This window comes from Streptomyces sp. NBC_01669, from assembly GCF_026339735.1.
GTDB classification, from domain to species: Bacteria; Actinomycetota; Actinomycetes; order Streptomycetales; family Streptomycetaceae; genus Streptomyces; species Streptomyces yanii.
Genome location: NZ_JAPEQG010000001.1, coordinates 4,935,072 through 5,857,817 on the forward strand (window position 1 = coordinate 4,935,072; position 922,746 = coordinate 5,857,817).

Sequence of the window (922,746 nt, forward strand, 5' to 3'; positions counted from 1 at the left end):
GCAACGACAGCATGGGGCTGGGCAGCGACCCGGCGTGGTGGGAGAAGTATCGAAGCCGACTGGAGCATGCAGCTCAGGAAGCCGACCGAGACGCGTAACTTCGGATGGACCGAGTCAGAGGCGATCGGCACTCACCCGTACAGGGCCGGATCAGCTGAGACCACATCCGGTATCCAGTCGCCCGGAATCAGATCAACCGGGGCCTTTGTCCGCTGGCCACGTCGAGCAGCAGCTTCGCGGCCACCGCCGCCCCGTCGGCGCGGATCGTGCCGGCCACGGCCTTCGCTCGCGCGCTGGTCTCGGGGGTGAGGGCCGTCCTGAGCGCGGCCGACAGGGACTCGAAGGTCGGAGTCGGACCGTCGTGTGCCGCGCCGATGCCCAGGTCGGCCACCATCTCTACCGGGCCTTCCCCAAGCTTGGCATCACCTCCCGTACCGAACTCCCGCTGCTCCTGGGCCAGGACCGATGACCCGGCCGGGCCAGGCGGCACGGACTGCCCTGGGCGAAGCTGCCAACAGAAAGGCCCCGGGCTGTTGGCCTGGGGCTTTTTCATGGAGCGGGTGACGAGAATCGAACTCGCGCTCTGAGCTTGGGAATTACGGGTTGCTTCGCTCTGTAAGGCCTGTTGAACTGCCGAAACAGTCGGGATCGAGGGGGGGGGAAGGGGCGTACTGCCGTGACCGTGGTTGACCGCTGATCCCTGGCCCACCCGGTGCGCATCTGGTGCGGCCGCCACTGTTCACGGCGGTCCGGATGATCGGCGTATGGCAGCGGGGCCAGGTCCAGGAGGTCGGGACATCCAGGTCGACAACTCAGGATCCGTGTTCGCCTCGCGAGCCGGGGCGAACGATCGGGCGACGCGTCCCATGCCGCACCATGAACGAGGCGGAACCCGGAGTGTGATCTTTCCGTCTTCCCCCGTCGGGCGGGCTGCTTTTGGTGAGGGAGAAAGCAGCCCCGACCGGAAGGTGGCGAGCGAACGCACCCTGACTTTTAACCAAAATAGAGAAAATCGGCTGAAAATTGAGACATATACCGTCGCGGGCTTTTTCGCGAATAAACAGGAGAACCATGTTCTCCGTGTGGCGTCAGCCACGAATAAGACTCTGGGCCGTGGCGGGTGTCGCGGCCCTTGGATTCCTCATCGCGCTGGAGATCGCCGCACGTCGCTACGGCCTGCCGGGGCCGATCACCAGCCAGGCGCGAGAGGTGATATTCGCCCCCAAATCAGGCTTCCTGTTGTACGCCGGTATGGCGTTGATGATGGTGGTGCTCACCTGGCGGCAACGGTTCATCGCGGCTGCTGCCGCGATCGGTATCGACGTCGCCTTCTTGGTGGTCCGGTGGGCGGTCGGCGCCAAGGTGACCGGCGGCCACCCCTTCGGCAACGGTGCGTTGTGGGTCCTTCTGGGCTATGCGGTCATCGCTGTCACTCGCCGTACCGGCCGGGAACGTGTCCTGCTGCTGAAGGGCGTCGGGCTGGGCCTGCTGCTGGTGGCCGGTCGCAAGACCGGCGACACCTGGCTACTCATCACCTCAAAGACCCGCCCAGCGGTGCTCGACCAGTACGTGGCAACCGCCGATCACGCGCTGGGCAACCCGTCGTGGCTGATGGGCCGGATTGTCACGGCCACCGGCCCGATCGGCTTCAATTTTCTCGACATCGTCTACGGTCAGCTCGCGGTGGCCGCAGTCATCGTCGCGCTGTATCAACTGCGTAACGTGGCGGTCGAGCGCCGCTTCCCGGGCCATCATCTGGTGCGCACCTTTCTGGTGATCGGCCTCCTCGGGCCCAGCATCTACATGATCTTCCCGGTGGTCGGACCGATCTTCGCCTACGGCACCGGCGCCGAGCACTGGGCGACGGTCAGCCTGTGGTCGGAAACGCCGCCCAGCGAGCAATGGGCGGTGGCCAACCTGTGGCCGGAAACGCCGCCGCCGATCAATACCCCGCACCACATGCCATTCGACGAGATCACCCCACGGAACTGCATGCCCAGCCTGCACACAGCGTGGGCCACCGCGATCTTCATTCATTCCCGGACGGGCCCACGGCTTCTGCGATTCGCAGGCACGTTCTGGCTGATAGCTACGCTCTGCGCAACGCTGGGATTTGGCTACCACTACGGCGCGGATCTCATCGCCGGCGTGGTGTTCACGCTCACGATCGAGGCAGCGCTGCGCTCGTTCGACCGCGGCTGGGATCGATCAGGGATCCAGCTGGTCGCTTGCGGCGCAACCGTCTTCGCTGCGCTCTTGGTGTCTTATCGCTATCTACCGCTGGAGATGGCAAAGCATCCGTGGGTGTCCGGACCACTTCTCATGCTGGCGATGACCTCAGTGGTCTACGGCTACGTAAGGACCGTCGGACTGTGGAAACCGAGGACCGCACCAGCGCGGCAACCGGAACCGCAAACCGGACTGGTTTGAACCGAGTTGCACCAGGTTGTGGGCTGAGCGCTGCCCGAGTGAGGCCGGGATGCTGAGGTGTGGCGGAGGCGGCACGTCAGCCCATGACTGGCAGCCGTCCCCTCGCTCGAGGGGGCAAGCCGTTCCGGCGCTCCACGCTCGGGCGGAAGTGGCGGAAGGCGCGAGCCAAGGTCGGGCTGCCGGAGAGCTTCCGCTACGACCTTCGTCACACCGGACACACGCTCTCGACGCAGTCGGGCGCCACGCTCAAGGACACGATGGTCCGTGCCGGGCAGTCCTCCGAGCGTGCTGCGCTGATCTATCAGCACTCGAACCCGGAGCGTCAGCGGGAGGTGGCCGATGCCGGTGCGGGTCCAGTAGCCGCCGATCGCATGGGTGCCTGCAGGCAGCTGTCCTTCGTCAGGGCCCAGCCGCCACAAGGCTTCGCGGATAACGGGCTCCATGGTCCTGCCCCGCCAGGACGTCCAGCCGGCGCGGATGGTGTCGAAGTCGCGGTTACCACGGCCGCGTTCGACCGCCGGGATGCCGGGGCCGATGAGGGAGAGCCAGAAGCGCAGGTACGGGTCATCGACGCGAAAACGGTCTCATGGCCGGTCACCGCGTCGGGCCCGACACCGCTGCTCGGTGTCGGGCCCGTTGGGTGGCCGGCGCGTGGGGCGGGGTGCCTGGTCGGCACCCCTCCTCGTGCGTCAGGCGTGGGAGCCGGCCTTGCGACGGCGTACGAGGTACACCGCGCCCCCGCCGATCGCTACGGCCGCGCCGCTTGCGAGGGCGCCGCCCGCCCTGCAGCCCTCGTTGCCGTTGCGAGCCCTCACCTGTCGCGGAGCTTCTACGTTTGTTGCCGGTTCTCTGCGGATTCTTCTGCGATCGGTAACAGAGGGATCTTGTACGGGCGTTCGTATGTCTTCATGGGTGCACGGCATCGGCGGAGACAGCAAAGGGGCGGGCGGACATGGCAAGGCACAAGGGAAGGGGATGGCACGTCCGGCTTCTCGCGGCGGCGCTCGGGGTGACGGCGGTGGCCGCGGCCACCTCGGTGTGGACCGCACAGGCCGACACCGCCGGAGGGCGGCAGCCGCAAGCGCGTGTCTCGGCACCGGGCGCCCAGGGCCAGGTGGCCAAGGTGGCGGCGGATATAGCGCACGCCTCGGACCGCGGCGCCCGGGGCGTCAACATCACTATCGACGACGGACCGGACCCGGTCTGGACGCCGCAGGTGCTGCAACTGCTGAAGGACAACGGTGTGAAGGCTACGTTCTGCATGGTGGGCACGCAGGCCCAGGCACACCCGGACCTGGTCAAGGAGGTCGTGGCGGCGGGGCACCGGCTGTGCAACCACACTGTCTCGCACGACACCACCATGGACACCCGGTCCGAGGCCTACCAGTCCCAGCAGATCCTGGATGCCGAACGGATGATCACCAAGGCGTCCGGGGGCGTCCGGCCGCAGTATTACCGGGCCCCGGGCGGTGCTTTCACCCCGTACAGTCGGCAGCTCGCCGCGTCCCGGGGGATGCGACCGTTGGGCTGGAACGTCGACACCAAAGACTTCGAGCGTCCCGGCGTGGACACCATGGTCGCCACCGTCAAGAGCGAGATCTCCGACGGACCGACCATCCTCTTCCACGACGCGGGAGGGGATCGCTCCCAGACCCTGGCCGCTCTGCGCGAGGTCCTGCCCTGGCTGAAGCAGCAGGGGTACTCCTTCGGCTACCCCGTGCGGTGAGCGAGGCTCGCTCGCACTGACATCAAGACCCGCCCCCCCCGGCACCGGCAGACAGGCATGAACAAGTTGGTTGTCGCAACTTCCGACCAGTCTCAGGTGATCAAGAACGGTAGGACGGCCACGTTCTGCACACCGCAGGCCGGCGGTAAGCAAGCCCCCACTCCGGGCGAGTGCACCGATTTCATCAAAGGCCAGATCCCTGTGCCCGTTCCGGCAATCTCGACGACGGGCACAGCAAGACCGTCAAGCTGAAGTAGCCTCCTCTCTGCTTAGGCTCCTCACATGGACATTCGCGCCATCGATCCCCGGGACACTGCCTGGGAGCAGGAACATGACCGCTACCGCGTCTGCTTCCGGGACAGGTCGGCCGTCATCCGGCTTGCCGACGTACAGGGTGATCCATTCGCCGACGCGTAGCGCCTTCGTGGAGGGGATCTCAATCTGGCGTGCTGTGAGACCACTTATGGCACGCGGATCATAAGAGGTCCAGACAGCAAAGAAGCCCCCGGCCGCTGGCCTGGGGCTTTTTCATGGAGCGGAGACCTCCGCCCGCATCACCGCCGGGAACGACGAGCACAACCGCCGACGCCGCTGCTGACTGCACCTGGCGCAGCGCTATTGCCTGTTCCGGTCGCATTCCGGCTGGCCTCCTTCCCCGCGGTCGCGGTGGTCTTCGGTATTCGGTGTTGCTGCTGTTGCTGTCACGAGAACGAGTGATTTTGAGCGGCGCTGTCTAACCGACGGGCTCTCGCACTCACGTCCGCGCAATCATGCGAGTACGGGTCGTTATTGGACTGTTCGGGACAGTATGAGCGGATCCGGGGTGGCGTGAGGCTCCGGGACGGCGTGATCTGACCTGGGCGGTGAGAGGAGAAGCGAATGGCACGCAGATGGGCAGCGCTTCTGGCCGTCGTGGGGCTGGTTGCCGCGGCACTGGGCCTGGCCGCGCCGGCTCAGGCCGGTACGCGGCAGCTCAAAGTCGCCACGTACAACATCTATCTGGGCGCCGACCTCGCGCCTCTGGCCCTTGCACAGACTCCGCAGGAGCTCGTCGCGCGAGCCGGGATCGCCTACGACCAGGTGGTCGCCACCGACTTCCCGTCCCGCGCCCGCGCCATCTCGCGCCTGGTCAGGAACGAGCGCCCCGAGGTCATCGGCCTGCAGGAGGTGGCCCTGTGGAAGAAGGGCCCGCTGGGCGGTCCCCTCCACACCACTTACGACTTCCTGGACATCCTGCTCCGCGAGCTGCGCAGGGCCGGTCTCCACTACCGGGCCGCCGCGGTCGACACCACCGGCACCACCACCCTGCCGATCAGCGCCACCGAACAGGCGAGTTTCACGAACCGGGATGCGATCCTGGTACAAGACGGACTCCCGGTGACGAACGCGCAGTCGCACCTCTATGCCGCGAAGCTCGTCATCACCACCCCGTTCGGAGTCACCTTCACCTTCCCGAGAGGCTGGTCCGCGGTGGACGTCGCCCTCAAGGGCAAGCCGGCACGGGTGCGGGTGGCCACCACACACCTGCAGCCAGGGGTTCCGGCCATTCGAAACGCCCAGGGGCAGGAGCTGTACGCCGCGCTGGCACAGTCGCCGTATCCCGTCACCGCTCTTGGCGACTTCAACGCCCTGCCCACCGAAGCGACCGGACCGTACGGCACGTTCACCACCGGCGGCTACGACGACGCCTGGCGGACCATCCACGGCCCCGGGGACGGATTCACCGCCATTCAGGACCCCGATCTGCGCAACCTGCCGTCCAAACTCAGCTCGCGCATCGACTACGTCTTCTACCAGCCCGCACACCTTTCGGCTGTCTCCGCCCGCCTGATCGGAGACAAGGTGAGGGACCGGACTCCCACGGGCCTGTGGCCGTCCGATCACGCCGGCCTGGTGGTACGGCTGCGCCTCCAATAGCCGATCGGCGGCGCAAAATGAGCCATGGCCGCCACACGGGCCCCGGTCGCGAAACCCAGAGGCAGGTGCACCAGTCGTCGTTGGCCTCTGGCCGAAGCCACGTCGATCGGGCGAACGGACTCGTTCTGTCGCACAAGGAGGCGTAGGCGCCAGGTCGCGAGCATCTCTGGAAGTACTGCGGCGGAGCCGTCCAACAACGTGTCTGCAGTAGCCACCGGATGCTGGAGTACCCGTGTGGTGGAAGGTCTTCACACCTGTCATTTTGTTGATCAACCATCAGACCACAGGGTCCAGTTGTCCAATCGGGTGCCTCAACTCGCCACTTCCCCAGCTCCCATCCCGTCTGCCGTCGACCCACACACCGTGGAGCGGGGGTGGCCCCTGGCGTCCAGGTGGAGCGCGCCACTGTGCGAACGACCTGGACGCCAGGGGGCGCGTCTGCTCGGCTCTGCCTGGGGCGATGGCAGACGGGATGGGAGCCGCCGCGCACGCCACTCACCGGGCCGGCACTCGCGAACGGCGCCCCTCCATCTCGGAGCCTGAGCGCCCCGCCGGAGGCATCGTTCTGACCGTGGCCTTGCCCGTCCAGGTCTCGGCTCAGGGTCGTAGCTCGCTGCGGCCCCAGGGCCCGGCCCCGGCGCCGAAGGCGCAGAGGGGCCGAGCCCAAGGGGCCAGCCCGCGCTTGCGCGGGATCTTGATGAAGTAGGGAAACTTCTACCGCGCTTGGATCAGGTGCTTGCCATCGTGGCTCCGGACATGAGGTCCGTTGCCGTCCAGGGCATCGAGTAGCCGGACCCCACACCTCTGCCATCCGCTCGGCGACCTCTTCGGGGGTGAGCCAGTCAACTGCCGTCGACTCTGCCGAAGTTTGCTCGGTGCCGCCTGATGGCTTGCAGCGCAAGTCTTCGTAGGCGAGCAGGGAGCGCCGTTCCGCCGCTCATCCTTCGGGCGGAAGTGGCGCAAGGCGCCGGACGGTCGGCATGCCAGACAGCTTTCGTTTCTACCGGTCTAGACAACAAGAAAGCCCCGGGCCGATGGCCTGGGGCTTTTGTATGGAGCGGGTGACGAGAATCGAACTCGCGCTCTGAGCTTGGGAATCCTGAGAAGACGTCCCGCTGTGGGCGCGCTGGCCTGCACGGATACCGTACGTCTCTGACTTCTTCGTTACTGCTCCGAATGGAATACCTCGCGCGTCTATTGGCATCTATTGGACTGGAATCGGCTTGGGCGACCACCCTTTCGACGAGTGGCGCACTGTCCTTCCTCAATCCGAGTGCCTGAAGGGAGCTCGCGGGTAGCTTGACGGCGGCAGTGAGAGCCTCCGAACTACGACGTTTCCTTTGGCGCCTGCGCGGCCGCTGGCGTCGGGCTGCCGGGCCGGGCACCGAGCCCGAGTACCTGCTCTCCACCTTCGGCATGGACAGCGACGCTGGCACGGATGTCATCTATCTGACGGCAACCACCCAGGTGTCCGAGTCGATGACGGTCACGGCCGAGGTCGTGACGCCAACCGAGGAGTCCCCGGACGCGCAGTGCTCGTGATCATCGCCCGGCCGTACACCTGGTGGCGAATCTGCCTCGTCGCCGCGATGGGCGTGGCGTTCCTGCTGGTGCTCGCCGCGCCCTGGCTTCAGGACTTCTTCGCGCTGAAGCTGGTCGGGGTGACGATGCCGTGGGTCGCGGTGGGTATCGCCGTGGTGGCGGCGGCCACCCTGGAGCTCGTGTGGAGGTGGGTCGACCGCCGCTTTCCCGCGTAAATCCGTTAATCCGTTACGGTGCCCGCGTCTACGGGGCTATGGGCTACTTCACGTCGGCTTACCTCACGTCGGCCTACCTGACGCCGACTTACTTCACGTCGACGTAGTCACCCGCGGCGCTGACCGTCGCGGTGGACGCGATACCCACGTAGGTGAAGCGGTAATAGCCGTCGGTGGACGCCGTGACCGTGGTCCTCAGCGCGCCGCCCGTGGTCGACTTGATGCCCTTGACGTTGGTGTAGTTGGTGGTGCCCGCCTTGCGGAACTGCAGCACCACCGACTGGCCGCTGAGGCCCACGTACTTGTTCGACTCCCAGTCGGCACGGGTCAGCGCGCCGGTGACCGTGATGGTCTTGCCCTTCACCACCGGCTCCGGGGACGCGTTGACCGTCAGCTTCGACATGCGCTGCAGGCTGAAGCCCTTGGCGTTGTCCTTCTGGACGTAGTCAGCGTCCGTGCCCTGAGCGATCGCCCAGACCTTCCAGCCGCCGGCCAGCTTGTTCAGCAGGTCGTAGTTGGCGTCGACAGTGAAGGTGTGCTTGCAGGTGGAGGTCGTGTCGTTGACCTTGGTGCAGACGGCCTCGTCCTCGTTGGGCACCACGCCGCCGTCGAGGTTGTCGAAGGTCGAACCGTGCCACAGCACCGCGGTCGCCCACTCGATGCCCGAGTCGTCCGTGGCGGTGAAGCTGACCGTGAAGGTCTTCTTCGTGGTCGCACCCATGACGACGGCCTTGCCGCCGTTTACGACCACGTTCGAGATCGTGGTGTCTCCGCTGACGTCGTCGGCCGGGTCGACCGCCGCGTCGGTCTCGACGCTCTGCGTGAACGAGGAGACGGTGTTGGTGTCATCCGCCTGCGCCGCCGGGACGGCGAGGGCGGAGAGGGCCAGGGCGCCTGTCACTGCGGCGACAGAGGCACGAATGCGCATGTGTTTCCCCACGTCTGAAAAAGGGGCGCACGGGACAGCTCTGTTGCATGCTTCCGCGGCGCCCGATCCAGTCATTCTCTGGAGTCTGCTGACTCCACTGATCAGACATGGGGCACCAGTGAATGGTTGTGCGACTCCATGAAATTTTTTCGAGTACGCGTTTATATGGGTTATTGCGGAGTCCGTTACCCATAGCCATTAACCGACTATGGGTAACGAATCGGAAATTACAGATTATGGATTACGGAATACTGCACGTCGACTTGATGAACGTCGAGTTACTGCACGTCGACGTAGTCACCCGAGCGTGGTCGCCGTAACGCTCACGGACCCGGCTACGGACGAAGTGATCGCCGCCTCGGAGCCGGTCGTAGTGGACAGCCCACAAGACGTGTCTCAGGCCGCCATCGGCGAGATCGTGGATACCGGCGTGGACGCTGCGGAGAACAGCGGCTCCTCGGCCAGTGATGCGATCCCCAGCGAGGACGGGGCGATCGTCGAAGAGGCCCAGAAGGGAGCCCCGACCGAGTCCGAGACCGCGCTCGTCGTCCCCGACCCAGCGGTCCGCGAAGACCAGTCAGCGCTGGCGCCGGTGGGCTAGTAGTTCCGCCATCATTGCGGGACGACCTTTGGACAGCAGGAAGCCCCGGGCCGATGGCCTGGGGCTTTTGCATGGAGCGGGTGACGAGAATCGAACTCGCGCTCTGAGCTTGGGAATCACTGGCGCTCAGCCCCCATAAACCGCTCTGAACTGTAGGAATGTCCTTGAGGGGGCGCCATCCGGGGGCGCCTCAGTACCGTTATTGACCGGTGCTGACCGCTCTGAAGGGCACGGATGGGGCATGAGTACCGAAGGTGGCTGTTGGCCCGGGGATTTCTTCCGGCGCGGGACGGGAATCGACGCCGCGCTCTCGAAGGTTTCCACGATACTCAGATACCTTCCACCGCATCTGGTACCTGAGCAACGATTGCCTGGGCGGGGGAACGCGATGTCGGCAGGCTTGCTCCATGGCCGCCTTCGGAGTCCCAGACCGAAACCAGGGACAGCTCCATCTCCTCCGCGATCCGGCGTTGCTCCGCTTCCTCCATCAGGGCGCTCGCGGTGAGGGTGCCCAGCGGATAGGCGGCCTCCGTCATGAGCCGGGCGGCTGTGGCGGGGATGGTCTCCGGTGGAATCACCAGCAGGTCCCAACGGCCGGTGTTGTAGGAGAGCAGCAGCAGCTTGTGGGGATCTTGCTCGGCCTTGAACCAGCCGACACCCACCACATGCCCGTCGACGGGCACCTTCCGTGGGATGACCGGCCAGAACGTGGGGTTTACCGTGACGTGGGTGATCCGCCCCCACAGCGGGTCGAGGACGGCCGTCAGTGCGGGAAGTTCTGCCGTGAGGTCACGGGAGCGGGGCCACCACGCACCGTCGAGCAGAGCCGGAGCGGTACCGGCCGGCGCCAGCATGAGTCGGAGGGGCGGCGAAGAGGTCCGGCCTTCGACTGCATGCGTATACCGAATGGTCGTGATCATGACGCGGACCCTGCCCCGGGCCGATCGCAACACGCCCGGTGTCGTGAATCGCCGAAAACGACACGAGCACGGAGACTGGTGTACGAAGTGCCCTCGGTAGTTCCAGCTTACTCGTGGTAAGGCCTGCCGGACCGATACGGAGCCTCCCGTGCGGGCAACTGGACGGTCTCGTACGGCACCGGCTGCCAGCAGGGGGCTGTCAGCCGCAGGGCCACGTGGGTCGTGTGGTCAGCTGAGGAAAGACAGCCGGACTTGGCGTTCGGGGCTGTCCCGGTCGGTGTTCACCAGTACGACGGACTGCGAGGTCCCCAGCTCCAGCTCACCGTCGACTACGGGCAATGTGGCGTGTGGTGGGACCAGAGCCGGGAGCATGTGGGCCCTGCCGTGGCCAGGACTGCCGTGGCGGTCTTGCCAGCGGTCGTCCGCGGGGAGAATGTCGCGGAGGGCCGCCAACAGGTCATCGTCACTGCCCGCGCCGGTCTCGATGATGGCCAGGCCGGACGTCGCGTGGAGGGTGAAGATGTTCAGCAGTCCGTTTCGCCCGTGAGCGGCCTCTCGGAGGAACGCGGAGCATGCATTCGTGAGGTCATGCAGGGTCTCCGTGGAGCCGGTTGTGATGTTGATCATGCGGGTGGTGAAGGTGCCAGCCATGGTTCACTGATACCCATTGCGGAGCCCGAGCACTGACGGCCGGATGGGTTGTTCCTCCGGGACTCCGCCAGTAAGGGCACGCGCTCCCGTACCTGGACAGGTCCCTCATGCCGTCTCATCCGAGTCCCGCAAGCGAGACCTGGACCGCGACTTCCTCGCCTGCCCGGCCCCAGACGCATCCCTTTGCGTCCAGCCCCCGGCCAACGGCACCTGGAGTACCTGGCACCGCGTAGTCCGGGCAGCTCGGACGTCGCCCGGGCTCCGCGTCAACCGTGCTCTTCCTCTTCAGACTCCATACGTCGAATGCCTTGGTGCGTCAGCGTGATCGTGAGCGGCGTATTGCCCGCGGCCCAGTCGACCGTGATCAGGCCCTCGCCGACCAGATAGGTGCAGGCGGCCGCCAGATCCTCTTGCGGGATCGCGAGTTCCTGGAGCAGCTTCGCCCCGGTGATCCGCAGAAGGCGGTTGCCTTCAGTGGCCTCGTACAGAGCCCGCATGATCCTCTCGCGGTACGCCTTCCGGTCGGCTAGCGATGCCATGACTGCCACCTCTGGGGGAAAAGGCGCCGTGCTTATCGCGGCGGAGGGGTGCCGGGATGCCCGGCGAGGAGCCGACTCTGTCGCAGCTGCTTATCTGAGGCCCGGCTCCCTCAGACCTCGTCCGGATGCGGGCGGTCACGCGCGGCTGACTTGCTGGTCACCAGCCACGGCGGGGCCCCCTCATTCCAACCCTGGCGAACGGAGCAGCAATGTCCCTGCCCCTGCTTGAAAGCCCTCTCCAGGCCCGGCCCCTGCAGGGCCGCATCGCCCTCGTCACCGGCGGCGCCACCGGCATCGGCGCCGAAATCGGACGGGCACTCGCCACCGCCGGAGCCACCGTCGCCGTCAACCACCTCGAAGGAGGTGACACACACGGCTGACCGCCTCCTCACCGTGGAGGAGGCCGCCGAGCGACTTGGCACAGGCGTCCGCTTCATCCGGCGCCTCATCCAGGAACGCCGCATCCGCTACGTGAAGCTCGGCAAGCCCGTCCGCATCCGCAGCAGCGCGATCGACAGGTACGTTGCCGAGCGCACCGTGCCCACCCTCCGCGAGGCGCAGTCCCGCTTCGGGAAGGCGGCCTGATGGCAGGCCGCAAGCCGCAGCAGCGGCGCGAATTCGGCACTGTCCGCCAGCTCCCGTCGGGCCGGTGGCAGGCGCGCTACTGGGCCCCTGATGGCAGTCGCCGGAAGGCCCCGGAGACCTTTGCGACGCGCACCGATGCCCAGACCTGGCTTACGCTCACCCAGGCCGATATCGAGCGCAAGCACTGGGTGGACCCCGATGCCGGCGCGGTGAACTTCGATGCGTACGCCACGAAATGGGTCGAGGAACGTGGGCTCTCCGCGACCACAGAGGAGCTGTACCGCAGGCTTCTGCGGCTGCATCTCCTGCCCGCGTTCGGCTTCATGAACCTGGACGACATCACGCCGCCTGGGGTGCGCACGTGGCGGGCCGAGCGGCTGGAGGCGACTGGCGCCACGACCGTCGCGAAGTCGTACCGCTTGCTCAAGGCCATCATGGAGACGGCGACCGACGACGAGCTGATCCGCCGTAATCCCTGCCGGATCAGGGGCGCCGGCAGCGAGAAGGCCAAGGAACGCCCGACGGCCACCGTCGAACAGGTCGACGCTCTCGCTGATGCCATGGGGCCGAGGTGGCGGCTGATGGTGTACTTCGGTGCCTACGGGCCGATGCGCCCGGAGGAACAGGCGGCTCTGCGACGGCCCGATGTCACGCTCGAACCCCTCACGGTGAAGATCAGTGACGCAGCACCGGAGCTGACCACCGGCCGCCGCGTCGAAGGCGACACGAAGCCGACCGCCGGTAGGCGCACGGTCTTCCTCCCGGCCTTCCTGCACATCGAGGTGAAGCGCCACCTGGACTGGTACGTCGAGAAGGAGCCCAACGGGCTCCTGTTCGTCGGCGAGAAGGGTGCGCCCTTCCGGCGGTCCACGTTCGGCCGCAAGTGGCGCAGGGCGCGGGCCAAGGCCGGCCTGCCGGAGGACTTCCGCTTCTACGACCTCCGCCACACCGGACACACCTTGTCCACCCAGTCCGGCGCCACGCTCAAGGACACGATGGTCCGCGCCGGCCAGTCCTCGGAGAGGGCCGCGATGATCTACCAGCACTCCGACGACGAACGTCAGCAGGAGGTCGCCGGAGGCATCGACGCGAAGGTTCGCGACGCTCGCCAGAAGGCGGCGGCCAAGCCGTCGATGGCGCGCGAAGCCTGAGAAGACCGACGGGGCGGTGCGGCAGCAAGTCGCACCGCCCCCGCGCTGACCTATGCGGGGCTCAGACGAGGCCGCTGCTTCTGCGGCTCCTGACGGTGGTGAACAGCCGGAAGGTTCCGGTCAGGAGGAAGAGCTGACGCAGTTCGTGTGGGATGGGGCCGGCCAGAACGAGCGGTGGTGGCTGTAGTGGGCGGCGAGTAGTTCGTGCAGGAACGAGGAGTCCCCGAAGCAGACTTGGGAGATGTCCAGGATGGTCTGCCGACTGCCCTCATGCCGGGCATCGGCGAGTGCCTGACGCAGACGGGGCACCGTCTCCAGGTCGAATCGCTGGCCGGCTGTGAGGAGGAGGGGCGGTGTACGTCCCCGCATCCATTATCCGCCGAGGGTGGCGTCCTGGCTTTATGCGCGAGAGTGGGCTCTGGCTCAACTTCTGCGAAGTAGGCACGCTAAGTCATGAATGTCCGCCTGGGGTGAGTCCACAGCGCAGACAAGCAAAAGTGGCGTCCGGAGGTTCAACAGTTCCGGCGGTGACGGCTGCCTTCGCCCTCCGGGCCGAGGGCGCCTTGGCGAACGGCGGATGGGCCGCGGGGGCTTCGGCTCCGTCGGCTCCGTAGCGGCGATGGCTGTCGGCTCAATCGAGGGTGGCGAGATGATCGGCGTCGCCGCCGCGCCACTCGATGAGGAAGATGGTCGCGTCGTCGCTGGTGATGTCGCCTCGTTCCTGTTTCAGAGCGTGGGAGAGCGCGCGCACCACCGGCCTCACCTCGGTGTGGTCACGGAGGATCCGGTTGGTGGACTCGATGAGTTGTTCCTCACCGAACTGTTCCCCGCCGGCTTGGTGTTCCTCGATCAGGCCGTCGGTGAAGCACAGCAACCGGTCCCCGGGTTGCAGAATCCGCTCGCTGACTTCCGGCTGGTCACCGCCGAAGCCGACCGGCAATGTGGTTGGGCTCTCCAGCCTGTCCACCACGGCGCGGTCACGGATCAGCAGCGGTGCCGGGTGGCCGGCGTTGACCCATTGCAGCCGGCCCGTGGTGATGTTCAGACACATCATCTGTGCGGTGACAAAGTGGTCGGGGCCGAACTGCTCATTGATGGCCTTGTCCATGAACGCGTACACGTGGGACAGATCGGTGTTGGCCCTTCGCGTGTGGCGATAGGCGCCGATGGCTACCGTCGCCATGGTCGCCGCGTCCAGGCCGTGGCCCATCGCGTCGATCATGGCCACATGAAGGATGTCGCCGTTGAGGGCGTAGTCGAAACTGTCGCCGGCCACGTCGTACGCGGGCTCCAGGATTCCGGCCACCTCAACCTGCGGAACAGTCATCGACAGCGGGGGCAGCAACGACCACTGGATCTCCGCGGCCACGCTCATCGGGGCGCTGCGTCGGGCCTGGAAGAACAGGTCGGTGTAGGCGTCCTTGGTGACGATCATGTCGGCGACCAAACCGGCGAGCCTGCGCAGCAACCGTCGGTCGTCGTCATCGACGCTGTCCAGGGTGACGGCCATCGCCCCGACCTGGTCACTGCCGTCCAGCAGTGGCAGATACATCCGCACGGTGCCGTCCTGCGGTACCTCTACCGTTTTGCGGCTCAGGAACGCCTTGCCGGCGGGTGAGCCCTCGACCGGTTCGGGGTCACCGACCGTCAGCCGACGGCCCGGCAGCGGCACCAGCAGCATTTGTTCGTAGTCCTGCAAGAGGATCGAGACGTCCCGGCCACCGACCCTTGCCACCTCTTCCGCAACGAGCGGGGCGATCAACTGCGGCGGCATCTCGTGAGTCCGGTCCAGCAGCACACCCAGCAACCGCTCACCAAACCCCTCCGACCGGTCCACCCCGAACTTGCTCGGCTTTCGCCTGCCTTCGGACATCGGTGCTTGCATCCCTTCGTGTCGCGGCATGGGAATTCAGTGGGCGGTCGGTTGTGTGGAGCCGGTACGAAGCGGTGCCACCCCGGATGGGGGGCAGTTTCTCCGTCCCTCTAGGCGCCGACGCCTTCAGCACCCAGCCACATATTCCGGCTCACGGTGTCCCCGACCCGACGCACACCCCGACATACTCGGATTCAGCGGGCAGTCAACGGCGATCCGCTCGAAAGAACGTTCACACGCCCCATACGCACAGGGCTCCTCGCACGACAGTGATCAACCCATACAGCCTGACACCGCCAACCGGCCCAACGAGCCGATTACGCCAGAGGCGGCATGTCCCACCCGGTCAGAACAGTTGGCATGCATAGTCCCCTGCTCAAACGGGGCCTCCTCCCGCGACCTGGCTGCGGTCGGCCGGTACAGGGGTTCGCGGTGTCGGCGCCGAATAGCTGCGGTGCCGACGGTGGCGCCCCCGGCCCGAAGGGCGCCGGTGTCCGCGGTGTGGCCGATGAGCATGATGGCCTCCGACCAGGGGAGTCATGAGCATGCATCTGGCATGGGCAGGGGTCGGTGTCCCCAGATACCGCCTCCGGCAAGTCTCCGCCCAGACGCGGCAGGTGTCTCGTGCAGGCCACCCGCCGTCGCTGACTGCGCGGGGCACCCGCAGTTTCTCAGCCTCCCAGGGCGTGGTCGAGCATGTTGCCGTTGCCGCAGTTGTTGGTGTGGTCACCGACCCAATCACCGATAACAGGCACGGCGGCTTCCCGCAGGCACGCCACGGACTCGGTGAAGTTCCAGTTGTTGGCGGCGTTGACGCCGCTGCCGAAGTTGCTGTCGTTGTCGGCGTGCGCCGGGGCCGCCATGCCGACGATCGCGAGCGGCAGGGCAGCGAGCATGATGATCTTCTTCATGTCCCGGAGCGACGAGCGCCACCACCACAGGATGCGCCGCTTCTCGCGGACTCACTCGCCGAGCGGTCGATTGTGGGCCGTGCCCGGCGAGGCCCACAATCGACGGCGGTTTGTAGGAGCGAATTCGCGCGACGTGACTGGCGTGTGTCGCAGGTCACGTGAAATGGGTCTCGTGATTTGAGAAGGTCCGGCGGGCAGGTGGTGCGAGTGGTGCGTCGCGCCCCCTCCGAGCAGGGAATTCCGGCGAGTTGGGGCACGCGGAGGGCGCGGAGAGGTCGAAGAGGTCTAGACAACAAACAAGGCCCAGGTCACTGACCTGGGCCTTCGTCATGGAGCGGGTGACGAGAATCGAACTCGCGCTCTGAGCTTGGGAAGCTCATGTTCTACCATTAAACTACACCCGCGAAGCGCACTGAATGATCAGCTGCATCGTCGCACACTCTACCCCATGGCAGGCCCCCGGTGTACGAACCGGGGGCCTGTGTGTCATGCGTCAAGGGTGGATACGGTTGCTGTGGGCGGGAGTTGGGGGCGTAGCGTACGTAGTCGGAGTGCCGCCTGGAGTGGCGTCCTGTTCATCCCCTAATGTGGCTTTCTCGTCCAAGGCTTGTTGGGGAAGGGACTTGATGGACTCCATGGAGCGCACCGTCGTCCGCTGTGCCGAAGGGCACATTTTCGCTACCGCTTCGTTCCCGATGCAGCAGCTCGGGGCCGGTCGGATCGGTCCCGGGCGGCTTATCCGCTGTCCGCGATGTGCCCGGTTGCGGCAGGCCGTTCCGGTGGAGTTCGAGCGGCGGTAGAAGCAGGGGGCAGGAGCGGCGGCAGACGGTCGTCGCAGAACGCGCGGGGCGGTCCGGTTGGGGCGGGCCCGCGCGTTCTGCGTATCCTCGGGGCGTGCTTCTCTCAGATAAGGACATCCGGGCCGAGATCGACGCCGGGCGGGTCCGCATTGATCCGTACGACCCGTCGATGGTGCAGCCATCGAGCATCGACGTGCGGCTCGACCGCTACTTCCGGGTGTTCGAGAACCACCGTTATCCGCATATTGACCCAGCCGTCGAGCAGGCGGATCTGACGCGCACGGTCGAGCCGGACGGGGATGAGGCGTTCATCCTCCACCCCGGCGAGTTCGTGCTTGCCTCGACATACGAGGTTATTTCGCTGCCCGACGATCTTGCGTCGCGGCTGGAGGGCAAGAGTTCGCTCGGGCGGCTCGGGCTCGTGACGCATTCGACGGCCGGGTTCATCGATCCCGGGTTCTCCGGGCATGTGACGCTGGAGCTGTCGAATCTTGCGACGCTGCCGATAAAGCTGTGGCCGGGCATGAAGATCGGCCAGCTGTGCATGTTCCGGCTGAGTTCGCCGTCGGAGTTCCCGTACGGCTCCGAGCGGTACGGGTCGCGCTACCAGGGGCAGCGCGGGCCGACAGCTTCGCGTTCGTTCATGAATTTCCACCGGACCCAGGTGTGATGCCGGACCATGACTGACGTACGAGAGAATCTGACGTACGACGGATTCGGTCATGCCGTGCGTGAGCTGGCGCAGGCCGTGGCCGACGACGGCTACGAGCCGGATGTGGTGCTGAGCATCGCGCGGGGCGGGGTCTTTGTCGCCGGCGGGCTGGCGTACGCACTGGACTGCAAGAACATTCATCTGGTGAATGTCGAGTTCTATACCGGCGTGGGCACCACCTTGGAAATGCCGGTGATGCTGGCGCCCGTTCCCGACGCCATTGATTTCTCGGACAAGAAGGTCCTGATCGCCGATGACGTGGCGGACACCGGGAAGACGCTGAAGCTGGTGCGCGATTTCTGTATCGGGCACGTTGCCGAGGTGCGCAGCGCGGTCATCTACGAGAAGCCGCACTCGCTCGTGAAGTGCGAGTACGTGTGGAAGAAGACCGATCGCTGGATCAATTTCCCGTGGAGCGTGGACAAGCCTGTCGTGCGGCGCAGCGGGCAGGTTCTCGACGCCTGAGTCAGGTCCGGTCCCGTCCGTGACAGCAAAGAACCCCCGGCGTTTTGTACCGGGGGTTTCTTCATGGTCGTGGGACGCGGTCGTCAGATCGTGCCCAGCTTGATGATCGACAGCAGTGCGATGAGCTGGATCGCGGATGCACCCAGTGCCTTGGGCCACGGCAGGTCGTGCGACTTGCTCACCATGGACGTGAACAGTGCGGCCGACGCCAGCCAGGTCATCCAGCCGAGGACCTGGACCAGGGAGTTCTCGCCGCCGAGGAAGAGCGCGAAGATCAGCCGTGGGGTGTCCGTGATCGACATGATCAGCATGGAGAGGCCCACGGTCGGCTGCCAGGCGCCGTCGCCGCCGAGCTGGCGGGCGAGGGTGTGGGTGACCGCGCCGAGGACCAGACCGCCGATGACGAAGCCGAGGCCCGTCAGCAGGACGTACGGGACGGCGGTCGAGATCGTTGCGTGGATGGCGTCGTCGCGGGCCTGGTCGAAGCCGAAGAGCGCCAGCAGCCCGTAGAGGAACGTGACGATGAGCGCCGGGCCCCAGACGGGGTGGTCGCGCGTCTGCCAGAACGTCGGCCCGGGGCGCAGCACGATGCCGCTCAGCAGCTGCTTCCAGTGCAGGCGGGGGCCTGCGGGCTGGGCGGGTGCCTGGCCGGCGCGGTAGGTGTTGCCGTCGCCGTACGGGTCCTCGTTGATGCTGAACGCCTGGGTGTGACCCGGGTTGTTGGCGTACGGGTCGCCCTGGTGGGGCTGGTGCGGCTGGTGGTACGGGTCGCCGAAGTATTCGGGTTCGCCGTGTGCGCCGCTGTAGCCCTGGTGCCCGCCGGGGTGCCGGGCTCCGTACGGGGCGCCGTTGCCTCCCGCCGGGGGCCATGGCTGCTGTCCGTACGGCGGCGGTGGTGCCTGCGTGCCGTACGGCTGCTGCTGCGGTTGTTGTTGCCCCTGTCGAGGGGTGCGGTTGTCCCGGCCGCGTCCGATCCTGAATCCAGCCACGTAATCGAACGTACCTGGTCCGCGTGTGTGCGGTGGGAGAGCCGGGGGAACCCGGCCCCCTTTGCGGCCGAGCTGTGACATCCCCTAGGGGGACCCTGGGGGGCCGGCCGGTGGGCGCGAAACCCGGGCCTGTTGTACGGGAAACGGGCCTGTTGTACGGGAAACAGGCCCGGGTTCAGTGGCAGGTGTCAGCCCGCCATGTTGCCGACGGGGCCGCTTGCCGTGCCGTGGACGACCGTGACGACACCGCCCTTCTGCGAGCCGGGGACATCGGCGTCCCACCGGGCGCCGATGACGATGTCCCCGTACGTGTCCCCGTCGACGTCACCGGTGTCGGAGATGATGCCCGCGGGGAGCTTCCGGATGCCGGAGGTCGTCACGCCGGACGTGCTGCCCGGCAGGTAGCAGTTGGCGTTCCCGCCCTCGGCGCTGTCGTTCTCGTAACCGTCGACGAGCAGGTCGGTGTGGCCGTCGTGCGCCTGTCGCCGTCGACGTCACCACAGACCGGTGGGCAGGTCACTTGTCGCCGAACCGCGCCCGGTCCGGGATCCGGCGCGTGCGAGCCGTGCGCGTCGGCGAGGGCCTCAGGGGCGTGTCGCCGTTCTTGGCGGAGGAGGACGAAGGGGAGGGGACGCCCGCGGAGTGCCTGCGCAGGCCGCCGCCGTCAGCAGGAGCGTGGGCGCGCCGGCCACTGCCGCCGCCGTCCTCGCCGGTGCGCTGCCTCTGCGCACGGGGCACACCATCCGTCTCGTACGGCTCCGTGGTTCGCGGTCGCCAGTACATGGTCCCTCGCGCCCGCCCAACAGCAGAAGCGGCCGATCCTGCCCCCGAGGCAGGTCCGACCGCTTCTGTACCGCTGATACCGGCTACTTCACCGGCTCGGGCTCCGGAGCATCCGCCGTCTCCGGCTCGCCCGCCGGGTCCGCCGGGGTCTTCACCGAGTCCAGCAGCAGCTGCGAGACGTCGACCACCTGGATCGACTCCTTGGCCTGGCCGTCGTTCTTCTTGCCGTTGACCGAGTCGGTCAGCATGACGAGGCAGAACGGGCAGGCGGTGGAGACGATGTCCGGGTTGAGGGAGAGGGCTTCCTCGACGCGCTCGTTGTTGATGCGCTTGCCGATCCGCTCCTCCATCCACATCCGGGCACCACCGGCGCCGCAGCAGAAGCCGCGCTCCTTGTGGCGGTGCATCTCCTCGTTCCGTAGACCCGGCACCTTCGCGATGATCTCGCGCGGGGGCGTGTAGATCTTGTTGTGACGGCCCAGGTAGCAGGGGTCGTGGTAGGTGATCAGGCCCTCGACCGGTGTCACCGGGATCAGCTTGCCCTCGTCGATGAGGTGCTGGAGCAGCTGCGTGTGGTGGATGACCTCGTACTCGCCGCCGAGCTGCGGGTACTCGTTCGCGATGGTGTTGAAGCAGTGCGGGCAGGTCGCGACGATCTTCTTCGACGACTTCGGCTTCTTCGTCTCCGGCTCGTCGTCGTCCTCGCCGAACGCCATGTTCAGCATCGCGACGTTCTCCTGGCCGAGCTGCTGGAACAGCGGCTCGTTGCCGAGGCGGCGGGCCGAGTCACCGGTGCACTTCTCGTCGCCGCCCATGATCGCGAACTTGACGCCCGCGATGTGGAGCAGCTCGGCGAAGGCCTTGGTGGTCTTCTTGGCACGGTCCTCGAGAGCGCCCGCGCAGCCGACCCAGTAGAGGTAGTCGATCTCCGACAGGTCCTCGACGTCCTTGCCGACGATCGGGACCTCGAAGTCGACTTCCTTCGTCCACTCGACGCGCTGCTTCTTGGCGAGCCCCCAGGGGTTGCCCTTCTTCTCCAGGTTCTTGAGCATCGTGCCCGCCTCGGACGGGAACGCGGACTCGATCATCACCTGGTAGCGGCGCATGTCGACGATGTGGTCGATGTGCTCGATGTCGACCGGGCACTGCTCCACGCACGCACCGCAGGTGGTGCAGGACCAGAGCACGTCCGGGTCGATGACGCCGTTCTCCTCGACGGTGCCGATCAGCGGGCGCTCGGCCTCCGCGAGAGCGGCCGCCGGTACGTCCTTCAGCTGCTCCTCGGTCGCCTTCTCGTTGCCCTCCATGTCCTTGCCGCCACCGGCGAGCAGGTACGGGGCCTTGGCGTGCGCGTGGTCGCGCAGCGACATGATCAGGAGCTTCGGGGAGAGCGGCTTGCCCGTGTTCCAGGCGGGGCACTGCGACTGGCAGCGACCGCACTCGGTGCACGTGGAGAAGTCGAGGATGCCCTTCCAGGAGAACTGCTCGACCTGGGAGACACCGAAGACGTCGTCCTCGCCCGGGTCCTCGAAGTCGATCTCCTTGCCGCCGGACGTCATGGGCTGGAGCGCACCGAGCGCGACCGCGCCGTCCGCGTTCCGCTTGAACCAGATGTTCGGGAAGCCGAGGAAGCGGTGCCAGGCGACACCCATGTTGGTGTTCAGCGAGACCGTGATCATCCAGATCAGCGAGATGCCGATCTTGACCATCGCGGTGAAGTAGATGAGGTTCTGCAGTGTGCCGAGCGCGAGGCCCTTGAAGGCGAGGACCAGGGGGTACGAGATGAAGTACGAGGCCTCGTAGCCCTCCACGTGGTGGATCGCGCCCTCAAGGCCGCGCAGGGTCAGGATCGCCAGACCGATGCCGAGGATGACGTACTCGACGAAGTACGCCTGCCACGCCTTGGAGCCCGCGAACCGGGACTTGCGGCCGGCCCGGGAGGGGAGGTTCAGCAGCCGGATGGCGATCAGCACGAGGATGCCGACCGTCGTCATCAGACCGATGAACTCGGTGTACATCTCGAACGGCGGCCAGTTGCCGATGATCGGCAGGACCCAGTCGGCCTTGAAGAGCTGCCCGTATGCCTGGAGCAGCGTCGGCGGCAGTGTCAGGAAGCCGATGGCGACGAACCAGTGCGCGAAGCCGACGATCCCCCACTGGTTCATCCGGGTGTGGCCGAGGAACTCCTTGACCAGGGTGATCGTGCGCTGTTTCGGGTTGTCGGTGCGGCTGCCTGCCGGGACCGGCTGTCCGAGCTTGACGAACCGGTAGATCTGCGCGACGGCTCGGGCGATGAGCGCAACGCCGACCACAGTCAGCACCAGCGACACGATGATCGCGGCGAGTTGCATTTGGGGGCTCCTCGGGCCTGCGAGGGTGGGATCCAGCACGTACTAAGCAGTAACTTAATCAGTCTGTGCTGACACTATCCACTTATTCCGCCGCGCTGTAGCCGCGCAGCCGGTGATCTGTGTCGCTCAGGGGTGCCTTCCCGCGGTGGATGAGCCCGCGGAGGGTGGCGCGGAGTGCGGCGTGTACGGCTTCCGCGAGGATGGCCAGGTCGAGTCCCAGCCAGTGCTGCTCGGCGTAGTGCTGGTCGAGCAGGGCGGGTTCGTCCCACGGCATTCCGGAGCGGGAGCGGACCTGGGCCAGGCCGGTGAGGCCGGGTCTCAGTTCCTGCCGCCAGTGTCGCGCACCGGCCTCGTTCGGGGTGCCCGCCCGCTCGTGGTCAGGGGTGAGCGGTTCCGGTCCGACGAGCGAGAGATCTCCCCGCAGGACGTGGGGCAGCTGGGACAGTACGTCCAGGTGCAGCCGGCGGGTGCCCAGGGAACGCAGTACGAAGGGGTGGCCGGCCAGTCCGATCCGGGTGGAGCGGGTCAGTACGCAGCCCGGGGGGCGCTGCGCGGCGAGGGTGAGAGCTCCAGCGGCGAACAGGGGGGCGGCCAGGGTCAGCAGGGCCGAGCCGAGGACGAGATCCAGTGCGCGCTTGGCTGTCATGTGCGACCTCGGTCTGGTCCACGCGTGTGTCTGCATCCGCATCCGAATGCGCATCCGCATCGTTCACACCTGCCTGGTTCGGACGGGTCGAGTGCCAGTTTTGTGCGGCTCTCGCCATTTTGTGACAGAACGATCCCACGCGACGATGATGGACCGGGTGTGTGGCCCGCCGGGCGGTCGGGTGTCGTCCGTTGGTGCGCAGGTGGGGCGGGGTGTGTGCACGATAGTTGAGTCGACTCGACTCAGCTCTGTTGACTCTGGGGCGGCTGTCATGCATCCTTGAGTCAGATCCACTCAAGTAGTCAGTTGGAGGAATTGAAATGGCACGTGCGGTCGGCATCGACCTGGGCACGACTAACTCCGTCGTCAGCGTTCTCGAAGGCGGCGAGCCCACCGTCATCACCAACGCCGAAGGCGCCAGGACCACGCCGTCCGTCGTCGCCTTCGCGAAGAACGGCGAGGTTCTGGTGGGCGAGGTCGCCAAGCGCCAGGCGGTGACCAACGTCGACAGGACCATCCGGTCGGTCAAGCGTCACATGGGCACCGACTGGAAGATCGACCTCGACGGCAAGAGCTTCAACCCGCAGCAGATGAGCGCCTTCATCCTGCAGAAGCTGAAGCGCGACGCCGAGGCGTACCTGGGCGAGAAGGTCACCGACGCGGTGATCACCGTTCCCGCGTACTTCAACGACTCCGAGCGTCAGGCGACGAAGGAGGCCGGCGAGATCGCGGGCCTGAACGTCCTGCGTATCGTCAACGAGCCGACCGCCGCCGCGCTGGCGTACGGGCTCGACAAGGACGACCAGACGATCCTCGTCTTCGACCTCGGTGGCGGCACCTTCGACGTGTCCCTCCTGGAGATCGGCGACGGCGTCGTCGAGGTGAAGGCCACCAACGGTGACAACCACCTCGGTGGTGACGACTGGGACCAGCGCGTCGTCGACTACCTGGTGAAGCAGTTCGCCAACGGTCACGGTGTGGACCTGTCCAAGGACAAGATGGCTCTCCAGCGTCTCCGCGAAGCCGCGGAGAAGGCGAAGATCGAGCTGTCCTCCTCGACGGAGACCACGATCAACCTGCCGTACATCACGGCGTCCGCCGAGGGCCCGCTGCACCTGGACGAGAAGCTCACGCGCGCCCAGTTCCAGCAGCTCACCGCGGACCTCCTGGACCGCTGCAAGAACCCGTTCCACAACGTCATCAAGGACGCGGGCATCCAGCTCTCCGAGATCGACCACGTCGTTCTCGTCGGTGGCTCGACCCGTATGCCGGCCGTCGCCGAGCTCGTCAAGGAGCTCACCGGTGGCCAGGAGGCCAACAAGGGCGTGAACCCGGACGAGGTCGTCGCCATCGGCGCCTCGCTCCAGGCCGGTGTCCTCAAGGGCGAGGTCAAGGACGTCCTGCTGCTCGATGTCACCCCGCTGTCTCTCGGTATCGAGACCAAGGGCGGCATCATGACGAAGCTCATCGAGCGCAACACGACGATCCCGACCAAGCGGTCCGAGATCTTCACGACGGCCGAGGACAACCAGCCGTCCGTCCAGATCCAGGTCTACCAGGGCGAGCGCGAGATCGCGGCGTACAACAAGAAGCTCGGCATGTTCGAGCTGACCGGTCTGCCGCCGGCCCCGCGTGGTGTCCCGCAGATCGAGGTCGCGTTCGACATCGACGCCAACGGCATCATGCACGTCGCCGCCAAGGACCTCGGCACCGGCAAGGAGCAGAAGATGACCGTCACCGGCGGCTCCTCGCTGCCGAAGGACGAGGTCAACCGGATGCGTGAGGAGGCCGAGCAGTACGCGGAGGAGGACCACCGCCGCCGCGAGGCCGCCGAGTCCCGCAACCAGGGCGAGCAGCTCGTCTACCAGACGGAGAAGTTCCTCAAGGACAACGAGGACAAGGTTCCCGGCGACGTGAAGACGGAGGTGGAGACCGCGCTCACCGAGCTGAAGGAGAAGCTCAAGGGCGAGGACACCGCCGAGATCCGTACCGCCACCGAGAAGGTCGCGGCCGTCTCCCAGAAGCTGGGTCAGGCGATGTACGCCAACGCGCAGGCCGAGGGTGGCCCGCAGGCCGACGGCCAGCCGGGTGCCGAGCAGGCCAGGGCCGATGACGACGTCGTCGACGCCGAGATCGTGGACGACGAGAAGGACGCCAAGGGCGGTGCGGCGTGACCGAGGAGACTCCGGGCTTCGAGGAGAAGCCCGACGCTCCCTCCGGCGCCACCCCTGACGACGCCGATCCGAAGGCTGCCTCCCCCTCTACGGAGGAGGGGGCGGCCCCGGCCGGGGACGTGAACCAGACCGCCGGTCTGACGGCACAGCTGGACCAGGCACGCAGCGCGCTCACCGAGCGCACCGGCGACCTCCAGCGGCTCCAGGCCGAGTACCAGAACTACCGCCGCCGCGTGGAGCGGGACCGGGTCACGGTCAAGGAGATCGCCGTTGCGGGTCTCCTGACCGAGCTCCTGCCCGTGCTCGACGACGTCGGCCGCGCCAGGGAACACGGCGAGCTCGTGGGCGGGTTCAAGTCGGTGGCCGAATCGCTGGAGACGGTCGTCGCCAAGCTGGGCCTGCAGCAGTTCGGCAAGGAGGGCGAGCCCTTCGACCCGACGATCCACGAAGCCCTGATGCACTCGTACGCGCCGGACGTCACCGAGACGACCTGCGTGGCGATCCTGCAGCCGGGGTATCGCATCGGCGAGCGCACCATCCGCCCCGCGCGGGTGGCAGTGGCCGAGCCGCAGCCGGGCGCGAGCCCCGCGGCGGCCAAAGAGGAGACGACAGACGACGAGGAGAGCGGTGGCACCGAGGAGGTCTGACATTTCGTCCGACCACCGCGGGGCCCACCGCCCGGTTCGGCGACCGGCCTGCGGGCCGGTCGCCCGGCCGATCGTCCGGAAGGAGGGACGTCGATGAGCACGAAGGACTTCGTCGAGAAGGACTACTACAAGGTCCTCGGCGTCCCCAAGGACGCCACCGAAGCCGAGATCAAGAAGTCGTACCGGAAGCTCGCCCGCGAGTTCCACCCGGACGCGAACAAGGGCGACAACAAGGCGGAGGAGCGCTTCAAGGAGATCTCCGAGGCCAATGACATCCTCGGCGACGCCAAGAAGCGCAAGGAGTACGACGAGGCACGCGCCCTCTTCGGCAACGGCGGCTTCCGGGCCGGTCCCGGAGGCGCGGGAGGCAACTTCAACTTCGACCTGGGCGACCTCTTCGGAGGCACGCAGGGCGGAGGTCCCGGCGGCCCCGGCGGCTTCGGCGGCGGCGGCGGTCTGGGCGATGTCTTCGGCGGGCTGTTCAACCGGGGCGGCGGTACGGGGACACGCGTGCAGCCGCGCCGCGGGCAGGACATCGAGTCCGAGGTGACGCTCAGCTTCACCGAGGCGGTCGACGGGGCCACGGTCCCGCTGAGGATGTCCAGCCAGGCGCCCTGCAAGGCGTGTTCGGGCACCGGCGACAAGAACGGCACCCCGAGGGTCTGCCCGACCTGTGTCGGCACCGGACAGGTGTCGCGTGGCAGCGGCGGCGGATTTTCGCTCACCGATCCCTGCGTGGACTGCAAGGGCCGGGGCCTCATCGCCCAGGACCCGTGCGATGTGTGCAAGGGCAGCGGGCGGGCGCGTTCGTCGCGCACCATGCAGGTCAGGATCCCGGCGGGCGTCTCCGACAGCCAGCGGATCCGGCTGCGCGGCAAGGGCGCACCGGGCGAGCGCGGCGGACCGGCCGGCGACCTGTACGTCGTCGTGCATGTCGACGCCCACCCGGTCTTCGGCCGCAAGGGCGACAACCTCACGGTCACCGTGCCCGTCACCTTCGCGGAGGCGGCGCTCGGCGGCGAGGTGAAGGTCCCGACGCTCGGCGGACCGCCCGTCACCCTGAAACTTCCGGCCGGCACCCCCAACGGGCGTACGATGCGCGCCCGCGGCAAGGGTGCCGTACGCAAGGACGGCACCCGGGGCGACCTCCTGGTCACCGTCGAGGTGGCGGTCCCTACGGACCTCACCCCCGACGCCCAGGACGCGCTGGAGGCCTACCGGAAGGCGACCGCGGGGGAGGACCCGCGGGCGGAGCTGTTCCAGGCGGCGAAGGGAGCTTGAGGTGGACGGCCGACGACGTAATCCGTACGAACTGACCGATGACTCCCCGGTGTACGTGATCTCGATCGCGGCCCAGCTCTCGGGCCTGCATCCGCAGACACTGCGCCAGTACGACCGCCTCGGCCTGGTCTCCCCCGACCGCACGGCCGGCCGCGGCAGGCGTTACTCGGCCCGCGACATCGAGCTGCTGCGCACGGTGCAGCAACTGTCGCAGGACGAGGGCATCAACCTGGCGGGCATCAAGCGCATCATCGAACTGGAGAACCAGGTGGCCGCGCTCCAGCAGCGCGTCGCCGAACTCTCCGCGGCGGTGGACGGTGCTGCGGCGGCGATGCAGCAGCGCGAGGCGCAGGTGCGCGCGTCGTACCGGCGCGATCTGGTGCCGTACACGGATGTGCAGCAGGCGAGCGCGCTGGTGGTGTGGCGGCCGAAGCGCGACGGCTGACGCCGTAGCACGTACGAAGGGGCCGGGAGGTGCGAACCTCCCGGCCCCTTTCGTGTGCGTCGAGGTCAGCTGACGGGCGGCACGATCGCCCAGGCGGCTCCCGGAGCGGACTCGCTGCCGTCCGCGTGCACCGAGGTCACCCAGTAGTAGTGGGTGGTGCCGGTGGCGGCGGTGGTGTCCTGGTACGAGGTCATCGTGACGGGGTCCGTCGTGAGCTTCTCGTACTGCTGGGTGCCGGGGTTCCAGCGGCTGACGAAGTAGCCGGTGGCCTCGTCGTCCGCGCTCCAGGACAGCTCGACCGCGGAGCCGGCCGCGGTGGCGGTCGGCGTGAGCGGTGCGCCCGGCGGCGCCTCCACGGAGGGCGTGGTGTCGAGCTCGGTGACGGTGACATGCGCGACGTTCGCCGGCACGGAGAGCGTGTAGATGGAGTTGTTGGACGTGTCCAGCACGTCCACGAAGTAGACCCAGGTCTCGCCGTCAGGCCGGTCGGTGTCGACGAACCGGGTGGTTCCGGGTGCGACGGAGGCGACGAGCTCGTGGTCGGCGGAGTCGTCGACGGAGGTCCCGCGGAAGATGCGGTACCTGGCGACGTCGGGTGCGGGACTCTCGTCCCACTTCAGCTCGGTTCCGTACTCCCTCGGCGTGGCGGTCAGCCCGGTGGCGGCCGGGGGGCTGGTCCTGTCACGGCGGCCCACGCTGGTCACCCGTGAGGGCTCGGACTCGCGGCCCGTGCTGTCGACGGTGGTGACGAAGTAGCTGTACGTCGTGCCCGCCACCACGGAAGTGTCGGTGCACGCGTACTCCGGGAAGTAGTCCGCGGAGTTTCCGATGCGGTACGGCCTGCAGGTGATTCGTTCCGGGGTGGCGCCCTCGGCGGAGGCGTCCCTGCGGTAGACCCGGAAGTCCTGCGGCGCGTACTTGGACACCTTCCAGCTGATCTCGATGCCGCCGTTGTCCGCCTCGTTGTTCTTCGAGCTCACCTCGGAGGGGATGGCCAGCGGGCGGCTGAACGCCAGAACCTTCGACTGGGAGGTGTTCCCGGCCGCGTCCGTGGCGGTCACCTTGTAGTAGGACGTCTTGCCGTAGGGAGACGTCTCGTCCGCCGAGCCGTTCCCGGCATTGAACCCGAGATCGGTGAACGGCCCGGTGGGGGAGGAGGCGCGGAGGATCCGATACTTCACCATGCCCTCGCTCCCGCTCCAGAACAGGGAGACACCGAACAGAGGGTCATTGCCGGCGGTGAGTCCGGTGGGCGCGGGAGGCGGGGTCTTGTCGACGCTGACGACCTGGATGTCGGTGCTGCCGGTGGAGGCGTTGCCGGCCTTGTCGACGGCGCGGACCTCGTAGTAGTACGTCTGGCCGGTCGCGAACGGGGTGTCGGTGAAAGTGGTGCCGGTCACCGGGGTGCTGGTGACCCGGATCCAGCTGCTGCTGCCCGAGGTGCGGCGGTAGACGTGGTATCCGGCAAGGTCCATCTCGTAGTTCTTGGACCAGCGGATGGTGGCCTTGAGGGTTGCCGGGTTGTAGGCCGCGGTGACCCCGGTGGGCGCGAGGGGCTTGACCTTGTCGACGCCGGCGGTGGTGCGGGGGGCGTACGCGAACTTGACGTTGGCGGAGCCGGTGAAGGCGACGAAGTCGACGCGGATGGTGTGGCGGCCCTTGGGGACGGTGAGGTTGAGCGGCTTGGTCTGGGTGGTGGAGACGTTCTTCCACACGTCGATCTTGCGGACGCCGTCCAGGTACACACGGATGCCGTCGCGGACGGCGGCGGTGAAGGTGAAGGGGCCGCCGGAGCCGAAGTCGCGGGTGGTCTGCCAGCGGACGGTGAAGTTGTCCTTGGGCAGGGTGACGCCCGCTGGGTCACCCGTGCCGTAGTTCTCGTTGATCGAGGTGTCGCACGTCGTCAGCTTCGGTGTGCCGTAGAAGCTGGTGTTGGGGTAGTACGTGGCCTTCCACACGCCGTCCGCGCAGGTGGTGGCGGCATGCGCGGTGGAGGGCAGGGCAAGTCCGGCGACGGCCGCGCCCACGGCGGCGGCCGTCGCGCAGGCAGCGCGGAAACGCTGAGGCATGTGTATTCGGGATCGCTCTCGGTCCGGTGGGGCGTGGGGGAGCACCAGGGATGTGGGGGGAGCGCCGGGCCTGATGATCGCACGCTTGAGCGTTTGCTGTCAGCCCTGTTTCACCGGTGACCTGCCCCAGGTCACCGGTGGAACACCACAGCTCACCGGCCGGTCGCCTGCCACAGGGCGAGGGGCACCGGCTGCGACGGGCGGTCACCGGGATGCCGCGCGGCGTCGAGCGTCGCAGTGATGCGGCGTGAGGTGCCGCCCGGAAATTCGGAGCCCCAGGGCAACGGCCGCAGCTCGTGCCACCATGGCCAGGTGGACACTCTTGGCTGGGTCATCATCTGTCTGGTCTTATTTCCGCTGCCGTTCATCGCATGGTTCGGTGTGGTCCCGCTGCTGGTCGACCGCCGTCTGAGGCGTATTGGTGTCGAGGTGACGGGTCGGTGCCGGAGTATTTCCGAATCCGAAAGCCGATATTCCACGAGCTTTGAATTCCGTACGGAGTCCGGAGACCGGGTCATCTACATCTCCCCGCTGAGCGGAACCCGATGGGGGACACCCGGCGAAGAGGCACTGATGGTCTATGACCCCAGCAATCCCTGGCGGCGGGTCCGCAGCCGTCGAGAGCTCGAGGCGCGGTCGGAGGCATGGTCCGCACTGTGGGGGCTTCTTGCCTGCGAGGTGATCATCCTGGCCGTCCTCCTGGCCTATCTGCTCTATACCGGAGTGGTGCCGTGCCGCTCTTCGCTGTGCGAGGGAATCGGCGGCGAGGCAGGCTGAGCCGGCGACCCGGCCCGCCGCGCGGCTGAGAGCCTGTCGGGTGACCTCTGATCGGGCGGCCACGCCCTGGCGCGCACGCTTCCCGCGTTGCCGAAATGTCCTGGTAGCTCCTTCCCCAAGCTCTCAGCTTCGTTCGAGCGGGGGAGACCCCATCCGAGGACATCCCGCTGCCTTGGAATCGCACGCACCAGGCCGCTCCGCTATCCGATCGAAGGTCACCCGACAGGCTCTGAGTGGGGCGGGAATGCGTGGCCTGGGAGGCCCGGCGTGTCCTTCAGGTGTCCTGGTCGGGCGTCTCGGAAGACGTCATGTCGAGATCCTGGGTTCCGTCGTCCGGGGTGTCCAGTATCCCGGACTGGGCTATCAGGTAGCCGAGTTGGGCGCGGCTGTTGCTGCCGAGGGTGGAGGAGAGCTTGGCGACATGCGCACGGCAGGTACGGACATTCATGCCGAGACGGCGGGCTATGGCCTCGTCGACGTACCCCTCGACCAACAGCGTGGCTATGGCGCGCTGGACGCCGGTGATGCCGTCGCGTGCCGGGTCGTACGGGGCTGCTTCGTTCAACGGAACCGCCCGGCGCCAGAATTGCTCGAACACCTTCGTCAGGTACGCGACCAGCCCGGGGTGCCGCAGTTCGAGGGCGATAGGGGGGCTGTCCCGGACCGGGATGAAGGCGACGGTGTCGTCGCAGATGATGAGACGCTCGATGAGCTCTTCGAGCGTACGGATCTCCATTCTGGCGCCGGCCATCAGTTCCACGTAGGCGAAAGTGCGTTGGCTGTGCCTGACCGTGTGCTGGTAGAGGGTGCGGACGCTGATACCGGAATCTATTAGAGGCTTGCTGCGGGTCAGGGCTTCGCTGAGGACTTCCTCGCTGCGTCCGCCTCCGGGCTGGATGGTCAGCACTTCGGTCCGGCTCTCGGCGATGGCCAGGTCGAGCGCCGCGTTGATCCGGTCGATGCCTTCCAGCACGGTGATCGCATGCGTGGGTGCCGGACTCTGGGCGCTGATGGCCATGAATGGTTCAAAGGCGTCAGTCAGTTCCACGGACGTCCGTCTGCGGTCCTGGATCTCACGTTCCAGCGGGTGGAGCCGCTGCGCCAGGGCGGCCGAGGGCGGAACCGGGCGGAGCCACGAGGCGTCGTCCGGGTCGGGAAGCAGGAGCCCGAACTCGATGAGGCAGGGTGCGGGTTCCATTTCGGCGCGAGCGATGCGTCCGACACTCAGTGCGCTGGCGTACAGCCGTGCCCCCTCCGTGCACAGGTCCGTGACCGCGTGAGTATGTGTCGGTTCGGTGTTGTTTGTAGGCAAATCTCCACCCCCCAGGGTCCTGAACATGCAGGAACATGATGCATCGCTCCTGTGGCATTGACGTGCCTGAATGAGCCATCGTCTTGTTGGGCGGGGGAGAGGAAACCATCAAGTGAGGACGAAGCCGACTATGTACAAGCGAATGCTTCGCTCAGTGCTTGTCACTGTGTTTGGCGCTGCTGCGCTGCTGCTCGTGGCGAATGTCTCTCCCCCGGACGTCGGATGGGGCAGTGTGCAGGCAGGCGCTGTCGTCGACCTCCGCCAAGCCGATGTCGGCTGGGGCAGTGTGCCGACAGGTGCCGCCGTCGACCTCCACCAAGACGATGTCGGCTGGGGCAGCTCTCCGGTGAATCTGGCGGAGGCGTGACCATCCCGCCGGACGACAGGGTCTTCCGGCGGGAGATGGCCTCGGCCTACCGCTCAGGGTGGCACTTCATCGATCTGCTCACGGCACTCCCCCGCCATGGCGATTCGTTGATGGTCACCCTGCTCGGAGAGCCTGTCGTCGTCGTCCTCGAGGACGACGACGAGGTCCGCGCCTACCGGTGCCTGCGTCGCCCCCGCGGGGCGCCGCAGCCTGTCCGGTGTGCGATCCGGTACGGAATGATCTTCGTCAATCTTGATCAGCGTGACCACCAGCTGATCGAACCAGAAACCATCTCCGCCACCCCCCGCAGTGCCTGAGCGATCCCCCGTCGTTCCATGTCGCTCGGACACTCCCCCACACAGCGGCGCCATCGTGACCTGAACACGGTGGCGCCGCTGTGCTGCCCGGAGGCGGCCGTCAGGCCGTGCGGACCGGTGCGCCCCGGCCCAGTGCCCGGTCGAGGGCGATCTCGATGACGACCCGGTTCGGGTTGGGTGTCGGCGTGCGCCCGTAGCGTTCCGCGTAGCGGAGTACCGCGTCGTCGACCACGTCCTGCTCCGTACGGACCGTCGCGCGGCCCTCCAGCGTCGCCCAGCGCCCCCGGTCCACCTGGCAGACCGCCACCCGTGCCCCGTCCGGACCGGCGGCCAGGACGTTGGCGACCTTTCTGCTGCTCTTGTTGGTGATGATGCGGGCGAGCCCGGCCTCGGGGTCGTACGTCACGCCGACCGGCACCACGTGCGGGCTGCCGTCGGGGCGGTGGGTGGTCAGGGTGCACACGTGGTACTCGCGCCAGAAGGCGAGGTACTCGGGGCTGGGGTTGCGTACGTCTACGGCCATGGGGAAAGGGTAGGCATCCGCAGACCCGTGCCCCGATGCGGTGCGGTGGCGGAGGAGCGGTCCGGCCGGTTCACTCGACCGGGAGCCCTGTTTCCTCTCCGGGTTCCGGCCCTGGTTCAAGTGGCGTGGGACCGCAGGATGCGCCTTGAGTGGAATAGACTCAACTTTGTGGACGTTGATCTGGTCAGAGTTATGGACAGGCCAGTCACCGCAAGGAGGAGAGAGCGCACGTGGACGCCGAGCTGACCAACAAGAGCCGGGATGCCATCAATGCGGCCACCAGCAGGGCCGTGAAGGACGGACACCCCGATCTGACCCCTGGGCATCTTGTCCTCGCCCTGCTCCAGGGCGAGGACAACGAGAACATCATCGACCTGCTGGCCGCCGTCGAGGCCGACCAGGCCGCCGTGCGCAGCGAGACCGAGCGGCTGCTCGCGTCGCTGCCCAGCGTCACCGGGTCGACCGTCGCTCCGCCGCAGCCCAACCGTGAGCTGCTCGCCGTCATCTCCGACGCCGCGCAGCGCGCGAAGGAGCTCGGCGACGACTACCTCTCCACCGAGCATCTGCTGATCGGTATCGCGGCCGAGGGCGGCCGCGCCGGTGAGATCCTCACCGGGCAGGGCGCCGGCGCGAATAAGCTGCTGGACGCATTCGAGAAGAGCAGGGGAGGGCGCCGGGTGACCACACCCGACCCGGAGGGCCAGTACAAGGCCCTGGAGAAGTTCGGCACCGACTTCACGGCCGCCGCGCGCGAGGGCAAGCTCGACCCCGTCATCGGACGTGACCAGGAGATCCGGCGCGTCGTGCAGGTCCTGTCGCGGCGTACGAAGAACAACCCCGTGCTCATCGGCGAGCCCGGCGTCGGCAAGACCGCCGTCGTCGAGGGGCTCGCCCAGCGCATCGTCAAGGGCGATGTGCCGGAGAGCCTGCGGAACAAGCGGCTCGTCTCGCTGGACCTGGGAGCCATGGTCGCGGGCGCCAAGTACCGCGGGGAGTTCGAGGAGCGCCTGAAGACCGTCCTCTCCGAGATCAAGGAGAGCGACGGCCAGATCATCACGTTCATCGACGAGCTCCACACCGTCGTGGGCGCGGGCGCCGGTGGGGACTCCGCCATGGACGCGGGCAACATGCTCAAGCCGATGCTGGCCCGCGGCGAGCTGCGGATGGTGGGTGCGACGACGCTCGACGAGTACCGCGAGCGGATCGAGAAGGACCCCGCCCTGGAGCGCCGCTTCCAGCAGGTCCTGGTCGCCGAGCCGTCCGTGGAGGACACCATCGCGATCCTCCGCGGCCTCAAGGGCCGTTACGAGGCGCACCACAAGGTGCAGATCGCGGACTCCGCGCTGGTCGCCGCCGCGACCCTGTCCGACCGTTACATCACCTCCCGCTTCCTCCCCGACAAGGCCATCGACCTGGTCGACGAGGCGGCGTCCCGGCTGCGTATGGAGATCGACTCCTCGCCCGTCGAGATCGACGAACTGCAGCGCGCCGTCGACCGCCTGCGGATGGAGGAGCTGGCGCTGAAGAGCGAGACCGATGCCGCTTCCGTCCAGCGTCTGGAGAAGCTCCGCCGCGACCTCGCCGACAAGGAGGAGGAGCTGCGCGGCCTCACCGCCCGCTGGGAGAAGGAGAAGCAGAGCCTCAACCGCGTCGGTGAGCTGAAGGAGCGCCTCGACGATCTGCGTGGACAGGCCGAGCGTGCCCAGCGCGACGGCGACTTCGACACCGCCTCCAAGCTGCTGTACGGGGAGATCCCGGGCCTGGAGCGGGAGCTCGCCGAGGCCGACGAGGCCGAGCAGGAGGCCGCCAAGGACACCATGGTCAAGGACGAGGTCGGCCCCGACGACATCGCCGATGTCGTCGGCGCCTGGACGGGCATTCCGGCCGGACGCCTGCTGGAGGGCGAGACCCAGAAGCTCCTGCGCATGGAGGAGGAGCTGGGCAGGCGGCTGATCGGCCAGACCGAGGCCGTGCAGGCGGTGTCGGACGCGGTACGCCGCACCAGGGCCGGTATCGCCGACCCGGACCGGCCCACCGGATCGTTCCTCTTCCTCGGCCCGACCGGTGTCGGCAAGACCGAGCTGGCGAAGGCGCTCGCCGACTTCCTGTTCGACGACGAGCGGGCCATGGTCCGCATCGACATGAGCGAGTACGGCGAGAAGCACAGCGTCGCCCGGCTGGTCGGTGCCCCGCCCGGCTATGTGGGGTACGAGGAGGGCGGCCAGCTCACGGAGGCGGTCCGTCGCCGCCCGTACAGCGTCATCCTGCTGGACGAGGTGGAGAAGGCCCACCCCGAGGTCTTCGACATCCTGCTCCAGGTGCTCGACGACGGGCGGCTCACCGACGGCCAGGGCCGGACGGTGGACTTCCGCAACACCATCCTGGTCCTGACGTCGAACCTGGGCAGCCAGTTCCTGGTCGACCCGCTGACCAAGCCGGAGGAGAAGAGGGAGCGGGTCCTGGAGCTCGTACGCGCCTCGTTCAAGCCGGAGTTCCTCAACCGGCTCGACGACCTGGTGGTCTTCTCCGCCCTCTCCGGCGACGAGCTCGCGCACATCGCCGCGCTCCAGATCGACCGGCTCGCCAAGCGGCTGGTCGACCGGCGGCTCACCCTGGACGTCACCCCGGCCGCGCTGGCCTGGCTGGCCAAGGAGGGCAACGACCCGGCGTACGGGGCACGGCCGCTGCGTCGCCTCATCCAGACCGCGATCGGTGACCGGCTCGCGAAGGAGATCCTCGCGGGCGAGGTCAGGGACGGGGACACCGTGCGGGTGGACACGTTCGGGGACGGCGAGGGGAGCGGTCTGATCGTAGGGCCCGCGCGGTAACGGACCGGGTGGTTCTCAGACGTCGAACGGCTCGAAGTGTACGAGGGCGGTGCCGCCGCCCTCGTACACGACCGACACATCGGCCGCGACCGCCTGGCTCGGCCGCTGGTCGCCGAACTCGATGTGCGCGCAGGTGTCGACCTCGCCGGCGCAGAACTTCGGGTCGAGCTCGGTGCCGGGGAACTCCGATTCCAGCCAGGCGTCCAACTCCTTACGGGTGATCCGGAAGCGGACGTCGTACTCCGTGTCCAGCCAGACGCGCGTCACGCACCGCCGGTCGCGCGCTCCGGCCGGCAACGGGACCCCGGTGAATTCCATCGCCTCGTCGCAGGGGACCTTCGACGCGCTGTCGAGGGGATTGTCGCTCGTCAGGAAGCCGATGACGGACCACCCGATCCAGGCGACGACGAGCACGGGCAGTGCCAGGAGCACCAAGGGGGAGCGGAAACGGGCGGCCCTGCCGCGTGTTCCGTCCATGACATCCCCTCCCGCGGGCCCTCCCGGAGCCCCTCCCCGACAGGCGGGATCATGTCAGCCGGTAGCTGATCGGACCAGTCGGGGGTTGCCATTCCCCGCCCACGATGGGAGAGGATGGCGCCAACCGTACGAAGGGAAATTCACGGTGAGCATCGACCCGTCCTCGATTCCGAATTTCGGGGGCCAGCCCGAACCGCAGGCGGCAGGACCGGAGGGCCCCGTCGTCCCTGACCAGGACCTCGTCAAGCAGCTTCTCGATCAGATGGAGCTGAAGTACGTCGTCGACGACGAGGGTGACCTCGCGGCGCCGTGGGAGGACTTCCGCACGTACTTCATGTTCCGTGGCGAGGACGAGCAGCAGGTCTTCTCGGTCCGTACGTTCTACGACCGCCCGCACCCCGCCGACCAGCGCCCGGTCCTCCTCGACGCGATCGACGACTGGAACCGCCGCACCCTGTGGCCCAAGGTCTACACCCACACCCACGAGGCCGAGGAGGGCGCCGAGGACACCGAGACCTCGGTCCGCCTGATCGGTGAGGCGCAGATGCTCATCGGTACGGGCGTCAGCCTGGAGCACTTCGTCTCGTCGACGGTCAGCTGGGTGCGGGCCTCGATCGAGTTCGACAAGTGGCTGCGGGAGCGTCTGGGGCTGGAGCCGGCCGACAAGGAGCCGGGCGACGGCTCGGACGCGCCGAGCGCCTGAGCGCACAGCCGTTCACAGCGCCGGCGGGACGGCGTCAGCAGATACGTCCCGTAGGCGCACGACAGCCCGGCCGGGGCGACGGTCACCACGACCGCCGTCCTCGGCCGGGTTTTTGTCGGGGTGTGCGCCGACGGCAGTGGCAGCGGGAACGCGGGCAGCAGGAAGCGCGGCTCGGACCCGAGGAAGCCGGAGCCGGACGGACGGCGCAGGACGGGCCGTCGCTCAGAGCCCCTTGAGTCGCGCGACGGCCTCGCGCAGCACGTCCTCCCGCTTGCAGAAGGCGAACCGGACCTTGCTGCGGCCTGCCTCCTGATGGTCGTAGAACACCGCGTTGGGGATGGCGACGACCCCGCACCGCTCGGGCAGCGCGCGGCAGAACGCGAATCCGTCGGTCTCGCCGCCGAGCGGACGGATGTCGGTGGTGACGAAGTACGTCCCGGCGGGCCGGTAGACCTCGAATCCGGCCTCGGCCAGCCCGGCGCTCAGCAGGTCCCGCTTGGCCCGCAGATCCGCGCGCAGCCCGTCGAAGTAGCTGTCGGGCAGACGCAGTGCCTCGGCGACCGCGTACTGGAACGGGCCCGCGGAGACGTAGGTCAGGAACTGCTTCGCCGAGCGGACCGCCGCCACCAGCTCCGGGGCCGCGGTCACCCAGCCGACCTTCCACCCGGTGAAGGAGAAGGTCTTGCCCGCGGAGCCGATGGTCACGGTCCGCTCCCGCATGCCCGGGAAGCCCGCGACCGGCAGGTGGGTGCCCTCGAAGACCAGATGCTCGTACACCTCGTCGGTGACGACGAGGAGGTCCCGCTCGCAGGCGAGTGCGGCGATCGCCGCCAGCTCCTCCCGGGTCAGGACGGTGCCGGTCGGATTGTGCGGGGTGTTGAGGAGGATCAGCCGGGTGCGGGAGGTGACGGCGGCGCGCAGCTCGTCGAGGTCGAGCCGGTACGTACCGCTGTCCGCGTCCGGGTGCAGGGTGACCGGGACGCGGGTGCCGCCGGCCATGGCGATGCACGCGGCGTAGGAGTCGTAGTACGGCTCCAGGGCGATGACCTCGTCGCCGGGTTCCACCAGGGCGAGCAGGGCGGCGGCGATGGCCTCGGTGGCGCCCGCCGTGACGAGGACCTCGGAGTCGGGGTCGTACGCGAGTCCGTACCTCCGCTGCTGGTGGTCGGCGATCGCGGTGCGCAGTTCCGGGACGCCGGGGCCCGGCGGGTACTGGTTGCCGTGGCCGGCGCGCAGCGCGCGGACCGCGGCCTCCCGGATCTCTTCGGGGCCGTCGGTGTCGGGGAAGCCCTGGCCGAGGTTGATGGAGCCGGTCCGTACGGCCAGCGCCGACATCTCCGCGAAGATCGTCGTGCCGAATTCGGCGAGGCGGCGGTTGAGCAGCGGTCGTCCCTGTGTCATGCCCGCCATCCTGGGCCGAAGCTCTGGAGTTGCTCAAGTCTGCTTTGGCTCCGGGGGGCCGAGGGCATCCCCCACTCACGCGAGAAGCGGTGTGAAGCGGGGGACCTCGCTTCGGGGGACGGAAGGACGTGAGGTCGATGGAGAACTTTCCTGGTGTGCTGATCGGGGTCGTGCTCGTCGGGTTCGTCGTGGTGCTGCTGCTGGCGGCGGCGGCCAACCGGAGGTCGGGGCGGGTGCGCAGCGGGCGGCGCCGCGCGGGCAGTGGCTCGGGCGGTGGCGCGGCCGCCGGTGGCGGCTGGTGGGCCGGCGACGGCGGCGGCTCGTCCTGCGGAAGCGGCGGCCACTCCGGTGGTCACTCGTGCGGCGGGGGCTCCTCGTGCGGCGGCGGTTCTTCGTGCGGCGGCGGGGGCGGATGCGGCGGAGGCAGCTGACACGGGGCAGCTGGTCCGCGTGGTGAAGGTGCTCGGCGGGTGAACTCCCGCCGGGCACCTTTCTGTTGGGCCGTGCGGCGCGTTGGCGGTGAACAGTTGAACCGTCGGGCCCCCGAGGGGATGGAAACCACGGCAAGTTGGGCAAAAACGCTGTGGACGCGGCGTACTTCATGATTCCCTCGTTGGAGAGAACATTCAGCCCTCGGACCCCAGTTGGACCTGATCGGGCGTTCCCCACCCCCCGCGTGCGTCGTTACGGGGGCGTCCCCTGTCCATGTGTCCATGCGTGTTTTGCGGAGCCGACCCATGCTCACGACCCTCCAGACGGCCTATTCCGATACCTGTGCTGCCGACCTGGCCTGGGCGCTGGGGCGTGAGCCGCTCCCAGCCCTGGCCGTGCTCGACCTCGAGCTCGGCGGGGCCCAATTGCAGCTGCGTCTGCTCGGCGCCTCCCACCAGGTGCTTCTCGAGGAGGACGGCGGTACCTGTTCCGAAACGGTCGCCTGCATCCCCGGCAGCTCCACGCCGCTGCCGCTCGGCGTCGCCAAACGCCTCGGTGACTGGGAGTACGAGTTCGCGGCGCGCGTCGAGACGCTCTCCGCGGGCTCCTTCGCCGGGCGTGCGCAGGAGCTCCTCGCGCTGGTGACCGACCATCCGCACGGCCTCGCGGGTACGTTCCCCGGCAGCCCGCACGCCTTCACCGCCATGCTCGCGCAGCGGTCGGAGGACCAGGTCGGATGGCGCACCTGGCACGCGTACCCGCAGGAGGGGCAGTTGGTGGTGACCCGCACCAGGGTGGGAGTGCGGACGCCGGTGGTGGCGCCCTGAATCGCCTCGACTCGGTTGCGTGCACGGCACTTGCACCCTTGGGGGTGACAAGCAGCGACGTCATCGTGACGTAGCGTTCGCATCATGATCGACCAGCAGATGCAGGTGTCGTTGCGAGGGGGTGCGCCGCGTCTTCCCGTGCGACCGCGGACCGGTCGGTTCCTCGTGCTGGCCGTAGTTTTCGTCTGCGCCGCCTGCGGACTGGTCTACGAGCTCGAACTGGTCGCTCTCGCCTCCTACTTGACCGGCGATTCCGTCACCCAGGCATCCGTCGTGCTCTCCGTGATGGTCTTCGCGATGGGGATCGGCTCGCTGCTCGCGAAACGTCTGCGCAGCCATGCCGCCGTGGGTTTCGGGCTGATCGAGGCGGCTCTCGCACTGATCGGCGGCTGCTCGGCGCTCGTGCTCTACGCGTCGTTCGCGTGGATGGGGGAGTCACGCTTCGCGCTGGTCGGGTTCTCGCTCGCCATAGGCATCCTGATCGGCGCGGAGATCCCGCTGCTGATGACGCTGATCCAGCGCGTCGACCGGCAGGACGCGGGCGGGGCGGTCGCGGATCTGTTCGCCGCCGACTACGTGGGTGCGCTGGTCGGCGGACTGGCCTTCCCCTTCCTCCTGCTGCCGGCCCTCGGCCAGCTCACCGGGGCGCTGCTCACCGGCACGGTCAACGCGGCGGCAGGCGGGGCGCTGGTGCTGTGGGTGTTCCGGCGGGACCTGACCCGGCGGTCCCGGTGGCTGCTGATCGTCGCCAACGTGACGGTGATCGCCCTGCTGGCCGCCGCCACGGTGCTGGTCGACGACTTCGAGCGGGTGGCACGGCGTGCGGTGTACGGGGACCAGGTGCGGGTCACCGTACAGACCGACGTGCAGGAGGTCGTCCTCACCGGGGCCGGTCGCAGCTCCCTGGACCTCTTCCTGGACGGGCGGCTGCGGGTCAGCGCCCGCGACGAGTACCGGTACCACGAGGCACTGGTCCATCCGGCGATGAACGGGCGCCATGCCCGGGTGCTGATCCTGGGTGGGGGCGACGGCCTGGCCGCCCGCGAGGTGCTGCGCTACCCGGACGTACGGAGCGTCACGGTCGTCGAGCTCGACCGCGGCGTCACCCGACTGGCCCGTACCGACCCCGCACTCTCCGCGCTGAACGCGCACGCGTACCGCGATCCGCGGCTGACCGCCGTCACCGCGGACGCGTTCAACTGGCTGCGGGAGGCGTCGCACGGTGGCTACGACGTGGTGATCTCCGACCTGCCGGACCCCGGGATCACGGCGAGCACGAAGCTGTACTCGGCGGAGTTCTACGGCCTGGCCACCGAAGCCCTCGCGCCGGGCGGACGGCTGGTGGTGCACGCGGGCCCGCCCGTCGTCCGGCCCCGGACGTTCTGGACGGTCGAGGCGTCCATGAGCGCGGCGGGCCTGCGGACCCGCCCGTACCGCATCTGCGGCCGTCCGTCCGGCTTCGCGGCGGGCCCGGACCGCACGACGGACGCTGCGCAGGGCCGCCCCGACTGGGGCTTCGTCCTCGCCCGCCCGGGCGTGAGACCTCCGGCCCTTCACCTGCCTCCACGTCCGCCGAAACTTCGGTTCCTCTCGGAAGGGGAGCTGGCGCGGGCGGCCCGGTACGCGGAGGGCCGACGGCTGCGGGGCCAGGTGCCGTCGACGCTCGTGCATCCGCGGTACTGGGAGGAGCCGTGAGGGCGCGAGGGGGCTCGCCTGGTCCGGGGGATCGGAGGTGTGTCGCTCCGGGGGAGATCCCGTCTCTTCCGGGTGCGGAAGCGCTGACGGGGCGGCCGTGCCTGAGTAGGCTCGGTTTCCATGGAGCATGAGGTGTTCGTTCCGGTTCCGGTCCCGTCCCTGCTGCGGACGCTGGGCGACTCCGCCCGTGTCGCCCGCTGCGTGCCGGGCCTCCAGCAGGATGCCGACGTGTCCGCGGGCCCCCTGGCCGGCCGGCTCAAGGTCCGGATCGGCGGCCACACGATCACGTACCGCGGCACGCTGACACCGACCGCGCTGCCGGACGGGGCAGGGTTTTCCGTCACCGGTGAGGGTGTGGAGGCGCGGGGCACCGGCTCGGCGAAGCTCGGCCTGACGATCCGCCTGACGGAGACGGACGGCGGTACGACGATCGCGTTCACGGGCACGGCGGGCGGCGAGGGCCGCATCGTGGAGCTGGAACCGGAGACGGCGCTGACGGCGGCGTACCGACTGCTGGACCGCTTCACGCAGCAGCTGGTGACCGAGACATTGGCGACGCACGGCGCGGGCGACCAGCCCGAAGGGGCGACCACGGACGACGTGAGCGCCGACCGCGTGCGGTCCGAGGAGGCACCCTCCGCCGAGGCGCCGTCCGACGGCACGCCCCCTGCCGAGGCACCCTCCGACCGGACACCCCCCGGCACCGGCTCGGTCTTCGAGGCGCCGGTGCCGCCGCCCTCGCTCGACCCCAACGCGGACACGGGGTTCCCCGCCCCCGAGGGGCCGCCCGCCGAGGCCGCGCACGCGCGCCGGACCATGATCGGGCGCAGCGCGGAGGAGGTCGACCACGCGCCGCCGCGCGGCCGGTACGCCCCCGTGCCGTCGCCCGAGTCGACCACCGCGGGCGCCACGCTGCGCTGGGTGGCCCCGGCGGCCGCCCTCGCGCTCGCCTCCGCGGTCGTCATCGGCCGGGCGCTGCGGCGGCGGAGGTAGCGGCGCCAGTAGTGTCGTCGTGTGAGCAGTAGCGAGAAGAACGTCCGGCTGTCCGTCGGCGACGCCGAGTTGACCGTGGACCCCGCCAATGGCTGCCGCATCAGCAGCCTCCGGATCGGGGGCACCGAACTGCTGCGGCAGGGGGAGCGGTACGGCTGTTTCCCCATGGTGCCGTGGTGCGGGCGGACCGAGGACGGCCGGTTCCACAACGGCGATGTGCTCCACCAGCTGCCGCTGAACTCCCCGCCGCACGCCATCCACGGCACCGGCCGTGACACCGCGTGGCTCACGGCGAAGGAGGGCGGGACCGACGCCGCGTTCTACTACGACCTGGCCGAGCCGTGGCCGTATCCGGGCCGCGTCACCCAGACCTTCGAACTGGCCGAGGACTCGATCACGCTCGCGTTCGGCATCGAGACGTACGGGGACTCGTTCCCCGCACAGGCCGGCTGGCACCCCTGGTTCCTGCGCAACCTCGGAACCGGCGGTGACGACGTGCAGATCGGCTTCGACGCCGCCTGGCAGGAGGAGCGGGGCGAGAACCATCTGCCGACCGGCCGCCGGATCCCGCCGCTGCCCGGCCCGTGGGACGACTGCTTCGGGATGCCCGACGGGGTTGACGTGACGCTCACCTGGCCGCAGCAACTGGAACTGAAGGTGAAGAGCCGGACCGAGTGGGTCGTCGTCTACGACGAGCAGGACGAGGCGGTCTGCGTGGAGCCGCAATCGGGTCCGCCGAACGGACTGAACACCGCGCCGCACTATGTCACCCCGATCGACCCGCTGGAGATCGTGACGACCTGGAGCTGGCGCAGGCTGTGAGGCGGGCGGCCTTAAGCTCGTAGCCATGACTGACGTACGTGCTGAGCTGCTCCAGCAGATCAAGGACAAGGCCGTGGTACACGGCAAGGTGACCCTCTCCTCGGGTCTTGAGGCCGACTGGTACATCGACCTGCGCCGCATCACGCTGGACGGCGAGGCTGCTCCGATGGTCGGTCAGGTCATGCTGGACGCGACCGCCGAGCTCGACTACGACTGCGTGGGCGGGCTGACGCTGGGCGCCGACCCGGTCGCCACGTCGATGCTGCACGCTGCCGCAGCGCGTGGGGAGCGGATGGACGCGTTCGTCGTCCGCAAGGCGCAGAAGGCGCACGGGATGCAGCGCCGGATCGAGGGCACGGACGTGAAGGGCCGCCGCTGCCTGGTGGTCGAGGACACCTCGACGACCGGCGGTTCGCCGCTGACGGCTGTGGAGGCGGTGCGCGAGGCCGGTGGCGAGGTCGTCGCTGTCGCCACGATCGTGGAGCGGGGTGCGGCTCCGGCCATTGCCGAGGCGGGTCTCCCGTACATCCACGCCTACACGGTGTCGGACCTCGACCTGGCCTGATCGCTGGCCTGACCTGCGTTTTTCTTCGAGGGCGGACGGTTTCACGTGAAACCGTCCGCCCTCGTCGTATGCCTCCAGCGGCCCGGCCCGACCGCCCAGGGAGTCCGCCGGGTGGAGCCGGAGCGAGAGTCTGGGAAGATGGGGGCGACGATGACGTCGCCCCCAGGTCAGGGAACCAGCAACGCACACCCGCACATCCCAAGGAGCGGACAGATGCCCATCGCAACCCCCGAGGTCTACGCCGAGATGCTCGACCGGGCGAAGGCAGGCAAGTTCGCCTACCCGGCCATCAATGTGACGTCGACCCAGACCCTGCACGCTGCACTGCGCGGCTTCGCGGAGGCGGAGAGCGACGGCATCGTCCAGATCTCCACCGGTGGGGCGGAGTTCCTGGGCGGCCAGCACAACAAGGACATGGTCACGGGCGCCGTTGCCCTCGCCGAGTTCGCGCACATCGTCGCCGCCAAGTACGACATCACGGTCGCGCTGCACACCGACCACTGCCCCAAGGACAAGCTGGACGGCTATGTACGTCCGCTGCTCGACATCTCCGCCGAGCGCGTCGCCAAGGGCCTGAACCCGCTGTTCCAGTCCCACATGTGGGACGGTTCGGCCGAGACCCTCGCCGACAACCTGGCCATCGGCCAGGAGCTGCTGGCCAAGGCCGCCGCCGCCAAGATCATTCTTGAGGTCGAGATCACCCCGACCGGTGGCGAGGAGGACGGTGTCACGCACGAGATCAACGACGAGCTGTACACCACCGTCGACGACGCGCTGCGTACCGCCGAGGCGCTCGGTCTGGGCGAGAAGGGCCGCTACCTGCTGGCCGCGTCCTTCGGCAACGTGCACGGCGTCTACAAGCCGGGCAACGTCGTGCTCCGTCCCGAGCTGCTGAAGGACCTCCAGGAGGGCGTCGGCGCCAAGTACGGCAAGTCGTCGCCCTTCGATTTTGTCTTCCACGGCGGCTCCGGCTCCACCGAGCAGGAGATTGCCACCGCGCTGGAGAACGGCGTCGTGAAGATGAACCTCGACACCGACACCCAGTACGCCTTCACCCGCCCGATCGTGGACCACGTGTTCCGCAACTACGACGGCGTGCTGAAGGTCGACGGCGAGGTCGGCAACAAGAAGGTCTACGACCCGCGCAGCTGGGGCAAGTCCGCCGAGGCGGGCATGGCCAAGCGCGTCACGGAGGCCTGCGCCAACCTGCGGTCCACCGGCACGAAGCTGAAGTAGCAGTAGGTACGAACGGCGGCCGTGGGCCCGGTACTCCCTGGGGGTGCCGGGCCCACGGCACGTCCGCGAACGAGCAGAAGGAGCACTGGTGCAGGCGAGCGCACGCTATGACTTCGACACCGTCGTCGACCGCAGGGGCACCTGGTGCGTCCAGTGGGACGGAGTCGCCGACCGGTTCGGGGTCGACGGGCTCCTCCCGTTCACCATTTCCGACATGGACTTCGAGACCGCCCCGGAGGTGCTGACCGCGCTGCGGACCCGCCTCGACCACGGCGTCCTCGGCTACACCAGTTGGCAGCACGACGACTTCCGGTCGGCGATAGCGCACTGGTACGGGACCCGGTACGGCACCGAGCTGGACACCGGCCGGCTGGTCTACGCCCCGTCGGTGCTCAGCCAGCTCTCGCAGCTCCTCCAGATGTGGACGGCGCAGGGCGACGGCGTCGTCGTCCACACCCCCACGTACGACGGCTTCCGCAAGGCGATCACCGGTCTCGGCCGGGAGCTGCGGGGCGTGCCGGTGGGCGACACGGAGGCGCTGGAGCGGGAGCTGGCGCGCCCCGACGCGAAGGTGCTGGTGCTGTGTTCGCCGCACAACCCGACCGGCCGGGTGTGGACGGAGCCGGAGCTCGTCGAGACGGCGGCGCTGGCGGCGCGCCACGGGGTCGCGGTGATCAGCGACGAGATCCACGCGGACTTCGTGCACGAGGGCCATAGGCATGTGCCGTGGGTGCGCGTGGCAGGTGCGGGCGGGGGCCGCTGGGCGGTGATCTCGTCCGCCTCGAAGTCCTTCAACTTTCCGGCGCTGACCGGCTCGTACGGCATCATCGGCGACCCGGTGGACCGGACGGAGTTCCTGCGGCGCATGGAGACGGCCGAGGGGCTCGCCTCCCCGGCGGTCCTGTCGCTGACCGCGCACATAGCCGCGTACCGGGAGGGCGGGGAGTGGCTGGACGCGGTCCGGGAGTACGTCTCCGACAACCTGGCACTGGTCGCGGAACGCCTGAACACGGCCTTTCCCGAGCTGTCCTGGGAACCGCCGCAGGCCGGCTACCTGGCGTGGATCGACCTGCGCCCGCTGGGTGTGGACGACGAGGCGCTGCAGCGGGTGCTGATCGAACGCGAGAAGGTCGCGATCATGCCGGGGGCGGTGTACGGCGCGGAGGGCTTCCTGCGTCTGAACGTCGGGTGCCCGCGCAGCAAGGTGGAGGCGGGCGTCGAGGCGCTGATCCGGGCGCTGGGGGCGGTGCGGGCGTCGAGGGGCTGATCCGGGCGCTGGGGGCGGTGCGGGCGTCGAGGGGCTGATCCGGGCGCTGGGGGCGGTGCGGGCGTCGAGGGGCTGATCCGGGACCGGCAGGTGTCCGCGCCGGACTGGCCGCCTCCCGCCGGACCGGGGATGCTGCTCGCATGGTCGAGACACCCGCCGGTCAGATCCGTGCCGCCTCCGCACCCGGGCGCTGGGTCGTTCTGACCACCGTCCTCGGGTCCGCCATGGCCATGCTCGACTCCACCGTCGTCAACGTCGCCCTGCCCCGTATCGGCAAGGACCTCGGCACCGATCTGGCCGCTCTCCAGTGGACCGTCAACGCCTACATGCTGACTCTTGCCGGGCTGATCCTGCTCGGTGGGGCGCTCGGGGACCGGTACGGGCGGCGGCGGGTGTTCGTCGTGGGGGTGGTGTGGTTCGCTGCCGCCTCGCTGCTGTGCGGCGTCGCGCCGAATGCCGGCGTGCTGATTGCGGCCCGGGCCCTTCAGGGGGTGGGCGGGGCGCTCCTCACGCCCGGGTCGCTGGCGTTGATCCAGGCCAGTTTTCACCCGGACGACCGGGCGCGCGCGGTCGGGCTGTGGTCCGGCTTCGGTGGGGTGGGGGCGGCGATCGGGCCGTTCGTCGGGGGGTGGCTCGTCGACGGGCCGGGGTGGCGGTGGGTGTTCCTGATCAATGTGCCGGTCGCCGTGATCTGTGTGCCGGTCGCACTGCGGCACGTACCGGAGTCGCGGGACCCGCACGCGCACGGGCGCTTCGATGTCCTGGGGGCCGTGCTCGGCGCGCTGGCTCTGGCTCTCGTGACGTACGCGTTGATCGAGGCTCCCGGGCAGGGGGCGTCCGCTGCGGTGATCGGGGCGGCCGTGGGCGGAGTGCTGCTCGGGGTGGCGTTCGTGCAGGTGGAGCGGCGGCGGGCGAACCCCATGCTGCCGCCATCGGTGTTCGAGTCCCGCCTGTTCACCGCCGTCAATGTCGTCACACTCTGCGTGTACGCGGCGCTCGGCGGCTATTTCTTCCTCTCCGCCATTCAGCTCCAGGTCGTGGCCGGGTACTCCGCGCTCGGTGCCGGGACCGCCCTCCTTCCGAGCACCGTGCTGATGCTGCTCTTCTCCGCCTCGTCGGGCGAGCTGGGGCAGCGCATCGGCCCCCGTATCCCGCTCACCGTCGGGCCGCTGCTGGCCGCCGCCGGGATGCTGCTCATGCTGCGGGTGGGGCCCGGCGACGCCTCCGTCTCCGCGTACGTCCAGCACGTGCTGCCCGCCGTCGCCGTGCTCGGCCTCGGCCTGGTCACCCTGGTGGCGCCGCTCACCGCGACCGTCCTCGCCTCCGTCGACACCGCGCGCGCCGGGCTGGCCAGCGGGATCAACAACGCCGCCGCCCGCGCCGCCGGCCTGATCGCCGTGGCCGCGCTGCCGCTGCTCGCCGGGATGGGGCCCGAGGCGTACCGCGACGCCGGTGAGTTCGCCGCGACCTTCCGGCGGGCCATGCCGATGTGTGCCGGGCTGATGGTGCTGGGCTCGGCGATCGCCTGGGCGACCGTACGGACACCGCCCGCGGACCGGAAGGGCAAGGCGCGTCCGGAATGCACCGTGCACTGCGGTGTCGTGGCACCTCCCCTGGAGCCCGCGCGGGACGAGAACGGGGAGCCGGGCCGGGCCTGACCGTTCGGGGCGCCCGGCTACCCCCGACACGCATGTGCCAGGCACACTTGAACCCATGTCCATCCACGAGAACCTGCTCGGGGGGCCTCCCCCGACCCACCTGCCCGACGACCCGGAGCCGCGCGAGCTGCTCGCGAACGGCACCGCCCCCGCCGACGTCGCCGCGAAGTACCCGACCTCCTCGCTGGCCTGGGCGCAGCTCGCCGACGAGGCGTTCGAGGGCGGCCGCGTCATCGAGTCGTACGCCTATGCCCGCACCGGTTACCACCGCGGCCTCGACGCGCTCCGCAGGGCCGGCTGGAAGGGCCACGGGCCCGTACCGTTCGAGCACGAGCCGAACCGCGGTTTCCTGCGCGCCCTGCACGCCCTGGCGCGCGCCGCGCAGTCGATCGGTGAGCAGGAGGAGTACGAGCGCTGCTCGACGTTCCTCCGCGACTCGTCGCCGACCGCCGCCGAGATCCTGGGATAGCGGGCGCATACGCCCTGTTCACGGCCCCGCAGACGTATCGCCGTCTGCGGGGCCTGCGTCTTTCGCGGGGCTCCGCTTAGGATGCGGACAGGGGACCGGAGCTCCATCACCTCACGGAAGGGGCGGACCGCTACCCGGAAGCTCGTGTCGAGGAGACAGCAATGTCGACGATCCACCCCGACCCCGAAGCCACCGGTGCGGACACCCCGCACCTGGACTTCGCGGGAACGACTCCGTACGAGGACTATGTCCAGGCGGATGTCCTGACCCACCTCCAGCACCTCCGCTCCGACGACCCGGGCGAGATGGTCTTCCTGGTCACCACTCAGGTCATGGAGCTGTGGTTCACGGTCATCGTCCATGAGTGGGAGACCGCGGCGCTCGCCCTCCGCGAGGACCGGCTGCCGGTCGCACGCGATGCGCTGAAGCGGTCGGTGCGGGAACTCGAGGCGCTCAACGCGTCCTGGACGCCGCTCGCCCAGCTCACCCCTGCCCAGTTCAACTCCTACCGTGGCGCACTCGGTGAGGGCTCCGGCTTCCAGTCGGCGATGTACCGGCGGATGGAGTTCCTGCTCGGCGACAAGTCCGCGTCCATGCTCGTACCGCACCGGGGTGCACCCCGCGTCCACGCCGAACTGGAGAAGGCGCTCGCCGAACCGGGTCTGTACGACGAGGTGCTCGCTCTGCTCGCCCGGCGCGGGCACGCCGTACCGCAGGCCGTGCTCGGCCGTGACCTGACGCAGAAGTACGAGCCGTCCCCCGAGGTCGAGGCCGTCTGGGCGGAGATCTACGCCGATCCCGAGCGGCACGACGAGCTCGTCCGGCTCGGCGAGGCGCTCACCGACGTCGGTGAACTGGTGTGGCGCTGGCGCAACGACCACCTCGTCGCCACCCGGCGCGCGATGGGCTCGAAGACCGGCACCGGCGGCTCCGCCGGGGTCGCGTGGCTGGAGAAACGTGCCACGAAGAACGTGTTCCCGGAGCTGTGGACGGCGCGCAGCCATGTCTGAGACCTTCGCCGCGCGGGCCGCGGCACTCGACGCCGCCGACGAACTCGCCGATCTGCGGAAGCTGTTCACCCTCGACGACACCATGTATCTCGACGGCAACTCGCTGGGGGCGCTGCCCCGGCACGTACCCGCCCGGATGCAGGAGGTCCTCACCCGCGAGTGGGGCGAGCTGCGTATCCGGTCCTGGGACGAGAGCGGCTGGTGGACCGCGCCCGAGCGGATCGGCGACCGGATCGCCCCGCTCGTCGGGGCCGCCGCCGGGCAGATCGTGGTGGGCGATTCGACGAGCGTGAACGTCTTCAAGGCCGTCGTCGCCGCGAGCAGGCTGGCGCCCGAAGGACGCGACGAGATCCTGGTCGACGCGACGACGTTTCCCACGGACGGCTACATCGCCGAGTCCGCCGCCCGGATGACCGGGCACCGGCTCGTCCCCGTCGCCCCGGCGGACGTGCCGGGTGCGGTCGGCCCCCGTACCGCGGTCGTCCTGCTCAACCACGTCGACTTCCGCACCGGCCGGCTGCACGACCTGCCCGGTCTCACCGCTGCCGTGCACGCGGCGGGCGGGCTCGCGGTCTGGGACCTGTGCCACAGCGCGGGCGCGCTGCCGGTCGGGCTCGACGCGCACGGGGTTGACCTGGCGGTCGGCTGCACGTACAAGTACCTCAACGGCGGGCCCGGTTCGCCCGCCTATCTGTACGTCGCCGAGCGGCACCAGGCGGCCTTCGACTCGCCGCTGCCGGGGTGGACCTCGCACGCCGACCCGTTCGCGATGGCGCCGGGCTACGCTCCGGCCGACGGTTCCGTCCGCGGCCGGGTCGGAACCCCCGACATCCTGTCCATGCTGGCGCTCGAAGCGGCGCTGGACGTGTGGGACGGGGTGCCGGTCGAGGCGGTACGGGCCAAGTCGCTGGCGCTGACGGACTTCTTCCTGGAGTGCGTCGGGGCGTATGTGCCGGAGGGCGTGGTCGTCTCGGTCACCCCGGGGGCGCACGGGGAGCGCGGCAGCCAGGTGTCGTTGCGGTGTGTGGACGCGGCGGTCGCCGAGCCGACGATGCGTGCGCTCATCGCCCGGGGCGTGGTCGGGGATCTGCGGCGGCCGGATGTGCTGCGGTTCGGGTTCACGCCGTTGTACGTGGGGTTCGCGGATGTGGAGCGGGCTGCGCGGGTGCTGGGTGAGGTGGTGAACGGGCCGCTCGGCGGGGTGTGACGCCTGCCGCGTCCCCATGGTCAATCCCCGTGGGGACGCGGTGCCCTGTGCTGATACCGTCCCCGCTGGTCAGGCCAGTTGGGCACCTCTGTCGGATGGTTGGAGCAGCATGTCGGATTCCGCCGCGCGTGATCGGGACGCAGTCGAGACCGAGTCGGCGTTCTCGCATCCGGCTGTCGCCCCTGACGCCACCGCCGCCTACGGCACCCACCCCGACCAAGTGATCGACTTCTACGCCCCGCGCGACGGGCGGGCCGGGGCGCCCGTCGTGGTCGTCCTGCACGGCGGTGCGTGGCGGGCGCCGTACGACCGGCAGCATGTGTCGCCGCTCGCGGACTTCCTGGCCCGGCGCGGGTTCGCCGTCGCCAATGTCGAGTACCGGCGCGGCAGCGAGATCCCGCAGCAGCGCGGTTCCGGTCCGGTGGCGGGCCGTTGGCCCGAGACGTTCGACGATGTCGCCGCGGCGATGGACGCGCTGCCCGCACTGCTGGCCCGCGAACTGCCGGAGGCCGATGCGCGGCGGATCGTCGTCACCGGTCACTCCGCGGGCGGTCACCTGGCGTTGTGGGCAGCGGCCCGGCATGTACTCCCGGAAGGGTCGCCGTGGCGGCTTTCCGCGGCGCCGCCGCTGCGAGGCGTTGTCGCCCTGGCGCCGATCGCCGACTTCACCACGGCGGTGGAGCTGGATGTCTGCTCCGGTGCGGTGGGTCAACTGCTCGGCAGGGAAGAGGACTTCGCGGCCAGGAGCCCGTACGCCGACCCGGCTGCGCTGCTGCCGACGGGAATCGCCACGGCGCTGGTGCAAGGACGCACCGACCTCACGGTGCCGCAGGCGGTCGCGGAGGCGTTCGTCGATGCGGCGGCGAAGGCCGGGGAGACGGTGGGGCTGACGCTGCTGGAGGAGGTCGGGCACTTTCCGTTGATCGATCCGGCGGCGGATGCGTGTGCGGTGGTGGCGGAGGAGATTGCGCAGCTGGCGTGGTGACAGGCGGTCCCGGAGCCGTCCGGTGGCGGCGGTCCCGGCCGTGACCGGTCCGCCCGGGCGGGTCCGAGTAGTCCTTGCGACGGATGCCGCAGGATCCGTATCACTGCTGACGACGTCGCGCGGCGCGCCGCCTACCGTGAGAGCGTGACCACCAAGACCAGAAGTCCCGAGTTCCGGCTGGCCGCAGGGGCGATAGGCGGCCTGCGGCAGGACCTCTTCCATGACGCGTTCGCCTACCGTCCGCTGGCCCCGATGCGGACCGGCCGGGCGCTGACCCGGCTGCTGCCCGAGCGGATGCGTGCGCGGGCCGGCTGGGCGCCGCACGCGCTGGTCGGGCTGGCCGCGCTGATCACGATCCTCATCGGCCTCACCGTGGCGGACGGCTCCGGGGCCTGGTCCGGGATCGAGATCATCGTGACCGGGCTGCTCCCGGCGCTGACCGTCGCGATGACGCTGTTCCGGCCGGTCGGCGCGTTCTGGATGTCGATGGCGCTCACTCCGGTGACAGCCGTGATCACCGGCGGCGACTGGCCGTGGGTGCCGAGCATGTTCCTCTCGCACCTGGTGGTGCTCGTCGTGGTCGCGGCCCGGACCCGGCCGCGTACCGCCGCCTGGATGTGGGTCCTGACCGTGGTGCTCGGCACCTTCCTGGAGAACTTCGGCTGGCACTACTCGTCGACCACCGGGCCCATGGCCGTGGGCTCCGCGTTCGCCCTGCTCGTGGTGAGCGTCGTGCAGATCCGCCGGGAGGCGGAGCGCGAGGTGACCGTGCAGCGCACCGTCACCGCCGTGGAACGCGACCGGCGCACGCTGCTGGAGGAGCGCACCACCATCGCCCGCGAGCTGCACGACGTGGTCGCCCACCACATGTCGGTCGTCGCGATCCAGGCCGAGGCCGCCCCGTACCGGGTGGAGAACCCGCCGCCCGAGCTGGAGCAGGCCTTCGTCACCATCCGGGAGAACGCCGTTGCCGCCCTCACCGAACTGCGCCGGGTCCTCGGCGTCGTGCGGGCCGAGGACTACGAGGCGCCGGACGCCCCGCAGCCCACCCTCGCCGAGCTGGACGGACTGCTCGCCAATGTGGCGGACGCGGGGCTGGTGGCGGAGAAGACGGTCACCGGTGCGGTACGCGAACTTCCGCAGGGCGTCGAGCTGTCGGCGTACCGGATCATCCAGGAAGCCCTCAGCAACACGTTGCGGCACGCGCCCGGCGCCACCGCCAAGGTCGAGATCGGCTACGTGCTCGGCGGGCTCGGGCTGCGGGTCGTCAACGGGCCGCCGACCGGTCCGGTGAAGCCCTCGCCGGGCGCCGGGCACGGTATTACGGGGATGCGGGAGCGGGTCGCCATGCTGGACGGCGAGATGACCGCCGAGGTGACGGCGGAGGGCGGGTACGAGATCGCCGTATTCATCCCCGTACCCCCGGCCCAGGAACCGACGCAGAGCGAGACCTCATGAACGACATCCGTGTCCTGATCGTCGACGACCAGATGATGGTCCGCGAGGGCTTCTCGGTACTCCTGGGGGCGATGCCGGGCATCGAGGTCGTCGGCGAGGCCGTCGACGGCCGGCAGGCCATCGCCCAGGCCGCCGCGCTGCGGCCCGACGTGGTGCTGATGGACATCCGGATGCCGGAACTCAACGGCATCGAGGCGACCCGTGAGATCGTCGCCAACGACGCGGCCGCCAAGGTGCTGGTGCTGACGACGTTCGACCTCGACGAGTACGTGTACCAGGCGCTGCGTGCCGGGGCGTCCGGGTTCCTGCTGAAGGACGCCTCCGCACGTCAACTCGCCGATGGTGTACGGGTGGTGGCGGCCGGGGAAGCGCTGCTGGCGCCGACCGTCACCAAGCGGCTGATCACCGAGTTCTCGCGGCTCGCCGGAGCCCCGCGGCCACCCGCGCTGGCTCAGATCGGCGATCTGACGGAGCGCGAGACGGAGGTGCTCGTCCTCATCGCGCAGGGGCTGTCGAACGCGGAGATCGCCTCGCATCTGGTGGTCGCCGAGTCCACCATCAAGACGCATGTGAGCCGGATCCTGGTGAAGCTCGGGCTGCGGGACCGCACGCAGGCCGCGGTGTTCGCGTACGAGGCCCGCCTGGTCACCCCCTCCTGACCTCCTGCTCCCCTTGAGGGCCGCCCGTGACTAAACCGGCCGGTCCGGTTAGCGTCGGTTTATGCACCCGTCTCCGCAGCCCGCCACCACCGCTACGTTCGACCCCTGGTCACCGGCGTTCGTCGCCGACCCGTACCCCGCGTACACCGCGCTGCGGGCCGCCGGCCGGGTGCACCGGTTCGAGCCCACGAACCAGTGGCTCGTTCCGCACTACGCCGATGTGTCCGCGCTGCTGCGGGACCGGCGCCTGGGCCGGACGTATCTGCACCGCTTCACGCACGAGGAGTTCGGCCGTACACCCCCGCCTGCCGCGCACGAGCCCTTCACCACCCTCAACGGGCAGGGAATTCTCGACCTGGAGGCCCCCGACCACACCCGGATCCGGCGCCTGGTCTCGAAGGCGTTCACGCCGCGCACGGTCGAACAGCTCGTCCCGACGGTGCAGCGGCTCGCCGCCGAGCTGGTCGACAGCTTTGTGGGGGCGGGCGGCGGCGACCTGCTCGCCGCGGTCGCCGAACCGCTGCCCGTCGCCGTCATCGCCGAGATGCTCGGCATCCCCGAGTCCGACCGCGGGCTGCTGCGGCCCTGGTCGGCGGCGATCTGCGGAATGTTTGAACTGAACCCGTCCGAGGAGACCGCGAGCGCCGCCGTCCGCGCCTCGGTGGAGTTCTCCGCGTATCTGCGGGAGCTGATCGCGGAGCGCCGCAAGAACCCCGGTACGGATCTGATCTCCGCGCTCATCGCCGCGCACGACGAAGGGGAGCGGCTCAGCGAGCAGGAGATGATCTCCACGTGTGTGCTGCTGCTGAACGCGGGCCACGAGGCGACGGTCAACACCACCGTGAACGGCTGGTGGACGCTGCTGCGTCACCCCGAGCAGCTGGCGGCCCTCCGCGCCGACCGCGGGCTGCTGCCCACGGCCGTGGAGGAGTTGATGCGGTACGACACTCCGTTGCAGATGTTCGAGCGCTGGGTCCTCGACGACATCGAGATCGACGGCACGGTCATTCCGCGCGGTTCCGAGGTGGCCCTGCTCTTCGGCTCCGCCAACCGCGACCCGGCGCGCTTCGCGGACCCGGACACGCTGGACCTGTCCCGGCAGGAGAACCCGCACATCACCTTCGGTGCGGGCATCCACTTCTGCCTGGGCGCTCCACTCGCCCGGGTCGAACTCGCCTCGTCCTTCGGTGAGTTGCTGCGCCGGGCGCCCCGGATGCGACTGGCGTCCGAGCCGGAGTGGAACCCGGGCTATGTGATCAGGGGCCTGAAGGAGTTGCGCGTGGAGCTGTGACCGGAAGCGTTCCTCCCGGCATCCCGGTCCGCAGGGCGGTGGCGGTCCGGTGGTGTCCTCGACCTCCTCCATGGCCCGAGGGTGTGGGGACATCCTCGACGGGCTTGAACATCAAGTCCGTCCGGCGATCGAGGACAGGAACGGTCACCCGCTCACCCCTGCTGCACGTCACGCCGCCGGAGCGCTCCCAGTCCCGCCGCCACCAGGACCACCGCGCCCGCCGTGAGCCACAGCGCCGGCGGCCACTGCATCTCCGTGCCCGGCAGCTTCGGCAGGTGGCTGAACGGTGACAGGTTCATCACCGGCTGCGGCATGTTCACCGCCGGCCCGATCCACCCCAGGGCCAGGCAGATCCCGACGACTCCCCACGAGGCCACTGCCGCCTTCGGGAGAGCGCCGTACAGCAGGACGGTGAGACCTCCGAGCAGCCAGACGGCGGGCAGCTGCGCCAGCGACGCGCCCAGTACGGCCGGGAGTTCGTGGCCGTACCCGGCGGCCAGGCCGAGGCCTCCGACCGCCATGATCAGTGCCGCGCCGCCGAAGGCGATGACCAGGTGTCCGGCGGCCCAGCCGATCCGGCTCACCCCGCCTGCCAGCACGGGTTCGGCTCGCCCCGCGGTTTCCTCGCCGTGCAGCCGCAGCACCGACGCGACGATGTACAGCGCGGCCACCATCCCCAGCATCCCGACCATCGCGGCGAGGAACGCGTCGGTCAGACCGGCCTGTCCGCCCATCCGTTCGAAGATTTCCTTCGTCTTCTCGTTGGTGCCGACGAGGTCCGCCGCCCCGCCGGTGAGCCCGCCGAAGACGGCGCCGACCGCGGCGAACGACAGCGTCCACCCGATCAGAGCACCGCGCTGCAGCCGCAGTGCCAGCCCGAACGCCGTGGAGATCCGCCCTGTCGCGGGTCCGGGACGCGTCGGCAGGAAGCTCATGCCGACATCACGCCGCCCGGCCAGGGCGTACGCGATCCCGCCCTGGATCAGCACCGCGGCCCCGACCACCAGCAGCACCCACCACCGTTCGTCTGCGTAGGCCCGGACGTTCTCCGCCCAGCCGATCGGCGAGAGCCAGTTCAGTACGGACGAGGCGTCATCCGTCGACGAGTCGCCCGCCGCCTTCAGGACGAACGCGGCGCCGATCACCGCCGCCGTCAGCCCCTTCGCGAGCCGTGCGCTCTCCGTGAGCTGGGCGGCGATCGCTGCGGTGCAGGCGAACAGCGCCCCGATTCCGGCGACCGTCAGCGCGAGCGCCACCGCCCCGGCCCCGCCCGCCCCGGACCCGGCCATCCCGGCGACGATCATCAGGGCGAGCGCGGCATCGGCGATCAGTGCGGCGAGGAGGGCGGAGGTCAGTGGGGCGCGGCGCCCCACCATGGCGGCGGAGAGCATTTCCTGGCGGCCGGTCTCCTCCTCCTCGCGGGTGTGCCGGATGACGATGATCAGGCTCATCACGGCTGCCATCGCGGCGCCGAAGCCGACCATGCGCCAGGTGACGAGACCGCCGACGGAGTCATTGAAGACGGGTCCGTACACCGCGCGCAGCGAACTGTTGCCGTTCATCGAGGCGGCGAGTTCGGCGCGCTGGGCCGCGGTGTCGTACAGCGAGGAGAAGGACTTCCCGACGGAGGAGAACGACCCGCCGAGCACGATCACCCAGATCGGCATCATGATCCGGTCGCGTCGCAGCGCGAGCCTGAGCAGGGTTCCGGTGCCGGTGAGCTGCCCGCCCCGGGCGGAGCGTCCGGCACGGGTCGCGGACACGGTTACGGCAGTCATCGCGCCGTCACCCCCGCGCGTTCGCCGGTGTCCGCGGCGTAGTGCCGCAGGAAGAGTTCCTCCAGCGTGGGCGGGGTGCTGGTCAGCGACCGCACACCGGACGCGGTGAGCGACCTGAGGACGGCGTCGAGCTTGTCCGTGTCGACCTGGAGCGTGACCCGCATGCCCTGGATGTCGATGTCGTGCACGCCGGGCAGGTGCGCGAGCCCGTTGGGCGCGCCGGCCAGTTCGGCGGTGATGCTCGTACGGGTCAGATGCCGCATGTCCGCCAGCGAACCGCTCTCCACCGTGCGCCCCTGCCGGATGATGCTCACCCGGTCGCAGAGCGCCTCGACCTCGCTGAGGATGTGGCTGGAGAGCAGGATCGTCCGTCCGCGCTCGCGCTCCTCGGCGACGCAGCTCTGGAAGACCTCCTCCATGAGCGGGTCGAGCCCGCTGGTCGGCTCGTCGAGGATCAGCAGATCCACGTCGGAGGCGAACGCGGCGACGAGGGCGACCTTCTGCCGGTTGCCCTTGGAGTACGTACGCCCCTTCTTGGTGGGGTCGAGTTCGTACCGCTCGATGAGGTCGGCACGGCGGGCCGGGTCGAGGCCTCCGCGCAGCCGGCCGTACAGGTCGATCACCTCGCCGCCGGAGAGGTTGCGCCACAGAGTGACGTCACCGGGGACGTAGGCCACCCGCCGGTGCAGCTCGACCGCGTCGTTCCAGGGGTCCCGGCCGAGCAGCTGGGCAGCGCCGGAGTCGGCCCGCAGCAGGCCCAGCAGGACCCGGATGGTGGTGGACTTCCCGGAACCGTTGGGCCCGAGAAAGCCGTGAACCTCACCGGTCTCGACCGCGAGGTCGAGGCCGTCCAGCGCGTGTGTCCGCCCGAACGACTTGTGCAGTCCGGCCACGGTGATTGCCTTCGTCATGTTTCTGAACGTACGCTACTTTCACAAACTTGTGAAGTTAAGGAAGCGTATAAAGTCGGAGTATGGCCCGGGGCCGGGGAACCCGCAGGAAATTCAGGGGAGACGATGGGGCGATGAGCAGCGAAACCGGCGCGGACGGGCGTGAGCGCGAGCCGGAGCCCGAGCACGCGCGCGACGAGGAGGCCGTGTCGCGGTTCGTGGAGCGCTTCGCGGCCGAGATGACCGAGGCGGGCATGCAGCGGATGGCGTCCCGCGTCTTCGCGGCGCTGCTCGCGGACGACGACGGCTCCATGACCTCGGCGGAGCTCAGCGAGCAGCTTCGGATCAGCCCGGCCGCGGTCTCCGGCGCGATCAACTACCTCACGCAGGTCAGCATGGTCGGCCGCGAACGCGACCCGGGCTCGCGCAGGGACCGCTACCGCCTGCACAACGAGATCTGGTACGCCACCTTCGCCGGCCGCGACCGGGTCCTGACCCGCTGGGAGCACACCCTCAAGGAGGGCGCACAGACCCTCGGCCCGGACACGCCTGCCGGTACGCGGCTCGCGGAGACCGCGGAGTTCTTCGAGTTCCTGCAGACGGAACTGGTCGGCATGATGGACCGCTGGCGCGACTACCGCAAGAAGTTCGACCTCCCGGAGGGGAAGAGTTAGGCAAAGCGGAAGAGCCTGGCAAGAGGCCCGGGACACTGGGCCCTGGGCCTCGGCTCGGAACGGCTCAGGTCAGCGGGTGCGACGTCCGGCCGGACGCCTCGTCGATCTCGTCGTGCGCCTTGATCAGCAGGTTCATGGCGAGTTCGTTCAGTGCTCTGGCACCCGCGATCTCCTCGCCGACCCTCGGCTGCTGGGAGTCGGAGGGGTGGCGGCTGGCATATCCGTGCGCACGTACCTCGTTCCCGTCGGGAAGCCGTACGAGGGCGGCGGCGCGGGTGCGGTGGTTGTCTTCCTCGAATTCCAGCTCGATGTGCCATCCGACAGCGGTTTTCATCATGGCGAACACCTCCAGGACCTGCTACCAGGGTGCGCCTCTTTCCGCGCCCGCGCTCGGTGTGTCAGGGGCCGGTCGCCCGCAGGCCGCGGCAGGTGCGACACGCCCCTGAACCCTCACGTGCGCGCCCCCGGCGCTGGGATCATCCACTCTCCGCCGCCACCGGCAGCATCAGCCCCCACGCACCCGCCCGCACCGTCCACGTCCTCGTCCGGACCGGGCCGCCGACCTGTATGTCCGCCCGGTAGCGGAAGTCCGCGCCGGAGACAGTGACCGCCTTCGCCTCCGCGGTCACCGGTTCGCCGGTCGTCGTCCGGACCACCACGTCGGCCAGGCCCCCGTCACCGCCCTGCGCGCTCACCGTCACCGATTCGACCGGGCGGTCCAGATCGTTCAGCAGCACCCCGTCCACCTCGACCCGCAGCCGATGGGTGCGGGGCGGGACGGGCGGGGCCGGCGACGGGGCGGGGCGGACCAGGGTCCGTACGAGGGAGCGGCAGGTGTCCCAGACCGCCGTGACACCCGTGTGCGCCGCCGCCGTGCCCCGTGCCGCGGACAGGGCGGGGATGCGCAGGGCGCCCAGGACGACACCGTCGCTGTCGTCGACCAGCAGGTCGAGCCGGCGCACCGCCCCGTCCAGTGCCGCGCGCGCCGCGGCGACCGCGCTCAGGGGCACGCCGAGCGAATGCGCGAGTTCCAGCGCGGCCGCGGCACCCACCGGGACCAGCGAGAGCGCTGCACCGGCCAGCTCCCGCTCCCGGTGCAGGAGGGTCACGGCGCGCAGCAGCGACCGGTCGTCGCCGACGACCACCGGCCGCCTGCTGCCCCGGCGGGACAAGGCCCGCGCGAACTCCTCCGGACTGTCCGGGAGGCAGATCTTGGCATGCGAACCGGCGCTCAGCACGTCCTTCGCGATCCGGACGGACTCGCCGTCGGTCCGGCGGGCGACCGGGTCGATGACCACCAGCAATTGGTCCGTACCGTTGCCGGGGGGCTGGGCAGCCGACACCTCGGTCCTTCCTCGGGTAGCATCTTGGTGCAAGAGCCCCTTGCGCTATTGCGCCAGGGGCTTCGTCTATTCCGGGGCACCCGGTTCGACGGTTCAGGCTTCGTCGTACATCGTCGTACGGCATGTACGGCGTTTTCGTACGCCCCCTGACCTTGGACATGCCCCGCCCGGAAGGGGTGTACGCCTGTGCCCGCACTTGTGCTGCTCGGTGCTCAGTGGGGTGACGAGGGCAAGGGAAAGGCCACCGACCTCCTCGGTGGATCCGTGGACTATGTGGTGCGTTACCAGGGCGGCAACAATGCCGGCCACACGGTGGTCGTCGGCGACCAGAAGTACGCACTTCATCTCCTCCCCTCCGGAATCCTTTCGCCGGGGTGCACCCCGGTCATCGGTAACGGTGTCGTCGTCGACCCGGCGGTCCTGCTCTCCGAGCTGAGTGGGCTCAACGAGCGCGGCGTGGACACGTCCAAGCTGCTGATCAGCGGCAACGCTCATTTGATCACTCCGTACAACGTCACCGTCGACAAGGTGACGGAACGGTTCCTCGGGAAGCGGAAGATCGGCACGACCGGCCGCGGTATCGGCCCGACGTACGCCGACAAGATCAACCGTGTGGGCATCCGCGTCCAGGACCTGTACGACGAGTCGATCCTGGAGCAGAAGGTCGAGGCGGCCCTGGAGCAGAAGAACCAGCTCCTCGCCAAGGTCTTCAACCGCCGCGCCATCGAGTCCGGCAAGATCGTCGAGGAGATGCTCCAGTACGCGGAGCAGATCAAGCCGTACGTCGCGGACACGACGCTGATCCTCAACGACGCCATCGACGCGGGCAAGGTCGTCCTCTTCGAGGGTGGTCAGGGCACGCTGCTCGACGTCGACCACGGCACGTACCCCTTCGTCACCTCGTCGAACCCGACCGCGGGCGGCGCCTGCACCGGTTCGGGTGTGGGCCCGACGAAGATCAGCCGGGTCATCGGCATCCTCAAGGCGTACACCACGCGCGTCGGCGCCGGTCCGTTCCCGACGGAGCTGCTCGACGAGGACGGCGAGGCGCTGCGCCGGATCGGTGGCGAGCGCGGTGTCACCACCGGCCGCGACCGCCGCTGCGGCTGGTTCGACGCGGTGATCGCACGGTACGCGACCCGGGTCAACGGTCTCACCGACTTCTTCCTCACCAAGCTGGACGTGCTGACCGGCTGGGAGCAGATCCCGGTGTGTGTCGCGTACGAGATCGACGGCAAGCGCGTCGACGAGCTCCCGTACAGCCAGACCGACTTCCACCACGCGAAGCCGGTCTACGAGATGCTGCCGGGCTGGTCCGAGGACATCACGAAGGCCAAGACCTTCGCCGACCTGCCGAAGAACGCGCAGGCGTACGTGAAGGCGCTGGAGGACATGTCCGGTGCCCCGATCTCCGCGATCGGTGTCGGCCCCGGCCGGACCGAGACCATCGAGATCAACTCCTTCCTGTAGGACGGCACGACGCGGAAGGGCCGGGACGCAGGCGTCCCGGCCCTTCCGCGCGTTTAGACCGACCGGCAAATGGAGGGCGGGAGAAGGAGCGGGGGGAGGCCGTCAGACCAGCGGCTTCACGGACATCAGAAGATGCCGGTGCGTGGGGCCACCCTCGGGTTCGTCCCCGGCCGTCCGGCCGGTGATCATGGCGCGCTGGCCGGGACCCATCATGCGGAACTGCACGACCGGCGCGTCGAACGAGGCCAGGGCGTCCATCAGGTACGAGGGGTTGAAGGCGACCGTCAGCTCGTCGGCGCCCTCCAGGACCGCGGGCAGCCGCTGGGACGCGACATCGTCCTCATACCCCGCCTGAAGCAGTACCGAGCCGTCGGAGAAGGTCAGATGGAGCGGGCTGTCGCCGTCCGCGACCACCGCGACGCGCTTGACGGCCTCGACCAGGGGCGCCCGGTCCGTGACCGCGGTCGTCGGGTCCACCATCGTGAACAGCTTGTCGTGGCGGGGGAGTCGGCCGTCCAGGAGGCGAACCGTGGTCCGCATCCCGGCGAGTTCGAAGCCGGCCGATCCGACGTCCAGTGCGACGCGGACCATGCCGGAGCGGCCGAAGGAGCGGGCGATCTCGGTCAGCCGCCGGGCCGACACCACCACATCGGCCGTGACGCCCGCCGCCTCCGGCTTCCATCCGAGCGTGCGCACCGCGAAGCGGTACCGGTCCGTGGCGGCCAGCGTCATCGTGTCGCCGTCGAGCCCCAGCCGGATCCCGGTGAGGGTCGGCAGCGTGTCGTCCCGGCCCGCGGCCACGGTCACATGGGCGACGGCCGCGGCGAACTCCTCGGAGTCCACCGCTCCCAGCACCTCGGGCAGCGGCGGCAGCGCCGGATAGTCGTCGAGCGGCAGCACGGACAGCCCGAACCGGGCGCCGCCGCCGGTCACGGAGAACCGTGAACCCTCCACCGCGCACACCACCGGACTCTCGGGCAGCACCCGGCACACATCGAGCAGCCGTCGGCCCATGACCAGGACCTTCCCGGCCCGTACGGTCTCCGCCCCCACCTCGATGCGGGCGGACGCCTCGTAATCCAGGCCGGAGATCCGCAACACCTCGCCGTCGGCCTCCAGCAGCAGCCCGCCGAGCACGGGTACGGGCGACCGGGTGGGCAGCACCCGGGCCGCCCAGGCCACGGCATCGGTCAGTGCGTTGCGATCAATGCGGAACTCCATGCGCGGGGCCTCTCTCCGTCGGACCAACGAGGTCCGACGCTAGAGGGCGCCACTGACAATCGACCGCGGACCGGCGTCGCGCTGCCGACGGCAGCGACCACCCCCGTGGGTCGCTGCCGTCGTTCACCCCGCCGTCCCCCGACGCTCCTGTGCCCACGGACGGCACCCGACATCCCCCGACATCCATGCCGTCCGCGGAACACGTTCGGACTGTAGGTCGGCGGGTACCCGACAGGAAGATTCAATTCGCACGGTGTGGGCACCTCGGGGGTAACAGTCCGCACAGCCAAACCGGTACTCTGCACTCCGGTTATCTCCACTGCCGGGGACAGAAGCAGGGGGCAGAAGCAGGGACAGACGGGCACGAGTACGGAGCGGAGGGCCTGTGCGAGCGCGGGAACGGGCCGACGACGTACTGCGGATGAACCGCCTGGCCCTCGTCGGTGGCGTGCAGGAACTGCTGCGCTGGCTGTCGGGGCGCGCCGACGGCTGGGCCGGACTGCTCCACGACGACGGAACCGTCCTGCACGCCGTGGCACGGACCCCGGACCGTACGAGCGCCGCGGCCGTCACGCTCGCCTCCGACGGCGCAAGGGAACTGACGGCCCTCGGCGCACGCTCCTTCACCCTCGACCGTGGCCAGGACACCGCTCTGCTGCTTCCCCTCGACGGCCCGCCCGATGCCCGTGACGCCCGCGTCCCGGTCCTCGCCGTCGTCACGTGCCGTCCGCTGCCGGACGGGCTGGCCGCGCTCCTCGCCGACGCGGTGATGCCCCTGGCCATGTGCTGGGCAGCCGAATCGGTCGAACGCAAACGCCGCCGCGTCGACCTCGCGGAGTCCCGCGGCCGGGAAGCGGTGCTGCATCTGCTGATGACCGGCCAGCTCTCCATTGCCCACCAGGTCGCGGGCGCTCTGAAGCCCAGGCTGCCGGACCCCGTCCAGGTGTGCGTGGTGGAGTGCCCGGGCGGGCGGCGGGACGAGGTGGCGAAGGTCTGCACGGATCTCTCCGGCGGACGGTCCTGGATCGTGCGGTGTCCGGTGTACGCACGCCACTTGATCCTCGTCGTGCCCGCCGGCCCGGGCGGGACCGAGCCGCGACTCGGCCGTGAAGTCGCCGTCGTGGTGGACGACTGCGTGGTCGGCGTGAGCGAGGAGGTTCCGCTCAGCGACACGGCGACCGGATACCGGCAGGCGTTCCATGCCCTGGCGGTCGCCCGCGGACTGCCCGTCCGCCACGCCCGGTTCGGCTCGGCACCGGAACCGGCGCTGCTCGTCGGCGCCGAGGGCGCACAGTGGGCCGACGATCTGCTGGCGCCCCTCCTCACCTACCTGCCCCGGCGCAGCCAGGACCCCGGCAGTCAGGAACTGGCGGCGACGCTGGGTTCCTGGCTCGCGTTCTCGTCCCATGCGACCAAGCATCTGAAGATCCACCGCAACACCCTGTCCGCACGGTTGCGGTTGATCGGCGAGTTGCTCGGACGCGACCTCAACCGGCTCGCCGACCAGGCCGCACTCGACCTGGCGCTGCGGATCCGCGCCACACCCGCCCGCGCACCCCGTCCTGCCGAGCCCGGGAAGGGGGCCCGCTCCCTGGACGAGATCCTGCGCCGCCCCGATGTTCGGGAGTGGGCGGCCCAGCAACTGCATCCGCTCCGCCGGAACGGCGGGGCGGCCGAGGCGACGGTCCGGTGCTGGCTGGACTGCGAGGCTCAACTGGCCCCGACCGCAGAGGCGTTGGGGATCTCCGTGCCGGGCGCCCGCAAGCGCCTCACCCGGATCGAAGCGGTACTCCAGCGCTCACTGCTCCAAACACCCAGTGCGCGTTACGAGTTGTGGCTGGCTTTCCGGGCGCTGGCTGTTGCGGGTGTCACCGACGCGGTGTGAGTTTCACTGCAGGGCAGGGCCCATGGCCGTCGGCCCGAAGCAGGAGGACAGATCCAGGGGGCGTTGCGGGGGCCGGCGAACCCGGCGCTCCCGCGACGCCTGCGCTCACCGCTGCCAGTCGCCGCCCAGCAGCGTTCCAGCGACGGCCGGCAGTCCCAGCGAGCCCGTGCCGAAGGAGACCGCCGACGTGTACACCGGCCGGGTCTTCCCGCCCGGCAGCACCCAGACCGCGCCGCGCCCGTCCTCCTCGCACGCTCCCACGGCGATCTCGGGCCTGCCGTCACGGGTGAGGTCCCCTGCCGCCACCGTGCAGCCGAAGGAGTCGCTCTCCTCCGGGGTGCCCGGCACGCCCGGGGTGTCCTGCTTGAAGGTGTACGAGCCGGCGCCCAGCTGCCCCGTACGGCGACCGGGCACGACCGTGACCGTGCCCGCACCGCCCTTGGTGCCGATCCCCTCGCCGGGTGCGCCCACGACGATGTCGGCGAGCCCGTCCTTGTTCAGGTCGGCCACGGCCACCGCGGCGCCGAATTCGTCGTGGCGCTCGCTCGAACCGGGCACCCCGGCCGTGTTCTGATGGAACGTCATGGGCGCTTTGTCCAGCGGGACTCCGTTCGCCGACCCGAACCACACGGAGACGGACCCGCCCACGTGACCGATCGGCCCCACGTCGCTCGGTTCGTCCGGGTCGCCGGCGACGACGTCCCCGTAACCGTCCCCGTTCACGTCCCCCACCGCGACGTTGAGCCCCTCGCCCTCCAGGAGCGGAGGCGGGTACGTCCCGGGCACCGGATTCACCAGCACCCGGCCCCCACTGCTTCCGTTCGCCCGGCCGGTGACCTGGAGCTGTTCGGCCACCTTGTCGCCGTTGACATCGCCGTACGCGACGGCGCGCATCCAGCCGATGTCCTCGTTCGGCACGGACGAACCGACCCCGCCGCTCCGGGTGAACGGTCCGGTCAGTTCGGTGGTGAAGTTCCAGTTGGCGATCAGGACCCGCGCCTCGCCCGGACCGGACACCGCCGCCACGTCCTTGCCCGCGCCCCAGCGCCTCAGCACCTGCGTCGGCAGTGCGGCACCGGAGACCAGGCCCTTCGTGCTGCCCCACAGGACGTACACCGCCCCTGAGTCCAGTGTGGTGCCGACATCCTCGCCCGGCGCCCCGACCACCAGGTCCGCATAGCCGTCGTGGTCGAGGTCCGCGAGGGCGCTGGAGGCGCCGAACAGGTCGCCCGCCTCGGCCGTACCCGGCACCCCGGCCGAATTCTGCGTGATCACCGCACGCCTGGAGGCGGACACACCCTTGGCGGACCCGTACAGCACGACGAGGCTCCCGGCCCGTTCGTGGCCCGCGACCGAGGCTCCCGGCGCGGGGACCACGAGGTCCCGGTAGCCGTCGCCGTTGATGTCCTGCGGAACCGGCATCGGTGCGGCGGAGGCTGTCCCCCCGGACAGCGTCGCGGCAACGGCGGCGATGGCGGCCACCAGGGCCGCCCGTCTGTATCCGGCTGTGCGTCGTCCACTCATGCTTCTGTCCCCACCCCATGCCCGCGCCCGACGGGGCGGGACAACCGACTGTTGCCGCATTCACCCACAGTCGGACAAGCTGCGCAATGAGGCGGGGGCGGGAAGTGCGAACCCGCGCAGAGAGACTTCAGTCCGCCCGGGTGAGGAACGTCGACCAGGTGTCGGGGGCGACCGCGGAAGACGGGACCGTCGGGGATCTTGGAGTTGGCCGGACGCGGTGACGCAGCTGAACGCGCGTGCCGGGCGTGTGAGTGACGTGCCGGCCGTAACGCGGACCGGGCGGGTCCGGCCGCCGGTGTGGCACCTTCCGCCGACGGCGCCCGGCAGGTTCGTCCATACGCTGCCGCTGCTCGACGCGGCCGGAGCGCTGCTCGGCTGAACCCTTCAGCCGGTCTTCGTGTACGTGATCTTCTCGCCGGTGTCCGGGTTCTCGCGACGCAGCGTGCCGTCCGGCAACAGGGTCAGCGTGGTGGCCTTGCCAGGGGTGCAGGACGTCATGGGTTCGCCGAGCGTGATCGTGGAGGGTCCGATGTGGATCGGTCCGTCGGGGGACGGCTCATCGGTCAGATCCGCCTGGAAGACGCAGCGGTAGGTGCCACCGGTGTCGATCGGACCCTCCGCGGTGAGCGTGAGGATTGTCTGGCCGACCTTGCCCTGCTGGACGACGAGTTCGCGGGTGGAGTGACCGGCGGAGTTGTCGATGCTGCCGGACCAGGTGCCGAGGTAGCCCTCGGGGATGGAGCCGTCGCCGTTCTTCTCCGCCTCGGAGGGGGACGGGGAAGTGTCGGAGGGGGCGTCCGGCGGCTCCTCGGACGGGGCGTCGGACGCGGACGGGCCGGGCGAACTGCTGTGGGACACGCCGGACGTCTTGCCGTCGTCGCTCATGAGCGCGTACACCGAACCGCCCGCGCCGATGGCGACGAGCACGGCGACCACGATGAGAGCGACGGTCGAACCCGCCGTGCGGCGTGCGGGTTCGGGCTGTGGGGCGGAGGCGGAATAGAGGGGGCCGTACGGAGGCGTGGAGCCGAAGCCGGGGTGCTGCGGTGGCTGCTGCTGCGGATATCCGTAGCCGTACGGCTGTCCCTGACCCGGGTGCGGCTGGGCGGGCAACTGCGGGTAGCCATATGCGGGAGCAGGGCCCGGTACGGGGGTTGAGGTGCCGATCACCGTGGGCATCGCATGGACCCCGCCGGGAGCTTGCGGGGCCGGAGGCTGCGGGGCGGGAGGTTCCGCCGCCGCGGGCACCAGGTCCTCGGGACCGGACGGGGCAACCGGTTCCGACGGCCGTTCCGGCTCCTCCTGCTCCTCCGGGTCCTCCGAGTCCAGCAACTCCACCGCGTGACGGCCCAGCTGGGCGAGGAGCGCGCCCGGCAGCCACGGTTCGGCGGGCTCGTCCTCCGCCAGCCGTTCCAGGATCGCGTCCGTCGTCGGCCTGGCGGCCGGGTCCTTGAGGAGGCAGTCCCGGACGAGGTCGACCAGATCCACCGGGATGCCGCTCAGGTCCGGGTCCTCCTGCGCGATCCGGAACATCAGCGCATGGACCTCGTTGTCCGCCCCGCCGAACGGAAGCCTGCCCGTCGCCGCGTACGCCAGCACCGAGCCGAGGCAGAACACATCGCACGCCGCGGTCACCCGCTCGCCCCGCACCTGCTCCGGCGCCATGAAGCCGGGCGAACCGACCAGCGCCCCGGTGCGGGTGAGACCACCGTCGGTGACGGTGTCCAGTGCCCGGGCTATGCCGAAGTCGATGACCCGCGGACCGTCGATCGTCAGCAGAATGTTGGACGGCTTGAGGTCGCGGTGGATGAGCCCGGCGGAGTGGATGGCCTGGAGCGCGCGGGTCAGCCCGGCACCCAGGATGTGGACCGAGCGCTCGGGCAGCGGACCGAAGGGCCGTGAGGCCGGTCCCACCGGTGCGCCCGCGCGCCCGGAGACGGTGACCTGGAGGGACGGCCCGGCGACGTATCCGGTCGCGACCCACGGCACGGCGGCCTCGGTGTCGGCGTCCAGCACGGGGGCCGTCCATGCCGAGCCGACCTGGCGTGCGGCCTGCACCTCCTGGCGGAACCGGTCGCGGAACTCCTGCTGCTCGGCGAGCTCCTGGCGTACGAGCTTGATCGCGACGGTACGGCCCCGATCGGACCGGGCCAGATAGACCTGCCCCATGCCACCCGCGCCGAGCCGCCCCAACAGGCGGTACGCGCCGATGCGTTGCGGGTCGGTGGACCCGAGCTTTTCCATGGTGTGCGACCTCCCCCGTACGGCGACACGCCGGACGGGTCGAGAATAGCGGCGCACGTCCCGCCCCAGCAGTCCGGCCGGGCGTCGGTCCCGTCCGCTGCCGGCTCCGTCCTGGGGCGCCGGACGGGACGGGTTCATCCGCTGGACAGGACGGGGTTCACGCGCTGGGCGAGGTGGGTTGCGCGCCGGTCACCGCGTCGACTGCGACCGACAGCCGTTCCAGCACCCGCACCGTCTCCGCGAAGCCCTCCGCTCCCAGCTCCTGGGCCAGTCGCGCGGCGAACTCCGCGTGGCCGGGGCCGATCCGGGAGACCGCCGCCCGCCCTTCCTCGGTGGGACGCAGCAGCTTCGCGCGCCGGTGGGCCGGATTCGGTACGTACTCCGCAAGGCCCTTGCCCACCAGCAGATCCGCGATCCGCTGCACGCTCTGCCGGGTGATCCCCATGGCCCGGGCGATCCCGGACACGGGCAACGGCTCGGCCAGCACCGCTCCGAGCACCTGCCACCATGCCGCGGTCAGCCCGGCAGGTGCGGCCAGCTCCTCCGAAACGGCGAGGAACTGGCCGTTCAGTCGGAAGACGCCGAGCGCCGTGCGGCTGAGCGCGTCCTGCTGCTCGCGGCTCATCCCGCCAGCACCTCGTACGCGCTCGCGTCCGAGTCGTGGAAGAGCCGGTACCAGGCGTCGAGTTTCCTGCCCTCGTACACCCCGAGGCGCGCGAAGACCTCGCGGGCGAACGCGACCGGCTCGGTCGGTCCCGCCGTGATGAGGTCTCCGTCGGTCACCGCGTCCGCCTCGACGTACCGGGCGCCGCCCGCGTACCCCGTGGCTGCGAGATAGAAGGAGACGGCACTCGTGTGCGCGCGGTCGTCGAGCAGTCCCTCGCGGGCCAGTCCGGCCGTCGCCCCGCAGATCGCGGCGACCGGCACACCCGCGTCCAGGAAGGTGCGGGCGGTACGGGCGAAGGGGGCCAGCTCGTCGCCGCTGTCCCACAGGTCGGCACCGGTGAGGATCAGCAGTGCGCTGTCCTCGGGGCGTACGTCGGCGAGGGCGAGGTCCGGCTGGATGCGGAGGCCGCCGAGGGTGGTGACGGGGCCGGCGGTGGGGCCGACCGTCCGCACGGTGAAGCCGTTGCGGGCGAGATACGCGGTGGTGTGGCCGGTCTCCCAGTCGGCGTAGGAGTCGTAGACGGCCAGGTGCACGGTCTTGCGGGTCATGACGACCTCCCGGGCGAGAACCTCATGGATGAAACCTCATGGACGGAGCGTCATGAGCGGAACTCTGATGACAGCATGCTGTCAGTACGGCAGGATGCTGTCAATCAAGTACCCCCGTGCCGACCCGACACCCTGCCCACCAAACCGCCCCACGCCATACAAGATGGCCATGTCGAGCCGCTCACCGCACGGCCTACGCTCGCCGCATGACCCCTCATGCCTCCCATGCCTCCCACGCTCCGCAGGTCGACTCCGCGGCCGGTGCGGCCGTGAAGGCCGCCGACCGTGCGCACGTGTTCCACTCCTGGTCCGCCCAGGGCCTGATCGACCCGCTCGCCGTCGCCGGCGCCGAGGGGGCGTACTTCTGGGACTACGACGGCAACCGCTACCTGGACTTCACCAGCGGCCTCGTCTACACCAACATCGGCTACCAGCACCCCACCGTCGTCGCCGCGATCCAGGAGCAGGCGGGCAAGCTCGCCACCTTCGCTCCCGCGTTCGCGATCGAGGCCCGCTCCGAGGCCGCACGCCTCATCGCCGAGCGGACCCCCGGCGACCTGGACAAGATCTTCTTCACCAACGGCGGCGCCGAGGCCGTCGAGAACGCCGTCCGGATGGCCCGGCTGCACACCGGCCGTACGAAGGTGCTCTCCGCCTACCGCTCCTACCACGGCGCCACCTCCACCGCGATCAACCTGACCGGGGACCCGCGCCGCTGGCCGTCCGACAACGGCTCCGCGGGTGTCGTACGGTTCTGGGCGCCGTTCCTCTACCGCTCGCCGTTCCACGCCGAGACCGAGGCCGAGGAGTGCGCCCGCGCCCTTCAGCACCTGGAGGACACCCTCGCCTTCGAGGGACCCGCCACCATCGCCGCGATCATCCTGGAGACGATCCCCGGCACGGCGGGCATCATGACGCCTCCGCCCGGCTACCTCGCGGGTGTCCGCGAGATCTGTGACCGGTACGGCATCGTCTTCATCCTCGACGAGGTGATGGCCGGCTTCGGGCGCACCGGCACGTGGTTCGCCGCCGAGCACTTCGACGTCACACCCGACCTGATGACCTTCGCCAAGGGCGTCAACTCCGGTTACGTACCCCTCGGCGGTGTCGCCATCTCCGCGGAGATCGCCGCCACCTTCGAGACCCGCCCCTACCCGGGCGGACTCACGTACTCCGGTCACCCGCTGGCCTGCGCCGCGGCCGTCGCCACCATCGGCGTCATGGAGGACGAGAAGGTCGTCGAGAACGCCGCTCACATCGGCGAGACCGTCCTCGGCCCCGGCCTGCGTGAGCTCGCCGAGCGCCACCCGTCGGTCGGCGAGGTGCGCGGTCTCGGCGCGTTCTGGGCGCTGGACCTGGTCCGCAACAAGGAGACCCGGGAGCCGCTCGTCCCGTACAACGCCGCCGGCGAGGCCAATGCGCCGATGGCGGCGTTCGGCGCGGCCTGCAAGAAGAACGGCCTGTGGCCCTTCATCAACATGAACCGCACCCACGCCGTTCCGGCCTGCAACGTCACGGAGGCCGAGGCCAAGGAGGGTCTGGCGGCTCTGGACGTGGCCCTGTCCGTCGCGGACGAGCACACCGTCTGACGCGCTCCACCCGCATTCCGCGGGCCCATCCGCATGGCGTCCCTCCCCCGTGCCCGGATCCGGGCACACCGGCCCGGCCCTGGCTTAAGGTGGCCCGAAGCCGAAAAGGGAGGGCCGCCATGTGCCCGAGCGGAACTGTGACCCGCAGTACGCTGCGGCAGCAGATCGCGGACGCGCTGCGTGACGAGGTGCTTGCCGGGCGTTTGCAGCAGGGACGGGAGTTCACCGTCAAGCAGATCGCCGAGCAGTACGGGGTCTCCGCGACGCCCGTCCGCGAGGCGCTCTTCGATCTCTCCGCGCAGGGCCTGCTCGAATCCGACCAGCACCGTGGGTTCCGGGTGCACGAGTTCACCGTGGACGACTACCGGGCGATCGTCGAGGCCCGCACCCTGGTCATCGACGGAGTCATCCGCAGCATCTTCGACGGGCCGGTCCGCCCGAGGGGCGCGCAGGCGGCGAAGTACCGCGACGCACTGGTCTCCGTGCGCCGTCGCGCCGAGGAGGCCGCACGGGCGGCGCGGGGCGGAGACCTCGACATCCTCATCGGGTACGACCTGCGCTTCTGGCGTGAGCTGGGCGCGTTCGTCGGCAACACGTACATCACCGACTTCCTGCACCGGCTGCGCATCCAGGCCTGGGTGTTCGCCGTGCCGTACCTCCGCAGCGACGTGGATGTGCGCGACTGGCTCTGGAGCGGCCACCCGGACCTGGTCGCGGCGATCACACTCGGGGACCGCGACGCGGTGCGCGCGGTGATCGACGGCCACAACGCCCACGCGCTCAGCTGGGCGGAGCGGCTCGCGGCCGGCAACCCGCCGCACCCGGGGCACGGCGGCTGACGGTCCGGCGGCGAGGTGTTCCACAGCCGGACATGAAGGACCACTGTGCGCGACGGCCCCCTCGCATTACGCTGTCCCGACCGTCGCGCGAACCGCGCGAGAACCCGTGGGAGAGCGAGACTTCGTGGCCTGTGACCTGTGGCTGGTCCCCCTCGTCGATGTGCTGTGCCACAGCCCCGACAACCCGTTCGCCGAAGAGATAGCCGTCTACGACAACGCGCTGGGCGAGGCCGGACTCCCGTCCGTGCCCGTCTACGCGTACATGCCGGGTCTGACCGGCGATGTGGCCCCGGTCGCGGGCTTCGACTACGACGCGCTGCACTTCCTGCGCCGCGCCTATCTGCTGCAGCTGAGCGGTCTCGCCGTCACACCGGTCGACGAACTGGGCGGCGACTACGAGCAGCTGCTGGAAATGTTCGAGTCGACCGCGAAGCAATCCCACATGGTCTGGCACTACGACCATGCGGGGGCGTACGTCCCCGTGGACTTCCCCTCCCCGCTCTCCAACGACCAGCTGCTGGAGGGGGGCGGCCCGCTCGGCTCCGCGCACGGGCTGCTGCGGGAGCTGGAGTACGTCGCTCCGTCCATCGGCATCGACCCGGCGAACCCGCCGGCCGCCCCCCTGCCGCCTGTCGCGCCGACCTCGCTGGAGGAGCCGGCGAGCCCGATTCCGTACGACGACAGCCCGTTCGCCCGGGAGCGGCACGTCTGGCTGGGCCTGCACGCGGCGGCGACCCGCAGCCTCGCCCAAGGCTCCATGATCATCTTCAGCTGACGCGGCGGCCCGGACCGCCGAGGTCACCGCCCACCGGAGTCACCGCCCACCGGGGCCACCGTCACCGGGGTGACTCCGGTGGGCGCTGCCGCGGCATGTTCGGCCGGGTCACCGACTGCATCGGGAACCGCCCCGGCGCCGCCCCCGGCTCCGCACGCCCGCCGATCCCGCTCCCCGAGACCAGTGCCTGCATCCCCATCGGCGCAGGCCCGGCCCGGAATTCCACCATCCAGTCCGCGGTCTCGAACCGTACGAGATCCGTGATGTCCTCCGAGAACCGCCGCAGCACCCCCAGGCACCGCTCGGCCGCCTCGCTCGCGGTCCCCTCGGTCGGTCCGAGCACCTCCCGCACGCACTCCGACGCCCAGTCGAACTGCAGCACCTGAAGCCGTCGCTGCACGGCCTGCGCCGTGGCGAGGTTCCTTATCCAGCCGGAGGTCAGGCCGAAGTACCGGTCGCAGGCCATGCAGGCGGCACCCAGCAGCAGCAAGAGATAGCCCCAGCCCGCCGCCCCGTGCAGCGCGCCCGTCAGATCGAGCAGCGGCAGCGCCGCGCCCGCGACCGCCCCGGCCGCCGTGCCGATCCGCAGCACCCTGGCGCCGCGCCGCTTCCATACCCGGTCGTTCAGATACCAGCCGGCGGTGCGCAGCGCCTCGGCCTCGACCCAGCGGTACAGCTCGTCGAGGCGTTCCGCGGGTTCGCCCCAGTCGCCGAGCGGGAACGGCTGGCCGGTCAGATCCCGGCCCCGCGTACGGAAGCCGGCGCGCGGCTCCGAGCCCGACCCGGAGCCCGGGTCCGAGCCCGGCGGAACGGCCGAACCGGGCGCGCCGGACTCGTTGCGGGGCGCCCTCTCGGGCTGCATCTCCGGCTGACTCACCGGGGCACTCCTCTGCACTCTGCGTTTTCGACGTTGCGGACGCGCGTATTGGGACACGTGCACGTGACGACGGGCGGACCTTCGACGCGGCCGTCCGTCCGACTTGCGTAACCCTGCGTGACGGACGGCGCACGTGTGCGTATTGATATGCATGCCCTTCCTACCGCCGAATGGTGGGCCATGGGGCCGAAATCGCGGTATTCCCGGGTGTGCATGGCCTGTGATCAGGTATAGGAGTCTTGCCGCAGTTGACCGGATCTCACCCGAAAGAGTTGCTCGCCAGTGGGTGGGGCGCGGTTCCCGGTGACCACGTAGGCTCGGCATACCGAAACATTTGTCGTCGAAATGCCAGGAGTGACCGTGATTCCCGGTGGTGGCCAGCCCAATATGCAGCAGCTGCTGCAGCAGGCCCAGAAGATGCAGCAGGACCTCGCCCAGGCCCAGGAGGAGCTGGCCGGGACCGAGGTCGATGGTCAGGCGGGTGGCGGTCTCGTGAAGGCGACCGTCACCGGCTCCGGCGAGCTCCGCAGCCTCGTGATCGACCCCAGGGCGGTCGACCCCGAGGACACCGAGACGCTCGCCGACCTCGTCGTCGCCGCAGTCCAGGCGGCGAACGAGAACGCGCAGGCGCTTCAGCAGCAGAAGCTGGGCCCGCTGGCCCAGGGGCTGGGCGGCATGCCCGGTCTTCCCTTCTGATCCGCCGGCACAGCAACTACCGTACGTACCACGACAACAACAGCAGTAGCAGTCGAGGCACTCAGCTCAGGAAGGCGTTCCGTTGTACGAAGGCGTGGTTCAGGACCTCATCGACGAACTGGGCAGGCTGCCCGGCGTCGGTCCCAAGAGCGCGCAGCGGATCGCTTTCCACATCCTGCAGGCCGAGCCCACCGACGTGCGCCGTCTCGCCCATGCCCTCCTGGAGGTCAAGGACAAGGTCCGGTTCTGCTCGGTGTGCGGCAATGTCGCGCAGGAGGAGCAGTGCGGGATCTGCCGCGACGCACGCCGCGACCAGACGGTGATCTGTGTGGTCGAGGAACCGAAGGACGTCGTGGCGATCGAGCGGACCCGTGAGTTCCGGGGCCGCTACCACGTGCTCGGCGGGGCGATCAGCCCGATCGAGGGCGTCGGCCCGGACGATCTGCGCATCCGCGAGCTGTTGGCGAGGCTCGCTGACGGCTCGATCACGGAGCTGATCCTGGCCACCGACCCCAACCTGGAGGGCGAGGCCACCGCGACGTACCTGGCGCGGATGATCAAGCCCATGGGGCTGCGGGTGACGCGGCTGGCCAGCGGGCTGCCGGTGGGCGGCGACCTGGAGTACGCGGACGAGGTCACCCTGGGCCGCGCCTTCGAGGGGAGGCGCTTGCTGGATGTCTGACTCCGCCCCGCACGACACCTGCACCACGGCTGGGATCCTCGCAGACGAAACCTTGACGTCTCACGGCGGCTTTACGTTCAGCGGCGCTATGTTCTACTCACCGTTCGCGACCATGCCCACGGGAGGTCCCCTCGATGTCTGACGCCACGCTGAATTCCGTCACGCAGGACCCGGACGACTTCGCCGTCCAGATCGCGGACCAGATCAAGACGTTCATCGTCGCGGTCGCCGAGGTTTCCAAGGTCGACGAGCCGGAGCAGGCTGTCCCGACCCTGCTCCTCCAGGTCTCCCAGCTGCTCCTCGCGGGCGGCCGGCTCGGTGCGTACGAGGACGTCCTCCCGGACGAGCGCTACGAGCCGGACCTGGGTGCCGAGCCGGACGCCGACGGCCTGCGCGATCGGTTCGCGGCCCTTCTCGAACCGATCGACGTCTACTCCGAGGTCTTCGACCCCTACGAGCCCCGCAAGGCCCCGGTCCCGGCCCGCATCTCCGACGACCTGGCCGACCTGGTCACGGACCTGCGTCACGGCCTGGCCCACTACGAAGAGGGCCGCACCACCGAGGCGCTGTGGTGGTGGCAGTTCTCCTACTTCTCCAACTGGGGCTCCACCGCCTCCGCCACCCTGCGCGCCCTCCAGTCCCTGGTCGCCCACATCCGTCTGAACCAGCCCCTCCAGGAACTGGACGGGCTGGACACGGACTCGGAGACCATCGACGACGACCTGGCCGAGGAGGCGGGCCGGGTGATGGCCGAGGAGATCGCGGGACCGCTGGGACTGCGCCCGGTGAAGTAGCCGTCCGGCCCGGCCCGTCCGGCCGGGTTCGGGCCGCGGTCCCTGGGCGCCCTCATCCGCGTGCGGCGCTGCGAGTCGTGATCAAGAACTACGACGGGAATCCCCCGGGAATTTCCGGGTGTCGGTGCCGCATCGGATTCGATCGCACGCGACGCACTGCGCATCGCGTCGGAGGGTGTGCGGATCCGGTCCGGTCGGAGATTCCGGGCAGCTGCCAGAGGAGCGGTCGGCACCCGCGCCTGACCGGTCCCTGCTGAAGCCTTCACGGTCTTCGACGGGGCGGGGGCTCCGGGGAGCGGTCCGGGCGGTTCCGGTTCACGCTGGAGGGGACGGACCCGGAGATCGTGGAACCTGCCGGTGTGGGCTGAGCCACATGCGGGCGTGGTACCGGGATCACCGGGCAGCAGACCCGTACGAGCAGTCCGGGCGACACGCCGATGATCACTTGGTGAGCGGGACATCTCACGATGTGATATCGACGGGGCGATTCCGGACTGCTCGTTAAACTGAGCCGACCGCAGTAACGGATTGAGCGAGGAGCGCACGTGGGCCTTGTCGTGCAGAAGTACGGAGGCTCCTCCGTAGCCGATGCCGAAGGCATCAAGCGTGTCGCCAAGCGAGTCGTCGATGCCAAGAAGAACGGCAACCAGGTGGTTGTCGTGGTGTCAGCGATGGGCGACACGACGGACGAGTTGATCGATCTCGCCGAGCAGGTATCACCGATGCCTGCCGGGCGTGAGTTCGACATGCTGCTGACCGCCGGAGAGCGGATCTCCATGGCCCTGCTGGCGATGGCGATCAAAAACCTGGGCCACGAGGCCCAGTCGTTCACGGGCAGCCAGGCCGGCGTCATCACCGACTCGGTCCACAACAAAGCGCGCATCATCGATGTCACGCCGGGCCGTATCCGGACCTCGATCGACGAGGGCAACATCGCCATCGTCGCCGGGTTCCAGGGGGTGAGCCAGGAGGGCAAGAACATCACCACCCTCGGCCGCGGCGGGTCCGACACGACTGCGGTCGCACTCGCGGCCGCGCTGGACGCCGAGGTCTGTGAGATCTACACCGATGTGGACGGTGTCTTCACCGCCGACCCGCGGGTCGTGAAGAAGGCCCGGAAGATCGACTGGATCTCCTTCGAGGACATGCTGGAGCTGGCCGCGTCCGGCTCCAAGGTGCTGCTGCACCGGTGCGTGGAGTACGCACGCCGCTACAACATCCCGATCCACGTCCGTTCGTCCTTCTCCGGACTGCGCGGCACCTGGGTCAGCAACGAGCCGCAAGGGGACCAGAAGGTGGAGCACGCGATCATCTCCGGAGTCGCCCATGACGTCTCCGAGGCCAAGATCACGGTCGTCGGCGTGCCCGACAAGCCGGGCGAGGCCGCAGCGATCTTCCGCACCATCGCGAACGCGGAAATCAACATCGACATGGTGGTGCAGAACGTCTCCGCCGCGTCGACCGGTCTGACCGACATCTCGTTCACGCTGCCGAAGGCCGAGGGCCGCAAGGCCATCGACGCCCTGGAGCGCAACCGTGGCACGATCGGCTTCGAGTCGCTGCGCTACGACGACCAGATCGCGAAGATCTCCCTGGTCGGTGCGGGTATGAAGACGAACCCCGGGGTCACCGCGGCCTTCTTCGAGGCGCTGTCCGACGCCGGGGTGAACATCGAGCTGATCTCGACATCCGAGATCCGCATCTCGGTGGTCACCCGCGCCGACGACGTCATCGAGGCCGTGCGCGCCGTGCACACCGCCTTCGGCCTCGACAGCGACTCCGACGAGGCCGTCGTCTACGGGGGCACCGGCCGATGACACCTCGCCGCCCTTCGCTCGCGGTCGTCGGAGCGACCGGGGCGATCGGCGGCGTCATGCTCCAGATCCTTTCGCAGCACGCGGACGTCTGGGGCGATGTGACGCTGATCGCCTCGCCGCGCTCGGCCGGCCGCAAGCTGGTCGTGCGCGGCGAGGAGACCGAAGTCCTCGAACTCACCGAGGACGTGTTCGACGGCGTGGACGTGGCCCTCTTCCTGGTGCCCGACGACGTGTCCGCACGGTGGGCGCCGATCGCCGCGTCCAAGGGCGCCGTCGTCATCGACGACTCGGCGGCGTACCGGCTGGACACGGACGTGCCGCTGGTCGTGCCCGAGATCAACCCCCATGCCGTACGGATCAGGCCGCGCGGCATCATCGCGAGCCCCAACTGCACCACGTTGTCGCTGATCGTCGCCGTCGGCGCGCTGCACGCCGAGTTCGGGCTGCGGGAGCTCGTCGTCTCCTCGTACCAGGCAGTGAGCGGCGCGGGCCGCGACGGGGTCGCGGCGCTGCGCGAGCAGCTGTCGACGGTCGCCGGCACGGAACTGGGCACCAGGCCCGGGGACGTACGCCGCGCCCTCGGGGACGCCGAGGACTCGCCGTTCGCCGCGCCGGTGGCGCTCAACGTCGTGCCGTGGGCCGGGGTCGACGCCGGGGACGGCTGGTCGTCCGAGGAACTGGCGATCCGCGACGAGTGCCGCAAGATCCTGGACCTCCTGAGCCTGCGGGTCTCGGCGACCTGTGTGTACGTACCCGTGATCGCGACACACTCCATGTCCGTGCACGCCCGCTTCGAGAACGAGGTCGCGGTCGACCGGGCGCACGAGATCCTGGCGACCGCGCCGGGCGTCGTCCTCTTCGACAACCCGGCATCCGGCGACTTCCCGACGCCGTCCGACGTCGTGGGCACCGACCCGACCTGGGTGGGGCGCGTGCGGCGGTCGCTGGACGATCCGCGCGCCCTGGAGCTGTTCGTCTGTGGCGACAACCTCCGCAAGGGAGCTGCGCTGAACGTGGCGCAGATCGCCGAAGCGGTGGCCGCAGAATTTCCCCGGACCTGATCCGATCGTTTCTGTACGCTCTGTGGACCACCTGTGAGCAAGTTGCTGGTCTGAACCTCTTGAGCTGGGACGTTGGGGTGTCCGACGATGACCTTCGGCTTGCTGGAACCGGTGGCCGGGGAGCGCGCGTCTATGCGGTCACTTCTTGCGCGGCGGGGCGCAAAATCGTGGCATTTGGGGAAGAGCAGGTACGTATGAGGGCATGTCGCACAGCGCCAAACGCGGTGCCGTACGCGTACAACCCTGACGGGGGGAAACGTGTCCAACTGGCGTGGCAGAGGTTCTCGATATCACAGTGGTGGGCCCATTGCGGGGCGCTTCAGTGCGTCCGCTCCGGAGGCCCCGCGCACCCGGCGGTATGCCGGTGATTGCGCCCATGCCCGCTGCGCGCCCCGCCCAGCTCCCGTCGCAGCGCGAGGGCGCTGAGCACAGCGTGGCCGCAGGAACCACCGTTGACCACCTCACCGAGACCTACCGCGCCCACTACCGTTCACTGCTCGGCCTCGCGGCCCTGTTGCTGGACGACACCGCGTCGTGTGAGGACGTGGTGCAGGAGGCGTTCATCCGCGTGCACTCGGCGCGCAACCGGGTACGTGAGCCCGAGAAGACACTCGCGTACCTGCGCCAGACGGTCGTCAACCTGTCGCGCTCCGCACTGCGCCGCCGCATCCTCGGGCTGAAGCTGCTTTCCAAGCCGATGCCCGACATGGCGAGCGCCGAGGAGGGCGCGTACGACCAACTGGAGCGGGACGCGCTGATCAAAGCGATGCGGGGGCTGCAACGGCGCCAGCGAGAGGTACTGGTGCTGCGCTACTTCGCGGACATGACCGAGGCCCAGGTGGCCGAGACGCTGGGCATCTCGCTGGGTTCGGTCAAGGCGTACGGCTCGCGCGGTATCGCGGCGCTTCGCGTCGTGATGGAGGCCCAGGCATGAACTGGCGCAAGCGCAGGCAGGGACGCACGCATGAGCGTGGGATTGACCGGACTGGAAACGGAATTGTGAACCACGGGCCGGAGAACACCTCGAACGCGCAGCCGAACGGGTCTCGGAACCCGCAGTCGGATGCGGACGCCGCCACGGAGGCTGCCGCATCCATGACGGGTGCGGCAGGCGCGCAGGAGGCGCAGGGCGGGGGCGACGACCCCGCCGAAACGGCCCGGCTCGGAGGTCTGCCGGAGCTCTTCGGCGCGGACTCCGACGACGGTTCCGGCGCAGCCGGCGGCTCCGGCCCTGAACTGGACGAGCTCGCACTGCGCCGTATGTTCCACGGCGCCGTCCAGAACCTCGCACCCACTGACGGCACTCTCGACCACCTGCGGCGTGCCGTTCCCGCCCGGCGCGCCCGGCGGCGGCAGGCCATCGTCGGCATGGCGGCCGCGGCGCTGCTCATCGGCACCGCGGTCCCCGCGTTCGTCCATGTCGCCGGTTCCACCGGCTCGGACCTCGCCAACCCGGCCATCGCCGGACACGGCGAGCAGGCCCAGGGCGGCAACGGCGCCGATTCCGGTTCGGAGGCCGACGAGAAGAGCCACGGCGGCAGCACCGACGGACACAACAGCGGATCCAACGGCCACCCCAACAGCACCAGCAGTCCCTCGGGCAGCGGCGGCACGGGCACTGACGGCAATGCGTCGGGCGGAGGTGCCGACCCTGCCGACACCGCGGCGGCTTCGATGCCGGTCTGCGACCCGGGGCAGCTCGGCGTCGCCTCCGCCCAGGCGGGCGCGGCCGGTGCCGACGGCACGGTGTACGGCACGTTCCGTATCTCCAACATCTCCGGCACGGACTGCTCCGTGACCAGCAGCGGCACCGTGGGCTTCGAGACGGCGGGCGCGGCTGACCCGGCCAGGATCGATGTCGTCCAGCACACCGCGGGCGACCCGGCGGCCGGACTGCCCGACCCGTCGCAGGAGGCGGGCGCGGTGCTGCTGAAGCCGTCCATGACGTACGAGGTCCAGTTCGCCTGGGTACCGAAGGACACCTGCCCCACCGCAGGCAGCTCGCCGACCCCGACGCCGACCGACGGCGCCGCGGGTACCAGCGGCGGCACCAGTGACGGGACGTCGCAGACGGCGCCGCAGCTCGGTGGCGAGGACGGTGGCGGAACGCTGGAGGGCAGCGTCGCCGTGACGCACACCCCGGAGCCCGGGGCGCCGGTCGCGGAGGCGAGGATCCCCAACGCCTGCGCGGGCACGATCTACCGGACGGGCGTAATCGTCCCGTCGGCGTAGCAACGACGGCACATACGTGAGGGGCCCGCCGGTGGAAACCGGCGGGCCCCTCACGTATGTGCCGTCACGTCAGCACGCCTCAGGCGCTGTCCGCGTCCGCATCGGCCGCGAGGCCGAGCCGCACGTCCCGCGCGGCCTCCGCCTCGCGCCGGACCAGCCGGAACCACATGAAGAGCACGAAGGCCGCGAAGACGAACCACTCGCCGGTGTAGCCGAGGTTCTGGAACGCCTTCAGGTCGAGCCCACTGCCCTGCGGCGCGACGGCGGGTACGGGGCGCAGGGCAGTGGCCCCGCTGTTCTTGGCGTCCGTGCTCTTGCTGTCGGTGTCCTGGAGCGTCACCCAGGCGTCGTACACGTCGTACGGGACGAGGTTGACCAGCGACGCGGCGCTGATCATGCCGAGCTGGCCGTCCGGGAGCCCGCCCGCCGGGTCGACGCCCGCAGTCCCCGCGTTCTCGGACGCCTGGAGGTCGCCGGTCACGGTGACTTCACCGGTCGGAGCGGCGGGAACCGCGGTCTGCCCGGCCTTGCCGGGCAGCCAGCCGCGCACCACCGGAAGGGCCTTGCCGCCGTCGGTGCGCAGCAGGTTCAGGACGTAGAAGCCGCTCTTGTCGTCCAGTTCCCGGCCGGGCACGAGGAACTGGTCGGCGTACCGGCCGGTCGCGGTGGCGGGGCGCCCGGACGTCACCTTGTCGACCGGCAGGAGATCGTCGAGCGGTTCGGCGGCCCTGCTGCCCGGGGCGGGCTGCTCCTGGGCCTGTTCGTGTGTCTGCACGCGGTCCTCGAAGCGCCCGAGCTGCCAGGTGCCCATGAAGACGCAGAACGGGATGGCCAGGACGGCGAAGAGGTTGATCCCCCACCATCGCGGGGTCAGCAGGAACCGATACACCCCTCCACGGTACGGTCCCCGATCCGGCATCCCGGACCGGGGTGCCGCAAGCACCCCCATCCGCCCGGGCCAGGACGCCGGTCACCCGGGATGTCGCCGGGCGGGGCGGAGGTCGGCGCGGGACGCCGCGCCGGAGCGTGGCGTGGGCCCCGCCTGGCCCGGGCGCCACCAGGGCCTGGCGCGGGCCCACGCCGTCGCCGGCCACGGCGCGGGCCGGGACGCCGACTACCCGAGGTGCCGTCGGGCGAAGTCGAGTTCCAGCCGCACCTGCTTGATCCGCTCCTCGACGACGAGCGAGCCGTGCCCCGCGTCGTACCGGTACACCTCGTGCAGGGCGCCCCGGTCCTTCAGGCGGTCCACATAGTTCTCGACCTGGCGGATCGGGCAGCGCGGGTCGTTGACTCCCGCCGAGATGTAGACCGGTGCCTTCACGGCGTCGACGTACGTCAGCGGGGACGAGGCCTCGAACCGCTCGGGCACCTCCTCCGGCGTGCCGCCCAACAGCGTGCGGTCCATCGCCTTCAGGGCCTCCATCTCGTCGTGGTACGCCGTGACATAGTCGCCGACCGGGACCGCCGCCAGGCCCAGCGCCCAGTCGTCCGGCTGCGTACCCAGGCCGAGCAGGGTCAGATAGCCGCCCCACGAGCCCCCGGCCAGCACCAGCTTCTCCGGGTCCGCGAGCCCGGACTCCACCGCCCACTGCCGTACCGCCGCGATGTCCTCCAGCTCGATCAGGCCGACCCGGTGCTTGAGCGCGTCCGTCCACGCCCGCCCGTAGCCCGTGGAGCCGCGGTAGTTGACCCGGACCACCGCGTAGCCGTGGTCCACCCAGGCGGCGGGCCCGGACGCGAACTCGTCACTGTCGTGCCAGGTGGGGCCGCCGTGGATCTCGAAGACGGTCGGGAACGGTCCTTCCGCGGGGGTGGCGGGCCGCTGCACGAGTGCGTGGATCCGGCCGCCCGGACCGTCCACCCACACGTCCTCCACCGGAACGGACTCCGGAGCCTTCGCACCTGGCGGATCGAGCACCACCGCGCCGGTCGTGGACCTGACGACCGGCGGCTGCGCGGCCGACGACCACAGATACTCCACCGTGCCGTCCGGCCGGGCCGTGGCACCCGACACCGATCCGGCCGGCGTCTCCACCCGGACCGGAGCGGTATCGGTGCCCGGCTCGAACCGCCACAGGTCGCTGCGGGCCTCGAAGCCGTGCGCGATCAGCAGCGCGGAGCCGTCCGGATACCACTCGGCGCCCACGTCGCCGGGCAGATCGATCGCGAGGTCCGTCTCCGTCCCTGCCACCGGGTCCCAGATCATCGGCTCCCAGCGTCCCCGCCGCTGATGCCCGATCAGCAGCCGGGTGTCTCCGGCCACCGGCGCGAAGCCCAGCACGGTCAGCCCCAGCTCCTCCGTACCGCCCTTGGTGTCGTCGAGCTCGGCGACCGTCGTCCCGTCCGGTCGCACCACGCGGAGCGCCGAGTGCATCGCGTCGCCGTGCTCGGTGTGCTCCAGGGCGATCAACGTCCCGTCGTGCGACAGGTCCCCGACGCCCGCCGACTCGCGGTGCCGGTAGATCTCGACGGGCGCGGACCCCGGCCGTACGACATGGATCGTCGTCCCGTCCTCGTCGGTGGAGCGGCCGATCACCGCCGTCCCGTCCCGCCCGATCGCGAGCCCCGCCGGGTAGGAGGGGGCGAGACCGGGAGCCGCCGGCACGTCCGCCGCCCCTTCACCGCCACCGCCGTGGAACGGCTGGCGCATCCACACCCCGAACTCGTCCCCGTCGGTGTCGTCGAACCACCAGATCGCCTCGCCGTCCGGGGTCAGCACCCCGTCCGTCGTCCCGTTGGGCCGGTCGGTGACCTGTCGCTGATCCCCGCTCGCCCGGTCCCATGCGTACAGCTCGTACGTCCCCGTCGCGTTGGAGACGAACAGCGCACGGTCCGGCGCGTCCTCCGCCCAGTCGGGCAGCGACACCCGGGGCGCCCGGAAGCGCTGCTCCCACACCGGAACGGAATCGGTCGTCTGTGCCGGAACGGAGCCGTTCGCCCGCGCCGGAGCGGAGTCGGTCGTCGAGCCAGTGATCTCAGTCATGCCCCCCATTCTGCGTCGGGCCCGGAAAATCCGTTCACATCGTCCTCAGCCTGTGGATAACCTCCCCGATATGTACTCCCCGACTCCGGACGACTGGCGCGAGGCCAACCGCGCGCGCTGGGATGAGCGCGTGGCGATCCATACGGCGAGCAACTTCTACGACCTCGACGCCTTCCGGGCGGGCAAGGACGCACTGCGTGCGTTCGAGCTCGCGGAGGTCGGGGACGTCACGGGAAAGTCGCTGCTGCATCTGCAGTGCCACATCGGGCTCGACACTCTTTCCTGGGCCCGGCACGGCGCCGCGCACGTCGTCGGGCTCGACTTCTCCGAGCCGGCCGTCGAGACCGCCCGTGGTCTGGCCCGCGAGCTCGGGTTCACCCCGGACCGGGCGGCGTTCGTCGCCGCCGATGTCCATGATGCGGCGGAGGCCGTCCCCGACTCCTCGTACGACATCGTCTACACCGGCGTCGGTGCGCTGAACTGGCTGCCGGACACCCGCCGCTGGGCCGAGATCGCCGCCGCGCTCGTCGCGCCCGGCGGATTCCTCTATCTCGCGGAGTTCCATCCGCTGACCGACTGCCTCGACGACGCGACCGGCTCGACGATCACGTACGACTACTTCAGCCGCGACGCATGGGTCGACGAGACACCGGGTACGTACGCGGACCTCGACGCACCGACCGTCCACAACCGGAGCGTCGAGTGGCAGCACCCCGTCGGTGACGTGGTGTCTGCGCTGGCCGCCGCCGGACTGCGGATCGAGTTCCTGCACGAGCACGACGCCTCGCTCTTCCGGCGGTTCGCGGCACTGGAGCGGCACGCCGACGGGTTCCATCGCTTCCCGTCCGACCGGCCCCGCATTCCACTGATGTACTCGATCAAGGCGTCGAAGCCGGCCGCGGGTTGAGCGAAGGCCGGTTGTCAGTGGTGGGGTTCAGACTCGGACCATGACTGCCGATCTGCGCGCCACGGTGGAGACGTACTGGACCGCGGCCGAGACACGTGACTGGGACACCTTCGCGACGACGCTCGCCGAGGAGGTGCTCTACGACCTGCCGCAGACCCGCGAGCGCATCCGCGGCAAGGAGCGGTATCTCCGATTCAACCGGGAGTATCCAGGGGACTGGCATGTCCGTGTTGAACGGATCGTGGCCGACCGGGCCGGCGAACAGGTGGCCGTACGGACGCTGTTCACCGCAGGCCTGGAAGAGATGCACGCCATCCACTTCTTCACGGGGGACGACCAGGGCCGGATCGTGGAGATCACGGACTTCTGGCCGGAGCCGTACGAGCCTCCGGCAGGGCGGGAGCACGTCGCCGAGCGTTACTGAGGCGCGACTTCAGGGGCGGCCTCTACGGGGGTGGGGCCGGCCCGGTCCCAGCCGGGGGCGCGGACGTCCACGGTGAGGGTGTTCATCACGACCTCCTCGCCGCAGGTGCGGCAGACCCACGCGGCGTCGAGGTCGTGCCCGTGCCCGTCCTCGACACGGGTATCCGTGCTGCCCGGCCGGGGGACGCTGCCCGGCTCATGGACCATGACGACGGGCGGCTCGTCGAGCACCCAGCGGTCGCCCCAGTCCAGCAGGGCCCGGATCACCGGAGCGAGGTCCCGGCCCGCCTCGGTCAGGTGGTACTCGTAACGCGGCGGCCGTTCGTTGTACGGGCGTCGCTCGACCACCCCGGCCTGCTCCAGCGAGCGCAGCCGGGCCGCGAGGCGGTCCCGCGGCGCCCCGGTGTTACGGGCGATCGCCTCGAACCGATGGTTGCCGAAGAAGATCTCGCGCACCGCGAGCAGAGCCCACTTCTCGCCCACCACATGCAGCGTGGCGGCGGCGGAACAGGGCCGCCCGGGCAGGGCACCTGTGTCGATCCGGCTCACGGAACGGTTCATTGCACTCACCCCTACAAGGTTGCCATCTCAAACTCACTGGCGCTACCTTGCCGCCATGACAGTTGGAGAATCAAACTCACTAACGGATGCGGCTGACCCCGCGCCGCCCACGGCGAAGGGCTCGGCCGCGCGCTCCCGCGCCACCGCCTGGATCATTTCGGCCGGTGTCTTCGTCGTGAACCTCGACCTGTTCATCGTCAACGTCGCCGTCCCCGCCCTCGGCGACTCCTTCCACGGCAGCTCCCTCGCCTCGCTGTCCTGGGTGCTCAACGCGTACGCGATCGTCTTCGCCGCCCTGCTCGTCGTCGCCGGCCGGCTGGCCGACCGGTACGGGCACCGGCGCGGCTTCCTCCTCGGGCTGGCGGTCTTCACCGTCGCCTCCGCACTCTGTGCCGTCGCCCCGGGCGTCGGCTGGCTGGTCGCCGCCCGCGCCCTGCAGGCCGCCGGAGCCGCCGCACTGATGCCGACCTCGCTGGCGCTCCTGCTCGTCAACACCCCGCCGGAGCGCCGACCGCAGGCCATCCGCAGCTGGGCGGCGATCGGGGGGATCGCCGCCGGTCTCGGTCCCGTCATCGGTGGGCTGCTGGTGGAGGCCGACTGGCGCTGGGTGTTCCTTGTCAACGTGCCGGTCGGTGCGGTCGGACTGGTGGCCGGGGCCCGACTGCTGCCCGACGCCCGCCCGGACCGCGACGGCCGCTTCCCGGATCTGGTCGGCGCCGCCGTGCTCACGCTCGCCATCGGTGCGCTCGCGCTCGGACTGGTCAAGGCCGATGCCTGGGGCTGGGGTTCGCCGGAGGTGATCGGCTCGCTCGTCGCCGCGGTCGCGCTCGGTGGGGCGTTCTGGCTGCGCTCCGCCCGGCACAGCGCCCCGATCGTCGAGCTGCCGATGCTGCGCACCCCGGCCTTCGCGGCCGCCACCCTTGCCGCCCTTCTCTTCACCGTCGCGTTCGCGGCGATGCTGCTGACCTCGGTGCTCTGGTGCCAGCAGGTGTGGGGGTACTCGGCGATCCGTACCGGACTGGCCATCGCGCCCGGCCCGTTGGTCGTTCCGGCGCTCGCCGTCACCTCCGGCCCGGTGGTCCGCCGCCTCGGCGCGGGCCGCACGGCGGCGCTCGGCTGCCTGCTGTTCGCTGTCGGCCTCGGCTGGTGGGCGATCGCGCTCGACACGGTCCCGCACTACGCGACGGGGTTCGTGCCCGGCATGCTGATCACTGGCATCGGCGTCGGTTTCGCCCTGCCCACTCTGGTCGGTGCGGCTGCGACGGCCCTTCCGCCGACCCGGTTCGCGACCGGATCGGCTGTCACCACGATGGCGCGCCAGACCGGTTCGGTCCTCGGCGTCGCCCTGATGGTCACTCTGCTCGCCACCCCACAGACCCCGGCCGCGGCACTCGAGGCGTTCCGACACGGCTGGTGGGCAGCGGCAGTCACCGCCGTACTCGCCGCAGCGACGGCCCTCGCCCTGCCCCGGTCGGGCACTGCGGGCCGCGCCTGAGAGCCTGTCGGGTGACCTCTGACCGGGCGGCCACGCCCTGGCACCCACGCTTCCCGCGTTGCCGAAATATCCTAGTAGCTCCGCTACGAGGACATCCCGCCGCCTTGGAATCGCACGCACCAGACCGCGTCCGCTATCCGATCGAAGGTCACCCGACAGGCTCTGAGCGGGACGGCAGACATGTGGCGGCCCACCGGAGACCTCCCGGCGGACCGCCACCTTTCCGTACCGCACGAACGCGTTACCCGTTGCGTATTACGCGACCGAGCGGAAGGCGGGCAGATAACCGCCCGACTGCCCCGCGGCCTTGGGGTGGTACGAGTTGTAGACCGGCAGCGTCACACTGTTGAGCCAGGCGTCGCCGGAGCACAGCTCATGCTCGGTGAACTCGTCGACCACGCCGGAGAACGTGAATCCGGCATTGGCCGCCTGCTTGGCGATGACACCGTTCAGCACGTCGGACGCATTGTTGATGGCCGAGCGCTCGGTCTCGGTGAGCCCGGCGATGCAGGTCCCGTTCAGCTGGTAGAACCGCGGATATCCCAGCACCACCACATGGGCCTGCGGGGCACGGGAACGGATGGCGCTGTACAGCGAACCCAGGCCGGACGGAAGCGAGTTCTGCATCTGCGACACAGCCACGTTCACGCTGCTCACGCAGGTGGACTCGCTGTACAGGACGCAGTCCTGCATGACATCGGCGAAACCGACGTCGTTGCCGCCCGCGGTGACGCTCACCAGGGTCGTCGACGAACTCAGCACACCCAGCTGACTGCCGGCGACGGAGCCGGTCGTGGCACCCGAGCATGCGACGAAGGCGAACGAGGCCGGCGAATTCGCCGCCGCCCAGAGGTAGGGGTAGGCCTTGGTGCTCCGGCGGCAGTCGCCGGAGTCGGAGAGATAGCTTCCCGAACCGACGCCGGACGAGTAGGAGTCGCCGAGGGCGACATACCCGCCGGCGGCGGCCGAGGAGGTTGCCGAGGCCGGCTGGGCCATGCCCAGCGCGGCCACGACGGCGAGGACCAGAGTGGATGCGGACGCCCAGAATCTCCGTACTGACATGCCTGTCAGCCCTCCGAAGTGTGGGGGGTGGGTGGGGGGTTGAGTGAGCGAGGACGTTTCTAGCAGCTGTTGGTACTCGCCGGTAATGGCTGCTTCAGAACTCGTCTGAAATGTCCGAATGATCGTTCGTTCGGGCATGCTGATCCGCCCGTCCACCGTCGGTCGCCGGGAGAAGGGATGCGTTGACCGGGAGGGCTTCGTCGCGCATGCGGCGCGAGGAGTCACGGAACCTTCTGCACAGTCGACGCGCCTCGCTGAAACCGGGGTCGCGACATCAAGGTGTCCCCCGAGGCCCCGGAAGACGTGTGCCGGACTCTGCGCCTCGACACGCGGGAACGGGCCCGCCCCGTCCGTCCGGCAGGCCCAACTCGCCGTCCTTGTGCGGCGCGACCAGGAGTCCGGCCGACCCAGGGCTACGACGTGACATCGACCGGAGGGCGCTGCTCCCGGCCAAGTCGCTCAACGATACGGGGACATGCCAAGGCCCGACTTCGAGGGCGCCGAAGTGATCGATGCGGAGGGGCTGTTCGCCCTGGCCTGACGCGCCGGAGCGCGCGGCACGCCCGGCCGGCGGCACCCAGGCAGTCCCACGGCGAGCTGCCGCTCGGGGGCATCCCTGAGATCCTGCGGAGAGCCGGCGGCGCAGTGCGCCCGGAGGGCGTCTGTGCCGCGACGCTGCTGAGCGCCGTGTCGGCGCAGGACGCGGACATCATCACGCCCCCTCGACGTGGACACGCGTCATGAACACGACCGGCCGAGCCGATGTCGGCTCGTCGGGCGCTCGCCGGCGCCGGACTGCGAGCGGTGTTCGGGCGCGGCGGACCGGGGGCAAGCCGGACTTCGGCGCCCCGCCTCCAGGAGCTGCGCCGCGTGCGCAGGAAACTGCTCCGTTCGGACGACGGACCGGTCACTCCGACCGTGGCCACGACGGGCCCCGGCGTCTGCGGCGTCGACAACGCGCACAGTCGCGGGCTGCCCGGCGACCGAGATGACGTTGCCGGTACTCGGGGTGCAGGCTGCAGTACGACGGATCCTGACGGCCGGGATCATCACCGGCCTCGGTATCGACATCGAAACTCGCCGCAGCGGGCGCGGTCTGTTCACCGTGATGCGCTTCGCGGTCGCAACCGACCGGGCGAACGCGCCGGACGAGGAGTCCGCACTCGGCGCGCGGGAGGTGCTACGAAATCATCGAAGGGGCGCGCGGCATCGGGGCCGGTGGCCGGGCAGAGCGGCGGATCCGGTCCCGCTCACGCCCGGCGCCCTGATCCCGGCGCCGATGCCGATGGCTGCGGAGTGTTCGCGCCGACCGCGCACCCGGGCACAGGGGACACGGTCCTCGTCGGCGGGTGGCTCATGGAACAGGGCAGGCGATTGTCGCGCGACTCCGTGACCCGGCCGCGGCACGCCTGCGGCGCGCCGCCGCTAGATGGCGCCCGGGGCCGCGCGGATTCAGGCCGACGCGCAGACGCACTCTGTGGTGGCCCCCATGCGGGGTGCCACCACAGCGCCTTGGTCATGGTCGGCCGCCGAAGATCAGTTGTGCCCGAACCTACGCTGCTTCCGGTGGGAGACCTGCTCCGATATCGCACGCACCGGCCCAGGCGCATCCGGAATGTGCGTCTGCGTCTGTTCCTTCGTCTCCGCGGGCGCGCTGCGTTCGTGGCCACCTGTGCGGGCGCCGCGATTCTGTCGGCTCTGCTTCTTGCTCACGATGACGCCTCCTGTAGCCGATCTCGGACGAGGGGCCACTTTCAGATTCGCATGTGAGTACGAAGCGCGCATTCCGGGCGCCCGGGACTGGGGGAGTGCGGCGGGTCCCGCGCATCGCTCCCGGCCGATGTCCCGCCGCCTCGCCGAGGGCGAGCGCGGCCTGCCCGCCGTCGCGGAGTTCTTCGCCGGGCTGATCAAGGCTCGCTGCACCGGCGAGTACGCCCGTTGGGGCTGCATGGTCACCCGTGCCCATGCCGGGGCGGAGGACGGCGAACCCGACGTCCGTGCCGTACTCGACCAGCACCACCAGGGATTGCGGGACGCCTTGCGCGCGGCGCTGCGCACGGCGGAGGAGCAGGGCCGGCCTTCCCCCACGCCGGCTGACCCGCCCGGGCCATCACCACGACGCGCGAAGACGCGGTCCGGAGGAAACTGGTCCCGACCGTCCGACTGTCCGACCGGCCGTGGTGAGAGGTCCCGATGGCGTATGGCCTGGCAGTCGCGAGCTGGAACCACGTGTTCCGTTACGTCCGGGTGAGGGCGAGAAGCACCATCTCACGAGCCTGGAGGGGTTGGCGGCGCTGTCGCTGGACGCGCTCAGCTCGGTCGCCTACGGCCCCGAGGCAATCGTGCTGGCTCTCGTCGCCGCTGGGACCGGGGCGCTCACGAGCACGCTGCCCATCACCCTGGCGATCGTCTTCCTGCTTGCCGCACTGGTGGTGTCGTACGGCCAGGTCATCGCCGTACACCCGGACGGCGGAGGCGCCTATGCCGTGGCCAAGAAGGACCTGGGCGCCACGTCGAGCCTGCTCGCCGCGGCCAGCCTGGTCGTCGACTATGTGCTGACCGTCGCCGTCAGCTTGACCGCGGGCGCCGACGCGCTGGCGTCAGCCTTTCCCGCCCTCGCCCACGACAAGCTGCTGGTCTGCCTGGTCGGCCTGGCCCTGCTGACGGCGGTGAATCTGCGCGGCGTCACCGAGAGCGCCCGTGTGCTGATGCTACCGACCGTGCTGTTCATCATGGCCATTCTGGGCGTCATCGTGCTCGGCTTGTTCCGCTCCCACCCGGCGGCCGTGGTCGGCACCCCGCAGTCCTTCCCGGCGCACGAGTCGCTCGGTCTCCTGCTGGTGCTCAAGGCGTTTTCGTCCGGGTGCTCCGCGCTGACCGGAGTGGAGGCCATCGCCAACGCCGTGCCGACCTTCCGCACGCCCCGCGTCAAACGCGCCCAGCGCACCGAACTCATGCTCGGCGCACTGCTCGGCCTGATGCTCATCGGGCTCGCCGTACTGATCCGCCGCGACCACGTGGCCCCCCGCGGCCACGTCACCGTCCTCGCCCAGCTCACTGCCGGCGCCTACGGCGACGGGTGGGCCTACTACGCAACCAACCTCATCGTCACCCTCGTCCTGCTCCTCGCCGCGAACACCAGCTTCGGCGGCCTGCCGGTGCTCATGAGCCTGCTCGCCCGCGACCATCGTCTGCCCCACCTGTTCGGGCTGCGCGCCGAACGGCCGGTGTACCGCTACGGCGTCGTGGCGCTGGCCCTGCTGGCCGCCCTGCTGCTGGTCGCGACCGGCGCCGACACCCACCGGCTGATCCCTCTCTTCGCCATCGGCGTGTTCATCGGCTTCACCATCAGCCAGCTCGGTCTCGTCCGGCACTGGGCGACCGGGAAACCCGACGGCTGGCGGCGCCGCGCGCTGATCAACGGCACCGGAGCGCTGCTGACCACGCTGGCCGGGGTCATCCTCCTCACGACCAAGTTCCTGGAGGGCGCCTGGGTGGTCGTGGTCGCCGTACCGCTGATGATGCTGCTGTTCGCCCGCATCCAGTGCTACTACACGGCCGTCGGCGAGGAACTGGAGCTGGGCCGGATCCCGCGGCCGCCGGACCGGCGCGCCGCGAGTCTGGTCATCGTCCCGCTCGGCGAGGTCAGCAAGCTCGCCCGGCACGCCATCGGCGCCGCCCTCGCCCTGGGCGACGAGGTGGTCGCCGTCGCCGTGCACGCCGACCCGGACAGGTCACAGGCGCTGCGGGACTCCTGGGACCGCTGGAACCCGGGAGTTCGGCTCGACATCATCGACAGCCCGCACCACTCCCTGGTCCAGCCGATCGTGGACTACGTGCAGCGCGCCGCCGAGGACGGACGCCAGGTCGCCGTCCTCATCCCCGAGGTCGAACCCAGACACCGCCGTTACGAGATCCTCCAGAACCAGCGCGGCCTCCTCCTCGCCACCGTCCTGCGGGCCCGCACCGACGTGGTGGTGTGCTTGCTGCCCTATCGGCTCCGGGTCTGAGCTTGATCTTTAAGGCTGCTGCTCGGCCCCGCCGCGTCTAGGCATATCCGTTTTGCGCTGTTTCTTGCCGACTGGGTGGCGGGGTGCGGGGGTGGAGGTGCGGCCCTTGGGGCGGCCTGGGCCGGGGTGGGAGGCTTTCGGCGCGCGGGCCGGGGTGCCCAGGATCCGCCGGATGCGGGGATAGCCGCGCCGGACCCGGCCGGGGTGAGCCGATCCGGTGTCAGGGGCTTTTCCCAGGGGCGCCGGAGGTCCTCGGTCAGGGGGCGGGCGAGACGGAGTTGCGCGTAGGCGGCGAGGATCAGCCACACCCACCGGTCGGCCTGTTCGGGGGTGCGCAGGCGGGGTCGGGTCAGGCCGAGGGTCTGCTTGAAGAAGCGGAAAGTGTGCTCGATATCGAACCGTCGAAGGAAGATCCGCCAGAGGCGGTCGACGTCGTGCGCGGTGGCGTCGGGGTCGCTGTGCCACAGCCATAGCGGCTTGGGGGCGCGGTTGCCGGGCAGGTGCTCGACCGCCAGATGGACCAACGTTCCCTCGACGAGGGGGAGTTCGCCTTCGTGGTGGGCCCAGGAGCCGCGCCGGTCCAGCTTGGGGTGCAGGCGGCCCCAGCAGCGGGCGAGGACCTGGCCGAAGCGGTCGTGGACGCCGGCCGACTCCTGGACCGGGGCCGGGTGGGCGGCGGGGTCGGCGAGGCGGAACTCCGCTCCATGTCGGGGCGGGCGCCCGGGGTTCGTTCCGCGGCGCTTGCCGGCCGGGGCGCGCATCACCCGGTCGGCGCGGATGCGGCCCAGCAGCCGCACCGGCTCCTCGCGCAGCAGCCAGGTCAGGCGCACGAGGTCGTAGCCGGAGTCCAGGACGAACAGCACCGGCAAGTCGCCCGGTCGCCACTGCCCGGCCCGCTCCAGGCGGGCGACAAGGTCGCGGATCTGGGCGGCGGTGACCTCGGTGGGATCGTCCTCGGGCCCCAATCGCACCGCGTCCAGCGGCCCGGTCCACGAGGAGCGGCCGCCGCCGAGGGCCGCCGCGACCTGGTAGGGCCAGCCCGGGATGGTCTGACGCACCCCGTCGCACCGGCACGGACGGTGGCAGTGCAGCCGCTGGGGCGAACACTCGGCATCCGGACGCGGCCACGGAGTGACGTCCAGCGCGATGGACAGCTGCCCGTCCGCCCCGCGCGGCAGTACGAGCCCCGCCAGGGCCATCCGAAGCCGGGACACGTTGATGTGCCCCTGGGCCAGCGCGTCGTACATCGCTCCGTGCCCGCGCCGATGCACCCCCGACAGCGAGAGTTCCGGCAGGGACGTCACCGGCCCGTCGGCGCACAGCACCGCGTCCATGAGCTCGAACAGAGCATCCGCCCGCAACGTCAGGCACTCGTACAGCTCACGGCGAAACCGGGACAACCCGGCCAGGGCCTCGACGCGCACGGCGCCGTCTTGCAGACTGTCCATCACGGCCTTTGGTTGATCAACGTGTCTCTTGGCGGAAACACATGATCAAGCAGAGGCCGCCCAGCTGTCAGGCGAACGACAAACCCCACCAAGAAATGATCTTGGTGGGGTTTAAAGCCAAGCTGAGCCGTCGCGTCGTTCTCTCGTCGGTGGCTGGTTGCGGAGCGAAGATGGAGGTGTGACGGGAGGCGCCCGTGTGAATCCTGCTTCCCCCTCACCACGGCGAGCACGCGGCGGCTTTCATGCCGCCGGTATGGACGAAGCTCCCGGCCGCCGGCCGCGTCGGCCTGGCCGCTGCCGCGCCGGCCATTGCCTTTGGACCGGATCGTTCCGAGTGTGTTCCCTCAGGCGGGGGCCGGTGCCCTGGGGTGCGGCCGGCATCACGGGGTGCACCATGGAAGGCGCGAGCATGACATCGGGGGAGATGAGTCAGCAGGAGTCCGCCGGTGCCACGTGGACGGTTGCGGATCTACCTCGGGGCCGCCCCCGGGGTCGGTAAGACGTATGCCATGCTCGCGGAGGGGCAGCGGCTGCGCTCGCTGGGAGCGGACGTGGTCCTGGGCCTCGTCGAGCCGCACGGCAGGCGGCCGACCGCTGCCATGGCCGAGGGGCTGGAGACCATCCCGCGGTGCGCCCTGAGCCATCGCGGGAGGCTGTTCACCGAGATGGATCTCGACGCCGTACTGGCCCGGCGTCCCCAGGTCGCGCTGGTGGACGAGCTGGCCCACTCCAATGTTCCCGGGGCACGCAACGCCAAGCGGTGGCAGGACGTGGAGGAACTCCTGGCCGCCGGCATCGATGTCGTCAGCACTCTCAATGTCCAGCACCTGGAATCGCTGAATGACGTGGTCCGGCAGATCACGGGCGTACGGCAGCGCGAGACGCTGCCCGACGAGGTGGCCCGCCAGGCCGACCAGATCGAACTGGTCGACCTACCGCCGGAGGTTCTCCGCCGGCGGATGGTGCACGGCGACATCTATCCTCCGGACCGCATCGAGTCCGCCCTCACCCACTACTTCCGGGTCGGCAACCTCACCGCACTGCGAGAGATCGCCCTGTTGTGGCTCGCCGACCGTGTGGAGGAGGGTTTGCAGCGGTATCGCGCCGAACACGGAATCGTCGCTCCCTGGGAGACCCGGGAGCGCATCCTGGTGGCCCTGAGCGGTGGTACCGAGGGCGAGACCCTCATCCGCCGCGCCGCGCGGATCAGCACCCGTACTCCCGGGACAGAACTGCTGGCCCTGCACGTGGTGCCGGAGGACGGGCTCACCCGAGTCGACCCGGTGGTGCTTGCGGCCCAGCGCACCCTCGTGGAATCGCTCGGCGGCAGCTATCACCAGGCCAGTGGCCAGGACGTGGTCGAGCTGCTGCTCCAGTTCGCCGAGGCGGAGAGCGTTACCCAGATCGTGCTGGGCGCGAGCCGGCACGGCCGACTGGCCTCGCTGCTGAGAGCGGGCGTGGGGGAGCGGACGATCAGGGGCTCCGGGCCCGTCGACGTGCACATCGTCACTCATGAAGAGGCTGCGGGGGCGGCAGGGCTGAGGCTTCCGCACGCGAGCCGTGGCATGGGCGCACGACGGTACTGGGGCGCGCTGGTCGGCGCCGTGGTCCTGCTCCCCGTACTGACGCTCGTGCTGACCGCTTTGCGTGGCCGTCTCGGTCTCTCCAGCGACCTGGTGATCTATCTGCTGGCGGTCGTGGTGGTGGCCCTTGTCGGCGGCGTCTGGCCCGCACTGCTCGCGGCGGTCGCCACAGCACTCATGGCGGACTACTACTTCACCTCGCCCGTGCACTCGTTCGGCGTGGAGCGCCCCGACGAGATCACCGCGCTCGTCGTCTTCGTCGCCACAGCGGCCCTCGTCGGTACGGCGGCGGCCGCGGCAGCGCAGCGCGCGCACCAGGCCGCGCGTGCGACATCGGAGGCCCGCGCGCTGAGCAGACTGTCCGCGGCCATGATGCGCGGTCAGGATCTCACGGCACTGGTGGAGTTGATCCGGGAGAACTTCGGGCTCGGCGCCGTAAGCCTGCTCGAACGAGATCCCGAAGCAACGCCCGCGCCCGGCTGGTACGTGGTGGCCAGCGCGGGCGAGCTGCCGCCGGAGAAGCCGTACGAGTCCGATGTGGAGAGCCCGGTCGACGACGATCTCACCCTGGCCGCGCGAGGTCCCGGGCTGAGTCCGGAGGACCGCCGTATCTTCGCCGCCTGCGCCGCCGAGTTGGGGCTGGCGCACGCCCGGGGCCGGATCACCGGAGGCAACGGCGGCGTGAACACGCTCGCCGATGCCGAGCGCACCCGGGCGTCCCTGCTGCTTGCAGCCGGCCGTGATCTGGGCGCCACGCTGCGTACCGGCGAGGAGTCGCTCGCGCGCCTGCGGCGTCATCGTGCGGGCGAGCGCGGGCCGGATCAGGCGCGACTGCTGGACACCGCTCACGCGGCGATCCACCGCGCCGTGCAGCTCGTCACCGATCTCGACGACCTGAGCCGGCTGCACGCCGGGGCGCTCGACCTCTACCTCCGCCCGGTCGACCTCAACGAGGTGCTGGGCGTGGCTCTGGACGACCTGGGGCCCGGCGGCCACTCGATCGTGCTGCGTCTGCCGGAGTACATGCCCGATGTGATCGCCGACGCCGCCCTCCTCACCCGGGCCCTGACTGCCCTGGGGGCCGACGCACTGCGCAACAGCCCGCCGGACCGGCCCCCGGCCGTCACCGCCGAGGTCCGGGACACGTGCGTGACGATCCGAGTGGTGGACGGGGCGCCCGGCGGCACCGCGGAGTCGATGACCACCGGCGCGTCCGGGTGGTCACCGGTCGGCCGTGCCGACAGTCTGGCGCTGCGGCTGTCGCGCGACATGGTCGAGGCCATGGACGGGAGCCTGGAGACAGCCACCGACGAGTCCGCCTTCTCGGCGACGCTCACCCTCCCGAGTTCTGCGCCGGGAGGCCCCGCCTCGGTCGGCCGCTGAGAGCAACGGCGCTTGCCTGCGGCGTTCACTCCATCGGACCGCAGGGTGACAGAGCGGTCTCGACGCTGACTGATATAGCGTCAGAAATAGTTATGAATCTACCTCGATCGGGCTGGACCGACATCCGCGCCCCTGACCGCTCTGCGGGGGTGCCTCGCGCATGCCGGACGTCGCCTACGTCGGTCTGACCGCTCTGCTGTTCGTCCTCATCGGCCTGGTCGCCAAGGGAGCCGGACGCCTGTGAGCGTGGACAACATCGTCGGCCTGGTGGTCGCCGTGTGCCTGGTGATCTATCTGGTCCTCTGCCTGATCTTTCCTGAGAAGTTCTAGGGGAGACCGCATGGACGACACTCTCGCCGGATGGCTCCAGGTGATTGCCCTGGTGGTGGCGCTCGCGCTGTCGTTTCGCCCCTTGGGCGACTACATGGCTCGCGCTCTGACCGGCGAGCGCCACTGGCGGGCGGAACGCCTGATCTACCGGGCAGGCGGCGTGAACGGCGACGTCGACCAGCGGTGGTCCGTCTACCTGCGCAGTGCGCTGGCCTTCGCCGCGGTGTCGGTGCTCTTCCTGTACGGGTTCCTGCGCCTGCAGAGCCATTTCCCTCTCTCCCTCGGCATGAAGCCGGTCAGCGCGGACCTGTCGTTCAACACGGCCGCGTCCTTCGTCACGAACACCAACTGGCAGGCGTATTCGGGTGAGTCGGCGATGGGGTATTTGGTGCAGATGGCGGGCCTGGCGGTGCAGAATTTCGTCTCCGCTGCCGTGGGCATCGCCGTCGTGGCCGCGCTGATCCGTGGCTTCACCAGAAAGCAGACGGATCGCGTCGGAAACTTCTGGGTGGACGTGACCCGCATCGTGCTACGCGTTCTGCTCCCCATGTCCGTCGTCTTCGCGATCGTCCTGGTGGCCGCCGGCGTCATGCAGAATTTCCACGGTGCCTACGACATCGCCACCATCGCGGGCGGCCACCAGACGCTGACCGGTGGTCCGGTCGCCTCACAGGAGGCCATCAAGGAGCTGGGCACCAACGGCGGCGGCTTCTACAACGCGAATTCCGCGCACCCCTTCGAGAACCCCAGCGCCCTGACGAACCTGATCGAGATCTATCTGCTGCTGGTGATCTCCTTCTCGCTGCCGCGGACCTTCGGGGCGATGGTCGGCGATCACCGACAGGGTTACGCGATCGTCGCCGTGATGGCGGTGATCTGGACCGCCTCGGTCGCCATCGTGACCGCCAATGAGCTGCACAGTGTCAGCAGCACTGTGGGCCATACGGCCGGAGCGATGGCAGAGGGCAAGGAGACGCGGTTCGGGATCTGGGCCTCGGCGCTGTTCGCGGTGTCCACCACCCTCACGTCCTGCGGGGCGGTCAACTCCGCCCACGACTCCTACACGCCGGGCGGCGGCGGAATGACGATCTTCGACATGATGCTGGGCGAGATCGCTCCGGGCGGTACGGGTTCCGGCCTCTACGGGATCCTGATCCTGGCGGTCGTCGCCGTCTTTGTCGCCGGGCTGATGGTCGGCCGTACGCCCGAGTACCTGGGCAAGAAGCTGCGCGGCCGGGAGATGAAGTTCGCCTCGCTCTACATCCTGACCACGCCTGCCCTGGTGCTCGTGGGTGCGGGACTGGCCATGGCGTTCCCCGGCGAGCGGGCGGCCATGCTCAACTCCGGGGCCCATGGCTTCTCGGAGGTCCTGTACGCGCTCACGTCGGTGGCGAACAACAACGGCTCGGCGTTCGCCGGCCTGAGCGCCAACACGGTCTGGTACAACACGGTTCTCGGAGTGATCATGATCCTCGGCCGGTTCCTGCCGATGGTGTTCGTCCTGGCGCTGGCGGGCTCGCTCGCCGGACAGCGGCCCGTTCCGGTCACCGCGGGCACCCTGCCCACCCATCGCCCGCAGTTCGTCGGGTTGCTGACCGGCGTGATCCTCATCGTCGTCGGTCTGACGTATTTCCCGGCGCTCGCCCTGGGCCCCCTCGCGGAGGGTCTGCACTGATGCCCACCACCGCCGTTTCCACTCCCGCGCCGCAGGGCGCCGGCCGTCAGCCGCAGCGGGTCTCGGGCGGACTGCTCGATCCGAAGCAACTGCTGCGGTCCCTCCCCGACGCGTTCCGCAAGCTGGATCCGCGCCTCATGGTTCGCAACCCGGTGATGTTCGTGGTGGAGGTCGGCGCGGTCCTGACCACACTGTCGGCGGTCAGGACGCCCAGCGTCTTCGCCTGGGTGATCACGGCATGGCTGTGGCTGACGTCCGTCTTCGCCAATCTGGCGGAAGCCGTGGCGGAGGGCCGCGGCAAGGCGCAGGCGGAGACCCTGCGCCGTACCCGGACCACCGTGACGGCGCGGCGGCTGGTCGGCTGGCGGCCCGGCGCGACCGACACCGTGGAGGAGGAGGTTCCGGGTGTAGACCTCCGGCTCGGGGACCAGGTGGTCGTCGAGGCCGGGCAGGTCATCCCGGGCGACGGTGATGTGGTCGAGGGCATCGCGAGTGTCGACGAATCGGCCATCACGGGCGAGTCCGCTCCGGTGATCCGTGAGTCCGGCGGCGACCGGTCGGCGGTCACGGGCGGCACGAAAGTGCTCTCGGACCGGATCGTCGTGAAGATCACCTCGAAGCCGGGAGAGACCTTCATCGACCGGATGATCGCCCTGGTGGAGGGGGCGTCCCGGCAGAAGACCCCGAACGAGATCGCACTCAACATCCTGCTCGCGTCCCTCACGATCATCTTCCTGATCGCCGTGGTGACCCTGCAGCCCTTCGCCGCCTTCGCGGGTGCCGAGCAGCCCATCGTCATCCTCGTCGCCCTGGTCGTGGCCCTCATCCCGACGACGATCGGCGCGCTGCTCTCGGCCATCGGCATCGCCGGCATGGACCGGCTCGTCCAGCGCAATGTCCTGGCGATGTCCGGGCATGCCGTGGAGGCCGCCGGCGACGTCAACACGTTGCTGCTCGACAAGACCGGCACCATCACCCTGGGCAACCGCCAGGCGGCGGAATTCCTGCCGGTGCACGGGGTGAGCGTGGAGGAACTCGCCGACGCCGCCCAGCTGTCCTCGATCGCGGACGAGACGCCCGAGGGCCGGTCGATCGTCGTCCTCGCCAAGCAGCGCTATGCACTGCGCGGCCGCGGCACGGGGGAACTGGACCGGGCCGAGTTCGTCCCGTTCACCGCCCAGAGCCGTATGAGCGGCGTCGACCTCGACGACTCGGGGGAGATCCGCTCGCTGCGCAAGGGGGCGGCGACCGCCGTCATGCGCTGGGTCCGCGAGAACGGCGGGCACCCCACCGCCGACGTGGGGCAGCTCGTCGACGGCATCTCCGCGAGCGGAGGAACCCCGCTGGTCGTGGGCCAGGTGTCGCGGCACGGCGCCGTGCGGACCGCCCGTGTGCTGGGCGTCATCCACCTCAAGGACATCCTCAAGGAGGGCATGCGGGAACGCTTCGACGAACTGCGCCGCATGGGCATCAGGACCGTCATGATCACGGGCGACAACCCGCTCACCGCGTACGCCATCGCCCAGGAAGCCGGCGTGGACGACTTCCTTGCCGAGGCCACACCCGAGGACAAGATGGCCCTGATCAGACGCGAACAGGAGGGCGGCAAGCTGGTCGCGATGACGGGGGACGGCACGAACGACGCCCCGGCGCTCGCCCAGGCGGACGTGGGCGTGGCCATGAACACCGGTACCTCGGCCGCCAAGGAGGCCGGGAACATGGTGGACCTGGACTCCAACCCGACCAAGCTCATCGAGATCGTGGAGATCGGCAAGCAGCTGCTGATCACCCGTGGCGCGCTGACGACGTTCTCGATCGCCAACGACGTCGCGAAGTACTTCGCGATCATCCCCGCGATGTTCGCCGGCGTTTATCCGGGCCTCGACAGGCTCAACATCATGCGCCTGCACAGTCCGACGTCGGCGATCGCCTCCGCGATCGTCTTCAACGCACTGATCATCATCGCGTTGATCCCGCTCGCGCTGCGTGGTGTGCGCTACCGCCCGTCCTCCGCGGCCGAGCTGCTCGGCCGAAACATCTGGATGTACGGGCTCGGCGGGCTCGTTCTGCCCTTCATCGGCATCAAACTGCTCGACCTCGGCATCCAGTTCATCCCCGGCCTGCGCTGACAGCCGGCCAACGACAGGAGAAGGCCCTCCATGGCGCCGCCCGTCCTCCCCGCCGTGCTCCGCCACCATCTGGCGGCCTTGCGGATGCTGCTCGTGTTCACCGTGGTCACGGGCGTGGCGTACCCGCTGCTCGTCACCGCGATCGCCCAGACCGGCTTCTCCCACCAGGCCAACGGCTCCCCGCTGGCCACCAACGGCGAAGCGGTGGCCTCCAGCCTGATCGGCCAGAACTTCACCCTGCCGAAGAAGAACCCCGACGATCCGAACGAGGTGCCGCGACCCGACCCCGCCTGGTTCCAGCCACGCCCCTCCGCCGGCGGCTACGATCCGACGAACTCCGGAGCCTCCAACCTCGGTCCGAACAGCACGAAACTGATCGCGGACATCCGGGCACGCCGGGCCGCCGTGGCCGCCTTCGACGGTGTCTCCCCCGCGTCCGTCCCGGCGGACGCTGTCACGGCCAGTGGCTCGGGCCTCGATCCGGCGATCTCCCCGGCCTACGCGTACGAACAGGTCGACCGCGTCGCGAAGGCACGCCACCTCGCCCCCGCCCAGGTCAGGAGCGTGGTCACCCAGCACGTCCAGGGACGGGAACTGGGCTTCCTGGGGCAGCCACGCGTCAACGTCGTCGAGCTCAACCATGCTCTGACCCGGCTCGGCCACCCAAGTGCCCTCCGGGCAGGTCGCTGACGGCGTCGAAGGCCACCCCGACCTGGGTGGCGAGGGTCACCGCGACCAGGCGAGCTGCGAGCGACGGGGCGGCGCCCGGTGCGGCCCGAAGCATGAACCGGCCGTGGAAGTGCCCATTGTGGACGACCCGCAACTCCAGCTCCTCGTCCGGCAGACCGTCCCGGTCGGCGTCCCAACGCCGACGGCCCCAGCTGATGGTCCCGTTGTCCAGCAGACGGGGCGGGTGCCCGATGAGGGTGCCGTATTCGAAGCGGCAGCCGCGCAGGCCGAGAAGTCCCACCAGTTGCCGGCTCACGTGATCGACCACGATCTGCGGGCTGGTGGCGGTCTCGACGAGCCGCGCCGTGTGGTGGATCTGCGCCAGGTAGTCGTCATCCGTGATGGCGATCACCTTCAGCTCCCGGGCTCGGGCCGCGAGCTGGGAGACAGTGACACCCACGAGCAGCAGCAGCACGGCGGTGGCGATGTCGCCGGACTTGGTGATGGCGAATCGCCCGTAGGGCTCGGTGAGGAAGAAGTCGAGCCACACCGCCGCGGACACGGCTGCCAGCGCGCCGGCGACACGGTGACCGAGAACGGCCACCGCCACCACCACGGCAACGAGCACCAGTGCCGAGTTGGCAGCGGACAACGAGGTCCGGAAGGGCACCAGCAACGCGCATACCGCCGGCGGTGCCGCGAGTGCGGCCACGACCGCGATCCGGTTCCGGGTGAGGTGCCAGAGCATCACACTCACCTCCACCTCAGGTATAGCCGCAGGTGAGCGCCCTCGCGCTCCCTTCCGCGCCGCTTTGACGCGAACTTGATGTCGCCGCACGGCACCTTCCGTGCGAGGCGAGTTCGTGGCTGCTGACCAGCCCGGTGTGGACCCCACGGCGTTCTTTCCCTCACGAGGCCGCCGACTGCAGGCTCACTGGTCTGCGGTCCTGCTGAGGTCGAGGCTCCGGCTCCGCGCCGCCTCGGATTCGCGGACGCGTAGGACGCGAGCCGGCCCATGGCGCGTCTCAGGACGGGGCGCCGGGCCGCCGCCCGGGAGACACCGACCAAGATCTTCTCCCGGATTTCTCCCAAACGATCAGCGGAGACGCAGGAAGGACCTGACCCTCAGAGAGGATCAGGCCCTTGACCTGGTGTTTCAGCTGTCGGGGTGGCGGGATTTGAACCCACGACCTCTTCGTCCCGAACGAAGCGCGCTGCCAAGCTGCGCTACACCCCGATCGCCGCCAGTCTCCCGGCGACATCGATTACTTTAGCCCACTGGCGCCCGGAGACGAAATCCGGTTTCTGCCCCGGTGGGCGAGCCACCCCCGGGTTTCAGTCGCGGGGGGTCAGCGTCAGCAGGGTCGCCTCGGGCGGGCAGGCGAAGCGGACCGGGGTGTAGCGGTTGGTACCGCAGCCTGCGGAGACGTGGAGGTAGGCGCGCCGGTCGCCGACCGTGTGGCTGGAGAGCCCCTTGACCCGGTCCGTGTCCAGGTCGCAGTTGGTGACCAGGGCCCCGTAGAAGGGGATGCAGAGCTGGCCGCCATGGGTGTGCCCCGCCAGGATCAGCGGGTAGCCGTCCGCGGTGAAGGCGTCGAGGGTGCGCAGGTACGGGGCGTGGACCACGCCGATGGACAGATCGGCGCCCGTCTCGGGGCCGCCCGAGACCTCCGCGTACCTGTCGCGCTTGATGTGCGGGTCGTCGAGGCCGGTGAAGGCGAGCTCGAGGCCGTCGAGCTTGAGGCGACCCCGGGTGTTGCTCAGGTCCAGCCAGCCCGCATCGTCGAACGCATCGCGCATCGGCTCCCACGGGTTGTGGACGACGCCGACCGCGGGGGCGTTGCCGTTGAGGCCGTGCTTGCCCTGGGCCTTCTCGAAGAGGTAGCGGGCCGGGTTACGGAGCTTGGGGCCGTAGTAGTCGTTGGAGCCGAAGACGTACACACCGGGGAACTCCATCAGCGGACCGAGCGCGTCCAGCAGCTCCGGTACGGCCTCCGGATCGGAGAGGTTGTCGCCGGTGTTGACGACGAAGTCCGGGCGCAGGCCGGCCAGCGACTGCAGCCAGCTGCGCTTCTTGCGCTGGCCGCTCACCATGTGGATGTCGGAGACCTGCAGCACGCGCAACGGGCGTGCTCCGTGCGGGAGTACGGGGATGGCGACCCGTCGGAGCCGGAACGAGCGGGCTTCGAAACCTGCTGCGTAAGCGAGCCCGGCGGCGCCGAGCGCTGCGCCGACTGCCGTGACTTTCAGGGGTACTCCGTAGCGTGCGCGCATGTGCCCATCGTCGCAGACACGATGCGGTGACAGGGAAACCGGCAGGCGGTGGCCACCCCGCACCTGCCACAATCAGCACATGACCACGCTCAAGTCCAAGCTCAAGGAAGACCTCACCACGGCCATGAAGGCGCGCGACGAGCTGACCTCGTCGACGCTCCGGCTGACCCTCACCGCGATCACCAAGGAGGAGGTCAGTGGCAAGACGTCGCGTGAGCTCTCCGACGACGAGGTGCAGAAGGTCATCGCCAAGGAGGCGAAGAAGCGCCGCGAGGCGGCCGAGGCCTTCGCCCAGGGCGGCCGGACGGAGCAGGCCGAGCGCGAGAAGGCGGAGGGCGAGCTGCTCGACGCGTACCTGCCGAAGCAGCTCAGTGACGACGAGCTGGGTGCGATCGTCGCGTCGGCGGTCGACGAGGCGAAGGCCGCCGGCGCCGAGGGGCCGCGGGCGATGGGCGCCGTCATGAAGATCGTGAACCCGAAGGTCGCGGGGCGCGCGGACGGCGGCCGGGTGGCCGCCGCGGTGAAGAAGCTCCTCGCGGGCTGAGCGGACCGTACATACGAGGAGGTGGGGTGACCCGGAACATTCCGGGTCACCCCACCTCCTCGTTCATGGACCGAGCGGCCGGTCAGGGACCCTTTGTGCCGCCGTTACCCGGGCGCTGGGGTCCGTTGTTCCCGCCGAGGAAGTCCGGCGGGATGCTGACGCCGGGGAACGGGTCGTTGCCGTCGCCCCTGTCCCGCCTCCTGTCCCGGCCCCTGCCCGGGCCCTCGTCCGTGTTGTCCGGCGGGTCCGGGATGTCGATGGTGTTGAACGACGGGGCGGGCAGTCCGTTGAGGGCGTTCGTCATGGCGTCACGCCAGATCGGTCCGGGGACCTGGCCGCCGTACACCTTGTCCTGGTACACGCCACCGATGGTGACGCCCTCCATCTCGACGCTCTGGGACGGGCTGCCGACCCAGACCGCGCCGGACATGTTCGGCGTGTAGCCGACGAACCAGGCGTTCAAACGGCGGTCGGTCGTACCCGTCTTGCCCGCGTTGTCGCGGTTCTGCAGGCCGGCCTGCTGACCGGTACCGGAGTCGATCACACCGCGCAGCAGGGTGTTGACGGTGTCGGCCGTCGTCTGCGACATCGCCTGCGAGCAGGTGGTCTTCGGTACCGGGAGCGACTTGCCGTCCGCCGTCCTGACCGCCTCGATGGCGATCGGCGTGCAGTACGTGCCCCGGTTGGCGAAGGCGGCGTACGCGCTGGCCATCGTGAGCGGTGAGAGGCCGTTGGAGCCGAGGGTCAGCGTGGAGGGGTTCTGCGGCAGCTTGGTGCCGTCGCCCTGCACCACACCGAGCTTGTCGGTCATCTGGGAGACCGGGCACATGCCGATGTCCTGGAGCATCTGGACGAAGTAGGTGTTGACCGACTTCGCCATCGCTTCCTTCAGGGCGTACGGCCCCTCCTCGGACTCGCTCTCGTTCTCCAGGTGATACTGCCTGTCGTTGACCCACGGCTTTCCGCAGGTCTGAACCGTGTCCGGGTAGTCCATCTCGTACGGCGACGAGTACATCTGCGTCGCAGGCCTGCCACCCTCTATGGCCGCCGCCGCGAGGAACGGCTTGAACGTCGACCCGGTCGGGAAGCCGAAGTTCGAGCCGCCCATGTCCTTGTTGACCGAGTAGTTGTACTGGGTCTCGTTCGCCCCGAAACCGTACGGCTTGGACTGGCCCATGCCCATGATCTTGCCGGTGCCGGGCTGGACCAGCGTCACGGCAGTGGCGACCTTGTCCGTCTTGTAGACGTGACTCTTGATCGAGTCCTGCACGCCCGCCTGCGCCTGCGGGTCGAGCGTCGTGCGGATCGTGAGTCCGCCCTGGTTCCAGACCTTGGCCCGCTCCTCCTGCGTCTTGCCGTAGACCGGGTCGGTGAGGAAGACCTTGCGGACGTAGTCACAGAAGAAGGAGGCCCCGCTGACGGCCGTGATGCAGCCGTTCTTCGGCTTGCTGACCCTCAGCTTGATCGGAGTCGCCTGCGCCTTCTCCGCCGCCGTGCGAGTGATGTCCCCGACATCCGCCATCCGCTGGAGCACGGTGTTGCGACGCTTGGTCGCCTCCTCCGCGTCGTTGACCGGGTCGTAGCGGCTCGGCGACTGGACGATGCCGGCCAGCAGGGCGGCCTCCTCCAGCTTCAGGTCCTTCGCCGACTTGGAGAAGTAGCGCTGGGAGGCCGCTTCGATGCCGTACGCCTGCTGCCCGAAGAACGTGATGTTGAGGTAGTTCTCCAGGATCTTCTTCTTGCCGAGCTCCTCCTCGACCTGGATCGCGTACTTCAGTTCCTGGACCTTGCGGCCCATCGTCTGCTGGGTGGCCTGCGCGACCTTGTCCGGGTCGTCGCCCGCCTCCTCGACGAAGACGTTCTTCACGTACTGCTGGGTGAGGGTCGACGCGCCCTGCGCGGTGCCGCCCGCCTGCACGTTGCGGTTCATCGCGCGCAGGATGCCCTTGAGGTCGACCGCCCCGTGCTGGTAGAAGCGGGCATCCTCGATCGCGATGATCGCCTTCTGCATGTACGGGGAGATGTCCTTCAGCGGCACGACGGTGCGGTCACGCGAGTAGACCATCGCAAGCATGCCGCCCTTGCTGTCCAGGATCTTGGTGCGCTGGCTCAGCGGCGGAGTCTTGAGGTTGGCCGGGATCTCGTCGAATCCCTCGACCGTACCCTTCGCGGCGAGCCCCAGTGCTCCGGCGGCCGGCAGCGCGATGCCTGCGAGCACGACTCCGGAGAGTGCGGCGACACCGAGGAACTTGGCGGCCTGCTGGGTCGCGGTGAGACCCCCGCCCGAGCGGTTCTTTGGCATGGGGGCAGCCTACGTTCTCATTCGCCGGACACGCGTATATGCCTTGGCCTAAGCTGCTCACAACTGTCACAGCAGTCCGGTTCCGTATCAACCCCCATGCAGCACTCGGCCGTGACCCAGCCTCGGGTCGGCCGGCACATCGGGCGCCCCGAATTCGCCCCATGTGTCATCGAACGCCCATTGTGACTCGGGTAAATTGTCCCTATTTTGACGGGATATTCTTGTATGTCCTCACCTCACTCCCCTGGGTGATCTGCCGCGTACGCATAGTCCGTTCGGGCCATTCAAGATTGGGCCCGAAGGGGGTGTTGTGCTGTCGCCACCTTCCGTAACGTCCTCAACTGGCAGCGGTGAATATGCCGCTACCGCCGTGGGGGAGCCTCGATTCGGGAGAGGACGGCGCCGGGATGGGCTGGGTAACCGACTGGAGTGCGCAGGCAGCCTGCCGCACTACCGATCCGGATGAACTGTTCGTACAAGGGGCAGCGCAGAACAGGGCCAAGGCGGTGTGCACCGGTTGCCCGGTGCGGACCGAGTGCCTGGCCGATGCGCTGGACAATCGCGTCGAATTCGGCGTGTGGGGCGGAATGACGGAACGGGAGCGTCGCGCACTGCTGCGCAGGCGACCTACCGTCACGTCCTGGCGCCGGCTGCTGGAGACCGCTCGCAGTGAGTACGAGCGGTCCACGGGCATTCTGCCGGTGGCCATCGGCCTGGACGACGAACTGCACGAGACGTACGCCGCCGTGGGGTAGACCGCCGGAGGTTCACCCGGCCGTCCGGGTGAGTTACGCAGCTCCGGCCGGAGCGGAATCGGTCGCGAGCCGGTCCCCGACGGCCCGCAGTCCTGCGAGGTCGTGCACATCTCCGGGCAGCGCCGCGACTTCGGTCACGGCGACTTCGGGGTGCAGTGCGGTGAAGCTGTCGCGGGTGCGCTGTTCGCGCGCGACCACCTGCATGCGTTCAGCGTGCAGCCGCAACAGGCCTGCGGTCAGCTGCTCGACGGAGACGGCATCAGCCTCTGGTTCGGTGTCAGCATCCTGGGTGTCCTCGGAACGGGCGGGGGAGGGCGGCGACTCGGGGTCTTCGGGGGAGGTGACTGCCGAGTCGGCCGGGTCACGAAGTCCAGCCTTCCCGGTGGTCTGATCCACAATGCCGATGTCGTCAAGATTTTCTGCGGCTGCCAGGGCGCGCTCGGCGGAGAGCCGGGCGGCGTCACTGCCGTGGACCCGGTTGAGGACCAAGCCGGCCAGGGGCATGTCCTCCGCGGCCAGCCGTTCCACGAAGTAGGCGGCCTCGCGCAGCGCGTCCCGCTCCGGTGTCGCGACGACGAGGAACGCCGTGCCGGGCGCCTGCAGCAGTCTGTACGTGGCATCCGCCCGGGTCCGGAAGCCACCGAACATGGTGTCCATCGCCGCGACGAACGTCTGTACGTCACGCAGGAACTGGCCACCCAGCAGCTTGCCCAGCGTCCCGGTCATCATCGACATGCCGACGTTGAGGAACTTCATCCCGGCCCGGCCGCCCATCTTCGCCGGAGCCATCAGCAGCTTGATGAACTTCCCGTCCAGGAACGAGCCGAGCCGCTTGGGTGCGTCCAGGAAGTCCAGCGCGGAACGCGACGGCGGGGTGTCGACGACGATCAGGTCCCACTCGTTGCGCGCCCGCAGCTGCCCCAGCTTCTCCATCGCCATGTACTCCTGCGTGCCTGCGAAACCGGCCGACAGGGACTGGTAGAAGGGGTTCTCCAGGATCGCGCGCGCCCGCTCGCCCTCCGCGTGCGCCTCGACGATCTCGTCGAAGGTCCGCTTCATGTCGAGCATCATGGCGTGCAGTTCACCGCCGCCCTCACCGGCGCTCTCGATGCCCGGCACCCGGCGCGGGACGTTGTCCAGCGAGAGGATGCCCATCGACTGGGCGAGCCTGCGGGCCGGGTCGATGGTGAGGACGACGACCTTCCGGCCGCGCTCGGCGGCCCGTACGCCCAGCGCCGCCGCGGTCGTGGTCTTGCCGACACCGCCCGAGCCGCAGCACACGATGATCCGGATGTCCGGATCGTCGAGCAGCGCGTCGGTGTCCAGCACGGGCGCGGTGCCCGTGGCTGTGCCCGTACCGGCGTCCGTACGCGCATCGGTGCCCGGTTCCGTACCCGCTCTCATGCACCCACCCCTTGGCCCGCCTCGTCGCCCATGCCCTGCTTGCGGAGTTCGACCGCCAGGTCGTACAGACCGGGCAGGTCCACGCCTTCGCCGATCAGCGGGAGTTCGTTGGTCGGCAGGTCCAGATCCGCGAGGACCGCGCGCTGCTCGCGCTCCAGCTCGACCCGCTGGGCATGCTCGGAGGCCTGCTCGATCAGCGGACGTACCAGCGCCGCGGACCCGGTCACGCCCGCCCGGGTGAGCGTCTTGGCGATCTCCTTGCGGCGGCCCCCCGAGGCGGTACGCAGCGCGTCCTCGTCCAGCAGATGCGGCCGCACCATGTTCACGATGACCCGGCCCACCGGCAGTTCGGCCGCCCGCAGCTCTGCGACGCCGTCCGCGGTCTCCTGGACCGGCATCTCCTCCAGCAGCGTCACCAGGTGGACCGCTGTCTCCGGGGACTTCAGCACCCGCATCACGGCCTGTGCCTGATTGTGTATCGGGCCGATCCGGGCCAGTCCCGCCACCTCGTCGTTCACATTGAGGAAGCGCGTGATACGGCCGGTGGGCGGCGCATCCATGATCACGTAGTCGTAGCTGTACCGGCCCTGCTTGTCCTTGCGGCGTACGGCTTCGCAGGCCTTGCCCGTCAGCAGCACGTCCCGTACACCGGGTGCGATCGTCGTGGCGAAGTCGATCGCACCGAGCTTCTTGAGCGCCCGGCCCGCGCTGCCGAGCTTGTAGAACATCTGGAGGTAGTCGAGGAGCGCACGCTCCGCGTCGATCGCGAGGGCGTACACCTCGCCGCCGCCCGGCGCGACGGCGATCTTGCGCTCCTCGTACGGAAGGGAATCCGCCTCGAAGAGCTGGGCGATGCCCTGCCTGCCCTCGACCTCGACGAGGAGGATGCGCTTGCCCTCGGTCGCGAGGGCGAGCGCGAGGGCGGCGGCGACCGTGGTCTTACCGGTACCGCCCTTGCCGCTGACGACCTGGAACCTGCTCACGTATTCGAGCCTAACCAGTACGGCCCCGGGCTACGCACGAGCCCGTACGTGCCAGGCATTACAGTCGGCCTATGACCAAGTGGGAATACGCGACCGTGCCCCTTCTCGTGCACGCGACGAAGCAGATTCTGGACACCTGGGGCGAGGACGGCTGGGAGCTGGTCCAGGTCGTTCCCGGCCCGAACAACCCCGAGCAGCTCGTGGCCTACCTGAAGCGGGAGAAGCCGTAGTGGCGGGCGCCGTCGAGGCGAAGCTCGCCGAACTCGGGCTGACGCTGCCGGACGTCGTACCGCCGCTCGCCTCGTATCAGCCGGCGGTCCAGTCCGGGGTGTATGTGTACACATCGGGCCAGCTGCCCATGGTGGAGGGCAAGCTTCCGGTCACCGGCAAGGTCGGTGCGGAGGTCACGCCGGACGAGGCCAAGGAGCTGGCCAGGACCTGCGCGCTCAACGCTCTGGCCGCCGTGAAGTCGGTCGCGGGCGACCTGGACCGGATCAAGCGGGTCGTGAAGGTCGTGGGCTTCGTCGCCTCGGCCTCCGACTTCACCGGGCAGCCCGCCGTGATCAACGGTGCGAGCGAGCTGCTGGGCGCGGCGCTCGGCGACAAGGGCGTGCACGCGCGCAGCGCCGTGGGCGTCGCGGTGCTGCCGCTGGACGCGCCGGTCGAGGTCGAGGTGCAGGTCGAGCTGGACGGGGCCTGAGCCGCTGCCGCAGTGAGGCGGGTACCTCCGTGATCCATGATCCCGTCCGGTTCGTGCGACCGGGCGGGATCACGCGTTTCACGGCCCAGGGTCCACGCCTGAAGCGCGTCGCGCCCCGTGCGCCCCTTGCTGCCTCTCGAACATCGTCGCGGTTCCGGATAGCCTCCGGCCATGTCCAATGGTCAGTGGTACCCACCGGAATGGCCCGACCGGATCCGGGCACTCGCCGCGGGTGAGCTCACGGCCGCGACGCCCCGGCGCGCGGCCACCGTGATGCTGCTCCGGGACCCCGCTGACACCGAGGGCGGGCCCACCGTCCACATGCTGCGCCGCCGCACCTCCATGGCTTTTGCCGGGGGTGCGTACGCCTATCCGGGTGGCGGCGTCGACCCGCGCGACGACGACCGCCTCGTCGGCTGGACCGGACCCGCGCTGGAGCTCTGGGCCGAGCGGCTCGGCGTCGGTACGGTCACCGAGGCGCAGGCCATCGTCTGTGCGGCGGTCCGCGAGACGTACGAGGAGTCGGGTGTCCTCCTCGCCGGGCCGACCGCCGACACCGTCGTCAGCGACACCACGGGCGCCGACTGGGAGGTGGACCGCGAGGCCCTCGTCGCCCGCGAGCTGTCCTTCGCCGAGTTCCTGGACCGGCGCGGGCTCGTGCTCCGCTCCGATCTGCTCGGGGCGTGGGCGCGCTGGATCACGCCCGAGTTCGAACCCCGGCGCTACGACACATGGTTCTTCGTCGCCGCGCTCCCCGAGGGTCAGCGCACCCTCTCCCATGGCCCTGAAGGCATGAAAGGTGCCCCCTCCGCCTCCACCGAGGCCGACCTCGCGCTATGGATCTCCCCGGCGGAAGCCACCGACGGATACGACCGGGGCGAGCTGCTCATGATGCCGCCGACCGTGTCGACGCTGCGTCAGCTGCGCCCGTACGGCACCGCTGCCGAGGCGCTGAAGGCCGCGTCCTCCCAGGACCTCACCCCCGTACTCGCACAGGCGCGGCTGGAGGCCGGTGAACTGGTGCTGAGCTGGCCGGGGCACGACGAATTCACCAAGCACATCCCGACCGGAGATGGTTCCGCATGAGCGACGCAGCAGCGCTGCCCGGGCAGCCGCGCGGTGGGGTCCTCTCCGGCCCAGCGACCGCCCGTACGGTCAACGTTCTCGCCCCCAACGCCTCGGCGATGACGCTCGACGGCACCAACACCTGGATCGTCGCCGAGCCCGACTCCGACCTCGCGGTCGTCATCGACCCGGGCCCTCTGGACGACAGCCACCTGCAGGCCGTCATCGACACCGCCGAGCGCGCCGGCCGGCGGATCGGCCTCACGCTCCTCACCCACGGTCACCCCGACCACGCGGAGGGCGCGGCGCGCTTCGCCGAGCTGACCCGTACGACGGTGCGGGCGCTGGACCCGGCGCTGCGGCTCGGCGAGGAGGGGCTGACGACGGGCGACGTGATCACCACCGGAGGGCTCGAACTGCGGGTGGTCCCGACCCCGGGGCACACCTCCGACTCGCTCTCCTTCCATCTGCCCGCCGACCGGGCGGTGCTGACCGGCGACACGATCCTCGGGCGTGGCACCACGCTCGTCGCGCACCCGGACGGGCGGCTCGGCGACTACCTCGACTCGCTGCGGCGGCTGCGCTCGCTGACGGTCGACGACGGGGTGCACACGGTGCTGCCGGGGCACGGTCCGGTCCTGGACGACGCACAGGGCGCGGTCGAGTTCTATCTCGCCCACCGCGCGCACCGGCTCGCCCAGGTGGAGACGGCGGTGGAGGCCGGGCACCGCTCGGCCACGGAGGTGGTGGCGTACGTGTACGCGGACGTGGACCGGTCGCTGTGGCCCGCGGCGGAGCTGTCGGTGCGGGCGCAGCTGGAGTATCTGGGCGAGCACGGGCTGATCTGAGCCGCTGTTACGCCCATGGCGCTGATATCGGGGCTGCGAGGCACGGTGACGCGCGAGAGGCCCCGCCGTCCGGCGGGGCCTCTCGCGTCGTGAGGGGGGTCCGGCTAGCGCGAACGCTTCGCCAGGCGCTCCACATCCAGCAGGATCACGGCGCGTGCCTCCAGGCGGAGCCAGCCGCGGCCCGCGAAGTCGGCAAGCGCCTTGTTGACCGTCTCGCGGGAGGCGCCGACCAGCTGGGCCAGCTCTTCCTGGGTCAGGTCGTGGACGACGTGGATGCCTTCCTCCGACTGGACGCCGAACCGGCGCGACAGGTCGAGGAGGGCGCGGGCGACACGGCCCGGTACGTCGGAGAAGACCAGGTCGGACATCTGGTCGTTGGTCTTGCGCAGTCGGCGGGCGACAGCGCGCAGCAGGGCCGTAGCCACCTCGGGGCGGGCGTTCAGCCAGGGCTGCAGGTCGCCGTGGCCGAGGCCGAGGAGCTTGACCTCGGTCAGCGCGGTGGCGGTGGCGGTGCGCGGACCGGGGTCGAAGAGCGACAGCTCACCGATCAGCTCGCCGGGGCCGAGGACGGCCAGCATGTTCTCGCGCCCGTCGGGGGACGTGCGGTGGAGCTTCACCTTGCCCTCGGTGACCACGTACAGGCGGTCACCCTGGTCGCCCTCGTGGAAGAGAGCGTCGCCGCGTGCGAGGGTCACCTCACTCATCGAGGCGCGGAGCTCCGCGGCCTGCTCATCATCGAGCGCCGCGAAAAGCGGGGCGCGCCGCAGAACGTCGTCCACGAGTTCTCTCCTTGTCGGCCTGTTCAGGGAACCGTGGTCCCCATCATGCCGGACGGTAAAACAGTGCGATCAATCACAAACCAGTTTGACGCACGGGCGCGCCCCATCGTGCGGCAGGGGCCCGATTGGGGGCGGATCCGTAGTGACCGGGGCGGATGTCAGTGCCTGGCTCTAGGCTGGCCGGGTGTCCAACAAGCCGGTGAGAGCGCAGGCCAAGGGGGCTGATGGGGTGTCGGAAGACCGTAATTCCGCTGTGGGCGAACAGTCTACGAGCCAACCGACAAAAGCCGCAAAACGCCCGCCCCGGGAGTCGGTGAAGTCGGTGACGTCCGGCAGGTCCGCGAAGGCGTCCAAGGGGTCCGCAAAGAAGACCGGGGCATCGGTGAAGACGTCCGGGGCGTCCGGGCGGACGGTCGGGGCAGCGGTGGGGCCGGGAAAGTCCGGGAAGCCGGAGTCGCACCTCGCGATGGTGCGCCGCGCCCGCCGGATCAACCGCGAGCTCGCCGAGGTCTATCCGTACGCCCATCCGGAGCTGGACTTCCGGAACCCCTTCGAGCTCCTGGTCGCCACGGTCCTCTCCGCCCAGACCACCGATCTGAGAGTCAACCAGACCACCCCCGCGCTGTTCGCCGCCTACCCGACCCCCGAGGACATGGCGGCGGCCGTCCCCGAGGAGCTGGAGGAGGTCATCCGGCCGACCGGCTTCTTCCGGGCCAAGGCCAGGTCGCTGATAGGGCTCTCCGCCGCCCTCAGGGACAACTTCGGCGGTGAGGTCCCGGGGCGGCTCGCGGACCTGGTCACGCTGCCCGGCGTCGGCCGCAAGACCGCCAATGTCGTCCTCGGCAATGCCTTCGGCGTCCCCGGCATCACGGTCGACACCCACTTCGGCCGGCTGGTCCGCCGCTGGAAGTGGACGGAGCAGGAGGACCCGGAGAAGGTCGAGGCGGAGATCGCCGCGATCTTCCCCAAGAGCGAGTGGACGATGCTCTCGCACCGCGTCGTCTTCCACGGCCGCCGCATCTGCCACGCCCGCAGGCCCGCCTGCGGCGCCTGTCCGATCGCCCCGCTCTGCCCCTCGTACGGCGAGGGCGAGACGGATCCGGAGAAGGCCCGGAAGCTCCTGAAGTACGAGATGGGCGGACAGCCCGGCCAGCGGCTGAGCCCGCCGCCCGACTACCCGGGCAAGCCCGCGCCGGCACTGGGCGCCGGGTGACGGAGCGCCCTTCCGGAACGAAATGCGCGACCGCAGGCGTTGTGAGACGAGGGGTGCCTATGAAGACGCACGAACAGAGCCACGTGGAGGGTCACTCCGCGGGCGTGGGCCGGGACGACGCGATCACTGTCTCGACGGACGGGCTGCCCGAGTGGCTCGAGCCCGTCGCCCGCGCCGCACGGACCATCGAGCCCCAGCAGCTCAGCCGCTTTCTGCCGCCCGAGAGCGGCGCCGGGCGTCAGTCCGCCGTCCTGGTCCTGTTCGGTGAAGGCGAGCGCGGGCCCGAGCTGCTCCTGATGGAGCGCGCGGGCTCACTGCGTTCCCACCCCGGGCAGCCCTCCTTCCCCGGGGGAGCCCTGGACCCCGAGGACGGCGACCAGGCGACCGCAGGACCGCTGAGGGCGGCTCTGCGGGAGGCCGAGGAGGAGACCGGACTCGATCCGCGCGGCGTCCAGCTCTTTGCTGTGCTGCCCCGGCTCTACATCCCGGTGAGCAGTTTCGTCGTCACGCCCGTACTTGGCTGGTGGCGGGCGCCGAGCCCGGTCGGGGTCGTCGATCCGGCCGAGACTGCCCGGGTCTTCACGGTTCCCGTGGCGGATCTCACTGATCCGGCCAATCGGGTGACGACGGTGCACCCCAGCGGTCACCGAGGCCCGGCATTCCTGGTCGAATCGGCACTGGTCTGGGGTTTCACCGCCGGGGTGATCGACCGCATTCTGCACTTCGCGGGCTGGGAGCGCCCCTGGGACGGGACCAGGCAGGTGCCGCTCGACTGGCGCGCATGACAGGCTGACTTCCGTGCTGGGCCGTTCGGGCCTGCCCGGTCCCAGCCGAACGAACGGGTCCGGTGACGAATCTGCGAGGCAATAGACGGTGAACGTGCTGGACATCCTGCTGCTGGCCGGCGCCGTGTGGTTCGCAGTGATCGGCTACCGCCAGGGCTTCGTCGTCGGCATCCTGTCGGTCATCGGCTTCCTGGGCGGCGGCCTGGTCGCCGTCTATCTGCTGCCGGTCCTGTGGGACCAGCTGACGGACGGCTCCGAGGTCTCCTCCACGGCCGCCGTGGTCGCGGTCATCATCGTGATCGTGTGCGCCTCCGTCGGCCAGGCCTTCACCACCCACCTCGGCAACAAACTCCGGCGGTACATCACGTGGTCGCCCGCCCGTGCCCTCGATGCCACCGGCGGCGCACTCGTCAATGTGGTCGCGATGCTGCTGGTGGCGTGGCTGATCGGTTCCGCGCTGGCGGGTACGTCGCTGCCGACGCTGGGCAAGGAGGTGCGTAACTCCTCGGTGCTGCTCGGCATCTCCCGGGTGATGCCTGCCCAGGCCTCCACCTGGTTCACGGACTTCTCCTCCGTCCTTGCGCAGAACGGCTTTCCGCAGGTCTTCAGCCCCTTCGCCAACGAGCCGATCACCGAGGTCAAGGCCCCGGATCCGGCCCTGGCCGGCAGCCCCGTCGCGGCTCGCGCCAAGCAGTCCATCGTCAAGGTCGTCGGTACGGCCCCGGGCTGCGGCAAGGTCCTCGAAGGCACCGGCTTCGTCTTCTCCGACCGTCGGGTGATGACCAACGCCCATGTCGTCGGCGGCGTTGACGAGCCGACCGTCCAGATCGGCGGCCAGGGGCGGCTGTACGACGCGAAGGTCGTCCTCTACAACTGGCAGCGCGACATCGCCGTACTCGACGTCCCGGATCTCGACGCGAAGCCGCTGAAGTTCACCGCTACGGACCACGACGCCGCGACGGGGAACGACGCCATCGTCGCGGGCTTCCCGGAGAACGGCTCGTACGACGTACGCTCCGCGCGTGTCCGCGGCCGCATCGACGCCGACGGCCCGGACATCTACCACCGGGGCACCGTCCGCCGCGATGTGTACTCGCTCTTCGCGACGGTCCGCCAGGGCAACTCCGGCGGACCGTTGCTGACCCCCGACGGCAAGGTGTACGGGGTCGTCTTCGCCAAGTCGCTGGACGACCCCGACACGGGCTACGCCCTGACCGCAGACGAGATCCGCCAGGACATCGCCGACGGCCGCACCGCCAACCAGCAGGTCGACAGTCAGGCGTGTGCGCTGTAGGGAACGGACAGAGGTCGGCCCGGGTCCGATCCGTGTGATCAGGTCAGGACTGCGTCATCCGCGGGGATGGCGCAGCCGCGCCGAGACCCAGCGGGCCCGGCGGCGGAGAATGTGCGGAATGCCCAGCTGGGGATCATGCAGGTCATGCACACCGAGCACCCGGCCCCGAGGGCCGTCCCCCTCATGAATGCTCGGATCCGCCGTAGCGGTCGAGCGACGATTGCGTGCTGCGTCACCGAAGTCGTGCGTCCAGCCCATACCCCGACGTCTGCCCGTGCCTCATGGTCGGTAATCGTGAGGGCGCCAGCCAATTGGCCTATGCGCCGGGCAATTGGCTGTTCGTCGGACAACTGTGCTCTTCCGGCCACCGGTTGGTCGCGACCGGTTACCTGTTCGGCCACCCCCAGGGCCCGTCCCGGGGCTACCGGTCGGGCTCGGGATCCTTGAGCCAGTTGATGAGTTCGGTCGAGAAACCGGCCGGATCCTCCTCGTGCGGGAAGTGCCCCAGACCATCGAAAAGTCGCCAACGGTACGGCGCTTCGACGTACTCGCCGGACCCCGCCGCACTCCGCGTACGGGCCACCGGATCGAGCGAACCGTGCAGATGCAGGGTCGGCACCCGTACCGGTCGTTTCATCCGGCGGTTGAACTGGATGCCGTCCGGGCGCGCCATGGAGCGCACCATCCAGCGGTACGGCTCGATCGAGCAGTGAGCCGTCGACGGGATGCACATCGCACGCCGGTAGACGTCCACTGCCGCGTCGTCGGGGAACTCGGACGTCCGCGGCCCCGACCAGTCGCGGATCAGCCGGCCCACCAAGGCCCCGTCGTCCGCGACGAGCTGACGCTCCGGCACCCAGGGGCGCTGGAAGCCCCAGATGTACGAGCCTGCCCGGGACTGCGCGAAGTCGGAGAGCATCGAGGACCGCCAGCGGCGCGGATGCGGCATCGAGGAGACCACCAGCCGGCGCACCAGCTTGGGCCGCATCACCGCGGCCGTCCAGGCGAGGTATCCGCCCATGTCGTGACCGACCAGCGCCGCGTCCGGCTCACCGAGCGACCGGATCACGCCGGTGACGTCGAGGGCCAGGTTGGCGGGGTCGTACCCCCGTGGCGTACGGTCGCTGCCGCCCACCCCGCGCAGATCCATCGCGACGGCACGGAACCCGGCGTCGGCGAGCGCGGTCAGCTGATGGCGCCAGGTCCACCAGAACTGCGGGAAACCGTGCAGCAGCAGTACCAGAGGGCCGTCGCCCAGCTCGGCGATGTGGAAGCGTGCCCCGTTGGCTGCCACATCTCGGTGGATCCAGGGACCGTCGATCCGTACGGGACTGCCGGAGCCGGAGGCCGGGCCGGGGCCTGTGGGGCCGAATGCGCTGGAATCGGGGACGGTCATGTGGACGAGCGTGCCACAGCGGACGCATTGTCCTTGACCGCGGACTTCGCTCCGGCCTTCTCCGTCCGCGTGCTTCCCGAGGCGGTGACGGCCGGGAGACCGACACTCGCGGTGATCGCCGGACGCGGGTGCGGCTTGGCGCCCTGCAGCACGGCCGCCGACAGCTTGGCCGACGCGATCGACTTCTCCGGCGGCTTGACCTTCTTGAACTTGGCCATGGCGATCAGCGCGAGCACGATCGCCAGCAGAATGAACGCACCGCCCACGATCAGGAACGACCAGGCGAGCCCGAGACCCAGGTTGTGGATTCCGTACGCCGCCGCGAAGCTCAGCACCGGCAACGAGAACAGGATCAGCACTCCCGCGACGATGAACGCCACACTGCCGGTCACACCCCGCTTGACGTCCTGCCGCACCTCGGCCTTGGCCAGGGCGATCTCGTCGTGCACCAGCGCGGACATCTCGGCCGTCGCCGAGGCGACCAGCTGCCCGAGACTGCGGTCGGCGCTGCCCGCGTAGTTGCCGGGGTCGCTCATCCCTGACTCCCTCTTCTGCTCTCCTGCTCAACACATCTGGTGTCAGATCATGCCGGACTGTCCGGCTTGTTGCTCGCCACCCCCGCCACTTGGGCAAGGCGCCGGTGCTCTGCGGCCTTCTTCTCGTAGATCGCGGCCATCCGGAGGTGGTACGCCGGATCGTCCTGTTCGTAGATGTCGGGCACCCCGTCCTCGTCCTCGTCGCGCTCCTCCGCCTCGTACAGCGCCCGGTAGGTACGTACCCGGAGTTTGAGCAGCGCACCGGAGAACATGGCCGCTATCAGCGACCCCAGCAGCACGGCTGCCTTGATCTCGTTCTCGATGAACGCGTCGCCCTCGAACGCCAGCTCACCGATGAGCAGCGAGACGGTGAAGCCGATCCCGGCGAGTGAGGCGATCGCGAAGACGTCCGCCCAGGCCAGGTCCTTGTTCAGCTCCGCCTTGGTGAAACGGGCGGCCAGCCACGTACCGCCGAAGATGCCGACCGTCTTGCCGACGACGAGCCCCAGCACGACACCGAGCGTCTCGGGTCGTGTGAAGACACCCGCCACCGCGTCGCCGGAGAGCGGCACCCCGGCCGAGAACAGCGCGAACAGCGGCACGGCGAGACCGGCCGACAGTGGGCGTATCAGGTGCTCGATGTGCTCGCCGGGGGAGTGCTCCTCGCCCTCGCGCCGGGTGCAGCGCAGCATCAGCCCCATGGCGACACCGGCGATGGTGGCGTGGATGCCGCTGTTGTACATCAGTCCCCAGATGACCAGGGCGAGCGGGATGTAGACGTACCAGCCGCGCACGTTCTTGCGCAGCAGGAGGTAGAAGACGGCGAGGCCGACGAACGCGCCGGCGAGCGCGGCGAGGTCGATGTCGTCGGTGAAGAAGACCGCGATGATCAGGATCGCGAGGAGGTCGTCGACGACGGCGAGCGTGAGCAGGAAGGCGCGGAGTGCGGACGGCAGCGAGGTGCCGATGACCGCGAGCACAGCGAGTGCGAAGGCGATATCGGTGGCCGTGGGGACGGCCCATCCGGCGGTCGAACCGCCGCCGGTCACTGTCACCAGTGTGTAGACGACGGCCGGCGCGGCCATTCCGCACACGGCGGCGATGACCGGCAGCGCGGCCGCCTTGGGATCGCGCAGCTCACCCGCGACCAGTTCGCGCTTGAGCTCGACGCCCGCGACGAAGAAGAAGACCGCGAGCAGCCCGTCGGCCGCCCAGTGCTGCACGGAGAGATTCAGTCCCAGGGACTCCGGCCCGAAGTGGAAGTCGCTGAGGGCCCGGTAACTCGAGCCGAGGGTGTTCGCCCAGACCAGCGCCGCGATGGCGGCGCCCAGCAGGATGACTCCGCCGACGGTCTCGGTGCGCAGGGCGTCCGCGAGGTAGTTCCGCTCGGGGAGGGAGAGGCGCCCGAGGAAGGTCCGGTGCGACGGCGGGGGTGTGGGGGTGGGCGCGGCCACGAGTGGAGACCTCCGGGTCGGTACGGCAGCGATGGCATGGCTGATGCACTTGCCGACCAGACTTCCCGGCACACCCTGTGGAGATTTCTTGATGTGTTGTTGACGTTGCTGCCACTGTACCCGGGGTGTGCGGGGGCGTATCCAGTGATCTTCACCTTAAATGCCCGAGGGGCACCCGGCGCGTTGCCGGATGCCCCTCGGGTTCGTACACCTACGTCGGCCGGTGCTCCGGCCTTCTGCCTGTGCCTCTGTCAGTCCTCGGACGAAGACGTCGGCAGCTGAGTCTGGATGAGGTCCATCACCGAGGAGTCGGTGAGCGTGGTGACGTCGCCCAGCTCGCGGTTCTCCGCGACGTCACGCAGCAGACGCCGCATGATCTTGCCGGAGCGGGTCTTCGGCAGCTCGGCCACCGGCAGGATCCGCTTCGGCTTGGCGATCGGGCCGAGCGTGGCACCGACGTGGTTGCGCAGGTCCGCGACGAGTTCGTCGGAGGCGGACGCCGTGCCACGCAGTATCACGAACGCGACGATGGCCTGACCCGTCGTCTCGTCGGCCGCGCCGACCACGGCTGCCTCGGCGACGGACGGGTGCGACACGAGCGCCGACTCGACCTCGGTCGTCGAGATGTTGTGCCCGGACACGAGCATCACGTCGTCGACCCGGCCGAGCAGCCAGATGTCGCCGTCCTCGTCCTTCTTGGCGCCGTCGCCCGCGAAGTACTTGCCCTCGAAGCGCGACCAGTACGTGTCGATGAAGCGCTGGTCGTCACCCCAGATGGTGCGGAGCATCGCCGGCCACGGCTCGGTGAGGACGAGGTAGCCGCCCCCGCCGTTCTCCACCTCGTGGGCCTCGTCGTCGACGACGGTGGCGGAGATGCCGGGCAGGGCGCGCTGCGCCGAACCGGGCTTGGTGGCCGTGACACCGGGAAGCGGCGAGATCATCATCGCGCCGGTCTCGGTCTGCCACCAGGTGTCCACGATCGGGCACCTGTCGGCGCCGATGTGCTTGCGGTACCACATCCATGCCTCGGGGTTGATCGGCTCACCGACCGAACCGAGGACGCGCAGCGAGGACAGGTCGAACTTGGCGGGGATGTCGTCGCCCCACTTCATGAACGTACGGATGGCGGTCGGCGCGGTGTACAGGATCGTGACGCCGTACTTCTGCACGATCTCCCAGAAACGCCCCTGGTGGGGGGTGTCGGGCGTGCCCTCGTACATGACCTGCGTCGCGCCGTTGGCCAGCGGTCCGTACACGATGTACGAGTGCCCGGTCACCCAGCCGATGTCGGCCGTGCACCAGTAGACATCGGTCTCCGGCTTGAGGTCGAAGACCGCGTTGTGGGTGTACGCGGCCTGCGTGAGGTAGCCGCCGGAGGTGTGCAGGATGCCCTTCGGCTTACCCGTCGTACCCGAGGTGTAGAGGATGAAGAGCGGCTGCTCCGCCTCGAAGGCCTCGGGGGTGTGCTCGGCGGACTGGCGGCCGGTGATCTCGTGCCACCAGACGTCGCGGCCCTCGGTCCACGCGGTGTCCTGACCGGTGCGCCGCACCACGAGGACATGTTCGACGCTGTCGATACGGGATACGGCGTCGTCGACCGCGGGCTTCAGCGCCGACGGCTTGCCGCGGCGGTAGCCGCCGTCGGCGGTGATGACGACCTTGGCGTCCGCGTCCTGGATGCGGGCGGCGATGGCGTCGGCGGAGAAGCCGCCGAAGACCACCGAGTGCGCGGCGCCGATGCGGGCGCAGGCCAGCATCGCGATGGCGGCCTCGGGGATCATCGGCAGGTAGACGGCGACCCGGTCGCCCTTGCTGACACCGAGCTCGGTGAGGGCGTTGGCGGCGCGGGAGACCTCGTCCTTCAGTTCCGCGTAGGTGATCGCGCGGCTGTCGCCGGGCTCACCCTCGAAGTGGATGGCGACCCGGTCGCCATTGCCCGCCTCGACGTGGCGGTCCACACAGTTGTACGCGACGTTCAGCTTGCCGTCCGCGAACCACTTCGCGAAGGGCGGATTGCTCCAGTCGAGCGTCTCGGTCGGCTCCGTGGCCCAGGTCAGGCGCCGGGCCTGCTCGGCCCAGAAGCCCAGCCGGTCCGCCTCGGCCTGCTCGTACGCCTCGGCTGTGACGTTGGCGTTCGCGGCCAGATCGGCGGGCGGTGCGAACCGCCGCTCCTCCTTGAGCAGATTGGCCAGGCTTTCGTTGCTCACGACATCTCCCATTCCCAGGGTGTCCGTTGTGTCCCGGGGCATAGCTCATCAGGCCAGGGGCCGGGTGACAAGTGTCTGCCAGGAATTGGTTTAGACCTGTGTTTTCGTGTATGGGGCACGATCCCGCCCCCCACCTGCGATGCGGTGCAGCACAGTGCAATGCGGAAGCGGGACCACAAGGTCTCACGGACCCGAGGTGCGTGCGGTTCAGGCGCTTGTACGTTCCAACTGGCCGGAACCGGAAGGATCGCCGGGGCCCACGTGGTCGAAGACCTCGTCGACACATGTACCGGCGCTCGCGCCCTCGGTCAGGAGGTATGCCTGCGCCTCACCGACATGGAAGTACATCCCGTGGAGCTGCAGCGTGCCTTCGGTGAGTCGCCGCGATACCGATTCGTGGGCGCGCAGATGGTCCAGCTGCTGGACCACGTTGGTGAGGCAGAGCTGCTCCAGGGCATCGGCGGGCAGCCGGCCGGAGATCCGCGCCCAGGCGCGATGCCGGGACGCCATCCGTTCCAGGCTCGGCAGACCATGCCGCAGCCACCGCCACAGGGACGTCCGCGGGTTGTCCGGCTTGGCGCCCAGCAGTGCCTGCATCGCGCCGCAGCCGGAGTGGCCGCAGACGGTGATGGACTCCACCTGCAGCACGTCCACCGCGTACTCGATCGCGGCGCCCACCGAGTCGTCGCCGGCTTCCGCGCCCGGTGGGGGGACCAGATTGCCGACGTTCCGCACGGTGAACAGGTCTCCCGGACCGCTGGCCGTGATCATGCTGGTGACCAGTCGGGAGTCCGCGCAGGTGATGAAGAGCTGGGAGGGGCGCTGCCCCTCCCGGGCCAGCCGGGCCAGCTCCTCGCGCACCAGCGGAGCCGTGTTGCGCTGGAACGAACTCAGACCGCTGACCAGTCGGTGCGCACCGGTCCGACGGGGGGTGGCGGGGAGGGCGGTGGATGACGGAGCGCCGGGAATGGGTTCGGCGGCTGGGGCCGCGGCGCTTGGGGTGGGCGTTGAGTTGCTCGTGACGTCGGTCATGGTGTCGGCCGCCGTGGTGTCGGTTGTTCCGGGACTGGGGCTGGTGGTGGTGGCGTGGTGCTCTCTGCCGGCGTCGGCTCGCGTGCCGCGGTCGCGGTGGACGCTTTCCGGTTCGGGCCGGTCGTGGCAGTGGTGATTGCGCCACGGCGTCCAGGGGCGGCAGCAGGAGTGCGCCGCCGAGGCAGGCTCGGCGATCCGGCCCCCGGATCTGCCGGTGAAGACGACACGGCCGCCCTGGGCGGTCTGCGCGTCGCTCCAGTCCTGGATCGTCTCGTATGCCGCATGGTCCATGAAGAAGCCGTCCAACTCGACAACTGCATCCCCGCCTTGGGGAAGCCGGCCGAGCGTTCGGCTGAGCCGTGGAACCGCGAGGAACGTCAACTGCCCACGTACGACCACGAGATGCTGTCCACCCTGATCCGTCACCGTGATCCGTGTCCGGGCCAGTCGGTGCAGAGCGATGACGACGGCCACCGCGATGCCGATCACCACACCTTTCAGCACACCGAAGAGCACCACGCCGGTGATCGTCGCCCCGTAGACCGGGAATTCGCGGTGCTTGTGAACATTGCGGATATGGGCGTAGCTCACCATCTGGATGCCGACCATCATCACCAGTGCGCCGAGCGCGGCCAGCGGGATCCACTCCAGCGCCGTGACCAGCAAACCGGCGGCGAGCAGGACCCAGACACCGTGCAGAACGGTGGAGGCGCGGCCGGTGGCCCCGGCCCGTACATTCGCCGAACTGCGCACCGCGCCCCCTGACACCGGCAGCCCGCCCAACAGGCCGGCCAGGACATTGGAGATGCCCTGGCCGCGCAATTCGCGGTCGAGGTCGGAGCGCCTGACCGGCGGGGCGGTCGGGACTGCCGGGGCGGGAGGCTCGGTGCTCTGCCGCCCGGCGCGGTCGGTGGTCAGCTTGTCCACCGCGACCGCCGCGAGCAGTGATTCGAGGCTGGCCACCAGCGTCACGGTGAACACGGCGGTGGCGAGGGCCAGTACGGGGCCCTGCGGAAGTTCGGGCAGGGCGTGCGACCGCCAGGAGGGCAGATCCACCCGGGCGATGCCGGGAGCCGCCACCGCCGCCGCCGCTGTGGCGATCGCCACCGAGGCGAGGGCCGCCGGAATTCGCCGGACAGCCCGCCCGATCCGCCCGGGGAGCCGTGGCCAGACCATCAGGACGGCGATGGTCAGCCCGCCGACGAGAGGAGCGGCCGGGCTGAGCCGGTCCAACTGGGCAGGCAGTGCGAGGGCGTTGTCGACGGCTGAGCTCTGGGGCGAGCCGCCGAGCACGATATGCAGCTGGGCCAGTGCGATGGCCACGCCGATACCTGCCAGGGTGCCGTGCACGATGGCGGGACTGACGGCGAGAGCGCTGCGCGCCGCACGCACCGCGCCCAGCAGGATCTGCAGCAACCCGGCGCCGATGGTGATCGCGCAGGTGGTGCGCCAGCCGTAGATCTGGATCAACTCGGCTGTGACCACGGTCAGTCCGGCGGACGGGCCACTGACCTGAAGGGGGGTGCCACCGAGCAGTCCGGCGACGATGCCGCCGACGGCCGCGGAGACGAGTCCGGCCTCCAGCGGGGCGTCCATGGCCACGGCGAGGCCGAGCGACATGGGGACGGCAATGAGAAAGACAGTGATCGATGCGGACAGGTCGGCGCCCGCGACACGGAATCGTCCGCCGCGACGCGGCGGTGGCGGGCTGTGAGGTCGCTTGATTCCCGGGCCGTTGGACTGGCGCCAACTGCGGGACGTGTGGTCATCACGAGTGGGGACGCAGGCAGACATGTTCCCGTCTCCTCCGGGGCGGCGCGGTCGCGGAACGTGGGGGACGCGGCCGTGGGTCACGGCGTGCAGCGGCGGGATTTCTCAACTCTCAGTAAATAGATCGTAATGGAGAGTAAAGAATCGTGTCCATGATTGAGGGCAAGTGGCCCATTCGGTCACCTATTTGCGTGAATAAGAAGCTTTTCCTACGGCTTGTCGTACCGATTCGCTCAGGTCTGCGTGCGAACGTGGCCGCACCGTGTCGGCGCATTCCACGCAAATTATCCGAAAAGGAAGAGGGTGGGCGGATGATGGCCGCCACGAACAGGGTCGCCCTGGGTGTCATGGCCGTCGCGCTCGTTGCGGGAGTCGCCGGCTGTTCCGGTTCGGGCTCCGGTTCGGGTTCGGGTTCGGCTTTCGGGGCTGCGGGGCCGGGTGCGGAGAAGGGGGCTGCCGGACCTAAGGGGAACGCCCCCGAGAAGGTCTTCCGGCTCATCGGCGACGGCTCGACCTCCTTCACCGGCAGCCAGCCGAAGCAGCCCGTGCCGCTGCGTCTGGCGCCTGGTCAGACGCCTCCGCAGTTCGTGGTGTTCTCCTGGGACGGCGTGGGTGGGGACAGCCAGGAGCTGTTCTCCCACTTTCGCGAGGTCGGCAGGAAGTACCACGCGAACATGACGTACTTCCTCAGCGGCGTGTACATGCTGCCGGAGGAGAAGCGGGAGCTCTACGACCCGCCGAAGCACAACGCGGGCAGCTCCGACATCGGCTTCAGCGACATCAAGGGGATCCGGGACACCATCACCCAGATCCGGGGCGCCTGGCAGGACGGCGACGAGATCGGCACCCACTTCAACGGACACTTCTGCGGCCCGGACGGCGGCGTCGGCACCTGGTCGGTCGCCGAGTGGAAGCGCGAGATCAGCCAAGCCAAGTCCTTCGTGAAGAAGTGGAGGACGAACGTCCCGGACCTCGCGGACGAGAAGCCGCTGCCCTTCGACTACGACACGGAGCTGGTCGGCGGCCGCACCCCCTGTCTGGAGGGGCGGAAGAACATGGTGGCCGCAGCGCGGTCGATGGGCTTCCGCTACGACTCCAGCGGCTTCGGCAAGCAGGTCTGGCCGAAGAAGAGGGGCGGCGTCTGGGACCTGTCCCTGCAACGCGTTCCGGTGCCGGGGCAGGGGTTCGAGACGCTGTCGATGGACTACAACTTCATGTCCAACCAGTCCGGGACGGCCATGCAGGGCGACCCGGACCAGTACGAGTACTGGGGCGACCAGATGCGCGACGGCCTGATCCAGGCCTTCGACCGGGCGTACGAGGGGAACCGGGCGCCGCTGATCATCGGCAACCACTTCGAGTCCTGGAACGGTGGCACGTACATGCGCGCCGTCGAGGAGACCATCGAGACGGTCTGCACCAAGGAGGGCGTGCGCTGTGTGTCCTTCAGGCAGCTCGCCGACTGGCTGGACGCCCAGGACCCGGCGACGCTGGCGAAACTCCGCACACTCGACGTCGGCCAGGCGCCGAAGGAGGGCTGGGCAGCCCATCTCGCCGCCCAGGCCTCCGGAACGGCCGGCACTCCGGGAACCGTCAAGGCTCCCGGTAAATCCGACACGGAGCCGGTGGAGCACTGAAGCCCGTCGATCCGCCGCCCACCGGGTGGTCGGTGGACGGGGCTTCGAACGACCGGCTCACGCGGGCTGTACTGCGGCTGCCTGTGCGCTCCGCTCGTCGAGCACGAAGGCGGGGTCGACCTGGGCGGCCAGGTCGGCGCCCGTCTTCTCGTTCCCCCAGCTCTCCGCATTCTTCAAGTGGAAGTGCACCATCTGCCGCGTGTAGCGCTCCCAGTCGCGCTGCTCGTACGAGTCCTCCGCGGCGTTCTGCAGAGCCTGCAGGGCCATCCGGTTGTCCGCCTCCAGAAGCTCGAAGCGGGCCGGACGCCCCTTCTCCATCGCCCGGACCCAGTCGGAGTGGCCGACCGTGACCAGCAGGTCGTCGCTGACCTCGGCCCGCAGGAAGTCCAGGTCGTCCTGGCCCTGCACCTTGTTGCCCACGACCTTCAGGGCGACCCCGAAGTCCCGTGCGTACTCCTTGTACTGGCGGTAGACCGAGACGCCCTTACGGGTCGGCTCGGCGACCAGGAACGTCATGTCGAAGCGGGTGAACATGCCGGACGCGAACGAATCCGAACCCGCGGTCATGTCGACGACCACATAGTCGTCGGGGCCGTCGACAAGGTGGTTGAGGCAGAGCTCGACCGCGCCGACCTTGGAGTGGTAGCACGCCACCCCGAGATCCGACTCGGTGAACGGTCCGGTGGCCATCAGCCGGATGTCCCCGTCGTCGAGCCCGACCGTGCGGGCGCACGCGTCGTAGACCGGGTTGTCCTCGCGGACCCGCAACAGCCGCGAGCCCTCGCCGGGTGGAGTCGTCTTGATCATTGTCTCCACCGAGGCGATGCGGGGGTTGCTGCCTCGCAGATACTCCTTGATCAGGGGTAGGTGTGCACCCATGGCGGGCAGCGCTGCGGCCTCCTCCTCGTCGAGGCCGAGCGCGGCCCCGAGGTGCTGGTTGATGTCGGCGTCCACCGCGACGACATGGGCTTCGTTGGCGGCAAGGTGGCGAATGAAGAGCGAGGACAGCGTGGTCTTGCCGCTGCCGCCCTTCCCCACGAAAGCGATCTTCATGTTCACCTAGGGTAGCGGTGCAAATGCGCTGCGCAGTCACACTTCGTGAAGAAGGCCACTCCGGGGTGGTAAGGGCGCAGGGGGCGCGTAGCCTCGCTACTTATGAGTACGACTGCCTCAGATCCGCTCGCCGCCCTGGGCGCCCTGCCGGGTGTCTCCGATGCGGTGGACTCCGTACGCAAGGCCGTCGACCGGGTCTACGGCCATCGCGTCATGCGGCGCCGCAGCAACGAGATCACCGCGGAGGCGGCGCTCCGCGGCGCCCGCGGCTCCGCCGCACTCTCCGGCGCCGACTGGAACCTGGAGGAGGTCCGCCGGCGCACCGACTTCAGCGGCGACGAGGAGTCGCAGGTGATCGGCGCCGCCCTGCGGCTGACCGCGGAGGCGGGCCAACTGCTCTCGATCTGGCGGCAGTCGCCGCTGCGGGTCCTTGCCCGGCTGCACCTCGTGGCGGCAGGCGGGGCCGCGCCCGACGACACTGTCGGCCGCCCGCGGCTGGCCGGTGAACCGGTGGACGAGCCGCTCATCGAAGCGCCACTGCCCGATGCCGACGAGGTCGCCGGCCGGCTGGAGGGGCTCTCCGGATTGATCCTTTCGGGGAGTGCGGCGCCCGCGCTGGTGACGGCCGCGGTCGTGCACGGCGAACTGCTGGCGCTGCGTCCCTTCGGCTCGTACAACGGCCTTGTCGCGCGGACCGCCGAGCGGATCGTCCTGATCGGGAGCGGGCTCGACCCGAAAGCGATCTGCCCCGCCGAGGTCGGTCACGCCGAGCAGGGCAGGGCGGCGTACGTCGCGGCGTTCGAGGGGTATCGGTCGGGAACGCCGGATGGGATGTCCGCCTGGATCGCACACTGCGGGCGCGCGGTGGAGCTGGGAGTCAGGGAGTCGACGGCGGTCTGCGAAGCGCTTCAGCGCGGAGCTGCGTGACGGTCCACGACGGGATTGTCGGCACGCACCTCAACTGACGGGTCCGGCAGCCCTGTTGCGCTTCGTCAGCTTCACTTCCCGATAAAAGGGTTGCGGCGGTACCGTCCTCGGTACCGCCGCTGGCACGTCCACCCAGTTACCATGCGTCCTCGAAAATTGCCCATCAGGTCGGGAACTCAGCCCGTTCCCTGGTGCGGCTGGCCCGTAATCGACGGGTCGACGTCGCGTGGGTGCTGGGTATTCATGCTCGGTCCGTGGGGCCTTCTCTGCGTTATCAGGTAATCCTTTCGGATGTCCTTGGTCTCGCGGGCCGTTGAGTCCTTTGTACTCCAGAGCCAGGGCAAGCGGTAGTGCTGGCCGTACTTCTTTACTTTTGCGTTCAAATACGGGCGAGCCGGGCGGGTGGTTGGGGGCGGAATCCGGACGCCGGCGGAGGGTGTCGGACGTGAGTGGCCGACACCCCGGCCCACGTCCCGGAACGGCGGCCGAGGGCGCGTTCGGGTGTGGGCCGGGCTCGGGGCCCGGGCCGGGTGCAGGAGGTCAGCCGGATGCTGTGGTCGTGCGCCGACGCGAGGTGTACCAGACCAGCCCCGCTGTGACGGCCGCCGCGCCCACCGCCGCCGCGGCGACGAGTGCCGGGCGCGTCGGCATGGAGAAGGCGGGGAGCCGCTGCTTGAGTCGGACCGGGCGGTTGAAGACGAGAATCGGCCACTCCCGGAGCGTCGCCTCACGCCGCAGCGCGCGGTCCGGATTGACCGCGTGCGGGTGGCCCACGGACTCCAGCATCGGTACATCGGTCGCGGAATCGCTGTATGCGTAGCACCGCGAGAGGTCGTACCCCTCGGACACGGCGAGCGCCTTGACCGCCTCGGCCTTCGTCGGCCCGTATGCGTAGTACTCCACCTCTCCGGTGAAACAGCCGTCGTCGCCGACGACCATCCGGGTGGCGACGACCCGGTCGGCGCCCAGCAACTCACCGATCGGCTCGACCACCTCGGCGCCCGAGGTGGAAACGATGACCACATCGCGTCCGGCGGTGTGATGCTCCTCGATGAGGGTCGCCGCCTCGTCGTAGATGATCGGGTCGATCAGATCGTGCAGGGTCTCGGCGACGATTTCCTTCACCTGCTGGACGTTCCAGCCCTTGCAGAGCGCGGAGAGATATTCGCGCATCCGCTCCATCTGGTCGTGATCTGCGCCCCCGGCGAGGAACACGAACTGTGCGTACGCGGTGCGCAGTACGGCACGGCGGTTGATCAGTCCGCCTTGGTAGAAGGACTTGCTGAAGGTCAGAGTCGATGACTTCGCAATGACCGTCTTGTCCAGGTCGAAGAAGGCTGCTGTGCGCGGCAAGGAGTGGTTTTCCACAAGGCAGAGCATAGGGGCCCACCATTCGGCGTAAACTCTGGTGCACGGGTTTGCCTGAGAAGGCTCTCGGGTACACCATGGAAGTCACGGATCGTTCGCGACCGTGCTAACCCGGTCCGACTCCTCCCCCCCCGAGTCGGCCGTGGGGACGACCCCCGCTCTCCCCCCCGGCGGGGGTCGTCGCATGTCCGGACGCGTTTCTGCCGCTCGGAATCAAGCATTCTGTCTCCTTCCCGGCCGCGACGGCCTGTCTTTTCGGCCCTCCTGCACGACTCCCTGTCGTCACAGTGTGTAACGGAAGTGCTGCTCTCCGGAAGTCGCCGGTTTGGGTGACCGAGATATTCACAACGGTGGAGTTGTCCACAGTTTTAGAGCAAGATCCACACGATTTTCCGAAGCGCTGCACGGTGATTCCACCCGTGAAGTCCGCGGGTTCCGGATATCGCCGATCTCGGAACGCTCCGAGATCGCTGCGAAACCGCGGTGAAGGTGCAGTGAGAAGGGGGCGGAGATCGTGGCTGAATCCATCGCACGGGATCGTCTGCAGCTCGTCGGAGAACGCCGGGGCGGACCGTTGATCGTGACCGAGGATGTGGAACTGCTCGACGATCTGCTGCGGCTGTGCGCGGCCGCCGGCGCGGAGCCCGAGGTGCACCACACGGTGCCCGAAGGCAGGGGCGGCTGGGAGCAGGCTCCGATGGTCCTGGTGGGCGACGATGCGGCTCCGCGATGCCGCGGAGCGCTGCGCAGACAGGGCGTGATGCTCGTCGGGCACGACCAGGACGCGCCGGATGTCTGGCGGCAGGCCGTCGAGATCGGGGCCGAATATGTCCTGCGGCTGCCCGATGCCGAGAACTGGCTCGTCGATCAGATCGCCAATGCGGCGGAGGGGGTGGGGCGGCCCGCTCTCACTGTCGGGGTGATCGGCGGGCGGGGCGGCGCCGGCGCGTCCACGCTGGCTTGTGCTCTCGCCGTGACCGCGGCCAGGGCCGGGCGGCGGACGATGCTGATCGACGGCGATCCGCTGGGCGGTGGCATCGATGTGCTGCTCGGCGGCGAGCGGGCCCAGGGAATGAGGTGGCCGGATTTCGCCCATTCCAAAGGGCGGGTTGGCGGTGGTGCCCTGGAGGAGTCGCTGCCCGCACTGCACGGCCTGCGGGTGCTCAGCTGGGGGCGTGACGACTGGGTGGTCATCCCACCGCAGGCCATGGAGGCGGTGCTGGCGGCCGCCCGCAGGCTCGGCGGGGTGGTGGTCGTCGATCTGCCGCGCCGGATCGACGAGTCGGTGGCGAAGGCGCTGGCACAGCTGGACCTCGGGCTGCTCGTGGTCCCCGGTGAACTGCGGGCGGTCGCGGCGGCAAAACGCGTGGCGTCGATGGCCGGGATGGTCCTGGGCGACTTGCGGGTGGTGGCACGCGGCCCCTACGCGGCGGGGCTGGACGAGCGCTGGGTGGCGCAGGCGCTCGACTTGCCGCTCGCCGGTGAACTCCCACTGGAATCAGGCTTGCTGGCTGCTCAGGACGACGGAGCGCCGCCCGGCTCCAGTGCCCGCGGGCCGCTCGCCAGATTCTGTACGGCGTTCTGGGAGCGGGCGCTTGCTGGTGGAGTCGGCGCGGGCCCCGATGGGGAAGGTGCGTCATGACCGACGAGCTCCTCGATGCCGTGCGGCAGCGGCTTGCGCAGAGCGGCGCCGCACCGACCCCGGCCGGAGTGGCGGCCGCGCTGCGCGCCCAGGGAAGGCTTCTCGGTGATGCCGAAGTCCTCGGCGCGGCAGAGGAGTTGCGCGGTGAACTTGTCGGTACGGGAGTTCTGGAACCGCTGCTTGCCGATCCGGCGGTGACGGATGTGCTGGTCTCCGCACCGGACCGGGTGTGGGTGGACCGGGGCAGTGGGCTCGAACTCACCGGGGTGACCTTCCGCGACGCTCCGGCGGTGCGCAGGCTGGCGCAGCGGCTCGCGGCGGTGGCGGGACGGCGGCTGGACGATGCGCGGCCCTGGGTGGACGCGCGGCTTCCGGACGGGACCCGGATGCATGCGGTCCTGCCGCCGGTGGCCGTGGGTTCCACCTGTCTGTCGCTGAGGGTGGTGCGCCCCCGGGCCTTCTCGCTCGCGGAGTTGGTCGCGGCGGGCACCGTACCGCCGGGTGGTGACCGGGTGCTGCGGGCGCTGGTCGAGGCCCGGGTCTCGTACCTGATCAGTGGCGGGACGGGGGCGGGGAAGACCACGTTGCTGTCGAGTTTGCTGGGTGCCGTCGGGGAGCGGGAGCGGATCGTGCTCGCCGAGGACTCGGCGGAGCTGCGGCCGGACCATCCGCATGTGGTGCGGCTGGAGTCACGCCCTGCCAACCAGGAGGGTGCCGGACGGGTGACTCTGCGGGACCTGGTGCGGCAGGCGCTTCGGATGCGGCCCGACCGCCTGGTGGTCGGGAAGGTGCGGGGCGCCGAGGTCACCGAACTGCTCGCTGCGCTGAACACCGGCCATGAGGGTGGCTGCGGGACGGTTCACGCCAACGCTGCCGAGCATGTCCCGGCGCGGCTGGAGGCGTTGGGAACAGCAGCCGGTCTTGACCGCGTGGCGCTGCACAGTCAGCTGGCGGCGGCGCTGTCGGTGGTGGTCCATCTCGTACGGGACCGGGCCGCGGTACGCCGGATCGCCGAGGTGCATGTGCTGGAGCGGGATGCGGCCGGGCTGGTGGTGACCGTCCCGGCGCTGCGGTGGGGCGCCGACGGCTTTGTCCACGAGCGGGGCCGGGAGCGGCTGCGGTCTCTGATCGGGGGCGCGCTGTGACCGGCGGCACGGCGGCGGGGGCGCCGGAGTGCGCGACGTATGCGTCGGCCGTGTGTGCGGGGGCCGCGGCCTGGCTGATGGTGGGGCGGGGCCGAGGAACGCGGCGGGCGCAGGTGTTGTTCCTCGGCTCGGTGCTGGAGCCGGAGCCGTTGATCGGCCGGGACCGGGTCCGGCTGTGGTGCGCGGGGATGTTCCGGGAGCGGCGGGAGTGGCTGTGTCTTCCGGTGGCGTTGCTTCTCGCTGTGTTGGGCGAGTCCGTGCTGCCGGTGGTCGCGGGGGCGCTGGCGGTACCGCTGGTGCGGCGATGGCTTCGGAAGCGGGCCGGGCGGCAGGAGCGGGAGCGCCGGGCGGATGCCGTGGTGGCGCTGTGCGGTGCGGTGGTGGGCGAACTGCGGGCCGGGCACGAGCCGGGGCAGGCATTGCTGGTGGCGGTGCGTGGCATGGGGGCGATGGGTGCGGCGGAGGCCGCGGTGTCGGCCGCGGCGCGGTTCGGTGGCGATGTGCCGGGGGCGCTCGGACAGGCGGCGCGCGAACCCGGGCTGGAGGGGCTTGCCGGGGTGGCGGCCTGCTGGAGGGTGGCGGTCGACGGCGGGGCGGGGCTGGCAGCCGGTCTGGACCGCCTGGAGGGCGCGCTGCGGGCCGAGCGGCGTCGGCGGGAGGAGTTGCGGGCGCAGCTGGCGGGGGCCTGGTCGACGGTGGCCGTGCTGGCTCTGCTGCCGGTGCTCGGTCTGGGGCTGGGGGCGGCGCTCGGGGCCGACCCGTTGGGGGTGCTCCTGCACAGTCCGGCCGGGCTGGTCTGCCTGTTGGCGGGCGGGCTGCTGGAGACGGCCGGTCTCTGCTGGGCCGGCCGGATCGTACGGGCGGGGGAGGGGCCATGAGCGAAGGGGCCGGCGCGGTGGTGCACATCGTCCGCGGGCCGGTTCCGGTGGCGGTCGCCCTGGGCGCGGTCGGATACCTGGCCGTCTGCCTGGCCGGGCGGAGGCGGTGTCGGGTGGTGCGCCGCCGGGGCGCGGTGCTGCTGGCGGTCGACGCCGGGAGGCGACGGCGCAAGCGACCGGTGTCCGGGGCCCGGGTGAAGAACTGGGCCGTGCTGCTGGGTGCCGCGGTGACGGGCTGGTTCCTCGTCGGTGGTCCGTGGGGGTGCGCGGTCGGACTGGTGGCGGCGTACGGCACATGGCGGTGGCAGCAGACGCGGCATCGGCGCAGACCCGCCGTTTCCGCTGCGGAAGCGGCGGAGACCGAATGCCGGCTCCCATTGGCGGCCGACCTGTTGGCGGCGTGCATCTCCGCCGGAGCCGGCCCGAGGGAAGCGGCCGAGGCGGTGGGGGAGTCGCTGGGCGGTCCGGTCGGGGAACGACTGGCACGGACGGCGGCGGAGATCCGGCTGGGCGGCGAACCTGCCGTGTCCTGGGGGAGGTTCGGCGAGATACCGGGAGCCGGCGCGCTGGCCCGCTGTCTGGACCGGGCGGGTTCGACCGGGGCTCCGGCAGCGGAACCGGTCGCCCGGCTGGCCGAGGCGATGCGGGCGCAACGGTCGAGCGAGGCCGTGGCGCGCGCCCAGCGGGCCGGCGTACTGATCACAGCTCCGGTGGGGCTCTGCTTTCTGCCCGCCTTCCTGGCAGTCGGTGTGGCACCGGTGGTCATCGGCCTGGCGAACGGACTCCTGCAAAGCCGATGAACAAAACCATTGAATGAGTAACCAAGCGGTCGAAAAGAACACTTCTGGGGGATGACATGGCAGGGCAAATCAAGCGCATCAGGGGCTGGGTACGGGGTGTGGCGCGCCGAGTCCGGACGGACCGCGGGATGACGACATCCGAGTACGCGGTGGGGACGATCGCCGCCTGCGCGCTGGCGGCGGTGCTCTACAAGGTGGTCACGAGTCCGCCGGTCATGGCGGCACTGCAGTCGATTCTCACGGACGCCCTCGATGTCAAGGTCTGAGAGGCGTTCGGGGAGCGGGGTCGGGGACCGCGAAGGGGGAGGAGGAGACCGGGGTGCGGTGACGGCGGAGGCGGCCATGGTGATCCCGGTGCTGGTGTTGTTCGCCCTGGCTCTCCTCTGGGCGCTGATGGCCGCCTCTGCCCAGATCCGGTGTGTGGACGCGGCAAGGGCCGGGGCGCGGGCGGCGGCCCGGTCCGAGCCCGAGGCACAGGTGCTGGCCGTCGCCCGTTCGGTGGCACCCGACCGGGCGCGTGTGGAGGTGGAACGGGCCGGGGAGCTGTGGCGGGTACGGGTGGCATCGCCGACGCCCGGACCGGGTGCGCTGGCCCTGACGCTGAGAGCGGACGCGGCAGCGATGGCCGAGGACACGCTGGGGGCGCAGCCGTGACGGGGGCGATCGGGGCGGTGCCCCTGCGACGGAAGCGACGGGTGCGACTGATCTCGTGGGTGAGGCGGGTCCGACGGGCGTTGCGGGTGGTGGGTTCGCGCGGGTGTGGGGAGGGGCGTGATCGGGGGGTGGCGACGGTGTGGGTGGCGGTGACCACGGCAGCGCTGGGCGCGGTGTTCGCGGCCGTGCTTGCGCTCGGCCAGGTGGTGGTCGCTCGGCACCGGGCCGGCGGGGCGGCGGACCTGGCGGCCCTGGCAGCCGCCGACCGGGCCCTGCACGGGGCCGAGGCGGCGTGCAGGGCGGCCGCGGAGGTGGCCGAGGCGCAGGGTGCGGCGGTGGTGCGGTGCGCCGTGCGGGGGGAGATCGCCGATGTGACGGCCCGGGTGCGGGTCGGGCCGTACGCACCCGAGGTCAGGTCCCGGGCGGGCCCTCCGACGGGCGGTCCCGGTCCGCTTCCGGGCTCGGCGGCTCCCCCGCCTGCTCCCGGTCCGCCGGGGCGGAACGGAGGAGTTCGGTGAGGAGGCGTACGGCCCCCCGCTTGTGCAGCGGGTCGTTGCCGTTGCCGCACTTGGGGGACTGGATGCACGACGGGCAGCCCGCTTCGCACTCGCAGGACGCGATGGCCTGGCGGGTGGCGGTGAGCCAGCTGCGGGCGGTGTGGAAGGCGCGCTCGGCGAATCCGGCGCCGCCCGGATGACCGTCGTACACGAAGACCGTCGGCAGCAGGGTGTCCGGATGGAGGGGTACGGAGACGCCGCCGATGTCCCAGCGGTCGCAGGTGGCGAACAGGGGCAGCAGCCCGATCGACGCGTGTTCGGCTGCATGCAGGGCGCCACCGAGGATCTCCGGGTTGATGCGGGCGGCGTCCAGCTGGTCCTGGGTGACCGTCCACCACACCGCGCGGGTGCGCAGCGTGCGGGGCGGCAGGTCGAGCTTGGTCTCGCCGAGGACCTCGCCGGTGATCAGTTTGCGACGCAGGAAGGAGACGACCTGGTTGGTGACCTCCACGGAGCCGTAGCAGAGCCTTCCTTCACCCCAGGGGATCTCCGTATCGGTCTCCAGGACGGTGATGGAGGTGGTGTCACGGGCGGTCGTCGAGTACGGCGGACCGGCCTCCTCGACCAGCGCCACCGAGTCCTCCAGATCCAGTTTCCGGACCAGATAGGTGCGGCCCTGGTGGAGGTGGACAGCCCCTTCGTGGACGGCGGTGTGCGCGGCCGACTCGTCGACGGTGCCCAGCAGCCGGCCGGTGCCCTCCTCGACGATCTGGACCGGGCGGCCGCCCTCGCCACGGATGTCGGTGAGATCGGCGGCCCGCTCGCGCCGGGTCCAGTGCCAGCCCGACGCCCGCTTGCGCAGCAGCTTCGCGGCCTCCAACTGCGGCAGCAGCTCGGCCACGGCCGGCCCGAACAGCTCCAGGTCGCTCTCGGTGAGCGGAAGCTCCGCGGCTGCAGCGCACAGATGGGGGGCGAGGACGTACGGGTTGTCCGGGTCCAGAACGGTCGATTCCACGGGCTGCTGGAACAGAGCCTCGGGATGGTGGACGAGGAAGGTGTCCAGCGGGTCGTCGCGGGCCACCAGGATGGCCAGTGCGCCCTGGCCGGAGCGCCCGGCGCGGCCCGCCTGCTGCCACAGCGACGCCCTGGTGCCGGGGTAACCGGCGATGACGACGGCATCGAGGCCCGAGACGTCGATACCGAGTTCGAGGGCGGTGGTGGCGGCGAGACCGAGCAGCCGGCCGGAGTGCAGGGCGTGCTCGAGGGCGCGGCGTTCCTCGGGGAGGTAGCCCCCGCGGTAGGCGGCGACCCGGGCGGGCAGCGAGCGGTCCACCTCGGCGAGGCGTTCCTTGGCGATGACGGAGATGAGCTCGGCGCCGCGCCGGGAGCGCACGAAGGCGACCGAGCGGACGCCCTGGACGGTCAGGTCGGTGAGGAGGTCGGCGGTCTCGGCGGTGGCCGTACGGCGTACGGGGGCGCCCTTCTCGCCGTGCAGCTCGGTCAGCGGTGGCTCCCACAGGGCGAAGACCATCTCGCCGCGGGGCGAGGCGTCGTCGGCGACCTCTATGACCGGGAGGCCAGTGAGGCGCCCCGCGGCGACCGAGGGCTGCGCGGCGGTCGCCGAGGCGAGCAGGAAGACCGGATCGGCTCCGTATCGGGCGCACAGGCGGCGGAGTCGGCGCACCACCTGGGCGACATGGGAGCCGAAGACGCCGCGATAGGTGTGGCACTCGTCGATGACGACATAGCGCAGGGCGCGCAGGAAGGAGGACCAGCGCGGATGGGACGGGAGGATCCCGCGGTGCAGCATGTCGGGGTTGGTCAGGACGTAGTTGGCGTACTGACGTACCCATTCGCGTTCCTCGACCGGAGTGTCGCCGTCGTAGACCGCGGGCCTGACCGCGTTGCCGAGCGGAGCCGCGAGGTCCTTGACCGAACGCCGCTGATCGGCGGCGAGCGCCTTGGTGGGAGCCAGGTACAGGGCGGTCGCGCCACGGCCGTTGGGGGCCTCCGAGCCGTCGAGCAGGGCGCTGAGGACCGGAGCCAGATAGGCGAGCGACTTGCCGGAGGCGGTTCCGGTGGCGATCACGACGGATTCGCCGTCCAGGGCGTGCTCCGCGGCGGCCGCCTGGTGTGCCCACGGGTGGTCGATACCGGCCTTCTGGACAGCGGCGATCACTTCCGGCCGGATGCGATCGGGCCAGATGGCATGGGCACCCGTCCGCGGGGGCAAGTGCTCCGTATGAGTGATGCGCGCGGACCGGCCCGCCGCTGTGGCGAGCCGGTCGAGGACCATGGCGGGAGAGGGGCGGGAGTCCCTGCTCTCGGGTGGTCGACTGGGGCGGTGATTCTTGGCCATCGGCACCGAGTGTGTCACCGCCGTGACGGACAATGGTCCCAAGGCGTCGTGCATGGCTGCTGGTAAGTGATTGAATGCCATCGCGGCTGGCGATCCGTCCCCTGGCTCCGTCGGGGAGACCGAGGGGCGACCGCTCGATAGCAAGGTGCTGGAGGATCCGTGGACCTGTCCTTGTCGACTCGCAATGTGTCCGGCCCTGGTGGCGACCGTACGGTCGTCGAGGTCGGTGGCGAGATTGATGTGTATACCGCGCCCAAGCTGCGCGAGCAGTTGGTCGAGTTGGTGAATGACGGCAGCTACCACCTGGTTGTCGACATGGAAGGTGTCGACTTCCTCGACTCCACCGGCCTCGGCGTGCTCGTGGGCGGCCTGAAGCGTGTCCGGGCCCATGAGGGCTCACTGCGCCTGGTCTGCAACCAGGAGCGCATTCTCAAGATCTTCCGGATTACTGGTCTGACCAAGGTGTTCCCGATCCACACCACGGTCGACGAGGCTGTCGCGGCCACCGACTGACGGTAGACCGCCTGCTTTCGGATCGGCCGGCAGCCGCCGGTCGGTCCGGCAGTCGGTCGGTCCGGCAGTCGGCCGGTCCGGGGCACAGCCGGGCCGGACTGCGGCCCGTTCGGCGGACGGCTGGTTCGGTGGAAGTCGTGGTGCCGGGTCATCGGCATTCCGGCAGCCGGGCCGGGCCGTCGGCTGCGACACGCCCGGCAGCGGGCTGTCGGCCATCGGCGCGGACGGCTTCCGGGCGTCGACGGGGTGACCCGTCGGCGGGTCGGTGAGCCGACTGCCGTCGGTCGCACGCCGGCTGTCGGGGGCCGGTGGCTCTTCCGGCTTCCGGAGGAAGAGAGAGCGGGGGTACCGGGCACTGCGCCCGGGCCCCTGAGATGCACGCCCGTACGTCTGAGGGGGATCGCATGGCCACCGTTGAACTCCGCTTCAGCGCCCAGCCCGAACACGTCAGGACGGCCCGCCTCGTGGCGGCCGCTGTGGCGCGCCGGGCCGGGGTCGACGAGGCAGTGCTCGACGAGGTCCGACTCGCCGTCGGCGAGGCCTGCAGCCGCGCCGTAGGGCTGCACCGCAACCACGGCATCACCGCTCCGGTCAAGGTCGTCCTGACCGAGGAGGAGAAGTCCTTCTCCATCGAGGTCGGCGACGAGGTGCCCGGCCCCGGCGGTGAGGCCGGAGCAGCCGAGGCGCCCGGCGCGGGGCCCGGCCAACCGGATACCGAGACCGACGCCGACAGCGAGGACGAGATGGGGCTCGCGGTCATCAGTGGCCTCGTCGACGATGTGGAAGTCAGATCGGGAACCGACGGCGGAGTGATCCGCATGAGCTGGCCGAAGACGCCCGCAACACTGCATCCCTGAGGCGCCGGAGGCGTCACAGCGGGCCGGCCCGTCGCGGCGCCGCCCCGATCCGTAACTCCTGATCCACTCTCCGAGGCCCTGCCGAGCAGGGCCTTTTTTCATTCCTGCTTGATCAGTGATCTACGGACAATGCTTCTGCCCCATTACTGCATTCGGAGCAATCCGAGGGTGCGATCATTTACCGATCGGCGGGTAAAGGCGATTTACATTTACCGCGGACTGTTTTGATCAGGTTCTGCTCCCTACAATCCGTCCACGTCTTGAGCGCTGAGCGTCAAGGAGGACGTATGGCGGGCTTCATCAACACACCACTGGCAGAACTGCCCGAAGTTTCCGCACTTTCCGACCGACCCACCTCTCTCGCGGCCGCGGTACTCACCGATGACAACCGCGTCATCGTGATCGTCATCGCGATCGTCGCCATCGCCGCACTGATCGTCGCCCGACTGCTGGTCCGCCAGGTGCTGGCGGCCGGCGAGGGCACCGACCGCATGAAGGAGATCGCGGCAGCCGTCCAGGAAGGCGCGAACGCCTATCTGGCCCGGCAGCTGCGCACTGTCGGCGTCTTTGCCGTCGTGGTCTTCTTCCTGCTTCTGCTGCTTCCGGCCGACAACTGGTCGCAGCGCGCCGGCCGGTCGCTGTTCTTCCTGGTGGGTGCGCTTTTCTCGGCGACCACCGGATACATCGGCATGCGTCTGGCCGTCCGCAGCAATGTGCGGGTGGCCGCCGCCGCGCGTGAGGCGACTCCGGCGGAAGGCGAACCGGAAAAAGATCTCACCGACGTATCGCACCGGGCGATGAAGATTGCTTTCCGCACGGGTGGCGTGGTCGGCATGATCACGGTGGGACTCGGGCTGTTCGGCGCCTCGTGCGTGGTTCTCGTCTATGCCGCCGACGCGCCCAAGGTGCTCGAGGGCTTCGGGCTCGGTGCCGCGCTCATCGCCATGTTCATGAGGGTCGGTGGCGGCATCTTCACCAAGGCCGCCGATGTGGGTGCCGACCTCGTGGGCAAGGTCGAGCAGGGCATCCCGGAGGACGACCCGCGCAACGCAGCCACCATTGCCGACAACGTGGGCGACAACGTCGGCGACTGCGCGGGCATGGCGGCCGACCTGTTCGAGTCGTACGCCGTGACGCTCGTCGCCGCGCTCATCCTCGGCAAGGCCGCTTTCGGCGACTCCGGACTGGCCTTTCCCCTGATCGTGCCGGCGATCGGCGTGGTCACCGCGATGATCGGCATCTTCGCGGTCGCCCCGCGGCGCGCCGACCGCAGCGGGATGACGGCCATCAACCGAGGCTTCTTCATCTCCGCGGTGATCTCGCTCGTCCTGGTGGGGGTGGCCGTCTTCGTCTACCTCCCGTCCTCGTACGCCGACCTGGACGGCGTCACCGACAGCGCGATCACAACGCACAGTGGTGACCCCCGGGTCTTCGCCCTGGTCGCCGTCGCCATCGGTATCGTGCTGGCCGCGCTGATCCAGCAGCTCACCGGCTACTTCACCGAGACCGGCCGGCGCCCCGTCCAGGACATCGGCAAGTCCTCCCTGACCGGCCCGGCCACCGTCGTGCTCGCCGGGATCTCCATCGGTCTGGAGTCCGCCGTCTACACCGCGCTGCTGATCGGCCTCGGCGTCTACGGGGCGTTTCTGCTCGGCGGTACGTCGATCATGCTGGCGCTCTTCGCGGTGGCCCTTGCCGGGACCGGGCTGCTCACCACCGTTGGGGTCATCGTCGCCATGGACACCTTCGGACCGGTCTCCGACAACGCGCAGGGCATCGCCGAGATGTCCGGCGACGTCACGGGCGCCGGTGCCCAGGTCCTCACCGATCTGGACGCCGTCGGCAACACCACCAAGGCCATCACCAAGGGCATCGCCATCGCCACCGCCGTGCTGGCGGCGTCGGCGCTCTTCGGCTCCTACCGCGACGCGATCGCCACGGCGGTCGACGACGTGGGTGCCAAGGCCGGGGAAATGACTCTCAGCCTCGACATCTCGCAGCCCAACAACCTGGTGGGGCTGATCCTCGGGGCCGCGGTCGTCTTCCTGTTCTCCGGTCTGGCCATCAACGCGGTGTCCCGGTCCGCCGGATCCGTGGTCTACGAGGTGCGACGGCAGTTCCGCGAGCACCCCGGGATCATGGACTACACCGAGAAGCCGGAGTACGGGCGCGTCGTCGACATCTGCACCAAGGACGCCCTGCGTGAGCTCGCCACGCCCGGGCTGCTCGCGGTGCTGGCGCCGATCGCGGTGGGCTTCACCCTCGGTGTCGGGGCGCTCGGTTCGTACCTCGCGGGCGCGATCGGCACCGGGACGCTGATGGCCGTCTTCCTCGCCAACTCCGGAGGCGCGTGGGACAACGCCAAGAAGCTCGTCGAGGACGGTCATCACGGCGGCAAGGGCAGCGAGGCCCACGCCGCCACCGTGATCGGCGACACAGTCGGCGATCCGTTCAAGGACACGGCGGGACCGGCGATCAACCCGCTGCTCAAGGTGATGAACCTGGTGGCGCTGCTCATCGCGCCGGCGGTGGTGCAGTTCAGCTACGGGGCGGACGCGAGCGCGGGCGTGCGGGCGGTGGTGGCGGTGCTCGCCCTCGCCGTCATCGTCGGCGCGGTCTATGTCTCCAAGCGTCGCGGGATCGCCGTGGGCGACGAGGACGACTCCGACGACGACGGCGGCGCGACTGCCAAGTCGACCGATCCGGCTGCCGTTTCATGAGGCGGGTACAGGGTAGGGGGTGGCAGCTCGCGGGCTGTTCGCGATCAACCCGGGGCAGCGCCTGATCAAGCAAGGGCATGACCTGGTCAAAGAACGGGTGGACGGTGCATCCTGTTGCGCTGTCCACCCGTTTGCCGTTCGGCTGCCGCGCGCGTTCACCCGTTCGCGCGTGAGTTGTATCTCCCTCATTTCCCTTGGTGCAAATGGCTACAAAAGGTCATCCATCGGATGCCCGGCACCCGGATGGAGGTCATTTGGCGTGTAAGTTCCGGGGCCGAGAGCCTTGGAAGGGACCGATCCGGTGAACAAGAAGCTTGCAGCCGCACTGTCCGGCGGTGCGGTACTGGTACTTACGCTGTCGGGCTGCAGCGACGACAGCGGCAGCGACAACAAGGTCAACGACTGGGCCAAGAAGGTCTGTGACCAGGTCAAGCCCCAGCTGCAGAAGATCGCGAACGCCAACGCCGCCATCCAGCAGCAGACCGCCGACAACAGCAAGCCCGCCGCTGTCCAGAAGACGGACTCGGCCGCCTTCCAGCAGATCTCGCAGGCGTACAAGGCGCTGGGTACAGCTGTGGACTCGGCGGGTGCACCGCCGGTCGACAACGGCGCGACCACGCACAAGGAGGCCGTGAAGGAGCTCATCGCCTCCTCGGCCGCTTACGCGGAACTGCAGAAGAAGGTCGACGCGCTCGACATCAAGGACCAGGCGAAGTTCGCCGACGGCCTGAAGGGCATCGCCGACGAGCTGAACAAGATCAGCACCAATGGTGACCAGGCGCTGAAGAAGCTCCAGTCCGGCAAGGTCGGCATCGCGATGGCCAAGCAGCCGGGCTGCCAGAAGCCGACGGCTTCGGTCCCGCCGGCCGCCACGCCGTCGAAGACCCCCGAGAAGTCGGTTTCCGCGTCGCCCAGCAAGAAGCCCTGACAACGGCGGTACGACCGGCCCGGCAGCTCCGATGCTGCCGGGCCGCTGCCGTTGTCGGTGGGAGCGGCCACAATGGGCGGGTGAGTACGACCAGTCTCCCCGCGCCCGACCGTTCGCCCCGGCTCCGCGAAGCCCTGCTTGCCGCCGCCTTCACCGCCGACGGGCTTCTCGACCTGCTCGGCGCGCCCGCCTATGCCGCGCTCGCCCGCAGCGAGACGGTTCCGGCACTGCGGGCCACCCGTGGCGACTCCCCGCTCGACACGCTGGTGCGGCTCTTCCTGCTTCAGCGCCCCGTCCCGTACGAGCGGGCCCGCGCCGCGCTCCCGCTGGACGAGTGTGTCGAGGACGGCTGGGTGATCCGCGCGGGCGAGGAGGTGCGGGCCGTCGTCGATGTGCGGCCGTACGGCGGGCCCGAGGGGCAGGACTGGTTCATCGTCTCCGACCTGGGCTGTGCGGTCGGCGGCGCTGGTGGCATCGGTTCGCACGAGGAGGGGGTGGTCCTCGGCGTCGGTGGGGCGTCGTCCACACTCGCCGGGATCACCGTCCGTACGCCGGTCGCCTCCGCGCTCGATCTCGGTACGGGCTCCGGCATCCAGGCGCTGCACGCCGCGCAGCACGCCATCCGGGTCACGGCCACGGACCTCAACCCCCGCGCCCTCGCCTTTGCCCGGCTGACCCTTGCCCTATCCGGTGCCGCCCCGGCCGATCTGCGCGAGGGTTCGCTCTTCGAGCCGGTCGGCACCGAGACGTACGACCTCATCGTGTCGAATCCGCCGTTCGTCATCTCGCCGGGCGCCCGTCTCACGTACCGCGACGGCGGCATGGGCGGCGACGACCTGTGCCGGACGCTGGTGCAGCAGGCCGGCGACCGGCTGAACGAGGGGGGATACGCGCAATTCCTCGCCAACTGGCAGCACGTCGAGGGCGAGGAGTGGCAGGACCGGCTGCGCTCCTGGGTGCCGCGCGACTGCGATGCCTGGGTCGTCCAGCGCGAAGTGCAGGACGTCACGCAGTACGCCGAGCTGTGGCTGCGCGACAGCGGCGACCACCGTACGGACCCCGCGGAGTACGCCGCACGGTACGACGCCTGGCTGGACGAGTTCGAGGTCCGCAAGACGAAGGGCGTCGGCTTCGGCTGGATCACGCTCCGGAAGTCCGCAGCCGCGGCCGACGGGAATCCGTCGATCGTGATCGAGGAGTGGCCGCATCCGGTGGAACAGCCGCTCGGTGCGGCCGTGGAGGCCCACTTCGCGCGCCAGGACTATCTGCGGACGCACGATGACGCGGCGCTGCTCGCGGACCACTTCACGCTCGCTCCGGAAGTGATGCAGGAGCAGGTCGGACTGCCGGGCGCGGAGGACCCCGAGCATGTGGTGCTGCGTCAGAACCGCGGCATGCGGCGCGCGACGAAGGTCGACGCGGTCGGTGCCGGTTTCGCGGGCGTCTGTGACGGGACGCTGCCCGCGGGCCGGATCCTGGACGCGATCGCCCAGTTGATGAACGAGGACCCGGTACTGCTGCGCGACCGTACCCCGCAGGCGATCCGGCTCCTGGTGGAGGAAGGGTTCCTGGATCCGGTGGGGGAGGCCTGATGAGCGCGGAGCGGACGGTGACCGCCGGGTGATCCGGATCGAGCTGGACGAGGCGGCGCTCGGCGCGACCCGGATCGCCATCAGCCCACTGTGGGACGCTTTCTGCAGCCTGCATCTGGCCAAGCCGCACCGCAAGCCCTCCTGGCCGTACGAGAAGTGGGTCGGACGGGCCCGTGAAGTGCTGCGCGAGGACGACCGGACCGCGGCGCTGCGGCTGCTGACCGACGGCCCGCTGAGCTTCCCGGACTTCCTGCTCCCCCGGCCGGTCGGCGCCTCGTCCGTCGAGACGGAGCTGGACATCATCAGGGCCACGCCGCCCGAGGTCGTACGGGCCGGGGTCGAGGAGCACTATCCGGGACTCGAGGACCATCCGCGCATCCGGCCCTACCTGGCGGATCCGGAGGCGGCCTGCGCCGCGCTCGCGGATTCCTACGCCGCGTACTGGGAAGGGGCGATGGAGCCGCACTGGTCGACCGTGCGGCGCCTCGTCGAGGACGAAGTCCTCATCCGCGCCCGGACGTTCGCCACCGAAGGCATCGATGCGCTCTTCACCGGGCTGGAGGCGCGGGCCCGGTGGACGCCGCCGGTCCTTGAGCTGACCAAGCACATCGACGCCGAGTACCGGGCGGGCGAGCGGCGGCTCCTGCTGGTACCGCTCGTCTTCGCCGAGGGCTGCCGGCTCTACTCCACCGACGATCCCGAGGTCATCGCCGTCTCCTTCCAGGCCCGCGGCGCGGGCGCGCTCCGCGAACCCGCCGGGGCCGGACCGGAGGCAACCGACCGGCTCGGTGTGCTGCTCGGGCGGGGCCGGGCATCGGTGCTGCGCCAGCTCGGAGGGCCGCTCACCACGGCCGGGATAGCCGACCGGCTCGGGCTCGCGCCGAGCACGGTCTCGGAGCACCTGTCCGTCCTCGCCGAGGCGGACGTCGTCACCCGCCACCGGGTCGGGCGCAGCGTCTACTACCAGCTCACGGACACCGGCCGGGCGCTGCTCGCGCTGCTCTCGGGCGAGGACGTGCTGCGCGCCGTGTCCTGACCGGACCGGGGCGTGAGCGACGATTCGGCCGCCCCCGAATCGATGGCCGGTGCGGTACGGGCAGGCCTAGCGTCCCCGCCATGCTTGCGATCGAGGCGAAGAATCTCCGCCGCACCTACAGCAGCCGCACCGGCTTTCTGCGCCCCCGCCGTACCGTGACCGAAGCCGTGCGCGGCGTCAGCTTCGAGGTGGCGCGCGGCGAGCTGTTCGGACTGCTCGGCCCCAACGGAGCGGGCAAGAGCACCACCATCAAGATGCTCAACACCCTGCTCCTGCCCACCTCCGGCACGGCCCGGGTCCTCGGCCACGACGTGGCGTCGGACCCCGTCGCCGTACGCCGCAGGATCGGTTACGTCTTCGGCGGCGACCGGGGCCTGTACGACCGGCTCTCCGCCCTCGACAACCTGCGCTACTTCGCCGAGCTGTACGGGGTCGAACCGCGCGACCAGAGGCGCAGGATCGCCGAACTCCTCGATCTGGTCGGTCTGACCGGCCGGGAGAAGGAACGCGTCGAGGGCTACTCGCGCGGGATGCGGCAACGCCTGCACATCGCCCGTGGCCTGCTGCACAAGCCCGATGTCCTCTTCCTCGACGAGCCGTCCATCGGCGTCGACCCGGTGGCGGCGCGCGATCTGCGCCGCACCGTCGCCGATCTGCGGACCGGTGGCACCACCGTCCTGCTCACCACCCATTACATGGCCGAGGCCGATGAGTTGTGCGACCGGATCGCGGTGATCGCGGGTGGCACGATCCAGGCGCTCGGCACCCCGGACCGGCTCAAGTCCCGGGTCCAGGAGCGCGACATCCTGGAAATCGAGGCATACGGAGCGGCCGACGAGCACCTCGACCGCATCCGGGAACTCCCCGGGGTGCGCGGAGTGGCTGCCGAGGAGCGCGGCAGCCGGCAGGCCGTCATGGTGCAGACGGAGCGGGGCGCCGATCTGCACTCACGGGTCCTGGCCGCGCTCGACGGGATCCGGATCGGACGCGTCGTCACGCGCGAACCCACCCTGGAGGACGCGTACATCGCGATCGTCGAGGAGTCGGAGAGTGGTGCGGACCGTGGGCCCGGGGCCGCGGCCGCCGACCGGTCCGAGGAGGTCGTGGCATGACCACGATGACGACCGTGCCCCGGATTCTGCGCCTGACCGTCGTCGGCGTACGTACCCATGTCTCGTACATGAGCCGCTCACCGCTCGAAATCACCTTCGCCGTTCTCGTTCCCCTCGTGTACGCGACCCTCGCCGTCTACCTCTTCCGTGCCGCTGACGACCCCGACCGGCTGCTGACGGCTGCCGTCGGAGCGGGGCTGATGGGCATCTGGTCCTCGGTGCTCTTCGGATCGGGCGGAGCCGTGCAGAACCAGCGCTGGCTCGGCACCCTGGAGACGCTGGTCAGCTCGCCCACGCCGCTCCCTCTCGTCCTTCTGCCCATCACGCTCGCCACGGCCGTCATCGGCACGTACGCCATGGGTGCGACCGTCATCTGGGGCACTGTGCTCTTCGACGTGCCCCTCGACTTCGCCCACCCGGTGCTGTTCCTGGTGGCCGTACCGGTGTGCGTCCTGTCGCTCGGGATGATGGGACTGCTCCTCGCCGCCACGTTCGTGCTGCTGCGCAACGCCAACGCCCTCGCCAACCCGCTGGACGCGCCCGTGTGGCTGCTGTCCGGGATGCTCGTGCCCATCACCGTGCTGCCTGACTGGACGCGTCCGGTCTCCTGGGCGCTGCCCACCACCTGGGGCTCTCGGGCCGTGCACGCGGCGACCTCCGGTGGCCCGTCCGCCGGTGAGGTGCTGGCCCCGATGGCCGTGGCCCTCGCCCTCGGCCTGTTCTACGCGCTGATCGCCGTGCTGGTCCTGGGGCGGGTCGAACGCCGGGCGCGGGCCGCGGCGACGCTCTCCCTCGCCTGAAGCCGGACGGCCGGTCAGCCCCACAGCCCCGAAGCCCTGGAGTTCCCGCATGTCCTTCCTCTCCCTCTCCCGCGCCCTCACCCGGAGGGTCGTCCGTACGCTGCGCCTCGTCGTGGTCGGCGGCGCCATCTCCTACCGGGCACTCTTCAACTGGACGACGCCGCCCATGTTCATCGGCACCCTGCTGGTCAGCCCGCTGCTGCAACTGCTGTTCTTCGTCTTCCTCGGACGGCAACTGAGGGTCGCCGACGACCGCTTCTACCTGCTGGGCAACGCCGTTGTCTCCGCCTCCACCGCCTGCGTCTACGGAGGCACCATGGCCGTCGCCAACGAGCGTCGTTACGGCACGCTCGGCGCGGTGCTGCTGAGCCCTCGGCACCGGGCTCCGCTCTGGTTCGGGCGCGCCCTGCCGTACGTACTGAACGGCCTCCTCATCAGTGTCTTCACGCTCACCGTCGCCACTCTCCTGCTGGGCCTGCGGATTCCGGTTGGTGCGCTGCCCGGTCTTGCCGCAGTGCTGCTCGCCGCCTCGGCCGGGTGTTCCGTCTTCGGCCTCGCCCTCGGGGCGCTGGGTCTGCGTTTCCGCGATGTGTTCCTGGTGTCCAATGTGGCCGCTTCGGTACTCCTGCTGCTGACCGGCGCGAATGTGCCGCGCGAGACCCTGCCGGAGTGGATGCGGGCCGTCGGGGACGTTCTCCCGCTGACCCATGCCGCCGAGGCCGCGCGGGAGTTGTCCGCAGGTGGCGGCCTCGACCGGGGACGGCTCGGCGCCGAGCTGGCGACGGGGGCCGGATACGCGGTGCTCGCCGTGGTCCTGTTGGCCGTGTTCGAACGCGGCAGTCGGCGTCGCGCGACCCTCGACCTGATGTGATCCGGCCAACGAGCGCGGCCCGGGCGGAGCGCGACCCCGTGGACCGTGGCACTGGAGTTCACCCGGGGTTCGCACCGGTGTCGCCCCCGAGTGACAGCCTCCCCCTGACTCGACGCGGGCAGCGGCCCCGGGCCGGGCGGTCACGGAGAGGCGTACGGGCATGGAGAGCGGACCTGCGGTATTCGCCGGAACGACGTTCGCGCTGTTCGGGACCGCGCTGCTGGTCTGGACGGGGGCGCGCGTCGTGCACCGCGCGCCGGTGGCGTACAGGGTGCGCCCCGTTGTCTCCGCCACACTCGCCACTCTGTTCGGCGTACTTTTCCTCGTCCTCGGTGTGGGGTGCTTCACCCGCATCTGATCCACGGCTGCCGCCTCGCCACCCGCGTCGCCGCCGTGTGATCACCCGGCCCGGGACGTGAACACGCCCGGTTGTCCCGCCCCTCTCCTCGGGCGGCCGCAGTACCGCCACCGCGCTGCGAAACCCGCAGGCAGCGACCGTGCACGCCGCGTATCGGGCACTCCGGGCGGCAGGAATGGCGGAAGTCGGGTTACCGTTCGAGTGGCCGTTGCGGGCTTTTGCCGTTTGACACGGGGGCGGGTTGTACCGTCACACTCCGCAGCGACAGCACCGTCGGCAGCGTCATCGCGCTGCCCGGATGCCCATCGAGTGTCGACCGGAGAGAAGAGCGAAGTTGTCCCCGACCAGCGAGACCGCACAGGGCGGCCGCCGACTCGTCATCGTCGAGTCGCCTGCCAAGGCGAAGACGATCAAGGGCTACCTCGGCCCCGGATACGTCGTCGAGGCAAGCGTCGGGCACATCCGCGACCTGCCGAACGGCGCCGCAGAGGTTCCCGACGAGTACACCGGCGAGGTCCGTCGGCTCGGCGTCGACGTCGAGCATGACTTCCAGCCCATCTATGTCGTCAACGCGGACAAGAAGGCGCAGGTCAGAAAGCTCAAGCAGCTGCTGGCCGAGTCCGACGAACTCTTCCTCGCCACCGATGAGGACCGCGAGGGCGAAGCCATCGCGTGGCACCTGCAGGAAGTGCTCAAGCCCAAGGTCCCGGTCCACCGGATGGTCTTCCACGAGATCACCAAGGACGCGATCCAGGCCGCCGTCGCCAACCCGCGCGAACTGAACCAGCGCATGGTCGACGCCCAGGAGACCCGCCGTATCCTCGACCGCCTCTACGGCTACGAGGTCTCGCCGGTCCTGTGGAAGAAGGTCATGCCGCGACTCTCGGCGGGCCGGGTCCAGTCCGTCGCCACCCGCCTCGTCGTCGAGCGGGAGCGCGAGCGCATCGCCTTCCGTTCCGCCGAGTACTGGGACCTGACCGGCGCCTTTGCCACCGGCCGTACCGGTGACGCCTCCGACCCGTCGACGCTGACCGCCCGCCTCAGCGCGGTCGACGGCCGCCGGATCGCCCAGGGCCGCGACTTCGGTCCGGACGGACAGCTGAAATCCGGCTCCGGCCAGGTGCTGCACCTGGACGAGACGAACGCCCGGGCCCTGGCCGCCGCGCTCGCCGACTCCGCGTTCGCCGTGCGGTCCGTCGAGTCGAAGCCGTACCGGCGTTCCCCGTACGCCCCGTTCCGTACGACGACCCTCCAGCAGGAGGCGAGCCGGAAGCTGGGCTTCGGGGCGAAGGCCACCATGCAGGTCGCGCAGAAGCTGTACGAGAACGGCTTCATCACCTACATGCGTACCGACTCCACGACGCTCTCCGACACCGCGGTCTCCGCGGCGAGGGCGCAGGTCACGCAGTTGTACGGCGCCGACTACCTGCCGGAGAAGCCGCGTACGTACGCCGGGAAGGTCAAGAACGCGCAGGAGGCGCACGAGGCGATCCGCCCCTCCGGCGACCGCTTCCGCACGCCCGCCGAGACCGGTCTGGCCGGCGACCAGTTCCGGCTCTACGAGCTGATCTGGAAGCGGACCGTCGCCTCCCAGATGAAGGACGCGGTCGGTAACTCGGTCACCGTGAAGATCGGCGGCCGGGCGAGCGACGGACGCGACGCCGAGTTCTCCGCGTCCGGCAAGACGATCACCTTCCACGGCTTCATGAAGGCGTACGTCGAAGGCGCCGACGACCCGAACGCCGAGCTCGACGACCGTGAGCGTCGGCTGCCGCAGGTCGCCGAGGGCGACGCGCTGTCCGCCGACGAGATCTCGGTCGACGGCCACGCCACCAAGCCCCCGGCCCGCTACACCGAGGCCTCGCTGGTCAAGGAGCTGGAAGAGCGCGAGATCGGCCGCCCGTCGACGTACGCCTCGATCATCGGCACGATCCTCGACCGCGGCTACGTCTTCAAGAAGGGCACGGCGCTCGTCCCGTCCTTCCTCTCCTTCGCCGTGGTCAACCTGCTGGAGAAGCACTTCGGCCGGCTCGTCGACTACGACTTCACCGCGCGGATGGAGGACGACCTCGACCGCATCGCGCGGGGTGAGGCCCAGTCCGTGCCGTGGCTGAGGCGTTTCTACTTCGGCGAGGGCGACGACACCGTCAGTGGCGCGGCCTCCGCCGCGGGCAACGGCGACGGCGACCACCTCGGCGGTCTCAAGGAGCTCGTCACCGACCTCGGCGCGATCGACGCCCGGGAGATCTCCTCCTTCCCCGTCGGCAACGACATCAAGCTCCGCGTCGGGCGGTACGGCCCGTACATCGAGCGCGGGGAGAAGGACGCCGAGGGTCACCAGCGCGCGGACGTGCCGGAGGACCTGGCGCCCGACGAGCTGTCGGTCGAGTACGCGGAGGAGCTGCTCGCCAAGCCGAGCGGTGACTACGAACTCGGTGCGGACCCGGTCACCGGGCACCAGATCATCGCCAAGGACGGGCGCTACGGCCCGTACGTCACCGAGGTGCTGCCCGAGGGCACCCCGAAGACCGGCAAGAACGCGGTGAAGCCGCGGACCGCGTCGCTCTTCAAGTCGATGTCGCTGGACACGGTGACGCTGGCGGACGCGCTCAAGCTGATGTCGCTGCCGAGGGTCGTCGGCGAGGACGCCGAGGGTGTCGAGATCACCGCGCAGAACGGGCGCTACGGTCCGTACCTGAAGAAGGGCACGGACTCACGTTCGCTGACGTCCGAGGACCAGCTCTTCGACATCACACTCGAAGAGGCCCTCGCGATCTACGCCCAGCCCAAGCAGCGCGGCCGCGCCGCCGCCAAGCCGCCGCTGAAGGAACTGGGCACGGACCCGGTGAGCGGTGCTCCGGTCGTCGTCAAGGACGGGCGCTTCGGCGCGTACGTAACCGACGGTGAGACGAACGCGACGCTGCGGACCGACGACAGCGTCGAGGACATCACGCCGGAACGCGGCTACGAGCTCCTTGCGGAGAAGCGCGCCAAGGGACCCGCCAAGAAGAAGACGGCGAAGAAGGCCCCGGCGAAGAAGGCGCCCGCGAAGAAGGCGACGACGGCCAAGAAGACGGCAGCCAAGAAGACGACCGCGGCAGCCAAGAAGACGACCGCCGCGAAGAAGACGACGGCCGCGAAGAAGACGACAGCGGCGGCGAAGAAGACGACAGCGGCGGCGAAGAAGACGACCGCGTCGCCCGTGGAGGACTGACCGCACCGGCGGTCAGCGCCTTCCCGAACACCCGAGGGGCTGGACATTCCAGCCCCTCCGGCGTGCGGGGGGAGCACCTCCTCACCCCACTCGGGCGCCCATATGTTCGGATGGGGCCGTCGCTGACCGCACCGCTCCGGATAGGCTGGGCGGATGACGCGAGCCGAGCAGCCAACGGTCGTGAGCCCCACCTCCGACACACTTGCCGCAGACTCACGCGAGCGCGCCGTACGAGCCCTGTTGCGTGTTCCCCCGCTGAAGCGGTTGTGGAGCGCGCAGCTCGTCGGCGGTATCGGCGATGCACTCGCCCTTCTCGTGATGGTGCTGCTGTCGCTGCAAGCGGCGGTCCTTGAGGGCTCATTCGGATCCGGATACCGCGGGGCGGCCTTTGCCGTCGCCGCCGTGTTCGGTGCCCGAATCCTTGCCACGCTCCTCTTCGGAGCCGTACTCCTCGGGCCGCTGACGACGCTCACCGCGCCCGGTGGACCGCTGGACCGACGATGGCTGATGATCGGGGCGGACGGCCTGCGGCTCGCGCTGCTCGTCGTCGCGCCGCTGTGGATCGACTGGATGCCCGACAGGGCGCTCATGATGATCCTCATCACCGTCTTCGTCACCGGCGTCGGCGAACGGCTGTGGACGGTCGCGAAGGAGAGCGCCGCGCCCGCGCTGCTGCCCTCCCCGCCCCCCGAGGGCGCCGCGGTACGCCCGCTGCCGGACCACCTCGACGCCCTGCGCAGGCTCTCCCTCCGTACGGACTTCGCCGCCGTCCCCGCCGCCGCGGCCGTTCTGCTGATCGCCACGCTGATCGGCAATCTGCTGGGCTCGGGTCTTGAGTGGTTCTCCTTCCACCAGGCGGCTCTCGGCTCGTACGTCGCGGCCGGACTGTTCTCCGCTTCGATCTCGACCCTCTACTTCCTCGAACTCCCCGGTTCGCCGACGCCCCGCCCGCGCTCGCCCCTGGAGGGTCTGCGACGGCCGTCCACCGACAGCGGCCCGGACAAGGGCCGCACCGGCGCCGTCCCGCTGATCGTCGGCGCGTGCGCGGCCGTCGCCGGAGCGATCGCCGCCGCAGCAGCCGTCGCCGCACTGCACGCCTACGACCTCGGTGGCGGACCGGCCACGTTCGCCCTGCTGATCGTCACCCTGACGGGCGCCACAGCCGCCGGTATCCGTACTGCGGAGAAGGTGCTGCCCACCCTGTCGCGGCGCCGGCTGCTCGTCTTCGCCACCGCCGTCACCGGGGTCGCGCTCCTCGCGATGGGTCTGGTGCCGGACACGGCGACCGTCGTGTTCCTCGCGGTCCTCGCCGGTTACGCGGCGGGTGTCGCGGCCAACACCGGCCACACACTCGTCGACCAGGAGACCGAGGAGTCCCGCCGGGCCAGGACGACCGAGCACCTCCAGGCAGTCGTCCGGGTCCTGGTCGCGCTCGGCGCGGTCGCGGGACCGCTGCTGGCCGCAGCGATCGGCACCCACCGGCTGACGGTCGGCGACTTCGTCTTCGCGCACGGCGGCGCCGCGTTCGCCCTCATGCTCATCGGCGCCCTGCTGCTGCCGGTCGCCGCGATCGTCCTCGCGAAGACGGACGACCGTTCCGGAGTGCCGCTGCGCCGTGACCTGCGCGAGGCCCTGCGCGGTGGCGAACCGGCTGTCGCCCCCGCCGCCACCGGCTTCTTCCTCGCTCTGGAGGGCGGCGACGGGGCCGGCAAGTCCACCCAGGTCGAGGCGCTCGCCGAGTGGATCCGGGCCAAGGGCCACGAGGTGGTCGTCACCCGAGAGCCCGGCGCCACGCCGGTCGGCAAGCGGCTGCGCTCGATCCTGCTCGACGTGTCGTCGGCCGGGCTCTCGAACCGGGCCGAGGCACTGCTCTACGCAGCCGACCGCGCCGAGCACATCGACTCGGTGGTCCGTCCGGCGCTGGAGCGCGGCGCGATCGTCATCTCCGACCGCTACATCGACTCGTCCGTCGCCTACCAGGGCGCGGGCCGCGACCTCTCCCCGACCGAGATCGCCCGGATCTCGCGGTGGGCGACGAGCGGACTCGTACCGCATCTGACGGTGCTGCTCGACGTCGACCCGGAGACCGCGCGGGAACGGTTCACCGAGGCGCCCGACCGGCTGGAGTCCGAGCCGCCCGAGTTCCACGCCCGGGTACGGTCCGGTTTCCTCACACTGGCCGCCGCAGACCCGACCCGCTACCTGGTGGTGGACGCCGGCCAGGAACCGGAATCGATCACCACCGTCGTGCGCCACCGGCTCGACCAGCTCCTGCCGCTCTCCGAGGCCGAGATCAAGGCCCAGGAGGAGGCGCGCAAGGCGGCTGAGGAAGAGGCCAGGCGCAAGGCCGAGGAAGAGGCGGCGCGCAAGGCGGAGGAGGAGCGGCTGGAGCGCGAGCGCCAGGAGCAGCTCGCCAAGCTCCGCGCCGAGGAGGAGGAACGCAAGCGCCGCGAGCTGGAGGAGGCGCGGCAGCGCGAGGCCGAGCGGCAGGCGGAGGAGGCCCGTCTGCGGGCCGAGGAGGCCCGTCGGGTCGCCGAGGAGGAGCGGGTCCGGCGCGAGGCCGAGGAGCAGGCGCGCGAGGCCGAGCAGGAGCGGCTGCGCAGGCAGGCCCAGGAGGAGGCCCGGCTGCGCAAGGAGGCCGAGGCGCGGCGGCTGGAGAAGCAGCGCAAGGCGGAGGAGGCGCTGCTGCGGGCCGAGGCTGCCCGGCGGCAGGCCGAGGCCGAGGCGGCCGCGGCGGCGGAGGCCGCCCGCGCGGAGGCGGCGGCGGCCGCTTCCGTCCCGGACAACGAGCTGACGGTGCCGACGCCGGTCGTCAGCCCGAACGAGGTGACGCAGCCGGTGCCGTCACCGGTCGACACGCCTTCGGACCAGGCCGAGACGGCGATGATCCCGAGGATCACCGATCCGTCCGAGCGGCCTGCGGTACGGGACGCCACGGGCCCCGCGGACGAGACCGCGGTACTCCCGCCGGTACGGGACGTAGGTGACGAGCAGCCGGCGGACCGCGTTCCGCGGGGTATTTTCCGCGACGAGCGCCCGGCGGACGCCGTACCGGAGGGCGAGAACGAGCGCACCCGGGAGCTGCCGCAGATCAGCGATCCGCACACCGTCCCGGAGGCAGCCGAGGACCGGCGTCCGGGCCGGGGCCGCCGCCGTCGCCCGGAGTGGGCCGAGGAGACTCCGCTGGACGATCTGCCGACCCTGGCCGACGAGCTGCTCGGCGACCACGACCGGGACGACGAGGGCCGTGGCACCTCCGGACGGGGCCGTCGCCCGCGCCGTTGAGAGCGGCCGCGGCGGGTGGCCCGGGGGTGAGGGGTGGACCGGATCGCCGGGAATGTCAGACCCTTCCCCCACAATGGGAAGCCGGAGCCGTAGACCACCACCGGAAGGGCGGTGACCGATGACCGTATGGGACGACCTGGTCGGCCAGGGCCGGGTGCAGGAGCAGCTCGGTGCGGCCGCCCGGGACGCCGATGCGCTGGTCACCGCCATTTCCGCGGGGGATCAGGTGCCTGTGGGGTCGAAGATGACCCACGCCTGGCTGTTCACCGGACCGCCGGGTTCCGGGCGGTCCACCGCTGCCCGCGCCTTCGCCGCCGCCCTCCAGTGCACCAGCCCGGACCGCGCGCTGGGCGGCGCGCCGGGGTGCGGATTCTGCGACGGCTGCCACACCAGCCTCATCGGGACGCATGCCGACGTCGAGGTGGTCCGTACGGACCTGCTCTCCATCGGCGTGAAGGAGACCCGTGAGCTGGTCCGCCGCGCCCAGCTGTCCCCGGCCGTGGGCCGCTGGCAGGTGATCATCCTGGAGGATGCCGACCGTCTCACCGAGGGCGCGGGAAACGTGCTCCTGAAGGCGGTCGAGGAGCCCGCGCCCCGTACGGTGTGGCTGCTCTGCGCACCCTCGCTCGAAGATGTGCTGCCCACGATCCGGTCCCGCTGCCGTCACCTCACCCTGCGTACGCCCCCCGTCGACGCCGTTGCCGATGTGCTGATCCGGCGTGACGGAATCGAACCGGAGCGGGCCGCGGCAGCTGCTCGTGCCACTCAGGGGCACATCGGCCGGGCCCGCCGCCTGGCCACCGACGAGAAGGCCCGTGCGCGCCGCGCGGCCGTGCTCAAGCTTCCGCTCCGGGTGGAGGACATCGGCGGTTGTCTCAAGGCCGCCCAGGAGCTGATCGACACCGCCGCGGAGGACGCGAAGCAGGTTTCAGAGGAGGTGGACGTCAAGGAGACGGAGGACATGAGGGCCGCACTCGGCGCGGCTGCCGGAGGCCGGATGCCGCGCGGCACGGCCGGGGTGATGAAGGAGCTGGAGGACAAGCAGAAGCGCCGCAAGACCCGTACCCAGCGCGACAGCCTCGACCTCGCCCTCACCGATCTGACCGGCTTCTACCGCGACGTACTGGCGCTGCAGCTGGGCTCGCAGATCGCCCTCGCCAATGTCGATGTACGGGACGCACTCGACCGCATCGCCGGGGCCTCGACGCCCGAGCGCACCCTGCGCCGGATAGAGGCGGTGATCGCCTGCCGCCGGGCGCTGGACCGCAATGTGGCGCCGCTGCTCGCGGTGGAGGCGATGACGATGGCTCTGCGCGCCGGCTGATCCGTCCGCGCCTTGTTGCGCACCACCGATTCATCCGAATGGGTATCGAAACGGGCCGGTCGCCCGTTGAAGGCTACGCTCCGGGGATGGATACCAGGCGTCTGCTCCGTACCTTCGCCACCGTGCTCGGCACGACCGGCCTCCTCATCTCCGGCTGCAGCAACGGCAGTTCGACGACGAGCGCGTCGGGCTCGACGACCGCCGCACCAGCGGCGCTCCAGCCGTACTACGCGCAGCATCTGAACTGGCGGGACTGCGGCGTCTCCGGTTTCCAGTGCGCCACGATGAAGGCGCCCCGCGACTACCGGAAGCCGGACGGCGGCGACATCAAGCTGGCCGTCTCCCGGAAGAAGGCCACCGGTCCGGGCAAGCGGATCGGCTCCTTGCTGGTGAATCCGGGCGGCCCCGGCGGCTCGGCCATCGGCTACCTCCAGAACTATGCGGCCCTCGGCTACCCAGCCCCGGTCCGCGCCCGCTACGACATGGTCGCCATCGACCCGCGCGGCGTCGCCCGCAGCGAGCCCGTCGAATGCCTCACCGGCCCGCAGATGGACGCGTACACCCAGGTCGACCAGACCCCCGACGACAGCGCCGAGGTCTCGGAGCTGGGCACGGCCTTCGGGAAGTTCGCAGACGGCTGTGAGCAGCGCTCCGGCACGATCCTCCCGCATGTCTCCACCGTCGAGACGGCCCGCGACATGGACATCCTGCGGGCCCTGCTCGGCGACGAGAAGTTGACGTACCTCGGGGCGTCGTACGGCACCTTCCTCGGTGCGACGTACGCCGAACTCTTCCCCGGCCGGACCGGCCGCCTCATCCTCGACGGTGCGATGGACCCGTCGCTTCCGTCGCTGGAGATGAACCGCGACCAGACGGCGGGCTTCGAGACCGCGTTCCAGGCCTTCGCCGCGGACTGCGTGAAGAAGTCGGACTGCCCGCTCGGCACCACCTCCACCGCCGACGCCGCGACCCGTCTGAAGCAGCTCTTCACCGACCTCGACACCAAGCCCATCCCCGCCGGCGACTCCCGCAAGCTCGGCGAGTCCCTCGCCACCACCGGCGTCATCGCCGCCATGTACGACGAGGGGACCTGGCCCCAGCTCCGCAGCGCCCTCGCCGGCGCCCGGGCGGGCGACGGGTCCGGTCTGCTCGCCCTGTCCGACAGCTACTACGAGCGCAAGCCGAACGGCACGTACGCGAACCTGATGTTCGCCAACGCCGCGGTGAACTGCCTGGACACGCCCCCGGCCTTCACCGGCCCGGACGCCGTCGAGCAGGCCCTCCCCAGCTTCGAGAAGGCCTCCCCGGTCTTCGGCAAGGCCTTCGCCTGGGCTGCCCTGAACTGCGCCCACTGGCCCGTTACGCCCACCGGCACCGTGCACCGCATCACGGCGAAGGGCGCGTCCCCGATCGTCGTGGTCGGCACCACCCGTGACCCGGCGACCCCGTACAAGTGGGCCCAGTCCCTCGCCGCCCAGCTCTCCTCGGGCAGGCTCCTCACGTACGAGGGCGACGGTCACACCGCGTACGGCCGCGGCAGCCACTGCATCGACACGGTGATCAACACGTACCTCCTGGACGGCACCCCGCCGGCCGAGGGCACGAAGTGCTCCTGACCTGCCGCGGCTCCCTCCCACCCACCTGACCTGCGCATTCGGCTCCGGGGGCGGGTGGTGCGGAGCACCCTCCGAAACTGTGTAAACTTAGCGACGCTGCTGCTCGCACCATAGTGCGACAGGGCGTGCCGCCTTAGCTCAGTTGGCCAGAGCAACGCACTCGTAATGCGTAGGTCTCGGGTTCGAATCCCGAAGGCGGCTCTGTGGAAGCCCCAGAACTCACTCGCCGTGATCTGGGGCTTTTGCTTTTTCCGGAGTGCGTCGGCGCATGCGGCGGCCGGGGGGGCGAGACGGCGTGTGCGATGCGAGCCCGCTGCCGTGCGGATTCGGGTGCCCGGGGCCCGGATCGTGAGCAGCGATGACTGCGCTTCGCTCTGGCCCCGGCTCCTGCATGGTGCACGCCCCGGGGCCGCTCCCTGACGGCGGTGCCGCCCTGCCCTTCATCGATTCAGCGAGCCCTACGGGCCACCACCCGCCATGCAGTGTCTTGGCCGCTCCACCTGGGTGAAACTTTTCCCGCTTCTTCTCTTGACTATGGGCAAATAAGGAGGAAGCTAACTAATACACCAGGCGACCGGTGAGAGCCACACCGCCGATGGAGACGTCCATCGACCCGAGTGACACCCATCTCGGCAACTGGCTAGGCTCCCGGCAGAGCAACGTATCGACATCGGAGTCGTCAGCGACGACTGACGCTTACGGGTTGATATGGGGCACCGGGAGCCACCGTATGTGTGGTCCAGTTCTGTATGAGCCGATGAAGCGCTGCGTGACGTCCTGAACTGGCTGGTCAGTGGGGCGGCGCTGCCTGAGTGTGCGCGAGACGCCCCCGGCGCGAGACGCCCCGGTGAGATGCCGCGACGGTCCGCGGCGGAACTGTGCACTTGGCGCGAGCGCGTCGCTTCGGAACGCATTCGGTGTGACTGATGGTCAATCTCGTATGCCAAGGCGACTACTTGAGGTAGACCAATAGCGCGGGCACCCGAGGGGATGAGCGGTGAGGACGTCCGCAGTCTGATCACCGCGGTCTTCGCGGACCGTACCGGCCGGGCAGGTCGATCCGAACGACTGCGTCCACTGGTACGGCGCTCCGCGCGAAGGCGCCCTGTTCGCGATCGGTCACTGGCGCGGGCGGCTTCGGAAATCCGGGGCGCTCAGCAGTGAGCCGGCGCGTGAGGTGGACCGGTGCGCGGCTGCCTGCCTCGGCGTCGATGGTGAGTGGACGGAAGACATGCGCGTACGACTCGACGCATGTGCCGCGGAGTTGGAGCGGGGTACGTCTGCGGAGGCGTTCCAGGGCGACCCGATGGGGTACTTCGGCCGCCGGGATCTGCTCCGGGTCGTCCGGCACATCGAGACCGCCGTCGCCACTCAGCGACAGGTCGCCGGATCGATCCTCATCCGGCCCATTCGCTGATCAGGTCCGCGGCTTCGTCGATGAACTCCCGTTCGTCCTGCGTCAGGTTCGAGTCCGCCGCGCGGCGGCAGACCGCCTGGGCCAGCTGGGTGTCCGGGATGCCGCCCTGGTCGGCGAGGCGGGGGAGCAGAGCGGTGAGCAGGGCGCGGGCGCCCGTTGCCAGCGGGGAGGTGCGGTCGACCGCCACCTGGGCCAGGATCAGCGACGACATGGCCCGGTCGAGGGCGGGCGGCCCCTCTGCGGCGGTCCGCCAGTCGATCACCACCGGGCCGTCGGACGTCAGCATCACGTTGTCCGGGTGCAGGTCCAGGTGGAGGATCCGGTCCGCGGGCTCCGGGGAGAGCCTGGCCGGGATCGTGTGCAAGTCGGTGAGGAGACCGGCGAGGATCGCGGCTCCCTCGTCCCCGGTGAGTGCGCCGGAGAGCAGGGACTCGAGCATGGTCGGGCCGGTCAGGCGTTGCAGTACGAGGTCGGAGGGGGTGGCGGCGGCCGGGCTCGGGCCGAGGCGGGGGACCGGGTAGCCGAAGGCCGAGAGGTAGGACATCACGGCCAACTCCGGTCTGGCGTCACTGCTGTCGCGGTAGCGGCGCAGGACCCACGCCTCGTCCATCGCGTACACATCGGCAGATCGTCCCGTGCCCAGCAGGTGGCCTATTCGCATGAGGGGAACCTACTGCTGTGGCCGGATGCCGGGGAGATCACCAGCGCATATGGACGTCCTCCGCCCAGCCGAGGAGCTGCTCGACGACGATGTCCTGGCCCCGGTCGTCCCTGATCCCACCGTTGTAGTGGCCGAAGCACTGATCGGTGCGGTTGGCGAGCAGGCCGACGTCGGTGCGGGTGGAGCGGTTGTGGAACGGGGTGAAGGTCAGGTCGACCTGGGAGCTCCCGGGGGTACGGATCGTCCAGGGGGCCAGGTGGTCCGTGGGGGTCCAGCGCCATTCCAGCTCCTCGCCGATCTTGCTGAGCCGGCCGTCCACGCAGAGCGCGTTCTCGGTGGAGCCGGTGCCCTGCGTCCAGCGTCCGCCGAACTGGAGGCCGACGGTCCGGCCGTCCGTACGGCCCGAGGCGGCGCCCCAGTTCCAGTCGACCGAGCGCGGCCAGCGGCCCCGGCCGTGGTCGAGGGTGGCCCAGGCGTCGCCGTCGGCGCCGAACTCCAGGACCCGCGTGCCGATCCGGACCGTGCCGGAGGCGGGGCGTGCGGTGTGCTTGGACGTGTACTGGAAGCGGCGCTCGCTCCAGGGCACGACGACAGAGAGCGTTTCGTGGCCGGTGGGCAGGGCGGCGAAGAGGTCGACCTCGACGGGTTCCTTCTGCGGCGTCAGGCAGCGCGCCCGGAGGCGGGTACCGCCGGGTTCCTCACGGATCTCGATCCTGACCGCGGCGCCAGTGGGGCGTTCCGGGCCGACCACGGTGTCCGTGGGCCCTCCGCCGGTGGGTGCGGGAGCTCCGGAGACCGTTTGCGGGAGGTGGATGCCGCGGCCTCCGGGGACGATCGCGGTGCGTTCGGTCTCTCGGCCGCCCGCCCCGTACTCGAGCACGTACACCGTGTTCAGCGCCAGGAAGTCGAGATCGCTCACGGTCAGCGCGACGAGATGGCTGGGCGTGGTCACGCACCAGTACTCCCACCGCTTGGTCCGGCCCCAGCCGCGCAGATTCGCCCGGTGCAGGGGGCGCCTGGACCATCCGACGGCCGCCGGGTTCAGCCTCCCGTCGGGGCGGCAGAGGTCGACGGGCTCGGTGATCTCGCGCTCGGTCGTGGCCATGCGCGGAGCCTATCGCCGCCGGTCGCAGGGGCCCATGACGCGAAGTGAAGGGGTGGACGGGATCTCCTGAAGGTGACATGTGCGCGGCCACGGTTTCGGCAATTGCCCCACAGCCAAGGAGAGTTCCGTGGAGAGATCCGTCGGGCGAGCGAGAAGACGCGGACGTTCACCGATCCGCGGGGCGGTGACGCGTACTGCATGAGCGGCTCCGGCCGCTGCTCCATCGGCTTCCCCGTCAGGCGCGGCAGCAGCCAGTCCGGGGTCGTCGGCGCCGGCCACTGCGGAACCCCCGGGGTCGGCACCAGCGGCTACGACCGGAGCATCAGTCGCCCACCACCGCTGCGCGGGCATGCCCCCAGGCGCCCGGGCGCCGCACCAGGGCGCGGGGCGCGCCCAGGTCCGGGCCGGAACGGAAACGTTCCTGGTCCGGGCCGCTTTCCCCGTTCGGCCGGCGACCTGTGCGGACGGCTCGCGGAGTAGCCTGAAGAAGTCTCGGCCTGCGCGCGCGAAGGGGGCCGTCTCTCATGGACACCTTGATCACCGTGGCAGTCGTCCTGGCGATGATCGCGCTGACGGCGTACGTCATCCATCTGCTCAATGCCCGGCACCGGCATCAGCATCTGCGGGCCGTGCATTACGACCACGGGCTGGCCGGGTTCGGCGGGTTCGGAGGGCCGGGTGCGGGTACAGGGCGCGTCGTTCCGCCCGTGGAGACAGTGCAGCCCACGCAGCCGACGCGGCCCACGCAACCCTTGCGGAAGGACGAGCCCGGGACGGAGGAGGCTGAGCACCCCGACGGGTGAGTTCTGCTACTTGGCGTCGGAGTAGCGTTCCACGATCGCCGTCGTAAAAGGGAAGCGCACCGGCGTCCTGCCGAAGGCGGTCCGCCCCGCCAGGTCACCGGCGGCCCGGATCGCCTTCACGACTGCCTCGGCCTCCTCCTCGGGGCAGTGCACCATCACCTCGTCGTGCTGGAAGAAGACCAGTTCGGCCCGGAGACCGGCGGCGGCCAGGGACCGGCGCAGTGCGGCCAGGAACAGCAGCGCCCAGTCGGCGGCGCTGCCCTGCACCACGAAGTTCCGGGTGAAGCGGCCGCGCGCCCGGGCATTCGACGAGGCGTAGCCCGGCGTGAACTCGCCCTCCACGGAAGGCTGCTCGTCGCTCTCCTGCGGGATGCCGGCCTCGTCGTCGTCGCCGCTCCCGGCCGCCGGCGGACTGGTCCGGCCCAGCCAGGTCCGTACGAGACGGCCCTCCTCGCCCGCCTTCGCCGCGTCGTCGACATACGCCACGGCGAGCGGGAAGCGTCGTCGCAGCGCCGCGAGGTTCTTCAGGCCGTCGCCCGAGGTCTGGCCGTAGATCGCTCCCAGCAGCGCCAGCTTGGCGTGGTCGCGGTCCCCGTGGAAGGCGCGGTCCGAAAGCGCCGTGTAGAGGTCGCCGTCATGGCCCGCGACCTCCATCAGGCCGGGGTCGCGGGAGATCGCGGCCAGAACCCTCGGCTCCATCTGGTCGGCGTCGGCAACGACCAGCCGCCAGCCCTCGTCGGCGACGACCGCCTGCCGTATCACCTTGGGAATCTGCAGCGCCCCGCCGCCGTTGGTGGTCCAGCGGCCGCTGACGGTGCCGCCCGGCTGGTACTCGGGGCGGAACCTGCCGTCCCGCACCCAGTCCTGGAGCCAGCTCCAGCCGTGCGCCGTCCAGATCCGGTACAGCTTCTTGTACTCGATCAGCGGCTCCACCGCCGGATGGTCCAGTTCCTGCAGCTCCCAGCGGCGGGTCGACTTCACCTTGATCCCGGCCTGCGCGAACGCCCTGACCACATCGGCGGGAAGGTCCGGGCGGACCCGACGGCCGAACGCCGTGGACACCTCTTCGGCCAGCTCGGCCAGTCGGCGGGGTTCGCCGCCGCCGGCGTACCGCTCGCCCAGCAGCTCGTGCAGGAGATCCCGGTGCGCGTCGGCCCGCCAGGGCAGGCCGGCCCGGTTCATCTCGGCGGCGACCAGCATGCCGGCCGACTCGGAGGCCGTCAGCAGACGCATGCGGCCGGGGTGGGCGGTGGCGTCGTGGCGGCGGAGCTGCTCCGCGTACACCTGGAGGAGTGCCTCGAAGGGGATGTCCGTGCCGGACTGCGGCTCGAAGAGCGAGGACTGCGAGCCGGGCTCCGCGGCGCGGGAGGGGGGATCGGGGGGTACGGGGGCGTTGCGGAGGCGGGCGTGGGCGGCCGCGGCGGAGCGGGGTTCGCCGAGCCGGCCCTCGTGTGCGAGGAGGAGGGACTCGGCGGCCTCGATGTCGTAGCAGCGGTCGATCCGTACGCCCGCGTCGAGCAGGCGGGGATAGATCTCGGCGGTCGACCGCCAGACCCAGCGGATGACGTCCGGGCGGGAACGGACTGCCTCCACGAGGTCGGGTTCGGTCAGGACCGGGGCGGCGGGGAGGCCGCCGGCAGTCAGAGGGGTGAGGCGGGCGCCGCCGGTCTCTGTGGCGGCCAGAGCCCAGCGTTCGGTCATGTGCGTGAGTCTGGCAGGTGGGACTGACAGTGGGGCGGGGCCGGCTGGAGGGCGGGTTCCGATGGCCGGGTTCGTTCGCGGCGCCGCCGGGGTCAACCCGGTCGACTGCAGGATCCGGTACGGCTGGATGGGGCAGGTCTTCCGGGCCCACGAGGTGAGCGAGGCGGGTCACGTACGGGGGGAATCTCGTGCTTCTGCCCTGAGCTGCCCGCGAACTCGCCCGGATACAGAGGCGGTTCGCGGGCCGGGGCGCTTCGGCAACGCTGTTGATCAGGAGCCATGACAGCCATGACAGGGATGCCGATCGCGATTGCGGGCCCGTCTCCGTCCACAACAGGCGGTGCACCAGCAGGCGGGGCACCAACCGCTGTGTACGGACACCGCAACCCGGTCGGACCGGTGCTCACCGTGATCGTGCCGATCGTCGTGGTCATCGCGATGGTCGTGATGTTCAGCAGCCACAGCCCGCGCCGACCCGCGCTCCGGTTCACCGGCGCCGTACGGCCCGCGGGAGCATCGCCGCCGCCACCGCCACCACCGCGCACACCCCGGCCGCGGCCCCCACCACCGGCCACTCCACCGACACCGTCACCGGTGCGGGCAGTGAGGCGAGTGCGGCGCCGAGTCCTGCCAGGTTGACCGCGGTCACGGCCATGCCGAGCGCCGCTCCCAGCGCTACCGCGAGCAGCGTCTCCCCGGCGACGGTCCCGAGGACCCGCGTCCGGGTCGCCCCGGCCAGCCGCAGTGCGCCCAGCTCCGCGGACCGTACCGATCCCGCCATCAGCAGCGTGTTGGCGAGCGCGATCGCCGTGTAGACGAGGGCGATGCCCAGCACCACCAGCAGGCCGAGCCGCGTCTGCGGGCTCGAGCGCGGATGCGTGGCGGCCAGCCACTGCTGCGTCGACCGCACTGTGCCACCGGTGCCGTGCAGTGCGGCGGCGACCGCCGTCCTGTCCGCGCCGGGGGTGAGGCGTACGTCGATGCGGTCCACCGGAGCCGTCGGTGCGTTCGCCGCCGTGACGTACGCGCCGTTGTTGCCCGTACCGATGGCCAGCACCGCCGCGATCCGCAGCGACACCGGGCGGCCGTCGCCGAGCCATACCCGTACCGTCGCGCCCACCGTGTGCTGTTCCCATTCCTCGTTCACGACGATCGAACGGTCGTCGAGGTCACGGACATCGCCCGCCACCACCGGCAGCCGCTCGACGGCCGCGAGCGTCTTCGCGTCGTCGACGGCCCGCGCCTCCGTCTCGATGAGCGCGGTGCCCTCCTCCCGCACGAAGACCGCGGTCGACGCGGACGCGGACAGCATCGCCCCGGGGATCCGCCGTACCTCGAGGTCCGCGCCCGTCACGACCAGATCGGCCCGGGTGTGCTCGCGCGCCTCGGCGCCCTTCGCCCGCGCCACCGTCATCGCGGAACCCGGCACCGAGCCGGCCAGCGCCACTGCGATCAGTACGGGAGCGGCCACGGCGGCCGTACGGCGCAGGGACGCCGCCGCATTGGCCCGTACGAGCATTCCGGTCGCCCCAGGAAGTCGGAGCAGCCGGGTCAACGGGCGTACGAGCAGCGGCGCGAGCAGGGCGACACCGGTGATCAGCACCATCGGCTGTGTCATGTACGTCTTCCGCTTCAGCAGCCCGGACGGGTCTGTGACCAGCGACTTCGTCATCAGGAACCCGGCCCCTGCGAGCAGCGCGAAGCCCAGCAGCCGACGCACGGGCGGCAGCACGCCCGCATCGATGTCGGCCTCGCGCAGCGCCTCGGCAGGACCGGTCCTGCCTGCCCGTCGCGACGCCGCCCAGACGCCGGTCAGTGCCACGGTCAGGCCGGTCCAGAACGCCGTGTGGAGCGGCCAGGCCGTGGAGCGGATGGTGAACCAGGAGGGCGCCATCTCGCCGTCGACCAGCAGCCGGGCGAGGTGCGGTGCGCCCCAGTCGCCCAGTGCGCATCCTGCCGCCGAGGTGAGGGCGCCGACCACGGCCGCCTCCACCAGCAGCAGTCGCCGCAGCTGGCCGGGGGTGGCGCCCGCCGTGCGCAGCAGACCGAACTCCCGTCGGCGCAGTGCCACCGCGAAGGCGAACGTCGACGCGACGACGAAGACCGAGACGAACGCGGTGACGGAGCCCGCCGTGCCGAGCAGGGCGTTCACGGCCGACAGGGCCTCGGTGTCCCGCGCGGTCACCGGGTCGGCGCGGCGGCGTTCGTCGCCGGTGAGGACCTCCGCCCGGTCGCCCACGACGCGGCGGACCTCGGCGACGGGGGCGTCCACGCCCACGGCGTCCGGGCCGCCGCCGATGTCCTGTCCGTCGCGGGCCACCGGCCCGAGCGCCGCCAGGTCACGCAGCAGTTTGATATCCACAGGGTGTGGATGAGCGAGCCTCCTGGTGACATGAGCGGTGGACGGTCCGCGCCGGACCCGCACGGTCAGCGTGTCGATGCCCTTCACCACCACCGGCGACGCGGCGAATCGCTGCGGCTTCCGGTCCGGGGCGTCGAAAGTCGAGGCGAGTCCCAGCCCCATGGTCGCGATCAGCCCCACGCCGAGCGCAAGCGCGACGAAGGTGCCGATGAGAGTGGTCCAGCGGGTCCACAGCGCGGCCAGGGCGACGGTCAGCACGATGCCACCCCCGCGCGATCCCTGATCGCAGTGTCCGTACGGGCCGCGCTCGGGCGCGCTGCGGTCGTCCAGGCCGCGATCCGTTCCACGGAGAGTCCGGTCAGGTCGTCCGCGATGTGTCCGTCGACCAGGAAGACCACCCGGTCCGCGTACGCCGCCGCCACCGGATCATGCGTGACCATCACGATCGTCTGTCCCTCCCGGTCCACCAGTTCCCGCAGCATCACCAGCACCTCCTGGCCCGTCGCGGTGTCCAGTGCGCCGGTCGGTTCGTCTCCGAAGAGCACCGCGGGCCGGGTGATCAGGGCCCGAGCCAGTGCCACCCGTTGCTGCTGGCCGCCGGAGAGTTCGGTGGGCCGGTGGCCCGCCCGGTCGGCGAGTCCGACCCGCGCGAGTGAGGCGCGCACCTCGGTACGGGACGGCCGACGGCCCGCGAGCCGCAGCGGCAGCGCCACGTTCTGGGCGGCGGTCAGCGAGGGGACCAGGTTGAACGACTGGAAGACGAAACCGATCCGGTCCCGGCGCAGCAGTGTCAGCCGGCGCTCGCTGAGCCCGGTCAGAGCCGTCCCGCCGACCTCGACCGTGCCGGACGTCGGTCGGTCGAGCCCGGCCGCGCAGTGCAGGAGCGTCGACTTGCCGGAGCCGGAGGGCCCCATGACGGCGGTGAAGGTGCCGGGGCGGACGGTGAGGTCGACGCCGCTGAGGGCGTCGAGGTTCCCGTACGAGCGTCGTACGGAGCGGAGCCGTACCGCGTCGGCGGCAGCAGTGGAGGTCATGTCGTCGATCGAACCGCGCGCGGAACCTCCGGACACGACCATCAGAACCCGTATCCGGGGTAGGGCCAGGCCTACCCCGCCGCGCTGCCCTGCCTACCCTGACCTCATGGAACCGGTGATCGACCAGGCATTCGCGGCAGCCCTCTACTCGGACGGCGACGCCGGTCTCGACGCCGGTGCCTCCCTCCTCGCCGCCGATCCGGCGGCCGACGCGGAACTGGTCCGGCGCGGAGAGGAGTTCCTCCGCCGGGCCTGGGAGCGTGGCTGGCAGCCCGCCGATGTCGTACGGATCGTCCGCCGCGAACTCGACGAGACCGGGGCGGGGCTCGCCGCCGGGCTGATCACCTCGGAGACCGGCCGGTACGAGCAGCTGCCGCCCCGCTGGCGGTCCCAGCTGGCCGAGCTGCCCGCGCCGCCGCCGCGGAACCGGCCCGACCGGTTCTCGTACACCTCCGCCCTCCTCGGTCTCTACCGGCTGCTGCTCCGGCTCCCCTCGATCGAGCCGGTCGGCCCGCCGCCCGGAGCCCCCGGCCGCCTGCTCGATCTGCCGCCCGAGCACGACGAACCCCGCATGCTGACCCGGATCCGCGCGCTGCTCGCGAAGGCGGAGGCGACCGGGTTCCCGGAGGAGGCGGAGGCCCTCACCACCAAGGCACAGGAGCTGATGGCCCGGCACTCCATCGACGAGGCCCTCCTCGCCGCCCGTACGCACAGCAAGGAGGCGCCGGGCGCATGCCGGATCGGGGTCGATGCCCCGTACGAGACGGCGAAGGCGATCCTGCTCGACGCCGTCGCCTCCGCGAACCGCTGCCGTGCCGTGTGGAACAGCGAGCTCGGCTTCTCGACGGTCGTCGGCTTCGAGCCGGACCTGGAGGCGGTGGAGCTGCTGTACACCTCCCTGCTGGTCCAGGGCACGGCGGCGATGGCGAAGGCGGAGGCGGGCCAGCGGGCCGGCGGACGCAAGCGGACCAAGACGTTCCGTCAGTCCTTCCTGATGGCGTACGTCCAGCGGCTGGGTGCGCGCCTGGCGTCCGACACCGCCCGGGTGACCGCGGCCTCGGTCTCGGAGGGAGTTGCCGCCGACGGTGATCTGCTGCCGGTCCTGGCGGCGCGGGACGTGGCGGTCACGCACGCCGCGGACCGGATGTTCCCTCGGACGACCAGCACCCGGGTGCGCGGAGTGACGGACGGCGAGGGCTGGGCGCGCGGCACGGCCGCCGCCGACCGTGCCCGGATGGGCGAGCGGCGGCCGGGCATCGACGGTCCCCGGTAGCGAGGCGTACGCGAGCGGTCGGCGCCCCTCTGTCGACCAGATGACCGGAAAGTCACCATAAGGGGCATTCCGGATAGGCTCGGCCCATGAGCTGGCTCCGGGCGCTGAGAGAGACCGCCCGTCGGGGCTGACGATCGAGCGGCGGCGCCTCGAACCGCTCATCGCGGTCCGTGGTGCGGCCGGACTCGCCCTGGTCATCGGGGTCGGTCTCGCCTTCTTCGGGCCGGTGGTCGCCGCCAGTTCGGCGTTCGGCGCGTTCCAGGCGGCCATCGCCACCTTCCAGCGCAGCTGGCGCCCCCAGCCCGTCCTGGCCCTGGTCTCCGGTGCGAGTCTCGCGGTCTCGATGTTCCTCGGTTATCTCACCGGCGCGCATCTTCCGCTGTTCATGGCCCTGCTGGTCCTCTGGACGTTCCTGGCCGGGCTGGCCTGGGCGGCCGGGCCGACGGGCGGCATCATCGCCGCGTCCAATGTCGGCATCATGCTGGTCACGATCACCCTCCCCACCTCCGTTGCCCAGGCGGCCGTACACGCCGTGATGATCGCGTTCGGCGGGGTCGTCCAGGCGGCGCTGATCGTCCTGTTTCCGGTACGCAGATGGGGCGCCCAGCGCGACGCCCTCGCCGACGCACTGGCGGCGGAGGCCGACTACGCCCGCAGGCTGCGCCACGACCCGGTCGCGGAGTTCGACCCGGTCCCGCTGATGACCGCCCGCAGCGCGGCTGCCGTCACTCCGCGCCAGGCCCGCCACCGTCCTGCCGAACTGCACGGCTCCCGCGGCGTCGCCGAACGGATCAGGCCGGTGCTCGCCTCGCTCGCGGACTCGGCGGTGGGCGCCCCCGTCGAAGGTCCGGAACGCGGCCGGGTCTGCGAACTCCTCGCCGCCGCAGCCTCCGTACTGGACGCCGCGGCCCGCACCATCCGGCACGGCACCCCGGTGCGCCTCCCCGCCCCCGCCGCAGCGCCGCTCGCCGACGCGCTGCGCCGGGCCACCGGGCAGGGCGCGAAGGACGTGCGGGAGCGCCGCGCACCGCGCTGGGAGGCGGTCCGTGAGGCGCTGGAGCGGTGGGACGAGGAGGACGAGAGGCGCGGGCGAACATCCGATCCGGTCGTACGGAACGGGGCCGATCTGCTGCTGGAGTCCCTGGGGGAGTTCTCCCGGGCGCTGGACGCCGGCGCGGGCGACCGGCCCGGGACGAGCGGTGCCGGACGGAGCTGAACGGCCCGGCACCGCTCCCGCGTCACGGGGTGGGCAGGCCCGGCAGTCCCGTCGGCAGCGCACCCGGCTCCGTCTTGGCCAGCGTGTCCTTGCCGCCGGCGTCCCACTCCACGACGATCGTCCTGCCGTCGTTGGATGCGATGGCTCCCATGGTGCGGGCGGTGTCGCCGTCGGTGCACTTCAGCGCCAGCATCACCTTGCCCATGTCCTTCACCTCGCCCGAGCAGACGTGGGCGTCGGCGACGAGCGCGGCCTTGCCGGCGGTGACGGACAGGGCGACGGCCTTGCCGTCGGTCATCCCGGCCCACGTCCCGTCGAGCGCCGCGGCGTCTCCCGCGGAACCGCTGTCGCCGCCGTCGGCGGGTGCCGAGGTGGGCCCGTCGGCAGCGCCGGTGTCCGACTCGCTCTTCCCGCTGTCACTGCCGCAACCCGTCAGTGCGACCGCGGCGGCCAGACCCGCGACGACGACGGCGCCGGTTCGTACGAGTGGGTGCACCTGAAATTCCCCCTTGTTGACGAAAGACCGCCCAAAGTTACCAGGGCGTGCGGATCGATTTTCGGGGCAACTCCTGCTGCCGGGAGCCAAATAGACGCTCCGATCGTCTATCTCTCCGGAGAGCGGGCAGGCGGGCGAAGGTAAAGCTGTAATCAAGAGAACACCGCGCGTGCACGTGCATCTGCTCATGCAGCGGCATATGAACACAGCTATGATCCGAACCAGTTGACACTTGCACCTTGCAACTCGGGGAGCGTCCTGTGCACCACGTGTACAACGGCATGGCCGCCACAGAGCTTCGCGGAGTCGTCTGGCAGAAGAGCAGGCACAGCAACTCCCAGGGATCCTGCGTGGAGTTCGCCAAGTTGCCCGACGGGGATGTGGCGATGCGGAATTCACGCCACCCCGACGGGCCCGCCCTGGTCTATACGCCGGCCGAGATAGAAGCGCTGCTGCTCGGCGTGAAGGACGGGGAGTTCGATCACCTGATAGCGGGCGGCTGACCGCCGTACGGGCGGAAAACGCGGGCCGTGCGTGCGGAACGCCGCGCCGGGCCTCGTGTGTCAGGCGGTGTCGGAGAGCCGGAACAGCGCCCAGACCACCTTGCCGCGCAGGGCCTGCGAGCCCGCGGGCGGATTCTCCGGACCCAGTGCGGGGGACGGGTGCCAGCCCCAGCCGTCACTGAACGACTCGACCAGGAACAGGCCGCGGCCCGACTCCGCCGAGTCCGGCGCCTCGGACGCCACCGGACTCGCCTGACTGGGGTCGCGCACCGCGCACACCAGGCGTGAGGACCAGCGCATCAAGTGCAGCTTCACCGGAGCCCCCTGAGGGTCCCTCGGGGCTTCCTCGGGCAGCGCATGCCGCAGCGCGTTGGTGACGAGTTCGGAGACGACCAGGGCGACGTCGTCGAAACGGTCGCTCAGCTCCCACCGGGCCAGCGTCGCCTTGGTGAACTGGCGGGCCCCACCGACGGCTTCGTACCGGGCCGGCAGGGTGCAGGTGGCTGATCCGGCGGCGGCTGAGGGATCGATGGGGGGAAGCCCCTGCCGTAACGGCCCGAGCATCGTCGATCCATTCGTCCCCATGCGAGGCACTCCCGGGATTCGCGGCTGTAGCGGTACTGCGGCACAACACGAACGAGCACGCAGGTGCGCGGGGCCCATGGTTCCGAATGCGCTGAGCAGATGCAAGGGCAGATGCACGTGCACGCGCCGGACCTGTCCGATCCCGTGCCGGTTCTTGCTCATTTCTTCCTACAGATAGTTTCATGGCTTTCTGTAAGTCTTCTCATTTCCGTAATCGAATGAGTACGGGCTGAAGCGTTTTGATGGCAGAATCCGGCTCTTGGGGTTCAGGGGGTGCCCCGATGCCCAGGAAGCGATGGGGAGGGTTGGACCAGTGGCGGCAGGCGAGTCGAGTGGATCCGTGGTGCGGCGCATCCTGCTGGGCTCTCAGCTCAGGCGGCTGCGCGACTCGCGCGGCATCACCCGCGAGGCGGCCGGCTACTCCATCCGTGCTTCCGAATCGAAGATCAGCCGCATGGAGTTGGGACGGGTGAGCTTCAAGGCCAGGGACGTCGAGGACCTGCTCACGCTTTACGGGGTCACGGACGAGGCGGAGCGCGACTCGCTCCTCGGCCTGGCCCGCGAGGCCAACGTGGCGGGCTGGTGGCACAGTTATGGAGACGTGCTGCCCGGCTGGTTCCAGACGTACATCGGGCTGGAGGGGGCGGCCTCGCTCATCCGGATCTACGAAGTCCAGTTCGTCCACGGTCTGTTGCAGACCGAAGCGTATGCGCACGCCGTGGTCTCCCGCGGCATGTCCGGTGCCCCCGCCGCCGAGATCGACCGCCGGGTCGCGCTCCGGCTCGAGCGGCAGAAGGTCCTCGTCTCCGAACGCGCCCCGAGCTTCCATGCCGTGCTGGACGAAGCGGCACTGCGCCGCCCGTACGGCGAACGCGAGGTGATGCGCGCGCAATTGCGGCATCTGATCGAAATGTCGGAACAGCCGAACATCACGCTTCAGGTGATGCCCTTCAGTTTTGGCGGGCATGCCGGAGAGAGCGGCTCCTTTACGATGCTGCGATTCCCGGAATCCGACCTGTCGGACATTGTCTATTTGGAACAGCTGACAAGTGCGCTCTATCTGGACAAGGCCGAGGAAGTCGCCCAGTACGAAAAGGCGATGACGCGGCTCCACCACGACAGTCCGGGTCCCGAGGAGAGTCGTGATCTGCTCCGCGGCCTTCTCCAACTCTCCTGATTCATCAGTACGATGACGTATCAACGGGAGTCTGCACCTGCAGTAAGGGATCGCATGTCCTTCTTCAACGAGCTGGCCAACCAGTACATCGACGGTGAGTGGCGGACCGGCACGGGCTCGTGGGACATCATCGATTTCAATCCGTACAACGGGGAAAAGCTCGCCGCCATCACCGTCGCCACCGCGCAGGAGGTCGACGAGGCCTACCGTGCCGCCGAACGCGCCCAGCGGGTCTGGGCCACCACCAACCCGTACGAACGCCGCCTCGTCCTCGAACGCGCCCTGCGTATCACCGAGGAGCGCACCGAGGACATCATCGGGGCGATCAACGACGAACTGGGCGGCACCCGGCTCAAGGCGGAGTTCGAGATCCGCTGCGCCAAGGACTTCCTGCGCGAGGCGATCCAGCAGGCGGTGCGCCCCGAGGGGCGGATCCTGCCGTCCCCGGTGGACGGCAAGGAGAATCGCGTCTACCGGCTGCCCGTCGGCGTCATAGGCGTGATCAGCCCGTTCAACTTCCCCTTCCTGGTGACGATGAAGTCGGTCGCACCGGCCCTGGCGCTCGGCAACGCGGTCGTCATCAAGCCCAACCAGAACGCTCCCGTCGTCGGCGGCGGACTGATCGCCAAGATCTTCGAGGATGCCGGGCTGCCCGCCGGACTGCTCAACGTCCTGGTCACCGACATCGCCGAGATCGGCGACGCGCTGATAGCGCACCCCGTGCCCAAGGTGATCTCCTTCGCCGGCTCGGACCGGGTCGGCCGCCATGTCGGTGCGACCGCGGGCGGACTCTTCAAGCGGACCATCCTCGAACTCAGCGGCAACAGCGCTCTGGTGGTGCTGGACGACGCGGACATCGACTACGCGGTCGACGCGGCCGTCTTCAGCCGCTTCGTCTACCAGGGGCAGGTCTGCATGGCCGCCAACCGCATCCTGGTGGACCGCTCCCTCGCACCCGAGTTCACCGAGAAGTTCACCGCCAAGGTGGCGGCGCTCAGGACCGGCGACCCGCGCGACCCCGAAACCCAGATCGGCCCGGTCATCAACACCTTCCAGGCCGACGCGCTGACCGCGCTGGTCGACCAGGCGGTCGCCGAAGGTGCCACGGCGCTCGTTCGGGGCGGCACCCGCGGCAATCTCGTCGAGCCGACCGTCCTCGCGGGGCTCCCGGACGACTCGCCGCTGCTCGCCCAGGAGATCTTCGGTCCGGTGGCGCTGCTGATGACGTTCGACGGCGAGGAGGAGGCCGTACGGATCGCCAATGACACCCCGTACGGGCTGAGCGGCGCCGTGCACACCGGGAACGCCGAGCGCGGGGTGCGGTTCGCGCAGCGCATCGTCACCGGAATGTTCCACGTCAACGACTCCACGATCGCGGACGACCCGCTGGTGGCGTTCGGCGGCGAGAAGTCCTCCGGGACCGGGCGGCTGAACGGCGACGCCACCGTGGAGGCGTTCACCACCCAGAAGTGGATCTCGATCCAGCACGGCCGGACCGAATTCTCGCTCTGATGCCCGCCCGTTGAGGACGGAAGCTGTCCGCAAGGGTCCGTAGCTTGGTCGGTGTCAGGAAGACACCGAGCCCAGGCTCGAACGGTTCCGAAGGGCGGACATCATGGTCACTCACGTTCCCGCAGAGGCCCACGGCGACGAGCGCGGCGCGCTCCTCTCCTTCGTCGAGGCCCAGCGCGGCGCGATCCGGCGCTCGCTGCTCGGACTCACCGAGGAGCAGGCGGCGAGCCGGCCCAGCGCCGGCGAACTCTCCCTCTCCGGGCTGCTCAAGCATGTCGCGGAGACCGAGCTGAACTGGCTGCGCCTCGCCCAGCAGCGCCCCAACGAGAAGGCCCGCACCGAGGAGACCTGGGCAGACAGCTTCCGGCTGGTCGGGGACGAGACGGTCCCGCAGATGCTGGAGTTCTGGGCGAAGGTCGCGGCGGAGACCGAGGAGTTCATCCACTCGGTGGAGAGCATGAACGACACGTTCCCGCTGCCCGAGGCGCCCTGGTTCCCGAAGGACCAGCGCTGCTCGATGCGCTGGCTGCTGATCCATCTCGTCGAGGAGATCGCCCGGCACGCCGGGCACGCGGACATCATCCGGGAGTCCCTGGACGGCCGGACCGCGTTCGAACTGGTCGCCGAGGAGGCGGGCTACCCTAGTCAAAGTTGAATAGGAAGGGTGGGTGGGATGTCCGCGATCCGGCTGCTGGTCCTCGGTGCCGTGCGTCAGCACGGCCGGGCGCACGGCTATCAGGTCCGCAACGACCTGGAGTACTGGGGCGCCCACGAGTGGTCCAACGCCAAGCCGGGCTCGGTCTACCACGCCCTGAAGCAGATGGCGAAGCAAGGGCTGCTGATCGCCCATGAGGTCGCCCCGAGCACCGCGGGCGGTCCGCCCCGTACCGAGTACGAGATCACCGAGAAGGGCACCGAGGAGTACCTCGCCCTGCTGCGTGCGGCGCTCACCTCGTACGACCAGAAGATGGACGTGCTGTCGGCGGGCATCGGCTTCATCGTCGACCTGGAGCGGTCCGAAGCGGTCGCGCTGCTCAAGGAGCGGGTGGCGGGGCTGGCGGCCTGGCGGGCCTCGGTCACCGAGTACTACACGCCGGAGGACGGGCCCGAGTCGCTCGGTCACATCGGCGAGATCATGAACATGTGGGTCCACTCGGCGGACGCGGGAGCCGAGTGGACGCGGGGGCTGATCGAGCGGATCGAGGGCGGCGCGTACACCTTCGCGGGGGAGGGCGATCCGTTCGTCGGGGTGCTCGCCGAGGGTGAGGAGAACCCGTTTGCGACCGGTGTCCCGGATCCCGGGGATCTCGACTAATCAAGTTTGACGAATGGGTTGGATCCGGTTACCTTTCCCCATCTAGTCAAGTTTGACTAGCTGGTCTGCGGTGGCGACGAGAGGGTGTGGCGAGGGTGGCGGACGCGATCGTTCTCGACGATGTGCACAAGAGGTACAGGGGCAGGCGCGCCCTGGACGGCCTCGATCTCACGGTCGGCCGAGGCACGGTGCACGCCGTGCTCGGGCCCAACGGTGCGGGCAAGACCACGGCCGTACGCATCCTGTCCACGCTGCTCCGCCCCGACGGGGGCCGGGCCGAGGTGGTGGGGTTCGACGTACGGAGCGAAGCCGGTGAGGTCCGGCGGCGGATCGGACTGCTCGGGCAGCACGCCGCCCTCGACGAGCAGCTCGGCGGACGGCAGAACCTGGAGATGTTCGGCCGGCTGCACCACCTGGGCGCACGCCGGGCGGGCGTACGGGCCGACGGACTGCTGGCCCGCTTCGGGCTCGCGGACACCGGCCGCAAGCCGGTCAAGGAGTACAGCGGTGGTATGCGCCGGCGGCTCGATCTGGCCGCGTCCCTCATCACCGACCCCGAGGTGCTCTTCCTGGACGAGCCGACGACCGGACTCGACCCGCGCGGCCGTGCCGAGGTGTGGTCGTCGGTGCGCTCCCTGGTCGGAGGAGGCACGACCGTCCTGTTGACGACGCAGTACCTGGAGGAGGCCGACCAGCTGGCGGACCGGATCTCGCTGATCGACGGCGGCCGGGTGGTCGCGGACGGCACCGCCGACACATTGAAGGCGCGGGTGGGCGGGGACCGTATCGACGTCGTCGTCCGTGACGCATCCCAACTGGAGTCCGCTGCGGCGCTCCTGACGGACGGCGCGGTTCTCGACGCCGACCGGCGGCTGATCGGGGCGCCCGCCGGGGACCGGATGGCGACACTCACCCGGGCGGTGCGGGCGCTGCAGGAGGCGGGGATCGAGGCGGACGACATCGCGGTGCGCCGGCCCACCCTCGACGAGGTCTTCATGGCGCTCACGGGCATGGACGCGGAGGTTGCCGCATGAGTGCCATCGGTACGCGCGCCGGCACGGGCGCGGCCGGCTGGGTGCTGGCCGATTCGTGGACGATGACCCGGCGCGAACTCGCCCACTGGGCGCGGCAGCCGGTGCGGATCGTCGTCGGTCTGGCCTTTCCCGTGATGCTGCTGCTGATGTTCACGTATCTGGTCGGCGGCGGCCGAGGCGTCGACGGTGACCACGCCGAGTTCCTGGTGCCCGGCATGCTCGCGCTGACCATGGCGTTCGGCCTGGAAGCGACCATGCTCGCGGTCACCCAGGACCTCACCAAGGGCGTCATCGACCGGTTCCGCGCCATGCCGATGTTCTCCGGCTCGGTGCTGGTCGGCAGGAGCGTCGCGGACATGCTCCAGTCGGTGGCGGCGCTCGCGGTGATGACCGGCGTCGGGTACGCGGTCGGCTGGCGCTGGCACAACGGGCTCACCGCGGCGTTGGGCGCGGTCGGGCTGCTCCTGCTGCTGCGGTTCGCGATGCTGTGGACCGGCATCCAGCTGGCGATGGTGGCGGGGAGGCCCGAGATGGTGCAGGCGGTGCAGATCCTGGTCTGGCCGGTCGGCTTCCTCTCCAACGTCTTCGCGGCACCGGAGTCGATGCCGGGCCGGCTGGGCGCAGTCGTCGAGTGGAACCCGATGTCGGCGACGGTCACGGCGGTCCGCGGGCTGTTCGGCAACCCCGGCGGCTCCGGCGGTTCATGGGCGGCCGCCCATGCCGAACTTCTCGCGGTGGCCTGGCCGGTGGCGCTGATCGCGGTGTTCTTCCCGCTGGCGGTGCGGAGGTTCGCCCGGATCGGCGGGTAGAACCTCCGGGCTCTCAGTGGTGGAACGCCGTCGGCACGTTCCGGTCGTGGCTCAGCGGATGCCGCTGGGCGCGCAGGTCGGGCAGCAGCAGGCGCAGGTCCTCCATGAGCAGTTCCGCGAGGTCCGAGGAGAAACCGTTGCGGCACACCACCCGGAGCACCGACAGGTCCTGTCGGTTGGCGGGGAAGGTGTACGCGGGTACCAGCCAGCCGTGCTCGCGCAGTCGGCGTGACACGTCGAAGACGTCGTACGCCCGCACATCGGGCGCGGTCGTCAGCGCGAAGACGGGCAACTCGTCGCCCCGAGTGAGGAGGTGGAAGTCGCCCAGCTTCTCGATCTGGGCGGCGAGTGCGCTCGCCACATCGCGGGACGCCTGCTGAACGGCCCGGTAGCCCTCCCGCCCCAGCCGCAGGAAGGTGTAGTACTGAGCCACCACCTGGGCGCCGGGCCGGGAGAAGTTCAGCGCGAAGGTCGGCATGTCGCCGCCCAGGTAGTTGACCCGGAAGACGAGCTCCTCGGGGAGTTGGGCGGGCGAGCGCCACAGCGCCCAGCCGACGCCCGGATAGACCAGGCCGTACTTGTGCCCGGAGGTGTTGATGGACGACACCCGGGGAAGCCGGAAGTCCCACACCAGCTCCTCGTCCAGGAACGGCGCCACCATCGCCCCGGACGCACCGTCGACATGGACGGGGATGTCGAGACCGGTGCGCTCCTGCAGCGCGTCCAGGGCGGCGCAGAGATCAGCGATGGGCTCGTACGAACCGTCGAAGGTGGAGCCCAGGATCCCGACGACACCGATGGTGTTCTCGTCGCAGAGCTCGGCGGCGGCCTGCGGGTCGAGATGGAAGCGGCCACCCTCCATCGGGACCTGCCGGGCCTCGACCTCCCAGAAGTTGCAGAACTTGTCCCAGCAGACCTGCACATTGATGCCCATGACCAGATTGGGCCGGGCGGTCGCCGGGTAGCGGTCGGCGTTCCTGGCCGCCCAGCGTCGTTTGAGCGCCAGGCCGGCGAGCATGCAGGCCTCGCTGGATCCAGTGGTCGAACAGCCCACGGCCGTCGACGGGTCGGGGGCGTTCCACAGGTCGGCGAGCATCGCCACACAGCGCCGCTCCAGCTCGGCGGTGCGCGGGTACTCGTCCTTGTCGATCATGTTCTTGTCCCGGCACTCGCCCATCAGCACCCCGGCCTCGGGCTCCATCCAGGTGGTGACGAAAGTGGCGAGATTGAGCCGGGAGTTGCCGTCGAGCATCAGCTCGTCATGGACGAGTCCGTACGCGGTGGAGGGCGGCAGCGGACCGTCGGGCAGCTGGTGCCTGGGCGGCGCGGACGTCATACCCGCGGTCGGGTCCGCCTCCCCGAAGAAGGGGTTGAGGGCGAGCCTGCGGCGCTCCGCGGACGGTTCCTTGCCGTGGTTCGAACCCTGATGGAGAGGCATCGGCGGACAGCCCTTCTCAGCTGGCGGTGGTTCTGGCGGGTGGTCTGCTCGGTGCCCGGGGTCAGTACCCGGCCGCGAGGCCGTCGTCCGTGGGGCAAGCGAGGCATGACCATACGAATGCGACGATACGGACAACTGTCGTGACCGGCGCGTCGGACGGGACCGGGAGGGGCCCCGGCTCACCGCAGCGGTGTGCCGTCCGCGTGCAGCTGCATCTGCGGCCGTCCGGTCACCAGCAGCCAGGTCGGCAGTGAGGCGAAGGCGAGCAGCGGCAGTACGGCCGAGTCACTGACCAGCACCGCCGCCGTGAACAGACTCAGCCAGCCCTGCCGGGTGACGGCCAGCAGGACCCCCAGCACCGCGCTCGGCACCGCGAGGGCCAGCGGCACCACGTCGATCAGCGCATGGGCGCACATGCCGAGCGCGACGCCCACGAAGACGGCCGGGAAGATCCGCCCGCCCCGGAAGCCGCAGGTCGCGGCGATCACCAGGGCGGCCGTCTTCACCACGGCCATGGTGGCGAACTGCCCGGCCGACCAGCCGCTCGGATCGGCGCTGAGCTCCTTCACCTCGTCCAGCCCCTTGAAGAGGGTGAGATGGCCGCCGAGTGCGCCGAGCAGCCCGAGCAGCAGACCGCCGGCGGTCAGCATCAGGACCGGATGCCGCAGCGCGCGGAACGCCCGGTGCGTGTACGGCACCGCGTACACCGCCGCCAGACCGAGCGCCGCCCCCGCCGAGGCGATCACGGTCGACGAGAGCAGATCGGCCCAGTGCGCTCCCGGGTACGGCGGCAGCGACAGGTCGAAGCTGGGATGGGCCAGCAGTGTCATGGTGAGCGCCCCCGCGACGCCCGCCGCGAGCGGGGCGAAGAGCCGGTCCCAGAGCGCGCCCGGTTCGCCGCCGCCCGCGGTGAGCGACTCGGTGAGGATCAGGGCCGCGGCGACCGGGGTGCCGAAGAGGGCGCCGATCGTCCCGGCCGAGGCGAGCGCGATCCAGAGGTCGGCCGTACTGTCCGGGGCGGCCCGGCGGCCCAGCCAGAAGGCGAGCGCGATGTTGGCGGCGGTGATCGGGTTCTCGGGCCCCAGGCTGACCCCGCCCGCCAGCGCCAGCACCGTCACGACCAGCAGTCCGGGGATGACGTCCGGAGGCAGAGGCGGATCGACCAGCCCGGTGGTGGCCGGATCGGGGCCCGCGTGGCCGTGCACCGTGCGGATGACCAGCCCGACGGCGAGGCCGGTCGCGGTGAGCATCACGATCATCCACAGCGAGGAGTACCGGCCGATGGAGAGCGCGTCGGGAAGCGTCTTCCAGAGCACGTCCTGGAGTTGCTCGGCGAACAGGCTGACGGCGAGCAGGATCAGGGCCGAGGCTGTCCCGACGACCAGGGCGGGCACGATGAGGAGCAGCAGTCGGCGCGCCGGGGTGGGCTGGGCGAGAGCGACGGAGTCGGAGACCATCGGGTCACCATAACGACGCAAAAGTCGCATAACTCACCCATTGCATCGGGGTATGAGGGCCGTTGCGGGCTTGCACCTCACGTCACGTCAGGGCTCAGGCTCGGGTCCGTACCGAAGCACCGGCGTACAGAGCGAAAGCAGAAGGGAGTGGAGAGCCGTGGACTTTTCCGTGGGACAGGTCGCCGGGTTCGCCGGAGTCACGGTGCGCACCCTGCACCACTACGACGGGATCGGACTGCTCTCGCCCGGCGGGCGCAGCCACGCGGGCCACCGGCGTTACAGCGATGCCGACCTCGACAGGCTGCAGCAGATCCTGTTCTACCGGGAACTCGGCTTCCCGCTCGAAGAGATCGCGGTGCTGCTCGACGACCCGGACGTGGATCCGCAGGACCACCTGCGCCGCCAGCACGCGTTGCTGTCCGGCCGGATCGCCGAACTCCAGAAGATGGCCGCCGCCGTCGAAACAGCCATGGAGGCACGGAAGATGGGTATCAATCTCACGCCCGAGGAGAAGTTCGAGGTCTTCGGGGCCAAGGACCCGGAGGAGCACGCGGAGGAGGCGGAGCGCCGTTGGGGCTCCACCGCCACGTACGCGGAGTCGCAGCGCCGGGCGGCCGGCTACACCAAGGACGACTGGAAGCGGATGCAGGCCGAGGTCGCCGAGTGGAGCGAGGCGTACACCGCGGTGATGGAGGCGGGCGAACCCGCAACCGGGGAGCGGGCGACCGAGCTCGCCGAGGCGCACCGGCTCCACATCTCCACGTGGTTCTACGAGTGCACCCACGAGATCCACCGTGGGCTCGGCGAGATGTACGTCAGCGATCCGCAGTTCCGCGCCTACTACGAGTCGATCGGGCCCGGCCTGGCCGAACACCTGCGGGATGCGATCAACGCCAACGCGGAGCGCCGGGCGTAACGCCGGGTACGGGGGTCGAGGGCGCCTCGGCCCCCCGTCGGTGCCCGTCGGGACGTCAGGCCTTCTCGACAACGGCCGCCGTGCCGTACGCGCAGACCTCCGTGCCCACGTCGGCCGCCTCCGTCACATCGAACCGCATCATCAGTACCGCGTTGGCGCCGCGCGCCTTCGCCTGCTCGACAAGCCGCTCCATGGCCTGATTGCGGGTCTGGACGAGGGTCTTGGTCAGCCCCTTCAGCTCGCCGCCGATCATCGACTTCAGCCCGGCGCCGATCTGGCTGCCGAGGTGACGCGAGCGCACCGTCAGGCCGAACACCTCACCGATCACCCGGGTCACCCGGTACCCGGGGACGTCGTTCGTGGTGACGACCAGGACATCGGACTGTGCCGTCTGCCCGCCGCCGTAATCCTCAATGCCCATCGTGTGGCACCTCCTGGGGACAGCTTTGTCCCGGTTCACCCTGTGTGCATCCCCGCGCGGTCCACTGGAACCCGGAGCTGTCTTCCGGCGTTGATAGCTTTGGGCGGCCACGCAGCTGCCATCGACCGATCCTGGAGCCCGGACCCTTGAATACGCTTGCGCTCGGACCGAGCTGGCTGGACCCGGACTATCTCATCGGGCAGTTCGGACTGCTCGGTGTGCTGGTCATCGTCTTCGCCGAGTCCGGGCTGTTGATCGGCTTCTTCCTGCCCGGCGACTCCCTGCTGTTCACCACGGGTCTGCTGGTGACGACGGACAAGCTGCACACCCCGCTGTGGCTGGTCTGCGTCCTGGTGGCGCTGGCGGCGATCATCGGCGACCAGGTGGGCTATCTCTTCGGCCGCAAGGTCGGACCTTCGCTCTTCAAGCGCCCCGACTCCCGCCTCTTCAAGCAGGAGAACGTCGAGAAGGCCCACGAGTTCTTCGAGAAGTACGGGCCGAAGTCGCTGATCCTGGCCCGCTTCGTGCCCGTCGTGCGGACGTTCACGCCGATCATCGCCGGTGTGAGCCGGATGAACTACCGCTCGTTCATCACGTTCAACATCATCGGCGGCGTGCTCTGGGGCGTCGGGGTCACACTGCTCGGCGCCGGGCTCGGGCAGATCGAGCTCGTCCGCAAGAACATCGAGGCGATGCTCATCCTGATCGTGCTGATCTCGGTGGTGCCGATCGCGATCGAGTTCCTGCGCGCCCGCAGCAAGTCGAAGAAGGAAGCGGCCGCCGGGGGCGGCGAGGACCGGGGCCCGATCGCCGGAGGTGGCGCCCCGTCCACAGGCCAGCGCGGCCGCCACGCCAAGCGCTGACCGCTGCTCGATACGGGGCCCGTACCCGGGTCAGAAGCCGCGCGTCCGCTTGGCCGCGCGGCGGTTCGCTCCGCCGACCGCCCCGGGCACCCGCATGAACAGCCGGGAGATCTCGCTTCCCAGATTCACCCCGATCGCGATGGCCAGCGCCGTCGCCGCCGCGGACGACAGCGAGGCGAGCCCGGCGTTCACATTGCCCTGTGCCATGCCCAGCAGACCGAAGTACGTGGCCGAGCCGGGCAGAAGCGGGCCGATCGCCGCCGTGATGAACGGCAGCGACGACGTGTACCGGTAGCGCGAGAGCAGCTGCCCGAACAGGCCCACCAGACCGGCCGCCGTCGCTGTCGCCGCCACCGGCGAGATGTTGCCGGTCCTGGCCATGGCGCCGTAGATCACCCAGGCCACGGCGCCGTTGAGGGTCACCGCCAGCACGGTGGACCGGTCCTGCTGGAGCAGGATCGCGAAGGCGAAACAGAGTGCCATCGATGCCAGGATCTGCACCACCGGACGGTCGTGGGCGACGAACCTGGCTTCGGGGTTCAGCTGGGCGCCCAGCTGAAGTCCCAGATACAGGACCAGCAGCACACCGACGACGATGCCGATGAACAAGTACATGACTTCGAGCAGACGGGCGGCGGCGGTGATGTAGAAACCGGTCAGCCCGTCCTGCACACCCGCCACCAGGGCCCGCCCCGGCAGCAGCGCGAACAGCCCACCGGTGATGACGGCGGACGGCCGGATGTCCGTCGAGTGGGTCAGCGTCAGCGCGACCCCCATCGCGGCGGGGGGCATCGCCGCCACCACGAACTGGTAGAACTCCGGCAGCCCGCGCCCGGCGCAGAGCCAGGCGAGCCGGTCGCCGAGCATCGCGCCGACCGCCGCCACCACGAAGACCAGTGCGTTGCCGCCGACCAGCACCGATGCCGCACCCGCCAGCCCGCCACCGGCCAGGGTCAGCACCCAGCCGGGGTACGGATGCCGGTTGCGGCGGATCTCGGCGAGCCGCCGGTACGCCTCCTCCAGGGAGACCTCGACGTCCTCGTGGGTGATGTCGTCGATGAGCCGGAAGACGGCGGCCAGCCGGGTGTAGTCGGTGCCGCGGCGGCGTACGGTACGGCTCGCCGTCACCGGGTCGTCGACCAGTGACGGCTGGTGCGAGATGGACAGCAGGGTGAAGGTGACCGTCGGCTCGCACCGGTCGAGACCGTACGAGCGGGTCACCGCGAACATCGCGGCCTCGACGTCCTCCGCGCCCTCCCCACCTGCGAGCAGCAACTCCCCGATACGCAGTGTCAGGTCGAGCACGCGAGGCACCGCCGGGCCCGCCTCGTCGGGCTTCTGCACCGGCTCGGGCGCCGGCCGCTCGGCGACCGGCATCCGCAGCATCGTGCGCATCCGGTCCTGCCAAGGAGCTTCCTTGGTCAGCCGGATCATCGGGATGCCGTGCGCGGGAGTGAAGGCGGGTGGCGACTGGCTGGCGTTGTACGTGCGCGGTGGGGCGAAGGCCGAACCGATCGTGTCCGAGCCCGAGCCGGAACCCGGTCCGGAAGCGGAACCCGATCCCGGGCCGGATCCGGACCCCTGCGGTTCGGTCGTCAGACCGGCCGGGAGGGCGAACTCCGAGGTGGGGTGGTCGTCCTCGGACGGCGCAGCGGGGCGCCCCACACCGGCCGGCGGGACAAAGGCGCTGCGCGCCTCGTCGGACTGGGGCTTCTGGTCCTCGGGACCGCCCGGTTCCGCCACCACTGGACCTCGCTCCTTCTTGGCTGCGCGTCTTGGGTTGCGCTCCTGCCCAGTATGGGCACGGACATGGGCACACATGCCAAACGGGCGGCACACCGCTGAGGGATGTGCCGCCCGTTCCTTGCGCCGAACTCCTTACGGAACCGCAGAGGGAACCGTAAGCGGAACCGGGATCACGCCTGTGCGGCGGTCACGGACACCGCTGTGTCAGTGCTTGCCGCCCTGCGCCTCGAGGCGCTTGTAGGAGGCCTCGATCTCGGCCTCGGCCTCGGCGCGGCCGACCCAGTCGGCACCCTCGACGGACTTGCCGGGCTCCAGGTCCTTGTAGACCTCGAAGAAGTGCTGGATCTCCAGACGGTCGAACTCCGACACGTGGTGGATGTCGCGCAGGTGCTCCACCCGCGGGTCGGAGGCCGGGACGCACAGCAGCTTGTCGTCGCCGCCGGCCTCGTCCGTCATGCGGAACATGCCGATGGCGCGGCACTTGATGAGGCAGCCGGGGAAGGTCGGCTCGTCCAGGATGACCAGCGCGTCCAGCGGGTCGCCGTCCTCGCCGAGGGTGTTCTCGACGAAACCGTAGTCCGCCGGGTAGCTGGTCGAGGTGAAGAGTCGACGGTCCAGGCGGATCCGACCGGTCTCGTGGTCCACCTCGTACTTGTTCCGCGAACCCTTCGGGATCTCGATGGTGACGTCGAACTCCACGGGTGGCTCCTCCATGATCAACACATACGACTGGTGATTAAGTGTCCCCCACGGAGATGTGTGCTCGCGAAAGGGGCTGGTCAACGGTGGCCGAGCCGGTGAAAAGACCGTCGATCAACCCGTTGAACGCGTTGCGCAGGCCGGCCGTCGCGGGTTGCCTGAACAAGGTGAACGGATGGAGCAACTGGCAGTTCACGGCAGGCTCCGCCGTCCTCGGCCTGGCGCTCGCAGCCGGCGCCGTCCTCGCCGCCGGTCCCTGGGACTCGGGTCAGCGTAAGGCCGAGCAGCAGTGGGCCGCCGCCAGGGACCGTACAGGTGGCGCACATCACGAACCCGCCGCGCCCGCCGCGCCGGCCCCCGCCCCCAGTGCCCCGGCCGTCCTCGCGGCCCTCGGCACCCGGGTCGACAAGGCCGCCCCGGACGAGCCGGACACTCCGGACGGAGCAGCAGCCGCTCTCCGCACCACCCTCGACAAGCTGCTGGACTCCTCCGCGCTCGGCACCGTCCGTACCGCTGTCGTCATCGACACGGCCACCGGCAAGCGGCTGTACGGGAAGGGCGCCGACACCGCGATGACGCCCGCCTCCACCGTCAAGATCGCCACTGCCGTCGCCGCACTCTCCGCCCTCGGCCCCGACCACCGCATCGCCACGACCGTCCAGGCATCCCCGGACTCCCGCACGCTCACCCTCGTGGGCGGCGGCGACCCCACCCTCGACAAGGCGGCGCTGCGCGAACTGGCCGCCGGCACCGTACGAGCCCTGCGCGACCGCGGCGTCGACACCGTCCGGCTCCGGTACGACACCTCCCGGTACTCCGGCCCCGCCCTGCACCCGATCGGCCCCAACGAGAACATCGCCCCGGTCAGCGCCCTGATGCTGGACGAGGGGCGGCTCGACCGGACGGACAGCGGACCCGCCCCGCGCAGCGGGGACCCGGCCCGTGACGCCGCCCGCACCTTCGCCGGACTCCTGAAGGACGCCGGTATCGGCGCCGGGTCCGCACCCGCGCCGGGCCGCGCCGCCGCCACGTCCCGGCCGGTCGCCAAGCATCTCTCCGCCCCGCTGTCCGCCCTGGTCGAACGGGCCCTGACCAACAGCGACAACGACATCGCCGAGGCGCTGGCCCGGCAGACCGCCCTGGCCGCCGGCGAACCGGCCGACTTCGACGGCGGCCGACGGGCCGTCACCGCCCGGCTGAAGAAGCTGCACCTGCCGCTGGCCGGCGCGAACTTCGCCGACGGCAGCGGACTGAACCGCAAGGACAAGGTCACCGCCGGGCTGCTGGCGGGCCTCCTCGCCCGCGCCGCGGAACCCGGCCGCCCCGAGCTGCGCCCCGTCCTGACCGGCCTCCCGGTGGCCGGATTCACCGGCACGCTCAGCAACCGGTACACCTCGACCTCGCGCGGCACCGGACTGATCCGCGCCAAGACCGGCACCCTCACCGGGGTGAACACCCTCGCCGGGACGGTCGTGGACGCACAGGGCCGGCTGCTCGCCTTCGCCTTCCTGGCGTCCGGCACGACGTCACCGGCCGAGGCCCAGTCCGCCCTCGACGCCCTCGCCACGAGCCTCGCCGTCCGTACCCGATGAGCCGGTCAACAGCACACCGCGGACGGACCCGAGCACGTACGGTTGACGCATGACGAGCATCGGTGGTGCCGAGATGGTCGACTGGAATCTCGCGGTCGCGACCGCGACCCGGCTCGTGCGGCCGGGACCCGACATCAGCCGCGAGGAGGCCCGCGAGGTCGTCGCGGAGCTCCGCAGGCATGCCAAGGCGTCGGAGGAGCACGTCCGTTCCTTCACCCGGATGATCCCGGAGGGAGCCGAACCCGAGGACACCCCGGTCCTGGTCGTCGACCGGGCCGGCTGGATCAGGGCGAACGTCGCGGGCTTCCGCGAACTGCTCCGTCCACTCCTGGAAAAAATGGAGAACCGGCGCTCCAGCAGCCCCGGCGGAGCCGTGCTCGGTGCGGTCGGCTCCAAGGTGACCGGCGTCGAGCTGGGCATGCTGCTGTCGTTCCTGGCCTCGCGGGTCCTCGGACAGTACGAGACGTTCGCCCCCGCGAGCCGTGAGCTCCCGGCCCCCCTCAGCGGCGGCGGCAGACTGCTGCTCGTCGCCCCGAACGTCGTCCACGTCGAGCGCGAACTCGACGTCGACCCGCACGACTTCCGGCTCTGGGTCGCGCTCCACGAGGAGACCCACCGCACCCAGTTCACCGGAGTCCCCTGGCTCCGCGACCATCTGCAGGGCGAAATCCAGTCGTTCCTCGACGAGACCGACGTCGACCCGATGACCGTGCTGGAACGGCTCCGCGAGGCCGCCCAGTCGCTCGCCGGCAGCACGCCCGAGGGCGAGGAGGGCGAGGACGGCGGCCGCAGCCTCGTCGAGATCGTCCAGACCCCCGCCCAGCGCGAGATCCTCGGTCGGCTCACCGCCGTGATGTCCCTGCTCGAAGGACACGCCGACTACGTGATGGACGGTGTCGGCCCCGAGGTCGTCTCCTCCGTCGGAGAGATCCGGGAGAAGTTCCAGCAGCGCCGGGCGCGCGGCGCCAGCCGCCTCGACCAGGCGTTGCGCAAGCTCCTCGGCCTCGATGCCAAACTGCGCCAGTACCGGGACGGCGAGCGGTTCGTGCGTGCCGTCGTCGACGAGGTCGGCATGGACGGCTTCAACCGGGTCTGGACGTCCCCGAACACGCTGCCCACCAAGGCCGAGATCGCCAAACCGGCGGACTGGATCGCGAGGGTGCACCGTAAGGCAGAGTCGTGATCATGGGGCGGCCGACGGGGGAAGCCGGAAGAAGTACGCCCCGGTAATCACCCATCCGAGGGACCGTAGGGGCACGGGAGGGCGTGCAATGCTCGATGAACGGCTTGGCTCTGTCACCATCGACGCACTCTGGGTGACGGCACTCTTCCCGTCCCGACGCTCCGAGGCACCCCCAAAACTTCACGAAGGGCACCGGACATGGGTCCCCATCCTGCGGTCGCGGCGATACGCCTGGCGGTCCGCCGCGTACTCCACGACGTACTGAACGAATTCGCCGAACGCACCGAACGCGCCCCGCGCCCCGAGCTCGCCGAAGCCGGCCCGGGCAGGCGGCGCCCCGCGCTCCACGAACGCCCCGACGCCCCGCTGGTGCTGGTGGCCTGCTCCGGCGGCGCCGACTCCATGGCGCTCGCCTCCGCCCTCGCCTTCGAGGCCCGCAAACTCGCCGTCCGGGCCGGCGGCATCACCGTCGACCACAACCTCCAGGACGGGTCCGACGTCCGCGCCGCCGAGGTCGTCGCCCGCCTCGCCGCCATGGACCTCGACCCGGTGGAGGCCGTCGCCGTGCACGTCGGCCGCGACGGCGGACCCGAGGCTGCCGCCCGTGACGCCCGCTACGCCGCCCTGGACGCCGCAGCCGAGCGCCACGGCGCCGCCGCCGTCCTGCTCGGCCACACCCGTGACGACCAGGCGGAGACCGTCCTGCTCGGCCTCGCCCGCGGCTCCGGTATCCGCTCGCTCTCCGGCATGGCCGCCGCCTCCGGCCCGGCCGGCCGCTACCGACGCCCCTTCCTGCAGCTCGACCGGCAGACCGCCCGCAAGGCGTGCCTGGTCCAGTCCCTGCCCGTCTGGGACGACCCGCACAACGTCGACCCCGCCTACACCCGCTCCCGGCTGCGCCACGAGGGCCTGCCCGCCCTGGAGAAGGCCCTCGGCAAAGGCGTGGTCGAGGCCCTGGCCCGTACCGCGCAGCTCTCCCGCGACGACGCGGACGCCCTGGACACCTGGGCCGCCGAGGCCGACACCGCCGTACGGGACGACGCCGGGCAGCTGGACTGCGCCAAGCTGTACGCACTGCCCCCCGCCGTGCGCCGTCGGGTGCTGCGCCGGGCGGCCATGGAGGCAGGTGCTCCGGCCGGTTCCCTCTTCGCCCGCCACATCGAGGAAGTCGACCGTCTGATCACCGGCTGGCGCGGCCAGCAGGCCATCAACCTGCCCGGCCGCGTCGAAGCCCGGCGCCAGGGTGGCAGACTGGTGATTCGGCAGAGCTGAAGCACGAGCGGCTGACATGCAGGCGAGCGGCCGCGCACGGCCGGGGCACCACCCCGGACCGGGCAGGCAAAGAAAGAGACGCGGGTGAACGAGAAGGACATGGGCACCGACCTTCAGTCGGTGCTCCTCACCAAGGAAGAGATCGACGCGAAGCTCGTCGAGCTGGCCGCGAAGATCGACGCGGAGTACGCGGGCAAGGACCTGCTCATCGTCGGCGTCCTCAAGGGCGCCGTGATGGTGATGGCGGACCTGGCGCGCGCGCTGTCCACCCCCGTCACGATGGACTGGATGGCCGTCTCCTCGTACGGCGCGGGCACCCAGTCCTCCGGTGTCGTCCGGATCCTCAAGGACCTGGACACCGACATCAAGGGAAAGCACGTCCTGATCGTCGAGGACATCATCGACTCGGGCCTGACCCTGTCCTGGCTGATGTCGAACCTGGGCTCGCGCGAACCCGCCAGCCTGGAGATCTGCACCCTGCTGCGCAAGCCGGATGCGGCGAAGGTCGCGCTCGACTGCAAGTGGGTCGGGTTCGACATCCCCAACGAGTTCGTCGTCGGCTACGGGCTGGACTACGCGGAGAAGTACCGCAACCTGCCCTTCGTCGGCACGCTCGCCCCGCACGTCTACGGCGGCTGAAGGCCCTCGCAGCCCTCCTCCGGCCCGCGCACCCGACCCGGGTGCACCCTCGGGAACCCCTGACGGGTTCCCGGCGTTGGAGCCTTTGAAGGCGGGTTTGACAGACGGCCCAGGCGGTCGCAGGTGACAATGCTGGGGTACCGTCCGAAGAACAGTCTTTTCTCACAGCAGCATTTACCTACGGGCAGGAGGGACGGGGCGACTTCGCTCCGTATGGATGGACGTGAAGCGATACTTCCGTGGGCCGGTCATGTGGATCGTGCTGGCCGTCCTCGCCGTGGTCGTGTTGATGCAGGTCGTCGGCTCGTCGGGCGGCTACAAGACGGTGGACACCGGCAAGGTGATCCAGGCGATCAGCAAGAACCAGGTGGAGCAGGCCAAGCTGACCACCGGCGACGAACAAATCCTCAAGATCGAGCTGAAGGACGGCCAGAAACTCTCGGGCGAGTCCGGCAGCAAGTTCCAGGCGAGCTACATCGGTGACCAGGGTGTCCAGCTCGCCGACACGCTGCAGAAGAAGTTCGAGAGCGGTGACATCGAGAAGGGTTACACCGTCTCGCCGTCGAAGCAGTCCCCGTTCCTCTCGATCCTTCTCTCGCTGCTGCCCTTCGTCCTGATCGTGGTCGTCTTCCTGTTCCTGATGAATCAGATGCAGGGCGGCGGCTCCAAGGTCATGCAGTTCGGCAAGTCCAAGGCCAAGCTGATCACCAAGGACACCCCGAAGACGACCTTCGCCGATGTGGCGGGGTCCGACGAGGCCGTCGAGGAACTCCACGAGATCAAGGAGTTCCTCCAGGAACCGGCGAAGTTCCAGGCCGTCGGCGCGAAGATCCCCAAGGGCGTCCTGCTGTACGGGCCTCCCGGTACGGGCAAGACGCTGCTCGCACGCGCCGTCGCGGGCGAGGCCGGCGTCCCGTTCTACTCGATCTCCGGTTCCGACTTCGTCGAGATGTTCGTCGGTGTCGGTGCCTCCCGGGTCCGTGACCTGTTCGAGCAGGCCAAGGCGAATGCCCCGGCGATCGTCTTCGTCGACGAGATCGACGCCGTCGGCCGGCACCGTGGTGCGGGTCTCGGCGGTGGTCACGACGAGCGTGAGCAGACCCTGAACCAGCTGCTCGTCGAGATGGACGGCTTCGACGTGAAGGGCGGCGTCATCCTGATCGCCGCTACGAACCGGCCGGACATCCTCGACCCGGCGCTGCTGCGCCCGGGCCGTTTCGACCGGCAGATCGCGGTCGACCGGCCGGACATGCAGGGCCGTCTCGAAATCCTCAAGGTGCACCAGAAGGGCAAGCCGGTCGCCCCGGACGTCGATCTCGGCGCCGTGGCCCGTCGTACGCCCGGTTTCACCGGTGCCGACCTGTCGAACGTGCTGAACGAAGCGGCGCTCCTCACGGCGCGCAGCAACAAGAAGCTGATCGACAACGAGATGCTGGACGAGGCGATCGACCGCGTCGTGGCGGGCCCGCAGAAGCGGACCCGGATCATGTCCGACAAGGAGAAGAAGATCACCGCGTACCACGAGGGCGGACACGCCCTGGTCGCGGCGGCTTCCCCCAACTCGGACCCGGTGCACAAGATCACGATCCTCTCCCGCGGCCGCGCCCTCGGTTACACGATGGTGCTGCCGGAGGAGGACAAGTACTCCACGACGCGCAACGAGATGCTCGACCAGCTGGCCTACATGCTGGGCGGGCGCGCGGCCGAGGAGCTGGTCTTCCACGACCCGACCACCGGCGCTGCGAACGACATCGAGAAGGCCAGTGCCACGGCCCGCGCGATGGTCACGCAGTACGGCATGACGGAGCGGCTCGGCGCGATCAAGTTCGGCGGCGACAACACCGAGCCCTTCCTGGGCCGGGAGATGGGCCACCAGCGCGACTACTCGGAAGAGGTCGCGGCGCTCGTCGACGAAGAGGTCAAGAAGCTCATCGAGACCGCGCACAACGAGGCGTGGGAGATCCTTGTCGAGAACCGCGACGTTCTCGACAACCTGGTTCTCCAGCTGCTGGAGAAGGAGACCCTCGGCAAGGAGCAGATCGCCGAGATCTTCGCCGGAATCGTGAAGCGTCCGGCCCGCCCGGCGTGGACCGGCTCCGCACGGCGTACGCCGTCGACGCGGCCGCCGGTGCTGTCGCCGAAGGAGCTCGCCCTCACCAACGGGGTCACCACGGCCAACGGGTCGACCCCGACGGACACCGCCCCGGCCACCGAGGCGATCTCTGAGGACCGTCCCGAGAGCTAGTGCGGACCCCGGTGTGGCCCCTGTCACGGGGCTCCACCGACCCGGAATGGATGCCGCGCCCCCCAGGTTTTAGCCTGTGGGGGCGCGGCTTTTTGTATGTCTGCGCGATGTCCGCGCAGGTGACAGCTGAAGGAACGAGGCACAGATGACCGACCCGGTGACGCTGGACGGCCAGGGTTCGATCGGTGAGTTCGACGAGAAGCGGGCCGAGGCCGCAGTGCGCGAGCTTCTCCTCGCCGTCGGGGAGGACCCGGACCGGGAGGGGCTGCGTGAGACGCCGGGACGGGTGGCGCGGGCGTACAAGGAGATATTCGCGGGTCTGAGCCAGCAGCCCGAGGACGTCCTGACGACCACGTTCGACCTCGGCCACGACGAGATGGTGCTGGTCAAGGACATCGAGGTGTTCTCGACCTGTGAGCACCACCTGGTGCCGTTCCGTGGAGTCGCGCATGTCGGGTACATCCCGGCGACCACCGGCAAGATCACCGGCCTGTCGAAGCTGGCCCGGCTGGTCGACGTCTACGCGCGGCGCCCGCAGGTTCAGGAGCGGCTGACCACGCAGATCGCCGACTCACTGATGAGGATCCTGGAGCCGCGCGGAGCCATCGTCGTCGTCGAGTGCGAGCACATGTGCATGTCGATGCGCGGCATCCGCAAGCCCGGCGCGAAGACGCTGACCTCGGCGGTACGCGGCCAGCTCCGCGACCCCGCGACGCGCGCCGAGGCGATGAGCCTGATCATGGCCCGCTGAGAGCCGGAGGCGGTGCCGGTGGGCCGGGCGGGGTCGGAGCGTCAGGTGGAGGCGGCGCTCTTGTCGTCGTCCTTGTCCTCCGGGAGCTTGCAGACGCGCTCCAGGAACAAGGCGGCGGCGACCACCCCGATCCCGGCCAGCACTGCGAAACCGGCGTAGATCGCCTGGTCGCGGCGGGCCGGGATGTCGAGCGAGCCGAGCAGGAAGACCCCGGTACCGCCGTACAGGCCGGCGACCAGCGACACGACCAGGGCGCTGGCCTGGCCGAAGACCACGGCGCGGGCGGCCATCAGCGGCTCGACACCCTTCGCGCCCGGGCGGCGCTCGCGTTGCGCGCGCAGCCGGGAGCGGATGGAGAGCGCCGTCGCGAGCAGGATGACGGCGATCACCGCGAGCACGATGGGCGCGGCGAGGGGCACGCTCGGCAGGGTCCCGAGGGAGTCCCAGAGGCGGGCACCGCCCCAGGACAGCACGCCGGCCGCGGCGAAGAGTCCGGCCAGTACCCCGAGCCGTAGTTGCTTCACCGAGAAAGCCGCCCTTCGCCGTCGGCCGACCGGGCTGTCCGCCCGTCTGTCCGGCTGTCTGTTCTGTGTCCTGTGCTGACCTGCCCTGAGCCTAACGACTACTCGGGCAGGCGGAGTTCCAGATCGGTCCGGGGGTGTACGCCGCCGCGGCCGATCGTGCCGAGCAGCTCCGCCACCGGGCCGTGGCCGGGCAGCTGCGCCTCGGGGTCGACGTCGTGCCACGGGGCGAGCACGAAGGCCCGCTCGTGGGCCCGGGGGTGGGGAAGGGTCAGCGCCGGGTCGTCGGAGACCACATCCGCGTACGCCACGATGTCCACGTCGATGGTGCGCGGGCCCCAGCGCTCCTCGCGGACGCGGTCGAAGGCCTCCTCGATGGCCTGGCCGCGTTCCAGGAGGGAGGACGGGGGCAGCGTCGTCTTCACGACGATCACCGCGTTGAAGTACGACGGCTGGGAGCCGGGGGCGACACCCCACGGCTCCGTCTCGTACACCGGGGACACCGCCTTGACCCGGAGTCCGGGGGTGTCCTCCAGGGCGTCGATGGCGCCCTGGAGGGTCTCCAGGCGGTTGCCGAGGTTGGAGCCGAGCGAGATCACGGCGGGTTTGGGGTTGGAGAGGGTGACGTCCGCCGCGTCGACCTGCTCGACCACGGAGGCGGGCACCGGCTGTACGGTCGGGTCGCTCTGCCCCTCGGTAGAAAATGCAGTCATGCTCGGCTCCGGGTGATGGTGATGGTCACATCGTCGAACGGGACGGTGATCGGCGCATCCGGCTTGTGCACGACGACCTCGACCTCCTCGACGCCTTCGTGTCCCAGGCACTTCTGGGCGATGCGCTCCGCGAGTGTCTCGATCAGATCGACCGGCTCTCCCTGCACGATGTCGACGACCTCCTCGGCGACCACGCCGTAGTGCACCGTCTTGGTCAGGTCGTCGGCGGCTGCCGCGGGGCGGGTGTCGAGGCCGAGAACCAGGTCGACGATGAAGGTCTGGCCCTCTTCCCGCTCCCGGGGAAAGACGCCATGGTTCCCACGGGCCTTGAGGCCGCGCAGCGCGACACGATCCACGCGAATCACTCCTGCTGTTGTTGGTCGTAGAGACACGGGGCCGCGTGCGGACGGCAAGGTGCCCTCTTTCGAATCTACCTGCGAGTGCGGACAGTGCTCGCCCGCGGGGGCTATGGACGGGACCGTGCGGGGCTGGTAGGCGCGTCCCCTACCCCGCAGCCCGGAGTCCAATCCCCTCGGGGGTGTATCCGCCCGGGAGCGCGCCCCCGCAAGGGGGTCAGGAGGGCGACTCGTCCTCGTCCTCGTCCTCGGACTCGGTCAGCACCGGGGACCCGTGATGGGACCAGAGCTTCCAGCCGTCCTCGGTGCGGCGGAACACATTGGTGGCGACGACGAGTTGGCCGACCAGCGGTCCGAGCTCGCCGCCGTCCTCCGCGGGGCCGCCGCTGAGGATGTTCTCGGTGCAGGTGACCAGGGCCGTGTCCCTGGTCATCGAGACCCCGACATCGGTCAGGAAGAACTGGATGTACTCGGTGTTCGCCATGATCAGGGCGTAACTGCGCAGTACCTCGCCGCGTCCGCTGAGCACCGGCCAGCCGGGGTGGACGCAGGAGATCGTGAGGTTCTCGCCGGGCAGCCAGAGCCCGGAGAGCGCGTCCAGGTCGCCGTGTTCCATCGCCTCGTAGAAGGCGGTGTTGGCCTGTTCGACCGCCGCGATGTCGGCGGCCACCTGCTCCTGGTCGTCGCTCACGCGGCTCCCTCGACGGCGCGGGCGACCCGGACGGCGTCGGCGGTCGCCCGGACCTCGTGGACCCGGACGGCCCAGGCGCCCGCCCGGGCGGAGAGGGCGGAGATTGCGGCGGTGGCCGCGTCGCGTTCCCGGGCGGGCGGTGGTGCGGCGCCCTCACCGGCCAGCACATGGCCGAGGAACCGCTTGCGGGAGGCGGCGACCAGCAGGGGGCGGCCCAGCGCGCGCAGCTCGTCGAGGTGGGCGACGAGGGAGAGATCGTGGGCGGCATCCTTGGCGAAGCCCAGGCCGGGGTCGACCACGATCCGTTCGGGGGCGACCCCGCCCGCGACCACCGCGTCCATCCGCGTCCGCAGCTCCGCGACGACCTCGGCGACGACGTCCTCGTACACCGCACGGCTGTTCATCGACTCGCTGAAGCCACGCCAGTGCATGACCACGAACGGCGCTCCGGCGGCGGCGACGACCGGGATCATGTCCGGGTCGGCGAGCCCGCCACTCACATCGTTGACCAGGGCCGCACCTGCGGCGACGGACTGTTCGGCGACCCGGGCCCGCATGGTGTCCACGGAGACCGTGACGCCTTCCTGGGCCAGCTCCCGGACGACCGGGATCACGCGCCGCAGCTCCTCGGCCTCGTCCACCCGGCTGGCGCCGGGACGGGTCGACTCGCCGCCGACATCGACCAGGTCGGCGCCTGCGGCGACCAGGTCGAGGCCGTGCTTGATCGCAGCCGTGGTGTCGAACCAGCGGCCTCCGTCGGAGAAGGAGTCGGGGGTCACATTGACCACACCCATGACCGCACAGCGGTCCCACTCCGGCAGGCCCTGGACCGTGCCTCGTCCACGCAACGTACTCATGCGACCAGCGTAGGCCCGTACGGAGCGGTGTTACGCCGCGCTGGGACCGTGCTCCGGTCCGGGACCCGTTGCGTGGGCGCAGGGACGGGGCCGGGAGGCCGGGAATCGGCGGCCGAAAGGACGGGGAAGCCCGACGTTGACGAAGCCCTCGGCCTGCATCGCGGCGAACGAGATGCGGGGCAGGTCGCGGCTGTTGCGATAGACGACGAAGCGGGGCTCCCAGCGGGGCCGGAACTTGGCGTTGAACTTGTACAGCGACTCGATCTGGAACCAGCGCGACAGGAAGATCAGCAGCCCGCGCCAGCCCCGCAGCACCGGGCCCGCGCCCAGTTTCTCGCCGCGGGCGAGCGCCGAGCGGAACATCGCGAAGTTCAGCGAGACACGTTTGATGCCGAGCCGGGGCGCGTCGTGCAGGGAGGCGACGATCAGCAGCTCGTTCATCCCGGGGTCGGCGGCGCGGTCGCGGCGCATGAGTTCCAGGGACATGCCGTCCGTGCCCCACGGAACGAAGTGGAGCACGGCCTTGAGATCGCCGTACGGGGAGTCGGCGGTGTGCTCGTCGGCCTTGTGGGCGGTGGCGATGATGCAGTCGCCGTCGGCCGGGTCGCCGATCCGGCCGAGCGCCATGGAGAAGCCGCGCTCGGTATCGGTGCCGCGCCAGTCGGCGGCGGCCCGCCGGATGCGGGCCAGTTCGGTCTCGCCCATGTCGCGGACGCGCCGCACGCGGGTCTCGTAACCGCTGCGCTCAATGCGCTTCACCATCTGGCGCACGTTGCGCATGGCGCGCCCGGCGAGCGAGAAATCCGCGACATCCACCACCGCCTCGTCGCCGAGCTCCAGCGCGTCGAGCCCGGTCTCGCGGGTCCAGACCTCGCCACCCGTCTCACTGCAGCCCATCACCGCGGGGGTCCAGGAGTGCGCCTTGGCCTCGTCCATGAAGCGTTCGATGGCGCCCGGCCAGGCCTCCACGTCGCCGATCGGGTCGCCGCTGGCCAGCATCACCCCGGACACCACGCGGTAGCAGACGGCGGCCTTGCCGCTGGGTGAGAAGACGACGCCCTTGTCGCGGCGGAGCGCGAAGTGGCCGAGCGAGTCGCGGCCGCCGTGCTTGTCGAGGAGGGCCCGCAGCCGGACCTCGTCCTCCTCGGTGAGCCTGGCGGCCGGATGTTCGGGGCGGAACGCGAGGTAGATGGTGGTGACGGCGGTCAGCAGACCGAGTGCGCCGAGCGAGTACGCCACGGTCCAGGAGGTGACTCCGGCGTACTCGACGGGTCCCTCGAAGCCGAAGAGCCCGTACAGGACGTGCTGGAGACGGTCGGCGATGGAGGGGTTGCCGACGACGTGGCCGGGGTGAACGGAGACGATGATCAGTCCCAGGCCGAGCGAACCCGCCCCGAGAAGAACGAAGTTGGCCAGCGCCCTCCACCGGCTGCGCGGGTCGGGGAGCGCAGCGAATTCACTCCGGTGACGGACCAGCAGGTAGCAGAGCGTGAGGGAGACGAGGGCGCCGAGGATCGAGTGCCGGTAGACGAACTGCGCTGCCGCGCCTGCCGGCAGCAGGACCACGGCGGCGCGCCAGGCCCGCCGCTTGTGCCGCTTGAGGCCGTGGGCGAGGAGCAGCAGCAGGACGCCCACGCTCAGCGACAGCGCGGCGGCGAAGGGGCCGAGGGCTCCTGGAAGGACTTCGGCGAGCGTGTGCATCCGGCTGTGCCGGAAGCGCGGGAACACCCCCGCGGCGACGTCGATCAGACCGACGAGGGTGCAGGAGGCGCCGACGAGCGCCGGTACGGATTCGGGGCGCGGTCCGCGTACGAACTTGCGTACAGCATTCGGAACCGATCCCGATTTATCCCCATCTAGCGTGATAGACATCGCTTCCCGTGGCTCCGCGAGAGATTCTTGAGTCCGTCGGCCGAAGCGGTCCGGACGATGTGCGACCTCTAGGACGAGGCTTCCGGGCGGTGGGTTCACCCGCATCCCGGAAAATTCCTGACAAGAAAGCTCACTCAACCATGGGGCTCACCAGCAAGGCAGTTCTGACCCTGTCCACTGTGCCGGCCGTCGTTCTGTTCGCTGCCACGGTCTTGATCTGGCCGAGACTGGCGCGCCGCAGTGTGCCCGCGGTGTTCGGCCGCGTCGGCCTGCTGCTGGCGACCCAGGTGATGGTCTTCGCCTCGGTCGGCCTGATGGCCAACAACTCCTTTCTGTTCTACGGCTCCTGGGCCGATCTCTTCGGTGCACAGCAGGAACTGGGCGTCGTCACGGACGGGGCGGCGGGAACCCTGGCATCGAAGAGCATCGTCCGGGTCGGGATACAGCAGCCGGACGTTCCCGGTGGTTCGCGCCCCACGGCGGGCGGCCGGATCGACAAGGTCGTCATCGCGGGGCGGCGGTCGAAGATCGAGAGTTCGGCGTACGTGTATCTTCCGCCGGAGTACTTCCAGCCGGAGTACGCCCACCGGAAGTTCCCCGCGGTCGTCGTCCTCACCGGCTATCCGGGCACCGCGGAGAATCTCCTGAAGGGTCTTGAGTATCCACGCACCGCACTCGATCGGGTGAAAGCCGGACGGGCACAGCCGATGATCCTGGTGCTGCTGAGGCCCACGGTCGCCCCGCCGCGGGACACCGAGTGCGTGGACATAGCGGGCGGGCCGCAGACCGAGACGTTCTTCGCGAAGGACCTGCCCCAGGCGGTCTCGGACTCGTACCGGATCGGGAAGCGGGCACGGAACTGGGGCATCATCGGCAACTCGACCGGTGGGTACTGCGCACTGAAGATCGGCCTGCACCACCCGGACAGGTTCGCGGCGAGTGCCGGTCTGTCCGCGTACTACAAGGCGGCCGAGGACCCGACGACCGGTGATCTCTTCCACGGGAACCGTGCGGAGCGCGAGCGCGCGAACCTGCTGTGGAGCCTGGACCATCTGCCCCAGCCCGACTCGTCGTTCCTGGTGACGACGTCACGGCAGGGCGAGGGGAATTACAGGAGTACGCGGAGGTTCATGGCGAAGGTGAAGGCGCCCGCCCAGGTCTCCTCGATCGTGCTGGACAGCGGCGGGCACAACTTCAACACCTGGCGGCGGGAGATCCCTTCGGCGCTGGAGTGGATGAGCAGCCGGCTGAGCGAGAACTGACCGGGTGCGGCAGGCCCGTGGAGATGCCGGGCGCGTGCCCCCGGTTCAGAGCGAGCCCGCCCGGGCCACCGTCTCCACGTTCACGTCGGCGCGCGGCAGGTCCTGGGCGTCCGCGTCGATCGAGCGGCGCAGCGCCTCATGGAGGCGGGCAGGGGTGAGCACCCCGAGGAACCGGCCGGTGCTCTCCTTGTCGATGACCGCGATCCAGCCCGCGTCGTGCTGCAGCATCGTGGCGAACGCCTGCTTGAGCGGGGCGCCGACGGGGAGCCATGCCTCCATGCGGCGGGCGTGTTCGCGGACCGTGCCCTTGGCCTCGGTGGGGGCGGTGCCGGCAGGGATCCAGCCGTGCAGATGGTCGTCGGCGTCCAGGACGACGGCCCAGCGTGCACCCTGGGCGCGCAGCCGCTCGGTCGCCCGGGAGAGCGGGTCGTCCAGATGGACGACGGGCGGCTGGTCGAGGTCGCTCTCCTCGATGGGGGTCACGGAGAGCCGCTTGAGGCCGCGGTCGGCGCCGACGAAGTCCGCGACGTACGGGGTGGCGGGGGCACCGAGCACGGTCGCGGGGGAGTCGAACTGCTCGATGGAGCCCTGCCCGTAGACGGCGATGCGGTCGCCGAGCCGGACGGCTTCCTCGATGTCGTGCGTGACGAACAACACGGTTTTCCGGACCTGGGCCTGGAGTTTGAGGAATTCGTTCTGCAGCCGTTCGCGGACCACCGGGTCGACCGCGCCGAAAGGCTCGTCCATCAGCAGTACCGGCGGATCAGCGGCCAGCGCCCTTGCCACTCCCACGCGTTGGCGTTGACCACCGGAGAGCTGGTCCGGATATCGGTCGCCATAAACGGAAGGGTCAAGTCCGACGAGATCCAGGAGTTCGGCGGCGCGCTCGCGGCCCTTTCCCCGCTTCCAGCGCAGGAGATGAGGAACCGTCGCGGTGTTCTCCAGCACCGTCTTGTGCGGGAACAGTCCGACCTGCTGGATCACATAGCCGATACGGCGGCGGAGCTGGACGGGGTCGATGGCGGATACGTCGTCCCCGTCGAGGAATATCCGCCCCTCGGTCGGTTCGATCAGCCGGTTCACCATCTTCATGGTGGTGGTCTTGCCGCAGCCGGACGGCCCTACGAGCGTGACCAGTTCACCCTCGTCCACTTCGAAGGAAAGGTCGTCGACTGCGGTCGTGCCGTCGGCGTACCGCTTGGTGACGTGCTCGAAACGGATCATGGTTCCCCATTGTGGCGCGTGTTCTGTGAAGGACATGTTGCTGGAATACAACGGCCTCGGCGATTGTCAGTGGTCGGGGATAGGGTCGCCAGACATCGGTACGGACCGGCGAACGGAGGGTGGGGGACGGATGGCCGGACAGAACTGCCTGGTGACGAACGACTGGATCTGCGGTGAGTATCTCCGTTCCCGTAGCCAGGAGTTGACCGATGCGACCGTTCAGCACATCTGGATCACCGCTGTCTCGGTGGTGATCGGGCTCCTGGTGGCATTTCCGCTGGCGCTGCTCGCGCGCCGCAGCCGGCGTATCGCGGGACCGGTGCTCGGACTGACGACGGTGCTCTACACCGTGCCGTCGCTGGCGATGTTCTCGCTGCTGCTGCCGCTGTTCGGGCTCTCGGCCGCGCTGGTCGTCACCGGTCTGGTGCTGTACTCGCTGACCATTCTCGTACGGAACATCCTGGCCGGGCTCGAAGCCGTGCCGCAGGAGGCGAAGGACGCCGCGAAGGGCATGGGATACGGGCCGGGCCGACTCCTGTGGGAGGTCGAACTCCCGCTCGCCCTGCCCGCGGTGATGGCCGGGTTCCGGATCGCCACCGTCTCCACCATCGCGCTGACCACGGTCGGCTCGATTGTCGGCAGAGGCGGCCTCGGCAACCTCATCGAGGACGCGCTGCCGAGCTTCTTCAAGGCGCAGGTGCTCACCGCTTCGGTGCTCTGCGTGCTGCTCGCGGTGGTCGCGGACCTGCTGCTGCTCGGGGTGCAACGGCTGCTGACGCCCTGGACCCGCATACGCACGACGCGCGACGCCGTGGGTGCGGTCGCCAAGGTGAAGGCGGTCTGACCCATGGGAGTACTCGGCGAGGCCTGGACCTGGCTGACCACCGGCGCCAACTGGTCGGGGGAGAGCGGGGCGGGGCACCGGCTCGGCGAGCATCTGTACGTCAGCGGGGTGTCGCTCGTGCTGGCCTGCGCGATCGCGCTGCCGGTCGCCCTGTACCTGGGGCACATCGGGAAGGGCGGCGCACTGGCCGTGAACCTCTCCAATGTGGGGCGGGCGATCCCGGTCTTCGCGGTGCTGGCCCTGTTCATGGTGTCGCCGCTGCGCAACGCCGGTTATGTGCCGACGATCATTGCGCTGGTCCTGTTCGCCGTGCCGCCGCTGCTGACCAACGCCTATGTCGGGATGACGGAGGTGGACCGGTCGGTGGCCGAGGCGGCGCGCGGCATGGGGATGTCGGGCGGCCAGCTCTTCGTGCGGGTCGAGCTCCCGCTCGCCTATCCGATGATCATGACCGGTCTGCGCTCGGCGGCGGTCCAGGTGATCGCCACGGCGACGATCGCCGCCATGGTCGGTCAGGGCGGGCTCGGCCGCATCATCACCGCCGGCTTCAACACCTACAACACACCGCAGGTGGTCGCCGGCGCGCTGCTCGTCGCCGTGCTCGCCCTGGCGGTGGAGGCCGTGCTGGTGGGGCTGGACCGGGCTCTGTCGCCGCTCCGCCGCCGCCGGACCGCCTGACCCATCCGATTTGCCCGACACGACTCGTAATCAGCCCTGTTGCTGTGGACGGAGAACATCATGAGCAAGACTTCGCGCATAGCGGGCGCGGTCATCGGCATGGTCGCACTGGCCGGCTCGCTCGCCGCCTGCGGCGGCGACAGCCTCGAGAAGGACAAGGGTGGCTCCGCCGCGTCCGGTGACTCGGGGAAGAAGGGCTCGCTCGTCGTCGGCGCCGCGGCCTTCACCGAGTCCAAGGTGCTCGCCGAGCTGTACGCACAGATCCTCGGCGACGCCGGATACAGCACCTCGGTCACCACGGTGAAGAACCGGGAACTGTACGAGCCGTCCCTGGAGAAGGGCGAGATCGACGTCGTACCGGAATACGCCGCGACGATCGCCGAATTCCTCAATGCCAAGGCGAACGGCGCGAAGACGGCCGAGAAGAACCCGGTCGCCTCCGGTGACGTGGCGGCCACCACCGCCGCGCTGGAGAAGCTCGCCACCCCGCGCGGACTGAAGGTGCTCCCGTACGGCGAAGCGGTCGACCAGAACGCGTTCGCGGTGACCAAGGAATTCGCCGACAAGAACAAGCTCAAGACCCTTTCGGATCTGGGTGCCTCCAAGCTGAAGGTGAAGATCGCGGCGGGTGACGAGTGCGAGGTGCGGCCCTTCTGCGCACCGGGTCTGAAGAAGACGTACGGCATTGATGTCACCGGTATCGACCCGAAGGGGGTCGGCACCCCGCAGTCCAAGCAGGCCGTCAAGGACGGCAAGGACCAGCTGGTCCTCACGACCACCACGGACGCGGTGCTGGACAGCTTCAACCTGGTGTTCCTGGAGGACGACAAGAAGCTTCAGAATGCGGACAACGTCGTTCCGGTTCTCAATGCCAAGGACGCCGGAGCGCAGGACATTGCCGATGCGCTCGGCAAGCTCACCAAGACGCTCACCACCGAGGACCTCGCGGAACTGAACCGCAAGGTCGACGCCGAGCGTGCCAAGCCGGCCGATGTGGCCAAGGACTATCTGCAGTCGAAAGGTCTGATCAAGAAGTAGGAAGGGACCACTTCGGGGGCCGCCGGGTAACCCGTCAGGTAACCGGCGGGGAACAGATTGCCGGGCGGCCTCCCAAGCGACCCGTACGCACGGTAAATTTCAGGCCATGCCACGTGGACGTCATCGCCATTCGCCACCTCTGCACAGAATCCTTCCGCCCTCGGTCGTCGCCGGAGCGTCGGTCGTCTGTGCTGCGGGCGCCTGGCTCCTCGCCGAGCCCCTGGTCCTGCGCGGACTGGTCGCCGCCGCTGCGGCCGCCGCCGTCACCGGTGCGTATCTGATGCGCTCCTGGGACCGGGAAGCCGGCCGTCGCGTCGCGGAGCTGATGCGTGCCCGCGCAAGCGACGAATGGAAGACCGAGGAGCGCATCGCGGAGCTCGAGGCCGACCTGGAGGAGTCGCGGGCCCTGCGCGTCCGGCTGGAGACGAAGCTGCGCCGCAAGCGTGTGGAGCTCGCCGGTCTGCGCGGCGAGCACGCCGCACTGCTGCGCCGTTACGCCAACGCCGAGACCGAGCGCGCCAGCGCGCTGGAGGGACGCAGGCAGCTCGCGCTCGAAGCGGCCACCTCGCCCCGGGAGCTGCCCGCCGCCCGCTCCACGCCGACACCGGCCGCGTATGCGCGCGCCGCCCAGGCCCTGCAGGACCTCACCCGCAACGCCGCGCTCCAGGAGGCCCGCCGCACCGCCGAGCAGGCCAGGAAGCGCGATCTCGCGGAGCGCGCCCAGGAGGCGGAGGAGCGCAAGGGGAAGCACGCGGCGGCCGATGCCGAACAGCACCGCCGCCCGTCGGCCGCCCTGCCCCCGGCCCGCCCGTCCACCGCACTTCCCGCGCCGCGCGCAGTCCCGGCCGCCAGCGCGGTCGTTCCGTACGCCGCGTCCCGCCGTCATCCGGTTCCGCAGGGCAGCTTCGACTTCTTCGGTACGCAGAAGGCGCACGCCGCGATCGAGTCCGTGCAGAACGAGGACCTCGCGGACGTGGTCGGCGAGGAGGCGCTGGCAGCGCACCACACGGGGGCGGCGCAGAACCGGGTCGTCGGCAAGGTCATCGACCTGACCGCGCACGACGAGACGGAGCAACTGGACGTCGTGGAGCTGCGCAGCGCGATCTCGTAGGGCCCGTCGCGGGGCGTCGGCGGCGGAGCTACTTGTCGATGTCGCCGACGACGAAGAACAGCGAGCCCAGGATCGCGACCATGTCGGCCACCAGCGTGCCCGGCAGCAGCTCGGTGAGTGCCTGGATGTTGTTGTACGAGGCGGAGCGGAGCTTCAGCCGGTACGGGGTCTTCTCGCCCTTGGACACCAGGTAGTAGCCGTTGATCCCGAGCGGGTTCTCGGTCCAGGCGTAGGTGTGGCCCTCGGGGGCCTTCAGCACCTTGGGCAGCCGCTGGTTGATCGGACCGGGCGCCAGCCCCGCCATCCGGTCCAGGCAGGCGTCCGCCAGGTCCAGCGCGTTGTGGGTCTGTTCCAGCAGGCACTCGAACCGGGCCAGGCAGTCGCCCTCGGTGCGGGTGACGACCTTGAGGGTGTCCTGCAGCTCCCCGTACGCCAGATACGGCTCGTCGCGCCGCAGATCGAAGTCGACCCCGGAGGCGCGGGCGATCGGCCCGGACACCCCGTACGCGTGCACGGTCTCGGCGGACAGCACACCGACACCGCGGGTACGGCCCCGGAAGATCTCGTTGCCGAGCACCAGCCGGTCGTACACGTCCATCCGTGAGCGGACCGAGGCGACGGCGTCCCGGGCGCGGCCGAGCCAGCCCGCGGGGAGGTCCTCCTTGAGACCGCCGACCCGGTTGAACATGTAGTGCATCCGGCCGCCGGAGACCTCCTCCATCACGGCCTGCAGCTCCTCGCGTTCCCGGAAGGCGTAGAACACCGGGGTGATGCCGCCCAGTTCGAGCGGGTACGAGCCGAGGAACATCAGGTGGTTCAGCACCCGGTTCAGCTCGGCGAGGAGCGTCCGCGTCCAGACCGCGCGCTCAGGGACCTCCATGCCGAGCATCCGCTCGACAGCCATCACGACACCCAGCTCGTTGGAGAAGGCCGACAGCCAGTCGTGACGGTTGGCGAGCATCACGATCTGCCGGTAGTCGCGCGCCTCGAAAAGCTTTTCCGCGCCGCGGTGCATATAGCCGATGACCGGCTCGGCGTGCTGGATCCGCTCGCCGTTGAGGACGATCCGCAGACGGAGCACACCATGTGTCGAGGGGTGCTGCGGCCCGATGTTGAGCACCATGTCGGTGCTCTCCGCCGCGCCACCGATGCCGACCGTCGTCTCCGTCATACGGCCAGTATTCCCTGCGCGCCGCACAGCGTGCTCCGGGCCCCGGGCTTTCCGGCCCGTCCGCACGGCACCCCGGACCGCGTTGCCTCCGGGGCGCTGCCGCGGAGCCCGCTCGTCAAACGCCGGAGGGACTCGACGGGCTCGCCCCCACCCGTTGCATCAGCCATCCGAAATCGCCCAGTCCGCCCCGTGCGGTCAGCTCGGCCGCCTCACCCGCCGACGCCAGCGCCCGCACATATGCCGCCGGGTCGGTCGAGGCAAGTGCGAGCGACGGCCGCTCCCCGCTGACCCCGAGCCCGCGCAGCGCCTCCCGCTGATCCACCACCTCCGGCTCCGTCCCGCATCCCGCACCCGCCGCCGCGCACGCGTCCAGCGCCACATGCGAGGTCAGGTCGCAGCTGCCGTCCGGCACCGGCCGCACCTCGCGCCCGGCCCGGAAACCGGTCAGTGTGCCGAACGGCGGCCGCGCCTCCCGTACGTGGGCGTAGTCGACCGCCACCGCGAGCCCCTCGGACAAGGTGGCGACCACCCGCGCCCACGCCTCGTCGCGCGGCCGCCCGATCTCCGCGCGGCTGCCAGGACCGGCCGACGGCCACCAGCGGCGCAGCCACTCGGCGTCCGCCCCGGTCACCGGTGCGCCCAGCCGTTCCGTGCCGTCCGCCGTCCGGACAAGCACATACCGGTCGACGCCGTCCGCGTCGGTCTCCGCGACCGGCGTCGGCACGTTGTCCAGCCACTCGTTGGCGAACAGCAGCCCCCGCACCCCCTGCGGCGGTTCGGCGCACCACTCGATCCGGGGGTCCAGACCCGGCGGCCGGGCGGCGATCTCCACCGCGTACGCCCGTACCACGAGCCCCGCCGGGGCGTTGCCCGGCAGCGCCGCCAGTACCCCCGTCAGCAGCTCGCCCCGCCCGGCCCCCAGGTCGACCAGATCGACCCGGTCCGTTCCCAGCTCCCGCGCCGTCCCGGCCAGCAGCCTGGCCACGGCGGCGGCGAACAGCGGCGAGGCATGCACGGAGGTGCGGAAGTGCCCGGCAGGCCCCTCGGGGCTCCGGTAGAACCCCCCGTCCCCGTACAAAGCGGTCTCCGCCGCCTCCTGCCACCCACGCCACTCATCCGTCACGGAGCCAAGTCTCCACCTTGGGGAGTACGGTCCCAGGAACCGGATCGGCCCTTCGGCTGACCCGGTCACCTGTCGGCCTTCCCTACGCTGGGTTACGTGCAGCGCCTCTACGACTTCATCCGCAGACACCCGACGGGCGTCGACACCTTCTGGGCTGTCGTCCTCCTCGGTCTCTCCGGCGTTTCCGTGGTGGCCGACCCGAGCCGCGGATCGGAGCGGCTCCCCGCCGTGCCGATCATCATCGGTCTCTGCCTGGTCGTTGCGCTGCGCCGCCGGGCACCGGAGAAGATGCTGCTGCTCGCCGTCGCGATGGGCGTCGCGCAGCTGGTGTTCGGTGTCGGACCGAGCGTCGCGAACTTCGCCATGCTGGTGATCACCTTCACCGTGGCCACGGTCGGTGAGCGCTGGGCGTCCCGGCTCGCGCTGGTCTGCAGTCTCTGCGCGGCCGGTCTCTCACAGCTGCGCTGGCCGAACGAGCCGCACGGCAACTGGGCGCAGGAGGTCTTCGTCGTCATCGTCATGACGGTGCCGTTCGTGCTCGCCTGGGTGCTCGGCGACTCGATGCGGACCCGGCGGGCGTACTTCGACCAGTTGGAGGAGCGCGCCGCCCGTCTTGAGCGGGAGCGCGAGGCGCAGTCGAAGGTCGCGGTGGCCGCCGAGCGGGCCCGTATCGCCCGCGAACTGCACGATGTCGTCGCACACAACGTCTCCGTCATGGTGGTGCAGGCCGACGGCGCGGCGTACGTGATGGACGCGGCGCCCGACCAGGCCCGGCAGGCCCTGGAGACGATCTCCAGCACCGGCAGGCAGGCACTCGCCGAGATGCGTCGGCTGCTCGGCGTGCTGCGGACCGGCGACGCCCGGGAGAGCGGGGAGTACGTCCCGCAGCCCGACGTCGAGCAGATCGAGGACCTGATCGACCAGGTCAGGCAGACCGGCCTGGCAGTGGACTTCAAGATCGAGGGCACCCCGCGCCCGCTCCCCAGTGGGGTCGAGCTGACCGCGTACCGCATCGTGCAGGAGGCCCTGACCAACACCCGCAAGCACGGTGGCCCGGACGCCGGTGCGAGTGTGCGGCTGGTCTACTTCGACGACGGGCTCGGGCTATTGGTCGAGGACGACGGCCGGGGCGCCGCGCACGAACTGTACGAGGACGGCGGCGCCGACGGCGCGGGCCACGGGATGATCGGCATGCGGGAACGGGTCGGCATGGTCGGCGGCACACTCGACGCCGGGCCGCGCCCCGGCGGCGGTTTCCGGATCAGCGCGCTGCTGCCGCTCAAGCCCGCCCACTAGCCCACTGACCCTTGCTGGACAGGAACAGGAGACAAGAACCCTCATGGCGATCCGCGTGATGCTCGTCGACGACCAGGTGCTGCTGCGCACCGGTTTCCGGATGGTGCTCGCAGCCCAGCCGGACATGGAGGTCGTCGCCGAGGCCGGCGACGGCGCGGAGGCGATCGAGAACCTTCGTTCCACCGCCGTGGATGTGGTGCTGATGGACGTCCGCATGCCGAGGCTGGACGGCGTCGAGGCGACCCGGCGCATCTGTGACGGGCCCGATGCGCCCAAGGTGCTCATCCTGACCACGTTCGACCTCGACGAGTACGCCTTCTCCGGACTGAAGGCGGGGGCCAGCGGCTTCATGCTCAAGGACGTGCCGCCGGGCGAGCTGCTCGCCGCGATCCGTTCGGTGCACAGCGGAGACGCGGTCGTCGCCCCGTCCACCACGCGACGACTGCTCGACCGCTTCTCGCCCTTGCTGCCGAGCAGCGGCGACGAACCGCAGCACAAGGACATCGGCAAGCTCACCGAACGCGAACGCGAGGTGATGCTGCTGGTGGCGCAGGGCATGTCGAACGGCGAGATCGCGGCACGCCTGGTGCTGTCCGAGGCGACGGTGAAGACGCACGTCGGCCGCATCCTCACCAAGCTGAACCTGCGTGACCGGGTGCAGGTCGTCGTCCTCGCGTACGAGACGGGGCTGGTGCGGGCCGGCGGGGGCGGGGCGGGCTGACCGCATCGCGGTCCCTCCGCGGGACCCGACAGGCTCTCAGGCACAGGCGGCTGGACCGAGCCCACGGCGCCTGGTGCCGCTCACCGCAGCACACCCTCCAGGAAGTCGCTGCCGAGCCGGGCCACCACCGTCAGGTCCAGCTGGTGCAGTACGTAGCGGCCGCGGCGTCGCGTGGTCACCAGGCCGGCCTTCTTCAGTACCGAAAGATGCCGGGAGACCTCGGGCGCCGTGATGCTGTGCGAGTCGGCGAGTTCACCGGTGGTGTACGGGGAACGGGCGAGGTTGCGGCACAGGCGCATCCGCATGGGGTGGGCCAGCGCCTCCATCCGCAGCTGCAGGATCTCGACCGAGGCGGGGGACGGCAGTTCCGGGCGGTGCACCGGGTAGTGGATCACCGGGCGCCAGCCGGGTGCGTGCAGCACCATCAGATGCGGCCAGCCGAAGCTGGACGGGATGAGCGTCAGCCCGGCGCCGATGGACGGGTCGGTCGCGGTGGTCGAGCCCTCGGTCATCTTGTCGACGCTGATCCTGCTGCCGCTCTGGTCGAGCGAGAGCGCCGCGGACACCGCGCCCAGCGCCTCGCCGGTGCCCTTGCGGCGCAGCAGATCCGTCTTGTGCCGGGCGTCGGCGACCAGCTGCACCTGGACCCGGCGCCAGGTGTCCGCGAAGAACGCCTCGTCGCAGTCCTCGAGGAGGCGCCGGACCCAGCGGCGTACGGGGGCGGGGTCGGCCAGCAGCTGCTGGGTGAACTCCACCTGCCGCGGACCGCGCGCCGCCGCCATGTCCAGGGCGCGGGCGCGCATGCCCGGGTCGCTGAGCGGGGAGGGGGCGCCGATCCCGTACAGGCTGGCGCAGGTGAACTCCAGGGCGGAGGCGACGAACCGCTCGTCGTCCAGCCGGTCGAGGATGTCGAGGTCCTCGGCGAGCGTCGCCCCGGTCCTGCCGTCACCGCCGCGGACCCCGGCGAACGCCATGAAGACGTCCGAGAACGTGTTCCGCCACAGGAACTCGGCCTCGTGCAGCCGGTCGGCCAGGTCCGGCTCCAGCGCACTGCCGGTCGCCGTCGCCCAGCCGTGCAGGCCGGGGTGGTGCCCCGGCTCGGAGAGCGCATGCAGCGCGAGCCCCAGCTCGGCGAGGGGCGAGGTCTCGAAGACGATGCGTTCGGACGGCAGTCCCGCGATGTCGATGTTCACGCTCACCCCTCCATAGTGCGGGGTGCGGCGAGAGCGTCACGCGCCATTTGACGGTGGTCGTCAATCGACGGGCCGGACCCGCCGGAGCGGCCCACGCTGAGGTCATGGACGCGATGCAGCAGCACATGATCGACAGCTACCGCGCAGCTCAGCACGGGGAAGCGCCGCCGCCGCTGCCTGGCCGGCACGACTGGGAGGTCGTGCGGGAGGCCCGCGACGCCCGCCGCTTCGAAGCGGTGATCGAAGGCCGCCCGGCGAACCGCCGCTGGAGAACGGCCCTACGAGAACGCCTCACCCGCCGCCCGCCGGGCACCGTCGGCCGGTCCGGCAGCCCCGCCCGGCCCGGCAGTTCCGGCCCGTCCGGCGGGTGAGGACGGAACGGGTGCTCGGACGACCGGGGCGCCCGCCGGCCGGGGCGGTGGCCCCGGCGCCACCAGCCGGCCCGTCCGGTGCTTGAGGACGGAACGGCCCCGGACGCCCCGGCACCCGACAGGCCCTAAGCCAGCCGCCGCACGAATTCCCCCACCGCTTCGCGCACATCCCGTTTCGTCCACTCCAGTCCCGCCTCCGCCACCGTGACCTCCGTGTACGACATCCCGGGCGGCCCCGCGGCGGCCGGGTGCCACCTGCGGAAGAGTGCCACGCCCGTCTCCTCCGCCTGCCGCACTCCCGCCTCCGTCAGGACATCCGCCGGGTACGGCAGCCACACCTGGAACTGATGCGTGTGAGGCGGCTCCGGATGTACCTGGAACCACGGCACCGCGGACTCGGCGAACCCCTCGGCCAGCGCACCGGCCACCACCTTCGCCTGCGCCACGTACGAAGCCAGTTTCGGCAGCTCCCGTTCCAGACCGATCAGCGCGGCCAGCGCCGCCGGGAACTGCTGGAAGAGCTGCCCGCCGTACCGGTGACGCCAGGTGCGCGCCTCCTCGATCAGGGACTCGGGACCGGCGAGCGCCGCCCCCGACAGCCCGCCGAGGGTCTTGTAGAACGACACGTACACGCTGTCCGCCAGCGCCGCGATCTCCGGCAGCCCGCGTCCGAACCGGGGGGCGCACTCCCACAGCCTCGCGCCGTCCATGTGCACCACTGCATCACGTTCGCGCGCGGCCGCCACCACGCCCTCCAGCTCCTCCCACTCCGGCAGGACGAAACCGGCGTCGCGCAGCGGAAGCTCCAGCATCAGCGTGCCGAACGGTTCGGCGAAGTCGCGGATCTCCTCCGCGGTGGGCAGCCGCGGCGCGGACGTCGGGTGGACGGTACGCAGCCCGCTCACCACCCCCAGCGCGCCGCGCTCGTGCACCTCGGGGTGGGCGAGCGGGTGCAGCGCCACGGTCGGATTGCCGGTGCGCCCCGCCCAGCAGCGCAGGGCGACCTGCTGCGCCATCGTCCCGGTCGGGAAGAACGCAGCCGCCTCCATGCCCAGCAGCCCGGCGATCCGCGTCTCCAGTTGGGCGACGACGCCGTCCCCGTAGATGTCCGCGGGCTGGTCCGGGTCGGCGACGGACGCGGCGTGCGCGGCGAGGTCGGCCAGCTGCTCCCCGAGGGTGCGGTCGACCTGCGGCCGCGCAAGGACCCGCTCGGCCCGCCGCCAGGCGCCGAGCCGGCGAAGGCGCTCCGCCTGTTCGTCGTCCGGGGAGCCACCCCGTACCTCGTCCCGCACCTGCACCTGCTCATCCGTGTCTGCCATGGGACGATCATCACGCAGAACGCCGCCACCGCCCACACCGCTGCGCGGCCCCTGCCCCGTCGGCGATCCACGCGTTCGTCCACAGCCTGTGGACGGCCGGGGACCCGGACGAAACGCTGGCGTAGCATGCAGAGAAATCGTCCGGTACCCCCCGCGGACTGGAACGGAAGGCCATCGCCCGCGTGAACGCAACAACACCCAGGGAGCCCCTCGACGCGAGGGACCGCCCCGCCCGCCTCACCGTCGGCGTCGTGGGCGCGGGTCGCGTCGGCCCCGCCCTCGCCGCATCCCTGCAGCTCGCCGGACACCGCCCGGTCGCCGTCTCGGGTGTCTCCGACGCGTCCGTGCGCCGCGCCGCCACGCTTCTGCCCGACGTCCCCCTCGTGCAGCCCGCAGAGGTGCTCGCCCGCGCCGAGCTGGTGCTGCTGACCGTCCCCGACGACGCCCTGCCCGGCCTGGTCGAGGGCCTCGCCGAGACGGGCGCGGTCCGCCCGGGACAGCTGATCGTCCACACGTCGGGGCGCTACGGGACCCGGGTCCTGGACCCCGCACTGCGGGCCGGCGCCCTGCCGCTCGCCCTGCACCCGGCGATGACGTTCACCGGCACCGCTGTCGACGTACAGCGGCTGGCCGGCTGCTCCTTCGGAGTCACCGCCCCCGAGGAGCTGCGGCTCGCCGCCGAGGCGCTCGTCATCGAGATGGGCGGCGAGCCCGAATGGATCGCGGAGGAGTCCCGTCCGCTCTACCACGCGGCGCTCGCCCTCGGCGCGAACCACCTGGTCACCCTGGTCGCCCAGTCGATGGAGCTGCTGCGTACGGCAGGGGTTGCGGCCCCCGACCGGATGCTCGGCCCGCTCCTCGGCGCCGCACTCGACAACGCGCTGCGCTCCGGTGACAACGCGCTGACCGGCCCGGTGGCCCGCGGCGACGCAGGCACGGTCGCCGCGCACATCGGCGAGCTGCGCAGGCACGCCCCGCAGACCGTGGCCGGTTACCTCGCCATGGCCCGTGCGACCGCCGACCGGGCGCTCGCGCACGGCCTGCTCAAGCCGGAACTGGCGGAGGACCTGCTCGGCGTTCTGTCCGACGGTGCGACCGGTGCGGGCGGCGCGGGCAGCACCGGACCGGGAGGGAACCGATGAACACGACCGGAGCAACCGCGCTGCTGCGTACCGCGGCCGAACTCGACACGTTCGGCGCACGCAAGGGGCCGCGGGCCGTCGTCATGACGATGGGAGCCCTGCACGAGGGCCACGCCACCCTGATCCGTGCCGCACGCACCGCCGCGGGCCCGGACGGTCAGGTCGTCGTCACCGTCTTCGTCAACCCGCTGCAGTTCGGTGAGGCGGCGGACCTCGACCGCTACCCCCGTACCCTCGACGCCGATCTCGCCGTCGCGGGCGCGGCCGGCGCCGACGCCGTCTTCGCCCCGTCCGTCGACGAGGTCTACCCCGGCGGCGAACCGCAGGTCAGGATCGACGCGGGCCCGATGGGCGAGCGTCTGGAAGGTGCGTCCCGCCCGGGACACTTCGACGGGATGCTGACCGTCGTCGCCAAGATGCTGCACCTCACCCGCCCCGATGCCGCGTTCTTCGGACAGAAGGACGCCCAGCAGCTGGCGCTGGTCCGCCGCATGGTGCGCGATCTGAACTTCCCGGTGGAGATCGTCGGCGTGGAGACGGTCCGCGAGCCCGACGGACTCGCGCTCTCCAGCCGCAACCGTTTCCTCGACGCCGAGGAGCGCCGCACCGCCCTCGCTCTCTCCCGGGCCCTGTTCGCCGCCCGGGACCGGCTCGCCGCCCAGCAGGCGCTGCACGCCCGCGCGCAGACCACTACGGCGACGACGGGCCGGGCCGCCGCGCTCACCCGCCTCGGTGAGGTCCGCGCGGCCGCCGACACCCAGGCGGTGGCCTGGGCCCGGCCGGACGACGGACCCGCGGCGGTACGCGCCGCCGCGCGCACGATCCTCGACGACGCGGCCGCCGGGCAGCCCCCGCTCGCACTGGACTATCTGGCGCTCGTGGACCCGGCCGACTTCACCGAGATCCCCGATGACCGGACCACCGGTGACGCGATTCTCGCCGTTGCCGCGCGGGTGGGTATCACCCGACTCATCGACAACATCCCGCTGACCTTCGGAGCCGACACGTGACCGGAATACGGCTGACCGCCCCCGCCCCCGGCTGGGCCATCGACGCGGATGTCGTGGTGGTCGGCTCCGGCGTCGCCGGCCTCACCACCGCGCTGCGCTGTGCGGCCGCGGGCCTCGCCACCGTCGTCGTCACCAAGGCCCGCCTCGACGACGGCTCCACCCGCTGGGCGCAGGGCGGCATCGCGGCGGCGCTCGGCGAGGGCGACACCCCCGAACAGCACCTGGCCGACACCCTGGTCGCGGGCGCGGGGCTGTGCGACGAGTCCGCGGTGCGGGCCCTGGTCACCGAGGGCCCCGACGCCGTACGCCGCCTGATCGAGACCGGCGCGCACTTCGACACCACCGACACCGGCGACATCGCGCTCACCCGCGAGGGCGGCCACCACCGCCGCCGTATCGCCCACGCGGGCGGGGACGCGACGGGCGCCGAGATCTCCCGCGCCCTGGTCGAGGCGGTCCGCTCGGCCGCCCTCCACACCGTGGAGAACGCCCTGGTGCTGGACCTGCTGACGGACGCCGAAGGGCGTACCGCGGGCGTCACCCTGCACGTCATGGGCGAGGGCCAGCACGACGGCGTCGGCGCGGTCCACGCCCCCGCGGTGGTCCTTGCCACCGGCGGCATGGGCCAGGTCTTCTCCGCCACCACCAACCCGCCGGTCTCCACCGGCGACGGTGTCGCGCTCGCCCTGCGGGCCGGTGCGGAGGTCTCCGACCTCGAGTTCGTCCAGTTCCACCCGACGGTCCTCTTCCTCGGCGCGGACTCCGAGGGCCAGCAGCCCCTCGTATCGGAAGCGGTACGGGGTGAGGGCGCCCACCTCGTCGACGCGTCCGGTACGCGGTTCATGGTCGGACAGCACGAACTGGCGGAGCTGGCGCCCCGCGACATCGTCGCCAAGGCCGTCACCCGTCAGATGCAGCTGCACGGCACCGAGCACATGTATCTCGACGCCCGTCACTTCGGCGCCGAGATGTGGGAGCAGCGGTTCCCCACGATCCTGGCGGCCTGCCGCGCCCACGGCATCGACCCGATCACCGAACCCGTCCCGGTGGCGCCCGCCGCGCACTACGCCTCCGGCGGCATCCGCACCGACCTGCGCGGCCGGACGACGGTCCCGGGTCTGTACGCGTGCGGAGAGGTCGCCTGCACGGGTGTGCACGGCGCGAACCGGCTGGCGTCCAACTCGCTCCTGGAGGGGCTGGTCTTCGCCGAACGCATCGCTGCGGACATCGTCGCGAACGGTCCGCGCACCGTGCAGGCACCGGCCTCCGAAATCCCGGCCGCGGGACTCCCCGCCCCCTCCCCGCTCCTTGCCCCCGAGGTGCGGCCGCAGATCCAGCGGATCATGACCCAGGGCGCCGGAGTCCTCCGTTCCGCCGCAAGCCTCGCCACCGCCGCCGACGAGCTGGAGGCCCTGCACCGCAGCGCCGCCGTCGACGCCGAGGCGGCCGAGCCCAAGGTCGCGGTGCCCGGCGTCGAGGCATGGGAGGCCACCAACCTCCTCCTCGTCTCGCGCGTCCTGGTCGCTGCCGCCCGGGAGCGCGAGGAGACCCGCGGCTGCCACTGGCGCGAGGACCGGCCCGAGCACGACGACGAGACCTGGCGCCGCCACCTCGTCGTCCGGCTCACCCCCGACCGGCAGCTGGTCCTGGCCCGTACGGAGTCCGAGGCATTCCCGCCCGTACGCGCGACGGGGGCACCAGACTGCGCAGCAGCACCCACGAACCACCCCACTCCCGAGGAGCCGTAACCGTGAGCACGCCCGAAGAGAATCCGCGCCCCACACCCGTGGACGTACCGCTGATCCAGATCGGCGCGCCCGTACCGGCCGCGGGCGGCTGCGGGGACGCCTGCGGCTGCGGCGGGGAGGAAGGCTACGAGCTGGACCCCCTGGAGTGCGGTCTCGACCCCGACCTCGCCCAGCTGCTCGCCGACGCGGGCCTCGACCCGGTCCAGGTCGAGGACATCGCGCACGTCGCCATCGAGGAGGACCTCGACGGCGGTGTGGACGTCACGACCGTCGCCACGGTCTCCGAGGAGGCCATGGCCACCGGTGACTTCACCGCCCGCGAGGCCGGTGTCGTCGCAGGTCTGCGCGTCGCCGAGGCCGTCCTCTCCATCGTCTGCACGGCCGAGTTCGAGGTCGAGCGCCATGTCGAGGACGGCGACCGTGTCGCTCCCGGTCAGAAGCTGCTGACCGTCACCACCCGCACCCGTGACCTGCTCACCGGCGAGCGCAGCGCGCTCAACCTGCTCTGCAGGCTCTCCGGCATCGCGACCGCCACCCGCGCCTGGGCCGACGTGCTCGAAGGCACGAAGACGAAGGTCCGCGACACCCGCAAGACCACCCCGGGCCTGCGCGCCCTGGAGAAGTACGCGGTGCGCTGCGGCGGCGGCGTCAACCACCGGATGTCTCTCTCCGACGCCGCACTGGTCAAGGACAACCACGTCATCGCGGCGGGCGGCGTCGCCGAGGCGTTCAAGCGGGTGCGGGACGAGTTCCCGGACGTACCGATCGAGGTCGAGGTCGACACCCTGGACCAGGTCCGCGAGGTCCTGGAGGCGGGCGCCGACCTGATCCTGCTGGACAACTTCACCCCGTCCCGGACCGAGGAGGCCGTCGCGCTCGTCGGCGGCCGCGCGGTCCTGGAGTCCTCCGGCCGGCTCACCCTCGACACCGCCGGTGCCTACGCCGCCGCAGGCGTCGACTACCTGGCCGTCGGCGCGCTCACCCACTCCTCGCCGATCCTCGACATCGGCCTGGACTTCCGCGACACCGACGGGGCCGGCGTCTGATGCTGCTCACCATCGACGTCGGCAACACCCACACCGTCCTGGGCCTGTTCGACGGTGAGGAGATCGTCGAGCACTGGCGGATCTCCACCGACGCCCGCCGCACCGCAGACGAGCTCGCGGTGCTGCTCAACGGCCTGATGGGCATGCACCCGCTGCTCGGCGAGGAGCTGGGCGACGGCATCGAGGGCATCGCGATCTGCTCCACGGTCCCGGCCGTCCTGCACGAGCTGCGCGAGGTCACCCGCCGCTACTACGGCGACGTGCCCGCCGTGCTCGTCGAGCCGGGCATCAAGACGGGCGTCCCGATCCTGATGGACAACCCGAAGGAGGTCGGCGCGGACCGCATCATCAATGCGGTCGCGGCCGTCGATCTCTACGGCGGCCCGGCGATCGTCGTCGACTTCGGCACGGCCACCACCTTCGACGCGGTCTCCGCCCGGGGCGAGTACGCGGGCGGGGTCATCGCCCCCGGCATCGAGATCTCGGTCGAGGCGCTCGGCGTGAAGGGCGCCCAGCTGCGCAAGATCGAGCTGGCCCGGCCGCGCAGCGTGATCGGCAAGAACACGGTCGAGGCCATGCAGGCGGGGATCGTGTACGGCTTCGCGGGCCAGGTCGACGGCGTCGTCGAGCGCATGAAGAAGGAGCTGGCGGCAGACCCGGACGACGTCACCGTCATCGCGACCGGCGGCCTTGCTCCGATGGTGTTGGGGGAGTCCTCCGTCATCGATGAGCACGAGCCCTGGCTCACGCTCATCGGGCTGCGACTGGTGTACGAGCGCAACATCGCCCGGATGTAGGTCACGCGCCGGGTACCTGCGGGAACGGCGCGGCGGTGCGAAGACTGCCGCCGCGCCGCCGTCGCCCAGCTAAACGGATTTTGTCCATTTAGCACGTATTGTCGCGTTATGCCCACGCCTTACGGATCACGCGGCGGTATGGCGTTCAGCGCGGACGAGCTGCGTGTGCTCCGACGCGCCCTCGCCAACGCCCTCCGCCCCGCGCCCCTGCCCGACGAGGACGTCCAGGACTGCCTGCGGCTCGCGAGCTCCCTGGACGAGGCGGTCGGGGAGGCGGGACGGCTGCGCGCGTTCCTCCTCGCCGACCTCGTCCGCTACCGCGACGCCCTGCCAGGCTCGGTCACCCGCTATCTGGAGCTGCTCCAGGATGCCCTGGCCGCCGGATACGACCCTCGCCCGGAGGATCTGGCGGCCCTGCGCACCCAACGGGGCAGACCGGTTGCCGCAGCGCTCCTGGAACGCTGCCACGTGCTCGCCGAGCGGTCGGTGCGGGCCCGTCTCGCCGGACGCGCCGTCCCCACGACAGCGCCGGCGCCGCGCAGCCGCCTGCTCGCCCTGCCCGGCGGCCGGGCCGCGGCCGCGGAGCCCGAAAAGCCGAAGGCCCCGGCAGCACCGGCCCGTCCGGTGCCGCCGTCCGAGCGCCCAGCCCCGAAGCCCTCGGAAGTCTTCCCGCCCCGCCGTCGGCCCGTCCCGCCCCCGCAACAGCGCGCCGCGGGGTAGCCACGCCGGACGACGGAGGGGTCGCGCGGAAGTCCGTACCGGGATCGCTACTCTGGATCCCATGGACTACGTATCCGCGCTCGTGCCCCCCGTGGTGATGGCCGCCTTCTTCATCGGCCTCGTCGTGACGATCGTCAAGAGCCAGGGCGGCCCGAACAAGGCCAAGGAGGACGCGGCCGTGGACTCGGCGCTCAGCCGCGCCGAGGCGGGGCAGCAGGCACCGCGGACCGAGGGCGTCTGACCGGTACGGCGCGTACCGCACCTCGCGTACCGCATGAAGGGCGTGCGGCTCATCAGGAGCCGCACGCCCTTTTGTTGCGTAAATAACCGCCCATTCCAGACATCTAGCACTAAGGTGACGCTGTGCCTCGCCAATTGGGAGAGCTGGAAGACGCCGTGATGACACGGGTCTGGCAATGGAACCGTCCGGTCACCGTGCGGGAAGTCCTTGAGGACCTTCAGAAGGAACGGTCCATCGCGTACACGACCGTCATGACGGTAATGGACAATCTCCATCAGAAGGGCTGGGTGCGCAGGGAAGTCGAAGGCCGCGCATATCGATATACGGCGGTCTCCACCCGCGCCGCCTACTCGGCCGCACTGATGAACGAAGCCTGGTCCCACAGCGACAACCCCGCCGCCGCGCTTGTCGCCTTCTTCGGCATGATGTCCGCCGAGCAGCGGGAAGCTCTCAGTGACGCGATGCGGATCGTATCGCCGGAGCTGCCGGAGGCCGGCGATCGCCCGTCCGATGACGCGGACACGGAGTCCGGGCGATAGCGTCTGGGCATGTCCTCAGAGCTTCCGCATACCGATTTCCGTACCGAACCGTCGGTTATAAACGCAGCCATCACCGTCCGGCGTGCCCGGACGAGCGATGTGCCCTCGGTCCGCCGTCTCCTCGACGGGTACGTACGCGAAGGCATCCTGCTCGACAAAGCAACGGTGACGCTTTACGAGGACATCCAGGAGTTCTGGATCGCGGAACGCGACGAGGACGCCCGGGTCATCGGCTGCGGCGCACTCCATGTGATGTGGGAAGACCTCGCCGAAGTCCGTACTCTCGCGGTCGATCACAGCATCAAGGGCGCCGGAGTGGGGCATCAAGTGCTGGACAAGCTGTTGCAGACCGCCCGCTGGCTGGGTGTGCGCCGGGTTTTCTGTCTCACCTTCGAAGTCGACTTCTTCGCCAAGCACGGCTTCGTGGAGATCGGAGAGACGCCGGTCGACACAGATGTCTACAGCGAGCTGCTGCGTTCCTATGACGAGGGCGTAGCAGAGTTCCTCGGTCTCGAACGAGTGAAGCCGAACACCTTGGGCAACAGCCGGATGCTTCTGCACCTGTGACCGTCGGAAGACGCCGGAACCCTATGTCCGAATCGCGCATGTTTCCCGTGTTCTTGCGCTCCTGAACCTCTCCCAGGGGTTTGTGTTTTCCGGGGAAAAGCGGTTTCCTTTCCGCGTACTGCATTTTCGATGAAAGGAAATCCGGTGGCACAGAAGGTTCAGGTCCTTCTTGTCGATGACCTCGACGGTGGCGAGGCGGACGAGACGGTGACGTTCGCTCTGGATGGCAAGACGTACGAGATTGACCTCACCACGACCAACGCGGACAAGCTCCGTGGTCTTCTTGAGCCGTACACCAAGGGTGGCCGGCGTACCGGCGGCCGTGCCGGGGCGGGTCGTGGCAAGGGCCGCGCCGTTACCGGTGGCAACAAGGACACTGCTGAGATCCGTAAGTGGGCGCGCGAGAACGGTCACAATGTGAATGACCGTGGTCGTGTTCCGGCAGACATCCGCGAGGCTTACGAGAAGGCCAACGGCTGAACTGCCGACCGACCCGTCGGCACTCCCTTTGCCGACAGCTCCGCTGTCGGCTGCACCGTTGTCGTTCGCCCCGTCCGGGCATGCATCAACCGGGCCCGGTGGCATTCCGTCGCCACCGCGTCCACGAGCCGTACGAGATCGGGAGCATCCCCACCCCTGCTCCCGAGGCCGGCGAGGGCCGGGAGCTCCGGCTTCCCCTCGTGCCGCAGCTCGGGGGGCCGCAGCCATGCGGCGGCCCCCGGCGAGCCAGGAGCCCAGCCGGGCGGCGTCGGCGCGATGATCCGCCCGCCCGTACCGACGGCGGTCAGTGCGAGGGAGACCCCGCCCCACTCCAGCCAGTCGAGCAGCCCCGGCAGCTCGTCGGCGCTCCCCGCGGCCACCAGCAGCCCCATGGTCCGCCCCGTCAGCGCCACGGGTCCGGTGCGCCCCACTCGCCGCAGCGCCGCGTACCCCGCGGCCGCAGGCAGCTCCAGGACGTCGAACCGCAGCCCGGTCGGCAACCGCACCGGAGCGGTCCCTTCCGTCGGCCAGCCGAGTTCGTGCTCGTACCACCACGCACAGTCACTCTTGCGCTCGTCGGCGAGCGCTGCGCGTGGGGGCGGGACGGTAAGGGTCATGTCCGGAGAACTGTCGGACCGCCCCAAGAGTTACGCAGAGTCGGCGACCGTGTGCGCAACGTGTCCATGGTGGGGGCGTACGAGCGCATTTCCGCGCGCAAGGATGTTCGCCCATAGCGGAGGGAACCGGCGCGCGCCGCATGGACTGTCTGTAATTGCGGGTAAGAACATCCCTAGTGGGGAGGGGCGACACGCAGCTCGGCACGTCTCACGTTCGCCATCGGCGTACTGGCGATAGGGGTATCTGCCTGGCCTGCGGGAACATCGTCTCGCACCATCGGGTTGGAGCAGTTGTCGGCGTTCGGGGCAGGAGGCCAAGGACGAGTGTCGGCAGTTGGAATGAGCGGTCCCCGCTTGCGGGACTAAGCTGCGGAAGGACAGGGAGGGGACCGACCCCTTACTGCCTGACCGCTCTGAGGAGCGATTAACGATGTTCGAGAGGTTCACCGACCGCGCGCGGCGGGTTGTCGTCCTGGCTCAGGAAGAAGCCCGGATGCTCAACCACAACTACATCGGCACCGAGCACATCCTCCTGGGCCTTATCCATGAGGGTGAGGGTGTCGCCGCTAAGGCCCTGGAGAGCCTCGGGATTTCGCTCGAGGCGGTCCGCCAGCAGGTGGAGGAGATCATCGGTCAGGGCCAGCAGGCCCCGTCCGGGCACATCCCCTTCACCCCCCGAGCCAAGAAGGTCCTGGAGCTGTCGCTCCGCGAGGCTCTTCAGCTTGGCCACAACTACATCGGCACCGAGCACATCCTGCTCGGCCTGATCCGCGAGGGCGAGGGCGTCGCCGCCCAGGTCCTCGTGAAGCTGGGCGCCGACCTGAACCGGGTGCGGCAGCAGGTCATCCAGCTGCTCTCCGGGTACTCGGGAGGCAAGGAGGCGGCCACCGCAGGCGGTCCCGCGGAGGGCACGCCCTCCACGTCCCTGGTGCTCGACCAGTTCGGCCGGAACCTCACCCAGGCCGCTCGCGAATCCAAGCTCGACCCGGTCATCGGGCGCGAGAAGGAGATCGAGCGGGTCATGCAGGTGCTGTCCCGTCGTACCAAGAACAACCCGGTCCTCATCGGCGAGCCCGGCGTCGGCAAGACGGCGGTCGTCGAGGGCCTGGCGCAGGCCATCGTCAAGGGCGAGGTGCCCGAGACCCTCAAGGACAAGCACCTCTACACCCTCGACCTCGGTGCGCTGGTCGCCGGTTCCCGCTACCGCGGTGACTTCGAGGAGCGCCTGAAGAAGGTCCTCAAGGAGATCCGCACCCGCGGCGACATCATCCTGTTCATCGACGAGCTCCACACCCTCGTGGGTGCGGGCGCCGCCGAGGGCGCGATCGACGCAGCGAGCATCCTCAAGCCCATGCTGGCGCGAGGTGAGCTCCAGACGATCGGTGCGACGACGCTCGACGAGTACCGCAAGCACCTGGAGAAGGACGCCGCTCTTGAGCGCCGCTTCCAGCCCATCCAGGTCGCGGAGCCGTCGCTGCCGCACACCATCGAGATCCTCAAGGGTCTGCGCGACCGCTACGAGGCCCACCACCGCGTCTCCATCACGGACGAGGCGCTGGTCCAGGCCGCGACGCTGGCCGACCGCTACATCTCGGACCGCTTCCTGCCGGACAAGGCGATCGACCTGATCGACGAGGCCGGTTCCCGGATGCGTATCCGCCGGATGACCGCGCCGCCGGACCTCCGCGAGTTCGACGAGAAGATCGCGGGTGTCCGCCGCGACAAGGAGTCGGCCATCGACTCCCAGGACTTCGAGAAGGCGGCTTCCCTCCGCGACAAGGAGAAGCAGCTGCTGGCGGCGAAGGCCAAGCGGGAGAAGGAGTGGAAGGCCGGCGACATGGACGTCGTCGCCGAGGTCGACGGCGAGCTCATCGCCGAAGTCCTGGCCACCGCCACCGGCATCCCGGTCTTCAAGCTGACGGAGGAGGAGTCCTCCCGACTGCTGCGCATGGAGGACGAGCTCCACAAGCGCGTCATCGGCCAGAAGGACGCCATCAAGGCCCTCTCGCAGGCGATCCGCCGTACGCGAGCCGGTCTGAAGGACCCGAAGCGCCCCGGTGGCTCGTTCATCTTCGCCGGTCCGTCCGGTGTCGGTAAGACCGAGCTCTCCAAGACGCTCGCCGAATTCCTCTTCGGTGACGAGGACGCGCTGATCTCCCTCGACATGTCGGAGTTCAGCGAGAAGCACACGGTTTCCCGTCTCTTCGGTTCTCCCCCCGGTTACGTGGGTTACGAAGAGGGTGGCCAGCTCACCGAGAAGGTGCGCCGCAAGCCGTTCTCCGTCGTCCTCTTCGACGAGGTCGAGAAGGCCCACCCCGATATCTTCAATTCCCTGCTCCAGATTCTGGAAGACGGTCGCCTGACCGACTCCCAGGGCCGGGTCGTGGACTTCAAGAACACGGTCATCATCATGACGACCAACCTCGGGACCCGGGACATCTCCAAGGGCTTCAACCTGGGCTTCGCCGCCCAGGGCGACGTCAAGACCGGCTACGAGCGGATGAAGAACAAGGTCAACGAAGAGCTCAAGCAGCACTTCCGGCCGGAGTTCCTCAACCGTGTCGACGACACGGTCGTCTTCCACCAGCTCACCGAGGAAGACATCATCCAGATCGTCGACCTCATGATCGCCAAGGTGGACGAGCGCCTGAAGGACCGCGACATGGGCATCGAGCTCAGCGCGGAAGCCAAGTCGCTCCTGGCCAAGAAGGGCTACGACCCCGTGATGGGCGCCCGGCCGCTGCGCCGGACGATCCAGCGCGAGATCGAGGACATCCTCTCCGAGAAGATCCTCTTCGGTGAGCTGCGCCCCGGTCACATCGTGGTCGTCGGCACCGAGGGCGAGGGTGAGGAGAAGAAGTTCACCTTCCGCGGCGAGGAGAAGTCGGCGCTGCCCGACGTCCCGCCGATCGAGCAGGCGGCAGGCGGCGCCGGCCCGAACCTGACGAAGGACGTGTAAGGGCGCGCTGAGCGTCTGAGCATTCGAAGGGGCTGCCCCGGACCGTTTCGTACGGTTCCGGGGCAGCCCCTTCGCTGTGCCGTCACCTGTGCACGATGAGCCCTTCGCCGTCGATGATCTGCGAACCGCCGATGACGTCCACCCGGAGGCCGGGCAGGGCTTCGAGCGGGGACAGATCGATGAGCCCCTCGCGTGCGGCCCGGGCGAGCAGGAGCGACTCCAATGCGGGAAAGGTATGGGGGATCTGCTCCAGTGCGTCCTCGCCCGTGGTGAAGCGGAGCACCAGGTCCCACTCGGAGCGCTGGATGTGTGGGAAGCCGGTGATCTCGCAGGCGGAGAGTGCCTGGTCGCTGGAGAGGACGCCGATCCGTACGGGTTCGACCGGGATAACCGGGGCTGTGGTCAGGAGCAGGGGGCGTCGAGGTCGTGGTCGATCCAGGCGACCTGCGCGGTGCGGAGATTCGGCAGATCGGGGTGGGCGACGACGGCCCGGTTGCCGCCCTTGATCACGTGGACGCAGGGTCAGCACCAGCCGGTCGGTGAGCAGGGCTCGCCGGTCGTGGTGTCGCGCGGTTTCAGGTGAGGGAGACCTTGTGGGTGCGGCCCGTCGCACGGGACGCGTCGGCGCTCGTCTCCGCCGCCCAGGCCTTCACCTTGCCGCCGCCCTTGACCTCCTTGCGGAGTTCGAGGGTGAACTCCATCTGGATGTCGCTGAGTTCGAAGGCCACGGGGCGGCCGGTGGCGCGGCTCGCGGCGTCGATGAGCTGGTTGCGGATGGACTCGACTGCGTCTGCGAGCTCGATGCCGTCCATGGCGCCCGTGTCAGTGCTGTCGCTGGTCATGGCTGTGCCCCGGGAGCTGAGCGGCTGCCGTGACAGCGTAGTCAGGTTGCATGCCGAAGGTCCCGAATCGGACGGTCTTCGGTCCCGTCGCCGGTGACAAGCAGCACACCCCCATTCGGCCTTACTACGAGGCATAGGAGACGGGACGTGATCGCGGACGGGTTCCTCGCCCCGCAGCGGAACGGGACCTTCGGCGCGACGGAAGGGGAGGCCCGAAACGCGGAAACTTGTCCGTTTCAGGCGGTTTGGAGCTGGGGTTAAACCTGTCCGGCCGAGGAGATTCGGCCGAGTTGTGTGTCGAGGGTCCGGGACCCGTGACAGCGGGTTCCCTGGGCCCCGAATACGGCTTTTCTTCGTAGATGGGGTATTTGAGCACAGGCGGGGTGGCGGGTTACCAAGGGATGGCCAGCCCGGCGGACAAGCCGGGTTCACTCACATCCGGAGGGCCTCCGCATATGTCGAAGCGCGTTACGTTCCAGCACTCCCGCCGCCCGTCCATGTCCCGTGTCCGTGGCGCCGTGGTGGCAGCCGGCCTGGGGACGTCGATGGTTCTCGGCGCGGGCGCTGCGTTCGCGGCCGCCCCGGCGAGCGCCCCCGGCACCGCGACCCTGATCAGCACCACCGCGGCCGACTCGGTCGCCGAGCAGGCGGCCGCGCAGGGCAAGGCGGCCGCTGCGGCGAAGCAGGCCGAGCGCAGCTCCGCCAAGGAAGCCGCCGCCAAGGCCGCCTCCTGGGTGACGCCGGTCCGCCAGTACACGCTGAGCGCCTGCTTCGGCACCGACGGCAGCCGCTGGGCTCACAAGCACTCCGGCCAGGACTTCGCCGTGCCGATCGGGACCACGGTCAAGGCCGCGCACTCCGGCACCGTCGTGAAGGCCGGCCCGAACGGTGGCGGCGACGGTCCCGCGTACGGCAACGCCATCGTGATCAAGCACGGCAACGGCACGTACTCGCAGTACGCGCACCTGTCGCGCATCGATGTGCGCATAGGCCAGACCGTGAGCACGGGCGAGAAGATCGCCCTGTCCGGCAACACCGGTAACTCCAGCGGCCCGCACCTGCACTTCGAGATCCGTCACACCGCCAACTACGGTTCGGCGATCAACCCGGTCTCGTTCCTGCACCAGCAGGGCGTCGCGGTCTGACCCGACCTGACGACCGCACCGCGGCCCGGATCCCGCTCGTGCCCCTCCCGGCACTAACTCGCGGGGCCCGGGCCGTGGGCTTGGGTGATCAGATCGAAGGCGACTTCGAGGACGGCTTTGCGCTTGTCCTCGGGGTCACCGTCGAAGTCCTTGAGGGCGAACATGCCCGCGTGCAGTGCGAAGAGTGCGGTGAAGCAGCGCACCTGGTCGGTCAGCGGCGCGTCAGGTTCCTTGATCAGATCGACGAGGGCCACGACGCGGCCCTTGATGGTCTCCCCGATGCTGAGATCCCGTATGGTCGCCTGGTTCTCCTGCATGAACCGGAAGAGCGGTGCCGCCGCGGCCAGTGCCTCGCTGTAGCGGACCAGGAGCTCCTTCTTCGTCTCCAGGGTGCGCGGCTGTTCCTTGCCCCAGGCGATCAGCTCCTCGACGGGCCGGTTGAGGTCCTCGAAGATGCTGATGAGAATGTCTTCCTTGGTCTTGAAGTGGTAGTACAGCGCCGCCTTGGTGACGTCCAGCTTCTCGGAGATCTCGCGCAGCGAGGTCTTCTCGTAGCCCTGCCCGGCGAAGAGCTCCAGGGCAACGTCCTGGATCCGCTGGCGCGTATTGCCCCGCCGCGGCTGCGGTGTGCTGCCCATGGTGCGCTCCCCAAAAACTTACTTGACGCCCGGCTAGTTACGGGTCTACTTTCCCCAGTGTAGTCAACTAGCCGGGCGGCAAGTAAGGGCCCGGCTAACAGGGGATCAGGGGAGTTGGGAACCATGTCGGACCTGAAGAAGGCGGCGGACGGGAAGCCGGGCGGCAGAGCAGTCGAGAAGACTGCCGACGAGCCGCCCGCCGCACCCGAACCGCAGCAGCGCAGCGTCCGGGTGGTGATGCTCGCTCTGATGATCACCATGCTGCTGGCCATGCTCGACAACCTGATCGTCGGCACCGCCATGCCGACCATCGTCGGTGATCTCGGAGGCCTGGAGCATCTGTCCTGGGTCGTCACCGCGTACACCCTGGCCACTGCGGCCTCGACCCCGATCTGGGGCAAGCTCGGCGACATGTACGGACGCAAGGGCATCTTCCTCACGTCCATCGTGCTCTTCCTGATCGGCTCCGTACTGAGCGGCATGGCCCAGGACATGGGCCAGCTGATCGGCTTCCGCGCGATCCAGGGGCTCGGCGCGGGCGGCCTGATGGTCGGCGTCATGGCCATCATCGGCGACCTGGTGCCGCCCCGCGAGCGTGGCAAGTACCAGGGGCTGATGGCCGGTGTGATGGCGATCGCCATGATCGGCGGACCGCTGGTCGGCGGCACCATCACGGACCACCTCGGCTGGCGCTGGAGCTTCTACATCAACCTGCCGCTGGGCGCCGTCGCCCTCGCCATGGTCACCGCCGTGCTGCACCTGCCGAACAAGAAGCGCACCAAGGCGAAGGTCGACTACCTCGGCGCCGGACTGCTGACCGTCGGCATCACCGCGATCGTGCTGGTCACCACCTGGGGCGGTTCGGAGTACGCCTGGGACTCCGCCGTGATCATGGAGCTCATCGCGATCGGTGTCGTCTCGCTCGTCGGCTTCCTCTTCGTCGAGACGAAGGCTGCAGAACCGATCATTCCGCTGCACATCTTCCGCAACCTCAACTTCACACTGATGTCGGTCGTCGGCTTCATGTCCGGCTTCGTGATGTTCGGAGCGGTACTCTTCCTGCCGCTGTTCCAGCAGTCCGTCCAGGGTGCGTCCGCGACCAACTCCGGTCTGCTGCTCCTGCCGATGCTGCTGTCGATGATGGTCGTCTCGCTGATCGCCGGACGGGTCACGACCAGCAGCGGCAAGTACAAGATCTTCCCCATCATCGGCTCCATCCTGATGGTGGCCGGCCTGTTCCTGCTCTCGCAGATGGACACCGGCACCACCCGCCTCACCTCCGGCATCTACATGGCGGTCCTCGGCGCGGGCATGGGCTTCCTGATGCAGATCACGATGCTCGTCGCGCAGAACAGCGTCGAGCTGAAGGACATGGGCGTCGCCTCCTCCGCGACCACCCTCTTCCGTACGCTCGGCAGCTCCTTCGGCGTCGCGATCATGGGTGCGCTGTTCACCGGACGGGTACAGGACGAAATGGCGGCCCGCGGCGGCGGAGCAGCCACCTCGAAGTCCGCGCAGCTGGACGCGGCGAGCCTGGCGAAGCTGCCGGACGCGGTGCGTGAGGCGTACCAGTTCGCGGTGTCGTCCGGCACGCACATCGCCTTCCTGGTCGGCGCGTCGGTCGGTGTGATCGCGCTGGTGGCGGCGGTGTTCGTCAAGGAGGTACCGCTGCGGGGGGCGGGCCCGGAGGCCAAGGCCGAGCCCCGCTGAGAGCGGCGTGGAGGCACCGGAGTCGGTGGCCGACGCCAAGCAGAGCGAGAACGTCTGACCCGACAGTGACCAGGGGCCCTGGGGCGTGCGGACAGCGCGCCCCAGGGCCCCTTCGTCGCTGCCCGGCCGGATCAGCTGCCGAACGGTGCGCCGTCCGACGGCGCGACCGCCCGCGAGCTCCCGGGCCGGCGCTGTTCGGCGAGGTGCAGGATCGGGAAGCTGCCGGTGTTCGTCGGGGCGTGCTCCGGCAGCCACAGCACGGCGATCGCCCCGCCGGTTCCCTCCGCCGCGCCCTGCGGCGCCGCGTTGCGGAACGTCAGCCGGGCGCCGAGCACCCGGGCCTGACCGGCCGCGATCGTCAGCCCCAGGCCGTGACCGCGCCCGGAGCGGTCGCTGCTTCCGGTACGGAACCGGCTCGGGCCCTCGCGCAGCAGCGCCTCCGGGAAACCGGGCCCGTGGTCGCGGATGCGCACCACCCGGCCCTCGACCGTGACCTCCACCGGAGTGGAGCCGTGCTTCGCGGCGTTCCCCAGCAGATTGCCGAGGATGCGCTCCAGCCGGCGCGGATCGGTGTTGGCCCATGACTCGTGCACCACCTGGACCCGCACATCGGGGTCCAGCAGCGCGATCCGGCGGCTGACGAACTCACCGAGCGCGATCTCCTGGAGCTCGGCACGCTCCGACGCACTGTCCAGCCTGGCCACCTCCAGCACGTCCTCGACGAGCGTGCGCATGGCCTGCGCCCTGTCCCGTACGAGCTCGGTGGGGCGGCCCGGCGGCAGCAGCTCGGCGGCGGTCAGCAGCCCGGTCACGGGGGTGCGCAGCTCGTGCGCGATGTCCGCGGTGACCCGGCGCTCCGCCTCGATCCGTTCGTTCAGCGCGTCCGTCAGGGCATCTACCGCGCGGGCCAGCTCGTCGGTCTCGTCCCGTATGACCCCGCCGATGGCCTCCCGGACCCGTACCTCCGTATGGCCCTGCGCAACCTTGCCGGCCGCGGCCGCCGCCTTGCGCAGCCTGCGCGACAGCTGTCCGCCGATCAGCACGCCCAGCGCGCAGCCACCGAAGACCACCGAGACGGAGCCGATGATCAACGCCCGGTCGAGATCGCCCATGATCGTGGCGGAACGGTCCGCGAAGCGGGTGTGGAGGGACAGCACGTCGCCATTGGCCAGCGGCACTGCGGCCCACACATCGGGCACCCCGTTCCCGTACTCGTCGACATGCGTGGCGCGCCGGTTCTTACGGGTCTCCTCCCGCAGGCTCCGTGGCATCGTCGGGTCGTTGAGCTTGGCGCCGAACTTGGGATCGGCCTTCTTCGTCTTCGTCGCCTCGTACAGCAGCTGCGCGTACGTCAGCCGCTCCAGCTGCACCTCACGGGCGTTCTCCAGCATCGAGACGCGGGCGGCGTTGTGGACGACGAGGCTCAACGCCACGGCGATGAGCGCGCCCACTGCGGCGATCGCGATACTGATCTTCCAGCGGACCCCCGTCCGCAGTGCCATCCGCTTCATGGCTTGAGTTTGTAGCCGAAACCGCGGACCGTCTCGATCCGGTCCTGCCCGATCTTGGTACGCAGCCGCTGTACATGGACATCCACGACCCGGGTGTCTCCTCCCCAGCCGTAGTCCCAGACCCGTTCGAGCAGTTTGTCGCGCGAGAGCACCGTGCCGGGCGCGGACGAGAACTCCAGCAGCAGCCGCATCTCGGTCGGGGTCAGCGCCACCTGCGCGCCGCCCTTGCGTACTTCCATGCCCTCGGTGTCGACCTCCAGGTCGCCGAAGACCAGCACCCCGCCGACGGGCTCGGACTCCGCCTCCGCACTGCCCGGCTGTCCGCCCGACGCATGGCCGAAGCGGCGCAGTACGGCTCGGATCCTGGCGACGAGAACAGCCCCGTCGAACGGCTTGGTGACGTAGTCGTCGGCGCCGGCCTCCAGGCCGAGCACCACATCGATGGAATCGGCGCGGGCGGACAACATGATCACGGGCACGGTCGACTCGTCGCGAATGCGACGGCACAGACTGACCCCGTCCAGGCCCGGCACCATCACGTCGAGCAGGGCGATGTCCGGCCGGTCGGCCCGGAACGCCTCCAGACCGGAGAGGCCGTCGGGCATCGCGGTGACCGCGAAGCCATCACGCTCCAGCGCCAGCTGGGTGGCCTCGCGGATGACATCGTCGTCCTCGACGAACAGGACGTGGGTCTCGGCCATCGACTGCTCTCAGTTCTTCGTCGGTTCCGTGGGCTCCGGGAATTCCCCTTCCCCGTTGCCGACGGCTCTGTTGAAGTCGTTGTGCACCCGGTCGTGCTCGGCGAACCGGTTATCGGCCCAGCGGTACGTGACCACTTCCTCGCCCGACGGGTACGCGACCGAGTCCTTCTTCTCGTACACCTGGGTCGTCACGACCAGATCGCCCCGGTCGATGGTGCCGTAGACCGCGGGCTGCTCGGTGGTGAAGATGTTCTTGTACGTGCCGTTGCTCTGCCGGTGGTACACGTAGGTGCCGACGCCCACCGCGTCGCCGCAGGTCATCACGTTCACCACGACGTCCGGCGCGGAGCCGCCCGTCAGCCTGCCGTACGAGGAGTCGACCGGGTACTCGCTGCCCGTGCAGGGCTTCAGGTCCGTCCTGACCCGCTCGCTCACCCGGGAGTCCCGCTTGACCAGCTGGACGGGATCGACCCGCGGGGTGGGCTTCGCCCTGGACGGCGCGGTGGCCGACGGCGTGACCTGGGCGACCGGCTGGGTGCCTGCCGGGCCCTCGTCACGGGTGCCCGTACCACCGGTGGAACAGCTGACGGTGAGCAGTGCCAGAGCGGCGAGCCCCACCAGTGTCGTACCGCTCGCCGCCCACCCGGTCAGCCGGCGACCATCGCTGCGGGTCGCCCCGCATCGGCCGGTCGCCGTGTCCCCGGCGGTGGTACCACTACTGCCGGTCGCCGTGTCCCCGTGTTCACCGCTGCCTGTCAGGCCGCGCACCGCTCCCGCCCCCGTTCGTCATGACGCCGGTCCGCCTGTCCGCGGAGCTGCGCCCCTGCCCGTGCACGCTGCGCGGCACCGGTGGCCGGAGCCCGGTCGCCCGCCGTGTGGCCCTGGGCCTCACGGATCCTGGCTTCCCTGCTCATGGCCTCGCGGCTCTCCAGTTCCTGGCGCAGCCGAGCCAGCGCACGGTGCAGCGTGCTCTTCACCGTACCGGCCGACATACCGAGCGCCGCGGCTGTCTCCTCCGTGCTCATCTGCTCCCAGTGTCGCAGCACGACGACGCTGCGCTGCTTGGGAGCCAGCACACCCAGGACGTCCATCAGAAGAGCACGGTCGGCGCGCTGCTCGGTGCCGTCCTCGATGCAGGCGTCGGGCAGCTGCTCGGTGGGCACCTCCTCCAGCTTGCGGGCCCGCCACCACTCCGTACGGGTGTTGATCATGACGCGGCGCAGGTAGGCATCGGCCAGGGACTTGTCGGCGATGCCGTCCCAGCGGCCGAAGGTACGGGCCAGGGCTGTCTGCAGCAGGTCCTGCGCGTCCACCGGGTCGGGGACCAGGCGGCGCGCACTGCGCAGCAGAGCGTCCTGCCGGGTGCGTACGTACTCTTCGAATTCGAGCACCTCGCCCTGCGCCATTCCAACCGCCTCCGTCCCCGTCGATCCCCGTTTGACCTCTGCCGGCCCACTGGTGCGTGGGCTGACGGTCGGAGACGTTACGGAGCGGTTGTCACGGCGCTGTGCGGAGCAGCCATACGCCGACGCACGGCTGTCCATCGGTTGTGTAACAGCGGTGGAAGAGCCTTCCTGCTCTGTTCCCAGGGGGTTGTCCCGTCATCCCTGACGGGCGCGCCAGGGATGACGGGACAACCCTCAGCTCTGCGGAAGCCGGTACTGGCCGCCCGGGAGCGGTTCGACCAGGCCGTCGGCGACCAGACCGTCCAGCGCCCGTGCCCGTTGCACCGGCTCGTCCCACACGGTGTCCAGTGCCGCCTGCGACACCGGGGTCACCGCCTCACGCAGAACGGCGAGCAACCGTCCACGCACCTGCCGGTCCGTACCGGCGTAGGTCTGACCGCGGCGCGGAGGCCCCTCGTGCGCGGGCTTCCCGGCCAGCCGCCAGGCGCACTGTGTCGCGATCGGGCATTGCGTGCAGTCCTCGTTCTTGGCGGTGCAGACGAGCGCACCGAGTTCCATCGTGGCTGCCGCCCAGCGGGCCGCTCGTTCGTCCTCGTCGGGGAGGAGCGCGCGGGCGAGTTTCCGCTCGGCGGCGGTGGTCGCGTTCGGCGGGTACTGAATGCCGGTCGCGGCCCGGGCGAACACCCGGCGGACGTTCGTATCGAGTACGGGATGCCGCTGCCCGTACGCGAACGAGGCCACGGCCGCCGCTGTGTACTCACCGATCCCGGGCAGTGCGAGCAGCTGGCCGTGCTCGCTCGGCACGTCGCCGCCGTGCCGTTCCGTTATTGCCTGCGCGGCGCCGTGCAACCGCAGCGCACGCCGCGGGTAACCGAGCCGGCCCCATGCCCGGACCGCTTCACCGGGCGGCTCGGCGGCCAGGTCGGCTGGGCGCGGCCAGCGGGCCAGCCACTGTTCGTACACCGGGATGACCCGGCTGACGGGGGTCTGCTGCAGCATGAACTCGCTCACCATCACACCCCAGGCGCCCGCCTCGGGGCGGCGCCAGGGAAGATCGCGGGCGTGCTGGTCGAACCACCCGATCACGGGAGCGTGGAGGGATGTGGGGGGCGTCTGTGTCGCAGTCATGGCAGTCATCGCATGTCGATCCTGACACGGAAGGGCAGGCGATGGTCATGGTCACGGTGGTGTCGCCCCGCTTGGGGGCTCTTGGGGTGATAACGCCACCCGTCTGTCCCCACGATGAGACCCGGTCAGCGTCTTCGCCCGGACTGCCGCCCATGCTTTCGCCGAGGCCCCGGCCCGATCAGCGACCTGTGCTGTGGCCCCGGTCCGGGCCGCCCGCCCCCGAGCCGGATATCCAGACCGCGAGGGGTGCCCGGCTGTCCCGTACCGTCCGGGCGAGCGAGCGCGTCGGACGGGACAGCAGGACGGTCACCAGCGCCGCCGCGGATCCGCCCACCAGCAGCCCCACCGCGACATCGTGCGGATAGTGCACCCCGACAAAGACCCGGGAGAGCGCCATCAGCAGCGCCATCGGCACCGTGAACCAGGCCGTGCGCGGCCGGGCGCACGCCAGTGCGGCGGCGGCGGCGCCGACTATGGCCGCGTGATTGCTCGGGAACGACCAGTCACCCGTCGACGGGCAGGGCGCCAACGAGGCTGCCGCGCCGACGACCGCACGACACGGGCGCTCCTCGTCCACGACCGTCTTGAGCACCTCACTGACGACATAGCCGACCGCCGTCGCGAGGGGCGCAAGCACCGACAGGGCGAGGGCTCCCGCATGCTCTCCGCGCGCCCGCCACCAGCCCACGACGAACAGGACGCCGAAGACCAGCAGCCCGAGTTCCGTCCATATTTCGGCGAGATGCTGCACCCATGGCGACGCGCCGTGCGCGAAGTCGGTGATGTCCCTGTACACAGCCTCAGTGGTCGAACTCTTCATGTGACTGACCGTAGGCAACGGTGCGCGATCGTCACATTGCGCGATCGTCAGGGGCCGCACCTGACGAAAGTAGGGATCGGAATCCAGTCACCCCATGATGATGATCCGCAAAACTTGGGGCTCGGAGCGGCGGGTGGGGCGGGAGTTGGCGCCGACTTCTCGTACAGTTTGCGCCGTGGGATCTCTGCGCAATCCGATCGGGCCGCTTCCCTCCACCATCTACTGGCGACGGAGGGCCGTAGCGGCGACGCTGGTTGCGCTGCTCGCGCTGCTGATCGTATGGGCCGTCACCTCCGGTGGGAGCAAGGGGAACAAGGACGATTCCCGGCCCAGCGGGTCCGGTCCCGCACACTCCATCGGTCCTGGGCCTGCCAGTTCGGGGCCGGCCATAAGCCAACAGCCGGGCGGGCGCGACGAGTCGGGCAGCGGTGACGGCAGCGGTGGTACCGACGCGGGCTCCGAGGGCACCACGGGCGGGACAGGCGACGGCAGCAACGGCGACCCCGGCACCGGATCGGATTCCGGCGGCGGAACCGAGGGCCGGCAGGTGCCGGCCGGCTCCTCGATCCCCGACTGCACCCCTTCTGCACTGCAGTTGACCCTGCGCACCGAGCTCAGCTACGGCCCCGGCGAGAAGCCGAAGTTCCGGTTGATCGCCAAGAACACCTTGTCCACCGCCTGCAAGGCCGACTTCGGACCGAAGAGCGCGGTGCTCACCATCACCGAGGCCGGTGGCGACGACGCCGAGGTGTGGTCCTCGAAGGACTGCCCGCGCAACGCGGGCAGTGTGCTGCTGGAGGTCCCGGCGGGCGCGACCATCGTTCACACCGTGGAGTGGGACCGGAAGAAGAGCGCTCCGCAGTGCGCGACGCCACCCGCGGGATCAGTGGGGCCGGGTACGTACCTCGTCGAGGCGAAAACCTCCGGCGAGCCCGTGCAGCGCGCATCGTTCGTCCTCGCGAAGGAATGAAGCGAAAGGCCGGCTTGCGAAGTACCGGCGTGCGAAGGGCCGGTTCGAGATGGACGAGTCCGCGAGGAGCCGACGCGAAAGACTGGCTCGCGCAGTACCGGCCCGCCAATGACCGGCCCGCCAATGACCGGTCCGCGAAGTACCGGCGTGCTGAGCGGAACGTGAACACGGCCCCAAACGCACGTCGGGGCCCGGTCCACCGACCGGGCCCCGAGCCGACGTGAGACCCGCGCCTACACGTACCGCTCAAGAATCGACGACTCGGCCAGCCGCGAGAGCCCCTCGCGCACGCTCCGCGCCCGCGCCTCGCCGACCCCGTCCACCGTCTGGAGATCGTCCACGCTCGCCGCGAGCAGCTTCTGCAGGCCTCCGAAGTGCTCCACGAGCCGGTCGATGATCGCTCCGGGCAGTCGTGGCACCTTCGCCAGCAGCCGGAAGCCGCGCGGCGAGACCGCCGAGTCCAGGGTCTCGGGCGAGCCGCTGTACCCCAGGGCCCGTGCCACGACGGGGAGTTCGAGCAACTCGGTGTGAGAGAGCGCGTCCAGCTCGGTCAGCGCCTCCGCGACCGTACGGGACCGCTTCGCGGTCGGCTCCGGCACATAGTCGCGCACGACCAGCTCGCGCTCCGGCTCGACGCCCGCGATCAACTCGTCGAGCTGGAGCGAGAGAAGCCGGCCGTCGGTGCCCAGCTCCACCACGTACTCGGCGATCTCGGTCGCGATCCGGCGCACCATCTCCAGCCGCTGTGCGACAGCCGTCACATCGCGGACCGTCACCAGGTCCTCGATCTCCAGCGCGGAGAGCGTGCCCGCCACCTCGTCGAGCCGGAGCTTGTACCGCTCCAGGGTGGCGAGGGCCTGATTGGCGCGCGACAGGATCGCGGCGGACTCCTCCAGGACCCGGCGCTCCCCGTCCACGTACAGCGCGATCAGACGCATCGACTGCGAGACCGAGACGACAGGGAAGTTGCACTGCTTGGAGACCCGGTCCGCCGTGCGGTGGCGGGTGCCGGTCTCCTCGGTGGGGATGGAGGCGTCCGGGACCAGCTGCACGCCGGCCCGGAGGATCTTGCTCATGTCCTTGTCGAGGATCAGCGCCCCGTCGAGCTTGGCCAGCTCGCGCAGTCGCGTCGCGGTGAACTCGACATCCAGCACGAAGCCGCCGGTGCACATGGACTCGACGGTCTTGTCCATGCCCAGCACGATCAGCCCGCCGGTGTTGCCGCGGAGAATGCGCTCCAGGCCGTCCCGCAAGGCCGTTCCGGGCGCGACGGCGCTCAGCGAGGCGCGCATCAGCGCCTCGTTACCGGTGCCTTGGCCGGACTTTCCGGGCGATGCTGCCCGGTCGTTGGCTGCCACTGCACTCCTCCGGTCACAGGTTTGCGGTGCCCTTACGTCCCTCGTACCGTTCGTACGGACGGGCGAGACCAGGGCAAAGTCTACCGGCGCGCGTTGTCCTCCCGTGGGGCCTCCGTATGAGACCGGCGCGGGAGTACTCTCAGCGCGTCGCCCATGTTGGCGACTTCCGTGACCTTCATACCGGCCGGGACCTTCCCCGGGTCGGTCGGGACCAGTGCGTGGGTGAAGCCCAGCCGGTGTGCCTCGGCCAGTCTGCGCTGCACCCCGGTCACCCGTCTGACCTCGCCCGCGAGGCCCACTTCGCCGATCGCCACCAGGTTCTTGGGCAGTGGTGTGTCGCTTGCCGCACTGGCCAGCGCCAGTGCGACCGCGAGGTCGGCGGCGGGCTCGGAGAGCTTCACCCCGCCGACCGTCGCGCTGTAGATGTCCCGTTTTCCGAGCGAGCTGATCCGGCCGCGCTGCTCCAGAACGGCCAGCATCATCGAGACCCGGGACGTCTCGAGCCCGGAGGTGGTGCGCCGGGGCGACGGGATCTGCGAATCGACCGTCAGCGCCTGCACTTCGGCGACGAGCGGGCGCCGTCCCTCCAGGGTGACTGTCAGACAGGTGCCGGGTACGGGTTCGTCGCGCCGGGTGAGGAAGAGCCCGGACGGGTCGGCGAGGCCGGTGATGCCCTCGTCGTGCAGTTCGAAACAGCCGACCTCGTCCGTCGCTCCGTACCGGTTCTTCACGCCGCGGACCAGGCGGAGGCGGGCATGACGGTCGCCCTCGAAGGACAGCACCACGTCGACGAGATGTTCCAGCAGCCGCGGCCCGGCGATCGCGCCGTCCTTGGTGACGTGGCCGACCAGCAGCGTGGACATGCCACGATCCTTCGAGGCGCGGATGAGCGCTCCGGCGACCTCGCGGACCTGCGCCATACCGCCGGGCGCACCGTCGATCTCGGGCGAGGCGACGGTCTGTACGGAGTCGAGGATGAGCAGGGACGGCTTGACCGCGTCCAGATGGCCGAGGACCGCGGAGAGGTCGGTCTCGGCCGCGAGGTAGAGGTGGTCGTTGATCGCGCGGATACGGTCGGCACGCAGCCGCACCTGGCTCGCGGACTCCTCCGCGGTGACATAGAGAGTGCGGTGCTCGTCACTGGCGGCCTTGGCTGCCACGTCCAGCAGGAGCGTCGACTTGCCCACGCCCGGCTCGCCCGCGACCAGCACCACGGCGCCGGGGACCAGCCCGCCGCCGAGCACCCGGTCCAGCTCGTCGACACCGGTCGACCGGGCGGTGGCCTGCCGGCTGTCGACCTGGCCGATGGGGAGAGCGGCCGTGCTCACGCGGCCGGCCGCCGTGGTCCGTACGGCAGGGACGCCGCCGAATTCCTCGACCGTCCCCCACGCCTGGCATTCGGGGCAACGACCGAGCCACTTGGCGGTGGTCCAGCCGCATTCGGTGCAGCGATAGGACGGCCGGTCCTTCGCGGATTTCGTACGGGCAGCCATGGCGCCACCGTATAGGTGAGGACTGACAACACCGCCCGGCGCGGGTGCGCGGGCGGTCGCGGTGACAGGGAACAGAGAGGAGGCTTCGGCGGAATCAGGGGTTCCTGTCCCCTTTTGAGCGATACGTTCACCCGTAAGGGTTAATAGTGGGCAAGAGTCGCCAAGAACATGCCTTGCCCTGTCTACGGTCGCCGGGTGACGAGCAGCAGGCTGGAGACCCCCACACCCACCACCGGCGCACACCGGATGCAGCGCCGTGCGCCCCACTCGTCGTCGCAGCGACCGCCCGCTCATTACGAGCCGCATCTCGACGGCCTGTTCACCTACTGCCTCTCCGCGCTCTGCGACCACGACGGCGCCGTCGAGGCGCTCGGGAGTGTGCTCGCCATCGCGGAACGGCAGGACGGGCGGTGTCCCGCAGGTGAGGAGGAACGTAAAACCTGGCTCTACGCGCTGGCCAGGTGGACGTGCCTGCGAAAGCTCGCCGAGCAGAAACGGGGTCGTCAGGCGCATCGCCGGCAGCAGGGGAAGCAGCCGGGCGGGAAGACCCCCAGGGGGGCGCGTTCAGGAAACCGTGCGCTCCCGGCCGTCACCCCACCCCCCGACACCACCAGTGAGGCGGGCCTCACGAACGCCCACGCCCCGACCCCCGATTCCGCCGCGGCCGCCGAAGCGCACCGCCGCGAACTCGCACAGCTCGCCTGGCCCGAAGCGGCCGGCACCACGCCCGAACAACGCGAAGCGCTCGAACTGGCCGTACGCCACCGCCTCGCCCCGGGCGCCGTGGCCGCCGTCCTCGGCCTCGAACCCGCGGCCGCCCGCGAGATCCTCGCCGCCGCGGCCTGCGAGGTGGAACGCACCCGCGCCGCCCTCGCCGTCGTCGAGACCGGCAACTGTCCCACCGTCGCCCGCCTCACCGGCGACCACCGCGTCCTGCTCTCAGCCGCCCTGCGCCGCGAACTCGTCCGCCACGTCGACGACTGCCCCCGCTGCCGTCGCGCCGCCGAACGGGCGGGCGCCGGGGGCCCCTGGCCGGGCGGTGCCTTGACCCCTGCGGCCGCGCTGCCGGTCGTCGAGGCGCCGCGGCCGTCCGCATACGTCGCGATGATCCACGCCCAGAGGAGTCGGTCCGGCAGTCCGCGCTTCGACCGGGCGGGCTTCCCGATGGACCCCAAGGACCACGCCGCGCGCCGGGACCGGCTCCGGGCGAGAGTCGTGACGACGACGGTGGTGGCGACGGTTGTCGCCGCCCCCGTGATTGCCCTGTGGTCCGCCTACAGGGGGGCGCCGCTGACCGGCGAGGGGCACGACGGAGCGTCGGTCACCGCGACCGGGACGGACGACCGGCGCGGTCTCGACGGCGACCCGCACGACCGCTACGAGAATGCGGGCAACGCCAGCCCCGAGCCAGGCGCCCGCTTCAAGGACGGCAGCCGTACGCCGGATGTCTCTGCCGAGGTCATCGGCGCGGGGACGGGACAGCACGGCCCTGGCAGGATCCTGGTCACGGCCCGTTCCTCCGGCGGCACGACGCTGATCACGCTGACCGCCTCGGGCAGCGCGCCCGTGGCCTGGTCGGCGCGGGCGGATGCGCCCTGGCTGCGCCTCAGCAGGTCCTCCGGCACCCTTGCCGCAGGTGAGAGCGTCACGATCCGCGTCCTCGTCGACCATGCGAGAGAACCGGCGGGTGCCTGGGGCGCCCGTGTCGGCCTCGCCCCGTCGGGCTCGGCGGTGACGATCAGCGGGTACGGAGCGATGTCGTCCGGCGGCCCGTCGGTGCCGTCCGACCCGCCGCCGTCCTCACCGGGTCCCACGGGTCCGTCGCCGGATCCGACGGACCCCACGCCTTCGCCGACCGACCCGTCGCCGGATCCGACGGATCCCACACCCTCGCCGACCGACCCGTCGCCGACCGACCCGACTCAGCCGCCGTCACCGGACCCGTCGAACTCGTCCAGCCCATCCGACCCGGGGACAAGCCCGTCCGGCCCGGCGCCGACGGGGTGAATGCCGAACTCGGCCCGTCGGCCCTCTGCCCGTCGGTCCTCAGCCCCGCGGGCGACGGGGCCCCTGGGCCTCCGCGGGTTCTACCGGATCCGCCGGATGCGGCGCCATCGGCAGCAGCGAGGACAACCGCTCCTCGCACAGTTCGACCAGCCGCTCGTACGCCTCCTTGCCCATCAGCTCGGTGAGCTCGGGCTTGTACGAGACATACACCGGCTCCCCGGCCCCGTGCGCCGAGGTCGCCGACGTGCACCACCAGTGCAGATCGTGACCGCCCGGACCCCAGCCCCGGCGGTCGTACTCGCCGATCGAGACCTGGAGCACGCGTGTGTCGTCGGGGCGGTCGATCCAGTCGTACGTACGCCGGATCGGCAGCTGCCAGCACACGTCCGGCTTGGTCTCCAGGGGCTCCTTGCCCTCGCGCAGCGCCAGGATGTGCAGCGAACACCCGGCTCCGGCCGCAAATCCGGGCCGGTTCTGGAAGATGCAGGACCCCTTCCAGCGGCGCGTCTGGCGTTCGCCGTCGTCGTCGACCTCGACCCAGCCCGTCTCCGTGCCGACGTCGTGGAACTGCCACAGCTCCGGGGTCAGCCGGGAGACGTGGTCCGCCACCCGCTTCTCGTCGTCCTCGTCGGAGAAGTGCGCACCCAGCGTGCAGCATCCGTCGCCCGCACGGCCCGCCTGGATGCCCTGGCAGCCACTGCCGAAGATGCAGGTCCACCTGGAGGTCAGCCAGGTCAGGTCGCAGCGGAAGATCTGCTCGTCGTCCGCGGGGTCGGGGAACTCGACCCATGCGCGTGCGAAGTCGATCCCCTTCTCGTCTTCGGACCGGTCAGGCCCGTTCATTTCCGGCTGCTGCATCTCCTGCTTCGTTCTCTGCTTATTCGTGACTTTGCCCGGCTTCGCCTTTTTCGTCTTTGGCACGGGCCAAGAGTAAGTCCGCGGGGGCAGTAGCGTTCCGCGTATGAGACTCGGAGTCCTCGACGTGGGGTCGAACACGGTTCATCTGCTGGTGGTGGACGCGCATCCCGGCGCCCGCCCGCTGCCCGCGCACTCGCACAAGGCGGAACTGCGCCTGGCCGAACTTCTCGATGCGGACGGAGCGATCGGCCCCGAGGGCGTGGACCGGCTCGTGTCGACGATCAACGGTGCGCTGCAGGCCGCCGAGGACAAGGGCTGCGAGGACGTGCTGCCGTTCGCCACGTCCGCGGTGCGGGAAGCGAGCAACGCCGACCAGGTGCTGACCCGGGTACGGGAGGCGACGGGCGTCGATCTCGCCGTCCTCAGCGGCGAGGAGGAGGCCCGGCTCACCTTCCTCGCGGCCCGCCGCTGGTTCGGCTGGTCGGCGGGGAAGCTGCTGGTCCTCGACATCGGCGGCGGCTCGCTGGAGATCGCGTACGGCATCGACGAGGAGCCCGACGCCGCCGTGTCGCTGCCGCTCGGGGCCGGGCGCCTCACCGCCGGCTGGCTGCTGCACGACCCGCCGGACCCGGCGGAGGTGAAGGTGCTGCGCCGCCACGTGCGGGCCAGCATCGCCCGTACGGTCGGCGAGTTCAGCCGCTTCGGCCGCCCCGACCACGTCGTGGCGACCTCCAAGACGTTCAAGCAGCTCGCCAGGATCGCAGGCGCCGCGCGCTCCGCCGAGGGCCTCTACGTGCAGCGCGCCCTCACCCGGAAGGCGCTGGAGGAATGGGTGCCCAAGCTGGCGGCCATGACAGTCGACCAGCGCGGACGGCTGTCCGGCGTCTCCGAGGGGCGGGCCGCGCAGCTGCTCGCCGGGGCGATGGTCGCCGAGGGGGCGATGGATCTGTTCGGCGTGGAGGAGCTGGAGATCTGCCCGTGGGCGCTGCGTGAGGGAGTGATCCTGCGCCGCCTGGACCACCTCCCGACGGGGGCGGCCGCCGCACTGAACTGACCGTGCGTTCCGCCGGAGGACCGGGGCGACGGGGAGCGCGGAACGTCGGGAGCGGAGTCATGGCCCTTCTCACTTTCCACCCCGACGCCTCGGTGGGGCGCACACCTGCCCCGTACGCTGTCTGCGTGGCAGAACCAGTGGTGCGCATCCCGGATGCGAAGGTCGCCCTGTCGACGGCTTCCGTCTATCCGGAGTCGACGGCGACGGCCTTCGAGATTGCCGCGCGTCTGGGCTACGACGGTGTCGAGATCATGGTCTGGACCGATCCCGTCAGCCAGGACATCGAGGCGTTGCGACGGCTCTCGGACTACCACCAGGTGCCGATCCTCGCGGTTCACGCGCCCTGTCTGCTGATCACCCAGCGAGTCTGGTCCACCGATCCATGGGTGAAGCTCCAGCGGGCCCGCGCGGCCGCGGAGAAGCTCGGAGCGACGACCGTCGTCGTCCATCCGCCGTTCCGCTGGCAGCGTCAGTACGCGCGCGACTTCGTCACCGGCATCTGGCGGATGGCGGACGAGACGGATGTGCGCTTCGCCGTCGAGAACATGTACCCGTGGCGGTACCGGGACCGCGAGATGCTCGCGTACGCCCCCGACTGGGACGTCACCAACAACGACTACCGCCACTTCACCGTGGACCTCTCGCACACCGCGACCGCCCGCACCGACGGCATGGCCATGGTCGACCGGATGGGCGACCGGCTCGCCCACATCCACCTCGCCGACGGCAAGGGCTCCAACAAGGACGAGCACCTGGTGCCCGGCCGCGGTGACCAGCCCTGCGCGGAACTGCTGGAGCGCCTGGCGCGTACGGGCTTCGACGGCCATGTCGTCATCGAGGTCAACACCCGCCGCGCCATGTCCGCAGCCGAACGTGAAGCCGACCTGGCGGAGGCGCTCGCCTTCACCCGGCTCCACCTGGCTTCCTCGTCGGCGCAGGTCCCGCGCTCATGACCCCCGGCAGGGCGGGCGGGAACACCGGCGGGGAGGGCACGGCGCACACACCCCCCGAGCGCCCGAAGCGCCGAGGCCGCCCCGCCCGTACGACGGCAGGCACCGGCCCCGGCGCCCGCGAACGCATCCTGGAAGCGGCCCGTACCGAATTCGCCGAACGCGGCTACGACAAGACGTCGATCCGGGGCATCGCCAAGGCGGCAGGCGTCGACGCCGCACTCGTCCATCACTACTTCGGTACGAAGGACGAGGTCTTCGCGGCGGCGATCGAGGTCTCCTTCGAACCCGCCCTCGTGATCCCGTCCGTCCTGGGCATGGGCACGGACGGCCTGGGGGAGCGGCTGGCCCGCTACTTCATCGGGGTGTGGGAGAACCCGGCGTCCAGGGCTCCCCTGCTGGCGATCACGCGCTCCGCCCTGACGCACGAAGGGGCGGCGAAGGTGCTGCGCGGCTTCGTCCTGCGACGGGTGCTGGAGCGGATCGCGGAGGCGCTCGACGTACCGGACGCGACGTTCCGTGCGGAACTGGCCGCGTCGCACATGCTCGGGATCGCGATGCTGCGGTACGTGATCCAGGCGGAGCCGATGGCTTCTGCGGACCCCGAGAAGATCATCGCCATGGTCGCACCGACGCTCCAGCGTTACTTGACGGAGACCTGACCGCCCCCGGGTGACCTTTCGGTCCGTACGGTGCTCGAGGCCCTGGGTCCGGGGTGGAGCCCCGGTTCCAGGAAGGGAGCGGGCGGGAGGAACGGCCGCGCAGCGACCCCCACCCACCGAACCGCACCCCGCCCATCCACTGAGCACCCCGTCCCGCATTTCGGACACGGTGTCCAGATCTTGGAGCCGAGGCGTAGGCTCGAAGACAGTCTTTTCTGTCGAAGGAGCGAGAGACGATGCCCCAGCTGAGGTCCCGCACTGTCACCCACGGCCGCAACATGGCGGGCGCCCGCGCCCTTATGCGGGCCTCGGGCGTAGCCGGCGAGGACATCGGCAAGCCGATCATCGCGGTCGCCAACTCGTTCACCGAGTTCGTCCCCGGCCACACCCACCTCGCCCCCGTGGGCAGGATCGTCTCCGACGCCGTCAAGGCCGCAGGCGCCGTCCCCCGTGAGTTCAACACGATCGCCGTCGACGACGGCATCGCGATGGGCCACGCCGGGATGCTCTACAGCCTCCCGTCCCGCGACCTGATCGCCGACTCCGTCGAGTACATGGTCGAGGCGCACTGCGCGGACGCGCTGATCTGCATCTCCAACTGCGACAAGATCACCCCTGGCATGCTGATGGCCGCGATGCGCCTCAACATCCCGACGGTCTTCGTCTCCGGCGGTCCGATGGAGGCAGGCAGGGCCACCCTCGTCGACGGCACGGTCCGCAAGCTCGACCTGATCAACGCGATCAGTGACGCCGTCAACGAGAACGTCTCGGACGAGGACATCCTCCGTATCGAGGAGAACGCCTGCCCCACCTGCGGCAGCTGTTCCGGCATGTTCACCGCCAACTCGATGAACTGTCTGACCGAGGTCCTCGGCCTCTCCCTCCCCGGCAACGGCTCCGTCCTCGCCACGCACACCGCCCGCAAGGCGCTGTACGAGGAGGCCGGCCGCACGGTCGTCGAGATCACCAAGCGCTACTACGAGCAGGACGATGCGACGGTCCTGCCGCGCTCCATCGGCACCCGCGCCGCGTTCGACAACGCCATGGCGCTGGACATCGCCATGGGCGGCTCCACCAACACGATCCTGCACCTGCTCGCCGCCGCACAGGAGGCCGAGCTGGACTACGACCTCGACGACATCAACGAGGTCTCGCGCCGTGTCCCCTGCCTCTCGAAGGTCGCCCCCAACGTGGCCCCCGGCGGCACGTACTACATGGAGGACGTCCACCGGGCCGGCGGCATCCCCGCCATCCTCGGTGAGCTGCACCGCGGCGGCCTGCTCAACGAGGACGTGCATTCGGTGCACTCGGCCACCCTCGGCGAGTGGCTGAAGAACTGGGACGTCCGCGGCGGCTCCCCGTCCCCCGAGGCCGTCGAGCTGTGGCACGCGGCCCCGGGATGCGTGCGTTCCGCGACGGCCTTCTCGCAGTCCGAGCGCTGGGACACCCTCGACCTGGACGCGGCGGGTGGCTGCATCCGTGACCTGGAGCACGCGTACTCCAAGGACGGCGGCCTCGCGGTCCTGAAGGGAAACCTCGCCGAGGACGGCTGCGTCGTGAAGACGGCGGGCGTCGACGAGTCGATCTGGACCTTCGAGGGCCCGGCGGTCGTCTGCGAGTCGCAGGACGAGGCCGTCGACAAGATCCTCCGCAAGGAGATCAAGGAGGGCGACGTCGTCGTCATCCGTTACGAGGGTCCGCGCGGCGGCCCCGGCATGCAGGAGATGCTCTACCCCACCTCCTTCCTGAAGGGCCGCGGCCTCGGCAAGAGCTGTGCGCTCGTCACCGACGGCCGCTTCTCCGGCGGCACGTCGGGCCTGTCGATCGGCCACGCATCGCCGGAGGCGGCGTCGGGCGGCACGATCGCCCTGGTCGAGGACGGCGACCGGATCCGGATCGACATCCCGAACCGCTCGATCGAGCTCCTCGTCCCCGAGGCCGAGCTGACCACCCGCCGTGAGGCGCTGAACGGCGTGTACGCGCCGAAGAACCGCGAGCGCAAGGTCTCGGCGGCGCTGCGCGCGTATGCGGCGATGGCGACGAGCGCGGACCGTGGCGCGGTGCGCGACGTCTCGAAGCTCGGCTGACACGACACCAGATCCCGCACACGCAGTGGCCCCCGGCGTTCGCATACGCCGGGGGCCACTGCGTGTGCCCGACGAGACGGACGGGTAGTCACTCCACGTATTCGGGCAGATGCCCAGAATCACGCCCATCATGCGTTCTCACGATTGGGGGAGCATGCACATCCCTGTCCGTACCGACGTCCGCATCCACCGCTGGGCGGTCATCGCCTCGACGATCGCCGCACTGGCGGCCCTCGGCGCCGTCCCGGCCCACGCGGCGTCCACAGAAGCCGCCACCACTGCCGCCACCCCGGCCGGTATCTGCGGATCCGGCTACACCCAGATCGACTCGCACGCCTTCCGCAACTCCACCACCGAACTCGGCCGCGTCTATCTGCTCTACAACGCGAGCACCAAGTCCAACTGCGTGGTCACTCTCCATTCCTCCTCCACCAGCGGTTACGCGCTGCCGACCGGCGCCTGGCTCGATGTGGACGGCGACGGCAAGAATCAGGCGAAGGACCAGGGCACGTACTCCTCGTACGCCGGGCCGGTACGCCTCGCCGCAGGCAGCCGCTGCGTGAAGTGGGGCGGAATGATCGAGGCGGGCGTCGGTACGTACACGTACACGAGCCCGTGGGAGCACTGCGGCTGATGCCGGACGGCGCTGCTCCGTCCCGCGTAGGGGCAGCGCCGCCGCCGGTACCGCCGCCGCCCCGGGGATAATCGACCTCGTGAGCGAGAAAAGCGAAGCCTCCGACGGCACCGAGCCCAGCACCGCGAGCACCGGCACCGGCACCGCCCCCGGCCCGCAGCCCGAGCCCATCCGCTTCTTCGGTACGACCTGGGTCGAGCACGACGGCCGGTACGCGCTCCGCCGCGTCGGCGTCGCCCTCGGCTCCCTCGCCGCGGCCGTCGCCTCCTGCTTCGTGCTCCGCTTCGCCTACCAGGGCCTGGAGATCGCCGACGTCGGCAGCTTCGTCGGAATCCTGATCGTCCTGATGTTCGGCATCTGCAGCGCCATCGCCTTCCGCAAGACCTGGGAAGGGTTCAGCCGCCGCCCCGCCGAGCCGGCCGGCGAGGACAACCTGCGCAGTCTGAAGACGATCGGTTTCATCGGCTCGCTGCTCGCGTACTTCTTCCGCTCGTTCCTGGAGGCGCCGGGCGAGAAGCTGCGGCGCACGGAGTACGAGGCCGCCGTCGCCCAGTACGCCAAGCGCCGCTCGGCCCGAACCGGAAACCCGGCAGGCCGCAAGACGCCCAAGGGCAGGAAACCTCGCCGCAAGTAACCCCACCCGGGCCAGGATGACCTCCATGCCCCACGGAGACCCCACCACGCCTCGCTCCCGCGCCCTCTCCTTCGACCGCGCCGCCGCCCAGTACGCCGCGGCCCGCCCCGGCTACCCGCCAGCCCTCTTCGCCGCGGTCGAAGAGCTCACCGGCCACCCCCTGCGCGGTGCCCGCACCCTCGACGTCGGCGCGGGCACCGGCATCTCCACCCGGCTCCTGTCCGAGCGCGGGGCCCACGTCACTGCCGTCGAACCGGGCCCCGGGATGGCGGCGGAACTGCACCGCACACTCCCGCACGTACCGATCGTGCGCGGCGACGGCAACCGCCTTCCCTTCGCCACCGCCTCGGCCGACCTGATCACGTACGCCCAGTCCTGGCACTGGACCGATCAGAGCCGATCCACCTCCGAGGCCCTTCGTGTCCTGCGCCCGGGCGGCGCGCTCGCGCTCTGGTGGAACGTCTCCGATCACGCCGTCCCCTGGATCGCCGGGCAGGACGCCCGACTCCGCCGCTTCCTCGGCGCGGACGACAGCGCCCACGGTTCGCCCGTCCGCTCCCGCGACCTGCCGGCCGAACTCGGCTTCGTGCACCGCCTGGTGCCCTGGACCCGCCAGGTCTCCGTCGACACCCACCTCGCCAACCTCGGCAGCCACTCCGCCTTCCTCGTCCTCGGCGAGGAACCCACGCGCCGGTTCCTCGCCGAGGAACGCGACTGCCTGGCGGAGCTCTTTCCGGACGGCGCGGTCGAGGAGAGTTACGTGGTCGACCTCGGCGTGGCAAGGCGCTGACCCTCAGGCCGACCCTCACGCCGACCCAGCCCCACCCACCTCCACAACTCCCCACCGCTCTCGTGCCTCCCGCACCGCGGCCCGCGCCTCCAGGGCCGCTGCCGATGCGCGGTCGGCGTGGTGCAGCCCGCTCCACGCCCCGCACCGAGGGCGCCTCCGCGCCTTCGAAGGCTGCGCCGCCCCGATCCCTTGACGAGCGACCGTGCCGAGGATCAAAATTCATCGCATGATGAATAATTCGGGTGCCGCCATCGAGGCCCGCGGCCTCACGGTCGTACGAGGCGGCCGCACCGTCCTGCGCGGTCTCGACTTCACCGTCGAACCCGGCAGGATCACCGGCCTTCTGGGCCCCTCCGGCTGCGGCAAATCCACCCTGATGCGAGCTGTCGTGGGCACCCAGGCCAAGGTCACGGGCACCCTCGACGTCCTCGGCAACCCCGCGGGCCACCCCACCCTTCGCCCACGTATCGGGTACGTCACCCAGGCGCCGTCGGTCTACACCGACCTCAGCGTCCGGCAGAACCTCGACTACTTCGCGGCGATCCTTCAGCCGGGCCGCAGACACCGGGACGCCCGCCGCGCCGCCGTCGCCCGCGCCCTCACCGATGTCGACCTGACCAGCCACGCGGACGCGCTCGCCGGCACTCTCTCCGGCGGCCAGCTGACCCGTGTCTCCCTCGGCGCAGCCCTGCTCGGCACGCCCGAACTCCTCGTCCTCGACGAACCGACCGTCGGCCTCGACCCGGTGCTCCGCCGCGACCTGTGGAGCCTCTTCCATACCCTCGCCGCCGACCACGGCACCACGCTCCTCGTCTCCTCCCACGTCATGGACGAGGCCGAGCGCTGCCACCGCCTGCTCCTCATGCGCGAGGGCGCGATCCTTGCCGACGGCACCCCCGAGGCACTGCGCACCCACGCCCGGACCGCCACCGTCGAAGAAGCCTTCCTCCACCTGGTCGACGAGGCCGCCACTTCTCAGGAGAACGCCCGATGAGCACGGCCAACACGCCACAGCAGGCCACCGCCACCCCGCAGGCCCCCACCGGCGGCCGCGACCGGCCCGGACCCCAGGCCCTCAGCCCCGCCCGCACCCTCGCCACCGCCGCCCGCGTCCTGCGCCAGCTGACCCATGACCCGCGCACCGTCGCGTTGCTGCTCCTCATCCCGGTCGTGTTGATCACGCTGCTCCGGTACGTCTTCGACGGCAGCCCACAGACCTTCGACGCCATCGGCGCCTCGCTCCTCGGTATCTTCCCGCTGATCACGATGTTCCTGGTGACCTCGATCGCCACCCTCCGCGAACGCACCTCGGGCACCCTGGAACGCCTCCTCGCCATGCCGCTCGGCAAGGGTGACCTGATCGCCGGCTACGCCCTCGCGTTCGGCGCCGTCGCGATCCTCCAGTCCCTCCTGGCCACCGCGCTCTCGGTCTGGGTGCTCGGTCTCGACGTGGTCGGCTCCCCTTGGCTGCTGCTCCTCGTCGCCCTGCTCGACGCCCTGCTCGGCACGGCCCTCGGCCTCTTCGTCTCGGCCTTCGCCGCGTCCGAGTTCCAGGCCGTCCAGTTCATGCCGGCCGTGATCTTCCCGCAACTCCTGCTCTGCGGACTGTTCATCGCGCGCGACCGGATGGCACCCGCTCTCGAAGCGGTCTCGAACGTCCTGCCCATGTCGTACGCGGTCGACGGCATGAACGAAGTTCTCCACCACACCGAGGTCACCGGCAACTTCGTCCGCGACGTCCTGATCGTCTCGGGCTGCGCCCTTCTCGTCCTCGCCCTCGGCGCAGCCACCCTCCGCCGCCGCACCACCTGACGTGCCGGTGCGAGGATGGCGGCGACGACGCACCACCAGAACCGCGTACCACCGCACCGTCCGGAGGGTGAACCGCATGACCCAGACAGTCGCAGTCCTCGGCACCGGCAAGATCGGCGAGGCACTGCTCAGCGGCATGATCCGGGCGGGCTGGCGCCCGGCCGACCTGCTGGTCACCGCCCGCCGATCCGAGCGTGCCGAGGAACTCCGTACCCGTTACGGCGTCGAGTCCGTCACCAACGCCGAAGCCGCCAAGCGCGCCGACGTCCTCATCCTCGCGGTCAAGCCCCAGGACATGGGCCGGCTCCTCGACGAACTCACCTCCCATCTCACGGCCGACCGGCTGGTCATCAGCGCCGCCGCCGGTATCACAACCGCCTTCATCGAGGATCGCCTCGCCGCGAGGACTCCGGTCGTACGGGTCATGCCGAACACCCCTGTCCTCGTCGACGAGGGCATGTCCGTCATCTCGGCGGGCAGCCACGCCACCACCGAACATCTCGCCACCGCCGAGGCGATCTTCGGCGGGGTGGGCAAGACCCTCCGCGTCCCCGAGTCCCAGCAGGACGCCGCGACCGCACTGTCCGGCTCGGGACCCGCGTACTTCTACTTTCTCGTCGAGGCGATGACCGACGCGGGCATCCTGCTCGGTCTGCCCCGCGCCCAGGCCCACGACCTGATCGTGCAGGCCGCCATCGGCGCGGCGGTGATGCTCCGGGACAGCGGCGAACACCCGGTCAAGCTCCGCGAAGCCGTCACCAGCCCGGCCGGCACCACCATCAGTGCCATCCGGGAGCTGGAGAACCACGGCGTACGCGCCGCCCTGATCGCCGCCCTCGAAGCAGCCCGCGACCGCAGCCGCGAGCTGGCCTCGGGCAACGGCTGACCCTCACTTCCCGGCGGCAGCCACCAGCTCCGCACTGGTCACGACCTTCGCGAACCCACCGCTGTGCAGCGACACAGCGGTGGCCCGCGCCAGCTCGTCCGCGCTCAGCACCCACCCCCACGGCCCGACCCCGTCGAACGTGTACGTGGCATCGAACGCGAAGAACACCTCGTACCCGAGATTCCCGCCCATCCGCGCCGTCGTCTCCGCGCACATATTCGTCTGGATCCCGGCCACCACGATCTGCCGCACCCCGCCCTCACTGAGCCACGTCCCGAGATCGGGCGTGCCGTAGAAGGCGGAATTCACGGTCTTCGTCAGGAACAGCTCGGGCCCGCTGCCCTTCCCACGCCGCTCCTCCACATACCCCTTGAACGCGTTCCCCGAGTAGCCGGGCCGCAGCGGCGAATCCGGCTTCGTCGAGTCATGCCGCACGAACACGACGGGCCGTCCGCTCGTCTGCCAGGCGTCGATGAGCTCCGCAATGTTCCGATCCGCCTCAGGATTGTTCCGCGGCCCCCAGTGAGCCTCCTCCTCAAAGCCTTCCTGCACGTCCACCACGACCAGCGCTGCGTTCTCTGCGATCTCCATACGAACGATGCTGCCGCCCCGGACCGGTATCACCCAGAGGTCAAAAAGCCATCGATCGATGCTTTACTGCCAGCATGCCGCCCCGCCCCTCCTTCACCCCCACGCGCATCGCGCTGGTCGCGTTCCCCGGCATCCGCGCCTTCGACGTCTCGGTCATCACCGAGGTCTGGGGCGTGGACCGCACCGACCGCGGCGTCCCGCTCTTCGACCTGCGCCGCACCGCCGCCGACCCGGCCCCCATCCCGCTGCGCGGCGGCCTCTCCCTCAGCCCGGACCGCACCCTCGCCTGGCTGGCCGGCGCCGAGCTGATCGTCGTCCCCGGCCTCGACGACCACCTGACCCCCGCTCCCGAGCCGGTTCTCGACGCCCTCCGCCGCGCCCACACCCGAGGTACCCCGATAGCCGCACTCTGCGGCGGCGCCTTCACTCTCGCCCAGGCAGGACTCCTCAACGGCCGCCAAGCCGTCACCCACTGGAACCTCACCGACCTCCTCCGCACCCACCACCCTCAGGTGACGGTCGTCCCGGACGCCCTCTTCCTCCAGGACGACAACGTCTGGACGTCAGCCGGCACCGCGGCAGGTATCGACCTCTGCCTCCATCTCGTCCGGACGGCCCATGGCGCCGAAGCCGCAGCGGCGATCGCCCGTTCGATGGTCACGGCCCCGTTCCGCACCGGCACCCAGGCCCAGTTCATCGAGCACCCCACCCCGCACACGGACCGGGACGCCGACACCCTTGCCGCGGTACGGGCCTTCGCTCTGACCCACCTGGCCGAACCCCACACGGTGGCCGACCTTGCCGCCCGCGCCGGCATGTCCCCCCGCTCCTTCGCCCGCCACTTCCAGGCGACCACGGGCACCACGCCGCTGCGCTGGCTGATCACTCAACGCATCGCCGCAGCCCAGAAGCTCCTGGAGCGGACCGACCTCCCGCTCCCCGAGGTGGCCCGCCGTACGGGTTTCGGCAGCGAGATCACCATGCGCCAGCACTTCGCGACCCACCTGGCCACCAGCCCCCGGGACTACCGCCTGGCCTTCCACCACATCCCGGGTCAGCCGGAGGTTGACACGGGCCGCCTGCATCCGTAATGTTCTCCGAGTTGTCCGACGTGAGCGCCGACTCCGGTCGGTCCCCGGACAGCCATTCCGCAGGAACCGCATCGAGCAAGCGACATCTGTCGCCCAGCTTTCTGTGCACATTTGCGAAATGAGGAATCCGCGTTCGAAGGAGCGCGACCCCGATTAGCGTCGGGGCCCAGGATTCCGCTAAAGTCTCACTCGTCGGAACGGCCCAACGGCCGGGAAGACAAACCCCACTGACTGGGAATCAGGCCCGAAAGGATCTGATAGAGTCGGACTCGCCGGAAAGGGAAACGCGAAAGCGAAGAACTGGAAAGCGGAACCCGCTTCGACCGGGAATCGGACACGAAAGAGTCTGATAGAGTCGGAAACGCAAGACCGAAGGGAAAGCCCGGAGGAAAGCCCGAGAGGGTGAGTACAAAGGAAGCGTCCGTTCCTTGAGAACTCAACAGCGTGCCAAAAGTCAACGCCAGATATGTTGATACCCCGGCCTGCTTCGGCAGGTTCGAGGTTCCTTTGAAAGTCCTGCCGGGCCTCACGGTTCCGGTAGGCAATTACACAGCGAGGACGCTGTGAACGATCGGTCCTATTCCGACCGGTCGTTCCGCTCTCGTGTGTGTCATCCCGATCACGGGAGAACATTCACGGAGAGTTTGATCCTGGCTCAGGACGAACGCTGGCGGCGTGCTTAACACATGCAAGTCGAACGATGAAGCCCTTCGGGGTGGATTAGTGGCGAACGGGTGAGTAACACGTGGGCAATCTGCCCTTCACTCTGGGACAAGCCCTGGAAACGGGGTCTAATACCGGATAACACTCTGTCCCGCATGGGACGAGGTTAAAAGCTCCGGCGGTGAAGGATGAGCCCGCGGCCTATCAGCTTGTTGGTGGGGTGATGGCCTACCAAGGCGACGACGGGTAGCCGGCCTGAGAGGGCGACCGGCCACACTGGGACTGAGACACGGCCCAGACTCCTACGGGAGGCAGCAGTGGGGAATATTGCACAATGGGCGAAAGCCTGATGCAGCGACGCCGCGTGAGGGATGACGGCCTTCGGGTTGTAAACCTCTTTCAGCAGGGAAGAAGCGAAAGTGACGGTACCTGCAGAAGAAGCGCCGGCTAACTACGTGCCAGCAGCCGCGGTAATACGTAGGGCGCAAGCGTTGTCCGGAATTATTGGGCGTAAAGAGCTCGTAGGCGGCTTGTTGCGTCGGTTGTGAAAGCCCGGGGCTTAACCCCGGGTCTGCAGTCGATACGGGCAGGCTAGAGTGTGGTAGGGGAGATCGGAATTCCTGGTGTAGCGGTGAAATGCGCAGATATCAGGAGGAACACCGGTGGCGAAGGCGGATCTCTGGGCCATTACTGACGCTGAGGAGCGAAAGCGTGGGGAGCGAACAGGATTAGATACCCTGGTAGTCCACGCCGTAAACGTTGGGAACTAGGTGTTGGCGACATTCCACGTCGTCGGTGCCGCAGCTAACGCATTAAGTTCCCCGCCTGGGGAGTACGGCCGCAAGGCTAAAACTCAAAGGAATTGACGGGGGCCCGCACAAGCAGCGGAGCATGTGGCTTAATTCGACGCAACGCGAAGAACCTTACCAAGGCTTGACATATACCGGAAAGCATCAGAGATGGTGCCCCCCTTGTGGTCGGTATACAGGTGGTGCATGGCTGTCGTCAGCTCGTGTCGTGAGATGTTGGGTTAAGTCCCGCAACGAGCGCAACCCTTGTTCTGTGTTGCCAGCATGCCCTTCGGGGTGATGGGGACTCACAGGAGACTGCCGGGGTCAACTCGGAGGAAGGTGGGGACGACGTCAAGTCATCATGCCCCTTATGTCTTGGGCTGCACACGTGCTACAATGGCCGGTACAATGAGCTGCGATGCCGCGAGGCGGAGCGAATCTCAAAAAGCCGGTCTCAGTTCGGATTGGGGTCTGCAACTCGACCCCATGAAGTCGGAGTTGCTAGTAATCGCAGATCAGCATTGCTGCGGTGAATACGTTCCCGGGCCTTGTACACACCGCCCGTCACGTCACGAAAGTCGGTAACACCCGAAGCCGGTGGCCCAACCCCTTGTGGGAGGGAGCTGTCGAAGGTGGGACTGGCGATTGGGACGAAGTCGTAACAAGGTAGCCGTACCGGAAGGTGCGGCTGGATCACCTCCTTTCTAAGGAGCACTTCTTACCAAGCCTGCTTGGTCAGAGGCCACTACGTCGGCAAATGTTCGACGGTGGTAGCTCATGGGTGGAACGTTGACTATTCGGCACGACAGGTTGTTTTTCACTAGTACTGCTTCGGCGTGGAACGTGGGAAGGGATCGGTTGTGTCGGGCACGTTGTTGGGTATCTGAGGGTACGGCCGTGTGGTCGCCTTCAGTTGCCGGCCCCAGTGAACTCGCCCTTTTCGGGTGGGGTGATGGGTGGCTGGTCGTTGTTTGAGAACTGCACAGTGGACGCGAGCATCTGTGGCCAAGTTTTTAAGGGCGCACGGTGGATGCCTTGGCACCAGGAACCGATGAAGGACGTGGGAGGCCACGATAGGCCCCGGGGAGCTGTCAACCGAGCTTTGATCCGGGGGTGTCCGAATGGGGAAACCCGGCAGTCGTCATGGGCTGTCACCCGCTGCTGAACACATAGGCAGTGTGGAGGGAACGAGGGGAAGTGAAACATCTCAGTACCCTCAGGAAGAGAAAACAACCGTGATTCCGGGAGTAGTGGCGAGCGAAACTGGATGAGGCCAAACCGTATGCGTGTGATACCCGGCAGGGGTTGCGCATGCGGGGTTGTGGGATCTCTTTTTCACGGTCTGCCGGCTGTGAGACGAGTCAGAAACCGTTGATGTAGGCGAAGGACATGCGAAAGGTCCGGCGTAGAGGGTAAGACCCCCGTAGCTGAAACATTGACGGCTCGTTTAAGAGACACCCAAGTAGCACGGGGCCCGAGAAATCCCGTGTGAATCTGGCGGGACCACCCGCTAAGCCTAAATATTCCCTGGTGACCGATAGCGGATAGTACCGTGAGGGAATGGTGAAAAGTACCGCGGGAGCGGAGTGAAATAGTACCTGAAACCGTGTGCCTACAAGCCGTGGGAGCGTCGCTGTTGTTCTTCGGAGCAACAGTCGTGACTGCGTGCCTTTTGAAGAATGAGCCTGCGAGTTTGCGGTGTGTTGCGAGGTTAACCCGTGTGGGGAAGCCGTAGCGAAAGCGAGTCCGAATAGGGCGATTCAGTAGCACGCTCAAGACCCGAAGCGGAGTGATCTAGCCATGGGCAGGTTGAAGCGGAGGTAAGACTTCGTGGAGGACCGAACCCACCAGGGTTGAAAACCTGGGGGATGACCTGTGGTTAGGGGTGAAAGGCCAATCAAACTCCGTGATAGCTGGTTCTCCCCGAAATGCATTTAGGTGCAGCGTCGTGTGTTTCTTGCCGGAGGTAGAGCACTGGATAGGCGATGGGCCCTACCGGGTTACTGACCTTAGCCAAACTCCGAATGCCGGTAAGTGAGAGCACGGCAGTGAGACTGTGGGGGATAAGCTCCATGGTCGAGAGGGAAACAGCCCAGAGCATCGACTAAGGCCCCTAAGCGTACGCTAAGTGGGAAAGGATGTGGAGTCGCAGAGACAACCAGGAGGTTGGCTTAGAAGCAGCCACCCTTGAAAGAGTGCGTAATAGCTCACTGGTCAAGTGATTCCGCGCCGACAATGTAGCGGGGCTCAAGCGTACCGCCGAAGTCGTGTCATTCCAGCATATAGGGCCAACGCCTGCTGGGATGGGTAGGGGAGCGTCGTGTGCCGGGTGAAGCAGCCGCGGAAGCGAGTTGTGGACGGTTCACGAGTGAGAATGCAGGCATGAGTAGCGATACACACGTGAGAAACGTGTGCGCCGATTGACTAAGGGTTCCTGGGTCAAGCTGATCTGCCCAGGGTAAGTCGGGACCTAAGGCGAGGCCGACAGGCGTAGTCGATGGACAACCGGTTGATATTCCGGTACCCGCTTTGAAACGCCCAATACTGAATCAGGCGATGCTAAGTCCGTGAAGCCGGCCCGATCTCTTCGGAGTTGAGGGTAGTGGTGGAGCCGACGAACCAGACTTGTACTAGGTAAGCGATGGGGTGACGCAGGAAGGTAGTCCAGCCCGGGCGGTGGTAGTCCCGGGGTAAGGGTGTAGGGCGTGTGATAGGCAAATCCGTCACACATTGAGCCTGAGACCTGATGCCGAGCCGATTGTGGTGAAGTGGATGATCCTATGCTGTCGAGAAAAGCCTCTAGCGAGTTTCATGGCGGCCCGTACCCTAAACCGACTCAGGTGGTCAGGTAGAGAATACCGAGGCGTTCGGGTGAACTATGGTTAAGGAACTCGGCAAAATGCCCCCGTAACTTCGGGAGAAGGGGGCCATCACTGGTGATCCGATTTACTCGGTGAGCTGGGGGTGGCCGCAGAGACCAGCGAGAAGCGACTGTTTACTAAAAACACAGGTCCGTGCGAAGCCGTAAGGCGATGTATACGGACTGACGCCTGCCCGGTGCTGGAACGTTAAGGGGACCGGTTAGCTGACTTTCGGGTCGGCGAAGCTGAGAACTTAAGCGCCAGTAAACGGCGGTGGTAACTATAACCATCCTAAGGTAGCGAAATTCCTTGTCGGGTAAGTTCCGACCTGCACGAATGGCGTAACGACTTCTCGACTGTCTCAACCATAGGCCCGGTGAAATTGCACTACGAGTAAAGATGCTCGTTTCGCGCAGCAGGACGGAAAGACCCCGGGACCTTTACTACAGTTTGATATTGGTGTTCGGTTCGGCTTGTGTAGGATAGGTGGGAGACTTTGAAGCAGCCACGCCAGTGGTTGTGGAGTCGCCGTTGAAATACCACTCTGGTCGTGCTGGATGTCTAACCTGGGTCCGTGATCCGGATCAGGGACAGTGTCTGATGGGTAGTTTAACTGGGGCGGTTGCCTCCTAAAGAGTAACGGAGGCGCCCAAAGGTTCCCTCAGCCTGGTTGGCAATCAGGTGTTGAGTGTAAGTGCACAAGGGAGCTTGACTGTGAGACCGACGGGTCGAGCAGGGACGAAAGTCGGGACTAGTGATCCGGCAGTGGCTTGTGGAAGCGCTGTCGCTCAACGGATAAAAGGTACCCCGGGGATAACAGGCTGATCTTCCCCAAGAGTCCATATCGACGGGATGGTTTGGCACCTCGATGTCGGCTCGTCGCATCCTGGGGCTGGAGTCGGTCCCAAGGGTTGGGCTGTTCGCCCATTAAAGCGGTACGCGAGCTGGGTTTAGAACGTCGTGAGACAGTTCGGTCCCTATCCGCTGCGCGCGTAGGAATATTGAGAAGGGCTGTCCCTAGTACGAGAGGACCGGGACGGACGAACCTCTGGTGTGCCAGTTGTCCTGCCAAGGGCATGGCTGGTTGGCTACGTTCGGAAAGGATAACCGCTGAAAGCATCTAAGCGGGAAGCCTGCTTCGAGATGAGTATTCCCACCCCCTTTGAGGGGTTAAGGCTCCCAGTAGACGACTGGGTTGATAGGCCAGATGTGGAAGCCCGGCAACGGGTGGAGCTGACTGGTACTAATAGGCCGAGGGCTTGTCCTCAGTTGCTCGCGTCCACTGTGTTAGTTCTGAAATAACGAACGGCCGTGTTGTTGCCCGGTGTTGGTTAATTTCATAGTGTTTCGGTGGTCATTGCGTTAGGGAAACGCCCGGTTACATTCCGAACCCGGAAGCTAAGCCTTTCAGCGCCGATGGTACTGCAGGGGGGACCCTGTGGGAGAGTAGGACGCCGCCGAACAATTATTCCGGGAAAGCCCCGTGCCCTTGTGGCACGGGGCTTTTCTGCGTTCTGAGCGTCTAGGCTCGAACCATGCGCTACGAACTGGTCATCTTCGACAACGATGGTGTGCTCGTCGACAGTGAGCCGATCTCCAACACCGTCCTCTCCGGCTACCTGACCGAGCTCGGTCACCCCACCTCGTACGAGGAATCGCTCCGTGACTACATGGGGTCCGCCGTGCACCGGGTGCACGACCTCGTCGAGGAAAGGACGGGGGAGAAGCTGCCCGCGGACTTCGACGAGACGCTCCACTCCCGGATCTTCGCCGCGTTCCAGGAGGAGCTGGAACCGGTCGAAGGAGTCGACGACGTGCTGGGAAAGCTCGTCGCCGACGGCGTGCCGTACTGCGTCGCCTCCTCCGGGAGCCACGAACGGATCCGGGTCGGGCACCGCAAGACCGGGCTCGACCAGTGGTTCGAGGAGGAGTGGATCTTCAGCGCGGAGGACGTCGGGCACGGGAAGCCGGCACCCGATCTGTTCCTCCTGGCCGCTGAGCGGATGGGCGTTCCGCCCGAGAGGTGTGTCGTCATCGAGGACAGCCCGCTCGGGGTGGAGGCGGCGCGGGCCGCGGGGATGGATGTGTACGGGTTCACGTCGATGATGCCCGCCGACCAGCTCGCCGGGGTGACCGGGCACTTCTCCGACATGGCCCAACTGCGGGAACTGCTCGCCTGATCCATCTACCCATGGGTAGGCCAGGGCCCTACGCTGCGGCCATGACGGATGCGCGGTTGCGGCACGGTAGGGCCTCCTTGGCGTTGAGCTTCTTCGTGCAAGGGGTCACCTTTGCCCTGCTCGTGACACGTATTCCTGCCATTCAGGACCGGTACGGGATATCCGACGGGCTGCTGCCCGTGTTCCTTGCCGCCGTACCGATCCTGGCCGGTGTGGGCAGCGTGGTCACCGAGAAGGTGGTCGCGCGGGTACGGCCCCGGGTCGTACTGAGGTGGGCGCAGCCCGTCGTGCTGCTGGCGCTGCTCGGTGTCGGGGCCGGCAGCGAGCTGTGGCAGGCGGCCGTCGCGCTCGGGGTGTTCGGACTGTCCGTCGGGGCGCTCGACGCCTCCATGAACATGATGGGAGTCAGCCTTCAGCGGGCGTACGGGCGCAGCATCATGCTGGGGTTCCATGCCGCGTACAGCCTGGGCGGGATCGCCGGGGCGTCGATGGCGTGGGCCGGGGCGCACTGGGATCTCACGCTGTTGGCGTCCTACCTTCCCGCGGTCGTCCTGCTGCTGCCTGCCGCGTTCATCGGAAGCCGGTGGTACGTCGAGGGGAAGGCTGAGGGCGAGGGGCAGGAGGCAGAGCGTCAGGGCGGCTCGGTCTCGTTCAAGCTGCTGATGCCGCTCTGTCTGGTGATGAGCTTCGCGTACATCGGGGACTCGACGGTCTCCAACTGGAGTGCGAAGTATCTGCAGGACGTGCTGGGGAGTTCCGAGCAGCTGTCGACCGTTCCGTACAACGTCTACATGGTGACGACGCTGCTCGGGCGGGCCGTGGGGGACTTCGGGGTGCGGCGGTTCGGGGCTGTGGCTGTCGTGCGGTTCGGGAGCGTGCTGGCTGCGGCGGGTTTCGCGGTGGTGGCGGTGGCTTCCGGGGCGTGGATCGGGATGCTCGGGTTCACCATGCTGGGACTCGGGCTCTGTGTGATCGTGCCGCAGACGTTCGCGGCCGCCGGGCGGATGTTCCCGGGGGCCAGCGATACGGCGATCGCCCGGCTGAATGTCTTCAACTATGTGGGGTTCCTGGTGGGGTCGCCTCTGGTGGGTGCGCTCGGGGACGCGTGGAGCTACCGGGGCGCGATGCTGGTCCCGATGGTGCTGGTGCTCGCGACGCTCGTGTACGCGAAGTCGTTCGGTTCGGAGCCTGCCCGATACGGTGGCGGGCATGAGCGGCCGCGCACAGTTGATGTGGGATGACGCAGTAACGGGATATGACTTCGGGGACGGTCATCCGATGGACCCCGTCAGGCTGGCCCTGACGATGGGTCTGGTGCGGGCGTTCGGTCTCGACAGCGCGGTGGATGTGGTGGCCGCCAAGCCGGCCGGGGAATCCACGCTGCGACTCGTGCACCGTGAGGACTACGTGGCGGCCGTGCGCGCGGCCTCCGCGAATCCCAGGGCGGCTGATCAGAACTACGGGCTCGGGACGATGGACGATCCGGCGTTCGTGGGGATGCACGAGGTGTCGGCGCTGATCGCCGGGCAGTCGGTGGCCGCCGCCGAGGCGGTGTGGCGCGGGGACACCACGCATGCGGTGAACTTCGCGGGCGGGCTGCACCATGCGATGCCGGGCGCTGCGGCGGGGTTCTGCATCTACAACGACCCGGCGCTCGCCATTGCCCGGCTGCTGGAACTGGGTGCGGAGCGGGTCGCGTACATCGATGTGGACGTCCACCACGGTGACGGGGTGCAGGCCGCGTTCTGGGAGGACCCGCGGGTTCTGACCGTGTCACTGCACGAACATCCACGGACGCTGTTCCCGCAGACCGGCTGGCCGGAGGAGACCGGTTCCGGTGCGGGGGAGGGGGCCGCGGTGAATGTGGCACTGCCCGCCGGTACGGGGGACGCGGGGTGGCTTCGGGCGTTCCACGCGGTGGTGCCGGAGCTGATCGCGGACTTCAGGCCGCAGGTGCTGGTGACCCAGCACGGGGCCGATACGCACTTCGAGGATCCGCTCGCGCATCTGGCGGTGTCGCTGGACGCGCAGCGGGCGGTCATGGAGTCGTGCCATGAGCTCGCCCACGCGCATGCGGAGGGCGGGCGATGGGTGGCGCTCGGCGGGGGCGGGTATGCGGTCGTCGATGTGGTGCCGAGGTCCTGGACGCATCTGGTGGGGATCGCCGCGCATGCTCCGGTGGACCCCGAGGCGGTGATTCCTGCCTCGTGGCGGGACGAGGTCTATGCCCGGACCCGGCAGCTGGGGCCGGCTCGGATGACCGACGGGCGTACGCCTTCGTGGCAGTCGTGGGAGGCGGGGTACGACCCGGCGGACCGGCTGGACCAGGCGGTGCGGGCGACCAGGCGGGCGGCGTTCCCGTTGCGGGGGCTGCTGGCCTGAGGCGGGTGGGAGCGGTCCGGTTCGGCCGTTTCTGCACAGCGGTGGGGACGAGTTACGCCAACTGTGGGGACCAACCTCTCTTTTGGCCCTCCGTCCGGGTGATTGAGGCAGCATCGGCAGGGTGTTGAGCACCGGAGCGTTGCGCGCGCATCTGCTGGCGGCCCGGCTGGCCGGGCCCGTGGCCACCTCGCGGGAGGTGAGTCTGCGGAGCTATCGGCTGTTCGCGGCCAGGGATCCGCGGGTGATGCTCGGGCTCGACCCCGCATGGGGGTGGAAGGAGCCCGATGTGCTTCGGCTGATGGCCCGCAAGTGCGGGGTTTCGAACGATCCCGCTCACGTTGCGGGTCCTGATGTGATCGATCCGGAGCGGACGTTGGCCGGTCTGGATGCGTTTGCCCAGCGGTTGTCGAGCGCGGCGGTCCGAAGGGCGCCGGTGCTGTTCGGGACCGGCCATCCGCACCGGCTGCTCGGGTTCTACGTCGCGCTGGCAGACGCCATGTCGGCGGCGGGGTGCGCCGTACTCACCCCCGCGCAGGGGAGATGTATCGACATAACGACCCGGTTCGGCGTACGCACGTACAAGCTCGACTACGTACGAGGAGTCGCCATGGTGCGCGAACCGGGCGTGTGGCCCCACGGTAGTGAGCCGGGCGCACATACCCACTCGCCACTGCCGGTCCGGGTCGCGCTGGAGGCGGCGGTGATGGTTCACGGGCGGCTTCCGGAGTTGGTCGTCGGGGACCACGGCTGGGTCTGCGGCGCAGGTCAGTTGGGCATTGAGGCAATCGGCCTGGCGGATACGGACGATCCCGCACTGTTCGTCGGGGAGGCCGAGGGGCGGGTGTCGGTCGCCGTTCCGCTCGACGACGCCGTGCGGTCCGCTTACTACCGGCCGCTTACTCGCTATGTGCTCAATCGGGCGTGTCTGTCACAGTAGGCGGCCGATGGTCCCTCCTCTTCCCCACTCGCACCACCCGCCCCTAATCTGGGGAGTGAGCGCACAACGACGAAGAGTCACCGGAGGGGAAGCCGGTGCGCGTCTCGTGCGGAAGGTACAGGTGGGTCATGGCTGGTGCTGGCAGCGAGAGGCCTCTCAACGAGGTCAAGTTTCTGACCGTGGCGGAAGTCGCCTCGGTCATGCGCGTGTCGAAGATGACCGTGTACCGCTTGGTGCACAGTGGTCATCTGCCGGCGATCCGGGTGGGCAGGTCCTTCCGGGTCCCGGAGCAAGCGGTTCACGAGTATCTCCGCGAGTCCTTTGTGGGGGTGGAGTCCGCCTGACGGTCGCCTCGGATTACGTCCCTCACCCGGTGGCGGGTAGGCTAGGCCGACGTAGGTCGTGTGGGCCCAGACGCCCCGCACCAGTGAAGAGAAGTGAGCGAGGGTAGTCGTGGGCTCTGTTATCAAGAAGCGGCGCAAGCGGATGGCCAAGAAGAAGCACCGCAAGCTGCTCAAGCGCACGCGCGTTCAGCGTCGCAACAAGAAGTAAGCGAACGCAGTTCGTGAATCCGCAGCCCTCCCGCCGATACGGCGGGAGGGCTGCGGTGCGTTTGCGGGAGGGGCCTCTGCGGGCGTGTGTGGGCCGTGTGACGCACATTTGGGCCAAAGACTCGGCAGAAGGCCGCCGCGCAGTCATCACAGGGCAACATCCACCCGCTACGGTGACGGCCAGGGGAAACCTCTTCGACGGAAGGCGCTGATCTTGGGGAAGGTCGTGCTCGTCACGGGAGCGGCCCGGCAACTGGGAGGCCGATTCGTGCGGCGCATCCAGCGTGATCCGGACGTGGACCGGGTGATCGCCGTCGACGCGGTCGCGCCCGCACACCAGTTGGGTGACGCCGACTTCGTACGTGTGGACATCCGCCAGCCCGCGATCGCCAGAGTCCTTGCCGCGCACGCCGTCGACACGGTCGTGCATCTGGACGTCAGCGGCAAGGCGCTCGGCGCGGGCGGCCGGACCACCGTCAAGGAGACCAACGTCATCGGCACCATGCAATTGCTCGGTGTCTGCCAGAAGTCGCCGACGGTCCGGCGGCTGGTGGTCAAGTCCAGTACGAGTGTGTATGGCTCCGCGCCGCGCGATCCGGCGGTCTTCACCGAGACCACCCCGCCCAAGTCCCTGCCGAGTGGGGGCTTCGCGAAGGACGCGGTGGAGGTCGAGGGATATGTACGGGGCTTCGCTCGCCGCAGGCCTGACGTGGCGGTGTGCGTGCTGCGGTTCGCGAACATCCTCGGGCCGGACGCGGACTCGCCGCTCGCCGACTACCTGGCACTGCCCGTGCTGCCGACGGTGTTCGGGTACGACCCACGGCTCCAGTTCGTGCATGAGGACGATGTCATCGATGTACTGAGGATCGCCTCGTACGAGCCGCGGCGGGGGACGCTGAACAGTGGCACGTTCAATATCGCCGGCGACGGGGTGCTGCTGCTCTCGCAGTGCGCGCGACGGCTCGGGCGGCCGACGATGCCGGTGCTGCTGCCCGCCGTCACCTGGGTGGGGCAGGCGCTGCGTACGGTCGGCATGACGGACTTCTCGCCGGAGCAGATCCGGCTGCTCACGCATGGCAGGGTGGTCTCCACCGTCCAGATGCGCGAGACGCTGGGCTTCCACCCGGGATTCACCACCTCGGAGACGTTCGCCGCGTTCGCGCGCAGCCTGGGCCCCGGACTGCTGCCGCCCGCGACGGTGGGCAGGGCCGTCGACCGGCTGGCGGCGATGCCGTTCGCCGGCGGGACCGGCGAGGATCCGGTGATCACCGGGGCAGGCGACACACAACCGACCCCCGGCGTCAGGTAGAGGAGCGCACCGACGATGGCGGATGCCAAGGTCATTCCGTTCGATGACGACCGTTCACGGTCGGGTGGCGCGCAGCGTTCCGCCCGCCGGCGGGCGGCGGCGGGGCCCGCGGTGGGCACCGCAGCCCTCAGTGCCCTGCCGGGGCAGCAGGACGCCGTGCAGGCGCAGGAAGTGGTGCAGGGGGGCGGGGAACCCGTGGAGGGTGCGCAGGCTCAGGAAGGGGCTCGGCGCGGCAGCTGGGACCGGCGGATCGCGAGTGGGCTCGCGTTTCTGCGGCGGCGGGTCACCGGTGAGTACGAGGTCGACGAGTTCGGGTACGACAAGGAGCTCACCGATCAGGTTCTGATGTCGGTGCTGAGACCGATGTACGAGAAGTACTTCCGGGTCGAGGTGAAGGGCATCGAGAACATCCCGTCGGACGGCGGGGCACTGATCGTGGCCAACCACTCGGGGACGTTGCCGCTGGACGGGCTGATGCTTCAGGTCGCCGTGCACGACACCCACCCGGCCGACCGGCATCTGCGGCTGCTCGCCGCGGACCTGGTGTTCGTGATGCCGGTGGTGAACGAACTGGCCAGGAAGGCCGGGCACACGCTGGCCTGCGCGGAGGACGCGGAGCGGCTGCTGAGGCAGGGTGAGGTCGTCGGGGTGATGCCGGAGGGCTTCAAGGGCATCGGCAAGCCGTTCGGCGATCGGTACAAGCTGCAGAGGTTCGGGCGGGGCGGCTTCGTGTCGACGGCGCTGCGGGCCGGGGTGCCGATCGTGCCGTGCTCGATCGTGGGGGCGGAGGAGATCTACCCGATGATCGGCAACGCGAAGACGCTGGCGCGGGTGCTGGGGATTCCGTACTTCCCGATCACGCCCACGTTTCCCTGGCTGGGACCGTTGGGTGCGGTTCCGCTGCCGACCAAGTGGACGATTCAGTTCGGTGAGCCGATTTCTACGGACGGGTATCCGGTGGAGGCGGCGGAGGATCCGATGCTGATGTTCAACTTGACGGATCAGGTGCGGGAGCAGATTCAGCACACGCTGTACAAGTTGTTGGTTCAGCGGCGGTCGGTGTTCTTCTGACGGTGCGTGTGCCCGGGGGCCGGTTTGTCCTCAATCGCCGGACAGGCTTGATGTGCCGGCGATTGAGGACGGTTGGGGCCACGGGTGTCCCCTAGTCGTCTGCGATCTCGTTGTTGATTCCCAGGCCTGGGAGCAGCCCGGGGAGCAGCGGGGGCAGTGTGACGTCCGGAGTGGGTGTGGTGGATCCCCTGCCCGTTGTGGACGGGGTGGCGCCCGGTGACGGGGGGTCCAGGAGGCCGTCCGCGCCACCCGCGATCAGGCCGTCGGCCGGGGCGGAGGCCGAACCGGACGGGTCCGGGGTGCCGGTGTCGCCCCGCCGGCCCTGTGAGGCTTCGGGGGGCGAGGGCGCCGGGCTGTCCATGAGGGACGGGTCGTCGGATTGCTGCGACGCGCCGGACTGTTGCGAGTCGGTGCTCCGGTCCGGGGTGAGGGGCAGCAGGGACTGCAGCGGTGCGACCTCTTGGTCTATGGCCTCGAAGACCGAGCTGACCTCGTCCCCGACGTCCGTCAGCTGGACCGGCAGCCGGTCGCGCAGGCTGCTCCAGCTTCCGCGGTGATTGCGGGAGAAGGAGTCCAGGGTCTGGATCGGGCCGAGAGTTCCGTCGCGCTGGTACGCGGCGTGGAGCAGGCGGTGGCCCTCGGTGGCGTCGTGCGTCATGCCGTTCAGCGTGCGCCTGATCTCGCCCAGTGATTCGTGGTCCAGATCGCCCGCGCGGTCGCGTTCCATGAGCCTGCGGGCCTCGCTCAGCCGCGTCGATGCCTGGTCGAGGTAGACCTCGCCGCGGTCGATATCGCCGTTGGCCATACCGAGGTGGATGTCCTCCATGCCGCGCTTCAGCCCGTACAGCGAATCACCCGGAAGGGCGTCGGAACTGGCAGCGGCTACTCCGCCGAAGGCTCCCGCGGCCACGCCGACGGTGAGCCCGCCGGCGGCGAGACCCTTCGTCCAGCGGGAGCGGGGGCGCAATTTTCGGAGCGGGGAGGCCCGGTGGGCCCCCCCGCTCCGTTGTTCGGGCACCGAAGGGCCCGTGGACGCGCCACTCTCGGCAAACATGGCCTCCATGGCGGCCACGAGCTGCGCTCGCTGCACCATTTTGACCTCGGGATCCAACTCCGGTCTCGGCAGTTCACCGAGGCCGTTCGCCAGGGCCAACAGCGTTCCGTGGTCGGCCGGTTCGGCCGGTTCCTCGGGCTGTACGGCCGCCGCACCCTGGAGCTCCTGCTCCTCCAGGGCCTGGGCGAAGGCGTTCGCCCGCCGGTGTGTCGAAACGTTTGCGATCACTGGCGGCACCTCCTCTCGTCATGACGGTCGACTCCCCTGGGGGTCCGGAAGGTTGCACACCTTGAGCGCTTCCACACGAAAGAGTGAGTGTCGGCGGACATGGAGTGACGACAGGGGGCCTGCAACCGGCACAACGAGTGGCGCGGCACTTGGGTTACGCACGAAAGATGATCGGACCAGTGCGTGATCGGGGAGTCACCGAGGGTGTTCTCAGCGGGCATCGTCCGGCAGCAGCCGGGCAAGGGTGCGGACGGCGCGGTACTGCAAGGTCTTGATCGCGCCCTCGTTCTTGCCCATCACGCGGGCCGTCTCGGCGACCGAGAGGCCCTGCAGGAAGCGCAGCGTCACGCATTCCTGCTGCTGGGGGTTGAGTCGGCGCACGGCTTGCAGCAGTGCGGCGTTGGAGAGGGACTCCAGGACGGAGTCCTCGGGGCTGCGCTCGACCTCGTTGGCGTCGAGCATTTCGCCGGTGGTCACTTCCAGCCGGAACCGACTGGACTTGAAGTGGTCGGCGACCAGGTTGCGGGCGATCGTGACCAGCCAGGCGCCGAAGTCGCGGCCCTGCCAGGTGAAGGTGGAGATGCGGCGCAGGGCGCGCAGGAAGGTCTCACTGGTGAGGTCCTCCGCCGTCGCCTTGCCGCCCACCCGGTAGTAGATGTACCGGTAGACGGTGTCGCTGTACTGGTCGTAGAGGCGGCCGAAGGCGTCAGCCTCACCGGCCTGTGCGCGCTCGACGAGATCCATCATGCGCGCGCTGTCGCTGTCGGCGGTCGGCCGACGAACGGTGGACGTAGTTGTTGCGCCGCGGTTGCTGCGTCTTCCGACCGCCGCACCGCGTTCGGCCAGGGCGTAGCAAGGGCCGACAGGTGCAGGGGTGGCAAAGGCGGGTACGGCGTACGCGGTGGGGACGAAGCCGCGCAAGCGGTCGGCGACCGTTGCGCGCAGCGTAGCCAGGCCCGAGGCGTCAACCCCGACGTGTGGGTACACGGGACTCCCAGAGGCAGAGCTTCCATCACGTGCAGTGCGAAACCGTCACTCGTCGTAGTGAGCGGGGGTTCCGGAATGCGTCTGAGGAGAATAACGCTTCGTACAGGCAGCGCTACACCCAGTTGCTCAAATCATCGATTCCGTCGCTTCTGTAGCGACTATGCGACGCATCAAGTAGCACATCGTGACCGGTTATTGATCGGATTACTTCGTGATCTGGCTGCGGCCGCGACGGGTTGTGGTCGGGTGCGCGCAATCCGACTGGCGGGAGCGGTCGGTGGGTAAGGGGTCCCGATTGGCGGCGCGGCCGGGCGTGGCCCGGCCCCCCCGAGGCGGGGGGGCCGGGCCACATGGTCGGTGCGTCGGTGCGTCGGTGCGTCGGTGCGTCCGCGGGGCAGCGGGTCAGCGGCGGCGGCGGTGCAGGGCGACGGCGGCCGCGGTGCCGCCCGCGAGGGCGCCGACACCGGCGGCGGCCGGGATGCCGACCTTGGCCGCCTTGCGGCCCGTGCGGTAGTCGCGCAGCCGCCAGTCCAGGGCCCGGGCGTGCTTGCGGAGCTTGGTGTCCGGGTTGATCGCGTACGGGTGTCCGACCAGGGACAGCATCGGGATGTCGTTGTGCGAGTCGCTGTACGCCGCGCAGCGCGCCAGGTCGAGGCCCTCGGCAGCGGCCAGGGCGCGGACCGCCTCGGCCTTCGCGGGCCCGTGCAGCGGTTCGCCGACCAGGCGGCCGGTGTAGACACCGTCGACGGACTCGGCGACCGTGCCGAGCGCGCCGGTCAGGCCGAGGCGGCGGGCGATGATCGTGGCCGTCTCCACCGGGGCGGCGGTGACCAGCCAGACCCTCTGTCCGGCGTCGAGGTGGGCCTGGGCGAGGGCGCGGGTGCCGGGCCAGATGCGGTCGGCCATGTACTCGTCGTAGATCTCCTCGCCGATGGACATCAGCTCGGAGACGCGGTGGCCCTTGACGATGGACAGGGCGCTGTCGCGGGCGTCCTGCATGTGTTCCGGGTCCTCGACGCCGGCCAGTCTGAACCAGGCCTGCTGCCAGGCGAACCGGGTCAGCTCGCGGCGCTGGAAGAACTTGCGTTTGTACAGGCCGCGGCCGAAGTGGAAGATCGCCGCGCCCTGCATGACGGTGTTGTCCAGGTCGAAGAAGGCGGCGGCCCGTTCGTCGCCGACAACCGGGAAGGCCGGTTCCGGTTCCTCGGTCGTGGCGGGGGCCGTGCCGGTGGATCGTCCGGCGGGCTGTTCGGCGGGGAGTGACGACTTCCGCGCTGCCTCGGCTGCTGCCTCGCCTGCCAGCACGCTCCGTGCTGTCGCGGAACGCCTACGGGGTGTGAGCCATCCAAGAGCGGCCATGTCGTGAGCATAGCCAGTCCGTTCGGCCTTTCCCGACGTGCCGGGATGCGGTGGCGTGAACTCTCGGGGACCGAATTGTTAAACGGGCGATTCCGGGCGTAACGGATCGGCGCCCGACAGGCTCCGGAAACGGCGGGCGGGCGGCGCAGAATAAAGACATGAGTGCCTTGTTGCGTCGCACGAAGAAGAAGCCCGCGGACCGTGTCGTGACCCTGGTCGGGAAGCCCGGTTGTCACCTCTGTGACGACGCGCGGCTGGTGGTGAGTGAGGTCTGCGAGGAGACCGGCGCGTCCTGGGAGGAGAAGGACATCACCCAGGACGAGGAGCTGCACCGGGAGTACTGGGAGCAGATTCCGGTCGTCCTCATTGATAACGAACAGCACACGTTCTGGCGGGTGGACCCGGCGAGGCTGCGCAGCGCACTGCTTTCCTGAGTGAAATCCGGTTACCATCGTGGGCGTTTTGAGTGGTCTCGGGGGTGTAGTTGTGAGGAGTGTGTACCGCCTTGCCCCCTTCGGGCCTGCAACGGGCTGATGCGATCCATGGTTCCGGGATCGCGCGACGGATGTGCGTGACCCCGGTCACTTTGACCGGACAAAACGGACACCATCTTTGTGCACGCGTTCACAAAGACATAGCCTGCATTCGACGGGGCGGTCTTGGAACATATGGCCGCCTGCAGCCCCGCTCATCCCGCAGGAGCACCGTGGCAACTGGCCGAACTCACCGACCGGCGACCCGTAGCCGAGGAATTCCCGAGGCCACCGTCGCCCGGCTTCCGCTGTATCTCCGCGCACTGACCGCGCTCTCCGAGCGCTCGGTCCCCACGGTCTCGTCCGAGGAACTCGCCGCGGCGGCGGGGGTCAACTCCGCCAAGCTGCGCAAGGACTTCAGCTACCTCGGGTCGTACGGGACGCGCGGCGTCGGGTACGACGTCGAGTATCTCGTCTACCAGATCTCCCGCGAGCTCGGGCTCACCCAGGACTGGCCGGTCGTCATCGTCGGTATCGGTAACCTCGGCGCCGCGCTCGCCAACTACGGCGGCTTCGCCTCCCGTGGCTTCCGGGTCGCCGCGCTGATCGACGCCGACCCCGCGATGGCCGGTACGCCCGTCGCCGGGATCCCCGTCCAGCACGCCGACGAGCTGGAGAAGATCGTCAGCGACAACGGCGTGTCGATCGGTGTCATCTCGACCCCGGCCGGTGCCGCGCAGCAGGTCTGCGACCGGCTCGTCGCCGCGGGCGTGACCTCCATCCTGAACTTCGCGCCGACGGTGCTCTCCGTGCCCGACGGCGTCGACGTCCGCAAGGTCGACCTGTCGATCGAGCTCCAGATCCTTGCCTTCCACGAGCAGCGGAAGGCGGGCGAGGAAGCCGTCGGCGGGAGCAGCGTCGACCCGGCCGCGCCGCCCGTGCGCGCCGCCACGGACAGCAGCCGGAAGGGACCCGACGGGGACGTTCCCGCCGTGATGCCGGCATGAGTCTTCTTGTCGTAGGGCTGAGCCACCGCAGCGCCCCCGTCTCCGTACTGGAGAGGGCCTCGCTGGCTGCCGGGACGCAGGCCAAGCTGCTGCAGGACGTCCTTGCCGCGGAGCCCGCGGCCGAGGCCGCCGTCCTGGCCACATGCAACCGCATCGAGCTGTACGCCGACGTGGACAAGTTCCACGCGGGTGTCGCCGAGCTGTCCACTCTCCTCGCCCAGCACAGCGGGGTGGGGCTGGACGAGCTCACTCCGTATCTCTATGTGCACTACGAGGACCGGGCCGTCCACCACCTCTTCTCGGTGGCGTGCGGGCTGGACTCGATGGTTGTCGGCGAGGGCCAGATCCTCGGCCAGATCAAGGACGCGCTGGCGCTGGGGCAGGAGCTCCACACCGCCGGCCGGCTGCTGAACGACCTGTTCCAGCAGGCCCTGCGGGTCGGCAAGCGTGCCCACAGCGAGACCGGGATCGACCGGGCCGGGCAGTCGCTCGTCACCTTCGGTCTGCAGCAGCTCGCCGACGGCGTCGATGTCGCCGTCTGGGCGAAGGGCAAGCGTGCCCTGGTGATCGGCGCCGGTTCGATGTCCTCGCTGGCCGCCGCCACGCTGGCTCGTACCGGTGTCGCCGAGATCGTCGTCGCCAACCGGACCCGGGCCCGCGCCGACCGACTCGTCGAGATCCTGCATCAGCCCGGCGGTACGGGAGTGACTGCCCGCGCCGTGGAGATGGCCGCGGTCTCCGACGAACTGACACGTGCCGATGTCGTCGTCTCCTGCACCGGTGCGACCGGTCTCGTGCTGACCGCCGAAGCCGTCGCCGGAGCGCTCGGGCTGCCCTTCGACGGGGCCGTCACCGCGCCCCCGGCGCCCGCCGCGCCCGCCGCCGACCTGGATCAGCACGCCGCGTGGGTGGAGAACGGCTCCGCCACCACGACCGTGCAGGTACAGGCCGTCCGCCGGGCCACCGTGCCCGCGCAGTCCCAGTCCGCCGGACCGGTCAGGCTCGCCCTGCTCGACCTCGCGATGCCGCGCGACATCGACGGCGCCTCGACGCGCCTCGACGGTGTACGCCTCGTCGACATCGAGTCGCTCGCCGAGGCGTCCGCGGACGCCCCGATGGCCGCTGATGTGGACCAGGTGCGCACCATCGTCGCCGACGAGGTCGCCGCGTTCGGTGCCGCCCAGCGCGCCGCCCACATCACGCCGACCGTCGTCGCCCTGCGCACGATGGCCGCCGATGTGGTGGCCGGCGAGATCGCACGGCTCGACGGACGCCTCCCCGACCTGGACGAGAAGCAGCGCGCCGAGATCACGCAGACCGTGCGCCGCGTCGTCGACAAGCTCCTGCACGCGCCCACCGTGCGGGTCAAGCAGCTCGCCAGTGAGCCCGGCGGCGCCGGGTACGCCGATGCGCTGCGGGAACTCTTCGACCTCGACCCGCAGACGGTCGCCGCCGTCTCCCGGGCAGACCTGAACGACCCGAATAGAGGGCGGTCATGACCGACAACTCATCCCAGCGCGCGCAGACCGACGCGCCGCTCCGGCTGGGCACCCGGCGCAGCAAACTCGCCATGGCGCAGTCCGGCCTCGTCGCCGACGCGGTCAGCGAGGTGACCGGGCGCGCCGTCGAGCTCGTCGAGATCACCACGTACGGAGATGTCTCCCGCGAGCACCTCGCGCAGATCGGCGGCACCGGCGTGTTCGTCGCGGCGCTGCGCGAGGCGCTGCTGCGCGGCGAGGTGGACTTCGCCGTCCACTCGCTGAAGGACCTGCCGACCGCGCAGCCCGAGGGTCTCGTCCTCGCCGCTGTGCCGGCGCGCGAGGACCCGCGCGACGCGCTGGTGGCGAGGGACGGGCTGACCTTCGAGCAGCTGCCGCCCGGTGCCCGCATCGGCACCGGTTCGCCCCGCCGCATGGCGCAGCTCAACGCGTACGCCCGCAGCCATGGCCTCGACATCGAGACCGTGCCGATCCGCGGCAACGTCGATACGCGTATCGGATTTGTACGAAGCGGTGAACTGGACGCGGTGGTTCTCGCCGCGGCCGGGCTCAGCCGCCTCGGCCGGACCGGTGAGGTGACCGACTTCCTGTCGGTCGACACCGTTCTGCCCGCTCCCGGCCAGGGAGCACTGGCGATCGAATGCGCTGCAACCAGCGCGGACCTCGCCGCAGCGCTCGCCGAGCTCGACGACCCGTACACCCGGGCCGCCGTGACCGCCGAGCGTGCCCTGCTCGCCGCCCTGGAGGCCGGCTGCTCCGCACCTGTGGGTGCGCTGGCCGACCTCCTGGTCGACGGACAGGTTGTCAACGAACTGCGCCTGCGCGGTGTCGTCGGTTCCACCGACGGTTCCTCGCTGGTACAGATGTCCACCACCGGTCCCGTCCCCACGTCGCCCGACGACGCGGCGGCCCTCGGTCGCGAGCTCGCGACCGAGATGCTTGCCAAGGGTGCGGCCGGTCTTATGGGGGAGCGAGCACTTTGAGCCCCACCGGCCCCGCCGCATCCGACTTTCCGGTCCTGTCCGCAGGGCACGTCACCTTCCTCGGCGCCGGTCCCGGCGATCCGGGACTGCTGACTCTGCGCGCTGTCGAGGCGCTCGCGAGCGCGGACGTCCTTGTCGCCGAGCCGGACGTTCTCGGCGTCGTCCGCGGCCATGCGCGGGCAGGCGTAAGCACGCCCGAGCTGGCGGTTGTTGACGTGACGTCAACAGCCGCCGGGGTGCCCGTTCTCAGGGACGCGGCCAATCTTGTCATGGAGGCCGCGAAGGGCGGCAGGCGGGTCGTCCGTGCCGTCTCCGGGGACCCGGGACTGGACGGGAACACGGGTGCGGAGATGCTCGCCTGTGCCGCGGCCGGCGTGCCCTTCGAGGTCGTGCCGGGTGTCGCGAACGCCGTCGGCGTGCCCGCGTACGCCGGTGTGCCGCTGCGTGATGCGCAGGGCGCCGACGTCCGGTTCGTCGATGCGCGGACCGCGTCGGCCCGCTGCTGGGCCGAGGTCGGCGCGAGCGATGCCACGGCGGTCGTCTCGACGACGCTGGACTCGGTCGCGGCCGCCGCGGGCGAGCTGGTCTCGGCGGGCCGCAAGCCCGACACCCCGCTGACCGTGACGGTCGCGGGTACGACGACGCGCCAGCGCACCTGGACGGCGACCCTCGGGACGATCGCCCAGGTCCTGAAGCAGGCGAAGGTCCTGCCGTCGCCGGACGGGCACCAGCCGGTCATAGCCGTGGTCGGTGAGCGCAGCTCCGCCGCCCAGCGCGACCAGCTCTCGTGGTTCGAGTCCAAGCCGCTCTTCGGCTGGAAGGTGCTCGTGCCGCGGACGAAGGAGCAGGCGGCGTCGCTCTCCGACCAGCTGCGTTCGTACGGCGCCGTGCCGCACGAGGTCCCGACGATCGCCGTCGAGCCGCCGCGTACGCCCCAGCAGATGGAGCGTGCGGTCAAGGGCCTCGTCACGGGCCGCTATGAGTGGATCGCCTTCACCAGCGTCAACGCGGTCAAGGCGGTCCGGGAGAAGTTCGAGGAGTACGGGCTCGACGCCCGTGCCTTCGCCGGGATCAAGGTTGCCGCGGTCGGCGAACAGACCGCCGCCGCACTGATCGATTTCGGTGTGAAGCCGGACCTGGTGCCGTCCGGTGAGCAGTCCGCCGCCGGTCTGCTGGAGGACTGGCCGCCGTACGACCCGGTCTTCGACCCGATCGACCGCGTCTTCCTGCCGCGCGCCGACATCGCCACGGAGACGCTCGTCGCCGGCCTCATCGAGCTGGGCTGGGAGGTCGACGACGTCACCGCGTACCGCACGGTCCGCGCCTCGCCGCCGCCGTCCGACACCCGTGAGGCCATCAAGGGCGGCGGTTTCGACGCGGTGCTCTTCACCTCGTCGTCGACCGTCCGGAACCTGGTCGGTATCGCGGGCAAGCCGCACAACGTGACCGTCATCGCGTGCATCGGCCCCGCCACGGCGAAGACCGCGGAGGAGCACGGCCTGCGGGTCGACGTGCTCTCCCCGGAGCCGTCGGTGCACAAGCTGGCCGAGGCGCTCGCCGAGTTCGGCGCGCAGCGCCGGGAGGCGGCGAAGGAGGCCGGTGACCCGGTGACGCGGCCGAGCGAGCGGCGTCCGGGTGCGCGCAGGCGTCGTACGACGACCTGACCGGCCCGTTCGGGAGTGTTCAGGGGCTCGGTTGCTTCGGCGGCCGGGCCCCTGCCCGTTCTCCGGTCCGTTTTTCCGGCACGGGTGTCGGTAAGACGGTGATGTGTACGGGTCTATCGTCGAAGGATGACTGTGTACGGAAACTTCCCCGGCTCCCGCCCCCGGCGGCTGCGGACGACCCCGGCGATGCGACGGATGGTCGCCGAGACACGGCTCGACCCGGCGGACCTGATCCTGCCCGCGTTCGTACGCGAGGGCATCACGGCGCCCGTCGCGATCTCGGCCATGCCCGGTGTCCAGCAGCACACCCTGGACACCCTGCGGAAGGCCGCGGTCGACGCGGTCTCGGCCGGGGTCTCCGGGATCATGCTCTTCGGTGTTCCGGCGGACGAGAAGAAGGACGCCCGGGGGACGGCGGGCACCGACCCGGACGGCATCCTCCAGGTCGGTCTGCGTGCGGTGCGCGAAGAGGTCGGTGACGACCTCGTCGTCATGTCGGACCTGTGCCTCGACGAGTACACGGACCACGGTCACTGCGGCGTCCTGACCGCCGACGGCCGCGTCGACAACGACGCCACCCTTGAGCGGTACGCCGAGATGGCCCAGGTCCAGGCGGACGCGGGCGCCCATGTGGTCGGCCCCAGCGGCATGATGGACGGCCAGGTCGGCGTCATCCGTGACGCGCTCGACCAGACGGGCCACGAGGACGTCTCGATCCTCGCTTACACGGCGAAGTACTCGTCGGCGTTCTACGGGCCGTTCCGTGAGGCGGTCGGCTCCTCGCTCAAGGGCGACCGCAAGACGTACCAGCAGGACCCGGCGAACACCCGCGAGTCCCTGCGCGAGCTGGCGCTCGACCTCGAAGAGGGCGCCGACATGGTCATGGTCAAGCCGGCCGGCCCGTACCTGGACATCCTGGCGAAGGTCGCCGACTCGGTGGACGTGCCGGTTGCCGCGTACCAGATCAGCGGCGAGTACGCGATGATCGAGGCCGCCGCCGAGAAGGGCTGGATCGACCGCGACGCGGCGATCATGGAGAGCCTGACCGGGATCCGGCGCGCGGGTGCGCAGATGATCCTGACGTACTGGGCGACGGAGGTCGCGCAGCGGCTCGGGGGGCGCTGAGCGGACGCGTTCTCGAAGCGGCCCGGCCCACGGAATCCCCGTGGGCCGGGCCTTCGTGTGTTCGGGCGGAGCTCTTCCGGAGGCTCTGTTGCGATCCGGGGCGTCCCAACCTCTTGACGGTCATCCGATGTATTTATAGCTTTCGGCGCGGTAATCCCTGTACAACTCGCAGAAGTTGGGCGCAGACATTGGATGCCTGACTTCCCTGGAAAGCCGACCCGACGTGACCGTCGATGAGGAGTGCCCATGCGCACCGTCCCAGGCCTGTGTCCCGGCCGCCGAACCCCGGCCTCAGCGCTGACTTCCGTCGTGGCCGTCGCCGCGATGGGCATCGGGCTGGTTGTACTGCCCGTCGCCCCTGCCGCCGCCCGGAGCGGGGCGCCGATCGTCTTTCACGTCTCACCCACCGGCAGTGACAAGGCCAACGGGTCGGCGGCCAAGCCGTTCCGGACGCTGGAGCGGGTTCAGAAGGCCGTCCGCACATCGCTTCGTACGGCGGTGCGTCAGGGGAGACCGGTCGATGTCGTGGTGCACGGCGGTACGTACCGAGTGCAGTCCACGCTGAGATTCGGCGCCGCCGACTCGGGTACTGCGAAAGCCCCGGTCCGCTATGTCGCGGCGCCCGGCGAGCGCGTCGTCATCAGCGGCGGCCGCTCTCTCGCACCCCAGTGGCGCTCCTACTCGGGCGCCGTCGAGGTCGCCGACATCGGAGCCGGCCTCGACTTCGACGGGCTCTTCCTCGACGGGGAGCGGCAGACGCTTGCCCGGTACCCGAACCACGACCCGGACACGGCGATCCTCGGTGGGTACGCATCCGACGCCATCTCCGCGCAACGCGTGGCCCGTTGGAAGAATCCGACGACGGCTCTCGTGCGTGGTCTGCACAACGGCATGTGGGGCGGGAACTCCTTCAAGGTCACGGGCGTGAAGGCGGACGGCACGCCGGACCTTGACTGGGTCGGTGACAACAACCGGGGCAGCGGTCTGCACGGTACGTACCGCATGGTCGAGAACGTCTTCGAGGAGCTCGACGCGCCCGGCGAGTGGTTCTACGACAAGCCCGCCGGGAAGCTCTACTTCTATCCCCCCGAGGGCGTCGATCCCGCGAAGGCGCGTGTCGAGACGGCAGAGCAGAACGAGTTGATCCGAGTGGAGGGCAACGGTCCGGGCGATGCCGTCCACCATCTGACCTTCTCCGGCTTCACCTTCACCCAGACCCATCGCACGCTGTTCAACCAGCCGTACGAGAAGCTCCAGCTCGGCGACTGGGCATTCGCGCGAGCGGCTGCGGTTCATCTGAAGAACACCGAGAACGTCGTGGTGAGCGACTCGCACTTCGACCAGGTGGGCGGCAACGCGGTCCTCGTCGACGGGTACAACAGCCGTGACGCCGTCTCGGGCAATGAGTTCAGCCACTCCGGAGCCTCCGATGTCGCTGTCATCGGCAGCCCTGACGCGGTCCGTGAGCCGTCCACCTGGGACAGCATGCGCAGGACCATCAGCGACACCCGGCCGGGACCGAAGACGGAGAACTACCCCCGCGACGTCAGCATCCGCGACAACTACATGCACGACAACGGTCAGTTCGAGAAGCAGACCTCCGGCGTCCAGATATCGATGAGCCGTCACGTCACCGTCGACGGCAACACCATCCACGACGGTCCCCGGGCATGTGTCGACATCAACGACGGCACGTGGGGCGGGCACCTCATCGAGAACAACGACATCTTCAACTGCGTGAAGGAGACGTCCGACCACGGGCCGTTCAACTCCTGGGGCCGCGACCGCTTCTGGCCGCTGACCGCCGACGACGCGACGAAGAAGTCGTACGCAGGACTCGACGCCATGGAGACCACCGTCATCCGCCACAACCGGATCCGGCACTCCTCGCACTGGGACATCGACCTCGACGACGGCAGCTCCAACTACCTCATCGAGGACAATCTGCTGCTCAATGGCGGGGTCAAGCTTCGTGAAGGCTTCCACCGGACCGTACGCAACAACGTGTTCGTCAACGGCGGCGCGCACTTCCATGTCTGGTTCGCGGACAGTGGCGATGTCGTCGAGAAGAACGTCTTCGTCACCGACACCCCCTACAGCCTGATCCAGGTCGACATGGCCCGGAGCAAGCCCGTCATCAACGACAACCTGTTCTGGAACAACGGGAAGACCGTCCAGGGGCTCGGCGACGCCTGGCGCGCCCAGGGGCTGGACACCCGGTCGGTGATCGCCGACCCGAAGTTCACGGGCGCCTCCCCCTTCGACGACCCGAAGAAGCTCGACTACACCGTCGGGTCCGATTCGCCCGCGCTGGCGCTCGGCTTCCGCAACATCGCGATGGACGGCTTCGGTAAGGCCGGTTCCCCGACGCCGCCGCCGCTCGCCTGGCCCACCGTGCCTCCCGCCACCGACACCCTCGACGCCTTCCCGGAACCGCTGCTGGGCGCCCCGGTGACGCGGATCCACTCCGACGCGATCAAGTCCGCCACGGGCCTGACCGACACCAACGGTCTGCACCTGGCCTCCGTGCCGAACACCTCGGAGGCCTACCGGCAAGGGCTGCGCGCCAATGACGTCATCAGAGAGATCGGAGGCCGCCAGGTCACCGACCGCAACAGTTTCTGGCTCGTGTACAACCAGGCGGCTCCCGGCACCGACGTTCCGCTGAAGGTCTGGCGCAACCAGGCAACGGCCGACGTGACCCTGCGCAAGCCCGTCGGCGGCGAGCAGATCAACAACACCTCGGGGGTTGTGTACACGGGCACCGGATGGGACTGGAAGAACAGCTCCCGGGGCGGGGCCGGTGGATGGGCCGACGACGTGCATGCCACGCAGGCCGCGGGCGACTCCTTCGAGCTCGCCTTCAACGGCACCGCGATCGACCTCATCACCCAGGTCAACACCGACGAGGGCGAGGTCGAGCTCTTCCTCGACGGCCGGTCCGTCGGCACGGTCGACAACTACAACGCCACTCGCGTGCACCAGAAGACCGTCTTCAGCAGGACCGGGCTGACACCCGGAATCCACACCCTCAAGGGCGTCATGAAGACGGGCGACTACATGATCGTCGACAGTTTCAGGATCCACTAGCGGGAGAGGGGGCCGGGACCTCGCCCCAGGTCCCGGCCCCGGCTCTCAGTCCCACCAGAACGACCAGGACTCCTTGCCCAGCACGTACTGGTCCGCGTAGGCGCGCAGGGTGTCCGGGGTGTTGTGGGCGATGTTGTCCGGGCAGAACGCGAAGTGCTCGGCGGCGACCGCCACCGCCTCGTCGACGGTGGTGGGCGGTGTGGCCACCGAGACGGTCAGGTGGTCGAAGCCGAGCGCCACGACCCGTATGCCGAAGCGGTCCTCCCAGGACCGGAGCACCGCGCAGAGCCGCGCCACGTCGTTCTCGTAATTGAGCGGGCCCGTCCAGCCGATCGCCGCCGGTATGTCCGCGCTGCGACGGGTGGGCACCAGGGCTGCGCGGGCTCCCGGCATCCTGCTGTCCTCGGCGGTGAGCCGGGCGGCGATCACGGCGGCCCGTTCCTCCGCGTCGACGGGGTCGCTCACGGGCGGGTGGGATGCGAGGCCCGGCCAGTCCGGGCCGAACGGGTCGATCGCGGCGCCTTCGAGCTCGTCCTCCGCGTACTCCTCCCAGAGTTCGCCCAGCACCTCTTCGGCGTCGTGGTCGCCCGGGTACGACGTCATACCGGGGCTGAGCTCCCACTTCTCGGGCCACTCACCGCGTGTCCCGCCGTCAAGGAGGACGGGGAGCAGCCCGACCGCCCTGCCTTCGGCGAGCAGCCGCGGCCAGGTGTCCGGGGCCGCGGGCCCGTCCGCGTACCAGAGCAGCGGTTCGTGCCACGGGCCGTCGTGCGTCTCGTCGACCAGTGTGCCGGGCGGGAGTTGGAGCCCGGAGGTGGCCAGGGACGGAAGCGGGTTCGGGAGCGTCGCCATGACCGCGACTCTAGACGCGGTCACTGACAGCGGTGGGGCGCGGGCCTTGGACTACGGGTGTGCGTGAACGACGGCGAACGCGGTGCGAGCCGTGGTGCCGTCGGGCATCGGCGCGTCCGCGGTGACGTGGCCGAGTACCTGCCCCTCGGTGTCCTGACCGGGCTGGAGAACGCGGTTGATGTGGATGGTCAGGCGGCGTCCGTCGGATGCTGTCTCCACGAGGATGTCCGTACCGTCCGGGTCGTCGCTCACGGTCGTGGAGGCGATCGGCGTCGTGACGCCGGACTCCGCGAACCAACCGCTGACGGAAGGGTCGGGGGTGTCGCTCGTGCTCTGCATCTGCGGCTCTGCCTCGCCTACGATCAGCGCGAACAGCTGGGCGACGAGGACCGGGTCACGCGTTCCGTCGTACACCCACCGCTGTCCCAGCACCCCGTGCTGGGTGGTGCCGATGAGCGCCGCGTCGGCGCCCGCGATCGGTGCGCCGCGATAGCTGAACGGCACCTGGTACGTGACCGGCTGGTCCCCCGACGTGTCGGTGACCGCCATGAACTCGATCCCCACCTCGCCCTTCGGGTCGTCCAGTCGGAATCCGCCGGCCTTCACCAGCTCGGGTTGTCCCTTGCCGCGGTACCAGGGCTGCGCGGGCAGCCAGCCGGCGAGGAGTTCCAGCTTGGTGGGCGTCAGCGTGGTGTGGTGGATGAAAGCCATGGCGGTGGTATCCCTCCCGTGGGCTCAGACGAGTCGCCGGCCGGCGGCGAAGCCGGCGAAGGCCGACCAGGCGGCGGGGGCGATGGTGAAGATGGGGCCGTCAGGGTTCTTGGAGTCGCGGACGTGGACGGCGGTGGGGTGGGTGGCTACCTCGGTGCACTCGCCGCCCTCGCTACCGCTGTAGCTGGACTTGAACCACTCACGTGCGGTGCTCATTGCTCTCCTAGCAGCAGGTTCAACAGGCCCTTTGTGTCCTCGGTGTTGAGGGCCTGCGTCCGCAGCATCGCATATTTCTGCGCGAGGATGCTGACCTCATTCGGATCAGAGATGAGCTGGCTGCCGCGCTGTGTTTCCGTGTAGGCGATGCGCTGATAGTCCGGTGTTTCCACCAGGATGAAAGGTCCGTCGAGCGCCGCGTGATTCGTCCGGGCCAGCGGCATGACCTGGAGCGTGAAGCCGGGGAGATCGGCGCATGCCCGCAGGTGGCGGAGCGTCTCCTCGTACACGACTGCACCACCCAGGGGAGCCAGCACGACCCCTTCGGAGATGATGAAGCTGGTGGTCGGAGGGAGTTTGCGACGCAAAATCTCCTGACGTTCCAGCCGGTTGCCGACGTGGAAGGGGGTCCCCCCTGGCCCTTAAGGCCTTGGGGGAGGGCGTGCCGGGAGGGGCACCAGTGCTGTGGCCGTATGGCTCGACCGGGTCCGTCCGGTTCCGTTGTGTCCTCGATCGCCGGACGGGCTTGAAATTCAAGGCCGTCCGGCGATGGAGGACACGGTGTGGCCGCAGGTCCTACGAGGCGGCCTGTACCGCCTGCCGGGCCGGGTCCGGCGTACGGTCGTCGGACGATGGCGTGCCGAGCCGGTGCAGGCGCGACGTGCAGACGATGCCGATCGCCGAGATCACCATCAACATGACGGCCGGCGGCCAGTAGTGGCCGCCCGCGGCCGCCGCGAGGGAGACCGCGGCCAGCGGTGCGAGGCCGCCGAAGATCATGTTGCAGATCTGGTAGGAGAGGGAGATGCCGGTGTAGCGGACGTGCGCGGCGAAGCCCTCGACGAGGATCGATGCGATGGGCCCGTACAGCGCGGACATCACCAGGCGCATGGCCAGCATCATCAGCCAGATGAGGAAGACGCTGCCGGTGCCCAGCACCATGAACTGCGGCACGGCGAGGACGATGACGCCCGCGAGGCCGGCGATCACGACCTTGTGCGGTCCGACCCGGTCGGCGAGCCAGGACAGCCAGGGCGTGACGAGGAGTTCCAGGAAGGCGGCCAGGGTGAGGCCGTTCAGCAGCATGGACTCCGACAGGTGAAGGTCCCCGGTTCCGTACGAGAGCAGGAAGCTGGTGACGACGTAGTAGCCGCCGGTCGCGGTGGCCAGTGCGAAGACGCCGATGAGGACCGTCCGCCAGGCCTTCTGGAAGACCTCCACGACGGGCAGCTTGGCCGCCCCGTCCTCCTTCGCCTCCTGTTCCTTGCGCACCTCCTCCATGACCGGGGACTCCTCCAGCTTGACCCGGACGATCAGGCCCACGACCACCAGCACGGCGGAGGCCAGGAAGGGCACGCGCCAGCCCCAGCTCATGAACGCGTCGTCGCCGAAGAGGTTCATCAGGCTGAAGGCGCCCGTGGAGAGCAGTGCGCCGACGGATGATCCGAGTTGGGCGAACGATCCGAAGAAGGCGGCCTTGCCGCGCGGGGCGTTCTCCACGGCGATCAGTACCGCGCCGCCCCACTCCCCGCCGATGGCGATGCCCTGGACCAGGCGCAGCACGATCAGCAGGATCGGGGCGAGCGCGCCGACCTGGGCGTACGTGGGCAGCAGGCCGATGGCGAAGGACGCGACGCCCATCATCACCAGCGTGATGACCAGGGTCTTCTTGCGCCCGACGCGGTCACCGATGTGTCCGAAGACGATGCCGCCGAGCGGGCGCAGCAGGAAGCCGATGGCGAAGGTCGCGAAGGCGGACAGGGTCCTGAGGTAGGGCGACATGTCCGGCGGGAAGAACACGTCGTTGAAGACGATCGCCGCTGCGGTGGCGAACGCGTAGAAGTCGTACCACTCGATGGAGGTCCCGGCCAGTGCCGCGACGGCGGCTCTGTACGGGCTCTTATCGGTGCTGGGCTGCGGGGACATGGGGCCTCCGGGGGCGGGAGGGGCGGCGGGGAAGGGGTGGGGCGAGCGGAGAGAGGAGCGGAAGGGGTGGGTCAGCGGCCGGGGGCGGACCAGGCGCGGGTGCCGCCGATCCAGGTCTCGCGTACACCGATGGAGGCGAGTTCGGCCGGGTCCGCGGTGAGCGGGTCGCTGTCCAGGACGACGAAGTCGGCGAGCATGCCCGGGGCCAGGGCGCCCACGGCGTGTTCGCGGTGCAGGGCGCGGGCGGCCGACTCGGTGTGCGCGCGCAGCCCGTCCGCCACGGGCATCTGCAGCGAGGCGTCGCCGAGGACGGTGCCGAGGACGGTGCGCCGGGTCGCGGCGGCGGAGACGGCTTCCAGCGGGGCGGGCGGCGCGACGGGGGCGTCCGAACTGAAGACGACGGGGACGCCCGCGGTGAGGCAGGGGCCTGCCGGGTTGTAGCGGTGGCCGAGGTCGCCGACGGCGGTCAGTGTGCCGTCGCCGGTGCGCAGGTGGTGCTGGGGCTGCATGACCGGGATGACGCCCAGCCGGCCCATGCGGGCGATCTGTTCGTCGGTGGGCAGGCCCGAGTGCTCGATCCGGTGGCGCATGTCGGGGCGCTCCCGGTCGGCCTGTGCCTTCTCGATGGCGTCGAGGACCATGCCGATGGCGTACGGGGACTGGGCGTGCGTCGCGGTCTGGAGGCCGGCGCGGTGGGCGCGGGCGACGATCTCGGCGTACTCCTCCGCCGAGTGGTACAGCTGCCCGTGGTGGCAGCAGTCGGCGGCGTATCCCTCGGGGAAGTACGCGGTCCAGCCGCCGAGTGTCCCGTCGGCGTAGAACTTGACGCCCTGGACACGGAACAGGTCGTCGCCGAAGCCGTTCACCACGCCCAGGTCGAGCGCGGTGTCGAGGAGGGCGGAGGTGAGGTAGGCGGAGACGCGCATGCGCAGGGAGCCGTCGGCGCGGGCGCGCAGATACGTCTCCATCTCGCGGCGGGACGCCTGGGCGTCGCCGACGGTGGTGACTCCGGCGGCGAGGAAGACGTCCTGGGCGCGCTGGAGGTGGTCGGCCATGATGGCGTCGGGCTCGGAGAGGTGGAAGTTCGGGCCGTGGTTGCCGATCTTCACGCCGCCGGGGCCGGTGAGCAGGTCGCAGGCGGCGTCCCAGAGTTGGCCGTCGGGCTCGCCGGAGGTGAAGCGGCCGATGCTGCCGCCCTCGGGGTCGGGGGTGCCCGCGGTGACACCGCAGGTGCGCAGAGTGTGGGAGTTGACGACGCCGCCGTGGCCGGAGGCGTTCATCACGTACACCTCGCGGTCGGTGGCGACGCGGTCCAGGTCGTGGCAGGTGGGGTGGCGGCGCTCGGCGAGCCGGCGGTGCTCGTAGCCGAAGCCGCGCACGGGGACTCCGGCGGGCAGTTCGCGGGCGGCGTCGGTGAGAACGGCGACGAGCGTCTCGATGTCGGGTACGCGTTCGGGGCGGCAGTCGACCCAGGCGAGCGCCTGCCCGTACATGACCGGGTGGCAGTGGGCGTCGACGAATCCGGGGTGGACGAGGCCGCCGTCGAGGTCGAGGACGTCGTCGGCGCGGCCGCCGAGCGCGGCGCGGGCGTCTTCGGCGGTGCCGACGTGGGCGATCCGGCCGCCGCGGACGGCCAGCGCCTCGGCGCGTACGGAGGTGCCGGGCGCGGCGACGGCCGCGCCGGTCACCAGGAGCGTGCGGTCGGCGTCGTCGAGGGGGTGGTGCATGAGGGGCCTGCTTTCGACCGGGGGACGTCCATGAGGAGCCGTACGTGCGGAGAGTCCGCAACGGCTGATTCGTTCGCATGGACGATATGCAGCAGACGATGCCTTGCCTAGACCCTTCACTCACAAATTTTTCGGAATGTGATGGCGGGTTTTACTTACGTATCGTCCGGCGGGCGATCGCAGGGAAGGGTTTCTCGTCAGGACGGGTGGTTGGTGAGGTCGTAGCGCTCCTTGATCAACTCCAGGTGGATCCAGCTCTCCACTGCGCGCACGCCCGCGCAGGCCCGCATGTCCTCCAGCGTGTCGCGCACCGCCGCGAGGGACTCCGCGCTGATCGTTCCGACGAGCTCCGCGCGCCCCATGCAGGCGGAGAGGAACGAGACCCGGTCCCAGGCCGCCAGGCGTCGGGCGACCGCATCCCGTTCGCCGTCCAGCCGTACGGCGAACCCGCACAGGAAGCCCAGCCCCAGCAGCTCCGGGCGCACCAGTGCGAGCACCTTGGCGACACCGCCGTCGAGGAGGCGCAGCGTGCGGGCGCGGGCGGCGCCGGGTGAGAGACCCACGCGCTCGGCGAGTTCCGCGAAGGGCAGCCGCCCGTCGCGCTCCAGCTCGTCCAGGATCAGCCGGTCCGTCTCGTCCAGCTCCGGCACCTCGGGCCGGCTCGCCAGCAGATACGGATCCTTGAGGTGCTCCAGGGAGATCAGTGGATCCACCACGTCCACACCCTTCAGGGAGCGGATGGACTCCACGGCCCGGTCCAGTTCGGCCAGTCCCTTGGTGCGCAGTTCCGCCATGATGGCGCGGCTGCCCGCGGTGAGTGTGACGAACGGTGCCTGCGGCATGGCGGCGATCGTGCGGGCCACCGGCTCGGCCGGGCCGGTCGCGCCGATCGACAGGTGGGCCGATGCGGTCAGCTCCCGTACGGCGGGATGCACGACGGCCACCACCCGCACACCGCCCCCCGCGAGCAGCCGCTGCACCCGGGCGCGGGTGGCGGGACGGGAGAGGCCGACGCGCTGCGCCAGCGTCTCGTACGTCAGGCGGCCGTCCGTCTGCAGTTCGCGGACGACGGCCAGATCGGTGTGGTCCAGATCCACCTGAGCGGTTCCCCTCGGCTCGACAGCCCGGGGCGGGTGCGCCCGGGGCGGGGTCCATTCTCGAACACCGGGGTTCGGGGTCCGGACCCGGACGGCGTGCATCGCTGACGATCGCATCACCATCACTGGACAATTCTCTCGGATGAAACGTAGGTTCTGCGCGAGTGTGGCGAACGAATCATCATCGCGTGACGCTCTGAGCAACTTGAGGAGGATGGGATGAGCCGGCCCCTGGTGGTGTTCACGGACCCCGAGGAACTCGACGTCGGTCCGGGTGTACGACTGCTGACCGACGCGGGATTCGACACGCGCGTCGTCGGCAGCCGCGACCCGGACGCGATCGCCGCCGCCGCGCGTGACGCCGTCGCGCTGATCGTCGGCTACGCGCCCGTGGACGCCGCGCTGCTCGACCGGCTCCCCGGTGTCGGGATGCTGGCCACCATGTCCGCCGGGTACGACATGATCGACACGGCGCAGGCGCGGGGTCGCGGGCTGTGGGTGAGCAACCTTCCGTACGCCGCGACCGAGGACGTCGCGGTGCATGCGCTCGCCAGTGCGCTCAGCCTGGTGCGCGCACTGCCCCAGGCGGACGCCACCGTGCGCGGTGGCGGCTGGAACACCGAATTCGCCGCACTGCCGCGCAGGGCGGGGGAGTTGACGCTCGGACTGTGGGGATTCGGACGCATCGCGCGGGTCCTGGCCCGGATCGCGGCCCCCGTCTTCGGCCGCGTCGCCGCGTACGACCCGCACGCCGACGCGGCCGGGTGGCCCGACGGTGTCGAGCGGCTCGGCCTGGACGAACTGGTCGCCGGCTCCGACGTACTCTCCCTGCACACACCGCTGACTCCGCAGACCCGCGGCATGGTCGACACGGCGCTGCTCGCCCGGATGCGGCCCGGCGCCTTCCTCGTGAACGTCGCCCGCGGCGAACTCGTCGACACAGCGGCCCTGCTGGCCGCCCTGGACAGCGGACGGCTCGGGGCGGCAGCACTGGACGTGTTCCCGGTCGAACCCCCGCCGCTCGACGACCCGTTGCGCAGCCACCCGCGCATCCAGCTGTCCCCGCACAGCGCCTATCTGTCCGACGCGTCGCAGCGGGCTTACGTGTGCGCACCCGCCGAGAACGTCATCGCCTGGCACCGCACCGGGCGACCCCTCACCCCCGTGGTCGACCCGACCCTCGAAGGAGCCCCCTCATGACCGACGTGCAGACCGCCGACGCAACTGTCGATGAGGAGACGCGACTGCGGCGCGAACTCGCCGCCGTGTACCGGCTCGTGGCGCACTTCCGGATGACCGACCTGATCTTCACGCACATCTCGCTGCGGCTTCCGGGGCCCGATCACCACTTCCTCATCAACCCCTACGGTCTCCTCTTCGAGGAGATCACCGCCTCCAACCTGGTCAAGATCGATGTGGCGGGCAACCCGGTCGAGCCCACCCCCTATCCGGTCAACCCCGCAGGCTTCGTCATCCACAGCGCGATCCACGCCGCGCGCGAGGACGCCCACTGCGTGCTGCACACCCACACCAGGGCCGGCTGCGCCGTGGCCGCACAGCGCGACGGGCTGCTGCCGCTCAACCAGATGTCGATGGAGTTCTACAACCGCGTCGGCTACCACGACTACGAGGGCGTCGCCCTCAACCTCGACGAGCAGAAGCGCCTGGTCGACGACATCGGCACCCACCCGGCGCTGATCCTGCGCAACCACGGTCTGCTGACGGTGGGAGAGAGCGCCGCCCAGGCCTTCCTGCGTATGTACTACCTGGAGAGGGCCTGCGAGATCCAGGTCACTGCCCAGGCCGGCGGCGGACCGCTGATCGTCCCCTCTCCCGAGACCTGCGAGTACACCGCCCGTCAGCTCGCGGGCGAGGCGGACGCGGACTTCCAGGACGACGGGGCGTACGACCTGGCCTGGGCGGCGATGCTGCGTCTGCTGGACCGGGTGGCGCCGGACTACCGGGACTGATCCGGAGGATGTGGGGGGCCGGGGGAGGGGGAGCAGGGGCCGGGGCCGGTGGCGGGGCTGCTCCCCGGTCGTGTGGGTCAGAGCTTCTTGCCGCACAGGACGCGGTCGTTCCTGGCCGGGTCGGAGTCGAAGATCGGGTTCTCGGTGAACACGGCGTCGGCTTTGTAGTCGCACGGGTCATTGAAGCCGCCCACGAACCCGTCCTCAACGATCTTTATGATCTTGTGGGTCGCTCCGTCCTTCTTGCCCTTGGTCCGGCAGGCGGCCTCCGTGATCACGTCCCCGTCCTTCGACCCGCCGCTCACGCAGTCGCCGACCTCGATCCCCGGGCCGCCGGGCTCGCCGGGGTGCGGAGGCTTCAGGTTGCGCATGCAGGCGTAGCCCTCACCCGTCGCCTGTGTGCCCTCCAGGACGGCGAGACTGACCGGCACATCGATCGCGAAGTCCGTGTAATCCAAGCAGCTGGTGCCCGATAACGGCTCGGCGTGGCCGGTGTTCATCCGGTTGGTCACCCGTGCGACGGCCTCGGGGTCGTCGCACGGGACCTCGCGGTAGACATCCGTCCGGCCGGGTTCGGGGGCGGCGCACTCGTTGATGGCAAGGAACTTCGCGCCGTAGGACGGGTTCACGCTCGGGGTCGGCGAGGAGGTGCTGGACGCATTGTCCGACGCGCGGTATCCCGACGCCTGGCCGCAGCTGGTGATCAGCACCAGCGATGCGACTGCGGCTGCGATGGCTGCCGCTGTCCGTATGTTCGACGTTGTTGGTCTGCCGCCGCCTTTGGCCCGCACGCTGCCTCCTTCAGGTTTCGATCTTCGATCCTACGAGCTACTCCCCTTGGCAGGAGGCGAGTTGAAGGTTCAGCGGGTGCGGACTCAGTAGGTGAGGGCGTCGGCCATGTCGCTCTGCCAGTAGGTGACGAAGCCCTTCTCGTCCCGGTAGGTGCCGGCCGGGAGCGCCAGCTCGTCCGGAACGGTTCCCGTGGAGCCCGACGGGTCCTTCGCGGAGAAGTGCACCGTGAGACGGATGCCCTTGTGCTGGTCCTTCACCTCGGTGTCGCCGGTCCTGCCGGTGAGCCTGCCGCGGCGTGAGGCGGCCTGTTCGACGCGGAGCGCCTGCGGAGAGCCCGGCGCCAGTTCGCGCGGCCGGCTCGGGGCCGCGCCTTTACCGGGCGGGGCGGTCGAACGGGCTGCTGTTCAGGCAGAGTTGCGCATAGGCGGCGAGCAGGTCGAGGTCGTCGGGGAACGCGGCGAGCCCTCTGCGGTGGACCCGTTCGGCGAGATCGTCCTCGTCGTCCGCGTCTTCCGCCGCATGGGACCGCCCCCAGAACGGCGTAGAGCCCGGCGCCCGGCCCGCCCGCGTCCTGTGCCGTGCACCGGGCTTCGAAGAGCCGTCCCGCCCGCAACAGTGCTTCCGCTTCCGCGCGCGCCGGTCTGTCCTCTTCGCCGTCGACCTGCATGGGTCCGTCCCCCACCCTGTGACTGTTGTGTACGCGGCCGAACAGGTCGGCCGCGTCACTGTCGCCCGGTGGCCGACATCGGGTCAATAGGCGATTTCAGCAGGTCACAGGGGGAGACGGGGAGTCAGAGACGCTCGGGGGTGCGGATGCCGAGCAGCGCCATGCCCTGGTGCAGGGTGCGGGCGGTCAGGTCGCAGAGGAAGAGCCGGTTCTCGACCACCTCGGCGGGGTTGTCGTCGCTCAGCACATGGCACTGGTCGTAGAACGTCGTGTAGAGCGAGGCCAGCTGGTAGAGGTACGCGGCCAGCTTGTGGGGCTCGTACGTCGACGCCACCTCGGCCAGGTTCTCGCCGAACTGGTCCAGGTGCAGACCCAGCGCCCGCTCGGCCGGAGCCAGCTGCAGCTCCGGGTGCGCGACTGGCCGGGTCTCGCCCGCCTTGCGGAGGATGGACTTGATACGGGCGTACGCGTACTGGAGGTACACGGACGTGTCGCCGTTCAGCGACACCATCTGGTCCAGGTCGAACTTGTAGTCCCGGACGGCGGACGTGGAGAGGTCGGCGTACTTCACCGCGCCGATACCGACGTACTCGCCGTTCTCGACGATCTCCTGCTCGGTCAGGCCGACCTTCTCGGCCTTCTCGCGCACGACGGCCGTCGCCCGCTCGATCGCCTCGTCGAGCAGGTCGACCAGCCGGACCGTCTCGCCCTCACGGGTCTTGAACGGCTTGCCGTCCTTGCCGAGGACCGTGCCGAACGCCAACTGGTGCGCCTTCACGTCCTCGTTCAGCCAGCCTGCCCGGCGGGCCGTCTCGAAGACCATCTTGAAGTGGAGCGACTGCCGCGCGTCCACGACGTACAGCAGGGTGCTCGCCTTGAGGTTCTGGACCCGGTCACGGATCGCGGAGAGGTCGGTCGCCGCGTAGCCGTAGCCGCCGTTCGTCTTCTTGACGATCAGCGGGACCGGGTTGCCGTCCGGGCCCTTCACGTCGTCGAAGAAGACGCACAGCGCACCTTCGGAGCGGACGGCGACGCCCGTCTCCTCCAGGATCCGGCAGGTCTCTTCGAGCATGTCGTTGTAGCCGGACTCGCCGACGATGTCGGGGTCGCGGATCTCCATGTCGAGCTTGTTGAAGACCGAGTAGAAGTAGATCTTCGACTCGTCGACGAACCGCTGCCAGAGCGTGACCGTCTCCTCGTCACCGGCCTGGAGCGCCACCACCCGGTCCCGGGAGCGGGCCTTGAACCCCTCGTCGGAGTCGAAGAGCGCCCGCGACGCCTTGTAGAGCCGGTTCAGCGAAGACATGGCGGCCTCGCCGTCCTGCTCCTCGCCGCCCCGGTGGTCGAGCTCCTGCGGGTGCTCGATCAGGTACTGGATGAGCATGCCGAACTGGGTGCCCCAGTCGCCGATGTGGTGGCGCCGGACCACGCTCTCGCCCGTGAACTCCAGGACCTCCACCATCGCGGCACCGATCACCGCGGAGCGGAGGTGCCCGACGTGCATCTCCTTGGCCACGTTCGGCTGCGCGTAGTCGACCACCGTCGTGCCCGCGTTCTGCGCGTACGGCACGCCGAGCCGGCCCGCGTCGTCCGCGGCGCGCGCGGCGAGGGTCTCGATGATGGCCTTGTCGCTGAGCGTGATGTTCAGGAAGCCGGGGCCGGAGACCTCGATCTCCTTGATCAGGTCGCCGGCCGGGATCGCGGCCGTCACCTGGGACGCCAGCTCGCGCGGGTTGCCCTTCAGCTTCTTGGCGAGGGCCAGGATTCCGTTGGCCTGGAAGTCGGCCCGGTCGCTTCGGCGCAGCAGCGGGTCCGCGGTGCCGGCATCCGGCAGTGCTGCCGTCAGGGCGTCCGCGAGCTGCTGCTGGAGCGTGGAAGCGAGGGAATTGACCGAGGCCATGGGACGGCTGCCGTTTCCGTAGGGGTACAAGGGATCACGCCCAGTATCCCACGCACTGTAAAGCCGTTTTCGCGCTGCCGGTGGGACCTGGGAGAATGGACGGTGCCCCTACGAGCCCTACCAGAGAGAAGGACGTGCCGACCGTGGCTCAGAGTCAGAGCAGCACCGAGACCGACTGGGTCTCCCGTTTCGCGGACGATGTCATCGCCGAATCGGAGCGTCGTGCGCCTGGCAAACCGGTCGTCGTCGCGTCCGGTCTTTCGCCGTCGGGCCCGATCCACCTCGGCAACCTCCGCGAGGTCATGACCCCGCACCTGGTCGCGGACGAGATCCGCCGCCGCGGGCACCAGGTCCGGCACCTCATCTCGTGGGACGACTACGACCGCTACCGGAAGGTCCCGGCGGGCGTCCCCGGTGTCGACGAGTCGTGGGCCGAGCACATCGGCAAGCCGCTGACGTCCGTGCCCGCCCCGGCCGGGTCCGCGTACCCGAACTGGGCGGAGCACTTCAAGGCCGCCATGACGGCCGCGCTGGACGAACTGGGTGTCGAGTACGACGGCATCAGCCAGACCGAGCAGTACACGATGGGGGCCTATCGCGAGCAGATCCTGCACGCCATGAGGCACCGCGCCGACATCGACGGCGTCCTCGATCGATACCGCACGAAGAAGGACCCGGCGGCCGCGGGCAAGGGCAAGAAGCCGCAGCAGCAGAAGAAGGTCGACGAGGCCGAGCTGGAGGCCGAGGCGGGCTCCGGCGCGGCGAGCGAGGACGACGGCAGCGGTGGCTCCGCCGGCTACTTCCCGTACAAGCCCTACTGCGGCAACTGCGAGAAGGACCTCACGACCGTCACGTCGTACGACGACGAGACGACCGAGCTGAACTACACGTGCACCGCCTGCGGCTTCGCCGAGACCGTCCGGCTCAACGAGTTCAACCGCGGCAAGCTGGTCTGGAAGGTCGACTGGCCGATGCGCTGGGCATACGAAGGAGTGATCTTCGAGCCCAGCGGCGTGGACCACTCCTCGCCCGGTTCGTCGTTCGTCGTCGGCGGCCAGATCGTCCGCGAGGTCTTCGACGGTGTGCAGCCGATCGGCCCGATGTACGCCTTCGTCGGCATCTCCGGCATGGCGAAGATGTCCTCCAGCAAGGGTGGCGTACCGACCCCGGCCGACGCGCTGAAGATCATGGAGGCACCGCTGCTGCGCTGGCTGTACGCGCGCCGCAAGCCCAACCAGTCCTTCAAGATCGCCTTCGACCAGGAGATCCAGCGGCTGTACGACGAGTGGGACTCGCTGGCGCGCAAGGTCGCCGACGGCTCCGTGCTGCCCGCCGACGCCGCCGCGTACGCACGGGCCATCGGCACGGCCGCCGGTGAGCTGCCGAGCACGCCGCGCCCGCTGCCGTACCGCACCCTCGCGTCCGTCGTCGACATCACCGCCGGCCACGACGAGCAGACGCTGCGCATCCTGAGCGAGCTGGACCCGGAGAACCCGATCGGCTCGCTCGACGAGGCGCGGCCGCGGCTCGACCGCGCGGAGAACTGGATCACCAACCAGGTCCCCGCCGACGCCCGCACCATCGTCCGCGACGAGCCGGACAAGGAACTGCTCGGCTCGCTGGACGACCAGGGGCGCCGGTCGCTGCGACTGCTCCTGGACGGGCTGGAAACGCACTGGTCGCTGGACGGCCTCACGACGCTCGTCTACGGGGTGCCGAAGACCCTGGCGGGGCTGGAGCCGGACGCCAAGCCGACGCCCGAGCTGAAGGCCGCGCAGCGGTCGTTCTTCGTGTTGCTGTACCAGCTCCTGGTCGGCCGTGACACCGGTCCGCGGCTGCCCACGCTGCTGCTGGCCGTCGGCGCGGACCGGGTGCGGAAGCTGCTGGGCGCGTAGGAGTCGGTCGTACGGAGGGCCGTCACCCGGTGATGCGGGTGACGGCCCTCCGTTCTGTCGGTTCCGGTCCGTTCTCGTGCGGCGGACGGACTCGGGGGCGGCTACGCGATGTGGTTCTCGGCCATCTCGTTGTCGAAGCGCTGCTTGAAGCCTGGGAGCAGGCGCCGGAGCAGGGCCGTGCTGCGCGGGTGACTGACGCCGTGGACGTCCGAGAGCGTTATGTCGAGGACCTCGGCGCTCGGGTGGACCTGGTGCTGGTGCGTGAGGTCGGAGAACACCTCGTACGCGATGTTGCCGAACTCGATCTCCGCCTCGGCCCACTCCGCCGGATCAGCTTCCTGCTGGGGCTGCGGCTCCTCCTGGGGCAGACCCTGCGGCTGCTCCAGCTGCTCCGGCAGGGGTTCCTCGCTGCGGGGGTGAGGGACCGCGCCGATCGTGCCCACGTTGCCCAGGGGACGGGTGCGGCCGCCCGGGCCCGACGGGATCATGACCGGGGTGGGCTCCAGGCCCTCGACGTACGTGGGGTTGTACGCGCCCTCGTACGCGCCCTCCGGGACCTGCGGCGCCGCGAACCAGGGGCTCTCGTGGGCGCCGGGGCCCTCCGGGGGCCACTCCTCGGCGGCCGGGTCGGAGGGGTGGGCGTACTGCCGTGTCTGCTGCGGGTGCTGCCGGGGCTCGGCGTACTGCTGCTGTTGTTGGGCGGCGTACGGCAGCTCGGGCTGAGGGTGCACCGATTCGGCGGCTGCCGGAGCCGGCGGCAGCAGGGCCGGCTCGATGCCGGCTGCGGCCAGCCCGGCCGGACCGGTGTCGGCCAGCGGGACGCCGAACTTCGCCAGCCGCAGCGGCATCAGGGACTCGACCGGCGCCTTGCGGCGCCAGTTGCGGCCGAAGCGGGCCTGGAGCCGCGCCTGGTAGATCAGCCGGTCCTGTTCGAGCTTGATGACCTGCTCGTACGAACGCAGCTCCCACAGCTTCATCCGGCGCCACAGCTTGAAGGTCGGGACCGGGGAGAGCAGCCAGCGGGTGAGACGGACACCCTCCATGTGCTTGTCGGCCGTGAGGTCGGCGATCCGGCCGACCGCGTGCCGGGCGGCCTCGACGGCGACCACGAACAGCACCGGGATCACCGCGTGCATGCCGACGCCCAGCGGATCCGGCCAGGCCGCGGCGCCGTTGAAGGCGATCGTCGCGGCGGTCAGCAGCCAGGCCGTCTGGCGCAGCAGCGGGAACGGGATCCGCATCCAGGTCAGCAGCAGGTCCAGCGCCAGCAGCACACAGATGCCCGCGTCGATGCCGATCGGGAAGACCAGGGAGAAGTTCCCGAAGCCCTTCTGTTCTGCGAGCGCGCGCACCGCGGCGTACGAGCCCGCGAAGCCGATCGCGGCAATGACTGCCGCGCCGGCGACGACGATCCCGATGAGTATCCGGTGCGTGCGTGTCAGCTGCATCGCGGCCACCCGCGATCCCCTCCCTGCGTTCCCGACTTCGACTTCTGGCGGGCACAGCCTGGCACATGCGCGTGGGGTGCGGTGCTCGGGGAGGGGCGAAGCCCGGCTCTCGGGGGAGGGCCGGGCTTCGTAAGACTGCTTCTGCGCAGGGTTGTTCGGGTACCTGCCGTGGGCCTTGCGGGAATGCCCGGCGGGCGGTGGTGCGGTCTTACGACGTGGACGCCGCGGACTTCGTCGACTTGGGGGAGCCCGCCGACTGTGTCGACTTCGGGGACGAGCCGGACTTCGCGGACGCCGCGGACTTCGTCGCCGTCGGAGACTTCGATGTGCCCGCGGACGGGCTCGACTTCTTCCCGTTGGCATCGGCGACCGCCGCGACGGCCTCCTTGGCGGCCTTCTCGGCGCCCTTCAGGATGTCGTCGCCGGACGGCGTCTTCGCGCCCGCGTAACCCGCGCCGTTGTAGGTCAGGGTGACGACGACGTTCCCCGTACGGGCCACGACCGTCGCGTACTTGAAGTCCTCTTTCGTCTTGGTGAGGTCGTACGTGACCGTGGTGGCCTGGTCGCCGATACCGCTGACGGGGGCTTCGACGACCTTCTTGGCGCCCTCGGTCGCCTTGCTCTTGGCGACCTGGTTCGCGAGGTCCTCCTGGGCGCGCTTGGCGCCGCTGCCGAGCGCCTGGTCCGATTCGAAGCGGGTGAAGCCGACGTCGAGCCAGCGGTACTGCGAGCCCTTGACGCCGTTGTCGTCGAGGCCGTTCCAGGAACAGCCGGCGCGCGCCCCGGTGTCGCTGGACCGGGCCGGCGTACCGGCCTTGCTCTTGGCCTTGGGCACCAGCGAGGTGATCGTCTTTGCGGAGATCGCGTCGCACGGGTCGGGCAGCTCGGCGAACTTCGCCGGCTCTACCGTCGCCTCCGTCTTCTGCGCGCTCGGAGCGGAGGCCGAGGACGAGCCCGACTCCTTCTTGCTGTCGGAGTCCGACGAGCAGCCGGCGACGACGAGCATCACCGGGACGGCGGCGCAGGCGAGTATGCGGGTGAGTCGCGGGGCTGATCGGTGCATGGTTCCTTCACTCGGGTGGCGCGACGGGCGGGTGGCATGGTGCTCGGGCGGGTGTTCCGGAGGGCCACGGTACGACGGACGGCGGACGGATGCCGCCTCCGCCGACCGGCGCGGGTGCGGTTCGGTGGCGCCCCGCGGCGGGCTATTCGCTGAACTTGTCGACCAGCTTCCGGGCCAGCGCCTGGGCCTTCTCCTGCAGTTCCTTGCTGTCCGGGACCTGGCTCGCGAGGGCGGGCTGCTCGGAGTACCGGACGGTCACGATGACGTTCGATGTGCGGAATACCACGCTCACCGCGCGGTGTTGTGCGCTGGATCCTGCCCGAGTGAGCAGATCGTCCAGAAATGCGGCATCTCCCAGGCCGTCGAGCGTGCGCGGACGGAGGTCCTCGGAGCCCGCGCCCGCGTCGCCGTCGGTGCCCTGTGCAGAGCCGGAGGGGGAGTCCGACGGCGAGTCCGACGGGAAGTCCGACGGCGAGGCCGTCACCTTCTCCGCGTCGTCGGGGGTGAAGGTGCCGGACGGCAGGTGGGCCGCGGTCTCCTTCTTCCCGTACACCTCGCGGGCACGGTCCTCGTCGCTCACCGAGGTGTCGTACGAGACGACGCGCTCGAAGTCGAGCACGACGGAGCGGGACGAGGCCGCGGCCTCCGACTTCCACTGGCAGCCGACCCTGCGGTCGGTGTCATAGGTGACGGCGGCCGTGCCCCTGTACGCCTTCTCCTGCTGGTTCTCCGGCAGTTCGGCGATGCCCGGGAGCAGGTCCTCCAGCGTGGATCGCGCGATGGAGCGACAGGGCTCGGGAAGCGTGCGGTACTTGCCCGACGGGGCGGCGGCGATGCTCGGGCTGCCGGGTTTGTTGTCGGCGGCGGGGCCTTCGGTACCGGTGCCACCGGTGCAGCCGGCCGTCAGCACTGCGAGGAGTGCGACGCCGGGTACGTACGCCATTCGTCGCACGGTCCGGGCTCCCTTCGAGCGAAAAGAAGTTGCCGCTCGATGGCGGCCGGTGGACACAATGTGTATCGCACGCGCCGCTGTGATTGCCGGTCGGCCGACTCTTTTGCCGACCTTGGCACCGGTTTTGCGCTTTCAGACTTTTCGGGGGAATCGAGGAGCTATGTCGTACGTAGAGGTGCCGGGGGCGAAGGTTCCCATCCGCATGTGGGCCGACCCGGCTTCGGTCGAGGACGGCGCGATGCAGCAGCTGCAGAACGTTGCCACGCTGCCCTGGATCAAGGGGCTGGCCGTCATGCCCGACGTGCATTACGGCAAGGGTGCGACCGTCGGTTCGGTGATCGCGATGAGTGGTGCGGTCTGTCCGGCGGCGGTGGGAGTGGACATCGGGTGCGGCATGTCCGCGGTGAAGACCTCCCTGACGGCCAATGACCTTCCGGGCGACCTGTCGCGGCTTCGGTCGAAGATCGAGCAGGCCATTCCGGTGGGCCGGGGCATGCATGACGACGTCGTGGACCCCGGCCGGCTGCACGGCTTCCCGACCGCGGGCTGGGACGACTTCTGGGGACGGTTCGACGGGATTGCGGATGCGGTCAAATTCCGTCATGAGCGTGCCACCAAGCAGATGGGAACGCTTGGATCCGGAAACCACTTCATCGAGTTCTGCCTCGACGAGTCGGGTTCGGTGTGGCTGATGCTGCACTCCGGGTCCCGGAACATCGGCAAGGAACTCGCCGAGTACCACATCGGGGTGGCGCAGAAGCTGACGCACAACCAGGGTCTGATCGACCGTGACCTGGCGGTCTTCATCGCGGACACCCCGCAGATGGCGGCTTACCGGAACGACCTGTTCTGGGCCCAGGAGTACGCGAAGCGCAACCGCGCGATCATGATGGGGCTCTTCCAGGACGTCGTCCGCAAGGAGTTCAAGAAGGCCCGGGTCACCTTCGAACCGGTCATCTCCTGCCACCACAACTATGTGTCGGAGGAGCGGTACGAGGGCATGGACCTGCTGGTCACCCGCAAGGGGGCGATCCGTGCCGGCTCGGGTGACTTCGGCATCATCCCGGGGTCGATGGGCACCGGCTCGTACATCGTGAAGGGGCTCGGGAACGCGAAGTCGTTCAACTCGGCCTCGCACGGTGCCGGCCGGAAGATGAGCCGCAACGCGGCCAAGCGGCGCTTCTCGACGCGGGACCTGGAGGAGCAGACGCGGGGCGTGGAGTGCCGGAAGGACTCCGGCGTCGTGGACGAGATCCCGGGTGCCTACAAGCCGATCGAGCAGGTCATCGAGCGGCAGCGGGACCTGGTGGAGGTCGTCGCGAAGCTGAAGCAGGTGGTGTGTGTGAAGGGCTGAGTGCCCTTGGCGCCGCTACGAAGACGAGCCCCGGACCCTGTGGTGGTGGTCCGGGGCTCTTCCGTGCGGGCCGATGGCTTCAGAGCGTGCGGTGGACCTTGGAGTTGGACGCCTGAGCGCGGGGGCGGACCACCAGGAGGTCGATGTTGACGTGGCTGGGGCGGGTGACGGCCCAGGTGATCGTGTCGGCCACGTCGTCGGCGGTGAGGGGGGCATCGACGCCGGCGTAGACCTTGGCGGCCTTCTCGGTGTCGCCGCGGAAGCGGGTGGTGGCGAATTCCTCCGTCTTGACCATGCCGGGGGCGACCTCGATGACGCGGACCGGGGTGCCGACGATCTCCAGGCGGAGGGTCTCGGCGAGGACGTGTTCGCCGTGCTTGGCGGCTACGTAGCCACCGCCGCCCTCGTACGTGGACAGGCCCGCCGTCGAGGAGAGGATCACGATCGTGCCGTCGCCGCCCGCAGTGAGGGCGGGGAGGAGGGCCTGGGTGACGTTGAGCGTGCCGATGACGTTCGTCTCGTACATCTGGCGCCAGTCGGCCGGGTCGCCGGTGGCGACGGGGTCCGCGCCGAGCGCGCCGCCCGCGTTGTTGACGAGGACGGCGAGGGAGCGGAAGGCGGTGGCGAAAGCGTCGACCGCCTCGCGGTCCGTGACGTCCAGGGCGTATGCCGTGGCCTCGTGGCCCGCCTCGTTGATCTCGGCGGTGAGCGCCTCGATGCGGTCTTTGCGGCGGGCGGTCAGGACGACGCGGTAGCCGGCGGCGGCCAGCTGCCGGGCGGTCGCGGCACCGATGCCGCTGCTCGCTCCGGTGATGACGGCGATGGGGGTGGCGGCCATGCGGACTCGACTCCTCGGACAGCTGATCGGTACGGGGCCAGGATAGGCAGGCGGCGCGAGGTTCCGTTCGGCGGCCGCGTTTCCCGAGGCGGCCGGGGCGGGGAGAGCGGCGCCGCCGCAGTCCGGCGGGTGTCGGCGTGGCCGGCGGTCGGTCGGTGGTGGGTGTCGGCGACGTGGCCGGTGGGGTGTTGATTCTCAGTGGTTGCGGGGGGCGTACATGATCACGGCCATGCCGGCCAGGCAGATCAGCGCGCCGATGACGTCCCAGCGGTCGGGGCGGTAGCCGTCGGCGACCATGCCCCAGGCGAGTGAGCCCGCGACGAAGACGCCGCCGTACGCGGCGAGGATGCGGCCGAACTCACCGTCCGGCTGCAGCGTGGCGACGAAGCCGTACGCCCCCAGGGCGATGACTCCGGCGCCGATCCAGATCCAGCCCCGGTGTTCCCGCACGCCCTGCCAGACGAGCCAGGCACCGCCGATCTCGAAGAGTGCGGCAACGGCGAAGAGTGCGACAGAGCGGGCGACGACCATGGGTGCAGCGTTTCATGGGGGTCGGGTGGGTTCGGATGGGTGGGGCAAGCGGGTGGAGTGGAGCGGGGAATCGGTGTGTAAATACGGATAATTCGGGGTGATCGGTATCTTCGGGGCATGGTAGTCACGCGTAAGGCTCGGCTGGCGGTTTCCGCCGCGGCGGCGATGGCGGCAACGGTGTCGACAGGGGCATGGGGGGCTGGACAGGCGGTCGCGACGGGGCCCGTGCCCGTGCCGGCGGACCGGCGGGTGGCGCGGGAGGCGGACGTCTCGCACCACGGGCATGTCTCGCTGTGGGGCAGGGGGCTCGGGGTCTGGCTGCACAGCGAGAACCACGGTCCGTCGAGTCCGGCGAGCGTGACCGTACGGTTCCGTTTCTCGGTGCCCCTCAGCGGTCGGCAGGAGATGCCGGTCGAGTGTCTGCAGGCGAGCGCCCGAACCGTGCTGTGCCGGACGGGTCCGCTACGGGCGGACGAGTGGGCGGGCCGCCAGCTCGCGCTCGAGCTGCAGCTGGCGAGGCGGCCGAACGAGGTGGTCGTACGGATCGACACCGTCTGGAACGGTGGTGCGACCGACCGGAACCCCGACAACAACCGGCATGAGGTGCTGGTGCCCGCCACCGGTGACGAGTACGTCTTCTGACCACTGGTGGTGCGAGCGGCCGGTGCGGTGGTGGCCGCGGGCGCGGCGGGCGCCGTGGACGCGCGAGGTGCACGGTGCCCGGGTCGATCGGTGGTCATCGGGTGAGAGCGGCCTGCAGCGCCGCCGGGTCGGACCGGTCGCTCGCCCAGGCGACATAGCCGTCGGGGCGGACGAGCAGCGTGGTCGCGCGGTTGCTCGTCCAGTGGGCGTGGACCAGCGGCGTCCGGGACGTCGGTGTGGGGGCGTCGGCGGGAGTCACGAGGACGAACGCGCCGTCGCGCAGCAGCTCCTGGAGGCGGCCCTCCGCCAGTCCCAGGTCCGGGGCCCGCTTGCCGGTGAGGGGATGGGAGCCACGCGGCGCCGGGTACGCGATGCCTATGCCGGAGATCAGGCCCATGGCCTTGTCCCCGGCCGGCCGGACCCTGGCCAGGAGGCCGGCGACGGTCGCGCGAACCGCTCGCTGCGGCAGGGTGCGGGCCATGGCGAGACGGACCATCGCACCGCTGCTGTGCAGCACCTTGGTGCCGACCGGGTGCCGCTCGGCGTGGTAGCTGTCGAGGAGCGCCTCCGGGGCCCGCGACTCTCCCCGCAGGACGGCGGCGAGCTTCCAGGAGAGGTTGGCGGCGTCCTGCAGCCCGGTGTTCATGCCCTGCCCGCCCGCGGGGGAATGGACGTGGGCGGCGTCTCCGGCGAGGAAGACCCGGCCCACGCGGTAGGTGGGCACCTGGCGCTCATCGCTGTGGAATCGCGAGATCCAGCGGGCGTCGTGCATGCCGTGGTCGCTGCCGAGGGCCAGCCGGGCGATCTCGCGCAGTTCGTCCAGCTCCACGGGGTCGCTGTCGGCGGCCTGGTGCTTGCGGTCCCAGCCCATGACCCGGTACCAGCCGTCGCCGAAGGGGGCGATGAACGCGAAGGCATCCCCCACGCCGTTGACCGTGAGGAGGCCGGTGGGCGCTTCGGTGAGCCGGACATCGGCGAGGACGATGGAGCGGATCACGGACTTGCCGGGGAACGGGAGCCCGAGCGCCTCGCGCACGGCGCTGCGCACCCCGTCGGTGCCCACGGCGTAGCGGGCCGAGAGCGTGCTCCGCGTCCCGTCGGCACTCTCCACCTCGGCAGTGACCGCGTCGGCGGACTGGTGCAGGTCCGTCAGCCTCGTGCCGTACCGGAAGTCCACGCCCGCGGACAGTGCGCGGCGCTTCAGCAGGCTTTCGACCTCGTACTGCGGGGTGATCAGCAGGAAGGGAAAGCGGGACGTGAGCCGGGACAGGTCGAGCGAGAGGCGGCCGAAGAGCCGCATCCCGGTGAGGACGGAGCCTGTCTTGACCAGCTCGTCGGCAAGGCCGCGGGTGTCGAGCGCTTCGAGAGTGCGGGCGTGGACGGCGAAGGCGCGCGTCATGTTGCTGGTGCTCTGCGGGCGGCGCTCGACGACGGTGACCGACAGGCCGCGTGCGGCGAGGTCGCCTGCGAGCAGCATGCCGGTGGGTCCCGCACCCACGACGAGTACATCGACGGTGTCGGGGGTGGAGTCGGTGTTCGTGCGGGTGCTGGGCTTGCTGGTCATGGCGGCCTCCTGAAGCCGTTTGCCAACGGTCATCCGATACCAACAATTGTTGGCCAACGGATGTGGGTCAACGCTTGTTGGTAAATGTAGAACCGGCGCCGCTGGCGTGTCAACACCTGTTGGCCTACGATTGTTGGTATGACGACGAAAGCCCCCGGAGCCCCCCGCCGCTCCGACGCGACGAAGGCCGCGATCCTCGAAGCCGCCCGTGAGCGGTTCGCCGCGGATGGCTATGAGCGCGCCACCATCCGGGCCATCGCGCGCGACGCGAACATCGACCCGTCGATGGTGATGCGCTACTACGGCAACAAGGAAGGGCTGTTCGCGGCCGCGTCCGTGATCGACCTGCGGGTGCCGGAGCTCGGGGCGCTGCCCGGAAAGCACATCGGGGCCGTGCTGGTCGCGCACTTCCTGGACCGCTGGGAGCAGGACGACGTGCTGACGGGTCTGCTCAGGGTCGGCGTCACCAATGACGCGGGGGCCGAGCGCATGCGGGCCGTCTTTGCGGAGCAGCTCGGTCCGATAGCTGCCGGTGTCTGCCCGGTCCCCGCCGAGGCCCCGCGCCGCGCGGCGCTCGTCGCGTCCCAGATCCTCGGGATGGCGCTCGCCCGCTATGTCCTGCGCGTCGCGCCCGCTGTCTCGATGCCTCGTGACGAGGTGATCGCCTGGCTCGCGCCCACCGTCCAGCGCTATCTGACCGCCGAGCAGCCGTAGTGAGTGCGGTGGTCCGGGCCCGTGAGGATGACGCAGGGGCAGTGTCTGCTTCGTACACTCTCTGCATGCCGCAGAAGCCCCCGGTCCGGCGCAGTGCTCTGCTGGCCGAGCTGTCCACCGAGTCGCGCCGCTACATGGCCGCGTACGCCCTCTTCAATCAGGCCGTCGCCGACCATCTGCGGATCCACCCCACCGATCTGCAGTGCCTCAACCTGCTCAGCCTCGAAGCGGAACCCGTCACCACGGGACGTATCGCGGAGCTGACGGGGCTCACCACCGGGTCGGCGACCCGGCTCGTCGACCGGCTGGAACGGGCCGGCTATGTGACGCGCGAGCGCGACACGGCGGACCGGCGGCGGGTGCTCGTCGCGACCGTGCCGGAGCGGATGGCGGAGTTCGGCGCTGTCTGGGAGAGGCTGAGTCGGGACTGGGCGGCGATGTTCGAGGCGTACGACGACGACGAGGTGGCACTCCTCATCGCTCATATGCGGCGGACGGTCGAGCTCGGTGCGGGCCAGATCGCGCGGCTGCGGAGCGGGGAGTTCGATGCGGCGCAGGGCGGGGCGTAGGGCGATTCGTCAGGTGTGTCGTGCGGATCGTGTCCGGCCGCGCCCCGCCGGACGGCCCTACCGGACCGGGCCGGTCTGATCCCGGGCGCCGAACTCGTGCACCGCGTCGGCGACGATCGTCTCCAGGTGGGAGTGGTGGGCGCCGCGCCAGTACACCCGACCGCACTCCGTGCACTGCGCGAAGACGTCGTACGACTGCTGTGTGCCGTGCTCCAGCTGCTCCCGGACGGATTCCTTGTCCGCGTCGGTCAGCGGTCCGTTGCAGGCCGTGCACCGGGTCCACGGGGCCAGCTCCGGTGTGAACCGCTCCAGCACGTCCCGCAGCTGGTCGTCCGGACGATCGCTGTAGATGTACGCCCCCGCCCAGATCTCCCGCCGCCTCAGCAGTCCCCGGTCCCGGGAGAGAAGGACCCGCTGCTCCTTCGCCGACAGGGCGGCCAGCGCCGGGTCGCCGAGGTCCTCGCTCTCGTACGCGGCGTCGACGCCCAGCAGCCGCAGCCGCCGGGCGAGCGTGCCGAGGTGGACGTCGAGCAGGAAGCGCAGCGGCGCGCCCTCGACGCGCTGGGGTCGCGCCACCGCGCGCACCTCCACCAGTTCGCCCGCGCCCGGGATGTGCGAGACGGGGACGGGGCGGCCGTCCACGAGCAGTTGGCCGGCCTCGGTGAGCGGGACGCCGAGCGATTCCACGACATGGCCGAGCGTCGAGGCTCCGTCGGTGGTCACTGACGTGCGGCCGTTGCGGCGTTCATGGGCAACGAAGAGCCACAGTTCAGGGGCGACTTCGAGGTGGATCTCCGGTCCGTTCACGTCGTCAGCATGCCACCGGGCGGTTTGTGTGAGCCAGGGAATTCATGGGCGTGGCGCAGCAGCAGGGGGTGGGCCGGCTCAGGCGCGGAACGCGTCCGCGTGCTCCTCGGCCCAGGCGGCGAACGTACGGGCCGGGTGGCCGGTCAGCTTCTCGGTCTCGCCGGTCACCTCGGCCGGTGAACCGTCCGTGGATGCCCAGTAACTGAGCAGTCCCTCGGCGACCTCCTCGGGGACGTGCGGGACCACGGATTCCTTCCAGGCCGCCCGGCTCACGGTGTTGACCCTGACGGGGCGCCCCGAGGCCGCCGCCAGCAGGCCGATCTGTTCGGCGGCCGTGAGTGATTCGGGACCGGTCAGGTGGTACGCCGCGCCCTGCAGCCGGTGCTCGGTGAGGACCGCGAGGGCGGCCTCGGCGATGTCCGCCTCATGGATCGGGCTGGTGTGGCTGCACGGGTAGGGCAGGTCCACGGCGCCGTGACTCCGTACCGCCGCGGACCACTGGTACGCGTTGGTCGCGAAAGCGCCCGGGCGCAGGAAAGTCGTGGTGAGCGGCGAGGCGGCGAGCGCCTGCTCGACCGCGTGGTGGGAGCGGGCGATCGGGTTCTCCTGCGCGTCCGGGCCGAGTACCGAGCTGGAGGAGAGCAGCACGATGTGCCGGACTCCGGCTGCCTCCGCCCGGGTGAGGAACGAGTCGATCCCGGCCGGTTCGGCGTACAGGAAGACGGAGCCGACGCCGTCCAGCGCGGGGGCGAAGGTGGCGGGATCGGTGAGATCGCACGCCACGGCCGGTACTCCGGCTGGCGGGTCGAGCCGGGCGGGGTCACGGGAGGCGGCGCGCACGGCGTGGCCGCCGCGGTGCAGGAGCGAAACGAGTGCGGAACCGACACGGCCGCGACTTCCGGTGACGAGAGTGAGCATGACGGGTGAGCTCCTTCCGTTATTTTGTGCGTAACACATAAGCTGCGCAGCGCAGATAAATATCCATGAAGGGGGCCCGCCCGTCAAACGTTTTGGGCGGGCCCGCGGGTGACGCCGGGCTGAGCGCTGCCGGTTACGGCACGACGCGGTAGTGCGTGGTGATGCGGCCACCCGCGCCCGGGTCGCCCTCGTCCAGGACATGGAAGGCGACCCCGGGCGGCGCCTCCGGATCGATCAGCCCCTCGCCGCTCTCCCACGGCAGCCGCAGCGTCGACACGACTCCGGGTGCCACGAGCAGAGGCCGCCCGGCGAAGGTCGATGCCATCGGGGTGTGGGCGTGGCCGGTCAGGATCGCCGGGACGTTGTCGACGGGGCGCTCGGCGAGGAGTTGGGCGAACCGTGCCGCGTTGGTCAGGTTCGTCGAGTCCAGGTACGGGTGGTGGACGGCGGCCGGGGGGTGGTGGAACGCCGGAATGGCCGGGGTGTCGCCCAGCTCGTCGAGCGTGCGCGCGAGCCACTCCAGGGTCTCGTCGTCGAACCGGCCCGGGTCCTCGCCGGGGATCGTGGAGTCGCAGAGCAGCAGGGCGTAACCGGCCACGTGGTGCAGCCGGTTGATGGGCGCGGTGCCGTCGCCCGCCCCCTCTCCCTCTTCGTCGGCCAGCAGGACCTTGCGGTACGTGGACCGGTCGTCATGATTGCCGGGGCACGGGAGGGCGGGCGCGGTCAGCGCGGCCAGCAGGCGGGCCGCCTCGGCGTACTCCTCGGGTGCGCCGTGGTCCGCGATGTCGCCGGTGACCAGGACCGCGTCCGGCTGCCGGGCCAGGGAGTTGAGGTAGTTCACCACCCTGCTCGCGCGGTCCGTGGCACGGGCCGTTCCGTCGAGATGCAGATCGCTGATGTGTGCCAGCAGCATCGGGTCCCCCGTCGCTCGGTGAAGCGGTTCTCGTGGTTGATGGGCCATCGACCATGAGAATGGTTGCCGGATCCCCCTCGCAAGCCCCCCGGGGCTGCGCCTACAGTTCCCGCATGAAGATCACCGACCTCGAACCCGGCGACCCCCGGCTGGCCACGGACCTTCTTCCCGTGCTGCGCGAACTCCGTCCGCATCTGACGGAGGACCTCTTCCGCGAGGTGTACGACAAGGGGTACCCGCAGGGGCTCCGCTTCACGGCCGTACACGACGGCGACGGCGCATGCGTGGGCGCGGCCGGATGGCGGATCGTCGACAACACCAGCCAGATCCGCAAGCTGTACGTCGACGATCTGGTCACCGCCGAGCACGCCCGGTCCACCGGTGTCGGCCGCCGGCTGCTGGGGTATCTGGAGCAGCGCGCCCGGGAGGCCGGCTGCCTGGACCTGAGTCTGGACTCGGGCACCCATCGCACCGATGCCCACCGCTTCTATCTGCGGGAGCGGCTGGACATCGTCGCGTTCAGCTTCAGCAAGCCTCTGGCCCTGAATTCGGACTGAGCCCGGGGCCGGGCCCGGAACCGAGCTCCGGAGTGAGGTCCAGTCGCCAGTCGTTCGTCAGCAGCGCATGGCCGGGCGGGTACTCGAAGTTGCACTCGCCGACCAGGATGAAGCCCGCCCTGCGGCACACCGCGTTCGACGCGCCGTTGTCGACGGACGGGTAGGCGTGCAGATAGCGGTGCTTGCGTTCGGCCCGCGCCTGCTCGACGACGGCCCTGGTCGCGGCCGTGGCGATGCCCCGCCCCTGGTGGCCGGCGAGGACGGCCCATCCCGTCTCGTACACCTCCTGGCCCTGCCAGGTGCGCTCCCAGAACCCGATCGTCCCCACGGCCTCGCCCCCGCTTCCGTCGGCCAGGGTGATCCGGAACATCCTGCCCCTGCCCGTGCGGTCCGCGCTCAGCTCCACATAGCGGCCGTGGCGCACCATGAGCTGCTCCTCCGACTCGGGGCCACCCAGATGATCCATCAGTTCCGGCGCGTTGACACGGCGCAGGAGCTCCAGGTCGCCGTCCGACCAGGGCTCGATCCGTACGGGAGACGCGGATGACGGGGGAGTGTGCTCCATCCGCCAACAGTAGGGCGCGGCACTGACAATCAGCGCCCGGCGAGTGTCGCCGGCGGCACTCCGAGCGTCGTCGTGAAGTCCCTGACCAGGTGCGCCTGGTCGCTGTAACCGAGTTCCGCCGCGAGCGTGGCCCAGTCCACCTCGGGGTCGGTCTCGGCGCGTTCCAGCGCCTCGTGGATGCGGTAGCGCAGGATGACCCACTTGGGGCCGACGCCCACATAGGTGGCGAAGAGCCGCTGCAGCGACCTCGCCGACAGCCCTTCAGCGCGGGCGAGTTCGTCGACGCGGCGGATCGTGCGGTCGGTGCGGACGCGCTCGACCAGCGCCATCACGCGCTCGGCCTGCGGGTCGGGTTCCGGGACGAGCGCCCGCAGGTACGCGTCCAGTGCCGCGACCCGTGCGTCTTCCTCGGCCGGGTCCAGCACGGCCGCCACGGGCGCGGGTACGGCGAGGACCTCGTCCGCCATGAGCCGGCGGCCCGACCACCGCGACACCGGGTGGTCCGGTGCGAACGGCCGGAAGCCGCCCGGTCGGAACTTCACCCCGCAGACCCGTCCCCGGCCCTCCAGTTTCTGGCTGAAGAGCTGGAGCCCGATGCCCGCGACCTCCGCGAAGGCGGGCTCGCCGGTGCTCTCGTAGTGCTGGAAGACCAGGTTCACCGAAGGGTGCGGCACCACGTGCGAGATGTACGGCTCCGGCAGGTCCCAGTCGATCAGCCAGTAGTTCGCCACCTGCGTCCGCAGCCTGGGGGCGGGCTCGCGTCGGCGGAAGTGCACGTGCGAGAAGAGTTCGTGGGCGTCGACGATGCCCCGGTAGTCGCGTCGAGGACCTGACATGGCGGCGATCCTATGCCGCACAAAAGTTCGAGTCATCCGTGCCGCGTTTCTTCGGGAAGCGGGCGATTGCGGGATGCACGGTTGAAGTATGAAGAAGATCAGTGAATTGCTGGACGTGGCCGCGGAGCGGGCGATTCCTGTGGTGCGCGGGATCGACGACGGCCAGCTGGGCGACCCCACGCCATGCACGGAGTACGACGTGCGGGCCCTGGTCGACCACCTCTTCCAGGTGGTCGTCAACTTCCAGGCCCTGGCGGCCAGGGAGGAGCCGGACTTCGGCGCGAAGCCGACCGCGGTCACCGGCGACTGGCGCAGCCGTTTCGGCGACGAGACGGCCGAGCTGGTGGCGGCGTGGGGTGCGCCGGGTGCGGACGAGGGGACCGCGGGTTCCATGGGGTTCCCCGCCAGAACCGTCGCGCAGATGGTGCTTGGCGATCTGACCGTGCACGCGTGGGACCTGGCGCGCGCCACCGGGCAGGAATTCGTTCCGGACGAGGCCGTGGTGCGCGAACTGGGGCCCGGTGTCGCCGACATGGCGCCGAACGCGCGGAAGGCGAAGGTGTACGGCGAACCCTTTCCCGTGCCGGACAGTGCTAGCCCCTTTGAGCGGATGCTGGGTATGACCGGCCGCGACCCGGGCTGGCAGCCGCCCCGGGCGTGACCCCGGGGACGCCCGGGGCGCTCGCGGCGCCGACGGTTTCCGCCGGCGTCGGCCTCTGCTCGGCCGGTTCCGGCGCTCCCGCGGCGCCGTAGAACGCACCGAGCGTCGCGTACGCCTCGTCGACGATCTCCTTCGCCGCCTCGGCCGTCTCGCGCTCGGCGAGGCGGGCCGCCTGATGGGTGTACGGCGACGGCGGCGCCGGGTGCCGGCGCCGCCACCAGTTCTCGCACCCTGCGTAGATCCCCCCGGCGAAGACCAGCAGAGGGATGGACAGGGCCAGCAGCGTGTCACCCATGGCAGGTCTCCTCGATGTCGATGCCCCGTACACGACCACGTGGGTCATATGGGCTGCATCGGCATGTCCGGCAGGCGGGCTGAAGATCATTCTTCGGCCAATGAATGGCCTGATGTGGGCGTCAACCGGACACCCTCCGGTTGTCCGGAGTCCATACGTGCAGGGCATCCCCGTCCCTGGACACCGTGTACCAGGTGCCGTCGCCGAGCGCCGTGGGCGTGCCGCAGACCCGGAAGGGGTACGCGATCTGCCCAACCGGCCGCATTCCCGCCGTCTCCAGCAGCCAGTGCCGGACCGGGCCGAACTCCCCCTCCTGGTCCGTACTGGTGATCGCGGTCTCCCGGTCCAGGAAGCCGCACTCGTAGTCCCACATCACCTCGTCGGCCTCACAGTCGTCCGGATCCGCGTCGGGATGACGGGGCACGGCGTCCTCCGTATGCAGTTCGGCCACCACCTCGCCGTCCGCGACCCGGTGCAGGGCGAGCGAGTCCAGGTCGTGGGCCACGGTCAGGAAGTACTCACCGGTGGGGCTCACCGACGTCAGGATCCGCTCCTGCTCGCCGAACTGCTCCACGGAGAGCTCCACCCCGTCCCACCGCCCCCACAGCAGCGGTGCCCCGTCCTGGCCCTCGCCGACGCTCAGCCCCATCTGTGCCGGATCCGGGTGCGGTACGTGCTCCGAGCCCGCGGCCACGGTCTCCGCGTCCGCCCGGCCCAGCACCCGCCCGTCGGCGGCATCGATGACCAGCCACTCGTCGAGCGCCTCCGGATCCGGGCCGGCCGAGGCGACGGGGCCGCGGACATGGGCCCACACGAGCGACCCGTCCGCCGAGAACACTGCCGAGCCGCTGTCCGCGTACAGGTGCGCCTTGTCGTCCGCATACTCCTCGTACGACTCGTGCAGGACGCGGCAGCCGCCCTCCCAGCAGCCGTGCCGCACCTCCCAGCGCACCACGCCCGCCGGATCGACGGCGCGCACCGCATGCACCCCCGAGAAGACCGCGAGATCCCCGCCCGGCGCCACCGTGAACGTACCGAAACGGCGCGGCCACGGCGCCGGGAAGCGGGTCCGCGGGACGGACCCGGCGTCCAGCCCGACGGCGACCGCCTCGGCATCGCCCCGCTGTATCAGCAGACGCCGGTCCGGCCACCGCAGAACGGACGGGGCGTACGCGGCGTCGCGCTCCCGGTCCAGGGGCGCGGTGAAGGTGGCGACAAGACGCGCGGTTACGGCGCTGGTGATCATGGTTCCCCTCCCGAACGTGCAGCCTGCGGCGTGCACCAGAACAGGGGAGAACCGTAGAGCCCATGGGTGACGGCCGGGCTACGGGGTGGGGTCGGGACCGGCTCGGGGCGGTCGGGATGTGCGGGAACGCCGGCTCAGGGCCAGACCAGGCAGTACGCCTGATGCCCCGCGTCATGCAGACGATGGCTGAAATCCTGCCACTCGTGCAGCAGTTGGTAGACGTTGAACGCGTCGCGCGGGCCGCCGCGGTCCGGGACCGTGGACCAGATGAAGGCTGCGGCGCCGACCGACTCCTCGCCGACGCCGCGCAGCGGGTCGACGACCGTCATGGGGAGTTTGACCACGGCGTAGTCCGGGTGCAGGACGACCAGTTCCAGCGGGGGGACCTTGTGCAGGGGTATGCCCTGGATGCCGGTGAGGACCATGGCCGCCACCGTCTCCGGTTTGATCTTGGTGAACATGCCGCCCATGCCCAGCTCGTCGCCACCGAGCTCCTCGGGGCGCATGGAAATGGGCACCCGCGCGGCCGTGGCCCCGTCGGGGGCCCCGAAATATTTGTAGGTCACCCCCACCCGGCCACCACTCCCGCTTCCGGACTGCGCACTGCCGGCCTGAATGCCCTGCCGACGCTCGGCCTCACGCCGGTGCCGACCTCGGCGGGCAGGCTCGGGCCCCAGGTCGTCGGTCCCTTCGCCCACTTCGCCACCGCGATGCATATCTCATCCATCCGACTACTACTTAGGAGACACAGCCTCCGCCGCGCAAACCGATCATCGTGCCAGTGACCTCCCCCACGGGCGTGGTGTGAAACACCTGTCCGCAAGACCGCCGGAGGCTCTGACACCATGGCTTGTGTGAGCTTTCCCTTTGACGCCCCAGTTTTGCAGACGAGAGAGGGCTGACGTCCTTTCGTCATACGAGGAGATCACGCTTCCTGCTCATTGGCGGCCGGATTTCCGGCCCGGCCCCCCGACCTTCCGAATCGCAGATCAGGACCAAAGTGCCGTATTCATACGAAGCCCCAGTTTCGCAGACGCTTTTCGACCGCGCGTCCCTCGTGACGCCCGGTGGCGTGAACTCTCCCGTACGTGCCTTCCGGGCCGTGGGCGGTACGCCCCGCTTCATGGTGTCCGGTACCGGTCCGTACCTCACCGATGCCGACGGCCGTGAGTACGTCGACCTCGTGTGCTCGTGGGGGCCGATGATCCTCGGCCACTCCCACCCCGAGGTCATCGCCGCAGTCCAGGAGGCTGTCGCCCGCGGCACCTCGTTCGGTACGCCCGGTGAGGGCGAGGTCGCGCTCGCCGAGGAGATCGTGGCCCGGATCGAGCCCGTGGAGCAGGTGCGGCTGGTGTCCTCCGGCACCGAGGCGACCATGTCCGCGATCCGGCTGGCCCGCGGGTTCACCGGCCGGGCGAAGGTCGTGAAGTTCGCCGGCTGCTACCACGGGCACGTCGACGCGCTGCTTGCCGCCGCCGGGTCCGGGGTCGCGACCTTCGGTCTGCCGGACACCCCGGGCGTCACCGGCGCGCAGGCCGGCGACACGATCGTGCTGCCGTACAACGACCTGGAGGCCGTGCGGGCCGCGTTCGCCGCGCACCCCGGTGAGATCGCCTGTGTGATCACCGAGGCCTCGCCCGGCAACATGGGCGTGGTGCCGCCGCTGGACGGTTTCAACGCCGGACTCAAGGAGCTCTGCGCCGAGGGCGGTGCGCTGTACATCTCCGACGAGGTCATGACCGGATTCCGTACCTCGCGGGCCGGCTGGTTCGGCATCGACGGCGTGCGGCCCGACCTGATGACCTTCGGCAAGGTCATGGGCGGGGGCTTCCCGGCCGCGGCCTTCGGCGGGCGCGCCGATGTGATGGCGCACCTCGCCCCGGTCGGCCCCGTCTACCAGGCGGGCACCCTCTCCGGAAACCCGATCGCCACCGCCGCCGGTCTCGCCCAGCTGCGGCTGCTCGACGACGCGGCGTACGCGAAGGTCGACGCGGTCTCCGCGGAGATCCGGTCCCTGGTGAGCGAGGCGTTCACCAAGGAGGGCGTCGCGCACACGGTGTCCGCGGCGAGCAACATGTTCTCCGTGTTCTTCACGGACCAGCCGGTGCGTAACTACGAGGACGCCAAGAAGCAGGAAGCTTTCCGCTTCACCGCCTTCTTCCACTCGATGCTGTCGCAGGGTGTCTATCTGCCCCCGTCCGCGTTCGAGTCCTGGTTCGTCTCCACGGCCCACGACACGCAGGCCGTCGAGCGGATCGCCGCCGCCCTGCCCGCCGCTGCCCGCGCAGCCTCGGAGGCCACCGCATGAGCGAGACCAGCAGTAGCAGCTCCGCAGACACTGCGCGCAAGGACATCACGGTCGTCCATCTGATGCGGCACGGGGAGGTGCACAACCCCGAGGGCGTGCTCTACGGACGCCGTCCCGGCTACCACCTCTCCGAGCTCGGCCGGCAGATGGCCGACCGGGTGGCCGAGCACCTGGGGAAGCGCGACATCACCCATGTCGTCGCCTCCCCGCTGGAGCGCGCCCAGGAGACGGCGACGCCGATCGCCAAGTCGCACGGCGTGGACCTGGCCACCGACGAGCGGCTGATCGAGGCGGCCAATGTCTTCGAGGGCAAGACCTTCGGGGTCGGCGACGGTGCGCTGCGCAAGCCGGACAACTGGAAGCACCTCACCAACCCCTTCCGCCCGTCCTGGGGTGAGCCGTACATCGAGCAGGTCGTACGGATGATGGGCGCCCTCGACGCCGCGCGCGACGCGGCCCGCGGGCACGAGGCGGTCTGCGTCAGCCACCAGCTGCCGATCTGGATCGTCCGGAGCTTCGTCGAGCGACGGCGGCTCTGGCACGACCCGCGCAAGCGGCAGTGCACGCTGGCCTCGCTGACCAGCTTCACGTACCAGGGCGACAAGATCGTCTCGGTCGGCTACACCGAGCCGGCCCGCGATCTGGTTCCTGCGCACCTGCTGGCCGGTGCGAAGCCGGTGAAGGGGAAGTCCAAGGCGTTCGGCGCGTAGCCGGGACTTCTCGACCCGCACGGGCCCCTGCCGATGTGTCGGCCGGGGCCCGTGGTGCGTTCGGGTCAGGAGCAAGGTCAGGTCAAGAGCGGGGTCTGGTCACGTAAAGAAACTTGTGATAATCGGCGGAACCGTCGCGTCGTTTCGTCCATCTAAGCCTTCGCCAGTTTGTATGGACTTGAGTCGAAACGACCGCAGATGGGGACGCCATGCGCGACATCAGCCGAAGAAGTTTGCTCGGAGCGGGACTTGGGGCTGCGGCTGCAATCGGGATGGCGGGCTGCAGCTCGTCGGACCGCTCCACAACGGGGCGGCCAGGCCCTGGCAGGGGGGACGCGGGGGCGGACGGGAAAGCCAAGGGCGGCGAGGAGAAGGACGCCGGGGAGATCGGTGACGGTTCCACCGCGGACACCGGGAAGCAGCCGCACCAGCCTTCCGCGCCGGTCCCGCTCGAACCCGGACAGACCCCGCCGCAGTTCGTGATCTTTTCCTGGGACGGGGCGGGCGAGCTCGGCACAGGGCTCTTTCCGCGTTTTCTCGAACTCGCCAAGGAGCACGACGCGGCGATGACCTTCTTCCTCTCCGGGCTCTATCTGCTGCCCGAGTCGAAGAAATTCCGGTACCGGCCGCCGAACAACGAAATCGGCGCCTCCGACATCGGCTATCTCACCGACGGTCACATAAGGGAGACGCTGAAGAACGTCCGTCGTGCCTGGCTCGAAGGCCATGAGATCGGCACGCACTTCAACGGGCACTTCTGTGCCGGGTCCGGATCGGTCGCCAACTGGACGGCCGATCAGTGGCGGAGCGAAATCGATCAGGCCGTCTCCTTCGTCACCGAATGGCGCACCAACACCGGCTGGACCGATCTCGACCCGCTGCCCTTCGACTACCGCAAGGAACTCGTCGGCGGCCGCACCCCCTGTCTGCTCGGCCAGGACAATCTGCTGCCCACCGCGCGCCGACTGGGCTGGCGCTACGACGCGAGCTCGCCCGGCGGCACCCAGATCTGGCCCGCGAAGCGCCAGGGCATATGGGATCTTCCGCTGCAGGGCATGCCGTTCCCCGGGCACACCTTCGAAGTGCTGTCGATGGACTACAACATCCTCGCGAACCAGTCACAGAACACCACCCGGGGAATGCCGTCGCGCTATCCGGAATGGCGCACCCAGGCCACTCAGTCCTACCTCGGCGCATTCAACCGTGCGTACGGGTCGAATCGCGCACCCTTCTACATCGGCAACCACTTCGAGGAGTGGAACGGCGGCATCTATATGGATGCGGCCGAGGAGACCCTCAAAAGGATCGCGGGGAAGCCGGATGTGCGGCTCGTCTCCTTCCGGCAGTTCGTCGACTGGCTCGACGTCCAGGATCCGGCCGTGCTCGCGAAGCTCCGTACGCTGGAGGTCGGCCAGTCGCCCGACGGTGGCTGGAACTCCTTCTTTAAACGGGCCTGACAACGGGCTTTACGGGCACCGAGGGGGGTGCGCAAGATCCCCGAAACAGCCATGCGAAACTTTTCACATGAGCTCTGGCCGCGCACCCCGACGCCGCTTCACCCTGCTCGCCGCCCCCGCAGCGGCCGCCGCACTGGCGCTGACCCTGACCGCCTGCGGCGGCGACGGCAACAAGGCCGGTGGTGGCGGCAATTCGCACTTCGTCACGGGCAGTGGCGGAATCTCCACCGTGGCCAGGGCGGACCGCCAGGAAGCGCCGAAGCTCGACGGAACGACACTGGACGGCAAGCCCCTCGACGTCGCCGACTACAAGGGCAAGGTCGTCGTGCTGAACGTATGGGGCTCGTGGTGCGGCCCCTGTCGGCTGGAGGCCAAGCACTTCGCGAAGGTGTCGAAGGAGACCGCGAGCCAGGGTGTCCAGTTCATCGGGATCAACACCCGGGACGCGGAGAAGGGCCCGGCGGTGAACTTCGAGAAGGACAACAGCATCACCTACCCGAGCTTCTTCGACCCGATCGGGAAGCTCATCCTGCGCTTCCCCAAGGGCACGCTGAACCCGCAGGCCATTCCTTCGACCGTGGTCATCGACCGGGACGGGAAGATCGCGGCCCGCACCCTCGTCGCCCTCGACGACGTCAAGCTCCACAAGATGATCGACCCGCTGATCGCGGAGAAGTGATTCCGTGCTCACCCTTGCCGCACTTCCGGGGCAGAACGAGACCGTGATGAACGGGGCGCTGTTCGTCGCCCTGCCCATTGCCGTACTCGGCGGGCTCGTCTCGTTCTTCTCGCCGTGCGTCCTGCCTCTCGTGCCCGGCTATCTCTCGTACGTCACCGGCGTCAGCGGCACCGATCTGGCGCAGGCCAGGCGGGGGCGCATGGTCGCGGGAGCCTCGCTCTTCGTGCTCGGCTTCACCGCCGTGTTCGTCTCCGGCGGCGCGCTCTTCGGCTTCTTCGGCCAGACGCTCCAGGAGCACAGCACCACGCTCTCCAAGGTCCTCGGTGTGCTGATGATCCTGATGGGGATCTTCTTCATGGGCCTGATGCCGTGGATGACCCAGCGCGAATTCCGTATCCACAGGAGGCCGGTGACCGGGCTGGCGGGGGCACCGCTGCTGGGCGCCCTCTTCGGGATCGGCTGGACCCCGTGCCTCGGCCCGACGCTCAGCTCGGTGAGCATCCTCGCGATGGACCAGGGCACCGCCGGACGCGGGGCGATACTGACCATCGCCTACTGCCTCGGGCTCGGTGTGCCCTTCGTGCTCGCCGCGGTCGCCTTCCGTAAGGCGCTCGGCGCGTTCGGCTGGGTCAAGCGCCACTACGCATGGGTCATGCGGATCGGCGGCGTCATGATGATCGCGACCGGACTGCTCCTGCTGACCGGTGTGTGGAGCAGCATGATGCAGGAATTGCAGGGCTGGTCCAACGGCTTCACGGTGGGGATCTGAGTTCCATGAGCAACACCAAGACCAACGCGGCCGAAGAGCGCGCGAACGAGCGTGAGCGCGAGGGCCGGCAGGAGCGGGAGAACGCGGCCGAACTCGGCGCGGCCGGCTCGCAGCTCTCCACCGCCCCGCGCGAAGAGGCCCTCGCCACGCTGCCCGCCATGGGCGTCATCGGCTGGGTGCGCTGGTTCTGGCGCCAGCTCACCTCGATGCGGGTCGCGCTGATCCTGCTCTTCCTGCTCTCGCTCGGGGCCATCCCCGGCTCGCTGATCCCGCAGAACAGCGTGGACGAGCTGAAGGTGCAGACCTTCAAGGAAGCCCACACCACGGTCACGCCGATCTACGAGAAGCTCCAGTTCTTCGACGTCTACAGCTCGGTGTGGTTCTCCGCGATCTACATCCTGCTGTTCATCTCCCTCATCGGCTGCATCGTGCCGCGCACCGGCCAGTTCGTCGGCCAGTTGCGCAGCCGGCCGCCGGGCGCCCCCAAGAGGCTGACCCGACTGCCCGCCTACACGACGTGGCGCACCGACGCCGAACCCGAGCAGGTCCGCGAGGTCGCGCTCGCGATGATGCGCAAGCGGCGCTTCCGGGCGCACGTGGACGGCGATGCGGTCGCTGCGGAGAAGGGCTATCTGCGCGAGGCCGGGAACCTGGTGTTCCACATCGCGCTGATCGTCATGCTGGTGGCCTTCGCCACCGGGCAGCTCTTCAAGTCCGAGGGCGGCAAGCTGATCGTCCAGGGCGACGGCTTCTCCAACACGCTGACGCAGTACGACGACTTCAAGTCCGGTTCGCTGTACGACACCGACTCGCTCGCCCCGTTCAGCTTCACCCTCGACAAGTTCGTCGGCACGTACGAGCGCAAGGGCCCGCAGATCGGCACGCCCCGCAAGTACGAGGCCCACATCACGTACTCCGAGGGTGCGTACGGCAAGCCGAAGAAGGCGGTCATCAAGGTCAACGAGCCGCTGGTGGTCGACGGCTCCAAGGTCTATCTGATCGGGCACGGCTACGCCCCGGTCGTCTCCGTCAAGGACGGCAGGGGCAAGGAGGTCTACAAGGCCGCCGTGCCGCTGCTGCCGATCGACTCGAATGTCACCTCGACCGGTGCGATCAAGGTGATGGACGGTTACAAGGACGGGACCGGCAAGAGGGACCAGCTGGGTTTCCAGGCGTTCTTCGTGCCGACGTTCGCGGGCAACGGCAAGGGGACGATGTTCTCCCAGTTCCCGGCCGCGGACTTCCCGGTACTGGCCCTCAACGGGTACCACGGCAGCCTCGGTGTCGACTCCGGACTGCCGCAGAACGTGTACCAGCTGAACACCTCGAAGATGGAGGCGTTCAAGGACAGCAAGGGCGACAAGCTGAAGCAGCGGCTGCTGCCCGGCGAGACGATGAAGCTGCCGGACGGCGCCGGATCGATCACCTTCGAAGGCATCGAGCAGTGGGCCAGCTTCCAGATCTCGCAGCAGCCCGCCAGCGGCTGGGCGCTCACCGGAGCCATCGGGGCCATCGCCGGTCTGGCCGGTTCGCTGTTCATCCAGCGGCGCCGGGTCTGGGTCCGGGCTGTACGGGGAGCGGACGGTGTCACCGTCGTGGAGATGGCGGGGCTGGGCCGCAGCGAGTCCGCGAAGCTTCCCGAGGAGCTGGCCGATCTCGCGGTCACACTCCATGACATGGCGCCCACCGCGCCCGACGACGCATCTGCCGAAGCACTTTCCGAAGAACCTGCCGAAGGGGCTGAGAAGTGAATCTCGCCGCCGCAACCAACGAGAATCTGGCACACACCAGCAATGTGCTGATCTATTCGTCGATGGCCGTCTACACCCTGGCCTTCTTCGCGCACATCGCGGAGTGGGTGTTCGGCAGTCGCAGCAAGGTCGGCCGCACCGCCGCAGCGCTGACCGGGGACGGGGCCGCCGCCTCCTCGGCAAAGATCCGGGTCCAGGTCGCGCAGAAGGGCGGCGCCACCGCCGTACTGGACCGGCCGAAGATCATCACGAGGTCCGCCGCCGGCTCGCGGGACGTCCCGGACGGCCCCGGCGCCGCCGGTGGCACGTTCAAGGGCGACCTGTACGGGCGGATCGCGGTCTCCATGACCGTCGTCGCCTTCCTCGTCCAGGCCAGCGGTGTCATCGCCCGTGCGATGTCCGTGCAGCGTGCCCCCTGGGGCAACATGTACGAGTTCTCGATCACCTTCTCCACGGTGGCCGTCGCCGCGTACCTGATCCTGATGGCGCTGAAGAAGAACGTCCGCTGGATGGGCCTGCTGCTGGTCACCACCGTCCTGCTGGATCTCGGCATCGCGACCACCGTGCTCTACACCTCCAGCGACCAGCTGGTGCCCGCACTGCACTCGTACTGGCTGTGGATCCACGTCTCCACCGCCATCATCTGCGGCGCCGTCTTCTACATCGGCGCGGTCGCTACGCTGCTCTACCTGTTCCGCGACAGCTACGAGAGCAAGCTGGCGAACGGCACCGAGCCCGGCTCCTTCGCCCAGTCCGTGCTGTCCCGGCTGCCCGCCGCGGCGACCCTCGACAAGTTCTCGTACCGCATCAACGCCGCCGTTTTCCCGCTCTGGACGTTCACGATCATCGCCGGCGCGATCTGGGCGGGCGACGCCTGGGGCCGCTACTGGGGCTGGGACCCCAAGGAGGTCTGGTCCTTCATCACCTGGGTCGCGTACGCCTGCTACCTGCACGCCCGCGCCACCGCAGGCTGGAAGGGCCGCAAGGCCGCCTACCTGGCGCTGATCGCGTTCGGCTGCTGGCTCTTCAACTACTACGGCGTGAACATCTTCGTCACCGGCAAGCACTCGTACGCCGGCGTCTGAACCGTTCCTGCGTACGGGTGCGGAACGCGCCCCACCGGGCCACGCTGGAACCATGACCGATGCACTCCCCGTTATCGAACGTGGTACCGCCGAGACCCACGGTGACCACCACCTCCTGCGGTTCACGCTCCGGCTGCCCCACCCCGTCCCACGGGTGTGGGCAGCCGTTGCCAGTTCCGAGGGGCTGCGGGGCTGGCTCGCCGCCGCCGACCCGTTCGAGCCGCGCATCGGCGGGGCGATCACATTGCGCTGGCTCAATACCGACCCGGACGGGAACGCCACGGTCGCTTCCGGCACCGTCACCGCCTGGGACGTCGAGCGCGTCGCCGAATACACCCTCGAAGGGGTGCACGGCCGGATCCGCTTCCACCTGGAGCCGCCGCGCGGCGACCACGTGCTCCTGCGCTTCAGCAACGAGTTCCACGGCGACGACGCGCTGCGGCTGGACTGCCTCGCGGGCTGGCACAACCACTTCGAGTACCTGGTGGACGCCCTGGACGGGCACCCCGTCGACTGGTCACGGTGGACCCTGACCCGATGGCGGGAACTGCGCGAGAGCTACGGTGCGGAGGACGGTGGCAAGCAGTTCTGAGCCGGGGGCTTCCCCTCCGGCCAGGCGATCGCCACGAACCGCTGGGAGACGGACCCGGGCGCCAGTTCCACCACCGGCACCGCCTTGTTGTACGGGTTGCCGTGGTTGTCCAGACAGATCCAGCCGCCGGCCCCCGACACCCGCAGCGACGCCTTCACCCGCGGGAACTGCACCGAGGGCGCGGCCCGCACCCGGGCCGCGAACTGGGCGACGAGATCGGGCAGCGCACCGATGACGGGCGTCCAGCCGGGACCGGGATCCTCGGGCGGGGTGACGGCCTCGCAGTCGGCCAGGGCGACCGGGGTGATCTCCCGGTACACATGCCGTAACTGCTTGAGCACCGCGGTCTTGCCCATGCCGCGCCCGCCGGTCAGCACGACGACGGGTGGATCGTCGCGGTGCTCGTACGCGGCCCTGGCGGAGCCGTAGGGGGTGAGACCTGTTTCAGACGCGCCGCAAGTCCGTCGTTGCCGAAGATCGCCTCGCGTCCGTACAGTTCTCTGTCCACAGCACCCCCCAGTGCCGACGCCTGCCCGAACCGCCACACCGTCAACATCAGGATATCGGGCGGGCGTTGGAGGGGAGTGAGGATTTTCGAACGCTATTCGGTGCCGATGTCCTCGTTCCAGAGGTCGGGGTGGTCGCGGATGAACTCCCGCATCAGGGCGATGCATTCGGGGTCGTCGAGCAGCGCGACCTGGACGCCGTGCTCGGCCAGCCAGTCGTGGCCGCCGTGGAAGGTGGCGGCCTCGCCGATGACCACCCGGGAGATGCCGAACTGGCGGACCAGGCCGCTGCAGTACCAGCAGGGCGAGAGCGTGGTGACCATGGTCGTGCCGCGGTACGAACGCTGCCGGCCGGCCGCGCGGAAGGCGGCGGTCTCCGCGTGCGTGGACGGATCTCCGTCCTGCACGCGGCGGTTGTGGCCCCGGCCGAGGAGCGTGCCGTCCGCGGCGTAGAGGGCCGCGCCGATGGGGATGCCGCCCTCGGCGAGGCCGGCGCGGGCCTCCGCGAGGGCGGTGGCGAGCATGGCCCTGTCGTTCATGCGCGTCCTGTCCTGGTGGTCGGTGCGCGGGGGCGGCGCCCCGGGTGGTCGCTGTTCCCGGACCGCCGCTCATGCGCGTGGTGCACGCGGCCCTCGAAGCGCCCGGCCCCGCAGGAGCGGACAGCACGCCTGCCCCTGCTCGAACGGCCGGGCAGCTGCTGTATCCGTGAGCCTTTGCGCTACGAGGCGGGTGGAGCGGACTCCTCGGGACCGGCCCCGCTCTCCCGGCGCTTGAGCTCCTCCTCGCGGCGGCGCAGATCGGCCTCCCAGTCCTTGAGGAGCGACTCGTCCTTCTTGTTCTCTTCCTTGAGGGCCTTCAGGAAATCCGGATTGTCGTCCGGCGCCACCCACTCGTGGCGGTGATTGCGGTGCCATTCGGAGGGTGTACGGCCTCCGGCGGGCACCTGGCGCAGCTTGCCGGCGGCCAGCCACACGATCGGGCCGACGATCCAGAAGAGCAGGATGATGAAGACCCAGGCGATCTTCGGCAGGTGCTTGGCCTCGTCCTCCGGGGTGTTCAGACAGTCGATGAACGCGTAGATCGTCAGCGCCAGCGGCAGGAGATAGATCAAGGCCCGGAACATGGTGGAAGGGTCCCCCCACGGAGAGATGGCGGGGCACTGTCCCGCCCCGGTGACGGGCCCAGGGTAGCCCGTGGCCGATACTGGACCGCATGGCTTACGACGATCTTCGTTCCCTCCTCCGGGCGCTGGAGCGCGAGGGCGAGCTCAAGCGCATCAAGGCCGAGGTCGACCCCTACCTGGAGGTCGGCGAGATCGTCGACCGGGTGAACAAGGCGGGCGGGCCCGCACTGCTCTTCGAGAACGTCAAGGGCTCATCGATGCCCCTGGCCATGAATGTCTTCGGGACCGACCGGCGGCTGCTGAAGGCGCTCGGGCTGAAGTCGTACGCCGATATCAGCGACAAGATCGGCGGCCTGCTGAAGCCGGAGCTGCCGCACGGCTTCGTCGGAGTGCGCGAGGCGTTCGGCAAGCTCGGCTCGATGGTGCACGTGCCGCCGAAGAAGGTGAAGTCGGACAGCGCCCCCGTGCAGGAGGTCGTCCTCACCGGCGACGACGTGGACCTGGACCGGCTGCCCGCGCTCTTCACCTGGCCCGAGGACGGCGGCTCCTTCTTCAACCTGGGGCTCACCCACACCAAGCACCCGGAGACCGGCGTACGGAACCTGGGGCTTTACCGGCTCCAGCGCCACGACCGGCGCACCATCGGGATGCACTGGCAGATCCACAAGGACAGCCGCAACCACTACCAGGTGGCCGCCAAGCGCGGGGAGCGGCTGCCCGTCGCGATCGCGTTCGGGGCGCCGCCCGCGGTGACGTACGCGTCCACCGCCCCGCTGCCCGGGGACATCGACGAGTACCTGTTCGCCGGGTTCATCCAGGGCAAGCGGATCGAGATGGTCGACTGCAAGACCGTGCCGTTGCAGGTCCCGGCGCAGGCGGAGGTCGTCATCGAGGGGTGGCTGGAGCCCGGGAAGATGCTTCCCGAGGGGCCGTTCGGCGACCACACCGGGTTCTACACGCCGCAGGAACCGTTCCCCGCGCTGACCATCGACTGCGTGACCATGCGGAGGCGTCCGCTGCTCCAGTCGATCGTGGTGGGCCGGCCGCCGACCGAGGACGGGCCGCTGGGGCGGGCCACCGAGCGGTTCTTCCTGCCCCTGCTCAAGATCATCGTGCCGGACATCGTGGACTACCACCTGCCGGAGGCGGGCGGCTTCCACAACTGTGCGATCGTCTCGATCGACAAGAAGTATCCGAAGCACGCCCAGAAGGTGATGAGTGCCATCTGGGGCGCGCACATGATGTCGCTGACCAAACTGATCGTCGTCGTGGACTCCGACTGCGACGTCCACGATCTGCACGAGGTCGCCTGGCGGGCGCTCGGCAACACCGACTACGCCCGGGACCTCACCGTCACCGAAGGCCCGGTCGATCATCTCGACCACGCCTCCTACCAGCAGTTCTGGGGCGGCAAGGCGGGCATCGACGCGACGAAGAAGTGGCCCGAGGAGGGCTACACCCGGGACGGGGGCTGGCCGGACATGGTCGAGTCCGACCCGGAGACGGCGGCGAAGGTCGACCGCCGGTGGAAGGAGTACGGGCTGTGAGTGCGGCCGAAGCGACGCTGGGCCCCGGGCCCGCGCAACCGACCGGCAGGGTCAAGGCGTTCTTGCGGCTCGTGATGATCGAGCACTCGGTCTTCGCGCTGCCCTTCGCCTACATCGCCTCGCTGACCGCGATGTTCCACCTCGACGAGAACATCCACTGGGTGCGCCTGCTGCTCGTCACCGTCGCGATGGTCGGGCTGCGGACATTCGCCATGGCCGCGAACCGGATCATCGACCGCGAGATCGACGCCCGTAATCCGCGTACCGCCGGCCGTGAGCTGGTCACCGGTGCCGTCTCCGTGAAGTCGGCGTGGACGGGCGCGCTCGTCGCGGTCGTCGTCTTCCTCGGCGCCGCCGCGCTGCTGAACCCGCTGTGTCTGGCGCTCGCGCCGATCGCCGTCGTGCCGATGGTCGTCTATCCGTACGGCAAGCGGTTCACCCACTACCCGCACGCCATCCTCGGCATCGCGCAGGCCATAGGGCCCATCGGTGCCTGGCTGGCGGTCACCGGCAGCTGGTCGTGGGACGCGGTGATACTCGGTCTCGCGGTCGGCGTCTGGATCGGCGGCTTCGACCTGATCTTCGCCTGCCAGGATGTCCAGGCGGACCGCGCGCACGGTGTGTTCTCGGTCCCGGCCCGCTTCGGGATCCCGGCCGCGCTGTGGGGGGCACGGGTCTGCCATGCAGTGACGACCGGTCTGCTGGTCTGGTTCGGTCTGGCGACGGGTGCGGAGCTGTTCTACTGGATCGGCATGGTGATCGTCGCCGTGGCGTTCGTGTACGAGCATCGCGTGGTGCGGCCGCACGATCTGTCCCGGCTGAACCGGGCGTTCTTCTCCGTCAACGGATTCATCGGGATCGCGCTGTTCGCATGTGCCCTGCTGGACCTGCTGGTGCGCGGCCTCACACCGTAAAGGCGGGGGGTACGGGGCGGGTGGTACGGCGCGGGCGGCGGAATGCGAACGCCGCGCCCACCCCTCCGGCCAGCCCGAACAGATGCCCCTGCCAGCTGATCCCGGAGTCGGTCGGCAGGATTCCCCACAGCAGTGAGCCGTAGACCGCGGCGATCACGACGCCCACCACGACGTCGAGCGGCCTCCGGTCGACGAAGCCGCGGACCAGCAGATAGCCGAAGAGGCCGAAGACCACGCCGGACGCGCCGAGTGTGACGGTGTGCGAGGGCGCGGTCAGCCAGACGCCGAGGCCGCTGACGACGATGACGGTCAGGACGACGGCGGCGAACCGGCGTATCCCGCCGAGGGCCGCGATGAAGCCGAGGACCAGCAGCGGGACGGTGTTGGAGGCGACATGCTCCCACCCGCTGTGCAGGAACGCGGCGGGCACGATGTCGAGGAGTTCGGCCGGCTCGCGCGGAGTGATGCCGTAGGTGTCGAGTGCTTGACCGGTCGCCGTGTCGATGCCTTCGAGCACCCACAGCAGTGTGATCCAGCCCAGCATCAGCGCGCCGGCCGTCATCGCCCGCGCGGAGGTGCCTGTACGGGTACCGGTCATGGCCGCCCCCTGTCCTTGGCCTGTCCATGGCCGTCGACGGCCTGTCCTTCATCTGTCGGAACGCACGGAGCCCCTCGCTCGGTTCCGCAACTTCTGCGCCGGATAGGCTCGGGGGTGTGGAATCCGGGACTTCAGTGAGTCAGCAGCAGCGGCAGCCTTGGATTGTCGGGGTTTCGGGCGCTTCAGGTACACCCTTCGCTGCCGCCGTGCTGCGTGGTCTGCTGGCCGCGGGCGAGAGCGTCGACCTGGTGGTGAGCCGGGCCTCGCGGCTGACGCTGCTGGACGAGACCGGGATCGCCTTCCGCGACGCACGCTGGCAGGAGGACCTGCGGAGCTGGCTGGCGCGCGGTGCGGACGGGAAACCGCACACCTTCGAGGTGGGCGATGCGGAGCTCGACGGCGTACAGCACTGGGCGGCCGGTGATCTCGCGGCCGGGCCGTCCTCGGGGTCGTACCCGGCGAAGGGGATGCTGATCGTTCCCGCCTCGACGGCCTGTGTGGCCGGAGTGGCGCTCGGGCTCTCGAAGGATCTGCTGCAGCGGGCCGCGAGCGTGACGCTCAAGGAGCGGCGGAAGCTGGTCGTCGCGGTGCGCGAGACTCCGCTGAACGCATCGACGCTGAAGCATCTGGTGACCCTGGACGAGGCGGGCGCCGTGGTGCTGCCCGCCTCTCCGGCGTTCTATGCGGGTGCGACGCACATCCAGGATCTGGTGGACTTCGTCGCGGGGCGGGTGCTGGACGCGGCAGGGGTGCCGCACCAGCTCTACCGCCGGTGGGAGGGGAAGCTCGGTGGCTCCCGTGACTGAGGCCGGGTTCGTCCCGGCGGGACTCAGCGCTTCTTCGGGGCGCGCGGGGTGCGGGTCTTGTCGATCCGGTGCGCGGCGGCGGGCTGGTGGGCACGCGAGCGGTTGGCCAGGTCCTGCAGCTCGCGCATCCGGGCGTAGGCCATCTCGATCGTGTACACGGTGTTGTCACTCCTGAGGATTCGAAAGCACTTCTTGGGATATCTGAAAGATTTACAGGGCGTGGGCTCTGTATGCCTTAGATTCTACACGTAGACTCGCGGTACTGCTGAACAATGGAAGGTTTCAGTCATATGGACGCGGTGGACAGGCAGCTCATCCAGGCCCTGAGGGAGAACGGCAGGGCTTCGTACGCCGAGCTGGGACGGCTCGTCGGGCTCTCCGGGCCCAGCGTCACCGACCGCATCAATCGGCTGGAAACCGCCGGTGTCATCACCGGGTACCGCGCCACCGTCGACGCCGCCTCGCTCGGGCTCGGGGTCACGGCCCTGATCGGCATCTCGCTCTCCGACGCTGCCGATCACGAGGACGTCGCGCGCCGGCTCAAGGACCTCGCGGAGATCGAGGACTGCTGGTTCATCGCGGGCGACGACTCGTTCATGCTCAAGGTGCGGGTCGGTGACGTCGACGGCCTGGAGAAGACCATCCGCCGGCTCAGCGGCACGAAGGGCGTCTCCCGGACCCGTACGACGATCGTGCTCTCCACCAAGTGGGAGAACCGGGTCGGGGAACTCCCCGAGGAGTCGTAGGCGTAACGTGGTGGAGCCCCCGGGTGACCGGGGGTTTCTGCCGGTTTCACGGTGGAATCCGGTGGAACGCACAGCACGTCAGAGACATCTGGGAGGCAGCCGCATGGACGTTGGGCTCAAGCGCGAGCTGGAGGAGAAGGTCCGCGCGGGGGAGCGGCTGACCCGTGAGGACGGCATCGCCCTCTACGCGTCGGACGACCTGGCCTGGCTCGGCGGCCTTGCCCATGAGGTGCGCACGCGCAAGAACGGTGACGTCGTGCACTTCAACGTCAACCGGCACCTCAACATGACGAACGTGTGCACCGCCTCGTGCGCGTACTGCTCGTTCCAGCGCAAGCCGGGCGAGAAGGACGCGTACACGATGCGCATCGAGGAGGCCGTCCGCCTCGCGAAGGCGATGGAGGGCGAGAATCTCACCGAGCTGCACATCGTCAACGGGCTGCACCCCACCCTCCCGTGGCGCTACTACCCGCGCTCCCTCAGCGCGCTGAAGGAAGCCCTGCCGCAGGTCTCCCTCAAGGCGTTCACCGCCACCGAGATCCACCACTTCGAGACCATCTCCGGGCTCTCCGCCTCCGAGATCCTCGACGAGCTGATCGAGGCCGGTCTGGAGTCGCTGACCGGTGGCGGCGCGGAGATCTTCGACTGGGAGGTCCGCCAGCACATCGTGGACCACGACACCCACTGGGAAGACTGGTCGCGCATCCACCGCCTCGCGCACGAGAAGGGTCTGAAGACCCCGGCGACGATGCTGTACGGGCACATCGAGGAGCCGCGTCACCGCGTCGACCATGTGCTGCGACTGCGCGAGCTGCAGGACGAGACCGGTGGCTTCCAGGTCTTCATCCCCCTCCGCTACCAGCACGACTTCGTGGACATGAAGGACGGCAAGGTCCGCAACAAGCTCCAGGCGCGGACGACGATGGCGACCGGCGCCGAGGCGCTGAAGACCTTCGCGGTCTCGCGTCTGCTCTTCGACAACGTCCCGCACGTCAAGGTCTTCTGGGTGATGCACGGCGTGCAGACCGCCCAGCTCGCGCTGCAGCACGGCGCGGACGACATGGACGGCTCGGTCGTCGAGTACAAGATCACGCACGACGCGGACAACTACGGCACGCCGAACAAGCTCGGCCGTGACGACCTGCTGGACCTGATCCGGGACGCGGGCTTCCGCCCTGTCGAGCGCAACACCCGGTACGAGATCATCCGCGAGTACCCGGGGCCGGACGCGGACCGTCGCGAGGCGCCGCAGCCGATGCGCGTCTGACGTCCGGCACGTCCCTGCGTACCGCTCCGTACGAAAGCCCCGGCCGCCGTCCCCGGCCGGGGCTTTCTCGCGTACTGGACGGTTCTTGAGCCACTCATTCGGTAATAGTTAATCTGCCCTTATGGCGCTTACTTTTGAGCTCGACCCCAAGTTCGACGGCACGCTGCGCGACGGCATCATCGCGCTCTGGGTCGATGTCTCCAACGCGGGCGGAGCCGTCGGCTTCATACCGTCCGTCACCACCGAGGAGATCCGGCCCGAGCTGGTCAAGCATCTCGTCTCGATGGCCGAGGGACGCACCCGGCTGCTGGTCGGGTACGACGAGGGGGGCGCCGTGGCCGCCACCGCCTTCCTCACCCACAACACGCACCGGCTGATGACCCACTGGCTCTGGATCTACACGGTGATGGTCCACCCCCGGCACCAGGGCAAGGGCTACGGCCGCGGTCTGATGTCCGCCGTGGCGGAGGCGGCCCGCGGGTTCGAGGGCATCGAGGCGATCCGGCTGACCTGCCGGGGCGGCACCGGCGCCGACCGTTTCTACCTGTCGTGCGGTTACAAGGAGGTCGGGCGGGTGCCGGGCGCGATCCGGGTCGCCGACGGGGACGACCGCGACGACATCATCATGCTGCTCCCGCTGGACTGACCGCAGGGGTCCTCGGGCTGTTCCTGCCCGCCGAAGCGATCGATATCGGGGCATGCTTCACTGGTCGGGCAGGATTGTCGTACGTAGAGAGAAGGCCAGCCGTGTCCGCTGCCAAGCCGAGCGCAACGATCCGGTACACCCTGATGCGCCTCAGCATCTTCGTCGGCTGCCTCGCCGTCGTCGCCGTGGCTGTCACCTACGGTCTGCTGCCCTCCGGGCTCGGCGGGTCCAACGTCATCTGGATCATCCTGCTGGCCCTGCTTCTCTCCGCGCCACTCAGCTACGTCCTGCTGCGCAAGCAGCGCGACGAGATGTCCGCGCAGATCGCCCCCAGGATCGACCGCGCCAAGGCGCGACTGGCGGCGAACCAGGGCCAGGAGGACGGCGTCGCGTAGCGAGGCGCGTGGGGCCCGTGAGGGCCGCGTGAGGGTCGGGTAAGGGATACGTAAGGTTCCTCACACCCGTAGAGATTTTCTTCGGAACCCCAGTACCGAGCTTCCCGCTCATGTGCTGGGGTTTCGCCGTTCCCCGGGGCCGGGCGGGTCATGGTTTCCCAAAGAAGACCTTTGAGGTTCTCAAAGTTCAAGTGTTAACGTGTTCGACATGAAGACAGCTGTGCGCCCCCGCCGTTCGGCGAGCATTCCGCTCGTGGCGCGCCTGCATGTCGATCTCTGCCGCTGTATGTCCGCGGTCTGTTAGCCGCTACGTCGAACCGGCACCATGCAGCGGCGCCGCCCCTGACGCGGGCGCCGCACCCCCGTCCCCCCGTTTCGTTCCCGTGCGCCCCCATGCGTCACATCAGGAGTGTGTCCGTGTCCGCGAATCCCGCGTCCGCCACCGCCGGCACCGCCAAGCCGTCCGGCTCCGGTTCCGGTTTCCGTATACCCAAGGTCCCGTTCTGGGCCCAGATCGTCGCCGGTCTCGTCCTCGGTGTGCTGCTCGGGTGGCTCGCCCGCAGCCAGGACATCAACTGGCTCTACACCACGCTCGACAAGGTCGGCCACATCTTCGTCCAGCTGCTGAAGCTGGCCGTCGCGCCCCTCGTCTTCTTCGCGATCCTGGTGTCGATCACCAACCTGCGCAAGGTCAACAACGCCGCCCGGCTGGCCACCCGCACGCTGCTCTGGTTCATGATCACCTCGCTGATCGCGGTCGCCATCGGCCTCGCGATCGGTCTGATCACCAACCCGGGTTCGGGCACCGGTCTGACCCCGAAGGACGGCAAGCTGCCGGAGGGTGCGGGCTCCTGGCTCGACTTCCTGACCGGCATCATCCCGGAGAACGTGATCACCCCGTTCACCGAGCTGAACGTCCTGCAGATCGTCTTCATGGCCGCCGTCGCCGGTATCGCCGCGCTCCAGCTCGGCGAGAAGGCCCAGCCCATCCTCACTCTCAGCGAGTCGATCCTGGAGCTCCTCCAGAAGGCCCTGTGGTGGGTCATCCGCCTGGCCCCCATCGGCACCATCGGCCTCATCGGCTATGCGATCGCCGACTACGGCTGGGACCTGATCGGCAAGTACGCGACGTTCACCGCTGACGTCTACATCGGCTGCGCCCTGGTGCTGTTCGGTGTGTACCCGCTGCTGCTCGTCACCGTCGCCAAGGTCAACCCGGTCCAGTTCTTCAAGGGCGCCTGGCCCGCGATCCAGCTGGCCTTCGTCTCCCGCTCCTCCGTCGGCACGATGCCCGTCACCCAGAAGGTCACCGAGCGTCTCGGCGTCCCGAAGGAGTACGCGAGCTTCAGCGTCCCGTTCGGGGCGACCACGAAGATGGACGGCTGCGCCGCGATCTACCCGGCGCTGGCGGCGATCTTCATCGCCCAGATCTTCGATGTGCAGCTGGGTGTCGGTGACTACATCCTGATCGCGTTCGTCTCGGTGATCGGCTCGGCGGCCACCGCCGGTCTCACCGGCGCGACGGTCATGCTGACTCTCACGCTGTCGACGCTGGGTCTGCCGCTGGAGGGTGTGGGTCTGCTGATGGCCATCGACCCGATCCTGGACATGATGCGTACGGCCACCAACGTGGCCGGCCAGGCACTGGTCCCGGTGATCGTCTCGGCCCGCGAGAAGATCCTCGACCTCGACGCGTACCACTCGGCCTCGTCCTCCCCGATCGACGACATCGAGGTGCGCGACGCGGAGCAGCGGGTGAGCGTGCCGGTCGCCGCATAACGACCACAGCTTCCGCCGAGCGCCCCCGGTCCGTCCGTCGACGGACCGGGGGCGCTCGCCGTTGTGCGGGCGCAGGCCGGCACCTCAGGGAGCGGTGCCCGCGGCGACGAAGAGGGGGAGGGCGAGGAACAGCCGCCCGGTTCGGGCGCGTGCACGCTGGTCCGCGGTCCAGGCCGAGGCCTCCGCGGCGGTGAGGGCGCTTGTGTCCCTGGCCGCCTCTGCCAGTCCGGTGAGCATCGGCAGCGCCGCGGCGTCGGTGAGGACTGCCGTACGCACCTCCGCCACGACGTCCTTGAAGCCTGCGTCCAGCAGCAGATTCCGGTGGCGGCGGGCGGCCCGGGGGCTCGGTACGGTGTCGGCCCGCGCGTGCACGACGGCACGGGTGACTGAGGGGTCGTCGGAGTCGATGACGAAGGTGTCCCAGTCCTGTCCGATGAGGACGGCCCGCCCGCCGGGGAGTAGTACGCGCAGCGCCTCGCGCAGTGCGGCAGCGGGGTCGGTGAGGGCGTGGAGCACCTTGTCGGCGCGGTAGCCGTGCAGGGAGTGATCGGGGAAGGGGAGGGCGTACGCGTCCGCCCTCCGGATGTCCGCGCCTGGGAGCCGCTCCCGGGCGACGGCGACCATCCGCGCGTCGAGGTCCGCGCCGATGGCCCGGGCGCCGCGCGCGGACAGCTCGGCGACCGCGGTTCCGGTCCCGCAGCCGATGTCGACGACGGTGGTGTCCGCTCCTGCCCGGAGCAGTTCGTAGCTGTGCTGTCGGAGCGCGGCGGCGCCCGGGATCCGCTCGGCCGCATCGAGGAGCGCGGCGAGAGGCATGGCGGATGCGGTGGTGGGAGCTGTGGCCAGGGGTGCCGGCCGGGGTGCGGCCGGGGGTGTGGTCCGGGGCTTGTCCATGGCCGCCAGGCTGCGACTTAATGTCGGCATGAAGTCAAGCGAGGCGGGGACTCTGCTGAGCATCGGGGACGCGGCGGCGCGCTTCGGGCTGCCCACGCATGTGCTGCGGCACTGGGAAGCGGTGGGGCTCGTGACGCCCGCGCGGGACGGTGCGGGAAGACGGCGTTACGGTACGGACGACCTCACCCGGGTAGCGGTCGTCGTCCGGGCCAAGCGGGCGGGTCTCGGCCTGGATGCGATCCGGGTTCTGGTCTCCGCCGCGGACCCCGCCGAGCGTCGCGCGGTGCTCGTCGGCGAGGCGGCGCGGCTGCGCACCCGTATCGCTGCCGTGCAGGCCTCGTTGGACCTGGTCGAGTGCGCGCTGGACTGCGAGCACGACGACTTCACCCGGTGCCCCCACTACCTCACGCACATGGCACTCGGGCTCTGAGCGCCATGTGCGCATGCGACGCGACGTGCCCCGTCCCGTCCGGGGCGGGTCAGGGCTGCTGGAACCCGACCTCGGGGTTGTCCGGTGTCGGGCCGTCCAGGAGCGGTTGGGGCGTGCCCCGCAGATGGAGATCGAAGAAGGCCCCGACATAGTCCCGGGTGATCCGCATCGAGCGTTCGCCGGAGAGCGGTGCTTCTGGGTCGACTATGCCCAACTGGCCTCCCAACGCGGGGACATCGGTGAAGGTGAAGTGGCCGGAGTCGGTGACGGTCAGCCAGCGCTTCCAGCCGTCCAGCTGCGCCCAGCCCTCGTCCCAGCTCTCGTCCTCACCGCCGGGATGGTGGTCGGAGGCGGTGCCGAGCATCAGGAACGGTCTGCCGTCGAGTCCGCCCGCAGGAACCGGGTCGAAGAAGGTGCCGTCCATGTCGACCCCGGCGCGCACGCGGTGGTCGGCGGCCATGGTCGAGGCGGTCGCGTTGCCGCCGATGGAATGACCGGCCATGCCGATCCGGTGCGGGTCGATCATGTGTGCGTGACGCCAGGCCGGGTGACGGCCGGTCAGCCGGTTCAACACGAAGGAGAGGTCCTCGGCCCGCCCCGTGGCCACGGCTGCCATGCCCGTCGTCGCGGTCTGTTCGCAGGCGGCGCAGGTGAGCAGGCGCCCGCCGGGGAAGGTGGTGCCGGTCGACTCGTAGGCGTGGTCGACCGTCGCGACGACGTATCCACGGCCGGCCAGGTCCTCGGCCAGACCGGTGAGTGTTGTCCGCGGGGTGCCGAAGCCGGGGGAGAGCACCACCAGCGGGAACCGGCCGTGTGCCGGGCGATCGCCGTGGCCGTGGCCCGGCTGCGAGGACTGATCATGGTGAAGACGCTACGGATCCGGCCGTGCGGGAACATCGCGCGCAGGGGGGAACCGCTGTCCCACCACAGGGTGATCCCGGGCTCCGGAAGACCCGACTTTCGTCGGGGGTATAACCGGCCACGCGGCGGCCGCGGAAGTCTTCTCCGCAGGACGGGCCAGGGGCCCGCGCCGTACTCTTACCGAGGAGTAGGACAGTGGGGGCGGGAGGAAGTCGGACGTGGGTGCTGTGAAGAGCAAACGGATGCCGCGTGCCGTGCGCGAGCAGCAGATGATGGACGCCGCGGTACAGACGTTCGGGCAGCGCGGATACCGGGCCGCGTCGATGGACGAGATCGCGGAGCTGGCCGGGGTGTCCAAGCCGCTGGTCTATCTGTATCTGAATTCCAAGGAGGAGCTCTTCACCGCCTGCATCAAGCGCGAGGCGAAAGCGCTGGTCGCAGCGGTGCGATCGGGGGTGGAGCCGGGGCTTCCGGCGGATCGGCAACTGTGGGCCGGGCTGCGGGCATTCTTCACGCACACCGCGGAGAACCCGGACGGCTGGGCGGTGCTGCACCGGCAGGCGCGTACGCACGGGGAACCGTTCGCCACCGAGGTCATGGTGATGCGCGACGAGATCGTTGCGTTCGTGACGGGTCTGATCGGTGCCGCGGCCCGTGAGGCCCACCATGATCCGGCACTTCCGGACCGCGATGTGGCGGGTCTGGCGCAGGCCCTCGTGGGGGCCGCCGAGTCGCTCGCCGGCTGGGCGAACGACACCCCGGGCGTCTCGGCGAAGGAGGCCGCGGCCACGCTGATGAACTTCGCCTGGGCGGGTCTGGAGAACCTCATGCACGGCCGCCCGTGGCTGCCACCGAACAAGTCCGCCGGTCAGAGGTAGCGGCGGCCGGTCACGAATCCGGTCCCCCGCCGTCCCGCGTCGTCGACCCCGTGAGGTGGATCCGGCTGCCGCTGCGGAGCTGGAAAGCGGAGCCTGAGCCGTCCGCCGCGTACGTCACCGTCGCCGGAAGCAGGACCGGTGCCTTGAAGTCGGCGCGTACGGACCGGATCCGGCCCGGATCGTCGGCTTCGGCCAGACAGCGGGCGACCGTCCACATGCCGTGCGCGATGGCCCTCGGGAAGCCGAACAGCCGGGCGGTCAGCGGGTACAGATGGATGGGGTTCCGGTCACCGGACGCCGCCCCGTAGCGACGTCCCAGATCGCCCCGGAGCCGCCACTCGGCGACGGCGGGGAGCTCGGCGGCAGGGGCCGCGCCGACAGCCGCGGGGGCGGCAGCGGTTGTGGTCCGGTGGCGGGACAGATAGCCGCTGCGCGATTCCCAGACCAGCTCATCGTGCGAGCGCGCCTCCGTCACCATCGTGACTTCGGTGCCACGGCGGTGCGGCGTCAACCCGCCTGCGTAGACGGTCAGTTCGAGCAAGTCCGTGGCGGGCGACGCCCGGTGCCGGGTGATCTCGATCCAGGTGTGGACCAGCCCGACGACCGGCAGCGGGAACCTGTGCCCGGTCATCAGCCGCATCGCGAGGGGGAAGCCCAGCACATGGGGGTACGTCAGCGGCAGCGGGCCCGACTCGCGGAAGCCGCAGATCCTGCTGTACGAGGCGAGGGCGCCGGGGGTGATGCGGACGTTTCCGGCCGTCAGCCGGTCGGCGGTGAGCGTGGCGCCGGACCGGCCGGCGCGCTTGAACGGGGACGTGACCGCGCCCCGCACGAGTGAGGCCGTCAGGGTCCGGGAAGGGGCAGCAGCCGTCATCGGACGTCACGCCCCCAGCAGGCTCTGGCCGCAGACCCGCACGACCTGGCCGTTGACGGCCGTCGACGCGGGCTGGGCGAACCATGCGGTCGTCTCGGCGACATCCACCGGAAGACCGCCCTGCGAGAGCGAGTTCATGCGACGGCCCACCTCCCGGATGAAGAGGGGAACCGCGGCGGTCATCTTCGTCTCGATGAAGCCGGGGGCGACCGCGTTGACCGTGACGCCGTGGTCGGCGGCGGCGCGCGGCGCCAGGGAGCGGACCAGGCCGATGATGCCCGCCTTGCTCGCCGCGTAGTTCGTCTGCCCGTTGTTGCCCGCGATACCGGCGATGGACGCGGTGGCGACGATCCGGCCGCCCCGGTTGACGGTGCCCGATGTGAGCAGGGCGTCCGTGGTGCGCAGCACGCTGTCGAGGTTGACCTCGATGACCGGGGCCCAGCGGTCGGCGGGCATGTTCGCGAGCCGCCGGTCGCGGGTGATGCCCGCGTTGTGGACGAGGATGTCCAGGCCGGCGGGCGCCGCGGCGGCGATCCGCTCGGCGGCGTCGTCCGCGGTGATGTCCAGGGGCAGGGCGGTCGCGCCGAGCCGCTCGGCGGTGCGCTTCAACTCGTCGGCGGACTGCGGGATGTCCAGGCAGATGACCTGCGCGCCGTCCCGTGCCAGGACCGAGGCGACGGAGGCGCCGATACCGCGCGCCGCACCGGTGACCAGGGCGGTGCGCCCGGTGAGCGGCGCGGCCCAGTCGGTGACCGGGTCGGGCGCGGCGCCGGTGAGTTCGACGACCTGGCCGCTGACGTACGCGGACCGGGGTGAGAGCAGGAAGCGGAGCGTGGATTCGGCCGGGGCGACCGCGCCCGGTGTGATCCGGAGCAGCTGGACGGTGGTGCCCCTGCCGATCTCCTTGCCGAGCGAGCGTACGAAGCCTTCGAGGGCCTGCTGCGCTGCCGCCTGGTGATGGTCGTCGGCCGACGGCCGCACCCCGAGGACCACGATCCGTCCGCCCGGCGCCGACGAGCGTATGACGGGGTGCAGCGCCGCGTGCACGTCCCCCAGCCCGGCGGCGGTGGCAACTGCCGTGGCGTCCAGGACGATTCCCGCCGGGCGGGCGGCCGTCCCGGCGCGGTCCGTCACCGGGAGGCCGGTCGCGGCGAGGAGTGCGGCGAGCTCGTCCGTGACCGAGGAGTCCCCGGCGGTGAGGTGCAGGAGCGGGCCGTCCAGCGACTGGGTCTCCAGCGTCCAGCGGCGCAGCCGCGCGGGCTGCGGCAGCCCGAGCTTCCGGGTCAGAAATCGGCCGGGCGCTGTGCCGGTGACGTGCAGATACCGGTCGGCCATTGTCCGGACTCCCTGCTCGGTCGTAGATTTACTCCAGAGTAAGGTTACTCAACAGTCAGGAGCTGGTCGAGATGAGTTGGTCGAGTTGATCCCCCTCGCTCTCCCGCAGCCGCGCCGGGTCGCGGTCATCGGTGGCAGCCGCATCCCGTTCGCGCGCTCCGACGGACCGTACGCACAGGCCTCCAACCAGGACATGCTCACCGCCGCGCTGAACGGACTCGTCGAGCGGTTCGGGCTGCAGGGGCAGCAGGTCGGCGAGTTCGTCGCGGGCGCCGTGCTCAAGCACAGCCGGGACTTCGATCTGGCCCGTGAGACCGTCCTCGGCTCGGCGCTCGACCCGCGCACCCCCGCGTACGACATCCAGCAGGCCTGCGGCACCGGTCTCCAGGCCGTCATCGCCGCCGCCGGCAAGATCACGCTCGGTGCGGTCGACTCCGCGATCGCGGGTGGCACCGACACCACGAGCGACGCGCCACTCGGCGTCAACGACCACCTGCGCAGGCTGCTGCTGGCGGCCCGACGGGCGAAGTCGACCGGCGGACGGGCTCGCGCACTGGCGGCAGATGCGCAAGAAGCAGGGGGTGCCGATCAGTGAACTGGTGGCGGACGAGGAGCTTCACGCCGGGCTTCAGCGGGCGGTCGACGAGGCCAACCGTCTGGTCTCACGCGCCGAGTCGATCCGTAAGTTCGCCGTGCTGCCGGTGGATTTCACGGAGGAGCGCGGGCATCTGACGCCGTCGCTGAAGCTGAAGCGGGACGCCATCGCACGGGACTTCGCGGCGGAGATCGAGGCGCTGTACCGGAAGTAGGCCACCACTGACGCCCGTTCGCGACTTTGGGCCCCACACATACGTCCTCCGGGCCCAGTGGGTCTATGGGGGAGGCTGAATCTCCGGCACTCTTGAGCCCGTTCAACCCGGATTGATGCCCCGCACCGCACTCCACGCCCGGATTGACTCGGAGGACGTATGCGCTCCTTACGTATCGCCCTGCTGGCCCTCGTGGCTCTGCTCGCAGGACTGCTCACCGCGACTCCCGCCGCAGCGGCGCCGAACTTCAAGGCACCGTTCCCCTGCGGCCAGACCTGGACCTACAGCCACCATTCGGCGGAGGTCAGATCGGCGCTCGACTTCGTCCGTACGGACGGCGGGGCGACCGCCGGGACCCCGGTCCTCGCCTCGTCCGGCGGGACCGCACACCGCTACTCCCAGCCCAGCGGCGCGGGCAACTACATCGTGATCGACCACGGCGGCGGCTGGCAGACCTACTACTTCCACCTCTCCTCGTACTCCGTCGCCGACGGCGCCTCGGTCTCCCAGGGCCGGCAGATCGGTGTGACGGGCACGACCGGCAACAGCTCCGGCGCCCACATCCACTACGAGCAGCTGTACAACGGTGTCGGCCAGACCATCGCGATCAACGGCCAGTCGCTGGCCCCGTACCCCGGCTCGTACTACAGCAAGTACCTGACCAGCGACAACGGTTGTGGCGGTGGGAAGTACTGGGTGGACACGTTCGCCAACGCGACGGGCTACGCCGCGGCCAACACCGTTGACGCACAGGGCGTACTGAACGCGGGCACGAACTACGTCTACTGCAAGGTGTGGGGTGCCCAGGTCGGCTCGGGCAGCGCCTACAACCACTGGTGGCTGAAGACCGACCTGGACACGGTCTACGCGGGCAAGAACGGTCGCGGCGCGTACGTCTCCGCGTACTACCTCTCGCGCTGGGGCAACGACGAGGCGCGCGACAACAATGGCACGGTCATTCCGAACTGCTGACGCCGGTCCGGTGGGTGGTCCCGCCCGTTCCCCGGGAGGGGGCGGGCAGGACCATCGGGGCAAGGGTGTGCGCGGGGCGGGACAGCACACGGAGTCCGCGCGCAATTCCGCGCAGAAACGTGCGCGAGCGGCATCGGGAATACCGCCTCGACGGCGTCCGGCGGGGGTGTGGGCAACGCTGTGGCCATGGCCGCAGGGGAGATGGTGCGGCAGCCCCGCGCAGCCTCTCGGGCGGCCGTCCGCGACTCCGCGCAATCGCCTCTGAGCTGGGCTTTTACGTCGCGCAGCCCTACCGTTTCCCCATCGTGAAAGGGGATCCGATGGACCGGAACATACGCACGGTCGACGACGTGCTGAAGCTGCTGGACGGCCTGTTCGCGCCGGAGGCCGATCGCTGGACGGCGGACGGGGCCGGCTGGTGGGACGGTTTCTACACCGACCGCTCGAAGCCCGTGCCGTTCTTCGTGGCGAAGCCGGACGAGAACCTGGTCTCGTGCCTCGACCGATCCCTGATCACGCCGGGCCGCGCGCTCGACCTCGGGTGCGGCCCGGGGCGTAACGCCCTTCATCTCGCTTCCCTGGGCTTCCAGGTGGACGCCGTCGACCTCTCCCCGGCAGCCATCTCCTGGGCAGAGGAGCGCGCCCGCGAAGCCGGTGCCGACATCCGGTTCCGCTGCGGTGACGCCTTCGCCCTCAGCGAGGCCGAGTTGGGCGGCCCGTACGACCTGATCCACGACTCCGGCTGCTTCCATCACCTGCCGCCGCACCGCCGTGTCAGCTACCTCGCCCTGCTCGACCGCGCCCTCGCCCCGGGCGGCCATCTCGCCCTTACCTGCTTCGCAGCCGGAGGGATGGGCTCCGAGCTCCCCGACGCGGAGTTCTACCGCCAGTCCGGCCTCCACGGCGGGCTCGCCTACACGCCGGATTCCCTGCGCCGGATCTTCTCCGGTCTGACGGAGGTCGAACTGCGCCGCATGCGCGACGAACCGCCCGAGTCCCGGTACTTCGGTGAACCGTTCCTGTGGACGGCCCTGTTCCGCCGCGATGTGCAGACGTCGCCCGGTGGATCACGCACGGAGTGACGGAGCGGGAGTCAGAGCACGCAGAACTCGTTGCCTTCCGGGTCGGCCATCTCCACGTGATCGGGCCTGCCGTCCATGTCGTGCTCGCGCACCACCGTCGCACCCGCCGAGGTCAGGCGCTCGACCGCCTCGACGACGCGCGGCCACCGCTCCTCCCACGGCGTGTCCCGGCCGCCGCCGGCCTGTACGTCCAGGTGAACCCGGTTCTTCGCCATCTTCGGCTCCGGCACCTTGAGGAAGGACAGCGTCGGCCCCACGCCGTCCGGGTCGCACAGGTATGCGCCGTCGTCCCACTCCTCCTCCGGGACGCCGTGGTGGGCGAACCACTCCTCCCAGCTGCCGAAACCGGCGGGCGGCGGCTTCGGCACGTAGCCGAGGGCGAGGGCCCAGAACTTCGCGAGCCTGGTCGGCTGCGCGCAGTCGAGCGTCACGGTCCACCTGGTCGACACGGCTTCTCCTCGGTCCGGGGCGGGCGGCGCGGACGACCGTACCGCGCGCCGCCGACATTCGTGCGGTCCCGGACCTACCAGTCCGCTTCGTTCTCGGGTACCTGGGATTCCCACTGCCAGTGGAGCACCGCTGCCATGAGGGCGAAGACTGCGAGCGGCACCCACAGCAGGAGCAGCTGCGTGCTCCACCGGATGTCCGTGAACCGCAGCACGGCCCAGAGTGCGAACATGCCGCACCACACGACCAGGGCCGTGAGCAGGGATCTGTCCCGGGCCTTGGCGAGGCCCACGCGCCGGCGGATTGCTTGCGTCATCTCCGGGCGCGTGTGCCACGTCAGGCCCGCGTACCGGGTGCCGGCCGCGCGGATCGCCGCGACCTGGGCGCCCACGTCCTCCATCTGCCAGTTGTCGACGTGCGGGAGAGTGATGGCCCGGCCGTTCACGGTGCGCACATAGGCGTACCTGTCGATGGCGACTTGCGGGCGGCCGGCCAGATTCTTGACGGCCACGCTGTAGACGGAACTCCAGGCCAGCCGACGTGTGAACACGGCCGTGCGCACGGTGATGCCGTCAGGGCCCACGAGAGTGTGTCCGCGGTGCGTGTGGAGCGCCCACCGCGCGGCGAGGAGAAGGATCACCGGAAGGACGATGTGCCAGGGCTGGACAGCCATATGCACGGGGTGGGTGGCCTGCAGGGCAAGGAACGCGAACGGGAGAAGCAGTCGCGGGTAGAACGCGTTCGGAGGGTTCCTCCGTCTGCGGTATTCGAGCACCTGTCCGACACCCCTCATCGGCCCCACCAGGGCGTGATCAATCGTCCGAGAGTAGTGCCGGTTTCAACAGTCGTCCACGGGAGTCCGGCGGCCGGCGGGGGCGGCGGATCCGATGTTCCCCTCTCCCTCTTGTCTGATGCATCGTCAGGTACGACGATGGCACCCGCCCCGAAAAATGACGCAGCGTCAGATCCGGTCGGGGCGGACACGGAGGAAGGGAGGTGACCCGGTGCCGATACTGCCCGCCGGGCCGCTGTCCTACGGGATGCAGCTCCCGGTCCAGTCGCAGAGCGCCATCTACGCGGAAGCGTGGGAGGCCTCGGCCGGGCCCGGTGATCTCGCCGAGATCGCCCGCACCGCCGACCGCACGGGCTTCGCCTATCTGGCGAGCTGTGACCACATCGCGATTCCCCGGCGGCTCGCCGATGCCATGAGCACCGTCTGGTACGACCCGGTGGCCACCCTCGCCTTTCTCGCCGGGATCACCGAGCGCGTCCTGCTGATGAGCCATGTCGCCGTCGTCGGGCTGCGCCATCCGCTCGCCACGGCCAAGCAGTACGCCACGCTCGACCATCTGTCCGGCGGCCGGCTGATCCTCGGGGTCGGGGCCGGGCACGTGCGGGAGGAGTTCGAGGCGCTCGGGGCGGACTTCGACGGGCGCGGGGCCGTGCTCGACGAGACCATCGACGCGCTGAAGGCGGCGCTCGGGCCGGAGGAGTACCCGGAGTTCGCCGGGGAACGGTTCTCGTTCAGCGGACTCGGGCAGCGGCCCCGGCCCGCGCAGAAGCGGGTTCCGGTCTGGGTGGGCGGTTCCTCGCCCGCCGCCGTGCGCCGGGCCGCGCTGCGGGGTGACGGGTGGCTGCCGCAGGGGGATCCCAGGGACCGGCTGCCGCAGCAGATCGCCAGGGTGCGGGCGCTGCGCGAGGGGGCCGGTATCGAGGAGCCGCTGGTCGTCGGAGCCATTACCGAGCCGCTGTACGTGGGGGAGCCGGCCTGGACCGTGGGGCGGCGCACGCTCAGCGGGAAGCCGGAGGCCGTCGCCGAGTCGCTGCGCGCGTACGGGGCGATGGGGGTGCACCAGATCCAGGTGCGGTTCCGCAGTCGGAGCCGCGGTGAACTGACCGATCAGATGGCGGCGTTCGCCGCCGATGTCGCTCCATACCTCGACCAGCAGTAAGGAGTACCGGCATGGGCAAGCTGGATGGGCGTGTCGTCCTCATCAGCGGCGCCGCACGCGGGCAGGGCGAGCAGGAGGCGCGGCTCTTCGTCGCGGAGGGTGCGCAGGTGGTGATCGCCGATGTGCTCGACGACCAGGGAGAGGCGCTGGCGAAGGAGCTGGGGGAGGGGGTCGCCCGGTTCGTGCATCTCGATGTGAGCCGGGAGGAGGAGTGGCAGGGCGCGGTCGCCGCCGCCAAGGACGCCTTCGGGAAGATCGACGGCCTGGTCAACAACGCGGGGATCCTCCGGTTCAACGAGCTGGTGACCACCCCTCTGGAGGAGTTCCAGCAGGTGGTGCAGGTCAATCAGGTGGGTGCCTTCCTGGGGATCAAGAACGTGGCGCCGGAGATCGAGGCCGCGGGCGGCGGGACGATCGTCAACACCTCCTCGTACACCGGGCTCACCGGCATGGCGTTCGTCGGCGCCTACGCCGCGACGAAGCATGCCGTGCTCGGGCTGACCAGGGTCGCCGCGGTGGAGCTCGCGGGGAAGGGGATACGGGTCAACGCGGTGTGCCCGGGGGCCGTGGACACGGCGATGACGAACCCGGCCGCGCTCGATCCGGCCGCGGACCCGGAGGAGTCCCGGGCGGCGGTGGCGGAGCTCTACAGGAAGCTCGTGCCGCTGGGGCGGATCGGGCAGCCGGAGGAGGTCGCGGCACTGGCGCTCTTCCTGACCTCGGAGGACTCCTCGTACATCACCGGGCAGCCGTTCGTCATCGACGGCGGGTGGCTGGCCGGGGTCAGTCTGTTCTGAGGACAGAAGAGCTGACGATGCGTCAGGTATTGACGGGTCGGGCGGCCGGTGGAAAAGTCGGTCGCATCACAATCTGACGGTGTGTCAGAAATGATTGAGGACGGTGAACCTCCTTGGAATTCGGGCTGTTTGTACAGGGGTACGTGCCCGCCGCGCGCGCCGAGGCCGACCCCGAGGCAGAGCACAAGGCGCTGATCGAGGAGACCGAGTACGTCATCCAGGCGGACAGGTCCGGTTTCAAGTACGCCTGGGCCTCCGAGCACCACTTCCTGGAGGAGTACTCGCATCTCTCGGCCAACGACGTGTACCTGGGGTACCTCGCGCACGCCACGGAACGGATCCACCTCGGATCCGGCATCTTCAATCCCCTCGCCCCCGTCAACCACCCCGTGAAGGTGGCCGAGAAGGTCGCCATGCTCGACCATCTGTCGGAAGGCCGCTTCGAGTTCGGCTCCGGGCGCGGGGCCGGCAGCCACGAGATCCTCGGGTTCATGCCGGGCATCACCGACATGAACCACACCAAGGAACTCTGGGAAGAGACCATCGCCGAGTTCCCCAAGATGTGGCTCCAGGACGAGTACGTCGGCTTCCAGGGCAAGCACTGGTCGCTGCCGCCCCGCAAGATCCTTCCGAAGCCGTACGGGACGTCCCACCCGGCGATGTGGTACGCGGCGGGATCGCCGTCCTCGTACGCCATGGCGGGCCGGAAGGGCCTCGGCGTGCTGGGCTTCAGCGTGCAGAAAGTCTCCGACATGGAGTGGGTCGTCGAGTCGTACAAGACGGCCGTCAAGGACGCGGAGCCGGTCGGTGGCTTCGTCAACGACAACGTCATGGTGACGTCCACGGCCATCTGTGCCGAGACGCACGCCAAGGCGGTCGAGATCGCCGTCGGCGGCGGGCTGAACTACCTCCAGTCGCTGCTGTTCCGGTACCACGACACTTTCCCGCGGCCCGAGGGCATTCCGGAGTGGCCGGAGCTGCTGCCCGAGTACAGCGAGGAGATCATCGAGCTGCTGATCGCCGAGGAGCTGATGATCTGCGGGGATCCGGACGAGGTGCTGAGGCAGTGCAAGCGGTGGGAGCAGGCGGGGGCGGATCAGCTGAGCTTCGGGCTGCCGATCGGGATCAGTCCCGAGGACACGATGAACTCGATCCGGCTGATCGGTGAGCACGTGATTCCGAAGATCGATACGGATCCGGTGCACCGGACGACGCGGTTCCGCGAAGCGGCGTAGGCCAGGGCGCCTGCGGCGGGCCCGTGGGGGACAGCCCCGCAGGGCCATCCCCGCCCCCACACGAGCGGCGTCTTCCCGGACCGTCGCTCCGCGAGCCGGGGTGCGTACCGCGGTCGTACGTACCCCGGCTGCACACCCACGGCAGAAGGGACCCGTCATGCTCGACCACCTCATCCGCGGAGCGACCGTCGTGGACGGCACCGGCGCTCCCTCGTACACCGCCGACCTCGGCATCCGCGACGGCCGCATCGCCGTCATCACCGAGCCCGGCACCCTCACCGAGGAGGCCGTGACCTCGGAGGACGCCGCCGGACTCGTGCTCGCCCCCGGCTTCGTCGACCCTCACACCCACTACGACGCCCAGCTCTTCTGGGACCCGTACGCCACCCCCTCCATGAACCACGGCGTCACCACCGTCGCCGGCGGCAACTGCGGCTTCACCCTCGCCCCGCTCCACCCCGACCGGCCCGAGGACGCCGACTACACGCGCCGCATGATGTCCAAGGTCGAGGGCATGGCCCTCAAGGCGTTGGAGGAAGGCGTCGACTGGTCCTGGTCCAGCTTCCGCGAGTACCTCGACGCCCTCGAAGGGCGCATCGCAGTCAACGCCGGGTTCATGGTGGGTCACTGCGCCCTGCGACGGCACGTCATGGGCGCCGACGCGGTCGGCGGACAGCCCACCCCCGCCCAGCTCGACGCGATGCTGCGCCTCGTCCACGACGCCATGGACGCCGGGGCGTGGGGGCTCTCCACCACCCAGTCCGCCACCCACTCCGACGGCGACGGCAGGCCCGTCGCCTCCCGGTACGCCCTCCCCGAGGAACTCCTCGCGCTCTCCCGCGCCGTCGGCGAACACGAAGGCACCCAGCTCGAAGCGATCGTCGCGGGCTGCCTCGACCAGTTCTCCGACGACGAGGTCGACCTCCTCGTCGACATGACCGCGGCCGCCGGACGCCCCCTGAACTGGAACGTCCTCACCATCGACGCCGCCGTCCCCGAACGGGTCCCGCGCCAGCTCGTTCCGAGCGAACGGGCCCGCCGCGCGGGCGGCCGGATCGTCGCCCTCACCATGCCGATCCTCACCCCCATGAACATGTCGCTCGGCACCTTCTGCGCCCTCAACCTCATCCCCGGCTGGGGCGAGATCCTCTCCCTCCCCGTCCCCGAGCGGATCGAACGGCTCCGCGACGCCGGCACCCGCGCCGAGATGCTCCGCCGCGCGGACAGCAAGGAGGCAGGAGTCTTCCGCCGCCTCGCCGACTTCGGCCGGTACGTCATCGGCGACACGTACAGTGCGGCGAACGAGGGGCTCAGCGGGCGCGTCGTCCGCGACGTCGCTGCCGAGCGCGGCCAGGACCCCTTCCACTGCCTCGTCGAGATCTGCGCCGCCGACCAGCTCCGTACGGTGCTGTGGCCCATGCCCACCGACAACGACCCGGACTCCTGGGCGCTGCGGCAGCAGACCTGGGAACACGAGGACGTCATGCTCGGCGGCTCCGACGCGGGCGCCCATCTGGACCGGATGTGCGGAGCCCCGTACACCACCCGCTTCCTCGGCGACTGCCTGCGCGGCCGGAAACTCGTCTCCCTGCCCGCCGCCGTCAAAATGCTCACCGACGACCCCGCCCGGCTCTTCGGGCTGCGTGACCGCGGCCGGATCCAGGAGGGCTTCCACGCCGACCTCGTCCTCTTCGACCCCGAACGCATCGACGCCGGGCCCGCCACCCTCGTACACGATCTGCCCGGCGACAGCCCGCGCCTCGACTCCAAGGCCATCGGCATCGTGTCGGTCCGCGTCAACGGCGTCGAGACGCTGCGCGACGACAAGGTGACCGGTGCGGTCCCCGGCACGGTGCTCCGCTCCGGCCGCGACACCCGGACGGTGAGCACCCAGTGACCACACCCCAGCGGCTCTTCATCGGCGGCGAGTGGACCGAACCCGACGACGGTCACTACGAGGTGATCAACCCGGCCACGGAGGACGTCGTCGGTCTCGCACCCGAGGCGAGCCGCGCGCAGGTGTACGCGGCGGCCGCCGCGGCCCGCGAAGCCTTCCCCGCCTGGTCCCGCACCCGCCCCGAGGAGCGCGCGGCGATCCTCGACCGCGCCGCCGATCTGATGCAGCGCGACTTCGCCGCCAACGCCGCACTCGCGCGGGCGGAGAGCGGCGCGACGACGGGAACGGCCCGGTCCATGCAGGTCGCCGTCGGCGCCGCCCGCTTCCGGCGGTACGCGAGGGGCGCCCTGGAACCGGTGGAGGAGGCGATCCCCCCACAGATCAACGAGGCCGGACCGATGGGCAGGGCAGGCATCTTCGGCGCACTCGCCGTACGCCAGCCGGTCGGCGTCGTCACCTGCATCACCTCGTACAACAACCCCTGGGCCAATCCGGCCGGCAAGGTCGCCCCCGCGCTCGCCATGGGCAACACGGTCGTCGTGAAGCCCGCCCCGCAGGACCCCCTCTCCGTCTACCGGATGGCCGAGGCACTTGCGGAGGCGGGCGTGCCGGCGGGCGTCGTCAACGTCGTCACCGGTTCGGGCCCCGTGGCGGGCGAGGCGGCCGTCGACTCCCCGGACGTCGACATGGTCAGCTTCACCGGCTCCACGGCCGTCGGACAGCGCATCGCCGAGGTGTGCGGGCGCGGGATGAAGCGGCAGTTGATGGAGCTGGGCGGCAAGGGCGCCGCGCTCGTCCTCGACGACGCCGACCTGGACGCGGCGGTGGCGGGCATCGGCACGACGTTCTCCTTCTACAGCGGCCAGATCTGCACGGCTCCGACGCGCGTCCTCGTCCAGCGGGGCGTCCACGGCGCGCTGATCGAGAGGCTCACCGCGTACGCAGGTCATCTGCCGGTCGGCGACCCGGCGGCGAAGGGGACGGTCGTCGGACCGGTCATCTCCGCCGCCCACCGCGACCGCATCGAGTCGTACGTCGAACTGGGCAGGAAGGAGGGCGCCCGGGTCGTCGCGGGCGGCGAGAGACCGGCAGGACACGACCGCGGCTTCTATGTCGCACCGACACTCCTCGCCGACTGCACCAACGACATGCGGGTCGTCCGGGAGGAGATCTTCGGCCCGGTCGTCGTGGTCGTCCCCTTCGACGACGAGGAGGAGGGCATCGCACTCGCCAACGACAGCGACTACGGACTGATCGACTACGTCTGGTCCGGGGACGTGGCGCGGGCCTTCGGGGTGGCGCGGCGGCTGCGCGCGGGCGGGGTCGGGGTGAACACGATCGGCCGGAACATGGAGGCCCCGTTCGGCGGGTTCAAGAGGAGCGGGGTGGGGCGCGACGTGGGTTCGTACGCGCTGCATGCGTACAGCGAACTCCAGGCGATCGTCTGGCCGGGCTGAGCATCGGGGCGGGGCGGCTGTCCGGATAACGGACAACCGTGGGAAATTTTCGAATCAACATAAACCGGACAGTGCTGCGGTTCTCGCACGATGATCCGATCGAGCCTCGACCATTGATTGAGTGGCGATCTGCTGTATTCATGTTTAATTCATCTTCGCTTGGCGGTAATTGACCACTCAATCCAAGGTTGAGACGCCGGAGTCTCGCACTCCGGATGTGGATATCGCAGCGCATACCGTCCTTTTCATGAGTCAGCTGGACGTGCGGCCGCAGGCCGGAGACACGGGACGGGGCACCGCCCCGGCCGACGGCGGTGTTCGCGGCAAGGGCCTGGGCGGCAATTCCGTCGGCCTGATGGGCAGCGCCGTCATCGGCATCTCGACCGTCGCCCCCGTCTACTGCCTCACGTCCACCCTCGGCTCCACCGCGGGCGAGGTCGGCGTCCAGATGCCCGCCGTCTTCCTGGCCGGCTTCCTGCCCATGCTGCTGGTCGCCTTTGCCTACCGCGAACTCAACAAGGTCATGCCGGACTGCGGCACCTCCTTCACCTGGACGGTGAAGGCATTCGGCCCGCGCGTCGGCTGGATGTGCGGCTGGGGCCTGGTCATCGCCACGATCATCGTCCTGTCGAACCTGGCGGGCGTGGCGACCTCGTACTTCTGGCTGCTCGCGGGCGAGATCACCGGCAGCGACTCGATCGCCACCCTGGACGACAACAAGCCCGTCCACATCCTCACCTGCCTCATCCTGATCGCGGTCGCCACGGCGATCAGCTATCGGGGGATGACAGCCACGAAGGGCATCCAGTACGCGCTGGTGGGGCTCCAACTCGTGGTCCTCGCCCTGTTCGTGACGATGGCGGTGCAGAAGGGGGCGAGCGGAGACTTCGCGTCGTCGGTCCACTTCTCGTGGTCGTGGCTGAACCCGTTCGCGGTGCAGTCCTTCGCCGCCTTCACCGCGGGCCTGTCGCTGTCGATCTTCATGTTCTGGGGCTGGGACACCTGCCTCACCGCCAACGAGGAGACGACCGGCAGCGAGAAGACCCCCGGCCGCGCCGCACTCATCGCGATGGTCGTCCTGGTCGGCTCCTACCTGGCGACCGGCGTCGCCGCCCAGATGGCCGTCGGCTCCGGCACCACCGGTCTCGGCCTGGCCAACCCGGACACCTCCGACAACGTCTTCGCCGCGCTGGCCGGTCCGATCATGGGTCCTGGCCTCGGCATCCTGCTGTTCGTCGCCGTCCTCGCCTCGGCCGCGGCGAGCCTCCAGACCACGTTCATCCCCGTGGCGCGCACGGTGCTGGCCATGTCCACGTACGAGGCCCTGCCCGCCTCGTACGCCCGGGTCCACCCGCGCTTCAAGACGCCCGGGAGGGCAACCGTCACGGCGGGCGTCGCGACCGGTGTCTTCTACACGGTCATGACCCTGGTCAGCGAGCACGTCCTGGTCGACACGATCTACGCGCTCGGCCTCATGATCTGCTTCTACTACGCGCTGACGGCGTTCGCCTGTGCCTGGTACTTCCGCGCCGAACTCACCCGCTCCGCCCGCGACCTGGTCTTCAAGGGTCTCTTCCCGGTCGTCGGCGGCATCCTGCTCACCGCCGTCTTCGGCAAGACCCTCTACGACATGTGGGACCCGGCGTACGGCTCCGGCTCGTCGGTCCTCGGGGTCGGCTCGGTGTTCGTGATCGGCGTGGGGCTGCTGCTGCTCGGCGTGGTGCTGATGGTGGCGATGCAGCGCAGGAGCCCCGCATTCTTCCGCGGCGAGGTGCTGACGAAGGAGACCCCGGCGCTCGTCGTCGAGGACTGAGCGGTCACCCCGCCACCCGCTCCTCCAGCCGTCCCAGCACCCGTCGCCCCGCCCGCCCCACGGCCACCGGCAGCAGAGCCGCGTGACCCGGGACGCGTACGCCGCCGGTGAACGCCACCAGGGTGTGATCCGGGGCGGTGGCGGACGGGGTGGCCGCCATGCCGATCAGGAGGAAGCGGCTCTGCAGCCATACCCAGCCGGGGCGGCGGATGCCGTCGAAACGGGCCCGCAGGCCGAGGCGGCCCACGGCCACGGCCTCGATGCGGTCACCGTCCGCACGGGTCAGGCGCAGGCCGCGCATGTCCGGGACCAGGCGGGCCAGTTCGCCGTCCAGGTCCGCGAGGAGCGGGGCGATCGTGTCGTACGGGGCGGCGATCTCGCGGGTGGTGACGCGGGCACCGCGGACACCCGCCGCGAGGGCGTGCAGGCGGCGGACCGGGTCGAGGCCGGCTGCGTCGGGCCGTGCGGCGGAGCCCGGGGCGGGGTGGTTGTCGGTCATGACGACCAAGCCTTCCTGAAGGAGTCCCGGGCCCGGTGCAGCCGTGACTTCACGGTGCCTACGCGCAGGCCGAGCAGTGCGGCGGCGGACTGTTCGTCGAAGCCCTCGATGTCGCGCAGGACCAGGACCGCGCGGTGTTCGGGGGAGAGCCGGGCGAGGGTGTCGTCGATGTCGGCGGCCAGCTGCGGGTCGCCGCGGCCGGGCAGCGAGGTGAGGTCGGCGGGGACGGCGCGGGCGGTGCGGCGGGCGACACGGACCGCTTCGCGGCAGGCGATCGCGCGCACCCAGCCGTACAGCGCGGCCGGTTCCTTCAGCGTCCGCAGACCGCGGAAGACGGCGACCAGGGTCTCCTGCACGGCGTCCGGTCCGTCGGCGAGCGCGATGGGCGTGCAGATGCGGCCCGCGTACGGGATGAGGAGGTCGAGGAGTTCGTTCATGGCGATCGTGTCGCCGCGCTGGGCGGCGCGCACCAGCAGCACCGCGCGGTCGTGGTCATCGGACACGGGCGGGAGCTTCCTCCGTCACGGTCTCGTTCTTCGTGGAGCCGTCCGTTGCCGCCAGGCGGAACGCGGCCAGGGACATGGCCAGGCACAGGGGCGTGTACAGGGCCAGGTTGAGCCAGTAGAACGTGTCTCCCGCCCCGTCGTCGAGACCCGCCCGTACGCCGAACGCCCAGGCGACGCCCGCCAGTCCGCGGACCGCCGTACCGCAGCCGACGGCCAGTGTCGTGGCCTGCAGGAGTCGGCCGAGGCGGTGGCGGCGGCCGAGCCGGGCGCGGGCCACGACCAGTGCGGATCCGGTCAGCAGCATGGTGGCCAGGGGGAGCAGGACCGGCGGGGTGAACGGCACGTCGGAGCCCAGTACCGCGTACGAGAGCGTCGTGACGTCCTGCGCGGGCCAGGTGGCACCGGTGGACCAGAAGAGGTGCAGCAGGGCGTCCGTGGTCAGGACCGTGGCGATGGCGATGGCGGCGGCGAGCGCGGTGGGGGTGGCGGTGGGGCGGGTCGGGCGCATGACGGCTCCTCTGCGAAGAACGGGTGACGGGATGCGTCACCCCACAGAGGAGCCGGACCGTGGATTCGTTCCCCGGTCAGAGCGATGCGTGGCGATTCATGGCGCGGGGGCCTGTGACAGCGGCCCGGCGTGACGGTCAGCCGCGCGCCAGTAGCCCGGCGCGTTCACGCGCTCCTTGGCGACGCCCAGTTCCTTGCGTACGTACGCGGCCAGGGGCCGGGTCGTCGCCGTGTCGCGGTCGATCCAGATGTACGCATCCGCGGGGTCGCCCAGCAGCGCGGGCAGCGCGGACCTCACCTCGTCGACCAGGGGGCGCCCGCGTCGCGGCGCGGAACCCGGTAATTTAGGTTAGGCTAACCTAAATTCTGGGGGCGGGGGAGTCGAGCAAGGGCGGGAACGGCATGCGCAACGAGGTCTACCGGGACGACTGGGGCATACCCCACCTGCGTGCGCCGGGAATCCGTCAACTCGCCCATGCCCAGGGCCGCAACGCCGCTCTGGACCGCGCCTGGCAGATCGAGGTCGAACGGCACCGGGTGCAGGGCACCACGGCCGCGTTCCTCGGTGCGGACGCCCTCGAATGGGACCGGTTCGCCCGCCGGGTGCGGCTGGACGACACCGCCCGACGCTGCTTCGAGCGTCTGGAGCGCGTCGCACCGCGGACCGCCGACTGGGTGCTGTCGTACGTCGACGGCGTCAACGCGGGACTGACGGAAGGGGCGGGCAGGGCACCCGAGTTCGCCGCTGCCGGGCTCGCCCCGGGATCCTGGCGGCCCTGGACCCCGCTCGGCGTCTGGCTCTCCACCCACATCCTGTTCGCGGGCTTCCCCACCAAGCTCTGGCGCGAGGAGGTCGCCCGCCGGCTGGGCGACGACGCCATCGAGCTCTTCGCCACCGACGGCCCCGGTACCTCCGGCAGCAACGGCTGGCTCGTCACCCCTGAGCGGACCGCCACCGGGGCACCGATCATCGCGGGCGACCCGCACCGGTTCATCGAGGACCCGGGCGTCTACCAGCAGATCCGTCTCGCCTGCCCCGAGTTCGACGTGCTGGGCCTCGCGGTCCCCGGCGTACCCGGTCTGGCCCACTTCGGCCACACCGGGCACGTCGCCTGGGCGATCACCAACGCCATGGCCGACTACCAGGACCTCTACCGGGAACGGCTGCGGCGCACACCGGCCGGTGACGTCGAGGCGCTCGGCCCCGACGGCTGGGAACCGGCCGCCGCCCACACCGAGACCATCGACGTGGCGGGCGCCGACGCGGTGACCGTCGAGGTCGTGGAGACCGGCCGCGGGCCCGTGATCATCGGCGGCCCGGACACCGGCGAGGAAGCCGTCAGCCTCCGCCACCCGCCCCGCGTCACCGGCGAACTCGGCTTCGACACCCTGCTCGCGATGCTCCGCTCCCGCACGGTCGCCGAGCTCGACACCGCGCTCGACCGCTGGGTGGAGCCGGTCAATGTGGTCCTGGCGGCGGACACGGCGGGCGCGACCCTGCACCGGGTCGCCGGACACGTACCCGTGCGCCCGCACGAGAACCGGCTGCGTACGGTGCCCGCCTGGGACGCCGCATACACCTGGCGGGACCGCCGCGCGCCGATGCCGCGCGCGGACGTCCGCGGCGCGGCGGTGATGGCCAACCAGCGGGGGATCGCCGCCCCGCTCGGCATCGAGTTCGCACCCCCGCACCGGGCCGACCGGATACGCGAACTGCTCGACGAATCGGCCCACTGGACCGCCAAGGACATGGCGAACCTCCACATGGACACCCATCTCGCTTCCGCCCGCCCCCTGTTGGGGATGCTGGAAGAGGTGGCGGTGCCCGGCCCGCAGGCCGTACGGCTGCGCGAACGGCTGCTGCGCTGGGACCGGCGGATGGACGCCGACAGCACGGACGCCACGCTGTACGCGGCGCTGCGCGCGGAGGTCGTGCACCGTCTGGCCGCCCACCCGGCGTTCGCTCCGCTGAACGGGTCGGCGCACTCGGATCCGTACCCGGATCTGTTCCGCCCCTGGCTCGCGACGGTGCCGAGGATCGCGTACGCGCTGGAGGGACTGCTGACAGGGACCGGCGGCGGACCGCTGACGCACGCGGAACGGCTGGCAGTGGTCGCGGGTGCCGTGGAGCGGATCGCGGGTGAGGACGTCCCCCGTCCCTGGGGCGAGGTGCACCGGCTCGCGCCCTGGCAGGCGCTGCCCGGTACGCACCCCGGAGAGAACTGGCCCGGGCTCGCGGGCGACCACGACTGCGTCCTGTCCACGTCCAGCGTCCCCGGCGTCACCGACCACAGCGCCCGCGGCCCGGCCGCCCGCTACGTATGGGACCTGGCGCGGCGCGAGGACAGCTTGTGGGTGGTCCCGCTCGGGGCGTCGGGGGTCCCGGGGGACGCCCACCACCGCGATCAACTCCCGCTGTGGGCACGGGGAGAACTCGTCCCCGTCGTCACGGACTGGAACCTGCTGCACCGAGAAGAGGAGAACCCGAGATGAGCGCCGAGACCAGCGCCGAGTCCCATGCGTACGAGCGAGAGGTCGACGGCTTCGGCTCCGTCCGCCTCGTCCCCGTCGACCCGGCAGGCGACCTCGACCTGCTCCACGCCTGGGTCACCGAGGAACGCGCCCGTTTCTGGGGCATGGGCGGATACAGCCGCGAACAGGTCCGGGAAACCTACGGGTTCCTGGACTCGCTCACCACCCACCACGCCTATCTGGTCCACCGCGACGGCGAACCCGTCGCCCTCTTCCAGACGTACGAACCGGACGCCGACCCGCTCGGCGAGTGCTACGACGTGCAGCCCGGTGACCACGGAATCCACCTGCTGGTCGGCCCCACCGGCACCGCCGAACCGGGCTTCACCGGTGCGCTGCTCTCCGTACTCATCGGCTACGTCTTCGGCGATCCCGCCCACCGGCGGATCGTCGTCGAGCCCGACGCCCGCAACGAGAAGGCGGTCGCCCGGGTGGTCCGGGCCGGCTTCGAGCTCGGCCCGGAGATCGATAAGCCGGAGAAGCGGGCCCGGCTCGCCTTTCTGAGCCGGGCCGCCGCACACCGCTAGAAGATGTCCAGGAACACCGGATTGGTGAGCGCCGCCAGTGCCCCCGGCAGCCCCGGCACCGTGGCCGGGTGACGGACCTCGGCGCGGACATAGGCGGCGTACATCGGGGTCGTACACCACTCCACCGTGCCCGAGCCCGACTCCGGCAGCGTGGAGGTGAACAGCGTGCCCTGGTCCGTGACGAAGTGGGCGGTGCAGCCGGGCACCCCGGTGACCTCCAGCCGTACGGTGACCGGACTGTCCGCGTCGGCCCGCAGCCGCTCACCGATCCCCGCGTGCCTGCCGCGCCCGCCCGATATGCCGAAGGAGAGGGTGACCGCGGACGACTCGGCGATGTACGAGTGTCCGGCCCGGATGCCCGCGAGGATCGCGTCGCGCGAGAGCTCCTCGGCGAGGACGACGGTCTGCGGCAGCCCCACCCTGTCCGGCTCGCGGTGTGCGTCGCTGTTGCCCATCGCCGGGATCCACGGCTTCGATACGCGGACGGCCGCCACGAGGGAGTTGTCCCACTCGGCGAGCGCGATCTCGTCCTCCGGGGTGTACGGCCCGTTCCACACCTCCACCGCGTCCGCCTCGTCGAAGCCGAACTTCCAGTGGCAGCCGATGCAGGTGGCGTGCGGATGGGCGGGGACGACCAGGCCGCCCGCCCGGCGGACGGCCTTCGCGTAGTGCCCGAAGCGGTTGTCGCGGGCCCGGTAGCGCCAGTCGACGAAGGTGCCGGGGTCGGTGGAGAGCGCGATCACATGACCGTTGCGCGTGGTGATCTCCTCGCCCGTCAGGATGAGCAGATCGTCGCCCCACAGCCCCTGCCAGGCGCTGTGCGCGGTGTGGGTGTTGTGTTCGCTGCTGTTGATGAAGTCGAGCCCGGCGGCGCGTGCGGCGGTGGCGATCTCGGCCGGGGTGCGCTTGCCGTCCGAGTGGACGGAGTGCAGATGGCAGTCTCCGCGGTACCAGGCGCGGCCGCGTCCCCTGGCGCGCTCGGGCGGGTACGCGGGCGCAGGAGTGGTGCCGGCCTCGCCGAAACGGAGGGCGATCGTCACCTCGTACGGGAGGCCCTCGGGCGCGACGGTGTACGGGCCCAGCACGATGTTCCAGGTCCCGGCCCGTACCGGACCCGCGACATAGCCGGGTGTCGCCTCGTCCGCCCGGATGAAGAAGCCGCCACGCGCCCCGCCGGACCAGCCCCGGAAGCCGCGCCCGCCCGGTTCGGTGCCGCGCTCGTCGAAGATGCCGATGTCGAGGGTGTTGCCCTGGGTGCCGGCCGGGACGGGAGTCTTCACGTACGTGTACGAGACGGCGATCTCCCGTACGCCGTGGGGCACGTCGACCGGCAGATAGACGAAGTCGGGCGACCCGGTCGGCAGGGTGCCGCGCACGGTCTTCGTCAGGTCGGCCCGGTCCGTAGCGCCGTCTTTGCCGGGGGCGGCGTTCGCGAAGCTCACAGTGGACAACGTTAGGGCGGAAACGGCGACGCGGGAGTCCTGGGCGTCCTGATCGGCACCGCATAGGTTGGGGTCAGACGACGACGGAGGTGTCCTCGAATGCGGATCGCCACAACGATCTTCCTCACCGATGAGACGATCACGCCGGTACGGCTCGCGCGCGAGCTCGAACAGCGGGGATTCGCCGGGCTCTATCTGCCGGAGCACACGCACATCCCGGTGAGCAGGGACACCCCGTATCCGGCGGGCGGCGACCTCCCGCCCGAGTACGGCCGCACGCTCGACCCGTTCGTCGCCCTCGGCCAGGCTGCCGCGGTGACGGAGCGGCTGGCGCTCGGCACCGGCATCACCCTGATCGCCCAGCACGACCCGATCGACCTGGCGAAGCAGATCGCCACGCTCGACCACCTCTCCGGCGGCATGTTCACGCTCGGCCTCGGTTTCGGCTGGAATGTCGAGGAGGCCGCGGACCACGGAGTGACCTGGCGGACCCGGCGGGAGCTGGGCCGCGACCGGATGGCGCTGATGCGCGCCCTGTGGGCGGACGAACCCACGGGTTACGAGGGGGAGTTCGGGTCCGTCCGGGCCAGTCACGCGTACCCGAAGCCGGTCCAGGAGGCGCGCGGCCCGGTGACCGGCCCGCGCACCCTGATCGGCGGAGCGGCAGGCCCGAAGCTGTTCGCTCATATCGCGGAGTATGCGGACGGCTGGCTCCCGATCGGTGGCCGGGGACTGACGGAATCGGTGCCCGTTCTGCGCGAGGCCTGGGAGTCGGCAGGCCGGGACCCGAAGCAGCTCCAGGTGGTGCCGTACGCGGTGCTGCCGAGCGCGGGGAAGCTGGCGCACTACGCGGACCTTGGCATCGAGGAGGTCGTCCTGCAGCTTCCCCCGGCCGGGGATGCGGAGGTCCTGCGCACCCTCGACGATTACGCACAGTATCTGTGACCGAGGCAGGGCCGGGACGGTACCGCCGGCGGGGACCGCTCGGGTGATGTCCGCTCCGTACCCCCGGGAGGACGGGCGCGCCACGTCTCCCGGGGGTCGGTGATCGGGAATGATCGACCATCCCGGCCGGGCGGGCCCGCGCCCCCTTCCGCGGGCCCGCCCCCGGTGCAACCGGCGGCAGGCGGGTGCCGCCGGACCCGGTCACAACGCCGGGGAGCGCGTCAGGAGGCGAGTGCCTCCGCATGCGCCTTGATGCGCTTGAGGTAGTCGGACTCGGGATAACTGCTCGCGGCGTGCGCGTACGCCGGATTGCCGTCGCTCCACTGGTCGACGGTCAGTTCGAGTTCCGTCGAGTCCCCGCGGGGTGTCAGCCGGTGGGCCATCCGGCAACTGGTCTCGGCGTGCTTCTCGTTGTGCGCCGCTCCCGGATGCTGGATGTAGGTGAACTCCCCGAGTGGATCGAACACTTCGATGTCGCCGTAGACCTGCACGATCCGCTCGCCTTCGGGGCCGTAGCCGACGAAGTCCACGCGGCTGCCGACCGCGAAGGACGACTCGATCAGGCAGCCGAAGAGCGTGGCCTTCGTTCCCTCGGACGTGGTCAGGGTGTCCCATACCTGCTGGGGACTCGCGGCGATCGTGACCTTGTAGCGAAGAGGCTCTGTCATGCGGGAAGGCTAGGACACGGCTGTGACAAGGCATGCGTGATTGCCCTCGCCAGGTGCCGGACAGCCCCCGGCATGAGCGTTGAGGTGGAGAGCATCTGTAAGGGGAGTCGTTGAGCCGTCGACGCCTTCGGCCGGTTGCTGTCCCACCTGCCACCGGCAGCCCTCCTCAAGGCAGCACCAGGATCGCGTCGCCGACCGGGCGCTCGCCCGCCGCGTCGGACGGGCGGTTGATCACCTTGCCGTCGACGACCATCGTGGTCGAGCCGCCGCCGTCCAGGTTGACGGCGCTCTCCATGCCGAGGGAGTCGGCCACCGCGGCGCTCTCCGCGATGGACAGACCGAGGCTGTCGACGGCGCGGCCGTCGACCGTGGCCAGCATGATCCGGCCGTGCCCGTCCACACCGGCGATCGTGCGCGGATTCCGCTTGGCCGCCCAGCCGTAGTAGAAGCTCGGGTCGCCGGGCCGGACCATGCCGTCGGCCTGCGGTGTCACATGGGGACGGCCGTCGCGGACGAGCTCCGGGCCGCCGTTGACAGCCATCTGCGGGCTGTGGGTCGGTCGGCCCTGCTCGTCGGTCAGGTGGCCGCTGACGGCGAGGCGGGCGCCCGGCTTGGCGATCGCGCGCAGGGCGGCGGCCTCGGTGCCGGTGCCCTGAACCGAGCGGGCGCCCGCCGGGAGCGCGCCACCGCGGGTTTCCCGGACCTCGGTCACCCGGCCCTGCCGGTCCAGGACGGCTTCCACGCCGGGGCCGGCCGGGGTGGAGGCGCCGTAGTCCGCGGTGAAGGCGACGAGCTCGTCGGGGTCGGTGCAGGTCGTGTCGTGGAGCGGGTGGCTGGTGGGCAGGTCGTCGTGGGTTCCGCCGCAGTTGCGGATGAGGCCGGGGACGCGGTTGATGCCGTCGAGGGCCAGCGTGGTGTGCCCGCCCCTGACCTCGCCGGTCCAGCTGTACCGGTTGACGCCTGCGTGCCGCGCGTCGGCGGTGAACGTGAACACCGGCCGGCTGTTGGTGGCCTCGCTCCGCAGCTGTCCGTTGTAGACGCCGAGGCCTGCGGGGTCGCCGGGCGCACCGGCGGCGGGGTCGAGCACGAAGAACCCTGCGTTGATCCCCGCAGTCGCGTTCCGGGTCCGGGCGAGCATGCTGGTGGTCTCGCGCCGCTCGATGTCCGGCCCGAAGTCGCCGACGAGGTCACCGCGGAACTTCTTGGGGTCGATGGTGAGCACCTGAACACGCCACGGACCGCGGTCGGTCGAGGATCCGTCCCACCCGGTGAAGACGGCGGAGGCGGTGAAACCCGCGGCCCGCACCCGTGCGAGGAGGGTGTTGGCGGCTGCCTTGTCGGCATTGAGCCCGATCCGCACCCGGAAGCCGAGCGTGCCGCCGGCGAAGTCGGCCACGGCAGGGGTCGTGACCGGTGCGGAGTCGCTCGGCGCTGGGGGCGTGAGGTTCCTGAAGCGGTGCGGTCGGGGGTGCGGGCAGCTGCGCCACGAGTGTGGGCGACGCGACCGGTTTGAGCGCCGCACACGTCTCGGGTGCGGGGGCAGGGCGCCTGGGGCGCGGCCTCGGTCGGGGCTGTGGCTTGGGTGTCGTGGGTGCGTGCGGGGTGGCGCCCGGCTGGTTGTACGAGCAGGTGCGGGTGATGACGCGGCCGTCGGGGAGGCGCTCCCGGGTGCGCCGGAGGTAGCCGTGGGCTTCCAGCTCGCGCAGGGCGGCGGCGATGCGGGCCTCGCTGTCCGGGAAGCGTTCGGCGAGGACCTTGATGCCGACCTTCGCTCCGGCGGGCAGCGACTGGATGTGCAGGCCGAGCCCGATCGCGAGGAGCGAGAGCTCCCGGTGCTGGGCGAGATGGTTGCCGACGACCGTGAAGCGGCTGGTGTGCCGGGAGTTGATGTGCACGACACCGGACGACGGCGCGGCGCTCCCGGGTACGCGGGACGGGGCGTGCGAGGGCACGCTAATCTGCTGGGTATCCATCGGGAAGGGTTCGCTTCCTCGGTGGTCAGGCCCTCGATCGGGATTGCAGTCCCGGCCGGGGGCCGACGCATGTCTGTGGTTGTCGCGGCGAGCATATGCCAGCCAACCGGTGTGAACTCCAGCTCAGTTGGCGAACCTCACCCGTGCGAGTGACGGGCCTCGGGTTGAGGCGGGGGGACGGGTTTGGTTGGGAAGTTCCTTCTTCCCCATGCCTTTAAAGCCTTTACGTCGGGAGCCGCCGCGTCGCGGTCGACCGGGTCGCGGCTGTCGCGATCCGGTGCGGGACCCGGTGTGCCAGGGGGATCGGGCCGCGCTCAGGTCGAGGTGTCGGACGCACTGGGTGCGCAGGGGCCGCAGCGGTGTGCGCCGACGAGTGGCGCGGAGTCGGGGTACGGCCTGCATCTGGTCGATGCGCCGGCCACGTCCTGGGGAGCCACCGACCGGGTCGTGGGCACGACGGTCCGGGCCGAGTTGTGTGCCGGTCGTCATTGAGACGGACACGAGACAGGGCCGACGCCCACCGCCCGGGGTTCTCCCGGTGGCAGGTCCGGCCACTGCTGGTAAGCATGGACCCATGTCTGTCGACGATCAGGGAGAAGCCATGTCCATCGCGGTACTCGGTGCGACCGGCGGCCAGGGCGGTGCGGTGGCCGCCGCCCTGCTGGAGGCGGGGCACGCCGTGCGCGCCGTGGTGCGCGATCCCCGCAGCGGGCGGGCCAGGGCGCTGGCGGTGGCCGGAGCGGAGGTCGTCCCCGGGGATCTGTTCGACGCGGACTCGCTCGCCGAGGCGTTCAGGGGCACGACGGCCGCGTTCGCCGTGACCACGCCGTTCCAGGACGGTCTGGACGCGGAGGTGGCCCAGGGCGCGGCGATCGTACGGGCCGCCGAGGCCGCCGCGCTGCCGCATCTGGTGATGGCCTCCGTCGCCAGTGCGGACCGCGGCACCGGCGTCCCGCACTTCGAGACCAAGGCCAGGACCGAGGAGCTGCTGGCCGGCTCCGGACTTCCGGCGACGGTGGTGGCACCGACCTACTTCTACGACAACGCGCTGGGCGCGCTGGACGAGGTCGCCGCCGGCATCCTCACCATGCCGCTCTCCGGCGACACCCCTCTCCAGCAGGTGGCGCGGCAGGATCTGGGCCGGGTCGTGACCGCGGTCGTGGCCGATCCGGACCGCTGGATCGGGCAGCGGATCGAAGTGGCGGGCGACGACCCCACGCCCGTCCGGATGGCCGAGGCGATCGGACGGGCTGCGGGCGGCGCGGTCGCGTTCCGGCAGACGGCACTGGAGGATCTGCGCACCGTCAACCCCGACATGTTCGCCATGTACAGCTTTCTGGAGGGCACCGGTTACCAGGTGGACCTGGAGGCGCTGCGTGCGCAGTTCCCCACTGTCCCCTGGACCTCGTACGCCGCATGGGCGGACACCCAGGACTGGCCGAAGCCCCGCGGGTGAGCCCCGCTACCGCGGTCGCATCAGCTCCAGGTCCTCGCCCCATGCGTCCAGCACCGCGCCGTGGCCGGCGTGCCGGGCCGCTGCCTCGATCCGGGCGAAGAGGCTCCGTTGATGGGACACGCCGCCGGTTGCCGAGATGCGGTCCACGGACTCCAGCAGCGGGCCGGTGTCCCAGCCGGGCAGCGGGTACCGGCTGAGTTCCCACTCCAGGTATTTGTTGTAGGGGCGGGGACTGCGGTCCGGGGCGAAGAGCAGTTCCGGCAGGAATCCGATGCTGTCGGCGGCGTCGAGGCGGGCGGCGAGCCCATGTCCGTCACGGTTGTTCTTGACCGAGCGGTAGAGAGAGTTGGCGTAGGCGTCGAGCCACTGAGCGGCGTCCCGGAACGCTTCAGCGGCGTCGAGCCGTGCCTTGGCGGCCAGGATCTCGGCGATGCCCCCGTCGAGCCTGTCGAGCACGACCCGGGCCCGCGACCCTGTCGCGGTCTGACGGGCCGTGCTCGTGTCACGCCCCGCATCATGAGCCGTCCATCAGTTTCTGTACTTCGGGCGGGAGGTCTGCGCCGGAGTAGGCGGCGAAGAACGAGGCCTCCGCGGGTGTGTCCCCGACTGCGATGGCCACCTCGGGCGAGATGCCATGCACCTCGTAGGCAGTCTGTGCAGTCCCCGTCTCATCGGTCTTGTCCTGGCCGCCGGTGTCGTCGCAGGGAGGTTGGGTGGCGACGCCGAGCTTCGCCCCGACGGTGAAGTCGACGTTCGCCACGTCTCGGTACGTTCGTTCCTGGTAGGTGAACCGGTTGACGCAGGAACCCGATGCCGCCCCGCCGCTGCTGCTGTCAGCTGTGCACGCGGCTGTTGAGATCACCATGCTCGCCGCCAGCAGCACGCCCGCGGATCGTCCGGTCCAGTTCATGTGCGTCCCCCGGTCCGAGTGATGGGTACCTGCCGAGGCAAGTCGGCAGCCCTGGTGCTTAGTTGACGTGGGTAACCCGGTTCGGGTTCCCCTGCCGCACCACGGCCCCATTTCGGGCCGGGGGAATGCGGGTCAGCGCTTGATCTCCTTGATCTTGAGCATCCGCGTGATCACCTTGTCGAGCTCGTCGTCGTTGAAGACGTTCTTCCAGTCGTCGCGGACGATCGACTCGCGGCCGTAGTCCATCGCGATCAGGCACGCGTCGGAGAACGGGTTGGAGCCCTTGAGAGTGTTGGCCAGTGCCACCTGGGTGTGGCCCAGCAGCATCGCGCGGGCCGCCTTCTCCGGGACGCCCACCGTGTGGACGGTCTCGTGCAGCGCCTCGGTCAGGAGCGCGCCGACCATGCAGGCGATCGTCTCGACGAGGGTCGGCTCCAGGACCGCGAGCTGCTTGACCGTCACCCAGTGGACCTCGACGACCGGGGCGTACATCGTGGAGATGACCGCCTCGGCCAGCTCCTGGGCCTTCGGGTCGGCGGCCTCGGCTACGGGCTCGAAGGAGGCGACGACCTCCTGCGGGGCGGCGATGCCGCCGAACGTGTCGGCCCACTCCTCCTTCGTCGTGCGCTCCAGGAACACCGACGGGTGGCAGGGGTGCGCCACCGCGTTGTGGACGTCCGCGCGGCGGGTCAGCAGACCCGCGTACGCGGCGGCCGGGTCCAACGTCAGCAGGATCGCGCCCGGCTTCATGACCGGGACGAGCTGCTCGGAGACCTTGCCGAGCACGACGTCCGGCACGGCGAGGATGACGACATCGGCCCGGGCGGCCGCTTCGGCACCGTCGGTCAGTTCGCGGCCGAGCTCGCGGATCAGCTCCTGGCCCTTCGGCGAGTTCTCGGCGAAGAGGGTGGTGAAGTCGCTCTTGACCAGGTTGTTGGAGACGCGCTGGCCCATCTTGCCGGCGGCCCCGATGACGGCAACGGTGGTGGATGCGGTCGTGGTTTCGGTGGCCATTACTTGCTCCTCATAAGGGTGTTGATGCTGTGCCGGGTCCACTGGTCCTCCAGGCGGGCGGTCTCGGTGAAGTCGCCCTGCCAGGGGAGCCAGTGCTCCACGATCTGGTTGATGCCCTTCTCGGCCGGCCGGACCTTGTCGATCATGTGGTCGTAGTCGAGGAGGCCCTCGCCGAGGAGGCAGCCGGCGAACGTGAAGCCGACCCAGCCGTCGCGGCGGGAGAACGAGAAGTCCTTGACGTGGATGTTCACCACGTGGGGGGCGGTGGCGTCGACGACGTCCACCGGGCGTTCGAGCCGGGCGACGCTGTTGCCCGGGTCGAGGACGACGCCGAGGTACGGGCTGTCGACGCCGCGCACGACGGACAGCAGGTCGTCGGTGGAGACTTGTTCGTACGTCTCGAGGCCGAGCGTCACGCCCGCCGTCGCGTAGCCGGGGACGGCCTCGCGGAGCAGGGCCGTCGCCTCCGGCACGGTCGGCCGGTGGTCGGCTGTGTTCATCATCGAGCGGACCAGGGTGACGCCCAGACGCTGCGCGATACGGAGATACGTGGCCAGGTGCGCGGGGCTCACCCCCCGGGTGCCGAGCTCCAGCGTGATGCCGTACTCCGCCGCCGTGTCGCGTACCGCGTCCAGCTGCGTGTCGTCGAACGTCTCGATCAGCGGGTAGTCGCAGATCTGGAGGACCTCGCCGCCCAGGTCACGGGTCTGCGCGAGCATGTCGTGCACGGTGAGCGGCTGCGGGGCGCGCTCGGAGATCCGCCAGAAGAAGGCGTAGGTGCTCAGTCCGTAGGCCATCAGACCGCTCCTGCCGTCGCGTGCAGGGCCAGGACCTCGTCGAGGATGCGTTCCACCGCCGCCGGGTCGTGGGCGAACCGGCCGAGGAAGAGACCGCCGACCCCGGTGCCGAGTTCGGTGAGCAGTCCCGGGCCCGCGCTACCGCCGTAGATGACCCTGCTGCCGGCGAGGGCGGGCTGCGTGGACAGCCGGTCGGCCAGGGCCGCGCAGACGGTACGGATGTGCTCGGACGACGCCGGTTCGGGGGCGCCGATCGCCCACTGCGGTTCGTACGCGAGGACGACCGGGGCCGGGGCGCCGTCATGGGCTGCCGTGGCCAGGACGCGCTCTGCCTCGGCGACCGTGCGGGCGGCCGCCTCGGCGGGGGAGACCCGGTCGAGTTCACCGACGCACAGGACCGGTGTGAGGCCGTTGCGCAGGGCGGCGGCCGTCTTGGCCGCGACCACCGTGTCGCCCTCGCCGAAGAGCCGGCGGCGTTCGGCGTGGCCGACCTCGGCGTAGCTCGCGCCGATCTCCTTGAGATGGGCGCCGCTGACCTCGCCGGTGTAGGGGCCGGTGTCCTCGGTCGCCAGGTCCTGCGCCCCGGTCCGCACCCCCGTGCCGGCGAGGATGCCGGTGACGGGGACGAGCGCGGGGAACGCGGGCAGCACGAACAGTTCGGCGGCGCCGGTCGTCAGGGCCGGGTGCCGGGCGGCGGTGTCGGCGATCCGGCGCGCCCAGTTCAGGGTCTGGTGGTGGCCGAAGTACATCTTCAGGCTCACCCCGATCGTGATCGGCGCCGGAGCGGTGGAAGCGGCGGGCATCAGGCTGCTGCTTCCTGCTGGTTCTCGTAGTCCCGCATGAGGGCGACCTTGGCGGCGGACGCGGACGTCTCGTCGAAGCGGTACGTCAGCCACTCGGCGGCCAGCCGACGGGCCAGTTCCAGACCGACGACGCGCTGTCCGAACGTGAGGACCTGGGCGTTGTTGGAGAGGACCGCGCGCTCGACGGAGAACGAGTCGTGGGCGGTCACCGCGCGGATGCCCTTGACCTTGTTGGCGGCGATGGCGACACCGAGGCCGGTGCCGCAGACCAGCAGGGCGCGGTCCGCCTCGCCGCGGGCGACCATCTCGGCGGCGGCGATGGCCACCTTCGGGTACGCGGTGTGTCCGTCGGCGTCGACACCCACATCGGTGACGGTGACGACGAGGTCGCTGGCCTCCAGGTCCTTCTTGAGGGCTTCCTTGTACGTGTGACCGGCGTCGTCGGAACCGACGACGATACGGAGCTTGTCGGACATCAGCGGATCTCCAGGGTGGGTGCGAGAACGGGGTGGACGGCGCGGACGATCAGGGCGAGGGAGTGCGCCCCGGCGTCCGGGGTGCCGAGGCTCTTCTCGGCGTGCGGACGGGCCCGGCCCATGCGGGGCAGCAGGTCGGCGGTGGCGGCCGCGGCGGCGGCCGCGGTGCTCGCCGCCGTGTCCCAGGCGGTGGACAGCGGCTGCCCGTCGGCGGTGGCGGTGGTCAGCGCCTCGGCGAACGGGACGAGGACGTCGACCATCGTCTTGTCGCCGACCTCCGCCCTGCCCAGGCGCATCACGCCCGCCGTCGCCTCCGCGACGCCGGCGGCGACCACGGGGGCGGTGGGCCGGTCGGTGTCGCCGAGAGCGGTGCCGATGGCGCGGAGGATGACGCCCCACAGGGCGCCCGAGGTGCCGCCCGCCTTGTCGGCCCAGGCGTCGGCGGCCCGGTGCAGGAGCGTTTCGGCACCGGCGCCGAGCTGTTCGGCGCGGACGGCTGCCTCGTACGCGCCCGTGGATCCGCGCTGCATGCCGATGCCGTGATCGCCGTCACCGGCGACCGCGTCGATCCGGCCGAGTTCGTCGGCGTACGTGTCGACGGTGGACTTCAGGGTGCGCAGGGCGGCGAGGACGGTACGGGCGGTGGCGCGGGACTCCTCGGTGGCGGCCCGGACCGGCTCCTCGACGGCCTGCTCGGCGGGGGTCCCGACGACGAGGTCGGCCGCCTCGACCGTGCCCTTGCGGTACGCGGGGGCATCCGCCGGAGCCGTCCACAGCGGTTCCAGTTCGTCCGTCAGCCAGCACAGGGTGAGCGAGACGCCCGCCATGTCGAAGCTGGTCACCAGCTCGCCGACCTCGGGGTCGACGGCCTCCACACCGGCTTCATGAAGCAACTGGGCGACCCGGCGGTAGACGACGAACAGCTCCTCGTACTTCACCGAGCCGAGGCCGTTGAGAATGACGGCGGCCCGCTGCCCGCGCGGGGAGTCGACACCCTCGGGCAGCTCGCCCAGCACCGTGCTCACCAGCAGCTCGGCGGCCTCGTCCGCGCTCGGGACCGGCTGCTCTCCCATGCCCGGCTCGCCGTGGATGCCGAGCCCGACTGCCATCCGGTCCTCGGGGACGGTGAACAGCGGGTGGTCCGCGCCCGGCAGCGTGCAGCCGGAGAACGCGACACCGAAGGAACGCGTGCGGGCATTGGCCAGCTCGGCGATCCGGGTCACCTCGGCGAGATCATGTCCCGCTTCGGCGGCGGCCGCGGCCGTCTTGAAGACCACCAGGTCGCCCGCGACCCCGCGGCGCTTGTGCGCCTCGGCCGCGGAGGCGCTCGATATGTCGTCGGTGACGCCGAGCGTCCGGGCGGGTATGCCCTCGGCGGTCAGCTGCTCGGCCGCCTGCCCGAAGTGCAGGACGTCGCCCGCGTAGTTCCCGTACGCGAGAAGGACACCACCGCCGGTCTGCGCGGCCTTCGCGACCTGCCGCACCTGGTGGGCGGAGGGCGAGGCGAAGACATTGCCGACCGCGGCGCCGTGCGCGAGGCCCTGGCCGACCAGGCCGGAGAAGGCCGGGTAGTGGCCGGATCCGCCGCCGACGACGACCGCGACCTGGCCGGGGGCGGTGCGAGTGGCCCGGACCACCCCGCCGGGGACCTGACGCACCCGGTGGGGGTGGGCGGCGACGAACCCTTCGAGTGCCTCGTCGGCGAAGGCGGCGGGGTCGTTGAACAGGCGGGTCATCAGTGGGCCTCCACGAGGGACCGGCCCTGACCCGCGCCGCGGTCCTTGGACCGGCCGGCGAGCCACAGCATCAGTGCGGCGGACATGAGCATGAAGGCGCCGACCAGGAACAGCGGCAGGTAGTAGTCGCCGCTGAAGTCCTTCAGCCAGCCGGTGACGTAGCCGGCGGCGAAACCGGCCACATTGCCCGCGGTGTTGATCAGGGCGATACCGGCCGCGGCGGCGGCGCCGGTCAGGAACTGGGACGGCACGGACCAGAAGACCGGCAGCGCGGCGAAGATCGCACACGCGGTGACGGTGATGACGGCGATCGTCGCGGCGGGCGAGCCCATGTAGAGGGCGATCGGGATGGAGATGCCGCCCACGACGGCCGGGCCGGCGATGTGCCACGTGCCGACGCCGTGCCTGGTGGCGTGGCGCGACCAGAAGAAGAGGACTATCGCGGCCGGGAGGTACGGGATCGCCGTGATCAGGGCCTTGTCCATGACGCTGAACGAGGTGTCGAACTGGTCCTGGAAGCCGTTGATGATCGTCGGCAGGAAGAAGGCGAGGGCGTACAGGCCGTAGATGAAACCGAAGTAGATGAGCGCGAGGGTCCAGACACGGCTGTTGGTGAACGCGGCCTTCAGTGCCTCGCGCCCGTGCCCGGACTTCTCGTCGGCGCCGGTCTTCGTGGCGTTCTCGGCGGCCAGCTCGGCGGTCAGCCACTCCTTCTCCGGGGTGGTCAGCCACTTCGCGTCGGCCGGCTTGTCGATCAGGTAGAACCAGGCGATGACGCCCAGCAGGATCGCGGGGACGGACACGCCGAGGAACATCACGCGCCAGCCCTCGAGGCCGAACAGCCCGTGCTGATTGATGAACCAGCCGGCCAGCGGGGCGCCGATCACGGTGGTCAGCGGCTGGGCCAGATAGAAGAGGCCGAGCACCTTCGTCCGGTGCCGGGACGGCACCCACTGGCTCAGGAAGAGGATCGCGCCGGGGAAGAATCCGGCCTCGGCGACACCGAGCAGGAAGCGGAGCGTGTACAGCTGCTCGCTGTTCTGCACCCAGGTGAAGAGCAGGGCGACGATGCCCCAGGTAACCATGATCCTGGCGAGCCAGCGGCGGGCGCCGAACTTGTGCAGAGCCATGTTGCTCGGCACTTCGAGAATGATGTAGCCGATGAAGAAGACGCCCGAGGCGAAGCCGAACTGCGCCGCCGTGAGCGCGAGGTCCTGGCCCATGCCGTTCGGCTCGGCGAAGGACACGGCCGTCCGGTCCAGATAGTTCACGAAGAACATCAGGGCCACGAAGGGGACGAGCCGGATCGAGACCTTCTTGATCGTCGACCGCTCGACGGCAGATCTCTCGACTGAATGCGCAGTGGCGCCCATGGAGACTCCTCGCTTCCCGGACAGCTTTGTCCGGCTCTGGTCACTGTCGGCAGCGGGCGGGGCCGGCAGTAGCCGCGGCGGTCCGACCGGCGAACAGCTCACACGCTAGCCCCGAATCCAAAATTGGTCACCAATTAACCAAAGTGACGTACGTCGCTCCGACGAGCACCCCGCCAGGACCGATGAGCGCGATATGGTCCGCCCGACCCGTGCACATCGGGAGACGTCTGATGTACTGGACGACGTGTCCACGCAGCCCGAAGAGCCCGATTTCACCTCGCTCCTGCGACCCGTCGTACGCGAGTCCTCGGTCAGCGAGGTGGCCAAGCGGCTCCTCGACCACCTCTCCGAGGGCAACCTGAAGCCAGGCACCCGACTGCCCGCCGAACGGCAGCTCGCCGAGGCGCTCGGCGTCGCCCGGTCCAGCGTCCGGGGCGCACTCTCCGCACTGGACGTGCTCGGCATCATCGAGATCCGGCCGGGCTCGGGGTCGTACGTGCGCGACGGCACGTCGGAGTTCCTGCCGCAGGCGATCAACTGGGGCCTGATGCTCGGTCAGCGCCGTACGCAGGACCTCGTGGAGGTCCGTACGTTCATGGAGGGCATGTCCGCACGCCTCGCCGCGGAGCGGGCGGAGCCGGCGGACGTCGAACGACTCGAAGGGCATCTGGCGCGGATGCGGGAGGCGGGCACGGACGTCAAGGCGTTCATCGACGCCGACATCGCGTTCCACCTGGAGACCGCGAACATCGCCCGCAACACGGTGCTGAGCGACATCCTGCACTCCATCCGGGCGCTGCTCCAGGTCTGGATGGAGCGGGCAGGCGACATCGAGGGCACGGTGAGCGGGACGCTTCATGAGCACGGGGCGGTGCTCGACGCGATCCGGGCGGGTGATCCCGAGGCGGCGGATGCGGCGATGGCCGAACACATGCGGTTGGCGAGCGACCGGCTGAACCTGTCGCTCCGCGCGGACCAAGAGGACTGACAACCGGTCCTCGCCTCCGGGCGCGCGCCCGGAGGCCCTTTTCAGCCCGTCCGGCGTTTGAGGACGGAACCCTGGATCCGGTGAGCCGGAATCGACGGTCGCCTCGCGCCGGGCGAACCCTCACAGGCCCAGGTGCTCACCGGCCCCGACAGGGCGCCCCGGGACCGGGGCGTCGCCGGACGTGCAGCGGCAGCGGCGTTCGTTTCGCCCCCGAACCCAGGACGGGCTTCATCGGCCCGCCCACCTCGCTCGTATGCTCGGTTCATGACCGATCCTCAGCGCGCACGCCCGACCACCAACTCCATGCGGCGCGCGCTCAAACGGGCCCGTGACGGTGTCGCCCTCGATGTGACCGAGGCCGCCGTCCTGCTCCAGGCACGCGGCGACGATCTGACGGACCTTGCCGCGTCCGCCGCCCGGGTGAGGGACGCGGGCCTCGAAGCCGCGGGCCGGCCGGGCGTCATCACGTACTCGCGCAAGGTCTTCATCCCGCTGACCCGGCTCTGTCGCGACAAGTGCCACTACTGCACCTTCGTCACTGTCCCCGGCAAGCTCCGCAAGGCCGGGCACGGGATGTTCCTGTCGCCCGACGAGGTTCTCGACATCGCCCGCAAGGGCGCGGCCATGGGCTGCAAGGAAGCACTGTTCACGCTCGGCGACCGCCCCGAGGACCGCTGGCCCGAGGCGCGGGAGTGGCTGGAGGCCGAGGGATACGACGACACCCTCGCGTACGTACGCGCCATGGCGATCCGGGTACTCGAAGAGACCGGACTCCTTCCACACCTCAACCCCGGCGTCCTGACCTGGACCGACCTCCAGCGCCTCAAGCCCGTCGCCCCGTCCATGGGCATGATGCTGGAGACGACGGCGACCCGCCTGTGGTCCGAGCCGGGCGGCCCGCACCACGGCTCCCCGGACAAGGAGCCGGCGGTACGGCTGCGGGTGCTGGAGGACGCGGGCCGGTCCAACGTCCCGTTCACGACCGGCATCCTGATCGGGATCGGCGAGTCGTACGAGGAGCGCGCCGACTCCCTCTTCGAGCTGCGCAAGACCGCCCGCGCCTACCACGGCATCCAGGAGGTCATCGTCCAGAACTTCCGCGCCAAGCCGGACACGGCGATGCGCGGGATGCCGGACGCCGAACTGGAGGAGCTCGCCGCCGCCATTGCCGTGGCCCGGCACATCCTCGGCCCGTCCGCCCGCATCCAGGCCCCGCCGAACCTCGTCGATGCGGAGTACGCACTGCTCATCGGCGCCGGGATCGACGACTGGGGCGGCGTCTCACCGCTCACCCCGGACCATGTGAACCCCGAGCGTCCATGGCCGCACATCGACGAACTCGCCGCGAAGACAGCCGAGTCGGGCTTCGAGCTCCGTGAACGGCTCACCATCTACCCGGAGTTCATCCAGCGCGGCGAGCCCTGGCTCGACCCCCGCCTCCTCCCGCACGTCCGGGCGCTCGCCGACCCGGAGACCGGGCTGGCGAAGGAAGAGGCGATCCCCGTCGGTCTGCCGTGGCAGGAGCCCGACGAGGGCTTCAACGCCTCCGGCCGCACCGATCTGCACCGAACCATCGACACCGAGGGCCGAACCGGCGACCGCCGCGACGACTTCGACGAGGTCTACGGGGACTGGGAGGCACTCCGCGAGGCCGCCGCCCCCGGAATGGTCCCGTCCAGGATCGACACCGACGTGAAGGCCGCGCTCGGCCAGGCCGCCGACGACCCGACGAAGCTCACCGACGACCAGGCGCTCGCCCTGCTCCACGCGGACGGCCCGGCGCTCGACGAACTGTGCCGGATCGCGGACACGCTGCGCCGTGACGTGGTCGGCGACGATGTCACGTACATCGTCACCAGGAACATCAACTTCACCAACGTCTGCTACACCGGCTGCCGGTTCTGCGCCTTCGCCCAGCGGCGCACCGACGCCGACGCGTACACGCTCTCCCTGGACCAGGTCGCCGACCGGGCCGCGCAGGCGTGGGACGTCGGTGCCGTCGAGGTCTGCATGCAGGGCGGCATCCACCCGGATCTGCCCGGCACGGCGTACTTCGACATCGCGCGGGCGGTGAAGGAGCGCGTCCCCGGCATGCATGTGCACGCCTTCTCCCCGATGGAGGTCGTCAACGGCGCGACCCGCACCGGCATGTCCGTCCGCGACTGGCTGACCGCCGCGAAGGAGGCCGGGCTCGACTCGATCCCGGGCACGGCGGCGGAGATCCTGGACGACGAGGTCCGCTGGGTCCTCACCAAGGGGAAGCTGCCGACGGCGACCTGGCTGGAAGTCATCAGGACGGCCCACGAGGTGGGGCTGCGCTCCTCATCGACCATGATGTACGGGCATGTCGACCAGCCCCGCCACTGGCTCGGCCATCTGCGGACCCTGGCCCGCCTCCAGCAGGAGACCGGTGGCTTCACGGAGTTCGTGACGCTGCCGTTCATCCACACCAATGCACCGGTCTACCTGGCGGGCATCGCCCGCCCGGGCCCGACCGACCGTGACAACCGGGCCGTCACCGCCATGGCCCGGCTCCTGCTGCACCCGCACATCACCAACATCCAGACCAGCTGGGTCAAGCTCGGCACGGAGGGCGCGGCCGAAATGCTCCGCTCCGGTGCGAACGACCTGGGCGGCACGCTGATGGAGGAGACCATCTCCCGCATGGCAGGGTCGAGTTACGGCTCGTACCGCTCGATCCAGGACCTGGTCGCCATCGCCGAACTGGCGGGCCGGCCGGCGAAGCCGCGCAACACGCTGTACGGGGAAGTCCCCGAGGAACGGCAGCGGGCGGCAGCCACGTCCGACGGACACCTCCCCGAGCTGCTGCCGGTGCTGCCGGACTGATCCGTTCGCCCGCTGCCCGGCCGCGTTCGCCGGCCGGGCAGTCGGAGACGCCCCGGCCGTCCGGGGACGTCTGCGGGTGGTCGTCGGCCCGCCGGGCAGGTCCCGCTTCAGGCCACGGATGTCCCGCGTCTGCGAACGTGGCCGGGACCCCGGAGATCCCCGCAGATAGCTGTTCAAAAGTGACCGCCGGAGCCACTCCGTACATACCGTTCCGCCCCTGAACCAGCCGTTCCCGTTCGATTACAGTGCTGCGCAGTCGTACGCGGACGGGGAAGGGGCGCGGTGAGCACAGGAGCCACAGCCATCTGGGGCCGCGCCGAACAGCAGGACTTCCGCAGCCGGGTGCGCGGCTGTCTGCTGGGCGGTGCCATCGGCGACGCGCTCGGCGCGGCCGTCAGCGGACTCTCGCTCGAAGAGATCCGCGCGGCCCATGGCGTCGAGGCCGTCACCGACTTCGTGCCCGTCCACGGCAGACGAGGTGCGGTCACCGCCGTCACCCAGCTCACCCTGTTCACCGTCGACGGACTGATCCGCGCCCAGGTCCGCCGCGACACCGGCGCCTGGCATCCGCCCACCGATGTGCACCGTGCCCATCTGCGCTGGGCCGCCACCCAGAGCGACTGGGGTCCGGACGAGCGGCGCACGGAGAACGGCTGGCTCGCCCAGGAGGAGTGGCTCTACGCCCGCCGTGCCCCCACCCGCGAATGCCTCAACGGCTTCGGCGACACCACCATGGGCACCCTCGACCAGCCCAAGAACCCCGCCGCGCGCGACTCGGCCGCACTCACCCGCTCCGCCCCCTTCGGACTGCTGGTGGGCTGGGAACCGCAGCTCGTCCTGCAACTGGCCGTCGAATGCGCCGCCCAGACCCACGGCCACCCCACCGCCCTGCTGTCCGCGGGCGCCCTCGCCGTCGTGGTGCACGGGCTGGCCCGCGGCCAGACGCTGGACGGCTCCGTCCAGCAGGCCCTGGCGCTGCTCGCCGAGCGCCCCGGCCACGAACAGGTCACCGACGCCCTGCAGCAGGCCCTCGGCTCCGTGCGCCAGGGCATCCCGGGCCCGGCCCTCATCGAGGCGCTGGGCGACACGGACTCCTCCGAGGAGGTCCTCGCCGTCGCCGTGTACTGTGCACTGGTCGGCGAGGACGTCCGGCACGGGTTGCGGCTCGCGGTGAACCACAGCGGCCCGTCCGCGGCCACCGGGGCGCTCTGCGGGGTACTGCTCGGTGTGCTGCACGGCGAGACCGCACTGCCGCCCGCCTGGCTCGCCGAACTGGAGGGCCGGGCCACGCTCCTGGAACTCGCCGACGACTTCGCCATGGAGATGACCCAGGGACCTGCGCTCCACAGCCCGTCGGCTGCCGCCCCGGGCTGGCTGACCCGCTACCCGCGCGGCTGACCGGCGTACGGACGCACGGGAAAGGGGCGGGGTACGGACGCCGCCGCGTCCGCACCCGGCCCCTTGCACCTGGCTGAAGGGATCAGTCCTTCACACCCTCCGCGACCGCGGCGTCGCCGGAACCGGCCTGCGCCGGAACCGTCGCGCCCACGGCGTCCCCGTCACCGTCCGTGTTGATCTTCTCGATCAGTGCGTCGCGCTCCGGGGTGTCCTCGGGCTTGATGAAGCCGATCAGGATGTAGAGCACCAGCGAGATCGCCAGCGGCAGTGCCACCTGGTACTGGAGCGCGACATCCGTCTTCACCGAACCGTCGAAGTTGTAGTTGGTGAAGTAGAACGCCAGCAGGCCTGCCGCCCAGCTGACGAGCGCGGCCGTCGGGCCCGACTTACGGAACCTGCGCAGCAGGCCCAGCATGAACGGGATCGCGATCGGACCCATCAGACCGGCCACCCACTTGATGACGACGGAGATGATGTCCTTGAACGTCGGCGAGTTGATCTGGGTGGCCAGCGCCATCGACAGACCGAGGAAGCCGAGCGTGGACACTCGGGCCGCCAGCAGACCCGTGCGGCTGCTCCAGTTGCGGGCCGCCTTCGAGAGGACCGGGGCGATGTCCCGGGTGAAGACCGCCGAGATGGCGTTGGCGTCCGAGGAGCACATGGCCATCGTGTGCGAGAAGAAGCCGACGACGACCAGGCCCAGCAGACCGTGCGGCAGCAGCTGCTCGGTCATCAGGGCGTAGCTGTCGGAGGCGTCCGGCTTCTGTGCGTGGACCAGCAGCGGGGCGCACCACATCGGGAAGAACAGGACCGTCGGCCAGACCAGCCACAGCACGGCGGAGAGCCGGGCCGAGCGGGTCGCGGAGGCGGCGGAGTCCGTGGCCATGTAGCGCTGGGCCTGGTTCCACATGCCGCCGTTGTACTCGAAGGTCTTGATGAAGAGGTACGCCAGCAGGAAGGTCACCGTGTACGGGCCGGCCGTCGGGTTCGTGTGGCCCTCGGGCAGCTTGTCCCAGACCGTCCAGAGGGTGCTGACACCGTCGAGCTTGGCCATGGCGGTGACGAGCATCGCGACGCCGGCGAAGAGCTGGATGACGAACTGCCCCAGTTCTGTGAGCGCGTCCGCCCACAGGCCGCCGACCGTGCAGTAGACGGCCGTGATGCAGCCGGTGATGAAGATGCCCTGGGTGATCGTGATACCCGTGAAGACGGAGAGCAGGGTGGCGATGGCCGCCCACTTGGCGCCGACGTCCACGATCTTCAGCAGTAGACCGGACCAGGCGAGCGCCTGCTGCGTCTGGATGTTGTAGCGGTTCTTCAGGTATTCGAGCGGCGACGCGACATGCAGCCGCGAGCGCAGTCGGTTGAGCCGGGGCGCGAAGAGCTTGGAGCCGATGCCGATGCCGATGGCGATCGGCAGCGACCAGGTCACGAATGACGTGACGCCGTACTGGTAGGCGATACCGGCGTACCCGGTGAACATCACGGCGCTGTAGCCGGACATGTGGTGCGAGATGCCGGACAGCCACCACGGCATCTTGCCGCCGGCCGTGAAGAAGTCGCTGACGTTGTCCACACGCTTGTGGGACCAGAGTCCGATCGCGATCATCACGCCGAAGTAGCCGATGAGCACGACCCAGTCGAGACTGTTCATGTGCCCCCTCCTGGGGTCCGCCTTATGAACGGGGTGTGCACTTCGTCAGTACGGCCGCCCAGCGGGGCCCCGTGCGGGAGCGGGGACATCGGGGATTGAACCGCCTGTTCGGTCCCTCGGTCAAGGTTTTTGGCGATCAGGGATGTGAACACCAATCAGCAAGTCGAACGATTTTACGTGTTCTTGACCCACGGGGGCGTTGTCGTGAACGTGACAGCAGCCACACGATGAGCGGGCACTTCGTCAGGCTGTGCAGAGCAATCACGAGCACCGGAGAGCGCAGAAAGACCGCACGGGATGCGGGTCCCGTGCGGCCGAGAAGGAGGAGAGCGGGAGAACAGGAGAGAAAGGAGGGGAACCGGGACTGTTGCCGATCACCGCTGCCGGTATCGGCGCATCAGCACCTCGGCGCCCTCATCGCTGCGGCGCCTCAGCGCATCAGTTCGCCGGCGTTGACCAGTAGGGACTGTCCGGTGATCGCCCGGGCCCGGTCGGAGGCCAGGAACACCGCCGCCTCCGCCACATCGCCGTCCGTGGCCAGCTCCGGCAGCGCCATCCGTTCGGTGAGCCTGCCCAGCACCTCGGCCTCCGGCACGCCCTCGGTGTGCGCGGTGAACTGCACGTACGCCTGCACTGGCGGACCCCACATCCAGCCGGGCAGCACGGTGTTCACCCGGATCCGGTGCGGACCGAATTCCCGCGCCATGGAGTACATCGCCGAGGTGAGCGCGCCCTTCGACGCCGCGTATGCCGCCTGCTGCACCTGGGAGGGCGCGGCGACCGACGACTGCGTGCCGATGACGACGACGGAGCCTCCCCGCTCCTTCAGCCCGGGCAGACAGGCGCGCGTCATCCGCAGCGTGCCGAGCAGATTGACGTCGATCACCGACTGCCAGGTGGCGAAGTCCGCGTCCTCGACCCCGCCGAAGTAGCTGTCCCAGGCCGCGACATGGACCACCGCGTCGATCCGCCCGAACCGCCTCAGTGCCAGCCCGGCGAGCGCCTCGCACTGCGCCTCGTCGGTGATGTCGGTGGCCTGATGGGCCGTGTGCCGGCCCCCGGGATCGATCTCGGCGGCCGACTTGGCGAGATTGGCCGCGGTACGCGCTCCGAGGACGGCGCTCCCGCCGTCCCGTACCACCGTCGCCGCGATCTGATGCCCCAGCCCGGCGCCTACGCCGGACACGATGACGGTCTTCCCCGCGAGCAGCATCGGGTGCCTCCCGGCTCTGGCAGTTCTTCTGACGGGGCGTCAGAGTAGGGCGCTGTAGCGGAGTACGGAAGGGGAACGGCATGAGCGACGAGACGCGCAGCGATATGTACGCCGAACTGGCCGCGCTGGGGCCGTACGAAGTCCATCCCGGCCACGCGCTGATCACCATGGTGGAACCGCATCCGGGCCATGAGTACGCGTACAACCGCTGGTACGAGGACGACCACTACTACGCGGGCGCCATGGCGATGCCCTGGATGTTCGCCGGGCGGCGCTGGGTGGCCACCCGGGAGCTCCAGGAGCTGCGTTATCCGGAGAAATCCGCGGTCGCGCAGCCGGTCGGCGCCGGGTGCTATCTGTCCACGTACTGGGTGACGGACGGGCGCTACGACGACCACATGAAGTGGACTGTCGGGATCAACAAGCGGCTGAACCGGGACGGCCGGGTCTATCAGGACCGCACGCATGTGTTCACCGCGTTCCAGGACCACGAGGCGACGGTCTACCGGGACGGCGCCGCCGGCCCCCGGGACCATCACGCCCTCGACCACCCGTACCGCGGGCTCGTGCTGCAGGTGATCGACGCCGAAGGGGCCGGGCAGCGGTCGGGGCTGCTGGAATGGCTGCGCTCCCGGCATCTGCCGAAGCGGCTCGGCGGCTCACCGGCGGCGATGGTGACCGTTTTCCGCCCCACTCCGCTGCCGGGTGACCGGATGACCTATGTGAAGCAGGTCGAGGGCGTCGACACCCGGCTCACCCTGCTCTGGTTCCTCCAGGAGGACCCGCGGGAGTGCTGGACGGAGCACTTCACCGGGCTCGACGCGGCGGTCGCGGAATCCGGCCTGGGGCGGGTGGAGCTGGTGGCGCCGTTCATCCCGACCGTGCCCGGCACGGACCTGTACGTCGAGCAGTTGCGCTGAACGGTCCGTCCGACGGTGGGCCCCCTCGGCCAGGACGGCGGACCGGTCGAGAGGGCTTCCTGCGGCACCGTTTCGGTGCCGCACCGCATTCTGTGGGTGGGCATGGGTCAGACGTCTACGGAGCCCTTCGCGATGTCGGACACGAAGGCGTTCCATGCGCCGGGCACGAAGGTGATCGAAGGGCCCTCGGGGGCCTTCGAGTCGCGCACTGCGATCGACTGGACGAGGGGGGACTTGACCTCGACGCAAGCGCCGTTGCCCCCGGAATACGACGACTTCGTCCAATTGTCCGTGGCACCCTGACGAATAGCCATGTTCACTCCGGTTCGGATTCAGAGAGTTGTGTGAGTCGCACCAACTGCGTATCTGTTGGCGTGATCGACGCTACTCGTCAACGTCGCTGGGTGAGAGGGTCGTTCACTCGACCGGATGGCATATTCCATGCGGGTCTTCCGCTTTGATGTGGCGACGGTGTACCGTGCCGTCGCCTCACCCGTAACATCGTTCCTTTTCCCGCAAACCGGACTTTGCGGAATGTCTGGTTCAGCCGGTCAGTCGGTGCTGAGCTGGGCGTACGTCTTTGCGATGTCGGCGATGTAGTGCCGGGTCTGCTCCACGTTCAGTGCCTGTGCCCGCAAGTGCTCGTACATGACGCTGTACCGATGCACATCATTGGCTTTCTCCAGATAGAGGTCGCTGGTGACGCCCTCGATATAGACGACGCTGGAGTCCGCGGCATCCGGGAATTCCAGAATGGCGTACTGCCCGTTGATGCCCGGGTGGGCGCCCATGTCGAACGGCAGCACCTGAATCGTCACATGGGGCAGGTGTGACAGCTCGACGAGCTGTTCCAACTGTTCGATCATGACCTGCCTGCCACCGACCACCCGGCGCAGCGCGGCCTCGTCGATGACCGCCCAGAGTCGCAGCGGCCCCTCCTGGGTGGTGATCCGGTCCTGGCGGCGCGCACGGACGCTGACGCGCTTGTCGATGTCGGTCTGCGGTGCCTCCGGCAGTGCGCCGTTGATCAGTGCCTCGGCGTAACTCCGGGTCTGCAACAGGCCGGGGACCACTTGCGGTTCGTACACCCGCAGTGACTCGGCGTCGGTCTCCAACCCGATGTAGACGCTGTACGGGATGTCGCCGAAGGCATGCCACCAGCCCTGCTGGCGGGAGTCCTTGGCCATCTGCATGAGCGAGTCGACGATCCGGTGGTCCTCGACCTCGTACACCCCGCAGAGATCGCGGACATCGCGCTGGCTGATCGAACGGCGGCCGTTCTCCAGGCGGCTGATTTTCGACTGCGAGACCAGCAGTCGCTCCGCCACCTCCTCGGCCGTCATGCCCTTGAGCTCGCGCAGTCGGCGCAATTCCTGGCCCAACCGGCGTCGCCTGACGGTGGGATTGACGTTGGACGGCACGGAAACGGCACCTCCGGCTATGTAGCTGTGCGTATCTACTGCTCAGCAGATTGCCACCCGTGGGGCTGATTGCGCTGGGAAATGGCCACACGCAGGCGCGCGGGGCAGCCGGTGGACCGGCTGCCCCGCGCGTGGTGCGGCTCCCGAACCGGGTCTTGGGGACGTCGGTGCGGCGGTATGCGGTTCTGTTGTTGCGGTGGTGCGGCGCGCTGCCCTAGTGGGCAACGGTGTGCACCATGCTGTCGCGACGGGACTGCGACTGCACTTGCGGTTGCAACGGCCCTCCCGCCGCCTGGTTGCGGCGCGGCTGGGCGATCGCCCCGTTCTGGACGTCCATCACGGCGTGCGCCACGAGACCGCCCATCGGGTCGTGTCTGATCAGGTCCCGGAGCCGGGAGCGCGATGAGCGCCCCTCGTTCCCGGGGTAGAGGTGCTTGCCGAGTCCGACCGCGTGGGCCAGTGCGGCGAGCGCCGCGGTCCGCGGGTCCGGCGGTACACCGGTGCGGATCGCACTGTCCAGCCGGGATCTGATCTCCCGGCTGATCGCCGTGTCCGTCGCCTGGTAGCGAGTCGTCGGCAGCACCCCGCACATCTGGCCCGCCACGGCATGCACCATGCCGCACCGCTCCAGATGCGAGAGATAGGTCTGGCGCAACCCCAGTCGGGGCCCGCCAATCCAGTGGACGGCCCGAACCGGGCTGCCGCGTCGGCGCAGCAGTTCCAGTGCGGAGTCCAGTGTCGGATCTCCTGTCGGCCGTGGCATCACCACGGCGATACGATCCCCGTCAGGGGCTATCCGTCCTGCCAGAGCCAGCTCCACTAGCTGAGCTCCGGCGAGGCCGAGGTCGAGCGACTGCGGCTGCGCTGTGGTACCCGTGGTCGGGTCCAGAGCGAGCAGCAGAAGCTCCTCCGGAATTGTTCTGCGGCTCCTGCCCATCCATGCCTCCCCGCGTGGATGAATGACAGGGTGACCCCTCTCACATTGGTCTGTCGAGAGCGCCTGGGTGCTTCGTACGGGAACCAGTAGGTATGTCGTTCTCGTCTAGCAGCGCGGCCGGGGGTTCACACAGGACACTGGTAGATGGTTCGGACAGCGCGGGGGGGACCCCGCAGCGCAGGAGGAGGCATCGGTGGCGGGCGAGTCCCCCGACAAGTCGGAGCAGCAGAAGTCGTCGGGAACGGCTCGGAGCGAAGGCGATCCGCGGCTTGCCGCCTTCCGTGAACCGGCCTCCCCGGCGGAGTCCGGCGGCAAGAAGGACACGGCGACGGCGGTCTTCCGTACGAAGCCGGTCGAGAACGGCGAGGACGCGGAGCACGCCGAGGGCGTCGACGGCACGGAGAACGCCTCTGAGGGCCCCGAGGCGGCCTCCACGCCATCCGGGCCCGCCGAGCCCGAGGAGGGCGACGCGCGGCTGCGTGCGGCGGTGGCTGCGTGGGTGGGGAAGGGTGACGACGACGCCGCAGGCGCTGCTGCCGAGGAACCCGAGGCCGCCGACGACGCCGATGACGCCGCGAAGCCCGAGACGGTCGCGGAGAGCGACACGTCCGCGCTGGCGGAAGAGGCGGGCGAGAGTGGGACGGACTCCGCCGACGCGACCGCGGACGAAGCGGCTGCATCGAGCGCGGACGCGGCGGATGCGGCTGAAGTGGCGGACGACGCCGCGGAAACAGACGCCGACACCCATCACGATGCGGATGACGAGGCCGCCGACAAGCCTGCGGCGTCCGGTGACGCCGCAGCCGCTGACGAGGACGCAGCCGCTACCACTGACGCGGACGAGGACGAGGACGAGCCTGCGGTCTCCGGCGACGCCTCCGACGAGACCCGGGTCTCCGAGGGGCGCGAGGAGAGCCACGCCGCGGACGCCGCGGACTCCGAGGGCGACAAGAGCGCCGGTGACAGCGAGCCCGCGGCGGCTGACGACGCTGACGACGACGCCGGTGACGACGCGGCCAAGGGCGCGGACGCCGACGTCGTGGACCCCGCCAAGGACGCCGGCGACGCCGGTGACGGCGAACCCGCGGCGGCTGACGACGCTGACGACGACGCCGATGACGGCGCGGCCGAGGGCGCCGAGGCCACCGGCGCGGACACCGGCGACACCGACGGCACCGAGCCCACTGCGGACAAGCGCGGAATCGATCAGCCCACGGCCGTCTTCAAGGCGATCCGGCGCGACCGGATCGACCAGCCGACGACCGCGCTGAAGATCACCCGCCCCTCGGCGAAGCCCGAGGAGAAGCCGGAGCCCGAGAGCCCCGCCGAGCGCACCAGCCAGTTCGTACCGCTCCGCCGCGACGACGCACGCCCCGCCCCGGCGCCCCGCAAGCCCGAGACGACTGGATCCGCAGCCGCCCAGGCCGCCCGGCCGAGCCCTGCCTCGGCCCCCGCTCCCTCGCTCAGCGGAGCCGAGCGCACCCGGCAGCAGCCGCTGCCGCCCAGGCCGCCGCTCGACCTGCTGGCCGAGCTGACGAACACGCCCCCGCCCCCGGAGACGCCGGTCCGTACCGCCGTTCGCCGGGTCAAGATCTGGACCCCGCTGGTCCTGCTCCTCCTGGTCGTATTTGCGATCGTGCAGGTTGTGCGCCCGTTGCCGGCCCCTGAGCTGCAGCTGACGGCGAAGCCGACGTACACCTTCGAGGGCGGGAAGCCGTCGCTGCCGTGGCCGAGCGAGGGTCAGGGCTACATGGCGGCGACCGGTCTCGGCACAGTGGACTCGTTCGGCGAGCAGAAGGCCGTGCCGATCGGCAGTGTGGCCAAGGCGATGACCGCGTACGTCGTCCTCAAGGACCACCCGCTGAAGAAGGGCAAGGCGGGTCCGTCCATCACGGTCGACGCCAAGGCGGAGTCGGACGGCAAGCTGGACTCGGCGGGCGAGTCCACCCTCAACACCGTGAAGGCCGGCGACAAGCTCACCGAGCAGCAGGCCCTCTCCGCCATAATGATCCCGTCCGCCAACAACATCGCGCGGCTGCTCGCGCGCTGGGACGCGGGTTCCGAGCAGGCGTTCGTCAAGAAGATGAACGACACCGCCAAGTCGCTCGGCATGAAGAACACCACATACACCGACCCGTCCGGGCTCAAGGAGACGACGGTGAGTTCGGCCGAGGACCAGGTGAAGCTCGGCCAGAAGCTGGTGGAGATCCCGGCGTTGATGGCGATCACGCAGCTGCCCTCGTGGACCGACCCGTCTGGCAAGAACTGGCGGAACTACAACACCCTCGTCCCGTACAACGATGCGCTCGGCATCAAGACCGGCTCCACCACCAAGGCCGGCGGCAACCTGCTCTTCGCCGCGCACAAGATGGTCGGCGACACCGATCAGCTGATCGTCGGCGCGGTGCTGGGCCAGCACAAGGCGCCCATCATCGACACGGTCAACGCGGTCAGCAAGGAAGTGATGGTCGCGACGGAGGACCTGCTGGAGAGCGGGAAGGTCGTCAAGAAGGGCGATGTCGTCGGCAGGGTCGACGACGGGCTCGGAGGTACCGTCCCGGTCGTCGCGACCGAGGACGTGGCGGCGGTCGGCTGGCCCGGTCTGACGGTCAGGATCGAACTGACCGACGACGGGAGGACGATCCCGCACTCGGCGGCCGCCGGAACCCATGTGGGCACGCTCACCGTCGGTGAGGGGGCCAGTCAGGTGAAGGTCGCGGTGGCGCTGCAGAGCGATCTGGCGGAGCCCGGCTTCGGCCAGAAGCTGACCCGCATCAGCTGACGCGGGTCGGGGAAGGGGGTGCCGATCCCGGCCCCCCTTCCCCGTTGCGCCGTGTTAGCGTCCCCGGACAACCGGGGAACGCCGGACCGCGTCCTCACACGTGTACCGAATGGGGGCACGGGGGCACGGGCACGAAGTACGGGGGCAGGGGTACGGGGCCGGCGGAGACGGGGAGAGATCGTAGTGACCACCGCGGAGCCGAGATCCGGCCGTACAGCGGCCGGGAGCAGCGATGTGCGAGGCGACGTGACGAGCGGCAGCGGTGGTGGGAACACGGGCGTCCGGCTGCCGGCCCCGCGTACCCCCGAACCCCGGGCCGAGGTGCCACGGCCGACCCGCGCCCAGCGGCTGCTGCGTCACCCCGTCACCATCGCGACGGCGGCCGCCGCGGTCACCCACATCCTCTGGTTCTTCTTCTTCGCGAACAGCGGCGGCGACCTCGCGGCGCAGGATGCGTGGGCCGAGTTCGTCGGCCGGCATCCGGGCACCGCGTACAACCTCGCCTGGTACGGGGGCATGCACCCCGTCTCGTACAGCGTCGTGTCGCCGTATCTGATGTCGGTGCTCGGCGTCCGCACGACGATGATGATCGCCGGGACGGTGTCGGCGGGGCTGACCGCGCTGATCCTGGTCCGGGTCCCGGCCGTCCGTAACCCGCTCGCCTGCTCGCTCGCCGGGGTGTTCGCGTTCCTGTGCAACGCAATGTCCGGCCGGGTGACGTTCGGGCTCGGCATGATGTTCGCCCTGGGAGCGGTGGCCGCGGTGTTCTGCTGGCCGTACCGGTGGCGCCACAAGCGCTGGGCGAAGGCGGCCGTCGCCGCGCCGCTCGCCGGTCTTGCCACCGCGGGCAGCCCTGTCGCGGGACTTTTCCTCGGCGTGGTGGCGGCGGCGCTGTTCCTGAACAAGCGGCGCCCGGGGGCGTACGCGCTGGGACTGGCACCGGTCGTGGTGGTGGCGCTGTCCTCATGGCTGTTCCCGTTCTCGGGTACGCAGCCGATGTCGATCGCGACGCTGTCGCTGCCGTTCCTCTTCTCCGTCCTCGTCTTCTTCCTCGTGCCGCGCGAGTGGAGCACGGTCCGTACCGCCGCTGCCGTCTACGGGGTCGGGACGCTGCTGACCTATGTGATCGATTCGCAGATAGGGTCGAACGTCACGCGGATGGCGATGCTGTTCGCCGGGGTGGCGCTGCTTGCCGCGCTGCCGTACGCAGTGCCGCGATCCCGCCGCTGGTACGTGCTCCTCCTCGCGTTCGTCGGCATGAACGTCTGGATCGGTTTCAAGGGTGCCGACGACATCGTCCGCACCGCCCCCGCCGCCTCCTGGACGCGCGAATTGGCGCCGCTCGTCAACGAGCTCCAGAACATCGGCGCGGAGCGGGGCAGGGTCGAGGTGGTGCCCGCCAGCAGCCACCGGGAGGCGTCCGCGCTCGCGCCGTACGTCAACCTGGCCCGCGGCTGGAACCGGCAGGCCGACATGGAGCGCAACCCGCTCTTCTACGACGACACCCTGAACCCCGTGAACTACCGCCAGTGGCTCGACCGCTGGGCCGTGCACTACGTGGTGCTGCCCAAGGGGGAACCGGACGCCACCGGTGCGGTGCAGGAGGCGGAGCTCGTCCGGAAGGGGCAGCCGTATCTGCGCAAGGTCTGGTCCGACTCCAACTGGCAGCTCTTCGAGGTCGACAGCCCGGTGCCGCTGGCCGATCCGCCCGCGACCGTCGACCGGGCCGGTGCGGGCGAGCTGACCATCCATGTGAAGCGGGCGGGCCGAGTGCTGATCCGGATTCCGTACTCGCGCTGGCTTGCCCTGGTCGACGACGAGGGCAAGAGCGTGGAACGCCCGCAGGAGACCGAGGCGTCCAAGCAGCGCACGGACCAGGACAGCCCGCGGACCTTCGTCAACACCAACGGCTGCCTGATCAAGGTGGACGAGGACGCGGACGGCGACGAGTGGACGGAACTGCTCGCGCCGCGCGCCGGGGTGTACCGGCTGGCGGCGCCGTACCAGCTCTCGCCCGGAACCCCGTGCCCGAAAGAGCTGCGCTGAGCGGGCGCAGACGAGGGCACAGACAGGGAGACGGCAGGCAGATCGTGCACGGTCTCTCCCTCTGGGTCCCGTGCCCTGGCAAGGTGTGCTGCCATGAGGTGCCAACAGTGCGGTAGCGAACAGCGAGGTGCGCTGCCGGGAATGGTCTGTCCGGACTGCGGATCGGTGGCCCGCTCCGTCGGCGGAGACGGTTCCTGGATCGCCCGCGAGACACTCGCGGGCCGGATATCCACGCTGTCGCGACGCAGAAAGGCCCTGCTGGCGGCAGGAGTTGTCGTGGTGGCGGGTTCACTCGTCACGGGTGGCTCGCTCCTCGCGTCGGACGGCGGCGGCACGCGTACGGGGGCGATGGGCGGCGTCGGAGAACCGCAGGACGGCCTCGAGGGCGGAGCCCCCACCCGGATCGGCCCGTCGGGCACGGAGAGCCCGGACCCGGACCCGACCCCGGCACCCTCCGGCTCCCCGTCATCGCCGAGCCCGTCGCCGAGTCCCTCCCGTCCCCCCAAGTCGCCGCCCGGGAAGGTGGGTTACGCGTACACCGCCTGGGCGGGCCCCGGCTGCACGACGGGCGCGTACCGCGAACACGGCCGGTACGAGGACGATGACGACGGCTGGTACACGGTCGGCTCGGGTGGATACCGGGGGAGTTCGTGCGACGGACGGTTCAGCGCCGTGCCGATGTCCGGCAGCCCGACCGAGGACCGGGGCAACACCGCCACCTGGTCCTGGCACCTGGGCAGCGGCTACCAGGAGTGCGCGCTGACGGTCTTCGTACCGAGCAGCGGCCGCGACCGCGATGTCGCGGGCAACCCCACCGTGTACCGGGTGCTCTCGGACCCCGACGACGCGGACTCCGCCTACACCGGCTTCGCCGTACGCCAGACCGTGCACCGTGGCAGCCCCGTCGACGTCAGCAGCTATCCGGTCAAGGGCAACACCTTCGCGGTGCAGCTGGTCGACCGGGGGCGCGACTGGGGCGACGAGGAACTGGTGGGCGCGCACCACGCCGCCGCGCAGATGAAGGTGGCCTGCCGCTGAGGGCGCGGGGCTGCTGAGCCCACCCGCCCGCAGGTCGAACTCGGCCGGCGAGGCGCGGCCCGAACCGGTCGGCGCGCAGGAGCGCCGAGGGGGCCCGACGGGCGATTCCCGCACAGCGTGGCGACGGCTCGTCCCGGCGCGGCCGGGAAAGCGGGGGATGGATCGGCCCCTGACCGGTGGTCATCACGCCGACGTCGGACAGTCCGTCGAGCAGCTCCGCACCGCAGCGGAGCCCGTCGCGGAGCAGCGCGAGTACGCAGGACTTCAGTACCCAGGACGATCCGGAGCTCGGCCGGGTCCACATCCAGCAGGAGGGCTACTGGTGCCCGGCCTGTGTCGCGCCGGGCCGCCGCCCGAGGGCGAGACGCGTTACGTCGTCCTCGGGCGGCGCGTCGAGACACACTTCGACGACGGCCGAAGAGTCGCTCCCCTAGCGTTGAACCATGACCGACTCCGGCAACCTCACCGCCTCCGCCGCCTTCACGGCGTTCACCGCTCTGCACCGCACGCCGGAGGCGACACCACTGCTGCTGCCCAACGCCTGGGACCACGCCTCCGCGACGGCCCTGGCCGAACAGGGCTTCCCCGCCATCGGCACCACCAGCCTCGCGGTGGCCGCGGCGGCCGGACTGCCGGACGGCACGGGGGCGACGCGAGCGGACACACTGCTCCTGGCCCGGCGGCTGGGCGCAGGCCCGTACTTCCTCTCGGTGGACGCCGAGGGCGGGTTCAGCGACGATCCGTCGGAGGTGGCCGAGCTGGCCCGGGACCTGGCGGACGCGGGGGCGGTCGGCATCAATCTGGAGGACGGCAGGGCCGACGGCACGCTCACCCCCGTCGACCTGCACGCGGCGAAGATCGCGGCGGTGAAAGCCGCAGTGCCGCACCTCTTTGTCAACGCGCGCACCGACACGCACTGGCTGGGCGCAGAGCGGACGGCCGGGACGATGCATCGGCTCGACACCTATCAACAGGCGGGCGCCGACGGCGTGTTCGTCCCCGGCCTGACCGGCGCGGCGGCGATCACCGCGCTGGTCAAGGACCTCGACGCGCCGCTCAACATCCTCTACTCCCCGTCCGGCCCCACAGTTGCGCAACTCGGCGACCTGGGGGTGAGCAGGGTGAGCCTGGGATCGCTGCTGTACCGGGCGGCGCTGGGCGCGGCGCTGGGGGCGGCGGCGGAGATCAGGGCGGGCCGGGCGGTGAGCGGAGACGTACCGACGTACACACAGGTACAGAACCTCAGCACGTGACCGTCCGCCCGGCCCCGGTTGATCAGCCGGCCGCGGAAGCGATGGCGGTCCTGGAGGACATCGCAGCATGATGCGTGCGGCGTAGCCACAGTCGAAGACGCTGCTCCGCTGTCTCAGCGGGGCAGCCTGTGCCCTGTCGGAATCCTGCACGCCCCAGTCCCCGGTGCTGCTGGAGACAGCTGATGCCGCCGCTGATCAGACGATGCTGGTCAAACCCTCGATCGCCGTCCGCGCCCACTCCTGCGCCCCTACCGCCGTACCAGCCACTACTCCGGTCGCGACCGGGGCCAGCGCTCCCTTGAGCGTGGCAATTGCGCGGCGGAGCCTGCCTGGCTCAGGGGGTTCCGGCTGGGTGATCGTCGCGAGGACCTCTCTGGCCGCTGAATCGGCATCCTCACGGTCCTGATCGGCGAGCCCTGCCTGGGGCAGTTGCCGCAGCAGGTCGGTGACCAGCTTGGCGAGCTCCTCGAAGCCCGGGGCCACGGCACTGTTGTTCTGCTGGTTCTGGGTGACCGTGTCGTTGTTCCAGGCGAACTGGGCGCCGGAGACCTCGGCGTTGAACACCGGCCCGTCGTAGTTGTTGACGTTCTGTGGCTCGTTCATGTGCTGGAACCGTCCTCGTCGGTCTGCTGCTGGATGACCTTGTTGTTGTTCCACGCCAGCTGAGCACCGTGGACCTCGGCGTTGAACACCGGCCCGTCGTAGTTGTTGACGATCGTTGGCGGACGCTCGACCGGCTTGACGATCTGCTTGACGATCGGCAGCGACGTGCGGAGAGAGACCAGGTCGACGCGACCGTTGTCCTGTACGGCCACCCCCTGCGTGCCGTTCACGGAGCAGTCCACCAGCCGGCCGCCGGACGCGTCGTTGAAACTCACACCTGCGGCCGCGCAGTCGACGAACTCGCTGTTCGCGACGTCCAGGTAGGCGGAGTCCTGCCCGTAGAGGCCAATTGCCTCCGAGCCGGACACGGTGAGGTTCCTCGCGACGAGCCTCGCCTTGCCGAGCCCGAAGGCCCCACATTTGCTCACCGCTGTGACGTCACAGTCGTGCACAAACAGCTGAGCGTCCTCGCCGACCCCGAAGCCCATCATCCCGCGCTCCGCCGCCACGCCTTTGAGCGTGACCCGGGACTGGCCGAGGACCTCCACCGCGGACATGCCGAAATCGCGGAACACCGAGTCGGTAATGTCGGCCGTGGTACCGCTGTTACCCCGGGTCTCCACGGCCGACTGGCAGCGCTCAACACGGACTTGCTCGAACACAGCCCTGGCCTCGTCGTAGACCCGCAGTGCGACACTCGTCAGGTCCTCCATCTCGACCCGGGTGAAACGGCCTCTGCCGGCGTCAGTGACGGCTATGCCGACGTTGCCTCGCGAGATGCGGCAGCCGTGAACCTCAGGAGCGGCGCCCTTGGTCGAGAACACCGCGATGTTGCCCGTGTCGAAGACCTCGCAGTCCTCGAACCTGCCACAGCCTGAGGTGTGGACGTTGATGCCGGTGTCGCGACACTCGATGAACGCGCAGCCGCGCACCACCGGGTCGGCACCACTTACAACTGCGATCCCGTGTTGCGCATCGGTGACACGCGTGGCATCTACGGAACCTTTCGACTGCTCGATGAACGCGATTCCTTCCGCATGCACACTGTTGATCGCGCAGCCGGTCACGGTGAGTTCCGCCTGCGAGTCCGCCATGATGGCCGCTTTGCCGGTGCCGGTCAGCTCGCACCCGGTGACCTGGGCACGCGCACCGCTGACCCGCACGCCGTGGATCATGCTGCCCCCGATCCAACTGCCCTGGACCGAGACGTGGGCGCCTTTGATCACCGCGACCGCATTGTCGGTGGCGTCGGTGAACCGGCACCGTTCGATGAGCCCGTTCGACCCGCTGAAGAGGGCTCTACCATGCAGGATCACGCTGTCCCGCAGCGTCACGGAGGTGTTCGGCCTCGCGTGCACGCTGACGCCGTTGTGCGCCCGGATTTCTGAGTGGTCAAGCGTGAGCGTTCCCGTATGGCAGCCTACGACGTCGGCGTCGCGGCCGATCAACACGAGGCCGTGCACACGAACCGACCCGAGGGCGTCGAGGACGGCACCGCGAGGCCGGCTCACCACCACGGAGCCCGGATCACCGAGCGCGGCTAACTGGACCTCGCCCTGGACGGTGAGCGCCTCCTCGTAGCGGCCGGGCGCGATCTCGACCAGCGCCGCTCGGCCCCGTCCGGCCGCAGCAGCCAGAGCGGACGTGATGTTGGGGTAAGCGCGACGACCGCCGTGCGGTGAGACGAAGTACCTCGTGACCATTCCCGCCCCCCACGCGCGGCCCACCGGAGCCGCCGATATTACCGGAGCAGTTGGGAGCGGCTAGGCCGCTCAGCGACAGTCACGCCAAGCCCGGTCGATCGCCTTGGCTGTTGCGTCGTCAGTGAGCTGAGCTGCTTGATCCCCCCGGGTACCTCGCGCTCGTTGAGAACGAAGAGCCGGCCCCCGACAAGCCTGGTGGCCGACTTCCAGCCGAGGCGGCGGCCCGCCTCGCGGGCAGCGCGCCGGACATCCTTGAGGTCGCCCATCTCCGCGAGGTCGTCGGCGCCCAGAATCAGCCACCCGCAACAGCCCTGGTACTGGGAGCTTGAGAGCAGCCTTCAGCAGCGTCTCCAAGTGGTCGACCAGGTTCTCGAACCGTTGCTGGGCCAGCTTGTCCTTCATGGGCATCGTCTACCGCACCCCATGTGTGCCGCATATGTGCGGCAAGACCGGAGGCCCTGCCGCTCACTCGGACGACAGGGCCTCCGGCCTGCTGTTTCTCTGTGCCCCCGGCAGGATTCGCACCTGCGACACCCGCTTGAGGAGTTCGGCCGAGCAGCTCCTGTACGGGCCCCGGCACTGCCACCGGCATGGTGTGCGTCATCACCCAAGACCACTTGTGTTCATCGCCGTTGATGTCAGCTGGTGATGTCGGATTGCATTAGCCGGCTTCATTGGGCCGAGCCAAGTACCTCGTCGGCGCTGCGGGGCTCTGTGCGCGGCTGTTGGTTGAGCTTGTGGCGCTCGATGGAGGAGTGCCGGTAGACCTCCTTGCGGGCCCGCATGATGTTGCCCAGGGGCGCATGCTCGGCGGTGACTCGCCAGGGCGTGAAGGACAGTGAGTCCATCTTCTCCAGGTTTTCCGGGCCGGATATGTCCTGCTGCGGCAGCCGCAGCTTGGCCACGGTGACGGACGGCGAGAGCTGCTCGGGCCATTCGACAGTGGTGTCCTCCACCGGCATCCGCTCCAGGTCGGTGCAGAGCTGTACCTGGATGTCGAAGGCGTAGGGCCGCTCCTGCAGCTCGGCTTGCAGGGTCGGTCGGAAGACCTCCGCCCCCGAGGTCGGGTCGATGTCGCGCCGGACCACCGCGGCGGCGAAGAGCGGGTCGGGGGTGATGCGCACCTTTGCGATGTACTCCCCGTGCCGGACGGCGCCCATCGTCCAGTAGCTCGACAGCAGCAGGTTTGCCGGAGGGGTCTTTGACAGGCGCAGGAAGGCCAGGAACTCGTCCCATGCCCAGTTGTCCTGGTCCAGCGTTCCCTTTCCGGTCACGAACTCGGTGAAGAAACGATGCGCGCCGGGTCGGCCCTGGGAGAAGTAGGCCGGCGCGTTCAGGAACAATTCCTGGATGAAAAGGTAGTGCTCGACTGTGTTGCAGAAGAAGATCGGTCCGTTGATGTTGGCGTAGTCGAATGTGCCCGTGTCCGGTTCGTCTTCCAGCAGAGTCGGGCCGGGAATGTCGAAGATCTTCAGCGCCAGTCCGGTGGCGGCGCCCAGTCGAGCGTCGGCTCCGGCGTGAGGCGAGCCGTTGGAGAAGCGGATGAGCGCATCGTGGGTTCCTGGAGTCGCGTAGATTCCTTGGGCGTATTCGGGGGGCAGCCCGTCCAGGATCTCCACTTCCCCTCGGACCAACCCGTAGCCCTTGGCGTGGGCGTCGCGGAGGGCCCGGCCAGTGCCACCGGCCTTGACCGACTCGGCGATGTAGCTCTCGGTCTTCTCGATCACCGTCTGCAGGTTCTGGTCGAAGTGCGGATCGTCGTCTTCGACGTCCGGTGTGTAGCGGACGAACTGTGTTGCCATGACGTCGACCTCTTCTCGAAGACCGCGTGGGGCCTCAGGGGGTAGGAATTGCCCTCAGTCCTCCAGTTCGGCGAGCCAGCGCAGGGCGCGCAGACCCGGCACGAAGCAGTACTCACCGCCGCGGGTGACCACGAAGCTCGGCAGGTTCTGCAGACGGCGCCGGACCGGCTTCTCCGGGATGGTGACGCTCCCGGTTCCGCCGTGATGCCCAGCCACTGGGTCCTTCTCGCCGGGATAGCCGATGAAGTTGCCGTCGTTGACCCACTCGGCCTTGATGAACTCAAACTGCCGTTCCAGATGGGCTCCGAGGAAGACTCCGACCAGACCCCGGTCGGCGCCGTCGTCTTCCAGCACGCCCTCGGGCAGCGGCGGGCCGTAGGTGGTGCCGCGGCGGATGAGACGGTGCATCCGTGCGTCGCCGATGATGGTGGAATCACGGGGATTGGTGCGCCTGATGTGTGCACCGGCGGGGCACCGGAACCCTCGGTCGTCGTTCTCCCGGTACAGGAAGTTGTTGTTGCGGTGCGGATCGGCCGCCAGCTCCGGGTCATCGTGCTCCGGCGTCAGCGTCAGCGGCGCCCCGCTGGGCCAGCGCCCGACCATCTTCGCCGCCAGGAGTGCCTCCTCCTCGGCGCTGGAGCTGTTCGCGCGCAGATACCGGCGCCAGGCCGCCACGTTGGTGTGGATCTTGCGCACGGCCGCGTAGGTCCCGTTGCGCCCCAGCAGCTCGGGGCTGGGCATGGGCGGCAGGCTGCCGGTTTCGTCGGGATAGCCGAGGATGAACTCGCCGGCCTTGATGGGGGCTTCCTGGGGGTTGGAGCCGGGCAGTCCGACGCCCTCGATGTTCGGATGACTGATGCCGTCGCGGAATCCGAAGGTGGTACGCCCGGTCGGGAGCTGGTGGACCTCCTGCTGCCAGATCACCTGGACACCGGGCGTGTCCTCGTAGGCGACACGGGCCCGCTGTAGCTCCTTGTCCAGCTGCGCCGTATCTGAGGAGAGGGCGCTCAACGCGATATGAACATCGCCCGTTCCAAACGGTGCCTCCCAGTGGGCCGGGGCACTCTCGCCCACGTCACCGATCAGCTCCGCCCGAGCGGCCATGCCCTCACGAAACGCCCGCGGAAAACTGGCCAGCGACTCCTGGGGCACCCCCAGGGCCCTCAGCCCCTGGTAGGTGAACGCCACCGCCACCCAGGCATCCTGGCTCCGGTCTGCGCTGTGCAGACCACCCGCGGTCACTGGGAGCAGCCGCCGCAGCAAGGCGCGCCCGGCATGGCGGTCATCGACACGCAGGAAGATGAACTTTCCCTCGTAGGGCACGGGCCGTGGACGCAGGGCCCCGCTTTGGACGTCGTCGATCTCGACGCCCACGTCGGCCGCGCTGCTGCTGTCCGCGGTGTTCATGATCGCTTGTGCCTCCACATCGGTCTCTACCTGGGCAGCCCTGCAGCGGCTGGTGCACGTCCGCCGACGCGGTCCACCGTTGGGGGTCGGCTCTGAGGGTTGGCTGTGTCCGGCTTCTAGGCTGCGGCTTCCTCCAACAGCTTCTGGAAGGCAGGCGTGGCCAGCAACTCGGCGTTCGCCGGGTTGTCCAGCGCCGCCCGGAATTCGGGGGTGTCCAGCACCTCCTGGAACGCGTCGTCCACGCGCTGGTCCTTGTAGATCTGCTGAACGGTCAGATCGGGATAGGCGCTGACGAAGACCCCTGCGGGCTCCTGCTGGGCGACGAACCAGTCCTTCACCCCTGGGTCAGTGACGCCGGGGAACCCTTCGCTGTGCGAGAAGACCTTGTCGAAGCGGGCCCCGACTACCGTCTGGGCGAAGTCGTCGATGTACGTGTCCCAGGAGCCGTCGAAGACACTGGCGAACATAAACCGGGTATCGTTGTCGAAGATCACGTGCCGTGCGTCATGCAGGGTGCCGATCTGGCGCAACGCCGCATGGACGTTCTCGTCAGCCGCCGCGTCGGCAAGCGCGGCGAGATCCTCACGCAACGCATCGGCCTCGCCCGGCTTGATCTTGGTAAATACGGTGAACTCGCTGCAGACCCCATCCGACCTGCCTGGCCGCTCGGGTTGAGCTGACTGGGCTGCACCTGTCGTCGCAGTCATCGTGAGATTCTCCTGCCACGGATCGGCGCGAGGGTCGCCCAGCGCCCGGACATGAGGCGCCGTCGCCCTCGCATATCAATCCTCACTGCGGGTGTGCTGCCTCGCACCTTCGGCCCCTGCGCGTGTGCTCACCTGGGGCGGATCCCCGAGAAGCTCCGCTACGGGGGCCATCTGGGGCCATCCTGATCACTTCACGATTCCCCCACCAGGTCCGATTACGTTCCGTGACGCGTCTCCGTCACAGTGCTGAGCGAAGGCGGCAACGCGGGTGCGGCAGGCCCATGCCGGGGTCCTCGCGTCCTGAGAAGCTCCCGAGGACAGATCCGGCACAGCACAGGAAGATGGAATGAGACGTGCCGAGTACGTCGTCGTCGCCTTCTGGGGCAGCCACTTCCGCCAAGCACTTGCTCAATTGGATCGCCAACCCTCACCCCCGCCGGAGGCAACCATGGGCGTAGTTCTCGGTGACGTGCTGGGTTTCGCGGCCGCCGTCGCAGTCAGCCCGCTCCCGATCATCGCAATCATCCTCATACTCGCCACGCCTCGGGGACGTCTCAACGGACTGCTGTTCACCGCCGGCTGGATCCTGGGACTCTCGGCTCTGGGCGCGGTGATGTTGGCGATCGCTTCACCCGCAGGCGCCTCCGCCCACAATCACCCGGCCACCTGGGTGGGAGCACTCAAGCTCGCTCTGGGCGTGTTCCTCGCCCTCTTCGGTGCCCGGCTATGGCACCGGCGCCCGAAGGACTCCTCGCAGGCCCAGCTGCCGAAGTGGATGGGCGCGATCGACCGCCTTACGCCGGTCAAGGTCTTCGGACTCGGACTGGCCTTGGCAGCGCTCAACGCCAAGAATGCCCCGCTGACCATCGCCGCGGGCGCCGCGATCGGCTCAGCCGGACTGCCGGTCGGGCAGCAGATCGCATCACTGGCAATCTTCGTCCTGATCGCCACCCTCGGCCTGCTAGCCCCGCTGGGAGTCTTCGTGCTCGGGGGGAGCGAGCCAAGACCACGCTCGGCAATTGGAAAGACTGGGCAGCTCAGCACAATGTCGCCGTGATGGCCGTCCTGTTCTTCGTTCTCGGATTGAAACTGCTCGGAGACGGCATCTCCATCCTCACCTCCTGACAGGCTTACTCACGCGCGACGGTGTGGTCCAATCACAGACGTGCAACAGAGAAGCTTGGCGTAGCGGCTTTGGGCTGGAGCTGCCACACGACGAGCGATCACGGCCTCGCAACCCACCACTTACCCCAGTGAAGTTCCCCCAAGGCCGGGTAGTTAGCGCTTGCGCCCCCGGCCCAAGCGCTAACTACCCGGCCTTGAAGGAAGGCCTCTACGTTTCCAGGGGATTGACACTGTCGCCACACTGGCAACGCGTCCCGACATAGCCCTGGCCAGCGAGCGATGCTGGTACTCCAGCTTGTTCACGGCACTCGCGCTGACCTCTGGCACCGCAACCGTCTCTGCAGCAGGCGGCTACCAAGTAGGCAGACGTAATCCTGCGGCCGGGCTGATTTGACCGCTGCGCATGGGTCAGCTCTGCCACCATCACTTAGCGCCAGTCCTGACTGGCAGTCAGATTCCGTTCCCATGGCGTTCCCATTTCCCCGGGGAAACGAGCCCACCGAACTACTCCGCGGCAAAACCGCAGATCAAAAGTGCCCCCGGCAGGATTCGAACCTGCGACACCCGCTTTAGGAGTTCGATCAACCGGGAGCTACTGCATGTTGTGGTGAAGAGTGCGGTGGCGTTGCGGACTGCTGGGAATCGTGGAGGTACGCCGTCGTTGATGTCAGCTGTGGATGTCAGGCAGTCCGAGGCACGATGCTCACCGCGCGGTAGTCGTACCCGTCCTGCTTGAAGCCAGGGGCTTCCCATGTGAGGTCGACCTGTTGTCCGGCCGACAGCGTGCGGAAGCCGGTCGCCTGGATGTCGGCGTAGTGGCCGAAGCAGCCGCCGGGGGTCTCGGGGGAGTCGAGAACGCCCCACCCTTGCTCGTCGTCCCACTCGCGGACAGTCGCAGTCACCATGGAGGGAAGCCTACGGCTTCCACCACGCAGACGCGCCTGGCGCATAAGCTTGGGAATCACCGGTACTTGCCCGGCGATGCGCACGCTGACCTGCAAGGATTTCCCTTGATGGCCGTCACCGCCGCGTCACGAATCACCGCCGTTGACCGTGGCTGACCGTCCGTTCTGGTGCGCATCTGGTGCGACCGGGTTCTCCGGACAGACGCACGCTTTCGAGGTCTGTGATCGTCCGTACGGCGTGGGTCGGGGGGGCCTTCCGACCTGGGCTGGGAGGGGAGCGGCGTACGGTGGCGAACGCTCGCGACCGTCAGTGAATGAGACCAGAACTGAGACCAACGGCAGCAATGATCGGCGGTCGCCACCGGGCGTACTACGTGTGACGCAGCCGTTGAGGACGCGGCCGTCGCGGCGACAGGTGGCCGGTCTGACCTGGTGGGTATGCCAGTATCGGGATGGCCCCAGGCGCAGGGGGCGCACAGCCGTGACCGCATAATACGCGGGTGACGACGAGTTCAGTGCCGTACGCGGATGTCCCCGCTCGCCCTTGGGTGTCCGCCGATGCCAGGCGGTGGGCGGACGCGCGGGTGCCCGCGTGGGCGCGGCCGGTGGGGCCGGCGGTGGTGCTGCTGGTGGCCGTGGTCATGGCGGTGATGTTCTCGCCCGACCCGGTGTGCACGGTGGCCGCGCCCTGTGGGGCGGACTGGCTCGATGCGGCCGGAACGATGCTCTTCCTGCCGCACTTGGTGTGGCTGTTTGTGCTACCGGAACTCGCGCTCGTGTCGGCTCCGTTGCTGCTGATCTGGATGAGCAATCCCGATACTTGGCTGGGTGGGCCGGCCGAGAAGATCGCGGACGCCGTCGTTGTGGCGGCGCTGTGCTGGGGCTGGGCGGCCGTCGTGGCGCGGCTGCGGGCGCGCGGCCGCCAGCGGTCGCTCGTGCTCGACGCGGCCGGCGGCATCACGGTGCCCGCCCCGGCGACAGACGACGTCCGCCCTTGGCGCCGGGGCCTGGTCCGCGGCATTGCGGGGGCGATCCTCTGCGCGGTGGCCGGTGCCCTGATCACGACCGTCATCGTGGACGACCGGACAGACGACCGCCTGGCCCGTACGGCCACGTCGGAGAACGCCCGGGTCGTGGCCTACAACACTGACGACTACACCGTCACCGTCCGCCTCCCAGACAGCACACGACACAGGTTCGACGCGCAGGGCAGTTATCGGGTCGGCAGCAGCGTGCCGGTGCTGATGCACAGCGATTGGGTGCGGCTCGCCACTGAGCCCTACGGCGACCGCACCGGCCGCCAGGCGCTGGCACTCGTCCTCGCCGGGCTCGGTGTCACCGTGCTCGGCTCGGGCCTGCTCTCCCGCCGCCGGGCGGTGGCGCTGCGCCGCGCCCCGGTTCCGGTGCTGCGCGTCCTGACCCGTCACCATCAGGGACGTACGGAGATATTCGCCGCCGACGACATCGCCGCCCTGCGCCCGGTGCTGAGCTACGAGCCCCACACCCGCACCCGCACCCGCACGGCACTGCGCCAGGCCCTGCTCTACGGTGCACCTGGCGAGGGCGGTGAGTTGATTCTGGCGAGCGCCACGGAGTTCGGGCAGTGGCTCGTCGAGGCGACCGCGTCCCCGATACGGCACGGTTCTCCCGACGGCACGGGTAAGCCCGGGGAATACCGTCCCGGCATAGCACGCACGGCCGCACACCGCCGAGCGGCCGAGGCCCGCGTCCAAGACGCCCTCGCCGCGATGACCCCTGCTACCGGACCGGTCCGGTGGCAGGCAGGTCCGGTGGCGCGCTCCGTCGGAGCGGCGTTCATCGTCGTGACCATCATGCTGCTGGGGACGTTCTTCACGGGTTCCCCTACGTGGTGGCAGCTGCCCATCTGGTCGGTGGGTGGTTTGTACTGGGTGAGCGTCTGCCTCCGGATGATGATCTGGCGGATCACCGCCGACTCCAACGGACTGCACGTTCGCGGCCTGTGGCGTACTCTCCACCTCCCGTGGGCGGATGTCATCCGCGCTGTCTACACCCCCGAAGGTGAGCTGATCGTCCGTTGCCGCACCGATGTCGACGACGCCCGCGTCGGCAGTGTCGGCTTCCCGCCGCTGGAGCGACGGCTGCGCCACCCAGGCCGTGCTGAGCGTGCCGCCGCCGAGATCACCGCGATGATCCGCGAGCCGGGCCTGCGACCGAAAAACGACGCCGGATGCACATGACCGACCCCCGCTCCGCCCCTGTCACGCTCAGCGGTCCGTCATATCGGCCGCTCGGGGGCTGATGCCAAGCGACTGAGCTCGCGTGCGGTTGCGGTGGTTGCCGTACTTCGCTGCTGTAGTGCAACGGCTCCGGAGGCCCCTTGCGTCTAAATCGTCTACGCAGGTCAGAGAGCTCTCAAGGCTGTTCTTCCGTTGGACGGTCCACAGATAGTCCACCTATGGTCTCGACGAACGACTGGCCTATGCCCTCTTCGCGGGGGACAGGGAACGATAGGGCACGCTGAAGCGGCCGGGTCATCAGGCGTTCAGCCAGGGCAACGGATCAGGTCGCCGGTACCGACGGGTTCGCCTCGGAACATCATGGCGCCATGATGAGCGACATAGCCGCGGTCGACCACCGCTTTAGGAGCGAGGTGGGGTGAGTTGGGGTCTGACCTGCGCGATGCGGACTTCGGCGTCTGCTGTCTCCGGTCTCCGCCAGCAGCCGCAGTTCCCCGTGAGTCCCCGCCCGATCTGGCGCGGTTGTGGCACGGGGAACTCCTGATCCGTAGATATAGAGGGATCGGTCAACCATGGCCATAGAGGTTGCCGTGAGGTCTCTCAGAGGGACTGCCGGATGGCTTCATCGAGCAGTAGTGACGTCACTTGTCGATGGGTTTGGGAGGCGCCCCGATCCACGGTCGGGTGATCTTGACGAGATTGGGAGGCATGGCAGCTCTCGCTAGGGCACCATCGGGATGCTCTTGGTGAAAGGTGCTGGGCATGCCGCAGATGGTGCGCTCGGTACTGTCGCGGGAAGGGCACTCCGCAGCGCCCTGGCCGTGGAGTTTGGAAGGGGAACCGGTGCTGATCCAGGCAATTGGAGCCGTGCTGCCGGCAGCGCTGGCGGTCGCACTCAGCCCCTTCCCTCTGATCGGGATCGTACTGATCCTGGCCGGCCGACAGGGCCGACGCAACGGCCTGCTGTTCACGGCTGGGTGGATCGCCGGGCTCGGGATCGTGGCAACGCTCGTTGTGGTCGTGCTCGGTGGAGCCGACGACCCCGAAAGCCCATCGTCAGCGATCGCAGACTGGGGACGGGTGCTTGCCGGAGTGGCCCTCATCGTGCTGGGGGCGCGCAAATGGTGGCAGCGTCCGCGTGCCGGCAACGAGACCGAGAAGCCACGCTGGATGGCGTCACTCGATGACGTCTCGGCCCTGCGGGCTCTGCTCCTAGGTGTGCTGCTGTCGGGCGCCAACCCAAAGAACCTCGTCCTGACGGCCTCGGCCGCCACGTCGATCGTCGAAGCGGGGGCTCACAATGTCGATCTCACCGTGGCCGTCACCGTCTTCGTTCTCGTCGGCTCCTGCACCGTCCTCGGCGCCGTCATCATCCATCTCGTCGGCGGACAGCGCGCGGCGTCGTTCCTGGACAGTGTCAGGCAATTCATGATCACCAACAGCACCGTGATCACCGCGATGGTGCTTCTCCTTCTGGGCGCCAACATCCTCGGCGACGGACTCACCGGACTTGGTCGGTGAGTCCTCCCATCACAGTGCGGCCCCATCTTCGGGGAAAGGCACCGTGCGTCCGCTCAAGTTTCGTCGGGCCCTCTGAACCACATCGGCGGAGGCTGTCCCCCCGCCTCTAACCCACCGCCCACCCCAGCTTCCATCCCGTCCGCCTTCGGCCCACACACCGTGGAGCGGGCGTGGTTCAGGGCGTCAAGGTGGAGCGCGCCACTGTACGAACGACCTTGACGCCCTGGGCCGCGACTGCTCGGCTCTGCCTGGGTCGGAGGTGGTCGGGATGGGAGCCCACGACGCTCGCCACGATCCGGGCGGCACTCGCGAACGGCGCCCCGTCCATCCCGGAGTCTGAGCGCCCCCGCCGGAGGCATGTCCTTCAGCCTGCCGTTTCCCTTCGTCCAGGCTTTCTCGCTCTAGTTGCGCGACCGGCGTAGCCGGGGCCCAGAGCGGGGCGGAGACAGGAGCGCAGGGCCCCGGCGGTGAGCGGGGGAGCGCGCGACGAGCGGAGCGAGGAGCCTTGATGAGGTAGAGAAACCTGTAACAGGCCTAGCCAGGGAGTCCCTTTCGGATCTCCTGACTGCGCTAGAGCGTGTGTGAGGTTGTGACCAATGTTCGGGTTTTCCCTGTCGGTTGGTCCGGTGTGCGGTGTCCTGTGATAGTGAACCTTGATCATTTCCATCGAAGTTTGGTGATCGTGAGGTCGTGCCGCCGAAGGTTGACCATGCAGGCGCGCACCCATTGAGCTGCGACGCCCTGCATGCCGCTGACCGGGGCATGATGCCCTCATGGAAATTGGTTTCCCATGGGGGTCCACGCCAACCGTCGATCTCCGCCTGTGGCGCTCCGATGCCATCGTGCTGTTCGACTGGCTGACGAGCACCGACCTGAACGCCGTACCGATCACGCATCCGGCTCAGAAGCAGGCTCTCGCAGACCTGCTGGCGCGTTTGGAGGAGGTGGACGTTATTGAGTCCACCGAGGAAGAGATCGCCGCAGCCCAGGAAGAGGTGGCCAAGGATATGGGCTGGTAGGAGGCCGGAGGCGATCAAGCGTCGCTGGCACGCGCTCAAGGTTCACTGGCACATGACAGCTGTCTCGCCTCGTCGAACGTTGATCACACAGGTCGGAACATCGCGTCACCAAGTGGGCAGTCTTGTTGTTGCCGTTCAGGTTGGTTTGTACGCATGGTTGAGGGAGGTCAGCGGGTGTCCGCTGTGGACTTTTACGCTTATGTCGCCTCTCACTGCGACGTACTCGGGGCAGGGATCGGCGCCGGCCCCGACGCCTGGGAAGCCGTTGTGGGGGCGGGATTTCTCGATGTTCCCGGCGGCGGTCTCCTGCGGCGGGACTACGGGCTCGTGGAGGTCTCCTTTTCACCGGACCAGCAGGGGCGCATGTCCTGCTTCGGCTTCGGCGTGAAGATCCACCGGCTGCTCTATGACCAGTCTCCGGGCACTGTGCCGCCACCGCTCTCACGGGAGTATGGAGTCTTCCCCTCCAGAGCCCCGTTCGAAGAACTGCGGGCCAACGTGACGGCCCTCGGCCACACAGTCGAACTCGATGACAAGTCTCGTGACATGCACCGCTACCGCGTGCTGGAGTCCGGTGCCCGCATCCACGTCATTGTCGACCCCGACCCATACGGGTCAGGCGACCATGATCCGGACGGCCATCAGGTGGGCGACGTATGGTCTATCGACGCGTCTCGGGCCTGGTGAGGGTCCCTGCAGCGGCCCTTGCACCTGTGAGCGTGGCCGCTTGGCTCGGATAGACCCCGGCTATACCCACGCGGACGGTTCCACGGCTTGGGCTGGAGCTGCTTTGGGGCGAGAGTAGTCATGGCCCCTTACGCTGCCGCGATTCGGGCAGCTCCTGAACTGTCACTAGCTAGCATCCCGACGCCGACCAGGTCAGCCAAGCTGTCCGAGTGGCTTCCCTACTGGCTGGAGCACTACGTGCAGCCGCGTCGCAAGCTCAGCACGTACGACAAGTACGAGGCGCACGTTCGCCTCTACTTGATCCCCATGCTCGGTACCAAGCGGCTGGAGACGCTGAGCGTCGCCGACGTGCGCCGGTTCATCACTCGGGTGCAGGCCGCCCAGACGCCGGCTACTGCGAAGGAATCCCACCGGGTGCTGCGTACCGCGCTCACGGCGGCAGTCCGCGAGGAACTGATCACGCGGAACGTCGCATCCCTGGTTGAGCCGCCGCGGGTGAAGCAGCGGGAGATCAGCCCGTGGTCCCTGAAGGAGACCCTGTCCTTCCTGGAGGCTGCGCGCCGCGATCCGCTGTATGCAGCGTTCGTGCTGGCTATTTGCATGGGGCTCCGGCGCGATGAGTTGGTGGGCCTGCGCTGGTCGGACGTGGACCTGGATAACCGGGTGCTGCACGTTCGTCACCAGACCCAGCGCCGCAGGGGCACGCTCTACGACGACGACCCCAAGAGCCGGCGGCGCCGGGTCGTCCCGATGCCCGCGCTGTGCGTCGCGCCGTTGCGCTGGCACCGCCTGCGGCAGCGGGAGACGTTCGCGGCGACGGGCGTCGCCTGGTCCGACGGCGGATACATCTTCGCGACCAGGAACGGCCGGCCGGTGGAGCCCCGGAACGTCTACCGGTCCTTCACTCGGGTTGCGGCTGATGCCGGTCTGCGGGTGGTCCGGCTGCACGACGCGCGGCACGGCTGCGCCACGCTGCTGACGGCGGCCGGAGTCGCGCCGAGGGTCATCATGGAGATCCTCGGGCACAGCCAGATCAGCATCACGATGGACGTCTATACCCACGTCGTGCACGACACGCAGCGGGAGGCGATCAGCCACATGGACCGCCTTCTCAAGCGCCGTCTGCCAGCCACCTGAGCCTGGTCTATAGCCTCTGCCCGTGGTCAGCTCCTTGGCTGACCACGGGCTCAATGAGGGAACACGAGCGCCTGACCGTGTCGTTGGTTCTCTGGGAGAGGAGTGCCGGTGAAGACACGTCAGAAGGACCGCGATGCCCCCGAACCACAAGCACCGTGGAATGAAGTCAGGCCACGGCTATGGATTGGCGGACACTTCTGGGCCGGCCCCGACGGTGCTGTGCAGACCGCCGTCGTTGACGCTCAATTCGACCTGGTCATCAGCCTATTCACTCGAACAGGCCACGGGCCGACCCCTGGAGTCGAGCATCTGATCAGCGAGATCCCCGACAACCCGCTCACAGCCGAGCAGCTCCACTCGGTCCAACGGCTGGCCGTCACCGCCGCAGAGGCCGTACGGAACGACCGCACCGTTCTCGTGCGCTGCCACTCCGGCTACAACCGCTCCGCCCTCGTCGTCGCACAGACCCTGATCGAGCTTGGCCAGGACGCCAACACCGCCATCGACCTCATCCGACAGCGACGATCACCCTGGGCACTGAACAACCAGACCTTCGAGCAGTACCTCACCACCGGACTCGACGTCGCCTACCTCCTGGCTGGACTCGAAACCCCCACCTGACCAGCAGCACTGCCTGTCGTTACTCGCGGTCGGCATGGGTCTCGTCGCGCTGGGGCACGTCATGAAGCCCACGTGATAACTCGACGTGTCGGCGCTGAGACGCGACTGCCGTCAACTGTGCCGTCAAAAGGCCCCGGACCATGATCGGTCCGGGGCCTTTTGGCTGGTGCCCCCGGCAGGATTCGAACCTGCGACACCCGCTTTAGGAGTTCGCCCGGGGTGGCACTCTGACGCCTCCGGCCGGGGGTACCGATGTCGCTCAGGCTTACCCAGGGTTGCTGCTGTCCAGCGTCGTTGATGTCAGCCGTGGATGTCAGCGGCTCGCCTTCACGGCCTCCGACGTCGCTGCTCGGAACGACCCGGTCGCCTCGAAGTGCGCGCGGAAGTAACCGTGCCCCGCATCGGCGATGTCGGCCGAGAAGGCGTGGCCGCTACCGGACCAGGTGGCCTCCGTCGTGAGCAGGTCCGCCCACTGTTTGCCGTCACGCGAGTACTGGATGTGTACCGGGATGGTGGCGGGCGTCCAGCTCTCGGGGAAGTCCATCGCACCCTCGACGTGCACGCTGTGGTCCTGTGTACGGGTGGCCGAGAACGAGGAGAAGACCGAGGCACGCAGAACGGTGATCTGAGTACTGTTCGTGGAGGCGGGGGCGATGAATGGGTCGTCGCTGTGCGACGCCACGCGGAAGCTGCCGGTTTCCCACGGGGTGTGAGTCAAGGTGACCTTACCGTCCTCGCCAGTGGTGAAGTAGCCGACACTGGCCGACTGACCGCCGGAGGAGGGCTCGAAGAGCACCCCACCGCTCTGACCCTCGAAGGGAACCCAGCCCTGCGGGGTCTCGCGCTCCAGCGTCGCCGTGAGGGTGACCTGTTGCCCGAAGTCGATCGTTTGAGCCATTGCCGGGGCCTGGACGGTCCAGCGCGTGGCTACCTGCCGGACGCCGATCTGTGTCGACGGGGACTCGCCGTACAGGACGTACGGGTGCTCGTTGACGTGCCGGTAGACGACCTGGACCGGCACCGCGTCGTTCACGGTGACCGTGCCGGAGAAGCGTCCCTCCGTGTCGGTGCGGACGGTGTTCTCCGTCCAGTAGTCAACATCGATGTCCACCGGGTGGTCCGCCAGGGGCTTCAGCTCGCGGGTCGCCGGCCATCGTCCCTTCAAGAGGCCGTCGATGCGCACCTGGCGGTGGTCGATGTCGACCTCCGTGCGGTCTGTGCGCACGTCCTCGAATACCGGCGCGACGTAGTAGGCAAGCGAGCCCGCGGAGTTGTTGGTGGTGCGGTCGCCGTCGGCGTCCGTGGCCTCGATTCGGACGGTGTAGCTGCCCAGGTCGGCAAGGCTCAGAGGCTGCTTCGTGTGCCACACGCCGTTGTCCGGTGTGCCGGAGACGAGGCCGAACGCGTCGTTCTCCACGACGGCGACTTCCTGCTGTGTGGCCGCGGAGACGATATGGGCCCTGATCACCGTGATGGCGCTGTCGGAGCTGATACTGACGGCCAGGGTGCCCAGGTCGTCCGAGACGCTGTTCGCCCACCTGACGTCAGGAGCCTGCCCCTCCGCGGCGTTTGCTGCCGGGCTGCCGGCCAAAAGGATTGCGACGGTGCCGATGGCGGCCCAAGCCGCCCGTGTTCTGAACATCAGTCCCCCCAAGGACGTGTCGAAAACCGTGCCGCGATTTCTCCGCGTGTCTGCGGTGGATGCCGCGGCTGAACCGCATTTCTATCGCACGGCTGTGACATCGGTTCCGTGAGTCTCGCTGCTGTACGGAGCTCGCTGCTACGGATGCGACTCGGGGTCGGTACCGACGAGCCCTTGCTCTTGGGTCAATTCACAGCGCAGACCTGCGTCCTGGCCAGCGCCAGGAGGTCTTCCCGCGGCGTGGACGGGAACAGGACGACGTGGTCCACAAAACCGACACGGGGGACACGACCGGCTTCTGGCCCAGCACGTGCTTCCCGGTTGTGGACTGGAGCGGTGTGGCTGCGGGGAAGAACCAATCAGGGGTACCGGCCTTCCGCCAGGCTGGCCGGGCGCCGATCTCCTTCGGGGCCAGGATCGGATGCGCGGTGTACTTCCGCCGGCGCGGGCTGGTGCGCTGCCAGTACCGGTCGCCGTGCTCGATGGTGTTGCCATAGTCGTAGCCGACCGGATGGCCGTCCGTGTACGCGAGGACGGCCATGAACCCCGGCTCGTGCCGCGAGCACGCGCCACCTCCGAGGACACCAGGTCCGGGGCAGACGTCCAGCCCGGCGAGACCGACGAGCCCGTGCCGAATGATGCTGATCCATTGGGCGATATCCGGGAGATCAACTCCCCGTCCGCTCACGCACCGCTCACGCAAACGGCCCCGGACGAGGAGTCCGAGGTCGAGTAGAGCACCTCCCTGGGGGGAGAAACCCCAGGTCAGGTCGGTAACGCGTTGTGCCCCCGGCAGGATTCGAACCTGCGACACCCGCTTTAGGAGAGCGGTGCTCTATCCCCTGAGCTACGAAGGCGGGGATCTGTTGGAAACTGTGTCTCGAACTCGATCGAACAGGTGAACGAGTCATGCAGATTCCCACAGGGTTGCGGTGGCGCAGCTGAAGAGGGCTGAGCCGCCGCGGACAGTGTAGCGGGTGGGGTGCGGTCTGCACTTGGGGTTGTCGGGTGCCTGCTCCCGGCGAGGGTGAGCTGGTGGATCAGGAGCAGATCAGGCGGCGGCTTGGTTGATCCTGGCGCGGCTGACGGAGAGCGCTTCGTTGTCTTCTGTGTGGCGGGGGTGGTGCAGGTCAAGGCGCCTGCGGGTGAGCGGTTGTCGGGCCGGATCTCGGTCGGGGTGCTGACGCAGGCGTTTCCGCCGGGTCTGGCGGTGAGGTGACCGCCCAGCTCCCTGACCCGAGCCCTCTTGTCAAGAACGAGCGGCTGGGGCCACGCGAGCCGACCGCCGAAGCCGGGTGGTCTCCAGGCTGTCGCCGCTCACGCGCGGTCCGATCGGGGAACGCGACCGGGACCCCGCGCCAGCGGCACGCGGGGCCGGCTGTCAGACGTCTGCGGACGCCGGACCGTTGGCGGGCGTCGTGACCGCGACGCGCACCGCGCCGGTGGTCGAGGCTGCGACCTGTGCGATCGTGCCCTCTTCGGGGTGGCGGGCGACGACCGCAGGGGTGCCCCCACGCGTCGGCACGTGGCGCACGCTCCATTCCGAGCTCTGGAAGTGAGCCTGTGCGCGTGCCAAGGCCCGTACCGTCTTGTCCTCCGGCAGCGGCTCGGTCGACCAGGTGTGATGGACCGAGGTCCCGGACTCGTCCTGGACCGTGCTGAGGCCTTCCCCGGGCTGTGTCGGCGCGGAGCTGACCTGCAGGGCGTCGTAGATCCGGCTGGAGTGGCCGAGGGCGCGATGCCGAGCGGGATCGTCGATCTGCAGGTTCTCCAGTGCTGCGGGGTCGGCCGTGGTTGGCGCCGAGGACTTCCCCGGCGGGAGGAAGCAGGGCGATGTCACGCCGAGGGAGGCGAGGCCCTTGCCCTTGGCGCGATCCACGACGCCGGTCATGGCGTTCATCCAGAAGTCGTCGGGCTCCGTACGCATGTAGACCGACGGAAAGGGGCTGGACCAGTCGACCTCGCCCGACGCGGTGTACTTGTAGCCCTGCTTCAGCCAGGCGTCTCGTGCCTGCCGCACCAGGTTCTTGGCCTCGGACCCCGGAACACCGGTCAGTTTGTAGGCGATGCTGACCTGCACGCGGTCGTCAGGGCCGTGGTCGTCTCTGGCGATGCAGGGGCCGACGGGTTGGGGGCCGATGCGCTCCAGCGTCGGCTTGGGGGACATACCGTCCACCGCCTGCCGGATGATTTCCTCTGCCCGGTCGATCGCCTGCTGCTCATTCATCGTGACCTGCTTCGGTGCTTCTCCGCCGGGTTCCTGCCCGTCCTTCTGTGCCCCGCACGCGGTCACCACGGTCGTCATGGCCAGCAGTGCGGCAGCCGGGACTACTTTGCGCAGATTCACGGCCGTCCTCCAGTAACGATCTTTGCCAGGTCGCTGAGGGGCTTTTCGTCCCAGCACGGGGAGTGCGCGTTCCACTCCTTCCACTCCTCGGCCGGGACCATCGCGCCCTTCACCTCGCGACCCGTTACGGGGCTGATGTAGGGCTTGTAGTGCTCCGGTTCCTTCTTGAGCCAGGTGTCGTACTCCACCTGCTTGGCACCGCGCTGTTCCGCGAGCACGATGCGGTTCGCGTCGTCGCGTATGTCGGAGGGAAGGCCGTCGAGCGCTCCGATACTCGCTGGGTGCATGGAGACGTAGACTGCGCGCTGCTCCTCGGAGAGGCCCTTCCACCAGTTGGCGTTGTCCTGGGGCCAATCGTTCTTGGGCGCCGGCTTGATCGTGTCGAGGTAGGCGTCGGCCGCCTGGCGCACGCCCCCGTGCCCGACGTGACGTCGGTCCAGTCCCGGGAGGACACGGTCAGGTCGTCATCGGCCTTGAGGGCCCGTATTTTCGGCGCCCACTTCGCGTCCGCGTCCGTGGCTTCCTCGAGCGCGTCGGCGATCCGGTTCGCGTACCCCATCGCCTTGCCGTAGTTCGGGTTCGGGTGGATGTTCGCCGCCTGGCGCTCCAGGGCATCGGAGGTCGGGCCGCCTCCGGCACTCCCGGTCACTGTGCCGCCATCAGCGACCTTCTCCTCGCCTGGCTTCTGACCCGCTGGAAACGCGACCGAGCCGTCCGCGTTCACCGTGCAGCCGTCCGCCTGGGCGTCCTCGATCGCCGCGTCCAGCTTCCGCTTGGCGGCCGCCGTGTCGTAGGCGAGCCCGTTGAGGGCCGTGCTGATCACACCGCATTCGGCCTGGGTGTAGTGGAAGTTCTTCGCCAGGGCTTGAAGCTGCTTCTGCGACGCCTCCGCTGCCCAACGTCTTACGCATGCCTGCGGCGACGGCGTTCTCGATGTGGTCCTTGGCTGCCTGGGCCATGCTGCCCATGGAGCGGTATCCGTCGGCGGCGTCCCCGAACTCGGAGGGCTTGAGGCCTTGAGAGTGGCGTAGTCCATCCCGCCGTCACCGGCCCTTCGCCTGGCCGCCGACGGCGTCCGTGTCCGCGTACTCGAGGTTCAGCTTGTGCATCTCGCCGTTGACCGCCTCATCGGTCGTCAACAGGTCGCGGCCCACCTGCTCCAGGATCTTCTGGAGTGAGCCGCACCGCTCGCTGATGCTTTCGGCGTACATCTTCCACGAGTCGTACACGTCCTTCTGCGCTGCCGCGCCCAGGCAACCCGTGATCGCGTCGAGCCCTGCCTGGCCGTCCTCCAGTTCGGTCAGCGCGGTGCTGACGTTCCGGCGAAGGGAGCCCACCCCTTCGCCGGCCGTGGTCCACGCCTTCTTGCTGGACGTCAGGCCGCCTGTTACGGCGCTGGGCCCGGTGCCGGGCTCAACCGGGACGTGGTTGAGCCGCATCGCTACGGGCTGCCCATTGGTCACATCGGCTTTGATCTGTTCCCACTCGTCCCACGCCATGCGTAGCCCTCCCCCGCGGATCACTCCGGCCAAGGACACTGCATCGCACCAGCAACACACATCCGGCGCCGTACAGGGCGCCCCACGAGTACCTGCACCTATGCGAATGAGTACCTGTCCCGCCGGCCGAAGTGATCTTGAGTTGTGGATCGCGGGGGTGGTGGTACGCCGCCGTGAACTGTCCGAAGCCGAGTGGGAATCGTGCAGCCGTTGCTGCTCCGGCCTGGGCTGGGCCGTTGCGGCTGGATGACCTGACGGGCCTGAACGGGAGCGTGTGGAAGTTCCGGACCGGGGTGAGCGCACCGTCCAGATACGCGATGCCGAGGGAATCAAGGCGGGCACGGTCACCGCGCGTACCGCCATCACCGAGCGGGCGGTGGTCGACGAGATGAAGCTGCTGCCCGGGACCGGCAAGGTGTAGAGGGGGGGGCGTGCAGCGGGGCAGGCGGAGGGGGAGCGCAGGGCGGGGCGGTGTCTTGACGGGGGGTGGGGGCGGGCATAGCGTCGCGGAGTCCTGAGCAGGCGCTTGGAAAGGTCGTTCGTGCCGCACACCGATCCGACCCCCGCCGCCGCTTCCGCAGCTTCCCCGTCCTCTGCCGACTCGCCCTCCGCTGCCGCAGCCTCCGCCGCGCGGATCGAGGCCGCGCTCACCGGACCCGGCGCGCCGTTCGCTGTCGTGCGGGCTCAGGACGGCGTGCAGGCGGGCTCGCTCGTCTACGCGAGCGGGCCCAGGACCCTCCGCGAGTTCGCCGAGACCACCTGGGCCTTCGGGGACCGGCCGTTCCTGATCGGTGCCGAGCGCAGCTACTCGTACGGGGAGTTCTTCGCCGCCGCATCCGCACTGGCATGCCGGATGACCGAGGAGTACGGGCTTCGCCGCGGTGACCGGGCCGTTGTCGCGATGCGCAATCACCCCGAGTGGCAGGTCGCCTTCTGGGCCGCGCAGCTGGCCGGTCTGGTCGCCGTACCGCTCAACGCCTGGTGGACGGAGGGCGAGTTCGCGTACGCGCTCGACGACTGCGAGCCGCGGGTGCTGCTGGTGGACGGTGAGCGGCTGCCGCGGGTCGCCGCCTGGGCGGAGAAGGCCGGGGCGCGCGTCGTCGTCTTCCACCACAGGGACGGCGCGGTGCCGGTGGGGGCCGAGCGGTACGAGGACCTGCCCGCGCCCGACCCGCTCGCCGCACCGCCCGAGGTCGAGATCCGGCCCGAGGACGACGCGACGATCATGTACACCTCGGGCACCACCGGGCGGCCCAAGGGTGCTGTCGCCACCCAGCTCGCCCAGGTGGGGGCCGCACTCAACCCGCGGTTCCACGCGGCCGCTTCCGCGCTGGGCCGCGGGGTCATTCCGGGACAGGGGCCCGCCCCGGTCACGTTGATGACCTTCCCGTTCTTCCATGTCGCCGCGTTCACCAGTTTCTACGCGGCGATGGCGGCGGGCGGCTCGCTCGTGGTCATGCGGAAGTGGGACGCCGAGGAGGCGCTCCGGCTGATCCGGGAGCACGGCGTCACGCACTACGCCGGCGTCCCGGTCACAGCGCTTCAGCTGCTTGCCGCCGCCGAGCGGGCGGACGACCGGCTGGAGAGCCTCCAGATGCTGAACACCGGTGGCGCCGCCGCCCCGCCCGATCTGGTCGCACGGCTCACCGCCCGCTACGGCAAGCGGATCGAGCCGCGCAACGGCTACGGTCTGACCGAGACCAGCGGCGGCGTCCTGGCCAACTTCGGCGCCTCCTACCGGCTCCACCCGGGCAGTGTCGGCCGGCCGACACCCGTCACCGAGGTGCGGATCACCGGTCCGGCGGGCGAGGCGCTGCCCGAGGGGGAGATCGGCGAGCTGTGGCTGCGCGGCCAGTCGCTGGTCCGTGGCTACTGGCGCGATGAGGCGGCGACTGCCGAGGCGTTCACGGACGGCTGGTTCCGGACCGGTGATCTCGCTCTGGTGCGCGACGGGCGGGTCAGCATCGTCGACCGGATCAAGGACATGGTGATCCGCGGCGGCGAGAACGTGTACTGCGTGGAGGTCGAGGCCGCGCTCCACGAACACCCGGACGTCGAGGACGCGGCGGTGCTGGGGGTGGCGCATCCGGTCCTGGGCGAGGAGGTTGCCGCGGTCGTCCGGCTGCGGCCCGGTGCCACCGTCACGGCAGACGAGCTGCGGGCGCACGTCGGGCGGAGCCTGGCCGCCTTCAAGGTTCCGGCCCATGTCCTCGTGCGGGACGAGCAACTGCCCCGGAACCCGACCGGGAAGATCCTCAAGCGTGAGCTGCGCGGGGTGGTCGACGAGGAGGTCAGCGCCCTCAGACGCAGCGAGGAGGGGGCGTGATCAGGAGCGGGTGACGCGGACCCGGTAGTTCCCCCTGGAGTCCTTGTCGACGACGGATATGTGTATTCCGTTGGTCCGGTCGGTGAAGGTCTGGCCGGGCTGGAACGGGGCGTCGGAGAGCTCGGCATGCACATTGGGCAGCCGCGTGCAGCCTCCGCTGTCCTTGGTGCTGTCCGCGATGGAGATCGGACCCTGCCCCGTGTCGACGTCGGAGCTGACCTTGTAGATCAGCACGCCGGGCCGGCAGATCGCCTGGTCATTGCCCGCCTGGGTCCGTACCTCCATCGCGTAGCCGGATTCCCCGGTCAGGGGCACGAAGGCCAGCTTCCGGCCGCCCCGGGTGGCAAGGGGTGTGAGGACGTGGTCGGTGGTGCCTGGCTTGGACGCGCAGCTGACCTGGTTCTTGTCGAGCCAGCCGAGTTTCCACTTGTGCCAGCCGAGGAAGTCGTTGTTGGCCCCCCAGTCCTCGGACATGATGTCCCAGTGCCCGACCGAACCGCCGCCCTCCGTGGTGTAGAGGTCGGGCAGGCCGAAGACATGGCCGTTCTCGTGCGGCAGGACGCGGTAGCCGGTCTGTGCGTACGAGCCCGAGCCGTCGTCCTGGCGGCTGTAGATGAAGGACGTGTTGGAGAGCGGGGCGCCGTCCGCGAGCGGCGCGTCGTCGTTGCCGGAGAAGGTCACGGACAGGACGGTGTCCAGGGCGGAGGGCCCGGCGTTCGGTGTGACCAGGATGTTGACCAGGTCGTACGCGCCGAAGTCCACCTTCCGGTCGGCGACGGCCACGATGTCCTGGACCAGGTGCCGGTAGCCCGGCTCGTACGGTGAGCCGCGGTCTATCCCGTACGCCGAGAACGGCAGAGGCATCCGAAGCCAGCTCTTCACAGGGGCGTCGGGCCGGTAGATGAGCCGGCCGTACGAACTGGTCCGGAACCAGTTGGTGGTCTGCGGGAAGAATTCGGCGAGCCGTTTCATCGCAGACCCCGCTCCCGGCGCGTCCGGGAAGTCGATCATCAGGTTCAGTGCATGGATCTGGCCCGTGGAATGGGCATACCCCGTCGGTGTCGGCATCCCCTCCGACATCTGCACCCCCATCGTCGCGGATATCCGGCACGGTCCGACCCCTGCCGCCTCGGTGCTGGCCACCGGCCCCGCGCCGGCGTGGCTGCGCGGCGGGAGCGTGCTGCTGGCCGAGGCCAGTGCCCCGATGACCAGGGCGCTTGCGCCCGCCAGTGCGACCGGGTGGCGCTGGGTGCGTATCCGGCGGCGGGGCTGCTGCATAGAGGCGCCTTCGGGGTCCGCGGCAGTCGGCCGACCCTGACTGCGCTCTCTGATCACCCTCGGGCGGGCGGTACGGCGCCGCCCGTCGGGTGCGCCGATCGGTGTAATTTCCCGCCTATTTGATGTGATGCAGGTCACATTGGAGCGGGAAATAACCGGGGATGGATTCCCCGTTTGAACCTGGTGTCCCCCGCTAAACGGGGAGGCGGTCCCCGGTTGCACGAAGTTGTACGCGCAGGGGCCTTCGCAAGAGCTGCACCAGGAAGACCCGGAAGAGGAAGAGAAGGACTGTCTCGTGAAAACCGCTGCTCGCACCGCCGCCGGAACCGTGCCGCGCCGTACGCCCCGCCCGCGGGCCGACGCGCTGCGCAACCGGGAGCGGATAGTCGCGGCCGCGCGCGAGATGTTCGTCGAGTTCGGTCCGGATGTGCCGCTCGACGAGGTGGCTCGCCGCGCAGGCGTCGGCAACGCCACGCTCTACCGGAACTTCCCCGACCGGGCAGCGCTGACCCATGAGGTCGTCCTCTCGGTCACCTCCCGCACCACTGACCGTGCGGAGGAGGCGGTGGCCGAGGAGGCCGACCCCTTCGCCGCGCTCTGCCGCTTCGTGCACGCGGCGGCCGACGAACGCATCGGCGCGCTCTGCCCGATGCTGTCCGGCGGCTTCGACAAGGACCATCCCGAACTGCTCGCCGAGCGTCGCCGCCTCGAAGAGGCCGTCGAAGGGCTCGTGGCGCGCGCCATGTCCGCGGGGCGCCTGCGCACCGACATCGCCGTCGGTGACGTACTGGTCGGCCTCTCCCAGCTCACCCGGCCGCTGCCCGGCATCGCCTGCCTGGACATCGACCGCTTCACCCACCGTCATCTCCAGCTGTTCCTGGACGGTCTGGAGGCTCCGGCCCGGTCCGAACTGCCCGGGACGGCGGCGACCTTGGAGGATCTGCGGCATCGCTCATGACGCCCGTGCCCGGCTCCTGAGACAGGCTCCGGGCCGTCCGTCCGCCATGCCCTCACCACCCGACTTACCTCACGTCCACTCCCATCACCCTCATCTCTCCCACTTTCACCGCTGACCGGGTGCACGTCTTCACGGTCACGGATCACGACTCCTCGCGTCCATGTGCGTTCTTAGGTGGCTAGCCCCATGTCAAAAACAGCTGATATCCGACTTCCCGACCCCAGTCGCTGGAAAGCGCTGGCCTTCATCGCGCTCGCGCAACTGATGGTCGTGCTCGATGCCACGATCGTGAACATCGCGCTGCCGCACGCCCAGACGGCGCTCAGCATCACCGACGCCAACAAGCAGTGGGTCATCACGGCCTACGCCCTCGCCTTCGGCGGACTGCTGCTCTTCGGAGGCCGGATCGCCGACCTCTGGGGCCGTAAGCGCACCTTTGTCGTCGGTCTGATCGGCTTCGCGCTGGCCTCCGCACTCGGTGGCGCGGCGCAGAACCAGGGCATGCTGTTCGGCTCGCGTGCGCTCCAGGGTGTCTTCGGCGCCCTGCTCGCCCCGGCCGCACTCTCGCTGCTCGCCGTGATGTTCACCGACGCCAAGGAGCGCGCCAAGGCGTTCGGCATCTACGGTGCGATCGCCGGTGGCGGCGGCGCCGTCGGCCTGATCCTCGGCGGCTTCCTCACCCAGGCGCTGAACTGGCGCTGGACGTTCTTCGTCAACATCCCGTTCGCCGTCATCGCCGCCGCGGGCGCGTACTTCGTGATCCGTGAGCCGGCCGGCAGCCGTAACCGCTCCTCGCTCGACATCCCGGGTGTGGTCCTCTCCGCGCTGGGTCTGGTCTCGCTGGTGTACGGATTCACCCGTGCCGAGTCCTCCGGCTGGTCGGACCCGCTGACCATCGGCATGTTCGTCGCCTCCGGCGTGCTGCTCCTGTCGTTCGTCCTGACCGAGGCCAAGGTCGCGTCGCCGCTGCTGCCGCTCCGCGTGGTGATGGACCGTAACCGCGGTGGCGTCTACCTCTCGCTGGGTCTGGCCATCATCGCGATGTTCGGGCTGTTCCTCTTCCTGACGTACTACCTGCAGGTCGTGAAGGGCTACTCGCCGATCAGGACGGGCTTCGCCTTCCTCCCGATGATCGCGGGCATGATCACCGGTTCGACGCAGATCGGCGCACGGCTGATGACGCGGGTCCCGGCCCGCAAGCTGATGGGTCCGGGCTTCCTGACCGCCGCCGTGGGCATGCTGCTGCTGACGCAGCTGGAGATCGACTCCTCGTACGCGGCGCTCATCCTCCCGGCGCAGCTCCTGCTGGGTCTGGGCATGGGTACGGCGTTCATGCCGGCCATGTCGCTGGCCACGCTCGGGGTCGAGCCGCGGGACTCGGGTGTCGCGTCCGCGATGGTCAACACGTCGCAGCAGGTCGGCGGTGCGATCGGTACCGCGCTGCTGAACACCATCGCCGCCTCGGCCGCGACGGCATACGCCACCTCGCACGCCGCGCTCGGCGCGACCGACCCGCAGCTGCTGAAGCTGCAGTCGATGGTGCACGGCTTCACCGGCGCCATCTGGTGGGCGGTCGGGATCCTGGTGGTGGCCTCCGCGATCGCGGTGACGTTCATCAACGCCGGGCGTCCGTCGACCGCCCCGGCCGGCTCCGGTTCGGGCTCCGATGGCGTCGAGGACGAGTTCAGGGTGCCGGTCGTCGCGCACTGACGCGGGGCGCGCGAGGTGAAGTGATGTGAACACGGGTCTGCCCCGGTTCCGCTCGGCGGAACCGGGGCAGACCCGTATCGGTGCGCGAGGGCGGCTCAGCGGAGCCAGGGCAGGTCGGCGTCCGTACCCTCCGGCTCCAGGCCGGTGGCGATGACCTGCATGATCTCGCCGAACGAGCGCACCTGCTCCGGTGTGAGCCGGTCGAACATCGCCTGGCGTACGGCGCGGACATGACCCGGCGCGGAGCGGCGGAGCATCTCGTACCCCTCGTCGGTGAGGACCGCGTTCTGGCCGCGCTTGTCGGACGGGCAGTCCTCGCGGCGCACCCAGCCGTTCCGCTCCAGCCGGGCGACGGCGTGCGAGAGGCGGGAGCGGGTGATCTTGGCGTCCTTGGCCAGCTCGGTCATCCGCATCTGGCGGCGGGGCGCCTGGGAGAGCTGGACGAGCAGTGCGTAATAGATGTGCGGCATGCCGGCATCGCGTTGCAGCTGGCGGTCGAGGTGGTCCTCCAGGAGCGTGGTTGCGTGGAGGTAGGCGCGCCAAACGCTCTGCTCTTCGTCGGAGAGCCAGCGGGTCCCGCCGGTGGATGCCGTGGTCATGTGCTCCACTGTACGACCTTTTCTTGAAAGTTGAACTAGATAGAGCTAAGGTCTCTTGGGATGGGAACTTGAAGCTTCAATGAGCTGGATCCCACCACCGCAGAAGACTTAGCTTGAGTAGTAGTGGATGGGGAGTGTCATGACTGTCACCGCGGAGCGCATGCCCGCCCTCTATCTCTCCCACGGTGCGCCGCCGCTGGCCGACGATCCGGTCTGGCCCGGCCAGCTGGCCGCCTGGTCCGCCGAGCTGCCGCGCCCCACCGCGATCCTCATGGTCTCCGCCCACTGGGAGGAGGCTCCGCTTGCCCTCGGTGCGACCGAGACCGTTCCGCTCGTCTACGACTTCTGGGGCTTCCCGGAGCACTACTATCGCGTGCAGTACGCGGCCCCGGGTGCCCCGCAGCTGGCGGAGAGCGTACGCAAGCTGCTGCGCGGCGCCGGTACGCCGGTCCAGGACATCCCGGACCGCGGGCTCGACCACGGGGCGTACGTTCCGCTGGTGGAGATGTTCCCGGGCGCCGACATCCCGGTACTCCAGATCTCCATGCCGACGCTGGACCCGCAGAAGCTGATGGACATCGGCCGCAAGCTCGCGCCCCTGCGCGACGAGGGCGTCCTGATCGTCGGCAGCGGCTTCTTCACCCACAACCTCGCAGCCCTGCGGCACACGGGCGGCGGCAACCCCGGCTGGTCGGTGGAGTTCGACGACTGGGGGCACCGGGCGCTGCAGGCGCAGGACATCGACGCGCTGCTGGACTTCGAGCACAAGTCCCCGGCCGGGCGGCTGGCCCACCCCCGCACCGAGCACTTCGCGCCGCTCTTCGTGACACTGGGTGCCTCGGAGGGCGAGCTGGATCAAGGGCGCAGCATCATCGACGGGTTCTGGATGGGGCTCGCGAAGCGGTCGGTGCAGTTCGGCTGAGTGGTCAGAGGGCCGGGGGGTTCAGTTCGATCGAGCGGAGCGCGGCGGCCAGGGCCGCCGTGTCGCCGACGTCCAGTGCGGTGTCGGTGAACTTGATGGTGTGGTCGTCACCGTGCGCCGCCGCCCGCGCGAAAATCTCGTCGGCGGAGGATGCCGACGGCGATGCGGTGCACGGGACGGGGTCGGCCGGGCTGTACGCGGCGGTGACCGCGGCGCTCGCGGCCCAGGCGGCGGCCAGGCTCTGCGGCCACAGTTCACGGGGGAGGGCGGGCAGGGTACGCAGCACGGCGTTGGGTGCGGTCGCGGCGTGCACCAGCATGATCGGTTCGCCATGGCCATGGGTGGCGTAGCGGTGGGTCGCGGCCCTGACCAGTTCCGCCAGCCGCGTGCGTGCCACGTCCGGGTCGTCCGCGAACTGCTGCGGCCACAGCGGGAACGCGGTGAGCTGCGCCAGCCGGTCGCGGATGCCGCCGCTCTGGTCGGCCACCGGCGGTACGGCGTCCAGCGCGGCCGCGGCACTCGGCGCGGGCGCGAGCGAGGCCGGTGGGTTCAGCGCGGGCGGCGGCTGGTGGCGGGCGGCCCAGTAGCCGAGGCCGTGCGCGAGCTCGGTGACCCGGGGCGCGTTCGCTCCACCGGCGAGCAGGGTGCGCACGGCGTGGCCGACCCGGATCACGGGGTGGGTGGCGCCTGCGGCGATGCCCGGCAGCAGCCGCGGCCACCATTCGGTGAGGACGTCCTGCCAGGGGCGCCCGGCCGTCTCCTGCGCGAAGTACATCGTCCAGTCGGCGATCCTCCGCGGGTCGCCCAGGGCCTCGTGCCAGTTCTCCGCGGTGATCCGGGTCGCGGGGGCCGGCATGTCCTCCAGCTTGTGGCTGTAGTGGTCGAGCCAACGGTGGACGGCCGGCGCCTGGCCGTGCCGTACGAGCGCCTCGACGGCCATCGGGCCGTGGTTGCTCAGCCAGCCGTTGCGCTCGGGACCTGCGGCGTGGAGCCGGTCCAGCGCCTCGTCGAGCGTGCCGGTGGGGTCGACCGGCGCCGTGTCCGGTGCGCTTGTGGAGTCTGTCCTGCCTGTCGTGTCGGTCATGCCGGAACACGCTAGGCGCGGGGCCCGCCGCTCGTAACGGGCTGTGGACCTACGCCGCGACCCCACCGGGTCCTAGGCCTCCGGTCCCAGCACCGGGTCCTAGGCCTCCGGTCCCAGCCGCTTCTCGTACCAGGCCACGTCCCAGTACGTGTCGAACTTCCGGCCCACCTCGGTGTACGTACCGACATGGTGGAAGCCGAACCGCTTGTGCAGTGCGACCGAGGCGTCGTTGGGCTGGGTGATGCCCGCGTACGCGCGGTTCAGGTCCTCGTCGGCGAGCGCCTCGAAGAGTGCCGTGTAGAGGAGTGTGCCGATCCCGCGTGCGGTGGCCCACGGCGCGCAGTACACGCTCACCTCGACCGACGTGGCGTATGCCGCCTTGGGGCGGAAGGCGCTGCTCGTGGCGTAGCCCAGGAGTGATGCGGGACCGGCAATGCGGACATCCTGAGCAACCAGAAGGCGGTGCGGGCCGTCTTCAGGGTGGGAGCGCAGCCACGGCAGCCGCTGTTCGGGTGTGAAGGGGGCGGTATCGAATGTGAGCGCGGTCTCACGTACGTAATGGTTGTAGATGTCCGTGAGAGCCGCCAGATCGCCCTCGATGCCGGGTCTGACCTGCACTTCTGTACGGAATCCCGGCATGTGCACTCCCCTCGCGACCGGACAGGGTACTGCATGATCGCGAAAATGAGTGCGCACCGTGGGAATTCTGTCCGGATTCCAGTCGTTGTTTCCATCGGATGCAGGGCACCCGAGAGGGTGTCGCGACCTACTCAGCAAGGGAGCACGCATGGCAACCCGTGCCGTCGCCCGTCGTTCGTCCGCCAGTGGCGGGACCAACCGGGCAAGCAGTGTTCGCGCCGTGGGCGGAGAGATCGCCGATCGCGACCTGGTCGGCATGTACCTGGACGAGATCGCGCGCACGCCGCTGCTCGATGCCGCCAAGGAAGTCGAACTGTCGCAGACCGTCGAGGCGGGCGTCTATGCGCGGCAGATCCTCGACGGTGCGGTGGAGAGCGAAGCCGGTGGAGCGACGCGTGAGGAGCTGGAGGCGCTGGTCGCCGAGGGCGAGCGCGCCAAGGACATCTTCATCCGATCCAACCTCCGACTCGTGGTTGCTGTCGCCCGCCGCTACCCACGGGCAGGTCTTCCCCTGCTGGACCTGATTCAGGAGGGAAACGCAGGCCTGGTGCGTGCGGTCGAGAAGTTCGACTACGCCAAGGGCTTCAAGTTCTCCACGTATGCGACGTGGTGGATCCGTCAGGCCATCACCCGCTCCATAGCCGACCAGTCCCGTACGATCCGGCTCCCCGTCCACCTGGTGGAGGAGCTCGGCCGGATCCGCCGTGTGCAGCGCGAGTTCAATCGTGAGCACGGGCGCGACCCGGAGCACGAGGAGATCGCCGCAGAGCTGGACTCCACGCCGACGCGCGTCGGTGACGTCCTCGACTGGGCCCGCGACCCGGTCAGCCTCAACATGTCCGTGGACGACGAGGGCGAGACCCAGTTCGGCGATCTGCTGGAGGACACCTCCGCGGTGTCGCCCGAGCAGTCCGTCATGACGCTGCTGCGCAGCGAGGAGCTGGAGGACCTGATCGGCAAGCTCGACCACCGCACCGCGTCGATCATCCGCATGCGGTACGGCATCGAGGACGGCCGTGAGCGGACCCTCACCGAGGTGGGCAAGCAGCATGGGCTGACCCGGGAGCGGATCCGTCAGATCGAGAAGCACGCGCTGCTCGAACTGAAGCGAATGGCTCACGACACGGGTTTTGACGCTGCGGCGTGACCCCGCGTCCAGTAGCCTCCGATATGGGTCGCTTCGTACGGACCCCCTGAGCTGAGTCCCGGCGCCCACCCCCCCTGGCGCCGGGGCTCATTCTTTTGCGCCGGGCTGTGCAGGCCGCTCCGCCGGTGGTGAGTCCGGCGGCACGGCCGCGCGGGTCAGACGGGCACCCAGCTCACTCAGGTGCGCCACCAGCTCCGGCGGCGCGTGAGCGGTGAACTCGCAGTCGACCAGCGCCAGCCGGAGCACCACCCACTCCAGCGAGTCCGCCATGACCACATGCAGCCGGCAGCTGTGTTCGCCGGTCGGCTCCAGTGGGCCGAACGCCGAAGGCAGCCGGGCGGTGACGAACTCCGCCGGGGCCGCGAAGCTCACCTCGACAGCCAGCTCCGGCTGCCGGCGCTGGATGGAGCTGGTGAGGAATTCCGCGGCGTCGCCCGTGGGCAGCTCGCGCGGGGTGAAGCGGGCCCCCGTGGCGAACGGCTCGCTCACCCGGTCGACGCGGAACGTGCGCCACGCCTCGCGCCCCAGGTCGTACGCCACGAGGTACCACCGCCACCCCGTGCTCACCAGCCGGTACGGCTCGACCAGCCGCTTCGTCTCGGCGCCGTCCCCCGCCCGGTAGGTGAACCGCAGCCGCTCCTGCCCGGTGACCGCCGCCGCCATCACCGTCAGTGTCTGCGGGTCGATGGTCGCACCGTCGCCACGGGCCAGCGGCACCGTCGCGTTCTGCAGGACCGAGACCCGGTGCCGCAGCCGTGACGGCAGCACCTGTTCCAGCTTCGCCAGCGCCCGCACGGACGCCTCGTCGACCCCCTCGATGGCATGCCCGGCGCCCGCCCGCAGCCCCACGGCGATGGCCACCGCCTCCTCGTCGTCGAGGAGCAGCGGCGGCATGGCGGCGCCCGCGACCAGGCGGTAGCCGCCCACCGAGCCGCGCGACGCCTCGACGGGGTAGCCGAGGTCGCGGAGCCGGTCGATGTCGCGGCGGATGGTTCGCGGGCTGACCCGGAGCCGCTCGGCGAGCTCGCTGCCCGGCCACTCGCGCGGCGTCTGCAGGAGCGACAGCAGATTCAGCAGTCGTGCCGGGGTATCGGTCATGGATCCAGGATGCCCGCCCATTGGGTCATGGACTGACCTAATGGGTCTCTAACTTCATCGCATGAATTCTTCCGAATCCCCTCTGCCGTCCACGGCGGCCGCTCCCGCGGTGTCCTCGGACCCGTCGGACCGGCGCCGGTGGTTCGCGCTCGCCATCGTGATGACCGCGGCCTTCATGGACCTGGTGGACGTCACGATCGTCAACATTGCCATCCCGAGCATCAAGCAGGACACCGGTGCGACGTTCAGCTCGATCCAGTGGATCACCGCCGGATACGCCCTGGCCTTCGCGGCCGGTCTGATCACCGGCGGCCGGCTCGGCGACATCTACGGCCGCAAGCGGCTCTTTCTCATCGGCATCGGCGGCTTCACGCTGGCCTCGGCGCTCTGCGGCTTCGCCGCGAACCCGGAGATGCTGATCGCTTCCCGCATCCTGCAGGGTGGCACCGCCGCGCTGATGGTCCCGCAGGTGCTGTCGATCGTGCACGCCACCTTCCCGGCGCACGAGCGCGGCAAGGTCTTCGGTCTCTTCGGTGCGGTCGTCGGTCTCGGCGCGGTCATGGGACCGCTGCTGGGCGCACTGCTCACCGAGTGGAACATCGCTGGTCTGGAGTGGCGGCCGATCTTCCTGATCAACCTGCCGGTCGGCATCGCGGGACTGGTCCTGGGCCGGAAGTTCATCACGGAGTCCAAGGCTCCGAAGGCCCTCCGGCTCGACCTGGTCGGTGTCGCGCTGGTGACACTGGGGCTGCTGATGCTGCTCTACCCGCTGACCCGTGGGCGCGAGCTGGGCTGGCCGCTGTGGGGGTACGCGTTGATGGCCGGCAGCGCGCTGGTCTTCCTGGCCCTGGTGCTGTTCGAGCGGGAGAAGGCGCGCAAGGACGGCTCGCCGCTCGTCGAGCTCTCGCTGTTCCGGGTCAAGAGCTTCGCGGCGGGTATCGCCGTCCAGCTGACCTTCGGCATCGGGCTCGGCATCTTCTTCCTGGTCTGGACGCTGTACATGCAGATCGGCCTCGGCTGGAGCGAGCTGCGGGCCGGCACGACCGGCATCCCGTTCTCGATCGCCGTCTCGTTCGCCGCCGGGATCTCCGTACAGAAGCTGGTGCCCCGGTTCGGCCGCAAGGTGCTGCAGGCGGGCGCGCTCCTGATGATCGTCGGCCTGCTGCTCTACATCTGGGAGTCCGACCGGTACGGCATGTCCATCGCGCCCTGGCAGATGGCTCTGCCGCTGGTGGTCATGGGGATCGGGATGGGGCTGATCGTGGCCCCGCTGACGGACGCGGTGCTGTCCGAGGTGCCGAAGGAGCACTCGGGGTCGGCGTCCGGGCTGATCAACACCGTGCAGCAGATGGGCAACGCGCTGGGGCTCGGCCTGGTCTCGGTCGTCTTCTTCGGGTCGATCAGCGACCGGCTGGCGCCGGAGGCGGTGGGTCCGGCGTTCGCCGAGGCGTTCCAGCACTCGCTCTGGTGGGTGGCCGGAGTGCTCGCGGTGATCTTCCTGGTGATGTTCGCGCTGCCCGCCCGGCCGCGCCGGCACGTGGAGGGCGGCGAGGACGTCCAGGACGCCGACGGTGCGCCGGGCGAGGTGGCCAAGGAGCCCGTGCTGACGTCCTGAAGGTGCCTGCCCGCACGCGAAGGTGCCCGCACCCCCTCGGGGGGCGCGGGCACCTTCGCGTGCGGCTCGGCGGCAGCCTCCCTCGGCGAACGGGTCGCGGCGGGCGGCGCAGCGGTCAGCAGATGCGCGTACGGCTCTCCATCGCCTCGCGTGCCGTCTTCTCGTCCCCGTACACCTCGCACATGTGGCGACCGTCCGGCGTAGCCGTGTGCTCGACCTCCCAGAGGCTCGTCTCACTGCCGTCGAGGAGCAGGAACGCGTGCTCGTACAGCGTGAATCCGGCGTCCCGCCCGTCGACCCGGCACTGCCTGCCGAAGATCTGGGTGATGTGGTGGGCGAAGGCGGCCCGCAGGAGGCGCGCGGTCTCCTCGCCCGGACCGTCGCTGTTCTCCGCGCGGCGCAGGACCCGGCGGGCGTGGTCCGCGGAGTTGTCCGGCGCGTACATCCGGGGCAGCGGGGCCGGTGGAGCGGCCATCAGGATCGTCAGTGTCTCCAGGTCGGCCTGTGGGCTGTCCTCGCCGAACACGGGTACGTCGGAGAAGCTGCCGGACAGCCGGGCGGCGGCGACCTGGACGTCCGCCTCGTCGTCGTACAACTCGTGGTGCTGGGGGGCGGGCTGCCTCCGCGACCGGGGGTCCGCCGTGTCCCTGGCGGTGCTGTGGACGAGCTCCCACAAGGTGAGCGCGGAGCCGTCGGCCAGCAGGTAGGTGTGCCGGTAGGTCTCGCGATGCAGCACGGAACTGTGATGCGAGGAGTGCAGGGAACTGCTGTGGGCCAGCGCGGTCCCGAGTTGCTCGACCGTGCAGTCGGGCAGGTCGAAAGAGTTGAGTGCCCGTCGTAGGAGTCGGTCGAGATGCTGCTCGGTTGTCTCGTACGGATCGCTCAAGGTGCTGTCTCCAGGCCGTCGCCGCGTGTTACTTGATGCGTGCTTAACGTAGTCCCTGGGTCTGACATCGTGACCGGGGTTCCTGAAAACGTATGACGCGTGCGGAAGGTTCCTGGCGATTCGTCCGAACTTCCTTCTGTGGATGGCGAGTCGGTGGGCGCCCGGCCGCGGCGGGTGGGTCAGCGGGGGCCGTAGAGATCGCTGTACGAGGGGTGGACGCCCGCGCCGGGGCGGAGGTCGACGCCCTCCGCCGCCCGTACGGCCTTCACGACGGCGCGGGTCAGGGTGTCCGCGCCCGCTGCCAGGAGCTCGTTCAGAGCGATCGGGTTCTTCGGCGGCAAGGGGCGCTCGCCCGTGGCCAGCGCGAAGACCGTGTCCCCGTCGGTCAGTAGATGTACGGGCCGCACGGCACGCGCCAGCCCGTCGTGCGCCGTGCCCGCGAGCTTCTGTGCCTGCGCCCGGCTGAGATCCGCGTCGGTGGCGACGACGGCGAGCGTGGTGTTGAGCGTGGGGAGCGCGTTCGCCTCCCGTGCTTCGGCCAGGCGGCGCACGGCGGCTTCGTGGACCCCGGCCGCGGGGTGCACGGGCGGCGCCGCGGCGCCGTACTCCCCGTACAGCACCCCGGTCACCGGATCGACCACGGAGCCCGCCGCATTCACCACGACCAGCACGCCGACCGTGATTCCGGACGGCAGCCGCACGCTCGCCGTGCCCACGCCGCCCTTGAGCTGACCGGCGACCGCGCCCGTACCCGCACCGACCCCGCCCTCGACGACCGGGGCCCCCGGCTCCGTACCGGCTGCGGCTTCCACGGCGGCGCGGCCCGTCGAGGCGTCCGGGCGGGCCCGCCAGTCGCCGCCCCGCCCCAGGTCGAAGATGCACGCGGCCGGGACCACCGGCACCACCTGCGACGGATCGGGGCCGACCCGCACACCCCGCCGCTGCTCCTCCAGCCAGGCCATCACACCGGACGCCGAGTCCAGACCGTAGGCGCTGCCACCGGTCAGGACGACGGCGTCGATCCGCTGCACCAGATTGCGCGGGTCGAGTGCGTCCGTCTCCCGGGTGCCGGGGCCACCGCCGCGTACGTCGACAGCCGCGACGGCGCCGCCCTCGGGGGCGAGGACGACAGTGGTGCCGCTCAGCGCGCCGTCGCCCGGCACCTGCGCATGACCGACGCGCAGCCCGGCGACATCGGTCAGCGCGTCCATCGCCCCTGTCGCCGGTGAAAGCGGGAACTGCGCATCCTGTCCGGTCATCCCGTGCTCCTCACGTCCGGTTCGGCGAAACCACGGCGCCCGGTGCGCCCGGTGCCGGGCGTCGCGACAGCGACACCCCGACGGCCACCGTCGCGGCCGCCACCAGACCGGCCGCGAAGACCGCCCACTCCCCGGCGAACGTACAGCCAAGGATGGCCACCGCGGCCAGGGGGAGGGGCAGTTGCTCCGCGAGGTCGCGCTTGAAGTGGCGGGCGTGGATCAGCCACACCGTCAGCAGATAGACCGCGGCGGGCACCGTCACGGCGGCCGAGGCGGCCGTCGTCGACACATGCGCCTTGCCAATGGCCTCCTCCACCGCGACCTCGATGCCCGAGCCGATCGCGGCGGCGGAGCCGAAGATCACGTAGTGGCCGTATCCCCAGACGAACGCCTGCCTGTTGCCGCGGAGATAGCTGTGGATCGGCACGGCGAAGTAGATCCACCAGGCGGCGAACACCAGCAGCAGCCCGCCCGCGGCGACCGGCAGCAGTTCGTCGAGCGCTTCGTGCTCGTCGGCCGCCTCCTGGACGGCGACCGTCGCGGCGGCGATCGTCTCCCCGAGCACGATGATGGTGAACAGCCCGTACCGCTCGCCGATGTGGTGCGGATGCCAGCTCGTCCCGAGGTCGCGCTCGGCGATCGTCGGGACCGCCAGCTCGCACAGGGCGAGCACGACGAAGACTGCGGTACGGGCGCCGTTCGCACCGGCGGGCACGAACAGCATGCCGATCCAGCCCAGTTGGAGCAGGACGATGCCGATGGCGTACCGCCGTGCGACCGTGCGCTCCGCGCCCTCGGCGTAGTGGGTCACCCGCAGCCACTGGCTGGTCAGTGCGAGCCGCATCACCACATATCCGATGACGCCGAGCGTCCAGTCCCCGTTGTCGAAGGCGCGTGGCACCCCGGCGGCGAAGATGAGCACGCCGGTGATCTGGACGAACGTGACCACGCGGTACAACGCGTCGTCGGTGTCGTACGCGGAGGCGAACCAGGAGAAGTTGACCCAGGCCCACCAGATCGCGAAGAACACCGCCAGGTAGCCGGCGACCCCGGTGCCGGGGTGCCCCTCGACGACGGCATGCACGAGACGGCCGCCCGCCTGGGCGACGGCGACGACGAAACACAGGTCGAAGAAGAGCTCCAGCGGGGTCGACGCGCGGTGTTCCTCGGTGCGGCTGCGAGCGGTCATCCGGGGCATGCGCCCCAGCACAGCAGACCGCCCCGAGGGCGGGCGCCGGGACGCGCAGCCCGATCGGGGAAAGCCTCCCGGAGATTCTTGCGCATGCATTCACCAGTGGACGGTGGTCGGCAGTCCCGAACGAAACCGCAGGTGTGAGGGGCGTGAAGCCCGGAGCCGGCGGTGCCGGCCGGATCGAGGGTCAGTGCGCCCCTGATCAGCGGACACCGGGAGTGCGTGGAAGGCGGCGGATGGAGAGGCGTATGGACGACGTCGGAAGGTGCGGGTCAAGGAGGTCCACCGTCCGCTTCGTCCCTTCGCGTCGTACGGCCTGCGCGCCGCCCGAGAGCCCGGCTGCGCGCCGTCCGGGCGACGGGCTCACCCTGTCGCTGGCTAAAACAGGACTAATAACCCCATACGTCCCTACGGTGGCTGAGTGACCGAGCCACCAGAAGCCGCAGCCGCAGCCACAGGTGCGCCGGCACCGCCCGACCCGGACGGTGCCGGCGTTCCCCTGTCCGTCACCTTCCGTGCGACCGTGGCAGGCGTCGTCGTCTCCGTCCTGCTGATCCTCGCGATCGTCTTCGGTAGCCGGCTTCTGGAGAACTTCGACTCCGCCCTTCTCCCGTACGCGGTCGCCACGGTCTTCCTCGCCTTCGGTGTCGCCTACCGCTACACGGTCTGGATCTCCGCGCCAGGTGCCCGGCGCCTGTTCCGGCAGGGCTGGCGGAGCTTTTTCTCCATGGCCAACTTCCGTAAGGCCCCGACCGCCCTGCCGAAGATGATCGCCACCTATCTGGGCTTCCAGAAGTTCCTCGGCGCCCGCTCCCACGCCCGCTGGGCCGCCCACCAGCTGATCTTCTGGGGCTGCGTCCTCGCCTCGCTGATCACCTTCCCGCTGACCTGGGGGTGGTTCACCTTCACCTCGGGCAGCGGCTCGGGCCCCGGCTACGAGATGCGCATCTGGGGCTTCAAGATCATCGGCTTCGATTCGCTGAACGTCCTCGGCTGGCTGATGTTCCACGGCCTCGACATCGCCGCCGTGCTCGTCATCCCCGGTGCCTGCTACTTCCTGTGGCGCCGGATGAAGGACCGCGGCGCCATCACCGGCCAGCGCTTCGCCTACGACCTCGTCCCGCTGATCGCGCTGATCGTCATTTCCGTGACCGGTCTGCTGCTCACCTTCTCGTCGATCTTCCTGCACGGCGGCGGATACGAATTCCTGGCGATCCTCCACATGGTGTCGGTGGTCTTCACCCTCATCTACCTCCCGTTCGGGAAGTTCTTCCACATCGTCCAGCGCCCGGCCGCGGTCGGTATGCAGCTGTTCAAGTACACCGGCCTGCAGGACCAGGAGATCTTCAGCTGCCGCCGCTGCGAGGAGCCCATCGACACCGGACCGTACGTCGAGAACCTCCGCGGCACCATGCGTGATCTCAGCCTCGACTTCGACGAGTGGGCCGAATACTGCCCGCGCTGCAAGCGGGTCCTGCGCGGCAGTGCCTATCTCTCCCATGTGAAGAAGGGCTTCAAGTGACCGCGGATCCGCGAGCCGACGACCCCCGTAGGGCCGTTCCGCTCGACCCGTCCCTCGCCCCGCCCGGCACCCGGGCCTTCCGGGACGCGGGCGGCATCCCTGCCGACCGGTGGCACGCCGACCAGAACGGCGAGACCCTCGTCCCCACCCACTGCTGCTTCTGCGGCGTCCAGTGCGGGATGTATCTGCGTGTCGACCGCGGCGGAAAGGTCTTCGGCGTCGAACCCCGTAATCACGACATCAACCGGATGCGGCTGTGCCCCAAGGGCGTCAACGCGTACCAGCAGGTCAACCACCCCGACCGGCTCACCGCCCCGCTGATGCGCCGTTCCCGTGACGAGGCGTTCCGCGAAGCCTCGTGGGACGAGGCGCTCGACTTCACGGTCTCCGAAGTCAAACGCATCCAGCAGACGTACGGCAACGACGCCTTCGGGGTGCTCGGCGGCGCCAGCCTGTACTCCGAGAAGACGTATCTGGTCGGCAAGTTCGCCCGGGTAGCACTCAAGACCCGGCATGTCGACTACAACGGCCGGCTCTGCATGGTCAGCGCCGCGGGAGCCAACAAGCTCGCCTTCGGCATCGACCGGGCCGGCAACCCGTTCTCCGACATCCTGCTCACCGACTGCCTGCTGATCGCGGGCTCCAACGTCGGCGAATGCTTCCCCGTGATGACCCAGTATGTGTGGGGAGCCCGGGACCGCGGCGCGAGCCTGATCGTCATCGACCCGCGCGAAACCGCGATCGCTCGCACCGCCGACATCCATGTCGCCCTCAAGCCGGGCACCGACTCGGCGTTCTTCACCTCCGTTCTGAACGTCGTCATCGAGGAGGGCCTCACCGACGAGGCCTATCTCGCCGCCCACACCACCGGCTGGGACGAGGTCAGGGCCAAGGCCGCCGAGTACCCGCCGTCCCGTGGCGCCGAGATCTGCGGTGTCCCCGCCGAACAGATCGTTCAGGTCGCCCGGACCTTCGCCCGCGCCCCCAAGGCCATGGCCTGGCACGCCCGCGGCATCGAGCACCACTCGCAGGGCGTCGAGAACTGCCTCGCCGTGATCAACCTCTGCGCCGCCACCGGCCACATCGGCAAGCCCGGCGCCGGCTACGGCACCATCACCGGCCAGGGCAACGGGCAGGGCGGCCGCGAGCACGGCCAGAAATCGGACCTCCTGCCCGGCGGCCGCTCGATCATGAACGCGGAGCACCGTCGGCAGATCTGCGAGATCTGGGGCATCGAGGAGTCCGAACTCCCGCCCGCCGGTACCTCGATGATGGAAATGGTCTGGCAGATGCAGCGCCGCGAGATCCGGGGTTTGATCGGCATCTGCAACAACCCCTTCGTCTCCCTGCCCAACTACGGAGTGGTCAAGGAGGGGTACGACGCCGCCGAATTCCATGCCCAATTCGATTTCTTCCTTTCCGAGACCGCTGTCAACGCACATGTCGTCTTCCCCGTCACCACCTGGGCCGAGGACGAAGGGGTGATGGCCAACGCCGAGGCCCGCGTCGTCAAGCACAACAAGGCACAGGACCCGCCTCCCGGGGTACGGACCGACACCTGGGTGATGTGCGAACTCGCCCGGCGGCTCGGCGCCGGCGACAAATTCGCGTTCGCCGACTCGCGCGCCGTCTTCGACGAGCTGCGGATCGCCTCCGCCGGCACCGTCAACGACTACTACGGCATCACCTACGAACGGCTGGAGGAGACCGGCGGCATCGCCTGGCCCTGCCCCACCATCGACCACCCCGGCACCCCCCGGCTCTTCGAGGACGGCCGGACCTACCACCCCGACGGAAAGATCCACCTGCAGGTCGTCGACTGGCACCCGCCGATGGACCCGTACGACGACGAGCACCCCATGTCGCTCACCACCGGCCGCACCGTCGCCCACTACCTCTCCGGCAACCAGACCCGACGCCTGGGCGGCCTCGTCGAACAGACCCCGCGCCCCTGGGCCGAGATCCACCCCTCCCACGGCTTCCGCAACGGCGAACCGGTCCGCGTCGTCACCAGGCGCGGAAGCGAGGTCTTCCCCGCCCTCGTCACCGAGGCGATCCGCCCCGACACCGTCTTCATCCCGTACCACTGGCCGGTACCCACCGCTGCCAACGCACTCACCATCGACGCCCTCGACCCCCGTTCCAAGATCCCCGAATACAAGGTGTGCGCCTGCCGCATCGAGCACGCCGAGAAGATCGACGAGGTCCCCGCACCTCCCGTGGCACCCGGCCACGTCGCCTATCCGGAGGCCCAGGTCTCCCGCACCGACCCACGGCCGCCCACGTCCCCACAGGGCCGTGGCACATCGGAGAGGGGCTGAGCCCCGGATGATGGGAAGAACGATCTTCATCGACCCGGGGCGCTGCATCGGCTGCCAGGCCTGTGTCTCCGCCTGCCGGGAGTGCGACTCGCACCGCGGTAAGTCGATGATCCACCTCGACTACACCGACGAGGGCCACTCCGTCGCCTCCCTCCCCACTGTCTGTATGCACTGCGAGGACCCGGTCGCCCCGTGCGCCGAGGTCTGCCCGGCCGACGCCATCCTGGTCACCGCCGACGGTGTGGTGCAGCAGGCCGACACCACCCGCTGCATCGGCTGTGCCAACTGCGTCAATGCCTGCCCCTTCGGCGTCCCGAAGATCGACCTCCAGGCGAAGCTGCAGATGAAGTGCAACCTCTGCTACGACCGCACCGCCTGCGGCCTCGCCCCCATGTGCGCCACCGTCTGTCCGACGGGGGCGCTGTTCTACGGAACGGCCGAGGAACTCCAGGCCGAGCGGCCCGGTGTCCAGATCGCCGACACCTTCACCTTCGGCGCGACCGAGGTCCGTACCGGCGTCGCGATGGTCGTCCCCGCCGACAAGGTCCAGTGGCCGGTGCCCGGCGGTCTTCCCGTCGTCGAAATCAACGGGAAGGACGTCCGCCGATGAGTGTCAGCCAACAGCCACCGGCCGGGGACCGGCACCCCGGCGGGGACCCGCGCGAGGCCCTGCACGACCGGATCGCCGCCGACTCCCTCACCACCCGGCGTGACTATCTCCGGATCGTCGCCACCGTCTCCGGCGGGCTGGCGGTCGGCGGGCTCGGCGTGGCCTCCGGGATGCTCCCGCGCCACGGGGAGCCCGAGGACGGCAAGGCACCTGGGCCGAGGAAGATCGCCGCCCAGCTCCTGCCGGGCGAGTCCCTCGCCTTCAGCTACCCGGACGAAGAGGACAAGGCGGTCGCCGTCCGGCTGGACGACGGCACCCTCGTCGGCTACTCCGCGATCTGTACCCATCTCGCCTGCGCGGTCCTCTGGCGCAAGGACCGTGGTGCGGAGGGGGAGCTCTACTGCCCCTGCCACGACGGCGTCTTCGACGCCCGCACCGGCGAGGTCACCGCCGGACCGCCGCCCCGTGCGCTGCCCAAGGTGGTGCTCACGGAGGAGACCGACGGCAGCGTCTGGGCCATCGGCACCACCCGCTCCGGCGAGAGCATCGAGCAGGACCTGTGCCGCCAGATCAGCTCCGAGCGCCCGGACCTCGCCTCCCGGATCGGCTGCCCCTCCGTCCGGGGCGGCGGCGGGGAGACACCCCCCGCGCAGGCTCCCGGCGCGAAGGCGCACCGTACCCAGGCAACCGAAGCCGAGCCCCCCGGCAGGCGGACATGACCGACGCCCAGCAGCCCGCCGGCCCGGACCCGCGGGCCTACCCGGAGTACCACCCGGGCAGCGCCCGGCCGGAGCTGAACCGCCCCGTCCGTGAGCGCTATCCGCAGATCCGCTCCACCAGCGGCTACGGCGACCCCCGGGTCCGCCGCACCGGTCCGGGCCCGGGAGCGGGCACCGACCAGGAACCCGAGCGCTCCTCGAAACTGACGGCCCGGCTGGCCCTGGCCATGACCGTGGTCATCGGCCAGCTCTGGGGCCTGACCGTCGTCGTCGACGAATGGATGGAGGGCAACACCGCAACGGCCTGGTGGGGTGCGGGCTTCCTCTGCCTGTCCTTCGCCGTCGTCCTCGGGCTCTGGATGCTCGACCCGAAGGACCGCTGACCGCTGCCGTACCCGGGGGAGCCGCCGTACCCTGGAGACATGAGCACCGCCCCCGCCTCCGGACCGCGCGATTCGAAACCGACACAGCCGGCACACCCCGTACAACCGGAACAGAGGAAGCCCAAGCCGGCTCTGATCTTCGACGATCCACTGGACCAGCAGTCCGCGGACGATACGGACCGAGGGTGGGGTGAGCGGGCCCCGGGCGGCGACAGCTCCGCCGACCTTGCGCGCTTCCTCGACGAGAAGCCGCCCCACCACGTCTGAGCTCCGCGTGCCCGCGCCCCGGGTCCTGGCCGCGGCTCTCGCCCGCCTTCGGGTCGGTGACGCAGGGGTTCCTTGAGGCAGGAGCTGTAGCCCTCCCCCGGACCGGCCTTCTTCTTCTCGCTCACGAGTGAGCCTTCCTCCGCGGGAGCCGCAGGGGGAGCGAACTGTTCCGCAACCTGGGGCAGTACGCGGCAGAACCACCCGATCCACGCCTTCGGGCCGGTTGCCTGGCGGTGCGTCAGTCCGCAGGGGTGATGGGTCCCGTTCAGCACAGGGTCACCGCCAGCCGGGCCGAGATCCCCGCGCCGGCCAGCGATGCGGCCGTGCTCCGTGGCACGGACAGCACGACCAGCGCGCCGCCCACCGCAGGACCTTCCGCAGGATCCTCCGCCCCACCGTCGGCCGGTGCCCGCGGCACCGCCGCCACCCGGGCCCCCTTCGCCACCACCCTGGCATCGGCCCCGGCGCCCCCGGCCGCGATCACATCGACCCGGTCGCCGGGGCGCAGCAGCCGGACGGTTGCCGCATCCGCGATCCGGACCGGTGCCGACACCAGCGGAACCGGCCGTCGCTTCACCGGCCCGGCACCTGCCGCGCCCCCGGCACCGCCGGGGGCCTCGCCGCCGCCCAGTCCCGCGGCGGCCAGCGCCGCAGCCGTCAGCGCCAGCCCGGCCGCCATCGCGCGACGCTGCCGCCACATCGCACGCCGCAGCCGGCGCCCCCCGCCCCCGCGCACCCGCAACGGCGCGAACGAGGGCACCCCGCAGGGCGCGGGCGCCGACACCGGCGGGCCCGGGACGGACGGGCGTACATGAAGCGAGGAGGAGGTCGCAGAAGCGGGCGGGAACATGGCCAACACCACCAGTCGTGAGGAGCGCGGAGTCCGGACGAACGCCGACGCCCCTCACCCTCCGCCTTCCGCGAGATTCCCGCTGGGTCCTGTGGACAGCCCCCACGGTGTGGACAACTCCGTCACCCACCCGCCACCGGGGCACCCCCCTACGGCAGTTCGAGTCCCGTCTCGATCCCGTCCAGCGCATGCGCACAGGGACAGTGGCGATCCCCCTCCGCGGGCAGCGCGGTCACCGCGTCGAAGAGCACCGACCGCAGCCGGTCCACATTGGCGGCGAACACCTTCAGCACCTCCCCGTGGGAGACGCCCTCGCCTGCCTCGGCACCCGCGTCCAGGTCCGTCACCAGCGTCATCGTCGTGTAGCAGAGCCCCAGTTCGCGGGCGAGCACGGCCTCCGGATGCCCGGTCATCCCGACCACGGACCAGCCCATCGCCGCATGCCAGCGCGATTCGGCCCTGGTCGAGAAGCGCGGCCCCTCCACGACGACGAGTGTGCCGCCGTCCACCGGCTCCCAGTCCCTGCCGCGGGCCGACGCCAGCGCGACCTTGCGCCCCTCGGGACAGTACGGATCGGCGAAGCCCAGATGCACCACGTTCGGCGCCACCCCGTCCGGCCGGGTCTCCCCGTCGTAATACGTCTGCGTACGGGTCTTGGTGCGGTCCACCAGCTGGTCCGGAACGAGCAGCGTCCCGGGGCCGTACTCCGGTCGCAGCCCGCCGACCGCGCACGGGCCGAGCACCTGACGTACGCCCACGGAGCGCAGGGCCCACAGGTTGGCGCGGTAGTTGATGCGGTGCGGCGGCACATGGTGGCCGCGGCCGTGGCGGGGGAGGAAGGCGACCCGGCGGCCGCCGATCTCGCCGAGGAAGAGGGAGTCGCTCGGCTGTCCGTACGGGGTGTCCACGCGAACCTCGGTGACGTCCTCCAGGAAGGAGTACAGGCCCGAGCCGCCGATGACACCGATCTCTGCGTTCACCATGCGATCACAGTAGCGGGGCGCAAAAACGCCGGGGACTCCGCCGAGTGGATCGGCGGAGTCCCCGGTGAAGAGAGGCTGGGTACCTCGGCTCAGGCGGCCGACGTACCACTCGACGGCGACGCGGAGGACGTCGACGAGGAAGAGGACGAAGCGGAGGCGGACGAAGCGGACGACTTCGAGTCCGACCCCGTCGAGGAAGACGAAGCGGAACCGGATGCCTTCGCGGACGAAGACGACGGCGTGCTGCTCGACGACGATCCGCGGCTGTCGTTCCGGTAGAAACCGGAACCCTTGAAGACGATGCCGACCGCCGAGAACACCTTCTTCAGGCGTCCCTCGCAGCTCGGGCACACGGTCAGGGCGTCATCGGTGAACTTCTGCACCGCCTCGAGGCCCTCGCCGCATTCGGTGCACTGGTACTGATAGGTCGGCACTTGTCTTCCTCCTGGCACTCTCACTCGATGAGTGCTAACAGTCGTCAATGGTAACTGCTACAAGCCGCTGTTTGCAGTAATGTCTGTCACCTGCCCGCAGGGCAGCGGTCAGGGCTTGGCCGTCATGAGGGCCGTCTGCCTGAGTGAGAAGCTGTCACATTATGTGGCGGAGGAGTCACACTGGCGTATTCCGCTGAGCGTGAGCGTGATGCGAGCGCATGAATCGTCACTTTCTGGCCGCGACAGGATCGCGGTGAACCGCGCCGCGTGCGGCCGTGATGGTCGCGCGGGCCGGTGTCAGCCTCGAATGCAGTGCTACCAGGGTGACCAGCGCCAGCACGGTCCCCACCAGCGGCACCACAAAGCCGGTGCTCGCGCCATGGGCGTCCGCGAGCCGTCCGGCGACCGTCACCGCAGCCGCCTGGCCGAGCGCGACCGAACCCGTCAGCCAGGTGAACGCCTCGGTCCGCGCGGACGCCGGAACCAGCGTCTCGACCAGCATGTATCCGCTGATCAGCGCGGGTGCGATGGAGAGCCCGACGAGCAGTCCGAGCCCGGCCAGCAGCGGCACGGAGTGCACCGCCCACAGCCCCGAAGCGGTCAGCGTCAGCGCCGCGTACCCGGCGATCAGCCTGCGTCGCGGCCCGCTCTTCCAGGCGATGGCGCCGCAGGCGATCCCGGCCAGCATGTTGCCGGCCGCGAAGATCCCGTACAGCAGGCCGTTCGCGCCGGGCCGGCCGATCTCCTCGGCGAACGCGGTCAGCGAGACCTGCATGCCGCCGAAGACCGCGCCGATCCCGAGGAAGGCCACCGCGAGCACCCGTACGCCCGGCACGGACAGGGCGGAGACGCGCTGTCCGGAGGCGCCGGCCGCGGCGGCTCGGACCGCGGGCTGGGTGCGGTGCTGCGCCGCGAAGAGCAGCCCGCCCACCAGCGTCAGCGCGGCTTCCGTGATCAGCCCGGCCGCCGGGTGCACGCCGGTGCACAGCGCGGTGGCGAGGACCGGCCCGATGACGAAGGTGAACTCGTCCGTCACCGACTCGAAGGCGGCGGCGGTCGACATCAGCGGCGAGGCCTCCCGGCCCGGAGCCGCGCCCAGCAGGGCCGCCCAGCGGGCCCGCACCATGGGCCCGATCTGGGGGACGGACACACCCGTCGGAACGGCGGCCAGGAACAGCAGCCACAGCGGCGCGTCCGCCAGGGCGAGTGCGGTCAGTGCCGATACGGACGCCGCGTGCACGAGGACGCCCGGCAGCAGTACGGCGCGCTGGCCGATGCGGTCGGCGAGCTTGCCGCTCTGGGGTGCGAACAGCGCCATGGAGACGCCGGTGACAGCGGCGACGGCGCCCGCGCTGCCGTACGAACCGGTGGTGTGCTGGATCAGCAGAACGATGCCGATCGTCAGCATGGCGAAGGGTTGCCGTGCGGCGAAGCCCGGCAGGAGGAAGGTCCACGCCCCCGGGGTGCGCAGCAGCTGCTGGTAACCGGGGCGGTCGGAGACCGTGGACGCCACGGTCCATGCCTTTCTGCCGCCTGGTAGCGGTGCCCCCGCCGGTCCGCACCTGTGGGTGCCGGTCCCGTACGGGGGCTGCCGAGAGCTGTCCTCTTCGCGCGGAACTGCGGTAGATGCCGGGCGCTCGCTGCAGAGGCGGAGGACGCCACGACCGCCATACGGTCGCGCCAGCTCTGCATCAGGCAGAGTTGGTCGATCAGGTGGAGTGACCAGATGTATCGATCAGGTTTCCTTCATGCTACAGGCAGGATTGCTTGCCTGCCTGCGATTGTGCGCAGACTCCTGGTCGTGCGCTTCGGATGGTCAGTGATGGGCCCTCGCGCCCCTGCTGTCCCCGTCGGTCCCCAGCCAGCTGGCCAGCTTGCCGCCCTCGCCAACTGCCCGCAGCCGCGACTCCGCCGCGTCGCGTACCGGATCGGTCGTGACGACCAGCAGTTCGTCCCCGCGCCGCAGCACCGTCGACGGCGCGGGGACGAAGCTCTTGCCGTCCCGTACGACCAGGGTGACCGCGGCGCCGGCGGGCAGTCGCAGTTCGGCGACCTCCACGCCGTGCATCTTCGACTTCGCGGGGATCGCGACCGACAGCAGATGACCGCGCAGCCGTTCCAGCGGCGCCGACTCGATGCCCAGGTCGGCGGCCTCGGACGGGTCCTCGGCGATCTTCAGGGCCTTGGCCAGCCAGGGCAGGGTCGGTCCCTGAATCAGCGTGTAGACGACAACGAGTACGAAGACGATGTTGAAGACGTGGGCGGAGCCCTCGATCCCGGACACCATGGGAATGGTCGCCAGGATGATGGGTACGGCGCCGCGCAGCCCCGCCCATGACATGAAGGTCTTCTCCTGCCAGGACATCCGGAACGGGATGAGCGAGATGAAGACCTCCAGCGGTCGCGCCACCACTGTCAGCACCAGACCGACGATCACCGCGGGCCAGAAGTCCTCGAGCAGGTCGTGCGGGGCGACCAGCAGCCCGAGCAGGACGAACATGCCGATCTGTGCCAGCCAGCCGAGCCCGTCGGCGAAGCCGCGGGTGGCGGGCCAGTGGGGCAGTTTGGCGTTGCCGAGGATCATCGCGGCCAGATAGACGGCGAGGAAGCCGCTGCCGTGGAGCATGGCGCCCGCCGCGTACGCGGACACGGCGATCGCCATCACCGCGATCGGGTAGAGACCGGACGCGGGCAGGGCCACATGACGCAGTCCGAACGAGCCGAGCCAGCCGACGGCGATACCGACGGCCGCGCCGATCGCCAGTTCCAGGGCGATCTCGCCGACCAGTACGTACCAGCTGTCCACCGGCCCCCTGGTCGAGAAGGCCACCACCAGGATCACCACGGGGGCGTCGTTGAAGCCGGACTCGGCCTCCAGTACACCGGTGATCCGGGCCGGCAGCGGCACCTTGCGCAGCACGGAGAAGACCGCGGCGGCGTCGGTCGACGAGACGACCGCGCCGATGATCAGCGACTGCCGCCAGTCCAGGCCGACCAGATAGTGCGCCCCGGCCGCGGTGACGCCGACGCTCACCGCGACGCCGACGACCGAGAGCATGGCGGCGGCGGGCAGCGCCGGCTTGATCTCTTTCCACTTCGTGCCCAGGCCGCCCTCGGCCAGGATCACGACCAGAGCGGCGTAGCCGAACGCCTGGGTGAGTTCGGCGTTGTCGAACTTGACGTGGAAGATCCCGTCCTGCCCTATGGCGATCCCGATGCCGAGATACAGGAGCAGGCTGGGGAGGCCGCTGCGGGACGAGATGCGTACCGCCACGACGGCGACGAGCAGCACGAGTGAGCAGACGAGCAGGAGTTCGTTGAGCGCGTGGACAGTCAGTGGCCGTTCCTTCCCTGCGTACGCCTGCCGAATCGTCTTCCGGCGGCCGGTACTTCGTTACCTTACCTAATCTTTAACGTTTTCTTGACGGCTTCGAGCGTTCGTGCGATCGCTCCTCGATTCGATGCATCCCGATACCGCGTCGGACCCGCTTCGGTGCTGCGCCTATGGTTGCTCCTGCACTCCCAGGACCACCCTGCCCCTCGAAGGACAGCGATGCCCGCCAACACAACCGCCTCTTCCGGCTCTTCCGGTTCTGCCGGTGCGAAGACCGGCAAGAAGAAGGGGCGACGCGCCCGCCTGATCGTGATCGTCCTGGTGCTGGCGCTTGTCGCGGGTATCGGTTACAGCGCGTTCTGGTCCGTAACCACTGTGCGGGCCTCGTACCCGCAGACGAACGGCTCCATCAAGATCGACGGCCTCGCCGGCAACGTCGACGTCAAGCGCGACAGCTACGGGATCCCGCAGCTCTACGCGGACTCCGACGCCGACCTGTTCCGCGCCCAGGGCTTCGTGCAGGCGCAGGACCGCTTCTGGGAGATGGACGTCCGCCGTCACATGACGGCCGGCCGGCTCTCCGAGATGTTCGGCTCCGGGCAGGTCGACACGGACGCCTTCCTGCGCACGCTGGGCTGGCGCAAGGTCGCGCAGGAGGAGTACGACACCGTCCTCTCCGCGGACACCAAGAAGAACCTCCAGGCGTACGCGGACGGGGTGAACGCCTACCTCAAGGGGCGCGACGGCAAGGACATCTCCGTCGAGTACGCCGCGCTCGGCCTCACCAACGACTACAAGCCGACCAAGTGGACCCCGGTCGACTCGGTCGCCTGGCTCAAGGCGATGGCCTGGGACCTGCGCGGCAACATGCAGGACGAGATCGACCGCTCGCTGATGACCAGCAGGCTCAGCAAGAAGCAGATCGAGGACCTGTACCCGGCGTACCCGTACGACAAGAACGATCCGATCGTCAGCGAGGGCGCGATCTCGCCGGTCACCGGCACGTTCGACCCGAAGGCGACGCCGACCTCGGGCATCGGCGCGGACACCGTGCAGGGCGCCACCGAGGGAGTGAACACGCAGCTCGCCTCGCTCTCCGACACCCTCGACCAGATCCCCGCGCTGCTCGGTCCGAACGGCAACGGCATCGGGTCCAACTCCTGGGTCGTCTCGGGCAAGTACACGACGACGGACAAGCCGCTGCTCGCCAACGACCCGCACCTGGCGCCGCAGCTGCCCTCGCTCTGGTACCAGATGGGGCTGCACTGCCGTCAGATCTCGGCGACCTGCCAGTACGACACCGCCGGATACACCTTCTCCGGCATGCCGGGCGTGATAATCGGTCACAACCAGGACATCGCCTGGGGCTTCACCAACCTCGGCGCCGACGTCACCGACCTCTTCCTGGAGAAGGTCTCCGGCGACGGCTACCAGTACGACGGCAAGGTGAAGCCGTTCGTCACCCGTGAGGAGACCATCAAGGTCGCGGGGGGCGCGAGCCGGCACATCACTGTGCGCGAGACCAACAACGGCCCGCTGATCTCCGACCGCAGCAGCGAGCTGGAGAAGGTCGGCCAGAAGGCCCCCGTCACCAGCGCGGCTCCGGACCGGGCGGACGGTTACGCGGTCGCCCTGAAGTGGACGGCGCTGGACCCCAGCCACTCCATGGACGCTGTCTTCGAGCTCAACCGGGCCAAGGACTTCCCGTCCTTCCGCAAGGCCGCCGAGCACTTCGAGGTCCCCTCGCAGAACCTCATCTACGCCGACACCAAGGGCAACATCGGCTACCAGGCCCCGGGGAAGATCCCGGTCCGCAAGGCGGGCAACGGCACGATGCCGAGCCCCGGCTGGGCGTCTTCGTACGGCTGGAAGAAGGACCCGATCCCGTTCGACGAGCTGCCGTACGAGTACAACCCGAAGCGCGGCTACATCGTCACCGCCAACCAGGCCGTCATCGACGAGAAGTACCCCCACCTGCTCACCAAGGACTGGGGCTTCGGCACCCGCAGCCAGCGGATCAACGCTCTCATTGCGGGGAAGATCAAGGGCGGCGAGAAGATCTCGACCGAAGACATGCAGAAGATGCAGATGGACAACACCAGCGAGATCGCCACGGAGCTGGTGCCCGAACTGCTGACGATCAAGGTCTCCGACAAGAGTGTGCGTGAGGCGCAGAAGCTCCTGGAGGGCTGGGACTCCCGCCAGGAGCCCGACTCGGCGGCCGCCGCGTACTTCAACGCGGTCTGGCGCAACATCCTGAAGCTGGCCTTCGGCGACAAGCTGCCCAAGGAGATGCGGGTCAAGGGCGAATGCCTCACCGTGCTCCCGGCCGACAGCACGGGGCCGGTCGACGAGCAGGACAAGCCGGTTCGCGAGTGCGGTCAGCGCGACGCGGACTCGGCGCAGCCGGACGGCGGCGACCGCTGGTACCAGGTGGTTGCCAACCTCATGAACGACGAGAACAACGACTGGTGGAAGGCGCCGGGAAACCGCAAGGACGAGGCGACCGAGAACCGTGATCAGCTGTTCGCCCGCGCCATGAAGGACGCCCGCTGGGAGCTGACCGCCAAGCTCGGCAAGGACATCTCCACCTGGAGCTGGGGCCGACTGCACCAGTTGACCCTGAAGAACCAGACCCTCGGCACCGAAGGCCCCGATCTGCTCCAGCGGGCCCTCAACCGCGGCCCGTGGAACCTGGGCGGCGGCGAGGCCGCGGTCAACGCCAGCGGCTGGAACGCGGCGGGCGGCTACGAGGTCATCTGGGTCCCGTCGATGCGCATGGTCGTCAACGTGGGGGACTGGGACAAGTCCCGCTGGATCAACCTCACCGGTGCGTCCGGTCACGCGTTCAGCGCGCATTACACCGATCAGACCGACAAGTGGGCCGACGGGGACCTGCTCGACTGGTCCTTCGGAACGAACGCCGTGGCCAAGTCGACGAAGGACACGCTGACGCTCAAGCCGTCGTAGGGCGGCGGACCCGGCACCGCGGTTTCGGGCCGACAGGCCCGGCGCGGTGCCGGCCGGGTTCAGTCGGTGAAGCGCCGCGTTCCGGCCGGCGTCACCACGGCGTCCACGGGGTGGTCGTGCGGTTCCACGGGAACCGTCGCGACCACCTCGTTGTCGTAGAGAAGGACGATCAGCGAGGGGTGCACCCCCGCGGCCGCGAGCCGGGCCAGCACCCGGTCGTACGAACCGCCGCCCCGACCGAGCCGCATCCCGCGTCCGTCCACGGCGAGGCCCGGCAGCAGGACCGCGTCCGCGTCGAGGACGGCGTCGGGCCCGAGCCGTGGACCGTCCGGCTCCAGCAGCCCGCGGCCCGCCGGGAGAAGGCGGCCGGCACCTTCGTACGGCGCCCAGTCCAGATCGTTGTCCGGGAGGAGCACCGGCAGCAGTACCCGTACGCCCCGCGCGCGCAGCGCGTCCAGCAGCGCGCGGGTTCCCGGTTCACTCCCGACCGAGACATAGGCGGCGACGGTACGGGCCTCGGCCAGCTCGGTGAGACCGACTGCGCCCCGGGACAGAACCGCTGCGGCATTTTCGACGTCTTCGCTGTTCAGGAGGGCTCGCGAGGCGAGTAGTTGACGCCTGAGCGAGGCCTTTCCGGACATGTCGGTGTTCAACGTGCACCTGCGCATCTCTCGTATGTGCATATAGAAGTACAAAGTTAACCGGAGGCTCATCTTCCGCCCATACTCACCGGTTATGGTTGCGCGCATGACTCAGTCGCACCCCAGGATCAGCAAGGCTGTCATCCCGGCCGCGGGACTCGGTACCCGCTTCCTGCCTGCCACCAAAGCCACTCCCAAAGAGATGCTGCCTGTGGTCGACAAGCCTGCGATCCAGTACGTCGTCGAGGAGGCGGTGGCGGCCGGTCTCTCCGACGTACTCATGATCACAGGCCGCAACAAGCGTCCGCTCGAGGACCACTTCGACCGCAATTACGAGCTGGAGTCGGCGCTCACCCGCAAGGGAGACGCCGAACGGCTCCAGAAGGTCCAGCAGTCGAGCGACCTCGCCACCATGCACTACGTCCGCCAGGGCGACCCGCGCGGCCTCGGCCACGCCGTGCTGTGCGCCGCACCGCACGTCGGCGACCAGCCGTTCGCCGTTCTCCTCGGCGACGACCTGATCGATCCGCGGGACCCGCTGCTCGCCCGCATGGTCGAGATCCAGGAGCGCGAGGGCGGCAGCGTCATCGCCCTGATGGAGGTCGAGCCGGAGCAGATCCATCTGTACGGCTGCGCAGCCGTCGACACCACCGCCGAGGGCGATGTCGTCAGGGTCACCGGCCTGGTCGAGAAGCCCGAAACGGCCGATGCACCCAGCAATCTCGCCATCATCGGGCGCTACGTCCTCGACCCCGCCGTCTTCGACATACTGCGCAGGACCGAGCCGGGCCGCGGGGGCGAGATCCAGCTCACCGACGCGCTGCAGCTGCTCGCCGCGGACGAGAAGATCGGCGGCCCGGTGCACGGTGTCGTCTTCAAGGGACGCCGCTATGACACCGGCGACCGGAGCGACTATCTGCGTGCCATTGTCAGACTCGCGTGCGAACGTGAAGATCTGGGCCCGGAGTTCCGGACCTGGCTCCGCAGATATGTCACCGAGGAGATGTAGCACTTTGAGCAGCACGATCTGGTCGGTGGACGAGCACCTGGAAGACATTCTCGGCGCCGTGCGGCCGCTCGAACCCATCGAGCTGCAACTGCCCGAGGCCCAGGGCTGCGTCCTCGTCGAGGACGTCATGGTGGAGATCGCCCTGCCGCCCTTCGATAACAGCTCGATGGACGGGTACGCGGTCCGGATCGCCGATGTCGAGGGCGCCAGCGAGGAGTTCCCCGCGGTGCTCACGGTCATCGGTGACATCGCGGCGGGCAGCGACGGGCTCTCCGGCGATCAGACCGTGGGACCGGGCGAGGCCGCCCGCATCATGACCGGCGCACCGCTGCCGGCCGGTGCCGAGGCCGTCGTCCCGGTCGAGTGGACCGACGGCGGTACGGGCGGCGGCCCGGCGGACACCATGCGCGCCCACAGCGACGCCCCACAGGTCGCGGGCGGGGAGGTCCGCGTCCACCGCCCGGTCGCGGCCCGCGCCCATGTCCGGGCCCGCGGCAGCGATGTGCAGCCCGGCGATCTGGCCCTGCGGGCCGGTTCGGTGATCGGGCCGCCGCAGATCGGGCTGCTCGCAGCGATCGGCCGCTCCACCGTGAAGGTGCGCCCGCGGCCGCGCGTCGTCGTCATCTCCACCGGCAGCGAACTCGTGCAGCCCGGCGAGGAGCTGACCGGCGGCCGGATCTACGACTCGAACAGCTTCGCGCTGACCGCCGCCGCGCGCGACGCCGGGGCGATCGCCTACCGGGTCGGAGCCGTCGAGGACGACGCCGATTCGCTCCGCGCCACGATCGAGGACCAGCTGATCCGCGCGGACATCGTCGTCACCACGGGCGGGGTCAGTGTCGGTGCGTACGACGTGGTCAAGGAAGCACTGTCCTCCGTCGGCGACGAGGACGAGCCGGGCAGCGGCATCGACTTCCGCAAGCTCGCCATGCAGCCCGGCAAGCCGCAGGGCTTCGGTTCGATCGGCCCGGAGCACACACCGCTGCTGGCGCTGCCGGGCAATCCCGTCTCCTCGTACGTCTCGTTCGAGCTGTTCGTGCGGCCCGCGATCCGCACGCTGATGGGCCTGCAAGAGGTGACCCGCCCGACCGTCCGGGCCACGCTGAACACCGACAAAGCGCTCTCCTCGCCGTCCGGCAAGCGCCAGTTCCTGCGCGGCACGTACGACGCGGAGGCGGGCACCGTCACGCCCGTCGGCGGCTCCGGATCGCATCTGATCGCGGCCCTCGCCCAGGCGGACGCGCTGATCGTGCTGCCCGAGGACGTCACCTCCGCGGAGCCCGGCACGGTCACCGAGGTGATCCTGCTCCGCTGAACGCCGGCCGGTGGCGGTACGGTGTCTGCCGCTGTGCCTTACCGGGGGACACCCCCCGGCCCCCGGCCGCACCCCGGTGCAGGCCGAGCGGGCAACCGGCGCCCTACCGCTAGGCGGAGTTCAGTGAGTACGCAGAACAGGCTGACGCATCTCGACGAGGCGGGTGCGGCCCGGATGGTCGACGTGTCCGAGAAGGACGTCACCGTGCGCGTCGCCCGCGCAAGCGGCCGGGTCCTCGTCTCGCCGCGCGTCGTCGAACTGCTCCGTGGCGAGGGAGTCCCCAAGGGCGACGCCCTCGCCACCGCCCGCATCGCCGGGATCATGGGTGCCAAGCGCACCCCGGAGCTGATTCCGCTCTGCCACCCGCTCGCCGTCTCCGGCGTGAAGGTCGATCTGCGCGTCGCCGACGACGCGGTGGAGATCGCCGCCACGGTGAAGACGACGGACCGCACGGGCGTGGAGATGGAGGCGCTGACCGCCGTCTCGGTCGCCGCGCTCACCGTGATCGACATGATCAAGGCGGTCGACAAGAGCGCGGTCATCACGGATGTCCGGGTCGAGGCGAAGTCCGGCGGCAAGTCCGGCGACTACCGGCGCCAGGCGCCGGAGGGAGCGGACGCATGACGGCGCCCGACGCGGCGCCGTTCGGCGGTGCGCTGACCGCCCCGTACGCCGCCCTCGTCGTGACCGCCTCGAACCGCGCCTCGGCCGGTGTCTACGCCGACCGGGGCGGCCCCCTGATCGTCGAGGCGCTCACGGCGCTCGGCTTCGCCGTCGACGGACCGCAGGTCGTCCCCGACGGCGACCCCGTCGAGCAGGCCCTGCGGGCCGGGGTGGCCGCCGGGTACGACGCCATCGTCACCACCGGTGGTACGGGCATCTCACCCACCGACCGCACCCCCGACGCCACCCGCCGCGTCCTCGACCACGAGATCCCCGGCATCCCGGAGGCGATCCGCGCCGAGGGCCGCGAGAAGGTCCCCACGGCCGCGCTCTCCCGTGGTCTCGCGGGTGTGGCGGGCGGCACCCTCATCGTGAACCTGCCGGGCTCCACCGGTGGGGTGCGGGACGGACTTGCCGTCCTCGAACGTCTTCTGGTGCACGCCGTCGACCAGCTCCGCGGCGGCGACCACCCCCGACCCGGGAGCCCGAGCTGAACGTCCCGACCTGGCCGGTGATCCTGACGGACGGCGCGATCACCCTCCGGCCGATAAAGCTGCGGGACCAGCGCGTGTGGCGCGAGGTCAACCGGCGCAACCGCGACTGGTTGCGCCCCTGGGAGGCGACGGTTCCACCACCCGCCCCGGGCGGCCCGGTCGCCCGGCGCCCCACGTACCGTCAGATGATCCGCCATCTGCGTTCCGAGGCCAACGCGGGCCGGATGCTGCCCTTCGCCATCGAGTACGAGGGGCGCCTGGTCGGGCAGTTGACGGTCGCCGGGATCACCTGGGGGTCGATGTGCTCGGGACACGTCGGCTACTGGGTGGATCAGGATGTGGCGGGCCGCGGTGTGATGCCGACCGCGGTCGCGCTCGCTGTCGACCACTGTTTCCGGACGGTCGGACTGCACCGCATCGAGGTGTGCATTCGGCCGGAGAACGGGCCCAGCCGGAGGGTCGTGGAGAAACTCGGATTCCGCGAGGAAGGGCTGCGCCCGCGCTATCTCCACATCGACGGTGCCTGGCGGGACCATCTGATCTTTGCGCTCACGGCGGAGGAGGTGCCCGACGGACTGCTCCGGCGCTGGCACCAGGCACGACCGGAACGTCACGCGAAATAAAATAGGTGTTCGAAATTGGTCGATCTGTGGCCGCTAACGAACGCGCAAACGCCGACTGCCGATCTGAACAATCACAAAAAAAGTCCGCGATATCAGCCGGATCGTGCGACACACCGGGCCAATTGGCGGATGCCTCCGTGCAAACCCCTCTACGGTGTGAGACGTGAGCAGCAGCGGCCTCATCTATGCAGTCATCGTCGGGGCCTGGGCCGCCTACTTGGTGCCGATGTGGCTCCGCAGGCAGGACGAGCTCAATGAAGCCCGTCCGACGGAACGCTTCAGCACCGCCATCCGGCTGCTGTCCGGACGGGCGGCCATGGAGCGCCGATATGCCAAGGAGCTGCGGGAACGCACCGCCGAGAAGGCGGACCCCGACGCCGACCCGGACGCGGACACGGACCGAATGGATTCCGTGGACGTCCGGGCCTTTGCCGCGCCTCCGGCGCACACCGAAGCCCGGGTGCACGACCCGGCGCGCGCACCGGAGCCGCAGGCCCAGGACACAGCCGTACACGCGCCCGTGCCCGCCCGGCGCACACGACCCGGCGGGGCCGACGCCGAGCGCGCCCGGCGCGCCCAGCGCTCGCAGGTCCTCGCGCGCCGGAGGCGCACCACGTCGATCCTCTTCCTCGCCTTCACCCTCGGCGCGGTCGTCGCGGCTGTCGGCGGCCTCCGCTTCCTGTGGGCGCCCGCGGTGCCGGCCGTGCTGCTGAGCATGTACATCGTTCATCTGCGCGCCCAGGAACGGCGCCGGTTCGTCTTCACCATGGACCGGCGCAGGGCAGAGGTCGCGGCGCAGCGCCTGCGCGAGAACCGTCCCCGCAGGCACCAGCCCGCGACGACGGCCCCCGCCGAGTCCGACGAGGAGCCCGAAGCGCGCCACCCGGAGCCCGAGCCCGCCCCCGTGGTCTCTCCGCAGGAGGCGGGCCGCCGCGCCCTGGTCGAGCAGACGGACCACGCGGAATGGGTCGATCAGCAGCGTGAACGCGGCAGGGTCCAGGGCGACAGCTGGGAGCCGGTCCCGGTCCCGCTGCCGACGTACGTCACCGCGCCGGTCGCCCCGCGCGCCACGGGCGGCGTCGAGGTCGGCAACCCGGAGACCTGGAGCGCGGCCCGCTCCAGCACGGCCGAGCCGACCCAGACGGGCACCGCGCCCCCCGCCGCGCCTCCGGTCGAACCGGCGCCACGCCAGCGCACCGGCTCGCCCCGCCGCTTCCGCGACCACGGCCGGACCCCGCTCTTCGACCAGTACGACGACGGCGATCGGCCCCGCGCCGCCAACGAGTGAGACCCGCTGCGACGCCGACCCGGCTGACCAGCAAGGGAACGGATTTCCAAGCACCCCTCTGAGGGTGCTAGAGTTTCACTCGTTGCAAGGGCCTGTGGCGCAGTCTGGTAGCGCACCTCGTTCGCATCGAGGGGGTCTGGGGTTCAAATCCCCACAGGTCCACCGCACGGCGAAGTCCCGCCCGATCGAAAGATCGGGCGGGACTTCGCCGTTTCCAAGACGGTTTGATACCCAGGGCAGTTCGTCCCATCCGGTATTTCCCGCGCGGATATCTTGCGGCAGGATCGAGGCGCAGTCCCCTTCCCGCGATTCCCCGTACGGAGGAGCGTCCTGTGAACGCCGGCCCGCCCACGCCCCAGATCGACACCAGCAAACCCCACCCTGCGCGCGTCTACGACTGGCTGCTGGGCGGCAAGGACAACTACCCGGTCGATCAGGCTGTGGGGGAGAAGCTGCCTCCGGAGGCGCGGGGCAACGCGGCGCGGAACCGGGCCTTCATGCATCGCGCCTGCGCCTGGCTGGCGCGGCAGGGCATCGATCAGTTCCTCGACGTGGGCACCGGCATCCCCACCTCGCCGAACCTGCATCAGATCGTCCAGGCGATCACGCCCGCCGCCCGGATCGTGTACGCGGACAACGACCCCATCGTTCTGCGCCATGCGGAAGCGCTGTTGGTCGGCAGTCCGGAAGGGGCCACCGACTACATCCACGCGGATGTGCGGAAGCCGGAGCTGATCCTCGATCACGCCCGTCGGCTGCTGGACTTCCGCAGGCCGGTCGCCCTGTCGCTGATCGCGCTGATGCACTTCCTGCCCGACGATCAGGACCCGTACGGCATCACCCGAACCCTGGTCGACGCCTTGCCGTCGGGGAGCTATCTGGTGCTGTCGCACGGCACGGCCGACCAGCATCCGGAGCTCCGGGCCGAGACCGAGTCCGCCTACGAGAAGGGCGCCATCACGCTGCGGATGCGTAGCCACAGTGAAGTGGAGCCGTTCTTCGACGGTCTGGATCTCGTCGAGCCGGGGCTCGTGCCGGCCGCGGAGTGGTACCGGGAGGAGCCGGCGCCGGAGAACGAACGCAGCGGGTTCTATGTAGGTGTTGCCCGCGTGCGGTGAGGCATCGGGGCACGACGTTGTTTCGCGGCCGGGTCGGCGTCCGCCGGCGGGCACAACCAGGGGGAATCGGCATGGAGTTCCGGACGAAGAGCGGTACGACCCTTGTGTACGACGACCGGGGGCCGTCCGGCGGTCTGCCGGTCGTCCTGATCCACGGTCATCCGTTCGACCGGACCATGTGGGCACCGCAGGCCGAGGCGCTGGAGCGGGCCGGGTACCAGGTGATCGCGTCGGATCTGCGCGGGTACGGGGAGAGCGCCGTGGTACCGGGCCGCACCCTGCTCGCCGACTTCGCCGACGACATGGCCGCGCTCCTCGACCATCTCGGCGTCGAACGGGCCGTGGTCGGCGGGCTCTCCATGGGCGGGCAGATCGCCATGGAGTTCCACCGCCTGCACCGGAACCGGGTGTCGGCGCTGGTCCTCGCCGACACCTCCCCGGTCTCCGAGAGCGACGACGGCAAGACTTTCCGTAACCGGCTGGCCGACCGGCTGCTCGGCGAGGGGATGGCCGGGTACGCGGACGAGGTGATCGACAGGATGATCGCCCCGTACAACGTCACGGCGCTGCCCGGGGTCGCCGCGCAGGTGCTCGCCATGATGCGTACGACCGCTCCCGAGGGCGCCGCGGCAGCGCTGCGGGGCAGGGCCGAGCGGCCCGACTACCGGGAGTCGCTCGCAGGGGCCGAGGTGCCGGTCCTGCTCGTTTTCGGTGCGGACGACACGTACACGCCGGTCGCGGACGGGGAGGCCCTGCACCGGCTGACCCCGGACTCCGCGCTCGTGGTCGTCGACCGTGCCGCGCATCTGCCGAACCTGGAGCAGCCGGAGCGGTTCAACGCCGCGTTGCTCGGGTTCCTCGGAGAGCTCCAGTGCCGTGAACGGCGAAGCTTGCCGGGAGGGGCACTGGAACGTGTTTCATAAGCGGCGCCGTGCGACTCAGACCTCGGGAAGGGACGGATCGGGTGTCCAGGGGGTTGGTGCGGTAATGGCCCAGCGTTCGTGGTCCCGCCAGCCCCCGTCGATGTAGAGGTAGGCGGGCGAAACCCCTTCGTAGCGGAAGCCCAGCCGCTGGACCAAGGCCAGGGATGCTTTGTTCGCCGGCTGAATGTTGGCCTCCAGCCGGTGGAGCCGCAGGTCGGTGAAGGCGTGCTGCAGGGTGACGGCGAGCCCTTCGGTCATGTACCCGTACCCGGCGGACGGGGCGAAGGCCGCATAGCCGAGAGACGCGCCCTGGTAGCGGCCCCGGATAATCGAGTTGATGTTGACCATGCCGGCGGCTGTGCCGGTCTCCCGGACACGGACCAGAAAGCCCCGGTTGGTGCCGTCGTCAAAGCGGCGCATCCAGACCTGGAACTCCTCCGCGGTCGCGGGTAGCTGCATCCATGGCAGGTGCAGCTCGGAGCTGGCCTGCACGAGCGTGCAGAACTCGTCCTGGTCGGAGAGGGTGAGCGGGCGTAGTTCGACCCGTGACGGCATCTTGAGCATGGACCAACGTTAGGGCCTGTGAGTAGTGGGGTACCCGCGTAATCCACTACTGAGACGATCTTGGCGCGTGGGCCGCGGTGATCTGACCGGCGCGCAGTGGGCGGTGCTGGAGCCGTTGCTGCCGGTGGGGAAGAAGCGGGGTCGGCCACCGAAGTGGACGAAACGGCAGCTCATCCAATGGCATCCGGTGGCGGACGCGGACCGGGGCACCGTGGCAGGACGTGCCCGAGCGGTAGAGATCACGGGCTCGGACGGTCGCGCGGCGGGCTGACCACCAAGCGCCACCGATCCGTCGAGCAGGGCCAAAAGCCGCTGGCGCTGGGTCACCGCCGGCCGGCGGGGCGACTCGCCGCAGTTCAAACGGGTGCTGGAGAGCATCCGGGTGGCTCGGTCTGGTGGCGGCCGTCCGCGTACCGGCCGGACCGGGTACGGGCGGAGAAGGCCTACTCCTCGCGCGCCAACCGCGCCTACCTGCGCAGGCGCGGCATCAAGTGCACCATCCCGGAGAAGAAGGACCAGGCCGCCCACCGGAGCAAGCGCAGCTTGCGCGGCGGCCGGCCGCCGAAGTTCGACAAGCGGGCCGTGGCCACCAGGTATGACAAGCTCGCCGTCCGCTACGAGGCAACCCTGCACATCGCCTGCATCAATGAGTGGCTGTGACCACATCTGAAACACGCCCTGGATCAGGACAGGGGCCGGTTCACGACTCCTGGAGCGGTTTGGCGAAGCAGCGGCTGCTCTCGTACGTGCGGTAGTAGCCGAACTTCTCACAGGGGGTGTAGCCGCTGGAGGTGTACAGCGCGATCGCCTCCGGCTGCTGGTCGCCGGTCTCCAGCACCATCCGGGTGCGGCCCGCCGCCCGTGCGTCCGCTTCGAGAGCGGCGAGGATGCGGCGGGCCAGACCCCGTCCGCGGCTCTCCGGGATCACGAACATCCGCTTGAGCTCGGCGTCACCGTCCAGGTAGCCCTCCTCGTTCTGGTCCTGCGCACGCCAGCCGCCGGTGGCGACCGGTGCGCCCGACTCGTCGTAGGCGAGGAGGTAGAGGCCGCGCGGAGGCCGGAACATGGACGGCGCGAGTGGTGTGACATCGCCCTCGTCGCCGTAGCGCTCCGCGTATTCGAGCTGCACCTGGTCGTTGAGTTTGACGGCGTCGGGGTGGTCGAACGACCGAGGCTGGATATTCATGCGGGAAATGGTACAGGTATGCAATGGGTGGTTGTCGGTATTGTGCACTGATGCTCACCGTGACCACCGTGAATGTGAACGGGCTCCGCGCCGCCGCGAAGAAGGGCTTCGTCGAGTGGCTGGCGGGGACCGAAGCCGATGTGATCTGCCTGCAGGAGGTGCGTGCCGAGCCGCACCAGCTCGCCGACGAGGTGCGCGAGCCCGACGGCTGGCACGCCGTCCACGCACCGGCGGCCGCCAAGGGGCGGGCCGGGGTCTCTCTCTACACGCGCCGGGCACCGGAACGGGTGCAGATCGGGTTCGGCGGCTTCGGGGGCACCGGGGGCGAGGAGTTCGACGACAGCGGCCGGTACGTCGAGGTCGACCTGCCGGGTGTCACGGTGGCGAGCCTCTATCTCCCGTCCGGTGAGGTCGGTACGGAGCGGCAGGACGAGAAGGAGCGCTTCATGGCCGCGTTCCTGCCGTATCTGAAGGGGCTCAGGGAGCGGTCCGCGGCCGGCGGCCGTGAGGTGCTGGTGTGCGGCGACTGGAACATCGCCCACCAGGAGGCCGACCTGAAGAACTGGAAGAGCAACAAGAAGAATTCCGGCTTTCTGCCGGAGGAGCGGGAGTGGCTGACCCGGGTCTTCGACGAGGCTGCGTACGTCGATGTGGTGCGGGCGCTCCACCCCGACGAGGAAGGGCCGTACTCCTGGTGGTCCTACCGCGGGCGGGCCTTCGACAACGACGCGGGCTGGCGCATCGACTACCAGGTGGCCACCCCCGGTCTCGCCGGGCGTGCGAGAAAGGCATGGGTGGAGCGGGCCGCCACACACGGCGAGCGGTGGAGCGACCACGCGCCGGTGACGGCCGTCTTCGAGCTGTAGGGGGCTTCTACCCGGCCCGCCGGTAGCTGCTGCCGTCCTTGGGGCGGGTCAGCAGGCCTGCCACGACCAGGAAACGGCGCAGCGCCGGGTAGTCGTCGTGCACGGTGAGCAGCGCCTCGTTGACCTCGCGTTCGCTGTAGGTGCGGTCCGGCTCGAACAGGGTCTGCGCCAGGTGGACGAGCAGCTGCTCGCGGCGGGCCGGCTTGCGGGGGATCGTGGTCAGCCGCCCGTGGGAGAACAGGGCTGCAACCCCGTGCGAACCGCTCGGATTGTTGTCGGACATGGGGGAAAGCCTTGCGTACGGGGGAAGGGCGGGCAACGTGATTTCGTCGGGGTGGGCGGCTCCTGTGCGCCATCCGGCGTGTACCGCGGTGCGTTCCTGCCGTACGGCGCCCGTAGTCCTCGCCCGGTTCCAGCAGGAGCGCGACGAAGCGCGCCTGGACGGCGTCGGAGCCCGCCGAAGCGGGGCGGTCGGCCTCCCGCGGCCTCGCCGACAGCACCTGTTGTCGAGCGGCGCCGATGGCGGGCGGTGCGGGCCGTTTCCAAGGTGTCCATCGACCGTGGAAGTGTGATGCGTAGTCAATTGCCGTGATGGCGAGCGCTTTTGGGTGAGCGGTCGCAGGGGGTTACGTCTCCGGCCCCTTCGGTGGCTGCGTGCCGTCGTCGCGGCGCAGCCGGCGGTCCAGGGCCATGGAGAGCTCGGCGTCCATCACTGCGCGGGCGAGCGGGCGGAGTTGGGGCGGTTCGGTCTCCGTGGTGTGGGCCTGCAGCACCTGTACGAAGAGTTCGGCGAGGGCGTCCGCGTGTTCCCGGACCCGGCGCCCCGCCGAGAGCACCGTGGAGAGCGGCACGCCTTCGCGTACCAGCTCCGCCGACACCTCCAGGAGGCGGCGGCTGATGTGTACGATCTCGTCGCCGTCGGTGGCGAGATAGCCCAGGTCCAGGGCCGTGGCGAGGTTCTCCGGGGTGACCTCGCCCTCGAAGTAGTCCGCGAGCTGTTCGGGCGTGAGGCGGACCGGGGTCTCCTCGGTCGGCTCGCCCAGCCCCAGCACCTCGGCGACATCGCGGCCGCTCTCGAAGGTGCGGGCCAGATCGGCGATTCCGGTGAGGGTGTGGCCGCGCTCCAGCAGCCCGGCGATGGTCCGCAGCCGGGCCAGGTGGTGGTCGTCGTACCAGGCGATGCGCCCCTCCCGGCGCGGTGGCGCGATCAGACCGCGCTCCCGGTAGAAGCGCAGGGTCCGCACAGGGATGCCGGCCTCCTTGGCCAGCTCCTCCATGCGGTATTCGCGGTGCTCGCGTCCTTCGGCCACCACCGCACCCTATGTTGTACCGCCGGTAACTTTCCCTTGCCGGACCCCTACCCATCGGTACGGAGCTGCTCTACTCTCCCAACAATGCCAGTGATTGCTGGCAGAGTCGTGTGACGTACCGCGGGAGGCGGCAGCATGGCCCAGCACGAGCATGTACGCGTGGCGGTGATCGGATCCGGATTCGGGGGCCTGGGGGCCGCGGTCCGGCTGCGCCGCGAAGGCATCACCGACTTCGTCGTCCTGGAACGGGCCGACTCCGTCGGTGGCACCTGGCGCGACAACAGCTACCCCGGCTGCGCCTGCGACGTACCGTCCCACCTCTACTCGTTCTCGTTCGCCCCCAACCCGGACTGGCCGCGCACCTTCTCCGGGCAGGAGCACATCCGCGCCTATCTGGAACATGTCGCCGACACCTTCGGGCTGCGCCCGCACATCAGGCTGGGTCATGAAGTGACCATGATGCGGTGGGACAACGACGAGTTGAACTGGGTGATCGAGTCCGCGAACGGGACCACGATCGTCGCCGATGTCGTCGTCTCCGCGACCGGCCCGCTCTCCGACCCGAAGATGCCGGACATACCCGGTCTCGCCGACTTCCCCGGCAAGGTCGTCCACTCGGCCCGCTGGGACCACGACTACGACCTGACCGGCAAGCGCGTCGCCATGATCGGCACCGGTGCCTCCGCGATCCAGATCGTGCCGGCGATCCAGCCGAAGGCCGGCAGGCTGACCCTGTTCCAGCGCACCCCGCCGTGGGTCATGCCGCGCATGGACCGGAACATCAGCGGCGCCGAGCGGTGGCTGCACCGCGCGCTTCCGTTCACCGGCACCGCGCGCCGCGGACTGCTGTGGGGCATACGGGAGTTGCAGGTCAGCGCCTTCACCAAGCACCCCAACGAGCTCGGCCCGGTGGAGAGGATAGCCAAGTCCAACATCGCACGGGCCATCAAGGATCCGGCGCTGCGGGCCAAGCTGACGCCTTCGTACCGCATCGGCTGCAAGCGGATTCTGCTCTCCAGCACGTACTACCCGGCGCTCGCCCAGCCCAATGTGGATGTGGTCGCCTCCGGGCTGGCCGAGGTGCGCGGCTCGACCGTCGTCGCCGCCGACGGCACGGAGACCGAGGTCGACGCGATCATCTTCGGTACCGGCTTCCACGTGACGGACATGCCGATCGCCGACCGGGTCGTCGGAGCGGAAGGCATCACGCTCGCCGAGTCCTGGAAGGACGGCATGCAGTCGCTGCGCGGCGCGACCGCGGCGGGCTTCCCCAACTGGATGACGATCATCGGCCCCAACACGGGGCTCGGGAACTCCTCCATGATCCTGATGATCGAGTCCCAGCTGAACTACATGGCGGACTATCTGCGCCAGCTGAACGTCCTGGGCGGGCGGACCGCTCTCGGTGTGCGGACGTCGGCGGTCGGGGCGTGGAACCGGCGGGTCCAGGAGCGGATGAAGCGGACCGTGTGGAACACCGGTGGCTGCACCAGCTGGTATCTGGACGCAGGCGGGCGCAACACCACGGTCTGGCCGGGCACGACAGGTGAGTTCCGCCGGGCGACTCGGACGGTGGACCTTGGGGAGTACGAGGTCATCCGGCCCCGGAAGACCGATGCCGCCGGGACCGTCGTCGCCGGGAAGGCCGTCGCCGAGGAGGTCGCGCGATGAGCCGGCCGCTGCGGCGCGAGGACGCCCCGCCGGTGCCCACGCGCGAACTGACCGCTGTCTCCGCCGACGGCTCCCGCATCCACGTCGAGCTGCACGGGCCGGACGGCGCCCCCGCGGTCGTGCTCGCGCACGGCTGGACCTGCAACACCCATTTCTGGGCCGCGCAAATCCGCGACCTGGCGGTCGACCACCGGGTCGTCGTCTACGACCAGCGCGGCCACGGCCGCACGCCCGCCGTCCGCCCCGAGGGGTACAGCACCGATGCGCTCGCCGACGACCTCGAAGCGGTGCTGACCGCGGCGCTGGCCCCCGGCGAGCAGGCGGTGCTCGCCGGGCACTCCATGGGCGGCATGACGCTGATGGCCGCCTCGCGGCGGGCCGGGCTGCGCGAGCATGCGGCAGCCGTACTGCTGTGCAGCACCGGCAGTTCGCGGCTGATCGCCGAGTCGCTCGTCGTACCGATGCGGGCCGGTGCGGTCCGCACCCGGATGACCCGCGCGATCCTCGGGGCGCGGGCCCCGCTCGGGCCGGTCACACCTGTATCGAAGCGGATCCTCAAGTACGCGACGATGGGCGCCGGTTCGGCCCCGGACCGGGTCGAGTCCTGTGCCCGGATCGTGCACGCCTGCCCGCGGGCGGCCCGGGTCTCCTGGGGGCATGTGCTCGCGGAACTCGATCTCGACTCGGGCGTAAGGGAGTTGCGGGTGCCCACCGCCGTGATCGCGGGTTCGGAGGACCGGCTGACTCCGCCCGTCCACGCGCGCGCCCTCGCGGCGGCGCTGCCCGAATGCCTGGGGCTCACCGAACTGGCGGGGATGGGCCACATGACACCGGTGGAGGCGCCGGAGGCGGTCACCGCGAAAATCCGGGAACTGGTCGCCGGGTATGTCACCCCTGTCACCGGCACCGTCAGTGGCACTGTTGAGGAGGAGGTCGTATGAGCGGCAGGCGCAGTCTCGAAGGACAGGTCGTGGTCGTCACCGGCGCGGCGCGCGGCGTGGGCGAGCTGCTGGCCCGCAAGCTCTCGGCGCGCGGCGCGAAGCTGGCGCTGGTCGGCCTGGAGCCGGACGAGCTGAAGAAGGTCTCCGAGCGGCTGCACGCGGAGAGCGACCACTGGTACGCGGACGTCACCGACCATGTGGCGATGGCACAGGTCGCGCAGGAGGTGAAGGAGCGCTTCGGCAAGGTCGACGTGGTCGTCGCCAATGCGGGGGTCGCTTCGGGCGGGCCGTTCGTCGACTCGGACCCGGAGGTGTGGCGGCGGGTCATCGAGGTCAATCTGATCGGCGGCGCGGTGACGGGGCGGGCGTTCCTGCCCGTACTGATGGAGAGCCGCGGCTACTTCCTGCAGATCGCTTCGCTCGCCGCGATCACTCCGGCGCCGATGATGACCGCGTACTGCGCGTCGAAGTCGGGCGTGGAGGCGTTCGCACACAGTCTGCGGGCGGAGGTCGGATACCGGGGCGTGAAGGTCGGTGTCGGCTACCTGTCGTGGACGGACACCGACATGGTGCGGGGCGCCGACGAGGACGACGCCATGCGGGAGTTGCGGCAGCGGCTGCCGTGGCCGGCGAACCGCACGTATCCGCTGGGCCCGGCGGTCGACCGGATCGTGGACGGCATCGAGCGGCGTTCGGCGCACGTGTACGCGCAGTGGTGGCTGCGCGGCATGCAGTCGGTGCGGGGATACCTGCCGGCGGTCATCGGGGTGGTCGGGCAGCGCGAGATGAAGCGGTTCGGGTCGCGGCTCGAGGGCGTGAGCAAGGGACTTGTGGGCGCCGGGGGTGCGGCGGACGAGGTCGCGCGGGGTGCGAGCACGCAGCGTAAGTGATCGAAATGCGTGGGATGTCCTACCGTGTAAGTCTGGTCGAGGCCCCAACGGGGTCACCCCCCAACGCATCCCGAGCACCGCACTAGGAGTGAACAGCATGGGTATCGCAGACCAGTTCAAGGACAAGGCGCAAGAGCTCGCCGATCAGGCGAAGAAGAACGTGGGCGAGAAGAAGGGCGAGCCGCGCGAGCGGACGTCCGGTTCGTCGGAACGGGCGCGGGGCAAGGCCCGGGACGCGGCGCAGGGGGCGCGCGACCGGTACGACGACGAGACCTGACTCGTCGGTGCGAGGGGCGCGTTCGGGAGACCGGACGCGCCTTTCGCGTTTTCCGAAGCCGGGGGCACGCCCCCGGCCCCCTTCTTTTGTCCTCAATCGCCGGACGGGCTTGATGTGCGCCTATCGCGGCGGCAGCGGTGGCCGTGCGCGGTTCGGGGCGTCCTCGTACGTCGGTGGGGTCGACGCCGGGTGGGACTTCAGGAGGTCGAGCGCGATCTGCACCGCGTCGTCCAGCACCGCGTGCCGGCCCTCCGCCCAGTCCAGCGGCGTGCGCAGCGCCTCCAGGTCCGGTTCGACACCGTGGTTCTCGATCGACCATCCGTATGCGTCGAACCACGCCGCGTTCATCGGCACCGTGATCACCGTGCCGTCGCCCAATCGGTGCCGACCCGTCATGCCGACAACCCCGCCCCACGTCCGCTGGCCCACCACCGGGCCCAGATCCAGCAGGCGGAACGCGGCGGTGATCATGTCTCCGTCGGAGGAGGTCGCCTCGTCGGCGAGGGCCACCACCGGCCCGCGGGGCGCGTTGGAGGCGTACGAGTCCGGCTGGGCGTCGCGGGTCAGGTCCCAGCCGAGGATCGTGCGGGTCAGTTTCTCGACGACCAGCTCGCTGATGTGGCCGCCCGCGTTGCCGCGTACGTCGACGATCAGGGCGGGGCGGGAGACCTCCATCCGCAGGTCCCGGTTGAACTGGGCCCAGCCGGAGCCGCCCATGTCGGGGATGTGCAGGTATCCGCACTTGCCGGCGCTCAGTTCCCGTACGACATCGCGGCGTTTGGCGACCCAGTCCTGGTAGCGGAGCGGGCGCTCGTCGACCAGGGGGACGATGGCGACACGGCGGGAGGGCCCTTCGCCCTCGGCGGGGCGGAAGGTGAGTTCGACGGTGGTCCCGCCCGCCTGGGAGAGAAGGGGGTAGGGGCCCTCGACCGGATCCACCGGGCGGCCGTCGACGTGGGTGAGGATCGCGCCCTCCCGGATGCCCGTACCGGCGAGCGGTGAACGCGCCTTGGAGTCCGAGGAGTCGCCCGGCAGGATCCGTCGGACGATCCACTTGCCGTCCCGGCACACCAGGTTCGCGCCGAGCAGGCCGATCGCCCGCTGGTAGTGCGGCGGGCCCTCGTTGCGGCGGGCGGGTGCCACGTACGCGTGCGAGGTGCCCAGTTCGCCGAGGACCTCGCGCAGCAGGTCCGCGAACTCGTCGGGGGTCGCGACCCGTTCGACCAGCGGACGGTACTGGTCGAGCACACCCGCCCAGTCGATGCCGCTCATGTCGGGGTCCCAGAAGTAGGAGCGGATGATGCGGCCCGCTTCCCCGTACGCCTGCCGCCATTCCGCCGCCGGGTCGACATCGTGCAGGATCCGCCGCAGGTCGAGGTAGACCGTCGAGTCGCTGTCGCCGACCTCGGTGGCCGGTACGGCGCGCAGTTCTCCTTCGTCCATGACGACCAGCCGGGTCGCGTCGCCGCTGACGGCGAACCAGTCGAGATGGCCGACGAGTTCGGTCTTCCTGGCCTTCGTGATGTTGAAGTGTTCGAGCGTGGGACGGCCCGACATGTCTGCCGGGTTGGCGAACGTCTCGCCGAGCGCGCCCGAGATCGGCCAGCGCAGCCAGACGAGCCCGCCGCCGCTGACCGGGCGCAGAGCCGAGTACTTCGACGCGGTGACCGGGAACGGCGTCACCCGGTTTTCCAGCCCCTCGAACTCGACCGTGACCGTGGCCCCTTCGGCCGGAGCCTCTTCCGACGTGTCGACCGGGTCGAGGCCGCCCGCCGCCGGACGCCCCTCCGGTGAGAGAGCGAACGGGGACGGGGTGGCGGAGGAGAGCGGCACCAGGTATGGGCGGCAGCCGAGCGGGAAGGAGAGGTCGCCGGTGTGGACGTCGTACACCGGGTCGAAGCCGCGCCAGGAGAGGAACGCGAGATACCGGCCGTCACCGGTGAACACCGGGTTCTCGTCCTCGAAGCGGCCGTTGGTGACATCGACGATCACCGGGGCGCCCGGTCCCATGATCCGGGCCAGTTTGATCTGCCGCAGCGAGCGGCCGATCCCGGGATGCGACCAGGTCAGCCAGGCGCCGTCCGGTGAGAACGCCAGATCGCGGACCGGCCCGTTGATGGAGCGGATCAGCTCGGTCGGTTCGCCGGTGGACTCCTCGGCCGTGTCGAGGAGCAGCAGCCGGCCGTCGTGCGTGGCGATCGCGAGCCGTTCGCCCTCCGGGTCGGCGATCAGTTCGTGGACCCGGCCGACCTGGCCGGAGGCCAGCCGGCGCGGTGCCCGGTCACCGCTGGCGCGCGGCAGGTACGCGATCTCGATGGCGTCCTCGCCGTCCGCGTCCGTCACGTAGGCGACCTGGCCCATGCTGCCGAGCATCTCGGGCAGCCGGACCCGGACCCCGGGGGTGTCGGCGATCGTGCGGGCGGGCCCGTCGCGGTGGGTCAGCCAGTACAGACTGCCGCGGACCGAGACGGCGCTCGCCCGGCCCGTCTCGTCCACGGACAGCGAGTCGACATTGGTGGCGGCCGGCACCTGGTACGTACGCCGCCCGGCCCGCGGCCCGCCGAGCCGCACCTGCAGTTTCCGCGGTACCGCGTCCGATGATTCGAGGTCGTCGACCAGCCACACCTCGCCCGCGCACTGGTAGACCACCCGGCGTCCGTCGCTGGACGCGTGCCGGGCGTAGAAGGCGTCGTGGTCGGTGTGACGGCGCAGGTCGGAGCCGTCGGGCAGGCAGGAGTACAGATTGCCGACGCCCTCGTGGTCGGAGAGGAACGCGATCCGGCCGCCGACGAACATCGGCGAGTCCAGATGGCCGCCGATATCGGGCAGCAGCCGCTCGCCGTGCAGCCACAGCCGCCCCATCGCCCCGCCCCGGTACCGCTTCCAGGCGGCCGGTTCGTGCGGGGGTGTGCCGGTGAGCAGCAGCGTGCGCCGTTCGCCGTCGATGTCCGCGACCGCAATGTCGGAGACCGGACCCCACGGGAGCTTGCCGCCGGGGGAGCCGTCCGTGGGAAGGCTGTAGGCCCAGGAGAAGTACGAGAACGGCTGCGCGTGCGAGGACACGGCGAGGATGTGCGACGTCTCGTCCGGATCGGGGGTCCAGCCGCAGACCCGGGCGTCGGTCGCCCCCCAGTAGGTGAGCCGGCGGGCCGGCCCGCCCTCGACCGGGGCGAGATGGATCTCGGGATCCAGAGTGCGCCAGGTCGTGTACGCGATACGGGTCCCGTCGGGCGAGAAGCGCGGGTGACTGACCCGCGTCCGGTCGACGGTCACCCGCCACGCCCGGCCGGGCTGCTGCCCCTCGGGGGCGAGGGGAGAGACCCAGAGGTCGTCCTCGGCCGCGAAGCAGAGCAGGCCCTTGTGAAGGTGCGGGAAACGGAGATACGCGACGTCGTCACTCACCCCCCAATGCTTTCCGCGTGAGCGGGACGCGGCAACTCGTGGTGCGGAAGAACTTGTGGTGCAACACACAAGCGAAACGATGCAGTTTCGCTCGGCCGGGGGGTGTACCTTCGAGGTGTACGAAACAGTTTCGTTCGGTTGACTGACGTACGAGTGACAGGACAGGAGGTCGACCCGTGGCACGCACCCGCCTCACGCCCGAGCGCGAGAGCGAGCTCTACGCCGCTGTGCTCGACCTGCTGCGCGAGGTCGGCTACGACGCCCTGACCATGGACGCTGTCGCCGCCCGTACCCACTCCAGCAAGGCCACCCTCTACCGCCAGTGGGGGAGCAAGCCGGAGCTGGTCGTCAAGGCGCTGCGCCATGACAAGCCGGGCGACCTCGCCGATGTCGACACCGGTTCGCTGCGCGGAGATTTCCATGCCGCGCTGGGCCGGACCGACGACTGCCAGATGCAGAAGAGCTCCGCGCTGATGCGGGGCCTGATGCAAGCCGTCCACGACAATCCCGATCTGTACCAGGCACTGCGCGAACTGCTCATCGAGCCGGAGATAACCGGCCTCGACTCGCTGCTCCGCCGAGCCGTGGACCGGGGTGAACTGCGTCCGGACAACCCGGCGCTGAAATATGTACCGCACATGCTGGTCGGCGCCTTCACCGCTCGGCAGCTGGTCGAGGACCGCCCCATCGACCACGCGTTTCTCACCGACTACGTCGACTCCGTGATCCTCCCCGCTCTCGGCGTCTGACCCCGTCCCCTCCGTACGACCCTCTCCCCAAGCCCCACCTGACACGCCGCTCTCGTCGTCGGGCTGGTTCCTCACGCCCTTTTCCACTCACACGACCTGACCGGGAGTACGCCTCCGTGGCCACATTCCTCTACAAGCTCGGACGGTTCGCCTTCCGGCGCCGCCGCTATGTCGCCCTTGTCTGGGTGGCACTGCTGGCGCTCGCCGGATTCGGCGCCGCCTCCGCGTCCACCGCCACCTCCAGCTCCTTCTCCATTCCGGGTACGGAGGCTCAGAAGGCCTTCGACCTGCTGGAACAGCGCTTCCCCGACTCCAGCGCCGACGGCGCGACCGCGCGGGTCGTCTTCAAGGCCGACGCCGGTCAGAAGATGACGGACCCGGCGAACAAGGCCGAGGTCAACAAGATCGCTGACGAGCTGAAGTCGGGTTCGGACCAGATCGCCTCGGTCACCGACCCGTACACCGCCAACGCCGTCAGCAAGGACGGCTCCACGGCGTACGTCTCCGTGTCCTACAAGGTCAACTCGATGGAGCTGACCGATGCGACCCGGAGCGCCCTGGAGGACGCGGGCCACGCGGCGCAGAAGAGCGGGATGACCGTGGAGATCGGCGGTGACGCGCTCCAGGTGATGCCGGAGACCGGGGCCACCGAGATCATCGGTGTGGCGATCGCGGCGGTGGTGCTGGTCATCACCTTCGGCTCGCTCGTCGCGGCGGGTCTGCCGCTGCTCACCGCGCTCATCGGCGTCGGCATCGGCGTCTCGACGATCACGGCCCTGGCCAACGTGCTCGACCTGGGCTCCACCACCTCCACGCTCGCGATGATGATCGGCCTCGCGGTCGGCATCGACTACGCGCTCTTCATCGTCTCCCGTTACCGGGCCGAGCTGGCCGAGGGCCGCGAGCGCGAGGAAGCGGCGGGGCGGGCGGTCGGCACGGCCGGTTCCGCGGTCGTCTTCGCCGGTCTCACCGTCGTCATCGCCCTGGTCGGCCTGGCCGTCGTCAACATTCCGATGCTGTCGAAGATGGGCTTCGCCGCGGCCGGCACGGTCGCGATCGCCGTCCTGATCGCGCTCACCCTCGTCCCGGCGATGATGGGCTTCGCGGGCAAGCGGGTCATGGGGCGCAAGGCGCGCAAGGCCGCCGAGGCTTCGAGCCGGCCGGAGGCGAAGCCGAACATGGGTACCCGGTGGGCGCGGTTCGTCCTGCGCAAGCCGGTTTGGGTGCTGCTGGTCGGAGTCCTCGGCCTCGGGGTCATCGCCGTACCGGCCGCCTCGCTGGAGATGGGCCTGCCCGACGACGGCTCCCAGCCCACCAGCACCACCCAGCGCCGCGCCTACGACATGCTCTCCGACGGATTCGGCCCCGGCTTCAACGGGCCGCTGATGGTCGTCGTGGACACGGCGAACAGCTCGGACGGCAAGACCGCGGTCAAGCAGGTCTCCGACGAGATCTCCGGCATCCCGCACGTCGTCGCGGTCACCCCGGCCCACTTCAACAAGGCCGGCGACACCGCCATGATCACCGTGATCCCGAAGGACCGGCCGAGCTCCACCGAGACGGAGAACGTGGTTCACGCCATCCGTGACGCGGGCACGGACATCAAGTCCGACACCGGCGCCGAGGTCCTGGTCACCGGATCCACGGCGATGAACATCGACTTCTCACAGAAGATGAACGACGCGCTGCTGCCGTATCTGGCGCTCGTCGTCGGCCTGGCGTTCCTGCTGCTGATGGTGGTCTTCCGCTCGGTGCTGGTGCCGCTGAAGGCGGCCCTCGGCTTCCTGCTCTCGGTCGTCGCGGCCCTGGGCGCGGTCGTCGCGGTCTTCCAGTGGGGCTGGCTGGGCTCGCTCTTCGGCGTCGAACAGACCGGCCCGATCATGTCCATGATGCCGATCTTCATGGTGGGTGTGGTCTTCGGTCTCGCCATGGACTACGAGGTCTTCCTCGTCACCCGGATGCGCGAGGCGTACGTCCACGGGGAGAAGCCCCCGCAGGCGATCGTCACCGGCTTCAAGCACGGCGCCCGCGTCGTCACCGCCGCGGCCGTGATCATGATGGCGGTCTTCTCCGGGTTCATCGGCTCCAGCGAGTCGATGATCAAGATGATCGGCTTCTCGCTCGCCATCGCCGTCTTCTTCGACGCGTTCGTCGTCCGGATGGCGATCGTGCCCGCGGTCCTCGCCCTGCTCGGTAAGCGCGCCTGGTGGCTGCCGCGCTGGTTGGACCGGCTGCTGCCCAATGTCGACGTGGAGGGCGAGGGGCTGCGCAAGCAGCTCGGCGAGACGTCCGGCGGAGACGGGCACGGCGATGCCCGGGGCGAGCGCGAACTGACGCGCGTCTGATCCGGACGAGCCCCGGGGTCCGCGTCTGAGCGGAGCGCGGCCCCGGAATGCGCCGGTTACCTGTGGGGACGGGGGACCGGAGGGACGATGAGCCCCCGTGCGAGCGGCACGGGGGCTCATCCATGCCGTCACGCCGGTGCGGTCTCGGACGTCCTGCTCTCGCCGTGGGTGCGGTCCAGGAAGCGGATCAGCGGCGCGTTGTCGAACTGCACCACCTCGACGCCGTCCGCCGAGTGCCGCTCCACGACCAGCTGCGCCCGTCCGCACGGCCAGATCCGTATCGCGCCGTGCCCGGTCGGCGAGTGCAGCCCGCCCTCCAGCAGGTCCCGGCCGAAGGCCCAGTCGGTGCCGCCGGGGAAGGTGAGATGCACCGTACGCGGGTCGACGGCCGCGTCGTACCGCAGGTCGACGGGGACGGAGAAGGTGTCGGTCGCCTCGGTGATGAGCCGGGCTTCGGCCTGTTCTTCGATCACGGGGGGCATGGGCCGAATCCTCCTATTTGTGAATGTTTGATATCTAATGTCCCACATTTCGACCAAAGGGCACGATGAGAAAGTCGAGTACTTGTTATGAATGCGCTCTTGCGAGCGATTCGCAATAAGGTCCTATTATTGAGAAGTTCATGACCCCGCGCAGCAGTGCAGGAACGCAGGAAGCGGAGCCTCCCTATGCATGTACCCGACGGATTCATCGACGCCCCCGTCTCCGCCGCCGCCGGTGTGGTCGCCGCGGGTGCCGTGGCGGTCAGTCTGCGGGGTGCCCGCCGCGAACTGGACGAACGCACCGCGCCGCTCGCGGGACTCGTCGCCGCGTTCATCTTTGCCGTGCAGATGCTGAACTTCCCGGTCGCGGCCGGTACCAGCGGGCATCTGCTGGGCGGGGCGCTCGCCGCGATCCTGGTCGGGCCGTACACCGGGGTGCTCTGTATATCCGTCGTGCTGCTCATGCAGGGCATCCTCTTCGCGGACGGCGGGCTCACCGCGCTCGGTGTGAACATCACGGTCATGGGCGTCACCACCACCGTCGTCTCGTACGCCCTCTTCCGTGGTCTCGCCACCGTCCTGCCGCGCACCCGCCGCTCCACGACCGCCGCGGCATTCGTCGCCGCACTGATCTCCGTACCGGCCGCGGCCTGCGTCTTCACGCTGATCTACTGGATCGGTGGTACCACCGACATCCCGATCGGCAAGGTCCTCACCGCGATGGTCGGCGTGCACATCCTGATCGGTATCGGCGAGGCCGTGATCACCGGACTGACCGTCGGAGCCGTCATCGCCGTCCGCCCCGATCTGGTCCACGGCGCCCGCGGTCTCACCTCCCCGCTCAAGCTCCGGATCGGCGGCGAGCTCGTCGACGCCCCCGCCCGGCGGTCCGTCGCGCCGGCCGCCGCCCGCTCCACGCGGGGGCTCTGGGCCACCGGCCTGGTCACCGCCCTCGTGCTGGCGGGCTTCGTCTCCTTCTACGCCTCCGCCAACCCGGACGGCCTGGAGAAGGTCGCCGCCGACAAGGGCATCGACAAGAGGGTCGAGGAGCACGCGGCCAAGGACTCGCCGCTCGCCGACTACGGCGTCAAGGACATCTCCGACGAGCGGCTCTCCGGTGGTCTGGCCGGGGTGATCGGGGTCGGTGCCACGATCGTGGTCGGCAGCGGGGTCTTCTGGGCCGTCCGCCGCCGGCGTACGCCGGACGCAGCCGCCGACATCCGCACCAAGGAAGCCGTCTGATGGGCGCAGGCCACGCGCACAAGCTCTACCGGCACGTGCACTCGCCGGTCCATGACCTGCCCCCGCACTGCAAGCTCACCGCTGTGTTCAGCTTCGTGCTGGTCGTCGTCCTGACACCGCGCGAGGCGGTCTGGGCGTTCGCGCTGTACGCCGTGCTGCTCGCCGGGGTCGCGGCGGTCGCCCGGATCCCCGCCGCGTTCCTCCTCAAGCGGCTGCTCATCGAGGTGCCGTTCGTCGCGTTCGCCGTGCTGATGCCGTTCGTGGTGCCGGGCGAGCAGACGGAGCTCCTCGGCGTCTCCGTCAGCGTTCCCGGTCTCTGGGGCGCCTGGAACGTCCTCGCCAAGGGCACCCTCGGCGTCGCCGCCTCGGTGATCCTCGCGTCCACCACCGAGCTGCGCTCCCTGCTGCTCGGCCTGCAGCGGCTCAAGCTGCCGCCGATGCTCGTCCAGATCGCCTCCTTCATGATCCGGTACGGGGATGTGATCACCGGCGAGATGCGGCGGATGTCGATCGCCCGCCGCTCCCGCGGCTTCGAGGCGCGTGGGGTAAGGCAGTGGGGCGTCCTCGCCAAGTCGGCGGGCGCGCTCTTCATCCGTTCCTACGAGCGCGGCGAACGCGTCCATCTCGCGATGGTCAGCCGCGGCTACGCCGGTTCCATGCCGGTCATCGACGAGGTGACGGCCTCCAGGACCCAATGGGCCCACGCCTCGGCACTCCCCGTACTCGCCCTCGTCATCTGCCTGCTGGGATGGACCGTATGAGCAAGCCCACTGCCCCCGCGCCGTCCCTGGAAGTCAGCGGCCTCGCCTACGCCTACCCCGACGGCCACCAGGCGCTCTTCGGGGTGAACCTGACGGTGGCCCGGGGCGAGCGCGTTGCCCTGCTCGGCCCGAACGGAGCCGGCAAGACCACCCTCGTCCTCCACCTCAACGGCATCCTCGACGCCGGAGCGGGCACCGTCCGGGTCGCCGGTCTCCCGGTGGAGAAGCACAATCTCGCGGAGATCCGCCGCCGCGTCGGCATCGTCTTCCAGGACCCCGACGACCAGCTCTTCATGCCCACCGTCCGCGAGGACGTCGCCTTCGGGCCCGCCGCTTCCGGGCTGCGCGGCGCCGAACTGGAGGAACGCGTCACCGAGGCCCTGCGGCAGGTCGGTATGGAGGAGTACGCGAACCGTCCCCCGCACCATCTGTCGTTCGGCCAGCGCCGCCGTGTCGCCGTCGCCACCGTCCTCGCGATGCGGCCGGAGATCCTCGTCCTGGACGAGCCGTCCTCCAACCTGGACCCGGCCTCACGGCGCGAGCTCGCCGACATCCTGCGGTCCCTGGACGTCACTGTGCTCATGGTCACGCACGACCTGCCGTACGCCCTGGAGCTCTGCCCGCGCGCCGTCATCCTCAGCGAAGGCGCCATCGCGGCCGACAACCGTACTCAGGACCTGCTCTGTGACGAGGAGTTGATGCGTGCTCACCGACTGGAGCTGCCCTTCGGGTTCGACCCGCGCTCCGTGACCATGGGCGTGTGACCGACGGCGACACACGACGTCCCGGTCGTGGTGAGCTGAGGGTCACCCGCGGTACAGCTCACCTGCGCAGCGATGCACCATGGGGGGATGAGCGGGAGCGCAGGAGCAGGCGTGGACGTACGGGGCACGGTGGCGACCGGATTCGAACCGGTCAGGGACGCCTTCATCCGTAACTTCGAGCAGCGGGGGGAGCGGGGGGCGGCGGTCGCCGTCTACCGGGACGGGCGCAAGGTCGTCGACCTGTGGGCCGGCACGAGAGACGTCGACGGTGTCGAACCGTGGGCGGTCGACACGGTGCAGATCGTCCGCTCTGCGGGCAAGGGCATCGCCGCGGCCGTACCGCTGCTGCTGCACCAGCGCGGACAGGTGGACCTGGACGCCCCGGTCGGCACGTACTGGCCGGAGTTCAAGACGGCCGGCAAGGAGCGCGTCCTTGTGCGGCACCTCCTCGCCCACCGTGCGGGAGTCCCCGCCCTCGACCGGCCGCTGACGCCGCAGGAGGCCGCCGACGGGAGCTCCGGGGCGCACGCCGTCGCCGCGCAGCGCCCGCAGTGGGAGCCCGGTACCGCGCACGGCTACCACGCACAGACGTACAGTTGGCTGATCGGCGAACTGGTGCGACGGGTCACCGGGCGCACCGTGGGCCGCTGGATCGCCGAGGAGATCGCCCGCCCGCTCGGCCTCGACTTCTGGTTCGGGCTCCCGGAGGAAGAGGCGCACCGGGTGGGCCGGATCGGACCGGTCGAGCCGCCCGTTCTCGACGGCAACGGCGGGGCGCTGCGGATGCGCCCCAAGCGGTCGGTCGTGGACGCCTACCGTGATCCCGAGTCGCTGACCCGCCGCGCGTTCGGCGCCATCGACCCGTTCCCCGACGAGAACGACGCCGGCTACCGGGCGGCCGAACTCCCCGCCTCCAACGGCATCGCGACCGCCCGCGCGCTGGCCCGCGCCTACGCCGCGATGATCGGCCCGGTCGACGGACACCGGCTCTTCGCCCCGGCCACGCTCACCCTCGCCCGCACCGAGGAGTCCGCGGGCCCGGACCGGGTGCTCGTCGTGAACACCCGCTTCGGCCTCGGCTACATGCTGCACGGCCCGGCCGCCCCGCTCCTCGCCCCCGGCTCCTTCGGCCACCCGGGCCGCGGCGGCTCGCTCGGCTTCGCCGACCCCGAATCGGGCATCTCGCTCGGCTATGTGACGAACGGTCTGCAGAAGGGAGTCACCGCCGATCCCCGTGCCCAGGCCCTGGTCAGAGCAGTACGGTCGGCGCTATGACTCCTACCGGTGAATCCAGGTTCGACGGATACGGCGTACTCATCACGGGCGCGGGACAGGGCATCGGCGCGGCCACGGCCCGCCGGCTGGCCTCCGAGGGCGCACGCGTCCTGGTGACCGATCTGGACGGTGACCGCGCCGAGCACACGGCGGCAGCGATACGGAAGACGGGCGCCACCGCCGAGGCGCTGGCCTGCGACGTGGGCGACCGGCCGGCGGTCGAGGCGGCGGTGGCCCGTGCGGTCGAGGCGTTCGGCACGCTCGACGTGCTGGTCAACAACGCGTACCGCTGCACCCCCGACACCCCGCTCTTCGAGGACGAGCCCGACGACGTCTGGCAGGGCGATCTGGATGCCACGCTCACCGGCCCGTACCGCTGCTCACGGGCAGCACTGCCGCATCTGGTGGCGTCGGGCAGGGGCGCGATCGTCAACATCGGCTCCGTCAACGGCGAGCAGGACTTCGGCAACCACGCCTACAGCGCCGCCAAGGCGGGCCTGGGCAGCCTGACCCGTACGCTCGCCGGCCACGCCGGTCCGCGCGGGGTCCGCGTCAACCTCGTGGCCCCCGGCACGATCCGCACGGACGCGTGGGCGGACCGCGCCGACGAACTGGACCGGGTGAGCCCGCTCTACCCCCTCGGCAGGGTCGGTGAACCGGACGACATCGCGGCGGCGGTCGCCTTCCTCGCCTCCCGCGACGCGTCCTGGATCACCGGGACGACGCTGCGGGTCGACGGTGGGCTGCTCGCCGTGAACGCGGGTTTCCGGAGGGCGATCGCGCAGGACTGAGGCCGGTGGGCGGCCCGGCGTGCTGCGCGGGTTGCGCCGACACCCGCGCGCCGCAGCCGCCGCAGAACCTGCAGAGGCCTCTGGTTCCGCAGCCTCCGTTTCCGCTTGAGGATCCGCGGGATGTTCCGGCTCAGCACCCCCCCGGATCAGCCGGCACCGGCGACGGCGTATGAGCTGCAGCAGCAGCTTTCGCGCCCCGACGCCGCCGACGGTTGCCTGCGCTCCGTGTCTGCCGTCCGCGCCGGTGCTTCCCCGGACGCCGCCGCGCTCAACTCGTGTGCAGCATCAGCCCGATCCCGACCACCATCAGTCCGGCCGCCGCGATCCTCGGTACGCCGAACCGCTCCTTGAAGAACACCGTCCCTATCGCCGCGCCCACAATGATCGACGACTCGCGCAGGGCGGCGATCGGGGCCAGCGGCGCCTTCGTCTGCGCCCACAGGACCAGCCCGTAGGCGACCACCGACATGGCCGCGCCCGCCAATCCCCGTGCCGCGTACGGCCGCAGCTGGGCCGCCAGTTGTCCGCGGCGGCGGTAGAGGGTGTACGCGGGGACGGCGAGCCCCTCCAGGATCATCAGCCAGGCGATGTAGCCGAGCGAGGTGCCGGAGGCCCGGACCCCCACCCCGTCGACGGTCGTGTACCCGGCGATCGCCAGACCCGTTGCCAGGGCCGCGGCGATCGCCGGCCAGTGCGGGCGGGTCTCCGAGCCCCGGATACCCCACAGCGCGACGCCGACGAGCCCGGCGCAGGCGACCGCGACACCGGCCGTCGCCCATCCGTCGGGCCGCTCCCCGACGAAGACCGCCGCGAGGACCGTCACCACCAGGGGCGCGGTGCCGCGTGCGATCGGATACATCTGGCCGAAGTCGCCGAGCGTGAACGACCTCATCAGCAGCGCCATATAGGCGACGTGCAGGATCGCGGAGACGATCAGATACGGCCATGCCGCCGCGGCCGGCAGCGGCACGAAGCAGGCGGCGACCGCGCCGAGCAGTGCCCCGCCCCCCGAGATCAGGGTGAAGGAGAGCAGCTGGTCCTTGATGGCGTGCGCGATGGCGTTCCAACTGGCGTGCGTGATCGCCGCGATCAGGACCGCGCATGCGACCAGCGGCGTCACTCGGACGGCTCGCGCACGTCCACCACGGTGCCGCCGGCATGCCTGATGACCGTCTGGGGATCGAGCGGGAAGACGGTGTGCGGGGTGCCCGCCGCAGCCCACACCACGTCGTGGTCGAGCAGCCCGCGGTCGGCCAGCACCCGGGTCTTCGTACGGTGGCCGAAGGGCGGCACACCGCCGATCGCGTACCCGGTGGTCTCCCGGACCAGATCGGCCCCGGCGCGCTTGACCTTCCCGACGCCCAGCTCCCGCCGTACGAGCTCCACGTCGACCCGCGAGGAGCCGTCCATCAGGACCAGCACGGGAGCCCCGTCGGCCTCGAAGATCAGAGACTTGACGATGGCGCTGAGCTCGCAGCCGATGGCGGCGGCGGCCTCGGCGGCGGTACGGGTGGCGTCCGGGAAGCGGCGGACCTCGACATCGAGACCCAGTTCGCGCAGGGCCTCGGCGAATCGGGGGTGTGCGGCCGAAATGGTCGCTTCGGTCACGGGAGCGGTCGCGTCGGGAGTACTCATGCCCCGCACGCTAGCGGCCGCCCAGCGGGGCACGCGATCCGGTTTCGGCAACCGGACCCCCTCCGTCCGGTCGGCTCGGGCGTCACGGCCCCGCGCGCAGTACCTGGGCCACCACCGGCCCCGCCGCGTCGCCGCCGTGGCCACCGGACTGGACGACCGCCGCGGCCGCGAGGTCGTTGCTGAAGCCGGTGAACCAGCTGTTGGACGTGGCCTGTCCGTCGACCTCCGCCGAACCGGTCTTCGCACCCTTGTCGCCGCCGACCGAGGCCATCGCCGCCTTGCCGGTGCCCCAGCTCGCGGTCTGCCGCATCATGTTGGACACCTGCTGCGCGACGGACCCGGGCAGCGAGCGGGACGCGGTGGCCAGCTGACGGCCGTCCAGGTCCTGCGGTACGAGGACCGGCTGGCGGAAGGTGCCGTTCTTCGCGGTGGCGGTGATGGACGCCATGTTGAGTGCGTTCATCTGGATGGTGCCCTGGCCGATGTACTGCGCGGCGGCCTCACCGCCGACGGCCTCGGGCACGCTGCCGTCGAAGGACGCGACGCCGGTCTTCCAGTCGAGGCCGATCCCGAAGACGTCCCGGGCCTCCTTGGCCAGTGCGGCGTCGTCCTTGGTGTCGTCGATGAGCTTGATGAAGGCGGTGTTGCACGACCGGGCGAAGCTGGTGGTGAGGGTGCCGTCCGGGATGGAGAACCCTTCCAGGTTCTGGAACGTGCGGCCCTGGTACATCGCGGTCTTCGGGCACTCGATCTTCTGGTTCGCGCCGGCGAGTCCCTTCTCGATCAGCATCGACGCGGTCACGATCTTCATCGTCGAACCGGGCGCCTGCTTGCCGAGCATGGCCGCGTTGAACCCGGTCGCAGGGTTGTTGGCGACCGCGCGGATCGAGCCGGTGGACGGCCGGACGGCGACCACCGAGGCCTGGGAGTACCGCTTGACGGCCTGCTCGGCCGCCGCCTGGACATGCGCGTCCAGCGTGGTCTGCAGCGTGCCCGGCTTCCCCTTGGACAGCGTCAGCAGCGTCTTGTCCGGGGTGTTCTCGTCCGCCGACTCGATCCAGGTCTCGATACCCGCGGTGCCGCCGGCCTTCTCCCCGTACTTCTCGCGCAGCGCGTCCAGGATCGGCCCCAGCGACGGGTACTTCTCCTTCGTCAGCACCTTGCCGTTGTGGTCGAGCGCCTCGATGGACGGGGCCGACGCCTCGCCGGTCTTCAGCGTTTCGCCGTCCGCCAGGTCCGGATGGATCACGGACGGTTTCCAGTCGATCAGCGGCCGACCGGTGGTCAGGCCGCGCACGACGGTCAGTTCCGAGGAGTACGACCAGGGCTTGGACTTCCCCTCGAAGCTCACCGTCGCCTTCACGGTGAACGGGACCGTCGAGCCGGTTGCCGGGCCCGGGGTGATCACGGCCTTGGTGACGTGGGCCTGGTCGCTGTATCCGCTGAGGGCCGGTTCGGCGTCGACCGCGTTGTTGGTGAGCTGGGACGCGTCGGAAGCCTGGCCGGCCGCCCAGGCCTTGAGGAACTTCTCCGACGTCTCGCTGATCTCCGCCTTGCTCGGCGGGCCGGTCTTCACCTCGGCGGAGGTGGAGCGTCCGTCCGTACCGCCGCCCCCGCTGCCGCCGAACCCGTCGAGGACGTTGTACGCCCCGTACCCCACCCCGCCGACGACCAGCACAAACACTCCGCCGATGACGGCGACCTTCGTTCCGCTGCGCATCTGTGCAGTCCCCCTCCCCAGGAGGCTCCCTTGAACACGTTCAAGAGAGCGCTTGTGGGCACTTTACGGGACGGTAGTGACAGCGGGGGCTGTTGTTATCGGAACGCGATCCGCAACGGCGTGAACAGTTCGGTCAAATCCAGGTATCCAGCCACATGCGGTTGCGCCAGGAGTTCTCCGGAATGGGCGTCCCCGTATACAGCGGCCAGAAATAGATGAGATTCCAGACAATCAGCAGAACGAGTACGCCGGCCGCAATGGCCCCCCATGTCCTCCGCCGCTCACCGGACGGATCGCCGGACACCAGACCCAGTTCCCACTTGGGCCCGGTGCCCGCAGCAGGGCCGAGCATCGCGCCGATCATCATCGCCACCGCGAGACAGAGGAACGGCACGAAGACGACCGCGTAGAACAGGAAGATCGTCCGCTCCTGGTAGAGGAACCAGGGCAGCCAGCCCGCCGCCACACCGCACGCGATCGCACCCGCCCGCCAGTCGCGGCGGAAGAACCAGCGCCACAGCACGTACAGCAGCGCGAAGCACGCCGCCCACCACAGCAGCGGTGTGCCGATCGCCAGGACCTCGCGGGCGCACTTGCCGGTCGCCGAGCTCGTGCAGCCGTTCTGCTCCTCGTAGAAGTACGAGACGGGACGGCCCAGGATGATCCAGCTCCAGGGGTTCGACTGGTACGTGTGCCCCGAGGTCAGGTTCACGTGGAACTCGTAGACCTGGTACTCGTAGTGCCACAGGCTGCGCAGCCAGTCCGGCAGCCAGGTCCAGTTGCCGCCCGATCCGTCGGTCGTCGCCCAGTTCCGGTAGTAGCCGTGGCGCTCGGGGTCGTTCTTGATGATCCAGCCGGTCCAGGACGCGAGGTACGTCAGGATCGCGACCGGCACCGTCGAGACGAACGCCGGCAGCAGGTCGCGCTTGATCACCGCCTGGTACGGGCGGACCGCGCCGGCCGTCCGGCGGGCGCCGACATCCCACAACACCGTCATCAGGCCGAACGCGACCAGGATGTACAGCCCGTTCCACTTCGTGCCGAACGCCAGGCCCAGCGAGAGCCCCGCAGCGATCCGCCACGGCCGCCACCCCAGCCGCAGCGTCTCCGCGACCTGTGTGTCCGGGCGCAACACGCCCTCGGCGTCGACCGGCAGCGCCGCAGCCAGCCTGCGCCGCGCCCAGTCCCGGTCGATCAGCAGGCAGCCGAACGCCCCCAGCACGAAGAACATCAGCACCAGGTCCAGCAGCGCCGTGCGGCTCATCACGAAGTGCAGCCCGTCGACGGCGAGCAGCGCGCCCGCCAGACATCCCAGGAACGTCGAACGGAACAGCCGCCGCCCGATCCTGCACAGCATCAGCACCGACAGCGTGCCGAGCACCGCCACCATGAACCGCCAGCCGAACGGCGTGAACCCGAAGAGCTGCTCACCGAACCCGATGATCCACTTACCGACCGGCGGATGCACCACATAACCGGGCTCCGTCGGCACCGGCACCAGCGACGGGTCGGCCAGGATCGACTTGTCGACGTCCTTCGGCCAGGACCCCTCATACCCCTGCTTGATCAGGGCCCAGGAGTCCTTGGCGTAGTACGTCTCATCGAATATCACCGCCTTCGGGCTGCCCAGGTGCCAGAACCGCAGCACCCCGGCGACCAGTGCCACCAGCAGTGGCCCGCCCCAGGCCGACCACCGCACCAGCCGGTCGGCCGTCGGCGGGGACACCCCCAGCACAGCCCAGAGCTGCTGTCCCGGCCGGGTGTACGGCGGGACCAGCCGTTCACGCAGCCCGATTACGGACCGGGGCGCATGGCCGAAGCGGCGCAGCCGCTGCTGCCAGGACGGGAGCTCTTCACCGTGCTGGTTCCCGGCGTCTTGACCCTGCTGGGCTTCGGGCGCAGTACTCGTCACCGCGCCATCGTAGGGAACGCATCTGTGCGACTGCTGTCGTCCGTGCTGGGAGGATGGCTGATGTGACTGGAACGACTGGAACGCTGGTACTCGCAGGGACCCCCATCGGCGATGTGGCGGACGCCCCGCCACGGCTTGCCGCCGAACTGGAGACGGCCGATGTCGTCGCCGCGGAGGACACCCGTCGGCTGCGCCGCCTGACGCAGGCGCTCGGCATCCACACCACGGGGCGTGTCGTCTCCTACTTCGAGGGCAACGAGTCGGCCCGTACGCCCGAACTCGTCGAGGCGCTGATGGGCGGCGCCCGGGTGCTGCTGGTCACGGACGCCGGGATGCCGTCGGTCTCCGACCCCGGCTACCGGCTCGTCGCCGCCGCCGTGGAGAAGGACATCAAGGTCACCGCGGTCCCCGGCCCGTCCGCCGTGCTCACCGCGCTCGCGCTGTCGGGGCTGCCCGTCGACCGGTTCTGCTTCGAGGGGTTCCTGCCGCGCAAGGCCGGCGAGCGGCTCGGCCGGCTCCGTGAGGTCGCCGACGAACGTCGCACCATGGTCTTCTTCGAGGCCCCGCACCGACTCGACGACACCCTCGCCGCGATGGCCGAGGTGTTCGGCAGCGACCGCCGGGCCGCCGTGTGCCGGGAGCTGACCAAGACGTACGAGGAAGTGAAGCGCGGCCCACTGGGCGATCTCGCGGTCTGGGCGGCCGAAGGCGTACGCGGCGAGATCACCGTCGTCGTCGAGGGCGCTGCGGAATCGGCGGAGGAACTGGACGCCGCCGAGCTGGTGCGCAGGGTGCAGGTGCGCGAGGAGGCGGGGGAGCGGCGCAAGGAGGCGATCGCCGCCGTCGCCGCGGCCGCCGGGCTGCCCAAACGCGATGTTTTCGATGCGGTCGTCGCGGCAAAGAATGCGGCGCGGACCGGCCCAGCAGAAGGCAAAGGGCTATCGTGAAAAGCAAAGCGCGAGCCGCGCACCGGCCACTTTTGCCACGAGAAGGCCAAGACCGCTCCAACACTCGACAGGACCTGGTGCGCTCCCGCCGGTAAAGGCGTCCACTGAATCAGGGACGCATTCTCCGGAGTGCTTGTCCGGCGGACAAGAGGAGCAGGCATGAGCGAGATCGCAGCAACCACCGTGCATGAGGCGTATGCCTTCGCCTGTATGGGTTGCGGACATGGTTGGGAACAGGTCTACGACATCGAGCACCACACGGACGGCCGCGGTCAGCCCTTCGTCGTGTACCGCGTGCAGGGGCAGCTCGTTCCCTCACCGCTGAACCGGCTCACCTGCCTCAACTGCGACGGGCACAAGGTCCGCATCATGCGCGCCGGGCAGGTCTCCTCCATCGCGGAAACCCTGCGACGCCTGAACTTCGCGACCCCGACCGGCGCCACCGCCGGGCCGATACCGTCCTCGGAGAGCGCGTCGGAGCGCTCCCCGCGCCAGTGGCGTTTCGTGCATATGTTTCGCGCGCGGCAGCGCGGTAAGTGAGGTCCGGGCCCGGTGACACCGGGCTCTCATAGGATCGCCCTATGAGCTCCAAGGACACCCCGCCGCTGCCCGAACCCCTTCGGGTACCGGTCGCCGATTCGCACACCCATCTGGACATGCAGGACGCCACCGTCGAAGAGGGCCTGGCCAGGGCCGCGGCGGTGAACGTCACCACGGTGATCCAGGTGGGCTGCGACGTGAAGGGCTCACGCTGGGCCGCCGAGACCGCCGCCGCGCACCCGAGTGTGTACGCGGCGGTGGCGCTCCACCCCAACGAGGCGCCGCGCATCGTGCACGGGGACCCGGATGGCTGGTCGCGGCAGGGTGGCCGCGAACCCGGCGGGAAGGCCGCGCTCGACGAGGCGCTCGCCGAGATCGACCGGCTGGCCGCCCTCGACCAGGTGCGCGGCGTCGGCGAGACCGGGCTCGACTACTTCCGTACCGGCCCCGAGGGCATGGCCGCCCAGGAGGAGTCCTTCCGGGCCCACATCGAGATCGCCAAACGGCACGGCAAGGCGCTCGTCATCCACGACCGCGAGGCGCACGCCGATGTGCTGCGCGTCCTCGCCGACGCGGGCGCCCCCGAGCGGACCGTGTTCCACTGCTACTCCGGTGACGTCGCGATGGCCCGGATCTGCGCGGACGCCGGGTACTTCATGTCGTTCGCGGGCAACGTGACGTTCAAGAACGCCCAGCCGCTGCGGGACGCGCTGTCCGTGGCGCCGATCGAACTGATCCTGGTGGAGACGGACGCACCGTTCCTCACCCCCGCCCCGTATCGCGGACGCCCCAATGCGCCCTATCTCATTCCCGTCACGCTCCGTGCCATGGCGGAGGTGAAGGGAGTCGACGAGGACACCCTGGCGTCGGCGATCAACGAGAACACGGCGCGCGCGTTCGATTACTGACGCATCATCCATGACGGTGTGCAGTCGTGCCGCTTTGGAGAGTGACGGAAGGTCCACTATCGTCCCGGACGCCCCTCGGGCGACCGGACGGACGGATCTTCTGGAGCGTCGTGAGCAATCTGCAGGGCAGTCACCGTGCGGCAACGGGCAGGGGCGGCACGGCGGTGGAGACGCCGCCGAGCGTCCCCGCGCCGCTGTCGTTCCAAGAGCCGGTCCATGAGTCGTTCCACGAGGAGGAGACCCTCGTCGCCCCGTGGCCGGTCCACGAACCGACCGTCGTCGATGCCCAGGCGCCCCCTCCCGCCCCCGCGGGCATCCGCACCGGCGGCCGGGCCGAGGCCCGGCGGGCCGCGCGGCGGCACAGGGCCCCCGTCCGCCCGGAGAACCTGCGCCGGCTCGTCCCGCAGGCCCTGGTCGTCGCCTTCCTGGCAGGCGGCACCACCGCCTTCCTCGCCGACGACAAGGCGGTGGAACTCACTGTCGACGGGGAGCCGCGCACCCTGCACACGTTCGCCGACGACATCGACGAACTCCTCGACGAGCAGGGCGTCACCGTCGGCGCCCATGACGTCATCACCCCCGCGCGCGGCAGTGAGCTCGAGAACGGCGACGAGATCACCGTCCGGCACAGCCGCCCGGTGACCCTCACCCTCGACGGGGTCCGGCGCCGGGTGTGGACCACCGCCGACACGGTCGACGGCGCCCTGCGCCAGCTCGGGGTGCGCGCCGAGGGGGCGTACCTCTCCGCGACCCGCTCCTCCGCGATCGGCCGGACCGGGCTCGCCCTGGACGTCCGTACCGAACGCACCGTGACCTTCATGGCCGACGGCCGGGAACGCACTGTCCGCACCAACGCCGCGACCGTCCGCGAGGCCATCGACGAGGCGGGCATCACGCTGCGCGGCGAGGACACCACCTCCGTGGACCCGCAGAGCTTCCCGCGCGACGGCCAGACGGTCTCCGTGATGCGGATCACCGGCTCCCGCGAGGTGCGTGAGGAGCTCATCCCGTACGCCGAGCAACGCTCCGAGGACCCCTCGCTCTTCGCCGGTACGGAAGTCGTCGAGCGCGAGGGCAGGCCGGGCGCCCGCCGGATCACGTACGCCGTGCGGACCGTCAACGGCGTCCGGCAGCGGCCCCGCGCACTGGACGCGGAGACCGTCCGCACGCCGGTCGACCGGATCGTGAGGGTCGGCACCGGGCGGCGGCCGCAGTCGGTGGCGGACGTGGACGGGCTGAACTGGGCCGGGCTCGCGGCCTGCGAGTCCGGCGGCCGGGCCGGGGCGGTCGACGCCAGTGGCACGTACGGCGGGCTGTACCAGTTCGACACGCACACCTGGAATGCCCTCGGTGGCAGAGGACGCCCGCAGGACGCCCCGGCGTCCGAGCAGACGTTCCGGGCGAAGAAGCTCTACGTGCAACGGGGGGCGAGCCCGTGGCCGCACTGCGGCCGTAGGCTTACCGGGTGAGCAGCACAGAGCCCGACGCCCTCCTGGGGCCCGCAGACATCCGCGACCTGGCCGCGAAGCTGGGCGTACGCCCCACGAAGCAGCGCGGTCAGAACTTCGTCATCGACGCCAATACGGTCCGCAGGATCGTACGGACCGCGGAGGTCCGCCCGGACGACGTGGTGGTGGAAGTCGGGCCGGGGCTGGGTTCGCTGACCCTGGCGCTGCTGGAGGCGGCGGACCGGGTCGTCGCCGTCGAGATCGACGACGTGCTCGCGGCGGCGCTGCCCGCCACGGTCGCGGCCCGGATGCCGGGCCGCGCCGACCGGTTCTCGCTCGTCCACTCCGACGCGATGCTGGTCACGGAGCTGCCGGGCCCGGCGCCCACCGCCCTCGTCGCCAACCTGCCGTACAACGTCGCCGTGCCGGTCCTGCTGACGATGCTGGAGCGGTTCCCGACCATCGAGCGGACCCTGGTCATGGTGCAGGCCGAGGTCGCCGACCGGCTGGCCGCCCGGCCGGGCAACAAGGTCTACGGCGTGCCCTCGGTGAAGGCCAACTGGTACGCGGACGTCAAGCGGGCCGGGTCCATCGGCCGCACCGTCTTCTGGCCGGCCCCCAACGTCGACTCCGGTCTGGTGTCGCTGGTCCGGCGCACCGAGCCGATCACGACGACCGCGAGCCGGGCCGAGGTCTTCGCCGTCGTCGACGCGGCGTTCGCCCAGCGCCGCAAGACGCTGCGGGCGGCCCTGGCCGGCTGGGCGGGTTCCGCGCCCGCCGCCGAGGCGGCCCTGGTCGCGGCCGGGATCTCACCGCAGGCGCGGGGCGAAGCACTGACGATCGAGGAGTTCGCGGCCATCGCCGAGAACAAGCCCGCCCCGAAGACCGATGAGGACCAGCCCCCCGGGAGCAGTGAGTGAGCGTCACCGTCCGCGTCCCCGCCAAGGTCAACGTCCAGCTCGCGGTAGGTGCCGCGCGCCCCGACGGCTTCCACGACCTGGCCAACGTCTTCCTCGCCGTCGGCCTGTACGACGAGGTCACCGTCACCCCCGCCGACGAGCTGACGGTCACCTGCTCGGGCCCGGACGCCGCCCAGGTCCCGCTGGACGCCTCCAACCTCGCCGCCCGCGCCGCGATCGCGCTCGCCGACCGCCACGGCATCGCGCCGCACGTGCACATCCACATCGCCAAGGACATCCCCGTCGCGGGCGGCATGGCGGGCGGCAGCGCCGACGGCGCGGCAGCGCTGCTCGCCTGCGACGCCCTCTGGTCCACCGGCGCCACCCGGGACGAGCTGCTCGCCATCTGCGCGGAACTCGGCAGCGACGTGCCGTTCTCTCTGGTCGGCGGCGCCGCCCTCGGGATCGGCCGCGGCGAACAACTGACCACGATCGACGTCGGCGGCACCTTCCACTGGGTCTTCGCGGTCGCCGACGGCGGGCTCTCCACCCCGGCCGTCTACGGCGAGTTCGACCGGCTCACCGCGGACACCGACGTCCCCGCACCGGCGGCCTCCCCGGCGCTCCTCGACGCTCTGCGCAGAGGCGACACCCACGCGCTCGCCGATGCGCTCTCCAACGACCTGCAGCCCGCCGCGCTGTCCCTGCGGCCCTCGCTCGCCGACACCCTCGCCGCGGGCACCGGGGCGGGCGCCCTGGCCACCCTGGTCTCGGGCTCCGGGCCGACCACCGCGTTCCTGGTGGCGGACGCCGAGTCGGCGCGGAAGGTCGCGGACGCGCTGCTGACGTCGGGGACCTGCCGGACCGCGCGCGTCGCGGTATCCCCGGCGCCGGGTGCCACGGTGCTCTGACCGCGGGTACTCAGACGGGAATTGAGTACGGTCGCGCTGCCGCCCCCGGGGCGTCGAACGCGACCGTACCCGTATGGGATCAAGTGTTCGTGAACTGGCCGGGGCCACCCCCGCCACCCGGGACCGCTATATCGATCTGCTGCGCGTCGCCTCGCTCGGGACGGTCGTCCTCGGGCACTGGCTGATGGCCGCCGTCACCACCGACGGCGTGGGCAACCTGCTCGCTGTCGTCCCCGGGCTCCAGGTGCTGACCTGGGCGCTCCAGATCATGCCGGTGTTCTTCTTCGTCGGCGGGTTCTCGCACGCCCTGTCCTACCGCTCCCTGCGCCGCAAGCAGCCGGAGGGGTCCACGGACTCCGTCTACTCGGCCTTCCTCCGCGTCAGGCTGCAGCGGCTGCTGCGCCCCACCATGGTCTTCATCCTGGTCTGGGGGGCTGCGGCGCTGATCGTCCAGCTGCTCGGCGGGGGCGGCGGGCTGACCGGGGTCACGCTGCGGCTGGTCGCCCAGCCGCTCTGGTTCATTGGGATCTACCTCGCGATGGTGGCGTTCACCCCGCCGCTTCTGACGCTGCACGACCGGTACGGCTGGGGAGCCTTCGCCGGGCTCGCCGGGGCTGCGGTCGCGGTCGACGTGCTGCGGTTCGCCGCCGGTGTCCCGTACATCGCGTTCCTCAACTTCGCGTTCGTCTGGCTGGCCGTGCACCAGCTCGGCTTCCTGCGCGCCGACGGCCGCATCCCACGCCCCGCGCTCCTGGCCGGCATCGGCCTGGCCGCCGCCGTCGCCCTGGTCGCGCTCGGCCCGTACCCGCTCTCCATGGTCGGGATGCCCGGGGAGAAGATCAGCAACATGGCGCCGCCCACGCTGGCCCTGCTCTGCCACGGACTCTGGCTGGTCGGCGCGGTCGAGCTGCTGCGCGGCCCCGGCGCCCGGCTGGTCGCCCGCCCGCGCGTGTGGCGCGGGGTCGTCGCCGCCAACGGGGTCGCGATGACGGCGTTCCTCTGGCACCTCACCGCGATGCTCGGGGTGTACGGGGCGATGCTCGCCCTCGACGTGCCCCTGCCCGAGCCGGCGAGCGGCGCCTGGTGGGCACAGGTGCCGGTGCGGATCGCGGTGGCGGCGGTCGTCACCGCGGGGCTGGTCGCCGTCTTCCGTACTTTCGAGCGGCCGGTGTCCGCGGTACCGGGGGCGGGCTCGGGGCCGGTGTCCGCGCTCGGTGTGACGCTCTGCCTGCTCGGGGTGCTCGGGGTGTCGATGGTCGGGTTCGGCGGGCTGCTGGAGGGGCACACGGCGATGCTGATCGCGGTACGGGTCAGCGCCCCGGTCGCCGTCGCGATGGCGCTGGGCGGCTGGCTGCTGGTGGAGCGGGCGGGGCGGCGCCGGTCGGGCTGACCACGGGCGCCGCGGAGACCTGTGTTCGTCCCGGCGGAGACCCGCGTTCCTCTCAGAGGTCACCCGACAGGCTCTCAGCCGAGCCGCACGCTCTTCTTCGCCAGCTCGTACGCCGGGAGCATCTCCTGGTGCTCCTGCGGGTCCAGCCCGCCGAGGTGCACCACGACCGGTCCGCTCGGGGTGGAGATGGCGAAGGCCCGCTGCTTCATGGGCTCGTCCAGCAGCTCGCTGCTGAAGGTGTAGCGGACCTCGGCCGCGGTCTGGGCACCTGCCTTCACCTCGGTGTACGTGGCTTCGGAGGCGTTCGGGTCGGCGGCCAGGAACGCCTTCAGGACCTGGCGCGGGGTGCCGTCGGTACGGTCCCCGGTCCACACCCGCAGGAAGCCGATGTTCCCGGCGGGCTTCGCGTCGATCTCGCAGACGAGCGTGAACGTGCCCTGCTTGCCCAGTTCGCTCAGTTCGTCGTCCTCGACGACCCGGACGGCCGCCGGCTTCCAGGAGGCCGCGAGGTCGAAGGTGACGGGCAGGGCACAGGCAGAACCGGAGCCCCCGATGCTGCCGCCCTTCACCGCACTCCTTGCCGCGGTCCTCGGCTTCGGCGCCGCCTTCCTGCCGTCGCCGCCGTCGTCCGGGGCGGACGACGTGCAGCCGGTCGCCGCCACCGACACCGCCGCCAGCACGGCCGTGACCGTCCCCCGTACCGAATTGATCACCATGGAAGTCCCCTGTCCCCGCCCTTGATCGATCGCCGCACGCTAACCCACCCGCGTGGCGATTACCCTGGGAGGTCGATCGATCCCCCAGTCAGGAGTGAAATGGCCGTCAATCTGGTCAATGTCGAGCAGGTCAGCAAGGTGTACGGCACCCGTGCCCTGCTCGACGGTGTGTCCCTTGGCGTGTCCGAGGGGGACCGGATCGGTGTCGTCGGCCGCAACGGCGACGGCAAGACGACCCTCATCCGGATGCTCGCCAAGCTGGAGGACGCGGACACCGGCCGCGTCACCCACAGCGGCGGCCTGCGCCTCGGTGTCCTCACCCAGCACGATTCGCTCGACCCGAAGGCGACCGTCCGCCACGAGATCATCCGCGATCTCGCCGACCACGAGTGGGCGGGCAGCGCCAAGATCCGTGACGTACTGACCGGACTCTTCGGCGGGCTCGACCTGCCCGGCTTCGAGCACGGCCTGGACACCGTCATCGCCCCGCTCTCCGGCGGCGAGCGGCGCCGGATCGCGCTCGCCAAGCTACTCATCGCCGAACAGGACCTGATCGTCCTCGACGAGCCGACCAACCACCTCGACGTCGAGGGCATCTCCTGGCTGGCCCGACACCTCCAGAACCGGCGCTCGGCGCTCGTCTGCGTCACCCACGACCGGTGGTTCCTCGACCAGGTCTGCACGCGCATGTGGGACGTCCAGCGCGGCGCCGTCCACGAGTACGAGGGCGGCTACAGCGACTACGTCTTCGCCCGCGCCGAGCGGGAGCGGATCGCCGCGACCGAGGAGTCCAAGCGGCAGAACCTGATGCGCAAGGAGCTGGCCTGGCTGCGGCGCGGCGCCCCCGCCCGTACCTCGAAGCCGCGCTACCGCATCGAGGCGGCCAACGAGCTGATCGCCGATGTGCCGCCGCCGCGCGACACCAGCGAGCTGATGAAGTTCGCCAACGCCCGGCTCGGCAAGACCGTCTTCGACCTGGAGGACGTGACCGTCCAGGCCGGCCCGAAGACGCTGCTCACCCACCTCACCTGGCAGCTCGGTCCGGGCGACCGGATCGGTCTGGTCGGCGTCAACGGCGCGGGCAAGACCTCGCTGCTGCGGGCGCTGGCCGAGGCGGCACGTACCCAGGGCGACGCACAGCCCGCAGCCGGGAAGATCGTCGTCGGCAAGACCGTCAAGCTCGCCTACCTCTCCCAGGAGGTCGCCGAGCTCAACCCGAACCTGCGGGTACTGGAAGCCGTGCAGCAGGTACGGGACCGGGTCGACCTCGGCAAGGGCCGGGAGATGACCGCGGGTCAGCTCTGCGAGCAGTTCGGCTTCTCGAAGGAGAAGCAGTGGACCCCGGTCGCCGACCTGTCCGGCGGTGAGCGGCGCCGGCTGCAGATCCTGCGCCTGCTGATGGACGAGCCGAACGTCCTCTTCCTCGACGAGCCCACCAACGATCTCGACATCGAGACCCTGACCCAGCTGGAGGACCTCCTCGACGGCTGGCCCGGGTCGATGATCGTGATCTCCCACGACCGGTTCTTCATCGAGCGGACCACGGACCGGGTGATGGCGCTGCTCGGCGACGCCACGCTCCGGATGCTGCCGCGCGGCATCGACGAGTACATCGAGCGCAGGGAGCGGATGGCAGAGGCGTCCTCGCCCGCCCCGGCTGCCGCGGCGGTGAAGGAGTCCGGCGGGGCGGTGGCTCCGGCGGTGTCCGCACAGGCGGCGCGGGCGGCGAAGAAGGAACTGCAGAAGATCGAGCGGCAGCTCGACAAGATGTCGAGCAGGGAGACGACCCTGCACGCACAGATCGCCGATAACGCCACGAACTTCGAGAAGGTGGCGAAACTGGACGCGGAGCTGCGGGAACTGGTGGCGGAGCGCGACGAGTTGGAGATGCGCTGGCTGGAGCTTGCCGAGGACGCCTGACAGCCGCTCAGCTTGACTCTGTCGGTGATCTTGGTGTTTCCCAGTGCGCGAGCATGATCGGCGGGCATGCTCAGTGCTGTTTCGAAAGCCGATACAGCTGCCGAGGTGTCCGTTGTCGCTCCATCCCCGCTCCGGTGAGCAAGTCCCGCCTCTGACCGCCCAGATCGCACGGGCAAGCAATCCGACCGGTACGACGGCGATGTGGGTCAGAGACCGGCTGGACGGGTTGTGGCGCGACGAGGACTTCGCCGGCTGGTATCCGCGCGACGGGCGTCCCGGGCTCTCGCCTGCCCAACTGGCCACCGTCTGTGTGCTGCAGTTCCTGCTTGGTCTGTCGGACCGGCAGGCAGCGGAAGCGGTCCGCTGCCGCATCGATTTCAAGTACGCCATGGCCATGGAGCTGGACGATCCCGGCTTCCACCACAGCGTGCTGGCCGACTTCCGCGAGCGCGTCGCGCAGGACGACCGCGCCGACCGACTCTTGGATCTGGTGCTCGCCCGTCTGAAGGAGGCCGGCCTCGTGGGCGAGCGCACCACGCAGCGCACCGACTCCACCCACGTCCTGGCCGCGGTGCGCGACCTGACCCGGCTGGAACTGGTCACCGAGGCGGTCCGTGCCGCGCTTGAAGAAGTGGCCCGCACGGCCGGGCATCTGCTGATCGGCCTGGTCGACGAGGACTGGGGGCGCCGCTATGGCCGCCCGGTCCGCCTGGGCAAGAACCCCACCCGGCCCAAGACCAGGATCCTCGCCGCCGGCAACGACGCCTGCCGACTGCTGGAACGACTCCACCGGGACGGGTCCGCCTACCGGCCCGGCCCACAAGCCGAGGCCCTACGGCAGATCGTGGTGCAGCACTACTACCGCGACACGGCAGGCCGCCTGCACTGGCGCACCACCGACGACGACGGGCTACCGCCCTCCTCCTCGGCGATCGTCTCTCCCTACGACATCACGGCGCGCTACGTGCGGCACGGACACATCATCCGCTGGAAGGGCTTCGCCGCCCATCTCACCGAGACGTGTGCCTCTGACAGCGTCAACGTGATCACGGACGTGGCCACCACGTCGGCCGCCACCAACGACGGCCAGGCCCTGCCCGGCATCCACACCCGCCTGGCTCGTCGCGGGCTGCTGCCCGCCGAGCACCTGGTCGACGGCGGCTACACCTCCCTGGTCCACCTGGAACGAGCCGACCGCGAACACCAGGTCACCGTCACCGGGCCGCTACCGGGCAACCCCACCCGCCAGCACCGCAGGAACGAGGGCTTCGACCGGGACGACTTCCACATCGACTTCGACCGCCGACAAGTCACCTGCCCCCAGGGCCAGGTCAGCGCGGGCTGGCACGGCCCCTACCCGACCTCCTCGCCCACCGCGGCGCCCCTGATCGTGGCACGGTTCACCAAGAGCCAGTGCCAGCCCTGTCCGGACCGCCCCCGATGCACCAGCTCCCGCGAGAACGCCCGCAACGTGGGCTTTCCCCGCGAGAACTCCGCGACCTGCAAGTCCGCGTCCGCACCGAGCAGCAGACACCCGAATGGAAGGCCCGCTACGCAGTCCGCTCCGGCGTGGAGGGCACCATCAACGAGTTTGCCCACGGACACGGCATGCGCCGCTGCCGCTACCGAGGACAGCCGAAAGCCCACCTGCAACACGTACTCACAGCCATCGCCGTGAACATCGAACGACTCAGCACTCGGTCAGTGACCCAGGAAACCCCTTCACCGAGACCGCCGACCGCCTTCCAGACCTTCCTGGACCAGCAGGGAATTCCCCGATCGAAGTCCTGGCGCACCCTCGGCACCTAACCTCGACCATCCAAGATCACCGACAGAGTCAAGCTCAGCGGCCGGTGGTGCTGATGGCCTGTTCGATACGGGTGATACAAAGGGTTCCCGTTCGACCGCACCAAGGGGGACGTCCCGATGACCTGGCCGCCCGGCCCGCACCAGCCGCAGCCGCCACAGGGGGAATTCGGGGCTCCGTTCGAGCCTGTGGAGCCGATGGGGCCCACCCAGCCGGTGCAGGGGTACGGTCAGCAGCCCTCGCCCCCGTCGCAGCCCCAGCCCGGTCCGTACGGATACGGGTACGGCCAACCGCAGCAGCCGTACCCCGTCGGCCCGGCGACCGGTGGCCCGGGCGGCCCTGCCGGTCGTCACCCCTCGGGCCGCAGACGCACCGCCCTCGTCGCCGCCGTGGTCGCCGGGGTCCTGGTGGTCGGCGGTGGCGTCTGGTTCGCCGTGAGTGGCGGTGACGACGGCAGGAAGCCCGTCGCGCACGGCAGCGCCGACGCCGAGCAGCCCACCGCCTCGCAGCCCGCCTCTCCCCCTGCCGAGGCCGAGGTCGTCGACACGGCCGCCCCGGTCGACGGGCTCAACGCCGCGCGCAAGCCGGGCGAGGCCAAGGTCCTCTGGATGCGGGACAACGGTATCGACGTGCCGCGCAACGGCGCCGACGCGTACGGCCCCTGGCTGACCGGGGACATCGTCGCCAAGGGCATGTACCGCACCGTCTCCGGCTACTCCGTGGCCGACGGCACCCGGAAGTGGACGCTGAAGCTGCCCGCCGACCTGTGCGCCGCACCGACCCTCCCCACCACCGACGGAAAGATCGTCGTCGGTCTCAAGGAAAGCGCCTCGTCGGACTCGGTCTGCTCCGTCCTGCAGATGATCGACCTCAGGACCGGAACGGCGGGCTGGAAGAAGACCGTCGAACGCAAGGGCGTCCAGGACCTGCTGTCGGACGTGGCCATGAGTATCGGAGGGGATCTCGTCACCTTCGGACGCGCGAGTGCTTCCGTGGGCTACCGGGTCAGTGACGGAAAGGAAGTGTTCGGCAAGAGGCAGGGTGTCTGTCAGCCGTTCGCGTTCACCAGCGGTCCCCGGCTGATCGCCGCCACCAGCTGCCGCACCGACGCCGACGAGCAGGACAAGCAGCAGGTCGAGGAGATCGACCCGGCCACCGGCACACCGAAATGGACGTACCGGGTCAAGACCGGCTGGCGGGTCCAACAGGTCTACTCGACGAGCCCGCCGGTGATTTCGCTCAAGAAGGGCGATGGCGAGGGCGGGGCGTGGGCCATCGTCACCCTGCGGGACAACGGCACGTACCGCTCCCAGATGATCGGCGGCAAGAACGAGAACTACGCCGCCACCTGCGACGCGGACCTCGTGGTGAGCGGCAGGAACCTCGACGGCTGCGCCGGGGTCGCGGCCGACGACGACACGTTCTACCTGGCGACCAAGCCGGTGACCGTGGGCTCCGCTCTCACCAACAAGGTCGTCGCGTTCGACCTGAACACCGGCAAGGCCAAGTGGAGGGCCGCCGCCCCGGCCGGGCAGATCATGCAGCCGCTGCGGATGAACGGCCGGAACGTGATCGTCCGGGTAGAGGGCACCTACCGGAAGAGCGGAGCCGTCGCCAGCCTCGCACCGACGGGCGGCGCCCCGACGATGCTGCTGCGGCATCCGGCATCGGCGACCAAGGCCGAGAGCTCCTTCGACATGGCGAGGCTGGTGTATGCGGGCGGCCGCTCCATCCTGGTGAGCGCACGCGTCAGCGCGATCGACGACAAGGAGGAGAAGAAGGTGAAGACCGTCATGGTCTTCGGTCCCTGACGGTCCGCGAGGTCCGCGAAGCCCCTGACGGTCCGTCATGAATCCTGATGTTCCTGACGGTTCATCCGGATCCAGGTGATACTCGGTGATGTGTGACGGTCCTTGACGTGCCGGACCCCCGCTGTCCGAAGTGATGACAGTTTGCGAAGAGTTGGCACCCGTACATCGAGCGGCGCCCGATGCGGCGCACCGGCTGCGGTCGTGCGAGGCGCGCTCCGGCTGCGTAACGGCGGCATCACGAGGCGGTTCTCCCTTGGGAACAGGGGATGGACCGACCCGGTGTTCGAACGCGCGCGGATGGTACAAAGAAGCCCCGCTCGACTGTCGTAACGCCGCGGGAGCCATGCCCGATTCGCTCCTTTCCAAAGGGAATTCAGCCCTGCGGAATCGCGGGGGAGACCGGAACGGGCACCGGACCGCACGAAGGGGGACGTGCTGATGACCCAGCCGCCCAGCCAGCAACCGCCGCAGGGAGGCTTCGGCGCTCCGCAGGAGCCGCCGCAGGGGAGTCCTCAGCCGCCCGCGCAGCCGCCGCAGATGCCGGCCGCGCCGCCCGCTCCGCCTACTCCCCAGCCGGGTTACGGCTACCCGCAGGCGCCGGGTCAGGAGCCCGGCTACGGCTACCCGCAGCAGCCCGGCCCTTACAGTCAGCCGGGCCCGTACGCCCAGCAGTCGGGCCCGTACGGTCAGCAGCCGGGCCCCTACGGTCAGCAGCCCGGACCGTACGGTCAGCCGCCGCAGCCCGGTTACGGCTACCCGCAGCAGCAGTACCCCGGCGCCCCGGTCCCCGGCGGCCCGGCGGGCCCCGGCGGCGGCAGCGCCTTCAAGGGCAAGCCCGCAGTGATCATCGGTGCCGCGGTCGCGGCGCTGCTGGTCATCGGCGGTGGCGTGTTCCTCGCCACCAGCGGCGGTGACGGCGACAAGAAGCCCGTCGCGCACGGGAGCGCCGACGACCAGAAGGCGAGCGCCTCGCCCTCCGTCGACGAGGGCGACGGCAACGGCGACGGCCGCGCCGGCGACGACGACCTCAACGCCGGTCGCAAGGCCGGCGAGGCGAAGGTCCTCTGGCTGCAGAAGAACGACGTCGACCTGCCGCGCAACGGCTCCGACGTGTACGGCCCATGGGTCGTCGGCGACACCGTCGTCAAGGGCATGTACCGGGCGATCTCCGGCTACTCCGCGGCCGACGGCAAGCAGAAGTGGACGCTGAAGCTGCCCGCGGACCTGTGCTCCGCCCCCGCCCAGACCACCACGGACGGCAAGATCGTCATCGGGGTCAAGAACGGCACGACCGACAAGGCCGACTGCGCGGACCTGCAGATGATCGACCTCAACACCGGCAAGGCCGGCTGGAAGAAGTCGATCAAGCAGAACGGCATCTGGGACATGATGTCGGACATCTCCCTCGCCATCAGCGGCGACACCGTGACCGTCGGACGCACCGGCAACTCCAACGCCTACCGCGTCAGTGACGGCAAGGAGCTGTTCGGCAAGCAGTCGGGCAACTGCCAGCCGTACGCCTTCGCCGGCGGTACGAAGCTGATCGCCGCCTCCAGCTGTCGCACCGCCGACGTCGACAAGCCCCAGAACCAGATCCAGGAGCTCGACCCGGTCACCGGCAAGCCCAAGTGGACGTACCGTCCCGCAGTGGGCTGGGAGGTCGACCGGGTCTACTCGGTGAGCCCGCTCGTCGTCTCGCTGACCCAGAGCGAGAAGAAGAAGTGGAGCATCCTCGCCATCAAGGAGAACGGCACGCTCCGTTCCCAGCTGGTCGGCGACAAGGGCGACAAGTTCGCGCCGGACTGCGGCAGCGCGTTCGCCATCTTCGGCAAGTCGCTGCAAGGCTGTGTCGGCGTCGCCGCCGACGCCAACACCTTCTACATGGCGACCACGGCCGACTCCAGCGGCACCGCCCGCACGAACAAGGTCGTGGCGTTCGACCTGAACACCGGCAAGCCCAAGTGGAAGGCGGCGGCCCCGGCCGAGCGGACCATGACGCCGCTGCGGATGGAGGGCGGCAACGTGCTGCTCTACCTGGAGGCCTCGTACAACAAGGGCGGCGGGATCGCCACCCTGGCACCGACCGGTGGTACCCCGCAGGTGCTGCTGCAGCACCCGGCGTCGACGTCCCAGATCGAGAGCTCGTTCTACAACCCGAAGATTGTCTACGCGGGCGGCCGTTCCTTCATCGCGAGCGGGCGGGTCAGCGCGACCAACGACAAGGAAGAGCTGGAGACGAAGACCATGATGGCCTTCGGCAAGTGACGGCTCACGCAGGCACCCGACGGACCATGACCGACCACGCCAGGTCCCGACCGACCGGCTCCCTTTCCCCCGAGGTACGTACGCCATGACACAGCCGCCCCAGCCGCCCAACGAGCCGCCCCAGGGCGGGTTCGGCGCCCCCCAGGACTCGCCGCCCGGAGGGTTCGGGGCACCGACCCCGCCGCCCGCCGACCCGTTCGGCAAGCAGTCGGCTCCGCAGCCCCCGTCGCCGCAGACGCCTCCCGCCGGAGGGTTCGGTGCTCCGCAGACGCCGCCTGCCGGTGGATTCGGCGCCCCACAGGCGCCGCCTGCCGGTGGGTTCGGCGCCCCGCAGACGCCGCCCGCAGGTCCGCCGCAGCAACAGCCCGGCTACGGCTACCCGCAGACCCCGCCGCAGCCCGGCTACGGCTACCCGCAGACACCTCCGGGCGGGGGGTACGGCATGCCACCCGGTCAGCCGCCGCAGCAGGGATACGGCTACCCGACCGCTCCGATGCAGCCGCAGTACCTGCCGCCGCAGCAGGGCGGGAACGGCGGCAAGAAGTTCGGCACCCAGACGCAGATCATCGTCGCCGCGGTGGTCGCCGTGGCGCTGATCGTCGGTGGTGGCGTCTGGTTCGCCTCCAGCGGGGGCGACGGCGGCAAGAAGGAGGAGGCATCCAACTCCACCGGCACCACCGGTGAGGGCAAGGGCGGCTCCGGCAGCGGTCTCGGCGGCGGCAAGGAGAAGGCCCCGGCGAACACCAGGGCCACGGTCGCCTTCCAGCTCCCGGAACCGAAGGTCACCGACGTCACGGCGGTCAATGGTTCCTGGCTGACCGACAAGGCCTTCGTGAAGACCGGCGTGAACGAGATCGTCGCGTACGACAAGGTCAAGGGCACCAAGCTCTGGTCCATTGCGCTGGACGGCCAGCTCTGCGCCGCCTCCCGGCACATGTCCAAGGACTTCAAGACCGCCATCGCCTTCGAGGCGGGCAAGGCGACGAAGGCGAACAAGTACCCGCCGTGCACCCAGGTCGGTGCGCTCGACCTGACCACCGGCAAGCTGATATGGAGCAAGTCGGTGACCGCCGCCAGCGGCGGTGACGATGCGATCCGGTTCGACGAGATCACGCTCAGCGGCACCACGGTCGCCGCGGGCGGCACCGAGGGTGGCGCCGCATTCGACCTGGCGACCGGCGCCGAACGCTGGAAGCCGAAGGTCAGCCCCGACGGCTGCTACGACAAGGGGTACGGCGGCGGCGAGGCGCTCGCCGTGGTCCGCAAGTGCGGTACGTACGACGACCCGCAGCTCGTCATCCAGGCGCTGAACCCGACCACCGGAGCCCCGCTCTCCTCGTACAGGATGCCGCCCGGCGTCGAGTACGCGAGCATCGTCTCCACCAAGCCGCTGGTCGTCGCCGCCGACGTCGGCGACACCGCCGGTGACGGCAGCGGGATCTCGGATTTCTTCTCGATCGACGCGTCGACCGGCAAGCTGCTCACCAAGATCGCCGCGGACGGCGAGAAGTACGCCGCCCGCTGCGGCTCCACCGAGGTCGAGACCTGCCAGCAGCTCGCGGTCGGCAACAACCGCATCTATCTGCCGACCGAGGAGCACGAGGGGAGCACGGGCGAATACGGCGACACCAACGAGATCGTCTCGTTCGACCTCACCACCGGCAAGCCGACCAGCGACAAGGCCGACGCGGGTGACCGGTACACGATGTTCCCGATCCGTATGGACGGGTCCAACATCATCGCGTACAAGGAGCCCCCGTACGACAAGGGCGGCCAGATCGTCTCCATCGACGGCTCCACCTTCAAGCAGACCGTGCTGCTGGAGAACCCGGCCGACGAGGCCGTCCGGAACGCGGAGACCAGCTTCTCCGCGGATTACGCCGAGTTCCTCTACTCGGGCGGCCGGCTGTTCATCTCCGAGACGATGGTGAGCAAGCGGGGCGACAGCTCGCTCGACGCCGATCGGCACCTCGCGGTCTCGTTCGGCGCCGGCTGACGCCTTCACGGGAAGCACCACGCACCACAGCCCTGCCGGTCGATCGTCCGACCGGCAGGGCTGTTCGTTCGCCGCCCGATTCCTGCTCCCTTCTGCCCGCTTGTCATCGATCAAGTGCCCCTGAATGGCACATGATTCGGCATTCCGGGGGTCTTCTGCCTGGTACGGGGCACACGACGTCGAACAAGCGTGTAGCTTGCCGGGTCAAGAGGGCCGGGGGGCCTGGGTCCTGATAGGGGGGTTCTCGATGGGCGTGCGGCTCATGGTGGTCGATGACCACCGACTGCTCGCCGAGGCGCTCGCCTCGGCGCTGAAATTGCGGGGCCACCGGGTGCTGGCGGCAGCCGCGCCGACCGCCGGCGCGGCGGACATCGTGGTGAGCCGCGCCCCGGAGGTCTGCTTGTTCGGTACCGCGACGCCCGCCGATCCGGGCGCGTTCGACCCGATCGCCCGGATCAAACGGGAGCGACCGCAAGTGGCGGTCGTGGTGCTCGGACCGGTGACGAGCCCGCGCGGGATCGCGGCCGCTTTCGCCGCCGGAGCCGCCGGATACGTCAGGCACGACGAGCGGATAGAGGGCGTCGAGCGGGCGATGGTCAAGGCGCGCGCAGGGGAGACGGCGGTCGCGCCGCAACTGCTCCAGGGCGCCTTCGCCGAGCTGCTCAACCCGGCCGCCCAGCCGGACGACGAAGGACAGCGGCTCCTGCAGATGCTCACCCCGCGCGAGATCGAGGTCCTGGTACGGGTCGCGGAGGGCGAGGACACCCGGCTGATCGCGGACGGGATGCGGATCGCGCCGAGCACCGCCCGTACACATGTGCAGCGGGTCCTGATGAAGCTGGGCGTCGGCTCCCGGCTGGAGGCCGCGGCGCTGGCGGCCCGCACCGGGCTGCTGGAACGCGCGGCGGTGGACACCGGGCAGAAGGGGCCGGACGCCGTGTGACGTCCGGCCCCGGTGGGGCAGTGTGCCGACTACTCAGGCATCGGTGCCGGTGTCGGAGCCGCCCGGAGCCTCGGCCGGGCGCAGCTTCAGCCACACCAGGAAGAACAGCCCGAGGACCAGCATGGCCAGCCCTGTCCAGAGGTTGATGTGGACGCCCTCGGCCTTCTTCAGGTCGGCGTCGGACGGGTTGATCCGGGGTTGGCGCCCTGGTTGGTCGGGATGTCGATGACACCCTGCTCGTAGATCCAGAATTGACGATCCCCCACCGCTGGGGCGGTGAGGCTCCCTTTGCTGCCCGGAGGCTGCAAATGTGGTTTCACGTGTCCGCCTCCGTCATGAGACGGGACTTGGCGCGGTGGGGCGCCTGCGCGTGCTATTGGTGACCGAGCCGCCCGTCCGGCGGGCTCGGGCCTCGATCTCGACCGAGGCGTTGTGATCGGCATCGTCCTCATGCCCACAGTTGACGCACGTGAAGCTTCGCCCACATCCAGGGCGAGATTCCGGATCCGCCCGACCACATTTCGCACATGTCTGAGAGGTATGGAACGGCGGAACGGGGCGCAGATCGGATCCGTAGATTTCGCACTGGTAGCTCAGTTGTCGGCGTCGCTCACCGGGGCAGTTGTCGAGGATGCCGCGGTTGAGTCCGGTCTTCTGCCTGATGTTACGGCCAGGCCGGTCGGCGGTCCCCCTGGCGCTGGAGGTCATGCTGGTCACGCGTAGGTCTTCGATGCCGACGAAGCCGTGGTTCTTGGCCAGGCCGGTGGTCAGTTTGTGCGTGAAGTCAGCGCGCCGGTTTGATTGCCGGGCCTTGATTCGGGCGATCTGAGCGATCGTGGCACGCAGTCGTTTGCTGTACATCCCTCCGTTGTGCTTTTTCGCATAGGCAACCTGGCGTCCCTTCTGTTGTTCCAGATACTTCAGACGTGTGAGCTCGACCTTGGTAAGGGTCGGTGCCATGACCCGAGGCTCGGTCTCGGTCGAGACGTATGCGGACGTGGCGACGCCGAAGTCCACTCCGCAGCCGGGTTTGCTATTCGGCGCTCCCGGTGTTCTTCCGGTGTGGATACCGAAGGCAATGTGCCAACCGGTCCCGTCTCGCGAGACGGTGGCGTTTCGGATGGTTCCTCCCAGCGTGCGAGAGAGTCGGAAACTGACCCATCCGAGCTTCGGTAGTCGTATCTGCCCCCAGTGACCGCTGGTCTTACGGACCTTGCTCAAATACGTATGTGCGCTGCTCGAGCGCAATGTTCCACAGGGTGCGTGCCGCATGCCCCCACCGGGTCAGGACCTGTTCCTGCGCGCGGTTGGGATACAGCCGGTATCGGCGCCCCATGTCTGCCTTCACGCCAGGGAACGTAAGGCTGGCTGCTCGGCGATTGCCAGTGGATCGGGTCCAGTTCGCTCCTAAGCGTTCGTGTCTGGAACGTGTGTACGTGTCGATATGCGCAGCCGCGTGTGCCCACTCATTGACGTGTGTGTTGACTTGTGGTTTGTTGTGTTCGGTTATGTTTGGAGGAACCTGGTGAAGAAGACGGTTACGACGCTCGCCGACGGCCGGGAGCTGCTCTACTACGACAGCCGCGACGACGTGGTCCGGGACGCCGTCGACCGGCGGCCGCTCGACGCCGTCTCGACCTCCTCGGAAGTCCGTCGCGACCCCCTTCTCGGGGACAGCGTCGCCATCGCCTCGCACCGCCAGGGCCGTACGTACCACCCGCCGGCCGACGAGTGCCCGCTCTGTCCGTCCCGGGACGGCCGGCTCAGCGAGATCCCCGACGACAGTTACGACGTGGCCGTCTTCGAGAACCGCTTTCCCTCACTCGCCGGGGACTCCGGCCGCTGCGAGGTCGTCTGCTTCACCTCCGACCATGAGGCGTCCTTCGCCGACCTCACCGAGGAGCAGGCCGGCCTGGTCCTGGAGGCATGGATCGACCGCACGGCCGAACTCGCCGAGCTTCCGCAGGTCAAGCAGGTGTTCTGCTTCGAGAATCGGGGCGCCGAGATCGGTGTGACGCTCGGCCATCCGCACGGGCAGATCTACGCGTACCCGTTCGTCACCCCGCGCACCGAGCTGATGCTCCGCTCGATGGAGGCGCACCGCGAGCGGACCGGCCGCAACCTCTTCGACGACGTCGTGGCCCGCGAGCTGGCCGACGGCGAGCGGATCGTGCTGACCGGCGAGCACTGGGTGGCGTTCGTGCCGTACGCGGCGCACTGGCCGTACGAGATCCACCTCCACCCGCGCCGGCGCGTCCCCGACCTGCGGGAACTCGACGACGCCGCGCGCACAGAGTTCGCACAGATCTATCTGGAACTCTTGAGGCGATTCGACCGGATCTTCGGCCCCGGTGAGCCGCCGACGCCGTACATCTCGGCCTGGCACCAGGCGCCGTTCGGGGAGCCCGGACGTGAGGAGTTCGGGCTCCACCTCGAGCTTTTCACCATCCGACGCACCTCCGGCAAGCTGAAGTTCCTCGCGGGTTCCGAATCCGGCATGAACGTGTTCATCAACGATGTGCCGCCGGAGGCCGCGGCCCAGCGACTGCGAGAGGTAGCGAGCGCGTGAGCAAGCCCCAGAAGAAGTACCTGGTCACGGGTGGCGCGGGATATGTCGGCAGCGTGGTTGCCGCGCATCTTCTGGAGGCCGGTCACGCGGTGACCGTCCTCGACGACCTGTCGACCGGGTTCCGGGAGGGTGTCCCGGCCGGGGCCGAGTTCATCGAGGGCCGCATCCAGGACGCGGCCCGCTGGCTGGACTCCTCCTACGACGGGGTGCTGCACTTCGCCGCGTACTCCCAGGTCGGCGAGTCCGTCACCGACCCGGAGAAGTACTGGGTGAACAACGTCGGCGGATCCACCGCGCTGCTCGCCGCCATGCGCGACGCGGGGGTCCGCACCCTGGTCTTCTCCTCCACCGCCGCGACCTACGGCGAACCGGTCTCCAGCCCCATCACGGAGTCCGACCCGACCGCGCCCACCAACCCGTACGGCGCCACCAAGCTGGCCGTCGACCACATGATCACCGGCGAGGCGGCCGCTCACGGACTGGCCGCGGTCTCGCTGCGGTACTTCAACGTGGCGGGTGCGTACGGCAGTTGCGGCGAACGCCACAGCCCGGAGTCGCACCTCATCCCGCTCGTGCTCCAGGTCGCGCTCGGGCAGCGCGAGTCGATCTCCGTGTACGGCGACGACTACCCGACCCCCGACGGGACCTGCGTACGCGACTACATCCACGTCGCCGATCTTGCCGAGGCCCACCTCCTCGCCCTGGACGCGGCAACCGCGGGCGAGCACCTGATCTGCAACCTCGGCAACGGCAACGGCTTCTCGGTGCGCGAGGTCATCGAGACCGTCCGCAAGGTCACCGGTCACCCGGTCCCCGAGACCGCGGCCCCGCGCCGCGCCGGTGACCCCGCGGTACTGGTCGCCTCCGCCGCCACCGCCAGGGAGCGGCTCGGCTGGCAGCCGTCCCGCGCCGACCTGGCCGGAATCGTCTCCGACGCCTGGACGTTCGCCCGCCGAGAGGAGCTCACCACCCCATGACCGACAACGCTGAGCTGGTCGCCGCTTTCACCGAGTTGTACGGCACCGCCCCCGAAGGAGTCTGGGCGGCCCCCGGCCGGGTCAACCTGATCGGCGAGTACACCGACTTCAACGACGGTTTCGTGATGCCGCTCGCGCTGCCGCACACCGCGCGCGCGGCCGTCGCCCGCCGCACCGACGGCGAGCTGCGGCTGCACTCCACCGACGTGCCGGGCGGTGTCGTCCAGCTGCGGGTCGACGAGCTCGCACCGCACGAGGGCCACGGCTGGGCGGCGTACCCGGCCGGTGTCGTCTGGGCCCTGCGCGAGGCGGGCCACCGGATCACCGGCGCGGACATCCAGCTGACCTCGACCGTCCCGACCGGCGCCGGGCTCTCCTCGTCGGCCGCCCTCGAAGTGGTCACCGCACTCGCGCTGAACGACCTCTTCGGACTCGGCCTGTCCGCACCCGAGCTGGCGGTGCTGGCGCAGCGCGCCGAGAACGCGTTCGTCGGCGTGCCGTGCGGGGTCATGGACCAGATGGCGTCGGCGTGCTGCGTCGAGGGCCACGCCCTGCATCTGGACACCCGCGACCTCACACAGCGCCAGGTCCCGTTCGACCTGGCCGCGCACGGTCTCCAGCTGCTGGTGGTCGACACCCGGGTCAAGCACGCGCTGGGCGACGGTGCGTACGCGGAGCGGCGGGCCGGCTGCGAGGCGGGCGCCCGGGCGCTGGGCATGGGGACGCTGCGCGATCTTCCGTACGAGGGTCTGGACGCCGCGCTCGACACGCTCGCCGAGTCCGGCGCGGACGAGTCGGTCGTGCGGTACGTACGCCATGTGGTCAGCGACAACGCGCGGGTGGAGCAGGTCATCGCACTGCTCGACGCGGGCGAGGTGCGGGCGGCGGGACCGGTCCTCACCGCGGGTCATGTCTCGCTCCGCGACGATCTGCGGGTCTCCTGCCCGGAACTGGACCTGGTGGTCTCGACGGCGAACGCGTCCGGGGCGCTCGGTGCGCGGATGACTGGCGGCGGGTTCGGTGGTTCGGCGATCGTGCTGGTGGACGAGGCGGACGCGGACGCGGTCACCAAGTCGGTGCTGGAGGCGTTCACCTCGCACGGGTACGCGACGCCCGGCGTCTTCCCGGCGGTCCCGTCGGCAGGTGCCCGTCGCATCGGGTGAAGGTCTTCGTCAGGATGAACTCGGTGACTCCGGGCGGGTAGTTGTCGACCTGCCCGATCACCTCGTAGCCCCGCTTCCGGTAGAAGTCCGGAGCCTGGAAACCCCAGGTCTCCAGCCGGGAGCGGGCGCAGCCGCGGTCCGCCACGGCCACCCGTTCCGCCTCGGCGAGCAGTTGCGAGCCGAGGCCGGAACCGCGGTGGAGCGGGTCGACCCAGAGCAGATCCACATGGAGCCAGTAGGCCCAGGTGCGCCCGGCCAGTCCACCCGCCAGCGCACCGTCGCCGTCCATCGCCCAGACCTCCAGCGGGAGTTCGCGCTCGGCCGGCGTGGCGAGGAGTGCGCGGAGCTCCGGGGAACATTCCGTATTGCTGTGATGCAGCCGCTCACCCAGCAGAAGGCGACGCTCTTTGTCTACTTCTGTCTCAAGACGAAACATGAACCACACCTTAAACACCTAGGTCCATCAGTTCTGTGAATTGCCTTCCGCTCCGGGCCCCCGGCCGTACGCTGATGCACAGCACCGGTGGGGGCCGGTGCTGATTCAGGGGTACGAGACAGTCGGGCACGACGCCCGGGGCGGGGTGGCAGTCGGTACACGGCGGCGGCCGTAGAACTGCGGTTCACCCTCATCGCTCCGGGCGTCGTGCCCGCACTGGTCCGTCCCGTTCGGGGGGTCCTGGGGTGGCCCCGGGGCAGATGGCTGTGTGGGGGTACCTGTGGTTCGTATCCGGGTTCTCGTGGTGGATGACCACCGCATTTTCGCCGAGTCGCTCGCGGCGGCACTCGCGGCGGAACCGGACGTGGAGGTGGCGGCGGCGGGCAGCGGCCCGGCCGCGCTTCGGTGTCTGGAGCGCGCGGCCGCCGAAGGCCGTAGGTACGACGTGATTCTCGTCGATGCCGAACTGGGCATCCTGCCGGCGGCCACGGGACGTACCGTTCCCGGCCCGGTGCCGGTCCCCGCCCCGAGAAGTGGGGAACACGTCCCGGTCGACGGGATCTCGCTGGTCGCCGGGGTCCGTTCGGGCCAGCCGTCCGTCCGTACGGTGGTGCTCGCCGAGAAGGACGACCCGCGCCGGGCCGCGCTGGCGCTGCAGGCCGGGGCCTCCGGCTGGGTCGCCAAGGACTGCTCGCTGCAGCGGCTGCTCACGGTCATCCGGGGGGTGCTCCGCGACGAGACGCATTTGCCTCCGGCGCTGCTCACCGGTGTCCTGCGCGAGCTGACGGCAGCCCGCAAGCACCGCACCGAGAGCGAGCAGCTGGTCGAGTCGCTGACCCCGCGCGAGCGCGAGGTGCTGCGCTGCATGGTGGCGGGGCTGGGCCGCAAGGCGGTGGCGGAGCGGCTGTACCTCTCCCCGCACACAGTGCGTACGCATATGCAGAACGTGCTGGGGAAGCTGGGCGTGCACTCGACGCTGGCCGCGGTGGCGCTGGCCCGGCGCGCCGGTGTCGGACCGGCCGATCTATCCGGGAATGTTGTCGAACGGGGCGGTCAACTGGCGTAGCAGCCCGGCCAGTTCGCCGCGCTGGTGGCGGGAGAGCTCGCCGAGGATGGCACGCTCCTGGGCGAGCAGTCCGGCCAGCGACTGGTCGGCCTTGTCGCGCCCCTCCGCGGTGAGCCGGACCAGCACGCCGCGCCGGTCGCTGGGGTCGGGGAGCCGTTCGACGAGGTTCTTCTTGGTCAGCCGGTCGATGCGGTTGGTCATCGTGCCCGAGGTGACCAGCGTCTGGGTGAGCAGCTGACCGGGGGAGAGCTGGTACGGGGCCCCGGCGCGGCGCAGCGACGTCAGTACGTCGAACTCCCACGGCTCGAGATTGTGCTCGGAGAAGGCGATCCGGCGGGCCCGGTCGAGGTGACGGGCAAGGCGTGAGACGCGGCTGAGCACCTCAAGTGGTTCCACGTCGAGGTCGGGGCGCTCGCGACGCCATGCAGCGACCAGTCGGTCAACCTCGTCCTCCATGTGGATCAGTGTAAAGGGTCTGTCGACATGAAGTCTCTTGAATTCGAGTGTCTTGACATCAAGATACTTCTGTGGCGATCCTGACTGTCATGACGACACCGACCTGGGATCCGCAGCAGTACCTGCGCCACGCGGACCACCGCACCCGCCCGTTCCAGGATCTCCTGTTCCGCATCCCGGAGCCCCCGGCCGCCCCCACGCCCCGCATTGCGGACCTGGGCTGCGGCGCGGGCAACGTCACGGCACTCCTCGCGGCCCGCTGGCCGAGGGCCCGGATCACCGGGTACGACAACTCCCCCCAGATGCTGGAGCGGGCCCGTGCCCACGCCACACCCCTCCTGGACTTCGCCGAGGCCGACGCGACGACCTGGACGCCGGCGGAACCGTACGACCTGATCGTCTCCAATGCCCTGCTCCAGTGGGTTCCCGGCCACGCCGACCGCTTCCCCGACTGGCTGGACGGCATCACCCCGGGCGGCACGTTCGCCTTCCAGGTCCCCGGCAACTTCGACCAGCCCACCCACACCCTGATGCGCGAACTGGCGGAGTCCCCGCGCTGGCGTTCCCGCCTGACCGGCGTCCTGCGCCACGCCGACGCGGTCCTCAGCCCCGCCGCCTATCTGGACGCACTGACGGCCCCCGGCATCACGGCGGACGTCTGGGAGACCACGTACCTCCACCTCCTCCAGGGCGAGGACGCCGCCCTGGACTGGGTGAAGGGCACGGGCCTGCGCCCCGTCCTGACGGCGCTCGAGGACGACCCGGAGGCGCACGAGGCCTTCCTCACCGAATACCGGGACCTGCTGCGCACCGCGTACCCGAAGGGTCCGCACGGCACGGTCTTCCCGTTCCGCCGCATCTTCGCCGTGGCCCACAAGGAGAAGTGATGATCGCCGCGGTGGACCACGTCCAACTGGCCGCTCCGGCAGGCTCGGAGCCCGCCCTGCGCACGTACTACGTGGACGTCCTGGGAATGACCGAACTCCCCAAGCCCCCGTTCCTGGCGGCCCGCGGCGGCTGCTGGTTCCAGGCGGGACCGGTTCAGCTGCACCTGGGCATCGAGGCCGACTTCCGTCCGGCGAAGAAGGCCCACCCGGGGCTGCGCGTCACGGACATCGAGACGCTCGCGGAACGGCTGGAGGCACTCGGCGCGCAGGTGCAGTGGGACGCCGACCTGCCGGGGCACCGGCGCTTCTACTCCTACGACCCGGCGGGAAACCGGCTGGAGTTCCTGGAGCCGGTGGACGGGTGAGCCGCGGAGCCGGTCGAGCGCGCGCGGGGTCCGATCCCGATCGGTACGGCGTCACGGTGGGCTAGGCGCCGCTCAGGGCCCCGGTCACCTGCTCCAGATCCACCGGCATGACCGCGATCAGGACAGTCCCGTCCGACGATGCGCACTCCACGATCCGGGAACCCGGATTGATGACCAGACCCTCACGTGTCGACACGGCGCGCACCGCGGTCCGGTGCAGATCGTCGGGGAGGACGACCGCCGACCTGCCGTAGGCGGGGCGCCAGGTCAGGGGCTTCGCGTGGGTCAGCAGCTGCCCGGGGCGCCAGCGGTTGCCGTGGGACGCCCGCTTGATCATGCACGGGATCCCGGTCGGTGCTCCGTCGGCCGCCCGCGCCGACCGCTGCCGGTGTCTGCGGCGGATCAGCATGCCGACGAGAGAACCGACGACGCCGAGCACCACACAATCGATCACGAATTCGATCACACCTGTATTGAAACAGGTGAGGGACGCCGAAGGGACGAGCGCGAGCCGTCCCGGCCCGCCGCCCGTCCGGCACCGCCGTGCGGCGTGCGGTGCCGGCTCCCGTCGGGTCAGCTCTTCCGGTGGCCTATCAGGCGCGGCTTCGACTCCAGGTTCTCCAGGCCGTGCCAGGCCAGGTTCACCAGATGCGCCGCCACCTCCGCCTTCTTCGGCTTGCGGACGTTCAGCCACCACTGACCCGTCAGCGCCACCATGCCGACCAGCGCCTGCGCGTACAGCGGGGCGAGCTTCGGGTCGAAGCCGCGGGCCTTGAACTCCAGCCCCAGGATGTCCTCGACCTGCGTGGCGATGTCGCTGATCAGGGATGCGAACGTGCCCGTCGACTGGGCGACCGGGGAGTCGCGGACCAGGATGCGGAAGCCGTCCGTGTACGTCTCGATGTAGTCGAGCAGCGCGAACGCGGCCTGTTCCAGGAGTTCGCGCGGGTGGCCGGCGGTCAGGGCGCCGGTGACCATGTCGAGGAGCTGGCGCATCTCGCGGTCGACCACGACGGCGTACAGGCCCTCCTTGCCGCCGAAGTGTTCGTAGACGACCGGCTTGGAGACGCCGGCGCGCGCCGCGATCTCCTCCACCGAGGTGCCTTCGAAGCCCTTGTCGGCGAAGAGGGTGCGGCCGATGTCCAGCAGCTGTTCGCGGCGCTCCTTGCCGGTCATCCTCACCCGGCGGGCACGCCGGGTGGAGGAGGGACGGTTCTTCTCGCTGCTCGTGCTGCCGTCGGTCGCCACATCGTCAATCATGCCGCGTCGGCGTGCGCGGACTCGCGCCGGGAGTCGATCCGGCGGGACTCGATCCGGGCGGAGTCCGGCCAGCGCACGTCGTACGCCCAGCCGGGCCTCTCGAACCAGCGGATCAGCCGGGCACTGGAGTCGACCTGGCCCTTCATCACCCCGTGCCGGGCGCTCGTCGGATCCGCGTGGTGCAGGTTGTGCCACGACTCGCCGCAGGAGAGGACCGCCAGCCACCACACATTGCCGGACCGGTCACGGGACTTGAACGGGCGCTTGCCGACCGCGTGGCAGATGGAGTTGATCGACCAGGTGACGTGGTGCAGAAGCGCCACCCGTACGAGAGAGCCCCAGAAGAACGCCGTCGCCGCTCCCCACCACGACATCGTCACCAGACCGCCGACCAGCGGCGGGATCGCCAGCGACGCGATCGTGAAGGTGAGGAAGTGGCGGGAGATCCCGCGGATCGCCGGGTCCTTGATCAGGTCCGGGGCGTACTTCTGCTGCGGGGTCTGCTCCTCGTCGAACATCCAGCCGATGTGGGCCCACCACAGCCCCTTCATCAGGGCAGGGAGCGTCTCGCCGAACCGCCACGGCGAGTGCGGGTCGCCCTCGGCGTCGGAGAAGCGGTGGTGCTTGCGGTGGTCGGCCACCCAGCGCACCAGCGGGCCTTCCACGGCCAGCGATCCGGCAACGGCCAGGGCGATGCGGAGCGGGCGCTTCGCCTTGAAGGAGCCATGGGTGAAGTAGCGGTGGAAGCCGATCGTGATGCCGTGGCAGCCGATGAAGTACATGGCGACCAGCAGACCCAGATCGAGCCAGCTCACACCGTGGCCCCAGGCCAGCGGCACCGCCGCGACCAGGGCCACGAACGGCACCACGATGAACAGCAGCAGGGCGATCTGCTCGATCGACCGCTTGTTGTCGCCGCCCAGCGTGGCGGAAGGGAGGGTCGGACCGTCGGCCGCCGGCGTCGGGGCGTCGTCGATCACATCGGGGCTGGTGTTCATGGGGAGTCCCCTGGAGGGTGAAGAGGAGTACGAGGGACAACTCTGGCTACGCATCCGTAACCTACGGTTTCGTAAGTATGGCAGCGCGGAGGCCTGCTGCACGAGAGCTGAGCCGTCGGAGCTATCGCCCCACCGGGCCGACGAGGGCTGCGGGCAACGCCGACGGCACGGACACCTATCCTGGAAGCGTCGGACAGCGCGGTCCGCACTCTGCTTTCCCGGGGCAGCGGCAGCACCGCTGCAGCCGCGGGCCCCGGACCCCCTGACAGACGTGCCCACCCGTCTCCCGCCGTCACCCTTGTGGGGAGACGCTTCGCGACGCACCTCCTCAATCACTGCAAGGAGCCGCACACTGTGAGCAGTGCCGACCAGACCCCCGCCGCCAGCCCCGAGCTGCGCGCCGACATCCGACGCCTCGGCGATCTGCTGGGCGAGACCCTCGTACGTCAGGAGGGCCAGGAACTCCTCGACCTCGTCGAGCGTGTCCGCGCCCTGACCCGTACCGACGGCGAGGCCGCCGCCGAACTTCTCGGCGACACGGACCTGGAGACCGCCGCGCAGCTGGTGCGCGCCTTCTCCACCTACTTCCACCTCGCCAACGTCACCGAGCAGGTCCACCGCGCCCACGAGATGCGCGACCGGCGCGCCGCCGAGGGCGGTCTGCTGGCCCGCACCGCCGACCGGCTGAAGGACGCGGACCCCGAGCACCTGCGCGCGACCGTCAAGAACCTCAACGTACGGCCCGTCTTCACCGCGCACCCGACCGAGGCCGCGCGGCGCTCCGTGCTGAACAAGCTCCGCCGCATCGCCGAGCTGCTGGAAACACCCGTCATCGAGGCCGACCGGCGCCGCCACGACCTCAGGCTCGCCGAGAACATCGACCTCATCTGGCAGACCGACGAGCTGCGCGTCGTCCGCCCGGAGCCGGCCGACGAGGCCCGTAACGCCATCTACTACCTCGACGAGCTGCACGCCAACGCCGTCGGGGACGTACTCGAGGACCTTGCTGCCGAGCTGGAGCGGGTCGGCGTCGAGCTGCCCGCGGGCACCCGCCCGCTGACCTTCGGCACCTGGATCGGCGGCGACCGCGACGGCAACCCCAACGTGACGCCCGCCGTCACCTGGGAGGTGCTGATCCTGCAGCACGAGCACGGCATCACCGATGCGCTGGAGCTCATCGACTATCTGCGCGGACTGCTCTCCAACTCCATCCGCTACACGGGCGCCACCGATGAGCTGCTCACCTCGCTCCAGGCCGACCTGGAGCGGCTCCCCGAGATCAGCCCGCGCTACAAGCGGCTGAACTCCGAGGAGCCGTACCGCCTCAAGGCCACCTGTATCCGGCAGAAGCTCGTCAACACCCGCGAGCGGCTGGCCAACGGCACCCCGCACCGTCCCGGCTGCGACTACCTCGGCACTGCCGAGCTCATCGAGGACCTGGTGCTCATCCAGACCTCGCTGCGCGAGCACCGCGGCGGTCTTTTCGCCGACGGCCGGATGAACCGCACCATCCGCACGCTCTCCGCGTTCGGTCTGCAGCTCGCCACCATGGACGTGCGCGAACACGCCGACGCCCACCACCACGCCCTCGGCCAGCTCTTCGACCGGCTCGGCGAGGAATCCTGGCGCTACGCCGACATGCCGCGTGACTACCGGCAGAAGCTCCTGGCCAAGGAGCTCCGCTCACGCCGCCCGCTCGCCCCGACCCCGGCCCCGCTGGACGCCGCGGGCGAGAAGACCCTCGGCGTCTTCCACACCATCAAGGAAGCCTTCGAACGATTCGGCCCCGAGGTCATCGAGTCGTACATCATCTCGATGTGCCAGGGCGCCGACGACGTCTTCGCCGCCGCCGTACTCGCCCGCGAGGCAGGACTGCTCGACCTGCACGGCGGCTGGGCCAAGATCGGCATCGTGCCGCTCCTGGAGACCACCGACGAGCTGCGCGCCGCCGACGTGATCCTCGACGAGATGCTCGCCGACCCGTCCTACCGGCGGCTCGTCTCCCTCCGCGGCGACGTCCAGGAGGTCATGCTCGGGTACTCCGACTCCTCCAAGTTCGGCGGCATCACCACCTCGCAGTGGGAGATCCACCGGGCGCAGCGCCGGCTGCGTGACGTCGCGCACCGCTACGGGGTACGGCTGCGGCTCTTCCATGGCCGCGGCGGCACCGTCGGCCGCGGCGGCGGCCCCTCGCACGACGCGATCCTCGCGCAGCCGTGGGGCACGCTGGAGGGCGAGATCAAGGTGACCGAGCAGGGCGAGGTCATCTCCGACAAGTACCTCATCCCGGCGCTCGCCCGGGAGAACCTGGAGCTGACCGTCGCGGCCACCCTCCAGGCCTCCGCGCTGCACACCGCGCCCCGCCAGTCCGACGAGGCCCTGGCCCGCTGGGACGCCGCGATGGACACGGTCTCCGACGCCGCGCACGACGCCTACCGCAAGCTGGTCGAGGACCCGGACCTGCCCGCGTACTTCTTCGCGTCCACCCCGGTCGACCAGCTCGCCGAGCTGCACCTGGGATCCCGCCCGTCGCGGCGCCCGGACTCCGGCGCCGGTCTCGACGGCCTGCGGGCCATCCCGTGGGTCTTCGGCTGGACCCAGTCGCGGCAGATCGTGCCCGGCTGGTACGGCGTCGGCTCGGGGCTCAAGGCGCTGCGCGAGGCCGGTCTGGACACCGTTCTGGACGAGATGCACGAGCACTGGCACTTCTTCCGGAACTTCATCTCGAACGTGGAGATGACGCTCGCCAAGACCGACCTGCGGATCGCCCGCCACTATGTCGACACGCTCGTCCCCGACGAGCTGAAGCACGTCTTCGCCGACATCGAGGCCGAGCACGCGCTCACGGTGAAGGAAGTCCTGAAGGTCACCGGCGGGACCGAACTGCTCGGCACCAGCCCGGTGCTCCAGCAGACGTTCGCCATCCGGGACGCCTACCTGGACCCGATCTCGTACCTCCAGGTCTCGCTGCTGGCCCGCCAGCGCCGGGCCGCCGAGCGCGGCGAGGAGGCCGACCCGCTGCTCGCCCGGGCCCTGCTGCTCACGGTGAACGGTGTCGCCGCGGGTCTGCGCAACACCGGCTGACCATGTCGCCCCAGCACGACAGTGCCCCCACCGGACGCATCCGGTGGGGGCACTCCGCTGCGCGGACGTCAGTGCTGCTGGGCCTTGCGGCGGCGCATCACCAGGAAGCCGCCGGCCGCGGCGAGCGCCACGGCGACCGCCGCCATCATGCCGACCGGGGCGCTGCTTCCGGTCTCGGCGAGGTTGCCGGAATCGCCGCCCTGGGTGGCCGGAGCACCGGCCGGGGTGCTTTCCGAGGGGGACGGGGTGCCGGACGGCTGCTCGCCGCCGGGAGCGGACGGGCCGGTGGACGGCGTGGCCGAGGGCTCCTCGCCGGGCTTCGTGGGCTCCTCGCCAGGCTTCGTGGGTTCTTCGCCGGGCTTCGTGGGTTCTTCGCCGGGCTTGCCCGGCTCGCAGTCGGTCTTGAAGACCTTGTGCTTGGCCTTGCCGTTCTCGCCCTCGAAGTTCCAGAACAGCTTGTACTGGCCGTCGGGCAGGGTCATGTCGGTGGTACGGCCGTGGCCGGAGCCATCGAGCGCGAAGGCGCCCGTCTTGACCGTCTCGCCCTTGTCCAGGTCATTGTTGGCCCAGGCCTCGATGTGCCACTGGACCTTCTGGGAGGCGTCGAAGCCGAACGCGTCGAGGTAGAAGGAGCAGACCTTCGGTTCGTTCCTGCGAAGCTCCTCGCCGGTTTTGGCGTCGTGGATCTTCACCGTGCCGTTGTCGCCCTTGGGCGTCGCGAAGGCGGAAGGTGCCAGCAGCAGCGAGGCGGTCACCGCGGTGACCAGAGCGCCGGCGGGAATGAGTATGCGCATGGGCAGTCCAACGTAGGAGATGAGGGATGCCGTGGGGGGTCGGCCAAGCTTCTTGTGGTTGCTTCCGCCCGTCAAATTTGATGTGTGCGCATCCGCCCCGTGTGCAGGGTTCTGCCCCAAACGTTCCGGATAACGATCGGGCGAACACCCGGCTCCGGTACGGGAGTCCGCGTCTCGGGGCGTCCCGGGGAAGGGCTCGGAGCGCGGCCCGGGAGTCGCTCAGGGTGCGGCTCAGAGGGCGATGAACGTCGCCACCAGCAGGACCGCGCCCGCGATCCCGGTTCCCCATGCGGTCCGGGTGAGCCGCAGACCGCCGCCGATGATCAGGGCGGCGAGCAGCAGTGCGCCGCCGAGCGGCACCCACGAGTGCAGGAAGCCCGGCATCCCGGTGCGTACGACCTCGTCGGTGCCGGGCTTCACGACGACCGGGAACCTGTCGCCCTTCTTCACCGCGACGGACCGCTCGATCGTCACACGCGAGCGCGCGGTGGCGTGCTCGGCGGGGGCGAACGGTCCCGTGCAGACGTCGGCGCCGCAGCCGGTGACGGCCATAGTGCCGTGCTCGCGGCCCTTGGCGAGGACGATGTGCTGCGCCGAGGACCAGGACGACAGGACGCCCGCGACGAGCAACAACAGGACGACGCAGCCCAGGGCGGCGCTGCGGCCGTAGAGCAGTGCGCGGTGGGAGGTGCTCCGCTTCATGGGGAGCGATCCTTGGCCAGGCGAACGCTTTCGGTCAACTTCACGTCGGACCCTGGTCGGAAATGGTCCGGGATCGCCCTGCTATCTCATGAGTTGTACGCGCTCTGTGCGCGCTCAAGCCCCTCCTCGAGCAGGCACTCAACCGAGTCCGCCGCCCGGTCCACGAGATAGCCGAGCTCCTTGCGCTCGGTGGACGAGAAGTCCTTCAGTACGAAGTCGGCGACCTGCATCCGGCCCGGCGGGCGGCCGATCCCGAACCGGATCCGGTGGTAGTCGGACCCCATCGACTTGGTCATCGACTTGAGCCCGTTGTGTCCGTTGTCGCCGCCGCCCAGCTTCAGCCGGAGCGTCCCGTAGTCGATGTCCAGCTCGTCGTGGATCGCCACGATGTGATCGGTCGGCACCTTGTAGAAGTCGCGGAGCGCGGTGACGGGGCCGCCGGAGAGGTTCATGTACGACATCGGCTTGGCCAGGATCACGCGGCGGTTGGCCGGTCCGGGGGGGCCCATGCGGCCCTCGACGACCTGCGCCTGGGCCTTCTGGGCCCGCTTGAACTTCCCGCCGATCCGCTCGGCGAGGAGGTCGGCGACCATGAAGCCGACGTTGTGCCGCTGCGCTGCGTGCTCGGGGCCGGGGTTGCCGAGGCCCACGATGAGCCAGGGGTCGGTGGCGTCGGACATCTGCGCTCGGTCTCCTTCGCGTACGGATGGTTCCGGATGGCCCGGATACAGGCGGACGGGGCGGCGGGTCCCTGGGGAAGGAACCGCCGCCCCGTCAGTCAAGCAGGTGAAGCGGGGAGGACGAGGCTCAGGCCTCGGCGCCCTCGGCCTCGGCGGCCTCGGCGGTCGGCTCCTCGGCCTGCGCGGCGACGACCTGCAGCACGACGGCGTCCTCGTCGCCGGCCAGCACGGAGCCGGCGGGCAGCGGGACGTCCTTGGCGAGGATGGAGTCACCGGCGTCGAGGCCCGCGATGGAGACCGTGACGGACTCGGGGATGTGGGTGGCCTCGGCCTCGACGAGCAGGGTGTTCTGCACGTACTCGAGGAGGTTGCCGCCCGGGGCGAGCTCGCCCTCGACGTGCACGGCGATCTCGACGTTGACCTTCTCGCCGCGCTTGACGGTCAGCAGGTCGACGTGCTCGATGTCACCCTTGAGCGGGTTGCGCTGCACGGCCTTCGGGATGACCAGCGCGTCCTTGCCGTCGAGCTCCAGGCCGATCAGGACGTTGGCGGTGCGGAGCGCAAGGAGCAGCTCGTGGGCCGGCAGGGTGACGTGGACCGGCTCGGCGCCGTGGCCGTAGACGACCGCGGGGACCTGGTTGTCACGACGGGCGCGGCGGGCGGCACCCTTGCCGAACTCGGTACGGGGCTGGGCGGCGAGCTTGATCTCGGCCATGACTGCACTCCTCGTGGGGTGACGAAAACTGGATGGTCACCCGGCCCACGACAGGCCTGCTACGAAGAGCGCGTCGATAACGGACCGCCGTACCCATGAGTACGGCCTCCCTCGCCGAGCAACTCGCTGAGTCTACCCGGCGGGGAGGCCGCACCCAAAGTGGATCTTCTGGGTCAGGTGTTTCTACTGCTCCTCGAAGAGGCTCGTGACCGAGCCGTCCTCGAAGACCTCGCGCACCGCGCGCGCGATCATCGGCGCGATCGAGAGCACCGTGATCTTGTCGAGCTCCAGCTCACCCGGGGTCGGCAGGGTGTCCGTGAGGACGAACTCACTGACCTTGGAGTTCTTCAGCCGGTCCGCGGCCGGGCCGGAGAGCACCCCGTGCGTCGCCGTCACTATGACGTCCTCGGCGCCGTGCGCGAACAGGGCGTCGGCGGCGGCGCAGATGGTGCCACCGGTGTCGATCATGTCGTCGACCAGGACGCAGACCCGGCCCTTGACGTTGCCGACGACCTCGTGGACGGTCACCTGGTTGGCGACGTCCTTGTCACGGCGCTTGTGGACGATCGCCAGCGGCGCGTCCAGGCGGTCGCACCAGCGGTCGGCGACGCGCACGCGGCCGGCGTCCGGGGAGACGATCGTCAGCTTCGAGCGGTCGACCTTGGCACCGACGTAGTCGGCGAGGATCGGCAGCGCGAAGAGGTGGTCGACCGGGCCGTCGAAGAAGCCCTGGATCTGGTCGGTGTGCAGGTCGACCGTGAGGATGCGGTCGGCACCCGCGGTCTTCATCAGGTCGGCGACCAGGCGGGCCGAGATCGGCTCGCGGCCACGGTGCTTCTTGTCCTGGCGGGCGTAGCCGTAGAACGGCACGATCACCGTGATGGAACGGGCCGACGCGCGCTTCAGCGCGTCCAGCATGATCAGCTGCTCCATGATCCACTTGTTGATCGGAGCCGTGTGGCTCTGGATCAGGAAGCAGTCGGCGCCGCGTGCGGACTCCTGGAAGCGGACGTAGATCTCACCGTTGGCGAAATCGAAGGCCTTCGTCGGCACGAGGCCGACACCCAGTTGGTGCGCAACCTCCTCGGCCAGCTCGGGGTGGGCGCGGCCGGAGAAGAGCATCAGTTTCTTCTCGCCGGTCGTCTTGATCCCGGTCACAGCACAGTCTCCTCAGACGTGTTCCTGGCGCTGCAGCATGTGTCCCGATGTGCAACGAGCCAGCCGAAATGGGGTGAGCATCTATCACGGTACGCCGTGCGCGGCGCACCCGTTTCCGGTCAGCTTTCGCTGTCGGCCTCCTCCGCGGCGGCCTGAGCCGCCTGCGCGGCGGCGCTGCCCGGACGCTTACGGGCCACCCAGCCCGCGATATTCCTTTGCTGGCCGCGGGCGACGGCCAGTGAACCGGGCGGTACGTCCTTGGTGATGACCGAGCCGGCGGCGGTGTACACGCCGTCCCCGACCGTGACAGGTGCCACAAACATATTGTCCGACCCGGTGCGGCAGTGTGACCCGATCGTCGTGTGGTGCTTCGACACCCCGTCGTAGTTCACGAAGACACTGGCGGCGCCGATGTTGGTGTGGTCGCCGATGGTCGCGTCGCCGACGTAGCTCAGGTGCGGCACCTTCGTGCCCTCACCGATCGTGGCGTTCTTCATCTCCACGTACGTACCGGCCTTGGCCTTCGGGCCGAGCGTGGTGCCGGGGCGCAGATACGCGTACGGGCCGACCGTCGCGCCCGGGCCGATCTCCGCCCCGACCGCGACCGTGTTGTCGACGCGGGCGCCCGCGTGGACGGTGGTGTCCGTCAGCCGGCTGTTCGGGCCGACCTCGGCGTCCTCGGCGAGGTGCGTGGTCCCGAGCAACTGGGTGCCGGGGTGCACGATCGCGTCCTGCTCGTACGTCACCGTGGCGTCGATCAGCGTCGTCGCCGGGTCCACTACGGTCACGCCGGCGAGCATCGCCCGCTCCAGCAGCCGCTCGTTCAGCAGGGTGCGGGCCTGGGCGAGCTGGACGCGGTTGTTGATCCCGAGGATCTCGCGGTGGTCGGCGGCGACGGAGGCGCCGACGCGGTGCCCCGCCTCGCGCAGGATGGACAGCACGTCGGTGAGGTACTCCTCGCCCTGGCTGTTGTCGGCGCGGACCTTGCCGAGGGCGTCCGTGAGCAGCCGTCCGTCGAACGCGAAGACCCCGGAATTGATCTCGCGGATGGCGCGCTGCGCGTCGGTGGCGTCCTTGTGCTCGACGATCTCGGTGACCGCGCCGCTTGCGGCGTCGCGGACGATCCTGCCGTAGCCGGTGGCGTCCGGGACCTCGGCGGTCAGCACGGTGACGGCGTTCGCGTCGGCGGTGTGGACGGCGGCGAGCGCGGTGAGCGTCGCGCCGGAGAGCAGCGGGGTGTCGCCGCAGACGACGATCACCGTGCCCTCGATGGTGCCGCCGAGTTCTTCGAGCGCGGTGCGCACGGCGTGGCCGGTGCCGCCCTGGACGGCCTGGTAGGCGGTCCGCACCTGGCTGTCGACGGTGGCGAGGTGTGCGGTGACCTGCTCGCTCGCATGGCCGACGACCACGACGAGGTGCTCGGGGTCCAGCTCGCGTGCGGCGGTGACGACATGCCCGACGAGTGAGCGCCCGGAGATCTCGTGCAGAACCTTCGGAGTCTTCGACTTCATGCGGGTGCCCTCACCCGCTGCGAGGACGATGACGGCTGCCAATGGGGCCTCCCCTGATCGAGCGGCGCCGAGGACCTGCGGAGGTCCGGCACACACGGATGTGCCCTTCGGCTTCGGATGGTGGACATCCGCAGGATACCGGGGGAGCTACTGGCCGAAACGGGCGCGGGCCCCGACCATGATGGTCGGGGCCCGCCCGTGCATGCTCCCCTGCCAGGATTCGAACCCGGACAAATGGCACCAAAAGCCACTGTGCTGCCGTTACACCACAGGGGACAGCAAAGCCGATCGACTGGACAGGCCGTCAGGCCGTCGACCGGGCAGACAACACTATGCCGTACCACCGGCCTTCGACGCGACGGGTCGTCGTCCTCCGGCGAGGCGCGCTGTGATCCGCGTAGCCCGAAAATGAGGTGCGCCCGCCCGTAGGCTGGATGCCATGACCGTAACGGGGGCATACCGGGAAGGCGTGGGAACGACCACTCGCGGCTATTGGTGGTGGGAACGGCGGCGCAGTGTCGCCCTGGACGTGGGGCTGGCGCTCCTGTCGGCGCTGGAATGCGCACTGGAAGGTGTGGCGTTCGCGGGGGACACCGGGCTGCCGGTTCCTGTCGGGGTGGTGTTCGGGCTGCTCGCCGGGGCCGTTCTGGTGGTGCGGCGCCGCTGGCCGATCGCCGTGGTGCTGGTCGCGATCGCGACGACGCCCGCCGAGATGGGCTTCCTGATGGGCCTGGTCGGCCTCTACACGCTGGCCGCGTCCGACGTGCCGCGCCGGATCACCGCGGTGCTGATGGGAATGTCGCTGGTCGGGACGTTCATCGTCACGTACGTACGGCTGCGGCAGAGCGTCTCCGTGCAGTCCGGGGACTTCGGGCCGGGCGACTGGTACGTACCGCTGACGTCCCTCTTCATGTCGCTGGGCCTCACGGCTCCGCCCGTGCTGTTCGGCCTCTACATAGGGGCGCGGCGCCGGCTGATGGAGAGCCTGCGGGAGCGGGCGGACTCACTGGAACGGGAGCTGTCGCTGCTCGCCGACCGGGCCGAGGAGCGGGCGGAGTGGGCGCGCACGGAGGAGCGGACCCGGATCGCGCGCGAGATGCACGACGTGGTCGCGCACCGGGTCAGCCTGATGGTGGTGCATGCGGCCGCCCTGCAGGCCGTCGCTCCGAAGGACCCGGCGAAGGCGGTACGGAACGCGGCGCTGGTCGGCGACATGGGCAGGCAGGCCCTGACCGAACTGCGGGAGATGCTCGGCGTGCTGCGGACGGGGGATCCGGTGGCGACCCGGGGCACGAAGGTTCCGCTGGCCGCGGTGGGCGAGGCGGCAGCCGCTGCGGCCGCCGCCGCCACGGAGGACGGGCCGCGGCTGCACGAGGTGGAGACGCTGATCGGGCAGTCACGGGCGGCCGGGATGACGGTGGAGCTGTCGGTGGACGGCGAGGCGCGCGCGTACGCCCCCGAAGTGGAGCAGACGGCGTACCGGGTGGTGCAGGAGGCCCTGACGAACGTCCACAAGCACGCGGCGGGCGCGAAGACGTGGGTGCGGCTGGCGCACCGGGGCTCGGAGGTCGCGATGCAGGTGGAGAACGGCCCGTCGGACGGCGCCGCGACGGACGCGGGGCTGCCGAGCGGCGGCAACGGCCTGGTGGGGATGCGGGAGCGGGTACTGGGCCTGGGCGGCGTATTCGTCTCGGGCCCGACGGACGCGGGGGGCTTCCGGGTATCGGCGGTACTCCCGGCCCACGGGGCCGCGTAACCCCCTGCGGTCTCGTCCCGTCCGGCGACGAGGGCGCGGGTTCACCCCGAGAGGGTTGCGGGCTGTGCAGGCCGGCTTTCCGAGCCCGTCCGGCGATCGCGGCGGCGCGTTCACTTCGTCACGGGTGCGGGCTCTGAGGGGGCCGGCAGGTGAAGCCCGTCCGGGCGATCGGGGACAGAGCGGTCCCCGGACACCCCGGGCCCGCCTCACCGCCCCGTCCCGGAACCCGCTCAGCCCGAAGTCAGACGCTCCGGCTGGATCCCGCCGACCAGCGTCGCCAGGGCCTGGTCGATGTCCGTGCCCAGGAACCAGTCGCCGGTGTGGTCGATGCTGTACACCCGCCCCTCGGCGTCGATCGCGAGGACCGCCTGCCCGTCCCCCTCCTCGCCCAGCGGGCTGACTTCGGTCTCCAGCGCCCGCCCGAGGTCACCGAGGGTGCGGGCCAGGTGCAGTCCGCTCAGCGGATCGATCCGCACCGAGGCCGGTGCGATCTGCCGTCCCGGCGCGGACGCCGTGATGTGCAGGCCGCCGAACTCCGCCCACGCCTCCACCGCCGCCGGGAACACCGCGTGCTGATGCCCGGCCGGTGACGTGTGGGCGCGCAGCGCGTCCGCCCACTCCTCCGCCTGCCGGATGTCCCAGCGGCCCGGCTGCCAGCCCGCGGTCCGCAGGGCGGCGTCGACGGCGACGGGAAAGCGGGTGGCGGCGGCGCGGTCCGCGGGGGTCGCGCGGCCGCTCTGCTGGGGAAGGTCGGTTCGGTTGTGCATCGGCGCGCGATCAGCCCTTCTCGGCGGTGGTCGCCGCGCTGGTGGTGGTGAGGTCGACGGGACGGACGCCGAAATGGGCGAGCATCGCCGTACAGGAGCGGCACGGTGGTGCGTAACTGCCGTGCATCGGGTCGCCGTCCTCGCGGATCCGACGCGCGGTCAGCCGCGAGTGCTTCAGTGCGCGCCGCGCCTCCCCGCTGGTCAGCGGCTTGCGCTGGGCCCGCTTGGACCGGTCGGTCTCCGCGGCGGTGAGCTGCCGGGAGAGCAGGATCGCCTCGGGGCAGCGGCCGGTGAAGCGTTCGCGCTGCCCGCTGGTGAGCGTGTCGAGGAAGTCCTGGACCAACGGGTGCAGTACGGGCGGCTGGTCGCCCTTGCCCGCCGTGCAGGTCAGCGTTTCACCGCGGACGGACAGCGCTGCGGCCATGGCCGGCAGGATGCCGTCGCGGCGTTGGTGGAGACGAGGTGCGCTGCTCGTCCCGGTGCTGCTCCAGTTGAGGCGCGGATCGCCGGATGTGACTGATTGTGCTGCGTGCATGGTGCGGATGTCCCTCCCGTGCAATCCCCCCGAGTTGCGGTGACAGCCTGCCAAATGTGCCAGTCGGTGGGGAAGCTGGGTCGGTGAAACGTGTCTGCGTGTCGCGGACAGTGGCCTGACCGACGCTTGTCCGTCACTCAGTCGTGACGGTTCGTGACCGAAGGGGAGGGGATGGCGGAAGAGAACCGGAAGGGAAGCGGAGGGGCGGGACCCCCTGTTGCGCCACCGCATAGGCTGTGCCTGGACCGTCCCCATGGGCAGGTCGGTCCTCACCAGACAGACGCAGCAGGGGGCAACCGCCATGACGACAGGTCGGCTCGGGCAGCAAGCCGCGCCACCGAACGCGGCCTACGCCGGGCAGGTCGTGCACTTCCCGGACCCGGTCCGGGCGTCCCGCCACCCCAGAGGTGTGCGCGTGGACGAGAACGGCTGTCCGGTATTCGCGCCGTACGCACGCGCCGCCGCCGAGATCGCCGAGCCTCCGCAGGGCTTCGGCGTCGATGAGCTGCGGCTCACCGACTACGTCTCGGCCAACGCGGCGCTGGCGGCGAGCGGCCACGAACTGTGGGACACGATCCCGGCGGTCGCCACCCCGCACGGCTGGACCTGGCACCACGTGCCGGGAGGTCGGCGGATGGAGCTCGTCCCGGTCGAGGTCAAGGCGCTGCTCCGGCACCACGGTGGTCTCGCGACCACCCCGGTCGACCAGAACAAGCGGGGCACGCGTCCGCTGCAGGAGACCCGGCCCGCGCACTTCCGGCTCCCGAAGGGCGCGGTCTCGGTCAGCGAGCAGCAGATCCAGGGCGTCGAGGAGGACCTCGGCTACCGGCTGCCGGGCGCGTACCGATCGTTCCTGAAGGCGGCGGGCGGCTCGGCCCCGGCCGGTGCGGCGCTCGACGCGGAGCTCGGTCTCCTGGTCGATCAGCCGTTCTTCACGGTGCGTGAAGAGGCCGCGGTGAACGACCTGGTGTACGTCAACAAGTGCCTGCGTGACCACCTCACCAAGGACTACCTGGGCGTCGGCTTCGTCCAGGGCGGCATCCTCGCGGTGAAGGTCCGGGGCAACGGCGCCGGCTCGGTCTGGTTCTGCGCATACGACGATGCCCGGGACCAGGACGGCTGGAGCGTGCAGGAGCGCGTGGACCGGCTGCTGTTGCCCTGCGGTGCGGACTTCGACGCCTTCCTGCAGCGGCTGGCGGGCAACCCGCCGGAGCTGGAGACCGTGGCGAACCTGATGGTGGACGGCGGCTTCGCGCGGGCCGTCCCGGTGGAGGGGGGAGCGCAATGGTGACCTTTGCGCAGGCGCAGGAGCGCGCGGACGAGTGGGTCAACGGCGACGTGCCCGCCTACCAGCACCGCGAGGTGCGGGTCCGCGAGTTCGAGCTGGGCTTCGTGGTGTGGGCCGAGGACCGCGCGGAGGGCCCCGTCTCGGACGGTGGCCGGCAGCGGCTGGTGATCGCCCGCGACAGCGGTGAGGCGACGCTCTGGCCCGGACTGCCGGTGGGTGAGGTGATCCGGCGGTACGAGGAGGAGTACGGCACGGTCGCCGCCGTCCCGGCCCCGGTGCCGCCGCCGGCGCGCGTCGACCTGAATCAGACGTCATTCCTGCTGAGCCCGCCGGAGTGGCTCCAGGAAGCGGCGGACAAGCTCGGGATCCCGGACCGGCGGGGCGAGCGCGACGGGAACCCTCTCTCCGCGCCTTCCTCTTCTCCTGCACCTTCCGCTTCTTCCGTTCCCGCGCAGGCGGCCCCTTCCGGGACGCCGTCCGGCGGGCCGCCGTGGCAGGGCGCCGGTGCGCAGGACGAGCACGAGCCCACCGCCCCCGACGGCGTTCCGGCCTCCTCGCCGAACGTGCCCACCGGGGCCACCCCGTGGGCCGGGACCGACACCAACGCGGACTCCGACGACGCGGCGGTCGCGCTGCCGGCCACCGTGTTCGCGCCGCCGCTCTCGGGCGCCGATGACGACGGCACCCCGCCGCCGGTGGTCTCCGCGGATGCGCCGACCGCGCTGATGTCGGGCGGCAGCCAGCTGCCCCGGACGGCGATCGCCCCTGGCCTGAACCCGCAGGGTCCGGGTGCACCCGGGGTTCCCGGGAGCGGTGACATCGCCGACGCCACCACCAGTAAGGCCACGGTGCCGCCGCGCGGTGCGCGCGGTGGCGGGTCGACCACTCCGTCGCCGCCCGGCGTCCCCGGCACGCCGGGCGCCAGGCCGGGGGCGCCCGTGCCGCCGTCCTCGGGTCCGGGCGCGCCCGGCGCCCCGGCGGGCGGGTATCTGCCGACGCAGCTCGTCTCGCAGGTCGGCCCGCCCGGTGCACCTCAGCCCCCCGCACCTCCCGGACCTCCCGGACCTCCGGCACCTCCCGGACCTCCTGGGTCGACGCCGCCGCCCGGTGGCGGCTTCGACCACGCCGCGACCATGCTCGCCGACCCGAGCATGGCTGGCCCGAGCGCGCCCAGGCCCCCCGGCCCGCCCGGTGCCCCGCAGCCTCCTGCCCCGCCCGGACCTCCCGGATCCACCCCGCCCCCGCCGGGTGGCGGAGTGCATCAGGCAGCGACGATGTTCGCCGACCCGAGCATGGGTGGCCCGAGCGCGCCCAGGCCCCCCGGCCCGCCCGGTGCCCCGCAGCCTCCTGCCCCGCCCGGACCTCCCGGATCCACCCCGCCCCCGCCCGGTGGTGGCGCGCACCATGCCGCCACGATGCTCGCGGGACCTGCCCAGGTCGGCCCGCCCGGTCCGCCCGGGGCCCCCGGCATGCCGCCGGGTGGCGTCCCCGGTCCCGTACCACCGAATCCGCACACCCCGCCGCCCCCGGCGTACGGCTATCCGCAGCCGCCGGCCGGTCAGCCGACCGTCGGCCCCGGTTACCAGGCCGTGCTGCGCTTCCGTGCGCCCGACGGCAGCGAGCAGCAGCTGATCCGCCGCTCGGCGCCCGGCACCCCGCACCCCGAGTGGCAGATGCTGCACGAGCTGCGGGCCATGAACGTGCCACCGCAGCAGGTCATCGAGCTCCACACCGAGCTGGAGTCCTGCGAGCTGCCCGGTGGCTACTGTGCGCGGATGATCCGGGAGACCTGGCCGCAGGTGCGGATCACCAGCGTCGCCCCGTACGGCACCGACCACGCCAGCCGTCAGCAGGGCATGCAGCATCTGCTCACCCATCAGGGTGAGCTGCACCAGGTCGCGGACGGTCCGGCGCGCCCGGCGCCGGTGCGGGCCCCGCTGCCGCAGATGCCGCCCGCGATGCCGATCCCGCCGGAGGCCATCGCGGAGGAGCTGTTGCAGGCCTTCGGGCCGCAGGGCGTGCTCCGTTTCGACCAGCGCGCGGTGTCCCGCCAGGGCGTGCCCGAGATCGTGGCGCGGACGCTGGTGTGGGCGGGTCTGCCCGCCGACTTCGGGCCGTTCTTCTGGGCGCAGCCGGGGCAGCCGGTGGTGCCGACACTGGCCGAACTGGCCGCGCAGCGCCAGGTTCAGCCGGCCACCGACGCGGGGTCGTATCTCGTCATGGGGTCCGACTTCGGGCGGGCGATCTGTGTCCAGTACGGCACGGCGAACATCGTGGCCGTGCCGGTGGAGGCGGGGCCCGGCGGGCAGCCGGTGCCGCCGCAGTTCGTGAACACCGGCCTGCCGGAGTTCACGCGCTCGATGGCGCTCCTCGGCCGGATGTGGCGGCTCCGCTTCGGTCTCAACCCGGAGCAGGCGGGCCGCTGGACGGTCGACTTCCAGGCGCAGTTGGTGGCACTGGACCCGGCGGCGCTCGCGTCGCCGGAGAGCTGGTGGTCGGTGCTGCTGGAGCAGATGTGGGACGGCCTGATCTGATCTGATCTGATCCGACCCGATCTGCCGAGCACGAGGCGCCCGGACCCCGTCAGGGGATCCGGGCGCTCTGTTGTATGTGACACCTGTCGCTTCCCTCGGGAAACCACCGAATGGATTCGGACTTCTCTGCCAATTGCCGCATCCTTGACGTATTGCTTGGTGGTCGGAGAGTCGGAGAGAGGCTTCAAGGATGAGTGCTGCACCGGTGTCCGCGTACGGCTTCGTCGTGGTGCGAGGACGTGGCTACCGCCCGGAGCAGGTGGACGGGAGAGCGGCCGATCTGTCGGCGGAGCGGGACAAGGCGTGGGAGAAGGTGTCCCGGCTGACCGCGCTGGCGGAGGAGCTGGAGGCCGAGTCGGCACGGCTGGCCGAGGTCGTCGCCACGCTCGCCCCGCCGACGTACGCCTCGCTCGGCGAGCGGGCCCAGGAGATCCTGGCGCTCGCCGACGCGGAGGCGCAGGCCGTGCGCGGCACTGCGCAGGAGGAGGCGCAGGCGCTGCGGGACGCGGCGGACGCGGCGGCCCGTCAGCTCCGCGGCCATGCCCGGGCGGACTCCGACGCCCTCCGGTCGGCCGCCGGGTCCCACGCCGACGAGACGGTGGCCGCGGCGCAGCAGAGCGCCGACTCCACGCTCGCCGCTGCCCGCAAGGAAGCCGGTGAGGCGCGCGACCAGGCGGAGGCCGCGATGGCGGAGACCCGCCGCCGTACCGCGAGCGTGCTGGCCAACCAGAAGCACGAGCACATCGAGCGGTGGAAGACCGCCGAACGCGAACTGGCGGCTGCCGAAGCGGCCCAGGCCGCGCGGCACGACGAGCTGACCGACCGGGCGGAGGCCCGGCTGGCCGAGGCGCGCCGGGCCCTGTCGGAGGCCGAGGAGGCGGCGCGGCACGGCCAGGAGGACGCCGAGGCGCAGGCCGCCGAGCTGATCGCGGCGGCCAGGGTGCGCGAGGAGCGGGTGATCCGGGAGACCGAGCGGATCCTGCGGGAGCACGAGGAGGGCCGCGAGGAGGTGCAGGCGCACATGGCGCACGTACGCAACTCGCTCGCGGCGCTCACCGGGCGTGTGGCGCCCGCGGAGAATTGATCCGTATACCTGCGGCGGCAGTTCGGGCGGCCTGCCCGGGTGGCGCCCGGACCGGACTCAGGGGGCAGGCTCATTCCCGGGCCCAGGTGCCGGGGCGGCTTGGGCGTCGCGCGTGGACGCGGATCCGGTGTCGACGTCCGGGCCGGGGGCGCCCTCCGCGTCCGGCCCGGGCATGTCCTGCGCCATCGAAGGCTTTCGGGGACGTGGCGGCGGGGTGGGCCGGTCTTCCTGGCCGAGGTTCTCGTGTCCCGAACCGACGTGTCCCGGTCCGTGGATGTGTCCGGCCTCATGCGTACCGACGTCTTCTGCGGCGGACTGTGCAGGGCTGGGGCGCGAGGACAGGGGAACAGCGCCGGGCTCCGGCCGATGACACCACCGGCGACTTGGCGCAGACGGATGAAGCAGTCGCCGACGGCACAGGCGCCGCTGTGGCTCGTACATGACGGCGGCGCCGGGACGGACATGGCCGACGGCGGCGGTGTTCAGCGGCGGGAGGCAGGCGGCGCGCCCGCCAGGATCCACGGCTCCTCGGCCTCGTACAACCGGCGTTCCTCGGCCGCCGTACGCCCGCCGAGCACCGTGCCCAGCCAGCCCGACAGGAAACCGACCGGGATCGACACGAGCCCGGTCGTGGTGAACGGGAACCAGTTGAAGTCGTGTCCGGGGAAGACCGTCCCGGGTGAACCCGAGACCAGGTTCGTGCCGGTGATCAGCACGAGGACGGCGACGGTGCCGCCGATGAGGGTGCAGAGCAGTCCGGTACGGGTGAAGCGTCGCCAGAACATGCTGTAGACGAGCGCCGGGGACAGCGCCGACGCCCCGATGCAGAAGGAGAGCGTCACCAGCGCCTGGAGGTTCCAGTGCCGGGCCAGGACGGCGAGCGTGGTGGCGACCAGACCGACACCGACCGCGGCTGCCTGTGCCGTGCCCATCTCGATGCGACCCTCGACCGGCCCCTTGTCCCGGTTGCGTATCCCGTGCAGTCCGTGGGCGAACAGGTCGTGGGCCAGGGAGTTCGCACAGGCCAGGATCATGCCGGCGACCGAGGCGAGCAGGGTCAGGAAGATGGCCGTCGTCATCATGGTGACGACCAGCGCGCCGAGCTCACCGCTGCCCGCCACGGCGCCGCTGACCTGCAGGATCGAACCGTTACCCTGTGCTCCGGCGGCCACGATGAGGTTGTGGCCGACCAGTGCCGCCGCACCGAAACCGATCACGGTGAGCAGCAGGCAGAGCCCTGCGACCACCGAGACCGCCCAGGAGAGCGAGCGGCGGACGGACTGTGCGCTGCGGGCGCTCGACATACGCATGGTGATGTGCGGGAGACAGGCGGCGCCGAGCACCACGGTCAGTTCGGAGCTGACCATGTCGAGCCCGCTGCCGCCGAACTGCAGCCCCGACTGCAGATAGGCCACCCCGGCCCCGCTTCCCTGCTGGGCGGCGGTGAGCAGGGCGCCGGTCGACCAGTCGAAGCGGTTCATGACCAGGAGGGAGATGGTGAGACAGGCGGCCACGAGGACGACCGTCTTGACGATCTGGATCAGGGCCGTACCCTTCATCCCGCCGATCGCCGCATAGCTGATCATCACGATGCCGAGCACGATGATCGAGCCGGTGCGGAATCCGGAACTGTCGAACCCGAGGATGAACGCCAGAAGATCGCCGCTGCCCGCGAGCTGAACGACCATCAGCGGGACGAGCGCGGCAAGGGTGACACCACACGCGGCGATGCGGACCGCGCGGCCGGGGGCGCGGCGGGTGAGCATGTCGCCCATGGTGAACCGGCCCGCGTTGCGCAGCGGTTCGGCCAGCAGGAACATCAGCAGGACGAGCGAGAGGGTGGTGCTCAGGGCGAGCACGAGCCCGTCGTAGCCGGTGAGGGCGATGATCCCGGTGGTACCGAGGAGGGTCGCCGCGGAGAGGTAGTCACCGGCGATGGCGAGGCCGTTGCGGATGGGGGAGAGCGAGCGGTAGCCGGTGTAGAACTCGTCGAGGTCGTCGCGGTCCGGTCCCGTCATCACACAGAGCAGCAGGGTGACGGAGGCCACGGCGATGAAGGCCACCAGGGACATCGTCTGTGCGGACTCGTCGAATCCGTTCATCGGACCGCTCCTGTTCTGCGGAGTTCTGCGGAGAGCGGATCGACCACGCGCCGGGCGGTCCGCTCGTACAGGGCGATCGCGAGCAGGGTCACCGGGAGCTGGCACAGACCGAGTGCCAGGCCGGTGGTGAGGCCGCCGCCGAGAGGGTGGGTCATCAGGCCCGGCGCGAAGCCGGACAGCAGGAGGAAGAGCGTGAAGAAGCCGAGTGCGGTCAGCGTCGCGCCGCGCCGCAGTACGCGGTAGGCGGCGCGCAGTCTGCGCAGATCGCTGTGGTGGCCGGGGGCGGGGACGGGCGTGACGGGCGGACTGGGCCAACGGGGTGGTGCGGCGGGCGCGGACCTTTGCCAGGGCAGCAGGAAGCCGGGGTCCTGGGGAGGCTGGTACTGCGGCCGGTGGGACGGCTGCGGCCGTTCGTGGCGGGGCGGGTACGGGGGGCGGCGCGGCGGCTGGGACGGGGAGGCGTGCGGAGGCTCGTACGACATCGGGATGCTGCTCCTTGCATGGCTCGGGTCCGGTGACGGACTGCAAGGCAGAAGCGCGTGTGCGCTATCGGAAGCGCGTACGTTACTCGCGAGTATCCTCGCTGGGGAGGGGTTGGCCCGAACTACCTGCGGTAACTCTTCAGTTGTCTACGGGACAGCCCTGAGCTCCTCTTAGTCCCGGGGCGCTTCGGTGCTGCTCACGGCGGCGGTTCCGGCGACGGCATCGGTGTTCTCGGTGAGGATCGGGAAGCGGCGTGGCGCCACGAAGACCAGCACCAGCAGCGCCACCGCCGCGGCCACCGCGGCCCCGACGTACACCTGGTCGACAGCGGCGTCGACGGCCCGCCGCAGATGGTCCGTCGCGGCGGCGGAGAGCGCGCCCGGGTCGTCCAGTGCGTGGGAGATCGCGTCCAGGCCGCCCTGCAGCCCGGGGGCGGGCGCGTCCGCGAGCCGGGAGGCGAGGACCCCGTTGGCGACGGCGCCGAAGAGCGCGGCGCCCAGACTCTGGCCCACCTGGCGGCAGAACAGTACGGAAGCCGTCGTCGTACCGCGTTCGGACCAGCCGACCGTCGACTGGACCCCGACGATCAGCGGCAGTTGGAACAGCCCCAGCGCCGCGCCCAGCAGCAGCATGATCAGGGCCGGCTGCCAGGGCTCGCCGGGGTACGGCAGCAGCGGGAACGAGAGCAGGATCAGCAGGGCGCAGCCCATGCCGATGATCGCGGTGCGGCGGAAGCCGATGCGGTTGTAGACCCGGTTGGAGAGGGCCGCCGACACCGGCCAGCTCAGCGTCATCACGGAGAGCACGAAACCGGCGGCGATCGGGCCGAGGCCGAGCACCGACTGGGCGTACGTCGGCAGGAAGACCGTCGGGGCGACCATCAGCAGCCCCATCGCACCCAGGGCCAGATTGACCGAGGCGATGGTCCGCCTGCGCCACACCCAGCCCGGGATGATCGGGTCGGCGGCGCGCCGCTCGATGACGACGGTCAGCACGGCGAGGACCGCGCTCGCGGCCAGCAGGCCGAGCGACGGCGCGGAGAGCCAGGGCCAGGCGACCCCGCCCTGGACGAGCGCGGTCAGCAGCAGGGCGCCGGTCGCGAAGACGGCGAGGGCGCCCGCCCAGTCGATCCGTGGCCGTGGCGCACCGGCTCCGCGGGGGCGGGACGGCTCGTGGAGGTGGCGCACGACCAGCCAGAGCGCGAGCGCCCCGACCGGCAGATTGATCAGGAAGATCCACCGCCAGTCGGCGTACGCGGCGAGCAGCCCGCCGATCACCGGTCCGGCGACGGCGGACGTGGCCCAGACAGTGGACAACTTGGCCTGGATCCGCGGGCGTTCCTTGAGCGGGTAGAGGTCGGCGGCGATCGTCTGCACCGTGCCCCCTGCAGCGCCCCGCCGCCGAGCCCCTGGACGACCCGGAAGGCGATGAGCGCGGCCATGTTCCAGGCGGCGGCGCAGAGGACCGAGCCGACCAGGAAGAGGATGATGCCGGCGATCAGGACCGGTTTGCGGCCGAACGTGTCGGAGAGCTTCCCGTAGACCGGCAGAGTGACGGTGACGGCCAGCAGATAGCCGGAGAAGAGCCAGGAGAAGACGGCGAAGCCGCCGAGATCGCCGACGATCTGCGGGACGGCGGTGGAGACGATGGTGCCGTCGATGGCCGCCAGCGCCATGCCGAGCATCAGCGCGGCCACGACGGGGCCGCGGCCCCGGGGCGCGGGCGGGGAGGGGGCGGGGTCCACTCCGGACCCCGATATCGCTTCGGTGTCGCCGACCGAGCCGCTCATAAAGATCCCTTCCCCATGCACGTATCTTCCGGTGACACTGTCTCACCCGCTGCCGGGCAGGGCCCCGGGACCGGTCAGCCGCCACCCGGGGGTGGAGCCCCTGAGATCCGGCTCCACCCCGGGGCTGAGACCCCTAGGGGTAGCTCCTTACTTCTGTCCAGGGGCGGTTCCTCCCGGCGGAGGACGTGGGGCCGGGGGCCCGTTCCTTAGCGTGTTCCTACAGCGCGAATGCGGGTGACCGCAGGGGGCGGGGTGGGGAAAACCCCACCGCAAGACTGCGCTGGGCACCAGCGCGCCGGACCACGTCCGGACACGAGACTTAAGTACGTACACAGCGCCGTCCGTTCAGCGGGCGGCGCCCATCTCGAATCGACGTCCTGACCGAGGACGTCTTCGCCGACGACGTCTTGACCGACTTAGGAGAATCACCGTGACAACGGCTGTAACCATTCCCAGGCACGGGGGCACTGGAGGGCGTACGGCCGTCGCTGCGCGGGCGCGGCAGGTCGTCAAGGCGTACGGCGCAGGGGAGACCCGGGTCGTCGCGCTCGACCATGTCGATGTGGACATCGCCCGTGGGCAGTTCACCGCGATCATGGGCCCCTCCGGTTCCGGCAAGTCGACCCTGATGCACTGCCTGGCCGGACTGGACACCGTGAGCTCGGGCGAGATCTACCTCGACGAAACCGAGATCACCCAGCTCAAGGACAAGAAGCTCACTCAGCTCCGCCGGGACCGGATCGGCTTCATCTTCCAGGCGTTCAACCTGCTCCCGACGCTCAACGCGCTGGAGAACATCACGCTGCCGATGGACATCGCGGGCCGCAAGCCCGATGCCGGCTGGCTGCGCCAGGTCGTGGAGACGGTCGGTCTCGCCGAGCGGCTGAAGCACCGGCCCACCGAACTCTCCGGCGGCCAGCAGCAGCGGGTCGCGGTCGCCCGGGCGCTCGCCGCCCGGCCGGAGATCATCTTCGGTGACGAGCCCACCGGGAACCTGGACTCGCGGGCCGGCGCCGAGGTGCTGACCTTCCTGCGCAAGTCGGTCGACGAGCTGGGACAGACCATCGTCATGGTCACCCACGACCCGGTCGCCGCCTCCTACGCGGACCGGGTGCTGTATCTCGCGGACGGACGCATCGTCGACGAGATGCACAACCCGACGGCCGACCAGGTCCTCGACCGCATGAAGGACTTCGACGCGCGCGGGCGGACGTCATGACTGTTTGGAAGACATCGAGGCGCAACTTCTTCGCGCACAAGGGACGAATGGCGCTCTCCGCCGTCGCGGTCCTGCTCTCGGTGGCGTTCGTGTGCGGCACGCTCGTCTTCACCGACACCATGAACACCACGTTCGACAAGCTCTTCGCCGCCACCTCCGCCGACGTCACCGTCAGTCCCAGGACCGCGCGGGGCGCCGACGAACTGCCGGCGAACGGCGAGCCCGTTTCGCTACCCGCCGCCGCCGTCGAGCAGGCCGGGAAGGCGGACGGGGTGAAGACCGCCGAGGGCGCGGTCACCAGCATGTCCGTCACCGTCGTCGACAGCCACAACAAGAACATGGGCTCCTCGACCGGCGCCCCGACGATCGCGGGCAACTGGACGCAGAACGATCTGCGTTCCATGGAGATCACCTCCGGCCACGCACCGCGCGGTCCGACCGAGGTCATGGTCGACGCCGACACCGCGGACAAGCACCACCTGAAGATCGGTGACGAGCTGCGCACCATCGCCGTCACCGGCGACATCAGGGCGAGGATCAGCGGTATCGCCTCCTTCAAGGTCACCAACCCGGGCGCGGCCGTCGTCTACCTCGACACCGCCACCGCACAGGTCAAGCTGCTCGGCAAGCCCGATGTCTTCACCCACATCTCCGTCACCGCCAAGCCCGGTGTCAGTGATGCGCAGTTGAAGAAGAACGTCGCCACCGCCCTCGGTGACAGCGCCGCGTACAAGCTCCGGACCCAGCAGGAGGCCGCGGACGCCAACAAGGACTCCATGGGCTCATTCCTCGACGTGATGAAGTACGCGATGCTCGGCTTCGCCGGGATCGCCTTCCTCGTCGGCATCTTCCTCATCGTCAACACCTTCTCCATGCTGGTGGCCCAACGCACCCGCGAGATCGGCCTGATGCGGGCCATCGGCTCCAGCCGCAAGCAGGTCAACCGGTCGGTCCTGATCGAGGCGCTGTTCCTCGGCGTCGTCGGTTCCCTCCTCGGCGTCGGCGCCGGCATCGGTGTCGCGGTCGGACTGATGAAGCTCATGAACTCCATGGGCATGAACCTGTCCACCGAGGACCTCACGATCGCCTGGACGACTCCGGTGCTCGGGCTGACGCTCGGCATCGTCGTCACCGTCTTCGCCGCGTACATCCCGGCACGCCGGGCCGGAAAGATCTCCCCGATGGCCGCCCTGCGGGACGCCGGAACCCCGGCGGACGGCCGCGCGGGCCGGGTCCGGGCCGCGATCGGCCTCGTCCTCACTCTTGCCGGTGGCGCCGCGCTCCTCGCTGCGACGCGGGCCGACAAGTCGAGCGAAGGCTCGCTCTTCCTCGGTGCGGGCGTGGTCCTCACCCTGATCGGCTTCATCGTGATCGGCCCGCTGCTGGCCGGCTTCGTGGTCCGGGTGCTCAGCACGGTGGTGCTGCGGATGTTCGGCCCGGTCGGACGGATGGCCGAGCGCAACGCGCTGCGCAACCCGCGGCGTACCGGAGCGACCGGAGCGGCCCTGATGATCGGCCTCGCGCTGGTCGCCTGCCTCTCCGTCGTCGGCTCGTCGATGGTTGCCTCGGCGACCGAGGAGCTCGACAGGTCGGTCGGCGCGGACTTCATCGTCCAGCCGAGCGGCAACCCGCAGCCGATCGTGCCGCAGGCCGCGAAGGCGCTGAAGGCCGTCCCGGGCATCGAGCACTTCACCGACTACAAAGCCGTCAGCGCCAAGCTCACCGCCCCCGACGGCGCGGTCGAGGACGAGGGCGTCGTCGCCGCGGACCCGACGTACAGGGACGACCTGCGCCGCGAGACGGTCTCCGGCAACCTGGCCGACGCCTACGGCAAGGACGCCATGTCGGTCGGCGACGCGTACGCCACCCGGCACAGGATCAAGGTCGGCGATCGGATCACCGTCGCGTTCAAGGACGGCGGGACGGCGAGGCTGAAGGTCGCCGCGATCACCTCGGACGACACGAACGTCGACAAGGGCGCGATGTACACCAACATCACGACCGCGGAGAAGTACGTCCCCGCCGACAAGATGCCGAAGAACATGATCATGTTCGCCAAGGCGCAGGACGGCAAGGAGAAGGAGGCGTACACCGCCCTCAAGGACGCCCTCGCCGCCTACCCGCAGTACACCGTGCAGAATCAGGCCGACTTCAAGCAGGACCTGAAGGACCAGATCGGCCAGCTGCTGAACATCGTCTACGGTCTGCTGGCGCTCGCGATCATCGTCGCGGTGCTCGGTGTGGTGAACACTCTGGCCCTGTCGGTGGTCGAGCGGACCCGTGAGATCGGCCTGATGCGCGCCATCGGCCTCTCCCGCCGCCAGCTGCGCCGCATGATCCGCCTGGAGTCGGTGGTCATCGCCCTCTTCGGCGCCCTGCTCGGCCTCGGCCTGGGCATGGGCTGGGGCACGGCGGCCCAGAAGCTGCTGGCTCTGGAGGGCCTCGGCGTTCTGGAGATCCCGTGGCCGACGATCCTCACGGTCTTCGTCGGCTCGGCCTTCGTCGGCCTGTTCGCCGCCCTGGTCCCGGCGTTCCGGGCGGGTCGGATGAACGTGCTGAACGCGATTGCGACGGAGTAGTGCCGGCAGCGTGACGCAGCCCGTGGACCGAAAGGGTCCACAGGCTTCGGCGCCGGACCTGTCCGATCTGTGTGTCGCAGGACGGTGGCGGAGGCCGACGTAGGATGACTGATCCGGCCCCGGGGTGTTCCTCCAAACACCCCGGGGCCGGACGCGTACCGGTTCCCGTCCGGCGCAACTCCCCGTGCGCTGCCCGAATATCGGGTGCGCAGCCGTGCACCGTGCCCCTAAGGTCCGCCGCATGGACTGGAACAGCTGGCACGACATGTACGACCTGGCGGGCTCCAGCCTCGGGCGGCGGCTGTCGGCTGTGCAGGAGCAGGTCCGTACCGCCTTGGACACCTGTCCGCCGGGACCGGTCCGGGTGATCAGCGTCTGCGCCGGGCAGGGCCGGGATCTGCTGGGAGTGCTCCGGGACCACCCGCGCCGCGACGACGTCACCGGACGCCTGGTGGAGCTGGACGCCGCCAACGTGGCCGCGGCCCGGGCGGCCGCCGAGGCTGCGGGCCTGCACCGGATCGAGGTGGTGCAGGGCGACGCGGCGGTCACCGACGCGTATGTGGGCCTGGCCCCGGCGGACCTCGTCCTGGTCTGCGGAGTCTTCGGCAACATTTCGGACGAGGACGTCGAACGCACCATCGGCTACTGCACCGAGCTGTGCCGCGACGGCGGGACTCTCCTCTGGACCCGGCACCGCAAGGCGCCGGACCTGGTGCCGCAGATCTGCGACTGGCTGGAGGCCCGCGGCTTCGAACAGCGATGGCTGTCCGCGCCGGACGCCGGTTTCGGGGCCGGGGCGCACCGCTTCACGCGGAGCCCCGAGCCGCTGTCGCCCGGGGAATGCATGTTCACCTTCGTCGGGTACGACGTGCTGGCGGCAACCGGCGGCCGACGGCCGGATCCGGCCCGCTGAGCCGGATTGCGGGCGCGGCTGTCGGAGGGGAGTCGTACGCTGGAACCCCCGGCCCGTGATACGTGTCGGGCCCTTCGCGTTGCCCCCTGGCAGCAGCCGGCTGCCGGAATCTCCCTCGTTACCCGGACGGAAGCCCTTCATGAGCCTGCACGGTCTGCTGGATGTCGTCGTACGTGACCCGGCGCTCGCCGAAGCGGTGAAGGCCGCCACCGACGGTCACCGGATGCATGTGGACCTCGTCGGCCCGGCGGCCGCCCGCCCCTTCGCCCTGGCCGCACTGGCCCGCGAGGCCGGGCGGACCGTGCTCGCCGTGACCGCGACCGGGCGGGAGGCCGAGGATCTGGCCGCTGCCCTGCGGACGCTGCTGCCCCCGGACACCATCGCCGAGTTCCCGTCCTGGGAGACCCTGCCGCACGAGCGGCTCTCACCGCGTTCGGACACGGTCGGCCGCCGTCTCGCCGTGCTGCGCCGCCTCGCGCACCCGAGGGCCGACGACCCGGAGACCGGGCCGGTCAGTGTGATCGTCGCGCCGGTGCGTTCCGTGCTGCAGCCGCAGGTCAAGGGGCTCGGTGACCTGGAGCCCGTGGCGCTGCGCATCGGTCAGAGCGCCGATCTCGGCGAGACCGTGGAGGCGCTCTCGGCGGCTGCGTACTCCCGGGTCGAACTGGTCGAGAAGCGCGGTGAGTTCGCGGTCCGCGGTGGCATCCTGGACGTCTTCCCGCCGACCGAGGAGCACCCCCTCCGGGTGGAGTTCTGGGGCGACGACGTCGAGGAGATCCGGTACTTCAAGATCGCCGACCAGCGGTCGCTGGAGATTGCCGAGCACGGCCTCTGGGCACCGCCCTGCCGTGAGTTGCTGCTCACCGACCAGGTGCGCGAACGGGCCGCCGCCCTCGCCGAACAGCACCCGGAGCTGGGCGAGCTGCTCGGCAAGATCGCCGAAGGGATCGCGGTGGAGGGCATGGAGTCCCTCGCCCCGGTTCTCGTCGACGACATGGAGCTGCTGCTCGACGTGTTGCCGAAGGGCTCGATGGCGCTGGTCTGCGACCCGGAGCGGGTCCGCACCAGGGCGGCGGACCTGGTCGCCACCAGCCAGGAGTTCCTCCAGGCGTCGTGGGCGGCGACCGCCGGTGGTGGCGAGGCGCCGATCGATGTCGGCGCCGCCTCCTTGTGGGGCATCGCGGACGTCCGCGACCGGGCCCGTGAGCTGGACATGATGTGGTGGTCGGTCTCCCCGTTCGCCGCCGACGCCGAGCTCGACGAAGACACCCTGAAGCTCACGATGCACGCCCCGGAGTCCTACCGCGGCGACACCGCCCGTGCGCTCGCCGACACCAAGGGCTGGCTCGCCGACGGCTGGCGCACGGTGTACGTCACCGAGGGGCAGGGGCTCGCCTCCCGTACCGTCGAGGTGCTCGCCGGCGAGGGCATCCCGGCCCGCCTCGACCCGGACCTGGCGGAGATCTCGCCGTCCGTCGTCCATGTGTCGTGCGGCGCGATCGACTACGGCTTCGTCGACCCGGTGCTGAAACTCGCCGTACTCACAGAGACGGACCTGACCGGTCAGCGCACCGCGACCAAGGACCTGGGCCGGATGCCGGCCCGCCGCCGCAAGACCATCGACCCGCTGACGCTGGAGACGGGCGACTACATCGTCCACGAGCAGCACGGCGTGGGCCGCTACATCGAGATGGTGCAGCGCACGGTGCAGGGCGCCACCCGCGAGTATCTTCTCGTCGAGTACGCCCCCGCCAAGCGCGGCCAGCCCGGCGACCGCCTCTACATCCCGACCGACCAGCTGGAGCAGGTCACCAAGTACGTCGGCGGCGAGGCGCCCACCCTGCACCGGCTCGGCGGCGCCGACTGGACGAAGACCAAGGCGCGAGCCAAGAAGGCCGTCAAGGAGATCGCCGCCGACCTGATCAAGCTGTACTCGGCGCGGATGGCGGCGCCCGGCCATGTCTTCGGCCCCGACACCCCGTGGCAGCGCGAGCTGGAGGACGCCTTCCCGTACGCGGAGACGCCGGATCAGCTCACCACGATCGCCGAGGTCAAGGAGGACATGGAGAAGTCCGTCCCGATGGACCGGCTGATCTGCGGCGACGTCGGCTACGGCAAGACGGAGATCGCGGTGCGCGCCGCGTTCAAGGCGGTCCAGGACGGCAAGCAGGTCGCCGTCCTCGTCCCCACCACGCTCCTCGTCCAGCAGCACTACGGCACGTTCACCGAGCGCTACTCCCAATTCCCGGTCAACGTGAGGGCGCTCAGCCGCTTCCAGTCCGACACCGAGTCGAAGGCGACTCTGGAGGGGCTGCGCGAAGGCTCCGTCGACCTGGTCATCGGCACGCACCGCCTGTTCTCGTCCGAGACGAAGTTCAAGGACCTGGGTCTGGTCATCGTCGACGAGGAGCAGCGCTTCGGCGTCGAGCACAAGGAGCAGCTGAAGAAGCTCCGCGCCAACGTCGACGTCCTCACCATGTCCGCGACGCCCATCCCCCGTACGCTCGAGATGGCCGTCACCGGCATCCGTGAGATGTCGACGATCACCACGCCCCCCGAGGAGCGCCACCCGGTCCTCACCTTCGTCGGCCCGTACGAGGAGAAGCAGATCGGCGCGGCCATCCGCCGTGAACTGCTGCGTGAGGGGCAGGCGTTCTACATCCACAACCGTGTCGAGTCCATCGACCGAGCGGCCGCCCGCCTCCGCGAGATCATCCCCGAGGCCCGGATCGCGACCGCCCACGGCCAGATGTCGGAACAGGCACTGGAACAGGTGGTCGTGGACTTCTGGGAGAAGAAGTTCGACGTCCTGGTCTCCACGACGATCGTCGAGTCCGGCATCGACATCTCCAACGCCAACACCCTGATCGTGGAGCGCGGCGACAACTTCGGCCTCTCCCAGCTCCACCAGCTGCGCGGCCGCGTCGGCCGTAGCCGCGAGCGCGGTTACGCGTACTTCCTGTACCCGCCGGAGAAGCCCCTCACCGAGACGGCCCACGAGCGCCTGGCCACGATCGCCCAGCACACGGAGATGGGCGCGGGCATGTACGTGGCGATGAAGGACCTCGAAATCCGGGGCGCCGGAAACCTCCTGGGCGGCGAACAGTCCGGCCATATCGCGGGCGTGGGCTTCGACCTGTACGTGCGCATGGTCGGTGAGGCCGTCGCCGACTACCGGGCCTCGCTCGAAGGCGGCGTCGAGGAGGAACCGCCGCTGGAGGTCAAGATCGAGCTCCCGGTCGACGCACACGTTCCGCACGACTACGCCCCCGGCGAGCGGCTGCGCCTGCAGGCGTACCGCGCGATCGCGGCCGCCACCACGGAGGACGACATCAAGGCGGTCCGTGAGGAACTCACCGACCGCTACGGCAAGCTCCCGGAGCCGGTCGAGAACCTCCTCCTGGTTGCGGGCCTGCGGATGCTGGCCCGCGCCTGCGGCGTCGGCGACATCGTGCTCCAGGGCCCGAACATCCGGTTCGCCCCGGTGGAGCTGCGCGAGTCGCAGGAGCTGCGCCTGAAGCGCCTCTACCCGAAGACGGTGATCAAGCCGGCTCTCCACCAGATCCTGGTCCCGCGCCCGACCACGGGCCGGATCGGCGGCAAGCCGGTCGTCGGCCGCGAACTCCTCGCCTGGACCGGGGAGTTCCTCACGACGATTCTGGGGTCGTGAACAACAGCCCGGTGAGCGACCGGAACACCTCCTCGGGGTTCCGGTCGCCCAGCGGGTCGCTCAGATTGCCGCTCAGCAGCAGGGTGGCGAAGCCGTGGGCCAGGGACCAGGCGGCCACCCCCGCGAGGCGGGCGTCGTCGCCGCGTCCGGCGGCGGGGAGCCCGCCGACGCCCGCGCGCAGCGCCTGCGCCGCGCGGGCCCTGGCCGCGAGGAGTTCGGAGTCGTCCGCGCGGTAGAGCTCCGGCTGGAACATCACCTGGAAGTGCGCCGGGTGGCCGGTCGCGAACCGCACGTATCGCACGCCCCTCTCCCGTAGGTCCGGCGCGTCGGCGAGGGCATCGGCGAAGAGTCCGTACCCCTCGGCGGCGATGGCCGTCAGCAGTCCCGTGCGGTCCTTGAAGTGGTGGGCGGGGGCCGCGTGGGAGACGCCGGCCCGGCGGGCCAGGTCGCGCAGGCTCAGGGCGCCGGGGCCCTCGGTGCGGATGACATCGAGTGCGGCGGTGAGGACGGCCCGTCGCAGGTCGCCGTGGTGGTAGGTGCGCTCGCTGCTCATGGACAGCACAGTACGCGGAATCTAGTCATTGACAAGTTCGCGGGAGGCGAGGATTCTCTAGAACTAGTCAGCGACAAGATGCGGGTTCGGCCGAAGGGTGGAGACATGTCCGAGGAGTTGGGTCGCGTACGTCAGATGTGGCACCTGCTGGAGCCCCTGCACGCGGTGCTCTACTACGCGCCGGAGGTCTTCGAGGAGGCCGCCGCGCTCGGCTACCGCACCGACGAGCGCTGGCCCAGTTACTTCGCCTGGCGTGCGGCGCCGCTGGGAGCGGCCGGTGCGGCGCGCGTCGTCGACACGTTCTACAGCTTCAGTCCGGACAAGGTGCGGGAGCATATCCCGGCCGCCTGGTCCGTCGCCTCGCCCGATGCGGTGCTCGCCGCCCGGACGAGGGCGGTCGACCGTGCGTACCGGGCTCTGTTCGGGGAACAGGCCACCGGCCCGGAGATCGCCGAGGCCGAGGCGCTGGCCCGACGTGCCGCGCAGTCCGCGGACGTGACCGGCCGTCCGCTCGCCGGGGCCAACGCCGCTCTGCCCTGGCCGGACGAACCGCACGTGGCGCTCTGGCACGCGGCGACCGTCCTGCGCGAACACCGCGGTGACGGACATGTCGCCGCGCTCGCCGAGGCGGGGCTGGACCCGGTCGAGTCGCTGGTCTCGTTCGCGGGCATCGGCGCCGCGCGGCCGGAGGTGTTCGAGAGCCGGGGCTGGAGCGACGAGGAGTGGAACGCGGCCCGTGGGCGGCTGGTGAAGCGCGGGCTGTTGGAGGAGGACGGCACGGCGACGGAGGCGGGCCGGACGCTGCGCGCCGAGGTCGAGCGGCGCACGGACGAACAGGCGGCCGCACCCTGGCGGGTGCTCGGAACGACGGAGCGGGAGCGGCTCGTGGAACTCCTGGGGCCGTTGTGGGTGGCGGCGATCGGGTCAGGGCTGCTGCCCTCCGAGACGACGCTCGGCATCGGAAAGGTGTGAGCTCCTCCAACGACCTGGTGCACGAGAGCGAGTGGATCAGGTCGTAAGACGTGGCGCGGTGTGATTCGGGCCGCATCCCGAACGTGTGGCGGCCTTGAACGCCCGTCAGCGGGGAAGGCGTCCGTAGGATCACCGCGTTCGGCTTTCTCCCTGTCAGGACGGTTTCGAGTGATATCTTCCCGCGCGTACCGAGTGATGCTGCCCGCCCTGAGCGCGGCGACCGTGCTGGCCCTGGCGGGCTGCGACCCCGAGGACGTGATCGCCGAGGGCGGCAGCAGCAGTGGACAACAGGGCGGCGGTTCCGCGGGCGGCTTCGGCGCCAGCCCGCTGAACAACCCCGACGGCACGAAGCCGGGCCTCGCACCCCTCACCAGCGAGGCGGACCGGGCCGCCGCCCGGAAGGTCATCGAGAAGGTGAGCACCAAGGGGCGCGGACCGAAGACCGGTTACGCGCGGGACGAGTTCGGCTACGCCTGGAAGGACTCGGTCGACGGAGTCCCGCTGTCCCGTAACGGCTGCGACACCCGCAACGACCTGCTGGCCAGGGACGGCAAGGACGTCGAGTTCCGGTCGGGTTCGGACTGTGTGGTCGTCTCGATGACCCTCAAGGATCCGTACACCGGCTCGACCATCGAGTGGCGCAAGCAGCAGGCGACGAAGGTCCAGATCGACCATGTCATGCCGCTGTCGTACGACTGGCAGATGGGCGCCGCCCGCTGGCCCGAGGCGAAGCGGCAGCAGATTGCCAACGATCCGCTCAACCTCATTCCGGTGGACGGTCCGGCCAACAACGCCAAGCGGGATTCCGGTCCCGCGTCCTGGCTGCCGCCGTACAAGCAGATCCGCTGCTCCTATGCGGTGCGGTTCGCGCAGGTGTCGCTCAAGTACGCCCTTCCGGTGACCACCGCGGACAAGCGGGCGATGCTGGCGCAGTGCGGCGGCTGACGGGGCCGGGCGGATGAGAAGCCGTCGCGGACGAGGCCCCCGGGAGGACGGGCTCCGGGTGCAGGTCGGCCCCCTCGCCGCCGCACTGCAGAATTCGGTGGCCGACAGGAATACCGCCGCCTAGCGTGGGGTGGATGGAGCTGACCATCACCACGCTTGCCGCGCGCCCCGAGCTTGCCGGGCCCATGCACGAGATGCCCGAAACCTGGCCGGAGTTCGTCGTGGAGGATCTCGTCGGGTGGGCGAACTACCCGCGGATCGCTGTCGAGTTCCCGGAGTATTCGCTCGTCGCGACGGACCCCGACGGCACGGTCGTCGCACGGGCCTACAGCGTGCCGTTCGCGCTGAATGCCCCCGGCCGAGGAGAGTTGCCCGAGGGCGGCTGGGACCAGGTGCTGCTGTGGGCGTTCTCCGACCTGCGGCGCGGGTCCACGCCGGACACGGTCAGCGCGATCGAGATCTGCGTCGCCAAGGGGTGGCAGGGGCAGGGCATTTCGGGGCGGATGGTCGCCGCGATGCGGGAGAACGTCGGGAGGCTCGGGTTCCGGGAGCTCGTCGCTCCGGTGCGGCCGAGCGCCAAGCACCTGGACGCCTCGGCTCCGATGGAGGAGTACGCCCGCCGGACCCGGGCGGAGGACGGGCTGCCGTACGACCCGTGGCTGCGCGTCCATGTGCGGGCGGGCGGGGTGATCGAGACGGTGGCGCCGGTGTCGATGACGGTGTCCGGCTCCCTCGCGCGGTGGCGGTCCTGGACCGGGCTGCCGTTCGACGAGGACGGTCCGGTGGAGGTGCCGGGGGCGCTGGTGCCGGTGCACTGTTCGGTGGCGCACGGATACGCGGTGTACGTGGAGCCCAATGTGTGGGTGCGGCACGGCGTGTGAACACAGCGGGAACCCGCCCGGGCGGGCGGGTTCCTCAGGTGTCAGACGGCCGGTCTCTTCACTGCGAACGGTTTGTCGAACTCGGAGAACTCGGCCGTGAGCGGGGTTCCGGTGCTGAAGCCCAGCTTCAGGATGTGGGGTCGGCCCTCCGTGGCGACCGCCGCCGTCCATGTACCCCGGCCCGCCGTGCCGGTGAGGGACAGTGCGGGCGTGGAGCCGACCGTGGTCGCCCGGCCCTTGCGGGCGGTGGCGCCGCTCCCCGCCAGGCGGTCGAGCAACCCCATCCGGTCGCAGTAGCTCAGGGCCTCCGCCGTGTACCGGTCCCAGGGGCGTGCCTTCACCCAGCGGCCCGTCAGTTTCTTGACCTCGGTGTCCACGGTGGTGCGGGACCGGCCCGCGTCCGCCGCCCGCAGCATCGCCTCGTCGGACTGGGTGTAGACCGTGCCGCCGGTTCTGACCAGCTCCATCGTGCCCGCCGCGCCCATGGACAGGGTCACCGTGCACTCACCCCTGATGTCGGTGGCGACGTACGCCTGGACGGGAGCGCCGTCCGGCGACTTCGTCCCGACGGTGATGCGTACCGCCTTGGCCGCCCGGGTCGCCGCGAGGGCCTTGTTGACGACCTCGGGGCCGCTGAGCCGGCCGAACGGCGCGGGGTCCCGCTGTTGGGCGAACACCGTGTCGCAGGCGGTGAGTCCCAGGGCGGTGACCACGCAGAGGGACGCCGTCGCGGTACGGAGAGCGGTTGCGGCGATGCCGACCGGGGGGCGCATGGGCGGGCTCCGTCCTGGGCGAGGGGGAGGGGAGGGGAGGGGAGGGGAGGGGAGGGGAGGGGAGGGGCGGGGTGGGATCAGAGCGCGAGGTCCCACTGGGTGGCGTCGTACGTGAAGCCGGGGTTGACCTCGACCGTCAGGTTCTTCGCGTCCGCCGGGGCGTCGAAGGCGAACTGGACGGTGACCTTCTTGCCGGGCAGGACCGTGCCGCTGAAACCCTCGCCGACCTTGCCGTCGAAGATCTGCTCGGCGTCCACGCCGTCCTTGCCGGCTCGCGCCTCGACGTTCACGAGCGCCGCGTCGAACTTCTCCTTGCCCGCGTTTTCGATGACGACCGCGATCCGGTACGCCTTGTTGCCCTTCGTGTGGCCGGCGGCGTACGCGTCGGGGGTGTACGAGGTCGCGTCGCCGACCGTGACCGTCAGGTCGTCGTCGTACACGGCCGAGTCCCCGGCCTCCAGTGCCTTCCCGGCGTCCTTGTTCTTCTCATTGCTCTTGGCGGAGTCCGAGCCGCCCGCCTTCGGCGCGGCGGAGGCGGTGGTGTCCGACACCGCCTTGTCGAGTTCGTTCACCGCCTCGTCCACCGCCTTGAAGGTGATCACCGCGCCGACCACCGAGAGGATCAGCGCGATCAGGCCGAGGACGGCGCCGAACGTGGCCATGCCCTTGTTGGTGGCCTCGCCGCGCTTGGCGCGACCCCGGCCGACCAGGCCGAGGATCAGGGCGATGAGGCCGAGGATGCCCGCCAGCCAGAAGAGGAACGGGATCAGGCCCGAGACGGCTCCCACGATGCCGAGGATCAGCGCGGAGATGCCGAGCCCGTTGCGGGCCGGGCGCAGGCCGGGCGTCTGGACCGGGGTGTACGGCTGCTGGGGCTGCGGGGACTGCGGCGGCTGCGTGAACTGGGACATGGCTGTGCCCTCCGGCAAGTGCAGGGATGAGTGGTGAGCGGTTCGTTGCGCCACCTGATGTAGCGACAGATCAATAACAGCAGAGCTTGTGAACCGAGTCAACACGATTCACAGAAAACTGCTTCGTGCACACTGTGAATCGGTGCCGGGGGAAAGGGTCGGTATGCTCGCGGACACAGCAGGCAGCGTGGACCCGTAGGAACGCATCAGGACCAGGGAGACAGCCAGTGCCGGAGAACTCGACAGAGGTGACCGCGGCCGGAATCGCCCGACTCGCCGGGGTGGGGCGTGCCGCCGTCAGCAACTGGCGCCGCCGCCACGCAGACTTCCCCAAGCCGGTCGGCGGCACCGAGACCAGCCCGGCCTTCGCTCTCCCCGAAGTCGAACAATGGCTCCGCGACCAGGGGAAACTGGCGGAAATCCCGCTCCGTGAACGGGTCTGGCAACAGCTGGCCGGACACCCGGCCGGCGCCGTCCCCGCCCTCGTCCACACGGGCTGCGCCCTGCTTCTCGTCCGGGACAGGCCCACCGCCTGGCTGGAGATCACGGCCGTGTCGGACGCGCGGATGGCCAAGGTGCTCCACCTCGCCCTGAACAGCCTGCTCACCGCACGCTTCGGACCTGCCACCGGCGACGCGGACGGAAGTGCCGGTGGAGGCGGAACCGGGTACGAACGGGCCGTTCACACGCCCACCGCCGAAGAACTGCTCCCGTCCGTCCCCCTGCTGCGGGCGGCCGCCGAACTCGCCGCCGAGACGGGGGCCCGCCAGGCCTTCGAATTCCTCCTCGGCCGTCAGCTCGCCGCCAATCCACGTCAGTTCACCCTCACCCCGCCCGGCCTCGCCGAACTGATGGCCGCGCTCGTCCGGACCGGCGACCGGCCCGCCCGCACGGTCCTCGACCCGGCCACCGGCACCGGCGCCCTGCTGCGGGCTGTCAGCAGTCCGACCGCCCTGTACGCGCAGGACGCCGACCCGGATCTCGCCGCGCTCAGCGCCCTGCGCCTCGCCCTGCACTCCGACACCGACGGCAGCAATCCCATCGCGCTCGCCGTGCGGACCGGCGACACGCTGCGCGCCGACGCGTTCCCGCGGCTCACCGTCGACGCCGTGCTCTGCCACCCGCCGTTCAACGAACGCAACTGGGGACACGACGAGCTCGCCTACGACCCGCGCTGGGAGTACGGCCTCCCCGCGCGCACGGAGTCCGAACTCGCCTGGGTCCAGCACGCCCTGGCCCATTTGCGCGAGGGCGGCACCGCCGTCCTGCTGATGCCCCCGGCCGCAGCGTCACGCCGCTCCGGCCGGCGGATCCGCGCCGATCTGCTGCGCCGCGGCGCGCTGCGTGCCGTCGTCGCCCTCCCGGCCGGCGCGGCACCCCCGTACGGAATCCCGCTCCACCTCTGGGTGCTCCGCAAGCCCGGTGCCGGTGTCCGCCCCTCGCCCGAACTGCTGCTCGTGGACACCGCCGAGCCCGCCGAACCGCCCACGGCACCCGCATCCGCCCCCGCGTCCGGCGGGCGCGACCGGCTCGACTGGCAGGCGGTGCGCAGTGCCGTGCTGGATGCCTGGGAGCCGTTCGACGGGCGGACCCGTTCCGAGCCGGACATCCCCGCCGAAGCGGCCGGGCAGGAGCGGCCGGGCGTCAGCCGGGTCGTCCCCGTCATCGAACTCCTCGACGACGACGTGGACCTGGCCCCCGCCCGCCATCTGCCGTCCCCGGCGGCCGCCGGCGGACCGGGCGAACTCACCCGCGTGCGGGACCGGCTCACCGAGACGCTGCGACTGACCGCGACCCTCACCCCGCCGCCCGCGGACGTCTCCGGACCGGCGCACTGGCCGCTCACCACCGTCGGCGAACTCGCCCGCGCGGGCGCCCTTCACCTCCGTACCGGAGGCACCGGCACCGGCACCGGCACCGGCACCGGGGCCGCCCCCGTCCCCGTGCTCACGGAACACGACGTCCTCGGCTCCACCGCCCCCTCCGGAACACTCCCCACCGCCCCCGCCGGCTCCGAGGGACCGCCCGAGGAACCGGTCCTCGTCGAGCCGGGCGATGTCGTCGTCCCCGTACTCGGCGGCGGCTCCGTCGCCCGCGTGATCGACGAGGCGACCGCGGGCGCGGCACTGGGCCGCAACCTTCAGCTGCTGCGCCCCGATCCGGCCGCCGTCGACCCGTGGTTCCTCGCCGGTTTCCTGCGCGGCACCGCCAACAACCGTCAGGCCAGCAGCTATGCGTCGACCGCCACCCGGCTCGACGCCCGCCGTCTCCAACTGCCGCGGCTGCCAATGGCGGAGCAGCAGCGGTACGGGGAACGGTTCCGCGCCGTGGCCGCGTTCGAGGACGCGCTGCGGCTGACCGGCAGGCTCGGCGGACAGCTCGTCCAGGGGATGTACGACGGTCTGACGGACGGTACGGTCACACCGGAGTGAGCTGAACCACAACGGTTCCGTACAACCCGGGGGCCGTTGTCGGTGTCGCCCTTTACGCTCAGATCTGCCAGATCTGCGCGCGCACGTGTTCACATACCCGCACGGGTACGTACGCGTGCGCGCGGGACCTCCACGACCACGTACCAGGAGCAGCCATGTACGCCCCGGGTCATCCGCCGACGCCGCAGCGCCGGGTCCCCAGCCGGGCCTGGATCGTCTCGATGCGTGTGCTGTTCGTCGTGCTCGCGGTGGGCTCGATCGGCCTGCTGTTGTGGGCGCCGTTGCTGCGGCTGGCGATCGTGCGCCGTCGCGCGTCCGACTGGTGGCTGACCGGGGCAGGCTTCGTGCTCGTCTGCGTGCTCCTGCCGATCATCGGCAGGGAGGACACCAATCCCGATCCGAACGGCATCGACTTCTTCTTCATACCGCTGCTGCTCGTGGCGATCGTCGCCGCCTGCGCGTACTACCTGTACGGGGACATCCGCCACTACGAGCGGCTCACGAAACAGCAGTTCAGCGGCGGGTATCCGCCCCCGGTGCCGGGGTACGGGTACATGACCACCGCGCCCGTGCACCAGTCGCTGCCCCCTCGGCCTCAGCAGTACGAGCAACCGCAGCCGCCTCAGTACCGGCCACAGCCGCAGCCTCACCCGCAGCCCGTGCAGCCCGCGCCCACCCCGCCCCACCGCATCGACCAGGTCCGTGCCGAGCTCGACGAGCTGAGCGACCTCCTCCGTCATGAGGAGGACCGATGAGCGGTCGCGTCATCGCCGGACGGTACGAGCTGGCGACCATCCTCGGCCAGGGCGGCATGGGCCAGGTCTGGACGGCGTACGACCAACGCCTCGACCGCCGGGTCGCGGTGAAACTGCTCCGGCCCGACCGGGTCGCGGGTCCCACCGGCAGCGAAGCGGTCGACGAGCTGCGTCGCCGCTTCGTCCGTGAGTGCCGGGTCACCGCCCAGGTCGACCACCCGGGCCTGGTCACCGTCCATGACGCGGGCAGCGACGGCGACGACCTGTTCCTCGTCATGCAGTACGTCGAGGGCTCCGACCTCGCCGACCATCTCGCCGAGCACGACCCGTACCCCTGGCAGTGGTCCGTCGCCGTCGCCGCCCAGCTCTGCGCCGCACTCTCCGCCGTGCACGCCGTGCCGATCGTCCACCGCGACCTCAAACCCCGCAATCTGATGGTGCGTCCGGACGGCACGGTCACCGTCCTCGACCTGGGCGTCGCCTCCGTCCTGGACAGCGACACCACCCGCCTCACCCACACCGGCACGCCGATCGGTTCGCCCGCCTACATGGCGCCCGAGCAGGCGATGGGAGGCGCCGTCGGCCCGTACACCGACCTGTACGCGCTCGGCGTGCTCCTCCACGAACTGCTCAGTGGAGATGTGCCGTTCGCCGGCTCCACCGCCCTCGGAGTGCTGCACCGCCACCTCTACGAGCCGCCGCTCCCGGTCCGTCAGATCCGGCCCGAGGTCCCGGAACCCCTCGAATCGCTCGTGCTGCGGCTCCTCGCCAAGGACCCGCAGCACCGCCCGGCAAGTGCCCAGGAGGTGTACGAACACCTCGCCCTGCTCCTTCCGTCGAGCGGCACAGGGCTGCCGACCGGCCCGCTCGACCCGACCCGCCCCTTCCTGCGGCCGCACGCACCGTGGCCCGACCGTGTCACCACCCCGCCCGCCGCGCAGCCCGCGCCGGTGGCCGCGAAACCCGATGTCGCAGCCGCGGTCGACGAGGTCAAGCAGCTGCTCGGGCAGGGCCGGATCACCCAGGCCGTGGACATCCTCGGCGGCATTCTCCCGGCCGCCGCCGAGCAGCACGGTGAGGGTTCGCCGGTGGTCCGCATCCTGCGCAAGCAGTACGCGGCGACGCTGATGGACGACGGGCAGTACCGCCGCGCCCTGCCCGAACTGCGGCGCCTCGCCGACGACCGCGCGGTGGAGGCCGGACCGGCCGACACGCAGACGCTGCAGTACCGCTACGACGCGGCGCACTGCCTGGAACAGCTGGGCGAACCGGCGGCCGCGCTCGCGGAGTACCGGGCGGTCCTGCCGTACTACGAGAACCAGTACGCGACGGGAAACAACCCGGCACGGTCCTTCGAGATCCGTCAGCGCATCGGGTATCTGCTGCTCGCGGTCGGCGACCATGCGGCGGCGCGCGGACAGCTTCAGGCGCTGCTCCACGACACCGAGCGGATGTACGGGCCGCACCATCCGCTGCCCGTGGAGCTGCGCCGCCAGCTCGACCGGCAGCTGCAGGTCCGCGGCGGCTGAGAGTGTCCGGCAGTAGGCAACGCCGCGAAGCCTACTGCCAGGCACTCTGAGCGACCCCCCTGTCCGGTCTGCTCAGCCCGGTCCCGCCAGTGCGAGCCGGGGGCGCCGTCGCAGCAGCACAGCCCGCGCCGCCCCCGTCCCCGCCATGACGAGCAGCGCGCCCGTCCCGACCGCCGATCCCGCCCGCAGCCCGGGCGGCCGGAACGTGCACTGCACGGCGGAACCCCGGGCGGGGACCGGCACCGCGACGAGTCCCAGATACGCGTCCGCGGGCCGCCCCGCGCACCTCCAGCCCGCTATCCGGGGTGCGGCGACCACGACGGTGCCGCGGCTCCCGGGCGGCAGTTCGGCCCGTATCGCCCTGTCGCCGACATGCACGGACGTCGCCCCCGTGCGCCGCAGCCCGGCCACGGCGGCGGCCAGCCGGTCCCGGTCCAGGCAGCCGAGGGGCTCGCGCGGCACGGTCCCCGGGCGGACGGACCTGAGCGTGACCACCACCCGCACCGTCCCGCCCGCCACCGCCGCGCCGGCCACCGGACCGATCCGCTCCATCGCCGCCCGCCGGGACGGCAGCATGCCCCGGAGCAGGATCTCCCGGCCCTCGCCCAGCCGCGCCGAGCCGAACACTCCGGGTGTCCACACGTACGCCTCACTTCCCGCCGGACAGCGCGCGCTGAGCAGATACGTACCGCGTCCCACCCGGTGGCTGTAGGCGCCCCGGTCCTCGACGGGGGCGCCGTTCACCGCCCGGATGACGGTCCGCGGCACCGTGTAGACCCGCGAGCCGAGCAGCACCTCCTGGTTCCGGAACGGTGACCGGCCGAAGGACGGAGCCGGGCCCGGTCCCCGCACGGTCACCAGCGGCGGCACCACTTCCCGGAGCACCGTCACCGGCCGGTCGTCCGGCGGCGCGTCCCACCGCTGGTGCGGGTCGCGCGGCCCGCGGACCCGGGCACCGACCGCGAAGATCGCGTCGGTGACGGGGTTGTCGAGGCTCTGGACGGCCCGCCCGTTGGATGTCCAGCCGGCGCCGAGCGCACCGAGCGTGCGGGTCAGCACGGCCGGCGTGTGGCTGCTGTAGTAGGCGGCGCCCTGGCCGCCCACCAGCAGCGGATCGTTGGCGGTGGTCTGCTCCCGGCCGGGGTCGGTGCGGTAACGCGGCCACGCGTCCGCGCCCGCCACCGCGGACGCCTGGACGCGCTGCCGCTCGCCCCAGGGCGCGTAGTCGTCGAGCCGGGCGAGACGCTGCCGGTCGGCGAACGCGGTGGTCGCCGCAGCCTGTCCCGCCAGCGCGCCGATCAGCAGCGCGGCGGCGAGCAGCGCGCAGCGGCCCCGGCCCAGCAGGACGAGCGCGGCGGCGGTCGCCACCAGACCGGCCGCGAACAGCGGGTACGTCCAGTGCGAGACGAGATCACTGGCGGCCGCCCCTGCCGCGATCAGCATCAGCACCGCGCACCCGGCGAACAGGGCGCGGCGCCCCGGCCGGCCGTACGAGACCGAGAGCCAGGCGGCGACCACCAGCAGTCCGGCGAGCACGAACGTCTGCCGGTACGGACTGCCGTTGGGCGTCGCGAAAGCGTGCCAGAGCAGATGGGTCGGCCCCCACTGCATCGACAGCGCGACCCCGGCCACCAGCCCGGCCCACGCCCACCGCTCGCGCCGCGGTACCGCCGTCTGGAAGGCGAGCACGCAGGCCGGCAGCAGGGCGACCGTGCCCAGGAAGAGCGCCGGGGTGAAGAAGTCATAGGTGCCGGGAAGCAGCCGGGCAAGGACATCGGGCCAGGCCGCGGGGCGGAACGTCCGGTCCCAGCCGGGATAGGCGTGTCTCGTGCCGAGATAGACGGGAAGCAGGACGGGCGCCGCGAGACCGGCCCCCAGCAGCACGGTCCGGGCCGCCCGCACCAGCCCCCGTACCCTCGTCCCCTTCTCACCCACCGTCAGCAGACGCACCACCAGCACCAGTGCGGCCCCCAGGGTCGCCATGTACGCCGTATAGAAGTTGGCGGCCCACACGACCGCGACGAGCAGTGGTGCCACCACGCGGCGGCGCCCCGTCCGCGCCCACTCACCGGCCAGGCAGAGCAGCGGGAGAGCGATCAGACCGTCCAGCCACATCGGGTTGTACGCGGCCTCGGCGACCGACCAGCCGCACAGCGCGTACGCACTGCCGAACACCCCCGCCACCCAGGGGCGTCCGCCGCGCAGGGTCAGAAGCAGAAAGGCCATCGCCGCCGCGGCCGACGCCATCTTCAGGACCGTCACCACGTACACCGCGAGGTCGATGCGATCCCGCGGAAAGACCCCGACGAGCAGCGCGAACGGGCTGGTCAGATAGGTGCCCAGGTCCGGCAGGAAGCTGGTCCCGTATCCGGAAGACCAATTCAGGAACAGCCCGCCGTCGGCGTTTCCGTGCAGCAGGTCCCAGAGCCGGATGTGGAACGGAACGAACTGATTTCCCAGGTCACTGACACTCCTTGTGTGCGGCCCGAACGGAAAGCTGCGGGCCGCCGCATCGCCCGCGCACACGGTGACGGCGGTGATCAGTGCGGCGAGCCCGGCCGCGGCCGGGCGGGGGCGGAAGGTCGGCATACGGAGGAATATGGCAGCCACGGGCGAGTGAACCGTGTCGAAGTGTTTCCTCCATAGTTCAATTCACGTAATGGTTGCTCACTATCCATGTGAAGCATCTCCATCTGACTGACCGACAGGGTGAGATAATCCCGTGCTGATCTCGCTGGTGGTGCCTTGTTTCAACGAGGAGGAGATCCTCGGATGCTTCCATACGCGTGTCACGGAGCAGATGACGCGGCTGGGGCATGATTTCCAGCTGGTCTACGTCGATGACGGCAGCGCAGACCGCACGCTTCCGGTTCTGGAGGAGCTGGCCGCCACCGATCCGCGGACCCGCTACCTCTCCTTCAGCCGGAACTTCGGCAAGGAGGCCGCCATGCTCGCCGGCCTCCAGCACGCCGACGGCGACGCGGTCGTCATCATGGACGCCGACCTCCAGCACCCGCCGGAGCTCATCGGCCGCATGCTGGAGGAGCACGCCCACGGCTACGACCAGGTCATTGCCCGCCGCACCCGCAGGGGCGACCGTCTCACCCGCACCCTCGGCGCCCGCGCCTACTACTGGCTGATCAATCGCCTGGTGGACGTGGAACTGGTCGACGGTGTCGGAGACTTCCGGCTGCTGTCCCGGCGTACCGTCGACGCCGTCCTCGAACTCACCGAGTACAACCGGTTCTCCAAGGGACTGTTCGCCTGGGTCGGATTCCCGACGACGACCTTCGGCTACGAGAATGCCGTCCGCGAGCAGGGCAGCTCCGCCTGGACCTTCGGCAAGCTCCTCAACTACGGACTCGACGGACTGCTCTCGTTCAACAACAAGCCGCTGCGCGCCGCCTTATACCTGGGCATGGTACTGATGTCCGTCGCCCTCGTCTATGCCGCCTGGATCGTCGGATTCGCCCTGATGAAAGGCGTGGACACGCCCGGCTATGTCACGCTCATCGTCGTGGTCACGGCTCTTGCCGGGGTGCAGATGGTGATAGTGGGTGTGGTCGGTGAGTACGTCGGCCGCATCTACTACGAGGTGAAGCGGCGCCCGCACTTCCTGGTGAAGGCCGGCAATACCGCCGTACCGAATCAGCAGGCACGGGAGTTCGTACGCCGATGACGGTCCGGGCGCAGATGATCCGCTTCGCACTCGTCGGCGTCGTGAACACCGGTACGTACTACGTCTGCTATCTGGCCCTGCTGACCAGGCTGCCGTATCTGGCCGCGCATGTGATCGCGTTCGCGTTCAGCATGACCGGCTCGTTCCTGCTGAACTCGTACTTCACCTACCGGACCCGCCCCACCTGGCGGAAGTTCCTGCTCTTCCCGCTGACCAACGCCGCCAATTTCGCCATCACGACCGGGGGTGTCTGGCTGCTGGTCGACCTCGCCGGATTCAGCAGCCGGTACGCACCGCTGGTCGCGGCGGTGGCGGCCATCCCGATCACGTTCGCGGTCTCCCGCGTGATCATGCTGCGGCCGGAAACGGCCGTGGAGGGACGGTGAACAGGCCCACATCCCCAACTCCTCCCGAATCGTTGGTCGAATCAGTGGCCGGGATCACGCCCACTGCCTAACATCGATCACCGCAAGGTCTTGTGCGCCCGCCCGTCGCCCGGCCACCACCCGCAAGGGGGCGCGGCGCGCCGCACCTGCTGTCTCAATCTCCCCGGGAGGCTCCTTTGCACCGCCGCCGTCGCACCGCGCTCGTCGTCTCCGCCGCCATGCTCGCCGCGGCGCCGCTTCTCTCCGCCTGCGGCAACCAGGCCCACCCAGGTGCCGCAGCCGTGGTCGGCGGGGACCGCATCGAGGTGTCCACCGTGCAGGCGCAGGTGGCGGACGTACGCACCGCGCAGAACGAGTCCGACCAGTCCGTGCAGCTCATCAACAAGTCCGGGCAGCTCAGCCGGGCCAAGCTGCACGGGCTGATCTTCGACCGGATCCTGGACAAGGCCGCCGCGGACGCGGGAGTCAAGGTCAGCCGCAAGGAGGTCCAGGAGATGCGGCAGTCGGCGGTCTCCCAGTCCGGTGGAGAGACACAGCTGCAGGCGATGATGCTGCAGCAGAGCTGGGTCGCCCCGAACCAGATCGATGCCGTCCTGCGCGAGCAGGTCCAGCTGTCGAAGATCGCCCAGGCGTTCGGTGCCGACCTGCAGCAGCCCGCCGGGCAGAAGGCCGTCGGCGACGCGCTCAGCGCGGCGTCGAAGTCGCTGCACATCGACGTCAACCCGCGCTTCGGCACCTGGGACAACAAGCAGACCCAGCTCGCCAACTACAAGGCCCCGTGGATCACCCAGGTCACCAAGCCGGCCCAGCAGGAAGCCGCAGCCGGCGCCTAGCCAGGGTCTTTCGTCTGGATCATGCCGGGCTCGCGGGATCCGGCCTGATCCAAACGAAAGACCCAGGACTTCCGGCCGCCTTGCGATCGCACGCTCTGGACGACGCTCCTCATGGGGCAAACATGGCCGGTCACGGCACTAGTAGGTTGGTGGCGTGAACGCTGAAGACCCCGGTCGTATCGTCCTGCTCACCGCCAGCCACCGGGTCGCGCCCGGACTGCTGTCCTGGCCCGCCTGGCAGACGCTGCACGCCGCCGACCGGGTGCTCTGCGCCGAGTCGGACCACCCCCAGCTGCCGTATCTGCGCGAGGCCGGCGTCACCGTCGAGCACGCCGCGCCCACCGCGCAGGAACTCGTCGACGCCTGCGCGGGCGGCCGGACCGTCGTGGTCGTGACCAGTGGCGAGGGCAACCAGCCGCTGACGGACGGGCTGGCCCGGCTGGCCGGCTCGGGCCGGGTGCAGATGCCGAACCTGGAGCTGCTGCCCGGTTCGTACGATCTGCCCGGCGCCCGTCTCCTCGACCTCGTCCAGGTCATGGACCGGATCAGGGCCGAGTGCCCGTGGACCTCGCAGAAGACCCACGAGGGGCTCGCCAAGTACGCCATCGAGGAGGCGTACGAACTCGTCGAGGCGATCGAGGACGGCGACCGTGACGAACTGCGCGAGGAGCTCGGCGACGTCCTTCTCCAGGTCGTCTTCCACGCCCGGATCGCGGAGGAGGACACGGACGAACCGTTCTCCGTCGACGATGTCGCCGCGACCCTCGTCGAGAAGCTGATCCACCGCCATCCGCATGTCTTCGGTGACGAGACCGCCGAGACCCCGGAGGACGTCCACGCGCACTGGCTGCGTACCAAGGCCATCGAGAAGCAGCGCGACTCGGTCACCGACGGCGTCCCGCTCGGGCAGCCCGGGCTGGCGCTGGCCGCGAAGCTGGCGAGCCGGGTCCGTGCCGCCGGACTCGATGTGCCGCTCCCGACGGGCGACAGCATCGGTTACGAACTCCTCGCCCTTGCCGTACGCGCGGAACAGGACGGCACGGACCCCGAGGCCGCCCTGCGTGCTGCGGGCCGCGCCTACCGGGACGCGATCCTCGCCGTGGAGGCCAACGGATAACGTCAGGGGGTGAACGACAGCCCCGCCGACGCCCCCGAACTCTTCACCTGGGAGTTCGCCACCGACCCGTACCCGGCCTACGCCTGGCTGCGCGAGCACAGCCCCGTGCACCGCACCGCGCTGCCCAGCGGGGTCGAGGCATGGCTCGTGACGCGGTACGAGGACGCCCGGCAGGCCCTCGCCGACACCCGGCTCTCCAAGAACCCTGCGCACCACGACGAGCCGGCGCACGCCAAGGGGAAGACCGGCATTCCGGGCGAGCGCAAGGCGGAGCTGATGACGCATCTGCTGAACATCGACCCGCCCGACCACACCAGACTGCGCCGGCTGGTCTCGAAGGCGTTCACGCCGCGCCGGGTCGCCGAGTTCGCCCCCCGCGTGCAGGAGCTGACGGACCGCCTCATCGACAACTTCATCGAGGAGGGATCCGCGGACCTCATCCACGACTTCGCGTTCCCGCTCCCCATCTACGCGATCTGTGACCTGCTCGGCGTCCCGCGCGAGGACCAGGACGACTTCCGGGACTGGGCGGGGATGATGATCCGCCACGGCGGTGGTCCGCGCGGCGGGGTGGCCCGGTCGGTGAAGAAGATGCGCGGCTATCTCGCGGAGCTCATCCACCGGAAGCGGGAGAACCCGGGGGAGGACCTGATCTCGGGGCTGATCCGGGCGAGCGACCACGGCGAGCACCTCACCGAGAACGAGGCCGCCGCCATGGCTTTCATCCTCCTCTTCGCGGGATTCGAGACGACGGTCAACCTCATCGGCAACGGGATGTACGCCCTGCTGCGCAATCCGCAGCAGCGGGAGCGGCTGCAGCGCTCGCTCGACGCGGGGGAGAGTGGGCTGCTGGAGACCGGCATCGAGGAACTGCTGCGGTACGACGGTCCGGTGGAGCTGGCGACCTGGCGGTTCGCCACCGAGCCGCTGACCCTGGGCGGGCAGCGGGTCGCGGCGGGTGACCCCGTACTGGTGGTGCTCGCCGCCGCCGACCGGGACCCGGAACGGTTTACGGACCCGGACACGCTGGACCTCGCGCGGCGTGACAATCAGCACCTCGGATACGGGCACGGCATCCATTACTGCCTGGGCGCACCGCTTGCCCGACTGGAGGGGCAGGCTGCCCTGGCCACGCTGTTGAGGCGCCTCCCGGACCTGCGGCTTGCGGTGGAACCTACCGATTTGCGGTGGCGTGGCGGGCTCATCATGCGTGGACTGCGCACGCTTCCGGTGGAGTTCGGTCCCGGCCGGCGTTCCGGTGAAGGTGACACCCTGTCAACTCTGTGACTTTCACGTGATCTGCGCTGCATCGACTTGTGACAAGCGTTCGAGTGCCGCTACGTTCACCGTTCGACTCACCAGTCACTTGTCAGTCACACGGAAGGCAATCCCATGGGCTCCGCGAACGGCAGGCACCGTCGCCCTCGCCAGGCACCCGCGATCGTCGTCGCCGCAGGCGTGACCGGTTCGGCCATCGCCATCCCCCTGCTCGGCGCGGCCGGTGCGCACGCCGCCGACGCCACGACCTGGGACCGGGTCGCAGAGTGCGAGAGCGGCGGCATGTGGAGCGCCGACCTCGGCAACGGCTTCTATGGCGGTCTTCAGTTCTCGCAGGACGCCTGGAAGGCGTACGGCGGTGAGGCGTACGCCCCGCGCGCCGACCTCGCCAGTCGCTCGCAGCAGATCGCGGTCGCCGAGAAGGTCCTGGACGACCGGGGGCCGAAGGCGTGGCCCAGCTGTGCGGTGATCTCCGGGCTCACGGAGGACGGGTCGTTGCCGGGGGTCGACCCGGGAATCGTGCCGTCGGCCGAACCGGCGGAGAGCGGGGACGCGTCCGAGGCGCCGTCCGCCGAGGCGTCCGCCACGCCTTCGGGCAAGGCGTCGCACAAGCCGTCAGCCACGCCGTCGTCCAAGAAGTCTGATTCATCCGACTCGCCCCAGAAGTCTGGCTCGTCCAGCGGTGAGGCGGGTGGTAAGCACCGCGGTGCGCCGGCCCCCGAGGTGAGCCAGGACGCGGACAGGGGTGGCGACCGGGACTCGGGCCGGCACGCTTCCCGCGGTAACAGTGAGGGGCGCGACACGCGCGCGGCGGCGGCAGACGGCGATTACACCGTCCGGCCGGGCGACAGCCTCTGGGCGATTGCTGACGCACAGAAGGTTCCGGGTGGATGGCCCGCTCTCTATGAGGCGAACAAGGGTGCGGTCGGCAGCGACCCGGACCTCATCCTGCCTGGCCAGAGCCTCGATCTCGGCGTGAAGTCGAAGTGAGGACAGTCTGATAAACAGCTAAAACCACCCCAAAAACCGGGGTAGTTCAGGGACCTATGTCCGCTTATGCGTAAGTGAGACATGGGTCTCTTTGCGTCAACTGGCGTGTCGCGTCTGCCGGGTCTGTCTGCACCGCTCCTCACCTGCGAAAACGCTGTGCGATCGGATGCATGTAAGGACTGATTGTCCGTTATGCCCATCTTTGAATGTCGAGGTTGCGTACGTTTACGGTCGGAACCGCTCGCACCGCGGGCCCCGTCGACCGTCACGCCGAATCCTGCCGTCGGTCGAAGGGAACAGACGCGTAATGCGCCGTAGGCAGGAGCGGGGGACCCAGGTAAGCCGCCGGGCCCGATGGCCGAAAGACCGTCAGGACCGGCTCGGGGTGAAGTCGCGTGCTAGGACATGCGACCGGGCAACTCACTTGGCCCGAACCCGACAGCTCACCTCGTAGGCGTCGGTGAGGAGAAGTTCCATGCTGCTGAACAGCAAGGGCAAGCACCGTCGCCCGTCCAAGGCCGTCCGTGTCGCCACGCTCGCCGGCGTCACCGGTGCCGCCATCGCCGCTCCCCTGATGGGTGCGACCGGCGCCTCCGCGGCCTCCGTCGCCACGTGGGACGCCGTCGCCCAGTGCGAGTCCGGTGGCAACTGGTCCATCAACACCGGCAACGGCTACTACGGCGGCCTGCAGTTCTCGCAGTCCAGCTGGGCCGCCGCCGGTGGTACGCAGTACGCCCCGCGCGCCGACCTCGCCACCAAGGCTCAGCAGATCGCCACCGCCGAGAAGCTCCTCGACATGCAGGGCCCGGGTGCCTGGGGCTGCGCCGGCGCCGGCAACCTGACCAACGACGGCGTCGACCCGGGCGTCGACACCGGCTCCACCGCGCAGCAGAGCGCCCCGGCGCAGGAGTCGAAGCAGGCCGCGCCGAAGCAGGCCGAGCACACCGAGGCCCCCGCCGCCTCCCGCGCGGACCGCGGCACCGCCCCCAAGGCCGAGGCCAAGAAGACCGTCACCACGCCGACCGGCGCGAAGGTCGCCAAGGGCGACGGCGAGTACAAGGTGAAGTCCGGCGACTCGCTCAGCAAGATCGCCGCGCAGCACAAGGTGAAGGGCGGCTGGCAGCAGCTCTTCAAGCTGAACAAGGACATCGTCGAGGACGCCGACCTAATCTACCCGGGTCAGCAGCTCCACCTGACGAAGTAGGACGGGCCTGACGTGGACACGGGCTCCCCGTAGATACGGGCTCTCTCCTCCCCGAGCACCCCGACCCGGCGCGGATTCCCCCGTGCGCGCCGGGTCGGGGTTTGAGCGTTCAAATGTTGTCGTTACCGTCCAGTAGGAATCTGGACCTTTGCCCTGCTATGAGTGCCCTTGGGTCCTTTTTCGTCCCAGGAGGCGGGCGGTCGGCGGACCGAGGCGGCCCAGCCGGTTAGGCTCTTGTCGCAAGGCCAAAGCGACCCTGCACAACCAGCGTCATATCCCAGAAGGAGATGCCTCGTGCCGTCCATCGACGTCGTCGTAGCCCGGGAAATCCTCGACTCCCGCGGAAACCCCACGGTCGAGGTCGAGGTTGGCCTCGACGACGGCAGCACGGGCCGTGCTGCTGTTCCGTCCGGCGCCTCCACCGGTGCGTTCGAGGCCATTGAGCTTCGCGACGGTGACCCCAACCGCTACCAGGGCAAGGGCGTCGAGAAGGCCGTCCTCGCCGTGATCGAGCAGATCGGCCCGGAGCTCGTCGGCTACGACGCCACCGAGCAGCGGCTGATCGACCAGGCCATGTTCGACCTGGACGCCACCGAGAACAAGGGCTCGCTCGGCGCCAACGCCATCCTCGGCGTCTCGCTGGCCGTCGCACACGCCGCGTCCGAAGCCTCGGACCTGCCGCTGTTCCGCTACCTCGGTGGCCCGAACGCGCACCTGCTGCCCGTCCCGATGATGAACATCCTCAACGGTGGGTCGCACGCCGACTCCAACGTGGACATCCAGGAGTTCATGATCGCGCCGATCGGCGCGGAGTCCTTCTCCGAGGCCCTGCGCTGGGGCGCCGAGGTCTACCACACGCTGAAGAAGGTCCTGAAGACCAAGGGCCTGTCGACCGGTCTCGGCGACGAGGGCGGCTTCGCGCCGAACCTGGAGTCGAACCGCGCCGCCCTGGACCTCATCCTCGAGGCCATCAAGGAAGCCGGTTACGCCCCGGGCAAGGACATCGCGCTCGCGCTCGACGTCGCCGCCTCGGAGTTCTACAAGGACGGCAAGTACGAGTTCGAGGGCAAGTCCCGCTCGGCCGCCGAGATGACCGAGTACTACGAGGAGCTCGTCTCCGCGTACCCGCTGGTCTCCATCGAGGACCCGCTGTACGAGGACGACTGGGCCGGCTGGAACGTCATCACCCAGAAGCTCGGCGCCAAGGTGCAGATCGTCGGCGACGACCTGTTCGTCACCAACCCGGAGCGCCTGGCCCGCGGCATCGAGGAGGGCTCCGCCAACGCCCTGCTCGTCAAGGTCAACCAGATCGGTTCGCTGACCGAGACCCTGGACGCCGTCGAGCTCGCCCAGCGCAACGGCTTCAAGTGCATGATGTCCCACCGCTCCGGCGAGACCGAGGACGTCACCATCGCCGACCTCGCCGTCGCGGTGAACTGCGGCCAGATCAAGACCGGCGCCCCGGCCCGCTCGGACCGCGTCGCCAAGTACAACCAGCTGCTGCGCATCGAGGAGATCCTCGACGACGCGGCGGTGTACGCGGGCCGCTCCGCGTTCCCGCGCTTCAAGGGCTGATCGCAGGCCCGGCATCGGGCAAAGGCCCCGGCCTCCGTCCGTCCCCGCACTCGGTCCCGTACCGTGTGCGGGGACGGACGTGCGTAGTGGGGAGGCGGAGACATGGCCGCGAAGGACCGGGAACGGTTCTCCACCGCGACCCGGCTGCGACTGCTCGGTGAGCAGACCGCCGCCCGCGTCTACCGGTCCCAGAACCGCCGCCAGGCCCGCCGTTCCCGGCTCACCGGCCGGGCCGCGTTCCTCGCCCTGGTCGTCTGCTCCCTGGTGGTGGCGCTCGCGTACCCGATGCGGCAGTACGTGTCGCAGCGCGACGAGATCGCCGACCAGGAGCGGCTGGCGCAGGAGGCCGAGAAGCACACCGAGGAGCTGCGCGACGAGAAGGCGCGCCTCCAGGACGACGCGTACATCCAGCGGCTGGCCCGGGAACACCTGCACTACGTGCGTCCCGGGGAGACCAGCTACACGGTGATCGATCCGGACGCGGCGAAGGAGCGCAGCGGAGGGGCGAAGGAGACCGACCGGCCGTGGCACTCCAACCTGTGGGACGGCGTGGACAGCGCCGACCGCAACTGACTTCTCATTTCCCTTAGTTCACCTCGTCCCCGCAGCACTGTGCGGAGCCGTGGTTCACACATCCGAGTAGATCCAAGGCAGGCATGGAAACGCCCCCTCCCCAGACCGAGTCCACCACGCCCACCGAGGCGGACATCGCCGCGTTCCAGCAGCAGCTCGGCCGCCCGCCGCGCGGGCTGCGCGCGATCGCGCACCGCTGCCCGTGCGGCAACCCGGACGTGGTCGAGACGTCCCCGCGGCTGGAGGACGGTACGCCGTTCCCGACGACGTACTACCTGACGTGCCCGCGCGCGGCTTCCGCCATCGGCACGCTGGAGGCGAACGGCGTCATGAAGGAGATGACGGAGCGTCTGGCCACGGACCCGGAGCTGGCGGCTGCGTACCGTGCCGCGCATGAGGACTACATCGCCCGACGCGACGCCATCGAGGTGCTGGAGGGCTTTCCCAGCGCGGGTGGCATGCCGGACCGGGTGAAGTGCCTGCACGTGCTGGTGGGGCACTCGCTGGCGGCGGGGCCGGGCGTGAACCCGCTGGGCGACGAGGCGATTGCGATGCTGCCGGAGTGGTGGCGCAAGGGGCCGTGCGTCACGCCGTGCGGGCCGCCGGACGAGAAGGAGGGCTGGACGGTCGCCGAGAGCGAAGGCGGCCACTTCGCCTTCCGGCCGGCCGACGAGGCGGACGAAGGCTGACCGTGCCCGGGGGCTCCGCCCCCGGGACCCCCGCCCCTCGTCCGCCGGAGGGGCTCGAATCGGCGCCGGAGGGGCTTGGACCGGCGTCGGAGGGCTTGAAGACACAGGAGTACTCATGACGCGCGTGGCCGCCATCGACTGCGGTACCAACTCGATCCGTCTGCTCGTCGCCGACGCCGACCCCGCCACCGGTGAGCTCACCGAGCTCGACCGGCGGATGGAGATCGTCCGGCTCGGCCAGGGCGTGGACCGCACCGGCCGGCTCGCCCCCGAGGCGCTGGAGCGGACCTTTGCCGCCTGCCGCCAGTACGCGGCCGTCATCAAGGAGTACCGCGCGGAGAAGACCCGCTTCGTCGCGACCTCCGCCTCCCGCGACGCGGAGAACAGGGACGAGTTCGTCGGCGGCGTGCTGGACATCCTCGGCGTCGAGCCCGAGGTGATCAGCGGCGACCAGGAGGCCGAGTTCTCCTTCGATGGCGCCACCAAGGAACTCGAGGGCAGCGACCATCTGCCGAAGCCCTACCTGGTGGTGGACATCGGCGGCGGTTCCACCGAGTTCGTCGTCGGCGACGACCGGGTCCTGGCCGCGCGGTCGGTGGACATCGGCTGCGTACGGATGACCGAGCGCCATCTCGTACGCGACGGAGTTGTCACCGACCCTCCCACGCTCGGTCAGATCACCGCGATCCGCGCGGACATCGACGCCGCCCTCGATCTGGCCGAGGAGACCGTCCCGCTCACCGAAGCCGCCACGCTCGTCGGCCTCGCCGGCACCGTCACCACCGTGGCCGCGATCGCGCTGGGACTGGAGGAGTACGACTCCGAGGCGATCCACCACTCCCGGATCTCCTTCGAGCAGGTCCAGGAGATCACCGGACGGCTCGTCACCTCGACCCACGCCGAGCGTGCCGCGATCCCCGCGATGCACCCGGGGCGGGTCGACGTGATCACCGCCGGGGCGCTCGTCCTGCTGGGCGTGATGAAGCGGACCGGGGCCCGCGAGATCGTCGTCAGCGAGCACGACATTCTCGACGGGATCGCCTGGTCCATCGCGTAGCCGGGAGGCCGCCGGCCGCCCGTTCGAAAGGGTGCCCGAAAGGCTGTTCGCGGGGGTGCGGCAGGAGACGCCGAAAACGTGCTCATGCGCACTCCCGCCTGCACCTTTGAGCCGTCGGGAGCCCCTCCCGGACCCCTTCGGGAGATGCGCCGCGAGGAAGTTCGTGAACTTCTTCACAAGGAATTCGGCCCCTTGGTGCGCACTTCTGCTCCGTACGGGGCCTCGCGACCGTCCGCGAGCCCGTTCGCTGCGCATACGGGACGGTTCCGGACGTGTTGCTGGAGTGGTGGTCGAAGGGGTGGTCCACCCCGCTCGCAGGGCTCAAGGGCCAGCTCACAAGCGGTGAACAACGTTCGCCACCGCATCGTGGTTCCCTTGCGGCGCCATGACCTCGGTCACGAGGGCGGCGGAGTGTAGCAGAGGGAGGGCGATACCTTGTGAAGGGGCTCACGAGCATGCCCCCCGAGGGGGGTGGATACTCGATGGCATGAGCACCACGGAGCGTCCCAGGATCCTCGTAGTAGGCGGTGGGTACGTAGGCCTGTACGCAGCTCGGCGCATTCTGAAGAAGATGCGCTACGGCGAGGCGACCGTCACGGTCGTCGACCCCCGGTCGTACATGACCTACCAGCCCTTCCTCCCCGAAGCCGCAGCCGGCAGCATCTCGCCTCGGCATGTCGTCGTCCCGCTGCGACGCGTACTGCCGAAGGCCGAGGTTCTCACCGGCCGCGTCACCACCATCGATCAGGACCGCAAGGTCGCCACGGTCGCGCCGCTCGTCGGCGAGGCCTACGAGCTGCCCTTCGACTACCTGGTCATCGCGATGGGCGCGGTCTCCCGCACCTTCCCGATCCCCGGCCTGGCCGAACAGGGCATCGGCATGAAGGGCATCGAGGAGGCCATCGGCCTGCGCAACCACGTTCTCGAGCAGCTGGACAAGGCCGACTCGACGACCGATGAGGACGTCCGCCGCAGGGCGTTGACGTTCGTCTTCGTGGGCGGCGGCTTCGCCGGTGCGGAGACCATCGGCGAGGTCGAGGACATGGCCCGTGACGCGGCGAAGTACTACACGAACGTGAAGCGCGAGGACATGCGCTTCATCCTCGTCGACGCCGCCGACAAGATCCTTCCCGAGGTCGGCCCGAAGCTGGGCACCTGGGGCCGGGAGCACCTGGAGTCCCGTGGCGTCGAGGTCTTCCTCTCGACCTCCATGGACTCCTGCATCGACGGTCACGTCGTCCTGAAGAACGGCCTCGAGGTCGACTCCAACACCATCGTGTGGACGGCCGGCGTGAAGCCGAACCCGGCGCTGGCCCGCTTCGGCCTGCCGCTCGGCCCGCGCGGTCACGTGGATACGTCCGAGAAGCTCCAGGTGCAGGGCACCGACTACATCTGGGCCGCGGGCGACAACGCCCAGGTTCCGGACATGGTCGGCCGCAAGGCCGGTAACCCGAACGCCTGGTGCCCGCCGAACGCCCAGCACGCGCTGCGTCAGGCCAAGGTCCTCGGCGACAACGTCATCTCCGGGATGCGCGGCTTCCCGCAGAAGGAATACAGCCACGCCAACAAGGGTGCGGTCGCCGGCCTCGGCCTGCACAAGGGCGTCGCGATGATCGTCATGGGCAAGATGAAGATCAAGCTCAAGGGCCGTCTCGCCTGGTACATGCACCGTGGCTACCACGGCATGGCGATGCCGACCTGGAACCGTAAGATCCGGATCTTCGCCGACTGGACCCTTGCGATGTTCCTCAAGCGCGAGGTCGTCTCGCTCGGCGCCATGGAGACGCCGCGCGAGGAGTTCTACGAGGCCGCCAAGCCGGCCCCGGCTCCGGCCGCCGCCAAGTCCGAGGGCGAGAAGGCCAAGGCCTCCTAGCCCGGGCTCCGGTCCGCCGGATCCTCTCCGTACGACGCCCGAAGGGGCCGCCCGCCATCCGTGGTGCGGGCGGCCCCTTCGGCGTGTCCGGAGGCCGGGAGTGACCGCCCGGAAAATGCATGTGGCATACAGGTATTTTGCCGTTCCATTGCGCCACTGCGGGATGGCGTTGGCGCCGGAGAGTGTTGACGGGGGTGTGCCTCGTCGTGGCACCACGGGTGCATGGCGTGGTTCGAGGCATGTTTGGGCATGTTTGGGCTCGTTGGGAAACACCATCACGGAGGTGTACGCCATGGCAGACGCCGCGTTGCGGCTGACCGCTCTCGCCGAGGAGTTGCTGGGAGAACCCCTGCCGGTCCGGATCCGGGCCTGGGACGGCAGCGAATCCGGACCGCCCGGTGCCCCCGTTCTCGTCATCCGGAACCGCCGCGCGTTGCGCCGGCTGCTCTGGAAGCCGGGCGAACTGGGCCTGGCCCGCGCCTGGGTGGCCGGCGAACTCGACATCGACGGCGATCTCTACGAGACGCTGGATCTGATGGCCGGACTGCTCTGGGAGCGCGGCGCGGACGCGAAGGACGCCGTCCACCCGATCCGGAACCCGAAGCTCCGGGTCGCCGCCCGGAGCCTGCTGCACCTGGCGGGACCCTGGCCGCCACCGCCCCCGCCCGTCGAGGAGGTCCGCCGCCGCACCGGCCCCCTCCACACCAAGCGTCGCGACAAGGAGGCCATCAGCCACCACTACGACGTGGGCAATGACTTCTACGAACTGGTCCTCGGCCCGTCCATGGTCTACTCCTGCGCCTACTGGGAGGACGACGGAAGCCTCGAGGACGCCCAGCGCGACAAGCTCGACCTGGTCTGCCGCAAGCTCGCACTGAAGGAGGGCGACCGCCTCCTCGACGTCGGCTGCGGCTGGGGCTCCATGGCCATCCACGCGGCCCGCGAGCACGGTGCCCGGGTCACCGGGGTGACCCTCTCCGTCGAACAGGCCGCATACGCCCGCAAGCGCATCGCCGAGGAAGGACTGACCGACCGGATCGAGATCCGGGTCCAGGACTACCGGGACGTCAGGGACGGCCCGTACGACGCCATCTCGTCGATCGGCATGGCCGAGCACGTCGGCTCGGTCCGCTACCGCGAGTACGCCGACGCCCTCTACGCCCTTCTGAAGCCGGGCGGCCGGCTGCTCAACCACCAGATCGCCCGCCGCCCCGAACGGGACGAGTCCGCTTACCACGTGGACGAGTTCATCGACGCGTACGTCTTCCCCGACGGCGAACTCGCCCCGCTGGGCCGGACCGTCGCCACGCTCGAGGAAGCCGGCTTCGAGGCCCGCGACGTCGAGTCGATCCGCGAGCACTACGCACTGACCCTGCGCCGCTGGGTCGCCAATCTGGAGAAGCACTGGGACCGGGCGGTCACGATGGCCTCGCCCGGCCGGGCCAGGGTCTGGCGCCTCTACATGGCCGCCTCCGCCCTGTCCTTCGAGCACAACAAGATCGGGGTCAACCAGATCCTCGCGGTCCGTCCGGTGGACGACGGGTCCTCCCGGATGCCGCTGCGCGCCCGCGAATGGAAGGCGTCCGCGACCGGCTGAACACGTACGGGCGCAGAGGGCCGGTACCCGCAGCTCCAGCTTGCGGGTACCGGCCCTCCGTATCAGGGGCTCACTGCCGGGGGCGCACTCGTCACTCGGTCTTGATCGCCGTCAGCATGTTCAGCTTCGCGGCGCTGCGGGCCGGCCAGAGCGAGGCCAGCACGCCCACCAGTGCCGCCAGCACCAGGAAGACCGCGATCCGGTCCCACGGGATCACCAGGGCGTAGTCCGGGATGGAGGAGGCCAGCGTCCGGCCGATCGCCCAGCCGAGGAAGGTACCGAGCGCGACCCCGACCACCGCGCCGAAGACCGAGATGACCACGGCCTCCAGCCGGATCATGCGCTTCACCTTGCGCCGGTCCAGACCGATCGCCCGGAGCATGCCGATCTCCTGCTGGCGCTCGAAGACCGACATCGCCAGGGTGTTGATGACCCCGAGCACCGCGATGATCAGGGCCATCGCCAGCAGCCCGTACATGATGTTCAGCGCCATGCTGATGAAGCCGCCGAACGTGTCCCGGATGTCCTGCCGGTCCATGACGGACATCGCCGGGTTGTCACCCAGGGCGTCGACCACGGCCTGCTCGTTGGCCTTCGACGCGCCGCCGTCCGTCCTCAGCCAGATCTCGCGGATGTCCGGGTGGCTCTGATGCGCGGTCAGGATGTTCTTCGGCATCAGGACCGGTGAGAGGAATTCGTTCTCCTCGTAGACCGCGCCGACCGTCAGGGTGCCCTTCTTGTCGTCGTCGTACGTCACCGGGAGGGAGGTTCCGGGCTTCCAGCCGTTCGACTTCGCGGTCTTGTCGCCGACGGCGATCTCGCCGTCGCCCAGCGAGTCCAGCGAACCGGAGACCGTCTTCAGGGAGAAGACCTTCTGCACATCGCCCGGCGTGACCCCGGAGACCGAGTGGTACGTGCCCTCGACCTTGATGGAGGCGGCCTGCTGGGGGGAGACCGCGACGACGGCGTCGGACTTCTCCAGGGCGGTGAGCGCCGACTCGTCGAGCGGGTCGCCGCTCGCCATCGAGATCATGTAGTCGGCCCTGATGTTGTCCGTGGTCATCCGGTCGACCGCCTGGCCGAGCGTGACGCCCAGCACCGAGATGCCGGTGACCAGGGTGAGGCCGATCGCGAGAGCGGAGGCGGTTGCCCCGGTACGCCGCGGGTTACGGGCCGCGTTCTGCGCAGCCAGCTTGCCCGAGACCCCGAACAGCTTCAGCAGCATCGGCCGCACCAGGGCGATGACCGGCCGCGACAGCAACGGGATCAGCACGATGACACCGATCAGCGCCACGAAGGCACCGATGCCGATGATCGTCCGGCCGTCCGAACCGGCCGCCGCACCCGCGACGATCCCGGCCGCGCCAAGCAGGGTGAGCACCCCGCCGATCGAGTTCCGTACGACCAGCGACTTGGTGGTGGCCACCGCGTGGACGCTGCTCATCGCGGCAACCGGCGCGATCTTCGCGGCGCGGCGGGCCGGCAGCCAGGCGGCCAGCACCGTGATCAGGATGCCGACACCGAACGCGGCGCCGACCGCGACGGGGGAGATCACCAGCGGTCCGGCCGGGATCTTCCCGCCGATCAGGCTCATCGCCGAGCGCAGTCCGGTGGCGAGACCGAGACCGAGCAGGAAGCCGATCACGGAGGCGAGCGCGCCGACCACGGCCGCTTCGAGGAGTACGGAGCGCTTGACCTGGCGGCGGGAGGCGCCCACGGCGCGCAGCAGGGCCAGCTCCCTGGTGCGCTGGGCGACCAGCATGGTGAACGTGTTGCCGATCAGGAAGATGCCGACGAACAGGGCGATGGCCGCGAACGCGAGCAGCATCGTGTTGAGGTTGCTCAGACCGCTCTCGATCTGCTTCGCCTGGTCGTCGGCGAGGACCTTGCCGGTCTGGGCGGTGGCGTCCTTGGGCAGCAGGGGCTCCACCGCGTCCAGCAGCTTCCGGTCGGAGGCGCCGGCCGCGGCGGTGACGGTGACGTCCTGGAACCAGCCGGGCCTGAGGTAGAGCTGCTGGGCGACCGGGGTGTCGAAGAGGACCAGGCTGCCGCCCGCGTTCACCGCGCCGTCCTCGGTGGTGAAGACACCGGAGAGGGTGTACTCCTTCACCGGGCCGTTCGTGGCGACCCGTACCCGGTCGCCGACCTGGTACTTGCCCTTCTTCGCTGTCTCCTTGTCGAGCGCGATCCGGTCGTCGCCGGCCGGACCCCTGCCGTCGACGAAGGTGTACGAGGCGTCCTTGCCGTTCGTGTCGGGGGAGAAGTTGGCGCCGGTGTTGGACCAGCCGTTGCCGATCAGCTTGCCGCCCGGGTCGGCGACCCCGGCGAAGCCGGAGACCCGGCCGGTGGCGGTGGCCACCCCGTCCAGGCCCTGGATCTTCTTGAGCGTGGCGGCGTCGATGCCGGCGGTCTTGTCGTCGCGCCGGTCCGCGTGGGTGGTGACGGCGACGGCGACGTCGTCGTAACTCTTCGCCGACTGGTTGCGGAAGGCGTTGCCGAGGGTGTCGGTGAAGACCAGGGTGCCGGAGACGAAGGCCACGCCGAGCATCACGGCGAGAACGGTCATCAGCAGCCTGGCCTTGTGCGCGAGCACATTGCGCAGGGCAGTACGGAACATGTCTGTCAGTCCTGGAATGGGGAGGGGTTCCGGAAGGGGGCGCGGGGGCGGTCCGTGCTCAGCTGGTACGGCCCTTGGCGTCGAACGCCTTCATCCGGTCGAGAACCCCGTCCGCGGTGGGACGCATCATCTGGTCGACGATCGCCCCGTCCGCCAGGAAGATCACCCGGTCCGCGTAGGAAGCGGCCACCGGGTCGTGGGTCACCATCACCACGGTCTGCCCCAGCTCGCGCACGGAGTTGCGCAGGAAGCCCAGCACCTCGGCGCCGGAGCGGGAGTCCAGGTTGCCGGTGGGCTCGTCACCGAAGATGATCTCCGGCTGCGAGGCCAGGGCGCGGGCCACCGCGACGCGTTGCTGCTGGCCGCCGGAGAGCTCGGTGGGCCGGTGCTTCAGCCGGTCGGAGAGCCCCACCATCTCGATGACCTTGCGCAGCCACTCGGCGTCGGGCTTGCGGCCCGCGATGTCCATCGGCAGCGTGATGTTCTCCGCCGCGGTCAGCGTGGGCAGCAGGTTGAACGCCTGGAAGATGAAACCGATCTTGTCCCGGCGGAGCTGGGTGAGCTGCTTGTCCTTGAGGGAACCGAGCTCCGTCTCGCCGATCCGTACCGAACCGCTGCTGAAGCTGTCGAGACCGGCCACGCAGTGCATGAGGGTGGACTTGCCGGAGCCGGACGGGCCCATGATCGCGGTGAACTCGCCCTGCGGGAAGTCCACGGTGACCCGGTCCAGGGCCTTCACCTGGGTCTCGCCCTGTCCGTAGACCTTGGACAGATCCGTGGCGCGGGCAGCCACCGCGGTGGCGCGGTGAGCGGTGGAGGTGATGGTCACGGGGACACTCCTGTTCAGGACTTCGGTTCGGGGCCCGGAAGCGGACTACTCCATCGTCGGCGCCGATCCGCCGCCGGGCGTCAGTCCCCGTGCCCGTTCCGGAGGGCCACTTGAGTCGCACCGGAGGGGCGATTCGTCCTCCTCGGGTATGACACCGACCCTGAGCCGGTAGCACGCCGAACCGGTTCCTCCGCAGCGCGCACACCCGGATCCGTAGATCACACAGAGTGAGGGTCGGGCGGACCGGGCGGGCGACCCCTCACCCCTCGCACGACTGTGCCGACGCATGACTGCGTCGCTCGATCGGCTGATTCCGCCCGATGGGGCGGACGGGTCAGGAGCTGCGTCGCAGACCCGGGGCCGACGGTGTGATCCAGGTGACACGTGCGCGTCCGCGGCCCCGCAGGTGCCGGAGATCATCCGGGAGTGAGAAGTGCCGGTGAGGCCGTTGCCCGGCGGGTGGCGGGCCCATGGCGCGCAGTGCCGCCCCGGGGCGGCGAGTTTCCGTCATTCCCGATTGCGGGTCCGGGTGCCCACCGCCCCGCCCAGGCATGTGGCTATGCCTTCCACGCTGTGCTGACGGCCCCTCAAGCGGTCAATAAAATAAGACAACATCGCGCCACTGTTCCGCTGATCGGGGGACACCCCCGGATAGGGTCATGTGCCAACGCGGAGCCGCGCGCCAAGCCCGGATGGTGGAATGCAGACACGGCGAGCTTAAACCTCGCTGCCCCTCGGGGGCGTGCCGGTTCGAGTCCGGCTCCGGGCACCACTGCGACGTTCAGTGACGGCGTCGATCGGCCGGACGTTACTTCAGCCGTCGACCTCCACAAAGATCCTCCTCTGGCACGAGGGTGATTCTTTTGCCTACCCATTACTCTTGTGGGAAGGCCACGCAGGGTGGCCATGGAGGAGTGAGATGAGGAGCAGCAACCCGGTCTTCTCGCGACGGGGGTTCAGCCGCGACAACGGCTACGCGGGTTTCAACGCGGCGCCGCAGGCCGGGGCCGCTACCGCGGGAGCCAACCCGTACGCGCAGGGCACCGCCGCCAACCCGTACGCCACCAATCCCTACGCCCAGCCGGACGCCCAGTTCGGCGCCCCGCAGGCACCCGCGCGCACCGGCGCGATGACGATCGACGATGTCGTCACGCGTACCGCGATCACGCTGGGCACCGTGGTCCTCGGCGCGGCCCTCGCCTGGGCCCTGCTGCCGGTCGACGAGGCCAACCTCGGCAAGTCCTACGGCATCGCGATCGGCGCCGCCCTGGTGGCGTTCGTCCTGTCGCTCGTCCAGTCGTTCAAGCGCAAGCCGGTCCCGGCGCTGATCGTCTCCTACGCGGCCTTCGAGGGTGTCTTCCTCGGGGTGATCTCCAGCGCGGTCTCCACGTACATCGGTCCCGGCGTGGTGATGCAGGCTGTGCTGGGCACCATGTGTGTCTTCGCCGGTGTGCTTCTCGCGTACAAGATGCGCTGGATCCGCGTCACCCGCCGCTTCTACGGCTTCGTGATGGCCGCCGCCGTGGGCTTCATGCTCCTGATGGCGGTCAACCTGCTGTTCGCCGTCTTCGGCGGGGGCGACGGCCTGGGCTTCCGTAGTGGCGGTCTCGGCATCCTCTTCGGCGTCATCGGGATCATCCTCGGTGCGTGCTTCCTGGCCCTGGACTTCAAGCAGGTCGAGGACGGCATCGCATTCGGCGCCCCGCGCGAGGAGTCGTGGCTGGCGGCCTTCGGCCTCACCATGACCCTGGTGTGGATCTACCTGGAGATGCTGCGCCTGTTCTCCATCCTGAGCGGCGACGACTGACCGTACGCACGCTCCGTCCAACGGAACGGCCCGCAGGCTCACCGCCTGCGGGCCGTTTCCGTCGGTCCGGGTTCCGCTCGCCTAGAGCAGCTTCCGCGCCGCCCGCCTCAGGTCGTACTCGTGGACGAGTGCCTTCGCGTGTCCGTAGGCGAGGTCGTGTTCGCTCCGCAGCCAGCTGACCTTCTCGTCGAACCGGAGGGCAGGGCCGTCTTCGACGGTGCGGAGCCAGTCGGAGACTTCACGACCGGTGCAGTGAGGGATTCTGGAGAGCAGATTGCGATGGGTCTCTTCGGAGAAGACATGGGTCATCGGCGCCTCCGACGCATTGCGCGTTGCTGGTCCTTCCCGACACCGTGCCTGAGCGTCGGCCCGTTGGCAACCATCACGGGAGGGCGCGTAGGGTCGCGGCATGCTCGATACGACCCCGCTGGTCACCGTCGTGGACCGATTCGCCGACCGGCTGCGCGCCGCCCCGCAGAGCAGGCTGCAGCGCGGAGCGGCCGCCGAAGGACTGGCCGCGGCCAGGGAATTGGCCGTACGTGCCCAGCGCATCGAGTCACCGGGCCGCGAGCCCCGCATCATGCCGGACGCGGGGATGTTCGCGATCGGCGACCAAGTCGCAGTCGCGGGCCGGGACTTGGCGGTGGCATTGGAAAGGGCCCCGTCCGTCGAACTGGACGAGGCCGTGCGATTCGTCGAGGAAGCGACCGCCCGGGCTTTCGCGTAGCGGCCGTCCCGTACGGGAGGTCGCGGCAGCGGCCGATGAGGGCCGCTGCGCGGGAACCGGGGGTTCCCGCGGGTCAGAACGAGGCGATGACGCGGTCGGCGAGAATGTAGACGTTCTCCTTGCCGCACGAGAAGGTCAGGGCGTACGCGCCGGAGACACCGGAACCGCCCAGCAGTACCGGATGCTCACCCGCCAGCAGCGCCTCGGCGAGCCGCTCGGCCGTCTCGCGGTGGCCAGGGGTCATACAGAGCGTGGTGCCGTCGGCGAAGACGTAGACATCGAGCGTGCCGAGCGGGCCGGGGCGGACGTCGGCGAGCTCGGTCCGGCTGTCGGCGAGCTCCTCCAGCCGGTTCACGGTGCGCTCGTGGTCGGTGACGACCGGGGTCTGCACCGGGACGAAGTCGGGGTGCGAGGGGTGCCGGCGGCGGGCCGCCGCCAGCTCGGGGGAGTCCTCGGCGAACTCCACTATCTCCGGAAGCTCGGTCATGTCGGCCTGCCCGGCCAGTTCCGCCAGCTCCTCGAGCGCCTCGGTGGCGTCGAGGTCCATCGCCTCAAGGCCCGCGAAGTCCGCCTGGCGCGGCATGAAGAACGGCGCGTCCTCGCCGATCCCGGACAGGCCGCCCAGCAGGGACGGGGCGTCCGCGGCGTCGCGTGCCTCCTGGGAGGCCCAGAACGCGCGGGCCTCGGCGAGCTCGCGCTCACGCTCCTCGGCGAGTGCCTCGGCGACGGCCGCGCGTATCTCGGCGGCCGGGGTGGCGGTGCTGCGGATCTGCTGGGGCACGGCGGCGGTACGGGCGCGGCCGGCAGCCAGCTCCATCCGCAGGGCCGTGACCTGCTTGCGCAGCCCGTGAGCAGCGTGCAGAGCGGCAGCGCCCACGGCCGTGGCAGCGGCGGTGGTCAGCAACAGGGCAAGAGGCATGGCGCTCACTGACATACTCCCGGTTTCAATCGATCCCCCGACTTCCTACATCAGCTTGTCCTCTACCTGCGCCCGGTGTCAGTGCATTACGTCACGAATTGGACAGGTCTTTGTGCCTGAGGTTTAGTCCTGATGTGGGTGTGACCTGCAGAAATGGCTCTCCCCCAGGAGATAGGTCACATCCTGGGGGAGATTCGGTCACGGTCGGGGCTCGGAACCGGGCGGCTCGTCGGCTCGGGACACCCGCTCAGTGGCGCGGCACCGGCTCAGCTCAGCCGCTGGAACCCGTGGTCGCGTTCGCTTCGCTTCCGCTGCGGGCAGGTGCCGCCTTCGTACCTCAGGCGACCCCTACCCTCCGCTGCAGCTCAGCTCAGCCGCTGGAACCCGTGGTCGCGTTCGCTTCGCTTCCGCTGCGGGCAGGTGCCGCCTTCGTACCTCAGGCGACCCCTACCCTCCGCTGCAGCTCAGCTCAGCCGCTCGATGACCATCGCCATGCCCTGGCCGCCGCCCACGCACATGGTCTCCAGACCGAACTGCTTGTCGTGGAACTGCAGGCTGTTGATCAGCGTGCCGGTGATCCGGGCGCCGGTCATGCCGAAGGGGTGGCCGACGGCGATGGCGCCACCGTTGACGTTCACCTTCTCCAGCGGCAGGCCGAGGTCGCGGTAGGAGGGGATCACCTGGGCGGCGAACGCCTCGTTGATCTCGGCCAGGTCGATGTCGTCGATGGTGAGGCCGGCACGCTTCAGCGCCTGCTTGCTCGCCTCCACCGGTCCGTATCCCATGATCTCGGGGGAGAGGCCGGAGACGCCGGTCGAAACGATGCGGGCCAGCGGGGTCAGGCCCAGCTCGCGCGCCTTGGTGTCAGACATGATCACGAGCGCGGCGGCACCGTCGTTGAGCGGGCAGCAGTTGGCTGCGGTGACCAGGCCGTCGGGGCGGAAGACCGGCTTCAGCCCCTGCACGCCCTCCAGGGTGACGCCCGCGCGCGGGCCGTCGTCCTGCGACACGACGGTGCCGTCGGGGGTCGTCACCGGGGTGATCTCGCGCGCCCAGAAGCCGTTCTTGATGGCTTCCTCGGCGAGGTTCTGCGACCGCACGCCGAACTCGTCCATGTCCTGACGGGTGACGCCCTTGAGCCGGGCCAGGTTCTCGGCGGTCTGCCCCATCGCGATGTACGCGTCCGGGACGAGGCCGTCCTCGCGCGGGTCGTGCCAGTGCGCGCCGGTCTCCTCGGCGCGGGCGGCGGTACGGGCCTCGGCCTCGGCGAAGAGCGGATTGTGCGTGTCCGGCAGGCTGTCCGAGTTCCCCTTCACGAAGCGGGACACCATCTCGACACCGGCGGAGATGAAGACATCGCCCTCGCCGGCCTTGATGGCGTGCAGCGCCATGCGGCTGGTCTGCAGCGAGGACGAGCAGTAGCGGGTGACCGTACAGCCGGGAAGGTGGTCCATGCCCATCTGCACGGCGATGATGCGGCCCAGGTTGTTGCCCTGCTCGCCGCCGGGGAGGCCGCAGCCGAGCATCAGGTCGTCGATGTCCTTCGGGTCAAGCTCGGGGACCTTGGCCAGCGCGGTCTGGATGATCGTGGCGGTCAGGTCGTCCGCCCGCAGGTCCTTCAGCGACCCCTTGAAGGCCCGGCCGATGGGGGAACGGGCAGCAGAGACGATCACGGCTTCGGGCATCACGCGGCTCCATGAGGGCTGGAAGGCTGTCTGGCTGTCAGGGCTGAGCAGGACCGAGCGGGAGGCCCGGCAGGCTGAGCGGGACTCAGCAGGACTGTCTTGGAAGTTACCCGTACGTATCGCCGAGGTCACCCGGCAGGCTGTGTGATGCGGGCCTCTTTTCTAAGCAACCGCTCAGGCGGTCCGGGGTGCGGGGTCCGTGCCGGAGTCCCCGCCTGCGCGAGGGTCCCTGTCCAGCGGAACGTCCGGACCCTTGCCGTCCGGATGCAGGCCGTCCAGGTGCTGGACCTCCGGGGGCTGGACCTCCGGGCGGCGGCCGTCCAGGTGCTGTGCATCCGTGTGCCGTACAGCCGGCTCCGGGTGCGGCTCCGTGGCCGCGGGCAGACGCCTGCGCCTGCGGTGCTTGAGGAGAGCCCACGGTGCCCGCGCCCCCGTGACCTCCGTACCGGCCTCCCTGGCCGCCTGGGACGCCGCCTTGGCCACCGGCAGCATGTCCTCGCGCCGCGACCCGTCGAGACGGTCGGACTCCGGCCACAGCCCCAGCGCGGCGCACAGGGTCGGCAGCAGTGCCATCGCCGCCGTCGCGTACCCCTCGGCCGACGGGTGGTAGTTGTCCGGGCCGAACAGCTCGCGCGGATTCGCCTCGAACTCCGGCCCCAGCAGGTCGCCCAGCGACACCGTCCGCCCGCCCTGCTCCACCGAACCGATCGTCTGCGCCGCCGCCAGCTGACGGCTCGCCCGCCGGGCCAGCCAGCGCAGCGGCTGGTAGACCGGCTCGATCGTGCCCAGATCCGGGCAGGTTCCGACGATCACCTCCGCACCCGTCGTACGCAGCCTGCGCACGGCGGTGGTCAGGCAGCGCACCGACTCGGTGGCGGGCATCCGGTGCGTCACATCGTTCGCCCCGATCATGATCACGCAGACGTCCGGTGTACGGGACGTGTCGGCCAGCAGCAGCGAGACCTGTCGCTCCAGATCGTCCGACCGGGCCCCCGGCTGCGCGACGTTCCGCAGATCCACCGGCCGCTCCGACACCGCAGCGAGCCCCGAGGCGAGCAGCGCCCCGGGCGTCTGGCCGGCCCTGCGCACACCCTGGCCGGCCGCGGTCGAGTCACCGAGCAGCCCGAGCCGCAGCGGCTCCGCAGGCCCGGTGAACGCCACCCCGTACCGCCCGTCCGCACTGGGCGGAACCGGTGCGATACCGCCTCCCACGTGCCGCTTCGCCAGCTGGACCTCCGCCAGCAACACGCCTGCCGCCGCCGCGCCGAGCAGTCCGATACTGCCGCCGCCGTAGGCTGCGCCCGCCGCGATCCGCCGTGCCACCCTTGCTCTTGACACAGTCCGGTCCACCTCCTCGTTGCCGTACCGCCGTACTACAGCTAACTGCCCCGTAACGACCGTCGCCCAATCGCTTCGCCCAATCTCATGCCCGTACGCATACCCTGGCCGCACCATCTCGGAGACCCCGGAGTAACACGGTGCAATTTCACGATTCGATGATCAGTCTCGTTGGCAATACCCCGCTGGTGAGGCTGCGCAGTGTCACGGCCGGCATCCAGGCGACGGTGCTGGCCAAGGTCGAGTACTTCAACCCCGGCGGTTCGGTGAAGGACCGGATCGCCCTGCGCATGATCGAGGCCGCGGAGGAGAGCGGAGCCCTGCAGCCCGGCGGCACGATCGTCGAGCCGACGAGCGGCAACACGGGCGTCGGCCTGGCGATCGTCGCCCAGCAGAAGGGCTACAAGTGCATCTTCGTCTGCCCGGACAAGGTGTCCACGGACAAGATCAATGTGCTGCGCGCCTACGGTGCGGAGGTTGTGGTCTGCCCGACGGCCGTTGACCCCGAGCACCCGGACTCGTACTACAACGTCTCGGACCGGCTGGTCCGGGAGACGCCGGGTGCCTGGAAGCCCGACCAGTACTCGAACCCGAACAACCCGCGCTCGCACTACGAGACCACCGGTCCCGAGCTGTGGGAGCAGACGGATGGGAAGATCACCCACTTCGTGGCGGGCGTGGGAACCGGTGGCACGATCACCGGCACCGGCCGCTATCTGAAAGAGGTCAGCGGCGGCTCGGTCAAGATCGTCGGCGCGGACCCGGAGGGCTCGGTCTACTCCGGCGGTTCCGGTCGCCCGTACCTGGTCGAGGGCGTCGGCGAGGACTTCTGGCCGACCGCGTACGACCGGACGGTCACGGACGAGATCGTCGCCGTGTCCGACAAGGACTCCTTCCAGATGACCCGGCGGCTCGCCAAGGAGGAGGGCCTGCTCGTCGGTGGCTCCTGCGGCATGGCGGTCGTGGCGGCCCTGGAGGTCGCGCAGCGCCTCGGACCGGACGACGTGGTCGTCGTGCTCCTCCCGGACAGCGGTCGCGGCTATCTGAGCAAGATCTTCAACGACGAGTGGATGGCCGACTACGGCTTCCTGGACGACACGGGTACGTCCGCCCGCGTCGGCGACGTGCTCGACCACAAGGACGGTCCGCTGCCGACGCTCGTCCACATGCACCCGGAGGAGACCGTCGGGGAGGCGATCGACGTCCTGCGCGAGTACGGCGTCTCGCAGATGCCGATCGTGAAGCCGGGCGCCGGCCACCCGGACGTGATGGCCGCCGAGGTCATCGGTTCGGTCGTGGAGCGGGAACTGCTGAACGCACTGTTCGCGCAGCGCGCCTCGCTCACCGACCCGCTGGAGAAGCACATGTCGCCGCCGCTGCCGCAGGTCGGCTCCGGCGAACCGGTCGAGGACCTGATGTCGGTGCTCGGCGGCGCGGACGGTGCCGACGCGGCGATCGTGCTGGTGGAGGGCAAGCCGAAGGGCGTCGTGAGCAGGCAGGACCTGCTGGCGTTCCTGGCGAAGGACGCGGGTCCGAAGCAGTAGGGAGCGATTCGGGGCTTCGCGAAAACGGTACGAGCACGACACGTACGCGCAGCACCGGCTTAACACGGCTCCTGCACATTGGTGGGTGTCGGCAGGGAAACCCGCCGGCACCCAAGACGGCGACGCGGACTACGGAGCGGCTCCCGGACCTCCACTGTCGCCAGGACGCGCGCACCCGGCCCTGACCCGGACCCGCGTCCCTCGCGGGGACCGCCGTCGTCCCGCCCCCTGGGAAACCGGGGGTGCGGCGGTCCCCGCGACATATCTATGCGCGTCAACAGGTGACTGTGTGTTGAGCGTGTTCGCATGTGACGGTTGTCAGCGCGTCCCCGTGCGTCGGTTCGCTGCGTCTCCCCGTGCGACGATTGTCAGCGCCTGCCCGCGCGGCTGCCCCGCTGTTGCTCTCCTCGGCCGCGGCCGAGGGCCACTCACCCGGCCGGTGCGGCCGCCCAGCTCGCCAGCAGCGCCATGCGCTCCGCGGTCTCCGTGCCTGGTTCCGGGGTGTAGACCACCAGCGACTGGCCAGGGTCGCCGGGCAGCCCCAGCGTCTCGTACGGAAGCGTCAGTTCGCCCGCGACCGGGTGCAGGATGCGCTTGACGCCGTACGTCTTCGCCTTCACCTGATGGTCGGCCCACAGTCGGCGGAAGTCCTCGCTCCGCATCGACAACTCGCCGACCAGGGTGGCGAGCTGTCTGTCCGTCGGGTGCAGTCCGGCGTCCAGGCGCAGATACGCGACGGTCTCCGCCGCCACCGCCGCCCACTCCGGGTACATCTCGCGGGCCGCCGGTTCCAGGAACACCTGGCGCGGCATGTTGCGCTCGGCGACGGGCATCCGGGAGAAGCCGACGAGGGCGTCACCCAGGGCGTTCCAGGCCAGGACGTCCATCCGGCGGCCCAGGACGAACGCCGGGGCCCTGTCGACGGTGTCCAGAAGCAGCCGCAGACCGGGCCGGACCCGCTGGGCGGCGTTGGCCGGACGCCCGGTCCGTGCCTTCGCGGCCGGCCGGGCCACGGTGTGCAGATACGCCTGCTCCGTCTCATCCAGCCGCAGCACCCGGGCGATCGCGTCGAGCACCGCGTCCGAGACGCTCGGCCCACGCCCCTGTTCCAGCCGGATGTAGTAGTCGACGCTCACCCCCGCGAGCTGCGCGACCTCCTCGCGGCGCAGCCCGGGCACCCGCCTGCGGCCGTATGCCTGTAGGCCGACGTCCTCGGGCTGAATGCGCGCGCGTCGTGAGCGAAGAAAGTCTCCGAGGTCCCCGTCCATGCTCCGATCGTAGGAGACCGGCCGGAACGGAACCTGGTACTGGCAGACCCAGGAAGGACGCATCCCTGGGTAGCGGGCGGGCGATGGCGAAGGGTGGGTCCTGCCACCGGGGAGACGCCCCGGCGGACACCACGTACAAAAACGGAGTACAGACATGTCGTACGAGTCGCTCGCAGGCCGCACCGCCGTCATCACCGGAGCCGCCAGTGGCATGGGCGCCGCCACCGCAGGGCTGCTCGCGGCCCAGGGCGCCAGGGTCGCGCTGCTGGCCCGGCGGGTGGAACGGCTGGAGGAAGTGGCCGCCAAGATCGTGTCCGAGGGCGGCGAAGCGCTCGTAGTGGCGACCGACGTCACCGACCAGGCGTCCGTCGACACGGCAGCCGAGCGCGTGCACACCGCCTATGGTCGGGCGGACCTGGTGGTCAACGCGGCCGGAGTGATGCTGCCGAACCCGGTGGACGAGGGCCGCACCGACGAATGGCAGCGGATGCTCGACACCAATGTGTCGGGCGCGCTGCGCATCATCCGGGCCTTCACGCCCGACCTGGTGGCGGCGGCCGCCGACGGCCGCACCGCGGACCTGGTGAACATCTCGTCGATCGGCGCGCACGTCACGTTCCCCCACTACGCCGTGTACGGGGCGACGAAGGCGGCGCTCAGCCATCTGTCGGCGTCCCTGCGTACGGAGTTCGGCCCGCGCGACGTCCGCGTCACCAACATCGAACCGGGCCTCACCGACACGGAGCTGGCCGGCCACATCGACAACGCGGAGCTGTCGAGCCAGCTGGACGGCATGTTCGACGCGCTGGGCGCACTGTCGGGCGACGACATCGCCGACCTCATTGCGTACACCACCAGCCGCCCGCGCCACGTCAACCTGCGCCAGCTGATCGTGCTTCCCACGCGCCAGGCGTAGCCGCGTGCCCAGCCGGCTGCTCAGTCCTCCCGGTCGGACTGCGAGCACTTCTCCGAGCGCCGGAACAATGGCCGACTGCGGGCGGCGTTGAAGGCGTTCACCCCGACGATCCCCAGCCAGGCCACGACGAGCCCCTCGATCCCGGCGTTCGCGACCCCGATCGCGGACAGCGGGATGGCCAGGACCAACGAGACGATCCCGAACCCGAACCGCTCACCGAAGTCGCCCAGCGGCGGCTGGGGCGTATGGGCCCCCCGGGCGACTTTGATCTGCTGCTCGCCCAGGTGCCGCCGCACCCGCCGGTCGAGCGTGACGTCGAGACGCTGCTCGACCTTCTCCAGAAACGAGTCGATGAGCGCGGACTCGTACTCGGGCCCCAGCTCGCTGCGCGCGTGCAGGGTGGCATTGAGCTCTTTCTTGAGCTCGGAGTCACGGGCTTCCATGCGCCTACGGTACGAAGCGGCGGGGCCGGGCGCAGTGGGGCTAGCCCCCCTGTTGGGCCTCGGGCGAGTACCGGGGCAGGCCGTCGAACGGCCGGGGCGGCGAGCAGACGCCCTTCGGCTCAGCCGACCGGCACCCGGTCCGTCGGCATGATGGTGGCGGCCGGGATGTGGGTGGTGTCGCGGCGGGCGAGCAGCCAGTACAGCAGTGCCGGTACGAGCAGGCCGATCACCCAGGAGATGTCCGCGCCGCCCAATGGCTCCACCAGCGGGCCGGTGTAGAAGGTCGTCGCCAGGAAGGGGAGCTGGGCGACGATGCCGACTGCGTAGACCGTCAGTGCGTCCCAGCGCCAGGCGCCGTAGCGGCCGTCCGGGTCGGACAGGGCCGGGATGTCGTAGCGCTCGCGCGATATCAGGTAGTAGTCGACGAGGTTGATCGCCGACCACGGGGTGAAGAAGGTCAGCAGGAACAGCAGGAAGTCCTTGAACGAGGCGAGGAAGGTGTCCTTGCCGAGCAGGGCGACCGCCGTGCCCGCGATCATGATCACGGCGATGTACGCGGAGCGGCCGCGCTGGGACAGTGCCCGCTGCCCGCGGAAGCCGCTGATCCCGGTCACCATCGACATGAAACCGCCGTAGGTGTTCAGCACGTTGATGGTCAGCTTGCCGAGCGCGATCACGAAATAGAGCAGCGAGGCGATCAGCCCGGTGCCGCCCAGCGAGACGACGTAGCTGACCTGGTCGTCGAGGAACGCCGCACCCGCGGATGCGGCGACCAGCACGCCGAAGGCCATGGACCACTGGGAGCCGAGCGTCGTGCCGGCCAGCGTCCACCAGAAGGTGGCGCGGGAGCTCGTACGGCGCGGCAGGTAGCGCGAGTAGTCGGCGACGTAGGGCCCGAACGCCAGCTGCCAGGACGCCGCGATCGACACCGCGAGCAGGAACATCGGCAGGTCGAAGGCGCGGTCGGCGAGGGCGGCGCCGAGATCGATCCGGTCCAGCAACCGGATACCGAGATAGATGAAGGCCAGCGCGCAGACCACACTGGCGACCCGGCCGAGGACGTGGACGACCCGGTAGCCGATCGCCGCCATCAGGGCAGTGATCGCGGCGAAGACGAGGATGCCGGGGGTCTGTCCGAGGTGGGTGAGCTCGCCGACCGCCTGGCCGGCCAGCACGCTGCCGCTGGCGAAGAAACCGACGTACATCACGACGACCAGGAGCAGTGGCACGACCGCGCCGCGCACCCCGAACTGTGCCCGGCTGGAGATCATCTGGGGCAGGCCCAGCCTGGGGCCCTGCGCCGAGTGCAGCGACATCACCGCTCCGCCGAGCAGGTTGCCCACCAGCAGGCCGATCAGGGACCAGAAGGCGCCGCCGCCGAAGATGACTGCGAGTGCGCCGCTGACCACCGCGGTGATCTGGAGGTTCGCTCCGAGCCAGAGGGTGAACTGGGAGAACGCGGTACCGTGCCGTTCGTCGTCCGGTACGACGTCGATCGAGCGGCGCTCGACGAGGGAGTCGGCCATGGGGGTTGCTCCTTTTCTCTTACTTCTCTGCCAGACCGTGCGCCGCGGCCCAGCCGTGCGCCACGTCCTCCGGGTCTTTCTTGTCCTTGTCCACCAGGCGGTTCAGCTCCGTGAGGTCCTTTGTCGTGAGGGCGGCGCCCAGGCGGGCCAGTGCCCTGCGGACCGTGGAGTCCGCCGCGCGGTCCGCGATCAGGGGGACCACGTGCTGGCCGGGGATCAGGTTCTTGGGGTCGGTGAGGACCACCCAGCCCTCGGCGATGATGTCCGTGTCGGTGGTGAAGAGGTTGGCGACGTCCACATCGCCCTTCTTCAGGGCTCCCTTGACCAGCGGGCCGGAGGAGTCCAGCGACTTGAACTCCTTGAACTCGACTCCGTACACGTCCTTCAGGCCGACCGCCCCGACCGTCCGCTTCTTCACCTCGGGGGCCGCGCCGATGACCAGCTTGCCGTTCTGCTTCGCCAGGTCGGCGAGGGAGGTCAGGCCGTACTTCCTGGCGGTGCCCGGTGTGACGACGAAGGCGTCCGAGTCCTCCGCCATGCCGTACGGGAGGATCTGGAGGCCCTTGGGGAGGGCGATGGCCAGGGCGTTCTGCATCTCGCCTTCCTCGGTGGCCTTCGCCTTCGGGTCGAGGTAGTGCAGGAGGGCGCCCTGGTACTCGGGGAGCAGGTCGATGTCCCCGCCCTCGAGGGCGGGGATGAGGATTTCGCGGGTGCCCAGGTTGGCGCGGACCTTTGTCTTCACCCCGGCGGCCTGCAGGGCTTCGGCGTACAGGTAGCCGAGCACCTGGTTCTCGGTGAAGTTGGCCGTGCCGATGGTGATGCCGCCGGCGCTGGAGCCGCCGCCGGTGCCTCCGCCGCCCTGGCCGTCCAGCGAGGTGATGCCACTGCTGCAGGCCGCGAGTGCGGGGACTGCGGCCGCGGCGAGGAGGCCGCCCAGCAGGGATCGGCGGGTGGTGCTGCGGGGAGTGCGGGTCATGGGTGGTCTCCTCAGGCGGTGCGGTGACGGAAGAGGATGCGCTGCAGCCCGGACAGGGCCAGGTCCAGGACGACGGCCACGACCGCCACCAGGACCGCGCCGCCCAGTACCTGGACGAGGTCGCGCTGGGCCAGGCCGTCGAAGACGTACCGGCCGAGGCCGCCGAAGCTGACGTACGCGGCGACCGTGGCGGTGGCGACGACCTGGATCAGGGCCAGGCGCAGGCCGGTCATGATCAAGGGAAGGGCGAGGGGGAGTTCCACCTGCCACAGGATCTGGTGGCCGCGCATGCCCTGACCGCGGGCGGCGTCCTTGACCTCCGGGTCGACGGCGGTCATGCCGGCGTAGGTGTTGGTGACGATCGACGGGACCGCGAGCGCGACCAGCGCCACGTACACCGGGGTCATCGACAGCCCGCTGGCCAGGAAGACGAGCACCACCAGACCGACCGTGGGCAGCGCCCGGCCGAACGACGAGAGGTTGATGGCGAGGAAGGCGCCGCGCCCCGTGTGGCCGATGAGCAGACCGATCGGGAGGGCGATCACCGTCGCGATCAGGGTGGCGAGGAGCGAGTACTGGAGGTGCTCGGTGAGGCGGTGGGCGATGCCGTCCGGGCCCTGCCACTGCTCGGCGCCGGTCAGCCAGGTGCCGAGGTCCGCGAAGAGTTCGTACATATCAGGCCCTCTTCCGCTTCCAGGGGGTGAGCGCGTACTGCACGGCGACCAGCAGGGCGTCCGCGACCAGTGCGAGCAGCAGGGTCAGGGCGATGCCGACGATCACCGGGGTGGGGAAGTTGCGCTGGAACCCGTCGGTGAAGAGCTGGCCGAGACCGCCGTCGCCGATGTACGTGGCCACGCTGACCAGCGAGATCGACATGACCGTGGCGATCCGTACGCCCGCCATGATCACGGGGAGGGCGAGAGGGAGCTCGATGGTGAGCAGGACGCGCAGGGGGCGGGTCCCCATCGCCTTGGCGGCCTCGCGGGTGCGCGCCGGGACGGAGTCGAGGCCCTCGACCGTGTTGCGGAGGAGGACGACCAGTGTGTAGACGGTCAGGCCGATCACCGTGGTGGTGCGGGTGAGGCCCGAGACCGGCAGCAGGAGCACGAAGACCGCGATGGACGGGATCGTGAAGAGAATGTTCGACAGCCCCAGGAGGAAGCCGCGCAGGGGGCGTACCCGGTGGGCGAGGACGGCCAGCGGGAGCGAGATCAGCAGGCCGAGGAGTACGGCGGTCAGGGCGGCCTGGAGGTGGGAGACGGTCAGCGTGGCGAGGTCGCTCGCGTGGTCGGATATCCACGACCAGTCGATGGTCATGCGCTGCTCTTTCCGACCGGGGCCGTCGCGGGCCGAGGAGGCTCGATCGCTGCGGAGTGGGCGGCGCCCGCCCGTGCGTGCACGGCCTCGCGTGCGGTGACCCCGGCCAGGACGCCGGCGTCGTCGATCCTGGCTATCAGTCCGGCCGGTGAGGCGACCGACTCGTTCAGCGCGGAGAGCAGCGAGTCCGTGTCGCGCAGCGGCCGTACGGGGAGGAGCGCGGCATCACCTGCCCGGCCCGGCGGGGTGGCTGCCGGGTCGAGCCAGCCGAGGGGTTCGCCCTTGGCGGAGACGACCAGTTGCCAGTCGGTGCGCCCGGCGGGGGCGGTTTCGTCGGCCCGCACCGTTGTCGCCGGTTGCCGGGGGAGATCCGCGAGCGTGCTCAACGAGAGCAGTTTCAGGCCGCGTTCGGCTCCCAGGAAGTCGGCGACGAAGTCGTCGGCCGGGCGGGCGAGGAGTTCGGCGGGCGGTGCGCACTGCACGAGGTGGCCGCCGGTACGGAAGACGGCGATCCGGTCGCCGAGCCGTACCGCCTCGTCGATGTCGTGGGTGACGAAGACGATGGTCTTGTTCAGCTCCTGCTGGAGACGGAGCAGCTCGTCCTGGAGCTGGGTCCGCACGACGGGGTCGACCGCGCCGAACGGCTCGTCCATCAGCAGGACCGGCGGATCGGCGGCGAGCGCGCGGGCCACGCCGACGCGCTGCTGCTGGCCGCCGGAGAGCTGGTGCGGGTAGCGCTTGGCGGCGTCGGCCGGAAGCCCGACCGTCTCCAGCAGCTCGGCCGCGCGGGCCCGGGCGCGCTTGCGTCCGTGGCCCAGCAGCAGCGGGACCGTGGCGATGTTGTCGAGGATCGTGCGGTGCGGAAAGAGTCCCGCCTGCTGGATGACGTATCCGATGCCTCGCCGGAGCTCGGCGGCGTCCGCTTCGAGGATGTTCCGGCCGCTGAGTGTGATCGTGCCGGAGCTCGGATCGACCATCCGGTTGATCATCCGGAGAGTGGTGGTCTTGCCGCAGCCGGACGAACCGACCAGGACCGTGATGCCGCCCTCCGGCATGGTGAGGCTGAGCTCATGAACTGCTGTCGTGCCGTTCGGGAAGCGCTTGTTCACTGCGTCGAATTTGATCATCAGTCGTCCCTTGCCCCGGCTGCATACAGTCATGCAGAGTTCTCGTTGGCTGAATAGATTGTCAATGCCTCGGGGTAAAACGCTGGTGACAGAAGCCCGAAAGGCAGGATCGAGAGTCCGGATGAGGAGTGTTTGCGCATGATGTCGTCCCACATGATGGACTCCTCGCCCTTCGGTGGATGGGCCGCGGACCACGCCGTCTCCATCGTCGAGCTCGACGGAGAGACCCTCCCCGTCGCCGATGTCGTCCGGATTGCCCGCGGCGCCGCCCGCCCCGTGCCCGGCGCCGAGGCGATGAAGCGGGTCGACCGGTCCTGGGCGGCCGCCCGCGAGCTCGCCGCGACCGGGCGGGTGTACGGGCGATCCACCGGGGTCGGCGCCAATCGCAACGAGGAGGTCCCGACCGAGGCCGCCGCCGACCACGGGCTGCGGTTGCTGCGCAGCCACGCCGGGGCCATCGGCGAACCGCTGCCGGCCCGCGAGGTCCGCGCGATGCTCGCCGTGCGCGCCAATCAGCTGCTCGCGGGAGGCGCCGGGCTGCGGCCCACCGTCGTCACCGCGCTCTGCGAGGCGCTGGAGGCGGGGGCGCACCCGGTGATCAACGAGTTCGGTTCGGTCGGCACCGGGGACATCGCCGCCCTCGCCCAGGCCGGCCTCGCGCTCGCCGGGGAACACCCCTGGCAAGGGCCCGGCGCCGCCCCCGAACCCCAGCCGCTCGACAACAACGACGCCCTCGCCCTGATCAGCAGCAACGCCCTCACCCTCGGTCAGGCCGCCCTCGCGCTCGACGAGCTGCGCCGGCTCGTCACCGCCACCGAGGTGGTTGCCGCGCTCTCGCTGCTCGCGGTCGACGGTTCGTACGAGGCGTACGCCGAACCGGTCCACGCCGCCCGTCCGCACCCCGGCTCGTACCGGGTCGCGGCGCGGATGCGACAGCTGCTCGGTGCCCCCGACCGCCCGGGACCCCCGCTCGGCCGGATCCAGGACCCGTACGGCTTCCGCTGCCTGCCGCAGATCCACGGGCCCGCGCAGGACGCCGCCGACGCGCTCGAACGGGTTCTCGCCGTCGAGATCAACGCCGCCGCCGAGAACCCGCTGATCTGTCCGGACGCCGGTCTCAACGACAGCCCCGCCGCCTACCACCACGGCGGTTTCTACATGGCACAGCTCGCCCTGGCGCTGGACCACTTCAGGCTCGCTGTCGTGCAGGTCGCGCGGCTCTCGACCTCCCGGCTCTCGGCGCTCAACGAGCCGTCCTTCACCCGGCTGAGGCCCTTCCTCGCCGACGGTGAACCCGCCTCCTCGGGCGTGATGATCCTGGAGTACGCGGCCGGAGCCGCCCTCGGAGATCTGCGGGCGTACGCCGCGCCCGCCTCGCTCGGCCACGCCGTGCTGTCGAGGGGCGTGGAGGAGCAGGCGAGTTTCGCCTCGCTGGCGGCCCGCCAGACGCTGCGCGTGTGCGGCGCCTACCGGCAGGTCGTCGCCTGCGAACTCGTCTCCGCCGTAAGGGCGTTGCGGCTGCGTGATCTGCGGCCCGATCCCGGTCTGCCGGTCGGGCGGGCATTCGCGCTGGCCGATTCCCTGCTCGAAGGGGAGTTCGCGGACCGGCCGCTCACCGATGATGTGAAGGTGGCGGCCGGGGACCTGCTCGACCGCTGCACGGACCTGTGGAACACCGATCTCACCAGCACGAGGACCAGGGGGACAGCATGAGCGGGAGCAGCCCGGCCGCGCGGTTGCAGCAACTCTTCGAGGGGCACCGGCTCACGCCCACTCAGCGGCGGATCGCGCACTCGATGGTGCGCAGGGCCGGGGACGTCCCGTTTCTGTCGAGTGTGGAGCTGGCCGAGATGGCCGGGGTCAGCCAGCCGTCCGTCACCCGGTTCGCCGTCGCGCTCGGGTTCGACGGGTATCCGGCGCTGCGCAGGCATCTGCGGGAGGTCGCGCCCGGACCCGTCGAGGGAGGTGCGCGCGCCGCCGCCGACACGTACAACGAGTACCAGCAGGCCGTCCGCGCCGAGATCGAGAACCTGCAGCACCTCGCCGAACTCCTTGCCGACCCCACTCCGGTCGAGCGGGCGGGGCGGCTGCTCGCCGCGTCGCGCCCGCTGCCGGTGCTCGGGCTGCGCGCCGCCTCCTCGCAGGCGCGGGGCTTCGGTTACTTCGCAGCCAAGGTCCACCCGGATGTGCGAGTGCTCGACGAGGGCGGCAGCATGCTGCACGACCGGATCGACGCCGCACGCCGGGCGGGGGCGAGTGCGCTGGTCTGCTTCGCGCTGCCGCGCCATCCCAAGGAGGTCGTGGACGCGCTCGCGTACGCCCAGGAGCAGGGACTGACCGTGGTGTCCGTCGCCGATTCGGCGTTCGCCCCGGTGGCCAAACACAGCGACCTGCTGATTCCCGCCGCCGTCGGCACCGGACTCGCCTTCGACACGGCGTGCGCGCCGATGCTGCTGGGGCGGGTGCTGCTGGAGGCGATGTGCGACGACCTGCCGGACGCGCAGGCGCGGCTGGAGGAGTTCGACGCGAGGGCGGCGGCGCGCGGGCTGTTCGTGGAATGAGGGCGTGACGCACGGGATGTGGCTGCCGGGCTTCCCGGCGGGGTGAGCGCCCGGAGGCCGGCGTCGGCGCCCGGGGGACCGGGCGGACGGTCGTGCCGACGGCGATGCCGGGGCTGCGGCTGGGCGAGCGGTCGTCGGCGTCCGGACCGTGATCGCTTCCGGCACTGAGGGACCCGGGAATTCGCCGGCCGGGAACGGCTCCGCGGAGACGAGTCCGCCTGCGCCGGGGCGGGGACGGCAGGGCGGGTGTCCGGTGCTGAGGGAACTCCGGCCGGTGGTCGGCATTCCTCGCCGATTCTCAGACACCGCTCAGATACGGCCATTAATCTGCGCCCCGAGAATCAGCATCGATGGCTGTCGAGAGGGGTATCGACGTGGGGCGCGGAGCGCAGTCGCTCGCGAGGGTGGCCGTGATCGTACGGGCCGGAGCCGTACCGCTGTGGTGGCCGGGGCTGCTCGCCGCCGCCGTCGGTGCGCTCGTCCCGGGGCTCACCGGCCGTCGGATCGGACTGCTCGCCGGAGCCGCGCTCTTCCTGATCACCGCGGTTGTGGTGGCGCTCGCGCGCGGGCGCAGGTACGCGGAGCTGGCGAGGGCCGCCACCCGTGTCGGGCGGACGGACTTCCTCCAGGACCGGGCCGTGACCGTACGCAACTGGCGGCGCGGGCACCGGTGGTGGCTGCTGGGCGGGTTTCTCGTGGCGATCGCCGGCGGATTCGTGCTGCCCGGCGCCGGTGGGCTGATGCTTGCGGGCGCGGGGGCCGGCCTCTGGGCCAAGTCCGTCCGGATCGGGCAGCGGGAGCGGAAGGACGACGTCCTGTACTGGGTGCGGACCGACTGGGTGGAGAAGGGGCGGCCCGCGGGCAAGCAGGTCGCGGCATACCGGACGACCGGGCCGGTGGCGGGCGACGCCGCGCCCGGTGGGGCGCGGCGTCGCTGAGAGCCTGTCGGGTGACCTTCGATCGGATAGCGTGCGTGCCAGGGCGTGGCCGCCCGGTCAGAGGTCACCCGACAGGTTCTGAGGGCGGTCTGCGGAGGTCAGACCTCCAGGTCGGCCTCGATCCGCTTCAGTTGGTGGCGGGCCATCGCCAGGTTGGTGCGGCCGGCGTCCAGCACCAGGTAGAGGAAGAGACCGTTGTTGCCGCGCGCCTTGAGCAGCCGGATCAGGTGGTACTGGGCACCGAGGGTGATCAGGATGTCCTCGATCCCGTCCTTGATGCCGAGATGTTCCATGGTGCGGAGTTTGGCGCGTACGACATCCGTGTTGCCCGGGGCAGCGACCTCCAGGTTGAAGTCGTGTTCTGTCCGCGTTCGGTGCCGCATCCCGTCTTCGGGGCAGGTCTTTCGGGCGCGCCTGTTGACTACAAGTATTCAGAGCAGCAGGATGTGAATAGAAGCAACACAGTCGCGAGGAGGCATTGTCATGTCAGGACCCCGCCCCGTACGGGCACCGCGCGGTACCGAACTGAGCGCCCTGGGATGGCAGCAGGAAGCCGCCCTCCGCATGCTGCAGAACAATCTCGACCCCGAGGTCGCCGAGCACCCCGACAAGCTCGTCGTCTACGGCGGCACGGGCAAGGCGGCCCGCGACTGGCGCTCGTTCGACGCGATGGTGCGCACGCTGCAGACGCTCAAGCAGGACGAGACGATGCTCGTCCAGTCCGGGCGCCCGGTCGGTGTCATGCAGACCCACGAGTGGGCGCCGCGCGTCCTGATCGCCAACTCCAACCTGGTGGGCGACTGGGCGAACTGGGAGGAGTTCCGCCGCCTGGAGGCGCTCGGACTCACCATGTACGGCCAGATGACGGCCGGGTCGTGGATCTACATCGGTACGCAGGGCATCCTGCAGGGCACCTACGAGACGTTCGCCGCCGTCGCCGCCAAGAAGTTCAACGGGACGCTGGCCGGGACGATCACCCTGACCGCCGGGCTCGGCGGCATGGGTGGCGCCCAGCCGCTCGCCGTGACCATGAACGACGGCGTCGCGATCTGTATCGACTGCGACCCGCGCGCCATCGAGCGCCGCATCGAGCACCGCTATCTGGATGTGCGCGCCGACTCCCTGGAGCACGCGCTCCAGCTCGCCACCGAGGCGCGCGACGCGCGCAAGCCGCTCTCCATCGGGCTGCTCGGCAACGCGGCGGAGCTGCTGCCCCGGATGCTCGCCGAGGGCGCCCCGATCGACATCGTCACCGACCAGACCAGCGCGCACGACCCGCTCGCGTACCTCCCGATCGGCGTCGACTTCGACGACATGGCCTCGTACGCCGCCGAGAAGCCCGCGGACTTCACGCAGCGGGCACGCGAGGCGATGGCCAAGCACGTCGAGGCGATGGTCGGCTTCATGGACGCCGGGGCCGAGGTCTTCGACTACGGCAACTCGATCCGCGGCGAGGCCCAGCTCGCGGGCTACGACCGGGCATTCGACTTCCCCGGGTTCGTGCCCGCCTACATCCGGCCGCTGTTCTGCGAGGGCAAGGGCCCGTTCCGATGGGCCGCGCTGTCCGGCGAGGCGTCGGACATCCACAAGACCGACAAGGCGATGCTCGAGCTCTTCCCGGAGAACGAGTCGCTGCACCGGTGGATCAAGATGGCCGGTGAGCGCGTCCACTTCCAGGGTCTGCCCGCCCGGATCTGCTGGCTCGGCTACGGCGAACGCGACCGCGCCGGTGAGCGGTTCAACGACATGGTGGCCTCCGGCGAGCTGGCCGCACCGCTGGCGATCGGCCGCGACCACCTGGACTGCGGGTCGGTGGCGTCCCCGTACCGCGAGACCGAGGCGATGCTCGACGGGTCCGACGCGATCGCGGACTGGCCGCTGCTGAACGCCATGGTCAACGTGGCGTCCGGCGCCTCCTGGGTCTCCATCCACCACGGAGGCGGCGTCGGGATGGGGCGCTCCATCCACGCCGGTCAGGTGACCGTGGCCGACGGTACGAAGCTGGCGGGCGAGAAGATCCGCCGGGTGCTGACGAACGACCCCGGAATGGGGGTCATCCGGCACGTCGACGCGGGGTACGACATCGCGGAGTCCGTTGCCGCGGACAAGGGCGTGCGGGTTCCCATGACGGAGGGGCAGTGAGCCTGCCGGGCGGAGGCGGCTCCGTGGAGGCCGAGGGTTCCCCGGCGCCTACCCTCCCCCATGGCCCGCAGGGACCGGGAAGGGCCGGGCAGCCGTCCTTCCAGGACATGTGGAAGGAACTTGCCCCCATCGGACGCCACGCCGAGAGCGGTGGGTACCGGCGGTACGCCTGGACCGGTGCCGATGCCGACTGCCGGGTCTGGTTCCGGGAGCAGGCCGAAGCGCGTGGGCTCGGGTACGAGGTCGACCGGAACGGGAATCAGTGGGCCTGGCTCGGGGATCCGCTCGGTGACGACGCCGTCGTCACCGGGTCGCACCTCGACTCCGTGCCCGACGGCGGTGCGTTCGACGGGCCGCTCGGTGTGGTCTCCTCCTTCGCGGCGCTCGACGAACTCCACCGCAGAGGAGTCGAGTTCACCCGGCCGTTCGCCATCACCAACTTCGGTGACGAGGAAGGGGCCCGGTTCGGGCTCGCCTGCGTCGGGTCCCGGCTCGCCGCCGGGCAGCTGACCGTCGAGAAGGCGCACCAGCTCCGCGACGGCGACGGCATCACACTGCCGCAGGCCATGGAGGCGGCCGGGTACGACCCCGGCGCCATCGGCCCGGATCCCGAACGGCTGGCCCGTATCGGCGCTTTCGTCGAGCTCCATGTCGAGCAGGGGCGCTCCCTCGACCTCACCGGTGACCCGGTCGGTATCGCCTCCGCGATCTGGCCGCACGGCCGCTGGCGGTTCGACTTCCGCGGCGAGGCCAACCACGCGGGGACCACCCGGCTCGTCGACCGGCGCGACCCGATGCTCACGTACGCCGAGACCGTGCTGGCCGCCCGCCGCGAGGCGGAGCTCACCGGCGCCCTCGCCACCTTCGGGAAGATCGCCGTCGAGCCGAACGGCGTCAACGCCATCCCCTCCCTCGTGCGTGGCTGGCTCGATTCGCGCGCCGCCGACCAGGACACCCTCGACGCCGTCGTCACCGGCATCGAGCGGGCCGCCCGGGAGCACGCCGAGCGTGCGGGCATCGATCTCGATGTCGTACGGGAGTCCTTCACGCCCGTCGTGGAGTTCCAGCACGCCCTGCGTGACGAACTCGGCAAGATCCTGACCGGTCGGGGCGGCGACGCGGGCCGCGCCGTGCCCGTCCTCGGCACCGGCGCCGGACACGATGCGGGTATTTTGTCCGCTTCGGTCCCTACCGCCATGCTGTTCGTACGGAACCCCACCGGGATCTCGCACTCGCCGGCCGAGTACGCCGCCGAGGACGACTGCACCGCCGGGGTGATCGCACTGGCCGATGTACTGGAAGGTCTCGCGTGCAGCTGACAACGACACCGACGGGCGCGCACCGCACCGCCACGTTCTGGATGTCCCACGCCTGGCTCGGCACCCATGTCGAGCCGGGCGTGACCCTGGCCGTCGCCGACGGGCGGATCGCCGGGATCCGTACCGGCGTCGACGCCCCGCCGCCGGGCGCCACCGTGCTGCGCGGGCTCACGGTGCCCGGTCTCGCCAACACCCACTCGCACGCCTTCCACCGCGCCCTGCGCTCCACCGTCCAGGTCGGCTCCGGCACCTTCTGGACCTGGCGCGAGCTCATGTACCAGGTCGCGGCCCGGCTCACCCCCGATACGTACTACGACCTGGCCCGTGCCGTGTACGCCGAGATGGCGCTGGCAGGCATCACCGCGGTGGGTGAGTTCCACTATCTGCACCACGCGCCGGGCGGAGCCCCGTACAACAACCCCAACGCGATGGGCGAAGCCCTGATCGCCGCCGCCGCCGCGGCCGGGATCCGGATCACCCTGCTGGACACGGCCTATCTCGCCGCCGGATTCGGGCAGCGGGCCGGCCAGTACCGGGAGCCCGACCAGCACCAGCTGCGCTTCTCCGACACCACCGCGGACGCCTGGGCCGAACGCGCCTCCCTGCTCAAGGGCAGCGATCACGCCCTGATCGGCGCGGCCGTCCACTCCGTACGCGCCGTGCCCGCCGGGCAGCTCGCGACCGTGGCGAAGTGGGCCGAGGAGCGGCAGGCGCCCCTCCATGTCCACCTGTCCGAACAGACCGCGGAGAACGACGCCTGCCAGGCAGCCCACGGCTGTTCGCCCACCCGGCTCCTCGCCGACCACGGGGTCCTCGGCCCGCGCACCACCGGCATCCACAACACCCACCTCAGCAGTGAGGACATCGCGCTGCTCGGCGTCTCGGCCACCGGCACCTGCATGTGCCCCACGACCGAACGCGACCTCGCCGACGGCATCGGACCCGCCGTCGCCCTGCAGCGCGCCGGCTCGCCGCTCTCCCTCGGGAGTGACAGCCACGCCGTGATCGACCTCTTCGAAGAGGCCCGCGCCATGGAGCTCAACGAGCGTCTGCGCACCCATGCCCGCGGCCACTGGACGGCGGCCGCACTGCTGCGCGCCGCTACCGCCGACGGGCACGCCGCCCTCGGCCGGTCCGACGCGGGCACCCTGGAACCGGGCGCGCTCGCCGACTTCACCACCGTCGCCCTGGACTCCGTCAGAACAGCGGGACCGGTGCCCCGACTGGCTGCCGAAGCAGTCGTATTCGCCGCCTCCGCAGCCGATGTGCGCCATACGGTCGTGGCAGGCCGACACATCGTCCGCGACGGGCAGCACACGCTCGTCGAGGACGTCCCCGCAGCACTCGCCTCGGCCATCGCCGTCCTGCACGGCTGACCCCGGATCCTCGCAAGGAGAGCAGTCCCCCGATGACGACGACCGCCATCACCAACATCGCCAGTCTGGTCACCAACGACCCCTCCCTCGGTGACGGTTCCCCCCTGGGCCTGATCCTGGACGCGGCCGTCGTCATCGAGGGCGACCGGGTCGTCTGGACCGGTGAATCAAGCAAAGCACCCGCCACTGACAACGCCGTCGACGCGGGCGGCCGCGCGGTGATCCCGGGATTCGTCGACTCCCACTCCCACCTCCTCTTCGCGGGCGACCGCACCGAGGAGTTCAACGCCCGGATGTCCGGCCGCCCTTATACCGCGGGCGGTATCCGCACCACGGTCGCCGCCACCCGCGCCGCCACCGACGACGTGCTGGACGCCAACGTCGTCCGCTATCTCGCCGAGGCACTCCGCCAGGGCACCACCACCTTCGAGACCAAGTCCGGCTACGGGCTCACCGTGGAGGACGAAGCCCGCGCGCTGCGCATCGCCGCCCGCCACACCGACGAGGTCACCTATCTCGGCGCCCACGTCGTCCCCCCGGACTACGCCGACGATCCCGCCGGGTACGTCGACCTGGTCACCGGGCCGATGCTCGACGCCTGTGCCCCGTACGCCCGTTGGGTCGACGTGTTCTGCGAGAAGGGTGCGTTCGACGGCGACCAGGCCCGCGCGATCCTGACCGCGGGCATGGCGAAGGGCCTGCACCCCCGGGTCCACGCCAACCAGCTCACCTACGGCCCCGGCGTCCAGCTCGCCGTCGAGCTGGACGCCGCCTCCGCCGACCACTGCACGCACCTCACCGACGCGGACGTCGACGCCCTCGCCCAGGGCAACACCGTCGCCACACTCCTCCCCGGCGCCGAGTTCTCCACCCGCGCGAACTGGCCCGACGCCCGCCGCCTCCTCGACGCGGGCGCCACCGTCGCGCTGTCCACGGACTGCAACCCGGGCTCGTCGTTCACCTCGTCCATGCCCTTCTGCATCGCCCTGGCCGTACGCGACATGGGCATGACCCCCGACGAGGCCCTCTGGTCCGCCACCGCGGGCGGCGCAGCGGCCCTGCGCCGTACGGACATCGGCCGCATCGCTCCGGGCGCCCGCGCCGACCTGGTCCTCCTCGACGCCCCCAGCCATGTCCACCTCGCCTACCGGCCGGGCGTCCCCCTGGTCCAGGCGGTCCGGCAGCGCGGCGAACGCGCCCTCTGAGCGATATCTCCGGCCTCGCCCCCCAAACCGGAAGAATCCGACTTTCGCTCTTCAGTCACACGATGTCGCGACCGCCTGCCGAGGAGTGACTGCCACCGGTACCGTCCATGGAGCCGTCCTGCGGCGGGGCTCAAGGGGGAGACCGGGGGCTGGTCGAGCAGTCGGCGCAGGCCGCGCCCGAGGATGACGAAGAGGATGACGTCGTCGTTGGCGGGTGACATCAGGATCCTGCCGCCGGGTTCGCACCACTGGTGCAGGGCCACGTACAGCCCCAGTCGGCAGGACGGCATGTACAGGCATTCCCGGCCGAGCCGCTCGCGCATCGCTGTTTCCAGTGCTGCCCAGGTCGCCGGTCCGCTCTCCCCATGAGCCGTGGGACCGGACGGAGCCCCGATGTGGCCCGGTCCGTGACCCTTCGTCAACCATGCGGAAGGACCCGCCCTTTGTCGGGCAGGTCCTTCCGCAAGTGGTCCCGCGGGGGCGCGGGGAACTCCGGGATCATTCCTCCAGAGTCAGGCCCTTCCTGAGCTTGACCAGCGTCCGGGAGAGCAGCCGCGAGACATGCATCTGGGAGATGCCGAGTTCGTCGCCGATCTCCGACTGCGTCATATTGGCGACGAAGCGGAGCGAGAGGATCTTCCGGTCGCGACCGGGCAGCGCGGCGATCAGCGGCTTCAGGGACTCGACGTACTCGATGCCTTCGAGTCCGTGGTCCTCGTAGCCGATCCGGTCCGCCAGCGCGCTCTCGGTCTCGTCCTCCTCGGCCTTGGCATCGAGCGAGCTCGCGGTGTACGCGTTGCTCGCGGCCATGCCCTCGACGACCTCGTGGTCGGTGAGTCCGAGGCGGTCGGCGAGTTCGCCCACGGTGGGCGCCCGGTCGAGCTGCTGGGCGAGTTCGTCGCCCGCCTTGGCCAGGTCGAGCCGCAGCTCCTGCAGTCGGCGCGGGACGCGCACGGACCATGTGGTGTCGCGGAAGAATCGCTTGATCTCGCCGATGATGGTCGGCATCGCGAAGGTCGGGAACTCGACGCCCCGGCTCAGCTCGAACCGGTCGATCGCCTTGATCAGGCCGATGGTGCCGACCTGGATGATGTCCTCCATCGGTTCGCTGCGGGAGCGGAACCGTGAGGCGGCGAACTTGACCAGGGCCAGGTTCAGTTCGACGAGTGTGTTGCGTACGTACGCGTACTCGTGGGTGCCCTCTTCGAGGGATTCGAGCCGCGCGAAGAGTGTCTTCGACAGGGCTCTGGCGTCCAGTGCGCCCACTTCGTCGTACGGCGGGATCTCGGGAAGTCCTTCGAGATCGCCGCTGCCCTTGGCACTGCCGATGTTGTTGCTGCTGGTGCTGCGGCGCGGAGCGGGTACGGCGACCGCGGCAGGGGAGTCTGATTCGGTCAGTCCCTGAGGACATGCTGACGTCGCGATGTGGGTACGCGGTCCGTCGAGCCGGGGTGACATGGTCTCCTCCATCGTTCTCGGCATATGGCTGCCGATGCCCATACGTGTTCCTGCGGTGAAGCGGCGCCTCCAAAGCCGGTCGTGTTTCGGGTGTCCCTCTACCCTTACCCGGTCCGGACGTGCAGATACAACCTCCAATTGAGGCTATATGTCCGGTTTGTTGAGGTCTTCGGCTACCGTGTGCCGCACGGAACGCGTAGTGTTTTACGAACGTCAGCGACAGCTACACACGCAACCGCACGCGCCATCGCAGAGAGTGACGCGCACGGTGACGCAGGCAGTGATGAACGGCGAAGAGGGACGGGCATGGACCGCCAGACGGTCGGCAGTGCGAACCGGGGTCGACTTCAGGTCGAGGTCCGGACCGAGGGGCGCAGTGAGGTGGTGACGCCGGTGGGTGAGCTGGATCACCACACCGCCGATCTGCTCCGCGAACCCTTGGAGAGCGCGGTCGAACAAGGACGGACCCGACTGGTGGTCGACTGTTCGCGACTCGAATTCTGTGATTCCACCGGGCTCAATGTGCTGCTCGGTGCCCGCCTCAAGGCGGAGGCGGCCGGGGGAGGGGTCCATTTGGCCGGAATGCTGCCGATGGTGGCGAGGGTCTTCGAGATCACCGGGGCCGAGGCGGTCTTCACCGTCCACGACTCCCTCGAATCGGCGCTGGACACCTGATCGTGGCCCGGAGCGCAGTCTCACCCGTCCCGGGTGTCGCCTGCCTCACGCATTCCGCATGGGCGAAGTGGGTGTTGTCACGATACGGCCGGGCAGGAGACATCCCGGCGAACCTCGTGTGACCTGAGTGGCCTGCACACTCCGTATGCGGTCGGTGTCCGTTTCGGCAGCCGCACCCGTATCTGTATCTGTATCTGTAACTGTTCAATGGCGACATGGTGAATCGGTGAGGTGAAGCGCTGATGAGCACCACCCGGCAGCATCCGCCGGGCGACCTCGGCCGGGAGCCGGAGGGCGCGGGCGACGGCGCCGACGCAGCCTCCTCCGGGCCCGTCGACCGGCGGTGGCGCACGCTGCCCCTGCGGGAGGTCAGCGGCATCGTGCCGACGGCCCGCGATTTCGCCCGTCAGGCACTCCACGACTGGGGCTGGCTCCCGGCATCGAGCGCCGACCGGCGCGCAGCCGCCGAGGACGTCCTGCTGGTCGTCTCCGAACTGGTCACGAACGCCTGCCTGCACGCGGAAGGACCCGAGGAGCTTCGCATCGCCTGCACCTCGAAGGTGCTGCGGGTGGAGGTCGTCGACAGCGGTGCGGGACAGCCCGCGCCGCGCACCCCGCACCGGGCGGGCCGGCCCGGCGGGCACGGCATGTTTATCGTGCAACGGCTCTGCCTGGACTGGGGTGTCCAGCGGGTGCCGGGCGAGCCCGGCAAGACCGTATGGGCGGAGCTGGCCGCCCCCGCGTAGTCACCACCCGAACCGTCGGGCCGTACGGCCCCTCCTTCTTGCCCCCGAAGAGCGCGCCGGATCGGCGCGCTCTTTGTCTTCCCTCCATACGGCCCCAGGCGTACCTTGAGCGCCCAATCTGATGTGTCGTCAGTAACTTGCGTCGGAGTGATACGGCGCGCGGCGACTTCCGGCATGAGGGGAACTGAGGTGCCGTACCCGAAGCGAACAGCTCTTGCGCTGGCGTCCGCGCTGGCCGGCTCGGTGGTGCTGCTGGCCGCGCCCGCCGCCCACGCCACGGTCGTGGACGTCGACTACAAGTGCAAGACGCCGATCGGAGACAAGAGCGCGGTGTCGCCCATCGACATCAAGAGCGTGAAGAGCGGCAGCAGTTACACGCTCACGATGTCCTTCCAGAAGGGCGTCTCGTCCAGCCCCGTGGAGCTGGGCAAGGGCGCCATGAAGCCCAGCGCGGTCATCCGGCTGAGCGGCGCCGAATCGGGTCAGGTCCAGGTCTCGGGACCGGCGAACGCCGCGGCGATCCCGGCGAACACCCCGATCAAGATCAGCGACCTTTCGGGTACGTACACCCCGAGGAAGAGCGGCAAGGTCGGCTTCACCGCCGGAGTGCTCACCATCAAGGCGCTCGGTACGACCACGACCTGCACCCCGGGCAACAGTCCGAAGCCGTCGCTCGAACTCGATGTGACGGCGGCGGGCGGCTCGAAGGACACCTCGGAAACGACCCTGCCGAAGACCGGACCGCTCGACTCGGCGATGGCGCTCGGGACGCTCGGCGGCACGGTACTGCTGACCGGTGCGGCCGGGGTGCTGTGGCTGACCAGGCGCGGACAACGGGCCGCGGGCTGAGCTCCACGGAGCCGCCGCGCGCCGTCCGTACGTACACGCCCGTTCTGTACGCAGCAGGGAGCCCACCCCTATGCCACCGTTGACCGGTCACGCCGTCCGAGCCGTTCTCGCAGCCCTGTTGTGCGCTTTCGCCTGCGCCTTGACCGCGAGCCCGGCGGCCGCCGCCGACCTGAGCGGCGCGGACTGGACGGCGCAGCCCGCAGTGGGCGCTGGGACCCGGAGCGGAGAGGACGGCGGCAGACCGTACTTCTATCTGGAGGGACTGCCCGGCACCGTGCTGCAGGACCGGCTCTCCGTCACCAACCCGGGCACCGCCCCGGTCACCGTGCGACTGCGCGGGGCGGATGCGTACAACGCCGGGGGCGGTGACATCGCCGTACGCGGAACGAAGGACTCCACCGGGACCGGTGCCTGGCTGCGGCTCGCCGCGGACCGGGTGACCGTGCCCGCCCGTACCCGCGCCGAGGTGCCGTTCTCCGTCACCGTCCCGGCAGGTGCGTCGCCCGGCGACCACCCGGGGGCGATCGTCGCCGAGCACTCCGGGCGCTCGGTGGGCGTACGCGTCCATCTGCGGGTCAGCGGGCCCACGCTGACCGCGCTGACCGTGGAGGACGTCAGCGTGTCCGGGCGGACCATCCACTACACCCTCGTCAACCGGGGCAACGCGGCCCTCGCCCCGCGCCTCGCCGTCAGCGCGGACGGGGTCTTCGGCACCCTGCTGCGGCGCGAGGCGCGGAACCTGCCGGTGGACCTGCTGCCCGGACAGCGGGTGAAACTCACCGAACCGTGGCGGGACGCCCCCGCGCTCGATTCCGCCACCGTCCGGCTCCGCGTCACCGCCGCGGCCGGAGCGCACAGCGAGGCGACAGCCCGAGCGGCCTTCGTCCCCTGGGCGCCGGTGACCGGCGGCGCCCTGCTGGTCCTGGCCGCGGCCGCCGCAGGCGCGTACGCGTACCGGCTCCGGCGCAGCCACCGCCGGCCATCGGGCGACGGCGGCCCGGACCATGGCGACGCAGCTCGAACCACGGCAGAGAGAAGGCACTTGGTGAAGGCGGGAGCGCAATCGTGAGACGACAGACCGGACCGGCGTCCCTCCGGCGCGGCAGCCACCGGTGGGCCGCCGCGCTGCTCGTCGCGCTGCTGCCCGCCCTGATGCTCCTGCCCGCGCCCGGTGCCCGCGCGGCGGACGGAAAGCCCGCGGTCACCCTCTCCGAGCAGCAGGCGGGCAAGGGCGGTGACATTACCGTCAAGGGCACCGGATGGCGGCCGAACACCCTGCTGATGATGCTGATCTGCGGACAGTCCGCGCCCGGCACGGGCGTCATCGGCGGCACCAACTCCTGCGCCAATGCCGACGGACGCGCCGTCACCACCGACGCCAAGGGCGCCTTCAGCAAGAAGATGCCGGTCTCCGAACCGCCCAGGCCGTGCCCCTGCGTGGTGCATGTCGCGACGGTCACCGGGGAACAGGCAGCCGCCGACGCCGGGTTCGTCGTCGCCGGACACCCCGTCCTCCCACTGCCGGAACAGACGGACGGCGGAAAGCTCGCGGTGCTCGCCACCACCCGGCTGGAGGGCGACAGCGGAATCCTCACCTGGTTCGGCGCCCCGCCCTCCCGGCAACTCGTCTTCACCGTGGGCAACCTCGGTTCGGCGCCGGTCAAGGACCCGGTCTTCCGGGTCGGCACCGCGCACGGCGTCTTCGCCCCGCAGTGGGAGGAGCGACAGTGGCGCGGCACCATCGCGCCCGGCCGCAAGGCACGGATCGCACTGCCGGTCGAACTGACGGCGGGCGCCCACGGCGACTACCGGATCTCCCTGCGGTACGGGACGAAAACACTGGCCGAACAGCCGTGGGGGGTGGGCCGCCCCTGGGGCGTCACACTCTTCTGGATCCTGCTCTGCCTCGTCGTACCGGCCGCGGTGTTCCGCATCGGCATGGCGATCGTCGACAAGGTGCGGCCCCGCGCCGCGTACACCTCGGCCCGCGCCGGCCGTCACCGCCATCCGCTGCCGGCCGACGCGACGGCGAGGCTGCGCCGGGGACCGCGCGCCCCGGAGGCCCCCTCGACAGCGTCCGCGGCAGGACCCGCCCCGGGCGCGACCACCACGGCCGCGCTGCCGTGGTTCACACCGGATTCCGCACCGTCAGAGAACAGACCCACGACGAAGGGACATTCGTGAGCACGCAACGGAGGATGAGCGCGGCCGGAGTCGCGCTGATGCTCGGCGGCGCGGGGATCCTGCTGGCCGCGAGCCCAGCCCTGGCTGCCGACGTCTCGTACAAGACGGAGTGCATACCGCCGTCCATCTCCGGACTGCCTCCTGTGCAGGGCACGACCAAGGTGCAGCTGACCGCGCCCGCCGAGGCAAAGGTCGGGGACAGCGTCGAGGTGGTGTGGAAGACGGTCGAGGCCGCTTCCAAGAACCCCGACGTCCTGGACCTGGAGAAGGACACGGTCAAGCCGACCGGCACCATCGAGGTCGGCGGCGCGGCCACGGGAACGCTGCAGATGGAAGGGCCACGGCAGAACCCGCCGATCCCCAAGAACAGCGCCATGGTGCTGCCCGACATGAAGGGCACGCTGAAGCTGGAGAAGGCCGGTGAGATCACGCTGACGCCGGGCGCGTACAACATCAACGTGTCGAAGCCGATCTCCACCGACACCAAGTGCTCCCCGAAGGAGGCCGTTCAGCCGGGCGCGACGATCAAGGTGACGGACGGTGGCGGTACGACATCGGGCGGTACGACCACCGGTACGACAGCGGGTGGCACGACCACCGGTTCCACCACGGCGGGCGGCACGACGGCCGCAGGGGGAACGACGGCGGGCACGACGGCCGGCGGTACGGACACCGGAGGCAGTGACTCCGGCGGCACCACCGCCGGGTCGAGCGGCGGCGGTGAGACCGACTTCGAGGGCAAGGAGGTGTCTGTCGCGTACGCCTGCAAGACGCCGATCGGTGACAAGAACGCCACCTCCCCGGTGAAGATCAATGCGAAGAAGAACGGCGGCAGCTTCGACCTCACGGTGAAGTTCAGCAAGTCGGTCATGGACAGCCCCGCCGACATCCCGGCCGATTCGGTGAAGCCCTCCATGGAGGTCAAGCTCGGCGGAGCCGACAAGGGCACGGTCCATGTCGAGGGCCCCACCAACAAGGAGCCCATCAAGTCCGGTGAACCGATCGAGATCCCCGATCTCACGGGTACGTACAAGCCGGGCGCGAGCGGTAAGTCCACCCTCGGCCCGGGCGTGCTGACCGTGAAGGCGCTCGGCACGACGACGACCTGCACCCCGCCCGCCGGTGTCGCGGCCTCCCTGGTGCTGGACACCTCGTCCCAGCCCGGCGGGGCCGTGGGCGGCTCGGACACGGGCGGCGCCACGACCGGCGGCGGTACGGACTCCGGAGGCGGACTGGCCGAGACCGGGGCCGAGGACAACGGCACCCTGCGCGCACTCGGCCTGGTCGCCGGTACGGCGATCCTGCTGGGCGGCGCCGTGTTCACGTTCACCCCGTGGCGCAGGCTGCGCGGCACCCGGTGAGCTGAGCCGCCGGATACGCGAAGGGCCGCTGCACCGACGATCCGGTGCAGCGGCCCTTCAGCGCTTCAGTGCTTCAGTGCCTCAGTGCACGTCGCCCATGAGCTGCTTGACCTTGTTGCGGTACAGGAAGATCGCGACACCCGCGGCCGCCGCGAGGGCGGCCTGCAGAGCGACGATACCGGTGCCGTTGAGGTCGACACCCGCGATGGAGAGCAGACCCGTGGTGCAGTCACCGGCGGTGACGGCCAGGAACCAGACACCCATCATCTGGCTCGCGTACTTGGCCGGAGCCATCTTCGTGGTGACGGAGAGACCGACCGGGGACAGCGTCAGTTCGGCGACGGTCTGCACGAAGTAGATCGCGACCAGCCACATCGCGGCGGCCTTGTGGCCGTCCGTGGCGATCGTCAGCGGCATCAGGAAGAGGAAGAACGACGCACCGACCAGCACCAGACCGGAGCTGAACTTCACGATCGTGCTCGGCTCCTTGCCACGCCGGTTCAGCGCCAGCCAGAAGGCGGCGAAGACCGGGGCCAGCGCCATGATCAGGACCGGGTTGACCGACTGGTACCAGGAGACCGGGAAGTCCCATCCGAGGACGCTGTTGTCGGCCGAGCTGTCGGCGAAGATCGCCAGGGTCGAACCGCCCTGGTCGTAGATCATCCAGAAGATGGCGGCGGCGACGAAGAACCAGATGTAGCCGGACATCTTCGACTGCTCGGCGGCGCTGAGCTCCTTGTCGCGCTTGATGCGCGTCAGGACCATCACCGGAATGACCAGACCCGCGACGGTGATCGGGACCAGGATCCAGTTGAGCGTGTAGACGCCGGTGACGACCGTGACGATGTAGAAGACGGCCGCGATGGCCAGCCAGATCATGCCCTTGCGCAGCGTGGCGGCGCGCTCGACGGCCGACAGCGGCTTCGGGACGACGAGGCTGCGCTCGTTCAGGTGGCGGGTGCCGAGCAGGTACTGGACGAGGCCCAGTCCCATGCCGACCGCGGCGAGCGCGAAGCCCAGGTGCCAGTTGACGTTCTCACCGATGGTGCCGATGACCAGCGGGGCGGCGAAGGCGCCCACGTTGATGCCCATGTAGAAGATCGTGAAGCCACCGTCGCGGCGCGGGTCGTCCGGGCCGTCGTAGAGGTGGCCGACCATCGTGGAGATGTTGGACTTCAGCAGACCGGAGCCGATAGCGACGAGTCCGAGGCCGGCGAAGAAGGTGCCCTGCAAGGGCAGCGCCAGCGCCAGGTGGCCGATCATGATGATCCCGCCGGCGACGGCGACCGTCTTGCGGGGACCCCAGACACGGTCGCCGAACCAGCCGCCGGGCATCGCGAGCAGGTACACCAGCGACACGTAGACCGAGTAGATCGCCGTGGCCGTGGCGGGGTTCATGTGAAGCCCGTTGGGGGCGATCAGGTAGAGGGGGAGCAGGGCCCTCATGCCGTAGTAGCTGAAGCGCTCCCACATCTCGGTCATGAAGAGAGTGGCCAGGCCGCGGGGGTGGCCGAAGAAGGTCTTCTCGGAGCCAGACGTGCTGGCGGAGTCCTTCGTCAGGCTGGACGCCATGGTCGATCCTTGCTTGCTCGGGACGCGGCGCCTCGTGAGCGTGACGCGCCCGGTGGGGGGAGGCCGGCACCGACGCGGCAAACGCCCCATCCCTACACGCCTGAGAAGGGATTCGCTCCGGACTCCGCACGGTGTACGGAGCGGGTACCGGAGTCGGGGGACCAGCTGCATCGGGATCCACGCCCGGCGCACTTCCTTGCGCTCCGGGCCCGGCCACAGGTCATTCACTGAAGTCGGGGCTGGCAGTTACCAGCCCGCGAACAAAAAAGACCCTTGGCGCTTAAAGCTGCCCAAAGGTCTTTGAGTAGTGCAACAGGCGTCGAGTCACCATACGACACGACGGTGGTCGATATGAAAGGACTTGAGAGATGGATCACAGGTCCAGGTGCAACCAGACTCGCATATTCCAAGGTCCTCCTCCGAATGGGACTCAGACCTACAGGCCTTGTGGATCACCTCACGGTGGCCGCCCCATGCGGACTACCATCACTCCATGACCCGTGTACTGCTCGCCGAGGACGACGCTTCCATCTCGGAGCCGCTGGCTCGCGCCCTGCGTCGGGAGGGTTACGAGGTCGAGGTCCGCGAAGACGGTCCGACCGCTCTCGACGCCGGCCTCCAGGGGGGCATCGACCTGGTCGTCCTCGACCTGGGCCTGCCCGGGATGGACGGCCTCGAAGTAGCCCGACGGCTCCGCGCCGAGGGCCACGCCGTGCCGATCCTGGTGCTCACCGCCCGCGCCGACGAGGTGGACACCGTCGTCGGCCTGGACGCCGGAGCCGACGACTACGTCACCAAGCCGTTCCGCCTGGCCGAACTCCTCGCCCGGGTCCGGGCGCTGCTCCGGCGCGGCGCCACCGACCCGACCCCGCAGCCCGCCACGCACGGGGTGCGGATCGACGTCGAATCGCACCGGGCCTGGATGGGCGACGAGGAGCTCCAGCTCACCGCGAAGGAGTTCGACCTGCTGCGGGTCCTGGTCCGCGACGCCGGCCGGGTCGTCACCCGCGACCAGCTGATGCGCGAGGTCTGGGACACCACCTGGTGGTCGTCCACGAAGACGCTCGACATGCACATCTCCTGGCTCCGCAAGAAGCTCGGTGACGACGCGGCCAACCCCCGCTACATCGCGACCGTCCGGGGCGTCGGCTTCCGGTTCGAGAAGAGCTGACGTACAGAAACAGTCATGCGCCGCCGACTGATCAACTCCACGCTCGCCGTGGTGCTCGTGGTGATCGCCGTCTTCGGCGTCTCCCTCGTCATCGTCGAGACCCGCACCATCAGCAACAGCGCCCAGGAGAGTGTCGACTCCGAGGCGCTGCGGCTGATCAGCGTGGTCGAGAGCCGGCTCCTCGGGGCGGAACGGATCAACCCCGGGGTGCTGGCCCAACAGGTTGCCCACAACCGGTACGCCCGGGTCGAGATCCCCGGCCGCACCCCCATCGAAGTGGGCGCGCGCCCCACCGGCAGTGTGATCAGAAGCACAGCGAAGGGGGAGCAGGGCGAGAAGGTCACCGTCGAGGAGTCCAGCTCCGCCGTCACCAGCGAGGTCGGGCGCACCCTGATGATCATCGGGGCGGTGGCGCTGCTTGCGATCGTCTCCGCGGTGCTCCTCGCCGTACGCCAGGCCAACAAACTGACCTCGCCGCTCACCGACCTCGCCGAGACCGCGGAACGCCTGGGCTCCGGTGACCCTCGGCCGCGCCACAAGCGGTACGGGGTGCCAGAGCTGGACCGGGTCGCGGACGTCCTCGACTCCTCCGCCGAACGGATCGCCCGGATGCTGACCGCGGAACGCCGGCTCGCAGCCGATGCCTCCCACCAGCTCCGCACGCCGCTGACCGCGCTCTCCATGCGGATCGAGGAGATCTCCGTCACCGACGACCCGGAGACGGTGAAGGAGGAGGCGAACATCGCCCTCACCCAGGTCGAGCGCCTCACCGACGTGGTGGAGCGGCTGCTGACCAACGCCCGCGACCCGCGCACCGGCTCGGCGGTCGTCTTCGACCTCGACGAGGTCGTCAAGCAGCAGATCGAGGAGTGGCGCCCCGCCTACCGCGGCGAGGGCCGCGCCATCGTCCGCTCCGGTAAACAGGGGCTGCGGGCCGTCGGCACGCCGGGCGCGGTCGCCCAGGTGCTGGCCGCGCTGATCGAGAACTCACTGATGCACGGCGGCGGCACGGTGGCCCTGCGCACCCGGGTCACCGGCAACCAGGCGGTCATCGAGGTGACGGACGAGGGCCCCGGCGTTCCGCCCGATCTGGGCGCCAGGATCTTCGAGAGGACGATCAGCGGCCGCAACTCGACGGGAATCGGCCTCGCGGTCGCCCGCGATCTGGCCGAGGCGGACGGCGGTCGCCTGGAACTGCTCCAGCAGCAACCGGCGGTCTTCGCCCTGTTCCTGAGCCGGGTGGCCCTGAACCGCGAGGAACCGGAACGACCGGTCCGCTGAATCAAGCCCGTCGAGGGGGATCGAGGACGAGGCGGCAACCGGACGCCCCCGGTGCCTCAACGTCGTACGGACTCCGCCGGCTCCACCGGCACCCGTTCCACCGGCACCTGCTCCGCGGCCCCGCGTCCCTGCGCCACCACACCTACGCCGTCTTTGGCAGGCAGCGCCTTGAACACCCAGCTCCGGTAGGACCAGAACCGGAACAGCGTCGCGATCCCGATTCCCAGGATCTTGAAGACGTTGCTCTGGACCGGGCCGTTCCATCCGAACCCGTACGTCGCCGTGTACAGCACGCCGTTCTCGATCGCCGCACCCACTGCGCTGAACAGCAGGAACAGGGTCAGTTCCCGGGTCCGCCCGGTCTTGTCACGGTCCCGGTACGTCCAGTAGCGGAAGCCCACGTAGTTGAAGAGGATGGCGACGAACGTGGCCAGCAGACTGGCCCGCACCACTTGAAGGTCCGTGGTGTGCCACAGCAGGTTGGACACCCCCACATTGACCAGCAGCCCCATCGCACCGACCACGCCGAACTTGGCGACCTCCCGGGCCAGCGCATCCAGCCGGGTCCGTAGTACGCCCCGTTCGCTCATGGTGATGGCTCAGCCCCGTCCGTGGATTCGGTCAACCCAGTCATGCTATCGAGGCCTCCCATGAGATACCTGTGAGCATCCATCGAGGCGTGGCGAGCCTGTGACACGGAGCCTCCGGCCGCCGCCTTCCGGGGCATCGTCCGGGGGTCCCCCGGACGCCCGATATCCTGGAGGCGTGACGTTCCCGGTAGTCGGCATGGTCGGCGGCGGTCAGCTCGCCCGTATGACCCACGAGGCGGGCATCCCCCTCGGCATCAAATTCAAGCTCCTCAGCGACACCCCTCAGGACTCGGCGGCCCAGGTGGTGAGCGAAGTCGTCATCGGCGACTATCGCGACCTGGACACGCTGCGCGCCTTCGCGCGCGGTTGTGACGTGATCACCTTCGATCACGAGCACGTCCCGACCGAGCATCTGCGGGCCCTGGAGGCGGACGGCATCCCCGTGCGTCCCGGCCGCGACGCGCTGGTGCACGCCCAGGACAAGGGGGTGATGCGCGCGAAGCTCGGCGAGATCGGCGCACCCTGCCCCCGCCACCGCATCGTGACGGACCCGGCGGACGCCGCGGCGTTCGCGGCCGAGGTCGGTGGCTTCCCCGTCATCCTGAAGACGGTCCGCGGCGGCTACGACGGCAAGGGCGTCTGGGTGGTCCGCTCCGAGGCGGACGCGGCCGACCCGTTCCGGGCGGGTGTCCCGGTCCTCGCCGAGGAGAAGGTCGACTTCGTACGGGAGCTGGCGGCCAACATCGTCCGCTCGCCGCACGGCCAGGCAGTCGCCTACCCGGTCGTCGAGTCGATCCAGGTCGACGGCGTCTGCGACACGGTCATCGCTCCGGCCCCCGAGCTGAGCGAGCAGCTCGCCGGCGAGGCCCAGCAGCTGGCCCTGCGGATCGCCGCCGAGCTCGATGTCGTCGGCCACCTCGCCGTCGAACTCTTCGAGACCCGCAATGACGACGGGACTCCCGGCATACTCGTCAACGAGCTCGCGATGCGCCCGCACAACTCCGGGCACTGGACCCAGGACGGCGCGATCACCTCGCAGTTCGCCAACCACGTCCGGGCCGTTCTCGACCTGCCGCTCGGCGACCCGCGCCCGCGCGCCACCTGGACGGTCATGTGCAACGTCCTGGGCGGCGACTACCCGGACATGTACCAGGCGTACCTGCACTGCATGGCCCGCGACCCGCAGCTCAAGATCCACATGTACGGCAAGGACGTGAAGCCGGGCCGCAAGGTCGGACACGTCAACACCTACGGCGACGACCTGGCGGACGTGCGTGAGCGCGCCCGGCACGCGGCCGACTACCTGCGAGGAACGATCACCGAATGACTTCCCCCGCCTCCGCCGCGCCGGTCGTCGGCATCGTCATGGGTTCGGACTCCGACTGGCCCGTCATGGAAGCAGCGGCCAAGGCCCTCGACGAGTTCGAGATCCCGTACGAGGTCGACGTCGTCTCCGCCCACCGCATGCCGCACGAAATGATCGCGTACGGGGAGAACGCCGCGGACCGCGGTCTCAAGGCGATCATCGCGGGCGCGGGCGGCGCAGCCCACCTGCCCGGCATGCTCGCGTCGGTCACCCCGCTGCCCGTCATCGGCGTCCCGGTTCCGCTGAAGTACCTGGACGGCATGGACAGCCTGCTGTCCATCGTGCAGATGCCGGCCGGTGTGCCCGTCGCGACCGTGTCGGTCGGCGGCGCGCGCAACGCGGGTCTGCTCGCCGCCCGTATCCTCGCCGCCCACGACAGCGAACTGCTGGCCCGCATGCGGGAGTTCCAGCAGGAGCTGAACGACCAGGCGACCGAGAAGGGCAAGCGGCTGCGCAGCAAGGTCGAGGGCAGCGACTCCTTCGGCTTCGGCAAGTAGACACAGCGGACAACGAGCGGAAGCGGGCAACCATGGCGGAGCAGATCGCGGACCGGACCACGGACCACTTCGGCGACCACCTTGCACAGGCTGCGGAACTCCTCGCCGAGTACCCGGTCGTCGACGGTCACAACGATCTGCCCTGGGCACTTCGGGAACAGGTCGGATACGACCTGGACGCCCGCGACATCGCCACCGACCAGTCCGCCCACCTCCACACCGACATCGGGCGGCTGCGCGCCGGTGGCGTCGGGGCGCAGTTCTGGTCCGTCTACGTACGGTCCGACATGGCGGGTGAGGACGCCGTCAGCGCCACCCTCGAACAGATCGACGTGGTCGCGGAGCTGCTGGACCGCTACCCCGCGGACCTGCGGCGCGCCCTGACCGCCGACGACATGGAGGCGGCCCGCACCGAGGGCCGGATCGCCTCCCTGATGGGCGCCGAGGGCGGCCACTCCATCAACAACTCGCTGGGCACCTTGCGCGCCCTGCACGCCCTCGGCGTCCGCTACATGACGCTCACCCACAACGACAACATCGCGTGGGCGGACTCGGCGACGGACGAGCCGGGCGTCGGCGGTCTCTCGCCGTTCGGCCATGAGGTGGTGCGGGAGATGAACCGCACCGGCATGCTGGTCGACCTCTCCCATGTGGCGGCCACGACGATGCGCGACGCACTCGCCACCTCCACCGCGCCGGTGATGTTCTCGCACTCGTCGTCGCGGGCGATCTGCGACCACCCGCGCAACGTCCCCGACGACGTCCTCGCGCAGCTCCCGGCCAACGGCGGCATCGCCATGGCGACCTTCGTACCGAAGTTCGTCCTCCCGGAAGCCGTCGAATGGACCCGCGCGGCGGACCGGAACATGCGTGACCGCGGTCTGCACCACCTCGACACCACCGCGCAGGCCATGAAGATCCATGCGGAGTTCGAGGCCGCCCACCCGCGCCCGATGGCCACCGTGGCGACGATCGCCGACCATCTCGACCACATGCGTGAGGTCGCCGGGATCGACCACATCGGTATCGGCGGCGACTACGACGGCACCGCCTTCCTCCCCTCAGGTCTGGAGGACGTCGCGGGCTACCCGAACCTGATCGCGGAACTTCTGGGCCGCGGCTGGTCCGCCGCCGACCTCGCCAAGCTCACCTGGCGCAACGCGGTACGGGTGCTGCGCGACGCCGAGGCCGTCGCCCGCGACCTGCAAACGCGACGCGGCCCCTCCCACGCCACGATCCAGGAACTGGACGCCCGGGCGTCCTGACGTTCCACGGGACGGGAGGACGCTCCTCCCGTCCCCCGAACGCAGCAGCGTGCCGCGACCCCCCTGCCCGCACGTGAAACGGTGACCGTATGGCCGCCGAGTCACGGAGTCATCCCATGGCAGACCTGCAGGACCATGTCGATACCGCCACCGCGATCGGGCAGCTCGACGCGGAATACGCACAGATATCGGCCCCCGCGAGGCCGTCACCGGTTCCGCACCCGGACGCACCGGCCCCACCCGACCCACTGGCCCGCGCCCGCGCGCTCCTTGCCGCGCACCCGGTCGTCGACGGGTTCAACGGCCTCGCCCACGCCGTCCGCTCCATCCCCTGGTGCGACCTCGAACTGGGCGAACGGTCCCTGGACACGGACGTCCCCCGGCTGCGCGCCGGCCGCGTCGGCGCCCAGTTCTGGTCCCTCCAGGTCCCCGCGGACCACGCCGGCGACCGGGCGGTCAGCGCCACCCTCGACCGCATCGACCAGGTCCGCGCCCTCGTCGCCGCATACCCCGAGGCCCTGCGCCCGGCCCACGGAGTCGGGGAGATGACCGACGCCCGCAACTGCGGTCGCGTCGCCGCGCTGCTCGGCCCCGTCTCCGGCCACGCCCTCGCCGACTCGCTCGGCACCCTGCGTGCGTACCACGCCCTCGGCGTACGGTCGATCACCCTCACCGGCACCAGCTGGACCGGCCGCGGGGGCGGACTCACCCGCTTCGGCCAGGAAGTCGTACGCGAGATGAACCGGCTCGGCATCCTCGTCGACCTCACCGGGGCCTCGCCCGACACCATGCGCCGCGCTCTCGCCGTCGCGAAGGCGCCGGTGATCTTCTCCCACTCCGCGGCCCACGAGCTCACCGACCACCCGTCGAACGTCCCCGACGACGTGCTGCGGATGCTGCGCTCCAACAACGGCCTCTGCATGGTCGGTTTCGCCGCGGACCAGGTCGCCCGCGAGGGGACCGCCTCCCTGCGCGAGGTCGCCGACCATCTGGAGCACGTCCGAGAGGTGGCGGGCCCGGACTGCGTCGGCCTCGGTGCCGGATACGACACGGGGGCGACGCACGCCGACGGTCTCACGGACGTCTCCCGTTACCCGCAGCTGATCGCCGAGCTACTGGAACGGGACTGGTCGGAGTCCGATGTCGCGGCGCTGACCTGGGGGAACGCGGCACGCGTGATGCGTGAGGCCGAATTCGCCTCCCGTGCGGCACAGCTCCGCCGGGCCCCGTCGACGGCCACGATCGGCGAACTCGACCGGTAGGGCGTGTCCGGGGGCGGGTCAGGCGCGGGGCCGGCCCATCGCCCGGTATGTCCAGCCCGCTTCGCGCCACAGTGTGCTGTCCAGCGCGTTGCGGCCGTCGAGGATGATCCGGTGTGCGGCGGCCTCGCCCAGCGCCGCCGGGTCCAGCTCGCGGAACTCGCGCCACTCCGTCAGGTGCAGGACCACGTCCGCGCCGCGCACCGCGTCCAGCGCCGACTCGGCGTACCCGAGCGTCGGGAAGAGCCGACGGGCATTGTCCATGCCCTTCGGGTCGTAGACGGTGACCTGGCCGCCCTGGAGGTGGATCTGCCCGGCGACGTTCAGGGCCGGCGAGTCGCGTACGTCGTCCGAGTCCGGCTTGAACGTCGCACCCAGCACGGCAACCCGCTTGCCGAGGAACGTCTCCCCGCCCACGGCCTCCCGGGCCAGCTCCACCATGTGACCGCGGCGCCGCATGTTGATCGAGTCGACCTCACGGAGGAAGGTCAGCGCCTGGTCCGCGCCCAGCTCACCGGCGCGCGCCATGAACGCCCGGATGTCCTTCGGCAGACACCCGCCGCCGAAGCCGATCCCGGCCCGCAGGAACTTGGATCCGATCCGCTCGTCGTGACCGATCGCCTCGGCCAGCTTCGCCACATCGCCGTCGGCGGCCTCGCAGACCTCCGCCATCGCGTTGATGAAGGAGATCTTGGTCGCCAGGAACGAGTTCGCCGAGGTCTTCACCAGTTCCGCGGTCGGGAAGTCCGTCACCACGAACGGCGACCCCTCCGCGACCGGCACCGCGTACACCTCGCGCAGCACCTTCTCGGACCGCTCGCTCTCCACCCCGACGACGATCCGGTCGGGGTGCAGGGTGTCCTTCACGGCGAAGCCCTCGCGCAGGAACTCCGGGTTCCAGGCCAGCTCCGCATCGGCTCCCACCGGCGCCAGTTCGGCCAGCCGCGCCGCGAGCCGGGCCGCGGAGCCCACCGGCACGGTCGACTTGCCGACGACCAGCGCGGGCCGGGTGAGCTGCGGCGCCAGCGACTCGAAGGCGGAGTCCACGTACGACATGTCGCAGGCGTACTCGCCGTGCTTCTGCGGGGTGTTCACGCAGACGAAGTGCACATCACCGAAGGCACCGACCTCTTCCCACGAGGTGGTGAACCGCAGCCGCCCGGTGGATCCCTCGATGCCCGCGACGTGCTTCTGGAGCAGCTCCTCCAGCCCCGGCTCGTACATCGGGACCCGGCCGCTGCTGAGCATCTCGATCTTCTCGGGCACGACATCGAGCCCGAGCACTTCGAAGCCGAGTTCCGCCATGGCCGCGGCGTGGGTGGCGCCGAGGTAGCCGGTGCCGATCACAGTGATTCTGAGGGCCATGGAGTGCTCCAGAGAGATGCGGACAGACATGCGGTGAACGAGCATAGTCGTGCCTCTGAAGGCCGGGATTTACGGGCCCGGGGGACCCTTGTCGCGAAGCTCACGTGCAGCGCGCATAGGTCTTTGTGGGCCAGGGCACCTAAAATTGGGTTACTTAACGGTAGTTAGCATCCCTGGGGAGTGAGAGTCTTGGCGGGTTCCACCGATTTCGACCTGTACCGTCCGGCCGAGGAGCACGACATGCTCCGCGAGACGGTCCGTGCGCTCGCCGAGGCGAAGATCGCCCCGTTCGCGGCGGCGGTCGACGAGGAGGCCCGCTTCCCGCAGGAGGCGCTGGACGCCCTGGTCGCTTCGGAGCTGCAGGCCGTGCACGTCCCCGAGGAGTACGGCGGCGCCGGTGCCGACGCCCTCGCCACCGTGATCGTGATCGAGGAGGTGGCCCGCGCCTGCGCCTCCTCCTCCCTGATTCCGGCCGTGAACAAGCTCGGCTCGCTCCCGGTGATCCTCTCCGGTTCCGAGGCGCTGAAGAAGAAGTACCTGGGCCCGCTCGCCAAGGGCGACGCGATGTTCTCTTACTGCCTCTCCGAGCCCGACGCGGGCTCCGACGCCGCCGGCATGAAGACCAAGGCCGTCCGGGACGGCGACTTCTGGGTCCTCAACGGCGTCAAGCGCTGGATCACCAACGCGGGCGTCTCCGAGTACTACACGGTGATGGCCGTCACCGACCCGACCAAGCGCTCCAAGGGCATCTCGGCGTTCGTCGTCGAGAAGTCGGACGAGGGCGTCTCCTTCGGCGCCCCGGAGAAGAAGCTCGGCATCAAGGGCTCCCCGACCCGCGAGGTCTACCTCGACAACGTCCGGATACCGGCCGACCGCATGATCGGCGAGGAGGGCACCGGCTTCGCCACGGCCATGAAGACCCTGGACCACACCCGCATCACGATCGCGGCCCAGGCCCTCGGCATCGCGCAGGGCGCCCTCGACTACGCCAAGGGCTACGTCCAGGAGCGCAAGCAGTTCGGCAAGCCGATCGGTGACTTCCAGGGTGTCCAGTTCATGCTCGCCGACATGGCGATGAAGCTGGAGGCGGCCCGCCAGCTCACCTACTCGGCCGCCGCCAAGTCCGAGCGCCTCGACAGCGACCTCACCTTCTTCGGCGCCGCGGCCAAGTGCTTCGCCTCCGATGTCGCGATGGAGATCACCACGGACGCGGTCCAGCTGCTCGGCGGCTACGGCTACACGCGGGACTACCCGGTGGAGCGGATGATGCGCGACGCCAAGATCACGCAGATTTACGAAGGCACGAATCAGGTCCAGCGGATCGTCATGGCGAGGAACCTGCCGTAGCGCTTCGGTTCCAGCTGTGCGAGACGGCCCCCGGCGCCATGCCGGGGGCCGTTTCCGACGGCTTCCAGGAACTCTCGCGGGCGGGCGGTGCTGTTCGGCTGCGGCACCGGCGGGATTCGAACCCGCGGACAGGTAGGGGCAGGATCCGCCCCGGACCCCGTCAGTCGGTGTGAGGGGGGCCTCCCTCACACCGATCGCAATGGGCCGCTCTGCCACGGACCATGTCGGCGCCGTCGCCCGGCGCCCATCGCCGAGACGGGCCGAGGGCGTAGGCGCGCCCCCTTCCGTGGCGTACTTTCCCTGTCCATGAACGACATCGACAGGCTCACCGCGCTGTTCACCGCGCTCGGCGCCGACGACGCCCGGGGCTGGGCGGACTCCGAGGCGGAGGAGAACATCCCACAGCTTGCCCGCTACCGGTTCCTCCGCATGGTCTGGCAGGACATCGACGCCTGGAGCACGGCAGCACCCGACTGGGTCGGGGCGTACGGGGAAGAGGGGTCCGCCGCCGGGGCAGTCGGGCGGGCGCTCCGGCTGGGCCTGACCCACAAGGAGCTGGGTGAGATAGCCCGCGAGGTGGCGAAGGAGACCGCCTTCGGTGTCCTCTACGGCCTCGCCGACCCCACGGACGGCCGGCTTCCGCCGGGGATCGAGGAGCAGCTGCCCGGCTGGTGCCTGGCTGAACTGTCCCCGGCGGGCGAGCCCACGGGGCGGATCCTGGACGCTCTGTACGAGGACCTGGACGAGGTCGACCCCGCCGCACCCCGGGGGCAGGACAGCGCCTGAGCACCGGAGCTCACCCGCCGCCCCTTCCCCGGGTACGGGCGTATGTCAGGCAGGCCGGTGCCGCCCGTCGGCACCGGCGGTACGCGAGGAAGGTGCCGGGCCGACGACGAACCGGCCGCCCGCCGGCACCACTTGGGCGACATGGCCGGCGCCGGTGACGGTATCCGTACCGGGCAGGCAGTCCGGCAGTCCCGGCGCAGCTCGGTCGGGGCGTCGGGGCGTCGGGGCGTCGGGGCTGCCGGGCACCGGGCCGGTTGCTGCGCATGAAGAGGGCCCGGACGGTGAACCGTCCGGGCCCTGCCTTCGGCTGCTGTCAGTTACCGGAGACGGTGACCTTCTCGTCGTTGTTGAGCTGCTCCACCAGTTGCTTGACCTTGGCCTTGTCCCAGACCAGATTCCCGCTCGTGGAGCCGGAGATCGGCATGTTCATGGACGTGCCGTCACCACCCGTGACGCCCTTCATCGCGAAGAACATCTGGCCCAGATCCCACAGCGACATGTCCTTGTCGACGACCAGGGTGTCGAGACCGGCGCCCATCGTCGGGTACAGCTTGAACGGGTTGAGGATCGTGGACGGCGTCGCCGTCTGGCTCGCCAGCGCCGCGAGGAACTTCTGCTGGTTCTTCGTACGGTCCAGGTCGGACGTGAACGCGTGCCGGGTGCGGACGAAGGCGAGGGCCTGCTGGCCGTCGAGGGTCTGCTTGCCCGCCTGGAAGTCGGCGCCGGAGTACTTGTCCTTGAACGCCTTGGGGATGTCGAGCTCCACCCCGCCGATCGCGTCGACGATCTTGGCGAAGCCGCCGAACCCGATCTCGACGTAGTGGTCGATGTGCAGCCCCGTATTGAACTCGACGGTACGGACCAGCAGTTCGGGTCCGTCCTCGGCGTAGGCGGCGTTCAGCTTGGTGAAGCGGCCGCGGCCCGGGTAGAGCTTGCCGGAGTCGGAGCCCTTGTAGGAGGGGATCTCGACGTTCGAGTCACGCGGCAGCGAGACCAGCGTCGGGCCGTTCGAGCCGTCGTGCAGGATCATCATCGAGTCGGTCCGCTTGCCCTCGGCCGAGCCGGTGTGGAGCCTCTTCTTGTCCTCGGCCGTCATGCCCGCGCGGCTGTCGGAGCCGACGATCAGATAGTTGGTGCCGTCGCCCTCGTGCGGTCGCTCGATCACCTTGGAGAGGTCGACCTCACGCTTGAGCTTGGAGTCGGCCCAGAAGTACGTGCCGATGGAGACGGCCAGCACCACGACCACGAGGGTCAGGGTGCCTATCTTTATCCGGCGGCGCCAGTCCGGCGCGGGCCTCCCCTGGACGTAACCGCCGTCACCCCGGCCGCCGCCGTGACCGTTGCCGCCGCCGTAGACGTGGCCCGTGTTGTAACCGCCGTCGTACCCTGCGCTGTCGTCGTAGCCGCCGGAGTACTGCGGTGCCTCGGGCTGACGCTGTCGCGGCGCCGTCGGACGCTGTTGAGGCGGTGCGGGACGCTGCTGAGGCGGCGCGGGGCGCCGCTGGACGTGCCGCATGACGCGGGCGCCCTCGGCCTGGGCGCTGTCACTGCCCCGCCCGTAGCGGTCGTTGCGGTCGTCGTCGGTCCATCCACCGGGCCTGTCGCTCATGCGGTCCAGTGTGCAGTCCGGGCGTGCCGGTATTACAGGGGGAGTGAGATATCGGGCCTGGGCTGTTGCGAAGCTGATGCAATGTCCGAGGCCCAGGGCCCCCCGCATAAGGTGGACGGTATGACAGATCAGGCCCCACGTCCGGAGGGTGACATTCCGGGCAAGCCGACTGCGGCGTCCCGGACCACCCTCAGCCACATCATGACCGGCAACGACACCAATCTGCTGGGCACGGTGCACGGCGGCGTGATCATGAAACTGGTCGACGACGCGGCGGGCGCCGTGGCCGGCCGGCACTCCGGCGGACCCGCGGTCACGGCCTCGATGGACGAGATGGTCTTCCTGGAGCCGGTACGCGTCGGTGACCTTGTTCACGTCCGTGCCCAGGTGAACTGGACCGGTCGTTCCTCGATGGAGGTCGGCGTCCGGGTCATGGCCGAGCGGTGGAACGAGTCGACCCCAGCCCAGCAGGTCGGCAGCGCGTATCTGGTGTTCGCGGCGGTCGACGGGGACGGCAAGCCGCGCCCCGTACCGCAGGTGATCCCCGAGACGGAGCGCGACAAGCGGCGCTACCAGGAGGCGCAGATCCGGCGCACGCACCGGCTGGCCCGGCGTCGCGCGATCAAGGAACTGCGCGAGAAGCGCGTGGCGGACGGCATCGAGGACTGACGGCAGGGCGCCCTCCCCGGCCCCGGGGCGGACCGCCGCCCTGGGCTCCGCCGGCCGGGCGCCTCGCTACGGGCACGTCACCTGGTCGCCCGTGACCGCGGCGAACGCACCCCGGTGCGTGTCCTCGGCCCGTACCCGTTCGACCTTGCTGAAGTCCGTGCCCGTCGTCACCTTCATCGTCGCGCCCTGCCCCTTGACTGCCCGCAGCTCGGCCCCCGGCAGCGCCGCCGCCAGCGACTTCGCCGATCGATCCCACCTCGGGTCGTACTCGACCAGGGTGTGTTTCAGTTCCCGCGCCCCGTCGAGCGGGGCCCGCGTCGTACGGAAACCGGTGGCGCGCAGGGCGTCGTCGGCCGTCCTGCCGAGGCCGTCCATCGGGGTCCCGTTGTAGACCTGGACCCGAATCTGCTGCGGCGCGACATCGACGGTCTTCGCCGGGGCCTGCTTCGGCTGCTTCGCCGCGAGGGGCTTGTCGTCACGCAGCGCCTCGAACAGCTTCGTCGACTTCACCGGATCCCACTTGACCGTCGAGCCGATGCCCTTGACCGGATAGGAGGGATCGCTGACCGGTACGGAGGTGAACTCGGACGACGCCGCAGTGAAGCCGCGCATCGCTTGGCCGAGGTCCAGCATCTGCTCCGGGCCGAACCCCTCGTCGGCCCGGACCGAATGGAGCATCGTCGAGGCGATCTCCCGGAACTTCACCGGGTTCAGCAGCACACCGCTGCTGGTCGTCTGCTTGATCAGCGACGCGAGGAACCGCTGCTGGCGCTGCATCCGGCCCAGGTCCGCGGCCCCGTCGACATGGCGCGAGCGCACGTACTGGAGCGCCTGCCCGCCGTTCAGCCGGTGGGTGCCCGCGGCGAGATCGAGACCGGTGTACGCGTCCTTCATCGGCCGGACAGTGCAGATCTGCACCCCGCCCAGGGTGTCGACCGTCTTCATGAAGCTGGTGAAGTCGACCTCCAGATAGTGGTCGATCTTGATGCCGGTCATGTCCTCGACGGTCCGTACGGTCAGATTCGGCCCGCCCTCCGCGTAGGCGGCATTCAGCTTCAGCGGGTGGGCGGCATGCTCGGCGCCGGTGTTCCGGTCGCGGTGTTCCGGGATCTCGGCGTAGCTGTCGCGTGGCAGGGAGACGATGCTCGCGCGTTCCTTGTCCGCCGACAGGTGCACCAGCATGATCGTGTCGGTGCAGTGGCAGGGAGCACCGCCCAGCCGGTACTTCTTCTTCTCGTCCGAGGTGATGCTGTCGCGGCCGTCGGTGCCGACGAGCAGCAGATTCGTGCCGTTCCCGGCCCGCGGCCGGTTCTTCATGTCCTTGAACGGGTCGATGCGGTCGATCCCGGTCTCCAGGTTGGCCACCACGGCGTGCCCGATCCCGCCGGCGCCCAGCACCAGCACGGACAGACTGGTCGCGACCCGCACGCCCCAGCGGGGCCTCTCGTCCTGCTTTCTCGACCTGAACTGCGGGGGAGAGGCGCGGGGGCGCGGCGGACGGGGGGAGCGGTGCGGTGTGGGCACGGGGGGACCTCCGCGGTGCAAGGGGGGATCGTTCGCACAGTAGGCCCATACGATCTCCATACCGGGAAGCGACCTTGCGGCGCGCGCCCGCGTCCCCCATTCGCGGTAACGTGGCGGCCGAAACGCCGCCTCCTGGGGTGAGAACCCCCGGCGCCCCCGAGGACCCCCCGAGGACCACATGTCTGCCGCGCAGTACCCCGCCGTCTCCGTGATCATGCCGGTGCTCAATGAGGAACGCCATCTCAGGAACTCCGTCCGGCACATCCTGGAGCAGGAGTACGCCGGCGAGATGGAGGTCGTGATCGCGCTCGGCCCGTCCACGGACCGTACGGACGAGATCGCCGCCGAGCTGGTACGGGAGGACTCCCGGGTCCACACCGTGCCGAACCCGACCGGCCGCACCCCGGCAGCGCTCAACGCCGCGATCAAGGCCTCCTCGCACCCCGTCGTGGTGCGGGTCGACGGCCACGGCATGCTCTCGCCGAACTACATCGCGACGGCCGTCCGCCTCCTGGAGGAGACCGGCGCGCAGAACGTCGGCGGCATCATGCACGCCGAGGGCGAGAACGCCTGGGAGGACGCCGTCGCCGCGGCCATGACATCGAAGATCGGCGTCGGCAACGCGGCCTTCCACACCGGCGGCCAGGCGGGCCCGGCCGAGACCGTCTACCTCGGCGTCTTCCGCCGCGAGGCGCTGGAGAAGGCGGACGGCTACAACGTGGAGTTCATCCGCGCCCAGGACTGGGAACTGAACTTCCGGATCCGCGAGGCGGGCGGGCTGATCTGGTTCTCGCCGGAGCTGAAGGTGCAGTACCGGCCGCGTCCCTCGGTGAAGGCGCTGGCCAAGCAGTACAAGGACTACGGCCGCTGGCGCCATGTCGTCGCCCGCTACCACTCCGGCTCGATCAACCTGCGCTACCTCGCCCCGCCGACCGCCGTCTGCGCGATCGCGGCGGGCCTCGTGGTCGGCGCGGCCGTCACCCCGTGGGCGTTCGTCGTCCCGGCCGGTTATGCCGCCGCCATCGTCGCCGGGTCCCTCCCGGCGGGCAAGGGCCTGTCGCTGAAGGCGCGGGCCCAGATACCGGTGGCGCTGGCCACTATGCACATGTCCTGGGGCTACGGCTTCCTGACCAGCCCGCGTTCGCTGGCGAAGCGGGTCATCGCCAGCCGCCGCCCGGCGGTCGCAGAGCAGGCGGTCTGACCCGGAACGGACATGAACAGGGGCGCCGGCTGTTTCTCCCCGGAGAAACAGCCGGCGCCCCTGTCGTGCGTGGTCGGCCGCTGGTGCCGTGACCGGCAAAGCCTGCCGGTCACGGCACCAGTGCCCCTCCCGGCACTAGAACCGGTACGGCCAGTAGACGTCCATGCAGGCGTCCTTCTCGGACCCGTTGACCGCCTCGGTCCCTTCCAGCGGGTCGTCGTCCCCGGCTGCCTGCTTCGGGTACGTCGCCCCTGTCCGCCAGTCCGAGCCGACCGTGAGAGTCAGCGTGTCGACGTCGGCCGACACCTTGACCGCGCTGGTCGGCAAGGACAGCGCCTCCGCGATCGAGAGCGCATCCGACTTGCCCTGGGCCCCGGAGTCCTTCGGGTACGTCACCGCAGTGGTCAGCGCCGACCCGGGCGAGGTCGAGGCGGTGGCCTTGGTGAAGCCCTTGGACCGGAGGATGTCCTGGACGTCCGCTGCCCGGCCGCCGGTGGCGACCTGACCGTCGGCCGCAGTGCCGTTGACCACCCTGAGGTCGAGAGCGTCGGGCGCGGCCGCGGCCACGGTCGGGCTCTTGTCCTTCGTCCCGGATTTGTTCTTCGTCCCGGACTTCTTGCGGTCCTTCGGGTCGAGCGACTCGTCGTCCCGCAGCAGCGCCCAGAGCTTGTCGGCGGCGACCGGCTTCGGCAGCACGTGGTTGTCGTCCTGCGGATCCGCGATCCGCGGCATGGTCAGCATGTTGATCTTGTCCATCGGTACGTTCTTGAGCTGCATACCGAGATCGAACAGCTTCTTCACCGAGCCGATCTCCTCAGAGACCTGGAGCGACTTGGTCGCCGTCTCGGCGAGATCCATCAGCCGCCCGGTGTCGGTGAACGCGTTCTGGTTCTTCAGCTCACGGATGACCGAATTCAAGTACATGTGCTGGGCCTTGGCCCGGCCGATGTCGCTCTCGAAGGCGTGCCGGGTACGCAGCCACTGCAGCGCCTTCTTGCCCTTGATCTTGTGCGTGCCCTCGGTCAGCTTCAGATAGGAGCCGCCGGGAACCTTGGGCTTGGGGATGTCGTAGACGTTGTCCTTCACGCACACATCGGCGCCGCCCACGGCGTCCGCCATGGCGACCACACCGGCGAAGTCGACCATCACCCAGTGGTCGATGTAGACGCCGGTCAGCTGCTCCCAGGTGTCCAGCGTGCAGCCCGGGCCGCCACGGCCGAGCGACTCGTTGATGAGCGCGTTGGTGGCCTGGTACTCGTGGTCGGTGTCGGGGTCCACGCACTTCGGGATGTCGACGCGCGTATCACGCGGAATGCTGACGACCGAGGCGTTCTTCCGGTCGGCCGATACATGGAGCAGCATCTGCACATCGGCCAGCGGCTTGGCGCCGACGCTCGTCTTCGAGCCGCCGAGCTTCAGATTCTCCTTGGAATTACGACTGTCCGAGCCGATCAGCAAGATGTTCAGCGGGGTCTGACCCGCGGCGTTCGGGGCGGTCTTCTTCGCCGCGCTGTTCCCGGCGCTGCGATGTCCCTTGCGGAGATTGCTGTTCAGGTGCTGGTACCAGAGGTAACCGGCGGTGCCGGTGCCGAGTATGACCAGCGCGAGTACGTACGCGACCCAGCGCAGTATGCGGCGCTTTCCGCGCTTCCCGTGCCGGTGCGACGTGCCGCGGCGACGCCCGCCGTGACCCGGCCTCTCCCGGTCCGCGCCGTCGCCCCGGCCGCCCAGGCCTGCGGCCCGGCCGTCCCTGTGCAGGTCGTCGTCCCAGCCGAGTTGGCCGGCATGCCGGACGCGTGGTCGCGTCCCCTCCCCCGGCGTGCTGCTCCGTCCCACCTGGACCCCCCTGCTGCTCAGACTCGTGGAATGGCGCAGTGACCCGGTGTCACTTCGCGCACTCTGCCTTGGCGGCGTTTGCTAGCGGTATGTCTGCCGGCGCCTTTGCCGGTCCGGTGACGGGCACACCCGCGCCCTTGAAGTCCGCGCCCAGGGTCAGGACCATCGCCTGAAGCCCCTCCGCGTCGGTGGTGCCCTGCTTCAGGGCCGAGCCAGGCAGCCCCATCATGGCGGCCAGTGCGCGGGCCTGGTCCGCCTGGTTGGGGGCGTACTCGAGCGTCGTCTTGGAGATCTTCGCCGGGGCGTTGGCCTTGTTGGTGGACTTGGGCACGCCCTGGTTGTTCTGCAGCCACGCGACCGTCTCCTGCGCGGCACCCGCCCGGTCGCCGCCGTTGAAGACATCGACGCGTACGTCGGCGGCAGCGGCCTTGGTCCCCTTGAGCAGTGCGTCCTGCTTGCTCTTGGCGGCCTTCTTCTGCTTCTTCACCTCGGTCAGCGAGGTGTCCTCACGCATCATCTGGAACAGCGGGTCGGACTTGGCGGTGTTGAGCACCACCGTCGCGTGGACCTTCTCGGCCGGGTTGTCTATCACCGGGACCGTCACGAAGGTGATGTTCTTGGTGTCGACCTTGCTGAGCTCCTTGGCGAGCGACACCAGCTTCGTCCCCGAGCCGATGGCCTTGTCGACCGTGAGCGCCTTGGTCGCCGCGTTCGCCAGCTTGTACAGCTTCGTCGGACTGGTCAGCGTGTCGTCCGACTTCATCTGCCGGATCATCGAGCCGATGAACTGCTGCTGCACCTTGATCCGGTCCAGGTCACTCTGATTGCCGAAGCTGTGCCGGGTCCGTACGAACGCCAGCGCGTCCTCGCCCTGGATCGTGCTCTCACCCTCCGGCAGGTCGAGGTGCGACTTGGGGTCCTTGACCGGGTGGGCCAGGCAGACCTTGACGCCGCCGACCGCCGTGGACAGCTCCTTCACCGCGTTGAAGTCGACCATCATGAAGTGATCGGGCTGTATACCGGTGATCTCCTTGACCGTACGCATGGTGCAGCCCGGGTCGCGCCCGTCCTGGCCGAGGCTGACGTTGAACCGGATGTTCTGCGTCCCCGGAATGACCTTCTTCGTGCCGTCCGGCATCGTGGTTTCGCAGTCCGGGATGTTGGTGATCAGGTCGCGGGGGATGCTCAGCGCCGTCGCGTTGGTCCGGTCCTTGGAGACGTGGAAGAGGATGTTGGTGTCGGCGTGGCCGGTGCTGCCCTTGTCGCCGTACCCCTCATTGCCCTTACCGGTCCGTTTGTCGGTGCCGATGATCAGGATGTTGAGGGGTCCGTCGGAGGTGACGTTCTTGTTTCCGGCGTCACCGATGTCGACAGTGCTGAGGTTGCTGTTGAAGTGCTGGTACAGCGCGTAGGCGCCGATCGAGAGGCCGACGAGCACGAAGGCCATCACGCCGCCCGTCCAGATGAGCGCCTTCCTGCGGCGGGCCTTGGGCTGCTTGCGCTTGCGCCGGCCCGCGGCGTCCGGGCCGGAACCTTCCGGTCCGCGGGGGGCATTGGCCGCGCGGCGGCCACGCTGTGCCGGCACCTCGCGGCGCGGTCCGTTGCCGCGCCCGCCGCCGTCACGCGCACCGCTTCTGCGTTCGCCACTGCCCTCGCGTACCGCACCTGCACGCCGGGAACCGCGCTGCCCCGGTGTGCTCGGCGTGCGGCTCGAATCCCCTCCTGATTGGGGCAGTCGCAATTCGTAATCGCCGGTCTGCGGGTTGAGAACCCACTGGTCTGCGGGATCGATTTCGTCCGCCCGCCCACGGCTTTGCGCATCCACGGTTGCTTGAGTCCTCCGTCGGTGCCACGCGAGGCGCCTCCCCCGACAAGGCGCTCGATCTTTCGCTCCAGCAGTGCGCGACCTGACGGTCGGAAGCACCGGATCGCGTCACACTATCCGCCAAGTTCGGCGTCGAGCGACGGGCGTGACAAATTCCACGGACCTTACAACCGGTCATTCTGCTCATTGCACGCCGATCGTCGACAACTCCTTGGCCATTGCTTTACTGCTTACACAGATCCGCGGCTGCGTTGTTGCCCGAATAGGTGGGTGTCGGGGTCGGACTCGTGGACTCCGAGGCGTGCCCCTCCCCGTTCTTCCTGCGTGCCAGCTCGTCCGCCGGGACCACCGTGACAGGGGCGTCCTGGCGCAGCTGCTTGAAGAGCTTGGCCGCGTCGGGCTGGACGAGTTCGTCCCGGTTCGGGTCGGCGGCATACGGCTGTCGTGGCACGGTCAGGAACTGCACCTTGTCGGTCGGTACGTTGCGCACGCCGCGCACCAGCGCGTACAGGTCCTTGAGGCTGTCCAGGCCGGGGTCCGTGGTCAGCGACTTGGTGGCCGCGTCCAGCACCGGATAGAGGCGGGTCGGGTTGAGCAGGACGCCGTCGCTCTGCATCTTGTTCACCAGTGCGCCGAGGAACCGTTGCTGGCGGTCCATCCGGTCGGTGTCGCTCCCGTTGCCGAGGGACTTGCGGGCCCGTACGTAACCCAGTGCCTCCTCGCCGTCGAGTTTCTGGCGTCCCGCGCGCAGCTTCAGATGCGCGTCGGGGTCGTCGATCGGTTCCTTGAGGCAGACCTCGACACCGTCCACCGCGTCGACCATGTCCTTGAAGCCGTTGAAGTCGACGACCATGTAGTGGTCTATGCGGATGCCTGTCATCCGCTCGACCGTACGGATCGTGCAGGCGGTGCCGCCGAACTCGAAGGCCCAGTTGAACTGGGCGAATTGCTTATGGGTCCGCTTCCCGTCCGATGTGCGGCAGCTGGGGATATCCGTCATCAGATCGCGCGGGAGGGACATCGCGGTGGCGCTCTTCCGGTCCGCGGGGAGATGCAGCAGGATCGTGGTGTCCGAGCGCTGGCTGCCGCCGTAGTCGCGGCCGTACTCCCGGTTGTCACCGGCGCGGCTGTCGGAGCCGATGAGCAGGATGTTCTCCGCGTCGTGCACGACGGACGCGGGGCGCTCCTTCTCGTACGCGCGCAGTTCGGCGGCCGCGGACGTGTCCGTCCTGATATTGCTGTCGAGCTTCTTGTACAACCACCAGCCGACGCCCGCGGCCACCAGGACGAGGAACGAGGCGGCGAGCGCGGCCCAGCGCATCCAGCGGTGCCTGCGCCGGGCGGGGGCGGCGTCGTCCCACCACCGCACACGGGAGGCTTCCCCGTCCGGCCCCTCCTGCGAGTTGTCCTGAGGCCCGTCCTGCGACCCGCCCCTCGACGCGACCTCGTCCTTGTCCGCGGCCGAGCGGTCGGGGTCCGGCGGCGTGCCGGCGCTTTCGGTCACGTCTGCGTCCATCCTTCACGTTCGGCAGCGCGCTGGGCCGCCGGTCGCAGGAGTAGACGGCTGAACCCCACGCTTGGTTGTGCCTCGGGGGAGTCCGGCCATGATCCGCCGGACCTGTACCGCCGATGATGTACCGGAGTTGATCCGCAGGCCCGGGGGCTCGGCCCGCTGTCGGCCGGACGAGTGGCCCTCAGGGCGCTTGTCATGCTGCGGTGTTGGTGACCCGCTCACTCTCGATGCGCTTGGCGAGCCCGTCCTCGTCCAGCCGGTCCAGGTGCCGGCACAGCACCACCGAGCCCCCGGTGGCCAGCGGTGCGTACAGCCCGGCGCTGAGTCCCTCCCAGGTGTCGTAGGAGTGCCCCGTCAGCAGCCGCGACCCGGGCGCCAGACCCCGCTCCGCAGCGTCCTCGCGGGCGCGCGCGACCAGTTGCGTCGACGTCAGCGTGACACCGTCGACGGTCAGCGCGGGCGCGTCCGGGTCCACCGGTGCGAACGGCGCGAACCGGTCGCCCTGGCTCGGCACCTCCACGGCATAGTCCGCGAAGCCCTGGGGCGGCTGCGGGAACCGTCCGCCCAGCGGACGCAGGGCCAGAGCGATGCGCTCGCCGCGGCAGGCGCGCGCCGCGTCGAGCGTGTCCGGACCGGTCACGACGAGGTCGGCGGCGGCGGGGTCACCCTGCACATCGGCGACGACTCCGACCGAGGAACAGGCGAGCAGCCAGACCGCGGACTGCCAGTGCGCGGGCAGCAGGAGGGCGAGACGGTCGCCGGGTTCCGCGGCCAGGTCGCCCTGCAGCAGATTGGCTGTCTTGGCCACCCAATTGGCGAAGGTGGCCACCGACAGTTCGACCCGTTCTCCGGTGGCGTCGTCGTAGAAAGTGACCATGGGGCGGGCCGGGTCCGCGGCGAGCGCGGAACGCAGCAGGTCGGCAGGGGTGCGGTCGCTGGCGTTCATCCGCGCAAGGGTACGCGGCGACGCCGGACGGGACCGGGCGCCACAGGTGTCGCATACACCGGTTCGGCAGACGGCTCGTCAATTGGGGGGAGATATCCCGGTAGCCGGAGTTATTGGATTGTGCCCAGGATCGTTCGTATGCGTGCCTTCATTGCATCCGCCATTGGTGTCACCTGCTCGGCAGCCCTCGTACTGCCGCTCGCCGCGCCCGCGGGCGCCGCCCCCGACACCACCGTCACCGCAAAGACCGAGACCGCCGACCCCACCGAGGTGTCCGGGTCGACCCAGTCCCTGCCACTTGCTCCGCTGCCCGCCGCGTCGACGCGGACGACCGGCGCCCCCACCGAGGGGGCGGCCACCGTCGAACGAGGCCTGCCCCGACGCGACGTCCACCCCTTCTCCCTGGTCGGTGTCGTCTGGGACGACGCCGACGTGGAACTCAACGGCACCGTCCAGGTCCGCACCCGCGCCACCGGCACCACCCACTGGTCGGACTGGCAGGAGCTGGAGACCCACAACGCCGAGCACGGCGCCGACCCCGGCACCGCCGAGCGCGACTCCGGGACCGTCCGCGGCTCCACCGCTCCGCTCTGGGTCGGCGACTCCGACGGCGTCGAGGTCCGGGTGAGCCCCGAAGTGACCGACGTACGGGACGGGGGCAGCGGCGCCAGCGTCCCGCTGCCCGACGGGTTGCGGCTCGAACTCGTCGACCCGGGCAAGGACCCTCAACAACTCCCCGCAGCCGGCCCGGGAGCCGCAGCCGACGGCGGGGACAGTCGTGCCCCGTCCTCCGAAGCCCTGGTTCTCCCCGCGCTGAGCAAGGCGCAGACCGAGGCCGAGAGCGAGGCCGAGGACGACGTCGCCCCCGGCGCCAAGCCGTACATCGGCCCCCGCCCGAGCATCATCACCCGCAAGGGCTGGGGCGCCGACGAGAAGCTCCGCGAGAGCGCCTTCGTGTACACGAACTCCGTCAAGGCCGCCTTCATCCACCACACCGCCACGGGCAACAGCTACACGTGTTCGCAAGCGGCCTCGGTCCTTCGCGGTATCTACCGCTACCACGTCACGAGCAGCGGCTGGCGCGACATCGGCTACAACTTCGCCGTCGACAAGTGCGGAAATATCTACGAAGGACGCGCCGGAGGCGTGACGAAGGCCGTCCAGGGCGCGCACACTCTCGGTTTCAACGCCGACAGCATGGGCATTGCGGTGCTCGGAACCTTCACCACGTCCAAGCCGCCCACCGCGGTGGTGGACGCCGTCGCCAAGCTCACCGCCTGGAAGCTCGGTCTGTTCGGCGCCGACCCCAGTGGCAGCACCACGCTCGTCTCCGGCGGCGGCAACCGGTTCAAGAAGGGAGCGAAGGTCAAACTCAAGGTCATCTCCGGTCATCGGGACGGCTTCGTCACCGAATGCCCGGGAGCACGCCTCTACGAGAAGCTCGGCACGGCCCGGACCGGCTCCGCCCGTCTGCAAGGCCGCTGACGACCCGCCGCTGCGGACTGCTGCGGGGCTGCCGGACGGTGATGAACCGACCGGTCTGCATACACTGGCCAGCCAAAACCAGGCCCGGCCCCAGCAGGAAGCAGAGACGTGCCGTGACAGAGGCAAAAGAAGCGATTCTCCTGGTCGGTGGCAAGGGCACCCGACTGCGCCCGCTCACGGTGCACACTCCGAAGCCCATGGTTCCGGCGGCAGGTGTCCCGTTCCTCATGCACCAACTGGCGCGGGCGCGGGCCGCCGGGGTCGAGCACATCGTGCTCGCGACCTCGTACCTGGCGGAGGTCTTCGAACCGTACTTCGGCGACGGCTCGTCGCTCGGCCTGCACATCGAGTACGTCACCGAACGCGAACCGCTCGGCACCGGCGGAGCCATCCGCAACGTGGCGTCCCGTCTCACCTCGGGCCCGGACGAACCCGTGCTCATCTTCAACGGCGACATCCTCACCGGCCTCGATATCCGGGCGCTGGTCACCTCGCACGCCACCTCCGGCGCGGATGTCTCGCTCCACCTCACCCGGGTCGAGGACCCCCGCGCCTTCGGACTGGTACCGACGGACTCCACGGGCAGGGTCACCGCGTTCCTGGAGAAGCCGCAGACGCCCGAGGAGATCGTCACCGACCAGATCAACGCCGGGGCGTACATCTTCCGCCGCTCGGTCATCGACACGATCCCGGCCGACCGACCGGTCTCCGTGGAACGCGAGACCTTCCCCGGACTACTCGCCTCCGGCGCGCACCTCCAGGGCATGGTCGACTCCACGTACTGGCTGGACCTCGGCACGCCGCAGGCATTCGTACGCGGCTCCGCCGACCTGGTCCTCGGCCGCGCCCCGTCCCCGGCCGTCCCCGGCCGATGCGGCGACCGGCTCGTCCTGCCGACCGCATCCGTCGCCGCCGACGCCAAACTCACCGGCGGTACGGTCATCTGCGAGGACGCCCTGATCGGCGAGGCCGCCCGGATCGACGGCTCCGCGGTACTGGCCGGAGCGGTCGTCGAACCCGGCGCTGTGATCACGGACTCCCTGGTCGGAGCGGGTGCGCGGATCGGCAGCCGGACGGTCCTGGTGGGCGCCGTCATCGGCGACGGCGCCCACGTCGGCGCCGACAACGAACTGCGTGACGGCGTCCGCGTCTGGTGCGGTGCGGTCCTGCCGGACGCGTCGGTCCGTTTCTCGTCGGACGAATGACGGGCGCGCTGCGGCGCGTACCCTCGATAGGCACCCCCGACGACCGAGGACCTCACCCGTGGCAGGACGATTCGCTCCCCGCAACGCCCCGCGCACGCCCGTCCCACGCCAGGTGCCGACCGGTCCGGCACCGGAGGCGCTGACCCGGGACTGGACCCCGCCGGGCCCGCTCGACCTGCGCCTCGTCCTCGGCCCGCTGCGCCGCGGCCCCGCCGACCCCACGTTCCGCATCGACCGGGACGGCTCGGTCTGGCGGGCCACCCGCACCCCGGCAGGCCCCGGCACGCTCCACATCATCGACCGGGGCGGCCGGATCGAGGCGACGGCCTGGGGCCCCGGCGCGTCCTGGCTGCTGGACCAGCTCCCGATCCTGCTCGGCGCGGAGGACGACCCGGAAGCATTCCGCCCCCGCCACCGCCTGGTCGCCGCGGCCCGGCACCGCCGCCCCGGACTGCGCCTGCTGCGCACCGGTCTGGTGCTGGAGTCGTTGATCCCGTCGATTCTGGAACAGAAGGTCACCACCGACGAGGCCTACCGTGCCTGGCGCCTCCTGGTCCGTACGTACGGCACTCCGGCTCCCGGTCCGGCAGCGACCCTCTTCGGCACGCACGGCCTGCACGTCATGCCGGACCCACGCACCTGGTCGCTGATCCCGTCCTGGGAATGGCACCGCGCCGGCGTCGACGCCAAGCGCTCGGCCACGATCCTGCGCGCGGTACGAGTCGCCCGCCGCCTGGAGGAAGCGGCGACAATGCCCCTCCCCGAGGCCACTGCCCGCTTGGAACTGATTCCCGGCATCGGCCCCTGGACCTCGGCGGAAACCCTCCAACGAGCCAACGGCGCCCCCGACGCGGTGACCGTGGGCGACCTCCACCTTCCCGGCATCATCGGGCACGCCCTGGCAGGCAACAGAAACGCCGATGACGCGGAAATGCTGACGCTCCTGACCCCCTACGAGGGCCAGCGCCACCGAGCCACACGCCTCATCCTGCTCTCGGGCCACACCCCGTCCCGCAGGGCTCCGCGCATGACAAGAGGCGACATCGCCCGCCTCTGAGACGTCCTCAAACACCCGACGCGGCCTCGCAGTCCACGATCAGCCGTGTCGCCTTCGAGCCCGTCCGGCGACCGAGGACGAAGGAGCCCCGGAGTCGCCCCCCAGATCTCGGGAAGGGGCGGGCGGGAGAAAACCCACGCCGGCCCACCTCACCGCACCGCGACGAACCCCTCCGCACCCCGCTCCGCCCGGGCCACCGGCGCAACCGCCGGACGCCCGACCGCCACCGCACCCAACGGATCCCACTCCGCCGGCAGGTCCAGCACCTCGCGCACCACATCGCGGCAGAACATCGTCGACGACACCCACGCCGACCCGAGCTGCTCACCGGTCAGCGCCACCAGGAAGTTCTGGACGCCCGCCCCCGCCGCGACCACGAACATCTCGCGCTCCGCAGCATCCCGTCGCGCGTCCCCGTATGTATGGGCGCCATCCATCACCAGGCACGGCACCGCCAGATACGGCGCCCGGCGCAGCACATCGCCCCGCCGCACCCGCTTGGCGATCGACTCCTCGCTCTTGCCGTCGCGGCGCAGATCCGCGATCCACGCATCCCGCATCGCGTCGAGCAGCCGGGTCCGTGACTTCTCGGACTCCAGGAGTACGAACCGCCACGGTGTCGTGTGATGCGGCGCCGGCGCCGTCACCGCCGCGGCCACGGCACGCCGTACCGCCGCCGGGTCCACCGGCTCGTCCGTGAACTCCCGGACCGTACGCCGCAGCGTCACCGCTTCCCGTACCGCCTCGGACGTCCCGAGCCGGAACATGTCCTCTGCGGCGACCCGCACCATCGCCCGGGCCCCGGCCTCCGCGTCCGCCGGGTCCACCACATGCGAGAGCCCCCGCACGATCGCGACCGGCAACCCCTCTGCCTTGCCCTTGACCAGGTCACCGGCCGCGGCGAGCTCGTCCGCGGTGGCGACCACGGTGGCGCTCAGCGGATTGCCGTGCGCATCCGTCCCGCCCCGCAGATCGTCCAGCACCCGGACTCCGGACGCCCCGATGGCGACGTCGGTCAGCCCGTTGCGCCACGGCCGCCCGAAGGTGTCCGTGATCAGGACCCCGACCTCGACGCCGAGAGTGTCCCGCAGCCCGTCCCGGATCGTCCGCGCGGAAGCGTCCGGGTCCTCGGGGAGCAGCAGCACCGTCCCGGCGGGGGTGTTCGAGGCGTCGACCCCGGCCGCTGCCATGACCAGGCCCTGCCGGTTCTCGACGATCCGCAGCGTGCCGCGGCGCGCCACCACCCGTACGGTCTCGGCGTCGATCGCCGCCTCCCGGTCGGTGGCTTCGGCGATCCGGCCCTCCGCCTTGGAGACGATCTTCGAGGTGACGAGCAGGACGTCACCGTCGACCAGCCCCGGCTCGGTGGCGGCGATCAGCTTCGCGAGGTTGTCACCGGCCCGTACCTCGGGCATCCCGGGAAGCGCCCACACCCGGTACGAGGGGGCCTCACCGGCAGCCGCGCCGCTCACGCCCGTACCTCCTCGGCCAGCGCCAGCGCCTGCCTCGCCATCTCGGCGGTTGCGTCCACGTCCGTCATCATCAGCGGCACGGCGCGGCAGCGGATGCCCGCGGCCTCCACCTCGTCGACCGTGCCGGCGTCCACCGTGTCGACGAGCCAGCCGTCGAGCAGCCCGGAGCCGTAGTGCCGGGCGACGGCGGCCGCCGTGGACTCCACGCCGACCGCGGCGAGCACCTTGTCCGCCATGCCGCGTACCGGCGCGTCCCCGACGATGGGGGAGAGGCCGACGACCGGCACCCCGGCCTCGGCGATCGCCTCCCGGATCCCGGGCACGGCGAGGATGGTGCCGACCGAGACGACGGGGTTGGACGGCGGGAAGAGGATGACATCGGCGTCGGCGATGGCCTCCAGGACACCGGGCGCCGGCTTCGCCTGCTCGGCACCGACGGGCACGATCGCCTGCGCCTGGACCGAGGCGCGCAGCTTCACCCAGTACTCCTGGAAGTGGATCGCCTTTCGTTCGCCGTCGATGTCGACGGCGACATGCGTCTCGATCCGGTCGTCGGACATCGGCAGCAGCCGGACCCCGGGCCTCCAGCGTGCGCAGAGCGCTTCGGTGACGGCGCTCAGCGGGTAGCCGGCACCCAGCATCTGCGTACGGACGATGTGGGTCGCGAAGTCGCGGTCGCCGAGCCCGAACCATTCGGGTCCCACGCCGTACGCGGCGAGTTCCTCCTTGACGTGGAAGCGCTCGTCGGTACGGCCCCAGCCCTGCTCCTCGTTGATGCCCCCGCCGAGGGTGTACATCACGGTGTCGAGGTCGGGGCAGACCTTGAGTCCGAACAGATGGATGTCGTCACCGGTGTTGCCGATCACCGTGATGTCCGCGTCGGGCGCGGCCTGCTTGAGGCCACGCAGAAAACGAGCACCACCGATACCGCCGGCCAGAACCACAATGCGCATGCAGACCAGTCTGTCAGGCGCAGCCTGATCGTTGTTGGGGTGGTGGCGGGTGACGGGTGGGCTGTCAGGCGCGGCCTGATCGTTGTTGGGGTGGTGGTGGGCGGCGGGTGGGCTGTCAGGCGTGTACGGCGTCGGCAGTTGCCGAGGCGCACTGTGCCGCGTGCATGGGCATCTCGGTCAGCCCCGGGTAGTAGATGTGCAGGCTGACGGCCGGTTCGAGGGAGTCGTTGACCACTTCGTGGACGTATCCGGGCGCGAACACGCGCTGCGCGCCGGAGCCCAGCGACCGCATGCCGCGCTCCGTACGCTCGGTCAATTCGCCTTCCAGGACGGTCAGTACGCCGGACGACAACCCGTGGTCGTGCAGCCCGCTGCCCTGACCGGGAACCCAGCTGAGCAGCCACACCTCGTAACCGAGTGGGGTCTCCCCTGATCGAGGGGAGCCGAGAGCTTGGGGAACGGTGCGGAGCCGGTGGTACCAGCGGGTGGTCGCGTCGTACTGGACGTGCGGCGCCCACTGCGAGCGGTCGGCGGCGATGCTGCGGGCGAGCCCGACGAACTCGGCCACCGTGGAGGGGTGCTGGCGGGCGGGCCGGAGGAGGTGCTGGACCTCAAGGATGTCGCCGGCGATCTGGAGGTCGCTGTTGCTGTTCATGGGTGCGGTGGTTCCTCGGCAAGTGAGTGCAGGGCAAGAGTGCAGATGCAGAGATCCAGGGGTGTCGCGAGGACCGAGGACCGGGGAGGGACCGGGCAGCCGTCGCCGAGAAGCTGTTCGACGGGGTGGTCCGGAGAAGGGTCGAGGTCCGGAGAAGAGCTGCGACTAGCTGGAGCGCGAAGGCCTCAACAGCTGAGACAGCTGGAACAGCAACAGCGAGCCTGGACAGCGGTGCGGAACCCACGGAGGTGGGTCACGCGCATCACGGAGGTCGCTGGCATGACAGCAAGGGAACCGAGCAAAGCTCCCGTTGTCAACCTGATGCCCGATTTGGCGGTAATGATTCATCACATCCGGTTACTCCGGTCGGGGAAAGGTTTGTGCGCCCACCGCGCCGGAGATGTGGCGCAGCAACGGCGCCCTCAAACGTCGTAGCGGCCTCGTGACCCGACTGTGATCTTGATCGCTTCGGTGATCGAATCGAAACACGGCCGCCCTCCCGGGAGTCTCACTCTGTGAGGGACGGGGGTGCGGTGGGGCCCGTGGCATATGTCAGGTTTTTGGTGATTTGCACACTTTCCGCATAGGCTTGGTTCCGCAGAGTGAATACCGGGCCCAATAGCAGATCTCCGCTTGACTGGCTCGTATCCACACACTTGTAATTTCACTCGTGTCGTTCGGCCGAATCGATAACGGCCGCATCACGGGGACGCAAGAGACAGACGAGGGGCGCACATGACCGAGCTGTTCCAGCAACTGCTGGTCGAGGACGCGGACGAGGAACTCGGCTGGCAGGAGCGCGCACTGTGCGCCCAGACCGATCCCGAGTCCTTCTTCCCCGAGAAGGGCGGATCGACCCGCGAGGCCAAGAAGGTCTGCCTCGCCTGTGAAGTCCGGTCCGAATGCCTTGAGTACGCCCTTTCCAATGACGAGCGGTTCGGTATCTGGGGCGGCCTTTCCGAACGCGAGCGGCGACGCCTGAAGAAGGCCGCAGTCTGACCGCTGGGCCCGCGAAGCAACAGACCGACGGATTCACTGGAACCCCCGGCCGCCGGAGCGCCACCGACCACGCTCCGGACCTCGGCGCCGATGGCCCGCCGCCTGCACCCTGCCCGCAGGCGGCGGGCCATCGTCGTGTCCGCACACCCTCGTACCGCTGCCGGCGCGGCCGCTCCGCCCGTCGCCCTCCGGGCGCCCCCGTTCGACCGCTCGGCGCCACCCCGGTCGTCCGTACCGTTAGTGTGGGGCCCCGTCCGAGACGCGCCAACGCCCCGACGGAGCGCGCGTGTACACCGATGCAGCCCCGGGGGACGCCCCCCGGACCCGGCCGGAGGGCCCGTACCTCGATGTCCGTGCACAGCCAATCGACGGCGCCGTACGCGGCCGCCGCCGCCCCAGAGTTCCCCCGGCATGTCGTCACCGCCGTGCTCGTCGCCCACGACGGCGCACGCTGGCTGCCCACCGTGCTGGCCGGGCTGCTCGGGCAGGAACGTCCCGTACAGCAGGTCGTCGCCGCCGACACCGGCTCCGCCGACGACTCCGCGCGGCTGGTCACCGAGGCGCTCGGCGCCGAGCGCGTCCTGCACCTCGCACGCCGTACGAGCTTCGGTACGGCTGTTGACGAGGCGGTCCGCACGGCCGGTGAACTCACCCCCGACGACCTGCCGTACCTGAAGCGCCCCAGCGGCTGGGACCCCGTCACCAGGAGCTGGCGCGACGACGCGTACGACCTGCCCGAACTGCCGCACGGCGAACCGGTGCAGTGGCTCTGGCTGCTCCACGACGACTGCGCACCCGAGCCCGACGCGCTCGCCGAGCTGCTGCGCGTCGTCGAGACCGACCACCACGCCGCGATCGTCGGCCCCAAACTCCGCGGCTGGTACGACCGCAAGCAGCTCCTCGAAGTCGGCGTCTCCATCGCCAACAGCGGACGCCGCTGGACCGGACTCGACCGCCGCGAGCAGGACCAGGGCCAGCACGACCAGGTCCGTACCGTACTCTCCGTCTCCTCCGCCGGCATGCTGATCCGCCGTGACATCTGGGAGGAACTCGGCGGGTTCGATCGCAGGCTCCCGCTGATGCGTGACGACGTCGATCTCTGCTGGCGCGCGCACGCCGCGGGACACCGGGTCCTTGTCGCCCCCGACGCCGTCCTGCGGCATGCCGAGGCAGCCGCCCGGGAACGCCGCCCCATCGACTGCGCCGGACGCTCCGTCGCCTCGCCGCACCGTGTCGACAAGGCCGGCGCTGTCTACACGATGCTCGTCAACGCTCGCGGCAAGCAGTTGCCCTGGGTGCTGCTCCGGCTCGTGCTCGGCACCCTGCTCCGCACCCTCGCCTATCTGGTCGGCAAGGTGCCCGGCCAGGCACTCGACGAGGTCGCCGGACTCTTCGGCACCCTGCTGCGCCCCGGCAGGATCTTCGCCGCCCGCCGCAGGCGCGGCAAGGGCGTCGTGGACGCGGCTGAGCTGCGCGGCCTCTTCCCGCCGCCCGGTGCGACTGTCCGCGCCACCGTCGAGCAGGTCGCCGGAAACTTCGGCAGCGGATCCGACGCCGATTCCGGCGGCTCACGGCACGGGGCCGTCGAGTCCGGACCGGGCGGTGACGACGCCGACTTCCTGGAGATCGAACAGTTCGCCCGGCTGAAGCGGATCGGCCGCAAGCCCGGCCCCGTCCTCTTCGCCGTCCTGCTCCTCGTCTCCCTCGTCGCCTGCCGCGGCCTCCTCGGCGGCGGCGCACTGGCGGGCGGCGCGCTGCTGCCCGCACCCGCGGACGTCTCCGACCTGTGGGGACGGTACGCGGACGGCTGGCATCCGGTCGGCACCGGCGGCACCCAGACCGCACCGCCCTACCTCGCCGTGATCTCCGCCCTGTCCGCGCTGTTCCTCGGCTCGACCGGCTTCGCGCTCACGCTGCTGCTCGTCTGCTCCGTCCCGCTCGCCGGACTCACCGCGTACTTCGTGTCCCGCCCGCTGCTCGAATCACGACTGCTGCGGGCCTGGGCGAGCATCGCGTACGCCTTCCTGCCCGCCGCGACCGGCGCCCTCGCGACCGGCCGCCTCGGCACCGCCGTACTGGCGATTCTGCTTCCGCTGATCACCCGCGCCGCCGTCTCCGCATGCGGGATGCGTGGCCAGGGGGACACCCGCGGCAGCTGGCGCGCCACCTGGGCGTACACCCTGCTTCTCACCCTCGCGATGGCCTTCACGCCCATCGTCTGGCCGCTCGCTGTTGTCCTCGGCATCGGCGTCCTCGTACTGCGCCGCCACGACATCGCCGCATACGGGCTCCGCTTCCTCGCCACGATCGGCACCCCGCTGCTGGTCCTCGCCCCGTGGTCGCTGTCGCTGCTCAGCAGCCCCTCTTCGTTCCTGAGCGAGGCGGGCCTGGACTTCGGTACGGGTACGGCCTCCGCACTCGACCTGCTCGGGATCAGCCCCGGCGGTCCGAAGGCCGCGGGCGGCGTGCTGCTGCTCGGCATCGTGCTCGCGGCGCTGGCCGCGCTGCTGCGCGGGGAGCGGCAGTTCGCGATCCGTGCCGCCTGGGCCGTCGCGCTCGTCGCCCTGGTCTTCGCCGGGCTCGCCAACGGCTCCGGCTGGGCCGGGCCCGCCACCCTCGTCTACGGCATCGCGCTGATCGCCGCCGCGCTCGTCGGCGCGGACGGTGCCCGGGTAAGGGTCGCCGAGCTCAGCTTCGGCTGGCGCCAGCCCGTCGCCGCCCTGATCGCCCTCGCCGCGGTGCTTGCTCCCGCGCTGGCCGCCGTCGGCTGGATGATCGGCGGCGCCGCGGGTCCGCTGGAGCGTCGTGACCCGGTGCAGGTCCCCGCGTTCGTCGCGGAGGAGAGCAGTACCCGCGACCAGCCACGCACCCTGGTCCTCGGCGGCAGTTCGCCCGCCTCTGTCTCGTACACCCTGGTCCGCGGCTCCGGCGCGCGGCTCGGCGACGCGGAACTGGCCGAGTCGGGCGGCTCCAACAGCCACCTGGACAAGGTGGTCGCCAACCTGGTCGCGGGCTCGGGCGCCGACCAGGGCAGCCAGCTCAGCGGCTTCGCGATCCGTTACGTACTCGTACGGGACGGCGCGCCGCGCGAGATGAGCCGGGTGCTCGACGCGACCCCGGGTCTGAGCCGGCTGAGCCAGCTCGACGGCAGCGCGCTGTGGCGTGTGGACCGTCAGGTCGCCCGCATCATGATCGTTCCGTCCGGCGCCGGCGGCGAGCAGCTGCCCGTCGGCTCGCAGCCGGTCGAGGCGCACTCCAGGATTCCCGCAGGCGGCTCCGGCCGCGTCCTGCGGATCGCCGACGCCGCGGACCCCGGCTGGACGGCCACGCTGAACGGCCGGGCCCTGACCGCCAAGACCGTGGACGGCTGGGCACAGGGCTTCGAGCTGCCCGCCGAGGGCGGCACGCTGGATCTCACGTACGAGACGCCGGTCACCCACACCGCGTGGATCTGGGCCCAGGCCGCGCTCGGCGTGGTCCTGCTGGTCCTGGCTCTGCCGGGCCGCCGCCGGGAGATCGACGACGACCTGCCCGAGGCGGACCTGACGGTTCCGGCCGAGCCGGTCGCGGGCGAGGGACGCCGGGCGCGCAGGCTGCGCGCCGCAGCGGAGGCGGAAGCGGCATCCGAGGGCGTCGAGCCGACGCCGGACGAGGCAGGGCAGAACATCCCCGCGCAGCGGTCGACCGACCCGTACGCCGAGCGGTCCGAAGCACAGGACCCGTACGGCGACCAGTCCGCGGCACAGGACCCGTACGCCCAGCCGGACGACGACGGCACGTACGCCCCCGTACCGCAGCAACAGCAGTACGGCGAGTGGGACACCCAGCAGTACCAGGGCGCCGACTACCCGCAGTACCAGGGCGAGCAGCAGCAGGCCGCCGCCGATCCCTACCAGCAGGGCAGCGCCCCGGCGTACGACCCGTACGGCTATCCGCAGCAGCAGTACGACCAGAACCAAGGTCAGTACAACCAGGAACAGGGCCAGTACGACCAGAGCCAGGACGCGTACGGCCAGGGCCAGTACGGCCAGTACGCCCCGGAGGCCCCGTACGACCCACAGGCCCCCTACACCGCACAGGGCCCGTACGACCCGCAGAACCCCGACGAGAACCCCGCCCCGGCCCAGAACCCGTGGCCGACCGGTAACGCATCGCGAGGCGAGTCCGAGTGAAGTCCACCAGCCTGTCCCTCATCGCGGGCACCGTAGCCCTCGCTGCCGTCACCGGGTTCGCCGCGCTCACCGCGCCGGGCGAGGCGGGCGCAGGCGAGACGAAAGCCGCCGCACGGCTGCCGGTGGAGCGGTCCAGTCTGCTCTGTCCGGCGCCCGGCCTCTCGGACCTCGCGGAGACGACGTACACGTCCTTCACCCCCGCGGCCGGCAGCGGCGGAGCGGCAGGCGCCGCCGACCTGATGCCGTCCGTCTCCACCACGGCGGACGCGGGCGACGACCCCACCGCCGAGAAGGACGGGAAGAAGGAAGAGAGCAAGAAGGCGGACTCCGACAAGCCGGTCGTCTCCCTCAAGAAGCCCGGCAGACCGGCCACCGCCGAGGCGTCCGGCTCCGACGCCCCCGCCCTGGTCGGCACCGCCACCGGCGAGCTGGCCCCCGGCTGGACCACGCAGCAGACCACCACGGTCAGTGCGGGGGCCACCCGCGGCCTGCTCGGGGTCAGCTGCACCGGCCCCGACACGAACTTCTGGTTCCCGGCCGCCAGCACGGCGAAGTCCCGCGAGGACTACGTCCACCTCACCAACCCGGACGACACGGCCGCGGTGGCCGACATCGAGCTGTACGGGCCGGACGGCTCGCTCAAGTCCGATGTGGGGGAGGGCATCACGGTCCCGGCCAGGTCCAGCGTTCCGGTCCTGATCTCCACCCTGACCAGCGAGGCGGCCGACGACGTGACGGTCCACGTCACCACGCGTACCGGCCGGGTCGGCGCCGTCGTCAGGGCAGCGGGTGACGAGACCGGCAGCGACTGGCTCGCCGCCTCCGTCGACCCGACGGGCACCCTCGTCCTCCCCGGCATCCCGGCGGACGCCACGGACGTCCGGCTGGTGGCTTTCGCCCCCGGCGAGGACGACGCCGATCTGAAGGTGAAGCTGCTGGGCAAGAACGGTGCGATCTCACCGGCCGGACACGAGGACCTTCACATCAAGTCGAACATGACCGCAGGCGTCGACCTGAAGGACGTCACCAGGGGTGAAGCGGGCTCCCTGCTGCTGACCCCGGCGGAGAGCGGACGGGCCACTCCGGTGGTGGCGGCGCTGCGCGTGGTCCGCGGCACCGGCGACAAGCGGGAGGTCGCGTACATCCCGGCGACCGGGCCGGTGGGCGCACAGGCCACCGTGGCCGACAACCGGGCGAAGGGCTCGACCCTTTCCCTCACCGCTCCGGGCGCCACCGGGAAGGTGAAGGTCACGGCCTCGGCGGGCAGCGAGGGCGGCGAACAGACCGTCCAGACGTACACGGTCAAGGCCGGTACGACGATCGCCGTCACCCCGCCGGTACCGGCCGGGCTGAAGGGCAGTTATGCGCTGACGATCGAGACGGAGTCGGGCGGTCCGGTCCATGCCGCGCGCACCCTGTCCCTTCCGGAGGACGGCATCCCGATGTTCACGGTGCAGACGCTGCCGGACGACGGCGGAACGGTCGAGGTACCCAACGCCGAACAGGACCTCTCGGTTCTGGACGGCTGAGCAACGGGGTCGGGGCGGGCCGAGGCCTGCCCGCCCCGACCCCCCAGGGCCTCTGGTCCGGATCATGCGGGGCTCGCGGGATCTGCAACCTGACCCGGACGGCAGGACCTGGTGTCCCTCCCGGCACGCTTTGCCCCGTCGCACCGCCCGGCACGCCCTCCCCCAAGGCCTTAAGGGCCAGGGGGGACCCCCTTCCGTGTTGACCAAAAGCCCTGGTAGCTCTGCTACCAGGACGTCCGGCCGCCCTCCGACCGCACGCACCGGACGACGCTCCTTGTGGGGCAAAGATTGCCGGTCACGGCACTAGTCCTGCCCGTAGCGCGGATCCACCGACTCCGGTGACAGCCCGAGCAACTCCGCGACCTGCTCGACCACGACCTCGTGCACCAGCAGCGCACGCTCGTCGCGGTTCTTGGTACGGATCTCGACGGGGCGCCGGTAGATGACGATCTGCGCGGGCCGGTCCTTCTCCGCGGACACCGCACGCCCCAGCGGTACGGTCTCCTCCTGCGGCCCCGGCACATCGAGGACCATGAAGTCGACATCGGCCAGCTGAGGCCAGCGCCGCTCCAGCCGCTCCACCGAGTCCTGTACGAGATCACGGAAGTTCTCCGCCCTGGTGGCCGAGAGCGGCACCTGGGGCGGGGCGACGGGTCCGCGCATGCCGCGGCCATGGCGGTCACGACGGCGCGGTCGCGGCTCGGACCGCGGCTCGGACGGGTGGGGCGGCGGTACAGGACTGTCCATCACCGACGCAGCGTAACCCTCTGTGGGGCAGCCGGATCGCCCGTCACCGACAGCACAGCGGCATGTCCGCACTTGAACATTCCGGCCAAGCTTGAGCCCGTTTCAGGCCCGGTCCGCGACCGCCGATCTCCTACGTATTGACAGCTTATGCACCGAGTGGTGACCGAAATCGTTGCCGTTGCGACCTGCGCAACCCTCTTCCCGCGCAGGTCAGGCCAGTTACCCGAAAGGCGGTTGTGCCGGAGGTCACAGTGCGACACGGTGGGGTGACCTGAGGGAGAGTCGTCGCAGCCCGCTCAAGAGTGCGGTACCGTCCAACATCGTGAGCCCTGTACGTCGCTGTTCGCGCACCGCGTGCGGCCGCCCTGCCGTCGCGACACTGACGTACGTCTATGCCGACTCGACTGCGGTCCTCGGCCCGCTCGCCACCTACGCCGAGCCCCACTGCTACGACCTCTGTGCCGAGCACAGTGAGCGGCTGACCGCGCCACGCGGCTGGGAAGTCGTCCGGCTCACCGATCCCTCTGCGCCTACGCGCCCCAGCGGTGACGACCTCGAAGCGCTCGCCAACGCCGTGCGGGAAGCGGCGCGTCCGCACGACCGCGCGGCGGAGGCCAGAGGCGGCGGCCCGCACGCCGCGGACCCGATGGAGGTCGCGCGCCGCGGTCACCTGCGAGTCCTGCGCTCACCCGACTCCTGAAGCGGTCGACCACCGAACGACCGCATCCCCCCGAGGGCCCGCGGACCGGCCGGGTAGTTTGGGCGGTCCGCAGAAATCTCAGGAGGACCGGCCCGTGACTGCTGATCTGTCACAGATCGTGAAGGCGTACGACGTGCGCGGAGTCGTGCCCGACCAGTGGGACGAATCGCTGGCCGAGCAGTTCGGGGCGGCGTTCGTCGAGGTGACGGACGCGGAGGCGGTCGTGATCGGCCACGACATGCGCCCGTCCTCGCCCGGCCTCTCGGCGGCGTTCGCGCGCGGCGCGGCGGCACGGGGTGCGGACGTCACCCTCATCGGTCTGTGCTCGACCGACCAGTTGTACTTCGCCTCCGGCATCCTCGGCCTGCCCGGTGCGATGTTCACGGCCTCGCACAACCCGGCGCAGTACAACGGAATCAAGCTGTGCCGGGCCGGCGCCGCGCCGGTCGGCCAGGACACCGGACTCTCCGAGATCCGCGCCCTGATCGAGAAGTGGGCCGAGCAGGGCGTACCGCAGCCGGTCGCCACCCCCGGCACCGTCACGGACCGCGACACCCTCACCGACTACGCGGCCCACCTTCGGTCCCTGGTCGACCTGACGGCCGTCCGCCCGCTGAAGGTCGTGGTCGACGCGGGCAACGGCATGGGCGGCCACACCGTCCCCACCGTCTTCGGGGGTCTCCCGCTCGACGTCGTCCCCATGTACTTCGAACTGGACGGCACGTTCCCCAACCACGAGGCCAACCCCCTCGACCCGAAGAACCTCGTCGACCTCCAGGCCCGGGTGCTGGCCGAAGGCGCCGACCTGGGCCTCGCCTTCGACGGCGACGCGGACCGCTGCTTCGTCGTCGACGAACACGGCGCGGGCGTCTCCCCGTCCGCGATCACCGCACTGGTCGCGGCGCGTGAGCTGGCCCGCCACGGCGGCAAGGGCACCGTCATCCACAACCTGATCACGTCCTGGTCGGTTCCCGAGGTGGTCCGCGAACACGGCGGCACCCCCGTCCGTACCCGCGTCGGCCACTCCTTCATCAAGGCGGAGATGGCCGAACACGGCGCGATCTTCGGCGGCGAACACTCCGCGCACTACTACTTCCGCGACTTCTGGAACGCCGATACGGGCATGCTCGCCGCCCTCCACGTCCTCGCCGCCCTCGGCGGACAGCCGGGCCCGCTCTCCGAACTGGTCGCCCAGTACGACCGCTACACCGGCTCCGGAGAGATCAACTCCACGGTCGACGACCAGCCGGCCCGCACGGCGGTGGTACGCGCATCCTTCGAGGCGCGCGAGGGCATCTCGCTCGACGAACTGGACGGCCTGACGGTCACGGCACCGGACTGGTGGTTCAACCTCCGGGCCTCCAACACGGAACCCCTCCTGCGCCTGAACGTCGAGGCACGCGACGAGGAGACGATGAAGGCGGTACGCGACGAGGTCCTGGCCCTGGTCCGTGCGTAGGACCACTTCCGGCCCTCATGGGCGAGCCTTTGGCCCGTCCGGCGTTCGAGAACCGGACGGGGGCCGGGACGGAGCACCGGTTCCGGGAAGGGGCGGGCAGGGGCGAGCCCGCCGCAGGCGCACCACCCGTAGGCTCCGACCCGCACCGCAACCCCATGCACACCACCCGCCCTACCCGCCCCACCGGCTCCGGGCCGGGCCGCGCCTCCGTCACCCCGGCGGTAGGCTGACGACGCCTGATCCGCGTGAACCGAACACACACGTTCGAATGCTCGAAGGGACCCACCCCATGCCGCTCGAAGCCGGCCTCCTGGAGATCCTCGCCTGCCCGGCCTGCCACTTCCCGCTGGACGACCGCACGGCAGCCGACAGCCCCGAGCTGGTCTGCACCGGCACGGACTGCGGCCTGGCCTACCCGGTACGGGACGGCATCCCCGTCCTCCTCGTCGACGAGGCCCGCCGCCCCGCGTAACAGCGAGTCACGGGACCGCCGCCACCCACCACACCGGCGACCCCGCCCCGTACACCGCAGACCTCACGCTGAGCAGCACGTGATCGGAGGCCCGTCCCCATGCTCGACGAGTCGTTGCTCGACGCCCCGGAAGCACTGGCCCGAGCCGACCGCCGCGGCCTGCTCCGTGGCGCCGCCGAGGCCGGGGCGCGCGTCCGTACCGCCGCCCGGCATGCCGCGGAGGCCGGGATCACCGAACTGACCCCGGAGGGCCGCCCCCGCGCCGTCCTGGTCGCCGGCTCCGGCACCGCCGCATTCGGCGTCGCCGACCTGATCGCCGCACTGGCGGGCGCCTCGGCCCCCGTCACCCGTATCCCCCCTTCCGGCGTCGCACCCGCCGCGGGCGCGATGCGCTGGACGCTCCCCGGCTGGGCCGGCTCCGTCGACCTGCTGCTGATCGCCACGGCCGACGGCACCGAACCGGGCCTCGCCCTCCTCGCCGAACAGGCGTACCGGCGCGGCTGCACGGTCGTCGCCGTCGCCCCACACGGGTCCCCGCTGCGCGAGGCGGTCGACGGGGTGCACGGACTCGTCGTACCGATGGCGTCCGCCCCGCACGGCGAGTACGACGCCGAGACCTCGGCCGCGGGTCCCGGCACGCTCTGGGCACTGTTCACGCCGCTGCTCGCCCTGCTCGACCGGGTCGGCCTGGTCACGGCAACCCCCGAGGCGCTGCAGAGCGTCGCCGACCGTCTCGACCGCACCGCCGAACGCTGCGGACCGGCCATTGCCACGTACAGCAACCCGGCCAAGACCCTCGCTGCCGAACTCGCCGACAGCCTGCCCCTCATCTGGACGGAGGGCGACGCCGCAGGACCTGTCGGGCGACGCTTCGCCGCCGTCCTCGCCGAACTGTCCGGCCGCCCGGCCATCTCCGCTGAACTCCCCGAGGCGCTCCCCGCCCACGGGGCACTGCTGGCGGGCGCCTTCGCCGCCGGAGCCGACCCCGACGACTTCTTCCGCGACCGGGTCGACGAGACCGAGCCCCTGCACGCCCGGGTCGTCCTGCTCCGGGACCGGCCCACCGGCGGCCTGAGCGCCGCCCCGGCCGCCCGCGAACTCGCCCTCGGCCACGACACGGCGATCAGCGAACTCGAACCGGAGGAGGGCACGGCGCTCGAAGCCCTCGCCGAACTCCTCGCAGTCACCGACTTCGCCGCGGTCTACCTGTCCCTGGCGTCGGCAACTCACCCCTGAACCGCTCCACCACATCGCACGATCCCCGCATCTCACGAGGACGAAAAATCTCCATGGACCGGCTCTCCAACACCGTGCGCCCTTACGCCTGGGGCTCCACCACCGCCATCCCCGAACTGCTCGGCGTCGCTCCCACCGGCGAGCCGCAGGCCGAGATGTGGATGGGCGCCCACCCCGGAGCCCCCTCCCGCCTCACCCGTACCGCAGGCGCCGAGCAGCCCCTCACCGACATCATCGCCGCCGACCCCGAGCGCGAACTGGGCCCGGCCACCGTCGAGAAGTTCGGCCCCCGCCTCCCCTTCCTCCTCAAGCTGCTCGCCGCGGGCGCCCCCCTCTCCCTCCAGGTCCACCCCGACCTCACGCAGGCCAAGAAGGGGTACGAGGACGAGGAGCGCCGGTCCGTCCCGATCGACGCACCCCACCGCACGTACAAGGACGCCAACCACAAGCCCGAACTGATCTGCGCGCTCACTCCCTTCGAAGGTCTCTGCGGCTTCCGCCGGCCCACCGAGGCTGCCGAGGCGATGGCGGCGCTCGGCGTCGACTCCCTCAAGCCGTACGTCGATCTGCTCGGAGCCCACCCCGAAGAGGCGGCGCTCCGCGAAGTGCTCACGGCGATCCTCACCGCCGACCCCGCGGAGATGGCGGAGACGGTCACCGAGGCGGCGGCCGCCGCCGAACGCCTCGGCGGCGCCCACGCCCCGTACGCCCGCATCGCACACCACTTCCCCGGCGACCCGGGTGTCATCGCTGCGATGCTGCTGAACCACGTGCAACTCCAGCCCGGTGAAGCCCTGTTCCTCGGCGCCGGCGTCCCGCACGCCTACCTCGGCGGCCTCGGTGTAGAGATCATGGCCAACTCGGACAATGTGCTGCGCTGCGGACTGACGCCCAAGCACATCGACGTCCCCGAACTCCTCGGCATCGTCCGCTTCGAGGCGACCGACCCCGGCATCCTGCGCCCCGAGGCTTCTCCCTCCGGCGAGGAGCTGTACGAGACCCCGGTCGACGAATTCCGGCTGTCGCGCTACGACCTCTCGCCCGGCGCCGCCCCCGTGGACCTGACCAGTTCCGCCCCGCAGATCCTGCTCTGCACCGCGGGTACGCCCCGCGTCGGCACGCTCGACCTCGCCCCCGGCGGCTCGGTCTTCGTGCCGTCGGACGAATCGGTCGAAGTGTCCGGTACCGGCACACTGTTCCGCGCGACAGTAGTGGCCTGACGTACCGTCCGAACCAGCGGCTGCAACAATGTCCGGCCGTACCGCGGCGCCAGGGCCGCAGCATTGACGAAGGGACACCAGGCACCCATGAGTGCGTCAGGCGGAACCAAGGCGATCGTGGCGGCACTCGGCGCCAATCTCGCGATCGCAGTGGCCAAATTCGTGGCGTTCCTGTTCAGTGGCTCGTCGTCGATGCTCGCGGAGAGCGTCCACTCGCTCGCCGACTCGGGCAACCAGGGGCTCCTGCTGCTCGGCGGCAAGAAGGCCCAGCGCGAAGCCACCCCCCAGCACCCCTTCGGCTACGGCCGTGAGCGCTACATCTACGCCTTCCTCGTCTCCATCGTCCTGTTCTCGGTCGGTGGCATGTTCGCGGTGTACGAGGGCTACGAGAAGGTCCGGCACCCGCACGAGATCGAGGCCTGGTACTGGCCGGTCGGCGTACTGGTCTTCGCGATCATCGCGGAGGGCTTCTCCTTCCGGACCGCCATCAAGGAGTCCAACGAGACCCGCGGCAGGCTCTCCTGGACCCAGTTCGTCCGCCGGGCCAAGGCCCCCGAGCTCCCCGTCGTCCTCCTGGAGGACCTCGGCGCCCTGATCGGTCTGGTCCTCGCTCTCGGCGGCGTGGGCCTGGCCATCGCGACCGGCGACGGTGTCTGGGACGGCATCGGCACCCTCTGCATCGGCACCCTGCTGATCATCATCGCGATCGTCCTCGCTGCCGAGACGAAGTCGCTGCTGCTCGGTGAAGCCGCCGGCACCGACCAGGTCGACAAGATCAAGGCCGCAGTCGTCGACGGCGAAACCGTCACCCGCATCATCCATATGCGTACGCTCCACCTCGGCCCGGAGGAACTGCTGGTCGCCGCGAAGATCGCCGTCCAGCACGACGACACCGCCACCGAGGTCGCCAACGCCATCAACGCCGCTGAGGCCCGCATCCGCGAAGCGGTCCCGATCGCCCGGGTCATCTACCTGGAACCGGACATCTTCAACGAGGCGGCCGCCGCCGCGGGCACCAATCCGGCCACGGCCCCCGACGCCGACCCGGCCGATTCCGGCCACTGACCCTCCCGATCCCTCGTCCGACCGCTCCCGGCCCCGAGTGGGCTGGGAGCGAGTGGGCTGATCGGTGTAGATTCGATGACAGTGTCAGACGTCGCTGCTGATGGCGGTCGGCCGCTCCGCTCCTGCGGACCGGGCGAGGGAGAGAGGGCCTCCGACGGACTGCGCTGCGAGCGCCCGGGCATTCGTGTGCCCGCCGCCGCAGAGCCAGCCCTACCCACCCTCGACCCCATTACGAGGAGCAGCCCGTTATGACGACGGTCGTCAATCGACAGGACTTCAAGGTCGCCGACCTCTCCCTCGCGGAGTTCGGCCGCAAGGAGATCACGCTCGCCGAGCACGAGATGCCCGGTCTGATGTCGATCCGCAAGGAGTACGCCGCCTCGCAGCCGCTGGCCGGCGCCCGCATCACCGGCTCGCTGCACATGACCGTGCAGACGGCCGTGCTGATCGAGACCCTGGTCGCCCTCGGCGCCCAGGTCCGCTGGGCCTCCTGCAACATCTTCTCCACCCAGGACCACGCCGCCGCGGCCATCGCCGTCGGCCCGAACGGCACCCCGGACGCCCCTGCCGGCGTCCCGGTCTTCGCCTGGAAGGGCGAGACGCTGGAAGAGTACTGGTGGTGCACGGAGCAGGCCCTGACCTGGCCGAACACCCCCACCGGCGGCCCGAACATGATCCTCGACGACGGTGGCGACGCCACCCTCCTCGTCCACAAGGGCGTCGAGTTCGAGAAGGCCGGATCGGCCCCGGACCCGTCGACCGCGGACAGCGAGGAGTACGGCCACATCCTCACCCTGCTGAACCGCACCCTCGGCGAGGCCCCGCAGAAGTGGACCCAGCTGGCGTCCGAGATCCGCGGCGTCACCGAGGAGACCACTACCGGTGTGCACCGGCTGTACGAGATGCACCGCGACGGCACCCTCCTCTTCCCGGCGATCAACGTCAACGACGCCGTCACCAAGTCCAAGTTCGACAACAAGTACGGCTGCCGCCACTCCCTGATCGACGGCATCAACCGCGCCACCGACGTCCTGATCGGCGGCAAGACCGCCGTCGTCTGCGGCTACGGCGACGTGGGCAAGGGCTGCGCGGAGTCCCTGCGCGGCCAGGGCGCCCGCGTGATCATCACCGAGATCGACCCGATCTGCGCGCTGCAGGCGGCGATGGACGGCTACCAGGTCGCCACCCTCGACGACGTCGTCGCCCAGGCCGACATCTTCGTCACCACGACGGGCAACAAGGACATCATCATGGCCGCCGACATGGCCAAGATGAAGCACCAGGCGATCGTCGGGAACATCGGCCACTTCGACAACGAGATCGACATGGCGGGTCTCGCCAAGATCGACGGCATCGTCAAGGACGAGGTCAAGCCGCAGGTCCACACGTGGACGTTCCCCGACGGCAAGGTCATCATCGTGCTGTCCGAGGGCCGCCTGCTGAACCTGGGCAACGCCACGGGCCACCCCTCGTTCGTCATGTCCAACTCGTTCGCGGACCAGACCCTGGCCCAGATCGAGCTGTTCACCAAGCCCGAGGAGTACCCGACCGACGTCTACGTGCTGCCCAAGCACCTCGACGAGAAGGTCGCCCGCCTCCACCTCGCCGCACTCGGCGTGAAGCTCACGACGCTCCGCCCCGAGCAGGCCGCCTACATCGGCGTCGAGGTCGAAGGCCCGTACAAGCCCGACCACTACCGCTACTGATCCGGTGCTGATCCCGTCCGTCAGCAGCGCAGATCGCCGCAGCCGGTGACCGGTCCAGAACTGCCCTGACGGACGGAACAGCCCCACCTTCAGCAGCAGATACGAGCGCAGGCCCCCGCACCCCCGTGTCGGGGGCCTGCGCCGTACTGCACCCGCACAGCCCGAGGAACCCGAAGGACCCCATGCCCCGCGGCCGTTATTCGCTCCACGATCCCCACGACCACACCCCTCTCGGCCAAGAACACTTCCAGTGCGCCCCGGGCCCCTCCGGCTGGCGCTACGTCTCCCAGACCACCGCCCCCTCGGGCGATCACATGGGCTCCGTCGACCTCACCCTCGATGAACTCGGCCGCCCCCTTCGCCTCGAACTTCACGCCGCGAGTTGGCAGATCCGAGGAGCCGCCCTCGAAGGCGTCACCTGGGTCCGCACCGACCCGACCGGCACCCATGCCACCGAAGGCAATGTCCGCGCCCACGCCTTCACCGGCACCTCCCCCGCTTTCCTCGTCGCGACCTCACGGCTGCTGCGCCTCACCCCCGGTTCCCCCGCGACCCGCGTCCGCCTCGTCGCCTTCACGGACCCGGTCCTCGCTCCCCGTACCGTCGACCAGTCCTGGGCCCTGGTGAACAGTGAATCGCACGCCACTGACAGTGGACTCCTGATGGTGGACGAATACCAGGTCAGCGCCCTGGACACGGGCGAACAGCACACCGTCCACATCGCCGGCGACGTCGTCCTCTCGGCCCCCGGCATCGAGCTCGAAGAGCTGGAATCCCCGCCCTCCCCTCGCTAAGCAGGCGGCGCGAACCCAGTGCCCGGAGTCCGCACCGTGGACCCGTCCGTACCGGAAACCCCAGAAGCCCCAGGATTAGCAGGCCCCACAGGGGCCACCCACTCCATGGGCCCCGACGCAGCCCTCACGCCCCCCGCGCCGTCCACGCCGCTCTGTCCGTCCGCAGGCGGACCCGCGACCTCCGGGGAAACCCTCTGCGCAGCGGCGAACACCCGCCGCGCATCCCGTGCCTGCCGCTCGTTCACCACGCCGGCCAGATACGCCGCAGCCGGTACCCCTTCCGGAACGGGAACCCCCGTACGCGCCGCCAGCTCCCCACTCAGCCGCGTGGCCATCGACCACCCCACCTCCGCATCGAGCTGGTTCATCCGCGTCAGGTACTGCCGTATCGCCAGCCACAACTCGTCCGGCACCGCCGACAGATCAAGCGCCGCGAACCGCCCGACCAACCACGGCGGCGGAGGCGGCACGGCGACTCCCCGCCCCGCCGGCACCCGTTCCCGTACGACGAGCGTCCCCGCGAAGACATCCCCGAGCCGCCGCCCCCGCGCCGACACCAGCGACGCGATGGATGCGACGACCCCGAGCGTCATCAGAATCTCGACGACCCCCATCGCCCCGCGCACCAGCGCGTGCCGGAACCGGATCGGCCCGCCGTCGTCCCGCACCACCCGCAGCCCGCATGCCAACTTCCCCAGCGAACGGCCGTGGCTGAGCGTCTCCACCGCGATGGGCCCGCCCACCAGCACGAGCAGAAACGTGGCGACGGCAATGGCCGCACTCGCCGCCTCGTCCAGCGTCACCGTCGCGACGGCCAGCCCGATCGACACCAGCATGAAAACCGTCCACACCACGACAAGATCGATCGCCAGAGCCAGCGCCCGACTCGGCAGTTTCGCCGGCCTCAGCCCCAGCACGACCGCGTCCCCGGTCACAAGTTCACTCATTGCCGCCCACCCTTCGCCGACCTTCCCTGCCCCTCGGGAGCTCAGTCTGCCAAGCTGACCCGCAGCGCGCCGCAGTAGTACGGACCCGTACGCACCCATGCCTGGAGCAGCAGCCGACCATGGATCTCGACGTCTTCGTGACAGCCCACCGCACCGAGTGGGACCGCCTGGAACACCTCCTGCACCGCGGGCGCCGTCTCACCGGCACCGAAGCCGACGAACTCGTCGCCCTCTATCAGCGGACGGCCACCCATCTCTCACTGATCCAGTCCAGCGCCCCGGACCCGATGCTCACCGCGCGCCTCACCCAGCTCGTGGCCCGCGCCCGGTCCACCGTGACGGGCACCCGCCGGGCCACCTGGCGCGACGCCACCCGCTTCCTGACTGCCGGCTTTCCCGCAGCCGTCTACCGCTCCAGGCACTGGTGGATACCCACGGCCGTTCTTTCGACGCTCCTGGCCGCACTCATGGGCTGGTGGATCGGCACCCACCCGGAGGTCCAGGCGGCGATCGCCGCCCCGGAAGACCTCCGCCGCATGACCAGCCCCGGAGGGGAGTACGAGACGTACTACTCCAGCCACCCGGCCGCTTCGTTCGCCGCCCAGGTCTGGACGAACAATGCTCAGGCGGCCGCGATGTGTCTGGTCCTGGGGGCGTTCCTCTGCTTGCCGGTGATCTGGATCCTCTTCGTGAACGTACTCAACCTCGCGGTCGGCATCGGTCTGATGTCGTCGGCCGGCCGACTCGACACCTTCCTCGGCCTGGTCCTCCCGCACGGTCTGCTCGAACTCACCGCGGTATTCGTCGCAGCCGGTACAGGCCTCCGCCTCGGCTGGACGGTCATCGATCCCGGCCCGCAGACCCGCCGCTCCGCCCTCGCGCAGCAAGGCCGAGCCGCCATCGGCATGGCCATCGGTCTGGCCCTGGTCCTGTTCGTCTCGGGCGTGATCGAAGGCTTCGTCACCCCCTCGGGCCTCCCCACCTGGGCCCGCATCGCCATCGGGGTCGCGGCCGAGCTGGCGTTTCTCGCGTACGTCTACATACTCGGCGGCCGAGCGGCCCGAGCCGGCGAGGCAGGAGACCTCGACGCCACCGAGCGGAGCGCCGAGCTCCCGGCCGCCGCCTGATGTGCGTATGACGTCGCTGACCTGCTAGTCTTCCCCTCGCCCCAAAAAACCATTGACATGGTGGACATGGGGAGGTAGATTTCAACGGTTGAGTCGGACTGGACAAGTTCGAGTGCAACGGGTAGTGTTTACCTTGCTCTCAACGGAGACAGGGTCTCCGCAGAGCCATTGATTCTCTCTATATCGAGTAACGAAGCCGATTAGATCGGCCGAAATACTTCTGATAAAGTCGGATCCGCCGAAAGGCAAAGGCCACTCCAAAGGCCACCGGAATCAAATTCGGACCGGAAACGGAAACGAAAAAGAGTCTGGTAAGGTTGGACTCGCCGGAAAGGGAAACGCGAAAGCGAAGAACTGGAAAGCGGAACCCGCTTCGACCGGGAATCGGACACGAAAGAGTCTGATAGAGTCGGAAACGCAAGACCGAAGGGAAAGCCCGGAGGAAAGCCCGAGAGGGTGAGTACAAAGGAAGCGTCCGTTCCTTGAGAACTCAACAGCGTGCCAAAAGTCAACGCCAGATATGTTGATACCCCGGCCTGCTTCGGCAGGTTCGAGGTTCCTTTGAAAGTCCTGCCGGGCCTCACGGTTCCGGTAGGCAATTACACAGCGAGGACGCTGTGAACGATCGGTCCTATTCCGACCGGTCGTTCCGCTCGTCGTGTGTCATCCCGATCACGGGAGAACATTCACGGAGAGTTTGATCCTGGCTCAGGACGAACGCTGGCGGCGTGCTTAACACATGCAAGTCGAACGATGAAGCCCTTCGGGGTGGATTAGTGGCGAACGGGTGAGTAACACGTGGGCAATCTGCCCTTCACTCTGGGACAAGCCCTGGAAACGGGGTCTAATACCGGATAACACTCTGTCCCGCATGGGACGAGGTTAAAAGCTCCGGCGGTGAAGGATGAGCCCGCGGCCTATCAGCTTGTTGGTGGGGTGATGGCCTACCAAGGCGACGACGGGTAGCCGGCCTGAGAGGGCGACCGGCCACACTGGGACTGAGACACGGCCCAGACTCCTACGGGAGGCAGCAGTGGGGAATATTGCACAATGGGCGAAAGCCTGATGCAGCGACGCCGCGTGAGGGATGACGGCCTTCGGGTTGTAAACCTCTTTCAGCAGGGAAGAAGCGAAAGTGACGGTACCTGCAGAAGAAGCGCCGGCTAACTACGTGCCAGCAGCCGCGGTAATACGTAGGGCGCAAGCGTTGTCCGGAATTATTGGGCGTAAAGAGCTCGTAGGCGGCTTGTTGCGTCGGTTGTGAAAGCCCGGGGCTTAACCCCGGGTCTGCAGTCGATACGGGCAGGCTAGAGTGTGGTAGGGGAGATCGGAATTCCTGGTGTAGCGGTGAAATGCGCAGATATCAGGAGGAACACCGGTGGCGAAGGCGGATCTCTGGGCCATTACTGACGCTGAGGAGCGAAAGCGTGGGGAGCGAACAGGATTAGATACCCTGGTAGTCCACGCCGTAAACGTTGGGAACTAGGTGTTGGCGACATTCCACGTCGTCGGTGCCGCAGCTAACGCATTAAGTTCCCCGCCTGGGGAGTACGGCCGCAAGGCTAAAACTCAAAGGAATTGACGGGGGCCCGCACAAGCAGCGGAGCATGTGGCTTAATTCGACGCAACGCGAAGAACCTTACCAAGGCTTGACATATACCGGAAAGCATCAGAGATGGTGCCCCCCTTGTGGTCGGTATACAGGTGGTGCATGGCTGTCGTCAGCTCGTGTCGTGAGATGTTGGGTTAAGTCCCGCAACGAGCGCAACCCTTGTTCTGTGTTGCCAGCATGCCCTTCGGGGTGATGGGGACTCACAGGAGACTGCCGGGGTCAACTCGGAGGAAGGTGGGGACGACGTCAAGTCATCATGCCCCTTATGTCTTGGGCTGCACACGTGCTACAATGGCCGGTACAATGAGCTGCGATGCCGCGAGGCGGAGCGAATCTCAAAAAGCCGGTCTCAGTTCGGATTGGGGTCTGCAACTCGACCCCATGAAGTCGGAGTTGCTAGTAATCGCAGATCAGCATTGCTGCGGTGAATACGTTCCCGGGCCTTGTACACACCGCCCGTCACGTCACGAAAGTCGGTAACACCCGAAGCCGGTGGCCCAACCCCTTGTGGGAGGGAGCTGTCGAAGGTGGGACTGGCGATTGGGACGAAGTCGTAACAAGGTAGCCGTACCGGAAGGTGCGGCTGGATCACCTCCTTTCTAAGGAGCACTTCTTACCAAGCCTGCTTGGTCAGAGGCCACTACGTCGGCAAATGTTCGACGGTGGTAGCTCATGGGTGGAACGTTGACTATTCGGCACGACAGGTTGTTTTTCACTAGTACTGCTTCGGCGTGGAACGTGGGAAGGGATCGGTTGTGTCGGGCACGTTGTTGGGTATCTGAGGGTACGGCCGTGTGGTCGCCTTCAGTTGCCGGCCCCAGTGAACTCGCCCTTTTCGGGTGGGGTGATGGGTGGCTGGTCGTTGTTTGAGAACTGCACAGTGGACGCGAGCATCTGTGGCCAAGTTTTTAAGGGCGCACGGTGGATGCCTTGGCACCAGGAACCGATGAAGGACGTGGGAGGCCACGATAGGCCCCGGGGAGCTGTCAACCGAGCTTTGATCCGGGGGTGTCCGAATGGGGAAACCCGGCAGTCGTCATGGGCTGTCACCCGCTGCTGAACACATAGGCAGTGTGGAGGGAACGAGGGGAAGTGAAACATCTCAGTACCCTCAGGAAGAGAAAACAACCGTGATTCCGGGAGTAGTGGCGAGCGAAACTGGATGAGGCCAAACCGTATGCGTGTGATACCCGGCAGGGGTTGCGCATGCGGGGTTGTGGGATCTCTTTTTCACGGTCTGCCGGCTGTGAGACGAGTCAGAAACCGTTGATGTAGGCGAAGGACATGCGAAAGGTCCGGCGTAGAGGGTAAGACCCCCGTAGCTGAAACATTGACGGCTCGTTTAAGAGACACCCAAGTAGCACGGGGCCCGAGAAATCCCGTGTGAATCTGGCGGGACCACCCGCTAAGCCTAAATATTCCCTGGTGACCGATAGCGGATAGTACCGTGAGGGAATGGTGAAAAGTACCGCGGGAGCGGAGTGAAATAGTACCTGAAACCGTGTGCCTACAAGCCGTGGGAGCGTCGCTGTTGTTCTTCGGAGCAACAGTCGTGACTGCGTGCCTTTTGAAGAATGAGCCTGCGAGTTTGCGGTGTGTTGCGAGGTTAACCCGTGTGGGGAAGCCGTAGCGAAAGCGAGTCCGAATAGGGCGATTCAGTAGCACGCTCAAGACCCGAAGCGGAGTGATCTAGCCATGGGCAGGTTGAAGCGGAGGTAAGACTTCGTGGAGGACCGAACCCACCAGGGTTGAAAACCTGGGGGATGACCTGTGGTTAGGGGTGAAAGGCCAATCAAACTCCGTGATAGCTGGTTCTCCCCGAAATGCATTTAGGTGCAGCGTCGTGTGTTTCTTGCCGGAGGTAGAGCACTGGATAGGCGATGGGCCCTACCGGGTTACTGACCTTAGCCAAACTCCGAATGCCGGTAAGTGAGAGCACGGCAGTGAGACTGTGGGGGATAAGCTCCATGGTCGAGAGGGAAACAGCCCAGAGCATCGACTAAGGCCCCTAAGCGTACGCTAAGTGGGAAAGGATGTGGAGTCGCAGAGACAACCAGGAGGTTGGCTTAGAAGCAGCCACCCTTGAAAGAGTGCGTAATAGCTCACTGGTCAAGTGATTCCGCGCCGACAATGTAGCGGGGCTCAAGCGTACCGCCGAAGTCGTGTCATTCCAGCATATAGGGCCAACGCCTGCTGGGATGGGTAGGGGAGCGTCGTGTGCCGGGTGAAGCAGCCGCGGAAGCGAGTTGTGGACGGTTCACGAGTGAGAATGCAGGCATGAGTAGCGATACACACGTGAGAAACGTGTGCGCCGATTGACTAAGGGTTCCTGGGTCAAGCTGATCTGCCCAGGGTAAGTCGGGACCTAAGGCGAGGCCGACAGGCGTAGTCGATGGACAACCGGTTGATATTCCGGTACCCGCTTTGAAACGCCCAATACTGAATCAGGCGATGCTAAGTCCGTGAAGCCGGCCCGATCTCTTCGGAGTTGAGGGTAGTGGTGGAGCCGACGAACCAGACTTGTACTAGGTAAGCGATGGGGTGACGCAGGAAGGTAGTCCAGCCCGGGCGGTGGTAGTCCCGGGGTAAGGGTGTAGGGCGTGTGATAGGCAAATCCGTCACACATTGAGCCTGAGACCTGATGCCGAGCCGATTGTGGTGAAGTGGATGATCCTATGCTGTCGAGAAAAGCCTCTAGCGAGTTTCATGGCGGCCCGTACCCTAAACCGACTCAGGTGGTCAGGTAGAGAATACCGAGGCGTTCGGGTGAACTATGGTTAAGGAACTCGGCAAAATGCCCCCGTAACTTCGGGAGAAGGGGGCCATCACTGGTGATCCGATTTACTCGGTGAGCTGGGGGTGGCCGCAGAGACCAGCGAGAAGCGACTGTTTACTAAAAACACAGGTCCGTGCGAAGCCGTAAGGCGATGTATACGGACTGACGCCTGCCCGGTGCTGGAACGTTAAGGGGACCGGTTAGCTGACTTTCGGGTCGGCGAAGCTGAGAACTTAAGCGCCAGTAAACGGCGGTGGTAACTATAACCATCCTAAGGTAGCGAAATTCCTTGTCGGGTAAGTTCCGACCTGCACGAATGGCGTAACGACTTCTCGACTGTCTCAACCATAGGCCCGGTGAAATTGCACTACGAGTAAAGATGCTCGTTTCGCGCAGCAGGACGGAAAGACCCCGGGACCTTTACTACAGTTTGATATTGGTGTTCGGTTCGGCTTGTGTAGGATAGGTGGGAGACTTTGAAGCAGCCACGCCAGTGGTTGTGGAGTCGCCGTTGAAATACCACTCTGGTCGTGCTGGATGTCTAACCTGGGTCCGTGATCCGGATCAGGGACAGTGTCTGATGGGTAGTTTAACTGGGGCGGTTGCCTCCTAAAGAGTAACGGAGGCGCCCAAAGGTTCCCTCAGCCTGGTTGGCAATCAGGTGTTGAGTGTAAGTGCACAAGGGAGCTTGACTGTGAGACCGACGGGTCGAGCAGGGACGAAAGTCGGGACTAGTGATCCGGCAGTGGCTTGTGGAAGCGCTGTCGCTCAACGGATAAAAGGTACCCCGGGGATAACAGGCTGATCTTCCCCAAGAGTCCATATCGACGGGATGGTTTGGCACCTCGATGTCGGCTCGTCGCATCCTGGGGCTGGAGTCGGTCCCAAGGGTTGGGCTGTTCGCCCATTAAAGCGGTACGCGAGCTGGGTTTAGAACGTCGTGAGACAGTTCGGTCCCTATCCGCTGCGCGCGTAGGAATATTGAGAAGGGCTGTCCCTAGTACGAGAGGACCGGGACGGACGAACCTCTGGTGTGCCAGTTGTCCTGCCAAGGGCATGGCTGGTTGGCTACGTTCGGAAAGGATAACCGCTGAAAGCATCTAAGCGGGAAGCCTGCTTCGAGATGAGTATTCCCACCCCCTTTGAGGGGTTAAGGCTCCCAGTAGACGACTGGGTTGATAGGCCAGATGTGGAAGCCCGGCAACGGGTGGAGCTGACTGGTACTAATAGGCCGAGGGCTTGTCCTCAGTTGCTCGCGTCCACTGTGTTAGTTCTGAAATAACGAACGGCCGTGTTGTTGCCCGGTGTTGGTTAATTTCATAGTGTTTCGGTGGTCATTGCGTTAGGGAAACGCCCGGTTACATTCCGAACCCGGAAGCTAAGCCTTTCAGCGCCGATGGTACTGCAGGGGGGACCCTGTGGGAGAGTAGGACGCCGCCGAACAATCATTCCGGGAAAGCCCCGCACCTCTGGTGCGGGGCTTTTCTGCGTTCACGGACAGGTGGCAACCACGCACGGCTCCTCATGGTGAGGGCGTGGTGTGGTTGGCATGCATTGTTGGATCAGAGCCGGCCGGCTCCCTTGAGGGCCAGGTAGGCATCGGCGAGAGCCGGGGCCAGATGGTCCGGGGTGGCGTCGACGACCACGACGCCATGGCGCTGGAGCTGCTCTGCAGTGCGCTGCCGCTGAGCTTTGGCCTGGGCCGCCGCTGCTGCCTCGTAGACCGCGTCCACCGTGCCCCGGGCTTCGGCCATCTGCTCGATGTGCGGGTCGGCCACGGCAGCCACCAGCACCGTGTGGCGCTGAGTCAGCTGGGGGAGGACGGGGAGCAGACCCTCCTCGATGGGAGCCGCGTCCAGACTGGTGAGGAGCACGATGAGAGAGCGACGAGGGGCGCTTGCCAGGGCAGCGGCGCTGAGGCCTCGGGCGTCCGTTTCCACCAGCTCAGGTTCGAGTGGTGCCATTGCAGTGACCATGGCCGACAGGACTTCACCCGCGGCGCGTCCCTGAACTTGGGCACGGATGCGACGGTCATACGCGAGCAGGTCCACACGGTCGCCGGCGCGTGTGGCGAGAGCGGTGAGGAGCAGCGTTGCGTCCATTGCAGCGTCGAGGCGGGGCACATCACCGACTCGGCCCGCCGAGGTGCGGCCGGTATCAAGGACGATGAGGATGTGGCGGTCCCGCTCGGGGCGCCACGTACGGACTGCGACGCCCGATTGCCGTGCCGTTGCCCGCCAGTCGATGGAACGGGTGTCGTCGCCGGGGACATAGGCGCGGAGGCTGTCGAACTCCGTGCCTTCGCCGCGGGTGAGGACGCTGGTGCGTCCGTCCAGTTCACGGAGCCTGGCGAGGCGGGACGGCAAGTGCTTGCGGCTGGTGAACGGCGGCAGTACGCGCACCGTCCACGGAACTTTATGACTTCCCTGCCGGGCTGCCAGGCCCAGTGGCCCGTAGGAGCGTACGGTGATGCGTTCGGATCGGCGGTCGCCGCGGCGAGTCGGACGCAGGCGCGTGGTGAGGCGGCGACGTTCACCTGCGGGGATGTCCAGCCTGTGGCGGGACGCCGCCTGTTCCGTACCTGTGAGCCAGCTGCTGGGCGGCCACGCATCGCGGAGATGGGCACGCAGGCGCCGACGCGACGCGTTGGTTACGGTCAGTTGCACTTCTGCGCCATCGCCGAGTCGAACGGTTGTGTCACCGGATCGGGTGAACTGGAGCGTTCGCACTGGCGCGGCCAGGGCGTAGTCGCACAGAATTGCTAGGGAGAGCGGGGCATTGACCGCGAGCATGCCCGTCCAGCTCGGGGCAAGGATGCCTACAGGGAGTGACCCCAAGGCGGCGAGCAGTGCTGTTCGTCCGGTGAGGGCCACGGTCACTGCCTCATCGGGGTACGGGGACGTGGGCGAGGACTGCGGTGATGACGGAGTCAGGGGTGACTCCTTCCATCTCCGCCTCGGGGCGCAGGTGGATGCGATGGCGGAGCGTGGGGAGTGCCAGGGCTTTCACGTCGTCCGGAATGACGTAGTCACGGCCGGTCAGCCAGGCCCAGGCGCGGGCCGTGGAGAGCAAGGCGGTAGCACCTCGGGGGGAGACCCCGAGGGAGAGCGAGGGGGATTCACGCGTGGCACGACAGATATCGACGACATAGCCGGCGATCTCGGGGGAGACCGTGGTCTTGGCGACCGCGGCGCGGGCAGATTCCAGGTCGGCGGGACCCGCGACGGGGCGGACACCTGCTGAGACCAGGTCGCGGGGGTTGAAGCCGTCGGCATGACGGGTCAGGACATTGATCTCCTCGTCACGGGACGGCAGTGGCACCGTCAGCTTGAGGAGGAAGCGATCGAGCTGGGCCTCGGGGAGGGGGTACGTGCCCTCGTACTCGACGGGATTCTGAGTGGCCGCAACCAGGAAGGGATCCGGCAGGAGGCGAGGGGTTCCGTCGACGGTGACCTGTCGCTCCTCCATCGCTTCCAGGAGCGATGATTGCGTCTTAGGGGGAGTGCGGTTGATCTCGTCGGCCAGGAGGAGGTTGGTGAAGACCGGGCCGGGCTGAAAGGAGAACTCAGCTGTACGGGCGTCGTAGACCAGCGAGCCGGTGACGTCGCTCGGCATCAGGTCGGGGGTGAACTGGACGCGCTTGGTATCGAGCTCGAGTGAGGCGGCGAGGGCGCGGACCAGGAGGGTCTTGGCCACACCGGGAACGCCTTCGAGGAGGACATGGCCTCGGCAGAGCAGCGCGACGACGAGGCCGGTGACGGCGGGGTCCTGGCCGACCACGGCCTTGGCGATCTCGGAGCGCAGGGCTTCCAGGGATGCGCGGGCTGCGTCGTCGTTCCCGACGGTCTCGGTGGTCCCGGCGGGCACTGGGGGCGGGGCGCTCATGAAGTGCGTACCTCTCTTTCGAGGGTGTCGAGTTGGTCTGCCAGACGGACAAGGGCGGCGTCATCGGCCGGAGCCGTGCCGAACAGCACGGTGTCGAGGCCGCCTTCGATGGTGCTGAGGCGTGCGGAGACGGCGGGGAGGAGCACCTCGGGGGAATGAGCATTGCGGGGTGAAACCCCGAGGAGCGGGGCGATACGGGTGCGAGTGGCGGAGCGCAATGAGGAGGCGGCCCGGTCGCGGGCGTTCGCCTTGCGGTAGAGGCGGGCGCGGCCCTCGGTGGATTCGGAGGCGCGAATGGCCACGGGCAGCCGTTCGGTGACCAAGGGGCCCAGACGACGGGCGCGCCAGATGGCGGCGAGCACGGCGGCGACTGCGAGTTGCAGGGTTCCCCACAGCCAGCCCGACGGGATCAGGTCGGCGAAGCTGCGGTCGTTGTCGGCGCCTTCGCTGCCTGTGCTGTCGTCAGTGTCTCCGCTGTTCCCGGTGGCAGAGGGATCAGCGAGCGAGGGGAGGTACCAGACCAGATGTGGGCGGGAGCCGAGGAGTTGCAGAGCCAGGGAGGCGTTGCCCTGGCTGTCGAGACGGCTGTTGTACAGGAAGTCCGCGGAGCCGAGAAGGGCGGTGTCGCCGGAGGCCTGCTCCTGGACCACGAGCAGGGTGGGGAGACCCCCGCTGGGGTAGCAGGCGAGGGTTTCGAGGCCGTCCGCGGTGTAGCGGAAGCCTCCCGTGTCGGCGTTGCCCGCGCTGTGGGCTGCGGGCAGCAAGCACTGCGGTGCACGGGGGGCAACCGGTCCCGTGGACGTCGTGCGGACACCGGGGGCCAGTGTGTCCACGGACGGGGGACCTGCCGCGAGGAGGACAGTGCGGCCGGCCGAGTCGGCGGTCGCGGCGCGGAGTTCGCGCTGCTGGCCCGGTGTCAGCAGATCGGGGGCGGTGACGAGCAGAGTGGTGTCCGGGCCGACCGCGGTGGTGGCCTCCTCGAGTGTGGTGGCCACCCGTATGGAGACGCCGCGGTCCTTGAGGAGTTCGGCGACGGCCCGGCTTCCGTGCTGGTCGGCGGAGCGCGGGTCGAGTCGGCCGTGCTGGGCACCGGAGTGTGCGGTGGCCAGGACGATTCCGGCTGCTATGAGAAGGAGAAGGGCGAGCACCAGACCGCGGGTGCGGGTCCAGACCTGGCGCGGGGTGGGGGAGACCGAGGTAGGGGGCGCGATGGAGGTGGCAGTGGGCGCGGTCATTCAGCCGCTCCCCGGGCCGTGGTGGTCAGCAGGGGCTTGGCGTTCTCGAGGTCGAGGTCAAGGTCCCGCACCGTCAGATACGCCTGCCGGTCGGTGTTCCGGCCGCCGTATGTGATGGCGTCGAACTCCCGGGCGGCGGCGCGGAGGGGCAGCGCGTGCGTAGGCAGCGAGTGGCCCGCCTCGGCGGCGGCCTCGTCGGCGGTGCGGCCGGGGCGGGTGTCGAGCAGGGCGCGTTCCTCCAGCGAGCGGACGATGGCGCGCATGCGTTCCTGGACGGCCTCGTCCCAGCGGTGGGCGGCAGCGTGTGCCTCGGCGGCGGTCCGGTGCTCGGCGGCGCTGCGGGGGCTGTCGTCGAACAGGGCGTCCGTGGGGCGGGCGGTGCGCTGCGGGGTGCCCAGCCGCCACCAGAGGGCGGCGGCCAGGCCGACGACGACCAGTACGAGGACGATCAGCCCGAGCGGTCCGCCGGGTGCGGTGTCCGAGGCTGCGGAGAAGAGATCGCCGAGCCACTCCCAGAGGCGGTCGAGACCGCGCTGGAGGAGGTTCGGGTCGTTCTCGTGGTACATCGGTTTGGACAGCTCGTGCCTCGCCGCCTCGCGGGCGGGCACGCGTGGAGTGTCCACCGGTATGTCGCTGCTCGCGTGGATCAGCAGTCGTGCTCTTGTCGCGCCCCCCGCCCCCGACACGGCATCAGCTCCTGGTGTCGTAGCCGGGCAGGCCTGCGGCCCGCGCAAGTTCGAGGTCGAGTGCCTCGCGACGGATGCGCCGGTCCACGTAGAGCAGGGCCATCACACCGGCGGAGAGCGGGTAGGTGATCGTCGAGATGATCACCTCGCCGATACCGGAGATGATCAGGAACGGCCAGCCGAAGTCGGTGGGCTGACCGGTGAGGAACGCTCCCATCCCGTTGCCGTCCATGATGATCGCGATGAGGCCGAACGGGATTGCGATGATCAGGGTCACGATGAGCGTCAGCAGCCAGGTGAGGAGCAGGATGCCGAACGTCCGCCACCAGGCGCCCCGCACCAGCTTCGCGGAGCGGCGCATCGAGACGGTGATCGACTGCCGCTCCAGCATCAGCGCCGGCGAGGCGAGGCAGAAGCGGACCATCAGCCAGACGATGACGGCGGTGGCGGCCAGAAATCCGAGGAGGGCGAGAGCGACGCCCGCGGTGGAGCCGATCAGCACGCCGGGGAGCACGCCCACCGCCATGATGGCGGCGGTCATCAGGGTCAGGACCAGGGTCAGGCCGAGCAGCTGAAAGAGGCGGGGCCGGGCCTCGGCCCACGCTTCGGAGAGCGTGACGGAGCGGCCCACCACCGAGCGGCTGATCACGACAGTGAGCATGGAGGTGGTGAAGAGCGTCGCGATCAGGGTGACGAGCGTCGACGGCGCGCTGTAGATCAGGCTCGACTGCATGGAGTCGGCGGCCTGGCGGAGTGCCTCTGTGCCGGTTGCGTTCGGGTCGACCGAGGCGGGTTCCGGCAGCAGATAGCGCTGCACGAGGATGATCGCGACCTGGGCGATGACGGAGACGGTGAGGGTGATGCCGAGAACCGTGCGCCAGTGGGCGCGCATCGTGGACACCGCACCGTCGAGGATCTCTCCGACGCCGAGTGGGCGGAGCGGGATGACACCGGGCTTTGCGGCAGCGGGCGGCTGACCCCAGCCGACTGTCTGCGGCCTGCCGCCCCAGCCGGGGGCGGGTGGCGGTGCGCCGGGGCCGTTGCCGGAGGTGCTCGGTGGGGACCACTGCCCTGCCGGCGGCTGCATGGAAGACCAGTTTTCCGCAGGGCCGCTGCCGTCGATGGGCTCGGAAGGCCGGGGGACGCCCGCCTCCTGGCCGTCGGAGGGGGCGGATCCGGGCGAGGCCCAGCCCGGAGTGTCGTTCATTCTCGCTCCTTCACGGTCCTGTCCGCTCATCGGGGCGGCAGGTTGGCAGCCATCGTGCCACGCGTCGCTCCGGTACGGGCCGGGTGCTCCATCACCGTCTTACCTTCATTTGTGGGCGGCTCACCGTGCAGACTGGGCGGATGGCTGATCAGGACGCGCAATCGCCGGTGGGCATCGAGCCTCCCGCGCTTCCCTCCATCCGCTGGGCCGGGCCACCGGAAGGCCCTGCAGTGGTGCTTCTCGACCAGACGCGGTTGCCCGCCGAGGAGGTCGAACTGCTGTGTACGGATGTGCCGGCGCTGGGGCGGGCCATTCAGACGCTTGCCGTGCGCGGGGCGCCGTTGTTGGGCATTGCGGGGGCCTACGGGGTCGCTCTGGCCGCGATCCGGGGCGACGACATGGCAGAGGCTTCGGGGCTGTTGGAGCGGGCGCGGCCCACCGCGGTGAACCTCGGGTACGGGGTGCGGCGCGCGGCGGGGGCGTACTGGGCGGCGCTGGACAGGGGCGAGGACGCGCAGCGGGCGGCCGCGGTGGCCTTGGCGGAGGCCGAGGCGCTGCACCGGGAGGATGCCGAGGCCAGTCGGCGCATGGCGCAGTACGGGCTCGCGCTCCTCGAAGAGCTGCTGCCCGGCGGTGGGCATCAGCTTCTGACCCACTGCAATTCGGGGGCGCTCGTCTCGGGCGGTGAGGGCACGGCCTTTGCTGTGGCGCTCGGGGCGCACCGGGCGGGACAACTGCGACGGCTCTGGGTGGACGAGACGCGACCGCTGCTTCAGGGGGCCCGGCTGACCGCGTACGAGGCGGCGCGCAACGGGATGGCGTACAGCCTGCTGACGGACAATGCCGCGGGTTCGCTGTTCGCCGCGGGGGAGGTGGATGCCGTGCTGATCGGGGCCGATCGCATTGCTGCGGACGGGTCCGTGGCCAACAAGGTCGGGAGTTATCCGCTGGCGGTGCTTGCCAAATACCACCACGTGCCGTTCATTGTGGTGGCGCCGACCACGACCGTGGATCTGCAGACCCCGGACGGGGCATCGATCATCGTGGAGCAGCGCCCCGGACAGGAAGTGACGGAGCTCACATCATCCCGGATCGGGGTGGGTGGGGAAGCGGGCGGACTGCCTGTCGCACCGCCGGGAACCCAGGCGTACAACCCCGCATTCGACATCACGCCGCCGGAACTGATCACGGCGATCGTCACGGAGGAGGGTGCAGTTTCCCCGGTCACGGGGGTCGGGCTGGCAGAGCTGTGTGCCAGATCATCGCAGGTAACGATTAGCTAATGGGATGATGTCGATTATGAAGGGACGCGTCCTTGTCGTCGACGACGACACCGCACTGGCCGAGATGCTCGGGATTGTGCTGCGTGGTGAAGGGTTCGAGCCGTCGTTCGTAGCGGACGGCGACAAGGCACTTGCCGCATTTCGAGAGGCCAAGCCGGACCTGGTCCTGCTCGATCTCATGCTGCCCGGACGGGACGGCATCGAGGTCTGCAGGTTGATCAGGGCCGAGTCGGGTGTGCCGATCGTCATGCTCACTGCCAAGAGCGACACCGTCGATGTGGTGGTGGGCCTGGAGTCAGGGGCCGACGACTACATCGTCAAGCCGTTCAAACCTAAGGAGTTGGTTGCCCGGATCAGGGCACGTCTGCGCAGGTCCGAAGAGCCGGCACCGGAACAGCTGACCATCGGGGACCTCGTCATCGATGTGGCCGGTCACTCGGTGAAGCGGGACGGGCAGTCGATCGCCCTGACCCCGCTGGAGTTCGACCTGCTGGTCGCGCTCGCCCGCAAGCCGTGGCAGGTCTTCACCCGTGAGGTGCTGCTCGAGCAGGTGTGGGGATACCGCCACGCCGCCGACACCCGGCTGGTGAATGTGCATGTCCAGCGGCTGCGTTCCAAGGTCGAGAAGGACCCGGAGCGGCCGGAGATCGTGGTGACCGTCCGAGGCGTCGGTTACAAGGCCGGACCGAACTGACATGTCCCTGGGTAGCGCTGCCCCGAAGCCCGGGGAGCCGGGAGTCCGTACGGGGCGGGCTACCGGTTCCGGACACAGGGCGTCCGCGTTCGGGCGTCTTCTGCAGGGCGGCCGGTTGTTCCACGACCGGGCGCCCGGCGGTCCTGTGCCGCGACTGCTGATGCGCTGGGTGCGGCGTCCGCTGCTGCCCGCCGTCCGGCTGTGGCGGCGCAACCTGCAGCTGCGGGTCGTCGCGGGCACGCTGCTCATGTCACTCGGTGTCGTGTTGCTGCTCGGCCTGGTCGTGATCGGGCAGGTCCGCAACGGCCTGCTCGACGCGAAGGGCAAGGCTGCCCAGACGCAGGCCGCCGGCGGTTTCGCGGCGGCCCAGGACAAGGCGAATGCTCCGCTCACCCCCGGTGGGCAGGGCGGTGACCCCGGGGACGGCACGACCGCCAACAACTCGTGGCGGACGGAGCTCGTCGACCAGCTCGCCAGCGGCGGCAAGAACGCCTTCAACGTGGTGGCGCTCAGCGCCGACGAGGGCACCCGTGCGCCGCGCGGCTCGGGCAGTGTCGAAGCGGCCAGCATTCCGCAGAGCCTGCGGGAGGCGGTGGACAAGGGGCCCGGGGCGTTTCAGACGTACTCCCTGATCCGGTACGCGAACGGGCAGGAGTCGCAGCCCGGGCTCGTCGTCGGCAAGCGTCTCTACGACATCGACCACAACCCGTACCAGCTCTACTACCTCTTCCCGCTGACGCAGGAGGAGAAGTCCCTGACCCTGGTCAAGGGCACGCTGGCGACCGCAGGACTGTTCGTGGTCGTGCTGCTCGGTGCCATCGCCTGGTTCGTGGTGCGGCAGGTCGTCACCCCCGTGCGGATGGCTGCGGGGATCGCGGAGCGGCTCTCCGCGGGCAGGCTCCAGGAGCGCATGAAGGTCACCGGCGAGGACGACATCGCCCGGCTCGGTGAAGCCTTCAACAAGATGGCCCAGAACCTGCAGCTGAAGATCCAGCAGCTGGAGGAGCTCTCCCGGATGCAGCGACGCTTCGTCTCGGACGTCTCGCACGAGCTGCGGACGCCGCTCACGACCGTACGGATGGCCGCTGATGTCATCCACGAGGCACGCGTCGACTTCGATCCCGTGACCGCGCGCTCCGCGGAACTGCTCGGCGATCAGCTCGACCGGTTCGAGTCGCTGCTCTCCGATCTGCTGGAGATCAGCCGGTTCGATGCGGGTGCCGCGGCGCTGGAGGCCGAACCGATCGACCTGCGACAGGTCGTACGGCGCGTGATCGGCGGCGCCGAGCCGCTCGCCGAGCGCAAGGGCACCCGGATCCGGGTGGTCGGCGACGAGCAGCCGGTGATCGCGGAGGTCGACGCGCGGCGGGTCGAGCGCGTGCTGCGCAATCTTGTCGTCAACGCCGTCGAGCACGGTGAGGGCCGGGACGTCGTGGTGCGGATGGGGGTGGCCGGAGGCGCGGTCGCCGTCGCCGTCCGGGACTACGGCGTGGGACTCAAGCCCGGCGAGGCGACCCGGGTCTTCAACCGGTTCTGGCGCGCCGACCCGGCGCGGGCACGGACGACCGGCGGTACCGGTCTCGGACTGTCGATCGCCGTCGAGGACGCCCGGCTGCACGGCGGCTGGCTGCAGGCGTGGGGCGAGCCGGGCGGCGGTTCGCAGTTCCGGCTGACGCTGCCGCGTACGGCGGACGAGCCGCTGCGCGGCTCCCCGATACCGCTGGAGCCCGAGGACTCGCGACGCAACCGGGACACCCGGGAGCGGCCCACGGATGTCGGTACGACCGGGAGTGAGCACAGGCTCACGACGGTGCCGACTCAGCCGGGCAGGCCGGACCGTTCGCCGCTGCCCGTACCCGCGCGCGCCCCCGCAGCTCCCCGGACGGCGCCGGCGTCGGTGAATCCGGCCGCCCTGCCGGGCAACGGCGCCCGTGTGGTCGCCCGCCCCGCCGAGGACCGGCCGGGCGACACCATCGACTCTGCTGCGCAGGACCCGGAGCGGGAGGACACGACTCGTGGGCGCTGACCGTCGTGAGGGCGGCCGTGGACGTGCGGTGGGGGTGGTCGCTCTGCTGGGATGCGGCGTCGTGCTGCTCTCCGCGTGCGGCTCGATGCCCGTCACCGGGGACATCAAGGCGGTCGACGCCTCGCAGCCCGGTGACTCCCAGGTACAGGTGTACGCGGTGGCGCCCCGCGAAAACGCCACTCCGGATGAGGTGGTCGACGGCTTCCTGGAGTCCATGACCAGTGACGACCCCGGCTTCCGGACGACCCGGAAGTACCTGACGAAGGAGGCGTCGCGCATCTGGAAGCCGAGCGCGTTCACCACGGTGCTCTCCAAGGCGCCGAACTACGGGAGCGATCGCCCGGTCCGCGACAGCGACCACAGCAGTACGGAGCTCACCTACACGCTCACCGGCGAGAAGGTGGCGACGGTCGACGCGCAGAGCGCCTACCAGCCCGTCGCGCCCGCGCGCTTCAACAGGAGCCTGCACCTGGTGCGGCAGACGGGCAGCAAGGAGTGGCGTATCGACCGCGTTCCGGACGGACTGATGCTCGGTCAGTCCGACTTCAAGCGGCTCTACCGCTCCGTCAACAAGTACTACTTCGCCACCGGGCCGGCGGCAGGTCAGCCGACGCTGGTCGCCGACCCCGTCTATGTGCGCAACCGGACGGATCCGATCACGGGGATGGATACCGTGACACAGACGGTGCGCAGTCTTGTCGAGGGACCGACCAACTGGCTGCGGCCGGTGGTCGATTCCCGCTTCCCCACGGGTACGGTCCTGCGCAAGGGCGTCACCGCGCTGGCGCCCGACGACCGCAACGTACTGAAGGTTCCGCTCAACAAGAAGGCGGACGGCGTCGGGCAGCGCTCCTGCCGCCTGATGGCCACTCAGGTGCTGTACACCGTGAGCGATCTGACGTCCGCCCGGGTCGAGCAGGTCGAGCTGCAGCGGTCCGACGGCTCGCCGCTCTGTGTCCTGGGTTCGGACCAGGCGGAGGAGTTCGCTCCGGACCGTTCCTCGGGCGGCTCCGACAGTCAGTACTTCGTCGATGCCAAGGGGCATGTCCAGTGCATCCCCGGGAGTAACAGGGGCAGCGGTGATCCGGAGCCGGTGGCCGGCCCGCTCGGTGACGGACCGGTACGGATGAGCACGGTCGGCGTGGCCCGAGACGAGCAGTTGGCGGCGGCGGTCTCGCAGAACAGCACGTCTCTGTACATCGCCTCCATCGCTTCGGCGGGTGCGCTCCCCGCGCCCGCCGTGACCAGCAGGGCGAAGAAGCCGGAGGACCGGTTGTCGGCGCCCAGTTGGGACGGACGGGGTGATCTCTGGGTGGCGGACCGGAATCCGGATGATCCCCGGCTGCTGCGGCTGGCCGGCGGTACGGGCCAGCCGTCGAAGGTCACGGTGCCGGACCTGGGCGGCGCGCGGATCGAGGCGCTGCGGCTGTCGGCGGACGGTGTCCGGATTGCGCTGCTGCTGACCGAGGACGGCCACACCACGCTGAACATCGGCCGGATCGAGCGCCATGGGGATCCGGACACCCGGCAGGACGTCTCCGTCGTGGAGCTGCGGAAGGCCGCGCCGCAGCTGGCGGACGTGACCGCGATGTCCTGGTCGGGCCGGACCCGCCTCGTGGTGGTCGGCAAGGAGCAGGGCGGCGTGCAGCAGGTGCGCTATGTCCAGGCGGACGGTTCGGCACCGGCGTCGGGTGTGCTGCCCGGGGCGAACCAGGTGTCGTCGGTCGCGGCGGCGGACGACGAGCAGCTGCCACTGATGGCGGACACCGAGGACGACGGGATAGTGAAGCTGTCGCCGGGGGACAACTGGCAGACGGTGCTCAAGGAGGGCTCGTCGCTGGTCTATCCGGGCTGAGAGCCTGTCGGGTGACCTCTGATCGGGCGTCCACGCCCTGGCACGCACGCTTCCCGCGTTGCCGAAATGTCCTAGTATCTCCTTCCCCAAGCTCTCAGCTTCGTTCGAGCAGGGGAGACCCCATCCGAGGACATCCCGCCGCCTTGGAATCGCACGCACCAGACCGCGTCCGCTATCCGATCGAAGGTCACCCGACAGGCTCTGAGCCCAGGTCCGGGGAGCCCCCGGACCTGGGGGCCGGGTGCCCCTGATCGCGTGCGGGCGGGCGCCCCTCCCGTTCGGGGCGGCTGCGTTGTCCACAGGGGTGGCCGGGTTCGTGCTGCGGGCGCACAGTGGAGTCATGCGGGGGTGGTGGCGGGAGATCGCCGGGCTGGTCCTGCCTGTGGCCTGCGGTGGCTGCGGCAGACCGCGGACCGAGCTGTGCGAGGACTGCCGGGCGGCGCTTCGCGGCGCGGTGCCGCGACGGGTGAGACCTGCGCCGGAGCCGGCCGGACTGCCGGTGGTGCATGCCGCCGCGGCGTACGAGGACGCCGTACGGGCGACGCTCCTGGCCCACAAGGAGCGTGGGGTACTGGGACTGTCGCGGGAGCTCGGCAGTGCGCTGGCGGGCGCGGTAAGGGCCGGGACGGGGCAGGCGGGGGGTCGGCCGGGACCGCTGCTCCTCGTGCCGGTCCCGTCGGCGCGGCGGGCGGTGGCGGCGCGCGGGCACGATCCGACGCGCAGGATCGCGCTGTCGGCCGCGGGCGAGCTGCGGCGCGGTGGCGTGCCGGCGCAGGTGGCATCCGTGCTGCGGCAACGGCGGCCGGTGGCCGATCAGTCGGGGCTCGGTGCCCGGCAGCGGCAGGAGAATCTGGCGGGCGCGCTGGAGGTGGTGGCCGGTGGCGAGCGGCTGGTTGCGACCGAACGGGTGGTGCTTGTGGACGACCTTGTGACGACCGGGGCCTCGCTGGCCGAGGCGGCACGCGCGCTCGACGCGGCGGGCCTGCGCGAAGACAAGGGTTCCGGAATGCGGCAGGCGGCCGTTGTTGCAGCATCTCCGTCCGCCTTCGAAATAAACCGGAACTGCCAATGAACTTTCATCGTTGCAGGTAGTGAGTGGGTAAAGCGCCCTGAACGGAGGTACGTGCGGGTAGCGGGTGCCGAGATCCGGCCAGGCAGGCTATGTTCGGTTGTGAGGAATGGTGAATGCCGGACCTCGACGAATGCACCCCCAGGTTTCGGGCAGGTAACCCACCGGTAGCCCAGAAGCTGAAAAGTCGGTGGGGTGGAGACCTCCCGGACGGGGGAGGAGGAGGTCGAAGCCACCGAGTCCGCGGCTCCGGCGATCACCGGAGCCTGGTGCAAAAGGGAGAAGCTCCGCCGCTGAGCGGAGCGATCCGGGAACGGAGTTCTGCGTGGACATCGTCGTCAAGGGCCGCAAGACCGAGGTGCCCGAGCGGTTCCGCAAGCACGTGGCCGAGAAGCTGAAGCTGGACAAGATCCAGAAGTTCGACGGCAAGGTGATCAGCCTCGACGTCGAGGTGTCCAAGGAGCCAAACCCCCGTCAGGCCGACCGTTCCGACCGGGTGGAGATCACGCTTCGCTCGAGGGGACCGGTCATTCGTGCGGAAGCGGCCGCAGCCGACCCCTACGCAGCGCTGGACCTGGCCACCGGCAAGCTGGAGGCGCGACTGCGCAAGCAGCACGACAAGCGCTACAGCCGCCGTGGCAACGGCCGGATTCCCGCTGCCGAAGTCGCCGAGACCGTGCCGGGTGCGGCGTCGTTCAACAGCGAGGGTGACCTCGCCGGCGGCGGCGAGGGAGAGTCCGTACCCACCACCAGGATCGGCTCGCTCGAGGTGCAGGGCGAAGGGCCGCTGGTGATGCGCGAGAAGACGCACGTCGCGGCACCGATGCTGCTCGATCAGGCGCTCTACGAGATGGAGCTGGTCGGGCACGACTTCTATCTGTTCGTCGATGCCGAGACGAAGGAACCCAGTGTCGTCTACCGGCGGCACGCCTACGACTACGGTGTCATTCATCTGCGGACCGACCCGCTGGCCGCTGACGAGGCGGGCGGCGCGGGCGGTGCGCTCGGCGGCTGACGCCCCGCATCGGTGGTGCCCCTGGGGCGCAATCACGCCACCAGGGGCACCCGTGTGGGACCACAGGACCACCGCTCTGACGTCCAGGCATGGAATCATGACGTCCCAAGCCAATCGGTGCTCTGTGAACTGCCGTTGGCGGACAGTTTGTGAACTTCAGGCCGTGGCCTTCAGGGGGAGGAACGATGGCGGACACCTTCGGGCCCGTGCGCGATGCGAATGATGCCGACGACGCTGCCTGTGCCGATACCGGCGCGGACGCGGAGAGTTCCCGTAAGGAGCCGATCCGCGTCCTTGTGGTGGATGACCATGCGCTCTTCCGTAGAGGCCTGGAGATCGTCCTCGCCCAGGAGGAGGACATCCAGGTCGTCGGCGAGGCGGGTGACGGGGCGGAGGCCGTCGACAAGGCGGCTGACCTGCTGCCCGACATCGTGCTGATGGACGTACGGATGCCCAAGCGCGGCGGCATCGAGGCCTGCACCTCCATCAAGGAGGTGGCCCCCAGCGCAAAGATCATCATGCTGACGATCAGTGACGAGGAGGCCGACCTCTACGACGCGATCAAGGCGGGTGCGACCGGCTATCTCCTCAAGGAGATCTCCACCGACGAGGTGGCCACGGCGATCCGCGCGGTCGCCGACGGGCAGTCCCAGATCAGCCCCTCCATGGCGTCCAAACTGCTCACCGAATTCAAGTCGATGATCCAGCGGACCGACGAGCGCAGGCTGGTGCCGGCGCCGCGGCTCACCGACCGGGAGCTCGAAGTCCTCAAACTGGTTGCCACGGGCATGAATAATCGCGATATCGCGAAGGAACTGTTCATTTCCGAGAACACCGTGAAGAACCATGTCCGCAACATTCTGGAGAAGCTGCAGCTGCACTCCAGGATGGAAGCAGTGGTCTATGCCATGCGGGAGAAGATTCTGGAGATCAGGTGAATCGGGTATGCCGGTACAGCCGGGTCAGCCGAGGGCGCGGGCGACTTCCTGGCTGAGCGGCTCGCGCAGCTCCGGTGCGTCCACCCGTTCCACCCGGACCGCCGTGCAGCCGACCCAGGACGCCGCCTCCACGAGCGCCTCGGCCATCGGTGCCACGGCCTTCCTGCCTGCCAGGGACACCTGCCGGGCGACCAGAGTCGTGCCCTCGCGTGCCGGATCGACCCGGCCCTGGAGCTTTCCGCCCGCCAGCAGCGGCATCGCGAAATAGCCATGGACCCGCTTGGGCCTGGGGACGTACGCCTCCAGGCGGTGGGTGAAGCCGAAGATCCGCTCCGTCCGCGCCCGCTCCCAGATCAGTGAGTCGAACGGCGACAGCAGCGTCGTACGGTGCCGTCCGCGCGGCTCCGCAGCCAGCGCCGCCGGGTCGGCCCAGGCGGGCTTCGCCCAGCCCTCCACCGTCACCGGCACCAGCCCGGAGTCCGCCACCACCGCGTCGAACTGCTCGGCCTTCAGCCGGTGGTAGTCCGCGATGTCGGCACGGGTGCCGACCCCCAGGGACTGCCCGGCGAGTGCGACCAGCCGACGCAGACATTCCGTGTCGTCCAGATCGTCGTGCAGCACAGCGTCGGGCAGCGCACGCTCCGCGAGGTCGTACACCCGCTTCCAGCCGCGCCGCTCGGTGCAGACCACTTCGCCGTACATCAGAGCCCGCTCGACGGCGACCTTCGACGCCGACCAGTCCCACCACTCCCCGCCGTTCTTCGCCCCGCCCAGCTCCGTCGCCGTCAGCGGTCCCTCGGCGTGAAGCTGCTTGATCACCGTGTCGTACGCCCCGTCGGGCAGGTCGTGGTTCCACTGCGGGCGCGCGCGGTAGGAGCGGCGGCGGAATGCGAAGTGCGGCCACTCCTCGACCGGCAGGATGCACGCCGCGTGCGACCAGTACTCGAAGGTGCGGCCACCCGACCAGTACGCGTCCTCGATCGTGCGCCGGCCGACGGCGCCCAGGCGCGCGTACGGAATCAGCTCGTGCGAACGGGCCAGCACCGAGATCGTGTCGAGCTGCACGGCGCCGAGGTGCCGCAGCACGCCCGGCACCCCGGCCCGGCGGTCCGGTGCCCCGAGGAAGCCCTGGGCGCGCAGGGCGATCCTGCGTGCCTGGTCGGCGGAGAGTTCGGCTGCGGGAGGCGGCACTGGCGTCATGGACCGAACCCTAGAGGGCCGCACTGACATTCGTTCACGGAGCGGTGGACCGGCCCGTGCGCCCGGAGACGGGGGCGCCGGTGGGGGTCTTCGTCGGCAGATACGGGTGGACGCCCGGCAGGCCCAGGTCGGACGGGAGCAGTGCGCCGACCCAGGTGTCCCGCCGCACGCCCTTGTTCAGCAGTCCCGAGCGCTGATCGCCCTCCAGGCGGAAGCCCGCCCGCTGCGCCACGGCCCGCGAGGGCACATTGCCGACCTCGGCCCGCCACTCCAGCCGGTCCCCGCCGAGCGCGGTGAAGGTCCAGTGGGCGGCAGCCCGTACCGCCTCCGTCATATAGCCGAGACCACGGTGCTCCTTCGCCGTCCAGAACCCCACCTCGTACGTGCCCGGCAGCGTGCGCCGGTTGATGCCGAGTGCACCGGTCATCACCCCGCCGTCGCGCCGCACCACCGCGAAGTTGTACATGGAGTCGTCCTGCCAGCCGCCGGGGGACAGCTTCTCCGTGAAGAGTTCGGCATCGGCCCGGCTGTACGGCGAGGGGACGACCGTCCAGCGTTGGATGTCCGGGTCCTGACAGGCGGCGTACACCTCGTCCGCGTCGCTCCGGCGAAACGGGCGCAGCAGCAGACGTTCGGTGGTGAGAGTGATCGGCTCCATGTACGGATTCTGGTGAGGTGCCGACGGTGATGCGACCAGTTTTCGCGCTTTCCGGCACCTTCCGAGTCCTCCATCCGTTGACTCGAAAGGGCACAGCGGGCTCAACGCGGCGGCAGCCCTCCCGGCGCGGCGGGGTCCTCGCTTACGATGGCCGTTGCGGTGGGGCCCACCTGCCGTGCCCGTGCCAGCGTCCATAACACGACCCAGTGCCAGGCCCGACCGGCAAGGAGACCAGCCTCAGTGTCCGTCTTCAACAAGCTCATGCGTGCAGGCGAAGGCAAGATCCTGCGCAAACTGCACCGCATCGCGGACCAGGTCAGCTCCATCGAAGAGGACTTCGTCAACCTCTCCGACGCCGAGCTGCGGGCGCTCACCGACGAGTACAAGGAACGGTACGCGGACGGCGAGAGCCTGGACGACCTGCTCCCCGAGGCATTCGCGACGGTCCGTGAGGCCGCCAAGCGAGTTCTCGGACAGCGCCACTACGACGTCCAGATGATGGGTGGCGCGGCGCTGCACCTCGGCTATGTGGCCGAGATGAAGACCGGTGAGGGCAAGACCCTCGTCGGCACCCTGCCCGCGTATCTCAACGCGCTCTCCGGCAAGGGCGTGCACCTGATCACGGTCAATGACTATCTGGCCGAGCGCGACTCCGAGATGATGGGCCGGGTCCACAAGTTCCTGGGCATGTCCGTCGGCTGCATCCTCGCGAACATGACGCCGGCCCAGCGACGTGAGCAGTACGCCTGCGACATCACGTACGGCACGAACAACGAGTTCGGTTTCGACTACCTCCGCGACAACATGGCGTGGTCCGCGGACGAGCTCGTCCAGCGCGGCCACAACTTCGCGGTGGTCGACGAGGTCGACTCGATCCTCGTCGACGAGGCCCGTACGCCGCTGATCATCTCCGGCCCGGCCGATCAGGCGACCAAGTGGTACGGCGACTTCGCCAAGCTGGTCACGCGCCTCAAGAAGGGCGAGGCCGGCAATCCGCTCAAGGGCATCGAGGAGACCGGCGACTACGAGGTCGACGAGAAGAAGCGGACCGTCGCGATCCATGAGTCCGGTGTCGCGAAGGTCGAGGACTGGCTCGGCATCGACAACCTCTACGAGTCGGTGAACACCCCGCTCGTCGGATACCTCAACAACGCCATCAAGGCCAAGGAACTCTTCAAGAAGGACAAGGACTACGTCGTCATCGACGGCGAAGTCATGATCGTCGACGAGCACACCGGCCGTATTCTCGCCGGCCGCCGCTACAACGAGGGCATGCACCAGGCGATCGAGGCGAAGGAAGGGGTGGACATCAAGGACGAGAACCAGACCCTCGCCACGATCACCCTGCAGAACTTCTTCCGCCTCTACGGCAAGCTGTCCGGCATGACCGGTACGGCGATGACCGAGGCCGCCGAGTTCCACCAGATCTACAAGCTCGGCGTCGTGCCGATCCCGACGAACCGGCCGATGGTCCGAGCCGACCAGTCGGACCTGATCTACCGGACCGAGGTCGCGAAGTTCGCCGCGGTCGTCGACGACATCGCCGAGAAGCACGAGAAGGGCCAGCCGATCCTGGTCGGCACCACCTCGGTCGAGAAGTCCGAGTACCTCTCGCAGCAGCTCTCCAAGCGCGGTGTGCAGCACGAGGTCCTCAACGCCAAGCAGCACGACCGTGAGGCGACGATTGTTGCCCAGGCCGGCCGCAAGGGCGCGGTCACGGTCGCGACGAACATGGCCGGCCGCGGTACGGACATCAAGCTCGGCGGCAACCCCGACGACCTCGCCGAGGCGGAGCTGCGCCAGCGCGGCCTCGACCCCGTCGAGCACGTCGAGGAGTGGGCGGCCGCGCTGCCTGCCGCGCTGGAGAAGGCCGAGCAGGCCGTCAAGGCGGAGTTCGAAGAGGTCAGGGAGCTCGGCGGGCTGTACGTCCTCGGTACGGAGCGGCACGAGTCGCGGCGTATCGACAACCAGCTGCGCGGTCGTTCCGGCCGTCAGGGCGACCCCGGTGAGTCCCGCTTCTACCTGTCGCTCGGCGACGACCTGATGCGGCTGTTCAAGGCGCAGATGGTCGAGCGCGTGATGTCGATGGCGAACGTGCCGGACGACGTGCCGATCGAGAACAAGATGGTGACGCGGGCGATCGCGTCCGCGCAGTCGCAGGTCGAGCAGCAGAACTTCGAGACGCGTAAGAACGTCCTGAAGTACGACGAGGTGCTCAACCGGCAGCGCGAGGTCATCTACGGCGAGCGCCGTCGCGTCCTGGAGGGTGAGGACCTGCAGGAGCAGATCCGCCACTTCATGGACGACACCATCGACGACTACATCCGGCAGGAGACCGCCGAAGGCTTCGCCGAGGAGTGGGACCTCGACCGGCTGTGGGGCGCGTTCAGGCAGCTCTATCCGGTGAAGGTCACCGTCGAAGAGCTGGAGGACGCGGCCGGGGACCGGGCCGGGATCACCGCCGAGTTCATCGGGGAGTCCATCAAGGACGACATCCACGAGCAGTACGACGAGCGCGAGAAGCAGCTCGGTTCGGACATCATGCGTGAGCTGGAGCGGCGCGTCGTGCTGTCCGTCCTGGACCGCAAGTGGCGTGAGCACCTCTACGAGATGGACTACCTCCAGGAGGGCATCGGCCTGCGGGCCATGGCGCAGAAGGACCCGCTGGTCGAGTACCAGCGCGAGGGCTTCGACATGTTCAACGCCATGATGGAGGGCATCAAGGAGGAGTCCGTCGGCTACCTGTTCAACCTGGAGGTCCAGGTCGAGCAGCAGGTCGAGGAGGTCCCGGTGCAGGATGCGGCCGAGCGGACCTCGCTGGCCAAGGAGGACGTCACGGTTCCGGCCGCGGCGCGTCCGGAGATCCGCGCCAAGGGGCTCGACGCTCCGCAGCGGCCGGACCGGCTCCACTTCTCCGCTCCCACGGTGGACGGGGAGGGCGGTGTCGTCGAGGGCGACTTCGCCAATGGTGACGGTGGGTCCGGGTCGGAGTCGGACGGGCTCACCCGGGCCGAGCGGCGCAAGGCGCAGAAGAGCGGGGGCGGGGGGCGGCGCCGCAAGAAGTAGGTGCGGCTGCGCCTGCGCCCCGTGGGCGTGGGACTGATTGGTACGGCGGCTGGGGCCGGGCACCGAGGGGTGTCCGGCCCCAGCCGTGTGCGGGGGCGGGATGGAGTTCCGGGTTCGTCCGGTGGCTCTGTCCTCAGCGCCGGACGGGCTCGAAGGGGCTACTGGTGCAAGCCTGCCGCGGGGCCGGGGGCTTGCCCTCGAACGCCGGAAGGGCCGCAAGAGACGGACGGGCTCGGGGGTTGCCGCCGGGGTCGCGCTGTGCCGCGAGCGGTGGGTGCCGGTGGCTCTCAGCTGCCGGACTTGGTGCCGCCCAGCTCCACCGCCGCGCAGCGCCAGCGGAGGTCCGGGCCCTGTTCCAGGCGGAAGGCCATGGCGCGTACCTCTTCGCCCGCCGCGATGCTCGCGCACGCTTCCACCACTCCCGGTGCGGGCTGCGCGCCGTGGCAGCGGCGTACCACCGGGCGGGCGCCGCGGGCCCTGAGCGGGGTGGCCGGGGCCAGTTCGGCAAGCTGGTCGTAGGCCTCGCCGATCGTGTGGCCGAGCATCCAGTGGACCGGTCGCTGGCCGCTGAGAACCGCGAGGAGGCGTTCCGCGAACCAGTGGTGCGGGCGCATTCGCTGCGCTGTCCGGCGACGCTGCGCCGGTACGGCCTCGGGCCTGCGCTGGTCGTGACGTCCGGCGGGCCGGGTCCTGTTCACGCTCATCGTTCATCGCCCCCGTTGATTCGAGGCCCGGTCGTTTACCGGGCGGTAACTTCTGCTGGGGATCTTCTACGGCGGTGACGTACGCGGCCGCAAGCGCCGTCGGGGCGCCGGGCGCGGCCCCAGAGGTTCACCTATCCGGGTGATGGACGCGGTGCCGCAAGGTGCGTGGGGGAGGCGTGAGGGGTGAATTATGAGCGTGGGGTGGACGGGCCGGAGGCCGTGGCCGTAACCCCGATGGGGGACGTCGCACGTATCCTGAGGGCGTCTCCGACTACGAAAGCGGCCACCTATGCGCGTGTACGTCCCCCTGACCCTCTCCGGTCTCGCAGCGGCGCACCGGGCGGGCGAGGTCGGCCCCGGTCCGCTGACCGCGTACGCGGTGACTCCCGCGCTCCGCGAGTGGTACGTCTCCGACGACATCGAGGAGCTGGAGTACGCGGCGCTCAACCGGGCCGCGTCCGCCTCGCTGCGGATGATCGCCGGGGACCCGGATGCCGTGCGCAGGCGCGTGGTCGTCGCCGTCGACGTGCCGGACGGGGAAGCCGTCGCCGACCCCGACCACAGCCTCGATCCGTCGTCGCTCGGTGAGGTGCGGATCGCCTCCGCGGTGGCGCTGAGGAAGGCGGCCGCAGTGCACGTCGACGCGGACGACGCGGAGAAGGACGTGGCGGCGGCCGCCGCCGTGCTCGGCGCGGCGGACCTCGGGGACGACGACGCGCAGTTCACCGTGGACGGTGCCGAGGACCACGAGCTGCTCTGGTTCGGGGTGCAGGAGATTCCCAACCTGATCGGCTGACCCGTTGTCGTACCCGGCAGGTACTTTCTATCCATGGGGACGCACGGGAAGCACCGCACACATCTGGTCTGGGACTGGAACGGCACACTGCTCGACGACAACGACGCGGTCGTCGGCGCGACGAATGCCGCGTTCGCCGAGGTGGGCCTGGAGCCGCTCACGCTGGAGCAGTACCGGGAGATGTACTGCATCCCGATCCCCCGCTTCTACGAGCGGCTGATGGGCCGGCTGCCCACCGAGGCCGAGTGGGAGCGAATGGACGGGATCTTCCACCGGTACTACACCGAGCAGCGGGTCGCCTGCGGGCTGACCGCGGGGGCCGCGGAGCTGCTGGCGCAGTGGCAGCTCGCCGGGCGCAGCCAGTCGCTCCTGAGCATGTATGTCCACGAGCAGCTGGTGCCGGTGGTCCGGGGGTACGGGATCGAGCGGCACTTCACGCGGGTCGACGGCCGCACCGGGCCGTCCGGCGGCAGCAAGGCGCAGCACATGGAGCGGCACCTTGCTGCTCTGGACGGGATATCGCCCGAGCACACGGTGGTCATCGGCGACGCGGTGGACGACGCGCTGGCCGCGGCGCATGTCGGTGCGGGGGCGGTGCTCTATACCGGGGGGTCGCACAGCCGGGCCAGCCTGGAGGCGGCCGGTGTGCCGGTGGTGGACAGTCTGGGCGAGGCTGTGGAGCTTGCCGAGCAGATGACCCGCTGAGGGGTGCCCGAAGGGGTCCGGCGGGGTCCGACAGGAGGCTGAGGGGGTTCTTCGGCGACGTTTCGGCTCGGCGAGGCCTCGGCCCGCCCGGGCGTCAGTTCGCCGGGGCCTTCGTGCGCAGGACCTTCAGGAACTCGCGCATCCAGGCCGAGTGGTCCGGCCAGGCGCGGGACGAGATCAGGGTGCCGTCCACCACCGCTTCATGGTCCTCGAAGGTGGCACCCGCCGCCTGCATGTCGAGTTCCAGTGCGGGGTAGGCCGTGACGCGGCGGCCGCTCAGTTCGCCGATCGCCGCCGTCAGCAGAGGGCCGTGGCAGATCTGGGCGATCGGCCTGTCCGAGTCGAAGAAGGCCTTGAGGATCTTGCGGAGCTCGGGGTCGTTGCGCAGGTACTCGGGGGCGCGTCCGCCGGGGACGACCAGGGCGACGTAGTCTCCGGGGTCGACCTCGGAGAACGCCAGGTCGGCCGGCCAGGTGTAGCCGGGCTTCTCGGTGTACGTGTCGAAGCCGGGCTCGAAGTCGTGGACGACGAAGCGGAGCGTCTTGCGGGCGGGGGCCGCGATGTGGACGTCGTACCCCTCCTCGCGCAGCCGCTGGTACGGGTACAGGACTTCCAGGGACTCGGCGGCGTCGCCGGTGACGATCAGGACTTTCGGTGCCATGGTGCGGGCTCCCCTCGCGCGGACGTCTGCGTCAAGCGTGCATCTGCCCGTTGCGCGCTGTCCAGAGTGTCAAAGTTCGGGGCCTTCTTTTGTACACATACGGCTCATGACGGTTCCGGGTACAGGCGAGATAGCCTGGACCCCGTGATCAGCGCGATACGCCTCGGGGGCAGCGAAGCCCCCGGCCTGCGCCCGGAGTGCCACCGTGCCCGGGCGATCACTGATCCCCTCGTCCCGGACCCGCTGCCAAAAATGGCCAATATGGTCCCGGGCATCTCTCGTAGCGGCATAGCGTCGTGTCAGACCGGAAACCCCGTGTCGTGGCGGTACGTCGCTTTTTTCACCTACGTCACGCAACGGCGCGCGACAGGAGCCAGAGGACATGCAGACCAAGCTGGACGAAGCCAAGGCCGAGCTGCTCGCACAGGCGGCCCGGGTAGCTGACAACGGTCCGGGCGGTGGTGTCGGCGGCCCGGGCGGTACCCCCCGGGTGCACGTTGCGGGCACCGGGGCCGGCACCACCGGTGCCGGGCAGGACGAGCGTCCGGGCCCGGACGTGCTGCTCTCGTACCTCCAGCGCTACTACCTGCACACCGCTCCGGAGGACCTCGCCGGCCGCGACCCGGTCGATGTCTTCGGTGCTGCCTCCTCCCACTACCGGCTCGCGGAGAACCGCCCGCAGGGCACCGCGAACGTCCGGGTGCACACCCCGACCGTCGAGGAGAACGGCTGGACGTGCAGCCACTCCGTCGTCGAGGTCGTCACCGACGACATGCCGTTCCTGGTCGACTCCGTCACCAATGAGCTGTCCCGGCAGGGGCGCGGCATCCATGTCGTGATCCACCCGCAGGTCGTCGTCCGTCGTGATGTCACCGGCAAGCTCATCGAGGTCCTCGCCGAGGGCAACGGCTTCTCTGCCGGCGAGCAGGGCCGCAAGGGCGCCGACGGGACCACGCACACGCTGCCGCACGACGCGCTCGTCGAGTCCTGGATCCACGTCGAGATCGACCGCGAGACCGACCGCTCCGACCTGAAGCAGATCTCCCTGGATCTGCTCCGCGTGCTGTCCGACGTACGGGAGACCGTCGAGGACTGGGACAAGATGCGCGACGCCACGCTGCGCATCGCCGACGACCTGCCCGGCGAGCCGCTCGACGAGCTCGCCGACGAAGAGGTGAACGAGGCCCGGGAGCTGCTGCGCTGGCTCGCCGCCGACCACTTCACCTTCCTCGGCTACCGCGAGTACGAGCTGAAGGACAGCGACGCGCTGGCAGCCGTCCCCGGCACCGGCCTCGGCATCCTCCGCTCCGACCCGCACCACAGCGAGGACGAGGCGCACCCGGTCAGCCCGTCCTTCGACCGGCTGCCCGCCGACGCCCGCGCCAAGGCCCGCGAGCACAAGCTGCTGATCCTCACCAAGGCGAACAGCCGGTCCACCGTGCACCGCCCCAGCTACCTCGACTACGTCGGCGTGAAGAAGTTCGATACCGACGGCAACGTCATCGGTGAGCGCCGCTTCCTCGGACTGTTCTCGTCCGCCGCCTACACCGAGTCCGTGCGCCGGGTGCCCGTCATCCGCCGCAAGGTCGCCGAGGTGCTGGAGGGCGCGGGCTTCTCGCCCAACAGCCACGACGGACGCGATCTGCTGCAGATCCTGGAGACGTACCCGCGCGACGAGCTCTTCCAGACGCCCGTCGACCAGCTGCGCTCCATCGTCACCTCCGTGCTGTACCTCCAGGAGCGGCGCCGGCTGCGCCTCTACCTCCGCCAGGACGAGTACGGGCGCTACTACTCCGCGATCGTCTACCTGCCGCGCGACCGCTACACCACCGGTGTGCGGCTCCGGCTGATCGACATCCTGAAGGAGGAGCTCGCCGGCACCAGCGTCGACTTCACCGCCTGGAACACCGAGTCGATCCTCTCCCGGCTGCACTTCGTCGTCCGAGTCGCGCCCGGCACCGAGCTGCCCGACCTGACCGACGCCGAGGCCGACCGCATCGAGGCGCGTCTCGTCGAGGCCGCCCGCTCCTGGGCCGACGGCTTCCAGGAGGCGCTGAACGCCGAGTGCGGTGAGGAGCGCGCCGCCGAGCTGCTGCGCCACTACGGTCACTCGTTCCCCGAGGGCTACAAGGCCGACCACACGCCGCGCGCCGCCGTCGCCGATCTGGTCCACCTCGAAGCGCTGAAGAAGGACGAGAAGGACTTCGCGCTCAGCCTGTACGAGCCGGTCGGCGCCGGCCCCGGTGAGCGTCGCTTCAAGATCTACCGGACGGGTGAGCAGGTCTCCCTCTCCGCCGTTCTCCCGGCGCTCCAGCGGCTCGGGGTCGAGGTCGTCGACGAGCGTCCGTACGAGCTGCGCTGCGCGGACCGTACGCATGCCTGGATCTACGACTTCGGGCTGCGGATGCCGCAGGTCAATGGCAGCGGCACCTACCTCGCCGACGACGCCCGCGACCGATTCCAGGACGCGTTCGCCGCGGTGTGGACCGGGCAGGCCGAGAACGACGGCTTCAACTCCCTGGTGCTCGGTGCCGGTCTGAGCTGGCGGCAGGCGATGGTGCTGCGCGCCTACGCGAAGTACCTGCGGCAGGCCGGTTCGACCTTCAGCCAGGACTACATGGAGGACACCCTCCGTAACAACGTCCACACCACCCGGCTGCTGATCTCCCTTTTCGAGGCCCGGATGTCGCCCGGCCGGCAGAGCGCCGGCACGGAGCTGATCGACGGTCTCCTCGAAGAGCTCGACGGGGCGCTCGACCAGGTCGCCTCGCTCGACGAGGACCGGATCCTGCGGTCCTTCCTCACCGTCATCAAGGCGACCCTGCGCACGAACTTCTTCCAGATGGCGGACGGCGGCAAGCCGCACGCGTACGTCTCGATGAAGTTCGACCCGCAGGCCATCCCGGACCTTCCGGCGCCCCGCCCGGCGTTCGAGATCTGGGTGTACTCGCCGCGCGTCGAGGGTGTCCACCTGCGCTTCGGCAAGGTCGCCCGCGGTGGTCTGCGCTGGTCGGACCGGCGGGAGGACTTCCGTACGGAGATCCTCGGCCTGGTCAAGGCGCAGATGGTGAAGAACACCGTCATCGTGCCGGTCGGCGCCAAGGGCGGCTTCGTCGCCAAGCAGCTGCCGGACCCGGCCGTCGACCGTGACGCCTGGATGGCCGAGGGCATCGCCTCGTACCGGACGTTCATCTCGGCGCTGCTCGACATCACCGACAACCTGGTGGCCGGCGAGGTCGTGCCGCCCGTCGACGTCGTGCGCCACGACGAGGACGACACGTACCTCGTCGTCGCCGCCGACAAGGGCACCGCGAGCTTCTCCGACATCGCCAACGAGGTCGCCGTCGGGTACGGCTTCTGGCTCGGCGACGCGTTCGCCTCCGGTGGTTCCGCCGGTTACGACCACAAGGGCATGGGCATCACCGCCCGCGGCGCCTGGGAGTCCGTGAAGCGGCACTTCCGCGAACTCGGTCACGACACCCAGACCGAGGACTTCACGGTCGTCGGCGTCGGCGACATGTCCGGTGACGTGTTCGGCAACGGCATGCTGCTCTCCGAGCACATCCGGCTCGTCGCCGCGTTCGACCACCGGCACATCTTCCTCGACCCGACCCCGGACGCCGCCACCTCGTACGCCGAGCGGCGCCGCCTCTTCGACCTGCCGCGCAGCTCCTGGGCCGACTACAACAAGGACCTGCTCTCCGCGGGCGGCGGCATCCACCCCCGTACCGCGAAGTCGATCCCGGTCAACGCGCACGTCCGCGAGGCGCTCGGCATCGAGTCGGGGGTCACCAAGATGACGCCCGCCGACCTGATGCAGACCATCCTCAAGGCGCCCGTCGACCTGGTGTGGAACGGCGGCATCGGCACGTACATCAAGTCGTCGGCCGAGTCGAACGCGGACGTCGGCGACAAGGCCAACGACGCGATCCGCGTCAACGGCCAGGACCTGCGGGCCAAGGTCGTCGGCGAGGGCGGCAACCTCGGCGCGACCCAGCTCGGCCGGATCGAGTTCGCCCGGGGCGGCGGCCGGATCAACACCGACGCGATCGACAACAGCGCCGGTGTGGACACCTCCGACCACGAGGTGAACATCAAGATCCTGCTCAACGGACTGGTCCGGGACGGCGACATGACCGTCAAGCAGCGCAACAAGCTGCTCGCGGACATGACCGACGAGATCGGCCGTCTGGTGCTGCGCAACAACTACGCGCAGAACACCGTGCTCGCCAACTCCGTCACCCAGTCCGCCTCCCTGCTCCACGCCCAGCAGCGCTTCATGCGCCGCCTGGGCCGCGACGGGCACCTGGACCGCGCACTGGAGTTCCTGCCCGCGGACCGGCAGATCCGGGAGCTGCTGAACAGCGGCAAGGGGCTCACCCAGCCCGAGCTCGCCGTGCTGCTGGCCTACACGAAGATCACCACATCCGACGAGCTGATCCGGACCAGCCTGCCGGACGACCCGTACCTGCAGAAGCTGCTGTACGCCTACTTCCCGGATCAGCTGCGCGCGCAGTTCCCCGAGGCGGTCGACGGGCACGCGCTGCGTCGAGAGATCATCACCACGGTGCTGGTCAACGACACGGTGAACACCGGTGGTTCGACCTTCCTGCACCGGCTGCGGGAAGAGACCGGCGCATCGATCGAGGAGATCGTGCGCGCGCAGGCCGCAGCCCGCGAGATCTTCGGCCTGGGCCAGGTGTGGGACGCCGTCGAGGCGCTCGACAACAAGGTCGCCGCCGATGTGCAGACCCGGATCCGGCTCCACTCGCGCCGGCTCGTCGAGCGCGGCTCGCGCTGGCTGCTCGGCAACCGGCCGCAGCCGCTGGAGATCGCCGGGACGATCGGCTTCTTCAAGGACGGCGTCGACCAGGTCTGGGCCGAGCTGCCCAAGATGCTGAAGGGCGCCGACGAGGAGTGGTACCAGTCGATCCTGGAAGAGCTCAGCGAGGCGGGCGTGCCGGACGAGCTGGCGCAGCGCGTCGCCGGGTTCTCCTCCGCCTTCCCGGCGCTCGACATCGTGGCGATCGCCGAGCGCGTCGGCAAGGACCCGCTCGCCGTCGCCGAGGTCTACTACGACCTCGCGGACCGGTTGGGCATCACCCAGCTGATGGACCGGATCATCGAGCTGCCGCGGAGCGACCGCTGGCAGTCCATGGCCCGCGCCTCCATCCGTGAGGACCTGTACGCCGCGCATGCCGCGCTCACCGCGGATGTGCTGGGCGTGGGCAACGGGACGTCGACGCCGCCGGAGCGGTTCGAGGCGTGGGAGGAGAAGAACGCGGCGATCCTGACGCGTTCGCGCTCCACGCTGGAGGAGATCCGGGGGTCGGACGCGTTCGACCTGGCGAACCTGTCGGTGGCCATGCGGACGATGCGGACGCTGCTGCGTACGCACGGCTGATCGGGCGGCGACTGTACGGAAGGGGGGCGCCCCGGGCTTCGGCCCGGGGCGCCCCCCTTCGGTTCGGGTTCGCTACTTCTTGGCGGTGGTGAACTTCTCGTACGCGGCGACGACGTCCTTCGCCGGACCGTCCATCCGCAGCGTTCCTGCCTCCAGCCAGATCGCCCGGTCGCAGGTCTCGGTGATCGACTTGTTGCTGTGGCTGACCAGGAAGACCGTGCCCGCTTCCTTGCGCAGCTCGATGATGCGCTCCTTGCTGCGCCGCTGGAACTTGGCGTCGCCCGTGGACAGCGCCTCGTCGATCAGCAGGACGTCGTGGCTCTTGGCGGCGGCGATGGAGAAGCGCAGCCGGGCGCCCATGCCCGAGGAGTACGTCCGCATCGGGAGGGTGATGAAATCGCCCTTCTCGTTGATGCCGGAGAAGTTGACGATCTGCTCGTAGCGCTCGCGGATCTCCTCGCGGGTCATGCCCATCGCGAGCCCGCCGAGGATGACGTTCCGCTCGCCGGTCAGATCGCTCATCAGGGCCGCGTTGACCCCGAGCAGCGAAGGCTGGCCCTGGGTGTGGACCCGCCCCTTCGACGGCGGCAGCAGACCCGCGATCGCCTTCAGCAGCGTCGACTTCCCGGATCCGTTGGAGCCGATCAGGCCGATCGCCTCGCCCTTGTACGCGGCGAAGCTGACGCCCTTCACGGCGTGCACCTCGCGCACTCCGGGGGCCTGCCGTCGAGAGGCGATCCGGCTGAGGGCCGAGGTGGCGCTGCCCCTTCCGGTACGGGCGCCATTGACCTTGTACGTGATGTGGACGTCGTCGACGACGACGGTCGGGACCCGCTCGTCGGTGCCGTTCATGTTCTCAGCCACGTCCGTACTGCTCCTCGGCCTTCCAGAAGTACACGAAGCCGCCCACCCCGCACACGAGCGCCCAGCCCGCGGCGACGGCCCACACATGCGGGGGCAGCTGGGACCCGCTGAAACTGTCGATCAGGGCGAACCGCATCAGGTCGATGAAGACGGCGGCCGGATTGCACTCCAGCGCCACCTTCACGAAGTGCGGTACCCGGTCTCCCTTGAGCAGCGCGTCGATGCTCCACATGACGCCGGAGGCGTACATCCAGGTGCGCAGGACGAACGGCGTCAGCTGGGCGATGTCCGGGGTCCGGGCGGCCAGCCGTGCCACCACCATCGAGACGCCGGTGTTGAACACGGCCTGCAGGAAGAGTGCCGGAACGGCCAGCAGCCAGGACGGCCGCGGGAACTGCCCGAACCCGATGAGGATCAGCACCAGCGCGCCCAGCGAGAACAGCAGCTGCTGGAGCTGCTGCAGGGCCAGGGCGATCGGCAGCGAGGCGCGCGGGAAGTGCAGGGCCCGTACGAGGCCGAGGTTGCCGCTGATCGCGCGGGTGCCCGCAGTGATCGAGCTGCTGGTGAACGTCCAGATGAAGACGCCTGTGACGAGGAACGGCACGAAGTCCTCGACATTGCGCTTCGTGTTCATCAGGACGCCGAAGATGAAGTAGTAGACCGTCGCGTTGAGCAGCGGGGTCATGATCTGCCAGATCTGGCCGAGCTTCGCCTGGCTGTACTGGGCGGTGAGCTTGGCGGTGGCGAACGCCGTGATGAAGTGCCTGCGCCCCCACAGCTGCCGGATGTAGGCGCCCAGGGTCGGCCGGGCGCCGCTCACGGTCAGCCCGTGCCGGGCCGCGAGCGCGGCGAGCTCGCCCGGTTCGTACACCGGGAGGAGAGCGGGGGCGGGGGCCGCATCGGTCACCGCCGGGGCCGGTGCGGCCGGCGGGGTCGCTGAGGCTGTTGTCTGGCTCACCACGATCGCTTTCGACGGGAGGGCAGGAACAATGGCGATCGCCGGAACGGAACCGTATCGTCGCTACGTCGAGGGTAGGGCGCATGGACGTCGCAACGCAACCGTTTCGTCGTTACGGACTATCATTCTGGCCATGACCACCGACCCGGGAACCCGCCGTCGCGTCCCCGCCGGAGCCGCTGTGCTGCGCGAGGACGTCACCGATGCCATTCGCAGCGCCGTCTTCGAGGAACTGGCGGCGGTCGGCTTCGCCCGGATGTCGATCGAGGGCATCGCCCGGCGCGCGGGCGTCGGCAAGACCGCCGTCTACCGCCGCTGGAAGTCCAAGCTGGCGCTGGTTCTCGACCTGGTCTCCGCCGTCGCCGTCCAGGGCATGCCTGCTCCGGCCACCGGTTCGCTGTACGGGGACGTCCGCGCCGTCCTGCAACTGGCCGCCTACGCCCTGCGTCACCCCGTCGCCTCGCAGGTCATCCCGGACCTGCTGGTCGAGGCGGCACGCAGCCCGGAGATCTCGGACACGATCAAGGCGGCCCTGCTGGACCCGCAGCAGGGCATCGCCGCCGTGGTCGTCCGGGACGCCGTCGCCCGCGGTGAGCTGCCCGAGGACAGCGACCCGGACCGCGCGCTGGACCTGATCGTCGGACCGCTCTACTGGCGGCTCGCGGTCGTCCGCGGCGAGCTGCCCAAGGGGTACCTCGACGATCTCGCCGCTTCGGCGGTCGCCGCCCTCAAGAAGAACTGACCGCCCCCTCCGCCGCCTGTGGTGCCAGCAGCCGGTCCACGACCCTGGCCGCCGCTCCGCCGTCGTCCAGGTCGCAGAAGTCCCTGCGGAAGCTCTCGTAGGCCTCCGCATGCCGCTGCGTCGACGCGGCCAGGGTGCCGGGGTTGCCCAGCGCCCGGGCGATCTCGTCCGTGCCGACGAGCAGCGGGCCGGGCGCGCGGGTCTCGAAGTCGAGGCAGAAGCCGCGCACGGTGTCGCGGTAGTGCTCGAGGTCGTACGTGTGGAAGAGCATGGGCCGGCCGGTGTGCGCGAAGTCGAACATCAGCCCCGCGTAGTCGGTGACCAGGACATCGGCGATCAGCAGCAGCTCGGCGGTGTCCGGGTGCGCGGACACATCGCGTACGTGGGGGCCGTCGGGCACGGAGCCGGTCACCCGCGGATGCCTGCGCACCAGCACGCTGTGGGTGTCGCCGAGAGCCTCCGACAGGGCCGAGGGGTCGAGGGCCGGATCCCAGCGACAGCGGTGGGATCCGGCGTCGGCGGCCGCGTGGGCCAGGTGGTCCCGGTAGGTCGGTGCGTACAGCACCACCTGCCGCCCGGCCGGGATGCCGAGCCTTCGCCGTACCCGCTCGGCGGTCTTCTCCCGGTCGGCGGCGAAGAGCAGATCGTTGGCGGGCGAGCCGGCCTCCAGGACCTCGCCGTCGTAGGCGAGCGCCCGGCGCAGATGGGGGGTGGCCCAGCTGCTGGGGGAGACGAGGACGGACCACTGGGCGGCGCGGTGCGGCAGGGACGCCAGGTGGTGGTGGTCGGCGTAGAGGGAGTCGGTGAGGTCCGTGCCGAAGCGGCCGAGCGGGGCGCCGTGCCAGGTCTGCACGACCGTCTGCCCGGGGCGCCGCTCGAACCACTCGGGGAGCTGGTCGGCGGTGACGATCCGGCGCGCCCGTGCCAGGGCCTCGTACCAGGCGGTGCTGCGCTCGACGACCGGCACGGCGGTGGGCGGAAGGTGCCCCTGCCGTCCGTCCGTCACCCAGAGGTGCTCGAACTCCACGCCCCGGCGCACGAGTTCGTGGTGGACGGCGCGAGGGGAGTCGCCGCCGGTGTACAGAACGGTGTCGCGCAGCGGCAGGGCGCGCTGCGCCGGATAGTACGTGCCACGCAGGGCGGCCTGGCGGTACGCGCCCCGTTCGGCGGGTGCGAGGACCGGGCCTGCGTGCACGGTCAGCCGGTCGCCGTGACGGCGGTCGAGAGTGAACTCCCTGGCAGGGCCTCCGGGTTTGCCCTTCCTGCGGAGCGGCAGCCGCGCGGTGAGCGCGGTCAGCACCCGGACGGGCAGCCCGCCCAGATGCGAATCCCAGCGCCCCTCGTGCAGACCCGCCGCGACCGACGGGGCGAGGAACGCGGTGAAACGGCCTGCGCCGCGCCGGCCCCCGGACGTCTCTTCGTACGCCACCGGGATGGTCACCGTCTCGCGCAGCGCGTCATGCCGCAGCACGAGCGGGGGTGCGCCCTCCACCGAACCTGCCGCGCCCCCCAGGCGCAGAGCCCCGTCCGCCGTCCACTCGGCCCGGTCCACGACCGGCTGCCCGGTCAGGTCCAGGACCAGTTCGCCCCCCGCGTCGGCGAGTGCCGGAAGCGGCAGGTCCGGTGCGGCGGGGAGTGGCACGCGGGAGCCGTCCGCAAGGATCAGCCGTGCCCGCCACCGACCGCCGGGCTCCGCCTCGACCTCATGCGGCGCCCGGTGCGGCGGGCCGGGCGCGTCTGCCATGCGGGCGAGGTCGGCGAGCGGGATCCGTACCGTGAAGCGTTCGTCGGCCCGGCACTCGAACGGGTAGCGGTACTCGCTCTCCAGCGCCCCGTCGCACGTCAGCACCAGCGACTTCGGCCGCGCACCCCCGTACAGCCGGCCCGTCAACTCCAGCTCGTGCCCCGTGCGATGGGCCTCGCACCGGGCGGACAGGTGTGCCACGGTCAGCTGCAGCCGCCCGCCCCGGTAGTCGAGCACCGCCCGCCGCCCGTCGCCCAGGTCGTGGACCAGCGGCTGGACCGCACCCGCCTCCACGGCCCGCACCGCGACGCGCCGCACCACACCGTGCCCGGCGACCACCACTCCGACCAGCCAGCTGCCCGGCCGCAGCCGCCTCGGGTCGAGGACCAGCTCGAAGCCGGACCGGTCATAACTGTGCAACTCCTGGCCGGAGTCGATGGTCGCCTCAGGGGCGGGAACGGTCCGCACCGGCACGGTCCGCAGCTGTGTGCCCCGGGCCGCGCGCACCATCCCCATCTTCAGCGAGTGGCGCGGAGCCGAGGCCGACAGATTGCGGATGTACGAGTATCCGCGCAGCCGGAGCTTCCCGTCGCCGCCCCACTCCGCCCCGAGCAGCCGCGCCACCGCAGGGAAATCGGTCCTGGCCGGGCGGGCGCTCTCCGGCACGCCGGGGAAGGCCGCCCGCCGCCGTCCGGGCACACCGGTGACCGCGAACGTCCCCGCGCCATTGGCCCGTTCGAAGTCGAGTACCGACAGCAGCTCGGCCGTCCTGCGCTCCCGGACCAGCTGCCACTTGATCCGCAGCTCCACGGGCAGCTCGTCGAGGACCGCAGGTCCCGCACGGTCGAGGAACGCGCCCGCACCGGCCATGAACGCGTCCCGGTATTCGGGCCCGCCCATCGGCAGCCCCTCCAGGAAGTACACGAAGTCGTCGCGCAGGCAGGACGCGTCGTAGCGGTGGCGAGCGCCCCTGTTCGCCTCCCGCCCGCCGAGAAACGCGCTGACCTGCTCGCAGGCCGCGATCCGGTCCCGTACGCCTTTCACATCCGTACGCCGCCGGGTGATCGAACCCTCCCGCACCCGCCAGTAGTAGACGTGCTCGTGCAGCACATCGACGGAACCGGCGAGGAAGTGCGCGGGGATCATCACCGGGGTGTCCTCGTAGAGCTTGCCCTCCGGAAAAGCGAAGGCGTGCCGGTCCCAGAACGAACGCCGGAACACCTTGTTCCAGGCGACCCGGTCGGCGAGCAGCCGGGGATCCCGGCTGATGTGGGTGCGCGCGCGGGTCCCGGTCAGCCATCGGTACTGCCAGGCCTGCTGCCGACCCTGCTCGGTCAGCCGCCAGACATTGCCGGTCGCCAGGTCCGATCCGGTCGACTCCAGCGATGCCAGCATCCGCTCGTACGCGTCGTGGACGACGATGTCGTCGCTGTCGGCGAACGCCAGATACGGGACGCCGGGGGTGGTGTGCCGTACCCCCGTGTTACGGGCCGCGCTCAGTCCCGCATTGGGCTGGCGGACATAGCGGAAGCGCTGGTCGTGGGCGGCGAAGGCCTCGGCGATCGCCGTGCTGCCGTCCGTCGAGCCGTCGTCGACGAGCACCACCTCGATGGCGTCGACGGACTGCTCTGCCACCGACCGCAGGCATGGCTCCAGATACTCCTCGACGTTGTGGACGGGCACGACGACACTGAGACGAGGCTTCATGCCCGGGTCAACCCGGGCGGACGCCCCGGGTCACCGGCACTGACCCGAACGGGTGAACACGCGATTCGGTACGCGGTCCGTGCGCGGTTACGCTCGGCTGCCATGCTCCGTCTCAGTGTCGTCGTGCCCGTCCATCGCGTTCAGGGATATCTCAGGGAGACCCTGGAGTCCGTGCTCGACCGGTCGGACGCCGGGACCGAACTGATCGTCGTCGACGACGGATCGACGGACGGCAGCGCCGAGATCGCCGCCGAGTTCGCCGAACGCGACCACAGGACAAGGGTGTTGAGCCTTCCCGGGCATCGCGGTGCGGGACCGGCCCGCAACGCAGGGGCCGCCGAGGCGCGCGGCACGTACCTGCTCTTCCTCGACGGGGACGACCTGCTGCGACCGGGCGCACCGGAAGCGATCGCCGACCGGCTCGCCCGGAGCGAGGCCGACGTGCTGCTCCTCGGGCACGACCGCATCGACTGGTGGGGCGAGACCGCCCCCGCCGACGATCTTCCGTCCGTCCGCAACCGGCTCTTCCGCCGGGAGTTCTGGACCGCGCACGGCCTCCACTTCACCGACGGCCCCTACGAGGACGTCCTCCCCGTCCATCGTGCCGAACTACTCGCGGCCGACGCGGGCACCCTCGCCGAGCTCGACCGGGTCTGTGTCCGCCACCGCATCCGCCGCACCGGCACCTTCGCCACCACCCCCGGCCGCCACCACTTCGCGGTCATCGACGCGTACGAGCGGCTGCGCACCGAGACGGGCCACGACCCGCGCGTCGAGGAGGCGCGCACCCGCCATCTGCGTGCCGTGCTCGCCGACCCCGGCCGGATCGCTCCGCCCGACCGCCCCGCCTTCCACCGCGCCGCCGGCCTCCCCGGCAGCTACACCGCCCACCGTGCCCAGCAGGCCGTTCGCGACCGGCGCGCCCGGACCACCGCCGCCCTGCGCCGCCGGAAGAAGACGCTGCGCGCCCGCGTCATGCGCGCCGCCTACCGCGCCGACCTGCACCGGCCGCTCGACCCCCACCTCGCGGTCTACGGCGCCTACTGGAACCGGGGCGTCGCCTGCAACCCTGCCGCGATCCACGCCAAGGCGTGCGAACTCGCCCCGCACATCCGGGGCGTCTGGGTCGTCTCGTCCCGCCACCGCGACCGGATGGAGCCCGGGACCCCGTATGTCATCGAGGGCTCCCGCGCCTACTGGCGGGCCATGGCCACCGCCACGTATCTGATCAACAACTCCAGCTTCCCCGGCGGCTTCACCAAGCGCCCCGGCCAGGTCTACCTCCAGACCCACCACGGCACCCCGCTCAAGACCATGGGGCTCGACCAGCGCGCCTATCCGGCCCTCACCAACGGCATCAGCTTCGAGAAGATCGTCGCCCACGCCGACCAGTGGGACTTCTCCCTCTCCGCCAACCCGCACACCACCGAGATCTGGGACCGGGTCTACCCGTCCTCGTACGAGCATCTGAACCTCGGCTACCCGCGCAACGACATCTTCTTCACCACCACCGCCGCGCAGCGGGCCGAAATCCGGGACCGGCTCTCCCTCGCCCCCGGACAGACCACGCTGTTGTACGCGCCGACCCACCGCGACTACCGCAAGGGCTTCGTCCCCCACCTCGACCTGGAACGCCTCGCCCGCGAACTCGGTCCGGATCATGTGGTGCTGGTGCGCGCCCACTACTTCTACGGCCGCTCCGCGCGGCTGCACGGCGCCCGTGTGATCGACGTGACCGGGCACCCGTCCGTCGAGGAACTCTGTCTCGCCTCCGACGTGTTGATCACCGACTACTCGTCCCTGATGTTCGACTACGCCTGCCTGGACCGCCCGATCATCAGCTACGCCCCGGACTGGGCCGCCTACCGGGCCTCGCGCGGCACCTACTTCGACCTGCTGTCCGGCCGCCCCGGCGACACCCCGGGCGCCGTCGCCACCACCGAGGACGAACTGATCGAGGTGTTCCGGTCGGGGGAGTGGCGGTCGGCGCGGACCACCGCGCTCCGGGCCGCGTTCCGGGAGCGGTTCTGTCCGTACGACGACGGGCGCGCCGCCGAGCGCGTCGTGCGACGGCTGTTCCTGGACGGCGCCTAATGTCACACGTTCGAGGCCGTAACCGGTGACCCCCGGGCGTTCACGGGGTTGAGCCATACGGACAACCAGGCCCCCGATGAACGGACGTGCTCAACATGCCGCCACGGCTCAGTGTCGTCGTCCCCGTCCACAACGTCGAGCTCTATCTGACGGACTGCCTGAAGTCCCTCGCGGAGCAGACCATGGCCGATCTGGAGGTGGTGATGGTCGACGACGGGTCCACCGACGACAGCGCCGCCCTGGCCACCGCATTCGCCGCACAGGACAGCCGCTTCCGGCTGGTCAGCCAGAAGAACGGCGGACTCGGGCACGCCCGCAACACTGGTGTCCGCAACTGCGACCCGGGCAGCAGCTACCTCGCCTTCGTCGACAGCGACGACATCCTCCCGCCCCGCGCGTACGAACTCCTCGTCGGCGCACTCGACGAGACCGGCTCCGACCTTGCGTCCGGCAATGTGCTCCGGCTGCGCGCCTCCGGCAAGCTTCAGCAGTCGCCCAACTTCCGCAAACCCATGGCGAGCACGCGGCTGCGCACCCACATTTCCCGCGACTGGGACCTGGCCGCCGACCGGATCGCCTGCAACAAGGTCTTCCGCCGGTCCTTCTGGAACGAGCACGCCTTCGCCTTCCCGGTCGGCGCCCTCTACGAGGACATTCCCGTCGTCCTTCCCGCCCACTTCCTGGCCCGCACCGTCGACGTCGTCAAGGACCCCGTCTACCACTGGCGCGACCGGGCGGGCTCGATCACCACCCGCCGCGCCGTCGTCCGCGGCATCCAGGACCGGGCCTCGCACGTACTGGGCGTCTCCACCTTCCTCGACGAGCACCGCAGCGCCGCCGAAAAGCGCCGCTACGAGGCGCATGTCCTCGCCAACGACCTCTGGTACTTCATGGAGGCGCTGCCCGACGGCGACGACGAGTACCGCCGCGCCTTCCTCACGTACGCCAACGAGTTCACCGACCAGGTCGACCCCACCGTCCTCGACGGGCTGCCACTGCGCCTGCGCCTGATGTGGCACCTCGTACGCGAACGGCGCACCGACGAACTGCTGGCGCTGCTCGCCCACGACAAGGCCGAACCGGGCGCGTTCGCCGTACGGGGCGTGCGGCGCCGCAGCGCCTCGTACCCGGGACTGACCCGACCCCTGCCACGGTCGGTGCTGCGCGTCGGCGACCGGGACCTGCCGCTCACCGCTCGGCTGCGCGAGGCGCACTGGCAGGGCGGGAAACTGCACCTCAAGGGGTACGCCTACATCCGCAACCTGCCCGCCGCCTCGCGGCGCAGCGAGTTCCGGGCGGGCTGGCTGCGGGCCGGCCGACGGCATCTGGTGCCGCTTCGGCTGCGTACCGTCGACGAGCCGGAGGCCACCGCACGCTCCCGGCAGAGCCTGCACGACTACGACCGGTCCGGCTTCGAGACGGTCGTCGACCCGGCCAGGCTCCGGATCGATCCCGGCGGCCCTGCCGAACGGCTCACCTGGCGCCTCGAAATCGGCATCGCCGGTCACGGGATGCTGCGCCGCTCCGACGTCTCGACCGACGAGGCAGCGGCGCCGCCGCCCGTGCACCGGCCGGACGGCGACCACCGGATCGTGCCCGCCTTCGAGAGCGGCAAGCTGGTGCTGCACGCCGAGCGGATCGACGCCCGGTTCGAAACGCACCGGGAGGGCGGCGCGGGCGACGGGACACGCACCGTGGTGATCGACGGCATGATCCGCGACCGGCTCGGCACGGGCCCGTTGCGGATCGCCCTTACCCACCGGCCCTCCAGCACCTCCTTCGACTGCCCGGCGGCGGTCCACGAGGGCGCCGTGCCGTCGGCGGCGGGCTGGCGGCGCTTCACCGCCGAGATCCCGCTCGGCGCGTTGACCGATGCCCGGCCGCCGACGGGCGCGGGCACCGTCCCGTACAGCCTCCACCTCGTCGGACCGGACGGCCGCCGGACACCGATCGATGTGCCGGGACCCGTCCTGCCGGGCCGCTACCCGGTCGCGCGCGGCGCGGACGGCGCCAGGCGGGAGCTCGCTCTCACCGCCGGCTCCCGCGGCAATCTGCTGATCAGCGACCGGACCGTACAGCCCGCCTGCGAGCTGGCGAGCTGGACCGAGGACGGCCTGCTGCTCCTGGAGGGCACCTTCCCCGACGACCCGGACCGGCCCGTTGAGCTGGTCGCCCGGCACAGCGGACACCGGGAGGAGGCCGTGTTCCCGGTGGCCCTCTTCGGGCCCGCCGAGGCCCGCCGGTTCCGGGCCGAGCTGCGGCCGGACGCCGTCGAGGCACCCGGCGGGGCACTGCCGCTGGGCGAGGGCCACTGGTACCTCTTCCTCCGCGAGAAGGGCGCCACCGACGACACGCTCGACCTGCCGCTGCGCATCCCGGCCGCCGCCCACCGCACCCTCCCCGCCACGCGAACCCTTGCGGGGCGTCGGTACGTCATCGAGCGGCGCTACTACGACCAGCTGCTCATCGACTGCGCGTCGGTGCTCAGCGCCGCCGAACGCGGCGTCCGCGGCAAGCGGCTGCTGCGCGAGGCGTACGGAAGGCGGCGGTCGGCGGCACCCCTGCGCGACGCCGTGCTCTACAGCAGCTTCGACGGCCGCCAGTACTCCGACTCACCGCGGGCGATCTACGAGGAACTGACTGCCCGCACCACCGAGTTCGAGCACCTGTGGGTCGTCCGTGATCAGCAGGCCCGCGTCCCGGCGGGCGCCACCGCCGTCGTCCACGGCTCCGCCGACTGGCACGAGGCACTGGCCCGCAGCCGCCACATCGTCACCAACACCCAGCTGCCCGATTGGTTCGAACGGCGCGACGGCCAGACCGTCGTGCAGACCTGGCACGGCACCCCCCTCAAGCGCATCGGTCTCGACCTCGCGGGCACCGCCCAGGCCAACGCCGCCTACATCGCCGGCATTGAACAGCGCGCAAGGCAGTGGAGCGTCCTCGTCTCCCCGAACAGCTTCTCCACCCCCGTCCTGCGGCGCTCCTTCGGCTACCGGGGGGAGATGCTGGAGTGCGGCTACCCCCGCAACGACCTCTTCCACGCCTCGGACCGCACCAAGGTGGCCGCCTCGGTGCGGGAGCGGCTGGGGATCCCCTCGGACAGGCGGGTCGTGCTGTACGCGCCGACCTGGCGCGAGGACCGGCCGCAGGGCGGCGGGAGGTATGCCCTGGACCTTCAGCTCGACCTGGCGGCCGCCGAACGAGAACTCGGCGCCGACAGCGTGCTGTTGGTGCGCCGCCACTATCTGGTCACCGACCGGCTTCCGGACACCGGAAGCGGCTTCGTGCGGGACGTCTCGCGCTACGGGGACGTCGGCGAGCTGATGCTCATCAGCGACGCGCTGGTCACCGACTACTCCTCGCTGATGTTCGACTTCGCGCAGACCGGACGCCCGATGCTGTTCCACACGTACGACCTGGCCCATTACCGCGACACCCTGCGCGGCTTCTGTTTCGACTTCGAGAACCGCGCCCCCGGTCCCCTGATCCCCGACTCCGCCGAACTCGTCGAGGCGCTGCGTGATCCGGTCCGGGCCACCGAGGGACACGCGCAGGCGTACGAGGCATTTCGGCGGGACTTCTGCGATCTCGACGACGGGCATGCGGCGCAGCGGGTGGTCGACCGGATGCTGTAGGCGGCGCAGTGGTGTTCCCCGGTGCCGGCCCCCCGTACGCCGTGGGGGCCGGTACCGGGCCCGGGGGAAGCGGCGGTGAACGCGAACGGGCTCGCGGGAATGCAGGCTGCATGAACCGTTCGAGTGATTCGCGCCATCCGGTGCGGGTGCTGTTGAGCAGGGAATCGATTCCGGTCCCGCTTAAGTATGTTGATCGGTGCGCTGCATAGCGGCCTCTGGTTGCTACGTTCTGTTTTCATGGGTATCCGAATGTGGTGCGCCACCTGGAACGTACGACGCGCAAGAGCCGTCGTGCTCGTCACCGCGGCCGTCGGGCTGCTTGTCAGAATGCTGATCGCCGCAAACACGCCGGGCCCCGCCGACGTGCGCATCTTCCAAGGTTTCGCAAAGGCCATCACCGTTTACGGCCCCATTCGCATTTATGAGCAGCCGCTGCCCGGCCTGCCTGTCTACAACCATCCTCCGTTGGCCGGATGGATGCTTCTCGGGCTGAATGAACTCGCCGAAATCGGAATGTCGTTCGGGACGCTGATCCGATCACCTGCCTCGATCGCCGACTTCTTCTGCGCGCTCGTCGTGTTCGAAATCGTCCGGCGGCGCAGCTCTCTCCGTACCGCGGTCGCCTGCGGAACGGGCGTGGCCCTCAGCCCCGTACTGATCGCCACCTCCGGGTACCACGGCAACACCGACGCGGTCGCCGTGACCTTCGCCCTCGCCGCCGCGTATCTGCTGGCCGACCGGAAGGCGCCGCTGGCCGCGGGGGTGGCCGCCGCGCTCTGCATCAGCGTCAAGTTCATCCCCGTCGTGGTGATCCCCGCGCTGTTCGTCGTCGCGCTGCGCGGCGGGCGGCCGGTGTTCGTCCGCTTCACCGCGGGGTTCACCGCCCTGATCGCCCTCGTCTGGGGACCGGTCCTGGTGACTGTGCCGGAGAACCTGAAGGAGAACGTCCTGGAGTACGCGGGCGGCAACTACCGCCTCTGGGGGCTCGTCCGGTTCGCCGATGTGCTCGGTCTGCCGGAGCCGTTCATCGCCTTCATCCGTGGCGAGGGCCACTTCCTCTTCGTGCTGGTCTGCGTGGCCGTCGGCGTCTGGCTGGCCTGGGTGCGGCCCGCGCAGCTGCCCGGGGTCGTCGCCGTGACGATGGGCCTGCTGCTCCTCCTCTCCACCGCCTCCGCCCTCCAGTACCTGACCTGGGCGGCAGCCGCGATGTTCGTCATCGGGTTCTGGGAGGGACTCGCGTACAGCTGCCTGCTCGGCTGGACGGCCGTCCTCGGCTACCAGGGACGCTCCGCCGTGCGATGGAGCGAAACGGTGCTGCAGCTCGGCGCCGCCGGGTGGTTCGTCCTCGCGATCGGACTGGTCACCGGCGTCCGCAAGATCCTCGCCGCCCCGCCGGACGCGCCCTCGTCGACCTCCGCCGAACGGGCGTCGGTCACGGCGCCCCGTGCCTCACAGCCGTCCGGTTCCGCCGTCAACTGACCACACCCGAGCACAACTGGAGAACCCCACGTGAAGGAAAGCACCAGCCCCAGGATCGGCATCCTGGTGGTCGCGTACAACGCCGAGACGACGCTGGAGAAGACCCTCGACCGCATTCCGGAGGATTTCCGGTCCCGGATCTCGGAGGTCCTCATTCTCGACGACGCGAGCCATGACGCGACCTTCACCGCAGGCTGCCGCTGGTCCCAGACGGAGGGGATGCCCAGGACCGTCGTGATGCGGCACACCAAGAACCTCGGATACGGCGGGAACCAGAAGGCCGGATACGCGCTGGCCGCCGAACACGGACTCGACATCATCGTGCTGCTGCACGCCGACGGACAGTACGCCCCAGAATTGCTTCCCGACATGGTCGACCCCATTGAACGCGGCGAATGCGAAGCCGTGTTCGGATCGCGGATGATGAAGTCCGGCAGCGCCCTCAAGGGCGGCATGCCGATGTACAAATGGCTCGGCAACCGCATTCTCACCCGGCTGGAGAACGGGCTCCTCGGATCGCAGCTCACCGAATTCCACTCCGGCTACCGTGCCTACAGCGTCGCGGCGCTCAAGAAACTGCCGATCGGCCGGAACACCGACGCGTTCGACTTCGACACGCAGATCATCGTCCAGCTGCTCAACGAAGGAATGCGGATCAAGGAGATCCCCGTACCGACGTACTACGGCGACGAGATCTGCTACGTCAACGGCATGAAGTACGCGAAGGACGTCGTCAAGGACGTCCTCGAATACCGCCTCGCCGTCAAGGGATTCGGCACCTGCGCCTGGATCCCCAAGCCCGTCGAGTACGCCTTCAAGGAGGGCGACGGCTCCTCGCACGCCGTCATCCTGGAGAAGATGCGGGCGCTCCCGCCCGGCCGCGTGCTCGATCTCGGCTGTTCCGGCGGGCTGTTCGCCCAGCGCCTCGAAGCCCTCGGCCACGAAGTGACCGGCGTCGACTACATCGAGGTGCCAGGGGTCCGCGAGAAGTGCACACACTTCCATCTCGCCAACCTGGAGGAGGGGCTGCCCGCCGAGATCGGCGCCGATTTCGACTATGCGGTCGCCGGCGATGTCATCGAGCACCTCTCCCGCCCCGAACGCGTCCTTGCCGAGGTGGCGACCGTGCTGCGGCCGGGCGGCCAGGTACTTCTCTCCGTACCGAACTTCAGCCACTGGTACTCACGGCTGCGGGTCGCGCTCGGGATCTTCGACTACGACCGGCGCGGCATCCTCGACGAAACGCATCTGCGTTTCTTCACCCGGGCCAGCCTTCGCCGCACCGTCCGGAACGCGGGCTACGACGTCCTCGACATCGCCTCCACCGGGGCGCCGTTCTGGTCCCTGCTCGGCGGCCGCGGCCCCCTCCCCGCGATCCTCAGCGGGCTCTCGAAGCTGCTGACCCGGATCCGGCCGACGCTGTTCGGCTATCAGCACGTCGCACTGCTCACCCCGCATGCGGCCGAGACGATCATCGCTGGAGAGCACGTCGATGTTCAGGACATCCTCAACCGACAGTACGTCCCTGCCGACCGGGTCGGGGTCTGAGACCGCGGCTCCCGCCGCCTCCGTGCCCGCCCCCTCACGCGCTCCCGGGCCGCCGCCCGCCCCCGCAGTCAGGAGCAAGACCTTGACCCTGCCCAGTCTGACGCTGCTCCTGTTCGCCGTGTTCGCGTCGGCGGGCGGCCAGATCATGCTCAAACACGGTATGAAGGGCGCCGCGGCGACGGCCGGGCGCGACGGCGGATCGCTCGCGATCCGCGCCGCGACCAGCCCGTGGGTCGTCCTCGGGCTGGTCGTCTTCGCGGTCTCCGCGCTCGCCTGGATGGCGACGCTGGCCAAGGTGCCGCTCAGCATCGCGTACCCGTTCAACGCGCTCGGCTACCTGCTGATCGTGATGGCCGGATCGACGGTGCTGCACGAGCGGACCTCGATGTGGACCTGGGGCGGCTCGCTGCTTGTCGTCATCGGCCTCGCCACGGTCATGGCGGGCCAGCAACGCTGAGGCACATCCCCGCGGCCGGGTGCGCCATCGATCTCCCCCACAGCCTCAAGGGCATGGGAGGAACCCCCTCGCCGGGTGGGACGATCAAGCCCGTCCGGTGATCGATGGCAGACGCCCGCCGGGCGCCGCCGGTTCTCCCAGCAGCACCGCCCGCACCACCCGTTCCGCCGCGTGCCCGTCGTCGTACGGACAGAACCGCGCCCGGAACGCCGCCCGCAGCGCCCCGTTCTCCGCGCTGTCCCAGCTGCCGTCGAGGAGGATGCGGGCGAGCTCCTCCGTACTGGTGGAGACCGCCCCGGGAGTGTCGCCCGGCGCCCCGGACAGCAGATCGAAGCAGACCCCCCGGACCGTGCGGTACGTCTCCCAGTCCGGGGCGTGCACCACGATCGGGCGGTCCAGTGCCGCGTAGTCGAACATCACCGACGAGTAGTCCGTCACCAGCGCGTCGGCCGCCAGGCACAGCTCCTCGATCCGCGGATGGTCGCAGACATCGAGGAGCGTCGGACGGTCCGGCAGCCCCGCACCGTCGTAGAAGTAGTGCGCGCGGACCATGATCACGGTGCCCGGGCCGAGCGCGTCGGCGAGCCGTTCCAGATTGATCCTGCTGGTGAACGACGCCTCGTAGTCGCGGTGCGTCGGCGCGTACAGCACGGCGCGCTGCCCGGGCCGGATACCGAGCCCGGCCCGGATCTTCGCGATCTGTGCGCCCGTGGCCGTCGTCAGGACGTCGTTGCGGGGGTAGCCGGTTTCCAGCGAGCGCGCCGCGCTCGGGTAGGCGCGGGCCCACACCTCCGTGGAGTGCGGATTGGCGGAGACGCTCCAGTCCCACCGGTCGACCCGCTGGAGCAGACGGTCGAAGTTCAGGCCCTGCGCCGCCGCCGGATACTCCATCTGATCCAGGCCCATGATCTTCAGTGGGGTGCCGTGGTGGGTCATGACATGGATCTGGCCGGGGCGTTTGACCAGGTGGTCGGGGAAGTTGACGTTGTTGAAGAAGTACGTGGCGCGGGCCAGCAGCGCCCAGTAGCGGCGGGTCCCCGGTACCACGTGGTCGATGCCGGGCGGCACCGCGTCCACCTGGTTCTTCGACACCACCCACACCCCGCGCACTCTGGGAGCCAGCTCCTGGGCCTTGCGGAAGATCGCTTCCGGATTACAGCTGACGCCGCGGTTCCAGTACGCGGCGTAGACGGCGAGCCCGCGGTCGAGCGGGCGCCTGCGCTGCCACCAGTAGTAGCGCGCGGACAGCCTGCCCTTGGCCTGTGCGCGGAGTGCTGCGGGTGCGGAGCGCGCACCCCGGCGCAGGGCGAGCACGGTGTCGAGGGCGCCGAGCGCCACGTACCGGCCGGCGCCGATCAGCCGCGGACGCAGCCCCTTCGCGCCGTCGGGGAACCGGTGCCCCTCGGGCCGGTGCGTACGGTGGAACGCGGCCACGGACCGTACGTACCGTCGCCTGCGCCGCCGCTTCACCGACGGATATCCGCCGAGGAGTTCCTGGGCGGCCCGGTCGAAGAGCAGGGTGCGCAGCGGGTGCAGCGCCGGCCGGTCCCCGAGAAACGTCATCAGCCCGGCGTACGCCTCCATGAGCTGGAGCGGCGTCGTGCCGTCCGTCGGCTCCGACTCGTCGGCGAGGTCAGGCAGATAGCGCTGGCGGCGGTGTTCGACACAGGCGAGCGGCAGAACGGCGACCGATGCGGCAGTGGCCAGCGTCTGGAGCGCGTACATCCGCTCTCCGTGCTGTCCCGGTCCGAAGGCCAGCTTCTCCGACTCGTGGAGGGTGCGGCGCACGGCTCGGTTCCAGGAGACCGGGGCGATGTCGAGGAGCCCGGAGTGCTCGGCGAGGGTGAGCCGGCCGGCGGGCAGCCCGCACAGCAACTCCAGCGACCGGGTCGGCTGGGGGCGGCCGCGGAACGGCCGCTTGTGGTGGCCGAACAGCAGCAGGTCCGGGTCGCCCGTGGCATCGAGCCTGTCGGCGACGGCCTGCAACGCACCCGGCAACAGGACGAAGTTCCCCTCCAGGAAGAGGAAATAGTCGCCGACCGCCCGCTCCGCCCCGGCGTTGCGCCGACCGGCGGCGCCCGCACCCTCGTCCGCCGGGAGGTGGACGGTCTGCACCCGGTCGTCCCGGGCGGCGAACTCGTCGAGCAGCAGTCCCGAGCCGTCCGGCGCCCCGTCATCGACACCGATCACCTCGATGTCCGTGAACGACTGCGAGAGCACCGACTCCAGGCACTCGCGCAGATGTCCGCGGGCGCGACGGACGGGGATGATGACACTCAGCCGGGGCATACACGCTCTTTCTCGGTCACGGGCACAGCGGGGCGAAGCTGGGGGGAGAGACGGCGATCAGGTCCCCTTGACGGACTGCGCCCCGGTGAGGCCGCGCTCGGCGGGCGCCGCCTGCCGGTCCGCCGGAACGGTCCCGGAACCCGCCGCAGCGGGGACGGCCGGCGAACCCGGTTCCGTGGCGGGCGCCGGTACGACGACGGGCACCGGCCGCTGCTCCGCCGGCGGGACCGCGGTCACCTGCACGTCCGTGTCGCCCAGGAAGACCCGGCGCACCACCCGCTCCGCCGCGTGCCCGTCGTCGTACGGACAGAACCGCGCCCGGAACGCCGCCCGCAGCTGCGCGGAGCGGGAGCCGCGCCAGTGGCCGGTGGCGAAGATGTCGAGCAGCTCGTCCTCGCTGTGCGCGATCGCGCCCGGCGGGCAGGAGTGCAGGTCGAAATAGGTGCCGCGGGCCGCCTCGTACGCCTCACGGTCACTGCTGTGGATGACGATGGGCCGGTCCAGATTGGCGTAGTCGAACATCAGCGACGAGTAGTCCGTGACCAGTGCGTCGGAGGCGAGCGCGACCGCCTCGACCGACGGATGGCCGCTGACGTCGATGATCCGCGGGTGCGGCTCGCGGACCAGCGGAGCCTCGTACGAGTAGTGCGCGCGGGTCAGGATCACAAAGTCCGGACCGAGCTCCCGGACCACCCGCTCCAGGTCGAGACCGAGGTGCTGGGTGCGCCGGTAGTCGCGGTGAGTGGGGGCGTACAGCAGGGCGGTGGCGCCCTCGGGGACGCCGATCGATTCGCGCAGCCGCGCCACATCGGCGGGGGTGGCCCGCTGGAAGAGGTCGTTGCGCGGATAGCCGTACTCGAGCGTTGTGCAGTCGGCGGATCCCGACGGATACGCCTTCTCCCATACGAGGGTGGAGTATCGGTTCGCGGAGAGGGAGAAGTCCCACTTGTCGACGTTGGCGAGCAGCCGCGCGAAGTCCATGGAGCGGGCCGCCGCGGGACGGTCCTGAAGATCCAGGCCCATCGTCTTCAGCGGGGTGCCGTGATGGGTCTGGAGCAGCACCTGGCCGGGCCGCTTCACCAGCCGCCGGTCGAAGTTGACGTTGTTCACCAGGTACTTGGAGCGCGCGAGAGCCTGCCAGTAGCGGTACGTCCCCGGGGTGAGCGGACGGGTCCCGGTGGGGACGGTGTGCGCGTCCTCGGGGCGGCAGATCCAGGACGTGTGCATCCCGGGCACCAGTTCGCGGGCCTTCGCCTCGATCGCCGCCGGGTTGCAGGCGTAGCCGCGGTGCCAGTACGCGGCGAACACCGCCCGGTCCGCGCGGACCGGCAGCCGCAGCTGGATGCGGTAATAGGCCTGGAGCGAGGCGGCCCGCACCACCCGGCGCACGGCCCCGGTGAGCCGGCGCAGCCGCCCGCGTAGCAGCTTCGCGGACCACAGGGCGCGGTATGTGCGATGGGCACCGACCCGGATCAGCCCGTGGCGCAGCCGGGCGCGCCATGGGGCGGGGCCACCGGGGGTGCGGTAGCGGGCGCAGTGGGCGCGGGCGCGGCGGAAGAACTCGGTGCGGCTGCCGTGCGGCAGCCGGCCGCGGGTGGTGAACAGCGTCGAGAAATGGTCGAGCATCCTGCGGAAGATCACCGGTCGCCACGCGGCGAGTGCGGGGCGGGCGTCGATGAAGGCGAAGACCCGGTCGTACTGGTCGAAGATGTCGAAGTGCTTGCGGCTGGTGGTGGAGAGGATGTTGCCCTGACGCCGCTGCCGGTAGCCGACGCACACCTGGTCGAGGACCGCGATCGAACCGGCGGCCATCAGCACCGGGTAGGTCCAGGGGGTGTCCTCGTAGTAGCCGGGCGGGAAGGTGAACCCCTCGGCCTCGACGAACGCGCGGCGGTACGCCTTGTTCCAGACGACCATCAGGACCTTCAGCAGTCCGGGCCGGTCGGCGAGCGTGAACGTGGCAGGGCCGGTCTCGGTGAGATGCTCGGCGAACGTGTTGCGTACGCTTTCGCCGGTCCAGTACGTCCGGGCGTAGTCGTAGACCAGGACGTCCGGTTCGCCGGTCTCCCCGATCCGGTCGGCGATGGCCCGCAGGGCGCCGGGGGCGAGGGTGTCGTCGCTGTCCAGGAAGATCAGATAATCGCCGGTGGCCTCCGCGATCCCGGCGTTGCGGGCGAGGCCAAGACCCACGTTCTCCGGCAGGTGCAAGGGCCGTACCCGGCTGTCGCGTGCGGCGAACCCGTCGATGATCGCGCCGCAGGAATCGGGGGAGCAGTCGTCGACCGCAATGATCTCGAAGTCCTCGAAGGACTGGGTCAGCACCGAGTCCAGGCTCTCGTCCAGATACGCCTGAACCTGGTACGCGGGCACGATGACACTGAACCGGGGCACAACACATCCATGGGTCGTTCGCTGGCGCGGGCGGATGGTCCGCAAACGGCCGATGGGGTGCGAGGGTTACGCCGAACGTGGCATTCGCGCGAAGTTCCAGGTGGGGCGGGTCCCGTTATGGGTAACGGGACCCGCCCCACGTTGACGTGCATCTGATGATTCCGGTCGGTTCGGTGTGCGGTTACTTCACCGCGCCCGCCATCACACCGGAGACGAACTGGCGCTGGAAGGCGAAGAACACCGCGAGCGGAATCACCATCGAGACGAAGGCGCCGGGCGCCAGCACATCGATGTTGTTGCCGAACTGCCGCACCTGCTGCTGCAGCGCCACGGTGATCGGCGGGGAGTCGGAGTCCGCGAAGATCAGGGCGACCAGCATGTCGTTCCACACCCAGAGGAACTGGAAGATCCCCAGCGAGGCGATCGCCGGACCGCCCAGTGGCATCACGACCCGGGTGAAGAGCCGGATCTCGCCGGCCCCGTCGAGCCGTGCCGCCTCCAGGAGTTCACGCGGGATCTCCGCGAAGAAATTCCGCAGCAGGAAGATCGCGAACGGCAGTCCGAAGGCGGTGTGGAAGAGAATCACGCCGAAGGTCGTCTCGAAGATCCCGATTTCGCCGAAGAGCTTGGAGACCGGGACGAGGGCGACCTGCACGGGGACCACCAGCAACCCGACGACCAGCAGGAACCACCAGTCGCGGCCGGGGAAGTCCATCCACGCGAAGGCGTACCCGGCCAGTGAACCGATCACCACGACCAGGACGGTCGCGGGCACGGTGATCATGACCGTACTCAGCAGGGAGTGGGTGATGGTCGAATTGTCCAGCAGCCGACTGTAGTTGTCGAAGGTGAGCTCGGACGGGGCGGTGAAGACCTTCCACCAGCCCGTCGACGCGATGTCGTCGGCGCCGCGCAACGAGGAGAGCAACAGCCCGATGGTCGGCATCAGCCAGAACAGGCCCACCAGGATGAGGAAGACCCGCATCGCGCCGCCGCCGGTGCGGGCCGCGATCCGTGAGCCGAGGGACTGCGTCGGCTTCGCCGTCGGGGTGGTCATCGGCGCCCCTCCTTCCGAATCCGGCGGATATTGAAGATCATCACCGGGATCACCAGCAGCAGCAGGAGTACGGCGATGGCGCTGCCGATCCCGAGATCCGCGTCCGTGCCGAACGAGGACCGGTACAGCTGCAGTGCCAGGACGTTCGCGTCGTCCTGGGAGGAGCCCGGCGCGATGATGAAGACCAGATCGAAGATCTTCAGCACGTTGATCATCAGGGTGACCAGCACCACCGCCAGGACGGGCGCGAGCATCGGCACGGTGATCCGGCGGAACACCTGCCACTCGTTCGCCCCGTCCACCCGGGCCGCTTCGAGGAGTTCACGTGGCAGACCCGCAAGTCCCGCCGCGATCAGCACCATGGCGAAGCCCGCCCACATCCAGACGTAACTCCCGATGATCCCGGGCGTCACCAGGGACGGGCCGAGCCAGTCGACCCCGTTGTACGGCTCCCTGAAGTTCGATGCGGGAAGCCTGAGCAGGGCGCCGTCGGCGGAGGCGGGCAGGGCGAACGTACCGTCCGCGGCGGCTGTCGCCGAGCCGACCACCTTGCCGCCCTTGACCGCCTCGACCTTCAGCCCCTTGAGGCCGAGTTCCTTGGTGTCGACGACATTGGGCTTCCCGCCGCCGCCCTTGGTGAAGTCCAGCCACGCGGTGCCGGTGACCTTCCCGGACTCCGTCGGGGCTGCCTTCGCCGGTCTCGCGTCCGTCGGCATCTTCGCGGGCGCCACACCGACCAGTGGCAACCGCACGGGTACGCCGGCCCGTACCGGCGCCTTCGTGACGAACGACCCGCCGCCGCCCGCCTTCAGCGGATGGACCGGCAGCGGATGCGCCTTCGGATAGCCGGCCGACTCCGCGAACGTGTCGTGCACGCCCACCCAGACGGCGTTGGCGACCCCCCGCTCCGGCGCCTGGTCGTACACCAGCCGGAAGATGATGCCTGCCGCCAGCATCGAGATCGCCATCGGCATGAAGACGATCAGCTTGAACGCCGTGCCCCAGCGGATCCGCTCGGTCAGCACCGCGAAGATCAGCCCCAGCGCGGTGGAGATCGTCGGCGCGAAGACGACCCAGATCGCGTTGTTCTTGACCGCTGTGCGGATGGTGTCGTCCGTGAACAGCGCCTTGTAGTTGTCGAGGCCGGCGAAGCCCGTACCCGACTGGTCGAAGAACGACCGGTAGACGGAGTACACGATCGGATAGACCACGAGCGCGCCGAGCAGCACCAGCGCAGGCAGCAGGAAGAGCGTCGCGATGATCTTCCGGGTGCCGGTCACACTCCGGCGCGGGCTTGTGGGATCAGGGCGCCCTGAGCGCTCAGGGGGACGCTTGTCGGCGGGGGGCACCGCGTCGGCGCCCCCCGCTGTCGCTGTCGTCATCCCGTCAGCTCTTGTACGCCTTGGCCGCGTCGGACTCCAGTTTCGCCTGGGTCCCCGCGATGTCCTTCGGGTTCTTCAGGAAGTCCTGGAGCGTCTTCCACTCGCCCTTCCCGGGCGTCCCGCCGAACGACTGCGGGGCCTGGTCGGACATGTCGAACCGGACTGCGTCACCGGCCGCGATCAGCGCCTTCGCCATGGTGCGCTGCACCTCGTTCGGATACGCGGCGGGGTCCAGGGACTTGTTCGGCGAGATGAACCCGCCCTGCTCGGCCCAGATCTTCGCGGCATCGGCCGAGGCCAGCCAGGTCAGCAGGGCCTGGGCGCCCTTGCTGTCCTTCAGCGCCACTGCCGCGTCGCCGCCGGTCACCACGGGTGACTCGGCGCCGACCGCCGGGAACGGAAACACCTTGGCGTCCGTACCGATCTTCGCCTTGGTCTGCGCGATGTTGACTCCGACGAAGTCGCCCTCGAAGACCATGGCGCCCTTCGGCTGGTCACCGCCGGTGAAGGTCTGGGTGACCGAGGCCGGGAACTCCGTCTGCAGGGCACCGTCGGCGCCGCCCGCGATCAGGGACGGCTTGCCGAAGAGTTCGGCGAGCGTCTTCAGCGCGTCCTTGACGGACGGGTCGGTCCACTTGATCTTGTGCTGTGCCAGCTGGTCGTACTTCTCCGGGCCTGCCTGGGAGAGATAGACGTTCTCGAACCAGTCGGTGAGCGTCCAGCCGTCCGCGCCGCCGACCGAGACCGGGGTGACACCCGAGGCGGAGACCGTCTCGGCCGTCGCCATGAAGTCCTTCCAGGTCTTCGGCTCACTCGCCCCCGCGTTCTCGAACGCCTTGGCGTTGTACCAGATCAGGGACTTGTTGGCGGCCTTGAAGTAGACGCCGTACTGGGTGCCGTCCACCGCGCCGAGGTCCTGCCAGACCTTCGCGTAGTTCTTCGCCAGCTGTGCCTTCGCGTCGGCGCCGACCGGCTTGGCCCACTTCTTTTCCACGGCCTGCTTGATCGCACCCACCTGCGGGATCATCGCGACGTCCGGCGGCTGGCCGCCCGCGATCTTCGTACCGAGGAAGTTGACGATAGGGTCCTGCGCCGGGACGAAGGTGACCGTGGCACCCGTGCGCTTCTCGAACTCCTTGAGGACCTTGAGGAAGTTGGCCTGCTCGGGCCCGGTCCAGACGGCCGCGACCGAGATCTTCTCGCCGTCCAGCTTGGGCAGTGCGACGGCCGAGGAGCTCGGCTCGTCACTGCCGGACCCTCCGCTCGTCTTTCCCTTTCCGCTGCCGCCGTCGTCGCCGCAGCCGGTGAGGGCCAGTGCGCCGACGGCGGTGAACACCATCGCGGCCCTGCGAATCCGAAGCGTTGTGCGCATCGCTGCCCCGTCTCTCCTGTGCGCGTGAACGGACGGGCGGGACCGCCGGTGGGTCGGCGGTGCCGCTCGTCCATCAGGTCGTCCTGTGCGCACAGTCCTACGCCCGGTGCACGGACGCCGCAATACCGCTTTCAGCCCCAACTGATCGATTGTGATGGGCTCGTGACGTGAAGTCAGTCTTCTTCGAACCCCCTCGGCGGGCTTGCGGATGAAGCCCGTCGAGGGGGTCCCTCCCATGCCCTTGAGGCCATGGGGGAAGTCGAGGACGCACCGGCCACCGGGGTGAGGACCCCTCAGGAGTGGTAGGGCGTGAGCGGAGCTATTCGCTCGGCGTTCACCGAACGGGCGGCCCGCTCCAGCGCGCTGGCCAGCAGCGCGAGGTCCGTCGGTCCGTTGCCCAGTTCCCGGACCGGGCGCCGGGTCGGCGGATCGCCCATCCGCTCCCACTCCAGTGGGACGACGGTGGGCCGCAGGGTCGCGGTGCGCGGAATGCGGCCCGTGACCCGGCCGCCCTGGAACGGCGTCACTCGCCCGTCCGGATGCCCCAGCCGGCCGCGGCCGGGTGCCGGATCCTCCGGCGAGGGCGTGACGACGGGCGCGTCGAGCACCGCGCGCAGCCGCGCCCCACGGGCAAGCTCCGTGTCCTCCGTGCGGTCGGCGCGGGCGGACGTCGCGACCAGATGCACGCCCAGCCGGCCACCGTCCCTGGCGACGGACTCCAGCGCCCGTACGACCGAACCGGCGGCGGGCCGCCCCGGGCTGCCGAGCGCGGGGGCGACCAGGGCGTCGAAGTCGTCGACGAGGACGACGAGCCGGGGCAGCGGCGACGGGCCGGGATCCGCGGACCGCGCGGCGGCGGGCCGCAGCCGGAGCGTGCCGCTCATCGCCGGGTCCAGGTCACCGCGCTGCTCGGCGGTGCTGGGAGCGCGTCGGCCGACCGGCTGCTGCGCCACGTCGTGCCGGGCATGCCAGTCGTTGAAGTCGAGCCGCCCGAGCAGCTCGGCCCGCCGCTTCAGCTCGCCGCCCAGGGCCTGGGCGAACTCGCGCATTCTGACCGGATCGGAGGCGACCAAATGGGTGAACGCATGCGGGAGTTCCGTGCAGGGGTGCAGGCTTTCGCCGCGCTCACCACCGGCTCCGTCAACCAGAAGGATGCCGAGCCGGTCGGGCCGCGCGGCAGCGGCCAGCGAGGCGGCGACGGCTCGCAGCAACTCCGTACGTCCACTGCCGGCCGGGCCCTCGATGAGGAGGTGGGGTCCTTCATCGGCCAGATCGACACTGACTGCGCCCCTGGGCCCGGCCCCGAGAACGACGACGGGCCGCCCGGCGGAGGCGGGGGTGGGGGCGGGTGGGGGCGAGGTTGCGGCCATGGGCGTGCCGGTGGCGGTTGCATGCTCCGCCCCGGGAACGGCACGGGAGCCGCCGAAGTCGCCGGACACGCCGCCGTAACGCTGCGCACCGACGCGGGGTGCGGGCGCGGCGGGGTGGGGGGTGCGTCCTGAGCCGGGGGTGTCCGCACCCGGGTAGGCGGCGCGGCCCGAACCGGCCGTTGAACGGCCCTCGTCGCGGCCGAAGGCATGTCGTGACGTGCCTGCGTGCGTGTCGTTCGCCATCCCGGGGTACGGCGTGCGGCCCGATGTGCCGGACGTCTCACCGTTGGGGTACGGCGTGCGGCCGGACCAGGCGGATTCACTCCCCGGGTATGTCGTACGGCCCGAACCGTGGGCGTCCACGGCTGCCGCCTCCGGATCGACGGCACCGGCGGAAAAGGTCACGCCTCCACCGCCGCTCCAGCTCCCCGCCCCACGCACCGTCGCCCCCGGCTGAGTCTCGGAGGTCGAGGCCCAGCGGGCCAGCAGGGAAGCCGGGGTGGCTCTGGCCAGGCCCAGTTCGTCCAGCAGACGGGCGGACCGGGGGAGGGCCGCTGCCGGCGGGCGGCCGGGCGCCGTCGCCCGGCCCTCCGTACGCAGGGGTGCCAGCGCCCGCCCGAACCGCTCCGCCCACGCCACCGACACCGCGTCCACCGCGGCCACGGTGCCGTGGCCCGCAGCCTGTCCGCCCGCTGTGCGCAGCAGCCGCAGTGCCGTCGCCACGTCGCCGCTCAGCATCGCCACCGCTCCGCACTCGCGGAACGCGATCGACGCATGGCAGGCCGCCTCGTATGTCGCCGCGACGGGCGAGGTGGGCGACGCGGCCGGCGTCTCGGCCAGACAGATCAGATGGATCCCGGCTGCCGCACCCGCGGCGGCCAGCCGTGCCGTGGTCTCGCGCAGCACCGCGGATCCGGGGTCGCCGTCGACGATCACCACGGTGTACGGCCCCTCGTACCGCCGGGCGGTCTCGGCGACCGTGCTCCGGTCGACGCTGGCCCAGCCGGTGCCGAGCGGCCCGTCGTCCAGCCGGCGCATCAGCTCCGTCGTGCGCGCCGTCGCCTGCTCACGGTCGTACGCGAGCAGGAGTCGGCAGTCCTGCCCGTGCATCGGCCGCAGATGGGGCAGCCAGCCGAGCCATGCCCACTCGCGCCTGCGCTCGTCGGCGCTGCGGGCACGGTCCGTGCTGATGAGCACGATCTCCAGGTCGGCCGGGGAGTGCAGCGCGGCGAGCTGCGCCACCGTCGAGCGGGCGAGCCCGGCCAGCCGCTCCCGCGGACCGGCGAGCCCCAGCGAACCGGCCTCCCGAAGTCCCACGGTCACCGGCACTGCGGGCAGCTCCGCCCGGTCCGTGGTGCCGAGCCGGACCACGAGCGCCTCGGGGTGCTCGGCGTCGCGCTCCCACAGCCGGGGTCCGGGCCCGAGCGCGGTCAGCAGCACGGCCGCCGGGTCGGGCCATGTCCCCGCCGAGGACGAGCGCGGCCGAGGTACGGACGCGAGCGGGCCCGGCAGGCCCACCGTCCCCGCCTCGTCGGGCGCCGCCTCGTGCACCGGCTCGCCCTTGTTTCGCGCCAGCCTGCGCGCCCAGGCCCCTATCCCGCCGCGCCGGGGTGTTTCGTCGTCCGGGAATCGGCCGGACGCCCGCCGGGCGGTGCCCCGTACGCCCCCGTCGTCCGACCCGGCCGGCGCACCGCCCTCGTACGCCACGGGTGCGGCGCCCGCGCTGTACGCGTGACCGGTGGCGTATCCGTCCGGTTTCGCCGAGAGGTTCCCGCCCGCCGCCCGTGCGACCCGCAGATGCCCCTCGCCGTCCGGCGCAGTCGCCAGCGACGGCGTGGGCGAGCCCGATGTAAGCCGGAGCGTCGATTCGCCGAGCCGCAGCAGCGCGCCCGGCCTCAGCCGGACCGGGCGGTCGCGGACCTCCGTACCGTCCAGCGAGGTGCCGTTCGTGGAGCCCAGGTCAGCGACCGAGACCGCGCCGTCCTCGGAGACCGTCACCGCGCAGTGCAGCCGGGACACATCGGGGTCGTCGAGCGGGACGTCCGCGTCGGCGGACCGGCCGATCAGTATCTGTCCGCCGTGCAGCAGATGGACGCCGCCCGCATCGGGCCCCGCGACCACGTGCAACTGCGCCGGAACGGCGTCGGCCGCCGTCTCGTCCTCCCCGGGGACTTGGAGCGAGAGCACCGCGCCGTCGACCAGCGGCGGCTCGCCGAGCGCGCACCGCTGCGCGTCGAGCCGGTCGCGGCCGGCGAACAGCACCACCGCTCCGCCGCCGAGCGAGCCGTCGGGCCCGGAGACGGCGGCGGCCAGGTTGGAGGCCACGGTGGCGAGTGCCGTCCCCGCGGGGGCGGTGACGAGCACGTCGCAGGCGCGCGCCGGGGTCTGGCCGCTGCGCGGCGCGAGGACGGTCAGCCGGATCTGCATCGCCGTCAGCGGTCCCTTCTGCGCGGGGTGCCCGGCAGGGGAAACGCCCTGTGATTCCCCCCACCCGGCACGGACGCGTCGTCCGGTACAGGTCGTCACGTACCGCGAGGCTCCGACCCCACAGTTCCGTGCTGGAGGCATCCTCGCACCTGCCGCTGACAACACGCCCGCGGGCCACCTCGAAGTGATCTTGAAAGGTCGGCTGTGGACCCAAAAGTGCCTGCTTGGGGCGGTACCCGGAGCCGCGCACGGATGCGGGGTAACCGTCGGAATCCGGCCAGTCGCACGTTTGTGCGGCAACCATCTGTCCGGTGTGGGCGTCTCCTTTCGGACACGATGGCTCACACCTCGTCCACGACCGGAAGGTGATCGACCGGTGACCCGTTCGAAGCCCCCGGAGCGGCATTAGAGTGGGCCGGAAACCCCCGGGGCGGGCCCCGGGGGGCCGTAAGCACCACGATCAGCAGGGAGCGCATGACGTGCGGCCGGTAGGCAGCAAGTACCTGCTCGAAGAGCCGCTGGGACGCGGCGCGACGGGCACCGTCTGGCGCGCCCGCCAGCGGGAGACCGCAGGCTCCGAGGCGGCCGTCGCCGGCCAGCCCGGCGAGACCGTGGCGATCAAGGTCCTCAAGGAGGAGCTCGCCAACGACGCGGACGTGGTGATGCGGTTCCTGCGCGAGCGGTCCGTGCTGCTGCGGCTCACCCACGAGAACATCGTGCGCACCCGCGACCTGGTCGTCGAAGGCGATCTCCTCGCCCTCGTGATGGATCTGGTCGACGGTCCCGACCTGCACCGCTACCTCCGCGAGAACGGCCCGCTCACTCCGGTCGCCGCCTCGCTCCTCACCGCTCAGATCGCGGACGCGCTGGCCGCCAGCCACGCCGACGGTGTCGTCCACCGCGACCTGAAGCCGGCGAATGTCCTGCTGTCCGAGCGCGACGGCCAGATGCATCCGATGCTGACCGATTTCGGCATCGCGCGGCTCGCCGATTCCCCGGGCCTGACCCGGACCCATGAGTTCGTCGGCACGCCCGCCTATGTGGCGCCGGAGTCCGCCGAGGGACGCCCGCAGACCTCCGCCGTCGACATCTACGGCGCGGGCATCCTGCTGTACGAGCTGGTCACCGGGCGCCCGCCGTTCTCCGGCGGCACGGCCCTCGAGGTACTGCACCGGCACCTCAGTGAGGAGCCCCGACGCCCCACCACCGTCCCGGCGCCGCTCTGGACGGTCATAGAGCGCTGCCTGAGCAAGGACCCGGACGGACGGCCCAGCGCGGAGAACCTGGCCCGCGGCCTGCGTACCGTCGCGGCCGGCATCGGTGTGCACGCCACCTCGGCGCAGATCGCGGCCGCCGACGGCGTGGGCGCCCTGCTCGCGCCCGACCCGGCGCCCGCAGCCGTGCCGGAGACCCCCGGCGCGGCCGACCCGACGCAGGTGCTGCCGAGCAATGCGGGTGCGTACGACCCGAACGCGGCGACCAGCGTCATGCAGCACTCACCCGGCCAGGGGTTCGGACCGGGGCAGGGCCAGGGCGGGCACGCCGACCCGACCGCGGTCATGCCACCCGTACCGCAGCGCCCCGACGGCCCGCCGCAGCCCGACGGCCCGCATCCGTGGCAGTCCCAGCTGCAGGCGGCCCGCGACCGCAACGAGCAGACGCAGGTCCAGTACCTCGACCCGAGCCAGGATCCGCTGCGCCGTCGGCCGCAGCGCCGGCAGCCGCAACAGGCTCCGCAGCACCAGCAGCAGTACCCGCAGCAGCAGCCCCAGCAGCAGCCCCAGCAGTACCCCCAGCGCCGCCAGCAACCGCAACACCCCCAGCCCCAGCGGCAGCAGTACGCACCTCCGCAACAGCCGGCGCCCCAGCAGCCGGCCCCGCGCCCGCCCCGCGAGCCGAGGCAGCGCAGCGCCAACCCGATGAAGATCCCGGGTCTCGGCTGTCTCAAGGGCTGCCTGTTCACGGTGGTGCTGCTCTTCGTCGCGGGCTGGCTGATCTGGGAACTGACGCCGTTGCAGGACTGGATCGGACAGGGGCAGAGCTACTGGAACGCGATCGGCGACGCGGTCTCCTCCGTCACCGACTGGCTGTCGAAACTGGGCAGCAGCAGCGGCCCCTGACGGAGCCCACATCACCAACTTCGTAGCTTTGTCGACTTCTGCGGGGCGATTTCGCCCGCAGAAGTGAAGGTTGGCGCCATCCAGGGCACGTAACACCCCGATCGCCGCGTAACTTTGTCGACCGGGGGTCCAACGCCAGCCGCTGAGGGAGCAGTCTTGGCACGGAATATCGGCAGCCGGTACACCGCCCACCAGATCCTGGGGCGCGGCAGCGCCGGCACGGTGTGGCTCGGCGAGGGTCCTGAGGGCCCCGTCGCCATCAAGCTGCTCCGCGAGGACCTCGCGTCCGATCAGGAGCTGGTCGGACGCTTCGTCCAGGAGCGCACCGCGCTGCTGGGGCTCGACCACCCGCACATCGTCGCCGTCCACGACCTCGTCGTGGACGGCAACGACCTGGCGCTGGTCATGAACCTGGTACGCGGTACGGATCTGCGCACCCGCCTCGACCGCGAGCGCCGCCTCGCCCCGGAGGCAGCGGTCGCGATCATCGCGGACGTCGCCGACGGCCTCGCGGCCGCGCACGCCGCCGGAGTGGTCCACCGCGACGTCAAGCCGGAGAACATCCTGCTCGACATGGAGGGACCGCTCGGCCCCGGCGGCTCGCACCCCGCGCTGCTCACCGACTTCGGCGTGGCCAAGCTGATCGACACCCCGCGCCGCACCAAGGCCACGAAGATCATCGGTACGCCGGACTATCTGGCCCCCGAGATCGTCGAGGGACTCCCGCCGCGCGCCGCCGTCGACATCTATGCCCTCGCGACGGTGCTGTACGAGCTCCTCGCGGGCTTCACGCCCTTCGGCGGCGGCCACCCCGGCGCGGTGCTGCGGCGCCACGTCACGGAGACCGTGGTCCCGCTTCCCGGTATCCCCGAGGAGCTCTGGCAGCTCCTGGTCCAGTGCCTGGCCAAGGCCCCGGCCTCCCGGCTGCGCGCCTCCGAGCTCGCGGCGCGTCTGCGCGAGCAGCTCCCGCACCTGGCCGGCATCCCGCCCCTGGACGTCGACGAGCCGGACGCCGAACCGGAACCTCAGCCCTACGACGAGCAGCAGTACACCCCGGCCCCCGACGAACCCCGCCGTCGCGGCGCGGTCCCGCTGGTCCCCGGCGCCTCCCCGGACTCCAACCGGGACACCCACACCAGCATGCGCGTCCCGGGCCCCGACGAGCTCTCCGGCGGCCCCCGGGGCACGGCCCGGGCCCCCCGCGCCCCGGGCCAGCCCCGTCCGGGCTCGGCGCGGAACAAGTCGGCGGCCATCCGCAAGCGCCGCATCACGCTGGGCGCGGTGGCGCTGGTGCTGTGCGCGGCCCTGGGTGTGGGCGGCTGGCTGGCCTTCGGCGGCAACGGCGCGGACGCGACTCCGCAGGACACGAAGAACTCGGTGCCGACGGCTCCGTAACCGCGCCGCGACCGCACGGATCCCCGCGGAAAGGACGGCCCGGGGATGGTCCGGGCCGACAGCCGTTACGCTGGACCCGTGGCAGTCGTCGATATTTCCGAAGAGCTGAAGTCCCTCTCCTCGACCATGGGGTCGATCGAGGCCGTCCTGGACCTCGAGGCGCTGAGGGCGGACATCGCCGCGCTCGAGGAGCAGGCGGCGGCGCCGTCCCTCTGGGACGACCCGGAGGCGGCGCAGAAGATCACCAGCAAGCTTTCGCACCTCCAGGCCGAGGTCCGCAAGACCGAGGCACTCCGCGGCCGTATCGACGATCTTGAGGTTCTCTTCGAGCTCGCCGAGGACGAGGGCGACGCCGACGCCCTCGCCGAGGCCGAGAGGGAGCTGGAGTCCGTCAAGAAGGCGCTCGACGAGATGGAGGTCCGTACCCTCCTCTCCGGCGAGTACGACTCCCGTGAGGCGCTGGTCAACATTCGTGCCGAGGCCGGTGGCGTCGACGCCGCCGACTTCGCCGAGAAGCTCCAGCGCATGTACATCCGCTGGGCCGAGCGGCACGGGTACAAGACCGAGGTCTACGAGACGTCGTACGCGGAAGAGGCCGGCATCAAGTCGACCACCTTCGCCGTCCAGATTCCGTACGCCTACGGCACGCTCTCCGTCGAGCAGGGCACCCACCGGCTCGTCCGGATCTCGCCCTTCGACAACCAGGGCCGTCGCCAGACGTCCTTCGCGGGCGTCGAGGTGCTGCCGGTCGTCGAGCAGACCGACCACATCGAGATCGACGAGTCCGAGCTCCGCGTCGACGTGTACCGTTCCTCCGGTCCCGGTGGCCAGGGCGTCAACACGACCGACTCCGCGGTGCGCCTGACCCACCTGCCGACCGGCATCGTCGTCTCCTGCCAGAACGAGCGTTCGCAGATCCAGAACAAGGCGTCCGCGATGAACGTCCTCCAGGCCAAGCTCCTTGAGCGCCGCCGCCAGGAGGAGCAGGCCAAGATGGACGCGCTCAAGGGCGACGGCGGCAACTCCTGGGGCAACCAGATGCGTTCGTACGTCCTGCACCCGTACCAGATGGTCAAGGACCTGCGTACGGAGTTCGAGATCGGCAACCCGGAAGCGGTCTTCAACGGTGAGATCGACGGCTTCCTGGAGGCGGGCATCCGCTGGCGGAAGCAGCGCGAGAAGTAACCACCGAAGCGTACGAACGGCGGTGCCGGGCCCTTCAAGGGGTTCCGGCACCGCCGTTTTCGGTAGCCGGCCCGGCCGGACCGGCACACGGAATTCCGTCCCGGGAAGGGGAGTTGGGGCTGCGAGTTGCGTGGGCGCCATGGTGACTGCGTCACAGTCGTGATTCTGAATGACGATCAACCGGCAGCAAAACGGTGCACATTGCACGGAACGGGCTTGACGTAGTCCTTATCTCTGGACAGGGTGCTACTGCAGCATGCGTATGTCTGGGACGGGTGTGAACGGGGAGGATGGCTTGGCTACGGCACGACGTGGCCCCGGCCGAGTGTGCGACCCCCGGCAGAGCCGTGAGCCCGCATATGGCTGCTCCAATGACGAGAACAGCTACTGGGGGTAGCAGCAGATGACCAAGAAGACGCGAGTCCGCGTCGCGCGGATAGCCGCAGGTGCGGTAATCGCCGCGGGTGCCTCGCTGACCGCTGCCGGCGCGGCGCAGGCCGTCGGCATCGGTGTCAACATCGGCGGTCTCTCCGCCAACGCGCAGGCCGACGACAGTGGCCTGGGCATCGACGCCGGACTCGGTAGCGAGAACGGCGAGAGCGACGCGGCCAGTGGCGGTGACAACGGAGGCCAGGGCGGTACGACCTCCGACGGCGGCGCCGACAATGGTGGTGCCGGTGACCAGGGTGGTGCGGGCGACCAGGGTGGTGCGGGCGACCAGGGTGGTGCGGGCGACCAGGGTGGTGCGGGCGACCAGGGTGGTGCGGGCGACCAGGGTGGTGCGGGCGACCAGGGTGGTGCGGGCGACCAGGGTGGTGCCGGTGACCAGGGTGGTGCGGGCGACCAGGGTGGTGCGGGCGACCAGGGTGGTGCCGGTGACCAGGGTGGTGCGGGCGACCAGGGTGGTGCCGGTGACCAGGGTGGTGCGGGCGACCAGGGTGGTGCGGGCGACCAGGGTGGTGCCGGTGACCAGGGTGGTGCGGCCGACAACGGTGGCGGCAACGGCAACGGTGGTGCGGCCGACAACGGTGGCGCGGCCGACAACGGTGGTGCCAACGGCAACGGTGGCGCGGCCGACAACGGTGGTGCCAACGGCAACGGTGGCTCCGGCGGCGACGACTCCACCGGTGGCGACGTCGGCACCTGCACCGTCGACCTCGACGGCACCGTGTGCGCGGACAACACCGACACCGACTCGGTCGGCAACCAGCCGGTCGAGCAGGGCAAGGGCAAGGACGAGCTCGCCGAGACCGGTGCGGCCGAGACCACGTTCCTGCTGGTCGGCGCCGCGACGATGATCGCCGGTGGCATCGGCTTCCGGATTCTGCCGCGTCTGGTGAACGGTCGTACGGTCGCCTAAGGCCTGTGGCCGCCAGGTACACCTACGTACACAGAAGGGCCCGGGACATAACGTCCCGGGCCCTTCCGCGTATTCTCACTCCCGCCGTACGGGCGGCTACGGACAGCTACACGGTCTGGTGCGCCAGCAGCGCCAGCGCGCCCACCAGCACCACCAGCAGGGCGACCAGCATCGCCGGGCTCAGCCCCGCGAACGGTCCCTGGCCCTGATCCTGCTGCTGCAGCCGTGCGCGGCTGGCCCGGCATACGGGGCATCGGCCCTCGTTGACAGGCGCCGCGCAGTTTGCGCACACCAGTCGGTCATAGGTCATGCGCTTTCCTCCTCCCGCGCGGCGGAGCCGCATACGCCTTCTCTCCGCACAACGCTCATGGAAACGCATCCGTTCCCCCTCCACTGTGCCAGGTCGCGCGGAATTCGGCGCGGCCCGCCGGAGAACACCCGGTCCGTTCCGGTTCCGGTTGCGCCTCCACCCGGTTCCGTTCCGCCATAAATCGCCCATCACGGGACGCGCGCCTGCACGGCTGAGCCCGGTTCGCGTATGGTCACGCACACCTACTCCCGGCCGACCGTGGTGCATCCGTGATCCGATTCGACAACGTCTCCAAGACCTACCCGAAGCAGAGCCGTCCCGCTCTACGGGATGTGTCTCTCGATATCGAGAAAGGGGAGTTCGTCTTCCTGGTGGGCTCCTCCGGCTCCGGCAAGTCCACCTTCATGCGACTCATCCTCCGCGAGGAGCGCGCCAGTCAGGGCATGGTCCACGTCCTCGGCAAGGACCTCGCGCGCATGTCCAACTGGAAGGTGCCGCACATGCGCCGCCAGCTGGGCACCGTCTTCCAGGACTTCCGTCTGCTCCCCAACAAGACCGTTGCGGAGAACGTGGCGTTCGCCCAGGAAGTCATCGGCAAGCCGCGCGGCGAGATCCGCAAAGCGGTTCCGCAGGTCCTCGACCTCGTCGGGCTCGGCGGCAAGGAGGACCGGATGCCCGGTGAGCTCTCCGGTGGTGAGCAGCAGCGCGTGGCGATCGCGCGGGCGTTCGTGAACCGTCCCATGCTGCTGATCGCGGACGAGCCGACCGGCAACCTCGACCCGCAGACCTCCGTGGGCATCATGAAGCTCCTGGACCGGATCAACCGGACCGGGACCACCGTCATCATGGCGACCCACGACCAGAACATCGTCGACCAGATGCGCAAGCGCGTCATCGAGCTGGAGCAGGGCCGTCTCGTACGTGACCAGGCCCGCGGCGTCTACGGCTATCAGCACTGAGCGGTACCGGCCGTGCCGGAACCGCTGAGCATCGAGTACTGAAAGGACGCCATGCGCGCCCAGTTCGTCCTGTCGGAGATCGGCGTCGGTCTCCGCCGCAACCTCACGATGACCTTCGCCGTCGTCGTCTCCGTCGCCCTCTCGCTCGCCCTGTTCGGCGGCGCGCTGCTGATGCGCGAACAGGTCAGCACGATGAAGGACTACTGGTACGACAAGGTCAATGTCTCGATCTTCCTCTGCAGCAAGAGCGACGCGGAGTCGGTGCCGAAGTGCGCCAAGGGCGCCGTCACCGCACAGCAGAAGAAGGACATCGAGGGCGACCTCAAGAAGATGGAGGCCGTCCAGACGGTCACCTACGAGTCGGCCGACCAGGCGTACAAGCACTACCAGGACCAGTTCGGCGATTCGCCGATGGCCGGCAACATCACGCCGGACCAGATGCAGGAGTCGTTCCGGGTCAAGCTCCACGACCCGAAGAAGTACAAGGTCGTCGCCACCGCCTTCGCCGGACGTGACGGGGTGCAGTCCGTCCAGGACCAGAGAGGGATCCTGGACAACCTCTTCGGCCTGATGAACGGCATGAATGTGGCCGCGCTCTTCGTGATGGCGCTGATGCTGGTCATTGCGCTGATGCTGATCGTGAACACCGTCCGGGTCTCGGCGTTCAGCCGGCGCCGCGAGACGGGCATCATGCGGCTCGTCGGCGCCTCCGGCTTCTACATCCAGATGCCGTTCATCATGGAGGCCGCGTTCGCCGGTCTCATCGGTGGTCTGCTCGCCTGCGTCATGCTGCTGGCCGGGCGTTACTTCCTGATCGACGGCGGACTGGCGCTCCAGTCGAAGCTCAACCTGATCGACTTCATCGGCTGGGACGCGGTCTTCACCAAGCTGCCCCTGGTCCTCGCGATCGGTCTGCTGATGCCGGCCGTTGCCGCGCTCTTCGCGCTCCGCAAGTACCTCAAGGTGTGACATGCGCCCCGTGGGGCGTGCGGTCAACCGGCCGTGCGCCCTCGGGGCGTTGTCCTAGACTCGTCGCCATGTCGGGCCCTACGCATCGTCTCCGGCCCCGCGGCTTCGGCCGCGGGGCGGCCCTGACATTGGTCTTCGCGAGCGTCCTCGCCACGGCGGCGGCCACCGGGTCGCTGCCGCAGGGTGACGAGAGGGCTGCGGCGATAAAGGCCCGTTCCGTCGCCTCCACCGTCGACCGCGACGAGATCGCCGCCGCGGCGGCCGAGGCGGTGGCCGACGGCAAGTCGAGCACGGAGGCGGCCGAGGAGGTCGTCAGTCGCAGCGGGGACCGCTGGGGCGCGGTGTACGACGAGCGGGAGTACGAGGAGTTCGAGCAGGCCCTCGACGGCTCCTACACGGGCGTCGGCCTGGCCGCGAAGCGCTCCGCCGACGGACTGGTCGCGGTGGCCCGGGTCCAGTCCGGCGGCCCCGCCGACCTGGCCGGCATCGAGCCCGGCGATCTGCTCCGTACGCTCGACGGCCGCCGGATCGACCGGCGCCCCGTCTCCGAGGTGGTCGCCCTGCTGCGCGGGGACCGTACGACCGCTGCCGTGGGCACCACCGTCGTGCTGACGGTCCAGCGCGGCGTCACCGGCCCGGCCAGGACGCTGACGCTGACCCGGGCCCGGCTCACCACCGAGGCCGTCACGGTCCGCAGGATCGGGGCGAAGCGGCTCGGATCGGACCGTTCCGATTCCCCCGGAGCTGTACTGATCAAGGTCGACTCCTTCACCAAGGGCTCGGGGGCCAGGATCCGCGACGCGGTCCGGGACGCACCGGCGGGCGCCGGGGTGCTGCTCGATCTCCGGGGCAACTCCGGAGGGCTGGTCACCGAGGCGGCGGTCGCCGCCTCCGGATTCCTCGACGGCGGACTGGTCGCCACGTATGACGTGCACGGCGCGCAGCGCGCCCTCTATGCCACGCGGGGCGGTGACACGGTCCGCCCGGTCGTCGTCCTCGTCGACGGCGGCACCATGAGTGCGGCCGAGCTGCTGACCGGAGCCCTCCAGGACCGGGGCCGCGCCGTCACCGTCGGCTCGCGCACCTTCGGCAAGGGGTCCGTGCAGATGCCCAGCAAGCTCCCGGGCGGCTCGGTGGCCGAGCTGACCGTCGGCCACTACCGCACGCCGGCGGGCCGCAGCGTCGACGGCCGCGGCATCACCCCGGACCTTGTGGTCTCCTCCCGGGCCCTCCAGAGGGCCGAGACAGTATTGAGTGGCCTCGGGGGTGGGTCGTAGTGCGAAAATGGTCGCACTATGGCTAAGGAAAAGGACACAGGGCGCAAGCTCATCGCGCAGAACAAGAAGGCGCGGCACGACTACCACATCCTCGACACCTACGAGTGCGGCCTCGTACTGATGGGCACCGAGGTCAAGTCGCTGCGGCTGGGCCGGGCCTCGCTGGTGGACGGCTTCGTCCAGATCGACGGGAACGAGGCGTGGCTGCACAACGTGCACGTCCCCGAGTACGTGCAGGGGACCTGGACCAACCACTCCGCCAAGCGCAAGCGCAAGCTGCTGATGCACCGGGCCGAGATCGACAAGCTGGAGTCGAAGTCGCAGGAGACGGGGCACACGATCGTGCCGCTCGCGCTGTACTTCAAGGACGGCCGGGTCAAGGTCGAGATCGCGCTCGCCAAGGGCAAGAAGGAGTTCGACAAGCGGCAGACGCTGCGCGAGAAGCAGGACCTGCGCGAGACGAACCGCGCGATCTCGGCGGCCCGACGGCGGCAGCGGAGCGCCTGAGCGCGCTCATGCAGGAATAGGCTGGCACCGTCGCCCGTCGGTCACGTACGATGGGACTGCACCGCACAGCCGGTGCGCCTTTGAAAAATCAACATGGGGATGATCGGTTTCGACAGCGGATGTCGAAGCAGGGGAAGCGAGCCGAGGAAGCGGCAATGATCTCGTAAACCATATGTCGCAACCAATAATCGCCAATTCCAAGAGCGATTCCCAGTCCTTCGCCCTCGCTGCCTAATAAGCAGTGAGTGAGGGACCCTTAATGGGTGTCAGCCCGGGAGTGTTCCCGACCCGGACCCTGGCATAATCTAGGGGACTAAACCGCTGATCCCGGTCACGGGGTTCGGTGGGAAATCAAACAGTGACTGGGCCCGTCGGAGACTTGTTCGCGAGATCTCCGGGGCCGAGAAAATCGCAGCGAACTGCGCTCGGAGAAGCCCTGGTTCTGCACCGTTGGACGCGGGTTCGATTCCCGCCATCTCCACAATTCCCATGTGAACGAGGACCCCGTTGCCCACCGGCAGCGGGGTCCTCGTTCTGTGTGCGGGTGCGGCGTCCTCGCGCCGGCGCGGGTTACGCGCCGTTGCCGCGCACACGGATCCCGGCCGCCGCCATCGCGAGCGCCAGCCCCGCCGCGCACCCCGGCACCACGTACGCCGTGATCGTCCCGGCGTGCTCCACCATCCAGCCGCCGGTCGCCGAACCGGCCGCTATTCCGCCCAGCAGCGCGGTGACGGAGAGCGTCATGCCCTCGTTCAACTGACCCTCGGGGGTCAGCCGTTGCACCAGCGTCATCCCGGTGACCATCGTCGGCGCCGTCGCAGCGCCGGCCAGCAGCAGACTGCCGGCCAGCGCGAGCAGCGAAGGGGTCGACGAGGCGGCGAGCAGCGGCAGGGACATCAGCGCCGCCATCCCCGCCAGGCACCACAGGAGCCGTCGCCGGATGTCCACGGCCGGGCGCAGCGACCCGTACAGCAGTCCCGCCACGCACGAGCCGCCCGCCTGGAGCGCCACGATCGCGCCCCCGGCATGCGCGATCGTGACGACCTCCATGGCGCCGAAGACCGCGCCGGTGGCGAGGAAGACGGCGAGCAGTGCGGGCATGCCCCGGGTGCGCAGCGGGGAGCCCGCCCGGGTGCCGGGCGCCACCGGGGGTTCGGTGGCGCGCTGAGCGGCGAAGATCAGCACGCCCGTCATCAGCAGCACCGCACCGATGAGCGTTCCGGCCTCCGGGAAGAGCGCTGCGCACAGGAACGCGGCGAGGGCGGGGCCGAGCATGAAGCACAGCTCGTCCGCGGCCTGTTCGAAGGAGTTCGCGGTGTGCAGGGCGGCCGGGTCGCCGCGGTGCAGATGGGCCCACCGGGCACGGGACATGCCGCCGGTGTTGGGGGTGGTGGCGGTCGCGGCGTAGGCGGCGAAGAGCGTCCAGTCCGGGGCGTCGTAGTGCACACAGAGCAACAGCGCCAGCGAGCCGAGTACGGCGATCGCGGTGGCGGGCACGGCGATCCGGGCCTGGCCGTACCGGTCGACGAGCCGGGCCGTCCAGGGCGCGACCACGGCGGTCGCGGCGAGCCCGGTCGCGGTGACCGCCCCGGCCAGGGCGTACGAGCCGCGCGACCCGGCGATCATGATGACCGCGCTGACGCTGAACATGCCCATCGGCAGCCGGGCGATCAGATTGCCCGCCGTGAAGGCGCGGGCGCCCGGGGTGGCGAGCAGCCGGCGGTACGGGTTGGTGGAGGTGCGGCGGGCGGGAGCGCCGGTCCGCGGGGCGATCACCAGCATGTCTCCGGAGACGGCATGCAGGGGCGTGGTGGGAGTGTCGTACGGCATGGCTCAACCCTCGCGGTGGCCGGCCCATGCGGTCCAACACCTGCTCCGCACCCATTCACGCACCTGTGTTGTAAATTCGGGCCCGTGACCTCCTCCGATATCGATCCGCGGCTGCTGCGCGCCTTCGTCGCCGTCGCCGAGGAGCTGCACTTCACCCGTGCCGCCGCCCGGCTCTACCTGGCCCAGCAGGCGCTCAGCCGGGACATCCGCCGGCTGGAGCGCGAGCTCGGTGCGGACCTGTTCGTACGGAGCACCCGCCAGGTCTCCCTCACACCCGACGGCGAACGGCTGCTGCCGCAGGCCCGCCGGGTGATCGCCGCCCACGACGACCTCCGCGCCGCCTGGGCGGTGCAGACCCGCCCGCTGCTGGTCGACGTCAGCGTCCCGATCGGGACGGGTCACCGACTGCTGGGGCTGGCCCGCGACGAGGCGCCGGGAGTGGAGTTCGTGGCGCGCTATCTGAGCGGGCTGACGGGGGCGGCGGCGGAGATCCTGGCCGGGCGGCTCGATGTCTCCTTCGGCCGGGTCGCGGGGCTGGCTCCGGCAGTACGGGCGGGGCTGTCGCATCAGCCGGTCTGCTTCGAACGGCTGACCGTCCTGCTGCGCGACGACCATCCGCTGGCCTCGCTCGACCGGGTCCCGATGGGTGCGCTGACGGGGGAGCGGCTGTACGCGGCGGCGGGCAACCCGGCCACGGCGGAGTGGACCGACCTCGCGGAGCGGCTCTTCGCAGGGCGGGGGATCGAACTGGTGGCCCCCTTCCCGGAGATCGTGGGGGAGGAGGAGTTCGTCCGGGTGGTGCGGAAGCAGGGCTGGTCGGTGCTGGCGAGCACCGAGTTCATCGAGGTGCCGGGGATGGTCGTACGGCCGCTGGTCGACCCCGTGCCGCTGTCACCGGTGTCGCTGGTGTGGCGCAAAGGGCTGAAACATCCAGGGGTGGACGCGCTGCGGCGGGTCGCGGCGGGGGTGACGGCGGCGGAACGCGGGCTGGAGGTACCCGCCGGGAGCTGGCTTCCCGAGGGCGATCTGGCGCTGATGTCGCAGGCGTGAAGGGGTGGCCGGAGACGGCTCAGCGGGTCGGGCGGCTCGGACGGCCGCCGGAGAGCGCGAGGCCGGCCAGTCCGGCGACGAGCACCACGAACGGGACCGCGGCCACCACCGATCCCGCGTCCGTGATGCGCTCACGCAGCGAGGGGATCCGGGCCAGGGCGAAGAGGCCGATGCCGACCATGCCGATCCCCCAGGCCCGGGGGTGTGCCATGTATCCGGACAGCCACGGCGGGAGCCATCCGAGGGCAGCCGCGGCGCAGCCGGACAAGGTGGCCGCGAGGCCGACCGCGATGAGGATGACCGACATGCCGTTCTCGATTCTTGTGAAGTGCCCACACGATAGGAACATTCGTCCGGGAGGAGGGGCCGATTGGCTGATTGCCGGCCAACGATCCATCAACTCCGTAAGAGACAAACATGGATCAGACGTGCAGTTACGGACCTGCCGTCCGGCCGCAGGCCGTGTGAAGCCGGTGTATCCCGCACCTTGAGCATCACTCGTTCAGGGCTATTTTCGTCAGCTTTGTGCGCTACATTCATCCTCCGGGTGCAAGGTGCTGAGGGGCGCGCGGACTGGGTGGGGGCCCGGTCCGCCGGTACGTGACCGGCTCAAACGTGCGCACCCGTTTTCTGAGTGGGGGATGTGCCTACACCTGTGGAAAATTGGCGTGAAGGTGCCCGGTCCGGGCACACGCACGAGTGGAACGACGTCACCGTCCAGCTCGACGGTCTCGGACGTCAGCTCTCCGAGCTCTCGGCCGAACCGGGAGCCCCCGAGGGCTCCGACGGTCCGGTCTTCGTCGACGAGAGCGGCCGGCGCAGCAAGACGTTCAGGCGTCTGGGCTGGGTCCTTGCCGCGGTCTGCGCCTGTTACGCGGTGACGCTGGTCGTCGCCCTGCTCGGCGGTAATTCCACTGCGCCGTGGCTGCCGCTCTCCGGCCAGAAACAGCACAAGAAGGCGGACGAGGTCCAGACGCCACCCACTCCGTCGGGCAGCGCGGACACGGTCGTGCCGGTGGGTGCGGCACCGGGCGCCACGGCGGCGGCTCCGGCGGCCGACGTCCGCGCGAAGCCTTCGGGCAGCGCCGGATCCGGTGCCCCGTCCGCGTCCGCCTCCGGCAAGGCCCCGTCGAAGCCCACCACCGGCGCCACCCACACGGGTGACACCACCGGCGGCGGCACGAAGCCCGCCCCGGCGACGTCGGCCCCCGAGTCGCCCGCCGCCACCACGACGCCGCCCGTCGATCCCGGTCCCACGCAGACGCCCACCCCGCCCGTCGAGTCCCCGGATCCGCCCGCGCAAGAGCAAGAAGGCACTCACTAAATGACCACCCCCGCCTCGCGGGGCAGGCACAACCGACAGAAGCGGAACCGGCGGCGCAGGCTTCCCATGCGCTATCTGCTGCCGTCCGTGTTCCTCGTTGCCCTGCTCGCCATGCTGATGCTGCGCGGTTACGTGCACAGCGAAATCCTCGCCGACCACCGCATTCAGGCCCCGGCGGCGACGGACCGCGTGCCCGACAAGATTCTTGACGGCGGTCCGGTCATCGATGCCCGGAGCGCCACCGGGCCCGCCAAGTCGCTGAGCGTCCCCGATCACCGGATCGTGCTGACCTTCGACGACGGCCCCGACCCGGTATGGACCCCGCGGGTCCTCGACGAGCTGAAGAAGTACAACGCGCACGGCGTCTTCTTCGTCACCGGAACGATGGCATCGCGCTACCCCGGACTCGTCCGCCGCATGGTCGAGGAGGGGCACGAGGTCGGGCTGCACACCTTCAACCACCCCGATCTCTCCTACCAGTCCCACTCCCGTATCGACTGGGAGCTGTCCCAGAACCAGATGGTGCTGGCGGGTGCGGCGGGTATCCGTACATCCCTGTTCCGGCCGCCGTACTCGTCGTTCGCCGACGCGATGGACAACAAGTCCTGGCCGGTCACCCAGTACATCGGCACCCGCGGCTATCTCACCGTCGTCAACAACACCGACAGCGAGGACTGGAAACGCCCCGGCGTCCCCGCGATCATCGAACGGGCCACGCCCAAGGGCGGCAAGGGCGCCGTCATCCTGATGCACGACTCCGGCGGCGACCGGTCCCAGACCGTGGCCGCGCTCGGCGAGTTCCTCCCGCGGATGCAGCAGCAGGGCTACACGTTCACCAACCTCACCACCGCTCTCGGCGCCTCCAGCGCGCACACCCCCGTGACCGGGTTCGCGCTGTGGAAGGGCAAAGCGTTCGTGTACGCCGTCGGCCTCTCGGAGAACCTCACCGACGTGCTGGTGGCCGGGCTCGTCGTCATCGGGGTGCTCGTCCTCGCCCGCTTCGGCCTGATGCTGCTGCTGTCCTTCCTGCACGCCCGGAAGGTCCGAGGGCGGGACTTCGGCCGGGGACCCGCTTTCACCCGCCCCGTCTCGGTGCTGGTGCCCGCCTACAACGAACGCGAGTGCATCGCCAACACCGTGCGCTCCCTGGTGGCGAGCGACCACCCCATCGAGATCACCGTCATCGACGACGGCTCCACGGACGGCACGGCGGACATCGTCGAGGCGCTGCGGCTGCCGAACGTCCGCGTCATCCGCCAGCGCAACGCCGGAAAGCCCGCCGCCCTCAACAACGGCATCGCACACGCCCGTCACGACATCGTCGTGATGATGGACGGCGACACGGTCTTCGAACCCGCCACCGTCCGCGAACTCGTCCAGCCGTTCGCCGACCCGGAGGTGGGCGCCGTCGCCGGGAACGCCAAGGTCGGCAACCGCGACTCGTTGATCGGCGCCTGGCAGCACATCGAGTACGTGATGGGCTTCAACCTCGATCGCCGGATGTACGACATGCTGCGCTGCATGCCGACCATCCCCGGCGCGGTCGGCGCCTTCCGCCGTGATGCGCTGGACCGGATCGGCGGCATGAGCGAGGACACCCTCGCCGAGGACACCGACGTCACGATGGCGCTGCACCGCGACGGCTGGCGGGTGGTCTACGCGGAAGACGCCCGCGCCTGGACCGAGGCGCCGGAGACCGTGCAGCAGCTGTGGTCGCAGCGGTACCGGTGGTCGTACGGCACCATGCAGGCGATCTGGAAGCACCGCCGTGCCGTCATCGAACGCGGACCGTCCGGCCGCTTCGGGCGTGTCGGCCTGCCGTTCGTCGCCCTGTTCATGGTCGTCGCCCCGCTGCTCGCGCCCCTCATCGACGTCTTCCTGCTGTACGGGTTGGTCTTCGGCCCCACCCAGAAGACCGTCGTCGCCTGGCTCGGCGTCCTCGCGGTGCAGGCCGTCTGCGCCGCGTACGCCTTCCGGCTCGACCGGGAGCGCATGACGCATCTCATCTCGCTGCCCCTCCAGCAGATCCTCTACCGGCAGCTCATGTACGTGGTGCTGCTCCAGTCCTGGATCACCGCACTCACCGGCGGCCGACTGCGCTGGCAGAAGCTGCGCCGTACCGGAGTGGTGGAGGCACCCGGCGCGATCGTGAGCCAGGGCAGGCGTGTCAACGATCGGAGGCCCGTCGCATGACGAGCAGCTACACCCCGGCGGTCCCCCCGCCCCACCCGGTCCCGACACCTGTGCCGGGACAGTCCGCCGCACCGTCGTCGGAGACCGCCGCCCCGCCCGCCCCGAAGAGGCCGGGCCGCGACCGCTATCTCGACCTGCTGCGCGCCGTCGCCCTCGTCCGTGTCGTCGTCTTCCACATCTTCGGCTGGGCCTGGCTGACGGTCGTGTTCCCCTCCATGGGCGTCATGTTCGCCCTCGCGGGTTCGCTGATGGCACGCTCGCTGGACCGCCCCGCCCCGGCTGTCGTCCGCGCCCGGCTCCGCCGTCTGCTGCCCCCGATGTGGGCGTTCGCCGCGGTCGTCGTCCCGGTCATGTTCGCCCTCGGCTGGAAGCCCCTGAAGGAGGAGGGCATCTGGTGGTTCATCAAGCTGGGCTGCTACCTCCTTCCGGTCGGCGCCCCGCCGTATCCCTGGGAGAGCGGATCGGCGGGCGGCTTCCTGGAGGTGTCCTGGGCGGACCAGGCCGTCGGCCCGCTCTGGTACATCCGGGCCTACCTCTGGTTCGTGCTCGCCTCGCCGCTGCTGCTGAAGGCCTTCCGCAGGATGCCCTGGCCGACGCTGCTCGCCCCGCTCGGCCTCACCGCCGTGTTCGGCACCGGACTGGTCACCGTCCCCGGGGAGACCGGCGAGGGGCTCGTCGACTTCGCGGTGTTCGGCTCCTGCTGGATTCTCGGCTTCGCCCATCACGACGGGCTGCTGAAGAAGATCCCGCGCTATCTGACGGTCTCGCTCGCCGCGTTCGTGATGGCGTTCGGACTGTGGTGGGCCTCGGCGCATCTGACGGAGGAGGGCTGGAATCTCGACGAGATCCCGCTGGCCCAGGCGACCTGGTCGCTCGGCTTCTGCGCGATCCTGCTCCAGTACGCACCGTCCTGGCAGCAGCTTCCCGGCAGGCTGGCCCGCCTGGACAGCGTGATCACCCTCGCCAACAACCGCGCGGTGACGATCTACCTCTGGCACAACCTGCTGATCATGGCGACCTCGCCGCTCATCGACCAGTTGTGGACCGTCCCCTGGGTCGGTGACCACCTCGGTACGTACATCAGCTCCTCGTACGCGGAACTGATGCTGGTCCTGGTCTGGCCGCTGGTGGCGCTGATGATCCTCGCGGTCGGCTGGGTCGAGGACGTCGCTGCGAGGCGCAGCCCCCGGCTGTGGCCGACGGGTGCGTCCAGGAGGCCGAGGAACGCACCGGCCCCGCGATGACCGTCCCCGTCCTCACCGGGCCGCCGCCGGTCCGGTGAGAGCAAGGTTGCCCACCGGTCACCTCGCGGCACCGCACCGAAACGCACGCTCCCTAGCGTCGAGTCCGACGACCCGACACCCGTGGAACGTGAACCGTGGAGGCGTGATGGCCGGCAGGTGGATCGAGCAGTGGGAGCCGGAGGACGAGATCTTCTGGCAGGAGAAGGGCGAGCGGATCGCCCGCCGGAATCTGTGGTTCTCCGTGCTCTCCGAGCACATCGGGTTCTCGATCTGGAGCCTGTGGTCGGTGATGGTCCTGTTCATGGGGCCGGAGTACGGGGTCGACCCGGCCGGGAAGTTCTTCCTGATCTCGACGGCGACCCTGGTCGGGGCCGTGGTCCGGGTCCCGTACACGTTCGCCGTCGCCAGGTTCGGGGGGCGGAACTGGACGGTGTTCAGCGCCCTGACCCTTCTGGTGCCGACCGTCGCCGCGTTCGTCGCGATGAAGCCCGGGACCTCGTACACCACCTTCCTCGTGGTGGCCGCGCTCGCCGGCATCGGCGGCGGGAACTTCGCCTCCTCCATGACGAACATCAACGCGTTCTTCCCGCTCCGCAAGAAGGGCTGGGCGCTCGGGCTCAACGCGGGCGGCGGCAACATCGGCGTCCCCGTCGTGCAGCTCGTCGGGCTGCTGGTGATCGGCACCGCCGGCGCCACCCACCCGCGGATCGTGCTCGCCGTGTACGTCCCGCTGATCGTCGTCGCCGCCCTGTGCGCCGCGTCCTTCATGGACAACCTGACCCCCGTGCAGAACGACACCGGGGCGGCCAAGGGCGCCGTCCGCGACCCGCACACCTGGATCATGTCGATGCTCTACATCGGCACCTTCGGCTCCTTCATCGGCTACAGCTTCGCCTTCGGACTCGTCCTGCAGACCCAGTTCGGCCGGACCCCGCTGCAGGCCGCCTCGCTCACCTTCATCGGGCCGCTCCTCGGCTCGCTGATCCGGCCCGCGGGAGGGTGGCTCGCCGACCGGTACGGCGGCGCCCGGATCACCCTGTGGAACTTCGCCGCGATGGCCGCCGCGACCGGCGTCGTCGTGTACGCCTCCGGCATCGCGTCGCTCACCGTGTTCCTCGTCGGGTTCATCGCCCTGTTCGTCCTCACCGGGCTGGGCAACGGATCGACGTACAAGATGATCCCCGGCATCTTCCACGCCAAGGCGATCGCCCAGGGGCTGCGCGGCGAGGAGGCCGCCGCCTACGGGCGACGGCTCTCCGGAGCCGCCATGGGGCTCATCGGGGCGGTCGGCGCGCTCGGCGGACTCGCCATCAACCTCGCGTTCCGGCAGTCCTTCCAGACCGCGGGCACAGGTACGGCGGCCTTCTGGTCCTTCCTCGTCTTCTACGGGCTGTGCTTCACGGTCACGTGGGCGGTATACCTTCGCCGCGCCGCCGCAGTCCCCGCGAAGCCGCAGCTCAGCTACGCGGAGGTGTGATCGTGACCGTTCGGCGTCGTGTGACGTAACGGGCGGGAAATATGGGGGAACCGAGCCTGTCACGCATCGTTGGCAAGCTCGGTTCTCCGCATCATGGAGCAGCAGCGGGACGAGAGCCGGGTAGACCACATGCGCGACGACGAACAGCACGGGCCCCTCGCGGGGTTCACGGTCGGGGTGACCGCCGCACGGCGGGCGGAGGAACTGGGCACCCTGTTGGAGCGACGGGGAGCCACCGTCCTGCACGCGCCCGCCCTGCGGATCGTGCCGCTCGCCGACGACAGCGAACTCCTTGCCGCCACCAAGGAACTCATCGACCACGTCCCCGACGTCGTCGTCGCCACCACGGCGATCGGCTTCCGGGGCTGGATCGAGGCCGCCGACGGCTGGGGCATCGGCGACCAGCTGCTGGACCGGCTGCGCGGCGTCGAACTGCTGGCCCGTGGCCCGAAGGTCAAGGGCGCCGTCCGGGCCGCCGGGCTCACCGAGGCCTGGTCGCCCGGGTCCGAGTCCATGGCCGAAGTCCTGGACCGGCTCCTCGACGAGGGCGTCGAGGGCCGCCGCATTGCCCTGCAGTTGCACGGCGAACCGCTGCCCGGCTTTGTCGAGTCGCTCCGGGCGGGCGGCGCCGAAGTCGTCGGCGTACCCGTCTACCGCTGGATGGAACCCGAGGACCTCACCCCGCTCGACCGGCTGCTCGACATCACCGCCGCCCGCGGCCTGGACGCCCTCACCTTCACCAGCGCCCCCGCTGCCGCCTCGTTCCTGAGCCGGGCCGAGAAGCGCGGGCTGCTCCCGGAGATCCTGAGCGCCCTGCAGGGCGAAGTCGTCTCGGCCTGCGTCGGCCCGGTCACCGCACTGCCTCTGCAGGCCCGCGGCATCGAAACCATCCAGCCCGAACGCTTCCGGCTGGGCCCGCTCGTTCAGCTGCTCTGCCGTGAACTGCCCGGTGGAGCACGCACGTTGCCGATCGCCGGCCACCGGGTCGAGATCCGCGGTCACGCCGTCCTCGTCGACGACGAACTGCGCCCGGTGCCGCCCGCCGGAATGGCCCTGCTGCACACCCTGGCCCGCAGGCCCGGCTGGGTGGTGGCCCGCGCGGACCTGCTGCGCGCCCTGCCCGGAAGTGGTACGGACGAGCACGCCGTGGAGACGGCGATGGCCCGGCTGCGTACGGCACTCGGTGTGCCGCGGCTGATTCAGACGGTCGTCAAACGCGGCTACCGGCTGGCGCTGGACCCGGCGGCGGACGCCAAGTACGCGGACTCCTGAGGACGCCGACGGGCCGTCAGGAAGAAGGCGAACAGCAGCAGGGCGAGCGCGCCGGTGCACAGGACGGCCCGTACGGCGTTCCAGGCGACCCACGCGTCCTCGAACCGTTCCCGCACGGCGGCGGGATCGGCGATCCGCGCCGGATTTCCCGCGTCCACAAGGACGTTGGCGAGGGGGGTGGCCACCCCCGAGGTGAGCAGGAAGGCAACGGCGTGCACCGCGAGCGCGGCGAGGATCCACCGGCGCGGGCCGGGCGAGCAGGCCGGAATCGCGCCGGGCTACCGTGCGGGGATGATCCATGACACTCACCGGCTCGATGCGGAGGTACGACTCCGTCCCGCCACCCCAGGCGACGCCGCCTCGCTCGCCGATTCACTGACCCGCAGCCGTACGTACATGCAGCCCTGGGAACCCGTACGGCCCGACACCTTCTACACCGAGCAGGGGCAGCGGGAGCGCCTGGCCGGGAGACTGGCGGACCGTGAGGCGGGGCGGGTGATGCCCTGGGTGATCGCCGATGCCGAGGACCGTGCGATCGGCGATTTCACGCTCTCCAACATCGTGCTCGGGCCGTTCTGCAGCGCCGTGCTCGGCTACTGGGTCGATGTCACGTACGCCGGACGCGGTCTGGCCACCGCCGCCGTGCAGCGGATCTGCACCGTGGCCAGGGACGAGCTGCGGCTGCACCGGGTGGAGGCCGGGACGGTGCTCGACAATGTGGCATCCCAGCGGGTGCTCACCAAGTGCGGCTTCGAGGCGTTCGGCACGGCTCCGCGCTATCTGCACATCAACGGCGAGTGGCGGGACCACCGGCTGTTCCAGCGAATTTTGCACGACGGCCCGCCGGCAGGCTGAGTTTGTCGGCCCTGCGTGCTCCGACCCAGCGTGCTCCGGCCCTGCGCGCCCCGGCCTACGCCGCGTGCCGGACGTGCAGATGCCCGTCGAGCGGCCACGGCGCGCGGGCCGGGAGGATCTCCGCGAAGGCGTATCCGCACTTGACCGCGACCCGGCACGAGGCCTTGTTGTCCTCCTGGTGGATCAGTTCGAGCCGTCGAAGGCCGTCCTCGGCGAAGGCGGTGAACGCCCAGCCGGTGAGCGCTTCGACCGCCTGCGGGGCGATCCCGCGCCCGCGCGCCCACACCGCCGTCCAGTAGCCGACCTCGGCCGAACCGGATCCGGGGTGCGGGTACTTCAACACCACATTGCCGACCAGTTCGTCGCCCCCCTCCGTGTCGACGACGGCGAAGCTGAACCGGGTGCCGGTCTCCCGGCCCTCGGCCTGCACCCGCAGCCAGCGTCCCGCGTCCGCCTCGTCCGTCACGAAATGCCCCAGCCGGTTGCGCATCGTCGGATCGCGGTACGCCTCGACCAGCGCCGGCATGTCGTCCTGGCGCCAGGGCCGCAGCAGCAGGGGTCCGGCCGAGAAGGCGGCCGCGCGGAGATCGTCGCTCATGGCCTCACCGTACGCGGGGAGTTCGGCGGCGGCCCGAGCGGCGGGAGGGGTTACGGGCCGGGCCGCCGAGGGGCACTCTGGTGGTGGCTCCCACCGGCGACCCCGAGGCGGTGACATGCGCATGGCGGCGGGCACAGGCTCGTGCGACTGGCGGTTCGACTCCGGGCGGCTCTGCCTGGACCTGGTGGCGACGGGGATCGGAACCTCCGGCGCCTGTGAACTGCTCGACGGGACCGACCGGCTCGCCGACTGGCTGGTGGCTGCCGGACTCGTACCGAAGGGCACACGTCTCGACGCCGTCGACGAGACCTGGCTGCTGAATTTCCGCCTGCTGCGGACGGGTGTCGACCGGCTGCTGACCGCAGAGCTCGGCGGCCGCGGCGCCGACGGCGCGCTGGAGCGGGTCAACGAACTCGCCGCCGCGCCGCCGCCGGGACTGCGGGCCGTGCGCGCCGGGAACGGTGTACTGGTGCGGACATTCAGTGCCGAGCCCGAGTGCGGGGCGCTGCTGGCCGCCATCGCCCGCGACGTCGTGGAACTCCTGACCGACCCGGAGGCCCGGGCCGGGCTCCGCCGCTGCGAGGGCGACAACTGCCGACGGCTCTACCTCGACACGTCACGGGGGAGGCGCCGTCGCTGGTGCTCCAGCGAGGTGTGCGGGAACCGGGAGCGGGTGGCCCGGCACCGGCGGCGGGTGGCGGCGCTCGCGGCCCCGGCGGATGTGTCCGCGTGAACCGTCGTGCACAGGTACGTCGTGTCCACGCAACAAATGTCGAACGGCATTGAATGGATCGCGGCCCGCCTCCGTATTCGATGGCCAAGGAGCTCTACAGAGTCTCGACCGGGAGGTTCGGGTGCGCAAGGATGCGGCCGTGGCCGATGACCGTCCGCACAGGGCTCGACATCGCAGTGAACCGCCCGCGTCACCCTCCGCCGTTCCGGACGAGGAGCTGATGCGGGCGCTCTACCGCGAACACGCCGGACCGTTGCTCGCGTACGTGCTCCGCCTCGTCGCCGGCGACCGTCAGCGTGCCGAGGACGTGGTGCAGGAAACGCTCATCCGTGCCTGGAAGAACGCCGGTCAGCTCAACCGGGCGACCGGCTCGGTCCGCCCCTGGCTGGTGACGGTCGCCCGGCGCATCGTCATCGACGGCCACCGCAGTCGGCAGGCCCGGCCGCACGAGGTCGATCCGTCGCCGCTGGAGGTCATTCCCGCGGAGGACGAGATTGACAAGGCGTTGTGGCTGATGACTCTCTCGGATGCGCTCGACGATTTGACCCCTGCCCATCGGGAAGCATTGGTCGAGACCTACTTCAAGGGACGCACGGTCAATGAGGCCGCCGAGGTGCTCGGCATACCCAGCGGCACGGTGCGGTCCCGGGTCTTCTACGCACTGCGCTCGATGAAGCTCGCACTCGAAGAGAGGGGGATCACGGCATGAGCGACCACGAGTGGGAGCCTTTCGGGCCCCGGCCGACCGGTCCCTCCAGCCCCACCGGCCCCACAGGTCCGCGTGGCCGCCCCGTGTTCCCCGGCGGTCCGGGCAGCTTCGGCGGTCTCGATGACTTCGGCGGTTTCGGCGGACGCGGCGGTTCCGGTTCTGGCGCGGCGGTGGAAGGGCCGGAGCACGACGCCGCCGGTGCGTACGTCCTGGGCATCCTGGACGACGCCGAAGCGTCCGCCTTCGAAGCGCATCTGGCCGGCTGCGCGCTCTGCGCCGCCCATCTCGACGAGTTCGCCGGGATGGAACCCATGCTCGCGATGCTCGCCGAGGCCCCCGCCACCGTGCCGGGCGCCCGACCCGTCCCGTACGTCCCGGAGCCGCCCGCACCCCGGTTGCTCGACCGGCTGGTCGACGAGGTCGCGGCCAAACGGGCCCGCCGCAAGCGACGTGGCCTGTATCTGGCGGCGGCGGCAGCGGCGCTGATCATCGGCGGTCCGGTCGTCGCGGTCATGGCCACCGGCGGCGACAGCGGCACGACCCAGGCGGCCGACCCGCACCCCACCAGCCCCGCCGAGGACGCGTTCTTCCACCACATGCAGGAGAAGGTGCAGGCGACCGACCCCACCACCAAGGTCGCCGCCACCGTCGGCATGGAGAAGAAGGCCTGGGGCACGCACGCGGTGCTGGAGCTCAAGAACGTCAGGGGCCCGGAGAAGTGCAGCCTGATCGCCGTGTCCAAGACCGGCGAGGAGGAGGTCGTCACCTCCTGGTCCGTCCCGAAATGGGGCTACGGCATCAATGACTCCACGCACCCGTCCGCGAAGTACCCGCTGTACGTCCACGGCGGCGCGGCGATGGACCGCGCCGACATCGACCATTTCGAGGTGCGGACCTTCGACGGCAAGCGACTGGTGGACATCGACGCATAGGGGTGGCAGCAGGAAATCGGGCCGTGGACGCACCCGCCATGGGGGTCCGACGCGCAATCGATACCTGCGACGCGCATGATCCGGGCCCGCTGCAGATGCGCGGCGGGCCCCCTTCGCATAGGGTTGACGGCTGCCCAATGCACGTCAGAAGGGGGCCTCGGTGGCCGCGCAGGATGCCGCTGTCGATTCGTTGCGGGACCGGGAAATCGGTGTCGAGCAGGAACATCTCGACCGTGTTTATCACCGCCTCAAGGAGAAGATCCACGAGGCGGAATTTCTCATGAACGATGCCGTCAAGCGCGGCCAGGTCGGGACCCCGGGCGCGCTCGCCGAGCGCGACGCCCAGGTGTTCCGGGCCGGGATCCACCTCAACCGGCTGAACAGCGAGTTCGAGGACTTCCTGTTCGGGAGGATCGATCTGCTGCTCGGCAAGGACGGTGAGCGCGGCCCGGACGGCGCGTACACCTCCGTCGAACCGGCCGACGACGCCGTACGCGACGACAGCACCGCCGACATCGCGGAGACGCTCCACATCGGCCGGATCGGGGTCCTCGACTCCGACTACGCACCGCTGGTCATCGACTGGCGGGCACCGGCCTCCGCGCCGTTCTACCGGTCGACGCCGAAGGACCCGGGCCGGGTGGTACGCCGCCGGGTCATCCGCTCCAAGGGCCGCAAGGTCCTCGGGGTCGAGGACGACCTGATGCGCCCGGAGCTGACCGCGTACAAGGACGGCGACAAGCTGCCCGTGATCGGCGACGGCGCGCTGATGGCGGCGCTCGGCCAGGCCCGCAGCCACACCATGCGGGACATCGTCTCCTCCATCCAGGCCGAGCAGGACCTGGTGATCCGGGCGCCCGCCGCCTCCGTCACCGAGGTCTCCGGCGGCCCCGGCACCGGCAAGACCGCCGTGGCCCTGCACCGCGCCGCGTACCTCCTCTACCAGGACCGGCGGCGGTACACGGGCGGCATCCTCGTCGTCTCGCCGACCCCTCTCCTCGTCGCGTACACCGAAGGGGTGCTGCCCTCGCTGGGAGAGGAGGGGCAGGTCGCGATCCGTGCGGTCGGCTCGCTCTCCGACGAGGCGGCGGGTGTCGAGGGCGCCACCACGTACGACGAACCGGCCGTCGCGCGGATCAAGGGCTCCTCCCGGATGCTCCAGGTGCTGCGCAAGGCGGCCCGCGGGGCGCTGGAACAGCCGCGGACCCCGGGCGCGCCGCGGAACGAGCAGGACGGCCAGCTGTCGTTCGGCGAACCCGACGAGTCCGGGGACGGGGCTGCCGCGCCCCTCACCACCCCCACCCGGCTGCGCGTCGTCGCCTTCGGCGCCCGCGTGGAGCTGAACGCCGACGAGCTGCACCGCATCCGGCAGTCCGTCCTCGGCGGCACCGCCCCGGTCAACCTGCTGCGCCCGCGTGCCCGCAAGCTGCTCCTGGACGCCCTGTGGAACAAGTCCTCCGGCCGGGGTCGCTACACCGACCCGGAACTCGCCGCGGAACTGCGCACCTCCTTCGACGAGGACGTCTCCACCGAGACACCGTTCCTGGAGTTCCTGAACGCCTGGTGGCCCGAGCTCACCCCGCGCGGGGTGCTCGCCGCGATGGCCGACGAGAAGCGGCTCGGCCGGTGGGCGCGCCGGGTCCTCAACCAGGGCGAGGTGCGCCGCCTCGCCCGCTCGCTGAAGCGGCTGGACAGCACCGGCCAGGGCCCCCTGTCCGTGCACGACGTGGCGATCCTCGACGAGCTGCACGCGCTGCTCGGCACCCCGCACCGGCCGAAGAAGAAGCGCGAGTTCGATCCGCTGGACCAGCTCTCCGGTCTGGAGGAGCTGATGCCACAGCGCGAGGAGACCCAGCGCGAGCGGGCCGAGCGCCTCGCGGCGGAGCGCACGGAGTACACACACGTCATCGTCGACGAGGCGCAGGACCTGACGCCCATGCAGTGGCGCATGGTCGGCCGCCGCGGACGGACGGCCACCTGGACGATCGTCGGCGACCCGGCGCAGTCCTCCTGGTCGGATCCGGACGAGGCGGCGGAGGCGCGCGACGAGGCGCTCGGCAAGCGCCCGCGCCGCCACTTCACGCTCACCGTCAACTACCGCAACCCGGCGGAGATCGCGGAGCTCGCGTCGAAGGTGCTGGCGCTCGCGATGCCCGGCATGGAGTCCCCGGCCGCGGTCCGTTCGACGGGCGTGCAGCCCCGCTTCGTGGCCCTGCGCGACGGCGATCCGGCCGGGACCGTACGGGAGGAGGCGCGGCGGCTCCTCGGCGAGGTGGACGGCACGGTCGGTGTCGTCGTCGCGATGAACCGGCGCGCGCAGGCCCGGAAGTGGCTGGCGGAGCTCGGCGACCGGGTGGTGGCGCTGGGCAGCCTGGAGGCGAAGGGCCTGGAGTACGACGCCACGGTGGTCGTCTCGCCCGCCGAGATCGCGGACGAGTCACCGGCCGGTCTGCGGGTGCTGTACGTGGCGCTGACCCGGGCGACGCAGCAGCTGACCGTGGTGTCGGGGGAGCGGGACCTGCCCGACGAGGACGGTGTGCCGGACCTGCTGAGGGACTGAGCCGGAGGCCGGCGGGGGGAAGTCAACCCGCGATGGGGGAATCACTTCTCCGGGGTCTTTGTTAGCCTGGTGTCGGCACCGGCTCGATCCAAGCCCCCGGGCCCAACCTTCGTCGCTACGAGCGACCACTTGCCGCGAGGCGAGCATGGCGGGTCGGTGCCGCTCAACTGAAAAGACAGACCCGCGTCACCTTCCGGTGGCGCGGGTCTGTTCTTGTTTGTGGCCCTGGCATGTCCGTCGCCCCGGTTGGGGGTTCCGCTCAACCCTCTCTATCTCGTATGGTGGAAACTACTTTCCGAAACGCGGCAGTCATTACCGGCTACCCGGCAGTAGGTGCGAATATCGGGAAGCGCGTCCGAGGTGAACGCCCCGGCCGCGTGGCAATGAAGCTAGGGAAAGCGAAGGACTCGGCCATGGCAACGGCGCCCAGCGTCTCGTACTCGATGACGGTCAGGCTGGAGGTGCCCGCGAGCGGCACAGCAGTCTCCCAGCTCACCACAGCCGTGGAGTCCTCCGGCGGTTCGGTCACCGGCCTCGACGTGACCGCCTCCGGTCACGAAAAGCTCCGGATCGACGTCACCATCGCGGCCTCCTCCACCTCGCACGCGGACGAGATCGTCGAAGGTCTGCGCGACATCGAGGGTGTCGTGCTGGGCAAGGTCTCCGACCGTACGTTCCTGATGCACCTCGGCGGCAAGATCGAGATGGCGTCCAAGCACCCCATCCGCAACCGTGACGACCTCTCGATGATCTACACCCCGGGTGTGGCGCGGGTCTGCATGGCGATCGCCGAGAACCCCGAGGACGCCCGACGCCTGACGATCAAGCGGAACACGGTTGCGGTCGTGACGGACGGCTCCGCGGTGCTCGGCCTCGGCAACATCGGCCCGATGGCCGCCATGCCGGTCATGGAGGGCAAGGCGGCCCTCTTCAAGCGCTTCGCCGACATCGACGCCTGGCCGATCTGCCTGGACACCCAGGACACCGACGCGATCGTCGAGATCGTCAAGGCGATCGCCCCCGGCTTCGCGGGCATCAACCTGGAGGACATCTCCGCACCCCGCTGCTTCGAGATCGAGGCGCGGCTGCGTGAGGCCCTCGACATCCCCGTCTTCCACGACGACCAGCACGGCACCGCGATCGTCGTCCTGGCCTCGCTGACCAACGCACTGCGCGTGGTGGGCAAGGGAATTGGGGACGTACGGGTCGTCATGTCCGGCGCCGGAGCGGCCGGTACGGCCATCCTGAAGCTGCTCATCGCCGCGGGCGTCAAGCACGCCGTCGTCGCCGACATCCACGGTGTGGTGCACGCGGGCCGCGAGGACCTGGTCTCCGCCGACGCCGATTCGCCGCTGCGCTGGATCGCCGAGAACACCAACCCCGAGTCGATGACCGGCACCCTCAAGCAGGCGGTCGTGGGCGCCGACGTCTTCATCGGCGTCTCCGCCCCGAACGTGCTGGACGGCGACGACGTCGCGGCGATGGCGGACGGCGCGATCGTGTTCGCGCTCGCGAACCCGGACCCCGAGGTGGACCCGGCAATCGCCCGCCAGACCGCAGCAGTTGTCGCCACCGGCCGCTCCGATTTCCCGAACCAGATCAACAACGTGCTGGTCTTCCCGGGCGTCTTCCGCGGTCTGCTGGACGCTCAGTCCCGCACGGTCAACACGGAGATGATGCTCGCCGCGGCCCGCGCCCTCGCCGACGTCGTCGGCGAGGACGAGTTGAACGCCAACTACATCATCCCGTCGGTCTTCAACGAGAGGGTCGCGGGAGCGGTTGCCGGAGCCGTCCGGAACGCCGCGAAGGGCGCCGGGGGCGCTGTGACGGGCCCCACGTCGGCCTGACCCACGGCGCGTCGCGGGTCGCGGCACCCCAAACGCCCCTTTAGGGTGGGCGGGCAGCGAGCCCCGCAGAAGTCCGCACCCGCTGCGGACCGCTTCAGGGAGTCGACGGAACGTCACCACGACGAGGCAGTGGCGCTTTTCGTGTGACTCCGAAGGGTGCCGGATTGGCTTTCCCGCCGCAGGTGGGGGCAGGATGCTTCCCCAAGGACTACGTCCAGGGGAGACCCCACAAGGCGCGAGGTCTAATGACAGACCCGGCTTCGGGGACTGTCCGAGGGCCCTGGCAGCATCGGCTTCGATCTCACGCCTCACAGGCAAGAAGAACACGGGAGTAACAACATGAACCGCAGTGAGCTGGTGGCCGCCCTGGCCGACCGCGCCGAGGTGACCCGCAAGGACGCCGACGCCGTGCTGGCCGCGCTCGCCGAGACCGTCGGTGAGATCGTCGCCAAGGGCGACGAGAAGGTCACCATCCCCGGCTTCCTGACCTTCGAGCGCACCCACCGTGCCGCTCGCACCGCTCGTAACCCGCAGACCGGCGACCCGATCAACATCCCGGCCGGCTACAGCGTGAAGGTCTCCGCGGGCTCGAAGCTCAAGGAAGCCGCCAAGGGCAAGTAGGACCCATAGGCGCGACGGAGGGCGGTCACCCCGACCAGGGTGACCGCCCTCCGTCGTACCGCCCGCAGAAGCGGCCCTGAGCCCTTCGGCGGCCGCCGGACTCCTCCGGTGATCGAAAACGGGGCCCGGGGCAGCGCCCCCGAACCCCCGCTCCGGCCCTCGGCCGTCAGACCAGCGAGCCGCCCGGCAGCTCGACCTTCGCTCCGAGCTTCTCCAGCTTCTCCATGAAGTTCTCGTAGCCACGGTTGATCAGATCGATCCCGTGCACCCGCGACGTCCCCTGTGCCGCCAGCGCGGCGATCAGGTACGAGAAACCGCCACGCAGGTCAGGAATGACCAGATCCGCGCCCTGCAGCTTCGTCGGGCCGGAGACGACCGCCGAGTGCAGGAAGTTCCGCTGGCCGAAGCGGCAGTCGGAGCCGCCCAGGCACTCGCGGTAGAGCTGGATGTGCGCGCCCATCTGGTTGAGCGCGGAGGTGAACCCGAGCCGGGACTCGTACACCGTCTCGTGGACGATGGACAGCCCCGTGGCCTGCGTCAGCGCCACGACGAGCGGCTGCTGCCAGTCGGTCTGGAAGCCGGGGTGCACGTCCGTCTCCAGGGCAATGGCGTTCAGCGCGCCGCCCGGGTGCCAGAAGCGGATGCCCTCGTCGTCGATCTCGAAGGCGCCGCCGACCCGGCGGAAGGTGTTGAGGAACGTCATCATCGAGCGCTGCTGTGCGCCCCGTACGTAGATGTTGCCCTCGGTCGCCAGCGCCGCGGACGCCCAGGAGGCCGCCTCCAGGCGGTCCGGGATCGCCCGGTGCGTGTACCCGTCGAGCCGGTCGACGCCCGTGATCCGGATGGTCCGGTCGGTGTCCATGGAGATGATCGCGCCCATCTTCTGCAGTACGCAGATGAGGTCCTCGATCTCCGGCTCCACGGCCGCGTTGGACAGCTCGGTGACACCCTCGGCGAGCACCGCCGTCAGCAGCACCTGCTCGGTGGAGCCCACCGACGGGTACGGCAGCCGAATCTTCGTGCCGCGCAGCCGCTGCGGGGCTTCCAGGTACTGGCCGTCGGCCCGCTTCTCGATCGTCGCGCCGAACTGCCGCAGCACGTCGAAGTGGAAGTCGATCGGCCGTCCGCCGATGTCGCAGCCGCCGAGACCCGGAATGAAGGCGTGGCCCAGCCGGTGCAGCAGCGGGCCGCAGAACAGGATCGGGATGCGCGACGAGCCCGCGTGGGCATCGATGTCAGCGACGTTGGCGCTCTCGACATGGGTGGGGTCCAGGATCAGCTCGCCCGGCTCGTCACCGGGTCGGACCGTCACACCGTGCAGCTGCAGCAGCCCCCGCACGACCCGCACATCGCGGATGTCGGGCACGTTGCGCAGCCGACTGGGCCCGCTGCCGAGCAGCGCGGCGACCATTGCCTTCGGCACCAGGTTCTTGGCGCCTCGGACGCGGATCTCGCCCTCCAGCGGGGTTCCGCCGTGGACAAGCAGGACATCGTCTGTGCCGGTCATGAATCTCGCGTTCCGGAGTGGTCGGGCAGGGGGCCAACCGAAAGGGTAATGGCCTTCCACCCCCGTTCCATAAGGCGGCGGGGGGTGTACGAACGTCATGAATCAGCCACAACACGCTCTGCTCGCCACGCCTCGCGGAGGGTCACCGCGCCCACGCGCCTCCCGGGCCGTTCGCTCCCCACGCACCCGTACGCCCTGAGCTGCGCTCGGGCTCGCTCGTCGGCCCGGCGCGTCACTTGGTCCCCATGGAGGGCGAAGATGCGGGATCATTTCTGCCATGACCGAGGTGTCCTCGCTCACAGGGCGACTGCTCGTGGCCACACCCGCCCTCGCGGACCCGAATTTCGACCGCGCGGTGGTGCTGCTCCTCGACCACGACGAGGAGGGCTCACTCGGCGTCGTCCTGAACCGCCCCACCCCGGTCGGCGTCGGTGACATCCTCGAGTCCTGGGCCGGCCTGACCGGCGAACCGGACGTCGTCTTCCAGGGCGGTCCGGTCTCCCTCGACTCGGCGCTCGGCGTCGCGGTGATCCCCGGCGACGAGGGGCCGCTCGGCTGGCGCAGGGTGTACGGGGCGATCGGCCTGGTGGACCTGGAGGCGCCACCGGAACTGCTGGCCGCGGCGCTCGGCTCACTGCGGATCTTCGCGGGGTACGCGGGCTGGGGCCCCGGGCAGCTGGAGACGGAGCTGACCGAGGGCGCCTGGTACGTGGTGGAGTCGGAGCCCGGAGACGTCTCCTCGCCGCGTCCGGAACATCTGTGGCGGGCGGTCCTGCGCCGTCAGCGCAGCGAACTCGCCATGATCGCCACCTACCCGGACGACCCTTCGCTCAACTGAACCGCGGGGCTTTCAGTACCCTGGCTGTTATGAGCACTCTTGAGCCCGAGCGCGGGGCAGGTACGGGGACCCTCGTAGAGCCGACGCCGCAGGTGTCGAGCGGCGACGGCGACCACGAGCGCTACGCCCATTACGTCCAGAAGGACAAGATCATGGCGAGTGCCCTGGAGGGCACCCCCGTGGTCGCACTGTGCGGAAAGGTCTGGGTGCCGGGGCGCGACCCCAAGAAGTATCCGGTCTGTCCCATGTGCAAGGAGATCTACGAGTCCATGGGCGCCGGTGGCGACAAGGGCAAGGGCGGCAAGGACAAGAAGTAGCCCGTCCGCAGACCGTTCGGCCGAACCCCCGGAGTGCGCTGATGCGCGCCCCGGGGGTTCTGCGTGGGGGGTTCTGCGTGCAGCCGTCGTCCCGGGTGCGTGGCGCGGGCTGTACCGGTGCCCACGCGCGGCACGGGTGAGCCGACGGGCCCGGTCGAGGTGTCGTCAAGGCGGTGACGGGAGTTGGCGAGGCGGCGCCCGCCCCGCACGCACGTCGCCCGCCCGGCCGTGTTCGGTGGCTTTGGCCCGGATCGCGCCCCGCCGGCGACCCCACGTGCTGATCCACGTGCTGATCCACCGGGGGTGACGATCGCTCCGCATGCCGTGGCTCGAGAGCGCGGACCTTGCCGCGGGCCTGCGTTGGGGTCACGCACCTGCAGCACGACATCCCGCCACCACCCGACGAACTCCGCAACACCCAGGACCCTCGGACCGGTCGATCCACTGCGGCATACCCTCGACGGCGATGGCCATCCCCTTGCTGGTCTTCTTCGTACTCGTACAGCGACGCCCGGTCGCGGAACCGGGCGGAGCGGTTAAGGACTGACGTCATGGACATCGAGGGTCTGATTCCGGCGCCGCTGCGCGCCACGAACTCCACGGCCGGCTTCGTTCTTGATCAGGACACTGTTGTCGTTGCGCAACCGGGCACGGAGCGCATCGCACGCCACCTGTGCGGCACCCTCGCCGCCGCGACCGGGCTGCCGCTGGCGCCGGGCAAGGCCGACAACGGGAACGCGATCCGCCTGCGGACCGATCCCGAGGTGGCCGCGGAGCTGGGCCCCGAGGGGTACCGGCTGTCCGTGGACGGCGACGGCGTCACCGTGCTGGGCGGCGGCGCGGCCGGAGTCCACTGGGGTACGCAGACCCTGCGCCAACTCCTGGGCCCCGACGCCTACCGGCGGGCCCCCATGGACCCGGAGCGGCAGTGGCGCGTCCCGGGCTGCACCGTCGAGGACCGCCCCCGGTTCTCCTGGCGCGGCCTGATGCTCGACGTCTCACGGCACTTCCTGCCCAAGGACGACATCCTGCGCTACCTCGACCTCCTCGCCGCCCACAAGCTGAACGTCTTCCACTTCCATCTCACCGACGACCAGGGATGGCGGGTGGAGATCAAGCGCTTCCCGAAGCTCACCGAGATCGGTTCCTGGCGCACCCGTACCAAGCACGGGCACCGGGCGTCGGAGCTGTGGGACGAGACCCCGTACGGCGGTCACTACACGCAGGACGACATCCGCGAGATCGTCGCGTACGCCGCCGAGCGGCATATCCGTGTCGTCCCCGAGATCGACATCCCGGGCCACTCGCAGGCTGCCATCAGCGCCTACCCGGAACTGGGCAACACCGACGTCATCGACACCACCACCCTCTCCGTCTGGGACACCTGGGGCGTCACTCCGAACGTGCTCGCCCCCACCGACCACACCCTCCGCTTCTACGAGGGCGTCTTCGAGGAGATCCTCGATCTCTTCCCTGCCGCCACCTCGCCGTTCATCCACATCGGCGGCGACGAATGTCCCAAGGACCAGTGGAAGGCGTCCCCGGCCGCCCAGGCCCGGATCAAGGAACTCGGCCTGGCCGACGAGGAGGAGCTGCAGTCCTGGTTCATCAGGCACTTCGACAGCTGGCTCACCGCGCGCGGCCGCCGCCTCATCGGCTGGGACGAGATTCTCGAAGGCGGCCTCGCGGACGGCGCGGCGGTGTCGTCGTGGCGCGGGTACGCGGGTGGCATCGCCGCCGCCGAGGCCGGGCACGACGTCGTGATGTGCCCGGAGCAGCAGGTCTATCTGGACCACCGTCAACACGGCGGTCCCGACGAGCCGATCCCCATCGGGTACGTACGCACCCTGGAGGACGTCTACCGCTTCGAACCCGTACCGCCGGGCCTGACCGACGAGGCGACCCGTCACATCCTGGGCACCCAGGCCAACGTGTGGACCGAGGTCATGCAGAACCGGTCCCGCGTCGACTACCAGGTCTTTCCGCGGCTCGCGGCGTTCGCGGAGGTCGCCTGGTCGGCACTGCCCATCTCCGCCGACCGGGACTTCGCCGACTTCGAGCGCCGGATGACCGCGCACTACGCCCGACTTGACGCGCTCGGCGTCGATTACCGCCCGCCGGGCGGCCCGTTGCCGTGGCAGAAGCGCCCCGGCATCCTCGGACGTCCGATCGAGGGGGCGCCCCCGAACGTGTGATCCCGCTCGCGGACCGGGCCCGGGCCACCGCGGTTCCTGGGACCGTGGTGGCCGGAAGCGCTCTCGCCGGCCCTGCCGGAACCGCGCTTCCCCGGAAGGGAATAAGTCGTACAAGGGTTACCGAAGAGTGGCAATTCACACTCTGCGCATAAGGGGCGCGAAAGGGGAGCATCCCCCAGGTCAGGGGCGGATGCGCCCTTCGCGGACCCTCGCGTCGGTCCGATCGGAAGATGTGCCAGAGTTGCCACGTCCGGGCTTTGAGCACGTACCGTACGGCGAAACAAGCGGGACACCGGGACACCGGGAAGGGGCAGCTGGGTTGACCACGCACGCACCGCAGGCGACGCAGACGGTGACTCTGCCCGCCTCGCTCGACGAGGCCGTGGCGGCACTCGGCGCCATGCCCGCCGCCGTTCCCGTGGCCGGCGGCACGGACCTGATGTCGGCCGTCAACAAAGGGCTGCTGCGTCCCTCCGGACTCGTCGGCCTCGGCCGCATCAGCGAGCTCCGAGGCTGGCACTACCAGGACGGTCACGCCCTGCTCGGCGCCGGACTCACCCACGCACGCATGGGCCGGCCCGACTTCGCCGCACTGATCCCCGCCCTGGCCGCGTCCGCGCGCGCCGCGGGCCCGCCCCAGATCCGTAACGCCGGGACGCTCGGCGGCAACATCGCCAGCGCGGCCCCGACCGGCGACGCCCTTCCCGTGCTCGCCGCCCTGGAGGCGGAGCTCGTCATCGCGGGTCCCGATGGTGCCCGCCGCGAGATCCCCGTCTCGCATCTGCTGGCCGGCCGGGAGATGCTCGAACCCGCGGAGCTGATCGGCTTCATCCGCGTACCGCTGCTGCACGCCCCCCAGGTCTTCCTCAAGGCGACCGGCCGCACCGGCCCCGGCCGCGCCACCGCTTCCGTCGCAATCGTCCTCGATCCGGCCCGGCGCGGGGTGCGCTGCGCGGTCGGCGCCATCGCGCCGATGCCGCTGCGTCCGCTGGAGGCCGAGCGCTGGATCGCCTCGCTGATCGACTGGGACGGCGAACGGGGCCTGGCGCCCGACGCGCTGGCCGCCTTCGGTGAGTACGTCGCCGCCGCCTGCATCCCGGACCAGCCGCCGCTCGCCGACGGGGGAGAGGCGCCGCCGCTGCCCCCCGCCGTACTGCATCTGCGGCGCACGGTCGCCGCGCTCGCTCGACGCGCGCTGGGGAGGGCACTGTCGTGAGCAACAGCAACGCCGACAACAGGAACAACGAGGGCGCCGCCGACCAGCACGGCGGCTGGCAGCCGACCGCGCAGGGCGGTGAGTACGACGCCGAGGCGACCGCCTTCGTCCAGCTGCCCCCGGAGGACCTGGCGAACATCCCGCTGGCCGCTCCCGGCCAGGGCTACGTACCGCCGATGATCGTGCCGCTGACCCCCGCGGCCGGGCTCGACCCGGCGGCGACGGGCAGCTGGGTCGTGCAGACGCAGAGCACGCAGGACCAGGAGCCGGAGCAGCAGGCGACGGGCGCGGTGCACTGGCCGGACCCGAACGAACAGCAGCACCAGCAGCACCAACAGCTTCCGGAGTACCCGCAGCACGAGCAGTACCCGCAGCAGGGCGAGACGTCGGCCTCGACCGGCCAGTGGAACTTCGCCGAGGCGACGGCTGCCGAAACCTCAGGCCACACCGGCCAGTGGACGATCCCGGTCGCCGACGGCGACCTGCCGGAGGAGTCCGGCGAGTTCGCGGCCTCGGCGCCGGCGTCCCAGTGGTACGCGGACCGGACGCCACCGGCCACGCTGCCGGGTGGCGCGCCCGCGCCGTGGGCGACGCAGCCGGAGGCTCCCGAGGTTTCCGGGACGGCCGCGGAGGGTGCGGCGGACACCCCGGCGTCGGGCACGGACATCACACAGGTCCCGGCCCCGGACGCCACCGCGGCGGAAACAGCCGAGCCGCCGGCGGAGCCCGTGGCCGACACCACGGACGCTCCCGAGCAGGCCCTCCCCACCGACGACCCCCCTCATGACACCACCTTCGACACACCCCCCGACACCCCTCTCGACACACCCAGCGAGCACCCGTCCGCCTCCTACGTCCTGCATGTGAACGGCGCCGACCGCCCCGTCACGGACGCCTGGATCGGCGAGTCCCTGCTCTATGTGCTCCGTGAGCGACTCGGCCTCGCCGGAGCCAAGGACGGCTGCTCGCAGGGCGAGTGCGGTGCCTGCAACGTCCAGGTCGACGGCCGCCTCGTCGCCTCCTGCCTGGTCCCCGCGGCCACCGCGGAGGGCAGCGAGGTCCGTACGGTCGAGGGCCTGGCCGTCGACGGCGAGCCGTCCGACGTGCAGCGCGCCCTGGCCGACTGCGGCGCCGTCCAGTGCGGCTTCTGCATCCCCGGCATGGCCATGACCATCCATGATCTGCTGGAGGGCAACCACGCCCCCAGCGAACTGGAGACCCGCCAGGCGCTCTGCGGCAACCTCTGCCGCTGCTCCGGTTATCGCGGGGTCCTGGACGCCGTGAACGAGGTCATCGCGGGCCGCGAGGCGAGCACCGAGGCGGCCAGGGAGCCCGGCGCCGCCACCGCGGATGCGCATTCCACCGAGGCCCGCATCCCGCACCAGGCGGCGCCCGGTGCCGGTAGTGTCCAGCCCCATCTGCAGGACGGAGGCATGGCGTGAGCAACGACGCAGCCACCGCAACCCACACGGCGCTCACCATTCCGCCGGTGGACGGCCCCGGTGCCGAGCCGCCCGTGCTCGGCATCGGCGCCTCACTGCCGCCCGCCGACGCCCGTGCCAAGACCGAGGGCACGTTCCCGTACGCGGCCGACCTCTGGGCCGAGGGACTGCTCTGGGCGGCCGTGCTCCGTTCCCCGCACCCGCACGCCCGCATCCTGTCCATCGACACCACGGGCGCCGCGGAGATGCCGGGCGTACGTGCGGTCGTCACCCACGAGGACGTCCCCGGCGACGGGGCGTACGGACGCCGGGTCGTCGACCGCCCCGTCTTCGCCTCCGAACTGGTCCGCCACCACGGCGAACCGATCGCCGCGGTCGCCGCCGACCACCCCGACACGGCCCGCCTCGCCGCAGCGGCGATCGTCGTCGAGTACGACGTCCTCGAACCGGTCACCGACCCGGAGAAGGCGTTCGCCGCGGAGCCCCTGCACCCCGACGGCAACCTCATCCGCCACATCCCGCTGCGCTACGGCGACCCGGACATCACGGGCGACGTCATCGTCGAGGGCCTGTACCGCATCGGCCGCCAGGACCCCGCCCCGATCGGCGCCGAGGCCGGCCTCGCCGTGCCGCGCCCCGACGGCGGTGTGGAGATCTACACCGCCTCCACCGACCCGCACACCGACCGCGACCTCGCCGCCGCCTGCTTCGGCCTCGAACCGGACCGGGTGAAGATCGTCGTCACCGGCGTTCCCGGCGCGACCGGCGACCGCGAGGACCCGGGCTTCCAGCTCCCGCTCGGCCTGCTCGCCCTGCGCACCGGCTGCCCGGTCAAACTGGCCGCCACCCGCGAGGAGTCCTTCCTCGGCCACGCCCACCGCCACCCGACGCTGCTCCGCTACCGCCACCACGCGGACGCAGAAGGCAGGCTGGTCAAGGTCGAGGCGCAGGTCCTCCTCGACGCGGGCGCGTACGCCGACGCCTCGTCCGAGTCCCTGGCCGCCGCGGTCGCGTTCGCCTGCGGTCCGTACGTCGTCCCGCACGCCTTCATCGAGGGCTGGGCGGTCCGTACCAACAACCCGCCGTCCGGCCATGTGCGCGGTGAGGGCGCCATGCAGGTCTGCGCGGCGTACGAGGGCCAGATGGACAAGCTGGCCACCAAACTCGGCATCGACCCGGCCGAACTCCGCCTCCGCAACTCGCTCTCCACCGGCGACATCCTCCCGACCGGCCAGACAGTGACGTGCCCCGCCCCCGTGGCCGAACTCCTGCGTGCGGTACGGGACGTCCCGCTCCCCGCGCTCCCCAAGGACTCCCCGGAGGACGACTGGCTGCTCCCCGGCGGCCCGGAGGGCGCAGGCGAACCCGGCGCCGTACGCCGCGGCGTCGGCTACGCACTCGGCATGGTCCACATGCTCGGAGCCGAAGGCACGGACGAGGTCTCCACCGCCACGGTCAGGGTCCACAACGGTGTCGCCACGGTCATCTGCGCCGCGGTCGAAACCGGCCAGGGCTTCAGCACCCTGGCCCGCCAGGTCGTCCAGGAGACCCTGGGCATCGAAGAGGTCCACGTGGCCGCGGTCGACACCGACCAGCCCCCGGCGGGCCCGTCCACACACGGCCGCCACACCTGGGTCTCCGCCGGAGCGGTGGAACGCGCCGCCAAGATGGTCCGCACCCAGCTCCTCCAGCCCCTGGCCCACAAGTTCGGCATGTCCACCGAACTGCTCCAGATCACGGACGGCAAGATCACCTCGTACGACGGGGTGCTGTCCACGACGGTCACGGAGGCGATGGACGGCAAGGAACTCTGGGCCACCGCCCAGTGCCGACCCCACCCGACCGAGCCGCTCGACGAGTCCGGCCAGGGCGACGCGTTCGTCGGTCTCGCCTTCTGCGCGATCCGCGCGGTTGTGGACGTCGACATCGAACTCGGGTCGATCCGTGTGGTCGAGATGGCCGTGGCCCAGGACGTGGGCCGGATCCTCAACCCGTCCCAACTGGCGACCCGTATCGAAGCAGGCATCACCCAGGGCATCGGCGCGGCCCTGTCGGAGAACCTCCGCACGACCCGCGGTGTGATCCGCCACCCCGACCTCACGGGTTACGCCCTGCCCACCTCCCTTGACGCCCCCGATATTCGCATCGTCAAACTTGTCGAAGAACGAGACGTAGTGGCCCCCTTCGGCGCCAAGCCGGCCTCGGCGGTCCCGGTGGTCACGTCCCCGGCAGCGGTGGCCGCGGCAGTCCGTGCAGCAACGGGCCGCCCGATAAACCGCCTCCCGATCAGGCCCCAGGCGGCGGTGGCAGCCACCAACTCCTAGGCTCAGAACCGACGGTGCGAACTGGGTTGCATGTGCAACGATGGGATGCACGGTGTCGGTGATGCTGACTACAGTGGTGCCCACGCTGTAACCAGCCGCATACGGGGGAGAGTTCAGTGCTGCCGAGTGACCCTGGGGGATCGACGGACGCGCCAGGAGTGCCGTTCGGGTCGGTTTTCGACTTCGCGCAGAACGCGGTCGGTGAACTGGTCACCGAGCTCTCGTCGTTCACCAAGTTCCGCGACCGGATCGATGAGCTCCTGAAGGACCTCAAGGGCTCGCCGGCCGATGCCAGGAAGCTCGGCGAGGACCGGATGTCGCGCGCCCAGTTCGGCGGCGAGAAGGGCCAGTGGGCCGAGGCAGACGCCCTGCACCACACGTACAAGACGGTGATCACGGAGCTGGAGCAGCTGTCCGGACTGCTGTCGGACTCCATAGAGGGAATGGGTATCGCGGTCCTCGCGTCGCACAAGGGTTACGAGCACGTCGACCTGGACGTCCGTGAACGCATGCTCGCGATCAGGAGCAGCATGCAGGAACACTACGGCGGCGAGTACGACCCGGGAATGGCCGCTGCGAAGCAGAACGGCGACCATCCGACGGCTGAGAAGCCCGCGCCCGACGAGAGCGCCGGGACCGCCTGATGGCGACGTCGATGACCGACAGAGCACGGGGATAGGGAGAGCGACGGTATGGGTCAGACGGGGAGCGGCTCGGGTACGTCGTTCGAGAACATGTCCCACGAGCGGATGCTGGAGTGGCTGGACCAGGCGAACAGCGGAGCGGTGCAGGGGGCGGCGGATAAATTGCGCCACGCATCGGAGGAGATCCGCAAGATCGCGGAGGACCTGAAGATCCGTCCGCAGTGGGTCGAGTGGAAGGGCACAGGCGCTGATGCCTTCCGCACCTGGAGCGCAGACCTGGCCAACGCGACGCTGCGCCTGGGCGCCTACAGCGAAGGTGCGTCGAAATGGCTGGCCGAGGCATCCGGAGCCATCGCCTCGGCTCAGGCATCGATCCCCCGCACGGAGCCGGGCGACCAGGCCGGCCTGGACGCGGCCAGGGCGGTAGGCAAGGACTCGGGCGCTTCGGCAGCGGACAAGGAGGCTGCGGCGGCGCTGTTGTCGACGAAGGAGAGGGACCGGCAGGAGGCGGCTGCGCAGATGCGGAGGCTGGCGCAGACGTACTCGTTCTCGTCTTCGCAGATGGGCGCGTTGGAGAAGCCGGTCTTTCCGCCGCCGCCGCAGGCGATCTCGCCGGAGGACACCAGGTCAGTCGACAGACATTCAGAGGACGTGCTGCCTGGTGCCAGCCCAGGGGGAAGCAGCGGACAGGTATCCGGCAGTGGCACACCAGCTTCAGCAGCCCACATCAGCGGTGCCGGGTTGGCGAGCAGTTCCTCAGCACGCGTTGCAAGCCCCGTAACAGCCAGCCCGGCTGACATGGGGATTGACGGTCTGGCAACCCTGCCGGACGCTCCAGGACAGTCCATCGTTGGCCCCTCAGGTCCGTCGACGGCGGCAAAGCCAGAGGGGGGTGCCACGCAGCCAGGAAGCACGCTTACTCCTGCGGTTGGTGGAGGTTGGGCCGTCCCCTCGAGTCAGATCGGTGATGGACGAGGCGGTGGGATGCGTACGCCGTCCCTGCGAAGTCCGACAGGGCCAGCATCCGGTTCCATCCCACGCGTGCCTCGCGAAAGTGGAATCACTGGGGGCAAACCTGTTCCGCAGGCCTCGGGGCGTCCGACGGGGAGTTTGCCTCGCAGCACAGTCGTCGGTGGAGAAGGTGTACACGGACGTGCGCCCCTGGGGCATGGCGGGGGATTGCCCGGGACCGGTAGTGGCCAAGGTGGCATTACCGGGGGCCGCCGCTTGGCCGGGGAGACCGGCGGCGTCGTCGGCGGTCGGCCCCAGCAGCCGGGGCGTTCCAGTGGACGTCCGTTCACACCAGGAGGCTCCGGTTTGGTTCGCGGAGCAGGCGTGACCGGACGAACCGGGACTGCTACTCCGGGCTCACGGTCTGAAGGGGCGCGGCGGGATGAGAGTGGTGGGCGGCCGGATTACCTCACCGAGGATGAAGAAACCTGGCAGCAAGGCAGCCGACGAGTAGTGCCCCCAGTTATCGACTGATACACAAGGAACGGCAAGAGGGAAGCAGATGCCTACCAGCAGTATCCGCGTTGGTCGTAGCTGGGCCGCCCTATCGGTGATGATAGGAATACTGTCGGCAGGTTTTGCGACAACACCGGCATACGCCGATTCCACCCGGTCGCTTCAGTGGTACCTCGATGTAATGAAAGCCGGGGGGATGTGGGAGACCAGCACGGGAGAAAACGTCATTGTTGCAGTGATCGACTCCGGTGTCGATTCTTCGAACCCCGACCTTGTTGGGCAAGTGCTCAAAGGGAAGGATATGTCACCCGACTCTCCGGGGGATGAGCGCACGGACTATGAGGGCCACGGAACGGGAATGGCCGGACTGATTGCCGGAACGGGTAAGTCCAGTGGCGGGAATGGTGCTTTCGGCCTAGCTCCTGGGGCCAAGATCCTTCCAATCAGGATGAGAGACGATGCTGGACGCGTCAATGGCGCCACCGGTGATGCGAACTTTAATAGGGACTTGCCCATCGCTATTCGCTATGCAGTGGATCGCGGGGCAAAGGTCATCAATATTTCCTTGGCGTACGGCACGGGTTCGCAACAGGTTTCAGATTCGGTGAAATATGCCCTCCAGAAGGGGGCGCTTATCTTTGCCGGAGTTGGAAATAGTGGCGATGAAGGCAACCGGGTCCAGTACCCGGCCGGCACGCCTGGCATTGTCGGAGTGGGAGCTGTCGATAAGAGCCTCCACAAGGCTGAGTGGTCTCAGTACGGACCGCAGGTAGATCTTTCAGCGCCCGGTGTCGACATGGTTCACGCCTGCGGTGGAAAGACCGGGCTCTGCAAGACCAGCGGAACCAGCGACGCGACCGCCCTCGCCTCCGCCTCCGCCGCCCTGATCTGGTCCAAGCACCCGGACTGGACGAACAATCAGGTTCTGCGGGTCATGCTCAACACCGCCGGTGGCCCGACCAGTGGTGCCGAGCGCTCCGACTACATCGGATACGGCATTGTCCGCCCGCGGATCGCCCTGAAGACTCCCGGTGACCCCGGCCCTGCCGACGTATACCCGCTCCCCGACCTCGCGGCCGCTGAGTCCCCCACTCCCTCCGCCAAGCCCTCCAAGGCAACGGGGGGTTCGGAGGACAACGACAAGCCAGCCGCTGTGGCGCCGGCTGACGACACTAGCAACACCGGTCTCTGGATCGGACTCGGCACCGGCGCAGCCGCCCTCATCGGTGCAGCGGTTGCCGTCCCGGCCGTACGCTCTCGCCGCCGCAAGGCGGCCACGGGTGCAACCCCGTACCCGTACCAGCCTCCGTACCCGCACCCGTACCAGCGAGCCCAGCCTCAGCATCAGCCCGCACCGCCGGCCTTCGGCCCCCCTCCCACCGCTCCTCGCGGCTCCAACTCGCCCTACGGGGGCCATTCGTACGGTGAAGGGCCGACCAGCTGAGCCCGTGTTCGAGCGAAGGCGATGAGGCCTGGCATCAGGGTGGTTGACGGGTTGTTCTGCCGGTCATCGGCTGATCAGCAGAGCACTCGCGAAGGATTCGGCTGCGCGTGAGAAGCAGGGAACACGAAGGCGGGCAACTGTGACCACAGGGCCCGAACTCTCGTGGTTCAAGTCCAGCTACAGCGGCAACGAAGGCGGCGCCTGCGTCGAAGTCGCCTACGACTGGCGCAAGTCCAGCTACAGCGGCAACGAGGGCGAAGCCTGCGTGGAGGTTGCCACCTGCCCCCACACCGTCCACGTCCGCGACTCCGAGCCCGTCGACGTCGTGCTCGCTCCCGAGCCGCGGGCCGTTGCCGAGCGGGAGGCCGGGCGGGGCAAGAGCGGTCACGGGCCGGCTGGACGGTCGAGTCGCTGGACCGGGTGCTGCGGGAGGAGACGCCGCGGGCGGTTGCCCGCGGACGACGACGGCGCCCGCTGACGCCGGCCGGAATCTATGTCGTGCAGTCGTACTGTTCGGTGAGGTTGCCGATGCCCTCCAGGAGGATGGTGCGGCTCTTGGAGATCAGAGCTGCCGTGTCCCAGTCCTCCTTGACCAGGACGCCTTGGGCGACCTTCAGAGTCACGGTGACATGGGGGGCGCTGGTTCCCATGGGCTCGGCGCAGGAGGCGGGGAGCTGGACTTCGCTCTGGCGCGGCCCGATCCAGCCGGAGTGTCCGCCGCCGACCGGGGCAGCGTCCTTGGCGGGCTCGTTGAGGGTGCCGGCCGGCCGCACGTCGAGGGTGTACTGGGCCCGGGGAGTCGTGTCCTTGCTCGTTTCGCGGCCGACGAAGCAGATGGTGGAGAACACCGGGTCCGCTCCGGCGTCCTCGTCCTTGTCCTCGTCCACGACCAGCTTGCCGCCCTTGTGGTCGTCGAGCAGGCCCGCTGTCTCCTTCGTGAGCATCCCCAGGCAGAGGTTCTTCGCCCGGAGGTCCTTCAGCGGGCTGGGCCAGAGCTGGATTGCGGCGACGACGGCTGCCGCGACCACGAGCACTGCGGGTAGTACCAGGTTCTTCTTGTTCATCAGTACCGCTCGCCCATCTTCATGTCGGCGTCCTTGATGCCGCTCCGGTACCACTGCTGGGCAGTCGGCTGAAGGCCGTCGTCGTAGTGGTTGATCATATTGTTGCGGGTCTCGGTATCGACCCTGGCATTCAGGTCGTTCATGTACGCGGCCGTGCCGACGTCGACGGTGCGCTGGATGGCATCGCCGGCCCCGCCGGCCGAGCTTCTGTCGGCGGCAGTGCCGGGTCAGCAGCGAGGGCGTGTCGGGCAGGGCCGGGTTCACGGCGGAGAACGCTGTCAGGACACCGTGGCCCGCGCCCCGGACCCGGGAAAGCCGCCCGCCCCGGAACTTCCCCGGGGCGGGCGGCTTCGTCTGCGAGGCCGTGACCGGATTCGAACCGGTGTAACTCGAGTTGCAGTCGAGCCCCTGAACCACTCGGGCACACGGCCGTGTGCTGGTGCTTCGTGCTGATGTGTCGACCGTAGGGGCCACGGGAGGTGGGCTCAAGGGTGCGGGCCGCGCTGCAATGCGACTGCCATACCGCGTTCATGCTCGGCGTCCGGTCCTACGACCAAGGGACGAGTGCACGACCGCCTCACGACAGGGCCGAAAGCGGATCTTGCCCCTTACTCTTGGGCTCATGACCGCCCTCGAACCGCGTGACGCCGATGTCTCGCCCCGTGCTGTGGACGCTCCCGTCGTCGCCGAGTCCGAAGGGGTACTGGGCCGGACCTATCGGGCGCTCAGCATCGGCATCGTCTCCGTCGTCTTCCTGATCGCCTTCGAGGCGACCGCCGTCGGGACCGCGATGCCGGTCGCCGCCCGGGAGCTGCACGGCATTCCGCTCTACGCGTTCGCGTTCTCCGCGTACTTCACCACCAGCCTCTTCGCCATGGTGCTCTCCGGGCAGTGGGCGGACCGGCGCGGGCCGCTGGCGCCGCTCGCCACCGGGATCGGTGCCTTCGGGGCCGGCCTGCTGCTGTCGGGGACGGCGGCCGGCATGTGGATGTTCATCGCGGGGCGGGCCGTGCAGGGGCTCGGTGGCGGGCTGGTGATCGTGGCGTTGTACGTGGTGGTCAGCCGGGCCTATCCGGAGCGGATCCGGCCGGCGATCATGGCCGCTTTCGCCGCGAGCTGGGTCGTCCCGTCCGTCGTCGGGCCGCTCGCCTCCGGCAGCGTGACCGAGCATCTGGGCTGGCGCTGGGTCTTCGTCGGGATTCCGGTTCTGGTGGTCTTCCCGCTGGCCCTCGCGCTGCCCGCGATCCGGCGCATGGCGTCCGGGCCTGCTGATCGGTCGGCGCCCGTCGAACCGTACGACCGCCGGCGCATCGGTCTGGCGCTCGCCATTTCGGTGGGGGCCGGTCTGCTGCAGTACGCGGGGCAGGAGCGGAATTGGTTTGCGCTGATTCCGGCCGCCGCGGGTGTCGCTCTGCTCGTTCCCGCCGTACGGGGGCTCCTGCCCGTCGGCACCGGTCGGGCGGCGCGTGGGCTGCCGTCGGTGGTGCTGCTGCGCGGGATCGCCGCCGGGTCGTTCATCGCGGCCGAGTCCTTCGTGCCGCTGATGCTGGTGACGCAGCGCGGGCTGTCCCCGACGATGGCAGGGCTGTCGCTCGCCGCCGGGGGCGGGACCTGGGCGCTCGGCTCGTACGTACAGGCCCGGCCGCGCCTGGAGCCGTACCGGGAGCGGCTGATGGTGGGCGGCATGGTGCTCGTCGTCGCGGCGATCGCGGGCGCGCCGTCGGTGCTGATCGCGGGAGTTCCGGTGTGGACGGTGGCGGTCGCCTGGGCCGTCGGGTGCTTCGGCATGGGCATGGTGATCGCTTCGACGAGCGTGCTGCTGCTGAAGCTGTCGCCGCCGGAGGAGGCGGGCGCCAACTCCGCAGCGCTCCAGATCTCCGACGGGCTCTCGAATGTGCTGCTGCTGGCGGCCGGGGGTGCGGCGTTCGCCGCGCTCGGCGGCGGCGCCGTGGGGGCGGTGCACGACTCGGTGGAGGCGGGCGCGTCGGGGGCGCATCCGGGGGCGTTCGCGGTGGTGTTCCTGCCGATGGCGGGGGTGGCGCTGGTGGGGGCGTGGGTCGCCGGCCGGGTGCGGGAAAAGGCGTAGTACCGCGTGGTACCACGCGTGCCGGCGTTTTCGGCCAGGACGCTTCTGCCGGACGTCCGGCAGAAGGCCGCGGCGCCGATGGAGTCCCTGACACGCAACCACGCGCCGGTGGTCGGGTGCAGAAACGCCCAGGTCGTGTGCCAGGGCGCCCTCGACCTGCCCGGCATCGCCGCGAAACTGCCCCGATTCGCCGCGTGGCCACACCTTGTGAAGAGGGTCTCAACGGGGACGAACCACGGCTCGTTCGTACGGGGTTCCGGCCGGGCCCCCGGTAAGGTGGCCCGGTTGTCGTATCGCGTACGAGCCCCTCCCGGCCCGTACGGGCAGCGCCCCACGTACCCGAGAGCCCCGAACCGGAGACCGTGACTACTACCGCCTCCCACCACCTCTCACCCGCCTATCCCGGCCGGGCCCCCTGGGGCACGGCCGGTAAGCTGCGAGCCTGGCAGCAGGGCGCCATGGAGAAGTACATCCAGGAGCAGCCGCGTGACTTCCTCGCGGTCGCCACGCCCGGCGCAGGGAAGACCACCTTCGCGCTGACCCTCGCGTCATGGCTGCTGCACCACCACGTCGTGCAGCAGATCACCGTCGTCGCGCCGACCGAGCACCTGAAGAAGCAGTGGGCGGAGGCGGCCGCCCGGATAGGGATCAAGCTCGACCCCGAGTACAGCGCCGGACCTGTGAGCAAGGAGTACCACGGGGTCGCGGTCACGTACGCCGGTGTCGGTGTCCGCCCGATGCTGCACCGCAACCGGTGCGAGCAGCGCAAGACTCTCGTGATCCTGGACGAGATCCACCACGCCGGTGACTCGAAGTCCTGGGGCGAGGCGTGCCAGGAGGCGTTCGACCCGGCGACCCGGCGGCTCGCGCTGACCGGTACGCCGTTCCGGTCCGACACCAACCCGATCCCGTTCGTCGTGTACGAGGAGGGGAACGACGGGATCCGGCGTTCCTCGGCCGACTACACCTACGGCTACGGGAACGCGCTGGCCGACGGCGTCGTCCGCCCCGTGATCTTCCTCAGCTACAGCGGCAACATGCGCTGGCGCACCAAGGCCGGTGACGAGATCGCCGCCCGGCTCGGCGAGCCGATGACCAAGGACGCCATCGGCCAGGCCTGGCGGACGGCGCTGTCGCCCACCGGCGACTGGATCCCGAACGTCCTCGCGGCCGCCGACAAGCGGCTGACCGAAGTGCGCAAGGGCATTCCGGACGCGGGCGGGCTCGTGATCGCCACCGACCAGGAGTCCGCGCGCGAGTACGCCAAGATCCTCAAGAAGGTCACCGGCGAGAAGGCGACCGTGGTCCTCTCCGACGAGAAGGCCGCATCGAAGAAGATCGACAAGTTCAGCGAGGACGACTCGCGGTGGATGGTCGCGGTCCGGATGGTGTCGGAGGGCGTCGACGTGCCGCGTCTCGCGGTCGGTGTGTACGCCACCACCATCTCGACCCCGCTCTTCTTCGCCCAGGCCGTCGGACGCTTCGTGCGGTCGCGCCGGCGCGGCGAGACCGCTTCCGTCTTCGTACCGACCATTCCGATGCTCCTCGACTTCGCGAACGAGATGGAGGTCGAGCGGGACCACGTCCTCGACAAGCCCAAGAAGGGCAGCGACGAGGAGAACCCGTTCTCCGAGGAGGACAAGCTTCTCGCCGACGCGGAACGCCTGGAGGACGAGGAGACCGAGGACCAGCTGCCGTTCGAGGCACTGGAGTCCGACGCGGTCTTCGACCGGGTGCTGTACGACGGCGCCGAGTTCGGCATGCAGGCGCACCCGGGAAGTGAGGAGGAGCAGGACTACCTGGGGATTCCCGGGCTGCTCGAACCCGACCAGGTGCAGTTGCTGCTGCAGAAGCGGCAGACCCGGCAGATCGCGCACAGCAGGCAGAAGCCGGCCGGGGAGGCCGATCTGCTGGAGAAGCCGGCGGAGGCCCGGCCGGTGGTCACGCACAAGCAGCTGCTGGGGCTGCGCAAGCAGCTCAACACGATGGTGTCGGCGTACACGCACCAGAGCGGCAAGCCGCACGGGGTGATCCACACCGAGCTGCGGCGGGTCTGCGGAGGGCCGCCGAGCGCGGAGGCGACGGCGGGGCAGATCCAGCAGCGGATCAAGAAGGTGCAGGAGTGGGCCACCCGGATGAGGTGAGTCCGCTCATGTCAGGTGCCGGCCCGGTACGGGGACAGAGATCCTCGTGCCGGGCCGGCGTCGTCCGTGCGGCCGTCACCGTCGTGGGGCTGAGGGCCGACGGCTCGCAGCCCCACGACCCGGTGAGGACCGAGGTCGTCGGGCTCGACGGGGCGTTCTGACAGACCTCACCGTCGACGGCGCGGACGCCGTCCCGATCCGGGTCAAGGAGGTCCTCGTCGACCGCGGACCGGGACCGCCGCATTCACCACCCCGGACGCCGCGTTCGCCCTCGACATCACCGTCCGGGACCCGGCCACGAAGGCGCTCCGGGCCTGCGAGGTCCTGATCGGCGGAAAAATTATGCGACATTCGTTCACCGTGAGTTAACGATGGTTCACTTCTGTACACGGAGTGTCGCAATGGAGTCGGCCGACCTGAACGCGCGTAGATGTTCCGGATCCCGTCGGCGCCGCGCTGACCGGCGCTTATGCTCCTGCGGCACAGCCACTCCTCCGCGTGCGCCCGGATTCTGGACGAGGTCTTCCGCTGAGCGGACTGGCTCGCTACTGTCCCCAAAAAGTGAACGCCCCGTGGCAGCGCCGCCGCGGAGCGCAGCCGGTGCCTTGGCCGCCGGCGGCCTCTCCGTGCGTCGCCGCTGGGACCGGCGACGCAACCTCCGTGAGGGTGCCGCCACTCACCGAAGAGGAGAGGGCGTCGTGACCGCGGAGACCTCCCAGACGCTCGACCGGGGACTACGCGTCCTCAAACTGCTCGCCGACACCGACCACGGGCTGACCGTCACCGAGTTGTCCACCAAACTCGGCGTCAACCGCACCGTCGTCTACCGTCTGCTGGCCACACTGGAACAACACGCCCTGGTACGCCGCGATCTGGGTGGCCGGGCCAGGGTGGGGCTCGGCGTGCTGCGCCTGGGCCGCCAGGTGCATCCGCTGGTACGGGAGGCTGCGCTGCCCGCGCTGCGGTCCCTGGCCGAGGACATCGGAGCCACCGCCCACCTGACGCTGGTCGACGGCAGCGATGCGCTGGCGGTTGCCGTCGTCGAACCGACCTGGACCGACTATCACGTGGCCTACCGGGCCGGCTTCCGTCATCCGCTCGACAAGGGCGCCGCGGGCCGGGCGATCCTGGCCGCACGGGCGAAGCCGGTGTCCGAGACCGCGTTCACGCTCACCCACGGCGAGCTGGAAGCGGGCGCGAGCGGCGCGGCGGCGGCCCTGATGGGGGTCACGGGCGTGGAGGGCAGCGTGGGCGTGGTGATGCTGGCGGACGCGGTACCGGAACGGGTCGGACCGCGAGTCGTCGACGCGGCGCGTGAGGTCGCGGACGCGTTGCGGTAGTACCGGGGTCGTCCCGGGGCCGCTTTGTCCTCCGTCGCCGGACGGGCTGGATCGTGCTCGGACGGGCTGGGTCCGTGCTCGGGGCGGGCCTGTCGAACCCGTCCGGAGCCCGAGGACGAACCGGTCGGGCCTGCGCACCACCGGCCGGGGGACGGGCCTGCCCCTCCCCGGACCGGCCGGGCGGATGAACCCGGCCAGGTTAGATTGGGCGGGTGCTCACTCGTCTCTCGCGCCCCCGCGCCCTCGCCCTGTGCGCCCTGCCCGTCGTCGCCCTCTTCGGCGTCGCCGCCTTCGCGCCGCTGCCGTTCACCGTGGCGCAGCCGGGCACGACCGCGAACGTACTCGGGGACGTCCACGGCACGCCCGTGATCAGCATCAAGGGCGCGCCGACCCGCCCCACCAGAGGCCAGCTGCGGATGACGACCATCATCGCGACGGGGCCGACCGCCGACGTCGGTATCGGCGACGTGATCGACGGCTGGTTCCGGACCGACCGGGCGGTCCTGCCCCGCGACTCGGTCTACCCGACCGGCGGCTCCGAGAAGGAGATCGAGAAGCACAACCTCGAGGACATGAAGAAGTCGCAGAACTCCGCCGTGGACGCGGCCCTGCGGTACCTCGGCAAGGCGCCCGGATCGGTGGACGTGACCCTGCACCTCGCCGATGTGGGCGGGCCCAGTGCCGGTCTCTTCTTCGCTCTCGGCATCGTCGACAAGCTCGAAGGCAACGGCTCCGGCGGCGATCTCACCGGTGGCCGCACCGTTGCCGGCACGGGCACGATCGAGGCGGACGGTACGGTCGGCGCGGTCGGCGGCGTATCGCTGAAGACCCAGGCCGCCCGGCGCGACGGTGCCACTGTCTTCCTCGTACCGAAGGCCGAGTGCAAGGCGGCGGGCGCCGAACTCCCCAAGGGGCTCAAGCTGATCCCGGTCACCACACTGAAGAGCGCGGTGTCCTCGCTCACGGCCCTCGACAAGGGGGCCAAGGTTCCGAGCTGCTGACACAGGGCGAGCCGGGCACGCCCTGGGGCCTCTCGTCCGGATCATGCCGGACGGCCGGCTTCGGCCTTCGCCTCCACACGCTCCTCCGCGGACGGCCGGTCGTCCATCGTGCGCCACACCGGGAAGATCATCGGGCTCACCGTCGCCAGCGTGTAGACCGCGCCCAGCGCCAGGAGCGCACCGTCCGCCCCGATGCTCTCCACCAGCAGCCCCGCCAGCAGCCCGCCCACCGGCATCGCCAGTTCGCAGCCCGCGGTGAGCGCCCCGGATACCCGGCTGCGCAGCTGCTGCGGTACGCGTTCGTACGTCATCGTCGTCAGGATCGGGTTCAGGACCCCGCCCGCGAGGCCACCCAGCAGCATCGTCACCGCGAGTGGCAGCGTCGTGTCCGTCAGCGCGGCAACCACGAACCTCGGTCCACCGCACAGCACCACGCACACCGTGAACACCGCGCGCCGCGAGAACCGGTGTCCCACCGCCCCGTACACCAGCGCGCCCGTCAGCCCGCCTGCCCCGAACAGCGCGGTGAGCAGGCCGAGTTGGGGTGCGCCGCCCAGTTCGCGCTCGGCGTGCACCGGGAGCAGTACGGCGTTCCAGCCCTGATCGGTGCCGTTCATGAAGAGCACCATCACCACGACGGCCAACAGCAGCCGGTTGGAGAACAAGTAGGCGTATCCCTCGCGCAGTTCGTGGCTGTACGTGCGCAGTGAGACCGGTGCCGCCGCTTTTCGCGGCTCGGCCGCCCGTACCCCTCGTACGCCTGCCGCGATGAGCAGCGCCGACGCGCCGAAGGTTGCCGCGTCCAGGAGCAGCACGGTCTCCGCGCCGACGAGCGCGATCAGCACCCCGGCCAGTGCCGCGCCGGTCATCCGGGCGCCGCGCGAGGTGGCGTCGAAGAGGCTGGCGGCGCGGGTGACCGTGGTCCCGGCATGTTCGGCGAGGTCCGGCAGCAGGACGTAGCGCGCGGTGTTGCCGGGGGTGTGGACGAGTCCGTTCAGTGCCATCAGGGCGCAGAGCATCCAGAATTCGAGCGCCCCGGCGTAGTGGAGCAGCGGAATGGTGGCGATGGCGAGTGCGCAGACGGTGTCGGAGGCGACGGAGATCCGGCGCCGTCCGATCCGGTCGATGACGGGCCCGCCGATGACCGCGGAGATGATGATCGGCAGTGTGGCGCAGAAGGCGACGACGCCGGCCCGGCCGGCGCTGCCCGTGGTCTGCAGGACGAACCACGGAACCCCGATCAGGGTGAGCGAAGTGCCTGCGGTGGATATGCAGTTGGCCGCGAGAAGCGCGGCGAGCGGCTTTCGGTTCCCCCCGTCCATGGCTACGCCGTTCGCGGGGCGTGGGCGTGCCGGGGGCGTCCGTTCGGCAGGATGCGCAGACCCAGCTCGACCAGGGTCCAGCCCAGTTGCGCACGCAGACCCGCGCGCGGCGGCCGCGGGGCGCGGAACTCGGAGGCCTGCTGCCGCAGTTCGGCGGAGCGGAGGTGGTGCAGCGTCAAGTGCGTGTCCGGATGCATGACGGGATTCCTCTCAGTCGGTGGGGCGCGGGAACATGTGCAGATGGGTGCGGACGACGGCCGAGCCCTCGGTGCCTTCGGGAACCCGGTCCCGGTAGCTGTCGATCAGGTCGTGGATCTTCTCGGCCAGCTCCAGTGAGAGCTCCGGGGTGAGCCGCATCTTGAAGTTGCTGAGGTCCGAGCTGCGCAGCCACTCATCGGGCCATTCGTGCATGGTGCCGAGCCAGGTGTTGAGCTCCTGGGCGTGCGTGGTGGCGATCTCGTGCAGGACGACTCCCATGGCGCCGCGCACCTCCGGGTCGGGGTCGCGGAGGAAGTTCGCGCTGCCGCCGAAGGCAATGCCCATGTGCACGGCCCGCCACCACCGTTCGCGTCCCTTGCCGAGCGTCGGGTCGTCCTCGACGAAGCCGTACGCGGCCAATTGCCGCAGGTGGTAGCTGGTGGCGCCGCTGGACTCGCCGAGCCGGTCCGCGAGCCCCGACGCGGTGGCGGGGCCGAACTCCCGGAGGGTGCCCAGCAGGCGGATCCGGAGGGGGTGGGCGAGCGCGCGCAGGGTGCGGGCGTCGACCAGGTGGATGTTCGGATCGAGCGGCTTCTCGTCGCCGGCTTCGTTCGTTGCCATGTCTTGAGCGTAGACTTGCAAAGGTCTCTTTGCAACGCTTCTTTGCAACATTTTCTTTGTAACTCCGGGAGGCGTCGGCCCCCGGTTGCCCGCTACCCCTTCTTGATGAACCCCTCCGCGATCAGCCAGTCCTTCGCCACCTCGTGCGGGTCCTCCCCGTCCACATCCACCTTTGCGTTCAGCTGCTGCGCGACCTCGGTCGTCAGCCGCCTGCTGACCGGGTCCAACAGATCGGCGATCTGCGGGTACTTGTCGAAGGTCGCGGTGTGGATGACGGGCGCGGCGTTGTAGTTGGGGAAGAAGTGCTTGTCGTCCACGAGGACGTCGAGGTTCATCGCCTTGATCCGGCCGTCCGTGGTGAACACCTCGCCCAGCAGGCAGGAGTTGGACTTCGAGACCTGGGTGTAGATGATCCCGGCGTCCATCTTCCTGATGTTGGAGGCCGGGATCGACATCCCGTAGGCCTTCTCCATCCCCGGCAGTCCGTCGTCGCGCGAGGCGAACTCGTTCTCCACGCAGATCGTCACCGCCGCCGGGTCCATCTTCGCCAGCGCGGCGACGTCGGAGAGCGTCCTCAGGTGGTACTCCGCGTTGTTCTTCTTGCTGATGGCCAGCGCGTAGGTGTTGTTGAGGGTGGACTGCGGCAGCCAGGTCACCCCGTTCTTCCGGTCCTCGTCCCGGACCGCCTCCCACTGCTTCAGCGGGTCGGCGATCGGTTTCGCATGGCCGAGGTACGTGATCCAGGCGGTGCCCGTGTACTCGTACATCGCGTCGGCGCCGCCCTTGATGATGGCCTCGCGCGCGCTGATCGAACCCGGCAGGTTCGTCCGGTCGAGGACCTCGGCACCGGCGGCCTTGAACACCAGGCCGATCATCTGGCCGAGGATGATGTTCTCGCTGAAGTTCTTCGAGGTGACGGTCAGCGAGGCACCGTCCAGTGGCTGCCCCCGGCCGACCGAGCCCGGCACCACGTCGTCGACCATCGGCGAACCGCTCTTCAGCCCGCACCCGGCGAGCGTCACCCAGAGCAGCACCAGGGACCCGAGGAGACCGGCCGCCCTGAGCCTCCGTGCCGCTCCCTTCCCCGCGCTCACGCCCCCACCTCCAGCCCGCGTGGCGTCAACGCCACCTCGACCAGGGAGGCCAGCCAGTCCACCAGCAGCGCCAGCACCACCGTCAGCACGGAACCGAGCACCAGTACCGGCATCCGCTGCGTCTGGATGCCCGACGTGATCAGGTCTCCCAGCCCGCCGCCCCCGACGAACGTCGCCAGCGTCGCCGTCCCGACATTGAGGACCAGCGCCGTCCGTACCCCCGCCAGGATCAGCGGGACGGCGAGCGGCAGTTCGACCTTCGTCAGCGTCCCCATCGCCGACATGCCGATGCCGCGCGAGGCCTCGACCAGATTCGGCTCGATCGCCCTGAGACCGGCCACGGTGTTGGAGAACACCGGCAGCACGGCGTAGATCACCATGCCGATGATCGCGGTCGACGCGCCGATGCCCAGCCAGATCACCAGCAGTGCCAGCAGGCCGATCGCCGGGGTCGCCTGGCCGACGTTGGCGAGGACCGTGACCAGCGGGGCGCCCCGGCGCAGCCTGCGCCGGGTCAGTGCGATCCCGAGCGGAATGGCGATGATCAGCACCCAGAAGGTGGAGATCGCGGTCAGCTTGACGTGCTGCCACCAGCGCAGCTGCACATTGCCGCCGGTCAGCGAGTTCTTCGCGATCGAGTCGAGGTGGACGTTGGTGATCCACAGATAGGTGAGGGCGAGGACGACCGCCAGGGCGGCCGGCATCAGCACCAGCTTGCGCCAGGTGATCCGGCGCCGCGGCGCGGCGGGCGGCGGCGCGGGTTCCTCCTCCTCGTCGCGGAAGACGTCCTGGACGTCGTGCTCACCCGGCAGCGGGGACGACGACGGGCGTTCCCCGGGCCCCGGCGGCACCGACCGGTGGGGATTCATGTCAGGGGGATTCATGTGCCCGCACCGCCCTCCAGCTCCTGCTCGGTCTGATGGGCGCGCAGCTCCTCCAGATCGTGCTGGTGCTCGATGGCGGTGAGCCGGTCGGCCTCCAGGAGCTCATGAACGGAGTTCATCAGGGTCTCCATGTCGACGACCCCGATGAACTCGCCGCGCCGCCCCGTCGCCGCGACCCGTCCTCCGCTGTCGAGCAGTACGGCCTCCAGTGCGTCGTGCAGTGTGGCGTCCAGGGTCACCGTGTCGTGGACCAGCTGCCCGGCACGCGCCAGCGAGCCCCGGGCCCGCATCAGGTCGCCGCGCCTCAGCCACTTGTACGGGCGGTTCCTGCGGTCCAGCATCAGGAGCTCGTTGTACGGGCCGCTGCGCAGCTTGTTGAAGATCGACTGGAGCGGGTCGTCGACCGTCACCGTGGGGAACTCGGCGATCCCCACATCCCGTACCCGGGTCAGATTGAGCCGCTTCAGCGCCGCGCCCGCGCCGACGAATCCGGAGACGAAATCGTCCGCCGGGTTGGTGAGGATCGCCTCCGGGGTGTCGAACTGCGCGATGTGCGATCGCTCCCGCAGCACGGCGATCCGGTCGCCCAGCTTGATCGCCTCGTCGAAGTCGTGGGTGACGAACACGATCGTCTTGTGCAGCTCGTGCTGCAGCCGGATCAGCTCGTCCTGGAGGTGGTCGCGGGTGATCGGGTCGACGGCGCCGAACGGCTCGTCCATCAGCAGCACCGGCGGGTCGGCAGCCAGCGCCCGCGCCACGCCCACCCGCTGCTGCTGACCGCCGGACAGCTGCCGCGGATAGCGCCCGTGGAACTCCCTCGGGTCGAGACCGACCAGATCGAGCATCTCCTCGACCCGGTCCTTCACCTTCGACTTCGACCAGCCGACCATCTTCGGCACGAGGGCGATGTTCTCGGCGACCGTCATGTGCGGGAACAGCCCGGACGACTGGATCGCGTACCCGACCTTGCGGCGCAGCTTCACCGGGTCGATGTCGGTGACATCCTCGTCGTTGATCCTGATCCGGCCGGACGTCGGCTCGATCAGCCGGTTGATCATCTTCAGGGTGGTGGACTTCCCGCAGCCGGACGGCCCGACGAAGATCACCGTCTCACCGGCCTTGATGTCCATCGAGACGTTGTCCACGGCCGGGTTCGGATTGCCCGGGTAGAGCTTGGTCAGGTCCTCCAGCTGGATGGTGGCACCGGAGGTGGCGGTGGGCGTCCCGGCTGCCCCGGTGTCGGTCTCAGGCACGGATCCCCCTGGGAATGGTCAGCCGCCCGAGCAGGACGTACGCGGCGTCGAAGAGCAGAGCGAGGATGACGATGCCGAGCGTGCCTGCGAGCACCTGATTGAGCGCGTTGGCGCTGCCCAGTGAGGCGATGCCGCGGAAGATCTCGTTGCCGAGTCCGGGGCCGGAGGCGTACGCGGCAATGGCGGCGATCCCCATCAGCATCTGCGTGGAGACGCGGATGCCGGTGAGGATCGGCGGCCAGGCGAGCGGCAGCTCGACCCTGCAGAGCCGCGCGATCCGTGACATCCCGATGCCCTTCGCCGCGTCGACGAGGGACGGATCGACGCCGCGCAGCCCGACGATGGAGTTGCGGACGATCGGCAGGAGCCCGTACATCGTCAGAGTGATCACGGTGGGCGGGACGCCGAGCCCGACCAGCGGGATCAGCAGACCGATCGCGGCGAGGGACGGGATGGTGAGGATGGTGGCCGTGGTGGTGATGGCCAGCGAACCGCCCCAGCTGCTGCGATAGGTGACGATCCCGATCAGGATGCCGAGCACGGTGGCGATGACCATGCACTGGAACACGGCGCTGACGTGCTGGTACGCGTCGGTGAGCAGCTGCTGGTGCCGATTGCCCAGATACTCCCAGAAGCTCACGCAGCACTCCTCGGCTCAGTCGCTGTCCTCCGCGGCCTGCTCGACGAGCGGGATGATGCGCAGAGGCACCGGGTTCTCCATGACGATCGCCGTGGAGGCCCGGACAATGCCATCAAAACCGACAACCCGGTCGATCACCCGCTGAAGGTCGGCGTTGGACCGGGCGACGAGCCGGCACAGCATGTCGCCGTGCCCGGTGGTGGTGTGCAGCTCCAGAACTTCCGGGACGCCGTCCAAATGGGCCCGCACATCGGCGCCTTGGCCCTGCTTGATCTCCAGGGTGGCGAAGGCGGTGACGGGGTAGCCGAGGGCCGCCGGATCGACATCGGGGCCGAATCCGCGGATGACTCCATTCGACTGAAGCCGGTCGAGGCGCGCCTGCGCGGTGCCGCGGGCCACCCCGAGCCGGCGCGACGCTTCCAGCACCCCGATCCGGGGCTCGCGTGCAAGCAGCACGATGAGCCGCCCGTCCAGATGATCGATCGCCATACGGGTCCCCCCATGGTCACCATGTGCAGATAGTCCGCCCATCCAACCAGACCTGTGTACAGACTGCTCAGCAAAAACGCGAACTATTGCGCACCTTGCGATGCGGGGAGAGCCTTCCTTCATGACTGAGACGCTGTACAACACTCCTGACACCGTCCGGCAGGCCGACCCCTTCCCGGTCAAGGGAATGGACGCGGTCGTCTTCGCCGTGGGCAATGCCAAGCAGGCCGCGCACTACTACTCGACCGCCTTCGGCATGAAGCTCGTCGCCTACTCCGGACCGGAGAACGGCAGCCGCGAGACCGCCAGTTATGTGCTGACCAACGGTTCGGCACGCTTTGTCCTCACCTCCGTCATCAAGGCATCCACCGACCACGGCCGCTTCCTGGCCGACCACGTGGCCGAGCACGGCGACGGCGTGGTCGACCTGGCCATCGAGGTCCCGGACGCACGGGCGGCGTACGCGTACGCCGTCGAGCACGGCGCCCTGGGCCTCACCGAGCCGCACGAGGTCAAGGACGAGCACGGCACGGTGGTGCTCGCCGCGATCGCCACGTACGGCCAGACCCGCCACACCCTCGTCGAGCGTTCCGGCTACGACGGTCCGTACCTCCCCGGCTTCGTGGCCGTGGCCCCGATCGTCGAACCGCCCGCCAAGCGCACCTTCCAGGCCATCGACCACTGCGTCGGCAATGTGGAACTGGGCCGGATGAACGAGTGGGTCGGCTTCTACAACAAGGTCATGGGCTTCACCAACATGAAGGAGTTCGTGGGCGACGACATCGCCACCGAGTACTCCGCCCTCATGTCGAAGGTCGTCGCCGACGGCACCCTGAAGGTGAAGTTCCCGATCAACGAGCCGGCGATCGCGAAGAAGAAGTCGCAGATCGACGAGTACCTGGAGTTCTACGGCGGCGCGGGCGTCCAGCACATCGCCCTCGCCACCAACGACATCGTCGCGTCGGTCCGCGCGATGCGCGCGGCCGGCGTCCAGTTCCTGGACACCCCCGACTCGTACTACGACACCCTCGGCGAATGGGCGGGCGAGACCCGCGTGCCGGTCGAGACGCTGCGCGAGCTGAAGATCCTCGTCGACCGCGACGAGGACGGATACTTGCTGCAGATCTTCACCAAGCCGGTCCAGGACCGCCCGACGGTCTTCTTCGAGATGATCGAACGCCACGGCTCGATGGGTTTCGGCAAGGGCAACTTCAAGGCCCTGTTCGAGGCGATCGAGCGCGAGCAGGAGAAGCGCGGCAACCTCTGAGCCCACGCGGCTCCTCCATGGAGGCGGGGTTTCCGGCGGATCCGGAGGCCCCGCCTCTTGTGCTCAACGCCGCGTCCGTCTGCGCCGCCGTCGTGGCAACGGGCGCACCACTCGCACGTCTCGCCCCCGCTGCCGTCGGTGCGGCGGCACCGAGCGCGGCACCGAAGCTCCTGGCCGCCGGCCTCGGGCCGGGGAGACCGTGGATCCGGCTGCAGGACGATCCCGGCAACGCCGGCAGGACGCCCGGGATCCGGGCCGTCCGGCGATCGAACCGGCGCCGAACCACGCGAAGATCTGCCGCGCCCCCATCAGCGGCTGACCGGCGCAGACAAGGCCGGGGACGCGGGAGTGTCCGTGGTCCCCGTCGTTCCGGCCGGTGCCACCGCCGGGACGCCCTGCTGCGCGGGCGGGGCCTCGGACGGTTCCTGGGACTGCTGAGGGGGTTCCGGGGGAGGCGTCGGTTCGGGGGCCGAGGGCGCCTCCTGCGGGCCCAGCCGGTCCAGGGCCTCCTGGGCCGAAGGGGCGTCCAGAGGGCTGAAGTGGGGGTTCGTGCGCAGCGCCTCCTCCAGGTGGCGGCGCGCCGGGCCGTGGTTCCCGAGCCTTTGTTCGATCATGCCCAGGTGGTACGCGTACAGGGCCGTCCCACCACCCGTGTCCGCCGCCTGCTGCGCGTATGTCAGCGCACTCTGCGAGTCGCCCGATCGGTACAGCGCCCAGCCCAGCGCGTCCGCCACTGCCGCGCTGTGGTGCTGTCGGTCCCACTCCGCCCGTAGCAGCTCCACCGCCCGCGACGCATCACCGTGGTCGGCCTCGAAGCGGCCGAGGAGGAGGGACTCGTCGACTCCGTGGCCGCTCTCCTGGGCCAGGGTTCTGCGGAGCTTCGTGTACTGGCCTCGGGAGTCGTCGTCGAGCCCCAGCGACTCGTACAACTCACCGAGTTCCAGCATGTATACGGGGCTCGGGCGCCGGGACAGCGCCGCCCGGTAGTCGCGCTGCGCCTCGTCCGTCCGGCCCAGGGCCGCCAGCGCCCGCGCCCGGCCCGCGAGCGACGGAGGGTGAGCGCGGTCCGTCCGCAGGGCCGCGTTGTACTGCGCCACCGCCTCCTCGGGCTTGCCCCGCTCCCAGGCCAGTTCGCCCAGCCGGAACAGGCAGTCCGTCTTCTCGGCGGGGGTGGTGGCCCGGTTCGCCGCATCCTGCGCGATCGCCCGGGCATCCTCGCGCCGGCCCTCGTTCCGGTACACCTGCGCCGTCCACGAGAGCGCCGGTACGCCCGAGCGGAGCGCCGTGAACCTCTCCACCGCCCGGCCGGCCGCCGCGTACTGGCCGAGCCCGTTGTACGCGTCGATCAGGACCGGGTACGCCGTCCAGTCCTTCGGCTGCCGGGCCCGTACCGTCTCGCCCCACTTCTTCGCCGTGACGAAGTCGTGCCGCGCATTGGCGAGCGCCGCCAGCCCCACCCAGGCCGCGGTGTTCCCCCGGTCACCTGGCTGTACGTCCAGCGAGCGCCTCAGTGCATGCTCGGCCCGCCCGTAGTACGCCACGTCCGCGGAACGCCGCCCCCACTCCACGTACGCCGATCCGAGCACCGTCCACGACCACGCGTCGGACGGATGCGTGCCCACCCAGCTCTGCCGGTCCCCGATCAGCGCCGTCAGGTCGGCGAGGGAGGCGGGGGCGCCCGCGTTCGTCGCCGTCAGGGCGCGCATGACCGGTCCCGGCACAGGCAGCGGCGCGACCTTCTTCCCGTCGTCCGGTACGGACACGACCGCACCCGTGACCAGCACGGCAGCCGCCACCGCACCGACCGCGGCCCGACGCAGCGTCGTACGCAGCGAGACCGGCGGGAGATCGGCCGACGCCTCGGGGTCCGGGGCGGGCGGCGGTTCGGAGCCGGGGAGCGACGACGTCTGCGGTGGGGAATCGTCCGCAACGGATGAAGGGGGCGTGTGATCCGACTGGGGGGACTCCGGAGGCTGCTGCGGCATGACATCCATGCCGATCACTCTGCGTCGGTATGAAGATCACACCGTGTTGTGCGAACGCTGCCGCAGACGGGTTCACACCATTGGCCCCGGGTGTCACGCTTGGATCATGGACGATCTTCTCGAACGACTGCGCGCGGGCCTTCCTGCCGAGGCCCTGATCACCGATCCGGATGTCACGGCCTCGTACGCCCACGACATGGCGAGCTTCTGCGACGCGGGCGCTCCGGCCGTGGTGGTGCTGCCGCGCACGGTCGAGCAGGTCCAGCACGTCATGCGCACGGCGACCGCGCTGCGTGTGCCGGTCGTCCCGCAGGGCGCCCGTACCGGCCTGTCGGGCGCGGCCAACGCCTCCGACGGCTGCATCGTGCTGTCCCTGGTGAAGATGGACCGGATCCTGGAGATCAACCCGGTCGACCGGATCGCCGTCGTCGAACCGGGCGTCATCAACGCCGTGCTGTCCCGCGCGGTCAACGAACACGGCCTGTACTACCCGCCGGACCCGTCCAGCTGGGAAATGTGCACCATCGGCGGCAACATCGGCACCGCGTCCGGCGGGCTGTGCTGCGTGAAGTACGGCGTCACCGCCGAGTACGTACTCGGCCTCGAGGTCGTCCTCGCCGACGGGCGCCTCCTGACGACCGGCCGCCGGACCGCGAAGGGCGTCGCCGGATACGACCTCACCCGGCTCTTCGTCGGCTCCGAGGGCAGCCTCGGCATCGTCGTCCGCGCCGTGCTCGCCCTGAAGCCGCAGCCGCCGCAGCAGCTCGTCCTCGCCGCCGAGTTCCCGTCCGCGACAGCCGCCTGCGACGCCGTCTGCAGGATCATGGAGCGCGGCCACACTCCGTCACTCCTCGAACTGATGGACCGTACGACGGTCCACGCCGTCAACACGATGTCCCACATGGGTCTCCCCGACTCCACCGAGGCACTGCTCCTCGCGGCCTTCGACACCCCGGACCCCACCGCCGACCTCGCCGCCGTCGCCGAACTCTGCACCACCGCCGGTGCCACCGAAGTGGTCCCCGCGGCCGACGCCGCCGAATCCGAACTCCTCCTCCAGGCCCGACGGATGTCGCTGACCGCCCTGGAGGCCGTCAAGTCGGCCACGATGATCGACGACGTGTGCGTACCGCGCTCCAGGCTCGGCGCCATGATCGAGGGGACGGCGGCCATCGCGCGGAAGTACGACCTCACCATCGGTGTCTGCGCCCACGCGGGCGACGGCAACACCCACCCCGTCGTCTGCTTCGACCACACCGACGCCGACGAGTCGCGCCGGGCCCGTGAATCCTTCGACGAGATCATGGCGCTGGGCCTCGAACTCGGCGGCACCATCACCGGCGAACACGGCGTCGGCGTCCTGAAGAAGGAATGGCTGGCCCGCGAACTCGGCGAGGTGAGCGTCGAGATGCACCGGGGCATCAAGGCGGCGTTCGACCCGCTGGGGCTGCTCAACCCCGGCAAGGTCTTCTGACGCCGCCGGTGGACCGCGCATCAGACCTCGCCGTCCGTCGACTCGTCCGACGGCCACGGGTCGCTCAGCCACAGGTCGTCGGCCGGCAGCGGCGCGAGCAGATCGGCCAGAGCGGCGTCGATGCCGAGCCGCTCGGTCTCGGTGCCGGGCGGCACCAGCCGCAGCGTCCGCTCCACCCACGCGGCCACGGTGGAGGACGGCGCCTCCAGCAGCGCATCGCCGTCGGGCGAACTCAGTGCCATGCAGAGGACGGTGCGCCGCTCGATCCTGTCCGGCCAGATCCGCACGTCCCCGTGCCCGCAGGGCCGGAACACGCCCTCGACCAGCAGATCGCGGGCGAACGTCCAGTGCACGGGGAAGCTGGAGTCGATGTGAAAGGTGATGTGCACGGCATACGGATCCTCCGTGCGGTACATCAGCCGGGCCGGGACGGGGATGCTCCGCTCCGGCGACAGGACCAGCTCGAGCTCCAGCTCGCGTTTCACGACGGTGTGCATGAGTGCGTCCTTTCGGTGCCTGTGGACCGGTCCCCTGACCGGCCCGCACATGGAGAGAGCGCCCTCCCCGCCTCCTATTACGCGACTTCCGGAAAAAACTTCACCGTGACCGGAAAGTGCCCCAAACGCCGGGACCGGCCCGGGGGTACGCGGCTGTCTGATAGATGTGGTCCGTTGACTTGAGGCTTCGAAGAGATACGGGACCACGGTGATGAGCGCCCCAACCCCGGCACCCGGTGACGAAAGGCCCCGCGAGGGGTACTACCCCGACCCGTCCATTCCCGGATATGTCCGGTACTGGAACGGCACTTCGTGGGTTCCCGGTACGAGCCGTCCTGCGCCCCAGCAGGGCGAATCGATGGCCGCGACGCCCTCCGAGGGGGCAACGCCCGAACCGCAGCCGCAGCCTTCGGCACCGATGTCCGTCCAGGCGTCCGGTCCGACCTACGCGCCGGTGGACGAAACCGGTCCGGTCTTCCTCGACGAGGAGCCGTACGACAGCGACCGCCCCGAACCCTCGTCCGCCTGGCAGGCGGACGCCTCCCGGCAGACCGGCTTCGGCGGGGAACGCGACCGGCGGGTGTCCTGGGGCGGTACAGGCGGCACGGGGCAGCCGGACGGGGCCGGAGCAGCGGGCCAGGTCCCTGCGGACCGGGCACCGGGAAGCGAGGCTCCTGCCGACCGGGCCCCCGCGGACCCGCGTCTGCCCGCGCCGCAGGACCCGACGGGTGGTGCGCTGCCGGGCATGCGGGGCGGCAACAGCCAGGTCCCCGAGCGAACGGTCGCGATCCGGGCCGGCCGACCGGTCGAGTCCGGGGGCGGCAGCGGTGAGGCGGGACGTCCGCCCGCCGACGGTACGGTCACGACCCGCCCCGTGGGACAGGGGGGCCGGTCGCCCCGTCCCCGCAACGCGGAACAGGAACCGGCCGACGGGACCATGGCGATCCGCGCGGTTCCCCCCGGCGCCCCGCAGCCCTCCGCAGCGGCACCTGCTCCGGCTCCCGCGCCCGCTCAGGCCGCCGTCCCGGCCCCAGCGCCGGCGCCCGCCCCGGCCAATCCGCTCACCCCGGGCCCCGGCGGCGGAGCCGCCTCCTGGGCGCAGCAGGCCCACCAGCTCGCCGCGCCCCAGCAGGCCGCCCATCCGCAGCCCCAGCTCCCGCAACAGCAGCAATTCCCGCCCCAGCAGTCCCAGCAGGCCGTGCAATCCCAGCAGCGTGTCGGTGCTCAGCCGGACGGCCCGGTCGTGCCCTGGAAGCCCCCGGTCAACGACCACTTCCAGCAGCTCGCACAGGCACAGGCGGCCGCCCGCCCCGCCGGGCTCGGCAAGCGGTTCGCCGCCCGGCTCGTCGACACGGTCGTGCTGGGCGCGCTCGTCGGCGCGATCGGGTTCCCGCTCGTCTCGCGGGCGATGGGCCACATCGGCGACAAGATCGACGCGGCGAAGCTGTCCGGCCAGACGGTCACCGTCTGGCTGGTGGACTCCACCACGGCCGGGCTGTTCGGCGGGGTGCTCGGCGCGTTCCTGGTGCTCGGCGTGCTGTTGGAGGCACTGCCGACCGCGAAGTGGGGCCGTACGCTCGGCAAGAAGCTCTGCGGGCTGGAGGTACGGGACATCGAGTCCCACGGGGCGCCCTCCTTCGGTGCCGCGCTCCGCCGCTGGCTGGTCTACGGCGTGCTCGGTCTTCTGGTCATCGGCGTGGTCAATGTCCTGTGGTGTCTGTTCGACCGCCCGTGGCGGCAGTGCTGGCACGACAAGGCGGCACACACCTTCGTGGCGGGCTGACGACGAGCACGACGACGGCGCGCGGCTGACGGCTCATCGGGTGAGGGGCGACTGCTCCGTGCCCCGTTCCCCCGAACGCACCTGAGCCGTTGCGGGCGCCCGTGGGCCGGGGTGCACTGCCCCCATGAGCAACGATCAGCCGACGTCCGGCCAGCCTCCTGAGGACGACCCGTTCCTCAAGAAGCCACGGGAGCCTCAGCCGCCGTCGTCGGGTTCGCCCTACGACAGCGCTCCGCCGCCTCCTCCGCCGCCGTACGAGCCCGGCGCCTACGGCGGCGGCCCGTACGGCGGCACGGACCCGCTGGCGGGCATGCCGCCGCTCGGCGAGCCCGGCAAGCGGATCCTGGCCCGGCTGATCGACTTCCTGATCATCTCGATCCCGCTGTATCTGATCTCACTGCCGTTCGGCGGCGCGGTCGAGGTGTCGTCGGACAACAACAACCGCAACAACGACAGCGTCAGTAACGTCTTCAACCAGACCTACAGCGGTCATCAGCTGCTCTGGTCGCTGATCGGGCTCGTGGCCTACGTGGCGTACGACACGTACTTCACGCACAAGGACGGCCGCACCATCGGCAAGCGGCTGCTGAAGCTGCGGGTCGCGATGCTCAATGACGGCCGGGTGCCGGACACCAGTGCCTCGTTCCTGCGGGCCGTGGTGCTGTGGCTGCCGGCGCTGCTCTGCTGCCCGTGCCTGTGGTGGCTGATCAACATCGTGCTGATGTTCACGGACAAGCCGTACCGGCAGGGGCTGCAGGACAAGGCGGCCAAGACGGTGGTGGTCTCGACCGCATAGCCGACGTACGCAGACGGTCCGCCCGAGCGGCGGGCCGCCGGTTGCCCGGTCAGTGGCGCAGGGAGTGCTCACCCACGCGCTCGGCGGCGCGGGCGGCCGGGATCCTGGCCGGCTGGACGTCGTCGAGCGGGATGTCCTCGGCTGCGCCGACGGTGGAGACGGCGCCGTGGTTCGTACGAACCGCGGTCGCCGTCTTTGCCGTCTTCGCCGCTTTCCCTGTTTTCATCCGCAGCGGCAGGGGTACGGTGACGGCCACCAGCAGACCGAGCGCCAGCCCCGCCGTGCCGATGACGGCGATGCCGACGCCCGAACTCGTGCGGGACAGCAGGAGCATGGCGAGCGTCGAGAAGACGACGGTGACCGATCCGTAGGAGAGCTGTGCAGCAGTGGGACGCGGCATGGCGGTATCCGTCCTCGGGGCATCGGAAGGGGCAGTCTCTCAACGCGGTCGCACTGTCAAGCGACTCTACGACGGTGGATGCCCTGGAGGAAACGGTAGTAAGCGTGACCTAACCCACGGTGCCGGTGCACAGGGGGCGCACTGAGTCATCCAGCGCGCCAAAGGGGGGCATTGGCGCGCCGGTTGCCCGTCCGGTGAACGTCCGTATAGCGGAACTGCACTCCCACATAATGCACTTGGTCAGTTCAAGTCAAGGTCTGTCTTTTCTCCCGTAACTCCGGTCGAATGTCGTCACTTGTGACGCGTATCCGCGCGCGGCCTCTTCATCACCCCCAGGCCGCAGCCGCGGGCGCCGGGGAGGACTGCATCAAGTGACCACTAAGAGACGGACGCTCCGCGCCGCGGCGGTTGTCGTGGCCATGGCTGCCACCGCTGCCACGGCGTCGGCCTTCGCCACCGCACAGGCCGATGACAAGGCGTCAGGCGCCAGCGCATCCAGTATCGACCGCCGCGACCCGGGGTCGGCCGAGGGCAACGCGCACAACCTGGAGGGCCCCTTCAGCGAGCAGCAGGACGCACAGCGTCAGGCCGCCCTGGAGCAGGTCATTTCCGGCGACAAGAAGGTGTCGAACCGCGACGGCTCCAACGTCGTCAAGCTCGACGACGAGAAGTACGTCGAGCTCGGCCGCCAGAAGACGGACAAGATCTTCACGATCCTGGTGGAGTTCGGCGACCAGGTCGACGACACGACCATGTTCGACCCGGACGGCGACGGGCCCAAGCCGCCCGTCAAGAAGTACGGCGGCACGCCCGGACCGCTTCACAACAAGATAGCCAAGCCGGACCCGGCGAAGGACAACAGCACCGCCTGGCAGGCCGACTACAACCAGGCCCACTTCCAGGACCTCTACTTCGGTGAGGGCGCCGGCAAGAACTCGCTGAAGACGTACTACGAGAAGACGTCCTCCGGGCGCTACTCGGTCGACGGCGAGGTCTCCGACTGGGTCAAGGTCCCGTACAACGAGGCCCGTTACGGTTCCAACTACTGCGGCTCGTCCAACTGCGCCAACTCCTGGGACATGATCCGGGACGGCGTGAACGCCTGGGCGGCCGACCAGAAGGCCAAGGGCCGCACGCCGGAGCAGATCAAGGCGGACCTGGCGACGTACGACCAGTGGGACCGCTACGACTACGACAACGACGGCAACTTCAACGAGCCCGACGGCTACATCGACCACTTCCAGGTCGTGCACGCGGGTGAGGACGAGTCCGCGGGCGGCGGCGTCGAGGGCGCGAACGCCATCTGGGCGCACCGCTGGTACGCGTACGGCACCAACGCCGGTGCGACCGGCCCGGCCGACAACAAGGCCGGCGGTACCCAGATCGGTGACACCGGCATCTGGGTCGGCGACTACACCGCGCAGCCCGAGAACGGCGGCCTGGGTGTCTTCGCCCACGAGTACGGTCACGACCTCGGTCTGCCGGACCTCTACGACACCACCAACACCGCCGAGAACTCGGTCGGTTTCTGGTCCCTGATGTCGGCCGGCTCCTGGCTCGGCACCGGCAAGAACGCCATCGGTGACCTGCCCGGCGACATGACCGCCTGGGACAAGCTGCAGCTGGGCTGGCTCAACTACGCCTCGGCCAAGGCCGCGACGAACTCGGTCCACAAGCTGGGTGTCTCGGAGTACAACACCAAGGACAAGCAGGCGCTCGTCGTCTCGCTGCCGGACAAGGCCGTCACCACCGCTGTCACGACGCCCGCGGAGGGCGCCAAGCAGTGGTGGAGCGACATGGGTGACGACCTCAACAACACCCTGTCCCGCTCGGTCGACCTGACCGGCAAGTCCAAGGCGTCCCTGGACCTTTCGGGCTGGTGGGACATCGAGAAGGACTACGACTACCTCTACACCGAGGTGTCTACGAGCGGCGGCGCCAGCTGGACCGCGATCGACGGCACGGCCGACGGCCGGGCCATCCCGCGCGACGCCAGCGACAAGCCGGCCCTGACCGACGTCTCCGGCAAGTACCAGAAGCTGTCGTACTCGCTGGACGCCTACGCGGGCAAGAAGATCGACATCCGCTTCCGTTACACCACCGACGGCGGCGCGGGCGGTGTGGGCTTCGCGGCCGACACCATCGCGGTCAACGCCGACGGCGCCGTCCTCTTCTCGGACAACGCCGAGGGCGACGACAACGGCTGGACCGCCAAGGGCTTCTCCCGGGTCGGCGCCTCGTTCACCAAGGACTACCCGCAGTACTACATCGCGGAGAACCGCCAGTACGTCTCGTACGACAAGACCCTCAAGGTCGGCCCGTACAACTTCGGCTTCTCCACGACCCGTCCGGACTGGGTCGAGCACTACCCCTACCAGAACGGTCTGCTGATCTGGCTCTGGGACCAGTCCCAGAAGGACAACAACGTCTCCGCCCACCCGGGCCAGGGTCTGATCCTGCCGATCGACGCGCACGCCAAGCCGCTGAAGTGGGCTGACGGCACCGTCATCCGCAACAAGATCCAGCCCTTCGACGCGCCGTTCAGCTGGCAGCCGACCGACGGCTTCACGCTGCACAAGGCCGACGTGGCGGTCAAGATCAAGTCCCAGCCGGGCGTCCCGGTCTTCGACGACCACAAGGGCACCTACTGGTACGCGGAGAACAAGACCGGAAGCGTGAAGGTCGCTGACACCAACACCCGGATCACGATCGTCAGCGAGCCGCTCAGCGGTTCGACGATCACGGTCAGGGTTGGCGCCTCGCACAAGTAATTCCGCATCACCGCAGGTCAAAGCATGATCGGCCGTCGCCCTCTAGCGGGCGGCGGCCGATCGTGTTTAGGTGCCTCTTGTTCGGATTCTTATTGACACGATGTCTCACGGGGGAGCGCGGAGCATGGCAGGCGGAGGATTCAGCAAGTTGCCGAACGGCACTGTGGTGGTCGCGATCACCCTGAACGGCCCGGCGGACGGGACGGGCCCGGGAACCCCGGTGCGGGTCCTGGTGCACGCGGCGAACCGGGCCCGCGCACTGACCCGCCTGCGCAATCTGGGCCTCCGGGCGGTCTACCTCCGCGGCAACGCGGAACCGCCCACGCCCGACGAGATCACGGCGGTGCTGCACCACCCGGACGGCCTGCTCTGGCGAGCGAGACCGGAGAACGCCCAGGAACTCTGGCACCCCATCCGGGCACTCCTGCACCCACGGGTACCGGCCCACCAGTCCTGAGCGCGCCTGCGTCCCGCCCGTGCGGCGATGCGGCCGCCTCCGGCAGCCGCATTCGCCCCTGACGGCTTCCCCCCAGCCCTGTCGTGGGGGAGGCCGTTACACCACCGGCTTGCCGGAGAGCTCCACCCCGGCCTCCCGGAGCTCCTCCAGCGCCCGCCCCGTGGTCGCGGCGGAGACCCCCGCGGTCAGGTCCAGCAGTACATGCGTCGCGAACCCTTCCCGGACCGCATCCAGCGCCGTCGCCCGCACGCAGTGATCCGTGGCGATGCCGGCGACGTCGACCTCGGTGACCCTCCGGTCCCGCAGCCACTGCGCGAGCCCCACCCCGTTCTCGTCGACCCCCTCGAAGCCGCTGTAGGCCGCCGCGTAGGCCCCCTTGTCGAACACCGCATCGATCGCGCCGGAAGCGACCGCCGGGGCGAAATTGGGGTGGAAGCCCACCCCCTCCGTGCCGGCGACACAGTGCGCAGGCCAGGAGTGCTCGAAGTCGGGCTGTGCGGAGAAGTGGTTGCCCGGGTCGACATGGTGGTCACGGGTGGCGACCACATGGCGGTATCCGGCCTGGGCCTCACCGATCAGGTCGGTGATGGCGGCGGCGACATCCGCGCCCCCCGTCACCGCGAGGCTGCCGCCCTCGCAGAAGTCGTTCTGAACGTCCACGACGATCAACGCGCGGTGCATGGCGGGTGTCCTTCGATGGAGGAGAGAAGCGGGGGAGGAGAGCGGAACGGTGAAGTTCGGGGGCTGCAAATCGAGCCTAGAGACAAAGACCGCCTTGCGGGAGGGGGCGACAGGCTGCTACCAGCGACCGTCCCCTTCCCTGCCGCGGCACGTTCACACGAACTCCGTCGGAATCACCGGCTCCCCCTTGGACAGCTGCACCGCCGACATCGGCAGCCCCTGCCGCGCCGCTATATGCCGCTCCCGCGCCGCGTCCAGCGGCTCGCGCGCGACCACCTCACCACCCCTGACCAGCTCGACCAGCAGCTGCCGGTCGGCCAGCCCGTCGGGCACCGGACCGGTGCCGACCACCTCGGCCTCGGCCACTCCGTTCTCGTCCAGCCGCCGCGCGGCCCACTTGCGACCGCCCACCGAGGACTTCCCCCCCAGCGACTTCTTGGCAACCGGCCGCAGCGGTTCCGCGGGATCGGCGGAGTTCGCCCGGGCGACCAGCTTGTAGACCATGGAGCAGGTCGGCTGCCCGCTGCCGGTGACCAGCTGCGTGCCCACGCCGTACGCGTCGACCGGTGCCGCGGCCAGCGACGCGATCGCGTACTCGTCCAGGTCCGACGTCACCACGATCTTCGTCCCGGTGGCGCCCAGCTCGTCCAGCTGCTGCCGCACCCGGTGCGCGAGGAGCAGCAGGTCCCCGGAGTCGATCCGTACGGCCCCCAGCTCGGTCCCGGCGACCTCGACCGCCGTACGGACCGCCTCGGCGACGTCGTACGTGTCGACCAGCAGCGTCGTCTTCCGGCCCAGCGAGTCGACCTGCGCCTGGAACGCGTCGCGCTCGTTGTCGTGCAGCAGCGTGAACGCGTGCGCGCTCGTCCCGACCGTCGGGATGTTGTAGCGGAATCCGGCCGCCAGATCGGATGTCGTGTCGAAGCCGCCGATGTACGCGGCCCGTGCCGACGCCACCGCGGACAGTTCGTGGGTGCGTCGTGCACCCATCTCGATCAGCCTGCGACCACCCGCCGCCGCGGACATCCGGGACGCCGCCGCGGCGACCGCCGAGTCGTGGTTGAGGATCGACAGGATCACCGTCTCCAGCAGCACGCATTCGGCGAAGGATCCCTCGACCCGCAGGATCGGCGAGCCCGGGAAGTACACCTCGCCCTCCGGGTAGCCCCAGATGTCGCCGCTGAAGCGGTAGTCCGCCAGCCAGGCGAGCGTCGGCCCGTCGACGACGTTCTGGTCGCGCAGGAAGGTGAGCATCTCGTCGTCGAAGTGGAAGTTCTCCACTGCGTCCAGGACGCGTCCGATGCCCGCGACGACGCCGTAGCGCCGCCCCTCGGGCAGTCGGCGGGTGAAAGCCTCGAAGACCGAGCGCCGGTCGGCGGTGCCCGCCTTCAGCGCCGCCTGCACCATCGTGAGCTCGTACTGGTCGGTGAAGAGCGCTGTCGACGGCACACCGACCCGTCGCCCAAGGTCCGCAGAGTTCATGGCTCGGATGCTACCCCTATTTCGTCAGAGTGACGAGATCTAAGCCGTTTGTGCGATGCCCCCTCCCGGGTGGCAGCATGGGGTAGGTGAGTGTCGCCCCTGTAGAGATCGAGCGTCCCGAATCGGCCGAGGAGAACCTCGTCGTCCCCGAACCCGACGTGCCCTGGGTGACGCTGGTCCACAACGATCCGGTCAACCTCATGAGCTACGTGACCTATGTCTTCCAGGCCTACTTCGGCTACTCCAAGGACAAGGCCCACAAGCTGATGCTCGACGTCCATCAGAAGGGCCGCGCCGTCGTCTCCAGCGGCAGCCGCGAGGAGATGGAGCGCGACGTCCAGGCCATGCACGGTTACGGGCTCTGGGCCACCCTGACCCAGGACCGCAACTAGCCTCCACCTCTGCCCCGCCCGACCCACCATCGGAGAAAACCCATGGCCGGCCACTTCGAGGCCACCCCCCGCGGCGGCGCGGCCGTCGCGCTCGACGAGGTGGAGATCGCGATCCTGCGCTCCCTCGCCGTCCAGCTGCTGGAACTGATCGGACCCGGCGACGAACCGGCCGACGGCGAGGACCCGCTCGCCGCCCTGTTCGCCGAAGGGCCCAGCGAGCCGCCGACCGACCCGGCCCTGGCCCGCCTCTTCCCGGAGGCGTACGGCGACGAGGACAGCGAACTGCGCGCCGCGTCCGCCGAGTTCCGCCGCTTCACCGAGAACGACCTGCGCACCCGCAAGCGCGACGACGCGCTCACCGTCGTACGCACCCTCGACGCACTCCCGTCCGGCGAGGAAAGCGCCGTCCTCACGCTCAACGCCGACGAATGCCGCAACTGGCTCGGCGCCCTCAACGACCTCCGCCTCACCATCGGTACCCGCCTGGAGGTCTCCGACGAGGACGAGGGCGGCGAGGGCTCTCTCTACCGGCTGCCCGACAGCGACCCGCGCAAGCCCATGGTCATGGCCTATCTCTGGCTGGGCGCGCTCCAGGAGACGCTCGTCGAGACCCTGATGCCGTAGGGGCTGTCCGTCGGATCATGGCCGGGGTCGCGACGCCCGGCACTTCCCCACGTGCTCGGCTTCGCTCGAACGGGGGAGACCTCACTTTCGGCATTGCCGAAACGCCCGCACGGCTGCGCTGCGAGGATGCTCCGACGCCCGATGGCCGCCCCGTGGCGATGCACCGCACCGGACGCCGCGACTGCCCCGCCTTCCCTTGATCGGGTTTTACCTCCCCTTGGGGTCGAGCCGGGACGTTCGCTCAACGGACTCTCAAATCCGAATAACGATCCCGTCACCTGAATGGCCTTTTTTGCAGCGGCTGGAAACCCTTGTCCGCTTTTTCCTGTGGTGTGCGCCACACAATGTCCGGTGGACCACCGGTGGCTCCGTGATAAATCTTCACGACCACCCGGGGACGCCACCCCTGTTCCCGGGGGCGCTACAACCGGCGGACCGCCGGTCGCACTCCATCCATATCCGGGGGGATCAGGACCTGATCCGCAGCCGTCAGGCGCGGATCGGCGTGGAGAAAGGCGCAACACATGACATCGGCGCAGGTCGACAAGGGACAAGGCGGCTCGCAGCAGGCCGCGGAAGCCGCGGATGCCACCACCTCGGGCGAGGGCTATCAGCGCGCCCTCGGCGCCCGCCAGATCCAGATGATCGCGATCGGCGGGGCCATCGGAACCGGCCTCTTCCTCGGCGCGGGCAAAGCCATCGCCAAGGCGGGACCCAGCCTCATCCTGGCCTATGCCATCGCAGGCCTGGTGATCTTCTTCATCATGCGGGCCCTGGGCGAACTCCTCATGTACCGCCCGGTCTCGGGATCGTTCTCCGAGTACGCCCGCGAATTCGTCGGCCCCTTCGCAGGATTTGTCACCGGCTGGACCTACTGGCTGTTCTGGGTTGTCACCGGAATCACCGAAGTCACCGCGGCAGCCCAGTACATGACGTTCTGGTTCGACATTCCCCAATGGGTGTCCGCACTGATCTTCACGATCATCCTGTACGGCGTGAACCTGATCTCCGTGAAGCTCTTCGGGGAACTCGAATTCTGGTTCTCGATGGTCAAGGTCACTGCCATCGTCGGCATGATCCTCATCTGTGCCGGAATTCTCACCCTCGGCTTCTCCGACGCCGGCGACACCGCGTCCGTCACCCACCTGTGGGCCGACGGCGGCTTCTTCCCGCACGGCATCAAGGGCACCTTGATGACCCTGCAGATCGTGATGTTCGCCTTCCTCGCCGTCGAGCTCGTCGGCGTCACCGCAGGCGAGTCCAAGGACCCGAAGACCGTCCTGCCCAAGGCCATCAACACCGTGCCGTGGCGCATCGCCGTCTTCTACGTCGGCGCTCTCATCATGATCCTCGCCGTCGTCCCGTGGACGGAATTCCAGCCCGGCATCTCGCCGTTCGTCGCCGCCTTCCAGAAGATGGGCCTCGGCATCGGCGCAGGCATCGTCAACTTCGTCGTCCTGACCGCGGCCCTCTCCTCCTGCAACTCCGGCATGTACTCCACCGGCCGCATGCTGCGCGACCTCGCCCTCAACGGACAGGGCCCGAAGTTCTTCACCCGGCTGACCAGGAGCGGCACCCCGCTCATCGGCACCACCTTCTCCGCCGCCCTCATGCTCGTCGGCGTCTGGATCAACTACCAGTGGCCCGGAGACGCCTTCACCTACGTCGTCTCCTTCGCCACCATCTCCGGCATGTGGGCCTGGATCATGATCCTCGTCTGCCAGATCCGCTACCGCAGCCTGGCCGACCGCGGAGTGATCCCGCAGTCCACCTTCCGGGCCCCCGGCGCCCCGTACACCAGCGTCTTCGCCCTCGCCTTCATCGGCATGGTGATCGTGATGATGGGCATCGACAAGGACGCCAGGATCTCGCTGTACTGCGCCCCGCTCTGGGCCCTGATCCTCGGTGTCTCGTACCTGGTCCTCAAGGCCCGTAACCCCGAGAGCGCGGCCTTCGCCAAGCGCTGACCCGACCCGGCCGTCCGGCATACGGGCCCCCGCGTACCACTCCTCGGTGCGCGGGGGCCCTCTGCTTATCCTGGCGCCATGCTGACCATCACCCAGGCGCTGTACGACCGGATCGTCGCGCACTCCCGCGCGGACCACCCCGACGAGGCGTGCGGCGTGGTCGCGGGCCCGGCCGGAACCGGCCGCGCCGAACGCTTCATCCCCATGCTCAACGCCGCCCGCTCGCCCACGTTCTACGAGTTCGACTCCGCGGACCTGCTGAAGCTCTACCGCGAGATGGACGACCGCGACGAGGAGCCGGTGATCATCTACCACTCGCACACGGCGACCGAGGCGTACCCCTCGCGCACCGACATCACGTACGCCAATGAGCCCGGCGCCCACTACGTCCTCGTCTCCACCGCCGACACCGACGACGCGGGCCCCTTCCAGTTCCGCTCGTACCGCATCGTCGACGGCGTGATCACCGAGGAGGACGTCGAGGTCGTCGAGGCGTACGAACCCGCCTGACCTCGAGCAGGCCGGGGCGAAACCCCGTCCCCGGCCCGCCGTGATTCCCCGCCCCACCCCGACCGTCCACCAGACGAACGCTCACCATCCACCAGGTGAGATCACATGCCGGAATCCGGACCGGGAATCGATACGATGAGCCCATGGTTCCCCAAGACGTGAGCGACAAGACGCCGGGCATGCTGCTCGTCGCGCGCCTGCACGTCGACCTGTGCAGGCTCTCCAGCGCGATCTGTACGAGCTGCCTGCCCGCCGGCCGCAACGCCTGAGCCGGGCCGCGGCCCCGAGCGCCGTCCACACGCCCCACCCCTGCGCGGGGGCAGAGCCGCGCGCCCCGCCACCACTCCGCTTTCGACAGGAGCCCACGCCATGGCCATCGAGGTCCGCATCCCGACCATCCTCCGCACCTACACCGACGGCGCCAAGGCCGTCGAGGGCAACGGAGAGACCCTCGCCGACCTCTTCACGGACCTCGACAGCCGCCACAACGGCATCCGTGAGCGCATCGTCGACGGCGACCAGCTCCGTCGCTTCGTGAACGTCTACCTCAACGACGAGGACGTCCGCTTCCTCGACGGAATCTCCACCAAGCTCAGCGACGGCGACAGCGTCACCATCCTCCCGGCCGTCGCCGGCGGCATGAACTGATGCGGTACGACAGCCCGCTCGCCGCGGTGGGCAACACCCCGCTCGTCCGCCTGCCGCGGCTGTCACCGTCGGACGACGTCCGCATCTGGGCCAAGCTGGAGGACCGCAACCCCACCGGCTCGATCAAGGACCGCCCCGCGCTCCACATGGTCGAACAGGCGGAGAAGGACGGCCGGTTGACCCCCGGCTGCACCATCCTGGAGCCCACCAGCGGCAACACCGGCATCTCGCTGGCCATGGCGGCCAAGCTCAAGGGCTACCGCATCGTCTGCGTCATGCCGGAGAACACCTCGCAGGAACGGCGCGACCTGCTCGCCATGTGGGGCGCCGAGATCATCTCCTCCCCGGCGGCCGGTGGCTCCAACACGGCCGTCCGCGTCGCCAAGGAACTGGCCGCCGAGCACCCCGACTGGGTGATGCTCTACCAGTACGGCAACCCGGACAACGCGGGCGCCCACTACGCCACCACCGGTCCCGAGATCTTCGCCGACCTGCCCTCCATCACCCACTTCGTGGCGGGCCTCGGCACCACGGGCACGCTCATGGGTGTGGGCCGCTACCTGCGCGAACAGAAGCCCGACATCAAGATCGTCGCCGCCGAGCCGCGCTACGACGACCTCGTCTACGGGCTCCGCAACCTCGACGAGGGCTTCGTCCCCGAGCTCTACGACGCCTCGGTCCTCACCACCCGCTTCTCCGTCGGCTCCGCCGACGCCGTCACCCGCACCCGCGAACTCCTCCAGCAGGAGGGCATCTTCGCGGGCGTCTCCACCGGCGCCGCACTCCACGCGGCGATCGGCGTCGGAACCAAGGCGGTCAAGGCGGGGGAGACGGCCGACATCGTCTTCGTCGTCGCCGACGGCGGCTGGAAGTACCTGTCGACGGGCGTCTACACGGCCCCCACGACGCAAGCGGCCATCGAAACGCTGCACGGCCAGCTCTGGGCGTAACACCCAGTCGCTGAGTGCCGTCCCGTCCTCGGCCGCCGGACCCGCTGGAATTCCAGCCCGTCCGGCGGCCGAGGACTTTTTTCGACCGTCACCCGATCCCGCGCACCCGCTCCCACACCGCCGGGTCCACCGTCCCCACCCGCCGCCGGAACCCCCGCACCGCCACATCCCGCAGCTCGTCCGTCTCCAGGAAACTCGCCCGCCCCTGCGCATCCCCCACCGAACCCGGCGGCAGCGCGATCACCCCGGGCCGCTCCTCGTGATGCTTGCTGGTGATCTTCGCGACGAGCGCCGCACCGCCCCGCACCGAGACCACCAGACAGGGCCGGTCCTTCGCCCCGGGCCCGTCCTCGTACGGAACCTCCGCCCACCAGATCTCACCCGGCCGCGGCGCCCGCTCCGGCCGCCCCCGCGGCCCTTCCCGCCTGCCCGGCGGACGCGTCTGCCGCGCAGAACGCCCACCAGGGCGCTGACGCCCCCGCCCGAGCCGCCCCCGCCCGTCGGCGATCGCGGCAATGAGAGCGAGCAGTACGACCACGGCCAGAGCCGGCCACCAGGACATGTCCATGCCCCGACGGTACCGGCGTCCCCGCCGGCCCGCTCTCCGCACCCGCTTCCATCGAACCGGTGACAGAGCAGGTGAGTTCGCCCACAACGGCAGGCCCCAGAGGAGCGACCAGGTGTTTCGCGCCTTACGCTCAACAAATCGCACGAACCCTCCCCGCTCCCACGTCTCGGAGGTTCACGCTCCATGAAGCTCACCGTCGTCGGCTGCTCCGGCTCGTTCCCGTCCACGGGTTCGGCATGTTCGAGCTACCTCGTAGAGGCCGACGGCTTCAGGCTGCTCCTCGACATGGGCAACGGCGCCCTCGGTGAGCTGCAGCGCCATGTCGGTCTCTATGACCTCGACGCCATCTTCCTCAGCCATCTCCATGCCGATCACTGCATCGACATGTGCGCGTACTTCGTCGTCCGCTACTACCGGCACGACGGCGGCCGCCCCGCGTCCATCCCGGTCTACGGCCCCGACGGCACCGAGCAGCGACTGACCACCGCCCACGCCGACACCCCGTCCGACCGGTCCATGAGCGAGGTCTTCGACTTCCACACGCTGAAGCCCGGCTCGTTCGACATCGGCCCCTTCTCGGTCCGCACGGAGAAAGTCTGCCACCCCGTCGACGCCTTCGGTATCCGCATCGAGCACGGCGGCCGCACCCTGGCGTACTCCGGCGACACCGGTGCCTGCGAGGCGCTGGACGAACTTGCGGAGGGCGCCGACCTGTTCCTCTGCGAAGCATCGTTCGTCTACGGCAAGGAGGACATTCCAGACCTCCACCTCAACGGCCGCGAAGCAGGCGAGATCGCCGCACGCGCGAAGGTGGGACGGCTCGTCCTCACCCACATCCCGCCGTGGACGGACGCGGACCGGAACCTGGCCGACGCCCGCACGATCTACCGCGGACCGGCGGAGCTGGCAGTTCCGGGCGCGGTCTACGAGATCTAAAACCTCAGGTACGCACGACGGAGCCCCCACCTTCCGCCCAGGGAAGGTGGGGGCTCCGTCGCACGCACGGGCAGGGCGAGGACCTACTTCGCCTCCGCCTTGAGCAGCTCGGCGAGCTCCTCGTCGGACTCCCGGCCCGGAGTCGGCAGGTTGAACTTGGTGATCGCGAAGCGGAAGACCACGTAGTAGACCACCGCGAAGCAGAGACCGACCAGCACCAGCAGCCATGGCTTGCTCGCGATGCCGAGGTTCAGTCCGAAGTCGACCAGGCCGGCCGAGAAGCCGAAGCCGTCCTTCATGCCGAGCGCCCAGGTCAGAGCCATGGACACACCCGTGAGCACCGCGTGGATCGCGTACAGCACCGGGGCGATGAACATGAACGTGAACTCGATCGGCTCGGTCACACCGGTGACGAACGAGGTGAGCGCGAGAGAGAACATCATGCCGCCGACGACCTTGCGGCGCTCCGGGCGGGCGCAGTGAACGATCGCGAGGCAGGCCGCCGGGAGGGCGAACATCATGATCGGGAAGAAGCCGGTCATGAACTGTCCGGCCTGCGGGTCACCGGCGAGGAAGCGAGCGATGTCACCGTGGGCGCCGTTGTACTCGCCCGCCTGGAACCACGGGAACGAGTTCAGCAGGTGGTGCATGCCGACCGGGATCAGCGCACGGTTGGCGACACCGAAGATGCCCGCGCCGACGGCGCCGGAACCGACCAGCCACTCACCGAAGTTGTGCAGACCGGTGCCGAGGACGGGCCAGATCAGACCGAAGACGATGCCGATGACCAGACCCGCGAAGGCGGAGAGGATCGGGACCAGGCGGCGGCCGCTGAAGAAGCCCGCCCAGTCGGGCAGCTTCGTCCGGTAGAACTTCTGGTACAGCAGGGCCACGACTATGCCGATCACGACACCGCCGAGCACGCCGGCGTTGACCGGTGCGTCGTTCATGACGACCTTGCCGTCCACCACGCTCGCGACCTGGGGCAGGTTGCTGTCGGTGAAGGTGGCGAGCACCTTCTGGAAGACCAGGTAGCCGGTGACGGCGGCCAGGGCCGTCGAACCGTCCGACTTCTTGGCGAAGCCGATCGCGATACCGACGGCGAACAGCAGCGCCATGTTGTCGAGAATGGCCCCGCCGCCGGCTGCCATGTAGCCGGCGAGCTTCGTGATGAAGGTCGGGAACGAGTCGCGGCCGAGCATGTCCGCGTTACCGAGCCGGACCAGCAGGGCGGCTGCCGGCAGCACCGCGACGGGCAGCATGAGGCTGCGGCCGATGCGCTGCATGACAGCCATCACGGCCGCGCCCTTCTTCTTGGTGGCCGCGGGGGCGGCGCTCGCCGTGGTCATCAACTTCCTCCATGGGACAAGGCGCCGCCGGGAACAGGGATCTCTTTGGGGGCGACGACTCTAGAAACGTGACGGGCGCCACGTGGTCTGGACCACTCAGTGGTGTAGACCAGTTTTAGCACGGTGTGGGTTGTATAAGGAACCTGCAAATGTCGACTACTTCGCAGTAGCTCATCGATACAGTCGGTGACATGACGAAGGCCCCCGGACCATGAGGTCCGAGGGCCTTTGCCGACCGGGCGCGGAGCCCGGCCGGACAGCTATTTGACGAGGTCCTTTTCGATCTCCGCCTCCAGTTCGTCGGGCTCGCGCCCGGGGGTCTGGAGGTTGAATCCGGTGATGGCCAGACGGAAGATCACGTAATACACCACTGCGAAGCAGAGACCGATCGGAATGATCAGCCACGGCTTCGTCGCCAGACTCCAGTTGATGACGTAGTCGATCAGGCCCGCCGAGAAGCTGAAGCCGTCCTTCACGCCGAGCCCCCAGCTCACCGCCATCGACACACCCGTGAGCACCGCGTGGATCACATACAGAAGCGGGGCGACGAAGAGGAACGAGTACTCGATCGGCTCGGTGATACCCGTCACGAACGACGTCAGACCGACCGAGAGCATCATGCCGCCGACCGCCTTCCGGCGATGCGGTTTGGCGCAGTGGTAGATCGCCAGCGCCGCGGCCGGGAGCGCGAACATCATGATCGGGAAGAAGCCCGTGGTGAACTGCCCTGCCGTCGGGTCGCCCGCCAGGAACCGGTTGATGTCGCCGTGCACGACCGTCCCGTCCGGTTTGGTGAAGTCGCCGAACTGGAACCAGACGAACGTGTTCAGGAACTGGTGCAGGCCGACGACCAGCAGCGCGCGGTTGGCGATGCCGAAGATGCCGGAGCCCAGCCAGTTCAGATCGGCCAGCCACTTGGAGAAGCTGGTCAGACCGTCCCCGATCGGCTGCCACAGCCAGGCGCACAGGGCCGCGAAGAGCAGCCCGACGAACGCCATGATGATCGGCACGAGCCGGCGGCCGTTGAAGAAGCCCAGCCAGTCGACCAGCTTGACCCGGTGGTACCGCTGCCAGAACCACGCGGACAACAGGCCCATCACGATGCCCCCGAAGACCCCGGGGTTCTGGTACTCGGCGGCCGTCACCTTCGCGTTGCCGGTGACACAGGTGCCGAACCAGGTGCCGCCCGAGGTGAAGGTGGAACCCGGTGCGCAGTCCACCGGGAAGGCGTGCAGCACCGCGTAGTAGACGAGGAAGCCGGTCACCGCCGCGAGCGCCGTCGAACCGTCCGACTTCTTCGCCATGCCGATCGCGACCCCGACGCAGAACAGCAACGGCAGTCCGAGACCGGAGTCGAGGAGCGCACCACCGGCAGCGGCGAAGACCTTCGCGACGTTGTTCCAGCCGAGACCCTCGTCGCCGAACACGTCCGGCTGGCCGAGCCGGTTGAGAATGCCGGCCGCCGGCAGCACCGCGATCGGGAGCTGGAGGCTGCGGCCCATCTTCTGGAGGCCCTGGAAGAAGCCGTGCCACCACATTTTCCGTGGCGCTGTGGCGCTGCTTGAGCTCATCGGCATCCTCCCGGAGCAGGCCGCGTTTGGCGGTCGCCGCAAAGTGGTGTAGACCAGTTGCGGTACGGTGCGTAACCCACCCGGAGGACAGGGCACCGGTGATCGTCATCATTGGTGATGATCAGGTTGCTCGCTCGCGAAGTTGGGCCAACCGTGCGTTACCGTGACGAAACGGACCCATGGTGGGCCGGCACCGGACGTGAAGAACCAGGGAGAACCACATGGCCAGCAAGGCTGAGAAGATCGTCGCCGGGCTCGGCGGGATCGACAACATCGAAGAGATCGAAGGCTGCATCACCCGCCTCCGCACCGAGGTCATCGACCCGAGCAAGGTTGACGAAGCCGCGCTCAAGGCCGCCGGGGCCCACGGCGTCGTCAAGATGGGTACCGCGATCCAGGTCGTCATCGGCACCGACGCCGACCCCATCGCCGCCGACATCGAAGACATGATGTGACGACCACTCGCTGAGCCGGCCCGGCTCCGCACCCCACAGGCCCCGATCCCATCGGAACGGGGCCTGCAGCACACGCCCACCACCCCCCGTTGCACCCCCGCCCCGGCCCCCGGTACACCCCGACCGGCGTCCACGGCCCAGCGGATAGGCTCGACGCCATGTCTCGTATCGACGGCCGCACCCCCGAAGAGCTCCGCCCCATCACTATCGAACGCGGATGGAGCAAGCACGCCGAAGGCTCAGTCCTCATCTCCTTCGGCGACACCAAGGTCTTCTGCACCGCCTCCTTCACCGAGGGCGTCCCGCGCTGGCGCAAGGGCAGCGGCGAAGGCTGGGTCACCGCCGAATACTCCATGCTGCCCCGCTCCACCAACACCCGCGGCGACCGCGAAGCCGTACGCGGCAAGATCGGCGGCCGCACCCACGAGATCAGCCGCCTCATCGGCCGGTCCCTGCGCGCGGTGATCGACTACAAGGCGCTCGGCGAGAACACCGTCGTCCTCGACTGCGACGTCCTCCAAGCCGACGGCGGCACCCGAACCGCCGCCATCACCGGTGCGTACGTCGCCCTCGCCGACGCCATCACCTGGGCCCAGGGCAAGAAGCTCATCAAGCACGGCCGCAAGCCGCTGATCGGCACCGTCTCCGCCGTCAGCGTCGGCATCGTCGACGGCACGCCGCTCCTCGACCTCTGCTACGAGGAAGACGTCCGCGCCGAGACAGACATGAACGTCGTCTGCACCGGCGACGGCCGCTTCGTCGAGGTCCAGGGCACCGCCGAGGCCGAGCCCTTCGACCGCAAGGAACTGAACGCGCTCCTCGACCTCGCCACCAGCGGCTGCGTCGACCTCAACGCCATCCAGCAGGCGGCCCTCGCCCGCACGCTCGGCGAGTAAAGAAGCAACCAAGTACGCACCACAGAGCGTCGATACGGGTACGGACGCACGGGTCGAACCGTGCGTCCGTCCGCGTATCCGCACCCGGGGAGGAACCGCACCATGGCCAAGGCCACCCGCCACCGCCGCATCACCGTCGCGCTGACCCTGACCGCTCTCACCCTCACCGCCGCGGCCGGCTGCGGCGCCGTCGACAAGGCCCTCGACTGCGTCCGTACCGCCGACGCCATAGCCACGAGCGTCGACAACCTCCAACAGGCCGTCTCCAACGCCTCGAACGATCCCACCCAGGCATCCGAGGCCCTCGACGAGATAGACAAGGAACTCGGCAACCTCGGCGACAAGACGGACAACGCCGACCTCTCCAAGGCCGTCGACGACCTCCAGGCCGGTGTCAAGAACGTCCGCGACGCCATCGACAAGGGCGACGCCACCCCGGACATCACCCCGGTCACCGACGCCGCCAAGGAGATCGGCAACGTCTGCACCTCATAGCGGACCCCGCCCGGCACCCCGCGATAATCGGCACATGACCCGCCTGATCCTCGCCACCCGCAACGCCGGGAAAATCACCGAACTCCACGCGATCCTCGCCGACGCAGGGCTCACCCACGAACTCGTCGGCGCGGACGCCTACCCCGAGATCCCCGACGTCAAGGAGACCGGCGTCACCTTCGCCGAGAACGCCCTCCTCAAGGCGCACGCCCTGGCCCAGGCCACCGGCCACCCCGCGATCGCCGACGACTCCGGCCTCTGCGTCGACGTACTCGGCGGCGCCCCCGGCATCTTCTCGGCCCGCTGGGCCGGCACCCACGGAAACGACCGCGCCAACCTGGACCTGCTGCTGGCCCAGCTCTCCGACATCGACGACGCCCACCGCGCCGCCCACTTCGCCTGCGCGGCAGCCCTCGCCCTCCCGGACGGCACGGAACGCGTGGTCGAGGGCCGCCTCCTGGGCACCCTCCGTCACACCCCGGCCGGCACGAACGGCTTCGGCTACGACCCGATCCTGCAGCCGGAGGGCATGACCCGGACCTGCGCGGAGCTGACCCCGGCGGAGAAGAATGCGATCAGCCACCGGGGGAAGGCGTTCCGGGCGCTGGTGCCGGTGGTGCGGGAGCTGGTGGGGTGACGCCGGCAATACGGTGAAGGCCCGGCTCGCAGGGATTGCGAGCCGGGCCTTTGTACAGAGTGCGCGAGGAGGGACTCGAACCCTCACGCCGCTAGGGCACTGGTACCTAAAACCAGCCTGTCTCACCAATTCCAGCACTCGCGCGCTCCGCCATCCTACAAGGGCAATCGGACGGTCGGGGGTTTGTGCAGCAGCGGAGGCCGTTAGGCGGGAAGGTGCGGCTTGCTCTTCCGGTTTCGGCACCATGTATCGGTGAGGGCGTGGCAGTTAGGGCACAGGTAGCGGAGATTCCCGGCCCGGTTATCGAGCCAATCGCCGCTGATGTGGTCGATCTGAAGCGTGATCGGCTGACCCTGCCACTCGCCTGGATTGCCGCACGAATCACATTGGTACGGAATGCCGATCTCTTGCAGTGCGCGGTGCAACCTTGCCCGATTTGCGCGCGATGACCCCTGCGGCATGATCACGAGCGCTGTCGATGCGATCGACTTCGGCTCATGCGCACGGGTCGAGTCCGAGGCCCAGGATCGACGCCTGAAGTGGCCCGTGTCCAGGTTGAGTTGGAGCACCGTTCGTCGTATGCGCCGATGGTTCGTATCGTTCACCTCAAGGTCGAGCGCGCGCATGACGTCTGCGTAGCTGCTGGCTTCCGGCACAGCGGCACGCAGGGCGTCCTCCGGGATTGCCAGGCGAGCATTGCGGAAGTGTGAAGTGTCGATCCCGTGCCTGTGAAGCATCCCTGCCACGGCAGTGCGCGACTGGCTGTCGTCGCGTACCCCGAGCTCTCGTGCCACTCCGCGAATGCTCTCGGCTGAGGCTGCGGCTGTCCGTAGCTCCTCCGGAGTGAACAGAAGACCCAGTTGGGGGCGGCTCATGCCCGGGAAGTGGGTGACGTCGATCCCCGCCGCCGCGATGCGGCGGCCTATGTGGGACAACGTGCCGGATGCCGGAGTCGCGCCCAGTTTATTGACGACCTCGCGCAGCGACGATGAGGTTGTGGCGGCCGATGCGATGGCCTCGTCGGTGTACTTTCGCCAGGGGCTGCGCTTCTTGAAGTGGCTGGTGTCGAGACCGTACCCGGCAACCTTCTCCTGTAGAACGCGGCGTTGGCCGCCGTTCGTCTTGAGCCCGAGGCGACGCATCAGGTCCGTCCAGTTGGAAGATGCGGCCACAGCGTTTGTAAGCGTTTCTCGGTCGTACGTCTCAGACATGGTGCCCCCACGCGAGGGCGTCTTCCGCGGACAGCTCTCGGGTGTATCGAACCGTCATCGATCCCCTCCGTTCCCGACCGCACGTTCGCGGTCTCGTACGGAGCAACGAACCGTTTATCGGATGGTCACGTCCGAAATACGGTGAGATATGGAACGGCCCGCCCCGCTTCGGCTGAAGCGGGGCGGGCCGTTCCCGGGGACGGGGTCAGGGATCCGGGTTCAGAACTTCGGCTCGGGAGTCTGCGCCGCGCACAGCTGCGCCGCCTCCGCCTCGGTCTCCACCGAAGGCGGCGAGCCGTCCAGCGGCTGCTGGGCCGTCTCCTTCATGCAGGCCACCGCGATCACGCCGACCAGGGCCGCCGCCATCGCGTAGTAGGCCGGCATCAGGTTCGTACCGCTCCAGCTGATCAGTGCCGTGATCACCAGCGGGGTCGTACCGCCGAAGAGCGAGGCCGAGAGGTTGTAGCCGACCGACAGGGAGCCGTAGCGGACCTGGGTGGGGAAGAGGGCCGGGAGTGCGGCGGACATCGTGCCGAGCATGCAGACGAGGGAGAGGCCGAGCATCACCATGCCGATCGTGATGGCCGGGATGCCGCCCTGGCGGATCAGCAGGAAGGAGGGGAGCGAGAGGCAGAGGAAGCCCAGCATTCCCGCCATCAGCAGCGGCTTGCGGCCGAAGCGGTCGGAGAGCTTGCCGACCTGACTGATGATCAGCATCAGGGCGACCATGACGGCGAGCAGGACGAGCAGGCCGTGGGTCTCGCTGTAGCCGAGTTCGTCGGAGAGGTACGTCGGCATGTACGACAGCAGCATGTAGTCGGTGATGTTGTACGCGCCGACCAGGGCTATGCAGAGGATCAGCGTCGGCCAGTACTGCCGGAAGATCTTCGCGAGGTCGCCCTTGGCGGTCGTCTCGATGCCGTCCGAGGCCTCGGAGGCCTGCGCGGTACCGCCCTCCAGTTTCTGGAAGGCCGGGGTCTCGTCGAGGCGCAGTCGGAGGTAGAGGCCGACCAGGCCGAGGGGGCCCGCGACGAGGAACGGGATGCGCCAGCCCCAGGCTTCCATGGTGGGGGTGTCGAGGACGGCGGTGAGCGCGGTGACGAGGCCGGCTGCGCCGACGTAGCCGGCCAGGGTGCCGAATTCGAGGAAGCTGCCGAAGTAGCCGCGGCGCTTGTCGGGGGCGTACTCGGCGATGAAGGTGGAGGCGCCGCCGTACTCCCCGCCGGTGGAGAAGCCCTGGATCAGCCGGAAGAAGATCAGCAGGGCGGGTGCCCAGAGGCCGATCGAGGCGTGGGAGGGGATGACACCGATGGCGAAGGTGCCGACCGCCATCATGATCATGGTGAGGGCGAGGACCTTCTTGCGGCCGATCCGGTCGCCCATGGGGCCGAAGAACATTCCGCCGAGCGGGCGCACCAGGAAGGCGACCGCGAAGGTGGCGAACGACGAGAGCAGCTGGGTGGTGTCGTTCCCGGACGGGAAGAAGACGTGCCCCAGAGTGACGGCCAGGTAGGAGTAGATGCCGAAGTCGAACCACTCCATGGCGTTGCCGAGGGAGGCCGCCTTCACCGCCCGCTTGACTGCCTGGTCGTCGGTGACGGTGATGTCGGACCGGCGCAGCCTGGGGTTCTTCCGCTGCCGGATGGCGCGGAAGAGGGTGGGGTGGCGTTTGACCGCTTCCGGGTCGGCCACCTGCTGAAGGTCGGAGGCCGCCATGGCCGGGTCCTTTCCTCGGTGGGGTGTTCCAGGAAAGGCTTCTGCGCGGTCATGGCGGTCGCAAACCGGTGGGGAGTGAAAATGCGACGCCCGTCACAGGGGCGTGGTAGTCGTCAGATGCCGAGGTCCTTGATGATCTTGGCTACGTGGCCGGTTGCCTTGACGTTGTAGAGGGCGCGTTCGACCTTGCCCTCCTCGTCGACGATGATCGTGGAGCGGATGACGCCCGTCACCGTTTTGCCGTAGAGCTTCTTCTCGCCGAATGCGCCGTAGGCCTGGAGGGTCTCCTTGGACGGGTCGCCGACCAGTGTGACCTCGAGGTTTTCCTTCTCGCGGAACTTGGCGAGCTTCTCGGGCTTGTCGGGGGAGACGCCGATGACGTCGTATCCGGCGCCGGTCAGCAGCTCCAGGTTGTCCGTGAAGTCGCACGCCTGCTTGGTGCAGCCGGGGGTGAGGGCGGCCGGGTAGAAGTAGACGATGACTTTGCGGCCCTTGTGGTCGGCGAGCGAGATGTCGTTGCCGTCGGCGTCGGGGAGGGTGAAGGCGGGGGCGGTGTCGCCGGGCTGGAGTCGCTCGCTCATGGTTCTCCTCAGGGGCGTGTGCGGTGTACGGGACCGAGCGTAATAGGGGTGCCGTCGGGTGTGCGGGCGGCCGAGCTGACAGACTGTCGATGAAGGTTTACCGGACGAGGACCACGGAGGCGGCGCAGTGTCGGATGCCAGGACCCCTGCGCAGATCGAGGCGGACATCATCAGCAGGCGTGAGCAGCTTGCGGTGGTGCTCGATGAGATCGGGGTGCGGATGCACCCGAAGACGATCATCGGTGATGCGAAGGCCAAGGCTGCCGAGGCCGTGGACCGGACAGCCGGGCGGGCGTTCGTCGCGGTGAATCGGGCGGTGTCGGACGTGAAGGCGCAGTTTGTGTCGGAGGATGGCGCGCCGCGTCTGGAGCGGGTGGTTCCGGCGGCGTTGCTGGCGGTCGGTGTGATGGGGCTGGTTGTGGTGTCGGTGCGGCGCAAGAAGCGCTGAGAAGGCTGACCCCGCGGGCGTGCGGGACGGCTGCGGGCAGGTAGGTTTCGGGTCGTGAGCGAGAACACCGACGACAAGCTGCCCATTCGCATGCTGCATGACCGCGTGCTGGTCCGGTCCGATACGCCTGAGGGCGAGCGGCGTTCGGGCGGCGGCATTCTGATTCCGGCGACTGCTGCGGTAGGGCGCCGGCTGGCCTGGGCCGTGGTGGTTGCGGTCGGCCAGAATGTGCGGACGGTGGAGCCGGGCGACCGGGTGCTGTACGACCCGGAGGACCGCGCCGAGGTCGAGGTGCGGGGTGTGGCGTACGTGCTGATGCGGGAGCGGGATCTGCACGCGGTGGCGGCGGACCGGTTCGAGGGTTCGGTGGATTCGACCGGGCTGTATCTGTAGCTCTGTTGCCTGCGGGACGTGTGGCGCAAGGCCTGGTGACCGGTGTCACCAGGCCTTTTGCATGTTCTTTGCTATGTTGGTGGCATCCCGACGAGACGCGCCGTACCGGGCTTCCGCAAAGACGACGCACCTGTGATGTCCGTGTGTCTGTGGTGTTCGGAGGTGCCGTCGTGGCGTGGGTTCTGCTTGTTGTTGCCGGTCTGCTGGAAGTGGGCTGGTCGATCGGGATGAAGTACACGGATGGGTTCACCCGGTTGTGGCCGAGTGTGTTCACCGGGTTCGGGATCGTGGCCAGCATGGTGCTGTTGTCGCAGGCGGCGAAGTCGTTGCCGATCGGTACGGCGTACGGCGTGTGGGTCGGTATCGGTGCGGCGGGGGCGGCGGTGCTCGGCATGGTGGTGCTGAATGAGCCGGTGACCGCCGCCCGGATCTTCTTCGTGTCTCTGTTGCTGGTGGCTGTGGTGGGGCTGAAGGCGACGTCGGGGCACTGAGAGCCTGTCGGGCGACCTCTGATCGGGCGGCCACGCCCTGGCACGCACGCTTCCCGCGTTGCCGAAATGTCCTAGTAGCTCCGCTACGAGGACATCCCGCCGCCTTGGAATCGCACGCACCAGACCGCGTCCGCTATCCGATCGAAGGTCACCCGACAGGCTCTGAGCCCCGTAGATCACTCGGTTGGGGTCGGGCGGGCGCCGCCGGCGCCCTGGGGGAGGAGCTCTTCGATGCCGCCGTTGTCGCCGCCGAGGGTGTCCGTGCCGTCGTCGGCCGGGGGGCCGGTGGGCGGTGCCGGGGTGGCGGGGCCGCTGGTGGCGGGGCTGGTGGGCGGGGTGCTGGGCGGGCTGCTCGGCGGCTGGCTGGACGGTGTCTCGGACGGGGTGCCGGTGTCGGTGGGGCCGGTGCCTTCGTCGGTGGGCAGGGCGGATTCCTCGGCGCCGCTTTCGAGTTCGAGGTCGAATTCCTTGATGCTGCTGCCGTTGAGTGCGGCGCCGGTGTACTGGGCCCAGGTCTGGGCGGGGGCGCCGCTGCCGTTGACGCGGGACAGACCGAGTGCTCCGTAGAGCGGTTTCTGTACGCCGGTGTCGGGGTCCTGGCCCATGACGGCGATGACGGTCGCGAGGTTCGGGGTGTAGCCGGCGAACCAGGCGGCTTTGTCCTCCTCGGCGGTGCCGGTCTTGCCGGCGGCGGGGCGGCCGGCGCCCTGGGCGGCGGTTCCCGATCCGTTCTCGACGACGCTCTGCAGGATCGCGGTGGTGGTGTCGGCGGCTTCGCGGCTGACGGTCCGCTTGGTGTGACGGCCGGGGAGTGCGAGCTCCTCGGCGTCCTTGCTGATCTTGTCGACGAGGGTGTAGGTGCCGTGCCTGCCGTGGTTGGCGAGTGTCGCGTATGCCTGGGTCATGTCGAGGACGCTGGCGGTGGCGGTGCCGAGTGCGATGGACGGCGAGGCGGTCAGGTCGGGGGTGTTCTTGGGGATCCCGAGGTCGATGGCGGTGTCTTCGACGTTGCCGGGGCCGACGTCCTCGGCCATCTGCGCGTAGACGGCGTTGACGGACTTGTCGGTGGCGGCCCGGACGGTGATGGGTCCGTAGTCGATGTCGTCCTCGTTCGCGGGGGCGTATCCGGTAGGTCCGTTCGGGCCCTGCACCATGCGTCTGTTGGTGCCGTCGTAGATGGTGTCGGGGGTGATGCGCCGGCCGTCCTGGGTGGTGGACCGGTTGGCGACGGCGGAGGTGAAGACGAACGGTTTGAAGGTGGAGCCGACCTGGTAGTCGCGGCGGGTGGCGTTGTTGACGTATTGCTTGGTGTAGTCGATGCCGCCGTACATGGCGACGACCCGGCCGTTCGAGGGGTTGATGGAGGCGCCGCCGACGCGGACGTTGCGGTCGGCGGGGCGCTCCTTGCTCGTCATCGACATCACGTTGTCGTTGACGGCTTTGACCAGGGCGTTCTGTTTCTTCTTCTCCAGTGTGGTGGTGATCCGGTAGCCGCCGGTGGCGAGCGTTTTCTCGTCGATGATCTTGTGGGCGGTGAGGTAGTCCTTGACGGCCTGGACGATGTAGCCGCGCTGTCCGGAGAGTCCGGTGGCGGGCTTCACCTTGTCGGGCACGGGGAACCGCATGGTGGCGCGTTCGGATGCGCTGAGCCAGTTCTCCTTGACCATGCCGTCGAGCACGTAGTTCCAGCGGGCGACGGCCGCGGCCTTGTTCTCGGGGTGGACGACGACGTCGTAGGCGCTGGGGGCGTTGAGCAGGGAGGCGAGGTACGCGCCTTCGGCGGTGGTGATGTCGCCGATGTCCTTGCCGTAGTACGCCTGGGCCGCGGCCTGGATGCCGTAGGCGTTGCGGCCGAAGTAGCTGGTGTTGAGGTAGCCCTCGAAGATCTGGTCCTTGCTCACTTCGCGGTTGAGCTTGATCGCGATGAAGAACTCCTTGGCCTTGCGCATGACGGTCTGTTCCTGGCCGAGGTAGTAGTTCTTCACGAACTGCTGGGTGATGGTGGAGCCGCCCTGTGTGCCCTTGCCGGTGAGGGTGTTCCAGCCGGCGCGGGCCATTGCCTGGATGTCGACGGCGCGTTCGGAGTAGAAGTTCCGGTCCTCGGCGGCGAGGACGGCGTGCTGGACGCTGAGGGGGACTTGGGCGAGCTGGATGTTCTGCCGGTTGACCTCGCCGTCGCGGGCGATGAAGCTGCCGTCCTTGTAGAGGTAGACGTTGGACTGCGCGGTGGCGGTGGGGTTGGCGGGCGGGATGCCGACGAGCTGGTATCCGGCGATGAATCCGCCGATCAGGATCAGGGCGATGACGAGGAGCGTGGCGAGCGTCACCCGCCAGGTGGGGACGGCGCGGCGCCAGCCGGTGCGGTTCCTGCTCCCCTTTTTCTTCCCGCCGGGGGCGGCTGGGCCTGCGGGGGCGCCGGTGCCGGCAGAGGGGTCCCTCGGGGCCCGGTTCCCGTTGTCGGGCCCCCCGCTCTGCTGCTGTGGCTCGTCGCTCATATCGGTGGAGACTCCTCGGCCGCGGTCAGTTCCCCCATAGTGCCCTTTTCTGTGGAATAAGCCCCGGATCGACCCTGGACCGACCTGCGATCGCTCCCGGATTCGGCCGCCGAAAAGCGGTCGCGGTGCCTGTTCCCGCTGCACTAGGGTCGTGCGCTTTGGTGTCCAACGCGGTTGGGCGCACGAGTGCGAACGAGCGCGGGGGTGATGGGGATGCGGTTGTACGCGGTGGTTGCGGCGGGCGGGTTCCGGCGCCATGCCACCTACCGGATCGCGACGGCGGCGGGGGTGTTCACCAACACCGTCTTCGGTTTCATCCTGGCGTACACCTATACGGCGCTGTGGGACGAGCGCCCGCAGCTCGGCGGCTACGACCTGTCCCAGGCGCTCACGTATGTGTGGCTGGGGCAGGCGCTGCTGGCGACCTCCGCGATGATGGGCGGCGGTTTCGAGGACGAGTTGGTCGAGCGGATCCGCACCGGCGATGTGGCGGTCGACCTCTACCGGCCGGTCGATCTTCAACTGTGGTGGCTGGCCGGTGACTTGGGGCGGGCTGCGTTCCAGTTGCTGGCGCGTGGCGTCGTGCCGATGCTGCTGGGGGCGCTGGCGTTCCCCCTGGCTCTGCCCGGATCGCCTGGGGTCTGGTTGGCGTTCCTGGTCTCGGTGACGCTCGGCGTCGTGGTCAGTTTCGCTCTGCGCTATCTGGTGGCGCTCTCCGCGTTCTGGCTGATGGACGGGGCGGGTGCGGCGCAGATCGCGTTCCTGGCGGGGCTGTTCTTCTCGGGGTTGCTGCTTCCGCTGACGTTGTTCCCGGGTGTGCTGGGCGAGGTGGCGCGGGCGTTGCCGTGGTCGGCGCTGCTCCAGGTGCCGGCCGATGTGTTCCTCGGGAAGCACGCGGGGTGGGGGCTGGTGGAGGCGTTCGCCTTCCAGGGCGGATGGGCGCTGGCGTTGTTGCTGGCGGGGCGGTTGGTGCAGTCGGTGGCGACGCGGAGGGTGGTGGTTCAGGGTGGCTGAGGTCACCGAGGTCTCCAGGGCCGTCGAGGTTCCCGATGCGGTGTTCGTCGAGCGGTCGAGGCTGGTCGAAGGGGTTCGTGCGTACGGACTGATTGTCGCGATGTGGCTGCGGTCGACGATGGCGTACCGTGCCTCGTTCGCCATGACGGCGTTCGGGAACTTCGCGGCGACGGGCTTCGACTTCGTCGCGATCCTGCTGATGTTCGCGCACGTCGACGAGTTGGGCGGCTACACGCTGCCGGAGATCGCCCTGTTGTACGGGGCTTCGGGCACCGCGTTCGGGCTGGCCGATCTGGTGCTGGGGTCGATGGACCGGCTGGGCCGCCGGGTCCGGGACGGCACGCTGGACACGCTGCTGGTGCGCCCGGTTCCGGTACTGGCCCAGGTGGCGGCGGACCGGTTCGCGCTGCGCAGGCTGGGGCGGATCACGCAGGGGCTGCTGGTGCTCGGTTACGGGCTGGCGGTGCTGGACATCGCGTGGACGCCGCTGAAGGTGGTGATGATCCCGCTGATGCTGCTGAGCGGGGCGGCGATCTTCGGCGCGGTGTTCGTGGGCGGGGCGGCCTTCCAGTTCTTCGCGCAGGACGCGGCGGAGGTGCAGAACTCCTTCACGTACGGGGGGAACACGCTGCTGCAGTACCCGCCGACGGTCTTCGCGAAGGATCTGGTGCGCGGGGTGACGTTCGTGGTGCCGCTGGCCTTCGTGAACTGGCTGCCCACGCTGTATGTGCTGGGCCGGGAGTACCCGCTGGGGCTGCCGGAGTGGGTGGCGTTCCTGCCGCCGGTGGTGGCGGGGGTGTGCTGGGGGCTCGCGGGTGCGGCGTGGCGGGCGGGGCTGCGCTCGTACCGGAGCACGGGCAACTGAGGACGAGCGGAGCGAGGTCGGGGCATGGCTACGGGTACGGGTTTCATCGAGCTCGACGGTGTCGAGAAGGTCTTCGAGGTGCGCCGCAGGACGGGTTTCCTGCGCAGCGAGCGGCGCGAGGTCCGCGCGGTCGACGGGATCGGCTTCCGGGTGGAGCGCGGCGAGATGGTCGGCTACATCGGTCCGAACGGCGCGGGCAAGTCGACCACCATCAAGATGCTGACGGGCATCCTCACTCCGAGCGGCGGGCGGCTACGGGTCGCCGGCATCGACCCTTCCAGGGAGCGTACGAGGCTGGCGCACCGGATCGGTGTGGTCTTCGGCCAGCGCACCACACTCTGGTGGGATCTGCCGCTGCGCGACTCGTACCGGCTGGTGCACCGGATGTACCGGGTCCCTGACGCCCGGTTCCGGGAGAACCTGGAACGCTGTGTCGAACTCCTGGATCTGGGAGCGCTGTTGGATGTGCCGGTGCGGCAGTTGTCGCTCGGGCAGCGGATGCGCGGCGACATTGCGGCGGCACTGCTGCACGACCCGGAGGTGCTGTATCTGGACGAGCCGACGATCGGTCTGGATGTGGTCTCCAAGGCCAAGGTCCGTGGATTTCTCCGGGACCTGAATGCCGAGCGGGGTACGACGGTGCTGCTCACCACTCATGATCTGACGGACATCGAGCAGCTCTGCCGGCGGGTGATGGTGATCGACCACGGCCGCCTGATGTACGACGGTGCGCTCGCAGGGCTGCATGAAGTCGGCGAGAGCGAGCGCACGCTGGTCGTGGACCTGGAGCGCGAACTCCCGCCGATCCGCCTGGAGTCGGAGCCTTCGGTGCGTACGGTGAAGGTGGAGGGGCCGAGACAGTGGCTGGCCTTTCCGGCGTCGGGTTCGGCGGCTCCGCTGGTGGCGCGGATCGCTGCGGAGTATCCGCTGGTGGATCTCTCGGTGCGGGAGCCGGACATCGAGGCCGTGATCGCGAAGATGTACGCATCGGCCGAGGCGCGTTAGATCCGAGGCGCGGTGGGTCCGAGGCGCGTTAGATCCGAGGCGCGGTGGGTCCGAGGCGCGGTGGATCGGTGACGTGAGCGGGCGCGTTCAATAGGCTGCGCGGTATGACGAGTGAACTTCCCGACATGCGTGCTTCCGATGCCGAGCGTGAACGAATTGCCGAGGTCCTGCGCGAGGCGGTGGCGGAGGGCCGCCTGCAGATGGAGGAGTTCGAGCAGCGGCTCGATGCGGCCTACAAGGCGCGTACGCATGGGGAGTTGGAGCCACTGATCCGCGATCTTCCGGCACCGGGCGGTGCGGTGGCGCCGGTGCGTGCGGGCAGCGCGCCCGCACGCACGGGTTCGGCGGGCGTCGACTGGGCGGAACGTATCGGCGGTCCCGCCACGTCGAAGGGCGCGTTCGCCATCTGGGGTGGGTTCGGGCGCAAGGGTAGGTGGACGGTGGGCCGGACGTTCACCGCGTTCACGATGTGGGGCGGAGGCGAGATCGATCTGCGCGAGGCCCGTTTCGAGGACCGCGAGGTCGTCATCCGCTGTTTCACGATCATGGGTGGGATGCGCGTGACGGTCCCACCGGAGCTGAATGTCGAGGTCAGGGGCATCGGCGTCATGGGGGGCTTCGGGGACCGGGCGACGGGCGAGGGCGTCCCCTCGCCGAGCTCGCCGCGGGTGCGGATCACCGGGTTCGCGTTGATGGGCGGGGTCGGTGTGGAGCGCAAGCGGACGAAGGCGGACAAGGAGCGGGCCCGGCAGCTGAAGAAGGGGCCCGGGGACGCATGAGCCCGTCCGGCGCTTGAGGTCGCGGCGGACGCACCGCCCACCGCGTCCTTTTTCCTCAGAGCTGGTCGGACACCGGAGCCTCCTGGTGCAGGCTCCGCAGGTCCACCTGCTGACCCAGCTGCAGATATCCGGCGTCGTTGAGATGCAGATGGTCGCCGCAGTCGTAGGCCGGGCGGAGCCGGCCGGGTCGGTACGGGTCGCGTGCCGCCCGGTCGAAGTCGACGACCTCGTCGAAGACGCCGCCTGCCCGGATCAGCTCGTTGACCCGCATCCGTACGGCGTCCCGCTCGGGTGTCCAGGTGGGGTACCCCTCGTACGGCATCAGAGTTGCCCCGACGACCCGCAGCCCGCGCGCGTGGGCGCGTTCCGTCATGGCCTTCAGGCCGTCCACGATGTGCTGCGGGTCCTGCTCCTGCGGGAACTGCTGCACGTCGTTGATGCCGAGGGCGATGATGACGGTCTTCACGCCGGCGACGCCCAGTACATCGCGGTCGAAGCGGGCGAGCGCCCGCTGACCGCGGCCCTGGCCGTCGCGCAGGATGCGGTTGCCGGCGATGCCCTGGTTGACGACCGCGTAGCGCCCGCGCAGCCGGTCGGCGAGGACGTCGGTCCAGCGGCCGTTGGCGTCGAGGGCGGAGCCGGTGCCTGCGGTGAGCGAGTCGCCGATGGCGACGACAGCTCCGGCGGAGGAGGCGTTGCGGACGTCCACTGCGGTGAGGTAGCGCCACACGTTGGTCTGCCGGGTACCGCGCTCGTCCGCGAGGTACGAGGTCTGGTGGCTGTTCGGGTGGACGGTGACGGGTCCCTCGGCGGTGGGTGTGCGGAGGGTGACGACGAGATCGGAGTCGGCGTCGACGGGGACGACGGCCGGGTCGCTGACGACCTGTCCGCCCGCGGCGACGGTGACGGAGGGGGCGCCGCGGAAGGAGACGGGACGGGTGTTCACCGTGGCCCGGTCGACGAGCAGAGGGCGCGTACCGAAGAGGTTGGAGAGGGTGATGCGGGCCGCGTCGCCGCCGATGCTGGTGTGGACGACGTTACGGATGGTGCGCCGGGTGAGGTCGTGGCCGGGGTACGGGTCCGTCACCCCGGCCACGGGTGCCCCGGCCCAGGTGGCGACCCAGACGCCGGTGGAGTGGGCGGGCTCGGCGGGCGGGCGGGCCGCCGGCTGCGCGCCGACCTGTTGCGACCCGGCACCGGAGAACAGCGCGGACCCGGCGTACGCCGTGAACGCGGCAAGCGCGGCGGTGCCCGCCACGAGGGCGATGAGCAGGGCGGTTCCCTGGCGCCTGGGCATCGGCGGGGTGTCTCCTCGTGGTGATGGGGGTTGGTCTCATGATGGGGCACAGTGCCGGGAACTCGACATGCGGCCCGGGAGTACGTCAGGTAAGGACAATGCGTACGGGGCACCGGGGGCGATGCGTACGCGGACGCGGACGGGTGGAGCGGATGGAACGGATCGAACGGACCAGGTCGGGCGAGCCGGGCGGCGGACCGGCCGAGCCCGCACAGGCACGTGGCGGCGCGGACGGGAGCTCCGGCACCGCAGCCTCCGCTCCCGCACGCCCCGCCCCCCTCGCCTCCTTCGCGTACACGGCCGCGGACGAGGAGAAGCGGCGTGGTGTGCGCCATATGAAGACCACGGCCACGGGCCTCCTTCTGCTCGTCGCGCTCGTGTACGTCCTCGCCACCTGGGCGAAGAACGCGGGTGTGGGCGGCTGGCCGGGCTTCGTCGCCGCGGCCGCCGAGGCGGGGATGGTGGGTGCGCTGGCCGACTGGTTCGCCGTCACGGCGCTGTTCAAGCGTCCGCTCGGCCTGCCGATCCCGCACACCGCCATCATCCCCACCAAGAAGGACCAGCTCGGGGCCTCTCTGGGTTCCTTCGTCGGGGAGAATTTTCTTTCGGGTGATGTCGTGCGCGGCCGGATCCAGGCGCTGGGCATCGGCGGCCGGCTCGGTGCCTGGCTGGCGGAGCCGGACCACGCCGACCGGGTCACCGCCGAGCTGGCGACCGCGCTGCGCGGCGCGCTGACGGTCCTGCGGGACTCGGACGTGCAGGCCGTGGTGGCTGAGGCGATCACCCGGCGGGCGAACGCGGCGGAGATCGGCCCCGGCCTCGGGAAGATGCTGGAGAAGATCGTCGCCGACGGCGGCCACCGCCGGGTCGTGGACCTGATCTGTGTACGTGCGCACGACTGGCTGGTGCTGCACGGCGACTCCGTGATGGACGCGGTGCAGGGCGGGGCGCCGGGGTGGACGCCGCGGTTCGTCGACAAGCGGGTGGGGGAGCGGGTCTACAAGGAGCTGCTGCGCTTCGTGACGGAGGTGCGGGACATGCCGGGGCATCCGGCGCGCGCCTCGATCGACACGTTCCTGACGGACTTCGCAGCCGACCTCCAGACCGACTCGGACACCCGGGCGCGGGTGGAGCGGCTGAAGACGGAGATCCTGGGGCGCGCCGAGGTCCAGGACGTCATCGCGTCGGCCTGGGCGTCGGTACGCACGATGATCATCACGGCGGCGGAGGACGAGCAGAGCGAGCTGCGGCTGCGGGCGCGCGCCTCGCTGTTGACGTTCGGCGCGCGGCTGGCGACGGACGGGCGGATGCAGACCAAGCTGGAGGGCTGGCTGGAGGACGCGGCGGTGTATGTCGTCACGAGGTACCGCACGGAGATCACCTCGCTGATCAGTGACACGGTCGCGAGCTGGGACGCGGACCAGACGTCGAAGAAGATCGAGGCGCACATCGGCCGTGACCTGCAGTTCATCAGGATCAATGGCACGGTGGTGGGTGCCCTGGCGGGCCTGCTGATCTACACGGTGTCGCGGGCGTTCGGCGCGTGAGCGACGTCCCCCGGTGAGGGTCCGGGTGCGTACCCGTCCTGTCGTACGGGTACGCACCCGGCCTCTTACGCGGGGGAGTGCTCTTGAATACGGACGCCGACGCGCCCGCGTTCAGTGCGCTGCGGGCCGGCGGGAGAAATTTCTCAGGCGGCGCGGCGGGTGACCGCCCATGACGCGGCGGCGACGGTGCCCGCCACGGTGAAGACGGCGGGCCAGGCGCCGAGCTTCTTGGCCAGCGGGTGTGATCCGGCGAACGCGGCGACGTACGCCGTGGTCAGAGCGGTGGCCGCACGCGGTCCGGCCTGTCGGTTCCACTCGTACGCGGCGACCGTGCCCGCTGCGGCGAGCGCGACCCCACCGAGCGGCCGCTTCTTGGTCCACCGCGCGACCGCGTACCCGCCGACGAGTCCGCTCGCCGCCACTGCCGCCGTAGGAACCTTTGCCATCGCCGCCACCTTCGCCTTCTCGTGTCGTGGCTTCTTCGTGTGCTGTGGTCCGAGGCTAACGCGGCGCGTGGCGACCCGGGCTCCCCAGGGGGTGCACAAGCGTTTACCCTAGGAGGTGAACGTCTGTGCACCCCCCTGGCTTCCACCGCCGAACACCCCACGGAGATCGCATGCCCGCGGACACCTCTGCCCCCGACGGGTCGGCCGCCCTGACCCCGGCCCCGCACCACCCCCGTTTCGCCGTGGGCGTCCTCGCCTTCTGCGGGGTCGTCGTCGCGGTCATGCAGACGATCGTCGTCCCGCTCCTCCCGCACATCCCGGCCCTCACCGGCGCGACCCCCGCCGCCGCGAGCTGGCTGGTCACCGTCACCCTTCTCACCGGCGCCGTCTTCACGCCCGTCCTGGGCCGGGTCGGCGACATGTACGGCAAGCGGCGGGTGCTCGTCGCCTCGCTCGCGGTGCTGGTCATCGGTTCCGTGTTGTGCGCGGTGAGCTCCCACATCGGCGTGCTGATCACCGGCCGCGCCCTCCAGGGCGCCGCGCTCGCCGTCGTACCGCTGGGCATCAGCATCCTGCGTGACGAACTCCCGCCCGAGCGGGTCCTCTCCGCGGTCGCCCTGATGAGTTCGACGCTCGGCATCGGTGCGGCCGTCGGGCTGCCGGTCGCCGCGCTCGTCGTCGAGAACTTCGACTGGCACACCATGTTCTGGGTGTCGGGCGTGATCGGCCTCATCGACATCGTGCTGGTGCTCTGCTGTGTTCCCGAGTCCCCGCTGCGCACCCGCGGCCGCTTCGACGCCGTCGGCGCGCTCGGGCTGTCCGCGGCGCTGGTCTGTCTGCTGCTCGCGGTGACGCAGGGCGCCGACTGGGGCTGGACGTCCGCCCGCACGGTCGGACTGCTCGTCGGCGCCGTCGTGGTGGCGCTGCTCTGGGGCGCGTACGAGCTCCGCGTGACGACGCCCATGGTCGACCTGCGGGTCTCGGCCCGCCCGGCCGTCCTGCTGACCAACGTCGCCGCCTTGCTGATCGGCTTCGCCTTCTACGCGAACTCCCTGGTCACCGCGCAGATGGTGCAGGAGCCGAAGGCGACAGGTTACGGGCTCGGTGCCTCGCTCGTCGTCAGCGGACTGTGCCTGCTGCCGGGCGGCGTGTCGATGGTGGTGCTCTCGCCGGTCTCGGCCCGGATCTCCGCACGGTACGGACCGAAGGTCAGCCTGATGCTGGCGGCCGCGATCATCGCCGTCGGCTATGTGGTGCGCTACTTCACCAGCCACAGCCTGTGGCTGATCATCGCCGGTGCGACGGTCGTCGCGTCGGGCACGGCCATCGCGTACTCGGCGCTGCCCGCGCTGGTGATGCGCGGGGTTCCGGTCAGCGAGACGGGCGCGGCCAACGGTCTCAATACGCTGATGAGATCGATCGGGCAGGCGTTCTGCAGCGCGACGGTGGCCGCCGTGCTGACCAACCTCACGTTCCGGGTGGGCGGCCGGACGGCTCCGACGCTCCACGCGTATCAGCTGGTCTTCCTGATCGCGGCGGGCGCGGCGCTGCTGGCGCTGACGGTCACGCTGTTCCTGCCCGGCCAGCGTACGGCCGGGGCGGGTACGGTCGGAGAGAGCCGCAGCGACCGCAGGGGCGGTGCGCGGACGATCACGATCGAGGAGGGCGCATGACCGGCAGCCAGGCCACCGCTCCGGCTCCGGCCCCCACCGACCCCGGCTCGGGCCGGGACGCGATCCTGCGGGCGGCCCGGCGGGCGTTCACTCAGCGCCCGTACGCGGATGTGACCATCCGGGGCATCGCCGCCGACGCGGGAGTCAGCCCCTCCCTGGTGGTCAAGCACTTCGGCCGCAAGGAAGAACTCTTCAAGACGGTCGCCGACTTCGGCCCGGCTGCCGAGGAGCTCTTCGACGCCCCGCTGGACGAGCTCGGCCGCCACATGGTGATCACGCTCGTGCGCCGCCGCCGCGAACAGCAGACGGATCCGCTCCTGCGCGTCGTGTTCTCCCTCGGCAACCGGGACGAACGGTCGCTGCTGCGCGACCGCTTCCACGAACAGGTCACCGAGGCACTGACCGCCCGCCTCCCCGGCCACGAACGCGCCCTGCGCGCCGAACTGATCGCCGGCCACCTCCTCGGCCTCGGCGCCACCCTGAGCCTGCACCGTGAGGGCGCGGGTGCACTGGCCACCCCCGAACACCTCGCGGACCTGTACGCGCCCGCGCTCCAGACCCTGATCACGGGCTGAGGGCGGCACGATCCGCCGGCGCGGTGTGCGTGGTCCCCGGCGCGCGGGACAGGACGTGCACCTGGACCGGCCGGGCGAACTGTGCGCGCAGATCGCGGAGTTCATGGCCCGCGCGGTGCGACCGACTGTGAGGTATGGTCTGGGCCAATCGGCGAGGGGGGCCTCATGTCTGTCCATACGTTCACACGTGCCGCCGCAGCGCTGCCGCTGCTTCTGGGTGCGTTCCTGGTGGGCTGCAGCAGCGCCGACACGACGGAGGGGCCCGGCGGCGACGTCCCGTACGTGGCGCCGTCGGCGAACGCGGCAGCCGCGTCCAAGGCGGCCGAGGCGCACGCGGAAGCGGACGCCGAGGCGTCAGCCGCCGCGGAGGACGCCGCCGCATCCGGGACGCTCGCGACCAGGCCCGCACAGGTCCGCGACGCCTTCGCCACGCTCCAGGCCACCCTGGACGAGACCTGCACCCCCGGCGCGGGCGACTGCGGCTACGTCCTGGGCCGGGTCAATGACCAACTGATGGGCCTGGAAGCGTCGATGAAGGCGTACCCGAACGGCCCCGGTCACTTCAAGGAGCCCGTGGCGTGGTTGGCCGCCCTGCGCACGTCCATGTAAGGGCGACACCTCCACGGACAATCTGGAGAAGCACCGCTCCGAGCTGTTCGGCACGCGCGACCGCATCAACACCTGGATGCAGGGCCACCCGGAGGACTACCGCTGACGGGGCCGCGTCCCCCTCGCGCCCCGCCCCCGGGGAGAGGCCCTGGGTCGTGTCTTCACATGACCTTGCGTGATGGATCACGGTGAGGTGATACGTCGCCGTGAAGGCGGGCAGCAGCTGCCTCAGTGACCCAGGGCGGCCTTGGCCACCACGATGACCAGTCCGAGCAGCAGGTTGACCACCGACTCCACGGCCGCCTGCCGATGCGAGGCACCGGCGTGAAGGGCACCGAGACAGGCCCACGTCATCTGCTGCACCACGGCTACCGCCAGGGCGAGCCACCAGGTGGCGCTCAGGCCCAGTCCGAGAAGCGGGCTGAGGCTCACGGCGGCGGCCGGTAGCGCGGCCGCCTCGACGATCGACCACTCGCTCCGCCCGACCCGGCGCACCTCGGACCAGTCGACGGACCGGCCGGTCGACCTCTCACCGGCGAGGCGCGCGTAGACATGGGCGGCCCAGAACACCAATCCGGTGACGAGCAGCAGTACGACGGTCTCGAGGCGGGGGAACTTGCCGACCGCGCTCGTGGCGGCGATCACGGAGGCAGCCAGGAGGGATCCGTAAACGGCTCCCGCGTAGTCCGTCCGGGAATACGCACGACCGTCCCGGTCGGGTCGGTGTCGCCGCGGAAGTAGACGCGTCACCGGCTCACCGTACGGGCGATCGGCCCTTGCGGCCGGCCGCGCCACACTGCGGGCGGCACTGAGCGGAGAACGTCCGGCTGTCCGGGAGCACCACCCGGACCGGCACCGGCTGGAAGTCGGGACTGCGGTGATGGTCTCCCTGCCACCCTGTCACTTAGGGTCATGCCCATGACCACCCCTGAACTCGAAGAACGCCTGGCAGCGCTGGAGAAGAGCCAGGAGCGCATGGCCTCGGACCTGGCACGTCTGGAGAGCGCTGTACGGGACCTGCGGCGACCGAGCTTCTGGTTCGTCGTCCGGGTGGCCATCGGCCTCATCGTGCTGTGGGTGGCGCTGCAGTTCGTGCCGATGGTCGCTCTGATGCTGGGCTCGGCGATCTTCAACCAGGGCGGCCGGCCTGCGATCGGGGCGATCGCGCTGATCGTGATCGTGGCGGTGGCCGTGACCGTCACGGTCAAGGCAGTGCGCAACCGCAGAGCTTCGGCTTCTCGCTGACCGGGAGGCTGCTCGGGCCGGGAAATCCGAAGGCGCCCGCGGTCCACGGCTCCCTAAGCTCGCCCCATGCCACGCCCAGAACTGCAGCCGATCAGTGCCTTCCTCTCGGCCTTCGCCCGCCGCCAGGCCGCGCAGACCATCGACCTCCCGGGCGGATTCGCCGTCCTCGACGATGCCTTCGCGCACTCGCACGCGAACAACCAGGTCGTCATCGAGGGGCCCGCCACCCCCGAGACGCTGCCCGGCATTGCGGACGAGGCGCTGGGACATCTGCCGTTCCGACGGATCTCCGTCCTCGACGACGAGACGGGGAGGGCGTGCGCGGAGCCGCTGATCCGCGCCGGATACACCCACTCCGTCCAACTGGTCATGGCACACACAGGTCCGGCGCCGGGCGGCAGCCACGCGGAGGAGGTGGACCTCGACGCGATCCGTGCGCCGCTCACCCGGCGCTGGCGCGGTTTCCTCCCGGACGCCGACGACACGGTCGTACGCCACCTCGTCGACCGCCGCGAGACCCGCCGTCGCGGCGCCGACGCCGTGCACTTCATAGCGGCCCGCACGGAGGAGGGCGAGGTCGCCTCGTGGGCGGATCTCTATCTGGACCCGGCATCCGGCATCGCCCAGATCGAGGACCTGATGACCTCCGAGACCCACCTCGGCCGCGGCCACGCCGACGCGGTCCTGGCCACGGCCCTGCGCATGGCCACCGACGCGGGCTGCGGTACGCGGTTCCTGATCGCCGATGCGGACGACTGGCCACGCTATTGGTACGAGCGCCGCGGCTTCTCGGCCATCGGGCAGTTGCACCGCTTCGAACGCGGCTGAGGGCGGTGCGCGTTCAGTAGCCGCTCGTGGTTGTCAGCTTCCTGCCCCGGTCAGCCTTCTCCGGCGACCGCCGCGTCCCTGTTGCCGTCTCTGTGTGCGGCATAGCGCGGGGCGTGCCGCGGCCAGGGCTTGGCCGCCTCGATCTGCGCGGCGAGTTCCAGCAGCAGCTTCTCGCCGCCGGGCTTGGCCACGAGCTGCACCGCGACGGGCATGGTGTCGACGCCCACACCCACGGGAACCGCGAGCGCCGGCCAGCCCGCGATGTTCCAGGAGCCGAACAGCGAGGCCGTGCGGGTGCTGACTGCCGTGGTGCGCAGTCCACCGGCGTCGCCCCACCGTTTGGCCTGCGCCGCCGGCTGGCTGAGCGCGGGGAGCAGCAACACGTCCATCTGCCCGAAGAAGCGTTCTGCGGCGTCGGTGCGCCAGCGGTCGCGCCCGTGCGCCCCGTCCAGGTGAAGGGCCGCCAACGCCCCGCCGACCGCGGCCAGTCGGCGCGTGCTCCGGTCGAGTCCGGCGCGGTCGAGTCCCGCTGCGCTCGCGCGCGCCGACGCGAACCAGGAGCTCAGCGACGCGGGTCCCAGCCATGCCGGATAGCGCCGGTTGTGCCGGGTCACCGTGTGCCCGAGTCCTTTGAGCAGCGTCCCGGTCTCCAGCGCGGCACGGCGGTACTGGGCCGCGATCGCAAAGCCGGGCGAGATCGACCGGACCGATACGCCGATGCGCAGCGTCCCCACATCGCCGAGCTGCGCGAAGCCCGGTTCGTCGGCCATCACGGCCAGTCCGAGGGCCGCGTCCTGCACCGTGGTCGCGATCGGGCCGTTCTCGACCAGGTCGAACCAGGTCGGGTCGTCCGGTGCGTGCGGCACGACGCCCCGCCCCGGCTTGATCCCGATCGTTCCGCAGCAGGCACAGGGGATCCGGATCGAGCCGAACCCGTCGTTGCCGTGCGCCAGTGGGACCAGACCGGCAGCCACCGCGGCCGCGCTGCCGCCCGAGGAGCCGCCGGGCGTGCGCTGCTCGTTCCAGGGATTGCGCGCGATCCCGTAGACGCTGTCGGCCATCGGGACCAGACAGAGTTCCGGCACGTTGGTCAGACCGACCACCACGGCGCCCGCTGCCCGCAGCCGTTGGACGATGACGTGATCGGTGGGGCTGTGATCCGACGACGTGGCAGCGGATCCCATGCGGGCCTGCTCGCCCGCGACCGCGATGTTGTCCTTGACCGCGACGGGGACTCCCGCGAGCGGCAGGGAGGCGCGGTCGGCCCGCCGGTCCACCGCCTCCGCCTCGGCCTGCGCCTGCTCCGCCCGCACGTGCCGGAACGCGGACAAGCCCGGTTCGAGCCGGGCGATGCGGTCGAGGTGCTGGCGGGTGACGTCGGCCGCGCTCGCCCGTCCTTCGCGTACGGCGGCGGCGATCTCGACGGCGGTGCGGCCGGTCCACTCAGTCATGGTTGATGAGTCAATCCCGCGCCGCCTGTGCCGCCAACCCCCGCGCACCCGTGTTACCGAACAGTAATCTCGGGTGGGTGCCGATCGCGCCAGCCGCCCACGGACACCACCTGGCGCCCCTGTGGTTCGCGGTACTCGGCTCCACGTAGGAAACCCACTCATGTCTCGGTCCGCCATGTCGGCCATGCGGGACATTCGCCTCCGCGTCGAGAATCGCACGAACTTTGCTTCCTGCGCGTACGTTCTGTGACCCTCCGTCGAATCATCTTTCTCAGATGTACTGGAGGGAAGCACCAGTGCCCCAACGACGAATAGGCCAGGCATGGTTGGCCGCCTGCACGGCGGCCGCGTTCGCCTTCGGCGGGCTCATGACGCCCGCCCATGCCGAGGATTCCGTGCCCACCCCGCCACCGGGAAAGACCCAGTCCTGGGTACAGGAACCGAGAGCCACCATGGCGGAGCAGCCGGCTTTCCGCGCGCAGGACTTCACCGAACCGGGCGGGGCGGCCTCGTCCGGTGACTTCACGCTGACGGCGGGGAGCAACCTGACCAGCCGTGTGGAGCGGCTCGACGCGATTCTGCCCAAGCAGGGGGTGCAGAATCTGCTCCTCGCCGCCAACCGCACCGCCCGTGTCAACTGCGCCGATCGCGACCCGTTTCTGACGTCCGAGGATCCCGCCATCAAGTACTGCCTGATGGACGATGACTCGACATCCCAGGAATGGATCCCCCAGGCGGTCACCGGCGTTTCCGACGCCAAGGACAACGAGCTGTGGGGCACAGCCTCGGACATCACGATGTTCGGCTCGTACGACAACTGGAACCCCGGCCGCGACTCCAACGACAACTCGATCGGCGACTGCAACGAGGCGGAACTGAAGGCGCACGACTCCTGCAACGAGAAGGGTGTCCGGGTCACCTTCGTCCAGCGCCGGGCGGATGGCACCGTCAAGTACCGTCATGTCCTGCTGGGTTGGCTGTACGAGAACAGCGCCGACCACATCTCGTACGACGCGCTGCACGCCGACGAGAAGCCGCTGCAGGCAGGCATCCACGCCGGTGGCATGGTCTGGTACGGCAATTACCTCTATGTCGCGGACACCATGAACGGCATCCGGGTCTTCAGCATGGAGAAGATCATGGACCTGGACCCGGACGGCGATCCCACCACCCACGATGACATGGGGGCGGACACGGACGGCGTCCACACGACGTCCAACGTCGAGGACAAGACCAAGGTCGGACGGCAGAACAACGTCTGGTACAGCTACGGCTACCGGTACGTCATGCCACAGGTGGCCAGCTGGAAGTTCAAGTCCCCGCAGTACAACGCCTCGAAGTACAGCAGCGGCGCCCCGATCTCCTGGTGCACCGACTACGGCGCTCCCAAGGCCTCGTACCTCTCGCTGGACCGGAGCACGACCCCGGACCGGCTCGTCATGGGTGAGTACTGCCGCCCGGGCATCGACCTCGGGAACCCCAACCAGATCATGATGGCGTCCACCGGCCGGATCAGCTCGTACCCGATCGCGAACCTCGAATCCTGGAGCGGCGACGTGGCCGCACAGCCGTGGGCCAACTACCTCCCCAAGGAGGGCATCCAGGGAGCCGCTGCCTACAACGGCAACTTCTACTTCAACCAGAGCAGCGCCTACAGCCAGGGCAGCATCTGGCAGGCCGAGCTCACCAACGGCAAGCTGACCCTCACACACGAAGCGATCAAGACGGCCGTGGGCCCTGAGGACCTCTACATCGAGCGTGGCAGGTCCAGGCTGTGGTCGGTCTCCGAGCACACCACGGCTGAGTCGTCCAGCTGCGTCGACCAGTGCCAGCGCGTGCTCTACGCCCACGATATGAACTGGCTGCAGGCTCAGCCCTGATCGTCCGGGCAGCCACCGTACGCACGGCCAGGGGCCGTTGAAAAACGGTCCCGAAGCCGTGCGGAAGTCCGGCGCCAAGGCCGCCGTGAAACACCGTCCGGACGGCCTGTCGTGGTGGTCTCCACCGATCGCGAGGTGGCCGACGGGGTGGCGGAAGGCGGCGCCAAGCCCGTTGCGTCCATCTTGCCCCTGAAGCGGCTTTCACGCGTCTAGTGAGACTTGTTGCGACGTGCCGGAAATCAGGAAACGTACCGTCAAGTCGCCGCTACACGCCGTGTGATGTGAGTAAAGAAGTACCTCGTGTGTCGAGATTGGATTGAACTGATTACAAGATGGTCACTAAGGTCGGGCTTCGAACCTTCGCACGGTTGATCACCCATCCGGGGTGGCAGCGAAGGAACCGCCGAGTCCGTGACGTGCACGGAGCCGGGGATTCAGTCCCCCACAGCCCGGTAGGCGGCTCGAGGAAGAAGGAGCTCGCCTTCGTGGCGTCCCACCGTCGTCCCAAGCAGCCGAGCCGCGCCCGTGTGACCGTGCTCACCGCGACCGCCGCCGCGGCCGTGGCCCTGACCTCCCAGGCCGCACACGCCGACCCCAAGCCGACCAAGAGTGAGGTCAAGGCGAAGGTCGACAAGCTCTACCACGAGGCGGAGAAGGCCACCGAGAAGTACAACGGGGCCAAGGAACAGCAGCAGAAGCTCGAAAAGCAGGTCGGCGCGCTGCAGGACAAGGTGGCCCGCGGTCAGCAGGAGCTCAACACGCTCCGCAGCGGCCTCGGTTCGCTCGCCGCCGCGCAGTACCGCTCCGGCGGCATCGACCCGTCCGTGCAGCTCTTCCTCGCCTCGGACCCGGACACCTTCCTCGACGAGGCCTCGGCCCTCGACCAGTTGACGGCCAAGCAGACCGAGTCGCTGGAGAAGATCCAGGAGAAGCAGCGGGCCCTCGCGCAGCAGCGCAAGGAGGCCCAGGACAAGCTGGGCGACCTCGCGGACGTCCGCAAGACGCTCGGCGAGAACAAGAAGAAGTTCCAGGGCAAGCTCGCCGAGGCGCAGCGCCTGCTCAACACCCTGACCGCCGCCGAGCGCGCCAAGATGGCCCAGGACGACCAGCGCGCCAGCCGCGCCGCCGGCGACCGGGTCGAACTCGGCAACGAGGCCCCCGCCTCCGCCCTCGGCGCCGCCGCCCTCCAGGCCGCCTCCACCCGGGTGGGCAAGCCGTATGTCCGCACCGCCACCGGCCCCAACTCCTTCGACTGCTCGGGCCTGACCCAGTGGGCCTACGCCCAGGCCGGTGCCCAGATCACCCGCACCACGTACACCCAGATCAACCAGGGCACCCGCATCGCGCGCAGCGCCCTGAAGCCGGGCGACCTGGTCTTCTTCAGTAACACCTCGCACGTGGGCCTCTACGCGGGTAACAACACCGTGCTGCACGCCCCGTACCCGGGCGCCTACGTCCGCTACGAATCGATGAACACCATCGGCAGCTACCAGGCCGCGGTGCGCATCTGATCACGCCCGAACAGGCGAATTTCCCCGCTCCGTACTGACTGCCCGCCCCGCCGGAGACCACAGGTCACCGGCGGGGCGGACCTCAATTCCCCGATGCGCGACTGCTCCGGCCCAACAGATCCTTCTCGCGCACGTGCTGGGTGCCTGACAGACACCGAGGGCGCGATGTGAAGTCCTGTTCACATGGTGGGAGATGCCGGACGTGCGGTACGGTGACGAAACCATCACGCTCTGTGTGTGTACGCGCACATGGAGCGGCCCCCGGTGGTGCGCCAACACCAACCGAGGGCCTTCATCACCAGTGGATCGAGCCCACCGGAAATGCTGCGTCATGTTATCGCCCCGTCTCGGCGCTTCACGAAGGCATCGCACGATGTCGTGCGCCATCCGCGTCTGAGCAGTGACGCGAAGATCCTGCTCCTGTACATCCAGGGCCTTCCCGAAGAGACCACTTGCAAGCCCCTGAGCGAACTCGCCCGGAAGCTGGGCATCAAGGGCCGCGCGTACCAGAAGGCGAAGGAACAGCTGGTCGCGCACGGGTACGTACACGAGTGGCGAAGCCAGGGCGGTCGAGGCCGCTGGGTCACCGAGCAACTGGTCGCGAACACCCCTCTGACGAGTGAGCAGGCAGGACACCTACGAGAGGCTGTCCCGCCCACCACCCCGCCACCGAGTACGCAGTTCCCGACGGTCGGCGAACCGACCGCCCGGAGGGCCGGTGGCTATCAACCGGTAGAAGACCACAGTGATAAGACCACTCCCCACCCACCCTCCGAAGCCGAGCCGACGACGGACCCCGACCCCGGACCGACGGCGGGGTCGGCTGCTGAGTCCCTCCAACTGGCCCGCGCGGAACGGGTCCTGCTCTCGCTGCGCCACACCCGCCGCGAACTGCACCTGGGAATGCGCGAGGCCCGCGCACTGGCCGTGGAGGCGGTCAAGTGGCTGGAGCGCGGGCTGAGCGAGTCCGACCTGCGACAGGCACTGCTGGCCGAACGCCCGGAAGGCGGCGTGCGCTCGGCGGTCGGCTTCCTGCGCTACCGCCTCATCCAGAAGCTTCCCGAGGGCCCGACCCCGCTGCCTCAACTTCCGTCGGCCGCGACCATGGTCGTCTGCTCCTCGCCTGGTGAGGAACACGTCTTCCGTCCTCTGGGAGAAGAGACGGAATGTCCCCCGTGCCGCCAGTCCACCGCGTACGCGACCTTCTACGGCGCGCCCGCACCGGAACCCGCTCGCATCCCGTGGCGGGAACGGTTCGCGAAGATCAACGGGGCGCCGCCCGGCGCGCTCGATGGTGGCTGACGACAGCCTCAGCGAGCTCAGCGACTGAGAAACACCCTTCGCCCCCGTCACGGCTTCCAGCCAGTGACAGGGGCGTGCGGGCGGCTCCTCCCGGGGGAGGCGTCAGTTGGCGGGGGCCTGGTAGAGGCCGCGGCCGGCTCGGTGGGCGCGGGAAGTGCCGACAAGCCGGTCGAGTGTGCTGCGTACGGTGTTGATGCTGCCGGGGGTGAGCTCGCGTCCCAGGGCCTTCGTGACGTCACGCGCACGGACGGGGGTGTCGCCGAACGTGGCCAGGACCTTCATGGCCATCTCGGTGAGGCTGCCGCTGTCGTCGACTGCCGGTGCGGCGGGCGCAGCCTTCTTCGGCGCCTTGGCCTTCGCGGGCTTGACGGCCTTCGCGGGCTCGGCGGCCTTCGCGGGCTTGGCGGCCTTGGCAGTGACGGCCTTCTTGGCAGGCTCGCTCTTCTGCTTGGCGGGCGCCTGCTTGCGGCCCTTGGCCACGGGCGCCTTCCGGGCCGTACGGCGAGCAGGGGTGGCTGCTGCCTCCTCCTGCGGGGCTTCCGCCTCGACGGCAGAGTCGGTGCGCCCCTGCGCCTGCCGCGGAATCTTAGGAGCGGCGACGTTCTCCGTCTCCGTCTCAGCGTTCGCCGACGGAGCGGGGACGGCGCTGGGCTCATTGCCGACCAGCACAGGTGCCGGTGCCGGGGGAGCGGTGGACAGCGCCTGCAGAGCGGTCAGAGCGGTGCGCACCGACTCCAGGCGTTCGGTGACCGTCGCGAGTTCCTTCTCCAGAGCCTGCTGGTGCTCTTCCAGGCGCGGAAGTTCCGCCTGCAGCAAGGCTGTTGTGGCATCGACGGTGCCCTGTGTGTTGGCTTCTGAGGTCATGGTGTCGCCCTTCGTTTCCGGCCGACCGTTGCTGACCGACATGTCGCAGCGTAAGGGGCATTGTGTTGTGGCCTGAAATCGCCCCTTCAGTGCGCACTGGCAACAGGCGCCGTCAGCGCTGACCACCAGTCTTCGGGGGCCGCAGGAAACCGTAGACGAAGGCCCGCATACCCAAGGTGTGGGCACACGCTCTGCGCCAGTCGTCCACCGCGTACGGCGCCGTCCTGGCCGTGCAGAGCGACGAATGGGCCGAACAACGCCGCTACATGGGACCCGAGATCCTCGGCCGCAGCCGCCTTCACCTGATCGAAGGAAATACCGCCGAGGCAACCAACCCGGCAGCCCTCAACGCCTAGCTTTCACAGTGGATCACCGTGGCCATCGTTACACCACGCCACCGGACGTGACCCCACAGATACCTCGGCCGGTGGGCGCGGAGAGGTTGCCAGGTGCTAGCAGGAGGCGGAGCGTGGAGTTACGGGGGATCAGCAGAACTCGGGGGTCTCCACAGGATGAGGTTCACCATGACCAGAACTGTGCGTGGACGAATCCCCGGGTTCGTGTGTGCATCCGTCTTGGCCTCGGCGCTTGCCTTTTCAGTAGCTGCGCCCGCAGCCCAGGCGGCCCCACAGGTACCGGCAAAGACCACCGCATCAAAGGCCGTACCCAACAGTTGGTGCGACTGGCACCCAGGCGCGTGTGGATGGCAGCCACGGCCCACCACCTACCTCCCCTACCCCCCCACCGCCTACCCTCCCTACCCCACCTACCCCGCCTACCCCCCCACCTTCTACCCCCCGTACCCCGCCTACCCCCCCACCTTCTACCCCTACCCGGGAGTGATCTTCTGACCGGATTCGAGCCGGTTTCAGGTCGGTGGTTGGGCATGGTCAGGTTGTAGCCGCGGACCAGCCTTTCCACGGTTCGGTTCCGGTCGAGCCCTTGGTTGGCGGGGTGGGCCGTGGACGGTGCCGAACAGGTGTGTCCAGGCGTGCTGCCAGGGCTAGTGCAGCGCTGCACTGATCCTGCGAGGTCAGGTGGCCTTGAGCGGGGTGCCGTCGTAGGTCCATCGGAAGGGGCGGGCTTCGTTGTCGTTCTGGATCTTCGACTCGCGACTCGTCGCGCGGCTGATCTTCGACTCCGGCGATCAGCTCGTGGACGTCGGCACGGGCATCGGGCACAACATGCTGCGCAAACTGCTCGGACGAAAGCCGCAGTCCGCGCTGGAGGTGTACACAACGGCGGTCTCAGCAACAACTCCAGTGTCGTAGACCGGTTCCAGGAGCCGGATCAGCTCAGTGAGTGAACTGAAGTCAGAACAGGGCCCTAACTGCTGCACCATCTCCATACCATGACAACGAGGACCCCGGCCGACCGCGGACAGGAGATGTCGTCGATGCTGTCATAGACGTTTCCCAGCGAGCACCTTCGAGGGCCCATGACCGACTACCTGCCGGCCGTCTTCGCCATGCTCGGCCCGGCGGAAGAACGCTTCGCCGATCCTGCGGCCTGGCTCAGTCTGGAGGACGAACTCGGCAGGACCCTTCCGGCGGACTACAAGCGGATCGTCGATGCCTACGCACCCGTGCAGATCAACGGACACCTCTGCCTATCCCATCCGGCGTCCGACTGGCGGAACCTGGGCGAGGAGATCCGCTCGACATCAGCGACCTGGTCCGAGAGCGCATGGGAGTTCTACGTCACGGGGCCTGACGACGATCCCCGCGTCTTCTGCAACCTCCCGCAGCTCAGCTTCGGTACCGCCGAGGGCCTCGTGCCCCTCGCCTCCACCGATCAAGGAGCCGCAGTCTTCGGAGCTCCGCAGGTCCACGGGTTCTCAGACGGTGTGGTGGTACAGGGCGAGGAAGGTGACTGGGTCGCACACTCGATGACCTTCGCCGAGTGGCTGTACCGCTACCTGATCGGCGAGGAGATGGCCGGTTGGGACAGTGCGACCTTCTACCCCGGCCCCGTTCGGCTGGAGTACCCGCCCGCAGGACCGGGCCAACGCACCCGCCAGGCATCCGGGCCAGCGCGCGGAGTGTGAGTTCCACACCAACCGAGACGTCTTCTAAGTCCGATGCCTGTGCGTGCAGCCAGCTGAGACCCGACGCGTAGGGAGGATGTCCTGCCGCAGGATCCTCGCCCTCATGTGTTGTCTACTCGGGCGAAGTGCTCTGCAGGGACGTGACGAACGGCGCCCAGGCAGCACGGCTGAACGTCAGCCTTGGCCCATCGGGGGCCTTCGAATCACGCACGGCTGTCAACTCTGCTAGATGGGCAGCCTCAACGCACTCGGTTGTGTTGCCCCCGCTGTAGGAGGACTTGAACCACGTAAGAGCCAGGACGGACCGAGTAGACGAAGCCATCAAATCTCCTTGCGGACACGCGCGATCACTGCCGATGATGCGGCCATGTCCAAGGCTTGTGCTCGCAGGTAGTCGAACGCAAGTCGGTATCGGCTCAGTTCTTCTTCCTTCTCCATGAAAAGCGATCCGACATGCAGGTCGACGTAGACGACGTCGAGGGACGGTTCGACGCCGCCCAGGATCACGAAGCTGCCCAAGGCCGCCGTGTGGGCCCCATTGGAGAACGGAAGGACCTGAAGGGTGATGTCCCGTGATTCGTTGGCATCCAAGAGACGGCCGAGTTGCTCGCGCATGATTTCGCGTGACCCGACCACGCGCCGGATCACGGACTCATCGAGGATTGCCCAGAGGTGCGGGGGCTTGGGGCGGGTCAGGATCTCCTGTCGCTTCATGCGGATGTCGACGAGTCGAGCGATCTCCTCGGGGGCGAGGCGCATCTCGTTCGCCTGCTGGATGGCGGTGTTGTAGCTGCGGGTCTGAAGCAGGCCGGGTACGTATACGCAGGAGAAGTGGTCTTCTCGTAGAGCCTCGTCCTCAAGTGTCAGCAGCAAGCTCATATCGGCGGGGATGGAATCGGTGAACGGCGCCCACCAGCCCTGTTGCTTGGCGTCCTTTGCGAGGGCGACCACTGCATTGCGTTCCGCGGCTGTCGCGTCGTATTGCTGACAAAGTGCGTCCACGATGGGCCACTTCACCGGCCCTTCCTGAGTCTCGTAGCGGCTGACGGTGGCCTTGGACACGCCGACCAGCCGGCCGGCTTCCTCAAGTGTCATGCCTTTGGCCGCACGGAGCTTCCGCATCATCGCGCCGAGCTGGCGGCGGCGGGTCGTGGTCCTCGCTGTCACGCGGAGCTGCCTTTCGTTCCGTACGGGCCGTTGCCCCCATGCAACAGGGCGACGAGAACCGTCAGTTGATGAACCAGCAGATTCACCCGTGAGATTCGCGTGAGAAGTTACATAGAGAGACTTCTCGCTGCCATACTCGCAGCAAGCAGCTACGCAGCGCAGCCGTACGAACACGGTAGGCGTAGCGCTGACGTGGCCGGAAGGAGACGTGCATGTCCGTATGTGGCGACAGCGGAACCGAAATCCGCAGCGTGCTGCCGTTTGAGGCCGTGCCCACCGCATTACGTGGGCTACGGAGGAATGTCAGAAGCCAGCTTGCGGCGTGGGGGATGCCGGCATTCGCGGACGAGGCTGAACTCGTGGTCAGCGAGCTGGCCTCCAATGTGATCAAGCATGTGGGGGAGGGTGTGTCCGCCACGCTCGTACTGGAGCCGACGGCGGACCGCCTGCGGATCGAGCTGCACGACAAGAGCTATCAGGTGCCGGCGCTTAGCCCGATGTGCTGCGATGAGGAATGCGGCCGGGGCCTGCACCTGCTTGCCGGTGTCGCGGTCGCCTGGGGGACAGTGCTGACATCAACAGGTAAGGCTGTCTGGTGCGAGTTGTGGGCGGACCCCGAAGGGCAATGCCGGAGGGTGCGGCGAGCTGAGCTGGCCCTGACCCAGTACCGCCGTGAGGTTGGCGCCGCCGACTTGGTGCAGAACCGCTCGGCTCGGATGCTTCAGGAGTCCGCGACGGACCTTATCGCTGACCTGTTGCACTGGGTTGCCGCGCATGGGGGAGACCCTGACGATCTCCTCGACCGCGCGCAGATGCACTACGAGGCGGAAGCGGAGGTACTCGCCGAGACCGCCTGATCGTGATCTCAGGGTGCAAGGGTCAGCCAGAAGCCCGGATCGCGGCGGCGAGCAGGATCCCGACGTCGTCGTGCCGGCCGGCGTGGTTGAAGGCCGCCGTGATGTTCATGACGGCCCGCTTGTCCGTACGTTCTGCCGCGCTGATCAGTATGGCTTCGGCGGCGTTCTGCAAACCAGCTGCGCGGCATGAGGTCACGGCCTTGAGGATGTCGTCCGCGGAGTAGGACGTTCCCGCCCGCCAGAGCAGGAGGTCTGCGTCGCGGTTCCGGCCATCGGCGAGGTAGCCAGCCACGACTCCGGTCTCCGTCCATGTGAGCTCGGCGGCTTCTGAAGGGTGCCGGTCCCCCTCCGCTCGGGGGACCGGCACCCTCATTTGTGTCTGCGGCAACGAAAGTTTGCGCCGACGGGTCTGACGGCCAAGGAGCAGCGCCCGCCGCCGCACCGGCGACATCCGAACAGTGCCGGAAGCCGGCCGCTCCGCTTCGTCGTCGTGATCAGGCGGGTATCCGACACTGCAGCACTCGCAGTGCTTCTTCTGGGCGTGGATACGGAGTTCCAGCAATGCGGCAAGGGTGTGCGGCAGGGGTTCGCCTCCTGCGGCGTCTTTCTCTATGACCTCGTAGAACCCCTGCAGGAGGGCCTCCTCGGGGATGCGGCCGCCGTTGAGATGGTTCGACAGGGTCGTCGCCGCCTGATGGGCATCTCCGGCGATCTTCGCCTGGGTCCTGGGGCTGCACTCCCGGACCTCGCGCATTGCCGTTACCAGGGCCCGGTGGGCCGCCGTGATGTCACTCGGCAGTTCTTTCCACTTATGCGACTTGGGCGTCACGCACGACTTCCGTTCCTCTGATGTGCGGTGATGGCAAGTCAATTCTCACGGATGCAGTGGCCTTTTCGGCGTGTGAGGATGTTTTCCATCCCCCCTCGAAACCTCCTGGAGCCTGGCGTTGCGGGTCGCGGTGCGAGAAGACTGGCGATGCTTGCAAGGGGTGCCAGCAAGATTCCTTCTGGTCCCTGCCGAGTTGCCGTGCACCTGACAAAAGGGGGATGTGGAATGACTCTGCCGTCGTGGCGGGACGAGAAGTTCGGAACCATGAAGCGCGCCGCGCTGTGGCTGGTGACGGTCGTAGGGGAGGGCAACGTCTTCACCAAGGAAGACGTCAAGAACGCCTTTCCCGGGATCAGCCAGGCCGACCGTCGGGTGCGTGACCTGCGCGACTACAACTGGCAGATCGACACGCACAGGGAAGACGCACTGCTGGGCCAGCACGAGCAGCGGTTCGTTGCGCAGGGGCAGCCGGTCTGGGAGCCGGGCAAGGCCACCAAGGACAGTTCGTCCATTACGGACACTCAGCGGCGGAAGATCCTGGCCAGTGACGGGAACCGCTGCCGCTCGTGCGGGATCACGGCAGGACAGGTCTACGCCGGCACGTTCGAGTCGGCCCAGATCGACATCGCCCGCCGGAAGGTGAAGCAGCCCGACGGCAGCACCCCGGTGCAGTTCGTCGCGGAGTGCAACCGCTGTCGCGTGGGCGGTCGGGGGCTGGAGGCAGACCTGGACGCTGTGATCGCGGGCATTGAGAAGCTCGGCACGCTGCAGCGTCAGATGCTGGCGGAGTGGGTTGTCGCGGACGAGCGGGAGTTCGGTGTCGTGGAGCGGCTCTGGGCAGACTTCCGTACGCTGCCGGCTGAGTCCAGGGACAAGGTCCGTGCGGCCCTTGGGCTGCCCTCCGCCTGAGCGGGATCCACGGACCATGGTGGGGCCGCCAGTGGTGTCGGCCCCACCATGTTTCAGAAATTACATCTTTCGCGAATCAGAGGAGAACGCACTGTGAGTAGGGACGTCGGGGACTTCGGCCGGCCGCCGCTCGCCGCTGAGAATGCCGATCTCGTAGAGCGGCGCCTCAAGGAGGCCGCCGCCGGAACGGGGCTCCAGGAGACGCTGACGATTGAGTGGCGTACGAAGCCGCAAGTCGTGCAGGTCATCGAAATGCCGCTCGGGTCCCTCTACTACAACCCTGGCACCCACAGGATCCGGGCTCAGCGAAGTTTCGATCCACAGCGGGACCGTCGGTTGGACGAGGACCCGTGGAGCGACGAGAGCCAGAGCTACCTCCAGCATCTGCTCCAAGCTAAACCGTCCGACCCGTCAAAGAGGGACCAGGACTTCGATGAGCTGAAGCAGAGCCTCAAGGACTTCCGGCAGAACGAACCGGGGCTCATCACGCCCGACGGCATCCTGGTCAACGGCAATACCCGGGCGGCAGCGCTGCGCGAGCTTGGCGTCGCCTATATCCGAGTTGGTGTGCTGCCGGACTCCTGCACCTGGGCGGACATCAACAGGGTAGAGCTGTCCCTGCAGCTTCGTCCCGACACCCGCCGTGAATACTCGTATATCAACCGGCTGCTCACGATTGACGAGCAAGTCGGGGCGGGCCGGCCTCTGAAGGAGGTCGCGCGGGAGTTCCGTATCCGGGAGTCGACGGCCGAGCAGGACCTCTGGGTGCTCACCTGCCTCCGTGATCTGAGGGATAGGTCCACGACCGGAGACGCGCAGCTCCGGCTGCTGGACTTCGAGGATGCTCAGGAGAAGCTTCGCGAGGTGCACCGTGCCTATGCCAAGGAATCCAAGGCTGATCCGAGGAAGGCCGAGCTTCTCAAGGAGAACCGCCTGGCTGCCATCGTGATGGAATTCTCCAAGACCGACGTCCGCCTCATCGAAGCCGATTTCCGGACGCGCTACCTGGAGCACCGGCTGCCGGACGAACTGAAGACCGCCCCCGCGGCGGCTCCCGAGCGCGTGATTCCCGGAATTGGCCGGGCGGTAAAGGCTGAGGTGCCACAGGTGGCCGCAGCGCGCGCCTTCACGGATTCGGTTCTCCGGGCCAAGGCTGTCATCCGCGCCAGGGACAAGGTCTCTTTGGCTGAGTCCGAGAAGGCCGCCTCAGTGTTCGAGGTTGCACATAAGGCGGTAGAGGACGCCCTGGAACCCGCAGGCAAGGACGCTCGGGTACGCAAGCGGAAGCAGGCCGCGCCAGACCGCCTCTACGATGCCTGCCAGGACATTGAGCAGTGCATCACGGACATGGTGCTGGCCCGGGGATCCCGAAGCCTGGATGAGGAGGCCCTTGACGAGGCGGTTCTCAAGCTGAGGGCATCCCTTGGGAAGCTGGCCCTGGCCGCCGCCCAGTCCATTGAGGTACCTGGTGATGGTGTTGCGTGGCTGCTCGAGGCGGCACGCCAGGAGGCATCGTGACGGTGGCGGAAGAACCGTCCCTGCATATCGGGTTCGACGTGACGCGGACCAGAGCTGTACTAAGGGCTAGTGAGCCGCACCGCAGTGATCTGACCCGGCTAGCAGCACGCTTCCCTGGAGGCGGACTGCGCGGACGGCTGGCCTTGGAGCTCTCTCTCGACGATTTCCTTGTGAGCATCGACGTTCTCGCCGACTGGCCTCATCCAGAGTCGGTTGTGTGGGCGGAAGAGCTCGGCGCGCTGGTTGGGGGAGTTCTCGACGATGCCGACCGGGCTGAACAGCAGCTGCAGGCGCCGACTCCGGCAGCGATATGGGACGACAGCGCTGTGGAAGCGGCGCTGGGATCCGCATGGTGCGCCGACCTCACGGAATTCCAGCGGCGTGATATCGCGCAGTTGTTGTCGTTGCAGCACGGTGCCAACTTCAGCGTTCCCGGAGCGGGGAAAACTCGTGTAGGGCTCGCGGTGTACGCAGCTATGCGTGAGCGCAGCGAGGTGCGCCGGCTGCTGGTCGTCAGCCCGAAGTCAGCGTACGAATCCTGGCTGTCGGAAGGTGCTTTCTGCTTCAAGGAGCCGCCGCTCGCCACCGTGATGGGGAAGAGTCCGGACCCCAGAGCAGAGATCCTGATCGTGAACTATGAGCGTCTCGATAAGTCGCTCGCAGCGCTGGCCTCTTGGCTGCGTGGCGCACCCTCCATGGTCATCCTTGACGAAGCTCATCGTATGAAGCTGGGGGCACAGGGAACATACGGCAGTGCCTGCATGGCGCTTGGGCCGCTGAGCCGCCGACGCCTCATTCTGACCGGAACACCGGCTCCGAACGGGGCGCGGGACCTGGAGAACCTGCTGTCTTTCGTCTGGCCGGGCCATGGACGGCGGGTCGTGACGCAGGCCGTCGCGGGAGGTGACCTCGCGCACGCCAGCTCGGTACTCCGCCCGCTCTTCACCCGCACGACAAAGAACGAGCTGGGACTGCCCCCGTTCGAGACGCGGATCAGGCGGTTGCAGATGCCGGATCTGCACCGCGAGGTATACGACGCGCTGGTTGGCCGCTTTACCACTAGGGCTGAGGCATCTCGCGCTGACTTTGATGCCCTTGGTAAGGCGATGCTGCGCCTGCTCATGGCAGCTACCAGTCCGGCATTGCTTGTTGAGGGCGAAAGCCGCTATGAACCACTGACGTACCAGGTGCCGCCGCTCGAAGTCCCCGAAGATGAGTCGCTGTATTCCCTGATGCGGAACCTTCCGAGGCATGAGCTCTCTCCGAAGTACAAGGAAGCACTCAACATCGTTGCGACCAACGCCGCGATGGGCCGGAAAACCCTGGTCTGGACGACGTTCGTGCGCAGCATTACCACAATGGAGAGTCTGTTCGCGGCGTACCGGCCCGCTGTAGTGCATGGTGGGACCCCTGACCGTGAAGAGCAGATCAGACGTTTCCGCGAGGATCCCGACTGCCACGTTCTCCTGTCCAACCCGGCCACTCTCGGCGAAGGCATCAGCTTGCACCATGTCTGCCATGACGCCGTCTACGTGGACCGGGACTTCATGGCGGGACGTTTTCTCCAGAGCCTGGACCGGATCCACCGGCTCGGTCTTGCACCTGGCACGGAGACGCGCGTCACCGTGCTTGCGGTTGAAGGCACCATTGATGAGGTAGTGGCCATGAGGCTCGAAGAGAAGCTCGAATTCATGGGGCGGATCCTGGATGACCCCTCTGTTCAGCAGTTGGCCGATCTTGAGGACGAGCCATCGGGAGCCGCAGGTATGGATATGGCTGATGTCCGCGCGTTGCTGAGGCACGTCGATGCCGTCGCTGCCCAGTGAAGCCACGCGCCGTGCCGCGCTCCGCTGGCTGTCACAGCTGCGCGTAACCGGTGTGCCGCGTGCGCAGGTGTTGTTCACTCACCACCCGCGATACGCGGACCTCACGCCGGTCCAGTACGCCGAAGGCCTGGCCTGGCTCAGGCGGACTGGCATGGTGACGGCGACGAACCAACCTGTCGTAGAGGTCAGCAATAGTGAGCTGAGTGACCTGGGGATTGCCTCCGCAGTTCCTCAGGTCCACTGGAGCCGTTCCGCCGAGGAAGCCAGGAGGGCTATCGGAGCGGCCGGCGAGCGTGCGCTCCTCCGGTTGCTGCGCCAGGGTGGTGTGCCGCAAGTTCGGCATGTGGCGGCAGAGTCGGACGCCTACGGCTACGACATAGAGGCCGCGCGGTGTCTCGCGGAACGTGCGCATCTGGAGGTCAAGTCCACGACCGATCCCACCCGCCTGGTCGTTCACCTGACGCGGCACGAGTACGAGGTGATGGTGACTGACCTCGAATGGTTTCTGGTCGCCGTCCTTGTGGGCGCGGACGGCAATGCGGTGAATGTAGCCACCGTAAGCCGTCGGTGGCTTCGCTCGGCTGTTCCTGAGGACAGGGCCAAAGAAGGGAGTTGGGAGTCGGCCCGGCTTGAGGTTCCGCCTTACGCCATTACGCCAGGACTCGTCACGGGAGCATGGCAGCTGCTGCCAGACGCGCTCCTCCCGAGCAGGCCCGTGTGGGGACTCCAGTCATCGGCGCTGCTTCCCGTATGAGTCAGCGCGGTGGCGATACTGCGGCCAACAGCTTCGGCGACCGGGGGCGGGAACGCATTTCCTACCTGCCGATAAGCCGCGGTTTTGCGCCCGGTGATGGCCCAGTCCGGAGGGAAGCCCTGAAGCAGTGCCATCTGGGCCACCGTGAGCCTCACAGGGAGAGGCGTGCCCGGAAGAGGCGGGTCGTCGGCGACGCTGGAACCGTTGACGCCCAGTTCCGCCCATGCCTGCCTTGCCCGGGACGGGCCAAGGTCGGCTCCGCCATGCTTACGGGACCCGCCACAGAGCGTCGGTGCGATGCGGGTGGCGGCGTCCGCCCATTCATGAGCGAGTTCCCAGCCTTGTGAGGCCATGGACTGGTAGAGCACGCTGCCCACTGACGGGGCGGTGTCCGGGCACGTAGTCGGTGTCGGCCAGGCGAACTTCGTAAAAGAAGCGGGCCGCATTGCGACAAGAACCGCCCGTGGGCGCAGCTGCGGCACTCCGAAGTCGCAGGCGCGAAGAAGCTGCCAGTTGGTCGCGTACCCGAGCTCTTTGAGCCGCCGAAGCACCCTCGCGCGGTAGCCGTCGAACTTTGCCTGCAGGATTCCTTTGACGTTCTCAATCAGAACAGCCCTCGGCTTCAGCCATCCAGCGAGCGCCAGCACATCTGGAAAGAGATCTCGTTCATCAGCCGCCCCCAGCTGCTGGCCTGCCAGTGAGAACGGAGGGCACGGCACGCCGGCCGCGAGGAGCGCCACCTCCTGTTCGTTGCCACCTGGCCAGAGCCTGGCAGCGGAGAGGCCGCGGACGTTGCTATGGAGGACATTCCAGTGCGGGCGATTCGTGCGAAGCGTTCGTACTGCATCGCCGTCCAGTTCAACGAGCGCGGTGTGCTGGAATCCGGCACGCTCCAGCCCCAAGGCCTGACCACCGGCGCCGGCACAGATCTCGACGCATGTGAGGCCTGGGGGCGGCTGGTGGCTGTCGCTCGGCGGAATCATCTGGGTGTCCTCTCGCTGACTTGCCTATGGCGGTTGTCGTCAAGTGCACCTTGCCGCCACTTGCCGCGGCAAGTGGCGGCAAGCTAACGTCATCACTCAAATCGCTCATTACTCGCATGTGCATTCGAACGGAAGTGGATGGATCGTGCCGTCACCGGAGCAGGACTGGCGTAATGCAACGCTTGGCACACGAGTGCGTGTGGCCCTGTGGCTGCGGGATGAAGTCGGTGTCGGCGGCACCTTCTCGAAGGTTGCGCTGCGAGCGGCCATCACGGGTGCTGAACAGGTGGATCGCCGCATGCGGGATCTTCGTCCGGCGGGCTGGGTAATCAGGACGAACCTGGACAGGCCGAGTCTGCAGCCGGACCAGCTGTATCTGGAGGAGGTCGGGGCACCGGTCTGGGAGCGGGAGCACCGTGCGGCTGGACTCCGCCAGATCGGCGCGAAGACGCGTCGCTATGTGTATGAGCGTGACAGGCACATGTGCCGGCGGTGTGGGGTTGGTGCGGCCGAGGCGTACCCAGGAGAGCCTGACTCACACGCCCGGCTCACGCTTGGTCATGTGAACCCGCACGCGTCGGGGAGCGGTGCTCATGCCGAGAATCTGATCACTGAGTGCGCGCGGTGCAATGAGCTGGTCAGGAATCTGACCGGCGTCCAGATGGACTCCGCGCAGGTTTGGGAGCGGGTGAAGGCGCTTCCTCGCCGGAGCAAGCAAGAGCTGCTCGAATGGATGGAGGCAGACGGCAGGCCTGTGAAGCCAATCGATCAGGCGTGGGGCATGTACCGGCAGCTTCCGGCCGCGTTGCGAGACGAGATGCGGCAGGGTCTGCGAGACCTGCTGGAGAGCTGACTGGGCCGGGTGGGATGGGGCGAGCGTCGTAAGTGTTGTCGGTGGTAGATGCGACACTGGCGTGTCTGTATCAGCCATGCCAGGAGGAGCCGATGACGCTCAGCGACAACACGCCGACCTTGAGCGAGGGTCACGTGTTGACCTCGATCGAGATTTGCGCGGGTGCCGGGGGGCAAGCCATCGGTCTCCACGCGGCCGGTTTTAAGCACCTTGCACTTGTTGAAATTGATGAGCATGCCGCGACTACCCTGACGAATAACATTGATGCTCTCGACGGGTGGAGCTGGGAGCGGGAACATTGTGACGTCATTAATGATGATGTCAATGAATTCCGTCCGCTGCCTAGTGAGAAATACCCTGAAGCGGGATTGAAGAAGCCGTCCAAGTTCCTCGGCGGCCCTCTCTTGCGTAGCAAGCTTGACTTGCTTGCGGGGGGTGTTCCGTGCCCGCCTTTTTCGCACGCCGGCAAGCAGTTGGGGAAGGATGACGAGCGAGATCTCTTCCCTCGGATGCTAGAGCTCGTTGAAGACCTTCACCCTAAAGCGGTGATGATTGAAAATGTTCGAGGGATTAAAGACGCGAAGTTCGAGGAATATCGTACCTACATCGAAGCGAGGCTTCAGGGCGGCCGAGCCAAGCGGCCCGAGACGGGTCTGGAGGAAGACTTCAGGGGTCTCGGCTACAAAGTGTGCAAGTGGGAGGTGCTAGAGGCCAGTGACTTTGGTGTGCCTCAGTTGCGTCCGCGAGCTGTTCTTGTGGCTATCCGTAAGGATGTGCTCGGTGATCTCGAATTCGTGTGGCCCGCTGCAACAGGCGCTCCGAAGAGCGTTTTCGAGGCACTCAACGACTCTATGGAGGCCAGGTATCAGCCGTACCTGAAAATGGGTGGAGATATTGCATCCGAGGCGCAGAAATGCCTCGATGACTGGAAAGACAGGGCATCCAAAGCTGCTGCGGATAAGAGGGATGGCGGCATCGCGCCTACACTCGTCGGCGGCTCAAAGAAGCACGGTGGGGCTGACCTGGGGCCGAGTCGTGCAAAGGCATCTTGGAAGCAGTTGGGTGTGTCCGGCATGGGTGTCGCTAACGGCTACGAAGAGAGCGAGAAAAAGGGTAGTCGAGGGCGTGACCTCTTCCGTCCAGATGGCCCTATGCTGACGGTCGAACAAGCGGCAATTATTCAAGGGTTTCCGCAAAATTGGAAGTTCAGCGGAGGTAAAACTGCCCAGTACCGTCAGGTGGGAAATGCATTTCCCCCGCCTGTCGCGGAGGCAGTGGGGAGGGCGATCGCTGCTGTACTGCACGCCGCCCACAAACGCGACAAGCAGCGCAAGGCGGAGACGCAGGATCTGCTACCGGGCCAGAGTGTGCCGTCGCTCGCGGACAGCACTGACGATCGTGAGCGCGCAGGTGTCTGAGTCCTGATGCTCCCAGAAGCGAAGTACCAGCCAGCCGGCCTCAGCGAGGCGCTGGTCAGTGTCACGGTCTCGGGCCATGTTCCGTGCCACCTTGTCTGACCAGTACCCAGGGTTGGTTTTGGGCGGGACGTAGTGCTCGGGACAGCCATGCCAGTAGCAGCCGTCAATGAACACTGCGACCTTGGCCGGGCGGAAGACCATGTCGGCCGTCCGGCGAAGGTCTGGCAGAGGTTTTGCCGCGACTCGGTAGCGGAGGCCGCTGGCGTGGACGAGTCGGCGGATCAGCCGCTCGGGCTTTGTATCGCGGCTCCGAATGGCCTGCATGTTCTTCCGCCGCGCGGCTGAGGACGCCCAGGATCCTTCAGGCGGAGTCCAGGCTTCGGGGTCAGACACTGCTATCCAGCCTTCGATATCTGGTGCTTGTATGCAGTCTGGCACGTGGCTGGCCACGGGCTAGCTGGCTGAATCGTCTCGAAGTGCAATCCACTCACCAGAGCCGAGAGTGATCCCTCGCGCCGCGGCTTGTTCGCGGGACTCAACCCAGTCACCGCACAGAAGTGTCAGACCTTCCTTGACTGCCTCATCCCGAGCCTGTCGCGCTCGGCGCATAGGGTCGTCCCTGCCCGCTCCGACAGTGAGGATGACGTTCCGGGGAATGATGTGGCCCTCTAGGAAGCGGAACATCATCAGCAGCCGCTTTACCTGTCCGGGCTTCTTCGCCAGGACCTGCGTGGCCTGTTCTTCGGTCAGGTACCGCAGAGGGTTGATGGGCAGATCTTCCCAGTCGTAAAGCGGGACGCTCCAGTGGGTGCGAGCGTCAACAGCCAGTCCGCGTTTGCCGTCCTTATTGCCCTTGCCTCGGTACAGCCAAGACCGATGTGCCCGGACGAGCCAGGATCTATGGCGATTCTTCTTCAGCTGAATCTGGGTGCAGATACATAGTTGGCAGTGTGCTTCTGTCGGGATAGCCCAGTTGTCCCCGACCGTCGCTTTGATGTCTACCGGGGCGCCCCCGATGAGCGTGTCGAGGGGCTTGGATTTCGGCAGATTGAAGATCCGTAGAACCTCGTACTCCAGCTTCGCGCCAACCGAGGCCCTCTCGCCCGGATGTACGTCGGACGACAGCAGATCGAACCGGCCCGTTCTGCCGCCATCAAGGACATAGTCGATCGAGTTACGGATCGCCTCGGTATAGAGCAGCCCGATGGACTGGTCACGGAACCAGCCAAGGACGGCCTGCAGTTCGACGTCGTCCTCTGGCTTGCGGAGGAGGTGTTCTGAGGCTGTATCCGCGTTCGTGCAGATTTCCCCAGGCTTCTGAAGAACAAGCCGTCCCACCCGCAAGCTCCCGATCTCTGGTCCGAATTCCTGTCGCGCAGATCGCCATCAACCGGTGGTGACGATCGCCTCCCCATCGCGCGATGAGTCGATGGTGCGGAAGCGAACGAAGGGTATCTGCTTAGCTGTTTGGCTGACAGCCGGGATGAATGCTGCAGCCATCACGACCTTGGCTGGATCGATATGGCCCCTGGCCACGACGTCGGCGGGTGCGCCAAGCTCGGGGTCGACCACCGGATAGAGCAGCACGACACCCCGCCGCTGCTGGTGGAACTGGGTGGCAAAGGGGTCTTCCTCGCTCAGCGGATGCAGGCCGGCGATGCGTTCGGCGGACTGGCGGTGTGCCATACCGGAGATGCGGTTGAAGACGCCGCGGGCGTTGCGCTTGCGCTGAACGAGAGTGAGCGGACCGGAGCCCCCGATCCGCGCTTCCACGCTGGTGCGGCCGGAAGTCTGCGGGAGTACAAGGACCCAGTCGTCGGTCGCGCACCCGCTGTCGCTGGGGTCCTTGAGATACGCGAGGTGGGGAGCGAAGAGGTCTGGGCGACCCCAGGTAAGGCTGCTCATGATGTCTAGCAGTTGACTGTGGGGGAGAACGGCGGTCTTTGCTGGGTAGCGGGTATAGCTGCCCCGGTCATTTTCGGAGAGGGTGACGAAGACACTCGGGTCTACGTTCAGCGCCTCGAGAGCGGGCAGCCATACCTCCGAGTTGTGCCGCAGATCCGTCGCGTCCGTCGGGTACGCCGTCGGCTCCACCCACTCGCCCGGCGACCGGATCTCCACCAGCTCCGCGTTGAACATCTTGTTGCGGGCGGACGGCTTGATCCAGGACAGGTGCTGGGAGACCAGCGGTGGGATCTGGGCCGGGGTGACCTGGGGCTTGCCGTCCACCAGGGCGGCGTACCGGGTGAGTTGGGCGCGGAACGTCTCCTCGTCGCGGCAGATGGCCTCGAAGGCCTCGTACAGGTCGACCGTCTTCGACTTGCCCATGGGCTCCTCGCGGCCGATGTAGAGGCGGACCAGGTCGCGGTAGCCGGGGCGGAAGCCGAACCAGCGGCCCATCTGCATCAGGGTGTCGGCCTGCTGGGTCTTGCGGCGGTAGTACGTCACCGTCAGGCCCTCGACCGTGAAGCCGCGGGAGAGTTTGGTGCCGCCGACCAGGATCTTCCACACGTTCGGGGTGCGGTCGAAGTCGAGGTCGGGCTGGGCGTAGTCGCGTTCGGTGTCGCCGTTGACGACGATCACCGGTGTGCCGCCGGAGTTGATCAGCTGGCGGGCCCGGAAGACGTGCTGCTTCAGGTCTTCGTACGAGGTGGGGGTGGGCAGTCCGTCGTCGGCGAAGCGCTGGAAGTCGGAGGCCAGCAGGGCCGCGAGGCGGTCGTGACCCTCCTGGCTGGTGTAGGCCGCCTCGTGCCACAGGGAGCTGATGCGCAGCGCCAGGGCCGCGTGTTCGGCCATGCGCACGGACTCGTGGACGAGCATCGTGTGGTGGCGGAACGGGCCGTCGGGGACGCCGTTGGCCGCGCGGTACAGCTTCAGGGCTCCGGTGAGGAGGAAGGCGTCCAGGGCTTCCTGGAGGCGGTCGCCCGTGTCTTCGTAGATGCCGCGGATGTGGGATTCCTCGGCGGTGCCGGTGCCGGTGGCGGAGTCGTCGGTCCGGTCCAGGTCGTGGAAGTCCTGGACGCCCATGTAGCCGGTCGGGCGCGGCAGCGAGATGAGGAAGTCGCGGGGGAAGATGTCCTCGCCGTCGCCCGGGTCGACGAAGACGTTGGCGAAAGGCGTTGCCGTGTAACCGACGTACTGGGCGCGGGGGAGGAGGCCGAGCAGCTGGGAGATCTGGCCGTTGATGGCCGTACGGGCGACCTTGCCCTCCTCCCACTTCTTCGGATCCGTGGTGTTGACCGAAGCCTGGTCGGACTCGTCGTCGATGATCAGCGCGGGGATCTCGGAGAGGAGCGGGCCGATCTTCTTCAGGTCCTTGATGAGCTTGGCCAGCACGGACTTGTTCTTCTTCACGACCATCACGCGCGCGGCCGCGCGATGCAGGTTGTCCGGGGCGTGCAGCGGCTGCGTACGGACCTGCTTGTCGAATTCGAGCGCCCGGATTCCGGTCGCCAGACTCTTGTAGTCGTCGTCCCGGGTGGTGAGGCGTTCGATGTCGAAAGCGCCTCGGGTGGAGGGACGGCCGCCGTGGCTGACGAACTTCGCCGGCCAGTCCTCGTCGTCCTGGTAGTCGATGTCGATCAGGGCGTCGGGATCCGACGGGTCGGCGCCCCGCAGGATGTTCTCCTGGCCGATCAGTTCCATGTCCAGACGGCGCTGGGTCTGGCCCCGGAGGAGGTTCAGGGTGCCGCCGAGGACGATGACGAGGCGGTAGCCCGCGTCGATGGCCTTCGCCGTGACGCCCGTGAAGTTGGCGGTCTTGCCCGACTGGACATAGCCGACGACCAGGCCGCGGGCTCCGTACGCCTCGGCGCGCGTGGGGTCGGCGAGGCGCTCGACCACGGCGTGGCTCGCCTCGTCGAGGCTGGACACGGCCGCGTCCGACCAGCCCTTGCGGCGCAGCAGTTGCTCGTACGAGTTCCAGTAGAAGGAGCGGGCCGCCGCGGTGTCCCGGGAGTACCAGGAAGTCGGGGTCCTGCTGATGATCGTCGGGCCGGGCTCCTTGAAGACCGGCACCGCATGGTCGAGCGCCTTGCGCAGGTCGGCGCCGAAGCCGAGGCGGGTGTACGTGTCCGCGCGGCGCTCGTCGGTACGGGGCGGGGCGGCGGACCAGTCGGCCTGTTCCGTCAGGTCCCAGCCGGTCAGAGTGCGATGCCAGAGCGCGGTGAGCTCGTCGCCGGGGCCCGCGGCGATGATGCGGTCCCGGAAGTGGCTCAGCTCCGTGTCGGCGGGTTCGTCGGCCTCGGTGAGTACGAAGGCCAGCTTGGTGAAGTGTTTAGGTCCGCGACGCATCGCAGCCAGGACGTCGCCGTGCAGGTTGAACAGGTGGTCGGTCATGGTGGGAACGGCTTCCTCGGGAGGGGAGGTGGGAGGACGGTTCGGTTGCTCAGCGCGCGAGTTCGCAGCGCGCGGCCGTCACCAGGACGCTGTTCCACAGGGCGACATTGTCGGTGTGGACGGCGCGGACCCGTTCCTTCTGGAAGATCTCGTTGACCATGAGGTACAGCATGCTCTTCACCACGGGAGCGTCGTTCAGACCGCCCCTGCGGCCACCGTTGAAGACCTGCCGGTACTCCTTGTTCAGCTTCACTTCCCGTTCCTCGCGGTCGAGTTCGAAGAACACGTCCGACGGAAGCGTGTCCCAGCGGAAGGTGATCGGGTCCTCGCCCTCCAGCTCGGGCAACTCGTCGCGAAGGGTGCGCTTGAGCCTGGGGTCCAGGCCCTTGCCGGCCGGGAGAACGGCCTTGCGCTGCGGCTCGGTCGCGCGCCGGGCCGCCTCCCGGTACGTCGTCTCCGCTTCCTGGAGATACGCGGCGAACGTGTGGCCCGCGTCGTTGGTGGCCTGTTCGAGACCTCGGGCGAAGGCGGGGGTGACCGTCACGCCGTCCTTCTTCACCGTGAGGCTGAAGACGTCGTTCGGTTCGGTCGGCAGGTCGACGGCGATCCGGGCCAGGGCGAGATGGCCCTCGGCGCTGCGGGTGCTGTTCCAGCCGCCCGCCTGGACGAGCCGGTCGTTGCGGTAGATGTAGAAGCCCTGGCGTTCGGCGAGCGGACCGATGCCGCGGAAGCTGACCAGCGGCGACTTCGGCGGCCAGATGTGCGCGGTCAGCGCGAGCTCGCCGACGCCCTCGATCGGTGCGGTGTACGTGCGGGGGTAGCCGGCCCGGCCCGGCACCCGGTAGCCGAACGGGTCGAGGGGCTCGACGCCGCGGTGGTCGAGCTCCTCCTTGGTCCGCACGTCCTCGACGACGATGTCGACGTTGAAGCCCTCACGGGCCAGGAAGCGGTGCAGATGGAGGCCGAGGTGGGTCTCCAGCTTCTCGATCGCTTCATTGAGGAACCGGTCGGCCTGACCGGTCGTCACGGTGTCGAAGGCCCGGACACGGTCCCAGCGGACGATCGTGCCGTGCCACTCGACGATTCCGTCGTAGCGGTCGACGAGGTCCTGGCAGTAGCGGGGGTCGACGACGTCGCACGTGAAGTCGGCCTGGGCGCGCGCCGTCAGCCAGCGGCGGCCGGTGGAGGGGCTGCGCTTGGTCCGGCTGATGACGGTGAGCGAATCGGCGTGCGAGAGCGAAGCGGCCTTGAGGCCTGCTCCGAAGTGGCCGAGCGCGCTCGCGGCGTATCCCTCGCGTCCGCCGACCGTCATCGCGGTGTCCAGGGCCTCGTCGTTCATACCGCATCCGTCGTCGACGACGAGCAGGCTGACGAGGCGGTCCTCGTCGCGGAGGAAGCTGATGACGACGTTACGGGCGCCCGCGTCGATGGAGTTGTCGACCAGGTCGGCTATGGCTGCCTCGAAGCCGTAGCCCTGGTGCGTCAGTGATTCGACGTAGCGGGCGGCGGGCGGGAGCCGCTTGCTGCCGGTCGTCGGGATCTCGTACTGCCAGTCGGCGGAAGGCTGATAGGGCGACATGAAGGCTTCCTCGCACGCACAGAGCTGGAACCTGCGTGGGGGAGGCGGGGCCCTGAGATCAATGGATGGAATGTGATGATATTGCAAAGGTGGGGCATTGGGGAATCGGTTGCGCGACCGGTGTTCCGCGTGCGGTGAAGCGGCGGACGGGTCACGGAGGTCTGGGCCCAGTCCTCGTCGACCGGGCCGAGAGGGGCGGCCTCAAAGGGGTGTCCGGTGTCAACGTGCGTGAAATAATGGCGAGTTACACGAACCGCTCCGACGCGGGGGCGGCAACGGCGTCGATGGGGGCAGCGCATGGCGGACAGTGCGGACGTGGCCGGGGCAGCGGGGGCGCGGGGGGCCGTTGAGTTGCGGCTCACGGTGCGCGGTACGCACGCCGAACGGGACGACGTGAGAGCGCTCAGTACGTGGTTACGTAACGCGCCCGCGCTCGCCGAGGCGTGGCGCGCCGGGGAACTCAGGTTGGTCGAGGTCGAGTCGGCGGAGGAGCCCGGGCGGCCCGCGGAAACCCAGGCGGGGGAGTTGGTCCAGGCGGTCGTCCTCGCGGTGGCGGTGAAGGGCGTCGACATCGTCGTCGAGAGCGCGTGGCAGTCGGCGCTGACCTGGCTCCGCAACCGGCGCAGACTCGTCGTCGACGACGAGGAGGACCCAGGCGTTGCCTTCGTCGATCAGGCCGGTGGTCCGGACTCCGCGCTGAGCCGCGACTCCGCACGCGATGCGGCCCCGGAGGAACCGCCGGAGCCCGGTGGCGAGGACCCTGCACAGGGCGGCGACGATCACAGGGGGGCCTAGCCGCCGTGCCGCCCTACAACGCGCGTAGTGGCGAGAACCGCCGGAAGGCCCACCGGGCGCTGCTGATCGGCGTGGACAGGTATGAGCACCTGGGGCGTCTTCCGGGTGTGCCGCGCAACCTCGAGCTGATGAAGGAGGCGCTGACCGCCGAGGGCTCCGGCGTGTTCGACCCCGACGAGGTGAGGGTTCTCCTCGACCCGCGCGGCCGCCACACGGTGGGTGAGGCCCTCAGCAAGGCTGCGGAGGAGGCCGAGGGGTTACTGGTCGTCTATTTCGTCGGTCACGGCCAGGTGGACACGTACGGCGGGAACTTCCATCTGATGGTCGCCGGTTCCAAGGTGACCAGGGACAAGAGCCATCCCTTCTCGAACGCCCTTGCCTGGCACAAGGATGTGATGCATTGGCTGTGGGAATCCGAGGCGGAGCACGTGGTCGTCATCCTCGACTGCTGTTACGCGGGCAACGCGCTCAAGGAGCTCGATCTGAATCCGGAGAAGAGATTCGCTCTCTTCGCGGCGATACGGGAGGGCGCGGAGATTCCGGTCCCACGCACCGCGGCCGGAACGCGTTTCACCAGGGAGATCCATCGCGTACTGACGGAGGAGCCGACCGAGGGGGGACCGCTTCGCGGCGGTGACGTTCTTCTTGCGCACCTGGATACGCGGGTGCGCGAGGCGCTGGCCGGCCTCAAGGCGTACGACGGGCAGGACTGGATTCCCGTCGAATTCCACCAGGGCGACGATGTCGTTCTCGCGCTCGGGCAGGGGGAAGATGCCGTGCCCCCGGTCGAGCGGGAGCCGGAGCCGCACTCCGTCCGCGTGTCCGATCCGGAACACGATCCGGAGCACGATCCGGAAGCCGTGTCGCTGTCCGCGTTCCTACGCCGGTTTCGGGACCGGTTGTGGCGTCTGCGGGGAGTCCGGAGGGTCCTCGTCCCGCTCCTGGCTCTCGCCCTCCTCGGCGCCACCGGGGTGATCGTCCGAAACCTGCTGCCGGCGGACGGGGCCGGAAGCTGCGCGCCGCCGATGGAGCTGCGGGTGCTCACCGATCCGGATCTGCGGACCACCGTCCAGAAGGCCGCCGACGCGTATCTCGAACGGGATTCGCGCGCCTGCCGACAGATCGGGATCAGTGTGTACGAGGCCAAGGCGACGGACGCGGTAGCCGCCTTCCAGGGGTCGAAGGCATGGCAGTCGCCGGACGGTGAGTGCCCCGTCTCGGGGGAGTGCTTCCGGCCCCAGCGGGATCTCGGCGCGCAGCCGGACATCTGGATTCCGGCCGCCGACAGCACGTGGCGGCGTGCCCAGGACACCTCGGCCGCCGCGACCGGCAACGGCAAGGTCACCGAGGGCAGTGTGGTCTCCTTCGACCGGTTGGGACCGCTCGCCTATACGCCGATGGTTCTGGCCGTGCCCGACGGGCTGTCCCTCCCGCCCGCCCTGCAGACCGGCAGCCCGCTCGGCGCGCTGGTTTCCGCGCTGGGCGCCTCGGAGCAGAAGGCGTTCGTCCTGCGTCCCGACCCGGAGAACACGGACGGGGCGCTCCTGGCCACGACAGCCCTCTATCCGCCCACCGGCATCGCCCAGCCGTCCGAGCTCGAACAGGGCATGGAGGGGCAGCTCACGCCGATGCCGGGCACGTCGGCGGAGCTGATGTGCGCGCTCGCCGCGAGCCCGCAGAACACTCTGGAGGACCGGGCCGCCGTGCTGATCCCGGAGCAGACCATGGCGCAGTTCAATCTGCGGCCCGGCGACAAGGGCCGCCGGTCCTGCGCGAAGGACACCCTGTCCGGGCGGACGGCCTGGTACCCGTCCGACGTACCGATGCTGGATCTGCCCTTCGTGCGCGTCACCTGGAAGGGGGCAGAGCGCGACGCCGAGCGGCGCAAGCAGGCGATCAAGGACTTCCACCGGTGGCTGACCGAAGACGGTTCCGCCCAGCGCGTGTTCACCGAGGACGGGTTCCGGCGCGTCACGAGTGACGGCGATCCCGCCCCGCCCGACGAGCACTCGCTGCTCAAGGCGCCCGCCAACACCCGTGCCGTCCACTCCGACAAGCTGCCGCAGAACGGGCCGCCCGCCACATCGGCCGTGCTCACCGACACGCTTCGGCGCTACCGGCAGGCTCTCGGGCCCGGCCGAGTGCTGTACCTGCTGGACACGTCGACCTCGATGGTGGACAAGCGGGTCTTCGACGGGTCCGGGCGCGCCAAGGATCTGGTGAGCCGGTCGATGAACTCCCTCGGCAGGGAGGACGAGTACGGGGTCTGGTCGATCGCGCCCGTCTCCCGGAAGGCCCATGCGGACCTCGTGCCGTTCGGGCGGAACGACCGGGCCGCCGCGCAGCGGAAGGTCGGCGCGGCGAAACCGGTGGCGGACGTCAACGCGCACGTCGCGACCGGGCTGCGGGACGCGCTCGCCGAACTGCGCGCGGGACCGTCGGAGGCCGACCCGCCGCGGCTGCTCGTCCTGGTCACGGACGACGAGGATTCCGCGGGCATCAAGGGCACCGGGCTGGCGTCCCTGGTCAAGGAGGCGCAGAAGACTCCGCGGGTACGGGTCGTCGTGGTCTCCCTGCAGGGCGGCGGCTGTACGTCGGGTGCGCTCAACCGGCAGCTCACGGCTGCGACCGGCGGCCGCTGTCTCGACCCGTCGGTCGACCTGGCGAAAGAGCTGCAGGCCGAGGTCGCCAAGACCGGTACGGGGGACGCCGAATGAGTCGCAGTGGCAGTCGCCGGGTGGATCGGAGCGGTCGCGGGCGTGCCGTCGGCGCGCTCTGCTCCTTGCTCGTCCTCGCCTCCGCCGCTTGTTCCGGTGGTTCAGGACAGACCCCCGGCCCGGACGAGAAGGGAAAGGACGCATCCGGCCCGATCGTCGTCGCCAGCGGGCTCGATGTGACCGGATCCGGCGGAGTGCGGCAGCAGCTGATCAAGGAATGGAACGAGCGCCACTCCCATGAACCGGCGATGCAGGCGAAACTCGTCGAGCTGCCCGGCGACGCCGATCAGCAGCGCAGCCAGCTGCTCGGCGCGCTCCAGTCCGGAAGCGCCGGCTACGACGTGGTGAACCTCGACATCACCTGGATCCCGGAGTTCGCCGAGGCCGGGCTCGTCCGCCCGCTTTCCGACAAGGACGGAGTCGACTCCGACGTCATTCCGGAGATCCGCCGGACCTCCGAATGGAAGGGCCGCTCCTACGCCCGCCCCTTCAACAGCGACGTCGGTCTGCTCTACTACCGGCCCGACCGGCTGACCGCCGCCGGAATCACCCTGGCCCGCCAGCCCACCGCCAACTGGACGTGGGTCGATCTCGGCGCCTCCATCGACACGCTCACGGCCGACCGGAGCAAGAGCGGCGTCGACGCGGGCTGGACGACCCAGCTCGACGAGTACGAGGGACTGACCGTCAACACCATCGAGGCGTTCGAGTCCGTCGACGTCCACCTCACGGATGAGAAGGGGCATTACACAGCGGACCCGAAGTCCCTGAAGAGGGGGCTTGAGGCGGTGCGCCAACGCGCCCGCAAGGACCGGATACTGGACCGCGCGTTCTCCTCCGACGAGCCGACGTCCCTGGCCGACTTCGCCGAGGGGCGCGTCGCGTTCGTGCGCCACTGGCCCTACGTCTTCAGGGCGTTGCAGAACCTGCTGCCGCCGGAGGACTACTCCGTGAACCGGCTTCCGGGCGCATCGGTCCTCGGCGGCCAGAACCTCGCCGTCACCACTGATTCGCCGCGCGCCGCGGGCGCCCGCGAGCTGATCGACTTCCTGACCTCCCGGGAGAGCGAACGCTGCCTGCTCGACGCCGGGTTCGCCGCCACCCGCGCGTCCGCCTACGACGGCACCGGGCCGCCCTGCTACCCCCGTGTCGCCGAGGCCCTCCACTCGGCCGGCCCGTCACCGTCCGCGTCCCCGGGCGGTGAGGGCGGCGCCTGGGCCCAACCGGACCGGATGCGAGCCGCGTACACCTTTACGTTGAGCCAGGCGCTGAAGCATGCGGTGCAGCGCCCCCGGACCCCTTACTACGGTGCGTTCACACAGGTCCTGCAGTCGCAGGTGCACACCTGGCTGACGACCGACGGAGCCGACGCCGAACAGACCGCGGCCGGGCTCGACGCGGCCCTGCGCAAGGCGCTCAGCGGCCGTTGACGATCAGCGACGGACGTACGGCCCCGGGACGAGCCGGAGCCGTACCCCGTCGGTCGAGCGGGGCCGGCGAGCCCTGCCGGTCGTGCGGTGCCGGTCACGCCGCCCCGTGGCACTCCCGATACGCCCGCCCCGACCCGCACCAGCACGCCGCGCTCCGGGCCGGCGGCCACGGGACCGCGCGGCCGCGGGCCGCGAGGGTGGTGGCGTACTGGGGGAGGAGGTTCGGGTCGGACGGCGACGCGGCCTCCGAGGCGGCGAACGCCTCGTACGACGGAACCGTGCCGGTGACGATGCCGAGGTTCGGGGTGCCTGCCGCGTGCAGATCGCGGAGGGAGGCTTCCAGACGGTTCAGGTGCTCGGGGTGGGACGGGTACTCGGTGCGCAGGGACGGGTACGCGGTGAGGAGCTCGTCGAGTTCCGCCGCCGTCCAGTGCAGGACCGCCACCGGGAACGGGCGGGACAGAGCCGTGCGATAGGTGCCCAGTTCCGCGCGGAGGCGGGTGATCTCGGCCTGGAGCTCGCCCGGGTCGGACGAGCCCAGGTACCACAGGCGCTTCGGGTCGTGGAGCTCGTCCAGCGGGACCGTGGCGCTGTGGAGGGTGTCGGCGAGCTCGTCCCAGGAGTCGTGGCCGAGGCCCATCAGACGTCGTACACGGTGGCGGCCGAACAGCAGGGACTGGGTGGCGTACGGGACTTCCTCGTCCGGAGCCAGGAGCAGGGTCAGCGCGGTCGAGAAGAAGTCGTGCGCCGACTCCAGCTCGTCATGCGATTCGAGGGTCTCGGCGGCGATCCTCCAGGGGGCAGCTTCGAGCGGTCCCGCCGCGCGGAGGCCGTCGATGATCGCACGGGCCTCGGCCTCGTGACCGTACTCCCAGAGGTTCGCTGCCTTGAGGGCTTTGATCAGGGACGGGTCGGCGGGATCCGCGGCGAGCAGTTCGTCGTAGAGGGTGGCGGCGCGGGGGCGCTGGTCGGCGAGTTCCAGGTGGGCCGCGGCGCGCAGGAGCAGCGGCTCCCGGTCGTCGGGGTACTGCGCCGCGGTGCGCAGCAGGCGCTCGGCTTCGGCGATGTGATCAGCAGGCGTGTCGGGGCGCATGAACCACACCGTACTGCTGTACGGCTGCTGGGCGGAGGGTTGTTCCGGCCCTGGTGAGTTACGGGTCGTGCCCCTATCGTGCGGGCCGTGAGGGAGCGGATACCGGTCGCGGTGCAGCGGAACCCGCGGGGGCGACGCGTCGCCGCGCGTGGGCTGTGGACGGGCGCCGAGGCGGTCATGACCCTGGGTGTCGTGCTGCTGCTTCTCGTCGTCCATCAGCTGTGGTGGACCAATCGGCAGGCCAGGGCGGGAGCCGAGCATCAGGTGCAGGCCCTGGAGCAGGAGTGGGGCCGGGGCACGGACGGGGGCGGACAGCCGGTGGGGCCCTCGGACAGCGGGGGCGGGGACGACGGCTCGGCCCCGGTGCCGCGGACCGGTGGCGGCGGGAGCGGGCGTACGACGGCTGCGGCGCGCGCGCCTCGCTGGGATCAGGCGTACGCCGTCATCCGCATCCCGCGCCTCGGGCTCACCGCGCCGGTCGCCCAGGGCATCAGCAAGAGCGGCGTCCTCGACAAGGGGTACGTCGGGCACTACCCGCGCACCGCGCAGCCCGGCGATGTCGGGAACTTCGCGCTCGCCGGGCACCGCAACACGCACGGCGAACCGTTCCGGTACATCAACCGGCTGCGCCGGGGTGACCGGATCACCGTCGAGACCCGGGAGCGGGTGTACACGTACGTCGTCGACAAGACGCTGTCCCGGACGTCGCCGCGGGACAGTGGGGTGATCGCCGCCGTTCCGCGCAGCAATGTGCGGCCCCACGTCGGGTACAGCGAGCCCGGTGCCTACGTGACGCTGACCACGTGCACGCCCGAATTCACCTCCCGGTACCGGCTCGTCGTGTGGGGGAGGCTGACGGGAGCCAGGGCGCGGTAGTGCCCTCGTGGAACAGCTGTGCCACTGCCGGACTAAGGTTTTCTGACGTGCTCAGACGTCGTCCGCAGTTGTTGTGGTTGCTGGTTCCCTACGCGCTCTACCTGGGAGCGCTGCCGTTCGTGAACCGGGTCGATCCCGTCGTACTCGGACTGCCGTTCCTCTTCGTGTGGCTGCTCGGGGCGACGCTGCTCACACCCGTCGCCGTATGGCTGACCCGACGGGGGGACCGCCGGTGAACGCCGCGATAGCGACCTCCGTCTTCGGGGTCTTCATGGTCGTCACCGTGGCGCTCGGGCTGCTCGCCGTGCGGGGGCGGGGGAGCGGTGGCAGGGGCGGGCTCGCCGAGTGGTCCGTCGGCGGACGCAGTCTCGGGGCCGTCTTCATCTGGGTGCTGATGGCCGGCGAGGGATACACCAGCTTCAGCTATCTGGGGGCTGCCGGATGGGGCTACAACTACGGGGCGCCCGTGCTCTACGTGGTGGCCTACATGTCCTGCGGGTACGCCGTCGGGTACGTCGTCGGCCCGATGCTCTGGGCCTACGCGCGCAGGCACGGGCTCGTCGGGATCACCGACATGGTGGCGCACCGCTTCGGCCGGCCCTGGCTCGGCGCGCTCGTCGCCGTCCTCGCCACCGTCTTCCTGCTGCCGTACATCCAGCTCCAGATCACCGGCATGGGCGTCGTCGTCTCCACGATCTCGTACGGTGCGATCAGCCTGAACTGGGCGTACTTCATCGCGTTCGCCGTCACCACCGGCTTCGTGGTGGTCAGCGGGCTGCGCGGCAGCGCATGGGTGTCCGTCCTCAAGGACGTGCTCGTCATCGCCACGCTCGGGTTCCTCGCCTTCTACGTACCCCTGCACTACTTCGACGGGTACGGACCCTTCCTCGACCGGCTCGTCACCGAGAAGAGCGAGTGGCTGACCTTCCCGGGGCACGGCGACAGCGGACTCGGGCAGGCCTGGTTCATCACCACCTCGTTCCTCAACTCCCTCACCGTGGTGATCTTCCCGACCACCGTCGCCGGCTACCTCGGCGCGAAAAACGCCGACGTGCTGCGCCGCAACGCGATGTGGCTGCCCGCCTACAACGTGCTGCTCTTCGTCCCGATGCTGCTCGGCATGGCCGCCCTCTTCGTCGTGCCGGGGCTCGTCGGCGCCGAATCCAACCTCGCGCTCTTCAAGCTCGTCGTGGACTCGCTGCCCGCCTGGGCGGTCGGCGTCATCGGGGTGGCCGCCGCGCTGTCCTCGATCGTGCCCATGGCGGTCTTCATGCTGGTCATCGGCACGATGTGGGGGCGCAGTGTGCTCTCGCTCGTACCGCGCTGGCAGCACCGGCAGAAGGGCGCCGCCCAGACCGTCGTCGTGGCCGCGGGCGTGATCGCGCTCGTGCTCACCTACACGGCGCCGAACACGCTGGTGCGGCTCTCCCTCATCTCGTACGAGGGGATGGCGCAGTTGCTCCCCATGGTGCTGCTGGGGCTGATGTGGCGGCGGCTGACGCTGCTCGGGGCGCTGGCCGGGCTGGTCGTCGGGGTGGGAACGGTCTGCGGGTTCGTGTTCACCGAGAACGATCCGGTGTGGGGTGTGAACGCGGGCATCGTCGCGCTCGCCGCCAACCTCGTCGTCGCACTCGCGGTGACGTACGCGGGTCCGCGCGAGCACGACGAGCGGCCGGACCGCGAGGTGCTCGCGCGGGACGAGACCGGGGAGCCGACTCTTGCGGCCTCCCCCACGACGGGGAGTGAGGCCGTTACCGTCGCGGGCGCCGGTCCCGCGGGAGTCTGACGCCGACCGCCGCCACCGGCGACAGCCCGACCGACTGCAGCGGCGGGGCGTCGGCCCGGCGTGAGTGCGGCCGTGCCCTGCTCGCGTCGCGCCGGCTCCTCCGGCCGCCGGCGACCGACGCCGTCCGACATCGGCCGGCTCCCCGGGCCATCGTGTATAACGACTGGAGGGCCGAACGAGCGAGCCCACCGGACCGAGCGGGGGAGGGATCGATGAGCAGCAGCATCGGCAACCGCCTGCGCGGCGGCATCACCCGCCTGCCCCGGCCCGTCGGAATCCTGCTCTTCCTGCTCACCGAGGTTCTCCTCGCCGAGGGCGGCAGCCTCTCCGCGGCGGTCGCGCTCGCCGCCACCGCCGCCGCCGGTTCCGCGCTCGTCGCCTGTTCGGTCATCAGCGCCCGCTGCGCCGCCCCGGTGCCCCGCACCCGGGTCCGTACCGCCATGCGCGACCGCGAGAAACGCACCGCGTTCCTGCCGCAGCGCGATCCCGACGCCAAGGGCCGCAGACGGCCCCGAGCCCCCGGCCGTGCCCTCCTGACGGCCGCGTAGGGACTTCGCACCTTCTTCGCCCGAGCACGAGTACGTGTGCTCAGGCGCGCCCCGCGCGGGTCGTCATGCCGAGCCAGATCGTTCTTCTCCCGGCACGACGAGACCCCCGGAGGGCTCATCCATGTCCACGTTCATGTCCGCTTTCGCCGCCCTGGTCGGCTCCTTCGCCGATCTGTTGCACCCGCTCTTCCAGGGCGCGGCCACCGCCGCCGCGATCGTCCTCTTCACCGCGCTCGTGCGACTCGCCGTGCACCCCCTCTCGCGGGCCGCGGCGCGTGGGCAGAAGGCCCGCACCAAGCTCCAGCCGCAGATCGCCGAGTTGCGCAAGAAACACGCCAAGAACCCCGAGCGCATGCAGAAGGCGCTCATGGAGCTGCACAGGGAGGAGAAGGTCTCGCCGCTGTCCGGCTGCCTGCCCAGCCTCCTGCAGATGCCCGCCTTCTTCCTGCTCTACCACGTCTTCTCCAGCCAGAAGATCGGTGGCGACTCCAACGAGCTGCTCGGCCACGAGCTCTTCGGCGCCCCGCTCGGCGAGCGCTGGCACGACGCACTCGCGGCCGGCGGACCGTTCGGCACCCAGGGCGTCGTCTATCTCGGCCTCTTCGTGATCGTCGCCGTCGTCGCCACGTTTAACTACCGCCGTACGAAGCGCCAGCTCGCGGCCGCCCCGGCCACCCCCGCCACCGGTCCCGACGGACAGCCCGTGCCGGGCATGGGCGCGATGACGAAGCTGATGCCGCTGATGTCCTTCTTCACGCTCGTCTCGGTGGCGTACGTGCCGCTCGCCGCCGCGCTCTACATCGTCACGAGCACCACCTGGACCGCGATCGAGCGCGCCGCTCTCTACCGCGACATGCCGGCCGCGGGCGCCGCCATGGCCACCGTGGCGTAACCGGCGGGGCGAGTACGCCGGTCCAGTGTGTGAACAGGGTCTTGCGGAGTGATCCGATGTCTTGGAGGATCGGCCAAGCCTGCGATGGCCGCCACCCATCCGACGGGCCCGATCTCGACCAAGGGGAGAAAGACCGTGAAGCTGCTTCGCGTGGGTACGGCAGGTGCGGAACGACCGGCGCTGCTGGACCAGGACGGAACCCTGCGTGACCTGTCGGGAATCGTCACCGACATCGACAGCGCCCTGCTCGCCGACGAGTCCGCGCTGGCGCGGGTACGGGCCGCAGCGGCCGCGCCCGGCGAGCTGCCCGCACTCGACGCCGAGGGGCTGCGGGTCGGGCCGCCGCTCGCCCGCATCGGCAAGATCGTGTGCATCGGGCTGAACTACCACGAGCACGCCACCGAGACCGGCGCGGCGATTCCGGCCGAGCCGATCCTCTTCTTCAAGGCGCCGGACACCGTCGTCGGACCCGAGGACACGGTGCTGGTGCCCCGCGGCAGCGTCAAGACCGACTGGGAGGTCGAGCTCGCCGTCGTCATCGGCCGCACCGCCCGTTACCTGGACTCCGCGGAGGAAGCGCTCGGCCACGTCGCCGGGTACGCGGTCGCGCACGACGTCTCCGAGCGCGAGTTCCAGATCGAGCGCGGCGGCACCTGGGACAAGGGCAAGAACTGCGAGACGTTCAACCCGCTGGGGCCGTGGCTCGTGACGGCCGACGAGGTCTCCGACCCGCAGGCGCTGCCGCTGAAGCTCTGGGTCAACGGCGAGCTGAAGCAGAACGGCACGACCGCCGACCAGATCTTCCCGGTGGGCGAGGTGGTCCGCTACCTCAGCCAGTTCATGACGCTGTACCCGGGCGATGTCATCAACACCGGTACGCCGGCCGGTGTGGCCTTGGGGCAGCCGGATCCCAAGCCGTATCTGCGGGCGGGGGATGTCGTCGAGCTGGAGATCGAGGGGCTGGGGCGGCAGCGGCAGGAGCTGAAGGACGCGTAGCCGTTGCGTAGAGGTCGGAGGGGTGGTGCGCCGCTGGTGCGGCGAGCCACCCCTCCGTCGTCTCCGTCGTCTCAGCCGGAGATCGTGGTGGCGAACTGTTCCAGTGCCTCGACGACCAGCGCGTGGTCCTCCGCCTGCGGCAGCCCGGACACCGTGACCGAGCCGATCACGCCCGCGCCCTCGACCGCGATCGGGAACGAACCGCCGTGCGCGGCGTACGTGTCCAGGTCCAGCCGCGAGGAGTCCTCGAACGTCGTCCCCTTCGCCCGGAACCGGGTCCCGACCAGGTACGAGCTCTCGCCGTACCGCTCGACGACCTTGCGCTTGCGGTCGATCCACGCGTCGTTGTCCGCGCTCGAACCGGGCAGCGCGGCATGGAACAGCTGCTGGGCACCGCGCCGGATGTCGATCGCGACCGGCGCGTGGCGCTCCCGGGCCATGGAGACGAGCAGCCCGCCGAGTGCGTACGCGTCGTCGTAACTGAAATGCGGCAGCGTCAGCCGGCGCTCCTGCGCGATGAGCTCGGAGATGGTCGGAGCGGTGGGGTTCATGCGGACTGCTCCTCGGAAGCGGTGGACAGGGTGACGGTGACGCCCTCGCGGGCCGAGCGGCGGGCGGCCTCCAGGACGTCCAGGGCCGCGGCGGCCTGCAGCGCCGTCACCGGATTCTCGCCCTTTCCGCGCACCGCGTCAGCGACCGCCGCGTAGTACGCCGGGTAGTCGCCCGGCAGGGTACGGACCGGGGTGCCGCCACCGGTCAGCGGCGACTCGCCCGAACCGGTCCGGCCCCACAGGGCCTCGGGCTCCTCGCCCCAGCCGGAAGCGGCGGCGGACGGGCGGTGGCCCTCACGCAGGGCGGCCTCCTGCGGGTCAAGACCGTACTTCACGTAACCGGCCCGCGAACCGAGCACGCGGAAGCGCGGCCCGAGCTGAGCGGTGGTGGCGCTGACGTACAGATGCGAGCGGACCCCGTTCGCATGGGTGATCGCGATGAACGTGTCGTCGTCGGTGACGGCGTCGGGGCGGCGTACGTCGGACTCCGCGTACACCCGCACCGCCGGGCCGAACAGCACGAGCGCCTGGTCGACGACGTGGCTGCCCAGGTCGTACAGCAGTCCGCCGATCTCCTCCGGGTCGCCCGACTCGCGCCAGCCGCCCTTGAGCTGCGGGCGCCACCGCTCGAAACGGGACTCGAAACGCTGTACGTCACCGAGCTCGCCGTCCGCGACCAGCCGGGAGAGCGTCAGGAAATCGTTGTCCCAGCGGCGGTTCTGGAAGACGGACAGCAGCAGCCCGCGCTCCTGCGCCAGCGCGGCGAGCTCGCGCGCCTCGGCGGCCGTGCCGGCGATCGGCTTGTCCACGACGACCGGCAGGCCGGCTTCGAGCGCGGCGGTCGCGATCGGGACGTGGGTCTTGTTGGGGGAGGCGATCACGATCAGGTCCAGCTCGTCGGCGCGCGCCCACAGCTCCTCGGGCGACGCGGCGAACCGGACGTCGGGGAACTCGGCACGGGCCTGGGCCCGACGCTCCTCGTTCGACGTGACGACCGTGTCGAGGGCCAGTCCCTCGGTCGCGGCGATCAGCGGGGCGTGGAAGACGGAGCCCGCCAGGCCGTAGCCGACGAGTCCGACGCGGAGGGGGGAGCCGGGCGTCCCGGGTGTCGTGATGCCAGTCATGCAATCCACTTAAGCAACGCTGTTGCCAAAGTGCAAGCGAGGGAGACAATGGGGCAGTGAACAGGAGTAACACCGGGGCGAACCTACCGACACTGCGCAGCCACAACGCGGCGCTCGTGCTGGACCTGCTGCGTGTCGCGGGCGAGCGCGGGATCAGCAGGCTGGAGCTGGCGGAACGGACGGGGCTCACCCCGCAGGCCGTCAGCAAGATCACCGCCCGGCTGCGGGCGGAGGGCCTGGCGACGGAGGCGGGCCACCGCGCCTCCACGGGCGGCAAGCCACGCACGGTGCTGCGCCTGGTTCCGGACGCGGGACACGCGGTGGGGCTGCACCTGGACCGGGACGAACTGACGGTGGTCCTGGTCGACCTCGCGGGCACGGTCGTGGCGAGCCGCAGGACGCCGCTGGACTTCGGCGCACCGGCGGGCGAGGTGGTCGCCGCTGCGGCCCGGGAGGTGGGCCTGGTGCTGGGTGGGCCCGGCGGGTCGGGCGGGGCCGCGGAAGCGGGGCCGGGAAGCTCCGGGCCCACCGCCCCCGACGGGGCCGGCCCCGGACCGCACGCGGTCTCCCCCGTGGCTCCGCCGTCCACCGTGCTCGGGCTGGGTGTTGCCGTGCCCGGGCCGCTTGATCACCGGGGGGGTGTGCTGCATCGCGTCACCGGGTTCCCGCAGTGGGACGGGTTTCCGCTCCGGGACGCTCTCACCGCTCGCACCGGGTTGCCCGTCGTCGTCGACAAGGACACCAATGCCGCCGCTCTCGGGCTCGCCCTGCGGGCCGACCGGCCGGGGGACTTCGCGTATCTGCATCTCGGGACCGGGCTCGGTGCCGGGCTCGTGCTCGGTGGGGCCGTGCATCGCGGGGCCCGAACCGGGGCCGGTGAGTTCGGGCATCAGACCGTGCTGCTGGACGGGCCCCTGTGCAGTTGCGGCGGGCGCGGCTGTATCGAGGCGCTCTGCCTCGCCGCCGTCTCGGGCGGCGATGCCGCGGAGGCCGCGCGGGTACTCGGGACCGGCGCCGCCAACCTGGTCGGGCTGCTCGACATCGACCGGGTGGTGCTGGGCGGCCGTACCGTCGACGCCGACCCCGATGCGTACGTCCGAGGGGTCCGGGCCGTGATCGGTGAGCGCGTCCGGCGTGACGGCATCGGTGCGGCCGTGCCGCTCGTCATGACCGCGGGCGGGGACCGGCCGGTCGCCGAGGGGGCCGCCCAGCTCGTCCTCGCCCCGCTGTTCGGGCGACTCGGCGGCGCCGGAGCGTAGGGCCGTTCGAGCGGTTCGGGTCGCCCGACCGGGCGACTCCCCGGCATGCCGGCGTGTGCCGGGTCGCGCGTGCGTGGCAGCGTCGCCGCCTACAACCGGTGAACTCCGGGTACGGGGCGATCCGGCCGTTTCGCGAGCAGCAAAGGGTGTCCCCCCAATGCCCCCCACGCCTCCCTCTCCCCGGCCGCGCCACGGAATCGCCCTCGGACTGGCCGCGGCGTCCGTCGTGCTCGGCGGCGCGTCCGCCGCATCCGCCGACGCCGCCGCGGTGCCCGTCGCCGTCACCGCCGACCAGCAGCCCACCTGTGGTGCCCCGACGGCGGACGACTTCCCGATCACGACCCGGATCCGCGGTGGCCAGGAGACGTATGCGTCCGGCGGGGGATACGGCACCTGGTTCCTGGATCTGACCAATACGACCTCGAAGCCCTGCGGCTCCATCCACCCGGTTCTGGTCCTCACCGACGAGGACCAGAAGCTGACCTCCGACCAGATCCAGCTGGAGTTCTCCGACCCGGACAGCCCCGACCTCCCGCACCGCGTCACCTGGGAGACGACCGACCGCGACGAGCACATCGGCGTCTTCGGCGGCGACGGCGCCGACACCTTCGACGGCTTCACCGTCCCTGCGGGGCGCACCGTCAGCGTCCAGGTCCGGATGGCGTTCACCTCCGACACCGACCCCAATCGGATCACCGCCAAGGCCGCGATCGTCCAGCGGAAGCAGGCCGCGCCTGCCGACGGTGCCAAGAAGACGCCGGCGGGTGACGACGGGGACTGGGTCGGTGAGTCCGACGACTACGTCTTCGGTGTGGTCGAGGACGACACCGGTGGTGGCGACACCGGTGATGAAGACACGGGAGGTACGGGTGATGTCGGCGGCATCAGCCGAGAGGGGGACGTGCTGCCCGAACCGTCCCTGGACAGTGCCACTCCGGGAATCGGTGACACCGGTGGTGTCGATGGTGGCGGTGTCGTCGGGGGAATCGGTGACACCGGTGGTGTCGATGGTGGCGGTGTCGTCGGGGGGTCCGGTGACACCGGTGGTGTCGATGGTGGCGGTGTCGTCGGGGGGTCCGGTGACACCGGTGGTGTCGATGGTGGCGGTGTCGTCGGGGGGTCCGGTGACACCGGTGGTGTCGATGGTGGCGGTGTCGTCGGGGGGTCCGGTGACACCGGTGGGGTCGATGGTGGCGGTGTCGTCGGGGGGTCCGGTGACACCGGTGGGGTCGATGGTGGCGGTGTCGTCGGGGGGTCCGGTGACACCGGTGGTGTCGACGGTGGCGGTGTCGTCAGGGGGTCCGGTGACGTGGGTGGGGTCGACGGCGGCGGTGACATCGGCGGATCCGGTGACACGCCCAGCCCCAGGGGCTCCGGAGAGGTGCCGTCAACCGCCCGGGATCCGCAGGACGAGCCCGAGCTCGCCAGGACCGGACCGGGGGCCGTCATCTGGACCGAGGGCGTCGTCGCCGCGCTCTGTCTGGCCGGCGGTGTGGCCGCCGTGAGAGGGGCGCGGCGGCTCCGTCGCACCCGTCGTTGACCTGCGGGCCCCGAAACGTTCACCGTCGTTCATGTCCGTCTGCCACCATCGGGAGGTGGACTACCCGCACGACCAGGCACCTGGCGCACCGATCCGATCCGGCATTCCGGAGCACGGCCGTATCCCCAAGTACTACGCCGTGAAGGCCCATGTCTCCGTCCTCATAGAGGAGTTGGGTGAGGGCGGCATGCTGCCCACCGAGCGTGATCTCGCGGTCCGTTACGAGGTGTCGCGCGAGACTGTGCGGCAGGCGCTGCGTGAACTCCTGCTGGAGGGCCGCCTCGCCCGTCAGGGCCGTGGCACCGTCGTCGCGGGGCCCAAGCTGGAGCAGCCGCTCTCCCTCGCGAGCTACACGGAGGGCGTACGCCGCCAGGGACGGACACCGGGCCGTCACCTCATCGGCCTGGAGCAGTTCCCCTGCCCTGCCGCACTCGCCGCCGAGACCGGCGTCGAGCGGGGCGAACCGGTCTGGCATCTGGAGCGCGTGCTGCTCGCCGACGACGACCGGGTCGGCCTGGAGAGCACCTACGTCTCCGTCGCCCGCGTACCGGACCTGGACACGGAGTTCGACCCCGACTCGTCCTTCTACGCCTACCTCCACGACCGGCTCGGGATCACCTTCGGCGACGCGGACGAGCGGATCGAGACCGTGCTCGCCACCCCGCGCGAGGCGCTGCTGATCGGTACGCCGCCCGCCCTGCCCATGCTGCTGCTCCACCGCATCTCGCGGGACTCGAGCGGGCAGCCGCTGGAGCGGGTGCGCACGCTCTTCCGCGGCGACCGGTTCTCCTTCACCGCACACCTGGGCCGCCAGGGCTGAGCGATACGGCGCGGCAATCGACCCACATCGATAACGGAAATATAACGGGTCTAGGCCAACCTTGGGTCTCAGTTCACCCTCCCGTTGCCATACCGATCCGCGCGAGTCATGCGCCGCCAGGAGCGTTGCCGTCGTGAGAGTCATCGTCGTAGGAGCCGGCGTGGTGGGAACCATGCACGCCTGGCACGCAGTGAACCGCGGCCACGAGGTCGTACAGATCGAGCGCGAGAGCGAGGCACGCGGAGCATCGCTCCGCAATTTCGGACAGATATGGGTCAGCGGCCGGGCCGGCGGCGAAGAGCTGGAGACCGCGCTGCGCGCCCGCGAACTGTGGGAGGGCATCGGGGAGCAGGTGCCCGGCCTGGGCTTTCGGCCCTGCGGTTCGCTGACCCCGCTCCGCACCGAGCTGGAGATCGCCGTCGCCGAGGCGGCCGTCGCCCGCCCCGACGCCGCGGCCCGCGGCTACAAGCTGCTGACGGCCGGCGAGGCCCGCGCGATCAACCCCGCGCTCCGCGGTGACTACGTCGCCGCCCTGTGGTGCGAGCGGGACGCCGCCGTCGAGCCGCGCACGGCGCAGCTGGCACTGAAGCAGGAGCTGGTGGCGTCCGGCCGGTACACGTTCCTCGGCGGCCGCGAGGTCCGCGAGGTCGTCGGCACCGCCTCCGTCCGCGACGACCACGGCGACGTGCACACCGGCGACGCCGTCATCCTGTGCACCGGCGCCTGGCTCGGCGGCCTCGTCCGCGAGCTGGCCGGACCCGAGCTGCCCGTGCGCCGCGTCCGCCTCCAGATGATGCAGACCGACCCGCTCGGCGAAGCGCTCACCACGTCCGTCGCCGACGCCGACAGCTTCCGCTACTACCCGGCGTACCGGAGCGAGGCGCTCGACGCCCTCAACGCCGGCCAGGCCCAGGCGCCGACCGCGGCCGAGCACCGGATGCAGCTGCTGATGGTGCAGCGCAGGGACGGCGGACTGACCATCGGCGACACCCACGAGTACGAGCACCCGTTCGCGTTCGATGTCGTCGAGGAGCCGTACGAGCACCTCACCCGGGTCGTCGAGTCCTTCCTCGGCCGCCCACTGCCGAGGATCCGCCACCGCTGGGCCGGGGTCTACGCCCAGTGCACCGACACCAGCCGGGTCGTCCACCGCCAGCAGGTGCGGGACGGCGTCTGGCTGGTCACCGGGCCGGGCGGCCGCGGCATGACCTGCTCGCCCGCCATCGCCGAAACGACCGCCAACGAACTGGGCTGGTGAAGAAGTTGAGCAACACCGACAAGCTGAATCTCGTCGTCCTCGACATGGCCGGGACCACCGTCGCCGACGGCGGCCTCGTCGAGCAGGCCTTCGGCGCCGCCGCCCGGCGCCTCGGCGTGGCGCCCGGCTCCGCCGACCACGCCGAGAAGCTCGCCTACGTGCGCGCCACCATGGGCGAGTCCAAGATCTCCGTCTTCCGGCACCTCTTCGGCGACGAGAGCAAGGCCCAGCAGGCCAACCTCGCCTTCGAGGAGGCCTACGGGGAGCTGGTCGACGGCGGCCGCATCGCACCGGTCCCGGGTGCCCGCGCAGCCATCGAGCGACTCACGGGCGAAGGGCGGACCGTGGTCCTGTCCACCGGCTTCGCCCGCACCACCCAGGACGCGATCCTCTCCGCGCTCGGCTGGCGGGACCTGGTCGCCCTGACCCTCTGCCCGGCCGACGCGGGCGGCCGCGGCCGCCCCTACCCGGACATGGTCCTCGCCGCGTTCCTGCGCACCGGGGCCGTGGACGGCGTCCAGCAGATCGTTGTCGCGGGGGACACCTCGTACGACATGCTCAGTGGCGTACGTTCCGGCGCCGGGATCGTCGCCGGCGTGCTGACCGGCGCACACGACAAGGAACAGCTGCAGCGCAACGGCGCCACGCATGTACTCGGCTCGGTCGCCGAGCTGCCGGACCTCATCGCCCGGGCGGAAGCATGACCGGCGGGGCCACCCAGGGCAGCGGTATCCGGTTCGACCGGGTCAGCGTCGCGTACGGCGGGAACATCGTCCTCGACCGGCTCGACCTGACGGTGGAACCCGGCGAGGTCATGGCCCTGCTCGGGCCGTCCGGGTCCGGCAAGACCACGGCCCTGCGCGCCGTCGCCGGCTTCGTCCGGCCCGTCTCCGGGCGGGTCCGGCTCGGCGACCGGGACGTCACCGACCTGCCACCGCACAAGCGCGGCATCGGCATGGTCGTCCAGCAGTACGCCCTGTTCCCGCACCTGCGGGTCCGGGACAACGTCGCCTTCGGCCTCAAGGCCCGCAAGGTCGCGAAGGCGGAGATCCCCGAGCGGGTCGCCGAAGCCCTCGAACTCGTCGGCATGGCCGCGTACGCCACGCGCTACCCGCGCGAGCTCTCCGGGGGACAGCAGCAGCGCGTCGCCATCGCCCGCGCGCTCGCCATCCGCCCCGGCGTGCTCCTGCTCGACGAACCGCTGTCCGCACTCGACGCCCAGCTGCGCTCCGGGATGCTCGCCGAACTGGCGCGGCTGCACCGGGAGTTGCCGGACGTCTCCATTCTGTACGTCACGCACGACCAGGTCGAGGCGCTGACTCTCGCCGACCGGATCGCGGTCATGGACAAGGCGCGGCTCCAGGACTGCGGCACCCCGCAGGAGTTGTACCGACGCCCGCGTACGGAGTTCACCGCGTCGTTCGTCGGCAACGCCAACCTGCTGCCGGTCACCGTCACAGGCGCCACCGGCGCCGTGGACTTCGCCGGGCACGCACTCGCCGTGCCGACCGGCGAGGTGGCGGGCGGCGTCACCGCCACCCTCTGCGTCCGGCCCCACCTGGTCGGACTCGGCGACGGCCCCAACGCGCTGACCGGCACTCTCGCCGAGGTCCAGTGGCGCGGCTCCACCCACCGGCTGTACGTCGACATCCACGGCCACCGGATCAAGGCCGACCTGCGCGAACTTCGCGAGACCCCGGCGCTCGGCGACAAGGTCACCGTGCACTTCGCCGCCGAGGACGCGGTGCTGCTGCCGGCGGGCGCCGGCTTCGGGGGAGGGGTTCATGGCTAGCGCCGTGGCCGGAGACGTGTCCGCGGGTGCGTCCGGCAGCCGTCCTGTCCTCAATCGCCGGACGGGCCCCAGCAATCTCGTCTGGGCGCTCCCGCCCGTCGCCGTCCTCGCCCTCGTCTTCCTGTACCCGCTGGCCCTCGTCGTCCAGCAGTCCGTCAGCCCGGACGAGGGCGGCACCTCGCTCGCCCCGTACGGCGACGTCTTCGCCTCCGCGTCGTTCCGCTCGGCACTGACCACCACCGTCTGGCTCGCCGTCGGCTCGACGGTCGGTTGTCTGGTGCTGGGCTTCGTCCTCGCGCTGGTGATCGCCTTCGTGCCGTTTCCCGGCGGCCGGGCGGTCGCCAGGTTCATCGACGTCTTCCTCTCCTTCCCGTCCTTCCTGATCACGCTCGCCCTGCTGTTCATCTACGGCACCGTCGGCATGGCCAACGGCGTCTGGACGGATGTCACCGGGGCGGCGGACGGACCCTTCCACTTCCTCACCACCCCGTGGGGTGTCCTCCTCGCCGAGATCACGTACTTCACCCCGTTCGTGATGCGGCCGCTGCTCGCCGCGTTCTCCCAGCTCGACACCGCGCAACTGGAGGTGGCGTCCTCCCTGGGCGCGAAGCCGGCCCGGATCGTGCGGCAGGTGATCCTCCCGGAGGCACTCCCGGCGCTCGCCGCGGGCGGCTCCCTCGTCCTCGTGATGTGCCTCAACGAGTTCGGCATCGTGCTGTTCACCGGCGCGAAAGGTGTCACGACCCTGCCGATGCTGGTCTACGGCAAAGCGATCCTGGAGTCCGACTACCCGGCCGCCTGCGTCGTCGCCGTCGTCAACATCGCGATCTCCGTCGGTCTCTACAGCCTGTATCGGATGGTGAGCCGCCGTGTTGGTGCATAGCCGTACCGGGAAGTGGGCCACGTGGGCCGTGTTCTTCCTGCTCTTCGTCCCGCTGTTCGCGGTGCCGCTGCTGGTGATCGTCGCCGCGTCGTTCACCACCAACTGGTCCGGCGCCTTCCCGTCGGGGCCGACTTCCGAGCACTACAAGGCCGCCACCAGCGGCGACTCGCTCCAGGCCCTCACCACCAGCCTGATCACCGCCGTCAGCGCCAGCCTGCTCGCCCTCACCGTCGGCTCCTGGGCCGCGCTCGCCGCCGCCTCGCTGCGACGGCGCGGACGCCGTTTCCTGGACGGGCTGTTCATGCTGCCGGTCGCCGTGCCGTCCGTCGTCGTCGGTCTCGCCGTGCTCGTCGCGTTCAGCAAGCCTCCGATGCTGCTCAACGGAACGCGCTGGATCGTGATCCTGGCGCACACCATTCTTGTCACGGCGTTTGCCTATCAGTCGGTTTCAGCCGCAATAGTGCGTCTTGACCCGATGTACGAACAGGCGGCGGCCAGTCTCGGCGCCCGCCCGTCCTACGTCCTGTGGCGGATCAGACTGCCGCTCCTGCTGCCCGCCCTCACCGCGGCCGCAGGGCTCTGCTTCGCCCTGTCCATGGGCGAGTTGAGCGCCACGATGATGCTCTACCCGCCCGACTGGACTCCGCTTCCGGTGCAGATCTTCGCGGCGACCGACCGCGGCTCGCTCTTCACCGGTGCCGCGGTCGCGGTGGTCCTCATGGGGACGACGCTGCTCGTGCTCCTCGGCGTCGCCCGCATCCGCACCAGGGCCTCGTACCGCTGACACCCCGACGCTTACTCACCTTTCAGGAGATACGACACCCATGCGCAAGAACCTCCTCAAGCCGGTAGCCGCCGTCACCGGCTGCCTCGCCCTCGCCGCCACCCTCTCCGCCTGCGGCGGGTCCTCCGCCGCCTCCGACGAGAAGGTCGTCACCGTCTACAGCGCCGACGGGCTCAAGGGCGAGAACGGCGACGGCTGGTACGACAAGGTCTTCAAGGACTTCGAGAAGAAGACCGGCATCAAGGTCAAGTACGTGGAGGGCGGTTCCGGCGAGATGGTGCAGCGCGCCGTCCGCGAGAAGTCCAACACCCAGGCCGACGTCCTCGTCACCCTTCCGCCGTTCATCCAGCAGGCCGACTCCAAGGGCCTGCTGACGGCGTACGAACCGGCCGGCTCCGACCAGGTCGACGGCGCCGACAAGGCGTCCGACGGAAAGTGGACCTCGGTCGTCAACAACTACTTCGGGTTCGTCTACAACAAGAAGGAGCTGAAGACCGCGCCCGCCACCTGGGAGGAGCTCCTCGACGGGACGTACAAGGAGAAGATCCAGTACTCCACCCCCGGAGTCGCCGGTGACGGCACGGCCGTGCTCATCAAGGCCATGCACGACTTCGGCGGCAAGGAGCCGGCGATGGAGTACCTGAAGAAGCTCCAGGCCAACAACGTCGGCCCGTCCGCCTCCACCGGCAAGCTCGCCCCCAAGGTGGACAAGGGCGAGCTCCTCGTCGCCAACGGTGACGTCCAGATGAACTACGCCCAGTCCAAGGACATGCCGAACCTCGGCATCTGGTTCCCCGCGAAGGCCGGCTCCAAGCCCACCACCTTCGCCCTGCCGTACGCGGCCGGACTGGTCGACAAGGCTCCGCACAGCGCCAACGGCAAGAAGCTGCTCGACTTCATGCTCTCCGAGCAGGCGCAGAAGGACGTCAGCGAGGTCGGCGGCGGCTTCTCCGCCCGTAAGGACGTCGAGGCCACCGACGCCAACGCGATCGCGCTGACCGGGCTGATGGACGGCGTGGAGATCTTCGAGCCGGACTGGTCGGACATCGGCACTCACCTGGACGACTACGTCGACGCCTGGAAGACCGCCACCGGCAGCTGAACCCCCGCTCGGCGGGGCCTGGTACCGATATGGACCACCGGTGATCCGCACCGGAAAGATAACGGGTCTGGACTGAAGCTCAACTCCTCGCCAAAGGGGGGAGTTGAGCGCATGTCCGGTGGGGGGCCGGATCGGTCCGGTTCGGGGACGGGACCGCCGCCGCCCCCGTCACCTGCCCGTACCTCTAAAATCGGTGACGTCGGCGCTGCACAACGCGGTGCCGCCGGCGTCCCCGCACACGGCGTACGGCAGGAGTCCCACATGGCAGAGCGCAAGCCGATCACATCCTGGCTCACCGACATGGACGGAGTCCTCATCCACGAGGGCACGCCGATCCCCGGGGCCGACGCCTTCATCAAGCGGCTGCGGGATTCCGGGCTGCCGTTCCTGGTCCTCACCAACAATTCGATCTACACGGCGCGCGACCTGCACGCCAGGCTGGCACGCATGGGTCTCGACGTCCCGGTCGAGAACATATGGACCTCCGCGCTGGCCACCGCGAAGTTCCTCGACGATCAGCGGCCGGGCGGCACCGCCTATGTCATCGGCGAGGCCGGACTCACCACCGCGCTGCACGACATCGGCTATGTCCTCACCGACCAGGAGCCGGACTACGTCGTCCTCGGTGAGACCCGGACGTACAGCTTCGAGGCGCTCACCAAGGCGATCCGGCTGATCAACGGCGGCGCCCGCTTCATCTGCACCAACCCCGACGAGACCGGCCCGTCGGCCCAGGGCCCGCTGCCCGCCACCGGGGCCGTCGCCGCGCTGATCACCAAGGCCACCGGCAAGGACCCGTACTTCGCGGGCAAGCCCAACCCGCTGATGATGCGCACCGGTCTGAACGCGATCGGTGCCCACTCCGAGTCCAGCGCGATGATCGGCGACCGGATGGACACCGATGTGCTCGCCGGCCTGGAGGCAGGCATGCACACCTTCCTGGTGCTGACCGGCCTGACGACCCCCGCCGACATCGACCGCTACCCGTTCCGGCCCTCCACGGTCGTCGACTCCATCGCCGACCTGGTCGACCTCGTCGACGTGAGCTGAGCGCCATGCGGGGAAGGCCGCCTGCGCGCCTTCCCCGCACCCCCTCGTTTCCCGCGAGGCGCTGAACCCGCACGGCCCAGTCCCTGACCCCTGCGGATGCGAAAAGCCGCCGGACGCGTGAACCTGCCATAAGGAGGTTCACGATGCGTTCCATACCCCTCACGTTCTGTGGGGCCGCGGTGATCGCGGCGACCCTGATACCCGCTCCCGCCGCACTGGCCGACTCCGGCTCCGGCTCCGGCTCCGGGAAGGACTCGAAGTCCCACGCCACCCTCTCGGTGACCCCGTCCTCCCTCGCCCCCGGCGATGACGTGGACCTGCAGGTCGACGGCTGCAAGGGCAAGGAGGGCAAAGGGATCTCCGACGCCTTCGCCTCCGATGCGCGCCTCACGGCCGACGACCGCGGCGGGCTCATCACCCGGGCCAGGATTCGCTCCGACGCCGCACCCGGCGCATACGACATCTGGGTGACCTGTGACGGCGACCAGGACACCAGGGTGTCCGGCACCGTCACCGTCGTCGCAGGCGACCGTTCCGAACCGCTCACCCCGATCGCCCCGGTCCGCGCCGGTGGCGGAGGCACCGCCGTCGTCACCGAGCAGACGGCCGAGCAGGACGGCCCCGGCACCGCGCACGCCGTGCTCGGGCTGGCCCTGGCCGCCGTCGCAGCCGTCGCCGTGGCCCTCCGCAGCGTCCGCCGTCGCCGCCCGACCGCGGACTGAGCGAGATGTCCGCCTCGGACCGCCCGGCAGGGACCGGCCGGCTGCTCACCGGGGTGGCCTGGGCCACCCTGCTCCTGGGCCTGTGGCTCTGGGGCCGCGGCATCACCGACGGCTCCGGCGCCAGCTCCGCCCCGACCACCGGTGACATCGCGGCGGTCGGGCGCCCCCACGGCGTACCACTGCCCGCGGCGCACGCCCCGATCAAGGGCGCGGCGCCGGAACGCGTCGAGATTCCCTCGATAGGGGTCCGGGCCCCCGTCGTCGCCCGCGGCCTGGACAAGGCGGGGGCGATCGACCCGCCACCGTTCGCGAAACCGCAGACCGTCGGCTGGTACGGCAGCGGCACCCGACCCGGCGCGGCGGGCGCCGCGCTCCTCGTCGGCCACGTCGACACCGAGACCAAACCGGCCGTCTTCTACGGACTGAGCGCGGCCCGCCCCGGCGCGAAGATCCGGGTCGTCCGGACGGACGGCTCGGTCGCCGAATTCACCATCGACGACGTCCAGGTCTTCACCCGGGAACGCTTCGACGCCCACAAGGCCTACGGGCCCCGCAAGGACGGCCGGGCGGAGCTGCGGCTGATCACCTGCGGCGGCACGTTCGACCGCGCGTCGCACGAGTACAACGCCAATGTGGTCGTCTCGGCGTACCTGACCGGCGAGCAGCCGTCCGCGGGCAATTCCGCTTAGCGGACTGTCCGGTGGATGGGTACACCTGGCCCGGCCGGCCGCCCGCTTTCCCCCCGGGGCGCCGACCGGGCCGGTCCTCGACCGCGGTGCGCGGGCTGCGGGAGAAGCCCGGCGCCGACACGGGAGGCAAAGGGGGGCGTGTGGGCCACTACGCGTCACTGTAGGGCGCGCAACTGCCCACACCCAACAGATATTTGACGATACGTCCAGAACTGGTCGCTCTCCGTCGTTCGACGTCTGGGTGTGTCAGGATGGATTCGCCCGGTCTTGTCCGGTGCCCAAGGGGGAGTGGATGTACGGCAATTACACCGGCCGGTCCGGTGCGGGGGCGGCGGCGCTGGCCGTGACACTGCTGCTCGCAGGATGTTCTTCGTCCTCGTCCTCCGGGGGCGACGAGCGCCCCGCCGGGAGCGGCCCCTACTGGGTCAACCCGGACGGGAACGCGGCCCGGCAGGTCGCCGCCTACACCAAGGCCGGCAACGACAGGAACGCCGGCCTGATCAAGAAGATCGCCCGGCAGCCGGTCGGGGAGTGGATCGGCCCGGACAACCCCGAGGCGGAGGCGCAGGGCTTCACCGAGGCGGCCCGGAAGGCCGGCCGGGAGGCGCTGCTGGTCCTCTACAACATCCCGCACCGTGACTGCGGCCAGTTCTCGAAGGGCGGCGCCGCGGACGGCGACGCGTACCGTGCCTGGCTGGAGAACGTGGCGAAGGGCATCGGCGACCGCCGCACCACGGTGATCCTGGAGCCGGACGCGCTGTTGCACCTGATCGACGGCTGCACCCCGCAGGAGTTCCACGAGGAGCGGTACGACCTGCTCAAGGGCGCCGTGCAACGGCTGAAGCAACTGCCTCACACGCGCGTCTACATGGACGCGGGCAACGCGGGCTGGCGCACCCCGGACGCGCTCTTCCAGCCGCTCCGGCAGGCAGGCATCGCGGACGCGGACGGCTTCGCGGTCAACGTCTCCAACTTCCAGACCACGGCGGCCAGTACGGACTTCGGAAAGCGGCTGTCGGTGAAGGTCGGCAACAAGCCGTTCGTCATCGACACGAGCCGCAACGGCAACGGCCCGTACGACGAGGGCGACCCCAAGGAGAACTGGTGCAACCCACCGGGTCGGGCCCTGGGCGAACCCCCGACCACGGACACGGGTGAGGACCTGGTGGACGCATACCTCTGGATCAAGCGGCCGGGGGAGTCGGACGGCGCGTGCAAGGGGGGCCCGAAAGCGGGGGAGTGGTGGCCGGAGTACGCGCTGGGGCTGGCCCGCAACACGAAGTAGTACCGGGGGCGTCCGGTGGCCGGGGCATGATCCAAACGAGAGGACCTAGGGGACCCGCACCCACGTCCCCTTCGACGGTGTCCCTTTCGCATCGGCCACGAACAGCATGTACCACCCCGACGGCACCAGCGCCCGGTTCCCCGGCACCGTCACGGCGATACCCCCCGCCGTCCGCTTCAGCCCCAGCGCCACGGACCGCTGGTCCGTGTCCGTCACATGCGTCACCGCGCTCGGCCGCATCAGCTTCGCCGACGTGATCGTCGATCCCTGCCCGGTCGTGAACGCCCCCGTACCGCCGCGTCGAATGCTTTTCGGCCCGGCCGTCAGCTCCGGCCGTGAGCCGCGGTACAGGTAGGGCGGCGTGTAGATCTCGATGCGCTGCTCGAAGACGCCCGGGCGGGTGTTCGCCTTGTCGGCATACAGCGAGTCCGAGCCGAAGATCATGACGCGCCCGTCGGGCAGCAGCAGCGACCCCGAGTGATAGTTCCGTCCGACCTCCGGATCCGCCACCCTCCGGTACGTGTCCGTCTTCGCGTCGTACAGCCGGGCCTGCAGGACGTTCGAGCCGCTTCGCCCGCGGTAGTCGCTCGACCCGCCGGTGACGAGCACCGAGTCGTCGGGCAGCAGCGACGCGCTCGGGTAGCGCGTGCCCTCGGTGAGTGCCGCGCCGTCCCTGAATCTCGGCTCGGCGGCCTTCAGGTCCACGAGCCGGGACTTCTCGCTGGACCTGTCCGACTCACCCACCCCGCCCCCGCCGATGACCATGAACTTCTCGTTCTGGGCGGGTGGCAGCCGTACCGTCGCCGATGTCTCCATCTCGCGCGCGTCGCTCAGCCCGGGGATCTCCTCGAACGTATTCGTCGCAAGGTCCCAGACGCCCGGCGCGCGGCCGATGTCCGCCGGACCGTACCCGGCGTTCGAGCCGGAGTAGAAGAGCCGGCCGTCGTTCAGCAGGAAGACCGCGGGGTAGGTGGGGAACTTCCGGACGATGCCGGTGTACGCCCACTTCTTCGTCCGGGGGTCGTAGATCTCGTCCTTGCCGGGCACGATCTGACCGATCTCGTCGAGTCCGGACAGGGCGAGGACCCTGCCGTCCTTCAGCGTGGTCAGCGTCGGGTACCAGCGCGCCTCGTTCATCGGATCGACGGTGACGTACTTCTCCGCCACCGGGTCGAACTCGAACGCCTCCCGGATGCCCTGGAAGTCCTTCTTGTCGAGCGCGAGCTTCTGGGCGGTCCCGTACACGTTCCGTGTGTCGGAGCCGGAGAGCCCGGAGATCCGGTAGTTGTCCTGGGTGCCCGTCTCGTACTTCGTACCGGACTTCTGGGCCTCGACGTAGATCCGGCCGAGCCCGGGGTCGTTGCGCAGGAACGCGCCGGTCTTCCTGTCGAAGACCTTGGTGGCCTTCTCGACCAGCACCGGATCCTTGGAGACGAACGTCCTGCCGTTCTCCTTGCCGGTGAACCGGGTGCCCGCGGGCAGGGTGACCGGCTTGTCCGGGTCCTCGTTGTGGACGATCATCAGGCCGCCCGCCTTGGTGACATCGCCCTTCAGCTTCTCGTACCGCTTCGTGCCGCCGGCTATCAGCAGCCGGCCGTCCGGCAGCTGGGTGTGACCGGAGCAGAACATGTCCTTGGGCGTGGGTATGTTCGTGAACATGCCGGTCCCCGGGTCCCACAGCACCGACCGGAAGCTCTTCGCGTCGAAGTTCTTCCGGTTGTTGCCGGAGCCCGCGACGAGCAGCACCTTGCCGGTGTGCAGCAGCGCGGCATGGATCGTATTGATCCGGAACTCGGACGGGACGTCGAGGAAGTCCCAGTGGCCGTTGGCGGCCTTGTACTCCGGCTTGTTGATCTTGTACTCGTGGTAGCGCTCGCTGCTGACGCGGTACAGCCACGGCCCGTTGGCCCCCGCGAGCGCCAGCACCACCGCCGTACTGATCGCCATGCGGCGGGTACGGCGGCCAGGACGGTACGTCATTGGTTACGTCCCCCCAGGGAGATCTGCACGGTCTGCTCGTCCGACACCCAGTGCGGCTTCCCCTGCGGGGCATGCGCCGGCCGGCGAGCCGGTGCGCCCTCCTGCGGGGGTGGTCCGCCGCGCCGCTTCTTCTTCTCCGCGTGGACGGTGTACCTCCAGCCGAAGATCGGCGCCGCCGTGATCAGCAGCGCCAGCGCGGCCCAGGTGAGCATCGCGGGATGGCTGTGGCCGAGGACGAAGGAGGCGGCGATCGAACCGCCGAAGACCAGCATGAAGAAGAGATGGATACGGAAGGTGCCGAACAACGTGTCGGGGCTGGACGAGTCGCCCTTGGGCGTCACCACGAACGAGCTCTTGCGGCGCAGCACGGCATCCATCAGGGATCGCGCGTAGACCGGGGCGGAGATCGCGGACATCATCATCCCCGCCAGACCGCCGGAGCCCTCCGGCTCGTGCGGCGACACATTGTGCCGCCGGTTCCAGATGTACAGGCCGATCTGGAGCGCCGAGGCGTTGCCGTACAGCATCATCCAGACGACCGGGTCGATCTGCACGCCGGAGGCGCCCATGCCCAGGAACAGCGCGCAACTGAGCGCCGCCAGGATCCAGTTCAGGGCGGACATCGGATAGAAGATGATCATCATCGTGTAGTTGAAGAGCTTGCCGACGGGGAGTGTCCCGATCCCTCTCCAGTACTGCTTGAGGATCGTCTCGTACGTCCCCCGTGACCAGCGCAGCTGCTGGGTGAAGAAGTCCGTCCACGCGGTCGGGCCCTCGCCGACGGCCAGCACGTCCGGGGTGTAGACCGAGCGCCACTTCCGGCCGGTGTGCGGGTTGCGCGCACGGTGCATCTCGAAGCCGGTCGCCATGTCCTCGGTGATCGAGTCGTACAGGCCGCCGATCTGTTTGAGGGCGGAGATCCGCACCGCGTTGCTGGTCCCGACGAACATCGGGGCGCCGTAGCGGTTGCCCGCGCGCTGGATCAGCGCGTGGAAGAGGAACTGCTGGGATTCGGCGGCCTTCGTGACGAACGTGTCGTAGTTGCCGTAGACCTGCGGGCCGATGACGAAGCCGACGTCCGGGTCGCGGAAGTACCCGAGCATCCGCTCCAGGTAGTTGGGCAGTGGCACGTGATCGGTGTCGACCGAGGCGAAGAAGTCGTACGCGCTGCCGTGCGCGTCGAGCCAGGCGTTGTAGTTGCCGTGCTTGGTCTTCGCGCGGTGCGCGCCCGTGGCCCGGTTCCAGTGTGCGACGCCCTTGCGGGAGAAGTGGTGCACCCCGAGCCGGGCGCAGACCTCCTTGACAGCCGGGTCGTCGCCCTCGTCGAGCAGCCAGACGTGCATCAGTCCGCGGTGCCTGATGCGGACCGCCGCTTCGAGGGTCTTCGTCACCATCTCCAGAGGCTCCTTGCCCGGGACGAAGGAGGTGAGGAAGGCGACCCGGGTGCCGGGCTCCGGCACGACCGGGACCGGGTCGCGCGCGACCAGCGTCGCGTGCGCGTTCGACAGGACGTTCATGGTGCGGAAGAGCTCGATCAGACCGATCGAGACGAGCATGACGATGTCGAGGATCAGCAGCGTGTCGTTCTTGAGGTGGGGATCGCGCTGGGTCCAGTGTTCGGGCTGCATCAGCCATGCGAGCAGGCCGAGCGAGACGAGCGGTGCGGCGCCGAGCAGGAGCGCCGCGCGGAGTCTGTGCGGTTCCTGCGAGAGCAGCGAGCGGTACTGCACGGAGTACGGTCTGCTCGGATCGGGCAGGGTCAGTGGCCCGGCGAGTCGGCTGTAGTGCGCGTAGTCGTAGCGGGGCAGCGCCTTCTTCGGGTGGCGCCCGCCCCCGGTCCGGGGCTCCGGGGGTATCCGCAGCTGCGTGGTCCGGGAAGGGTCGTTGTTCTGCCGGGCGCCTGTCGGCGTCGACGTCATGGGTCATCCCCCTGCGCGCATGCTGGCTGCGCGGTCGGTCGGTCGTCTCGTCCGTCGCGCATCCCCCTCGATCGCGGCGGACGGACTCTCTGGCGGGCGCCATCCCCTGACGGGAGGCGCCTTTCCGGTCGCCCGGTGCCCTTCGGCATCCGTCCATGAGCGGGACCCCCATCCCGCGGTACGCGCAAACCGGAACTTCCCCCTGATACTGCCCCCAACTGCGGGCGTCATCAGCTCGGTTGCGGCTGATGACCCCATGACAGGTTGTATGACCCAGGTCGTGATCGCAAGGGTGAAACAGGCTATTTACCGGTCATATGGGCGATTTGGGTGACTCTTGTGGAGGGGGCGCATGGGGGTGTACGAGGGGAGCTTTTCGGTCCCCGGGAGACGGCTCGGGGCTCGCCCGCCGACCGTGGATGGGGCGATGGCATACGAACAAGGCCCCCTCACGTGGAGTGAGAGGGCCTTGACTCTGCGTGCGCCGCCAGGGACTCGAACCCCGGACCCGCTGATTAAGAGTCAGCTGCTCTAACCAACTGAGCTAGCGGCGCCTGCTGACCTGGAGAACTCTACCCGATGCGGGGGATGCTCCTGACCATTTCCTGCCCGTCGCGGCCTGTCGGATGGTCGTTTTTTCTGTTCTATCCGTCAAAATGCAATATGTCAGGAGGGTTGAGACCCTGACGCCCGTGCAGATGTGCCAAAAGATCTTGACGAGTGCCGAGGGGATTCGCATGACTGTGCCGGCCTTCGAGGAGTACGTGCCCGCCATCGACTGCACCTGTTCGGGGTGCGCCGCACAGCGGCGAGCCGCCGCTCGTGCCCTGCCCACGCGGTACGGAGGGCACCCCGCCGCGCATGGTGTACGGCGCGTGCTGGTGCTGGCCACGGCGGCCGGCGTGGTGCTGAGCGCCGGCGCGGCCGAGGCGGTGAGCGCGGTGACCGGGCTCGCGCCCGGGTCCGCCCGGACGGACGGGACGACGGATCCGGGCGATGCGGGCGATCTGGGGCCGGTCGATGCGGATGTGGGTAATCCGCAGGGTATGCCCGGTCCGCTGAGGACCGGCTCGACGGATGGGGCGACGGATCCGGGCGATGCGGGCGACGCGGGGCCGGTTGATCCGGATGTGGGTAATCCGCAGGGCATGCCCGGTCCGCTGAAGCCCGGTGCCGCCGAGGCGGTGAGCGTGGTGACCGGGCCGGCGCCCGGGTCCGCCCGGACGGACGGGACGGCGGATCCGGGCTCGGGCACGGCCGATGCGGATGTGGGTAATCCGCAGGGCATGCCCGGTCCGCTGAGCGGCGCCGGGGCCCCGGGACCGCCGTCGTCCGGCGGTTCGAAACCGGCACTGAGCAAGGTGACCCGGGCGGACATCATCAACCGGGCCAAGAAGTGGGTGAGCGCGAAGGTCCCGTACAGCATGGCGAAGTACTGGTCCGACGGGTATCGGCAGGACTGCTCCGGCTATGTGTCGATGGCCTGGAAGCTGAATCGCAACGAGTGGACCGGCAGCCTCGCCGAGTACGGGACCCGGATCGCGCGCGCGGAGCTGCAGCCCGGCGACATGCTGCTCTTCCACAACCCGGCCGACCCCTCGAAGGGCTCGCACGTCACGATCTTCGGAGGCTGGACCGACTACACGCACACCCATTACACGGCCTACGAACAGACTCCTGCGCACACGCGCAAGCAGACGACGCCCATGGCCTACTGGACCAATTCGGGCAAATACGTTCCGTACCGCTACAAGGGCCTGACCACCGGAACCGACAAGGTCGGCAGCGGATCGGCGACGGCGTTCCCGGGCACCACGAAATTCGGTGCGGGTGTCAGCAACACGTACGTCACCCAGCTCGGGCGGATGCTCGTGGACCGCGGCGGAAGGCACTTCTACAAGGTCGGACCCGGGCCGGGCTGGGGCGACGCCGACCGGCGTGCGACCCGGGCGTTCCAGAGGGCACAGGGCTGGAAGGGCAAGGAGGCCGACGGCATCCCCGGCCCGCACACCTGGCGCCTGCTGGCGAACGGGACCGGCCGCGACATCCCGGCGAGCGCAAGCGGAAGCGCGGGCGGCGGCAGTCAGGGGAGCGGTTCGCATGCGGCCCCGGCCTTCCCCGGCCGGAGCTATTTCCGGCCGGGTCGGTCCAACAACCATGTCGACAGGCTCGGCAGACAGTTGGTGAAGAAGGGATACGGCAAGTACTACAGGTCGGGCCCCGGACCCCGCTGGACGGAGGCGGACCGGCGCAACGTCGAGACCTTCCAGCGCGCCCAGGGCTGGCGGGGCGCCGAGGCCGACGGTTACCCCGGCCCGGAGACCTGGCAGCGACTCTTCGCGTGAGAACACGGACATGACGGAGGCGGGAATGCGATCCACGGTGTCGGGCAGCTCCGGAATCCCGGAGGACGGGAAGGAACGGGAGCCGATGAGCGGCGGAGTGGACACCACGGAGGGTGCCTCAGGCGTCGGGGCCGGCCGGGACGCGGGTGCGGACATCTGGCCGGGCGCCGGTCCGGCATCGGTTCCGGGCGTGGAGGCTGGAGGCGGCTCCGGTGCGGGGACGGAGGCGGAGGCCGGGTCGGATGCCCTCCTCGACCTCGTGCTCGACCTGGTTCCGGCTGACGCGACGGACCGCGCCTTCGGTGCGGCCTCGGCCTCGGTGTCGGTTCCGGCCGGGGCTTCGGCGCCGGCCCTCGCCCCGGGTTCGTACCTGCTGACCCGCCCGCTCCTGGGCGCCCGGTCCGACACCACGCCGCCGGCTCGGACCGAACCCGGCCCCGACGGGCCGCACGGCATGCCGCCCCTCACGGTGCCTGTGCCCGCCTCGGCTGCCGAAGCCGTCCCCGTACAGGAATCCGAATCGGCCCCTGTATCGCTGTCGGAACCCGACGACGCGGTGACCGGGCGGCGGCACGTCGTCATCGCCCATGAGCGCACCCCCTCCCTCCCCGTACGCCTCCTCTTCCCTGGCGAGTCCGGGCGCCCCGACGCCGCCGCTCTCCCTGCCGGTCTCGCCCGGGGGACCGGCGGCGGCGAGCAGGCGGCGGCCCTGCGGCGGGTGCCCGCCGCGCGCCGGATGCAGGTGCAGGCTCCCACCAGGCCCGCGCCGGTGGGCGATCCGCGGCTGACCGAGAAGCCGGGGCCCGCGCTGCCCGGGTGGGCCGGGGTGCTCGCCGGGCTGGCCGGGATGGCCGGCGGTGGAGCGGTGCTGTGGTGGGCCGGCGCGCTGCCCGCCGTGGTGCTCGCCCGGCTCGGGATCGGCTTGCGTCCGTACGACGGCATCGGCATCGGGGCAGGGGCGGCGCTCGCCGCCCTGGTGACCGTGGTGCTCTTCGCGTTCGGCGGTCTGACTCGCGGTCGCGTCGGGTACGCATGGGTGATGATGCTCTTCGGTGCCTACCGGGGGAGCGTGCGGCGGACGGGTCTCGTCTGGGTCAGCCCGCTGCTGCGGCGCCGCCGGGTCGACGTACGGCTCCGGCACTGGCGCAGCGAACCGCTGCCCACGGTGGATGCGAACGGTACGGCGCTGCGCGTCGTCGTCCTCGTCGTGTGGCGGATCAAGGACACCGTGCGGGCGACGCTCGGGGTGGCGGACCACGAGAAGTACCTGCGCGAGCAGGCCGAGGCGGCGATGGCGCGGGTCCTGTCGCAGCTGCCCGCCGACGCGTTCCACGAGGACGCCCACACGCTCCGCAACGCGGAGGCGGTCGGTGACGCGCTGACCGGGACGCTGAAGGCGGAGTGCGAGCCGGTGGGCATCGAGGTGTACTCCGCGCAGCCGACCAGCATCGAGTACGCACCGGAGCTCGCCGCCGCGATGCAGCGGCGCAGGATCGCCGCCATTGACGCCAAGCACCGGGACAGTGTGCTGACTTCGGTGGTTGACGCGGTGGACGACACGGTCAACCGGCTGACCATGCGCGGCCTCGTGGAACTCGACGATTATGAACGGAAGGCGCTGGTCAAGGACTTGACGGTGGCCTTCTACACCGGACGCAGCGGTGGGGGCGGGGCCTGACGGCGCGTCCGTACCGCGTCCGCGGCGAACCGGAATCCCGTTCCCATTGGTCTGGACATGTTCATGTTCCGTCAATAATCTAAGACTTGGTCTAGACCGCACGACCACGCGCGCGGCAGTGCTCATGGAACCTCCCCCACGTTCTTGAGGAGCGACAGCAATGCGTAAAAGGGCAAGCGCGGCCGTAGTCGGCCTGGCGATAGCGGGCGTCTCGATGTTCGCGACGAGCAGCGCCAGCAGCCACGGCTACACCGACAACCCCATCAGCCGCCAGAAGCTCTGTGCCAACGGCACCGTCACCGACTGCGGCGCCATCCAGTGGGAACCGCAGAGCGTCGAGGCTCCCAAGGGCTTCCCGGCGGCAGGTCCGGCGGACGGCAGGATCTGCTCCGGCGGCCACGACAACTTCGCCGCGCTGGACGACCCGCGCGGCGGCAACTGGCCCGCCACCAAGGTCACCGCAGGCCAGGGCTTCAGCTTCCGCTGGCAGTTCACCGCCCAGCACGCCACGACCGACTTCCGGTACTACATCACCAAGAACGGCTGGGACCCCACCAAGCCACTCACCAGGGCGGCGCTTGAGTCGCAGCCGTTCATGACCGTGCCGTACGGCGGTCAGCGGCCCCCGGCGACCCTGACGCAGCAGGGCACCATCCCCACCCAGAAGACCGGGAAGCACATCATTCTCAGCGTCTGGACCATCGCGGACACCGGGAACGCGTTCTATGCGTGCTCCGATGTTCAGTTCTGACGTGTAGTCAGTTACCGTGCGGCGCCATGGGGAGCGCAGGCACCGTAGCGGAGCTCGTACAGCGCCAATGGGGCGACCACCGGCCAGGGTTGAAGCACGAGGACACCGTCCTCAGCCACCACCAGGTCGCCTCCGGAGCTGCCGTGCGGGCCGCGCTCCTGGCGGATCTGCTGTCGGCGGACAGTGAACCGCACCTCGGGGTACTGCTCGACAACACCCCCGAATTCCCGCTCTGGCTGAGCGCGGCGGCCCTGGCCGGGGCCGCCGTCGCGGGCATCAACCCGACCCGCCGCGGAGCCGAGCTGGCCCGCGACATCCTGCACACCGACTGCCAGGTCCTGGTCACCGAGCGCGCACATCTGCCGCTGCTCGACGGGCTCGATCTGCCGGGCGTACGGGTGCTGGTCACCGACACCGACGCGTACACCGCGCTGCTCGCCGGATATGCCGGGGCGAAGCCGGGCGAGGCGGTGCTCCGGGAGGTCGGGCGCGGGACCCGGATGCTGCTCTACTTCACCTCGGGGTCGACCGGTGCGCCCAAGGCCGCGATCTGCACCCAGGGGCGACTGGCGGCGGCCGGGCAGTCGCTGGTCGACCACTTCGGGGTGCGGCGCGACGACGTCCACTACATCTGCATGCCGATGTTCCACGGCAACGCCGTGATCGCCGACTGGGCCCCCGCGCTGGCGGGCGGCGCCGCGGTCGCCCTGCGCCGCCGGTTCTCGGCCTCCGGCTTTCTCGACGACGTGCGCACGCACGGGGCCACGTACTTCACCTATGTCGGCCGCGCCGTGCAATACCTGCTGGCCACCCCCGAGCGCCCCGACGACCGTGACCATCCGCTGCGGCTCGGATTCGGCACGGAGGCGGGCGCCGTGGACGCGACCCGGTTCCGGGAGCGGTTCGGGGTGCGGCTGGTGGAGGGGTATGGATCCTCCGAGGGCGGCGCGGCGATCCAGCGGACCCCGGACACCCCGCCGGGCGCTGTCGGCCGGGCGTCCCTGCGCGACGATCTCGCCGTCGTCGACCCGGGGACCGGTGAGGAGCGGCCTGCGGCGGTCCTCGACGCGCGCGGGCGGCTGCTCAACGGGGACGATGCGATAGGAGAATTGGTCAACCGGGGCCGTACGCCCTTCGAGGGCTACTGGCGCAACCCGGAGGCGGACGCGGAGCGGGTGCGCGGCGGCTGGTACTGGACCGGGGACCTCTTCTTCCGCGACCCGGCCGGCTTCCTCTACTTCGCGGGCCGGACGGACGACCGGCTGCGGGTCGACAGCGAGAACCTGGCCGCCGCGATGATCGAGAACATCCTGGCCCGCTGGGCGGACGCGGCGGCCGTCGCGGTGTACGCGGTGCCGGACCCGGTGGCCGGCGACCAGGTGATGGCGGCGCTGGCGCTGCGCGAGGGGGCGGCCTTCGACCCCGGCGGATTCGCCGCGTTCCTGGCGGCCCAATCGGACCTGGGGACGAAGATGGCCCCCCGCTTCGTACGCATCGTCGCGGCGATGCCGGTCACGGCGACGAACAAGGTGCACCGGGTGGCGCTCCGCCGCGAGGGTTTCCGGAGCGCCGACCCGGTCTGGTGGAACGGGGCCGGCGGACCCTACGAAAGGCTGCGGGGCGCGGAGCTGGCCGCCCTGCTCGGCGAGTACGAAGCGCACGGGCGTGCCCACCTGGTGTCGTCCGGCGACTGAGGACGACACGGTTGACGGTTGTCCGGTACGCCTGCGTGACACGCGTGTACGGAGCGGCGGACCGCGAAAACCGCCCAGGGCGGTCCACGCGTGTACGTGAACCGCCCTGGGCGTTGTCTGTGCGCCGCCAGGGACTCGAACCCCGGACCCGCTGATTAAGAGTCAGCTGCTCTAACCAACTGAGCTAGCGGCGCCTGCTGACACGAAAATAATACCTGGTCCTCAGGGGTGCTGATGACACGTGCCGACCAGGGGCCTAGAGGGCCAGTGACAGCAGGACCGGAGCGGCCCGCCGGTTCAGCGTGTCCGCCGCCGCGCGCAGCCGGTGAGCGTGCTCGATGGGCAGCGACAGCGCCAGGCAGCCGGCCGAGGAGCCCGCCGTGAGCGGCACGGCCGCGCAGACGGTGCCCACCGCGTACTCCTGGAGGTCGAGCACCGGGACTGTCGCCGGCTGGCTGTCCAGCTTGGAGAAGAGGACCTTCTCGCTGGTGATGGTGCGCGAGGTGAGCCGGGCGATCTTGTGGCGCGAGAGATGGTCGCGGCGGCCGTTCTGGTCGAGCTGGGTCAGCAGGCACTTGCCGATCGCGCTGGCGTGTGCGGCGGACCGGAAGTCCACCCACTCGTTGACCGCGGGGGTGTGCGGACCGTCGGCGTACTGCGTGACCCGGATCTCGCCGTCAACGTACCGGCTTATGTACACCGCGGCGCCGACCGAGTCGCGCAGCTGGTCCAGGATCTGCTGGAGCTTGTTCTCCAGTGCCTGCCTGCGGGCGGCGCCGGAGCCGAGCAGCAGGAGTGAGGCGCCGATCACATAGGCGCCGTCGGACACCTGCTCGACGTAGCCCTCGCGGCGCAGCGTCAGCAGCAGTGGGGCGAGATGCCCCACCGGCAGTCCCGTCTCCCGGGAGATCTGGGTGTCCGTTACACCGGTGCCGTGCTTGGAGACCGTTTCGAGAACACGAAGGGCGTACTGCACCGAGTGGAACGGTGCGGTCGGTTCGGGCTTCAACGCCACGGTTTCCCCCCACCAGGTTGTGACCGCAAGCTTTTGCACCACGATAGCCGCCAAGAGCCGTTCGGTGGGGGCCTGTTGATGACTTCTCGGTGCGCCCCGGCGCTGTCAGCTGGGGCGCACCCGTCTGGCATATGCCAGAGTCAATGATAAATCGATGGACGGCGAGGTCACAGCACCGCGTCGAGGAAATCGCGCGTACGTTCATGTTCGGGAGCTGTGAAGATTTTTTCCGGCGGACCGGCCTCCACCACCCGCCCTGCGTCGAACATCAGCACCTTCTCCGAGACGTCACGGGCGAAATTCATCTCGTGGGTCACGCAGAGCATGGTGATGTCGGTGGTCCGGGCGATGTCGGACAGCAGGTCCAGCACGCCCGCCACCAGCTCCGGGTCGAGCGCGGACGTCACCTCGTCCAGCAGCAGGATCTCCGGCCGCATCGCCAGCGCCCGGGCGATCGCCACCCGCTGCTGCTGGCCGCCGGAGAGCTGGGACGGGTGCGCGTCGATCTTCCCGGCCAGCCCGACCAGGTCGAGCAGCTCGCGCGCGCGGCTCTCCGCCTCGTCCCGGTCCATGCCCAGCACGCTGATCGGCGCCTCGGTGATGTTCTGCAGCACCTTCATGTTCGGGAACAGATTGAACTGCTGGAAGACCATCCCGATCTTCTTCCGGGCCTCGCGCAGATGCTTCTCACCCGCTGGCTTCAGGCCGCCGTCCGGCGTCCGGACATGGGACAACGGCGCGCCGTCCACCCAGATCACGCCGCCGCTCACCTTCTCCAGCGTCATCAGGAGCCGCAGGATCGTGGTCTTTCCCGAGCCGCTCGGCCCGATCAGCGTGACGTGCTCGCCGCGCCGCACCGAGAAGTCCAGCTCGTCGAGGACGACATGGTCGCCGTACCGCTTGACCACGCGGTCGAAGCGGACCAGGGCGTCCGTGCCCGCGGCGTCCTCGGGCGCTGCGGCCGCCGTCTTCTGCAGGGGGAGAGGTTCAGTGGCCAAGGCGCTTCTCCAGCTTTCTCATCAGCAGTGAGGTGGGGTAGCTCGCGACCAGGAAGACCAGTCCGGCGAGCGTGAATGCCTCGGTGTACGCGAAGTGGTCGGCCCCGTACCTGCGGGCCTCGAAGACCATTTCCTGCACGGTGATCACGGCGAGGAACGGGGTCTCCTTGAACATCGAGATCGCATAGTTGCCGAGGGCGGGCAGCACCTTGCGTACCGCCTGCGGCAGGACCACGGCCTGCCAGGTCCGCCGCGGCGACAGCGAGAGCGCCCGGCAGGCCTCCCACTGGCCCTTCGGCACACCGTCGATCCCGGCGCGGTACACCTCGGAGGTGTAGGCGGCGTAGTGGATACCCAGCACCACGATGCCGATGGTCAGCGGCTCCACCGAGGTGAAAAAAGCTGCCGCGCCCACCAGCTGGACCAGCAGCGGGGTGGACCGGATGAACTCCATGACAGCCCGCACCGGCACCGTCACGAACCGGCTCGGCGCCCGCCCGGCGACCGCGACGGCCAGCCCGAGGACGGCCGCGACGAGCGTGCCGAGCACCGTCGCCAGCAGCGTGACCTCGAACCCACGCAGGACCAGGGGCAGGACGTCGCCCGCGGCGTTCCAGTCGAAGCCGTTCACCGGGCACCTCCGGCGGTCGTCGCCACGGCGTCCACCGCGGAGCGGGTGCGCAGCAGGGAGCCCGCGCCGGTCGGCAGTCCGAGCCGCCGCTTGGCGGTCCGCTCGAGCAGGTTCATCAGCAGGGTCAGCGCGTACGCGAGGACGAAGTAGACCGCCAGCAGGGTCAGATACGCCGTGAGGGTCTCACCGGTACGGTCGCGCAGCTGCTGGATCACGGTCATCAGATCGGCCGCGGAGATCAGCCACAGCAGCGGCGTGCACTTCAGCAGCTGGATCAGCAGATTGGTGAAGGGCGGAATCATCTGCACCCAGGCCTGCGGCAGGATCACCTTCCGCATCCGCTGGACCGGTGTCAGGTTCAGTGCGACGGCGGCTTCGTGCTGGGCACGCGGTACGGAGTTGATGGCGCCGCGCACCACCTCGGAGCCGTACGCCCCGTAGTTGAGGCCGAACGCGACGACGCCGCAGAGCAGCGGCGTCAGTTCGTACCCGGTCAGCGGCGGCATCGCGTAGTACAGCCAGAACAGCTGGATGTAGAGGGAGGTGCCGCGGAAGAACTCCACGACCACCCGGGACACACCGCGCACGGCAAGCATCGGGCTGATGGCCATCAGCCCGAGGACGAACGACAGGAGCAGGGCGAGCAGCGAGCCCAGCACCGTGGCCTGAAGGGTGACCCACAGCCCCGACCGGAGCTGGGGGAGATTGTCGGAGAGGGCGGAGAAGAAGTCGCTCATGCGGCGCTGCCCGTCCCTGTCGGCGTGGCCGGTCCCGTCAGCCCTTGCACAGATCCGCCGTCCGCAGCGTGGCCGGCGGGAGCTCGGTGGCGCCGAAGCCGTACTCCTGGAGCAGCTCCACATAGCGTGAGCTGTCGGACACGATCTTCTTCAGTTCGCGGTTGAAGGAGTCCCGCAGGTCCTCGTTGCCCTTGCGGAAGACGGCGCCGCCGGGGCTGTACTGCTTCTTTCCGTCGAGCTCCGGCAGGAACGCCTCGGTGACCTCGGTGCCCGGGTTGGTCTTCGCGAGCCAGCGCAGCGAGATTCCGGTGAGCAGGAAGGCGTCGATCCTGCCGCCCCTGACCGCGTCGGCGCCGTCCTGCGGCTTCTGCAGCGTCTTGATCTTCTCCTTCGAGATGCCCGCGCCCTCGGCGTACGAGCCCTCGACCGCACCCGACATCACACCGACGGTGATACCGGCGGCCTTCGCCGACGCCAGGTCCGTTACCTTCTTCGGGTTGCCCTTCTTCACCATCAGCGCGGTCGGCGAGATGAACTCCGGCTCGGAGAAAAGGGCGTTGGCGCAGCGCTCGGGGGTGATCGCCATGCCCGCGCTGACCACGTCGTACTTTCCGGCCTGCAGCCCGGGAATCAGCCCGTCCCACTCGGAGAGGGTGGGCTTCAGCTCCTCGACCCCGAGCGCCTTGAAGATCTCCCGGTGCAGGGTCGGCGCCTCACCCTTGAGCTCCTTGCCCTCCAGGTAGCCGTACGGGGCCTCGTTGGCGTACGCGACCCGGACGAAGCCCTGCTTGCGGAGCTTGTCGAGCGCCCCCGCGCCGTCCGTGCCACCGGAGGCGGTCTTGCTGCACGCCGCGAGCGCGCCGGGCACGACGAGCAGGCCGCCCACGGCTGTTGAGCGGCTGAGAAAGCCCCGGCGGGACAGGTTCGGGAAGTCGGCCATGGTGTGCAATCTCCTGGAACGGACGAACAGTTCGGACAGGGGGAACGCCTGCCCGATCCCGTGCGTCTATGCAGGAAGCGGCCCGGTGTGACCGAACGGTGTCCGGAAGGTGACCTTGCCGTGTCTCAATGCGCAGACGTGTCAACGCCGTTCGGGGCTCCGGGGACATCCGATGAGGGAACGTATCCGCGCCGCTTGTCGACCACGTTCGGCAACGGCTCCCCGGCCGCCCACCGTTCGTACATCTCCACGAACTGCTCGCCCAGCCGGTCCCGCCAGCCCACGGTGTCGCCGCTCATGTGCGGGGAGACGATCAGCCCCGGTACGTCCCACAGTTCACTGCCCGGAGCGAGCGGCTCGTGCTGGAAGACGTCGAGCGCCGCGCCCGCGATCCACCGTCGGCGCAGCGCGTCGGCGAGATCGTCCTCGACGACCATGGGACCTCGCCCCACATTGATGAAGCGGGCCGAAGGCTGCATCAGCCCGAAGAACCGCGCGTCGAACATCCCGCGCGTCCGTTCCGTCAGGGGCGCCGCGCAGATCACCCAGTCGGCGAGCGCCGCCAGCCGGTCCAGATCATCGGCGCCATGGATGGTGCGCCGCGCCGTACGCCCCACGAGGGCCACCTGGACGCCCAGTGCGTTGAGCAGCCGGGTGATCTCCCGGCCGATCGGCCCGGCCCCGACAACGACCGCGCGGGTGCCCGCGAGCTGCTGCGACTCGCGGTGGTGCCAGCGTCGCCGGCGCTGCAGCTCCAGCGTGCCGGGAACGTCCTTGGCGAACGCGAGCACCAGGCCCAGCACGTACTCGGCGATCGGCTGCTCGAAGATGCCCCGCGCGTTGGTCAGCACGGTGTCGGACCCGGCCAGCTCCGGGCAGAGCAGCCGGTCCACTCCCGCGCTGGCCGTATGCACCCACCGGGGCCGCGGTCCGTCGCCGGGCCAGGCGGCGCGTACCGCGTCGGAGGTGAAGTCCCACACGAGCAGGGCGTCGGCGTGCGGCAGCTCCGCGGCGAGGCCGGCCTCGTCCACGGAGCGGATCCGGACCCGACCGGTCAGCCGGCCGAGGCGCGGCGGCGGGGCGGCGTCCAGTACGAGGAGGGTGGGCTCTGACATCAGGGAGTGGTCGCCTCGTCAACGTCTGAGATGTACGGATTGACCACGCTCGCACCCGGGTCCGCGCCCGTCAACGCCAAGGTCGGCAGGGGTGCGGGCGGTGGAGGAATACTGGGCGGAGGGGAGGGCAGCGGCAGTACAGCGGTCCAGCAGTGCAGGAGGGTGAATATGACGACCGTCGGATTCCTCTACCCGGGCCATTTCGCGGACGACGACTTCCCGCGCATGGAGGTCATCCTCGACACCACCATCAGGCTCGTCGTCAACCGCACGGAGCCGGGCGAGGACGACCGCCGCGCCGAGACCCTGCGGCAGCGGGGCGCATCCGAACGCCTCGCCGCCGGGGTCGAGGAGCTGCGGCGCGCCGGTGCCGAGTCGGTGGTCTGGGCCAGCACCGGCGCGAGTCTCGTGTACGGGTGGGAGGGCGCCCATCAGCAGAGCACCGCTCTGGCCAGGGCGGCGGGGCTGCCCGCATCGAGTACGTCGCTCGCCTTCGTCCACGCGGTACGGGCGCTGGGCGCCGCGCGTGTCGCGGTCGCCGCTCCGTACACCGAGGAGATCGCCGGGCTCTTCGGCGACTTCCTGGCCGCCGCAGGCGTCGAGGTGGTCGCCGTGCGCGGCGGTGGCGTCACCTCAGCGGCCGCGGCCGCGGAGTGGGGGCTGGACCGGCTGAAGGAGCTCGCGGTTGCCGCGGACCGACCGGACGCGGAGGCGGTGCTGCTGCCGGACAACGCCGTACACACCGCCGCGCACGTTCGTGACCTGGAGGAACTCCTCGCCAAACCGGTCCTCACCGCCAACCAGGTGGCGGTGTACGAGGCTCTGCGGCTGGCCCGTCGACGCACCTGGGCGCCCCAGCTCGGCACGCTGTTCGCCACCCGGGAGGCGCCGCCTGCGCCGGTCGGGAAGTGACCGGCCGGGAATAAACGGAGACAACCTCCTGTTAGGTTTCCCCGGACGTACGAGCATCACCGGAGAGGCCTTCACGTGGACAAGAACCGAGGCGACGACAACCGAGGCGACGAGAGTCGCGGCGACGGCATTCGGGGCAGGGCCGAGGGAACGGCCTCCGTGCCGCTGTCGGTGCTCGACCTGGTGACCGTCGGCCGGGGCCGCACCGCGACCCAGGCGCTGCGCACCAGCGTGGACATCGCCCAGCTCGCCGAGCGCCGCGGCTACCACCGCCTCTGGGTCGCCGAACACCACTCCATGCCCGGCGTCGCCTCGTCGTCCCCAGCCGTGATCCTGGCCCACCTCGCCGCCCGCACCGAGCGGATCCGGCTCGGCTCCGGCGGGGTCATGCTGCCCAACCACGCCCCGCTGGTCATCGCCGAACAGTTCGGCACCCTGGAGGCCATGGCCCCCGGCCGCATCGACCTCGGCCTCGGGCGCGCCCCCGGCACGGACGGTGCGACCGCCGCCGCGCTGCGCCGCACGGACCGGCTGGGCGAGGGTGCCGACGACTTCCCGCAGCAGCTCGCCGAACTGACCCGGTTCCTGGACGACGACTTCCCGGACGGCCACCCGTACGCCCGGATCCATGCGGTCCCGGGCCCGGTGCAGGGTCCCGCGGGCCGCCCGCCGATCTGGCTGCTCGGCTCCTCCGGCTTCAGCGCCCGGCTGGCCGGGGTCCTGGGTCTGCCGTTCGCCTTCGCCCACCACTTCTCGTCGCAGAACACGATTCCGGCGCTCGACCTGTACCGGGACTCGTTCAAGCCGTCCGCGGTGCTGGACGCCCCGTACGCCCTGATCGGCGTCTCGGCGCTGGCAGCCGACGAGGAGCGCGAGGCCCGCCGCCAGGTCCTGTCCGGTGCCCTGTCGATGGTCCGCCTGCGGACCGGCCGCCCCGGTCTGATCCCGACGCCGGAGGAGGCGGAGGCCTATGCCTTCAGTCCGATGGAGCGGGAGTTCGTCGACAGCTGGCTCGGCAATGTCATCCACGGGACGGCGGACGAGGTGCGCAGCGGTCTGGACGACCTGGCCAAGCGGACCGGGGCGGACGAGCTGATGATCACGGCGAATGCGCATGGCGGGGAGGCGCGGCTGCGCAGCTACGACCTGATCGCGGATGCGTACGGGCTGCGTGGCTGAGGTCTGCGCGGGCCGACCGGGCTGACCGTTCTGCCCTCGAGCGCCGGTTGGGCCTGAGCCCCGGCCTTCCCCGCGCTCGGGGTACAGCCGGCTCCGTGTTCCGGGGCGTGGCTCTCTCAGAGCCTGTCGGGTGACCTCTGATCGGGCGGCCACGCCCTGGCACGCACGCTTCCCGCGTTGCCGAAATATCCTAGTAGCTCCTTCCCCGAGCTCTCAGCTTCGTTCGAGCAGGGGAGACCCCATCCGAGGACATCCCGCCGCCTTGGAATCGCACGCACCAGACCGCGTCCGCTATCCGATCGAAGGTCACCCGACAGGCTCTCAGAGCGCCAGGGGGCTCGTCCCGATGAGTTCCGCGATGCGCTCCGGGGCCACCGCCCGGGAGTAGAGCCAGCCCTGCCCCGTGTCGCAGCCGATCCGCCGCAGCCGTTCCGCCTGGCTCACGGTCTCCACGCACTCCGCGGTGACGGTCAGCCCCAGCCGGTGCGCCAGCTGCACCATCGCCTCGACGATCGTCTCGTCGGCCGGGCTGGGGTGCGCCCCGTCCTCGTACCGGAAGCCGCGTACGAACGAGCCGTCCAGCTTCAGTACGGAGACCGGCAGCCGGCTCAGATAGGCGAGGTTCGAGTAGCCGGTCCCGAAGTCGTCGATGGCGATCCGGACGCCCATGTCGCTGAGCGTCTGGAGCGCCTCCAGCGGGCGGCCCGCCGAGCCCATCACCGCGGACTCGGTCAGTTCCAGCTGCAGCAGTCCCGGGGCCAGACCGGTCTCGGCGAGGATCTCGGCGACATCGGCGACCAGGTCGGAGTCCCAGACCTGCCGCACGGCGACATTGACGCTGATGAAGAGCGGCGGCTCGGCCGGATGGTCCAGCTGCCAGCGCCGGGCCTGACGGCAGGCCGACCGGAGCACCCAGCGGCCGAGCTGGACGATCGAGCCGTCCTCCTCGGCGATCGCGACGAACCGATTCGGTGAGAGCATGCCGAATTGCGGGTGGTTCCAGCGGACCAGAGCCTCCACCCCTCGCACGACTCCGTCGGCCATCCCGACAAGCGGCTGGTACTCGATGGTGAACTCGCCGCGCTCGACGGCGGGCCGGAGCGTGGAGGAGAGCGCCTGCCGTGTCATCCGGTGCGCGTTGCGCTCGGGGTCGAAGAGCGTCCAGCGTGCCTTGCCGTCCGCCTTCGCCCAGTACAGCGTGGTGTCTGCGGCCTGCATCAGACCGGTGGCCGAGGTCCCGGCGACGCCCCGCTCCACCACCCCGATCGACGCCGACACGGCCAGCCGTGTGCCGGCCAGGTCGAACGGCTTCTGGAGGACGGCGAGCACCGCGCGGGCGAGATCGGTGAGTTGCTGCGTCCCGGCGGATTCCTCGACCAGGATCGCGAACTCGTCGCCGCCGAGGCGCGCCACGAGTGTGCCGCCGGTGCGGTGCAGGCTCTCCTGCTCGGCGCAGTCGGTGAGCCGGGCGGCGACGGCGGCGAGCAGCCGGTCGCCGATCCGGTGCCCCAGCGTGTCGTTGACGGCCTTGAAGCCGTCCAGGTCGAGGTAGCAGAGCCCGATCCGGCCGTGCCGCGGCCGGCTGTCGTCCTGGTACGGCGGGGTCTCCAGAGCGGAGGAGAGCCGCTCGAAGAACAGCGTCCGGTTGGGCAGCCGGGTCACCGGGTCGTGCGTCTGGAGGTGGCGCAGTCGCTTCTGCAGCTCGTGCCGGTCGCTGATGTCGGCGACGGAGAGCAGCACGGGGGAGGCGCCCGGGGTGACCCCGGTTCCGGTCTCCGCGCCCGTCCCGGTTCTTGCGCCCGTCCCGGTCTCCGGATCTGTCCCCGCGCTTGTCTCCGGGTCTGTTGTCCCGGTCTCCGGCATCGGCACGACGGTGATCTCGGCCCACATCGAACGCCCGTCGGGGTGCTTGAGTCTGCGGGTGCAGCGGAACCGGGATCGCCGGCCGCGCAGCACCTCGCGGTACGCATGCCAGGTCCGGACGTCGGCGGAGAGGTCGAGCAGATCGGACGCGGACTGAGCGGTCAGCGCCGCGGGATCGGCGCCGAGCAGCCCGCCGAGCGCGTCGTTGGCGCACAGGACCAGGCCCTCGTGGTCGACGACGGCCATCGGCAGCACGGCACCTTGGAAGGCGGCCCGGTAATCGGCTGGGCGTGAGTCGACGGCTCCCGGGCCGACCGGTTCCGTGTGACGCTCCGTGACGGATGGTCGCACGGTAGGGGGCGCTGTGCCTGCCGCGGGCCTCGGCCCTTCGGAGGTTCCGCTCACCGCTCGCTCCCGCCGTGCAGTTCTGTCCTGAACAGTTGTGGTCGGACTGGCCCGCCGCGCGGAGTGCCGTTGTCCGAGGCGGAAACCACGCAGGAAAGCGTGGTGAAGCATAGATGCTGTTGTCTCGCCGGTTCCAGCTCCCGGCCCGTTGCGGCCCCGGGGAGCACCCCGCATGGGCCATTCGCGCGTCGTTCCGGTTTGCCCGTGACTGATTATTTCTGGGTGGCTCTGTTCCTTCATGTCGATCTTGAATCTCTTTCGCGTTGCCGCAGTGATCGATTGTGACTGTCCGTGAAAGAGCTCCGAGAGGCTGACTGCTGACACGGGTGGGGCAGCACAACAGGGCGAACACTCCCGAACCGGCACAGGGTGGATTGCGTGTATCCGCATCCCGCACCCGGAGGTCGATGTGCCGCCTCAGCGCAGGCTCGGGGGACTGGAGAGACCGAGTCCGCGTGGTGTGGTGGCCGGTCTGGTCTCTCTCCTGGCGCTCGCCTCCACCTCCCTCGTTGCGGGTCCGGCCGTGGCGGCCACGGGTGAAGCCGGCCCCTGCGCCCTGCCCAGGACGGGGGCACACCACTCGCTGGGCCTGGACGAGTGGAACGGCGCCTACCCGCGCCCGGACCACGCCCTCGATGCGGTCATGATCTTTCTCTCGTTCCCCGACGCCCGCCCCGTCACTACCCCCGCCGAGCTCGCCGCCGACTACTTCCCCGCCACCACGCAGTTCTTCCGGCGCGCCTCGTACGGGAAGTTCACCCTGCGCCCGCACCCGCAGCGGCAGTGGGTCCGGATGCCCCACGCATCCACGTCGTACGGCATAAAACGCGACTGGGACGACAAGCGGCGCAGCTCCTATCTGCGCGACGCGATCGCCGCGGCCGACGACCAGGTCGACTTCTCGAAGTACGACATCGTCTACCTGGTCGCCGACCCGGACGCGCCCGGCGTCGACTCCGACGCCACCAAGGTCGTCAACTTCGACCAGCCGCTGCACGCCGACGGCACGGACATCAGGCGCGTCGTCACCGTCTTCGAGCAGCATCCGCCGGACCGGAACGTGCTGGCCCACGAGACCGGGCACGTCTTCGACCTGCCGGATCTCTACCACCGGCCGTCGGACGGCAAGGGCGACTGGGACACGTACGTCGGCGACTGGGACGTGATGGGCAGCCAGTTCGGTCTCGCGCCGGATCTGTTCGGCTGGCACAAGTGGAAGCTGGGCTGGCTGGACCGCAGGCAAGTGGCGTGCATCCAGCACAACCAGGACATCACCCTGGAGTCGATGGCGGCCGTGCCGGTGCCCGGCGCGTCCATCGGTACGCGGCTCGCGGTGATCAGGACCGGTGAGGGCAGTGCCGTGGCGCTGGAGGCCCGCAGTGCCACCGGCAACGACCGGGCGACGTGCAGCGAGGGGGTGCTGATCTACCGGGTCCGCAACGAGACGCCGTCCGGCGGCGGGCCGATCCAGGTCATCGACACCCACCCCCACACCGACGCCTGCTGGGACCAGTCGGTCTACCCGCCGCTCGCGGACGCCCCGCTGCGGGTCGGCGAGACGTACTCCGTCCCCGGCGAGCACACCCGGATCGAGGTCGCGGACCGGACGCCGTCGGGTGCGTGGACCGTCCGTATCGCCACGGGCACGTAACGCTGCCGTGACGGTGAACGAAGAAGCCCCTCGCTTCCGCGAGGGGCTTCTTCCGTCTGTGCGCCGCCAGGGACTCGAACCCCGGACCCGCTGATTAAGAGTCAGCTGCTCTAACCAACTGAGCTAGCGGCGCCTGCTGACGTCGTAGACCTTAGCACCCTGATCGGCGGGAGGAAAAATCGAAATCCGAGCCGATCCGGTGGGCGCGGAGCGCGTCACGCGCACACAGGCCCAGAGCAGTACGTCGGGGCCCGGCAGCCAAGGGTTACGGGTGTCGGGGGCGACCACCCAGCGGGGCCCCGGCGAGGAGGAGTCGCAGGCCAGGGGCGGAACGGTCACCGCGTCACCGGTGCCGTGGCAGAGCAGCGGCGGGACCCGGCCCTCGCGGTCCTCGCTCTCCCGGGGCGCCTCGGGGCGGTGCTCCGCCGCCTGGTCATGGCTGGTGCCCCATTCCTCCCAGTCGAGCAGCGACGGCAGCCGCTGGGCGGTGCCGGGGGCGGCGAACAGCAGCATCCGCCCGCGGTGCGTGGCGACCGGACCGGAACCCGGGCCGTCGGCCCACAGGTGCTCCAGCATCCGCCGCCCGAAGAGCGCGGGCACATTGACCACGTCGAACGCCGATCCGCACGGCAGCACGCCGGGGGAGTCGGGGTGGGCCTCCCACTGGGCGAGCGTGGAGCGCGGATACGCGGCGGCGCCGGCCAGCCAGGCCGCTCCGGCCGCGGTGACCTGAGCGGTCTGGTCACCGGCTCGGTCCCGCAGGACCGTGAAGACATCGGCACCGTGGCGGGTGCCGGTGCGGGGTCCGGCGCAGGTTCCGGTGCCGGGATGCAGGGTGGTCTCGTCTGGCAGCCATGCGCTCATGACTACCTGTTTACCGGTAGTGACACTGCGGATTGCAAGAGTTGTCGGAAATCCGGACAGGGTGGGGTGGGTAGGAGTATCTTGCGCGCGGGCATATGCCAACGGCTGTGCCCGGAGTCAGATCCGGAGCGAGAGCCGGGGCCGGGCCCGGAAGGGGCCGAGGGCCGGACGCTCCGGCGTCACGGCCGCGCGCCGCCCAGCAGACCCCGGCCGAACTCGACCATCAGCTTCGCGTAGTCCTCGGTCCACTCCGCGCGCTCCGCGATGTCCGCCATGGTGAGCCGGTCGAACCGGCCCGGATCGGCCAGCTGGGCGGCGGCGATGGCCTGGTACTCGACCGCCCGGTCGGTCGCGGCGCGGAAGGCCAGCGTCAGCTCGGTGGCGCGGGCCAGCAGCTCCTTCGGGTCGTCCATCGACTCCAGGTCGAAAAAGTGCTCGGGGTCGGCGACCGCAGCCGACGGCTCGAAGAGCAGGGGCGCGGGGCGCAGCCGCTGCCGCTCGTTCCGCTCGGGTTGTGCCATGTGAGGTTCCTCCTTCGGTGGGCCCGACGGCCACCCTCCATTGTCCAACCGCCCGCAAGTGCGCTTCGGGGACGGTGCGCGGGGGCGCACCGGGTCGCCACCCGGCACGACGCACGCCCCCGACGGCCCATCGCCTGTGATCCGGCAGCGTTACGGGCGCCACGGGACGCGGTGTTCCGCGAGGTGGGCCAGGACCGCGTGGTTCGCCTCCCACCCGTCGGGAAACTTGACCGTGACGCCGAGCTGGACCGGTTCCGTCGACGGGTGCTCGTCCAGCAGGTCCGCGACGCCGGCCCGGCAGACCACGATGCAGGCGTGACGGTGGCGGGACGCCAGGACGCACAGCCGGCCCGTCTCCAGATGGAACGCCGTGGCGTCCGGGCGCCCGGACAGCGGGTGCAGGACCACCGTCACATCGAACTCGCGGCCCTGGAGCCGGTTCGCCGTGTCCACCGCCACACCCGTCACACCGAGCTCGGCGAGCGCCGCCCGTACCGCCGCCGCCTGGTCCCGGTGGGCCGTGCCGACCGCGACCCGGTCCGCCGTCACCGGGGCCGGGTCGGGGGAGCGCTCGCTCGTCGCCGCGCCGCCCCGGTCCAGCAGCCGGCGGACCACCAGGGCCACCGCCCGAACCGCCTCCGGGTCCGTGCGCGGGGTGTGCCGGGCCGGGAGTTCGAGCAGCCCCCAGCCGGACTCCGCGGCCTCGTCCAGCACCCGGTCCGGGGCGGAGCCGTCCGACGGGACCCCGAATGCCAGCCGCCGGTCGCCGTGATCCGTACCGCTGCGGAACGGGGTGTACGGGTAGAACGCGTCCGAGACCAGCCGCGCGGCCGACGCCGGCAGCCGCCACGACACCGGCAGCCGGCGCTGCGGCAGCTCGGGGTTGTGCGCCAGCAGCGTCGAGACCGCGCTCGCCGACGGGTCGTACGACAGCCCCGCCCACTGGTCCGCACCGACGATGGAGAACGGATCCAGCTGCCCCGGATCACCGACGAACAGCGCCCTTTCGAAGAGCCCCGCGACGGCCAGCAGCGCGTCCGAGCGCATCTGGTACGCCTCGTCGACGATCGCGTGCCCCCACGGCTCGACGTTCTTCACATGAGCCCACTTGGCGGCCGTCGAGATGACGACATCAAGTCCGGCCAGATCCCCGGCCTTCGCCGACTTCCGTACGGTGGCCAGGCCGTCCAGCACCTTGTCGTACGGGTCCGCGTCATTGCTGTGCAGGCGCCCGACCGGCAGCCCGGGGTCCTTCTCGGCCAGCCGCACCACCAGGTCGTCGACCTGGGCGTTGGTCTGCGCGACCACCATCAACGGGCGCCCTGCCGACGCGAGTTCGAGCGCGGCGCGCACCACCAGCGTCGACTTTCCCGCACCCGGCGGGGAGTCCACCACGATGCCGCGGGCCGTGCCGTTCAGCGTGTCGTCCAGGATCTGGGCGGTGGCCCGCCCCGCCTCGGCTCCCGGATCGAATACGGCCGTCACAACAGGTCCTCCGGGGTCACGGGGTCGGGGTTCTCGGAATGTCCGGGGGCACCCGGCGGGCCGCCGTGCGTCCACGGCGTCTCCTCCGGGTCCGGCAGCTTCGGGCCGCTGCGCTGGTCGTGCTCGAACAGGGTCCAGACGATCCGGTCGCCCGGCTCCGGCAGTGAACCCGGGGCCGGCTCCTTGCTCCGGCCCATCCGGTCGGTGATCCGCAGCACCAGCAGCCGCTCCTCGGCCTCCGGGAGATCCTCGGAGGCGTACGCCACGAACTCGGCGGTCTGCGGCTTGCCGTCCAGCGTGCGGTACACCTTCGTGCGCTCACCGAGGTGAGGGCGCTCGCCCGTCCGGACCGTGACCAGCGGACGCGGCGAGGGCCGCTTCGACTCGCTGTACGCCATCACCACCTCGGCCACCTCCCCGACGAACGCCTCACCGGTCAGCCTGCGCCCGGCGAGCACCAGCGGGTCGTCCAGTGCCTCCTGCGCCTCCAACTGCGCCTGCGCCGTCTCCCGCGAGGCCAGCTTCGCCGCCGCCGTCACCGCGTCGTCCCGGCGCGGCTGCGGCGGCTCCCCGGCCCGCACCCGGTCCCGGTGGCCGGTGAACGACCAGCGGTCCCGGGTCCACCGGTCCTCGGTCCTGGACCCGGCCGACAGCTCCCGCATCAGGTCGAGCCCCCGCCACACCGCGTCCCAGGTCGGCCGCGCCACCGCGGCCAGCAGTGACCTGATCTCCCGCTCGGCGGCGGTCAGTTCGGCGAGCCGGGCGTCGGCCGCGAGGCCGTCCTCGGCCGCCGCGAGCGACGTGCGCGCCCGGTCGTACTTCTCGATCGCGGGCGCGAGCAGCCGGTTGTCGAACGCCGGATCCGTCGCCGGACCGGCGGGCGGGCAGAGCAGCTGGCCGCCGGCGTCCCGCTCCAGCTCGGCCCGGAGCGCGGCATGCGCACCGGACTCGCCGGCCGCAGGGTCGATCCAGGCGAGCAGCGCCCCCAGATGCTGGTCCTCCAGCGTGGACTGCCCGGTCGCCCAGTGCCGGTTCAGCAGATCGGTCATGGCGAGGAGCAGCGAGGAACCCGGCACCCGGGCCCGCTCCCCGTAATGCGTCAGCCAGCGGCCCAGCAGCGGTACCCGGGCCGGCGCCGGGTACGGGGTGTCCGGGTCGTCCTCGGCGGTGCGCCGGAACCGCATGGACCGGCCCAGCAGCCGTACGAAGTCGAGACCCGCCCGGCTCGGCACGATCAACTGCGGCGCGTCCGTGCACAACTCGACTTCGACCTTGACCTTCTTCCCGGTCTCGGGATCGGTCTCGTTGCGCTCGGCGGGCTCCACCGCGTCCGTGTACGTCTCGATGTGCGGCAGGACCGCCTCGGCCAGCTCGGCGAGGAAAGCGAACCGCAGATCGCGGTCGCGCGGCTGGGCCACGGCGAGCAGCCGGGGCGCGTCCCGGTCGGTTCCGACGAGGGCGCCGAGCGGGGCGCCCGTCTCACCGGCGGTGGTCAGCGGTACGAGAACGAGCGGCGCACCGGTGAGATGACGGTGCCGGACGGTGGCCATCGGCTGCGCCCGCCCGCTCTCCACGGCCTCCAGCCGGGCCAGGGTGCTGATCAGCGACATGCCGGGCTTCCTTCCAGGGGCGCGCCCCGGTGCTCCAGCGCCTCCGCGCGCAGGGCCGCGGCGCGGCGCAGGGCGGCGACCGTGGGGTCGGCCGGATCGCCCTCCTTGCCCGCCGCCGCGGCCAGTACCGCGCCCACCGTCGTCAGACCGCCGAGCTCACCCCGTACGCTCCGCCCCAGCACCTCCACCGCACCGGCCGCACGCGCCTTCGCCCGGCAGTGGAAGGCCAGTTCGCACGCGGCCAGGCACTCCGGTGCGTACGCCGCCGTGACCGCGTCGACCGAGGCCGTCAGCTCCTGCGCGGAGCACTCCGGGTCGAAGGTGGTGCCTTCGGGCAGAGTGGCCGCGATGTCCTCGACCCGGGTCAGCCGGGTCAGCTGGCGGCGGGTGACCGCGCGCTGCTTGCGCACGTCGACGACCGACGCCGTCGGCAGGTTGGAGAAGTCCTTCGGACAGACCAGCAGCACCCGGTGGCCGACCTCCGCCCCCGCCGTGACCGCCGCGATGCGCTCCAGCGCCAGCACATACACCGCCGACTGCCGGGCTGCCGCTCCGACCTTCGCCGCGTCCGCCGAACTGTCGATCATGGGAAACGACTTGATCTCCACGACCGTCCACCGGCCGTCGGGGTGCACCACCACCGCGTCCGGCTCCAGATAGGCGGGCGAGCCCGCCACCTCCAGGGCCAGCATCGGGTGATCGAGCAGAGCCCAGCCGCCCGCCTCGGTCGCCTCACGCAGCGCCAGTGCCGTACGCGCCGCGCGGCCCTCGGGACCCGCCGCCGTCAGATCCGGCACCCGGACCTCGCGCGGCGCGTCGCCGCCCCCGCCGAGCCGCTCGTACAGCAGGCGCATCAGCTCCGTACCGCCGTCGGCCTTGACCCTCGCCTCGAACGCGTTGCCCCGTATGAAAGCGAACTGCGACTGACCGAACGCGGCGGGAGAGCCGAGTGCGGCCGCCAACGCGGCCTTGTCCACCCCTGCACCGTCCAGCAGGGCGCGCCGCTTGCAGCCCGGGTTGGCGGCGAGGGCGGCCAGCGCGCGGGCATCGAGCGGATGCGGCGCGACGGCGGGACCGCGCAGTTCAGCGAGCCGCTGCCGGAGTGTCGTCACCTGCTGCGTCGGCCGATGCCGCGACATCGGTGGAGTCTGCGGAGGAGGTCCGCTGGCCGGGGATTCGCTCACCCGCGGAAGTCTTGCATCCGGCACTGACAACAGGGGACTTCGTGACCGGGACGGCCGCAGAGGTGCGGGCCCGTACCGCTGCCCTGATCCGGTCGGTGAGCCGCATCACCGGCGTGGTGAGCAGCGCCCCGACGCCCATCACCGCGGCGCCCGCGACCGCGTCGAGGAAGTAGTGGTTGGCCGTGCCCATCACGACGAACGTCGTGAGGAGCGGGTACACGACACCCGCGGCCCGGAGCAGCGGGTGCCTGCCGTGGCGCCACAGCAGGATCCCGCACCACAGCGCCCAGCCGACGTGCAGGCTCGGCATCGCCGCGTACTGGTTGGTCATCCAGCCCATGCCGCGCGGCGCACTCGCCTCGGCGCCCCACCAGCCGTACGAGCTGTACTGGGCCATGGTGTCGACGAAGCCGTGCGTGGCGTGGAGCAGCCGCGGCGGGCAGGTCGGCATCAACGCGAAACCGATCAGACCGAGCAGCGTGGACGTCATCAGCCAGGTGCGGGCGGCGCGGTACGCGGCCGTGCGCCGCCGGTAGATCCAGATCAGGACGGCCGGGGTGACCACGTAGTGCAGTGAGGCGTACGCGAAGTCGGAGGGTATGCCTATCGCCGGATGGGCCGTCATCAAGCGGTTGAGCGGGTGCTCGGCATTCAGGAAGAGCGTCTTCTCCAGATGAAGTATGCGCAGCCCGTGGTCGACGGCGGTCGACACATCGCTTCGGACCAGCAGCCGGCCCGCCGAGTAGACCGCGTACACGATCGCGATCAGCGGCAGCTCGGCCCACCATCGAGGCCGGTGCCGCGACGCGGGCGCGGCGGTGGCAAGCGACATCCGGATGCTCTCCATCATGTGTTCATGCGTCCGACGGCAGGCGTTCAACCGTACGGCGCAGGTCGGTGGCGAATCCCCCCGGGGTTCCCCTGTGGACGCCCCGTGCGCGCGGAGCCTTCTCCGCGGGGGAAGGGACGCCGATGCGGCCCCGGAGGTTGCCTCCCGGGCACGTGAGCGATGATGGACAAAGGCGGATGACCCGTCCCTGTTGTCGTTTTCTCCGATCCACATCTCAGGGGGAGCCGTCATGGCACCGCGTATCCTGCTCGCCCGGCACGGCCAGACGGAATGGTCCGTCAAGGGCAATCACACCGGCAGGACGGACATCCCGCTGCTCGACGCGGGCCGCGAGGGCGCCAAGCTGCTGGGCGAGCGGCTGCACCGGAAACCGTGGGCGGACCTGCCGGGCCTCGAGGTCCGGACCAGCCCGCTCGTCCGCGCCAGGGAGACCTGCGAGATAGCCGGCTTCGCGGACCGCGCGCAGCCGTGGGACGCGCTCATGGAGTGGGACTACGGGGCGTACGAGGGCATGACCCCGGCCGAGATCCAGGCGATCCGGCCGGGCTGGTTCATCTGGCGCGACGGGGTGCCGGAGGGCGAGACCCTCTCCGAACTGTCCGCTCGCGCGGACGAGATCGTGGCCTGGGCGCGCTCGGCCGACCGCGACGTGCTGGTCTTCGCGCACGGTCACATCCTGCGGGCGCTGGGGGCGCGGTGGCTGGGCGAGGACGTGTCGTTCGCGTCCCGCATCCGGCTGGACCCGACGTCGCTGTCGGTCCTGGGGTGGGCGTACGGGGCGCCGGCGCTGGAACGCTGGAACGACACGGGCCACCTGGACCGGTAGGTCCCGCTGTTGCCCCAAGGCGCGGTGGGCGCTTCGCGGAGGGCGGCGCCGGGAAATGGGCCTGCCCGGCGTCCGAGGACCCGGCCGTCGGACCGGTACGGGGTGCCCCGGCCTCGCCGGGTGCTCCTACACCCCCGTCCACAGGCCCATCTCTGCGCACCGCTCCAGAAGCCCCGCCACCTCCGGTGACCCGCGCTGTGCCCGCAACACCCGCACCGCCCCCGCCAACATCGCCCGGATCCGGGACGACTGCACCTGGTCGAGCAGGTCCAGCACCTGGTGCCCCGTCGCGGCCGCCTCCGCCGCGGCCCCGGCATGTGCCAGGTCCGTTGTCAGCTCGGCCCGGTACAGCGCCAGGTTCCGGGTGAAGTGCGGGTCCTGCAACTGTGTGGCCCGTCGCGCATGCCGCGCCGCCCGCGGCCAGTCACCCAGCGCCGACCAGCACTGCGCCTCCAGCATCTCCAGCTCCGCTTCCCGGAAGAACGTCATCCACTCCGGGTCGGCGTCGCGCGCCCCCCGCCCGAAGGCCTCGTGCGCCCGCCCCAGCGCCCGCTCGCAGCCGCTGCGATCACCGAGCCCCGCCCGGCCCCCCGCCTCCCGCAGCGCGAGCAGCGCCAGCAGTCGCGGTGAGCCCAGCGGCGTCGCCGCCCGCTGCCCGGCCTCCGCCGCCCGTACCGACTCCCGCGGCCGCCCCGTGTCCCTGGCCAGGAACGACGCGTTGCAGAACGCATGCGCCTCCAGCGCCGCGTCACCGGCCAGCCGTGCCGTCGCCAGCGCCTCCGCGTAGTGGGAGCGCGCGTCCTCGAAACGCCCCGAGTCATGGGCCAGCCACCCCACCGAGATGGCCAGCTCACCCGCCCCGGCATGCAACCGGTCGGACGTGGAGCGGCGGGTGGTCGTCCCCTCGTCCAGCAGCGCGTACGCCGCCCTCAGCGGCTGCGCGGCCCGCCGGTAGAGGCCGTCGCCGCCGTGCCGGTCGTCCAGCAGTCTGATCTGCCGAACCGCCTTCTCGACGGCGGTCACCTCGGCCTCGCCGACCCGTCGCTGTGTGGGGCGCTGTGCGGGTACGGCAGCGACGGCGACGCCGGTGGTGCCGAGGCCGAAGCCCAAGGTTGCGGCCGCCATCGCGGTGGTGCCGCTGGTCATGAATACGCGACGCAGCACGTCGCTCTCCTCGTCGGTGTCGCTCTGGAGCGTGGGGGGCAGTGGGGTGTCGGGGATCTCGGCGGTGGCGCGCGCTCCTCGGCCGCGTACGGTCTCGCGCGACGAGAAGCCCAGGTCCGCCAGGGTCGCCCCGGGGAACATGTGCAGGAAAACTCGTTCGTAGGCGTAGTTGGGGCAGCGGATCTCGCCGGACTCCACGCGTCCGATGTACCGGGCGTCGCACGCGACCTGTTCGCCGATCTCGCGGGCGGATCTGCGCACCGCGGCAGCGAACTCCCCGGCGGAGCGCGGTCCGCGCAGCCGCCGGAAGGCGAGGTTGGGAACTGCCCCTGTCGACACCATGGCTGGGCCCTCTCTGGTGCAAGCCGGGCCTGTTTCCGGTGTCCCGGCGGAGCAAGAAGGTACCTGCTGTGACGGACCGCACACGCAGTGTTTGCCCACAAAGCGGATATCTCGCCCGCGATCCGCCATGAACTGCCATCCTTTGCGGCGGCGTGGCACCGTAGCCCTTGACGTAGTCGAGGCGTTGGTTCATGTGGAGACGGAGTCTGGCTCCGCCCGGCGATGAGAGGAGAGGTCCCTTGTTGCATCTCGGCACGGAGACCGGCTCGCGGACGACTGCGACGACGACCACGACGACGACCGGTTCCGGGGCTGCGGAGCGCGAACCCGCCACCCCCGAACCCGCCACACCTCGGCCCCCGGCCTCCGAGCCCGCCGTGGCGGAGCCCCTGCCGCTCACCGCCCCCGGGCCCTGCGAGCTGGTGACCGTCCCCGCCCGCCAGGGCCTCGAGGCCGTCGACATCCTGCGCCGCGGCGCCGATCAGGAGGCCGTCGGCCCGGTCCTGCACGACGGCACCTGCGACACCCTCGGCTTCCTGGTGCCGCCGGGCACCGCCGAGGCCTGGGACGTACCGGGCAGTGCCTGTACGCAGACGAACGGCCGCGGACTCCGCATTCCTGCCGAGCCGCCGGTCTCCGGCAGCGGCTGGCTGCTGCCGCCCGCCGCCGACGCCCCGGTCACCGACCCTGCCGCGCTGCGGGCCGCCCTCGACCAGGCGGCCCGGCTGATCGAGGCGGCCGACAACTGCCGCTGAGCTCATAATGGCGAGGGGCGTGTTCCCCACCGGTGCCGGTCCGGCACCGGGCCGGAGCGATGAGCAGCGAGCAGCGAGCAGGGGAAACAGCAGTGGCACGTCGAGGAGCATCCAGCGGTGGCGCGAACGCCCGGAAGCGTTCCGACCGCAGGCCGGAGACCCTCGCCGAGGCGGTCGACGGCGGTCTCGCCGAGCTGATACCCGACCGGGAGCGCCCCCGTGCCTGGACGCTGAACCTCGACGGCGCCCCTCAGTCCCATGTCGACCTCGACGACCCCGCGCACCTCTCCTTCCCCTACCAGCGCCGGATCGGCCACATCGCGGATCTCGTCGCCCCCGCAGGGCAGCCCCTGCACGTCGTGCACCTGGGCGGCGGCGCCTTCACCCTCGCCCGCTACATCGCCGCGACCCGCCCCCGCTCCACCCAGCAGATCGTCGAGCTGGACGCGGCGCTCGTCCAACTGGTCCGCCGGGAGCTGCCCCTGGACCCGCAGGCCCGGATCCGGGTCCGCTCCACCGACGCCCGCGCCGGGCTCGGCAAGATCCCGGACGACTGGGCGGACCTCGTCATCGCCGACGCGTTCAGCGGATCCCGCACCCCCGCCCACCTCAACAGCACCGAGTTCCTCACCGACGTACGCCGGGTGCTGAAGCCCACCGGGCAGTACGTGGCCAATCTCACCGACGGCCCGCCGCTGGCCCATCTCCGCGGCCAGATCGCCACCGCCGCCGCCGTCTTCCCCGAGCTGGCCCTCGCCGCCGACCCGGCGGTGCTGCGCGGCCGCCGCTTCGGCAACGCCGTGCTGCTCGCCTCCGGGCTGCCGCTCAAGGTCGCCGAACTGACCCGCAGGGTCGCCACCGACCCGCACCCGGGACGCGTCGAACACGGCCGGGATCTCGCCGACTTCACCGGCGGCGCGGCTGCGGTGCGCGATGCGGACGCCCGGCCGTCCCCGGCGCCGCCGTCCTCCGCGTTCCAGTGACTGGACGTCGCACCGGCGCCGCGCTCAGCCGATCAGACGATGTCGACCGCCGGCGGATGATCGTTCCACGTGCAGAAGACCGACACCGTCGTACCGTCGTCGGTGCTGAAGTTCACGCGGATCCAGGTCGTGTTCTTCCAGACCTGGATCGACCAGCCCGGATCCGGTGTCGCGGACACCAGTTTCGCCGAGGTGGCGCCCAGCTCGAAGACGACCCGGCCGCCGTCCGTCCCGTAACTCCGCACCGTGCCGGACGGCTTGGCCGGTTGCGGGGGAGCAGGGGTGCGGGACGGCCGCAGCGCCGGGGTCGCGGACGGTTTCGGAGTGGCCCGAGGAGTGCTGCTCGGCGTCGGTGAGGGCGACGGAGCCGGGCGTCGTGTCGAGGACGCCGGCGCCTTTGCGTCGCGCCCGTCGTCGCGGGCGCTCGCGGAGATCGGCACCGCACGCGGCGGGTCGTACGCCGTCCCCGCCATGACCGTGTGCACACCCCACCACGACAACGTGGTCGCCGCCCCGGTGGCGAGCGACCACGCCAGCGCGTGTACGAGTCCTCGTCGCATCCGGCACATCCTGCCCCACCGCGACCGGTGCTGTCCCGGGGAGGACCGGGAGCCGTCCCATGGCGTACGGTGCCGCCCATGCCAAGTGTGCTCGTGGTCGAGGACGACCAGTTCGTACGTTCCGCCCTCATCCGGCACCTGATCGAGGCCTCCCATACGGTACGGAGCGTCGGCACCGCGCTCGAAGCGCTGCGCGAGGTCGCCCACTTCCGCTTCGACGTGGTCATCCTCGACCTCGGCCTGCCCGATCTCGACGGCGCCGAGGCACTCAAGATGCTCCGGGGCATCACCGACGTACCCGTGATCATCGCGACCGCGCGGGACGACGAGAGCGAGATCGTCCGGCTGCTCAACGACGGGGCCGACGACTACCTGACCAAACCCTTCTCGGTGGAACACCTCTCGGCACGGATGGCCGCCGTGCTGCGCCGTTCGCGCGCCGGGGGCGAGGCACCTTCGCCGCGCGTCATCCGGGTCGGCGGTCTGTCCATCGATCCGCTGCGCCGTCAGGCCGAGCTGGACGGCACGGCACTCGACCTCACCCGCCGCGAGTTCGATCTGCTGACCTTTCTCGCCGGGCGTCCCGGAGTCGTCGTCCCGCGCAAGGAACTCCTGGCAGAGGTCTGGCAGCAGTCGTACGGCGACGACCAGACCATCGACGTCCATCTGTCCTGGCTGCGGCGGAAGCTGGGCGAGACGGCGGCCCGGCCGTGCTACCTGCACACCCTGCGCGGCGTCGGTGTGAAGCTCCAGCCGCCCGCGGCGCCGCCGCCCCCGGAGCGGCCCGCATGAGATGGGCCCTGGTCAAGGTCTGTCTGGCCGTCACCGCGATGGTCGTCGTCGCCTTCGCCGTGCCGCTGGGTCTCGTCACCAAGGAGATGGCCCGCGACCGCGCCTTCTCCGACGCCGAGCGGCAGGCCGCAACGATCGGTCCGACGCTCTCCATCACCACCGACCGCGACGAACTGGAGACGGCCCTCCTCACCACCGAGCCCGGCAGCGTGGGCCGGATGGCCGTCCACATCCCCGCCGTCGCGGAACCCGGCAGCCGGCCGGTGGAGATCGGCACCCGGCGTGCCACACGGAAGGACCTGGAGACCGTACGGAAGTCCGGGCGCGCCTCGATCACCGAGGTGCCCGGCGGCTCCGCACTGCTCCAGCCGACCGCGCTGGGCTCCGGGGGCATCGCCGTGGTCGAAGTGTTCGTGCCCGAGGGCGAGGAGTCCAACGGGGTCGCCACCGCGTGGCTGATGCTGGCAGGCGTCGGTGCCGCCCTGATCGTCGGTTCCGTCGCGGTCGCCGACCGGCTCGGCGTACGGATGGTGGCGCCCGCGCAGCGGCTCGCGGGCGCCGCCCATGACCTGGGGGAGGGCCGGCTGGGGACCAGGGTCCCGGAGGAGGGGCCGACCGAACTGCGGTCCGCCGCCGTCGCGTTCAACTCGATGGCCGATCAGGTCGTTCAGCTCCTCGCCAACGAACGGGAGCTGGCCGCGGACCTCTCGCACCGGCTGCGCACCCCGCTCACCGTCCTGCGCCTCAACGCCGCCTCGCTCGGCGAGGGGCCGGCCGCCGAACAGACCCGGGCCGCGGTCGAGCAGCTGGAGCACGAGGTCGACACGATCATCCGCACCGCCCGCGAACAGCGCCCGCAGACGCAGGGGATGAACAGCGGGCCCGGGGCGGGCTGCGACGCCTCCGAGGTGATCCGGGAACGGATGGCCTTCTGGTCGGCGCTCGCCGAGGACGAGGGACGCAAGGTGCGCCTCGCGGGAGTCGACCGTGCGGTACGGATCCCGGTTGCCCGGCCCGAACTGGTCGCCGCCCTCGACGCGTTGCTCGGCAACGTCTTCCGGCACACCCCGGAGGGCACCGCCTTCGCCGTCGACGTGCACCACAGCGGCGACGCGGTGATCGTGCTCGTCTCGGACGCCGGCGGCGGCATCGCCGACCCCAAGGCGGCGCTGGCGCGCGGCGGCAGCGGGCGGGGCGGCGCCCGGGGCTCGGTGGGCTCGACCGGGCTCGGGCTGGACATAGTCCGCCGGGTCGCGGAGTCCACCGGCGGCGATGTGCGGATCGGGCGGTCGGTGCTCGGCGGCACGGAGATCCGCATCTGGATCTGGCTCGACGGGCGCCGGCCCGAGCAGGGAAGGCGCGGCCACCGGGTGGGCCGGCAGCGCCGCAGGCTCCGGTTCGCCGGTCGTTCTTAAGCAGCGCCGATGCGCTCCTTAAGCCAACCCTAAGAACATCAACCGGCGCCCGGAATGGATCATTTGTCGCTTCCGGTGCCGCTAGCGTGCTGCCGCACCCCCACCCCCCGTACGACAGAGGCAGGCACGCGATGGGCACCAGTACGCACCGGCGCACGGCGAGCACCAGGACCAAGGCGATCGGCGCCGTCGTCGCCGCGGCAGTGATCGGCGGCACCGTCTTCGCCCTCACGGGCACGGCGCAGGCCGCCTCGGTCGGTGCCGCGTACACCAGGACCAGCGGCTGGACGGGCGGCTACACCGGGCAGTACGTCGTCACCAACGACACGGGCACCACGCAGTCGGACTGGACGCTCGAATTCGACCTGCCCGCAGGCACGAGGCTCAGCTCCCTCTGGAACGGCGAACACACGGTCAGCGGCAGCCATGTCACTGTGAAGCCCGCGAGCTGGAACAAGGAGCTGGCGCCCGGCACGTCGGTCACCGTCGGCTTCGTCACCACCTCGGACGGCACGGCCGCGGACCCGACGGGGTGCCTGATCAACAACGCCACGTGCTCGGTCGACACGGGCGCGACGCCGGAGCCGAGCGGCCGCCCGACGGAGACCGCGACGCCGACGCCGACGGCCACCCCGACGGCGTCGCCTTCGCCGACCGCGACGGCCACCCCGACACCCACACCGACCCCCACCGCGACCGAGGGCGGCGACGGTACGGCGAGCGGCGCCGGCTTCGCCCCGTACGTCGACACGTCGCTCTACCCCGCGTACGACCTGGTCGGCACCGCCACCAGCACCGGGGTGAAGGAGTTCAACCTCGCCTTCATCACCTCCGGCGGCAGCTGCGCCCCGCTCTGGGGCGGTGTCACCGCCCTCGGCGACGACCACGTCGCCTCCCAGATCGGCGCGCTGCGCGCCAAGGGCGGTGACGTCCGGGTCTCCTTCGGCGGCGCGGCCGGTTCCGAACTGGCGCTCGGCTGCACCTCCGTCACCGACCTCGCCGCGGCGTACGGCAAGGTCGTCGACACGTACAAGCTGACCAAGGTCGACTTCGACATCGAGGGCGGCGCGCTCCCCGACACGGCAGCCAACTCCCGCCGCGCGCAGGCGATCGCGCAGGTCCAGAAATCGCACCCGGGCCTCGATGTGTCCTTCACCCTGCCGGTGATGCCCGAGGGCCTCACCCAGCCGGGCGTCGACCTGATCGCCGACGCGAAGAAGAACGGCGTCACGGTCGGAGCGGTCAACATCATGGCGATGGACTACGGCGCCTCGTACAGCGGCGACATGGGCTCGTACGCGATCCAGGCGGCCACCGCCACACAGGCCCAGATCAAGGGCGTGCTCGGGCTGACGGACACGGCGGCATGGAAGGCGGTCGCCGTGACGCCGATGATCGGCGTGAACGACGTCAGCACCGAGATCTTCAAGGTCGAGGACGCCGCACAGCTGGTGCAGTTCGCCCAGCAGAAGGGGCTGGGCCGGCTGGCGATGTGGTCGGGCACGCGGGACAAGGAGTGCGCGGGCGGCGCGAAGCCGTACGCGGACGCGTCGTGCAGCTCGATCGTGCAGGAGCCGCTGGCCTTCACGAAGGCGTTCGGCGCCTACAAGTAGCCCTTCCCGCACCCGAGACCGCCACCTCCCGCGCGCATCCCGGCCGGCCCCACACCCCCACACCCGGCCGGGGTGCGCCCCCTCATGGCCACCACGACGGAGGTCCCCCGCAGTGCCGGGCCCTGAGTGCATCAGCCGCGAACGGCGCAGCGCACCGGCAGTGGGGGACGTGCGGCAGACCGCGACCGTGCTCATTCGGGATGTGCCACGCCGCCCGTTGCTGCCAGAATCATGGCACTGGACGTGTCCATGCAGAGGGGGGCCGGTGGCACAGTCGGAGATACCGGTTGCCTGGATCGGTCTGGGAGGAGCGGTCGCCGGGGCCGTCGCCACGGCGGCGGTGGGCCGTTTCGCCGGGCGGGCGAGCATCAAGGCGGCGACTGTCGCCAAGGTGGACACCCTTCAGGACGGACTGACCCGGTTCTGCGCGCCGTTCATCGAAGCGAGGATTCAGTTACGCCCCGCCCTCGGCGGCCACACGCCCACCGAACCGTGGCAGGCGGTGGCCCCCGGCATGTCGCGCTCGGCTCCCGCCTGGACCTCCATGGCCGCCGATCCTGTGGAGCTCTGGGAGATGCCGGGCGTCGTTCGCCGCAAGGCCGCGTACGTGGACGCCGAGATCCGTTCGCACCAGTCGCGGACCGACCAACTGCTGCTTCCCGCCGTGCACTCGGCCGTCCGCGAGTTGTACCAGGAGGCCAAGGAACTCATGGATACGTACACCCGGGAGTTCCAGCGGCTGGTCAAGCGCGGCCTGGGCGTGATGTAGGTTCCGGCCGCCGGGACCGGCGCCCTGCCCCCTGCACCCGCCGGTTCACCGCGGAGAGCACCGCCAGGATCGACGCCGTGAGCACGGACGTGTCCTGCCCCGCCCCCCACCGCACCGCTCCGTTCACCCTGCACTCCACGTACGCCATCGCAGCGCTGCCCTGTCCCCGCGCCGTCGAGTGTTCCGTGCCGTGGTGGCGGGCGACGCGGAGTCGGCCGGCCGGGCGGCCCGGACGGAACTGGAGCGCACGCCGGCCAGGCTGCGCGAGGTCTGAGTCCGCATCTGCCCCCGCACGTGCCGCCGGACGATGTCCGGGGTGCCGGCTTCGGGGAAAGAACGCGCAGGGGCCCCGGAGGCGCCCCTGGAGGGCGTACCCCGTTCACCTTCCGGCGGGCCCTTCCGTGCGAACGGGGTGGGACGAGAACTGTTTCCCGGAGCCGGGGCGCCGGCGGCGCGCTTGCGGGGCCCGATTCTGTGATCGTTTAGCAACAAGCCTTTGACCTGCTGGAATTCAAGAGCCTGCCAGTCCGGAGATTGCGTTCACCTGCTTTGGCAAGCCTTCGGCGGGACACGGTCTCGTGACTTGCAGGACACACTCGGGCAACGGAAGCGTCTTCAACTCTTGACACCCGCCCCTCCGAGGCAGGAACCTTCCGATATCGACGCATGGGAGCGCTCCCACATCGTGCGGGGCATTCCCGCCCGAACGGCACTGCCCGTGTCCTCCCACCTGAACCCTTCGGCATCCGCACCCACCAGTGCGTATGCCGCGCAGTCAGAACGCCAGTCCCACCCTGGAACAAGGAGTAGTGGAATGCGTATCACCCGCACCGTCGCCGGCCGGAGCCGCAGAGCCGCGGTTCTGGTCACCACGGGCCTGACAGCCTCGGCCCTGTTGCTGACCGGCTGCAGCGATTCCGATTCGTCGGACGACACGGGCTCCGATGCGAACGGGCAGATCACGCTGACCGTCGCCGACTTCGGGCAGTTCGGCTACAAGGAAGCCGGTCTCTTCGCGAAGTACCACGAGCTGCACCCGAACATCACGGTCAAGGAAAACGCCACGGCCGACGAGAAGGTCTACTACCCCAAGTTCCTTCAGCAGCTCAACACGGGCAGTGGCCTGGCCGACGTGCAGGGCATCGAGGTCGGCCGCGTCAAGGAGCTCGTCGACACCAAGGCGGACGCCTTCGCCGACCTGTCCAAGGTCATCGACACCGACCAGTGGGTCAGCTGGAAGGCACTCCAGGCCACCACCAACGAGGGCAAGGTCATCGGTGCGGGCACCGACATCGGCCCGATGTCGCTCTGCTACCGCCGGGACCTGTTCGAGCAGGCCGGCCTGCCGACCGACCGCGCCGAGGTTGCCCAGAAGGTCGCCGGCGGCTGGGAGGACTACCTCAAGCTCGGTGAGGAGTACAACAAGAAGGCTCCCAAGGGCACCTTCTTCATGGACTCCGCCAGCGCCATGTACAACGGTGTGGTCAGCTCGAACGAGGAGCAGTACTACTCCAAGGACGGCAAGGCGATCTACAAGGAGAGCGCCGGCGTCAAGAAGGGCTGGGACCTGGCCACCGAGGCGGTCGACAAGAAGCTGACCCAGGGCCTGGCCCAGTTCACCCCGCCGTGGCAGGCGGCCCTGCGCAAGGGCAGTATCGCCACCATGGCCTGCCCCGCATGGATGGCCGCTCAGATCTCCACGTACTCCGGTGACGCGTTCAAGGGCAAGTGGGACATCGCCCGCACCCCGGGTACGACCGCGGCCAACTGGGGCGGCTCGTTCCTGTCCGTGCCCGCGAAGGGCAAGCACGTCAAGGAGGCCGGTGAGCTCGTCAAGTGGCTGACCGCGCCGGAGCAGCAGGCCGCCGTGTTCAAGGCGGCCGGTCTCTTCCCGTCCAACAAGGGCGCCTACGACCTGGCCGACGTGAAGAGCGCCAAGCTGGAGTACTTCAACAACGCCCCGATCGGTGAGATCTACGCCGACGAGGCGACCTCCATCCCCGCCGCCGTGCTCGGCCCGAAGGACGGCATCATCAAGGACTCCATCTCCACCCAGATCAACAACATGGAGCAGCGGGGCACCGACCCGGGCAAGGCCTGGGACGCCGCCACCAAGGCGATCGACAAGGTGATCGGCTGATCCTCGCCGGTGCGGGCGGCCGGGACGCCATCCACGCGTCCCGGCCCGCCCGCACCGGTGCCGGCTCCCGAGCCGGCACCGTGCACGGCTTCCGACACCTCCGCCGGACCTGACCAGAGGTCCGGCCTGCCCCTGCGGTGTCGGCACACCCCAGGGAAGGACTCCCACCTGTGGCAACCACGACCCCCACCCGGGGCGCACACGGCTCCCGGCCCAGCCGGCGCGCTCCGAAGCCCATGACTTCCGGCCGCCAGGCATGGCGCAGTCGGCTGTGGCGCTTCGACGACAAGGTATCGCCGTACGCCTACATCGCGCCCTTCTTCCTCGTCTTCGGCGCCTTCGGGCTCTACCCGCTCCTGTACACCGGCTGGATCGCCCTGCACCGGGTGGAGATGACCGGGCTCGACCAGATGGAGTGGGTCGGCTGGGAGAACTTCAGTACCATCCTGCAGGACTCCGAGTTCTGGACCGCGGTCACCAACACCTTCTTCATCGGCGTCATTTCGACCGTCCCGCAGCTGATGATCGCGCTCGGCCTGGCCCACCTGCTGAACTACAAGCTCCGCGCCAGTACCTTCTGGCGCACCGTGATCCTCACCCCGTACGCCACCTCGGTGGCCTCCGCGGCGCTGGTCTTCGCCCTGGTGTTCCGGGCCGACGGCGGTCTGCTGAACTGGGTCCTCGGCTTCTTCGGCGCCGGCGAGACGAACTGGGTCAACGGCCACTGGACGTCCAACATCGCCATCGCCGTCATCGTGATCTGGCGCTGGACGGGCTACAACACGTTGATCTACCTGGCCGCGATGCAGGCCGTCCCATCCGACCTCTACGAGGCCGCCTCGCTCGACGGAGCCTCGCGCTGGCAGCAGTTCCGCAACGTGACGATTCCCGCGCTGCGGCCGACGATCCTCTTCACGATCGTCATCTCGACCATCGGCTCCATGCAGCTGTTCGGTGAACCCCTCCTGCTCGAGGGCGGCGCCAACGGAGCGCAGGGTGGCACCGAGAACCAGTACGAGACGCTCAGCATCTACCTCTACAACTACGGCTGGAATCTCGGGCACCTCGGTCCGGCCGCCGCAGTCGCCTGGGCCATGCTCGTCCTGCTGCTGCTCATTGCCGCGATCAACTGGCTCATCGGGCGCTTCATGCGCAAGAACGCGGCCTGACGGGGAGCGATATCCATGACCACAACCAGCCCCATCACCGCTCCGGACCGCCGCATCTCCAAGGCCGCCGCCCGCAGCGAACCCCCACGCCCCCGCCGCTTCAAGCCCGGCGCAGGCCGCCAGCACCACGCCGGCCCCTTCGCCTACTTCGCCCTGATCGTCGTCGGCCTCGGCTCGCTGTTCCCGCTGTACTGGACGCTCGTCACCGCGTCCCGCACCCAGGACGAGGTGTTGGACACGCCGCCGCCGCTGCTGCCGGGTGGCAACCTCTTCAACAACCTCGAGGCAGCCTGGGAACAGGCCCACCTCGGCACGGCCATTCTCAACACGTTCATCGTGTCCAGCTGCATCACCATCGCGACCCTGTTCTTCTGCACCCTGGCCGGTTACGCCTTCGCCAAGATGCGTTTCAAGGGGCGCGGGGTACTGATGACGATGGTCGTCGCCACCCTGACGATTCCGCCGCAGCTCAGCGTCGTTCCGCTGTTCATGATGATGTCCGACATCGGCTGGGGCGGTCAGTTGGAGTCGGTGATCTTCCCGACCCTGGTGAGCGCCTTCGGCGTGTTCTTCATGCGTCAGTACCTGCTCGAGGCGCTGCCGTACGAGCTCATCGAGGCGGGCAGGATGGACGGTGCGAACAACCTCCGCGTCGTGTGGAGCATCGTGCTCCCGGTGGCCCGCCCGGCGATGATGGTGCTCGGCATGCTCACCTTCGTCCAGGCGTGGAACGACTTCTTCTGGCCCTACCTCGCGCTGAACCAGGAGAACCCCACGCTCCAGGTGGCCCTCGGCCAGCTGAGCGCCTCCTACGTCCCCGACCAGAGCATCGTGATGGCCGGCGCGCTGATCAGCACGCTGCCGCTGCTCGTGGTGTTCGTGATCTTCGGCAAGCAGATTGTCGGGGGGATCATGTCCGGCGCCGTCAAGGGCTGACGTGGCGTCACCCGCCCCTTCCCGGATGGCCCGTACGGCCTGCGCCTGACCGCAGACCGTACGGACCCCGGAGTTCCAACCTTTCCCTGACTTCGTTCGTCCACCCCTGGGAGCGCTCCCGCATGACTGCTGTACGACCCGACATCGCCCCGAGGCAGGCGCCCGAGGCAGCGGCCTTCCCGACCGGTTTCGTCTGGGGGGCGGCCACCGCCGCCTACCAGGTCGAGGGGGCCGCCGCCGAGGACGGCCGCACCCCTTCCATCTGGGACACCTTCAGCCGCACACCGGGCAAGGTCCGCAACGGTGACACCGGCGACATCGCCGCCGACCACTACCACCGCTACCGCGACGACGTGCGGCTGATGAAGCAACTGGGCCTGAAGGCCTACCGCTTCTCCATCTCCTGGTCCCGGGTACAGCCCACCGGGCGCGGCCCCGCCGTCGAACGCGGTCTGGACTTCTACCGCAGGCTCGTCGACGAGCTGCTCGAAGCCGGCATCACCCCTGTCGCCACGCTCTACCACTGGGACCTTCCCCAGGAGTTGGAGGATGCGGGCGGCTGGCCGCAGCGCGTCACCACCGATCGGTTCGCCGACTACACGGCGATCATGGCCGGCGCCCTCGGCGACCGCGTCGGCATGTGGACCACGTTCAACGAGCCGTGGTGCTCGGCCTTCCTCGGATACGGCTCCGGTGTGCACGCTCCCGGCCGCACCGAGGCCGCGTCCGCACTGCGGGCGGCCCACCACCTCAACCTCGCCCATGGCCGGGCGATCGAGGTTCTGCGCGGTCAACTCCCCGCTAGCGCGCAGACCTCGGTCACCCTCAATCTCCACCAGGTCCGCCCGCTGACCGACAGCGCGGCCGACGTGGACGCCGCCCGCCGGATCGACGCGGTGGGCAACCGGGTGTTCACCGGACCGATGCTGCGCGGTGAGTACCCCGAGGATCTGATCGCCGACACCTCGCACATCGTCGACTGGTCGCAGCTGGTCCACGACGGCGACCTGGCCGCGATCTCCCGTCCGGTCGACGTCCTGGGCGTCAACTACTACACGCCTACGCTGGTTTCCTCGCCCGCCGAGGGCGTCGGCGACTCGCGCAACGACGGCCACGGCGCCAGCGACTACTCCCCGTGGCCCGGCTCCGAGCATGTCGCCTTCCACCTCGCCGAGGGGAAGGAGCGCACCGCGATGAACTGGGCGATCGACCCCAACGGCCTGTACAACCTGCTGATGGACGTCACCCGTGACCACCCCGGGCTGCCGCTGATGGTCACCGAGAACGGCGCGGCCTTCGACGACTACGTCTCGCCCGAGGGGCGGGTCGAGGACCCCGAGCGGATCGAGTACCTGCACGGCCACCTCGACGCCGTGCAGCGAGCCATCGCCGACGGTGCGGACGTCCGCGGCTACTTCCTGTGGTCGCTGATGGACAACTTCGAGTGGGGGTACGGGTACTCCAAGCGCTTCGGTGCGGTGTACGTGGACTACGCGTCCCAGCGCCGCATCCCCAAGGCGAGCGCCCACTGGTACGCCGATGTGATCCGCCGCCACGCGCTCCCCCCGACCGACGCCTCCTGACTTCCGCAGACCCCTGGGACCCGGCCCTGTGCCGGGTCTCAGCCGTTTCCGCCGGGCAGTTGAGTCCTCCCGCCCCCCGGATGCTGCGCGACCCTTGACCACGCGCGTAGAGTGGGAGCGCTCCCAAAAGGTAGCTGCGGTGCGGGCGGTCGGCCCGGTGGAGTGTCAAGGGATCCCGCATCGGGACTTGGTTTGGTTATCCGACTGTGAGAAATTGACCGCGAACGGGAGGCGGCCATGACGGTAGCGCGAGTACGGAGCGGTGGGCGGCCCACGCTCGAAGAAGTCGCGGCACGAGCGGGGGTGGGGCGCGGTACCGCCTCGCGGGTCATCAACGGTTCACCACGGGTCAGCGCGCACACGCGTGAGGCGGTGGAGGCGGCGGTCGCCGAGCTGGGTTACGTGCCCAATCGCGCGGCACGCGCCCTGGCCGGGAACCGCACGGACGCCATTGCCCTCGTCGTGCCCGAGTCGGAGAGCCGCTTCTTCGCCGAGCCGTACTTCTCCGACATCGTGCGGGGCGTCGGCGCCGCCCTCGCCGAGACCGACATGCAGCTGCTGCTCACCCTGGCGGGCAGTGACCGCGAGCGCCGGCGGCTGGCCCAGTACCTGACCGCGCACCGCGTCGACGGTGTTCTGCTGGTCTCCGTGCACGCCGACGACCCCCTGCCCGACCTGCTGGAGCAGCTCGGGATGCCGGCCGTGATGAGCGGCCGCAGATCCGCCTCCGAACCGCTTGCCGCGGTCGACTCGGACAACTTCGAGGGCGCCCGCAGCGCCGTCGACCATCTGATCTCCCGGGGCCGCCGGTCCATCGCCACGATCACCGGACACCTCGATGTGTACGGTGCCCAGCGGCGCCTCGACGGCTACCGCAAGGCGGTCGCCTCCGCCGGTCTCGACCCGGACGAGCGGCTGATCGCCCCCGCCGACTTCACCGAGGAGGGCGGCGCCCGCGCCATGCGCGACCTGCTGGCCCGCCGGCCCGATGTCGACGCGGTCTTCGCCGCCTCCGACGTGATGGCCGCGGGTGCCCGTCAGGTGCTCCGTGAGGAGGGCCGGCGCATCCCGGACGATGTGGCGCTCGTCGGCTTCGACGACTCGGCCGTGGCCCGCCACATGGACCCCGCGCTCACCAGCGTGCGTCAGCCGATCGAGGAGATGGGCCGGGAGATGACCCGGGTGCTGCTCCAGGAGATCGCGGGCGAGGACCTGGAGCGCCCGCAGATCGTGCTCCCCACCGAGCTGATCGTCCGCGACTCGTCGTGACGCCCGCCGCCGGGCCGATAACGGTGTGACGACCGTCACTCGGCCCCCTGGTGAGAGGGCATCACATGGCGAAGGGCCCCGGTCCGAAGACCGGGGCCCTTCCCTTCAGGGTGAGTAACGGGACTCGAACCCGCGACATCCTGGACCACAACCAGGTGCTCTACCATCTGAGCTATACCCACCGTGTCCGGTCTTTTCTGACCGGCCGAGAAAAAGTGTACAGGGTCCGAGAGGGTGCTCGCGCCCCAGTTGTTCAGCCGCTGATCCCGGACCTTGAAACGCCCGTGACCAGCGGCTTCCCGAGGTCCTACGACGGGGGCGCCGTCAGGCGTGTCGCGATGGCCTTGGCCTGCTCCGAATCCGGCCCGGGCTGCGGTACGAAGATCGCCTCCCGGTAGTACCGCAGCTCCGTGATGGAGTCACGGATGTCCGCGAGCGCCCGGTGGTTGCCGTTCTTCTCCGGACTGTTGAAGTACGCCCTCGGGTACCAGCGGCGGGCCAGCTCCTTGACCGAGGACACATCGACGATCCGGTAGTGCAGGTAGCCCTCCAGGGCCGCCATGTCCCGGGCCAGGAATCCCCGGTCGGTGCCGACCGAGTTCCCGCAGAGCGGCGCCTTGCCCGGCTCCTTCACGTGCTCGCGCACATAGGCCAGCACCTGGGCCTCGGCGTCGACGAGCGTGGTGCCGTCGGCCAGCTCGTCGAGGAGGCCCGAGGCGGTGTGCATCTGCCGCACCACCTCGGGCATCGTCTCCAGGGCCCTGTCCGGCGGGCGGATCACGATGTCCACCCCTTCGCCGAGCACGTTCAACTCCGAGTCGGTGACCAGTGCGGCCACCTCGATGAGTGCGTCTTCCGTCAACGAGAGCCCGGTCATCTCGCAGTCGATCCACACCATGCGATCGTTCATACGTCCCACCCTACGGGGCGCTGCGCTGCCCCGGCAGGGTCGGGCGCCCGGTGGCGTATGCGTCGGAGCCCGGCTTCCCTTGCTCCGGCTGCCCCGCCCCGGCCGCCGTGGAGGCTGCGGCCGGAGGGCCCGACGGGGTCGCCGTCAGGCCGGCCCTCCGGCTCGCGGACGTGCCCTGTGCGGGCACGACCGTCTCGATCGCCGTCGCCACCGGCTCCATGGGTCCGCCCTGTGGACGGCGGGCCCGGTACGCGGCCCGGTACGCGGCGGGGGAGGAGCCCAGCTGGCGCCGGAAGTGTCCGCGCAACGCGACCGGCGAGCGGAAGCCGCAGCGGCCCGCGACCTCGTCGACCGAGTAGTCGGACGTCTCCAGCAGCCGCTGCGCCTGCAGCACACGCTGGGTGATCAGCCACTGGAGCGGTGCGCTGCCGGTCAGCGAACGGAACCTCCGGTCGAAGGTCCGCCTGCTCATGTAGGCGCGCGCGGCGAGCGTCTCCACGTCGAACTGCTCGTGGAGGTGCTCCAGCGCCCAGGCCACGACCTCGGCGAGCGGGTCGGAGCCGATCTCCTCAGGTAAAGACCTGTCGAGGTAGCGCTCCTGACCGCCACTGCGCCGCGGGGGCACGACGAGCCGGCGGGCCAGGGCCCCGGCGGCCTCGGTGCCGTGGTCCGTGCGGACTATGTGCAGACAGAGATCGATCCCTGCCGCTGTCCCGGCGGAGGTGAGCACATCGCCGTCGTCGACGAACAGCTCACGCGGATCGACGTGGACCGACGGGTAGCGCTTGGCCAGCGTCGGTGCGTACATCCAGTGCGTGGTCGCGGGACGGCCGTCCAGCAGCCCCGCGGCGGCGAGCACGAACGCGCCGGTGCACAGCCCGACGATGCGGGCCCCTTCCTCATGGGCGCGACGCAGCGCTTCCAGTGCCTCGGCGGGCGGTGGCGAGGTGATCGAACGCCAGGCGGGCACCACGACGGTGCCTGCCCTGCTGATCGCCTCCAGCCCGTACGGCGCGGTGAGTTCGAGCCCCCCGGTAGTACGCAGCGGCCCCTCCTCCCCGCCGCAGACGAGAAGTCGGTAGCGCGGAACTCCCGCGTCCTGCCGGTCGATCCCGAACACGGAGAGCGGGATGGAGCTCTCGAAGATGGGGCCGCCGCTGAACAGCAGGACGGCGACGACTTCCCGACGTCGTCGTCCGCTGAGCTTCCGTACAGCCTCCGTTGCGGTGGCGGAGTCCTGGCTCATGACGCTAAGCCCCCCTCGGTGTTCGCGTCTTCCTGGTCCTTGCGGGCCTGTCGCTCCTGCACGTTTCCCCTCGGTCCTGCACGAGTCCCCAGTCTTCGACACCCAAGATCGAATCTACTGCGTCTCGTGGTGCCGTCGTGACAAGTTGACCAACCAGCGCTATGTCGACATGGCCACTTGGCGGGAAGCATTCGATCACGAAGCGTTCCACCCCCGGGCCGTGCAGGGAAGTGCGCCTCCCGTTCGTGGCCCGTCCCTGTCGGGTGGAAGCGTACCGCGTGGTCTCTTCTTGCCTGGTAGCAAGGGGGTTGATCGGCCAATTCGCCAAGGAATCGGCAGGGGTGAGAAGTTGGCTGAAAACATACGGTTGCGTGTGCCGGATTCAGTCGTTCGACCGGCGTACGACCCCTTTGCGTGACTGCTCCTGTGCGCCCCCTCGGTCCGGTGGGCGGCCACGCGTTCGGACCCGCGGAGCAGGGTGCGGCAGGCGGCGGTGCCGACCCGCGAGGCCGAGGGTGAGGGCGCGTGCGTCGCCGGCGGATGTGCTGTACGCCACGAGGGCGGCCGGTTCGGGCAGGCGGCTGAACACCGCGCGGCGGAGCACGCCGGTCGCGAACCGGTCGGCGGTGGTGACGGGCACGGTCGGCCGGTCGGCCGGGGCGGGGGCGGGCGCGGCGTCGCTCCCCGGGGTGGCGCGGTGACGCGATGCGGTGGTCACTCTGCGGGTGGTGACTCTGTGGTGCCACTCGGTCGCCGGCGGGTGTCCGCCGCGGCCGGTCACCAGGTGCCGTCCCCCGCCCGGACGGCCTCGGTGTACCACGCACCCGGCATTGCCATCCGCGGCTGCCTCGGGCATGCTCCGTGGAACGTCGCACGTGCTTTGCGGGGGTCTGGGCAGTGGAGGAGTGGCGCCGTACCCTTGGGGGTAAGGGGTTGGGAAGATGATTCCAGGACACCGCAACACCGCCCGCTGATACACCTTCCCCAAGCAGCTCTCTCCTCACGAGGACTCTCTTCGCCGAGACACCGATGGCCGGTCACGAAATCCCCGAACCCGCGGACCGCAAGCAGGTAGCCGACCCACTGTCGGACCCCCTGGCGGTCGAAGAACCACGCCACTCCTGCGATCCCGCCTTCCGGCATGGGGTCGTGGTCGGCTTCGACGGCTCCACGTCCAGTGAGCGAGCCCTCGCCTATGCCATCGGGATGGCCCGAAGATCAGGTTCCGGCCTGATCATCGTCCATGTCGCCAATCGGCTTCCGACCACGGTCTGGGCAGGCTGCGAGCCGCCCGTCTTCGTCGACGTGCCCGATCACCGCACCGAGGTCCTCGGTCTGGAGCTCGCCTGTGCGGACTACCTCTCCGAGGTGCCGTGGGTGCTCGTCGAGCGGGGCGGCGACATCTGCCACGAGTTGGAGGAGGTCGGCCGGGAGTACTCGGCCGACGCGATCGTCGTCGGCTCCACGCACGGCATCGTCGGCCGGATCTTCGGCTCGGTGGCGGGGCGACTGGCGCGGCGCGCCCAGCGCCCGGTCGTGGTCATTCCCTAAGGGCTGTCCCGTCGTCACGCTGCCGTCGTCCGGCCGGAGGCCGGGCTGTGCGGCAGGCGGCAGATGGCGACGGGACCCAGGGCTCTTTCTTCCTGACGCGGAGGCGTCCTGGCCGGATGGCCGACGTGGCGTCAACTTGCCCTTGAAAACAGGCAATCTACTCACCCGTAGAGGTGGATTGTGTGCTTGTGAAGGGTACATAAGGGTCACTGGGAAACAGCACCACTGCCTTTGAAGGGAGCCCGCCGTGGACAATGACGTCTCTGCGGGAAGCAGCAGCACCTCCACCCTCGGCCATCTCGCCCTGGGACTCACCCTGTTGGCATTCGGCATCGGTCACACCCGGGTCATCGACGGGGTGACGGCGGCCGACGCCGTCTCGCTCGCACTGTATGTCGGCGGTATCGCCCTGTTCGTCGCCGGACTGCTGGAGTTCCGCGGCGGCAGCGCCTTCACCGGTACGGCCTTCGTCGGGCTCGGCGCCTTCTGGTTCACCTGGGGCACCGGTGCCGATGCCCATGTCTCCGGTCATGCGGCGGGGCTGTTCCTGCTGCTCTGGGCGCTGTTCGCGCTGAGTCTCACCCTCGGGGCGGCCGGCGGCGGTCTGCTCGCGCAGGGGACGTACGCACTGCTCTTCCTGGGGCTTCTGCTCCTGGGCGTCGGGCAGTTCGCCGGCAGTGACGGGCTCGGCAAGGTCGGCGGCTGGCTGGCCGCGCTGGCCGGTCTCGCCGCCTGGTACGGAGCGACGGCGGCGCTGGCCAAGTGGCCGACGGCGCTGCCGGGGCGTGCTGCCGGCCGGGGTGTGACGGCCGCCGGCTGAGGCAGTCACCGGCCGGTGCGACCTGGGGCGGCACCGGCCGAACGAAAGAGAGCGGCCCCGCACCTGACGTGGTGCGGGGCCGCTCTCCTGCCGTACGGGTGGTGCGGGCTACTCGACGGTGACGGACTTCGCGAGGTTGCGCGGCTTGTCGATGTCGCGGCCCATGGCCAGCGCCGTGTGGTAAGCGAAGAGCTGGAGCGGGATGCCCATCAGGATCGGGTCCAGCTCGTTCTCGTTCTTCGGCACCACGATGGTGTGGTCGGCCTTCTCCTGGACCTGGTGCGCGACCGCGAGGATCCGGCCGCTGCGGGCCTTGATCTCCTCCATCGCGGCGCGGTTCTTCTCCAGCAGGTCGTCGTCCGGCACGATCGCGACCGTCGGCATCGCGGGCTCGATCAGGGCCAGCGGGCCGTGCTTCAGCTCGGACGCCGGGTAGGCCTCGGCGTGGATGTACGAGACCTCCTTGAGCTTCAGGGAGGCCTCGCGGGCGACGGGGTAGCCGCGCACCCGGCCGATGAACATCATCGACTTGGCGTCCGCGTACTCCGCGGCCAGCTTCTTGATCTCGTCCTCGTTCTCGAGGATCTCGGTGATCTGCGCGGGCAGCCTGCGCAGCCCCTCGATGATCCGCTTGCCGTCGGCGACCGACAGGTCGCGGATGCGGCCCAGGTGGAGGGCGAGCAGCGCGAATGCGACCACCGTGTTGGTGAAGCACTTGGTGGAGACGACGCAGACCTCGGGGCCGGCGTGGACGTACGTACCGCCGTCGGCCTCCCGGGCGATCGCCGAGCCGACCACGTTGACCACACCGAGGACCCGTGCGCCCTTGCGCTTGAGCTCCTGGACGGCGGCCAGCACGTCGTACGTCTCACCGGACTGGGAGACCGCGACGTACAGGGTGTCGGGGTCGACGACCGGGTTGCGGTAGCGGAACTCGGAGGCGGGTTCGGCGTCCGCGGGGATGCGGGCCAGCTCCTCGATGAGCTGGGCGCCGATCTGGCCCGCGTGGTACGAGGTGCCGCAGCCCAGGATCTTGATCCGGCGGACCCCGCGCGCCTCACGGGCGTCCAGGTTGAGACCGCCCAGGTGCACGGTGGAGAACCGGTCGTCGATGCGGCCGCGCAGCACCCGGTCGACGGCGTCGGCCTGCTCGGAGATCTCCTTGTGCATGTACGTGTCGTGGCCGCCCATGTCGTACGACTCGGCCTCCCACTCCACGGTGGTCGGCGTGGCCGTCGTGGACGAGCCCTCCGTCGTGTACGTACGGAAGTCGTCGGCCTTGAGGGTGGCCATCTCGCCGTCGTCGAGGGTGACGACCTGACGGGTGTGGGCGACCAGCGCGGCGACGTCGGAGGCGACGAACATCTCCTTCTCGCCGATGCCCAGGACGACCGGGGAGCCGTTGCGCGCGACGACGATGCGGTCGTTGAAGTCGGCGTGCATGACGGCGATGCCGTACGTGCCCTCGACCGAGCGAAGCGCCTCGCGGACCTTCTCCTCGAGGGTGTCCGCCTGCGCACGGGCGATCAGGTGGACCAGCACCTCGGTGTCGGTCTCGGAGAGGAAGACGATGCCGTCGGCGACGAGCTTCGCACGGAGCTCGGAGGCGTTGTCGATGATGCCGTTGTGGACGACGGCGACCTTGTTCTCGGCGTCCAGGTGCGGGTGGGCGTTCTCGTCGCTCGGGGCGCCGTGGGTGGCCCAGCGGGTGTGGGCGATGCCGGTGGTGCCGGTGAAACGCTTGGGGACGCGGGCCTCCAGCTCGCGGACCCGGCCCTTCGCCTTGACCATCTTCAGCGTGGCGGGCTTTCCAGCCGCCGCCTTGCCGGTGATGACGATGCCCGCGGAGTCGTACCCCCGGTACTCCAGCCGCTGCAGCCCCTCCAGCAGCAGCGGTGCCACATCACGCTTTCCGATATATCCGACGATTCCGCACATAGAATCTCTGCCCCTCCATCGACGTCGTTGTGGTGCCTGGTGCTCAGCCGTAGACGATGCGGCGCAGCTGGCGGAGCGAGAGCTCCGGCGGCGCGACCGCCCGGTGCGGCAGCTCGGCCGCGATGCGTTCGAAGATCTCCGTGTTCACCAGGCCGCCGGACTGCAGTTCGCGGTGGCGGCGGCGGACGAAGTCGTCGGTCGTCTCGTCGAAGTACGCCAGCACGTCGAGGATCACCCGGGCGGCTTCGCCGCGCTGGAGCGTGGTGGAGCGCACCAGGTGATCGATGAGGTCGTCGTGCGACGAGCGGCGTTCAGGCACTCGTCGATATTGCGGTGAACGGAGCCTCAACGCAACAATTCTGCCCGATATCGGGCAAGGGTGAGTGTGATCGCGCTCTCTTTCGCACCCGCTACTCCACTCCGGCCCTTCTCCGAGCGCAGTTCCGCCAGGGATGACGGGACAGTCCTCAGCGGTCGGTTCGGAGGGGAAGCCCGCGAGCGCCCCAGGGGGAAGCGGCGATTTCATCCAGCGCCTCACATGCCGGGTGATTCCGTCGGTCGTGGAACGGGGAAGTGGTCTACACCTTGACCACGCGTGAGACGCACGATACGCATGGTGATGGTTCGTTGCTCAGGAGATCCACAGGTGTGAACCCGTCGAAAGGGACCCAGCTTGTGAGACTGCACAGGACACAGCGCACCGCACTTCCCCGTCTGCTCGGCTCGCTGCTGCTCGTCACGGCGGCCGGAATCTCCAGTGTCGGCGCGGCTCCGGGGGGAGCCGCCGCGCACAGCGGCCAGGCCTCCGCCACCGCGCCCCGTTCGCTCGGGCAGATCGTGCCCGCCCCCGCCGAGGTGAAGGCGGGCGGATCCCCGTACACCATCACCGCGGGAACGAAGATCCGCGTGGACGACGACTCCGGCGAGGCCTGGAGGATCGGCACCTACCTGGCGGGCGTGCTGCGCCCCTCCACCGGGTATGCCCTGCCGGTCACCGACCGCGGCGGCAGCGACGGCATCCGGCTCCGGCTCGGCTCCCACGACAGTGAGCTGGGCGCGGAGGGTTACACGCTGAAGTCGAGCCACGGATCCGTCACCATCACCGCGCGCGGTCCGGCAGGCCTCTTCCACGGCGTCCAGACGCTCCGTCAGCTGCTCCCGGCGGACGTGGAGAAGAACAGCCGCCAGGCGGGGCCGTGGCAGGTCGCGGGCGGCACGGTCACGGACGCGCCGCGCTACGCGTACCGCAGCGCGATGCTCGATGTCTCCCGGCACTTCTTCTCCGTCACCGAGGTCAAGCGCTACATCGACCAGCTCGCCCTCTACAAGATGAACAAGCTCCATCTGCATCTCTCCGACGACCAGGGTTGGCGCATCGCCATCGACTCCTGGCCGCGGCTGGCCACCTACGGCGGGCAGACCGAGGTCGGCGGGGGAGTCGGCGGCTACTACACCAAGAGCGACTACAAGGAGATCGTCCGGTACGCCTCCTCGCGCTACCTGGAGGTCGTCCCGGAGATCGACCTGCCGGGCCACACCAATGCGGCACTCGCCTCGTACGCCGAGCTGAACTGCAACGGGGTCGCGCCGCCGCTCTACACCGGCACGAGCGTCGGCTTCAGCTCGCTGTGCGCGCCGAAGGCGATCACGTACACGTTCGTGGACGACGTGGTCCGTGAGCTGGCCGCACTGACGCCGGGCAAGTACCTCCACATCGGCGGCGACGAGGCGCACTCCACCAGCCACGACGACTACGTGACGTTCATGAACAGGGCGCAGGCCATCGTCGGCACGTACGGCAAGACCGTGGTGGGCTGGCATCAGCTGACCGGGGCCACGCCCGTCGCGGGTGCGGTCGCCCAGTACTGGGGGTACGACCGGACGGGCGCCGCCGAGCGCAAGCAGGTGGCGGACGCGGCGAAGAACGGCACGAAGCTGGTGCTGTCCCCTGCGGACCGTACGTACCTCGACATGAAGTACAACAAGGACACCAAGCTGGGCCTGGCCTGGGCCGGCTATGTCGAGGTGCAGCGTTCGTACGACTGGAACCCGGCGACGTACCTCGAAGGCGCCCCGGAGGACTCGATCCTCGGGGTCGAGGCGCCGATCTGGTCGGAGACGGTGACGAACAGCGACGAGGTCGAGCAGATGGCGTTCCCGCGGCTGCCGGGCGTTGCGGAGCTGGGCTGGTCGCCTGCGTCCACGCATGACTGGGACGCGTACAAGGTGCGGCTCGCGGCGCAGGGGCCGAGGTTCTCGGCGCTGGGGATCGACTACTACCGGTCGGCGCAGGTGCCGTGGCCTGCGCAGTGAGGTGACCGGGCGTCCTGCTGACGCTCTGTCCCCGATCGCCGGGCGGGTTCGGTCTTCCGGACCCGCCCGGCGATCGGGGCAAAGCTTGCCGGGAGGGGTACTAAAATCCCGCGATCGGGTTCCTGAGTGTGCCGACGAGCTGCAGCGCACCCGACGGATCCGCCAGGTCGACCATCTGCTTGTTGTTGCGCAGCTGGAGCCGGTTCAGGCAGGACAGTGCGAATTCCTCCGTGAACATGTCGTACTGCTTGAACTTGTCCGCGAGCTGCGGCACCGACTCCTGGTAGCCGGACACACAGGCGGCGACCGTCCGCCAGAACGTCTCCTCGTCGAGGATCCCCTCGGTGGCGAGTCCGGCGCCCAGGAAGCGGAGGAAACAGTCGAAGACGTCGGTGAGGACCGACAGCAGTTTCATGTCGTCCGGGACCTCGGCGCGGATCCGCTCGACCTGGGGCGGCAGGACCGCGTCCGGGGCCATGACCGCGATCTCCTCGGCGATGTCCTTGAAGACCGTGCGGGTGACGACGCCGTTCTCGACGACCAGGATGACGTTCTCGCCGTGCGGCATGTACACGAGGTCGTACGCGTAGAAGCTGTGCAGCACCGGCACCAGGTAGGCGTCCAGGTAGCGGCGCAGCCAGTCGGCGGGGGCCAGTCCCGACTCGGCGATCAGTGTGCCCGCGACGGAGTTGCCCTCGTGGTCGGTGTGGACGAGCGATGCCATGGTCGCGACCCGTTCGCCCGGCGCCAGTCCGGGCACCGGACTCTCCCGCCAGAGCGCGGCGAGCATTTTCAGGTACGGGGAGCCCTTGGTGGTGGCCGCCTCGTACGTCCGGTGGTGGTAGCCGATGGCCGCCCGCTCGCGGATGATCGAGAACCGGGCCGCGCGCAGCACCTCGTCGCGCTCGATGAGCCCGGACAGCCAGTCGTTGATCGCGGGCGTCGCCTCCATGTACGCGGCGGAGAGCCCGCGCATGAAGCCCATGTTCAGGACGGACAGTGCCGTCTTGACGTAGTGCTTCTCCGGATTGTCGGTGTTGAAGAAGGTGCGGATGGACTGCTGCGCGAGGTAGCTGTCGTCGCTCTCGCCGAGGCAGACCAGACGGTGCTGGGCGAGTTCTCCGGCGAAGGTGACGGCCAGTTTGTTCCACCACTGCCAGGGGTGGACGGGGATGAGCAGGTAGTCGTCGGGGTCGAGCCCGAGGCCGGTCAGCGTGCCGGCGAACCGCTGCCGGGTCTCCCCGCTCAGTTCGCCGCTGATCAGCGTCTCGTAGTCGAGCCCGGCGCCCGCTGTGAACGTGGCGCGGTCGCGGCGGGCGGCGAGCCAGACCAGCCGGATCGCGCTCGCCGCTTCGGGGGCGTACGCACGGTACTCGTCGATGCCGAAGCCGAGTCGCCCGTTGTTGGCGACGAAGCAGGGGTGGCCCTCGGTCATGCCCGTTTCGATCGCCTGGAATCCGGCGGCGACGAGCGCGGCGGAGGTCACCGGTTCCTTGGTGAGTTTGTACGCGGTTCCGGCCAGCGTGGAAGAGATCTCCTCCAGGTAGACCGGCAGGATCTCCGCCGAAAGCTCCAGCGTCTCGCGCAGTTCGACGAAGAATTCCAGTGCATCCAGGGGCAGTTCGGTGCCGTGCCGGTGGCGGGTGACAGAGGCGGCGTCGACCTGCCAGTGGTCGAGCGCGAAGTGCCGGGCGGCGAAGCGGTACTCGGTCGCCGTGTCGTCGCTGCGCACGGCGTAGAGGCCGGTGCCGAGCGGTTCGGGGGTCAGCAGCCGCTCGTGGGTGAACTCGGCGAGGGCTTTGCGGACGAGCTGCCGGTTGGCGGTGGCCCAGCGCTCGGGGGTGAGGTGCGCGACGGCGGTGGTGGTGGTCATCGGGCCTCTCCTTCGCACGCGGCCTGGAACTGTTCCCGGGTGCAGGCGCTGAGCAGGGCGGTCTTCTCCGGCTTGGCGATCTCGCGGAGGACCTCGAAGCCCACGGCCTTGTTGAGCGCGTGCACGGCCGTGTTGCGGACGTCCGGTTCGACGACGATCCGGCGTACCGACGGATCGGCGAACAGCGTCTCCAGCACAGTGGTGATCACGGCGTGCGTGAAGCCGTGCAGCGGGGTGTCCGTCGGGGCGACGAGGAAGTGCATCCCGATGTCGCCTGGCTCGGCCTCGTACAGCCCCTTGAGCTCCACCTCGGCGGGGTCGTACCGCTCCATCAGGAAGGCGGGCTCGCCGTTGTGCAGTCCTATGAACGCGTCGTGGTGCGGGCTGGCGGCGATCGCCATGTACTCCCGCTCGACGTCCTGCAGCCGGGCGTCGCCCATCAGCCAGAAGGACGCCTTGGGGTGGGTGACCCAGCTGTGCACCAGTTCGGCGTCGGACATGGAGCCTGACCCGCTCGAACCGGGCCGGGAACTCGGGGAAGGGTCGAGGGCGCGGACGGTGAACGTACCGAGGTCAGTGTTCATACGGCGAACTCCTGGAAGGCGATGGACTTCTCGACCGGGTAGTACTCACGGCCGAGCAACTCGCCGATGATGTACGCGTTGCGGTAGGCACCCATGCCCAGGTCGGGCGAGGTGATCGAGTGGGTGTGCGTGCCCGCGTTCTGCAGGAAGACGCCGCGCCCGGTGGTGTCGATGGAGTAGTTGCGGGCCACGTCGAAGCGGCCGCGGCTGTCGTGGCGCAGCCGGCCGGTGATCGGCTCCAGGAAGGCCGGCGGGGTGTAGCGGTATCCGGTGGCGAGGATCAGCCCCTCGGTGGTGAGGCTGTACTCCTTGTCCTGCTCCTCCTGGTGCAGGTCGAGCGTGTACGTGCCGCTGCTCTCCTCGTACCGCGCACTCCGCAGCGCGGAGTTGGTGAGGAGGCGGGTGGGGACCGGTCCGGGCAGGTTCTTCTGGTAGAGCAGGTCGAAGATCGCGTCGATCAGCTCGCCGTCGATGCCCTTGAAGAGCCCCTTCTGGCCGGAATCCAGCCGGTAGCGGGTCTGTTCGGGCAGGGTGTGGAAGTAGTCGACGTACTCCGGGGAGGTCATCTCCAGCGTCAGCTTGGTGTACTCCAGCGGGAAGAACCGCGGTGAGCGCGTCACCCAGTTCAGCCGGTAGCCGTGCACATCGATCTCGGAGAGCAGGTCGTAGTAGATCTCCGCCGCGCTCTGCCCGCTGCCGACGAGAGTGATGGACTCCTTCGCCTGGAGGGCCGCCTTTCTCTCCAGGTAGCGGGAGTTGTGCAGGAGATCGCCGCCCAGGTCCCGGCACGCCTCCGGGATGTACGGGGGAGTTCCTGTGCCCAGTACCAGGTGCCGGGCACGGAAGACGCTTCCGGCAAGGGTGCGGGCGGTGTAGAGAGCGGCGCTCTCGTCGTAAGTGACCGACTCGACGGTCTCGTTGAAGCGGACGCTGCTCAGCCGGCCGGCGACCCACCGGCAGTAGTCGTTGTACTCGGTCCGCAGCGGGTAGAAGTTCTCCCGGATGTAGAAGGAGTACAGCCGCCCGCGTTCCTTCAGGTAGTTGAGGAAGGAGTACGGCGAGGTGGGGTCGGCCATCGTCACCAGGTCCGACATGAACGGCGTCTGGAGATGGGCGCCTTCGAGGAACATCCCGGCGTGCCACTCGAAGTCCGGCTTGGACTCCAGGAACACACCGCTGAGTTCGTCGATGGGTTCGGTCAGGCAGGCGAGGCCGAGATTGAACGGGCCGAGGCCGATCCCGATGAAGTCGTGGGGGTCAGGAAGCGCGGTCAAGAGAGTCTCCCAGGTACTGCTCGGCGTGGCCGGCGATCAGGTCGAGGACCGCGGCGATGTCCTGTGCGGTCGTTTCGGGGTTGAGCAGGGTGAATTTCAGGTACTGGCGGCCGCCGACCTTCGTCCCGGCGACGACGGCCTCGCCGGAGGCGAAGAGTGCCTTGCGGGCGTAGAGGTTGGCGCGGTCGATCTCGGCGGGTGAGGTGACGGCGTCCGGGACGCAGCGGAACACCAGCGTGGAGAGCTGCGGCTCGACGACGACGTCGAAACGCGGGTCGGCGGTGAGCAGCTGCCAGCCCTCGGCGGCCAGGTCGCAGACCTCGTCGAAGAGCTCGCCGATGCCGTCCGCGCCCATGACGCGCAGGGTCATCCACAGTTTGAGCGCGTCGAATCTGCGCGTGGTCTGCAGGGACTTGTCGACCTGGTTGGGGATGCGCTCGGCGGCCATGCGCTGCGGGTTGAGGTACTCCGCGTGGTACGTGGCGTGGCGCAGGGTGGCCCGGTCGCGGACCAGCACGGCCGAGGAACTCACCGGCTGGAAGAAGGACTTGTGGTAGTCCACGGTCACGGAGTCGGCGTGCTCGATGCCGTCGAGGAGATGGCGGCGCTCGCCGGAGGCGAGCAGTCCGCAGCCGTACGCGGCGTCGACATGCATCCAGGTGGAGAACTGCTGGCAGAGCGCGGCGATTTCGGGCAGCGGGTCGATCGAGCCGAAGTCCGTGGTGCCCGCGGTGGCGACGACCGCCATCGGGACGGCACCCTCGGCGGCGCACTGCTCAAGCGCGCGGGCGAGGGCCACGGTCTGCATGCGCTTGTTCTGGTCGACGGGGACGGAGACGACGGAGTCCGGTCCGAGACCGAGGAGTTTCGCCGACTTCTGGACGCTGAAGTGGCTGCACTCGGAGGTGAGGATCCGCAGCCGGTCGAACTGCCCGGGGAGGGACTTGGCCTCTTCGCGGGCGAGCAGCAGGGCCTGCAGGTTGGACTGCGTGCCGCCGCTGGTGAAGATGCCGTCGGCGGCCGGGCCGAGGCCGATCCGGGCCGCGGTCCAGTCGATCAGCCGGCGCTCGATCAGGGTGCCGCCCGCGCTCTGGTCCCAGGTGTCCAGGGAGGAGTTGACGGCCGAGAGGACGGCTTCACCGAGGACGGCGGGGATGACCACCGGGCAGTTGAGGTGACCCAGGTAGCGGGGGTGGTGGAAGTAGACGGCGTCACGGAGATAGACGCGGTCGAGCTCGTCGAGGGCGGCGGACGCATCGCCCAACGGCCGGTCCAGGTCGATCGCGTCGACGAACGGGGAGAGCTCGTCGACGGAGATCCCGGTGAACGGCCGGTCGGTGGCGGCGAGTTTGGCTGCGACCCGTTCGATCCCTGCGGTCACGGAGCGACGGTAGTGCTCCGCAGTCGAATCATTGAGCAGGTGCGAACGCATGAAGGGGTCCTCCCGGATGCGGGGAAACTTCATCGGCGCCCTCAGGGCAGAGGAATGGGGGGCGAGGGCTCGATGTCGAAGTTAGGTTAGCCTAACCTGACTTCGACATTGACTTGTTCCCTCGCCCCCCACGGGACGCCGAAGTTGTCCTGATTACGCGTCCTCGGTGGCCGCTTCTGCGCGCAGCTGCTCCTCACTCATCCCGCGACGCCAGTAGCCGACGAACGTCACCCGCCTGCGGTCGAACCGGCGCTCCTGGACCAGGTGGCGGCGCAGCGCCCGTACATTCGACGACTCGCCCGCGATCCAGACGTACGGGGTCCCCTCGGGCAGCTCGGCGGCGCGTACGGCGTCCACGGCGGACCGTGCGCCCTCGCCCCGGACGAGCCAGCTGATCCGGGCGCGGGCCGCGGTGGTGAGCGCCTGGCGGTCCTCGGTGTGCTGGACCTCGAGCCAGACGCGGGCCTGCATGCCGGCGGGCAGCCACTCCAGGGCCGCCGACGCGGCGGGCAGTGCCGTCTCGTCGGCCCAGATCAGCACCCAGTCGGTGTCCTCCGGGGGCCGGAAGCGGACGGCCGTGTTGTCCTCGACGGCCGGGCCGAGCGCCTTGAGGAGATCGCCGGGGGCGGCGGTGGCGGCCCAGCGGCAGGCGGGTCCGCCGTCCTCGTGCAGTGCGAAGTCGATATCGATTTCGGTCGATCCGTCGGGGGCGCGGCGCTGCGCGCGGACGGTGTACGAGCGCATGACGGCCCGTATGTCCTCGGGCAGGGCGCGCCAGGCGGTGAACCAGTTGCCGTCCTTGTCGACCGGAACGACTGGTTCCGGCTGGTCGGGGTGTGGCAGGAACAACGACAGGCTCTGGTCGCGGCCCCCGGCGGCGAAGCCGTCGAGCCCCGGACCGCCGAAGGTGATCCGGAGCATGGAGGGTCCCAGCCGCCTGGTCCGGGTGACCGTCAGGCCGAAGAACCGGAAGGGGGCGACGGGGGGTGCGGCTGCGGTCGTCATGCGAGGGCTCCTTCCAGGAACCGGGAAGCGAAGGAAAACGGCCCGGCCCGGCCGGGGGACAACCCGGGCCGGGCCGGAGGGGAGGGTGCCTGGCGCTCGGTCAGCTGACCTTCTTCGCGTCCTCGATGGCCTTCGCGAGGTCCTCGAGGATCGGCGCGCACTTGTCGTAGGAGTAGATCGGCTCGGTGGTGCGCGGGATGACCTGACCGGCCTTGACGGCGGGCAGCTGCGCCCAGGTCGGCTTGGACGTCAGGGCGTCGGGCTGCAGGGCCGAGGAGCGGTTGTCCATCATGATGATGTCGGCGTCGTACTTGTCGACGTTCTCCCAGCTCAGCTCCTCGAAGAAGCCCGCGGCGTTGACCTTCGGCTCGACGAACTTCACACCCAGCTCCTGGAAGTACAGGGTGTCGGCGGACATCTTGGCGAGCGAGACGTAGAAGAGGTCCTGGCTGGCCGAGCCGATCATGACCTTGATGTTCGGCTTGGACTTGGCGGCGGCGCGCAGCCGGGCCGCGGCCTTCTCGAAGCGGGCCTTGGCGTCGGTCACCGCGGCGGCCTTGACGTCGGCGCCGAGGGAGGCGGCGAGATCCTCGTGGCGCTGGATGGCCTTGGGGATGGTGGTCCGGGCGGCCCACAGGGCGACACTCGGGGCCAGCTTCAGGATCTTGTCCTTGGACTCGTCCGGCACGTACCAGAGGGCGTCCTTCTCCCACATGGCGGTCACGAGCAGCTCCGGGCCGAGCGCCGCGTACTTCTCGACGTTGAACTCGCCCCAGACGTTGCCGAGGATCTCGACCTTGCTGACGTCGAGGTCGCCGGCCTGCACATCGGCCTTGCCGTCCTTGGTCTTCGTCGGGCCGAAGACGCCCTTGACCTCGATGCCGTAGTCGTGGAGGGCGGCGGCGACACCGGTGAAGGCGACGATGTTCTTCGGGACCTTTGCGGCCTTCGCGGTCTGGCCGCGGTCGTCCTTGAACGTCCACGGCCCGGACTTCTCGGCACTCGAACCCGAGCCGGAGCCGGAGTCCTTCGAGTCGCTGTCGCCGCACGCTGCGAGTACGGCGCCGAGACCGACGGCGCCGCCGGCGGCAAGCAGGCCGCGACGGGAGAGGGGGGTGGTCCGGACCTTGGGCATGGGTGTGTCTGCTTTCGTACGCGCCGGTGGGCGCCCGCTGACGAGTTCAAAGGTAGGTTAGCCTAACCTCACCAACTGTCCAGGGGGTGGCCTGCCCGACCGGCCCGGCTACCAGACGAGCACCCCGCCGCCGACGTCCTGGGCCCGCCGGGCCGCAGCGCTGATGTTGGCCAACCGCTCGGCCACGTAGCCCTCGCGGTAGCCGCAGTGCGCGTCGAGCTCCGCCGCGTGCGGGCGCAGCAGTTCGCACTCGGCGAGGAAGTCCTCGATGTCCTCCGGTTCGACGTACAGGTCGTAGGACGCGAGCTCCGGCAGGAACCGCGCCCCGAGCGCCCGGACCCGCTCCGACCCCCACAGGTCGGTCCGGCAGCTCTCGAACCCCGCCATGTCGCTGCCGTCCGGGGGGTCGTCGAGGAGGTGCGGCTTGCCGCTCTTCCCCCGTACGAAGGTGTGCACCAGGAGCGTCATCCGCCGAAGTCCTTCCGGCACGCGTCGAGTCCGGTGATCCGCACACCGACGGTGCGGTGCTCCTCCCAGCGGTCGCGCTCGATCCGCAGCCGCTGCAGGGTGACGGGAGCGCCCCGCAGCGCGGCCACCTCCAGCCCGTCCGGCAGATAGCCGAGCCGGCGCGAGACGCCCAGCGAACGGGGATTGTCCGTCATCGCGGACGAGATCGCGCTCCGGGCGCCGAGCCCGGCGAACGCCAGATGCAGCACGGCGGCCCGCATCTCGGTGCCGATGCCCCGGCCCTGGTGCGCCAGCCCCAGCCACGACCCGGTGTGCACCTCACCGGTCACCGTGAAGTCGCGTGCCCCGAGGTCCTGCCGCCCGACGACCGTGCCCTCGTGCAGCACGACGAGGCTCAGGGCCCAGTCCCGTACGGACCAGTTGGCGACGGTGGACAGCACATGCTGGTACACGGCCCGGCCGCGTTCGGCGGGCGGGCCGTCGGTCCAGGGCACGGTGAACGGCATGCTGTCCGGCGCATGCACCCCGTCGGCGGCGACAGCTGCCAGGTCGTCGAGCAACTCCAGGTCCGGCAGGCGGAGTTCCAGGCGGGGTGTGCGGATGCGGAGCCCGTACAGGGGCCAGTGCTGGGGGTCCATGAACAGACTCTGCCGGGGCGGTCCCGGACCTGTCGAACGAATTGCCCGTGGTGTGGCGTCGAGATCATCGCGCTCGAAGAACACCAGGCCACCGGAGAGAGGTTCCGCCGTGCGTCGGGTGCTCGACGCACGGCGGCCGCGGAGTCCTGCCGCACATCCCTCAGGCCGGCAGCCCCAGCTCCCGCGCGATCAGCATCCGCTGCACCTCGCTCGTACCCTCGCCGATCTCCAGGATCTTGGAGTCGCGCCACATCCGCGCCACCGGGTACTCGTTCATGAAGCCGTAGCCGCCGTGGATCTGCGTCGCCTCACGCGCGTTGTCCACCGCCACCGTCGACGAGTACAGCTTGGCGAGCGCCGCCTCCTTCTTGAACGGTTCGCCGTGCACGAGCCTCGACGCTGCGTCCCGCCAGCCGATCCGGGCCATGTGCGCCCGCATCTCCATGTCCGCGATCTTGAACTGGATGGCCTGGTTGGCGCCGATCGGCCGGCCGAAGGCGTGCCGCTCCGTGGCGTACTTCACCGACTCGTCCACACAGCCCTGCGCCAGACCCGTGGACAGCGCCGAGATCGCGATCCGTCCCTCGTCGAGGATCCGCAGGAACTGCGCGTACCCGCGGCCCTCCTCGCCCAGCAGGTTCGCCGCCGGGACCCGCACGTCCGAGAAGGACAGCTCACGGGTGTCCGACGCGTTCCAGCCGACTTTGGAGTACGGAGCGGCGACCGTGAAGCCGGGGGTGCCGGACGGCACGATGATCGACGAGATGAGCGGGGCGCCGTTCTCCTTGCGCCCGGTCACCGCCGTGACCGTGACCAGCGCGGTGATGTCCGTACCGGAGTTGGTGATGAAGCACTTGGAGCCGTTGATCACCCACTCGTCCCCGTCGCGCACGGCCGTCGTGCGGGTGGCGCCCGCGTCCGACCCGCCGTCCGGCTCGGTCAGCCCGAAGGCACCCAGTGCCTCGCCCGAGCAGAGCTTCGGCAGCCACTGCTGCTTCTGCTCCTCCGTACCGAACCGGTAGACCGGCATGGCGCCGAGTGAGACCCCGGCCTCCAGGGTGATCGCCACGGACGAGTCGACGCGGGCCAGCTCCTCCAGGGCGATCCCAAGGGCGAGATAGTCGCCGCCCATGCCGCCGTACTCCTCCGGGAACGGCAGCCCGAACAGGCCCATCCGTCCCATCTCGCGCACGATCTCGTACGGGAACTCGTGGCGCTCGTAGAAGTCGCCGATCTTCGGGGCGACCACGTCGTGCGCGAACTCCTCGACGGTGCGACGCAGTTCCTCGTGTTCGGCGGTCAGCCGGTGGTCCAGGGACATGGCGGGGGTCACTCCTTGTGGGACTGTGTTTATTGAACCGAGAGCGCGCGGACGGTACGGGACGGGCTCGGGCGGCCCAGTTGTTCGGCGAGCCACACGCTGGTGGCGGTGAGCGCGTCGAGGTCGACCCCGGTTTCGATGCCGAGGCCGTGGAGCATCCACACGAGGTCTTCGGTGGCGAGATTTCCGGTGGCGCTCTTCGCGTACGGGCAGCCGCCGAGGCCGCCCGCGGAGGCGTCCACGGTGGCGACACCGTGCTGGAGCGCGGCGAGGGTGTTGGAGAGCGCCTGGCCGTACGTGTCGTGGAAGTGCACCCCGATGGTGTTGGTGTGCACGCCCTCCTCGTTCAGCTCGGAGAGCAGGTCCTGCACATGGCCGGGGGTGGCGACGCCGATGGTGTCGCCCAGGGAGAGTTCGTCGCAGCCGAGGTCCATCAGCGCCTTGGCGACGCGCACGACCTGGTGGACGGGGACCGGTCCCTCCCACGGGTCGCCGAAGCACATCGACAGATAGCCGCGGACGTGCACCTTGTCCGCCTTGGCGCGGGCGACGACGGGCTCGAACATGGCGAGCGACTCGGCGACCGTGCGGTTGAGATTGCGGGCGGCGAACGTCTCGGTCGCCGACCCGAACACGGCGATCCGGCGCGCACCGAGAGCGAGGGCGCGGTCCAGCCCGCGTTCGTTCGGTACGAGCACGGGGAGCGCGACCCCCTCGATGTCCCCGAGGCGGGGGAACAGGTCCTCCGCGTCGGCGAGTTGAGGCACCCACTTCGGGTGGACGAAGCTGGTTGCCTCGATGGTGGTCAGGCCGGCCGCGGCGAGGCGGTGGATGAACTCCGCCTTCACCTCGGTCGGGACGACCGCCTTCTCGTTCTGCAGCCCGTCGCGGGCGCCGACCTCGTGGATGCGTACCCGGGCGGGCAGATCCGGTGCGGGCACGGTCATGGGCAGGTTCCCGGCGGTCATGCTTCCTCCTCGCTCGGAACCACCACGGCCAGCACCTGGTCCATGGCGACGGTGGTACCGGCCGTCACATCGAGCTCGGTGACGGTCCCGGCGTGCGGGGCGGAGATGACGTGCTCCATCTTCATCGCCTCCACGACGAGCAGGCTCTGCCCGGCGACGACCTCGTCCCCGACGGCCACCTTCACCACGGTGACCGTCCCCGGCATGGGCGCGGCGAGCGTGTCCGCGCCGCCGTGTGCGGCGCCGCTGAGGGACGCCTCCACGGGGTCGTGGTTCTGTACGTGCCAGGTGTCGCCGTCGCGGCCCAGCCAGGTCCCCTCCGGGGAGGTGGCGTGGGTGAACGTATGGGTGACACCGGCGAGTTCGAAGGTGAGCCGGCGTGCGGAGACGTCGATGACCCTGGCTGTCTCCATGCCGCCGGGCAGTGGGGCCAGCGGGCCGCAGGTGCCCGTCGCGGGCGCCGGCGGCAGTGTGCCCTCCCCGACATGACCGAACGTCAGCTCGGTGCCCGTCGGACAGGAGCGCACGGCGACCTGCACCGGGTCGTGGCCCGGCAGCCGGAAGTGGCGGACCGTGCGGGCGGGGGCGCCGCCCAGCCGCCAGCCGTCGGCCACCGAGAACGGGTCGACCCAACCGGAGCTGCCCCCGGGCGAGGCGCCCCCGGCGGCCGGCTGCCGCAGCAGCGCCGCCGCCGCGTACACCTCCTCCGGCACCCCGTCCGGCACCAGCCCGTCCACCGCGCGCTCCACCAGCCCGGTGTCGAGATCGCCCGCCACCACCGCCGGGTGGGCGAGCAGCCGGCGAAGGAACCCGGCATTGGTCGGCACGCCCAGGATCACCAGCTCCGACAGGGCGGTGCGCAGCCGCCGCAGCGCCGTGGCCCGGTCGGGTCCGTGGACGATGACCTTCGAGAGCATCGGGTCGTACAGGCTGCCGACCTCGACCCCCTCACTGAGACCCGAGTCGGTCCGTACACCCTGGCCGTTCGGCTCGCCGAGGGAGAGCACCGTACCGCCGGACGGCAGAAAACCGCGGGCCGGGTCCTCGGCGCAGATCCGGGCCTCGATCGCATGCCCGGTGAGCGTGATGTCCGCCTGCTTGTACGGGAGTTGTTCGCCGGAGGCGACCCGCAGCTGCCACTCGACCAGGTCCAGGCCGGTGATCAGTTCGGTGACCGGGTGCTCGACCTGGAGGCGGGTGTTCATCTCCATGAAGTAGTACGAGGCGGGGTCGTTGCCCGGGACGATGAACTCCACCGTGCCCGCGCCGACATACCCGCAGGAGCGGGCCGCCTGGACTGCCGCCTCGCCCATCGCCGCCCGGGTCTTCTCGTCGAGCAGGACGGACGGCGCCTCCTCGATGATCTTCTGGTGGCGGCGCTGGAGCGAGCACTCGCGCTCGCCGAGATGCACCACGTTCCCGTGACCGTCGGCCAGGACCTGGATCTCGATGTGGCGCGGCCGGTCGATCCACCGCTCCACGAGCAGGGTGTCGTCCCCGAACGAGCCACGCGCCTCGCGCCGGGCGGCGGCGATCTCGTCGGCGAGCAGCGCCTCGTCGCGTACCAGCCGCATGCCCTTGCCGCCGCCGCCCGCCGAGGGCTTCAGCAGCACCGGCATTCCGATCGTGCGCGCCGCCTCGGCGAGCTGTGTGTCGCTGAGCCCGCTGCCGGAGGACCCCGGCACGACCGGAACTCCGGCCGCCGCGACGGTCTCCTTGGCCCGGATCTTGTCGCCCATCAGTGAGATCGCGGAGGCGGGCGGCCCGATGAAGACGAGCCCCGCGTCCGCGCACGCGTGCGCGAACCCCGCGTTCTCGGCGAGGAATCCGTACCCCGGGTGCACGGCCTGCGCGCCGGTGCGGCGGGCGGCCTCCATCAGCGCGGGCACGCTGAGATAGCTCTCGGCAGCGGGTGCGGGTCCGATCCGCACCGCCGTATCGGCCTCCCGTACATGCCGGGCGTCGGCGTCCGCGTCGCTGAAGACGGCGACGGACCGCACACCCAGTTCGCGCAGGGTCCGGATCACCCGGACCGCGATCTCGCCGCGGTTGGCGACCAGAACGGTGTCGAACATCGTCATCTGTTCCTCACATCCGGAAGACGCCGAAGCCGGGCTCACCCAGCGGGGCGTTGGCACACGCGGTCAGAGCGAGCCCCAGCACCTGCCGGGTCTCCAGCGGGTCGATCACCCCGTCGTCCCAGAGCCGGGCGGTGGCGTAGTACGCGTTGCCCTGCGTCTCGTACTGTTCGCGGATCGGCGCCTTGAAGGTTTCCTCGTCCTCCGCGCTCCAGTCGTCGCCCAGCTGGTCGCGCTTGACCGTCGCGAGGACGGACGCGGCCTGCTCGCCGCCCATGACGGAGATCTTGGCGTTGGGCCACATCCACAGGAAGCGCGGCGAGTAGGCCCGCCCGCACATGGAGTAGTTCCCCGCTCCGTACGACCCGCCGACCACGACGGTCAGCTTCGGGACCCGGGTGCAGGCGACGGCCGTGACCATCTTGGCGCCGTGCTTGGCGATGCCGCCGGCCTCGTAGTCGCGCCCGACCATGAACCCGGAGATGTTCTGCAGGAAGACCAGCGGGATGCCGCGCTGGTCGCAGAGCTCGATGAAGTGCGCACCCTTCTGGGCCGACTCGGAGAACAGGATGCCGTTGTTGGCGACGATGCCGACCGGATGCCCATGGATCCGGGCGAAGCCGGTGACCAGCGTCGTCCCGTACTCCGCCTTGAACTCGGCGAACCGCGACCCGTCGACGACCCGCGCGATGACCTCCCGTACGTCGTACGGTGTCCGCGAATCGACCGGCACGGCCCCGTACAGCCCCGCAGGATCGGCCTTCGGCTCCTCCACGGCCTCCACGGACCAGGGCAGGGCCCCGCGCGCGGGCAGCGTGGCCACGATGTTCCGGACGATCCGCAGGGCGTGCGCGTCGTCCTCCGCGAGGTGGTCGGTGACGCCCGACGTACGGGAGTGGACCTCGCCGCCACCCAGCTCCTCCGCCGTGACGACCTCACCGGTCGCGGCCTTCACCAGCGGCGGACCCCCGAGGAAGATCGTCCCCTGGTTCCGCACGATCACGGCCTCGTCGCTCATCGCGGGGACGTACGCCCCACCGGCCGTACAGGACCCCAGCACGGCCGCGACCTGCGGAATCCCGGCCCCCGACATCCGCGCCTGGTTGTAGAAGATCCGCCCGAAGTGCTCCCGGTCGGGAAACACCTCGTCCTGCATCGGCAGGAACGCGCCACCGGAGTCCACGAGGTACAGACACGGCAGCCGGTTCTCCAGCGCCACCTCCTGGGCCCGCAGGTGCTTCTTCACCGTCATGGGGTAATACGTGCCGCCCTTGACCGTGGCGTCGTTGGCGACGATCACGCACTCCCGGCCGCTGACCCGCCCGATCCCGGCGATCACCCCGGCCGCCGGTGCGGCACCCCCGTACAGCCCCTCGGCCGCGAGCGGTGCCAGCTCCAGGAAGGGCGACCCCGGGTCCAGCAGGGTGTCCACCCGCTCCCGGGGCAGCAGCTTGCCGCGCGCCACATGCCGGGCGCGGGCCTTCTCACCCCCGCCCAGCCTGGCCGCGGCCAGGCGCGCCCGCAGCTCGTCGCCGAGCGCGCGGTGCGCCTCCTCGTTGGCCAGCCAGCCCTGAGACGCGGGATCCGCCGCACTCGCCAGCACCGGTGCCTGCTGCATCCGTCGAGCCCCCTTGCCCGGTCGGCCGGTCCGCCGATCCGGTTAATGAGCGTTAACACGTTTCCTTCAGGTTAACGCTCGCTAACGCCACTGTCTAGAATCGAATCCATGACCACCAGGACGGATGCCCCGACGCGCCGCGAGCAGATCCTCAAGGAGGCTGCCCGCCTCTTCGCCGAGCGCGGCTTCCATGGTGTGGGCGTCGACGAGATAGGCGCAGCCGTGGGGATCAGCGGCCCCGGCCTCTACCGCCACTTCCCCGGCAAGGACGCGATGCTCGCCGAGCTGCTGGTCGGCATCAGTGAGCGCCTCCTGGCCGGCGGAAGGCTCCGCGTCACGGAGGACGCGCGCTCCGGCGACGGCTCCCCGGAGGCCCTGCTGGACGCGCTCATCGAGGGCCACATCGACTTCGCCCTGGACGACCGCCCCCTGATCACCCTGCACGACCGCGAGCTGGACCGCCTCCGGGACAGCGACCGCAAGCGCGTGCGGCAGCTCCAGCGGCAGTACGTGGAGCTGTGGGTCGAGGTGGTCAGCGCCCTCTATCCGCTCCTCCCCGAGAGCGAGGCCCGCGCCACCGTCCACGCGGTCTTCGGCCTGCTCAACTCGACCCCGCACCTGGGCCGCCCCGGCGCCCTGCCGGGCCGCACGGCGACGGCGGCGCTGCTGCACCGGCTGGCGCGGGGGGCGTTCGCGGCGGCGGGCGGTTCGTCCTCAGTATCTGCAAGCCCGTCCGGCGATTGAGGACAAAAGCGTGGCTGCAGGCCGAGCAACCCGGTGAACGTTTGCCTCCGCAGCACCAGCGGCGATCGGGAGCGGTCGCTCAACGCCGACCTGCGCAGATCGTGCCGGCCGGGCAGGCCGGGCAGGCCGCGGTGCGCTACGCGTACCGCGGCAGGTTCTCGGTCGAGATGGTCCACTCGCCGATGGTGATGTCCTCGCCGTACAGGAAGTCCTTGCGGGTGGCGTAGCGCGGCCCGTTCGGCGTGGGGTGGATGTCGGAGAGCACGGCCCCCGAGCCGGTACGCGGATCGAAGATCACGTAGAGGGGGATGCCCAGAAGCGGGTAGTCCCGCATCTTGCTCACCCAGTCGTTGTCCGGGTTGGACCGTGAGACGACTTCGACGGCGGCGATGAGCGTGCGGGGCTCGAAGGAACCCTCGCCCTCCATGTCCGCCTCGGCGATCACCATGACGTCGGGGTGACGCATGATGCCCTCGGGCGCGTCTTCCACGTCCGGGGTCCCCGTGTGGGCCACCAGCTCTTCCGGCAGGACCTTCTCCAGGCGTTTCCGTACACGCAGCGTGGTGAGTTCGTGCGGCCTCGCGGGCGACATCATGTCGTGGACGATCCCTTCCTTGGTGATCTCGAATTTGCCGGGAAGGGTGTCGTCCATGGATGAGACGAAGTCCCGCATGATCTGGTACAGGCGGGCGTCTCGCCGTGCGTCGTCCGGGGCGATGGTCATCGTGCTCGCTCCTCGTCGTCCGTACCCAGGGGCAAGGGTCGTCACGTTCATGCTAGGCGGCCTCCTGCAGGTCGGATCGGCAGTCGTGGCACTCGCCGGGCTGCGGCGCCCGGAAGGCGCGGTCGCACCCGTCGCAGTTCTGCAGCGGGTCCGGGCGCCGTACGGCTTCCCGGGCCGGGGCGGCGAGGAACTTGATGCCGATCTTGGCCCCGGCGGGCAGCGACTGGATGTGCACGGCCAGCCCGATCGCCACCAGCGACATCTCTCGGTGCTGGGCGAGATGGTTGCCGATGACGGTGTAGCGGTTGGTGTGGCGGGTGTTGACGTGAATGACACCGGAAGGGGTGGCAGGACGGCGATCGCCTGCCGTGGCGCGCGAGCGCGCGCTAAGGTGCTGGGTATCCATCGGGAAGCCCTAACTTCCTCGGTGGTCAGGCCCCCGATCGGGATTGCGAGTCCCGGCCGGGGGCCGACGCATGTCTGGGGTTGTTGCGGCGAGCATATGCCTGCCAACCAGACCGAAATCCAGCCCAGTTGGCAAACCTCACCCTTGTGGGTGGCGGGAGGCGGGGTGGGGTGGGGTGGGGAATTCCCCAAGGGATCAAAAGCATGTGACGGCGTGACACACCGCGTCGCGACCGCCCGGGTCCTGACCCACCGGGTCGCGGGCCACCGGGTCGCGACAGTCGCGATCCGGTGGGAGGCACATCCATCCGCACGGTGGTACGGGGAGAACGGCCCCGCGCCACGCCCCATCGGGCGGCGGGAGCATCACTCCACGGCGGAGTGCCGGGATCGGACCGCTGCGTGCCGGTCCGAAGGGGGCAGTGCCTCCCGCCCCTCCGTGTCCGCCGTGCAAGACACCCGGCACACTGCGCACACCTGACGGCACAATGGGTTCATGCCGATACCCAGCCGCGCCGCCCTCGTCGAACACCTCGTCCGCACGCGTATCGCCGGAGACGTCGCCACCCCCCGTGACAACAACCTCACCCACTACCGCAGGCTCGCCAACGGGGACCGCCACTACTGGCTGGGGCTGGAGCTCGGCAACCGGTGGGCCGATGAGCAGGACGTGCTCGCCGTGATGGCCGAGCGCTGTGGGGTCAATGATGATCCGGAGCACCGGCACGGGCAGGACACCATCGATCCCGAGCTGACCGTCGACGCGCTGGAGCGCATGGCGGCCCGGTTGCGCAAGGCGGCGGCCGGGGCGGAGCGGGTGTTGTTCGCGACCGGGCATCCGGGTGGGCTGCTGGATGTGCACCGGCAGACCGCGGATGCGCTGCGCGGCGCCGGATGCGAGATCGTGCGGATTCCCTCCGGGCTGATGGCGGACGAGGGCATGGTCTTCCAGTTCGCCGATGTGGCCGTGATGGAGCGCGGGGCGACGCTGTGGCACACGCACTCACCGGCGCCGATGGCGGCGATCCTGGACGGTCTTGAGCGCGAGGGGCGGCCGCTGCCAGACCTGGTCGTCGCCGACCACGGGTGGGCGGGGTGCGCGGGGCAGCGGGGGCTCGACGCGGTCGGGTACGCGGACTGCAACGACCCGGCGCTCTTCCTGGGTGAGGCGGAGGGCACCCTGCAGGTGGTGGTGCCGCTGGACGATCACGTGCTCGACCCACGGTTCTACGACCCGGTGACGGACTATCTGCTGGACGCGGCCGGGCTGCTCTGATGCGTACGGACGGCACGGGGCCGATCCGGACCGACAGCTGTGAGGTGCTTTGCCCTGCGGACATTGCGGAGGCGGACGGAGCGTCACAACAGTCCGGGCGGGTCAGCGGTTCGTGTTGAGGAAGCCGATCGCCACCGCGCCCCACCAGCAGGCCTGGGACAGGAGCGCCGTGGCGCCTCCCCAGGCCGTCATGCCCCGGCCGATCGGCTCGGTGGCCTCGGCGAGGCGGCGACCGAGGAGGCCCGCCTGGAGGCCGTTGAGGGTGAGCAGGGCGACCAGCGCGATCTTTGTCTGGGTCAGCAGCGAGTGCAGGTCGGGCTGGAGCATGAGCCCGCTTGCGACCAGCCCGCAGAGACCGGCCCAGATCGGCACGTGGAGCCGGGACGTGGCGGCTATGACCTCACCGAGCGGGCAGCGGCCGGTGGCCCACAGCAGGCCGTAGTAGTCGGCGGAGAGCACCGCGCCGAAGCCGAGCACCAGCGAGGCGAGGTGGACGAAGAGCACGGCGGTGTGCAGCGTCTGGTCGGTGCGCACATGGAGGGAGCACCACAGCCCCGCCGTCAGCACGATCATCGCCACCAGGCCGGCTGCCGCCGCGGTCCACCATGAGTCGTACAGGCGGAGAGGACGGGAGGGCGTTCTGGCGGGCACCGAGGCGGCGGCGGGGGACAGCATGTGAGGAGCTCCGAGGAGAGTGCGGACGTGGGTCTGCACAAGACCCACATAAAAGCGAGGTAAGGCTTACCTAATTTCTGCTCCGCGTCAATGTGGTCCCGCAGTCAAGACGCCGTTCCGACTGTTCGCACACACCCTGGGGCCATGGCCGATGGCCGGTGGGAGGGGGGCTTCTGGACTTTCCGGACCCCTCCGGCCGCAGCCGCGCCGTTGCCCGGCCCTGAGCAGCTTCACCGCCGGTCCCTCCAGCGCCGTGCGGGCACGCTGCCCGGCCGTCGCCGTATCAGGCCCCCGTACCGGTATCCGGCCCCGCCCCCGGTCGGCCTGCCCGTCGCTGCTGCCCCAGCCCCGGCGTCGGGTCCAGATACACCCGGCGGATCGCCGGATACCGCTCCTGCAGCTGCTCCTCCGCCTCCTCGCACGCCCACTCGATCTGCTCCGCGGTCGACGCGTCCCGGAAGTCGATCTTCGCGGCGACGAGAATCTCCGTCGGTCCCTGGATCAGGGTGGTGAGCTCCAGGACTTCGATGATGTGCGGTACGGAGAGAAGCTCCTCGCGGACCCCCTCCCGCATCTCCTTCGGCACCGGGCGGCCGATCAGCAGCTGGGCGTTGGAGCGGCCCAGCACCCAGGCCACGTACACCAGCAGGGCGCCGATCAGGATCGACGCGATGCCGTCCCAGACGCCCGAGCCGGAGAGCGTGCCGCCGAGAAGGCCGCCCGCGGCGAGGAGCAGGCCGGCCAGGGCCGCCGAGTCCTCCATCACAACCGCCTTGACCGCGGTGTCGGGCGTGTGGCGCAAGTAGTGGGTGGTGGGTGCGCCCAGACGGGCGGCCTCACCGCGGACCTGGCGCAGGCCTGTGCGCAGGGAGTAGCCCTCCAGGACGAACGCGACGGCCAGCACGATGTACGAGACCAGCGGGTCGCCGAGTTCCTCGCCCCGGACGAGCGTGTGGATGCCGTCGTAGATGGCGAACACCGCGCCGCCGACGAACGTGGCGACCGAGGCGAGCAGCGCCCAAATGTAGCGCTCGGGGCCGTAGCCCAGCGGGTGTTCCTCGTCGGCGGGCTTCTCGCTGCGCTTGAGCGCGGTGAGCAGCAGGACCTCGGTGACGGTGTCGGCGACCGAGTGCGCCGCCTCGGAGAGCATCGCGCTCGATCCGCTGATCAGCCCCGCGATCGCCTTCGCCACGGCGATACCGAGGTTGGCGATCGCCGCGACGACGACCGTGAACGTGGACTCCCCACCGGTCGCGCTGCGGCTGGTGCTGTTCTCGGCGCTCATGGTGGGGAGTATCCATGAGGGGGCGGGCCGCGGCCTGCCCAGACGGTCGCACCCCCAAGTGTCGACCGGTCTCAGTCCCGCGGGACCCGGACCACACCCTCCTGGATGACGGTGATCGCCAGCCGGCCGTCCTGCGTGTAGATGCGGGCCTGGCCGAGCCCGCGCCCGCCGGACGCGGACGGCGACTCCTGGTCGTACAGCAGCCATTCGTCGGCCCGGAACGGCCGGTGGAACCACATCGCGTGGTCCAGGCTCGCGCCGACCACGTCGCCGACCGTCCAGCCGCCGCGCCCGTGCGCGAGCAGCACCGAGTCGAGCAGCGTCATGTCGGAGACGTACGTAGCCATGCAGACGTGCAGCAGCGGGTCGTCCGCGAGCTTGCCGTTGGTGCGGAACCACACCTGGGAGCGGGGCTCCTGCGGCGTGCCGACGTTGGCGAACGGCGGGGCGCCGACATAGCGCAGGTCGACCGCGGCCCGCGCCTCCAGCAGCCGGTCCATGACACCCGGGTCGGTGAACGCGTCCGCGTACCGCGGGAGCATCTGCTCCGCCGTGGGCAGCGTCTCCGGGTCGGGAGCGGGCGGCATGTCCGCCTGGTGCTCCAGGCCCTCCTCGTACGTCTGGAAGGACGCCGAGAGGTGGAAGATCGGCTGCCCGTGCTGGACGGCCACCACCCGGCGGGTGGTGAAGGAGCGGCCGTCGCGGATCCGGTCGACGCTGTAGACGATCGGCGCGCCCGGGTCGCCCATCCGCAGGAAGTAGGAGTGCAAGGAGTGGGCCGTGCGGTCCGCGGGGACGGTGCGGCCCGCGGCAACGAGTGCCTGGGCCGCGACCTGGCCGCCGAAGACCCGGGGCACGACCGCCGAACGGCTCGTGCCCCGGAAGATGTCCCGCTC

Annotated in this window: 795 protein-coding genes, 13 tRNA genes, 6 rRNA genes, 1 other RNA gene, 30 pseudogenes and 2 riboswitches (2 of these 847 running past the window's edge); of the genes and pseudogenes, 498 read left to right on the forward strand and 347 right to left on the reverse strand. The window is 69.8% G+C overall.

All coding sequences use genetic code 11. From position 1 onward, the window contains the following. Positions 1-98, forward strand: partial view of a DinB family protein gene (locus OG972_RS22100; RefSeq protein WP_266984047.1) — the final stretch only. The gene continues 499 nt to the left of window position 1, outside the view; the window shows 98 of its 597 coding nt (coding positions 500-597); its start codon lies beyond the left edge, outside the window; it ends in the stop codon at positions 96-98. 89 nt (positions 99-187) lie between these two features. Here the strand turns inward: OG972_RS22100 and OG972_RS22105 are convergent. Next, positions 188-391, reverse strand: a pseudogene (locus OG972_RS22105) (glycosyltransferase); the annotation flags it as partial. A 680-nt stretch (positions 392-1,071) separates the two neighbouring features. Between OG972_RS22105 and OG972_RS22110 the strand changes: the two are divergent. Then, positions 1,072-2,430 (forward strand): phosphatase PAP2 family protein, encoded by a 1,359-nt coding sequence (locus OG972_RS22110; protein WP_266984049.1) that lies wholly within the window; start codon positions 1,072-1,074, stop codon positions 2,428-2,430. A 119-nt stretch (positions 2,431-2,549) separates the two neighbouring features. Continuing rightward, positions 2,550-2,768, forward strand: a pseudogene (locus OG972_RS22115) (site-specific integrase); the annotation flags it as partial. 6 nt (positions 2,769-2,774) lie between these two features. Here the strand turns inward: OG972_RS22115 and OG972_RS22120 are convergent. Continuing rightward, positions 2,775-3,011: pseudogene (locus OG972_RS22120) on the reverse strand (DUF234 domain-containing protein); the annotation flags it as partial. Between the two features lie 371 nt (positions 3,012-3,382). Here OG972_RS22120 and OG972_RS22125 point away from each other — a divergent pair. The 3 genes from OG972_RS22125 to OG972_RS22135 all read left to right on the forward strand — a co-directional run bounded on the left by OG972_RS22125 (position 3,383) and on the right by OG972_RS22135 (position 6,073). Next, a complete protein-coding gene (locus OG972_RS22125; protein WP_266984051.1) occupies positions 3,383-4,156 on the forward strand; it encodes a polysaccharide deacetylase family protein in 774 nt (257 codons plus the stop codon). 282 nt (positions 4,157-4,438) lie between these two features. Then, positions 4,439-4,573, forward strand: a complete 135-nt coding sequence (locus tag OG972_RS22130) for a hypothetical protein (protein WP_266984053.1) — start codon at positions 4,439-4,441, stop codon at positions 4,571-4,573. Positions 4,574-5,035: 462 nt separating this feature from the next. Next, positions 5,036-6,073, forward strand: a complete 1,038-nt coding sequence (locus tag OG972_RS22135) for an endonuclease/exonuclease/phosphatase family protein (protein WP_266984055.1) — start codon at positions 5,036-5,038, stop codon at positions 6,071-6,073. A 714-nt stretch (positions 6,074-6,787) separates the two neighbouring features. Here OG972_RS22135 and OG972_RS22140 read toward each other — a convergent pair. Next, positions 6,788-6,971: pseudogene (locus OG972_RS22140) on the reverse strand (NUDIX hydrolase); the annotation flags it as partial. A 401-nt stretch (positions 6,972-7,372) separates the two neighbouring features. On the opposite strand from OG972_RS22140, the gene OG972_RS22145 reads away from it, so the two are divergent. Next, positions 7,373-7,615 (forward strand): hypothetical protein, encoded by a 243-nt coding sequence (locus OG972_RS22145; RefSeq protein WP_266984056.1) that lies wholly within the window; start codon positions 7,373-7,375, stop codon positions 7,613-7,615. After that, positions 7,606-7,830: pseudogene (locus tag OG972_RS22150) on the forward strand (hypothetical protein); the annotation flags it as partial. The gene OG972_RS22145 and the pseudogene OG972_RS22150, both read left to right, overlap by 10 nt. An 88-nt stretch (positions 7,831-7,918) precedes the next feature. Here OG972_RS22150 and OG972_RS22155 read toward each other — a convergent pair. Beyond that, positions 7,919-8,758 carry a DUF5707 domain-containing protein gene (locus OG972_RS22155; RefSeq protein WP_266984058.1) on the reverse strand — a complete coding sequence of 280 codons (840 nt, stop codon included), beginning with the start codon at positions 8,756-8,758 and terminating at the stop codon, positions 7,919-7,921. A 307-nt stretch (positions 8,759-9,065) separates the two neighbouring features. Here OG972_RS22155 and OG972_RS22160 point away from each other — a divergent pair, with 307 nt between their 5' ends. Continuing rightward, complete coding sequence (locus OG972_RS22160) at positions 9,066-9,359, forward strand: hypothetical protein (protein WP_266984060.1); 294 nt, start codon at positions 9,066-9,068, stop codon at positions 9,357-9,359. Positions 9,360-9,688: 329 nt separating this feature from the next. On the opposite strand, the gene OG972_RS22165 is transcribed toward OG972_RS22160, so the two are convergent. The 3 genes from OG972_RS22165 to OG972_RS22175 all read right to left on the reverse strand — a co-directional run bounded on the left by OG972_RS22165 (position 9,689) and on the right by OG972_RS22175 (position 11,469). Further along, on the reverse strand, positions 9,689-10,279 hold the full coding sequence (locus OG972_RS22165; protein WP_266984062.1) for a DUF5994 family protein: 591 nt from the start codon (positions 10,277-10,279) through the stop codon (positions 9,689-9,691). Between the two features lie 228 nt (positions 10,280-10,507). After that, a complete protein-coding gene (locus OG972_RS22170) occupies positions 10,508-10,930 on the reverse strand; it encodes a YjbQ family protein (RefSeq protein WP_266984064.1) in 423 nt (140 codons plus the stop codon). Between the two features lie 266 nt (positions 10,931-11,196). Continuing rightward, positions 11,197-11,469, reverse strand: coding sequence for a hypothetical protein (locus tag OG972_RS22175; protein ID WP_266984066.1), 273 nt, complete (start codon positions 11,467-11,469; stop codon positions 11,197-11,199). A gap of 209 nt (positions 11,470-11,678) precedes the next feature. Here OG972_RS22175 and OG972_RS22180 point away from each other — a divergent pair, with 209 nt between their 5' ends. The 3 genes from OG972_RS22180 to OG972_RS22190 are packed head-to-tail and all read left to right on the forward strand — an operon-like array spanning position 11,679 to position 13,205. Beyond that, positions 11,679-11,849: a hypothetical protein gene (locus tag OG972_RS22180; protein ID WP_323135889.1), complete on the forward strand. Its 171-nt coding sequence runs from the start codon at positions 11,679-11,681 to the stop codon at positions 11,847-11,849. Next, positions 11,833-12,054, forward strand: a complete 222-nt coding sequence (locus tag OG972_RS22185; protein WP_266984068.1) for a helix-turn-helix domain-containing protein — start codon at positions 11,833-11,835, stop codon at positions 12,052-12,054. The genes OG972_RS22180 and OG972_RS22185 overlap by 17 nt, the downstream gene beginning before the upstream one ends. Then, positions 12,054-13,205, forward strand: a complete 1,152-nt coding sequence (locus OG972_RS22190; RefSeq protein ID WP_266984070.1) for a site-specific integrase — start codon at positions 12,054-12,056, stop codon at positions 13,203-13,205. Before OG972_RS22185 ends, OG972_RS22190 begins: the two co-directional genes overlap by 1 nt. A gap of 120 nt (positions 13,206-13,325) precedes the next feature. Here OG972_RS22190 and OG972_RS22195 read toward each other — a convergent pair whose 3' ends face one another. From OG972_RS22195 to OG972_RS22210, 4 genes are all read right to left on the reverse strand, one after another. Further along, on the reverse strand, positions 13,326-13,574 hold the full coding sequence (locus OG972_RS22195) for an STAS domain-containing protein (protein WP_266984072.1): 249 nt from the start codon (positions 13,572-13,574) through the stop codon (positions 13,326-13,328). 262 nt (positions 13,575-13,836) lie between these two features. Next, positions 13,837-15,078 (reverse strand): PP2C family protein-serine/threonine phosphatase, encoded by a 1,242-nt coding sequence (locus OG972_RS22200; RefSeq protein ID WP_266984074.1) that lies wholly within the window; start codon positions 15,076-15,078, stop codon positions 13,837-13,839. A gap of 671 nt (positions 15,079-15,749) precedes the next feature. Further along, positions 15,750-15,989, reverse strand: a complete 240-nt coding sequence (locus OG972_RS22205; protein WP_266984076.1) for a hypothetical protein — start codon at positions 15,987-15,989, stop codon at positions 15,750-15,752. 330 nt (positions 15,990-16,319) lie between these two features. After that, positions 16,320-16,393 (reverse strand) — tRNA-Gly (locus OG972_RS22210). A 490-nt stretch (positions 16,394-16,883) separates the two neighbouring features. On the opposite strand from OG972_RS22210, the gene dcd reads away from it, so the two are divergent. Both dcd and OG972_RS22220 read left to right on the forward strand, forming a co-directional pair. Next, positions 16,884-17,459: a dCTP deaminase gene (gene dcd / locus OG972_RS22215; RefSeq protein WP_037695496.1), complete on the forward strand. Its 576-nt coding sequence runs from the start codon at positions 16,884-16,886 to the stop codon at positions 17,457-17,459. 9 nt (positions 17,460-17,468) lie between these two features. Further along, a complete protein-coding gene (locus tag OG972_RS22220) occupies positions 17,469-17,966 on the forward strand; it encodes a phosphoribosyltransferase (protein ID WP_266984081.1) in 498 nt (165 codons plus the stop codon). Between the two features lie 83 nt (positions 17,967-18,049). On the opposite strand, the gene OG972_RS22225 is transcribed toward OG972_RS22220, so the two are convergent. The 5 genes from OG972_RS22225 to OG972_RS22245 all read right to left on the reverse strand — a co-directional run bounded on the left by OG972_RS22225 (position 18,050) and on the right by OG972_RS22245 (position 22,735). Beyond that, positions 18,050-18,955 carry a Yip1 family protein gene (locus OG972_RS22225; protein ID WP_266984083.1) on the reverse strand — a complete coding sequence of 302 codons (906 nt, stop codon included), beginning with the start codon at positions 18,953-18,955 and terminating at the stop codon, positions 18,050-18,052. A gap of 188 nt (positions 18,956-19,143) precedes the next feature. Continuing rightward, on the reverse strand, positions 19,144-19,335 hold the full coding sequence (locus OG972_RS22230) for a hypothetical protein (protein WP_266984085.1): 192 nt from the start codon (positions 19,333-19,335) through the stop codon (positions 19,144-19,146). 136 nt (positions 19,336-19,471) lie between these two features. Further along, entirely contained in the window at positions 19,472-19,693 is a 222-nt protein-coding gene (locus tag OG972_RS22235; protein ID WP_266984086.1) for a hypothetical protein, read from the reverse strand. 128 nt (positions 19,694-19,821) lie between these two features. Continuing rightward, positions 19,822-22,089 (reverse strand): (Fe-S)-binding protein, encoded by a 2,268-nt coding sequence (locus OG972_RS22240; RefSeq protein ID WP_266984088.1) that lies wholly within the window; start codon positions 22,087-22,089, stop codon positions 19,822-19,824. An 82-nt stretch (positions 22,090-22,171) separates the two neighbouring features. After that, complete coding sequence (locus tag OG972_RS22245; RefSeq protein ID WP_266984090.1) at positions 22,172-22,735, reverse strand: sugar transferase; 564 nt, start codon at positions 22,733-22,735, stop codon at positions 22,172-22,174. Between the two features lie 320 nt (positions 22,736-23,055). On the opposite strand from OG972_RS22245, the gene dnaK reads away from it, so the two are divergent. The 4 genes from dnaK (at position 23,056) to OG972_RS22265 (ending at position 27,282) form a co-directional block, all read left to right on the forward strand. Then, the gene (gene dnaK, locus OG972_RS22250) at positions 23,056-24,909 is read left to right on the forward strand and encodes a molecular chaperone DnaK (RefSeq protein WP_266984092.1); all 1,854 of its coding nucleotides are present in this window, start codon (positions 23,056-23,058) and stop codon (positions 24,907-24,909) included. Next, positions 24,906-25,556 (forward strand): nucleotide exchange factor GrpE, encoded by a 651-nt coding sequence (gene grpE / locus OG972_RS22255; protein WP_266984094.1) that lies wholly within the window; start codon positions 24,906-24,908, stop codon positions 25,554-25,556. The genes dnaK and grpE overlap by 4 nt, the downstream gene beginning before the upstream one ends. A 93-nt stretch (positions 25,557-25,649) precedes the next feature. Continuing rightward, on the forward strand, positions 25,650-26,837 hold the full coding sequence (dnaJ, locus tag OG972_RS22260) for a molecular chaperone DnaJ (RefSeq protein ID WP_266984096.1): 1,188 nt from the start codon (positions 25,650-25,652) through the stop codon (positions 26,835-26,837). A 1-nt stretch (position 26,838) separates the two neighbouring features. After that, positions 26,839-27,282, forward strand: coding sequence for a helix-turn-helix domain-containing protein (locus OG972_RS22265; RefSeq protein WP_266984098.1), 444 nt, complete (start codon positions 26,839-26,841; stop codon positions 27,280-27,282). A 65-nt stretch (positions 27,283-27,347) separates the two neighbouring features. Here OG972_RS22265 and OG972_RS22270 read toward each other — a convergent pair whose 3' ends face one another. Continuing rightward, positions 27,348-29,351, reverse strand: coding sequence for a PA14 domain-containing protein (locus OG972_RS22270; RefSeq protein ID WP_266984100.1), 2,004 nt, complete (start codon positions 29,349-29,351; stop codon positions 27,348-27,350). Positions 29,352-29,663: 312 nt separating this feature from the next. On the opposite strand from OG972_RS22270, the gene OG972_RS22275 reads away from it, so the two are divergent. Further along, a complete protein-coding gene (locus tag OG972_RS22275) occupies positions 29,664-30,128 on the forward strand; it encodes a DUF3592 domain-containing protein (RefSeq protein ID WP_266984102.1) in 465 nt (154 codons plus the stop codon). 274 nt (positions 30,129-30,402) lie between these two features. Here the strand turns inward: OG972_RS22275 and OG972_RS22280 are convergent, their stop codons facing one another. Beyond that, positions 30,403-31,467: a helix-turn-helix transcriptional regulator gene (locus OG972_RS22280; protein ID WP_266984104.1), complete on the reverse strand. Its 1,065-nt coding sequence runs from the start codon at positions 31,465-31,467 to the stop codon at positions 30,403-30,405. A gap of 127 nt (positions 31,468-31,594) precedes the next feature. Here OG972_RS22280 and OG972_RS22285 point away from each other — a divergent pair, with 127 nt between their 5' ends. Continuing rightward, entirely contained in the window at positions 31,595-31,807 is a 213-nt protein-coding gene (locus OG972_RS22285) for a hypothetical protein (protein WP_266984106.1), read from the forward strand. Continuing rightward, the gene (locus OG972_RS22290) at positions 31,804-32,124 is read left to right on the forward strand and encodes a (2Fe-2S)-binding protein (RefSeq protein WP_266984108.1); all 321 of its coding nucleotides are present in this window, start codon (positions 31,804-31,806) and stop codon (positions 32,122-32,124) included. The genes OG972_RS22285 and OG972_RS22290 overlap by 4 nt, the downstream gene beginning before the upstream one ends. Before the next feature lie 100 nt (positions 32,125-32,224). Here the strand turns inward: OG972_RS22290 and OG972_RS22295 are convergent, their stop codons facing one another. Continuing rightward, complete coding sequence (locus OG972_RS22295) at positions 32,225-32,647, reverse strand: pyridoxamine 5'-phosphate oxidase family protein (RefSeq protein WP_266984110.1); 423 nt, start codon at positions 32,645-32,647, stop codon at positions 32,225-32,227. A 230-nt stretch (positions 32,648-32,877) separates the two neighbouring features. On the opposite strand from OG972_RS22295, the gene clpB reads away from it, so the two are divergent. Further along, positions 32,878-35,475, forward strand: a complete 2,598-nt coding sequence (gene clpB, locus OG972_RS22300; protein WP_266984112.1) for an ATP-dependent chaperone ClpB — start codon at positions 32,878-32,880, stop codon at positions 35,473-35,475. 15 nt (positions 35,476-35,490) lie between these two features. Here clpB and OG972_RS22305 read toward each other — a convergent pair whose 3' ends face one another. Then, positions 35,491-35,952: a hypothetical protein gene (locus tag OG972_RS22305; protein WP_266984113.1), complete on the reverse strand. Its 462-nt coding sequence runs from the start codon at positions 35,950-35,952 to the stop codon at positions 35,491-35,493. 145 nt (positions 35,953-36,097) lie between these two features. Here OG972_RS22305 and OG972_RS22310 point away from each other — a divergent pair, with 145 nt between their 5' ends. Continuing rightward, complete coding sequence (locus OG972_RS22310) at positions 36,098-36,655, forward strand: YbjN domain-containing protein (protein WP_266984115.1); 558 nt, start codon at positions 36,098-36,100, stop codon at positions 36,653-36,655. A 222-nt stretch (positions 36,656-36,877) separates the two neighbouring features. On the opposite strand, the gene OG972_RS22315 is transcribed toward OG972_RS22310, so the two are convergent. Beyond that, positions 36,878-38,056, reverse strand: coding sequence for a pyridoxal phosphate-dependent aminotransferase (locus tag OG972_RS22315; protein ID WP_266984117.1), 1,179 nt, complete (start codon positions 38,054-38,056; stop codon positions 36,878-36,880). Positions 38,057-38,193: 137 nt separating this feature from the next. Here OG972_RS22315 and OG972_RS22320 point away from each other — a divergent pair, with 137 nt between their 5' ends. From OG972_RS22320 to OG972_RS22395, 16 genes are all read left to right on the forward strand, one after another. Continuing rightward, complete coding sequence (locus OG972_RS22320; protein WP_266984119.1) at positions 38,194-38,487, forward strand: hypothetical protein; 294 nt, start codon at positions 38,194-38,196, stop codon at positions 38,485-38,487. A 306-nt stretch (positions 38,488-38,793) separates the two neighbouring features. Beyond that, positions 38,794-39,315: a DUF2617 family protein gene (locus tag OG972_RS22325; protein WP_266984121.1), complete on the forward strand. Its 522-nt coding sequence runs from the start codon at positions 38,794-38,796 to the stop codon at positions 39,313-39,315. An 84-nt stretch (positions 39,316-39,399) separates the two neighbouring features. Then, positions 39,400-41,010, forward strand: a complete 1,611-nt coding sequence (locus OG972_RS22330) for a polyamine aminopropyltransferase (protein WP_266984123.1) — start codon at positions 39,400-39,402, stop codon at positions 41,008-41,010. Between the two features lie 120 nt (positions 41,011-41,130). Further along, positions 41,131-42,003 carry an SRPBCC domain-containing protein gene (locus OG972_RS22335; RefSeq protein ID WP_266984125.1) on the forward strand — a complete coding sequence of 291 codons (873 nt, stop codon included), beginning with the start codon at positions 41,131-41,133 and terminating at the stop codon, positions 42,001-42,003. 21 nt (positions 42,004-42,024) lie between these two features. After that, the gene (locus tag OG972_RS22340) at positions 42,025-42,825 is read left to right on the forward strand and encodes an aldose 1-epimerase (RefSeq protein ID WP_266984127.1); all 801 of its coding nucleotides are present in this window, start codon (positions 42,025-42,027) and stop codon (positions 42,823-42,825) included. A 25-nt stretch (positions 42,826-42,850) separates the two neighbouring features. Continuing rightward, a complete protein-coding gene (gene pyrE / locus OG972_RS22345; RefSeq protein WP_266984129.1) occupies positions 42,851-43,390 on the forward strand; it encodes an orotate phosphoribosyltransferase in 540 nt (179 codons plus the stop codon). 213 nt (positions 43,391-43,603) lie between these two features. Beyond that, positions 43,604-44,626, forward strand: coding sequence for a class II fructose-bisphosphate aldolase (fbaA, locus tag OG972_RS22350; RefSeq protein WP_266984131.1), 1,023 nt, complete (start codon positions 43,604-43,606; stop codon positions 44,624-44,626). Positions 44,627-44,714: 88 nt separating this feature from the next. After that, positions 44,715-45,893 carry a MalY/PatB family protein gene (locus OG972_RS22355; protein ID WP_266984133.1) on the forward strand — a complete coding sequence of 393 codons (1,179 nt, stop codon included), beginning with the start codon at positions 44,715-44,717 and terminating at the stop codon, positions 45,891-45,893. Positions 45,894-46,033: 140 nt separating this feature from the next. Next, entirely contained in the window at positions 46,034-47,551 is a 1,518-nt protein-coding gene (locus OG972_RS22360; RefSeq protein WP_266984134.1) for an MFS transporter, read from the forward strand. Between the two features lie 55 nt (positions 47,552-47,606). Beyond that, a complete protein-coding gene (locus OG972_RS22365) occupies positions 47,607-48,020 on the forward strand; it encodes a DUF3151 domain-containing protein (RefSeq protein ID WP_030977723.1) in 414 nt (137 codons plus the stop codon). Positions 48,021-48,181: 161 nt separating this feature from the next. Then, a complete protein-coding gene (locus OG972_RS22370; protein WP_266984137.1) occupies positions 48,182-49,030 on the forward strand; it encodes a tryptophan 2,3-dioxygenase family protein in 849 nt (282 codons plus the stop codon). Continuing rightward, the gene (gene kynU / locus OG972_RS22375; RefSeq protein ID WP_266984139.1) at positions 49,023-50,237 is read left to right on the forward strand and encodes a kynureninase; all 1,215 of its coding nucleotides are present in this window, start codon (positions 49,023-49,025) and stop codon (positions 50,235-50,237) included. The genes OG972_RS22370 and kynU overlap by 8 nt, the downstream gene beginning before the upstream one ends. A 109-nt stretch (positions 50,238-50,346) precedes the next feature. Continuing rightward, the gene (locus tag OG972_RS22380; RefSeq protein WP_266984141.1) at positions 50,347-51,222 is read left to right on the forward strand and encodes a S9 family peptidase; all 876 of its coding nucleotides are present in this window, start codon (positions 50,347-50,349) and stop codon (positions 51,220-51,222) included. Positions 51,223-51,414: 192 nt separating this feature from the next. Further along, positions 51,415-52,680, forward strand: a complete 1,266-nt coding sequence (locus OG972_RS22385; protein WP_266990655.1) for a sensor histidine kinase — start codon at positions 51,415-51,417, stop codon at positions 52,678-52,680. Further along, positions 52,677-53,339: a response regulator transcription factor gene (locus OG972_RS22390; RefSeq protein WP_266984143.1), complete on the forward strand. Its 663-nt coding sequence runs from the start codon at positions 52,677-52,679 to the stop codon at positions 53,337-53,339. The genes OG972_RS22385 and OG972_RS22390 overlap by 4 nt, the downstream gene beginning before the upstream one ends. Positions 53,340-53,400: 61 nt before the next feature. Beyond that, positions 53,401-54,630: a cytochrome P450 gene (locus OG972_RS22395; RefSeq protein ID WP_266984145.1), complete on the forward strand. Its 1,230-nt coding sequence runs from the start codon at positions 53,401-53,403 to the stop codon at positions 54,628-54,630. A 152-nt stretch (positions 54,631-54,782) separates the two neighbouring features. Here OG972_RS22395 and OG972_RS22400 read toward each other — a convergent pair whose 3' ends face one another. Then, positions 54,783-56,408, reverse strand: coding sequence for an ABC transporter permease (locus tag OG972_RS22400; protein ID WP_266984147.1), 1,626 nt, complete (start codon positions 56,406-56,408; stop codon positions 54,783-54,785). After that, entirely contained in the window at positions 56,405-57,319 is a 915-nt protein-coding gene (locus OG972_RS22405) for an ABC transporter ATP-binding protein (protein WP_266984149.1), read from the reverse strand. The genes OG972_RS22400 and OG972_RS22405 overlap by 4 nt, the downstream gene beginning before the upstream one ends. Before the next feature lie 113 nt (positions 57,320-57,432). On the opposite strand from OG972_RS22405, the gene OG972_RS22410 reads away from it, so the two are divergent. Continuing rightward, positions 57,433-57,972 (forward strand): GbsR/MarR family transcriptional regulator, encoded by a 540-nt coding sequence (locus OG972_RS22410; RefSeq protein WP_266984151.1) that lies wholly within the window; start codon positions 57,433-57,435, stop codon positions 57,970-57,972. A 64-nt stretch (positions 57,973-58,036) separates the two neighbouring features. Here OG972_RS22410 and OG972_RS22415 read toward each other — a convergent pair whose 3' ends face one another. Beyond that, positions 58,037-58,309, reverse strand: coding sequence for a DUF1876 domain-containing protein (locus OG972_RS22415; protein WP_266984153.1), 273 nt, complete (start codon positions 58,307-58,309; stop codon positions 58,037-58,039). A gap of 139 nt (positions 58,310-58,448) precedes the next feature. Beyond that, positions 58,449-59,315 (reverse strand): diacylglycerol kinase, encoded by an 867-nt coding sequence (locus tag OG972_RS22420; protein WP_266984155.1) that lies wholly within the window; start codon positions 59,313-59,315, stop codon positions 58,449-58,451. A gap of 186 nt (positions 59,316-59,501) precedes the next feature. On the opposite strand from OG972_RS22420, the gene OG972_RS22425 reads away from it, so the two are divergent. Next, positions 59,502-60,785: an adenylosuccinate synthase gene (locus OG972_RS22425; protein ID WP_266984157.1), complete on the forward strand. Its 1,284-nt coding sequence runs from the start codon at positions 59,502-59,504 to the stop codon at positions 60,783-60,785. Between the two features lie 102 nt (positions 60,786-60,887). Here OG972_RS22425 and dnaN read toward each other — a convergent pair whose 3' ends face one another. Further along, complete coding sequence (dnaN, locus tag OG972_RS22430) at positions 60,888-62,006, reverse strand: DNA polymerase III subunit beta (RefSeq protein WP_266984159.1); 1,119 nt, start codon at positions 62,004-62,006, stop codon at positions 60,888-60,890. A gap of 421 nt (positions 62,007-62,427) precedes the next feature. On the opposite strand from dnaN, the gene OG972_RS22435 reads away from it, so the two are divergent. Next, the gene (locus OG972_RS22435) at positions 62,428-63,891 is read left to right on the forward strand and encodes a helix-turn-helix domain-containing protein (protein WP_266990657.1); all 1,464 of its coding nucleotides are present in this window, start codon (positions 62,428-62,430) and stop codon (positions 63,889-63,891) included. A 105-nt stretch (positions 63,892-63,996) separates the two neighbouring features. On the opposite strand, the gene OG972_RS22440 is transcribed toward OG972_RS22435, so the two are convergent. The 4 genes from OG972_RS22440 to OG972_RS22455 all read right to left on the reverse strand — a co-directional run bounded on the left by OG972_RS22440 (position 63,997) and on the right by OG972_RS22455 (position 68,874). Further along, on the reverse strand, positions 63,997-65,415 hold the full coding sequence (locus OG972_RS22440) for an FG-GAP repeat protein (RefSeq protein WP_266984161.1): 1,419 nt from the start codon (positions 65,413-65,415) through the stop codon (positions 63,997-63,999). 384 nt (positions 65,416-65,799) lie between these two features. Then, complete coding sequence (locus tag OG972_RS22445) at positions 65,800-67,659, reverse strand: serine/threonine-protein kinase (RefSeq protein WP_266984163.1); 1,860 nt, start codon at positions 67,657-67,659, stop codon at positions 65,800-65,802. Between the two features lie 157 nt (positions 67,660-67,816). Then, positions 67,817-68,284, reverse strand: a complete 468-nt coding sequence (locus OG972_RS22450) for a MarR family winged helix-turn-helix transcriptional regulator (protein WP_266984165.1) — start codon at positions 68,282-68,284, stop codon at positions 67,817-67,819. Then, a complete protein-coding gene (locus OG972_RS22455) occupies positions 68,281-68,874 on the reverse strand; it encodes a DJ-1/PfpI family protein (RefSeq protein WP_266984167.1) in 594 nt (197 codons plus the stop codon). The genes OG972_RS22450 and OG972_RS22455 overlap by 4 nt, the downstream gene beginning before the upstream one ends. A gap of 206 nt (positions 68,875-69,080) precedes the next feature. Here OG972_RS22455 and OG972_RS22460 point away from each other — a divergent pair, with 206 nt between their 5' ends. From OG972_RS22460 to OG972_RS22470, 3 genes are all read left to right on the forward strand, one after another. Further along, entirely contained in the window at positions 69,081-70,463 is a 1,383-nt protein-coding gene (locus tag OG972_RS22460; RefSeq protein WP_266984169.1) for an aspartate aminotransferase family protein, read from the forward strand. A 119-nt stretch (positions 70,464-70,582) separates the two neighbouring features. Beyond that, a complete protein-coding gene (locus OG972_RS22465; RefSeq protein ID WP_266984171.1) occupies positions 70,583-71,302 on the forward strand; it encodes a GntR family transcriptional regulator in 720 nt (239 codons plus the stop codon). Between the two features lie 124 nt (positions 71,303-71,426). Continuing rightward, the gene (locus tag OG972_RS22470) at positions 71,427-72,077 is read left to right on the forward strand and encodes a hypothetical protein (RefSeq protein WP_266990659.1); all 651 of its coding nucleotides are present in this window, start codon (positions 71,427-71,429) and stop codon (positions 72,075-72,077) included. Between the two features lie 61 nt (positions 72,078-72,138). Here the strand turns inward: OG972_RS22470 and OG972_RS22475 are convergent, their stop codons facing one another. Next, entirely contained in the window at positions 72,139-72,954 is an 816-nt protein-coding gene (locus OG972_RS22475; protein WP_266984173.1) for an SLATT domain-containing protein, read from the reverse strand. A 360-nt stretch (positions 72,955-73,314) separates the two neighbouring features. On the opposite strand from OG972_RS22475, the gene OG972_RS22480 reads away from it, so the two are divergent. The 7 genes from OG972_RS22480 (at position 73,315) to OG972_RS22510 (ending at position 80,236) form a co-directional block, all read left to right on the forward strand. Beyond that, a complete protein-coding gene (locus OG972_RS22480; protein WP_266984175.1) occupies positions 73,315-73,650 on the forward strand; it encodes a YbaB/EbfC family nucleoid-associated protein in 336 nt (111 codons plus the stop codon). Positions 73,651-73,732: 82 nt separating this feature from the next. Further along, positions 73,733-74,332 (forward strand): recombination mediator RecR, encoded by a 600-nt coding sequence (gene recR / locus OG972_RS22485; RefSeq protein ID WP_266984177.1) that lies wholly within the window; start codon positions 73,733-73,735, stop codon positions 74,330-74,332. A 134-nt stretch (positions 74,333-74,466) separates the two neighbouring features. Beyond that, on the forward strand, positions 74,467-75,126 hold the full coding sequence (locus tag OG972_RS22490; protein ID WP_266984178.1) for a DUF5063 domain-containing protein: 660 nt from the start codon (positions 74,467-74,469) through the stop codon (positions 75,124-75,126). A 545-nt stretch (positions 75,127-75,671) separates the two neighbouring features. Beyond that, complete coding sequence (locus OG972_RS22495) at positions 75,672-76,943, forward strand: aspartate kinase (RefSeq protein ID WP_266984180.1); 1,272 nt, start codon at positions 75,672-75,674, stop codon at positions 76,941-76,943. Next, positions 76,940-78,004 (forward strand): aspartate-semialdehyde dehydrogenase, encoded by a 1,065-nt coding sequence (locus tag OG972_RS22500; RefSeq protein WP_266984181.1) that lies wholly within the window; start codon positions 76,940-76,942, stop codon positions 78,002-78,004. Before OG972_RS22495 ends, OG972_RS22500 begins: the two co-directional genes overlap by 4 nt. A 358-nt stretch (positions 78,005-78,362) precedes the next feature. Next, the gene (locus tag OG972_RS22505; protein WP_266984182.1) at positions 78,363-78,938 is read left to right on the forward strand and encodes a SigE family RNA polymerase sigma factor; all 576 of its coding nucleotides are present in this window, start codon (positions 78,363-78,365) and stop codon (positions 78,936-78,938) included. A gap of 161 nt (positions 78,939-79,099) precedes the next feature. After that, a complete protein-coding gene (locus OG972_RS22510; protein WP_323135890.1) occupies positions 79,100-80,236 on the forward strand; it encodes a hypothetical protein in 1,137 nt (378 codons plus the stop codon). A 79-nt stretch (positions 80,237-80,315) separates the two neighbouring features. Here OG972_RS22510 and OG972_RS22515 read toward each other — a convergent pair whose 3' ends face one another. Together OG972_RS22515 and OG972_RS22520 are read right to left on the reverse strand one after the other, a co-directional pair. Beyond that, positions 80,316-81,125: an SURF1 family protein gene (locus OG972_RS22515; protein ID WP_266984184.1), complete on the reverse strand. Its 810-nt coding sequence runs from the start codon at positions 81,123-81,125 to the stop codon at positions 80,316-80,318. 225 nt (positions 81,126-81,350) lie between these two features. Then, positions 81,351-83,228 carry a prolyl oligopeptidase family serine peptidase gene (locus OG972_RS22520; protein WP_266984185.1) on the reverse strand — a complete coding sequence of 626 codons (1,878 nt, stop codon included), beginning with the start codon at positions 83,226-83,228 and terminating at the stop codon, positions 81,351-81,353. Between the two features lie 61 nt (positions 83,229-83,289). On the opposite strand from OG972_RS22520, the gene OG972_RS22525 reads away from it, so the two are divergent. Together OG972_RS22525 and OG972_RS22530 are read left to right on the forward strand one after the other, a co-directional pair. Next, positions 83,290-84,126 (forward strand): bifunctional 2-polyprenyl-6-hydroxyphenol methylase/3-demethylubiquinol 3-O-methyltransferase UbiG, encoded by an 837-nt coding sequence (locus OG972_RS22525; RefSeq protein ID WP_266984187.1) that lies wholly within the window; start codon positions 83,290-83,292, stop codon positions 84,124-84,126. A gap of 40 nt (positions 84,127-84,166) precedes the next feature. Further along, a complete protein-coding gene (locus OG972_RS22530; RefSeq protein ID WP_266984188.1) occupies positions 84,167-84,550 on the forward strand; it encodes a nuclear transport factor 2 family protein in 384 nt (127 codons plus the stop codon). On the opposite strand, the gene OG972_RS22535 is transcribed toward OG972_RS22530, so the two are convergent. Beyond that, complete coding sequence (locus tag OG972_RS22535) at positions 84,544-85,110, reverse strand: helix-turn-helix domain-containing protein (protein ID WP_266984189.1); 567 nt, start codon at positions 85,108-85,110, stop codon at positions 84,544-84,546. The two genes, OG972_RS22530 and OG972_RS22535, sit on opposite strands and share 7 nt — an antisense overlap. Positions 85,111-85,165: 55 nt before the next feature. Between OG972_RS22535 and OG972_RS22540 the strand changes: the two genes are divergently transcribed. Beyond that, positions 85,166-86,605: an MFS transporter gene (locus OG972_RS22540; RefSeq protein WP_266984191.1), complete on the forward strand. Its 1,440-nt coding sequence runs from the start codon at positions 85,166-85,168 to the stop codon at positions 86,603-86,605. Between the two features lie 255 nt (positions 86,606-86,860). Here OG972_RS22540 and OG972_RS22545 read toward each other — a convergent pair whose 3' ends face one another. Continuing rightward, positions 86,861-87,667 (reverse strand): SGNH/GDSL hydrolase family protein, encoded by an 807-nt coding sequence (locus tag OG972_RS22545; RefSeq protein ID WP_266984193.1) that lies wholly within the window; start codon positions 87,665-87,667, stop codon positions 86,861-86,863. A 2,285-nt stretch (positions 87,668-89,952) separates the two neighbouring features. Between OG972_RS22545 and OG972_RS22550 the strand changes: the two genes are divergently transcribed. Beyond that, the gene (locus OG972_RS22550) at positions 89,953-91,677 is read left to right on the forward strand and encodes an APC family permease (protein WP_266984195.1); all 1,725 of its coding nucleotides are present in this window, start codon (positions 89,953-89,955) and stop codon (positions 91,675-91,677) included. Between the two features lie 9 nt (positions 91,678-91,686). Here OG972_RS22550 and OG972_RS22555 read toward each other — a convergent pair. After that, positions 91,687-93,125 (reverse strand): annotated as a pseudogene (locus tag OG972_RS22555) (NF041680 family putative transposase). Between the two features lie 446 nt (positions 93,126-93,571). On the opposite strand from OG972_RS22555, the gene OG972_RS22560 reads away from it, so the two are divergent. From OG972_RS22560 to kdpC, 5 genes are all read left to right on the forward strand, one after another. Then, the gene (locus OG972_RS22560; protein WP_266984197.1) at positions 93,572-96,091 is read left to right on the forward strand and encodes a DUF4118 domain-containing protein; all 2,520 of its coding nucleotides are present in this window, start codon (positions 93,572-93,574) and stop codon (positions 96,089-96,091) included. Between the two features lie 240 nt (positions 96,092-96,331). Beyond that, positions 96,332-96,421, forward strand: coding sequence for a K(+)-transporting ATPase subunit F (gene kdpF, locus OG972_RS22565; RefSeq protein ID WP_266984198.1), 90 nt, complete (start codon positions 96,332-96,334; stop codon positions 96,419-96,421). A gap of 10 nt (positions 96,422-96,431) precedes the next feature. Then, positions 96,432-98,096, forward strand: coding sequence for a potassium-transporting ATPase subunit KdpA (gene kdpA, locus OG972_RS22570; protein ID WP_266984200.1), 1,665 nt, complete (start codon positions 96,432-96,434; stop codon positions 98,094-98,096). Continuing rightward, positions 98,096-100,225, forward strand: coding sequence for a potassium-transporting ATPase subunit KdpB (kdpB, locus tag OG972_RS22575; protein ID WP_266984202.1), 2,130 nt, complete (start codon positions 98,096-98,098; stop codon positions 100,223-100,225). Before kdpA ends, kdpB begins: the two co-directional genes overlap by 1 nt. A 30-nt stretch (positions 100,226-100,255) precedes the next feature. Next, a complete protein-coding gene (kdpC, locus tag OG972_RS22580) occupies positions 100,256-100,915 on the forward strand; it encodes a potassium-transporting ATPase subunit KdpC (RefSeq protein WP_266984204.1) in 660 nt (219 codons plus the stop codon). Here kdpC and OG972_RS22585 read toward each other — a convergent pair. From OG972_RS22585 to OG972_RS22595, 3 genes are all read right to left on the reverse strand, one after another. Next, positions 100,860-101,642, reverse strand: coding sequence for a DUF4118 domain-containing protein (locus OG972_RS22585; protein WP_266984205.1), 783 nt, complete (start codon positions 101,640-101,642; stop codon positions 100,860-100,862). The two genes, kdpC and OG972_RS22585, sit on opposite strands and share 56 nt — an antisense overlap. Before the next feature lie 415 nt (positions 101,643-102,057). After that, positions 102,058-102,131, reverse strand: a tRNA-Pro gene (locus tag OG972_RS22590). A 98-nt stretch (positions 102,132-102,229) separates the two neighbouring features. Then, a complete protein-coding gene (locus OG972_RS22595) occupies positions 102,230-103,168 on the reverse strand; it encodes a metallophosphoesterase (RefSeq protein ID WP_266984207.1) in 939 nt (312 codons plus the stop codon). A gap of 79 nt (positions 103,169-103,247) precedes the next feature. Between OG972_RS22595 and OG972_RS22600 the strand changes: the two genes are divergently transcribed. Continuing rightward, positions 103,248-103,712 carry a GatB/YqeY domain-containing protein gene (locus tag OG972_RS22600; RefSeq protein WP_266984209.1) on the forward strand — a complete coding sequence of 155 codons (465 nt, stop codon included), beginning with the start codon at positions 103,248-103,250 and terminating at the stop codon, positions 103,710-103,712. 82 nt (positions 103,713-103,794) lie between these two features. On the opposite strand, the gene OG972_RS22605 is transcribed toward OG972_RS22600, so the two are convergent. Then, complete coding sequence (locus OG972_RS22605; RefSeq protein WP_266984210.1) at positions 103,795-106,014, reverse strand: transglycosylase domain-containing protein; 2,220 nt, start codon at positions 106,012-106,014, stop codon at positions 103,795-103,797. 407 nt (positions 106,015-106,421) lie between these two features. Between OG972_RS22605 and OG972_RS22610 the strand changes: the two genes are divergently transcribed. Then, positions 106,422-106,769, forward strand: a complete 348-nt coding sequence (locus OG972_RS22610) for a WhiB family transcriptional regulator (protein WP_037690812.1) — start codon at positions 106,422-106,424, stop codon at positions 106,767-106,769. Positions 106,770-106,802: 33 nt separating this feature from the next. Here OG972_RS22610 and OG972_RS22615 read toward each other — a convergent pair whose 3' ends face one another. Further along, entirely contained in the window at positions 106,803-108,173 is a 1,371-nt protein-coding gene (locus OG972_RS22615; protein WP_266984213.1) for an ArsA family ATPase, read from the reverse strand. After that, positions 108,170-109,156 (reverse strand): ArsA-related P-loop ATPase, encoded by a 987-nt coding sequence (locus OG972_RS22620; RefSeq protein ID WP_266984215.1) that lies wholly within the window; start codon positions 109,154-109,156, stop codon positions 108,170-108,172. Before OG972_RS22620 ends, OG972_RS22615 begins: the two co-directional genes overlap by 4 nt. 71 nt (positions 109,157-109,227) lie before the next feature. Between OG972_RS22620 and OG972_RS22625 the strand changes: the two genes are divergently transcribed. From OG972_RS22625 to OG972_RS22640, 4 genes are all read left to right on the forward strand, one after another. Beyond that, positions 109,228-109,386 (forward strand): DUF4177 domain-containing protein, encoded by a 159-nt coding sequence (locus OG972_RS22625; RefSeq protein ID WP_019992579.1) that lies wholly within the window; start codon positions 109,228-109,230, stop codon positions 109,384-109,386. Continuing rightward, complete coding sequence (locus OG972_RS22630; protein ID WP_266984217.1) at positions 109,386-109,856, forward strand: RidA family protein; 471 nt, start codon at positions 109,386-109,388, stop codon at positions 109,854-109,856. The genes OG972_RS22625 and OG972_RS22630 overlap by 1 nt, the downstream gene beginning before the upstream one ends. A gap of 171 nt (positions 109,857-110,027) precedes the next feature. Beyond that, entirely contained in the window at positions 110,028-110,942 is a 915-nt protein-coding gene (locus OG972_RS22635; protein ID WP_266984219.1) for an NUDIX hydrolase, read from the forward strand. Continuing rightward, complete coding sequence (locus OG972_RS22640) at positions 110,939-111,769, forward strand: MBL fold metallo-hydrolase (RefSeq protein WP_266984220.1); 831 nt, start codon at positions 110,939-110,941, stop codon at positions 111,767-111,769. The genes OG972_RS22635 and OG972_RS22640 overlap by 4 nt, the downstream gene beginning before the upstream one ends. 104 nt (positions 111,770-111,873) lie before the next feature. Here the strand turns inward: OG972_RS22640 and OG972_RS22645 are convergent, their stop codons facing one another. Continuing rightward, positions 111,874-112,548 carry a Crp/Fnr family transcriptional regulator gene (locus OG972_RS22645; protein WP_030925113.1) on the reverse strand — a complete coding sequence of 225 codons (675 nt, stop codon included), beginning with the start codon at positions 112,546-112,548 and terminating at the stop codon, positions 111,874-111,876. A gap of 424 nt (positions 112,549-112,972) precedes the next feature. On the opposite strand from OG972_RS22645, the gene nth reads away from it, so the two are divergent. The 3 genes from nth (at position 112,973) to OG972_RS22660 (ending at position 115,840) form a co-directional block, all read left to right on the forward strand. After that, positions 112,973-113,761 carry an endonuclease III gene (gene nth / locus OG972_RS22650; protein WP_266990661.1) on the forward strand — a complete coding sequence of 263 codons (789 nt, stop codon included), beginning with the start codon at positions 112,973-112,975 and terminating at the stop codon, positions 113,759-113,761. 59 nt (positions 113,762-113,820) lie between these two features. Next, positions 113,821-114,546: a CoA pyrophosphatase gene (locus OG972_RS22655; protein ID WP_266984222.1), complete on the forward strand. Its 726-nt coding sequence runs from the start codon at positions 113,821-113,823 to the stop codon at positions 114,544-114,546. 88 nt (positions 114,547-114,634) lie between these two features. Then, positions 114,635-115,840, forward strand: a complete 1,206-nt coding sequence (locus OG972_RS22660; protein ID WP_266984223.1) for a MarP family serine protease — start codon at positions 114,635-114,637, stop codon at positions 115,838-115,840. Between the two features lie 54 nt (positions 115,841-115,894). Here the strand turns inward: OG972_RS22660 and OG972_RS22665 are convergent, their stop codons facing one another. The 6 genes from OG972_RS22665 to OG972_RS22690 form a co-directional block, all read right to left on the reverse strand. Further along, on the reverse strand, positions 115,895-116,098 hold the full coding sequence (locus OG972_RS22665) for a hypothetical protein (RefSeq protein ID WP_266984224.1): 204 nt from the start codon (positions 116,096-116,098) through the stop codon (positions 115,895-115,897). Positions 116,099-116,261: 163 nt separating this feature from the next. Continuing rightward, positions 116,262-117,236 carry an alpha/beta fold hydrolase gene (locus OG972_RS22670; RefSeq protein WP_266984225.1) on the reverse strand — a complete coding sequence of 325 codons (975 nt, stop codon included), beginning with the start codon at positions 117,234-117,236 and terminating at the stop codon, positions 116,262-116,264. Next, complete coding sequence (locus tag OG972_RS22675) at positions 117,233-117,772, reverse strand: phage holin family protein (RefSeq protein ID WP_266984226.1); 540 nt, start codon at positions 117,770-117,772, stop codon at positions 117,233-117,235. The genes OG972_RS22670 and OG972_RS22675 overlap by 4 nt, the downstream gene beginning before the upstream one ends. Positions 117,773-117,819: 47 nt before the next feature. Continuing rightward, on the reverse strand, positions 117,820-119,226 hold the full coding sequence (nhaA, locus tag OG972_RS22680) for a Na+/H+ antiporter NhaA (protein ID WP_266984227.1): 1,407 nt from the start codon (positions 119,224-119,226) through the stop codon (positions 117,820-117,822). A gap of 251 nt (positions 119,227-119,477) precedes the next feature. Then, positions 119,478-121,475 (reverse strand): acetate--CoA ligase, encoded by a 1,998-nt coding sequence (gene acs, locus OG972_RS22685; RefSeq protein WP_266984228.1) that lies wholly within the window; start codon positions 121,473-121,475, stop codon positions 119,478-119,480. Between the two features lie 165 nt (positions 121,476-121,640). Beyond that, on the reverse strand, positions 121,641-124,259 hold the full coding sequence (locus OG972_RS22690) for a bifunctional SulP family inorganic anion transporter/carbonic anhydrase (RefSeq protein WP_266984229.1): 2,619 nt from the start codon (positions 124,257-124,259) through the stop codon (positions 121,641-121,643). A gap of 287 nt (positions 124,260-124,546) precedes the next feature. Here OG972_RS22690 and OG972_RS22695 point away from each other — a divergent pair, with 287 nt between their 5' ends. Beyond that, entirely contained in the window at positions 124,547-125,872 is a 1,326-nt protein-coding gene (locus tag OG972_RS22695) for a hypothetical protein (RefSeq protein WP_266984231.1), read from the forward strand. 57 nt (positions 125,873-125,929) lie between these two features. On the opposite strand, the gene OG972_RS22700 is transcribed toward OG972_RS22695, so the two are convergent. Beyond that, entirely contained in the window at positions 125,930-126,925 is a 996-nt protein-coding gene (locus tag OG972_RS22700) for an ATP-binding protein (RefSeq protein WP_266984233.1), read from the reverse strand. A 102-nt stretch (positions 126,926-127,027) separates the two neighbouring features. Here OG972_RS22700 and OG972_RS22705 point away from each other — a divergent pair, with 102 nt between their 5' ends. After that, the gene (locus OG972_RS22705) at positions 127,028-127,852 is read left to right on the forward strand and encodes an oxidoreductase (protein WP_266984235.1); all 825 of its coding nucleotides are present in this window, start codon (positions 127,028-127,030) and stop codon (positions 127,850-127,852) included. Between the two features lie 540 nt (positions 127,853-128,392). Here the strand turns inward: OG972_RS22705 and OG972_RS22710 are convergent. Further along, on the reverse strand, positions 128,393-129,232 hold the full coding sequence (locus tag OG972_RS22710) for an HAD family phosphatase (protein WP_266984237.1): 840 nt from the start codon (positions 129,230-129,232) through the stop codon (positions 128,393-128,395). A 568-nt stretch (positions 129,233-129,800) separates the two neighbouring features. Here OG972_RS22710 and ssd point away from each other — a divergent pair. From ssd to OG972_RS22745, 7 genes are all read left to right on the forward strand, one after another. After that, positions 129,801-130,862, forward strand: a complete 1,062-nt coding sequence (gene ssd / locus OG972_RS22715; protein ID WP_266990663.1) for a septum site-determining protein Ssd — start codon at positions 129,801-129,803, stop codon at positions 130,860-130,862. Then, positions 130,859-132,007 (forward strand): TadA family conjugal transfer-associated ATPase, encoded by a 1,149-nt coding sequence (locus tag OG972_RS22720; RefSeq protein WP_266984238.1) that lies wholly within the window; start codon positions 130,859-130,861, stop codon positions 132,005-132,007. The genes ssd and OG972_RS22720 overlap by 4 nt, the downstream gene beginning before the upstream one ends. Continuing rightward, positions 132,004-132,885 carry a type II secretion system F family protein gene (locus tag OG972_RS22725; protein WP_266984239.1) on the forward strand — a complete coding sequence of 294 codons (882 nt, stop codon included), beginning with the start codon at positions 132,004-132,006 and terminating at the stop codon, positions 132,883-132,885. Before OG972_RS22720 ends, OG972_RS22725 begins: the two co-directional genes overlap by 4 nt. Beyond that, positions 132,882-133,685, forward strand: a complete 804-nt coding sequence (locus OG972_RS22730) for a type II secretion system F family protein (RefSeq protein WP_266984241.1) — start codon at positions 132,882-132,884, stop codon at positions 133,683-133,685. The genes OG972_RS22725 and OG972_RS22730 overlap by 4 nt, the downstream gene beginning before the upstream one ends. A 56-nt stretch (positions 133,686-133,741) precedes the next feature. Next, entirely contained in the window at positions 133,742-133,951 is a 210-nt protein-coding gene (locus tag OG972_RS22735) for a DUF4244 domain-containing protein (protein WP_266984243.1), read from the forward strand. Then, on the forward strand, positions 133,938-134,339 hold the full coding sequence (locus tag OG972_RS22740; RefSeq protein WP_266984245.1) for a TadE family type IV pilus minor pilin: 402 nt from the start codon (positions 133,938-133,940) through the stop codon (positions 134,337-134,339). Before OG972_RS22735 ends, OG972_RS22740 begins: the two co-directional genes overlap by 14 nt. Before the next feature lie 137 nt (positions 134,340-134,476). Then, positions 134,477-134,857 carry an Rv3654c family TadE-like protein gene (locus OG972_RS22745; protein ID WP_323135953.1) on the forward strand — a complete coding sequence of 127 codons (381 nt, stop codon included), beginning with the start codon at positions 134,477-134,479 and terminating at the stop codon, positions 134,855-134,857. Here the strand turns inward: OG972_RS22745 and OG972_RS22750 are convergent. Then, positions 134,751-137,276: a DEAD/DEAH box helicase gene (locus tag OG972_RS22750; RefSeq protein ID WP_266984247.1), complete on the reverse strand. Its 2,526-nt coding sequence runs from the start codon at positions 137,274-137,276 to the stop codon at positions 134,751-134,753. The two genes, OG972_RS22745 and OG972_RS22750, sit on opposite strands and share 107 nt — an antisense overlap. 78 nt (positions 137,277-137,354) lie before the next feature. On the opposite strand from OG972_RS22750, the gene OG972_RS22755 reads away from it, so the two are divergent. The 16 genes from OG972_RS22755 to OG972_RS22830 all read left to right on the forward strand — a co-directional run bounded on the left by OG972_RS22755 (position 137,355) and on the right by OG972_RS22830 (position 158,838). After that, positions 137,355-137,708 carry an STAS domain-containing protein gene (locus tag OG972_RS22755; protein ID WP_003967428.1) on the forward strand — a complete coding sequence of 118 codons (354 nt, stop codon included), beginning with the start codon at positions 137,355-137,357 and terminating at the stop codon, positions 137,706-137,708. Positions 137,709-138,112: 404 nt separating this feature from the next. Further along, the gene (locus OG972_RS22760; RefSeq protein WP_266984249.1) at positions 138,113-138,565 is read left to right on the forward strand and encodes an ATP-binding protein; all 453 of its coding nucleotides are present in this window, start codon (positions 138,113-138,115) and stop codon (positions 138,563-138,565) included. A 287-nt stretch (positions 138,566-138,852) separates the two neighbouring features. Next, positions 138,853-141,285 (forward strand): sodium-translocating pyrophosphatase, encoded by a 2,433-nt coding sequence (locus OG972_RS22765; RefSeq protein ID WP_266984251.1) that lies wholly within the window; start codon positions 138,853-138,855, stop codon positions 141,283-141,285. Between the two features lie 301 nt (positions 141,286-141,586). Next, positions 141,587-142,213, forward strand: coding sequence for a small secreted protein (locus OG972_RS22770; protein WP_266984253.1), 627 nt, complete (start codon positions 141,587-141,589; stop codon positions 142,211-142,213). 80 nt (positions 142,214-142,293) lie between these two features. Beyond that, positions 142,294-143,805 carry a class I SAM-dependent methyltransferase gene (locus tag OG972_RS22775; RefSeq protein WP_266984254.1) on the forward strand — a complete coding sequence of 504 codons (1,512 nt, stop codon included), beginning with the start codon at positions 142,294-142,296 and terminating at the stop codon, positions 143,803-143,805. A gap of 28 nt (positions 143,806-143,833) precedes the next feature. Further along, a complete protein-coding gene (locus OG972_RS22780) occupies positions 143,834-144,841 on the forward strand; it encodes a helix-turn-helix transcriptional regulator (protein WP_266984256.1) in 1,008 nt (335 codons plus the stop codon). Between the two features lie 80 nt (positions 144,842-144,921). Continuing rightward, a complete protein-coding gene (locus OG972_RS22785) occupies positions 144,922-145,953 on the forward strand; it encodes an ABC transporter ATP-binding protein (RefSeq protein WP_266984258.1) in 1,032 nt (343 codons plus the stop codon). Then, positions 145,950-146,753 carry an ABC transporter permease gene (locus tag OG972_RS22790; RefSeq protein WP_266984260.1) on the forward strand — a complete coding sequence of 268 codons (804 nt, stop codon included), beginning with the start codon at positions 145,950-145,952 and terminating at the stop codon, positions 146,751-146,753. Before OG972_RS22785 ends, OG972_RS22790 begins: the two co-directional genes overlap by 4 nt. Positions 146,754-146,802: 49 nt before the next feature. Beyond that, positions 146,803-147,624 carry an ABC transporter permease gene (locus OG972_RS22795; RefSeq protein WP_266984262.1) on the forward strand — a complete coding sequence of 274 codons (822 nt, stop codon included), beginning with the start codon at positions 146,803-146,805 and terminating at the stop codon, positions 147,622-147,624. 160 nt (positions 147,625-147,784) lie between these two features. Further along, positions 147,785-147,982, forward strand: a complete 198-nt coding sequence (locus OG972_RS22800) for a hypothetical protein (protein WP_266984264.1) — start codon at positions 147,785-147,787, stop codon at positions 147,980-147,982. A gap of 334 nt (positions 147,983-148,316) precedes the next feature. Continuing rightward, entirely contained in the window at positions 148,317-151,196 is a 2,880-nt protein-coding gene (gene topA, locus OG972_RS22805; protein WP_266984266.1) for a type I DNA topoisomerase, read from the forward strand. 153 nt (positions 151,197-151,349) lie between these two features. Next, complete coding sequence (gene tmk / locus OG972_RS22810; RefSeq protein ID WP_266984268.1) at positions 151,350-154,481, forward strand: dTMP kinase; 3,132 nt, start codon at positions 151,350-151,352, stop codon at positions 154,479-154,481. A 118-nt stretch (positions 154,482-154,599) separates the two neighbouring features. Continuing rightward, a complete protein-coding gene (locus OG972_RS22815; protein WP_266984270.1) occupies positions 154,600-155,805 on the forward strand; it encodes a DNA polymerase III subunit delta' in 1,206 nt (401 codons plus the stop codon). Between the two features lie 86 nt (positions 155,806-155,891). Next, complete coding sequence (locus OG972_RS22820; protein WP_266984272.1) at positions 155,892-157,421, forward strand: alpha/beta hydrolase; 1,530 nt, start codon at positions 155,892-155,894, stop codon at positions 157,419-157,421. Positions 157,422-157,548: 127 nt separating this feature from the next. After that, a tRNA-Thr gene (locus OG972_RS22825) sits at positions 157,549-157,622 on the forward strand. 1,030 nt (positions 157,623-158,652) lie between these two features. Continuing rightward, positions 158,653-158,838: a hypothetical protein gene (locus tag OG972_RS22830; protein ID WP_266984275.1), complete on the forward strand. Its 186-nt coding sequence runs from the start codon at positions 158,653-158,655 to the stop codon at positions 158,836-158,838. Here the strand turns inward: OG972_RS22830 and OG972_RS22835 are convergent. Both OG972_RS22835 and OG972_RS22840 read right to left on the reverse strand, forming a co-directional pair. After that, positions 158,819-159,499, reverse strand: a complete 681-nt coding sequence (locus OG972_RS22835; protein ID WP_266984277.1) for a phosphotransferase — start codon at positions 159,497-159,499, stop codon at positions 158,819-158,821. The genes OG972_RS22830 and OG972_RS22835 overlap by 20 nt on opposite strands. Positions 159,500-159,536: 37 nt before the next feature. Then, positions 159,537-160,604 (reverse strand): DUF2804 domain-containing protein, encoded by a 1,068-nt coding sequence (locus OG972_RS22840; protein ID WP_266984279.1) that lies wholly within the window; start codon positions 160,602-160,604, stop codon positions 159,537-159,539. Positions 160,605-160,739: 135 nt separating this feature from the next. On the opposite strand from OG972_RS22840, the pseudogene OG972_RS22845 reads away from it, so the two are divergent. Both OG972_RS22845 and OG972_RS22850 read left to right on the forward strand, forming a co-directional pair. After that, positions 160,740-160,922 (forward strand): annotated as a pseudogene (locus tag OG972_RS22845) (S1 family peptidase); the annotation flags it as partial. Between the two features lie 206 nt (positions 160,923-161,128). Beyond that, complete coding sequence (locus OG972_RS22850; RefSeq protein WP_266984281.1) at positions 161,129-161,407, forward strand: hypothetical protein; 279 nt, start codon at positions 161,129-161,131, stop codon at positions 161,405-161,407. A gap of 6 nt (positions 161,408-161,413) precedes the next feature. On the opposite strand, the gene OG972_RS22855 is transcribed toward OG972_RS22850, so the two are convergent. The 3 genes from OG972_RS22855 to OG972_RS22865 all read right to left on the reverse strand — a co-directional run bounded on the left by OG972_RS22855 (position 161,414) and on the right by OG972_RS22865 (position 166,504). Beyond that, a complete protein-coding gene (locus OG972_RS22855; RefSeq protein WP_266984283.1) occupies positions 161,414-163,108 on the reverse strand; it encodes a bifunctional 3'-5' exonuclease/DNA polymerase in 1,695 nt (564 codons plus the stop codon). A gap of 487 nt (positions 163,109-163,595) precedes the next feature. Then, positions 163,596-165,728 carry an FtsX-like permease family protein gene (locus OG972_RS22860; protein ID WP_266984284.1) on the reverse strand — a complete coding sequence of 711 codons (2,133 nt, stop codon included), beginning with the start codon at positions 165,726-165,728 and terminating at the stop codon, positions 163,596-163,598. Then, entirely contained in the window at positions 165,722-166,504 is a 783-nt protein-coding gene (locus OG972_RS22865; RefSeq protein WP_266984299.1) for an ABC transporter ATP-binding protein, read from the reverse strand. The genes OG972_RS22860 and OG972_RS22865 overlap by 7 nt, the downstream gene beginning before the upstream one ends. 106 nt (positions 166,505-166,610) lie before the next feature. Between OG972_RS22865 and OG972_RS22870 the strand changes: the two genes are divergently transcribed. Continuing rightward, positions 166,611-167,777, forward strand: a complete 1,167-nt coding sequence (locus OG972_RS22870; protein WP_266984300.1) for a DUF2786 domain-containing protein — start codon at positions 166,611-166,613, stop codon at positions 167,775-167,777. An 86-nt stretch (positions 167,778-167,863) separates the two neighbouring features. Beyond that, positions 167,864-168,744, forward strand: a pseudogene (locus OG972_RS22875) (FUSC family membrane protein); the annotation flags it as partial. A gap of 271 nt (positions 168,745-169,015) precedes the next feature. Here OG972_RS22875 and OG972_RS22880 read toward each other — a convergent pair. Then, complete coding sequence (locus OG972_RS22880; protein WP_266984301.1) at positions 169,016-169,489, reverse strand: hypothetical protein; 474 nt, start codon at positions 169,487-169,489, stop codon at positions 169,016-169,018. A gap of 260 nt (positions 169,490-169,749) precedes the next feature. Between OG972_RS22880 and OG972_RS22885 the strand changes: the two genes are divergently transcribed. Next, complete coding sequence (locus OG972_RS22885; protein WP_037690973.1) at positions 169,750-169,992, forward strand: DUF397 domain-containing protein; 243 nt, start codon at positions 169,750-169,752, stop codon at positions 169,990-169,992. Between the two features lie 60 nt (positions 169,993-170,052). On the opposite strand, the gene OG972_RS22890 is transcribed toward OG972_RS22885, so the two are convergent. Beyond that, positions 170,053-170,577 carry an ATP-binding protein gene (locus OG972_RS22890; protein ID WP_266984302.1) on the reverse strand — a complete coding sequence of 175 codons (525 nt, stop codon included), beginning with the start codon at positions 170,575-170,577 and terminating at the stop codon, positions 170,053-170,055. 295 nt (positions 170,578-170,872) lie between these two features. Here OG972_RS22890 and OG972_RS22895 point away from each other — a divergent pair, with 295 nt between their 5' ends. From OG972_RS22895 to OG972_RS22920, 6 genes are all read left to right on the forward strand, one after another. Beyond that, complete coding sequence (locus OG972_RS22895; protein ID WP_266984304.1) at positions 170,873-171,754, forward strand: helix-turn-helix transcriptional regulator; 882 nt, start codon at positions 170,873-170,875, stop codon at positions 171,752-171,754. 54 nt (positions 171,755-171,808) lie between these two features. Continuing rightward, the gene (locus OG972_RS22900; protein WP_266984306.1) at positions 171,809-173,266 is read left to right on the forward strand and encodes an aldehyde dehydrogenase family protein; all 1,458 of its coding nucleotides are present in this window, start codon (positions 171,809-171,811) and stop codon (positions 173,264-173,266) included. A 103-nt stretch (positions 173,267-173,369) separates the two neighbouring features. Continuing rightward, positions 173,370-173,921 carry a DinB family protein gene (locus OG972_RS22905; RefSeq protein WP_266984308.1) on the forward strand — a complete coding sequence of 184 codons (552 nt, stop codon included), beginning with the start codon at positions 173,370-173,372 and terminating at the stop codon, positions 173,919-173,921. An 18-nt stretch (positions 173,922-173,939) separates the two neighbouring features. After that, the gene (locus OG972_RS22910; protein ID WP_266984310.1) at positions 173,940-174,581 is read left to right on the forward strand and encodes a PadR family transcriptional regulator; all 642 of its coding nucleotides are present in this window, start codon (positions 173,940-173,942) and stop codon (positions 174,579-174,581) included. A gap of 95 nt (positions 174,582-174,676) precedes the next feature. Further along, on the forward strand, positions 174,677-175,615 hold the full coding sequence (locus OG972_RS22915; protein WP_266984312.1) for an ATP-binding cassette domain-containing protein: 939 nt from the start codon (positions 174,677-174,679) through the stop codon (positions 175,613-175,615). Then, positions 175,612-176,424 (forward strand): ABC transporter permease, encoded by an 813-nt coding sequence (locus OG972_RS22920; RefSeq protein WP_266984314.1) that lies wholly within the window; start codon positions 175,612-175,614, stop codon positions 176,422-176,424. The genes OG972_RS22915 and OG972_RS22920 overlap by 4 nt, the downstream gene beginning before the upstream one ends. Before the next feature lie 13 nt (positions 176,425-176,437). Here the strand turns inward: OG972_RS22920 and OG972_RS22925 are convergent, their stop codons facing one another. Then, entirely contained in the window at positions 176,438-177,862 is a 1,425-nt protein-coding gene (locus OG972_RS22925; RefSeq protein ID WP_266984316.1) for a glutamate decarboxylase, read from the reverse strand. A gap of 179 nt (positions 177,863-178,041) precedes the next feature. Further along, entirely contained in the window at positions 178,042-179,319 is a 1,278-nt protein-coding gene (locus tag OG972_RS22930) for an ion channel protein (protein ID WP_266984318.1), read from the reverse strand. A 157-nt stretch (positions 179,320-179,476) separates the two neighbouring features. Between OG972_RS22930 and OG972_RS22935 the strand changes: the two genes are divergently transcribed. Beyond that, complete coding sequence (locus OG972_RS22935; RefSeq protein ID WP_266984320.1) at positions 179,477-180,235, forward strand: MerR family transcriptional regulator; 759 nt, start codon at positions 179,477-179,479, stop codon at positions 180,233-180,235. Between the two features lie 55 nt (positions 180,236-180,290). On the opposite strand, the gene OG972_RS22940 is transcribed toward OG972_RS22935, so the two are convergent. Next, positions 180,291-180,656: a YbjQ family protein gene (locus OG972_RS22940; protein WP_266984322.1), complete on the reverse strand. Its 366-nt coding sequence runs from the start codon at positions 180,654-180,656 to the stop codon at positions 180,291-180,293. Positions 180,657-180,802: 146 nt separating this feature from the next. Between OG972_RS22940 and OG972_RS22945 the strand changes: the two genes are divergently transcribed. Beyond that, positions 180,803-181,519, forward strand: a complete 717-nt coding sequence (locus OG972_RS22945) for a DedA family protein (RefSeq protein ID WP_266984324.1) — start codon at positions 180,803-180,805, stop codon at positions 181,517-181,519. Positions 181,520-181,549: 30 nt separating this feature from the next. Here the strand turns inward: OG972_RS22945 and OG972_RS22950 are convergent, their stop codons facing one another. Continuing rightward, on the reverse strand, positions 181,550-183,265 hold the full coding sequence (locus OG972_RS22950; RefSeq protein WP_266984326.1) for a threonine/serine exporter ThrE family protein: 1,716 nt from the start codon (positions 183,263-183,265) through the stop codon (positions 181,550-181,552). Positions 183,266-183,469: 204 nt separating this feature from the next. After that, the gene (locus OG972_RS22955; protein WP_037691000.1) at positions 183,470-183,964 is read right to left on the reverse strand and encodes an inorganic diphosphatase; all 495 of its coding nucleotides are present in this window, start codon (positions 183,962-183,964) and stop codon (positions 183,470-183,472) included. 86 nt (positions 183,965-184,050) lie between these two features. On the opposite strand from OG972_RS22955, the gene dacB reads away from it, so the two are divergent. The 6 genes from dacB (at position 184,051) to folE (ending at position 191,646) form a co-directional block, all read left to right on the forward strand. Then, positions 184,051-185,556, forward strand: coding sequence for a D-alanyl-D-alanine carboxypeptidase/D-alanyl-D-alanine-endopeptidase (gene dacB, locus OG972_RS22960; protein ID WP_266984329.1), 1,506 nt, complete (start codon positions 184,051-184,053; stop codon positions 185,554-185,556). 49 nt (positions 185,557-185,605) lie between these two features. Beyond that, on the forward strand, positions 185,606-186,739 hold the full coding sequence (locus OG972_RS22965) for a zinc-dependent metalloprotease (RefSeq protein WP_266984331.1): 1,134 nt from the start codon (positions 185,606-185,608) through the stop codon (positions 186,737-186,739). A 198-nt stretch (positions 186,740-186,937) separates the two neighbouring features. Next, positions 186,938-188,011 (forward strand): tRNA lysidine(34) synthetase TilS, encoded by a 1,074-nt coding sequence (gene tilS / locus OG972_RS22970; protein ID WP_266984333.1) that lies wholly within the window; start codon positions 186,938-186,940, stop codon positions 188,009-188,011. A gap of 99 nt (positions 188,012-188,110) precedes the next feature. After that, positions 188,111-188,650: a hypoxanthine phosphoribosyltransferase gene (hpt, locus tag OG972_RS22975; RefSeq protein ID WP_072487175.1), complete on the forward strand. Its 540-nt coding sequence runs from the start codon at positions 188,111-188,113 to the stop codon at positions 188,648-188,650. Between the two features lie 217 nt (positions 188,651-188,867). Continuing rightward, entirely contained in the window at positions 188,868-190,895 is a 2,028-nt protein-coding gene (gene ftsH, locus OG972_RS22980; RefSeq protein WP_266984335.1) for an ATP-dependent zinc metalloprotease FtsH, read from the forward strand. Positions 190,896-191,040: 145 nt separating this feature from the next. Beyond that, on the forward strand, positions 191,041-191,646 hold the full coding sequence (gene folE / locus OG972_RS22985; protein WP_266984337.1) for a GTP cyclohydrolase I FolE: 606 nt from the start codon (positions 191,041-191,043) through the stop codon (positions 191,644-191,646). A 41-nt stretch (positions 191,647-191,687) separates the two neighbouring features. Here folE and OG972_RS22990 read toward each other — a convergent pair whose 3' ends face one another. From OG972_RS22990 to OG972_RS23015, 6 genes are all read right to left on the reverse strand, one after another. Next, complete coding sequence (locus OG972_RS22990) at positions 191,688-192,170, reverse strand: DUF3180 domain-containing protein (protein WP_266984339.1); 483 nt, start codon at positions 192,168-192,170, stop codon at positions 191,688-191,690. A 98-nt stretch (positions 192,171-192,268) separates the two neighbouring features. Beyond that, on the reverse strand, positions 192,269-192,880 hold the full coding sequence (gene folK, locus OG972_RS22995) for a 2-amino-4-hydroxy-6-hydroxymethyldihydropteridine diphosphokinase (RefSeq protein ID WP_266984342.1): 612 nt from the start codon (positions 192,878-192,880) through the stop codon (positions 192,269-192,271). Beyond that, positions 192,877-193,236, reverse strand: a complete 360-nt coding sequence (gene folB, locus OG972_RS23000) for a dihydroneopterin aldolase (RefSeq protein WP_266984344.1) — start codon at positions 193,234-193,236, stop codon at positions 192,877-192,879. Before folB ends, folK begins: the two co-directional genes overlap by 4 nt. Positions 193,237-193,453: 217 nt before the next feature. Then, the gene (locus OG972_RS23005; RefSeq protein WP_266984346.1) at positions 193,454-193,927 is read right to left on the reverse strand and encodes a nuclear transport factor 2 family protein; all 474 of its coding nucleotides are present in this window, start codon (positions 193,925-193,927) and stop codon (positions 193,454-193,456) included. Further along, entirely contained in the window at positions 193,924-194,721 is a 798-nt protein-coding gene (folP, locus tag OG972_RS23010; RefSeq protein ID WP_266990666.1) for a dihydropteroate synthase, read from the reverse strand. Before folP ends, OG972_RS23005 begins: the two co-directional genes overlap by 4 nt. Before the next feature lie 93 nt (positions 194,722-194,814). Continuing rightward, positions 194,815-196,656, reverse strand: a complete 1,842-nt coding sequence (locus OG972_RS23015; protein WP_266984348.1) for a phosphatidylglycerol lysyltransferase domain-containing protein — start codon at positions 196,654-196,656, stop codon at positions 194,815-194,817. A 140-nt stretch (positions 196,657-196,796) separates the two neighbouring features. Here OG972_RS23015 and OG972_RS23020 point away from each other — a divergent pair, with 140 nt between their 5' ends. Then, complete coding sequence (locus tag OG972_RS23020) at positions 196,797-197,918, forward strand: esterase family protein (RefSeq protein WP_266984350.1); 1,122 nt, start codon at positions 196,797-196,799, stop codon at positions 197,916-197,918. Between the two features lie 45 nt (positions 197,919-197,963). Here OG972_RS23020 and OG972_RS23025 read toward each other — a convergent pair whose 3' ends face one another. Continuing rightward, entirely contained in the window at positions 197,964-199,142 is a 1,179-nt protein-coding gene (locus OG972_RS23025) for an ABC transporter ATP-binding protein (protein WP_266984352.1), read from the reverse strand. 130 nt (positions 199,143-199,272) lie between these two features. Here OG972_RS23025 and OG972_RS23030 point away from each other — a divergent pair, with 130 nt between their 5' ends. The 4 genes from OG972_RS23030 (at position 199,273) to OG972_RS23045 (ending at position 202,813) form a co-directional block, all read left to right on the forward strand. Then, positions 199,273-199,986 carry an ABC transporter permease gene (locus tag OG972_RS23030; protein WP_266984354.1) on the forward strand — a complete coding sequence of 238 codons (714 nt, stop codon included), beginning with the start codon at positions 199,273-199,275 and terminating at the stop codon, positions 199,984-199,986. A gap of 3 nt (positions 199,987-199,989) precedes the next feature. Then, entirely contained in the window at positions 199,990-200,664 is a 675-nt protein-coding gene (locus OG972_RS23035; RefSeq protein ID WP_266984356.1) for an ABC transporter permease, read from the forward strand. A 60-nt stretch (positions 200,665-200,724) separates the two neighbouring features. Continuing rightward, a complete protein-coding gene (locus OG972_RS23040) occupies positions 200,725-201,702 on the forward strand; it encodes an ABC transporter substrate-binding protein (protein ID WP_266984358.1) in 978 nt (325 codons plus the stop codon). Positions 201,703-201,808: 106 nt separating this feature from the next. Next, positions 201,809-202,813 carry a hypothetical protein gene (locus tag OG972_RS23045; RefSeq protein WP_266984360.1) on the forward strand — a complete coding sequence of 335 codons (1,005 nt, stop codon included), beginning with the start codon at positions 201,809-201,811 and terminating at the stop codon, positions 202,811-202,813. 28 nt (positions 202,814-202,841) lie between these two features. Here OG972_RS23045 and OG972_RS23050 read toward each other — a convergent pair whose 3' ends face one another. Together OG972_RS23050 and OG972_RS23055 are read right to left on the reverse strand one after the other, a co-directional pair. Beyond that, positions 202,842-203,984: an NADH-quinone oxidoreductase subunit D gene (locus OG972_RS23050; protein ID WP_266984362.1), complete on the reverse strand. Its 1,143-nt coding sequence runs from the start codon at positions 203,982-203,984 to the stop codon at positions 202,842-202,844. A 115-nt stretch (positions 203,985-204,099) separates the two neighbouring features. Then, on the reverse strand, positions 204,100-205,107 hold the full coding sequence (locus OG972_RS23055; protein WP_266984364.1) for an SAM-dependent methyltransferase: 1,008 nt from the start codon (positions 205,105-205,107) through the stop codon (positions 204,100-204,102). A 96-nt stretch (positions 205,108-205,203) separates the two neighbouring features. Between OG972_RS23055 and OG972_RS23060 the strand changes: the two genes are divergently transcribed. Both OG972_RS23060 and OG972_RS23065 read left to right on the forward strand, forming a co-directional pair. After that, the gene (locus OG972_RS23060; protein ID WP_266984366.1) at positions 205,204-206,403 is read left to right on the forward strand and encodes a sensor histidine kinase; all 1,200 of its coding nucleotides are present in this window, start codon (positions 205,204-205,206) and stop codon (positions 206,401-206,403) included. A gap of 43 nt (positions 206,404-206,446) precedes the next feature. Further along, positions 206,447-207,124, forward strand: coding sequence for a response regulator transcription factor (locus tag OG972_RS23065; RefSeq protein WP_266984367.1), 678 nt, complete (start codon positions 206,447-206,449; stop codon positions 207,122-207,124). An 80-nt stretch (positions 207,125-207,204) separates the two neighbouring features. Here the strand turns inward: OG972_RS23065 and OG972_RS23070 are convergent, their stop codons facing one another. Then, complete coding sequence (locus tag OG972_RS23070) at positions 207,205-208,317, reverse strand: DUF5937 family protein (RefSeq protein ID WP_266990668.1); 1,113 nt, start codon at positions 208,315-208,317, stop codon at positions 207,205-207,207. A gap of 104 nt (positions 208,318-208,421) precedes the next feature. Here OG972_RS23070 and OG972_RS23075 point away from each other — a divergent pair, with 104 nt between their 5' ends. Further along, positions 208,422-208,688: a hypothetical protein gene (locus OG972_RS23075; protein ID WP_266984369.1), complete on the forward strand. Its 267-nt coding sequence runs from the start codon at positions 208,422-208,424 to the stop codon at positions 208,686-208,688. Between the two features lie 125 nt (positions 208,689-208,813). Here the strand turns inward: OG972_RS23075 and OG972_RS23080 are convergent, their stop codons facing one another. Beyond that, the gene (locus OG972_RS23080) at positions 208,814-210,007 is read right to left on the reverse strand and encodes a low specificity L-threonine aldolase (protein ID WP_266984370.1); all 1,194 of its coding nucleotides are present in this window, start codon (positions 210,005-210,007) and stop codon (positions 208,814-208,816) included. 182 nt (positions 210,008-210,189) lie between these two features. Between OG972_RS23080 and OG972_RS23085 the strand changes: the two genes are divergently transcribed. The 10 genes from OG972_RS23085 to OG972_RS23130 all read left to right on the forward strand — a co-directional run bounded on the left by OG972_RS23085 (position 210,190) and on the right by OG972_RS23130 (position 218,297). Then, positions 210,190-211,149, forward strand: a complete 960-nt coding sequence (locus OG972_RS23085) for a Rossmann-like and DUF2520 domain-containing protein (RefSeq protein WP_266984372.1) — start codon at positions 210,190-210,192, stop codon at positions 211,147-211,149. Continuing rightward, a complete protein-coding gene (gene panC / locus OG972_RS23090; protein ID WP_266984374.1) occupies positions 211,146-212,159 on the forward strand; it encodes a pantoate--beta-alanine ligase in 1,014 nt (337 codons plus the stop codon). The genes OG972_RS23085 and panC overlap by 4 nt, the downstream gene beginning before the upstream one ends. Continuing rightward, positions 212,156-213,907, forward strand: a complete 1,752-nt coding sequence (locus OG972_RS23095) for an L-aspartate oxidase (RefSeq protein WP_266984376.1) — start codon at positions 212,156-212,158, stop codon at positions 213,905-213,907. Before panC ends, OG972_RS23095 begins: the two co-directional genes overlap by 4 nt. Before the next feature lie 2 nt (positions 213,908-213,909). After that, positions 213,910-214,953, forward strand: coding sequence for a carboxylating nicotinate-nucleotide diphosphorylase (nadC, locus tag OG972_RS23100; protein ID WP_266984378.1), 1,044 nt, complete (start codon positions 213,910-213,912; stop codon positions 214,951-214,953). Further along, positions 214,953-215,750: a type III pantothenate kinase gene (locus OG972_RS23105; protein ID WP_266984380.1), complete on the forward strand. Its 798-nt coding sequence runs from the start codon at positions 214,953-214,955 to the stop codon at positions 215,748-215,750. Before nadC ends, OG972_RS23105 begins: the two co-directional genes overlap by 1 nt. A 138-nt stretch (positions 215,751-215,888) precedes the next feature. Next, entirely contained in the window at positions 215,889-216,470 is a 582-nt protein-coding gene (locus OG972_RS23110; protein WP_266990670.1) for a hypothetical protein, read from the forward strand. 61 nt (positions 216,471-216,531) lie between these two features. Further along, on the forward strand, positions 216,532-216,711 hold the full coding sequence (locus OG972_RS23115; protein ID WP_266984381.1) for a hypothetical protein: 180 nt from the start codon (positions 216,532-216,534) through the stop codon (positions 216,709-216,711). A gap of 122 nt (positions 216,712-216,833) precedes the next feature. Then, the gene (locus tag OG972_RS23120; RefSeq protein WP_266984383.1) at positions 216,834-217,250 is read left to right on the forward strand and encodes a BlaI/MecI/CopY family transcriptional regulator; all 417 of its coding nucleotides are present in this window, start codon (positions 216,834-216,836) and stop codon (positions 217,248-217,250) included. Between the two features lie 9 nt (positions 217,251-217,259). Beyond that, entirely contained in the window at positions 217,260-217,817 is a 558-nt protein-coding gene (locus OG972_RS23125) for an amino-acid N-acetyltransferase (protein WP_266984385.1), read from the forward strand. A gap of 144 nt (positions 217,818-217,961) precedes the next feature. Further along, positions 217,962-218,297: an Lsr2 family protein gene (locus OG972_RS23130; RefSeq protein WP_266984387.1), complete on the forward strand. Its 336-nt coding sequence runs from the start codon at positions 217,962-217,964 to the stop codon at positions 218,295-218,297. Here the strand turns inward: OG972_RS23130 and OG972_RS23135 are convergent. Next, positions 218,276-218,914 (reverse strand): SCO3374 family protein, encoded by a 639-nt coding sequence (locus OG972_RS23135; protein ID WP_266984389.1) that lies wholly within the window; start codon positions 218,912-218,914, stop codon positions 218,276-218,278. The genes OG972_RS23130 and OG972_RS23135 overlap by 22 nt on opposite strands. 430 nt (positions 218,915-219,344) lie before the next feature. Here OG972_RS23135 and OG972_RS23140 point away from each other — a divergent pair, with 430 nt between their 5' ends. Further along, entirely contained in the window at positions 219,345-221,873 is a 2,529-nt protein-coding gene (locus tag OG972_RS23140) for an ATP-dependent Clp protease ATP-binding subunit (RefSeq protein ID WP_266984391.1), read from the forward strand. Between the two features lie 82 nt (positions 221,874-221,955). Here the strand turns inward: OG972_RS23140 and OG972_RS23145 are convergent, their stop codons facing one another. Both OG972_RS23145 and OG972_RS23150 read right to left on the reverse strand, forming a co-directional pair. Continuing rightward, positions 221,956-222,156 carry a hypothetical protein gene (locus tag OG972_RS23145; protein WP_266984393.1) on the reverse strand — a complete coding sequence of 67 codons (201 nt, stop codon included), beginning with the start codon at positions 222,154-222,156 and terminating at the stop codon, positions 221,956-221,958. A 295-nt stretch (positions 222,157-222,451) separates the two neighbouring features. Beyond that, positions 222,452-222,715 (reverse strand): annotated as a pseudogene (locus tag OG972_RS23150) (trypco2 family protein); the annotation flags it as partial. A gap of 455 nt (positions 222,716-223,170) precedes the next feature. On the opposite strand from OG972_RS23150, the gene OG972_RS23155 reads away from it, so the two are divergent. After that, positions 223,171-223,860, forward strand: coding sequence for a M23 family metallopeptidase (locus OG972_RS23155; protein WP_266984395.1), 690 nt, complete (start codon positions 223,171-223,173; stop codon positions 223,858-223,860). 53 nt (positions 223,861-223,913) lie between these two features. On the opposite strand, the gene OG972_RS23160 is transcribed toward OG972_RS23155, so the two are convergent. Next, positions 223,914-224,498, reverse strand: a complete 585-nt coding sequence (locus tag OG972_RS23160) for a TetR/AcrR family transcriptional regulator (RefSeq protein WP_266984397.1) — start codon at positions 224,496-224,498, stop codon at positions 223,914-223,916. A gap of 123 nt (positions 224,499-224,621) precedes the next feature. Between OG972_RS23160 and OG972_RS23165 the strand changes: the two genes are divergently transcribed. Then, entirely contained in the window at positions 224,622-226,208 is a 1,587-nt protein-coding gene (locus OG972_RS23165; RefSeq protein ID WP_266984398.1) for an MDR family MFS transporter, read from the forward strand. Positions 226,209-226,339: 131 nt separating this feature from the next. Here the strand turns inward: OG972_RS23165 and cseC are convergent, their stop codons facing one another. The 6 genes from cseC to OG972_RS23195 form a co-directional block, all read right to left on the reverse strand. Beyond that, complete coding sequence (gene cseC / locus OG972_RS23170) at positions 226,340-227,719, reverse strand: two-component system sensor histidine kinase CseC (RefSeq protein WP_266984399.1); 1,380 nt, start codon at positions 227,717-227,719, stop codon at positions 226,340-226,342. Continuing rightward, on the reverse strand, positions 227,716-228,420 hold the full coding sequence (gene cseB, locus OG972_RS23175) for a two-component system response regulator CseB (RefSeq protein WP_266984401.1): 705 nt from the start codon (positions 228,418-228,420) through the stop codon (positions 227,716-227,718). The genes cseC and cseB overlap by 4 nt, the downstream gene beginning before the upstream one ends. Before the next feature lie 9 nt (positions 228,421-228,429). Then, positions 228,430-229,071 (reverse strand): hypothetical protein, encoded by a 642-nt coding sequence (locus OG972_RS23180; protein ID WP_266990672.1) that lies wholly within the window; start codon positions 229,069-229,071, stop codon positions 228,430-228,432. Positions 229,072-229,175: 104 nt separating this feature from the next. After that, entirely contained in the window at positions 229,176-229,826 is a 651-nt protein-coding gene (locus OG972_RS23185; RefSeq protein ID WP_266984403.1) for a SigE family RNA polymerase sigma factor, read from the reverse strand. A gap of 234 nt (positions 229,827-230,060) precedes the next feature. Further along, on the reverse strand, positions 230,061-230,963 hold the full coding sequence (locus OG972_RS23190) for an A/G-specific adenine glycosylase (protein WP_266984405.1): 903 nt from the start codon (positions 230,961-230,963) through the stop codon (positions 230,061-230,063). Between the two features lie 169 nt (positions 230,964-231,132). After that, positions 231,133-231,774 carry a phosphatase PAP2 family protein gene (locus OG972_RS23195; protein ID WP_266984407.1) on the reverse strand — a complete coding sequence of 214 codons (642 nt, stop codon included), beginning with the start codon at positions 231,772-231,774 and terminating at the stop codon, positions 231,133-231,135. A 175-nt stretch (positions 231,775-231,949) separates the two neighbouring features. Between OG972_RS23195 and OG972_RS23200 the strand changes: the two genes are divergently transcribed. Beyond that, complete coding sequence (locus OG972_RS23200) at positions 231,950-232,744, forward strand: hypothetical protein (RefSeq protein ID WP_266984408.1); 795 nt, start codon at positions 231,950-231,952, stop codon at positions 232,742-232,744. Between the two features lie 233 nt (positions 232,745-232,977). Here the strand turns inward: OG972_RS23200 and disA are convergent, their stop codons facing one another. Both disA and radA read right to left on the reverse strand, forming a co-directional pair. Further along, on the reverse strand, positions 232,978-234,102 hold the full coding sequence (gene disA / locus OG972_RS23205) for a DNA integrity scanning diadenylate cyclase DisA (RefSeq protein ID WP_266984410.1): 1,125 nt from the start codon (positions 234,100-234,102) through the stop codon (positions 232,978-232,980). A gap of 80 nt (positions 234,103-234,182) precedes the next feature. Further along, complete coding sequence (gene radA, locus OG972_RS23210) at positions 234,183-235,595, reverse strand: DNA repair protein RadA (RefSeq protein WP_266984412.1); 1,413 nt, start codon at positions 235,593-235,595, stop codon at positions 234,183-234,185. 168 nt (positions 235,596-235,763) lie between these two features. Between radA and OG972_RS23215 the strand changes: the two genes are divergently transcribed. Continuing rightward, positions 235,764-237,602 (forward strand): hypothetical protein, encoded by a 1,839-nt coding sequence (locus tag OG972_RS23215; protein WP_266984413.1) that lies wholly within the window; start codon positions 235,764-235,766, stop codon positions 237,600-237,602. 39 nt (positions 237,603-237,641) lie between these two features. Here the strand turns inward: OG972_RS23215 and OG972_RS23220 are convergent, their stop codons facing one another. Continuing rightward, positions 237,642-238,523, reverse strand: a complete 882-nt coding sequence (locus tag OG972_RS23220) for a hypothetical protein (RefSeq protein WP_266984415.1) — start codon at positions 238,521-238,523, stop codon at positions 237,642-237,644. Between the two features lie 40 nt (positions 238,524-238,563). Between OG972_RS23220 and OG972_RS23225 the strand changes: the two genes are divergently transcribed. The 10 genes from OG972_RS23225 to proC all read left to right on the forward strand — a co-directional run bounded on the left by OG972_RS23225 (position 238,564) and on the right by proC (position 247,969). Next, on the forward strand, positions 238,564-239,514 hold the full coding sequence (locus OG972_RS23225) for a Ppx/GppA phosphatase family protein (RefSeq protein ID WP_266984417.1): 951 nt from the start codon (positions 238,564-238,566) through the stop codon (positions 239,512-239,514). Positions 239,515-239,639: 125 nt separating this feature from the next. Continuing rightward, the gene (locus OG972_RS23230; protein ID WP_266984419.1) at positions 239,640-240,467 is read left to right on the forward strand and encodes a sugar phosphate isomerase/epimerase; all 828 of its coding nucleotides are present in this window, start codon (positions 239,640-239,642) and stop codon (positions 240,465-240,467) included. After that, complete coding sequence (locus tag OG972_RS23235; RefSeq protein ID WP_266984420.1) at positions 240,464-241,126, forward strand: TetR family transcriptional regulator; 663 nt, start codon at positions 240,464-240,466, stop codon at positions 241,124-241,126. Before OG972_RS23230 ends, OG972_RS23235 begins: the two co-directional genes overlap by 4 nt. A gap of 236 nt (positions 241,127-241,362) precedes the next feature. Beyond that, positions 241,363-243,213: a dihydroxy-acid dehydratase gene (ilvD, locus tag OG972_RS23240; protein WP_266984422.1), complete on the forward strand. Its 1,851-nt coding sequence runs from the start codon at positions 241,363-241,365 to the stop codon at positions 243,211-243,213. A gap of 154 nt (positions 243,214-243,367) precedes the next feature. Beyond that, positions 243,368-243,847, forward strand: coding sequence for an acetyltransferase (locus OG972_RS23245; protein WP_266984424.1), 480 nt, complete (start codon positions 243,368-243,370; stop codon positions 243,845-243,847). Between the two features lie 79 nt (positions 243,848-243,926). Next, the gene (locus OG972_RS23250) at positions 243,927-244,481 is read left to right on the forward strand and encodes a hypothetical protein (protein ID WP_266984425.1); all 555 of its coding nucleotides are present in this window, start codon (positions 243,927-243,929) and stop codon (positions 244,479-244,481) included. Between the two features lie 25 nt (positions 244,482-244,506). Continuing rightward, a complete protein-coding gene (locus OG972_RS23255) occupies positions 244,507-245,271 on the forward strand; it encodes a class I SAM-dependent methyltransferase (protein ID WP_266984427.1) in 765 nt (254 codons plus the stop codon). 226 nt (positions 245,272-245,497) lie between these two features. After that, on the forward strand, positions 245,498-246,265 hold the full coding sequence (locus OG972_RS23260) for an ABC transporter ATP-binding protein (RefSeq protein WP_266984429.1): 768 nt from the start codon (positions 245,498-245,500) through the stop codon (positions 246,263-246,265). Further along, positions 246,262-247,083, forward strand: coding sequence for an ABC transporter permease (locus OG972_RS23265; RefSeq protein WP_266984430.1), 822 nt, complete (start codon positions 246,262-246,264; stop codon positions 247,081-247,083). The genes OG972_RS23260 and OG972_RS23265 overlap by 4 nt, the downstream gene beginning before the upstream one ends. A 76-nt stretch (positions 247,084-247,159) precedes the next feature. After that, on the forward strand, positions 247,160-247,969 hold the full coding sequence (gene proC, locus OG972_RS23270; protein ID WP_266984431.1) for a pyrroline-5-carboxylate reductase: 810 nt from the start codon (positions 247,160-247,162) through the stop codon (positions 247,967-247,969). A 3-nt stretch (positions 247,970-247,972) separates the two neighbouring features. Here the strand turns inward: proC and OG972_RS23275 are convergent, their stop codons facing one another. Then, positions 247,973-248,560, reverse strand: a complete 588-nt coding sequence (locus tag OG972_RS23275; protein WP_266984433.1) for a cysteine hydrolase family protein — start codon at positions 248,558-248,560, stop codon at positions 247,973-247,975. Positions 248,561-248,634: 74 nt separating this feature from the next. Here OG972_RS23275 and OG972_RS23280 point away from each other — a divergent pair, with 74 nt between their 5' ends. The 12 genes from OG972_RS23280 to OG972_RS23335 all read left to right on the forward strand — a co-directional run bounded on the left by OG972_RS23280 (position 248,635) and on the right by OG972_RS23335 (position 262,396). Continuing rightward, positions 248,635-249,651 carry a GlxA family transcriptional regulator gene (locus tag OG972_RS23280; RefSeq protein WP_266984435.1) on the forward strand — a complete coding sequence of 339 codons (1,017 nt, stop codon included), beginning with the start codon at positions 248,635-248,637 and terminating at the stop codon, positions 249,649-249,651. Positions 249,652-250,283: 632 nt separating this feature from the next. Next, positions 250,284-251,809: ribosomal RNA gene (locus OG972_RS23285) — 16S ribosomal RNA — on the forward strand. A 299-nt stretch (positions 251,810-252,108) separates the two neighbouring features. Continuing rightward, positions 252,109-255,233, forward strand: a 23S ribosomal RNA gene (locus tag OG972_RS23290). A gap of 79 nt (positions 255,234-255,312) precedes the next feature. Then, a 5S ribosomal RNA gene (gene rrf, locus OG972_RS23295) occupies positions 255,313-255,429 on the forward strand. Together the 16S, 23S and 5S rRNA genes form the textbook arrangement of a ribosomal RNA operon. 72 nt (positions 255,430-255,501) lie before the next feature. Then, positions 255,502-256,146, forward strand: coding sequence for an HAD family phosphatase (locus OG972_RS23300; RefSeq protein WP_266984437.1), 645 nt, complete (start codon positions 255,502-255,504; stop codon positions 256,144-256,146). 41 nt (positions 256,147-256,187) lie between these two features. Beyond that, complete coding sequence (locus OG972_RS23305) at positions 256,188-257,387, forward strand: MFS transporter (RefSeq protein WP_266984439.1); 1,200 nt, start codon at positions 256,188-256,190, stop codon at positions 257,385-257,387. After that, a complete protein-coding gene (locus tag OG972_RS23310) occupies positions 257,356-258,528 on the forward strand; it encodes an acetoin utilization protein AcuC (RefSeq protein ID WP_266984441.1) in 1,173 nt (390 codons plus the stop codon). The genes OG972_RS23305 and OG972_RS23310 overlap by 32 nt, the downstream gene beginning before the upstream one ends. A gap of 121 nt (positions 258,529-258,649) precedes the next feature. Continuing rightward, entirely contained in the window at positions 258,650-259,465 is an 816-nt protein-coding gene (locus OG972_RS23315) for a phosphatase (RefSeq protein WP_266984442.1), read from the forward strand. Positions 259,466-259,593: 128 nt separating this feature from the next. Continuing rightward, positions 259,594-259,809 carry a helix-turn-helix domain-containing protein gene (locus tag OG972_RS23320; RefSeq protein ID WP_266984444.1) on the forward strand — a complete coding sequence of 72 codons (216 nt, stop codon included), beginning with the start codon at positions 259,594-259,596 and terminating at the stop codon, positions 259,807-259,809. A gap of 109 nt (positions 259,810-259,918) precedes the next feature. Then, positions 259,919-260,017: an AURKAIP1/COX24 domain-containing protein gene (locus OG972_RS23325; protein ID WP_003948845.1), complete on the forward strand. Its 99-nt coding sequence runs from the start codon at positions 259,919-259,921 to the stop codon at positions 260,015-260,017. 213 nt (positions 260,018-260,230) lie between these two features. Further along, a complete protein-coding gene (locus OG972_RS23330) occupies positions 260,231-261,325 on the forward strand; it encodes an NAD-dependent epimerase/dehydratase family protein (RefSeq protein WP_266984446.1) in 1,095 nt (364 codons plus the stop codon). Between the two features lie 15 nt (positions 261,326-261,340). Beyond that, positions 261,341-262,396, forward strand: coding sequence for a lysophospholipid acyltransferase family protein (locus tag OG972_RS23335; protein WP_266984448.1), 1,056 nt, complete (start codon positions 261,341-261,343; stop codon positions 262,394-262,396). A 91-nt stretch (positions 262,397-262,487) separates the two neighbouring features. Here the strand turns inward: OG972_RS23335 and OG972_RS23340 are convergent, their stop codons facing one another. The 3 genes from OG972_RS23340 to OG972_RS23350 form a co-directional block, all read right to left on the reverse strand. Beyond that, the gene (locus tag OG972_RS23340; protein WP_266984450.1) at positions 262,488-263,678 is read right to left on the reverse strand and encodes a DUF5667 domain-containing protein; all 1,191 of its coding nucleotides are present in this window, start codon (positions 263,676-263,678) and stop codon (positions 262,488-262,490) included. 210 nt (positions 263,679-263,888) lie between these two features. After that, entirely contained in the window at positions 263,889-264,665 is a 777-nt protein-coding gene (locus tag OG972_RS23345; protein ID WP_030928170.1) for an ECF subfamily RNA polymerase sigma factor, BldN family, read from the reverse strand. A gap of 402 nt (positions 264,666-265,067) precedes the next feature. Next, complete coding sequence (locus OG972_RS23350; RefSeq protein ID WP_266984453.1) at positions 265,068-266,024, reverse strand: HAD family phosphatase; 957 nt, start codon at positions 266,022-266,024, stop codon at positions 265,068-265,070. 158 nt (positions 266,025-266,182) lie between these two features. Here OG972_RS23350 and OG972_RS23355 point away from each other — a divergent pair, with 158 nt between their 5' ends. The 7 genes from OG972_RS23355 (at position 266,183) to OG972_RS23385 (ending at position 275,865) form a co-directional block, all read left to right on the forward strand. Beyond that, positions 266,183-266,458: a glutaredoxin family protein gene (locus OG972_RS23355; RefSeq protein WP_266984455.1), complete on the forward strand. Its 276-nt coding sequence runs from the start codon at positions 266,183-266,185 to the stop codon at positions 266,456-266,458. Between the two features lie 272 nt (positions 266,459-266,730). Then, positions 266,731-267,504 carry a redox-sensing transcriptional repressor Rex gene (locus OG972_RS23360; protein ID WP_266984457.1) on the forward strand — a complete coding sequence of 258 codons (774 nt, stop codon included), beginning with the start codon at positions 266,731-266,733 and terminating at the stop codon, positions 267,502-267,504. Then, a complete protein-coding gene (locus OG972_RS23365; protein ID WP_266984459.1) occupies positions 267,501-269,003 on the forward strand; it encodes a glutamyl-tRNA reductase in 1,503 nt (500 codons plus the stop codon). Before OG972_RS23360 ends, OG972_RS23365 begins: the two co-directional genes overlap by 4 nt. Next, complete coding sequence (gene hemC / locus OG972_RS23370; protein WP_266984461.1) at positions 269,000-269,986, forward strand: hydroxymethylbilane synthase; 987 nt, start codon at positions 269,000-269,002, stop codon at positions 269,984-269,986. Before OG972_RS23365 ends, hemC begins: the two co-directional genes overlap by 4 nt. Further along, a complete protein-coding gene (locus tag OG972_RS23375; RefSeq protein ID WP_266984463.1) occupies positions 269,983-271,650 on the forward strand; it encodes a bifunctional uroporphyrinogen-III C-methyltransferase/uroporphyrinogen-III synthase in 1,668 nt (555 codons plus the stop codon). The genes hemC and OG972_RS23375 overlap by 4 nt, the downstream gene beginning before the upstream one ends. Positions 271,651-271,776: 126 nt before the next feature. Beyond that, positions 271,777-272,775, forward strand: a complete 999-nt coding sequence (gene hemB / locus OG972_RS23380; RefSeq protein ID WP_266984465.1) for a porphobilinogen synthase — start codon at positions 271,777-271,779, stop codon at positions 272,773-272,775. Between the two features lie 246 nt (positions 272,776-273,021). After that, the gene (locus tag OG972_RS23385) at positions 273,022-275,865 is read left to right on the forward strand and encodes a PDZ domain-containing protein (RefSeq protein ID WP_266984467.1); all 2,844 of its coding nucleotides are present in this window, start codon (positions 273,022-273,024) and stop codon (positions 275,863-275,865) included. A 45-nt stretch (positions 275,866-275,910) separates the two neighbouring features. Here OG972_RS23385 and OG972_RS23390 read toward each other — a convergent pair whose 3' ends face one another. From OG972_RS23390 to OG972_RS23420, 7 genes and pseudogenes are all read right to left on the reverse strand, one after another. After that, positions 275,911-276,717, reverse strand: a complete 807-nt coding sequence (locus OG972_RS23390) for a DUF4253 domain-containing protein (RefSeq protein ID WP_266984469.1) — start codon at positions 276,715-276,717, stop codon at positions 275,911-275,913. A gap of 51 nt (positions 276,718-276,768) precedes the next feature. Beyond that, complete coding sequence (locus OG972_RS23395) at positions 276,769-277,428, reverse strand: 1,4-alpha-glucan branching protein (protein ID WP_266984470.1); 660 nt, start codon at positions 277,426-277,428, stop codon at positions 276,769-276,771. Positions 277,429-277,452: 24 nt separating this feature from the next. Next, positions 277,453-277,644 carry a DUF397 domain-containing protein gene (locus OG972_RS23400; protein ID WP_266984471.1) on the reverse strand — a complete coding sequence of 64 codons (192 nt, stop codon included), beginning with the start codon at positions 277,642-277,644 and terminating at the stop codon, positions 277,453-277,455. Then, a pseudogene (locus OG972_RS23405) lies at positions 277,641-278,033 on the reverse strand (DUF5753 domain-containing protein); the annotation flags it as partial. The pseudogene OG972_RS23405 and the gene OG972_RS23400, both read right to left, overlap by 4 nt. Before the next feature lie 187 nt (positions 278,034-278,220). Beyond that, entirely contained in the window at positions 278,221-279,570 is a 1,350-nt protein-coding gene (locus OG972_RS23410) for an MFS transporter (RefSeq protein ID WP_266984472.1), read from the reverse strand. Between the two features lie 71 nt (positions 279,571-279,641). After that, positions 279,642-281,297, reverse strand: coding sequence for an amidohydrolase (locus tag OG972_RS23415; protein WP_266984474.1), 1,656 nt, complete (start codon positions 281,295-281,297; stop codon positions 279,642-279,644). Positions 281,298-281,494: 197 nt separating this feature from the next. Beyond that, positions 281,495-282,394, reverse strand: coding sequence for an Lrp/AsnC family transcriptional regulator (locus OG972_RS23420; RefSeq protein WP_266984476.1), 900 nt, complete (start codon positions 282,392-282,394; stop codon positions 281,495-281,497). A gap of 219 nt (positions 282,395-282,613) precedes the next feature. Here OG972_RS23420 and OG972_RS23425 point away from each other — a divergent pair, with 219 nt between their 5' ends. Together OG972_RS23425 and OG972_RS23430 are read left to right on the forward strand one after the other, a co-directional pair. Beyond that, a complete protein-coding gene (locus OG972_RS23425) occupies positions 282,614-283,594 on the forward strand; it encodes a C-terminal binding protein (RefSeq protein WP_266984478.1) in 981 nt (326 codons plus the stop codon). Then, entirely contained in the window at positions 283,591-284,364 is a 774-nt protein-coding gene (locus OG972_RS23430; protein ID WP_266984480.1) for a class II aldolase/adducin family protein, read from the forward strand. The genes OG972_RS23425 and OG972_RS23430 overlap by 4 nt, the downstream gene beginning before the upstream one ends. 77 nt (positions 284,365-284,441) lie before the next feature. Here OG972_RS23430 and OG972_RS23435 read toward each other — a convergent pair whose 3' ends face one another. The 3 genes from OG972_RS23435 to argS all read right to left on the reverse strand — a co-directional run bounded on the left by OG972_RS23435 (position 284,442) and on the right by argS (position 287,723). Next, a complete protein-coding gene (locus tag OG972_RS23435; RefSeq protein ID WP_266984482.1) occupies positions 284,442-285,155 on the reverse strand; it encodes a hypothetical protein in 714 nt (237 codons plus the stop codon). 84 nt (positions 285,156-285,239) lie between these two features. Further along, the gene (locus OG972_RS23440) at positions 285,240-285,413 is read right to left on the reverse strand and encodes a hypothetical protein (protein ID WP_266984484.1); all 174 of its coding nucleotides are present in this window, start codon (positions 285,411-285,413) and stop codon (positions 285,240-285,242) included. Between the two features lie 534 nt (positions 285,414-285,947). After that, positions 285,948-287,723: an arginine--tRNA ligase gene (gene argS, locus OG972_RS23445; RefSeq protein WP_266984486.1), complete on the reverse strand. Its 1,776-nt coding sequence runs from the start codon at positions 287,721-287,723 to the stop codon at positions 285,948-285,950. 134 nt (positions 287,724-287,857) lie between these two features. Between argS and lysS the strand changes: the two genes are divergently transcribed. Continuing rightward, complete coding sequence (gene lysS, locus OG972_RS23450) at positions 287,858-289,618, forward strand: lysine--tRNA ligase (RefSeq protein ID WP_266984488.1); 1,761 nt, start codon at positions 287,858-287,860, stop codon at positions 289,616-289,618. Positions 289,619-289,719: 101 nt separating this feature from the next. On the opposite strand, the gene OG972_RS23455 is transcribed toward lysS, so the two are convergent. From OG972_RS23455 to OG972_RS23465, 3 genes are all read right to left on the reverse strand, one after another. Further along, positions 289,720-291,075 carry a DUF2637 domain-containing protein gene (locus OG972_RS23455; RefSeq protein WP_266984490.1) on the reverse strand — a complete coding sequence of 452 codons (1,356 nt, stop codon included), beginning with the start codon at positions 291,073-291,075 and terminating at the stop codon, positions 289,720-289,722. A gap of 199 nt (positions 291,076-291,274) precedes the next feature. Continuing rightward, a complete protein-coding gene (locus OG972_RS23460; RefSeq protein WP_266984492.1) occupies positions 291,275-292,129 on the reverse strand; it encodes a DUF3558 family protein in 855 nt (284 codons plus the stop codon). A gap of 142 nt (positions 292,130-292,271) precedes the next feature. Further along, a complete protein-coding gene (locus OG972_RS23465; protein WP_266984494.1) occupies positions 292,272-293,072 on the reverse strand; it encodes a DUF3558 domain-containing protein in 801 nt (266 codons plus the stop codon). A gap of 169 nt (positions 293,073-293,241) precedes the next feature. On the opposite strand from OG972_RS23465, the gene OG972_RS23470 reads away from it, so the two are divergent. Next, positions 293,242-294,435: an RtcB family protein gene (locus tag OG972_RS23470; protein ID WP_266984496.1), complete on the forward strand. Its 1,194-nt coding sequence runs from the start codon at positions 293,242-293,244 to the stop codon at positions 294,433-294,435. 79 nt (positions 294,436-294,514) lie between these two features. Here OG972_RS23470 and OG972_RS23475 read toward each other — a convergent pair whose 3' ends face one another. Both OG972_RS23475 and OG972_RS23480 read right to left on the reverse strand, forming a co-directional pair. Continuing rightward, on the reverse strand, positions 294,515-295,273 hold the full coding sequence (locus OG972_RS23475) for an SDR family NAD(P)-dependent oxidoreductase (RefSeq protein WP_266984498.1): 759 nt from the start codon (positions 295,271-295,273) through the stop codon (positions 294,515-294,517). 195 nt (positions 295,274-295,468) lie between these two features. Beyond that, positions 295,469-295,804 carry a YnfA family protein gene (locus OG972_RS23480; RefSeq protein ID WP_266984500.1) on the reverse strand — a complete coding sequence of 112 codons (336 nt, stop codon included), beginning with the start codon at positions 295,802-295,804 and terminating at the stop codon, positions 295,469-295,471. 117 nt (positions 295,805-295,921) lie between these two features. Here OG972_RS23480 and OG972_RS23485 point away from each other — a divergent pair, with 117 nt between their 5' ends. After that, positions 295,922-296,446, forward strand: coding sequence for a hypothetical protein (locus OG972_RS23485; protein WP_266984502.1), 525 nt, complete (start codon positions 295,922-295,924; stop codon positions 296,444-296,446). 94 nt (positions 296,447-296,540) lie between these two features. Here OG972_RS23485 and OG972_RS23490 read toward each other — a convergent pair whose 3' ends face one another. Continuing rightward, positions 296,541-298,010, reverse strand: a complete 1,470-nt coding sequence (locus OG972_RS23490) for an FAD-dependent oxidoreductase (protein WP_266984504.1) — start codon at positions 298,008-298,010, stop codon at positions 296,541-296,543. 138 nt (positions 298,011-298,148) lie between these two features. Here OG972_RS23490 and OG972_RS23495 point away from each other — a divergent pair, with 138 nt between their 5' ends. Further along, on the forward strand, positions 298,149-298,724 hold the full coding sequence (locus tag OG972_RS23495; RefSeq protein ID WP_266984506.1) for a TetR/AcrR family transcriptional regulator: 576 nt from the start codon (positions 298,149-298,151) through the stop codon (positions 298,722-298,724). A 65-nt stretch (positions 298,725-298,789) separates the two neighbouring features. Continuing rightward, the gene (locus tag OG972_RS23500; RefSeq protein ID WP_266984508.1) at positions 298,790-299,293 is read left to right on the forward strand and encodes a MarR family winged helix-turn-helix transcriptional regulator; all 504 of its coding nucleotides are present in this window, start codon (positions 298,790-298,792) and stop codon (positions 299,291-299,293) included. Positions 299,294-299,350: 57 nt separating this feature from the next. On the opposite strand, the gene OG972_RS23505 is transcribed toward OG972_RS23500, so the two are convergent. The 3 genes from OG972_RS23505 to OG972_RS23515 form a co-directional block, all read right to left on the reverse strand. Then, positions 299,351-300,100 carry a Mut7-C RNAse domain-containing protein gene (locus OG972_RS23505; RefSeq protein ID WP_266984510.1) on the reverse strand — a complete coding sequence of 250 codons (750 nt, stop codon included), beginning with the start codon at positions 300,098-300,100 and terminating at the stop codon, positions 299,351-299,353. A gap of 78 nt (positions 300,101-300,178) precedes the next feature. Beyond that, complete coding sequence (locus tag OG972_RS23510) at positions 300,179-301,018, reverse strand: NAD(P)H-binding protein (RefSeq protein WP_266984512.1); 840 nt, start codon at positions 301,016-301,018, stop codon at positions 300,179-300,181. 133 nt (positions 301,019-301,151) lie between these two features. Further along, on the reverse strand, positions 301,152-301,931 hold the full coding sequence (locus tag OG972_RS23515) for a metallophosphoesterase (protein WP_266984514.1): 780 nt from the start codon (positions 301,929-301,931) through the stop codon (positions 301,152-301,154). Between the two features lie 113 nt (positions 301,932-302,044). Between OG972_RS23515 and OG972_RS23520 the strand changes: the two genes are divergently transcribed. Beyond that, positions 302,045-302,488 (forward strand): GNAT family N-acetyltransferase, encoded by a 444-nt coding sequence (locus OG972_RS23520; RefSeq protein WP_266984516.1) that lies wholly within the window; start codon positions 302,045-302,047, stop codon positions 302,486-302,488. On the opposite strand, the gene OG972_RS23525 is transcribed toward OG972_RS23520, so the two are convergent. After that, positions 302,457-303,053 carry a GNAT family N-acetyltransferase gene (locus OG972_RS23525; protein ID WP_266984518.1) on the reverse strand — a complete coding sequence of 199 codons (597 nt, stop codon included), beginning with the start codon at positions 303,051-303,053 and terminating at the stop codon, positions 302,457-302,459. The two genes, OG972_RS23520 and OG972_RS23525, sit on opposite strands and share 32 nt — an antisense overlap. A 29-nt stretch (positions 303,054-303,082) precedes the next feature. Then, a complete protein-coding gene (locus OG972_RS23530; protein ID WP_323135891.1) occupies positions 303,083-303,889 on the reverse strand; it encodes a helix-turn-helix domain-containing protein in 807 nt (268 codons plus the stop codon). Positions 303,890-303,977: 88 nt separating this feature from the next. On the opposite strand from OG972_RS23530, the gene OG972_RS23535 reads away from it, so the two are divergent. Continuing rightward, entirely contained in the window at positions 303,978-304,550 is a 573-nt protein-coding gene (locus tag OG972_RS23535; RefSeq protein WP_266984520.1) for a TIGR03086 family metal-binding protein, read from the forward strand. Here OG972_RS23535 and OG972_RS23540 read toward each other — a convergent pair. The 3 genes from OG972_RS23540 to OG972_RS23550 form a co-directional block, all read right to left on the reverse strand. After that, a complete protein-coding gene (locus OG972_RS23540) occupies positions 304,483-304,845 on the reverse strand; it encodes a hypothetical protein (protein WP_266984522.1) in 363 nt (120 codons plus the stop codon). The two genes, OG972_RS23535 and OG972_RS23540, sit on opposite strands and share 68 nt — an antisense overlap. Before the next feature lie 121 nt (positions 304,846-304,966). Then, positions 304,967-306,091 carry a hypothetical protein gene (locus OG972_RS23545; RefSeq protein ID WP_266984524.1) on the reverse strand — a complete coding sequence of 375 codons (1,125 nt, stop codon included), beginning with the start codon at positions 306,089-306,091 and terminating at the stop codon, positions 304,967-304,969. Positions 306,092-306,225: 134 nt separating this feature from the next. Continuing rightward, on the reverse strand, positions 306,226-306,807 hold the full coding sequence (locus OG972_RS23550) for a hypothetical protein (protein WP_266984526.1): 582 nt from the start codon (positions 306,805-306,807) through the stop codon (positions 306,226-306,228). Positions 306,808-307,091: 284 nt separating this feature from the next. Here OG972_RS23550 and hemL point away from each other — a divergent pair, with 284 nt between their 5' ends. From hemL to OG972_RS23590, 8 genes are all read left to right on the forward strand, one after another. Continuing rightward, positions 307,092-308,399, forward strand: coding sequence for a glutamate-1-semialdehyde 2,1-aminomutase (gene hemL / locus OG972_RS23555; protein WP_266984528.1), 1,308 nt, complete (start codon positions 307,092-307,094; stop codon positions 308,397-308,399). Then, entirely contained in the window at positions 308,396-309,109 is a 714-nt protein-coding gene (locus OG972_RS23560; RefSeq protein WP_266984530.1) for a histidine phosphatase family protein, read from the forward strand. The genes hemL and OG972_RS23560 overlap by 4 nt, the downstream gene beginning before the upstream one ends. Positions 309,110-309,318: 209 nt before the next feature. Beyond that, entirely contained in the window at positions 309,319-310,566 is a 1,248-nt protein-coding gene (locus tag OG972_RS23565; RefSeq protein WP_266984532.1) for a hypothetical protein, read from the forward strand. Positions 310,567-310,633: 67 nt separating this feature from the next. Beyond that, a complete protein-coding gene (locus OG972_RS23570; protein WP_266984533.1) occupies positions 310,634-311,245 on the forward strand; it encodes a TlpA disulfide reductase family protein in 612 nt (203 codons plus the stop codon). A gap of 46 nt (positions 311,246-311,291) precedes the next feature. Continuing rightward, the gene (locus OG972_RS23575) at positions 311,292-312,014 is read left to right on the forward strand and encodes a cytochrome c biogenesis CcdA family protein (protein ID WP_266990676.1); all 723 of its coding nucleotides are present in this window, start codon (positions 311,292-311,294) and stop codon (positions 312,012-312,014) included. Positions 312,015-312,019: 5 nt separating this feature from the next. After that, positions 312,020-313,765 carry a cytochrome c biogenesis protein ResB gene (locus OG972_RS23580; RefSeq protein WP_266984535.1) on the forward strand — a complete coding sequence of 582 codons (1,746 nt, stop codon included), beginning with the start codon at positions 312,020-312,022 and terminating at the stop codon, positions 313,763-313,765. Next, on the forward strand, positions 313,762-314,850 hold the full coding sequence (gene ccsB, locus OG972_RS23585; RefSeq protein WP_266984537.1) for a c-type cytochrome biogenesis protein CcsB: 1,089 nt from the start codon (positions 313,762-313,764) through the stop codon (positions 314,848-314,850). Before OG972_RS23580 ends, ccsB begins: the two co-directional genes overlap by 4 nt. A gap of 52 nt (positions 314,851-314,902) precedes the next feature. Then, positions 314,903-315,442, forward strand: a complete 540-nt coding sequence (locus OG972_RS23590; RefSeq protein ID WP_266984539.1) for an SRPBCC domain-containing protein — start codon at positions 314,903-314,905, stop codon at positions 315,440-315,442. Here the strand turns inward: OG972_RS23590 and OG972_RS49275 are convergent. From OG972_RS49275 to OG972_RS23605, 3 genes and pseudogenes are all read right to left on the reverse strand, one after another. Continuing rightward, a pseudogene (locus tag OG972_RS49275) lies at positions 315,409-315,998 on the reverse strand (ATP-binding protein). The gene OG972_RS23590 and the pseudogene OG972_RS49275 overlap by 34 nt on opposite strands. 45 nt (positions 315,999-316,043) lie before the next feature. Continuing rightward, positions 316,044-316,487, reverse strand: coding sequence for a nucleoside deaminase (locus OG972_RS23600; protein ID WP_266984541.1), 444 nt, complete (start codon positions 316,485-316,487; stop codon positions 316,044-316,046). Positions 316,488-316,666: 179 nt separating this feature from the next. After that, a complete protein-coding gene (locus OG972_RS23605) occupies positions 316,667-317,071 on the reverse strand; it encodes a PLD nuclease N-terminal domain-containing protein (protein WP_266984542.1) in 405 nt (134 codons plus the stop codon). A gap of 89 nt (positions 317,072-317,160) precedes the next feature. Here OG972_RS23605 and OG972_RS23610 point away from each other — a divergent pair, with 89 nt between their 5' ends. Further along, positions 317,161-318,618, forward strand: coding sequence for a menaquinone biosynthesis decarboxylase (locus tag OG972_RS23610; RefSeq protein ID WP_266984543.1), 1,458 nt, complete (start codon positions 317,161-317,163; stop codon positions 318,616-318,618). Then, positions 318,615-319,532 (forward strand): menaquinone biosynthesis prenyltransferase MqnP, encoded by a 918-nt coding sequence (gene mqnP, locus OG972_RS23615; RefSeq protein ID WP_266984544.1) that lies wholly within the window; start codon positions 318,615-318,617, stop codon positions 319,530-319,532. Before OG972_RS23610 ends, mqnP begins: the two co-directional genes overlap by 4 nt. Here the strand turns inward: mqnP and OG972_RS23620 are convergent. Continuing rightward, positions 319,522-320,130: a rhomboid family intramembrane serine protease gene (locus OG972_RS23620; RefSeq protein WP_266984546.1), complete on the reverse strand. Its 609-nt coding sequence runs from the start codon at positions 320,128-320,130 to the stop codon at positions 319,522-319,524. The genes mqnP and OG972_RS23620 overlap by 11 nt on opposite strands. 134 nt (positions 320,131-320,264) lie before the next feature. On the opposite strand from OG972_RS23620, the gene OG972_RS23625 reads away from it, so the two are divergent. Then, positions 320,265-320,936, forward strand: coding sequence for a UbiX family flavin prenyltransferase (locus OG972_RS23625; RefSeq protein ID WP_266984548.1), 672 nt, complete (start codon positions 320,265-320,267; stop codon positions 320,934-320,936). Between the two features lie 23 nt (positions 320,937-320,959). On the opposite strand, the gene OG972_RS23630 is transcribed toward OG972_RS23625, so the two are convergent. After that, complete coding sequence (locus tag OG972_RS23630; protein WP_266984549.1) at positions 320,960-321,094, reverse strand: hypothetical protein; 135 nt, start codon at positions 321,092-321,094, stop codon at positions 320,960-320,962. 132 nt (positions 321,095-321,226) lie between these two features. On the opposite strand from OG972_RS23630, the gene OG972_RS23635 reads away from it, so the two are divergent. The 5 genes from OG972_RS23635 to OG972_RS23655 all read left to right on the forward strand — a co-directional run bounded on the left by OG972_RS23635 (position 321,227) and on the right by OG972_RS23655 (position 325,769). Continuing rightward, entirely contained in the window at positions 321,227-321,682 is a 456-nt protein-coding gene (locus OG972_RS23635) for an Lrp/AsnC family transcriptional regulator (protein ID WP_266984550.1), read from the forward strand. A 103-nt stretch (positions 321,683-321,785) separates the two neighbouring features. Then, a complete protein-coding gene (mqnE, locus tag OG972_RS23640) occupies positions 321,786-322,949 on the forward strand; it encodes an aminofutalosine synthase MqnE (RefSeq protein WP_266984551.1) in 1,164 nt (387 codons plus the stop codon). A 121-nt stretch (positions 322,950-323,070) separates the two neighbouring features. Further along, entirely contained in the window at positions 323,071-323,595 is a 525-nt protein-coding gene (locus tag OG972_RS23645) for a GNAT family N-acetyltransferase (protein ID WP_266984553.1), read from the forward strand. A gap of 101 nt (positions 323,596-323,696) precedes the next feature. After that, positions 323,697-323,990, forward strand: coding sequence for a DUF4229 domain-containing protein (locus tag OG972_RS23650; RefSeq protein ID WP_266984555.1), 294 nt, complete (start codon positions 323,697-323,699; stop codon positions 323,988-323,990). A gap of 417 nt (positions 323,991-324,407) precedes the next feature. Beyond that, positions 324,408-325,769, forward strand: coding sequence for a dicarboxylate/amino acid:cation symporter (locus OG972_RS23655; RefSeq protein WP_266984557.1), 1,362 nt, complete (start codon positions 324,408-324,410; stop codon positions 325,767-325,769). Positions 325,770-325,853: 84 nt separating this feature from the next. Here the strand turns inward: OG972_RS23655 and OG972_RS23660 are convergent, their stop codons facing one another. After that, positions 325,854-326,663 (reverse strand): methyltransferase domain-containing protein, encoded by an 810-nt coding sequence (locus OG972_RS23660; RefSeq protein ID WP_266984559.1) that lies wholly within the window; start codon positions 326,661-326,663, stop codon positions 325,854-325,856. Positions 326,664-326,691: 28 nt separating this feature from the next. On the opposite strand from OG972_RS23660, the gene OG972_RS23665 reads away from it, so the two are divergent. Continuing rightward, complete coding sequence (locus tag OG972_RS23665) at positions 326,692-327,093, forward strand: MerR family transcriptional regulator (RefSeq protein WP_266984561.1); 402 nt, start codon at positions 326,692-326,694, stop codon at positions 327,091-327,093. Between the two features lie 49 nt (positions 327,094-327,142). On the opposite strand, the pseudogene OG972_RS23670 reads toward OG972_RS23665, so the two are convergent. Beyond that, a pseudogene (locus OG972_RS23670) lies at positions 327,143-327,913 on the reverse strand (alpha/beta hydrolase family protein); the annotation flags it as partial. Between the two features lie 283 nt (positions 327,914-328,196). Between OG972_RS23670 and OG972_RS23675 the strand changes: the two are divergent. Continuing rightward, complete coding sequence (locus tag OG972_RS23675) at positions 328,197-328,832, forward strand: TetR/AcrR family transcriptional regulator (RefSeq protein WP_266990678.1); 636 nt, start codon at positions 328,197-328,199, stop codon at positions 328,830-328,832. Between the two features lie 10 nt (positions 328,833-328,842). On the opposite strand, the gene OG972_RS23680 is transcribed toward OG972_RS23675, so the two are convergent. Together OG972_RS23680 and OG972_RS23685 are read right to left on the reverse strand one after the other, a co-directional pair. Beyond that, entirely contained in the window at positions 328,843-329,706 is an 864-nt protein-coding gene (locus OG972_RS23680) for a MaoC/PaaZ C-terminal domain-containing protein (protein ID WP_266984563.1), read from the reverse strand. 6 nt (positions 329,707-329,712) lie between these two features. After that, positions 329,713-331,041: a 3-oxoacyl-ACP reductase gene (locus tag OG972_RS23685; protein ID WP_266984564.1), complete on the reverse strand. Its 1,329-nt coding sequence runs from the start codon at positions 331,039-331,041 to the stop codon at positions 329,713-329,715. Between the two features lie 76 nt (positions 331,042-331,117). On the opposite strand from OG972_RS23685, the pseudogene OG972_RS23690 reads away from it, so the two are divergent. The 4 genes and pseudogenes from OG972_RS23690 to OG972_RS23705 form a co-directional block, all read left to right on the forward strand. Further along, positions 331,118-331,597 (forward strand): annotated as a pseudogene (locus tag OG972_RS23690) (beta-ketoacyl synthase N-terminal-like domain-containing protein); the annotation flags it as partial. Beyond that, a pseudogene (locus OG972_RS23695) lies at positions 331,581-331,850 on the forward strand (long-chain fatty acid--CoA ligase); the annotation flags it as partial. The pseudogenes OG972_RS23690 and OG972_RS23695, both read left to right, overlap by 17 nt. Before the next feature lie 159 nt (positions 331,851-332,009). Next, positions 332,010-332,822 (forward strand): M23 family metallopeptidase, encoded by an 813-nt coding sequence (locus tag OG972_RS23700; protein ID WP_266984565.1) that lies wholly within the window; start codon positions 332,010-332,012, stop codon positions 332,820-332,822. Between the two features lie 320 nt (positions 332,823-333,142). Beyond that, entirely contained in the window at positions 333,143-333,904 is a 762-nt protein-coding gene (locus OG972_RS23705) for a class I SAM-dependent methyltransferase (RefSeq protein ID WP_266984566.1), read from the forward strand. Positions 333,905-333,915: 11 nt separating this feature from the next. Here the strand turns inward: OG972_RS23705 and OG972_RS23710 are convergent, their stop codons facing one another. Together OG972_RS23710 and OG972_RS23715 are read right to left on the reverse strand one after the other, a co-directional pair. Further along, entirely contained in the window at positions 333,916-334,353 is a 438-nt protein-coding gene (locus OG972_RS23710; protein WP_266984567.1) for a VOC family protein, read from the reverse strand. Positions 334,354-334,427: 74 nt separating this feature from the next. Next, positions 334,428-335,144, reverse strand: a complete 717-nt coding sequence (locus OG972_RS23715; RefSeq protein ID WP_266984568.1) for a PH domain-containing protein — start codon at positions 335,142-335,144, stop codon at positions 334,428-334,430. 211 nt (positions 335,145-335,355) lie between these two features. Here OG972_RS23715 and OG972_RS23720 point away from each other — a divergent pair, with 211 nt between their 5' ends. From OG972_RS23720 to OG972_RS23745, 6 genes are all read left to right on the forward strand, one after another. Continuing rightward, the gene (locus OG972_RS23720; protein WP_266984569.1) at positions 335,356-336,303 is read left to right on the forward strand and encodes an LLM class F420-dependent oxidoreductase; all 948 of its coding nucleotides are present in this window, start codon (positions 335,356-335,358) and stop codon (positions 336,301-336,303) included. A gap of 11 nt (positions 336,304-336,314) precedes the next feature. After that, positions 336,315-337,100 carry an SDR family NAD(P)-dependent oxidoreductase gene (locus tag OG972_RS23725; RefSeq protein WP_266984570.1) on the forward strand — a complete coding sequence of 262 codons (786 nt, stop codon included), beginning with the start codon at positions 336,315-336,317 and terminating at the stop codon, positions 337,098-337,100. A gap of 113 nt (positions 337,101-337,213) precedes the next feature. Next, positions 337,214-338,335 carry an LLM class flavin-dependent oxidoreductase gene (locus OG972_RS23730; RefSeq protein ID WP_266984572.1) on the forward strand — a complete coding sequence of 374 codons (1,122 nt, stop codon included), beginning with the start codon at positions 337,214-337,216 and terminating at the stop codon, positions 338,333-338,335. 157 nt (positions 338,336-338,492) lie between these two features. Then, entirely contained in the window at positions 338,493-340,232 is a 1,740-nt protein-coding gene (locus OG972_RS23735) for an amidohydrolase family protein (protein WP_266984573.1), read from the forward strand. Continuing rightward, positions 340,229-341,689, forward strand: coding sequence for an aldehyde dehydrogenase family protein (locus OG972_RS23740; protein ID WP_266984575.1), 1,461 nt, complete (start codon positions 340,229-340,231; stop codon positions 341,687-341,689). The genes OG972_RS23735 and OG972_RS23740 overlap by 4 nt, the downstream gene beginning before the upstream one ends. Positions 341,690-341,936: 247 nt before the next feature. Continuing rightward, positions 341,937-343,502, forward strand: a complete 1,566-nt coding sequence (locus OG972_RS23745; RefSeq protein WP_266984577.1) for an APC family permease — start codon at positions 341,937-341,939, stop codon at positions 343,500-343,502. A gap of 4 nt (positions 343,503-343,506) precedes the next feature. Here OG972_RS23745 and OG972_RS23750 read toward each other — a convergent pair whose 3' ends face one another. The 4 genes and pseudogenes from OG972_RS23750 to OG972_RS23765 form a co-directional block, all read right to left on the reverse strand. Beyond that, positions 343,507-344,001 carry a hypothetical protein gene (locus tag OG972_RS23750; RefSeq protein WP_266984579.1) on the reverse strand — a complete coding sequence of 165 codons (495 nt, stop codon included), beginning with the start codon at positions 343,999-344,001 and terminating at the stop codon, positions 343,507-343,509. After that, a complete protein-coding gene (locus OG972_RS23755; protein WP_266984581.1) occupies positions 343,998-344,504 on the reverse strand; it encodes an RNA polymerase sigma factor in 507 nt (168 codons plus the stop codon). Before OG972_RS23755 ends, OG972_RS23750 begins: the two co-directional genes overlap by 4 nt. Then, positions 344,494-345,015, reverse strand: coding sequence for a DUF3995 domain-containing protein (locus OG972_RS23760; RefSeq protein ID WP_266984582.1), 522 nt, complete (start codon positions 345,013-345,015; stop codon positions 344,494-344,496). The genes OG972_RS23755 and OG972_RS23760 overlap by 11 nt, the downstream gene beginning before the upstream one ends. A gap of 96 nt (positions 345,016-345,111) precedes the next feature. Next, a pseudogene (locus OG972_RS23765) lies at positions 345,112-345,356 on the reverse strand (SIP domain-containing protein); the annotation flags it as partial. Positions 345,357-345,416: 60 nt separating this feature from the next. Between OG972_RS23765 and OG972_RS23770 the strand changes: the two are divergent. Both OG972_RS23770 and OG972_RS23775 read left to right on the forward strand, forming a co-directional pair. Then, entirely contained in the window at positions 345,417-347,507 is a 2,091-nt protein-coding gene (locus OG972_RS23770) for a penicillin acylase family protein (RefSeq protein WP_266984583.1), read from the forward strand. Then, a complete protein-coding gene (locus OG972_RS23775; protein ID WP_266984584.1) occupies positions 347,504-348,073 on the forward strand; it encodes a GNAT family N-acetyltransferase in 570 nt (189 codons plus the stop codon). Before OG972_RS23770 ends, OG972_RS23775 begins: the two co-directional genes overlap by 4 nt. On the opposite strand, the gene OG972_RS23780 is transcribed toward OG972_RS23775, so the two are convergent. Continuing rightward, positions 348,070-349,515 (reverse strand): CehA/McbA family metallohydrolase, encoded by a 1,446-nt coding sequence (locus OG972_RS23780; protein ID WP_266984585.1) that lies wholly within the window; start codon positions 349,513-349,515, stop codon positions 348,070-348,072. The two genes, OG972_RS23775 and OG972_RS23780, sit on opposite strands and share 4 nt — an antisense overlap. Before the next feature lie 99 nt (positions 349,516-349,614). On the opposite strand from OG972_RS23780, the gene OG972_RS23785 reads away from it, so the two are divergent. Further along, positions 349,615-350,460, forward strand: coding sequence for an LLM class F420-dependent oxidoreductase (locus OG972_RS23785; protein ID WP_266984587.1), 846 nt, complete (start codon positions 349,615-349,617; stop codon positions 350,458-350,460). 221 nt (positions 350,461-350,681) lie between these two features. Here the strand turns inward: OG972_RS23785 and OG972_RS23790 are convergent, their stop codons facing one another. The 3 genes and pseudogenes from OG972_RS23790 to OG972_RS23800 all read right to left on the reverse strand — a co-directional run. Then, positions 350,682-351,128, reverse strand: a complete 447-nt coding sequence (locus tag OG972_RS23790) for an SRPBCC domain-containing protein (protein WP_266984589.1) — start codon at positions 351,126-351,128, stop codon at positions 350,682-350,684. Positions 351,129-351,294: 166 nt separating this feature from the next. Beyond that, positions 351,295-352,539: pseudogene (locus OG972_RS23795) on the reverse strand (phosphodiester glycosidase family protein); the annotation flags it as partial. 166 nt (positions 352,540-352,705) lie between these two features. Beyond that, positions 352,706-353,101: pseudogene (locus OG972_RS23800) on the reverse strand (helix-turn-helix domain-containing protein); the annotation flags it as partial. A 601-nt stretch (positions 353,102-353,702) separates the two neighbouring features. Here OG972_RS23800 and OG972_RS23805 point away from each other — a divergent pair. Continuing rightward, positions 353,703-354,557 (forward strand): NmrA family NAD(P)-binding protein, encoded by an 855-nt coding sequence (locus tag OG972_RS23805; protein WP_266984591.1) that lies wholly within the window; start codon positions 353,703-353,705, stop codon positions 354,555-354,557. Between the two features lie 6 nt (positions 354,558-354,563). Here the strand turns inward: OG972_RS23805 and OG972_RS23810 are convergent. The 8 genes and pseudogenes from OG972_RS23810 to OG972_RS23845 all read right to left on the reverse strand — a co-directional run. Beyond that, positions 354,564-355,028, reverse strand: a pseudogene (locus OG972_RS23810) (hypothetical protein); the annotation flags it as partial. 43 nt (positions 355,029-355,071) lie between these two features. Continuing rightward, the gene (locus OG972_RS23815) at positions 355,072-355,467 is read right to left on the reverse strand and encodes a DUF6281 family protein (protein ID WP_266984593.1); all 396 of its coding nucleotides are present in this window, start codon (positions 355,465-355,467) and stop codon (positions 355,072-355,074) included. A gap of 132 nt (positions 355,468-355,599) precedes the next feature. After that, entirely contained in the window at positions 355,600-356,481 is an 882-nt protein-coding gene (locus tag OG972_RS23820; RefSeq protein ID WP_266984595.1) for a phosphogluconate dehydrogenase C-terminal domain-containing protein, read from the reverse strand. Then, positions 356,481-357,278: a sugar phosphate isomerase/epimerase gene (locus OG972_RS23825; RefSeq protein WP_266984597.1), complete on the reverse strand. Its 798-nt coding sequence runs from the start codon at positions 357,276-357,278 to the stop codon at positions 356,481-356,483. The genes OG972_RS23820 and OG972_RS23825 overlap by 1 nt, the downstream gene beginning before the upstream one ends. Beyond that, positions 357,278-358,081 (reverse strand): triose-phosphate isomerase family protein, encoded by an 804-nt coding sequence (locus OG972_RS23830; protein ID WP_266984599.1) that lies wholly within the window; start codon positions 358,079-358,081, stop codon positions 357,278-357,280. The genes OG972_RS23825 and OG972_RS23830 overlap by 1 nt, the downstream gene beginning before the upstream one ends. Beyond that, positions 358,081-358,557: a ribose-5-phosphate isomerase gene (locus OG972_RS23835; protein ID WP_266984601.1), complete on the reverse strand. Its 477-nt coding sequence runs from the start codon at positions 358,555-358,557 to the stop codon at positions 358,081-358,083. The genes OG972_RS23830 and OG972_RS23835 overlap by 1 nt, the downstream gene beginning before the upstream one ends. Next, a complete protein-coding gene (locus OG972_RS23840; RefSeq protein ID WP_266984603.1) occupies positions 358,557-360,293 on the reverse strand; it encodes a dihydroxyacetone kinase family protein in 1,737 nt (578 codons plus the stop codon). The genes OG972_RS23835 and OG972_RS23840 overlap by 1 nt, the downstream gene beginning before the upstream one ends. After that, entirely contained in the window at positions 360,293-361,666 is a 1,374-nt protein-coding gene (locus tag OG972_RS23845) for an MFS transporter (protein WP_266984605.1), read from the reverse strand. Before OG972_RS23845 ends, OG972_RS23840 begins: the two co-directional genes overlap by 1 nt. 244 nt (positions 361,667-361,910) lie before the next feature. Here OG972_RS23845 and OG972_RS23850 point away from each other — a divergent pair, with 244 nt between their 5' ends. The 3 genes from OG972_RS23850 (at position 361,911) to OG972_RS23860 (ending at position 366,899) form a co-directional block, all read left to right on the forward strand. Further along, entirely contained in the window at positions 361,911-362,654 is a 744-nt protein-coding gene (locus OG972_RS23850; RefSeq protein WP_266984607.1) for a FadR/GntR family transcriptional regulator, read from the forward strand. 264 nt (positions 362,655-362,918) lie between these two features. Then, the gene (locus OG972_RS23855; protein ID WP_266984609.1) at positions 362,919-365,501 is read left to right on the forward strand and encodes a bifunctional FO biosynthesis protein CofGH; all 2,583 of its coding nucleotides are present in this window, start codon (positions 362,919-362,921) and stop codon (positions 365,499-365,501) included. 282 nt (positions 365,502-365,783) lie between these two features. Continuing rightward, a complete protein-coding gene (locus OG972_RS23860; RefSeq protein WP_266984611.1) occupies positions 365,784-366,899 on the forward strand; it encodes an ADP-ribosylglycohydrolase family protein in 1,116 nt (371 codons plus the stop codon). Positions 366,900-366,981: 82 nt separating this feature from the next. On the opposite strand, the gene OG972_RS23865 is transcribed toward OG972_RS23860, so the two are convergent. Together OG972_RS23865 and OG972_RS23870 are read right to left on the reverse strand one after the other, a co-directional pair. Continuing rightward, positions 366,982-368,553: a sodium:solute symporter family protein gene (locus OG972_RS23865; RefSeq protein ID WP_266984613.1), complete on the reverse strand. Its 1,572-nt coding sequence runs from the start codon at positions 368,551-368,553 to the stop codon at positions 366,982-366,984. A 430-nt stretch (positions 368,554-368,983) separates the two neighbouring features. Continuing rightward, on the reverse strand, positions 368,984-369,766 hold the full coding sequence (locus OG972_RS23870) for an SDR family oxidoreductase (RefSeq protein ID WP_266984615.1): 783 nt from the start codon (positions 369,764-369,766) through the stop codon (positions 368,984-368,986). Positions 369,767-369,846: 80 nt separating this feature from the next. Between OG972_RS23870 and OG972_RS23875 the strand changes: the two genes are divergently transcribed. Then, entirely contained in the window at positions 369,847-370,686 is an 840-nt protein-coding gene (locus OG972_RS23875) for a hypothetical protein (RefSeq protein ID WP_266984617.1), read from the forward strand. Between the two features lie 107 nt (positions 370,687-370,793). On the opposite strand, the gene OG972_RS23880 is transcribed toward OG972_RS23875, so the two are convergent. The 3 genes from OG972_RS23880 to OG972_RS23890 all read right to left on the reverse strand — a co-directional run bounded on the left by OG972_RS23880 (position 370,794) and on the right by OG972_RS23890 (position 373,044). Further along, positions 370,794-371,000 (reverse strand): DUF397 domain-containing protein, encoded by a 207-nt coding sequence (locus OG972_RS23880; protein ID WP_266984619.1) that lies wholly within the window; start codon positions 370,998-371,000, stop codon positions 370,794-370,796. A 237-nt stretch (positions 371,001-371,237) separates the two neighbouring features. Further along, positions 371,238-372,107 carry a helix-turn-helix transcriptional regulator gene (locus tag OG972_RS23885; protein WP_266984621.1) on the reverse strand — a complete coding sequence of 290 codons (870 nt, stop codon included), beginning with the start codon at positions 372,105-372,107 and terminating at the stop codon, positions 371,238-371,240. Positions 372,108-372,321: 214 nt separating this feature from the next. Next, positions 372,322-373,044, reverse strand: coding sequence for a GPP34 family phosphoprotein (locus tag OG972_RS23890; protein WP_266984623.1), 723 nt, complete (start codon positions 373,042-373,044; stop codon positions 372,322-372,324). 193 nt (positions 373,045-373,237) lie between these two features. Here OG972_RS23890 and OG972_RS23895 point away from each other — a divergent pair, with 193 nt between their 5' ends. The 4 genes from OG972_RS23895 to OG972_RS23910 all read left to right on the forward strand — a co-directional run bounded on the left by OG972_RS23895 (position 373,238) and on the right by OG972_RS23910 (position 380,163). Beyond that, positions 373,238-375,826 (forward strand): D-alanyl-D-alanine carboxypeptidase, encoded by a 2,589-nt coding sequence (locus OG972_RS23895; RefSeq protein WP_266984625.1) that lies wholly within the window; start codon positions 373,238-373,240, stop codon positions 375,824-375,826. Positions 375,827-376,009: 183 nt separating this feature from the next. Next, positions 376,010-377,872, forward strand: a complete 1,863-nt coding sequence (locus OG972_RS23900; protein ID WP_266984627.1) for an MFS transporter — start codon at positions 376,010-376,012, stop codon at positions 377,870-377,872. A 93-nt stretch (positions 377,873-377,965) separates the two neighbouring features. Beyond that, a complete protein-coding gene (locus OG972_RS23905; RefSeq protein WP_266984629.1) occupies positions 377,966-378,910 on the forward strand; it encodes an adhesin in 945 nt (314 codons plus the stop codon). 443 nt (positions 378,911-379,353) lie between these two features. Then, positions 379,354-380,163 carry an isocitrate lyase/phosphoenolpyruvate mutase family protein gene (locus OG972_RS23910; RefSeq protein WP_266984631.1) on the forward strand — a complete coding sequence of 270 codons (810 nt, stop codon included), beginning with the start codon at positions 379,354-379,356 and terminating at the stop codon, positions 380,161-380,163. Between the two features lie 195 nt (positions 380,164-380,358). Here the strand turns inward: OG972_RS23910 and OG972_RS23915 are convergent, their stop codons facing one another. The 5 genes from OG972_RS23915 to OG972_RS23935 form a co-directional block, all read right to left on the reverse strand. Then, positions 380,359-380,766, reverse strand: coding sequence for a hypothetical protein (locus OG972_RS23915; protein ID WP_266984633.1), 408 nt, complete (start codon positions 380,764-380,766; stop codon positions 380,359-380,361). Next, positions 380,763-382,217, reverse strand: coding sequence for a right-handed parallel beta-helix repeat-containing protein (locus OG972_RS23920; RefSeq protein ID WP_323135954.1), 1,455 nt, complete (start codon positions 382,215-382,217; stop codon positions 380,763-380,765). Before OG972_RS23920 ends, OG972_RS23915 begins: the two co-directional genes overlap by 4 nt. Positions 382,218-383,140: 923 nt before the next feature. Next, entirely contained in the window at positions 383,141-384,271 is a 1,131-nt protein-coding gene (locus OG972_RS23925; protein WP_266984637.1) for a catalase family protein, read from the reverse strand. 54 nt (positions 384,272-384,325) lie between these two features. After that, entirely contained in the window at positions 384,326-385,678 is a 1,353-nt protein-coding gene (locus OG972_RS23930; protein ID WP_266984639.1) for a Dyp-type peroxidase, read from the reverse strand. A gap of 116 nt (positions 385,679-385,794) precedes the next feature. Then, positions 385,795-386,385 (reverse strand): hypothetical protein, encoded by a 591-nt coding sequence (locus OG972_RS23935; RefSeq protein WP_266984641.1) that lies wholly within the window; start codon positions 386,383-386,385, stop codon positions 385,795-385,797. A 346-nt stretch (positions 386,386-386,731) separates the two neighbouring features. On the opposite strand from OG972_RS23935, the gene OG972_RS23940 reads away from it, so the two are divergent. Further along, the gene (locus tag OG972_RS23940; protein WP_266984643.1) at positions 386,732-387,442 is read left to right on the forward strand and encodes a GAP family protein; all 711 of its coding nucleotides are present in this window, start codon (positions 386,732-386,734) and stop codon (positions 387,440-387,442) included. 748 nt (positions 387,443-388,190) lie between these two features. Here OG972_RS23940 and OG972_RS23945 read toward each other — a convergent pair. Continuing rightward, the gene (locus OG972_RS23945) at positions 388,191-388,415 is read right to left on the reverse strand and encodes a cold shock domain-containing protein (protein WP_266984645.1); all 225 of its coding nucleotides are present in this window, start codon (positions 388,413-388,415) and stop codon (positions 388,191-388,193) included. A gap of 500 nt (positions 388,416-388,915) precedes the next feature. On the opposite strand from OG972_RS23945, the gene OG972_RS23950 reads away from it, so the two are divergent. The 6 genes and pseudogenes from OG972_RS23950 (at position 388,916) to OG972_RS23975 (ending at position 395,619) form a co-directional block, all read left to right on the forward strand. Further along, positions 388,916-390,634: a hypothetical protein gene (locus OG972_RS23950; RefSeq protein WP_266984647.1), complete on the forward strand. Its 1,719-nt coding sequence runs from the start codon at positions 388,916-388,918 to the stop codon at positions 390,632-390,634. Positions 390,635-391,396: 762 nt separating this feature from the next. Beyond that, a complete protein-coding gene (locus OG972_RS23955) occupies positions 391,397-392,155 on the forward strand; it encodes a GAP family protein (RefSeq protein ID WP_266984649.1) in 759 nt (252 codons plus the stop codon). A 773-nt stretch (positions 392,156-392,928) separates the two neighbouring features. Next, positions 392,929-393,174, forward strand: coding sequence for a hypothetical protein (locus OG972_RS23960; RefSeq protein WP_266984651.1), 246 nt, complete (start codon positions 392,929-392,931; stop codon positions 393,172-393,174). A 174-nt stretch (positions 393,175-393,348) separates the two neighbouring features. Further along, a complete protein-coding gene (locus OG972_RS23965) occupies positions 393,349-393,861 on the forward strand; it encodes a hypothetical protein (RefSeq protein WP_266984653.1) in 513 nt (170 codons plus the stop codon). 174 nt (positions 393,862-394,035) lie between these two features. Next, positions 394,036-394,998 (forward strand): annotated as a pseudogene (locus OG972_RS23970) (tyrosine-type recombinase/integrase); the annotation flags it as partial. 108 nt (positions 394,999-395,106) lie between these two features. Beyond that, positions 395,107-395,619: a protein phosphatase gene (locus OG972_RS23975; RefSeq protein ID WP_266984655.1), complete on the forward strand. Its 513-nt coding sequence runs from the start codon at positions 395,107-395,109 to the stop codon at positions 395,617-395,619. Positions 395,620-395,932: 313 nt separating this feature from the next. Here the strand turns inward: OG972_RS23975 and OG972_RS23980 are convergent, their stop codons facing one another. Continuing rightward, entirely contained in the window at positions 395,933-397,087 is a 1,155-nt protein-coding gene (locus tag OG972_RS23980) for a hypothetical protein (RefSeq protein WP_266984657.1), read from the reverse strand. Positions 397,088-397,091: 4 nt separating this feature from the next. Between OG972_RS23980 and OG972_RS23985 the strand changes: the two genes are divergently transcribed. Then, positions 397,092-397,373 carry a hypothetical protein gene (locus tag OG972_RS23985; RefSeq protein WP_266984659.1) on the forward strand — a complete coding sequence of 94 codons (282 nt, stop codon included), beginning with the start codon at positions 397,092-397,094 and terminating at the stop codon, positions 397,371-397,373. Between the two features lie 78 nt (positions 397,374-397,451). Here the strand turns inward: OG972_RS23985 and OG972_RS23990 are convergent, their stop codons facing one another. The 5 genes from OG972_RS23990 to OG972_RS24010 form a co-directional block, all read right to left on the reverse strand. After that, a complete protein-coding gene (locus OG972_RS23990) occupies positions 397,452-397,868 on the reverse strand; it encodes a hypothetical protein (RefSeq protein ID WP_266990680.1) in 417 nt (138 codons plus the stop codon). Between the two features lie 177 nt (positions 397,869-398,045). Next, positions 398,046-398,118 (reverse strand) — tRNA-Arg (locus OG972_RS23995). 524 nt (positions 398,119-398,642) lie between these two features. Beyond that, positions 398,643-399,608 (reverse strand): hypothetical protein, encoded by a 966-nt coding sequence (locus OG972_RS24000; RefSeq protein WP_266984661.1) that lies wholly within the window; start codon positions 399,606-399,608, stop codon positions 398,643-398,645. Continuing rightward, positions 399,605-400,018 carry a hypothetical protein gene (locus OG972_RS49280; protein WP_323135892.1) on the reverse strand — a complete coding sequence of 138 codons (414 nt, stop codon included), beginning with the start codon at positions 400,016-400,018 and terminating at the stop codon, positions 399,605-399,607. Before OG972_RS49280 ends, OG972_RS24000 begins: the two co-directional genes overlap by 4 nt. A gap of 633 nt (positions 400,019-400,651) precedes the next feature. Further along, positions 400,652-401,107 (reverse strand): hypothetical protein, encoded by a 456-nt coding sequence (locus tag OG972_RS24010; RefSeq protein WP_266984663.1) that lies wholly within the window; start codon positions 401,105-401,107, stop codon positions 400,652-400,654. Between the two features lie 274 nt (positions 401,108-401,381). On the opposite strand from OG972_RS24010, the gene OG972_RS24015 reads away from it, so the two are divergent. Together OG972_RS24015 and OG972_RS24020 are read left to right on the forward strand one after the other, a co-directional pair. Beyond that, positions 401,382-401,528, forward strand: a complete 147-nt coding sequence (locus tag OG972_RS24015) for a hypothetical protein (protein ID WP_266984665.1) — start codon at positions 401,382-401,384, stop codon at positions 401,526-401,528. Positions 401,529-401,648: 120 nt separating this feature from the next. Next, on the forward strand, positions 401,649-403,433 hold the full coding sequence (locus OG972_RS24020; protein ID WP_266984667.1) for a class I adenylate-forming enzyme family protein: 1,785 nt from the start codon (positions 401,649-401,651) through the stop codon (positions 403,431-403,433). On the opposite strand, the gene OG972_RS24025 is transcribed toward OG972_RS24020, so the two are convergent. Continuing rightward, positions 403,434-404,711 carry a M6 family metalloprotease domain-containing protein gene (locus OG972_RS24025; RefSeq protein WP_266984669.1) on the reverse strand — a complete coding sequence of 426 codons (1,278 nt, stop codon included), beginning with the start codon at positions 404,709-404,711 and terminating at the stop codon, positions 403,434-403,436. A 295-nt stretch (positions 404,712-405,006) separates the two neighbouring features. Between OG972_RS24025 and OG972_RS24030 the strand changes: the two genes are divergently transcribed. Both OG972_RS24030 and OG972_RS24035 read left to right on the forward strand, forming a co-directional pair. Beyond that, positions 405,007-405,669 (forward strand): TetR/AcrR family transcriptional regulator, encoded by a 663-nt coding sequence (locus tag OG972_RS24030; RefSeq protein WP_266984671.1) that lies wholly within the window; start codon positions 405,007-405,009, stop codon positions 405,667-405,669. Between the two features lie 186 nt (positions 405,670-405,855). Further along, complete coding sequence (locus OG972_RS24035) at positions 405,856-407,379, forward strand: MFS transporter (protein ID WP_266984673.1); 1,524 nt, start codon at positions 405,856-405,858, stop codon at positions 407,377-407,379. 95 nt (positions 407,380-407,474) lie between these two features. Here the strand turns inward: OG972_RS24035 and OG972_RS24040 are convergent, their stop codons facing one another. Then, positions 407,475-407,987 (reverse strand): MarR family winged helix-turn-helix transcriptional regulator, encoded by a 513-nt coding sequence (locus OG972_RS24040; protein WP_266984674.1) that lies wholly within the window; start codon positions 407,985-407,987, stop codon positions 407,475-407,477. Between the two features lie 130 nt (positions 407,988-408,117). On the opposite strand from OG972_RS24040, the gene OG972_RS24045 reads away from it, so the two are divergent. Beyond that, positions 408,118-408,900 (forward strand): dioxygenase, encoded by a 783-nt coding sequence (locus tag OG972_RS24045; protein ID WP_266984675.1) that lies wholly within the window; start codon positions 408,118-408,120, stop codon positions 408,898-408,900. Between the two features lie 4 nt (positions 408,901-408,904). Here OG972_RS24045 and OG972_RS24050 read toward each other — a convergent pair whose 3' ends face one another. Next, positions 408,905-409,984 (reverse strand): questin oxidase family protein, encoded by a 1,080-nt coding sequence (locus tag OG972_RS24050; protein ID WP_266984676.1) that lies wholly within the window; start codon positions 409,982-409,984, stop codon positions 408,905-408,907. Positions 409,985-410,083: 99 nt separating this feature from the next. Beyond that, positions 410,084-410,623 carry a GNAT family N-acetyltransferase gene (locus OG972_RS24055; RefSeq protein ID WP_266984677.1) on the reverse strand — a complete coding sequence of 180 codons (540 nt, stop codon included), beginning with the start codon at positions 410,621-410,623 and terminating at the stop codon, positions 410,084-410,086. Between the two features lie 148 nt (positions 410,624-410,771). Between OG972_RS24055 and OG972_RS24060 the strand changes: the two genes are divergently transcribed. Continuing rightward, positions 410,772-411,770: an RNA polymerase sigma factor RpoD/SigA gene (locus OG972_RS24060; protein WP_266984679.1), complete on the forward strand. Its 999-nt coding sequence runs from the start codon at positions 410,772-410,774 to the stop codon at positions 411,768-411,770. An 87-nt stretch (positions 411,771-411,857) separates the two neighbouring features. On the opposite strand, the gene OG972_RS24065 is transcribed toward OG972_RS24060, so the two are convergent. Beyond that, complete coding sequence (locus OG972_RS24065) at positions 411,858-412,868, reverse strand: YafY family protein (protein WP_266984680.1); 1,011 nt, start codon at positions 412,866-412,868, stop codon at positions 411,858-411,860. A gap of 61 nt (positions 412,869-412,929) precedes the next feature. On the opposite strand from OG972_RS24065, the gene OG972_RS24070 reads away from it, so the two are divergent. Continuing rightward, positions 412,930-414,483 carry an MFS transporter gene (locus OG972_RS24070; RefSeq protein ID WP_266984682.1) on the forward strand — a complete coding sequence of 518 codons (1,554 nt, stop codon included), beginning with the start codon at positions 412,930-412,932 and terminating at the stop codon, positions 414,481-414,483. Between the two features lie 115 nt (positions 414,484-414,598). Here the strand turns inward: OG972_RS24070 and OG972_RS24075 are convergent, their stop codons facing one another. The 3 genes from OG972_RS24075 to OG972_RS24085 all read right to left on the reverse strand — a co-directional run bounded on the left by OG972_RS24075 (position 414,599) and on the right by OG972_RS24085 (position 417,826). After that, positions 414,599-415,369 (reverse strand): DUF6227 family protein, encoded by a 771-nt coding sequence (locus OG972_RS24075; RefSeq protein WP_266984684.1) that lies wholly within the window; start codon positions 415,367-415,369, stop codon positions 414,599-414,601. Between the two features lie 179 nt (positions 415,370-415,548). Then, entirely contained in the window at positions 415,549-416,628 is a 1,080-nt protein-coding gene (locus OG972_RS24080; RefSeq protein WP_266984686.1) for a P1 family peptidase, read from the reverse strand. Between the two features lie 10 nt (positions 416,629-416,638). Continuing rightward, complete coding sequence (locus OG972_RS24085; RefSeq protein WP_266984688.1) at positions 416,639-417,826, reverse strand: low temperature requirement protein A; 1,188 nt, start codon at positions 417,824-417,826, stop codon at positions 416,639-416,641. 415 nt (positions 417,827-418,241) lie between these two features. On the opposite strand from OG972_RS24085, the gene OG972_RS24090 reads away from it, so the two are divergent. From OG972_RS24090 to OG972_RS24115, 6 genes are read left to right on the forward strand one after another with little or no spacing between them, the layout of a single operon-like run. Continuing rightward, entirely contained in the window at positions 418,242-419,342 is a 1,101-nt protein-coding gene (locus OG972_RS24090) for an MFS transporter (RefSeq protein ID WP_266984690.1), read from the forward strand. After that, positions 419,339-421,663: a molybdopterin oxidoreductase family protein gene (locus tag OG972_RS24095; protein ID WP_266984692.1), complete on the forward strand. Its 2,325-nt coding sequence runs from the start codon at positions 419,339-419,341 to the stop codon at positions 421,661-421,663. The genes OG972_RS24090 and OG972_RS24095 overlap by 4 nt, the downstream gene beginning before the upstream one ends. A 7-nt stretch (positions 421,664-421,670) precedes the next feature. Next, positions 421,671-422,273, forward strand: coding sequence for a 4Fe-4S dicluster domain-containing protein (locus OG972_RS24100; protein WP_266984694.1), 603 nt, complete (start codon positions 421,671-421,673; stop codon positions 422,271-422,273). Continuing rightward, on the forward strand, positions 422,270-422,992 hold the full coding sequence (locus OG972_RS24105; RefSeq protein WP_266984696.1) for a Rieske (2Fe-2S) protein: 723 nt from the start codon (positions 422,270-422,272) through the stop codon (positions 422,990-422,992). Before OG972_RS24100 ends, OG972_RS24105 begins: the two co-directional genes overlap by 4 nt. Next, positions 422,989-423,375 (forward strand): DUF6755 family protein, encoded by a 387-nt coding sequence (locus tag OG972_RS24110; RefSeq protein WP_266984697.1) that lies wholly within the window; start codon positions 422,989-422,991, stop codon positions 423,373-423,375. The genes OG972_RS24105 and OG972_RS24110 overlap by 4 nt, the downstream gene beginning before the upstream one ends. Before the next feature lie 39 nt (positions 423,376-423,414). After that, positions 423,415-423,642: a hypothetical protein gene (locus OG972_RS24115; RefSeq protein WP_266984698.1), complete on the forward strand. Its 228-nt coding sequence runs from the start codon at positions 423,415-423,417 to the stop codon at positions 423,640-423,642. A gap of 265 nt (positions 423,643-423,907) precedes the next feature. Here the strand turns inward: OG972_RS24115 and OG972_RS24120 are convergent, their stop codons facing one another. The 5 genes from OG972_RS24120 to OG972_RS24140 form a co-directional block, all read right to left on the reverse strand. Continuing rightward, entirely contained in the window at positions 423,908-424,492 is a 585-nt protein-coding gene (locus OG972_RS24120; RefSeq protein WP_266984700.1) for a hypothetical protein, read from the reverse strand. 149 nt (positions 424,493-424,641) lie between these two features. Next, positions 424,642-425,475: an S-methyl-5'-thioadenosine phosphorylase gene (locus tag OG972_RS24125; protein ID WP_266984701.1), complete on the reverse strand. Its 834-nt coding sequence runs from the start codon at positions 425,473-425,475 to the stop codon at positions 424,642-424,644. An 89-nt stretch (positions 425,476-425,564) separates the two neighbouring features. Continuing rightward, the gene (locus OG972_RS24130) at positions 425,565-425,909 is read right to left on the reverse strand and encodes an FmdB family zinc ribbon protein (RefSeq protein ID WP_266984703.1); all 345 of its coding nucleotides are present in this window, start codon (positions 425,907-425,909) and stop codon (positions 425,565-425,567) included. 226 nt (positions 425,910-426,135) lie between these two features. Continuing rightward, positions 426,136-427,422, reverse strand: coding sequence for an MFS transporter (locus OG972_RS24135; protein WP_266984705.1), 1,287 nt, complete (start codon positions 427,420-427,422; stop codon positions 426,136-426,138). 303 nt (positions 427,423-427,725) lie between these two features. Further along, a complete protein-coding gene (locus tag OG972_RS24140) occupies positions 427,726-429,246 on the reverse strand; it encodes a potassium/proton antiporter (protein WP_266990682.1) in 1,521 nt (506 codons plus the stop codon). Positions 429,247-429,462: 216 nt separating this feature from the next. On the opposite strand from OG972_RS24140, the gene OG972_RS24145 reads away from it, so the two are divergent. Continuing rightward, positions 429,463-432,213, forward strand: a complete 2,751-nt coding sequence (locus tag OG972_RS24145) for a penicillin acylase family protein (protein ID WP_266984706.1) — start codon at positions 429,463-429,465, stop codon at positions 432,211-432,213. Between the two features lie 59 nt (positions 432,214-432,272). Here the strand turns inward: OG972_RS24145 and OG972_RS24150 are convergent, their stop codons facing one another. Then, the gene (locus OG972_RS24150; protein WP_266984707.1) at positions 432,273-432,866 is read right to left on the reverse strand and encodes a 5-formyltetrahydrofolate cyclo-ligase; all 594 of its coding nucleotides are present in this window, start codon (positions 432,864-432,866) and stop codon (positions 432,273-432,275) included. Between the two features lie 94 nt (positions 432,867-432,960). On the opposite strand from OG972_RS24150, the gene galU reads away from it, so the two are divergent. From galU to OG972_RS24195, 9 genes are all read left to right on the forward strand, one after another. Further along, positions 432,961-433,863 (forward strand): UTP--glucose-1-phosphate uridylyltransferase GalU, encoded by a 903-nt coding sequence (gene galU / locus OG972_RS24155; protein WP_266984708.1) that lies wholly within the window; start codon positions 432,961-432,963, stop codon positions 433,861-433,863. 4 nt (positions 433,864-433,867) lie between these two features. Then, complete coding sequence (gene glp, locus OG972_RS24160) at positions 433,868-435,178, forward strand: gephyrin-like molybdotransferase Glp (RefSeq protein WP_266984710.1); 1,311 nt, start codon at positions 433,868-433,870, stop codon at positions 435,176-435,178. Between the two features lie 123 nt (positions 435,179-435,301). After that, on the forward strand, positions 435,302-435,802 hold the full coding sequence (gene moaC / locus OG972_RS24165) for a cyclic pyranopterin monophosphate synthase MoaC (protein WP_266984711.1): 501 nt from the start codon (positions 435,302-435,304) through the stop codon (positions 435,800-435,802). Continuing rightward, the gene (locus tag OG972_RS24170; RefSeq protein WP_266984713.1) at positions 435,799-436,335 is read left to right on the forward strand and encodes a molybdenum cofactor biosynthesis protein B; all 537 of its coding nucleotides are present in this window, start codon (positions 435,799-435,801) and stop codon (positions 436,333-436,335) included. The genes moaC and OG972_RS24170 overlap by 4 nt, the downstream gene beginning before the upstream one ends. Before the next feature lie 17 nt (positions 436,336-436,352). After that, positions 436,353-436,958, forward strand: coding sequence for a GNAT family N-acetyltransferase (locus OG972_RS24175; protein WP_266984714.1), 606 nt, complete (start codon positions 436,353-436,355; stop codon positions 436,956-436,958). A 163-nt stretch (positions 436,959-437,121) separates the two neighbouring features. Next, positions 437,122-438,246 carry a gephyrin-like molybdotransferase receptor GlpR gene (gene glpR / locus OG972_RS24180; protein WP_266984715.1) on the forward strand — a complete coding sequence of 375 codons (1,125 nt, stop codon included), beginning with the start codon at positions 437,122-437,124 and terminating at the stop codon, positions 438,244-438,246. Between the two features lie 88 nt (positions 438,247-438,334). Continuing rightward, a tRNA-Ala gene (locus OG972_RS24185) sits at positions 438,335-438,408 on the forward strand. 170 nt (positions 438,409-438,578) lie between these two features. Continuing rightward, on the forward strand, positions 438,579-439,364 hold the full coding sequence (locus tag OG972_RS24190; RefSeq protein WP_266984716.1) for an SAM-dependent methyltransferase: 786 nt from the start codon (positions 438,579-438,581) through the stop codon (positions 439,362-439,364). A gap of 71 nt (positions 439,365-439,435) precedes the next feature. Next, positions 439,436-440,287: an alpha/beta fold hydrolase gene (locus OG972_RS24195; protein ID WP_266984717.1), complete on the forward strand. Its 852-nt coding sequence runs from the start codon at positions 439,436-439,438 to the stop codon at positions 440,285-440,287. Positions 440,288-440,302: 15 nt separating this feature from the next. Here OG972_RS24195 and OG972_RS24200 read toward each other — a convergent pair whose 3' ends face one another. Next, complete coding sequence (locus tag OG972_RS24200) at positions 440,303-440,851, reverse strand: GNAT family N-acetyltransferase (RefSeq protein WP_266984719.1); 549 nt, start codon at positions 440,849-440,851, stop codon at positions 440,303-440,305. A 234-nt stretch (positions 440,852-441,085) separates the two neighbouring features. On the opposite strand from OG972_RS24200, the pseudogene OG972_RS24205 reads away from it, so the two are divergent. Further along, positions 441,086-441,412 (forward strand): annotated as a pseudogene (locus OG972_RS24205) (transposase); the annotation flags it as partial. 139 nt (positions 441,413-441,551) lie between these two features. Here OG972_RS24205 and OG972_RS24210 read toward each other — a convergent pair. Then, a complete protein-coding gene (locus OG972_RS24210; RefSeq protein WP_266984721.1) occupies positions 441,552-442,037 on the reverse strand; it encodes a GNAT family N-acetyltransferase in 486 nt (161 codons plus the stop codon). 50 nt (positions 442,038-442,087) lie between these two features. Here OG972_RS24210 and OG972_RS24215 point away from each other — a divergent pair, with 50 nt between their 5' ends. Then, positions 442,088-442,903, forward strand: a complete 816-nt coding sequence (locus OG972_RS24215; protein WP_266984723.1) for an exodeoxyribonuclease III — start codon at positions 442,088-442,090, stop codon at positions 442,901-442,903. A 7-nt stretch (positions 442,904-442,910) separates the two neighbouring features. Here OG972_RS24215 and OG972_RS24220 read toward each other — a convergent pair whose 3' ends face one another. Together OG972_RS24220 and OG972_RS24225 are read right to left on the reverse strand one after the other, a co-directional pair. Next, positions 442,911-443,186, reverse strand: a complete 276-nt coding sequence (locus tag OG972_RS24220) for a DUF2087 domain-containing protein (RefSeq protein WP_266984725.1) — start codon at positions 443,184-443,186, stop codon at positions 442,911-442,913. 343 nt (positions 443,187-443,529) lie between these two features. Next, entirely contained in the window at positions 443,530-444,180 is a 651-nt protein-coding gene (locus OG972_RS24225) for a MerR family transcriptional regulator (protein ID WP_266990684.1), read from the reverse strand. Positions 444,181-444,348: 168 nt separating this feature from the next. Between OG972_RS24225 and OG972_RS24230 the strand changes: the two genes are divergently transcribed. The 4 genes from OG972_RS24230 to OG972_RS24245 all read left to right on the forward strand — a co-directional run bounded on the left by OG972_RS24230 (position 444,349) and on the right by OG972_RS24245 (position 447,992). Next, positions 444,349-445,884, forward strand: coding sequence for an NAD(P)/FAD-dependent oxidoreductase (locus OG972_RS24230; protein WP_266984727.1), 1,536 nt, complete (start codon positions 444,349-444,351; stop codon positions 445,882-445,884). After that, the gene (locus tag OG972_RS24235; RefSeq protein ID WP_266984729.1) at positions 445,881-446,825 is read left to right on the forward strand and encodes an alpha/beta fold hydrolase; all 945 of its coding nucleotides are present in this window, start codon (positions 445,881-445,883) and stop codon (positions 446,823-446,825) included. The genes OG972_RS24230 and OG972_RS24235 overlap by 4 nt, the downstream gene beginning before the upstream one ends. Next, entirely contained in the window at positions 446,822-447,715 is an 894-nt protein-coding gene (locus OG972_RS24240) for an SDR family oxidoreductase (RefSeq protein WP_266984731.1), read from the forward strand. Before OG972_RS24235 ends, OG972_RS24240 begins: the two co-directional genes overlap by 4 nt. Positions 447,716-447,812: 97 nt before the next feature. Next, the gene (locus tag OG972_RS24245) at positions 447,813-447,992 is read left to right on the forward strand and encodes a hypothetical protein (protein WP_266984733.1); all 180 of its coding nucleotides are present in this window, start codon (positions 447,813-447,815) and stop codon (positions 447,990-447,992) included. A 120-nt stretch (positions 447,993-448,112) separates the two neighbouring features. On the opposite strand, the gene OG972_RS24250 is transcribed toward OG972_RS24245, so the two are convergent. Continuing rightward, on the reverse strand, positions 448,113-451,394 hold the full coding sequence (locus OG972_RS24250; protein ID WP_266984735.1) for a S41 family peptidase: 3,282 nt from the start codon (positions 451,392-451,394) through the stop codon (positions 448,113-448,115). 176 nt (positions 451,395-451,570) lie between these two features. Between OG972_RS24250 and OG972_RS24255 the strand changes: the two genes are divergently transcribed. Then, the gene (locus tag OG972_RS24255) at positions 451,571-452,143 is read left to right on the forward strand and encodes a TetR/AcrR family transcriptional regulator (RefSeq protein WP_266984737.1); all 573 of its coding nucleotides are present in this window, start codon (positions 451,571-451,573) and stop codon (positions 452,141-452,143) included. A 116-nt stretch (positions 452,144-452,259) separates the two neighbouring features. Then, positions 452,260-454,488, forward strand: coding sequence for an MMPL family transporter (locus OG972_RS24260; protein WP_266984739.1), 2,229 nt, complete (start codon positions 452,260-452,262; stop codon positions 454,486-454,488). A 128-nt stretch (positions 454,489-454,616) separates the two neighbouring features. Here OG972_RS24260 and OG972_RS24265 read toward each other — a convergent pair whose 3' ends face one another. Beyond that, complete coding sequence (locus tag OG972_RS24265) at positions 454,617-454,970, reverse strand: SsgA family sporulation/cell division regulator (protein ID WP_323135893.1); 354 nt, start codon at positions 454,968-454,970, stop codon at positions 454,617-454,619. A gap of 186 nt (positions 454,971-455,156) precedes the next feature. Here OG972_RS24265 and OG972_RS24270 point away from each other — a divergent pair, with 186 nt between their 5' ends. The 5 genes from OG972_RS24270 (at position 455,157) to OG972_RS24290 (ending at position 459,803) form a co-directional block, all read left to right on the forward strand. Then, positions 455,157-456,212 (forward strand): energy-coupling factor ABC transporter permease, encoded by a 1,056-nt coding sequence (locus OG972_RS24270; protein WP_266984741.1) that lies wholly within the window; start codon positions 455,157-455,159, stop codon positions 456,210-456,212. Beyond that, positions 456,212-456,973 (forward strand): cobalt ECF transporter T component CbiQ, encoded by a 762-nt coding sequence (cbiQ, locus tag OG972_RS24275; RefSeq protein ID WP_266984743.1) that lies wholly within the window; start codon positions 456,212-456,214, stop codon positions 456,971-456,973. Before OG972_RS24270 ends, cbiQ begins: the two co-directional genes overlap by 1 nt. Further along, positions 456,970-457,737 (forward strand): energy-coupling factor ABC transporter ATP-binding protein, encoded by a 768-nt coding sequence (locus tag OG972_RS24280; RefSeq protein ID WP_266984745.1) that lies wholly within the window; start codon positions 456,970-456,972, stop codon positions 457,735-457,737. The genes cbiQ and OG972_RS24280 overlap by 4 nt, the downstream gene beginning before the upstream one ends. A 111-nt stretch (positions 457,738-457,848) precedes the next feature. Next, complete coding sequence (locus OG972_RS24285) at positions 457,849-459,012, forward strand: serine hydrolase domain-containing protein (protein WP_266990686.1); 1,164 nt, start codon at positions 457,849-457,851, stop codon at positions 459,010-459,012. Further along, the gene (locus OG972_RS24290) at positions 459,009-459,803 is read left to right on the forward strand and encodes an SDR family NAD(P)-dependent oxidoreductase (RefSeq protein ID WP_266984747.1); all 795 of its coding nucleotides are present in this window, start codon (positions 459,009-459,011) and stop codon (positions 459,801-459,803) included. The genes OG972_RS24285 and OG972_RS24290 overlap by 4 nt, the downstream gene beginning before the upstream one ends. 268 nt (positions 459,804-460,071) lie before the next feature. Here the strand turns inward: OG972_RS24290 and OG972_RS24295 are convergent, their stop codons facing one another. The 4 genes from OG972_RS24295 to OG972_RS24310 all read right to left on the reverse strand — a co-directional run bounded on the left by OG972_RS24295 (position 460,072) and on the right by OG972_RS24310 (position 465,070). Beyond that, entirely contained in the window at positions 460,072-460,923 is an 852-nt protein-coding gene (locus OG972_RS24295; RefSeq protein ID WP_266984749.1) for a DMT family transporter, read from the reverse strand. Beyond that, positions 460,920-461,438, reverse strand: coding sequence for a YbaK/EbsC family protein (locus OG972_RS24300; RefSeq protein WP_266984751.1), 519 nt, complete (start codon positions 461,436-461,438; stop codon positions 460,920-460,922). The genes OG972_RS24295 and OG972_RS24300 overlap by 4 nt, the downstream gene beginning before the upstream one ends. A gap of 82 nt (positions 461,439-461,520) precedes the next feature. Continuing rightward, positions 461,521-463,158: a penicillin-binding transpeptidase domain-containing protein gene (locus OG972_RS24305; RefSeq protein ID WP_266984753.1), complete on the reverse strand. Its 1,638-nt coding sequence runs from the start codon at positions 463,156-463,158 to the stop codon at positions 461,521-461,523. A 133-nt stretch (positions 463,159-463,291) separates the two neighbouring features. After that, positions 463,292-465,070 carry a dolichyl-phosphate-mannose--protein mannosyltransferase gene (locus OG972_RS24310; protein WP_266984755.1) on the reverse strand — a complete coding sequence of 593 codons (1,779 nt, stop codon included), beginning with the start codon at positions 465,068-465,070 and terminating at the stop codon, positions 463,292-463,294. A 53-nt stretch (positions 465,071-465,123) separates the two neighbouring features. Between OG972_RS24310 and rsmI the strand changes: the two genes are divergently transcribed. The 7 genes from rsmI (at position 465,124) to OG972_RS24345 (ending at position 472,113) form a co-directional block, all read left to right on the forward strand. Then, positions 465,124-466,017: a 16S rRNA (cytidine(1402)-2'-O)-methyltransferase gene (gene rsmI / locus OG972_RS24315; protein WP_266984757.1), complete on the forward strand. Its 894-nt coding sequence runs from the start codon at positions 465,124-465,126 to the stop codon at positions 466,015-466,017. Between the two features lie 159 nt (positions 466,018-466,176). Continuing rightward, positions 466,177-466,557, forward strand: a complete 381-nt coding sequence (locus OG972_RS24320) for a hypothetical protein (protein ID WP_266984758.1) — start codon at positions 466,177-466,179, stop codon at positions 466,555-466,557. A 41-nt stretch (positions 466,558-466,598) separates the two neighbouring features. Beyond that, on the forward strand, positions 466,599-467,465 hold the full coding sequence (locus tag OG972_RS24325) for a TatD family hydrolase (protein WP_266984759.1): 867 nt from the start codon (positions 466,599-466,601) through the stop codon (positions 467,463-467,465). A 110-nt stretch (positions 467,466-467,575) separates the two neighbouring features. Beyond that, positions 467,576-468,934, forward strand: coding sequence for a resuscitation-promoting factor (locus tag OG972_RS24330; RefSeq protein ID WP_266984760.1), 1,359 nt, complete (start codon positions 467,576-467,578; stop codon positions 468,932-468,934). Further along, the gene (gene rsmA / locus OG972_RS24335; protein WP_266984761.1) at positions 468,931-469,833 is read left to right on the forward strand and encodes a 16S rRNA (adenine(1518)-N(6)/adenine(1519)-N(6))-dimethyltransferase RsmA; all 903 of its coding nucleotides are present in this window, start codon (positions 468,931-468,933) and stop codon (positions 469,831-469,833) included. Before OG972_RS24330 ends, rsmA begins: the two co-directional genes overlap by 4 nt. Further along, positions 469,830-470,723, forward strand: a complete 894-nt coding sequence (locus tag OG972_RS24340; protein ID WP_266984762.1) for a 4-(cytidine 5'-diphospho)-2-C-methyl-D-erythritol kinase — start codon at positions 469,830-469,832, stop codon at positions 470,721-470,723. The genes rsmA and OG972_RS24340 overlap by 4 nt, the downstream gene beginning before the upstream one ends. A 73-nt stretch (positions 470,724-470,796) precedes the next feature. Continuing rightward, positions 470,797-472,113, forward strand: coding sequence for an acyltransferase family protein (locus tag OG972_RS24345; protein ID WP_266984763.1), 1,317 nt, complete (start codon positions 470,797-470,799; stop codon positions 472,111-472,113). 74 nt (positions 472,114-472,187) lie between these two features. Here the strand turns inward: OG972_RS24345 and OG972_RS24350 are convergent, their stop codons facing one another. Further along, the gene (locus tag OG972_RS24350; protein ID WP_266984764.1) at positions 472,188-472,829 is read right to left on the reverse strand and encodes a lipoprotein; all 642 of its coding nucleotides are present in this window, start codon (positions 472,827-472,829) and stop codon (positions 472,188-472,190) included. A gap of 99 nt (positions 472,830-472,928) precedes the next feature. Between OG972_RS24350 and OG972_RS24355 the strand changes: the two genes are divergently transcribed. The 7 genes and pseudogenes from OG972_RS24355 to OG972_RS24385 all read left to right on the forward strand — a co-directional run bounded on the left by OG972_RS24355 (position 472,929) and on the right by OG972_RS24385 (position 483,571). Next, on the forward strand, positions 472,929-474,749 hold the full coding sequence (locus tag OG972_RS24355) for an ABC-F family ATP-binding cassette domain-containing protein (RefSeq protein WP_266984765.1): 1,821 nt from the start codon (positions 472,929-472,931) through the stop codon (positions 474,747-474,749). Between the two features lie 199 nt (positions 474,750-474,948). Beyond that, positions 474,949-475,176: pseudogene (locus tag OG972_RS24360) on the forward strand (transposase); the annotation flags it as partial. A gap of 1,013 nt (positions 475,177-476,189) precedes the next feature. Then, complete coding sequence (locus OG972_RS24365) at positions 476,190-476,558, forward strand: transposase (protein WP_266984766.1); 369 nt, start codon at positions 476,190-476,192, stop codon at positions 476,556-476,558. 195 nt (positions 476,559-476,753) lie between these two features. Further along, positions 476,754-478,367 (forward strand): PQQ-binding-like beta-propeller repeat protein, encoded by a 1,614-nt coding sequence (locus OG972_RS24370; RefSeq protein WP_323135894.1) that lies wholly within the window; start codon positions 476,754-476,756, stop codon positions 478,365-478,367. Between the two features lie 438 nt (positions 478,368-478,805). Continuing rightward, positions 478,806-480,632, forward strand: a complete 1,827-nt coding sequence (locus OG972_RS24375) for a PQQ-binding-like beta-propeller repeat protein (protein WP_266984768.1) — start codon at positions 478,806-478,808, stop codon at positions 480,630-480,632. A gap of 85 nt (positions 480,633-480,717) precedes the next feature. Then, on the forward strand, positions 480,718-482,628 hold the full coding sequence (locus tag OG972_RS24380) for a PQQ-binding-like beta-propeller repeat protein (protein ID WP_266984769.1): 1,911 nt from the start codon (positions 480,718-480,720) through the stop codon (positions 482,626-482,628). Positions 482,629-482,875: 247 nt separating this feature from the next. Beyond that, positions 482,876-483,571 carry a LuxR C-terminal-related transcriptional regulator gene (locus tag OG972_RS24385; RefSeq protein ID WP_266984770.1) on the forward strand — a complete coding sequence of 232 codons (696 nt, stop codon included), beginning with the start codon at positions 482,876-482,878 and terminating at the stop codon, positions 483,569-483,571. Positions 483,572-483,904: 333 nt separating this feature from the next. Here OG972_RS24385 and OG972_RS24390 read toward each other — a convergent pair whose 3' ends face one another. Next, the gene (locus OG972_RS24390) at positions 483,905-484,819 is read right to left on the reverse strand and encodes a transposase (RefSeq protein WP_266984771.1); all 915 of its coding nucleotides are present in this window, start codon (positions 484,817-484,819) and stop codon (positions 483,905-483,907) included. Next, positions 484,776-484,907 carry a helix-turn-helix domain-containing protein gene (locus tag OG972_RS49610; protein ID WP_266990688.1) on the reverse strand — a complete coding sequence of 44 codons (132 nt, stop codon included), beginning with the start codon at positions 484,905-484,907 and terminating at the stop codon, positions 484,776-484,778. Before OG972_RS49610 ends, OG972_RS24390 begins: the two co-directional genes overlap by 44 nt. A gap of 189 nt (positions 484,908-485,096) precedes the next feature. Here OG972_RS49610 and galT point away from each other — a divergent pair, with 189 nt between their 5' ends. The 3 genes from galT to galK are packed head-to-tail and all read left to right on the forward strand — an operon-like array spanning position 485,097 to position 488,280. Beyond that, positions 485,097-486,140 carry a galactose-1-phosphate uridylyltransferase gene (galT, locus tag OG972_RS24400; RefSeq protein ID WP_266984772.1) on the forward strand — a complete coding sequence of 348 codons (1,044 nt, stop codon included), beginning with the start codon at positions 485,097-485,099 and terminating at the stop codon, positions 486,138-486,140. Further along, positions 486,137-487,117, forward strand: coding sequence for a UDP-glucose 4-epimerase GalE (gene galE / locus OG972_RS24405; RefSeq protein ID WP_266984773.1), 981 nt, complete (start codon positions 486,137-486,139; stop codon positions 487,115-487,117). The genes galT and galE overlap by 4 nt, the downstream gene beginning before the upstream one ends. Further along, positions 487,114-488,280: a galactokinase gene (gene galK / locus OG972_RS24410; RefSeq protein ID WP_266984774.1), complete on the forward strand. Its 1,167-nt coding sequence runs from the start codon at positions 487,114-487,116 to the stop codon at positions 488,278-488,280. Before galE ends, galK begins: the two co-directional genes overlap by 4 nt. On the opposite strand, the gene OG972_RS24415 is transcribed toward galK, so the two are convergent. Further along, the gene (locus OG972_RS24415) at positions 488,207-488,716 is read right to left on the reverse strand and encodes a GNAT family N-acetyltransferase (protein WP_266984775.1); all 510 of its coding nucleotides are present in this window, start codon (positions 488,714-488,716) and stop codon (positions 488,207-488,209) included. The two genes, galK and OG972_RS24415, sit on opposite strands and share 74 nt — an antisense overlap. 280 nt (positions 488,717-488,996) lie before the next feature. Here OG972_RS24415 and OG972_RS24420 point away from each other — a divergent pair, with 280 nt between their 5' ends. Beyond that, positions 488,997-489,782 carry a response regulator transcription factor gene (locus OG972_RS24420; RefSeq protein WP_266990690.1) on the forward strand — a complete coding sequence of 262 codons (786 nt, stop codon included), beginning with the start codon at positions 488,997-488,999 and terminating at the stop codon, positions 489,780-489,782. Here OG972_RS24420 and OG972_RS24425 read toward each other — a convergent pair. Continuing rightward, positions 489,741-490,238, reverse strand: a complete 498-nt coding sequence (locus tag OG972_RS24425) for a MarR family winged helix-turn-helix transcriptional regulator (protein WP_266984776.1) — start codon at positions 490,236-490,238, stop codon at positions 489,741-489,743. The two genes, OG972_RS24420 and OG972_RS24425, sit on opposite strands and share 42 nt — an antisense overlap. Before the next feature lie 89 nt (positions 490,239-490,327). On the opposite strand from OG972_RS24425, the gene OG972_RS24430 reads away from it, so the two are divergent. Beyond that, positions 490,328-491,125 carry a trans-aconitate 2-methyltransferase gene (locus OG972_RS24430; RefSeq protein ID WP_266984777.1) on the forward strand — a complete coding sequence of 266 codons (798 nt, stop codon included), beginning with the start codon at positions 490,328-490,330 and terminating at the stop codon, positions 491,123-491,125. Then, positions 491,125-491,490 (forward strand): VOC family protein, encoded by a 366-nt coding sequence (locus tag OG972_RS24435; protein WP_266984778.1) that lies wholly within the window; start codon positions 491,125-491,127, stop codon positions 491,488-491,490. The genes OG972_RS24430 and OG972_RS24435 overlap by 1 nt, the downstream gene beginning before the upstream one ends. Positions 491,491-491,551: 61 nt before the next feature. Here OG972_RS24435 and OG972_RS24440 read toward each other — a convergent pair whose 3' ends face one another. The 3 genes from OG972_RS24440 to OG972_RS24450 form a co-directional block, all read right to left on the reverse strand. Beyond that, positions 491,552-491,956, reverse strand: a complete 405-nt coding sequence (locus OG972_RS24440; RefSeq protein ID WP_266984779.1) for a hypothetical protein — start codon at positions 491,954-491,956, stop codon at positions 491,552-491,554. A 107-nt stretch (positions 491,957-492,063) separates the two neighbouring features. Continuing rightward, a complete protein-coding gene (locus tag OG972_RS24445; protein WP_266984780.1) occupies positions 492,064-492,750 on the reverse strand; it encodes a TetR/AcrR family transcriptional regulator in 687 nt (228 codons plus the stop codon). Then, the gene (locus OG972_RS24450) at positions 492,747-493,748 is read right to left on the reverse strand and encodes a fatty acid desaturase (protein ID WP_266984781.1); all 1,002 of its coding nucleotides are present in this window, start codon (positions 493,746-493,748) and stop codon (positions 492,747-492,749) included. The genes OG972_RS24445 and OG972_RS24450 overlap by 4 nt, the downstream gene beginning before the upstream one ends. A 354-nt stretch (positions 493,749-494,102) precedes the next feature. Between OG972_RS24450 and ppc the strand changes: the two genes are divergently transcribed. Further along, a complete protein-coding gene (gene ppc, locus OG972_RS24455) occupies positions 494,103-496,832 on the forward strand; it encodes a phosphoenolpyruvate carboxylase (protein ID WP_266984782.1) in 2,730 nt (909 codons plus the stop codon). Positions 496,833-496,900: 68 nt separating this feature from the next. On the opposite strand, the gene OG972_RS24460 is transcribed toward ppc, so the two are convergent. The 7 genes from OG972_RS24460 to OG972_RS24490 form a co-directional block, all read right to left on the reverse strand. Continuing rightward, on the reverse strand, positions 496,901-497,626 hold the full coding sequence (locus OG972_RS24460) for an LPXTG cell wall anchor domain-containing protein (RefSeq protein ID WP_266984783.1): 726 nt from the start codon (positions 497,624-497,626) through the stop codon (positions 496,901-496,903). A gap of 231 nt (positions 497,627-497,857) precedes the next feature. Further along, positions 497,858-498,328, reverse strand: coding sequence for a hypothetical protein (locus tag OG972_RS24465; RefSeq protein WP_266984784.1), 471 nt, complete (start codon positions 498,326-498,328; stop codon positions 497,858-497,860). 86 nt (positions 498,329-498,414) lie between these two features. Continuing rightward, on the reverse strand, positions 498,415-499,008 hold the full coding sequence (gene pth, locus OG972_RS24470) for an aminoacyl-tRNA hydrolase (protein ID WP_266984785.1): 594 nt from the start codon (positions 499,006-499,008) through the stop codon (positions 498,415-498,417). A 127-nt stretch (positions 499,009-499,135) separates the two neighbouring features. Continuing rightward, positions 499,136-499,723 carry a 50S ribosomal protein L25/general stress protein Ctc gene (locus tag OG972_RS24475; protein WP_266984787.1) on the reverse strand — a complete coding sequence of 196 codons (588 nt, stop codon included), beginning with the start codon at positions 499,721-499,723 and terminating at the stop codon, positions 499,136-499,138. 183 nt (positions 499,724-499,906) lie between these two features. Continuing rightward, on the reverse strand, positions 499,907-500,881 hold the full coding sequence (locus OG972_RS24480; protein ID WP_266360979.1) for a ribose-phosphate diphosphokinase: 975 nt from the start codon (positions 500,879-500,881) through the stop codon (positions 499,907-499,909). A 119-nt stretch (positions 500,882-501,000) separates the two neighbouring features. Next, on the reverse strand, positions 501,001-502,434 hold the full coding sequence (gene glmU, locus OG972_RS24485) for a bifunctional UDP-N-acetylglucosamine diphosphorylase/glucosamine-1-phosphate N-acetyltransferase GlmU (RefSeq protein ID WP_266984789.1): 1,434 nt from the start codon (positions 502,432-502,434) through the stop codon (positions 501,001-501,003). Positions 502,435-502,597: 163 nt separating this feature from the next. Continuing rightward, positions 502,598-502,668 (reverse strand) — tRNA-Gln (locus OG972_RS24490). Between the two features lie 163 nt (positions 502,669-502,831). Here OG972_RS24490 and OG972_RS24495 point away from each other — a divergent pair. After that, positions 502,832-504,148, forward strand: a complete 1,317-nt coding sequence (locus OG972_RS24495) for a sensor histidine kinase (protein ID WP_266984791.1) — start codon at positions 502,832-502,834, stop codon at positions 504,146-504,148. Positions 504,149-504,378: 230 nt separating this feature from the next. On the opposite strand, the gene OG972_RS24500 is transcribed toward OG972_RS24495, so the two are convergent. Both OG972_RS24500 and OG972_RS24505 read right to left on the reverse strand, forming a co-directional pair. Next, complete coding sequence (locus OG972_RS24500) at positions 504,379-504,915, reverse strand: SUKH-3 domain-containing protein (protein WP_266984793.1); 537 nt, start codon at positions 504,913-504,915, stop codon at positions 504,379-504,381. Positions 504,916-504,925: 10 nt separating this feature from the next. After that, on the reverse strand, positions 504,926-505,450 hold the full coding sequence (locus OG972_RS24505; RefSeq protein WP_266984795.1) for a YwqJ-related putative deaminase: 525 nt from the start codon (positions 505,448-505,450) through the stop codon (positions 504,926-504,928). A gap of 301 nt (positions 505,451-505,751) precedes the next feature. Here OG972_RS24505 and OG972_RS24510 point away from each other — a divergent pair, with 301 nt between their 5' ends. From OG972_RS24510 to OG972_RS24520, 3 genes are all read left to right on the forward strand, one after another. Then, on the forward strand, positions 505,752-506,741 hold the full coding sequence (locus OG972_RS24510; protein ID WP_266984797.1) for an SMI1/KNR4 family protein: 990 nt from the start codon (positions 505,752-505,754) through the stop codon (positions 506,739-506,741). Beyond that, positions 506,735-509,272 carry an SUKH-4 family immunity protein gene (locus OG972_RS24515; RefSeq protein ID WP_266984799.1) on the forward strand — a complete coding sequence of 846 codons (2,538 nt, stop codon included), beginning with the start codon at positions 506,735-506,737 and terminating at the stop codon, positions 509,270-509,272. Before OG972_RS24510 ends, OG972_RS24515 begins: the two co-directional genes overlap by 7 nt. 190 nt (positions 509,273-509,462) lie before the next feature. Next, positions 509,463-510,356 carry a cellulose-binding protein gene (locus OG972_RS24520; RefSeq protein WP_266984801.1) on the forward strand — a complete coding sequence of 298 codons (894 nt, stop codon included), beginning with the start codon at positions 509,463-509,465 and terminating at the stop codon, positions 510,354-510,356. A gap of 482 nt (positions 510,357-510,838) precedes the next feature. Here the strand turns inward: OG972_RS24520 and OG972_RS24525 are convergent, their stop codons facing one another. The 3 genes and pseudogenes from OG972_RS24525 to OG972_RS24535 form a co-directional block, all read right to left on the reverse strand. Further along, complete coding sequence (locus tag OG972_RS24525; RefSeq protein ID WP_266984803.1) at positions 510,839-512,458, reverse strand: cation acetate symporter; 1,620 nt, start codon at positions 512,456-512,458, stop codon at positions 510,839-510,841. Then, the gene (locus OG972_RS24530) at positions 512,455-512,940 is read right to left on the reverse strand and encodes a DUF485 domain-containing protein (RefSeq protein ID WP_266984805.1); all 486 of its coding nucleotides are present in this window, start codon (positions 512,938-512,940) and stop codon (positions 512,455-512,457) included. The genes OG972_RS24525 and OG972_RS24530 overlap by 4 nt, the downstream gene beginning before the upstream one ends. 171 nt (positions 512,941-513,111) lie before the next feature. Continuing rightward, positions 513,112-514,730 (reverse strand): annotated as a pseudogene (locus OG972_RS24535) (MFS transporter). 430 nt (positions 514,731-515,160) lie between these two features. On the opposite strand from OG972_RS24535, the gene OG972_RS24540 reads away from it, so the two are divergent. From OG972_RS24540 to mfd, 4 genes are all read left to right on the forward strand, one after another. Then, complete coding sequence (locus OG972_RS24540) at positions 515,161-515,949, forward strand: ABC transporter ATP-binding protein (RefSeq protein WP_266984807.1); 789 nt, start codon at positions 515,161-515,163, stop codon at positions 515,947-515,949. Next, complete coding sequence (locus OG972_RS24545; RefSeq protein WP_266984809.1) at positions 515,946-518,528, forward strand: ABC transporter permease; 2,583 nt, start codon at positions 515,946-515,948, stop codon at positions 518,526-518,528. The genes OG972_RS24540 and OG972_RS24545 overlap by 4 nt, the downstream gene beginning before the upstream one ends. Positions 518,529-518,769: 241 nt before the next feature. Beyond that, positions 518,770-519,441 (forward strand): class I SAM-dependent methyltransferase, encoded by a 672-nt coding sequence (locus OG972_RS24550; protein ID WP_266984811.1) that lies wholly within the window; start codon positions 518,770-518,772, stop codon positions 519,439-519,441. 139 nt (positions 519,442-519,580) lie between these two features. Continuing rightward, positions 519,581-523,111: a transcription-repair coupling factor gene (gene mfd, locus OG972_RS24555; RefSeq protein ID WP_266984813.1), complete on the forward strand. Its 3,531-nt coding sequence runs from the start codon at positions 519,581-519,583 to the stop codon at positions 523,109-523,111. On the opposite strand, the gene OG972_RS24560 is transcribed toward mfd, so the two are convergent. Next, entirely contained in the window at positions 523,089-523,664 is a 576-nt protein-coding gene (locus OG972_RS24560) for a TetR/AcrR family transcriptional regulator (protein WP_266984815.1), read from the reverse strand. The two genes, mfd and OG972_RS24560, sit on opposite strands and share 23 nt — an antisense overlap. Positions 523,665-523,769: 105 nt before the next feature. Between OG972_RS24560 and OG972_RS24565 the strand changes: the two genes are divergently transcribed. From OG972_RS24565 to OG972_RS24575, 3 genes are all read left to right on the forward strand, one after another. Next, positions 523,770-524,636, forward strand: coding sequence for a hypothetical protein (locus tag OG972_RS24565; protein ID WP_266984817.1), 867 nt, complete (start codon positions 523,770-523,772; stop codon positions 524,634-524,636). 195 nt (positions 524,637-524,831) lie between these two features. Then, positions 524,832-525,581, forward strand: a complete 750-nt coding sequence (locus tag OG972_RS24570) for an HNH endonuclease family protein (RefSeq protein WP_266990692.1) — start codon at positions 524,832-524,834, stop codon at positions 525,579-525,581. A gap of 134 nt (positions 525,582-525,715) precedes the next feature. Continuing rightward, positions 525,716-526,462, forward strand: coding sequence for an N-acetyltransferase (locus OG972_RS24575; RefSeq protein ID WP_266984819.1), 747 nt, complete (start codon positions 525,716-525,718; stop codon positions 526,460-526,462). A 41-nt stretch (positions 526,463-526,503) separates the two neighbouring features. Here OG972_RS24575 and OG972_RS24580 read toward each other — a convergent pair whose 3' ends face one another. After that, entirely contained in the window at positions 526,504-527,235 is a 732-nt protein-coding gene (locus tag OG972_RS24580) for a hypothetical protein (protein ID WP_266984820.1), read from the reverse strand. A gap of 77 nt (positions 527,236-527,312) precedes the next feature. Continuing rightward, complete coding sequence (locus OG972_RS24585; RefSeq protein WP_266984822.1) at positions 527,313-528,146, reverse strand: DUF4190 domain-containing protein; 834 nt, start codon at positions 528,144-528,146, stop codon at positions 527,313-527,315. Positions 528,147-528,373: 227 nt separating this feature from the next. Between OG972_RS24585 and OG972_RS24590 the strand changes: the two genes are divergently transcribed. From OG972_RS24590 to OG972_RS24600, 3 genes are all read left to right on the forward strand, one after another. After that, positions 528,374-530,578, forward strand: a complete 2,205-nt coding sequence (locus OG972_RS24590; protein ID WP_266984824.1) for an N-6 DNA methylase — start codon at positions 528,374-528,376, stop codon at positions 530,576-530,578. 155 nt (positions 530,579-530,733) lie between these two features. After that, positions 530,734-531,333 (forward strand): hypothetical protein, encoded by a 600-nt coding sequence (locus OG972_RS24595; protein WP_266984826.1) that lies wholly within the window; start codon positions 530,734-530,736, stop codon positions 531,331-531,333. After that, the gene (locus OG972_RS24600; protein ID WP_266984828.1) at positions 531,330-532,862 is read left to right on the forward strand and encodes a serine/threonine-protein kinase; all 1,533 of its coding nucleotides are present in this window, start codon (positions 531,330-531,332) and stop codon (positions 532,860-532,862) included. Before OG972_RS24595 ends, OG972_RS24600 begins: the two co-directional genes overlap by 4 nt. Before the next feature lie 72 nt (positions 532,863-532,934). On the opposite strand, the gene OG972_RS24605 is transcribed toward OG972_RS24600, so the two are convergent. Beyond that, positions 532,935-535,451: a YfhO family protein gene (locus OG972_RS24605; RefSeq protein ID WP_266984830.1), complete on the reverse strand. Its 2,517-nt coding sequence runs from the start codon at positions 535,449-535,451 to the stop codon at positions 532,935-532,937. Between the two features lie 133 nt (positions 535,452-535,584). Between OG972_RS24605 and OG972_RS24610 the strand changes: the two genes are divergently transcribed. From OG972_RS24610 to OG972_RS24670, 13 genes are all read left to right on the forward strand, one after another. Next, a complete protein-coding gene (locus tag OG972_RS24610) occupies positions 535,585-536,541 on the forward strand; it encodes a glycosyltransferase family 2 protein (RefSeq protein WP_266984832.1) in 957 nt (318 codons plus the stop codon). Next, on the forward strand, positions 536,538-536,927 hold the full coding sequence (locus tag OG972_RS24615) for a GtrA family protein (RefSeq protein ID WP_266984834.1): 390 nt from the start codon (positions 536,538-536,540) through the stop codon (positions 536,925-536,927). The genes OG972_RS24610 and OG972_RS24615 overlap by 4 nt, the downstream gene beginning before the upstream one ends. Positions 536,928-537,103: 176 nt before the next feature. Further along, on the forward strand, positions 537,104-537,760 hold the full coding sequence (locus OG972_RS24620; RefSeq protein ID WP_266984836.1) for a SurA N-terminal domain-containing protein: 657 nt from the start codon (positions 537,104-537,106) through the stop codon (positions 537,758-537,760). Positions 537,761-537,914: 154 nt separating this feature from the next. Then, positions 537,915-538,877: a nucleoside triphosphate pyrophosphohydrolase gene (locus OG972_RS24625; protein ID WP_266984838.1), complete on the forward strand. Its 963-nt coding sequence runs from the start codon at positions 537,915-537,917 to the stop codon at positions 538,875-538,877. Positions 538,878-538,886: 9 nt separating this feature from the next. Next, entirely contained in the window at positions 538,887-540,164 is a 1,278-nt protein-coding gene (locus tag OG972_RS24630) for a cytochrome P450 (RefSeq protein ID WP_266984839.1), read from the forward strand. 105 nt (positions 540,165-540,269) lie between these two features. After that, entirely contained in the window at positions 540,270-541,145 is an 876-nt protein-coding gene (locus OG972_RS24635; protein WP_266984840.1) for a transglycosylase family protein, read from the forward strand. A 300-nt stretch (positions 541,146-541,445) separates the two neighbouring features. Continuing rightward, positions 541,446-541,617: riboswitch (cyclic di-AMP (ydaO/yuaA leader) on the forward strand. Positions 541,618-541,620: 3 nt separating this feature from the next. After that, the gene (locus tag OG972_RS24640) at positions 541,621-542,349 is read left to right on the forward strand and encodes a transglycosylase family protein (protein WP_266984841.1); all 729 of its coding nucleotides are present in this window, start codon (positions 541,621-541,623) and stop codon (positions 542,347-542,349) included. Positions 542,350-542,643: 294 nt separating this feature from the next. Continuing rightward, on the forward strand, positions 542,644-543,924 hold the full coding sequence (gene eno / locus OG972_RS24645; protein ID WP_030926869.1) for a phosphopyruvate hydratase: 1,281 nt from the start codon (positions 542,644-542,646) through the stop codon (positions 543,922-543,924). A 102-nt stretch (positions 543,925-544,026) separates the two neighbouring features. Continuing rightward, the gene (locus OG972_RS24650; protein ID WP_266984843.1) at positions 544,027-544,497 is read left to right on the forward strand and encodes a septum formation initiator family protein; all 471 of its coding nucleotides are present in this window, start codon (positions 544,027-544,029) and stop codon (positions 544,495-544,497) included. An 83-nt stretch (positions 544,498-544,580) separates the two neighbouring features. Then, complete coding sequence (locus tag OG972_RS24655) at positions 544,581-545,186, forward strand: DUF501 domain-containing protein (RefSeq protein WP_266984844.1); 606 nt, start codon at positions 544,581-544,583, stop codon at positions 545,184-545,186. A 115-nt stretch (positions 545,187-545,301) separates the two neighbouring features. Next, positions 545,302-546,243, forward strand: a complete 942-nt coding sequence (locus tag OG972_RS24660) for a Ppx/GppA phosphatase family protein (RefSeq protein ID WP_266984846.1) — start codon at positions 545,302-545,304, stop codon at positions 546,241-546,243. A gap of 487 nt (positions 546,244-546,730) precedes the next feature. Next, a complete protein-coding gene (locus OG972_RS24665) occupies positions 546,731-548,116 on the forward strand; it encodes an NAD(P)/FAD-dependent oxidoreductase (RefSeq protein ID WP_266984848.1) in 1,386 nt (461 codons plus the stop codon). A 292-nt stretch (positions 548,117-548,408) separates the two neighbouring features. Beyond that, positions 548,409-549,713: a cyclopropane-fatty-acyl-phospholipid synthase family protein gene (locus OG972_RS24670; protein WP_266984850.1), complete on the forward strand. Its 1,305-nt coding sequence runs from the start codon at positions 548,409-548,411 to the stop codon at positions 549,711-549,713. 91 nt (positions 549,714-549,804) lie between these two features. Here the strand turns inward: OG972_RS24670 and OG972_RS24675 are convergent, their stop codons facing one another. Both OG972_RS24675 and OG972_RS24680 read right to left on the reverse strand, forming a co-directional pair. Next, on the reverse strand, positions 549,805-552,330 hold the full coding sequence (locus tag OG972_RS24675) for an ABC transporter permease (protein ID WP_266984852.1): 2,526 nt from the start codon (positions 552,328-552,330) through the stop codon (positions 549,805-549,807). Between the two features lie 58 nt (positions 552,331-552,388). Next, the gene (locus tag OG972_RS24680; protein WP_266984854.1) at positions 552,389-553,159 is read right to left on the reverse strand and encodes an ABC transporter ATP-binding protein; all 771 of its coding nucleotides are present in this window, start codon (positions 553,157-553,159) and stop codon (positions 552,389-552,391) included. 686 nt (positions 553,160-553,845) lie between these two features. On the opposite strand from OG972_RS24680, the gene OG972_RS24685 reads away from it, so the two are divergent. Both OG972_RS24685 and OG972_RS24690 read left to right on the forward strand, forming a co-directional pair. After that, positions 553,846-553,931 (forward strand) — tRNA-Leu (locus OG972_RS24685). 147 nt (positions 553,932-554,078) lie between these two features. Next, entirely contained in the window at positions 554,079-554,966 is an 888-nt protein-coding gene (locus tag OG972_RS24690; RefSeq protein ID WP_266984856.1) for a Bax inhibitor-1/YccA family protein, read from the forward strand. A gap of 81 nt (positions 554,967-555,047) precedes the next feature. On the opposite strand, the gene OG972_RS24695 is transcribed toward OG972_RS24690, so the two are convergent. Further along, a complete protein-coding gene (locus OG972_RS24695) occupies positions 555,048-555,275 on the reverse strand; it encodes a DUF4287 domain-containing protein (RefSeq protein ID WP_037697864.1) in 228 nt (75 codons plus the stop codon). A gap of 100 nt (positions 555,276-555,375) precedes the next feature. On the opposite strand from OG972_RS24695, the gene OG972_RS24700 reads away from it, so the two are divergent. Continuing rightward, positions 555,376-555,693, forward strand: coding sequence for a hypothetical protein (locus OG972_RS24700; RefSeq protein WP_266984860.1), 318 nt, complete (start codon positions 555,376-555,378; stop codon positions 555,691-555,693). Positions 555,694-555,766: 73 nt separating this feature from the next. Here OG972_RS24700 and OG972_RS24705 read toward each other — a convergent pair whose 3' ends face one another. The 3 genes from OG972_RS24705 to OG972_RS24715 form a co-directional block, all read right to left on the reverse strand. Further along, on the reverse strand, positions 555,767-556,627 hold the full coding sequence (locus OG972_RS24705; protein WP_266984862.1) for a hypothetical protein: 861 nt from the start codon (positions 556,625-556,627) through the stop codon (positions 555,767-555,769). 449 nt (positions 556,628-557,076) lie between these two features. Next, a complete protein-coding gene (locus OG972_RS24710) occupies positions 557,077-558,297 on the reverse strand; it encodes an acetyl-CoA C-acetyltransferase (protein WP_266984864.1) in 1,221 nt (406 codons plus the stop codon). A gap of 174 nt (positions 558,298-558,471) precedes the next feature. Next, the gene (locus OG972_RS24715) at positions 558,472-559,620 is read right to left on the reverse strand and encodes an SGNH/GDSL hydrolase family protein (RefSeq protein ID WP_266984866.1); all 1,149 of its coding nucleotides are present in this window, start codon (positions 559,618-559,620) and stop codon (positions 558,472-558,474) included. A 155-nt stretch (positions 559,621-559,775) separates the two neighbouring features. Between OG972_RS24715 and OG972_RS24720 the strand changes: the two genes are divergently transcribed. Further along, positions 559,776-561,179: a cystathionine beta-synthase gene (locus tag OG972_RS24720; protein ID WP_266984868.1), complete on the forward strand. Its 1,404-nt coding sequence runs from the start codon at positions 559,776-559,778 to the stop codon at positions 561,177-561,179. Between the two features lie 428 nt (positions 561,180-561,607). Here OG972_RS24720 and OG972_RS24725 read toward each other — a convergent pair whose 3' ends face one another. Further along, a complete protein-coding gene (locus tag OG972_RS24725; RefSeq protein ID WP_266984870.1) occupies positions 561,608-562,447 on the reverse strand; it encodes a helix-turn-helix transcriptional regulator in 840 nt (279 codons plus the stop codon). A gap of 154 nt (positions 562,448-562,601) precedes the next feature. Here OG972_RS24725 and OG972_RS24730 point away from each other — a divergent pair, with 154 nt between their 5' ends. Further along, positions 562,602-563,363: an SDR family oxidoreductase gene (locus OG972_RS24730; protein WP_266984871.1), complete on the forward strand. Its 762-nt coding sequence runs from the start codon at positions 562,602-562,604 to the stop codon at positions 563,361-563,363. A 20-nt stretch (positions 563,364-563,383) separates the two neighbouring features. Here the strand turns inward: OG972_RS24730 and OG972_RS24735 are convergent, their stop codons facing one another. From OG972_RS24735 to OG972_RS24760, 6 genes are all read right to left on the reverse strand, one after another. After that, on the reverse strand, positions 563,384-563,806 hold the full coding sequence (locus OG972_RS24735) for a hypothetical protein (protein ID WP_266984873.1): 423 nt from the start codon (positions 563,804-563,806) through the stop codon (positions 563,384-563,386). 119 nt (positions 563,807-563,925) lie between these two features. After that, positions 563,926-565,332, reverse strand: a complete 1,407-nt coding sequence (locus OG972_RS24740; protein ID WP_266984875.1) for a cytosine permease — start codon at positions 565,330-565,332, stop codon at positions 563,926-563,928. A gap of 19 nt (positions 565,333-565,351) precedes the next feature. Further along, positions 565,352-566,308 (reverse strand): ABC transporter substrate-binding protein, encoded by a 957-nt coding sequence (locus tag OG972_RS24745; RefSeq protein WP_266984877.1) that lies wholly within the window; start codon positions 566,306-566,308, stop codon positions 565,352-565,354. 11 nt (positions 566,309-566,319) lie between these two features. Further along, positions 566,320-566,982, reverse strand: coding sequence for an ABC transporter permease (locus OG972_RS24750; RefSeq protein ID WP_266984879.1), 663 nt, complete (start codon positions 566,980-566,982; stop codon positions 566,320-566,322). Position 566,983: 1 nt separating this feature from the next. Further along, positions 566,984-567,625: an ABC transporter permease gene (locus OG972_RS24755; protein WP_266984881.1), complete on the reverse strand. Its 642-nt coding sequence runs from the start codon at positions 567,623-567,625 to the stop codon at positions 566,984-566,986. Further along, on the reverse strand, positions 567,622-568,752 hold the full coding sequence (locus OG972_RS24760; RefSeq protein WP_266984883.1) for an ABC transporter ATP-binding protein: 1,131 nt from the start codon (positions 568,750-568,752) through the stop codon (positions 567,622-567,624). Before OG972_RS24760 ends, OG972_RS24755 begins: the two co-directional genes overlap by 4 nt. 156 nt (positions 568,753-568,908) lie before the next feature. Between OG972_RS24760 and OG972_RS24765 the strand changes: the two genes are divergently transcribed. From OG972_RS24765 to OG972_RS24775, 3 genes are all read left to right on the forward strand, one after another. Continuing rightward, a complete protein-coding gene (locus tag OG972_RS24765) occupies positions 568,909-570,465 on the forward strand; it encodes an aromatic amino acid ammonia-lyase (RefSeq protein WP_266990693.1) in 1,557 nt (518 codons plus the stop codon). Beyond that, a complete protein-coding gene (locus OG972_RS24770; RefSeq protein ID WP_266984885.1) occupies positions 570,462-571,313 on the forward strand; it encodes a MurR/RpiR family transcriptional regulator in 852 nt (283 codons plus the stop codon). Before OG972_RS24765 ends, OG972_RS24770 begins: the two co-directional genes overlap by 4 nt. Positions 571,314-571,663: 350 nt before the next feature. Continuing rightward, positions 571,664-572,251, forward strand: a complete 588-nt coding sequence (locus OG972_RS24775) for a hypothetical protein (protein WP_266984887.1) — start codon at positions 571,664-571,666, stop codon at positions 572,249-572,251. 98 nt (positions 572,252-572,349) lie between these two features. Here the strand turns inward: OG972_RS24775 and OG972_RS24780 are convergent. Then, positions 572,350-572,607, reverse strand: a pseudogene (locus tag OG972_RS24780) (hypothetical protein); the annotation flags it as partial. A gap of 127 nt (positions 572,608-572,734) precedes the next feature. Between OG972_RS24780 and hutU the strand changes: the two are divergent. From hutU to hutI, 4 genes are all read left to right on the forward strand, one after another. Then, positions 572,735-574,393 carry a urocanate hydratase gene (gene hutU, locus OG972_RS24785; RefSeq protein WP_266984889.1) on the forward strand — a complete coding sequence of 553 codons (1,659 nt, stop codon included), beginning with the start codon at positions 572,735-572,737 and terminating at the stop codon, positions 574,391-574,393. A gap of 107 nt (positions 574,394-574,500) precedes the next feature. Beyond that, a complete protein-coding gene (locus tag OG972_RS24790) occupies positions 574,501-575,712 on the forward strand; it encodes an allantoate amidohydrolase (protein WP_266990694.1) in 1,212 nt (403 codons plus the stop codon). Continuing rightward, entirely contained in the window at positions 575,703-577,088 is a 1,386-nt protein-coding gene (locus OG972_RS24795) for a formimidoylglutamate deiminase (RefSeq protein WP_266984891.1), read from the forward strand. Before OG972_RS24790 ends, OG972_RS24795 begins: the two co-directional genes overlap by 10 nt. A gap of 32 nt (positions 577,089-577,120) precedes the next feature. Beyond that, on the forward strand, positions 577,121-578,293 hold the full coding sequence (gene hutI, locus OG972_RS24800) for an imidazolonepropionase (RefSeq protein WP_266984893.1): 1,173 nt from the start codon (positions 577,121-577,123) through the stop codon (positions 578,291-578,293). A gap of 164 nt (positions 578,294-578,457) precedes the next feature. Here hutI and OG972_RS24805 read toward each other — a convergent pair. Both OG972_RS24805 and OG972_RS24810 read right to left on the reverse strand, forming a co-directional pair. Next, positions 578,458-578,616 (reverse strand): annotated as a pseudogene (locus tag OG972_RS24805) (DegT/DnrJ/EryC1/StrS aminotransferase family protein); the annotation flags it as partial. 175 nt (positions 578,617-578,791) lie between these two features. Then, a complete protein-coding gene (locus OG972_RS24810) occupies positions 578,792-579,751 on the reverse strand; it encodes an RNA polymerase sigma factor SigF (RefSeq protein ID WP_266990695.1) in 960 nt (319 codons plus the stop codon). A 306-nt stretch (positions 579,752-580,057) separates the two neighbouring features. On the opposite strand from OG972_RS24810, the gene OG972_RS24815 reads away from it, so the two are divergent. From OG972_RS24815 to OG972_RS24840, 6 genes are all read left to right on the forward strand, one after another. Then, the gene (locus OG972_RS24815; protein WP_266984895.1) at positions 580,058-580,426 is read left to right on the forward strand and encodes an STAS domain-containing protein; all 369 of its coding nucleotides are present in this window, start codon (positions 580,058-580,060) and stop codon (positions 580,424-580,426) included. 242 nt (positions 580,427-580,668) lie between these two features. Then, positions 580,669-581,172, forward strand: a complete 504-nt coding sequence (locus OG972_RS24820) for an ATP-binding protein (RefSeq protein ID WP_266984897.1) — start codon at positions 580,669-580,671, stop codon at positions 581,170-581,172. 189 nt (positions 581,173-581,361) lie between these two features. Continuing rightward, positions 581,362-582,021, forward strand: coding sequence for a peptidase (locus OG972_RS24825; RefSeq protein ID WP_266990697.1), 660 nt, complete (start codon positions 581,362-581,364; stop codon positions 582,019-582,021). A 70-nt stretch (positions 582,022-582,091) separates the two neighbouring features. Next, positions 582,092-583,090 carry a hypothetical protein gene (locus OG972_RS24830; RefSeq protein ID WP_266984899.1) on the forward strand — a complete coding sequence of 333 codons (999 nt, stop codon included), beginning with the start codon at positions 582,092-582,094 and terminating at the stop codon, positions 583,088-583,090. After that, complete coding sequence (locus OG972_RS24835) at positions 583,087-584,205, forward strand: hypothetical protein (RefSeq protein WP_266984901.1); 1,119 nt, start codon at positions 583,087-583,089, stop codon at positions 584,203-584,205. The genes OG972_RS24830 and OG972_RS24835 overlap by 4 nt, the downstream gene beginning before the upstream one ends. 14 nt (positions 584,206-584,219) lie before the next feature. Beyond that, positions 584,220-585,566 (forward strand): hypothetical protein, encoded by a 1,347-nt coding sequence (locus tag OG972_RS24840; RefSeq protein ID WP_266984903.1) that lies wholly within the window; start codon positions 584,220-584,222, stop codon positions 585,564-585,566. 81 nt (positions 585,567-585,647) lie between these two features. Here the strand turns inward: OG972_RS24840 and OG972_RS24845 are convergent, their stop codons facing one another. Continuing rightward, positions 585,648-587,138, reverse strand: coding sequence for an oligopeptide:H+ symporter (locus tag OG972_RS24845; RefSeq protein WP_266984905.1), 1,491 nt, complete (start codon positions 587,136-587,138; stop codon positions 585,648-585,650). 493 nt (positions 587,139-587,631) lie between these two features. Here OG972_RS24845 and OG972_RS24850 point away from each other — a divergent pair, with 493 nt between their 5' ends. Both OG972_RS24850 and OG972_RS24855 read left to right on the forward strand, forming a co-directional pair. Continuing rightward, on the forward strand, positions 587,632-588,309 hold the full coding sequence (locus OG972_RS24850; RefSeq protein WP_266984907.1) for a response regulator transcription factor: 678 nt from the start codon (positions 587,632-587,634) through the stop codon (positions 588,307-588,309). A 15-nt stretch (positions 588,310-588,324) separates the two neighbouring features. Next, positions 588,325-589,590 carry an ATP-binding protein gene (locus tag OG972_RS24855; RefSeq protein ID WP_266984909.1) on the forward strand — a complete coding sequence of 422 codons (1,266 nt, stop codon included), beginning with the start codon at positions 588,325-588,327 and terminating at the stop codon, positions 589,588-589,590. A 56-nt stretch (positions 589,591-589,646) separates the two neighbouring features. Here the strand turns inward: OG972_RS24855 and OG972_RS24860 are convergent, their stop codons facing one another. Then, the gene (locus OG972_RS24860; RefSeq protein WP_266984911.1) at positions 589,647-590,180 is read right to left on the reverse strand and encodes a GtrA family protein; all 534 of its coding nucleotides are present in this window, start codon (positions 590,178-590,180) and stop codon (positions 589,647-589,649) included. A gap of 175 nt (positions 590,181-590,355) precedes the next feature. On the opposite strand from OG972_RS24860, the gene OG972_RS24865 reads away from it, so the two are divergent. From OG972_RS24865 to OG972_RS24880, 4 genes are all read left to right on the forward strand, one after another. Continuing rightward, positions 590,356-591,507 carry a 5-(carboxyamino)imidazole ribonucleotide synthase gene (locus tag OG972_RS24865; RefSeq protein WP_266984913.1) on the forward strand — a complete coding sequence of 384 codons (1,152 nt, stop codon included), beginning with the start codon at positions 590,356-590,358 and terminating at the stop codon, positions 591,505-591,507. After that, positions 591,504-592,043, forward strand: a complete 540-nt coding sequence (gene purE, locus OG972_RS24870; RefSeq protein WP_266984915.1) for a 5-(carboxyamino)imidazole ribonucleotide mutase — start codon at positions 591,504-591,506, stop codon at positions 592,041-592,043. Before OG972_RS24865 ends, purE begins: the two co-directional genes overlap by 4 nt. A gap of 32 nt (positions 592,044-592,075) precedes the next feature. After that, positions 592,076-593,308: a dipeptidase gene (locus OG972_RS24875; protein WP_266984917.1), complete on the forward strand. Its 1,233-nt coding sequence runs from the start codon at positions 592,076-592,078 to the stop codon at positions 593,306-593,308. Between the two features lie 116 nt (positions 593,309-593,424). Then, on the forward strand, positions 593,425-594,570 hold the full coding sequence (locus tag OG972_RS24880; RefSeq protein ID WP_266984919.1) for a dipeptidase: 1,146 nt from the start codon (positions 593,425-593,427) through the stop codon (positions 594,568-594,570). 18 nt (positions 594,571-594,588) lie between these two features. On the opposite strand, the gene OG972_RS24885 is transcribed toward OG972_RS24880, so the two are convergent. Further along, positions 594,589-595,932 carry a UDP-glucose/GDP-mannose dehydrogenase family protein gene (locus OG972_RS24885; RefSeq protein ID WP_266984921.1) on the reverse strand — a complete coding sequence of 448 codons (1,344 nt, stop codon included), beginning with the start codon at positions 595,930-595,932 and terminating at the stop codon, positions 594,589-594,591. Between the two features lie 189 nt (positions 595,933-596,121). Between OG972_RS24885 and OG972_RS24890 the strand changes: the two genes are divergently transcribed. Both OG972_RS24890 and OG972_RS24895 read left to right on the forward strand, forming a co-directional pair. Further along, complete coding sequence (locus tag OG972_RS24890; RefSeq protein WP_266984923.1) at positions 596,122-597,279, forward strand: acyl-CoA dehydrogenase; 1,158 nt, start codon at positions 596,122-596,124, stop codon at positions 597,277-597,279. A 306-nt stretch (positions 597,280-597,585) separates the two neighbouring features. Continuing rightward, positions 597,586-598,065 (forward strand): hypothetical protein, encoded by a 480-nt coding sequence (locus OG972_RS24895; RefSeq protein WP_266984925.1) that lies wholly within the window; start codon positions 597,586-597,588, stop codon positions 598,063-598,065. Positions 598,066-598,378: 313 nt separating this feature from the next. Here the strand turns inward: OG972_RS24895 and OG972_RS24900 are convergent, their stop codons facing one another. Then, on the reverse strand, positions 598,379-599,674 hold the full coding sequence (locus OG972_RS24900; protein WP_266984927.1) for an LCP family protein: 1,296 nt from the start codon (positions 599,672-599,674) through the stop codon (positions 598,379-598,381). 120 nt (positions 599,675-599,794) lie between these two features. On the opposite strand from OG972_RS24900, the gene OG972_RS24905 reads away from it, so the two are divergent. Then, positions 599,795-600,343, forward strand: a complete 549-nt coding sequence (locus OG972_RS24905) for an acyl-CoA thioesterase (protein WP_266984929.1) — start codon at positions 599,795-599,797, stop codon at positions 600,341-600,343. Between the two features lie 66 nt (positions 600,344-600,409). Here the strand turns inward: OG972_RS24905 and OG972_RS24910 are convergent, their stop codons facing one another. Next, positions 600,410-601,771 carry an LCP family protein gene (locus OG972_RS24910; protein ID WP_266984931.1) on the reverse strand — a complete coding sequence of 454 codons (1,362 nt, stop codon included), beginning with the start codon at positions 601,769-601,771 and terminating at the stop codon, positions 600,410-600,412. A gap of 274 nt (positions 601,772-602,045) precedes the next feature. Here OG972_RS24910 and OG972_RS24915 point away from each other — a divergent pair, with 274 nt between their 5' ends. Beyond that, positions 602,046-603,068 carry a glycosyltransferase family 2 protein gene (locus tag OG972_RS24915; RefSeq protein ID WP_266984934.1) on the forward strand — a complete coding sequence of 341 codons (1,023 nt, stop codon included), beginning with the start codon at positions 602,046-602,048 and terminating at the stop codon, positions 603,066-603,068. Between the two features lie 135 nt (positions 603,069-603,203). Here OG972_RS24915 and OG972_RS24920 read toward each other — a convergent pair whose 3' ends face one another. The 4 genes from OG972_RS24920 to OG972_RS24935 form a co-directional block, all read right to left on the reverse strand. Beyond that, complete coding sequence (locus OG972_RS24920; RefSeq protein ID WP_266984936.1) at positions 603,204-604,904, reverse strand: LCP family protein; 1,701 nt, start codon at positions 604,902-604,904, stop codon at positions 603,204-603,206. A gap of 49 nt (positions 604,905-604,953) precedes the next feature. After that, positions 604,954-606,729, reverse strand: coding sequence for an LCP family protein (locus tag OG972_RS24925; protein ID WP_266984938.1), 1,776 nt, complete (start codon positions 606,727-606,729; stop codon positions 604,954-604,956). Positions 606,730-606,952: 223 nt separating this feature from the next. After that, positions 606,953-608,233, reverse strand: coding sequence for an LCP family protein (locus tag OG972_RS24930; protein ID WP_266984940.1), 1,281 nt, complete (start codon positions 608,231-608,233; stop codon positions 606,953-606,955). Positions 608,234-608,435: 202 nt separating this feature from the next. After that, positions 608,436-609,188: a TIGR03089 family protein gene (locus OG972_RS24935; protein ID WP_266984942.1), complete on the reverse strand. Its 753-nt coding sequence runs from the start codon at positions 609,186-609,188 to the stop codon at positions 608,436-608,438. 138 nt (positions 609,189-609,326) lie between these two features. Between OG972_RS24935 and OG972_RS24940 the strand changes: the two genes are divergently transcribed. The 3 genes from OG972_RS24940 (at position 609,327) to OG972_RS24950 (ending at position 612,935) form a co-directional block, all read left to right on the forward strand. Continuing rightward, positions 609,327-610,673, forward strand: a complete 1,347-nt coding sequence (locus tag OG972_RS24940; RefSeq protein ID WP_266984944.1) for a peptidoglycan recognition protein — start codon at positions 609,327-609,329, stop codon at positions 610,671-610,673. Between the two features lie 113 nt (positions 610,674-610,786). Beyond that, positions 610,787-611,878 (forward strand): NDP-sugar synthase, encoded by a 1,092-nt coding sequence (locus tag OG972_RS24945; RefSeq protein WP_266984946.1) that lies wholly within the window; start codon positions 610,787-610,789, stop codon positions 611,876-611,878. A 58-nt stretch (positions 611,879-611,936) separates the two neighbouring features. Further along, a complete protein-coding gene (locus OG972_RS24950) occupies positions 611,937-612,935 on the forward strand; it encodes a DNA-3-methyladenine glycosylase (RefSeq protein ID WP_266984948.1) in 999 nt (332 codons plus the stop codon). Between the two features lie 149 nt (positions 612,936-613,084). Here the strand turns inward: OG972_RS24950 and OG972_RS24955 are convergent, their stop codons facing one another. The 3 genes from OG972_RS24955 to OG972_RS24965 form a co-directional block, all read right to left on the reverse strand. After that, positions 613,085-614,407 carry a coenzyme F420-0:L-glutamate ligase gene (locus tag OG972_RS24955; RefSeq protein ID WP_266984950.1) on the reverse strand — a complete coding sequence of 441 codons (1,323 nt, stop codon included), beginning with the start codon at positions 614,405-614,407 and terminating at the stop codon, positions 613,085-613,087. Further along, complete coding sequence (gene cofD / locus OG972_RS24960) at positions 614,404-615,360, reverse strand: 2-phospho-L-lactate transferase (RefSeq protein ID WP_266984952.1); 957 nt, start codon at positions 615,358-615,360, stop codon at positions 614,404-614,406. The genes OG972_RS24955 and cofD overlap by 4 nt, the downstream gene beginning before the upstream one ends. Before the next feature lie 115 nt (positions 615,361-615,475). Further along, positions 615,476-616,015, reverse strand: a complete 540-nt coding sequence (locus OG972_RS24965) for a cysteine dioxygenase family protein (RefSeq protein WP_266984954.1) — start codon at positions 616,013-616,015, stop codon at positions 615,476-615,478. Positions 616,016-616,750: 735 nt separating this feature from the next. Here OG972_RS24965 and OG972_RS24970 point away from each other — a divergent pair. The 3 genes from OG972_RS24970 to OG972_RS24980 all read left to right on the forward strand — a co-directional run bounded on the left by OG972_RS24970 (position 616,751) and on the right by OG972_RS24980 (position 622,715). Continuing rightward, positions 616,751-617,014, forward strand: coding sequence for a WhiB family transcriptional regulator (locus tag OG972_RS24970; RefSeq protein ID WP_030927001.1), 264 nt, complete (start codon positions 616,751-616,753; stop codon positions 617,012-617,014). 347 nt (positions 617,015-617,361) lie between these two features. Continuing rightward, positions 617,362-621,186 carry a glycosyltransferase gene (locus OG972_RS24975; protein WP_266984956.1) on the forward strand — a complete coding sequence of 1,275 codons (3,825 nt, stop codon included), beginning with the start codon at positions 617,362-617,364 and terminating at the stop codon, positions 621,184-621,186. Continuing rightward, positions 621,183-622,715 (forward strand): DUF5719 family protein, encoded by a 1,533-nt coding sequence (locus tag OG972_RS24980; protein ID WP_266984958.1) that lies wholly within the window; start codon positions 621,183-621,185, stop codon positions 622,713-622,715. The genes OG972_RS24975 and OG972_RS24980 overlap by 4 nt, the downstream gene beginning before the upstream one ends. A gap of 303 nt (positions 622,716-623,018) precedes the next feature. On the opposite strand, the gene OG972_RS24985 is transcribed toward OG972_RS24980, so the two are convergent. Beyond that, on the reverse strand, positions 623,019-623,462 hold the full coding sequence (locus OG972_RS24985) for a metallopeptidase family protein (protein WP_266984960.1): 444 nt from the start codon (positions 623,460-623,462) through the stop codon (positions 623,019-623,021). A 322-nt stretch (positions 623,463-623,784) separates the two neighbouring features. Here OG972_RS24985 and OG972_RS24990 point away from each other — a divergent pair, with 322 nt between their 5' ends. From OG972_RS24990 to OG972_RS25025, 8 genes are all read left to right on the forward strand, one after another. Further along, positions 623,785-624,162 carry a DUF3499 domain-containing protein gene (locus OG972_RS24990; RefSeq protein WP_266984962.1) on the forward strand — a complete coding sequence of 126 codons (378 nt, stop codon included), beginning with the start codon at positions 623,785-623,787 and terminating at the stop codon, positions 624,160-624,162. 94 nt (positions 624,163-624,256) lie between these two features. Continuing rightward, positions 624,257-625,621: a phosphomannomutase/phosphoglucomutase gene (locus OG972_RS24995; RefSeq protein WP_266984964.1), complete on the forward strand. Its 1,365-nt coding sequence runs from the start codon at positions 624,257-624,259 to the stop codon at positions 625,619-625,621. Between the two features lie 289 nt (positions 625,622-625,910). Beyond that, positions 625,911-626,093 carry a Trm112 family protein gene (locus tag OG972_RS25000; RefSeq protein WP_266984966.1) on the forward strand — a complete coding sequence of 61 codons (183 nt, stop codon included), beginning with the start codon at positions 625,911-625,913 and terminating at the stop codon, positions 626,091-626,093. A gap of 99 nt (positions 626,094-626,192) precedes the next feature. Next, positions 626,193-627,329 (forward strand): SIS domain-containing protein, encoded by a 1,137-nt coding sequence (locus tag OG972_RS25005; RefSeq protein WP_266984968.1) that lies wholly within the window; start codon positions 626,193-626,195, stop codon positions 627,327-627,329. A 53-nt stretch (positions 627,330-627,382) separates the two neighbouring features. Next, positions 627,383-628,549: a mannose-6-phosphate isomerase, class I gene (manA, locus tag OG972_RS25010; RefSeq protein ID WP_266984970.1), complete on the forward strand. Its 1,167-nt coding sequence runs from the start codon at positions 627,383-627,385 to the stop codon at positions 628,547-628,549. Between the two features lie 87 nt (positions 628,550-628,636). Further along, positions 628,637-629,614: a cation diffusion facilitator family transporter gene (locus OG972_RS25015; RefSeq protein WP_266984972.1), complete on the forward strand. Its 978-nt coding sequence runs from the start codon at positions 628,637-628,639 to the stop codon at positions 629,612-629,614. Positions 629,615-629,862: 248 nt separating this feature from the next. Further along, positions 629,863-631,320, forward strand: coding sequence for an adenosylhomocysteinase (gene ahcY, locus OG972_RS25020; RefSeq protein WP_266984974.1), 1,458 nt, complete (start codon positions 629,863-629,865; stop codon positions 631,318-631,320). Between the two features lie 182 nt (positions 631,321-631,502). Then, positions 631,503-632,114 (forward strand): hypothetical protein, encoded by a 612-nt coding sequence (locus OG972_RS25025; protein WP_266984976.1) that lies wholly within the window; start codon positions 631,503-631,505, stop codon positions 632,112-632,114. On the opposite strand, the gene OG972_RS25030 is transcribed toward OG972_RS25025, so the two are convergent. Beyond that, the gene (locus OG972_RS25030; RefSeq protein ID WP_266984978.1) at positions 632,111-633,061 is read right to left on the reverse strand and encodes an RDD family protein; all 951 of its coding nucleotides are present in this window, start codon (positions 633,059-633,061) and stop codon (positions 632,111-632,113) included. The two genes, OG972_RS25025 and OG972_RS25030, sit on opposite strands and share 4 nt — an antisense overlap. Positions 633,062-633,180: 119 nt before the next feature. On the opposite strand from OG972_RS25030, the gene OG972_RS25035 reads away from it, so the two are divergent. From OG972_RS25035 to rrf (OG972_RS25050), 4 genes are all read left to right on the forward strand, one after another. Continuing rightward, on the forward strand, positions 633,181-634,188 hold the full coding sequence (locus tag OG972_RS25035; RefSeq protein WP_266984980.1) for a stage II sporulation protein M: 1,008 nt from the start codon (positions 633,181-633,183) through the stop codon (positions 634,186-634,188). Between the two features lie 685 nt (positions 634,189-634,873). Further along, positions 634,874-636,399 (forward strand): 16S ribosomal RNA (locus OG972_RS25040). Between the two features lie 299 nt (positions 636,400-636,698). After that, positions 636,699-639,823, forward strand: a 23S ribosomal RNA gene (locus OG972_RS25045). A gap of 79 nt (positions 639,824-639,902) precedes the next feature. Continuing rightward, positions 639,903-640,019: ribosomal RNA gene (rrf, locus tag OG972_RS25050) — 5S ribosomal RNA — on the forward strand. Between the two features lie 119 nt (positions 640,020-640,138). Here the strand turns inward: rrf (OG972_RS25050) and OG972_RS25055 are convergent. Genes OG972_RS25055 through OG972_RS25075 form a run of 5 tightly spaced genes read right to left on the reverse strand, consistent with a single transcriptional unit; the run spans position 640,139 to position 645,589 of the window. Further along, a complete protein-coding gene (locus tag OG972_RS25055; RefSeq protein WP_266990699.1) occupies positions 640,139-641,449 on the reverse strand; it encodes a DUF58 domain-containing protein in 1,311 nt (436 codons plus the stop codon). A 10-nt stretch (positions 641,450-641,459) separates the two neighbouring features. Beyond that, positions 641,460-642,461, reverse strand: coding sequence for a MoxR family ATPase (locus OG972_RS25060; protein WP_266984982.1), 1,002 nt, complete (start codon positions 642,459-642,461; stop codon positions 641,460-641,462). Beyond that, a complete protein-coding gene (locus tag OG972_RS25065; protein ID WP_266984984.1) occupies positions 642,458-643,696 on the reverse strand; it encodes a DUF4350 domain-containing protein in 1,239 nt (412 codons plus the stop codon). The genes OG972_RS25060 and OG972_RS25065 overlap by 4 nt, the downstream gene beginning before the upstream one ends. Beyond that, positions 643,693-644,382 (reverse strand): DUF4129 domain-containing protein, encoded by a 690-nt coding sequence (locus OG972_RS25070; RefSeq protein ID WP_266984986.1) that lies wholly within the window; start codon positions 644,380-644,382, stop codon positions 643,693-643,695. The genes OG972_RS25065 and OG972_RS25070 overlap by 4 nt, the downstream gene beginning before the upstream one ends. Positions 644,383-644,386: 4 nt before the next feature. Next, positions 644,387-645,589 (reverse strand): hypothetical protein, encoded by a 1,203-nt coding sequence (locus tag OG972_RS25075; protein WP_266984988.1) that lies wholly within the window; start codon positions 645,587-645,589, stop codon positions 644,387-644,389. A 140-nt stretch (positions 645,590-645,729) separates the two neighbouring features. Between OG972_RS25075 and mtnA the strand changes: the two genes are divergently transcribed. The 7 genes from mtnA (at position 645,730) to OG972_RS25110 (ending at position 654,469) form a co-directional block, all read left to right on the forward strand. Beyond that, positions 645,730-646,872: an S-methyl-5-thioribose-1-phosphate isomerase gene (gene mtnA, locus OG972_RS25080; protein ID WP_266984990.1), complete on the forward strand. Its 1,143-nt coding sequence runs from the start codon at positions 645,730-645,732 to the stop codon at positions 646,870-646,872. Positions 646,873-646,876: 4 nt separating this feature from the next. Continuing rightward, the gene (gene mtrA, locus OG972_RS25085) at positions 646,877-647,566 is read left to right on the forward strand and encodes a two-component system response regulator MtrA (protein WP_198549456.1); all 690 of its coding nucleotides are present in this window, start codon (positions 646,877-646,879) and stop codon (positions 647,564-647,566) included. A 1-nt stretch (position 647,567) separates the two neighbouring features. Next, positions 647,568-649,592, forward strand: coding sequence for an MtrAB system histidine kinase MtrB (gene mtrB, locus OG972_RS25090; RefSeq protein WP_266984997.1), 2,025 nt, complete (start codon positions 647,568-647,570; stop codon positions 649,590-649,592). Continuing rightward, on the forward strand, positions 649,582-651,447 hold the full coding sequence (locus OG972_RS25095) for an LpqB family beta-propeller domain-containing protein (protein ID WP_266984999.1): 1,866 nt from the start codon (positions 649,582-649,584) through the stop codon (positions 651,445-651,447). The genes mtrB and OG972_RS25095 overlap by 11 nt, the downstream gene beginning before the upstream one ends. 340 nt (positions 651,448-651,787) lie before the next feature. Further along, a complete protein-coding gene (locus OG972_RS25100; RefSeq protein ID WP_266985001.1) occupies positions 651,788-652,519 on the forward strand; it encodes a ComF family protein in 732 nt (243 codons plus the stop codon). Positions 652,520-652,841: 322 nt separating this feature from the next. Further along, on the forward strand, positions 652,842-653,531 hold the full coding sequence (raiA, locus tag OG972_RS25105) for a ribosome-associated translation inhibitor RaiA (protein ID WP_266985003.1): 690 nt from the start codon (positions 652,842-652,844) through the stop codon (positions 653,529-653,531). Positions 653,532-653,716: 185 nt separating this feature from the next. Further along, on the forward strand, positions 653,717-654,469 hold the full coding sequence (locus OG972_RS25110) for a response regulator transcription factor (RefSeq protein WP_266985005.1): 753 nt from the start codon (positions 653,717-653,719) through the stop codon (positions 654,467-654,469). Positions 654,470-654,493: 24 nt separating this feature from the next. On the opposite strand, the gene OG972_RS25115 is transcribed toward OG972_RS25110, so the two are convergent. Both OG972_RS25115 and OG972_RS25120 read right to left on the reverse strand, forming a co-directional pair. After that, the gene (locus tag OG972_RS25115) at positions 654,494-655,669 is read right to left on the reverse strand and encodes a winged helix-turn-helix domain-containing protein (RefSeq protein ID WP_266985007.1); all 1,176 of its coding nucleotides are present in this window, start codon (positions 655,667-655,669) and stop codon (positions 654,494-654,496) included. A 34-nt stretch (positions 655,670-655,703) separates the two neighbouring features. Then, positions 655,704-656,327: a GNAT family N-acetyltransferase gene (locus OG972_RS25120; protein WP_266985009.1), complete on the reverse strand. Its 624-nt coding sequence runs from the start codon at positions 656,325-656,327 to the stop codon at positions 655,704-655,706. A 240-nt stretch (positions 656,328-656,567) separates the two neighbouring features. On the opposite strand from OG972_RS25120, the gene secA reads away from it, so the two are divergent. Beyond that, positions 656,568-659,393, forward strand: a complete 2,826-nt coding sequence (gene secA / locus OG972_RS25125; protein ID WP_266985011.1) for a preprotein translocase subunit SecA — start codon at positions 656,568-656,570, stop codon at positions 659,391-659,393. 287 nt (positions 659,394-659,680) lie between these two features. On the opposite strand, the gene OG972_RS25130 is transcribed toward secA, so the two are convergent. Then, complete coding sequence (locus OG972_RS25130) at positions 659,681-660,097, reverse strand: Rv3235 family protein (protein WP_266985013.1); 417 nt, start codon at positions 660,095-660,097, stop codon at positions 659,681-659,683. 289 nt (positions 660,098-660,386) lie between these two features. On the opposite strand from OG972_RS25130, the gene OG972_RS25135 reads away from it, so the two are divergent. Together OG972_RS25135 and OG972_RS25140 are read left to right on the forward strand one after the other, a co-directional pair. Beyond that, positions 660,387-660,893, forward strand: a complete 507-nt coding sequence (locus OG972_RS25135) for a hypothetical protein (RefSeq protein ID WP_266985015.1) — start codon at positions 660,387-660,389, stop codon at positions 660,891-660,893. Between the two features lie 33 nt (positions 660,894-660,926). Further along, positions 660,927-661,598, forward strand: coding sequence for an HAD family hydrolase (locus OG972_RS25140; RefSeq protein WP_266985017.1), 672 nt, complete (start codon positions 660,927-660,929; stop codon positions 661,596-661,598). Positions 661,599-661,692: 94 nt separating this feature from the next. On the opposite strand, the gene OG972_RS25145 is transcribed toward OG972_RS25140, so the two are convergent. Next, a complete protein-coding gene (locus OG972_RS25145; protein WP_266985019.1) occupies positions 661,693-662,259 on the reverse strand; it encodes a DJ-1/PfpI family protein in 567 nt (188 codons plus the stop codon). 382 nt (positions 662,260-662,641) lie between these two features. On the opposite strand from OG972_RS25145, the gene OG972_RS25150 reads away from it, so the two are divergent. After that, positions 662,642-667,663, forward strand: a complete 5,022-nt coding sequence (locus tag OG972_RS25150; protein ID WP_266985021.1) for an NAD-glutamate dehydrogenase — start codon at positions 662,642-662,644, stop codon at positions 667,661-667,663. A 72-nt stretch (positions 667,664-667,735) separates the two neighbouring features. Here the strand turns inward: OG972_RS25150 and OG972_RS25155 are convergent, their stop codons facing one another. Together OG972_RS25155 and OG972_RS25160 are read right to left on the reverse strand one after the other, a co-directional pair. Then, positions 667,736-668,515, reverse strand: a complete 780-nt coding sequence (locus OG972_RS25155) for an ABC transporter ATP-binding protein (RefSeq protein WP_266990700.1) — start codon at positions 668,513-668,515, stop codon at positions 667,736-667,738. 4 nt (positions 668,516-668,519) lie between these two features. Next, the gene (locus OG972_RS25160) at positions 668,520-669,434 is read right to left on the reverse strand and encodes an ABC transporter permease (RefSeq protein WP_266990702.1); all 915 of its coding nucleotides are present in this window, start codon (positions 669,432-669,434) and stop codon (positions 668,520-668,522) included. Between the two features lie 184 nt (positions 669,435-669,618). Here OG972_RS25160 and OG972_RS25165 point away from each other — a divergent pair, with 184 nt between their 5' ends. After that, positions 669,619-670,227: a TetR/AcrR family transcriptional regulator gene (locus OG972_RS25165; RefSeq protein WP_266985023.1), complete on the forward strand. Its 609-nt coding sequence runs from the start codon at positions 669,619-669,621 to the stop codon at positions 670,225-670,227. Here OG972_RS25165 and OG972_RS25170 read toward each other — a convergent pair. Continuing rightward, positions 670,214-673,678, reverse strand: a complete 3,465-nt coding sequence (locus OG972_RS25170) for a CDP-glycerol glycerophosphotransferase family protein (RefSeq protein ID WP_266985025.1) — start codon at positions 673,676-673,678, stop codon at positions 670,214-670,216. The genes OG972_RS25165 and OG972_RS25170 overlap by 14 nt on opposite strands. 102 nt (positions 673,679-673,780) lie before the next feature. Here OG972_RS25170 and OG972_RS25175 point away from each other — a divergent pair, with 102 nt between their 5' ends. The 5 genes from OG972_RS25175 to OG972_RS25195 all read left to right on the forward strand — a co-directional run bounded on the left by OG972_RS25175 (position 673,781) and on the right by OG972_RS25195 (position 682,894). Beyond that, positions 673,781-675,772 carry a bifunctional glycosyltransferase family 2 protein/CDP-glycerol:glycerophosphate glycerophosphotransferase gene (locus OG972_RS25175; protein ID WP_266985027.1) on the forward strand — a complete coding sequence of 664 codons (1,992 nt, stop codon included), beginning with the start codon at positions 673,781-673,783 and terminating at the stop codon, positions 675,770-675,772. A gap of 95 nt (positions 675,773-675,867) precedes the next feature. Beyond that, complete coding sequence (locus OG972_RS25180) at positions 675,868-679,410, forward strand: bifunctional glycosyltransferase family 2 protein/CDP-glycerol:glycerophosphate glycerophosphotransferase (RefSeq protein WP_266985029.1); 3,543 nt, start codon at positions 675,868-675,870, stop codon at positions 679,408-679,410. 237 nt (positions 679,411-679,647) lie between these two features. After that, positions 679,648-680,889: a hypothetical protein gene (locus OG972_RS25185; RefSeq protein WP_266985031.1), complete on the forward strand. Its 1,242-nt coding sequence runs from the start codon at positions 679,648-679,650 to the stop codon at positions 680,887-680,889. Positions 680,890-680,919: 30 nt separating this feature from the next. Then, entirely contained in the window at positions 680,920-682,437 is a 1,518-nt protein-coding gene (locus OG972_RS25190; RefSeq protein ID WP_266985033.1) for a bifunctional glycosyltransferase/class I SAM-dependent methyltransferase, read from the forward strand. An 82-nt stretch (positions 682,438-682,519) separates the two neighbouring features. Continuing rightward, on the forward strand, positions 682,520-682,894 hold the full coding sequence (locus tag OG972_RS25195; protein WP_266985035.1) for a hypothetical protein: 375 nt from the start codon (positions 682,520-682,522) through the stop codon (positions 682,892-682,894). A gap of 84 nt (positions 682,895-682,978) precedes the next feature. Here the strand turns inward: OG972_RS25195 and OG972_RS25200 are convergent, their stop codons facing one another. From OG972_RS25200 to OG972_RS25225, 6 genes are all read right to left on the reverse strand, one after another. Further along, positions 682,979-685,183 carry a bifunctional glycosyltransferase family 2 protein/CDP-glycerol:glycerophosphate glycerophosphotransferase gene (locus tag OG972_RS25200; RefSeq protein WP_266985037.1) on the reverse strand — a complete coding sequence of 735 codons (2,205 nt, stop codon included), beginning with the start codon at positions 685,181-685,183 and terminating at the stop codon, positions 682,979-682,981. 57 nt (positions 685,184-685,240) lie between these two features. Next, entirely contained in the window at positions 685,241-687,574 is a 2,334-nt protein-coding gene (locus tag OG972_RS25205) for a bifunctional glycosyltransferase family 2 protein/CDP-glycerol:glycerophosphate glycerophosphotransferase (protein ID WP_266985039.1), read from the reverse strand. A gap of 181 nt (positions 687,575-687,755) precedes the next feature. Continuing rightward, positions 687,756-688,631: a carbohydrate ABC transporter permease gene (locus tag OG972_RS25210; RefSeq protein WP_266985041.1), complete on the reverse strand. Its 876-nt coding sequence runs from the start codon at positions 688,629-688,631 to the stop codon at positions 687,756-687,758. After that, a complete protein-coding gene (locus tag OG972_RS25215; RefSeq protein WP_266985043.1) occupies positions 688,628-690,013 on the reverse strand; it encodes a carbohydrate ABC transporter permease in 1,386 nt (461 codons plus the stop codon). The genes OG972_RS25210 and OG972_RS25215 overlap by 4 nt, the downstream gene beginning before the upstream one ends. A 4-nt stretch (positions 690,014-690,017) precedes the next feature. Then, positions 690,018-691,385, reverse strand: a complete 1,368-nt coding sequence (locus tag OG972_RS25220) for an ABC transporter substrate-binding protein (RefSeq protein ID WP_266985045.1) — start codon at positions 691,383-691,385, stop codon at positions 690,018-690,020. A gap of 293 nt (positions 691,386-691,678) precedes the next feature. Beyond that, a complete protein-coding gene (locus tag OG972_RS25225) occupies positions 691,679-695,182 on the reverse strand; it encodes an FHA domain-containing protein (RefSeq protein WP_266985047.1) in 3,504 nt (1,167 codons plus the stop codon). Positions 695,183-695,661: 479 nt separating this feature from the next. On the opposite strand from OG972_RS25225, the gene OG972_RS25230 reads away from it, so the two are divergent. From OG972_RS25230 to OG972_RS25245, 4 genes are all read left to right on the forward strand, one after another. Continuing rightward, a complete protein-coding gene (locus OG972_RS25230; RefSeq protein WP_266985049.1) occupies positions 695,662-697,302 on the forward strand; it encodes a serine/threonine-protein kinase in 1,641 nt (546 codons plus the stop codon). A gap of 156 nt (positions 697,303-697,458) precedes the next feature. Beyond that, positions 697,459-698,697, forward strand: a complete 1,239-nt coding sequence (locus OG972_RS25235; protein WP_266985051.1) for a serine/threonine-protein kinase — start codon at positions 697,459-697,461, stop codon at positions 698,695-698,697. 78 nt (positions 698,698-698,775) lie between these two features. After that, positions 698,776-699,882: a peptide chain release factor 2 gene (gene prfB, locus OG972_RS25240; RefSeq protein WP_266985053.1), complete on the forward strand. Its 1,107-nt coding sequence runs from the start codon at positions 698,776-698,778 to the stop codon at positions 699,880-699,882. A 403-nt stretch (positions 699,883-700,285) separates the two neighbouring features. Next, positions 700,286-701,242: a hypothetical protein gene (locus OG972_RS25245; RefSeq protein ID WP_266985055.1), complete on the forward strand. Its 957-nt coding sequence runs from the start codon at positions 700,286-700,288 to the stop codon at positions 701,240-701,242. Positions 701,243-701,348: 106 nt separating this feature from the next. Here the strand turns inward: OG972_RS25245 and OG972_RS25250 are convergent, their stop codons facing one another. Next, on the reverse strand, positions 701,349-701,552 hold the full coding sequence (locus tag OG972_RS25250) for a hypothetical protein (RefSeq protein WP_266985057.1): 204 nt from the start codon (positions 701,550-701,552) through the stop codon (positions 701,349-701,351). Positions 701,553-701,821: 269 nt separating this feature from the next. Here OG972_RS25250 and ftsE point away from each other — a divergent pair, with 269 nt between their 5' ends. From ftsE to ssrA, 5 genes are all read left to right on the forward strand, one after another. After that, the gene (gene ftsE / locus OG972_RS25255; RefSeq protein ID WP_024489199.1) at positions 701,822-702,511 is read left to right on the forward strand and encodes a cell division ATP-binding protein FtsE; all 690 of its coding nucleotides are present in this window, start codon (positions 701,822-701,824) and stop codon (positions 702,509-702,511) included. 51 nt (positions 702,512-702,562) lie between these two features. Continuing rightward, on the forward strand, positions 702,563-703,480 hold the full coding sequence (ftsX, locus tag OG972_RS25260; RefSeq protein WP_266985059.1) for a permease-like cell division protein FtsX: 918 nt from the start codon (positions 702,563-702,565) through the stop codon (positions 703,478-703,480). Between the two features lie 68 nt (positions 703,481-703,548). Further along, complete coding sequence (locus tag OG972_RS25265; RefSeq protein ID WP_266985061.1) at positions 703,549-704,757, forward strand: S41 family peptidase; 1,209 nt, start codon at positions 703,549-703,551, stop codon at positions 704,755-704,757. An 18-nt stretch (positions 704,758-704,775) separates the two neighbouring features. Continuing rightward, positions 704,776-705,264, forward strand: a complete 489-nt coding sequence (gene smpB / locus OG972_RS25270) for an SsrA-binding protein SmpB (RefSeq protein ID WP_037699903.1) — start codon at positions 704,776-704,778, stop codon at positions 705,262-705,264. 95 nt (positions 705,265-705,359) lie between these two features. Next, positions 705,360-705,748: a transfer-messenger RNA gene (gene ssrA, locus OG972_RS25275) on the forward strand. A gap of 86 nt (positions 705,749-705,834) precedes the next feature. On the opposite strand, the gene OG972_RS25280 is transcribed toward ssrA, so the two are convergent. Continuing rightward, entirely contained in the window at positions 705,835-707,046 is a 1,212-nt protein-coding gene (locus tag OG972_RS25280) for an MFS transporter (protein WP_266990704.1), read from the reverse strand. A gap of 132 nt (positions 707,047-707,178) precedes the next feature. Here OG972_RS25280 and OG972_RS25285 point away from each other — a divergent pair, with 132 nt between their 5' ends. Next, on the forward strand, positions 707,179-708,144 hold the full coding sequence (locus OG972_RS25285; protein ID WP_266985064.1) for a LysR family transcriptional regulator: 966 nt from the start codon (positions 707,179-707,181) through the stop codon (positions 708,142-708,144). Positions 708,145-708,163: 19 nt separating this feature from the next. Here the strand turns inward: OG972_RS25285 and OG972_RS25290 are convergent, their stop codons facing one another. After that, a complete protein-coding gene (locus OG972_RS25290; RefSeq protein ID WP_266985066.1) occupies positions 708,164-708,451 on the reverse strand; it encodes a hypothetical protein in 288 nt (95 codons plus the stop codon). Between the two features lie 348 nt (positions 708,452-708,799). Between OG972_RS25290 and OG972_RS25295 the strand changes: the two genes are divergently transcribed. From OG972_RS25295 to OG972_RS25315, 5 genes are all read left to right on the forward strand, one after another. Further along, positions 708,800-709,468, forward strand: coding sequence for a hypothetical protein (locus OG972_RS25295; RefSeq protein WP_266985068.1), 669 nt, complete (start codon positions 708,800-708,802; stop codon positions 709,466-709,468). After that, positions 709,469-711,661, forward strand: coding sequence for a bifunctional polysaccharide deacetylase/glycosyltransferase family 2 protein (locus OG972_RS25300; protein WP_266985070.1), 2,193 nt, complete (start codon positions 709,469-709,471; stop codon positions 711,659-711,661). Continuing rightward, complete coding sequence (locus tag OG972_RS25305) at positions 711,658-712,905, forward strand: acyltransferase (RefSeq protein WP_266985072.1); 1,248 nt, start codon at positions 711,658-711,660, stop codon at positions 712,903-712,905. Before OG972_RS25300 ends, OG972_RS25305 begins: the two co-directional genes overlap by 4 nt. Before the next feature lie 145 nt (positions 712,906-713,050). After that, positions 713,051-714,382 (forward strand): NarK/NasA family nitrate transporter, encoded by a 1,332-nt coding sequence (locus OG972_RS25310; RefSeq protein WP_266985074.1) that lies wholly within the window; start codon positions 713,051-713,053, stop codon positions 714,380-714,382. Between the two features lie 129 nt (positions 714,383-714,511). Beyond that, on the forward strand, positions 714,512-715,654 hold the full coding sequence (locus OG972_RS25315) for a uroporphyrinogen-III synthase (protein WP_266990706.1): 1,143 nt from the start codon (positions 714,512-714,514) through the stop codon (positions 715,652-715,654). Here the strand turns inward: OG972_RS25315 and OG972_RS25320 are convergent. Further along, positions 715,603-715,923, reverse strand: coding sequence for an anthrone oxygenase family protein (locus tag OG972_RS25320; protein WP_266990708.1), 321 nt, complete (start codon positions 715,921-715,923; stop codon positions 715,603-715,605). The genes OG972_RS25315 and OG972_RS25320 overlap by 52 nt on opposite strands. A gap of 22 nt (positions 715,924-715,945) precedes the next feature. Between OG972_RS25320 and OG972_RS25325 the strand changes: the two genes are divergently transcribed. Then, complete coding sequence (locus OG972_RS25325; RefSeq protein ID WP_266985076.1) at positions 715,946-716,509, forward strand: GNAT family N-acetyltransferase; 564 nt, start codon at positions 715,946-715,948, stop codon at positions 716,507-716,509. A gap of 55 nt (positions 716,510-716,564) precedes the next feature. On the opposite strand, the gene OG972_RS25330 is transcribed toward OG972_RS25325, so the two are convergent. After that, positions 716,565-717,107, reverse strand: coding sequence for a GNAT family N-acetyltransferase (locus tag OG972_RS25330; protein WP_266985078.1), 543 nt, complete (start codon positions 717,105-717,107; stop codon positions 716,565-716,567). 121 nt (positions 717,108-717,228) lie between these two features. On the opposite strand from OG972_RS25330, the gene OG972_RS25335 reads away from it, so the two are divergent. From OG972_RS25335 to OG972_RS25360, 6 genes are all read left to right on the forward strand, one after another. Then, complete coding sequence (locus tag OG972_RS25335) at positions 717,229-717,840, forward strand: ABATE domain-containing protein (RefSeq protein ID WP_266985080.1); 612 nt, start codon at positions 717,229-717,231, stop codon at positions 717,838-717,840. Positions 717,841-717,961: 121 nt separating this feature from the next. Beyond that, positions 717,962-718,549 (forward strand): sigma-70 family RNA polymerase sigma factor, encoded by a 588-nt coding sequence (locus tag OG972_RS25340; RefSeq protein WP_266985082.1) that lies wholly within the window; start codon positions 717,962-717,964, stop codon positions 718,547-718,549. After that, positions 718,546-719,481: an anti-sigma factor gene (locus OG972_RS25345; RefSeq protein ID WP_266985084.1), complete on the forward strand. Its 936-nt coding sequence runs from the start codon at positions 718,546-718,548 to the stop codon at positions 719,479-719,481. Before OG972_RS25340 ends, OG972_RS25345 begins: the two co-directional genes overlap by 4 nt. 160 nt (positions 719,482-719,641) lie before the next feature. Beyond that, a complete protein-coding gene (locus OG972_RS25350) occupies positions 719,642-722,041 on the forward strand; it encodes a UvrD-helicase domain-containing protein (RefSeq protein WP_266985086.1) in 2,400 nt (799 codons plus the stop codon). A gap of 413 nt (positions 722,042-722,454) precedes the next feature. After that, entirely contained in the window at positions 722,455-723,888 is a 1,434-nt protein-coding gene (locus tag OG972_RS25355) for an NAD-dependent malic enzyme (protein WP_266985088.1), read from the forward strand. Between the two features lie 339 nt (positions 723,889-724,227). Further along, on the forward strand, positions 724,228-724,509 hold the full coding sequence (locus OG972_RS25360) for an HU family DNA-binding protein (RefSeq protein WP_003968811.1): 282 nt from the start codon (positions 724,228-724,230) through the stop codon (positions 724,507-724,509). 166 nt (positions 724,510-724,675) lie between these two features. On the opposite strand, the gene murA is transcribed toward OG972_RS25360, so the two are convergent. Beyond that, positions 724,676-726,016 (reverse strand): UDP-N-acetylglucosamine 1-carboxyvinyltransferase, encoded by a 1,341-nt coding sequence (murA, locus tag OG972_RS25365; RefSeq protein ID WP_037692423.1) that lies wholly within the window; start codon positions 726,014-726,016, stop codon positions 724,676-724,678. Between the two features lie 277 nt (positions 726,017-726,293). Between murA and OG972_RS25370 the strand changes: the two genes are divergently transcribed. The 8 genes and pseudogenes from OG972_RS25370 to OG972_RS25405 all read left to right on the forward strand — a co-directional run bounded on the left by OG972_RS25370 (position 726,294) and on the right by OG972_RS25405 (position 734,992). Continuing rightward, positions 726,294-726,854, forward strand: coding sequence for a YqgE/AlgH family protein (locus OG972_RS25370; protein WP_266985091.1), 561 nt, complete (start codon positions 726,294-726,296; stop codon positions 726,852-726,854). A 29-nt stretch (positions 726,855-726,883) separates the two neighbouring features. Continuing rightward, a complete protein-coding gene (locus OG972_RS25375; protein WP_266985093.1) occupies positions 726,884-727,171 on the forward strand; it encodes a DUF3039 domain-containing protein in 288 nt (95 codons plus the stop codon). Between the two features lie 457 nt (positions 727,172-727,628). Then, positions 727,629-727,718, forward strand: a pseudogene (locus OG972_RS25380) (carbohydrate ABC transporter permease); the annotation flags it as partial. A 4-nt stretch (positions 727,719-727,722) separates the two neighbouring features. After that, on the forward strand, positions 727,723-729,366 hold the full coding sequence (locus OG972_RS25385; protein WP_266985095.1) for a beta-N-acetylhexosaminidase: 1,644 nt from the start codon (positions 727,723-727,725) through the stop codon (positions 729,364-729,366). Between the two features lie 319 nt (positions 729,367-729,685). Then, entirely contained in the window at positions 729,686-730,582 is an 897-nt protein-coding gene (locus OG972_RS25390) for a xanthine dehydrogenase family protein subunit M (RefSeq protein ID WP_266985097.1), read from the forward strand. Further along, positions 730,579-732,024: a 2Fe-2S iron-sulfur cluster-binding protein gene (locus tag OG972_RS25395; protein ID WP_266985099.1), complete on the forward strand. Its 1,446-nt coding sequence runs from the start codon at positions 730,579-730,581 to the stop codon at positions 732,022-732,024. Before OG972_RS25390 ends, OG972_RS25395 begins: the two co-directional genes overlap by 4 nt. Continuing rightward, positions 732,021-734,348, forward strand: coding sequence for a xanthine dehydrogenase family protein molybdopterin-binding subunit (locus tag OG972_RS25400; RefSeq protein WP_266985101.1), 2,328 nt, complete (start codon positions 732,021-732,023; stop codon positions 734,346-734,348). The genes OG972_RS25395 and OG972_RS25400 overlap by 4 nt, the downstream gene beginning before the upstream one ends. A gap of 158 nt (positions 734,349-734,506) precedes the next feature. Next, positions 734,507-734,992, forward strand: coding sequence for a hypothetical protein (locus tag OG972_RS25405; protein ID WP_266985103.1), 486 nt, complete (start codon positions 734,507-734,509; stop codon positions 734,990-734,992). 362 nt (positions 734,993-735,354) lie between these two features. On the opposite strand, the gene OG972_RS25410 is transcribed toward OG972_RS25405, so the two are convergent. Continuing rightward, complete coding sequence (locus tag OG972_RS25410) at positions 735,355-735,615, reverse strand: hypothetical protein (protein ID WP_266985105.1); 261 nt, start codon at positions 735,613-735,615, stop codon at positions 735,355-735,357. A gap of 941 nt (positions 735,616-736,556) precedes the next feature. Between OG972_RS25410 and mycP the strand changes: the two genes are divergently transcribed. Both mycP and OG972_RS25420 read left to right on the forward strand, forming a co-directional pair. Continuing rightward, positions 736,557-737,903 carry a type VII secretion-associated serine protease mycosin gene (mycP, locus tag OG972_RS25415; RefSeq protein WP_266985107.1) on the forward strand — a complete coding sequence of 449 codons (1,347 nt, stop codon included), beginning with the start codon at positions 736,557-736,559 and terminating at the stop codon, positions 737,901-737,903. 139 nt (positions 737,904-738,042) lie between these two features. Beyond that, positions 738,043-738,216: pseudogene (locus OG972_RS25420) on the forward strand (DUF397 domain-containing protein); the annotation flags it as partial. 178 nt (positions 738,217-738,394) lie between these two features. On the opposite strand, the gene OG972_RS25425 reads toward OG972_RS25420, so the two are convergent. The 3 genes from OG972_RS25425 to OG972_RS25435 form a co-directional block, all read right to left on the reverse strand. After that, positions 738,395-738,967, reverse strand: coding sequence for a hypothetical protein (locus OG972_RS25425; RefSeq protein ID WP_266985109.1), 573 nt, complete (start codon positions 738,965-738,967; stop codon positions 738,395-738,397). Further along, entirely contained in the window at positions 738,967-739,110 is a 144-nt protein-coding gene (locus OG972_RS25430) for a hypothetical protein (protein ID WP_266985111.1), read from the reverse strand. Before OG972_RS25430 ends, OG972_RS25425 begins: the two co-directional genes overlap by 1 nt. Positions 739,111-739,326: 216 nt before the next feature. Next, positions 739,327-739,398 (reverse strand) — tRNA-Cys (locus OG972_RS25435). 191 nt (positions 739,399-739,589) lie between these two features. Here OG972_RS25435 and OG972_RS25440 point away from each other — a divergent pair. From OG972_RS25440 to OG972_RS25460, 5 genes are all read left to right on the forward strand, one after another. After that, complete coding sequence (locus OG972_RS25440) at positions 739,590-741,053, forward strand: MFS transporter (RefSeq protein WP_266985113.1); 1,464 nt, start codon at positions 739,590-739,592, stop codon at positions 741,051-741,053. A gap of 362 nt (positions 741,054-741,415) precedes the next feature. Further along, complete coding sequence (locus tag OG972_RS25445; RefSeq protein WP_266985115.1) at positions 741,416-743,197, forward strand: DEAD/DEAH box helicase; 1,782 nt, start codon at positions 741,416-741,418, stop codon at positions 743,195-743,197. Positions 743,198-743,205: 8 nt separating this feature from the next. Further along, positions 743,206-743,358, forward strand: a complete 153-nt coding sequence (locus OG972_RS25450; RefSeq protein ID WP_266985116.1) for a hypothetical protein — start codon at positions 743,206-743,208, stop codon at positions 743,356-743,358. Positions 743,359-743,895: 537 nt separating this feature from the next. Then, entirely contained in the window at positions 743,896-744,537 is a 642-nt protein-coding gene (locus tag OG972_RS25455) for an IclR family transcriptional regulator (protein WP_266985118.1), read from the forward strand. Between the two features lie 212 nt (positions 744,538-744,749). Continuing rightward, the gene (locus OG972_RS25460; protein ID WP_266985119.1) at positions 744,750-745,538 is read left to right on the forward strand and encodes a S16 family serine protease; all 789 of its coding nucleotides are present in this window, start codon (positions 744,750-744,752) and stop codon (positions 745,536-745,538) included. Positions 745,539-745,579: 41 nt separating this feature from the next. On the opposite strand, the gene OG972_RS25465 is transcribed toward OG972_RS25460, so the two are convergent. The 8 genes from OG972_RS25465 to OG972_RS25500 all read right to left on the reverse strand — a co-directional run bounded on the left by OG972_RS25465 (position 745,580) and on the right by OG972_RS25500 (position 752,039). After that, positions 745,580-746,860, reverse strand: coding sequence for an MFS transporter (locus OG972_RS25465; protein WP_266985120.1), 1,281 nt, complete (start codon positions 746,858-746,860; stop codon positions 745,580-745,582). A 2-nt stretch (positions 746,861-746,862) separates the two neighbouring features. Continuing rightward, positions 746,863-747,057 (reverse strand): hypothetical protein, encoded by a 195-nt coding sequence (locus OG972_RS25470; protein ID WP_266985121.1) that lies wholly within the window; start codon positions 747,055-747,057, stop codon positions 746,863-746,865. 13 nt (positions 747,058-747,070) lie between these two features. Then, a complete protein-coding gene (locus tag OG972_RS25475) occupies positions 747,071-747,679 on the reverse strand; it encodes a transcriptional regulator (RefSeq protein ID WP_266985123.1) in 609 nt (202 codons plus the stop codon). Between the two features lie 92 nt (positions 747,680-747,771). After that, the gene (locus OG972_RS25480; RefSeq protein WP_266990709.1) at positions 747,772-748,716 is read right to left on the reverse strand and encodes a glycine betaine ABC transporter substrate-binding protein; all 945 of its coding nucleotides are present in this window, start codon (positions 748,714-748,716) and stop codon (positions 747,772-747,774) included. A gap of 53 nt (positions 748,717-748,769) precedes the next feature. Then, the gene (locus OG972_RS25485; protein WP_266990711.1) at positions 748,770-749,642 is read right to left on the reverse strand and encodes an ABC transporter permease; all 873 of its coding nucleotides are present in this window, start codon (positions 749,640-749,642) and stop codon (positions 748,770-748,772) included. An 11-nt stretch (positions 749,643-749,653) separates the two neighbouring features. After that, positions 749,654-750,910 (reverse strand): ABC transporter ATP-binding protein, encoded by a 1,257-nt coding sequence (locus tag OG972_RS25490; protein ID WP_266985125.1) that lies wholly within the window; start codon positions 750,908-750,910, stop codon positions 749,654-749,656. Further along, positions 750,903-751,550: an ABC transporter permease gene (locus OG972_RS25495; protein WP_266985127.1), complete on the reverse strand. Its 648-nt coding sequence runs from the start codon at positions 751,548-751,550 to the stop codon at positions 750,903-750,905. Before OG972_RS25495 ends, OG972_RS25490 begins: the two co-directional genes overlap by 8 nt. A 15-nt stretch (positions 751,551-751,565) precedes the next feature. Beyond that, entirely contained in the window at positions 751,566-752,039 is a 474-nt protein-coding gene (locus OG972_RS25500) for an Lrp/AsnC family transcriptional regulator (RefSeq protein ID WP_266985129.1), read from the reverse strand. A gap of 121 nt (positions 752,040-752,160) precedes the next feature. On the opposite strand from OG972_RS25500, the gene hppD reads away from it, so the two are divergent. Beyond that, entirely contained in the window at positions 752,161-753,306 is a 1,146-nt protein-coding gene (hppD, locus tag OG972_RS25505; RefSeq protein ID WP_266985131.1) for a 4-hydroxyphenylpyruvate dioxygenase, read from the forward strand. A 308-nt stretch (positions 753,307-753,614) separates the two neighbouring features. Here hppD and OG972_RS25510 read toward each other — a convergent pair whose 3' ends face one another. Then, on the reverse strand, positions 753,615-755,300 hold the full coding sequence (locus OG972_RS25510; RefSeq protein ID WP_266985133.1) for a tetratricopeptide repeat protein: 1,686 nt from the start codon (positions 755,298-755,300) through the stop codon (positions 753,615-753,617). Between the two features lie 97 nt (positions 755,301-755,397). Between OG972_RS25510 and OG972_RS25515 the strand changes: the two genes are divergently transcribed. Then, positions 755,398-756,765, forward strand: a complete 1,368-nt coding sequence (locus OG972_RS25515; protein WP_266985135.1) for an FAD-binding oxidoreductase — start codon at positions 755,398-755,400, stop codon at positions 756,763-756,765. A 20-nt stretch (positions 756,766-756,785) separates the two neighbouring features. Here OG972_RS25515 and OG972_RS25520 read toward each other — a convergent pair whose 3' ends face one another. Next, positions 756,786-757,262 (reverse strand): SsgA family sporulation/cell division regulator, encoded by a 477-nt coding sequence (locus OG972_RS25520; protein WP_266985137.1) that lies wholly within the window; start codon positions 757,260-757,262, stop codon positions 756,786-756,788. Between the two features lie 211 nt (positions 757,263-757,473). On the opposite strand from OG972_RS25520, the gene OG972_RS25525 reads away from it, so the two are divergent. Beyond that, on the forward strand, positions 757,474-759,045 hold the full coding sequence (locus OG972_RS25525) for an RDD family protein (RefSeq protein WP_266985139.1): 1,572 nt from the start codon (positions 757,474-757,476) through the stop codon (positions 759,043-759,045). A gap of 124 nt (positions 759,046-759,169) precedes the next feature. Continuing rightward, positions 759,170-759,841 (forward strand): RDD family protein, encoded by a 672-nt coding sequence (locus OG972_RS25530; protein WP_266985141.1) that lies wholly within the window; start codon positions 759,170-759,172, stop codon positions 759,839-759,841. Positions 759,842-759,890: 49 nt separating this feature from the next. On the opposite strand, the gene OG972_RS25535 is transcribed toward OG972_RS25530, so the two are convergent. Next, on the reverse strand, positions 759,891-760,241 hold the full coding sequence (locus tag OG972_RS25535; protein ID WP_266985143.1) for a hypothetical protein: 351 nt from the start codon (positions 760,239-760,241) through the stop codon (positions 759,891-759,893). Positions 760,242-760,612: 371 nt separating this feature from the next. Here OG972_RS25535 and OG972_RS25540 point away from each other — a divergent pair, with 371 nt between their 5' ends. Further along, the gene (locus tag OG972_RS25540; RefSeq protein ID WP_266985145.1) at positions 760,613-763,012 is read left to right on the forward strand and encodes an immune inhibitor A domain-containing protein; all 2,400 of its coding nucleotides are present in this window, start codon (positions 760,613-760,615) and stop codon (positions 763,010-763,012) included. A gap of 124 nt (positions 763,013-763,136) precedes the next feature. Further along, a complete protein-coding gene (locus tag OG972_RS25545) occupies positions 763,137-763,469 on the forward strand; it encodes a hypothetical protein (protein ID WP_266985147.1) in 333 nt (110 codons plus the stop codon). A gap of 96 nt (positions 763,470-763,565) precedes the next feature. On the opposite strand, the gene OG972_RS25550 is transcribed toward OG972_RS25545, so the two are convergent. Beyond that, positions 763,566-764,150 carry an isochorismatase family protein gene (locus OG972_RS25550; protein ID WP_266985149.1) on the reverse strand — a complete coding sequence of 195 codons (585 nt, stop codon included), beginning with the start codon at positions 764,148-764,150 and terminating at the stop codon, positions 763,566-763,568. 153 nt (positions 764,151-764,303) lie between these two features. After that, a complete protein-coding gene (locus tag OG972_RS25555) occupies positions 764,304-765,632 on the reverse strand; it encodes a nicotinate phosphoribosyltransferase (RefSeq protein WP_266985151.1) in 1,329 nt (442 codons plus the stop codon). A gap of 86 nt (positions 765,633-765,718) precedes the next feature. Between OG972_RS25555 and clpS the strand changes: the two genes are divergently transcribed. The 7 genes from clpS to OG972_RS25590 all read left to right on the forward strand — a co-directional run bounded on the left by clpS (position 765,719) and on the right by OG972_RS25590 (position 770,723). Next, positions 765,719-766,024, forward strand: a complete 306-nt coding sequence (gene clpS / locus OG972_RS25560; protein WP_018555894.1) for an ATP-dependent Clp protease adapter ClpS — start codon at positions 765,719-765,721, stop codon at positions 766,022-766,024. Positions 766,025-766,066: 42 nt separating this feature from the next. Further along, positions 766,067-766,648 carry a DUF2017 domain-containing protein gene (locus tag OG972_RS25565; protein WP_266985153.1) on the forward strand — a complete coding sequence of 194 codons (582 nt, stop codon included), beginning with the start codon at positions 766,067-766,069 and terminating at the stop codon, positions 766,646-766,648. A 524-nt stretch (positions 766,649-767,172) separates the two neighbouring features. Further along, the gene (locus OG972_RS25570; protein ID WP_266985155.1) at positions 767,173-768,615 is read left to right on the forward strand and encodes an amino acid permease; all 1,443 of its coding nucleotides are present in this window, start codon (positions 767,173-767,175) and stop codon (positions 768,613-768,615) included. A 78-nt stretch (positions 768,616-768,693) separates the two neighbouring features. Beyond that, a complete protein-coding gene (locus OG972_RS25575) occupies positions 768,694-769,125 on the forward strand; it encodes a M67 family metallopeptidase (RefSeq protein ID WP_266985157.1) in 432 nt (143 codons plus the stop codon). A gap of 143 nt (positions 769,126-769,268) precedes the next feature. Beyond that, positions 769,269-769,394 carry a putative leader peptide gene (locus tag OG972_RS25580; RefSeq protein ID WP_266991057.1) on the forward strand — a complete coding sequence of 42 codons (126 nt, stop codon included), beginning with the start codon at positions 769,269-769,271 and terminating at the stop codon, positions 769,392-769,394. A gap of 100 nt (positions 769,395-769,494) precedes the next feature. Beyond that, positions 769,495-769,773 carry a MoaD/ThiS family protein gene (locus OG972_RS25585; protein WP_037692508.1) on the forward strand — a complete coding sequence of 93 codons (279 nt, stop codon included), beginning with the start codon at positions 769,495-769,497 and terminating at the stop codon, positions 769,771-769,773. Continuing rightward, positions 769,773-770,723, forward strand: coding sequence for a PLP-dependent cysteine synthase family protein (locus OG972_RS25590; RefSeq protein ID WP_266985161.1), 951 nt, complete (start codon positions 769,773-769,775; stop codon positions 770,721-770,723). The genes OG972_RS25585 and OG972_RS25590 overlap by 1 nt, the downstream gene beginning before the upstream one ends. An 88-nt stretch (positions 770,724-770,811) precedes the next feature. On the opposite strand, the gene OG972_RS25595 is transcribed toward OG972_RS25590, so the two are convergent. Next, positions 770,812-771,291, reverse strand: coding sequence for a type II toxin-antitoxin system PemK/MazF family toxin (locus OG972_RS25595; protein WP_266985163.1), 480 nt, complete (start codon positions 771,289-771,291; stop codon positions 770,812-770,814). A 183-nt stretch (positions 771,292-771,474) separates the two neighbouring features. Here OG972_RS25595 and OG972_RS25600 point away from each other — a divergent pair, with 183 nt between their 5' ends. Beyond that, a complete protein-coding gene (locus tag OG972_RS25600) occupies positions 771,475-772,227 on the forward strand; it encodes an MBL fold metallo-hydrolase (protein ID WP_266985165.1) in 753 nt (250 codons plus the stop codon). A gap of 83 nt (positions 772,228-772,310) precedes the next feature. Here the strand turns inward: OG972_RS25600 and OG972_RS25605 are convergent, their stop codons facing one another. Together OG972_RS25605 and OG972_RS25610 are read right to left on the reverse strand one after the other, a co-directional pair. Continuing rightward, on the reverse strand, positions 772,311-773,576 hold the full coding sequence (locus OG972_RS25605; protein ID WP_266985167.1) for a PTS transporter subunit EIIC: 1,266 nt from the start codon (positions 773,574-773,576) through the stop codon (positions 772,311-772,313). Positions 773,577-773,836: 260 nt separating this feature from the next. After that, on the reverse strand, positions 773,837-775,147 hold the full coding sequence (locus tag OG972_RS25610) for a PTS transporter subunit EIIC (RefSeq protein WP_266985169.1): 1,311 nt from the start codon (positions 775,145-775,147) through the stop codon (positions 773,837-773,839). 221 nt (positions 775,148-775,368) lie between these two features. Here OG972_RS25610 and OG972_RS25615 point away from each other — a divergent pair, with 221 nt between their 5' ends. The 4 genes from OG972_RS25615 (at position 775,369) to rdgB (ending at position 777,630) form a co-directional block, all read left to right on the forward strand. Then, positions 775,369-775,602, forward strand: a complete 234-nt coding sequence (locus OG972_RS25615; RefSeq protein WP_037692518.1) for a glucose PTS transporter subunit EIIB — start codon at positions 775,369-775,371, stop codon at positions 775,600-775,602. A gap of 158 nt (positions 775,603-775,760) precedes the next feature. Next, the gene (rph, locus tag OG972_RS25620) at positions 775,761-776,498 is read left to right on the forward strand and encodes a ribonuclease PH (protein WP_266985172.1); all 738 of its coding nucleotides are present in this window, start codon (positions 775,761-775,763) and stop codon (positions 776,496-776,498) included. 102 nt (positions 776,499-776,600) lie between these two features. Continuing rightward, positions 776,601-776,993, forward strand: coding sequence for a hypothetical protein (locus tag OG972_RS25625; RefSeq protein WP_037692522.1), 393 nt, complete (start codon positions 776,601-776,603; stop codon positions 776,991-776,993). A gap of 34 nt (positions 776,994-777,027) precedes the next feature. Beyond that, a complete protein-coding gene (gene rdgB / locus OG972_RS25630; RefSeq protein ID WP_266985175.1) occupies positions 777,028-777,630 on the forward strand; it encodes an RdgB/HAM1 family non-canonical purine NTP pyrophosphatase in 603 nt (200 codons plus the stop codon). Positions 777,631-777,690: 60 nt separating this feature from the next. On the opposite strand, the gene OG972_RS25635 is transcribed toward rdgB, so the two are convergent. From OG972_RS25635 to bcp, 4 genes are all read right to left on the reverse strand, one after another. After that, positions 777,691-777,774 (reverse strand) — tRNA-Leu (locus tag OG972_RS25635). A 59-nt stretch (positions 777,775-777,833) separates the two neighbouring features. Continuing rightward, positions 777,834-778,802, reverse strand: a complete 969-nt coding sequence (locus OG972_RS25640; RefSeq protein ID WP_266985177.1) for an HNH endonuclease signature motif containing protein — start codon at positions 778,800-778,802, stop codon at positions 777,834-777,836. Between the two features lie 258 nt (positions 778,803-779,060). Then, positions 779,061-780,557 (reverse strand): glycine betaine/L-proline transporter ProP, encoded by a 1,497-nt coding sequence (gene proP / locus OG972_RS25645; RefSeq protein WP_266985179.1) that lies wholly within the window; start codon positions 780,555-780,557, stop codon positions 779,061-779,063. A gap of 113 nt (positions 780,558-780,670) precedes the next feature. Beyond that, complete coding sequence (bcp, locus tag OG972_RS25650; protein ID WP_030923127.1) at positions 780,671-781,138, reverse strand: thioredoxin-dependent thiol peroxidase; 468 nt, start codon at positions 781,136-781,138, stop codon at positions 780,671-780,673. 127 nt (positions 781,139-781,265) lie between these two features. On the opposite strand from bcp, the gene OG972_RS25655 reads away from it, so the two are divergent. The 3 genes from OG972_RS25655 (at position 781,266) to OG972_RS25665 (ending at position 782,470) form a co-directional block, all read left to right on the forward strand. Continuing rightward, complete coding sequence (locus tag OG972_RS25655; RefSeq protein WP_266985182.1) at positions 781,266-781,586, forward strand: DUF3618 domain-containing protein; 321 nt, start codon at positions 781,266-781,268, stop codon at positions 781,584-781,586. A 54-nt stretch (positions 781,587-781,640) separates the two neighbouring features. Next, positions 781,641-781,979 carry a co-chaperone GroES gene (locus tag OG972_RS25660; RefSeq protein WP_030923137.1) on the forward strand — a complete coding sequence of 113 codons (339 nt, stop codon included), beginning with the start codon at positions 781,641-781,643 and terminating at the stop codon, positions 781,977-781,979. Between the two features lie 65 nt (positions 781,980-782,044). Continuing rightward, a riboswitch (guanidine-III (ykkC-III) riboswitch) is annotated at positions 782,045-782,110 on the forward strand. Positions 782,111-782,149: 39 nt separating this feature from the next. Then, the gene (locus OG972_RS25665; RefSeq protein WP_266985184.1) at positions 782,150-782,470 is read left to right on the forward strand and encodes a multidrug efflux SMR transporter; all 321 of its coding nucleotides are present in this window, start codon (positions 782,150-782,152) and stop codon (positions 782,468-782,470) included. 176 nt (positions 782,471-782,646) lie between these two features. Here the strand turns inward: OG972_RS25665 and OG972_RS25670 are convergent, their stop codons facing one another. Next, a complete protein-coding gene (locus tag OG972_RS25670) occupies positions 782,647-784,965 on the reverse strand; it encodes a transglycosylase domain-containing protein (protein WP_266985186.1) in 2,319 nt (772 codons plus the stop codon). A 213-nt stretch (positions 784,966-785,178) separates the two neighbouring features. Here OG972_RS25670 and OG972_RS25675 point away from each other — a divergent pair, with 213 nt between their 5' ends. The 4 genes from OG972_RS25675 to OG972_RS25690 all read left to right on the forward strand — a co-directional run bounded on the left by OG972_RS25675 (position 785,179) and on the right by OG972_RS25690 (position 788,628). Continuing rightward, entirely contained in the window at positions 785,179-785,979 is an 801-nt protein-coding gene (locus OG972_RS25675; RefSeq protein ID WP_266985188.1) for an ABC-2 family transporter protein, read from the forward strand. After that, a complete protein-coding gene (locus OG972_RS25680; RefSeq protein ID WP_266985190.1) occupies positions 785,972-786,844 on the forward strand; it encodes an ABC transporter permease in 873 nt (290 codons plus the stop codon). The genes OG972_RS25675 and OG972_RS25680 overlap by 8 nt, the downstream gene beginning before the upstream one ends. Positions 786,845-786,868: 24 nt before the next feature. Further along, a complete protein-coding gene (locus tag OG972_RS25685) occupies positions 786,869-787,849 on the forward strand; it encodes an ATP-binding cassette domain-containing protein (RefSeq protein ID WP_266985192.1) in 981 nt (326 codons plus the stop codon). 125 nt (positions 787,850-787,974) lie between these two features. Next, complete coding sequence (locus OG972_RS25690) at positions 787,975-788,628, forward strand: DUF1707 domain-containing protein (RefSeq protein WP_266990713.1); 654 nt, start codon at positions 787,975-787,977, stop codon at positions 788,626-788,628. Positions 788,629-788,683: 55 nt separating this feature from the next. Here the strand turns inward: OG972_RS25690 and OG972_RS25695 are convergent, their stop codons facing one another. Further along, a complete protein-coding gene (locus tag OG972_RS25695) occupies positions 788,684-789,925 on the reverse strand; it encodes an SGNH/GDSL hydrolase family protein (RefSeq protein ID WP_266985194.1) in 1,242 nt (413 codons plus the stop codon). A gap of 152 nt (positions 789,926-790,077) precedes the next feature. Between OG972_RS25695 and OG972_RS25700 the strand changes: the two genes are divergently transcribed. Next, a complete protein-coding gene (locus OG972_RS25700) occupies positions 790,078-791,472 on the forward strand; it encodes a DUF445 domain-containing protein (RefSeq protein ID WP_266985196.1) in 1,395 nt (464 codons plus the stop codon). Positions 791,473-791,615: 143 nt separating this feature from the next. Here OG972_RS25700 and OG972_RS25705 read toward each other — a convergent pair whose 3' ends face one another. After that, a complete protein-coding gene (locus OG972_RS25705) occupies positions 791,616-791,918 on the reverse strand; it encodes a hypothetical protein (RefSeq protein ID WP_266985198.1) in 303 nt (100 codons plus the stop codon). A 170-nt stretch (positions 791,919-792,088) separates the two neighbouring features. Here OG972_RS25705 and OG972_RS25710 point away from each other — a divergent pair, with 170 nt between their 5' ends. From OG972_RS25710 to OG972_RS25720, 3 genes are all read left to right on the forward strand, one after another. Beyond that, positions 792,089-793,591, forward strand: a complete 1,503-nt coding sequence (locus tag OG972_RS25710) for an MFS transporter (protein WP_266985200.1) — start codon at positions 792,089-792,091, stop codon at positions 793,589-793,591. Next, positions 793,588-794,166, forward strand: coding sequence for a TetR/AcrR family transcriptional regulator (locus OG972_RS25715; RefSeq protein WP_266985202.1), 579 nt, complete (start codon positions 793,588-793,590; stop codon positions 794,164-794,166). The genes OG972_RS25710 and OG972_RS25715 overlap by 4 nt, the downstream gene beginning before the upstream one ends. Positions 794,167-794,331: 165 nt before the next feature. Then, positions 794,332-794,775 carry a hypothetical protein gene (locus tag OG972_RS25720; protein ID WP_266985204.1) on the forward strand — a complete coding sequence of 148 codons (444 nt, stop codon included), beginning with the start codon at positions 794,332-794,334 and terminating at the stop codon, positions 794,773-794,775. Positions 794,776-795,003: 228 nt separating this feature from the next. On the opposite strand, the gene OG972_RS25725 is transcribed toward OG972_RS25720, so the two are convergent. After that, the gene (locus OG972_RS25725) at positions 795,004-795,420 is read right to left on the reverse strand and encodes a hypothetical protein (protein WP_266985206.1); all 417 of its coding nucleotides are present in this window, start codon (positions 795,418-795,420) and stop codon (positions 795,004-795,006) included. A 273-nt stretch (positions 795,421-795,693) separates the two neighbouring features. On the opposite strand from OG972_RS25725, the gene OG972_RS25730 reads away from it, so the two are divergent. Further along, the gene (locus OG972_RS25730) at positions 795,694-796,020 is read left to right on the forward strand and encodes a hypothetical protein (RefSeq protein ID WP_266985208.1); all 327 of its coding nucleotides are present in this window, start codon (positions 795,694-795,696) and stop codon (positions 796,018-796,020) included. A gap of 66 nt (positions 796,021-796,086) precedes the next feature. Then, positions 796,087-796,848: a GNAT family N-acetyltransferase gene (locus OG972_RS25735; protein WP_266985210.1), complete on the forward strand. Its 762-nt coding sequence runs from the start codon at positions 796,087-796,089 to the stop codon at positions 796,846-796,848. Positions 796,849-796,898: 50 nt separating this feature from the next. On the opposite strand, the gene OG972_RS25740 is transcribed toward OG972_RS25735, so the two are convergent. Beyond that, positions 796,899-798,299, reverse strand: a complete 1,401-nt coding sequence (locus OG972_RS25740) for an amidase (protein ID WP_266985212.1) — start codon at positions 798,297-798,299, stop codon at positions 796,899-796,901. A gap of 296 nt (positions 798,300-798,595) precedes the next feature. Here OG972_RS25740 and OG972_RS25745 point away from each other — a divergent pair, with 296 nt between their 5' ends. The 4 genes and pseudogenes from OG972_RS25745 to OG972_RS25760 all read left to right on the forward strand — a co-directional run bounded on the left by OG972_RS25745 (position 798,596) and on the right by OG972_RS25760 (position 802,992). Further along, positions 798,596-800,179: a hypothetical protein gene (locus OG972_RS25745; protein ID WP_266985214.1), complete on the forward strand. Its 1,584-nt coding sequence runs from the start codon at positions 798,596-798,598 to the stop codon at positions 800,177-800,179. Positions 800,180-800,242: 63 nt separating this feature from the next. Further along, positions 800,243-800,392: pseudogene (locus tag OG972_RS25750) on the forward strand (RNA-binding protein); the annotation flags it as partial. 272 nt (positions 800,393-800,664) lie between these two features. Continuing rightward, positions 800,665-801,690, forward strand: a complete 1,026-nt coding sequence (locus OG972_RS25755) for an NlpC/P60 family protein (RefSeq protein WP_266985216.1) — start codon at positions 800,665-800,667, stop codon at positions 801,688-801,690. A gap of 321 nt (positions 801,691-802,011) precedes the next feature. Continuing rightward, entirely contained in the window at positions 802,012-802,992 is a 981-nt protein-coding gene (locus OG972_RS25760; protein ID WP_266985218.1) for a hypothetical protein, read from the forward strand. Positions 802,993-803,094: 102 nt separating this feature from the next. On the opposite strand, the gene OG972_RS25765 is transcribed toward OG972_RS25760, so the two are convergent. Beyond that, positions 803,095-803,856 (reverse strand): hypothetical protein, encoded by a 762-nt coding sequence (locus OG972_RS25765; protein ID WP_266985220.1) that lies wholly within the window; start codon positions 803,854-803,856, stop codon positions 803,095-803,097. Between the two features lie 193 nt (positions 803,857-804,049). On the opposite strand from OG972_RS25765, the pseudogene OG972_RS25770 reads away from it, so the two are divergent. From OG972_RS25770 to OG972_RS25780, 3 genes and pseudogenes are all read left to right on the forward strand, one after another. Continuing rightward, positions 804,050-804,212, forward strand: a pseudogene (locus OG972_RS25770) (IS256 family transposase); the annotation flags it as partial. A gap of 732 nt (positions 804,213-804,944) precedes the next feature. Further along, positions 804,945-805,127, forward strand: coding sequence for a hypothetical protein (locus tag OG972_RS25775; RefSeq protein WP_266985222.1), 183 nt, complete (start codon positions 804,945-804,947; stop codon positions 805,125-805,127). Positions 805,128-805,294: 167 nt separating this feature from the next. Beyond that, complete coding sequence (locus tag OG972_RS25780; RefSeq protein WP_266985224.1) at positions 805,295-805,903, forward strand: SMI1/KNR4 family protein; 609 nt, start codon at positions 805,295-805,297, stop codon at positions 805,901-805,903. Between the two features lie 112 nt (positions 805,904-806,015). On the opposite strand, the gene OG972_RS25785 is transcribed toward OG972_RS25780, so the two are convergent. Both OG972_RS25785 and OG972_RS25790 read right to left on the reverse strand, forming a co-directional pair. Further along, a complete protein-coding gene (locus OG972_RS25785; protein ID WP_266985226.1) occupies positions 806,016-806,225 on the reverse strand; it encodes a DUF397 domain-containing protein in 210 nt (69 codons plus the stop codon). After that, positions 806,225-807,070 carry a helix-turn-helix transcriptional regulator gene (locus tag OG972_RS25790; RefSeq protein ID WP_266985228.1) on the reverse strand — a complete coding sequence of 282 codons (846 nt, stop codon included), beginning with the start codon at positions 807,068-807,070 and terminating at the stop codon, positions 806,225-806,227. Before OG972_RS25790 ends, OG972_RS25785 begins: the two co-directional genes overlap by 1 nt. A gap of 212 nt (positions 807,071-807,282) precedes the next feature. Here OG972_RS25790 and OG972_RS25795 point away from each other — a divergent pair, with 212 nt between their 5' ends. Further along, positions 807,283-807,927, forward strand: a complete 645-nt coding sequence (locus OG972_RS25795) for an ATP-binding protein (protein WP_266985230.1) — start codon at positions 807,283-807,285, stop codon at positions 807,925-807,927. A gap of 22 nt (positions 807,928-807,949) precedes the next feature. On the opposite strand, the gene OG972_RS25800 is transcribed toward OG972_RS25795, so the two are convergent. Further along, positions 807,950-808,756, reverse strand: coding sequence for a hypothetical protein (locus tag OG972_RS25800; protein ID WP_266985232.1), 807 nt, complete (start codon positions 808,754-808,756; stop codon positions 807,950-807,952). 225 nt (positions 808,757-808,981) lie between these two features. On the opposite strand from OG972_RS25800, the gene OG972_RS25805 reads away from it, so the two are divergent. The 4 genes from OG972_RS25805 to OG972_RS25820 all read left to right on the forward strand — a co-directional run bounded on the left by OG972_RS25805 (position 808,982) and on the right by OG972_RS25820 (position 813,763). Then, positions 808,982-809,665, forward strand: a complete 684-nt coding sequence (locus OG972_RS25805; protein WP_266985234.1) for a hypothetical protein — start codon at positions 808,982-808,984, stop codon at positions 809,663-809,665. A gap of 93 nt (positions 809,666-809,758) precedes the next feature. Beyond that, positions 809,759-811,183 carry a transcriptional regulator gene (locus OG972_RS25810; protein WP_266985236.1) on the forward strand — a complete coding sequence of 475 codons (1,425 nt, stop codon included), beginning with the start codon at positions 809,759-809,761 and terminating at the stop codon, positions 811,181-811,183. Continuing rightward, the gene (locus OG972_RS25815) at positions 811,180-813,009 is read left to right on the forward strand and encodes a DEAD/DEAH box helicase (RefSeq protein WP_266985238.1); all 1,830 of its coding nucleotides are present in this window, start codon (positions 811,180-811,182) and stop codon (positions 813,007-813,009) included. Before OG972_RS25810 ends, OG972_RS25815 begins: the two co-directional genes overlap by 4 nt. Positions 813,010-813,160: 151 nt before the next feature. Further along, positions 813,161-813,763, forward strand: coding sequence for a DUF3883 domain-containing protein (locus tag OG972_RS25820; RefSeq protein ID WP_266985240.1), 603 nt, complete (start codon positions 813,161-813,163; stop codon positions 813,761-813,763). On the opposite strand, the gene OG972_RS25825 is transcribed toward OG972_RS25820, so the two are convergent. After that, positions 813,652-814,746, reverse strand: a complete 1,095-nt coding sequence (locus tag OG972_RS25825) for a DNA cytosine methyltransferase (protein WP_266985242.1) — start codon at positions 814,744-814,746, stop codon at positions 813,652-813,654. The genes OG972_RS25820 and OG972_RS25825 overlap by 112 nt on opposite strands. A gap of 199 nt (positions 814,747-814,945) precedes the next feature. Here OG972_RS25825 and OG972_RS25830 point away from each other — a divergent pair, with 199 nt between their 5' ends. Next, a complete protein-coding gene (locus OG972_RS25830; protein ID WP_266985243.1) occupies positions 814,946-815,599 on the forward strand; it encodes an HNH endonuclease in 654 nt (217 codons plus the stop codon). A gap of 92 nt (positions 815,600-815,691) precedes the next feature. Continuing rightward, complete coding sequence (locus OG972_RS25835) at positions 815,692-817,017, forward strand: DNA cytosine methyltransferase (RefSeq protein WP_266985244.1); 1,326 nt, start codon at positions 815,692-815,694, stop codon at positions 817,015-817,017. Here OG972_RS25835 and OG972_RS25840 read toward each other — a convergent pair. From OG972_RS25840 to OG972_RS25855, 4 genes are read right to left on the reverse strand one after another with little or no spacing between them, the layout of a single operon-like run. Continuing rightward, positions 816,952-817,410 carry a very short patch repair endonuclease gene (locus OG972_RS25840; protein ID WP_266985246.1) on the reverse strand — a complete coding sequence of 153 codons (459 nt, stop codon included), beginning with the start codon at positions 817,408-817,410 and terminating at the stop codon, positions 816,952-816,954. The genes OG972_RS25835 and OG972_RS25840 overlap by 66 nt on opposite strands. A gap of 60 nt (positions 817,411-817,470) precedes the next feature. Beyond that, on the reverse strand, positions 817,471-818,355 hold the full coding sequence (locus OG972_RS25845; RefSeq protein ID WP_266985248.1) for a NaeI family type II restriction endonuclease: 885 nt from the start codon (positions 818,353-818,355) through the stop codon (positions 817,471-817,473). Positions 818,356-818,403: 48 nt separating this feature from the next. Then, complete coding sequence (locus OG972_RS25850; protein ID WP_266985250.1) at positions 818,404-821,355, reverse strand: Z1 domain-containing protein; 2,952 nt, start codon at positions 821,353-821,355, stop codon at positions 818,404-818,406. 49 nt (positions 821,356-821,404) lie between these two features. Next, positions 821,405-822,934 (reverse strand): ATP-binding protein, encoded by a 1,530-nt coding sequence (locus tag OG972_RS25855; protein ID WP_266985252.1) that lies wholly within the window; start codon positions 822,932-822,934, stop codon positions 821,405-821,407. Positions 822,935-823,231: 297 nt separating this feature from the next. Here OG972_RS25855 and OG972_RS25860 point away from each other — a divergent pair, with 297 nt between their 5' ends. Genes OG972_RS25860 through OG972_RS25870 form a run of 3 tightly spaced genes read left to right on the forward strand, consistent with a single transcriptional unit; the run spans position 823,232 to position 827,876 of the window. Continuing rightward, positions 823,232-823,729 (forward strand): hypothetical protein, encoded by a 498-nt coding sequence (locus OG972_RS25860; RefSeq protein ID WP_266985254.1) that lies wholly within the window; start codon positions 823,232-823,234, stop codon positions 823,727-823,729. Positions 823,730-823,734: 5 nt separating this feature from the next. After that, complete coding sequence (locus OG972_RS25865; RefSeq protein ID WP_266985256.1) at positions 823,735-826,446, forward strand: substrate-binding domain-containing protein; 2,712 nt, start codon at positions 823,735-823,737, stop codon at positions 826,444-826,446. Positions 826,447-826,466: 20 nt separating this feature from the next. After that, positions 826,467-827,876: an extracellular solute-binding protein gene (locus OG972_RS25870; protein WP_266985258.1), complete on the forward strand. Its 1,410-nt coding sequence runs from the start codon at positions 826,467-826,469 to the stop codon at positions 827,874-827,876. A 94-nt stretch (positions 827,877-827,970) separates the two neighbouring features. On the opposite strand, the gene OG972_RS25875 is transcribed toward OG972_RS25870, so the two are convergent. Further along, positions 827,971-828,969 (reverse strand): SEC-C domain-containing protein, encoded by a 999-nt coding sequence (locus OG972_RS25875; protein ID WP_266985260.1) that lies wholly within the window; start codon positions 828,967-828,969, stop codon positions 827,971-827,973. Between the two features lie 78 nt (positions 828,970-829,047). Here OG972_RS25875 and OG972_RS25880 point away from each other — a divergent pair, with 78 nt between their 5' ends. The 6 genes from OG972_RS25880 (at position 829,048) to OG972_RS25905 (ending at position 834,067) form a co-directional block, all read left to right on the forward strand. Further along, entirely contained in the window at positions 829,048-829,845 is a 798-nt protein-coding gene (locus tag OG972_RS25880) for a class E sortase (protein WP_266985262.1), read from the forward strand. Positions 829,846-829,922: 77 nt separating this feature from the next. Continuing rightward, positions 829,923-830,081, forward strand: a complete 159-nt coding sequence (locus OG972_RS25885) for a DUF3311 domain-containing protein (protein WP_323135955.1) — start codon at positions 829,923-829,925, stop codon at positions 830,079-830,081. Beyond that, positions 830,078-831,631 carry a sodium:solute symporter gene (locus OG972_RS25890; RefSeq protein ID WP_266985266.1) on the forward strand — a complete coding sequence of 518 codons (1,554 nt, stop codon included), beginning with the start codon at positions 830,078-830,080 and terminating at the stop codon, positions 831,629-831,631. Before OG972_RS25885 ends, OG972_RS25890 begins: the two co-directional genes overlap by 4 nt. Before the next feature lie 212 nt (positions 831,632-831,843). Further along, complete coding sequence (locus OG972_RS25895; protein WP_266985268.1) at positions 831,844-832,179, forward strand: DUF6412 domain-containing protein; 336 nt, start codon at positions 831,844-831,846, stop codon at positions 832,177-832,179. A gap of 121 nt (positions 832,180-832,300) precedes the next feature. Beyond that, positions 832,301-833,071 (forward strand): YidC/Oxa1 family membrane protein insertase, encoded by a 771-nt coding sequence (locus OG972_RS25900; RefSeq protein WP_266985270.1) that lies wholly within the window; start codon positions 832,301-832,303, stop codon positions 833,069-833,071. Between the two features lie 135 nt (positions 833,072-833,206). Further along, complete coding sequence (locus OG972_RS25905; protein ID WP_266985272.1) at positions 833,207-834,067, forward strand: fumarylacetoacetate hydrolase family protein; 861 nt, start codon at positions 833,207-833,209, stop codon at positions 834,065-834,067. A 71-nt stretch (positions 834,068-834,138) separates the two neighbouring features. On the opposite strand, the gene OG972_RS25910 is transcribed toward OG972_RS25905, so the two are convergent. Continuing rightward, a complete protein-coding gene (locus tag OG972_RS25910; protein ID WP_266985274.1) occupies positions 834,139-834,618 on the reverse strand; it encodes a heme-degrading domain-containing protein in 480 nt (159 codons plus the stop codon). Further along, positions 834,615-835,742, reverse strand: coding sequence for a Gfo/Idh/MocA family oxidoreductase (locus OG972_RS25915; protein WP_266985276.1), 1,128 nt, complete (start codon positions 835,740-835,742; stop codon positions 834,615-834,617). Before OG972_RS25915 ends, OG972_RS25910 begins: the two co-directional genes overlap by 4 nt. 56 nt (positions 835,743-835,798) lie before the next feature. Between OG972_RS25915 and OG972_RS25920 the strand changes: the two genes are divergently transcribed. From OG972_RS25920 to OG972_RS25980, 13 genes are all read left to right on the forward strand, one after another. Continuing rightward, a complete protein-coding gene (locus OG972_RS25920; protein ID WP_266985278.1) occupies positions 835,799-837,001 on the forward strand; it encodes an ROK family transcriptional regulator in 1,203 nt (400 codons plus the stop codon). Positions 837,002-837,158: 157 nt separating this feature from the next. Beyond that, positions 837,159-838,541 (forward strand): hypothetical protein, encoded by a 1,383-nt coding sequence (locus OG972_RS25925; RefSeq protein ID WP_266985280.1) that lies wholly within the window; start codon positions 837,159-837,161, stop codon positions 838,539-838,541. Positions 838,542-838,596: 55 nt separating this feature from the next. Continuing rightward, positions 838,597-839,361, forward strand: a complete 765-nt coding sequence (locus tag OG972_RS25930; protein WP_266985282.1) for a GntR family transcriptional regulator — start codon at positions 838,597-838,599, stop codon at positions 839,359-839,361. Between the two features lie 133 nt (positions 839,362-839,494). Continuing rightward, positions 839,495-840,619, forward strand: coding sequence for a TIGR03364 family FAD-dependent oxidoreductase (locus OG972_RS25935; RefSeq protein WP_266985284.1), 1,125 nt, complete (start codon positions 839,495-839,497; stop codon positions 840,617-840,619). A gap of 5 nt (positions 840,620-840,624) precedes the next feature. Further along, positions 840,625-841,323, forward strand: coding sequence for a phosphonatase-like hydrolase (locus tag OG972_RS25940; protein WP_323135897.1), 699 nt, complete (start codon positions 840,625-840,627; stop codon positions 841,321-841,323). Further along, positions 841,320-842,411, forward strand: coding sequence for an ABC transporter ATP-binding protein (locus tag OG972_RS25945; protein ID WP_266985286.1), 1,092 nt, complete (start codon positions 841,320-841,322; stop codon positions 842,409-842,411). The genes OG972_RS25940 and OG972_RS25945 overlap by 4 nt, the downstream gene beginning before the upstream one ends. Beyond that, positions 842,404-843,294: a 2-aminoethylphosphonate ABC transporter permease subunit gene (locus OG972_RS25950; RefSeq protein ID WP_266985288.1), complete on the forward strand. Its 891-nt coding sequence runs from the start codon at positions 842,404-842,406 to the stop codon at positions 843,292-843,294. Before OG972_RS25945 ends, OG972_RS25950 begins: the two co-directional genes overlap by 8 nt. After that, positions 843,281-844,078 (forward strand): ABC transporter permease, encoded by a 798-nt coding sequence (locus tag OG972_RS25955; RefSeq protein WP_266985290.1) that lies wholly within the window; start codon positions 843,281-843,283, stop codon positions 844,076-844,078. The genes OG972_RS25950 and OG972_RS25955 overlap by 14 nt, the downstream gene beginning before the upstream one ends. A 40-nt stretch (positions 844,079-844,118) precedes the next feature. Next, a complete protein-coding gene (locus OG972_RS25960) occupies positions 844,119-845,180 on the forward strand; it encodes a 2-aminoethylphosphonate ABC transporter substrate-binding protein (protein ID WP_266985292.1) in 1,062 nt (353 codons plus the stop codon). A 261-nt stretch (positions 845,181-845,441) separates the two neighbouring features. Beyond that, entirely contained in the window at positions 845,442-846,230 is a 789-nt protein-coding gene (locus tag OG972_RS25965) for an HAD-IIA family hydrolase (RefSeq protein WP_266985294.1), read from the forward strand. A gap of 143 nt (positions 846,231-846,373) precedes the next feature. Beyond that, positions 846,374-846,952 (forward strand): hypothetical protein, encoded by a 579-nt coding sequence (locus OG972_RS25970; protein ID WP_266985296.1) that lies wholly within the window; start codon positions 846,374-846,376, stop codon positions 846,950-846,952. 5 nt (positions 846,953-846,957) lie between these two features. Continuing rightward, positions 846,958-847,641 carry a class F sortase gene (locus OG972_RS25975; RefSeq protein ID WP_266985298.1) on the forward strand — a complete coding sequence of 228 codons (684 nt, stop codon included), beginning with the start codon at positions 846,958-846,960 and terminating at the stop codon, positions 847,639-847,641. Positions 847,642-847,933: 292 nt separating this feature from the next. Continuing rightward, a complete protein-coding gene (locus tag OG972_RS25980; protein WP_266985300.1) occupies positions 847,934-848,926 on the forward strand; it encodes a glycoside hydrolase family 6 protein in 993 nt (330 codons plus the stop codon). 45 nt (positions 848,927-848,971) lie between these two features. On the opposite strand, the gene OG972_RS25985 is transcribed toward OG972_RS25980, so the two are convergent. The 3 genes from OG972_RS25985 to OG972_RS25995 all read right to left on the reverse strand — a co-directional run bounded on the left by OG972_RS25985 (position 848,972) and on the right by OG972_RS25995 (position 853,379). Further along, positions 848,972-850,906: a galactose oxidase early set domain-containing protein gene (locus tag OG972_RS25985; RefSeq protein WP_266985302.1), complete on the reverse strand. Its 1,935-nt coding sequence runs from the start codon at positions 850,904-850,906 to the stop codon at positions 848,972-848,974. After that, positions 850,903-852,825 carry a cellulose synthase catalytic subunit gene (locus tag OG972_RS25990; RefSeq protein ID WP_266985303.1) on the reverse strand — a complete coding sequence of 641 codons (1,923 nt, stop codon included), beginning with the start codon at positions 852,823-852,825 and terminating at the stop codon, positions 850,903-850,905. Before OG972_RS25990 ends, OG972_RS25985 begins: the two co-directional genes overlap by 4 nt. Before the next feature lie 480 nt (positions 852,826-853,305). Next, positions 853,306-853,379, reverse strand: a tRNA-Lys gene (locus OG972_RS25995). 183 nt (positions 853,380-853,562) lie between these two features. On the opposite strand from OG972_RS25995, the gene OG972_RS26000 reads away from it, so the two are divergent. From OG972_RS26000 to OG972_RS26015, 4 genes are all read left to right on the forward strand, one after another. Further along, positions 853,563-855,170, forward strand: a complete 1,608-nt coding sequence (locus tag OG972_RS26000; protein WP_266985304.1) for a peptidoglycan-binding protein — start codon at positions 853,563-853,565, stop codon at positions 855,168-855,170. 25 nt (positions 855,171-855,195) lie between these two features. Further along, positions 855,196-856,848 carry an SPFH domain-containing protein gene (locus tag OG972_RS26005; protein ID WP_266985306.1) on the forward strand — a complete coding sequence of 551 codons (1,653 nt, stop codon included), beginning with the start codon at positions 855,196-855,198 and terminating at the stop codon, positions 856,846-856,848. A 160-nt stretch (positions 856,849-857,008) separates the two neighbouring features. Then, on the forward strand, positions 857,009-857,599 hold the full coding sequence (locus OG972_RS26010) for a lytic polysaccharide monooxygenase (protein ID WP_266985308.1): 591 nt from the start codon (positions 857,009-857,011) through the stop codon (positions 857,597-857,599). Positions 857,600-857,625: 26 nt separating this feature from the next. Next, positions 857,626-859,293: an AMP-binding protein gene (locus OG972_RS26015; protein ID WP_266985310.1), complete on the forward strand. Its 1,668-nt coding sequence runs from the start codon at positions 857,626-857,628 to the stop codon at positions 859,291-859,293. Positions 859,294-859,413: 120 nt separating this feature from the next. Here OG972_RS26015 and OG972_RS26020 read toward each other — a convergent pair. The 7 genes from OG972_RS26020 to OG972_RS26050 form a co-directional block, all read right to left on the reverse strand. Next, positions 859,414-859,487 (reverse strand) — tRNA-Lys (locus OG972_RS26020). 62 nt (positions 859,488-859,549) lie between these two features. Continuing rightward, positions 859,550-860,308: an IclR family transcriptional regulator gene (locus OG972_RS26025; RefSeq protein WP_266985312.1), complete on the reverse strand. Its 759-nt coding sequence runs from the start codon at positions 860,306-860,308 to the stop codon at positions 859,550-859,552. A 167-nt stretch (positions 860,309-860,475) separates the two neighbouring features. Beyond that, positions 860,476-861,306, reverse strand: a complete 831-nt coding sequence (gene ehuA, locus OG972_RS26030) for an ectoine/hydroxyectoine ABC transporter ATP-binding protein EhuA (RefSeq protein WP_266985313.1) — start codon at positions 861,304-861,306, stop codon at positions 860,476-860,478. Next, positions 861,296-861,937 carry an ectoine/hydroxyectoine ABC transporter permease subunit EhuD gene (gene ehuD, locus OG972_RS26035; protein WP_266985315.1) on the reverse strand — a complete coding sequence of 214 codons (642 nt, stop codon included), beginning with the start codon at positions 861,935-861,937 and terminating at the stop codon, positions 861,296-861,298. The genes ehuA and ehuD overlap by 11 nt, the downstream gene beginning before the upstream one ends. Beyond that, a complete protein-coding gene (gene ehuC, locus OG972_RS26040; RefSeq protein WP_266985317.1) occupies positions 861,934-862,674 on the reverse strand; it encodes an ectoine/hydroxyectoine ABC transporter permease subunit EhuC in 741 nt (246 codons plus the stop codon). Before ehuC ends, ehuD begins: the two co-directional genes overlap by 4 nt. Before the next feature lie 37 nt (positions 862,675-862,711). Further along, positions 862,712-863,614, reverse strand: a complete 903-nt coding sequence (ehuB, locus tag OG972_RS26045) for an ectoine/hydroxyectoine ABC transporter substrate-binding protein EhuB (RefSeq protein ID WP_266985319.1) — start codon at positions 863,612-863,614, stop codon at positions 862,712-862,714. A gap of 125 nt (positions 863,615-863,739) precedes the next feature. After that, positions 863,740-864,729 (reverse strand): D-2-hydroxyacid dehydrogenase, encoded by a 990-nt coding sequence (locus OG972_RS26050; protein ID WP_266985321.1) that lies wholly within the window; start codon positions 864,727-864,729, stop codon positions 863,740-863,742. Positions 864,730-864,897: 168 nt separating this feature from the next. On the opposite strand from OG972_RS26050, the gene OG972_RS26055 reads away from it, so the two are divergent. Further along, on the forward strand, positions 864,898-865,641 hold the full coding sequence (locus OG972_RS26055) for a decarboxylase (RefSeq protein WP_266985323.1): 744 nt from the start codon (positions 864,898-864,900) through the stop codon (positions 865,639-865,641). A gap of 75 nt (positions 865,642-865,716) precedes the next feature. Further along, the gene (locus OG972_RS26060; RefSeq protein WP_266985325.1) at positions 865,717-866,820 is read left to right on the forward strand and encodes an LLM class flavin-dependent oxidoreductase; all 1,104 of its coding nucleotides are present in this window, start codon (positions 865,717-865,719) and stop codon (positions 866,818-866,820) included. Between the two features lie 321 nt (positions 866,821-867,141). Here OG972_RS26060 and OG972_RS26065 read toward each other — a convergent pair whose 3' ends face one another. Beyond that, positions 867,142-869,088, reverse strand: coding sequence for an EAL domain-containing protein (locus OG972_RS26065; RefSeq protein WP_266985327.1), 1,947 nt, complete (start codon positions 869,086-869,088; stop codon positions 867,142-867,144). A 436-nt stretch (positions 869,089-869,524) separates the two neighbouring features. Here OG972_RS26065 and OG972_RS26070 point away from each other — a divergent pair, with 436 nt between their 5' ends. Then, the gene (locus OG972_RS26070; RefSeq protein ID WP_266990717.1) at positions 869,525-870,739 is read left to right on the forward strand and encodes a M6 family metalloprotease domain-containing protein; all 1,215 of its coding nucleotides are present in this window, start codon (positions 869,525-869,527) and stop codon (positions 870,737-870,739) included. Positions 870,740-870,798: 59 nt separating this feature from the next. Here OG972_RS26070 and OG972_RS26075 read toward each other — a convergent pair. The 7 genes from OG972_RS26075 to OG972_RS26105 all read right to left on the reverse strand — a co-directional run bounded on the left by OG972_RS26075 (position 870,799) and on the right by OG972_RS26105 (position 877,235). Further along, positions 870,799-870,872 (reverse strand) — tRNA-Lys (locus OG972_RS26075). Then, a complete protein-coding gene (locus OG972_RS26080) occupies positions 870,863-871,603 on the reverse strand; it encodes a bifunctional DNA primase/polymerase (RefSeq protein ID WP_266985329.1) in 741 nt (246 codons plus the stop codon). The genes OG972_RS26075 and OG972_RS26080 overlap by 10 nt, the downstream gene beginning before the upstream one ends. A 179-nt stretch (positions 871,604-871,782) precedes the next feature. Then, positions 871,783-872,124, reverse strand: a complete 342-nt coding sequence (locus OG972_RS26085) for a hypothetical protein (RefSeq protein ID WP_266985331.1) — start codon at positions 872,122-872,124, stop codon at positions 871,783-871,785. 150 nt (positions 872,125-872,274) lie between these two features. Then, the gene (locus tag OG972_RS26090) at positions 872,275-873,609 is read right to left on the reverse strand and encodes an AAA domain-containing protein (RefSeq protein ID WP_266985333.1); all 1,335 of its coding nucleotides are present in this window, start codon (positions 873,607-873,609) and stop codon (positions 872,275-872,277) included. Continuing rightward, positions 873,606-875,219: a hypothetical protein gene (locus OG972_RS26095; protein ID WP_266985335.1), complete on the reverse strand. Its 1,614-nt coding sequence runs from the start codon at positions 875,217-875,219 to the stop codon at positions 873,606-873,608. Before OG972_RS26095 ends, OG972_RS26090 begins: the two co-directional genes overlap by 4 nt. Continuing rightward, positions 875,210-876,358, reverse strand: coding sequence for a hypothetical protein (locus tag OG972_RS26100; protein WP_266985337.1), 1,149 nt, complete (start codon positions 876,356-876,358; stop codon positions 875,210-875,212). Before OG972_RS26100 ends, OG972_RS26095 begins: the two co-directional genes overlap by 10 nt. Next, a complete protein-coding gene (locus OG972_RS26105; protein ID WP_266985339.1) occupies positions 876,303-877,235 on the reverse strand; it encodes a phosphatase PAP2 family protein in 933 nt (310 codons plus the stop codon). Before OG972_RS26105 ends, OG972_RS26100 begins: the two co-directional genes overlap by 56 nt. 247 nt (positions 877,236-877,482) lie before the next feature. Here OG972_RS26105 and OG972_RS26110 point away from each other — a divergent pair, with 247 nt between their 5' ends. Further along, the gene (locus tag OG972_RS26110) at positions 877,483-878,079 is read left to right on the forward strand and encodes a histidine phosphatase family protein (protein ID WP_266985341.1); all 597 of its coding nucleotides are present in this window, start codon (positions 877,483-877,485) and stop codon (positions 878,077-878,079) included. A 126-nt stretch (positions 878,080-878,205) separates the two neighbouring features. Here OG972_RS26110 and OG972_RS26115 read toward each other — a convergent pair whose 3' ends face one another. Next, positions 878,206-879,585 carry a tetratricopeptide repeat protein gene (locus OG972_RS26115; protein ID WP_266985343.1) on the reverse strand — a complete coding sequence of 460 codons (1,380 nt, stop codon included), beginning with the start codon at positions 879,583-879,585 and terminating at the stop codon, positions 878,206-878,208. Between the two features lie 239 nt (positions 879,586-879,824). Between OG972_RS26115 and OG972_RS26120 the strand changes: the two genes are divergently transcribed. Beyond that, the gene (locus tag OG972_RS26120) at positions 879,825-880,340 is read left to right on the forward strand and encodes a hypothetical protein (protein WP_266985345.1); all 516 of its coding nucleotides are present in this window, start codon (positions 879,825-879,827) and stop codon (positions 880,338-880,340) included. Between the two features lie 92 nt (positions 880,341-880,432). Then, complete coding sequence (locus OG972_RS26125) at positions 880,433-881,323, forward strand: spermidine synthase (RefSeq protein WP_266985347.1); 891 nt, start codon at positions 880,433-880,435, stop codon at positions 881,321-881,323. A gap of 32 nt (positions 881,324-881,355) precedes the next feature. On the opposite strand, the gene OG972_RS26130 is transcribed toward OG972_RS26125, so the two are convergent. Next, the gene (locus OG972_RS26130; protein ID WP_266985349.1) at positions 881,356-881,883 is read right to left on the reverse strand and encodes a hypothetical protein; all 528 of its coding nucleotides are present in this window, start codon (positions 881,881-881,883) and stop codon (positions 881,356-881,358) included. Between the two features lie 78 nt (positions 881,884-881,961). On the opposite strand from OG972_RS26130, the gene OG972_RS26135 reads away from it, so the two are divergent. The 4 genes from OG972_RS26135 (at position 881,962) to OG972_RS26150 (ending at position 886,472) form a co-directional block, all read left to right on the forward strand. Next, positions 881,962-882,675 (forward strand): response regulator transcription factor, encoded by a 714-nt coding sequence (locus OG972_RS26135; protein WP_266985351.1) that lies wholly within the window; start codon positions 881,962-881,964, stop codon positions 882,673-882,675. Beyond that, positions 882,672-884,090: a HAMP domain-containing sensor histidine kinase gene (locus OG972_RS26140; RefSeq protein WP_266985353.1), complete on the forward strand. Its 1,419-nt coding sequence runs from the start codon at positions 882,672-882,674 to the stop codon at positions 884,088-884,090. Before OG972_RS26135 ends, OG972_RS26140 begins: the two co-directional genes overlap by 4 nt. A 131-nt stretch (positions 884,091-884,221) precedes the next feature. Beyond that, complete coding sequence (locus tag OG972_RS26145; RefSeq protein WP_266985355.1) at positions 884,222-885,703, forward strand: cellulose binding domain-containing protein; 1,482 nt, start codon at positions 884,222-884,224, stop codon at positions 885,701-885,703. A gap of 265 nt (positions 885,704-885,968) precedes the next feature. Beyond that, entirely contained in the window at positions 885,969-886,472 is a 504-nt protein-coding gene (locus OG972_RS26150) for a hypothetical protein (protein ID WP_266985357.1), read from the forward strand. On the opposite strand, the pseudogene OG972_RS26155 reads toward OG972_RS26150, so the two are convergent. Next, positions 886,447-886,656, reverse strand: a pseudogene (locus tag OG972_RS26155) (alpha-isopropylmalate synthase regulatory domain-containing protein); the annotation flags it as partial. The gene OG972_RS26150 and the pseudogene OG972_RS26155 overlap by 26 nt on opposite strands. Before the next feature lie 630 nt (positions 886,657-887,286). Between OG972_RS26155 and OG972_RS26160 the strand changes: the two are divergent. The 5 genes from OG972_RS26160 to OG972_RS26180 all read left to right on the forward strand — a co-directional run bounded on the left by OG972_RS26160 (position 887,287) and on the right by OG972_RS26180 (position 893,569). Continuing rightward, positions 887,287-888,612 (forward strand): ABC transporter substrate-binding protein, encoded by a 1,326-nt coding sequence (locus tag OG972_RS26160; RefSeq protein WP_266985359.1) that lies wholly within the window; start codon positions 887,287-887,289, stop codon positions 888,610-888,612. A 170-nt stretch (positions 888,613-888,782) separates the two neighbouring features. After that, positions 888,783-889,781: a carbohydrate ABC transporter permease gene (locus OG972_RS26165; protein WP_266985361.1), complete on the forward strand. Its 999-nt coding sequence runs from the start codon at positions 888,783-888,785 to the stop codon at positions 889,779-889,781. A gap of 15 nt (positions 889,782-889,796) precedes the next feature. Next, the gene (locus tag OG972_RS26170) at positions 889,797-890,717 is read left to right on the forward strand and encodes a carbohydrate ABC transporter permease (protein ID WP_266985363.1); all 921 of its coding nucleotides are present in this window, start codon (positions 889,797-889,799) and stop codon (positions 890,715-890,717) included. 122 nt (positions 890,718-890,839) lie between these two features. Continuing rightward, complete coding sequence (locus tag OG972_RS26175) at positions 890,840-892,300, forward strand: GH1 family beta-glucosidase (protein ID WP_266985365.1); 1,461 nt, start codon at positions 890,840-890,842, stop codon at positions 892,298-892,300. 237 nt (positions 892,301-892,537) lie between these two features. Then, positions 892,538-893,569 carry a LacI family DNA-binding transcriptional regulator gene (locus tag OG972_RS26180; protein WP_266985367.1) on the forward strand — a complete coding sequence of 344 codons (1,032 nt, stop codon included), beginning with the start codon at positions 892,538-892,540 and terminating at the stop codon, positions 893,567-893,569. A 109-nt stretch (positions 893,570-893,678) separates the two neighbouring features. Here OG972_RS26180 and OG972_RS26185 read toward each other — a convergent pair. The 4 genes from OG972_RS26185 to OG972_RS26200 all read right to left on the reverse strand — a co-directional run bounded on the left by OG972_RS26185 (position 893,679) and on the right by OG972_RS26200 (position 896,443). Then, positions 893,679-893,751: transfer RNA gene (locus tag OG972_RS26185), tRNA-His, on the reverse strand. 125 nt (positions 893,752-893,876) lie between these two features. Next, positions 893,877-894,479, reverse strand: coding sequence for an oligoribonuclease (gene orn / locus OG972_RS26190; protein WP_266985369.1), 603 nt, complete (start codon positions 894,477-894,479; stop codon positions 893,877-893,879). A 10-nt stretch (positions 894,480-894,489) separates the two neighbouring features. Continuing rightward, on the reverse strand, positions 894,490-895,725 hold the full coding sequence (locus tag OG972_RS26195; protein WP_266985371.1) for a helix-turn-helix domain-containing protein: 1,236 nt from the start codon (positions 895,723-895,725) through the stop codon (positions 894,490-894,492). A 382-nt stretch (positions 895,726-896,107) separates the two neighbouring features. Continuing rightward, on the reverse strand, positions 896,108-896,443 hold the full coding sequence (locus OG972_RS26200; protein ID WP_266985373.1) for a hypothetical protein: 336 nt from the start codon (positions 896,441-896,443) through the stop codon (positions 896,108-896,110). Between the two features lie 311 nt (positions 896,444-896,754). Here OG972_RS26200 and OG972_RS26205 point away from each other — a divergent pair, with 311 nt between their 5' ends. Together OG972_RS26205 and OG972_RS26210 are read left to right on the forward strand one after the other, a co-directional pair. Then, entirely contained in the window at positions 896,755-897,276 is a 522-nt protein-coding gene (locus OG972_RS26205; RefSeq protein ID WP_037694266.1) for a universal stress protein, read from the forward strand. A gap of 247 nt (positions 897,277-897,523) precedes the next feature. Next, positions 897,524-898,096: an acetate uptake transporter gene (locus tag OG972_RS26210; protein ID WP_266985374.1), complete on the forward strand. Its 573-nt coding sequence runs from the start codon at positions 897,524-897,526 to the stop codon at positions 898,094-898,096. A 108-nt stretch (positions 898,097-898,204) separates the two neighbouring features. On the opposite strand, the gene glmS is transcribed toward OG972_RS26210, so the two are convergent. Beyond that, a complete protein-coding gene (gene glmS / locus OG972_RS26215) occupies positions 898,205-900,034 on the reverse strand; it encodes a glutamine--fructose-6-phosphate transaminase (isomerizing) (protein ID WP_266985376.1) in 1,830 nt (609 codons plus the stop codon). A 43-nt stretch (positions 900,035-900,077) separates the two neighbouring features. Further along, a complete protein-coding gene (locus tag OG972_RS26220; RefSeq protein ID WP_266985378.1) occupies positions 900,078-900,353 on the reverse strand; it encodes a hypothetical protein in 276 nt (91 codons plus the stop codon). Between the two features lie 356 nt (positions 900,354-900,709). On the opposite strand from OG972_RS26220, the gene OG972_RS26225 reads away from it, so the two are divergent. Beyond that, complete coding sequence (locus OG972_RS26225; protein ID WP_266985380.1) at positions 900,710-902,347, forward strand: beta-N-acetylhexosaminidase; 1,638 nt, start codon at positions 900,710-900,712, stop codon at positions 902,345-902,347. A gap of 100 nt (positions 902,348-902,447) precedes the next feature. Here the strand turns inward: OG972_RS26225 and OG972_RS26230 are convergent, their stop codons facing one another. From OG972_RS26230 to OG972_RS26285, 12 genes are all read right to left on the reverse strand, one after another. Further along, complete coding sequence (locus OG972_RS26230; protein ID WP_266985382.1) at positions 902,448-904,220, reverse strand: IucA/IucC family siderophore biosynthesis protein; 1,773 nt, start codon at positions 904,218-904,220, stop codon at positions 902,448-902,450. Further along, positions 904,217-904,804 carry a GNAT family N-acetyltransferase gene (locus tag OG972_RS26235; protein WP_266985384.1) on the reverse strand — a complete coding sequence of 196 codons (588 nt, stop codon included), beginning with the start codon at positions 904,802-904,804 and terminating at the stop codon, positions 904,217-904,219. The genes OG972_RS26230 and OG972_RS26235 overlap by 4 nt, the downstream gene beginning before the upstream one ends. Beyond that, a complete protein-coding gene (locus tag OG972_RS26240; RefSeq protein ID WP_266985386.1) occupies positions 904,801-906,078 on the reverse strand; it encodes a lysine N(6)-hydroxylase/L-ornithine N(5)-oxygenase family protein in 1,278 nt (425 codons plus the stop codon). Before OG972_RS26240 ends, OG972_RS26235 begins: the two co-directional genes overlap by 4 nt. Next, on the reverse strand, positions 906,062-907,510 hold the full coding sequence (locus OG972_RS26245) for an aspartate aminotransferase family protein (RefSeq protein WP_266985388.1): 1,449 nt from the start codon (positions 907,508-907,510) through the stop codon (positions 906,062-906,064). The genes OG972_RS26240 and OG972_RS26245 overlap by 17 nt, the downstream gene beginning before the upstream one ends. 153 nt (positions 907,511-907,663) lie before the next feature. Beyond that, on the reverse strand, positions 907,664-908,515 hold the full coding sequence (locus OG972_RS26250; protein WP_266985390.1) for a siderophore-interacting protein: 852 nt from the start codon (positions 908,513-908,515) through the stop codon (positions 907,664-907,666). Between the two features lie 100 nt (positions 908,516-908,615). After that, entirely contained in the window at positions 908,616-909,650 is a 1,035-nt protein-coding gene (locus OG972_RS26255; protein ID WP_266985392.1) for an ABC transporter substrate-binding protein, read from the reverse strand. Positions 909,651-909,758: 108 nt separating this feature from the next. Then, positions 909,759-910,118, reverse strand: coding sequence for a hypothetical protein (locus OG972_RS26260; RefSeq protein ID WP_266985394.1), 360 nt, complete (start codon positions 910,116-910,118; stop codon positions 909,759-909,761). After that, on the reverse strand, positions 910,115-910,756 hold the full coding sequence (locus OG972_RS26265) for a GNAT family N-acetyltransferase (RefSeq protein ID WP_266985396.1): 642 nt from the start codon (positions 910,754-910,756) through the stop codon (positions 910,115-910,117). Before OG972_RS26265 ends, OG972_RS26260 begins: the two co-directional genes overlap by 4 nt. A 160-nt stretch (positions 910,757-910,916) precedes the next feature. Then, on the reverse strand, positions 910,917-912,077 hold the full coding sequence (locus OG972_RS26270) for an acyl-CoA dehydrogenase family protein (RefSeq protein WP_266985398.1): 1,161 nt from the start codon (positions 912,075-912,077) through the stop codon (positions 910,917-910,919). Positions 912,078-912,106: 29 nt separating this feature from the next. Then, positions 912,107-913,045, reverse strand: a complete 939-nt coding sequence (locus OG972_RS26275; protein ID WP_266985400.1) for a hydroxymethylglutaryl-CoA lyase — start codon at positions 913,043-913,045, stop codon at positions 912,107-912,109. Then, a complete protein-coding gene (locus OG972_RS26280) occupies positions 913,042-915,120 on the reverse strand; it encodes an acetyl/propionyl/methylcrotonyl-CoA carboxylase subunit alpha (RefSeq protein WP_266985402.1) in 2,079 nt (692 codons plus the stop codon). Before OG972_RS26280 ends, OG972_RS26275 begins: the two co-directional genes overlap by 4 nt. 13 nt (positions 915,121-915,133) lie before the next feature. After that, complete coding sequence (locus OG972_RS26285; protein ID WP_266985404.1) at positions 915,134-916,741, reverse strand: carboxyl transferase domain-containing protein; 1,608 nt, start codon at positions 916,739-916,741, stop codon at positions 915,134-915,136. A gap of 108 nt (positions 916,742-916,849) precedes the next feature. On the opposite strand from OG972_RS26285, the gene OG972_RS26290 reads away from it, so the two are divergent. Further along, positions 916,850-917,485, forward strand: a complete 636-nt coding sequence (locus tag OG972_RS26290) for a TetR/AcrR family transcriptional regulator (RefSeq protein WP_266985406.1) — start codon at positions 916,850-916,852, stop codon at positions 917,483-917,485. A 136-nt stretch (positions 917,486-917,621) separates the two neighbouring features. On the opposite strand, the gene OG972_RS26295 is transcribed toward OG972_RS26290, so the two are convergent. Then, positions 917,622-918,209: a Uma2 family endonuclease gene (locus tag OG972_RS26295; RefSeq protein WP_266985408.1), complete on the reverse strand. Its 588-nt coding sequence runs from the start codon at positions 918,207-918,209 to the stop codon at positions 917,622-917,624. Positions 918,210-918,387: 178 nt separating this feature from the next. Beyond that, positions 918,388-918,615: pseudogene (locus tag OG972_RS26300) on the reverse strand (hypothetical protein); the annotation flags it as partial. A gap of 495 nt (positions 918,616-919,110) precedes the next feature. Between OG972_RS26300 and OG972_RS26305 the strand changes: the two are divergent. Continuing rightward, a complete protein-coding gene (locus OG972_RS26305; protein WP_266985410.1) occupies positions 919,111-919,890 on the forward strand; it encodes a phosphatase in 780 nt (259 codons plus the stop codon). A 102-nt stretch (positions 919,891-919,992) separates the two neighbouring features. Here the strand turns inward: OG972_RS26305 and OG972_RS26310 are convergent, their stop codons facing one another. From OG972_RS26310 to tesB, 3 genes are all read right to left on the reverse strand, one after another. Continuing rightward, positions 919,993-920,565: a hypothetical protein gene (locus tag OG972_RS26310; protein ID WP_266985412.1), complete on the reverse strand. Its 573-nt coding sequence runs from the start codon at positions 920,563-920,565 to the stop codon at positions 919,993-919,995. A 283-nt stretch (positions 920,566-920,848) separates the two neighbouring features. Next, positions 920,849-921,850: a cation diffusion facilitator family transporter gene (locus tag OG972_RS26315; protein WP_266985414.1), complete on the reverse strand. Its 1,002-nt coding sequence runs from the start codon at positions 921,848-921,850 to the stop codon at positions 920,849-920,851. A gap of 71 nt (positions 921,851-921,921) precedes the next feature. Beyond that, positions 921,922-922,746: the 3' portion of an acyl-CoA thioesterase II gene (tesB, locus tag OG972_RS26320; RefSeq protein ID WP_266985416.1), read on the reverse strand. Its footprint extends 51 nt past the window's final position; the window shows 825 of its 876 coding nt (coding positions 52-876); the start codon falls outside the window, past its right edge — the gene reads right to left on this strand; its stop codon occupies positions 921,922-921,924.

What these genes read in the sequence shown, in the direction of transcription:
- OG972_RS23275 (WP_266984433.1), bottom strand. Translation starts at nt 248,560, where the DNA reads ATGGAGATCGCAGAGAACGCAGCGCTGGTCGTGGTGGACGTGCAGGAA.
- OG972_RS22675 (WP_266984226.1), bottom strand. Translation starts at nt 117,772, where the DNA reads ATGAGCGACCCCGGCAACTACGCGGGCAGCGCCGACCGCAGTCTCGGG.
- OG972_RS24305 (WP_266984753.1), bottom strand. Translation starts at nt 463,158, where the DNA reads ATGCGCAGCGGAACGAAGGTCGCCGTCATCGGCGGAGTGTTTGTGCTG.
- OG972_RS22920 (WP_266984314.1), top strand. Translation starts at nt 175,612, where the DNA reads ATGAGTGCCATCGGTACGCGCGCCGGCACGGGCGCGGCCGGCTGGGTG.
- OG972_RS24695 (WP_037697864.1), bottom strand. Translation starts at nt 555,275, where the DNA reads ATGACCCATGTCTTCTCCGAAGAGACCCATCGCAATCTGCTCTCCAGA.
- mycP (WP_266985107.1), top strand. Translation starts at nt 736,557, where the DNA reads ATGATAGGAATACTGTCGGCAGGTTTTGCGACAACACCGGCATACGCC.
- kynU (WP_266984139.1), top strand. Translation starts at nt 49,023, where the DNA reads ATGTCTGAGACCTTCGCCGCGCGGGCCGCGGCACTCGACGCCGCCGAC.
- OG972_RS25550 (WP_266985149.1), bottom strand. Translation starts at nt 764,150, where the DNA reads ATGCACCGCGCGTTGATCGTCGTGGACGTTCAGAACGACTTCTGCGAG.
- OG972_RS23520 (WP_266984516.1), top strand. Translation starts at nt 302,045, where the DNA reads ATGAAGATCACCGACCTCGAACCCGGCGACCCCCGGCTGGCCACGGAC.
- OG972_RS24560 (WP_266984815.1), bottom strand. Translation starts at nt 523,664, where the DNA reads ATGAGCAGCGAGCGCACCTACCACCACGGCGACCTGCGACGGGCCGTC.
- pyrE (WP_266984129.1), top strand. Translation starts at nt 42,851, where the DNA reads ATGACTGACGTACGTGCTGAGCTGCTCCAGCAGATCAAGGACAAGGCC.
- OG972_RS24810 (WP_266990695.1), bottom strand. Translation starts at nt 579,751, where the DNA reads ATGTCACCCCGGCTCGACGGACCGCGTACCCACATCGCGACGTCAGCA.
- dnaN (WP_266984159.1), bottom strand. Translation starts at nt 62,006, where the DNA reads ATGGAGTTCCGCATTGATCGCAACGCACTGACCGATGCCGTGGCCTGG.
- OG972_RS23490 (WP_266984504.1), bottom strand. Translation starts at nt 298,010, where the DNA reads ATGACCAGCAAGCCCAGCACCCGCACGAACACCGACTCCACCCCCGAC.
- OG972_RS23410 (WP_266984472.1), bottom strand. Translation starts at nt 279,570, where the DNA reads ATGTCCCCGCAGCCCAGCACCGATAAGAGCCCGTACAGAGCCGCCGTC.
- OG972_RS23785 (WP_266984587.1), top strand. Translation starts at nt 349,615, where the DNA reads ATGCGGATCGCCACAACGATCTTCCTCACCGATGAGACGATCACGCCG.
- OG972_RS25135 (WP_266985015.1), top strand. Translation starts at nt 660,387, where the DNA reads ATGCGCGTGTACGTCCCCCTGACCCTCTCCGGTCTCGCAGCGGCGCAC.
- hemB (WP_266984465.1), top strand. Translation starts at nt 271,777, where the DNA reads ATGACTGTGTACGGAAACTTCCCCGGCTCCCGCCCCCGGCGGCTGCGG.
- OG972_RS22315 (WP_266984117.1), bottom strand. Translation starts at nt 38,056, where the DNA reads ATGACACAGGGACGACCGCTGCTCAACCGCCGCCTCGCCGAATTCGGC.
- OG972_RS24710 (WP_266984864.1), bottom strand. Translation starts at nt 558,297, where the DNA reads ATGCCCGAAGCCGTGATCGTCTCTGCTGCCCGTTCCCCCATCGGCCGG.
- OG972_RS25615 (WP_037692518.1), top strand. Translation starts at nt 775,369, where the DNA reads ATGGCCAGCAAGGCTGAGAAGATCGTCGCCGGGCTCGGCGGGATCGAC.
- OG972_RS23715 (WP_266984568.1), bottom strand. Translation starts at nt 335,144, where the DNA reads ATGAGGGGTGTCGGACAGGTGCTCGAATACCGCAGACGGAGGAACCCT.
- OG972_RS22240 (WP_266984088.1), bottom strand. Translation starts at nt 22,089, where the DNA reads ATGCAACTCGCCGCGATCATCGTGTCGCTGGTGCTGACTGTGGTCGGC.
- OG972_RS22405 (WP_266984149.1), bottom strand. Translation starts at nt 57,319, where the DNA reads ATGACGAAGGCAATCACCGTGGCCGGACTGCACAAGTCGTTCGGGCGG.
- OG972_RS22850 (WP_266984281.1), top strand. Translation starts at nt 161,129, where the DNA reads ATGGACACCTTGATCACCGTGGCAGTCGTCCTGGCGATGATCGCGCTG.
- OG972_RS24445 (WP_266984780.1), bottom strand. Translation starts at nt 492,750, where the DNA reads ATGATTGACGATGTGGCGACCGACGGCAGCACGAGCAGCGAGAAGAAC.
- OG972_RS24010 (WP_266984663.1), bottom strand. Translation starts at nt 401,107, where the DNA reads ATGGCGTGGGACGAGTGGGAACAGATCAAAGCCGATGTGACCAATGGG.
- OG972_RS23775 (WP_266984584.1), top strand. Translation starts at nt 347,504, where the DNA reads ATGAGCGCCGAGACCAGCGCCGAGTCCCATGCGTACGAGCGAGAGGTC.
- OG972_RS23750 (WP_266984579.1), bottom strand. Translation starts at nt 344,001, where the DNA reads ATGACCGACAACCACCCCGCCCCGGGCTCCGCCGCACGGCCCGACGCA.
- OG972_RS25120 (WP_266985009.1), bottom strand. Translation starts at nt 656,327, where the DNA reads ATGGAGCCGATCACTCTCACCACCGAACGTCTGCTGCTGCGCCCGTTT.
- OG972_RS24885 (WP_266984921.1), bottom strand. Translation starts at nt 595,932, where the DNA reads ATGGCCCTCAGAATCACTGTGATCGGCACCGGCTACCTCGGCGCCACC.
- OG972_RS24655 (WP_266984844.1), top strand. Translation starts at nt 544,581, where the DNA reads ATGGAAACGCCCCCTCCCCAGACCGAGTCCACCACGCCCACCGAGGCG.
- OG972_RS22400 (WP_266984147.1), bottom strand. Translation starts at nt 56,408, where the DNA reads ATGACTGCCGTAACCGTGTCCGCGACCCGTGCCGGACGCTCCGCCCGG.
- OG972_RS24385 (WP_266984770.1), top strand. Translation starts at nt 482,876, where the DNA reads ATGGGCGTGCGGCTCATGGTGGTCGATGACCACCGACTGCTCGCCGAG.
- OG972_RS23320 (WP_266984444.1), top strand. Translation starts at nt 259,594, where the DNA reads ATGGCTGGTGCTGGCAGCGAGAGGCCTCTCAACGAGGTCAAGTTTCTG.
- OG972_RS24055 (WP_266984677.1), bottom strand. Translation starts at nt 410,623, where the DNA reads ATGCCGGGATTCCGTACAGAAGTGCAGGTCAGACCCGGCATCGAGGGC.
- OG972_RS24595 (WP_266984826.1), top strand. Translation starts at nt 530,734, where the DNA reads ATGTACGCCCCGGGTCATCCGCCGACGCCGCAGCGCCGGGTCCCCAGC.
- OG972_RS25895 (WP_266985268.1), top strand. Translation starts at nt 831,844, where the DNA reads ATGAGCAGCAGCATCGGCAACCGCCTGCGCGGCGGCATCACCCGCCTG.
- OG972_RS24065 (WP_266984680.1), bottom strand. Translation starts at nt 412,868, where the DNA reads ATGACCGATACCCCGGCACGACTGCTGAATCTGCTGTCGCTCCTGCAG.
- OG972_RS23665 (WP_266984561.1), top strand. Translation starts at nt 326,692, where the DNA reads ATGAAGTCAAGCGAGGCGGGGACTCTGCTGAGCATCGGGGACGCGGCG.
- OG972_RS22155 (WP_266984058.1), bottom strand. Translation starts at nt 8,758, where the DNA reads ATGCGCATTCGTGCCTCTGTCGCCGCAGTGACAGGCGCCCTGGCCCTC.
- OG972_RS22535 (WP_266984189.1), bottom strand. Translation starts at nt 85,110, where the DNA reads ATGAACCGTTCCGTGAGCCGGATCGACACAGGTGCCCTGCCCGGGCGG.
- OG972_RS22190 (WP_266984070.1), top strand. Translation starts at nt 12,054, where the DNA reads ATGGCAGGCCGCAAGCCGCAGCAGCGGCGCGAATTCGGCACTGTCCGC.
- OG972_RS24070 (WP_266984682.1), top strand. Translation starts at nt 412,930, where the DNA reads ATGAATTCTTCCGAATCCCCTCTGCCGTCCACGGCGGCCGCTCCCGCG.
- OG972_RS26195 (WP_266985371.1), bottom strand. Translation starts at nt 895,725, where the DNA reads ATGAGCCAGGACTCCGCCACCGCAACGGAGGCTGTACGGAAGCTCAGC.
- OG972_RS23460 (WP_266984492.1), bottom strand. Translation starts at nt 292,129, where the DNA reads ATGCACCGATCAGCCCCGCGACTCACCCGCATACTCGCCTGCGCCGCC.
- OG972_RS23835 (WP_266984601.1), bottom strand. Translation starts at nt 358,557, where the DNA reads ATGTCCGACAAGCTCCGTATCGTCGTCGGTTCCGACGACGCCGGTCAC.
- OG972_RS26290 (WP_266985406.1), top strand. Translation starts at nt 916,850, where the DNA reads ATGACCACCAGGACGGATGCCCCGACGCGCCGCGAGCAGATCCTCAAG.
- OG972_RS25585 (WP_037692508.1), top strand. Translation starts at nt 769,495, where the DNA reads ATGGCCATCGAGGTCCGCATCCCGACCATCCTCCGCACCTACACCGAC.
- OG972_RS22705 (WP_266984235.1), top strand. Translation starts at nt 127,028, where the DNA reads ATGAGTACGACTGCCTCAGATCCGCTCGCCGCCCTGGGCGCCCTGCCG.
- OG972_RS25580 (WP_266991057.1), top strand. Translation starts at nt 769,269, where the DNA reads ATGGTTCCCCAAGACGTGAGCGACAAGACGCCGGGCATGCTGCTCGTC.
- OG972_RS22835 (WP_266984277.1), bottom strand. Translation starts at nt 159,499, where the DNA reads ATGCGAATAGGCCACCTGCTGGGCACGGGACGATCTGCCGATGTGTAC.
- OG972_RS22690 (WP_266984229.1), bottom strand. Translation starts at nt 124,259, where the DNA reads ATGTCTGCCTGCGTCCCCACTCGTGATGACCACACGTCCCGCAGTTGG.
- OG972_RS24985 (WP_266984960.1), bottom strand. Translation starts at nt 623,462, where the DNA reads ATGGACAGTCCTGTACCGCCGCCCCACCCGTCCGAGCCGCGGTCCGAG.
- OG972_RS25145 (WP_266985019.1), bottom strand. Translation starts at nt 662,259, where the DNA reads ATGGCACCGAAAGTCCTGATCGTCACCGGCGACGCCGCCGAGTCCCTG.
- OG972_RS24355 (WP_266984765.1), top strand. Translation starts at nt 472,929, where the DNA reads ATGGCCGTCAATCTGGTCAATGTCGAGCAGGTCAGCAAGGTGTACGGC.
- OG972_RS25265 (WP_266985061.1), top strand. Translation starts at nt 703,549, where the DNA reads ATGTCGGGCCCTACGCATCGTCTCCGGCCCCGCGGCTTCGGCCGCGGG.
- OG972_RS23115 (WP_266984381.1), top strand. Translation starts at nt 216,532, where the DNA reads ATGGACTACGTATCCGCGCTCGTGCCCCCCGTGGTGATGGCCGCCTTC.
- OG972_RS26275 (WP_266985400.1), bottom strand. Translation starts at nt 913,045, where the DNA reads ATGACCGCCGGGAACCTGCCCATGACCGTGCCCGCACCGGATCTGCCC.
- OG972_RS23635 (WP_266984550.1), top strand. Translation starts at nt 321,227, where the DNA reads ATGGACGCGGTGGACAGGCAGCTCATCCAGGCCCTGAGGGAGAACGGC.
- OG972_RS22445 (WP_266984163.1), bottom strand. Translation starts at nt 67,659, where the DNA reads ATGGAAAAGCTCGGGTCCACCGACCCGCAACGCATCGGCGCGTACCGC.
- OG972_RS24565 (WP_266984817.1), top strand. Translation starts at nt 523,770, where the DNA reads ATGTCCGAGGAGTTGGGTCGCGTACGTCAGATGTGGCACCTGCTGGAG.
- OG972_RS24790 (WP_266990694.1), top strand. Translation starts at nt 574,501, where the DNA reads ATGTGGAAGGAACTTGCCCCCATCGGACGCCACGCCGAGAGCGGTGGG.
- OG972_RS22370 (WP_266984137.1), top strand. Translation starts at nt 48,182, where the DNA reads ATGTCGACGATCCACCCCGACCCCGAAGCCACCGGTGCGGACACCCCG.
- OG972_RS25165 (WP_266985023.1), top strand. Translation starts at nt 669,619, where the DNA reads ATGACCACCGACCCGGGAACCCGCCGTCGCGTCCCCGCCGGAGCCGCT.
- folK (WP_266984342.1), bottom strand. Translation starts at nt 192,880, where the DNA reads ATGACTGCATTTTCTACCGAGGGGCAGAGCGACCCGACCGTACAGCCG.
- OG972_RS24510 (WP_266984797.1), top strand. Translation starts at nt 505,752, where the DNA reads ATGACGACAGGTCGGCTCGGGCAGCAAGCCGCGCCACCGAACGCGGCC.
- OG972_RS26000 (WP_266985304.1), top strand. Translation starts at nt 853,563, where the DNA reads ATGACTGTGCCGGCCTTCGAGGAGTACGTGCCCGCCATCGACTGCACC.
- OG972_RS24575 (WP_266984819.1), top strand. Translation starts at nt 525,716, where the DNA reads ATGGAGCTGACCATCACCACGCTTGCCGCGCGCCCCGAGCTTGCCGGG.
- orn (WP_266985369.1), bottom strand. Translation starts at nt 894,479, where the DNA reads ATGAACGATCGCATGGTGTGGATCGACTGCGAGATGACCGGGCTCTCG.
- OG972_RS25515 (WP_266985135.1), top strand. Translation starts at nt 755,398, where the DNA reads ATGGACGATCTTCTCGAACGACTGCGCGCGGGCCTTCCTGCCGAGGCC.
- OG972_RS24860 (WP_266984911.1), bottom strand. Translation starts at nt 590,180, where the DNA reads ATGAGCGAACGGGGCGTACTACGGACCCGGCTGGATGCGCTGGCCCGG.
- OG972_RS25565 (WP_266985153.1), top strand. Translation starts at nt 766,067, where the DNA reads ATGGCCGGCCACTTCGAGGCCACCCCCCGCGGCGGCGCGGCCGTCGCG.
- OG972_RS25670 (WP_266985186.1), bottom strand. Translation starts at nt 784,965, where the DNA reads ATGAGCGACGAGCCACAGCAGCAGAGCGGGGGGCCCGACAACGGGAAC.
- OG972_RS22460 (WP_266984169.1), top strand. Translation starts at nt 69,081, where the DNA reads ATGACCCCTCATGCCTCCCATGCCTCCCACGCTCCGCAGGTCGACTCC.
- OG972_RS22450 (WP_266984165.1), bottom strand. Translation starts at nt 68,284, where the DNA reads ATGAGCCGCGAGCAGCAGGACGCGCTCAGCCGCACGGCGCTCGGCGTC.
- OG972_RS26115 (WP_266985343.1), bottom strand. Translation starts at nt 879,585, where the DNA reads ATGGTGTCGACAGGGGCAGTTCCCAACCTCGCCTTCCGGCGGCTGCGC.
- OG972_RS25170 (WP_266985025.1), bottom strand. Translation starts at nt 673,678, where the DNA reads ATGAAGCCTCGTCTCAGTGTCGTCGTGCCCGTCCACAACGTCGAGGAG.
- OG972_RS25500 (WP_266985129.1), bottom strand. Translation starts at nt 752,039, where the DNA reads ATGGCGATCGATCATCTGGACGGGCGGCTCATCGTGCTGCTTGCACGC.
- OG972_RS23485 (WP_266984502.1), top strand. Translation starts at nt 295,922, where the DNA reads ATGGTAGTCACGCGTAAGGCTCGGCTGGCGGTTTCCGCCGCGGCGGCG.
- OG972_RS24880 (WP_266984919.1), top strand. Translation starts at nt 593,425, where the DNA reads ATGGCAGACCTGCAGGACCATGTCGATACCGCCACCGCGATCGGGCAG.
- OG972_RS24975 (WP_266984956.1), top strand. Translation starts at nt 617,362, where the DNA reads ATGTCCGTGCACAGCCAATCGACGGCGCCGTACGCGGCCGCCGCCGCC.
- OG972_RS22655 (WP_266984222.1), top strand. Translation starts at nt 113,821, where the DNA reads ATGAAGACGCACGAACAGAGCCACGTGGAGGGTCACTCCGCGGGCGTG.
- OG972_RS23185 (WP_266984403.1), bottom strand. Translation starts at nt 229,826, where the DNA reads ATGGCGCAGGGCGAGGTGCTCGAATTCGAAGAGTACGTACGCACCCGG.
- OG972_RS24465 (WP_266984784.1), bottom strand. Translation starts at nt 498,328, where the DNA reads ATGAAGCGGAGCACCTCCCACCGCGCACTGCTCTACGGCCGCAGCGCC.
- rsmI (WP_266984757.1), top strand. Translation starts at nt 465,124, where the DNA reads ATGGCTGATGTGACTGGAACGACTGGAACGCTGGTACTCGCAGGGACC.
- OG972_RS25215 (WP_266985043.1), bottom strand. Translation starts at nt 690,013, where the DNA reads ATGACGACAGCGACAGCGGGGGGCGCCGACGCGGTGCCCCCCGCCGAC.
- OG972_RS25860 (WP_266985254.1), top strand. Translation starts at nt 823,232, where the DNA reads ATGGCGGACAGTGCGGACGTGGCCGGGGCAGCGGGGGCGCGGGGGGCC.
- OG972_RS26145 (WP_266985355.1), top strand. Translation starts at nt 884,222, where the DNA reads ATGGGCACCAGTACGCACCGGCGCACGGCGAGCACCAGGACCAAGGCG.
- OG972_RS25850 (WP_266985250.1), bottom strand. Translation starts at nt 821,355, where the DNA reads ATGACCGACCACCTGTTCAACCTGCACGGCGACGTCCTGGCTGCGATG.
- OG972_RS23660 (WP_266984559.1), bottom strand. Translation starts at nt 326,663, where the DNA reads ATGGACAAGCCCCGGACCACACCCCCGGCCGCACCCCGGCCGGCACCC.
- OG972_RS22365 (WP_030977723.1), top strand. Translation starts at nt 47,607, where the DNA reads ATGTCCATCCACGAGAACCTGCTCGGGGGGCCTCCCCCGACCCACCTG.
- OG972_RS22600 (WP_266984209.1), top strand. Translation starts at nt 103,248, where the DNA reads ATGACCACGCTCAAGTCCAAGCTCAAGGAAGACCTCACCACGGCCATG.
- OG972_RS22595 (WP_266984207.1), bottom strand. Translation starts at nt 103,168, where the DNA reads ATGCGCGCACGCTACGGAGTACCCCTGAAAGTCACGGCAGTCGGCGCA.
- OG972_RS25740 (WP_266985212.1), bottom strand. Translation starts at nt 798,299, where the DNA reads ATGACTGAGTGGACCGGCCGCACCGCCGTCGAGATCGCCGCCGCCGTA.
- OG972_RS25730 (WP_266985208.1), top strand. Translation starts at nt 795,694, where the DNA reads ATGACCACCCCTGAACTCGAAGAACGCCTGGCAGCGCTGGAGAAGAGC.
- OG972_RS23545 (WP_266984524.1), bottom strand. Translation starts at nt 306,091, where the DNA reads ATGATCACCAGCGCCGTAACCGCGCGTCTTGTCGCCACCTTCACCGCG.
- OG972_RS24200 (WP_266984719.1), bottom strand. Translation starts at nt 440,851, where the DNA reads ATGCTCAAGATGCCGTCACGGGTCGAACTACGCCCGCTCACCCTCTCC.
- galK (WP_266984774.1), top strand. Translation starts at nt 487,114, where the DNA reads ATGACCGACAACGCTGAGCTGGTCGCCGCTTTCACCGAGTTGTACGGC.
- OG972_RS24580 (WP_266984820.1), bottom strand. Translation starts at nt 527,235, where the DNA reads ATGCGCCCCCCGGTCGGCATCGCCGCAACCGCTCTCCGTACCGCGACG.
- OG972_RS24265 (WP_323135893.1), bottom strand. Translation starts at nt 454,970, where the DNA reads ATGCCCCCCGTGATCGAAGAACAGGCCGAAGCCCGGCTCATCACCGAG.
- OG972_RS24450 (WP_266984781.1), bottom strand. Translation starts at nt 493,748, where the DNA reads ATGAACACCAGCCCCGATGTGATCGACGACGCCCCGACGCCGGCGGCC.
- OG972_RS24635 (WP_266984840.1), top strand. Translation starts at nt 540,270, where the DNA reads ATGGGCTCCGCGAACGGCAGGCACCGTCGCCCTCGCCAGGCACCCGCG.
- OG972_RS22125 (WP_266984051.1), top strand. Translation starts at nt 3,383, where the DNA reads ATGGCAAGGCACAAGGGAAGGGGATGGCACGTCCGGCTTCTCGCGGCG.
- OG972_RS24970 (WP_030927001.1), top strand. Translation starts at nt 616,751, where the DNA reads ATGACCGAGCTGTTCCAGCAACTGCTGGTCGAGGACGCGGACGAGGAA.
- OG972_RS24050 (WP_266984676.1), bottom strand. Translation starts at nt 409,984, where the DNA reads ATGACCGACACGACAGGCAGGACAGACTCCACAAGCGCACCGGACACG.
- OG972_RS25945 (WP_266985286.1), top strand. Translation starts at nt 841,320, where the DNA reads ATGACCGGCGGGGCCACCCAGGGCAGCGGTATCCGGTTCGACCGGGTC.
- rph (WP_266985172.1), top strand. Translation starts at nt 775,761, where the DNA reads ATGTCTCGTATCGACGGCCGCACCCCCGAAGAGCTCCGCCCCATCACT.
- OG972_RS25690 (WP_266990713.1), top strand. Translation starts at nt 787,975, where the DNA reads ATGCGTGCTTCCGATGCCGAGCGTGAACGAATTGCCGAGGTCCTGCGC.
- OG972_RS25360 (WP_003968811.1), top strand. Translation starts at nt 724,228, where the DNA reads ATGAACCGCAGTGAGCTGGTGGCCGCCCTGGCCGACCGCGCCGAGGTG.
- OG972_RS24245 (WP_266984733.1), top strand. Translation starts at nt 447,813, where the DNA reads ATGGGTATCGCAGACCAGTTCAAGGACAAGGCGCAAGAGCTCGCCGAT.
- OG972_RS23140 (WP_266984391.1), top strand. Translation starts at nt 219,345, where the DNA reads ATGTTCGAGAGGTTCACCGACCGCGCGCGGCGGGTTGTCGTCCTGGCT.
- cseC (WP_266984399.1), bottom strand. Translation starts at nt 227,719, where the DNA reads ATGAAGCGGATGGCACTGCGGACGGGGGTCCGCTGGAAGATCAGTATC.
- OG972_RS22905 (WP_266984308.1), top strand. Translation starts at nt 173,370, where the DNA reads ATGGTCACTCACGTTCCCGCAGAGGCCCACGGCGACGAGCGCGGCGCG.
- ehuB (WP_266985319.1), bottom strand. Translation starts at nt 863,614, where the DNA reads ATGGCCGACTTCCCGAACCTGTCCCGCCGGGGCTTTCTCAGCCGCTCA.
- OG972_RS24105 (WP_266984696.1), top strand. Translation starts at nt 422,270, where the DNA reads ATGAGTGTCAGCCAACAGCCACCGGCCGGGGACCGGCACCCCGGCGGG.
- OG972_RS23480 (WP_266984500.1), bottom strand. Translation starts at nt 295,804, where the DNA reads ATGGTCGTCGCCCGCTCTGTCGCACTCTTCGCCGTTGCCGCACTCTTC.
- manA (WP_266984970.1), top strand. Translation starts at nt 627,383, where the DNA reads ATGGACCGGCTCTCCAACACCGTGCGCCCTTACGCCTGGGGCTCCACC.
- OG972_RS25675 (WP_266985188.1), top strand. Translation starts at nt 785,179, where the DNA reads ATGCGGTTGTACGCGGTGGTTGCGGCGGGCGGGTTCCGGCGCCATGCC.
- OG972_RS23425 (WP_266984478.1), top strand. Translation starts at nt 282,614, where the DNA reads ATGAGCCGGCCCCTGGTGGTGTTCACGGACCCCGAGGAACTCGACGTC.
- OG972_RS26255 (WP_266985392.1), bottom strand. Translation starts at nt 909,650, where the DNA reads ATGCCCAAGGTCCGGACCACCCCCCTCTCCCGTCGCGGCCTGCTTGCC.
- OG972_RS22110 (WP_266984049.1), top strand. Translation starts at nt 1,072, where the DNA reads ATGTTCTCCGTGTGGCGTCAGCCACGAATAAGACTCTGGGCCGTGGCG.
- OG972_RS24435 (WP_266984778.1), top strand. Translation starts at nt 491,125, where the DNA reads ATGATCGCCGCGGTGGACCACGTCCAACTGGCCGCTCCGGCAGGCTCG.
- OG972_RS22440 (WP_266984161.1), bottom strand. Translation starts at nt 65,415, where the DNA reads ATGAGTGGACGACGCACAGCCGGATACAGACGGGCGGCCCTGGTGGCC.
- OG972_RS24195 (WP_266984717.1), top strand. Translation starts at nt 439,436, where the DNA reads ATGGAGTTCCGGACGAAGAGCGGTACGACCCTTGTGTACGACGACCGG.
- OG972_RS23160 (WP_266984397.1), bottom strand. Translation starts at nt 224,498, where the DNA reads ATGGGCAGCACACCGCAGCCGCGGCGGGGCAATACGCGCCAGCGGATC.
- OG972_RS25210 (WP_266985041.1), bottom strand. Translation starts at nt 688,631, where the DNA reads ATGACCACCCCGACGGCGAAGCCGACGCAGTCCCTCGGCTCACGGATC.
- OG972_RS22410 (WP_266984151.1), top strand. Translation starts at nt 57,433, where the DNA reads ATGAGCAGCGAAACCGGCGCGGACGGGCGTGAGCGCGAGCCGGAGCCC.
- OG972_RS22435 (WP_266990657.1), top strand. Translation starts at nt 62,428, where the DNA reads ATGAACCGCCTGGCCCTCGTCGGTGGCGTGCAGGAACTGCTGCGCTGG.
- OG972_RS23030 (WP_266984354.1), top strand. Translation starts at nt 199,273, where the DNA reads ATGGCCGGACAGAACTGCCTGGTGACGAACGACTGGATCTGCGGTGAG.
- ehuC (WP_266985317.1), bottom strand. Translation starts at nt 862,674, where the DNA reads ATGAGCGACTTCTTCTCCGCCCTCTCCGACAATCTCCCCCAGCTCCGG.
- OG972_RS25805 (WP_266985234.1), top strand. Translation starts at nt 808,982, where the DNA reads ATGACTCTGCCGTCGTGGCGGGACGAGAAGTTCGGAACCATGAAGCGC.
- OG972_RS25855 (WP_266985252.1), bottom strand. Translation starts at nt 822,934, where the DNA reads ATGTCGCCCTATCAGCCTTCCGCCGACTGGCAGTACGAGATCCCGACG.
- OG972_RS49610 (WP_266990688.1), bottom strand. Translation starts at nt 484,907, where the DNA reads ATGGGGCGCCGATACCGGCTGTATCCCAACCGCGCGCAGGAACAGGTC.
- OG972_RS23335 (WP_266984448.1), top strand. Translation starts at nt 261,341, where the DNA reads ATGGCGGATGCCAAGGTCATTCCGTTCGATGACGACCGTTCACGGTCG.
- OG972_RS23390 (WP_266984469.1), bottom strand. Translation starts at nt 276,717, where the DNA reads ATGGCGACGCTCCCGAACCCGCTTCCGTCCCTGGCCACCTCCGGGCTC.
- OG972_RS22175 (WP_266984066.1), bottom strand. Translation starts at nt 11,469, where the DNA reads ATGGCATCGCTAGCCGACCGGAAGGCGTACCGCGAGAGGATCATGCGG.
- OG972_RS23865 (WP_266984613.1), bottom strand. Translation starts at nt 368,553, where the DNA reads ATGAACAGTCTCGACTGGGTCGTGCTCATCGGCTACTTCGGCGTGATG.
- OG972_RS24520 (WP_266984801.1), top strand. Translation starts at nt 509,463, where the DNA reads ATGAGTGCTGCACCGGTGTCCGCGTACGGCTTCGTCGTGGTGCGAGGA.
- smpB (WP_037699903.1), top strand. Translation starts at nt 704,776, where the DNA reads ATGGCTAAGGAAAAGGACACAGGGCGCAAGCTCATCGCGCAGAACAAG.
- OG972_RS25925 (WP_266985280.1), top strand. Translation starts at nt 837,159, where the DNA reads ATGCCCCCCACGCCTCCCTCTCCCCGGCCGCGCCACGGAATCGCCCTC.
- OG972_RS25330 (WP_266985078.1), bottom strand. Translation starts at nt 717,107, where the DNA reads ATGAGCGACGATCTCCGCGCGGCCGCCTTCTCGGCCGGACCCCTGCTG.
- OG972_RS22270 (WP_266984100.1), bottom strand. Translation starts at nt 29,351, where the DNA reads ATGCCTCAGCGTTTCCGCGCTGCCTGCGCGACGGCCGCCGCCGTGGGC.
- OG972_RS22890 (WP_266984302.1), bottom strand. Translation starts at nt 170,577, where the DNA reads ATGGGGACGAATGGATCGACGATGCTCGGGCCGTTACGGCAGGGGCTT.
- OG972_RS25760 (WP_266985218.1), top strand. Translation starts at nt 802,012, where the DNA reads ATGCTGCGTCATGTTATCGCCCCGTCTCGGCGCTTCACGAAGGCATCG.
- OG972_RS25545 (WP_266985147.1), top strand. Translation starts at nt 763,137, where the DNA reads ATGGCAGGCGGAGGATTCAGCAAGTTGCCGAACGGCACTGTGGTGGTC.
- OG972_RS26245 (WP_266985388.1), bottom strand. Translation starts at nt 907,510, where the DNA reads ATGCGTTCGCACCTGCTCAATGATTCGACTGCGGAGCACTACCGTCGC.
- bcp (WP_030923127.1), bottom strand. Translation starts at nt 781,138, where the DNA reads ATGAGCGAGCGACTCCAGCCCGGCGACACCGCCCCCGCCTTCACCCTC.
- OG972_RS23930 (WP_266984639.1), bottom strand. Translation starts at nt 385,678, where the DNA reads ATGAACACCGCGGACAGCAGCAGCGCGGCCGACGTGGGCGTCGAGATC.
- OG972_RS25075 (WP_266984988.1), bottom strand. Translation starts at nt 645,589, where the DNA reads ATGAACGACACTCCGGGCTGGGCCTCGCCCGGATCCGCCCCCTCCGAC.
- OG972_RS23845 (WP_266984605.1), bottom strand. Translation starts at nt 361,666, where the DNA reads ATGGGCGCCACTGCGCATTCAGTCGAGAGATCTGCCGTCGAGCGGTCG.
- OG972_RS24300 (WP_266984751.1), bottom strand. Translation starts at nt 461,438, where the DNA reads ATGAGTACTCCCGACGCGACCGCTCCCGTGACCGAAGCGACCATTTCG.
- OG972_RS23135 (WP_266984389.1), bottom strand. Translation starts at nt 218,914, where the DNA reads ATGACCCTTACCGTCCCGCCCCCACGCGCAGCGCTCGCCGACGAGCGC.
- OG972_RS24325 (WP_266984759.1), top strand. Translation starts at nt 466,599, where the DNA reads ATGAGCTCCAAGGACACCCCGCCGCTGCCCGAACCCCTTCGGGTACCG.
- OG972_RS22895 (WP_266984304.1), top strand. Translation starts at nt 170,873, where the DNA reads ATGGGGAGGGTTGGACCAGTGGCGGCAGGCGAGTCGAGTGGATCCGTG.
- OG972_RS26085 (WP_266985331.1), bottom strand. Translation starts at nt 872,124, where the DNA reads ATGGCACAACCCGAGCGGAACGAGCGGCAGCGGCTGCGCCCCGCGCCC.
- OG972_RS22520 (WP_266984185.1), bottom strand. Translation starts at nt 83,228, where the DNA reads ATGGGGGGCATGACTGAGATCACTGGCTCGACGACCGACTCCGCTCCG.
- OG972_RS25605 (WP_266985167.1), bottom strand. Translation starts at nt 773,576, where the DNA reads ATGACCACGGCGAGCGCCGCCCCCGCGGCCACCAAGAAGAAGGGCGCG.
- OG972_RS25305 (WP_266985072.1), top strand. Translation starts at nt 711,658, where the DNA reads ATGACGAGCAGCTACACCCCGGCGGTCCCCCCGCCCCACCCGGTCCCG.
- OG972_RS22380 (WP_266984141.1), top strand. Translation starts at nt 50,347, where the DNA reads ATGTCGGATTCCGCCGCGCGTGATCGGGACGCAGTCGAGACCGAGTCG.
- OG972_RS23300 (WP_266984437.1), top strand. Translation starts at nt 255,502, where the DNA reads ATGCGCTACGAACTGGTCATCTTCGACAACGATGGTGTGCTCGTCGAC.
- OG972_RS22855 (WP_266984283.1), bottom strand. Translation starts at nt 163,108, where the DNA reads ATGACCGAACGCTGGGCTCTGGCCGCCACAGAGACCGGCGGCGCCCGC.
- OG972_RS25735 (WP_266985210.1), top strand. Translation starts at nt 796,087, where the DNA reads ATGCCACGCCCAGAACTGCAGCCGATCAGTGCCTTCCTCTCGGCCTTC.
- OG972_RS25535 (WP_266985143.1), bottom strand. Translation starts at nt 760,241, where the DNA reads ATGCCGCGTCCCACTGCTGCACAGCTCTCCTACGGATCGGTCACCGTC.
- OG972_RS25385 (WP_266985095.1), top strand. Translation starts at nt 727,723, where the DNA reads ATGGACATCGAGGGTCTGATTCCGGCGCCGCTGCGCGCCACGAACTCC.
- OG972_RS23915 (WP_266984633.1), bottom strand. Translation starts at nt 380,766, where the DNA reads ATGAACGAGCCACAGAACGTCAACAACTACGACGGGCCGGTGTTCAAC.
- OG972_RS25250 (WP_266985057.1), bottom strand. Translation starts at nt 701,552, where the DNA reads ATGACCTATGACCGACTGGTGTGCGCAAACTGCGCGGCGCCTGTCAAC.
- OG972_RS25910 (WP_266985274.1), bottom strand. Translation starts at nt 834,618, where the DNA reads ATGAACCCCACCGCTCCGACCATCTCCGAGCTCATCGCGCAGGAGCGC.
- OG972_RS23540 (WP_266984522.1), bottom strand. Translation starts at nt 304,845, where the DNA reads ATGGGTGACACGCTGCTGGCCCTGTCCATCCCTCTGCTGGTCTTCGCC.
- OG972_RS24845 (WP_266984905.1), bottom strand. Translation starts at nt 587,138, where the DNA reads ATGGCGTCCAGCCTGACGAAGGACTCCGCCAGCACGTCTGGCTCCGAG.
- OG972_RS25950 (WP_266985288.1), top strand. Translation starts at nt 842,404, where the DNA reads ATGGCTAGCGCCGTGGCCGGAGACGTGTCCGCGGGTGCGTCCGGCAGC.
- OG972_RS23365 (WP_266984459.1), top strand. Translation starts at nt 267,501, where the DNA reads ATGAGTCTTCTTGTCGTAGGGCTGAGCCACCGCAGCGCCCCCGTCTCC.
- OG972_RS24430 (WP_266984777.1), top strand. Translation starts at nt 490,328, where the DNA reads ATGACGACACCGACCTGGGATCCGCAGCAGTACCTGCGCCACGCGGAC.
- OG972_RS22205 (WP_266984076.1), bottom strand. Translation starts at nt 15,989, where the DNA reads ATGAAGAAGATCATCATGCTCGCTGCCCTGCCGCTCGCGATCGTCGGC.
- OG972_RS24670 (WP_266984850.1), top strand. Translation starts at nt 548,409, where the DNA reads ATGGCAGACGCCGCGTTGCGGCTGACCGCTCTCGCCGAGGAGTTGCTG.
- OG972_RS22390 (WP_266984143.1), top strand. Translation starts at nt 52,677, where the DNA reads ATGAACGACATCCGTGTCCTGATCGTCGACGACCAGATGATGGTCCGC.
- OG972_RS23355 (WP_266984455.1), top strand. Translation starts at nt 266,183, where the DNA reads ATGAGTGCCTTGTTGCGTCGCACGAAGAAGAAGCCCGCGGACCGTGTC.
- OG972_RS23105 (WP_266984380.1), top strand. Translation starts at nt 214,953, where the DNA reads ATGCTGCTCACCATCGACGTCGGCAACACCCACACCGTCCTGGGCCTG.
- OG972_RS22505 (WP_266984182.1), top strand. Translation starts at nt 78,363, where the DNA reads ATGCCGGTGATTGCGCCCATGCCCGCTGCGCGCCCCGCCCAGCTCCCG.
- rdgB (WP_266985175.1), top strand. Translation starts at nt 777,028, where the DNA reads ATGACCCGCCTGATCCTCGCCACCCGCAACGCCGGGAAAATCACCGAA.
- OG972_RS23470 (WP_266984496.1), top strand. Translation starts at nt 293,242, where the DNA reads ATGTCGTACGTAGAGGTGCCGGGGGCGAAGGTTCCCATCCGCATGTGG.
- OG972_RS24830 (WP_266984899.1), top strand. Translation starts at nt 582,092, where the DNA reads ATGCCACCGTTGACCGGTCACGCCGTCCGAGCCGTTCTCGCAGCCCTG.
- OG972_RS22695 (WP_266984231.1), top strand. Translation starts at nt 124,547, where the DNA reads ATGATGGCCGCCACGAACAGGGTCGCCCTGGGTGTCATGGCCGTCGCG.
- OG972_RS22735 (WP_266984243.1), top strand. Translation starts at nt 133,742, where the DNA reads ATGGCAGGGCAAATCAAGCGCATCAGGGGCTGGGTACGGGGTGTGGCG.
- OG972_RS23550 (WP_266984526.1), bottom strand. Translation starts at nt 306,807, where the DNA reads ATGCATCGCGGTGGCGAAGTGGGCGAAGGGACCGACGACCTGGGGCCC.
- OG972_RS24690 (WP_266984856.1), top strand. Translation starts at nt 554,079, where the DNA reads ATGAGGAGCAGCAACCCGGTCTTCTCGCGACGGGGGTTCAGCCGCGAC.
- OG972_RS25685 (WP_266985192.1), top strand. Translation starts at nt 786,869, where the DNA reads ATGGCTACGGGTACGGGTTTCATCGAGCTCGACGGTGTCGAGAAGGTC.
- OG972_RS22135 (WP_266984055.1), top strand. Translation starts at nt 5,036, where the DNA reads ATGGCACGCAGATGGGCAGCGCTTCTGGCCGTCGTGGGGCTGGTTGCC.
- OG972_RS25180 (WP_266985029.1), top strand. Translation starts at nt 675,868, where the DNA reads ATGCCGCCACGGCTCAGTGTCGTCGTCCCCGTCCACAACGTCGAGCTC.
- OG972_RS22455 (WP_266984167.1), bottom strand. Translation starts at nt 68,874, where the DNA reads ATGACCCGCAAGACCGTGCACCTGGCCGTCTACGACTCCTACGCCGAC.
- OG972_RS26015 (WP_266985310.1), top strand. Translation starts at nt 857,626, where the DNA reads ATGGGGAGCGCAGGCACCGTAGCGGAGCTCGTACAGCGCCAATGGGGC.
- OG972_RS25150 (WP_266985021.1), top strand. Translation starts at nt 662,642, where the DNA reads ATGCAGACCAAGCTGGACGAAGCCAAGGCCGAGCTGCTCGCACAGGCG.
- OG972_RS24110 (WP_266984697.1), top strand. Translation starts at nt 422,989, where the DNA reads ATGACCGACGCCCAGCAGCCCGCCGGCCCGGACCCGCGGGCCTACCCG.
- dnaK (WP_266984092.1), top strand. Translation starts at nt 23,056, where the DNA reads ATGGCACGTGCGGTCGGCATCGACCTGGGCACGACTAACTCCGTCGTC.
- OG972_RS22940 (WP_266984322.1), bottom strand. Translation starts at nt 180,656, where the DNA reads ATGGGCATTGAGGATTACGGCGGCGGGCAGACGGCACAGTCCGATGTC.
- hemC (WP_266984461.1), top strand. Translation starts at nt 269,000, where the DNA reads ATGACCGACAACTCATCCCAGCGCGCGCAGACCGACGCGCCGCTCCGG.
- OG972_RS26160 (WP_266985359.1), top strand. Translation starts at nt 887,287, where the DNA reads ATGCGTATCACCCGCACCGTCGCCGGCCGGAGCCGCAGAGCCGCGGTT.
- OG972_RS25590 (WP_266985161.1), top strand. Translation starts at nt 769,773, where the DNA reads ATGCGGTACGACAGCCCGCTCGCCGCGGTGGGCAACACCCCGCTCGTC.
- OG972_RS23890 (WP_266984623.1), bottom strand. Translation starts at nt 373,044, where the DNA reads ATGGGCAGGAGCCGCAGAACAATTCCGGAGGAGCTTCTGCTGCTCGCT.
- OG972_RS25345 (WP_266985084.1), top strand. Translation starts at nt 718,546, where the DNA reads ATGAGCGACCACGAGTGGGAGCCTTTCGGGCCCCGGCCGACCGGTCCC.
- OG972_RS25525 (WP_266985139.1), top strand. Translation starts at nt 757,474, where the DNA reads ATGAGCGCCCCAACCCCGGCACCCGGTGACGAAAGGCCCCGCGAGGGG.
- OG972_RS24675 (WP_266984852.1), bottom strand. Translation starts at nt 552,330, where the DNA reads ATGTTCCGTACTGCCCTGCGCAATGTGCTCGCGCACAAGGCCAGGCTG.
- OG972_RS25960 (WP_266985292.1), top strand. Translation starts at nt 844,119, where the DNA reads ATGCGCAAGAACCTCCTCAAGCCGGTAGCCGCCGTCACCGGCTGCCTC.
- OG972_RS25700 (WP_266985196.1), top strand. Translation starts at nt 790,078, where the DNA reads ATGGAACGGATCGAACGGACCAGGTCGGGCGAGCCGGGCGGCGGACCG.
- OG972_RS22180 (WP_323135889.1), top strand. Translation starts at nt 11,679, where the DNA reads ATGTCCCTGCCCCTGCTTGAAAGCCCTCTCCAGGCCCGGCCCCTGCAG.
- OG972_RS23125 (WP_266984385.1), top strand. Translation starts at nt 217,260, where the DNA reads ATGTCCTCAGAGCTTCCGCATACCGATTTCCGTACCGAACCGTCGGTT.
- OG972_RS23790 (WP_266984589.1), bottom strand. Translation starts at nt 351,128, where the DNA reads ATGACAGAGCCTCTTCGCTACAAGGTCACGATCGCCGCGAGTCCCCAG.
- OG972_RS23870 (WP_266984615.1), bottom strand. Translation starts at nt 369,766, where the DNA reads ATGCTGCTCGCGGGGAAGACCGTCATCGTGTCCGGCGTAGGCGCCGGG.
- OG972_RS22220 (WP_266984081.1), top strand. Translation starts at nt 17,469, where the DNA reads ATGACTGACGTACGAGAGAATCTGACGTACGACGGATTCGGTCATGCC.
- OG972_RS24220 (WP_266984725.1), bottom strand. Translation starts at nt 443,186, where the DNA reads ATGTCCGACAACAATCCGAGCGGTTCGCACGGGGTTGCAGCCCTGTTC.
- OG972_RS25140 (WP_266985017.1), top strand. Translation starts at nt 660,927, where the DNA reads ATGGGGACGCACGGGAAGCACCGCACACATCTGGTCTGGGACTGGAAC.
- OG972_RS24965 (WP_266984954.1), bottom strand. Translation starts at nt 616,015, where the DNA reads ATGAACAGCAACAGCGACCTCCAGATCGCCGGCGACATCCTTGAGGTC.
- OG972_RS25200 (WP_266985037.1), bottom strand. Translation starts at nt 685,183, where the DNA reads ATGCCCCGGCTGAGTGTCATCATCCCCGTCCGTCGCGCCCGCGGACAT.
- OG972_RS22170 (WP_266984064.1), bottom strand. Translation starts at nt 10,930, where the DNA reads ATGGCTGGCACCTTCACCACCCGCATGATCAACATCACAACCGGCTCC.
- OG972_RS22740 (WP_266984245.1), top strand. Translation starts at nt 133,938, where the DNA reads ATGTCAAGGTCTGAGAGGCGTTCGGGGAGCGGGGTCGGGGACCGCGAA.
- OG972_RS25375 (WP_266985093.1), top strand. Translation starts at nt 726,884, where the DNA reads ATGAGCACTCTTGAGCCCGAGCGCGGGGCAGGTACGGGGACCCTCGTA.
- OG972_RS25765 (WP_266985220.1), bottom strand. Translation starts at nt 803,856, where the DNA reads ATGACCTCAGAAGCCAACACACAGGGCACCGTCGATGCCACAACAGCC.
- OG972_RS24415 (WP_266984775.1), bottom strand. Translation starts at nt 488,716, where the DNA reads ATGTTTCGTCTTGAGACAGAAGTAGACAAAGAGCGTCGCCTTCTGCTG.
- OG972_RS23570 (WP_266984533.1), top strand. Translation starts at nt 310,634, where the DNA reads ATGAGCTCTGGCCGCGCACCCCGACGCCGCTTCACCCTGCTCGCCGCC.
- OG972_RS25715 (WP_266985202.1), top strand. Translation starts at nt 793,588, where the DNA reads ATGACCGGCAGCCAGGCCACCGCTCCGGCTCCGGCCCCCACCGACCCC.
- OG972_RS26295 (WP_266985408.1), bottom strand. Translation starts at nt 918,209, where the DNA reads ATGACCATCGCCCCGGACGACGCACGGCGAGACGCCCGCCTGTACCAG.
- OG972_RS24375 (WP_266984768.1), top strand. Translation starts at nt 478,806, where the DNA reads ATGACCCAGCCGCCCAGCCAGCAACCGCCGCAGGGAGGCTTCGGCGCT.
- OG972_RS23020 (WP_266984350.1), top strand. Translation starts at nt 196,797, where the DNA reads ATGGGGCTCACCAGCAAGGCAGTTCTGACCCTGTCCACTGTGCCGGCC.
- OG972_RS22910 (WP_266984310.1), top strand. Translation starts at nt 173,940, where the DNA reads ATGTCCGCGATCCGGCTGCTGGTCCTCGGTGCCGTGCGTCAGCACGGC.
- hpt (WP_072487175.1), top strand. Translation starts at nt 188,111, where the DNA reads ATGGGCACCGACCTTCAGTCGGTGCTCCTCACCAAGGAAGAGATCGAC.
- OG972_RS24665 (WP_266984848.1), top strand. Translation starts at nt 546,731, where the DNA reads ATGAGCACCACGGAGCGTCCCAGGATCCTCGTAGTAGGCGGTGGGTAC.
- OG972_RS23825 (WP_266984597.1), bottom strand. Translation starts at nt 357,278, where the DNA reads ATGGCCTACGGACTGAGCACCTACGCCTTCTTCTGGCGGATCTCCGAG.
- OG972_RS24735 (WP_266984873.1), bottom strand. Translation starts at nt 563,806, where the DNA reads ATGGAAGCCCGTGACTCCGAGCTCAAGAAAGAGCTCAATGCCACCCTG.
- OG972_RS24815 (WP_266984895.1), top strand. Translation starts at nt 580,058, where the DNA reads ATGGACCGCCAGACGGTCGGCAGTGCGAACCGGGGTCGACTTCAGGTC.
- OG972_RS26270 (WP_266985398.1), bottom strand. Translation starts at nt 912,077, where the DNA reads ATGTCCCTGGACCACCGGCTGACCGCCGAACACGAGGAACTGCGTCGC.
- OG972_RS23235 (WP_266984420.1), top strand. Translation starts at nt 240,464, where the DNA reads ATGACCCCCGGCAGGGCGGGCGGGAACACCGGCGGGGAGGGCACGGCG.
- OG972_RS22200 (WP_266984074.1), bottom strand. Translation starts at nt 15,078, where the DNA reads ATGTCCGAAGGCAGGCGAAAGCCGAGCAAGTTCGGGGTGGACCGGTCG.
- OG972_RS25060 (WP_266984982.1), bottom strand. Translation starts at nt 642,461, where the DNA reads ATGAGCGCCCCGCCCCCAGTGCCCGCCGGGACCACCGAGACCGTCGGG.
- panC (WP_266984374.1), top strand. Translation starts at nt 211,146, where the DNA reads ATGAACACGACCGGAGCAACCGCGCTGCTGCGTACCGCGGCCGAACTC.
- OG972_RS24820 (WP_266984897.1), top strand. Translation starts at nt 580,669, where the DNA reads ATGAGCACCACCCGGCAGCATCCGCCGGGCGACCTCGGCCGGGAGCCG.
- OG972_RS24500 (WP_266984793.1), bottom strand. Translation starts at nt 504,915, where the DNA reads ATGCACAACCGAACCGACCTTCCCCAGCAGAGCGGCCGCGCGACCCCC.
- OG972_RS25110 (WP_266985005.1), top strand. Translation starts at nt 653,717, where the DNA reads ATGGCGGACACCTTCGGGCCCGTGCGCGATGCGAATGATGCCGACGAC.
- OG972_RS25025 (WP_266984976.1), top strand. Translation starts at nt 631,503, where the DNA reads ATGCCCCGCGGCCGTTATTCGCTCCACGATCCCCACGACCACACCCCT.
- OG972_RS23280 (WP_266984435.1), top strand. Translation starts at nt 248,635, where the DNA reads ATGCCGCCCCGCCCCTCCTTCACCCCCACGCGCATCGCGCTGGTCGCG.
- OG972_RS22670 (WP_266984225.1), bottom strand. Translation starts at nt 117,236, where the DNA reads ATGACCGTCCCCGATTCCAGCGCATTCGGCCCCACAGGCCCCGGCCCG.
- OG972_RS24750 (WP_266984879.1), bottom strand. Translation starts at nt 566,982, where the DNA reads ATGTACGAACTCTTCGCGGACCTCGGCACCTGGCTGACCGGCGCCGAG.
- OG972_RS25005 (WP_266984968.1), top strand. Translation starts at nt 626,193, where the DNA reads ATGCTCGACGAGTCGTTGCTCGACGCCCCGGAAGCACTGGCCCGAGCC.
- OG972_RS23645 (WP_266984553.1), top strand. Translation starts at nt 323,071, where the DNA reads ATGGCGCTTACTTTTGAGCTCGACCCCAAGTTCGACGGCACGCTGCGC.
- OG972_RS26285 (WP_266985404.1), bottom strand. Translation starts at nt 916,741, where the DNA reads ATGCAGCAGGCACCGGTGCTGGCGAGTGCGGCGGATCCCGCGTCTCAG.
- OG972_RS24915 (WP_266984934.1), top strand. Translation starts at nt 602,046, where the DNA reads ATGTCTGCCGCGCAGTACCCCGCCGTCTCCGTGATCATGCCGGTGCTC.
- ilvD (WP_266984422.1), top strand. Translation starts at nt 241,363, where the DNA reads ATGCCCCAGCTGAGGTCCCGCACTGTCACCCACGGCCGCAACATGGCG.
- OG972_RS24765 (WP_266990693.1), top strand. Translation starts at nt 568,909, where the DNA reads ATGGACTCCTCGCCCTTCGGTGGATGGGCCGCGGACCACGCCGTCTCC.
- OG972_RS26100 (WP_266985337.1), bottom strand. Translation starts at nt 876,358, where the DNA reads ATGTCGCGGCATCGGCCGACGCAGCAGGTGACGACACTCCGGCAGCGG.
- OG972_RS23350 (WP_266984453.1), bottom strand. Translation starts at nt 266,024, where the DNA reads ATGGCCGCTCTTGGATGGCTCACACCCCGTAGGCGTTCCGCGACAGCA.
- OG972_RS22540 (WP_266984191.1), top strand. Translation starts at nt 85,166, where the DNA reads ATGACAGTTGGAGAATCAAACTCACTAACGGATGCGGCTGACCCCGCG.
- OG972_RS24380 (WP_266984769.1), top strand. Translation starts at nt 480,718, where the DNA reads ATGACACAGCCGCCCCAGCCGCCCAACGAGCCGCCCCAGGGCGGGTTC.
- OG972_RS24895 (WP_266984925.1), top strand. Translation starts at nt 597,586, where the DNA reads ATGAACGACATCGACAGGCTCACCGCGCTGTTCACCGCGCTCGGCGCC.
- OG972_RS26310 (WP_266985412.1), bottom strand. Translation starts at nt 920,565, where the DNA reads ATGCTGTCCCCCGCCGCCGCCTCGGTGCCCGCCAGAACGCCCTCCCGT.
- OG972_RS23190 (WP_266984405.1), bottom strand. Translation starts at nt 230,963, where the DNA reads ATGACTGCCATGACTGCGACACAGACGCCCCCCACATCCCTCCACGCT.
- OG972_RS23940 (WP_266984643.1), top strand. Translation starts at nt 386,732, where the DNA reads ATGAGACGTGCCGAGTACGTCGTCGTCGCCTTCTGGGGCAGCCACTTC.
- acs (WP_266984228.1), bottom strand. Translation starts at nt 121,475, where the DNA reads ATGCCCCGGGACACAACGGACACCCTGGGAATGGGAGATGTCGTGAGC.
- OG972_RS25370 (WP_266985091.1), top strand. Translation starts at nt 726,294, where the DNA reads ATGACCGAGGTGTCCTCGCTCACAGGGCGACTGCTCGTGGCCACACCC.
- OG972_RS26105 (WP_266985339.1), bottom strand. Translation starts at nt 877,235, where the DNA reads ATGTCGCTTGCCACCGCCGCGCCCGCGTCGCGGCACCGGCCTCGATGG.
- OG972_RS23500 (WP_266984508.1), top strand. Translation starts at nt 298,790, where the DNA reads ATGCCGCAGAAGCCCCCGGTCCGGCGCAGTGCTCTGCTGGCCGAGCTG.
- hppD (WP_266985131.1), top strand. Translation starts at nt 752,161, where the DNA reads ATGACTGAGACGCTGTACAACACTCCTGACACCGTCCGGCAGGCCGAC.
- OG972_RS25570 (WP_266985155.1), top strand. Translation starts at nt 767,173, where the DNA reads ATGACATCGGCGCAGGTCGACAAGGGACAAGGCGGCTCGCAGCAGGCC.
- OG972_RS22360 (WP_266984134.1), top strand. Translation starts at nt 46,034, where the DNA reads ATGGTCGAGACACCCGCCGGTCAGATCCGTGCCGCCTCCGCACCCGGG.
- OG972_RS25900 (WP_266985270.1), top strand. Translation starts at nt 832,301, where the DNA reads ATGTCCACGTTCATGTCCGCTTTCGCCGCCCTGGTCGGCTCCTTCGCC.
- OG972_RS25100 (WP_266985001.1), top strand. Translation starts at nt 651,788, where the DNA reads ATGCGGGGGTGGTGGCGGGAGATCGCCGGGCTGGTCCTGCCTGTGGCC.
- OG972_RS24145 (WP_266984706.1), top strand. Translation starts at nt 429,463, where the DNA reads ATGCCCGCCAACACAACCGCCTCTTCCGGCTCTTCCGGTTCTGCCGGT.
- ftsX (WP_266985059.1), top strand. Translation starts at nt 702,563, where the DNA reads ATGCGCGCCCAGTTCGTCCTGTCGGAGATCGGCGTCGGTCTCCGCCGC.
- dnaJ (WP_266984096.1), top strand. Translation starts at nt 25,650, where the DNA reads ATGAGCACGAAGGACTTCGTCGAGAAGGACTACTACAAGGTCCTCGGC.
- OG972_RS22320 (WP_266984119.1), top strand. Translation starts at nt 38,194, where the DNA reads ATGGAGAACTTTCCTGGTGTGCTGATCGGGGTCGTGCTCGTCGGGTTC.
- OG972_RS23395 (WP_266984470.1), bottom strand. Translation starts at nt 277,428, where the DNA reads ATGGCTTTCATCCACCACACCACGCTGACGCCCACCAAGCTGGAACTC.
- OG972_RS23475 (WP_266984498.1), bottom strand. Translation starts at nt 295,273, where the DNA reads ATGGCCGCCACCCCCATCGCCGTCATCACCGGAGCGAGCAGCGGCATC.
- OG972_RS24935 (WP_266984942.1), bottom strand. Translation starts at nt 609,188, where the DNA reads ATGAACGCCAGCGACCGCACCCCTGCCGACCTGCTGCGTTCCGCGCTC.
- OG972_RS26080 (WP_266985329.1), bottom strand. Translation starts at nt 871,603, where the DNA reads ATGAGCGCATGGCTGCCAGACGAGACCACCCTGCATCCCGGCACCGGA.
- OG972_RS25185 (WP_266985031.1), top strand. Translation starts at nt 679,648, where the DNA reads ATGGGTATCCGAATGTGGTGCGCCACCTGGAACGTACGACGCGCAAGA.
- OG972_RS25465 (WP_266985120.1), bottom strand. Translation starts at nt 746,860, where the DNA reads ATGGACGGGGGGAACCGAAAGCCGCTCGCCGCGCTTCTCGCGGCCAAC.
- OG972_RS26265 (WP_266985396.1), bottom strand. Translation starts at nt 910,756, where the DNA reads ATGGACCCCCAGCACTGGCCCCTGTACGGGCTCCGCATCCGCACACCC.
- OG972_RS25710 (WP_266985200.1), top strand. Translation starts at nt 792,089, where the DNA reads ATGCCCGCGGACACCTCTGCCCCCGACGGGTCGGCCGCCCTGACCCCG.
- OG972_RS22665 (WP_266984224.1), bottom strand. Translation starts at nt 116,098, where the DNA reads ATGGGCTGGACGCACGACTTCGGTGACGCAGCACGCAATCGTCGCTCG.
- OG972_RS24755 (WP_266984881.1), bottom strand. Translation starts at nt 567,625, where the DNA reads ATGACCATCGACTGGTCGTGGATATCCGACCACGCGAGCGACCTCGCC.
- OG972_RS22760 (WP_266984249.1), top strand. Translation starts at nt 138,113, where the DNA reads ATGGCCACCGTTGAACTCCGCTTCAGCGCCCAGCCCGAACACGTCAGG.
- OG972_RS25695 (WP_266985194.1), bottom strand. Translation starts at nt 789,925, where the DNA reads ATGCCCAGGCGCCAGGGAACCGCCCTGCTCATCGCCCTCGTGGCGGGC.
- OG972_RS24350 (WP_266984764.1), bottom strand. Translation starts at nt 472,829, where the DNA reads ATGGTGATCAATTCGGTACGGGGGACGGTCACGGCCGTGCTGGCGGCG.
- OG972_RS23015 (WP_266984348.1), bottom strand. Translation starts at nt 196,656, where the DNA reads ATGTCTATCACGCTAGATGGGGATAAATCGGGATCGGTTCCGAATGCT.
- proP (WP_266985179.1), bottom strand. Translation starts at nt 780,557, where the DNA reads ATGGCGGCCTCCGACCTTCAGCAGGTGGCCGACCCGGAAGCGGTCAAA.
- OG972_RS26315 (WP_266985414.1), bottom strand. Translation starts at nt 921,850, where the DNA reads ATGAGCGCCGAGAACAGCACCAGCCGCAGCGCGACCGGTGGGGAGTCC.
- mtrA (WP_198549456.1), top strand. Translation starts at nt 646,877, where the DNA reads ATGATGTCGATTATGAAGGGACGCGTCCTTGTCGTCGACGACGACACC.
- OG972_RS24650 (WP_266984843.1), top strand. Translation starts at nt 544,027, where the DNA reads ATGGCCGCGAAGGACCGGGAACGGTTCTCCACCGCGACCCGGCTGCGA.
- OG972_RS24290 (WP_266984747.1), top strand. Translation starts at nt 459,009, where the DNA reads ATGACTCCTACCGGTGAATCCAGGTTCGACGGATACGGCGTACTCATC.
- pth (WP_266984785.1), bottom strand. Translation starts at nt 499,008, where the DNA reads ATGTCCGACGCCACCGACCCCTGGCTCATCGTGGGCCTCGGCAACCCC.
- OG972_RS23620 (WP_266984546.1), bottom strand. Translation starts at nt 320,130, where the DNA reads ATGACCGGTACCCGTACAGGCACCTCCGCGCGGGCGATGACGGCCGGC.
- OG972_RS25610 (WP_266985169.1), bottom strand. Translation starts at nt 775,147, where the DNA reads ATGAGCTCAAGCAGCGCCACAGCGCCACGGAAAATGTGGTGGCACGGC.
- OG972_RS22525 (WP_266984187.1), top strand. Translation starts at nt 83,290, where the DNA reads ATGTACTCCCCGACTCCGGACGACTGGCGCGAGGCCAACCGCGCGCGC.
- OG972_RS22165 (WP_266984062.1), bottom strand. Translation starts at nt 10,279, where the DNA reads ATGATCACGACCATTCGGTATACGCATGCAGTCGAAGGCCGGACCTCT.
- OG972_RS25965 (WP_266985294.1), top strand. Translation starts at nt 845,442, where the DNA reads ATGGCAGAGCGCAAGCCGATCACATCCTGGCTCACCGACATGGACGGA.
- OG972_RS23855 (WP_266984609.1), top strand. Translation starts at nt 362,919, where the DNA reads ATGACCGATCCTCAGCGCGCACGCCCGACCACCAACTCCATGCGGCGC.
- OG972_RS22800 (WP_266984264.1), top strand. Translation starts at nt 147,785, where the DNA reads ATGGAGAGCGGACCTGCGGTATTCGCCGGAACGACGTTCGCGCTGTTC.
- OG972_RS26135 (WP_266985351.1), top strand. Translation starts at nt 881,962, where the DNA reads ATGCCAAGTGTGCTCGTGGTCGAGGACGACCAGTTCGTACGTTCCGCC.
- OG972_RS24940 (WP_266984944.1), top strand. Translation starts at nt 609,327, where the DNA reads ATGCGTGCCTTCATTGCATCCGCCATTGGTGTCACCTGCTCGGCAGCC.
- purE (WP_266984915.1), top strand. Translation starts at nt 591,504, where the DNA reads ATGACTTCCCCCGCCTCCGCCGCGCCGGTCGTCGGCATCGTCATGGGT.
- OG972_RS25440 (WP_266985113.1), top strand. Translation starts at nt 739,590, where the DNA reads ATGACCGCCCTCGAACCGCGTGACGCCGATGTCTCGCCCCGTGCTGTG.
- OG972_RS23700 (WP_266984565.1), top strand. Translation starts at nt 332,010, where the DNA reads ATGCGCTCCTTACGTATCGCCCTGCTGGCCCTCGTGGCTCTGCTCGCA.
- mfd (WP_266984813.1), top strand. Translation starts at nt 519,581, where the DNA reads ATGAGCCTGCACGGTCTGCTGGATGTCGTCGTACGTGACCCGGCGCTC.
- radA (WP_266984412.1), bottom strand. Translation starts at nt 235,595, where the DNA reads ATGGCTGCCCGTACGAAATCCGCGAAGGACCGGCCGTCCTATCGCTGC.
- OG972_RS23245 (WP_266984424.1), top strand. Translation starts at nt 243,368, where the DNA reads ATGCACATCCCTGTCCGTACCGACGTCCGCATCCACCGCTGGGCGGTC.
- OG972_RS24230 (WP_266984727.1), top strand. Translation starts at nt 444,349, where the DNA reads ATGGCCCAGCACGAGCATGTACGCGTGGCGGTGATCGGATCCGGATTC.
- OG972_RS26230 (WP_266985382.1), bottom strand. Translation starts at nt 904,220, where the DNA reads ATGACCACCACCACCGCCGTCGCGCACCTCACCCCCGAGCGCTGGGCC.
- OG972_RS22305 (WP_266984113.1), bottom strand. Translation starts at nt 35,952, where the DNA reads ATGGACGGAACACGCGGCAGGGCCGCCCGTTTCCGCTCCCCCTTGGTG.
- OG972_RS25220 (WP_266985045.1), bottom strand. Translation starts at nt 691,385, where the DNA reads ATGCGCACAACGCTTCGGATTCGCAGGGCCGCGATGGTGTTCACCGCC.
- OG972_RS22415 (WP_266984153.1), bottom strand. Translation starts at nt 58,309, where the DNA reads ATGATGAAAACCGCTGTCGGATGGCACATCGAGCTGGAATTCGAGGAA.
- OG972_RS23820 (WP_266984595.1), bottom strand. Translation starts at nt 356,481, where the DNA reads ATGGCCACCGAAACCACGACCGCATCCACCACCGTTGCCGTCATCGGG.
- OG972_RS25155 (WP_266990700.1), bottom strand. Translation starts at nt 668,515, where the DNA reads ATGAACGGCACCGACGAGCGGGTCCCGACCGTCGTCGTCGACGACGTC.
- OG972_RS24370 (WP_323135894.1), top strand. Translation starts at nt 476,754, where the DNA reads ATGGGGCCCACCCAGCCGGTGCAGGGGTACGGTCAGCAGCCCTCGCCC.
- OG972_RS23770 (WP_266984583.1), top strand. Translation starts at nt 345,417, where the DNA reads ATGCGCAACGAGGTCTACCGGGACGACTGGGGCATACCCCACCTGCGT.
- OG972_RS22635 (WP_266984219.1), top strand. Translation starts at nt 110,028, where the DNA reads ATGTCCAATGGTCAGTGGTACCCACCGGAATGGCCCGACCGGATCCGG.
- OG972_RS23935 (WP_266984641.1), bottom strand. Translation starts at nt 386,385, where the DNA reads ATGACTGCGACGACAGGTGCAGCCCAGTCAGCTCAACCCGAGCGGCCA.
- OG972_RS24035 (WP_266984673.1), top strand. Translation starts at nt 405,856, where the DNA reads ATGTCAAAAACAGCTGATATCCGACTTCCCGACCCCAGTCGCTGGAAA.
- OG972_RS25430 (WP_266985111.1), bottom strand. Translation starts at nt 739,110, where the DNA reads ATGAACGACCTGAATGCCAGGGTCGATACCGAGACCCGCAACAATATG.
- OG972_RS25065 (WP_266984984.1), bottom strand. Translation starts at nt 643,696, where the DNA reads ATGACCGCGCCCACTGCCACCTCCATCGCGCCCCCTACCTCGGTCTCC.
- OG972_RS23035 (WP_266984356.1), top strand. Translation starts at nt 199,990, where the DNA reads ATGGGAGTACTCGGCGAGGCCTGGACCTGGCTGACCACCGGCGCCAAC.
- OG972_RS24025 (WP_266984669.1), bottom strand. Translation starts at nt 404,711, where the DNA reads ATGCAGCAGCCCCGCCGCCGGATACGCACCCAGCGCCACCCGGTCGCA.
- OG972_RS26095 (WP_266985335.1), bottom strand. Translation starts at nt 875,219, where the DNA reads ATGTCGCTGATCAGCACCCTGGCCCGGCTGGAGGCCGTGGAGAGCGGG.
- kdpB (WP_266984202.1), top strand. Translation starts at nt 98,096, where the DNA reads ATGCCCACCACCGCCGTTTCCACTCCCGCGCCGCAGGGCGCCGGCCGT.
- murA (WP_037692423.1), bottom strand. Translation starts at nt 726,016, where the DNA reads ATGACCGGCACAGACGATGTCCTGCTTGTCCACGGCGGAACCCCGCTG.
- OG972_RS23760 (WP_266984582.1), bottom strand. Translation starts at nt 345,015, where the DNA reads ATGCGCCCGACCCGCCCCACCGCCACCCCCACCGCGCTCGCCGCCGCC.
- OG972_RS22820 (WP_266984272.1), top strand. Translation starts at nt 155,892, where the DNA reads ATGGATACCAGGCGTCTGCTCCGTACCTTCGCCACCGTGCTCGGCACG.
- OG972_RS24225 (WP_266990684.1), bottom strand. Translation starts at nt 444,180, where the DNA reads ATGGAGGAGCTGGCCAAGGAGGCCGGCATCCCTGTGCGGACCCTGCGC.
- OG972_RS25835 (WP_266985244.1), top strand. Translation starts at nt 815,692, where the DNA reads ATGACGCTCAGCGACAACACGCCGACCTTGAGCGAGGGTCACGTGTTG.
- OG972_RS23080 (WP_266984370.1), bottom strand. Translation starts at nt 210,007, where the DNA reads ATGGCAGACACGGATGAGCAGGTGCAGGTGCGGGACGAGGTACGGGGT.
- OG972_RS25290 (WP_266985066.1), bottom strand. Translation starts at nt 708,451, where the DNA reads ATGTCGGTCATCCTCATCGCGGTCGGCCTCGCGGCCACCTTGTCCGGC.
- OG972_RS24570 (WP_266990692.1), top strand. Translation starts at nt 524,832, where the DNA reads ATGCTGCCCGCCCTGAGCGCGGCGACCGTGCTGGCCCTGGCGGGCTGC.
- OG972_RS24640 (WP_266984841.1), top strand. Translation starts at nt 541,621, where the DNA reads ATGCTGCTGAACAGCAAGGGCAAGCACCGTCGCCCGTCCAAGGCCGTC.
- OG972_RS23025 (WP_266984352.1), bottom strand. Translation starts at nt 199,142, where the DNA reads ATGATCCGTTTCGAGCACGTCACCAAGCGGTACGCCGACGGCACGACC.
- OG972_RS23955 (WP_266984649.1), top strand. Translation starts at nt 391,397, where the DNA reads ATGCCGCAGATGGTGCGCTCGGTACTGTCGCGGGAAGGGCACTCCGCA.
- OG972_RS23680 (WP_266984563.1), bottom strand. Translation starts at nt 329,706, where the DNA reads ATGACGGCTGCTGCCCCTTCCCGGACCCTGACGGCCTCACTCGTGCGG.
- OG972_RS22465 (WP_266984171.1), top strand. Translation starts at nt 70,583, where the DNA reads ATGTGCCCGAGCGGAACTGTGACCCGCAGTACGCTGCGGCAGCAGATC.
- OG972_RS26010 (WP_266985308.1), top strand. Translation starts at nt 857,009, where the DNA reads ATGCGTAAAAGGGCAAGCGCGGCCGTAGTCGGCCTGGCGATAGCGGGC.
- OG972_RS23385 (WP_266984467.1), top strand. Translation starts at nt 273,022, where the DNA reads ATGCGCACCGTCCCAGGCCTGTGTCCCGGCCGCCGAACCCCGGCCTCA.
- OG972_RS25310 (WP_266985074.1), top strand. Translation starts at nt 713,051, where the DNA reads ATGGCCGGCAGGTGGATCGAGCAGTGGGAGCCGGAGGACGAGATCTTC.
- OG972_RS22765 (WP_266984251.1), top strand. Translation starts at nt 138,853, where the DNA reads ATGGCGGGCTTCATCAACACACCACTGGCAGAACTGCCCGAAGTTTCC.
- OG972_RS24120 (WP_266984700.1), bottom strand. Translation starts at nt 424,492, where the DNA reads ATGTTCCCGCCCGCTTCTGCGACCTCCTCCTCGCTTCATGTACGCCCG.
- OG972_RS24545 (WP_266984809.1), top strand. Translation starts at nt 515,946, where the DNA reads ATGACTGTTTGGAAGACATCGAGGCGCAACTTCTTCGCGCACAAGGGA.
- mqnE (WP_266984551.1), top strand. Translation starts at nt 321,786, where the DNA reads ATGGACGTTGGGCTCAAGCGCGAGCTGGAGGAGAAGGTCCGCGCGGGG.
- OG972_RS22615 (WP_266984213.1), bottom strand. Translation starts at nt 108,173, where the DNA reads ATGAGAGCGGGTACGGAACCGGGCACCGATGCGCGTACGGACGCCGGT.
- OG972_RS24085 (WP_266984688.1), bottom strand. Translation starts at nt 417,826, where the DNA reads ATGCCCCGGATGACCGCTCGCAGCCGCACCGAGGAACACCGCGCGTCG.
- OG972_RS23805 (WP_266984591.1), top strand. Translation starts at nt 353,703, where the DNA reads ATGTCCATCGCGGTACTCGGTGCGACCGGCGGCCAGGGCGGTGCGGTG.
- OG972_RS23215 (WP_266984413.1), top strand. Translation starts at nt 235,764, where the DNA reads ATGCCTTGCCCTGTCTACGGTCGCCGGGTGACGAGCAGCAGGCTGGAG.
- OG972_RS24280 (WP_266984745.1), top strand. Translation starts at nt 456,970, where the DNA reads ATGAGCAAGCCCACTGCCCCCGCGCCGTCCCTGGAAGTCAGCGGCCTC.
- OG972_RS26110 (WP_266985341.1), top strand. Translation starts at nt 877,483, where the DNA reads ATGGCACCGCGTATCCTGCTCGCCCGGCACGGCCAGACGGAATGGTCC.
- OG972_RS22195 (WP_266984072.1), bottom strand. Translation starts at nt 13,574, where the DNA reads ATGCGGGGACGTACACCGCCCCTCCTCCTCACAGCCGGCCAGCGATTC.
- OG972_RS24170 (WP_266984713.1), top strand. Translation starts at nt 435,799, where the DNA reads ATGACGGCGCCCGACGCGGCGCCGTTCGGCGGTGCGCTGACCGCCCCG.
- OG972_RS22280 (WP_266984104.1), bottom strand. Translation starts at nt 31,467, where the DNA reads ATGTTCAGGACCCTGGGGGGTGGAGATTTGCCTACAAACAACACCGAA.
- OG972_RS24855 (WP_266984909.1), top strand. Translation starts at nt 588,325, where the DNA reads ATGCGCCGCCGACTGATCAACTCCACGCTCGCCGTGGTGCTCGTGGTG.
- OG972_RS22870 (WP_266984300.1), top strand. Translation starts at nt 166,611, where the DNA reads ATGGAACCGGTGATCGACCAGGCATTCGCGGCAGCCCTCTACTCGGAC.
- OG972_RS24460 (WP_266984783.1), bottom strand. Translation starts at nt 497,626, where the DNA reads ATGCGCATACTCATTCCCGCCGGCGCTCTGGTCACCGCGGTGACCGCC.
- OG972_RS24615 (WP_266984834.1), top strand. Translation starts at nt 536,538, where the DNA reads ATGACGGTCCGGGCGCAGATGATCCGCTTCGCACTCGTCGGCGTCGTG.
- OG972_RS22785 (WP_266984258.1), top strand. Translation starts at nt 144,922, where the DNA reads ATGCTTGCGATCGAGGCGAAGAATCTCCGCCGCACCTACAGCAGCCGC.
- OG972_RS24525 (WP_266984803.1), bottom strand. Translation starts at nt 512,458, where the DNA reads ATGAACGGATTCGACGAGTCCGCACAGACGATGTCCCTGGTGGCCTTC.
- OG972_RS23610 (WP_266984543.1), top strand. Translation starts at nt 317,161, where the DNA reads ATGGCTTACGACGATCTTCGTTCCCTCCTCCGGGCGCTGGAGCGCGAG.
- OG972_RS22330 (WP_266984123.1), top strand. Translation starts at nt 39,400, where the DNA reads ATGATCGACCAGCAGATGCAGGTGTCGTTGCGAGGGGGTGCGCCGCGT.
- OG972_RS23305 (WP_266984439.1), top strand. Translation starts at nt 256,188, where the DNA reads ATGACGGATGCGCGGTTGCGGCACGGTAGGGCCTCCTTGGCGTTGAGC.
- OG972_RS25795 (WP_266985230.1), top strand. Translation starts at nt 807,283, where the DNA reads ATGTCCGTATGTGGCGACAGCGGAACCGAAATCCGCAGCGTGCTGCCG.
- OG972_RS23050 (WP_266984362.1), bottom strand. Translation starts at nt 203,984, where the DNA reads ATGACGGAGACGACGGTCGGCATCGGTGGCGCGGCGGAGAGCACCGAC.
- OG972_RS25315 (WP_266990706.1), top strand. Translation starts at nt 714,512, where the DNA reads ATGCGCGACGACGAACAGCACGGGCCCCTCGCGGGGTTCACGGTCGGG.
- OG972_RS24345 (WP_266984763.1), top strand. Translation starts at nt 470,797, where the DNA reads ATGGGATCAAGTGTTCGTGAACTGGCCGGGGCCACCCCCGCCACCCGG.
- OG972_RS24125 (WP_266984701.1), bottom strand. Translation starts at nt 425,475, where the DNA reads ATGGTGAACGCAGAGATCGGTGTCATCGGCGGCTCGGGCCTGTACTCC.
- OG972_RS25990 (WP_266985303.1), bottom strand. Translation starts at nt 852,825, where the DNA reads ATGACGTCGACGCCGACAGGCGCCCGGCAGAACAACGACCCTTCCCGG.
- OG972_RS23985 (WP_266984659.1), top strand. Translation starts at nt 397,092, where the DNA reads ATGGCGCTGTCGGAGCTGATACTGACGGCCAGGGTGCCCAGGTCGTCC.
- OG972_RS23910 (WP_266984631.1), top strand. Translation starts at nt 379,354, where the DNA reads ATGACCGACTCCGGCAACCTCACCGCCTCCGCCGCCTTCACGGCGTTC.
- OG972_RS23225 (WP_266984417.1), top strand. Translation starts at nt 238,564, where the DNA reads ATGAGACTCGGAGTCCTCGACGTGGGGTCGAACACGGTTCATCTGCTG.
- OG972_RS26175 (WP_266985365.1), top strand. Translation starts at nt 890,840, where the DNA reads ATGACTGCTGTACGACCCGACATCGCCCCGAGGCAGGCGCCCGAGGCA.
- OG972_RS25175 (WP_266985027.1), top strand. Translation starts at nt 673,781, where the DNA reads ATGCTCCGTCTCAGTGTCGTCGTGCCCGTCCATCGCGTTCAGGGATAT.
- OG972_RS24605 (WP_266984830.1), bottom strand. Translation starts at nt 535,451, where the DNA reads ATGCCGACCTTCCGCCCCCGCCCGGCCGCGGCCGGGCTCGCCGCACTG.
- OG972_RS22965 (WP_266984331.1), top strand. Translation starts at nt 185,606, where the DNA reads ATGACGAGCATCGGTGGTGCCGAGATGGTCGACTGGAATCTCGCGGTC.
- folP (WP_266990666.1), bottom strand. Translation starts at nt 194,721, where the DNA reads ATGGGTGTGGTCAATGTGACCCCCGACTCCTTCTCCGACGGAGGCCGC.
- OG972_RS26180 (WP_266985367.1), top strand. Translation starts at nt 892,538, where the DNA reads ATGACGGTAGCGCGAGTACGGAGCGGTGGGCGGCCCACGCTCGAAGAA.
- OG972_RS25575 (WP_266985157.1), top strand. Translation starts at nt 768,694, where the DNA reads ATGCTGACCATCACCCAGGCGCTGTACGACCGGATCGTCGCGCACTCC.
- OG972_RS22700 (WP_266984233.1), bottom strand. Translation starts at nt 126,925, where the DNA reads ATGAAGATCGCTTTCGTGGGGAAGGGCGGCAGCGGCAAGACCACGCTG.
- OG972_RS24725 (WP_266984870.1), bottom strand. Translation starts at nt 562,447, where the DNA reads ATGGACGGGGACCTCGGAGACTTTCTTCGCTCACGACGCGCGCGCATT.
- OG972_RS24550 (WP_266984811.1), top strand. Translation starts at nt 518,770, where the DNA reads ATGGACTGGAACAGCTGGCACGACATGTACGACCTGGCGGGCTCCAGC.
- tilS (WP_266984333.1), top strand. Translation starts at nt 186,938, where the DNA reads ATGGGTCCCCATCCTGCGGTCGCGGCGATACGCCTGGCGGTCCGCCGC.
- OG972_RS22900 (WP_266984306.1), top strand. Translation starts at nt 171,809, where the DNA reads ATGTCCTTCTTCAACGAGCTGGCCAACCAGTACATCGACGGTGAGTGG.
- OG972_RS26130 (WP_266985349.1), bottom strand. Translation starts at nt 881,883, where the DNA reads ATGCGACGAGGACTCGTACACGCGCTGGCGTGGTCGCTCGCCACCGGG.
- OG972_RS25485 (WP_266990711.1), bottom strand. Translation starts at nt 749,642, where the DNA reads ATGAATCCCCACCGGTCGGTGCCGCCGGGGCCCGGGGAACGCCCGTCG.
- OG972_RS23045 (WP_266984360.1), top strand. Translation starts at nt 201,809, where the DNA reads ATGCCACGTGGACGTCATCGCCATTCGCCACCTCTGCACAGAATCCTT.
- OG972_RS26050 (WP_266985321.1), bottom strand. Translation starts at nt 864,729, where the DNA reads ATGTCAGAGCCCACCCTCCTCGTACTGGACGCCGCCCCGCCGCCGCGC.
- OG972_RS24875 (WP_266984917.1), top strand. Translation starts at nt 592,076, where the DNA reads ATGGCGGAGCAGATCGCGGACCGGACCACGGACCACTTCGGCGACCAC.
- kdpA (WP_266984200.1), top strand. Translation starts at nt 96,432, where the DNA reads ATGGACGACACTCTCGCCGGATGGCTCCAGGTGATTGCCCTGGTGGTG.
- OG972_RS24215 (WP_266984723.1), top strand. Translation starts at nt 442,088, where the DNA reads ATGCTCACCGTGACCACCGTGAATGTGAACGGGCTCCGCGCCGCCGCG.
- OG972_RS25475 (WP_266985123.1), bottom strand. Translation starts at nt 747,679, where the DNA reads ATGGCAACGAACGAAGCCGGCGACGAGAAGCCGCTCGATCCGAACATC.
- OG972_RS25825 (WP_266985242.1), bottom strand. Translation starts at nt 814,746, where the DNA reads ATGATTCCGCCGAGCGACAGCCACCAGCCGCCCCCAGGCCTCACATGC.
- galU (WP_266984708.1), top strand. Translation starts at nt 432,961, where the DNA reads ATGACTCAGTCGCACCCCAGGATCAGCAAGGCTGTCATCCCGGCCGCG.
- OG972_RS26250 (WP_266985390.1), bottom strand. Translation starts at nt 908,515, where the DNA reads ATGACGACCGCAGCCGCACCCCCCGTCGCCCCCTTCCGGTTCTTCGGC.
- OG972_RS23195 (WP_266984407.1), bottom strand. Translation starts at nt 231,774, where the DNA reads ATGAAGAGTTCGACCACTGAGGCTGTGTACAGGGACATCACCGACTTC.
- OG972_RS25520 (WP_266985137.1), bottom strand. Translation starts at nt 757,262, where the DNA reads ATGCACACCGTCGTGAAACGCGAGCTGGAGCTCGAGCTGGTCCTGTCG.
- OG972_RS25530 (WP_266985141.1), top strand. Translation starts at nt 759,170, where the DNA reads ATGAGCAACGATCAGCCGACGTCCGGCCAGCCTCCTGAGGACGACCCG.
- OG972_RS22730 (WP_266984241.1), top strand. Translation starts at nt 132,882, where the DNA reads ATGAGCGAAGGGGCCGGCGCGGTGGTGCACATCGTCCGCGGGCCGGTT.
- OG972_RS24760 (WP_266984883.1), bottom strand. Translation starts at nt 568,752, where the DNA reads ATGATCAAATTCGACGCAGTGAACAAGCGCTTCCCGAACGGCACGACA.
- OG972_RS25705 (WP_266985198.1), bottom strand. Translation starts at nt 791,918, where the DNA reads ATGGCAAAGGTTCCTACGGCGGCAGTGGCGGCGAGCGGACTCGTCGGC.
- OG972_RS24600 (WP_266984828.1), top strand. Translation starts at nt 531,330, where the DNA reads ATGAGCGGTCGCGTCATCGCCGGACGGTACGAGCTGGCGACCATCCTC.
- OG972_RS23110 (WP_266990670.1), top strand. Translation starts at nt 215,889, where the DNA reads ATGGCGTTCAGCGCGGACGAGCTGCGTGTGCTCCGACGCGCCCTCGCC.
- OG972_RS24475 (WP_266984787.1), bottom strand. Translation starts at nt 499,723, where the DNA reads ATGGCCGAGATCAAGCTCGCCGCCCAGCCCCGTACCGAGTTCGGCAAG.
- OG972_RS22545 (WP_266984193.1), bottom strand. Translation starts at nt 87,667, where the DNA reads ATGTCAGTACGGAGATTCTGGGCGTCCGCATCCACTCTGGTCCTCGCC.
- OG972_RS26140 (WP_266985353.1), top strand. Translation starts at nt 882,672, where the DNA reads ATGAGATGGGCCCTGGTCAAGGTCTGTCTGGCCGTCACCGCGATGGTC.
- OG972_RS22325 (WP_266984121.1), top strand. Translation starts at nt 38,794, where the DNA reads ATGCTCACGACCCTCCAGACGGCCTATTCCGATACCTGTGCTGCCGAC.
- OG972_RS23945 (WP_266984645.1), bottom strand. Translation starts at nt 388,415, where the DNA reads ATGGTGACTGCGACTGTCCGCGAGTGGGACGACGAGCAAGGGTGGGGC.
- OG972_RS22640 (WP_266984220.1), top strand. Translation starts at nt 110,939, where the DNA reads ATGAGCGACGCAGCAGCGCTGCCCGGGCAGCCGCGCGGTGGGGTCCTC.
- OG972_RS24425 (WP_266984776.1), bottom strand. Translation starts at nt 490,238, where the DNA reads ATGGAGGACGAGGTTGACCGACTGGTCGCTGCATGGCGTCGCGAGCGC.
- OG972_RS22510 (WP_323135890.1), top strand. Translation starts at nt 79,100, where the DNA reads ATGACGGGTGCGGCAGGCGCGCAGGAGGCGCAGGGCGGGGGCGACGAC.
- OG972_RS25225 (WP_266985047.1), bottom strand. Translation starts at nt 695,182, where the DNA reads ATGCAGATCCGGCTGACCGTCCTCGCGCCGCGCAGCGGCCAGACCCCG.
- OG972_RS23815 (WP_266984593.1), bottom strand. Translation starts at nt 355,467, where the DNA reads ATGAACTGGACCGGACGATCCGCGGGCGTGCTGCTGGCGGCGAGCATG.
- OG972_RS26305 (WP_266985410.1), top strand. Translation starts at nt 919,111, where the DNA reads ATGCCGATACCCAGCCGCGCCGCCCTCGTCGAACACCTCGTCCGCACG.
- OG972_RS24365 (WP_266984766.1), top strand. Translation starts at nt 476,190, where the DNA reads ATGCACCAGCTCCCGCGAGAACGCCCGCAACGTGGGCTTTCCCCGCGA.
- OG972_RS24660 (WP_266984846.1), top strand. Translation starts at nt 545,302, where the DNA reads ATGACGCGCGTGGCCGCCATCGACTGCGGTACCAACTCGATCCGTCTG.
- OG972_RS22840 (WP_266984279.1), bottom strand. Translation starts at nt 160,604, where the DNA reads ATGGCCACGACCGAGCGCGAGATCACCGAGCCCGTCGACCTCTGCCGC.
- OG972_RS25980 (WP_266985300.1), top strand. Translation starts at nt 847,934, where the DNA reads ATGTACGGCAATTACACCGGCCGGTCCGGTGCGGGGGCGGCGGCGCTG.
- OG972_RS22790 (WP_266984260.1), top strand. Translation starts at nt 145,950, where the DNA reads ATGACCACGATGACGACCGTGCCCCGGATTCTGCGCCTGACCGTCGTC.
- OG972_RS25245 (WP_266985055.1), top strand. Translation starts at nt 700,286, where the DNA reads ATGACCAAGAAGACGCGAGTCCGCGTCGCGCGGATAGCCGCAGGTGCG.
- OG972_RS25970 (WP_266985296.1), top strand. Translation starts at nt 846,374, where the DNA reads ATGCGTTCCATACCCCTCACGTTCTGTGGGGCCGCGGTGATCGCGGCG.
- OG972_RS25985 (WP_266985302.1), bottom strand. Translation starts at nt 850,906, where the DNA reads ATGACGTACCGTCCTGGCCGCCGTACCCGCCGCATGGCGATCAGTACG.
- OG972_RS22490 (WP_266984178.1), top strand. Translation starts at nt 74,467, where the DNA reads ATGTCTGACGCCACGCTGAATTCCGTCACGCAGGACCCGGACGACTTC.
- OG972_RS23880 (WP_266984619.1), bottom strand. Translation starts at nt 371,000, where the DNA reads ATGGCTATTCGTCAGGGTGCCACGGACAATTGGACGAAGTCGTCGTAT.
- OG972_RS23925 (WP_266984637.1), bottom strand. Translation starts at nt 384,271, where the DNA reads ATGGCAACACAGTTCGTCCGCTACACACCGGACGTCGAAGACGACGAT.
- proC (WP_266984431.1), top strand. Translation starts at nt 247,160, where the DNA reads ATGACCCAGACAGTCGCAGTCCTCGGCACCGGCAAGATCGGCGAGGCA.
- OG972_RS26260 (WP_266985394.1), bottom strand. Translation starts at nt 910,118, where the DNA reads ATGACGCTCCTGGTGCACACCTTCGTACGGGGGAAGAGCGGCAAGCCG.
- OG972_RS22930 (WP_266984318.1), bottom strand. Translation starts at nt 179,319, where the DNA reads ATGGTCTCCGACTCCGTCGCTCTCGCCCAGCCCACCCCGGCGCGCCGA.
- OG972_RS23840 (WP_266984603.1), bottom strand. Translation starts at nt 360,293, where the DNA reads ATGACCCGCCTGTTCAACGACCCCGCCGCCTTCGCCGACGAGGCACTC.
- OG972_RS24045 (WP_266984675.1), top strand. Translation starts at nt 408,118, where the DNA reads ATGACTGTCACCGCGGAGCGCATGCCCGCCCTCTATCTCTCCCACGGT.
- OG972_RS25780 (WP_266985224.1), top strand. Translation starts at nt 805,295, where the DNA reads ATGACCGACTACCTGCCGGCCGTCTTCGCCATGCTCGGCCCGGCGGAA.
- OG972_RS23600 (WP_266984541.1), bottom strand. Translation starts at nt 316,487, where the DNA reads ATGAACGACAGGGCCATGCTCGCCACCGCCCTCGCGGAGGCCCGCGCC.
- OG972_RS25035 (WP_266984980.1), top strand. Translation starts at nt 633,181, where the DNA reads ATGGATCTCGACGTCTTCGTGACAGCCCACCGCACCGAGTGGGACCGC.
- tmk (WP_266984268.1), top strand. Translation starts at nt 151,350, where the DNA reads ATGACGCGAGCCGAGCAGCCAACGGTCGTGAGCCCCACCTCCGACACA.
- OG972_RS22750 (WP_266984247.1), bottom strand. Translation starts at nt 137,276, where the DNA reads ATGGCATTCAATCACTTACCAGCAGCCATGCACGACGCCTTGGGACCA.
- OG972_RS24270 (WP_266984741.1), top strand. Translation starts at nt 455,157, where the DNA reads ATGCATGTACCCGACGGATTCATCGACGCCCCCGTCTCCGCCGCCGCC.
- OG972_RS23310 (WP_266984441.1), top strand. Translation starts at nt 257,356, where the DNA reads ATGAGCGGCCGCGCACAGTTGATGTGGGATGACGCAGTAACGGGATAT.
- OG972_RS25820 (WP_266985240.1), top strand. Translation starts at nt 813,161, where the DNA reads ATGGTGACGGCGACGAACCAACCTGTCGTAGAGGTCAGCAATAGTGAG.
- OG972_RS25600 (WP_266985165.1), top strand. Translation starts at nt 771,475, where the DNA reads ATGAAGCTCACCGTCGTCGGCTGCTCCGGCTCGTTCCCGTCCACGGGT.
- OG972_RS24060 (WP_266984679.1), top strand. Translation starts at nt 410,772, where the DNA reads ATGGCAACCCGTGCCGTCGCCCGTCGTTCGTCCGCCAGTGGCGGGACC.
- cseB (WP_266984401.1), bottom strand. Translation starts at nt 228,420, where the DNA reads ATGGCCGAGACCCACGTCCTGTTCGTCGAGGACGACGATGTCATCCGC.
- OG972_RS22795 (WP_266984262.1), top strand. Translation starts at nt 146,803, where the DNA reads ATGTCCTTCCTCTCCCTCTCCCGCGCCCTCACCCGGAGGGTCGTCCGT.
- OG972_RS23675 (WP_266990678.1), top strand. Translation starts at nt 328,197, where the DNA reads ATGCCGCGTGCCGTGCGCGAGCAGCAGATGATGGACGCCGCGGTACAG.
- folE (WP_266984337.1), top strand. Translation starts at nt 191,041, where the DNA reads ATGACCGACCCGGTGACGCTGGACGGCCAGGGTTCGATCGGTGAGTTC.
- OG972_RS22500 (WP_266984181.1), top strand. Translation starts at nt 76,940, where the DNA reads ATGACACCTCGCCGCCCTTCGCTCGCGGTCGTCGGAGCGACCGGGGCG.
- OG972_RS23875 (WP_266984617.1), top strand. Translation starts at nt 369,847, where the DNA reads ATGAGCGACGAGACGCGCAGCGATATGTACGCCGAACTGGCCGCGCTG.
- OG972_RS23260 (WP_266984429.1), top strand. Translation starts at nt 245,498, where the DNA reads ATGATGAATAATTCGGGTGCCGCCATCGAGGCCCGCGGCCTCACGGTC.
- OG972_RS25975 (WP_266985298.1), top strand. Translation starts at nt 846,958, where the DNA reads ATGTCCGCCTCGGACCGCCCGGCAGGGACCGGCCGGCTGCTCACCGGG.
- OG972_RS22925 (WP_266984316.1), bottom strand. Translation starts at nt 177,862, where the DNA reads ATGCCTCTCCATCAGGGTTCGAACCACGGCAAGGAACCGTCCGCGGAG.
- OG972_RS22710 (WP_266984237.1), bottom strand. Translation starts at nt 129,232, where the DNA reads ATGCTCTGCCTTGTGGAAAACCACTCCTTGCCGCGCACAGCAGCCTTC.
- OG972_RS25470 (WP_266985121.1), bottom strand. Translation starts at nt 747,057, where the DNA reads ATGCATCCGGACACGCACTTGACGCTGCACCACCTCCGCTCCGCCGAA.
- OG972_RS23535 (WP_266984520.1), top strand. Translation starts at nt 303,978, where the DNA reads ATGAAGAAGATCAGTGAATTGCTGGACGTGGCCGCGGAGCGGGCGATT.
- OG972_RS23725 (WP_266984570.1), top strand. Translation starts at nt 336,315, where the DNA reads ATGGGCAAGCTGGATGGGCGTGTCGTCCTCATCAGCGGCGCCGCACGC.
- OG972_RS26055 (WP_266985323.1), top strand. Translation starts at nt 864,898, where the DNA reads ATGACGACCGTCGGATTCCTCTACCCGGGCCATTTCGCGGACGACGAC.
- OG972_RS22610 (WP_037690812.1), top strand. Translation starts at nt 106,422, where the DNA reads ATGGGCTGGGTAACCGACTGGAGTGCGCAGGCAGCCTGCCGCACTACC.
- OG972_RS25325 (WP_266985076.1), top strand. Translation starts at nt 715,946, where the DNA reads ATGATCCATGACACTCACCGGCTCGATGCGGAGGTACGACTCCGTCCC.
- OG972_RS22295 (WP_266984110.1), bottom strand. Translation starts at nt 32,647, where the DNA reads ATGGCCGTAGACGTACGCAACCCCAGCCCCGAGTACCTCGCCTTCTGG.
- OG972_RS24705 (WP_266984862.1), bottom strand. Translation starts at nt 556,627, where the DNA reads ATGTCAGTGAGCGCCATGCCTCTTGCCCTGTTGCTGACCACCGCCGCT.
- OG972_RS24700 (WP_266984860.1), top strand. Translation starts at nt 555,376, where the DNA reads ATGCTCGATACGACCCCGCTGGTCACCGTCGTGGACCGATTCGCCGAC.
- OG972_RS24505 (WP_266984795.1), bottom strand. Translation starts at nt 505,450, where the DNA reads ATGCACGCAGCACAATCAGTCACATCCGGCGATCCGCGCCTCAACTGG.
- OG972_RS22530 (WP_266984188.1), top strand. Translation starts at nt 84,167, where the DNA reads ATGACTGCCGATCTGCGCGCCACGGTGGAGACGTACTGGACCGCGGCC.
- OG972_RS25450 (WP_266985116.1), top strand. Translation starts at nt 743,206, where the DNA reads ATGTCAGGTGCCGGCCCGGTACGGGGACAGAGATCCTCGTGCCGGGCC.
- OG972_RS24115 (WP_266984698.1), top strand. Translation starts at nt 423,415, where the DNA reads ATGAGCACCGCCCCCGCCTCCGGACCGCGCGATTCGAAACCGACACAG.
- kdpC (WP_266984204.1), top strand. Translation starts at nt 100,256, where the DNA reads ATGGCGCCGCCCGTCCTCCCCGCCGTGCTCCGCCACCATCTGGCGGCC.
- OG972_RS23075 (WP_266984369.1), top strand. Translation starts at nt 208,422, where the DNA reads ATGGACGCGATGCAGCAGCACATGATCGACAGCTACCGCGCAGCTCAG.
- OG972_RS25510 (WP_266985133.1), bottom strand. Translation starts at nt 755,300, where the DNA reads ATGGATGTCATGCCGCAGCAGCCTCCGGAGTCCCCCCAGTCGGATCAC.
- hutU (WP_266984889.1), top strand. Translation starts at nt 572,735, where the DNA reads ATGTCAGGACCCCGCCCCGTACGGGCACCGCGCGGTACCGAACTGAGC.
- OG972_RS26005 (WP_266985306.1), top strand. Translation starts at nt 855,196, where the DNA reads ATGCGATCCACGGTGTCGGGCAGCTCCGGAATCCCGGAGGACGGGAAG.
- OG972_RS23590 (WP_266984539.1), top strand. Translation starts at nt 314,903, where the DNA reads ATGACCGATGCACTCCCCGTTATCGAACGTGGTACCGCCGAGACCCAC.
- OG972_RS23685 (WP_266984564.1), bottom strand. Translation starts at nt 331,041, where the DNA reads ATGGCCGACCGGTATCTGCACGTCACCGGCACAGCGCCCGGCCGATTT.
- OG972_RS26235 (WP_266985384.1), bottom strand. Translation starts at nt 904,804, where the DNA reads ATGAACACTGACCTCGGTACGTTCACCGTCCGCGCCCTCGACCCTTCC.
- OG972_RS23530 (WP_323135891.1), bottom strand. Translation starts at nt 303,889, where the DNA reads ATGTCAGGTCCTCGACGCGACTACCGGGGCATCGTCGACGCCCACGAA.
- argS (WP_266984486.1), bottom strand. Translation starts at nt 287,723, where the DNA reads ATGGCCTCGGTCAATTCCCTCGCTTCCACGCTCCAGCAGCAGCTCGCG.
- OG972_RS22395 (WP_266984145.1), top strand. Translation starts at nt 53,401, where the DNA reads ATGCACCCGTCTCCGCAGCCCGCCACCACCGCTACGTTCGACCCCTGG.
- OG972_RS25720 (WP_266985204.1), top strand. Translation starts at nt 794,332, where the DNA reads ATGTCTGTCCATACGTTCACACGTGCCGCCGCAGCGCTGCCGCTGCTT.
- OG972_RS25335 (WP_266985080.1), top strand. Translation starts at nt 717,229, where the DNA reads ATGGCGGCGGGCACAGGCTCGTGCGACTGGCGGTTCGACTCCGGGCGG.
- OG972_RS25595 (WP_266985163.1), bottom strand. Translation starts at nt 771,291, where the DNA reads ATGGACATGTCCTGGTGGCCGGCTCTGGCCGTGGTCGTACTGCTCGCT.
- mtnA (WP_266984990.1), top strand. Translation starts at nt 645,730, where the DNA reads ATGGCTGATCAGGACGCGCAATCGCCGGTGGGCATCGAGCCTCCCGCG.
- OG972_RS24840 (WP_266984903.1), top strand. Translation starts at nt 584,220, where the DNA reads ATGAGCGCGGCCGGAGTCGCGCTGATGCTCGGCGGCGCGGGGATCCTG.
- OG972_RS25000 (WP_266984966.1), top strand. Translation starts at nt 625,911, where the DNA reads ATGCCGCTCGAAGCCGGCCTCCTGGAGATCCTCGCCTGCCCGGCCTGC.
- OG972_RS24770 (WP_266984885.1), top strand. Translation starts at nt 570,462, where the DNA reads ATGAGCGGGAGCAGCCCGGCCGCGCGGTTGCAGCAACTCTTCGAGGGG.
- OG972_RS23040 (WP_266984358.1), top strand. Translation starts at nt 200,725, where the DNA reads ATGAGCAAGACTTCGCGCATAGCGGGCGCGGTCATCGGCATGGTCGCA.
- OG972_RS25300 (WP_266985070.1), top strand. Translation starts at nt 709,469, where the DNA reads ATGACCACCCCCGCCTCGCGGGGCAGGCACAACCGACAGAAGCGGAAC.
- OG972_RS25015 (WP_266984972.1), top strand. Translation starts at nt 628,637, where the DNA reads ATGAGTGCGTCAGGCGGAACCAAGGCGATCGTGGCGGCACTCGGCGCC.
- OG972_RS24235 (WP_266984729.1), top strand. Translation starts at nt 445,881, where the DNA reads ATGAGCCGGCCGCTGCGGCGCGAGGACGCCCCGCCGGTGCCCACGCGC.
- OG972_RS23465 (WP_266984494.1), bottom strand. Translation starts at nt 293,072, where the DNA reads ATGGCGTACGTACCCGGCGTCGCACTCCTCGCAGTGCTGACGGCCGGC.
- OG972_RS24900 (WP_266984927.1), bottom strand. Translation starts at nt 599,674, where the DNA reads ATGAGCGACAGGCCCGGTGGATGGACCGACGACGACCGCAACGACCGC.
- OG972_RS23605 (WP_266984542.1), bottom strand. Translation starts at nt 317,071, where the DNA reads ATGTTCCGGGCCTTGATCTATCTCCTGCCGCTGGCGCTGACGATCTAC.
- OG972_RS23745 (WP_266984577.1), top strand. Translation starts at nt 341,937, where the DNA reads ATGAGTCAGCTGGACGTGCGGCCGCAGGCCGGAGACACGGGACGGGGC.
- OG972_RS25030 (WP_266984978.1), bottom strand. Translation starts at nt 633,061, where the DNA reads ATGAGTGAACTTGTGACCGGGGACGCGGTCGTGCTGGGGCTGAGGCCG.
- OG972_RS23510 (WP_266984512.1), bottom strand. Translation starts at nt 301,018, where the DNA reads ATGCTCACTCTCGTCACCGGAAGTCGCGGCCGTGTCGGTTCCGCACTC.
- OG972_RS23580 (WP_266984535.1), top strand. Translation starts at nt 312,020, where the DNA reads ATGAGCAACACCAAGACCAACGCGGCCGAAGAGCGCGCGAACGAGCGT.
- OG972_RS25785 (WP_266985226.1), bottom strand. Translation starts at nt 806,225, where the DNA reads ATGGCTTCGTCTACTCGGTCCGTCCTGGCTCTTACGTGGTTCAAGTCC.
- OG972_RS22245 (WP_266984090.1), bottom strand. Translation starts at nt 22,735, where the DNA reads ATGACAGCCAAGCGCGCACTGGATCTCGTCCTCGGCTCGGCCCTGCTG.
- OG972_RS23560 (WP_266984530.1), top strand. Translation starts at nt 308,396, where the DNA reads ATGAGCGAGACCAGCAGTAGCAGCTCCGCAGACACTGCGCGCAAGGAC.
- OG972_RS24730 (WP_266984871.1), top strand. Translation starts at nt 562,602, where the DNA reads ATGTCGTACGAGTCGCTCGCAGGCCGCACCGCCGTCATCACCGGAGCC.
- OG972_RS23265 (WP_266984430.1), top strand. Translation starts at nt 246,262, where the DNA reads ATGAGCACGGCCAACACGCCACAGCAGGCCACCGCCACCCCGCAGGCC.
- OG972_RS23065 (WP_266984367.1), top strand. Translation starts at nt 206,447, where the DNA reads ATGGCGATCCGCGTGATGCTCGTCGACGACCAGGTGCTGCTGCGCACC.
- OG972_RS23905 (WP_266984629.1), top strand. Translation starts at nt 377,966, where the DNA reads ATGAGGTGCCAACAGTGCGGTAGCGAACAGCGAGGTGCGCTGCCGGGA.
- OG972_RS25625 (WP_037692522.1), top strand. Translation starts at nt 776,601, where the DNA reads ATGGCCAAGGCCACCCGCCACCGCCGCATCACCGTCGCGCTGACCCTG.
- OG972_RS24210 (WP_266984721.1), bottom strand. Translation starts at nt 442,037, where the DNA reads ATGAATATCCAGCCTCGGTCGTTCGACCACCCCGACGCCGTCAAACTC.
- glmS (WP_266985376.1), bottom strand. Translation starts at nt 900,034, where the DNA reads ATGTGCGGAATCGTCGGATATATCGGAAAGCGTGATGTGGCACCGCTG.
- OG972_RS22720 (WP_266984238.1), top strand. Translation starts at nt 130,859, where the DNA reads ATGACCGACGAGCTCCTCGATGCCGTGCGGCAGCGGCTTGCGCAGAGC.
- OG972_RS25115 (WP_266985007.1), bottom strand. Translation starts at nt 655,669, where the DNA reads ATGACGCCAGTGCCGCCTCCCGCAGCCGAACTCTCCGCCGACCAGGCA.
- OG972_RS24745 (WP_266984877.1), bottom strand. Translation starts at nt 566,308, where the DNA reads ATGACCCGCACTCCCCGCAGCACCACCCGCCGATCCCTGCTGGGCGGC.
- OG972_RS23525 (WP_266984518.1), bottom strand. Translation starts at nt 303,053, where the DNA reads ATGGAGCACACTCCCCCGTCATCCGCGTCTCCCGTACGGATCGAGCCC.
- OG972_RS23155 (WP_266984395.1), top strand. Translation starts at nt 223,171, where the DNA reads ATGTCGAAGCGCGTTACGTTCCAGCACTCCCGCCGCCCGTCCATGTCC.
- hutI (WP_266984893.1), top strand. Translation starts at nt 577,121, where the DNA reads ATGACGACGACCGCCATCACCAACATCGCCAGTCTGGTCACCAACGAC.
- OG972_RS24775 (WP_266984887.1), top strand. Translation starts at nt 571,664, where the DNA reads ATGGCTGTCGAGAGGGGTATCGACGTGGGGCGCGGAGCGCAGTCGCTC.
- cbiQ (WP_266984743.1), top strand. Translation starts at nt 456,212, where the DNA reads ATGGGCGCAGGCCACGCGCACAAGCTCTACCGGCACGTGCACTCGCCG.
- OG972_RS24740 (WP_266984875.1), bottom strand. Translation starts at nt 565,332, where the DNA reads ATGGCCGACTCCCTCGTCGAGCGCCGCTCGATCGACGTCGTACCGGAC.
- OG972_RS26205 (WP_037694266.1), top strand. Translation starts at nt 896,755, where the DNA reads ATGGCCGGTCACGAAATCCCCGAACCCGCGGACCGCAAGCAGGTAGCC.
- OG972_RS23515 (WP_266984514.1), bottom strand. Translation starts at nt 301,931, where the DNA reads ATGCTGCTGGCACACATCAGCGATCTGCATCTCGACGGAACGGCCCGT.
- OG972_RS25130 (WP_266985013.1), bottom strand. Translation starts at nt 660,097, where the DNA reads ATGAGCGTGAACAGGACCCGGCCCGCCGGACGTCACGACCAGCGCAGG.
- OG972_RS26280 (WP_266985402.1), bottom strand. Translation starts at nt 915,120, where the DNA reads ATGTTCGACACCGTTCTGGTCGCCAACCGCGGCGAGATCGCGGTCCGG.
- OG972_RS23165 (WP_266984398.1), top strand. Translation starts at nt 224,622, where the DNA reads ATGTCGGACCTGAAGAAGGCGGCGGACGGGAAGCCGGGCGGCAGAGCA.
- OG972_RS24530 (WP_266984805.1), bottom strand. Translation starts at nt 512,940, where the DNA reads ATGTCGTACGAGCCTCCGCACGCCTCCCCGTCCCAGCCGCCGCGCCGC.
- OG972_RS22865 (WP_266984299.1), bottom strand. Translation starts at nt 166,504, where the DNA reads ATGACCTCCACTGCTGCCGCCGACGCGGTACGGCTCCGCTCCGTACGA.
- OG972_RS23735 (WP_266984573.1), top strand. Translation starts at nt 338,493, where the DNA reads ATGCTCGACCACCTCATCCGCGGAGCGACCGTCGTGGACGGCACCGGC.
- OG972_RS23575 (WP_266990676.1), top strand. Translation starts at nt 311,292, where the DNA reads ATGAACGGGGCGCTGTTCGTCGCCCTGCCCATTGCCGTACTCGGCGGG.
- OG972_RS22815 (WP_266984270.1), top strand. Translation starts at nt 154,600, where the DNA reads ATGACCGTATGGGACGACCTGGTCGGCCAGGGCCGGGTGCAGGAGCAG.
- OG972_RS23255 (WP_266984427.1), top strand. Translation starts at nt 244,507, where the DNA reads ATGCCCCACGGAGACCCCACCACGCCTCGCTCCCGCGCCCTCTCCTTC.
- OG972_RS23415 (WP_266984474.1), bottom strand. Translation starts at nt 281,297, where the DNA reads ATGCACCACCCCCTCGACGACGCCGACCGCACGCTCCTGGTGACCGGC.
- OG972_RS25280 (WP_266990704.1), bottom strand. Translation starts at nt 707,046, where the DNA reads ATGCTGGTGATCGCCCCGCGGACCGGCGCTCCCGCCCGCCGCACCTCC.
- OG972_RS25555 (WP_266985151.1), bottom strand. Translation starts at nt 765,632, where the DNA reads ATGAACTCTGCGGACCTTGGGCGACGGGTCGGTGTGCCGTCGACAGCG.
- OG972_RS22605 (WP_266984210.1), bottom strand. Translation starts at nt 106,014, where the DNA reads ATGCCAAAGAACCGCTCGGGCGGGGGTCTCACCGCGACCCAGCAGGCC.
- OG972_RS22585 (WP_266984205.1), bottom strand. Translation starts at nt 101,642, where the DNA reads ATGCTCTGGCACCTCACCCGGAACCGGATCGCGGTCGTGGCCGCACTC.
- OG972_RS23430 (WP_266984480.1), top strand. Translation starts at nt 283,591, where the DNA reads ATGACCGACGTGCAGACCGCCGACGCAACTGTCGATGAGGAGACGCGA.
- OG972_RS23705 (WP_266984566.1), top strand. Translation starts at nt 333,143, where the DNA reads ATGGACCGGAACATACGCACGGTCGACGACGTGCTGAAGCTGCTGGAC.
- OG972_RS23400 (WP_266984471.1), bottom strand. Translation starts at nt 277,644, where the DNA reads ATGAGCACCGCACGTGAGTGGTTCAAGTCCAGCTACAGCGGTAGCGAG.
- OG972_RS24585 (WP_266984822.1), bottom strand. Translation starts at nt 528,146, where the DNA reads ATGTCCCAGTTCACGCAGCCGCCGCAGTCCCCGCAGCCCCAGCAGCCG.
- OG972_RS22625 (WP_019992579.1), top strand. Translation starts at nt 109,228, where the DNA reads ATGACCAAGTGGGAATACGCGACCGTGCCCCTTCTCGTGCACGCGACG.
- cofD (WP_266984952.1), bottom strand. Translation starts at nt 615,360, where the DNA reads ATGCGCATTGTGGTTCTGGCCGGCGGTATCGGTGGTGCTCGTTTTCTG.
- OG972_RS25425 (WP_266985109.1), bottom strand. Translation starts at nt 738,967, where the DNA reads ATGAACAAGAAGAACCTGGTACTACCCGCAGTGCTCGTGGTCGCGGCA.
- OG972_RS24905 (WP_266984929.1), top strand. Translation starts at nt 599,795, where the DNA reads ATGACAGATCAGGCCCCACGTCCGGAGGGTGACATTCCGGGCAAGCCG.
- OG972_RS23495 (WP_266984506.1), top strand. Translation starts at nt 298,149, where the DNA reads ATGACGACGAAAGCCCCCGGAGCCCCCCGCCGCTCCGACGCGACGAAG.
- OG972_RS22830 (WP_266984275.1), top strand. Translation starts at nt 158,653, where the DNA reads ATGCGCGTACGACTCGACGCATGTGCCGCGGAGTTGGAGCGGGGTACG.
- OG972_RS24495 (WP_266984791.1), top strand. Translation starts at nt 502,832, where the DNA reads ATGACCGTAACGGGGGCATACCGGGAAGGCGTGGGAACGACCACTCGC.
- OG972_RS23830 (WP_266984599.1), bottom strand. Translation starts at nt 358,081, where the DNA reads ATGCCCGCCGCTTCCACCGCTCCGGCGCCGATCACGATCGGGGTGAGC.
- OG972_RS22335 (WP_266984125.1), top strand. Translation starts at nt 41,131, where the DNA reads ATGGAGCATGAGGTGTTCGTTCCGGTTCCGGTCCCGTCCCTGCTGCGG.
- OG972_RS25875 (WP_266985260.1), bottom strand. Translation starts at nt 828,969, where the DNA reads ATGCGCCCCGACACGCCTGCTGATCACATCGCCGAAGCCGAGCGCCTG.
- ahcY (WP_266984974.1), top strand. Translation starts at nt 629,863, where the DNA reads ATGACGACGGTCGTCAATCGACAGGACTTCAAGGTCGCCGACCTCTCC.
- OG972_RS24100 (WP_266984694.1), top strand. Translation starts at nt 421,671, where the DNA reads ATGATGGGAAGAACGATCTTCATCGACCCGGGGCGCTGCATCGGCTGC.
- OG972_RS24080 (WP_266984686.1), bottom strand. Translation starts at nt 416,628, where the DNA reads ATGACCGGACAGGATGCGCAGTTCCCGCTTTCACCGGCGACAGGGGCG.
- OG972_RS26170 (WP_266985363.1), top strand. Translation starts at nt 889,797, where the DNA reads ATGACCACAACCAGCCCCATCACCGCTCCGGACCGCCGCATCTCCAAG.
- mtrB (WP_266984997.1), top strand. Translation starts at nt 647,568, where the DNA reads ATGTCCCTGGGTAGCGCTGCCCCGAAGCCCGGGGAGCCGGGAGTCCGT.
- OG972_RS25355 (WP_266985088.1), top strand. Translation starts at nt 722,455, where the DNA reads ATGGCAACGGCGCCCAGCGTCTCGTACTCGATGACGGTCAGGCTGGAG.
- ftsH (WP_266984335.1), top strand. Translation starts at nt 188,868, where the DNA reads ATGGACGTGAAGCGATACTTCCGTGGGCCGGTCATGTGGATCGTGCTG.
- fbaA (WP_266984131.1), top strand. Translation starts at nt 43,604, where the DNA reads ATGCCCATCGCAACCCCCGAGGTCTACGCCGAGATGCTCGACCGGGCG.
- OG972_RS22130 (WP_266984053.1), top strand. Translation starts at nt 4,439, where the DNA reads ATGGACATTCGCGCCATCGATCCCCGGGACACTGCCTGGGAGCAGGAA.
- OG972_RS25915 (WP_266985276.1), bottom strand. Translation starts at nt 835,742, where the DNA reads ATGACTGGCATCACGACACCCGGGACGCCCGGCTCCCCCCTCCGCGTC.
- OG972_RS24515 (WP_266984799.1), top strand. Translation starts at nt 506,735, where the DNA reads ATGGTGACCTTTGCGCAGGCGCAGGAGCGCGCGGACGAGTGGGTCAAC.
- OG972_RS23565 (WP_266984532.1), top strand. Translation starts at nt 309,319, where the DNA reads ATGCGCGACATCAGCCGAAGAAGTTTGCTCGGAGCGGGACTTGGGGCT.
- OG972_RS23960 (WP_266984651.1), top strand. Translation starts at nt 392,929, where the DNA reads ATGGAAATTGGTTTCCCATGGGGGTCCACGCCAACCGTCGATCTCCGC.
- OG972_RS24320 (WP_266984758.1), top strand. Translation starts at nt 466,177, where the DNA reads ATGAGCGAGATCGCAGCAACCACCGTGCATGAGGCGTATGCCTTCGCC.
- OG972_RS24240 (WP_266984731.1), top strand. Translation starts at nt 446,822, where the DNA reads ATGAGCGGCAGGCGCAGTCTCGAAGGACAGGTCGTGGTCGTCACCGGC.
- OG972_RS24850 (WP_266984907.1), top strand. Translation starts at nt 587,632, where the DNA reads ATGACCCGTGTACTGCTCGCCGAGGACGACGCTTCCATCTCGGAGCCG.